This window comes from Arthrobacter sp. MMS24-S77, assembly GCF_054888235.1.
Map to the genome: position 1 here is coordinate 3208090 of NZ_JBTZRN010000001.1, position 915273 is coordinate 4123362.

Annotated in this window: 846 protein-coding genes, 8 tRNA genes, 18 pseudogenes and 2 riboswitches (2 of these 874 cut by a window edge); of the genes and pseudogenes, 341 read left to right on the top strand and 531 right to left on the bottom strand. The window is 63.4% G+C overall.

Annotated features, from left to right (window positions below):
- The 4 genes from ACX5I4_RS14635 to ACX5I4_RS14650 all read right to left on the bottom strand — a co-directional run.
- Window positions 1–545, bottom strand: the 5' portion of a protein-coding gene (locus ACX5I4_RS14635; protein ID WP_461837285.1) for a PIG-L deacetylase family protein. Its footprint begins 235 nt before the window's first position; 545 of the gene's 780 nt are visible here — the first part of the coding sequence; the start codon lies at window positions 543–545; its stop codon lies off the left edge, out of view.
- 5 nt (window positions 546–550) lie between these two features.
- Window positions 551–1504: an electron transfer flavoprotein subunit alpha/FixB family protein gene (locus ACX5I4_RS14640; RefSeq protein WP_461837286.1), complete on the bottom strand. Its 954-nt coding sequence runs from the start codon at window positions 1502–1504 to the stop codon at window positions 551–553.
- Window positions 1505–1519: 15 nt separating this feature from the next.
- Window positions 1520–2320: an electron transfer flavoprotein subunit beta/FixA family protein gene (locus tag ACX5I4_RS14645; RefSeq protein ID WP_461837287.1), complete on the bottom strand. Its 801-nt coding sequence runs from the start codon at window positions 2318–2320 to the stop codon at window positions 1520–1522.
- A 280-nt stretch (window positions 2321–2600) separates the two neighbouring features.
- A complete protein-coding gene (locus ACX5I4_RS14650; RefSeq protein WP_461837288.1) occupies window positions 2601–4241 on the bottom strand; it encodes a trypsin-like peptidase domain-containing protein in 1641 nt (546 codons plus the stop codon).
- 331 nt (window positions 4242–4572) lie between these two features.
- On the opposite strand from ACX5I4_RS14650, the gene ACX5I4_RS14655 reads away from it, so the two are divergent.
- Together ACX5I4_RS14655 and ACX5I4_RS14660 are read left to right on the top strand one after the other, a co-directional pair.
- On the top strand, window positions 4573–6621 hold the full coding sequence (locus tag ACX5I4_RS14655; RefSeq protein ID WP_461837289.1) for a TPM domain-containing protein: 2049 nt from the start codon (window positions 4573–4575) through the stop codon (window positions 6619–6621).
- A 99-nt stretch (window positions 6622–6720) separates the two neighbouring features.
- Window positions 6721–7509, top strand: coding sequence for a PspA/IM30 family protein (locus ACX5I4_RS14660; RefSeq protein ID WP_461837290.1), 789 nt, complete (start codon window positions 6721–6723; stop codon window positions 7507–7509).
- A 61-nt stretch (window positions 7510–7570) separates the two neighbouring features.
- Here the strand turns inward: ACX5I4_RS14660 and ACX5I4_RS14665 are convergent, their stop codons facing one another.
- From ACX5I4_RS14665 to ACX5I4_RS14710, 10 genes are all read right to left on the bottom strand, one after another.
- Window positions 7571–8707: an acyl-CoA dehydrogenase family protein gene (locus ACX5I4_RS14665; RefSeq protein ID WP_461837291.1), complete on the bottom strand. Its 1137-nt coding sequence runs from the start codon at window positions 8705–8707 to the stop codon at window positions 7571–7573.
- A 41-nt stretch (window positions 8708–8748) separates the two neighbouring features.
- Window positions 8749–9681, bottom strand: coding sequence for a cytochrome b/b6 domain-containing protein (locus tag ACX5I4_RS14670; protein ID WP_461837292.1), 933 nt, complete (start codon window positions 9679–9681; stop codon window positions 8749–8751).
- 90 nt (window positions 9682–9771) lie between these two features.
- Window positions 9772–10743, bottom strand: coding sequence for an electron transfer flavoprotein subunit alpha/FixB family protein (locus ACX5I4_RS14675; RefSeq protein WP_461837293.1), 972 nt, complete (start codon window positions 10741–10743; stop codon window positions 9772–9774).
- A gap of 13 nt (window positions 10744–10756) precedes the next feature.
- Window positions 10757–11524, bottom strand: a complete 768-nt coding sequence (locus tag ACX5I4_RS14680; RefSeq protein ID WP_461837294.1) for an electron transfer flavoprotein subunit beta/FixA family protein — start codon at window positions 11522–11524, stop codon at window positions 10757–10759.
- Between the two features lie 187 nt (window positions 11525–11711).
- Window positions 11712–12083: a VOC family protein gene (locus ACX5I4_RS14685; RefSeq protein WP_461837295.1), complete on the bottom strand. Its 372-nt coding sequence runs from the start codon at window positions 12081–12083 to the stop codon at window positions 11712–11714.
- Between the two features lie 150 nt (window positions 12084–12233).
- Window positions 12234–12527, bottom strand: a complete 294-nt coding sequence (locus ACX5I4_RS14690; protein ID WP_461837296.1) for a hypothetical protein — start codon at window positions 12525–12527, stop codon at window positions 12234–12236.
- Between the two features lie 249 nt (window positions 12528–12776).
- A tRNA-Met gene (locus ACX5I4_RS14695) sits at window positions 12777–12853 on the bottom strand.
- 155 nt (window positions 12854–13008) lie between these two features.
- Window positions 13009–13082, bottom strand: a tRNA-Met gene (locus tag ACX5I4_RS14700).
- Between the two features lie 242 nt (window positions 13083–13324).
- Window positions 13325–16327, bottom strand: coding sequence for a UPF0182 family membrane protein (locus tag ACX5I4_RS14705; RefSeq protein ID WP_461837297.1), 3003 nt, complete (start codon window positions 16325–16327; stop codon window positions 13325–13327).
- A 133-nt stretch (window positions 16328–16460) separates the two neighbouring features.
- Window positions 16461–17489: a YlbL family protein gene (locus ACX5I4_RS14710; protein ID WP_461838742.1), complete on the bottom strand. Its 1029-nt coding sequence runs from the start codon at window positions 17487–17489 to the stop codon at window positions 16461–16463.
- Window positions 17490–17889: 400 nt separating this feature from the next.
- On the opposite strand from ACX5I4_RS14710, the gene ACX5I4_RS14715 reads away from it, so the two are divergent.
- Window positions 17890–19323 carry a zinc-dependent metalloprotease gene (locus ACX5I4_RS14715; RefSeq protein ID WP_461837298.1) on the top strand — a complete coding sequence of 478 codons (1434 nt, stop codon included), beginning with the start codon at window positions 17890–17892 and terminating at the stop codon, window positions 19321–19323.
- 45 nt (window positions 19324–19368) lie between these two features.
- Here ACX5I4_RS14715 and ACX5I4_RS14720 read toward each other — a convergent pair whose 3' ends face one another.
- The 3 genes from ACX5I4_RS14720 to nudC are packed head-to-tail and all read right to left on the bottom strand — an operon-like array spanning window position 19369 to window position 23113.
- Window positions 19369–19998 (bottom strand): M48 metallopeptidase family protein, encoded by a 630-nt coding sequence (locus ACX5I4_RS14720; RefSeq protein WP_461837299.1) that lies wholly within the window; start codon window positions 19996–19998, stop codon window positions 19369–19371.
- Window positions 19998–22130 (bottom strand): ATP-dependent DNA helicase UvrD2, encoded by a 2133-nt coding sequence (locus ACX5I4_RS14725; protein ID WP_461837300.1) that lies wholly within the window; start codon window positions 22128–22130, stop codon window positions 19998–20000. Before ACX5I4_RS14725 ends, ACX5I4_RS14720 begins: the two co-directional genes overlap by 1 nt.
- Complete coding sequence (nudC, locus tag ACX5I4_RS14730) at window positions 22127–23113, bottom strand: NAD(+) diphosphatase (RefSeq protein ID WP_461837301.1); 987 nt, start codon at window positions 23111–23113, stop codon at window positions 22127–22129. Before nudC ends, ACX5I4_RS14725 begins: the two co-directional genes overlap by 4 nt.
- Before the next feature lie 144 nt (window positions 23114–23257).
- On the opposite strand from nudC, the gene ACX5I4_RS14735 reads away from it, so the two are divergent.
- Complete coding sequence (locus ACX5I4_RS14735) at window positions 23258–24523, top strand: macrolide 2'-phosphotransferase (protein WP_461837302.1); 1266 nt, start codon at window positions 23258–23260, stop codon at window positions 24521–24523.
- Window positions 24524–24603: 80 nt separating this feature from the next.
- Here ACX5I4_RS14735 and ACX5I4_RS14740 read toward each other — a convergent pair whose 3' ends face one another.
- The 3 genes from ACX5I4_RS14740 to ACX5I4_RS14750 all read right to left on the bottom strand — a co-directional run bounded on the left by ACX5I4_RS14740 (window position 24604) and on the right by ACX5I4_RS14750 (window position 31936).
- Window positions 24604–28152: an ATP-dependent helicase gene (locus ACX5I4_RS14740; RefSeq protein ID WP_461837303.1), complete on the bottom strand. Its 3549-nt coding sequence runs from the start codon at window positions 28150–28152 to the stop codon at window positions 24604–24606.
- A complete protein-coding gene (locus ACX5I4_RS14745) occupies window positions 28149–31415 on the bottom strand; it encodes an ATP-dependent helicase (RefSeq protein WP_461838743.1) in 3267 nt (1088 codons plus the stop codon). Before ACX5I4_RS14745 ends, ACX5I4_RS14740 begins: the two co-directional genes overlap by 4 nt.
- 104 nt (window positions 31416–31519) lie before the next feature.
- Window positions 31520–31936: an MGMT family protein gene (locus ACX5I4_RS14750; RefSeq protein WP_461837304.1), complete on the bottom strand. Its 417-nt coding sequence runs from the start codon at window positions 31934–31936 to the stop codon at window positions 31520–31522.
- A gap of 88 nt (window positions 31937–32024) precedes the next feature.
- Here ACX5I4_RS14750 and ACX5I4_RS14755 point away from each other — a divergent pair, with 88 nt between their 5' ends.
- The 4 genes from ACX5I4_RS14755 to ACX5I4_RS14770 all read left to right on the top strand — a co-directional run bounded on the left by ACX5I4_RS14755 (window position 32025) and on the right by ACX5I4_RS14770 (window position 35557).
- Window positions 32025–32735, top strand: a complete 711-nt coding sequence (locus tag ACX5I4_RS14755) for an exonuclease domain-containing protein (protein WP_461837305.1) — start codon at window positions 32025–32027, stop codon at window positions 32733–32735.
- A 357-nt stretch (window positions 32736–33092) separates the two neighbouring features.
- Entirely contained in the window at window positions 33093–34046 is a 954-nt protein-coding gene (locus ACX5I4_RS14760; RefSeq protein ID WP_461837306.1) for an ABC transporter substrate-binding protein, read from the top strand.
- A 12-nt stretch (window positions 34047–34058) separates the two neighbouring features.
- Entirely contained in the window at window positions 34059–34823 is a 765-nt protein-coding gene (locus tag ACX5I4_RS14765; RefSeq protein ID WP_461837307.1) for an amino acid ABC transporter permease, read from the top strand.
- The gene (locus tag ACX5I4_RS14770; RefSeq protein ID WP_461837308.1) at window positions 34820–35557 is read left to right on the top strand and encodes an amino acid ABC transporter ATP-binding protein; all 738 of its coding nucleotides are present in this window, start codon (window positions 34820–34822) and stop codon (window positions 35555–35557) included. The genes ACX5I4_RS14765 and ACX5I4_RS14770 overlap by 4 nt, the downstream gene beginning before the upstream one ends.
- A gap of 116 nt (window positions 35558–35673) precedes the next feature.
- Here ACX5I4_RS14770 and ACX5I4_RS14775 read toward each other — a convergent pair whose 3' ends face one another.
- From ACX5I4_RS14775 to ACX5I4_RS14785, 3 genes are all read right to left on the bottom strand, one after another.
- Window positions 35674–36699: a CU044_5270 family protein gene (locus ACX5I4_RS14775; protein WP_461837309.1), complete on the bottom strand. Its 1026-nt coding sequence runs from the start codon at window positions 36697–36699 to the stop codon at window positions 35674–35676.
- Window positions 36662–37258, bottom strand: a complete 597-nt coding sequence (locus tag ACX5I4_RS14780) for an RNA polymerase sigma factor (RefSeq protein ID WP_461837310.1) — start codon at window positions 37256–37258, stop codon at window positions 36662–36664. Before ACX5I4_RS14780 ends, ACX5I4_RS14775 begins: the two co-directional genes overlap by 38 nt.
- Window positions 37259–37428: 170 nt before the next feature.
- On the bottom strand, window positions 37429–38025 hold the full coding sequence (locus ACX5I4_RS14785; protein ID WP_461837311.1) for a TetR/AcrR family transcriptional regulator: 597 nt from the start codon (window positions 38023–38025) through the stop codon (window positions 37429–37431).
- Between the two features lie 161 nt (window positions 38026–38186).
- On the opposite strand from ACX5I4_RS14785, the gene ACX5I4_RS14790 reads away from it, so the two are divergent.
- On the top strand, window positions 38187–38960 hold the full coding sequence (locus ACX5I4_RS14790) for an SDR family oxidoreductase (RefSeq protein ID WP_461837312.1): 774 nt from the start codon (window positions 38187–38189) through the stop codon (window positions 38958–38960).
- Between the two features lie 221 nt (window positions 38961–39181).
- Here ACX5I4_RS14790 and ACX5I4_RS14795 read toward each other — a convergent pair whose 3' ends face one another.
- From ACX5I4_RS14795 to hemE, 10 genes and pseudogenes are all read right to left on the bottom strand, one after another.
- Window positions 39182–40465, bottom strand: coding sequence for a glycoside hydrolase family 3 N-terminal domain-containing protein (locus ACX5I4_RS14795; protein ID WP_461838744.1), 1284 nt, complete (start codon window positions 40463–40465; stop codon window positions 39182–39184).
- Between the two features lie 93 nt (window positions 40466–40558).
- A complete protein-coding gene (gene hemL / locus ACX5I4_RS14800; protein WP_461837313.1) occupies window positions 40559–41878 on the bottom strand; it encodes a glutamate-1-semialdehyde 2,1-aminomutase in 1320 nt (439 codons plus the stop codon).
- A gap of 53 nt (window positions 41879–41931) precedes the next feature.
- Window positions 41932–43009: pseudogene (locus tag ACX5I4_RS14805) on the bottom strand (LLM class flavin-dependent oxidoreductase).
- On the bottom strand, window positions 43009–43989 hold the full coding sequence (hemB, locus tag ACX5I4_RS14810) for a porphobilinogen synthase (protein ID WP_461837314.1): 981 nt from the start codon (window positions 43987–43989) through the stop codon (window positions 43009–43011). The pseudogene ACX5I4_RS14805 and the gene hemB overlap by 1 nt, the downstream one beginning before the upstream one ends.
- Window positions 43986–44879, bottom strand: coding sequence for a uroporphyrinogen-III synthase (locus ACX5I4_RS14815; RefSeq protein ID WP_461837315.1), 894 nt, complete (start codon window positions 44877–44879; stop codon window positions 43986–43988). Before ACX5I4_RS14815 ends, hemB begins: the two co-directional genes overlap by 4 nt.
- A gap of 19 nt (window positions 44880–44898) precedes the next feature.
- Window positions 44899–45894, bottom strand: coding sequence for a hydroxymethylbilane synthase (gene hemC / locus ACX5I4_RS14820; protein ID WP_461837316.1), 996 nt, complete (start codon window positions 45892–45894; stop codon window positions 44899–44901).
- Window positions 45891–47066, bottom strand: coding sequence for a ferrochelatase (locus ACX5I4_RS14825; RefSeq protein WP_461838745.1), 1176 nt, complete (start codon window positions 47064–47066; stop codon window positions 45891–45893). Before ACX5I4_RS14825 ends, hemC begins: the two co-directional genes overlap by 4 nt.
- Before the next feature lie 65 nt (window positions 47067–47131).
- The gene (gene hemQ / locus ACX5I4_RS14830; RefSeq protein ID WP_461837317.1) at window positions 47132–47833 is read right to left on the bottom strand and encodes a hydrogen peroxide-dependent heme synthase; all 702 of its coding nucleotides are present in this window, start codon (window positions 47831–47833) and stop codon (window positions 47132–47134) included.
- A gap of 72 nt (window positions 47834–47905) precedes the next feature.
- Window positions 47906–49390 (bottom strand): protoporphyrinogen oxidase, encoded by a 1485-nt coding sequence (hemG, locus tag ACX5I4_RS14835; protein ID WP_461837318.1) that lies wholly within the window; start codon window positions 49388–49390, stop codon window positions 47906–47908.
- A 5-nt stretch (window positions 49391–49395) separates the two neighbouring features.
- Window positions 49396–50538 (bottom strand): uroporphyrinogen decarboxylase, encoded by a 1143-nt coding sequence (gene hemE, locus ACX5I4_RS14840; protein ID WP_461837319.1) that lies wholly within the window; start codon window positions 50536–50538, stop codon window positions 49396–49398.
- A gap of 148 nt (window positions 50539–50686) precedes the next feature.
- On the opposite strand from hemE, the gene ACX5I4_RS14845 reads away from it, so the two are divergent.
- Entirely contained in the window at window positions 50687–52015 is a 1329-nt protein-coding gene (locus ACX5I4_RS14845) for a glutamyl-tRNA reductase (protein WP_461837320.1), read from the top strand.
- A 13-nt stretch (window positions 52016–52028) separates the two neighbouring features.
- Here ACX5I4_RS14845 and ACX5I4_RS14850 read toward each other — a convergent pair whose 3' ends face one another.
- Both ACX5I4_RS14850 and moeB read right to left on the bottom strand, forming a co-directional pair.
- Entirely contained in the window at window positions 52029–53021 is a 993-nt protein-coding gene (locus ACX5I4_RS14850; protein WP_461837321.1) for an SDR family NAD(P)-dependent oxidoreductase, read from the bottom strand.
- A 31-nt stretch (window positions 53022–53052) separates the two neighbouring features.
- Window positions 53053–54252 carry a molybdopterin-synthase adenylyltransferase MoeB gene (gene moeB / locus ACX5I4_RS14855; protein ID WP_461837322.1) on the bottom strand — a complete coding sequence of 400 codons (1200 nt, stop codon included), beginning with the start codon at window positions 54250–54252 and terminating at the stop codon, window positions 53053–53055.
- Between the two features lie 85 nt (window positions 54253–54337).
- Between moeB and ACX5I4_RS14860 the strand changes: the two genes are divergently transcribed.
- The 7 genes and pseudogenes from ACX5I4_RS14860 (at window position 54338) to ACX5I4_RS14890 (ending at window position 60163) form a co-directional block, all read left to right on the top strand.
- Entirely contained in the window at window positions 54338–54994 is a 657-nt protein-coding gene (locus ACX5I4_RS14860) for a TetR/AcrR family transcriptional regulator (protein ID WP_461837323.1), read from the top strand.
- Between the two features lie 50 nt (window positions 54995–55044).
- Window positions 55045–55269, top strand: a complete 225-nt coding sequence (locus tag ACX5I4_RS14865; RefSeq protein ID WP_184736849.1) for a DUF3107 domain-containing protein — start codon at window positions 55045–55047, stop codon at window positions 55267–55269.
- Window positions 55270–55305: 36 nt separating this feature from the next.
- On the top strand, window positions 55306–55608 hold the full coding sequence (locus ACX5I4_RS14870) for a hypothetical protein (protein WP_461837324.1): 303 nt from the start codon (window positions 55306–55308) through the stop codon (window positions 55606–55608).
- Window positions 55609–55744: 136 nt separating this feature from the next.
- Window positions 55745–57327 (top strand): annotated as a pseudogene (locus ACX5I4_RS14875) (phytoene desaturase family protein).
- 114 nt (window positions 57328–57441) lie between these two features.
- On the top strand, window positions 57442–58383 hold the full coding sequence (locus ACX5I4_RS14880) for an ABC transporter substrate-binding protein (protein ID WP_461837325.1): 942 nt from the start codon (window positions 57442–57444) through the stop codon (window positions 58381–58383).
- A 65-nt stretch (window positions 58384–58448) separates the two neighbouring features.
- Window positions 58449–59390, top strand: a complete 942-nt coding sequence (locus ACX5I4_RS14885; RefSeq protein WP_461838746.1) for an amino acid ABC transporter permease — start codon at window positions 58449–58451, stop codon at window positions 59388–59390.
- Entirely contained in the window at window positions 59387–60163 is a 777-nt protein-coding gene (locus ACX5I4_RS14890; RefSeq protein WP_461837326.1) for an amino acid ABC transporter ATP-binding protein, read from the top strand. The genes ACX5I4_RS14885 and ACX5I4_RS14890 overlap by 4 nt, the downstream gene beginning before the upstream one ends.
- 148 nt (window positions 60164–60311) lie before the next feature.
- On the opposite strand, the gene ACX5I4_RS14895 is transcribed toward ACX5I4_RS14890, so the two are convergent.
- The 4 genes from ACX5I4_RS14895 to thiO all read right to left on the bottom strand — a co-directional run bounded on the left by ACX5I4_RS14895 (window position 60312) and on the right by thiO (window position 63443).
- Complete coding sequence (locus ACX5I4_RS14895; protein ID WP_461837327.1) at window positions 60312–60977, bottom strand: 4a-hydroxytetrahydrobiopterin dehydratase; 666 nt, start codon at window positions 60975–60977, stop codon at window positions 60312–60314.
- A gap of 62 nt (window positions 60978–61039) precedes the next feature.
- Window positions 61040–61846, bottom strand: coding sequence for a thiazole synthase (locus ACX5I4_RS14900; protein ID WP_461837328.1), 807 nt, complete (start codon window positions 61844–61846; stop codon window positions 61040–61042).
- 3 nt (window positions 61847–61849) lie between these two features.
- The gene (gene thiS / locus ACX5I4_RS14905; RefSeq protein ID WP_461837329.1) at window positions 61850–62086 is read right to left on the bottom strand and encodes a sulfur carrier protein ThiS; all 237 of its coding nucleotides are present in this window, start codon (window positions 62084–62086) and stop codon (window positions 61850–61852) included.
- A gap of 64 nt (window positions 62087–62150) precedes the next feature.
- Window positions 62151–63443: a glycine oxidase ThiO gene (gene thiO / locus ACX5I4_RS14910; protein WP_461837330.1), complete on the bottom strand. Its 1293-nt coding sequence runs from the start codon at window positions 63441–63443 to the stop codon at window positions 62151–62153.
- Window positions 63435–63554, bottom strand: a riboswitch (TPP riboswitch). (Overlaps the previous gene by 9 nt.)
- A gap of 26 nt (window positions 63555–63580) precedes the next feature.
- Here thiO and thiE point away from each other — a divergent pair.
- Window positions 63581–64270, top strand: a complete 690-nt coding sequence (gene thiE / locus ACX5I4_RS14915; protein ID WP_461837331.1) for a thiamine phosphate synthase — start codon at window positions 63581–63583, stop codon at window positions 64268–64270.
- A gap of 110 nt (window positions 64271–64380) precedes the next feature.
- On the opposite strand, the gene ACX5I4_RS14920 is transcribed toward thiE, so the two are convergent.
- The gene (locus tag ACX5I4_RS14920) at window positions 64381–64899 is read right to left on the bottom strand and encodes a DUF805 domain-containing protein (protein WP_461837332.1); all 519 of its coding nucleotides are present in this window, start codon (window positions 64897–64899) and stop codon (window positions 64381–64383) included.
- 230 nt (window positions 64900–65129) lie between these two features.
- Here ACX5I4_RS14920 and ACX5I4_RS14925 point away from each other — a divergent pair, with 230 nt between their 5' ends.
- The 3 genes from ACX5I4_RS14925 (at window position 65130) to ACX5I4_RS14935 (ending at window position 69485) form a co-directional block, all read left to right on the top strand.
- Window positions 65130–66629, top strand: a complete 1500-nt coding sequence (locus tag ACX5I4_RS14925) for an RNB domain-containing ribonuclease (protein WP_461837333.1) — start codon at window positions 65130–65132, stop codon at window positions 66627–66629.
- A 289-nt stretch (window positions 66630–66918) separates the two neighbouring features.
- Entirely contained in the window at window positions 66919–68613 is a 1695-nt protein-coding gene (locus ACX5I4_RS14930; RefSeq protein WP_461837334.1) for a DEAD/DEAH box helicase, read from the top strand.
- Window positions 68614–68621: 8 nt separating this feature from the next.
- Window positions 68622–69485 carry a DNA-methyltransferase gene (locus ACX5I4_RS14935; protein WP_461837335.1) on the top strand — a complete coding sequence of 288 codons (864 nt, stop codon included), beginning with the start codon at window positions 68622–68624 and terminating at the stop codon, window positions 69483–69485.
- Between the two features lie 72 nt (window positions 69486–69557).
- Here the strand turns inward: ACX5I4_RS14935 and ACX5I4_RS14940 are convergent, their stop codons facing one another.
- Entirely contained in the window at window positions 69558–70403 is an 846-nt protein-coding gene (locus tag ACX5I4_RS14940; protein ID WP_461837336.1) for a PHP domain-containing protein, read from the bottom strand.
- Window positions 70404–70483: 80 nt separating this feature from the next.
- Between ACX5I4_RS14940 and ACX5I4_RS14945 the strand changes: the two genes are divergently transcribed.
- The gene (locus ACX5I4_RS14945) at window positions 70484–72067 is read left to right on the top strand and encodes an aminopeptidase P family protein (RefSeq protein WP_461837337.1); all 1584 of its coding nucleotides are present in this window, start codon (window positions 70484–70486) and stop codon (window positions 72065–72067) included.
- A 70-nt stretch (window positions 72068–72137) separates the two neighbouring features.
- On the opposite strand, the gene ACX5I4_RS14950 is transcribed toward ACX5I4_RS14945, so the two are convergent.
- The gene (locus ACX5I4_RS14950; protein ID WP_461837338.1) at window positions 72138–72995 is read right to left on the bottom strand and encodes a YflT domain-containing protein; all 858 of its coding nucleotides are present in this window, start codon (window positions 72993–72995) and stop codon (window positions 72138–72140) included.
- Between the two features lie 76 nt (window positions 72996–73071).
- On the opposite strand from ACX5I4_RS14950, the gene ACX5I4_RS14955 reads away from it, so the two are divergent.
- From ACX5I4_RS14955 to ACX5I4_RS14965, 3 genes are read left to right on the top strand one after another with little or no spacing between them, the layout of a single operon-like run.
- Window positions 73072–74355, top strand: coding sequence for a magnesium transporter MgtE N-terminal domain-containing protein (locus ACX5I4_RS14955; protein ID WP_461837339.1), 1284 nt, complete (start codon window positions 73072–73074; stop codon window positions 74353–74355).
- A 49-nt stretch (window positions 74356–74404) separates the two neighbouring features.
- Complete coding sequence (locus ACX5I4_RS14960) at window positions 74405–75049, top strand: DUF1003 domain-containing protein (RefSeq protein WP_461838747.1); 645 nt, start codon at window positions 74405–74407, stop codon at window positions 75047–75049.
- Window positions 75050–75060: 11 nt separating this feature from the next.
- Complete coding sequence (locus ACX5I4_RS14965) at window positions 75061–76188, top strand: Mrp/NBP35 family ATP-binding protein (RefSeq protein WP_461837340.1); 1128 nt, start codon at window positions 75061–75063, stop codon at window positions 76186–76188.
- 2 nt (window positions 76189–76190) lie between these two features.
- Here ACX5I4_RS14965 and ACX5I4_RS14970 read toward each other — a convergent pair whose 3' ends face one another.
- Genes ACX5I4_RS14970 through sigE form a run of 3 tightly spaced genes read right to left on the bottom strand, consistent with a single transcriptional unit; the run spans window position 76191 to window position 78159 of the window.
- Window positions 76191–76568, bottom strand: a complete 378-nt coding sequence (locus tag ACX5I4_RS14970; protein ID WP_461837341.1) for a twin-arginine translocase TatA/TatE family subunit — start codon at window positions 76566–76568, stop codon at window positions 76191–76193.
- A gap of 31 nt (window positions 76569–76599) precedes the next feature.
- On the bottom strand, window positions 76600–77508 hold the full coding sequence (locus ACX5I4_RS14975) for a hypothetical protein (RefSeq protein ID WP_461837342.1): 909 nt from the start codon (window positions 77506–77508) through the stop codon (window positions 76600–76602).
- A 6-nt stretch (window positions 77509–77514) separates the two neighbouring features.
- Complete coding sequence (gene sigE, locus ACX5I4_RS14980; protein WP_461837343.1) at window positions 77515–78159, bottom strand: RNA polymerase sigma factor SigE; 645 nt, start codon at window positions 78157–78159, stop codon at window positions 77515–77517.
- Window positions 78160–78429: 270 nt separating this feature from the next.
- Here sigE and ACX5I4_RS14985 point away from each other — a divergent pair, with 270 nt between their 5' ends.
- Entirely contained in the window at window positions 78430–79062 is a 633-nt protein-coding gene (locus tag ACX5I4_RS14985) for an O-methyltransferase (RefSeq protein WP_461837344.1), read from the top strand.
- 90 nt (window positions 79063–79152) lie between these two features.
- Here the strand turns inward: ACX5I4_RS14985 and ACX5I4_RS14990 are convergent, their stop codons facing one another.
- The 4 genes from ACX5I4_RS14990 to ACX5I4_RS15005 all read right to left on the bottom strand — a co-directional run bounded on the left by ACX5I4_RS14990 (window position 79153) and on the right by ACX5I4_RS15005 (window position 82055).
- Window positions 79153–79320 (bottom strand): DUF3117 domain-containing protein, encoded by a 168-nt coding sequence (locus tag ACX5I4_RS14990; protein WP_009357720.1) that lies wholly within the window; start codon window positions 79318–79320, stop codon window positions 79153–79155.
- Between the two features lie 230 nt (window positions 79321–79550).
- Window positions 79551–80834: a hypothetical protein gene (locus ACX5I4_RS14995; RefSeq protein WP_461837345.1), complete on the bottom strand. Its 1284-nt coding sequence runs from the start codon at window positions 80832–80834 to the stop codon at window positions 79551–79553.
- Window positions 80831–81166: a DivIVA domain-containing protein gene (locus ACX5I4_RS15000; RefSeq protein WP_461837346.1), complete on the bottom strand. Its 336-nt coding sequence runs from the start codon at window positions 81164–81166 to the stop codon at window positions 80831–80833. Before ACX5I4_RS15000 ends, ACX5I4_RS14995 begins: the two co-directional genes overlap by 4 nt.
- Window positions 81167–81203: 37 nt before the next feature.
- A complete protein-coding gene (locus ACX5I4_RS15005) occupies window positions 81204–82055 on the bottom strand; it encodes an LOG family protein (RefSeq protein ID WP_461837347.1) in 852 nt (283 codons plus the stop codon).
- Window positions 82056–82239: 184 nt separating this feature from the next.
- On the opposite strand from ACX5I4_RS15005, the gene ACX5I4_RS15010 reads away from it, so the two are divergent.
- From ACX5I4_RS15010 to ACX5I4_RS15025, 4 genes are all read left to right on the top strand, one after another.
- A complete protein-coding gene (locus ACX5I4_RS15010; protein WP_265977029.1) occupies window positions 82240–82995 on the top strand; it encodes an amino acid ABC transporter ATP-binding protein in 756 nt (251 codons plus the stop codon).
- A gap of 50 nt (window positions 82996–83045) precedes the next feature.
- A complete protein-coding gene (locus ACX5I4_RS15015) occupies window positions 83046–83948 on the top strand; it encodes a glutamate ABC transporter substrate-binding protein (protein WP_461837348.1) in 903 nt (300 codons plus the stop codon).
- Between the two features lie 62 nt (window positions 83949–84010).
- Entirely contained in the window at window positions 84011–84658 is a 648-nt protein-coding gene (locus ACX5I4_RS15020; protein ID WP_461837349.1) for an amino acid ABC transporter permease, read from the top strand.
- On the top strand, window positions 84655–85509 hold the full coding sequence (locus ACX5I4_RS15025) for an amino acid ABC transporter permease (RefSeq protein ID WP_461837350.1): 855 nt from the start codon (window positions 84655–84657) through the stop codon (window positions 85507–85509). Before ACX5I4_RS15020 ends, ACX5I4_RS15025 begins: the two co-directional genes overlap by 4 nt.
- A gap of 88 nt (window positions 85510–85597) precedes the next feature.
- Here the strand turns inward: ACX5I4_RS15025 and dapE are convergent, their stop codons facing one another.
- Window positions 85598–86722 carry a succinyl-diaminopimelate desuccinylase gene (dapE, locus tag ACX5I4_RS15030; protein ID WP_461837351.1) on the bottom strand — a complete coding sequence of 375 codons (1125 nt, stop codon included), beginning with the start codon at window positions 86720–86722 and terminating at the stop codon, window positions 85598–85600.
- An 86-nt stretch (window positions 86723–86808) separates the two neighbouring features.
- On the opposite strand from dapE, the gene dapD reads away from it, so the two are divergent.
- Together dapD and ACX5I4_RS15040 are read left to right on the top strand one after the other, a co-directional pair.
- Window positions 86809–87834, top strand: a complete 1026-nt coding sequence (dapD, locus tag ACX5I4_RS15035; RefSeq protein WP_461837352.1) for a 2,3,4,5-tetrahydropyridine-2,6-dicarboxylate N-succinyltransferase — start codon at window positions 86809–86811, stop codon at window positions 87832–87834.
- Window positions 87835–87845: 11 nt separating this feature from the next.
- Window positions 87846–88685 (top strand): hypothetical protein, encoded by an 840-nt coding sequence (locus ACX5I4_RS15040; RefSeq protein WP_461837353.1) that lies wholly within the window; start codon window positions 87846–87848, stop codon window positions 88683–88685.
- Between the two features lie 32 nt (window positions 88686–88717).
- On the opposite strand, the gene ACX5I4_RS15045 is transcribed toward ACX5I4_RS15040, so the two are convergent.
- Together ACX5I4_RS15045 and ACX5I4_RS15050 are read right to left on the bottom strand one after the other, a co-directional pair.
- Window positions 88718–89329 (bottom strand): hypothetical protein, encoded by a 612-nt coding sequence (locus ACX5I4_RS15045; RefSeq protein WP_461837354.1) that lies wholly within the window; start codon window positions 89327–89329, stop codon window positions 88718–88720.
- A gap of 41 nt (window positions 89330–89370) precedes the next feature.
- Window positions 89371–90018: a TetR/AcrR family transcriptional regulator gene (locus ACX5I4_RS15050; protein ID WP_461837355.1), complete on the bottom strand. Its 648-nt coding sequence runs from the start codon at window positions 90016–90018 to the stop codon at window positions 89371–89373.
- A 114-nt stretch (window positions 90019–90132) separates the two neighbouring features.
- Between ACX5I4_RS15050 and galE the strand changes: the two genes are divergently transcribed.
- Window positions 90133–91146, top strand: a complete 1014-nt coding sequence (galE, locus tag ACX5I4_RS15055; protein WP_461837356.1) for a UDP-glucose 4-epimerase GalE — start codon at window positions 90133–90135, stop codon at window positions 91144–91146.
- Window positions 91147–91272: 126 nt separating this feature from the next.
- On the opposite strand, the gene ACX5I4_RS15060 is transcribed toward galE, so the two are convergent.
- The 3 genes from ACX5I4_RS15060 to fdxA all read right to left on the bottom strand — a co-directional run bounded on the left by ACX5I4_RS15060 (window position 91273) and on the right by fdxA (window position 94277).
- On the bottom strand, window positions 91273–92556 hold the full coding sequence (locus ACX5I4_RS15060; RefSeq protein WP_461837357.1) for a citrate synthase: 1284 nt from the start codon (window positions 92554–92556) through the stop codon (window positions 91273–91275).
- Between the two features lie 230 nt (window positions 92557–92786).
- On the bottom strand, window positions 92787–93935 hold the full coding sequence (gene dapC / locus ACX5I4_RS15065) for a succinyldiaminopimelate transaminase (RefSeq protein WP_461838748.1): 1149 nt from the start codon (window positions 93933–93935) through the stop codon (window positions 92787–92789).
- A gap of 15 nt (window positions 93936–93950) precedes the next feature.
- Window positions 93951–94277 carry a ferredoxin gene (gene fdxA / locus ACX5I4_RS15070; protein WP_018776555.1) on the bottom strand — a complete coding sequence of 109 codons (327 nt, stop codon included), beginning with the start codon at window positions 94275–94277 and terminating at the stop codon, window positions 93951–93953.
- 135 nt (window positions 94278–94412) lie between these two features.
- Here fdxA and ACX5I4_RS15075 point away from each other — a divergent pair, with 135 nt between their 5' ends.
- Complete coding sequence (locus ACX5I4_RS15075; RefSeq protein ID WP_461837358.1) at window positions 94413–94655, top strand: putative acetyltransferase; 243 nt, start codon at window positions 94413–94415, stop codon at window positions 94653–94655.
- 110 nt (window positions 94656–94765) lie between these two features.
- Here ACX5I4_RS15075 and ACX5I4_RS15080 read toward each other — a convergent pair whose 3' ends face one another.
- Together ACX5I4_RS15080 and ACX5I4_RS15085 are read right to left on the bottom strand one after the other, a co-directional pair.
- Window positions 94766–95356 carry a type IV toxin-antitoxin system AbiEi family antitoxin domain-containing protein gene (locus tag ACX5I4_RS15080; protein WP_461837359.1) on the bottom strand — a complete coding sequence of 197 codons (591 nt, stop codon included), beginning with the start codon at window positions 95354–95356 and terminating at the stop codon, window positions 94766–94768.
- A gap of 199 nt (window positions 95357–95555) precedes the next feature.
- Window positions 95556–96911, bottom strand: a complete 1356-nt coding sequence (locus ACX5I4_RS15085) for an MFS transporter (RefSeq protein WP_461837360.1) — start codon at window positions 96909–96911, stop codon at window positions 95556–95558.
- 24 nt (window positions 96912–96935) lie between these two features.
- Here ACX5I4_RS15085 and ACX5I4_RS15090 point away from each other — a divergent pair, with 24 nt between their 5' ends.
- Window positions 96936–97442, top strand: coding sequence for an ArsR family transcriptional regulator (locus ACX5I4_RS15090; protein ID WP_461837361.1), 507 nt, complete (start codon window positions 96936–96938; stop codon window positions 97440–97442).
- Window positions 97443–97865: 423 nt separating this feature from the next.
- Here the strand turns inward: ACX5I4_RS15090 and typA are convergent, their stop codons facing one another.
- From typA to ACX5I4_RS15120, 6 genes are all read right to left on the bottom strand, one after another.
- Window positions 97866–99794: a translational GTPase TypA gene (gene typA, locus ACX5I4_RS15095; protein ID WP_461837362.1), complete on the bottom strand. Its 1929-nt coding sequence runs from the start codon at window positions 99792–99794 to the stop codon at window positions 97866–97868.
- Window positions 99795–100088: 294 nt separating this feature from the next.
- Window positions 100089–101801, bottom strand: a complete 1713-nt coding sequence (locus ACX5I4_RS15100; protein WP_461837363.1) for a dipeptide ABC transporter ATP-binding protein — start codon at window positions 101799–101801, stop codon at window positions 100089–100091.
- An 11-nt stretch (window positions 101802–101812) separates the two neighbouring features.
- Window positions 101813–102763, bottom strand: a complete 951-nt coding sequence (locus tag ACX5I4_RS15105; RefSeq protein WP_461837364.1) for an ABC transporter permease — start codon at window positions 102761–102763, stop codon at window positions 101813–101815.
- A gap of 7 nt (window positions 102764–102770) precedes the next feature.
- Window positions 102771–103700, bottom strand: a complete 930-nt coding sequence (locus ACX5I4_RS15110) for an ABC transporter permease (protein WP_268021050.1) — start codon at window positions 103698–103700, stop codon at window positions 102771–102773.
- A gap of 135 nt (window positions 103701–103835) precedes the next feature.
- Window positions 103836–105518, bottom strand: a complete 1683-nt coding sequence (locus ACX5I4_RS15115; RefSeq protein WP_461837365.1) for a peptide ABC transporter substrate-binding protein — start codon at window positions 105516–105518, stop codon at window positions 103836–103838.
- A gap of 427 nt (window positions 105519–105945) precedes the next feature.
- Window positions 105946–107793 carry an ABC transporter ATP-binding protein gene (locus tag ACX5I4_RS15120; protein ID WP_461837366.1) on the bottom strand — a complete coding sequence of 616 codons (1848 nt, stop codon included), beginning with the start codon at window positions 107791–107793 and terminating at the stop codon, window positions 105946–105948.
- 79 nt (window positions 107794–107872) lie between these two features.
- Here ACX5I4_RS15120 and ACX5I4_RS15125 point away from each other — a divergent pair, with 79 nt between their 5' ends.
- A complete protein-coding gene (locus tag ACX5I4_RS15125) occupies window positions 107873–108502 on the top strand; it encodes a PH domain-containing protein (RefSeq protein WP_461837367.1) in 630 nt (209 codons plus the stop codon).
- 21 nt (window positions 108503–108523) lie between these two features.
- Here ACX5I4_RS15125 and ACX5I4_RS15130 read toward each other — a convergent pair whose 3' ends face one another.
- From ACX5I4_RS15130 to ACX5I4_RS15145, 4 genes are all read right to left on the bottom strand, one after another.
- A complete protein-coding gene (locus ACX5I4_RS15130) occupies window positions 108524–109621 on the bottom strand; it encodes an ABC transporter permease (RefSeq protein ID WP_461837368.1) in 1098 nt (365 codons plus the stop codon).
- Window positions 109618–111159, bottom strand: coding sequence for an ABC transporter permease (locus ACX5I4_RS15135; protein ID WP_461837369.1), 1542 nt, complete (start codon window positions 111157–111159; stop codon window positions 109618–109620). The genes ACX5I4_RS15130 and ACX5I4_RS15135 overlap by 4 nt, the downstream gene beginning before the upstream one ends.
- A gap of 180 nt (window positions 111160–111339) precedes the next feature.
- On the bottom strand, window positions 111340–113115 hold the full coding sequence (locus ACX5I4_RS15140; protein ID WP_461837370.1) for an ABC transporter family substrate-binding protein: 1776 nt from the start codon (window positions 113113–113115) through the stop codon (window positions 111340–111342).
- A gap of 305 nt (window positions 113116–113420) precedes the next feature.
- Window positions 113421–115187, bottom strand: coding sequence for a GNAT family N-acetyltransferase (locus tag ACX5I4_RS15145; RefSeq protein ID WP_461837371.1), 1767 nt, complete (start codon window positions 115185–115187; stop codon window positions 113421–113423).
- Between the two features lie 84 nt (window positions 115188–115271).
- Between ACX5I4_RS15145 and ACX5I4_RS15150 the strand changes: the two genes are divergently transcribed.
- Complete coding sequence (locus ACX5I4_RS15150) at window positions 115272–116051, top strand: alpha/beta fold hydrolase (RefSeq protein ID WP_461837372.1); 780 nt, start codon at window positions 115272–115274, stop codon at window positions 116049–116051.
- A 13-nt stretch (window positions 116052–116064) separates the two neighbouring features.
- Here ACX5I4_RS15150 and ACX5I4_RS15155 read toward each other — a convergent pair whose 3' ends face one another.
- The 3 genes from ACX5I4_RS15155 to ACX5I4_RS15165 form a co-directional block, all read right to left on the bottom strand.
- Window positions 116065–116577, bottom strand: coding sequence for a hypothetical protein (locus ACX5I4_RS15155; protein WP_461837373.1), 513 nt, complete (start codon window positions 116575–116577; stop codon window positions 116065–116067).
- A 111-nt stretch (window positions 116578–116688) separates the two neighbouring features.
- On the bottom strand, window positions 116689–116991 hold the full coding sequence (locus ACX5I4_RS15160; RefSeq protein ID WP_234748386.1) for a HigA family addiction module antitoxin: 303 nt from the start codon (window positions 116989–116991) through the stop codon (window positions 116689–116691).
- Window positions 116978–117259 carry a type II toxin-antitoxin system RelE/ParE family toxin gene (locus ACX5I4_RS15165; RefSeq protein ID WP_234748389.1) on the bottom strand — a complete coding sequence of 94 codons (282 nt, stop codon included), beginning with the start codon at window positions 117257–117259 and terminating at the stop codon, window positions 116978–116980. Before ACX5I4_RS15165 ends, ACX5I4_RS15160 begins: the two co-directional genes overlap by 14 nt.
- Before the next feature lie 343 nt (window positions 117260–117602).
- Between ACX5I4_RS15165 and ACX5I4_RS15170 the strand changes: the two genes are divergently transcribed.
- From ACX5I4_RS15170 to ACX5I4_RS15180, 3 genes are read left to right on the top strand one after another with little or no spacing between them, the layout of a single operon-like run.
- Window positions 117603–118295: a histidine phosphatase family protein gene (locus tag ACX5I4_RS15170; RefSeq protein WP_461837374.1), complete on the top strand. Its 693-nt coding sequence runs from the start codon at window positions 117603–117605 to the stop codon at window positions 118293–118295.
- Between the two features lie 24 nt (window positions 118296–118319).
- Window positions 118320–118874: a DUF3090 domain-containing protein gene (locus tag ACX5I4_RS15175; protein WP_461837375.1), complete on the top strand. Its 555-nt coding sequence runs from the start codon at window positions 118320–118322 to the stop codon at window positions 118872–118874.
- Window positions 118874–119641 (top strand): SCO1664 family protein, encoded by a 768-nt coding sequence (locus ACX5I4_RS15180; RefSeq protein WP_461837376.1) that lies wholly within the window; start codon window positions 118874–118876, stop codon window positions 119639–119641. Before ACX5I4_RS15175 ends, ACX5I4_RS15180 begins: the two co-directional genes overlap by 1 nt.
- On the opposite strand, the gene ychF is transcribed toward ACX5I4_RS15180, so the two are convergent.
- Entirely contained in the window at window positions 119638–120723 is a 1086-nt protein-coding gene (gene ychF, locus ACX5I4_RS15185) for a redox-regulated ATPase YchF (RefSeq protein WP_461837377.1), read from the bottom strand. The two genes, ACX5I4_RS15180 and ychF, sit on opposite strands and share 4 nt — an antisense overlap.
- A 122-nt stretch (window positions 120724–120845) precedes the next feature.
- On the opposite strand from ychF, the pseudogene ACX5I4_RS15190 reads away from it, so the two are divergent.
- A pseudogene (locus ACX5I4_RS15190) lies at window positions 120846–122083 on the top strand (DNA recombination protein RmuC).
- Between the two features lie 38 nt (window positions 122084–122121).
- Here the strand turns inward: ACX5I4_RS15190 and ACX5I4_RS15195 are convergent.
- Both ACX5I4_RS15195 and ACX5I4_RS15200 read right to left on the bottom strand, forming a co-directional pair.
- Complete coding sequence (locus tag ACX5I4_RS15195; protein WP_461837378.1) at window positions 122122–123207, bottom strand: 4-hydroxy-3-methylbut-2-enyl diphosphate reductase; 1086 nt, start codon at window positions 123205–123207, stop codon at window positions 122122–122124.
- A complete protein-coding gene (locus ACX5I4_RS15200; protein WP_461837379.1) occupies window positions 123204–124082 on the bottom strand; it encodes a hypothetical protein in 879 nt (292 codons plus the stop codon). The genes ACX5I4_RS15195 and ACX5I4_RS15200 overlap by 4 nt, the downstream gene beginning before the upstream one ends.
- A 266-nt stretch (window positions 124083–124348) precedes the next feature.
- Between ACX5I4_RS15200 and xseA the strand changes: the two genes are divergently transcribed.
- Window positions 124349–125662, top strand: a complete 1314-nt coding sequence (gene xseA / locus ACX5I4_RS15205; RefSeq protein ID WP_461838749.1) for an exodeoxyribonuclease VII large subunit — start codon at window positions 124349–124351, stop codon at window positions 125660–125662.
- Between the two features lie 3 nt (window positions 125663–125665).
- Window positions 125666–125926: an exodeoxyribonuclease VII small subunit gene (locus tag ACX5I4_RS15210; protein ID WP_461837380.1), complete on the top strand. Its 261-nt coding sequence runs from the start codon at window positions 125666–125668 to the stop codon at window positions 125924–125926.
- Window positions 125927–125975: 49 nt separating this feature from the next.
- Here the strand turns inward: ACX5I4_RS15210 and ACX5I4_RS15215 are convergent, their stop codons facing one another.
- The 8 genes from ACX5I4_RS15215 to ACX5I4_RS15250 all read right to left on the bottom strand — a co-directional run bounded on the left by ACX5I4_RS15215 (window position 125976) and on the right by ACX5I4_RS15250 (window position 134101).
- Window positions 125976–126830: a polyphosphate kinase 2 family protein gene (locus tag ACX5I4_RS15215; RefSeq protein WP_461837381.1), complete on the bottom strand. Its 855-nt coding sequence runs from the start codon at window positions 126828–126830 to the stop codon at window positions 125976–125978.
- A gap of 51 nt (window positions 126831–126881) precedes the next feature.
- Window positions 126882–128102: a pyridoxal phosphate-dependent aminotransferase gene (locus tag ACX5I4_RS15220; RefSeq protein WP_059387460.1), complete on the bottom strand. Its 1221-nt coding sequence runs from the start codon at window positions 128100–128102 to the stop codon at window positions 126882–126884.
- Between the two features lie 115 nt (window positions 128103–128217).
- Window positions 128218–129162, bottom strand: coding sequence for an ABC transporter substrate-binding protein (locus ACX5I4_RS15225; protein WP_461837382.1), 945 nt, complete (start codon window positions 129160–129162; stop codon window positions 128218–128220).
- Window positions 129159–129905, bottom strand: coding sequence for an ABC transporter permease (locus ACX5I4_RS15230; RefSeq protein WP_461837383.1), 747 nt, complete (start codon window positions 129903–129905; stop codon window positions 129159–129161). The genes ACX5I4_RS15225 and ACX5I4_RS15230 overlap by 4 nt, the downstream gene beginning before the upstream one ends.
- Window positions 129902–130612, bottom strand: coding sequence for an ABC transporter permease (locus ACX5I4_RS15235; RefSeq protein ID WP_461837384.1), 711 nt, complete (start codon window positions 130610–130612; stop codon window positions 129902–129904). Before ACX5I4_RS15235 ends, ACX5I4_RS15230 begins: the two co-directional genes overlap by 4 nt.
- Entirely contained in the window at window positions 130612–131697 is a 1086-nt protein-coding gene (locus ACX5I4_RS15240; RefSeq protein WP_461837385.1) for an ABC transporter ATP-binding protein, read from the bottom strand. Before ACX5I4_RS15240 ends, ACX5I4_RS15235 begins: the two co-directional genes overlap by 1 nt.
- 136 nt (window positions 131698–131833) lie before the next feature.
- Window positions 131834–132292, bottom strand: a complete 459-nt coding sequence (locus tag ACX5I4_RS15245; RefSeq protein WP_461837386.1) for an NUDIX hydrolase — start codon at window positions 132290–132292, stop codon at window positions 131834–131836.
- A 9-nt stretch (window positions 132293–132301) separates the two neighbouring features.
- Complete coding sequence (locus ACX5I4_RS15250) at window positions 132302–134101, bottom strand: glycoside hydrolase family 35 protein (RefSeq protein WP_461837387.1); 1800 nt, start codon at window positions 134099–134101, stop codon at window positions 132302–132304.
- Window positions 134102–134151: 50 nt separating this feature from the next.
- Between ACX5I4_RS15250 and ACX5I4_RS15255 the strand changes: the two genes are divergently transcribed.
- Complete coding sequence (locus ACX5I4_RS15255) at window positions 134152–135198, top strand: pirin family protein (protein ID WP_461837388.1); 1047 nt, start codon at window positions 134152–134154, stop codon at window positions 135196–135198.
- Window positions 135199–135200: 2 nt separating this feature from the next.
- On the opposite strand, the gene ACX5I4_RS15260 is transcribed toward ACX5I4_RS15255, so the two are convergent.
- Window positions 135201–136130: an N-acetylglucosamine kinase gene (locus tag ACX5I4_RS15260; protein WP_461837389.1), complete on the bottom strand. Its 930-nt coding sequence runs from the start codon at window positions 136128–136130 to the stop codon at window positions 135201–135203.
- A 34-nt stretch (window positions 136131–136164) separates the two neighbouring features.
- Window positions 136165–137139, bottom strand: coding sequence for a LysR substrate-binding domain-containing protein (locus tag ACX5I4_RS15265; protein WP_461837390.1), 975 nt, complete (start codon window positions 137137–137139; stop codon window positions 136165–136167).
- 121 nt (window positions 137140–137260) lie between these two features.
- On the opposite strand from ACX5I4_RS15265, the gene ACX5I4_RS15270 reads away from it, so the two are divergent.
- Window positions 137261–138538, top strand: coding sequence for an MFS transporter (locus tag ACX5I4_RS15270; RefSeq protein WP_461837391.1), 1278 nt, complete (start codon window positions 137261–137263; stop codon window positions 138536–138538).
- Window positions 138539–138544: 6 nt separating this feature from the next.
- On the opposite strand, the gene ACX5I4_RS15275 is transcribed toward ACX5I4_RS15270, so the two are convergent.
- Window positions 138545–139708 (bottom strand): trans-sulfuration enzyme family protein, encoded by a 1164-nt coding sequence (locus tag ACX5I4_RS15275; RefSeq protein ID WP_461837392.1) that lies wholly within the window; start codon window positions 139706–139708, stop codon window positions 138545–138547.
- A gap of 131 nt (window positions 139709–139839) precedes the next feature.
- Here ACX5I4_RS15275 and ACX5I4_RS15280 point away from each other — a divergent pair, with 131 nt between their 5' ends.
- A complete protein-coding gene (locus ACX5I4_RS15280) occupies window positions 139840–140343 on the top strand; it encodes an Lrp/AsnC family transcriptional regulator (protein ID WP_078108298.1) in 504 nt (167 codons plus the stop codon).
- Between the two features lie 64 nt (window positions 140344–140407).
- Here ACX5I4_RS15280 and ACX5I4_RS15285 read toward each other — a convergent pair whose 3' ends face one another.
- The 3 genes from ACX5I4_RS15285 to ACX5I4_RS15295 form a co-directional block, all read right to left on the bottom strand.
- On the bottom strand, window positions 140408–140635 hold the full coding sequence (locus tag ACX5I4_RS15285; RefSeq protein ID WP_461837393.1) for a 2-nitropropane dioxygenase: 228 nt from the start codon (window positions 140633–140635) through the stop codon (window positions 140408–140410).
- Entirely contained in the window at window positions 140632–141297 is a 666-nt protein-coding gene (locus ACX5I4_RS15290; protein WP_461837394.1) for an ArsR family transcriptional regulator, read from the bottom strand. The genes ACX5I4_RS15285 and ACX5I4_RS15290 overlap by 4 nt, the downstream gene beginning before the upstream one ends.
- A gap of 89 nt (window positions 141298–141386) precedes the next feature.
- Complete coding sequence (locus tag ACX5I4_RS15295; protein ID WP_461837395.1) at window positions 141387–142625, bottom strand: MFS transporter; 1239 nt, start codon at window positions 142623–142625, stop codon at window positions 141387–141389.
- A 168-nt stretch (window positions 142626–142793) separates the two neighbouring features.
- Between ACX5I4_RS15295 and ACX5I4_RS15300 the strand changes: the two genes are divergently transcribed.
- From ACX5I4_RS15300 to ACX5I4_RS15320, 5 genes are all read left to right on the top strand, one after another.
- A complete protein-coding gene (locus ACX5I4_RS15300; RefSeq protein ID WP_461837396.1) occupies window positions 142794–143369 on the top strand; it encodes an Lrp/AsnC family transcriptional regulator in 576 nt (191 codons plus the stop codon).
- Window positions 143370–143378: 9 nt separating this feature from the next.
- Entirely contained in the window at window positions 143379–143804 is a 426-nt protein-coding gene (locus ACX5I4_RS15305; RefSeq protein WP_461837397.1) for a DUF1761 domain-containing protein, read from the top strand.
- 18 nt (window positions 143805–143822) lie between these two features.
- The gene (gene corA / locus ACX5I4_RS15310) at window positions 143823–144818 is read left to right on the top strand and encodes a magnesium/cobalt transporter CorA (protein ID WP_461837398.1); all 996 of its coding nucleotides are present in this window, start codon (window positions 143823–143825) and stop codon (window positions 144816–144818) included.
- Entirely contained in the window at window positions 144818–145336 is a 519-nt protein-coding gene (zapE, locus tag ACX5I4_RS15315; RefSeq protein WP_461837399.1) for an AFG1/ZapE family ATPase, read from the top strand. The genes corA and zapE overlap by 1 nt, the downstream gene beginning before the upstream one ends.
- A gap of 950 nt (window positions 145337–146286) precedes the next feature.
- Window positions 146287–146958 carry a hypothetical protein gene (locus tag ACX5I4_RS15320; protein WP_461837400.1) on the top strand — a complete coding sequence of 224 codons (672 nt, stop codon included), beginning with the start codon at window positions 146287–146289 and terminating at the stop codon, window positions 146956–146958.
- A gap of 107 nt (window positions 146959–147065) precedes the next feature.
- Here the strand turns inward: ACX5I4_RS15320 and ACX5I4_RS15325 are convergent, their stop codons facing one another.
- Entirely contained in the window at window positions 147066–147644 is a 579-nt protein-coding gene (locus ACX5I4_RS15325) for a hypothetical protein (protein ID WP_461837401.1), read from the bottom strand.
- Between the two features lie 464 nt (window positions 147645–148108).
- Here ACX5I4_RS15325 and ACX5I4_RS15330 point away from each other — a divergent pair, with 464 nt between their 5' ends.
- Entirely contained in the window at window positions 148109–148996 is an 888-nt protein-coding gene (locus tag ACX5I4_RS15330; protein ID WP_461837402.1) for a DUF695 domain-containing protein, read from the top strand.
- Window positions 148997–149106: 110 nt separating this feature from the next.
- Window positions 149107–152634, top strand: coding sequence for an ATP-binding protein (locus ACX5I4_RS15335; RefSeq protein WP_461837403.1), 3528 nt, complete (start codon window positions 149107–149109; stop codon window positions 152632–152634).
- Window positions 152635–152951: 317 nt separating this feature from the next.
- Here the strand turns inward: ACX5I4_RS15335 and ACX5I4_RS15340 are convergent, their stop codons facing one another.
- The gene (locus ACX5I4_RS15340; protein ID WP_461837404.1) at window positions 152952–153482 is read right to left on the bottom strand and encodes a ferritin; all 531 of its coding nucleotides are present in this window, start codon (window positions 153480–153482) and stop codon (window positions 152952–152954) included.
- A gap of 67 nt (window positions 153483–153549) precedes the next feature.
- Here ACX5I4_RS15340 and ACX5I4_RS15345 point away from each other — a divergent pair, with 67 nt between their 5' ends.
- Window positions 153550–154782, top strand: a complete 1233-nt coding sequence (locus ACX5I4_RS15345) for a low temperature requirement protein A (protein WP_461837405.1) — start codon at window positions 153550–153552, stop codon at window positions 154780–154782.
- A 48-nt stretch (window positions 154783–154830) separates the two neighbouring features.
- On the opposite strand, the gene ACX5I4_RS15350 is transcribed toward ACX5I4_RS15345, so the two are convergent.
- Entirely contained in the window at window positions 154831–155709 is an 879-nt protein-coding gene (locus tag ACX5I4_RS15350) for an EamA family transporter (protein WP_461837406.1), read from the bottom strand.
- Window positions 155710–155794: 85 nt separating this feature from the next.
- Between ACX5I4_RS15350 and ACX5I4_RS15355 the strand changes: the two are divergent.
- Both ACX5I4_RS15355 and ACX5I4_RS15360 read left to right on the top strand, forming a co-directional pair.
- Window positions 155795–155926 (top strand): annotated as a pseudogene (locus ACX5I4_RS15355) (helix-turn-helix domain-containing protein); the annotation flags it as partial.
- Between the two features lie 197 nt (window positions 155927–156123).
- On the top strand, window positions 156124–156645 hold the full coding sequence (locus tag ACX5I4_RS15360) for a LysR substrate-binding domain-containing protein (RefSeq protein WP_461837407.1): 522 nt from the start codon (window positions 156124–156126) through the stop codon (window positions 156643–156645).
- Window positions 156646–156654: 9 nt separating this feature from the next.
- Here ACX5I4_RS15360 and crcB read toward each other — a convergent pair whose 3' ends face one another.
- From crcB to ACX5I4_RS15375, 3 genes are read right to left on the bottom strand one after another with little or no spacing between them, the layout of a single operon-like run.
- A complete protein-coding gene (gene crcB / locus ACX5I4_RS15365) occupies window positions 156655–157023 on the bottom strand; it encodes a fluoride efflux transporter CrcB (RefSeq protein WP_461837408.1) in 369 nt (122 codons plus the stop codon).
- Entirely contained in the window at window positions 157020–157520 is a 501-nt protein-coding gene (locus ACX5I4_RS15370; RefSeq protein WP_461837409.1) for a fluoride efflux transporter FluC, read from the bottom strand. Before ACX5I4_RS15370 ends, crcB begins: the two co-directional genes overlap by 4 nt.
- Window positions 157517–158053, bottom strand: a complete 537-nt coding sequence (locus ACX5I4_RS15375; RefSeq protein ID WP_461837410.1) for a universal stress protein — start codon at window positions 158051–158053, stop codon at window positions 157517–157519. Before ACX5I4_RS15375 ends, ACX5I4_RS15370 begins: the two co-directional genes overlap by 4 nt.
- Before the next feature lie 95 nt (window positions 158054–158148).
- Here ACX5I4_RS15375 and ACX5I4_RS15380 point away from each other — a divergent pair, with 95 nt between their 5' ends.
- Complete coding sequence (locus tag ACX5I4_RS15380) at window positions 158149–158883, top strand: SOS response-associated peptidase (RefSeq protein WP_461837411.1); 735 nt, start codon at window positions 158149–158151, stop codon at window positions 158881–158883.
- 17 nt (window positions 158884–158900) lie between these two features.
- On the opposite strand, the gene ACX5I4_RS15385 is transcribed toward ACX5I4_RS15380, so the two are convergent.
- The 12 genes from ACX5I4_RS15385 to ACX5I4_RS15440 all read right to left on the bottom strand — a co-directional run bounded on the left by ACX5I4_RS15385 (window position 158901) and on the right by ACX5I4_RS15440 (window position 174315).
- Window positions 158901–159170 carry a hypothetical protein gene (locus tag ACX5I4_RS15385; protein WP_139359719.1) on the bottom strand — a complete coding sequence of 90 codons (270 nt, stop codon included), beginning with the start codon at window positions 159168–159170 and terminating at the stop codon, window positions 158901–158903.
- 122 nt (window positions 159171–159292) lie between these two features.
- Window positions 159293–161638, bottom strand: a complete 2346-nt coding sequence (locus ACX5I4_RS15390; RefSeq protein ID WP_461837412.1) for a gluconokinase, GntK/IdnK-type — start codon at window positions 161636–161638, stop codon at window positions 159293–159295.
- Entirely contained in the window at window positions 161628–162857 is a 1230-nt protein-coding gene (gene manD, locus ACX5I4_RS15395; protein WP_059387443.1) for a D-mannonate dehydratase ManD, read from the bottom strand. The genes ACX5I4_RS15390 and manD overlap by 11 nt, the downstream gene beginning before the upstream one ends.
- A 350-nt stretch (window positions 162858–163207) precedes the next feature.
- A complete protein-coding gene (locus ACX5I4_RS15400) occupies window positions 163208–164530 on the bottom strand; it encodes a mannitol dehydrogenase family protein (RefSeq protein WP_461838750.1) in 1323 nt (440 codons plus the stop codon).
- Between the two features lie 86 nt (window positions 164531–164616).
- Entirely contained in the window at window positions 164617–166023 is a 1407-nt protein-coding gene (uxaC, locus tag ACX5I4_RS15405) for a glucuronate isomerase (protein ID WP_461837413.1), read from the bottom strand.
- Window positions 166024–166112: 89 nt separating this feature from the next.
- On the bottom strand, window positions 166113–167159 hold the full coding sequence (locus ACX5I4_RS15410; protein ID WP_461837414.1) for a LacI family DNA-binding transcriptional regulator: 1047 nt from the start codon (window positions 167157–167159) through the stop codon (window positions 166113–166115).
- 68 nt (window positions 167160–167227) lie between these two features.
- Window positions 167228–168235 carry a Gfo/Idh/MocA family protein gene (locus ACX5I4_RS15415; protein WP_461837415.1) on the bottom strand — a complete coding sequence of 336 codons (1008 nt, stop codon included), beginning with the start codon at window positions 168233–168235 and terminating at the stop codon, window positions 167228–167230.
- A 322-nt stretch (window positions 168236–168557) separates the two neighbouring features.
- A complete protein-coding gene (locus tag ACX5I4_RS15420; RefSeq protein WP_461837416.1) occupies window positions 168558–169031 on the bottom strand; it encodes a DUF805 domain-containing protein in 474 nt (157 codons plus the stop codon).
- 103 nt (window positions 169032–169134) lie between these two features.
- Window positions 169135–170445, bottom strand: coding sequence for a purine-cytosine permease family protein (locus tag ACX5I4_RS15425; protein WP_461837417.1), 1311 nt, complete (start codon window positions 170443–170445; stop codon window positions 169135–169137).
- A 29-nt stretch (window positions 170446–170474) separates the two neighbouring features.
- On the bottom strand, window positions 170475–171896 hold the full coding sequence (locus tag ACX5I4_RS15430; protein WP_461837418.1) for a YlbE family protein: 1422 nt from the start codon (window positions 171894–171896) through the stop codon (window positions 170475–170477).
- Window positions 171893–173437, bottom strand: coding sequence for an acyl-CoA synthetase FdrA (gene fdrA / locus ACX5I4_RS15435; RefSeq protein WP_461837419.1), 1545 nt, complete (start codon window positions 173435–173437; stop codon window positions 171893–171895). Before fdrA ends, ACX5I4_RS15430 begins: the two co-directional genes overlap by 4 nt.
- Window positions 173434–174315 (bottom strand): oxamate carbamoyltransferase subunit AllH family protein, encoded by an 882-nt coding sequence (locus ACX5I4_RS15440; RefSeq protein ID WP_461837420.1) that lies wholly within the window; start codon window positions 174313–174315, stop codon window positions 173434–173436. Before ACX5I4_RS15440 ends, fdrA begins: the two co-directional genes overlap by 4 nt.
- Window positions 174316–174480: 165 nt before the next feature.
- Here ACX5I4_RS15440 and ACX5I4_RS15445 point away from each other — a divergent pair, with 165 nt between their 5' ends.
- Window positions 174481–175410: a carbamate kinase gene (locus ACX5I4_RS15445; RefSeq protein WP_461837421.1), complete on the top strand. Its 930-nt coding sequence runs from the start codon at window positions 174481–174483 to the stop codon at window positions 175408–175410.
- Window positions 175411–175606: 196 nt separating this feature from the next.
- Here ACX5I4_RS15445 and ACX5I4_RS15450 read toward each other — a convergent pair whose 3' ends face one another.
- From ACX5I4_RS15450 to ACX5I4_RS15480, 7 genes are read right to left on the bottom strand one after another with little or no spacing between them, the layout of a single operon-like run.
- A complete protein-coding gene (locus tag ACX5I4_RS15450) occupies window positions 175607–176392 on the bottom strand; it encodes an ABC transporter permease (protein ID WP_461837422.1) in 786 nt (261 codons plus the stop codon).
- Complete coding sequence (locus ACX5I4_RS15455; protein ID WP_461837423.1) at window positions 176389–177303, bottom strand: ABC transporter ATP-binding protein; 915 nt, start codon at window positions 177301–177303, stop codon at window positions 176389–176391. The genes ACX5I4_RS15450 and ACX5I4_RS15455 overlap by 4 nt, the downstream gene beginning before the upstream one ends.
- Window positions 177300–177965, bottom strand: a complete 666-nt coding sequence (locus ACX5I4_RS15460) for an ABC transporter ATP-binding protein (protein ID WP_461837424.1) — start codon at window positions 177963–177965, stop codon at window positions 177300–177302. Before ACX5I4_RS15460 ends, ACX5I4_RS15455 begins: the two co-directional genes overlap by 4 nt.
- Window positions 177932–179815, bottom strand: coding sequence for a hypothetical protein (locus ACX5I4_RS15465; protein WP_461837425.1), 1884 nt, complete (start codon window positions 179813–179815; stop codon window positions 177932–177934). Before ACX5I4_RS15465 ends, ACX5I4_RS15460 begins: the two co-directional genes overlap by 34 nt.
- A 25-nt stretch (window positions 179816–179840) precedes the next feature.
- Window positions 179841–180410, bottom strand: a complete 570-nt coding sequence (locus ACX5I4_RS15470; protein WP_461837426.1) for a hypothetical protein — start codon at window positions 180408–180410, stop codon at window positions 179841–179843.
- The gene (locus ACX5I4_RS15475) at window positions 180407–180973 is read right to left on the bottom strand and encodes a stage II sporulation protein M (RefSeq protein ID WP_461837427.1); all 567 of its coding nucleotides are present in this window, start codon (window positions 180971–180973) and stop codon (window positions 180407–180409) included. Before ACX5I4_RS15475 ends, ACX5I4_RS15470 begins: the two co-directional genes overlap by 4 nt.
- Window positions 180974–180999: 26 nt before the next feature.
- The gene (locus tag ACX5I4_RS15480; protein ID WP_461837428.1) at window positions 181000–181275 is read right to left on the bottom strand and encodes a hypothetical protein; all 276 of its coding nucleotides are present in this window, start codon (window positions 181273–181275) and stop codon (window positions 181000–181002) included.
- 689 nt (window positions 181276–181964) lie between these two features.
- On the opposite strand from ACX5I4_RS15480, the gene ACX5I4_RS15485 reads away from it, so the two are divergent.
- Window positions 181965–183074: an ATP-binding protein gene (locus ACX5I4_RS15485; RefSeq protein WP_461837429.1), complete on the top strand. Its 1110-nt coding sequence runs from the start codon at window positions 181965–181967 to the stop codon at window positions 183072–183074.
- A 545-nt stretch (window positions 183075–183619) separates the two neighbouring features.
- On the opposite strand, the gene ACX5I4_RS15490 is transcribed toward ACX5I4_RS15485, so the two are convergent.
- From ACX5I4_RS15490 to ACX5I4_RS15500, 3 genes are all read right to left on the bottom strand, one after another.
- Window positions 183620–183692, bottom strand: a tRNA-Ala gene (locus ACX5I4_RS15490).
- A gap of 31 nt (window positions 183693–183723) precedes the next feature.
- On the bottom strand, window positions 183724–184524 hold the full coding sequence (locus tag ACX5I4_RS15495; RefSeq protein ID WP_461837430.1) for an SDR family oxidoreductase: 801 nt from the start codon (window positions 184522–184524) through the stop codon (window positions 183724–183726).
- 6 nt (window positions 184525–184530) lie between these two features.
- Entirely contained in the window at window positions 184531–185256 is a 726-nt protein-coding gene (locus tag ACX5I4_RS15500; protein ID WP_461837431.1) for a hypothetical protein, read from the bottom strand.
- Window positions 185257–185307: 51 nt separating this feature from the next.
- Here ACX5I4_RS15500 and ACX5I4_RS15505 point away from each other — a divergent pair, with 51 nt between their 5' ends.
- Window positions 185308–185436 (top strand): hypothetical protein, encoded by a 129-nt coding sequence (locus ACX5I4_RS15505; protein WP_461837432.1) that lies wholly within the window; start codon window positions 185308–185310, stop codon window positions 185434–185436.
- A gap of 128 nt (window positions 185437–185564) precedes the next feature.
- Here ACX5I4_RS15505 and ACX5I4_RS15510 read toward each other — a convergent pair whose 3' ends face one another.
- Window positions 185565–186137 carry a GNAT family N-acetyltransferase gene (locus ACX5I4_RS15510; protein WP_461837433.1) on the bottom strand — a complete coding sequence of 191 codons (573 nt, stop codon included), beginning with the start codon at window positions 186135–186137 and terminating at the stop codon, window positions 185565–185567.
- A gap of 54 nt (window positions 186138–186191) precedes the next feature.
- Entirely contained in the window at window positions 186192–187097 is a 906-nt protein-coding gene (gene galU / locus ACX5I4_RS15515) for a UTP--glucose-1-phosphate uridylyltransferase GalU (RefSeq protein ID WP_461837434.1), read from the bottom strand.
- A 119-nt stretch (window positions 187098–187216) separates the two neighbouring features.
- On the opposite strand from galU, the gene ACX5I4_RS15520 reads away from it, so the two are divergent.
- From ACX5I4_RS15520 to ACX5I4_RS15530, 3 genes are all read left to right on the top strand, one after another.
- Complete coding sequence (locus ACX5I4_RS15520; RefSeq protein ID WP_461837435.1) at window positions 187217–187822, top strand: 5-formyltetrahydrofolate cyclo-ligase; 606 nt, start codon at window positions 187217–187219, stop codon at window positions 187820–187822.
- A 168-nt stretch (window positions 187823–187990) separates the two neighbouring features.
- Entirely contained in the window at window positions 187991–188254 is a 264-nt protein-coding gene (locus tag ACX5I4_RS15525) for an FmdB family zinc ribbon protein (RefSeq protein ID WP_461837436.1), read from the top strand.
- A gap of 272 nt (window positions 188255–188526) precedes the next feature.
- Complete coding sequence (locus tag ACX5I4_RS15530; RefSeq protein ID WP_461837437.1) at window positions 188527–189138, top strand: RcpC/CpaB family pilus assembly protein; 612 nt, start codon at window positions 188527–188529, stop codon at window positions 189136–189138.
- 38 nt (window positions 189139–189176) lie between these two features.
- Here ACX5I4_RS15530 and ACX5I4_RS15535 read toward each other — a convergent pair whose 3' ends face one another.
- The 13 genes from ACX5I4_RS15535 to ACX5I4_RS15595 all read right to left on the bottom strand — a co-directional run bounded on the left by ACX5I4_RS15535 (window position 189177) and on the right by ACX5I4_RS15595 (window position 207148).
- On the bottom strand, window positions 189177–189416 hold the full coding sequence (locus ACX5I4_RS15535; RefSeq protein WP_461838796.1) for a hypothetical protein: 240 nt from the start codon (window positions 189414–189416) through the stop codon (window positions 189177–189179).
- Between the two features lie 9 nt (window positions 189417–189425).
- Window positions 189426–193289, bottom strand: coding sequence for an AAA family ATPase (locus tag ACX5I4_RS15540; protein WP_461837438.1), 3864 nt, complete (start codon window positions 193287–193289; stop codon window positions 189426–189428).
- Window positions 193290–193466: 177 nt separating this feature from the next.
- Window positions 193467–195071 (bottom strand): glutamine-hydrolyzing GMP synthase, encoded by a 1605-nt coding sequence (gene guaA / locus ACX5I4_RS15545; protein ID WP_461837439.1) that lies wholly within the window; start codon window positions 195069–195071, stop codon window positions 193467–193469.
- Between the two features lie 110 nt (window positions 195072–195181).
- Window positions 195182–195700, bottom strand: a complete 519-nt coding sequence (locus tag ACX5I4_RS15550; protein ID WP_461837440.1) for a DUF3817 domain-containing protein — start codon at window positions 195698–195700, stop codon at window positions 195182–195184.
- Window positions 195697–196530 carry an SURF1 family protein gene (locus ACX5I4_RS15555; protein WP_461837441.1) on the bottom strand — a complete coding sequence of 278 codons (834 nt, stop codon included), beginning with the start codon at window positions 196528–196530 and terminating at the stop codon, window positions 195697–195699. Before ACX5I4_RS15555 ends, ACX5I4_RS15550 begins: the two co-directional genes overlap by 4 nt.
- Window positions 196531–196709: 179 nt before the next feature.
- Window positions 196710–197198, bottom strand: coding sequence for a PTS sugar transporter subunit IIA (locus ACX5I4_RS15560; protein ID WP_461837442.1), 489 nt, complete (start codon window positions 197196–197198; stop codon window positions 196710–196712).
- A gap of 38 nt (window positions 197199–197236) precedes the next feature.
- On the bottom strand, window positions 197237–198997 hold the full coding sequence (locus ACX5I4_RS15565; protein ID WP_461837443.1) for a glycerol-3-phosphate dehydrogenase/oxidase: 1761 nt from the start codon (window positions 198995–198997) through the stop codon (window positions 197237–197239).
- A 104-nt stretch (window positions 198998–199101) separates the two neighbouring features.
- On the bottom strand, window positions 199102–200238 hold the full coding sequence (locus tag ACX5I4_RS15570; protein WP_265976874.1) for a GuaB3 family IMP dehydrogenase-related protein: 1137 nt from the start codon (window positions 200236–200238) through the stop codon (window positions 199102–199104).
- 133 nt (window positions 200239–200371) lie between these two features.
- Window positions 200372–201883 carry an IMP dehydrogenase gene (gene guaB / locus ACX5I4_RS15575; protein WP_184740509.1) on the bottom strand — a complete coding sequence of 504 codons (1512 nt, stop codon included), beginning with the start codon at window positions 201881–201883 and terminating at the stop codon, window positions 200372–200374.
- A gap of 223 nt (window positions 201884–202106) precedes the next feature.
- Window positions 202107–204200: an acyltransferase family protein gene (locus ACX5I4_RS15580; protein ID WP_461837444.1), complete on the bottom strand. Its 2094-nt coding sequence runs from the start codon at window positions 204198–204200 to the stop codon at window positions 202107–202109.
- Between the two features lie 320 nt (window positions 204201–204520).
- The gene (groL, locus tag ACX5I4_RS15585; RefSeq protein WP_461837445.1) at window positions 204521–206131 is read right to left on the bottom strand and encodes a chaperonin GroEL; all 1611 of its coding nucleotides are present in this window, start codon (window positions 206129–206131) and stop codon (window positions 204521–204523) included.
- An 86-nt stretch (window positions 206132–206217) separates the two neighbouring features.
- Window positions 206218–206514 (bottom strand): co-chaperone GroES, encoded by a 297-nt coding sequence (gene groES / locus ACX5I4_RS15590; protein WP_028265041.1) that lies wholly within the window; start codon window positions 206512–206514, stop codon window positions 206218–206220.
- Window positions 206515–206737: 223 nt separating this feature from the next.
- A complete protein-coding gene (locus tag ACX5I4_RS15595) occupies window positions 206738–207148 on the bottom strand; it encodes a hypothetical protein (protein WP_461837446.1) in 411 nt (136 codons plus the stop codon).
- 95 nt (window positions 207149–207243) lie between these two features.
- Between ACX5I4_RS15595 and ACX5I4_RS15600 the strand changes: the two genes are divergently transcribed.
- A complete protein-coding gene (locus ACX5I4_RS15600; protein WP_461837447.1) occupies window positions 207244–208482 on the top strand; it encodes a THUMP-like domain-containing protein in 1239 nt (412 codons plus the stop codon).
- Between the two features lie 20 nt (window positions 208483–208502).
- Here ACX5I4_RS15600 and ACX5I4_RS15605 read toward each other — a convergent pair whose 3' ends face one another.
- The 3 genes from ACX5I4_RS15605 to ACX5I4_RS15615 form a co-directional block, all read right to left on the bottom strand.
- Window positions 208503–209321, bottom strand: coding sequence for a shikimate 5-dehydrogenase (locus ACX5I4_RS15605; RefSeq protein WP_461837448.1), 819 nt, complete (start codon window positions 209319–209321; stop codon window positions 208503–208505).
- Between the two features lie 51 nt (window positions 209322–209372).
- Window positions 209373–209495, bottom strand: a complete 123-nt coding sequence (gene ykgO / locus ACX5I4_RS15610) for a type B 50S ribosomal protein L36 (RefSeq protein WP_184740519.1) — start codon at window positions 209493–209495, stop codon at window positions 209373–209375.
- 66 nt (window positions 209496–209561) lie between these two features.
- Window positions 209562–210722, bottom strand: a complete 1161-nt coding sequence (locus ACX5I4_RS15615; RefSeq protein WP_461837449.1) for a GTP-binding protein — start codon at window positions 210720–210722, stop codon at window positions 209562–209564.
- 168 nt (window positions 210723–210890) lie between these two features.
- On the opposite strand from ACX5I4_RS15615, the gene ACX5I4_RS15620 reads away from it, so the two are divergent.
- Entirely contained in the window at window positions 210891–212042 is a 1152-nt protein-coding gene (locus ACX5I4_RS15620) for a glutamate--cysteine ligase (RefSeq protein ID WP_461837450.1), read from the top strand.
- Window positions 212043–212048: 6 nt separating this feature from the next.
- Here the strand turns inward: ACX5I4_RS15620 and tsaD are convergent, their stop codons facing one another.
- From tsaD to ACX5I4_RS15655, 7 genes and pseudogenes are all read right to left on the bottom strand, one after another.
- The gene (tsaD, locus tag ACX5I4_RS15625) at window positions 212049–213203 is read right to left on the bottom strand and encodes a tRNA (adenosine(37)-N6)-threonylcarbamoyltransferase complex transferase subunit TsaD (RefSeq protein WP_461837451.1); all 1155 of its coding nucleotides are present in this window, start codon (window positions 213201–213203) and stop codon (window positions 212049–212051) included.
- Window positions 213200–213639, bottom strand: a pseudogene (gene rimI, locus ACX5I4_RS15630) (ribosomal protein S18-alanine N-acetyltransferase). Before rimI ends, tsaD begins: the two are co-directional and overlap by 4 nt.
- A gap of 44 nt (window positions 213640–213683) precedes the next feature.
- Window positions 213684–214355, bottom strand: coding sequence for a tRNA (adenosine(37)-N6)-threonylcarbamoyltransferase complex dimerization subunit type 1 TsaB (tsaB, locus tag ACX5I4_RS15635; protein ID WP_461837452.1), 672 nt, complete (start codon window positions 214353–214355; stop codon window positions 213684–213686).
- On the bottom strand, window positions 214355–214930 hold the full coding sequence (gene tsaE, locus ACX5I4_RS15640) for a tRNA (adenosine(37)-N6)-threonylcarbamoyltransferase complex ATPase subunit type 1 TsaE (protein ID WP_461837453.1): 576 nt from the start codon (window positions 214928–214930) through the stop codon (window positions 214355–214357). The genes tsaB and tsaE overlap by 1 nt, the downstream gene beginning before the upstream one ends.
- Window positions 214931–214956: 26 nt before the next feature.
- On the bottom strand, window positions 214957–216162 hold the full coding sequence (gene alr / locus ACX5I4_RS15645; RefSeq protein ID WP_461837454.1) for an alanine racemase: 1206 nt from the start codon (window positions 216160–216162) through the stop codon (window positions 214957–214959).
- Between the two features lie 65 nt (window positions 216163–216227).
- Entirely contained in the window at window positions 216228–217334 is a 1107-nt protein-coding gene (locus ACX5I4_RS15650) for a carbohydrate kinase family protein (protein ID WP_461837455.1), read from the bottom strand.
- A gap of 79 nt (window positions 217335–217413) precedes the next feature.
- Window positions 217414–217944, bottom strand: a complete 531-nt coding sequence (locus ACX5I4_RS15655) for a GNAT family N-acetyltransferase (RefSeq protein WP_461837456.1) — start codon at window positions 217942–217944, stop codon at window positions 217414–217416.
- A 188-nt stretch (window positions 217945–218132) separates the two neighbouring features.
- On the opposite strand from ACX5I4_RS15655, the gene mshA reads away from it, so the two are divergent.
- The 3 genes from mshA (at window position 218133) to ACX5I4_RS15670 (ending at window position 222336) form a co-directional block, all read left to right on the top strand.
- The gene (gene mshA, locus ACX5I4_RS15660) at window positions 218133–219377 is read left to right on the top strand and encodes a D-inositol-3-phosphate glycosyltransferase (protein ID WP_461837457.1); all 1245 of its coding nucleotides are present in this window, start codon (window positions 218133–218135) and stop codon (window positions 219375–219377) included.
- Window positions 219378–219545: 168 nt separating this feature from the next.
- Window positions 219546–221240, top strand: a complete 1695-nt coding sequence (locus ACX5I4_RS15665; protein ID WP_461837458.1) for a formate--tetrahydrofolate ligase — start codon at window positions 219546–219548, stop codon at window positions 221238–221240.
- Between the two features lie 136 nt (window positions 221241–221376).
- Window positions 221377–222336 carry a DUF559 domain-containing protein gene (locus tag ACX5I4_RS15670; protein ID WP_461837459.1) on the top strand — a complete coding sequence of 320 codons (960 nt, stop codon included), beginning with the start codon at window positions 221377–221379 and terminating at the stop codon, window positions 222334–222336.
- A 310-nt stretch (window positions 222337–222646) separates the two neighbouring features.
- On the opposite strand, the gene ACX5I4_RS15675 is transcribed toward ACX5I4_RS15670, so the two are convergent.
- The 8 genes from ACX5I4_RS15675 to glmS all read right to left on the bottom strand — a co-directional run bounded on the left by ACX5I4_RS15675 (window position 222647) and on the right by glmS (window position 235395).
- Window positions 222647–223732 carry an inositol-3-phosphate synthase gene (locus ACX5I4_RS15675; protein ID WP_461837460.1) on the bottom strand — a complete coding sequence of 362 codons (1086 nt, stop codon included), beginning with the start codon at window positions 223730–223732 and terminating at the stop codon, window positions 222647–222649.
- Between the two features lie 164 nt (window positions 223733–223896).
- Window positions 223897–224934, bottom strand: a complete 1038-nt coding sequence (gene mgrA, locus ACX5I4_RS15680; protein WP_461837461.1) for an L-glyceraldehyde 3-phosphate reductase — start codon at window positions 224932–224934, stop codon at window positions 223897–223899.
- Between the two features lie 60 nt (window positions 224935–224994).
- A complete protein-coding gene (gene treZ / locus ACX5I4_RS15685; RefSeq protein ID WP_461837462.1) occupies window positions 224995–226752 on the bottom strand; it encodes a malto-oligosyltrehalose trehalohydrolase in 1758 nt (585 codons plus the stop codon).
- Between the two features lie 54 nt (window positions 226753–226806).
- Window positions 226807–229146 (bottom strand): malto-oligosyltrehalose synthase, encoded by a 2340-nt coding sequence (gene treY / locus ACX5I4_RS15690; RefSeq protein ID WP_461837463.1) that lies wholly within the window; start codon window positions 229144–229146, stop codon window positions 226807–226809.
- Window positions 229143–231518 (bottom strand): glycogen debranching protein GlgX, encoded by a 2376-nt coding sequence (gene glgX, locus ACX5I4_RS15695; RefSeq protein ID WP_461837464.1) that lies wholly within the window; start codon window positions 231516–231518, stop codon window positions 229143–229145. The genes treY and glgX overlap by 4 nt, the downstream gene beginning before the upstream one ends.
- Window positions 231519–231592: 74 nt before the next feature.
- Complete coding sequence (locus ACX5I4_RS15700; protein WP_461837465.1) at window positions 231593–233137, bottom strand: NAD(P)H-hydrate epimerase; 1545 nt, start codon at window positions 233135–233137, stop codon at window positions 231593–231595.
- Between the two features lie 13 nt (window positions 233138–233150).
- Window positions 233151–233498, bottom strand: coding sequence for a holo-ACP synthase (locus ACX5I4_RS15705; RefSeq protein WP_461837466.1), 348 nt, complete (start codon window positions 233496–233498; stop codon window positions 233151–233153).
- Between the two features lie 4 nt (window positions 233499–233502).
- A complete protein-coding gene (glmS, locus tag ACX5I4_RS15710) occupies window positions 233503–235395 on the bottom strand; it encodes a glutamine--fructose-6-phosphate transaminase (isomerizing) (RefSeq protein WP_461837467.1) in 1893 nt (630 codons plus the stop codon).
- 132 nt (window positions 235396–235527) lie between these two features.
- On the opposite strand from glmS, the gene coaA reads away from it, so the two are divergent.
- Together coaA and ACX5I4_RS15720 are read left to right on the top strand one after the other, a co-directional pair.
- Window positions 235528–236538 carry a type I pantothenate kinase gene (gene coaA / locus ACX5I4_RS15715; RefSeq protein ID WP_461837468.1) on the top strand — a complete coding sequence of 337 codons (1011 nt, stop codon included), beginning with the start codon at window positions 235528–235530 and terminating at the stop codon, window positions 236536–236538.
- Between the two features lie 5 nt (window positions 236539–236543).
- Window positions 236544–237407 carry a M15 family metallopeptidase gene (locus ACX5I4_RS15720; protein ID WP_461837469.1) on the top strand — a complete coding sequence of 288 codons (864 nt, stop codon included), beginning with the start codon at window positions 236544–236546 and terminating at the stop codon, window positions 237405–237407.
- A gap of 112 nt (window positions 237408–237519) precedes the next feature.
- On the opposite strand, the gene glmM is transcribed toward ACX5I4_RS15720, so the two are convergent.
- Window positions 237520–238884, bottom strand: coding sequence for a phosphoglucosamine mutase (gene glmM, locus ACX5I4_RS15725; protein ID WP_461837470.1), 1365 nt, complete (start codon window positions 238882–238884; stop codon window positions 237520–237522).
- A gap of 160 nt (window positions 238885–239044) precedes the next feature.
- On the opposite strand from glmM, the gene ACX5I4_RS15730 reads away from it, so the two are divergent.
- Together ACX5I4_RS15730 and ACX5I4_RS15735 are read left to right on the top strand one after the other, a co-directional pair.
- Entirely contained in the window at window positions 239045–240283 is a 1239-nt protein-coding gene (locus tag ACX5I4_RS15730) for a bifunctional glycosyltransferase family 2/GtrA family protein (protein WP_461837471.1), read from the top strand.
- A gap of 63 nt (window positions 240284–240346) precedes the next feature.
- Window positions 240347–242263 (top strand): glycosyltransferase family 39 protein, encoded by a 1917-nt coding sequence (locus tag ACX5I4_RS15735; RefSeq protein ID WP_461837472.1) that lies wholly within the window; start codon window positions 240347–240349, stop codon window positions 242261–242263.
- 140 nt (window positions 242264–242403) lie between these two features.
- Here the strand turns inward: ACX5I4_RS15735 and rpsI are convergent, their stop codons facing one another.
- Both rpsI and rplM read right to left on the bottom strand, forming a co-directional pair.
- Entirely contained in the window at window positions 242404–242910 is a 507-nt protein-coding gene (rpsI, locus tag ACX5I4_RS15740) for a 30S ribosomal protein S9 (RefSeq protein ID WP_461837473.1), read from the bottom strand.
- A gap of 37 nt (window positions 242911–242947) precedes the next feature.
- Window positions 242948–243391: a 50S ribosomal protein L13 gene (gene rplM / locus ACX5I4_RS15745; protein WP_306863775.1), complete on the bottom strand. Its 444-nt coding sequence runs from the start codon at window positions 243389–243391 to the stop codon at window positions 242948–242950.
- A 295-nt stretch (window positions 243392–243686) separates the two neighbouring features.
- Between rplM and ACX5I4_RS15750 the strand changes: the two genes are divergently transcribed.
- The 11 genes from ACX5I4_RS15750 (at window position 243687) to ACX5I4_RS15800 (ending at window position 252034) form a co-directional block, all read left to right on the top strand.
- Window positions 243687–244340 (top strand): prepilin peptidase, encoded by a 654-nt coding sequence (locus tag ACX5I4_RS15750; protein WP_461837474.1) that lies wholly within the window; start codon window positions 243687–243689, stop codon window positions 244338–244340.
- 270 nt (window positions 244341–244610) lie between these two features.
- Window positions 244611–244811 (top strand): Flp family type IVb pilin, encoded by a 201-nt coding sequence (locus ACX5I4_RS15755; RefSeq protein WP_461837475.1) that lies wholly within the window; start codon window positions 244611–244613, stop codon window positions 244809–244811.
- A gap of 31 nt (window positions 244812–244842) precedes the next feature.
- A complete protein-coding gene (locus ACX5I4_RS15760) occupies window positions 244843–245040 on the top strand; it encodes a Flp family type IVb pilin (protein ID WP_461837476.1) in 198 nt (65 codons plus the stop codon).
- A gap of 91 nt (window positions 245041–245131) precedes the next feature.
- A complete protein-coding gene (locus ACX5I4_RS15765) occupies window positions 245132–245527 on the top strand; it encodes a TadE/TadG family type IV pilus assembly protein (RefSeq protein ID WP_461837477.1) in 396 nt (131 codons plus the stop codon).
- Window positions 245515–246489, top strand: coding sequence for a pilus assembly protein TadG-related protein (locus tag ACX5I4_RS15770; RefSeq protein ID WP_461837478.1), 975 nt, complete (start codon window positions 245515–245517; stop codon window positions 246487–246489). Before ACX5I4_RS15765 ends, ACX5I4_RS15770 begins: the two co-directional genes overlap by 13 nt.
- Before the next feature lie 38 nt (window positions 246490–246527).
- On the top strand, window positions 246528–247295 hold the full coding sequence (gene cpaB / locus ACX5I4_RS15775) for a Flp pilus assembly protein CpaB (RefSeq protein ID WP_461837479.1): 768 nt from the start codon (window positions 246528–246530) through the stop codon (window positions 247293–247295).
- A complete protein-coding gene (locus ACX5I4_RS15780) occupies window positions 247292–248497 on the top strand; it encodes an AAA family ATPase (RefSeq protein ID WP_461837480.1) in 1206 nt (401 codons plus the stop codon). The genes cpaB (ACX5I4_RS15775) and ACX5I4_RS15780 overlap by 4 nt, the downstream gene beginning before the upstream one ends.
- Window positions 248498–248577: 80 nt before the next feature.
- Window positions 248578–249975, top strand: a complete 1398-nt coding sequence (locus ACX5I4_RS15785; RefSeq protein ID WP_461837481.1) for a CpaF family protein — start codon at window positions 248578–248580, stop codon at window positions 249973–249975.
- Window positions 249972–250925, top strand: a complete 954-nt coding sequence (locus tag ACX5I4_RS15790; RefSeq protein ID WP_461837482.1) for a type II secretion system F family protein — start codon at window positions 249972–249974, stop codon at window positions 250923–250925. The genes ACX5I4_RS15785 and ACX5I4_RS15790 overlap by 4 nt, the downstream gene beginning before the upstream one ends.
- A gap of 12 nt (window positions 250926–250937) precedes the next feature.
- Window positions 250938–251813, top strand: coding sequence for a type II secretion system F family protein (locus ACX5I4_RS15795; protein WP_461837483.1), 876 nt, complete (start codon window positions 250938–250940; stop codon window positions 251811–251813).
- A gap of 29 nt (window positions 251814–251842) precedes the next feature.
- Window positions 251843–252034, top strand: a complete 192-nt coding sequence (locus tag ACX5I4_RS15800) for a Flp family type IVb pilin (protein WP_461837484.1) — start codon at window positions 251843–251845, stop codon at window positions 252032–252034.
- 170 nt (window positions 252035–252204) lie between these two features.
- Here the strand turns inward: ACX5I4_RS15800 and ACX5I4_RS15805 are convergent, their stop codons facing one another.
- The 17 genes from ACX5I4_RS15805 to ACX5I4_RS15885 all read right to left on the bottom strand — a co-directional run bounded on the left by ACX5I4_RS15805 (window position 252205) and on the right by ACX5I4_RS15885 (window position 265218).
- Entirely contained in the window at window positions 252205–253095 is an 891-nt protein-coding gene (locus ACX5I4_RS15805; protein WP_461837485.1) for a tRNA pseudouridine synthase A, read from the bottom strand.
- Window positions 253096–253127: 32 nt separating this feature from the next.
- Complete coding sequence (gene rplQ / locus ACX5I4_RS15810) at window positions 253128–253655, bottom strand: 50S ribosomal protein L17 (protein WP_461837486.1); 528 nt, start codon at window positions 253653–253655, stop codon at window positions 253128–253130.
- Between the two features lie 66 nt (window positions 253656–253721).
- Entirely contained in the window at window positions 253722–254732 is a 1011-nt protein-coding gene (locus tag ACX5I4_RS15815; RefSeq protein WP_011692778.1) for a DNA-directed RNA polymerase subunit alpha, read from the bottom strand.
- 154 nt (window positions 254733–254886) lie between these two features.
- Window positions 254887–255288 (bottom strand): 30S ribosomal protein S11, encoded by a 402-nt coding sequence (gene rpsK / locus ACX5I4_RS15820; protein WP_028265083.1) that lies wholly within the window; start codon window positions 255286–255288, stop codon window positions 254887–254889.
- A 45-nt stretch (window positions 255289–255333) separates the two neighbouring features.
- The gene (gene rpsM, locus ACX5I4_RS15825) at window positions 255334–255711 is read right to left on the bottom strand and encodes a 30S ribosomal protein S13 (RefSeq protein WP_011775569.1); all 378 of its coding nucleotides are present in this window, start codon (window positions 255709–255711) and stop codon (window positions 255334–255336) included.
- A gap of 191 nt (window positions 255712–255902) precedes the next feature.
- Entirely contained in the window at window positions 255903–256016 is a 114-nt protein-coding gene (rpmJ, locus tag ACX5I4_RS15830) for a 50S ribosomal protein L36 (protein WP_011775570.1), read from the bottom strand.
- 81 nt (window positions 256017–256097) lie between these two features.
- The gene (gene infA, locus ACX5I4_RS15835) at window positions 256098–256319 is read right to left on the bottom strand and encodes a translation initiation factor IF-1 (protein WP_009358723.1); all 222 of its coding nucleotides are present in this window, start codon (window positions 256317–256319) and stop codon (window positions 256098–256100) included.
- Window positions 256320–256575: 256 nt separating this feature from the next.
- Window positions 256576–257520 (bottom strand): P1 family peptidase, encoded by a 945-nt coding sequence (locus ACX5I4_RS15840; protein WP_461837487.1) that lies wholly within the window; start codon window positions 257518–257520, stop codon window positions 256576–256578.
- Window positions 257517–258575: a sugar phosphate isomerase/epimerase family protein gene (locus tag ACX5I4_RS15845; protein ID WP_461837488.1), complete on the bottom strand. Its 1059-nt coding sequence runs from the start codon at window positions 258573–258575 to the stop codon at window positions 257517–257519. The genes ACX5I4_RS15840 and ACX5I4_RS15845 overlap by 4 nt, the downstream gene beginning before the upstream one ends.
- Before the next feature lie 107 nt (window positions 258576–258682).
- On the bottom strand, window positions 258683–259225 hold the full coding sequence (locus ACX5I4_RS15850) for an ABC transporter substrate-binding protein (RefSeq protein ID WP_461838751.1): 543 nt from the start codon (window positions 259223–259225) through the stop codon (window positions 258683–258685).
- Window positions 259126–259536 carry an ABC transporter substrate-binding protein gene (locus ACX5I4_RS15855; RefSeq protein WP_461837489.1) on the bottom strand — a complete coding sequence of 137 codons (411 nt, stop codon included), beginning with the start codon at window positions 259534–259536 and terminating at the stop codon, window positions 259126–259128. Before ACX5I4_RS15855 ends, ACX5I4_RS15850 begins: the two co-directional genes overlap by 100 nt.
- A complete protein-coding gene (locus ACX5I4_RS15860; protein WP_461837490.1) occupies window positions 259464–260300 on the bottom strand; it encodes an ABC transporter substrate-binding protein in 837 nt (278 codons plus the stop codon). The genes ACX5I4_RS15855 and ACX5I4_RS15860 overlap by 73 nt, the downstream gene beginning before the upstream one ends.
- A 1-nt stretch (window position 260301) precedes the next feature.
- Window positions 260302–261147 carry an ATP-binding cassette domain-containing protein gene (locus ACX5I4_RS15865; RefSeq protein ID WP_461837491.1) on the bottom strand — a complete coding sequence of 282 codons (846 nt, stop codon included), beginning with the start codon at window positions 261145–261147 and terminating at the stop codon, window positions 260302–260304.
- Window positions 261144–262199: an ABC transporter ATP-binding protein gene (locus ACX5I4_RS15870; RefSeq protein ID WP_461837492.1), complete on the bottom strand. Its 1056-nt coding sequence runs from the start codon at window positions 262197–262199 to the stop codon at window positions 261144–261146. Before ACX5I4_RS15870 ends, ACX5I4_RS15865 begins: the two co-directional genes overlap by 4 nt.
- The gene (locus tag ACX5I4_RS15875) at window positions 262199–263215 is read right to left on the bottom strand and encodes an ABC transporter permease (protein ID WP_461837493.1); all 1017 of its coding nucleotides are present in this window, start codon (window positions 263213–263215) and stop codon (window positions 262199–262201) included. The genes ACX5I4_RS15870 and ACX5I4_RS15875 overlap by 1 nt, the downstream gene beginning before the upstream one ends.
- A gap of 9 nt (window positions 263216–263224) precedes the next feature.
- On the bottom strand, window positions 263225–264112 hold the full coding sequence (locus ACX5I4_RS15880; RefSeq protein WP_461837494.1) for an ABC transporter permease: 888 nt from the start codon (window positions 264110–264112) through the stop codon (window positions 263225–263227).
- On the bottom strand, window positions 264109–265218 hold the full coding sequence (locus tag ACX5I4_RS15885; RefSeq protein WP_461837495.1) for a sugar phosphate isomerase/epimerase family protein: 1110 nt from the start codon (window positions 265216–265218) through the stop codon (window positions 264109–264111). The genes ACX5I4_RS15880 and ACX5I4_RS15885 overlap by 4 nt, the downstream gene beginning before the upstream one ends.
- 196 nt (window positions 265219–265414) lie before the next feature.
- Between ACX5I4_RS15885 and ACX5I4_RS15890 the strand changes: the two genes are divergently transcribed.
- From ACX5I4_RS15890 to ACX5I4_RS15910, 5 genes are all read left to right on the top strand, one after another.
- Window positions 265415–266113: a FadR/GntR family transcriptional regulator gene (locus ACX5I4_RS15890; RefSeq protein ID WP_461837496.1), complete on the top strand. Its 699-nt coding sequence runs from the start codon at window positions 265415–265417 to the stop codon at window positions 266111–266113.
- Window positions 266114–266150: 37 nt separating this feature from the next.
- Window positions 266151–267611 (top strand): chlorohydrolase family protein, encoded by a 1461-nt coding sequence (locus ACX5I4_RS15895; protein ID WP_461837497.1) that lies wholly within the window; start codon window positions 266151–266153, stop codon window positions 267609–267611.
- A gap of 256 nt (window positions 267612–267867) precedes the next feature.
- Window positions 267868–268818: a carbohydrate ABC transporter permease gene (locus ACX5I4_RS15900; protein ID WP_461837498.1), complete on the top strand. Its 951-nt coding sequence runs from the start codon at window positions 267868–267870 to the stop codon at window positions 268816–268818.
- Window positions 268815–269681 carry a carbohydrate ABC transporter permease gene (locus ACX5I4_RS15905; RefSeq protein WP_461837499.1) on the top strand — a complete coding sequence of 289 codons (867 nt, stop codon included), beginning with the start codon at window positions 268815–268817 and terminating at the stop codon, window positions 269679–269681. The genes ACX5I4_RS15900 and ACX5I4_RS15905 overlap by 4 nt, the downstream gene beginning before the upstream one ends.
- 108 nt (window positions 269682–269789) lie before the next feature.
- Window positions 269790–271136 carry an ABC transporter substrate-binding protein gene (locus tag ACX5I4_RS15910; RefSeq protein WP_461837500.1) on the top strand — a complete coding sequence of 449 codons (1347 nt, stop codon included), beginning with the start codon at window positions 269790–269792 and terminating at the stop codon, window positions 271134–271136.
- 85 nt (window positions 271137–271221) lie between these two features.
- On the opposite strand, the gene map is transcribed toward ACX5I4_RS15910, so the two are convergent.
- The 23 genes from map to rpsJ form a co-directional block, all read right to left on the bottom strand.
- A complete protein-coding gene (map, locus tag ACX5I4_RS15915) occupies window positions 271222–272049 on the bottom strand; it encodes a type I methionyl aminopeptidase (protein ID WP_461838752.1) in 828 nt (275 codons plus the stop codon).
- Between the two features lie 201 nt (window positions 272050–272250).
- Window positions 272251–272820, bottom strand: a complete 570-nt coding sequence (locus tag ACX5I4_RS15920; protein WP_461838753.1) for an adenylate kinase — start codon at window positions 272818–272820, stop codon at window positions 272251–272253.
- A gap of 5 nt (window positions 272821–272825) precedes the next feature.
- Window positions 272826–274136: a preprotein translocase subunit SecY gene (gene secY, locus ACX5I4_RS15925; RefSeq protein WP_461837501.1), complete on the bottom strand. Its 1311-nt coding sequence runs from the start codon at window positions 274134–274136 to the stop codon at window positions 272826–272828.
- A gap of 185 nt (window positions 274137–274321) precedes the next feature.
- Entirely contained in the window at window positions 274322–274804 is a 483-nt protein-coding gene (rplO, locus tag ACX5I4_RS15930) for a 50S ribosomal protein L15 (protein ID WP_184740612.1), read from the bottom strand.
- A complete protein-coding gene (gene rpmD, locus ACX5I4_RS15935) occupies window positions 274804–275010 on the bottom strand; it encodes a 50S ribosomal protein L30 (protein ID WP_059387371.1) in 207 nt (68 codons plus the stop codon). The genes rplO and rpmD overlap by 1 nt, the downstream gene beginning before the upstream one ends.
- A 2-nt stretch (window positions 275011–275012) precedes the next feature.
- Window positions 275013–275684: a 30S ribosomal protein S5 gene (rpsE, locus tag ACX5I4_RS15940; protein ID WP_461837502.1), complete on the bottom strand. Its 672-nt coding sequence runs from the start codon at window positions 275682–275684 to the stop codon at window positions 275013–275015.
- A gap of 29 nt (window positions 275685–275713) precedes the next feature.
- A complete protein-coding gene (gene rplR, locus ACX5I4_RS15945; RefSeq protein ID WP_265979331.1) occupies window positions 275714–276097 on the bottom strand; it encodes a 50S ribosomal protein L18 in 384 nt (127 codons plus the stop codon).
- Between the two features lie 3 nt (window positions 276098–276100).
- Window positions 276101–276637, bottom strand: a complete 537-nt coding sequence (gene rplF / locus ACX5I4_RS15950; RefSeq protein WP_059387368.1) for a 50S ribosomal protein L6 — start codon at window positions 276635–276637, stop codon at window positions 276101–276103.
- Window positions 276638–276655: 18 nt separating this feature from the next.
- Entirely contained in the window at window positions 276656–277054 is a 399-nt protein-coding gene (gene rpsH, locus ACX5I4_RS15955; RefSeq protein WP_028265096.1) for a 30S ribosomal protein S8, read from the bottom strand.
- Between the two features lie 77 nt (window positions 277055–277131).
- Window positions 277132–277710, bottom strand: coding sequence for a 50S ribosomal protein L5 (rplE, locus tag ACX5I4_RS15960; protein ID WP_461837503.1), 579 nt, complete (start codon window positions 277708–277710; stop codon window positions 277132–277134).
- Window positions 277707–278072 carry a 50S ribosomal protein L24 gene (gene rplX / locus ACX5I4_RS15965; protein WP_461837504.1) on the bottom strand — a complete coding sequence of 122 codons (366 nt, stop codon included), beginning with the start codon at window positions 278070–278072 and terminating at the stop codon, window positions 277707–277709. The genes rplE and rplX overlap by 4 nt, the downstream gene beginning before the upstream one ends.
- Window positions 278073–278075: 3 nt before the next feature.
- A complete protein-coding gene (rplN, locus tag ACX5I4_RS15970; protein ID WP_003803789.1) occupies window positions 278076–278444 on the bottom strand; it encodes a 50S ribosomal protein L14 in 369 nt (122 codons plus the stop codon).
- A gap of 350 nt (window positions 278445–278794) precedes the next feature.
- Window positions 278795–279094: a 30S ribosomal protein S17 gene (rpsQ, locus tag ACX5I4_RS15975; protein WP_059387365.1), complete on the bottom strand. Its 300-nt coding sequence runs from the start codon at window positions 279092–279094 to the stop codon at window positions 278795–278797.
- Window positions 279091–279414, bottom strand: coding sequence for a 50S ribosomal protein L29 (gene rpmC, locus ACX5I4_RS15980; RefSeq protein ID WP_059387364.1), 324 nt, complete (start codon window positions 279412–279414; stop codon window positions 279091–279093). Before rpmC ends, rpsQ begins: the two co-directional genes overlap by 4 nt.
- Before the next feature lie 2 nt (window positions 279415–279416).
- A complete protein-coding gene (gene rplP / locus ACX5I4_RS15985) occupies window positions 279417–279833 on the bottom strand; it encodes a 50S ribosomal protein L16 (protein ID WP_028265101.1) in 417 nt (138 codons plus the stop codon).
- Window positions 279834–280670: a 30S ribosomal protein S3 gene (rpsC, locus tag ACX5I4_RS15990; protein ID WP_028265102.1), complete on the bottom strand. Its 837-nt coding sequence runs from the start codon at window positions 280668–280670 to the stop codon at window positions 279834–279836.
- Entirely contained in the window at window positions 280671–281036 is a 366-nt protein-coding gene (gene rplV, locus ACX5I4_RS15995) for a 50S ribosomal protein L22 (protein ID WP_028265103.1), read from the bottom strand.
- 38 nt (window positions 281037–281074) lie between these two features.
- Entirely contained in the window at window positions 281075–281356 is a 282-nt protein-coding gene (gene rpsS, locus ACX5I4_RS16000) for a 30S ribosomal protein S19 (protein ID WP_018773666.1), read from the bottom strand.
- Window positions 281357–281368: 12 nt separating this feature from the next.
- Entirely contained in the window at window positions 281369–282208 is an 840-nt protein-coding gene (gene rplB, locus ACX5I4_RS16005) for a 50S ribosomal protein L2 (RefSeq protein WP_028265104.1), read from the bottom strand.
- Window positions 282209–282237: 29 nt separating this feature from the next.
- Window positions 282238–282543, bottom strand: coding sequence for a 50S ribosomal protein L23 (gene rplW / locus ACX5I4_RS16010; RefSeq protein ID WP_059387362.1), 306 nt, complete (start codon window positions 282541–282543; stop codon window positions 282238–282240).
- Window positions 282540–283157 (bottom strand): 50S ribosomal protein L4, encoded by a 618-nt coding sequence (rplD, locus tag ACX5I4_RS16015; RefSeq protein ID WP_461837505.1) that lies wholly within the window; start codon window positions 283155–283157, stop codon window positions 282540–282542. Before rplD ends, rplW begins: the two co-directional genes overlap by 4 nt.
- 4 nt (window positions 283158–283161) lie before the next feature.
- The gene (rplC, locus tag ACX5I4_RS16020) at window positions 283162–283812 is read right to left on the bottom strand and encodes a 50S ribosomal protein L3 (protein WP_028265107.1); all 651 of its coding nucleotides are present in this window, start codon (window positions 283810–283812) and stop codon (window positions 283162–283164) included.
- A gap of 18 nt (window positions 283813–283830) precedes the next feature.
- Window positions 283831–284139 (bottom strand): 30S ribosomal protein S10, encoded by a 309-nt coding sequence (gene rpsJ / locus ACX5I4_RS16025; RefSeq protein WP_003803825.1) that lies wholly within the window; start codon window positions 284137–284139, stop codon window positions 283831–283833.
- Window positions 284140–284528: 389 nt separating this feature from the next.
- Here rpsJ and ACX5I4_RS16030 point away from each other — a divergent pair, with 389 nt between their 5' ends.
- The gene (locus tag ACX5I4_RS16030; protein ID WP_461837506.1) at window positions 284529–285956 is read left to right on the top strand and encodes a GH1 family beta-glucosidase; all 1428 of its coding nucleotides are present in this window, start codon (window positions 284529–284531) and stop codon (window positions 285954–285956) included.
- A gap of 35 nt (window positions 285957–285991) precedes the next feature.
- Here the strand turns inward: ACX5I4_RS16030 and ACX5I4_RS16035 are convergent, their stop codons facing one another.
- The 9 genes from ACX5I4_RS16035 to rpoB form a co-directional block, all read right to left on the bottom strand.
- Window positions 285992–286117 (bottom strand): hypothetical protein, encoded by a 126-nt coding sequence (locus ACX5I4_RS16035; RefSeq protein ID WP_461837507.1) that lies wholly within the window; start codon window positions 286115–286117, stop codon window positions 285992–285994.
- 29 nt (window positions 286118–286146) lie between these two features.
- The gene (locus tag ACX5I4_RS16040) at window positions 286147–286602 is read right to left on the bottom strand and encodes a hypothetical protein (RefSeq protein ID WP_461837508.1); all 456 of its coding nucleotides are present in this window, start codon (window positions 286600–286602) and stop codon (window positions 286147–286149) included.
- On the bottom strand, window positions 286596–290270 hold the full coding sequence (locus ACX5I4_RS16045; protein WP_461837509.1) for a hypothetical protein: 3675 nt from the start codon (window positions 290268–290270) through the stop codon (window positions 286596–286598). The genes ACX5I4_RS16040 and ACX5I4_RS16045 overlap by 7 nt, the downstream gene beginning before the upstream one ends.
- Before the next feature lie 180 nt (window positions 290271–290450).
- Window positions 290451–291641: an elongation factor Tu gene (tuf, locus tag ACX5I4_RS16050; RefSeq protein WP_028265109.1), complete on the bottom strand. Its 1191-nt coding sequence runs from the start codon at window positions 291639–291641 to the stop codon at window positions 290451–290453.
- A 237-nt stretch (window positions 291642–291878) separates the two neighbouring features.
- Window positions 291879–293993: an elongation factor G gene (gene fusA / locus ACX5I4_RS16055; RefSeq protein ID WP_461837510.1), complete on the bottom strand. Its 2115-nt coding sequence runs from the start codon at window positions 293991–293993 to the stop codon at window positions 291879–291881.
- 68 nt (window positions 293994–294061) lie between these two features.
- Entirely contained in the window at window positions 294062–294532 is a 471-nt protein-coding gene (gene rpsG, locus ACX5I4_RS16060; protein WP_059387355.1) for a 30S ribosomal protein S7, read from the bottom strand.
- A 1-nt stretch (window position 294533) separates the two neighbouring features.
- Entirely contained in the window at window positions 294534–294908 is a 375-nt protein-coding gene (rpsL, locus tag ACX5I4_RS16065; protein ID WP_009358312.1) for a 30S ribosomal protein S12, read from the bottom strand.
- 451 nt (window positions 294909–295359) lie between these two features.
- On the bottom strand, window positions 295360–299259 hold the full coding sequence (locus tag ACX5I4_RS16070) for a DNA-directed RNA polymerase subunit beta' (protein ID WP_364535086.1): 3900 nt from the start codon (window positions 299257–299259) through the stop codon (window positions 295360–295362).
- Between the two features lie 105 nt (window positions 299260–299364).
- A complete protein-coding gene (gene rpoB, locus ACX5I4_RS16075; RefSeq protein ID WP_461837511.1) occupies window positions 299365–302871 on the bottom strand; it encodes a DNA-directed RNA polymerase subunit beta in 3507 nt (1168 codons plus the stop codon).
- A gap of 397 nt (window positions 302872–303268) precedes the next feature.
- Here rpoB and ACX5I4_RS16080 point away from each other — a divergent pair, with 397 nt between their 5' ends.
- Complete coding sequence (locus tag ACX5I4_RS16080) at window positions 303269–304477, top strand: acetyl-CoA C-acetyltransferase (protein WP_461837512.1); 1209 nt, start codon at window positions 303269–303271, stop codon at window positions 304475–304477.
- Between the two features lie 42 nt (window positions 304478–304519).
- Entirely contained in the window at window positions 304520–304987 is a 468-nt protein-coding gene (locus ACX5I4_RS16085) for an aminoacyl-tRNA deacylase (RefSeq protein ID WP_461837513.1), read from the top strand.
- A 94-nt stretch (window positions 304988–305081) separates the two neighbouring features.
- Here the strand turns inward: ACX5I4_RS16085 and rplL are convergent, their stop codons facing one another.
- The 9 genes from rplL to ACX5I4_RS16130 all read right to left on the bottom strand — a co-directional run bounded on the left by rplL (window position 305082) and on the right by ACX5I4_RS16130 (window position 311647).
- Window positions 305082–305459 carry a 50S ribosomal protein L7/L12 gene (gene rplL, locus ACX5I4_RS16090; protein WP_184740626.1) on the bottom strand — a complete coding sequence of 126 codons (378 nt, stop codon included), beginning with the start codon at window positions 305457–305459 and terminating at the stop codon, window positions 305082–305084.
- 75 nt (window positions 305460–305534) lie between these two features.
- Entirely contained in the window at window positions 305535–306140 is a 606-nt protein-coding gene (gene rplJ / locus ACX5I4_RS16095; RefSeq protein ID WP_461837514.1) for a 50S ribosomal protein L10, read from the bottom strand.
- A gap of 302 nt (window positions 306141–306442) precedes the next feature.
- Window positions 306443–307594 carry a GNAT family N-acetyltransferase gene (locus ACX5I4_RS16100; RefSeq protein ID WP_461837515.1) on the bottom strand — a complete coding sequence of 384 codons (1152 nt, stop codon included), beginning with the start codon at window positions 307592–307594 and terminating at the stop codon, window positions 306443–306445.
- Entirely contained in the window at window positions 307573–308664 is a 1092-nt protein-coding gene (locus ACX5I4_RS16105; RefSeq protein ID WP_461837516.1) for a GNAT family N-acetyltransferase, read from the bottom strand. Before ACX5I4_RS16105 ends, ACX5I4_RS16100 begins: the two co-directional genes overlap by 22 nt.
- A gap of 205 nt (window positions 308665–308869) precedes the next feature.
- On the bottom strand, window positions 308870–309577 hold the full coding sequence (gene rplA / locus ACX5I4_RS16110; protein WP_461837517.1) for a 50S ribosomal protein L1: 708 nt from the start codon (window positions 309575–309577) through the stop codon (window positions 308870–308872).
- A gap of 132 nt (window positions 309578–309709) precedes the next feature.
- Window positions 309710–310141 carry a 50S ribosomal protein L11 gene (gene rplK / locus ACX5I4_RS16115; RefSeq protein ID WP_018773647.1) on the bottom strand — a complete coding sequence of 144 codons (432 nt, stop codon included), beginning with the start codon at window positions 310139–310141 and terminating at the stop codon, window positions 309710–309712.
- 129 nt (window positions 310142–310270) lie between these two features.
- Window positions 310271–311095: a transcription termination/antitermination protein NusG gene (gene nusG, locus ACX5I4_RS16120; protein ID WP_461837518.1), complete on the bottom strand. Its 825-nt coding sequence runs from the start codon at window positions 311093–311095 to the stop codon at window positions 310271–310273.
- Between the two features lie 115 nt (window positions 311096–311210).
- Complete coding sequence (gene secE, locus ACX5I4_RS16125; RefSeq protein ID WP_461837519.1) at window positions 311211–311492, bottom strand: preprotein translocase subunit SecE; 282 nt, start codon at window positions 311490–311492, stop codon at window positions 311211–311213.
- An 82-nt stretch (window positions 311493–311574) separates the two neighbouring features.
- Window positions 311575–311647, bottom strand: a tRNA-Trp gene (locus tag ACX5I4_RS16130).
- A gap of 325 nt (window positions 311648–311972) precedes the next feature.
- On the opposite strand from ACX5I4_RS16130, the gene ACX5I4_RS16135 reads away from it, so the two are divergent.
- Window positions 311973–313202, top strand: a complete 1230-nt coding sequence (locus tag ACX5I4_RS16135) for a pyridoxal phosphate-dependent aminotransferase (RefSeq protein WP_461837520.1) — start codon at window positions 311973–311975, stop codon at window positions 313200–313202.
- Between the two features lie 115 nt (window positions 313203–313317).
- Here ACX5I4_RS16135 and ACX5I4_RS16140 read toward each other — a convergent pair whose 3' ends face one another.
- Window positions 313318–313989 carry a LuxR C-terminal-related transcriptional regulator gene (locus tag ACX5I4_RS16140; protein ID WP_461837521.1) on the bottom strand — a complete coding sequence of 224 codons (672 nt, stop codon included), beginning with the start codon at window positions 313987–313989 and terminating at the stop codon, window positions 313318–313320.
- Window positions 313986–315344: an ATP-binding protein gene (locus ACX5I4_RS16145; protein ID WP_461837522.1), complete on the bottom strand. Its 1359-nt coding sequence runs from the start codon at window positions 315342–315344 to the stop codon at window positions 313986–313988. The genes ACX5I4_RS16140 and ACX5I4_RS16145 overlap by 4 nt, the downstream gene beginning before the upstream one ends.
- A 124-nt stretch (window positions 315345–315468) precedes the next feature.
- Here ACX5I4_RS16145 and ACX5I4_RS16150 point away from each other — a divergent pair, with 124 nt between their 5' ends.
- Genes ACX5I4_RS16150 through ACX5I4_RS16160 form a run of 3 tightly spaced genes read left to right on the top strand, consistent with a single transcriptional unit; the run spans window position 315469 to window position 317537 of the window.
- Entirely contained in the window at window positions 315469–316941 is a 1473-nt protein-coding gene (locus ACX5I4_RS16150; protein ID WP_461837523.1) for a PspC domain-containing protein, read from the top strand.
- 1 nt (window position 316942) lies between these two features.
- The gene (locus ACX5I4_RS16155; RefSeq protein WP_461837524.1) at window positions 316943–317248 is read left to right on the top strand and encodes a hypothetical protein; all 306 of its coding nucleotides are present in this window, start codon (window positions 316943–316945) and stop codon (window positions 317246–317248) included.
- Window positions 317249–317279: 31 nt separating this feature from the next.
- On the top strand, window positions 317280–317537 hold the full coding sequence (locus tag ACX5I4_RS16160) for a PspC domain-containing protein (protein WP_461837525.1): 258 nt from the start codon (window positions 317280–317282) through the stop codon (window positions 317535–317537).
- Here the strand turns inward: ACX5I4_RS16160 and ACX5I4_RS16165 are convergent.
- A complete protein-coding gene (locus ACX5I4_RS16165; RefSeq protein ID WP_461837526.1) occupies window positions 317509–317691 on the bottom strand; it encodes a hypothetical protein in 183 nt (60 codons plus the stop codon). The genes ACX5I4_RS16160 and ACX5I4_RS16165 overlap by 29 nt on opposite strands.
- 93 nt (window positions 317692–317784) lie before the next feature.
- Here ACX5I4_RS16165 and ACX5I4_RS16170 point away from each other — a divergent pair, with 93 nt between their 5' ends.
- A complete protein-coding gene (locus ACX5I4_RS16170) occupies window positions 317785–318810 on the top strand; it encodes an ATP-dependent 6-phosphofructokinase (RefSeq protein ID WP_234749032.1) in 1026 nt (341 codons plus the stop codon).
- Between the two features lie 81 nt (window positions 318811–318891).
- On the top strand, window positions 318892–319623 hold the full coding sequence (locus ACX5I4_RS16175; RefSeq protein ID WP_461837527.1) for a GNAT family N-acetyltransferase: 732 nt from the start codon (window positions 318892–318894) through the stop codon (window positions 319621–319623).
- 79 nt (window positions 319624–319702) lie between these two features.
- Here the strand turns inward: ACX5I4_RS16175 and ACX5I4_RS16180 are convergent, their stop codons facing one another.
- The 7 genes from ACX5I4_RS16180 to ACX5I4_RS16210 form a co-directional block, all read right to left on the bottom strand.
- Window positions 319703–321244 (bottom strand): DHA2 family efflux MFS transporter permease subunit, encoded by a 1542-nt coding sequence (locus ACX5I4_RS16180; protein ID WP_461837528.1) that lies wholly within the window; start codon window positions 321242–321244, stop codon window positions 319703–319705.
- A gap of 54 nt (window positions 321245–321298) precedes the next feature.
- Window positions 321299–321859, bottom strand: coding sequence for a PadR family transcriptional regulator (locus tag ACX5I4_RS16185; RefSeq protein WP_461837529.1), 561 nt, complete (start codon window positions 321857–321859; stop codon window positions 321299–321301).
- A 128-nt stretch (window positions 321860–321987) separates the two neighbouring features.
- Window positions 321988–322401 carry an ankyrin repeat domain-containing protein gene (locus ACX5I4_RS16190; protein WP_461837530.1) on the bottom strand — a complete coding sequence of 138 codons (414 nt, stop codon included), beginning with the start codon at window positions 322399–322401 and terminating at the stop codon, window positions 321988–321990.
- Window positions 322398–323483: a CAF17-like 4Fe-4S cluster assembly/insertion protein YgfZ gene (ygfZ, locus tag ACX5I4_RS16195; RefSeq protein ID WP_461837531.1), complete on the bottom strand. Its 1086-nt coding sequence runs from the start codon at window positions 323481–323483 to the stop codon at window positions 322398–322400. The genes ACX5I4_RS16190 and ygfZ overlap by 4 nt, the downstream gene beginning before the upstream one ends.
- Window positions 323484–323505: 22 nt before the next feature.
- Window positions 323506–324228 (bottom strand): flavodoxin family protein, encoded by a 723-nt coding sequence (locus ACX5I4_RS16200; RefSeq protein WP_461837532.1) that lies wholly within the window; start codon window positions 324226–324228, stop codon window positions 323506–323508.
- Between the two features lie 89 nt (window positions 324229–324317).
- Window positions 324318–324917 (bottom strand): nitrobindin family protein, encoded by a 600-nt coding sequence (locus ACX5I4_RS16205; RefSeq protein ID WP_461837533.1) that lies wholly within the window; start codon window positions 324915–324917, stop codon window positions 324318–324320.
- Between the two features lie 184 nt (window positions 324918–325101).
- A complete protein-coding gene (locus ACX5I4_RS16210) occupies window positions 325102–325836 on the bottom strand; it encodes a permease (protein ID WP_461837534.1) in 735 nt (244 codons plus the stop codon).
- 337 nt (window positions 325837–326173) lie between these two features.
- Between ACX5I4_RS16210 and ACX5I4_RS16215 the strand changes: the two genes are divergently transcribed.
- The 8 genes from ACX5I4_RS16215 to asd all read left to right on the top strand — a co-directional run bounded on the left by ACX5I4_RS16215 (window position 326174) and on the right by asd (window position 334328).
- Window positions 326174–326872, top strand: coding sequence for a winged helix-turn-helix transcriptional regulator (locus ACX5I4_RS16215; RefSeq protein WP_461837535.1), 699 nt, complete (start codon window positions 326174–326176; stop codon window positions 326870–326872).
- Between the two features lie 248 nt (window positions 326873–327120).
- Complete coding sequence (gene mshD, locus ACX5I4_RS16220) at window positions 327121–328092, top strand: mycothiol synthase (protein ID WP_461837536.1); 972 nt, start codon at window positions 327121–327123, stop codon at window positions 328090–328092.
- 104 nt (window positions 328093–328196) lie between these two features.
- Complete coding sequence (locus ACX5I4_RS16225; RefSeq protein ID WP_461837537.1) at window positions 328197–330446, top strand: RNA degradosome polyphosphate kinase; 2250 nt, start codon at window positions 328197–328199, stop codon at window positions 330444–330446.
- A gap of 11 nt (window positions 330447–330457) precedes the next feature.
- Window positions 330458–331426: an NUDIX hydrolase gene (locus tag ACX5I4_RS16230; protein WP_461837538.1), complete on the top strand. Its 969-nt coding sequence runs from the start codon at window positions 330458–330460 to the stop codon at window positions 331424–331426.
- A gap of 18 nt (window positions 331427–331444) precedes the next feature.
- A complete protein-coding gene (locus tag ACX5I4_RS16235; protein WP_461837539.1) occupies window positions 331445–332248 on the top strand; it encodes a thymidylate synthase in 804 nt (267 codons plus the stop codon).
- Complete coding sequence (locus tag ACX5I4_RS16240; protein WP_461837540.1) at window positions 332245–332829, top strand: dihydrofolate reductase; 585 nt, start codon at window positions 332245–332247, stop codon at window positions 332827–332829. Before ACX5I4_RS16235 ends, ACX5I4_RS16240 begins: the two co-directional genes overlap by 4 nt.
- 2 nt (window positions 332830–332831) lie before the next feature.
- The gene (locus ACX5I4_RS16245) at window positions 332832–333053 is read left to right on the top strand and encodes an NF038396 family protein (protein WP_184738265.1); all 222 of its coding nucleotides are present in this window, start codon (window positions 332832–332834) and stop codon (window positions 333051–333053) included.
- 132 nt (window positions 333054–333185) lie between these two features.
- Window positions 333186–334328 (top strand): aspartate-semialdehyde dehydrogenase, encoded by a 1143-nt coding sequence (asd, locus tag ACX5I4_RS16250; RefSeq protein WP_461837541.1) that lies wholly within the window; start codon window positions 333186–333188, stop codon window positions 334326–334328.
- Between the two features lie 84 nt (window positions 334329–334412).
- On the opposite strand, the gene ACX5I4_RS16255 is transcribed toward asd, so the two are convergent.
- Complete coding sequence (locus tag ACX5I4_RS16255; RefSeq protein ID WP_461837542.1) at window positions 334413–335531, bottom strand: winged helix DNA-binding domain-containing protein; 1119 nt, start codon at window positions 335529–335531, stop codon at window positions 334413–334415.
- Window positions 335532–335640: 109 nt separating this feature from the next.
- Between ACX5I4_RS16255 and ACX5I4_RS16260 the strand changes: the two genes are divergently transcribed.
- Window positions 335641–336111, top strand: coding sequence for a hypothetical protein (locus tag ACX5I4_RS16260; protein WP_461837543.1), 471 nt, complete (start codon window positions 335641–335643; stop codon window positions 336109–336111).
- Window positions 336112–336130: 19 nt separating this feature from the next.
- On the opposite strand, the gene ACX5I4_RS16265 is transcribed toward ACX5I4_RS16260, so the two are convergent.
- The 7 genes from ACX5I4_RS16265 to ACX5I4_RS16295 all read right to left on the bottom strand — a co-directional run bounded on the left by ACX5I4_RS16265 (window position 336131) and on the right by ACX5I4_RS16295 (window position 342499).
- Window positions 336131–337198: a UDP-N-acetylmuramate dehydrogenase gene (locus ACX5I4_RS16265; protein WP_461837544.1), complete on the bottom strand. Its 1068-nt coding sequence runs from the start codon at window positions 337196–337198 to the stop codon at window positions 336131–336133.
- A gap of 37 nt (window positions 337199–337235) precedes the next feature.
- Window positions 337236–338558, bottom strand: coding sequence for an MFS transporter (locus ACX5I4_RS16270; RefSeq protein ID WP_461837545.1), 1323 nt, complete (start codon window positions 338556–338558; stop codon window positions 337236–337238).
- The gene (locus tag ACX5I4_RS16275; RefSeq protein ID WP_461837546.1) at window positions 338555–338992 is read right to left on the bottom strand and encodes a MaoC family dehydratase; all 438 of its coding nucleotides are present in this window, start codon (window positions 338990–338992) and stop codon (window positions 338555–338557) included. Before ACX5I4_RS16275 ends, ACX5I4_RS16270 begins: the two co-directional genes overlap by 4 nt.
- A 2-nt stretch (window positions 338993–338994) precedes the next feature.
- Complete coding sequence (locus ACX5I4_RS16280) at window positions 338995–339444, bottom strand: FAS1-like dehydratase domain-containing protein (protein ID WP_461837547.1); 450 nt, start codon at window positions 339442–339444, stop codon at window positions 338995–338997.
- A gap of 64 nt (window positions 339445–339508) precedes the next feature.
- Entirely contained in the window at window positions 339509–341008 is a 1500-nt protein-coding gene (locus ACX5I4_RS16285) for an FAD-dependent monooxygenase (RefSeq protein WP_461837548.1), read from the bottom strand.
- A gap of 17 nt (window positions 341009–341025) precedes the next feature.
- On the bottom strand, window positions 341026–341253 hold the full coding sequence (locus tag ACX5I4_RS16290) for a DUF3188 domain-containing protein (protein WP_461837549.1): 228 nt from the start codon (window positions 341251–341253) through the stop codon (window positions 341026–341028).
- 382 nt (window positions 341254–341635) lie between these two features.
- Entirely contained in the window at window positions 341636–342499 is an 864-nt protein-coding gene (locus ACX5I4_RS16295) for an HpcH/HpaI aldolase/citrate lyase family protein (protein WP_395798260.1), read from the bottom strand.
- Between the two features lie 338 nt (window positions 342500–342837).
- Between ACX5I4_RS16295 and ACX5I4_RS16300 the strand changes: the two genes are divergently transcribed.
- The 4 genes and pseudogenes from ACX5I4_RS16300 to ACX5I4_RS16315 all read left to right on the top strand — a co-directional run bounded on the left by ACX5I4_RS16300 (window position 342838) and on the right by ACX5I4_RS16315 (window position 346720).
- Window positions 342838–343866 carry an ABC transporter substrate-binding protein gene (locus tag ACX5I4_RS16300; RefSeq protein ID WP_461837550.1) on the top strand — a complete coding sequence of 343 codons (1029 nt, stop codon included), beginning with the start codon at window positions 342838–342840 and terminating at the stop codon, window positions 343864–343866.
- 2 nt (window positions 343867–343868) lie between these two features.
- Window positions 343869–344366, top strand: a pseudogene (locus ACX5I4_RS16305) (ABC transporter ATP-binding protein); the annotation flags it as partial.
- Window positions 344367–344790: 424 nt separating this feature from the next.
- Window positions 344791–345699, top strand: coding sequence for an ABC transporter permease (locus ACX5I4_RS16310; RefSeq protein WP_461837551.1), 909 nt, complete (start codon window positions 344791–344793; stop codon window positions 345697–345699).
- Window positions 345700–345742: 43 nt separating this feature from the next.
- Window positions 345743–346720, top strand: a complete 978-nt coding sequence (locus tag ACX5I4_RS16315; protein WP_461837552.1) for a TauD/TfdA dioxygenase family protein — start codon at window positions 345743–345745, stop codon at window positions 346718–346720.
- A gap of 166 nt (window positions 346721–346886) precedes the next feature.
- Here ACX5I4_RS16315 and ACX5I4_RS16320 read toward each other — a convergent pair whose 3' ends face one another.
- Both ACX5I4_RS16320 and ACX5I4_RS16325 read right to left on the bottom strand, forming a co-directional pair.
- Window positions 346887–347852: an aldo/keto reductase gene (locus ACX5I4_RS16320; RefSeq protein ID WP_461837553.1), complete on the bottom strand. Its 966-nt coding sequence runs from the start codon at window positions 347850–347852 to the stop codon at window positions 346887–346889.
- Window positions 347853–347947: 95 nt separating this feature from the next.
- Window positions 347948–349651, bottom strand: a complete 1704-nt coding sequence (locus tag ACX5I4_RS16325; RefSeq protein ID WP_461837554.1) for a glycoside hydrolase family 13 protein — start codon at window positions 349649–349651, stop codon at window positions 347948–347950.
- Window positions 349652–349758: 107 nt separating this feature from the next.
- On the opposite strand from ACX5I4_RS16325, the gene ACX5I4_RS16330 reads away from it, so the two are divergent.
- Window positions 349759–350958 (top strand): ROK family transcriptional regulator, encoded by a 1200-nt coding sequence (locus ACX5I4_RS16330; RefSeq protein ID WP_461837555.1) that lies wholly within the window; start codon window positions 349759–349761, stop codon window positions 350956–350958.
- Window positions 350959–351002: 44 nt separating this feature from the next.
- Here ACX5I4_RS16330 and ACX5I4_RS16335 read toward each other — a convergent pair whose 3' ends face one another.
- Complete coding sequence (locus ACX5I4_RS16335; RefSeq protein WP_461837556.1) at window positions 351003–352574, bottom strand: Na+/H+ antiporter; 1572 nt, start codon at window positions 352572–352574, stop codon at window positions 351003–351005.
- Between the two features lie 122 nt (window positions 352575–352696).
- The gene (locus tag ACX5I4_RS16340; RefSeq protein ID WP_461837557.1) at window positions 352697–353353 is read right to left on the bottom strand and encodes an NAD(P)-binding oxidoreductase; all 657 of its coding nucleotides are present in this window, start codon (window positions 353351–353353) and stop codon (window positions 352697–352699) included.
- A gap of 507 nt (window positions 353354–353860) precedes the next feature.
- Between ACX5I4_RS16340 and ACX5I4_RS16345 the strand changes: the two genes are divergently transcribed.
- Window positions 353861–354796 carry a LysM peptidoglycan-binding domain-containing protein gene (locus ACX5I4_RS16345; protein ID WP_461837558.1) on the top strand — a complete coding sequence of 312 codons (936 nt, stop codon included), beginning with the start codon at window positions 353861–353863 and terminating at the stop codon, window positions 354794–354796.
- Window positions 354797–355166: 370 nt separating this feature from the next.
- Here the strand turns inward: ACX5I4_RS16345 and ACX5I4_RS16350 are convergent, their stop codons facing one another.
- Together ACX5I4_RS16350 and ACX5I4_RS16355 are read right to left on the bottom strand one after the other, a co-directional pair.
- Window positions 355167–355553, bottom strand: coding sequence for a hypothetical protein (locus ACX5I4_RS16350; protein ID WP_461838754.1), 387 nt, complete (start codon window positions 355551–355553; stop codon window positions 355167–355169).
- A 206-nt stretch (window positions 355554–355759) separates the two neighbouring features.
- Window positions 355760–356977 (bottom strand): sensor histidine kinase, encoded by a 1218-nt coding sequence (locus tag ACX5I4_RS16355; RefSeq protein ID WP_461837559.1) that lies wholly within the window; start codon window positions 356975–356977, stop codon window positions 355760–355762.
- On the opposite strand from ACX5I4_RS16355, the gene ACX5I4_RS16360 reads away from it, so the two are divergent.
- A complete protein-coding gene (locus ACX5I4_RS16360) occupies window positions 356964–357428 on the top strand; it encodes a hypothetical protein (protein WP_461837560.1) in 465 nt (154 codons plus the stop codon). The genes ACX5I4_RS16355 and ACX5I4_RS16360 overlap by 14 nt on opposite strands.
- A 303-nt stretch (window positions 357429–357731) precedes the next feature.
- On the top strand, window positions 357732–358550 hold the full coding sequence (locus ACX5I4_RS16365) for a response regulator transcription factor (RefSeq protein ID WP_461837561.1): 819 nt from the start codon (window positions 357732–357734) through the stop codon (window positions 358548–358550).
- A 10-nt stretch (window positions 358551–358560) separates the two neighbouring features.
- On the opposite strand, the gene ACX5I4_RS16370 is transcribed toward ACX5I4_RS16365, so the two are convergent.
- The 10 genes from ACX5I4_RS16370 to ACX5I4_RS16415 all read right to left on the bottom strand — a co-directional run bounded on the left by ACX5I4_RS16370 (window position 358561) and on the right by ACX5I4_RS16415 (window position 366542).
- The gene (locus ACX5I4_RS16370; protein WP_461837562.1) at window positions 358561–359016 is read right to left on the bottom strand and encodes an Hpt domain-containing protein; all 456 of its coding nucleotides are present in this window, start codon (window positions 359014–359016) and stop codon (window positions 358561–358563) included.
- A 125-nt stretch (window positions 359017–359141) separates the two neighbouring features.
- Window positions 359142–360026, bottom strand: a complete 885-nt coding sequence (locus ACX5I4_RS16375; protein ID WP_461837563.1) for a type II secretion system F family protein — start codon at window positions 360024–360026, stop codon at window positions 359142–359144.
- Between the two features lie 8 nt (window positions 360027–360034).
- Complete coding sequence (locus ACX5I4_RS16380) at window positions 360035–360967, bottom strand: type II secretion system F family protein (RefSeq protein WP_461837564.1); 933 nt, start codon at window positions 360965–360967, stop codon at window positions 360035–360037.
- A 7-nt stretch (window positions 360968–360974) separates the two neighbouring features.
- On the bottom strand, window positions 360975–362516 hold the full coding sequence (locus tag ACX5I4_RS16385; protein WP_461837565.1) for a CpaF family protein: 1542 nt from the start codon (window positions 362514–362516) through the stop codon (window positions 360975–360977).
- The gene (locus tag ACX5I4_RS16390) at window positions 362517–363710 is read right to left on the bottom strand and encodes an AAA family ATPase (RefSeq protein ID WP_461837566.1); all 1194 of its coding nucleotides are present in this window, start codon (window positions 363708–363710) and stop codon (window positions 362517–362519) included.
- A complete protein-coding gene (cpaB, locus tag ACX5I4_RS16395; RefSeq protein WP_461837567.1) occupies window positions 363707–364480 on the bottom strand; it encodes a Flp pilus assembly protein CpaB in 774 nt (257 codons plus the stop codon). The genes ACX5I4_RS16390 and cpaB (ACX5I4_RS16395) overlap by 4 nt, the downstream gene beginning before the upstream one ends.
- Window positions 364481–364514: 34 nt before the next feature.
- Entirely contained in the window at window positions 364515–365543 is a 1029-nt protein-coding gene (locus ACX5I4_RS16400) for a pilus assembly protein TadG-related protein (protein WP_461837568.1), read from the bottom strand.
- On the bottom strand, window positions 365531–365905 hold the full coding sequence (locus tag ACX5I4_RS16405; RefSeq protein WP_461837569.1) for a TadE/TadG family type IV pilus assembly protein: 375 nt from the start codon (window positions 365903–365905) through the stop codon (window positions 365531–365533). The genes ACX5I4_RS16400 and ACX5I4_RS16405 overlap by 13 nt, the downstream gene beginning before the upstream one ends.
- 129 nt (window positions 365906–366034) lie before the next feature.
- A complete protein-coding gene (locus ACX5I4_RS16410; RefSeq protein WP_461837570.1) occupies window positions 366035–366265 on the bottom strand; it encodes a Flp family type IVb pilin in 231 nt (76 codons plus the stop codon).
- A gap of 46 nt (window positions 366266–366311) precedes the next feature.
- A complete protein-coding gene (locus ACX5I4_RS16415) occupies window positions 366312–366542 on the bottom strand; it encodes a Flp family type IVb pilin (RefSeq protein WP_461837571.1) in 231 nt (76 codons plus the stop codon).
- 173 nt (window positions 366543–366715) lie between these two features.
- Between ACX5I4_RS16415 and ACX5I4_RS16420 the strand changes: the two genes are divergently transcribed.
- The gene (locus ACX5I4_RS16420) at window positions 366716–366886 is read left to right on the top strand and encodes a hypothetical protein (RefSeq protein WP_461837572.1); all 171 of its coding nucleotides are present in this window, start codon (window positions 366716–366718) and stop codon (window positions 366884–366886) included.
- Between the two features lie 62 nt (window positions 366887–366948).
- Here the strand turns inward: ACX5I4_RS16420 and ACX5I4_RS16425 are convergent, their stop codons facing one another.
- Complete coding sequence (locus ACX5I4_RS16425; RefSeq protein WP_461837573.1) at window positions 366949–368073, bottom strand: Fic family protein; 1125 nt, start codon at window positions 368071–368073, stop codon at window positions 366949–366951.
- A gap of 335 nt (window positions 368074–368408) precedes the next feature.
- Here ACX5I4_RS16425 and ACX5I4_RS16430 point away from each other — a divergent pair, with 335 nt between their 5' ends.
- Together ACX5I4_RS16430 and ACX5I4_RS16435 are read left to right on the top strand one after the other, a co-directional pair.
- Window positions 368409–368633: an IS1/IS1595 family N-terminal zinc-binding domain-containing protein gene (locus tag ACX5I4_RS16430; RefSeq protein WP_461838755.1), complete on the top strand. Its 225-nt coding sequence runs from the start codon at window positions 368409–368411 to the stop codon at window positions 368631–368633.
- A 15-nt stretch (window positions 368634–368648) separates the two neighbouring features.
- Window positions 368649–369542: an IS1249 family transposase gene (locus tag ACX5I4_RS16435; protein WP_461838756.1), complete on the top strand. Its 894-nt coding sequence runs from the start codon at window positions 368649–368651 to the stop codon at window positions 369540–369542.
- 110 nt (window positions 369543–369652) lie between these two features.
- Here ACX5I4_RS16435 and ACX5I4_RS16440 read toward each other — a convergent pair.
- From ACX5I4_RS16440 to ACX5I4_RS16470, 7 genes are all read right to left on the bottom strand, one after another.
- A tRNA-Met gene (locus tag ACX5I4_RS16440) sits at window positions 369653–369729 on the bottom strand.
- A gap of 62 nt (window positions 369730–369791) precedes the next feature.
- A tRNA-Thr gene (locus ACX5I4_RS16445) sits at window positions 369792–369863 on the bottom strand.
- A gap of 119 nt (window positions 369864–369982) precedes the next feature.
- Window positions 369983–370507 carry a LysM peptidoglycan-binding domain-containing protein gene (locus ACX5I4_RS16450; protein WP_461837574.1) on the bottom strand — a complete coding sequence of 175 codons (525 nt, stop codon included), beginning with the start codon at window positions 370505–370507 and terminating at the stop codon, window positions 369983–369985.
- Between the two features lie 257 nt (window positions 370508–370764).
- Window positions 370765–372996: a DEAD/DEAH box helicase gene (locus ACX5I4_RS16455; RefSeq protein WP_461837575.1), complete on the bottom strand. Its 2232-nt coding sequence runs from the start codon at window positions 372994–372996 to the stop codon at window positions 370765–370767.
- A 427-nt stretch (window positions 372997–373423) separates the two neighbouring features.
- On the bottom strand, window positions 373424–374086 hold the full coding sequence (locus ACX5I4_RS16460; RefSeq protein WP_461837576.1) for an MOSC domain-containing protein: 663 nt from the start codon (window positions 374084–374086) through the stop codon (window positions 373424–373426).
- A 21-nt stretch (window positions 374087–374107) separates the two neighbouring features.
- Window positions 374108–374782, bottom strand: coding sequence for a response regulator (locus ACX5I4_RS16465; RefSeq protein WP_461837577.1), 675 nt, complete (start codon window positions 374780–374782; stop codon window positions 374108–374110).
- Window positions 374779–376278, bottom strand: a complete 1500-nt coding sequence (locus tag ACX5I4_RS16470) for a sensor histidine kinase (RefSeq protein WP_461837578.1) — start codon at window positions 376276–376278, stop codon at window positions 374779–374781. Before ACX5I4_RS16470 ends, ACX5I4_RS16465 begins: the two co-directional genes overlap by 4 nt.
- Before the next feature lie 91 nt (window positions 376279–376369).
- Between ACX5I4_RS16470 and ACX5I4_RS16475 the strand changes: the two genes are divergently transcribed.
- Window positions 376370–377554 (top strand): acyl-CoA dehydrogenase family protein, encoded by a 1185-nt coding sequence (locus ACX5I4_RS16475; RefSeq protein ID WP_461837579.1) that lies wholly within the window; start codon window positions 376370–376372, stop codon window positions 377552–377554.
- 14 nt (window positions 377555–377568) lie between these two features.
- On the opposite strand, the gene ACX5I4_RS16480 is transcribed toward ACX5I4_RS16475, so the two are convergent.
- Entirely contained in the window at window positions 377569–378930 is a 1362-nt protein-coding gene (locus tag ACX5I4_RS16480; RefSeq protein ID WP_461837580.1) for an MFS transporter, read from the bottom strand.
- Window positions 378927–379460, bottom strand: a complete 534-nt coding sequence (locus tag ACX5I4_RS16485) for a winged helix-turn-helix transcriptional regulator (RefSeq protein WP_461837581.1) — start codon at window positions 379458–379460, stop codon at window positions 378927–378929. The genes ACX5I4_RS16480 and ACX5I4_RS16485 overlap by 4 nt, the downstream gene beginning before the upstream one ends.
- 164 nt (window positions 379461–379624) lie before the next feature.
- Here ACX5I4_RS16485 and ACX5I4_RS16490 point away from each other — a divergent pair, with 164 nt between their 5' ends.
- The gene (locus tag ACX5I4_RS16490; RefSeq protein ID WP_461837582.1) at window positions 379625–381757 is read left to right on the top strand and encodes a phosphocholine-specific phospholipase C; all 2133 of its coding nucleotides are present in this window, start codon (window positions 379625–379627) and stop codon (window positions 381755–381757) included.
- 121 nt (window positions 381758–381878) lie between these two features.
- Here ACX5I4_RS16490 and ACX5I4_RS16495 read toward each other — a convergent pair whose 3' ends face one another.
- Both ACX5I4_RS16495 and ACX5I4_RS16500 read right to left on the bottom strand, forming a co-directional pair.
- Window positions 381879–383042, bottom strand: a complete 1164-nt coding sequence (locus tag ACX5I4_RS16495; protein WP_461837583.1) for a cystathionine gamma-synthase — start codon at window positions 383040–383042, stop codon at window positions 381879–381881.
- 14 nt (window positions 383043–383056) lie between these two features.
- Window positions 383057–384442, bottom strand: a complete 1386-nt coding sequence (locus ACX5I4_RS16500; protein WP_461837584.1) for a cystathionine beta-synthase — start codon at window positions 384440–384442, stop codon at window positions 383057–383059.
- A gap of 124 nt (window positions 384443–384566) precedes the next feature.
- Between ACX5I4_RS16500 and ACX5I4_RS16505 the strand changes: the two genes are divergently transcribed.
- Window positions 384567–384998: a VOC family protein gene (locus ACX5I4_RS16505; RefSeq protein WP_461837585.1), complete on the top strand. Its 432-nt coding sequence runs from the start codon at window positions 384567–384569 to the stop codon at window positions 384996–384998.
- Between the two features lie 20 nt (window positions 384999–385018).
- Here ACX5I4_RS16505 and ACX5I4_RS16510 read toward each other — a convergent pair whose 3' ends face one another.
- The gene (locus ACX5I4_RS16510) at window positions 385019–385426 is read right to left on the bottom strand and encodes a VOC family protein (protein ID WP_461837586.1); all 408 of its coding nucleotides are present in this window, start codon (window positions 385424–385426) and stop codon (window positions 385019–385021) included.
- Window positions 385427–385564: 138 nt separating this feature from the next.
- Here ACX5I4_RS16510 and ACX5I4_RS16515 point away from each other — a divergent pair, with 138 nt between their 5' ends.
- Entirely contained in the window at window positions 385565–386557 is a 993-nt protein-coding gene (locus ACX5I4_RS16515) for a DNA-3-methyladenine glycosylase family protein (RefSeq protein WP_461837587.1), read from the top strand.
- Window positions 386558–386567: 10 nt separating this feature from the next.
- Here ACX5I4_RS16515 and ACX5I4_RS16520 read toward each other — a convergent pair whose 3' ends face one another.
- Together ACX5I4_RS16520 and ACX5I4_RS16525 are read right to left on the bottom strand one after the other, a co-directional pair.
- Window positions 386568–387530, bottom strand: a complete 963-nt coding sequence (locus tag ACX5I4_RS16520; RefSeq protein WP_461837588.1) for a hypothetical protein — start codon at window positions 387528–387530, stop codon at window positions 386568–386570.
- 132 nt (window positions 387531–387662) lie between these two features.
- The gene (locus tag ACX5I4_RS16525) at window positions 387663–389336 is read right to left on the bottom strand and encodes an AMP-binding protein (protein ID WP_461837589.1); all 1674 of its coding nucleotides are present in this window, start codon (window positions 389334–389336) and stop codon (window positions 387663–387665) included.
- A 102-nt stretch (window positions 389337–389438) separates the two neighbouring features.
- Here ACX5I4_RS16525 and ACX5I4_RS16530 point away from each other — a divergent pair, with 102 nt between their 5' ends.
- Window positions 389439–389717, top strand: coding sequence for a putative quinol monooxygenase (locus ACX5I4_RS16530; RefSeq protein ID WP_284753335.1), 279 nt, complete (start codon window positions 389439–389441; stop codon window positions 389715–389717).
- Here ACX5I4_RS16530 and ACX5I4_RS16535 read toward each other — a convergent pair whose 3' ends face one another.
- Window positions 389718–390128, bottom strand: coding sequence for a thioredoxin family protein (locus tag ACX5I4_RS16535; RefSeq protein WP_461837590.1), 411 nt, complete (start codon window positions 390126–390128; stop codon window positions 389718–389720). It lies immediately after the preceding gene.
- Between the two features lie 164 nt (window positions 390129–390292).
- Here ACX5I4_RS16535 and ACX5I4_RS16540 point away from each other — a divergent pair, with 164 nt between their 5' ends.
- Genes ACX5I4_RS16540 through ACX5I4_RS16550 form a run of 3 tightly spaced genes read left to right on the top strand, consistent with a single transcriptional unit; the run spans window position 390293 to window position 392722 of the window.
- Window positions 390293–390958 carry a TetR family transcriptional regulator gene (locus tag ACX5I4_RS16540; protein ID WP_461837591.1) on the top strand — a complete coding sequence of 222 codons (666 nt, stop codon included), beginning with the start codon at window positions 390293–390295 and terminating at the stop codon, window positions 390956–390958.
- On the top strand, window positions 390955–391929 hold the full coding sequence (locus tag ACX5I4_RS16545; RefSeq protein ID WP_461837592.1) for an ABC transporter ATP-binding protein: 975 nt from the start codon (window positions 390955–390957) through the stop codon (window positions 391927–391929). The genes ACX5I4_RS16540 and ACX5I4_RS16545 overlap by 4 nt, the downstream gene beginning before the upstream one ends.
- On the top strand, window positions 391922–392722 hold the full coding sequence (locus ACX5I4_RS16550) for an ABC transporter permease subunit (RefSeq protein ID WP_461837593.1): 801 nt from the start codon (window positions 391922–391924) through the stop codon (window positions 392720–392722). The genes ACX5I4_RS16545 and ACX5I4_RS16550 overlap by 8 nt, the downstream gene beginning before the upstream one ends.
- A gap of 99 nt (window positions 392723–392821) precedes the next feature.
- Here the strand turns inward: ACX5I4_RS16550 and ACX5I4_RS16555 are convergent, their stop codons facing one another.
- Complete coding sequence (locus ACX5I4_RS16555; RefSeq protein ID WP_461837594.1) at window positions 392822–393367, bottom strand: acyl-CoA thioesterase; 546 nt, start codon at window positions 393365–393367, stop codon at window positions 392822–392824.
- A gap of 139 nt (window positions 393368–393506) precedes the next feature.
- On the opposite strand from ACX5I4_RS16555, the gene ACX5I4_RS16560 reads away from it, so the two are divergent.
- Window positions 393507–393731: a hypothetical protein gene (locus tag ACX5I4_RS16560; protein ID WP_461837595.1), complete on the top strand. Its 225-nt coding sequence runs from the start codon at window positions 393507–393509 to the stop codon at window positions 393729–393731.
- Between the two features lie 164 nt (window positions 393732–393895).
- On the opposite strand, the gene ACX5I4_RS16565 is transcribed toward ACX5I4_RS16560, so the two are convergent.
- Window positions 393896–393977: transfer RNA gene (locus tag ACX5I4_RS16565), tRNA-Tyr, on the bottom strand.
- Window positions 393978–394106: 129 nt separating this feature from the next.
- Window positions 394107–394373 (bottom strand): hypothetical protein, encoded by a 267-nt coding sequence (locus ACX5I4_RS16570; RefSeq protein ID WP_461837596.1) that lies wholly within the window; start codon window positions 394371–394373, stop codon window positions 394107–394109.
- A gap of 185 nt (window positions 394374–394558) precedes the next feature.
- Between ACX5I4_RS16570 and ACX5I4_RS16575 the strand changes: the two genes are divergently transcribed.
- The 4 genes and pseudogenes from ACX5I4_RS16575 to efeB all read left to right on the top strand — a co-directional run.
- Entirely contained in the window at window positions 394559–395050 is a 492-nt protein-coding gene (locus tag ACX5I4_RS16575; RefSeq protein ID WP_184738390.1) for a YajQ family cyclic di-GMP-binding protein, read from the top strand.
- Window positions 395051–395287: 237 nt separating this feature from the next.
- A pseudogene (efeU, locus tag ACX5I4_RS16580) lies at window positions 395288–396159 on the top strand (iron uptake transporter permease EfeU).
- A 38-nt stretch (window positions 396160–396197) separates the two neighbouring features.
- Window positions 396198–397409, top strand: coding sequence for an iron uptake system protein EfeO (gene efeO, locus ACX5I4_RS16585; protein WP_461837597.1), 1212 nt, complete (start codon window positions 396198–396200; stop codon window positions 397407–397409).
- Window positions 397410–397516: 107 nt separating this feature from the next.
- Window positions 397517–398656, top strand: a pseudogene (efeB, locus tag ACX5I4_RS16590) (iron uptake transporter deferrochelatase/peroxidase subunit); the annotation flags it as partial.
- Window positions 398657–398845: 189 nt separating this feature from the next.
- Here efeB and htpX read toward each other — a convergent pair.
- A complete protein-coding gene (htpX, locus tag ACX5I4_RS16595) occupies window positions 398846–399715 on the bottom strand; it encodes a zinc metalloprotease HtpX (RefSeq protein WP_461837598.1) in 870 nt (289 codons plus the stop codon).
- Between the two features lie 187 nt (window positions 399716–399902).
- Entirely contained in the window at window positions 399903–401174 is a 1272-nt protein-coding gene (locus tag ACX5I4_RS16600) for an MFS transporter (RefSeq protein WP_461837599.1), read from the bottom strand.
- Between the two features lie 172 nt (window positions 401175–401346).
- Between ACX5I4_RS16600 and ACX5I4_RS16605 the strand changes: the two genes are divergently transcribed.
- The 3 genes from ACX5I4_RS16605 (at window position 401347) to ACX5I4_RS16615 (ending at window position 404123) form a co-directional block, all read left to right on the top strand.
- Window positions 401347–401838 carry a Fur family transcriptional regulator gene (locus ACX5I4_RS16605; RefSeq protein ID WP_184738401.1) on the top strand — a complete coding sequence of 164 codons (492 nt, stop codon included), beginning with the start codon at window positions 401347–401349 and terminating at the stop codon, window positions 401836–401838.
- Window positions 401835–403319, top strand: coding sequence for a catalase (locus tag ACX5I4_RS16610; RefSeq protein WP_461837600.1), 1485 nt, complete (start codon window positions 401835–401837; stop codon window positions 403317–403319). Before ACX5I4_RS16605 ends, ACX5I4_RS16610 begins: the two co-directional genes overlap by 4 nt.
- A 168-nt stretch (window positions 403320–403487) precedes the next feature.
- Window positions 403488–404123: a DUF2461 domain-containing protein gene (locus tag ACX5I4_RS16615; protein ID WP_461837601.1), complete on the top strand. Its 636-nt coding sequence runs from the start codon at window positions 403488–403490 to the stop codon at window positions 404121–404123.
- A gap of 136 nt (window positions 404124–404259) precedes the next feature.
- On the opposite strand, the gene ACX5I4_RS16620 is transcribed toward ACX5I4_RS16615, so the two are convergent.
- The 9 genes from ACX5I4_RS16620 to ACX5I4_RS16660 form a co-directional block, all read right to left on the bottom strand.
- Window positions 404260–405804 (bottom strand): amino acid permease, encoded by a 1545-nt coding sequence (locus ACX5I4_RS16620; protein ID WP_461837602.1) that lies wholly within the window; start codon window positions 405802–405804, stop codon window positions 404260–404262.
- Window positions 405805–405916: 112 nt separating this feature from the next.
- A complete protein-coding gene (locus tag ACX5I4_RS16625) occupies window positions 405917–406333 on the bottom strand; it encodes a DUF779 domain-containing protein (protein WP_461837603.1) in 417 nt (138 codons plus the stop codon).
- Window positions 406333–407355, bottom strand: coding sequence for an alcohol dehydrogenase AdhP (gene adhP / locus ACX5I4_RS16630; protein ID WP_461837604.1), 1023 nt, complete (start codon window positions 407353–407355; stop codon window positions 406333–406335). Before adhP ends, ACX5I4_RS16625 begins: the two co-directional genes overlap by 1 nt.
- A 127-nt stretch (window positions 407356–407482) precedes the next feature.
- The gene (gene exaC, locus ACX5I4_RS16635) at window positions 407483–409006 is read right to left on the bottom strand and encodes an acetaldehyde dehydrogenase ExaC (protein ID WP_461837605.1); all 1524 of its coding nucleotides are present in this window, start codon (window positions 409004–409006) and stop codon (window positions 407483–407485) included.
- 125 nt (window positions 409007–409131) lie between these two features.
- A complete protein-coding gene (locus ACX5I4_RS16640; RefSeq protein ID WP_461837606.1) occupies window positions 409132–409740 on the bottom strand; it encodes a hypothetical protein in 609 nt (202 codons plus the stop codon).
- 83 nt (window positions 409741–409823) lie between these two features.
- Window positions 409824–411188 carry a GAF domain-containing protein gene (locus ACX5I4_RS16645; RefSeq protein WP_461837607.1) on the bottom strand — a complete coding sequence of 455 codons (1365 nt, stop codon included), beginning with the start codon at window positions 411186–411188 and terminating at the stop codon, window positions 409824–409826.
- A 102-nt stretch (window positions 411189–411290) separates the two neighbouring features.
- On the bottom strand, window positions 411291–411563 hold the full coding sequence (locus ACX5I4_RS16650) for a hypothetical protein (RefSeq protein WP_461837608.1): 273 nt from the start codon (window positions 411561–411563) through the stop codon (window positions 411291–411293).
- Window positions 411564–411595: 32 nt separating this feature from the next.
- Window positions 411596–413035 (bottom strand): amidase, encoded by a 1440-nt coding sequence (locus ACX5I4_RS16655; RefSeq protein WP_461837609.1) that lies wholly within the window; start codon window positions 413033–413035, stop codon window positions 411596–411598.
- 31 nt (window positions 413036–413066) lie between these two features.
- Window positions 413067–414500 (bottom strand): FAD-dependent oxidoreductase, encoded by a 1434-nt coding sequence (locus ACX5I4_RS16660; protein ID WP_461837610.1) that lies wholly within the window; start codon window positions 414498–414500, stop codon window positions 413067–413069.
- Window positions 414501–414757: 257 nt separating this feature from the next.
- Between ACX5I4_RS16660 and rarD the strand changes: the two genes are divergently transcribed.
- Window positions 414758–415720, top strand: coding sequence for an EamA family transporter RarD (gene rarD, locus ACX5I4_RS16665; protein WP_461838757.1), 963 nt, complete (start codon window positions 414758–414760; stop codon window positions 415718–415720).
- 8 nt (window positions 415721–415728) lie between these two features.
- Here the strand turns inward: rarD and ACX5I4_RS16670 are convergent, their stop codons facing one another.
- From ACX5I4_RS16670 to ACX5I4_RS16680, 3 genes are all read right to left on the bottom strand, one after another.
- A complete protein-coding gene (locus ACX5I4_RS16670) occupies window positions 415729–416595 on the bottom strand; it encodes a universal stress protein (protein ID WP_461837611.1) in 867 nt (288 codons plus the stop codon).
- A 212-nt stretch (window positions 416596–416807) separates the two neighbouring features.
- Complete coding sequence (gene gabT, locus ACX5I4_RS16675) at window positions 416808–418163, bottom strand: 4-aminobutyrate--2-oxoglutarate transaminase (RefSeq protein ID WP_461837612.1); 1356 nt, start codon at window positions 418161–418163, stop codon at window positions 416808–416810.
- A gap of 101 nt (window positions 418164–418264) precedes the next feature.
- On the bottom strand, window positions 418265–419695 hold the full coding sequence (locus ACX5I4_RS16680; protein ID WP_461837613.1) for a gamma-aminobutyraldehyde dehydrogenase: 1431 nt from the start codon (window positions 419693–419695) through the stop codon (window positions 418265–418267).
- A gap of 144 nt (window positions 419696–419839) precedes the next feature.
- On the opposite strand from ACX5I4_RS16680, the gene ACX5I4_RS16685 reads away from it, so the two are divergent.
- Window positions 419840–421282 (top strand): PucR family transcriptional regulator, encoded by a 1443-nt coding sequence (locus ACX5I4_RS16685; protein WP_461837614.1) that lies wholly within the window; start codon window positions 419840–419842, stop codon window positions 421280–421282.
- A 92-nt stretch (window positions 421283–421374) separates the two neighbouring features.
- Here ACX5I4_RS16685 and ACX5I4_RS16690 read toward each other — a convergent pair whose 3' ends face one another.
- Together ACX5I4_RS16690 and ACX5I4_RS16695 are read right to left on the bottom strand one after the other, a co-directional pair.
- Window positions 421375–423432 (bottom strand): hypothetical protein, encoded by a 2058-nt coding sequence (locus ACX5I4_RS16690; protein WP_461837615.1) that lies wholly within the window; start codon window positions 423430–423432, stop codon window positions 421375–421377.
- 32 nt (window positions 423433–423464) lie between these two features.
- Complete coding sequence (locus ACX5I4_RS16695; protein WP_461837616.1) at window positions 423465–423785, bottom strand: hypothetical protein; 321 nt, start codon at window positions 423783–423785, stop codon at window positions 423465–423467.
- Window positions 423786–424098: 313 nt separating this feature from the next.
- On the opposite strand from ACX5I4_RS16695, the gene ACX5I4_RS16700 reads away from it, so the two are divergent.
- On the top strand, window positions 424099–425334 hold the full coding sequence (locus tag ACX5I4_RS16700) for an MFS transporter (protein WP_461838758.1): 1236 nt from the start codon (window positions 424099–424101) through the stop codon (window positions 425332–425334).
- Window positions 425331–426011, top strand: a complete 681-nt coding sequence (locus tag ACX5I4_RS16705; RefSeq protein WP_461837617.1) for a FadR/GntR family transcriptional regulator — start codon at window positions 425331–425333, stop codon at window positions 426009–426011. Before ACX5I4_RS16700 ends, ACX5I4_RS16705 begins: the two co-directional genes overlap by 4 nt.
- 170 nt (window positions 426012–426181) lie before the next feature.
- On the opposite strand, the gene ACX5I4_RS16710 is transcribed toward ACX5I4_RS16705, so the two are convergent.
- From ACX5I4_RS16710 to ACX5I4_RS16740, 7 genes are all read right to left on the bottom strand, one after another.
- Window positions 426182–427561: a rhodanese-like domain-containing protein gene (locus ACX5I4_RS16710; protein WP_461837618.1), complete on the bottom strand. Its 1380-nt coding sequence runs from the start codon at window positions 427559–427561 to the stop codon at window positions 426182–426184.
- Window positions 427562–427657: 96 nt separating this feature from the next.
- Window positions 427658–429124 (bottom strand): FAD-dependent oxidoreductase, encoded by a 1467-nt coding sequence (locus tag ACX5I4_RS16715; RefSeq protein WP_461837619.1) that lies wholly within the window; start codon window positions 429122–429124, stop codon window positions 427658–427660.
- Window positions 429125–429222: 98 nt separating this feature from the next.
- Window positions 429223–430479, bottom strand: a complete 1257-nt coding sequence (gene cobA / locus ACX5I4_RS16720) for a uroporphyrinogen-III C-methyltransferase (RefSeq protein WP_461837620.1) — start codon at window positions 430477–430479, stop codon at window positions 429223–429225.
- A 79-nt stretch (window positions 430480–430558) separates the two neighbouring features.
- Window positions 430559–431599, bottom strand: a complete 1041-nt coding sequence (locus tag ACX5I4_RS16725) for an LLM class flavin-dependent oxidoreductase (protein WP_461837621.1) — start codon at window positions 431597–431599, stop codon at window positions 430559–430561.
- 81 nt (window positions 431600–431680) lie between these two features.
- Window positions 431681–432529 carry a transglutaminase family protein gene (locus tag ACX5I4_RS16730; protein ID WP_461837622.1) on the bottom strand — a complete coding sequence of 283 codons (849 nt, stop codon included), beginning with the start codon at window positions 432527–432529 and terminating at the stop codon, window positions 431681–431683.
- Window positions 432526–433452: an alpha-E domain-containing protein gene (locus ACX5I4_RS16735; RefSeq protein WP_461837623.1), complete on the bottom strand. Its 927-nt coding sequence runs from the start codon at window positions 433450–433452 to the stop codon at window positions 432526–432528. Before ACX5I4_RS16735 ends, ACX5I4_RS16730 begins: the two co-directional genes overlap by 4 nt.
- A 68-nt stretch (window positions 433453–433520) precedes the next feature.
- A complete protein-coding gene (locus ACX5I4_RS16740; protein WP_461837624.1) occupies window positions 433521–435068 on the bottom strand; it encodes a circularly permuted type 2 ATP-grasp protein in 1548 nt (515 codons plus the stop codon).
- Window positions 435069–435481: 413 nt separating this feature from the next.
- Between ACX5I4_RS16740 and ACX5I4_RS16745 the strand changes: the two genes are divergently transcribed.
- Window positions 435482–437044 carry an amino acid permease gene (locus ACX5I4_RS16745; protein ID WP_461837625.1) on the top strand — a complete coding sequence of 521 codons (1563 nt, stop codon included), beginning with the start codon at window positions 435482–435484 and terminating at the stop codon, window positions 437042–437044.
- Between the two features lie 84 nt (window positions 437045–437128).
- Here ACX5I4_RS16745 and ACX5I4_RS16750 read toward each other — a convergent pair whose 3' ends face one another.
- From ACX5I4_RS16750 to ACX5I4_RS16785, 8 genes are all read right to left on the bottom strand, one after another.
- Complete coding sequence (locus ACX5I4_RS16750) at window positions 437129–438088, bottom strand: ABC transporter permease (protein ID WP_461837626.1); 960 nt, start codon at window positions 438086–438088, stop codon at window positions 437129–437131.
- Window positions 438078–438815 carry an ABC transporter ATP-binding protein gene (locus ACX5I4_RS16755; protein ID WP_461837627.1) on the bottom strand — a complete coding sequence of 246 codons (738 nt, stop codon included), beginning with the start codon at window positions 438813–438815 and terminating at the stop codon, window positions 438078–438080. The genes ACX5I4_RS16750 and ACX5I4_RS16755 overlap by 11 nt, the downstream gene beginning before the upstream one ends.
- A gap of 116 nt (window positions 438816–438931) precedes the next feature.
- Complete coding sequence (locus ACX5I4_RS16760) at window positions 438932–440104, bottom strand: ABC transporter substrate-binding protein (RefSeq protein WP_461837628.1); 1173 nt, start codon at window positions 440102–440104, stop codon at window positions 438932–438934.
- Between the two features lie 278 nt (window positions 440105–440382).
- Window positions 440383–441783, bottom strand: coding sequence for a sulfate adenylyltransferase subunit 1 (locus ACX5I4_RS16765; RefSeq protein ID WP_461837629.1), 1401 nt, complete (start codon window positions 441781–441783; stop codon window positions 440383–440385).
- Window positions 441783–442907 carry a sulfate adenylyltransferase subunit CysD gene (gene cysD, locus ACX5I4_RS16770; RefSeq protein ID WP_461837630.1) on the bottom strand — a complete coding sequence of 375 codons (1125 nt, stop codon included), beginning with the start codon at window positions 442905–442907 and terminating at the stop codon, window positions 441783–441785. Before cysD ends, ACX5I4_RS16765 begins: the two co-directional genes overlap by 1 nt.
- Window positions 442904–443620: a phosphoadenylyl-sulfate reductase gene (locus ACX5I4_RS16775; protein WP_461837631.1), complete on the bottom strand. Its 717-nt coding sequence runs from the start codon at window positions 443618–443620 to the stop codon at window positions 442904–442906. Before ACX5I4_RS16775 ends, cysD begins: the two co-directional genes overlap by 4 nt.
- On the bottom strand, window positions 443617–445362 hold the full coding sequence (locus ACX5I4_RS16780; protein WP_461837632.1) for a nitrite/sulfite reductase: 1746 nt from the start codon (window positions 445360–445362) through the stop codon (window positions 443617–443619). The genes ACX5I4_RS16775 and ACX5I4_RS16780 overlap by 4 nt, the downstream gene beginning before the upstream one ends.
- A 133-nt stretch (window positions 445363–445495) precedes the next feature.
- Complete coding sequence (locus tag ACX5I4_RS16785; RefSeq protein ID WP_461837633.1) at window positions 445496–446209, bottom strand: sirohydrochlorin chelatase; 714 nt, start codon at window positions 446207–446209, stop codon at window positions 445496–445498.
- Between the two features lie 63 nt (window positions 446210–446272).
- Here ACX5I4_RS16785 and ACX5I4_RS16790 point away from each other — a divergent pair, with 63 nt between their 5' ends.
- Together ACX5I4_RS16790 and ACX5I4_RS16795 are read left to right on the top strand one after the other, a co-directional pair.
- Window positions 446273–446944 carry a trimeric intracellular cation channel family protein gene (locus tag ACX5I4_RS16790; protein WP_461837634.1) on the top strand — a complete coding sequence of 224 codons (672 nt, stop codon included), beginning with the start codon at window positions 446273–446275 and terminating at the stop codon, window positions 446942–446944.
- Window positions 446945–446957: 13 nt separating this feature from the next.
- Window positions 446958–447380, top strand: coding sequence for a hypothetical protein (locus ACX5I4_RS16795; protein ID WP_461837635.1), 423 nt, complete (start codon window positions 446958–446960; stop codon window positions 447378–447380).
- A 401-nt stretch (window positions 447381–447781) separates the two neighbouring features.
- Here the strand turns inward: ACX5I4_RS16795 and ACX5I4_RS16800 are convergent, their stop codons facing one another.
- The 4 genes from ACX5I4_RS16800 to ACX5I4_RS16815 form a co-directional block, all read right to left on the bottom strand.
- Window positions 447782–448969, bottom strand: a complete 1188-nt coding sequence (locus ACX5I4_RS16800) for an IS30 family transposase (protein WP_461837636.1) — start codon at window positions 448967–448969, stop codon at window positions 447782–447784.
- A gap of 98 nt (window positions 448970–449067) precedes the next feature.
- Window positions 449068–450171 carry a polyprenyl synthetase family protein gene (locus ACX5I4_RS16805; RefSeq protein ID WP_461837637.1) on the bottom strand — a complete coding sequence of 368 codons (1104 nt, stop codon included), beginning with the start codon at window positions 450169–450171 and terminating at the stop codon, window positions 449068–449070.
- 9 nt (window positions 450172–450180) lie between these two features.
- Entirely contained in the window at window positions 450181–451578 is a 1398-nt protein-coding gene (locus ACX5I4_RS16810) for a geranylgeranyl reductase family protein (RefSeq protein ID WP_461837638.1), read from the bottom strand.
- Between the two features lie 22 nt (window positions 451579–451600).
- Complete coding sequence (locus ACX5I4_RS16815; RefSeq protein WP_461837639.1) at window positions 451601–452377, bottom strand: demethylmenaquinone methyltransferase; 777 nt, start codon at window positions 452375–452377, stop codon at window positions 451601–451603.
- Window positions 452378–452538: 161 nt separating this feature from the next.
- On the opposite strand from ACX5I4_RS16815, the gene ACX5I4_RS16820 reads away from it, so the two are divergent.
- The 4 genes from ACX5I4_RS16820 to ACX5I4_RS16835 all read left to right on the top strand — a co-directional run bounded on the left by ACX5I4_RS16820 (window position 452539) and on the right by ACX5I4_RS16835 (window position 456893).
- A complete protein-coding gene (locus ACX5I4_RS16820; RefSeq protein ID WP_461837640.1) occupies window positions 452539–453954 on the top strand; it encodes an isochorismate synthase in 1416 nt (471 codons plus the stop codon).
- A 202-nt stretch (window positions 453955–454156) separates the two neighbouring features.
- Complete coding sequence (locus tag ACX5I4_RS16825) at window positions 454157–455110, top strand: ABC transporter substrate-binding protein (RefSeq protein WP_461837641.1); 954 nt, start codon at window positions 454157–454159, stop codon at window positions 455108–455110.
- 35 nt (window positions 455111–455145) lie between these two features.
- Window positions 455146–456120 carry an amino acid ABC transporter permease gene (locus tag ACX5I4_RS16830; RefSeq protein WP_461837642.1) on the top strand — a complete coding sequence of 325 codons (975 nt, stop codon included), beginning with the start codon at window positions 455146–455148 and terminating at the stop codon, window positions 456118–456120.
- Entirely contained in the window at window positions 456117–456893 is a 777-nt protein-coding gene (locus ACX5I4_RS16835) for an amino acid ABC transporter ATP-binding protein (protein ID WP_461837326.1), read from the top strand. The genes ACX5I4_RS16830 and ACX5I4_RS16835 overlap by 4 nt, the downstream gene beginning before the upstream one ends.
- A 138-nt stretch (window positions 456894–457031) precedes the next feature.
- On the opposite strand, the gene menD is transcribed toward ACX5I4_RS16835, so the two are convergent.
- From menD to ACX5I4_RS16850, 3 genes are all read right to left on the bottom strand, one after another.
- Window positions 457032–458741, bottom strand: a complete 1710-nt coding sequence (gene menD, locus ACX5I4_RS16840) for a 2-succinyl-5-enolpyruvyl-6-hydroxy-3-cyclohexene-1-carboxylic-acid synthase (protein ID WP_461837643.1) — start codon at window positions 458739–458741, stop codon at window positions 457032–457034.
- A gap of 207 nt (window positions 458742–458948) precedes the next feature.
- Window positions 458949–461039 (bottom strand): PhoX family protein, encoded by a 2091-nt coding sequence (locus ACX5I4_RS16845; RefSeq protein WP_461837644.1) that lies wholly within the window; start codon window positions 461037–461039, stop codon window positions 458949–458951.
- A 72-nt stretch (window positions 461040–461111) separates the two neighbouring features.
- Complete coding sequence (locus ACX5I4_RS16850; RefSeq protein WP_461837645.1) at window positions 461112–462131, bottom strand: o-succinylbenzoate synthase; 1020 nt, start codon at window positions 462129–462131, stop codon at window positions 461112–461114.
- A 261-nt stretch (window positions 462132–462392) separates the two neighbouring features.
- On the opposite strand from ACX5I4_RS16850, the gene ACX5I4_RS16855 reads away from it, so the two are divergent.
- Window positions 462393–463445, top strand: coding sequence for a LacI family DNA-binding transcriptional regulator (locus tag ACX5I4_RS16855; RefSeq protein WP_461837646.1), 1053 nt, complete (start codon window positions 462393–462395; stop codon window positions 463443–463445).
- A gap of 114 nt (window positions 463446–463559) precedes the next feature.
- Here ACX5I4_RS16855 and ACX5I4_RS16860 read toward each other — a convergent pair whose 3' ends face one another.
- The 4 genes from ACX5I4_RS16860 to ACX5I4_RS16875 all read right to left on the bottom strand — a co-directional run bounded on the left by ACX5I4_RS16860 (window position 463560) and on the right by ACX5I4_RS16875 (window position 468292).
- On the bottom strand, window positions 463560–465008 hold the full coding sequence (locus ACX5I4_RS16860; RefSeq protein ID WP_461837647.1) for a glycoside hydrolase family 32 protein: 1449 nt from the start codon (window positions 465006–465008) through the stop codon (window positions 463560–463562).
- 25 nt (window positions 465009–465033) lie between these two features.
- Window positions 465034–465837 (bottom strand): carbohydrate ABC transporter permease, encoded by an 804-nt coding sequence (locus ACX5I4_RS16865; RefSeq protein WP_461838759.1) that lies wholly within the window; start codon window positions 465835–465837, stop codon window positions 465034–465036.
- Window positions 465838–465929: 92 nt separating this feature from the next.
- Entirely contained in the window at window positions 465930–466877 is a 948-nt protein-coding gene (locus tag ACX5I4_RS16870; RefSeq protein ID WP_461837648.1) for a carbohydrate ABC transporter permease, read from the bottom strand.
- The gene (locus tag ACX5I4_RS16875) at window positions 466874–468292 is read right to left on the bottom strand and encodes an ABC transporter substrate-binding protein (RefSeq protein WP_461837649.1); all 1419 of its coding nucleotides are present in this window, start codon (window positions 468290–468292) and stop codon (window positions 466874–466876) included. The genes ACX5I4_RS16870 and ACX5I4_RS16875 overlap by 4 nt, the downstream gene beginning before the upstream one ends.
- Window positions 468293–468775: 483 nt before the next feature.
- Here ACX5I4_RS16875 and ACX5I4_RS16880 point away from each other — a divergent pair, with 483 nt between their 5' ends.
- The 3 genes from ACX5I4_RS16880 to ACX5I4_RS16890 are packed head-to-tail and all read left to right on the top strand — an operon-like array spanning window position 468776 to window position 472923.
- Complete coding sequence (locus tag ACX5I4_RS16880) at window positions 468776–470947, top strand: amylo-alpha-1,6-glucosidase (protein WP_461837650.1); 2172 nt, start codon at window positions 468776–468778, stop codon at window positions 470945–470947.
- Window positions 470948–471970, top strand: coding sequence for a glycosyltransferase (locus tag ACX5I4_RS16885; RefSeq protein WP_461837651.1), 1023 nt, complete (start codon window positions 470948–470950; stop codon window positions 471968–471970).
- 32 nt (window positions 471971–472002) lie between these two features.
- On the top strand, window positions 472003–472923 hold the full coding sequence (locus ACX5I4_RS16890; protein ID WP_461837652.1) for a phosphatase PAP2 family protein: 921 nt from the start codon (window positions 472003–472005) through the stop codon (window positions 472921–472923).
- Window positions 472924–472973: 50 nt separating this feature from the next.
- Here ACX5I4_RS16890 and ACX5I4_RS16895 read toward each other — a convergent pair whose 3' ends face one another.
- Genes ACX5I4_RS16895 through ACX5I4_RS16905 form a run of 3 tightly spaced genes read right to left on the bottom strand, consistent with a single transcriptional unit; the run spans window position 472974 to window position 476080 of the window.
- Window positions 472974–474209, bottom strand: a complete 1236-nt coding sequence (locus tag ACX5I4_RS16895) for a hypothetical protein (RefSeq protein ID WP_461837653.1) — start codon at window positions 474207–474209, stop codon at window positions 472974–472976.
- 31 nt (window positions 474210–474240) lie between these two features.
- Window positions 474241–475038, bottom strand: a complete 798-nt coding sequence (locus tag ACX5I4_RS16900) for a TIGR03943 family putative permease subunit (protein ID WP_461837654.1) — start codon at window positions 475036–475038, stop codon at window positions 474241–474243.
- Window positions 475028–476080: a permease gene (locus ACX5I4_RS16905; RefSeq protein ID WP_461838760.1), complete on the bottom strand. Its 1053-nt coding sequence runs from the start codon at window positions 476078–476080 to the stop codon at window positions 475028–475030. Before ACX5I4_RS16905 ends, ACX5I4_RS16900 begins: the two co-directional genes overlap by 11 nt.
- Before the next feature lie 304 nt (window positions 476081–476384).
- Between ACX5I4_RS16905 and ACX5I4_RS16910 the strand changes: the two genes are divergently transcribed.
- The 3 genes from ACX5I4_RS16910 to ACX5I4_RS16920 all read left to right on the top strand — a co-directional run bounded on the left by ACX5I4_RS16910 (window position 476385) and on the right by ACX5I4_RS16920 (window position 479230).
- On the top strand, window positions 476385–477158 hold the full coding sequence (locus ACX5I4_RS16910; protein ID WP_461837655.1) for a polysaccharide deacetylase family protein: 774 nt from the start codon (window positions 476385–476387) through the stop codon (window positions 477156–477158).
- Window positions 477061–478374, top strand: a complete 1314-nt coding sequence (locus ACX5I4_RS16915) for an S-layer homology domain-containing protein (RefSeq protein ID WP_461837656.1) — start codon at window positions 477061–477063, stop codon at window positions 478372–478374. Before ACX5I4_RS16910 ends, ACX5I4_RS16915 begins: the two co-directional genes overlap by 98 nt.
- 61 nt (window positions 478375–478435) lie before the next feature.
- On the top strand, window positions 478436–479230 hold the full coding sequence (locus tag ACX5I4_RS16920; RefSeq protein WP_461837657.1) for an alpha/beta fold hydrolase: 795 nt from the start codon (window positions 478436–478438) through the stop codon (window positions 479228–479230).
- Here ACX5I4_RS16920 and ACX5I4_RS16925 read toward each other — a convergent pair.
- From ACX5I4_RS16925 to ACX5I4_RS16960, 8 genes are all read right to left on the bottom strand, one after another.
- A complete protein-coding gene (locus tag ACX5I4_RS16925) occupies window positions 479143–480483 on the bottom strand; it encodes an acyltransferase family protein (RefSeq protein WP_461837658.1) in 1341 nt (446 codons plus the stop codon). The genes ACX5I4_RS16920 and ACX5I4_RS16925 overlap by 88 nt on opposite strands.
- Before the next feature lie 162 nt (window positions 480484–480645).
- Window positions 480646–481866 carry an MFS transporter gene (locus tag ACX5I4_RS16930; RefSeq protein ID WP_461837659.1) on the bottom strand — a complete coding sequence of 407 codons (1221 nt, stop codon included), beginning with the start codon at window positions 481864–481866 and terminating at the stop codon, window positions 480646–480648.
- Window positions 481867–481971: 105 nt separating this feature from the next.
- Window positions 481972–482925 (bottom strand): hypothetical protein, encoded by a 954-nt coding sequence (locus ACX5I4_RS16935; protein WP_461837660.1) that lies wholly within the window; start codon window positions 482923–482925, stop codon window positions 481972–481974.
- 178 nt (window positions 482926–483103) lie between these two features.
- Window positions 483104–484012 (bottom strand): glycoside hydrolase family 25 domain-containing protein, encoded by a 909-nt coding sequence (locus ACX5I4_RS16940; protein WP_461837661.1) that lies wholly within the window; start codon window positions 484010–484012, stop codon window positions 483104–483106.
- A gap of 373 nt (window positions 484013–484385) precedes the next feature.
- On the bottom strand, window positions 484386–485675 hold the full coding sequence (locus tag ACX5I4_RS16945) for a MinD/ParA family ATP-binding protein (protein ID WP_461837662.1): 1290 nt from the start codon (window positions 485673–485675) through the stop codon (window positions 484386–484388).
- Between the two features lie 140 nt (window positions 485676–485815).
- Window positions 485816–486412, bottom strand: coding sequence for an AAA family ATPase (locus ACX5I4_RS16950; protein WP_461837663.1), 597 nt, complete (start codon window positions 486410–486412; stop codon window positions 485816–485818).
- A 105-nt stretch (window positions 486413–486517) separates the two neighbouring features.
- Complete coding sequence (locus ACX5I4_RS16955) at window positions 486518–487813, bottom strand: MFS transporter (protein ID WP_461837664.1); 1296 nt, start codon at window positions 487811–487813, stop codon at window positions 486518–486520.
- A gap of 145 nt (window positions 487814–487958) precedes the next feature.
- Complete coding sequence (locus ACX5I4_RS16960; RefSeq protein WP_461837665.1) at window positions 487959–488606, bottom strand: bifunctional 4-hydroxy-2-oxoglutarate aldolase/2-dehydro-3-deoxy-phosphogluconate aldolase; 648 nt, start codon at window positions 488604–488606, stop codon at window positions 487959–487961.
- An 88-nt stretch (window positions 488607–488694) separates the two neighbouring features.
- On the opposite strand from ACX5I4_RS16960, the gene ACX5I4_RS16965 reads away from it, so the two are divergent.
- Window positions 488695–489504, top strand: coding sequence for a DeoR/GlpR family DNA-binding transcription regulator (locus ACX5I4_RS16965; RefSeq protein ID WP_461837666.1), 810 nt, complete (start codon window positions 488695–488697; stop codon window positions 489502–489504).
- 79 nt (window positions 489505–489583) lie between these two features.
- Here the strand turns inward: ACX5I4_RS16965 and ACX5I4_RS16970 are convergent, their stop codons facing one another.
- Window positions 489584–490399, bottom strand: a complete 816-nt coding sequence (locus ACX5I4_RS16970; RefSeq protein ID WP_461837667.1) for an MBL fold metallo-hydrolase — start codon at window positions 490397–490399, stop codon at window positions 489584–489586.
- Between the two features lie 219 nt (window positions 490400–490618).
- Between ACX5I4_RS16970 and ACX5I4_RS16975 the strand changes: the two genes are divergently transcribed.
- The gene (locus tag ACX5I4_RS16975; RefSeq protein ID WP_461837668.1) at window positions 490619–491728 is read left to right on the top strand and encodes an EAL domain-containing protein; all 1110 of its coding nucleotides are present in this window, start codon (window positions 490619–490621) and stop codon (window positions 491726–491728) included.
- Window positions 491729–491763: 35 nt separating this feature from the next.
- Here ACX5I4_RS16975 and ACX5I4_RS16980 read toward each other — a convergent pair whose 3' ends face one another.
- Entirely contained in the window at window positions 491764–492408 is a 645-nt protein-coding gene (locus tag ACX5I4_RS16980) for a TetR/AcrR family transcriptional regulator (protein ID WP_461837669.1), read from the bottom strand.
- A gap of 214 nt (window positions 492409–492622) precedes the next feature.
- Here ACX5I4_RS16980 and ACX5I4_RS16985 point away from each other — a divergent pair, with 214 nt between their 5' ends.
- Both ACX5I4_RS16985 and ACX5I4_RS16990 read left to right on the top strand, forming a co-directional pair.
- A complete protein-coding gene (locus tag ACX5I4_RS16985) occupies window positions 492623–494143 on the top strand; it encodes an FAD-dependent oxidoreductase (RefSeq protein ID WP_461837670.1) in 1521 nt (506 codons plus the stop codon).
- 694 nt (window positions 494144–494837) lie between these two features.
- The gene (locus ACX5I4_RS16990) at window positions 494838–496973 is read left to right on the top strand and encodes an S-layer homology domain-containing protein (protein WP_461837671.1); all 2136 of its coding nucleotides are present in this window, start codon (window positions 494838–494840) and stop codon (window positions 496971–496973) included.
- 404 nt (window positions 496974–497377) lie between these two features.
- On the opposite strand, the gene ACX5I4_RS16995 is transcribed toward ACX5I4_RS16990, so the two are convergent.
- The 5 genes from ACX5I4_RS16995 to ACX5I4_RS17015 form a co-directional block, all read right to left on the bottom strand.
- Window positions 497378–498172 carry a hypothetical protein gene (locus ACX5I4_RS16995; RefSeq protein ID WP_461837672.1) on the bottom strand — a complete coding sequence of 265 codons (795 nt, stop codon included), beginning with the start codon at window positions 498170–498172 and terminating at the stop codon, window positions 497378–497380.
- Between the two features lie 2 nt (window positions 498173–498174).
- Window positions 498175–498555, bottom strand: a complete 381-nt coding sequence (locus tag ACX5I4_RS17000) for a hypothetical protein (RefSeq protein ID WP_461837673.1) — start codon at window positions 498553–498555, stop codon at window positions 498175–498177.
- Window positions 498556–498685: 130 nt separating this feature from the next.
- Window positions 498686–500164: a dihydrolipoamide acetyltransferase family protein gene (locus ACX5I4_RS17005; protein WP_461837674.1), complete on the bottom strand. Its 1479-nt coding sequence runs from the start codon at window positions 500162–500164 to the stop codon at window positions 498686–498688.
- A gap of 2 nt (window positions 500165–500166) precedes the next feature.
- On the bottom strand, window positions 500167–501294 hold the full coding sequence (locus ACX5I4_RS17010; protein ID WP_461837675.1) for an alpha-ketoacid dehydrogenase subunit beta: 1128 nt from the start codon (window positions 501292–501294) through the stop codon (window positions 500167–500169).
- Complete coding sequence (locus ACX5I4_RS17015; RefSeq protein WP_461837676.1) at window positions 501291–502523, bottom strand: thiamine pyrophosphate-dependent dehydrogenase E1 component subunit alpha; 1233 nt, start codon at window positions 502521–502523, stop codon at window positions 501291–501293. The genes ACX5I4_RS17010 and ACX5I4_RS17015 overlap by 4 nt, the downstream gene beginning before the upstream one ends.
- Window positions 502524–502694: 171 nt before the next feature.
- Between ACX5I4_RS17015 and ACX5I4_RS17020 the strand changes: the two genes are divergently transcribed.
- Window positions 502695–503159 (top strand): Lrp/AsnC family transcriptional regulator, encoded by a 465-nt coding sequence (locus ACX5I4_RS17020; protein WP_234748882.1) that lies wholly within the window; start codon window positions 502695–502697, stop codon window positions 503157–503159.
- Window positions 503160–503901: 742 nt separating this feature from the next.
- Window positions 503902–505302 carry a glycosyl hydrolase family 28-related protein gene (locus ACX5I4_RS17025; RefSeq protein WP_461837677.1) on the top strand — a complete coding sequence of 467 codons (1401 nt, stop codon included), beginning with the start codon at window positions 503902–503904 and terminating at the stop codon, window positions 505300–505302.
- A 1641-nt stretch (window positions 505303–506943) separates the two neighbouring features.
- Here the strand turns inward: ACX5I4_RS17025 and ACX5I4_RS17030 are convergent.
- From ACX5I4_RS17030 to paaA, 19 genes and pseudogenes are all read right to left on the bottom strand, one after another.
- Window positions 506944–508326: an O-antigen polymerase gene (locus tag ACX5I4_RS17030; protein ID WP_461837678.1), complete on the bottom strand. Its 1383-nt coding sequence runs from the start codon at window positions 508324–508326 to the stop codon at window positions 506944–506946.
- Window positions 508314–509087 carry a glycosyltransferase family 4 protein gene (locus ACX5I4_RS17035; protein ID WP_461838761.1) on the bottom strand — a complete coding sequence of 258 codons (774 nt, stop codon included), beginning with the start codon at window positions 509085–509087 and terminating at the stop codon, window positions 508314–508316. Before ACX5I4_RS17035 ends, ACX5I4_RS17030 begins: the two co-directional genes overlap by 13 nt.
- A gap of 295 nt (window positions 509088–509382) precedes the next feature.
- The gene (locus ACX5I4_RS17040; RefSeq protein WP_461837679.1) at window positions 509383–509994 is read right to left on the bottom strand and encodes an acyltransferase; all 612 of its coding nucleotides are present in this window, start codon (window positions 509992–509994) and stop codon (window positions 509383–509385) included.
- Window positions 509987–512323, bottom strand: a complete 2337-nt coding sequence (locus tag ACX5I4_RS17045; RefSeq protein WP_461837680.1) for a glycosyltransferase — start codon at window positions 512321–512323, stop codon at window positions 509987–509989. The genes ACX5I4_RS17040 and ACX5I4_RS17045 overlap by 8 nt, the downstream gene beginning before the upstream one ends.
- Window positions 512323–512973, bottom strand: a complete 651-nt coding sequence (locus ACX5I4_RS17050; RefSeq protein WP_461837681.1) for a sugar transferase — start codon at window positions 512971–512973, stop codon at window positions 512323–512325. The genes ACX5I4_RS17045 and ACX5I4_RS17050 overlap by 1 nt, the downstream gene beginning before the upstream one ends.
- A pseudogene (locus ACX5I4_RS17055) lies at window positions 512970–514120 on the bottom strand (DegT/DnrJ/EryC1/StrS family aminotransferase). The gene ACX5I4_RS17050 and the pseudogene ACX5I4_RS17055 overlap by 4 nt, the downstream one beginning before the upstream one ends.
- Window positions 514117–515967, bottom strand: coding sequence for a polysaccharide biosynthesis protein (locus ACX5I4_RS17060; RefSeq protein ID WP_461837682.1), 1851 nt, complete (start codon window positions 515965–515967; stop codon window positions 514117–514119). Before ACX5I4_RS17060 ends, ACX5I4_RS17055 begins: the two are co-directional and overlap by 4 nt.
- 63 nt (window positions 515968–516030) lie before the next feature.
- Window positions 516031–516672, bottom strand: a complete 642-nt coding sequence (locus ACX5I4_RS17065; protein ID WP_461837683.1) for an arsenate reductase/protein-tyrosine-phosphatase family protein — start codon at window positions 516670–516672, stop codon at window positions 516031–516033.
- Window positions 516659–518071, bottom strand: a complete 1413-nt coding sequence (locus ACX5I4_RS17070) for a tyrosine-protein kinase domain-containing protein (protein ID WP_461837684.1) — start codon at window positions 518069–518071, stop codon at window positions 516659–516661. Before ACX5I4_RS17070 ends, ACX5I4_RS17065 begins: the two co-directional genes overlap by 14 nt.
- A 284-nt stretch (window positions 518072–518355) precedes the next feature.
- On the bottom strand, window positions 518356–519411 hold the full coding sequence (locus ACX5I4_RS17075; RefSeq protein ID WP_461837685.1) for an LCP family protein: 1056 nt from the start codon (window positions 519409–519411) through the stop codon (window positions 518356–518358).
- Between the two features lie 88 nt (window positions 519412–519499).
- Entirely contained in the window at window positions 519500–520147 is a 648-nt protein-coding gene (locus ACX5I4_RS17080) for an acetyltransferase (RefSeq protein WP_461837686.1), read from the bottom strand.
- A 361-nt stretch (window positions 520148–520508) separates the two neighbouring features.
- Window positions 520509–520985 (bottom strand): carboxymuconolactone decarboxylase family protein, encoded by a 477-nt coding sequence (locus tag ACX5I4_RS17085; RefSeq protein ID WP_461837687.1) that lies wholly within the window; start codon window positions 520983–520985, stop codon window positions 520509–520511.
- 150 nt (window positions 520986–521135) lie between these two features.
- A pseudogene (locus tag ACX5I4_RS17090) lies at window positions 521136–521534 on the bottom strand (response regulator transcription factor); the annotation flags it as partial.
- Between the two features lie 600 nt (window positions 521535–522134).
- Complete coding sequence (locus ACX5I4_RS17095) at window positions 522135–522914, bottom strand: enoyl-CoA hydratase/isomerase family protein (protein ID WP_461837688.1); 780 nt, start codon at window positions 522912–522914, stop codon at window positions 522135–522137.
- 11 nt (window positions 522915–522925) lie between these two features.
- Window positions 522926–524161 (bottom strand): 1,2-phenylacetyl-CoA epoxidase subunit PaaE, encoded by a 1236-nt coding sequence (paaE, locus tag ACX5I4_RS17100; RefSeq protein ID WP_461837689.1) that lies wholly within the window; start codon window positions 524159–524161, stop codon window positions 522926–522928.
- Window positions 524162–524171: 10 nt separating this feature from the next.
- Complete coding sequence (gene paaD, locus ACX5I4_RS17105) at window positions 524172–524723, bottom strand: 1,2-phenylacetyl-CoA epoxidase subunit PaaD (protein WP_461837690.1); 552 nt, start codon at window positions 524721–524723, stop codon at window positions 524172–524174.
- Between the two features lie 11 nt (window positions 524724–524734).
- Window positions 524735–525673: a 1,2-phenylacetyl-CoA epoxidase subunit PaaC gene (gene paaC, locus ACX5I4_RS17110; protein WP_461837691.1), complete on the bottom strand. Its 939-nt coding sequence runs from the start codon at window positions 525671–525673 to the stop codon at window positions 524735–524737.
- Window positions 525670–525987: a 1,2-phenylacetyl-CoA epoxidase subunit PaaB gene (gene paaB, locus ACX5I4_RS17115; RefSeq protein ID WP_461837692.1), complete on the bottom strand. Its 318-nt coding sequence runs from the start codon at window positions 525985–525987 to the stop codon at window positions 525670–525672. Before paaB ends, paaC begins: the two co-directional genes overlap by 4 nt.
- Window positions 525984–526978, bottom strand: a pseudogene (paaA, locus tag ACX5I4_RS17120) (1,2-phenylacetyl-CoA epoxidase subunit PaaA). The gene paaB and the pseudogene paaA overlap by 4 nt, the downstream one beginning before the upstream one ends.
- A 428-nt stretch (window positions 526979–527406) precedes the next feature.
- On the opposite strand from paaA, the gene ACX5I4_RS17125 reads away from it, so the two are divergent.
- Together ACX5I4_RS17125 and ACX5I4_RS17130 are read left to right on the top strand one after the other, a co-directional pair.
- Complete coding sequence (locus ACX5I4_RS17125; RefSeq protein WP_461837693.1) at window positions 527407–527862, top strand: YkvA family protein; 456 nt, start codon at window positions 527407–527409, stop codon at window positions 527860–527862.
- Window positions 527852–528457 (top strand): cation transporter, encoded by a 606-nt coding sequence (locus ACX5I4_RS17130; RefSeq protein ID WP_461837694.1) that lies wholly within the window; start codon window positions 527852–527854, stop codon window positions 528455–528457. The genes ACX5I4_RS17125 and ACX5I4_RS17130 overlap by 11 nt, the downstream gene beginning before the upstream one ends.
- A 31-nt stretch (window positions 528458–528488) precedes the next feature.
- Here ACX5I4_RS17130 and ACX5I4_RS17135 read toward each other — a convergent pair whose 3' ends face one another.
- Window positions 528489–529316, bottom strand: coding sequence for a VOC family protein (locus ACX5I4_RS17135; protein ID WP_461837695.1), 828 nt, complete (start codon window positions 529314–529316; stop codon window positions 528489–528491).
- A 155-nt stretch (window positions 529317–529471) separates the two neighbouring features.
- Between ACX5I4_RS17135 and ACX5I4_RS17140 the strand changes: the two genes are divergently transcribed.
- A complete protein-coding gene (locus ACX5I4_RS17140; protein WP_461837696.1) occupies window positions 529472–529771 on the top strand; it encodes a hypothetical protein in 300 nt (99 codons plus the stop codon).
- A 212-nt stretch (window positions 529772–529983) separates the two neighbouring features.
- Here the strand turns inward: ACX5I4_RS17140 and ACX5I4_RS17145 are convergent, their stop codons facing one another.
- The 3 genes from ACX5I4_RS17145 to ACX5I4_RS17155 form a co-directional block, all read right to left on the bottom strand.
- Window positions 529984–530460 carry a PAS and ANTAR domain-containing protein gene (locus ACX5I4_RS17145; protein WP_461838762.1) on the bottom strand — a complete coding sequence of 159 codons (477 nt, stop codon included), beginning with the start codon at window positions 530458–530460 and terminating at the stop codon, window positions 529984–529986.
- A gap of 9 nt (window positions 530461–530469) precedes the next feature.
- Window positions 530470–530778, bottom strand: a complete 309-nt coding sequence (locus tag ACX5I4_RS17150) for a DUF4190 domain-containing protein (protein WP_461837697.1) — start codon at window positions 530776–530778, stop codon at window positions 530470–530472.
- A gap of 393 nt (window positions 530779–531171) precedes the next feature.
- On the bottom strand, window positions 531172–532134 hold the full coding sequence (locus ACX5I4_RS17155; protein WP_461837698.1) for a plastocyanin/azurin family copper-binding protein: 963 nt from the start codon (window positions 532132–532134) through the stop codon (window positions 531172–531174).
- A gap of 420 nt (window positions 532135–532554) precedes the next feature.
- Here ACX5I4_RS17155 and ACX5I4_RS17160 point away from each other — a divergent pair, with 420 nt between their 5' ends.
- The 6 genes from ACX5I4_RS17160 (at window position 532555) to ACX5I4_RS17185 (ending at window position 539940) form a co-directional block, all read left to right on the top strand.
- Window positions 532555–533610: an LCP family protein gene (locus ACX5I4_RS17160; protein WP_461837699.1), complete on the top strand. Its 1056-nt coding sequence runs from the start codon at window positions 532555–532557 to the stop codon at window positions 533608–533610.
- A gap of 203 nt (window positions 533611–533813) precedes the next feature.
- Window positions 533814–534434 carry a TasA family protein gene (locus tag ACX5I4_RS17165; RefSeq protein WP_461837700.1) on the top strand — a complete coding sequence of 207 codons (621 nt, stop codon included), beginning with the start codon at window positions 533814–533816 and terminating at the stop codon, window positions 534432–534434.
- A gap of 85 nt (window positions 534435–534519) precedes the next feature.
- Window positions 534520–535527 carry a signal peptidase I gene (locus ACX5I4_RS17170; RefSeq protein WP_461837701.1) on the top strand — a complete coding sequence of 336 codons (1008 nt, stop codon included), beginning with the start codon at window positions 534520–534522 and terminating at the stop codon, window positions 535525–535527.
- Between the two features lie 2 nt (window positions 535528–535529).
- Window positions 535530–535964 (top strand): hypothetical protein, encoded by a 435-nt coding sequence (locus tag ACX5I4_RS17175; protein WP_461837702.1) that lies wholly within the window; start codon window positions 535530–535532, stop codon window positions 535962–535964.
- Window positions 535965–536020: 56 nt separating this feature from the next.
- Window positions 536021–538237, top strand: coding sequence for a S9 family peptidase (locus ACX5I4_RS17180; RefSeq protein ID WP_461837703.1), 2217 nt, complete (start codon window positions 536021–536023; stop codon window positions 538235–538237).
- A gap of 71 nt (window positions 538238–538308) precedes the next feature.
- Window positions 538309–539940 (top strand): ATP-binding protein, encoded by a 1632-nt coding sequence (locus ACX5I4_RS17185; protein ID WP_461837704.1) that lies wholly within the window; start codon window positions 538309–538311, stop codon window positions 539938–539940.
- Between the two features lie 174 nt (window positions 539941–540114).
- Here ACX5I4_RS17185 and ACX5I4_RS17190 read toward each other — a convergent pair whose 3' ends face one another.
- From ACX5I4_RS17190 to ACX5I4_RS17200, 3 genes are all read right to left on the bottom strand, one after another.
- Complete coding sequence (locus tag ACX5I4_RS17190; protein WP_461837705.1) at window positions 540115–540291, bottom strand: hypothetical protein; 177 nt, start codon at window positions 540289–540291, stop codon at window positions 540115–540117.
- An 83-nt stretch (window positions 540292–540374) separates the two neighbouring features.
- Window positions 540375–541232 carry a response regulator transcription factor gene (locus tag ACX5I4_RS17195; protein WP_461837706.1) on the bottom strand — a complete coding sequence of 286 codons (858 nt, stop codon included), beginning with the start codon at window positions 541230–541232 and terminating at the stop codon, window positions 540375–540377.
- A 67-nt stretch (window positions 541233–541299) separates the two neighbouring features.
- Window positions 541300–541854 carry a GNAT family N-acetyltransferase gene (locus ACX5I4_RS17200; protein WP_461837707.1) on the bottom strand — a complete coding sequence of 185 codons (555 nt, stop codon included), beginning with the start codon at window positions 541852–541854 and terminating at the stop codon, window positions 541300–541302.
- A gap of 116 nt (window positions 541855–541970) precedes the next feature.
- Between ACX5I4_RS17200 and ACX5I4_RS17205 the strand changes: the two genes are divergently transcribed.
- Genes ACX5I4_RS17205 through ACX5I4_RS17215 form a run of 3 tightly spaced genes read left to right on the top strand, consistent with a single transcriptional unit; the run spans window position 541971 to window position 544472 of the window.
- Window positions 541971–542468: a hotdog fold thioesterase gene (locus ACX5I4_RS17205; RefSeq protein ID WP_461837708.1), complete on the top strand. Its 498-nt coding sequence runs from the start codon at window positions 541971–541973 to the stop codon at window positions 542466–542468.
- Window positions 542469–542475: 7 nt separating this feature from the next.
- The gene (gene paaK, locus ACX5I4_RS17210) at window positions 542476–543816 is read left to right on the top strand and encodes a phenylacetate--CoA ligase PaaK (RefSeq protein WP_461837709.1); all 1341 of its coding nucleotides are present in this window, start codon (window positions 542476–542478) and stop codon (window positions 543814–543816) included.
- A gap of 53 nt (window positions 543817–543869) precedes the next feature.
- Window positions 543870–544472: a TetR/AcrR family transcriptional regulator gene (locus ACX5I4_RS17215; RefSeq protein WP_461837710.1), complete on the top strand. Its 603-nt coding sequence runs from the start codon at window positions 543870–543872 to the stop codon at window positions 544470–544472.
- 213 nt (window positions 544473–544685) lie between these two features.
- Here ACX5I4_RS17215 and ACX5I4_RS17220 read toward each other — a convergent pair whose 3' ends face one another.
- The gene (locus tag ACX5I4_RS17220; protein ID WP_461837711.1) at window positions 544686–545093 is read right to left on the bottom strand and encodes a VOC family protein; all 408 of its coding nucleotides are present in this window, start codon (window positions 545091–545093) and stop codon (window positions 544686–544688) included.
- A 210-nt stretch (window positions 545094–545303) separates the two neighbouring features.
- Here ACX5I4_RS17220 and ACX5I4_RS17225 point away from each other — a divergent pair, with 210 nt between their 5' ends.
- Window positions 545304–545624 (top strand): GYD domain-containing protein, encoded by a 321-nt coding sequence (locus ACX5I4_RS17225; protein WP_284753769.1) that lies wholly within the window; start codon window positions 545304–545306, stop codon window positions 545622–545624.
- 228 nt (window positions 545625–545852) lie between these two features.
- On the opposite strand, the gene paaZ is transcribed toward ACX5I4_RS17225, so the two are convergent.
- Both paaZ and ACX5I4_RS17235 read right to left on the bottom strand, forming a co-directional pair.
- Window positions 545853–547955, bottom strand: coding sequence for a phenylacetic acid degradation bifunctional protein PaaZ (gene paaZ, locus ACX5I4_RS17230; protein ID WP_461837712.1), 2103 nt, complete (start codon window positions 547953–547955; stop codon window positions 545853–545855).
- A gap of 241 nt (window positions 547956–548196) precedes the next feature.
- Window positions 548197–548922, bottom strand: coding sequence for a tyrosine-protein phosphatase (locus ACX5I4_RS17235; RefSeq protein ID WP_461837713.1), 726 nt, complete (start codon window positions 548920–548922; stop codon window positions 548197–548199).
- A 232-nt stretch (window positions 548923–549154) separates the two neighbouring features.
- Here ACX5I4_RS17235 and ACX5I4_RS17240 point away from each other — a divergent pair, with 232 nt between their 5' ends.
- The 6 genes from ACX5I4_RS17240 to ACX5I4_RS17265 all read left to right on the top strand — a co-directional run bounded on the left by ACX5I4_RS17240 (window position 549155) and on the right by ACX5I4_RS17265 (window position 555440).
- On the top strand, window positions 549155–550177 hold the full coding sequence (locus tag ACX5I4_RS17240) for a LacI family DNA-binding transcriptional regulator (protein ID WP_461837714.1): 1023 nt from the start codon (window positions 549155–549157) through the stop codon (window positions 550175–550177).
- Between the two features lie 165 nt (window positions 550178–550342).
- Window positions 550343–551575: a sugar ABC transporter substrate-binding protein gene (locus ACX5I4_RS17245; RefSeq protein WP_461837715.1), complete on the top strand. Its 1233-nt coding sequence runs from the start codon at window positions 550343–550345 to the stop codon at window positions 551573–551575.
- A gap of 10 nt (window positions 551576–551585) precedes the next feature.
- Window positions 551586–552596 (top strand): carbohydrate ABC transporter permease, encoded by a 1011-nt coding sequence (locus ACX5I4_RS17250; protein ID WP_461837716.1) that lies wholly within the window; start codon window positions 551586–551588, stop codon window positions 552594–552596.
- Window positions 552597–552603: 7 nt separating this feature from the next.
- Window positions 552604–553503 (top strand): carbohydrate ABC transporter permease, encoded by a 900-nt coding sequence (locus tag ACX5I4_RS17255; protein WP_461837717.1) that lies wholly within the window; start codon window positions 552604–552606, stop codon window positions 553501–553503.
- Window positions 553504–553533: 30 nt separating this feature from the next.
- The gene (locus ACX5I4_RS17260; protein ID WP_461837718.1) at window positions 553534–554301 is read left to right on the top strand and encodes a ThuA domain-containing protein; all 768 of its coding nucleotides are present in this window, start codon (window positions 553534–553536) and stop codon (window positions 554299–554301) included.
- A complete protein-coding gene (locus tag ACX5I4_RS17265) occupies window positions 554298–555440 on the top strand; it encodes a Gfo/Idh/MocA family protein (RefSeq protein WP_461837719.1) in 1143 nt (380 codons plus the stop codon). The genes ACX5I4_RS17260 and ACX5I4_RS17265 overlap by 4 nt, the downstream gene beginning before the upstream one ends.
- 16 nt (window positions 555441–555456) lie before the next feature.
- Here ACX5I4_RS17265 and ACX5I4_RS17270 read toward each other — a convergent pair whose 3' ends face one another.
- Both ACX5I4_RS17270 and ACX5I4_RS17275 read right to left on the bottom strand, forming a co-directional pair.
- Window positions 555457–556056 (bottom strand): GNAT family N-acetyltransferase, encoded by a 600-nt coding sequence (locus ACX5I4_RS17270; protein WP_461837720.1) that lies wholly within the window; start codon window positions 556054–556056, stop codon window positions 555457–555459.
- 44 nt (window positions 556057–556100) lie between these two features.
- The gene (locus ACX5I4_RS17275; RefSeq protein WP_461835174.1) at window positions 556101–557339 is read right to left on the bottom strand and encodes an IS110 family RNA-guided transposase; all 1239 of its coding nucleotides are present in this window, start codon (window positions 557337–557339) and stop codon (window positions 556101–556103) included.
- Between the two features lie 409 nt (window positions 557340–557748).
- On the opposite strand from ACX5I4_RS17275, the gene ACX5I4_RS17280 reads away from it, so the two are divergent.
- On the top strand, window positions 557749–558693 hold the full coding sequence (locus tag ACX5I4_RS17280; RefSeq protein ID WP_461837721.1) for an endonuclease domain-containing protein: 945 nt from the start codon (window positions 557749–557751) through the stop codon (window positions 558691–558693).
- 146 nt (window positions 558694–558839) lie between these two features.
- Here the strand turns inward: ACX5I4_RS17280 and ACX5I4_RS17285 are convergent, their stop codons facing one another.
- From ACX5I4_RS17285 to ACX5I4_RS17305, 5 genes are all read right to left on the bottom strand, one after another.
- On the bottom strand, window positions 558840–559703 hold the full coding sequence (locus ACX5I4_RS17285; RefSeq protein WP_461837722.1) for a 3-hydroxyacyl-CoA dehydrogenase family protein: 864 nt from the start codon (window positions 559701–559703) through the stop codon (window positions 558840–558842).
- Window positions 559700–560491: an enoyl-CoA hydratase/isomerase family protein gene (locus ACX5I4_RS17290; RefSeq protein WP_461837723.1), complete on the bottom strand. Its 792-nt coding sequence runs from the start codon at window positions 560489–560491 to the stop codon at window positions 559700–559702. Before ACX5I4_RS17290 ends, ACX5I4_RS17285 begins: the two co-directional genes overlap by 4 nt.
- On the bottom strand, window positions 560491–561720 hold the full coding sequence (locus ACX5I4_RS17295; RefSeq protein WP_461837724.1) for a thiolase family protein: 1230 nt from the start codon (window positions 561718–561720) through the stop codon (window positions 560491–560493). Before ACX5I4_RS17295 ends, ACX5I4_RS17290 begins: the two co-directional genes overlap by 1 nt.
- A gap of 133 nt (window positions 561721–561853) precedes the next feature.
- Window positions 561854–562513, bottom strand: coding sequence for a pentapeptide repeat-containing protein (locus ACX5I4_RS17300; protein WP_461837725.1), 660 nt, complete (start codon window positions 562511–562513; stop codon window positions 561854–561856).
- Window positions 562513–562971, bottom strand: a complete 459-nt coding sequence (locus tag ACX5I4_RS17305; protein WP_461837726.1) for an SRPBCC family protein — start codon at window positions 562969–562971, stop codon at window positions 562513–562515. Before ACX5I4_RS17305 ends, ACX5I4_RS17300 begins: the two co-directional genes overlap by 1 nt.
- A gap of 73 nt (window positions 562972–563044) precedes the next feature.
- Here ACX5I4_RS17305 and ACX5I4_RS17310 point away from each other — a divergent pair, with 73 nt between their 5' ends.
- On the top strand, window positions 563045–563770 hold the full coding sequence (locus tag ACX5I4_RS17310; protein WP_461837727.1) for a dienelactone hydrolase family protein: 726 nt from the start codon (window positions 563045–563047) through the stop codon (window positions 563768–563770).
- A gap of 64 nt (window positions 563771–563834) precedes the next feature.
- On the opposite strand, the gene ACX5I4_RS17315 is transcribed toward ACX5I4_RS17310, so the two are convergent.
- Window positions 563835–565313: an amino acid permease gene (locus ACX5I4_RS17315; protein ID WP_461837728.1), complete on the bottom strand. Its 1479-nt coding sequence runs from the start codon at window positions 565311–565313 to the stop codon at window positions 563835–563837.
- 202 nt (window positions 565314–565515) lie between these two features.
- Between ACX5I4_RS17315 and ACX5I4_RS17320 the strand changes: the two genes are divergently transcribed.
- From ACX5I4_RS17320 to ACX5I4_RS17340, 5 genes are all read left to right on the top strand, one after another.
- A complete protein-coding gene (locus tag ACX5I4_RS17320; RefSeq protein ID WP_461837729.1) occupies window positions 565516–566244 on the top strand; it encodes a lysostaphin resistance A-like protein in 729 nt (242 codons plus the stop codon).
- A gap of 136 nt (window positions 566245–566380) precedes the next feature.
- On the top strand, window positions 566381–566818 hold the full coding sequence (locus ACX5I4_RS17325) for a VOC family protein (protein WP_461837730.1): 438 nt from the start codon (window positions 566381–566383) through the stop codon (window positions 566816–566818).
- Window positions 566819–566839: 21 nt separating this feature from the next.
- Complete coding sequence (locus ACX5I4_RS17330; RefSeq protein WP_461837731.1) at window positions 566840–567793, top strand: 1,4-dihydroxy-2-naphthoyl-CoA synthase; 954 nt, start codon at window positions 566840–566842, stop codon at window positions 567791–567793.
- Window positions 567794–567800: 7 nt separating this feature from the next.
- Window positions 567801–568934 (top strand): AMP-binding protein, encoded by a 1134-nt coding sequence (locus tag ACX5I4_RS17335; RefSeq protein WP_461837732.1) that lies wholly within the window; start codon window positions 567801–567803, stop codon window positions 568932–568934.
- Window positions 568935–568994: 60 nt separating this feature from the next.
- Window positions 568995–569876 (top strand): 1,4-dihydroxy-2-naphthoate polyprenyltransferase, encoded by an 882-nt coding sequence (locus ACX5I4_RS17340; protein ID WP_461837733.1) that lies wholly within the window; start codon window positions 568995–568997, stop codon window positions 569874–569876.
- 191 nt (window positions 569877–570067) lie between these two features.
- On the opposite strand, the gene ACX5I4_RS17345 is transcribed toward ACX5I4_RS17340, so the two are convergent.
- Complete coding sequence (locus tag ACX5I4_RS17345) at window positions 570068–570376, bottom strand: DUF4229 domain-containing protein (RefSeq protein WP_461837734.1); 309 nt, start codon at window positions 570374–570376, stop codon at window positions 570068–570070.
- An 81-nt stretch (window positions 570377–570457) separates the two neighbouring features.
- On the opposite strand from ACX5I4_RS17345, the gene ACX5I4_RS17350 reads away from it, so the two are divergent.
- Window positions 570458–570835, top strand: a complete 378-nt coding sequence (locus tag ACX5I4_RS17350) for a PLD nuclease N-terminal domain-containing protein (protein WP_461837735.1) — start codon at window positions 570458–570460, stop codon at window positions 570833–570835.
- 48 nt (window positions 570836–570883) lie between these two features.
- Here the strand turns inward: ACX5I4_RS17350 and ccsB are convergent, their stop codons facing one another.
- Genes ccsB through ACX5I4_RS17375 form a run of 5 tightly spaced genes read right to left on the bottom strand, consistent with a single transcriptional unit; the run spans window position 570884 to window position 575736 of the window.
- Window positions 570884–571948, bottom strand: coding sequence for a c-type cytochrome biogenesis protein CcsB (ccsB, locus tag ACX5I4_RS17355; RefSeq protein ID WP_461837736.1), 1065 nt, complete (start codon window positions 571946–571948; stop codon window positions 570884–570886).
- Window positions 571948–573660 (bottom strand): cytochrome c biogenesis protein ResB, encoded by a 1713-nt coding sequence (gene resB / locus ACX5I4_RS17360; protein ID WP_461837737.1) that lies wholly within the window; start codon window positions 573658–573660, stop codon window positions 571948–571950. Before resB ends, ccsB begins: the two co-directional genes overlap by 1 nt.
- The gene (locus ACX5I4_RS17365) at window positions 573660–574415 is read right to left on the bottom strand and encodes a cytochrome c biogenesis CcdA family protein (RefSeq protein WP_461837738.1); all 756 of its coding nucleotides are present in this window, start codon (window positions 574413–574415) and stop codon (window positions 573660–573662) included. Before ACX5I4_RS17365 ends, resB begins: the two co-directional genes overlap by 1 nt.
- A 14-nt stretch (window positions 574416–574429) precedes the next feature.
- On the bottom strand, window positions 574430–575068 hold the full coding sequence (locus ACX5I4_RS17370) for a TlpA family protein disulfide reductase (protein ID WP_461837739.1): 639 nt from the start codon (window positions 575066–575068) through the stop codon (window positions 574430–574432).
- Window positions 575069–575070: 2 nt separating this feature from the next.
- On the bottom strand, window positions 575071–575736 hold the full coding sequence (locus tag ACX5I4_RS17375) for a histidine phosphatase family protein (protein WP_461837740.1): 666 nt from the start codon (window positions 575734–575736) through the stop codon (window positions 575071–575073).
- A gap of 203 nt (window positions 575737–575939) precedes the next feature.
- On the opposite strand from ACX5I4_RS17375, the gene ACX5I4_RS17380 reads away from it, so the two are divergent.
- The 3 genes from ACX5I4_RS17380 to ACX5I4_RS17390 all read left to right on the top strand — a co-directional run bounded on the left by ACX5I4_RS17380 (window position 575940) and on the right by ACX5I4_RS17390 (window position 578517).
- A complete protein-coding gene (locus ACX5I4_RS17380; protein ID WP_461837741.1) occupies window positions 575940–576488 on the top strand; it encodes a YceI family protein in 549 nt (182 codons plus the stop codon).
- Window positions 576489–576672: 184 nt separating this feature from the next.
- Window positions 576673–577416 (top strand): hypothetical protein, encoded by a 744-nt coding sequence (locus tag ACX5I4_RS17385; RefSeq protein ID WP_461837742.1) that lies wholly within the window; start codon window positions 576673–576675, stop codon window positions 577414–577416.
- A 267-nt stretch (window positions 577417–577683) separates the two neighbouring features.
- A complete protein-coding gene (locus ACX5I4_RS17390) occupies window positions 577684–578517 on the top strand; it encodes a hypothetical protein (RefSeq protein ID WP_461837743.1) in 834 nt (277 codons plus the stop codon).
- A gap of 42 nt (window positions 578518–578559) precedes the next feature.
- Here ACX5I4_RS17390 and ACX5I4_RS17395 read toward each other — a convergent pair whose 3' ends face one another.
- Together ACX5I4_RS17395 and ACX5I4_RS17400 are read right to left on the bottom strand one after the other, a co-directional pair.
- Entirely contained in the window at window positions 578560–579282 is a 723-nt protein-coding gene (locus tag ACX5I4_RS17395; RefSeq protein ID WP_461837744.1) for a redox-sensing transcriptional repressor Rex, read from the bottom strand.
- A 51-nt stretch (window positions 579283–579333) separates the two neighbouring features.
- The gene (locus ACX5I4_RS17400; protein ID WP_461837745.1) at window positions 579334–579588 is read right to left on the bottom strand and encodes a glutaredoxin family protein; all 255 of its coding nucleotides are present in this window, start codon (window positions 579586–579588) and stop codon (window positions 579334–579336) included.
- Window positions 579589–579731: 143 nt separating this feature from the next.
- On the opposite strand from ACX5I4_RS17400, the gene ACX5I4_RS17405 reads away from it, so the two are divergent.
- Window positions 579732–580550: an HAD family hydrolase gene (locus ACX5I4_RS17405; RefSeq protein ID WP_461837746.1), complete on the top strand. Its 819-nt coding sequence runs from the start codon at window positions 579732–579734 to the stop codon at window positions 580548–580550.
- Between the two features lie 165 nt (window positions 580551–580715).
- Here ACX5I4_RS17405 and ACX5I4_RS17410 read toward each other — a convergent pair whose 3' ends face one another.
- The 3 genes from ACX5I4_RS17410 to ACX5I4_RS17420 all read right to left on the bottom strand — a co-directional run bounded on the left by ACX5I4_RS17410 (window position 580716) and on the right by ACX5I4_RS17420 (window position 582501).
- Window positions 580716–580814, bottom strand: a complete 99-nt coding sequence (locus ACX5I4_RS17410) for a 30S ribosomal protein bS22 (RefSeq protein WP_003792170.1) — start codon at window positions 580812–580814, stop codon at window positions 580716–580718.
- A 173-nt stretch (window positions 580815–580987) separates the two neighbouring features.
- Complete coding sequence (locus ACX5I4_RS17415; protein ID WP_184738709.1) at window positions 580988–581200, bottom strand: helix-turn-helix domain-containing protein; 213 nt, start codon at window positions 581198–581200, stop codon at window positions 580988–580990.
- 158 nt (window positions 581201–581358) lie between these two features.
- Window positions 581359–582501, bottom strand: a complete 1143-nt coding sequence (locus ACX5I4_RS17420; protein ID WP_461837747.1) for a 3-deoxy-7-phosphoheptulonate synthase — start codon at window positions 582499–582501, stop codon at window positions 581359–581361.
- Window positions 582502–582817: 316 nt separating this feature from the next.
- Here ACX5I4_RS17420 and ACX5I4_RS17425 point away from each other — a divergent pair, with 316 nt between their 5' ends.
- Window positions 582818–583831 (top strand): LacI family DNA-binding transcriptional regulator, encoded by a 1014-nt coding sequence (locus ACX5I4_RS17425; protein WP_461837748.1) that lies wholly within the window; start codon window positions 582818–582820, stop codon window positions 583829–583831.
- Here the strand turns inward: ACX5I4_RS17425 and ACX5I4_RS17430 are convergent.
- Window positions 583821–584525: a FadR/GntR family transcriptional regulator gene (locus tag ACX5I4_RS17430; RefSeq protein WP_461837749.1), complete on the bottom strand. Its 705-nt coding sequence runs from the start codon at window positions 584523–584525 to the stop codon at window positions 583821–583823. The two genes, ACX5I4_RS17425 and ACX5I4_RS17430, sit on opposite strands and share 11 nt — an antisense overlap.
- Before the next feature lie 79 nt (window positions 584526–584604).
- Between ACX5I4_RS17430 and ACX5I4_RS17435 the strand changes: the two genes are divergently transcribed.
- Window positions 584605–585909, top strand: a complete 1305-nt coding sequence (locus ACX5I4_RS17435; RefSeq protein WP_461837750.1) for an alpha-hydroxy acid oxidase — start codon at window positions 584605–584607, stop codon at window positions 585907–585909.
- 78 nt (window positions 585910–585987) lie between these two features.
- On the opposite strand, the gene gdhA is transcribed toward ACX5I4_RS17435, so the two are convergent.
- The gene (gene gdhA / locus ACX5I4_RS17440) at window positions 585988–587325 is read right to left on the bottom strand and encodes an NADP-specific glutamate dehydrogenase (RefSeq protein WP_461837751.1); all 1338 of its coding nucleotides are present in this window, start codon (window positions 587323–587325) and stop codon (window positions 585988–585990) included.
- Window positions 587326–587528: 203 nt separating this feature from the next.
- A complete protein-coding gene (locus ACX5I4_RS17445) occupies window positions 587529–588104 on the bottom strand; it encodes an ArsR/SmtB family transcription factor (RefSeq protein WP_461837752.1) in 576 nt (191 codons plus the stop codon).
- 168 nt (window positions 588105–588272) lie between these two features.
- On the opposite strand from ACX5I4_RS17445, the gene ACX5I4_RS17450 reads away from it, so the two are divergent.
- Window positions 588273–588746: a hypothetical protein gene (locus tag ACX5I4_RS17450; RefSeq protein WP_461837753.1), complete on the top strand. Its 474-nt coding sequence runs from the start codon at window positions 588273–588275 to the stop codon at window positions 588744–588746.
- Window positions 588747–588773: 27 nt separating this feature from the next.
- Here the strand turns inward: ACX5I4_RS17450 and ACX5I4_RS17455 are convergent, their stop codons facing one another.
- A complete protein-coding gene (locus tag ACX5I4_RS17455) occupies window positions 588774–589985 on the bottom strand; it encodes an acetoin utilization protein AcuC (protein WP_461837754.1) in 1212 nt (403 codons plus the stop codon).
- Window positions 589986–590097: 112 nt separating this feature from the next.
- Between ACX5I4_RS17455 and ACX5I4_RS17460 the strand changes: the two genes are divergently transcribed.
- Together ACX5I4_RS17460 and ACX5I4_RS17465 are read left to right on the top strand one after the other, a co-directional pair.
- Window positions 590098–591531, top strand: a complete 1434-nt coding sequence (locus tag ACX5I4_RS17460) for a TrkH family potassium uptake protein (protein WP_461837755.1) — start codon at window positions 590098–590100, stop codon at window positions 591529–591531.
- 40 nt (window positions 591532–591571) lie between these two features.
- Window positions 591572–592210 (top strand): potassium channel family protein, encoded by a 639-nt coding sequence (locus ACX5I4_RS17465; protein ID WP_461838763.1) that lies wholly within the window; start codon window positions 591572–591574, stop codon window positions 592208–592210.
- Window positions 592211–592225: 15 nt separating this feature from the next.
- Here the strand turns inward: ACX5I4_RS17465 and proC are convergent, their stop codons facing one another.
- The 7 genes from proC to ACX5I4_RS17500 form a co-directional block, all read right to left on the bottom strand.
- Window positions 592226–593056, bottom strand: a complete 831-nt coding sequence (proC, locus tag ACX5I4_RS17470) for a pyrroline-5-carboxylate reductase (RefSeq protein WP_461837756.1) — start codon at window positions 593054–593056, stop codon at window positions 592226–592228.
- 252 nt (window positions 593057–593308) lie between these two features.
- Window positions 593309–594145: a sugar phosphate isomerase/epimerase family protein gene (locus tag ACX5I4_RS17475; RefSeq protein WP_461837757.1), complete on the bottom strand. Its 837-nt coding sequence runs from the start codon at window positions 594143–594145 to the stop codon at window positions 593309–593311.
- A gap of 1 nt (window position 594146) precedes the next feature.
- Complete coding sequence (locus ACX5I4_RS17480) at window positions 594147–595211, bottom strand: Ppx/GppA phosphatase family protein (protein WP_461837758.1); 1065 nt, start codon at window positions 595209–595211, stop codon at window positions 594147–594149.
- A 71-nt stretch (window positions 595212–595282) separates the two neighbouring features.
- Entirely contained in the window at window positions 595283–595756 is a 474-nt protein-coding gene (locus ACX5I4_RS17485; protein ID WP_461837759.1) for an SseB family protein, read from the bottom strand.
- Window positions 595757–595937: 181 nt separating this feature from the next.
- Window positions 595938–598664 (bottom strand): type I DNA topoisomerase, encoded by a 2727-nt coding sequence (gene topA / locus ACX5I4_RS17490; protein WP_461837760.1) that lies wholly within the window; start codon window positions 598662–598664, stop codon window positions 595938–595940.
- 119 nt (window positions 598665–598783) lie between these two features.
- Window positions 598784–599425, bottom strand: coding sequence for an ArsR/SmtB family transcription factor (locus ACX5I4_RS17495; RefSeq protein WP_461837761.1), 642 nt, complete (start codon window positions 599423–599425; stop codon window positions 598784–598786).
- A 9-nt stretch (window positions 599426–599434) separates the two neighbouring features.
- Window positions 599435–601126 (bottom strand): DUF7059 domain-containing protein, encoded by a 1692-nt coding sequence (locus ACX5I4_RS17500; protein WP_461837762.1) that lies wholly within the window; start codon window positions 601124–601126, stop codon window positions 599435–599437.
- Between the two features lie 74 nt (window positions 601127–601200).
- On the opposite strand from ACX5I4_RS17500, the gene ACX5I4_RS17505 reads away from it, so the two are divergent.
- Together ACX5I4_RS17505 and ACX5I4_RS17510 are read left to right on the top strand one after the other, a co-directional pair.
- On the top strand, window positions 601201–601638 hold the full coding sequence (locus ACX5I4_RS17505; RefSeq protein ID WP_461837763.1) for a hypothetical protein: 438 nt from the start codon (window positions 601201–601203) through the stop codon (window positions 601636–601638).
- A 45-nt stretch (window positions 601639–601683) separates the two neighbouring features.
- Complete coding sequence (locus ACX5I4_RS17510; RefSeq protein ID WP_461837764.1) at window positions 601684–602220, top strand: hypothetical protein; 537 nt, start codon at window positions 601684–601686, stop codon at window positions 602218–602220.
- A 26-nt stretch (window positions 602221–602246) separates the two neighbouring features.
- On the opposite strand, the gene trhO is transcribed toward ACX5I4_RS17510, so the two are convergent.
- Window positions 602247–603140 carry an oxygen-dependent tRNA uridine(34) hydroxylase TrhO gene (gene trhO, locus ACX5I4_RS17515; protein WP_461837765.1) on the bottom strand — a complete coding sequence of 298 codons (894 nt, stop codon included), beginning with the start codon at window positions 603138–603140 and terminating at the stop codon, window positions 602247–602249.
- A 125-nt stretch (window positions 603141–603265) separates the two neighbouring features.
- Between trhO and ACX5I4_RS17520 the strand changes: the two genes are divergently transcribed.
- Window positions 603266–603961: a GNAT family N-acetyltransferase gene (locus ACX5I4_RS17520; protein WP_461837766.1), complete on the top strand. Its 696-nt coding sequence runs from the start codon at window positions 603266–603268 to the stop codon at window positions 603959–603961.
- 93 nt (window positions 603962–604054) lie between these two features.
- Window positions 604055–606379 (top strand): DEAD/DEAH box helicase, encoded by a 2325-nt coding sequence (locus tag ACX5I4_RS17525; protein ID WP_461838764.1) that lies wholly within the window; start codon window positions 604055–604057, stop codon window positions 606377–606379.
- Here the strand turns inward: ACX5I4_RS17525 and ACX5I4_RS17530 are convergent.
- The 7 genes from ACX5I4_RS17530 to ssd form a co-directional block, all read right to left on the bottom strand.
- Window positions 606376–606753, bottom strand: coding sequence for an Rv3654c family TadE-like protein (locus ACX5I4_RS17530; RefSeq protein WP_461837767.1), 378 nt, complete (start codon window positions 606751–606753; stop codon window positions 606376–606378). The two genes, ACX5I4_RS17525 and ACX5I4_RS17530, sit on opposite strands and share 4 nt — an antisense overlap.
- Window positions 606754–606803: 50 nt before the next feature.
- Window positions 606804–607439: a TadE family type IV pilus minor pilin gene (locus ACX5I4_RS17535; RefSeq protein ID WP_461837768.1), complete on the bottom strand. Its 636-nt coding sequence runs from the start codon at window positions 607437–607439 to the stop codon at window positions 606804–606806.
- Window positions 607436–607777, bottom strand: coding sequence for a DUF4244 domain-containing protein (locus ACX5I4_RS17540; RefSeq protein ID WP_461837769.1), 342 nt, complete (start codon window positions 607775–607777; stop codon window positions 607436–607438). Before ACX5I4_RS17540 ends, ACX5I4_RS17535 begins: the two co-directional genes overlap by 4 nt.
- A 179-nt stretch (window positions 607778–607956) precedes the next feature.
- The gene (locus tag ACX5I4_RS17545; RefSeq protein WP_461837770.1) at window positions 607957–608619 is read right to left on the bottom strand and encodes a type II secretion system F family protein; all 663 of its coding nucleotides are present in this window, start codon (window positions 608617–608619) and stop codon (window positions 607957–607959) included.
- Entirely contained in the window at window positions 608619–609410 is a 792-nt protein-coding gene (locus ACX5I4_RS17550) for a type II secretion system F family protein (RefSeq protein ID WP_461837771.1), read from the bottom strand. The genes ACX5I4_RS17545 and ACX5I4_RS17550 overlap by 1 nt, the downstream gene beginning before the upstream one ends.
- On the bottom strand, window positions 609407–610705 hold the full coding sequence (locus ACX5I4_RS17555; protein ID WP_461837772.1) for a TadA family conjugal transfer-associated ATPase: 1299 nt from the start codon (window positions 610703–610705) through the stop codon (window positions 609407–609409). Before ACX5I4_RS17555 ends, ACX5I4_RS17550 begins: the two co-directional genes overlap by 4 nt.
- The gene (gene ssd, locus ACX5I4_RS17560) at window positions 610702–611955 is read right to left on the bottom strand and encodes a septum site-determining protein Ssd (RefSeq protein WP_461837773.1); all 1254 of its coding nucleotides are present in this window, start codon (window positions 611953–611955) and stop codon (window positions 610702–610704) included. The genes ACX5I4_RS17555 and ssd overlap by 4 nt, the downstream gene beginning before the upstream one ends.
- Window positions 611956–612205: 250 nt before the next feature.
- Here ssd and ACX5I4_RS17565 point away from each other — a divergent pair, with 250 nt between their 5' ends.
- The 3 genes from ACX5I4_RS17565 to ACX5I4_RS17575 all read left to right on the top strand — a co-directional run bounded on the left by ACX5I4_RS17565 (window position 612206) and on the right by ACX5I4_RS17575 (window position 615249).
- A complete protein-coding gene (locus ACX5I4_RS17565; protein ID WP_461838765.1) occupies window positions 612206–613900 on the top strand; it encodes a bifunctional 3'-5' exonuclease/DNA polymerase in 1695 nt (564 codons plus the stop codon).
- A gap of 43 nt (window positions 613901–613943) precedes the next feature.
- Window positions 613944–614807: a CHAD domain-containing protein gene (locus tag ACX5I4_RS17570; protein ID WP_461837774.1), complete on the top strand. Its 864-nt coding sequence runs from the start codon at window positions 613944–613946 to the stop codon at window positions 614805–614807.
- Between the two features lie 241 nt (window positions 614808–615048).
- Window positions 615049–615249, top strand: a complete 201-nt coding sequence (locus tag ACX5I4_RS17575; protein WP_461837775.1) for a YegP family protein — start codon at window positions 615049–615051, stop codon at window positions 615247–615249.
- Between the two features lie 106 nt (window positions 615250–615355).
- On the opposite strand, the gene ACX5I4_RS17580 is transcribed toward ACX5I4_RS17575, so the two are convergent.
- Genes ACX5I4_RS17580 through ACX5I4_RS17590 form a run of 3 tightly spaced genes read right to left on the bottom strand, consistent with a single transcriptional unit; the run spans window position 615356 to window position 618080 of the window.
- Window positions 615356–616036 (bottom strand): NUDIX hydrolase, encoded by a 681-nt coding sequence (locus ACX5I4_RS17580; protein WP_461837776.1) that lies wholly within the window; start codon window positions 616034–616036, stop codon window positions 615356–615358.
- Window positions 616033–616833, bottom strand: coding sequence for an endonuclease III (nth, locus tag ACX5I4_RS17585; RefSeq protein WP_461837777.1), 801 nt, complete (start codon window positions 616831–616833; stop codon window positions 616033–616035). Before nth ends, ACX5I4_RS17580 begins: the two co-directional genes overlap by 4 nt.
- Before the next feature lie 2 nt (window positions 616834–616835).
- Entirely contained in the window at window positions 616836–618080 is a 1245-nt protein-coding gene (locus ACX5I4_RS17590; RefSeq protein ID WP_461837778.1) for a hypothetical protein, read from the bottom strand.
- 426 nt (window positions 618081–618506) lie between these two features.
- Here ACX5I4_RS17590 and acs point away from each other — a divergent pair, with 426 nt between their 5' ends.
- From acs to ACX5I4_RS17620, 6 genes are all read left to right on the top strand, one after another.
- The gene (gene acs, locus ACX5I4_RS17595; protein WP_461838766.1) at window positions 618507–620543 is read left to right on the top strand and encodes an acetate--CoA ligase; all 2037 of its coding nucleotides are present in this window, start codon (window positions 618507–618509) and stop codon (window positions 620541–620543) included.
- 196 nt (window positions 620544–620739) lie between these two features.
- A complete protein-coding gene (locus ACX5I4_RS17600) occupies window positions 620740–622056 on the top strand; it encodes an ABC transporter substrate-binding protein (RefSeq protein WP_461837779.1) in 1317 nt (438 codons plus the stop codon).
- A gap of 75 nt (window positions 622057–622131) precedes the next feature.
- Window positions 622132–623136: a carbohydrate ABC transporter permease gene (locus ACX5I4_RS17605; RefSeq protein WP_461837780.1), complete on the top strand. Its 1005-nt coding sequence runs from the start codon at window positions 622132–622134 to the stop codon at window positions 623134–623136.
- Window positions 623133–624044, top strand: coding sequence for a carbohydrate ABC transporter permease (locus ACX5I4_RS17610; RefSeq protein WP_461837781.1), 912 nt, complete (start codon window positions 623133–623135; stop codon window positions 624042–624044). Before ACX5I4_RS17605 ends, ACX5I4_RS17610 begins: the two co-directional genes overlap by 4 nt.
- Before the next feature lie 6 nt (window positions 624045–624050).
- Window positions 624051–626123, top strand: a complete 2073-nt coding sequence (locus ACX5I4_RS17615; RefSeq protein ID WP_461837782.1) for a beta-galactosidase — start codon at window positions 624051–624053, stop codon at window positions 626121–626123.
- A 29-nt stretch (window positions 626124–626152) separates the two neighbouring features.
- A complete protein-coding gene (locus ACX5I4_RS17620) occupies window positions 626153–626932 on the top strand; it encodes a DeoR/GlpR family DNA-binding transcription regulator (RefSeq protein ID WP_461837783.1) in 780 nt (259 codons plus the stop codon).
- Window positions 626933–626942: 10 nt separating this feature from the next.
- Here ACX5I4_RS17620 and ACX5I4_RS17625 read toward each other — a convergent pair whose 3' ends face one another.
- Complete coding sequence (locus ACX5I4_RS17625; RefSeq protein ID WP_461837784.1) at window positions 626943–627962, bottom strand: LacI family DNA-binding transcriptional regulator; 1020 nt, start codon at window positions 627960–627962, stop codon at window positions 626943–626945.
- A gap of 14 nt (window positions 627963–627976) precedes the next feature.
- Window positions 627977–629179 (bottom strand): Gfo/Idh/MocA family protein, encoded by a 1203-nt coding sequence (locus tag ACX5I4_RS17630; RefSeq protein WP_461837785.1) that lies wholly within the window; start codon window positions 629177–629179, stop codon window positions 627977–627979.
- Between the two features lie 227 nt (window positions 629180–629406).
- Between ACX5I4_RS17630 and ACX5I4_RS17635 the strand changes: the two genes are divergently transcribed.
- The 6 genes from ACX5I4_RS17635 (at window position 629407) to ACX5I4_RS17660 (ending at window position 636593) form a co-directional block, all read left to right on the top strand.
- Window positions 629407–630348, top strand: coding sequence for a carbohydrate ABC transporter permease (locus ACX5I4_RS17635; protein WP_461837786.1), 942 nt, complete (start codon window positions 629407–629409; stop codon window positions 630346–630348).
- 12 nt (window positions 630349–630360) lie between these two features.
- Window positions 630361–631314: a carbohydrate ABC transporter permease gene (locus ACX5I4_RS17640; protein ID WP_461837787.1), complete on the top strand. Its 954-nt coding sequence runs from the start codon at window positions 630361–630363 to the stop codon at window positions 631312–631314.
- Between the two features lie 53 nt (window positions 631315–631367).
- Complete coding sequence (locus tag ACX5I4_RS17645; protein ID WP_461837788.1) at window positions 631368–632720, top strand: ABC transporter substrate-binding protein; 1353 nt, start codon at window positions 631368–631370, stop codon at window positions 632718–632720.
- A gap of 109 nt (window positions 632721–632829) precedes the next feature.
- A complete protein-coding gene (locus ACX5I4_RS17650; protein ID WP_461837789.1) occupies window positions 632830–635019 on the top strand; it encodes an alpha-galactosidase in 2190 nt (729 codons plus the stop codon).
- 82 nt (window positions 635020–635101) lie between these two features.
- Complete coding sequence (gene aroQ / locus ACX5I4_RS17655; RefSeq protein ID WP_461837790.1) at window positions 635102–635566, top strand: type II 3-dehydroquinate dehydratase; 465 nt, start codon at window positions 635102–635104, stop codon at window positions 635564–635566.
- Window positions 635567–635591: 25 nt separating this feature from the next.
- Entirely contained in the window at window positions 635592–636593 is a 1002-nt protein-coding gene (locus ACX5I4_RS17660; protein ID WP_461837791.1) for a DUF2332 domain-containing protein, read from the top strand.
- 110 nt (window positions 636594–636703) lie between these two features.
- Here the strand turns inward: ACX5I4_RS17660 and ACX5I4_RS17665 are convergent, their stop codons facing one another.
- Window positions 636704–637888, bottom strand: coding sequence for a MarP family serine protease (locus tag ACX5I4_RS17665; RefSeq protein WP_461837792.1), 1185 nt, complete (start codon window positions 637886–637888; stop codon window positions 636704–636706).
- A 247-nt stretch (window positions 637889–638135) separates the two neighbouring features.
- Between ACX5I4_RS17665 and ACX5I4_RS17670 the strand changes: the two genes are divergently transcribed.
- Window positions 638136–638813 carry a Crp/Fnr family transcriptional regulator gene (locus ACX5I4_RS17670; protein ID WP_011775987.1) on the top strand — a complete coding sequence of 226 codons (678 nt, stop codon included), beginning with the start codon at window positions 638136–638138 and terminating at the stop codon, window positions 638811–638813.
- Between the two features lie 86 nt (window positions 638814–638899).
- On the opposite strand, the gene ACX5I4_RS17675 is transcribed toward ACX5I4_RS17670, so the two are convergent.
- From ACX5I4_RS17675 to ACX5I4_RS17685, 3 genes are read right to left on the bottom strand one after another with little or no spacing between them, the layout of a single operon-like run.
- Window positions 638900–639811, bottom strand: coding sequence for an NUDIX hydrolase (locus ACX5I4_RS17675; RefSeq protein ID WP_461837793.1), 912 nt, complete (start codon window positions 639809–639811; stop codon window positions 638900–638902).
- Between the two features lie 17 nt (window positions 639812–639828).
- Window positions 639829–640365, bottom strand: coding sequence for a RidA family protein (locus ACX5I4_RS17680; RefSeq protein ID WP_461837794.1), 537 nt, complete (start codon window positions 640363–640365; stop codon window positions 639829–639831).
- Window positions 640366–640367: 2 nt separating this feature from the next.
- The gene (locus ACX5I4_RS17685; protein ID WP_009359196.1) at window positions 640368–640523 is read right to left on the bottom strand and encodes a DUF4177 domain-containing protein; all 156 of its coding nucleotides are present in this window, start codon (window positions 640521–640523) and stop codon (window positions 640368–640370) included.
- Window positions 640524–640560: 37 nt separating this feature from the next.
- Between ACX5I4_RS17685 and ACX5I4_RS17690 the strand changes: the two are divergent.
- Both ACX5I4_RS17690 and ACX5I4_RS17695 read left to right on the top strand, forming a co-directional pair.
- Window positions 640561–642872: pseudogene (locus ACX5I4_RS17690) on the top strand (transglycosylase domain-containing protein).
- Window positions 642865–643821 (top strand): metallophosphoesterase, encoded by a 957-nt coding sequence (locus ACX5I4_RS17695; protein WP_461837795.1) that lies wholly within the window; start codon window positions 642865–642867, stop codon window positions 643819–643821. The pseudogene ACX5I4_RS17690 and the gene ACX5I4_RS17695 overlap by 8 nt, the downstream one beginning before the upstream one ends.
- A gap of 55 nt (window positions 643822–643876) precedes the next feature.
- Here the strand turns inward: ACX5I4_RS17695 and ACX5I4_RS17700 are convergent, their stop codons facing one another.
- Together ACX5I4_RS17700 and ACX5I4_RS17705 are read right to left on the bottom strand one after the other, a co-directional pair.
- Window positions 643877–644323 (bottom strand): DUF2690 domain-containing protein, encoded by a 447-nt coding sequence (locus ACX5I4_RS17700; RefSeq protein ID WP_461837796.1) that lies wholly within the window; start codon window positions 644321–644323, stop codon window positions 643877–643879.
- 668 nt (window positions 644324–644991) lie between these two features.
- A complete protein-coding gene (locus ACX5I4_RS17705; protein ID WP_461837797.1) occupies window positions 644992–648906 on the bottom strand; it encodes a golvesin C-terminal-like domain-containing protein in 3915 nt (1304 codons plus the stop codon).
- 323 nt (window positions 648907–649229) lie between these two features.
- Between ACX5I4_RS17705 and ACX5I4_RS17710 the strand changes: the two are divergent.
- The 4 genes and pseudogenes from ACX5I4_RS17710 to ACX5I4_RS17725 form a co-directional block, all read left to right on the top strand.
- Window positions 649230–649526 (top strand): annotated as a pseudogene (locus ACX5I4_RS17710) (metallophosphoesterase); the annotation flags it as partial.
- A gap of 316 nt (window positions 649527–649842) precedes the next feature.
- Window positions 649843–651672 (top strand): ABC transporter ATP-binding protein, encoded by a 1830-nt coding sequence (locus ACX5I4_RS17715; RefSeq protein ID WP_461837798.1) that lies wholly within the window; start codon window positions 649843–649845, stop codon window positions 651670–651672.
- Complete coding sequence (locus ACX5I4_RS17720; protein ID WP_461837799.1) at window positions 651669–653486, top strand: ABC transporter ATP-binding protein; 1818 nt, start codon at window positions 651669–651671, stop codon at window positions 653484–653486. Before ACX5I4_RS17715 ends, ACX5I4_RS17720 begins: the two co-directional genes overlap by 4 nt.
- 72 nt (window positions 653487–653558) lie before the next feature.
- Window positions 653559–653635: transfer RNA gene (locus ACX5I4_RS17725), tRNA-Pro, on the top strand.
- Window positions 653636–653931: 296 nt separating this feature from the next.
- Here the strand turns inward: ACX5I4_RS17725 and ACX5I4_RS17730 are convergent.
- The gene (locus ACX5I4_RS17730; protein ID WP_461837800.1) at window positions 653932–654192 is read right to left on the bottom strand and encodes a hypothetical protein; all 261 of its coding nucleotides are present in this window, start codon (window positions 654190–654192) and stop codon (window positions 653932–653934) included.
- Between the two features lie 138 nt (window positions 654193–654330).
- On the opposite strand from ACX5I4_RS17730, the gene ACX5I4_RS17735 reads away from it, so the two are divergent.
- Window positions 654331–655617: a helix-turn-helix domain-containing protein gene (locus ACX5I4_RS17735; RefSeq protein WP_461837801.1), complete on the top strand. Its 1287-nt coding sequence runs from the start codon at window positions 654331–654333 to the stop codon at window positions 655615–655617.
- A gap of 118 nt (window positions 655618–655735) precedes the next feature.
- Here the strand turns inward: ACX5I4_RS17735 and ACX5I4_RS17740 are convergent, their stop codons facing one another.
- Both ACX5I4_RS17740 and purD read right to left on the bottom strand, forming a co-directional pair.
- A complete protein-coding gene (locus ACX5I4_RS17740) occupies window positions 655736–656671 on the bottom strand; it encodes a phosphoribosylaminoimidazolesuccinocarboxamide synthase (protein WP_461837802.1) in 936 nt (311 codons plus the stop codon).
- Between the two features lie 3 nt (window positions 656672–656674).
- Window positions 656675–657985, bottom strand: a complete 1311-nt coding sequence (purD, locus tag ACX5I4_RS17745; RefSeq protein WP_461838767.1) for a phosphoribosylamine--glycine ligase — start codon at window positions 657983–657985, stop codon at window positions 656675–656677.
- 221 nt (window positions 657986–658206) lie between these two features.
- Between purD and ACX5I4_RS17750 the strand changes: the two genes are divergently transcribed.
- The 4 genes from ACX5I4_RS17750 to ACX5I4_RS17765 all read left to right on the top strand — a co-directional run bounded on the left by ACX5I4_RS17750 (window position 658207) and on the right by ACX5I4_RS17765 (window position 660947).
- Window positions 658207–659223: an asparaginase gene (locus ACX5I4_RS17750; protein WP_461837803.1), complete on the top strand. Its 1017-nt coding sequence runs from the start codon at window positions 658207–658209 to the stop codon at window positions 659221–659223.
- Between the two features lie 15 nt (window positions 659224–659238).
- Window positions 659239–659625 carry a sterol carrier family protein gene (locus ACX5I4_RS17755; RefSeq protein ID WP_461837804.1) on the top strand — a complete coding sequence of 129 codons (387 nt, stop codon included), beginning with the start codon at window positions 659239–659241 and terminating at the stop codon, window positions 659623–659625.
- A 64-nt stretch (window positions 659626–659689) separates the two neighbouring features.
- Window positions 659690–660292: a DUF1214 domain-containing protein gene (locus tag ACX5I4_RS17760; RefSeq protein WP_461837805.1), complete on the top strand. Its 603-nt coding sequence runs from the start codon at window positions 659690–659692 to the stop codon at window positions 660290–660292.
- A gap of 1 nt (window position 660293) precedes the next feature.
- Window positions 660294–660947, top strand: coding sequence for a DUF1254 domain-containing protein (locus tag ACX5I4_RS17765; RefSeq protein ID WP_461837806.1), 654 nt, complete (start codon window positions 660294–660296; stop codon window positions 660945–660947).
- A 134-nt stretch (window positions 660948–661081) separates the two neighbouring features.
- On the opposite strand, the gene ACX5I4_RS17770 is transcribed toward ACX5I4_RS17765, so the two are convergent.
- From ACX5I4_RS17770 to ACX5I4_RS17780, 3 genes are all read right to left on the bottom strand, one after another.
- On the bottom strand, window positions 661082–662572 hold the full coding sequence (locus tag ACX5I4_RS17770) for a cation:dicarboxylate symporter family transporter (RefSeq protein WP_461837807.1): 1491 nt from the start codon (window positions 662570–662572) through the stop codon (window positions 661082–661084).
- 186 nt (window positions 662573–662758) lie between these two features.
- On the bottom strand, window positions 662759–665557 hold the full coding sequence (locus tag ACX5I4_RS17775; protein ID WP_461837808.1) for an aminotransferase class I/II-fold pyridoxal phosphate-dependent enzyme: 2799 nt from the start codon (window positions 665555–665557) through the stop codon (window positions 662759–662761).
- 14 nt (window positions 665558–665571) lie between these two features.
- Window positions 665572–667170 carry an amino acid permease gene (locus tag ACX5I4_RS17780; RefSeq protein ID WP_461837809.1) on the bottom strand — a complete coding sequence of 533 codons (1599 nt, stop codon included), beginning with the start codon at window positions 667168–667170 and terminating at the stop codon, window positions 665572–665574.
- A 272-nt stretch (window positions 667171–667442) separates the two neighbouring features.
- Between ACX5I4_RS17780 and ACX5I4_RS17785 the strand changes: the two genes are divergently transcribed.
- On the top strand, window positions 667443–669059 hold the full coding sequence (locus ACX5I4_RS17785; RefSeq protein WP_461837810.1) for a PucR family transcriptional regulator: 1617 nt from the start codon (window positions 667443–667445) through the stop codon (window positions 669057–669059).
- A 4-nt stretch (window positions 669060–669063) separates the two neighbouring features.
- Window positions 669064–669975, top strand: a complete 912-nt coding sequence (locus tag ACX5I4_RS17790) for a glutaminase (protein ID WP_461837811.1) — start codon at window positions 669064–669066, stop codon at window positions 669973–669975.
- A 27-nt stretch (window positions 669976–670002) separates the two neighbouring features.
- Here the strand turns inward: ACX5I4_RS17790 and ACX5I4_RS17795 are convergent, their stop codons facing one another.
- From ACX5I4_RS17795 to ACX5I4_RS17805, 3 genes are all read right to left on the bottom strand, one after another.
- Window positions 670003–670767 carry an SDR family oxidoreductase gene (locus ACX5I4_RS17795; RefSeq protein WP_461837812.1) on the bottom strand — a complete coding sequence of 255 codons (765 nt, stop codon included), beginning with the start codon at window positions 670765–670767 and terminating at the stop codon, window positions 670003–670005.
- A gap of 21 nt (window positions 670768–670788) precedes the next feature.
- Window positions 670789–671547 carry an aspartate/glutamate racemase family protein gene (locus tag ACX5I4_RS17800; protein WP_184738834.1) on the bottom strand — a complete coding sequence of 253 codons (759 nt, stop codon included), beginning with the start codon at window positions 671545–671547 and terminating at the stop codon, window positions 670789–670791.
- Window positions 671548–671660: 113 nt separating this feature from the next.
- Window positions 671661–673229 (bottom strand): NCS1 family nucleobase:cation symporter-1, encoded by a 1569-nt coding sequence (locus ACX5I4_RS17805; RefSeq protein ID WP_461837813.1) that lies wholly within the window; start codon window positions 673227–673229, stop codon window positions 671661–671663.
- Between the two features lie 343 nt (window positions 673230–673572).
- Here ACX5I4_RS17805 and aceE point away from each other — a divergent pair, with 343 nt between their 5' ends.
- Window positions 673573–676314 (top strand): pyruvate dehydrogenase (acetyl-transferring), homodimeric type, encoded by a 2742-nt coding sequence (gene aceE / locus ACX5I4_RS17810; protein ID WP_461837814.1) that lies wholly within the window; start codon window positions 673573–673575, stop codon window positions 676312–676314.
- Between the two features lie 54 nt (window positions 676315–676368).
- Here the strand turns inward: aceE and ACX5I4_RS17815 are convergent, their stop codons facing one another.
- The 3 genes from ACX5I4_RS17815 to ACX5I4_RS17825 form a co-directional block, all read right to left on the bottom strand.
- On the bottom strand, window positions 676369–676563 hold the full coding sequence (locus ACX5I4_RS17815) for a YegP family protein (protein ID WP_461837815.1): 195 nt from the start codon (window positions 676561–676563) through the stop codon (window positions 676369–676371).
- A 226-nt stretch (window positions 676564–676789) separates the two neighbouring features.
- Window positions 676790–677233 carry a VOC family protein gene (locus tag ACX5I4_RS17820; RefSeq protein ID WP_461837816.1) on the bottom strand — a complete coding sequence of 148 codons (444 nt, stop codon included), beginning with the start codon at window positions 677231–677233 and terminating at the stop codon, window positions 676790–676792.
- Window positions 677234–677390: 157 nt separating this feature from the next.
- Window positions 677391–677519, bottom strand: a complete 129-nt coding sequence (locus ACX5I4_RS17825) for a hypothetical protein (RefSeq protein WP_461837817.1) — start codon at window positions 677517–677519, stop codon at window positions 677391–677393.
- Window positions 677520–677906: 387 nt separating this feature from the next.
- Between ACX5I4_RS17825 and ACX5I4_RS17830 the strand changes: the two genes are divergently transcribed.
- On the top strand, window positions 677907–678434 hold the full coding sequence (locus ACX5I4_RS17830; protein WP_461837818.1) for a hypothetical protein: 528 nt from the start codon (window positions 677907–677909) through the stop codon (window positions 678432–678434).
- A 79-nt stretch (window positions 678435–678513) separates the two neighbouring features.
- Here ACX5I4_RS17830 and ACX5I4_RS17835 read toward each other — a convergent pair whose 3' ends face one another.
- Complete coding sequence (locus ACX5I4_RS17835) at window positions 678514–680067, bottom strand: sigma-70 family RNA polymerase sigma factor (RefSeq protein WP_461837819.1); 1554 nt, start codon at window positions 680065–680067, stop codon at window positions 678514–678516.
- Between the two features lie 499 nt (window positions 680068–680566).
- Here ACX5I4_RS17835 and ACX5I4_RS17840 point away from each other — a divergent pair, with 499 nt between their 5' ends.
- A complete protein-coding gene (locus ACX5I4_RS17840) occupies window positions 680567–680842 on the top strand; it encodes a helix-turn-helix domain-containing protein (protein ID WP_461837820.1) in 276 nt (91 codons plus the stop codon).
- 540 nt (window positions 680843–681382) lie between these two features.
- Here ACX5I4_RS17840 and ACX5I4_RS17845 read toward each other — a convergent pair.
- Window positions 681383–681814: a hypothetical protein gene (locus tag ACX5I4_RS17845; protein ID WP_461837821.1), complete on the bottom strand. Its 432-nt coding sequence runs from the start codon at window positions 681812–681814 to the stop codon at window positions 681383–681385.
- A 388-nt stretch (window positions 681815–682202) separates the two neighbouring features.
- Between ACX5I4_RS17845 and ACX5I4_RS17850 the strand changes: the two genes are divergently transcribed.
- From ACX5I4_RS17850 to ACX5I4_RS17865, 4 genes are all read left to right on the top strand, one after another.
- Window positions 682203–683459 (top strand): MFS transporter, encoded by a 1257-nt coding sequence (locus ACX5I4_RS17850; RefSeq protein ID WP_461837822.1) that lies wholly within the window; start codon window positions 682203–682205, stop codon window positions 683457–683459.
- 54 nt (window positions 683460–683513) lie between these two features.
- Entirely contained in the window at window positions 683514–686066 is a 2553-nt protein-coding gene (locus ACX5I4_RS17855) for a glycoside hydrolase family 3 C-terminal domain-containing protein (protein ID WP_461837823.1), read from the top strand.
- 9 nt (window positions 686067–686075) lie between these two features.
- Window positions 686076–686711 (top strand): TetR/AcrR family transcriptional regulator, encoded by a 636-nt coding sequence (locus tag ACX5I4_RS17860; protein WP_461837824.1) that lies wholly within the window; start codon window positions 686076–686078, stop codon window positions 686709–686711.
- 229 nt (window positions 686712–686940) lie between these two features.
- Complete coding sequence (locus ACX5I4_RS17865; protein WP_461837825.1) at window positions 686941–687345, top strand: hypothetical protein; 405 nt, start codon at window positions 686941–686943, stop codon at window positions 687343–687345.
- Window positions 687346–687452: 107 nt separating this feature from the next.
- Here the strand turns inward: ACX5I4_RS17865 and ACX5I4_RS17870 are convergent, their stop codons facing one another.
- Window positions 687453–687926, bottom strand: coding sequence for a hypothetical protein (locus ACX5I4_RS17870; protein WP_461837826.1), 474 nt, complete (start codon window positions 687924–687926; stop codon window positions 687453–687455).
- 179 nt (window positions 687927–688105) lie between these two features.
- On the opposite strand from ACX5I4_RS17870, the gene ACX5I4_RS17875 reads away from it, so the two are divergent.
- The 3 genes from ACX5I4_RS17875 to nboR all read left to right on the top strand — a co-directional run bounded on the left by ACX5I4_RS17875 (window position 688106) and on the right by nboR (window position 690990).
- Entirely contained in the window at window positions 688106–688279 is a 174-nt protein-coding gene (locus ACX5I4_RS17875; protein WP_461837827.1) for a hypothetical protein, read from the top strand.
- Window positions 688280–689802: 1523 nt separating this feature from the next.
- Window positions 689803–690237, top strand: a complete 435-nt coding sequence (locus ACX5I4_RS17880) for an SRPBCC family protein (RefSeq protein ID WP_461837828.1) — start codon at window positions 689803–689805, stop codon at window positions 690235–690237.
- Window positions 690238–690348: 111 nt separating this feature from the next.
- Entirely contained in the window at window positions 690349–690990 is a 642-nt protein-coding gene (gene nboR, locus ACX5I4_RS17885; protein ID WP_461837829.1) for a nicotine blue oxidoreductase, read from the top strand.
- A 1-nt stretch (window position 690991) separates the two neighbouring features.
- On the opposite strand, the pseudogene ACX5I4_RS17890 reads toward nboR, so the two are convergent.
- The 5 genes and pseudogenes from ACX5I4_RS17890 to ACX5I4_RS17910 all read right to left on the bottom strand — a co-directional run bounded on the left by ACX5I4_RS17890 (window position 690992) and on the right by ACX5I4_RS17910 (window position 698410).
- A pseudogene (locus tag ACX5I4_RS17890) lies at window positions 690992–693867 on the bottom strand (molybdopterin-dependent oxidoreductase).
- Window positions 693868–693869: 2 nt separating this feature from the next.
- Entirely contained in the window at window positions 693870–694829 is a 960-nt protein-coding gene (locus tag ACX5I4_RS17895) for an FAD binding domain-containing protein (protein ID WP_461837830.1), read from the bottom strand.
- Complete coding sequence (locus tag ACX5I4_RS17900; RefSeq protein ID WP_461837831.1) at window positions 694820–696037, bottom strand: XdhC family protein; 1218 nt, start codon at window positions 696035–696037, stop codon at window positions 694820–694822. The genes ACX5I4_RS17895 and ACX5I4_RS17900 overlap by 10 nt, the downstream gene beginning before the upstream one ends.
- Before the next feature lie 291 nt (window positions 696038–696328).
- Window positions 696329–697909 (bottom strand): NCS2 family permease, encoded by a 1581-nt coding sequence (locus tag ACX5I4_RS17905; RefSeq protein WP_461837832.1) that lies wholly within the window; start codon window positions 697907–697909, stop codon window positions 696329–696331.
- Between the two features lie 6 nt (window positions 697910–697915).
- Window positions 697916–698410, bottom strand: coding sequence for a nucleoside deaminase (locus tag ACX5I4_RS17910; RefSeq protein WP_461837833.1), 495 nt, complete (start codon window positions 698408–698410; stop codon window positions 697916–697918).
- Window positions 698411–698787: 377 nt separating this feature from the next.
- Between ACX5I4_RS17910 and ACX5I4_RS17915 the strand changes: the two genes are divergently transcribed.
- Window positions 698788–700182 carry an 8-oxoguanine deaminase gene (locus ACX5I4_RS17915; protein WP_461837834.1) on the top strand — a complete coding sequence of 465 codons (1395 nt, stop codon included), beginning with the start codon at window positions 698788–698790 and terminating at the stop codon, window positions 700180–700182.
- Between the two features lie 40 nt (window positions 700183–700222).
- The gene (locus ACX5I4_RS17920; protein ID WP_461837835.1) at window positions 700223–700993 is read left to right on the top strand and encodes a DUF2510 domain-containing protein; all 771 of its coding nucleotides are present in this window, start codon (window positions 700223–700225) and stop codon (window positions 700991–700993) included.
- A gap of 115 nt (window positions 700994–701108) precedes the next feature.
- Here ACX5I4_RS17920 and ACX5I4_RS17925 read toward each other — a convergent pair whose 3' ends face one another.
- A complete protein-coding gene (locus ACX5I4_RS17925; RefSeq protein WP_172465634.1) occupies window positions 701109–701285 on the bottom strand; it encodes a hypothetical protein in 177 nt (58 codons plus the stop codon).
- Between the two features lie 425 nt (window positions 701286–701710).
- On the opposite strand from ACX5I4_RS17925, the gene pucL reads away from it, so the two are divergent.
- The 4 genes from pucL (at window position 701711) to ACX5I4_RS17945 (ending at window position 707020) form a co-directional block, all read left to right on the top strand.
- On the top strand, window positions 701711–702625 hold the full coding sequence (gene pucL / locus ACX5I4_RS17930) for a factor-independent urate hydroxylase (protein ID WP_461837836.1): 915 nt from the start codon (window positions 701711–701713) through the stop codon (window positions 702623–702625).
- 218 nt (window positions 702626–702843) lie between these two features.
- The gene (locus tag ACX5I4_RS17935; RefSeq protein ID WP_461837837.1) at window positions 702844–704334 is read left to right on the top strand and encodes a nucleobase:cation symporter-2 family protein; all 1491 of its coding nucleotides are present in this window, start codon (window positions 702844–702846) and stop codon (window positions 704332–704334) included.
- Window positions 704335–704446: 112 nt separating this feature from the next.
- Window positions 704447–705271: a MurR/RpiR family transcriptional regulator gene (locus ACX5I4_RS17940; protein ID WP_461837838.1), complete on the top strand. Its 825-nt coding sequence runs from the start codon at window positions 704447–704449 to the stop codon at window positions 705269–705271.
- A gap of 156 nt (window positions 705272–705427) precedes the next feature.
- On the top strand, window positions 705428–707020 hold the full coding sequence (locus tag ACX5I4_RS17945) for an NCS1 family nucleobase:cation symporter-1 (RefSeq protein WP_461837839.1): 1593 nt from the start codon (window positions 705428–705430) through the stop codon (window positions 707018–707020).
- 180 nt (window positions 707021–707200) lie between these two features.
- Here ACX5I4_RS17945 and ACX5I4_RS17950 read toward each other — a convergent pair whose 3' ends face one another.
- Window positions 707201–707956, bottom strand: coding sequence for an IclR family transcriptional regulator (locus tag ACX5I4_RS17950; protein ID WP_059389461.1), 756 nt, complete (start codon window positions 707954–707956; stop codon window positions 707201–707203).
- A 210-nt stretch (window positions 707957–708166) separates the two neighbouring features.
- Between ACX5I4_RS17950 and ACX5I4_RS17955 the strand changes: the two genes are divergently transcribed.
- The 7 genes from ACX5I4_RS17955 to ACX5I4_RS17985 all read left to right on the top strand — a co-directional run bounded on the left by ACX5I4_RS17955 (window position 708167) and on the right by ACX5I4_RS17985 (window position 717742).
- Complete coding sequence (locus ACX5I4_RS17955; RefSeq protein WP_461837840.1) at window positions 708167–709576, top strand: malic enzyme-like NAD(P)-binding protein; 1410 nt, start codon at window positions 708167–708169, stop codon at window positions 709574–709576.
- Between the two features lie 23 nt (window positions 709577–709599).
- Window positions 709600–711195 (top strand): malate synthase A, encoded by a 1596-nt coding sequence (aceB, locus tag ACX5I4_RS17960; RefSeq protein WP_461837841.1) that lies wholly within the window; start codon window positions 709600–709602, stop codon window positions 711193–711195.
- A 2-nt stretch (window positions 711196–711197) separates the two neighbouring features.
- Complete coding sequence (locus tag ACX5I4_RS17965) at window positions 711198–712466, top strand: DUF6986 family protein (protein ID WP_461837842.1); 1269 nt, start codon at window positions 711198–711200, stop codon at window positions 712464–712466.
- A gap of 11 nt (window positions 712467–712477) precedes the next feature.
- On the top strand, window positions 712478–713290 hold the full coding sequence (locus ACX5I4_RS17970; RefSeq protein WP_461837843.1) for a bifunctional allantoicase/(S)-ureidoglycine aminohydrolase: 813 nt from the start codon (window positions 712478–712480) through the stop codon (window positions 713288–713290).
- A 97-nt stretch (window positions 713291–713387) separates the two neighbouring features.
- Entirely contained in the window at window positions 713388–714575 is a 1188-nt protein-coding gene (locus tag ACX5I4_RS17975; RefSeq protein WP_461837844.1) for an IS30 family transposase, read from the top strand.
- Window positions 714576–714758: 183 nt separating this feature from the next.
- Complete coding sequence (locus ACX5I4_RS17980) at window positions 714759–716012, top strand: serine hydrolase domain-containing protein (protein WP_461837845.1); 1254 nt, start codon at window positions 714759–714761, stop codon at window positions 716010–716012.
- A gap of 41 nt (window positions 716013–716053) precedes the next feature.
- A complete protein-coding gene (locus ACX5I4_RS17985) occupies window positions 716054–717742 on the top strand; it encodes an AAA family ATPase (protein WP_461837846.1) in 1689 nt (562 codons plus the stop codon).
- Window positions 717743–717839: 97 nt separating this feature from the next.
- Here ACX5I4_RS17985 and ACX5I4_RS17990 read toward each other — a convergent pair whose 3' ends face one another.
- Together ACX5I4_RS17990 and ACX5I4_RS17995 are read right to left on the bottom strand one after the other, a co-directional pair.
- Complete coding sequence (locus tag ACX5I4_RS17990; protein ID WP_461837847.1) at window positions 717840–718712, bottom strand: NAD-dependent epimerase/dehydratase family protein; 873 nt, start codon at window positions 718710–718712, stop codon at window positions 717840–717842.
- 44 nt (window positions 718713–718756) lie between these two features.
- Window positions 718757–719389: an SGNH/GDSL hydrolase family protein gene (locus ACX5I4_RS17995; protein WP_461837848.1), complete on the bottom strand. Its 633-nt coding sequence runs from the start codon at window positions 719387–719389 to the stop codon at window positions 718757–718759.
- A 460-nt stretch (window positions 719390–719849) separates the two neighbouring features.
- On the opposite strand from ACX5I4_RS17995, the gene ACX5I4_RS18000 reads away from it, so the two are divergent.
- Window positions 719850–722447, top strand: a complete 2598-nt coding sequence (locus ACX5I4_RS18000; RefSeq protein ID WP_461837849.1) for a bifunctional lysylphosphatidylglycerol flippase/synthetase MprF — start codon at window positions 719850–719852, stop codon at window positions 722445–722447.
- Here ACX5I4_RS18000 and ACX5I4_RS18005 read toward each other — a convergent pair.
- From ACX5I4_RS18005 to ACX5I4_RS18020, 4 genes and pseudogenes are all read right to left on the bottom strand, one after another.
- Window positions 722427–724282: pseudogene (locus ACX5I4_RS18005) on the bottom strand (glycoside hydrolase family 15 protein). The gene ACX5I4_RS18000 and the pseudogene ACX5I4_RS18005 overlap by 21 nt on opposite strands.
- 41 nt (window positions 724283–724323) lie before the next feature.
- The gene (locus ACX5I4_RS18010; protein WP_461838768.1) at window positions 724324–724899 is read right to left on the bottom strand and encodes an adenylate kinase; all 576 of its coding nucleotides are present in this window, start codon (window positions 724897–724899) and stop codon (window positions 724324–724326) included.
- A 105-nt stretch (window positions 724900–725004) separates the two neighbouring features.
- Window positions 725005–725937 (bottom strand): threonine/serine dehydratase, encoded by a 933-nt coding sequence (locus tag ACX5I4_RS18015; RefSeq protein ID WP_461837850.1) that lies wholly within the window; start codon window positions 725935–725937, stop codon window positions 725005–725007.
- A 78-nt stretch (window positions 725938–726015) separates the two neighbouring features.
- The gene (locus ACX5I4_RS18020) at window positions 726016–726300 is read right to left on the bottom strand and encodes a hypothetical protein (RefSeq protein ID WP_461837851.1); all 285 of its coding nucleotides are present in this window, start codon (window positions 726298–726300) and stop codon (window positions 726016–726018) included.
- Between the two features lie 193 nt (window positions 726301–726493).
- On the opposite strand from ACX5I4_RS18020, the gene ACX5I4_RS18025 reads away from it, so the two are divergent.
- The gene (locus ACX5I4_RS18025) at window positions 726494–728668 is read left to right on the top strand and encodes a transglycosylase domain-containing protein (protein WP_461837852.1); all 2175 of its coding nucleotides are present in this window, start codon (window positions 726494–726496) and stop codon (window positions 728666–728668) included.
- A gap of 200 nt (window positions 728669–728868) precedes the next feature.
- Window positions 728869–729210: a hypothetical protein gene (locus ACX5I4_RS18030; protein WP_461837853.1), complete on the top strand. Its 342-nt coding sequence runs from the start codon at window positions 728869–728871 to the stop codon at window positions 729208–729210.
- 92 nt (window positions 729211–729302) lie between these two features.
- On the opposite strand, the gene ACX5I4_RS18035 is transcribed toward ACX5I4_RS18030, so the two are convergent.
- Entirely contained in the window at window positions 729303–729602 is a 300-nt protein-coding gene (locus tag ACX5I4_RS18035; RefSeq protein WP_461837854.1) for a ribbon-helix-helix domain-containing protein, read from the bottom strand.
- A 306-nt stretch (window positions 729603–729908) separates the two neighbouring features.
- Window positions 729909–730577 (bottom strand): alpha/beta fold hydrolase, encoded by a 669-nt coding sequence (locus tag ACX5I4_RS18040; RefSeq protein ID WP_461837855.1) that lies wholly within the window; start codon window positions 730575–730577, stop codon window positions 729909–729911.
- A gap of 139 nt (window positions 730578–730716) precedes the next feature.
- Between ACX5I4_RS18040 and ACX5I4_RS18045 the strand changes: the two genes are divergently transcribed.
- A complete protein-coding gene (locus ACX5I4_RS18045; protein ID WP_461837856.1) occupies window positions 730717–732264 on the top strand; it encodes a CYTH and CHAD domain-containing protein in 1548 nt (515 codons plus the stop codon).
- Window positions 732265–732302: 38 nt separating this feature from the next.
- On the opposite strand, the gene ACX5I4_RS18050 is transcribed toward ACX5I4_RS18045, so the two are convergent.
- From ACX5I4_RS18050 to ACX5I4_RS18085, 8 genes are all read right to left on the bottom strand, one after another.
- Window positions 732303–732605, bottom strand: a complete 303-nt coding sequence (locus ACX5I4_RS18050) for a DUF4193 domain-containing protein (protein ID WP_461837857.1) — start codon at window positions 732603–732605, stop codon at window positions 732303–732305.
- A gap of 85 nt (window positions 732606–732690) precedes the next feature.
- A complete protein-coding gene (locus tag ACX5I4_RS18055; protein ID WP_461837858.1) occupies window positions 732691–733437 on the bottom strand; it encodes a copper homeostasis protein CutC in 747 nt (248 codons plus the stop codon).
- Between the two features lie 27 nt (window positions 733438–733464).
- Window positions 733465–734634, bottom strand: coding sequence for an ROK family protein (locus tag ACX5I4_RS18060; protein ID WP_461837859.1), 1170 nt, complete (start codon window positions 734632–734634; stop codon window positions 733465–733467).
- A 32-nt stretch (window positions 734635–734666) separates the two neighbouring features.
- Window positions 734667–735668, bottom strand: a complete 1002-nt coding sequence (locus ACX5I4_RS18065; RefSeq protein ID WP_461838769.1) for an ROK family protein — start codon at window positions 735666–735668, stop codon at window positions 734667–734669.
- A 13-nt stretch (window positions 735669–735681) separates the two neighbouring features.
- Window positions 735682–736521 (bottom strand): carbohydrate ABC transporter permease, encoded by an 840-nt coding sequence (locus ACX5I4_RS18070; protein ID WP_461837860.1) that lies wholly within the window; start codon window positions 736519–736521, stop codon window positions 735682–735684.
- A complete protein-coding gene (locus ACX5I4_RS18075) occupies window positions 736522–737484 on the bottom strand; it encodes a carbohydrate ABC transporter permease (protein ID WP_461837861.1) in 963 nt (320 codons plus the stop codon).
- A 29-nt stretch (window positions 737485–737513) separates the two neighbouring features.
- Window positions 737514–738812, bottom strand: a complete 1299-nt coding sequence (locus ACX5I4_RS18080) for an extracellular solute-binding protein (RefSeq protein WP_461837862.1) — start codon at window positions 738810–738812, stop codon at window positions 737514–737516.
- 153 nt (window positions 738813–738965) lie between these two features.
- Window positions 738966–740483, bottom strand: a complete 1518-nt coding sequence (locus tag ACX5I4_RS18085; protein WP_461837863.1) for a M81 family metallopeptidase — start codon at window positions 740481–740483, stop codon at window positions 738966–738968.
- Window positions 740484–740646: 163 nt separating this feature from the next.
- Between ACX5I4_RS18085 and ACX5I4_RS18090 the strand changes: the two genes are divergently transcribed.
- Window positions 740647–741501 (top strand): sugar phosphate isomerase/epimerase family protein, encoded by an 855-nt coding sequence (locus ACX5I4_RS18090; protein WP_461837864.1) that lies wholly within the window; start codon window positions 740647–740649, stop codon window positions 741499–741501.
- Complete coding sequence (locus ACX5I4_RS18095; protein ID WP_461837865.1) at window positions 741502–742563, top strand: Gfo/Idh/MocA family protein; 1062 nt, start codon at window positions 741502–741504, stop codon at window positions 742561–742563. It begins immediately after the preceding gene.
- A 4-nt stretch (window positions 742564–742567) separates the two neighbouring features.
- Here ACX5I4_RS18095 and ACX5I4_RS18100 read toward each other — a convergent pair whose 3' ends face one another.
- The gene (locus ACX5I4_RS18100) at window positions 742568–743065 is read right to left on the bottom strand and encodes a MarR family winged helix-turn-helix transcriptional regulator (RefSeq protein WP_461837866.1); all 498 of its coding nucleotides are present in this window, start codon (window positions 743063–743065) and stop codon (window positions 742568–742570) included.
- A 79-nt stretch (window positions 743066–743144) separates the two neighbouring features.
- Here ACX5I4_RS18100 and ACX5I4_RS18105 point away from each other — a divergent pair, with 79 nt between their 5' ends.
- The 3 genes from ACX5I4_RS18105 (at window position 743145) to ACX5I4_RS18115 (ending at window position 745425) form a co-directional block, all read left to right on the top strand.
- Window positions 743145–743888, top strand: coding sequence for a hypothetical protein (locus tag ACX5I4_RS18105; RefSeq protein ID WP_461837867.1), 744 nt, complete (start codon window positions 743145–743147; stop codon window positions 743886–743888).
- Entirely contained in the window at window positions 743885–744697 is an 813-nt protein-coding gene (locus ACX5I4_RS18110; protein ID WP_461837868.1) for an SDR family NAD(P)-dependent oxidoreductase, read from the top strand. Before ACX5I4_RS18105 ends, ACX5I4_RS18110 begins: the two co-directional genes overlap by 4 nt.
- 86 nt (window positions 744698–744783) lie before the next feature.
- Window positions 744784–745425, top strand: a complete 642-nt coding sequence (locus ACX5I4_RS18115; protein ID WP_461837869.1) for a dihydrofolate reductase family protein — start codon at window positions 744784–744786, stop codon at window positions 745423–745425.
- On the opposite strand, the gene ACX5I4_RS18120 is transcribed toward ACX5I4_RS18115, so the two are convergent.
- Entirely contained in the window at window positions 745409–746029 is a 621-nt protein-coding gene (locus ACX5I4_RS18120; RefSeq protein WP_461837870.1) for a DnaJ family domain-containing protein, read from the bottom strand. The genes ACX5I4_RS18115 and ACX5I4_RS18120 overlap by 17 nt on opposite strands.
- A gap of 157 nt (window positions 746030–746186) precedes the next feature.
- Here ACX5I4_RS18120 and ACX5I4_RS18125 point away from each other — a divergent pair, with 157 nt between their 5' ends.
- Complete coding sequence (locus ACX5I4_RS18125) at window positions 746187–746438, top strand: DUF2630 family protein (RefSeq protein WP_461837871.1); 252 nt, start codon at window positions 746187–746189, stop codon at window positions 746436–746438.
- Between the two features lie 86 nt (window positions 746439–746524).
- Here the strand turns inward: ACX5I4_RS18125 and ACX5I4_RS18130 are convergent, their stop codons facing one another.
- On the bottom strand, window positions 746525–747304 hold the full coding sequence (locus ACX5I4_RS18130) for an SDR family NAD(P)-dependent oxidoreductase (protein WP_461837872.1): 780 nt from the start codon (window positions 747302–747304) through the stop codon (window positions 746525–746527).
- Between the two features lie 66 nt (window positions 747305–747370).
- On the opposite strand from ACX5I4_RS18130, the gene ACX5I4_RS18135 reads away from it, so the two are divergent.
- Both ACX5I4_RS18135 and ACX5I4_RS18140 read left to right on the top strand, forming a co-directional pair.
- Window positions 747371–748018 (top strand): TetR family transcriptional regulator, encoded by a 648-nt coding sequence (locus ACX5I4_RS18135; protein ID WP_461837873.1) that lies wholly within the window; start codon window positions 747371–747373, stop codon window positions 748016–748018.
- 19 nt (window positions 748019–748037) lie between these two features.
- Window positions 748038–748511 (top strand): NUDIX domain-containing protein, encoded by a 474-nt coding sequence (locus tag ACX5I4_RS18140; RefSeq protein WP_461837874.1) that lies wholly within the window; start codon window positions 748038–748040, stop codon window positions 748509–748511.
- Window position 748512: 1 nt separating this feature from the next.
- On the opposite strand, the gene ACX5I4_RS18145 is transcribed toward ACX5I4_RS18140, so the two are convergent.
- The 3 genes from ACX5I4_RS18145 to ACX5I4_RS18155 all read right to left on the bottom strand — a co-directional run bounded on the left by ACX5I4_RS18145 (window position 748513) and on the right by ACX5I4_RS18155 (window position 750548).
- Complete coding sequence (locus ACX5I4_RS18145) at window positions 748513–749475, bottom strand: nucleotidyl transferase AbiEii/AbiGii toxin family protein (protein ID WP_461837875.1); 963 nt, start codon at window positions 749473–749475, stop codon at window positions 748513–748515.
- Window positions 749472–750023 carry a type IV toxin-antitoxin system AbiEi family antitoxin domain-containing protein gene (locus ACX5I4_RS18150; protein ID WP_461837876.1) on the bottom strand — a complete coding sequence of 184 codons (552 nt, stop codon included), beginning with the start codon at window positions 750021–750023 and terminating at the stop codon, window positions 749472–749474. Before ACX5I4_RS18150 ends, ACX5I4_RS18145 begins: the two co-directional genes overlap by 4 nt.
- A gap of 93 nt (window positions 750024–750116) precedes the next feature.
- The gene (locus tag ACX5I4_RS18155) at window positions 750117–750548 is read right to left on the bottom strand and encodes a YybH family protein (RefSeq protein WP_461837877.1); all 432 of its coding nucleotides are present in this window, start codon (window positions 750546–750548) and stop codon (window positions 750117–750119) included.
- A 213-nt stretch (window positions 750549–750761) separates the two neighbouring features.
- Here ACX5I4_RS18155 and ACX5I4_RS18160 point away from each other — a divergent pair, with 213 nt between their 5' ends.
- Window positions 750762–751121: a VOC family protein gene (locus ACX5I4_RS18160; RefSeq protein WP_461837878.1), complete on the top strand. Its 360-nt coding sequence runs from the start codon at window positions 750762–750764 to the stop codon at window positions 751119–751121.
- A 104-nt stretch (window positions 751122–751225) separates the two neighbouring features.
- Window positions 751226–753616, top strand: coding sequence for an ATP-binding cassette domain-containing protein (locus tag ACX5I4_RS18165; protein WP_461837879.1), 2391 nt, complete (start codon window positions 751226–751228; stop codon window positions 753614–753616).
- 60 nt (window positions 753617–753676) lie between these two features.
- Here ACX5I4_RS18165 and ACX5I4_RS18170 read toward each other — a convergent pair whose 3' ends face one another.
- The 6 genes from ACX5I4_RS18170 to ACX5I4_RS18195 all read right to left on the bottom strand — a co-directional run bounded on the left by ACX5I4_RS18170 (window position 753677) and on the right by ACX5I4_RS18195 (window position 758260).
- Window positions 753677–754003, bottom strand: coding sequence for a type II toxin-antitoxin system PemK/MazF family toxin (locus tag ACX5I4_RS18170; RefSeq protein ID WP_461837880.1), 327 nt, complete (start codon window positions 754001–754003; stop codon window positions 753677–753679).
- Complete coding sequence (locus tag ACX5I4_RS18175) at window positions 754000–754275, bottom strand: antitoxin MazE family protein (RefSeq protein WP_461837881.1); 276 nt, start codon at window positions 754273–754275, stop codon at window positions 754000–754002. Before ACX5I4_RS18175 ends, ACX5I4_RS18170 begins: the two co-directional genes overlap by 4 nt.
- Window positions 754208–754867 (bottom strand): GntR family transcriptional regulator, encoded by a 660-nt coding sequence (locus tag ACX5I4_RS18180; protein ID WP_461837882.1) that lies wholly within the window; start codon window positions 754865–754867, stop codon window positions 754208–754210. The genes ACX5I4_RS18175 and ACX5I4_RS18180 overlap by 68 nt, the downstream gene beginning before the upstream one ends.
- A gap of 122 nt (window positions 754868–754989) precedes the next feature.
- A complete protein-coding gene (locus ACX5I4_RS18185) occupies window positions 754990–756012 on the bottom strand; it encodes a transketolase family protein (RefSeq protein ID WP_461837883.1) in 1023 nt (340 codons plus the stop codon).
- The gene (locus ACX5I4_RS18190; RefSeq protein WP_461837884.1) at window positions 756009–756923 is read right to left on the bottom strand and encodes a transketolase; all 915 of its coding nucleotides are present in this window, start codon (window positions 756921–756923) and stop codon (window positions 756009–756011) included. The genes ACX5I4_RS18185 and ACX5I4_RS18190 overlap by 4 nt, the downstream gene beginning before the upstream one ends.
- Window positions 756923–758260 carry an MFS transporter gene (locus ACX5I4_RS18195; RefSeq protein WP_461837885.1) on the bottom strand — a complete coding sequence of 446 codons (1338 nt, stop codon included), beginning with the start codon at window positions 758258–758260 and terminating at the stop codon, window positions 756923–756925. The genes ACX5I4_RS18190 and ACX5I4_RS18195 overlap by 1 nt, the downstream gene beginning before the upstream one ends.
- 193 nt (window positions 758261–758453) lie before the next feature.
- Here ACX5I4_RS18195 and ACX5I4_RS18200 point away from each other — a divergent pair, with 193 nt between their 5' ends.
- The 6 genes and pseudogenes from ACX5I4_RS18200 to ACX5I4_RS18225 all read left to right on the top strand — a co-directional run bounded on the left by ACX5I4_RS18200 (window position 758454) and on the right by ACX5I4_RS18225 (window position 764178).
- Window positions 758454–759278: a sugar phosphate isomerase/epimerase family protein gene (locus ACX5I4_RS18200; RefSeq protein ID WP_461837886.1), complete on the top strand. Its 825-nt coding sequence runs from the start codon at window positions 758454–758456 to the stop codon at window positions 759276–759278.
- Window positions 759279–759306: 28 nt separating this feature from the next.
- A complete protein-coding gene (locus ACX5I4_RS18205) occupies window positions 759307–760083 on the top strand; it encodes an SDR family NAD(P)-dependent oxidoreductase (RefSeq protein ID WP_461837887.1) in 777 nt (258 codons plus the stop codon).
- A gap of 33 nt (window positions 760084–760116) precedes the next feature.
- Entirely contained in the window at window positions 760117–761850 is a 1734-nt protein-coding gene (locus ACX5I4_RS18210) for a dihydroxyacetone kinase family protein (protein ID WP_461837888.1), read from the top strand.
- Window positions 761847–762326, top strand: a complete 480-nt coding sequence (locus tag ACX5I4_RS18215) for an RpiB/LacA/LacB family sugar-phosphate isomerase (RefSeq protein ID WP_461837889.1) — start codon at window positions 761847–761849, stop codon at window positions 762324–762326. The genes ACX5I4_RS18210 and ACX5I4_RS18215 overlap by 4 nt, the downstream gene beginning before the upstream one ends.
- 306 nt (window positions 762327–762632) lie before the next feature.
- A pseudogene (locus ACX5I4_RS18220) lies at window positions 762633–763349 on the top strand (DUF222 domain-containing protein); the annotation flags it as partial.
- A gap of 214 nt (window positions 763350–763563) precedes the next feature.
- A complete protein-coding gene (locus ACX5I4_RS18225) occupies window positions 763564–764178 on the top strand; it encodes an HNH endonuclease signature motif containing protein (protein ID WP_461837890.1) in 615 nt (204 codons plus the stop codon).
- A gap of 89 nt (window positions 764179–764267) precedes the next feature.
- Here the strand turns inward: ACX5I4_RS18225 and ACX5I4_RS18230 are convergent, their stop codons facing one another.
- Window positions 764268–765278, bottom strand: coding sequence for a patatin-like phospholipase family protein (locus tag ACX5I4_RS18230; RefSeq protein WP_461837891.1), 1011 nt, complete (start codon window positions 765276–765278; stop codon window positions 764268–764270).
- 488 nt (window positions 765279–765766) lie between these two features.
- On the opposite strand from ACX5I4_RS18230, the gene ACX5I4_RS18235 reads away from it, so the two are divergent.
- A complete protein-coding gene (locus ACX5I4_RS18235) occupies window positions 765767–765979 on the top strand; it encodes a hypothetical protein (RefSeq protein WP_184741564.1) in 213 nt (70 codons plus the stop codon).
- A 91-nt stretch (window positions 765980–766070) separates the two neighbouring features.
- Here the strand turns inward: ACX5I4_RS18235 and ACX5I4_RS18240 are convergent, their stop codons facing one another.
- The 8 genes from ACX5I4_RS18240 to ACX5I4_RS18275 form a co-directional block, all read right to left on the bottom strand.
- The gene (locus ACX5I4_RS18240) at window positions 766071–766568 is read right to left on the bottom strand and encodes an SRPBCC family protein (RefSeq protein WP_461837892.1); all 498 of its coding nucleotides are present in this window, start codon (window positions 766566–766568) and stop codon (window positions 766071–766073) included.
- A gap of 13 nt (window positions 766569–766581) precedes the next feature.
- Window positions 766582–766914, bottom strand: coding sequence for an ArsR/SmtB family transcription factor (locus tag ACX5I4_RS18245; protein WP_461837893.1), 333 nt, complete (start codon window positions 766912–766914; stop codon window positions 766582–766584).
- A 56-nt stretch (window positions 766915–766970) separates the two neighbouring features.
- Complete coding sequence (locus tag ACX5I4_RS18250) at window positions 766971–767738, bottom strand: formylglycine-generating enzyme family protein (RefSeq protein ID WP_461837894.1); 768 nt, start codon at window positions 767736–767738, stop codon at window positions 766971–766973.
- 57 nt (window positions 767739–767795) lie between these two features.
- Window positions 767796–769784, bottom strand: a complete 1989-nt coding sequence (locus ACX5I4_RS18255) for an ABC transporter ATP-binding protein (RefSeq protein ID WP_461837895.1) — start codon at window positions 769782–769784, stop codon at window positions 767796–767798.
- Window positions 769781–771514 carry an ABC transporter ATP-binding protein gene (locus ACX5I4_RS18260; RefSeq protein WP_461837896.1) on the bottom strand — a complete coding sequence of 578 codons (1734 nt, stop codon included), beginning with the start codon at window positions 771512–771514 and terminating at the stop codon, window positions 769781–769783. Before ACX5I4_RS18260 ends, ACX5I4_RS18255 begins: the two co-directional genes overlap by 4 nt.
- A 101-nt stretch (window positions 771515–771615) precedes the next feature.
- Entirely contained in the window at window positions 771616–772551 is a 936-nt protein-coding gene (locus ACX5I4_RS18265) for a helix-turn-helix transcriptional regulator (RefSeq protein ID WP_461837897.1), read from the bottom strand.
- 99 nt (window positions 772552–772650) lie between these two features.
- The gene (locus ACX5I4_RS18270) at window positions 772651–773355 is read right to left on the bottom strand and encodes an AAA family ATPase (RefSeq protein WP_461837898.1); all 705 of its coding nucleotides are present in this window, start codon (window positions 773353–773355) and stop codon (window positions 772651–772653) included.
- A gap of 10 nt (window positions 773356–773365) precedes the next feature.
- Entirely contained in the window at window positions 773366–774043 is a 678-nt protein-coding gene (locus ACX5I4_RS18275; RefSeq protein WP_461837899.1) for an FMN-dependent NADH-azoreductase, read from the bottom strand.
- Window positions 774044–774210: 167 nt separating this feature from the next.
- Here ACX5I4_RS18275 and ACX5I4_RS18280 point away from each other — a divergent pair, with 167 nt between their 5' ends.
- The 3 genes from ACX5I4_RS18280 to ACX5I4_RS18290 all read left to right on the top strand — a co-directional run bounded on the left by ACX5I4_RS18280 (window position 774211) and on the right by ACX5I4_RS18290 (window position 776007).
- Window positions 774211–774873: an HAD family hydrolase gene (locus ACX5I4_RS18280; protein WP_461837900.1), complete on the top strand. Its 663-nt coding sequence runs from the start codon at window positions 774211–774213 to the stop codon at window positions 774871–774873.
- 86 nt (window positions 774874–774959) lie between these two features.
- Window positions 774960–775367 (top strand): winged helix-turn-helix transcriptional regulator, encoded by a 408-nt coding sequence (locus ACX5I4_RS18285; protein WP_236812976.1) that lies wholly within the window; start codon window positions 774960–774962, stop codon window positions 775365–775367.
- Window positions 775312–776007 carry a thioesterase II family protein gene (locus ACX5I4_RS18290; RefSeq protein ID WP_461837901.1) on the top strand — a complete coding sequence of 232 codons (696 nt, stop codon included), beginning with the start codon at window positions 775312–775314 and terminating at the stop codon, window positions 776005–776007. The genes ACX5I4_RS18285 and ACX5I4_RS18290 overlap by 56 nt, the downstream gene beginning before the upstream one ends.
- A 43-nt stretch (window positions 776008–776050) precedes the next feature.
- On the opposite strand, the gene ACX5I4_RS18295 is transcribed toward ACX5I4_RS18290, so the two are convergent.
- From ACX5I4_RS18295 to ACX5I4_RS18315, 5 genes are all read right to left on the bottom strand, one after another.
- A complete protein-coding gene (locus ACX5I4_RS18295; protein ID WP_461837902.1) occupies window positions 776051–776185 on the bottom strand; it encodes a hypothetical protein in 135 nt (44 codons plus the stop codon).
- Between the two features lie 109 nt (window positions 776186–776294).
- The gene (locus ACX5I4_RS18300; RefSeq protein WP_461837903.1) at window positions 776295–776660 is read right to left on the bottom strand and encodes a flavodoxin family protein; all 366 of its coding nucleotides are present in this window, start codon (window positions 776658–776660) and stop codon (window positions 776295–776297) included.
- A 68-nt stretch (window positions 776661–776728) separates the two neighbouring features.
- Window positions 776729–776974, bottom strand: a complete 246-nt coding sequence (locus tag ACX5I4_RS18305; protein WP_461837904.1) for an acyl carrier protein — start codon at window positions 776972–776974, stop codon at window positions 776729–776731.
- Window positions 776975–777063: 89 nt separating this feature from the next.
- Window positions 777064–778038: a beta-ketoacyl-ACP synthase III gene (locus ACX5I4_RS18310; protein WP_461837905.1), complete on the bottom strand. Its 975-nt coding sequence runs from the start codon at window positions 778036–778038 to the stop codon at window positions 777064–777066.
- The gene (locus tag ACX5I4_RS18315; protein WP_461837906.1) at window positions 778035–779075 is read right to left on the bottom strand and encodes an AvrD family protein; all 1041 of its coding nucleotides are present in this window, start codon (window positions 779073–779075) and stop codon (window positions 778035–778037) included. The genes ACX5I4_RS18310 and ACX5I4_RS18315 overlap by 4 nt, the downstream gene beginning before the upstream one ends.
- 217 nt (window positions 779076–779292) lie before the next feature.
- On the opposite strand from ACX5I4_RS18315, the gene ACX5I4_RS18320 reads away from it, so the two are divergent.
- The 15 genes and pseudogenes from ACX5I4_RS18320 (at window position 779293) to ACX5I4_RS18390 (ending at window position 796190) form a co-directional block, all read left to right on the top strand.
- Window positions 779293–780129, top strand: coding sequence for an alpha/beta fold hydrolase (locus tag ACX5I4_RS18320; protein WP_461837907.1), 837 nt, complete (start codon window positions 779293–779295; stop codon window positions 780127–780129).
- 222 nt (window positions 780130–780351) lie between these two features.
- Entirely contained in the window at window positions 780352–780825 is a 474-nt protein-coding gene (locus ACX5I4_RS18325) for a sensor histidine kinase (RefSeq protein WP_461837908.1), read from the top strand.
- Between the two features lie 100 nt (window positions 780826–780925).
- Complete coding sequence (locus tag ACX5I4_RS18330) at window positions 780926–781816, top strand: MurR/RpiR family transcriptional regulator (protein ID WP_461837909.1); 891 nt, start codon at window positions 780926–780928, stop codon at window positions 781814–781816.
- 161 nt (window positions 781817–781977) lie between these two features.
- Window positions 781978–783129 (top strand): ABC transporter ATP-binding protein, encoded by a 1152-nt coding sequence (locus ACX5I4_RS18335; RefSeq protein WP_461837910.1) that lies wholly within the window; start codon window positions 781978–781980, stop codon window positions 783127–783129.
- 100 nt (window positions 783130–783229) lie between these two features.
- On the top strand, window positions 783230–784582 hold the full coding sequence (locus tag ACX5I4_RS18340; RefSeq protein WP_461837911.1) for an ABC transporter substrate-binding protein: 1353 nt from the start codon (window positions 783230–783232) through the stop codon (window positions 784580–784582).
- Between the two features lie 45 nt (window positions 784583–784627).
- Entirely contained in the window at window positions 784628–785428 is an 801-nt protein-coding gene (locus ACX5I4_RS18345; protein WP_461837912.1) for a tyrosine-protein phosphatase, read from the top strand.
- Window positions 785429–785472: 44 nt separating this feature from the next.
- A complete protein-coding gene (locus ACX5I4_RS18350) occupies window positions 785473–786435 on the top strand; it encodes a phosphodiesterase (RefSeq protein ID WP_461837913.1) in 963 nt (320 codons plus the stop codon).
- 22 nt (window positions 786436–786457) lie between these two features.
- On the top strand, window positions 786458–787414 hold the full coding sequence (locus ACX5I4_RS18355; protein WP_461837914.1) for a carbohydrate ABC transporter permease: 957 nt from the start codon (window positions 786458–786460) through the stop codon (window positions 787412–787414).
- A gap of 11 nt (window positions 787415–787425) precedes the next feature.
- Entirely contained in the window at window positions 787426–788382 is a 957-nt protein-coding gene (locus ACX5I4_RS18360; protein WP_461837915.1) for a carbohydrate ABC transporter permease, read from the top strand.
- 261 nt (window positions 788383–788643) lie between these two features.
- On the top strand, window positions 788644–789987 hold the full coding sequence (locus tag ACX5I4_RS18365) for a purine-cytosine permease family protein (RefSeq protein ID WP_461837916.1): 1344 nt from the start codon (window positions 788644–788646) through the stop codon (window positions 789985–789987).
- Window positions 789988–790050: 63 nt separating this feature from the next.
- A pseudogene (locus ACX5I4_RS18370) lies at window positions 790051–791609 on the top strand (hydantoinase/oxoprolinase N-terminal domain-containing protein).
- On the top strand, window positions 791602–792669 hold the full coding sequence (locus ACX5I4_RS18375; RefSeq protein WP_441433257.1) for a DUF917 domain-containing protein: 1068 nt from the start codon (window positions 791602–791604) through the stop codon (window positions 792667–792669). Before ACX5I4_RS18370 ends, ACX5I4_RS18375 begins: the two are co-directional and overlap by 8 nt.
- A gap of 71 nt (window positions 792670–792740) precedes the next feature.
- The gene (locus tag ACX5I4_RS18380) at window positions 792741–793790 is read left to right on the top strand and encodes a DUF917 domain-containing protein (protein WP_284753642.1); all 1050 of its coding nucleotides are present in this window, start codon (window positions 792741–792743) and stop codon (window positions 793788–793790) included.
- The gene (locus ACX5I4_RS18385; protein WP_461837917.1) at window positions 793787–795346 is read left to right on the top strand and encodes a helix-turn-helix domain-containing protein; all 1560 of its coding nucleotides are present in this window, start codon (window positions 793787–793789) and stop codon (window positions 795344–795346) included. The genes ACX5I4_RS18380 and ACX5I4_RS18385 overlap by 4 nt, the downstream gene beginning before the upstream one ends.
- Window positions 795347–795470: 124 nt before the next feature.
- Complete coding sequence (locus ACX5I4_RS18390) at window positions 795471–796190, top strand: aspartate/glutamate racemase family protein (RefSeq protein ID WP_284753640.1); 720 nt, start codon at window positions 795471–795473, stop codon at window positions 796188–796190.
- A 10-nt stretch (window positions 796191–796200) separates the two neighbouring features.
- Here ACX5I4_RS18390 and ACX5I4_RS18395 read toward each other — a convergent pair whose 3' ends face one another.
- On the bottom strand, window positions 796201–796947 hold the full coding sequence (locus tag ACX5I4_RS18395; protein ID WP_461837918.1) for an HpcH/HpaI aldolase family protein: 747 nt from the start codon (window positions 796945–796947) through the stop codon (window positions 796201–796203).
- Between the two features lie 455 nt (window positions 796948–797402).
- Between ACX5I4_RS18395 and ACX5I4_RS18400 the strand changes: the two genes are divergently transcribed.
- Genes ACX5I4_RS18400 through ACX5I4_RS18425 form a run of 6 tightly spaced genes read left to right on the top strand, consistent with a single transcriptional unit; the run spans window position 797403 to window position 803309 of the window.
- Window positions 797403–798464, top strand: coding sequence for an extracellular solute-binding protein (locus tag ACX5I4_RS18400; RefSeq protein ID WP_461837919.1), 1062 nt, complete (start codon window positions 797403–797405; stop codon window positions 798462–798464).
- Window positions 798465–798467: 3 nt separating this feature from the next.
- Complete coding sequence (locus ACX5I4_RS18405; RefSeq protein ID WP_461837920.1) at window positions 798468–799208, top strand: ABC transporter ATP-binding protein; 741 nt, start codon at window positions 798468–798470, stop codon at window positions 799206–799208.
- The gene (locus tag ACX5I4_RS18410) at window positions 799208–799528 is read left to right on the top strand and encodes a TOBE domain-containing protein (protein ID WP_461837921.1); all 321 of its coding nucleotides are present in this window, start codon (window positions 799208–799210) and stop codon (window positions 799526–799528) included. The genes ACX5I4_RS18405 and ACX5I4_RS18410 overlap by 1 nt, the downstream gene beginning before the upstream one ends.
- Window positions 799525–801351 carry an ABC transporter permease gene (locus tag ACX5I4_RS18415; RefSeq protein WP_461837922.1) on the top strand — a complete coding sequence of 609 codons (1827 nt, stop codon included), beginning with the start codon at window positions 799525–799527 and terminating at the stop codon, window positions 801349–801351. Before ACX5I4_RS18410 ends, ACX5I4_RS18415 begins: the two co-directional genes overlap by 4 nt.
- Before the next feature lie 4 nt (window positions 801352–801355).
- Entirely contained in the window at window positions 801356–802240 is an 885-nt protein-coding gene (locus ACX5I4_RS18420; protein ID WP_461837923.1) for a glycerophosphodiester phosphodiesterase family protein, read from the top strand.
- Between the two features lie 10 nt (window positions 802241–802250).
- Window positions 802251–803309 carry a LacI family DNA-binding transcriptional regulator gene (locus ACX5I4_RS18425; protein WP_461837924.1) on the top strand — a complete coding sequence of 353 codons (1059 nt, stop codon included), beginning with the start codon at window positions 802251–802253 and terminating at the stop codon, window positions 803307–803309.
- Window positions 803310–803328: 19 nt separating this feature from the next.
- Here ACX5I4_RS18425 and ACX5I4_RS18430 read toward each other — a convergent pair whose 3' ends face one another.
- On the bottom strand, window positions 803329–804687 hold the full coding sequence (locus ACX5I4_RS18430; RefSeq protein WP_461837925.1) for a formimidoylglutamate deiminase: 1359 nt from the start codon (window positions 804685–804687) through the stop codon (window positions 803329–803331).
- On the bottom strand, window positions 804684–805883 hold the full coding sequence (locus tag ACX5I4_RS18435; protein WP_461837926.1) for an allantoate amidohydrolase: 1200 nt from the start codon (window positions 805881–805883) through the stop codon (window positions 804684–804686). The genes ACX5I4_RS18430 and ACX5I4_RS18435 overlap by 4 nt, the downstream gene beginning before the upstream one ends.
- Window positions 805884–806129: 246 nt before the next feature.
- Here ACX5I4_RS18435 and ACX5I4_RS18440 point away from each other — a divergent pair, with 246 nt between their 5' ends.
- From ACX5I4_RS18440 to ACX5I4_RS18470, 7 genes are all read left to right on the top strand, one after another.
- On the top strand, window positions 806130–806816 hold the full coding sequence (locus tag ACX5I4_RS18440; protein ID WP_461837927.1) for an IclR family transcriptional regulator: 687 nt from the start codon (window positions 806130–806132) through the stop codon (window positions 806814–806816).
- Window positions 806813–807919, top strand: a complete 1107-nt coding sequence (locus ACX5I4_RS18445; RefSeq protein ID WP_461837928.1) for an ABC transporter ATP-binding protein — start codon at window positions 806813–806815, stop codon at window positions 807917–807919. Before ACX5I4_RS18440 ends, ACX5I4_RS18445 begins: the two co-directional genes overlap by 4 nt.
- The gene (locus ACX5I4_RS18450; RefSeq protein WP_184741542.1) at window positions 807916–808566 is read left to right on the top strand and encodes an ABC transporter permease; all 651 of its coding nucleotides are present in this window, start codon (window positions 807916–807918) and stop codon (window positions 808564–808566) included. Before ACX5I4_RS18445 ends, ACX5I4_RS18450 begins: the two co-directional genes overlap by 4 nt.
- Complete coding sequence (locus ACX5I4_RS18455; RefSeq protein WP_461837929.1) at window positions 808563–809291, top strand: ABC transporter permease; 729 nt, start codon at window positions 808563–808565, stop codon at window positions 809289–809291. Before ACX5I4_RS18450 ends, ACX5I4_RS18455 begins: the two co-directional genes overlap by 4 nt.
- Window positions 809292–809405: 114 nt before the next feature.
- Window positions 809406–810323 carry an ABC transporter substrate-binding protein gene (locus ACX5I4_RS18460; protein WP_461837930.1) on the top strand — a complete coding sequence of 306 codons (918 nt, stop codon included), beginning with the start codon at window positions 809406–809408 and terminating at the stop codon, window positions 810321–810323.
- Between the two features lie 48 nt (window positions 810324–810371).
- Entirely contained in the window at window positions 810372–812087 is a 1716-nt protein-coding gene (locus ACX5I4_RS18465) for a urocanate hydratase (RefSeq protein ID WP_461837931.1), read from the top strand.
- 127 nt (window positions 812088–812214) lie between these two features.
- Window positions 812215–813678, top strand: coding sequence for an aromatic amino acid lyase (locus ACX5I4_RS18470; RefSeq protein WP_461837932.1), 1464 nt, complete (start codon window positions 812215–812217; stop codon window positions 813676–813678).
- 1244 nt (window positions 813679–814922) lie between these two features.
- Here ACX5I4_RS18470 and ACX5I4_RS18475 read toward each other — a convergent pair.
- The 3 genes from ACX5I4_RS18475 to ACX5I4_RS18485 all read right to left on the bottom strand — a co-directional run bounded on the left by ACX5I4_RS18475 (window position 814923) and on the right by ACX5I4_RS18485 (window position 817103).
- Window positions 814923–815858: a serine hydrolase gene (locus ACX5I4_RS18475; protein ID WP_461837933.1), complete on the bottom strand. Its 936-nt coding sequence runs from the start codon at window positions 815856–815858 to the stop codon at window positions 814923–814925.
- Window positions 815859–816031: 173 nt separating this feature from the next.
- A complete protein-coding gene (locus tag ACX5I4_RS18480; RefSeq protein WP_461837934.1) occupies window positions 816032–816337 on the bottom strand; it encodes a putative quinol monooxygenase in 306 nt (101 codons plus the stop codon).
- Window positions 816338–816365: 28 nt separating this feature from the next.
- The gene (locus ACX5I4_RS18485; protein WP_461837935.1) at window positions 816366–817103 is read right to left on the bottom strand and encodes a glutamine amidotransferase; all 738 of its coding nucleotides are present in this window, start codon (window positions 817101–817103) and stop codon (window positions 816366–816368) included.
- Between the two features lie 383 nt (window positions 817104–817486).
- On the opposite strand from ACX5I4_RS18485, the gene ACX5I4_RS18490 reads away from it, so the two are divergent.
- The 3 genes from ACX5I4_RS18490 to ACX5I4_RS18500 all read left to right on the top strand — a co-directional run bounded on the left by ACX5I4_RS18490 (window position 817487) and on the right by ACX5I4_RS18500 (window position 820432).
- On the top strand, window positions 817487–818863 hold the full coding sequence (locus ACX5I4_RS18490) for an ammonium transporter (RefSeq protein ID WP_461837936.1): 1377 nt from the start codon (window positions 817487–817489) through the stop codon (window positions 818861–818863).
- Window positions 818864–818910: 47 nt separating this feature from the next.
- Window positions 818911–819234, top strand: a complete 324-nt coding sequence (locus ACX5I4_RS18495) for a DUF6221 family protein (protein ID WP_461837937.1) — start codon at window positions 818911–818913, stop codon at window positions 819232–819234.
- Between the two features lie 181 nt (window positions 819235–819415).
- On the top strand, window positions 819416–820432 hold the full coding sequence (locus ACX5I4_RS18500; protein ID WP_461837938.1) for a HipA domain-containing protein: 1017 nt from the start codon (window positions 819416–819418) through the stop codon (window positions 820430–820432).
- A gap of 22 nt (window positions 820433–820454) precedes the next feature.
- Here ACX5I4_RS18500 and ACX5I4_RS18505 read toward each other — a convergent pair whose 3' ends face one another.
- On the bottom strand, window positions 820455–821351 hold the full coding sequence (locus ACX5I4_RS18505) for a LysR family transcriptional regulator (RefSeq protein WP_461837939.1): 897 nt from the start codon (window positions 821349–821351) through the stop codon (window positions 820455–820457).
- A gap of 113 nt (window positions 821352–821464) precedes the next feature.
- Between ACX5I4_RS18505 and ACX5I4_RS18510 the strand changes: the two genes are divergently transcribed.
- The 3 genes from ACX5I4_RS18510 (at window position 821465) to mctP (ending at window position 824510) form a co-directional block, all read left to right on the top strand.
- The gene (locus tag ACX5I4_RS18510; RefSeq protein WP_461837940.1) at window positions 821465–822286 is read left to right on the top strand and encodes an alpha/beta fold hydrolase; all 822 of its coding nucleotides are present in this window, start codon (window positions 821465–821467) and stop codon (window positions 822284–822286) included.
- A gap of 248 nt (window positions 822287–822534) precedes the next feature.
- A complete protein-coding gene (locus tag ACX5I4_RS18515; RefSeq protein WP_461837941.1) occupies window positions 822535–822816 on the top strand; it encodes a DUF3311 domain-containing protein in 282 nt (93 codons plus the stop codon).
- Window positions 822813–824510, top strand: a complete 1698-nt coding sequence (gene mctP / locus ACX5I4_RS18520; protein WP_461837942.1) for a monocarboxylate uptake permease MctP — start codon at window positions 822813–822815, stop codon at window positions 824508–824510. The genes ACX5I4_RS18515 and mctP overlap by 4 nt, the downstream gene beginning before the upstream one ends.
- Before the next feature lie 10 nt (window positions 824511–824520).
- Here mctP and mmuM read toward each other — a convergent pair whose 3' ends face one another.
- From mmuM to mpaB, 16 genes are all read right to left on the bottom strand, one after another.
- Window positions 824521–825474, bottom strand: coding sequence for a homocysteine S-methyltransferase (gene mmuM, locus ACX5I4_RS18525; RefSeq protein WP_461837943.1), 954 nt, complete (start codon window positions 825472–825474; stop codon window positions 824521–824523).
- A gap of 9 nt (window positions 825475–825483) precedes the next feature.
- Window positions 825484–826455: an aldo/keto reductase gene (locus tag ACX5I4_RS18530; protein ID WP_461837944.1), complete on the bottom strand. Its 972-nt coding sequence runs from the start codon at window positions 826453–826455 to the stop codon at window positions 825484–825486.
- 126 nt (window positions 826456–826581) lie between these two features.
- Window positions 826582–826734, bottom strand: a complete 153-nt coding sequence (locus ACX5I4_RS18535) for a hypothetical protein (protein WP_461837945.1) — start codon at window positions 826732–826734, stop codon at window positions 826582–826584.
- A 93-nt stretch (window positions 826735–826827) separates the two neighbouring features.
- Window positions 826828–827025 carry a hypothetical protein gene (locus tag ACX5I4_RS18540; RefSeq protein WP_461837946.1) on the bottom strand — a complete coding sequence of 66 codons (198 nt, stop codon included), beginning with the start codon at window positions 827023–827025 and terminating at the stop codon, window positions 826828–826830.
- Between the two features lie 27 nt (window positions 827026–827052).
- The gene (locus tag ACX5I4_RS18545) at window positions 827053–827769 is read right to left on the bottom strand and encodes a hypothetical protein (RefSeq protein WP_461837947.1); all 717 of its coding nucleotides are present in this window, start codon (window positions 827767–827769) and stop codon (window positions 827053–827055) included.
- A complete protein-coding gene (locus ACX5I4_RS18550) occupies window positions 827769–828518 on the bottom strand; it encodes a hypothetical protein (protein WP_461837948.1) in 750 nt (249 codons plus the stop codon). Before ACX5I4_RS18550 ends, ACX5I4_RS18545 begins: the two co-directional genes overlap by 1 nt.
- Window positions 828515–829225 (bottom strand): ABC transporter ATP-binding protein, encoded by a 711-nt coding sequence (locus ACX5I4_RS18555; protein WP_461837949.1) that lies wholly within the window; start codon window positions 829223–829225, stop codon window positions 828515–828517. The genes ACX5I4_RS18550 and ACX5I4_RS18555 overlap by 4 nt, the downstream gene beginning before the upstream one ends.
- Entirely contained in the window at window positions 829222–830922 is a 1701-nt protein-coding gene (gene mpaP / locus ACX5I4_RS18560) for a daptide biosynthesis intramembrane metalloprotease (RefSeq protein ID WP_461837950.1), read from the bottom strand. Before mpaP ends, ACX5I4_RS18555 begins: the two co-directional genes overlap by 4 nt.
- Window positions 830919–832163, bottom strand: coding sequence for a YcaO-like family protein (locus tag ACX5I4_RS18565; RefSeq protein ID WP_461837951.1), 1245 nt, complete (start codon window positions 832161–832163; stop codon window positions 830919–830921). The genes mpaP and ACX5I4_RS18565 overlap by 4 nt, the downstream gene beginning before the upstream one ends.
- Window positions 832160–832984, bottom strand: coding sequence for a daptide-type RiPP biosynthesis methyltransferase (gene mpaM / locus ACX5I4_RS18570; protein ID WP_461837952.1), 825 nt, complete (start codon window positions 832982–832984; stop codon window positions 832160–832162). The genes ACX5I4_RS18565 and mpaM overlap by 4 nt, the downstream gene beginning before the upstream one ends.
- An 85-nt stretch (window positions 832985–833069) precedes the next feature.
- Complete coding sequence (locus ACX5I4_RS18575; protein WP_265978759.1) at window positions 833070–833207, bottom strand: daptide-type RiPP; 138 nt, start codon at window positions 833205–833207, stop codon at window positions 833070–833072.
- 52 nt (window positions 833208–833259) lie between these two features.
- Complete coding sequence (locus ACX5I4_RS18580; protein ID WP_265978757.1) at window positions 833260–833385, bottom strand: daptide-type RiPP; 126 nt, start codon at window positions 833383–833385, stop codon at window positions 833260–833262.
- Window positions 833386–833436: 51 nt separating this feature from the next.
- Complete coding sequence (locus ACX5I4_RS18585; RefSeq protein WP_461837953.1) at window positions 833437–833580, bottom strand: daptide-type RiPP; 144 nt, start codon at window positions 833578–833580, stop codon at window positions 833437–833439.
- Window positions 833577–834749, bottom strand: a complete 1173-nt coding sequence (gene mpaC, locus ACX5I4_RS18590) for a daptide-type RiPP biosynthesis dehydogenase (RefSeq protein WP_461837954.1) — start codon at window positions 834747–834749, stop codon at window positions 833577–833579. The genes ACX5I4_RS18585 and mpaC overlap by 4 nt, the downstream gene beginning before the upstream one ends.
- Window positions 834750–834796: 47 nt before the next feature.
- Entirely contained in the window at window positions 834797–836086 is a 1290-nt protein-coding gene (mpaD, locus tag ACX5I4_RS18595; RefSeq protein WP_461837955.1) for a daptide-type RiPP biosynthesis aminotransferase, read from the bottom strand.
- A 54-nt stretch (window positions 836087–836140) separates the two neighbouring features.
- Entirely contained in the window at window positions 836141–837127 is a 987-nt protein-coding gene (mpaB, locus tag ACX5I4_RS18600) for a daptide biosynthesis RiPP recognition protein (RefSeq protein ID WP_461837956.1), read from the bottom strand.
- 498 nt (window positions 837128–837625) lie between these two features.
- Here mpaB and ACX5I4_RS18605 point away from each other — a divergent pair, with 498 nt between their 5' ends.
- The 7 genes from ACX5I4_RS18605 to bcp all read left to right on the top strand — a co-directional run bounded on the left by ACX5I4_RS18605 (window position 837626) and on the right by bcp (window position 845208).
- A complete protein-coding gene (locus tag ACX5I4_RS18605) occupies window positions 837626–838429 on the top strand; it encodes a hydroxypyruvate isomerase family protein (protein ID WP_461837957.1) in 804 nt (267 codons plus the stop codon).
- A 120-nt stretch (window positions 838430–838549) separates the two neighbouring features.
- Window positions 838550–839428, top strand: a complete 879-nt coding sequence (locus ACX5I4_RS18610; RefSeq protein WP_461837958.1) for a 2-hydroxy-3-oxopropionate reductase — start codon at window positions 838550–838552, stop codon at window positions 839426–839428.
- Window positions 839429–839573: 145 nt separating this feature from the next.
- Entirely contained in the window at window positions 839574–841352 is a 1779-nt protein-coding gene (gcl, locus tag ACX5I4_RS18615) for a glyoxylate carboligase (protein WP_461837959.1), read from the top strand.
- A 22-nt stretch (window positions 841353–841374) separates the two neighbouring features.
- On the top strand, window positions 841375–842610 hold the full coding sequence (locus ACX5I4_RS18620) for a glycerate kinase (protein WP_461837960.1): 1236 nt from the start codon (window positions 841375–841377) through the stop codon (window positions 842608–842610).
- Window positions 842603–843964 (top strand): allantoinase AllB, encoded by a 1362-nt coding sequence (gene allB, locus ACX5I4_RS18625; protein WP_461837961.1) that lies wholly within the window; start codon window positions 842603–842605, stop codon window positions 843962–843964. The genes ACX5I4_RS18620 and allB overlap by 8 nt, the downstream gene beginning before the upstream one ends.
- Window positions 843965–843974: 10 nt before the next feature.
- Window positions 843975–844673: a winged helix-turn-helix domain-containing protein gene (locus ACX5I4_RS18630; protein ID WP_461837962.1), complete on the top strand. Its 699-nt coding sequence runs from the start codon at window positions 843975–843977 to the stop codon at window positions 844671–844673.
- 67 nt (window positions 844674–844740) lie between these two features.
- Window positions 844741–845208 (top strand): thioredoxin-dependent thiol peroxidase, encoded by a 468-nt coding sequence (bcp, locus tag ACX5I4_RS18635; RefSeq protein ID WP_461837963.1) that lies wholly within the window; start codon window positions 844741–844743, stop codon window positions 845206–845208.
- 220 nt (window positions 845209–845428) lie between these two features.
- Here bcp and ACX5I4_RS18640 read toward each other — a convergent pair whose 3' ends face one another.
- From ACX5I4_RS18640 to ACX5I4_RS18660, 5 genes are all read right to left on the bottom strand, one after another.
- Complete coding sequence (locus ACX5I4_RS18640; protein ID WP_461837964.1) at window positions 845429–847048, bottom strand: zinc-binding metallopeptidase family protein; 1620 nt, start codon at window positions 847046–847048, stop codon at window positions 845429–845431.
- Between the two features lie 200 nt (window positions 847049–847248).
- Window positions 847249–848847, bottom strand: coding sequence for a thiamine pyrophosphate-binding protein (locus ACX5I4_RS18645; RefSeq protein ID WP_461837965.1), 1599 nt, complete (start codon window positions 848845–848847; stop codon window positions 847249–847251).
- 23 nt (window positions 848848–848870) lie between these two features.
- Window positions 848871–849629, bottom strand: coding sequence for an amino acid ABC transporter ATP-binding protein (locus tag ACX5I4_RS18650; protein ID WP_461837966.1), 759 nt, complete (start codon window positions 849627–849629; stop codon window positions 848871–848873).
- Between the two features lie 5 nt (window positions 849630–849634).
- On the bottom strand, window positions 849635–850531 hold the full coding sequence (locus ACX5I4_RS18655; RefSeq protein WP_461837967.1) for an amino acid ABC transporter permease: 897 nt from the start codon (window positions 850529–850531) through the stop codon (window positions 849635–849637).
- On the bottom strand, window positions 850528–851487 hold the full coding sequence (locus ACX5I4_RS18660) for an ABC transporter substrate-binding protein (RefSeq protein WP_461837968.1): 960 nt from the start codon (window positions 851485–851487) through the stop codon (window positions 850528–850530). The genes ACX5I4_RS18655 and ACX5I4_RS18660 overlap by 4 nt, the downstream gene beginning before the upstream one ends.
- 172 nt (window positions 851488–851659) lie before the next feature.
- Here ACX5I4_RS18660 and ACX5I4_RS18665 point away from each other — a divergent pair, with 172 nt between their 5' ends.
- The 4 genes from ACX5I4_RS18665 to ACX5I4_RS18680 all read left to right on the top strand — a co-directional run bounded on the left by ACX5I4_RS18665 (window position 851660) and on the right by ACX5I4_RS18680 (window position 855018).
- Window positions 851660–852340: a TetR/AcrR family transcriptional regulator gene (locus ACX5I4_RS18665; protein ID WP_461837969.1), complete on the top strand. Its 681-nt coding sequence runs from the start codon at window positions 851660–851662 to the stop codon at window positions 852338–852340.
- Between the two features lie 58 nt (window positions 852341–852398).
- Window positions 852399–853025 carry a M20/M25/M40 family metallo-hydrolase gene (locus tag ACX5I4_RS18670; protein ID WP_461837970.1) on the top strand — a complete coding sequence of 209 codons (627 nt, stop codon included), beginning with the start codon at window positions 852399–852401 and terminating at the stop codon, window positions 853023–853025.
- Between the two features lie 32 nt (window positions 853026–853057).
- On the top strand, window positions 853058–853717 hold the full coding sequence (locus ACX5I4_RS18675; protein ID WP_461837971.1) for a M20/M25/M40 family metallo-hydrolase: 660 nt from the start codon (window positions 853058–853060) through the stop codon (window positions 853715–853717).
- An 89-nt stretch (window positions 853718–853806) separates the two neighbouring features.
- Window positions 853807–855018, top strand: coding sequence for an aminotransferase-like domain-containing protein (locus ACX5I4_RS18680; protein WP_461837972.1), 1212 nt, complete (start codon window positions 853807–853809; stop codon window positions 855016–855018).
- A gap of 164 nt (window positions 855019–855182) precedes the next feature.
- On the opposite strand, the gene ACX5I4_RS18685 is transcribed toward ACX5I4_RS18680, so the two are convergent.
- The 5 genes from ACX5I4_RS18685 to ACX5I4_RS18705 form a co-directional block, all read right to left on the bottom strand.
- Entirely contained in the window at window positions 855183–856856 is a 1674-nt protein-coding gene (locus tag ACX5I4_RS18685; RefSeq protein ID WP_461837973.1) for an amidohydrolase, read from the bottom strand.
- A 40-nt stretch (window positions 856857–856896) separates the two neighbouring features.
- The gene (locus tag ACX5I4_RS18690; RefSeq protein ID WP_461837974.1) at window positions 856897–857940 is read right to left on the bottom strand and encodes a C-terminal binding protein; all 1044 of its coding nucleotides are present in this window, start codon (window positions 857938–857940) and stop codon (window positions 856897–856899) included.
- The gene (locus tag ACX5I4_RS18695; RefSeq protein ID WP_461837975.1) at window positions 857930–858736 is read right to left on the bottom strand and encodes an amino acid ABC transporter ATP-binding protein; all 807 of its coding nucleotides are present in this window, start codon (window positions 858734–858736) and stop codon (window positions 857930–857932) included. Before ACX5I4_RS18695 ends, ACX5I4_RS18690 begins: the two co-directional genes overlap by 11 nt.
- Window positions 858733–859467, bottom strand: a complete 735-nt coding sequence (locus ACX5I4_RS18700; protein ID WP_461837976.1) for an amino acid ABC transporter permease — start codon at window positions 859465–859467, stop codon at window positions 858733–858735. The genes ACX5I4_RS18695 and ACX5I4_RS18700 overlap by 4 nt, the downstream gene beginning before the upstream one ends.
- A 69-nt stretch (window positions 859468–859536) precedes the next feature.
- Window positions 859537–860397, bottom strand: coding sequence for a transporter substrate-binding domain-containing protein (locus tag ACX5I4_RS18705; protein WP_461837977.1), 861 nt, complete (start codon window positions 860395–860397; stop codon window positions 859537–859539).
- A 282-nt stretch (window positions 860398–860679) separates the two neighbouring features.
- Between ACX5I4_RS18705 and ACX5I4_RS18710 the strand changes: the two genes are divergently transcribed.
- Entirely contained in the window at window positions 860680–861606 is a 927-nt protein-coding gene (locus tag ACX5I4_RS18710) for an Lrp/AsnC family transcriptional regulator (protein ID WP_461838770.1), read from the top strand.
- A gap of 153 nt (window positions 861607–861759) precedes the next feature.
- On the opposite strand, the gene ACX5I4_RS18715 is transcribed toward ACX5I4_RS18710, so the two are convergent.
- Window positions 861760–862854 (bottom strand): pyridoxal-phosphate-dependent aminotransferase family protein, encoded by a 1095-nt coding sequence (locus ACX5I4_RS18715; RefSeq protein WP_461837978.1) that lies wholly within the window; start codon window positions 862852–862854, stop codon window positions 861760–861762.
- A gap of 359 nt (window positions 862855–863213) precedes the next feature.
- On the opposite strand from ACX5I4_RS18715, the gene uraD reads away from it, so the two are divergent.
- Window positions 863214–863741 carry a 2-oxo-4-hydroxy-4-carboxy-5-ureidoimidazoline decarboxylase gene (gene uraD, locus ACX5I4_RS18720; RefSeq protein ID WP_461837979.1) on the top strand — a complete coding sequence of 176 codons (528 nt, stop codon included), beginning with the start codon at window positions 863214–863216 and terminating at the stop codon, window positions 863739–863741.
- Window positions 863738–864079: a hydroxyisourate hydrolase gene (gene uraH / locus ACX5I4_RS18725; RefSeq protein WP_184739442.1), complete on the top strand. Its 342-nt coding sequence runs from the start codon at window positions 863738–863740 to the stop codon at window positions 864077–864079. The genes uraD and uraH overlap by 4 nt, the downstream gene beginning before the upstream one ends.
- A gap of 69 nt (window positions 864080–864148) precedes the next feature.
- Here the strand turns inward: uraH and ACX5I4_RS18730 are convergent, their stop codons facing one another.
- From ACX5I4_RS18730 to ACX5I4_RS18755, 6 genes are read right to left on the bottom strand one after another with little or no spacing between them, the layout of a single operon-like run.
- Entirely contained in the window at window positions 864149–864931 is a 783-nt protein-coding gene (locus ACX5I4_RS18730) for a 3-oxoacyl-ACP reductase (protein ID WP_461837980.1), read from the bottom strand.
- 43 nt (window positions 864932–864974) lie between these two features.
- Window positions 864975–866339, bottom strand: coding sequence for an aldehyde dehydrogenase family protein (locus ACX5I4_RS18735; protein ID WP_461837981.1), 1365 nt, complete (start codon window positions 866337–866339; stop codon window positions 864975–864977).
- On the bottom strand, window positions 866336–867142 hold the full coding sequence (locus tag ACX5I4_RS18740; protein WP_461837982.1) for a gamma-glutamyl-gamma-aminobutyrate hydrolase family protein: 807 nt from the start codon (window positions 867140–867142) through the stop codon (window positions 866336–866338). Before ACX5I4_RS18740 ends, ACX5I4_RS18735 begins: the two co-directional genes overlap by 4 nt.
- A gap of 4 nt (window positions 867143–867146) precedes the next feature.
- Window positions 867147–868559 carry a glutamine synthetase family protein gene (locus ACX5I4_RS18745; protein WP_461837983.1) on the bottom strand — a complete coding sequence of 471 codons (1413 nt, stop codon included), beginning with the start codon at window positions 868557–868559 and terminating at the stop codon, window positions 867147–867149.
- A complete protein-coding gene (locus ACX5I4_RS18750) occupies window positions 868556–869290 on the bottom strand; it encodes a FadR/GntR family transcriptional regulator (RefSeq protein WP_461837984.1) in 735 nt (244 codons plus the stop codon). Before ACX5I4_RS18750 ends, ACX5I4_RS18745 begins: the two co-directional genes overlap by 4 nt.
- 58 nt (window positions 869291–869348) lie before the next feature.
- Window positions 869349–870893, bottom strand: a complete 1545-nt coding sequence (locus ACX5I4_RS18755; protein WP_461837985.1) for an amino acid permease — start codon at window positions 870891–870893, stop codon at window positions 869349–869351.
- Between the two features lie 135 nt (window positions 870894–871028).
- Between ACX5I4_RS18755 and ACX5I4_RS18760 the strand changes: the two genes are divergently transcribed.
- The 3 genes from ACX5I4_RS18760 to purM all read left to right on the top strand — a co-directional run bounded on the left by ACX5I4_RS18760 (window position 871029) and on the right by purM (window position 874239).
- A complete protein-coding gene (locus ACX5I4_RS18760; protein ID WP_461837986.1) occupies window positions 871029–871400 on the top strand; it encodes a hypothetical protein in 372 nt (123 codons plus the stop codon).
- A gap of 62 nt (window positions 871401–871462) precedes the next feature.
- On the top strand, window positions 871463–873082 hold the full coding sequence (gene purF / locus ACX5I4_RS18765) for an amidophosphoribosyltransferase (protein WP_461837987.1): 1620 nt from the start codon (window positions 871463–871465) through the stop codon (window positions 873080–873082).
- Window positions 873079–874239, top strand: a complete 1161-nt coding sequence (gene purM, locus ACX5I4_RS18770; protein WP_461837988.1) for a phosphoribosylformylglycinamidine cyclo-ligase — start codon at window positions 873079–873081, stop codon at window positions 874237–874239. Before purF ends, purM begins: the two co-directional genes overlap by 4 nt.
- Before the next feature lie 72 nt (window positions 874240–874311).
- On the opposite strand, the gene ACX5I4_RS18775 is transcribed toward purM, so the two are convergent.
- The 7 genes from ACX5I4_RS18775 to ACX5I4_RS18805 form a co-directional block, all read right to left on the bottom strand.
- On the bottom strand, window positions 874312–875097 hold the full coding sequence (locus tag ACX5I4_RS18775; protein ID WP_461837989.1) for a VOC family protein: 786 nt from the start codon (window positions 875095–875097) through the stop codon (window positions 874312–874314).
- Window positions 875098–875194: 97 nt separating this feature from the next.
- Window positions 875195–876175 (bottom strand): TIGR03086 family metal-binding protein, encoded by a 981-nt coding sequence (locus tag ACX5I4_RS18780; RefSeq protein WP_461837990.1) that lies wholly within the window; start codon window positions 876173–876175, stop codon window positions 875195–875197.
- Window positions 876172–876501: an ArsR/SmtB family transcription factor gene (locus ACX5I4_RS18785; protein WP_461837991.1), complete on the bottom strand. Its 330-nt coding sequence runs from the start codon at window positions 876499–876501 to the stop codon at window positions 876172–876174. The genes ACX5I4_RS18780 and ACX5I4_RS18785 overlap by 4 nt, the downstream gene beginning before the upstream one ends.
- Before the next feature lie 64 nt (window positions 876502–876565).
- On the bottom strand, window positions 876566–877369 hold the full coding sequence (locus tag ACX5I4_RS18790; protein WP_461837992.1) for an amino acid ABC transporter ATP-binding protein: 804 nt from the start codon (window positions 877367–877369) through the stop codon (window positions 876566–876568).
- Window positions 877366–878334 carry an amino acid ABC transporter permease gene (locus tag ACX5I4_RS18795; RefSeq protein ID WP_461837993.1) on the bottom strand — a complete coding sequence of 323 codons (969 nt, stop codon included), beginning with the start codon at window positions 878332–878334 and terminating at the stop codon, window positions 877366–877368. Before ACX5I4_RS18795 ends, ACX5I4_RS18790 begins: the two co-directional genes overlap by 4 nt.
- Window positions 878331–879275: an ABC transporter substrate-binding protein gene (locus ACX5I4_RS18800; protein ID WP_461837994.1), complete on the bottom strand. Its 945-nt coding sequence runs from the start codon at window positions 879273–879275 to the stop codon at window positions 878331–878333. The genes ACX5I4_RS18795 and ACX5I4_RS18800 overlap by 4 nt, the downstream gene beginning before the upstream one ends.
- The gene (locus ACX5I4_RS18805; protein WP_461837995.1) at window positions 879262–880308 is read right to left on the bottom strand and encodes a succinylglutamate desuccinylase; all 1047 of its coding nucleotides are present in this window, start codon (window positions 880306–880308) and stop codon (window positions 879262–879264) included. The genes ACX5I4_RS18800 and ACX5I4_RS18805 overlap by 14 nt, the downstream gene beginning before the upstream one ends.
- A 112-nt stretch (window positions 880309–880420) precedes the next feature.
- On the opposite strand from ACX5I4_RS18805, the gene ACX5I4_RS18810 reads away from it, so the two are divergent.
- Window positions 880421–881047, top strand: a complete 627-nt coding sequence (locus ACX5I4_RS18810) for a GntR family transcriptional regulator (RefSeq protein ID WP_461837996.1) — start codon at window positions 880421–880423, stop codon at window positions 881045–881047.
- Between the two features lie 180 nt (window positions 881048–881227).
- Here ACX5I4_RS18810 and ACX5I4_RS18815 read toward each other — a convergent pair whose 3' ends face one another.
- The gene (locus ACX5I4_RS18815) at window positions 881228–881461 is read right to left on the bottom strand and encodes a DUF3073 domain-containing protein (protein WP_028265518.1); all 234 of its coding nucleotides are present in this window, start codon (window positions 881459–881461) and stop codon (window positions 881228–881230) included.
- 220 nt (window positions 881462–881681) lie between these two features.
- Here ACX5I4_RS18815 and ACX5I4_RS18820 point away from each other — a divergent pair, with 220 nt between their 5' ends.
- Window positions 881682–882302, top strand: a complete 621-nt coding sequence (locus tag ACX5I4_RS18820; RefSeq protein WP_461837997.1) for a septum formation family protein — start codon at window positions 881682–881684, stop codon at window positions 882300–882302.
- A gap of 18 nt (window positions 882303–882320) precedes the next feature.
- Here ACX5I4_RS18820 and clpB read toward each other — a convergent pair whose 3' ends face one another.
- Window positions 882321–884990, bottom strand: a complete 2670-nt coding sequence (gene clpB, locus ACX5I4_RS18825) for an ATP-dependent chaperone ClpB (protein WP_461837998.1) — start codon at window positions 884988–884990, stop codon at window positions 882321–882323.
- Between the two features lie 224 nt (window positions 884991–885214).
- On the opposite strand from clpB, the gene ACX5I4_RS18830 reads away from it, so the two are divergent.
- The 4 genes from ACX5I4_RS18830 (at window position 885215) to ACX5I4_RS18845 (ending at window position 887779) form a co-directional block, all read left to right on the top strand.
- The gene (locus ACX5I4_RS18830; RefSeq protein WP_461837999.1) at window positions 885215–885553 is read left to right on the top strand and encodes a YciI family protein; all 339 of its coding nucleotides are present in this window, start codon (window positions 885215–885217) and stop codon (window positions 885551–885553) included.
- A gap of 94 nt (window positions 885554–885647) precedes the next feature.
- Window positions 885648–886115, top strand: a complete 468-nt coding sequence (locus ACX5I4_RS18835; protein ID WP_461838000.1) for an SRPBCC family protein — start codon at window positions 885648–885650, stop codon at window positions 886113–886115.
- An 18-nt stretch (window positions 886116–886133) separates the two neighbouring features.
- Complete coding sequence (locus tag ACX5I4_RS18840) at window positions 886134–887003, top strand: DUF4031 domain-containing protein (protein WP_461838001.1); 870 nt, start codon at window positions 886134–886136, stop codon at window positions 887001–887003.
- Complete coding sequence (locus tag ACX5I4_RS18845; protein WP_461838002.1) at window positions 887000–887779, top strand: 2-phosphosulfolactate phosphatase; 780 nt, start codon at window positions 887000–887002, stop codon at window positions 887777–887779. The genes ACX5I4_RS18840 and ACX5I4_RS18845 overlap by 4 nt, the downstream gene beginning before the upstream one ends.
- Before the next feature lie 7 nt (window positions 887780–887786).
- Here ACX5I4_RS18845 and poxB read toward each other — a convergent pair whose 3' ends face one another.
- The 7 genes from poxB to ACX5I4_RS18880 all read right to left on the bottom strand — a co-directional run bounded on the left by poxB (window position 887787) and on the right by ACX5I4_RS18880 (window position 893478).
- On the bottom strand, window positions 887787–889523 hold the full coding sequence (gene poxB / locus ACX5I4_RS18850; RefSeq protein ID WP_461838003.1) for a ubiquinone-dependent pyruvate dehydrogenase: 1737 nt from the start codon (window positions 889521–889523) through the stop codon (window positions 887787–887789).
- 88 nt (window positions 889524–889611) lie between these two features.
- The gene (locus ACX5I4_RS18855; protein WP_461838004.1) at window positions 889612–890013 is read right to left on the bottom strand and encodes a YccF domain-containing protein; all 402 of its coding nucleotides are present in this window, start codon (window positions 890011–890013) and stop codon (window positions 889612–889614) included.
- Between the two features lie 64 nt (window positions 890014–890077).
- The gene (locus ACX5I4_RS18860; RefSeq protein WP_461838005.1) at window positions 890078–891154 is read right to left on the bottom strand and encodes an ATP-dependent DNA ligase; all 1077 of its coding nucleotides are present in this window, start codon (window positions 891152–891154) and stop codon (window positions 890078–890080) included.
- Between the two features lie 64 nt (window positions 891155–891218).
- Window positions 891219–891434: a hypothetical protein gene (locus tag ACX5I4_RS18865; RefSeq protein ID WP_441438017.1), complete on the bottom strand. Its 216-nt coding sequence runs from the start codon at window positions 891432–891434 to the stop codon at window positions 891219–891221.
- Between the two features lie 396 nt (window positions 891435–891830).
- Window positions 891831–892307, bottom strand: a complete 477-nt coding sequence (locus ACX5I4_RS18870; protein ID WP_461838006.1) for an SRPBCC family protein — start codon at window positions 892305–892307, stop codon at window positions 891831–891833.
- A complete protein-coding gene (locus ACX5I4_RS18875) occupies window positions 892304–892654 on the bottom strand; it encodes an ArsR/SmtB family transcription factor (RefSeq protein ID WP_461838007.1) in 351 nt (116 codons plus the stop codon). The genes ACX5I4_RS18870 and ACX5I4_RS18875 overlap by 4 nt, the downstream gene beginning before the upstream one ends.
- A gap of 227 nt (window positions 892655–892881) precedes the next feature.
- Complete coding sequence (locus tag ACX5I4_RS18880; RefSeq protein ID WP_461838008.1) at window positions 892882–893478, bottom strand: phosphoribosylanthranilate isomerase; 597 nt, start codon at window positions 893476–893478, stop codon at window positions 892882–892884.
- A 133-nt stretch (window positions 893479–893611) separates the two neighbouring features.
- On the opposite strand from ACX5I4_RS18880, the gene ACX5I4_RS18885 reads away from it, so the two are divergent.
- The 5 genes from ACX5I4_RS18885 (at window position 893612) to ACX5I4_RS18905 (ending at window position 896862) form a co-directional block, all read left to right on the top strand.
- Window positions 893612–894244, top strand: a complete 633-nt coding sequence (locus ACX5I4_RS18885) for a HutD/Ves family protein (protein ID WP_461838009.1) — start codon at window positions 893612–893614, stop codon at window positions 894242–894244.
- Between the two features lie 78 nt (window positions 894245–894322).
- A riboswitch (guanidine-III (ykkC-III) riboswitch) is annotated at window positions 894323–894388 on the top strand.
- A 9-nt stretch (window positions 894389–894397) separates the two neighbouring features.
- Window positions 894398–894712, top strand: coding sequence for a DMT family transporter (locus ACX5I4_RS18890; RefSeq protein WP_284752918.1), 315 nt, complete (start codon window positions 894398–894400; stop codon window positions 894710–894712).
- A gap of 2 nt (window positions 894713–894714) precedes the next feature.
- The gene (locus ACX5I4_RS18895) at window positions 894715–895080 is read left to right on the top strand and encodes a DMT family transporter (protein WP_461838010.1); all 366 of its coding nucleotides are present in this window, start codon (window positions 894715–894717) and stop codon (window positions 895078–895080) included.
- A gap of 75 nt (window positions 895081–895155) precedes the next feature.
- Complete coding sequence (locus ACX5I4_RS18900) at window positions 895156–896175, top strand: aldo/keto reductase (RefSeq protein WP_461838011.1); 1020 nt, start codon at window positions 895156–895158, stop codon at window positions 896173–896175.
- A gap of 36 nt (window positions 896176–896211) precedes the next feature.
- Entirely contained in the window at window positions 896212–896862 is a 651-nt protein-coding gene (locus ACX5I4_RS18905; RefSeq protein ID WP_461838012.1) for an MBL fold metallo-hydrolase, read from the top strand.
- 2 nt (window positions 896863–896864) lie between these two features.
- On the opposite strand, the gene ACX5I4_RS18910 is transcribed toward ACX5I4_RS18905, so the two are convergent.
- On the bottom strand, window positions 896865–898598 hold the full coding sequence (locus ACX5I4_RS18910) for a DEAD/DEAH box helicase (protein WP_461838013.1): 1734 nt from the start codon (window positions 898596–898598) through the stop codon (window positions 896865–896867).
- Window positions 898599–898930: 332 nt separating this feature from the next.
- Here ACX5I4_RS18910 and ACX5I4_RS18915 point away from each other — a divergent pair, with 332 nt between their 5' ends.
- The gene (locus ACX5I4_RS18915) at window positions 898931–899605 is read left to right on the top strand and encodes an SAM-dependent methyltransferase (protein ID WP_461838014.1); all 675 of its coding nucleotides are present in this window, start codon (window positions 898931–898933) and stop codon (window positions 899603–899605) included.
- Here ACX5I4_RS18915 and ACX5I4_RS18920 read toward each other — a convergent pair.
- A complete protein-coding gene (locus ACX5I4_RS18920; RefSeq protein ID WP_461838015.1) occupies window positions 899602–901098 on the bottom strand; it encodes an MFS transporter in 1497 nt (498 codons plus the stop codon). The genes ACX5I4_RS18915 and ACX5I4_RS18920 overlap by 4 nt on opposite strands.
- Window positions 901099–901264: 166 nt before the next feature.
- Here ACX5I4_RS18920 and ACX5I4_RS18925 point away from each other — a divergent pair, with 166 nt between their 5' ends.
- Genes ACX5I4_RS18925 through mgrA (ACX5I4_RS18935) form a run of 3 tightly spaced genes read left to right on the top strand, consistent with a single transcriptional unit; the run spans window position 901265 to window position 903609 of the window.
- On the top strand, window positions 901265–901534 hold the full coding sequence (locus ACX5I4_RS18925; protein WP_461838016.1) for a hypothetical protein: 270 nt from the start codon (window positions 901265–901267) through the stop codon (window positions 901532–901534).
- 59 nt (window positions 901535–901593) lie between these two features.
- Window positions 901594–902514: a helix-turn-helix transcriptional regulator gene (locus ACX5I4_RS18930; RefSeq protein WP_461838017.1), complete on the top strand. Its 921-nt coding sequence runs from the start codon at window positions 901594–901596 to the stop codon at window positions 902512–902514.
- 48 nt (window positions 902515–902562) lie between these two features.
- Window positions 902563–903609, top strand: a complete 1047-nt coding sequence (gene mgrA / locus ACX5I4_RS18935; RefSeq protein WP_461838018.1) for an L-glyceraldehyde 3-phosphate reductase — start codon at window positions 902563–902565, stop codon at window positions 903607–903609.
- 18 nt (window positions 903610–903627) lie between these two features.
- On the opposite strand, the gene ACX5I4_RS18940 is transcribed toward mgrA (ACX5I4_RS18935), so the two are convergent.
- The gene (locus ACX5I4_RS18940; RefSeq protein ID WP_461838019.1) at window positions 903628–904683 is read right to left on the bottom strand and encodes an Lrp/AsnC family transcriptional regulator; all 1056 of its coding nucleotides are present in this window, start codon (window positions 904681–904683) and stop codon (window positions 903628–903630) included.
- Window positions 904684–904826: 143 nt separating this feature from the next.
- Here ACX5I4_RS18940 and ACX5I4_RS18945 point away from each other — a divergent pair, with 143 nt between their 5' ends.
- Together ACX5I4_RS18945 and ACX5I4_RS18950 are read left to right on the top strand one after the other, a co-directional pair.
- Window positions 904827–906047, top strand: a complete 1221-nt coding sequence (locus ACX5I4_RS18945) for a M20 metallopeptidase family protein (RefSeq protein WP_461838020.1) — start codon at window positions 904827–904829, stop codon at window positions 906045–906047.
- A 28-nt stretch (window positions 906048–906075) separates the two neighbouring features.
- Window positions 906076–907368 carry an MFS transporter gene (locus ACX5I4_RS18950; protein WP_461838021.1) on the top strand — a complete coding sequence of 431 codons (1293 nt, stop codon included), beginning with the start codon at window positions 906076–906078 and terminating at the stop codon, window positions 907366–907368.
- Window positions 907369–907483: 115 nt separating this feature from the next.
- On the opposite strand, the gene ACX5I4_RS18955 is transcribed toward ACX5I4_RS18950, so the two are convergent.
- From ACX5I4_RS18955 to ACX5I4_RS18990, 8 genes and pseudogenes are all read right to left on the bottom strand, one after another.
- Window positions 907484–908032 (bottom strand): carboxyl transferase domain-containing protein, encoded by a 549-nt coding sequence (locus ACX5I4_RS18955; RefSeq protein WP_461838022.1) that lies wholly within the window; start codon window positions 908030–908032, stop codon window positions 907484–907486.
- A gap of 371 nt (window positions 908033–908403) precedes the next feature.
- Window positions 908404–909027, bottom strand: a pseudogene (locus ACX5I4_RS18960) (carboxyl transferase domain-containing protein); the annotation flags it as partial.
- Entirely contained in the window at window positions 908967–910226 is a 1260-nt protein-coding gene (locus ACX5I4_RS18965; RefSeq protein WP_461838023.1) for a CaiB/BaiF CoA transferase family protein, read from the bottom strand. The gene ACX5I4_RS18965 and the pseudogene ACX5I4_RS18960, both read right to left, overlap by 61 nt.
- A complete protein-coding gene (locus ACX5I4_RS18970; protein ID WP_461838024.1) occupies window positions 910223–911737 on the bottom strand; it encodes a sodium:solute symporter family protein in 1515 nt (504 codons plus the stop codon). Before ACX5I4_RS18970 ends, ACX5I4_RS18965 begins: the two co-directional genes overlap by 4 nt.
- A complete protein-coding gene (locus ACX5I4_RS18975) occupies window positions 911737–912039 on the bottom strand; it encodes a hypothetical protein (protein WP_461838025.1) in 303 nt (100 codons plus the stop codon). Before ACX5I4_RS18975 ends, ACX5I4_RS18970 begins: the two co-directional genes overlap by 1 nt.
- Window positions 912036–913466, bottom strand: a complete 1431-nt coding sequence (locus tag ACX5I4_RS18980; protein ID WP_461838026.1) for an amidase — start codon at window positions 913464–913466, stop codon at window positions 912036–912038. The genes ACX5I4_RS18975 and ACX5I4_RS18980 overlap by 4 nt, the downstream gene beginning before the upstream one ends.
- Window positions 913467–913749: 283 nt before the next feature.
- The gene (locus ACX5I4_RS18985; protein WP_461838027.1) at window positions 913750–914721 is read right to left on the bottom strand and encodes an Lrp/AsnC family transcriptional regulator; all 972 of its coding nucleotides are present in this window, start codon (window positions 914719–914721) and stop codon (window positions 913750–913752) included.
- 54 nt (window positions 914722–914775) lie between these two features.
- A protein-coding gene (locus ACX5I4_RS18990) for an MFS transporter (protein WP_461838028.1) crosses the window boundary here: on the bottom strand, window positions 914776–915273 show its final stretch. The gene runs 789 nt beyond the window's last position; the window shows 498 of its 1287 coding nt (coding positions 790–1287); its start codon lies beyond the right edge, outside the window — the gene reads right to left on this strand; it ends in the stop codon at window positions 914776–914778.

Here is a 915273-nt window from a genome sequence, read left to right on the forward strand (position 1 = left end):
AAGAGCCATAGCCACGGCAGTTTGTAGGCCTCAAGCCCGGCTTCCGCGAGTTCCGGGTAAGCGAAGGGGTTTTCAACCGCGGGGTACACGGCCCGGGTCACGATCTCCCCCACAGCGAGGTGGTCCGGGTGGCTCTTCTGAAGCCGATCCCAGTTGCGTTCCGGGTGCATGGCCAGGACGACGTCGGGACGGATTTCGCGGATCAGCTTCACCACTTGCCTGATGACTTCATGCGTCGGTTCCAGGTAGCCATCACGTTCGTGGAGATAGTGCAGGTCCGTCACGCCGACGATGGCCGCGGCTTGTTTCTGCTCCTCCGCGCGCATGGCGATAATCTCTTCGCGGTGGGCCGGGTCGAAGCCCCCGGCATCGCCGTCGGTCATGATGCAGTAGCTGACCTCGACGCCCGCGGCGGTCCAGGCCGCGATGGTGCCGGCCGCGCCGAAGTCGATGTCGTCCGGGTGGGCAGTAAAACAAAGCACCCGCTCAACGCGCTCCGTAGAGGCGTTGAACGGGCTCTTTGCTGACGTGGCGTCAGGAGACAAGGGGATCAGCCTTTCCGCTTCTTGATCTCTTCGGTGGCCTGCGGGACAACCTTGAAGAGGTCACCGATGATGCCAAAGTCGGCAATCTCGAAGATCGGCGACTCGGCGTCCTTGTTGATCGCGACGATCACCTTGGAGGTCTGCATGCCGGCCTTCTGTTGGATGGCACCGGAGATGCCTGCCGAAATGTAGAGCTGCGGGGAAACAGTCTTGCCAGTTTGACCTACTTGGTAGTCGTGTCCGATCCAGCCTGCATCGGTGGCCGCGCGGGAAGCCCCGACTGCACCCCCCAGCGCGTCGGCCAGTTCCTCCAATGGACCGAAATCGCCATCGACGCCGCGGCCGCCTGCAACAACAATCCGGGCTTCGGTGAGCTCGGGCCGGCCGCTGGCGGGCTTTTCTGCGCGCCCCGTGATCCGTGCGGCGTTCGCCGTGGCATCCGCCGGGACGTCAATGGTGACAGCTTCAGGCGTGCTTGCCGCGGCCGGGGCCTCGATGTCAACACTGTTCGGCTTGACCGTGAGCACGGCGACGGCCGTGCGAGCCTTGGCCGTGGTGGTGTATGAGCCGGCCAGGACCGACTTGTGGGCTGTGCCATCGGCGTCGACACCCACAACATCCGTGATGACACCGGCGTTGAGCTTCACGCCAAGGCGGGCGGCGATTTCCTTGCCATCCGCCGTGTTCTCCAGCAGGACCGTCTCGGCCCCGGAAGCGGCAACTGCTGCGGCAAGGTATGCCGCTTTCGGCGCGACGAGGTAATCGTCAAGGTCCGTAGTGGACGGCCGGTAGAGAACTGAGGCTCCGTGCGCCCCCAGGGCGGCGGCGACGTCGTCGTGCAATTCGCCATTGAAGGCGACGGCCGCTTCCCCGAGGGAATTGGCGATCGTCAGGAGTTCGAGGCTGCTCTTCTTGAGCGCCGACCCCGGGTTGTCAATGAATACAAGTGCTTTTGCCATGTGTCTGGAATCCTCTTAGAGCAGCTTCTGGGCGGCCAGGAACTCAACCAGCTTGATGCCGGCGTCGCCTTCGTCAGTGATGATGGTGCCCGCCGTGCGAGGCGGACGCGCCTCTGCGGTCTCGACGGCGGTCAGCGAACCCGCGGCGCCTACCTGGGAGGCATCGACGCCGATGTCGGCCAGGGTGAGCGCTGCGATCTTCTTCTTCTTGGCAGCAAGGATGCCCTTGAAATTGGGGTACCGGGGTTCGTTGATCTGGTCCGTCACGGATACCAAAGCCGGCAAGGTTGCCTCGACGGTGTCCGCGTGGGCGTCGCCGTCACGGCGGGCGACGACGCGTTCGCCGTTCACCTCCAGGGCGGAAGCAAAGGTGACCTGCGGGAGTCCGAGCCGCTCGGCGAGCTGGGCGGGAACCAAGGACGTTTCGCCGTCGGTCGAGGCCATGCCCGTCAGGACAAGGTCCACGGGTGCGTCTGAGCCGAGATACCGGATTGCCGCAGCGAGGGCCAGCGAGGTGGCGGCCGCATCGGAACCGGCCAAAGCATCATCGCTCAAATGCGCACCCGAGGAGGCTCCGATCTGCAGGGATTTCTTGACGGCGTTCACGGCGCCGGCGGGACCCATGCTCAGGGCGATGACCTCGTTGCCTGCCTTCGCACCTCCGCGGGCCTCGCTGAGCTGCAGGGCGGCTTCAAGCGCATACTCGTCCAGTTCGGAGAGGATGCTCTCGTCGCGGTCCGTCGTGTTGCCTGGGCCGGTGAGGTGTCGGTCGAACTGCGCGTCCGGGACGTGCTTGACCAGAACAACAATCTTCAATGTGTCTCCCACTGTGTTCGAGGCAGCCTTCCATACTCGGGGATGGCCAGCAGCTGGCGGCATGGCCAAGAGTGCCCAGCGTAAGGGCTCGTCCTAGCTAAGCATATTGCGGGACAAGTCGGGCAACGCCGTGTACCCGCGTTAACTCCTGTTTCATCAATCTCCCCCGAGGCATCGCGATAGAGCGCCGACGACGGCGGGCGGCACCGATGTGGTGCCGCCCGCCGCGGTCTGCCGGGTTATTGCCCGGTTTATTTCTGCCGTTGCAGCGTTGCTTCCGTTAAGGGGCAGCGTCCAGGGTCACATCGAGTTCCTGCGACTGACTGCCGCGCTGGATGGTCACCTTGACCGTTGCACCTGCCGGCTGCTCACGAACGGCCGCGGTGAGCTGTTCGGGATCGGTGATATCCATGCCGGCGAACTTGGTCACGACGTCGCCTACCTTGACGCCGGCCTTCGCAGCGGCGGAGCCCTGGGTCACGCTTGCCACTTCGGCGCCCACCGAGAACCCGGAGGTGCTTCCTGTGGCCGACTTGGGCTGCACGCTGACGCCGAACTGGCCATGCGTGGCCTTTCCGGACTTGATGATTTCGTCAGCAACGCGCTTCGCGTTGTTGATGGGGATGCTGAAGCCCACGCCTATGTTGCCGCTGGACGAAGACGAGGAACTGTTGCTACCGGCCGAGGCGATCGCCACGTTGACGCCGATGATCTCACCCTTGGTGTTGACCAGGGCCCCACCGGAGTTGCCCGGGTTGATGGCTGCATCGGTCTGGATCACGTTGAGCGAAACGGTGCCCTGGCTCGCACTGCGCTGGCTCTGGCCACCGCCTGGAGGGGCAAACTGGAATCCGCCTTGGCCGCCGCCTTGCGAGTTGTCCGAGCCGCCATTGGGAACAGCCGACGACGCCACGCTGATGGTGCGGTTGAGCGTGGATACGATGCCGTCGGTGACGGTGCCCGGCAAGCCAAGAGGTGCGCCGATGGCAACAGCGTTGTCCCCGACGTTGATCTTGCTCGAGTCACCGAGCGTAGCCGGCACCAGGCCCGACGCATTGTCCACCTTGATGACAGCGAGGTCCGACAGCGGGTCGGTACCTACGACCGTCGCCTTCATGACGCGTCCATCGCTCAACCGCACCTCAATCGCGGCGTTCGCGCTAGCGCCATCGAGGGTCACCACGTGGGTGTTGGTCAGGATGTGCCCCTGATCATCGAGGATGATGCCTGAACCCGTGCCGCCTTGGCTTCCGCTGGAGGCCATGATGGTCACGACGCTGGGCGAAGCCTTGGCTGCTGCTGCAGTGATCGCGTTGACGTCGTCCTTGTTGTTGACGATCACCGTTCCCGTCTGGCTGCTGCTGGCCGCGACCGGAGTCCGGCTGCCGAACAATTGATCGCTGGCGGCCACTACGCCGCCGCCCACGAGTCCTGCCGCCAGGATGCTGGCCACCAACGTCCCGACGCCGAAGACGGGCTTGCGCTTAGGGCCAGCCGCCGGACCGCCCGGGTGGGCCGCTGCCGGGAACTGCTGCGTGGGATAGTGCTGCGCGGGGTTCGGTCCACCGTAGAACGGCTGGTGCTGCGGATAGGGGTGCCCATGGCCTGCAGGGTAGTCCGGGCGCTGGGGTTCCGCGTGCTGCGGAACTGCGCTGTGCTGGGGGGTTTCGGCCGGGCCTTGGGCCCACGGGGCCGGGGCTACCGAAGTCTGCGCTGTGTGTTCCGGCTTCGCTGTGTATTCGGGCTGCGCTGTGTGTTCCGGCTTCGCTGTGAAATCCTGACCCGGCTGATATGCCGGCAGCGGCGCCGTAGGCTGAGAGTTTGCTTGCTTGTCCCCCTCCGCCTTGCCGTTGCTCTCAGGACCATGGTTCTCGGGGCCATTGTTCTCAGGCACGGCGCCCTGTGCTGGGTTCTCCGTCATGGGACTTCCTTTCTTCCTCGTCCCCTTAACTATCGTCGCTCTTGCTGAATCAAGTGTCGACGTTCGCTGGGAGCTTGCTGAACGCCGGCCTCGGGACGGACGTGTGCCCCGAATAGCCCCGGCTAGCCCCCTCAACGTTGGAGAACACCAGATCTCTCCCCGTTTCGCTGGCGGCATATTTGCCGCTGTGGACGCTCCAAAAGGTGCACCATAGAATCAAGTGGAATTGCCACAGCGACCTGCGGCTTGACAACCATGCGTGGGGGCGCTGATGCATTCTGTTTCGATTGTTCCGGCCTGGACCAATCGCAGACGTGCTGAAGGGTTGCACATGCGGTCAATGTTGAAACGTGTACTCGCCGTCATAGGCCTGGCTGGAATGCTGGCCCTTCCGGCCGCAGCAGCCTGGGCCGCTGACCCGGTGACTATCCCGTCCGGCCAGAACATCACTGACGACGCCGGCGTCTTTCGCGACAAGGGTGCCGTTCAAAACGCCATCAAGTCCCTTTACTCCGAACACCAGTTCAATCTGTATGTCGTGACCGAGAAGACCTTCACCAATCCGAGCACGCCCACCGACTGGGGCAACACGGTGGCAAAGAACAAAGCATTCACTTCCACGGATGTCCTGCTGGCCATCGCCACGGACGAGGGCAAAGTGAACATCACCCGCGGGCCTGGCAGCAAGATCACCGATTCCCAGCGTGACGACATCCTCAAGAACGCTGTCTTGGCGAATCTCGTCCAAGGCAAGAAGAACTACGACCAAGCCGCGATTGATGCCGCCAAGGCCATCGGCGACACCCAGAATTCCGGAGCGGGCACAGCCGTACTCGTCGGCGCTGCCGTCGTTGCGGCCGGCGGTGTTGGCACATACCTGTACTTCCGCAACCGACGTAAGAAGAGCCAGGCATCCAGCGCCAGCTACGGTCCGCAGGGGGAACAGCTCGACCCCTTGGCTTCCTTGAGCATCGCGGAGTTGAGGCGCAAGTCCGGCACCCTGCTCATCGAAGCGGATGACACCATCAAGTCCAGCGAGCAGGAACTCGGGTTCGCCCAGGCGCAATACGGCGATGCCGCCGTCGGGAACTTCACCAAGGCGTTGCTGGAAGCAAAGAATCATATGACCGAATCCTTCAAGCTCCAGCAGCAGCTCGATGACCACATCCCGGACACCGAAGAGCAGCAGCGCAGCTGGCTCGGCGAAATCATCCGACGCTCGGAGGCCGCCCTTGAGTCCTTGCGCGAGCAGAAGGCCGATTTCGATTCCCTGCGTGAGCTTGAGAAGAACGCGCCCCAGGCTTTGGCAACCGTTGCTGCCGGCGCCAACGAGGCTGAGTCGAAGATCAGCAGTGCCGAACAATCCCTCAACGGCCTGCGCGAAAAGTACGCAGACAGTGCACTCGGCCACGTGAGCGACAACATCACGCAGGCCAAGGACCGGCTTGCTTTCGTTCAGAACGCAACAAACACTGCCCAGGAAAAGCTGGCGGCGGGTGAAAGCAGCCTCGCCGCTGTGGCCGTCCGTGCCGCGGAAGAGGGCCTGCACCAGACCAATGTACTGATTGACGCGATCTCCAAGGTCGCCGGCAGCCTCGATGAAGCCCGGAACTCGCTGGAGGGCGCGGTGGTGGAGACCAGCCAGGACCTGGCACAGGCCAAGGCAATGATCCAGTCCGGCCAGCACCCGGAACTAGCCGGTCCAGTGGCCGGAGTCGAAGCCGCGCTGGCTCAGGTCAAGGCCGAAATCCAAGGCGGGAAGATCGACCCCATTGCCACCTTGGACCGGGTGGAAAAGGCTCACCAGGCCTTGGACCAGTCCCTCTCGGGAATCCGCGATCAGCAGGAACAGGCGCGGCGCGCGCAGGCCTCGCTGCAGCAGACCATCATGGCGGCCCAGTCCCAGATCAGCGCAACCTCGGACTACATCGCGGCGCGGCGCGGCGGCGTAGGAACCGAAGCCCGCACCCGCTTGGCTGAAGCCCAACGGAATCTCGACTACGCACTGTCCATTTCCCGCAATGACCCGGTCACCGCACTGACGTACGCCCAGCAGGCCCAGTCGCTCGCGGCACAAGCCGCGCAACTGGCACAGTCCGACGTCGATCAATTCGGCGGCTTCGCCAACCAGGGCTACGGCCGTGGAGGCATGTTCGGCGGTGGGGGCAACGGTGGCGGCCTCGGCGGAGCGATCCTCGGCGGCATCCTCATCAACTCCATACTCCACGGCGGCGGAGGCGGCTGGGGCGGCGGAAACAACGACGGCGGAGGTGGCGGCGGATTCTTCGGCGGCGACTCCGGCGGCGGAGGAGGCTTCTTCGGCGGCGACGGCGGCGGTGGCGGCTGGGGTGGCGACTCCGGCGGAGACGGGAGCTTCTAGCTCCCAAAGACTAGGTGGGGGCCGGTCCCCGCGTAGAGCGGTACAAGAACTGATCACTGGATTCAGTGGGCACCACTGAGCAGGACGAAAGGCAACACCATGGTTAAGCAGTCCATTTTCGGGCGGATCGCGCAGCTCGCCAAGGCGAACATCAATGCCTTGCTCGACCAGGCTGAGGACCCGCAGAAAATGCTGGACCAGATGGTCCGCGACTACTCGAACAACATCGCCGAGGCCGAGTCGGCCGTGGCACAGACCATCGGCAACCTCCGCATGCTCCAGGCCGACTACAACGAGGACGTCAAGAACGCCCAGGACTGGGGCAACAAAGCCCTTGCGGCCTCCCGCAAAGCGGACGAGTACCGGGCTAGCGGAAATGCGGCCGACGCCGTGAAGTTCGACAATCTTGCCAAGGTGGCCATCCAGCGCCAGATGTCGGCCGAGAACGAGGCCAAGTCCGCCGAGCCCAACATCGCCTCCCAGTCGGAGGTCGTGGACAAGCTCAAGAGCGGGCTTGACCAGATGAAGGGCAAGCTCAACGAGCTCACCAGCAAGCGCAATGAACTGGTCGCCCGCTCCAAGACAGTTGCCGCGCAGACGCAGGTTCACGATGCCCTCAAGAGCATTGACATCATGGACCCCACCAGCGAAGTTGGCCGTTTCGAAGAGAAGATCCGCCGCGAAGAGGCCAAGGTCCTCGGCCAGCAGGAGCTTGCAGCCTCCAGCCTGGACGCGCAGTTCAACCAGCTTGAGGACCTCGGCGAGCAGACCGAAATCGAGGCACGCCTGGCGGCGTTGAAGTCCGGCGGCTCGAAAGCTGCGATCGGCGCAGGCGCTACCACTCCGGCGGATGACACTGTGGACGAAGCCGACTTCGACAAGCTCTAATCCCGCCAAACGAATGGCCGGACCTCCAGGGAGGTCCGGCCATTCGTGCTTCCTGCGTTCTTCAGGCTCCCACCGCAAGCCGCCCGACGATCAGCCGCATGATTTCGTTGCTGCCTTCCAGGATCTGGTGGACACGCAGGTCCCTGGCGATCTTCTCCAGCCCATACTCGGACAAGTATCCGTAGCCGCCATGCAGCTGGATGGCCTTGTTTGCCACGTTGAAACCGGCATCCGTGGCGACGCGTTTGGCCATTGCGCACAGTCTCACGGTGTCCGGGGCGCCACGGTCCAGGGCGTCAGCGGCACGGAGTATCAGCGTCCTGGCCGTTTCGAGTTCAGTATCCATGTCGGCGATATCAAACAACAGGGATTGCTGGTTGATGAGTGGTCCGCCAAAAGCCGAGCGTGACTTGAGGTATGCGATGGACTTGTCCAGTGCAGCCTGGCCGCCGCCCACGGAACAGGCACCCATGTTCACCCGGCCGCCGTTGAGGCCCTTCATGGCGATGCCGAATCCACTGCCTTCCTCGCCGAGCCGGTTGGCTATGGGGACCCGTACGTCCTCGAAGATGACCTGACGGGTGGGCTGGGCATTCCATCCCATTTTCTTTTCGTTCGGGCCGAAGGACAGGCCCGGTGCGTCCGCGGGCACCACGATTGCTGTGATTCCCTGGCTTCCCGTGTCCGCCGTCCGGGCCATGACCACATAGACGCTGGAAACTCCGGCGCCCGAAATGAACTGTTTGGTGCCGTTCAGAACGTAACTGTCGCCGTCGAGCACTGCTTTGGTGCTCAGCGCCGCGGCGTCGGAGCCTGCTCCCGGCTCCGTGAGGCAATAGCTGCCCAGCGCTTCCATGGACGCAAGCTGCGGCACCCACTGGGCCCGCTGCGCATCGTTGCCGAAGGCGTCGATCATCCAGACCACCATGTTGTGGATGGAGATGTACGCCGCGATGGTGGGGTCTGCCTTGGACAGTTCCTCAAAGATCAGGGCAGCATCCGTCCGGGTGAGCCCTGAACCGCCGAATTCTTCCCGGACATAGATGCCTCCCATGCCGAGAGTGCCCGCTTCCCGAAGGACGTCCACCGGGAAGTGTTTGGTCTCGTCCCATTCTGCGGCGTGCGGAGCAATGGCGGTTGCGGCGAAGTCGCGCACCATCTCCACCACCGCTTGCTGGTCTTCTGTGAGCTCAAACATTGGCACTCCTTTTCCCGGGTTGTCCGGCTATTGGTAGCGGTTTATTTGCTGACTTTCCCCATCAGCGAAGCGATAGGACGAAGGAACAGCGGCCTGGCGAGGAACCATGCGCCAACAATCACCAGGAGGGACACAGCGAAAATGCCGAAGCCAACCCAGTTGATGTCGTCGCTGCTCCCATACATGTGGTTCAGGTTGCGCAGCGCCCCGGTGGCGAGGACCAAGGTGACATGCACGATGGTGAAGAGCACGAAGTACACCATCACCGGGAAATGCACTGCCCGGGCCAGCTCGATGGGATAGATCTTGTTCACCGTGCCGGCTTTCTTCGGCCATGCCGAGGAGGTGCGCAGGCCGGTGATGATGGCCAACGGGGCGGCGATGAAGACCGTCACGAAGTAGGTCAACAACTGCAGGGCGTTGTAGTTGACCCAGCCGTCCTCGGTAGGCCAGTTCAAGGATGCGTACTGGAGCGCCGCGGAAATGGCGTTCGGGAACACATCCCAGCTGGTGGGGATGATCCGCATCCATTGCCCGGTAGCGAAAATCACGATGATGAAGACAATGCCGTTCAGCACCCACAGCGCATCCAGCGTCAAATGGAACCAGAGGTCCAGGCTGATCTTGGTAGGCGCATTCTTGGTGCGGATCAGGCCTGAGTTGTTGCGGGTCCATTGGGCCGGAGGCCGCTTGGCCGTGCGGACCTGCCAGCCGGAGCGGACGATGAGCACCATGAAGAAGACATTCAGGAAGTGCTGCCACCCGAGCCATGCAGGGAACCCGACGGGGGCACTCTCCGGAAGGCTGGATGCGCCCGGGTAGTCATGCAAGAACGACTGCACACCCGACAGGCCGGTCAACCATTTGGCCAACAAGACAATGAGCAAAAGCACAACCAGCACGCCGGGAACCACCCAGACGGGTTGGGACCATTTGCTTTTGGCTGCTGTCGACTTTTTCGCGGGGGTGGACATCTTCTCAGACACCTCTCGGAAGAACTTTGCAATCACGGACGCATCAAGCTAACAGGCTTTGGGCTGAAGCGGCCAAAGCCTGTTACGCCGTCAGTTGGATCGGGCTTTGACGGCCTCGATGAGTTGTGGAACCACCGTGAAGATATCGCCTACGATTCCGAAGTCGGCCACGTCAAAAATTGGCGCGTCCTGGTCCTTGTTGATGGCGACGATGGTCTTGGCGGTCTGCATGCCGGCACGGTGCTGGATCGCTCCGGAAATACCCAAAGCGACGTAGAGCTGCGGGGAAACACTGACGCCGGTCTGGCCGACTTGGGCCGTCTGCGCGATGTAGCCGGCGTCGACGGCGGCACGTGACGCGCCGATCGCCGCACCCAGAGCGTCGGCGAGCTGTTCAACCAACACAAAGTTCTCGGAAGAGCCCAGGCCCCGTCCGCCGGAGACCACCGTGGCTGCACTGCGAAGCTCGGGGCGGGCGGAGGCAATGGGATCGTCGTTGAACTGGTCAATGACCGCAGCACCCGCGGTTGTGGCTTCGAGGGACACGATACTGACGTCTGCCGTAGCTGCCGGGGCGTGGCCTTCGATCGCACCCTGTCGAACAGTGAGGATGGGCAGCCCGCCATCCACGGTGGATTCAACGGTGTAAGCCCCGCCGAAGACTGAATGCCGGGCAACAACGGTTCCGCTGTCGCTACGCACCTGCACGACGTCGGCGAGCACACTGCCGCCCGTCCGCACGGCAAGCCGGGCGGCGGCTTCGCGCCCATCAGCCGTGTTCGCGGTGAGTACGGCGGCCGGTTCATAAGCCTCTACGGCCCCCCTCAGCGCATCCACCGCGGGGGCCACCAAAACGGTTCCGGCCGCTGGTGTCACAGCCGAGTAGATCCTTGCCGCGCCCAGCTCACCCAGGCGCGCGACGTCGTCGTCCGCCAGAGGCTCCGATGAGACCACGACGGCTACCGGCGAGCCCAGCGTGGCAGCGGCAGCCAACAGCCCGCGGGCGGACGCTGCAATCTCGCCGCGATGGGAAATTTCGATGAGTGCCAAGACGTTCGACATTTCTTTTCCTTCCTCAGACCAGGCGATTCGCAACGAGGAACTCAGCCAGTTCGCTGGCTGCGGACCCGTCATCAATGAGCTTCCGGCCGGCCGCCCTGGGTGGCCGTTCGACGGTGGAGACCACCACGGTGCGGCTCCCGCCTGCCGGGACGTCGAGCTCGGAGACGGACAAGGTGGTGACAGGTTTGCGCTTGGCGGTCAGGATGCCCTTGAAGTTGGGAAACCGCGCCTCCGGGAAGCGTTCAGTCACGGTGAGGATGGCGGGCAGCCCGGCGTGGACGTTGAGGGTTCCGCCCTCGCCCTGGCGAACGCCGCTTACCGCGCCGTCGGCGATTTCGGCGGAGATCAAGGATCCCAAGAGAGGCAGCTGGAGGTGTTCCGCCACCATGGCGGGCACGACGCCGGCGCGGCCATCCGTGGATTCGTTGCCGGCGAGCACCACGTCAAAACCCGTCGACTGCAGGGCCGCCGCCAGTGTCGCGGCGGTGCGGCCCGTGTCGGCCCCCTTCAGGGAATCATCCAGGATGTGAACCGCTGAATCCGCACCCATGGAAAGGGCCTTGCGCAAGGCCTGGGCGGCCTCGTCAGGTCCCATGGTCATTGCCACGACGTCGGTGCCCTTATTGGCGTCCTTGATGCGCAGCGCTGATTCAAGGGCGCGTTCGTTGATTTCATCGATCACATTGTCGGAGGCCTCACGGTCAAGCCGACCCGTGGCGAGGTCGAGCTTCCGCTCTTCCGCCGTATCCGGCACTTGTTTGACGAGCACGACGATCTTCATTCAACAGCTCCCTCGATGCAAATGGCTGACGCTTGGAATCGAGAATACTAGGAACTCCTAGTATTTACCATGGAGCGATGGAAGGAATGCTTGGAACTCCTATTGAATTTTCGGTTAGCCGCGATTCTCCGCGCCGGGCATGGCGATGCGGCCCAGCGCTAGATATCAGAGCTTCGCAGGGATCGATCTAGCCCTGGCGAATGCCGAGGGTGTTCCCGTCGGGATCGCGGAACCACGCGCCGCGTGCGGGGCCGAGCTGGGCGATGTGCCCTGTCGTGGCGAGGGGACCCTCTGTGTAGTCGAGGAACTCGACGCCCTTGCCGGCCAGGTCCTGGACCACGGCCTCGATGTCATCCACTTCGAAGTGGGCAAGGGTGTGCTCGGAAGCAGCAGGCGGACGCTTGAAGACTGAGATCTCGCTGACGGATCCGCACCGGTACCGGACGCCTACTGGCGTTTCCCAGAGGAAGGTCAGCCCTAAGATGCCGCCGTAGAACTCCTTCGCTCGATCCAGATCCGTGACCGGAACCGTCGCCACGACCATCGTTGCATTGATCATCAGTGACCTCCCTCGGGCCGGCCCACTCTGCCAACGTGACGGGCCATTCGGCCCAAGTTTCGTCCTCCGCGCACGTGACTGTCAACGCCTGGAGCGTTCGGAGTGATGTGCGGTCATGTGACCGGGAAGAAGATGGAGCCCCGAGCTGTCCTAGTTCGTGCAGTGTCCCGAGGTCCGGGTGATGCTGCTTCGCACGGCCATCATGACGCTGACAAGCACCGACAACGCTATGACCACGACGATTCCAGCGAAGTTGGGCTGGAATTCCAAGGCCAGCGCCGCGTTTTCGGTTCCGGGGTTCGCCGTGAACAGACCTGGCAGGGTCGTCCGGGAGCCCGTCGAAATGGCGACCACGCTCGTAGCCACGCACAGAATGAACGCCAGAGCCAATCCACCGGCCACACCGTTCAGGGCTGCGCCAACTATTTTCGACGTCTTGTTCATTGAGGTCCCTTCTGTGCCCCTACCCAAGAAACTAGCCGGTGTTTTCGTCTCTAGGTGGCGTAAAGGGCCAATCCCCGTGCAGCTTTGCCCGAAATAGGTGCAGTTTTCAGCAATCTAGGTGTGGTTCTCCACCCGTCTAGGTGTAAGCCGGGGAGGCGGTCTGGGCGGCCGCGGCCAACGGGGCAGATCAGCCTTAGCCAACCGGACAAACAAAAGAGCCCGCCCTGCTGGGCGGACTCTTTGTGTATTTGGTTGCGGGGACAGGATTTGAACCTGTGACCTCTGGGTTATGAGCCCAGCGAGCTACCGAACTGCTCCACCCCGCGTCGCAGAATCAACTCTACCGCACATTCATGGGCGCCCCTGACCACTCGGGTGTGGGCTGCGGCACGTCGGGCGATACCCCGCTTCCGTCCCACGAAGGCATGAAAAACAAAAAGATCCGGCACAGTGTTTCCACTGTGCCGGATCTTTTCTCCAGTTGCGGGGACAGGATTTGAACCTGTGACCTCTGGGTTATGAGCCCAGCGAGCTACCGAACTGCTCCACCCCGCGTCGCAAGAACTACTTTACCTGCCGGTGAATGTCAGGCCAAATCCAAACGACGTGACCTCCGTCTCCCTCACCCGAGGAAGGTCCGCCCTTGACCCAAAACGGCCTGAGCACCGCGATCAGACCACCGGAACCACCGGCCTGGTCAGCGGGAACAAAGGAAAGACCAGGCCAGCCCTCGTTGGGCTGGCCTGGTCTTGTAACGCTCCCCCAGCTAGGCCGATATCAGCCAGCTGGAGGATTGCCTACTTGCTCGGAGACGGCGAGGGCGACGATGTGGACGTCGGCGACGGCGTCGCGCTGGCCGACGGCACCGGCGCCGGCGTGACACCGAGCCGCGACTCGGCGTCGAGCGCCTTCTTTATTGCGGCAGACAGAATGTTCTGCTGAGCGCCGTAGCCGGCGAAGTCGCCCTTGGCCAGAGCGGCTTGGCCGTCCTGGATTGCCTTGTTGGCTTCATCCAACGCAGCCTTCAGTTGGGCCTGGGCGTCCGCCGTGGCGGGTGGAGTGCTAGTCCCTGGCGACGTGGGAGTCTGGCCGTTATTGGCCGAGTCCCCCGCAGAGGCTCCGGAGTCGCCCCCGAACAGGATCTTCAACGCGGCGTCGAGCGTCGGAGCAAAGCCGACCTTGTCACCGAAGGCCACCAGCACCCTCTGAAGCGTCGGATATGAGGTCTCACCTGTTGACTTCAGATACACCGGCTGGACATAGAGCAGGCCTCCGCCCACAGGCAATGTCAAAAGGTTGCCGTTGAGCACATCCGAGGCGCCCTGTCTCAGGAGGTTGAGCTCCCGCGACACTTCAGGATCGGAGTTGAACTTGTTCTGGGCCTGGCCCGGCCCCGGGACCTGGGTGTCCGTGGGCAACTGCAGCAGGCGCAACTGCCCGTACGTGTCCGCCTTCACCCCCTTCTGGCTACCGGCGTCGGAATCCGCTGCCAAGAAGCCGTACAGGATGTTCCGGGCGTTCCCGTTGACTACCTGCGGGATGAACGACGACGTCAGCTGGAAGGCCGGCTTGGTCTGGTCGGGCATCTGCAGGGACATGTAGAACGGAGGCTGCCGGACGGGATCCGTGACCGTCGGATCGTTAGGAACGCTCCACGCATCGTTGTTCTGGTAGAAGCTGTCCGCGTTGGTCACGTGGTAGCGCCCAAGCAGCTCGCGCTGGACTTTGAACAGGTCTTCCGGGTAGCGAACGTGGCTCATCAGCTGTCCCGACATTTCCGAGTACGGCTTGATGGTGCTAGGGAAGATCTTCTCCCAGGCCTTCAGGATGGGGTCCTGGTCATCCCAGGCGTACAGGGTCACCGATCCGTCGTAGGCGTCGACAGTGGCCTTGACCGAGTTCCTGATGTAGTTGACGGTGCTGTTCGGCAAGGCCGCGGTGCGTCCGGAGGTGGTCTGCGAGTCGGCCGTGGCGTTCTGCAACTGCTGCTGCTGGGAGTAAGGGAAGTACTGGCTGGTGGTGTAACCGTCCACGATCCACTTCACACGGCCATCGACCACTGCGGGATAGGCGCTGCCGTCCACGGTCAAGTAGGGAGCAACCTTTTCCACGCGTTCACGCGGGGTGCGGTCATAGAGGATCTGGGACTTCTCGTTGACGCCGTCAGAGAGCAGCAGATCCGAGGACTGGAACTTGATGGAGTACAGAAGGCGGTTGAACCAGTTGCCGACGCTCGGGCCACCGTTACCGGTGAACGTGTATTGCGTTTCGGTCGACGTGTCCTTGCCGGCCGGACGGTCCTGCTCACGGTGCGCGGCGCCGTCCGGAGCGCCGACCACCGAGTAGTCCGGCGAATCTTCGCCGAAGTAGATGCGGGGCTGGTAGCTCGCATCGCTGCCGAGGGTACCCATCGACGGAATGCCGGACAGCAGGAAGTCCGGCTTGCCGTCAACCGTGAACGTGTTTCCCTTGGCGGCCACTACGCCGTAACCGTGCGTGTAGACGATGTGCCGGTTGACCCAGGTTTGCTGGCTGGCGTTCAACCCGTCCTGGTTCAATTCGCGGACAGCAATCACGGTGTCCTGGGTCTTGCCGTTCACCGTGTACCTGTCAACGTTCAGGGCCTTGGGGAACTGGTAATACGGACGGTACTGCTCCAACTGGGAAAACGCGGAGGAAACAAGGTTCGGGTCCAGCAAACGGATATTGGCAGCCGTCTGCGCATCCTTGGCGAGCGCCCCGGTCTTGGCGTCCGTCGTGGCGTTGTAAGGAGAAACCTTGATCTGGTCCAAACCGTAGGCGGCCCGGGTCATCGCGATATTGCGGTCGATGTACTTGTTTTCCAGCGTCTGCTCCGATGGGCGGACTTGGAACTGCTGGATGACCCACGGGTACACGCCACCAGCCAGGATCGACGTGATAATCAGCATCGCAGTTCCGATGACAGGAAGGCGCCAGCGACCGATCACAGCAGCCACGATGAAGAGGACGGCCACCAGGCCGGCGGCAACCGCCAGGATGGTCTTGGTGGGGATCACGGCGTTGACATCGGTGTAAAGGGCGCCCGCCCAGTGTCCGCCGTTGTTTTGGACGGTGCTGTAGACGTCAAGCCAGAAATTGGCCCCCAGAAGGAGCAGGAAAACGGCGCCGGTCACAGCCAGGTGGATCTGTGCCGCGCGGCTCGTGAAGATGCCGCGTTCCATGAGCCTGATGCTGCCGTAGAGATAGTGCGTCAGGATTCCGGCGATTCCGGCAACCACCACAACGCTCATCAGGAAACCCGTGACGAATCCAAGGAACGGCAAAGTCATGAGGTAGAAGCTGATGTCCAGGCCGAACTGCGGGTCAGCCTGACCGAATGGTACCTGGTTGAAGAACAAGAGGACTTTCTGCCATTGGCTCGCAGCGGCGCTTCCGGCAAACAGTCCGAAGAGGACGGGGATGCCGATCATGACCACGCGGCGCACCGGCTCAAGCTGAGCCTGATACCGGTTCATGTTGTCCCTGGCCTCGGAGTCCGGGGCATAGACGGGCCGCGCGTGGTAGGCGACGCGGATCGCGTAGAAGACTGCGACGAACATCAGGACGAAGCCAGCCAGGAAGACGAGGATCCGGGCAAGATTCTCCCGGAAATACACTTCGAAGAAGCCCAACTGCTGGTACCAGAGGACGTCAGTCCACACATTGGCGAAGAAGATGAATCCCACCACGACGAGCGCCACGACGATCAGGGTAGGGGTCAAGGCACCCCGTCTCAGCGGCGGTCTTCCGGGCGGGTTGGTGCTGGCTGGACGGGACAAACTCGGTACCTCATAGCTGGTCGTCAGTTAATTGTCATCAGTGCGTGTGTTCGTCGGCCCCGGTGCCTGGTGCTGATGGCGGAGGCCGTCATATGTGCCACGAGTGGCGGTGGAGCTAAGTTCCATCGTCAGTCTAGTTGTTGGAGCACGTCGGAAGACGGGACATGTCCTGTCCAGAGGCGAGTCGTTCCACGGCCGACTTTGCATCCGCCAGGGTCTCCACTTTGACCACTTGCAGGCCGTCCGGAATATGGCCTACGACTTCGTCGCAATTGGCTGCCGGGGCGAGGAAAAGGGTGGCGCCTCCGTTGCGGGCTCCCCGCATTTTCTGGGCGATTCCGCCAATTGGCCCCACGGTGCCATCGGGCGAAATCGTGCCGGTGCCGGCCACATGCTTGCCACCCGTGAGGTCGCCGGGAGTAATACTGTCGATGATGCCAAGGGCAAACATCATGCCGGCACTCGGTCCGCCCACTTGGTCCAAGGAGATCTTGACGTCGAACGGGAAGGTGAACTTGTACTGCAGCATCACTCCGAGGATGTAGCGGCCGCTTGAGCTCTTGCCCGGCGTGATGTTCACGGTCACCGGTGTGCCCTTGCGATCGACGACGACGGCGGCAGGCGCGCCCGCGCCGTCGGCAAGTGCGGTTTGGATGACGTTGAGCGACGTGACCGCCTTGCCGTTGATCGAGGTGAAAACGTCTCCGGTTTGGAGTTTGCCTTCGGAAGCCGAGCCGTCCGACAACCCTGCGACTTCAAGTTTCTGTTGGTACGGAATGTTCTCTTCCTGGAGCGCCGAGGCAACCGCGTTCTCTTGGGAAGTGGTCATGGCGAGCGCGCTTTCCTGCTCGGATTGCTGCTTCGTGGTGCCTTTGGGATAGAGCAGTTCTTCGGGGTACACGGCTTTGGAACCATCCAACCAGGCCTGGAACGCCTCGAAAATGCTCACGGGTCCGTTGGGGCCGCCGCTGATATAGACGGTGGTCAGGTCGAGATTTCCTTTGGCAGGGAAAGTCTGGTGGCCGGTGATGCTGATGACCGGCTTGTTGTGCTCCGTGCCCAGGGTGTTGAACGTCGGCCCAGGAGATTCCACCACGTAAGGAACAGGGAGGGCAGCGGCGGCGACTCCCAACACAAGGGTCAGGGCACCGGAGACCAGCATCGCAAAGTACCGTCCGTCGCGCCGCCGTGCCGGTTCCGGCGCGGTGGGCTGATCCTGCGCCGGCTCCCGCGCTTCTGTTTCATGCGTCAGGGAAGGGTCGTGCGACGTCGGGAGGTCCTGCGGGTGGGAGGGTCCGAGAGGCTGTCCGGGTTCCCCGGACGCTCCGGGGCTCGGCAAACTAGTCAATGAAAGACCTCTCCGCGCAGGAACTCGTGCCCGACGCTACCGTTTCGGCCCCTCAGGGTGGAGGCCAGTAAACATACCAACGATCCACCCTACGATGCTGTGCCCGCCGGACGTGCTTTGCCTAGAGCGAACGACGCGTCCTTGAGGCAGACAGCCCCCGGGCATCGCGGTACCTTGAAAGTGATCACCAGTCACATCGACGATCGGCGGCACCATGACCTCCAACCCCAACACCCCCTCCAATGGAGACGATTCACCTCAGGATCCCCTGGCAGAAATGCTGAAGAACCTGATGGGCGGGCAAGGCATGGGCAACATCGACCCCGCCGAATTGGCCAAGGCCGCCGGGCTGCCGAACGATCCCAACATGCTGCAGCAAATGTTTGCCCAAGTGCAAGCAATGATGAGCTCCACTTCGGAGGGCCCCGTCAATTGGCAGCTCGCCCACGAGAACGCCCGCCGTGTTGCCGCCGCCGGCACCGATCCGTCGGTGAATGCCCTCCAGACCCGCGAAGTCGACGAGGCCCTGCGGCTAGCCGAACTCTGGTTGGATCCGGTCACCGACCTCCAAGCAACGGGCCTGATCGGCCGTGCATGGTCCCGCGCCGAATGGGTGGAAGCCACCCTGGCCACATGGAAACGGCTCACGGAGCCGGTGGCCAACAGCATCGCCAACGCGCTCTCGGACGCGCTGACCCAGCAAATGCCGGAAGAAATGAAGGCCATGATGGGCGGCACCTCCTCCATGTTGCAGAACATGGGCGGCGCCATCTTCGGTATGCAACTTGGCCAGGCCATCGGCGCCCTGTCCGCCGAGGTGGTCAGTTCCACAGACATCGGTGTTCCACTCGCCGATCTCGAAATGGCCCTGCTACCGGCCAATGTGGCCAAATTCGGCGAAGGCCTAAGTATCCCGGAGAATGACGTCCGGCTGTTCCTCGCCGTCCGCGAAGCCGCGCATGCCCGCCTGTTCGTGCAGGTTCCTTGGCTGAGGGGCCACCTCCTCGGCGCCATCGAGGCCTATGCCCGCGGTATCCACATTGACATGTCACGCGTCGAGGACCTCGCCCGCGATCTCGACCCGGGCAACCCTGAGGGCATCCAAGAAGCCCTGTCCCAAGGCGTGTTCACGCCCGAGCGCACGCCCGAACAAGCGGCGGCCCTGGAGAAACTCGAGACGGCCCTGGCACTTGTTGAGGGCTGGGTGGACGAACTCACCGCCGCTGCGACCGAGAATGTGCTGCCCTCCGCCGTCGCACTCCGGGAAACAGTGCGTCGCCGCCGTGCCACAGGAGGACCCGCGGAACACGCGTTCTCCTCACTGGTGGGACTCGAACTGCGCCCGCGGCGCCTGCGCGAGGCCGCCACGCTGTGGGCTGCACTGAAGGACGAACGTGGTATCGCCGGCCGCGATGCCATCTGGCATCACCCCGATTTGCTCCCGACGGCCCACGATCTGGACGATCCCACAGGCTTCACCGAACGGCGCCGCCTGGCCGAGGCCAGCGATACCGAGGTGGACGTCGCCCTGCAGAAGCTCCTTGAGGGTGGCTACGACACCCCTGACGAGAGCAGCCCGGAGGCGCCGAAGCCTGGAGAGGGCGACACCCCTGACGACAACACCGAACCCGGTGAGCCCAAGGCCTAAGCGGCCTGACGCGCGGCCCCACAAGGAGCCGCGCATGTCACGTGCCTAGTCGGCGTCGGCGTCCCAGCCCTGGGCTGGTGCGCCGGCGTCTTCTTCATCCGGTCCAAGGCCCCGCGACGTCGCAAAGGCGACGCCCTCCAGGAAAGCCTTGGCCCGCTGCGTCTCGGGATATGCCTCCAGCAAGCGCCAAAACGCGGCGTTATGCCCGGCCACCAGCAGATGCGCGAGTTCGTGGAGCAACACGTAGTCGATCACCCACTGCGGCATGGCGCGGAGCTTGTCTGATAGCCGGATGGTCCCGTCCGCAGGAGTTGCCGAACCCCACCGTGACTTCTGGTTGCTGACCCAGCGGACCGACGTCGGAACGGCGCGTCCGCCTAGGTACTTTGATGACAGTTCCGCGGCATGAACGGCAAGGGCGGCATCGCTGGCGGGTCGTCTCCTGCCGGCACCTTGGGTCCGCCTCTCCCCCTGGCGTTTGAGCTTGTCCAGCATCCGCCGGACCCATTCGCTCTCTTGCGCCTTAGTGAAGTGGGCAGGGATCGCAACAATTGCGTTCCCATCCTCCCAGAAGGCCGCCACAGTACGACGACGGCGGGCCGAGCGACGAACGACGACGGGCGCGCCGTCGTCGGTAGTCAGCGGCAAAGCGGGCTGGCCCGCGAGCCGGGGCACTAGGCAGACCCGTTCTCGACCAGGACCGCCAGCACGGCTTCGCCATACTTTTCCAGCTTCGAAGGTCCCACACCAGCGAGTTTCGCCAATTCCTCGAGCGAAGCAGGCCGAGCCTCGGCGATGGCGGTCAACGTCGCGTCGGTGAAGACCACATAGGCGGGAACCTCGTTGCTCAATGCCTCGTCCTTGCGCCATTGCCGCAAAGCCTCGAAAGTCTGTTCCTCATACGTCGGCGGGCACTGGCTGCAGCGACCCACTTTGCGTTCAGCGCCGGTAGCGAGCATGGTTCCGCAGACCCTGCACGACGCCGGTGCTGCCGCTTTGCGCCGAGGGGTGGCGCGGCTGCGGGCGCTGGCTCCGAGTACGGAATCGGGGCGCAGTCCGTCAAGGAAGCGCGAAGGCTTGCGGTTGGCCCGGCCACCAGGCGTGCGGGCCGTGGACCAGGAAAGCGTCAGGTGCTCCCGCGCGCGGGTGATCCCGACGTAGAGCAGGCGGCGTTCCTCATCCACGCTCTCGGGAGTGTCTGCGAAGGAAATCGGCATGAGACCCTCGCTCAAGCCCACCAGGAACACCGCATCCCATTCCAGGCCCTTCGCGGCGTGTAGTGAAGCGAGGGTAACGCCTTGGACCGTTGGGGCGTGCTGGGCCACCGAACGTTCCTGGAGTTCGTTGACGAATTCCATCAGCGTGAATTCCGGCCCACGGCTGATGGCGAGTTCGTCCGCGAGTGCCACCAGGGCTGCCAGCGACTCCCAGCGTTCGCGCAGGGCACCGCCGCTGTGGGGGGCGGCATCCGTGTAGCCGAGGGAGGCCACGATGTCCCGGACCAGTTGGCCAAGGGGTTCTTTAGCGGAGTCCTCGGCCACTGCACGCGTGGCGGCGCGCAACTGGAGGATGGCATCCCGAACTTCCTTGCGCGCGAAGAAGCGCTCACCGCCACGCAATTGGTAACCGATGCCCGCCGAAGCAAGGGCTTGTTCGTAGGCTTCCGACTGTCCGTTGGTGCGGAAGAGCACTGCGATCTCGCTCGCCTTGGTGCCGGCGTCGATCAGTTCCCGGATCCGGCCTGCGACCACCGCCGCCTCGGCCTCGTCGTCGGGGCATTCCATGAACCGCGGCTCCGGTCCGGCCGGGCGCTGGGCCACCAGCTGCAGGGGTTTGGCCCAGGCGGCGTCGGCAACCGTTCCGCCACTGCGGCGGGACCCGAGGAGGTCGTTGGCCAACTTCACCACTTGAGGCGTGGAACGGTAGTCACGAACCAGTTTGACGACCGTCGCGGAAGGGTAGTGGCCCTTGAATCCAAGGAGATGCTTCGGAGAAGCGCCTGTGAAGGAGTAGATGGTCTGGCTGGCGTCGCCCACCACGCAGAGTTCGTCGCGACCGCCAAGCCACAGCTCCAGGAGCCGCTGTTGCAGCGGGGAAACGTCCTGGTACTCGTCCACCACAAAGTGCCGGTACTGTTCGCGGACCGTTGCTGCCACTTTCGGGTCTTCCTGAAGGATGCCGACGGTGATCAGCAGGACGTCCTCGAAGTCGATCACGTTGCGGTCCGTCTTCACGTCCTCGTAGGACTGGAAGACCCGCGCGACGGCGGTGAGGTCGAAGCCGCCCGGGGTTCCGCGACCGTGAGCGTTTTCAAGGTAGTTGGCCGGCGTCAGCATGGAAACCTTGGCCCACTCGATTTCGGCCGCAAGGTCACGGATCGAGGCTCGATCAGTACTGAGCCGGAGACGACGGGCGGCTTCGGCGATCATGTTCGCCTTGTGGTCCAGCAAGTTCGGCAGGACACCACCGATCGCTTGGGGCCAGAAGAACTGCAATTGCCTAAGCGCTGCGGCGTGAAAAGTGCGCGCCTGGACGTTTCCGACGCCGAGATCCCGCAGCCGGCTGCGCATTTCGGCGGCGGCCCGGGAAGTGAACGTGACGGCCAAGAGTCGCTGCGGGCTGTAGACACCGGAATGGACACCGTAAGCGATGCGGTGCGTGATGGCCCGGGTCTTCCCCGTTCCGGCTCCCGCGAGGACGCACATGGGCCCGTTGAGGTTGCTGGCAACTTCCCGCTGCTCGGCATCAAGACCACCGAGTATCCGGTCTTCGAGTGAAACGGTGTCGCTGAGAATACCGTCGGTCACGGCTGGAGGTCCTCGATGACGCCGCCATACCAGTGCTCGATCAGGGAACGCGCAATCGAAAGCCGCGTGGAGATCGTAATCTCACCGCTGAGCACGGCTGCCTGGAGTTCCGCACGGCTGAACCAGCGTGCCCGGGTCACCTCAACGCCGTCGGGCCGGGCTTCGACGTCGTCCGTTGTTGCCGTGAACCCGAGCATGAGCGAGGCCGGAAACGGCCACGACTGGGAACCAAGGTACTGGCAGGCGGTGACGCGCACACCTACCTCTTCCCCGATTTCTCGCACCACGGCCTGTTCAAGCGACTCTCCCGGCTCAACGAAACCAGCCAAGGTGGAGTAGTTCTTCGCGTCTACCGGCCCGCCTCCTCCCAGAAGCAGCCTGCCGTCGGAGCCGACGACCGTGACGATGATGGCCGGATCCGTCCGGGGGTAGTGTTCCGAATTGTCCCGCGGGCACCGACGCACCCATCCCCCGGCCTCGATGACCGTAGGGGTTCCGCATTGCGGGCAATGGGTGTGGGTGGCATGCCAATTGGAAATGGCGCTGGCCTCAACGAACAAAGCGGTTTCCGTGGCATCGAGTCTGGCAGCGATCTCCCGGAACCCCGTCCAGGTGCCATCGGCCGGAAGCCCTGCAGTTCCGGGGGCGGCCGGCTCGCCGGCTACGAAGAGGACGATTGGTGTTTGTTCCGGGACAGACGAAGGGGCAAGTGTCCGGCCAAGATAAATGGCGGTGAGCGGCCCGCTTGCCGCTTGAAGGGTTTCAAAGAGCGGTGCAGCATCGCCCAGCCACAGTTTGTCACGCACCGCGAGAGCCTGGCGCTGCGACAGCACCATGGCCTTGGCGCCGCCTGAGGAGATCACTTCCTCAAGCATGCCTGGCGTCATGCGTTCGGCCGACCCCCGGTCAACCAAAGCAGGGCGCACCGGAAGAACGGTATCGATAAGGTGGTTTGCCGGCGCCGGGAACTCGGTGAAACTCATGTACCTACCGTACTGACTCGCACCGACAATTGACATTTGGATCCATCTTCGAGGCACGCTCCCTGAACGCTGTTTTCACGCGGATCTCAAGACTCGCCGCACTGCATCGCTCCCATAGGCGCTAGTCAATCTACCGTGGAACACGTGAGAAGAACACCGTTCGAATTGGCCGCTGTAGCAACTGCGGCGGTGCCCGGGCTGACGCCGACGGCTGCCGCCACCGCCCCGGATGACGCTGCCGATTTCGATTCGGCGCTGCTGCTGGACTCGGAGGGCAAACGTTGGCGCGTCCGTTCGCCACGGCATCCCGAAGCCAGCGCCCGGCTGGAGACCGAATTCATGATTCTGCGTGCCTTCGCGCCGGCCATCCGGGCCGAGCTGCCCTTTCTGATGCCCACTGTGGCCGGAACGGTGCGCCAAGGCGCGCTGAGCACCTTTGTTTACGCCCACTTGGCCGGGGCCACGCGCGGCATCGAAGAGTTGTCGACCTGCAGTGATGCCTTGGCCAAGGAGATCGGTGCGGCGCTGGCCGCCGTCCACGACCTCCCCCAGTCGCTCGTCAACAACGCCGATCTACCTAGCTACACGGCCAACGAATTCCGCCAGCGCAAGCTGAACGAGCTGGACCAGGCCGCCACCACGGGCAAGATTCCGCCCTCCCTGCTCCGTCGCTGGGAGCACGCATTGGAGGACGTGGCGCTGTGGCGCTTCAATCCGTGCGTGGTCCACGGCGATCTCCATGAAGACAATCTGCTGATCGACGGCGACAGCGTCACCGCCCTGACGGGATGGACCGATCTGCGCATCGGCGATCCCGCCGATGACTTCGCCTGGCTCGTGGCGTCAAACGAACAGAAGTTCGTAGAGTCCGTCCTCCGGCACTACACGGAAGCCCGACGGGACACGCCGGACGGACACCTGCTGCGGCGATCGGCACTTCTCGCCGAATTCGCCCTGGCCCAGTATCTCGTCAAGGCCATGGCAGCGGGTCACAGTGAAATGACGGCCGAAGCCGAGGGCATGCTCACATCCCTCGCCGACGACATAGAGGAACAAAACGCATTGGCCGCCGAGGAGGCCGAAGCCGCAGCTGCGGAGCTTGCCGCTTCCGACGACGGCCCGGCGAAGCCCGCGGTGAGTGTGACAACCATCCCGGAAGCCATTCAGACGAACACTCCGGGAACAGACGCCACCACGCCGCCCGTCACCGTTGAGTCCTTGGTTGAAGCCCCTGTGGATAAGGCCGTTCTGGATAAGGCCGCTGTGGACGAGGCCGCTTCAGAGTTTGTGGCCGTTTCAGGCAGCGGGACCGACGCGACGCCGGAGGCGCCGTCCGAATCAGACGACACCTCGACGACGGCCCTTCCGGTAGTGGAGCCCGCTCCCCTGCAGGACGCCAAGGATCGTTAGTTGGTTTTCGCTGGCGCAACGCGTTCTTAGGTACCCAGGGCGGTCTGGCTAGCCAGGGCCGTCTTGGCCACCTAGTGGGTTTAGCTGCGCAGCGCGGAAGCGATGATGTTCTCCAGCTCATCAGCCGTGCCCAGGTCGTGGGGCCTCACCACAGCGTCATCGGCTACGTAGTAAAACGCCGCGCTGACTTGCTCCAGCGGTACGCCCTTGAGGCGCGCCCACGCCAGCCGGTACACAGCAAGCTGCACGGCGCGGGTCTTAAGCTGTCTGCCGGCCGGCCGCTTGCCCGTCTTCCAGTCCACCAGCTCCCACGTGCCGTCCGCGCCACGGAAAACTGCGTCGATCCGTCCACGCACCACGACGTCCCCGATCCGTGTTTCCACGGGAACTTCGACGAAGGCCGGGGACCGGTGTGCCCATTCTGAATTGCTGAACGTCGCCACCATGTCATCAAGTCCATAGGCTTCGTCGATGTGGGAGTCAGAGCCGGGCGCTTCGTCGAGATCCAGCATGCCGGTGGTTCCGTAGTATTCCTCCACCCAAGAATGGAAGGCGGTGCCTTTGCGTGCCGAGATCCCGGGTTGCCGGGGCACCGGGCGCCGGAGCTGGGCCAGGACCGCGCTGGGATCGTCCCCTAGGTCGACGAACATGGATGCCGAAATGTGCCCCGGCAAATGAACGTCCTGAACCGGCTTCCGCCGCAGCTGCCGTTCCAACAACAGCTCTGCCTCGGCCGCCCAGCCCGCTGCCGCGCCTCGGAGCTGTTGAAGGAATGGGCGGGTCGGAGTACCCGGCAGCGAGGCATCGATGACCAACCGCGAATCCGGCTGGAGCCCCTCAATGGCTTCCCTGACCCGGGTTGCCGCAGCTTCCATGGCAGCCCGCCGGCCCGGTACCAACCGGAGCCGTTCTCCGGTGCGGGGGTCGCTGGGACCTTCGAGCGGATCATAGGGGAAGAGCGCCACCTCCGTGCCGACTGTCAGGGGGCTCTCAGTAGGCAATGCGTCTTCACTTAGCGATTGCGGGTGAATGACAGCGGCGGGTGCTCCGCCGGCATCGCATCCTGCCTCACCAGCAAGGCAGGCCAGCTCAGCAAGGAAAGGGGACGTCTCGGCAATACCTGCCCGGGAACCATTCCACGCGGCGCTCGATGCCCACAGGACGAACTTTGCGCGGGTATAGGCAACGTAGGCGAGCCGCCGCTCTTCAGCCTCCCCGTGATGCTGGACTTCCGATTTGAAGTCCTTTTCGGCGTCCAGCCAGCCCTTTTGGTCCGGCTGGTCCAGGTCCCAATGGGGAAGATCCGCCCGGTCGCCGCGGAGGGGCCATGGCAGAGCCGCGGTACCGCTGCTCCACCGGGAGTCCCGGTTGCTCGGGAAGGCTCCGGCATTGAGACCGGGGACAAAGACAACGTCCCATTCCAAGCCTTTGGAGGCGTGAACAGTCAGCAATTGCACGGCTTCGTGGTTCACCTCCGCATCGGCCATGTCCAGTCCGCCTTCTTCCGTGGCAGCGGCTTCAAGCCAGCCGAGGAAAGCCAGAAGGTCCACGCGCTGTGAAGTCTGTAGGAAGCCCGCCGCAGCGTCATGGAACGCGTCCAGGTTCCGGCGAGCCTGGTGGATACTCGTGCCCGGCTTAGCAGCGACCTCGATGTCCAGCAACATGGCACGTTCCACCTCGCCAATCAGCGTGGTCAGATCGTCTCCGATGAACCCCCGCAGGTTCCGCAGTTCCGCAGAGAGGCGACCGAGACGTTCCATTGCCGGTGCGCTGAGGGAGCGTCCATGGCCGGACGTCCACCCTGGGCGTGGCAGGAAGTCCAGCGCTTCCACAAGGCTGGCCGCATCAGTAATGTCGCTCTCCACGACCGTTTCCATCGGGCTTTCGTCCGCAATTGACCCATCGTCTACGGCGCCGCTATCTCCCGCACCGCCGTTGGATCGCCGTCGGGCCAGAAACCGGGACCAGTCGCGGAATGCCATCAGATCGGCAGTACCGATGCGCCACCGGGCTCCTGCCAGCAAACGCATCAGGGCATCGGAACGGCCGGGATCGGCGAGGACCCGGAGCGCAGCCACGAGATCCACTACTTCAGGGGTGTCGAGGAGCCCGCCGAGTCCGACTATTTCGTACGGGATCCCTTGGACCTCGAATTCACGCCGCAAGCACTCCATCTGTGCCCGACGGCGGCAAAGCACTGCCATGGTGGGGGAAACCGGCGTACCGTCGGCCGCGGTTTCAAAGACTGTGCGCCGGTAGCGGCGGACGTCCCGGGCAATCGCTGCGGCTTCTTCTTCATCGGTGGCAAATCGTCCGAGAACAACGTTGCCGTCCACGGCTGCCGGGCTCGGCCGCAGCGGAGGTACTGCCACAGCACTGTCTTCGGTCCTCGAGCCGGGGGCTCCCTCACTCGCGGCCGCCTTGTTAAGAGGCGCAGAAGTGACATTGGCGGCAGCCAGGATGTTGCGCCCGTTCCGCCAGGCAGTGGTCAGGTACGAGGTGGGTGCCGTTGAAAGGGATGCCGTTCCAAAGCCGTCTTCCACCCGGACGGGAAACTCCTGGACAAAGTGGAACAGTTGTCCGGCCGAAGCACCCCTGAACCCATAGATGGACTGGTTGGGATCACCCACCGCCGTCACGGCGTGCCCTCCCCCGAACAGTCGGGAGAACAGGACAAGTTGCGCGTGCGAGGTGTCCTGGAATTCGTCAAGCAGCACCACCTTGTAGCGGGCCCGCTCGGTGGCGGCCGCCAGGGGTATGTCCTGCGCAATCTTCGCAGCGAGCGCAACGAGGTCGCCGAAGTCGAGGACGCCGCGATTCCTCTTGGCCTCTTGGTAACGCCCCACCATGTCCGCGACGCTGGCCCTGGTCCGCAACATGGCGCCGAGATCGCCGGCAGCTTGGGTTGGGTTCTTTTTCGCCCCGGTCTGATAGGGCAATTGCGCGAATTCGGACACCCGCTCCATCAGCCAGCGCTGGACTTCGGCGGGTTCGCGCAAGTGTTCGGCGCACTCGCCGGCCAACTGCATCACGGCATTGACCAACGTGGACTTGGCAGCTGTGAAGTGCTCGTAATCGCCGTCGTACGCTTCAACCACTTCACTGGCAAGCTGCCAGGCCTGGGCGCCTCCCAGCAGCACCACATCGCGTTCGATGCCCAGGCGGAGGCCGTAATCGGTCACAATCCCGCTGGCGTAGGAGTGGTAGGTGGATACCTTGGGTTCAAGCTCATCTGAGCCTGCAACACCCTCAGGGAAACCGTACTGCCCGTTATCCGAGGACGCTATGCGTTGCAGCGTGGCCAATTTGGCGCGGATACGGCTTGCCAGCTCCCCCGCCGCCTTGCGGGTGAAGGTGACGCCCAGGACCTCTTCGGGACGGACCCATCCGTTGGCCACGAGCCACACCACGCGGTCCGCCATGGTTGCGGTTTTCCCGGATCCCGCGCCGGCGATGACCAGGCGCGGGGTCAACGGCGACGCAATAATGGCAGATTGCTCTTCCGTAGGACGATTCCGTTCGCCCAGGATGTCCGCCAATTCGCCAGGCGAAAATCGAGGCTCGGGCAGCACCCGGGCATCTTCGGCAGTCGCTTCAGTCTCAATAGCGGCGAGTGTTTGGACGGTCATTCGGTGACCTGCTTTCCCCTGGAGCACAACGGGCAAATATCGGGCAGACGGCAACCATGGCCCCCGTGGCTGCCTTTTGAGGGATCGTGACGTGCCTCGAAGCTTGCCCCGGCCATGAGCACCCCGGCCTCGCTGACAAGGACCTGCGCCCAGTTATCGCCCGGGTCCAGGGGCTCCTGCGCCTGGATGGCCGGCGTCTTCGTCTTGGTCCCAAGCTGCGCCAGAACGGCGCCACCTGGAACAAGCCCCGGAACGGGCAGACCGTCGAATGCCCCCTGCAGCACCGCCGCTTGATATGCGCCCAACTGCGGGTGCTTCGAAAGTTCGGACTTGCCAGGCTGGCGCTTGCCCGTCTTGAGGTCGACAATCACCAGCCTGCCCTCAGCGTCTATTTCCAAGCGGTCCACTTGTCCCCTAAGCACGGCATTCCTGAGAGCGTCGGAATCCTCAGAAGAGTGACCCAGCCGCACCTCCGGCAGTGGAACCTCGAAGTCCACTTCGACCCCCGCCAAGCTTCGGCCTTCGCTCCGCATGACAAGGACGTATTGGGCGAGCTTCCGGACCATCTGCTCTGCACGTTGGAAGTCCAGCCTGCCCTCCCAGTTGTCCTTCATGCCCAGCGTCGGCCAGCGGCGCACAAGCTCCGCGGCATACTCGGCACCAGAAGCATCGGGCAACTCCTGGGCAATCGCATGGACCAAGGTGCCAAGGCTACGGGCGAAGTCGGTGGCGGCTTCACCACCCGCTGCCTGGACGAACCAATCCAATGGCGATTTGTGTACCGTTTCCACCTTCGACGGAGAAATGAACACTGTGCCCCCCTGCGGGACCACCGGTTCCTCGCTGCTGAGTGATGCCAATCCCCACCAGGAATCCGGATGTGCGCCGGGCACCGCAGGCTCTGCCGTGGCAAGGTGCGCCAGCACGCGCGCAGCTTCCGCGGCATCTTCGGCCACACCCGGGCGGGCAAGCGCGGCGTCGTCCGGCTGAACGCGCTGCCTCAGCTCGGCCACTAGGGCACGCAGGGTCATGGGGCGGTCCACCGGTGTGTAATCACGCCGGTATTGCCCCGGCTCGAGGGGCGCCACGTAGTCGAGAAAGGCCGACTGCTGCTCGTCTTCGGAAGAGACCGCCGTGCAGATGAGGACTTCCCGGGCCCGCGAAACGGCCGTGGAGAAGCTACGCAGTTCGTCGTAGCGGATATCCCGCAGCCTGCTGAGTGGACCCCGCTGCAAGGCGTGTTCAACACCATGCTCCACGGCGTCGGCAAAGAGCGTGCTGCCGAGAAGCTCGCCGCGGAGCCTCGTGTTGGGCCAGACGCCTTCCTGCAGGCCAGCGACAATGACCACGGACCATTCCCGCCCGGCTGCGCTAGCCGGCGTCATGATCTCCACCGCTTCCTCCAACTGGGCCCTGGCGGCCAGGGTGTCCATGGGGAGTTCCTGGCTGAGCAGATACTCCAGGAACTGCTCGGGACCGGAGCCCGGGAGCTGGTCAACATATCGCTCGGCAGTGTGGAACAGGGCCATCATGGCGTCAAGGTCCCTGTCCGCGCGGGCGCCGGCTGCGCCGCCGTCGAGCGCCATTTCCGTCCAGCGCGAAGCCAGCCCGGTAGCTTGCCACAACGCCCACAACACCGTCTCCGCATTGGCTCCAGGTTCGGCTGCCGCCAGGCGTCCTGCCGCGATCATGCGGGCCAAGCGCCGTGCCGAGCTACCCTCGATACCCAAAGAACCCAGTGCCCCGGGCTCCAGCAAGGCCTCAACCAGTAACGCATCGCTAGACCGGCCACCGCCTCCCAGCAACTCCTCCCGGCGCAGGGATTGCCGCAGGCGGCGCAACTCGATGGCTGTAGCGCCGCCGATCCTCGATGTGAGAAGCGAGACGGCAGACTCAGGCGTCAGCTTGGCGGCGTCCAGCACCACGCCGTACATCTCAAGCAGGGGACGAACTGCCACTTCATCCCGGACAGCGGAATCCGCAACAGGGACACGGACAGGAATTCCTTGGCCGCTCAAATAGCGTTGCAGTTGCGCCAGTTGACCACCGTTGCGCACAATCACCGCGATGTCACCGAACTCGTGGTTCTCGCGCAGCTGTGCCTCGAGGATGCGTTGTGCCACGTAGCGCAATTCGTGGACTGTGGAGGGAAGGACATGTGCTTCCACCCGGCCCGAGGCCGGCGTACCCCCGGAACGCGCCTCCTCCGCCGATTCAGGCAGTGGATCCAGCCGGCGGGCCAACTGGCCTCCCGCACGCTGCGAGATACGCGCAGCCACGCCCGTCCAGGCATGCGCCACGTCAGGGAGATGGCGGTGAGTGTGCCATAGCGGAAGCTCCCGCACGGCACCTGCAAGGCCACCGAGAAGGCGGGGCAGTTCGGCGACAAGATCGGGACGGGCACCCCGGAATCCCTGGACCACGGTGTCCGGGGAGGACGCCACCAAGACGTCCTTTCCTTCTGCGATGTCCGCGAGTAGCTCAAATACCGCGGGATTTGCCTCCTGGATATCGTCCACCAAGATTAGTTGCAGCCGATCGCGCTCTGCCGCCAGGAATCCTGGGGAATCCTGGAAGATTTGGCGCGCTGCGGTAATGATTCCTGCAGGATCAAAGGCCTCCGGCATGCGCAGATCCAGGACATCGCGGTATTCCGCATACAAGTCTGCGGCGGCAATCCAGTCCGGCCGGCCGCATTCGTAGGCAAGCGCCGTGAGGTCTTCCGCAGTGCGCCCGGATTCGATGATCCGGTCAAATAGCTGGCGGATCTCCTGCCGGAAGCCCCGCGTCGGCAAAGCCGCAGACAAATCCTGCGGCCACGGAAGTTCAAAGCCCGGCTTGGCGTGCCCCTCCAGCAATTCCTTGATGATCAGGTCCTGTTCAGGCCCCGAAAGCAACTTAGGCGGCCGCTGCAGCGGCAGGACGCCCTCGGCTTTGGCTCGCCGGATCAGATCGAAAGCATACGACGCCCAGGTTCGTGCCGGCGTCGTGCTCAAACTGCGGTCCAGCCGCCCCGTAAAGGTGTCCCGCAATGCCGAAGCGGCGTGCCGGCCGGGCGCCAGGATCAGGATCCGTTCAGGATCCACGTCGTCACGCTGAACGCGCCGGACAGCGGCCTCCACGAGCACGGTCGACTTCCCGGTGCCCGGTGCCCCCGGCACGAGGACCGGCCCGGATCCGTGCGGGAGCCCGACGACGGCGGCCTGGTCGACGGACAACTCCGGGGCTGCGTAGCGGACCTCGCGCGGCGGAAGCAGGCGCAACCTTGCAGGTGCCTGCCGCGACTGGGCCTGCCGCGGCGCTTGCCGCGCTGTTGAATGCTGTGCCGCTGCTTGCTGTGTTGGCGCTTGCGGGGTCGGTGTTGGACTCACACAGTCATTTCATCATCGGGCACCGACAATTTATGGAGCTGACGCTCGAGTTGCTCAGAGATCACATCAATACTGTCGAAATCCTGATCCGTCGGAGCCCATCGGGCCAAGCCCAGGTTCACCCGCCAGCGGCCCTCGCCAGTCCGCAGATATTCTGCGTAGGCGCCGTGCAGGGGCGTTCCCTCGTCCAAGTAGTGGCGCAGCGCCTCCGCCTCGAGGCCCGGCGGAGCCTCGCCACTGGCGCGAAGAACGCGCCACCAGGCCACGGCGCTCCCGTGGTGGCTCATGACGGATCCGATCTGCCGGGGACCACCGGAGCCCAGCAGCTCGGCAACATCCCCATAGGACACAGCAACCCCGGGCGGCATGAGATCCACGACGGCCAGCACCGCCGTCACAAACTCCATCCGCATGCCCCCAGCCTATCGGCACAGGCCACCGGATCGGCGCAGGGGGAGTGTCGGTCCGGTTCTTGTCGTAGGGCGCCGGTAGCGTTGAAGCATGAGCTCTTGGAACACCCTCCCCCGCGCCGCGTTCGATCTTGAGACCACGGGACGGAACTCCCGTTCGGCGAGGATCGTCACCGCTTCCGTCACCGTCGTGGACGACAATGGCGGCGTCATCAAGGAGCTTGAATGGTTGGCGAACCCTGGTGTGGAGATCCCCTTGGAAGCCAGTGAAATCCACGGCATCACCACGGAGAAGGCGAGGGCCGAGGGTCGCCCGGCCGCAGAGGTCACGCGTGAGGTTGCGGCCGCACTCCAGGAACTGTTCGACGGCGGCGTGCCGGTCATTGCGTTCAATGCCAGCTACGACTTCACCGTCCTGGCCGCCGAATCCGCCCGCTACGGTGTGCCGCAACTAACCCGTTTCCCCGTGCTTGACCCCTACGTCATGAACAAGCAGGTTGACCGCTACCGCAAGGGCAAGCGGACCCTGACGGCGTTGTGCGAGGAATACGGCGTGAACCTCGACAACGCCCACACCTCCGCCGCGGACGCCCTGGCCACCCTGCGGGTCCTCGATGCCATGGCCGGCAAATTCCCCAAGCTTCAGATGCCTGCTTCCAAGCTGCACCACCTCCAGGTTGATTGGGCGGCTGCACAGGCCGCCGATTTCCAGAGCTACCTGCGCAAGACCAAACCAACAGCCGTCATCGAAGGCAATTGGCCGGTTCTTCCCCCGGAAGATGCCAGCCGCGGAGACTTCTGAAGGCTCCTGACTTTCAAAGCGCCCGTCCACGGGCTGGACGCTTCTCAGGCGTCCGCATGATGGGACGCACGTCACATTGCCCGTCAGTGCCTGAATGCCAGCTGAACGTCAGTCACGGATTCCTTGTTCACGTCGAACTGCGCGGCACTTCAGTGGCAATGGCGAGTCAATTGTGAATTTAATTCGGAGTTTCCAAAAATCTCACGTCTTATCGCCGTCAATTTATCGTCTAATACGCTGATGACATAATTAAGTTTGGCGGGTCGAGTTCTGATATTGCGGCCCAAACCTGCTTTGGCTGCGTTCCCCGCCCGTCTCGATACGAACGCGTGTTCCCCGATGAAAGTGATTTGCTTGATGAAAATCAAAGCCCTGAAGTGGTTCTCTGCCGTCCCCGTGGCTGCAGTTCTCGCCGTGTCCCTGGCCGCCTGCGGTGGCGGAGCGGGCAGCACCGGCAGCGCCTCACCAACCGACGCCCTCCAAGGCAGCGACCAGAAGACGCTGGACAAGTACACCACCAAGGACGTCACTCCGGTGGACAAGATCGACAAATCCAAGCTGGGCCTGATCACCGACGGCACCATCAAGGTCGGTACGCTCTCGGACGCCCCGCCGAACATCTTCATCGATCCCTCGGGCAAGTTCACCGGCTATGACAACGAACTCCTGCGCGCTGTTGGCGCCAAGCTGGGCCTCAAGGTCGAGTTCGCCTCCACTGACTTCTCCGCGCTGCTCTCCCAGGTCAAGAACAAGCAGTTCGACGTCGGATCCTCCTCGATCTCTACCACGGACAAGCGCCGCGAGACGGTCGGCTTCACCAATGGCTACGACTTCGGTTACATGGCTGTGGTGACCAAGACGGACTCCAAGGTCAAGGGCTTCGCGGACCTCAAGTCCGACGTTCGCATCGGCGTCGTTCAGGGCACCGTCCAGGACGACTATGTCACCAACACGCTCAAGCTTGAGCCCGTCCGCTTCCCGGACTACAACACGGTTTACGCCAACGTGAAGAGCGGCCAGGTTGACGCCTGGGTCGCCCCGTCGCAGCAGGCAACCGGCCAGGTCAAGGACGGCGACAACACCAAGATCGCCGAAAAGGTCGTCAACACCCAGAACTTCACTGCCTGGGCCGTGAACAAGGACAACCAGCCCCTGATCGACGCCCTCAACTCCGGCCTTGACGCCGTGATCGCAGACGGTACCTGGACCAAGCTGACGGCCGAGTGGTACAAGGACCGCCCGACCACCGCGGAGCAGACCCCGCAGGGTTGGAAGCCGGGCAGCAAGGCCGCCCAGATCCCGGCCAAGTAACCCAGGCGTTCCGTGGATATCTTCAAACTGCTCTCTGAGACCTTCCTCGACTGGAAGGCGATAGGCGAAGTCCTTCCCAAGATGTTCGCTGTCGGGCTGCCGAACACCCTCGTCTTGGCCGTTACGTCCGGCGTGATCGGAACGGTGCTTGGCATGCTGCTCGCTCTCATGGGGATATCCCGGAACGCGGCGGCCCGCTGGATCGCCCGCGTGTACACCGATATCCTTCGTGGGCTGCCGCCTGTCCTCACCATCTTGGTGATTGGCCTCGGCTTCGGACCGATCATCAAGCAACTGACAGGTTCCACGAGCCCGTATCCGTTGGCCATCGCGGCGCTGTCCCTCATGTCGGCGGCGTACATCGGCGAGATTTTCCGCTCGGGCATACAGAGCGTCGACAAGGGGCAGCTCGAGGCAACGCGCGCCTTGGGGTTCGGCTACGGCCCTGCCATGCGGCTCGTGGTGGTTCCCCAGGGTGTCCGGCGCGTTCTGCCTGCGCTGGTGAACCAGTTCATTGCCCTGATCAAGGAATCGTCCCTCCTCTTCACCCTGGGACTCGTGGCCACAGAGCGCGAGATCTTCCAGATCGGCAAGGACGCAGCGTCCAACAGCGGAAACCTGTCGCCATACGTGGCGGCGGCAATCTTCTACCTGGCCCTGACCATTCCGTTGACGCACTTCGTGAACTGGATTGACCGCCGCCTGCGCTCGGGCCGGCCGGAGAAGAAAGAACCGGACGAGGTAGCCGCCGTCGTCGGAAAGGGAGCCCACGCATGAGCGAATTCGTTTCAGGAACGCTGACGGCAAAGAATATCCACTTGTCCTTCGGGTCCAACCATGTCCTGCGCGGGATCGACCTGCACGTCGAAAAGGGCACCACGGCTTCCGTGATCGGCCCATCCGGCTCGGGAAAATCCACCCTTCTGCGGGTCATGAACCGGCTGATCGAGCCCGAGCAGGGCGACATCTTGCTCGATGGCCGTTCGGTGCTCAAGGACAATCCGGATGAACTGCGACGGCGGATCGGCATGGTCTTCCAGCAGTTCAACCTGTTCCCCCACAAGACCGTGGCGGAAAATATCACGCTGGCCCTACGGAAGCTCCGTGGCATGTCCAAAGAGCAGGCACGGGAAGATGCCCTGGCCCAACTGGACCTCGTAGGACTCAAGCACAAAGCCGACGCCCGGCCAGCCAACCTCTCCGGCGGGCAACAGCAGCGAGTGGCCATTGCCCGCGCGCTGGCCATGAAGCCCGAGGTGATGTTCTTCGATGAGGCAACATCGGCGCTGGACCCTGAACTGGTCAAGGGCGTTCTCGCGCTCATGGCCGACCTGGCCAAGGGCGGCATGACCATGGTGGTGGTAACCCACGAAATGGGCTTCTCAAGGAACGTGTCGGACACTGTGACGTTCATGGATGCAGGCGTCGTAGTAGAGACCGGATCGCCGGAACAGCTCTTCACGGAGCCGCGAACCGAGCGTTTGAAGGGCTTCCTTTCGGACGTACTCTAGGCTCCGGCAACAAGAAGTCCCCGGTTTCCGGACGAAACACCCATAGCGGTGAGCCGTCCGGAAGCCGGGGATTTTTCGTGTCCGGGCTAACTACTTACCGGGCGTGGTCCGGCACCTTAAGGCGCCGTGTCGGACACTGAGGTTTCGATGGTCGTCAACGTGGTGGCTGTTCCGGCCGGTATGGGCCCTTGAGCTTGGGTTAGGACCTCGCGTTCCCCGATGAGGAGACCAGTTTTGGGATCGATAATGATGTCCTGGCGAGTATGTGAAGCTTCTTCCACGCGCCCGATCGCGATGCCTTTGCGTCCACCCAGGGTGGCTTGGCCATCAGTGACTGTAACGCCTGGAATCAGTGCCGCGGCTTTATACAGGGCGGCCCGGAGATCTGCGGGAACCATGCCCGTGCGGAGCAGATCAGCAATAAAGACCAATGCCTCGCCATCAATGGATTGGCCTTGCCCCACGGTCTTTTTGAAGATGTTGTTCAGGAGCATGCGCGGATCGCGGGGGAACGACGCCAGATAGTCAGTTGAGGGAAATCCGGACTGATCAGGCGATGACCCATGGAAGCCCCCGTTTACTCCCCGCAGAACATATGCCTTTGGTTCGTCCAGTTGGATACTTTTGGCGTGCTCTTTGGATGCTTCGTCAAAGAACGTTGTCGGGATCCGGCCCGAACGTTCCCAGACCCACTCGCCGTTGCGGTCGGCGGGGATGTACATCGTCATGTGTTCGGTATCGAGCCATTGAAACTGCTTGCCGTTTTCATCGGTTGAATAGGCGCCCCACACATTGCTGCTCTGAATTTTCAGGTATTGACCCGGGTTTACTACCGGGTCGGCCGTTTCGATCGTCGTTTGGGCGGCATCGTTGAGCACTTGTGCGGCTTGGGCTGTTGCAGCCCCGCGCCAGCCCGTGGGTCCGAGCACGTCGCCGGCCACAAGGGCGGCCACGATTGCTGCCGTCGCCAAGGAGACGATTCCCACCCTCTTGGCGGTCCGCCGGCGGCGTGTGGGTCGGGCCCGTGGCAGGGATGGGTCGATGCGGCTGAGGAGCTTCCTGCGGCCATCCTCTACTGCGGCGTCGGTGGCGACAGCGGTCTTGTCACGCATTGCCTGCAGGAGCGTTAACTCGTTCATCATCAGTCTCCTTGTCATCGAATTGGTGAAGGGCAGCAGCATCGCGGAGAATGCGCCGGGCCCTGTTGAGTCGTGACCTAACGGTGCCCACCGGCACGCCCGTGGCCAGGGCAATCCCGTCATATGTGAGGTCTGCCCAGGCGTAAAGCAAAAGACACTCCCTGTCGGCGGGAGAAAGCTTCCGCATGGCCGCGGCAATCTGAGCTGTGGCAGCCGCAGCGTCCAGACGTTCGGCTACCCGGTCGGTTCCGTCGCCGTAGCCCTCCCGGCCGGCTGCCTTCGCGAATGCCTTGAGCCGTCTTGCCTCCGTGCGGTGGTGGCGGCGAAGTAGGTTGGTTGCGATGCCAAAGAGCCAGGGCCTGGCGTCTTCCCACCGGTGATCGAAGGATTCCCGGCTTTCAAAGGCAACCAAGAAGGTCTGCGACATGACGTCATCGGCAACAGACTCACCCGCCCTGGTTGCGGCGTACCGGTGCACTGCGCGGCAGTACTTGTCGTACAGCGCAGCGAAGGCCTCGGGGTCATCGCGGGATCTATGGAGTAATTCACTGTCGGTCGTCACAAGCTGTATTGCCCCCTGGGGAAAAAAGAGTTCACGGCAGTCTAGTTGGGGGCCTTACAAGGACTCGCTTCCGGTGTTCGGGCGTCAGATACCCTGCTGCTGGCCTTGAGTCTCGGAGCCGTGAACGTTGCGTTGTTCCGGGGGAAGCAGTTCACGGAAGCTGAACCGTGCTATGCGCCGATGGCGGTGATGGCATAGTTGGCGATGCGGGTGAGGTCTTCCTTTGTGGCGCCGTCGCGGGCTTGCTGGCTCATGCCTTGCAGTGTTGCCCCGACAAAGGCGGCCATGGCTTTGGTGTCGGTGTTTTGCGGGATGAGCCCGGCGTTCAGGTCGCGGGTGAGGGCTTCGGCCATGGCGGTGATGTTGTCGTTGCGCATTTTGGCGAGGCGGTCTGCTACGTGGCGGTTGGCGGCGGTGACGGTCACGGCGGCGCTGATGACCAGGCAGCCGCCCGGGTACGAGGTCGAGGCGTAGTGGTCGGCAGCTTCGAGCAGCAGGCGGCGCATGAGCGCCAAACCGGTGGCTTCTTCCGCGAAGGCGACCGACATGAAATTGCCGTGGGTGGCGTTGTAATGGTCGACGACGGAGAAGAGCAGATCTTCCTTGGACCCGAAGGCCTTGTACAGGCTGGGCGGGTTGATGCCCATGGCGTGGGTCAGTTCCGCAAGGGACGCGCCTTCGTAGCCGTGATCCCAGAAGACCAGCGTGGCCGCTTCCAAGGCGTCCTCGACGTTGAATTTGCGCCCTTGACCTGCTTTGCCTGACATCGCTGTCCTTCCATTTGCCTGTTGTTCCCAGACGCCCCCTTTCGTCCGTTCAATACTTGCAGCCTCCCCCGGCCACCGCCCTGGGCATGTGGCGAGCTTCACAGCTCCAGGGGCGACACAATTCTTGTAGTGATCACTACACGCATGTGAGTATCTCACTCATGAGCGAAACAAACAAAGACCAGATTGCTGTTGTATCGGGTGCCAGCCGTGGAATCGGTGCCGCGATTGCTTCCCGCCTCGGCGCCGACGGATTCACGGTCGGGATCCACTACGGGCGCGACGCCGAAGCCGCGGACGCCACGGTCGCTGCCATCGCGGACGCCGGGGGCAAGGCTTTCGCTTTCCGCGCCGATCTCGCCGCCGGCACCGCGGCGGAGGACTTCTGGACTTCCTTCGACAAGGCCGCGGCACAGGCAGGAATAATCGGCCAGTCCTTGAAGGTCCTGGTCAACAACGCCGGGGTCACCCTCCGCGGAGCGATCGAAGACTTCAGCCGCGAGGATTTCCTCGCCCAGCAGGCCGTGAACGTCAACGCCCCGTACTTCATCGTCAAGGAAGCCCTCCCGCGCCTCGCCGACGGAGGGCGGATCGTCAACATCTCCTCGGGCGTGACCCGCATCGCCTTCCCGGAAATCATCGGCTACGCCCTGACCAAGGGCGCCATCGACGCCTTCACCCTGACCCTGGCCAAACACCTTGGTCCCCGCGGGATCACCGTCAACGCCGTGGCCCCGGGCGTCGTGGACACCGACATCAACGCGTCCTGGCTGCGCGGCAACCAGGACGCCATCGACGGCGTCTCCGCGAGTACGGCACTGGGCCGCGTCGGCCAGCCCGAGGACATCGCGAGCATCGTCGCGTTCCTCGCCTCCGACGACGGCCGCTGGGTCACCGGACAGACCGTCGACGCCACGGGCGGAACCAACCTCTAAGACAACCACCCGCACCATCTAACGGGCGCCCGCCTCACAACGGCGCCAATTGCACGAAAAACATGGTCCGGGGTGAGGAGTTCAAGCTTCTCCGCTACGGCGTTGCCGTGGTCAAGATGCTCCTGCAGGTCGCTCCCATGGACCCGTCCGGCAGTCTTTTTTCGCGTCCGGCCGCGGGCTGCGGGCAGCCCGCGGGCCGCATGCGGCCGGAGCAGCCGGAGCTACTGCCCGCCCTTGACCTGGAGAACAGTCAGGGCCGCGGCATCCACTGCGTTGCGGAATTCAGTATCGGTCTTCGCCCGTTGCAGGACCTGGGCGTACATCACCCGAGCAGCTGCCGTATCCGCGCACAAAACCATGGTGCCGCCAGCGCCGATGAAATTCGTTGCCCTATCCCCCATGCTCCACGGCGACAGCTGCACGGCGTTGCACAGGTCATCGGACACGATGATTCCGGTGAACCCTGCGTCTGCACGCAACATGGTGCGCATGATGACGGGTGAGAACGGCGCTACGTGGTCGGGATCAATCTTGTCGTAATACGCGTTCGAAATCATTACCCATCGGAGGCCGCTATCAATGGCCGCCTTGAATGGCGCCAGGTAGGGATCCGTCCTGGTTGTTTCGGCATCGCGGACGTTGGCGCTAACGTCGGTATTCAGGCTGACGCGTCCCATGCCCGGGAAGTGCTTGACCACCGGTGCCACCCCGGCGTCCCGAAGCCCGGCCGCCATCGCGTTCCCGTGCTCGGACACCGCGGCCGGGGTGAAGCCGTACTCGCGCTGGAACGCACCAATTGGCTTATTCGAGGGAGCAAACTCAGGGCTGGGAACCGTATCCAGTACCGGCGCCAAATCAACATCCACTCCGGCCTGCAGCAGCTCGGACCCCCAGTTCCGGGCGTCAGCGCGTAGTTGTTCCGGGTTCGATTTGCCTTGGTCCAAGGCCGCGGGAATAGGAAGGAAACCGGGTCCCCTGAGGACTTGGACGGAGCCGCCTTCCTGGTCCGTCGCGACGAACAGCGGCAACCCACGGGTTGAAGCCGGCGAAACGGCGGTCTTCAGTCCTGCCACGATCGATGCCGTCACCGCTACGCCTGCTTGGCTGCGTCCGGCCAGGTAGATGTTGCCAACGTGGTTGTTCAGGAGATCGGCCACTGTGCCGGCATCGCTTCCGTCAGCCTTGGCTGCCACCATGAACAACTGTCCTACCCGTTGTTCCAGGGTCAAGTCCGCGAGCCGCTGTTTCGGCGTCGGGTGAGGAGGGGGCGGCGGCTCAGTAGGCCTGGGAGCCGCCGCAGAAGCAGACGGCGATCCCTCGGCCGGAGGGTTGGAAAACACGGGCATCGGGGCGGCCTGTGGAACACCCGGCTTCGTGGGTGAGTCCCCGCCCGCCAACAAACCGCGGTCTGGGCTGTCAGAACGCGCGATCCCGGCAAATGCCCCTGCCATCAGGGCTATGAGGAGAAGCACTGAAACTCTGGACGGCTTGAGCAGATGAATCATCGCCTTGTCGATTCGATCGTTGCCCACAGCTTGCTACCGGCCAATCACTACACGCAAGGAACAGGCTGCAAAACATCGGGAAAGCGCCGTGTGTCAGGCAGTCGCCTCCGCGGCTGCCTTGGCTGCGGCGGGCAGCGCGTCGAAGATGCGGTTCATGGCGGTGTCGTCGTGGGCTGCCGACAAGAACCACGCCTCGAAGACCGACGGCGGCAGGTAGACACCGGAGTCCAGCATGGAGTGGAAGAACGGCGCGTAGCGGAAGACCTCCTGGCCTTGCGCGTCGGCGTAGTCGTGGACGCCGTTGGCCGACGTGCCGAAGGCCACGGAAAAAAGGTTCCCTGCGCGCTGGATGGAGTGGTCCACGCCGGCGGTGTCCAGCTCTGATGAAAGTGCTGCGGAGAGTTCCAGCGAGCGAGCATCCACGAAGCTGTAGACCTCGGGCGTGGCAAGAGTCAGGGTGGCAACACCGGCGGCCATCGCCACAGGGTTCCCGGACAAGGTACCCGCCTGGTACACCGGGCCAAGGGGGGCAAGGTAATCCATGACGTCGGCACGACCTCCGAGGGCCGCCGTCGGCATGCCGCCGCCGATCACCTTGCCGAAGGTCAGCAGGTCCGGCGCCCAGCCTTCCTGGCGGCCGGTGAGGCCCCAGTAGCCCGCGTAGCCGGTGCGGAAGCCGGTGAGGACCTCGTCCAGGATCAAGAGTGCGCCGTGTTCGCGCGTGATGCGGGACAGCCCTGCGTTGAAGCCTTCGTTCGGCGTGACGACGCCCATGTTGGCAGGAGCAGCCTCGGTGATGACGGCAGCGATGTTGTTTCCGTGGGCAGCGAAGGCGGCTTCCACGGCGGCGAGGTCGTTGTATGGCAGGACGAGCGTTTCAGCCGCGGCCGCTTCAGTGACACCTGCGGAACCGGGCAGCGCCATGGTCGCGAGGCCCGAGCCCGCGGCGGCGAGGAGTCCATCGAGGTGTCCGTGGTAGCAGCCGGCGAACTTCACGATCAGGTTGCGGCCGGTGAATCCGCGGGCCAGGCGCACCGCGGTCATGGTGGCTTCCGTACCCGTGGACACCATGCGGATGCGTTCGACGGCGGAGACGCGCTCCTTGACGATCGAGGCGAGGTTTGCCTCATCCGGGGTCGAAGCACCGAAGGACAGACCACGGTCCACGGCGGCGTGGACGGCTTCGAGCACGGCCGGGTGGGCGTGGCCCAGCAGTGCCGGGCCCCAAGAGCAGACGAGGTCCACGTACTCTCGACCATCCGCATCGGTGAGGTACGGACCCTTCGCCGAAACCATGAACTTCGGGGTGCCGCCCACGGAGCCGAAGGCGCGGACCGGGGAGTTGACGCCTCCGGGCATCAGGGATCGGGCGCGGTCGAACAGCTGGTCGGAGACAGGGGTGTTTGAAGTCATGGTGTCCATTCTTTCAGGGATTCGGGACGGTTCAGGCACCGGAAAAAGATGGTTCAGGCGTCGGCGAGCAGCTCGGCGACGCGCGGGGCTACCACAGTGCCGAAGAGTTCGATGCAGCGCATCATGGATTCGTGGGGCAGGGTTCCGTTGCTGTATTTGAGGTCGAAACGGTCCACACCGAGGTTCTGCTTCAACAGCACGATTTTCCGGGCGACGGTTTCCGGGGAACCGACGTAGAGGGCGCCCTCGGGACCGCACATGGCGTTCGAACTCGCCCCTGCTGGCCGGGCCCCAGCCGCGTTCGGCGCCGATCCGGTTGCGCTGTGCCAGCCAGTGCGGGAACAGTTCCTCGCGGGCCTGCTCGTCGCTCGGGGCGACATGGCCGGGCGAGTGCGTGGCAATCTGCTGCATGGGGTGCCCGTATTTACCCATCGCCTCGCGGTAGAGCTCCACGAGCGGGGCAAAGCGGCGCGGTTCCCCGCCGATGATGGCGAAAATGATCGGGTAGCCATATTGGGCGCAGCGCAGCACCGACTCAGGAGTTCCGCCCACACCAATCCACGTTGGCAGCAAGTGATGTTCCAGCGGCGGAAAAACGCTCATTCCGTTGACGCTTGGACGGGTGCGGCCTTCCCAATGCACCGGCTTCTGCGCCCGGACCTTGTCGAAGAGCTCGAGTTTTTCCTCGAACAAGACTTCGTAGTCCGCCAGGTCCAGGCCAAACAGGGGGAACGATTCCACGAAGGAGCCACGGCCCAGCATCACTTCCGCACGGCCGTTGGAGAGCGCGTCAACGGTGGAGAACCGTTGGAAGACCCGGATGGGGTCATCGGAGCTGAGCACAGTCACTGCCGAGCCCAGCCTGATCCGTGATGTCCTCGCTGCGGCGGCCGCAAGGAACACTTCGGGCGCTGAGACGGCGAAGTCGCGGCGGTGATGCTCCCCCACACCAAAGGCATGAAGTCCGACGGCGTCCGCCAGTTCCGCTTCCGCCAGCAGCTCCCGCAAAACCTGGGCATGCGGTTTCGGGTTGCCATCGGCGTTCACCCCGGCGTCACCGAAAGTGTTCAGTCCGAGGAGGATCTCCGTAGCTCCGACAGGGGCCGTGGGAATGGAAGCGGAATCGGTCATCAGGACTCCTTAAGCCAGCCGGCAAGCTCCGAGGCCCAGTAAGTCAGCACCATGTCGGCGCCGGCCCGCTTGATGCCGAGCACGGATTCTGTGATGGCGCCGCGGCGGTCAATCCAGCCGTTCGCGGCAGCCGCTTCGATCATGGCGTATTCACCGGAGATTTGGTAGGCCGCCACGGGAACCGGGCTCATGGCAGCGACGTCGGCAAGGATGTCGAGGTAGCTCATGGCCGGCTTGACCATCACCATGTCCGCGCCCTCTTCGAGGTCGAGTTCCACCTCGATGATGGCTTCCCGGCGGTTGGCGGCATCCATCTGGTAGGTGCGGCGGTCGCCCTTGAGCTGCGAATCCACGGCCTCGCGGAATGGACCGTAGAAGGCGGAAGCGTACTTCGCCGCGTACGCGAGGACCGCGGTGTTCTGGTGTCCGGCCGCTTCCAGGGCGTGGCGGATCACGGCGATCTGGCCATCCATCATCCCGGACGGTCCTAGGACATGGGCGCCGGCGTCGGCCTGCGCCACGGCCATCTGTGCGTAGATCTCCAGGGTGGCGTCGTTGTCCACGTAGCCATTGGCATCGAGGACCCCGCAGTGGCCGTGGTCCGTGAACTCGTCCAGGCATACGTCGCCCATGACCACGAGGTCATCGCCCACTTCGGAGCGGACGTCGCGGATAGCCTTGTTCAGTACGCCGTCGGGATCCAGGGAGGCCGTGCCCCGGGCATCGCGGACCGCGGGAACACCGAAAAGCATGATGCCGCTGACACCCAGTTCTACGGCTTCTGCAGCAGCGCGCTTCAGCGAGTCCGTGGTGTGCTGCACAACCCCGGGCATGGAAGTGATCGGAGCCGGCTCGCTGAGTCCTTCGCGGATAAAGGCCGGCAGGATGAGGTCCGCGGGAGCCAGCCGGTGTTCAGCCGTCATCCGGCGCATGGCGGGGGTGGAGCGGAGCCGGCGGGGCCGGTGGTTTGGAAAGCTCAACTTTCGTTCCCTTCGGTAGCGAATACGGTGCGTAGGGCGGCCACGATGCCGGCGGGTGTGGGTTCCTTGGCCGTTGCAGCGACCGGGAGGCCAAGAGCGGCGGCCTCTGCCGCCGTCGAGCGCCCGATCGCGATGAAGCGGCAGTCCTTCAGCGGTCCAAGTGAGGCGTGGATGCGACGGGCCGCACTGGGCGAGGCTGCGACGACGGCGTGGAGCCGACCGCTGGAGAGCTCGGCTTTGGCTGCTGCCGGAGTGAGCTCCGGCGCCCCGGATCCGCTCCCACCCTGCCAGCCATTCGCCGCTACCAAGGCAGCCGTGAGTCGGCATGTGGGGGCGGCAGGGTAGTCCACGGTGTGGTAGGCCGTGACGGCCTGGACCATGCCTCCCTTGGCTTCGATCCCCGAGGCCAACACGGCATCGGCGATGTCCGCTTGAGGCAACAGCACACTGGCAGGTCCTGTGGGCCAAACAGAGACGAGTCCTGCCGCAGACTGGACATCCTCCGGCGCGAGGTCCACGGGAATGCCCTCCGCTTCGAGGACCCTGCGGCTCGACGGGCCAATCGTCGCGACCCTGACCGAGTCCGGAATCAGTTCCTTCAGCTCCAGGCGACGCTCGGATGCTTTTTCCTTCAGGGCGCGCACCGTGGTGATACTGCTGACCACCAGCCAGCCGTACGCACCTGCGCGGAGCGCGTCCAACGCAACCTCGAGCGAATGCTGGTCCCGGGCGCGTTCGAAGTCGATCAACGGCAGCAGGAGCGGTTCCGCACCGGCCTCCCGCAGGGCAGCCACAAGCGGGGCTGCCCGGTCCGGGCTGCGCGTCACAAGGACCCGGGCGCCTTCAAGGGCCCGGGTCTCGCCTGACTTCACCGCGCTGTGCCGTCCCATGGTCTCCTGTTGGCTCCGGTTATCGGGAAGCGGCAAGATCTGTGATGTCCGCTGCACCCGCGGCAAGCAGGAGCTCTGCGACTTCGATGCCCAGCAACGTGGCGCCCACCTCGGTGAGCCCGTCGGTCGCTTTCTTCTCGCGTACCGTCTTGCTTCCATCGACGGCGCAGACAACAGCCTCCAGGTAGAGCATGCTGCCCTTGCGGTAGGCGTAGGCGCCCACGGGAGCAGCACAACCGGCTTCGAGGCGTGCCAGCACGGCGCGCTCCGCGGTGACGGCCAGGCGGGTGTCCTCGTCGTTCAAAGCGGCAAGGGCCTGGGCGAGGGCACTTTGGGCCCCCTGGGCACCTCCGGCGGAGCCGGCCTGTCCGGGAGCATCCGCCGTGCGGCACTCGATCGCAAGCGAGCCCTGCCCGGGGGCAGGAAGCATGACGTCGGTTTCGAAGAACTCAGTCACGACGTCGAGCCTGCCAATTCGCTCCAGTCCCGCCGCGGCGAGGACGACGGCGTCGAGGTCGCCGGGTGAATCTTCCGCGTTGCCGGCGAGCCCCGGAACACGGCCCAGCCGGGTGTCCACGTTGCCACGGATGTCGATGACGTCGAGATCCGGGCGGGCGGCGCGCAACTGGGCAGCGCGGCGCGGCGATCCGGTACCGACCTTGGCGCCTTCCGGAAGGTCCGCCAACTTCAAGCCATCGCGGGCGCACAAGACGTCCCGGACGTCGACGCGTTTGGGTGTTGCGGCAATGGTTAGTCCGAGTGCCGCACCCGTGGGGAGATCCTTCAGGGAGTGCACTGCGACGTCGCACGCGTTCTCCAGCAGCGCGTCGCGAAGGGCGGCGACGAACACGCCGGTGCCGCCCATCTGGGACAGCGAGCCCGTCCGGACATCGCCTTCGGTCTTGATTCGCACCAATTCCACGGGGAAACCCCCGACGGTGGCCAGCTGGTCCGCCGCCTGCTGGCTCTGGGTGAGCGCGAGTTTGCTCGCGCGGGTACCGATCCGAACGGTCATTTCGCGCTTTCTCCTACGGGGTAGGCATCATGGCCGGTGCCGACTGTGGTGTCCGCACCCGCAATCGTGGGCTTCTCTCCACGGAAGTTGGCGCAACAACCCGGACGGCAGATGTCGTACCACGGCCCCAGCCCGGTCATGGCGGGGCGATCCGCGATGTTGTTGGCTACCGTCCGCTCGCAAATGAGGTCCACCAAGCCGGAAACGAACTTGCGGTGGGTTCCCGGGGTGGGAACCCGGGTGGCGGCGAGCCCGAGGTTCTTGCACGTTTCCAAAGCCTCGGTGTCCAGGTCCCACGCCACTTCCATGTGGTCGGACACGAAGCCGAGGGGAACGATCACGACGCCCTTGATCCCCTGCCCGGCCAGTTCCTCGATGGCATCGTTGATGTCCGGCTCAAGCCACGGAACATTCGGGGCGCCCGAACGGGACTGGTACACCAAGGACCACGGTGCGGTGAGCCCGGATTCGGCTTCGACCCGCCGAACAATCTCGGCGCCTGCGGCCAAGTGCTGGGCCACGTAGGCCGAGTCCTGCTCGAACTCGCGGGGTTCGGCGTCCGAACGCCCGGCCGCTTCGGCGTCACGGGTGGGGATGGAGTGCGTCGCAAACAGGATGTGGACCGGAGCGTCCTGGAGACCGGCCGCGGCCAGCTTCTCCTGTACCTCCACAAGTCCTGCAGCCGTTCCTTCCACGAAGGGCTCGACGAAGCCGGGGTGGTCGAAATACTGGCGTACCTTGTCCACCTCGAGTTTGCCATCGAGGCCGGTCTCTGTCAGCGCGATTCCGATGTCCTCGCGGTACTGGCGGCAGCTGGAGTAGCAGGAGTAGGCGCTCGTGGTGACCATCAGCAACTTGCGGTGGCCGGCGTCGTAGGCTTCCTGGAGCGTCTGCGGAATGTAGGGGTCCCAGTTGCGGTTGCCCCACAGCACGGGCAGGCTGATGCCGCGGGCGGCAAGCTCTGCCTCGAGGGCGGTCTTCAGGTCCCTGTTTTGCTGGTTGATGGGACTGATGCCACCAAAGGCGCGGTAGTGGTGGGATACCTCTTCGAGCCGCTCATCCGGGATGCCCCGGCCACGGGTCACATTGCGCAGGAAGGGAATGACGTCGTCCTGGCCTTCCGGCCCGCCGAAAGAGGCGAGGAGCACGGCGTCGTACTCTTTCGGAGCCATGCGCCCGGCATCGGTGACCTCGTTGACCTCGGTAAGGCTTGCAGGCCCTGTGGAGTGGCGGCCGCTCACGCGAGGACCTCGGCGATCTCCGCGGCAGTGATCCGGCGGCCGGTGTAGAACGGGATTTCCTCGCGGACGTGGTTGCGGGCATCGGTGGCCCGCAAGTGGCGCATGAGGTCGACCAGGTCAACCAGTTCGGGTGCTTCCAGGCCGAGGATCCACTCCCAGTCGCCGAGCGCGAAGGAGGACACGGTGTTGGAGATGACTTGGGGGAACTCGCGGCCCAGCATGCCGTGATCGCGCAGCATCTTTCCGCGCTCTTCGGCCGGCAGGATGTACCACTCGTAGGAGCGCACGAAGGGGTAGACGCACAGCCAGGTGCTGGGCTCGACGCCGCGGGCGTAGGCCGGAACGTGGTTCTTGGCGAATTCGGCTTCGCGGTGGACGCCCATGGCGGACCAGACGATCTCGGTGCCGGCGAACAGCGCGCTGCGGCGGATGTCACGGACGGCCTGTTGCAGGGCCTCGGGCTTGGCTCCGTGGAGCCACACCATGATGTCGGCGTCGGAACGCATGGCGGAGACGTCGTAGCTTCCGCGGAGGACCACGCCGTCCTCGGCGAGTTTGGCAGCCAGCTGCTCGAAATCCTGGACGGCATCGGCGCTGCGCAGGACATCGCCCGACCGCTTGAAGACGGTCCACAGCGTAAAGAACTGCTCTTCGGATTCGGCAGTTTTAGTGACAGATTCGGCAGAAGTGTGGCTCATGGTACAAGTCTGCCCCGTGGATGCCGCTAAGTCGAAATGCAGCACTTCTACAAGACGTAGAAGTGCTGCATTTCACAATATTGCGTCGATTTGTGCAGAGGTGTCGGCAACTACGGCAGCCAGGCCGTTTCCCGCGAGCCAGCCCCCCACAACCGACACGCCCTCGGCTTCGGAACAGATGCGGCGGACCTCGGCAACCCTCTGTTTGTGACCGACGGCGGCGAACGGCAAGGCACCCGCCCAGCGGACAACGTCCCAATCGAGCACGTCTTCGCGGACGATCGGCACCGTCAGCAAGGTCGAGGCATCGCGGAGCGCAGCCTCAAACAGGGCATCGTCATCCAGCGCGGCCGCCGATTCAGGGGCGCCCGCTCCCCCGCCGCGCCCGTAGGACAGCCGCAGGACGTGTGTGCCGGGGCCGGCTTCTTCTGCAAGCCAGTCCCATTTCGCCGTGGCGTGGGTGAGCGCCTTCGCTTCGATCCCAGCGGTTTGCGGAGCAACGAGGATGCCCGTGCCGCGGGGACGGCGGTCCAGTTCAGGCACGTCCACCACCAGGGTCACAAGGCTCACCAAGGGGCCAGCGGCGGGACGCAACCCGGACAGCCCCGGAAGCGCCTCCTCCAGCAGCCCGACGGCGGCCGGACCGTCGAGCGCCACGACGAGCCGTCCGGCGTCGTACGTTGTGCCCGCTGCAGTGGCCTGCCAACCGCTTTCGGTACGGGCGACGGAATCCACCCGGGCACCGGAAATCAGGGTGACGCCCACCGCACGCAGCTCTGCCACGAGGGCAGAGACCAGGGTGTTCATCCCGCCTTTCAAGCCGCCGACGGCGGATCCGGCCTTCGCCGGCCCGCTTCCGTTTTCGCGCGAAGCGGCCTTGCCCGAGGCGGGCTTGCGCTGGCTGGCCACCGCCGCGGCCAACGAACCATGCTCGCGCAATGCTGCTCGTAGGCCGGGGGCCACCATGTCGACGTCGAGCAGGCCGGGATCCGCGGAGTGCACTCCGCCCACCACAGGTGCCACAAGCCGTTCGAGCACCCGTTTGCCCATCCGTGCCCGCACCAAGGCAGAGACGCTCGTGACCTCTGCGGAGGTACCCACAGAGGCAGGCAGGTAGCGGTCAAGGGACGCACGCAAGGAGCCTGCAAGACCCAAGGAACGGCGGACTTCCGGGTCCCAGGGATTCGCGGGAATTCCGAGCACCCCGGTCTTGGGAAGCTCTTGCGGGCCATCGGGCAACTGCACCCACGCACCCCCGGGATGTGGCGAGACGATGTTGTCCCCGAGCCCAAGCTCGCGGGCCAAGTCTGCGACGGCGGTGGATCGGGTAGCGAAGGATTCGGCGCCGCTGTCCAACTCAAGGCCGGCAACAGTGTGGCTTCCGACGCAACCGCCCCACGTGCCAACCGCTTCGAGCACGGTGACAGTGATGCCCGCTTTGGCCAGTCCACGGGCCGCGAGCAGGCCGGAAATACCGCCGCCCACGACGACGGCCGTCAGCCCAGCTGGTGATTCTGCGGGAAGTGCGTGTTCGGGCTTTGGGTGTGCCCCGCGCATGCCGGCTACCCTGCCGGGATCGAGTGGATGAGTTCCACGACCCGGGTCAGGACGGTGGGGTCTGTCTCGGGAGGCACGCCGTGGCCAAGGTTCAGGACGTGGCCCGGGGCCGCGGAGCCAGCGGCGATGACCTCACGGATATGCGCTTCCAGGACGTCCCACGGCGCGGAAAGAAGCGCCGGGTCGATGTTGCCCTGCAGGGGGACGGCGCCGCCCAGGCGTCGGTTTGCCTCGTCCAACGGGAGTCGGTAGTCCACGCCCACCACATCCACTCCGACGTCGCGCATGGCGACAAGCAACTCGGAGGTTCCTGTGCCGAAGTGGACCAGCGGCGCGCCGAGGTGGCGAACATGGTCAAGGGCACGGGTCGAGGCAGGAGCAACGTACTTGGTGTAGTCGGCCAGGCCAAGGGACCCTGCCCAGGAGTCGAACAGCTGCCCGGCAGACGCACCGGCTTCCAGTTGGGCGCGCAGGAACATTCCGGAAGCATCCGCGGCCCAGTTGGCCAGGGCAGTCCAGGTCTCCGGATCGGCGTGCATCATGGCGCGCGGGCCGAGGTGGTCGCGGGAGGGCTTGCCTTCCACCATGTACGCGGCGAGAGTGAACGGTGCACCTGCGAAGCCGATGAGGGGCGTACTCCCGAGCTCCGCCACGGTCAGGCGCACGGCCTCGCGGATCGGCTCAAGGGCTTCCCACGTGAGCTCCGGCAGCGCGGCGACGTCAGCTGCGGTGCGGACGGGCTTGTCCAGTACGGGCCCGACGCCGGGCACGATGTCCACGCCGACTCCCGCCAGCTTGAGGGGAATGACGATGTCGGAGAAGAAGATGGCTGCGTCAACGTCGTGGCGGCGGACGGGCTGCAAGGTGATCTCCGAGGCGAGTTCGGGACGCAGGCAGGAGTCCAGCATCGCAACGCCTTCACGGACCTTGAGGTACTCCGGCAACGATCGGCCGGCCTGGCGCATGAACCACACCGGGCGACGGGAAGGCTTGCCGCCACGGTAAGCCTGGATCAGCGGAGAGTCTGCGGTGCGGCCATCCATGAGCGGGTGGTTTGCATCAAGGCTTGAGGCGACGGTGCCGGAAGCGCCGTTGGCCGATACAGAGTTGGCCGGCACGGATTGAGGCAGTGCAGAACTGGAAGTCATGCCTTCGATTGTGCCGAAGATCGGGCCCAAAAGATAACGACAGCCTGTCCCACGCGATGCGACGTGGCGGGCGTCACTGCAGGCAGTGCGGAGAACCACTGACGCGCGTTGTTCTACATGGCGCCGAAAAAGCTATGATTGCTTTGCTGTGGTTCTTTTCTCACTGGTGGCTACACACGCCGACATCGACCTCGAAACCGTCGCTCAGCTGAGCAACGGTTCATCTGAGGTTGCCTCGTCCGCTTTGGCCGATTCCCAACTTGTCTCCGGCGCCGTGGTCCTGGCCACCTGCAACCGCTACGAAATCTATGGCGAAACGCCGCACGTCGAGAACCTCGAAGCCGCGCGCTCGGCGCTCGTCACGCAGATCAGTGGTTTGAGCGGACTCAACGAGCAACTCGTCTCGCGTGCCTTCAGCACCCGCACCGGCCCGGAAGTCAGCAGGCACCTCTTTGCCGTGAGCGCCGGACTGGACTCCGCCGTCGTCGGCGAACGCGAAATAGCGGGCCAGGTGCGCCGCGCCCTGATCACCGCCCAGCACGAAGGAACCGCAAGTTCCGGTCTTGTCCGGTTGTTTCAGGCCGCTTCCAAGACCGCCAAGGACGTCGGCGCCCAGACGGCGCTCGGTTCGCGGGGCCTGTCCATCGTTTCAGTTGCCCTGGACCTCGCCACGGACCTCTCGGAAGACTCAGACTGGAGCACCAAGAAGGTTGTCGTCTTCGGAACCGGAGCTTACGCCGGAGCCACCATGTCGCTGCTTCGCGAGCGTGGCTGCACCGATGTGTCGGTCTATTCGTCGTCCGGCCGGGCCGAGACTTTTGTGGCGACCCGCGGAGGAACCGCGCTCGACGCCGAAACCCTTCCTGCCGCCGTCGCCGCCGCCGATGTGATGATCGGCTGCAGCGGATCGGACACCCGTGTGGAGGCTGGGGAGCTTGCCAAGGTCCGCGCGCTGTCCACCCAAACGCTCATAGCGATCGACCTCGCGCTCACCCACGACTTCGACCCCGCGGTCGGTGAGCTCGACGGCGTCGAACTCCTGACGCTCGAATCGGTGCGGCTCGCAGCGCCCCAGGAACAGGCGGAGTCCTTGGCACAAGCGAGCACGATTGTGTCCGGCGCGGCAGCGGCTTTCGAACAAGAGCGGGAAGCCCGCTCTGTTGACTCGGCCATTGTGGCGCTCCGCCGCCACACCATGAGCGTGCTCGACGCCGAAATGGAGAAAGTCCGGGCACGGCATGGCTGCACGGCTGCCGCCGAAGAAGTCGAGTTCGCCCTCCGCCGCATGGTCAAGCAGTTGCTCCACATCCCTACGGTCCGTGCGCGTGAACTCGCCGCCAACGGCCAGCAGGACGAGTACGTGGCCGCGCTCGAAGCCCTGTATGGCATCCAGGTGGAGCAGCCTGTTGCTGGGGCTCCGGCAGCTGAATGCCCTGTGGACCACCAGCAGGCACCCCAGCAGGCCGAAAGCGCGTAGCACGCGCGAGGTCCTACCCGAACGCGTTGACGCCTGTCATTTCCGCGGAGACGGCCCACAACCGTTGCGCCGCTTCAGGATCCACGGCGTGCCCGTCAACGCCTTGGTACCGGGCCAGGGGCGAAGCCGGGTCCGTAGGGTTGGCGATGTCGCAGTCTTCGCAATACACCCCGCCCATGCCCTCCAAGGCCGGTGACGTGGCCGCCCACGTGGACGTGGCGGCTCCCTGCTCCGGGGTCTTGAAACCCTCCCTAACGTTTCCTTCGGCGTCCATCCATCCGGCCGCAACCATCTCTTCCCGTGGCAGGTGGCGCTGCAACTCGGTCATGATGCCGCCGGGATGGACCGCGAAGGCCCGCACCCCGGAGGACAAGCCCAAGCGGTCCAGCTCCACGGCGAACAGCGCGTTGGCCGTCTTTGCCTGGCCGTAGGCCTTCCATTTGTCGTAGCCGGTCTCGAAATTAATGTCCTCGAAACGGATCGGCGAGAGTTTGTGCCCTGTGGAGGACAAGGACACGACGCGGGCCGTGCCGGCAGCCGCCAGGGCGGGCCACAACGTGTTGAGAAGCGTGAAGTGGCCCAGGTGGTTGGTGGCGAACTGGGATTCCCACCCGGGACCCACGCGCTGCTCCGGGCTGGCCATGATGGCCGCGTTGTTGATCAGGATGTCCAGCGTTGGGTTCGATTCCAGGAAACGTGCCGCGAAATCCTTCACCCCTTGCTGGTCGGCCAGGTCCAAGGCCTCCACGGTCACGTGCTCCGGCACCAGACCGGCCGAGGCGAGGACTTCTTTCGCGTGCTCGGGCCGCCTTGCTGGAACTGTGACCCGCGCCCCGGCAGCAGACAATGCCCGTACCGTTTCCAGGCCGAGCCCGGAATAGCCACCCGTGACAATGGCCGTTTTACCGCGGAGGTCCACTCCCGCGAGCACATCGGATGCCGTGGAGCCGTGGCCGAATCCCGATCCGATGGGCTGCTGCGGTGTGGTCATGGATTCCTCGCTCATGTCAGGCCTTTCGTTTGCGGGCGTTAGCGGTTCAGTAGACCGGCTTGCCGGGCTCGACGTCGCGCACCCAAGCCAGGATCCCGCCGTCGAGGTGGCTGACGCGCGTGTAACCGGCACGCTGTGCCGCCGCGAGCACCGTAGCCGAACGGGTGCCGGCCTTGCAATGGAACACGATCTCTTTGTCCTGAGGAAGCTCCGTCCAGGCCTCCCCCGCCAGGATGCGTCCTTGCGGGATGAGCACCGAACCGTCGATGCTCACAATCTCGTGTTCACCGATCTCGCGGACGTCCACCAGTTCGAAGTCGCTTTCCCCCGCCGCGCGCGCCGCGAGCATCCCGTAAAGTTCGGTGGCCGTGACGGTCCGAATCAAGTCACCTGGGGGCGCCGGGGTGATGCCGCAGAAAGCCTCGTAGTCGGTCAATTCGGTGATCGGTTCGGCTTCCGGGTCCTTCGAAACCTTGATTTCGCGCCAACTGCCGCCGAGCGCGTCAAAGAGCGCCACGCGCCCCAGCATGGAGCGCCCGACGCCGGTGATGAGCTTGACTGCCTCCGTCACCATGAGTGAGCCGACGGCGGCGCACAACATGCCGAACACCCCGCCTTCGCCGCAGGACGGGACAGAGCCTGCCGGAGGTGCCTCCGGATAGAGATCGCGGTAGCTGGGGCCGTGCTTCTCCCAGAACACGCTGACCTGGCCGTCGAAGCGGAAGATGGACCCCCACACATAGGGTTTGCCGAGAATCGCGGCGGCATCGTTAACCAGGTACCGGGTGGCGAAGTTGTCCGCGCCATCAAGGATGAGGTCGTAGGCGGCGAAGAGCTCCAACGCGTTGGAAGAGTCCAGGCGCACATTGTGCAGTTGGACGTTCACCAGCGGATTGAGTTCCTTGATGGCATCCCGCGCCGATTCAATCTTCGGCCGGCCTACGTCGCCCACCCCGTGGATGATCTGGCGCTGCAAGTTGCTGAGGTCCACGACGTCGTCGTCCACAATGCCGAGAGTCCCCACCCCGGCGGCGGCCAGGTACAGCAGGGCGGGTGAGCCCAATCCCCCGGCGCCGATCACGAGGACTTTAGCGTTCTTGAGGCGCCGCTGACCCGCCGCTCCGATTTCGGGAATAATGAGGTGGCGCGAGTAGCGTTCCACCTCTTCGGTGGTCAGGTCCGCGGCCGGTTCCACGAGCGGCGGCAGCGAGGACGGCAACGTTTGGGCAGCAAAAGTAGTGGCCATACTTCAAAGTATCCCTGCCGCTGCCGCCCGGTCATATTACTGCGCAGTATTGTGGTCATAACTGCAAAGGAAAGGCGGCAGACAAGTGGCTGAGAGCGCACGTATCAAACAGGAGGCACAGGTCAGGCAAGATCGGACCGGCTCGCCACGCTCGGCGAGGCTGCCACGCGATGAACGCCGGGCCCAGCTCCTGAACGCCGCCCTGGAAGTGTTTGTTGCCAACGGCTTCCACGGCGCAGCCATGGACGAAATCGCCGAGACAGCCCACGTCAGCAAGCCGGTGCTGTACCAACACTTTCCGTCGAAGCGGGAGCTGTACATGGCGCTCCTGGACAGCCATTTGGCCATGCTCACGGACCAGATGCTCACGGCACTGAATTCGACCTCGGACAACAAGGAACGCGTCCAGGCCGTCATGCGCGCCTACTATCGCTTCATCGCGAGCGACGACCAGGCGCATCGGCTCGTTTTCGAATCCGACCTCATCAATGACCCGGACGTCAGTTCCCGCCTGGAGACTTTCAACCGCACGTTCGCCGACGCCGTTGCGAAAGTCATTGCCGAGGACACCAAGCTGCCCCCGCTGGAGGCCCAGTTGCTGGGCCGGGGTCTGGCCGGAATGGCGCAGGTCAGTGCGCGCTACTGGCTCGAAACCGCTGGCGATTTGGACCTCGATGTGGCGAGCGATCTGATCTACCGTTTAGCTTGGCGCGGAATCAGTCGCTTCCCCAAAGAGTCCTAGGCTACAAATAGAGGACTGAGTAAATTCTTGATTGGCTGGGAGGCCCTGCTGTGGAAGTAAAGATCGGCATTCAGAACGTTGGCCGTGAGATCGTGCTGGAGTCCGCTCTGGATGCCGAGGCTGTTGCCAAGATCGTGGGCGAGGCCATTGCCAAGGGAACAGACTTGCGTCTCACCGACGAAAAGGGCCGCCAGGTCATCGTCCCCGGCAACGTCCTTGGCTACGTCGAGATCGGGGCCGAGGAAGTACGCAGGGTCGGTTTCGGCGCCCTCTAAGCAACACCCAAGAACACCAGCGAGCCAGGAGTCCGCATGCTCTCACTTGTCATCGTGGCGCTAGCCACCGTCGCTTCAGGCTTCATTGTCTGGGGAAATGACAGACACCGTGGCACATACGGAATCGCCCTCCCCGCCGGTGTATCGGTAGCCGTCGCCATGCTGAGTTGGATGATCTTCATCCAACTCGGTTTTGGCTACCTGCCCGGGGTGACGTGGATCCCGTGGGTCTTGCCCATCATCCTGGGCACTGTGGCGGCCGCGGTCGTCGCGTTCTTCCTGGGCCGCCATCGCCACCGGCACGACACCGCCCAGCTGACGGCAGCCCTGCGTCTCTAGTGGACCCGGGTAACAAAGCAGTAATACTCATTCAAATGTGATGCTAGCCACATCTTTTCTGAGCCTAAGGACGTAAATCTCTTACGAGTCGCCCCTTACGCATTGCAAATTCGAGCCGGCGGCCTACCGTTTCGCCATGATCAAAACTCCTTACGACGTGGTAATTGTTGGCGGAGGCCACAACGGTCTCACTGCAGCGGCCTATCTGGCGCGCGCAGGCAAAAACGTGCTGCTGCTTGAGCGTGAAGACCATCTTGGAGGCGCGGCAGTATCGGCCGCTGCCTTCGAGGGAGTGGATGCCCGCCTGTCGCGGTACTCGTATCTCGTAAGCCTGCTCCCGAAACAGATCATCGACGAGCTGGGGCTGGATATCGAGCTTGCCCGCCGGCGCTACTCCTCCTACACACCGATCCCGGGTGATACCACCGGGGTCTACTCATCGACAATGGCGATGAAGCTGCCACCCGCAGGTCCTTTGTCCGTGTTGGCAGCGGAACCGACACGGATTTCGACTCCATGAGGGGCTTCAATGCGGACACTCAACGTCTGGCCCGAGCGCTTTTCCCGACGGTCACCGAGCCGCTGCCGACCCGCTCAGAGGCCCGAAAAATCGTCGGCGACGGCGCACTGTGGGAAGAGCTCATCGAAAAGCCCCTCGGCCAAGCAATTGTCCGGCGGTTTGAAAACGACGTTGTGCGAGGCGTCGTAGCGACCGACGCACTTATCGGGACGTTCACCTCGCTTGACGATCCATCTTTGGAGGCCAACCGGTGTTTCCTCTACCACGTGATCGGAAATGAAACGGGTGACTGGGACATCCCGATCGGTGGCATGGGAGTAGTTTCCCTCGAACTGGAGCGGGCAGCCAGAGAAGCCGGTGCACACCTTGTCACAGGGGCCGAGGTTACCTCAATCTCCCCGGATGGCGACGTTCACTATCGCTTACAGGATGCGGAACATGCGGTAGAAGGCCAGCGCATCCTGGCCAACGTGGCTCCCTGGGTGCTTCGCGGGCTGCTCGGAGAAGACAGCACCGAGGAAATCGCCCGGCCCGAAGGCGCACAAGTCAAAGTCAACCTGCTGCTCGCCCGGCTCCCCAAGCTCCATGACGAGTCAGTGCCTCCCGCAGCAGCTTTCGGGGGAACGTTCCACATCAACGAAGGCTACGGAAGGCTTGAGAGAGCCTTCCACGAAGCCGTTGAAGGGTCCATTCCAGACCCGCTGCCTTGCGAGATCTACTGCCATTCTTTGACGGACCCGAGCATCCTCTCCCCTGAACTCATCGCAGCCGGTGCCCAGACCCTGACCGTGTTCGGACTGCACACGCCGGACCGCTGGATCAACGAAGAAAACAACGATGCCAGGCGAGACCAGCTCCAGGCCGCCGTGCTCCGCTCCTTGAATTCGGTGCTGGCTGAGCCGATCCAAGACCTCATTCTCAAAGACGCCATGGGCCGGCCGTGTATCGAAACCAAGACCACATTGGACCTTGAGCGTGCCCTCAACATGCCAGGCGGCAACATCTTCCACGGGCCCCTGCAGTGGCCGTTCCTGGAGGACGACGCGCCCCGAAACACTGCGGCCGAACGGTGGGGGGTCAATACCGGCAACCCGCGCATTCTTCTCTGTGGCGCCGGTGCCAGGCGTGGCGGCGGAGTGAGTGGCCTCGGCGGCCACAACGCTGCGATGGCAGTCCTCGAGGACCTCGCCCATCAATAGGGAAATCTGCGGGTCACCACGCAATAAGTTCCCCAGAGTCCGTCAATGCACTTTCTCCCATTTCACCATCGGTCAACCTTCCGATCAGCCATTCAAATCCAAGGAGCCTCGACTATGCCGCTCTCTCACCGACAACCGCTCACATTTGCCGCCCTGGGACTCGTAGCCCTGCTGGCTCTCACTGCCTGCACCAACGCCTCAGAGGCCGGCCCGTCGAGTGCCGCCTCGCCTTCTGGCAGCGCGCATGCGAGCTTTGACCCCGCCACCATCACCAAGGATGACACCCTGGCGGCATTGGTGCCCGCGGCCATCAAGTCCAAGGGCACGCTGACCGTTGGGTCGGACACGACGTACGCGCCTGCGGAGTTCCTCGGAACCGACGGCCAGACAGCCTTGGGGTATGACGTCGACATTGCCAAGGCGATCGGCGCAAAGCTGGGTCTGAAGGTCCAGGTGCAGACAGCCGAGTTCTCAAGCATCCTGCCGTCACTAGGCCCAAAATTTGACCTGGGCATATCCTCGTTTACCGTTGATCAGGAGCGCCTGAAAGCCGTGAACATGGTTACCTATTTCAATGCCGGAGTCCTGTGGGCCGTGCAGAAGGGCAACCCGAAGAACATCAGCCTGGATGACTTGTGCGGCAAGACCGTTGGCGTGCAGACCGGCACTATTGAAGAGAATCCGGACGTCTCCGGACGCTCAAAGGCATGCACCGATGCCGGGAAGCCTGCCATCAACGTTGTCACGTTGAAGAACCAGGCCGACGTCACCACCCGGCTCGTCAACGGCGGGGTGGACGTCATGAGCGCCGATTCCCCGATCATCGGTTATGCCCTTTCTCAGACCGGGGACCAACTGCAGCCCCTCGGAAAGGTCTACGACGCTGCGCCGCAAGGCATCACGGTGGCGAAGAACGACGCTGCGCTGGCCGAGCTCATCACCAAGGTGATGAACAATCTCATCGCCGATGGAAGCTACGCCAGCATCCTCAAATCGTGGAACAACACGGACGGCGCTATCACCAAGTCCGAACTCAACCCGGCTGTGTCCAGTTGAGTCAGCTCGACGAAAAAGTCCGCGCTCCCGAGGGCACGCCCGGCAGGAAATCCAACGCCGCGCCCCTGCTGAACGATGCGGTGCCGGTCAGGCATCCGGGGCGCTGGATCAGCGCCATCGTCATCGTTGGCGTGCTGGCGCTGATGGTGCAGAGCGTGATCACGAACCACAACTTCCGTTGGGACGTGGTGGGCACCTACATCCTGGACGTGAAGGTCGTCCAGGGCGTCGGCTGGACGCTGCTGCTGACCGTGGCGTCGATGGTCATCGCGATCGTCCTGGCCATCCTGCTGGCCGTGATGCGCCAGTCCGACAACCCGGTCCTGCGCTACACCTCCTGGGTGTGGGTCTGGTTCTTCCGCGGCACCCCGGTCTACACCCAGTTGGTCTTCTGGGGCCTGATCGCCGTCCTCTACCCCAAAATCAGTGCAGGGGTGCCCTTCGGCCCGGAACTGTTCAGCGTGGACACGAGCACCGTCATCACGGCCCTGGTCGCGGCCATCCTGGGCCTGGGCCTGAACGAATCGGCCTACCTGGCCGAGATCTTCCGGGCCGGGCTGAAGTCCGTGGACAAGGGCCAGACCGAAGCCGCCGAAGCCCTGGGCATGGGCAAGGGCAAGATCATGTGGCGCATCATCCTGCCCCAGGCCATGCGCATCATCGTCCCTCCCACCGGCAACGAGACCATCGGCATGCTCAAGACCACCTCCCTGGTCCTGGCCGTCCCGTTCACCCTGGACCTGACGTTCGCGACCAACGCCCTGGCCAACCGGATCTACCTGCCGGTGCCGCTGCTGATCGTGGCAGCCATCTGGTACCTGGTCATCACCAGCCTGCTCATGGTCGGCCAGCACTACATCGAGGCCTACTACGGCAAGGGCGTGGACACCAACCTCGCCCCGGCCGTCATCAACCCCGCAGCCGCCAAGGCTGCCGCGGCAGTGGCACCGAGCGCCGAAGCAGAACCGTCCCTGAAGATGGACTTCCCCGAGGAGGAGGCAAAATGACGACCACCACCCAGACACCGCTGGTAAGGATCGAAGGCCTCCACAAATACTTCGGCCCGCACCACGTGCTGCGCGGCATCGACCTGACCGTCAACCAGGGCGAGGTCTCCGTCGTCATCGGCCCCTCCGGCTCCGGCAAGTCCACCATGCTCCGCTGCATCAACCTGCTCGAAACCATCAGCGCCGGACGCATCTCCGTGGGCGAGCAGCTGATCGGCTACCGCGAAGTCAACGGCCGCCTCCACGACCTGAAGGTCAGGGAAATCGCCGCGCAGCGCCGGGAAATCGGCATGGTCTTCCAACGCTTCAACCTCTTCCCGCACAAGACCGCCCTGTACAACGTCATGGAAGCACCCGTGCAGGTCAAGGGCAAGAACAAGGGCGACGTCAAGAAGCAGGCCCTGGAACTGCTGGACCGGGTCGGCCTGGCCGACCGCGCCAACCACTACCCCGCCCAGCTCTCCGGCGGCCAGCAGCAGCGCGTCGCGATCGCCCGGGCCCTGGCCATGGAACCGGAGCTGATGCTCTTCGACGAGCCCACCTCCGCCCTGGACCCCGAACTCGTCGGCGACGTGCTCAACGTCATGAAGGACCTCGCCAAGTCCGGCATGACCATGATCGTGGTCACCCACGAAATCGGCTTCGCCCGCGAAGTCGGCGACACCCTGACCTTCATGGACGGAGGCGTCGTGGTCGAAACCGGCGACCCCCGCGAGATCATCGCCAACCCCCAGCACGCCCGCACCAAGGAGTTCCTCAGCCGCGTCCTGTAGGTCCCCAGCGCTGCTGCGGTTGATTCCCCGCGACGCGCAAATGCCCTGTCGAGGCCGGAAATCCGGCCTCGCCAGGGCATTTCCGCGTCGCCGGCTCGTTCGCTTGTCACGGACACATTTGGGCGTCCTCCAGAGGCCGGGGGCGGAGCTACAGATCCGGCTCGTGACCCGCTTCGGTGCAGAGGCACAGCCTGTTTCCCTGTGAATCCGTGACCACCACCCATTTGGGTGCGTGGTCATGGTCCATTAACGCCCCGGTAGCGGCGGTCTTCTCCAGGGCGGGCCCCGATTCGGCCTGGCTCCGGTGCACGTCCAGGTGGAGCCGGTTCGGGTTGGGCGTTTGGGTTTCCTGGAACCACACGTTAGGCCCACGGCCATAGGGATCCTCGAGGTCTCCAAAGCGGCCCTTGCGGTAGCCAAGCGCTACTCGCCAGACCTCCGAGATCATTTCCGGATCAGGGGTGTCGATTCCAACTTCAACAGTGCGGTAGAGTCCCGGCTCGGCCACGGCACCGGCCTCCCTGGCTTGCTGGCTGACGTTCGTGGCCGCCCTGATGTCGCGCTGCGTTACCTCGCTCCCGGCGTCGTGGGAGGAGTACCGGACGAACACCCGGTTGTACCGCCAGTCCAGGTCCGGGTGGTGGTTCTGCTGCTCGGCGATGCGCCCGACGGCGGCAATCAGCTCGAGTGCCGCGGCCGACGTCGGGCATTTGTAGACGGAGACGAGACCGCCCAGGCGGTACCGCCAGTCCGGCAGCTCCGCCATGGCGTCGTCGATCGCGGGCCTGGTGAGAATGTCATCCTTGCCGGCCATGGGGACTCCTTCACTGCGGTGGAATCTTTTCGCGGTATGCCCCTGTGGCCGGCAGAAGCCCGCTAGAGGAACTCGGCCCGGCCTTCCATGGCCGAGGACGCCAGAGCGTGTTCCCGGCGCGGGATGCGGCCCGCCTGCTTCGCCAGCCTACCGGCGATGACAGCGTGTTTGAAGGCCTCGCCCATTTGTACGGGGTTCTGGGCCCGGGTCACGGCGGTGGCCAGCAATACGGCGTCGCACCCGAGCTCCATGGCCAAGGCGGCGTCGGACGCAGTCCCGATGCCGGCGTCGAGCACTACCGGCACCGAAGCGCGCGACACAATCAGCTCGATGTTGTGGGGATTCAGGATGCCCAAACCGGTGCCGATAGGCGCGCCCAAAGGCATCACCGCGGTAGCCCCGAGGTTTTCGAGCCGAAGCGCCAGCACGGGGTCGTCGTTGGTGTAGGCGAAGACCTTGAAGCCGCGGTCGACGAGTTTTTCGGTGGCATCCACGAGTTCCACGGCGTCCGGCAGGAGCGTGTGTTCGTCGGCGATGACCTCGAGCTTCACCCAATCCGTTTCCAGTGCCTCACGGGCAAGCTCGGCTGTCATGACAGCGTCCTTGGCGGTAAAACAGCCGGCGGTGTTGGGCAGGACGCGGATGCCGTGGTCCACGAGCAACTGGAACAGGGAGCCTGTTTCCGTCGGTGAGTACCTCCGCATGGCAACGGTGGTGAGTTCGGTACCGGAGGCCAGCAGCGCCGCCCCCAGTCCGTCCAGGCTCGGCGCCCCGCCGGTTCCCATGATGAGGCGCGAGCTGAACTCAACACCGTCGATCACCAAGTCGTCGGTTTGGGTGCTTGCTGTTTGAATGCTTGCTGCGGTCATGGTTCAGCCTCCCTGTACTGCGGTAACGATTTCGAGTTCGTCGCCTTCTGCGAGCGCGGTGGCAGCCCACTGGCTGCGCGGCACCACTTCGGAATTGCGGGCGACGGCGACCCCGATCTTGCGTCCATCGGCCGCCTGGCCGCTGGCGTCGATAGCGCGTCCGGTGATGTGGCTGACGAGCGTAGTCACGGAGGCGTCGTCGCTCAGCGTGTGGTCGGCGCCGTTCAATGTGATGTTCATGCGTGGTCCTTCGGAAGGGGATGTGAGTGGCAGCCTACGAGCCGTTTGTCGCGACGCCTGCTTTTCAGAGTGGGCGTGCAGTTGTAAGTGGTTTGGAGAAGCGGTCCGGGCGGAACTTGTTCCAGCGCGGATCGGCGGCATTGTTCATGAGTCCGACGCAGATTTTCGCGGCTGCCGGAGTCAGGAGCACTCCGTGCCGGAAAAAGCCGCTGGCCACGATGAGGCCAGGCACATCGACGCCGTCGCTTCCTTCGGGGCCGGAACCGGATGCGATCCTTTCAGGACCTTTCACCCGGCCCAGCAGGGGCGCGTTGTCCGGAGTGCCGGGACGGGCACGGGCAGTGGCTTCCAGCAGCTCCAATTCCGCTACTGCCGGGACCAGTACCTGGGCGTCGCGGAGCAATTGGTATACCCCACCGGCTGACACCGGATTGGCCGATCCACCCGAAGCCGACAAGGCGTCCTCGCGTTGCGTCGCGCCGATCACCACGGTCCCGTCCTCCCTGGGGACGATGTACACCGGTACTCCCCGGACCATCCCCCGGACCGTTGCGGTGACCAGGGGCCGAAGGTGTTCCGGAACGCGCAACCGCAGAATGTCGCCGTACACGGGGCGAAGCGGAAGGGACAAGCCATCCGGCAGCCCCTTCAAATGGGCGGCGTGCAGCCCGTTGGCAACCACTGTCTCCGTGGCGAGCACCCTCATGCCCGATTCGAGTTCAGCCCCGACGACGCGCCCGTCCTCCCATAGAAGGCTCGCCGCCCTATTGCGGACCGCAACACCGTCCTCGGCTCCCGAAACCCAACTGGAGTCACCGGGCTTGTGGTCTCCCAGTGCACCAACAATCGCGGCCGCAAGTTTTCGTGGATCCACTTGGTGGTCGCCGGGGATGTGGAAGGCACAGGAAATCTGCGGGCTCAACAGCGGCTCACGTTCCCGTGCTTCGCGAAGCGGGACGGATTCCACCACCAAACCGTTGGCCAGCTGGACGTCCCGGAGGTCGGCGAGCGCCCGGCGGTCCGCAGCGTCCGCGCCGACGGCGAGGGTCGGCGTCGTGCGGTAACCCGAGGAGCGTCCGGAACTTGAGCCGGTCACATTGTGTTCGAAGTCCGGCCACAGCGCCGACGATTCGAGCATGAGTTCCAGGAGGTCCTGCTCCTGGTAGTGCAGTTCGCTGACGGGGGCCAGCATGCCCGCGGCCGCGAAGGTGGCGCCGCTGGCCGGTGCGGGGTCGATGAGGACCACCGAGCGGCCGGATCTGCGGGCTTCCCACGCGATGCCGAGGCCGATGACACCGCCTCCGATGACGGCAACATCTGCGCGCAGGGGTTCGAGCTGGGTGTCTACTTCGTCCATGGAGTCCTTCCCTACGCCGGTACTAGCCGGATCAGGTCAAGCGGTCGGCGCTGAAGCCCTCTCAGCCGCGCGGCGATTGTGACTGCCGCCGCGGCTCCCGCGGTACCAGCCCAGTTTAGAGGAACTACTCTGTTTCCATGACCCAGCACGATGTCCACACCACCGCCCGCCTGTACCTATGCACCGACGCCCGCAAGCAGCAGGGCGATTTTGAGCAGTTTGTCGATGCCGCGTTCGAGGGCGGCGTGGACATCATCCAGCTGCGGGACAAGACCATTGAAGCGGCCGAGGAACTGGAACTCCTGGAGATTCTGCATTCCGTGGCGCACCGTCGCGGCCGACTCTGGGCCGTCAACGACCGCGCAGATGTCGCATCCCTCTCCGGCGCTCCGGTGTTCCATATCGGCCAGAAGGACATCCCGCTGCGCTCGGCCCGGAAGCTGCTCCACGACCCCACCATCATCGGCCTCTCGACGCATACGCCCGAACAGATTGACGCAGCCATCGCTGCTTCGCCTGGCCGCAGCGGCCTGGACTACTTCTGTGTCGGACCGGTGTGGGCAACGCCCACCAAGCCGGGGCGTTCCGCCGTCGGGCTCGATCTGGTGAAGTACGCTGCCGACGCCGTGAAGAAGGCGGACGAAGAGACGGTGGGCGGCGTTGTGCTCCCTTGGTTTGCGATCGGAGGCGTCGACCTCAGCAACGTTGAGGAAGTGGTGCGAGCCGGCGCCAGCCGCATCGTGGTGGTGCGGGCCATCACTGAGGCAGAGGATCCGACGGCCGCTGCCCAGGCGCTCCTCGCCGCCCTCGATGCCGCGGCGGCTTAGCGAGACTCAGTAAGAACTACGACGGCGGCCGCTGCCGGGTGCTGCGGCACCTGGGCAACGGCCGCCTTCGCTGTGGCAGCTTTCGATCTCCGGCTTCAGGCCAACGGGGCTTACGCGCCGTAGATCGCGCCTTCCGGCTTCGACTCGGTGGCGTAGAAGACGATGAGGATGATCGGACCTGCAAACGGAATGAGACCGAGCAGGATGAACCAGCCGCTCCGCCCGGTGTCGTGGAGGCGGCGAACCGAGAGCGCCAGGCTGGGCACGAGGTTCGCAAGGCTCCAGATGAACCACAAAATGCCGAAGATCAAGGCACCGGCGGGAAAACTCGCGGCGGCAGCCTGCTGGGCTTCCAGTGTGGTGGCCGTACTGACGGAGGCAGCGTAGCTACCCACCCCGATGTAGTACGGAATCGCCAGGATGGCATTCACAATGGCGAGGTACAGCACCACCCACCAGTATTCGCTGCGGTTGGAGCGGCCGGTGAAGCTGGCGTAACGGCGGTAGAACTGCTTGACAGCGTCGACCAAACCGACCTGTGGGCGGGGACTGAATACCTGCGGCGCGGCGTAATAGGACGGCGGCGTGGGGCCTGCGTAAGGCTGGCCCGCCGGGTTCTCGTAACTCATGGAGGAACTCCCTCTGAAGTGGACGTGATGTTGGCGAGGGAGCGTTCTTTTCCCCCACCGGCAACATTAGGCCCACCAGCAACAGAGGGGAATAATCTTTGCTCCCGTTGACGAAAAAACGTTGCGTCGGTTTCCCCGCCTGCCCTCGATCGTCAGGAGCCCGTTGGCGGCTCTCGACGCTGCGGCCCCTTAGCAAGACTCCGCGGGATTTTGGCGTTACCCTGATTTTCGTGTCACATCAGCGGATAGCCCCGAGTCTCAGTGAAACGTCGAACACGCTTGCAGAGGCGCTGGCGGCGCTTCGAACTGAGCTCGAGCTGCCCGCCGGCTATCCCATCGAAGCGCTGCGCGACGCCGAAACTGCGGTTTCCGGCCATACATTGCCGGCGCAGGACCTCACGGACATTCCGTTCATCACGATCGACCCGGCATCTTCCACGGATCTCGATCAAGCCCTTTTCATCGAGCGATCCGGCGATGGTTACAGGGTTCTCTACGCGATCTCCGACGTACCCTCCTTTGTCACTCCGGGCGGAGCGCTCGACGCCGAGACCCGCCACCGCGGGCAAACGTACTATGCCCCTGACGGGCGCATACCGCTGCACCCCGAAATCATCAGCGAACGTGCCGGAAGCCTGTTGGCCGATCAGACATGCGGCGCGTTCGTGTGGGACTTCGGACTCGACGCCGAGGCCGAGTTGCGTACGATCTCGGTTCGTCGGGCCGGGGTGCGCAGCCGCGCCAAGCTCAACTACAAGGGCGTCCAAGCGGAAATTGATTCCGGAACAGCTGATCCGGTCCTGCAACTCCTCAAGGAGGTCGGGCTCAAGAGGGTGGAACTGGAACGCCGCCGGGGCGGAGCCAGCCTGAACATGCCGGAACAGGAAATCGTCCAGCTGCCCGACGGCGAGGGGTACAGGATCGTTGCTGCTCCCCCGCTGCCGGTGGAGGACTGGAATGCCCAGATTTCCCTCATGACCGGGATGGCCGCCGCCCAGCTGATGCTCGACGGAAAGGTGGGCATCCTGCGCACCATGCCCGCCCCCGATGAACGTTCGTTGCTCCATTTCAAACGGCAGGCGGGGGCCCTCGGCAAGCCTTGGCGCGACGGGATCAGCTACGGCGAGTACCTGCGGACCCTCGATGCCAGGGACCCCCGGCAGCTGGCCATCCTCCATTCTGCGGGGATGCTCTTCCGCGGTGCCGGCTACACGCCTTTCGACGGCGAGGTACCAGACAGCGTGATGCAGTCCGCGATCGGAGCCCCTTATGCCCACGCGACCGCTCCGTTGCGGCGGCTGATCGATCGCTTCGTCTTGGTCATCTGCGAAGCCCTGAGTACCGGGACAGCAATTCCCGCATGGGCCCGGGACGCCCTGCCGAGCCTGCCTGCCATCATGGCATCATCCGATCAGCTTGCCGGCAAGCTTGAGCGCCTGGCCTTGGACACCGTGGAGGCGGCGCTCCTGGTGAACCATATCGGACAGGAATTCGACGCCGTCGTCATCTCCGGATCGAAACCCGCCAAGAACAATGGCAACGGGAATGGGAACGGCAACAACGGCAACGGCAACGGAGCCCCGCACGGCCCTTACGGCATCGTCCAGATCGCCGAGCCCGCGGTCACCGCTCGCTGCGACGGTGAAATGGAGTCCGGCACGAAAGTCCGGGTAAAGCTGCTCGACGCGGACATCGCGACCCGCCAAATCACCTTGGAACTGCTCACGTAGGGCTGATCGTCCGCTGACCCGGAGCCGCGATCCGGGGTTTATGGCCCCCAGACGCTAGACTGTGTGAGTAGTAATGGATGCCCGGTCGTTGATTCAGTTCATTTTTGACATCAACAAGTCCGCCCCTACGCGATCTTGAGATACACCGGCTGGTCCCCAGTGCCAGTATTTAGATAGCCCGCGATCGGCTTCCACTGGATTTGCTTGCGCGACCATCCGTGCTCCGGAACGGCCATGCCACCACCGTTGAGCACGCAGCGCGGCCCAAATGAATAAGGAAAACTCCACTGTGAGTGAATTGCACACCCATGAAGTTCTGACAGACGGAACCGAAACGATCGAACCCGAGGAGACCATTTCCTCGGACGAAACACCCCACGAGATCGCAGAAAAGTCCTTCGCCGACTACAACGTCCGCGCCGACATCGTTGAATCCCTCGCCGACGCCGGAATCACCCACCCCTTCCCCATCCAGGCGATGACCCTCCCGGTAGCCCTCGGCGGACACGACATCATCGGCCAGGCCAAGACCGGTACCGGAAAGACCCTGGGTTTCGGCATCCCGGCGCTGCAGCGCGTCGTCGGGCCGGACGACGCCGGCCATGACAAGCTCGCCGTCCCGGGCGCTCCGCAGGCCTTGGTGATCGTCCCTACCCGCGAACTCGCCGTTCAGGTAGCCAACGATCTTCAGACAGCGTCCCGGAAGCGCAACGCGCGCATCGCCACGATCTACGGCGGCCGTGCCTATGAGCCACAGATCGAAGCCCTGCAGAAGGGCGTCGAGGTGGTTGTCGGTACGCCTGGCCGCCTGATCGACCTCTACAAGCAGAAACACCTGAACCTCAAGAACGTGCGCATGGTGATTCTCGACGAAGCGGACGAGATGCTGGACCTCGGCTTCCTTCCGGACGTCGAGACCCTGATTGCCGGCACTCCTGCCGTCCGCCAGACCTTGCTCTTCTCGGCCACCATGCCTGGCCCGGTCATTGCCATGGCCCGCCGCTACATGACGCAGCCCACGCATATCCGTGCCGCGGACCCGAACGACGAAGGCCTGACCAAGCGCGACATCCGCCAATTGATCTACCGCGCCCACAGCATGGACAAGACCGAGGTTGTGGCCCGCATCCTGCAGTCCCGCGGCCGCGGCCGGACCATCATCTTCACCAAGACCAAGCGCACCGCTGCCAAGGTTGCCGAGGAACTGGTGGACCGCGGCTTCGCTGCCGCGGCCATCCACGGCGATCTCGGCCAGGGCGCCCGCGAGCAGGCCCTGCGTGCCTTCCGCAACAACAAGGTTGATGTCCTGGTGGCCACGGATGTCGCCGCCCGCGGCATTGATGTTGACGACGTCACTCACGTCATCAACTACCAGTGCGTAGAGGACGAGAAGATCTACCTGCACCGTGTTGGACGCACCGGCCGAGCCGGCAACAAGGGCACGGCCGTCACGTTCGTCGATTGGGACGACGTCCCCCGCTGGGCCCTCATCAACAAGGCGCTGGGCTTGAATTCCCCCGAGCCCGTTGAGACATACTCCTCTTCCCCGCACCTGTTCTCCGACTTGGACATTCCGGAAGGCACCAAGGGCCGTCTGCCCCGCAACCAGCGCACCCTTGCGGGCGTCGACGCCGAGGTCCTCGAAGACCTGGGCGAGACCGGCAAGAAGAACTCCCGTTCCGGTGGCGATTCGGGGCGTGGACGCTCCAGCCGCGAAGGTAGCCGCGAAGGCGGACGCCGCGGCGCCAAGTCCGGCGATGCTCCCTCTCGGGAGGGCAGTGGCGAGGGTGGCCGCAACCGCACCCGCCGTCGTCGTACTTCAGAGGGCGAAACAGCGCCTGCTGAAGCTGCAGCACAGTCCACCGAGTCCCAGTCCGGCGAGGGCACTGACAAGCCTGCCCGTGCTCGCCGTTCCCGCACCCGCCGCCGCAACGGCGAAGTGGTGTCCGCTTCCGGTGCTTCCGCCGAGAGCACCGAGGCTTAACGGCCTCAATGACTGACACTGTTTGGGCGCCGGACGGCAGCAATTTGGTGGTACACGCGGACAACGCGGATTTCCTCCCGACGCTGCCGGACGGCGCCTTCACACTGATCTACGTGGACCCGCCCTTCAACACGGGGCGTGTCCAGAGCCGCCAGGAAACGCGCATGGTCCGCAACGCCGAAGGCGACGGCGACCGCGTCGGCTTCAAGGGCCGCTCCTATGACACCATCAAGGGCGCCCTGCACAGTTATGACGACGCCTTCAGCGACTACTGGTCCTTCCTGGAACCGCGGCTCGTCGAAGCCTGGCGCCTGCTCGCCGACGACGGCACCTTGTACCTGCATCTGGACTACCGCGAGGTGCACTACGCCAAGGTCATGCTGGACTCGATCTTCGGCCGGGAGTGTTTCTTGAACGAGATCATCTGGGCCTACGACTACGGCGCCCGCGCCAAGAACCGCTGGCCCACGAAGCACGACAACATCCTCGTGTACGTCAAGAACCCCGCCAAGTACCACTTCGACAACGCCGAGGTGGACCGCGAGCCGTACATGGCGCCGGGCCTCGTGACGCCAGCCAAGCGGGAACTGGGGAAGCTGCCCACGGACGTGTGGTGGCACACCATTGTTTCGCCCACCGGCAAGGAAAAGACCGGCTACCCGACGCAAAAGCCGGAAGGCCTGGTCCGGCGGATCGTCACGGCATCCAGCCGGCCAGGAGACTGGTGCCTGGACTTTTTCGCCGGGTCCGGCACGCTCGGATCCGTCGCGGCGAAACTCGAGCGCAGGTTCGTGTGCGTGGACCAGAACGCCCCCGCCATCGACGTGATGCGGAAGCGCTTGGACGGCAAGGCCACTTTCTACCCCAACTGACTCGCATTTGTTGTCGTTTAGACGCCTCATAACGACAACAACTGCTAGTCAGTTGGGCTTGTGGCACCTCGGTCAGCGGACCACGGAACTCCCCGTGCCGAGTTCCTCGATGCGGGCCAAGACCTCCGGGGACGTCAGGTTCTCCCCGAGCACATTGGGCTTGCCGGTTCCGTGGTAATCGGAAGAACCTGTCATGAACAGCCCATGCTCGGCAGCCAGGCGCCGCAGGAACACGCGGCCTTCCTCGGGGTTGTCGCGGTGCTCCACTTCCAGCCCTTGGAGCCCGGCGTCGATCATTTCCTGGTAAGTCCGTTCCCCCACCACCCGGCCGCGGGCCGAGGCCACCGGATGGGCGAAGACGGGCACTCCGCCCGCCGCACGGACGAGCTCGACGGCGAGCGCCGGGTCCGGTGCGTAGTGCTGCACGAAATAGCGCGAGTGGGACGTCAGGATCGCAGTGAAGGCCTCCGAGCGGCTCGCCACCGCACCGGCTGCCACAAGGGCGTCGGCGATGTGGGGACGGCCCACGGTCGCGCCAGGAGCCACATGGTGGATGACGTCGTCCCAGCTTAAGGGATAGTCCTCGGACAGGAGCGTGACCATGCGCTTCGCGCGGGTGAGCCTCGCGTCCTTCGCCTTGGTGATTTCTTCAAGCAAGCCGGGATGTTCCGGATCATGGAGATAGCTCAGCAGATGGACGCTGATCCCCTCCCGGGTACGGCAGGAAATCTCCATTCCCGGCACGAAGGCCACACCGAGTTCCAGGGCGGCAACGGAAGCCTGGTCCCAGCCATCGGTGGAGTCATGGTCGGTCAGGGCCACCACATTCAGACCCGCAGCAGACGCGGAAGCAATCACTCCCGCGGGAGCCTCGGTCCCGTCGGAAACATTGGAGTGCGCGTGCAGGTCGATCTTCACTTTCCAAGCCTATTTGATCCGGGGCGGCTTGGACCGTTGTGGCGTTGGCCTAGTGTCGGCCTTGATGGGACGATGGGACGGTGAACGATGCAGATAACACCCAAAACGGTGAAACCACAGCCTCCCAGCCCCTGGAGGAGCGCGTCAACAACCGCTCCCAGCGGCCCACATCCGATGCCTTCAAGGCGTTCATGGCCAGCAATTGGGCGCCCGCCCCGCAGGTGACCCCCGCGCGCGACGCTGTTGCAGACCACGCCGCCACGCGTCGTCGGGCCATTTCCGACAAGTTCGCCGGTGTGCGCCTCGTCGTACCGGCGGGCCCCCTCAAAGTCCGTTCGAACGATTGCGACTACCGCTTCCGCCCCCACTCCGGCTTTGCGCACCTCACCGGATTGGGCCTCGACCACGAGCCCGATGCCGTGCTGGTCCTGGAACCTGTCGAGGAAGGAACCGGCGACGACGGCGGCAACCACCTCGCGACCCTCTACTTCCGTCCGCTGGCCGGCCGGGACACGGAGCAGTTCTACGCTGACTCCCGCTCCGGTGAGTTCTGGATCGGCGCCCGTCCCACGCTCGCCGAATTCGAAGCGCGGCTCGGACTCAAGACCGCCCACATCGACGAACTCGAGATGGCCATCACCAAGAACGTCGGCGCCGCCGAAATCGGCGGTATCTCCATCCGCCTGGTCCGCAAAGTTGACGAGAACATCGACGCCCTCGTAGACACCGCCCGGTACAACACGGCCAAGGATCCGGAGAACCTGGATCTCAGTGAACTCGATGCCCTGGACGAACTCCTCAGCGAGGCCCTTTCCGAGTTGCGTTTGCTCAAGGACCCCTGGGAAGTCGAGCAGATGAAGGTCGCCGTCGCCGCTACGGTCGAGGGTTTCGCCGACGTCGTCCGCGCCCTCCCCCGCGCCATGACCCACCACCGGGGCGAACGCGTCGTCGAAGGCGCATTCTTCGCCCGTGCACGCGAGGAAGGCAACGAACTTGGCTACGACACCATCGCGGCCGCCGGAAACAACGCCACGGTGCTGCATTGGACCCGGAACACGGGCAAGGTCAACGCCGGGGAGCTCCTGTTGCTGGACGCCGGCGTGGAGGCTGATTCGCTCTACACCGCGGACGTCACCCGCACCATTCCGGCCAACGGAAAGTTCTCGGACGTCCAGCGCAAGGTCTATGAGGCCGTGCTTGACGCCGCCGACGCCGGATTTGCAGCAGCCCAGCCGGGCGTGAAGTTCCGCGACATCCACACCGCCGCCACCACGGTCCTTGCCGAGCGCCTTGCCGAGTGGGGACTGCTGCCGGTTTCGGTGGAGGAAGCCATCAGTCCGGAAGGCCAGCAGCACCGCCGCTGGATGCCCCACGGTACCAGCCACCACCTCGGCTTGGACGTCCACGACTGCGCCCAGGCCAAGCGCGATCTGTACCTGGACGGCGTCCTCACCGAGGGCATGGTGTTCACCATCGAACCCGGGCTCTACTTCAAGAACGAGGACCTCGCCATTCCCGAGGAATACCGTGGAATCGGCGTCCGGATCGAAGACGACATCCTGATGACCGCCGACGGTCCCGTCAACCTCAGTGCCGCCCTCCCCCGCAAGGCGGACGACGTCGAGACATGGATGGCGGGCATCTACCAAGACGCCGAGGCGTAGTTAGTCAAGCGAACGCAAAGAGGAGGGCTACCGGATCCGGTAGCCCTCCTCTTTGCGTTGCGGGGCCTAACTATTGCTTGGCCGCATCCTCGCCGTCAGCGTCCTGGTGTTGGCCGTTTCCGGCGTCGTTCACTCGCACGCCGTACTGTGGCCGGCCGTCCGGAAGGTCCGGGTAGCGCACGCCTGCGGTGGGCCGTGCAGCCTGGACTGGAACATCCGCGGCTGGCTGGGCGGGCTGGGCTGGCTGGGCGGGCTGGGCTGGCTGGGATGGCTCGCCGGTTGTTCCCTGTCCGGCCTCGGGTCCACGCTGGCCGTAGGGATCCTGCCAGGACGCCGGCCGTTCGGGGGCCGGGCCCTGTGGGCCTGGCTGGACCGGCGGGTTCCGGTAGTCCTGCGGCGTGTATGCCTGAGGCGGCCTGCCAAACGCCGCCTCGGAGGGATTCATCGGCAATTGGTGAAGAAGTCGGCGGGCTTCCTGCGAAGCTTCCAGCGCGACAATGACGTCATAGTTTGTCGCCACTACCTGGCTAGTGGACGTGAAATCCCGCTTGCCGCGCTGGGCGGCATAGGTGACGATCCCAAAGAGCATGAAGAATGCGGCGCCCATGAGAACCGACGTCACAATCGAGAACGGGCCCCCGGCCGGGGTGAAGAACGACAACATGACGCCCACGAACAGGCCGAACCACATGCCGCTCAAGGCGCCTGACAGTGCGACCCGCGGGTAGCTGAGCCGTCCGGTCACCCGCTCCACCATTTTGAGGTCGTTTCCCACAATGGAGACATGCTGGACCGGGAACTGCTGGTCGGCCAGATAATCAACCGCCTTCTGGGCATCAAGATAGGAGGTGTAGGAGCCAACAGTGTCTCCCTTGGGGACGCTACGGGATTCCTCCGTGGCCTTTGGGGCACCGAAAATGTTCGCCATAGCCCCATTCTGTCCCATTCACATGTGAAGCGGCTGAAATTCAGCTAAAAGAGAGCAGACTCGGTAGCCTGTAAGTGTGAGCACAAATCCTTCACGCGTCTTTGTTGCGCGCCTGCTCGGCCTCGATGTCTTCGACCCCTTGGGGGATCGTTTGGGCCGGCTGCGCGACGTCGTGGTGCTCTCGCGCGGCTTGCGCGGGGCCCCGCACGCAGTGGGCATCGTCGTTGAAGTTCCGGGCAAGAAACGCGTCTTCGTTCCCATGACCCGGCTGACGTCCATGGACCAAGGCCAGATCATTTGCACCGGCCTGGTCAATCTGCGCCGCTTCCAGCAACGCGGTGCAGAGCAACTCGTGGTCGGCGAGCTCTTTGACCGCAAGGTGACGCTCAAGGACGGCAGCGGCGACGCCATCATCGAAGACATCGCCATGGACCAGCAGCGCAACGGCGACTGGTTGGTCTCCAAACTCTTCATTCGCCGTGGGACATCTACCTCCAGGCTTCGGGGGCTGCGCCGCGGCCACACGCTGCTGGTGGACTGGGCAGACACGCTGCAGGGCTCCGAGAACGATCCCCAGGGTGCCAGCCACTTCGTTGCCACCCACGAGGACCTCAAACCGGCCGATTTTGCCGACGCGCTCCAGGAAATGTCGGACAAGCGCCGGATCGAAGTGGCCAGCGAGCTCCAGGACGAACGCCTCGCCGATGTTCTTCAAGAGTTGCCGGAAGAAGACCAGGTGACCCTACTGTCCGCCTTGGACAACGAACGCGCGGCCGATGTGCTGGAAGAAATGGACCCGGACGACGCCGCAGACCTGCTGGCGGACCTGCCCTCCGCGAAGGCCGAGGAATTGCTGCTCCTGATGGAGCCGGACGAGGCCGACGACGTCCGCCGGCTCCTCCAGTACGACGAGGACACCGCTGGCGGCCTGATGACCCCCGTGCCCGTCATCCTGCCCCCGGAAGCTACCGTCGCTGAAGCGCTTGCCCACGTGCGGAGCGAGGAACTCTCCCCTGCGCTGGCCTCGGCGATCTTTATCTGCCGACCGCCGCTGGAGACCCCCACGGGACGATTCCTGGGTGTCGTGCATATCCAGCAATTGCTCCGCAGCGCCCCGCCGGAACAGCTGGGCAGCATCGTGGACAAGAACCTGGAGCCGGTTTCCGATCATGCCAGCGTCAGCGAGGTCAGCCACACCATGGCCTCCTACAACCTCAACTCCCTCCCGGTCGTCAACAGCGCCGGTCGCTTGGTGGGGGCGGTGACTGTTGATGACCTCCTGGACCATTTGCTCCCGGACGACTGGCGAACCCACGAAGACGGAGCCCCGATCAGGAAACTAGGAGGCCGAATTGGCTGAGAAGCCCACCACCGGCGGTCTGGACACCCCGCTCGAGCTGCGTTCCCGCATGCTGCCGAATTTCGGGAACGATCCCGATGCCTTCGGCCGATTTGCCGAGCGTTTTGCACGCTACATGGGCACGGCGAATTTCCTGTTCTACATGACGATCTTCGTGATCGTCTGGATCCTGTTCAACGTTGTCGGCCTGTTTGGTTTCCAGTGGGATCCGTACCCGTTCATCCTCCTCAATCTTTTCTTCTCCACGCAGGCTTCCTACGCTGCACCGCTGATCCTGTTGGCCCAGAACCGCCAGGACGACAGGGACCGCGTAACGATCGAACAGGATCGGGCCCGCGACGAGCGCAATCTGGCTGACACGGAGTACCTGACCCGTGAAGTCGCGGCTCTTCGCATTGTCCTGCGCGAAGTCGCCACCAGGGACTACGTGCGCGCCGAGCTCCGCTCGCTTCTGTCCGATTTGCTCGAAGCCCAGGAAGAGATGCGTTCCGACGACTCCGCAGGCTCGGACAAGGGCGAGAAGGTCAAGGACAAAATCAAGGAGAAGCGCGACAAACAGCGCAATCCCAGAACGCAGCAGATCCCCAAGATCCACCCGGCGCATTCGAGCGCTACCCCAGTTGACCCCGGACTCTCGGCCGTCGGCACTGCGCCGGCGCCGCACCCAGGTCCCACCACCCAGCCTGAAAGCTGAACATCCACTCCATGAGCACACCATCCGTCGAGGCCCTCAACGCTGCCTTGGCAACCGTCATCGATCCCGAACTCCGCCGACCCATCACTGAGTTGGGGATGCTGGATTCGGTGGAAGCCGGCGCGGACGGAACCGTCCGGGTTGCAGTGCTGCTGACTATAGCCGGCTGTCCCCTGCGTGAGACCATCACGGCCGATGCCACGGCTGCCCTCACGCGGGTTCCGGGAGTTACCGGCGTCGACGTCGAGCTCAAGGTCATGACGCAGGAACAACGCGATGCGCTCAAGGAGCGGCTGCGCGGCGCCGGCGGCCAACGTGGAATCCCCTTCAACGAACCAGGCTCGCTGACGAAGGTCTTTGCGGTGGCCAGCGGCAAAGGGGGCGTAGGAAAGTCCTCGGTGACGGTCAACCTTGCGTGCGCCCTTGCGGACCAGGGGCTGCGCGTAGGAATCGTCGACGCCGATGTCCACGGTTTCTCCGTCCCGGCACTCATGGGAATCACGCAACAGCCCACCCGGGTGGACGACATGATCCTCCCGCCCGTGGCCTACGGCGTGAAGGTCATTTCCATCGGAATGTTTGTTTCGGGGAACAAGGCGGTGGCCTGGCGTGGCCCCATGTTGCACCGGGCGTTGGAGCAATTCCTCACGGATGTCTATTTCGGCGACCTGGATGCCCTGTTCCTGGATCTGCCGCCCGGCACCGGAGACATCGCCATCTCGGTGGCGCAGTTGCTTCCCAACGCTGAAATCCTCGTGGTGACCACCCCGCAGGCAGCCGCAGCGGATGTTGCGGAGAGGGCCGGCACCATCGCAACGCAGACCGGGCAAAAGCTTGCCGGTGTCGTCGAGAACATGTCCTTCCTGGAGATGCCCGACGGCGGCAGGATGGAATTGTTCGGCAGCGGCGGCGGGCTGGTGCTGGCTGAGCGGCTGAGCGCTGCCGTCGGCACCGACGTGCCGCTGCTGGGGCAGATCCCCTTGGACATCCGTTTGCGCGAAGGCGGCGACGCGGGCCGTCCGGTGGTGTTGACGGCTCCGGAGACGCCCGCAGCACAAGCGCTTCAAAGCATCGCGGGCAAGCTCAATGCCAAGCCGCGCGGCCTGGCCGGAATGTCGCTCGGGATCCAGCCAAAATAGCTTTAGGTGGCCTCGGAGTCGAAGGGCGCCTTTTGACCGACGGGAAGCCGTTCAATGACCCGTTCAGGGGCCTTGGGCGCTGCGTCCACCGCAGCGGCAGGTGCACCGGCGCTGACAGGCTTCGTGTCGTCGTCGAGCAGTGCTTCCTTGATGATCCGGCGCGGATCGTACTGACGGGGGTCATACTTCTTCCAGTCGACTTCATCGATGTCGATGCCGACTTCTTCCTTGATCTGCTCACGGGCACCGGACGCCATGCGCCGCAGTTCCTTGACCAGGTTCGCCAACTTCCGGGTGTATTCAGGCAAACGGCTGGGACCGATCACGATTACGCCGATGATCAGCAGGATCAAAAACTCCGGGCCATTGATTCCAAACACGTATCGAAGATTACCTTGTCCGTCAGCCCGCTCAGAAACCCGCGAGGGCTGCAAGGGCACCGAGTCCGCGCTGCAGCCGTTCATTCCATGTGCCTGCGGTGTCCGCGACGGGAATCGCAACCAGTGAATCGCCCGCTTTCACAAGCTCGGGAACGGCTACCGCAGCCTGATCGGCAGGCATATCGGAGGAATAGCGCAGCACGGCCACGGGAGAGGAGTAGACGGCTTGCCAGGGGGCTCCCGGGGTGATGGACAGCTGCGTCCCGGACGTGCCGCTGCCCTCCAGGTGCTCCTCCACGAGGGTCGCGTGATGGTCGCCGTTGCTGAGGTGCAACTCCACCGCAGGGTGCCCGTCCTGCATCATGGCCCGGGCTGAAACCACGTGGTATCCCATGCTTGCCAGCTCGGGGCACGCCCAGCCGTCTTTCCGCAGTTCCGACAACTGCTGCCCGCTCAGGCTGACGGTTCCAGCCACAGTGACGGGCAAGCTCAACTGTGAACCCGTCACGGGGAGTTGCTGTCCAGCGTTTCCGGGCATGGTCGAACTGACAAGGGTCCGGACTTCCTGCTCTCCGCGGTTCGACGCCTGCGGCGGAACGTCGCCGCCGAGCGCGTAGGCTGCGACGGCGAGGATTCCGGCGCTGACGGCGAGTCCGCTCGCGGTCAGGCCAACAACCCGGACGCCGTGCCACACGCTTCGCTGGGGTGCGTGACCGTCAGGGGACTCGGATTGTGCCAAGCGTTGGGTGTGTTCGATCAGTCGGTTCGTGAAATCCTGGCTGGCCTCGGGGACGGCGGCACGGCGGAGCCGTTCCAGGTACTGGCGTTCCCTAAGTACCGCAGCTTGGCACTCAGAGCAATCCCGCAGATGGCCGGGGGCACGGCTGTGCCGGAGGTTTCCCCGGTTCAGGCCACCGCGCCGTCCGTTCAGCAGACCCATCGGCGACTAAAGGAGACCGGCGATGCGCGGCATTTTGAGCCGCGGCTTGCGGGCTTGGACCGGACGAGGATCCCGGTGGGCCAGCTTTTCGCGCAGCATGGTCCGGCCGCGGTGGATCCGGGACCTGACGGTCCCCAGCTTCACGCCGAGGGCTTCGGCAACTTCGTCGTAAGAGAGGCCTTCAAGATCGCAAAGTACGACGGCGGCACGAAAGTCCGGCGGGAGTTCTTCCAGGGCGCGCTGGACGTCGAGGTCCAGGTTGTTCAGCTCGAAGCTCTGCTCAGGTCCGGGTTCATGCCCGGGCAGCCTTGATTCGGCGTCTTCGGCCAGGGCATCGAAGCGGATGCGGCTCTTCCGGCGGGCCTGATCGAGGAAGAGATTGGTGGTAATGCGGTGCAACCAGCCGTCGAGTGTGCCTGGCTTGAAGTTTTCGAGGGAACGGAAGACCCGGACGAAGACTTCCTGGGTGAGGTCCTCGGCGTCGAACTTGTTGCCTGTCAGCCGATAGGCAAGGCGGAAGACCTTGGCGGAGTGGTTCTCCACCACTTCTTCCCAACTGGGCCTGACCCATTCTTCAGCGGGCGGAGCCGTGTCGGTGGAACCCAGGACTGCTGCCGTTGTCTGGACTGGCGCAGCACTTGATGCCCGCATCGTCCGCTCCCCTCAAACTGTTTGCCATCCTGCCGGTCACTCAGGAGTTCGGTGCCGGCCGTCACTTGGATGGCCGGATATACATTATCCCAGTGTTGTCTGAAAGTTTGCTGATCGCAGGCACCCTTTTCCCGCAGAGCGAACATCGTCCGGAGAGCCGTCCGGAGGGCACCGGGAAGACACAGAATTACGGGCCGCAGGCGTCCGGGCTGGACGGCCCATAGACAGTAGTCTGGAAGCAATACCCCTCTGCCTGGAAAGCGAACCCCCATGAGTGCCGACAAGTCAACCAGCTGGTCCTATGCAGAAGATCTGCCTGCCGAGGACGACGTGTTGCTTCGCGCCCGTGAACGCTCCTTCGAGCTAGGCGTCACCCCGGTCAGCCCCGGGGTTGGCGCCGTCCTGACGGTCCTGGCTGCAGCGTCGAAGGCCCAGACCGTTGTGGAGGTCGGTTCCGGAGCGGGCGTCTCCGGGGTATGCCTTCTGCGCGGCCTCAGCACACAGGCTGTCCTGACCACCATCGACGTCGACGTCGAACACCTCAAGGCCGCCCGTGAAGCCTTCTTGGAATCCGGTAGCCCGGCGAACCGCACCCGGACCATCTCCGGCCGTGCAGCCGACGTCTTGCCGCGCCTCACCGATTCCGCTTACGACCTCGTGTTCATTGACGCCGACAAACCCAACTTTCCCGGCTACGTCGAGCAAGCCATCAGGTTGCTGAAATCGGGGGGAACGCTGGTCATCAATGACGCCCTGGACAAGGACAAGGTTTCCAACCCGGCCGCCAGGGACAGCACTACCGTGGTGCTGCGCCAGATCGGCAAGGCCATCCGCGACGACGAGCGACTCTCCTCGGCGATGCTCCCCACAGGCGACGGCTTGCTGGTAGCGGTCAAGAAGTAGCCCGGCTGGGCGATTCGCGAACCCGTTCGCTTTCGGCCTTAAACATGAAAGCAGGGCGCCGGCTCTTCTGCCGGGCCCTGCCCATTGAATCTATTCGGTAACGCCTACGAGGCATTCCTTGAGGTTCGCCGCTTCTGCTGCGTTGAGCTCGACCACAAGCCGTCCTCCGCCTTCGAGCGGCACACGCATGATCAGGCTGCGGCCCTCTTTGGTTACTTCCATAGGGCCGTCGCCAGTACGTGGTTTCATAGCCGCCATTAGGAAAATCCCCTCCAGTTGTCCCAAATCCCGCCAACCCGGCCGGGCTGGCTCGCGTGGAATGTACGGCGTCGACAGTCATGGCTGTTCAGTCGTCGTCGCCGAGCACCCGAGGGTGCTTTTTGTCCTTGCTTGTGTCCATTATCTCGTAATTACCCGCCCGTAGCTAATTGATGGACTTTTCCCGGCGGGCCGTGATCACGCTTGTACAGGCCAGAGGACGCACGGCGTCACGGTGGATAGTCGCCACCGCCCGGCAGCGGTGCCCACGCCCACAGCCAGACAATCCAGACGATCTGGAGCAGCACAAACATGACCACCACAGTGCCGCGGTAAGCCTTGGAGCGAGACAACCACGCCGCACTGAGCGCCAGGGGGAACAGCGGCAGGAGCATCCGGAAGGTACTCGTCTGAGGGTGCAGGAAGACCAGAAGATAACCCATGTAGCACGTGCACCACAGCCGCAGTTCAGTACCCAAAGCCCGGACGGGCTTGCTGAACATGAGCAGGGCAAAAAGTCCCGCGAACACAAACGGCGCCAGAATACCGAGGACTGGCCCGAAGAGCATTTGACCGGTGTCGAACCAGGGCTTGAACGGAACAAGGTCGTCCCCGCGCCACACGGTTTCGGTCTTGGTGTAGGCCAGTGGATCCCCCGTGGCCGCCCAGGCGATGGCAGGCCAGGCCAGAGCCCCTGCCGCGCTGACCACCACAAGTGCGGCCAGCGATGAGAGTTCCCGGACAGTAGGAGCCGAACGCGCAGCAACTACTAACCCGGCCGCGGGAACTGAGGCCTCGGTGGCTGGCCCTGGGCGGCGCCCAAACCGTTTCCAGAGGTGGTGGAGCAGGAGCAGACCCGCCATGGCCGCGAAGGGCACACCGGTGGGCCGCGACAGGCACATGAACAGAACCACGGGCATCGCTGCGAGGTATTTGCGGCGCACCACAAGCAGGAGGGAACCCGCCAGCAGCAGGATATTGAGGGATTCCGCGTACGGGACCTGCAGGATCGGCGAGACGGGGAACGTTGAGAAGAAGACCACCGCCCAGAGCGCTGTACGGCGCCCGGTGTAGTCCTGGAATAGTTTGTAGACGACCATGGCCGCGCCAAGCCCGGCTGCCATGGCAAGGGCCGTCAGGGCCGGCAGGGTCGCCAATCCGGTGAGGGCGCCGAGGGCCCGGCCGAGGTAGGGAAACAGGGCGTAGAACGCCCACGAGTTTTCCGCGACATTCCCGCTCGCATTCAGTGGCAGAACGGATGGATATCCGTTGTTCGCCGCTTCGGCGTACCAGCGCCCATCCCAGATAGTGATGAAGTTCCAGTAATCGGGCGCGGGCGGGAACCACGGATTGACGCCTTGCTGCAATGCGGCAGCCATGAAAATACAGGCGCTCACAAGTCTCGCGGCAATGTAGATGAGGGTGATCTGGACCCACCACGGCCAACTCGCAACGTGGGCCGCGACGCGGCCCAGTCTTCGCAGCGGGGACCGCGTCTCGAGCGACTGGGTCACGCCTTCGGTTCTTCCGGGTTCCCGGCTGCTTCAAGGGCCCGTTTCAGCCGTTCGATTTCCCTCTCCTGGGCGGTCAATTGATCCCTCAGCTCATCGAGCACCTCATCCACCTGGTCCATCCGGTAGCCTCGCAGGCCGAGCGCAAAACGCACGCGGTCGACGTCGGACGCCTTGGCTCCGGCCGGAAGCAGTACCGGCGGCAGGTTGGGCACGGGTTCATCCAAACCGGCGCCGGGGTTGCGGCTGGACCGGGCCATTCCATTGCCGAGGAACAACACCGCGCCAACCAGGGCGATCGCGAGAAAGACCAGAAAGAAGCTCACAACAACCATCGTGCCAGACTCCCCTGGGAGCTGACCGCCGGCAACGTTACTCCGGGCGCTGATCGCCGTTGGTCGAGGGTGGCCGCGGGACACCGTGCAGGACACGGTGGACGGCGTCCGCGGGATCGTCCACGAGTTGGATGAGGTCGAGGTCCTTTGCGGACACCATGCCTTCGGCCACCAGAGTCCCCTTGATCCATTCGATCATGGGGCTCCAGAAATCGACTCCCAGCAGGACGATGGGGAACGATGTCACTTTGCGGGTCTGCACCAAGACCATGGCTTCAAACAGCTCGTCCAGGGTTCCCAGGCCGCCTGGCAAGACGATGAACCCTTGTGCGTACTTGACGAACATGGTCTTGCGGGCGAAGAAGTACCTGAAGTTGATACCAAGGTCCACCCAACGGTTCAGGCCTTGCTCAAAGGGCAGTTCGATGCCCAGTCCAACGGAAACCCCGTTGCCTTCCACAGCGCCCCTGTTGGCGGCTTCCATGGATCCCGGGCCTCCGCCGGTGATGACGGCGACGCCGGCTTCGGCGAGGTGGCGGCCAACCTGCACGCCCATGTCGTAATAGCCGCTGCCCGGCTTGGTGCGGGCGGAGCCGAAGACGCTGACGGCCGGGCCAAGCTCCGCGAGTGCACCGAAGCCTTCAACGAATTCGCTCTGGATGCGCAGTACCCGCCACGGGTCCGTATGGATGAAGTGGTCGGCTCCCCGCGTGTCCAGGAGCCGTTGGTCCGACATCGGCATAGAGGCCTGTTTGCGCCGAAGCTCCAAAGGGCCTTTGTGCTTGGCTGGCGCTTCTGCGGCAACGGCGGCGGCTGACACTGCCGATCCGTTGCTCGTCGCTTTGCCATTGGCGTCTGGACTCGGAACCTGGGGCTGGCTGGTACTCATTGACATAGGCTAGCGCGGATGCGGGCCGCTGCTGTCCCGGTGTGGCCCAGTTGTTTAGGTGTTGCTCAAGGGCTTGCACCATTTGCTGGCCGCCACCTGCGAGTCAGGTATCTGTTGAATCACGATCTGCGGAAGTTAATGTGAGCTGGCTCATCTCGCGGCATTTCTTCGCTAGATTCGTCCTATGACTATTCAAGCCTCCAGCGATGCCCTCGTCTCTCTGAATGGCGTCAACAAGCACTATGGTCAACTGCACGTCCTGAAGGACATCAACCTTCAGGTCAAAAAAGGTGAGGTTGTCGTTGTGATCGGGCCATCGGGCTCAGGCAAGTCGACGCTGTGCCGAGCCATCAACCGGCTGGAGACCATCGACACCGGCGAGATCTCGATCGACGGCAAGAAGCTTCCGGAGGAAGGCAAGGAACTCGCGGTCCTTCGTGCCGACGTCGGGATGGTCTTCCAGTCCTTCAACCTGTTCGCCCACAAGACAATTCTCGAAAACGTCACGCTGGGGCCGATCAAGGTCAAGAAACTGGACAAGGCAACCGCAGACAAGGACGCCATGGCGTTGTTGGAGCGGGTTGGCGTCGGGCAACAAGCACCCAAGATGCCCGCACAGCTCTCCGGAGGCCAACAGCAGCGCGTGGCAATTGCCCGGGCGCTGGCCATGAAGCCGAAGGTCATGCTGTTCGACGAGCCAACATCAGCATTGGACCCCGAAATGATCAACGAGGTCCTTGACGTCATGGTCCAGCTCGCGAAAGAAGGCATGACCATGATCGTGGTCACCCACGAGATGGGCTTTGCCCGCAAGGCCGCGGACCGCGTGGTCTTCATGGCAGACGGCCAGATCGTGGAGGATGCCAAACCCGAGGAGTTCTTCACCAATCCCCAAAGCAACCGTGCCAAGGATTTCCTCTCCAAACTCCTGACCCACTAGCACGCACCGCACCCGGGCCGCAGGGGCGGCCGCCCAATGAAAGGAATCTCATGAAGGCATTTATCACCCGGAGGAAATCTCTCCTGGTCGCTGCAAGCGCGGCGCTCGCTCTGTCGCTCAGCGCATGTGGCGGAGGTGGCGGAGGCGGCACCACGGCACCGAGCAGCGAGTCCGCGCCTTTCACCGTGGCTCAGAATGTGTCCATTTCGGGCAGCCCCACCTTCGACACGATCAAGGCGAACGGAAAGGTCAGGATCGGCGTCAAGCAGGACCAGCCCGGCCTGGGATTCAAGGATGCCGCAACCGGCGAGTACAGCGGTTTTGACATTCAGATTGCCCAATGGATTGCGGCGTCCCTTGGTTTCTCCAAGGACAAGATCGAATACAAGCCAATCCCTTCGGCCAACCGCGAGTCCGCGATTACCAACGGCGACATCGACTACTACGTCGGGACATACTCCATCACCGACAAGCGCAAGCAGCTGATCGACTTCGCAGGACCCTACTTCGTGACCGGCCAGGGCCTGCTCGTCAAGAAGAGCAACACCTCAATCAACAGCGAGAAGGACTTGTCCGGAAAGAACGTCTGTTCGGCGACGGGCTCAACCCCGATCCAGAACATCAAGGCAAACTTCCCGGGGACCAAGACCACCGAGTTCGACACCTACTCACAGTGTGTCGAGGCCCTCAAGAGTGGCCAGGTTGACGCCGTCACTACCGACCAGGCAATCCTGATCGGCTACGCCTCCCAGGACACCGACAACCTCAAGGTGGTCGGCCAGCCCTTCACCGTTGAGAAGTACGGCGTGGGCCTGAAGAAGGGCGACAAAGCTCTCCGCACGTTCGTGAACAAGATGTTCACCGATGGCGGCTCCGTGTGGCAGAAGATCTACGACTCCACCCTGGGACAGTCCGGCACCAAGGTCACCCAGCCCGCAGTGGACAACTACTAAACCCATGTTGAGGGGGCGGCGATCGGCCGCCCCCTCAAATATCGGCTGAAAGCGACCATTCTGTGAATACGCTGCTGAATAACTCGGACCTGTTCATTACAGGGTTCCGGAACACCCTCATACTTTTCTTCATCTCCGGGTTCTTTGCCCTGCTTCTGGGCACCGTGGTGGCAACACTGCGTGTTTCCCCCATCCCGGCCATGCGGGCTGCCGCCACCTTGTATATCAACGTAGTGCGCAACACCCCGTTGACGCTGGTCTTGTTTTTCTTCGCCCTTGGCTACCCGAAGCTCGGCCTCGTGGAAATTGATTTCATGACCGCGGCCACCATCGGCCTGAGCCTGTACACCGCTACCTACGTAGCGGAAGCCGTACGCTCCGGCATCAACACCGTGCCCGTGGGCCAGGCCGAAGCCGCCCGCGCCATTGGGCTACCGTTCACGCAAACCCTGACGCTGGTGATCCTCCCCCAGGCTTTCCGCGCCGTGATCCCGCCCATGTTCAGCGTGTTCATCGCATTGCTCAAGAACACCACCGTCGCGGCAGGTTTCTCGGTCTTCGAGGCAGGAGCCATTCGGTCAAACCTGTCCGAGCGCGGCGAACCTGCCATGGCCGGGCTCCTCTGGGTCGCACTGGTCTTTGTTCTACTCGTTTTCATCCTTTCCTTTGTGCAGCGAAAGCTTGAAAAGAAATGGAAGGTGGCCCGATGAGCTCAGTCCTCTTTGACGCCCCGGGGCCAAAGGCCCGCGCACGCTACCGGATTCTCGGTGTCGTGACTGCTTTGGTCATCATCGCGATCGTCGGATTCGTTGTTCTCCGCTTCGCGCAAAGCGGGCAGTTCGACGCGAAGAAGTGGCAATTGTTCACCTTCCCGCTGGTGCAGCAGACCATCATCCAGTCGGTAGGCGCCACGCTCTCGGCTTTTGCCACAGCTGCCGTCCTCAGCCTTGTACTGGGTGTTTTCCTGGCCTTCGGCAGGCTCTCCGATCGCAAGTGGATCAGTTTGCCCTGCTACGGGTTCACGGAACTCTTCCGTGCCATTCCGCTGCTGATCCTCATGATGATCTTCTACTACGGATTGCCTCCACTAGGCGTCCAGGGGATCACGCCCTTCACGGCGGTTGTTGCCGGCCTGGTGCTCTACAACGGATCAGTACTGGCAGAAGTATTCCGCGCCGGTATCGAATCGCTCCCCCGTGGACAGAGCGAGGCCGGCTACGCAATCGGCTTGCCCAAGAGCGCGGTCATGACGAACATCCTGCTGCCCCAGGCGGTTCGCTCGATGCTCCCGGTGATCATTTCCCAGCTCGTGGTCATTCTCAAGGACACCGCGTTGGGCTTCATCGTGACCTACAACGAGATCCTCTTCCAAGCCAAGTACTTCGGAAGCCAGGCCCAATACGGTTCGCCCATCATTCCGTCCGCGATCATCGCTGGCGTGCTGTACGTCGGCATGTGCCTGATCCTGGCGGGAATCGCCAAATGGCTTGAAGGCCGGATGCGCCGCAACCTCAAAGTGGTGAAGGTCGCAAAGTCGGAAATTGTGGCAGTCGAGGGCTGACAGCAGAGCCATGCCGCAATAATCGGTAGCCACAACGTGGAGGGTCCGCAAGCATCGGCTTGCGGACCCTCCACGTTTCTTGTGGGAGTCAGTCGGCCAGCCACGACCGCAGTGCGCGGAGGCACTCACGGATCGCATCGGCGTCGACGTGTTCATTGTCCTTATGGGCCAGCAAAGGATCGCCCGGGCCGAAGTTGACGGCGGGGACGCCGAGTTCACTGAAGCGCGCGACGTCGGTCCAACCGTATTTGGGCTTGGGTTCCGCGCCCACGGCGGCAACGAAGGACGCGGCGGCCGGGTGGTTGAGGCCAGGCCGCGCCCCGGCGGCTGCATCGGTGCGGACGACGTCGAAGCCCTCCAACAGTTCGCGGACATGGGCTTCTGCCTGGTCCGGGGTCTTGTCCGGCGCGAAGCGGTAGTTGATCTCCACCACGCAGCGGTCCGGGATGACATTGCCCGCGGTACCGCCCTTGATCTTCACGGCGTTGAGGCTTTCCCGGTAGTCCAGACCGTCCACGTTGACGGTGCGTGGTTCATACGCTGCCAAGCGGCTCAGGATGGGTGCGGCAGCGTGGATGGCATTGCTGCCCATCCACGCCCGGGCCGAGTGGGCCGCCTCCCCCACGGTGGTGGCTTCGAAGCGGCTGGTGCCGTTGCAGCCACCTTCCACCGTGCCGTCGGTGGGTTCGAGCAGGATCGCGAAGTCACCCTCCAGAAGATGGCCGTGGTTCCGGACCAATCGGCCCAGGCCGCTCTTGGCCGCTTCCACTTCCTCATGGTCATAGAAGACGAAGGTGACGTCCTTGCCCGGCTCGGCACCGCCGTCAAACATGGTTGCGGCGAGCGCAAGCTGCACTGCGACTCCGCCCTTCATGTCCGTGGCTCCACGTCCATACAGGATTCCGGTACCCGGGACCCCGGACTCCCATGTGGAGGGCACAGTGCCAAGTGAGCCTTCCACGGTGGGCAACGGCACGGTATCGAGGTGGCCGGCCAAGATCACCCGCTCCGGGCGTCCCAGTTCAGTCCGGGCAATGATGGCGTCGCCGTCGCGCACGAGCTGCAGGCCGGGGATCGTACGAAGCGCGGACTCGACGGCGTCTGCCAGCGGGGCTTCGTTGCCGGACACGCTGTTGATGTCCATGAGCGCGGCGGTCAGCAATGCCACGTCCTGCCGGATGTCAAGAAGAATTGGAGTGGTTTCAACGGTCACCTGTCCACTGTATCCCGAGCGAATTGCGACCCCCTCGGTCCACACACGGTTTCAAGGGAACCAGCGGCTCTCGATAGACTTGCGCCATGACTGAAACCGCTGCCTCTGCCGCGCTCGATAGCGCTTCCGCAAACCATCGTTCCGCCTACGGCTTTGGCCTGGCCACCATCGCCAGCTCCGACGCCGGAGAAGCGACAGTGCTGGACGTGTGGTTTCCGGCACCGGCCCTGGGCGTAGCGGCTGAATCCCTGCGTTCCGTGGAGCACGCAGACGAATCGCTGACCGCGCTTGCAGCCGACAGCCACGACGCCGACCGCGGGACCGAACAGAAGGTAGTCTTCGCCCAGATCAACCTCGACGAGGCCCCCGCGGACACCGTTGACGCCTACCTGCGCCTGCACTTGCTTTCGCACCGTTTGGTCAAGCCCAACAGCATCAATTTGGATGGCATCTTCGGCAAGCTCCCCAACGTTGTATGGACAAACTTCGGCCCCGCCGCCGTGAACGGCTTTGAACTGACCCGCGCCCGCCTGCGCAAGCGCGGCGCAGTCACGGTCTACGGAGTGGACAAGTTCCCCCGCATGGTGGACTACGTCATTCCCACCGGTGTCAGGATCGCCGACGCCGACCGCGTCCGCTTGGGTGCCTACCTCTCCGAAGGTACCACGGTCATGCACGAAGGCTTCGTGAACTTCAACGCCGGCACGCTCGGCACCTCCATGGTGGAAGGACGCATCTCTGCAGGCGTTGTTGCCGGCGACGGCACCGATGTCGGCGGCGGCGCATCCATCATGGGCACCCTCTCCGGTGGCGGCAAGGAAAAGATTGCCCTGGGTGAGCGCGTTCTCCTGGGCGCCAACTCCGGTGTGGGCATCAGCATCGGCGATGACTCCGTGGTTGAAGCCGGCCTCTATGTCACGGCCGGAACCCGCGTGCGCATCCCGGGCCCGAAGGACGCCAACGGCGAGGACACCAGCAGCATTATCAAGGCTGTGGAACTCTCCGGTGTGCCGAACCTGTTGTTCCGCCGCAACTCCACCACCGGTGAGGTCGAGGTGCTCCCCCGCAAGGGCCAGACGGTGGAACTCAACGAAGCCCTCCACGCAAACTAGCTGATACCTGGATGCGCCGTGTCCGACGCACCATCATCTTGTTGTTGGCCCTCGCCCTGGTGGCTGGCGCCTTCTACGCCGTGGTGACTGTACTGCAGCGCTCCGAAACCTTGGTTACGGAGCGCTGCATCGCCGTCGTCGGCTCAGATTCATACGAGTTGGCGACCGACCAGGCGGCGAATGCCGCCCTCATCGCCGCCATTTCCGTGCAGCGAGGGCTGCCCCCGCGCGCGGCCACGATCGCACTGGCCACGGCCATGCAGGAGTCCAAGCTGCGGAACATCGGCCATGGCGACGAGGTCGGCCCTGACTCGAGGGGCCTCTTCCAGCAACGTCCGTCCCAGGGCTGGGGAACCGAGGCCCAGGTCATGGACCCTGTGTATGCGACAAACGCTTTCTATGACCACTTGGTGAAGATCTCCGGCTACGAGACCATGGCGATCACCGAGGCAGCTCAGGCGGTCCAGCATTCCGCATTCCCCCAGGCCTATGCGCAGCACGAAGCAATGGGACGAGCCTACGCTTCTGCGCTCACCGGACATTCCGAACGGGCGCTGGACTGCACGCTCCGTCCCGCGGACTCCGCCGGTGATCCCAACTCTGTTGTGGATGCCATGACGACGGCGTTCGGCCCCCTACCGGCCGTGGCCCAGGGCCGCACGGTCCAGCTGAACGTCACCGGTCCGCAGGCGTGGGCCGTGGCTCAGTGGGCAGTGGCCAATGCCAAAGCACTCTCTGTGACGCAGGTGGATGTGGCGGGAGCCACCTGGAACAGGCAGGACCGCAAGGGCTGGCAGGATTCTGCCAGGTCGGGACCTGTGACCATCACGGTTTCTGCTCCGAAAACGTAGTCTTGGGTGGTGCCTGGCGTCGTCGCCCCGCGTCAGACCAGGAGTTCCACCACAGGCTGGACGTAGCTTCGGAAGACGTCCGGCTGGGACAACAGCTGGTGGCTCATGATCATCTTGTCCGGTTCCAAGTACCAGGCCCTTGGCTCGCTGAGAGGTAGCTCGATAATCGTCAGCTCGAAGTCCCTGGAGCTCCGGCCTACTTCCAACAGGCGGTCCTCCACCATGTCCCCCAGGAGCAGCATGGCACCGCTGGCTATGCGTTCCGCTTCGAGCTTTTCGTACTCTTCGACGCGTTCACGCGCCCAGCTCAGGGCCGCGCCGAAGTGGGCCTGCAGCACCCGGCGAAGTGCCGGCGAGTTGCCGAATGCATTGAAGCCAGGTGGTGAGAGCTCCGGGGCTGCGTCCGGATACTCCCTCAGCAACTGCTCCCACCAGGCTTCCCACTCAGTCTTGAGGGCCTGCACACCTCCTACTTCGGCCGTGAGGTGCGTGTGATCCGCGTGTCTGACTTTGGGTGTGGCGTGGGACAGCGTCGGCGTACCGGCTCCGTCCAATCCAGCAACGTCTCTCAGATACAAGGCAATGAGCATCGGTCCGGAGGTGTCCATTGTGATCCGCCACCCCTGACCGCCTGTGTCATGCATCCGATTGCCTCCCTTGGCAGGTGCCCACTCAGGGTTCCAGTCTATTCCCGTTGAGCCGCGACGTTAACGGTTGGACGGGAGGCAACCAAGGTGTCCAGATGCGCGGTCAGGACGTCTCGGCAGACCTCGAAAGTCATCCACTCAGGCTGCAACAGGGCGTGCATGCACAGTCCGTTGAGAGTGGCCAAGAGCCGCTCGGCCTCCGTCACGAGACGTTCCTGGCCGGTCCCGCCGTCGGGCATCAAGCGCATCACCAAACGCCCGACGACGGCGGCCACAGCACGGTGGCTGCGTGCGGCCTCTTCCTCGAGCACGGGCCTGATCCGGGCCGCGTGGCGGAACGCCATCCACACGCAAGCATCCACGGCGAGTTCCTCGTCAAGGGGCAGGAATTGACCCAGCAGGGTTAACACGGCATCGTCGTGTTCCGCTGAGGCTTGGTCCAAGGATTCGACCACCGCGAACGCTTCCTCGAGCCGTGTGGCGATCCGGTCGATGACTACGGCGAAGGAATGGACCAGCAGTTCGTCGCTGCTGGCGAAGTAGTGACGGACTGAACCGACGGCAAGTCCGGCCTCATCAGCGACCTCCCGCAAGGAGGCACGCTCCAGGCCATCAGAGGCGATGATCCGGAAGACAGCTTCGACTACTTCCTGGCGCCGGGCTTCGGCATCAACAATCTTGGGCACAGATCTTTTTAGCACAAATGTGCTTGAACCTTGCCGTCCGGCGCACGGGAATGCAGGACTGTGGCCTACGCAACACTCAGCGGGCACCGACCAATTTCGGCTAGCGTTGCTTGCATGAGAATTCTTGTCACGGGTGGCACCGGCTACATCGGATCACACACCGTCCTTTCCCTGTTGGAAACCGGACACGAAGTGGTCGTGGTGGACAACCTTGTGAACTCAAGCGAAGAATCCCTGCGCCGCGTTGGTGAACTTGCAGGCAAGACGGCAGCGTTCCATCAAGTGGACCTCGTTGACGAGGCCGCGCTTGAGTCGGTGTTCGATCAACACAGCATCGACGCGGTGATCCATTTCGCCGGCCTCAAAGCTGTTGGCGAATCCGTCCAGGAGCCCCTGAACTACTACTACAACAACATCGTTGGCACGCTGAACCTGCTCCGCGCCATGGACAAGCACGGAGTCCGTTCCATCGTCTTCAGCTCCTCGGCAACCGTGTACGGCGAGCACAACCCCATCCCCTACGTTGAAAAGATGGAGATCGGGGCCAACAACCCCTACGGCCGCACCAAGGAACAGATCGAGGACGTCCTCACGGACCTCGGCGCCGCGGACGAGCGCTGGCACATCGCCTTGCTGCGCTACTTCAACCCGGTGGGCGCACACCCTTCAGGCAGGATCGGCGAGGACCCACAGGGCATCCCGAACAACCTGGTCCCCTACATCGCCCAGGTTGCCGTCGGCCGCCGCGAAAAGCTCATGGTCTTCGGCGGAGACTACGACACCCCGGACGGCACTTGCCTGCGGGACTACATCCACGTCGTCGACCTTGCCGATGGCCACGTCGCCGCCCTGGACTACGTTGCGGCCCGTCCGGGCGTGCACCGCTGGAACCTTGGCTCCGGGAAGGGCACCTCCGTACTGGAGATGCTCCACGCCTTCGAACAGGCCGTGGGCCACACGCTCCCGTACGAGATCACGGGACGCCGCGCTGGAGACTTGCCTGCGTTCTGGGCCGACGCTTCCTCGGCTTTGGCGGACCTCGGCTGGTCCACCACGAAGACCGTGGACCAAATGTGCGAAGACCACTGGCGCTGGCAAAAGAACAACCCCCTCGGCTACAGCTCTTAAAGCAACGCGGGGTCACTTACGGCCCATGTTGTCCCTCGGGACGGGCCGTAAGTGACCCCGCGTTGGCAGGGCCCACACCGGCGAGGGACCCGGGCCGAGCTTGCGAGGCCTGGGAGCCGGTGGGGACTAGACCGCCGGGTAGTCGCGTTCCGGTTCCCCTGTGTAGAGCTGCCGCGGACGGCCGATCTTCGTCTGGGGATCGTTGATCATTTCGCGCCACTGGGCGATCCAGCCGGGGAGACGGCCGATCGCGAACAGCACGGTGAACATCTTCTCCGGGAAGCCCATGGCCTTGTAGATGAGTCCCGTGTAGAAGTCCACGTTCGGGTAGAGCTTGCGCTGGATGAAGTAATCGTCGGCAAGGGCCTTCTCTTCGAGGCGCATGGCGATATCCAGGAGTTCGTCGTTGCCGCCGAGCTTGCCCAGAATCTCGTGTGCCGTCGCCTTGATGATCTTCGCGCGGGGATCGTAGTTCTTGTAGACCCGGTGCCCGAAGCCCATGAGCCGGACGCCGTCTTCCTTGTTCTTGACCTTCTCCATGTAGTCCTCGGGCTTGACACCGTCGGCTTGGATCTGGCGCAGCATCTTCAGCACGGCTTCATTGGCGCCACCGTGGGCGGGACCGAAGAGGGCGTTGATGCCTGCGGAAACTGAAGCGAACAGGTTCGCGTTCGAGGAGCCCACCAGGCGGACGGTGGACGTCGAGCAGTTTTGCTCGTGGTCTGCGTGCAGGATGAGCAGGAGGTCCAGCGCCTTGACGACGACGGGATCCAGCTCGTACTGCTCTGCCGGCAGGCCAAAGCTCAAGCGCAGGAAGTTCTCCACGAGGTTCATGGAGTTGTCCGGGTACAGCATGGGCTGGCCGATGGACTTCTTGTGGGCGTAGGCCGCGATAACCGGGAGCTTCGCCATGAGACGGATGGTGGAAACTTCCACGTGCTCCGGGTTGAACGGGTCCAGGGAGTCCTGGTAGAACGTGGACAAGGCGGAGACGGCCGAGGACAAGACGGGCATCGGGTGTGCGTCCCGCGGGAAGCCGCCGAAGAAGCCCTTGAGCTCTTCGTGGAGCAGCGTGTGGTGGCGGATGCGCTGGTCAAAGGCATCCAGTTCAGTGGGCGTGGGCAGGTTGCCGTAGATCAGCAGGTAGGAAACTTCCAGGAAGCTGGAGTGCTGGGCAAGCTGCTCGATCGGGTAGCCGCGGTAGCGCAGGATACCGGCGTCGCCATCGATGTATGTGATTGCCGACGTAGTAGCGGCGGTATTCATGAAGCCGGGGTCATAGGCGACGGCGCCCGTCTGCTTCAGCAGCTTGGAAACGTCGTATCCTTCGTTCCCTTCTACAACCTTGATCCGCGGGAGCTCGAGCTCTCCGCCGGCATGGCGCAGGGTAGCGCTGGTGGTCTCAGTCATGGAGTCCCCTTCATGAGGCTCTTGGCCTCGGTCGAAAGCTTGATCCAACCAACATCTGGTGACTCCAGCCAGGAGTCTGCAGGTGCAGACACCATCGGCCGAACTGCCTTCGTGGAGAAAGCCACCATTGATAGTCAGTTAAAAGCTACCGCCAGTAAGCGGGACAAACTAATCCACAAGCTACGGTTACTGGCGGAATGACGCGCCCTGTGCGGCAAGTCACATCATTGTTACCGTGCGGTGTTCAAGCGTTCCACGGCCGCGTCGATGCGTTCGTCCGTGCCCGTGAGCGCCACCCGGATGAAGCCGTTCCCGGCGTCACCATAGAACACGCCGGGTCCGACGACGATGCCCAGCTCCGCGAAACGCTGCACGGTGTCCCACGTCGCCTCCCCTGCGGTAGACCACAGGTACAGGCCCGCTTTGGACTCGTGGATCTCCAACCCGAAGTTCTGCAGTGCTGGCAGGAGGCGCTCGCGTCGGCCGCGGTAGAGATCTTTTTGGGCCAGCACGTGGCGGGCATCGCCGAGCGCGATGCGCATGGCTTCCTGAACCGGGAAAGGCACGATCATGCCTGCGTGCTTGCGGCTGTTGACCAGATTGGCCACGATCGACGAGTCGCCGGCGACGAATGCCGCGCGGTAGCCGGCGAGGTTCGACTGCTTGCTGAGGGAGTAGACGCACAACAGGCCGTCCGTCGACCCTCCCGTGACACGCGGGTCAAGGATGCTCGGCACTGCCTCGCCACCACGCTGGGCATCCCATTCGCCCCAGCCGAGCTCGGCATAGCATTCATCCGACGCCACGACCGCGCCAATCTCGCGCGCCTGGGCCACGATCTGCCGGAGGGACTCGACGTCACGGACGCTGCCCGTGGGATTGCCTGGGGAATTGATCCAGATGAGCCGGACCCTGGAGCGGGTGGCTGAGTCCAATTCGTCCAGGCTGTCCGCGGCGATAGCAGTGGCCCCGGCGAGCATGGCGCCGATGTCGTAGGTCGGGTAAGCCACCGTGGGGCGGACGACGACGTCCCCTGCGCTGAGTCCCAGCAGGAACGGCAGCCACGCCACCAGTTCCTTGGAGCCGACCGTGGGCAGAACATCCCGGGGGTCGATCCCAGGGACTCCACGTCGGGTGGCGAACCACGTGGACACAGCCTCGCGAAGAGCTTCCGTGCCATGGACAGTCGGGTACCCATGAGCATCCGCGGCCCCGGCGAGAGCCTCGCGAACGAGCTCCGGCGCGGGATCCACGGGGGTGCCGATGGAGAGATTGACTGCCCCGCCCGGGTGTTCTGAAGCCTTGGCCACGTACGGCGCCATCGCTTCCCAAGGGTAGTCGGGCAGGTTGAGGCCGAAAGCGGGGGCCGCAGAAATCAAAGGAAGCAACCGTTCTTAGTGGTCTTGGTTCTGAGGAGGCAGCGCGGCGATGAAGGGGTGGTCCTTGCCGGTGTTGCCAATCTTGGCAGCTCCACCCGGAGACCCGAGATCATCGAAGAACTCGACGTTGGCCTTGTAGTAGTCCGCCCATTCCTCCGGAGTGTCGTCCTCGTAGTAGATCGCTTCCACCGGGCACACGGGTTCGCAAGCGCCACAGTCCACGCACTCATCCGGGTGGATATACAAGGAACGTTCGCCTTCGTAGATGCAGTCAACAGGGCATTCTTCAATACACGCCTTGTCCTTGACGTCCACACACGGCTGCGCGATTACGTAGGTCACGTCCCTTGCCTCTCCACAGTTGTCCCGGACATCTCCGGGTAGTACCACCGGCCCTGTGGCCGGTACATCGAATTCTGACCCTATTATCCACCAGCCTGAACTCACCAACCTAGCCGGGCGTCTTACTATGAACTGGTGAATTCGCCCCGGCCCCAGGACTTCCTGCTCAACACCGCCTCCGGAACACGGGTAGTTGTCCGATACAGGGTGGATGGCGGCTTCACTGATGCCCTGGGCTACTTGCTCTCCGTCACCGATGCTGCGTGCACCATCCGCACCCGCCAGTCCGACGTCGAGATCCCCCTGGCGCTTGTGGTGGCAGCAAAAGAGGTTCCCCCTCCGCCGCCGCGCCGCAACCCCCGCACCGCCCCGCGGTAGGCGCACTCCCCCTCCTCCCCCACCCACCGGACATGCCCTCGCCTCCCCCACCCTCCGGACATGCCCCCTCCCTGCTCGAACCACTGGACATAATGGCAATATGCCCATTCCTAGCTTTCTGCAACGAGCATGTCCCTTGGCGACGCGGGCCGTAGCGAGGGACATGTCCATCTTTGGTCGCTAGCGGGGCGCATGTCCCTTCGGTCGCGGATGAAGGTTAGCGCGCTTCGCCCGCTCACGCCGCCTGCACCGTCGGTTTCAATCCCCAGCCTTCCGTCCACCATCAGGTCCAGATGCCCCATACCGGGAATGTTTACCTGCGATTCAACGTGAAAGCCTGCTTCCCGCAGGAGGTACCTGGCGACGCATTCGATAATCGACTGTGACTGCGGAACTATTCGTGACACCAGTCTTCGCTCCCGTGCGTCATTCCGCCCATTGAGCCTCATCCTGAGAGTCGTGAGTTGAAGCCTGCCAAGAACCACCGCAGCGGAAACACACGCAGGTTCGGACGGAAGGGACCGGATCCCGAGCAACGTGGGATTGGCGCCCGGCATCGCATAGACCCCGCGTGACACGCGGAGAATGCGTCCGCTCGCCAACGCGGATTTCAGCTGGAAATGCGAAACCCCAGCCGCAGCCAAATGCTTAGCCCGGGCCACACCGTCGTACGCTGACATGACTTCATTGATGTTCACCATGCGCCCAATCGTCTCGGGGAAGCCTGAGGCACGGAAGCGCCAACATTGGCTATGTGGAGAACTTCCAGTCCAACCTTGGAATCAAACGTTGGACATGTGCCATCTTCTCCGCTGAGCATGCGCCGTGCTTGTGCCAAGGAATGCGCATGATGCCACTATGTCCATCGCTGGGAGCCAAGGCTGGGCATGTCCCGAGGGGTCAGGGGCCCTGAACCTCGACCGGCAGCCTGCGCATTCCCCGCAGTGTCGAGAACAACACTGGTGCAACACAGAGCATGCTCCCGGCCACGCCGGTCCAGAGCGTCGGGGCCAGTCCAAGCCTTTCAGCAAGCAGGCCTGAAGCAATGGCCGCGATTGGCATGACGCCCCACACGACGAACCGGATGGACGCATTCATGCGCCCCAGGAGGCGAGGCGGGCAGATGCGCTGCCGCATGCTGAGCTGCATGATGTTGTACACCAGGACTCCGAAGGCGAAGCCGAACTCGGAGACGATGAGCATCATCAGGGAGATCCATCGTTCGGGAGCCAGTACCGACAACGGCACCAGGACGAGGAAAAGAGAGCTGATGATCGACGCCGCCGGAATGACCGTCCCCTCTCCGATCCACGCCGCGAGCCTCGGCGCGGTGACTGCCCCGATCAGCCCGCCCATGGCTCCCACCGCCATAATGAGGCCCATGCCTTGCGGACCCAGTCCCAGCTCCCTCAGCACGAGTACGGGCATCAACGTAAAGGCGATCGTGGTGAAAAAGTTCACCCCGCCCGTGCAGGCCGCGATCCTGCTGATCAATGGATGCTTGACCATAAAGACAAGGCCTTCCTTGATCTCCCTTGCCAGCGGTTGGCGGTCCTTGGCCGGCACAGGCCGTTCGGCATCCCGTGTCCTGAACAAGAAAACGGCGGACAGCAGATAGCCGGCGGCCTCCCCAACGAACAGGACCGGGGCAGACACGAGAGCCAGCAGCGCACCACCCGCAGCAGGTCCGCCAATGCGCGCAATCTGGGAGGTGGCTTCCAACTTGGAATTGGCCTGCGGCACTTTCGCGGCATCCACGAGCACAGGTACGTAGCTCTGATAAGAGACATCGAAGAAGACGGTTGCAGCCCCGACGACGGCCGCTACGGCGTACAAGTGCCAGATATGCAGGATGCCTGCCCACCAAAGGAGAGGCACCGTTGCCATCGCCGCGGTCCGGACCAGGTCCGCCACAATCATGGTGCGGCGCTTCAACCAACGGTCCACCCACGCTCCGGCCGGCAAGCCGATCAGCAGGAAGGCCGCCAGGCTGGCAGCGTTGAGCGCGCCGACTTCGAACTCGCTGGCCCCCAGCAAAGACACAGCGAGGACCGGGAAAGCGAGTTGCCCCAGTTGCGCACCTAGCTGGCTGACGGCCTGGCCAGACCAGAACGTGGTGAAATTCCGATCCCGCCAGAGCGAGGCCGCTTGTTGGGCAGCGTCAGTTTGTTGGGCTGTGTCAGCTTGCTGAGCGTTGTCAGTGGTCCCGGCATTCACCCGCCCAGCATCCTGCAGTGATTGAAATATGTCAATCACTGCAGGATGGCTACACTGGCCACCATGACGGAACAAGAGCGGGCCGACAACGATCTGGTGGCCAAGGGACGCGCCCTGAGTTCGCCGCTTCGCCTGCGGATTCTCCGGCTCTGTCTCCACCATGCGCGCACCAACAAAGAGATTGCCGGGCTGCTGGACATCAATCCGGCTTCGAGCCTCCACCATGTCCGGACCCTGGTCCGCACCGGGTTTCTTGTGCCGCTGGAAGGCCGGAGGGGAAAGCGGGGCGCCAAGGAAGTGCCGTACATCGCCACCCGAACGTCGTGGAGCACCCCTGTCGACGATATTTCCCCCGTCCTGATCGAAACTTTCGTCCAGGAAACCCGCGGGCTCGCCCCGGAGGATATCGATGTCTGGCGGCTTGGCGTGAAGTTCAATGCCGCGCGCCAACAGGAAATGATGGGCAAGCTGAGGGCAGTCGTCGAGGAGTATATGCGTCTTCCGGCGGACGACGACGGCGAGGCCACCTCACTCTTGATCGCCCACCACCGGGATCCAAGCGCGGACTAGTCAGCCGCGCGGCGGACGCCTATAGCGCCGGCACCACAAGAGCATCACGAAAGTCACGCCCGCACTGCCATAGACCCACACATTTCCCGGCACGTCTGCGACGATCAGCTGCTTACCCGTTCCGGCAGCCGACAACAGGCCAACCGCCACATAACAGGCAATCCCGGCCACCGCTGTCGGGAGCAAAGACCGCGACCACGCGCCCAGCCAGAGCTGCAACGAACCGAGCAGGAGCAGTGCCGCGGCAGCACCCCAGTAAACGTCGACGCCGGCAACAAGGAGCGTCTGCCGGTGCAGTGCGGTGCCCGCCAGGGCAGCAAAAGAGCCACCGGAACAGCTACGGCAATGCCGCGTGCTGCTCCGGTGGCTCCCTTATTCACTACGTCAATCCGTTCGATGCGTCAGTCCGCAAACTACTTGGGATCAGACCTTGGCGCGGGCCCGCGTGGCCTTGGCGCGCTCGTTGGCATCCAGGATCACCTTGCGGATGCGAATGGATTCCGGGGTGACCTCGACGCACTCGTCTTCGCGGGCGAACTCGAGGGACTCTTCGAGGGTCAGGTCGCGCGGCGGCGTCAGGTTCTCGAAGGTGTCGGAGGAAGCGGCACGCATGTTGGTGAGCTTCTTTTCCTTCGTGATGTTGACGTCCATGTCGTCGGCGCGGGAGTTCTCGCCCACGATCATGCCTTCGTAGACCTCGGACGTGGGCTTCACGAAGAAGGATCCACGTTCCTGCAGGTTAATCATGGCGAACGGGGTGACGACGCCGGCGCGGTCAGCAACCATCGAACCATTGGTGCGGTATTCGATGGGGCCGGCCCACGGCTCGTAGCCCTCCGAGATGGAGGAAGCGATGCCGGCACCACGGGTGTCAGTGAGGAACTTGGTGCGGAAGCCGATGAGGCCACGTGCCGGAACGATGAATTCCATGCGGCACCAGCCCGTGCCGTGGTTGGCCATGTTGGTCATGCGGCCCTTGCGGGCGGCCATGAGCTGCGTGACTGCACCGAGGTATTCTTCGGGCACGTCGATGGTCATGTGTTCCATCGGCTCGTGGATCTTGCCGTCGATGGTCCGGGTGACAACCTGCGGCTTGCCGACCGTCAGTTCGAAGCCTTCGCGTCGCATCTGCTCCACGAGGATGGCCAGCGCGAGTTCGCCACGGCCCTGGACTTCCCAAGCGTCCGGACGCTCGGTGGGCAGAACCTTGATGGAGACGTTACCGATCAGTTCCTTGTCCAGGCGGTCCTTCACCTGGCGGGCCGTGACCTTGGCACCCTTGACCTTGCCGGCCAGCGGAGAGGTGTTGATACCGATGGTCATGGAGATCGCGGGGTCATCCACCGTGATGAGCGGCAGCGGCTGCGGGTTCTCGGCGTCGGTCAGGGTCTCACCGATGGTGATCTCCTCGATACCGGCAACGGCCACAATCTCACCCGGGCCGGCGGACTCTGCCGGAACGCGATCCAGGGCCTTGGTGGCCAGGAGCTCAGTGATCTTGACGTTCTTCAGTTCGCCGTTGGCACGGGCCCAGGCCACGGTCTGGCCCTTGCGGAGGGTGCCGTTGTAGATGCGCAGCAGTGCGAGGCGGCCAAGGAACGGGGAGGCGTCCAGGTTGGTGACGTGCGCCTGCAGGACACCGTTCGGGTTGTAGGTCGGAGCCGGGATGTGCTCGATGATCGTCTTGAACAGGGGTTCGAGATCTTCGTTCTCCGGTGCCGATCCGTCAGCAGGCTGTTCCAGGGAGGCGCGGCCAACCTTGGCTGCGGCGTAAACCACGGGAACTTCCAGGATCTTGTCCAGGTCGAGGTCCGGAACTTCGTCCGCGAGGTCCGAGGCCAGGCCCAGGAGCAGGTCCATGGATTCGTGGACAACTTCTTCGATGCGGGCGTCAGGGCGGTCGGTCTTGTTGACCAGCAGGATGACGGGAAGGTGCGCGGCGAGGGCCTTGCGGAGCACAAAGCGGGTCTGCGGCAGCGGACCCTCGGAAGCGTCAACCAGGAGGACAACGCCGTCAACCATGGACAGGCCGCGCTCCACCTCGCCACCGAAGTCGGCGTGGCCGGGGGTGTCGATCACGTTGATGGTGATGGTCTCGCCATGGGAGGACGGGCCGTTGTAGGCAACCGTGGTGTTCTTGGCAAGGATCGTGATGCCCTTTTCGCGCTCCAGGTCACCGGAGTCCATGACGCGGTCTTCCAGGTGGTTGTGCTCGGCGAAGGAGTTGGTCTGCTTGAGCATGGCGTCGACCAGGGTGGTCTTGCCGTGGTCAACGTGGGCCACAATCGCGACGTTGCGCAGATCACTGCGCGATGCAGTGGCCGCGGCGGTGTTGGTGGTGGTTTCAGACATGCGTAATGGCTCGATTCAGTGGTGAAGTCAGCTGTTGTATCGCGACATTTCCAACCGGAACGCACGACGGATTAGACCCTTTGACACAGGGCACCTTCATAGAGTCTAAACGCTGTGGTATTTATTGGCCTAAAAATCACCCCCATCGCCACCGAATTGTGCCCTTCATCACAGCCGGCAGGGAGTTCCGGACATCCTCGGGAACAGCCGAAGAGCCGGCGCCCTTCCCTCAGGGAAGTGGCACCGGCTCTCTTGATTGCCCTACGGGCGGTGAATGACGGCTGCTACGCGGGGTCAGGCCACCGCGGGCGGCAGCATCAGGCTCGCTCCGGGGATCGCGTTGAGGAGTGCCTCGGTGTACTCCTGCTGCGGCGAATCGAAGACGTTGTCGGTGCTGCCCGTTTCCACGAGCTTGCCCTTCTGCATCACGCAGACATGGTCCGCGATCTGCCGTACGACGGCAAGGTCGTGCGTGATGAACAGGTACGTCAGGCCAAGGTTGGACTGCAGCTCGGCCAACAAGTTCAGCACCTGGGCCTGCACCAGTACGTCCAAGGCGGAGACCGCTTCGTCGCAGATGATCACTTCGGGATCGAGCGCCAGGGCCCGGGCGATCGCGACGCGCTGCCGCTGCCCGCCGGAGAGCTCGTTCGGGTACCGCTGCATCGTGGACTGCGGCAGCGCCACCTGGTCAAGGAGCTCCCGGACCTTCTTCTCGCGGCTGGCTTTGTCACCGATCTTGTGGGTCCGGAGCGGTTCCTCGATGGTCCTGAAGATGTTGTACATCGGGTCGAGGGAACCGTACGGGTCCTGGAAGATCGGCTGGACGCGGCGCCGGAACTTGAAGATCTCGCGGCTGTTCAGCGTGGAGGTGTCCACCCCGTCGAACACGATCCGTCCCGACGTCGGAGGAAGGAGGTTGAGGACCATCTGGGCGACCGTGGACTTGCCGGAGCCCGACTCCCCCACGATCGCCGTCGTCGTGCCGCGCTTGACGTTGAACGAGACGTTGTCCACCGCGGTGAAGTCGGTGGACCTGCCCACTCCTGAGCGCAGCTTGAAGACCTTGCTGAGGCTCTCGACTTTCAGGACGTCCTCTGGGAGTGCCTTTTCCACCACAGCTTCAGTGGGTGCCAGGAGTTCTTCCGTTTGGATGCCTTCAGCCTTGGCTGCCTGGATCCTGCGGGAAGCCAAGGACGGGGCCGATGCCACCAGCCGCTGGGTGTAGGGGTGCTGCGGGTTGCGGAGCAGTTCCAGCGAAGGGCCGGCTTCCACCACGTTGCCGCGGTACATGACCACAACTTTGTCCGCGCGTTCAGCCGCGAGGCCAAGATCGTGGGTGATGAGCAGGACTGCCGTGCCGAGCTCCGCCGTCATGGTCTCGAGGTGGTCGAGGATCTGCCTCTGGACCGTCACGTCGAGGGCCGACGTCGGTTCGTCTGCAATAAGCAGCCGCGGTTGGCAGGACAGGCCAATGGCAATCAGGGCCCGCTGGCGCATGCCGCCGGAGAATTCGTGCGGGTACTGCTTGGCACGCCGCGCCGAATCCGGCAAGCCTGCTTCTGCGAGGACACGAGCCACATCAGCCGGAGCATGGGGCCTGCCGTTGGCGCGCAGCGTCTCGCGGACCTGGTAGCCGATCTTCCACACCGGGTTGAGGTTGGACATCGGATCCTGCGGGACCATGCCGATCGTGTTGCCGCGCAGCTCGATCATGCGCCGTTCCGGCGCGTGCGAGATGTCCTCGCCGTCGAGCAGGATCTGCCCGCCGGAAACCCGGCCGTTCTCCGGCAGGAGACCGATCGCGGCAAGCGCCGTCGTCGACTTTCCCGAACCGGACTCCCCCACGATGGCGACCGTCTCGCCGGGCATGATGGTCAGATGCGCGTTCTTGACGGCCTGGAATTCGCCGCTCGCCGTCTGGAAGGAGATGGCGAGGTCCCTGATTTCAAGGAGCGGGCGCTCTTCGGTTCCGGCCTCGTTGATGGTGACGTTGGACGTTGTCATGATTGCCTCCTTCATCGCTTGCGGCTCTTGGGGTCAAGGGCGTCACGCAGTGCGTCGCCAAGCATGATGAAGCTCAGGACCGTGATGGACAGTGCGGTTGCGGGGAACATCAGCACTTCGGGGTTGGTGCGCAGAGTGTCCTTCGCCGCGGAAATGTCGTTACCCCACGACATGATGCTGCCGGGCAGGCCAATGCCAAGGAAGGAGAGCGTTGCTTCAGTGACGATGAAGACACCCAGCTCCATGGTGGCCAGGACGATGATCGGCGCAAGCGCGTTCGGAACGACGTGCCGGACCAGGGTGCCGATCTTCGAGACACCCAGCGAGCGGGCCGCCGTGACGAAATCAGCGTTGCGGACCTCGATCACGGCGCCACGGGTGATACGGGCCATTTGCGGCCAGCCGAGCATCACGATGACCATGACCACCGTGAAGACGCTCTTGTTCTCGCGGAAGAACGGGAGCTGGGTGACTACCAGCGCGCCGAGGACCAAAGGCAGGGCGAAGAAAATGTCGCCAATGCGGGCAATGACGGTGTCAATCCAGCCGCCGAAGAAACCGGCCAGCGCGCCGAGCGTGACGCCGATGACCAGGACGAAGAGGACCGAGACGACGCCGACCGTCAAGGATGCCTGCGTGCCGTGGATGACGCGGGAGTAGATGTCGCAGCCCTGGAAGGTGAATCCGAGAGGATGGCCGGCCGAGGGGCCCGCCAGGGAGTCTGCAAGCTGGCAGTTGTCGTTCGGGGCTGTCTGCGTAAACAGGCCAGGGAAGAAAGCGACAATCAGGAGCAGGAAGATCATGAGCGCGGAGATGATGAAGAGCGGACGACGGCGGAGCTTCCGCCAGGCGTCTGCCCACAGGCTCAGGGGTGCCGCGTCGACCTTGAGGGTATCGGTCGCCAGCAGCGGGGTCTCGTCGATGGGGGCAACGTAGTGCTCGATCTGACGGTTACTTTTCATAGCGGATCTACTTTTCATAGCGAATCCTGGGGTCAAGCCAGGCGTAGAGGAGGTCGACCAACAGGTTGGCGGCAACGAAGACCAGCACCAGGACGCTCACGATCGCAACGACGGTGGGGCCCTCGCTGCGGATCACTGCTTGGTAGAGCTTTTGTCCGACGCCGGGCACGTTGAAGATGCCTTCGGTGACGATCGCGCCGCCCATCAAGCCACCCAGGTTCGCACCCAGGTAGGTGACCACGGGGATCATGGAGTTTCGCAGGATGTGGGCCAGGACCACGCGAGGGCGGGAAAGGCCTTTAGCGGTTGCCGTGCGGACGTAGTCAGCGTTCATGTTTTCGATGACCGAGGCGCGGGTCAGGCGCAGCACGTAGGCAAAGGACACGAGGCCAAGCACCGTGGCCGGGAGGATCAGCGTGCCCCAATCCGCGTTGGATCCGACGGTCGGCTTGGCCCAGCCGAGCTGCACGCCGACGACGAGCTGAAGCACGAAGCCCAGCACGAAGGTGGGGACAGCGATGACGACGAGGGAGGCAACCAGCACGGTGGAGTCAAAGAGCTTTCCCTTGCGCAGGCCGGCAATCAGGCCGAAAGCCACACCGAATACAGCCTGGATGGCAAGGGCCTCGACGGCGAGCATGGCGGTCACGGGAAAGATGCGGCCAAGGGTGGCGGCGATGGGCTGACCGGTGAAGTCAACGCCGAGGTTGAAAGTGAACAGGTTCTTAAGGAACAGCCCATACTGGACCCAGAACGGCTGGTCAAGATTGTATTGCTGGCGCAGGGCGGCAATGACGGACTCGCTGGGAGGCCGGTCGCCGAACAAGGCGCGGATGGGGTCGCCCGGGAGGGCAAAGACCATGAAATACACAAGCAGGGTGGTTCCCAGGAAGACCGGGATGACCTGCAGCAAACGCCGGAGGATGTACTGGATCACAGCAAGGTTTCCTGAGCGCTCTTGAAACTAAGGGGATTCATGTGGGACAGCTTTCGTGCTGGATCAAGCGCACAGGGGGCCCGGTTTTGTGACCGGACCCCCATGCACTAGCGAGCTTGGAACGAGTCCAGAGGACTACTTTGCGGTGATGTTGTAGTAGAGCAGGACGCCGTTCCAGCCGGAGTCAACGTTGGTAACGTTCTGGCTCCATACGGCCTGGCGTGCCTGGTACCACAGAGGGAGGTTCGGAAGGTCCTTGAACAGGACTTCCTGTGCCTGGGTAAACTTCTTGTTCGCATCGTCCGTGGACTTGGAAGCGAGGCCTTCGGTCAGCAGCTTGTCGAATTCCGGGTTGCTGTATCCCTCGTAGTTGGCGCTAGCGCCGGTCTTCAGCAGCGGGCCGAGGAAGTTGAACAGCGAGGGGTAGTCTGCCTGCCAGCCTGCGCGGGTGAAGCCCGGAAGGGTCTTGGCCTTGCGGAGGTTCAGGATTTCGGCAAACTTGGCGAACGGCTGGCCTTCGGCTTTGATGCCGAGGTTGTTCTTCAGGTTGTTGGCAACGGCGTCGATCCATTCCTTGTTGCCACCGTCGGTGTTGTACGCGAGCTGGAGGGTTTTGCCGGCCGGCCACGGGCTCATGGCTTCCGCCTTGGCCCAAAGATCCTTCGCCTTCGCGGCGTCGAACTTCAGGACATCGGAGCCCGCTACGTTGGCGTTGTAGCCGTCAACGGAGGGAGACGTGAAGTCCTTGGCCGGAATACGGGTGCCGTTGAAGACAACCTTGGTGATCTCGTCGCGGTTGATGGCCATGGAGATGGCCTGGCGGCGGAGCTTGCCGGCGTCTCCCTGGAACTCAGGCAGGTAGTTCGGGATGTTGAGCGTCGCGTTGCCTGCGTAAGCCTTGTTGAGGTTGTGGTCCGGGAAGTCCGTGGTGTAGGTCTTCAGGGCGTTCGTCGGCAGGACGTCCGTGACGTCAAGGTTGTTGGCCTGGATGTCCGTGTATGCCGGCGCCGGATCGGTGTAGAACTTGAAGGTCACGCCACCGTTCTTGGCCACGCGGGGACCCTGGTAGTCGGCGTTCTTGACAAGGGCGATCTGGCTGTCGTGCTGCCAAGCACCCTTGGCGGCCATCTTGTACGGGCCGTTGCCGATGGGGTTTTCGCCGAAGGCCTTCGGGTCCTTGAGGGCATCGGACGGAAGCGGCATGAAGGCGGAGTAGCCGAGGCGCAACGGCCAGTCGGCTTCCGGCTGGGCCAGCTTCACCGTGATGGTCGAGTCGTCCTTCAGGACCAAGCCGGACATGGTCTGCGCGGTCGGCGCAGGAACGTCTTTGGACTTGCCGTCCGCGCCCGTTTCCTTCTTGGTTGCACTGACAGCGTCGTAGCCATCGATCGACTCGAAGAAGCTGCTGCTGGCCTGCGCGTTGGTGCTCAGTGCGGCGAAGTTCCAGGCGTTAACGAAGCTCTTGGCGGTGACTTCCTCGCCGTTGGTGAACTTGGTGCCCTTCTTCACCTTGATGGTGTAGTTCTGGCCGTCAGTCGTGTCAATGGATTCCGCGAGGGCGTTCACGGACTTTCCGCTGGCGTCGTAGCTGCGCAGGCCTTCGAACAGGAGTTCAACGACGCGGCCGCCGTACACCTCGTTGGTGTTGGACGGCAGCAGGGGGTGCTGGGGTTCATTGCTGTATGCGGTGATGATCTTGTTCGGATCGCCGGCAGCAGCCTGGCCGCTGCTTCCGGAGCCGGCGCTGCCGCATCCGGTAAGGGCAAGTGCGGCAACTGCCAGCAAGCCTAGAGCTTTGGAAGTGCGCGAAAAACGCATTCCGCCTCCTATGGATTCAGGGGGATGGGTCGGGGCAACTCATGGCTGCCCCGGGGCCAGGCACAGAATTATCCTGTGACGCGGCCTACATGGATGTGTAATCCTAACCACACGTTGTCCGAAATGTGGAATCCCATTGGCACAAACGGCACAAGTATGCTCTTGACAGTTTTAGTAATGAAGCAGTCATTTCAAGTAAATGAAGCAGTCACTTCACGTAATGGGTTACTCCTTGGTACACTCGACATGCCTGACCCCTGCTTTTCGCCGAAAACCCGGGGGTTTTCGAGCACGCCAAAGCGTCTTTCGCGGAACCGCACAAGGACGCTCGAAGCACAAAAAGAGCCCCCGTGGACTGTTGACCACGGGGACTCTTGCGCGATGAGCGGCAGTCCGTCTGTGCCGCGAGCCGTGGCTCGCGCAGTTGCTACTCGATGCCGGCGGCCATGAGTTGGGCTCGCAGTTCCCGTCGCTCCCGTTGCTTCTCCGGGTCCGGAAGCGGCACAGCAGCAAGCAGCCTTTGCGTGTAAGGTTCCTGCGGATTACGAAGAATCTGTTCCCGGGTGCCCTGCTCCACGATCCGGCCACGCTGCATCACGCAAATCCGGTCAGCCAGGACGTCAACCACGGCGAGGTCGTGCGTCACGAACAGGCACGCGAATCCCAGCTCCTTCTGTAGGTTCTGGAAGAGTTCCAAAACCTTCGCTTGCACCGAAACGTCCAGTGCCGACGTCGGCTCATCCGCCACCATGAGCTTTGGCTGCAGGGACAGCGCACGCGCAATACCGACACGCTGCTTCTGCCCGCCCGACAACTCATGCGGGTAACGGTTGCGGTAACCGCGGGGCAGTTCCACCTGGTCCAAAAGGTTCTCGATCCGCTTCTGCAGCTCTACTCCCTTGGCGACCCCGGCAAGGAACATCGGTTCGCCGATGCTCTCACCGATAGGCAGGCGCGGATTCAGCGACGACGACGGATCCTGAAAAACCATGCCGATGTCCCGGCGCACCTCGTGGAGCTGTTTTCCATTCCGTTTCGCGGCGGAGATGTCCTGACCCACCACGCGCATGCTGCCTGCGGCCACAGGCAGGAGTCCGACGGCGGCGCGTCCAATGGTCGTCTTGCCGGATCCCGACTCACCGACCAGGCCCACAACTTGGCCAGGGTAGATGACCAGGTTTGCTCCCTCGACAGCGCGGAACGCCGGAACACGGCCCTGTTTGGGGTATTCGATCGCGACGTCGATCAGCTCAAGCACCGGGTTGCCCTTGGGTCTGGCGGCTTCTTCCGCCGCTGCCTTCAGAGCAGCCTGGTTTTCGCGTTCCCGGCGGAGCAGCTCGTCATGCTCAACGGATTCGAGCTCCGTGTTCGTGGCCGCGGCCAGGGCCGCAGTGACATCGACGTCGGGACTGTCCGCGCCCTGTCCCAAGTGGGGAACAGCTGCCAGCAGCGCCCGCGTGTATTCGTGCTGCGGGTTGCTGAAGATCTGCTGCGCCGTGCCGGTTTCTACTATGACGCCCTTGCGCATTACCGCGATCCGGTCAGCGAGGTCGGCCACCACACCCATGTCGTGCGTGATGAGCACAATGGCGCTATCCAGCTTGTTGCGCAGATGGCGCATCAGGTCCAGGATTTCAGCTTGGACCGTCACATCCAGGGCCGTGGTGGGTTCATCCGCGATCAGGAGTTTCGGGTCGCAGGACAACGACTGGGCGATCATGGCCCGCTGGCGCTGGCCGCCGGAAAGCTGATGGGGGTACGACTTGAACGCCTTTTCCGGGTCAGGAAGCTCCACGAGGTCCAGCATGCGCAGTGCGCGCTCCTTGGCCTCATCCGGGGAGACCACGTTGTGGAGCCGGATCGTCTCAACAATCTGGGCACCCACCGTGTAGACGGGGTTGAGCGCCGTCATCGGTTCCTGGAAGATGACGGCAACGTCCTTGCCGCGGACCTCCCTGATGGTGCCGGATTTGGCGCCAAGCAACTCCTTGCCGGAGAGCTTCACGCTCCCGGTGACCCGGCTGTTGCTGGGCAGCAATCCCAGCAAGGCCATGGAACTGGCACTCTTGCCGGAGCCGGATTCACCGACGATGGCGAGGACTTCGCCTGCCCTGACCTCATAGTTCAGTCCAATGGCGGCCGGGACCCATTTCTTCTCTACACCGAAGTCGACGCTGAGATCGCGCACTTCCAGGACCACGCTCCCAGGCGCACTCTTGTCCGAGGCAGTCTCAAGCGGGGTTGCCTCAGGTTCGGGGCTGGCGTTGTCAGTCATGTTGGGTATTCCCTTCCACCCGGGCCACCCTCCAAGGGGTGATTAGTGAAGTAGCCCGGAATCCTGAATTATTAGGGGCATGAGCCGAGAGCCCCATGCTGGAAATATCGAAATCTTCAAGGCCCGCACCAGCAGGTTGTTCGCTTGGGCTTGCTGGGCAATAGCGGCCTTCGGGGTGATCGTGACGCTTGTGGCGGCCGGTCCGGGAGCCCTTCCGGGTACCGCTCCCCTGCTCCTTGTTGCCTTCATCGGCTGGTTGCTGTTCTGGCGCCCGGCGGTGGTGGTCCTGGACTCCGGCGTGCGGCTGGAGAACCCTTACAGGACCGTTGAAGTCCCATGGGATGCCCTGGTTCAGGTGGACACCCGCTACGCCCTCACGCTCTTGACGCCACGCAAGAAATACTCCGCGTGGGCTGCGCCTGCGCCTGGGATTTGGGGCGGGCGCAATGCCCGCCCCGAGCACCTGAAGGGGCTCCCGGACACCACCTACGGCCCCGGCAGCTCGGTTCGTCCCGGAGATCTCAAGAACACCGATTCGGGTGCAGCGGCCGTCTTGGTCCGCACCCGCTGGCAGGCGCTCGTGGAGTCCGGCCAGGTTGAACCCGGCCGGGCGGAGGACGCCATAGTTGCGGTAACGGTTGGATGGTTCCGCGTGGCGGCCACGGTGGCACTGGCCGCGGCCAGTTACTGGGCGGTCTACCGGTATTAGGGTTCCCCGGGCGGGTCCCACTCAGCTGCCCTTCGGAGTATCGGCGACCGGCGCCGTCGTCGTGCTGGAGTGCTTTGCGGTCTCGACCGCGGACTTGGCCCGGAACTTCTTCTGCCGCGGGTCGAAAGCGTCCCGCAAGCCATCGCCGATGAAGTTGATGCTGAGGCAGATGAGGATGATAAACAAGCCCGGGAACCAGAACAGCCATGGGCGAGTGGCAAAAGCTTCCTGGTTCTGCGCAACCAGCAGGCCTAGCGATGTGTCCGGAGCCTTCACTCCGAGGCCCAAGTAGCTGAGGGCGGTCTCCAAGAGGATGGCGGCGGACATGGTCAGTGTCACGTTGACGATCAGCACACCGACAGCGTTCGGGAGGATGTGTTTGAAGATGATCCTGGCGTTCGAGGCCCCGGAGATCCGCGCGGCGTCGACGAACTCCCGCTCGCGGAGGGTCAGGAACTCACCTCGGACAAGTCGGGCCAGGCCCACCCAGCTGACAAAACCGAGGAAGATACCAAGAATGACGACGCCGTTGTTGGCGGCAAATCCGGTCAACCAACTGCCCTCGTCCCTGCGGTTGGCTATCTGGCCGACCACGGCCGCGAGGAGCAGCAGGGGAATGATGATGATGACGTCGGTCAGGCGCATGAGAATGGCTTCGACCCAGCCTCGGAAATAGCCGGCAAGCCCCCCGACGATGGCGCCGATCGCACCTGCGATGCCACCGATCAGGAGCATCACCGTGATTGACTGCTGCGCTCCTCGCATCGTCATGGCAAACAGATCGCGCCCGATCCGGTCTTGGCCGAACGGATGCTCACCCCACGCAATGGGCCACAGCGATGAGGTTGGAGCACCATCATTGACGAGCGGCGAGACGTCCACGTGATTGTATTTCCACCACCCGGGAATTCCGAACGCGCCCACCGAGGTGAAGGCAAGCAGGAAGATCACCGCGAAAACTGCGAGTCCTATGAGGGCGCCTGTGTGGCCGAAAAATCTCTTGCGGACAATCTGGCCCTGGCTCAGGCCGCTGGTGACTTCGCTGCCTGTTTGGGTGGCCGCAGCTTCGGCAAGCGCCTGTTGCGCGAGGAGTTCTTCCTCTTGGGTTGGCTGGCTCATGCTTTGATCCTTACGCGTGGGTCGAGCGCGGAGTACGCGAGGTCCGCTATCAGGTTGAAGACCATGGCGGTGATGGCCACACAAAGGAACACGCCCATCACCGGGTTCGGGTCCGTGTGCAGCAGTCCGTCAATGAACAAGAAACCCATGCCCCGCACGGAGAAGACCGTTTCGGTGATGACGGCACCACCGATCAATGCACCGATGTCAAAGGCGACGATCGTTGCAATCGGAATCAGGGCGTTCCGAAAGGCGTGGCCCATGATCACGGAACGCTCGCTCAGGCCCTTGGCGCGTGCTGTCCGGATGTAGTCCATGTTCATGATTTCGAGCATCGACGAGCGTGTGAACCGCGTGTAGCTGGCCAACGAGACAAGGATCAGTGCAATGGTCGGCAAGACGAGGTGGGTCAAGGTGTCTGTTGACATGATCCAGAAATCGCCTTGGATGTTCGGTGTTCCCGCCCCGATAGTGGCGATCGGGCGTCCGCGCACCCGGCTGTTGCTGAAATAAGACGGCCAGGCCTGCATGAACCGGTCTACCACCACAAGGGCTCCGACCAAGAAGGCCGTGATTCCGGCAGCGCGCATGGATTGGCCGCGGTCGTAACCGCCCATGAAGTAGCCCACCGCGACGCCAACCAGAATGGTGGCGATTGCAAGGAGGAAGATCATGAGCCCGGTCGCGTCATTAAGCAGGGGCTGCACAGCGAAATAGGCGATCACACCGATGCCCACCACAATCAGGCTCGATTGCAGTGCTTTGCGGTTCTTGAGTCCGGAAACCAAGATGGTGATTCCGACGGCGATTCCCGCCCCCATGATCGCGATGATGACCGGCCCCAGGCCCGGATTGCGGAACCATTGAGTCAGCGAGAAGTAGAAGAGAATAAGCGAAACGGCGGCAAAGACAGAGCCACCGACGATCAGCCGGCGTTTCACCGCACCGCCCACGACGACGGCCCCAATGAGGCCCAAGACCGCTCCAATTCCAAGAGCCACGGTCGGCGGAATTTCCGGATTTCGCAGGAAGTCATTAAATCCAATGGCGCCGAACTCCTTGAGAAGGACGGCTACCCAGAAGATCGGCAATGAGAAGAAGAGGAAGGCCATGAACGTCACGCCATAGTCCAACGCGCTGTACTGGCGGAGTGCGGTGACGATACCGAGCGAAATGCCGATGAGAATCGCGAGAATTGTCGCGCCGGTAACCAGCGTCAGGGTTTGAACCAGTGCGAAGCCGAGGGCCTCCGTGATTGGCTGCCCGGCGATGTTCTTGCCGAGGTTGCAGGCGTTGCCGAAGGGAACGAGACACTGGGCGGCGCCGCCCAGCCACTTGAAATAGCGAAGCGGCGCTGGTGTGTCGAGATCGAGCAGATTGATTCGCGCATCCATCAATGCTTGCCGGTTCGGTGCACTGCTGGTGCGGAGCTCTTCCAAGGGGTCTCCGGACAACGCTGTCAGGAGATACACCAGGAACGATGCTCCAAGAAGAATGAATGCGGCGGTTATGAGCCGCCGGACGATATAGGTCACCATGGTGAAGAACCTCGAAATCCAGGCCCGGGGTCGCCGGCGCCTATCGCAGAATCGTGCCCCTTCCCTGCATGAGGTCGATGGGAAGCAGACAATATGCCGGTTCACCAACCCGAAGGCGCCGGGACCATGATACGTCGGTCCCGGCGCCTCGGCTGGCGATATTGCTCGCTGAGTTGGGCCTTACTTCTGAGCCCACTCCCAGAAGTTCCACCAAACACCAGTCTGGTTCGGCATGAGCTTCACACCGGTGATGCGGTCGCTGTAAGCGTCCACGTTGACGGACTGGAAGAGCGGCACACCGTATGCGGAGTCCCAGATCTTCTTGTCGATCTGCTTCTCGAGGTCATCCTGCTTGCTGCGGTCGGTGGTGACCACGAGCTCTTCCATCAACTTGTCAGCGTCAGCGTTGCTGAACTGGTTGAAGTTGTTGCCGCCGCCGGTCTTGAAGATCTGCGGAACGCCGGAGACACCAACGCCCGGGTTGATCCATCCGAAGATGGTGGCATCGTAGCCGCCCTTGCCCAGTGCCTTGCCCCAGTCGGACTTGCCCAGGCCGCCGTCGACGATCTTGAAGCCGGCCTTGGTAGCCGATTCGCGGATCAGCGAGAAGGCGTCAACACGGTTGGGGTTGTCCTTGTTGTACATGATGCGGATTTCCGGAGTGGCACCGTTGAGGAGCTTCTTGGCGCCGTCAATGTCGACGTCCTGGTAGGCCGAGGAACCGTTGTTCTTGGCCGAATCCGCGTAGGCAGCCTGCTGCGGGACGAAGATCTGCGAGTCGAGCGGCTTGGCGTTCGGGTCAAGCTTGCCAATGATCTTGTTGACGATGTCCTTGCGGGGCACAGTCTTCATGAAGGCCTGGCGCACGTTCTGGTCGGCCAGCGGTCCCGAGTAGTTCAGGTCCAAGTGGTCGAAGGCCAGCTGGTTGCCCTGGTCAACGGTGACTCCCTGGCTGGAGAGTGCCTTCAGCTGGTCGAGAGTGTCAGCGGATGCCTGCGGAGCAATGATGTCCGCCTCGCCGTTCTTGAGTGCCTGGACCTGAGCCGGTGCCGAACCAATGTAGCGGACGGTGATTTCGTCAAGGCTCGGCGTCGGTCCCCAGTTGTAGTCCTTGTTGCGGACCATGGTGAGGGACTGGTCCTGGTTCATGCTCTTGACGATGTAGGGACCGTTTGACAGGAACAGGGTCGGGTCCGCGGGAAGCGTCTTCGTGTCGAAGCCGGTGTTCCACATGTCCGACATTGCCTTCAGCTTCGCGTCCGCGGGCTGGGGTGCCTTGGCATCTCCGCGCGGCTTGCTCTTGAAGAAGTCAATCAAGGCCTGGGTGTCCTTCAGTCCGGCCTTCTGGGCCAGGACGTGGGCAGGAATGTCAATGCCAGGGCCACCCAGCACGATCTCCCAGTCGGAGAAGGGCTTGGAGTACTTGAGCGTCAGGGTCTTGTTGTTATTGCTGATCTCCGGGAAATCCGTCAGGCTGAGGCCCGAGTTGTCACCAGCGTAGGAGAAGTACGACGTGCCGGTCTTGGCCTTGGCGTCGGCATCGTCGTAGTAGCCGGAGAACGCTGCCCATTGCAGAAGGAGGTCTGCGGCCGAAACGGGCGTGCCGTCGGACCACTTCACACCGTCGTTGATGGTGTACTTCACAGTCAGCGGATTGTCCGAGACCTTCTCCATCTTGCCGAATTTGTCGTTATGGACGACATTCAGCTTGTTGTCGATGTAGTAGAAGCCCGAGTGCGTGGCGTAGCTGACCTTGGAGTTGATGTCAGTGTTGCCGTCGGCGGTGTTGGGGTTGAACGTGTTGAAAGCGTTGACTTCCACCACGGTGGCCGTGCCACCTTGCTTGACCGCTCCGGTGGACGGGGTGTTGCCGCCGGTATTGCCGGCGCAGGCGCTCAGTGCGATTGCGGCGATTGCCGCGATACCCACTGCTTTGGAAGTACGTCCGAAACGCATTCCGCCTCCTATTTTTTTGAGTGGAAAAAGCCGGCGCTGTTGACTCCGGCAGACTGCCACAACCCCCTCAGCAGGCTTGTGGCTGGTCTCACATGAGCAGTAGCCTAGCGCCCGGAGCGGGTGTTTGGGTCCAAAGTTTCCCGCCAGTAAAGTTTGTTATCGAGATGCAATCATTGAAGGACGTCCAAGTGGTTCCGTGATCCGGCCGACACGATAGAAGCCCCGGTTCAAGGCGAACCGGGGCTTCTATCAGTTAATTCTCCATCACTGAAAATGGCTGGGCACTACACCTTGAAGCGGAACTACTACAGGCGCCGTTTCAACCCGACGTGGGCAGTCCGATATCCGAGTCGAGTGTAGAAGGCTCGAGCCCGTTCCCGTGCTTCGTCGGTGGTCACCTGTGCCAGTTGTGCCCCGCGCGCACGCCCAAAATTGTGTGCCCACTCAAGCATCGCCGTGCCCAAGCCATGTGAACGTTCCGCGGCCGCAACTCGCAGTCCCTCGATCTGTAGTCGGGAAGAACCACCCCGGGAAAGACCTGGAATGACGGTCAATTGCATCGTGGCAACGATGCGATCGGCATCATTGCGGACAACCCCCAGGTAGTTGGAACTGTCGCGAACAACCAAGTTGTAGGCCGTCTCGTATCGTTCGAGCTCGACGCACTCGCGATCGGGACCGAACTGATCATCGGACAGCAGCGCGGCGATGGCCTCGACATCATCGCTACTCGCCCGTTCCAGCCTGAAGGTCCGCCCCGCCACCCGCAGCAGTCCTCGAACCGAGGATCGCGCATCTGCTTGCAAACGAGCGACCAGCAGATCAAGCCATCCGCCGACGTTGGCTCGAGCCTCAACGGTGTCAGGATAACGGCATCTCAAGTGCAGACCGGACTCGTCCAGGATGAACCAAAGCATGACGCTGTCGGTGTCGATTGTCGCGCTCACATAATGGGCGTCGAGTGCGACCGAGTCGATTCGCACCGGCAGTTTGCGCAGGTCCAGCCAGGAGATCGCGAACATACCAGGAGCTACGGGCATGCCGCCCCATGGAGCCAGCACGTCCGCGAGCGGCCACGAGCCAAGCTGGACAGCCTCTTTTACCGCGGCCGCCGCAGCGCGCGGCTCGGCGACCGCCGACTCAAGTACCGAATTAGTAATGAACCAGCCGACTGAGTCATGCCAGTTCTCGTCGAAGCGGCTGTGCACGGGAAAAACGGCTCGCAGCGGGGTGCCCGCCAACTCGAGGGTCACCGCTGTCATAGCAACAACAGCAAGTGCGAGCGTCGAGACACCGTCGCTGCGGGCCTGCGCAGCAAATGCGGCACCGTCGTCGAGATCGAACACGTCGCGAACTTCTACGCGCTCGCGCTGCGGATCGGGCGCACCCAGGGACAATGGGAATTGCGGCATTACGCCGCCGCTGTCCCCGATGATGTCCGCCCATCGGTGACACACGTGGTCCGGCGCCGCATTCCGATCTAGCAGTGCCTGCGTGTGCTCAACAAATGCCGGCGCCGGCCCGGGAAACGACTCACGGCCCGCCCTCCCAGCATCGAGCGCCGACAGCAGGTCGCGCGCGATCACCAGCATCGACCACATATCGACGTGGGCGTGGTCGGCCGCAATCACGACGGTGAGTCCGGCAGCCGTCTCCAATACGCACAGCCGGTGTGAGGGCTGTTGGTATGGCGAACATGCGGCATCGAGAATGTCCCGCACCGCGTCATTGACGGCCTGGCCAGGAGATACCTGATGCTCCACCCAGGTTCCCGGACCAATATCAATTTCGCGCAGCTCCGGATCACCATCCGCACCGGGCACGAATGCCGTTCGTAATGTGCCATGACGGGCGACGACAGCCAGCCAGGCATCGGCAATTGACTCACGACGGGTCGGCGTAGGCAGCCGAAAAGACAATGCCATCCAGGAGCCGGGGCGGTCGCCTGCCCCCACATGGAGCCGCTGGTCAAAGGACACCGGAAGACGCCGATCGGACGCTGAGACACTGACGTCGTAGCCCCAAAGTCGTCCGAACGGTAGGCGCAGGTGCGTGACGTTGGTCAGCCGCATGGCAGTATCCTATCGCCCCAGATAACCTGAATGCTCAACGCGGCCGCTCAAGGTGACGCGGCCAGTCACGAAGCGAGGAGCCTGATGCCCACTTTCGAGGTTCCCGGAGCCGAGCTTGCGGTTGCTTTGAGTGACGAAGGCGGGCACCCCGTTGTCCAGCTGCATGGCCTTACCTCAAGCCGCGGGCGCGATCGGGTGCTCAACCTCGACCTCGGTCGAGGGCTCAGTGGAACTCGACTGCTGCGGTACGACGCACGCGGCCATGGCCGGTCGACGGGGCGGAAGGTCCCCGAGGAATATCAATGGCAAAGCCTGGCCGACGACCTCCTGCGACTGCTCGATCACTGGTTCCCCGGCGAACGTGTCCACGGAGTCGGTCCCTCCATGGGTACCGGCACACTCTTGCACGCCGCTTCCCGCGAGCCAGGCCGCTTTACTGGGCTCACGCTTATGGTGCCGCCCACGGCGTGGGAAACCCGAGCCGCACAGGCTGCAAACTACCGGGCTGCCGCGGCGCTTATCGAATCTGTTGGTGTCGAGGCGTTCCTCGCCACCACCCGCGGAACGACACCGCCGCCAGCCACGATTGGTGCGCCGGAGACGGTGCCGGATGTTGCCGACGCTCTCCTGCCGTCGTTGTTTCGAGGCGCGGCACTCAGCGATCTGCCTGCTCCTGAGGCCGTCGCGCGAATCGATGTACCGACGACAATCTTGGCGTGGGTCGATGACCCGGGCCACCCGCTGTCAACCGCGGAATCCCTTGCGGCATTGCTCCCGCAAGCAACGCTCACGGTCGCCCGCACCCCAGGAGATGTCGAAACCTGGCCTAGTATCCTGAGCCAAGATGTCGCCCGTCGGGGTTAAGACAGGATGATCGTTACCCGATCAGGTAGACCATGCCGCGCCCCTCGTCGGCGAGATTGGTGGCGAAGACCCGAGCCCGTCGAAGATAGCCAACGGCATACTCGACGTCGAGGTCCCGATCGACACATGGCGAATCCGGCAACTGCAGCCTCACCTCCGCATCAGAGATATCGTCCAAGTCCTGAGCAATCGCCAAAACCTCGGACGGAGTCAAGGCCCTTACCCACGGATCCCAACCTTCGCCATGCATGGTCACGTTGCCTTCAAACATGCGAAAAGCGGGTCGCGCCGCCATGGCCGCCCCCAATGGTGCCGTGAGAACCTGCAGATGCCGCCATGCCTTGTCCAGATAGAGCATGTCGCGCTCAGATATCAATTGTTCGAAGGTGGTACCACTGATCCCGACACCAGGGTCAAGGCCCCAAGCATCAGCAAGCGGATCGACCGACACGAAGGTCATCGGGTCGGAAAGCACCTGTTCAGTGAGGTCACCGTCGAATGCATATGCGTAATATCTGATTCCCATTCACCAAGTATTGCCAAAGCGCAAGCTGCGCAGGACCGCTGAGTTGCGTTATGTGGATAACTCGCGAGATGAACTGTACCGGCATGTCGATGACCAGCCGCACCGATTTGTTCACGCGACCTTGAGAGGCGTGATGGCAGCGATCTGCCCAGCCGCACGATCTTCGGCAACGTCGAGATCGTAATGCGTCTGCAGGTTGAGCCAGAACTGAGCCGACGTTCCAAAATACTTGCCGAGACGTAGTGCCGTGTCGGCTGTGATCGCACGCTTGCCGTGCACTATCTCATTGATTCGGCGCGGCGGCACATGGATCGCCACGGCGAGCTTGTTCTGCGTGATGCCGAAACCCTCAATGAAATCCTCCATGAGAACTTCACCTGGGTGAATCGGCGCAAGATAGTCAATGGTAGTCAACGATCTCCACCTCCTCTGGTCCAGCGTCTGTCCACCTGAAGCAGATCCGCCACTGGTCGTTGATCCTGATGCTGTATTGACCGGCCCGGTCACCTTTCAATGCTTCGAGCCGGTTCCCCGGTGGAACGCGGAGATCCTCGATCGACTCCGCGGACCCCACCTGGCGAAGCTTGCGGAGGGCGGACCGAAGGATCCGTGAATCCATCGAAGCCACATGCTCACGACGCCACAGTCGTTCGGTGTCTTTGCTCCCGAACGACCTGATCATGACATCAGGATATAACGCACAGCGTTAATAACGCTAGACGTTAAATCGGAGCCCCACCACGTTCCGTCACAGGGAAGCGTCTCGGCACGACGTTGGGCTGCGCGCACGATCCGGAGGAGGAAAGCCGTTCGCTGTGGACCGTCCGAGCCCCCCGATTCCCCGCCGGCTGAATGCTGGGGCTCGGCCATCGACGAAGGACGGGGCACCTGACCAGGATGTAAACGCCGTGCTCGCCGTGGGCAGCAGGCGTCCGGCCGGCGAAGTCGCCCTGGTCTACCCCGTGCCGGATAGGACGGCGTAAATATCGGCTCCACCGCAGCGAGCGGGTGGTTAGGCTGGGTGAATGGCGACAGTTATTCTCGTGCGGCACGGCCGCACTACAGCCAATGCCACGGGGCTGCTGGCCGGGCGGGCGGTCGGCGTCAGCCTGGACCAAGTCGGGCGCGACCAGGCGGCTCTGACTGGAGACCGGCTCGCGGCGGTGCCCTTGGTCGCGGTGGTGTCGAGCCCGCTTGAGCGTTGTCAGCAGACCGCCCGTCTCATCCTCGATCGCCAGACTGGCACGCCTTACGCGCCGGTCGATCCCGATCTCACCGAGTGCGATTACGGCCAGTGGCAGGGCCGCACGCTCAGTGATCTCGCGACCGAGGATCTGTGGCCGGTTGTGCAGTCCCAACCGTCCGCCGTCGTCTTCCCCGGAGGTGAATCCATGGCCGCGATGCAGGCTCGCTCGGTGGCGGCGATTCGACGCCACGATGCAGCCTTCGAAGCCGAGCACGGGCCCGAAGCCGTGTGGGTTGCGGTGAGTCACGGTGACATCATCAAGTCAATCCTCGCCGACGCGCTCGGCATGCACCTCGACCTGTTCCAGCGTATTACCGTGGGACCCGGCTCCGTATCAATCGTGCGCTACGGCGGTAGTCGGCCGAGCGTCTACGCGACCAATACTGACGCGGGTGACCTGTCGTGGCTGTCAAACGGCATCCACTCTGGCGATGCGCCGGTGGGCGGCGGTGCAGGGCGGAAGGCGCCATGAACCTCATGTGCCTAGAATACTGACATGCCTACACGTGTTCACGAGTTTGCCTGGCCTGATCGGGTCGTCGTAGGCACCATTGGCCTTCCGGGGGCGCGCACGTTCTACCTGCAGGTGCGCGCAGGGACGCAGATCGTAAGTATTGCCTTGGAGAAGCAGCAGTCGGCTCTGCTCGCGGAGAAGATCGACGAAATTCTCGACCAGCTCATCACCGTGGAGGGCAACCCCTTCAGCGTTCCCACGAGTACTCCCATTGAACTTGTCGACAATGACCAGCTCGAGGCCGTTCAGGAGCAGTTTCGCACCGGCGTCATGAGCTTAGGCTGGGACCCAACCACGGCCCAGGTCGTACTAGAGGCCTACCCCATCGCCGACGTCGATGCTGATGACAACGACCCATCGCTTGATGAGGACGGCGCTAACGAGACCGAAATGCTGCTGGTGCGCATGCCGGTCGGCACCGCCCGCGCATTCGCCAAACGCACCCGTGAGATCGTGGGCGCCGGACGTCCGACGTGCCCGCTCTGCGGTTACCCGATAGACGCCGACGGGCACATCTGTCCCCTTCCCGAGGTCTGATGCCAGCGCCGGACCTAGTGACCTCCGAGCTGACGCTCACCGGTCGCATCACGACGGCTTCAAACGCTACGTTTCTGGGCAGCATCGGCGACGTGGTGGTCGTCTATAAGCCCATAGCAGGCGAAACTCCGCTGTGGGACTTTCCCCACGGCACCCTGGCCCACCGGGAGGTGGCCGCCTACCTGGTCTCGCAGGCCTTCGGCTGGGACATCGTGCCGCACACCTGGCTGCGCGATGGTCCAATGGGCGAAGGAATGGTGCAGCTCTGGCAGGATCAAGACCCCGCCCAAAACGCCGTGAACCTTGTCGCGACGGACCACGTGCCGGAGACGGGCTGGAAACCCGTTCTCGAGGGACGAGACGAGAACGGACGGATGGTCACCCTTGTTCACGAAGACTCACCAGCGCTCAGACGCATGGCGGTGTTCGACGCGGTCGTCAACAACGCCGACCGCAAAGGCGACCACATTCTTGCCATGACGGACGGACACCGGCACGGCGTGGACCATGGGCTCACCTTTCACCGTGACCACAAGCTGCGCACGGTGCTGTGGGGGTGGTTGGGAGACCCGCTGACCGCCGAGGAACTCGACGGCATCGATCGTGTTAGCGAAGGACTGCACGGTGGGCTGGGCCGAAACCTGGCGGACTTGCTCAGCGCCGAAGAAATCGCATCGCTCGCCGCTCGCTGCGCCCGGTTGCGCTTGGCAGGGCGGTTTCCGGCTCCGAGCGGTGAGATGTCGGCTGTGCCCTGGCCGCTGTTCTAGACGTTGAACCTAAACTCCACCACATCGCCGTCGGCCATGACGTATTCCTTGCCTTCAATACGGACCTTGCCACGGGACTTGGCCTCGGCCATGGATCCGGCGGCGATGAGGTCATCGAAGGAGACAACTTCGGCCTTGATGAATCCGCGCTGGAAATCCGTGTGGATGACCCCTGCTGCCTGGGGCGCGGTGTCGCCTCGGTGGATGGTCCAGGCACGGGCTTCCTTGGGACCGGCGGTGAGGTAGGTCTGCAGTCCGAGCGTGTGGAAACCTACGCGTGCCAGCTGGTCGAGGCCGGACTCGTCCTGGCCATTCATCTCGAGCATCTCGCGGGCTTCTTCCTCGTCGAGTTCGACGAGATCCGATTCCAGCTTGGCGTCAAGGAAAATGCTGTCCGCCGGTGCCACCATCGCGCGGAGTTCTTCCTGCTTTTCCGGACTGCCCAGGATTCCTTCGTCGGCGTTGAAGACGTAGATGAAGGGCTTGGCCGTGAGGAGGCTGAGCTCTTTGAGGTGCTCCATCTCGAGCTTGTCGCTCTTGACCGAGGAGAAGATCGTGTCGCCACGTTCCAGCACGGCCTGGGCAGCCAGGATAGCTGCGAGTTCCGCGGCTTCCCGCTTTTTGATCTTGACTTCTTTTTCGATCCGGGGAATGGCCTTTTCGATCGTCTGGAGATCGGCCAGGATCAGTTCGGTGTTGATCGTCTCAATGTCCGAGCGCGGATCAACTTTGCCGTCTACGTGGACAACGTCGGGGTCATCGAAGACGCGGATGACTTGGGCGATGGCTTCTGCTTCGCGGATGTTCGCCAGGAACTTGTTGCCCAGGCCTTCGCCTTCGGAGGCGCCCTTGACGATTCCTGCGATGTCAACGAACGAGACGACGGCTGGCAGGAGGCGCTGCGATCCGAAGACCTCCGCCAACTTCTGCAGGCGCGGGTCCGGGAGGTTGACGACGCCGACGTTTGGCTCGATGGTGGCGAACGGGTAGTTCGCGGCCAGCACCTGGTTGCGGGTCAGTGCGTTGAAAAGGGTTGATTTGCCGACGTTGGGCAGTCCGACGATGCCAATAGTAAGAGCCACGAGCATTGATTCTACCCGTTGAGTGCCCTTCTCCGCTTTGCGGGGCGAACCCTGGACCCCACGCCCGGGTGCCGTGACCCGGCTTCGCTATATTGTCCGACCCCTATGCCAAGGTTGGGGACATGGATGGTTTTGCAGTAATACTCGCTTTGTTCATGCTTCTTCTCGGAGCGGCCGCCGGGGTTGTGGCTGGCTTCCTTCTGTTTAGGCGCCGCGCTGCCGCCCTTGAAGAAGATTTCGACGCTGTCTCGGAGCGGCTTGCCGCGGTGAACGCCCAGTTTGCGGCCGCCGACGCCGAACGGCGCCTTCTGTTGTCGCAGAACCGCGAACTGAACGAGTCCAGGAACCAGGACGGCAGTGTGTTGCGTGCGCTTGCCCCCGTTGCCGAGAAACTGACCGCCGTCCAGCAACAGGTCTCTCTCCTGGAAAGGGACCGTTTGGAGCAGTACGGCCAGCTTGCCCAGCAGCTCCAGGAAGCCCGATTGTCCGATGAGCAGCTGCTGCGCTCCACCCACGCCCTGGCCTCGGCCCTTCGGTCCAACAGTGCGAGGGGCCAGTGGGGTGAAGTCCAGCTGCGCCGGGTGGTGGAAGCCGCGGGCATGCTGCGCCACGTCGATTTTCACGAGCAGGTGCATTCCGCTTCCGTGGACAACGCCGTCCGGCCTGACCTGGTTGTGCAGTTGCCCGGGGGAAGCAGTTGGTGGTCGACGCCAAGGTTCCGCTGGCGTCCTACCTCGCTGCCCAAGAACAGGGCAACGCGGGACACTCGGCAGGCAAGAGGACGCAGACGGACGGCAATGGCATGCAGTGGGGAGGAAATAGCACGGACGCCTTGCTCCTGGCTCATGCGAAGGCCCTCAAGTCCCACGTGGATGCCCTGGGGTCCAAAAAGTACTGGGACATCCCCGGCAACTCGCCTGAGCTCGTGATCTGTTTCCTGCCGGCAGAGTCGATCCTCGCCGCCGCCCTCGAAGCGGACCCGGCGCTTTTGGACCATGCCCTCTCCCGGAACGTGGTCCTGGCATCCCCCGGGACCTTGCTGGCCGTACTCAAATCCGTTGCGTTCACCTGGCGCCAGGACGTTTTGACGGACAACGCCCGGGAACTCTTCGAGCTCGCCCGCCAGCTGTACGAACGCATGGGCACTCTTGGTGACAACGTAGGCAAGCTGGGCTCGTCGCTGAAGACCTCCGTGGATCGCTACAACGCACTCGTCGGAACACTGGAGGCTCGCGTACTGCCTACGGCACGGAAACTCAATGCCATGGACGCCGACGGCTTGGTGTCACCGCCGGCAGTGGAAGCAGTGCCACGGACATTGGCCGCGCCCGAACTGATCGAAGGAGAATCCGCGGCCTAGGACCCGCCTGAGACTGTCCGGGGACCGCCGGGTACCGCCTACGACGTCGGGCGGTTTCCGCGTCCGCCCAAGGCGCGAGTAACGTCTCCGGCCTCTTTGAGGGTGGCGCGCAGTTCTTTCGGCAGGGAGAACAGCAAGTCTTCCTCCGCTGTCACCACTTCTTCAACAGCGCCGTAGCCATAGTCGGCAAGCAAGCGGAGAACGTCCTGGACCAGGACTTCGGGAACGGAAGCGCCGGAGGTCACTCCAACCGTTGCGACGCCCTCGAACCAGCTTTCGTCAACCTCGTTCGCGAAATCGACCCGGTAGGAGGCCTTGGCACCATACTCAAGCGCCACTTCGACAAGCCGCACCGAGTTGGAGGAATTCGCGGATCCCACCACGATCACCAGGTCTGCCTGCGGAGCAATCTTCTTGATGGCCACTTGGCGGTTGGTAGTGGCGTAGCAAATGTCGTCACTGGGCGGATCCTGCAGCGTGGGGAACCGTTCCTTGAGCATCCGGACCGTCTCCATGGTCTCGTCCACGCTCAGGGTGGTCTGTGAAAGCCAGATGGTCTTCTCCGGATTGCGCACGGTCACCTTGTCCACTTCGTGCGGTCCGTTGATGATCTGGATGTGGTCCGGAGCTTCGCCGGCCGTACCTTCCACTTCCTCGTGACCATCATGGCCGATGAGGAGAATGTCGTAGTCTTCCTTGGCGAAGCGGACGGCTTCGCGGTGCACCTTCGTGACAAGGGGGCACGTGGCATCGATGGTGCGCAGCCCGCGGTCTTCGGCCGACTGAACTACGGCCGGGGACACCCCATGGGCCGAGAAAATCACTAGTGCGCCTTCGGGTACCTCATCCGTCTCGTCGACGAAGATGGCGCCCTTCTCCTCCAAGGACGTGACGACGTGCACGTTGTGCACGATCTGCTTGCGCACGTATACAGGCGGGCCATAATGTTCCAGCGCCTTCTCCACTGCGATGACTGCGCGGTCAACTCCTGCGCAGTATCCGCGAGGAGCCGCGAGCAGGACTCGTTTGGGGCCGGATACCGGGGCGGCGGCCAGCACCTCTTCCGGCGTCCGACGCCTACGCGGGACAGTGGGCATCGGAATGGAAACTGCTGAGCTGGTCATCCCTCCATGCTACCGGCAGCGTTCGCCCGCACGCTCGGCCTGGCTTTGCGTGAGAAGATCACACCGAGCAGGCCGAGAAGCGCAAGTACTCCCGCGGCAATCCAAGCGATCGTGATCCAGCCGGTGAAATTGTCGACCGACGCCGCCACCAACTGCCGCGCGAAAAGGCCGCCTGTGGCGGTTCCGCCCAAGCCCGCATCGCCTGCGCCCTTCAGCACGGTCGTAGCCACTTGCCACAGTGCTGCAAGTGCGGCCAAGCCCAGTCCGCCGAACAAGACGACCGCTCCCCTGCGCCTCGCGGCCAGCAGCGCCAAAGCCAACAACAGGATGGCGCCCAGGGTTGGGATCCACCACATCGGCGCATAGGCGGCGATTGTGTCTACCTGCTGGCGCTGGGCCGGACCTCCGATGCTGATCTGGATGGAATCCGGGGGCGTTATGGGAAGGCCGGTTGTCGCATGCAGGCGGTCCGCAGCGAGCTTGGCAAGGGGTCCGACGTCGAGCACCAGGGACGTCAGCGCACCCGGGTTCGAAGAGCCGGCACCGCCGGAAAAATTCAGCTGGTGACTCCGGCGCACGGTTTCATTCCAGGCTTGGGGGTATTCCGGCCACGTGGACATCGACGAGGCTGCGTCCTTAAGGAGCGAGGCACCAAGTTGTTCCACCGACGCCGGTAGATTGACTCTGGATTCAAGGCTTCCGACGGCGGTGGCCGCCAGGCGGGCCTGGAACGCCTGGTCCTTCCCGAGCGAAGCAGTGAGCCCAACGAACCCCTCTTCCCGGACGATGTTGGCGTCCGTCCACGCCATCGGGACGGCGATTCCTGTGAGCAGAAGGGCAAAGATCACTGCGGTTGCAGAGACGAACGTGCGCAATGGATTCCTCAAGTTCGGAGTGCAGCAGTTCCAATCGGTGCGACGACCAGTAAATGTCGGCCATGCGTGCTACAAGGTATGGATAGAGTTGGAAGCCTGCCGCCAACTTTTCGGTAGCAAACTTTTCAGTGGCGCTGACAGCAGCAGTGCTGCCGGCAGCCCTTAGCAAAGTACCAGCGAGGACGGAACCATGCACCAGCCACCAGCAGGAGGCTACCCGCGTGTCCTATGATGCCGTACCCGGCGGCACGCCGCAGCCGTTGCCAATTGCCGAGTCTCCCGACGCAGAGTCAACCCTGCCCGCCACGGCGTCGGAGACCACCCCGGACAATCCTTGGCCGCTACAACTGCTGTCGCGCAAGCTCAAGACGCACATAGAGCGCGCCCCGGCGGCGTGGATCGAAGGCCAAGTCATCGAACTCAACCGTCGTGGTGGCAGCGCTTTCGTGACTTTGCGGGACACTGACGCTGAAATCTCCTTGCCCGCATCGCTGTGGTCCAACGTCCTGGACCGCCAGAAGGTGCCCTTGGAGCGCGGCTCACGCGTCGTCGCCTTAGTGAAACCAGAATTCTGGCTTAAGACCGGCCGGCTCAACATGTCGATCAAGGACATCCGCCCTGTTGGCCTCGGTGATCTCCTTGCGAGGATCGAGCGCCTGCGCCAGGCCCTTGGCGCCGAAGGGTTGTTTTCAGAGTCGCGGAAGAAACGGCTGCCTCTGCTCCCCCACCGGATCGGGCTGATTACCGGCCGCGATTCGGATGCCAAGAAAGACGTACTGCGCAACGCGGCGCTTCGCTGGCCAGCCGTGGAATTCGCCATCCGCGAGGTCGCTGTCCAAGGAGTCACCGCGGTCACTCAGATCTTGGCTGCCCTCAGGGAACTCGACGCCGATCCCCACGTGGATGTGATCGTGATCGCCCGAGGCGGCGGAGCGTTGGAGGATTTGCTTCCCTTCAGCAACGAGGAACTGGTCCGGGCAGTATCTGCCGCGGCTACTCCCGTGGTGAGCGCAATTGGCCATGAGGCCGACCACCCGATCCTGGACGACGTCGCGGATTTGCGGGCGTCCACGCCTACTGACGCCGCAAAGAGGATTGTGCCGGACGTCGCCGAGGAAATGGCGACGGTCCGGCAGGCCCGCGAGCAACTGCACCGTAGCGTGGGCCGCCTCGTGGACCGCGAAACGGATCGACTCCACGCGTTGAGATCACGCCCCGTGCTTGCTTCCCCTGAGGGAATGGTCACAGCCAGGGCAGAGGACGTTGAGCGACTCCGGAAACACGCGCACACGGCTGTGAGCTCCGCCGTCGTCCGCGCACTTGACCAGGTGCACCACCTCCGAGCTCAGATAAGGGCATTGTCCCCGCAAAAAACGCTGGACCGCGGCTACGCGGTGGTCCAAGTGGCGGGAGCGGACGGCGTCGCCCACGATGTTGTCCGGAGCCCGGACCAAGCCCCGGACGGCACCGAGCTGACCCTGCGGTTGGCGGAAGGCCGCCTTTCTGCCGTGTCTTCCGGAGCAGCCATGTCTTCCAGCGCTTCCCGACACCCAAGCAAGCAACAGCAGAATGAGGACTAGAAGATGACAGCAGAGAACTCCTCCCCCGAGGCCAAAGCCGCGGCTGAGAACCTGGATGCCCTCAGTTACGAGGAAGCCCGCGAGCAGCTCATGGGCGTGGTTGGCCGCCTTGAAGCCGGCGGAGCGAGCCTTGAGGAATCACTCGCGCTGTGGGAACGCGGCGAGGCGCTGGCCAAGCGTTGTGAAGAGTGGCTGGAAGGTGCCCGCAGGAGGCTGGCCGCCGCCCGAAACAACGGCGAAGATGACTCGACGTCCGCGCGCTGAGCATCACGCGCTGACGCAAACTGGCTAAGACGCACGTGCCACCGGCCCGTTAGGATTGGACAGCCAGCGCCCGTTCTGCCGACACATCAAAGTCGGCTTTCGGCCAGCTCAGATCCAGCTTCCCGAGGGCCTCCAGGAGAAGCTCTTGGACCGCGATCCTCGCGAACCATTTCTTGTTCGCGGGAACCACATACCATGGCGCTACCTCGGTTGACGTTCTTTCGAAGACGAGCTGATAGGCCTCCATGTAGGAGTCCCAATAGGCGCGTTCTTTGAGATCGCCCGTGCTGTACTTCCAATGCTTGGAAGGGTCATCCAGTCGTGCCAGCAGGCGCGCTTTCTGTTCATCGCGGCTGATGTTCAGCATGACCTTGACGATCACCGTGCCTTGCTCGACAAGCCGTGCCTCGAACTCGTTGATTGCGGCGTAGCGCCGTTCCAGTTCGGCCTCGTTCGCCCAACCGTGCACGCGGTGTATCAGCACGTCCTCGTAGTGGGAGCGGTCAAAAACCCCGACGAATCCGGCGGCAGGCAAGGCCTTCTCGATCCGCCAGAGGAAATCGTGGGCTTTTTCTTCGTCAGTGGGCGCCTTGAACGGGGCAACCTTGACTCCCTGCGGATCCATCGACCCCACGACGTGCTCAACAATCCCGCCCTTGCCGGCAGTATCCATGGCTTGGAGGATCAACAGCACCCGCTTGGAGCTGCCAAACTTCCCCTCGGCAAAGAGCATCTCCTGCAGGACGTCCAAACGACCGTCCTGGGCTGCCAGCAAAGAAACTCCATCGGACTTCTTCCCTTTGTACCCGGGCGTCGATTCCGGGTCTACTGCATCCAGCAAGAATCCCGGGCCGGCCCTTAAGACCGTGGATACCTGCTTCGCGAACTCCTTGGTCCCGGCCATTCGACTTCCCCTTTGATCTGCCCCGCGTTGGTGGCGGCGTTGCACAACAGGCTAGTTGCCTTGGTACCGCCCGAGGAAGTCCGCCATGCGGCCGATCGCTTCCTCAATGTCCTTGACGTTTGGCAGGGTCACCATCCGGAAGTGATCAGGACGCACCCAGTTGAAAGCCCGGCCGTGCGAGACAAGGATTTTTTGTTCCTTGAGCAGGTCGAGGACGAATTTCTCGTCGTCGCGGATGTGATAGACCTCGGGATCAAGCTTCGGAAACAGGTAGAGGGCTCCTCTGGCCTGCTGCGTGCTGACTCCAGGGATCGCGTTGAGCAGATCGTAGGCTTTGTTCCGTTGTTCGAGGAGCCTGCCGCCTGGCAGGATGAGATCGTTGATGCTCTGGTGGCCACCCAGGGCGGTCTGGATGGCATGCTGTGCCGGCACGTTGGCGCACAAACGCATGTTGGCCAGCAGGTTGATGCCCTCGAGGTAGTCTGCGGCATCCTTCTTGGGACCGGAGATGGCCATCCAACCCGCACGGTAGCCACACACCCGGTACGCCTTGGACAGTCCGCTGAACGTCAGGCAGAGGACGTCGTCGCCGGTGAGCCCGGCAAGATTCACGTGGACCGCATCTTCGTAGAGGATCTTCTCGTAGATCTCGTCGGCGAACACCACCAGGCCATGCTTTTCAGCGAGGGCAACGATCTTCTTGAGGGTCTCCTCCGGATACACGGCACCCGTGGGGTTATTGGGGTTGATGACCACGATGCCCTTGGTTTGAGGCGTGATCTTGGATTCCATGTCCTCAAGGTCCGGCTGCCAGCCCGATTCTTCGTCGCACAGATAGTGGACAGGACGGCCGCCCGCCAGTGCCACTGAGGCGGTCCAGAGCGGGTAGTCGGGAGTGGGGATGAGTATCTCGTCTCCCACCTCCAGCAAAGCCATGAGCGACATGGTGATGAGCTCGCTGACGCCATTGCCAAGATAAATGTCGTCAACGTGGATGTTTTGGATACCGCGGGTCTGGTAGTACTGCGAGACAGCTGTGCGTGCCGAGAAAATACCGCGGGAATCGCTGTATCCCTGGGCGTGGGGCAGGTGGCGGATCATGTCCACCAAAATCGCGTCCGGCGCTTCAAATCCGAACGGTGCCGGGTTTCCGATGTTCAGTTTGAGGATGCGGTGACCCTCTGCCTCCATCTGCTGGGCGGCCTGAAGAATCGGTCCACGGATGTCGTAAAGGACATTATGAAGCTTGGTGGACTGCTTGAATTCTGCCATCCATCAAATATGCCATACCGGGGATGTACTTCAGTTGAGACATCACTCACATTCGCGACGACGGCGGCGAGGCCCCCCAGGGTTCCTCGCCGCCGTCGGGCATTTCTTGTGAAGGCTACTTCACGATCCCCTTGTCCTTGAGCCATGCGGCTGCGGCGTCCTTGGGGTTCTGCTTCTGGTTGCCGCTGACTGCGCGGTTGAGGTTGATGAGGTCATCCGTGGTGAGGATCTTGGACACGGCATTGAGGGCGTCCTTCGCCTTGTCCGTCATCTTGGCCTTGTTGTACAGCGGGAGGACCTGCTGGGCCTTGAAGTTGTTCTTGGGATCGTCCAAAACCACCAGCGCGTTGTCCTGGATGGACGGCGTGGTGGTGTAGATGTCCGCAACCTGAACGTCGTTGGACAGCAGAGCCTGCAACGTCAGGTTGCCGCCGCCGTCGCTGAACGGCTTCAGGCCCTTGAGCACGCAGTTGTAGTTGGCTTTGAGACCCGGGAAACCGTAGGCACGGGTCTCAAAAGTTGCCGGGGCCGCCATCGTGAGGTCCTTGCAGACCTTGGCGAGGTCATCGATGGACTTGAGCTGGTACTTCTCTGCGGTGGCTTTGGTAACCACCATGGCGTCCTTGTCCTCGGCCTTGGCAGCGTCGAGCACTCCCAATCCCTGCGGAAGCTTTCCGGGCAGCGCCTTGTAGACGTCATCGGCCGAGACCTGGGTAGCGTTCGCGTCCAGATAGGACAGCAAGTTGCCGGAATAGTCGGGGGCGAGATCGATCGAACCGTCTTGGACGGCCTTGAAGTAGATTTCGCGCGATCCGATATTGGGTTTGGTGGTGGCGGTGACGCCCGCGGCGTTCAGTGCTCCGGCGTAGATTTCGGCAATGACCTGGCTCTCCGGGAAATCTGCCGACCCCACTGTCAGTGAACCCCCGCCCCCGGAGGGTGCGTTGGTGGATGGCGTGGACAGCGGGCTGCCGCCACATGCACTCAGGGCGAGCGCAATGCCGACTCCGGCCGCTAGGCCGCCGAGCCCGCGGCGGGTCAGGGTGACGGGGTGCTTCATGCGGTACCTCCTTGAACGGCGGCCCCTGCTGGTGCAGCGGCTGCGAGATCTCCGGCGGCCTTGTGGCCGCCGTTGGAATCGATGGAAAGTCCGGGCGGGAGCAGAATCCTCTGCGCCAGCGCCAGAATGAGGTCGACGGCGATTGCCAACGCCGCGATGAGCAATGACCCGCCCAGCATGCGGGGGAAGTCCTGGAGGACCAATCCGTCAAAAAGATAACGCCCCAAGCCGCCCAGCGGAAGGTAGGCCACCACGGAGACCGTCGCGATGACCTGCAGGACTGCAGTGCGGATGCCACCAAACATGACTTGCAGGCCGTTGGGCAGTTCCACACGGAACAGGATCTGGAGTTCGGTCATGCCCATGGCCCGGGCTCCGTCCACCACGGTCGGATCCACGCTGGAAATCCCGGCGTACGTCCCCGCCAAAAGGGGTGGCACCGTCAGGATGACCAACGCCCAAACGGGCGGCATGAGTCCGCTTCCGGCCAACAGCGCAAACAGGACGAGCAGGCCGAGGGTGGGGAGGGCCCGCAAGGCACCGGCGAAGGCCACGGCGACGACGCGTCCATGTCCGGTGTGGCCGATGAAGAGGCCCACGGGTACGGCGATGGCCGCGGCAATCACCAGGACCAGCGCGGAATACTGCAGGTGTTCCAGGAGCCTGGTGGCGATTCCGCTGCTTCCTGACCAGTGAACCGGATCCGTGAGCCAAGCGAGTGTGTCCACGAAGATGTTGCTCATCGGGCCGCCTCCGCGTGGATTCCGGCATCCGCGATGAACTGCGCCGCTTTGGAATCTTGCTTGGCGGTTGCGGCACTCGCCCGCGTCCACGGCGTCAGCAGCTTCTCCAGCAGGACCAAGAACGTGTCCATGACGAGGGCCAGCAGGAGAATGGCAATGATGCCGACTACTACCTCAGTGACGAACGTGCGCTGCAGGCCGTCGGTGAACAACATTCCCAGGTTCCCGACGCCCAGGAGCGCGGCCACGCTGACCAGGGAGATATTGCTGACGGACACCACGCGCAGGCCCGCAAAGAGCACCGGCAAGGAAAGGGGTAGGTCGATCTGCAGGAAACGCGCGGTCGGCTTGAAGCCCATGGAGACTGCCGCCATCCGGAGGTCATCGTCCACGGAATCGAAGGCGTCCATGGCCGCCCGGACCAGCAGGGCAACGGCATAGATAGTGAGGGCAACCACCACGTTGAGAGGATCCAGGATCCGGGTTCCCAGGATCGGCGGCAGAATGATGAAAAGCGCCAAGGAAGGAATGGTGTACAGCAGGGAACTTCCGGTGGTGACCACAGTCCTGAGCGTTCGGTTCCTCCGAGCCAGCTGGCCCAGCGGCACGGCAATGAGCAGGCCGAGCACCATGGGAATCAAAGCCAGGACAAGGTGCTCGCCGGCCCGCTCGAAGACCATCCCGTTGTTCGCCAGGAACCATTCCATCAGGGGGCGTCCTCCCGGTTGTGCCGGGTTTGTTCGATCAGTGCCAGGACTTCCTCGGCCTTGAGGACACCGGCGAGCCGGCCGTCGTCGTCGATTACCACGCCCAAGCCCGATGGTGAGGACAAAGCGGCATCCAGGGCTCGGCGGAGCGTGTCCCCGCGCCGGAACAAGGAACCTCCGGGAATCAGCCCGGCACCGTCACGTGGCGAGGCCCATCCCATGGGCCGGGAGTCGCCGTCGAGCACCAATGCCCATTCGCCGCTGCCCGCGGCAAGTTGCGGCGCTTCGACGGTCTTGACCGGATGCACCGGCACGGCGTCGGCGGCGTTGAAGGCCAAGTGCCGGAATCCCCTGTCGCGGCCAACAAACGAGGCCACGAAATCGTTGGCGGGAGCCCGGAGGATCTCTTCAGGCGCCGCATATTGCGCTAGTTTGCCCCCGACGGCGAAGACCGCCACCTTGTCGCCCAGGACGGTGGCCTCGTCAATGTCGTGGGTGACGAACACGATGGTCTTGGCCAGTTCTCGCTGAAGCCGGAGGAGTTCCTGTTGGAGTTCGTCACGAACCACGGGGTCCACCGCACTGAAGGGCTCATCCATGAGCAATACCGGCGGATCCGCCGCGAGCGCGCGTGCCACCCCGACGCGCTGCTGCTGGCCACCGGACAATTGGGACGGGTACCGCTTGCCGAGCGCCGAAGCCAGTCCGACGACCTCGAGCAATTCTTCCGCGCGTTTGCGGGCCGCCGCTTTGGGAACACCATTGAGCCTTGGGACGGTGGCGATGTTGTCCAGCACCGAACGGTGGGGCATGAGCCCGGAAGACTGCATGACGTAGCCCATGGAGCGGCGCAGCTGGGCGGCCGGTTCGTTCGAAACATCCTTGCCGGCCACGGTGATGGTGCCTGAGGTGGGCTCCACCATGCGGTTGATCATCCGGAGGGAGGTGGTCTTTCCGCAGCCCGAAGGCCCAACCAAGACGGTGATGGCACCTTTGTCGATGGACATGCTCAATCCATCAACAGCGGGTTGCCCGCCCTGATACTGCTTGGTGACGCTCTGGAACTCAATCATGGCTTCAGCCATTCCCGGGCTTACCTAACTGTTGGGCTGCAATATCAACGATCGAAATGAATCAGCAGTGACCTGATGTTTCTACAGCCTAGCCAGCACCACCGACGATGTCAGCGCAGGCGCGAAGACCGTAATGAATCGGCAATGCTCAGGACGCCGGGAGTTTTCCGTTGATGGGCCGTTCACTGTGCAAACGGAGGCCGATATCCACGAGGGAAACGCGGTTTAGTCCGGGTACCTTGCCCAGCGGCACCCAGGCGGCATGGGTGGTGCTGCCGTCTATCTCGTGGGTCAGTTCGCCACCGGTGATGTTTGCCTCGTAGACCAATCGGATCGCCTGGAAATCACGGTCCGATCCGTCCAGCCGCTCCTCGCCCGGCCAATGTCCGACGTCGATGCCGAGCATCGCTCCGATCTCGGCGTCGTAGCCGGTCTCCTCCTGGATCTCACGGCGGCAACCGTCCACGGGATGCTCCCCCAAGTCCAGACCTCCGCCGGGAAGGGTCCAGCCTTCTTTGCCGTCTTGTTTCCAGTAGGCAAGAAGGATTGCTCCGTCGCGGATGACCACGCCGTAAGCGGCCGGGCGGGTGTCGAACTGGATGCTCATGAAGCCAGCCTAAGCGGGCAACAACGCTGCCGCGATCTCCGAGTTGTCCATTGAACCAAGATCGGCGCTTTCACGGAGTTCCACCACTGTGCCGGGCTTTTCAAGTTCAAGCACCTTGATGGTGTTGCGGCCGGCACGGATGAGCGGCGCAGGAACGTAGAGCGTCTGCTGGGGTCCAATGCCCCAGTACCGGCCAAGGAGGAAGCCGTTGATCCAGGCAAAGCCTCTGCCGGAGTCCGGCAGAGCGAGATACGTGTCCGCTGCTTCCCCCGCCACGAACTCTGCCCCGGCGAGCTGCTCAATATGCTCGGAGCCCCATTCGGCGAGCCGCACCGGCGTCTGCGTCCAATGGAAGGTGTACCGCTGGTTGACCAGGACGCCGCCGAGGATTCCTTTGCCGTGCCCGGTCAGGGGTCCGTAGTTGATCCGCCCGAGGTTCTCTACGAGGATCTCCAACTTGACCGGCGCCCCGGTCCCGGTGACCTTCAAGCCTTCCGCCGCAGTGACGTCGTCGAGGATTCCGGCGAAGACGCCATCCACCCAGATGTAGGCGCGGTCGTTCAAGCCCCTGAGTCGAAGAGCCGATTCGGTCGGGGTTCCCGGCTTTCCGGGAAGCACGGCGTCGGCCGTGTACAGCACCATGCCGGCGTCGAGGCCCAATTGTTCAAAGCTCAGCGGACGGACACTGGGCACGGGTGTGCCAGCGGCCCTGGCAATTGCCAGAAGCCCCGGGCCGGTCGCCAAAGGCAGGCTCTGCGCGGGGATAACCGCCGGTTCGGCGAGCAGCTCTTGTGGAAGCTCAGGGAAGTCCTCGATCCCTTGGGCCCGCAGGAACTCGCTCCGGAGCGCATGGAATTTGGGGGTGAGGGTTCCGTTCTCGGCGATGGGAGCGTCTGAATCGTAGCTCGTAACGGTGGGCTGGATGCGGGTGCCATCGTGGTTGCAGCCGGAACCAAGCCCAAAATTGGTGCCTCCATGGGCCATGTAAATGCAGACGGAGCCGTCCAGGTCAAGCATTTTCCGGACCTCCGCGGCGGCTTCGGCGGCATCACGCATGTGATGGTGTTCGCCCCAATGGTCGAACCAGCCACCCCAGAACTCGACGTTGAAGAACGGCTCGCCTGGGCGTCGGCGTTCCCATGTGGCCACCGCTTCGTCACCGCGGCTGCCGAGGGTCGCCGTCGCCCATGTCCCATCGATGGCGCCGCCGTCGAGGTAGTAGTCCGTGCCGCCGTCGGCGGTGAACAGCATTTCGGTGATTCCGCGCTCTTCAAGTGCGCGGCGATTCCAACGAAGGTAGTCGTGGTCGTCGCCATAGCTGCCGTATTCGTTCTCGATCTGCACGGCCACTACCGGCCCTCCGACGGAGGCCTGGCGGCTGGCGATGATGGGAAGCACATGGTCAAACCATTGCTCAATGGGGTCCGTGAACAGAGGATCGAGGCAACGCAATCCGATTCCCGGGGTGCCCGTGAGCCACGCCGGGAAGCCGCCGTTGTCCCACTCGGCACAAATGTAGGGCCCCGGGCGGACAATGACATCAAGCCCTTCTTCAGCCGCGAGGTCAATGAACCGGCCGAGGTCCCGCCACCCACTGAAATCCGGGGCAATATCGGGACTAGGCTGGTGGAAGTTCCAGGCCACATAGGTGTCAACCGTGTTGGCGCCCATGGCTTTGAGCTTGCGCAGCCGGTCCTGCCAGTGGTCCGGGTGCACGCGGAAGTAATGGATGGCTCCGGCAAGGATGCGGTAGCGTTCCCCGGAACGGTAGAGGACGGCGTCGTGGTAGCTCAAAACGGCATTGTTCACGCGAAACAGAATAGTACATTTAGCAACATTTCAGCACATGGAGTTGTATCGTGACCAACTTGGAAACGGCCCCGGCCCAGGAAGTCTGCCCTGCGGGTCATCCCGGCCAAGGACCTTGTGTGCAGCTTTGGCCGTCCCGCGACGTTCCCTTGGGCGGCGTCCGCAACATGACGGTCTCCCGCACCCTCCCCCAGCGTGGACTCCCGACCGTGGGCGCGTGGTGCTTCCTGGATAGCTTCGGTCCGGATCGGGTGGCGATGAGCGTCCTCCCCCACCCGCACACGGGTTTGCAAACCGTCACGTGGCCGCTCCTGGGCGAGGTGCGGCATCGCGACAGTGTGGGAAGCGACGTCGTGGTCCGCCCGGGGCAGTTGAACATCATGACGGCCGGCCGCGGCATTTCGCATTCCGAGTTCGCTGTCCTGCCGGCAGGGCTTCAACCAGATGGAACGCCCGACGGCGGCGCTCCCCTGCCGCTGTCCCGCGGCCTGCAGTTGTGGGTCGCCTTACCGGACTCCGTAAGGCACCGGGCTCCGTCGTTTCAGCAGATCATCGATCTGCCGGTGGTCTCGACGGACAGTTTCAGGGCCACCGTGCTCGTCGGTGAATTCGCCGGACAGCGCTCCCCTGCCACCATGTACAGTCCGATTGTCGGCGTCGAAATCACCGCCTCAGGCACCATCGAACTGCCACTGAACCCGGCCTTCGAACACGCGGTCCTGGTTCTGGACGGTTCCGCGGTGATCGACGGCCAAACAGTCGACGCCGGGCCCTTGGCATTCCTTGGTATGGACCGGGATTCGCTCCGCCTCGAGGCAGCTCCCGGAACCCGCTTCATGCTCCTGGGTGGCGAACCCTTCGAAGAAGACATCCTGATGTGGTGGAACTTCGTGGGCCGGACGCACGAAGAAGTAGAGCAAGCGCGCGAGGACTGGGAAGCCCAGGCGCTCCTGGGCGACGACGACGCCCGCGCGGCGCGATTCGGCTTGATCAATGGCCATGGGCCCGACGCCGGAGCGGAGGCCGGGCGGATCCCCGCGCCACCCATGCCGGGCGTCCAGCTCAAGCCGAGGACCCGGAACCGGGGTGTGGAGTAGGACTAGGCCTGTTCGGCGAGGATCTGCAGCACACCGAACACCGGTTCCTGGTCCAAAACCCGGACATCGGTGATTCCGTGCACTGCCAGCCCTGCCCGGAACGCGGATTGCAAGGGCTCCACATTCATGCCGAGCCCGCCGCCCAGGATCACCGGTCCGTGGAGGCCCAGTTGCCGAACGGCCTGCGCCGCAAGTTCCGCGAGATCCCGTCCTGCCTGGTCCAGCAGCTGGCGGCTGATCTCAAGCCCTTCGCGGGCGGTCTCCACCACAGCAGACGCACGCTGGGCCCAGTACCGCCTATCCGTGTCTTCCGAATGGAAGAGGGCGATGAGTTTGTTGGGGTCGTCCACCCCGCAGGATTCCAGAAGCGCGATCGTGAGGCCATCGGGTTCCAGCCCTTTGTTCATCCGCCGAAGGCTGTGCCGCACCGCCTCCCGGCCCAGCCAATAACCGCTGCCCTCATCGCCCAGGAGAAAGCCCCAGCCGCCGGCGCGGGCTTCTTCGCCGTCGGCATTCTTTCCCCAGGCCGCGGACCCAGTCCCCGCAATGACAGCCACTCCCGTGCTGGCCCCGCCTGCCGCCAGCAGCAGGCGGGAGTCGTGGACCACCGTGACCTCTGCGCCCGGAACATGCGGCTCGATCAAGTCGGCGAGGGCGCGGGCATCGGCGTCGGTGTCGATTCCGCCGGCACCGGCAAGGACGCGGTCCACGTGGCCGCCTCCGATCATGGCGAAGAGCTCCGCGAGATTTTCGGCCGCCACCTCTCGGCTGACGTTCTGGACGTTGGAGCTGCCCGTGCTTTCGTCGCGGACCGGTTTACCGTCCTCGAACCGCACGCCGCGGGTCTTCGTGCCACCAATGTCCAGGCCGATGACCGTTGCCGGGTCCGATGCGTCGTCGGGCCAGGGGGTCGCGTTCTTTGCAGTTTCCACGTCCAAAAGCGTAGCGCGGGCGCGCTGGGTGATCCTACTGGCTTCCGGAGCGCGCCTTCACAAGTCCCGCGAGCAGCCCGGGGCCTTCTGAAAGCACCAGCTCACGGAAAAGACGTACGGGGTCGGGTTCCTGACGTCGTTCCCGCCACGCAATCCCTATCTCCCGGAACGCGAGCTCCGAGTCGAGCGATACTTCCACCCATCCCAAGTCAGTGGAATCCAGGACTCCTTGAGGACCCGGGCCCAATCCTCCGGGTGGCAGAATGCTGTAGCCCAATCCGGCGGACACGAGTCCGCGGATGGTGTGCGAGTCCTGGCTCTCGAAAGCAACCCTCGGCCGAAAGCCCGCATCCCGGAAGATCGCATCGGTCAGCGAGCGCAGGCCGAACCCCGGCCCCATGGAAACGAACGGCTCGTGCTTGAGTTCGGCAAGCCGCACGCTGGGCCGCCCGGCCACCGGATGTCGGTGATGGACAACCAGCCGCAGGGGCTCCCGGTAGAGCGCTGCCGAGCCGAGGTTCCTGCCGGGGGCTGCCACTGGCGCCGTCAAGGCGAAATCGGCGTCTCCCGCGACGAGCGACTCGAGGCAAGCGGCGCGCGCTCCTTGGCTGAGCTCGAATGCCGTGGAGGGGTGCTTGCTCCGGAAGGCGCTCATGAGCAGCGGCAATGTTGCTTCGCCGAAAGTGTGCTGGAAGGTCACTGCTATTCGGCCGCGGACGACGTCGGATTCGTGGCGGACCACGTCCAGCCCGGCCTGGAATTCCGCGAGCGCCGCTTCGATATAGGGAAGCAGCGTCTTTGCCGCCGGAGTCAGCCGGACGCCGCGGCCTTCGCGGATGAGCAGTTCGGTCCCGACGACGGCGCTGGCCCGGGCCAGCGCCCGGCTCACCGTCGATTGGGGTACTCCGAGCAGCTCGGCTGTCTCGGTGATGTGTTCCGTCCGGCCCAGCTCGGCAAGCAGGGGCAGCATGGGGAGCAGCTGGACCAATTGCTTGTGTTCAATGTCCATATCTTGTCCGCCTCCAGGCCATCCGCTTCAGATGCCGCTTCCGATATCATCCAATTCTGCTATCAATCGTAAGAGAATCATGCATTGGAATCATCACTTCGGGCCGCCGTACTGTGAACAGGTGAGCACAAGCGCAGCGTCCAAGAGCACCACCGAATCCCCTTGGGAAGGCCACCTGAAGGGCTCCACTGCATACCGGAGGATCCTCGCCGGGCTGGCCTTGGCCGGCGTCGCCACGTTCGCGCAGCTCTACTCCACCCAGGCAGTATTGCCACTCATGTCGAACGAGCTCCACATCACGGCAGCCGAGGCAGCACTCACCATTTCCCTGGCCACCGTAGGGCTCGCCGCGACGGTACTGCCGTGGTCATTCGTGGCCGACAGGATCGGCCGGGTGCGTGCCATGGCTATCGGAATCGCGGCGGCCACTGTCCTGGGCCTGCTCGTCCCCTTGTCCCCCACCTTTCCCCTTGTCCTAGGCTTGAGGGCGCTGGAGGGCATGGCGTTGGGCGGTATTCCTGCCATCGCCATCGCGTACCTTAACGAAGAGGTCAATAAGGTGCACGCCGCACTGGCCGCAGGCAGTTACGTAGCCGGCACCACCCTCGGCGGGCTTGCCGGGCGCTTGCTCGCGGGGCCCATCGGCGAGTTGTGGGGATGGCGGGCCGCTGCCCTTGCGGTCTCCATCCTCGCCACGGTCTCGGCCACCCTGTTCCTACTCCTGATCCCGAAGCCCCGTCGCTTCACGCCTAGTTCGGCCGGAGGCTTCCACGGGGCATTGACGACCCTGGCGGGCCATTCCTCCAATCCACGGCTGCTCGCCCTCTATGTTCAGGCGTTCCTGCTGATGGGTGGCTTCGTGGCCGTCTACAACTACCTGGGGTTCCGCCTGCACGCGGAGCCGTTCGGACTGCCTGCCACCGTGGTCAGCCTGATTTTCCTTGCCTATTTGTCCGGTACAGTGAGCTCCCGTTGGGGAGCGGGATTGTCCCTGCGCTTTGGCCGCCGCACGGTCCTGCTCGCCGGCATCGCGACCATGACGGCCGGCCTCGGACTCACTTTGTGGGACAACGTTGCAGCGATCCTGGCGGGCTTGGTGGTCTTCACTGGCGGTTTCTTCGCAGCGCACAGCATCGGAGCGGGCTGGACCGGAACCATCGCAACGAGCGGCCGCGCGCAGGCTGCCTCGTTGTACAACCTCTCCTACTACCTGGGTTCCAGCATTATTGGATGGGCAGGAGGACTCGCCTTCCAGGCTTTCGGGTGGAGCGCACTCGCCTGGACGGTCATCGCCCTGGGGTGCACGACGGCGGTGATCACCGCCGTCGTGCACCGCTCCCCGGCGCGGGAGGGCGCCGTCGTCGGCTCCTCCGTGAAACCGGCCGGGCAGGGAAGATAGCGGACGCTACCGGGTCGACTCGATGGCCTGGACCAGGTCATCGACGATATCGGAGGGATCTTCCAAGCCGATCGAAAGCCTGAGCATGCGCGCTTGGGGCTTGGCTTCCGGGGCCACAGGTCGGTGGGTCAACCCGGCGGGGTGCTGGATGAGCGTGTCGATACCGCCCAGCGACACCGCGTGCGCGATGAGCCGCGCCGCTCCGGGGATACGCTCCGCGTGCTCGGCAGATTCAAGGTCGAAAGACATCAACGAGCCCGGACCGCTCATCTGCGTACCCACCAAATGAAGGGGATCGCATTCGGGAAGCCCAGGGTAGTACACCTTGGCGACGAGTTCGTGGCTCGCAAGCGCCGCTGCGACCTTATGTGCGTGGTCCTGCTGGGCACGGACCCGGATGGGAAGGGTCGCCAGGCCCCGGTGCAGCATGTAGGCAGGCCACGGAGTCAGGATGCCTCCGGTCACCGCACGGACCCGGCGCAGCCGCGTGGCCCATTCCGCACTTGTCGCCACCACGCCGCCCATGGCATCGCCGTGGCCGCCCAGGAACTTCGTGGCACTGTGGAGCACCATCGCGACGCCATGTTTGAGCGGCTGCTGGAGAATCGGAGTGGCGAAGGTGTTGTCCACGAGCACCGGAACATCGCCGGCCTCGGAGACCAGACGGGTCAGGTCCACGAGGTCCAGGCTCGGGTTCGCTGGCGTCTCCACCACCACCAGGCCGGTGTCAGGGCGAAGGGCGTCCCGCACGCCGTCGGCCTTGACGAAGGTGACTTGGTTGCCAAGAAGCCCGCTGGCCAGAACGTGGTCCGTGCCGCCGTATAGGGGCCGCACCGCAACCACATGCGTCTTGCCTTCCGATTGGGCGGCGAGCAGCACCGCGCTGAAGGCGGCCATGCCTGAGGCAAAACCGACCGATTGCGCTGCACCTTCGAGCGCCGCTACGCCGTCTTCGAACCTGGCTACCGTAGGATTCCAGAGACGCTGGTACACCGTGCTTTGACCGTCGAGGTGCACGCCGCCTGTGGCCATCTGCTCGTAGGCGAGGCCGCCGTCGTGGACAGAAGGCAAAGGCGCAGTGGTCGAAAGGTCGATGGGAACGGCGTGTACGCCCTGTTCCGTGAGTCCTGTCCGGCCCGCGTGGACTGCGAGTGTATCGATGGCTGTCACTGCTCTCCTTGAATTATTCACCGTTGAATTCGGTCAGTATCTTGCAATAATTCGGAGATTGACAGTGCAAATGAATGGATTGCGCGGAAACTGGCACCTATGATGAATAGACAGCACTTTCAGGAGGATCCGTGAGCACCACCCCGAAGAACGTTCGGCCCGTCGGCATTAGCGAGCCCTTGGATGCGATCGACGAACGCATCCTCGCGGCTTTGGTTGACGATGCCCGGATCTCCAATAAGCAGTTGGCCGAGCTGGTCGGAATTGCTCCGTCGACGGCGCTCATGCGCACGCGATCGCTTTCTGAGCGCGGCATTATCGAGGGTTTCGAAGCGGTTCTCAGCCTGCCCGCAATCGGGCGTTCGGTCCAGGCCTTGATCGCTGTGCGCCTGCGCGCCCACGACCGCGACCAGATTGACCGCTTCACGGCCCGCGTGCCTGCGCTCCCGGCAGTGATCTCCACGTTCCACACCTCGGGCTCCGTGGACTACCTGCTGCATATCGCAGTTGCCAACACGGACGACCTCCGCGACTGGGTCCTGGACAACCTTGCCACGGACCCCGTGGTGGGCCACACCGAGACCACCTTGGTCTTTGCCCATATCCAGGGCAACCACGGACCGCTGCCGGAATAGAAGTTGCCCTAGCCAGCCCGATTGTGCCGCTGCCCGATTCTGCTGCTGGCTCGATTCTGCCGGGTCAGTGCCGTGGTTCGAGGCCGGAGTGCGCAGTTGCCACTGCATCCTGGCGCAAATCACCAAGTTCCTGCCGGCGCCTGAAGGCAGCTCTCTCCAGAGCCACGTCGACCGGCGGGATGTAACGCCTGCGCTCGGCCCATGAAACCAGGCTGGCCCCGATTCCGGCCGCTGCCGATTCCAGGATGGAGGGCTGGCGGTAGGTGCCGCATGATGCGGTGGCAGTGCTCATGGCTCTTTCCCTTCGGTGGTTGCTGCGTGCGACTTCGCGTCGCGGGATTTCTTGTCTCCGGCCCAAGCGGGGACGCCCAGGATCGGGAATGCGTTGAAGTGGATCTGCACGGGACGGGCATCTTCCGGCTCAGGCTCGCTCCGGATTTCCTCCAGCAGCTTGTAGGCCAAGGTCTCCATGGCACGGGCGTAGCGTCCGAGCTGCTCAGCTGACACCCGGGCGTTTGCGGTGTTGACGATGGCGGCTTCCAGCCATTCCTCGTCCAGGGAATCCATGCCGTGGGCCATGAAATCGGCAAGCACAGCCTGCCTGCTGCGTTCGAATTCGCGGGTGACCAGCCGGGACGCCTCTTGGGTTGCCGGTGAATTGGCCATCTCTGGCGAGGTGATCTGGATGGCCCCCTTGGGCCGTTCCCACCACCGCTCCCTCGCAGTCCCTTTGCCCTTGACCTCACGAACGAAGTCGAATTTGGCAAGCTGCCGCAGGTGGTAGCTCGTAGCGCCGCTGGACTCATTCAGGAGTTCGGCCAGGCTGCAGGCCGTCTGTGCCCCGTAGCGGGAGAGCATCTCAAGGATTTGCACGCGCAAGGGGTGCGCGAGCGCCTTGAGGGACGCTGTATCGACCTTGCGGACGGGAAACTCCGGTTCCTGCACCTTGTCCATGCCGGAAACCCTACTCTTGCAAAGAAACCTTTGCAAGCATTTCTTTGCAAATCAATCTTTGCGAACCAGCTTGCGTGGTGAGGCCTTCGTCAGCCCTTCCGGAGCACCCTGCGGAAGGACACGGCTGCGAGCGCCATCGCCGCCAATCCGCACACCACGGTGAAATAGTTGGCCGCGACACCCAGTCCCAGTACCGAAGCCGCCAGGCCCAGTCCGATGACGGGCACAGCGCTGCCGAGGTAGGTGATGACGTAGACGGTGCTGATGATCTGGGCGTGCCGGGATGCCTCCACTTTTCCGGCAACGTCATTGAAGACCTGCCTGAACGCGATGCCCTGCCCAACACCAGCGGACAGGCTCGCTGCCACCAGCAGCACCGGACTGGACAGGGACGCGGCCGCACCGACCAGCACAATGGAAACTCCCAACGCAGCCAGCCCCGAGGGCACTGCGAACCTGCTGCGGACCGTCAGCAATTGGCTGAGCGCGGACGCACCCAACGTCAGCCCGGCAAGCAGCCCGGTCATGGGGCGCGAATCAGCGTGTACGACGACGGCGAAATAACCGGGCGCGAGCGAAAGGCAGAATCCGAACACGGCAAAGCTCAGGAATCCCACGCTGGATGCGAGCCAGAACGCCCCTCTTGCTTCCCTCGACACCGAGGGCCGGCGAGGGGCGAGGACCGTGTAGGGCCGCGGACCTTCGGCAGGCCGAATCGCAGGCCGCGCCTTGAGAAGCCACAGCGGCACCAGCAAAAGGAGCAGGACTGCCGCGTGGATGATGAAGGGTGTGGAGGTTGCACCCGGGAGCAGCGAAAGCAATCCGCCGATGGCAGGACCGGCAGCCACCCCGCCGGACGACGAAAGCAAAGTGAAGCGCGAGGCCCACTCGGGCCGGGACGGAAGCAATTCACGCAAAGCCGCCGAGCTTGCTCCGGTGGCAAGACCGACGGCGACGCCCTGGAGCATCCGGCCGGCAGAGAGCATCAGGAGGTTGTCCGCGTTGGCGAAAATCAGGCCGCCAGCCAGGCCGACGAGGACAGCCAGCACCAGCGCCGCGCGCCTGCCGATATGGTCCGACCAGTGGCCAGCGAGCATCAGCACAGCCACCAGTGCCAGGACGTAGCTTGCAAAGGCAATTGTCACGCCCAGTGAAGTGATTCCGAGTTCCGCCTGAAGCAGCGGATACAGCGGACTCGCCAAGTTGGCACCGACTAGCAATGTGAAAATGACGACGCCGGCCAAGACCAGCCGTGCCGTAGTAGAAGCATCCCAGCCCCAGCGCACGGCGGTGGCCGGACGCATGCGCAGTTCGCTAAAGACAGTCATTTCCGTGCCTTCGCCTCAGCGGCCATCACGGAACCTGGCCTTGTGGGCCGGGACGGTCATGGCCCAAACATTGATGGCAACAGGATTTCGCAAACTTGCCACATACGGCAGGAAGGCGTGGAACAATTGATCAAAACAGTCAAAAGTGATCTCCGCTGATGACCACGAATGATCTGGAGCGACGACGTGAGCAACCTCGACCCGACGGACCTGAAGATCCTCCTGGAGTTGATCCGTGATCCCCGGGTTCAGATCGGCGAACTCAGCGAGGCACTGGGGATTGCGCGCAACACCGCCCAATCGAGGATGCGCCGCCTGGTTCGCTCGGGCGTACTGAACGACGGCGGCCGCGAGGTTGACCTCGAAAAGGTGGGGTACGACGTCGTCGGCTTCGTCACCCTGGAGGTGACCCACCGGGAACTCGACGGCGTGATCGGAGCCTTGCGCCGCATCCCCCAGGTACTTGAGGTGCATGAAATCTCCGGGAGGGGCGATCTCTTGTGCAGGGTGGTGGCCACCGACACGCACAACCTGCAAACCGCGCTTCGCTCCATTCTCCGAATCAAGGGCGTCATCCGTACGGAAACAGTCCTCGCCCTGCACACCCATATCCCTTACCGGACCGAGCCGCTCATCGGCCGGCTCGTGGACGCCGCCGAGACGGCCAGCACCGCAAAGGCCAGCACAGCGAAACGGGGCAAAGGGCAGCTCGGGGCCGAACCGCCCCTCAGCGAACCCGACTAGGATTCCAGAATGGATTGGCTCTCTTCTGTTTCGCAGCTCAACTGGCTGGCCATACTCGTGGCCTTCGTTTCCAGCATGGTCATTGGATTTGTCTGGTACATGCCCGCGCTCCTTGGTCGAAAATGGATGCAGGCCATCGGCAAGACCGAGGAAGACCTCAAGAAGATCGACGGCGGCGCCGCGATCTGGATCCCCATGATGGTAGCCGCAGCCCTGACGAGCATCTTGCTGGCCATTCTGATCGTCAAGTTGGGGGTGCACGGAAGCGTGGCCGGCGGATTCTTCGCGCTGGTGGTTGCCGTGGTTTTCCGCGCCGGTGGCCACGTCATCCATAACGGTTTCGCAGGCAGGCCATCCGCCGTGACGCTCATCGATTCCGGCCATGACATCGTGGCTATGGCTGTGGCCGGGTCAATCATCGGGGCATGGCAGTAACGGGAGGAGAATAGCCACGTGACCATCATTGACAACGCCGTCTACGTCAACGGTATCCGAACTGCCACTCCGGGAAGCCTTGAGCAAAGCGTCGAAACGCTGGCCGCCCATGGCGGCATGGTGTGGATTGGACTGTACCGGCCGGACGAGACGGAAATGGCAGCAGTGGCTGCCGAGTTCGGTCTTCACTTGCTCGCCGTCGAAGACGCCGTCAACGCGCACCAGCGCCCCAAGCTGGAACGCTACGACAACAACCTCTTCACGGTCCTGCGGCCCGCTCGGTACCTGGACGATACCGAGACCGTGGAGTTCGGTGAGCTTCACATCTTCACCGGGAAGAACTTCGTGGTCACCGTCCGTCACGCGGAAACGCCCGGGGTGGCCCAGGTTCGGCGCCATCTGGAACAACAACCGGAGCTGCTTCGCCATGGGCCCGAAGCCGTCCTGTATGCCTTGTTGGACCAAGTAGTGGACGATTACGGTCCGGTGATTTCCGGACTGGAAAACGACATTGACGAGATCGAGGACCAGCTCTTCGGCGGCGATCCCTCCGTTTCCCGGCGCATCTATGAGCTTGCCCGTGAGGTCATTCAGTTCCAGCGCGCAATCAACCCGCTCCCGGACATGATGGCATCCCTGGAGCGCGGTTTCGTCAAATACGGTGTGGACATAGAGCTGCAGCGCAAACTCCGCGATGTGGAGGACCACGTCGAACAAGTCATTTCCCGTGCCAGCGGGTTCCGGGACCTGCTTCAAAACGCCCTGACCCTCGATGGCACCCTGACCGCGAACCGGCAAAACGAGGCGAGCGCAGCGCAAAACGAACAAACCAAGAAGATCTCCTCGTGGGCAGCGATCTTCTTTGCACCGGCCTTCGTTACCGGGCTCTACGGCATGAACTTCGACGTCATGCCCGAGCTCCATTGGCCGTTCGGCTACCCCATGGCGATCGGACTCATGATTGCCGCGGGCCTCCTCATGTACGTCATCTTCAAGCGGAAAAACTGGATCTAGTGGTTCCCGGTCTGGAGGCCTTCAGCAGGGGCAAGATCATCACACCCGGAACGACCGCGCAACTGGGGGCTTTCGGTTTGTTCCCGCCGTCGAAGTCACAAGAGCGAATCCTCACCCCCACGACGCAACGGCTCACCGCCAAAGCGGCCGACGATATGCTCTGGATCAGTTTCTCCGAGTTGTGCGGCGGGCTGACGTCGACGGCGGACTACCTGGCCCTGGCAGTGGACTACAAGACCTGGGTGGTCGACGGCGTGCCCTCGCCAACGGTGGAGTCGGCCGCGGGTTCCGCCCCGGCTTGGCAACGGTTCAGCAACGTGGTGGATGTCCTGTACGACCAGGACATCACGCTGTTCCTGGTAGGCCACGGTCCCCTGGACTGGGATCTCGCCCAGGATCCGGCGCACCAGACAAGCGCCCAGTCGGTTGACTTGGCCAGAATCGCAAGCCGGCTCTCGCTCCTGGGCCGGGTGGAATCCTCTGCCCCCTTTGAAGATGTGGAGGCCGGGGGCAGCTGAAGCCTGGTTGCCCCCGGGAAGGCTCGCCCCTTTGTCCGGTCTCAACAAAGTCATTAATCCCGACGTGTGGGCTGACAGGTTGAAGGAGACGGAAAACGGCCGTGGCTACCCCATCGAAGAGATCAGTTCCGTATGGATCCGCATCTGGCTTGAGGCGCAAGGCCGCTCGGGAAGTGTTCCGTTAGGGGGATCCCGCAACGGACACTTTGGGGGCGGGTCTAGCACGCCAGGGCCGCCATGGCGTGCGCCCTGCGGACGCGGACTGATCGCCGTCACGGAGTTCATATGCACTTCACGGCGCTGAATGCTGGGGAGCGAAGCCAGGACGATCAACCGTAAACGGACAGCACGCGACCAGTTCAGCGCCCATCGGGCAACCTTGATCTGAGTTCTTCTGCATAGGAAACGATGGCCTGACGCTGGTCGCGGGTGAATCTTCTGACCTGCAGGTCGAGGACTGCACGGCTGCCCAGCTCTCCCACGCCCAACAGCCGACCCAACCGACGGATTGCTTCGTCCGCGGGAATGTCTCAGCTATCGAAGCTCTCTGCCAAGGCGGTGCCAATAGCAGCGCCCAAGACCACACAGGTCGCACACCCGCCGACTTACTGTCCGAGAACAAGGGTGTGTTCACATCTGAGGAACTCGCTGCCGTGAATCTTCTGCTTGGGTCCACCTAGTCTGCTCCTGTAAGCCGGTCGATCACAAAGCTTCAGAATCCCGCCGACAGGGCCGCCTAATTGCTGCTCACGACCATGTATGTGAATCGTAGCGATAGGTAGTGTTGTTCGTTTACCGATCCCGCATCGACCATGGGCAGTGCAGGGCTGAGAACGCTTTCGAGCGGCGGCGCGCCGAGATCGATGGAACTCAGACGTGAGATATACACTTCAGTGGGCTCATCGCGGTCCTCGAAAACGATCAAATGAAGGTGCTAACAGGGGGCAGGCATGGGCGGGGACTCAACAGACACCGAGTGGGACGTGTTCGGCCCGACCCAGGCATGGAACGCCGCACGAGGCTATGCGGCATTGGGAGCCCGGACCCGTGCGCAGAGGGCCAGCACCCTGGTTTCCGCCACCGTCTCCCTGACACTGGCCTCCCTCGCCGGCATGGTTGTCGGCCGCGGCTCCGTCACGGCAGCAGCAGGCACGGAGCGCGAGTTCCGCGGGTTGGCCGAGTTCAGGGCTCTGCTCGCGGTAGCCATCGGCATCGCACTCGGAACCCTCGTGTCCACGACCGTTCCCGCCTCGTCCAGCTTCGGGGTGATGGTGGCCCTTGAGGTGATGATCATCGGCTCGATGGCGGTAATCTTCCCGTCACTCAGGTTCCACCGCTCGCGGGGCCTCAGGCTGAACGCCCGGAGGTGGAAAAGGAGCCATGGAGTCAGACATCTGTGGATCGTCAACGCGCTGGTCCACGGCCCGGAGGCCACCGTCGACGATCTCGAAACCGCGATACGGACCCTCGTACCGGACTTCAGCCCCGGCTGGGCGGCCATAGTGTTCACGACCACAGACGAACAGGTACAGGCCTTGCAGCGCCTCGGGTTCGGCCGTGACAGCGAGAACTCCGGGCTGATGTACCGCGCGGTCGCAGAATACCTGCAGCCCGGCCGGTGAGCACCCACTGCCAGGCCTCGTGACCGTTGACGGATCCTCATGGAATCCGCCGTTACTCTGCCGGCTAATGGTCGCCTGACGGGCACGGTCAAGAATGCCAGGCGCTCTCAACCTCCACTTCCAGCCAATGGGTGGGGCGGCTCAGCCGGAGGACTTGGCTGTTCGGCATCCCAGGGAGCATCCGCGGCGACCGCAGAGGATTGCTCAAAGAATGCCTTCACCCGTTCAACATACTGGCGACAGTAGAGCTCGTAGTGCTGCTCATACTTAGGTAAATTTCCGGCTTCTTCGGCCGGCAAACTGAAATACTGCCCAAGTTCGAGGATCGTCGTCCGGCCGTCGCCGGCACGTAAGACGGTTCGCCCGCGCGCTGTCGGATCTTCGTCACCCAGGATCCTGGTGATAGCCAATTCCTGCGGGATTTCCTCCATAACTTCCAGTGCCGACACATGCTCAACACCAGCGCGCGCCGAGATGAATACTTGGATCTCGCCGAGTCCCTCCACGTCAGGGGCCCGAAAACCGCACACCACCTCCGGTGACAGGAGCGGACCTTTCTCCGCAGGTTTGATGAGTTCCCAGATCTCCCCTGGGGTCGCGCTGACCGCGGTGGACGCAGACACGAAATACACGGGGGCTTCGGCTAGCAGCGACGCTACTTGTGATCTCTTGAACCAAGGATTCATGGCGAGAGTCTATATCGTCGCCGCGGACCGGCGAACGGCCATCCAGAATTCCTTCCGGAATGAAGGTCTGCCCCTATCCGTGTCCGGTAAAGGATCCCTTAGTGGCAGGCTTGCGATACGTCCGGCGAGGGATTTTCAGTGGCCAAGACTACGGCTGGCGGACTCGAAGCCGTCCGTCCGGGTGGGTGGTACCTAGTCGTTCCGGTTCCCCGTCCTGGCCCGCACGGGCGTTCAATCGACGGCCGCCTCGGCAGGTCGAGGATCGTGACGAGCGCGTCGGGTAGATTCGTGGGAGGAGCACGCAGGACACCGAAATAGGGGGAGAAATGGGATTCTTCAAGCGAAAGGTCGCTCCGGCCCCGGTGCATCCAATTGCAAGGTTCTGGCAGTGGTGGGCATCGGAAGGCGCGGTTCGGTTCGATTCCGCCGTGGATACTGGTCAGTGGGGCGATCTTCCAGACGTGATGAGTACCCAACTCGCAGCCATTCACCCAAGTTTGGCCTGGGACACGGGGCCTGGGCGCACGGCCCGCAGTCTTCTCGCTGTCAGTTCGGAGGGCGATGCCTCTTTGCGGCGGATCGCGGAACAATGGCTCCGGGCGGCCCCTCCCGCGGACAAGTCGTGGGAGTTCGCCGCCGCCCGACAGCCAGTCTCAGGTGTCGTCGACAACGAACTCGAGATCGATGGCTACCGCCTCCACCTAGGCGATGTTCACTTCCGGATCGCGGAGGATTCCGAAAGGGAACGCCTCGACATCGCGGTTCATCACCCGCTCTTTGCTGAAATGCCCGACAAGAGCCCCCTCCGGGTATCCTTCCTGCTGCTCGACTGGGTCCTGGGCGAGGACGGGGTCGAACAATGGATCGGCGCCGTCGACACAACCGATTTCGGCAACACGGCCATGGCCACCGCCTCAGACCTCGTGGCCGCCGTCAACGAAATGGCCGCTCAGTCCCAGCCTGACAAATGGGTCCTTATGGAGGGAATGACTAGCGGTGGCGAGAGGATCGTTGTAAGCGCCCGCCGACCGCTGCGCTGGATCGACTACCCGATCTTCGACCTCCATACGGAGGTGCGGCTCGCCTACGAGGACAAGCGTGACGACGGCCTGCCCACGGCAGACTCGCTTGATGTGCTCCGCGGAATCGAGGATGACATCTCGGGGGCGCTCGGCGTCCGAGGGATATTGGTTGCCCACGAGACGGCAGCTGGCGAGAGACTGCTGCACTACTACTCAGATTCTGAAGACCAGAACGGGCGCGACGCGATCCAGACCGCCGCAAGTGTGGTCGGCGGGGTCACCCGACACGATACAGACCCCGGGTGGAAGCAGGTACGTCGGTTCGCTTGAGAGGCATCAATGGTTCTGCCACGAATCGGCCGGCCATGCTCCAGCAGAGTCCCGATGAGGGATCCCTCAGCGGGCGTCCACGGTCTGGGCGTTACTGGCAGTCTTAGTCTATGAATCTGAACGAACGCATCACGGGGAAGCTCGACGCAGGTATTGACGCTGACGTGTTTGAGCGGTGTGCTGTGGCCCTAATGGCGAACCACTACGAGAACGTGGTGGGTATTGAAGGCGGCAGTGATGGAGGTCGCGACGGCGACATCATCGCTCCCATTGCTGACGATCCCGACTCTCGCGGGAGGATTTTGGTGACGACGGGCGACTCCCTCAGTAATCTCAAGAGCAGCCATAGAACCTGGAAAAAGTTCTGGGATGCGGGCGATACGTTCCGGGTAGACCAGCTTGTGATGATTACGTCTCGGGCCCTTTCGGACACAAAGCGCCGCAACATCGAGACCTACTGCAAAACCAATGACCTCCCGGTGCCGCGCATATATGCAAGACAGTGGCTAGTTGATTCCCTGCGCCGCGACCCGGATCTCCGCGTTGAGCTGACCGGAGTCCACGGGCGTCTTGAAGCGCTGACAACGAAGGCACCCGAGCCTTCGTCATCGTTCACCGACCTGTTCGGACGGGACGAGGAGCTCGAGCACCTGCGCTCCGCGGTGATGATGACGACCGATGTCTCATTAGTGGGCGTTCCCGGAGTTGGTAAGAGCCGCCTACTCGCGGAGCTCGAAGGTGGCGTGCACTTCATCGACCGCCTTGCCCGAGACCACCTTGCCGACGACCTGTTCGCCATAGAACCAACGACAGTCGTGCTAGACGATGCCCACCTTAATCAGGAGCTCCTTGAGCAGCTGGTCAGCATTCGTAGCAAGGAACGGTTCAGCTTCACGATAGTCGCCGCGACATGGCCCGGAACCGAGGCTCCGGTAGAGGCTCTGCTCAACAAGCCGACGCGGGTCGAGGTGGACCGCTTAGCGCGAGCCGCACTCGATCAAATGATCCAGGCGCTCGGAGTCCACGGCGTCCGTGCGCGTTCACTGGTGCTCGAGCAGTCCGACGGCCGACCGGGCTGGGCGGCCATTCTTTCTCGTTTGGTCGTCAACGGTGCAGGCGACGACCTCGCAACCGGTCAATCGCTTCTTGACCAAGTCGCCGGCCTCGCCGCCGCTATTGCAGGCAACGCCGTACTCAATGACGCGCTGGCCTGCATCGCCGCACTCGGCGCAGCCTCTCTCGAGGACATTGAGATTGTCGCAAGCCATGCTGGTGTCCCGTACGCCGAATTGATCGCCTGGCTCGACGTCACCGCTCAGGGAGGTCTCGTGGAGCGGACAAACGACAGGTGGTCTGTGCTCGCACCGCTCCGCTCACTGATCGTCGCGTCGACCTTCTTCGGGGCAAGAAGGCAAAGGAGTTTGGCCTCGTTCACCGCGAACTTCCCCCACGACGAACGGCTGGACCGCACAGTCCTCAATCTCGCTAACGATGTTCCAGATGCAGGCGTTCGGGCGCTGGCGGATTCGTGGTTCGATGACATATCGACAAAGAAGATCGACGAGATCACACTTGCCTTGGTCGAGGTCTACAGTGGCATCGATGAGACTTCGGCTGACCGCGCCGCCATCCTCGCCCGTACTGTGCTTGATTCGCCTCGTGAGCCTCTGACCCTCTACGGCGGTCTCACCTACGACCCCTATGGCACTGCTGCAGAGAAAATACTCCGCACAGCTTTCCGCCGGTCCTGCTCTCGCGAAGCCACTCGCGGACTGCTCCACCTCGCAATCAGCGACGAGCGGCCTCGACACCAGCACCCCGACCACCCAATGCGGGTTATCCAGGACATGGCGCACTACCTCGACCCTGATCTAGGGCCCGTTGATACCTTGCGCGACCTCATCTTGAAATACACGTTGGAGTGGTTCGATGAAGATCCGAACGCGGCCCGGTGGCAGGTGCTCGCAGAGGTCACGCATTACGTCTTCGACCCCCGGATTGAGGGCAACTGGAGTGATCCAAGCAGCCACCTCAGCCTCACCATGTCGCAGGGTGTGATGACGGCGGAGGCAATGGGATCACTGCTCGCACTCTGGGACATGATCGATTCCAGAGTCCGGGGGGAAGTAGCTTCGAGCATCACCCATCGGGCAGTGGCACAACTCTGCGAAATCTTTGATTCGTGGTCTGCAATTGCCGTAGGCATCACCAACCATGGGGGCGAGGCCTCGACGGCGCACCGTGTTGTCGGCGCGAAGGGAGCCGAGCTGGTGCTCAGCACCCTGACGGTGCTGGCAGAACGCTTCACGGGGGTGCCGATTCGGGTCAACAAACGGCTCGCCCTCGTATCGATGTGGAACGGCGGCCCTACAACGCTGGCGGAGCTCCCGGTCGATGACGATCGCCTGGCACGTTTCGTGGGAATGCGAGAACCCGACGACGACATCGACGTTTGGATGGCCGACCGTCGGGAGCAGTGGACGTCCCTGGCCCGTGACCTGGACAAGCTAACTGCTGCGGAAGGCGTCACTGAGTACAGAAGGCTTGTGGCCGAAGCATCGGTTCTCGGTGGCAACCATGAGGCCGCTTCATTCGCGGGCACGCTCGCCGAGCATGTGACCAACTCTCGCGTATGGCTGGAAGCCGCCATTAGGGCAATCGCCCGTCCCCTCGTTGCGCCGTTGATGACCAAGGCTCGCGCAGATGGTGCTGATGTCGATGATTTGGTTATGTCGGCAATCGCGGTCCCTGAGCTGCGACCCGAGGTTCTGCGCGCAATCACGCACGAAGAAGGCGAACTGGATGATCTTGCGCACACTGTCATCGACGGTCTAACCGACGATGACGTACCACTCATCGGCGACCTGTGGATCCATGAGTCGGTGACCCCAATCCTGCGTGAGTTACTCATACACACGCGCACGTCAGTACGAGCCCTCGCTGCCGTCACCTTCGGAAAGGGAGCACAGGGTCATGGACCGGAGTTGCCCGAGGAACTCAGGTCCGCCTGGCGGACAGCACTGGTCGAGGCCGCACCGGACCAGCTGCCACAGCACTCAAGATGGCGCCTCGGCGAGATACTCAAGGACGCTGTCACCACCGATCCCGAGCTCTGCGCCGACTGGTTGATCGCAAACGCGGGAACGTCTGGGTTCTCCACGCGTGCGCACCGACTGGTGAAGTCATTCCCTGATGTGTTGAGGAACCTCCCGCAGGATCAAAAGCGGCGGATCGTCACGACCCTCGATGCCGAGACGCTGCTCCACAGTGGTTACGCAGGAGATGTGCTTGGTTCCGACGGGGAGCTTGCCAGCGATTTGCTCTCTGAGGGCGTTGTAGATGGAGAGGTTCTTCTCAGATCGATGTCAGGCTATCGCGATCACACCGTCGCGGCTCTCGCACCAGCTCTCGTGGCTGCACAGGTTCCTCCACGACGCATCGTTTCTAATGCCCTTCGAGGGGGCAAATGGACCGGGGACGAGTCGGATGCGATTCTCAGTGATCTCGAGTTCTTCGCAAACCTGCGCAAGCGACAGCCCGAGCTTGACGAAGTCTGTGCCCTCGCAGCCGAAGAATTAGGCAGACAACTCGAGGCTGCACGGGCGAGGGAGAAACAAGACCGACGTCGCGGCTGGTAGGAGACCTGCGGGCAGTCTGTTCCGCCCTGCGAGAGCCGCGCCATGTCGCCCGTTAGCCGGTCCTCCAACGGCGCAAGAGCAACCCAAAAATTCCGGATCAGGCTCGGCACACTTCCACGGCCGGCCAATTCCCGTAAGACCCGCCCGCAAAATGCCCGGTTGAAGGTGCCTCAAACGCGACAGGGAGCAAGCTCGGTCGCCTCAGTCAAATAGACGCCGGTCAACCGGCGCCGACAACCCCGGCAAGACGCGCGTCCCGGATCCGTACTCTGACCGGTCCGGCGAGAAAACGGACAACTGTCTTGAGACCGGACACCCTAAATCGCCCCTCCGGCGGTGGGCGGCGCGCCGGTGTCGTTCCCGCCGTCGCCGACTTGCTCCCGGGCAACATAGTTCTCGATGTCGAAAAGGTTGTCGGCGCGCTCGGCGATGTTCAAAAGAGTAGTCATCGAGGCCACTTCCTCCACCTGTTCCTTCAGGAACCACAGCATGAATTGTTCGCCGAGGGGATCATTCTGTTCCCTCGCGGCACGGAAGAGTTCCTCGATACTGCGGGTAACTTCCTTTTCCTGGGCCAACGCCAAGGCAATCGGCTCGCGCACATCGGCAAACTCGTTGCGGACGGCCGGAACGCCTGGAATCGCGACCGGCTGGTTGCGGTCCAACATGTACTGGACCATCATCATGGCGTGATTGCGCTCTTCAAGTGACTGGCGGTAGAAGTGCGCCGCCAGTTGCGGTAGATCCTGGCCATCGAAGTACACGGCTACAGCGATGTACTGCTGGGAGGCGGCAAACTCGTTTCCAATTTGGGCGGAAAGGAGCTCGTTGAATGACTTCTTTGCCATGCGCCCGATCCTACTCTTGGACCGGCCGGTCCTCCCCGGCAGCTCTTTGTCGGAGTAACTTTCATGTATGAGCCTTACCCATCGGCTCGGACGTATGTCAGGGCGCGATCCGGCGGAGCAACACCGGACCTCGACCCCGCTCGAGCTGCTCTTCGACCTCGTCTTTGTGGTGGCCTTCAGCGCGGTCTCGACGCAGACGGCGCTGCTCCTCGATAAAGGGCACTGGTCGGCCGCGGTCACCGGGTTCGTCCTTGGGGTCTTTGCGATCAGCTGGGCGTGGGTGAACTACTCGTGGCTGGCATCCGCATACGACAACGACGACGTGTTCTTCCGCATCGCGACGTTGATCGAGATGATCGGGGTGCTCGTGATCGCCCTCGGGATGCCACCCTTCTTCCGCTCGATCGACGAAGGCCGCCATGTCGACAACGCAATCATGGTGAGCGGGTACGTGATCATGCGCGTCGCCGCGGTCGCGCTCTGGCTGCGCGCCGCGCGGCACGATCCTGAGCATCGGCGAGCCTGCCTGACGTACGCGGCTGCCGTCTCGGTGGCGCAGGTCGGATGGGTGCTGCTCATCTTTGCCTCGCTCCCGATCGGGGCGACGTCGTGGATCATCGCGGCACTCGTCGGCGTCGAGTTGGTGGGCCCGCTCCTCGCCGAGCGCAAGGACGGTGGAACCCCGTGGCATCCGCACCACATCGCCGAACGGTACTCGCTGCTCGTGATCATCACACTCGGCGAGGTGATCCTCGGCGCCGTGCTCGCGATCTCGGCGGTCGTCGACCGGTCGGGTTGGTCGGTCGAGGTCGTGCTCGTCGCCTCCGGCGGTACCGCCCTCGCCTTCGCGATGTGGTGGCTGTACTTCACCGTCCCATCCGGGCGGGTGCTGGGACATCATCGCCGTCGCGCGTTCGGATGGAGCTACCTGCACATCGTCGTGTTCGCCGCGGTCGTCGGCACCGGCGCCGGCCTCCACGCGGCGGCGATCTTCATCTCCGGTGGGAGCCACATCGATGCCATCGCCACGGTGCTCACGGTGGCCCTTCCCGTGTTCGTCTTCGAATTGACCCTCGTGACGATCTACTCGCTCCTGCTGCGCACTGCCGATCCGTACCATATCTGGATATTCAGCGCGGCCGCGCTTGTCCTTGTATTCGCGGTGGTCGCGGTGGGCCTCGGTGCGAGCGTGGGCGCCACGGTCCTGCTCGTCGCTGCCTCGCCCGGGTTCATCGTCGTCGCTTATGAGACGGTTGGCTACCGACGCGAGGAGCAGGCTCTCAAGCAGGCTGGGGCCTGACCCTGCCCAACGCGCTCGGCGGGGTAGATTTCCAAACGGGAGCGGGCCTTACTTCTCCCCACCCCGGAACAGCAGCGCACCGGCGTTGGCCGCGACGATCAGCGCAATCCCGGCCCACTGCCCAACATTGAGTTCCTGATGCAGGGCAAGCGCTCCAATGATCGCTGCAAATACCGGATTGATGCTCATGAGCACACCGAACAGCTGGGCCGGGACCCGGCGCAACGCGATCAGGTCCGCCACGTAGGGCAGCACGGAGGCCAGGATGCCGGCACCGACAGCGCAGATAAGTGCAAAGGCGTCCAGCGGCTTGCCCACAAAGATCACGACGGCGACCGGTAAGTACAGGGTTGCCGACACCCCGGTTGCGGCTGCTGTCCCTTGGATGCCCTGGATGCGTTGTCCGACGGTTCGGTTCAGCAGGATGTAGAAAGCCCAGCTGCAGGCGGCGACGAGTCCGAGACCGATGCCGGCATAGTCCATGGACGGGTCCGGCTGGGTAATCGCGACTACGCCGGCACCCGCGGCCACAGCGCACACGACGCTGATCTTCCGGCGCGAACTGAGCAGGGCGACAGCCAAGGGTCCCAGGAATTCCAGTGTCACCGCCAGTCCCAGCCCGATCCGCTGGATGGATGCGTACAAGCAGAGGTTCATGGTTCCGAACACCACGGCAAGAAGGAGCACAGGCCACCATTGCCGCCAACTGAGTTCGCGCAGCCGCGGACGAACGATGGGCAGGAGCACCGCCCCGGCCACCAGTTGGCGGACCGCGACAACCCCCAAGGGTCCCATCACGGGGAACGCGAGGGAGCCGGTCGCGGCACCCAACTGGTTTGACAGCGAACTGGCCACAAGCGTTGCCACGCCGCCCGCCTTTCGCGACGGCGACCCTCCGGACCCGATGGCTGCGATTCTTTCACTCATGAGGGAATTCTGCGCCTGCAGCACGCGCGCCCTAAATGCGTGGACCACCCTATTTATACGGTAAATGCATGAATATGATGGGGGCATGGGCGTGGAGATAAGGCAGTTGCGCTGCCTGGTGGCAGTGATCGAGGAGGGCAGCTTCACAGACGCTGCCATCGAGCTCCGGATGTCCCAGGCGGCTGTGTCCCGCAACATCGCCGCACTGGAGGACACGCTCGGCGTGCGGCTCGTTGAACGCACCACTCGAAGTGTGGCCCCGACCCCCGGCGGCGAGCGGGTGCTGTCCAAGGCGCGGCGCCTGCTCTCGCTCCTTGCGGAGATGGAGCAGGAGGCCCGGGCGGGAACGGGGAAAATACTGATCGGCTACGCGTGGTCCGCCTTGGGAGAGCACACCACGGAGTTCCAGCGACGGTGGGCCGCCACCTTCGCCGACACGGAACTTCAGCTCATCCACTCCAACAGCCCGACGGGGGACTCACTGACGGGACCACCGACTTCGCCATCCTTCGGCGCCTGCCGGAAGCGGCCGCCGTCGAGCACGTCTGCATTGGTACGGAGAAGCGCTACTGTGTCATGTCCTCGGACGATCCCCTGGCGCCCAGGCGGTCGGTGTCTCTCGCGCAGATTGCCCAACGGCCGGTGGCGATGGATCTCCGTACGGGCAGCACCACCCTCGAGCTCTGGCCCGAGAATGGCCGCCCGCAGGAGGTGATCGCCATTCACGACGTCGACGACTGGCTGACGCTGATCGGCAGCGGTGCGGCGCGCGGCATCACGGCCGAGTCGACGGTGCACCAGTATCGACGGCGGGGCCTCGTCTACCGTCCCGTGCGCGACGCCCCGCCGGTTTCCGTCTATGCGGCCTGGTCCAAGAAGGACCCGCCACGGGAACGCGAACGCATTGTTGAGTTGCTGGCGGGGCTGTATGGCTGACACGCCGCTTTAGAGCAAAAGAACCAGCCCGACGCCGGCCGCTGCGGCTCCGACGCATGCGACCATAGTGCCCACTCCGTTGAGGAGGGCAAGGCCCGTCCGGCCGCTCTGGATAAGCCTGACAGTCTCCAGGCTTGCCGTGCTGAACGTCGTGTATCCGCCAAGGAATCCGGTGCCGAGAATCAACTGAAGGGACTCAGGAGCCTGATGGGCCATGACCAGTCCCGCGAGGATTCCCATGAGCAGGGAGCCGGAGAGGTTGATGAAGATGGTGCCCAGCGGCAGGGCGGTCCGGGCCCGGGAACGGACCAGCCCATCCACCACGAACCGGGCGGCCGCCCCTGCGCCGCCCGCGAGTGCGATCAGAAGGACAGTCATGGTTGGGCCTTCTGTAGCTGTTGGGCGGACTTGTGCCGGAACGCTCCAAGCCAGATACCGAGGGTTGTGGCCGCGGCACCGCCGAACAGGCTGGCTGCCAGGTACCACAGAGCGTCCATTCCCCGACCGGCGCCGAAGAGATGCACGGAATCCAGCGCCAGGGTGCTGTAGGTGGTGTATGCCCCTAGGAAACCGCTCCCAATCCCCAGCCGGGCAACACGGCGGAGGCCGGCGTCGGGCCCGCTCCGGGCGAGGGCTTCGAGGAGCCAGCCCAGTGCGAGCGCCCCGGATAGGTTGATAAGCAGAGTGGGCAGTGGCCACGCGTCCGGCGCGGGAACGGCCATGCCAAACCCGTAGCGGCTTAAAGCGCCGAGGATTCCTCCGGCCGCCACGAGCAGGACGAACCGCCCGTGCAAATGGAGCGGACGGTGCGTGTGCCGGTCCGGTGGTGCCGTCTGGGGTTTGGCTCCGGGCGCGGCGGTGCTGCTTTCCTTCATTGATCCCTGCTTGAGTCGTGACGGCCCAAGGGAACCATGAGCACGGGGCAGTTTTGGCGATGAGCCAGATGCAACGCTACCGATCCCGTGACCAGTCCTTCAAACTTCGGGCCGAGGCCATGTTCCTTGGTTCCCACGACGATCATGGAGGCGTTGATGCTCGCGGCATAACGGCCTAGCGACCGGGCAGGCTCGCCGGCGAGCGTCACGAAGGTCCACTGCACGCCCGTTCCGTTGAGTTGGTCCGCGATACGGGACTGGAGCGACTCCGAAATGGCCGCGGCGTCGTCGTCGATTCCGTCGGGATCAATCGGCTGGGCCGCCAGATGCCCGTCCCGGTCCCCCGCCGCCGGAAAACTCGTGACATCAGCAAAGGCCAGGACCAGCTCCAATCCAGCACTGAGCGCTACTTCCGCGGCCTTCTCAATGACTCTTGCAGGCTGATTCGGGAGCACCCCTGCGAGTACAGGCCCGGCCAATTTCGACAGCCGGCGTGGGGCGAGCGGTGCGTCGTCGCCACGGGGATTGCTCATGGGGCCCTCCAAGTGTCCAAGTAGGTTCTTCTATCCTGCTCCAGTATGGTCACCGGCGACTGGCGTTGTCCCAATCGCTAGGCGAGAATGTCGATATGTGCGGTCGGTTCAGTGTCGGTTTCGAAGCAGACTACCTCTCGAGAAAGCTCGGTGCTGTACTGCGCGGTGATACCGACTACCCCTCGCCAACGCTCCAGATCAATCCGACTGACCCTGTGGTCTTCCTGCGAGGTCGGGCAGGAGAAGGCTCGGTCGGACGGGAGCTTGCGGCCGGGCGGTGGGGCTTGGTTCCATCATTCTCCAAGACCTTCGATTCGAAAGTACCCACGTGGAACGCACGCTCGGAAACCGCCGGTGGGATCCCCGTGTTCAAAGCTTCGCTCCCGAAGTGGCGGGCAGTCGTCCCGGCTTCTGCCTACTACGAATGGAAGAAATCAGGGCCCGGACGGAAGGATCCCAAGCAGCGCTACATCGTCGAACCGCAGGATGAGCTGATTACCTTCGCCGGTTTGTTTGCGCCGTGGCGCGACGAAAGCATCGCGGACAAGTCCGCACCCGGCGCGTGGCGTTTGTCCTGCTCGATACTGACCATGGATTCCCCTCCGGAGGGCATTCACGAGAGGCTGCACAATTTGCATGACCGAATCCCGGTGCCGATCTCTCCGGACATGATCGACGATTGGATCGACCCCAAGGAAACCAGGGGCCAGGCCCTGCTGGATGCGGTGCTTGGGGATGCGTATGGTCTGGCGTCGTCGTGGACGATGAGACCCGTGGAACTCGTGGACGACAACACCACGTTGGTGGACGTCGCGAACCCGGCGGCGTGATTCAACGCTCGTAGCGGTCAACGTTCGTAGCGCAACTCGGCCCGCACGTCCGTATCTTTCAGCCACGTCAACCTCGTCGCCGACCCGAAAGGGTTCGGCCACCACTGCACCAACACTTTGCCCTCCGACGTCCGGGTAACCATGGCCGGAACGTATTGAAGGTATTTCGGCCATACGAGCTTGGCGATGACTGGCACCCTCGAAACGGTTGACAGCGGCTCCGTTTGACGCGGAGGCGGGGCGCCGACTGAGTTCAGCGGCGCGGGATATTCGGGCTGGTCAGGCATGCCCGAATACTACTGCGAGGCATCGACAATATGGAGGTCGGGAGCTTCCCGGCTCTTCCCGGGACTGCCACTCCCCCGACGCTGCTGGGGAATGGCAGTCCCACGCCCGGCCTGTCGCGCGGCTATAGCCTGGTATCGAACGAATCGCAGAACACATTCTCGTTGAACGTTCCTTGGAACTCGGACTTGCCCTGGATTTTTTGGATGGTTGCCCGGATGGCCTCGCGGGTCCCTGCGTGGGCGTGGATGGCAGTTTTGACCATCGGCACATCGATCAGGTGGTTCGGCTGGTTCAGAGAGACGAACACCGTGGGAACCTCTGTGACGTACCAGGGGATTTCCGCCGCCATGGGACTTGACCACTTGATACGGATGGCAGCTTCCTGGCCGAATCCTTTGACATTGGCGAAGACGAAGGCAGCGTCATACTTGTCCGCGTAGTCGCCGGTGGCCTCGTCGGAGATGACACTCATGAAGTTCACTCCGGACTCCCCCGCGGCCTCCCGCTGCTCGGCCGTCTTGAAGACGTGGACTTCAAAGCCTGCACTTTCCAGCTCCTCCTTGACCGTGTCCAGGTAGGCCAGCGGATCCGCTCGGGTGAAATCGGAACCGCCGGAGATGCCGTACAGGCGGATGCGCCGATGCGTTTCCGGCGTGATGGGCAAGTTGCGGGCCGTGTCCTTGACCAAGGTGACGGTCTTGTCAGCGGTCTCGGCCGCGACGGCGAGATGGGCGTCGCTGCCGATCACCCGGAGCGCCTCGGGCGGCGGCGTCAATTCTTCCGGGAGCTTCTTGTGCAGCCCCAGGCTGGCCTTCAACCCCAGGATCCGGCGCAGCGCATCGTGGAGGCGCTGCTCGGTGATGATTCCGGTTTTGTACCCGTCCATCATGTACTGGAAGTCTTCCGCGGGGTTACGGAAGAACAGGAACATGTCGCAGCCGGCCGCGATGGTTGCCGGAACCAGGTCCTTGCGCTTCATCGCTTGGGTCAGGCCGACCATCTGCGAAGCATCGGTGAGGATCAGGCCGTTGAAGCCGAGTTCACCACGGAGCAGGTCCTGGAGTAGCTCCGGGGCCAGGGTGGCGGGCAGGATGTCCTTGTCCGCCGTCCTTGGACGGAAGTGCCGCGTGAGCTCGGGCGCTCCGATGTGTCCAACCATGATCGATTGGACCCCGTGGGCGATCATCTCCCGGTACACATGCCCGTAGCTGGAGTTCCAGTCCGCGTACCCGAGCGTGTTGTAGGACGTGACGACGTGCTGGTCCCGTTCGTCCACGCCATCGCCGGGGAAATGCTTGATGGCACAGGCGGTGGGCGATTCACTGATGCCGTCGAAGTACTCCTTGGCGCGCTCCACCACGATTTCCGGGGTGTTACCGAAAGCCCTGGTGGAGATGACCGTGTTCCGCCAGTTGTAGTGAATATCCACGATTGGTGCGAAGGCCCAGTTGCAGCCCAAAGCGGCTATCTCTACTCCTGCCACCTGTCCCATTTTCCGGGCGATGGACTTATCCGGGTGCGAGCCGGCCTGCAGGTGCGTCGACACAAAAGTTCCGTCGTCGCAGCTTCCGGCGCCCCCCATTTCCGGATTGGAGGCAATCAGGAGCGGAATGCGTGTCTTGGACTGGGCGTAGCGGACATGTTCCTGCACCGCTGCGGAAGGGCCTGGCCTGTACCGCATGCCGCCGACGTGATAGTTCTCCAGCACGCGGTCGAGGTACTCCGGGGAGTAATCATTGTTGTGGTTGATGAAGAGCTGCCCGATCTTCTCCTCGAGGCTCATTGCGCCGATCATGGATTCCACCCACGCAACGGCGTCGTCATCGAGGTTGAACGGCGCCGCTTGAAGGTCGACGTCGAACTGCCGCGGCTGGGTGCCCGCGGCATCGGCCCTGTTAGTCGCAGGAGCCGCGGAACGGCCGACGGCGGCAATCCCGGCGAGTGCCTCAGCCACCACTTCGCTGACAGGGGCGGCGATGTCCACGACGATCCCGGCCTCGTCGGCGTCGAGCGGTTCCAAGGTGGCGAGCTGCGAATCAAGGAGGGCAGGCGGCATGAAGTGGCCGGAACGGCCTTCTGTCCGTTCCCTCAGCACCTCCTTGCTGCCGTGCAGGTGCAGGAAGACGGTGTCCGGGGCTTTCTCACGGATGGCGTCCCGGTAGCTGCGCCGGAGGGCCGAGCAGGCGAGAACCAGTCTGCCGTTTCCGGCGTTAGCAAGTTCAGTGCCGACCGTCGCCAGCCATGGCCAGCGGTCCTCATCAGTCAGCGGGGTTCCGGCAGCCATCTTGGCCACGTTTTCCACAGGGTGGAGCGAATCGCCGTCGAGGAACGGAACTCCCAGCTCCCGGGCCACGAGGTCGCCGATGGTGGTCTTGCCGCAGCCGGAGACGCCCATCATCACAATGCGCCGCGGCTTTTCCGCGGCTGGGCTGGGGTCGCCGGCCATGGCCTCGTTCCTACCAGTCATGAACGGTGCCGTCCACGAGGCGGTTGTAGGGCAGGTAGGCCTGCTGGTACGGGAAGGAGTTGGCGGCTTCTTCGTTGAATTCGACGCCCAGGCCGGGCTTGTCACCTGGGTGCAGGTAGCCGTCTGTGAAGGTCATGGATTGTTCGAAGACCGTGTTGGTCTTGTCCGAGTGCTGCATGTACTCCTGGATGCCGTAGTTGTGGATGGCCAGGCCAACGTGCAGCTGCGCGGCGAAACCGACAGGGGAAATGTCGGTCGGGCCGTGGAAGCCGGACTTGATCTGGTACTGGGCAGCAAAGTCCATGACCTTCTTCAGGGGCGAGATTCCGCCAAAGTGCGTGGACGCGGCACGGACGTAGTCGATCAGCTGTTCCTTGATGAGCGTCTGGAAGTCATAGACCGTGTTGAAGATTTCGCCGATGGCGAGCGGTGTGGTGGTGTGCTGGCGGACCAGGCGCAGCCCCTCCTGGTTTTCGGCCGGAGTGCAATCCTCGAGCCAGAACAGGTCGTACGGTTCCAGGGCCTTGCCGAGCTTTGCTGCCTGGATGGGGGTCATGCGGTGGTGGCCGTCGTGCAGCAGCGGGATTTCCGGGCCGAATTCGTTGCGCACTGCTTCGAACACGGTAGGCAGGTGGCGCAGGTAGGCGCGGGTGTCCCAGTCCTCTTCCTGCGGGAACGCACCGCGGCCGGCGGGCTCGTAGTCGTAGCGCTCACCCGAGGCCTGCGCCTGGGCGGCCACGCCGTAGACGGCCTTGATGCCCGGGATCGCGGTCTGGATACGGATCGACTTGTAACCCAGTTCCAGGTGCTCCCGGACCGAGTCGAACAAGGACGGGATGTCCGCGCCCGAGGCGTGGCCGTACGCGCGCAGCCCGTTGCGGGAGGCGCCGCCCAGGAGCTGGTAGACCGGCAGTCCGGCCACCTTGCCCTTGATGTCCCACAAGGCCATGTCGACGGCGGCGATGGCGGCCATGGTGACCGGGCCGCGGCGCCAGTACGAGGAGCGGTAAAGGAACTGCCAGGTGTCCTCGATGCGGTGCGGGTCCTTGCCGATCAGAAGCTGCGCAACGTGTTCCTTCAGGTATGCGGCCACGGCGAGTTCACGGCCGTTCAGGGTCGCGTCGCCGATGCCGGTCACGCCGTCCTCGGTGGTGATCCGCAGGGTCACGAAGTTCCGGGTGGGGCTGGTCACGAAGACTTCAGCGGCAATGATTTTCACAGCTGGTCCTTTCAGGGTTGCTGATCGAGGGCTGGCCTGGCCCGGATGCGACGTGCATCACAGGGCGGGTAAAGACGATCTTAGGATGGATGACAATTGTTGGCAACCGGTTGCAGTACTTTTTCGTCAAAACCTCTTCCGGCATGGCGGCCCGCCATCTCTGAGCGTCGGCGAAAAGCCGGTCAGACGTGAGCGAGCGTTAGGGGAAAGTGCCGTATATGTGAGCGAGCGTTGGTCCGCCCGAACGCCCGCTCACATATAGCGGGCGTCTGCCGAACGCTCGCTCACATATCCGGGTCACGACGACGGCGCCCTCACCTTCGCGTGGAAGGTGACGGACGCCTGGCGGATTAACCGGGGTTGCCGACGCCCGCGAAAGTATCGGCCAAGCCCTCGACGAGGCCGACGATCGCCGTGTCGGCGGCCAATTCCGGATCCACGAGGCCGAGCAAGGCCTCGAGCCGGGCACGGCCCGGGAGAAGGTTCGCGGCGGCAATGTCGGCCGCGAGCGGGTCCTGGAGACCGGTGGCCGTGGCAGTGTAGGCAGTCCAAGCCGCGATCATCTTCGCGGCCGCTTGGCCGCTGCGTCCGGCGGCCCGCTCGGCGCGGAGCACAGGAAGTGCCCGCATGCGCAGCTTGGTGCTGCCGTCCATGGCTATTTGGGCCAGATGGTGGGCGATCCGGGAGTTCCCGAAACGTTCCAGGAGGGCGGCCCGATACTCGGGGATGCGCAACTCGTCGCCGTGGAGGTTGGCAGCGGCTTCGTTCCAGAAGTCCTCCACTGCCCGGTGGCAGGAATCGTCAGCGAGGGCTTCGGCCACGGTCTTGTGGCCACGCAGCTGGCCGGCATAGGCGAGGAGCGAGTGGGCACCGTTGAGGAGCCACAGCTTGCGGTTCTCGTACGGCTCGATCTCGTCCACGAAAATGGCACCGGCGTCTTCCCAGCGCGGGCGCCCGGCAGGGAAGTCCCCGCTGAGGACCCAGCTGCGGAAGGGCTCGGCGACCACCGGCGATTCGTCGCGGTAGCCGCAGGCGGCAGCGACGGCGTCGATATCGGCGTCGGTGGTTCGCGGCGTAATGCGGTCAACGGAAGTGCTGACAAAACTGAGACTCGTGTTGATCCAGGCGGCGAGTCCGGGGTCGAACGCCAAGGCCATCCCCATTACGGCGTTTCTGGCCACGGTCCCATTGTTGGAAAGGTTGTCGCAGCAAACCACGGCGAGGGGGCCGGCGTCGGCATCGCGGCGGGCGGCGAGGCCCAGCACCAGGCGGCCCAACGGCGTCGACGGCTTGCCGGAAGCAGAACCGTCAGCAAGCACGGCGAGGTCCGCCGCGACGTCTGGCGCCTGGCTGTCCAGCTTGCCGTCGGCTCCAAGCCGGTAGGCGGCCTCGGTGATGGTGAGCGTGACCACTGAAGTCAGCGGCGCGGAGACAAGCTCGACAAAACGCTCGACGTCGGCGCCGTCAACTGCCTCGACGATACTGCCGATGACCTCGAACGAGTCGCCCGCATCCGACCGTTCCACCACGGTGTACAGGCCGTCCTGGGCGGCCAGGACCGCTGCTGCGTCCGGACGGCGACCTGTGAACGAGGCAATGCCCCACTCGGCTGCATCGCCGGCGTGCTGGGTGTACCACGCCTGGTGCGAGCGGTGGAATGCGCCCAATCCCATGTGCACGATGCGCACCGGGGCTTTGTCGGTGGGCCTGATGGCACGGCTCAAGCGGGGAAGATCCACGGGCTGCTCGGGTTCGGTGGTCACAGCTTGAATACCCTTCGGGGTGAGGAGTCGACGACGTCGACGATGAGTTCGTGGGCGCGGTCTTCGCTGACCCGGTGCTCGGCAACGAGGCGGGCGAGGAACGAGGCTTCGATCCGGCGGGAGGCGTCGTGCCGGGCCGGGATGGAGCAGAATGCGCGGGTGTCGTCGATGAAGCCCGAGGATCGCGAGAAGCCGGTGGTTTCGGTGACGGCGGAGCGGAAACGCAGCATGGCATCAGGTGCATCGAGGAACCACCAAGGTGCTCCGAGGTACACGGCCGGGTAGAACCCTGCCAGCGGCGCCAATTCGCGGGAGAACACGGTCTCGTCCAGGGTGAACAGGACCAGGTGGAAGTCCTTGGCCGTGCCGAAGTCCTGAAGCAGGGGCCGGATCGCCTCGGTGTAGTTGGTGGCGAACGGGATGTCGTGGCCGGTGTCCGCGCCGTAGGCGTCGAAGGTGGGCTGGTGGTGGTTGCGGAAGGAACCCGGATGGATGGTCATGACCAGGCCGTCTTCCACGGACATCCGGGCCATTTGGTACATCATGTGGGCTTCGAAGGTGTTGCGGTCCTCGGCGGTCGCCTTACCGGCGCGCGCGAGTTCGAAGATCCGCTCGGCGGATGCACGGTCCAGCTTGAGCGTTGCCGGCGTGAGGACGCCGTGGTCCGCGGAGACCGCGCCGTGGTCCACGAAATAGCGACGACGGTTTTCCAGGGCCTTGATGTAGCCGGTGTAGCCGGTGGCGCCGTCGCCGGCGGTTTGGATCAGCCGGTCGACGTTGGCGCTCCACATCGGGTGCGCGATGTTCAGGTAGGCATCCGGGCGGAAGGTTGGCAGCACGCGGCCGTTGAAGGAAGGGTCCTCGGCGATCGAATGGTGGCTCGCCAGGCTGTCCAGGGGATCGTCCGTGGTGGCCAAGACCTCAATGTTGAAGTCCTTGAAAAGCTGACGGGGACGGAAGTCCGGCTCCACGAGCTTGGCCGCAATGGCGTCGTAGCTGGCGTCGGCGGAGATCTCGCTTAGCTCCGCGCCGAGCTTGAACACGCTCTCGAACTGCGTGCGCAGCCAGTAGCCGGAGGCCGTGCCCTCGAAGAGGGGCCAGGCCTGGACGAAGGTTCGCCAGATCTCCCGCGATTCGGATGCGCTGGCGCTTCCCGCGAGCAGCTTGTCCATGGAGACCCCGCTTGCGTGGATCAGGCGCGTGACGTAGTGGTCCGGGCTGACCAGGAGCGCGGCCGGATCAGGGAACGGGGTGTTGTGCTCGATGACGGCGGCGTCGACGTGGCCGTGCGGGGAGATGATGGGCAGGTCCTGGACGCGCTCCAGCAGGGAGCGCGCAATGCTGCGCGTCCCCGGATCCGCGGGCAGGAGGCGGTCAGGGTTGGCTGCGATCGACTGTGACATAGGTCAATTTTCGATCCGCGAAGGGATTCTGTCAACCGGTTGCCAACTATTGCCATCCCGTTGCAATCGGTCCGGAGGATCGCTTGGACCTAGGCGATCAGCCTTCCGCTGGAACCGCGGACAACGAGCTCCGTATCCACCCGGACCACCTCCCCAGGCCCCTCATGGCCGAGCAGCATGTCCAGCAGCAGGGCGGCGGCTCGGGACCCGCACTCCCCCAACGGCGACCTGATGGTGGTGAGAGCCGGCGTCGTGAAGTCCGCCCCGAAGATGTCGTCGAAGCCCACAATGCTGATCTGGTCGGGAACGCGCCTACCGGCGGCCTGCAATTCCTGCATGAGGCCTATGGCGAGGAGATCGTTATAGGTGATGACCGCCGTCGCACCGCTCTCCAGGACGTCGCGCGCCACTTGGCGGCCGCCGTCGACGGTTGGCTTGGACGATTCCAAACGGACCGCCTCCAACTTGTACCAATCGCAGGCAGCCTTGACCCCCTCCCAGCGCCGGCCGGACATCCAGGACTGCGGCGGGCCGGCAACGTAGGCGAGCTTCTCGTGACCATTCGCGGCAAGGCTCCGCACAGCCTGGCTGATGCCCTTGTTGACGTCGGGGACCACGCAGGGCACTCCATCCACTTCGCGGTTGATGACGGCTACCGGCTTGTCCGAGGCCAAAGCACGGATCTGTTCATCGTCCATGCGGGGGCTCGCCAGAATGAGGCCATCCACGGTGCTCAACATCCGACGGGCCGCCGTGAGCTCTGTTTCCGGCGACTCCGCGGATTCAGCCAACACCAGGGTGTAATCCCGGGCAGATCCCGTGGTCTCCGCGCCGCGGATGATGTCGAAAAATGTCGGGTTGGTGATATCCGCGACGATCAGCCCGATTGTTTGGGTCCGGCCGGTGGGAAGCGCCCGGGCGAAGGGGTTCACCCGGTAATTCAGCTGCTCGGCGGCATCTTCGATGATCTTCTGGGTCTTGGCACTGACCCTCCCCGGTTTGCTGAGCGCGCGCGAGACCGTGGAGGGGTTGACTCCCGCGAGCTTCGCGATGTCGTAGATGGTCGGTGAAGATTTCTCCCCGCGTCCACGCCTGGTGGGGACGGTTGCTGCTCCGGAGTTCGTCGCTTGAGTCACCGCTCCATCGTAATCCGGCATGGCAACAAGAAGCGGGACGGTTGCCAATCAATCTGCCGGCCCGCTAGTTAGCCAACCTGGTCGGAAATCTCCGGATAGCTCTGGGCATAGATGTCTTTGACGATCCTGAGTGACTTTTCGGCTTCAGCAGGGCTGATCCAGAACGGTTCAGGATCCTCGAGCTTGGCGTAGAAGTCCTTGATGAGGAGCTCGTGGGATACGCCCCAATACGCGCGCCCACCTGATTCCAAGGCGCGTTCGGGAATGGTTTCCACGGCGCCGTCAGCGTGGGTGACAGTGAGGTCGCCGCGAAGGCTGAGCGTCGCCCTTTCGGTCACGATGTCCAGCGTCACGGGCGCGTTGGCGGCGTTCGCCAGAGTGGCGTAGAAAACGCTGGTTGCGCCATTGGCGTGCGCGGCGATGAATTCCGCTGTGTCCTCCACCTCGATCACCCCGCCCAGGGAGCGGGTGGAGGCATGGCCTTCCACCTTGGTCACGTCACCGACCAGCCACTGGAGCAGGTCCACGGTGTGGATGGCTTGGTTCATCATCAGGCCGCCGCCTCCTTCAGCCCAGGTGCCGCGCCACGGCCGGTCCCGGTAGTACTCGGCTGTCCGGTGCCACATCACAGTGGCCGAGGCACCGAGGACCTGACCCAGCCCGCCGTCGTCGAGCATGCTCCGCATCGCTTGCGACGTCGCGTTATAGCGGTTCTGGAAACACACGGCGATCTTCGCCGTGCTCCGTTCGGCAGCCTCCACCAGGCGGTGCCCCTCTTCGAGAGTGTGGGCGAGCGGCTTCTCGACAATCACCCCGACTCCGCGCTCGAGGCAGTCGACAGCCAGGGAGGCATGCAGGTGGTGCGGAGTGCAGATATGCACGACGTCGGGCCTCACCGCTTCGAGCATCTCCAGATGGTTCGTGTACCCCACTACGCCATAGGCGGCTTGGGCCGCCTTCAGGCGCGTGGCATCCGTATCGCAGAGTGCCACGAGGTCGACGTCGGGCATCTTGGCGATCGCCCCGAAGTGCACGCTCGATACATCACCGCAACCGATGACCGCTGTTGTAGGCATTCTTGCTCCCTCGAAAGATGTGTTTCTTTGAACGTACCGGCCCTCAAGATCCGTTCGCCCGCATGGCGGCATTTGGCGCCATGTTGTGGTTCACAGGCATGCGTTCTCCCCGAGTCTAGCCAGATTGGCAATGCTTGACAACCGATTGCCAACCATTGGCAACGGAGCTCGTTGCGAACTCCTCAGGTTGCTGGATTATCGCCTCCACCGCAGTTCGAGCGTTGCCGAAACTATCCATGATCGAAAATAGGTAAATTGCGAACCGACGCCAAAGGCCACCGGCATGACGCCGATGGCCTTTAGTGTTGCCGCTACCGTGAGGCTAGGCCGGGACGTCGAACCGCTGGCCTTCCGGCTTGGGCGGAAGGAACATGAAGACGAGCAGGGCCAGTGCACCGAGGAACGGAACGAGGCCAATCAGGATCATCCAGCCGCTGAAGTTCGCATCGTGGAGGCGGCGGACGACGAGGGCCAGGGACGGGACAATGACGGCCAGGCCCCAGATGACCAAGAGGATGACGCCGACAATCGCGCCGGGACCGGGAACCATGGTTCCGGCGTCACTCACTGTAGCGCCGGCGGAGCCTGCCACGGACGTGATGATGTTGAGCACGATGCTCACGACGACGGAGATGAGGGTCCACCACCAGTATTCGCTGCGGCTGGCGCGGCCGGTGAAGGTGGCGTACTTCTTGAAGAACCGGCGTGCGGCCTCCCCGATGGGCGCACCGTAGTACGGGGCCCAAAGCGGGACGGCGCTGCCGGCCGGGACAGTCTGTTGCTGCTGGTACGACAATGGATCTCCTCTATAGACGAGTGATGACGACTTATCGTAGGGCCCCAAACCACCTGCGAAGTTGTCCTGCAGGTGAAATTCCAGCGGCGTGTCGGAATACTGCCTACTTGGCCGTCACCCGGGCGGCCAGCGACTCGATCGCGAGGTAGGCGACAACACCGACGATGAGGCCGACCACCGCATCAGAAAGCATCGGCGCGTTGAAGTGGACCACGACGGCGGCAGCGGCCCCGATGGCCCAGGCGATGAACGCCGTCGGGCGGACCTTCGCCTCGCTCCGGTCGGGCAGGCGCTTGCGCAGGATGATCTGGTCCGCGATGAGCACGGCACCGAGAGGCGGAACCAGTACGCCCAGGAAGGCGAGCCAATTCACGAAGTAGTTCCATGCGCCCAGGAGCGCCACCACGACGCCGATTACACCGAGCACCAGGGTGAGGAGGCGCATCTTGGACCGGGTCAGATGGGACCAGCCCAGGGCCCCGTTGTAGAGGCAGTGCGTACACACCGAACCGAGGTTGATGACCACGAACACCACCACCAGGGCGTTGAGCAGCGGGTTGTTCACGCCGGTGAGGATCGGGGTGAAGTTGCCGCCGGCGGTCTCCGCGGCCGCTATGGCGCCTGCGGCGACCAGCAGGCCACCACTGAGCTGGGCCACGAGGCTCGCGAACGGGAACGCGGTGACGGTGGCGAGCACGGCTTCGCGGCCGTTCTTCGACCAGCGGGTGAAGTCCGCCGTCATGGTTCCGGAGTCGGCGAAGGTTGCCATAATCGAGGTGACAGCCACACCGAAGGTCATGGCACCGCCGCCCACGCCCTGATAGTTCACGATCTGGCCTAGGTCGTGGCTCTGCGCGGCGATCGCGATGGCGATGATCACCACCACGATGAACAACGGAGCCGCGATGGCGCCCAGCCAGGACAGCGCCTTGATGCCAAGATAGGTCACCGCGATGAAGGCGACGCCGGCAATCGCGACCACCAGCGCCTCGTTCCAGCCGAACGCCTTGTTCAAGCTGGCCCCGGTGGCGCCGGTGTTGAAGGCGAACCAGCCCACCACCACGGTGGCCAGAAAGCCTGAAGCAATGGCATAGCCGGCGGTGCCGAAGGTTTCCGTGGCTTGCAAAGAGAAGCTCTTGCCCGTCTTGCCGGCCCGGTAGCTCAGCAGGCTGACGTAGGCGAACATGAAGAGATTAGCAACGACAATCGCGGCGAGTCCCTGCCAGAAGCCGAGCAAGGCAACCACGAGGCCACCGGGCACGGCATTAGTGAGGATCATCGGGAATCCGAACCAGACGGCCGAAACCGTCAGGAGAGATTTCCGGTGGGACTCGGGAACCGGGGAGTGCTCGAATTCGGATTCGAGCCGGGCCCCGGCAGCGGTGACTTCAACTGTGTCCGGCGGTGTTGTCATATCAGCGACTGCTTTCTCTTGGGGCCGGTTCAGGCGAGCTTGTCCGCGAGGGCGATGATGGCCTTCTCGAACGCCTCAACCGGTGGGTGGGTGATGCCGGCGCCGATCATGCCGATGCCGGCGTCCTTGTGCGCGATGGCCGTGTTGATGACGGGGAGGATGCCGGTGTCCAGCACCTTGCGGACGTCGATCGCCGTCGGCAGGCCTCGGAAGCCCAGCGAGGGGATGGTGATATTTCGGTTCTCGGTGGTGGTGATTTCGGCCATTGCGTGCGTGTAGGCGACCGCGTCCTCCACCGTGCCGCCCACGAGCGCGACAATTGCCGGGGCCGCGGCCATGGCGAAGCCGCCGAAACCGTAGGTCTCGGTGATCGCGCTGTCGCCGATGTCCAGCCCGGAGTCCTCCGGCTTGTAGCCGGCGAACATGGGACCGATGACCTTCTGGGCCGGTCCCGTGAGCCAGTGGCTCCCTGGCAAGCCGCTCACCCGGACACCGAATTCGACGCCGTTGCGCGCCATGGTGGTGACGATGGTGGAGCCTTCGATGCCGTGGGCCGCATCGAGGGCCGCTTTCGCCGTCGCCATCCAGGTGGGGCCGGAGAAGTAGTCGGAACTGGCGATGAAGTCGAAGACTTCCTTCTTCTGCTCCGTGCTGAAGCCGGTGTGCAGGAGGGCGGGTGCCAGTGCCTGGAACAACAGCACGGTGCCGGCAACGTTGCGGTTGTGCGCTTCGTCGCCCATGTGGAGGGCCTGGGCGAGCATCAGGCGCAGGTCGATGTCCCCGCCGATTTCCATGGCTTCCTTGAGCATGGGGCCCAGGACATCCCGCATCCAGACAAGGCGGTCAATGACGCTCTGGTCGTTGGCGCCCATGCGCAGGATCTTGGCCATCTGCTCGGACAAGTTGGTGTATGCGTAGTTCCCGTGGGTCTCGTTGTGGACCACGTGCATGTACATGGATGCGGAGGTGACCCCGGCCATGGAGCCGACGCAGTCGTGCTCGTGGCAGGGCGAGAAAGTGATCTTCCCGGACGCGGCCACTTCTTCAGCCTCAACGAGGTCGGCGGCGAGTCCTTCGAAGACCAGCGCACCGGTCACGGCACCCTTCATCGGGCCCGACATCCGCTCCCAGGTGATGGGCGGGCCGGCGTGCAGGATGGTGGTGGCCGTCATGCCAGGAACGACGTCGATCGCGCGGCCGAAGCCCACCAACATTGGCTTGGCCTTCATGATGCGGTCCGCGGCCTCGGCGTTCGCGGCGGCGATCTTCTCCGCGATCTCCGGCCGCTCAAGCTTGTCCAGCGCGGCGATCACCTCCGGCTTGCCACCACCGGGAGGAGCCCAATCCAAGGTGCGGACCTTGGCGCCCTGCGCGGCAATGTCCTCTTCGAACATCGCCAGGCCGACGTTGACAACGTTCAACTCACTATCGAAAAGCTTCGACATGCTCATGCCTTGATACCCTCCCGGACAATTGCGCGGGCGAATTCGCCCGTCTCGGTGCTGCTGCTGGTGATGGTGACCCCGGCCGCTTCAAGGGCCGCAGTCTGGGCCGCGAGGCCCGGCGTATCCAGGTCCGTCCCGAGGACGTACGCGACGATCTCAAGGTGGCGGCCGGCGTCGGCGGCGATCCTCTTGGCTTCGGCGATCGCCGGGAGGGTGACGCCCACCGGGTCCTCGTGGGCGCCGAAGCCCAACACGAAGTCCATGATGATGACGGCCACGGAAGGATCCTTCGCCTCTTCGACCAGGCGGGCCAGGCGCAGGGACGGATCGATCATCGGGTGCGGGCGGCCGTTGGTGAATTCGTCGTCACCGAAGTCGAGGAAAGTGTGCCCGGTGCTCGGGCTGCCCGCGCCGAGCACGAATTCCGGGTTCTTCCGGATGTTGCTCCAGACTTCCTCGCCGTCGTTGAGTAGCGCGTACATCGACTCGTCGCACAGTGTGCCGCCGCAGAAGAGTCCGCGGATGTTCGTCTGCTCCCGCGAGAGGTGGGCGCGCACGGATTCGACGCGCGCGGCGTCGACGGCGGGGGCAGTGGCGGAAGGCGAGCCGGTGAGGCGCACCGCGGCCAGGGCGGCGTCGAGGCTGCTCGCGGCGAAGTGGCCGCCGGCAGCGGTGACAGCTTCTTCGGAACCGCCGATGAAGTAGGCCACCACGGGCTTGCCTGCGTCGGCGATCTCCGCGAGCACCTTCCTCTCGACCTCGGGCGCCGGCGGCTTTGACACCAGGACTATCGCTTCGGTCTTCGGGTCCGCGGCGAGGGCGCGGATTCCGTCGATCATCATGACGCCGCCTACTTCGGCACTCAGGTCGCGCCCGCCGGTGCCGATCAGCTGGGAGACGCCGCCGCCTAGCCCGTGGATCCGGACACTGACCTCTTGCGACCCGGTGCCGGACGCGGCGACGATGCCGATCGGGCCGGGGCGGACGGCGTTGCCGAAGCAGAGGGCTACGTTGTTGATGATGGCAGTTCCGCAGTCGGGACCCATCATGAGCAGACCCTTCTCGTGGGCAAGGGCCTTCAGGGCGATTTCCTCTTCGACAGGGACGTTGTCGCTGAACATCATCACGCTCAGCCCGTTTTCAAGGGCCTTGCGTGCCTCGCGCCCCGCATAGGCGCCGTTGACCGCGATGATCGCAAGGTTCGCCCCGGCGTCGGCCTGTGCCGCCGCCGCGATGGTCCGGTACGAAATCTCCGCGGCGCCGCCGGACGGTGCCCGGCGCGTGAGCAGTTCCTCGATCTGCGGAATGATGGCGTCCGGGTTCCCGCCGTCGGACGGGACGACGACGATCATCAGGTCGCCGTTGCCCGCTTCGGCGAGTTCGGGGGTGAGCAGGCCGAGGTTCTTCAGGACTCCCCTGTTCATCTCGGTCCCCATCGCGACGAACGCCTGTTCGACGCCGTCGATCGCGTTCGCTTTCGTCGATATCGACATCAGCGACACCGAATCGAAGTAGCTGTTCGTCTTGATCACCGCTGTGACACTCACATGGATCCTCTCAGTTCTGTTTCGAGGCGGAGTCCGGCCAGTAGGCCGGACAGGATGTCTGTCCCCGAGGTGTGGCCGATGCGCAGGGCGCGGTTCACCGGGGCTCGAAGGTGCCGGGCAAATTCGGCCGGACTTCCCGCGCGCTGGCGGAAGAGCTGGCTGAGCAGCTCGAGGACACTTTCGCGGGCGCGCCCGTGAAGCGATTCCCGCAGCGTCGTCCAGCTGAGCAGGGTGGTGCGGTCTGAGTGTTGCCCGACGACGGCGGAGAGCACTTCGCGCGCCCCGCCGAGCCGGCTTCCGGGCTGCGCCGCGAGCAATGCCAGGCCGCTGAGGAAATCGTCGCCGGCCGGGGTGAGCCCGGGGCCGAGACCGAGCAACTGCAGCGCGGTCTCGCCGATGCGGCCGGGCTGGTCGGCACGGATTGCTGCCACGAGGGCCTCGCATCCGTTGCGCAGGCCTGCGGCGATTCCTTCCTCGAATGCATTGGCAGGCTCGGACTCCTCAAGGATTCCGCCACGGACGCCGTGTTCGTCGAGCAGTCCGGCGAGGACGTGGCTGCGTACCTGGAACTCTTCTGCCGCGAGATGTTCCAGCGGGATCTTCTTGGCGAACCATTCCCGGGCTCCAGGCAAAGCCACTGTGGGTGCGTCCGGGTTCTCGAAACAGATCTGCCGTGCGCTGAAGCCCACTGGATCGCCGGCCTGGACACGCGCACTGCTCCAGTCGCCCAGTTCGACGCGGATGGTCCAAGGCGCGTCATCCAATTGTTGGGCGGCGAGGGCGACCAGCTGGCCGGAGGGGGCCAGCACGTTGATGACCCTGTCAAAGACCGAATGTACCTTTCCCGTGCCCGGGTTTTCACGGAGGGCAGGGAGCAACACCGAATCCAAAGAGACAGATGGTATACGGTTTAGTCGCACCGATGCTTTCATGACCCTCCCTCGTCCGCGTTTCCGGGCTAGACGCGACCCATTCAGCCGCTGGTTCTGATGATGGTATACCATCATGGCTATCTTGAAGCCAGTTCCAGAGGAGGATCCAAAATGCGATTAGTGGTTGCATTGGGCGGAAACGCCCTGGCCCGCCGCGGTGAGCCGATGACGGCAGACCGCCTGCGTGCGAACGTGAAAGCAAGCTGCCAGGCCCTCGCCGGCCTGGCAAAGGAGCACGAGCTGGTGATCACGCACGGCAACGGTCCCCAGGTCGGCCTGCTGGCCCTGCAGAACCTGGCCTACCAGGACGTCGCGGCATACCCCTTGGACATCCTGGGCGCCGAAACCCAGGGCATGATCGGTTACGTGATCCAACAGGAACTCTCCAATGCCCTGGCCGGGGAGCGGGAGGTTGCCGCCGTCGTGACCACCACCGTGGTGGACGAACACGATCCCGCCTTTGATCGGCCCACCAAGCTCATCGGTCCCCAGTACTCCGCGCAGGATGCCGCGGAAGCGGCGTCCGAGTACCGCTGGACCATTGCCAAGGACGGCAACGCTTTCCGCCGCGTCGTTCCTTCTCCGGACCCCGTCAGCATCCTCCAGGCGCCGTTGGTCCGGTTGCTCCTGGAGAACGGCCGCTTGGTGGTATGCGTTGGCGGTGGCGGCGTTCCCGTGAAGATCGATGCCAAGGGCCGCCAGACCGGCATGCAGGCCGTCGTCGACAAGGACCTTGCCAGCGCTGCCCTTGCCGCGGAGCTCGGGGCCGACACCCTCATCATGCTCACCGACGGCGACTATGTCAGCGAAAACTGGGGCACCCCCGAGCAGCGCGACATCCTGACTGCCTCGCCGGAAGCCATCTCCGAGCTGGCTTTCGCCGAGGGATCCATGAAGCCGAAGGTCGACGCCGCGATCCGGGTTGCCAAGGCAGGTGGCCGCGTCCTGATTGGTCCGCTGGACCGCCTGGACGATCTGCTGGCGCGCAAGGTCGGGACGGAAATCCGCCCGGATGTTCCGGAGGGCATCGTTTTCGCCTAGGCACTCCGCAGGCTCTCGGCTGGCTCCCCGTTGGCCGAGGCCGGTGCCGCCAGCGGCTTTTGGAGTGCACGTCAGAGTGGAGGTTCTCCGGCTCGGCAAGCAGAGCGACTTCGACTTCCACGGCTCGCTGGCTGACCTCTGGATCCGCAAAAAGTATGGAGCCACGTGCCGGGCAGATGTCTGTCCCTTAGCTTGGCTAGTGCGCGGTTTTGAGGACCCGTCTTATGGCGAACACATGCGCGGCACAGATATAGGTGAGGAATACTGCTGCGCCGGCCAGGGCTGGTAGTCGCGGTGCGGTTTCGGCGAGGACGACAGCGAAGCCTGGGTCTTCGAAACTGATGAGAGCGGCTCCGGCAGTGAAGGGAAGGAACGCCGCTCCGGAGGTCCCCCAAAGCTCGATCCTGCCCAGCAGTTGGCCGAGCAGCGGTTCGAGCATCGTGGACCCGGCGATCAGGAAGATGATGGCACCGGTCCGGGTGAGCAGGATCCCGGCGGCCGTCCCTGCCAGCGCCCAGAGATTGGCCAAAGCGAGGAAACCAGCCAGCACCCGTGGGTCGCTTTGGAACAGGTGTCCGGTGTTCAGGACCAGATTGGACACCACTACCGCCGCCGGCACTGTGACCACCGCCCAGGCGGTGGTGACCGCCAGGGTCGTGCAGACCTTGGCGGTGAACAGGGATGTCCGGTCCGGGGTGGCCAGGAGCGCGTGGGTGAGGGTGCCGTGGCGTTTTTCCTGGCCGAAGGCGAAGGCCCCGAGAAGGCCGGCCGCAAGAAGAAGGAACGGGGTCCGGGTCGCGGCGACGGTGGCAGCTTCGGTGGCCGCCGCGTCTGTCATGTCGGGGGCGGCCGCGGCCATCATCATGGTCATCGCCCAACTGATGACCAACGCACCGAGGACCACGACGGCGGTCAGCAGGAGGAGGCCCTTGGTGGTGGTCAGCCGGACCCATTCGTATCGCATGGCCGGGGTGATGTTCATGCTGCCTGCTCCGGGAGTACGGGGGAAGGGTTTGCGCCGACGATGGACGCGTAGCTGTCTTCCAGTGTGGGAGTGGTGGTGCCGAGGGAGTAGATCGCGTGGCCGTGCCGGTGGGCAAGGGCGCCGACCTCGGAGGCCGCAAGCCCGGCAATGGTCAAGGTGTCGCCGGCTTCAGTGACCGTCACGCCGGGCACTTGCTTGAGGATAAGGGCGAATTCCTGGGCACGGTCGAGGGTGGCGATGACGGCCGGTTTGAGGTTGAGGGTCCGGACTTCGTCCATGCGGCAGTCAGCCCGCAGTTTCCCGGTGTGCAGGATCAGGACCCGGTCGGCGACCTTTTCCAGTTCGTCCAGGATGTGCGTGGACAAGAGGATGGTCCGTCCTTCCTGCGCCAGGGCCCGGAGGGTGGCCCTGAACCAGATGACCCCGTCCATGTCCAGGCCGTTGGTGGGTTCGTCAAGGATCAGCAGCTCGGGGTCGCACATCAACGCGGCGGCCAGCCCCAGCCGTTGTTTCATACCCATCGAATACGAGGCGGGGGTGGCTTTCGCGGCGTCTGCGAGGCCAACAGTGGCCAGGGCGTGCTGGGCCCGCCTGGCCGTGATACCAAGGGGCGCGCCGATCATGCGCAGGTGGTTCAGCGCGGTGCGGCCTGGATGGAACCCGTCTGTCCCCAGGAGAGCCCCGACGCAGCGTTGCGGTGAGTCCAGTGCGTTGTAGGGGGTTCCATTGAACGTTGCCGTGCCCGTGCCGGGCATGAGGTCGAGCATGCGTTTCATCAGTGTGGTTTTGCCGTGTCCGTTGGGGCCGACGAGACCGACGATTTCGCCCGGGTTCAGTGTGAAGGAAATGTCCTGAAAGACCTGCCTGGCGCCGTAGCTTGCACCGATGCTAGAAACGATGGTCTTCATCTGCGCGCTCCTGCGTTGCGCGGGCCGGCGGTGAGGTCCTCGAGCGTGATCGTTTCCGCTTCGGGCAGGAGGTCGTGCAGCGAGTGGGTGATGACTACGACGAGCTTTGTTCTGGCCCAGTTCCGGATTTCGGCGGCCATGGCGTCGGCTCCTTCGGCGTCCACCCCGTTGAGGGGTTCATCGAGGAGAAGGGTGTCGAAGTGGCCGACGGTGTTCATTAGGTACCAGAGCTTGCGGGTGTTGCCGGTGGAGAGGTTCCCGGCGTTCTCGTCCAACCATTCGGCCACGCCCAGCTGCGCCGCACGCTCCAGTTCCGCGCCGGGGTCGCAGTTGCGGGCGATGCATGCGAAGGCGAGGTGGTCTTTGGCGGTCATGGGAGCGAACAGGGCCGGGTCAGAGCGGCAGATCCTGCGCCGGGCCTGGCTGTGCGGGTCCGCGGCTCCCAGGCCGGTGACGGCCACGGTCCCGGACCAGGGTTTGAGGTAGCCGCTGACAAGTTCCACCAGGGTTGATTTCCCGGATCCGTTACGGCCCTTAAGGTGGATGAGGGCGGGGCCGGTGAGGGTGAAAGACAAGTTTTCGAACACGGGCCGTTCCTCGGTGTAGCCGGCGAAGACGCGTTCCAGGGTTATCGTCGGGACAGGATGCTGCGTTTCAGGCACCGGTGGGCACCTCCTGTAAGTAGGGCCGCGTATGCTGCCGCGGCAATGGACGGATAGAGCCCGCCGACTAGGCTCAGGCCAAGGGCGGGAACGGAGAGGACCACCGCGATGAACGCCGCGGCTAGCGAGGTTTCCATCGACCCGTCGGCCTGCGTGGCCCGGATCCGGCTGACGGTGGCACCGACGATCCCGGCCGCCGCGATCGACCACGGAATGCAGACCAGCCCAACGGGCACGTCACCGGTCAGGATCCAGACGATCATGGCCAGGGTGGGGGCGGCGAGGGCAGTCAGGGGCAGGGACTGGGTCAAGACAACCGCCCAGGCCAGTTTCCCGGCGGGGACCCCGGATTCGAAGGCGTAGCGCAGCTGCGGGAGCAGCCCGGCGGGGTTGTTGGCCTTGGAGATCAGCTCCGAACCGATCAGGCTGACCGTGAACACGATCAGCGCCGCCACCGCACCGATGCCGGGTACTTGATCGAAGTAGTCGGGGCCGATCCCGCCCATCCGTAACCCCAGCACCACCGATGCCAGCAGCAGCAGGCCCAGCCCGATCCCCGTGAGCACGGCGAAGGACTTGTCCTTGACGATGTTCAGGGCCAGGAACCGGCGAATGATCCGCGCCGGATCCGCCGCAACCGAAACGGCAGAGGCGCCGGTTCCGGGTATTTTCGCGGTGACCGGGAACGGGTCCCTTTTGATGGACAGCAGGCTCCGCGCCGCAAACCCTGCACACACAAGGCTGGCCGCCACGGCAGCGAGAATGGCCCACGGCCCTGCGTCCAAACCGGACGGCATGGCCAGGGCGGCCACTTTCCCGGAATCTGGCAGCTCCGTTAGGACACGCCCCAGGAAGATACCGGGCACCCCGGCGGCAACGCTGGCCAGCCCGGCCAGGGCCAGCCGTCGGCGGACGGTCACCCGGGGCGGGTCGACTGCCGCGAGCCGGGCGGACAGGGCCAGCCAGGAACCGGTCACCAGAAACGGCGTCACCCACAGGACCCCGTACCAGGGCGCCGTTTCCCTGCCTTGTTCGTGGGTGACGATCAGGGCGGCGGAGCAGATCGCCGCGGACGGGCCGAACAGCAGCGCGGCACGCGGGCCGGCCTCGGCGATGAACACGTGATGCATCCTGACGTCCACGGTCCGGTACAGTGCCCGGTTGGGGCTGAATCGGACAGCGAAGCGGCGGGAGCTGAACGCTTCCCTCGCCCAGGCTCCGAGTGCGAGGTACAGGCAGGCGGCCAGTGCCAGGACCACCACCGCCGTCGTACCGGCTCCCCCGCTGGTTCCGATGGCGGTTGCTGGAGTGAGTCCGTCGCGGATCAACCGCAGCGCCAGCAGTGAGCCGGCCAGCACGGCCAAGACCAGGACGGCCCACGCGGCGATCCCAAGCGTGGCCAGCATGGTGAGTGAGAGCCGCCAGCCCAGGACCGAGAGCATCCTGACGCCGGCGAATTTCAGTGCTGCTGTTTGACTTCCCATCCGTGCGGTGTCAGAGACGGTTGACGGACTTGCTCTGGGCAGAGTCCGCGTCGGTGACGATGGCCAGCGTCGCGGTGCCGAGGCAACAGATGACCCAGATCCACAACGGAATGTTCTGCGGGAACCCGAAACCGGACGCCCCGGAAAACACTCCCCGGCGATGCCCGCGACGATGAAAAGACCGGTGTCCCGCTTCGGGCTTAGCGGCGTCACCAGTGCTATCAGCAGCGCCGCTGCGCCGACGGCGGCCGAGACCCAGACGAAGCCCGGGTTCGGTGGCAGGCCAAGGAGCGAGAAGACCGCGGACAGCAGCACACAGGCAAGGGCCAGTCCGGCGACGATCCTGCGGACGAAGGGTGAGTACATGACGTGAGCCGACCTTTTTCTGTTTCTAGAGGGCAAGTGATACGGCCGCGATGGCCTCGGATGCGGCGAAGAGCACCAGAGGCTGCCGCCCGGAGGTGCTCCCTTGGCTGCGGTACAGCCACGGGACTCCCAAACCCACCAGTGCCACGAAGACGAAGGCGAGCCAGTGGTCCTTGGGTGAAGGGATCGACAGCAGCAGGCTGATGAGCTGGACGCTGAGCAGGGACACCACGGCGACCGCACCCAAGACGCCGACTCGGTACCTGTCCGGTCCCCGGCTCACGCCCGGGAAGAAGGTGCTTTCGGCGATCGAGGCGAGGGAGAAGTACACGCAGGCGAGCACGGCTGAGATGACCACGCCCAGGTAGAAGCCGATATTCACCGACAGTTCGGTCAGGGCAGGATCTGTCAGCTCTTTCGCAGCAGTTGTCTCGGCGACTTTGGCCGCTACAGTGCTGTGCAGCTGCTGGCTCCTGAGCAGCAGCAACACCAACAAAGCCGCGACGCCGCTGGTCCAGATCAGGGGTGCGGTGCTGCGGCGGAGCCGTGCCGCAGGGCGGGCGGGAGGCTCCAGCCTCTTTTCGAGGGTGCTCACGCTGGGATTCCTTTACTCGTGATGACGGCTGTTTCGACGGCTGCGGCGACCACCAGCACGGCGGCCGCCAGGGTGAAGACCTTCAAAGCGGCCGGGATGGTGCGGGTGTATTGCTGGAAGGAACTCTGGTTGCCGTTATCGGACAGTGCGGCCCGGGCCGCTGCTGCAGCCGGCATAAGCCCCGCGCCGGCGGCGATCAGCAATGCCGCGAATTCAGCCGGCGCGTACACCCAGATCGTCCCGAGAACCTCACCCAGACCCAGCTGGGAGGAGGCGGTGCGCATCGTGGCGCCGATGTAGACCGCCGTCAGCGGCCAGGCGATCAGCGTTGAGATCCCGCCGGTGACAACACCAGAGAAGGCAAGACACAATGCCGGCCCGTTCGCCAGCAGGATCCGGCCGAACACCGACCACCACGGGGAGGCTACCCCGGTCCCTGTCGGTTGCAGGGCACCGGCGGGCAGGTTCGTTTGGAACCCCGTGACAAACCCGCCCAGCATGAGCGCCAGGGACAGTGCCATGGCGATAAGAAGCAGCGGCCTGTCACCGTTCCTGACGCTCATGCTCAATTCCGGACAGCTACCGCCGCCTAAGCGACGGCTGCCTTCTTGCCCAGGGCGGAAACAGCCCAGCGGGCCGTGGCGATGACCGCAGTCGCGATGCCACCGGAGAGCAGGCCCATGACGATGGCCAGGGCAAAGCCGCCGACCTCAATAGCGGTCACGATCTGCGAGGCGAAGGCCGTGGAAAGACCGAACATTCCGGCAATGTACATCACGCTGATGCTGGCCAAAGCCAGACCACCAACCCCAATACCCCCGGCGATGGCGATCGACCGGCGTGACAAACGTGCTGTAGCTTCCATGATTTCTCCTTAGACATGTTCCTATCGGGTCCGGCCAGATCCGCCCCACCAAGGAGCATAAGGACTCCCATCGGTTTAAACAAGGCGGTCGTCCGGTTTTTTATGCAGAAATCGACGGCGGTTCCACACGCGGCATGGACGCCTCCGGAGTGTTGATGAAACGGGCAGGAACTTGATATCTCCATGGAAATGACAAAATAAGACATGCGCCCGGTATGCTTTGTGCGTCGAGCCATGTTGGGGGAGATACGACAGACACGCTCAAGCTTGCGCGCCCATCATTAGGGGCCGTTTTGACGCGTTTCTGCCCAACCCAGCTCGTAGCTCTTTGGGTCGACGGCACAAGTAAGACCCCCGCCCCCACGTTTCCGCAGGTCGGAGGGCCTTCACTGTGGAGCTAAGGAGATTCGAACTCCTGACCTTTTCTCACGGGAGGGCACTTTTCGTTGCTTATCAGCGGCTTGTGTTGGCTGGATAATCCGCGGAATCTAGGGGATTTTCGTGGGATGCAAAGTCCGTGACATGTCAGCATTTTCATCGTTTCCGTGGGGTAAACGTGTGGCGGACATGGACCAGGTCGCCTCAGCGGCTCGGATCCGACGAACACGAGTACCATGGTCAAAAGTTCACCAAATTCACCCGGATTCCAAAATTCACCAAATTCACCCAGATTCACCTGAGGACGTGGCGTGCTCGACACAGACAACCCGTTCCGACCTACGGCCGGAGCCACCCCACCGGAAGTCATCGGCCGCTCCGGACTCCTGGATGAATTCGAATATGGCCTTAGGCTCGGCTCCGGAGCCCCTGGACTCCTGTCCATCTTCACCGGTGCCCGCGGCATCGGCAAGACGGTCATGCTGGGGGCGGCCCATGACCTGGCCCAGGAGCACGGATGGGCAGTGGTGGCGGAGACCGCGACCGGAACCTTCATGGGCCGAATCGGCGAAAAAATGCGCCGGCTCACCCAGGAGCTTGGCGACCAACCCGAATCCCGCCGTCGTATCACAGGGATTTCCCTTGCCGGGTTCAGTGTCACGTCCCAACTTTCGCCCGAACGCCAGGTGGACTGGTGGGAACTGGGGGAAACACTCCTGAAGCTTCTCGACGAACGCGGGACCGGGCTCCTCATCACCGTCGACGAGATCCATGCCGCCGACCGAGCCGAACTGGCCCAGCTGGCGGCCAACGTCCAGCACTTCATCCAAGACCGGCTGCCCATCGCACTGATCTTCGCCGGCCTTCCCTCTGCCGTATCGGACCTCCTGAACGAGGGCGTGGCAACATTCCTTCGCAGAGCCGACAAGATCGATCTCCATGCCGCCGCGGTACGCGACGTCGAGACATCCTTCACGGAAACCTTCGCCGCTGCCGGGATCACCATCGACCCGGACCTGGTGCACAAGGCAGCGACAACCACCGGAGGCTACCCCTTCCTCATCCAACTGGTCGGCTACTTCCTCTGGCGCGAGGCCGAGAACAACAACGGCGACCTCTCCTCCGCCGCCGTCGACCGGGCAATTGCCGCCGCCATCCGACGCAACGAACGCGTCGTCATCGAAGCCGCCCTCGCCGCGGCATCCGCCAAAGACCAGGAGATCCTGCACGCCATGGCCATCGACGACGGACCCTCCACGGCCGGGGACATCGTCCAGCGAACCGGTTCACGGCCCACTCTCGTGGCCAAATACCGGACCAGACTCCTCGCCGCAGGCCTCATCGAATCAATCGGCCACGGAAAAACCGACTTCGCCATCCCCGGACTGCGGGAATACCTCCGCAAAAATCGGCCACACTGACCCCTGCCAGTCGACGACGGACTCCCCATCTAAACCCCCGGAAAGCCTTCCAGCAGACAGGGCTCAGAGCCTCTCGGATTTGCCGAGGCGCTCTCCCGCAAACAGCATGACCGAAAGCGTTGAGCAGGTTCTCGATGTGGTGCCCGGGGCCCGGAAGGGCGTGGTCCTCCCGTTCGGAGATGCCATCCGTACACGGCTCCTGGAGGTCGTCGACCACATCGAAGGCCGGAAACCTGCGCCATATAAGGACCTACCCACCAGGGTCGTGATCCAGGTCTTACCCGTGTCAACAGACACGGGTACGCAGGGCCTTATCGATTCGGGCGTGAGGATGAGGAATCCTTGGGATCACCCGCAGCCGAACTACTCACGCCCACCGCGGCGTATTTGGGTCGCCGCGGTAGACACAGATTATTGGTCGTCGCTCTTAGCAGCTTTTGGGGTCGCTCTATACATGCTTCGAAACTGTCCTGAAAGGTCGAGTCCCCTTGACGCTTTGCTATGTGCGGTCCGTCGACGTTGTTGTCTGATGTCAGCCTTCACTGTGGAGCTAAGGAGATTCGAACTCCTGACCTCTTCGATGCGAACGAAGCGCTCTACCAACTGAGCTATAGCCCCTGGTCAACTGCGTGATGCCAGTGCCCCTAGGCTACAAACTATCTTGGCGCTTTGCCAACCAAGACTCGAACGTGTCTGTCCCGGTCCGTTCGCCCGGCACCAAATTCAGCCCGCTCCGAAGGAATTTGCCCATCGCCCCGGGCAACGGAACCTCAACGATCCTTCCGGCGTGACCCGTAGCCGATCGCCAGGTCTCAGCGAGTTCACGCATGGTCCGGATGTCCGGGCCGCCGATTGTTCGTGTCCGATGTTGGACAACCGAAGGCTCCTCCAAGGCTTCGGCAAGCAACACAGAAGCTACGTCGGACGGGGAAATCGTTTGAAAGCGCGCGCCCTTGAAGACCGGAATGAGGCGCACTTTCGCCCCGGCCTGGAAAACCGCCGCCACGAGGCTGTGAAATTGGGTGGCCCGCACTACGACAGTCCCAAGCGACGACAGCGCATACACGCGCTCCTTATCGGCCTTGGAGACGTAAAAGGCGGCATTGCTCTTGTCGCAGTTGATGATCGAGAGGAGGACCGCCTTGCGGACGCCCGCACCGGTGGCCGCGGCGAGCAGGCGTGCGCCGCCGTCGGCGAAATTCTTGCGCGCTTTGCCGAACTGCCCTTCCAGGCAGTCGATCACGACGTCGGCCCCTTGCAGGGCTTCTGCCAGGCCAGCGCCCGTCGTGACGTTCGCCCGAAAGTAGCGGGCGCCGTCGTGATGAGCCGTTGCCGTGCCCGACGGCGGGCGGCGACTCAGCGCCGTCACGTCGAGTCCGGCGTCGAGCGCCAAACGGACGACTTCACGGCCCACCTGCCCAGTGCCGCCTGCTACGCAGACGGAAGTCATAGGCGGTTACGCCCGGCGGCGCTGCAGGACGTCGTCAAGGTTGCTGAGGGCGCTCTGAGGCTTGACGTGCTGCGCCTGGATCGAGGTGCCAGCGGACGGTGCGCTGGTCTGCTTCAACGTGGGCTTGCCGATGGGTTTGGGAGCCTCAGGCAAATCGAGCGGTTCCGGAGCCGGCCGCGGGGCCTTTGCAGCGTCAACGTACGTTGGCTTGGGCACGTCCACCGGCTGCCACTCAGATTCCTTGGACCCGTCTGCAAACCGGACTGTGTTGTCGCCGGCAGCGACGGCAACGTTGAGCGCGGCCTGACGAAGTTCGACGGCGGTCAGGCGGTTCGTTTCGCGGGAGTGGGCTTCCGCATCGAAGATTTTGGTCGCCGGGCGGTCCACTGCCTTCGTGGTCGCGCCGGGATTCTCAACGGCGGGACTCATTGCGTTGCGGAAGGCCGCGTTCATCTTCGTCCTGCGGTCCCTGATGGCCAGGCGGCGGAGCACGAAGACAGTTCCAACAACACCAACTATGGAGACCAGCGGCAGCCAGCCGGAAACAAGGCCGAGAATACGCAGGACACCGGAAACGGCCGCAGTGAGCAGCAGGAGAAGGCCAGCTAGGGCAAGCGCACAGCGCCCATATCTGACTTTGAAGACCGCGGCATCCGTTGCAGCATCACGCCGTTCGCCGGAGCCGGCGGATTCCTTGGGCAATGCGGTTGCGGTGCTCTGCATGGTTTCCATTGCTTTCTCCTGCCGAGGGGCGATTGACAGAACCACCCCGGGTTGCAGTTCGTGAGCGTCATCTTCACTGTCATCCACTGGCACGTCACCGGCTACCTGGACGTGCAGGCGGCGGTTCCGCAATATGTATGGCGCAACCCAAACGATCCACAGCGCCACAGCAATCACCAATATCACTGAGCTGCTGAGAGGGAAGTCCACAATCAAAACCGTAGAAGCAAATACGCAGGGGTCACCGCATTGCCCGCGGTGTGTCGTCGGAGAGTCGGCAAATCAATGGATTTATGACAGTCATTCACCCAAACGGACTAATTGGCTTTGTGTCCAAGCCAAGCAGCCAGCAAGCCTCCCGGGATCTCTTCCGAGGTCAGCGCAAAGCTTCTATGGTCAGCCCACTCTCCGTTGATGTGAAGGAAACGCTCGCGGCGTCCCTCGTCACGGAATCCAAGCTTCTCAACAACGCGCAGGCTCGGCCCGTTTTCGGGCCTGATGTTGATCTCCATCCGGTGTAAGCCGAGGGTCGCGAAGCAGTAGTCGGTTGCCAAGGCAACCGCGGTGGGAGCAATCCCGCGTCCTGCCCGCGCCTGATCTACCCAGTAGCCAAGGGTGGCGGTCATCGCCGATCCCCAAACAATGGAAGAGACCGTCAGCTGCCCTACGATCCTGGGCTCCTGGAACCCGGGAATGCGCTCAGTGATCACAAACGGAAGGGCGCTAGCCTGCCGCGCCTGAAGCTTGAGGGAAGCGACCATCTGCCGATAATTTGGCAGGCGGCCACCTGGTGCCGGGTTGGAAGCCTCCCAGGGAGCCAGCCAATCACTATTGCGCGAGCGGACTTCGGTCCATTCTTTCTTGTCCCGGTAGCGAATGGGACGCAACATGAGGTCGCCACATTCAAGCGTCACCGGCCAAATGGCCGATCCCCACACGAGGAGCTACTTGCTGAGACCGGCGGCAAAGCCGGGCAGCCACTCACGCAGGCCAGGCCCGAGGTCTTCGCTGTCGCACGCAAGCTGGACGCACGCCTTGAGGTAGCTGAGCTTATCTCCGGTATCGTACCGACGGCCGCGGAAGACAACTCCGTAGACACCGCTGCCTTCGCCCTCCCCGGCAGCCAGAACCTGAAGGGCATCCGTCAGTTGGATCTCTCCTCCACGGCCAGGCTCGGTCCGCTCGAGAACGTCGAATACCGAGGGGTGAAGCACATAGCGGCCAATCACGGCCAAGTTGGACGAAGCTTCATCGACAGAAGGCTTTTCCACAAGTTGCTTGATGCGGACATAGCCATCTTCACCGATGTCCTCGATGTCCGCGCAGCCATAGGCGCTGATCTGGGACGGCTCGACCTCAATGAGGGCTACCACGGATCCACCGGTCTTGTGCTGGACCTCGATCATGTCGCTCAGGAGAGTGTCCCGCGCATCAATGAGGTCATCACCGAGGAGGACTGCGAAAGGTTCGTACCCAACGTGCTGCTTGGCACGCAACACCGCATGCCCCAGACCTTTGGGGTCGCCCTGGCGAACGTAATGAATGTCACCGAGGTTGCTAGTGGCCTGCACGGAATCCAGCTTGGTGGTGTCTCCCTTGGCCTCCAGGGTCGCTTCCAAGGCCGGCACACGGTCGAAGTGGTCCTCCAAGGCACGCTTGTTACGGCCCGTGATCATGAGGACGTCATTGAGGCCCACGCTCACGGCTTCTTCGACAACATATTGGATGGCCGGCTTGTCGACTACCGGGAGCATCTCCTTGGGCATGGCTTTTGTCGCAGGTAGAAACCTTGTGCCGAGCCCGGCAACAGGGATAACGGCCTTGCGGACAGCGCAGTTATTGGAAGTCACCGGACTAATCTAACGGAAGGAACTGGACAATAGGCAAAAAGGGACGCTGTTGGATGGAAGGGAGCTCGCCGTTCCTTACGGATCCCAGGCGCCGGACAGACGCAAGAACTGGAGCAAAAGTGACTTTGAAAGACGAGATCCGTCGGGAGAACCGCAACCGCAGGCTCGCCCTGACAGGGCAACAGCGTGCTGACGCCGGAACCGGGATTGCCCACCGCGGCCTCTCATGGGCGGATGCTGTTGCCCACGGGAAACCGGCGACTTTTGCCGCCTATGTGGGGGTGGCTGCCGAACCGCCAACAATGCCCTTGCTTGAGGCACTGCATGCGGCCGGGCACAGGATTCTTCTTCCGGTCTGTGAACCGGAACGGCGCCTAAGCTGGGTGTTTTGGACGCCGGAGACGGCCTTTGTTCGCTCAAGGTATGCCCCCATTGATGAGCCGGTAGGCGAACGATTCGACAGCGACGTCGTCAGGGACGCGACCGGAATCTTCCTTCCGGCTACTGCCGTCGACGAGGGAGGCAACCGCATTGGCCAGGGCGGCGGATACTACGACCGGCTCCTCGACAAACTAGACGAAGACGGGCAGCGCCCCCCGACTGTCGCCGTCGTATATGACGACGAGGTCCTGCCTGCAGGAACCATCCCCGCGGAACCGTTCGATAAGCCTGTGGCTGAGGCACTCACTCCCCGCCGCATCGTCAGACTTTCGCGGGGCGACTGATCAGGGCTTGCGTTTGTTCCCTCCACCACATTCTCTGGCGGCATTCTCTGGCGGCGACCCCGACGTCGGATGATAGAATTGGCACTCAGGCCCTGGGACTGCTAATGGATGGAACAATCCGCCATGGCGGCACGGGACCTGTAGTTCGTCCCGGAGGAGGATCCACCAGTGCCCACATATGCCTATGCCTGCAAAGACTGCGGCCACGCCTTTGACATTGTTCAGGCCTTCACAGACAGCTCCCTGTCTGACTGCCCCGAATGCCAAGGATCCTTGCGCAAGAAATTCAACAGCGTGGGCGTCGTCTTCAAGGGTTCTGGCTTCTACCGTACGGACTCCCGGGACTCCAAGGGAAGCACCGTTTCGGCTGCTCCTGCCGCGCCGGCCGCATCCCCGGCCCCAGCGTCAGTTCCGGCAACTGCGGCCAGCTGATTCCGCTTTTCCACATAGCTCATTAAGGCCCTGTCACCGGACTAGTAGCCCGGTTAGCGTGGCAGCATGCCACCCACCCCGTTTGTAACCCAAGGGCCCCATTCAACGGGCTCTTCTTCGATTCCAGGCAATAGCCGCCTCGCGCCCGTCGCCAGAGCCCGCCCTCGCAGTGCTCCGGCGCTGCCCCTAAGCTCTGCCCGCCGCCCTGGCGCTCCCCGGGACATTCCAGCCACCACAGGTTCGGCAACTGGCTGAACCGCAACCGCCGCCTCGTGGTGGCACTCCTGCTGTGTGTGGCCTCCGGGATCACGGTGCACCAGCTAACTCCTGCTTCTGAACAACGGGTGATGGTTCTCGCCGCGGCCAGGGATCTTCCGGCCGGGTCCACCTTGGCAGATTCCGACCTCAAGCCTCTCGAAGTTCTTCCGGGCGGAGCTCCCGCCGGAGCACTCACCGCTGGCATTGGATACCGGGGAAAGCAGCTTGCCTCGCCTCTTCAGAAAGGGCAGGTCCCCACCGACGCCCAATTCCTGGGTCCAGGCCTGCTGACCGGCGCCGCGCCCGCAGCGGCAGCCGTTCCACTGCGCATGGCCGATCCCGCTTCAATCCAACTTGTTTCGCCGGGCCAGTTGGTCAACGTCGTGCTCACGGCGGCTGATGGACTTGAGGGGCCCGGCAAGAAATCCGAACTCCTGGCTGCATCCGTCCCGGTTTTGTGGACGTCCGCACAAGGAGTCAAGGCCAACCAGTGGCTAGGTACGAACGAGTCCGACGGCCTCGTGGTTGTCGCCGCAAATCCGCAACAGGCCGAAATCCTGGCAGGAGCTTCCACTCGGGGAAAATTGTTCTTCGTCTTAGTCAATCCTGCGGGCAACCGGCAATGAGATACCCCGCTCGGATACTCAAGGATTATCGTGGAATGTCAGCCCCAGTGTGGAGGCCTTTGCTCCTTCAGCCAGGCGTCATGATCGTAACCGGGCTCGTCACCCCAGCGGCGTGGATCATCCTCCGAGGCTTTCTTGGGCAGAATGCCTTCTCCTGCCGGCTTCGGCTCAGGTGCGGGCTTCAATTCTGTTTTCTCCTGCTTGTCCAGCTCCGTGCCAGCCCCCACCGCATGAGCGTCCGCGGGGTGTTTGGCCTTTATGCTTTTTCTCTCGGGCATTGCGCTTCCTTAGTGGATAGCTGGCCCCGGGCCGGGCCCTTGCGTACCGCCAAGTTTGGCCGGAGCCGGTTCCGCCTGGCTGCCCGGTTCCGCCTGGCTGCCCGGTTCCAATTGTTCAACATCCATGTCCAGGAATCCATGCTCGACGGCGCCATAGGAGGGCCCAACCGGCTTTTCGAGTCCAAGATAGGAACCGATGCGATCCGCACAGGACGAAGGGTCCGTGAAAACTTCGATGGTCCACAAAGACATGTAACGCCAGCCGAGGCGCTCCAGGAGTTGAGGCCGGAGCCTGCTGCGCTCCCGGACGCTCATGCGGCGGTATCGTTCCGTGCCATCCGACTCAATGGCCACGGGCGTCGGCATCTCGGTGTCATCACGGCCGATGGTGTGCACGGGATCGGCCGCCGCGGCGATGTCCAGTGCTCCGTCATAGTGGTGCCACACCCGGGCTCCACGAGCACGGAGCCGCTCGCCCAGATCCGCCACCAACGGATCTTCACCGAGCGCCTGCTCGCTGGCCGCGGCCCTGGTTGCCGGTGTCCCCAAATCCGAATTGCCCGAGAGTTCGCGGTCAAGGAGTTCATGGAAATCGACCGCCCCATGAGCCAGTCTGTCCAGATCCAGGTCCTCCGGACGGAAGCAACTCAGGACGTGCAAGGATCTGCGCGAGCGGGTCATCGCCAAAGCAAACTTATTGCGGCCGCCTTCGATCGAGAGGGGACCGAAACTGTGCAGCGCCCGGCCATGCGGCGTGCGCCCGAAGCCCAGGGAGAAGATGATGTGGTCGCGGACCAATCCTTGGGCACGCTCCAAATCCACCACCCGGAAGGACTCCGCACCCGCGTTGAAGAAACCGGACAACAGAGGATAGTTGGGCAGCTGGAGCCTGATGGCTTCGCCGATCCTTGCAGCATGGCGCAGGCTTGCCGTCACAACGGCGAGCGAGGTACGGGGCCGAAGACTGGCGTGTTCGAAAACCAGATCCACCACACGGTTCACTTCGGCCGCAACCGATTCCACACCTTCGTGATCCGCACCGGGCAGGCCAGTGCCGTCCGGAATGTACTCAACCACGACCGAACGGTCCAGCCCGGTTACGGATTGGCCATCCGGCAGTCGACGCAGGCCGCCATCGTAGTAATTCTTGCTCAGTTGCAGCACCAGATCTTCATCAACGGCGCGATACACCCAGTTCAGCTGCCAGGTCGGCAAGACGCGGGCCAACGCACTGAAGGCGCTGTCAACCGTGTCCTGGCTCGCGACGCCTGCCATGGGAGGCTCCACGGCCACACTGAATGTGCGGGCGTTGGCGATCTTCGCATCACCGAAGGCAATGACTTGTTCGGCCCGGGCGATTGCCGGCAGCACCGCCTGCAAAGACGTGCTCTCGGCATCGAGAATCACCACTGCGTCGAACTTCTGCTCGGCAGGCAAAAGCCCGGTCAGCAGGTATGGGCTGATCGACCACACGGGCACCAGCCGGGAAACCAAAGCCGGCGCCTGGGCGCTGAGCGCCGAGAGGGTAACGCGGCCGTCCTTGATCAGATTCCGCAGGAGCTCTGCCTGGCGGGGATGTTCCGCAATACCGGCCCGCCACATTTCGGCGAGCTTCCACCGCAGCCGGGCTGCGCCGCTGGCAATGTGCGCGTGATCGGCCAGGCGGTACTCGGCCTCGAGACGACGGAGGGAATCGCCGTCGGACATGGCAAGGTAGTCGTCACCGCTGATCATGGCTTCCAGGGCAGACTGCCACCAGGCAAGCTCAAGTTCGGCGCCAACGGATTCGGCAGGGACTTCGCGCTGCGCCAAATCCGAAAGAAGCTCGCCGAGTCCGTGCTCGCGCATGTTCTCGACCAAAAGCGTACGCTCCGGCAGAGTCTCCAGAGTTCCCGTATCCGCGACAAGACGCTCAAGACGCTCCATGAGGGCTTCATAGCGGGTCGCGTGCAGGTCGCCGCCGTCGGCCGTGTGTTTGAGGCAATCGCCCAGACGGCGGAGATCGCGGTCCAGTTCGCGGTATGTGGCGCCCAAGTCCGCGAGTCCCGATGGCACAGCGGGATGGCGCTGGGTGGTGGCATACTCGGCCCAAAGCGCCCGCTGTTCCTGAACAAGCGCCAGGGAACTGTGCAGATCCGCGATGTGGACACCGGGCCGGACGTATTCTTTGGCCACGCGACGCAAGCGGGAGCGCTGCATCGACGGCATCTCGAGGCCCCGCTCACGACGCCAGGCGGAGGTGGCAGTAGCCGAAATCAGATCGTGGACCGGCCGGTCAAAGATATCCGGAGTGAATTTGTCCAGGCTTTCCCGTACCGCCATCAACAGCTCAAGTTGGGAGCCCCATTCGGCGAAGTTCGCTCCAAGCCGGATTTCGGAGTGCTCCGCAACTTGGTTCATCCGCTCCTGCAGCTTGGGAAGGCGCTCGGCGGCGGTGCTGGCCAGTTGTTGGGCTTCCTCCGTCTCCTTGCGCGTGACCAAGCGCGCACCGTACCAAGGGCTCGACGTCGACGCCCTGCTGAAGCTGCCAAGTTCGGCAGCGCGGCGCAGCCTTCCAGCCAGCTCGGCGCGGTCTTTGATGTTGTCCAATACGCTGCGCTTCAACCGCACTGTCGTCGCGGGGGCTGGCTGGATCGAGGTCAGCTCCGCGAGCGACTGCATTGCCTGATAGGGCGAGCATCCCCATCGCTGGCGAACGTTGTGCAAAGACGCGACATGGTCCATGAGGGCATGGCGGTGCTCGGTCAGGGTCTTGTGAAGATTCGCAAGTTGGGGTTCCAGCGACTTCTCGTTGCGGATGATCGCGCTGACCAACTGGCCCTTGAGCTGCTGGGCCGTGGCACCGTTGCCCGGCCTGAACAGCATCGACTCAAGGCCAAGGGCTTCGAAGTTACTGGCGAGGCCGTTGAGGCTCGCTCGCCGGTCGCCCACCACAAGCACCGATTTGCCCTCGTTGACAAGTGCACCGATGGCATTGATGGCCGTTTGCGTCTGACCGCTTCCCGGCGGGGTGGTGACCACCAGCGAATCGCCTGCCCGGACGGCATCCACGACGTACTGCTGGTCAGCATCGGCATCCAGGAGCAGCGACTCCTCGGCAGGGTCGCGCTCGTCAAGGTTCGGGAACCGCCCGGACTTAATGGGCTCAGGTTCGACGTCCCCGCCATTGGCGGCTTCCAACAAGGATGCAACGACTCTGCTGCTCTCGTTGATCCAGGGGTCGTCCAAGTTCCCGGACAAATCCGCCAAGGTTGTTATGAGGAGATTGGGGGTCACCTCGGCACCAGGGATCGGCTGCACCAGAGTGGCAAGGCGGTCAAGGACCGGCTGGGGATCAAGTCGCGCGGTGTTGTAGGCCATGCGGCTCACGGCATTGACGTCGAAGACAATTCCATGGACGGTCTTCAAATGCCGGACCAAGGCTGGGTTGATCCCCGCTTGTTCCGTGAGTTGCAGCTCGTAGTCATCCTCGCCGGGCCGAGCCGTGAGCGAAATGGCTGCCAACATGACGGGGGCAGAGACACGCTGGGGCTTTCCTCCGACAGCCGATGTCCACACGACTGTTCCGCAGGACAAGTAGCCGGCGTCGATCCCCCGGTCGTTTCCCAGCTCGAAGATCTTCGAACGAAGGTTCCTGGCCGCACGGGCGGCAACAAGATATTGCTGGCGATCCCGGATCAAAGTAGAAAGACGGGTTCGACGTCCTGCGAGGAGCTGCGCGAGGCCTGAAGGGTGGCCGTTGCTAAGGTCGATCGACCCTTCCGGCGTCTTGACGAAGCGCAGCATGGTGTCCGCGCCAGTCACAGGTTTGAGCCCCGACAGCCATTTCCGGAGCTCTGCAGAACTCTCTTCGTGGCTTTGACCTACTGACACCGCTGCCTTCTTTTCTGTTCTAGCTCGAGACGACTTGGACCAAATCGGCATACTTTCGAGGGTAGCGGGAATCGACCTGCAGTCCGCACCGCAACACTGCTGGAAGGCAAATTACCCCTGATTTCAGGGGAAATGCAAAGTGACCGGCCTCTGGAAAGAGGCCGGTCACTCAGAATGCTATTCCCACTCGATGGTTCCCGGCGGCTTGCTTGTGACGTCCAGTACCACGCGGTTGACTCCGTCTACCTCGTTGGTGATCCTGTTGGAGATCCTGGCGAGGAGGTCATAAGGGAGCCTCGACCAGTCGGCAGTCATGGCGTCCTCGGAAGAAACGGGACGCAGCACGATCGGGTGTCCATAGGTACGTCCGTCGCCTTGTACCCCGACGCTGCGGACATCGGCCAGCAGGACCACCGGCATCTGCCAGACATCGTTGTCGAGTCCGGCCGCAGTGAGCTCGGCGCGCGCGATGGCGTCTGCCTTGCGCAGCAGGTCCAGGCGTTCCTTGTTCACTTCTCCGACAATACGGATACCGAGGCCCGGACCAGGGAACGGTTGGCGTCCGACAATTTCCTGCGGCAGGCCAAGCTGCGCGCCCACGGCGCGCACCTCGTCTTTGAACAGCGCGCGGAGCGGCTCAACGAGTTCGAACTGCAGGTCCTCAGGCAAGCCGCCCACGTTGTGGTGGCTCTTGATGTTCGCAGCACCTTCGCCTCCGCCGGATTCGACGACGTCCGGGTAAAGCGTGCCTTGGACGAGGAACTTGATGCTCTCGCCTTCGGACGCAGCCTGGGCGATGATGGCCCGCTCTGCTTCTTCGAACGCGCGAATGAACTCGCGGCCAATGATCTTGCGCTTGGTCTCGGGATCGCTGACCCCGGCCAGGGCGGACAGGAAACGCTCCTGCTCGTTCGCCACGTAAAGCTTGACGCCGGTTGCGGCAACGAAGTCGCGTTCGACCTGTTCGGCTTCGCCTTCACGCAGCAAACCGTGGTCCACGAACACGCACGTGAGCTGGTCTCCCACGGCGCGCTGCACAAGGGCTGCGGCAACGGCCGAGTCGACGCCACCGGAGAGACCGCAGATGACCTTGGAATCGCCGACCTGCTGGCGGATCCGATCCACTTGCTCTTCGAGGATGTTGCCCGTAGTCCAGTTCGGTTTCAAGCCCGCTCCGTTGAACAGGAAGTTCTCGAGAACCTGCTGGCCGTGGGCCGAGTGCTTGACCTCCGGGTGCCACTGAACGCCGTAGAGGTGCTTTTCCTCGTTCGCGAAAGCGGCTACAGGTGCGCCGGCGGTTGTCGCCAGGACCTCGAAGCCTGCCGGGGCTTCGTGTACGGAATCTCCGTGGCTCATCCAGGTGTTCTGGGAGTCCGGGATGCCCGCAAGGATGGAGCGTGCCTCGCCAACCGTGGTGGCCTCGGTGGCGCCGTACTCGCGCAACCCGGTCTGTGCGACCTTGCCGCCGAGCGCGTTGGCCATGGCCTGGAAGCCGTAGCAAATGCCGAAGACCGGCACGCCGGCCTCGAAAAGGTCTGCGCCAACTCTCGGAGCACCTTCGGCATAAACGCTTGAAGGACCGCCGGAAAGGATGATCGCTGCCGGGTTCTTGGCCAGAAGCTGCTCGGTGGTGAACGTGTGCGGAACAATTTCCGAGTACACATTCGCTTCACGGACGCGGCGGGCAATCAGCTGCGCGTACTGGGCACCGTAGTCAACAACCAGCACCGGCTTCTGGGAAGTCTGAGCTTCAGAACTGAAGGGTGCGGTGGGAGTAGTCACCGTAACAGCCTACTTTGCCGGGATGCCCCGGTGCACCTTGAAGCCGGTCGTGAAGCGGCCAAACCGGCCCCGACGTTAGCGATCTCACAATGCGCGCCGCGACCGGCCGATCAGTACCGCTTGGAGGCCTGCGGATTGGCGGCCAGTTCCGCTTCCACCTCCGAGTGGAATTTCTTCTCCACAATGAAGGACATCAGCGGGACAACCCCGCCCAGGGCAAGCAGGATGAGCTTCGTGAACGGCCAGCGCATAAGGGACCACAAACGGAAATCTGAGATGAGGTAAACCACGTACATCCAGCCGTGGACGATCAGTACCGTAACGGAGACGTTGACGCCGCCGAGGACTGCCTTCGACTCCGCGTCAGCGAACCCGAAACCGAAAGGCTGCCCGGTGGCTGCATTGGTACCGCCGGCAAAGAGGTACACGCCGAACACATAGCGCGCCACGAGCTCGGCGCACAGGAGCAGGAGCATGGTGCCGGTGAGGTAGGCCATGACCTTGTAGAACTTCAATGCCGAGCGGATCTGGGCCGTTGTTCCACCGAAGCGGCGTTTCTTGGCCGCGGCCGGCTTCGCGCCGGAGTCTCCGGACTGTTCGGGTTGGATGGCCGGTTTGGGCTCAATCATGGCTTTACCTGTTCTGGCTTGGTAATTGCTGGCAAATCGTCGGATGGGGATTCGTCGTCGGGCTCTTCCTCTTCGAGGGTGCGCCGGTAGTCGTCGGCCACCATGCGCCACCAGATGTAGAGAGCGAAGCCCGCAAAGACTACCCATTCCACAGAGTAAAAGAGGTTGAGCCAGTTGATCTGTTGGCTGGGAGGCTGGGCCGGGATATTGAGGGGTTTCAGCTGCTCCGGGAGCGCTAGGGTCTTGCCTGCCGATATTTCCGACGTTGCGGCGACGAAGCCCGGATAGCTTGAAATTTCCCACGTGTTGATGAGTTCCGCAACCGAAACCGCGGACGCGCGGCCCGCTCCGGCGTCGACGTTTGGCACTGGGGCCTCGGACGGCAGGAGCCGTCCGGTCAGTTCAATTGTGCCCGACGGCGGCGGGCCGGCTTGGGCGGGATCGGCGACCCAGCCGCGCGCCACGGGGATCCAGGTCTTCGGCGAAGCGCCAACGCCGTGAAGAACGGGAGCACCGTCGACAGCAAATGCGGTTACTACCCAGTATCCTTTTTGCCCTGCGAGCAGGCGGCCTTCCACAAGGACTTGCTTGGCGGGGTCGTAGCTGCCTTTCGCACTGACCATCTGATCCGACACGGAACCCGGAAAGAACGTTCCGGGCTGCAGGACTCCGGTGAGGGGCCTGACTTGCTCCGCGGAGGGATCGACTGGCACATCACTCTGGGTGGATCTGCCGAACTGCCACTGGCTGAGCAGCACGAACACCCCGGAGAGCAGGAGCGCGAAGACAAGTCCTGCGATCCAGCGGGGCTTCAGAGCGGTTTTCAACACCCCTTAACCGTACTTCGTCAAGCTGTAGAACAGCTAAACGAGAGGACCTCCCCCTAGAGTGGGCAGAGGGTCCCTGCGTGGCGCGGAACGCGACACGCAAGGGCCTGCCCCTTCCTAGAGTGGGGCAGCAGGGTCCGTGCGTGGCGCGGAACGCGACACGCAAGGGCCTGCCCCAATCTCTAGTGGTCGAAAAACACCAAGCTGGAGTTGATCAGCTCGGCGATGACTTCCGGATCGTGGGCGCGCCGGAGGGATTCGCGGAACGATTCCTTGGAGAGTGACCGCGCCAAAGTGGCCAGGACTTCCAAGTGGTCCGAGAATGAACTGGCCGGTGTGGCGATGAGCAGGACCAGGGTGGCCGGACCGTCGCTGGCACCGAAGTCCAGGGAATGTCCGAATTTGGTAACTCCGACGGCGATCGACACCCGGGAAACAAACTCGCTGCGGGCGTGCGGCAAACCGATGCCGCCTGGAAGCCCCGTGGCCAGCTGGTGTTCCCGAGAGTTGACGTGTTTGAGGAAGCCCTCAAGGTCTGTGACCCGACCGGCGGCATACAGCCGTTCCGCGAGCTGGCCTGCGGCGTCTGTCTTGTCGACCGCTTCCATTTCGAGGATGACGGTCTCCGGCGTCGTCAGTTCAGCATCATACGGGTCCAGTGGTTCCGCCAAGTCGTTTCCCTCCAGTGTGCCCAGCCAACCCAGGGCGCTCAGCGCAGGGGAACGATGTCATCGACGCCCATACGCGCAGCATCGGCCGATTCATCGTCGGGCTGCTGTTGGCTGAGCCGCTCAGCTTCCACCCGGGCCAGGTAGTGCTTGATTTCGCTTTCCCGCTGCGCGTCGCTCCAGCCGAGAATTTCTCCCATCAGCTTAGCGACAACAGGGACCGCGGAAACACCTCTGTCCCACGACTCGATCGAGATGCGGGTGCGGCGGGTCAGGACATCGTGGACGTGGCGGGCGCCTTCGTGGGTCGTGGCGTAGACGACTTCTGCCGCCAGATAGTCGTCGGCACCGGGCAGCGGCTCAGCCATGGCAGGGTTGTCCTTGATGACAGCCAGGACTTCCGGTGCCATCGAACCGTAGCGGTTGAGCAAATGTTCCACCCTGGCGACGTGGATTCCAGCTTCATCCGCAGTTCTCCCCCTGCGGTTCCATGCCGCCTTGAATCCCTCGGCGCCTAGCAGCGGTATGGTGTCCGTGCAGCTCGAAGGAACACGCTCGTCCATCGCCCGGGTTGCTTCGTCGACCGCATCCTTGGCCATGACCCGGTACGTGGTGAACTTGCCGCCGGCAACTACCACAAGGCCCGGAACAGGGTGGGCCACGACGTGTTCGCGTGAAAGTTTGGCCGTGGAATCGCTCTCCCCTGCCAACAATGGACGCAGGCCGGCGTACACGCCCTCGACGTCCTCTCGCGTCAGGGGCCTTTTCAGGACGCGGTTGACGTGCTCAAGGACATAGTCAATGTCCTTGGTGGACGCGGCAGGGTGCGCCTTATCCAGCTTCCAGTCGGTGTCCGTTGTGCCGATGATCCAATGCCTGCCCCAGGGAATGACGAACAGCACGGACTTCTCGGTCCTCAGGATCAATCCGACGGTGGACTGGAAACGGTCGCGCGGAACCACGAGGTGGATGCCTTTGGAAGCACGGACCTTGAGTTGGCCGCGATCCGTCACCATGGCCTGGGTCTCGTCAGTCCAGACCCCCGTGGCATTGACCACTTGCTTGGCCCGGACTTCGATGATGCTGCCGTCTTCCTGGTTTTCCACCTTCGCGCCCACCACGCGTTCACCTTCGCGCACGAAGGACACAACGCGCATCCTGTTCACGGCATGTGCTCCGTAGTGTGCCGCTGTGCGGACGACGTTGACTACCAGCCTGGCGTCGTCAACCTGCGCATCGTAGTACCGGATGGAGCCGACGAACGCGTCGCTCTTGAGGCTCGGGGCAGCCCTCAGCGTTCCGCGCCGGAAAAGGTGTTTGTGCATCGGGACGCCGCGGCTGTGGCCTGAAGTGAGGCCGAGCGTGTCGTAGAGGAAGATGCCCGCGCCTACGTAGGGCCGTTCCCAAAAACGCCGGGTCAACGGGTACAGGAACGGGACGGGCCGGACAAGGTGTGGCGCGATTTGCTGGATCAGCAGCCCACGTTCCTGGAGAGCCTCCTGGACCAGCGCAAAGTCGAGCATTTCCAGGTAGCGCAGCCCGCCGTGAATCAGCTTCGAAGACCTCGACGATGTGCCTGAAGCCCAGTCCCGGGCCTCGACAATGCCCACGGACAACCCGCGGGTCACAGCGTCCAAGGCTGCCCCGGCCCCGACGACGCCTCCGCCGACGATCAAGATGTCGAGTTCCTGGCCGGGCTCCGTGGTGCCCTTAAGTACCTCGATGGACCTGGCCCGCGCCTCTGGACTCAATGCACCGGCTGATGCATCATTCCTCTGCGAACCATCTGCAACACTGCTCATTGGACGCCTCCCATCGCACAAAGCCCGTAGTTCCCCACACTACTTCTTGTGCGCGGGCTTGGGCAGGGTTTTCACCCTACGGCCAAGGCGGCCCGGACAGTAGCCTACTGACCTGAGTACGGCGAGACGACGACGTCGACCCGCTGGAATTCCTTCAGGTCCGAATAGCCTGTTGTCGCCATCGAACGGCGTAGCGCGCCGATCAGGTTGGAGGTGCCGTTGGTGTGGTGGCCCGGCCCGAAGAGCACTTCCTCAAGCGGTCCAACCGTTCCGACGTTGACCCTGTCACCGCGGGGCAGTTCGAGGTGGTGGGCTTCCTGGCCCCAGTGCCAGCCCTTGCCAGGCGCTTCCTCGGCACGGGCCAAGGCGCTGCCGAGCATGACGGCGTCGGCGCCCATCGCGATGGCTTTGACGATGTCACCCGAAGAACCCATGCCGCCGTCGGCGATCACATGCACATACCGTCCACCGGACTCGTCCATGTAGTCGCGGCGGGCAGCTGCGACGTCGGAAATGGCGGAAGCCATGGGTGAATGGATGCCAAGTGCGCGGCGCGTGGTAGTGGTTGCGCCTCCGCCGAAGCCCACCAGAACGCCGGCCGCGCCGGTACGCATAAGGTGCAGGGCGGGAGTGTAACCAGCGGCTCCGCCGACGATCACCGGGACGTCAAGTTCGTAGATGAACTGCTTGAGGTTCAACGGTTCGTGGTTCTTGGAGACGTGCTCAGCCGAGACAGTTGTACCCCGGATGACGAAAATGTCGACGCCGGCAGCAACGACGGTCTTGTAGTGCTCCTGGGTGCGCTGAGGCGTGAGCGAGCCGGCCACGGTCACCCCGGAAGCACGGATTTCCGCGAGCCTGCTGGTGATCAGTTCGGGCTGTATAGGGGCCTTGTAAAGCTCCTGCATACGGCGAGTGACAGCAGGGCTGGCCGTTTCATCCTCAAGGGCAGAGATCTCGTCCAAGACGGATTGTGGGTCCTCGTAGCGGGTCCACAGGCCTTCAAGGTCCAGCACGCCGAGGCCGCCAAGCCGGCCAAGGGCAATGGCCGTTTCAGGCGACATGGCGGAGTCCATGGGCGCGGCGATCACCGGCATCTCAAACTTGTAGGCATCAATCTGCCATGAGACGGAGACGTCCTTGGGGTCACGCGTCCGGCGGTTGGGGACGATCGCGATGTCATCCAGGGAGTAGGCACGACGCCCACGCTTGCCACGGCCAATCTCAATCTCATAAGTCACTGCTCTAGGTTATCCCAGTGCGGCGCCATGTACCGGCAGCGAGGCGCCGTGATGACGGGCAGCGGTACCGCGGAAATGGGCAAGCCCGCCACCTTCGCAGTGATGGTGGCGGGCTTGCTTGAAAACTGACTGCCTAGCGTGAACCGTAGTTCGGAGCCTCGACGGTCATCTGGATGTCGTGCGGGTGGGACTCCTTCAGACCGGCTGCGGTGATGCGCACAAACTTGCCGCGGGCTTTGAGTTCGGCGATGGTGGGCGCACCCGTGTAGAACATGGTCTGGCGCAGGCCGCCGACCAACTGGTACGCCACCGAGGAGAGTGGACCGCGGTACGCGACGCGGCCTTCGATGCCTTCGGGGATGAGCTTGTCATCGCCGGAAACGTCCGCCTGGAAGTACCGGTCCTTCGAGTAGGACGTGTTCTTGCCACGGGACTGCATGGCGCCCAGGGAACCCATTCCGCGGTAGCTCTTGAACTGCTTGCCATTGACGAAGATCAGCTCGCCCGGCGATTCGTCACAGCCGGCCAACAAAGAACCGAGCATGACGGTGTCGGCTCCGGCCACGAGTGCCTTGCCGATATCGCCCGAGTACTGCAGGCCGCCGTCGGCGATCAGCGGGACACCGGCAGGGATGGCTGCCTTGGAGGACTCGTAGATGGCCGTGATCTGGGGGACGCCAACACCGGCAACAACGCGCGTGGTGCAGATGGAGCCGGGACCAACGCCCACCTTGATGCCATCGGCGCCGGCGTCGATCAGCGCCTGGGCGCCTTCACGCGTGGCGGCCTGGCCGCCGATGATGTCCACGTGCGCAGCAACGGGATCGGACTTCAGGCGTGTGATCATGTCCAGGACACCCTGCGAGTGGCCGTTGGCGGTGTCCACGAACAGAGCGTCGACGCCAGCGTCGATCAGCGTCATGGCCCGTTCCCAACCATCGCCGAAGAACCCGATGGCGGCGCCGACACGGAGCCGGCCTTCCTCGTCCTTCGTGGCGAGCGGGTACTGCTCGGCCTTGGTGAAGTCCTTGGTGGTGATGAGGCCCTTGAGGCGTCCCTGCTCGTCAACGAGGGGCAACTTCTCGATCTTGTTGGTGGCCAACTTGTGCGAGGCCTCTTCGCGGCTGATGCCAACGTGGCCCGTGATAAGGGGCATCTTGGTCATGACGTCGCTGACCAGGCGCAGCGGGAAATCGGACTCCGGCACAAAGCGGGTGTCCCGGTTGGTGACTATACCCAGCAGCCGGCCATCGGGGTCGATAACGGGCAGGCCGGAAACCCTGTAACGCGAACACAGTTCGTCCAGTTCCTGAAGGGTTGCTTCCGGGTGGATGGTCAGGGGGTTGGTGATCATCCCCGACTCGGAGCGCTTGACGCGGTCCACGTGGTCGGCCTGGTCTTCAATGGACAGGTTGCGGTGGATCACGCCAAGGCCGCCCTGGCGGGCCATGGCGATGGCCATCCGCGACTCCGTGACCGTGTCCATGGCGGCCGACAGCAGGGGGGTCTGGACCGAAATTCGCTTGGAGATCCGTGAGGAGGTGTCAGCTTCGGACGGGATGACGTTGGTGTGGCCCGGCAGCAGCAGGACATCATCATAGGTCAGGCCAACAAAGCCGAAGGGGTCGTGTTCGGGCTGGGTCATGAGTGCGCCTCTTACCTTGGTTCTTGGGGGTTGCTCTGGTAGGGGTTGCAGCTGATGACCAGCCCGTCATTACGGGACTGGCCTGTGCAGAAAGGTTCTGAATAAATAGTAGAACCTCGCCGCCGATCCCCATATTCCGCACGGGCAATGTGAGCAACGGCACCCGGCCATCCCGGCGTCGGGCTGTCCGGCCGGCAACATCGTGTGCCCGCGCTCCGGATGCCTAACTCCACCCCGTGGCGGCCAGCCACCTTTCCTTCAGCATGGGGGCCATGCTCGCAACGTAGGTCTTGGAGAGGTGGTTGTTGTCAAGATAGACGAAGGTGTTACCCACAACTCCGGGGCATTCGCTGCCGTTGCAAATCAGATCGGTCATGTCCAGGACGGACAGGCCTGTGTACTTCCCTTCGAGGGCGGCAAGCGGGTTTTCAGGGGCGAGTTGCTGCGCTTCGCCGGGATTGCAGTCGGGATTGTGCGGTCCCTTGACCACGACGCAATCTGCCATGTTGAAATCGAATCTCGGGTTGTCACGGACGGCGATCACGTCAATGCCCTTCCCGGTGAGCATCTTGACTGTGTCCTCGAAGCCAACGGTCAACTTTTCATCGGGCGAGGATGGAGCTGCCGCCGTTCCCACCAGGAAGACAGCATCCGGGGGGTTCGCGTCGATCTGTTGGCGGACCGCATCATTGAAGCTCTTGCATTGCTCGTCCAGGCCGGTGCTATCAACACTGAACGGACATCCGCCGAGCAGTAGGTGGTAAAGGCGCCATTGCTCTTGTTCAGCTACGGGGGCCAACGCCCCGAGCCATTGCTGCGCATGCGAGTCACCCAGCACCAGGACGGTGTGATCCGAGCCAGCGGCCTGATTGTTTTGACCACAACCCGGCAGGAGGAGCTTGGAAGCAGGCTTCAGATCTCCGGCACATTGGCTGGGTAGATTTGCCCAGTCCTGTGCCAACTTTTCCGCGGTGGGGAGGAGAACCGCGTTCGCGCCCACTTCGTTGACGTAACCGGGCACGAGGGCAGCCGCTCCTGGGTTGTCCTTTTGCGCTTGCTCCATGGCGACTTTGGCGGTCACGTACTGCTGCACATTGAAAGCGAGCAGCGGAGCTATGGCAAGAGAGAGGCAGGCGACGATCGCGACGGCGGCACGTCGGCGGTTTACTTCCGGCCACTTCCAATCCCTGACTGGCTTCTCGACGAACTTGGTGGTCAGGAACGCCAAAGCCAGGGAGGCTCCAATGATCACCGTGCCTGACAGCCACCCGGCATGGTCTTTTCCAGTCCAAATGAGGGAGATGACCAGCAGCGGCCAATGCCACAGATACAGCGCGTAGGAGTTGTCGCCCAGGCGCACAAGAGGCTTGGAGCTGAGGATCCGGTCCACCCCGAAACGGCTGCCTGTCTGGCCAGCGGCAATAACGCAGGCCGCTGCGAGAGTGGGCCAGAGGGCCACGAAGCCGGGGAACGCCGTCTGGACCTGGAGCACGATCCCGCAGCTCAGCATGGCCACGATGCCAACCCAGCCCATCACCACGCGGACGGGCTTCGATAGCGTCAACACCGGCAAAATGAGGGCAACCAAACTTCCGATGGCGAATTCCCACAGCCTGGCGAAAGTGTCGAAGTAGGCAGTGGTTTGGTCGGTCGCCGTCGCAATGACTGAATACGTGAGCGACACCACGAAGATCAGGCCAAATACATAGGTCAAAGCGACCCGGTAACGAAGACCGTACTTTCTACAAGCCAGCGCAACGAGCGCGAAGATGACCGGCCAAAGGATGAACACCTGGCCTTGGATCGAGAGTGACCAGAAATGTTGCAGCGGACTCGCTTGGCTGTGATCTGCGGCGTAGTAGTTGACGGCTTCGCGCTGAAGGAGCCAGTTCTGGACGTAGAAGAGTGATGCCCAGACCTGGTCAACCAGAGCTGCCCATTGAGTCTTGGGGAGCACCACGAAAATGGCGGCCAATGTACCTAGCAGGACGACGACAGCGCCCGGAAGCAGCCGACGGAACAAATGAAGCCAGTGCCTCAGGAGATCCATGGGGCGGCCCTGCTCGTGACGGCTTGTGAACTGCAATGTCATCAAGAATGCAGAGACCAAAAGGAAAACATCGACGCCGCCGGAAACGCGGCCGAACCACACGTGGTAGGACACCACCATGAGCACGGCAAGGGAGCGCAGGCCCTGAATTTCGGGACGAAACTTTGACTTTCGGCTGGTGATACTGGAACGACTCTGCTCCTTGATAGAAGCCGCCGTTTGCGCAGTTAACACCAGAATGCCCCTCAATGACCTAGAACGAACCATAAATCTTACTGATTCGTAATGTTCAATGCCAATCGAAACTCATCCGAAAGGCACCCATCCGTCAATTAGGCCATGCCCAGCTGGGCGTTCACGGGGTGATTGCCGAGCGCCAACTGTGGGCAGGCACGTGGAGAGGTTGCCCGGTAGCGCAAAAGCAGGAGGCCCGGCCCCCGAAAGGGGACCGGGCCTTCTTTCACGCAGGTGGGCCCACACCGCCCGGGTTCCCTGGCCGAAGCGAAGCGAGGCTAGGGAGGCGGTGTGGGCCCACGCCGCCCGGGTTCCCTGGCCGAAGCGAAGCGAGGCTAGGGAGGCGGTGGGGATTAGTGGCTGTGGCCTGCGTGCTCGTCTTCTTCGGCCGGCTTCTCGACAACCAGGGTCTCTGTGGTGAGAACCAGGGCTGCGATGGACGCGGCGTTCTGGAGTGCGGAGCGGGTGACCTTGACGGGGTCGATCACGCCAGCGGCGATCAGGTCCTCGTACACGCCGGACTTCGCGTTGAAGCCGTGGTTGTCTTCCAGCTCGGCAACCTTGGCGACGACGACGTAGCCGTCGAAGCCGGCGTTCTGGGCAATCCAGCGAAGCGGCAGGGTCAGGGCGCGGCGGACGATGCCGACGGCGGCAGCCGCGTCACCTTCCAAGGCCTTGACGGCAGAGTCCTCGTCCAATGCTTTGAGAGCGTGGATGAGGGCAGAGCCACCGCCGGACACGATGCCTTCTTCAAGGGCGGCACGCGTGGAGGACACTGCGTCCTCGATACGGTGCTTCTTTTCCTTGAGCTCAACCTCGGTGGCTGCACCGACCTTGATGACGCCGATGCCACCGGCCAGCTTGGCAAGCCGTTCCTGCAGCTTTTCCCTGTCCCAGTCGGAGTCGGTGCGGGTCAGCTCGGCACGGATCTGGGCGACGCGTGCTGCGACGTCCTCCGGTGTGCCGGCGCCGTCAACAATGGTGGTGTTGTCCTTGGTGACGGTGATCCGGCGGGCACTGCCGAGGACCTCGAGGCCAACCTGGTCCAGGGACAGGCCGAGCTCCGGGGAGACAACCTGCGCGCCGGTCAGCGTGGCGATGTCCTGCAGCATGGCCTTGCGGCGGTCACCGAAGCCCGGAGCCTTGACGGCAACGACGTTCAGGGTGCCACGGATGCGGTTCACGATCAGCGTGGACAGTGCCTCGCCGTCGATGTCCTCGGCAATGATGAAGAGCGGCTTGGCTGCCTGCAGGGCCTTCTCAAGGAGCGGCAGGAATTCCTGCAGCGAGGAGATCTTGCCCTGGTTGATCAGGATGAGCGCGTCTTCCAGGACAGCTTCCTGGCGTTCCGCGTCGGTGACGAAGTACGGGGACAGGTAGCCCTTGTCGAACTGCATGCCCTCGGTGAGGACCAGTTCGGTCTGCGTGGTGGAGGACTCTTCGATGGTGATGACACCATCCTTGCCGACCTTGCCGAAAGCCTCGGCCAGCAGTTCGCCAACCTCGTCGCTCTGGGCGGAGATCGCTGCAACGCTGGCAACCTGGGTGCCTTCTACCTCGCGGGCGTTCTCCAGGAGGCGGGCGGCAACGGCCTGGACCGAGACTTCGATGCCGCGCTTGATTTCACCCGGGGCTGCGCCTGCGGCAACGTTGCGCAGGCCTTCCTTGACGAGGGCCTGTGCCAACACGGTAGCCGTGGTGGTGCCGTCGCCTGCGACGTCGTTGGTCTTGGTGGCGACTTCCTTGGCCAGCTGGGCGCCAAGGTTCTCGTACGGGTCGTCCAGCTCGACCTCGCGGGCGATCGTCACGCCGTCGTTGGTGATGGTGGGAGCTCCCCACTTCTTGTCCAGAACGACGTTGCGGCCGCGCGGGCCAAGGGTCACCTTGACGGTGTTGGCGAGCTTGTCAATGCCTGCTTCGAGCGAGCGGCGGGCAGCGTCGTTGAACGCTAGCTGCTTTGCCATGGTTGTGTCCTTTCAAGACGGAAAACCCGCACCGCCGATTCAGTCAGAAGAAGTCCGACTCGATCTGCGATGCGGGATCCAGGAAATTACTTAACGACGATCGCCAGAACGTCGCGGGCGGACAGAACGAGGTATTCGTTGCCGCCGGTCTTGACTTCAGTTCCGCCGTACTTGGAGTAGATGACGACGTCGCCAACGGTTACATCGACGGGCACGCGGTTGCCGTTGTCATCGAAGCGGCCGGGGCCAACTGCAACAACTTCGCCTTCCTGCGGCTTTTCCTGTGCAGTGTCCGGGATAACCAGGCCGGAAGCCGTGGTCTGCTCTGCTTCGAGCGGGCGGACAACAATGCGATCCTCGAGAGGCTTAATGGAGACCGACACTCGGATCTCTCCTTTACGTGAGGTAGTACATGGACTATCAAACCAGGGGTGCCGTGGCGTGCTTACCGTCGTCGCGGTGCCGGTAAGTGCCTGGCGGCATGATTAGCACCCGCCTAGGGAGAGTGCTAATCAAGACTCTATGTAAGCATTAGCACTCGGTCAAGGCGAGTGCCAGAATTCCGTCACGGGTGAACGGCGGCAGGCCGCTTGCAGCTCAAGTAGCTCATTGCCCGGCGAGGTCGTCGAAGTCAACGTCCTCGCCGTCGTCGTACTCTTCTTCCGGCGCGGTTCCGCGGTTCAGGTAGAGCACTACGCCGCTGGCGAGCGCGACGACGCCGGACACCACCAGTCCGATGATCGCGCCGATACGGGCACCCATGTAGGTGTCACGGATGTCGCGGGCCTCGTCCGTGGCGTCCTGGACGCTCTTTCCGGTCATGGAGTAGGTGGCCGCGTTGAAGGAGTCGAGGAAGAAGATAATGATCAAGAGCGCGATGCAGACTATGGCGATCGCAGCACCCACGATGAGCGCAGGACGGGCATACGTGGAGAGATTTCCGGTGAAGGGACGTTTATCGGGAGCAGAGGGAGAACCATTGGCGTCGTCAGGCTGGCGTACTGGGTTGTCTTCCATGGCATCAACCCTATCGGCCCGGATGGTCATGGAGCCCTCTCCGCCCCGTATGACGGGCGGCCGGTAGGTGACGGGCGGCCAGTAGGCTAGTTCCCATGGCTGACACACCCCAGGACCAGATTGCCCCCCTACTGACAACCGAGGGTTGGGAACTGCTGGCGTCCTTGGGACCATACCGCGATGGCGAAGCGTTCGCCCTGAATGCGCGGCTGCGCAAAGACGGCCACTCCCCCGCCCTCGTGGCCGCCGTGCTCACCCAGTCCAGGCTCCGTACGCGGGCCGAGGCCAAGTTCGGCGAATTCGCCCGGCAGATGCTCTTCACGCAGGCCGGCTTGGAACAGGCCACCCGGCTCAATGTGGCAGCCAGGCACGCCGAACGCTTCGCCAAGGCGGGCACGCAGCACGTGGCGGACCTGGGCTGCGGGCTCGGGGCCGACTCCATGGCCATGGCCTCCATGGACATCAAGGTCACCGCCGTGGAGCTCGATGAGACCACCGCCGCCTGCGCCACCATCAACCTCATGCCTTTCCCGCACGCATCCGTGGTGCACTCCGATGCGACGTCGGTGCCCCTTGACGGCGTCGACGGCGTCTGGCTTGATCCGGCGCGCCGCACGACGTCGTCGTCGGGGACCAAACGGATCTGGGATCCGGAGGCGTTCTCGCCGCCGTTGTCCTTCGTTGAATCGCTGGCGGCTACCGGCAAGTCTGTAGGCGTCAAGATGGGCCCCGGGATGCCGCACGAATCGGTTCCGGCCGGCTGTGAGGCGCAGTGGGTTTCGGTCGGAGGAGACGTCACCGAGGTGACCCTGTGGTTCAACGACGTCGCTCGACCCGGCGTCCGCCGCGCTGCCCTGGTCATCGGGCCGCAGGGCGCGGCCGAGATCACCAGCGGCGAGGATTTCGACGGCGGCCCGGTACCCGACGTCGGGCCCGTGGCGGGATACCTATACGAACCCGACGGTGCGGTGATCCGCGCGGGCTTGGTTGCCGACGTCGCGCTCCGGCTCGGCGGCCACCTGGTGGACAAACACATTGCCTACATCTGCGCTCCGGAACTGGTGGAGACCCCGTTCGCCCGCGCCTACAAAGTCCTGGAAGTCATGCCGCTGAACGTCAAAGCCCTCAAAGCCTGGGTGAAGGCCAACGGCGTCGGCGTCCTGGACATCAAGAAGCGCGGCACCTCCGTCACCCCGGAGGAGCTGCGGAAGCAGCTGCTACCGGCAGGAAAAGGCTCGGCAAAAGCGCTCGGCAACAAAACAGCCACCCTGGTCCTCACCAGGATCGGCGAGGAAAAGGTGGCTGTTGTGGTGGAGCCGGTAGCGACGGCCTGAGCTGGCCTCTCACGCGCGCCCTATTGGGCGCGCGTGAACTCCTCCGCCGCGGCCACCTGCTCCGGCGTTGGAGTGACGCCCGTGTACAGCACGAACTGTTCAAGGGCTTGGATAGTGGCTACTTCAGCGCCGCTGATCACGGTCTTGCCTGCCGCGCGACCGGCCTTGATGAGCGGCGTCTCCGCAGGGAGGGCGACGACGTCGAAGATTACCTCTGCGGCCGCCACCGCCGCTTCGGGGAAGGACAGTGAGCCGGAGTCGGGTCCGCCGGCCATGCCGATCGGTGTGACATTGACAAGCACATCCGCCGTCGAGTCCCCTACTTCGGCTTGCCAGCCGAAGCCATAGAGCCCCGCGAGGGATTGCCCGAGCTTTTCATTCCGGGCAACCACGGTGATGCGGGAGAATCCGGCGTCCCGGAAGGCAGCCGCGGTGGCCTTGGCCATGCCGCCGGAACCGCGAAGCAACACGGACGACGCCGGGTCGATCGCGTTGCGCTCGATCAACTGGGCGATCGCGGTGTAGTCCGTGTTGTAGGCCGTCAGTACGCCGGCGTCGTTCACGATCGTGTTGACCGAGTCGATAGCGGCGGCCGAAGCGTCCATGCGGTCGACAAGAGCGATGACGTCTTCCTTGTAGGGCATCGAGACGGCGCAGCCGCGGATCCCCAGGCCGCGCACGCCGGCGATCGCGTTCGGGAGGTCGGTGGGAGCGAAGGCCTTGTAGATCCAGTTCAGGCCGAGCGCCTCGTAGAGGAAGTTGTGGAAACGCGTTCCGTTGTTGCTCGGCCGGGCAGAGAGAGAAATACAGAGCGTCATGTCTTTATTGAGGATCGGCATAACGGGACTTCCTTCGCGTAGCGGGGTACTCTGCCCAGCCTAGACGGGGAGCTAGCCTTGGCGCGCCTTGAAGCGCGGATTCAGCTTGTTGATGACAAAGGTGCGGCCGCGCCGGCGGACAACTTGCGCCCCGGGGATCTTCTTGAGGGCACGCAACGAGTTCCTGACTTTCATGGGGTTCTCCTTCTGGGGTTTTGACTTGTTTGATTGCGGTTTTGTTCCACCTAGGCTGAAGCCCGGCTAAAGGGTGGATTCGAGCTCCAGCGGATCCTCAAGCGCAGCGAAATCGAGGCTCATCTCGGCTTCGCTCAGCGCGCATCCGTCCAGTAGGGCCCGGATTTCCGTGGCATCGACGTCGTCTCCTCGGCCGGTCACGGCCAGCACGGTGCCGCGATCGCCGAAGCGGGGGTGCCAGTCGAGAACGGCGTCGACGTCGTTGAGACCGTCTTCGTCCTGCCGGCCCTTGCCGTCGCGAACCGAGTCGATGCCAGCATCCGCGAGCCACTCTCCCGTACTCTCGAGCCAGACCCGCGGTCCGATTCCCTGCACGGCGATCCGGATCTTGGCCGCCGAGGCAACCCACAGGCGGCCCCGCATCCAGTGGCATCCCTCTGCCAACTTGGGCAGGGCTTCCCTGTAGCGCCCGGGATGAAGCGGACGCTCCACTTTGTGGAGCACGGTCCGGAAGCTCCCCGACTCTTCCTCGAGGGGAACCCTCACGGAACCGCGACGAACCCTCGCGAGCGCCTCCGCGCCGTCGTAGCAGCCGGGCCGGAAGTCGTCGTCGCGGGCGGAAATCGCAGCATGGGGCGCGAGTTGCCCAAGAAGTTCCAGTCCTTGGGACCAAGCCTCGCTCGAATCCGGGCGCAATCCGGTGAGCTCGGCTCCAAGACCGGCCTGCACCATGACAGTATCCGCGTGGCCCAACTCTCCGATGAGAAATTCTCCGCTGGTGCGGTGGTCCTCCGGCATGGCCGTGAAGCCGGATTCATACAGGGTGTGCTTGTCCCAAATATGGTCTTCCAGCGCTGAGGGATCGATCGCCAGCACTGCGTTGTCGATAACGGCAGGCCGCTCGAGGCCCCGCTTGAGTTCGGCAACCGCCATGTCCACGGAGACACCCGGTGGCAGGCCCAGGACGATGTGGTCATGACCGGACGCGGCGAGGCGTTCCGCCGTAGGGACAACATCGAGGCGGACTGTGCAGCTGAGGCAGCCGTGCTCCAAGACCGTTTGCGCCCGCTCTACAAGTTCGCCGTTGCGGAAGACCCTCCGCAGGACAATGGAGCCATCCAGGAGGTCGTGGAGGACCACCGCTGAGTCACGATGTGTGCGCCCTAGCTTGGCTGTGGCTGCTTCGCGGCATTGGCTATCGAGTGAGCTGACAACAGAAAGGTGCATGCCTCCTATATTAGATGCAAATCATTCTCATTAGCAAAAGAACCCGGTTTCCTTAGGTTTCCGCCCATGCGGTACGGTACCGCCCCTGCATTAGACTTGAGCCAACCGCTGACGGCCCCACGGCGGGCGTTGCTCAGGCGTTTTTCGCATATCACCGAGGGGACCTACGTGCAGATTGATTTCGCTCCATCCAGGCAGTCGACACTTGGGGTGGAATGGGAGCTCGCGCTCGTCAATGCGCGCACCGGCGAATTGGTATCGGTCGCGAATGAGGTCCTGCGCGGCGTGGCATCCCGGCATCCGGACCTGAACGAAGACGACGAGCATCCGCACATCAAGCGGGAATTGCTCCTCAACACGGTGGAACTTGTCACGGGCGTGTGCAACACCGTCAAGGAAGCCAAGGAAGACCTGGCCCGGTCCCTGCAGGCCGTCAGGGAAGTCACCGACCCCATGGGTGTGGAGCTTTTTTGCGCCGGCAGCCATCCTTTCAGCCCGCCGCAGCTTCAGCCGGTCTCGGACAAAGAACGCTATGCCAAGCTGATCGACCGCACCCAATGGTGGGGACGGCAAATGGTCATCTATGGCGTCCACGTCCACATCGGCCTGGACCGGAGGGATAAGGCGCTCCCCATCCTCGACGGGCTGGTCAACTACTTCCCCCACTTCCAGGCCTTGTCCGCCTCAAGCCCATTCTGGGGCGGCGAAGACACCGGCTACGCGTCACAACGCGCCCTCATGTTCCAGCAGCTGCCCACGGCAGGATTGCCTTTCCAGTTCCCCAGCTGGGCTGAGTATGAGTCCTATGTCCAGGACATGTTCACCACGGGAGTAATCGACACCCTGTCCGAAATTCGCTGGGATATCCGTCCCGTGCCGAATTTGGGCACCATCGAGATGCGCATTTGCGATGGCCTGGCCACCCTTGAGGAGGTCGGCGCCGTTGCAGCCCTGACCCAATGCCTGGTGGACGAGTTCTCCACCATCCTGGACAACGGCGGCAGCATTCCCACTATGCCGCCATGGCATATCCAGGAAAACAAGTGGCGCGCAGCCCGCTACGGCATGGAGGCGATCATCATCCTCGATGCCGAAGGCAATGAGCAGCTCGTCACCGATCACCTGAAGGAAACACTGCTCCGCCTGGCGCCGGTCGCGGAAAAGCTCGGCTGCTCGAAGGAACTGGCCGACGTCGAAAAGATCATTGCCCGCGGAGCTGGCTATCAGCGCCAACGCCGCGTCGCTGCCCAGCACGACGGCGATCTTCATGCCGTCGTCCAGGACCTCGTACAGCAAATGCGGTCCGTGCCGAGCGCCTAGCTGCGCCTACACCGAAACCGTAGTCACCGGCAGGGAAGAATCGGGAGCGAACGCGACGCCGCTGGGAGCGATTCCCGCCATGATGAGCTGTGAGCCCAGGGCGGCAACCATGGCGCCGTTGTCGGTGCACAGCGACAACGGCGGTACGTGCAAAGCGATCCCGGCGGAGCTGCAGCGCTGCCCGGTCAGTTCACGGAGCCTGGAGTTGGCTGCAACGCCACCGCCCAGCAGGAGATCCGTGATGCCGTTCTCCTTGCAGGCCAACACTGCCTTGGACGTGATGACGTCCACCACTGCTTCCTGGAATGCGGCGGCGATATCGGCCACGGGGACGTCCTCGCCTCGCGCTTCGAACTGTTCCACGCAGCGCGCGACGGCGGTCTTGAGCCCGCTGAAGGACCAATCGTAACGATGTGGTCCGGGCTCCTCCGCGGTTCCCATGTACTTGGGTTGGGTCAAGCCGCGGGGGAAGCGGATGGCCTTGGCGTTGCCTTGCTTGGCGAGTTTGTCGATGGCCGGCCCGCCGGGGTAGCCAAGGCCCAGGAGCCTCGCCACTTTGTCGTAAGCCTCGCCCGCGGCGTCGTCGATCGTGGAACCCAGCATCTCGACGTCGTCGGTGATGCTGCGGATGCGCAGGATTTCCGTGTGCCCGCCGGAAACCAGCAGCGCACCGAGGTTCTCCGGCAACCGTCCACCAGCGCCGAGTCCAGTGGCGCCGAATCCAGTGGCGCCGCCCGCAGCGCCGCCCCCCTTTCCGTCAAGGAGCCCGACGCCGACGTGTGCCACCAAGTGGTTGATGGCGTAGAGCGGCTTGCCCGTGGCAACCGAGAGGGCCTTGGCCGCGCAGACACCCACCATGAGCGCGCCGGCCAACCCAGGCCCGGAGGTCACGGCGATGGCGTCGATGTCGTCCAGCGTCACTCCAGCCTCGTTCAGGGCCTCCTGCAACGTGGGGACAAAGGCGTCCAAGTGCGCACGGGAAGCGATCTCCGGAATGACGCCACCAAAACGGACATGCTCATCCATCGAGGAGGACACCGTGTTGGTCAACAGGGTGGTGCCCCGGACAATCCCGACACCGGTTTCGTCGCAGGAGGACTCGATCCCCAGCACAAGCGGCTGGACGGTGCGGGGGTGGTTCACTTGGCTGGGCTGGTTCACGCCGGGATTCCTTCAGTCAATGTCAGCCTCATGATGAGGGCGTCCGTACCGTCGCGGTAGTAGCGTCGCCGTACATGGATCTGCTCGAAGCCGAACCGCACGTATAAGGCCTGGGCGCGCGGATTGTCGGCACGGACCTCGAGAAGGACTTCCGTTGCGCCGCGCCCTCGGGCCTCTTCAATGAGTTCGGTGAGGATGGCGGAGCCAATCCCCGACCTTCGAATTCGGGCACGACGGCGATCGTCTGGACGTCCGCGATTGGCTCGATGCACATGAGGCCGGCGTAAGCCACAATCTGTCCGTCGGCTTCGGCCACTACGTAGCGGCGGGTATCCACCTGGGCAAGTTCATCGAAGAACATCTGCATCGGCCAGGCGTCCACCGGGAATAGCCGGCGTTCCAGGACCTCGACGGCAGTGACGTCGTCGGCGGTCATGTCACGCAAGGTCACGCCATCGAGTTTGAACTGGTGTGAGGTATTCACAGGGCACGCTTCCTGGGACCGGGCACTTGGGCATCCGATTCCCGCAGGTACAAGGGCGTGGAGTCCGGCAGCTTTTCGCCAGCCGTGAGCAGGGCCATGGCGAACTGGCCCAGTGAGGCGGCGTCGGGTTGCGTGGCACTGAATTCCTCGTTCGCGTTGACGACGTCCGCGTAGATGCCGCCACCAGCCCCGAAGACGGGAAGATCGGGAAGCTCCGAGGCGAAGCCCACATGCGGGCCGTCCACGAGGTGGGGAAGCTGGCCCTCGTTGAGCGTGTAGCGCGCCCAGTAGACCTCCTTGCGACGGGCATCCGTCGCCACCAGGAACTCGGCCTTCGCCTCGATGGATTCTGCTACTTCCAAAGCGATCGCGTCCAGGCTCATGAGGCCGAAGAGCGGTTTGTTCCAGGCGAATGCCAAGGTGCGGGCAGTCGCGATCCCCGAACGGAGCCCCGTGAACGGTCCAGGGCCGACGCCGGTGACGATGAGGTCGATGTCTGCTCCGCTAACACCAGCGTCGCTCAGGAGTTTCTCAATGCCAGGCGCCAGGACCTCGGCGTGGCTGCGGGTGTCTTCGGTAGCGAAGGATTCCACCACGCCCTCCAGGGCATCGTCCGAGATGAGTGCAGCACTCGCCACGGCCGAAGTATCAATGGCCAGGATCAACATCAGGCGTTCTCTTCCAGTATTTCGGGGACGGTGCTCCACCGTGGGCCGAAGCCGCGGAAAACTATGGTGCGTGGTTCGTCGTCGTCCTCGGGGTCGAAGTCCAGCACCTCATCCCGGCCCGCTTCCGGGTTGGCGATCGGCGATTCCGAGCCACCGACGGTCCGGTGCATCTCGATGTCCAGGCGGCTGTCCGAAAGGTGTTCCACGCGCTCGCGCCCCCACTCGACCACCGTTACCGAGCTGTCCATGGTGTTTTCGAGGTCGATATCGTCGATCTCCGCAGCAGAGGCGAGCCTGTAGGCATCAACGTGGACCAGATCGGGGCCGCCGGGTCGCGGACCGTCGGGCAGGTTGGGGTGGATGCGCACCAGGACGAACGTGGGTGAGATGACCCCGGCGCGGACGCCTAGGCCTTCGCCGAGTCCCTGGGTGAAGGTGGTCTTGCCTGCGCCGAGTTCGCCCGTCAGGACCAGCAGGTCGCCGCGTTCAAGCACCCCACCGAGTGCCGAGCCCAAAGCGTGTGTCTGCTCCGCCGTCGCGACCTTGACAGCACGCTCCCACACTGCCCCGCTCACCGGCGTGTTATTAGACGGCGCCCCGCTCACCGGGCATCCGCTCCCGGAGTCTCATTAATGTAGATCCGCGGGACGCGAGGGCTGATGCGGGTGACGATCTCGTAATTGTTGGTGCCCGCCGCGGCGGCCCAGTCGTCCGCCGTCGGGCCGCCGTCGGCTCCATCGCCAAACATGACGGCTTCAGCACCCAGCAAACCCGCTTCCCCGGTCCCCACATCCCCGAGGTCAATGACCATCTGGTCCATGGCAATCCGCCCCACAACGGGGTAATTGACTCCGTTGACGCGCACCGGCCCGCCGGTGGCGATTCGCGGCACGCCGTCCGCGTATCCGAGCGGGATGAGGCCCAGGGTGCTCTCGCTGGAGGTCCGGTAGTTGAGTCCGTAGGACACACCTTGGCCCTCGGGCACTCGTTTGCAGTTGGAGACAAGGGTGCGGACCGTCATAGCGGGGCGGAGTCCGAGTTCCGCGGAGCTTTGTCCTTCGAAAGGGGACAGTCCGTAGAGTCCGAGGCCGACGCGGACGAGGTCGAAGTGTGCATCCGGGCGGGAAAGCGTGGCCGGCGTGTTGGCCACGTGCCGTACCTCGGTGTCCACCCCGGCGTCCTCGGCGACGGCGATCGCTTCCCGGAAGGCCGCCAATTGCTCATCGGTCTCCGGGCGGTGGGGTTCATCGGCCACGGCCAAATGAGAGAAGATGCCCACCACGCGCAGGAGGCCTTCGTCCTGGTATTCCATGGCCTGGCCTACTAGTTTGTCCCATTGGGCGATCGTCGCGCCATTGCGCCCCAAGCCAGTGTCCACTTTCAGGTGGATGCGGGCCGGACGCTCCTGTTCGCGTGCCGCAGCGACCACGGCGTCCAGTTCCCAGCCGGAAATCCCGACGTCGACGCCGGCCGCAACAGCCGCCTGGAAGTTGCTTTCGGTGGTGTGCAACCACGCCAGCAGGGGTGCGTCGATTCCGGCAGCGCGTAGCGCCAGTGCCTCCGAAATATGGGCGACGCCGAGCCAGCGGGCACCGGCGTCAAGGGCTGCCCGTGCCACCTGGATGGCTCCGTGTCCGTAGGCATCGGCCTTGACCACGGCCATGACATTGGCAGGCGAGGCGATAGCCACGAATTGGCGCACATTGTGCCGGACGGCGTCCAAGTCAATGACGGCTGAGCGTTCGAGGACCGTTGCCGAACCCGATTTCGTCGCGGGCTCGAAACTGGCAGCTGCTTCGTAAGTCACCTCACGATTCTAGTGCCGCCGCGGCCCAGGGGTTGACTGGGGGCTTGGCTCGGGTTTAGCGCAGCTCAGGCGTCGGAGTTGTGGGCGATAGTCGCCGACGCACGCCGTTGGGCTCCGGGCGGGACGTCTCGGACGATGTCTTCGAGGAACGCGAACCGTTTGAGCCATTGGCTTGACTGCCGCTCCCGCCGGGAGTTGGCCCGCTGCCACCAATCGGCGATGTCACCCCAGCCGGGAGCAGCCAGCGAGCCTCCCACCTCCTGCACTGCCAACGAGGCGCAAAGGTTGGCGAAGCGGAGCCTGTCCCCCAACGGCCACCCGGCCAGGCAGCCCACAACAAACGCCGCGCCGAAGCAGTCGCCCGCACCCGTAGGGTCGTATGCGGTCACAGGAAGGGACGGTACCCATTCCTCCTCTCCTGTTTCGGAATCCACGGCCATGGCCCCTTGGGCTCCGAGCGTCACGACGGCTACCGGAACGCGGTCGGCGAGCGCATAGAGAGCAGACCACGGATTGTCCTTGCCGGTAAAGGCCATCGCTTCCCGCTGGTTGGGCATGAAGGCGTGGAAATTACCGAGCTGGTCAAGCCGCCTCGACGACCATTGCCCAGTCGGGTCCCATCCGGCGTCGCCGAAGAGTTTGACGCCGGCCTTCCTCGCCGCGAGCATCCAAGGCTCTGGTTCCTCGCCGAGATCCGCGACGGCGGCGAGCGCCTTGGGAGGCTCGCCAATCAGTTCGGATGCACTCATGGGCGCAGGGTGTCCGTGCGTGACCATGGAACGATCGTGATCGACGCACAAGGAAACGGTGACCGGGGAATGCCAGCCCTCGAACCTCCTTGAGAGGGAAAGATCCACGTGCTCCTGGCTCTCAAGGATCCGCCAGTTGAAGTCCCCGTACCCGTCGTCTCCGAAGGCCGCCGCCAAGCTGGTCCTCAGCCCAAGCCGTGCGGCCGCGATGGCTTGGTTGGCCACGCCGCCGGGGCACGTGCCCATACCTTGGCTCCATACCTCTGTCCCGGGTTCCGGAGTGTGGTCCAGTCCGGTGAAGATGATGTCTTGGAAGACCGTGCCCGTGAGGAGGAGGTCGCAGCCGGAATCGTCCCCTGCGCCGTTCGCATCTCCGCGGATGGCGGCGAGGGGATCGAATCCAGCCCTGGGCGTTGCGTCCATGCACGGCAGACTACGCCGCGGCCACGTATGTGCATAGCCTTCCGCGGGGACGCCCGCCCTTGGTCACGGCTTCGGTGGCCTAGAGCTCCTGGTACATGACGTGCAGGCCCACGTAGCCAAGGGTCGGGTGCTGGAATGCCTCGGGAATTGTCGCCAGGATGCGGAAGCCCATGGACTGCCAGAGGCCCACCGCGCGGACGTTGCTTTCGACGACGGCGTTGAACTGCATAGCCTTGAACCCGGCCTCCCGGGCGGCCGCCAGGGAATAGGCACAGAGTGCCCGCGCGATGCCCTGGCCTCCGTGATTGGCGTGGACCATGTAGCCGGCGTTGGCCACGTGGCTTCCGCCGCCGCCCTGGTTGGCGTGCAGTTCACCGGTACCCAGCACCTCGCCGTCGCGCACCGCCACGAAAGTTTGGCCGGGCGCTTCCTTCAACCATTTGCTCCGCGCCGCTTCTTCGGACGTGTCCCGATCCCAGGTGAAGGTCTCCCCCGCACGGATCACGGGTTCAAGAACAGCCCAGATCCCCGGCCAGTCGCTTGGCTGCGCCGGCCGGATCTCGTAATTTGCGGCTGGTGACGTTGTTGCTTCAGTGTTTGATTGGCTCACGCCCGTTACGGTAGCAGCCAATCTTGCGTTGGTGCCCGGCTACTGTTGGCCGGGCTGCAATATTGGCCGTGGCTGCAACGCCGCGGATGTCAGGAGTAGTGTTTTCGCTGAAGCGCAGGAACACTGCGCCTCGCGGAACTTGGTGAAAATTGATTGTTGAATTGTTCGTTGGATACAGGAGGTAGGCCGTGTCGATGATCCGTCGCGTGGCGTTCCTTTCCCTCCACACCTCCCCCATGGAACAGCCCGGTTCGGGCGACGCCGGCGGCATGAATGTCTACGTCCGGGCCCTGGCCATGGCGCTGGCCGATCTCGGCGTGGAAGTGGAGATCTTCACGCGTGCAACGTCCGCCGGGCAGCCCGCCGTCGAACACCCCGGTCCCGGGGTCTGCGTCCACAACGTCTTGGCGGGGCCGCCAAGGAAGCTGCCCAAAGAGGAACTTCCCGAGCTCCTGCACACCATGGTTGCCGAAATCGAGAGGATCCGGCAGCGGCAGCCGCACGGCCGTTACGACGCCATCCATTCGCACTACTGGGTGTCCGGTGTGGCCGGTCTGGAACTTTCCGCGCTGTGGAATGTGCCCCTGATCCACACGATGCACACGATGGCCAAGGTCAAGAATCTGGTGCTGGAATCCGGAGAGCGCCCCGAACCGCGGCTGCGGGAAGACGGAGAGCAGAGGATCGTCGATGGAGCCGCCCGCCTCGTGGCCAACACTCCTGCCGAAGCCCAGGAGCTTGTCTCGCACTACAACGCCGACTTCGACCACATCGACGTCGCACCCCCGGGTGTTGACCTCACCGTGTTCACGCCTGCGTTCCGGGCCCGGTCCCGTGCCGAGCTCGGCGTGCGGCCCGGCAGTTTCCACCTCTTGTTCGCCGGACGCATCCAGCGGCTCAAGGGTCCGCAGATCTTCATCGAAGCCGCCGGGGTCCTCCGCAGACGGCGGCCGGATATCGACCTCGAGCTGACCATCTTGGGTGCCCTGAGCGGTGCCAAGGACTTCAACTTGCAGTCTTTCATTGCGGCCGCGGGGCTCGACGACGTCGTGACCCACCGCGCGCCGGTCAAGGCCCCGAAGCTGTCGGCTTGGTTCCGTTCAGCCGACGTCGTGGTGATGCCCTCCTTCAGCGAATCGTTTGGGCTTGTTGCACTTGAGGCCCAGGCATGCGGCACCCCTGTGGTGGCCACCAACGTGGGCGGGCTGTCCCGGGCCATTGCGGATGGGCGGACAGGTATTTTGGTAAACGGCCACGATCCCTCTCATTGGGCCGACGCCATCGAAGCCCTGTACGACGATTCCCGCACCCGGGAAGACATGGGCCGTGCCGCGGCCGTGCATGCGGAAGCCTTCGGCTGGCAGAAGACGGCGGCCATCGCGCTTGAGAGCTACCAAGCGGCCATCGGCGCCGTCCTGGTCCGCCCAAGCTAACGCTCGCTCACCTATAAGCCCCCTTCGGCCGACGCTCGCTCACCTATAAGGACAACCCCCACGACGCTCGCTCACCTATAAGCCCCATCCCGACGACGCTCGCTCACCTATGCGGGCACGACTGATAGATTGTCGCGCACAGTGTTCCGCACAGAGCTGAGGACAAAGATGTCTGAAAACAAGATCTTGAGCGATCTCGAAATTGCCCAGAATGCAGCGATACGTCCCATCGAGGAGATCGCCGAGGGTGCCGGGATCACTGTCGATGCCCTGGATCTGTACGGTCGGTTCAAAGCGAAAATCGATCCCGCCAAGCTCCGTCTCCCTGAAGCTAAGCGTGCCGGCAAGATAGTCCTCGTTTCGGCCATGTCCCCGACTCCGGCAGGCGAGGGAAAGTCCACGACGACGGTCGGCCTCGCCGATTCCTTGGCACGCGCCGGTCACCGAGTGATGATTGCGCTGCGCGAACCGTCCCTTGGACCGATTCTGGGCATGAAGGGTGGAGCGACCGGTGGCGGCTACTCCCAGGTTCTTCCCATGGACGAGATCAACCTGCACTTCACCGGCGACTTCCACGCGATCACCTCTGCCAACAACGCCCTCATGGCCCTCGTGGACAACCACATCTTCCAAGGCAACGAGCTCAATATTGACCCCCGCCGCATGACATTCAAGCGGGTCCTCGATATGAATGACCGGTCCCTCCGGGAGGTCATCATCGGCCTCGGCGGCCCTGCTCAAGGTGTGCCACGGCAGGACGGTTTCGAGATCACCGTGGCATCCGAGATCATGGCCGTCTTTTGCCTCGCGACGGATCTCGACGATCTCCGAGAACGCCTGGGCCGTATCACTTTCGGATACAGCTATGACCGACAGCCAGTCACCGTTGCCGATCTCGGGGTCCAGGGCGTGCTGACCATGCTGCTCAAAGACGCCATCAAACCAAACCTCGTCCAGACCATCGCAGGAACTCCGGCTTTGGTACACGGCGGTCCTTTCGCCAACATCGCGCACGGCTGCAACTCGCTCATCGCCACCCGAACGGCCCAACAACTCGCGGACATCGTGGTCACGGAAGCTGGATTCGGCGCCGATCTTGGAGCAGAAAAGTACATGGACATCAAGTCTCGCATCGCAGACGTGGCGCCCTCCGCCGTCGTCGTCGTGGCGACTATCAGGGCGCTCAAGATGCAAGGCGGCGTCCCGAAGGAGCTGCTCAAGGAGCCGAATGTCGAGGCGCTCGCCGCCGGCGTCGAGAACCTGAAACGGCACGTGCACAATGTCGAGAAGTTCGGCGTCACACCAGTTGTCGCGATCAACAAGTTCGCCACGGACACGACTGAGGAGCTCGAATGGCTGCTGGCATGGTGTGCCCAGGAGGGAGTGCAGGCCGCGATTGCCGATGTCTGGGGGCGAGGTGGAGGGGGCGACGGCGGTGACGAACTCGCGGCGAAGGTTGCCGCAGTGGTGGCGGCAGCAACGCCGTCGGACTTCCGGCATTTGTACCCTCTGAGCCTGTCTGTGGAGGACAAGATCCGCACGATCGTACAGGAAATCTATGGTGCCGATGGCGTGGAGTTCTCGGTCCCCGCGCTCAGGCGGCTCGCGGACATCCGGAAAAATGGTTGGAGCGGAATGCCGGTTTGCATGGCCAAGACGCAGTATTCATTCACCGACGACGCCACGCAGTTGGGCGCCCCCAAGGGTTTCACGGTGCACGTCCGCGAGCTGATCCCCAAGACCGGGGCGGGCTTTATTGTCGCGCTGACCGGGGCGGTCATGACGATGCCGGGTTTACCTAAGGAACCGGCCGCGATGCGCATGGACGTCGATGAGCACGGCAACCCGGTGGGTCTCTTCTGACGCCCGCTCACATATGTGGCACTTTCGCGGAACGCTCGCTCACCTATGGCCCCCGAGGACGACAAGACCTACGACCGAATCCCGGGCCTGTGGATAACTTCTGCGGGCACCCGCCCCTTTGCGGCACAATGCGGGTATGCGAAACGAGCTTGCCCTTCCCGCCGAACTGCTTTCAGGTCCGTTCACGCTCACCCAGGCCCAAGCCCAAGGTGTCCCGCGCGGCCGTCTGCTTCGCGCCGACGTCGAACGCGTCAGCCGCAGCCTCTACCGTCCGATCGGCTGGGACTTCGATCTTGAGTCCGCCGCCCGTGCCTTGTCGGCTGCCACCCCGGGGGCCTGGATCTCCCATGTGACGGCAGCGCGCCTTCGCTCTTCCTGCCTTCCGCCGTGGCTTGCCGATTCTACGGACCTGCACCTCAGCAAGCCCCGATCGTTGCCTGGAACCCGCCGCAAAGGCGTGATCGGGCATAGGGTGATCGCGGCCGAGAACGAGGTCGAATCGGTTGATGGAATACGGATCAGCACGCGCCCACGCACTTGGCTGGACATGGCCCGGCTGCTGCCTTTGAACGACCTCGTCTGTATGGGCGACGAGCTGATTCGCGTGCCCCGCCAGGCCCTGGAAGGACGGAACACGCCGTTCGCGACCCCTGAAGAACTGCGTGTTCTGGTGGAGCGGCATCCAAATTTGCAAGGCGTCGTGCGTGCCCGGCAAGCGCTCGAACTGATGCGCGTGGGCGCGGACTCGGCGCCGGAGTCCCTGCTTCGTTTGGCCATGCTGGACGCTGGAATCCCCGAACCCGAACTCCAGCTCAGCTTGCGAAGTGACGATCCGTTCTCGCCGTCGGCGGATTTGGGCTTCCGCCAACGGCGGGTCGCCATCCAGTACGACGGCGGCCATCACCTCGCGGAGGCGCAGACACTCAGTGACCGACGCCGGAACAAAGCCTTCGAAGCAGCCGGATGGACCGTCCTCGTGTTCCGCAAGGACGATTTGGCAAATGGTTTCGAGCAAGCAACCAAGGAGATCAAGAGGGCATTGCGATCAGCGTGGGTGGATCCCGCGGTCGCATCCGGCTTTGCAAGCGCCGTCTAGCGAACGGGCGTTGAACCACGGACGCTCGCTCACCTGAAGGTGAGCGAGCGTCCGACCAAAACCCCACATACGTGAGCGAGCGTCCGGCCAAAACCCGACAAACGTGAGCGAGCGTCCGGCCAAACCCCGACAAACGTGAGCGAGCGTCCGGCCAAACCCCGACAAACGTGAGCGAGCGTCCGACCAAAACCCGACAAACGTGAGCCAGCGTCCGACCAAAACCCGACAAACGTGAGCGAGCGTCCGGCCAAAACCCGACACAAGTGAGCGAGCGTCCGGGAGGGAGGGAGGGAGGGAGACGGACGAGCGTTTAGCGCTCGACGTCGCCGCGGATGAAGGCTTCGACCTTTTCGCGGGCGAGATCGTCGTTGAACTGCTCCGGCGGGGACTTCATGAAGTAGCTGGAAGCAGAGAGGAGCGGGCCGCCGATGCCACGGTCCAGGCCGATCTTGGCCGCGCGGATGGCGTCGATGATCACGCCGGCGGAGTTCGGGGAGTCCCAGACCTCGAGCTTGTACTCAAGCGACACCGGGGCATCGCCGAAGTTGCGGCCTTCGAGGCGGACGAACGCCCACTTGCGGTCGTCGAGCCAGGCGACGTAGTCGGACGGGCCGATGTGGACGTCGTCGGCGTGGAGCTTGGCCTCGACGTTGGAGGTCACGGCCTGGGTCTTGGAGATCTTCTTGGACTCCAGGCGGTCGCGCTCCAGCATGTTCTTGAAATCCATATTGCCGCCGACGTTCAGCTGGTACGTGCGGTCCAGGGTGACGCCGCGGTCTTCGAAGAGCTTGGCCATGACGCGGTGCGTGATGGTGGCGCCGATCTGGCTCTTGATGTCGTCGCCAACGATCGGCACACCAGCAGCCGTGAACTTGTCAGCCCATTCCTTGGTGCCTGCGATGAATACGGGCAACGCATTGACGAAGGCGACGCCAGCATCGATGGCGCACTGGGCATAGAAGTGCGCGGCTTCCTCGGAACCAACCGGCAGGTAGCAGACCATGACATCGGCCTTGGCTTCGCGCAGTGCGGCGACGATGTCCACTGCCTCTTCCGGGGCCTCGACGATGGTCTCGCGGTAGTACTTGCCCAGGCCATCCAGGGTGTGGCCACGCTGCACCGTTACACCCGTCAAAGGGACATCGGCAATCTTGATGGTGTTGTTCTCGCTCGCGCCGATGGCGTCAGCGAGGTCCAGGCCAACCTTCTTGCTGTCGACATCGAAAGCAGCGACGAACTGGACATCGTTGACGTGGTACTTGCCGAACTCGACGTGCATCAGACCGGGAATCGTGGCCTGGGGGTCGGCATCGCGATAGTAGTGGACACCTTGGACCAGCGAAGCGGCGCAGTTACCTACACCGACAATGGCGACACGAATCGGATGTGAAGACACGGAACTCCTTTGAGAACTAACCTCAGGTGCCTGGCGCGTCTGTACCTGAATGTACAACGGCGTCTAAAGGCACAGCGCCATTCGGCGCTCTTTGCATTGTAGCCAACCTGAGCGGGGCCGGCTTTGTTCCCGGCCGGCCCCGCTCTTCTGTTAAGTTTCCGAAACTACCTCTGTGCCCACAGATTGATGTCGGATTCGACGGCGAACTCGTCAATCGCAGTCAGCTCCTCGGACGTGAAGTCGAGGTTGTTGATCGCAGACAAGGTGTCCTCCAGTTGCGCGACACTTGACGCGCCCACCAAGGCCGAGGTTACAGGTGAACCCTTGGGCTGCTCGCGGAGGATCCAGGCGATAGCCATCTGCGCGAGGGTCTGGCCGCGCCCTTCGGCGATGGCGTTCAAACCACGCACCCGGTTCAGCTTTTCCTCGGTCAGCGCTGATTCGGACAAGAACCGTTCCTTGGCCGCGCGTGAGTCCGCCGGGATGCCGTTCAGGTACCGGTTGGTGAGCATCCCCTGTGCGAGCGGGGAGAACGCGATGGATCCGGCGCCTACCTGGTCAAGTGCCTCGTACAGGTTGGGACTGCCGTTCTCGGTCCAACGATTGAGCATGGAATAGCTGGGCTGGTGGATGAGCAGGGGCGTGCCCATCTCCTTGAGGATCCGGGCTGCCTCGAGGGTCTGCTCCGGAGTGTAGGAAGAGATGCCGGCATACAGCGCTTTGCCGGAACGGACGGCGTAGTCCAGTGCACCCATGGTTTCTTCCAACGGGGTTTCGGGATCGGGACGGTGGCTGTAGAAGATGTCCACGTAGTCCAGGCCCATGCGCTGCAGCGACTGGTCCAGGCTGGAGAGCAGGTACTTGCGGGAACCCCATTCCCCGTAGGGACCGGGCCACATGTAGTAGCCGGCCTTGGTGGAAATGACGAGTTCATCGCGGTAGGGCTTGAAATCGTCCTGGAGGTGGCGGCCGAAGTTGGTTTCGGCGGAACCGTCCGGCGGGCCGTAGTTGTTGGCAAGGTCGAAGTGGTTCACCCCGAGATCGAAGGCACGGCGCAGGATGGCGCGCTGTTCCTCGAAACGCTTGTCATCGCCGAAGTTATGCCAAAGTCCCAAGGAGATGGCAGGAAGTTTGAGACCGCTTCGTCCGACGCGGCGGTAGGGCATGGTTTCATAGCGGTTTTCCGCAGCCGAATAAGTCATACCCACCATCCTGCCACCCGTTTCCGGGCCGCAAGCGCGGCGTCCGTCATGTGGTCAAAGTCACTTCAAGCGTACGACGGCGGCGCTCTCCCCCGGGATTGTCAGCTTTCCGTTCCCGACGGCGGCCGAAGGGTCCGTGGCGAGCAAGAGGTCACCGTCCATGGTGCGAGTCAAGAGCTGCGTCCCAAAGTTGCAGACAACCCTCACGGCGCCCCGGCTGAGAACCAGCCAGTTGTCCCCTTCGCTGAAGTCAACATGGGTATCGGTGAATCCACCGGCGGCAAGCTCCGGCGTCGAGCGCCTGAGGTTCGCCAAGACCCGGTAAAGTTCCAACAGCCGGGCGTGATCGCCGTCGTTGATTTCCTCCCATTTGAGCTTGGAACGGCTGAACGTCCCTGGGTCCTGCGGGTTGGGTACCAATGCAGGGTCCCAGCCCATCCGTTCGAATTCCTTGAGCCTGCCCTCTGCCGTGGCCTTTGCCAGCCATTCCTCGGGATGCGATGTGAAGAATTGCCAAGGCGTGGACGCGCCGAATTCTTCCCCCATAAACAGCATCGGCGTGAACGGAGATGTCATGGTCAGTACGGCGGCAAGCGCCAGCCTGCCGTAGGACAGGTTCGCACTCAGTCGGTCGCCGGCGGCGCGGTTGCCGATTTGGTCGTGGTTCTGGCTGCACACCACCAGCGCGGCAGGATGGACCAGGCCCGGGCGGATGGGCCTGCCATGATGCCTTCCGCGGAAGCTTGAGTAGCTTCCGTCGTGGAAGAAACCGTGCTCAAGGACTTTGGCCAAGGCGGCCAGGGAGTCGAAATCGGCATAGTAGCCAGCGGTCTCACCGGTGAGGTTCACGTGAACAGCGTGGTGGAAGTCGTCGCTCCACTGGCCTTCCAGCCCGTAGCCGTTGGCGTCCCGGCGGTAGATCAGGCGCGGGTTGTTCAGATCCGATTCGGCGATCAGGGTCTTGGGGATACCGGTTTCAGCTTCGATCCCGTCCGCAAGGCTGGCGAGGTCTTCCAGGATATGCACGGCACGATCGTCACGGAGAGCGTGCACAGCGTCGAGGCGCAGTCCGTCAACGTGGAAATCGTTCAACCACATTTCGGCATTATCAAGAATGTATTGACGGACTTCATCTGAGCCCGGGCCGTCCAAATTTACTGAATCGCCCCAGGTGTTGCCCTCCCCGGACTTCAGGTACGGGCCAAACTTCGGCAGGTAGTTGCCGCTGGGCCCCAGATGGTTGTAGACCACGTCCTGAATCACGCCGAGTCCCGCAGCATGCGCCGCGTCAACAAATCGCTGGTAGGCCTCTGGTCCCCCGTAGGCTTCATGGACGGCGAACCACAGCACGCCGTCGTACCCCCAGTTGTGCGTACCGTTGAAGGCGTTGACGGGCAGAAGCTCTACAAAGTCGACTCCCAATTCAACGAGGTAATCGAGTTTTTCCACTGCCGCGTCCAGCGTGCCCTCCGGTGTGAAGGTCCCAAGGTGGAGCTCATAGATGACGGCGCCGCCTAGCCCGCGGCCAGGCCATTCGGCGTCGTTCCAGGAATAAGAAGACGCGTCGAAGGTGCGGGACAGGCCGTGGACGCCCTCCGGTTGCCGCTTCGACCTCGGGTCGGGAAAGGGCCCCTCGCCGTCCACGAGGTAGCCGTAATCCGTCCCCACCCCCTGCGGTACGTCCGCCGTCCACCAGCCGGTGGCGTCGCCGTCGTGCGGCCGCATTTCGTGATGCTCGCCTGCCGCGAGCAGTGTGAGGGACCCCGCAAACGGGGCCCATACGTCGAATCGTTTCCTCGCGCTGGTCGTCTCCGCCATGGCTCCCCTCAATCATCTCGTCCGGGCGTTTGCCCGCCGTCGTTGGTGCTCTGGCTAGGTCAGCGGTACGAGCAGGGCCACCGGGTATCTCTGCAGAAGCCTTGCGATCGGCACTTCGCCCGCCGGGTAACTGTTGCCCGTGAGCTCGTCCTGGACTGCGCTCCCGAGGCGGATGAAGGTGTTTTGCCACCCGCCGTTTCGTTCAAGCTTCCGCGGGAGCCGAGTGGCCAACGTCATGGCACCGGCACCCGCGCCGACGGCTCGGTTTCCAGCGTCGATGCCTCCGCGGTCAAAGGCGAGCAGGTGCTCGGCCGCGGGGCCCTCAGCGAGGACAGGGCTGTATCCGCCGAAGAGCTCCGGCCTGTCGCGACGCAGGCGCAGTGCCCGCGAGGTCAGCAACAACTTGGCCAACTCGTCCCGCGCTTCGGTCTGGGCACCGGCGTCGAGGGCAGCGAGCGCGGCCCTCCGCCGTTCGAAGTCCACCGGGCGCCGGTTGTCCGGATCGGTGAGTGAACGATCCCAAAACTCGGTTCCCTGGTATACGTCCGGCACGCCCGGCATGGTCAGCTGAACAATTTTTGCTGACAGCGAGTTGGACACTCCGTAGGGGTCCAAAAGCGCGACAAATCTCTCCAGGGCAGCCGTTACGTCCGGCACATCGAAAACGGTATCGACGGCGGAGGCCAGCTTCGCTTCGAACCCTTCGTCCGGATCTGTCCAACTGGTTGAATTGCCGGCCTCGCGTGCCGCCTTGACGACGTAACCTTGGAGGCGTTCACGGCTTGCCGGCCAAGCACCCGCAATAGCCTGCCACACAAGAGCTGCGAGCGGCCCGTCAGGAACCGGAGCCAGTTCCTGCATCCGGTCCAGGAATGCTTCCCATTCGGGGACGGCCTCCGAGATAGCGGAGATCCTCGCCCGTGTGTCTTCGCTGCGCTTGGTGTCGTGCGTGGTCAGGGTGGTCATGGACATCCGCAAATGTGCCTGGCGGTGCACCATGCGCTTGTGGAATCCATTCGGGGACAGGGCGAATTCTGTCGGATCCGCTCCCACTTCCGTCAGCGTGCCAAGACGCGTGTAGCGGAAGAACGCGGTGTCTTCCACGCCCTTGGCCATGACCATGCCTGAGGTCTGTTGGAAGCGGCGGCCCAATTCACTGCCGGCATCGAGCAGTAGTGGAAGCACCCGCCCCAGCACCTGTTCCAGTTCCGGTTTGGTCCGGGCGGCCTGCTCAACGGCCTCCACGAGGATGTCTTTGCCGTACGGGAGATAACTTCGGTAGACCGGAAAGGAAGCAATAGTCTCGGCGAGCGCGTCGGCCACTTCGTGACGGAGAAGTTCCGGTGACTCCGGGACGAGCCGCGCCAGCCGCAGGATTTCCGAGCGCAGGATGCCGTCCGTGATACGCCTCTTGGTGCCGTGGATCATGGCTTGGTAATCGGACGGTGTTTCGGTGCCCCGCAGCCTGGCGTCCAAGGCATCTAGCTGCACTTCGGCGTCGGGATCAACGAAAAGGCGATCGACGTCGGCGAGCGCGTCGTAGCCAGTGGTCCCTTCGCAGTCGAAGTTCTCCGGAAGCTCCTCCCCTGGCTCCAGGATCTTCTCGACAAGCACGTACGAACCGCCGGTGGTTTCCTTCAGGCGCGCCAAGTAGCCCGAAGGGTCCGCGAGTCCATCCGGATGATCGATCCTCAGCCCGTCCGTGAGCCCGTCCCGGAACCAGCGGGCAACCTCTGCGTGGGCTTCCTCGAAGACCCAGGGGATTTCGACGCGGATGCCGGCCAAGGTGTTGACCGCGAAGAATCGGCGGTAATTCAGTTCGGCGTCAGCCCGGCGCCAATCGACCAGTTCGTAGTGTTGCCGTGCATGGACGTCGCGGGCGTTGTCTCCCGCGACATAGCTGCCCTCGGCCAGCGGGAAGCGGTGGTCGAAATAGCGCAATTCGCCGTCGACTACTTCGAGCTTGTCGAGGTCGTCGTCGCTGCCGAGCACCGGGATCCGCAGCTTGCCTCCCCCGAAGTCCCAATCGACGTCGAACGCTTCGGCGTAGCGGGAGGACCTGCCGTCCCTGAGGAGGGACCACCACCAGGCGTTTTGTGGAGGCGACGCAACGCCCATGTGGTTGGGGACGATGTCCACCAGGACACCGAGACCGGCCTCCCGCGCGGCCTTGGAAAGTGCGGCGAGCCCTTCGGCACCGCCGCGCGACGCGTCGACCGTGGAGGGGTCCGTGACGTCGTAACCGTGGTCCGAGCCCTCCTCCGCGGTCAAAATCGGCGACAGGTACACCCAGTCAACCCCGAGGTCGCGCAGATAACCCGTGAGGGCCGCCGCGTCGTGGAGCGTGAATGAGGGCCGGATCTGGAGCCGGTAGGTGGAGACGGGCGTCCTCATGATCCCCCGTTCTTGGGGGCGCGTGGCTTTCGGGGCTTCTTCGGCGCAGCGGCAGCTTTGGGTTCAGCGGCTGGCTTCGCCTCCGGCTCAGCGTTGGCCCCCATGTCAGGCTTCGGGTCCGGCACTGACCGGAGCGGTGCCCTGTTCGGCGCCGACGCGGCCGGTGTCAGTGTGGCTGGCGCAGTCAGGGATGCCGTTTCCGGGGTGGTTGTCTGCGACAATGCGGCGAGCGACGCTGCCACGGAGTGGTCCGGATCGGTGTCCGGCGTGCTGTGGGCTCGCAGGACGACGAGTGATTTGGCCCCCACTGTAAGGACCGATTCCGCGGGCATGGGTTCGGTGTCAGCTCCGCCGCCGGCGGTGTCGATGATGATGTCCCAGGCAGGGGCGTATTCGTCAGAGGGCACTTTGAAGCCCACTTCGTCGTCGTGGGCGTTGAAGTAGAGCAGGAAGTTGACGTCCGTGATGCGCCGCCCCTGGTTGTCCCGGCCGCGGATGCCATCTCCGTTGAGGAACACGCCCACCGAGCGGCCAAAGCCGCTGTCCCAGTCCGACGGCGTCATGGTGGTTCCGTCGACGTCGAGCCACACGATGTCCGGGAGCCGCTCGCCTTCGCCTCGAAGGACAGGCCGCCCGTCGAAGAAGCGGCTGCGCCTGAACGTGGGGTGCTTGGCGCGCAGTGCGCTGACAGCCGCCGTGAACTCCACGAGGGGCTGGTCCACGCCATCCCAGTTGATCCAGGTCAGCTCCGAGTCCTGACAGTAGCCGTTGTTGTTGCCCCGCTGTGTCCTGCCAAGCTCGTCACCGTGCAACAGCATGGGGACACCTTGGGAAAGGAGCATGGACGCGATGAAGTTTCGCTGCTGGCGGGCACGGAGGCCGAGGACGACAGGGTCCTCCGTGGGGCCTTCGACACCGCAATTCCAGGAACGGTTATGGGATTCGCCGTCGTTGTTGCCTTCGCCGTTGGCCTCGTTGTGCTTCTCGTTGTAGGAGACCAGGTCGGCCAGGGTGAAGCCGTCGTGGGCCGTGACGAAGTTGATGGAAGCCACCGGGCGGCGGCCGGAGTGCTCATACAGGTCCGCCGATCCGGTCAAGCGTGATGCAAACTCGCCCAGGGTGGAGGGCTCGCCTCGCCAAAAATCACGGACAGTGTCACGGTATTTACCGTTCCATTCCGTCCACTGCGGCGGGAAGTTGCCTACTTGGTAACCGCCCGGGCCCACGTCCCACGGTTCGGCGATCAGCTTGACCTGCGAGACGACGGGATCCTGCTGGATGAGTTCGAAGAATGTCGACAGCTTGTCCACGTCGTAGAACTCGCGTGCCAACGTTGAGGCCAGGTCGAAGCGGAAACCGTCAACGTGCATTTCGGTAACCCAGTAGCGCAAGGAATCCATGAGCAGCTGGAGGGAATGCGGGCTGCGTACGTTCAACGAGTTACCGGTGCCCGTGTAATCCATGTAGTGCTTAAGGTCTCCCTCCACCAGGCGGTAGTAAGCGGAGTTGTCGATCCCCTTGAAGGACAGGGTGGGGCCGAGGTGGTTGCCCTCGGCGGTGTGGTTGTACACGACGTCGAGAATGACCTCGATGCCGGCCGTATGCAGCGCCCTGACCATCGCCTTGAAGTCCTGGACCTGCTGGCCCCGATCGCCCTTGGAGCTGTAGCTGTTGTGGGGCGCGAAGAACCCGATGGTGTTGTAGCCCCAGTAGTTGTTCAGCCCTTTGTCCTGCAGGATGCCGTCGTTGGTGAACTGGTGGACGGGCATGAGCTCGATGGCGGTGACGCCGAGTTTTTGCAGGTGGGAAATCACAGCGGGGTGTGCGACGCCGGCATAAGTACCGCGTTGTTCCTCCGGAACCTCCGGGTGGAGCTGCGTCAGTCCCTTGACGTGCGCTTCGTAAATCACCGAGCGGTGGTACGGGATGCGAAGCTGCTGGTCACCCGCCCAGTCGAAGAAGGGATTGATGACGACGCCCATCATCATGTGGGCCGCGGAGTCCTTGTCGTTTCGGGAGTCCGGATCTCCCATGTTGTATGAGAAAAGCGCCGGGTCCCAGTCGATCTGCCGGTGGATGGCCTTGGCGTAAGGGTCCAGGAGGAGCTTGTTGGGGTTGAAGCGCTGGCCGGCGGCAGGGTCATACGGGCCGTGCACCCGGTATCCGTACTTTTGCCCTGGCTGAACGTGCGGAAGGTAGCAATGCCATACATAACCGTCCACCTCGTTGACGGTGTAGCTGACTTCGTCCCCGTCGTCGTCGAAGAGACACAATTCCACCTTTTCCGCCTTCTCGCTGAACAGCGCGAAGTTGGTTCCCGTGCCATCGAAGGTGGCCCCCAACGGGTATGCGGCTCCTGGCCAAATGTCCATGTGTTCTCCTTCACGTGCCGGATAACTTGTTGCCAGCCTAGCTATGTCGGGTGACATTCAACGAACATCCGGAATTATCCGGCGCGACATCCCTGCAGGATCCGGAAGACATCAGGGACAGCACGAGCGATATCAGACGCTGTCAGGGGTCCTCCGGCGGAGGCGGCACTGCCTGCCATTCCGTGGATGCTCGCACCCGCGGCCGCTACCGCAGCCCATCTCTCATCCGTGGCGATTCCCAAGGCCGCCAAGGGGCCGTCGTCATCCAACCCAGATTCCGCAAAAGAGGCGGCCAGGGCTCCGAGGATCCCGCCAAGGACGTCGCCGCTTCCCGCCGTCGACATCCATGGGCATCCCTCGGCTTGGCTGAACACCGCTCCGGACGGGGACGCGATCAGCGTTGTGGCACCTTTAAGGAGGACAACTGCCCCCGTGTGTTCGGCGGCCAGCCGGACGAAGTGCAGTGTCCGGGACTCCACATCCTCACGCGTGAAGCGTACTTCGCCGCGGCCAAGCAGGTCGGCCAGCTCCCCCGCGTGCGGGGTCAGGATCCAGTTGGGCGGGCACCGTTCCGGCAGGAGCCCCAGCGCTCCGGCGTCGACGACGGCGGGCTGGCCGGCGCCGGACGCCGCGGCCAGTACGTCACGGGCTCGCTGGAGTTGTTCGGCTCCGTCCAGGCCGGGACCGAGCAGCCATGCTTGGACTCGTCCGGGTTCGGCTGGCTCCCAAATTGCCTCGGGAGTACGGGCCAGTACCTGCCGCGCCGCAACTTCCGGTCCGAGGTACCGCACCATTCCCGCGCCGGACGCCGCCGCGGCCGCGACAGAGAGGGCTGCAGCCCCCGTGTAGCGCTCGGAACCGGCGACGACGCCCAGGACTCCCCTGGTGTACTTTTGAGCCCGGCGCGCGGGGTCCGGCAGGACAGCAGCCACGTCACGGACAGACAAGCGGCGAAGGGGAGGTTCCTGAAGATGACCCTCAATGCCGATGGGTACAAGGAGGACCCGGCCGGCACAGCCCTCTCCAGGATCGGCCATGAGTCCAGCTTTGACTCCTCCGAATACCACCGTCAACCGCGCCGTCAGCACAGGCCAGTGGATCTCGCCCGTGTCCGCGTCCAGGCCACTGGGAGTATCGCAAGCCACCACCAAATTCGGCTTCAACTCTTGCAGGGCAGCAATCAATTCCGCGGCCGGACCGCTGAGGCCTCCCCGGGCGCCCGTGCCCAGGATGGCGTCTATGACCACATCGTCGCCGGCACTTAGCACGGCTAGTTCTTCGGCGTTTTCCTCATTCAGGACGTGGACGCGTCCACCGGACGCCCTGAAGGCGGCCATGGCGTCCGGATGGGCAGAACCGGCGGTGAGCACCGCCGTCGTGCGCATGCCCCGGCGAGCGAGCATTGCTGCGGCGAAGAGCCCGTCCCCGCCGTTGTTCCCCTTGCCCGCCAGTACCGTGGCGCTGGAGCCGTAGACGCGACGGCCCTCCGAACGGAATTCACGGACAACGGCGTTTGCCAGGCCATGGGCCGCGCGCTGCATGAGAACAGCGCCTTCACCGGTATCAAGGAGCGGTTGTTCCGCTGCCCTGATCTGTGTTCCGGTGAAGGCGCTGATCATGGTGCTTGGGTTGTTAGGCTTCGGCGATGACCATGGCGGTGGCAATGCCGCCGTCGTGGCTCATGGATACGTGCCAGCGTTTCACGCCTTTGGAATCGGCGACTGCCAGCACGGTGCCTTTGACCTGGATCGTGGGGCCGTTCTGGTCAAGGCCGATCCAGCAGTCTTGCCAGTTCATGCCTGCCGGAGCTCCCAAAACCTTGGCCACAGCTTCCTTGGCCGCGAAGCGCGCAGCCAACGAGCGGGTGTTGAGCTCGCGTTCCGCGGGAACGAACAAACGGTCCCGGAGCCCGGGAGTTCGTTCGAGCTGGCGCCCAAAGCGCTCAATGTCTACGACGTCTACGCCTATGCCAACAATCATGCGGCTATTCTACGGTCACGCTCTTGGCAAGGTTACGCGGCTGGTCCACGTCGTATCCCTTGGCCTTGGCCAGCTCTGCCGCGAAAATCTGCAGCGGAACAGTCGTGAGCAGCGGCATCAGGAGTGTAGGCGTCTGCGGGACGTAGAAGACGTGCTCGGCATAGGCCCGCACTGCTTCGTCGCCTTCCTCGGCGATCACCAGGGTGCGCGCACCCCGGGCTCGGATTTCCTGGATGTTGCTGACAACCTTCGCGTGGAGGGAGTCGCGGCCGCGCGGTGACGGAACCACCACGAAGACGGGCTGCCCTTCGTCGATCAAGGCAATCGGACCGTGCTTGAGCTCACCTGCGGCAAAACCCTCAGCGTGGATGTAGGCGATTTCCTTGAGCTTCAGCGCGCCCTCGAGTGCCACCGGGAAGCCCACGTGGCGGCCCAGGAACAGTACCGACTTCTCGTCTTTCATGCTGCGGGCGAGCTCGCGGAGGGGGCCTGCATTGTCGAGGATCTTCTGGATGTGGGCGGGAATCTTGCCAAGGTCCGCCAAGACGTCCTTGATCTGGCCTGAGAAGATGTTTCCGCGCAACTGGGCCAGGTAGAGGCCCAGCAGGTAGGCGGCCGTGATCTGGGCGAGGAAAGCCTTGGTCGAGGCGACGGCGATCTCCGGCCCGGCGTGCGTGTAAAGCACCGCATCCGATTCGCGCGGGATCGTGGAGCCGTTGGTGTTGCAGATGGATATCGTCTTGGCGCCCTGCTCGCGGGCGTAGCGGACGGCCATCAGCGTGTCCATGGTTTCACCGGACTGGCTGATGGAGACCACCAGGGTGTTCGCGTCAACGATCGGGTCGCGGTAACGGAACTCATGCGCGAGTTCTACCTCGGTGGGAATGCGGCACCAGTTCTCGATGGCGTACTTGGCAACCATCCCGGCGTAGGCGGCCGTGCCACAAGCCAGGACGATGATCTTGTTGACCTGCTTGAGCAACTCGGGATCGATCCGGAGTTCGTTCAACGTCAGCTGGCCGTTGATGTCCGAGCGGCCGAGGAGGGTCTGGGTGACGGCGTCGGGCTGGTCGTGGATTTCCTTCTCCATGAAGGAGCTGAAGCCGCCCTTTTCCGCAGAGGCCGGATCCCAGTCCACGTGGTATTCCTTGCCCTGGGCGGGGGCGCCGAAAAAGTCAGTGATCTCGACGGAGTCCGCCGTGATGGTGACGATCTGGTCCTGGCCAAGCTCGACGGCGCGGCGCGTGTGGTCGATGAAGCCGGAAACGTCCGAACCAAGGAAGTTCTCGCCATCGCCGAGTCCCACGACAAGGGGAGAATTGCGACGGGCCGCCACGACGACGTCGGGCCGCTCAGCGTGCACGGCGAGGAGCGTAAACGCCCCTTCAAGCCGCTGGCAGGCAAGCTGCATCGCTTTGGTGAGCTTTCCGTTGGACGAGTCACCGTTGAGCTGGTTGCGGAAGATATCGCCCAGAAGTGCTGCCGCAACCTCCGTGTCCGTCTCGGACTCGAAAGTGACACCCTTGGCGAGAAGTTCCTGCTTGAGCTCGGCGAAGTTTTCGATGATTCCGTTGTGGATCATGGCCAACCGTCCGCCGTCGGCCAGATGCGGATGGGCGTTCTGATCGGTGGGTCCGCCGTGGGTGGCCCAGCGGGTGTGGCCGATTCCGGTCAGGGAGTCCGGGAGCGGATTGGTGTCGAGCTCATTCAGCAGATTGCTGAGTTTTCCGGACTTCTTCCGGGAGGCGATAGTTCCATCGGCGACCACGGCGACGCCGGCTGAGTCATAGCCCCGGTATTCAAGACGACGAAGTCCTTCGAGCACGACGTCGAGAGCCGAGTGCCCGGCATCTGCCCGGCGGGATGAATTGCCAACATAACCTACGATTCCACACATGCCTACAAGAGTAGCGGGTGCCCCGCGAAATGGACGTAGGATATCCGGCGGCGCAAGCAGGCCAACCGCCGGAAGCTGCCGGATCCCGCGCCTTTCCGGAGAGCATGCTCACACAAATTCTTCCCCCCGTTCATGCCGCATTTCCGGATCAGCCAAGTGCGGGGCAGAATCTCTAAGGTGACTTTGCAACGCAACGAAGCGAACGGCGACAGCTCCTCTCCGTTCGTTGAGCTGGACAGGCAGACGTGGTCCCGGCTGGCTGCACAGATGGAGCAGCCGCTTAACGAAGAGGACATCGTCCGGCTTCGCGGGCTCGGCGATCCCCTGGACATGAAGGAAATCCGCGAGGTCTACCTCCCGCTCTCCCGTTTGTTGCATCTCTACGTCCAAGCATCTCAGCAGCTCCATGCAGCCACCACGACGTTCCTTGGTGAGCAAACCCAGCGCACCCCTTTTGTGATCGGCGTCGCGGGTTCTGTTGCGGTCGGCAAGTCCACCATTGCCCGGGTGCTGCGCGAGATGCTCCGCCGTTGGCCGGGCACACCGAACGTCGAACTCATCACGACCGACGGATTCCTGTACCCACTGGCCGAATTGAAGCGTCGGCATTTGCTTGAGCGCAAGGGCTTTCCAGAGTCCTACGACCGCCGGGCGCTCCTTCGTTTCGTGAGTGCGATCAAAGGCGGCGCCGAAGAGGTCCGCGCTCCCTGGTATTCGCACGTCACCTATGACATCGTCCCGGACAAAGAAGTGGTGGTCCGGCGGCCTGACGTCCTCATTGTCGAGGGCCTCAACGTGTTGGCGCCTGCCCGTCCCCGCCAGGACGGCCGGCAGGGTTTGGCGCTCAGCGACTTCTTTGATTTCTCCATTTACGTTGACGCCAAGACGTCGTACATCGAAGACTGGTATGTGGACCGTTTCCGGAAGCTTCGGAGCACGGCCTTCGCCCAGCCCGAATCCTACTTCCACCGTTATGCGACGCTCTCCGATGCCGAGGCGGAAGCCACGGCCCGCGGCATCTGGAAACGCATCAACGAGCCCAACCTTGAGGAAAACGTGCTCCCTACCCGCGGCCGGGCACAGCTTGTCCTCACCAAGGACGCCGATCATTCCATCCGCCGCATGCTGCTGCGAAAGGTCTAGCACGGATGTGCCACAACTGCCGCCCCAACAGAAGGTCCTTCACAGCCCTTCTAGCGGCAGGCGTAGGAATGACGGCCTTGGCTGCCTGCACTCCGGGTAGCCAGGTCGCTTCACCCGCTCCGGCCCCGTCCCCACCAGGAACCCAAACGGCAACTCCGACGCCGGCAGTGGCGACCACGACGGCGGTCCCGCCCCCTGCGGTGAGTGGGGTGCCGCCGTCGAGCGCTCCGCCGTCGAGCGCTCCGCCGGCGGGGGTTCTGTCCCAAAAGTTTTCCCTGACTGACCCGACGAGCCAGTGGGTCATCGTCAACAAGCACCGGCCACTGACCCCCTTGCAGTTCGTCCCCCTTGATCTCGTCCAGCCCCGCGTCCAGCTCGCGGTCAGTGGAGAGGCCTCGTTGCTCAACAGCACAACTGCAGCAGCGGCAGAAAAGCTCTTCGCCGGAGCCGCTGCGGCAGGGGTGACCATGACTTTGGCCTCCGGCTACCGCTCGTTCCAAACCCAAACCGCCACGTACAACAGTTATGTGAACTCGCGCGGCCAGGCTTCAGCGGACACCGCCTCCGCGCGTCCCGGATTCTCGGAACACCAGACCGGTTGGGCATTCGATATCGGCGACGGCGGCGGGGCGTGCAGCTTCCAGCCGTGCTTCGCCGAGCAGCCAGCCGCCGTTTGGGCCAAGGCCAACGCATTCAAATATGGATTTGTTGTCAGGTACCCGTGGATGCTCCATGAAATCACCGGCTATTACTACGAGTCCTGGCATTTGCGCTTCGTCGGGGTTGAGGCCGCAACGGATATGGCCAATCGCGGTATCGCCACCCTCGAGGAATATTTTGGCCTCGAAGCGGCACCGGGCTACCTGTAGCGGTTGCCGGGATGCGCGACAACCTGGTCCGAAGGTAAGCATTTGAAACAAATGTGGCCCGTCTCCTTATGAGACGGGCCACAGTTGTTTTGGAGCTTTTGCCGCAGTGAGCCTAAAGGGCCAGTTCGCGCGGAATCGTGAGGCGGTGTTCGACGACGCCGGCGAGTTCAGTGCATATGCGGGTGGCGGTTTCCATGTCCGCGGCCTCGACCATGACACGGACCAAAGCTTCGGTGCCCGATGGCCGCAGGAGCACCCGGCCGGTATCGCCGAGTTCGAGTTCCGCGGCAGCCACCGCAGCGGCTACACCCTCGTCCGTGGCGGCCCTGGACTTGTCCACGCCCTTCACATTGATCATGAGCTGCGGCAGCTTGGTCATGGCGCGGGCGAGATCCTGGAGGGTTCGGCCGGTCCTGGCCACTTGGGCGGCAATCTGCAGGCCTGTCAGGACGCCGTCGCCAGTGGTCGCGTAGTCGGAGAAGATCACGTGCCCCGACTGCTCTCCACCAAGGCTAAAGCCGCCCGCGCGCATTTCCTCCAGGACGTAGCGGTCCCCTACCGCCGTCTCGCGGATGGTGATTCCAGCACCACGCAACGCGATCTTGAGCCCGAGGTTGCTCATCACTGTGGCCACCAGGACGCCGTCCTTCAGCTTTCCGGACTCCTTCAGTGCGAGGGCAAGGATCGCCATGATCTGGTCACCGTCAACCTCGTTGCCTTCGTGGTCCACGGCCAGGCAGCGGTCGGCGTCGCCGTCGTGGGCTATGCCGAAGTCTGCGCGGTGCTTGATCACTGCTTCCTTGAGCTGGCCAAGGTGCGTGGAACCGACGCCGTCGTTGATGTTCAGTCCGTCGGGTTCCGCGCCAATCACCACAACCTCGGCGCCAGCGCTGGAGAAAACCTGCGGGGAACAGCCGCTGGCCGCACCGTGCGCGCAGTCCAAGACGACTTTGAGGCCTTCGAGGCGGTGCGGGAGGGTGCCGAGCAAGTGGACGATGTAACGGTCCTCGGCGTCCGAGAAGCGTTGGATGCGTCCGACCTCGCCCCCCACAGGACGGGAAGGCTCCTTACCGAGCTGGGCTTCGATTGCGTCCTCCACCTCGTCAGGGAGCTTCTGGCCGCCTCGGGCAAAGAACTTGATGCCGTTGTCCGGCGCCGGGTTGTGCGACGCCGAGATCATGACGCCGAAATCGGCATCGAGGTCCGCGATCAGGTAAGCGGCCGCGGGTGTGGGAAGCACACCGGCGTCGTACACATCGATCCCGGAGCTCGAAAGCCCGGCCTCAACGGCCGCCGCGATGAACTCCCCGCTTGCCCGCGGATCCCGGGCGACGACGGCGCGAGGCCGCGCTCCGTTGGCCGAGCGCTCATGTCCCAAGACCACAGCGGCGGCTTGGGCCAACTGAAGAGCAAGCTCCGCGGTGAGCAATCCATTGGCGAGACCACGCACGCCATCTGTTCCAAATAATCTAGCCATCGCGTTCCAGTCTAGACGACGGCGTAGAGGCCCGGGGGAAGCGGCGCCGTGGACCCTGCTTTTACCCCTTTATTCGCAGGACCGCAAGAGTGTAGATACTTGACTTGCGCTTTCCGCTCCACTCTAGTAATGACCCTTAACAAGTATCTACGATTACCGCATGACACCTAGCTCTGGGGGCTTGGCGCTCGAAATAATTGTCCCCGTTTTCAACGAGTCCGCCATACTCGAAAGAAGCATCAACCGTCTTGCCGACTATCTGTCGCGAGAATTGTTGTATAGCTGGAAAATCACGATTGCCGATAATGCCAGCACGGACGCAACAGGTTCTATTGGGCGAAAGCTCGCGAGCGAACTTCCCAATGTCGGCTACCGACGTTTGGAGACCAAGGGGCGCGGTTTCGCGCTCCGCGACGCCTGGACGTCGTCCGAAGCCAAAGTTCTCGCATACGTAGACGTGGACCTCTCGACCGACTTGGCTGCATTGCCCCCGCTCATAGCTCCCCTGCTTTCCGGACACTCCGACGTCAGTATCGGCACGAGGCTTGGGCGTAATTCACGGGTGGTCCGAGGCCCAAAACGGGAATTCATCTCGCGAGGCTACAACATACTCCTCAAACGAACCATGCAAGTTCAGTTCTCCGATGCCCAATGTGGTTTCAAAGCCGTCAGGGCCGAGGTCGCACATCGGCTGCTTCCTTATATAGAGGACAACCGTTGGTTCTTCGATACCGAGCTGTTGATTCTGGCAGAGCGGGCAGGGCTTCGAATCCACGAGATTCCGGTCGACTGGATCGACGATCCGGACAGCAGGGTCGATATCCGTCAAACCGCCATGGACGACCTCCGAGGCCTCGTGCGCGTCGCCACCTCCATGGTGAAGGGAAGGATCCCCCTGCAAGCGATATACGCCGAACTCGGGCGGGGACCCATCGCCACGCCGGCACGGCCAAGCTTCTTCGGTCAAGTGGTGCGCTTCGGTATAGTCGGCGCCTTTTCCACACTCGCGTTTGCTCTGCTCTATCTGCTCTTTCAAGGCCCCTTCGGCGCACAACAAGGAAATTTCCTGGCGCTCTTGCTCACGGCCATTGCCAACACAGCCGCCAACCGTCGCTTTACCTTCCGGATCCACGGACCGGCGAGGCTCTTCACACAGCAATTTCAAGGGCTGGTGGTGTTCATGGTCGCCTGGGGCATCACCGCGTCTTCCTTGCTGTTGCTACATGCAATACACCCGGACGCAGCACCCAGAACCGAACTGATCGTCCTGACTTGTGCAAACGTATTCGCCACTCTGCTTCGCTTCGTCTTGCTCCGTATCTGGGTCTTCCGTGTTCAGCGGTCGGATGAGCGCCGCCGCGGCATCGCTCTCAAGCCGGCAAGCGAGTCACTACTTTGATTCTGTTGTCCCCCGCGGGACGGGCATCCGACGGGAAGAATTTCAAGGAGGAGTCCGTTGACGGTGTCCGAATCCATCGCCTCCGCCACTAGGCGCCGGGCGGCTATCTTCAAGGCTTGGAGGCCGCCCACCATCGCGCCGTGGGAGAAGATAACTTTAGCTTTGCTGTTGCTCTCGACGGCATTTCTCTACTTCTGGAAGCTGGATCAAAACGGCTGGGCCAACGCCTTTTACTCGGCCGCAGTGCAGTCCGGTGAACACAACTTCACAGCATTCTTTTTCGGTTCCTCGGACTGGGGAAACTCCATCACGGTGGACAAGCCTCCACTCAGCCTTTGGGTCATGGGACTATCCGTCCGCCTATTCGGTCTCAATTCATGGGGCATTTTAGTTCCCCAAGTCATCATCACTCTGACGAGCATGTTGCTGATCTTCGTCCTGATGCGCAGGTACTTCCCTGCCGCCGTCGCCCTGATCGCGGCAGCAGTGTTCGCATACACTCCAATCACAGTCCTGCTAGCACGCTACAACAACCCGGATCCCCTTATGGTCCTGTTGATGATCGCAGCGCTCTACGCCGGAGTCCGGGCCGCTGAGACCGGCAGACTCACACCGATACTCCTCGCGGGCGGACTGCTGGCTCTCGGATTCTTGACGAAACAGTTGCAAGCATTTCTGGTCCTCCCGGCGATCGCGATCGTCTTTTTGCTCTTCGCCCGGCTGTCTTGGCGAAAGAGGTTCCTCGGGCTTGCACTGGCCGGATGCATCATGGCGGTTGGTTCCCTGGCATGGCCGCTCGCAGTGGATCTCATTCCCGCCCAATCCCGCCCTTTTGTTGGAGGCTCAACGAGCAACAGCATGATTGAGCTGACGCTCGGATACAACGGGATCGACCGCGTCGTGCAGCATGAAGATGACCCTTCAGTGGCGCTGATTCCGCAGGAATTCAAGGGCGCAACCTCGGACGCGGGGCTATTCAGGCTGCTCAATATCAATTACGGCCAGGAAATCGGCTGGCTACTGCTGGCGGCTCTGCTGAGCTGCGTGACAATATTCTGGGCCATCGCCAGACGCCGGCTCGAGCGGAATGAAGCGATACTTGCCTCCGCAGCAGCCCTCTGGTTGCTGACTACCTACCTGGTGCTGAGTTTCATGAGCCACGGCTTCCATTCCTACTACACTTCCTCGCTGGCGCCGCCACTGGCTCTCTGCGTCGGCATTGGCGCCCGATTGCTATTGTCAGGCGCCAAAACGATCCCTGGGCGTGTGTGGATCACGGTTGCTTTGGTAGCGAGTTTCATTTTCGCCAACGCGATATGGCGGCTTAGCGACGTCTTTCCGGAATGGCTCGGAAACATCACACTTTTTGTGGGTCTGTTGGCCGCCGCGGCGAGTGCAGTCCGGGCGCCATGGCCGTGGCTGGAACGGGGCTCCGCCGGCGTGGCCATCGGAGCATTGTTGGTCGGGCCGGCGCTCTGTTCCCTGGTGACGGTTGGTTCACCCCAATCCGGTTCCAACCCGCTATCTGGCGGCGTAACCAGAAACCCTTACTCGCTGAGCAGGTTCGTGGCCGGCGCGAAAGATCAGAATCCGGCATGGGTCTATGGCCTGTTGATTGGCAATAATCCCAGCCCGTTGCTCCGGGGGCGGCTCCAAGCAGCACCAGAGACGTGTACATGGGCTGCAGCCACCTATCCGGGTCAGACGGCGTCTGTCTTTCAGCTTGAAGTCAAGCGGGCGATCATGCCCCTTGGAGGGTTCGCCATGCACGATCCCAGCCCCACATTGACTCAGTTCCAGAGCTGGGTAGCCGCGGGACAAATCTGTTACCTAGTAGAGCAGCCCGAGCAACTGAAGGTTCCAGGAAATAGTCCCGAAGTCCTAGCGATCCAGAAATGGGTCGCGGACAACTTCCAGGCAGAAGTTACTGACGGCACCACGGTGTTCGACTTAGGAAGACCACTGGAAAGTAGCCATTGAACGCGGCAAGGCCCGTCCCGCCAAATGGCGGAACGGGCCTTGAAAGCGTTTGATTAGCGCTTGTGGAGCCGAGCGCTAAAACGCGCCGAGGGCCCCAAGAAGCGGTCGCGCCAGCGACCCCTTCTTGGGTAGGCGCATCTTTAGCGCTTGGAGTACTGCTGAGCCTTGCGTGCCTTCTTGAGACCGGCCTTCTTACGCTCGATGACGCGAGCGTCACGGGTCAGGAAGCCGGCCTTCTTCAGGGTGGCGCGGTTGTTGTCGACATCGATCTCGTTCAGCGAGCGGGCAATACCGAGACGCAGTGCACCGGCCTGGCCGGAGGGGCCACCGCCGTGGATGCGGGCGATGACGTCGTAGGCGCCTTCAAGGTCAAGGATCTTGAAGGGCTCGTTGACATCCTGTTGGTGCAGCTTGTTCGGGAAGTAGTTCGACAGCTCGCGGCCGTTGATGGTCCACTTGCCGGAGCCCGGCACAACGCGAACGCGTGCAACGGCTTCCTTGCGACGACCAACTGCTGCACCGGCAACGGTCAGTGCGGGGCGCTCCTTCTTGGGCGCGGCTTCGGCAGCCGAGCTTTCAGAGGTGTAGCTGGTGAGGGTTTCCTCGGCCTCGACGGCTTCGGCGGTCAGTTCTTCGTTCTGAGCCACGATTCTCCTTGTATTAAAAGTTGTTTGGTGGCCAGGACTACTGGGCGACCTGGGTGATTTCGAAAGTCTTCGGCTGCTGTGCAGCGTGGGGGTGCTCAGCGCCACGGTAAACCTTGAGCTTGCCCAACTGCTGTGCAGCGAGGGAGTTCTTGGGGAGCATGCCCTTGATGGCCTTCTCCACGGCGCGGACCGGGTTGGATTCCAGCAGCTCCGCATAGTTGACGGAGGTCAGGCCGCCCGGGTAACCGGAGTGGCGGTATGCGCGCTTCTGCTCCAGCTTGGCGCCGGTCAGCGCAACCTTTTCAGCGTTGATGATGATGACGAAGTCGCCCATGTCCATGTGGGACGCATAGGTCGGCTTGTGCTTTCCGCGCAGCAGTGTTGCGGTCTGGCTGGCAAGACGACCAAGGACAACATCGGTGGCGTCAATGACGTGCCACTGGCGGTTGATATCGCCGGGCTTCGGGGTGTACGTACGCACGGTTTTGCCTCGTTCTTGTTCTGGCGTTCATGTTTTAGGCGGCACGCCTGGAGCGTGTGCCTACTAGGTATGCGTTACCGGAGCAGAGGTGAGGGCTCTATGTACCAGTTATCCCGAAGTCCCGATATGCCTGTCGAGTTAACGATCCTGCAACTGGATCCCCAAGCGGGCATGTGTCATCGAGAAAGGACACGCACAACGACTATCAACAATAGCGGCAAGGAGCCGCAGGGTCAAAATAGGCTAGCAAGGAGCGTGAACAGCCGAGACCCTCCCTAAGCCCCTAGGAGACGCCGTGACAGCAACTGCTGCCCAATCCTTGTTTGTGGCCGCTTTCGGGCTCCTAGGGCTGCTCTTGAGCCCTCTGGCAGAGCTTCTGATAGCGCGGTTCCTGCCCCGACTCGGCGAACTCCCCTCGCGCGCTCCAAGGATTACGACGGCGGTGGCCACCGCATTCCTGCTTGCCCTCCTCACGCTCCGTTTCGGTTTGTCGCCCATGCTCCCCGCCTATCTCTTCTTGGCGGTGCTGGCTGTACAGCTGTCACGCGTGGACGTGATGCACCATTTGCTTCCAAACCCGCTGGTGCTGTTGCTGCTTGCTGCCGGCCTTGTGCTGTTAACTATGTCCGCCGCACTGGCCCCTGACTGGCTTGGACTCCTTCGCGCGGCTGCCGGCGGTGTCATTTTGTTCCTCGGATACTTAGTTCTTGGATTAATTTCTCCGGGAGGCCTTGGAATGGGCGATGTGAAGCTCGCAGCACCACTCGGAATGTACTTGGGCTACTTGGGTTGGACTCAGGTGTTCTACGGGGGGCTGCTGGGATTCGTGGTGGGCGGGGTGATGACGGTACTGATGTTGCGCCTGAAACGCGGAATCAAGCCGTCTGAAGTGGCTCATGGACCGGCCATGCTCGCCGCCGCAATTGGAGTGGTCCTGCTCGTTCCGTGAGGCTCGGCCATCTTCCCAGGTTCCGCTCAGTTCACTTGAGCCCCATCTGCGACGGCACCTAAGTAGTACTTAGGCAGGAAAACCGAGTACCCGCGGATCCTCCTTCGAGTATTCAACCCCACCCGTACTGAAAAAGACGAGTACCACTACGCATTGTTTGTTAACCCTCCCAGGGGCAATTCTTGTCCTATCGAAATCCGAACCGCAAAACGGGATATGTAAGCGGTTGGAAATCGTAGACAAATTCACTTATCTGGGAAGGGTTTTCCAATGTCATCTCTCATGGTTTCTGTCATTGCTTTCGTCGCCGGCGTCAAAGATCGCCTCACTTCCGAAAAGGGCGCAACAGCAACTGAATATTCACTGCTGGTTGGCCTCATTGCCCTCGTCATCGTCGTTGGCGTGGGGGCATTCGGCACCAACCTCAACGCCTTCTTCAACGGCCTGGCCGCCAAGGTGGGGGCCTGGTAGCAACAGCTGCCGGTCTCGCACAGGTCTCGAAATGTTCAATTTCAAAGAACACCTTCGTAGCGTCAAATTAGCCATCGCCAAACTCTCCGCTGAAAAAGGAGCCACGGCGACAGAGTATTCGTTGTTGGTAGGCCTAATCGCCCTGGTCATCGTTGTAGGCGTGGGCGCATTTGGCACCAACTTGAATGCTTTCTTCAACAGCCTCGCCACCACGGTCGGAACCTGGTAACCAGGCAAAAGCGTTGTGCCGCGCCCATTGGCGCGGCACAACGCACCGTTTTCTGCTGCAAACATCCGCAGCAACTACCCAGGGGGATCCTTTGAAACGCAGGATCAAGTCTTCCAGGTACCATGAGCGCGGCGCAGTTGCCGTCGAATTCGCGCTCGTCGCGCCCATCCTCGTGTCCCTGATCATCGCTGTTGTCGAGTTTTCGAACGCTTACAACATCCAGGTTTCAGTGACTCAAGCCTCCCGTGAAGCTGCACGGACCATGGCAATTACCAACGACTCAAGCAAGGCCACGGCTGCTGGCAAGGCCGGAGCGCCCTCGCTGGATACGTCCAAGCTGAGTTTCAGCTACTCGGGAGCCTGTGCGGCAGGCAGTCCCCCTCCAACTATCACCGTGACCACCACCTACAGTGGCCAGTCTCTCACCGGATTCTTCGGTTCCAGTCTCACGATCACTGGCAAGGGAGCAATGCAATGCAACGGCTGATCCGGCGTCAAGACCCTCACAACAGAGAACGCGGGGCTGCGGGCATCATGGTCGCCCTCATGATGCTCACGCTGGTTGGAGTCGGCGCCGTGGCAGTCGACGTCGGCCAGATCTACGCGGAACGGGCCCAGCTTCAAAACGGGGCGGATGCAGGAGCCATCGCTGTCGCAAGCAGCTGTGCCAAGGGTTCCTGCAATATTTCGTTGGCCAGCCCGCTTGCAAACTCCAACGCCAACGATGGCGCCAGCACTGTGCAATCAGTGGATCTAAGCGTGGCGGGCAAGGTAACAGTCACAACATCTACCAAGGATGGCACCACCGGAGCCGGCTACCTGAGCAAGATGTTCGCCAATGCCCTCAACACTGGGCCAGTGACTGTCGGCGCCCAAGCCACAGCGACGTGGGGCGGCCCTGGATCGGGGCCAGCGACGCTGCCTCTGGCCTTCGCGCCGTGCCAGTTCGACATCAATGGCGCCACACAGACGATTCTGACCCACGGGTCTACCACCTGCGTGAGTGACAGCCCGTCCGGCCAGGTCATCCCGGGCGGTTTTGAGTGGCTGACGCCCGTGCCCGGCCAGTGCGCCGCGCAGGTCTATCCAGATGATCCGTCGACAAGCGGAGTGGTGGATCCTTACGCGCAGACCAACACGGGACTGAGCATGCCAAAAGAGTGCAAGCCCCTCATCAGTAGTTACCTGAACACCGTGGTTGCCTTCCCCGTTTTCACTGAAGCTTCGGGAAGCGGCGCTGGCGGCAAATATTACATCAAGGGCTACGCCGCTTTCTATCTGACCGGATACAAGTTCCCTGGCATCTCCGGGGGCGATCAAACAGGTCTTGGAGGCAGCAACAACGGGGTCCGCGGGCACTTTGTTAGCTGGATTGCTGACCCCTCCGTGTATCAGGGAGGGGGATACACGCAGGGCGGAGCGAATCTTCCGCCGCAACTGATTAAGTAACCAGCGCTCTGGACGAGCGCAATCTGGAAGGAAGAACAGTGAAAACACGCCTACTGGGAGGCATCGCTGCGCTTGTCGTAGCCATCATTGGAACAGTGATGCTCGTGTTCTACGTCCAGGGCGCTGACAAGCGCGCTCTGGCAAATACTGAGACCGAAGACGTCTACGTCGTTCAAAAAGAAATTCCCGCAGGAACTCCCACCGCCAAATTCGGGGATTCTGTCATCAAGAAGTCAGTCCCCAAGGCCGCAATTGCCGCGGACAGCGTCAGCAACCTGGGAGATCTGGGCTCCAAGGTTTCTTCGATCGACTTCAAGCCTGGCGAGCAATTGCTCGCAACCCGGATGGTCGATCCAAACAGCTTGGCCGGTCCAGGTCGGGTGGAAGTGCCCACCGGGCTCCAAGAAGTCACAGTCAGGCTTCCGATCGAGCGCGTCGTAGGTGGGCACGTCGCTGCAGGGGACACAGTCGGCATGATGTTGTCCTTCAAAGCGGACGACAAAACCGGTGCACCTGACCAAACGAGCTTCACGTTCCACAAAGTCCTCGTCACCGCGGTGCAAGACGCCAGCGGTGCGATCTCGGATAATTCCGGTTCCGCACCCCAAGCAAGCGGTGGGTCGCTGAACGCCAACAAGACGGCAGGTGCAAACGGTGGCTACCTCGTGACCGTTGCCCGCTCCGCCGTCGACGTTCAGAAAATCGTCTACGCTGCCGAATTCGGCACCGTCTACCTTAGCAAAGAGCCTTCGGATGCCGTTGCAGGCGCAACCGGCACGATCGACCGGGGAAGTGTATTCAAATGAGCCGCTTCGTTCTCATCACCCCGGATCTTGACTTCGAACGACGAGTTCGATCCGCGACGGCCGGGATGAGCGGAAGCCTCCAATGGTTCCAGGCAGACTACTTGCCGGCAGGACCTCGGGAGATCCTTGACCAGCTCCTCGGAGAGCCGCCCGAAGTACTGATTTTGGGACCGGGCCTGGAAATCGATGACTCCCTCAAGCACGCTTCCTTGTTGGATCTCCAATTCCCGGAGATCAGCGTAGTGCTCGCCGCGGAACAGAGCGAATCGCTGGTCCTCGCAGCAATGCGCTCGGGCGTACGGGACATCCTCTCCCCCGCGGCGGACTCAGACTCCATCCGAGTGATGGTGGAGCGGGCAAGCCTCGCTGCTGCCGGCCGGCGAAGGGGGCTGGCCCCCAATGCCATCGAGGCTCCATCCCAGGGTTCCGGCGGGCGAATCATCGCCGTCATGTCGCCCAAGGGCGGGGTCGGCAAAACGACGGTAGCTACTAATCTGGCGGTCGGTCTCGGGACCATGGCACCAATGGGCGTGGTGATCGTCGATCTGGACCTACAGTTCGGCGATGTGGCGAGTGGACTGCTTTTGCACCCTGAGCACACCATCACGGACGCCGTGTTGGGTCCGGCCAGCCAGGATTCGATGGTGCTCAAGACGTACTTGAGCGTCCATCCGGCCAGCATTTACGCACTTTGTGCCCCTCGCAATCCCGTGGAAATGGACCGCATCACGGCCCAGCACGTCTCGAGATTGTTGGAGCAACTGCGCCAGGAGTTCCAGTACATCGTGATCGACACAGCTCCGGGACTCGGTGAGCATGTTCTCGCCGCCTTGGAAAATGCAACTGACGCCGTCTGGGTGTGCGGTATGGATATTCCAAGCATCCGAGGTTTGCGGACTGGCCTGAACATTCTTGACGAATTGCAGTTGCTCCCGCAATACCGGCACGTGGTTCTGAACATGGCCGACCCGAAAAGCGGTCTGGTCCTCAAGGACGTGGAAGCAACCATCGGAGTGCCGGTCGATGTGGCCATTCCCCGTTCCCGGACTCTTCCGTACTCCACCAATAAAGGCGTCCCCTTGCTTCAGGACGGGGCGCGGGATGCCGCCACCAAGGGCCTTCGTCTTCTGGTGAACCGGTTCCGGCCGAATTGGGACGAGCGATCACACAAGCAGTTGCACAGAAGGGCGGTTGTCCAGTGAACCTCTCACGCAGACTCGAAAGTCACCGGTACGGCGCCGGCTCAGGCGCGGCACCGGAAGAGGCGCCAGTTCCAGCCGGAATGACGCCGCCAGCAGCAACCACACTCGGACGTATCCAGGAAGCCAAGGCCGCGGAGTCCTCAAACGCCACGGCCCATGCCGAGGATAGTGCGACGTCGACGATTCTTGCCAGTGAAGCACTCAGCGACCTCAAGGAGCGGGCGAGCAAGGCCTTGTTTGAACGACTCGGATCCAGGCTCTCCGATTCCTCCTTGGATGAGGCGGAACTGCACCAGTACGTACGCGATGAGCTAAGGGTTGTTGTCGACGAGGAACAGGTGCCCCTGACGTCCGCAGAACGGCAGCGTCTCACGGCAGAAATCATCGACGACGTCCTGGGCCATGGCGCCATTCAACGGTTCCTGGATGATCCGGAAATTACGGAAGTCATGGTGAATCGATACGACAGCATTTACGTCGAACGGTACGGCCGGCTCTACAAGACAGAGGCCAAGTTCTCCTCGGACGAGGCCCTGCGTCGCATCATTGAACGCATTGTGTCCAGGGTTGGGCGGAGAATCGACGAGTCGTCCCCACTCGTCGACGCACGGCTTCCCGACGGATCGCGCGTGAATGCCATCATTCCTCCGCTCGCCGTCAACGGGCCGTCACTGACCATCCGAAAATTCGGCCGCGAAGCCCTGACAGTCAACAAACTCATCGAGTTTGGCAGCCTGTCACCGGAAATGGCGGAGCTGCTGAGGGCCTGCGTGCTGGCTCGGATGAATATCATCGTGTCCGGCGGTACCGGCACCGGCAAGACCACCCTGTTGAACGTCCTGTCTTCCTTCATTCCCGCGGATGACCGGATCGTCACCATTGAGGACGCAGTCGAGCTGCAACTCCAACAGGAGCACGTCGTGCGGCTTGAGAGCAGGCCATCCAACATTGAGGGACGCGGTGAAGTCACCATTCGCGATCTTGTACGGAACTCGCTCCGCATGCGTCCGGACCGCATTGTGGTGGGCGAGGTCCGCGGAGGCGAGTCCTTGGACATGCTTCAGGCAATGAACACCGGCCACGACGGTTCCATCTCCACGGTGCACGCCAACTCCCCCCGGGACGCCGTCGCCCGCCTCGAGACCCTCGTTCTCATGGCTGGCATGGACCTTCCTCTCAGGGCCATCCGGGAACAGGTGGCGTCCGCCGTGAACCTGATCGTGCACATCAGCCGCCTCCGGGATGGGACACGCAGGGTCACACACATCACTGAGGTCCAGGGCATGGAGGGCGATGTCGTCACTCTCCAGGACGCTTTCCTGTTCGATTACTCGGCTGGCGTCGATCCCAACGGCCGGTTCCTTGGCAAGCCGATTCCCACAGGCGTTCGTCCCCGTTTCACGGACCGATTTGCCGAACTGGGGATTCCGATCTCCCCGGCAGTCTTCGGGGCCACCATGATGGGAGGCTTGCGATGAACGGTTTCGGAGCCCAAACCATCTTGCTCGCGGCCGGGCTGGGCTTGGTGTATCTCGCTTTGCTCCTGCTCGTGTTGGTGGTGCTCAAGTCACGGAGGACACTTGATGCCGAAAGGCGCCGTCCCGATGCACCGATCCACTCATCTACCCTGACCCGGCTCACGGACGGCGCCAGGGATGCCATTCAAACACGCATCCATCCGCGCTCGGGAGGCTATCTTTCGCAAGCGAAGCTGGATGCCGCAGGGTTGAAGAAGCAACCAGCCGACTATGTTTTGATCGCTGGAATCGTTGTGGTCTTTGCCGGCGCCGTCGGCCTCGTACTCGGCGGCCTCGTCTTCGCCATCCTGATGTGCCTGGTTGCCGTGGCTTCTCTCACTGCGCTTCTTGCCTTGCTCACATCCCGGCGCTCAGCCAAGTTCGACGAGCAAGTACCCGACGCCCTCCAGATGATGAGTGGTGGGATGCGGGCCGGCCACAGTCTCCTCAGGGCAGTGGACGCCACTGCCCAAGAGAGCGAGGCACCTATGGCAGAGGAGATGAGCAGGATCGTCAACGAAACACGGATCGGGCGCGATCTTGGAGAGTCCTTGACTGACGTGGCCATGCGGACGAGCAGCGAAGACTTCGGCTGGATTGCCCAGGCGATCGAAATCCACAGGGAGGTCGGCGGTGACTTGGGCGAGGTCTTGGACCACGTTGGTGAAACGATTCGTGACCGCAACCAAATCCGGCGGCAGGTCAGGGCGCTAAGCGCCGAAGGACGTATGTCCGCGCTGGTACTGCTTGCCCTGCCGGTGGTCATGTTCATCGCGCTGCTGTTCATCAACCCGAGCTATGCCCACACCTTCACATCCACCGTGCCTGGCTACCTCATGCTTGCCGCCGCCGCGGTCATGCTCACAGTCGGCGCGTGGTGGCTGAGCCGGCTCATCAAGCCGAAGTACTAGGAGGGATCCACCATGCAACTCTTCGCTTATGCCGCCATGTTGGCCATCGTGGCCCCTGTGTCCTGGATGGTCTGGCTCGCTTTCACCGGGGACAGGGTAGGAATACGCAACATACGGACGAACCTCGGTGCAGGAACGGCTGCCGCGCCACAATCCAGCAACCATAACGATCGTTTGACATCCATTTCACGGCAACTCGCGCCGGACGGCTACGTGGCGTGGCTAGACAGGCAATTGGCTGGAGCGGGCCGGCCCAAAGATTGGCCCTTGGGCCGGATCTTGATGATCAAACCACTGCTGGCGCTGGGTGGCGGCTCCTTCGGGGTGCTTTTGTTCCTCAGCGATCCATCGGCAGGAAAGTTCCTTCTTGGTATTGCCGTCATGGCTTTGGCCTATTTTGTCCCGGATCTCCTCATTCGTTCCAATGCACAGAAACGCCGCGAGGCAATTCGTCTGGAACTCCCGAACTCACTCGACCAGATGCTGATTTCCGTCCAAGCGGGCCTCGGTTTTGAAGCTGCCATGGCCCGTGCCGCGGAAAACGGCAAAGGACCGCTGGCAGATGAGTTCATCCGGACGCTTCAGGACATCCAGGTAGGGCGGAGCCGCAAGGACGCATATCTGGACATGTCCCAGCGCGTTGACGTTCCGGACGTTCGCAGCTTCATCAGGGCTGTTGTCCAGGCGGATGCCTACGGCATTGCCATTGCCAAAGTCCTCAAAGCGCAGGCTCAGGAGATGCGGACCAAGCGCCGTCAGCGGGCGGAAGAATATGCCATGAAGATTCCCGTGAAAATCCTCTTCCCGCTGATCTTCTGCATCTTTCCAACCCTGTTCATCATCTTGCTGGGACCAGCCGTCATGAACATCATCGCGGCGTTCTCCTAGCCCCACTCCATAAGCGAACGGTGATCGACATGAAAAGGATGTTCAGGAAGCTAACGAGCACCTTGGCCGGCGAGCACGGAGCAACGGCCACGGAATACTCAATTCTGGTGGGCTTCGTCGCGATGGTCATTGTGGCCGGAGTCGGACTGTTCGGGACTGCCCTGAACGGCTACTTCGGTACGTTGGTCAACGGGGTAAAGGCTGCTCTGGGACTGCCCTAGCGGACAGTTGCCTACCGGCGCATCTGGGGCGCCTTCAAGCCGGCCACCTGCGATACCCAGAACCGCGGGTGGTCTACGCAGGCCCCCTCCCCGGTACCCAGAGCCGGGAGGGGGCCGTCCAACGTCCAGCCCCTGTCCGGGAAAGCACACTGAGACCGCCAGCCCCAAAACTACTCCCGCCGGGCCCGCGTCAGCTCAGCCCGTGCAAACAGTTCGTTGTCGGAGGGGTAGGCCACTTCCTCAAGCACCAAGGGGTGCGGCGCGGCCAGCACCGATTTGGCGTCCCTGACCCCCGCGAGCAGGCGCTCGTGCAGCCACTCCGGCTGTTCCAGGCCCTCCCCAACGCGCAACGCCGATCCGACCAACGCACGCACCATGTTGTGGCAAAAAGCATCTGCTTGGACGTTGGCAACAAGCACACCGTCGCTACCACGCACGAACTCAAGCCGCTGCAATTCGCGGATGGTGGTGGCTCCCTCGCGGGGCTTGCAGTATGCCCGGAAGTCCTGGAGCCCCAACAGCGCTGCGGCGCCCTCATTCATGGCGCCTTCATCCAACGCGGACTTGTGCCACAAAGTCAGCCTGCGAAGGACGGGGTCCCAGCGCTCCGAGCCATCGGCAATCCGGTAACTGTACCGGCGCCACAACGCTGAAAAGCGAGCGTCAAAGCCGCCAGGCGCCAGCCCGACGTCGTGCACTTCAATGGCACCGGTCTCATCCTGCAGGACACGACTCAAGGCTCCACGAAGCCTCCGAAGCAGCGCAGCGGCGGGGTCAATCTCGTGGCCCCTCGGAAGTCCGCTCCACTCGGCCTCGGAGAGATCTATGTGCGCCACTTGTCCCCGTGCGTGCACACCAGCGTCGGTGCGGCCGGCCACGGTGACCCGCACGGGACGCCGCACGATCAACGCCAGCCCTTCTTCAAGCGAACCCTGCACAGTCCGCAGACCAGGCTGCATGGCCCATCCGTTGAAAGGCCCGCCATCGTAAGAAAGATCCAACCGGACACGCAAAAACCCGCCGCCCCCCAAAACGGGGGCAGCGGGTTTTTGTTCGTTCATAGACTTAAGTCTACTGTGAAGAATTCAGTGAATTACTTCTTTTCCTCGGCGGCCGGAGCCTCTTCGGTTTCAGCAGCTTCAGCTTCAACGGCTTCGGTCTCAGCCTCGGCGGTTTCGGTCTCAACGACCTCTTCCTCGGCAACCGGGGCAGCCTTCTCAGCGGCCTTGGTTGCCTCGGCAACTACAGCCTGCTTCGGGGAAACCGGCTCAAGAACCAGTTCGATGACAGCCATGGGAGCGTTGTCGCCCTTGCGGTTGCCGATCTTGGTGATGCGGGTGTAGCCACCATCGCGGTTGGCAACGGCGCCAGCGATGTCGGTGAACAGCTCGTGGACGATGCCCTTGTCGCTGATCAGGCCGAGCACGCGACGGCGGGAGGACAGGTCGCCGCGCTTGGCGAAGGTCACGAGGCGCTCTGCGTACGGTTTCAGGCGCTTGGCCTTGGTAACCGTAGTGGTGATGCGCTTGTGCTCGAACAGCGATGCTGCCAGGTTCGCGAGCATCAGGCGCTCGTGAGCCGGACCGCCTCCGAGGCGCGGACCCTTAGTGGGGGTAGGCATAGTAATTTCTCCTGTAATGAAGGCCGTCCGGGTCCGAACGTGGACACGGTGGCCAAGATCTGCTTGTTAGAGCTCGTCGTCGCTGAACGCGGCGTCGTCCTCTTCGATGGCTGCGGCGCGGGCTGCCAGGTCGAAACCGGGAGGCGAGTCCTTGAGGGACAGGCCCAGTTCAACCAGCTTTGCCTTGACCTCATCGATGGACTTCGCACCGAAGTTGCGGATGTCCATCAGGTCAGCCTCGGAGCGGGCAACGAGTTCACCCACAGTGTGGATGCCCTCACGCTTGAGGCAGTTGTAGGAACGGACGGTCAGGTCCAGATCCTCGATCGGCAGTGCCATGTCAGCTGCCAAGGCAGCATCCGTCGGCGACGGGCCAATCTCGATACCTTCAGCTGCGGTGTTCAGCTCACGTGCAAGACCGAACAGCTCCACCAGGGTGGTGCCTGCCGAAGCAACGGCGTCACGCGGGGCGATAGCCTGCTTGGTCTCGACGTCGACAATCAGCTTGTCGAAGTCAGTGCGCTGCTCAACACGGGTAGCTTCCACGCGGAAGGTAACCTTCAAGACCGGCGAGTAGATCGAGTCGACCGGAATACGGCCGATCTCGGAGTCGCCGGACTTGTTCTGAGCTGCCGAAACGTAGCCGCGGCCGCGTTCGATGGTCAGTTCGAGTTCGAACTTGCCCTTCGAGTTCAGCGTGGCAATGTGCAGATCCGGGTTGTGGAATTCGACGCCGGCCGGCGGAGCGATGTCCGCGGCGGTGACGACTCCGGGGCCCTGCTTACGCAGGTATGCAACAACCGGCTCATCGTGCTCGGAGGACACGGAGAGGTTCTTGATGTTCAGGATGATCTCAGTGACATCTTCCTTGACACCCGGAACCGTCGTGAACTCGTGCAGCACGCCATCGATCCGGATGCTGGTTACAGCGGCACCGGGGATGGAGGAGAGCAGGGTACGGCGGAGGGAGTTTCCGAGGGTGTAGCCGAAGCCCGGTTCCAGCGGTTCAATGATGAAACGCGAGCGGTTCTCGGAGACTACTTCTTCAGACAGAGTGGGGCGCTGTGCAATAAGCACTTAGGTTTCCTTTCGGCGAGCATCCGCTATATGACGCAACACAGGTGGTGGAAATCGGCTTGGTTCCGGCTTTGCCGGCCGGGCGCTGCGGAACAGTCAGACTGTTCCGCAGCGGACCCGGCCGGCAAAAGCCAAGAAGCCAAGCAGAAACCGGTTAGACGCGGCGGCGCTTCGGCGGGCGGCAACCGTTGTGGGCGCTGGGGGTGACGTCCTGGATGGAGCCAACCTCGAGGCCAGCGGCCTGCAGCGAACGGATTGCGGTCTCGCGTCCGGATCCCGGTCCCTTGACGAACACGTCGACCTTGCGCAGACCGTGCTCCTGGGCGCGCTTTGCAGCAGCCTCGGCAGCCATCTGGGCGGCGAACGGGGTGGACTTGCGGGAGCCCTTGAATCCAACCTCACCGGCGGAAGCCCAGGAGATGACAGCACCGTTCGGGTCCGTGATGGACACGATGGTGTTGTTAAAGGTGCTCTTGATGTGCGCCTGGCCAAGCGCGATATTCTTCTTGTCCTTCTTACGCGGCTTGCGAACCGCGCCACGAGTCTTCGGGGGCATTATTTCTCCTACAGAAAGTTATCGGGGGAAAGTCGGCTGCTATTTCTAGCGGCCGGCCTTCTTCTTGCCGGCGACGGTACGCTTCGGGCCCTTGCGGGTACGAGCGTTGGTCTTCGTACGCTGACCGCGTACGGGCAGGCCCTTGCGGTGACGCAGGCCTTCGTAGCTGCCGATTTCAACTTTGCGGCGGATATCTGCTGCTACTTCGCGGCGAAGGTCACCCTCAACCTTGTAGTTGCCTTCAATGTAGTCACGCAGCTGGACCAGCTCGGCGTCAGTCAGGTCCTTGACGCGAACGTCAGCGCTGATGCCGGTGGCAGCCAGGGTTTCGTGTGCACGGGTCTTGCCCACGCCGTAGATGTAAGTAAGCGCAATTTCCAACCGCTTTTCGCGGGGAATGTCTACGCCAGCGAGACGAGCCATAGTGGCAGTACTCCTTGAATAAACCGGAGGTCGTAGGCAGTACACCCGCACTTTCAGTGCGGCCCCAGCCTCCGACCGGGGGTTAGCTGTCCGGGCTCCATACGTCCCAATTCAGCTTGTGCTGCCTTTATTTACTTGCGTGGGTTAGCAACCCAGGTTGCCCTCGCGGGCGCTAGTTCCCTTGCGGGGAATTAGCCCTGGCGCTGCTTGTGGCGCGGGTTCTCGCAGATCACCATGACCCGGCCATTACGGCGGATCACTTTGCACTTGTCGCAGATCTGCTTGACGCTCGGCTTGACCTTCATGGCGTTCCTTTGCGTGTTGCAGTTGGTCAGCTGGAGCGGCTTTACTTGGGTCTTCGTTTTCCCAGGGCTGCCGCCCAGCAATTACTTGTAGCGGTAGACGATGCGACCACGTGTGAGGTCGTAAGGGCTTAGCTCCACCACTACGCGGTCCTCAGGGAGAATCCTGATGTAGTGCTGTCGCATCTTCCCCGAGATGTGTGCAAGAACGATGTGCTTGTTGGTGAGCTCAACGCGAAACATCGCATTGGGCAGCGCCTCAGTCACAACGCCCTCGATCTCAATGACCCCGTCCTTCTTGGCCATATCCTCCGCTAACTGTTGTTTGCCGCAGTCCCCCGGTTAGGCACCGAAAAATCTGCGGACGTTTTTTGTTTGTTTGGCCGCCCGGCTCCTGCCACTCCACATAGCAGGACTCGCGACCTGTTAAATGGGCGTGGCTGTGCAGACAACCAACAGACAACTCTACGCCAATGCGGCGCGAATGTTAAATCCGCCCATGCTAGCGCAGACACCGGCACGGTGTCACGCTTCCCCGGGCCGCGGAACCCCCTAGAACACGCTAAACCGCACCGTAGGACGGGAAGGTGCCTGCCGCCGTCGTCGTGGTTTCCGCGGAGGCGACGCCGTCAAGAACAGCCAGGCGCACGACGTCTGCCGCCGCGCTTTGCAGGGTAATGAGCGAAACCTGCCTTGCCTGCTCCGAACTGCGGTCAAGCCCGACGGCGCCCGTCGCCAGCGCGAACACGGTGTCGCCGTCGGCGAGGGTGTGGGAAGGACTTAGGGCCCGGGCAAGGCCGGCATGTGCGGCACTGGCAGTGCGCTTGCATTCGGCAGGGTCGAGGACCACGTTGGTCGCGACGACAACAAGCGTGGTGTTCAGCGCCGGGGGCGCCGCCGGATCCGAGCTGCCGGGATCCGCCTGCTGGGGCGAAAATGGCATCCCCAGTGCGTTCACCACTGCGAGCGCGCCCACCACCACTCCGTTGTCCAGGGTGATGGAGGACGTGCCCACTCCGCCTTTGAACGCGCCGCGGCCAATCACGGCGCCCGCACCGGCGCCGACGTTTCCGCGTCCGACGTCGGCGTGCTCGCTTGAGGCGGCAGCCGCGGCGGCCGCCTCATAACCCATGGCTTCGTCGGGTCGGGCGGCGATGTCGCCGCCACGGCCCAGGTCGAAGATCGCCGCGGCGGGAACGATCGGGACCACTCCCCCGGGCACGGCGAAACCGCGTCCTTGCTCTTCGCACCATCGTTGGGCACCGTGGGCCGTGATCAGCCCGAAGGCACTGCCGCCCGTGAGCACCACCGCATCGACCGTGGGCACCAGGGTGGTGGGATCAAGCGCATCCGTCTCGTGGGTGCCTGGACCGCCGCCGCGCACATCGACCGATCCCACTGTCCCCTGCGGCGGAAGGACCACAGTCACTCCGCTCAGCCAACCGTCGCCGATCCTCTGGACATGTCCCACCCGGATTCCTGGCACATCAGTGATCTTGGAAGTCATGTGCCTATTCTGCTCCTCCCCGCTGCGCCGATCCGGGACAGCGCGTCCCTCAGTGCTTTCGCCGAGACGTCAATGAAGTGCGCACCGTCGTACGGCATGGCCCGCAGCTCGCTCAGTGACAGGACCTCTCCTCGTTCCGCCCTTTCCGCGTACTGCGCCGCCATGCTCCGAATACTGGCCACCTCTTCGGGGTCCAAGTCGGGGTGCATGGCAATCCATTCAGGATCGTCGAGGCCGATCGGCAAGTGCAGGGTGGGGCCCGCGTTTTCGATTGAGAGCGGCAGATCCGGGTTTTCGGCGTGCAGGATGCCGAGCACCGCATCCCAATCGATCGAGCCCTGGCCGATCGGCGCGAAGACCCGCCCGAACACGCCGTCTTGTTCGCCCAGGACAAAGTCGCGCAGGTGCGTGGCCCGGGTATACGGCGCCACGCGACGCGCAGCCGCCACCGGGTCCTCCCCGCGCACCACCACATTCGCCGTGTCAAAGGTGACCCCGAGGACGTCCGGCCCCACAGCTTCCACCAAGCGGACTATTTCGTAGCTCGTGATCTCCTCGTGGGTCTCAATGTTCAAGTGCACGCCGTGGTCCCGGGCCACCGGGGCCAGGAGCCGCAGGAACTTCTCGATCGCCACGAGTTGGTCGGCCCACGGTGCATCGGTCCGGAAGCGGTCGAAAACATAGTAGCCCGGCATGCCTCGCTGGTAGTTGGCACATGCCACCCACAGGTCCGTCACGCCGGCGGCCTCGTGTGCTGCCTCGATCATCTTGATCATGCCGCGCGTGTAGTCGCCGTCGCCGAGGACCCGGACGTGGGGCGCTTCGGCTGTCGCGTACGGGTTGACCTTGGCTAGCCCCATCTGGAGGTAAAGGTTGAGCGAGTCCGCACAGTCCCGGACCTCTGCCAGCAACCCGCGGTCCAGTGTTGGAGAGACGTCCACGACACTACGGAAGTACACGCCTTCCATTCCCATGCCATGTGCCCGTTCGAGGATACGGATCGCTGAGTCGTCCGCTTCGTGGGGGATCTTGCTTCCATCGACACCAATTCGCATTTTCGCGTCCTTAGCTAGTTCTCGGTATTTGTGTCGCCACCGCGGGTATCTTCCCTGCGGGCAGCTGGGTCGTGGCGGGGCCGTGGCCGCCATTTCAAGGCCTGCCCCTAGCGCCCCCAGTTGTAGAAGGTGGTTGACGAGGCGTAGTCGAAGTTCTTGACCGAGTGCGCGAGCACGGCCGTGAATTGCGCACGGTAAAGGATGATGGTGGGCGAACTAGCCCGCCAGGCGTCCACGAGCGCATTGATGTATGGCATCTGGGCTTGCAGGTTTGGAGCGTCGTCGAGTTTCTTCATGAGCTCCGGCGTGCCCGGAATGCAGATGTGCTGGTTGTTGAAGCTGCTGCCACACGTCATCTTCTTGCGGAGCTCGTAGGCAGCCACGGCGCCGGCACTCTCGAAGAGCAGCGCCGACTGATACTTGCCGGTATTGAACTTCGTGGCAAAGGCCGTGGGCGTCTGCGAATCGATGTTGACCGTGACGCCTATTTCCTCCCAAGAAGCCTTCAGAATCGTCGCGAGCGTCGAGACCCCGGGCGACGTCGGGTTGATCATGAGGTCGATCTGGGGATTCTCCAGGCCAGACTCCTTGACCAGCTCCCGTGCCCGGTCCTTGTCGAGGGGGCGGGGGCGGAACGTTGGGGGTCGAATCCCGGCGTCCCTGGAACGAAGGGGCCGTAATAGCTGTCAGCGTAGCCATAGGCGACGCTGGCCTTGATCTGGTCATACGGCACGGCGTAGGTCAGCGCTTCGCGCAATTTCGGATTGGACGTCACGCCGGAAGAGTTGTCGAAGGACACGGTGACCGGGGCAAAAGCCGGGGCCGAGGTGACGGCACAGCAGTCGTTTTGGCTCAGTTCGTGGACCACGTAGGGCGGCAACCCCAACGTCACATCCGCCTCGCCTCGACGTGCCTGCAGCATGAGGGTCGGGATCGAGGTGATGAAGTTGACGCGGACCACCGGTTCCTTGGCGGCCGTGCCGTAGTAGTTCGGGTTCCGCTAAGCACCGCATAGTTGTTGGCCACGTATTCATCCAGGACATAGGGGCCGCTGCTGCTGGCGGTGTGAGCGGCCAACCATTGGTTCGGCACGCCCTTCTTGTCCTCGCCATGTTCCTTGATGACCTTCGGGTCATAGATCGACCCGCGGCTCTGCGCCAGGGTCACCAGGATCGCGGGGTAGGCGCGTGATAGTTGGAGCCGGACAGTCTGTGGATCTACCACCACGACGCCGGTGATCAGGGGCGGATCCGTCAGGCCTATCTGCAGGCCCAAGGAACCACATCCGCCAATGGTGAGATTCCGCATGATCGAATACCGGACGGCCTCGGCATCCAAGGGGTTGCCGTTGGCGAACTTGGCCCCGGGGTGCAGGGAGAACGTGTAGGCCTTCCCGTCGGGAGAAACCGTCCAGTTTGTGGCCAAATCGCCCTTGACCCGGGCGGAATCCGTGTTGGCCACGAGCGTTCCGTCGGATTGCTTGTCTTCGTCGAGCTTGACCAGCCGGGCATAGAAGTTGCTGGCGAAGCTGTTCTCATTGCCGGCGCAGACGAAAGCCGGGTCGATATTGGTCAGCGTCGTGGCCCAGTTCACGGTGAAGGGCCGGCTTGTCGCGGCAGACGAGCCCGTGGGGCTCGCACAGCCTGTCAGGGCGAGCAGGCCGGCGGCGGCGAGGAACGCCGTCGTCCTCTTCATCAGGGTACGTGGGGTGGGCAGGGTCCTCATCTCACTTTCCTTCCGTGGCTACGGCAGTCCCGGCCGCCGCAAGCGCCTTGGCCCGGCGGCGAGCGCCCGGAACCGCATCAAGCAGCGCCCGCGTATAGGGATGGGTGGTGTTTTCGAAAACCTCCGCCGATGTTCCGGCCTCCACGATCTGTCCAGAGTTCATGACGGCGATGTGGTGGCTCATGAGCCGGGCCACAGCAAGGTCATGCACGATGAACAGGTAGGTCAGCCCAAGCTCATCCTGGAGGTCGCTCAGGAGATTGAGCACCTGGGCCTGGATGGACACGTCCAGCGCGCTCACCGGTTCGTCCAAAACCACGAGGTCCGGGTTCAGGACCAGCGCCCGGGCAATCGCGATCCGCTGGCGTTGACCGCCGGAGAACGCGAAGGGGTAGCGCTGGGCTTGTTTGACGGTGATCCCGACGCGGTCGAGCACTTCCTCGACCCGCCGCGAGCGCTCGCCCGCGTCCGAGACGCCATGGATGATCAATGGCTCTTCCACCAAGTCGGCAACCGTGAAGCGAGGGTCCAGTGAGCCGTTGGGGTCCTGGAAAACCATTTGGATACGCTTGCGCATCCGCCGCATTTGCGGCTTTGAGAGGGAGGTAAGGTCCACGCCGTCGAACTCGATCACGCCGCTGTCCACGCCTGTCAGGCCCATGACGCACGCCGCCGTGGTGGACTTGCCGCTACCCGATTCCCCGACGAGTCCCAGTGTTTGTCCGCGGCGCAGCTCGAAGGAGACGTCCCGGAGGATCTGCGTTCGGTTCCGGGAACCGACGCCCCTGCCGTAGGACTTATTGAGGTTCTCCACCCGCAAGAGCGGGGCTGTGGCTAGGTTGCTCATGCTGCATCTCCTGGGGTATCGCTCGCGAAATGGCAGCGGACGACGGCGCCGCTCGCCAAAGTGCGCGCTTCGGGCCGTTCCGTCGCGCACCGTAGTTCGTCCCGGCCGAGTGGGCATCGGGCCACAAAGGGGCATCCGGGTTCGTCCACGGAGAGGTCCGGAGGCGAGCCCGGGATGGCGGGCAACGCCCCGCGCTTGGTGGTAGCGGGGTCGATGACGCAATCCAGAAGCGCCTTGGAGTACGGGTGTGCCGGCGAGCCGAAGAGGGACCGGGTACTGGTGGATTCTACGAATCGGCCCGCGTACATGACGTTGACGCTGTCGCAGAGTTCTTCCACGATGCCCAGGTTGTGGGTAATCATGATCAGCGCATTGCCGCGTTCGTCGCAGATTTTGGCCAGAAGGTCGAGCACTTGTGCCTGCGTAGTGACGTCCAGGGCCGTCGTGGGTTCATCCGCGATGACCACGGAGGGGTCGTTGGCTATGGCCATGGCGATGAGCACGCGTTGCCTCATGCCTCCGGAGTATTGATGGGGATAGTCGGCAATCCTCCGCTGCGGATCGTTGACGCCCACCTCGGCAAGGAGTTCGCAGGCCATCCGCCGGGCCACCTTGACGGACACGTCCTGGTGCACCCGGATGGTTTCCACAAACTGGCTTCCGATGGTCTTCAGGGGGTCCAGGGCAGCCATCGGGTCTTGGAACACCAGGCCGATGTCCTTGCCCCGGATCGTGGAGATCCCGGCGTCGTCCAGCCCCACGAGTTCAGTCCCGTTGAGCTTGACACTGCCGCTGACGACGCGGCCCGGCGGCGGGACCAGCCCCACCAGGGACATGGCCATGGCGGATTTCCCGGAGCCCGACTCTCCCACGATCGCCAGGCGCTGGCGTTTGCGCAGTTCGAAGGAGACGTCCCGCACCGCGTGGACCGTTCCCGAGGCGGTATCGAAATCGGTGACGAGGCCGTTCACGCTGAGCACGAGCGACCGGTCCTGGTTCCCGTTCCCGGCCAGGCTTGGGGAAGGAAAGGGAAGTGCGTTGGTGTGCGACATCAGCGGGCTCCTACTCGGGTGCGGGGATCTGCCGCGGTCATGATGAGGTCCGCAGCGAGGCTGACCACCACGTAGAGGATGGCGGCCAGCAGGAGAACTGCCTGGACCACGGCGAAGTCCTTCTGGATGATGGCGTCGGCGGTCATGGAACCTATCCCCGGCCACCCGAACACCTTTTCTACCAGCAGGCTTCCGGCCAGGAGATCGGCGAACAAGAGCGATGCGGCTGGCAACAGTGACAGGAGGCCATGAGGAGCCACGTGGCGCGTGTAGACCGGAAACCGGCGCAATCCGTGGCTCTGGGCAACGGTGACGAAGGTTTCGCGCAGCGTCCCTCGAAGTTGGTTCCGGTACAGCCTGCTGAGGAAGGCGAACGGGCCCAGGGCGACGATCGTCGCTGGCAGGAGCAGGTGCCAGGCAGCGTTGGCGAAGGTTCCCCACTGGCCGGCCAGTACGGCATCCACGGTGAACATGCCGGTGATGTTCGGCGGACGGAGGGTCCCGGGTGACAGGCGACCTTCGGGGCCCGGGAATATCCCGAGTTGCATCGAGAGAACCAGCAAGGCAAGCAGGGCGATCCAGAAGGGTGGCGATCCCATGGCCAAGGAAGAGGCGATGCGGAGGAAGCGGTCCGGCCACCGGCGCCGTGAGTAGACGGCGACGCTCGCGGCGAGGACTGCTGCCGCGATGGCAATGAGTACCGACAGCAGCCCCAGTTCGATCGTGGCCGGTAGTCGCTGGGCAAGGAGGTTGCCCACGCTGTTCCCGGTGCTGTAGGAGAAACCAAAGTCACCGCGGAGGAGCGAGCCCATGTAATTCCCGTATTGTACGAGCAGGTTGTCATCCAAGCCCATCGATTTCCGCAGCGCCGCGACGGTGTCGTCCGTGGCCGCATCCCCGGCGATGGCCCGGGCCGGGTCGCCGGGAACTTTGCGGAGGAGGATAAAGGCGAAGATCGAAGCCCCGAAGACCGTGGCCAGTGCCACGCCGAGTCGCTTGGAAATGGTGCTAATCATCGGGGAGCCTCACTTTGCCTGGACGAATTCGCCGCGGGGGTCCAGGACTTCCCTGGCCCTGTCGGCGATCATGGTGGTCAGACTGACGGCAAGGAGCAGGCCCAGACCGGGGAAACCCGCGATCCACCATTGACCAGTCAGGAAGAATTGCTGGCCGTCCGTGATCATTTCTCCCCATTCCGCGGTGGGCGGTTGTGCCCCGAGGCCCAGGTAGCCCAAGGCTGCGAGGGAGAGCACGGCCGCACCGAAGACGGCGGCCATCTGGAGGATCATGATCGGGACCAGGTGCGGGAAGACGTGGCGGAACAGGACGCGGGCCGGGTGTGCTCCGAGTGCCGTGGTGGAGCGGATGAAGTCCTGGCCGTACAAGCGCATCACCTCTCCGCGGAGGGTCCGCATGTACCAGGGGAACGAGTGTAGCGAGAGCCCGATCACCACGGCCGTCACGCCCGGCTTGAGCGCCATTGCGATGGCCATCGCCAGGAGGATGGCCGGGAAGCAGAGGATGGAGTTGGTCAACCACGTGAAGAGAGTGTCCACCCAGCCGCGCATGGATCCCGCCAGGAGGGCCGCGATACACCCAAGCACGGCCCCGATCAAGGCAATGGTCAGGCCGGCCAGGATCGATGTCTGGCCACCCGCCAGAACACGGGCCAGAACATCACGGCCCGTGTCGTCGGTGCCCATGGGGTGGCCCCAGCTGGGAGCCTGGAGTACGGCTCCCAGGTTGATGGAATCGGGCTGGACCCGCCAGGCCAAAGGGCCCAACAAGGTGGCCACGATAAGGGCGGCCAAGAGAGACAGGGTCATGGTCAACGCCGTGTCCCGTCTGAGGAAGTTCCTGAAAGGTCTGCTTCTGGCAGGGACAACGATCTGTGAGGCGGCAATGGCTGTCATGAGAGTCCTTCCTCTCCGGAAAGGATCGCGGCCGGTTCTTTCACGACGGCACCGATCGATGTGAGGAGCTTCCGCAACGTAGCGGCGCTATGGAGCAGTTGACGACGGCGTTCGGCCGGGCCGGGTTCGTCGTCCCAGTCGGCGAGCGCCGGGATATGCCCACGCGCCACGCTGTCGTGCGTCGCAACACCGAGCCGGGCCAACTGGCCCAGCCCCGCGGCGTCGAGGTGGGGTTCGTGGGTGAACCACGAACGGTCGAAAACCGGCGCATCGAACTTTCCCCGGTGCTGTTCCAGCGTGAAATCACGTACCCCGGCGCTGAGAAGATGGCCGAGGATCGCTTCCCAGTCGAAGACTCCCTCGCCGATTGCCCGAAGGCGGCGGCGGTAACCGTGGGGTAGGGGAAACAAAACCGCATCTTCCAAGTGCGTCATTCGGACCTGCGGTCCAAGCCTCCGGGCTGCGTCGACGGGGTCTTCTGCGCGGACCACCAAGTTGGCCACGTCGAATCCAATTCCGAAGACTGCGGGATCCAGTGCCTGGACAAGCGCCAGCACTTCCGGTGAAGCCAGGTCTTCGTGGGTCTTGAGGTTGATGTGCGCCCTGGCGTCCCGCGCCGCGGGAGCGAGCGCCTCGAGGTTCGCCCGGATGAGCCGAAGTTGAGCGGGGTGGTCGAGGAACCGGCCCTGCTCTGCGGCACCTTGCCGTTCGGATCGGGTGTGGACGAAAAACTCAGTAATGCCAAGGTCCACGCCCCGGGCAAGGGTCCGCTCCATCCCGGCCCTCACGGTGGCAGGATCCCCGAACGGCCCGGCACAACCGAGGCCAAGCTGGATCTCGACTCCGGCATGCCGGGCTTCCTCGGCCACCTCATCCAGTTCGCCAGGCTTGTCCGGTTCGCCGATCGTTTCGCGGGAAAGTTCCGCGGTGATGCTGTTGAGCACAACGAGTGTGAAGCCGTCGTTTATGGCGGCCCGCACCGATTCCAGTAATGGCTGGCTTTCGTGGCCTGGGTACCGGGTGAATTGCACCCCCAAGCGCGTCTCCGGCAGTTCGCCGGTGCCGGCGGGCCGCGAATCCGGTGACAGGTGTGTGATCTGGGTCATGTTTGCCAAGATACACTCGTAAGACGTCTTACGAAAGAGTAGATTTTCCAGCCGTCGTGTGAGACGCTTCGATGACGGAAGTGGACCGGCCACCGGACATGGACCGGAGCGGGTGGCGCGACATTGCAACAACGCGGCCCCGCCTCGGAGATGCCCGGGTCCGCGAACTTGGAGCACGTCTTGGAAGGAGGGCACCATGACCGTGAATGGCCGACGCAGCGTCGTCGACGACGCGATCGACGACATCCGCCTGCGGATTCGCCAGGGTGAATGGGGCTTGGGAGACCGCATACCGCCCGAGCCGGAGCTCGGAAAAGCGCTGGGTCTTAGCCGCGCGCCCCTGCGGGAAGCCCTCCGGGCCTTGGTCCACGCGGGCCTACTCGTGACAAGGCAAGGTGACGGGACCTTCGTCGCCGCCGTAGACGAACAAGAAATTGCCTTGCGCAAGGGCTTCCAGGGCGCGGACCGATTCGAGGCCATCGAAGTCCGGCGCAGCCTTGACGTACCGGCGGCCGCCCTCGCCGCCCAGCGCCGGGACCAAGAAGACCTCGACAGGCTGCAAGACGCACTGGAACGACGCCGTGCCGCCGCGGAAGCCCACGACGACGACGGCTTCCGGCAGGCCGACATCGACTTCCACCGCGGCGTCGTCGACGCCGCGCACAACCAACTCCTGGCAGGCATCTATGGTTCCCTCGCCGCGGAGATCGACGGTTCATGGACGTCACCGGCCGGCCTGGAACGGGCAGCCAGCACCGAGCACGACAACCACGACGAGCTCTTCGAGGCCATCCGCGACCGATCTGCCCAGGACGCGATGATGGTGGCTGGATCGATCCTGGACAACCAGGCTTCGGACTTGGAAGGCACGCCCTCGCGTTCCGCTGGCGCGTAGGACCTCCGCATCACCACGAGCACCTTCAAGGAGACCAGTGATTACGCGTATCAAGGCCGCCTTCGTCATTGGATACGCCGAGCGCGATCACTGCATCCTGCCTCAGGCGGAGCTGGTCCACGAGGATGAAACCATCGTCTTCGTTGGCAGGGACTACCCCGGAGTGGTGGACAAAGATATCGACGCCGGGCAGGCTGTCGTCTCCCCCGGATTCATCGACCTGAACGCCTTGGCGGACATCGACCACGCCCTTTTCGATTCCTGGCCCGACCCCAGCCGGCGCTTGGGGCTTGTCTGGTCCGAGTCCTACCTGAGGGACCATCGGGCTCTCTTCACACGCGAGCAGGCACGGTTCCGGCGCGAGTTCGCCCTGTCGCAATTGGTGCGCAACGGCATCACCACGCTCATGCCCATTGCATCCGAGAGCTACCACGAATGGTGCGAGGACTACGAGGACCTTGCCGACACCGCCGCCGCCGTAGAGGCCCTTGGCGTCCGGGCCTACCTCGGGCCGAGCTACCGTACGGCGGTCCCCTATACCGACGGCAAGCGGGTGATGCTCCACGAGGATGAACCGCGTGGCCTCGAAGGTCTGGATCAAGCCATCCGCTTCGCCCAGGACTACGAAGGGCGGGCCCAAGGGCTGATCCGGACGGCCTTGCTGCCTGCGCGGATCGAAACGCAGACCGAAAAGACCCTCCAGCTCACCCGGCAGGCGGCCGACGAGCTCAAGCTCCCCGTGCGTCTGCACGCCGCCCAGGGGCTCTTCGAAGTCGAGACCATGATCGCCCGCACCGGCAGGCGCCCGCTACCCTACCTGGCCGATCTCGGTTTCCTCGCTGAGCGCACGTACATCCCCCACGCCTGGACCATCCCCGGTCATTCGCATATGCCTGCCGCCTTCGGCGCCGGGGACGATCTGGCCCGGCTCGCCGATTCCGGAACAACCGTCCTCCTCTGCCCCATCCCCATGGCGCATTACGGGGGGATGCTCGACAACTACAACTCCTACCGCGAGCGCGGGGTGCGGATCGTACTGGGGACAGACTCCGCCCCGCCGAACATGATCCGCGCCATGGACCTCGCGATGGGCATGACCAAGACTCTCACCGGGGACCGTTCGAGCGCCCAGGCCGCGGACTTGTTTCGCTCGGCCACCCTCGACCCCGCCGAGTCCCTGGGCCGTTCCGAACTGGGCCGTCTGGCGCCAGGGGCGCAGGCCGACTACTTTGTCCTGGACTTGACCGGCAGCCACATCGGCCCCTACGCCGACCCCATCCGTACCATGATCATGAACACGGACGGACGGGACATCAAGCAGGTGGTGGTGGCCGGCCGCACCATTGTGGACAAGGGAGAAATCGTCACCGTCGATGCGAGCAGCTACCGGGAACGCGCGCAGGATTTCCTGGATCACTACATTGCTTCGCTGACCGTCTCGGACTACGCCCGGCGTCCTATCCACGAGCTCCTTCCGCCCAGCTTCCCCTTGCGCTGAATCGGCGAAGGTAGTCCAGGCGTCCGGGCTGCGCCGCATCCGACACAAACGGTAGTGGTGCCTCAAAAACGAACTCTGCCCAACCCGCCACGAAACATCTCGTAAACGAGCGCGGAAGGCTTGTACAACAATCCGGGAGTCGGCTCTTTTTTTGACTTGACAGGGCCTCCCGTGTGGTGAGGTAAAACTAGCCGCCCCTCGACTCGACAATCCGAATCTGGCGCGCCCCGTCATCTGCAAACCGTTAGAGACCCTCATGACTCCACAACTCACGCAAAGGCGGCCCGTTCAAGAAGCCGCCCAGTCTGTGCCGCTGCGCCGACCGCGCTGGACCGGCCGGACACGCCGGGACTTCTTTGTGTTCCTGGCGCTGGCCCTGCCGAATCTCATCTTGATCGCCGTCTTTACGTATTGGCCGCTGATCAACAACATCTACTACTCCACCCTCGATTGGACCCTCGGTTCCGCGTCGGCCACCGTTGTGGGCTTGGACAACTACGTCACGTTCTTCACGAGCGAGGACGCAGGCAAGGTCCTTGGCACAACGGCTGTCTTCACACTCATCACCGTTGGTGGATCCATGTTCTTGGGATTGCTGGTTTCTCTTGCCCTGAACTCCAAGGTCCACGGCACGACCTTCGCCCGTTCGGCCGTCTTCGCCCCCTACGTTCTCTCCGGCGTGGGCGTCGGTTTGGTGTGGCTCTTCATCTTCGATCCCGGATACGGTGTCCTCGCCTGGATCCTGCGCGGCCTTGGACAACAGAGCCCCCAGTGGATCAACGATCCCCAGCTCTCCCTGGTGATGGTCATCATCGTTTACGTCTGGAAGAACCTCGGATACTGCGCTGTGGTCTACCTGGCAGGATTGCAGTCCCTACCGAAAGACGTCATGGAAGCTGCTGCCCTCGACGGCGCAAACGGTTTCCGTCGCTTCCTGAACGTCTCCCTGCCGCTCCTGTCTCCCACAACCTTTTTCCTACTGATCACCACCATGATCAGTTCTTTGCAGGCATTCGATTTGATCCGGATCATGACCCCCTTGGGCAACGGCACCAGTACGTTGATCTACGAGGCCTACCTCCAGGCGTTCGGCGCCTACAACCGCGCAGGCTACTCGGCCTCGATCTCCGTGGTCCTGTTCGCCATCCTGTTGGTCATCACGGTGGTCCAGTTGCGGTTCGTTGAGCGGAAGGTCCACTACTCATGAGCATCACAGCTATCCAGGAACGCCCTTTCTCCCGCGCCAACCTTGTCAAGACAGTGGCCGGCGGTTACGTCCCCCTCATCTTGGCCACCCTCGTTGTTGTGGTGCCCTTGCTGTGGATGGTACTCAGCTCCTTCAAGCAGCCGGGCGAGATCGTGACCACCGATCTGAAGATCCTCCCGCAAGGCCTGAACCTGGACACCTACCGAACCGCCATGACCACCGTGCCCTTCGCTCAGTTCTTCCTCAACAGCCTGATCGTCACCGTGGTTGGCGCTACCGTCAAAGTGGTCCTTGCCGTCCTGACCGCCTACGCTCTGGTCTTTGTCCGATTCCCGTTCAAGAATGTGATTTTCGTCCTCATTCTTGTGGCGCTGATGGTCCCGGCCCAGGTTTCCATCCTGCCGAACTACATCTTGATCGCCGGGATGGGCGGCAAGAACACCCTCTGGGGCATCATCCTCCCTGGACTGGGTACTGCCTTCGGCACCTTCCTCCTCCGCCAGCATTTCCTGACTCTTCCCGGATCCATCCTGGAAGCCGCCGAGATCGACGGCGCAGGCCACTGGCGTCGCCTGTGGCAAATCATCGTTCCGGTTTCCGTGCCGTCAATCGCAACAGTCGCCTTGGTGACCGTGGTCAGCGAATGGAACGACTACATCTGGCCCCTGATCATCACGGACCGGCCGGAAACCATGACCCTTCCGGTCGGCCTGACCCTCCTGCAGAACTCTGAAAGCAATGGTGCGGGCTGGGGCATCCTCATGGCCGGAGCAGTCTTGGTGATCATTCCCATTCTTCTGGTGTTCGCCGCCTTGCAGCGCTACATCGTCGCTGGCCTCACCCAGGGCAGCGTCACCGGCTAGCCGCCTGCACCACCCTATGCACGACCAACCCGCGGCCTGGCTCAAGCATGGCCTGGACGCATTGTCCTAACAAATCTCACCACCTTTGAATCCTTGAGAGGACCAACCATGGCAATAAATCTTGATCGAAGGAACTTCCTGGGGCTCGCCGGCCTGGGAGTCGGCGCCGCCGCACTGGCAGCATGCGGCGGCCCATCCACGGCAAGCTCCGGAACCTCCAACGCATCGACCGAGTTGGACTTCACCGGGGTCAAGCCCGCAGCCAAGATCGATTTCTGGACCAACCACCCTGGCCAGTCCCAAGATGTCGAGAAGTCGATCATTGATAAGTTCCAAGCCAAGTTCCCTGACATCAAGGTGAACCTCGTAACGGCAGGTGCCAACTACGAAGAAATCGCCCAGAAGTTCCAAACCTCGCAGGCGGCGAAGACTGGCTTGCCGGCCCTGGTGGTTCTCTCCGACGTGTGGTGGTTCCGCTACTTCTCCAACGGCAACATCATCCCGCTCGATGGCCTCGTGAAGCAGCTCGGGATCAAGGTGGATGATTTCCAGAAGTCACTGGTCAGCGACTACCAGTACGGCGGTAAGCAGTGGGCGCTCCCCTACGGCCGATCCACCCCGTTGTTCTACTACAACAAGGACCACTTCAAGGCGGCGGGCCTACCGGACCGCGCACCGGCCACCTGGGAAGAATTCGCCGGCTGGGCCCCGAAGCTCAAGGCCGTCTCAGGCGCCCAGTACGCCTACATGTACCCCGCCCTGGCTGGATACGCAGGATGGACCCTCCAGAACAACCTCTGGGGCTGGGGCGGAGGGTGGTCCAAGGACTGGGATATCACGTGCGATTCCACCGAATCCGTCACCGCCCTGCAATGGGTTCAAGACTCGATCTACAAGGACAAGTGGGCCGGCGTTTCATCCAAGGACGCAGGTGACGACTTTGCCGCCGGCATCGCATCCGCCACGATCTCCTCCACCGGCTCTTTGCTAGGTGTCCTCAAGTCTGCCAAGTTCAACGTGGGCGTCGGCTTCCTTCCGGGCGGCCCCAAGGTGGCCAGCGGTGTCTGCCCCACCGGTGGAGCCGGCCTCGGCATCCCGAGCGGAATCAGCAAGGAGGAACAGCTCGCCGCGGCGACCTTCCTGAAGTTCATGACCGAACCGGAAAACACCGCTGCGTTCTCCGCTGCCACCGGCTACATGCCCACGAGGGTTTCCGCGGACATGACGGCAGTCCTCGCGAAAACGCCGCAGATCAAAACGGCCATGGACCAGTTGGCGGCAACCAAGGTGCAGGACAACGCCCGCGTCTTCCTGCCCGGCGCTGACCAGGAAATGGCAAAGGCCGCGGCGAAGATCATGACCCAACAAGGCGATGTGAAGACCACCATGACGGACCTCAAAAAGACCCTTGAGGGCATCTACACCAAGGACGTGAAGCCCAAGCTCAAGAGCTGAGGCAACAACTCCTCCGACACACAAAATCCCTGGCGACACCGGAATTTCCGAATCCCGGTGTCGCCAGGGATTTTCCGTAGCGGGGTCAGGGAATCGGGACAGGCACGACGCCGAGCGGCACCAGTTGCTCTGCGCCGCCGTCGGGGGCGGAAAGCACCCAGATGCCCTTTTCGTGGACGGCGACGGAGTGCTCCCATTGGCACGAGCGCTTGCCGTCGGTGGTCACCACGGTCCAGTCGTCGTCGAGGGTCGCGGTTTCGATGCCGCCACGGACCAGCATGGGTTCGATGGCGAGGCACAATCCCGGCCGGATCTTGGGGCCCCGATGGGTGGTGCGATAGTTCAACACGTCAGGGGCCATGTGCATCTCGGAACCGATACCGTGTCCTACGTAGTCTTCCAGGATGCCCAGCGGCTTTCCCGGCACGGATGAGACGTAGTCGTCCACGGCGTTGCCGATGTCGCCGACGAACTTGCCCTTGGCCAAAGCGGCGATTCCACGCCACATCGCAGCCTGGGTGACGTCCGAGAGCCGCTGGTCTTCAGGGTCGGCAGTGCCGACTATCACCGTCCTTGCGGAGTCGGAGTGCCAACCATCAACAATCGCCCCGCCATCAATCGAAATAATGTCCCCGTCCTGCAGGACGCGGTCACCGGGGATGCCGTGGACTACTTCCTCGTTGACGGAGGTGCAGATGGTGGCAGGGAAGCCGTGGTATCCGAGGAAGTTCGACTTCGCTCCGGCGTCGATCAGAACCGCCGCGAAGACGGCGTCGATCTCCCGCGTGGTGACACCCGGTTTCGCAGCCCCAACGGCCGCGTCGAGGGCGCTGCTGAGGACCAATCCGGCGTCGTGCATCTTGCGCATTTGCTCGTTGGTCTTGTATTCGATGCGGGGCTGGCCGAACGCCATGGTCTCCTCTTGTGGTGTGCTGCGGGATCTGATCGGTCCCAAGTCTTTCCCTATTTTCCCGCATCAGCGACCCAGTTCGAAACCGGCCCTGGGATCGTTCCAGGAAGCATCCCTGGTTTCGGTACGCGTACAGGGGAACAGAAAAGGGTGTGTCCCGCGCTCATGGCGCCGGACACACCCTTTTCATCACAACGGGCGGGACTAAACCGCCTTGGCCGCCTCGATGGCCAGCAACACGCGGTCAGTGACCTCGTCGATGCCGCCAATGCCATCAACCTTTGTCAGGATGCCACGTTCGGCGTACTTGGCTACTACGGCTTCCGTTTGCTCGTGGTAAAGGTCCAGGCGGTGGCGGATGACAGCTTCGTTGTCGTCCGAGCGCCCGGTCTCCTTGGCGCGTCCCAGCAAGCGCGAAACAAGTTCCTCGTCGTCGGCCGTCAGCTGAAGCACGACGTCGAGCTTCTCTTCGGTGTCGGCGAGGATCTGGTCCAGGTATTCCACCTGGGCGGTGGTGCGCGGGTAACCGTCAAGCAGGAAGCCGTTTTCGACGTCGCCTTCGCTCAGGCGGTCACGGACCATCTTGTTGGTCACGCTGTCCGGAACGAAATCGCCGGCGTCCATGTACTTCTTGGCTTCGATACCCAGGGGGGTTTCGCCCTTGACGTTTGCACGGAAGATGTCGCCCGTGGAAATGGCGACTACGCCCAAGCGTGCGGAAATCCGCTCAGCCTGGGTTCCCTTGCCCGAACCCGGAGGTCCAATGATCAGCATTCTCGTCATCGCAAAAGCCCTTCGTAGTGACGTTGTTGTAGCTGCGCATCAATCTGCTTGACGGTTTCAAGGCCCACACCCACCATGATCAGAATTGACGTGCCACCGAACGGGAAGTTCTGGTTGGCGTTGATCAGGACGAGCGCAACCAGCGGAATCAACGCCACGAAGCCCAGGTAGAGGGCACCGGGGAGGGTGATTCTGGAAAGCACGTACTGCAGGTAGTCCGCGGTCGGTTTACCCGCCCGGATGCCCGGAATGAACCCGCCGTACTTCTTCATGTTGTCCGAGACCTCTTCAGGGTTGAAGGTGATCGCGACGTAGAAGTACGTGAAGAACACAATCATGACGAAGTACAACGCCATGTAGATGGGGTGGTCGCCACGGGTGAGGTTGTTGTTGATCCACTCAACCCATGGGGCCAATGCCTCTCCCGCCTTGGGCCGGTTGAACTGAGCAATCAGTCCGGGCAGGTAGAGCATTGAGGAAGCAAAGATGACGGGCACGACGCCGGCCATGTTCACCTTGATGGGGATGTAGGTACTGGTGCCACCCACAGTCCGCCGGCCGATCATGCGCTTGGCGTACTGGACCGGAATGCGCCGCTGGGACTGCTCCACAAACACTACGAGTGCGACGGTCACCAGGCCGATGGCCAACACGGTGAAGAAGGTGCCCGGGCCCTTGGAACGCCAGATGGCACCCAGGGAGGTCGGGAAGCCGGCCGCGATGGAGGTGAAGATGAGCAGGGACATACCGTTGCCCACGCCCTTCTCGGTGACCAGTTCGCCCATCCACATGATGAGGCCCGTACCTGCCGTCAGCGTGATGACCACAAGAATCGTGGCGATAATGCTGGTGTCCGGGATGATCGGCAACTGGCAGTTGGGCAGCAACTGCCCGGAGCGGGCCAGGGAGACCAAGGTAGTGGCGTTCAACAGACCCAGCGCAATGGTCAGATAGCGCGTGTATTGCGTCAGCTTCGACTGGCCCGAGGCACCTTCTTCGTACAGCTGCTGGAACCGCGGAATGACCACGCGGAGCAACTGCACGATGATGCTGGCCGTGATGTACGGCATGATCCCCAGGGCAAAGATCGAAACCTGCAGCAGTGCACCACCGCTGAACAGGTTGACGAGCTGGTAGAGGCCGCCCTGGTCCTGATTGCTTGACAAACATTGCTGAACATTTTGGTAGCTCACACCAGGCGAGGGGATAAAAGCGCCCAAGCGGAAGATTGTGATGATTCCCAGCGTGAACAACAACTTGCGTCGCAGATCAGGCGTCCGAAATGCCCGGCCGAATGCGCTTAGCAAGCGTCCTCCTGAGTTAAAAGTCCAAGGGTGTCGAAGGGGTCATTGAAACCCAACACCCGAGTCTAACGGCTTGATACGCCATGCGAACAATCGAGGGGGTCGCGCCACACGAAAAACTCCCGGCGCGGGGGGCCGAAGCCCCCACACCGGGAGTCGATTCACAACTGACGATCGACCCTGAGCCCTTAGAGGGCTGTGGTGGTTCCGCCTGCTGCTGCAATCTTTTCAGCTGCGCTGGAAGAGAAAGCGTGGGCGGTGACGTCAACCTTGACGGTGATGTCGCCGGTGCCCAGCACCTTCACGGGCTGGTTCTTGCGAACGGCACCCTTCTCAACCAGGGACTCAACCGTGACAACGCCACCTTCCGGGAACAGCTCGTTGAGCTTGTCCAGGTTAACAACCTGGAACTCAACCCGGAACGGGTTCTTGAAGCCGCGAAGCTTCGGCAGGCGCATGTGCAGCGGCAACTGGCCGCCGGCAAAGCCAGCCTTGACCTGGTAGCGGGCCTTCGTACCCTTGGTACCGCGACCGGCGGTCTTACCCTTGGAGCCTTCACCACGACCAACACGGGTCTTGGCAGTCTTGGCACCAGGGGCGGGACGCAGGTGGTGGACCTTCAGAGTGTTCTGCTTGTCAGCAGCCTCTGCGGCGGTTTTGTTCTCAGCCATTACTTCGCCTCCTCTACATTCACGAGGTGCGGAACCGTGTTGAGCATTCCAACGGTCACGGCATCAGCGGTACGGACAACAGTGTGTCCGATGCGCTTGAGGCCGAGGGACCGCAGGGTTTCACGCTGGTTCTGCTTGGCGCCGATGACGCCCTTGATCTGGGTGATCTCCAACTGTGCGTCGGAGGGAGTCAGGTTCTTAGCCATGACTAGACACCTGCCTTCTGGTTCTGGAGTGCGCGCACCAGAGCAGGAGGAGCAACCTCGTCCAGCGGCAGGCCACGGCGGGCTGCCACGGAAGCGGGCTCTTCCAGTCGCTTCAGGGCGTCAACAGTCGCGTGAACGATGTTGATGGCGTTCGAGGAACCGAGCGACTTGGAAAGAACGTCGTGGATACCGACGCATTCCAGTACCGCGCGGACCGGACCACCGGCGATAACACCGGTACCCGGGGAAGCCGGACGCAGCATGACAACGCCTGCTGCGGCCTCACCCTGCACGCGGTGCGGGATGCTGTTGCCAACGCGGGGAACGCGGAAGAAGGACTTCTTAGCCTCTTCAACGCCCTTTGCGATAGCTGCCGGAACTTCCTTGGCCTTGCCGTAGCCAACGCCAACCAAGCCGTTACCGTCACCGACGACGACCAGGGCGGTGAAGCTGAAGCGACGACCACCCTTGACGACCTTGGCAACACGGTTGATGGTTACAACGCGCTCTACGAACTGGCTCTTCTCGGCCTCGCGACCGCCGTCGCGGCCACCACGGCCACCACGGTCGCCGCGGCCCTGGCCACGGTCACCACGCTCGCCACGACGGCCGCCACGGCGGTCGTCGGTGGCAGCAGCGGTCTCAGTTGCCTCAGCAGCTGCAGCTTCAGTCACCTGAATGTCCTTTTCGTTATTCTCAACGGTCACAGTGCCAGCCCACCTTCGCGTGCACCGTCAGCGACGGCGGCGATGCGGCCGTGGTACTTGTTACCACCGCGGTCGAAGACAACAGCTTCGATGCCTGCAGCCTTGGCACGCTCTGCAACGAGCTCGCCGACGCGCTTGGCCTTGGCAGTCTTGTCGCCATCGAGTGCACGAAGGTCAGCTTCCAGCGTGGAAGCGGAAGCCACGGTTACACCCTTGCTGTCATCGACAACCTGGACGAAGATGTGGCGTGCGGAGCGGTTGACGACCAGACGAGGACGAACAGCCGTGCCGGTGATGCGCTTGCGGATACGAAGCTGGCGACGACTGCGTGCAGCAGACTTGCTCTTGTTCGTACGCTTCTTGTTAATTGCGATGGCCATGGTTTACTTACCAGCCTTTCCGACCTTGCGGCGGATAACTTCGCCGGCGTAACGGACACCCTTGCCCTTGTAGGGGTCGGGCTTGCGCAGCTTGCGAATGTTGGCAGCAACCTCGCCGACCTGCTGCTTGGAGATACCAGCGACGGAGAGCTTGGTCGGCCCCTCCACCGTGAAGGTGATGCCTTCCGGAGCGGAGACATTGACCGGGTGGCTGAAGCCGAGAGCGAACTCAAGGTCAGAACCCTTGGCCTGTACGCGGTAACCGGTGCCTACGATTTCAAGCTTCTTCTCGTAGCCCTTGGTGACGCCCTCGATCATGTTGGCGATCAGGGTGCGGGTCAGGCCGTGCAGGGAACGCGAAGCGCGCTCGTCGTTCGGGCGGGTGACAGTCAAGGTGCTCTCGTCCAGGGTGACCTCGATCGGGCTGGCTACAGTGTGGCTCAGCTCGCCCTTGGTGCCCTTGACGTTGATGACAGAGCCATCAACCTTAACTTCAACGCCGGCAGGAACGGTGATGGGGAGACGTCCAATACGTGACATTATTCTCTTCCTTTCCCGTTACCAGACGTACGCGAGGACTTCGCCGCCCACGCCCTTCTTGCCGGCCTGCTTGTCAGTCAGGAGGCCGGAAGAGGTGGACAGGATTGCGATACCCAGGCCACCCAGCACGTGAGGCAGGTTGGTGGACTTCGCGTAAACGCGGAGACCAGGCTTGGAAATGCGGCGGACACCAGCGATCGAACGCTCGCGGTTCGGACCGAACTTGAGGTCGATGGTCAGCTTCTTGCCGACTTCGGCTTCCTCTTCCTTCCAGGCAGCGATGTAGCCTTCTGCCTTCAGGATGTCGGCAACGCGTGCCTTGAGCTTGCTGTACGGCATGCTCACGGTGTCGTGGTATGCCGAGTTGGCGTTGCGCAGACGCGTAAGCATGTCTGCGACAGGATCTGTCATAGTCATTTGGGCTCTTGCCCTTCCTCGTAATGGTTTCCGCGTTGGCTGTTCAAACAGCCGCGGCCGGACCTACTACGTAGTTATTAGTCTTCGGATTTGAACGGGAAGCCAAGTGCCTTGAGCAGCGCGCGGCCTTCGTCATCGGTCTTTGCAGTGGTGACAACCGTGATGTCCATACCGCGAACGCGGTCGATGGAGTCCTGGTCGATTTCGTGGAACATAACCTGCTCGGTCAGACCGAAGGTGTAGTTGCCGTTGCCGTCGAACTGCTTGCCGTTGAGGCCGCGGAAGTCGCGGATACGGGGCAGGGCGAGGGACACGAGGCGGTCCACGAATTCCCACATACGGTCTCCACGCAGAGTTGCGTGAGCACCGATGGGCATGCCTTCGCGCAGCTTGAACTGAGCAATGGACTTGCGGGCCTTGGTTACCTGCGGCTTCTGGCCGGTGATCAGGGTGAGGTCGCGGACAGCGCCGTCGATCAGCTTGGAGTCCTTGGCGGCATCTCCAACACCCATGTTCACAACAACCTTCACCAGGCGGGGAACCTGGTTCACGTTCTCGTACTTGAATTCATCAACCAAGGTCTGCTTGATGGAATCGGCGTACTTCGTCTTCAGACGCGGAACGATCTTCACTGGAGTCTCGAGAGTCTCAGTCATTGGATGTCCTTCCCGGATGCCTTGGACACGCGGATACGGACGGTCTTGGAGACGCCGTCCTTCTCAACGGTCTCGAGACGGAAACCAACGCGGGTCGGCTTCTTGGTCGAGGGGTCAACAAGAGCAACGTTGGAGACGTGGATCGGGGCCTCAACGACCTCGATGCCACCGGTCTTGGTGCCGCGCTGCGACTGACCGACCTTGGTGTGCTTGGTGACGCGGTTGACGCCTTCCACCAGGACGCGGTTGGTCTCGGTGAACACGCGCAGAACCTTGCCCTGCTTCCCACGGTCGCCGCCACGTTCCTGCTTGGCGCCGGTGATGACCTGAACCAGGTCACCCTTCTTGATCTTTGCACCCATGGGTTACAGCACCTCCGGAGCCAGCGAAACGATCTTCATGAACTTCTTGTCACGGAGTTCACGACCAACCGGGCCGAAGATACGGGTACCGCGGGGGTCACCGTCGTTCTTCAGAATCACAGCTGCGTTCTCGTCAAACTTGATGTAGGAACCATCCGCACGGCGGCGTTCCTTCTTGGTACGAACGATGACAGCCTTGACGACGTCACCCTTCTTTACGTTGCCGCCCGGAATAGCGTCCTTGACGGTTGCGACGATGACGTCGCCAATGCCTGCGTAGCGACGGCCGGATCCGCCGAGAACGCGAATGGTAAGGATTTCCTTAGCACCCGTGTTGTCGGCGACCTTCAGTCGCGACTCCTGCTGAATCAATTTTTACTCCTTGCGTCGCGCCGGTTCTCAGACCGAAATGGAGCATACGGAATGAGCCTTGCGGAACGGTTGATCGGGGTGTCTCTTGACCTGCCTGGATTTTGCCAGTGCAAGCCTAAACTCCCGTGCCGCCAGCATCAGCTTCCCTTGCGGAAATAACTGCGCGGGGCAGTATGCCGCGGCACGATTGTTTACGAGGTGGTTGTTGACGCACAACTGGCGCCATACAAACTCAACATCCTAGCACGTTTCATGCTAGGGACCGAAACGCGGGAAGGCCCGCATTCCTTCCGGAATACGGGCCTTCCTGCCAATCCATATCGCTGCCGGGCACAAAGCCCGGCGCGGGATTACTTAGCCTTTTCGAGGATCTCGACCAGGCGCCACCGCTTGGTAGCGGAGAGCGGGCGGGTCTCAGAGATCAGAACGAGGTCGCCGATGCCGGCGGTGTTCTGCTCGTCGTGAGCCTTGATCTTCGAGGTGCGGCGAATGACCTTGCCGTACAGAGCGTGCTTCACGCGGTCTTCAACCTGAACAACGATGGTCTTTTCCATCTTGTCAGAGACAACGTAGCCGCGACGCGTCTTACGGTAACCGCGCTGTTCAGCGCTGGCTGCTGCTTCCGTCACAGTTTCCTTCTGTTCGCTCACTTGGCGTCCTCTCCAGCCTCGGCTTCGGCCTTTTCAGCCTTGGCTTCTGCCTTCTTGGACTTCTTTTCTTCCTTGGCTTCCACAACCGGTGCGGCAACCTCGGCACGAATGCCCAGCTCGCGCTCACGGAGAACGGTGTAGATACGTGCGATGTCCTTCTTTACCGCGCGCAGACGACCGTGGTTCTCCAGCTGTCCGGTGGCGGACTGGAAACGCAGGTTGAACAGCTCTTCCTTGGACTTGCGGAGTTCTTCAACGAGACGCTCGTTGTCGAAACCGTCCAGCTGTGCGGGTGCGAGATCCTTCGACCCTACTGCCATTTCTATTCACCACCTTCGCGACGCACAATGCGTGCCTTCAACGGCAGCTTGTGGATTGCCAGGCGCAGTGCCTCGCGAGCTACCTCTTCATTGACACCGGCGAGCTCGAAGAGAACGCGGCCCGGCTTGACGTTTGCGACCCACCATTCCGGAGAACCCTTACCGGAACCCATGCGGGTTTCGGCTGGCTTCTTCGTCAGCGGACGGTCCGGATAAATGTTGATCCAGACCTTGCCGCCACGCTTGATGTGGCGGGTCATCGCGATACGGGCGGACTCGATCTGACGGTTCGTGACGTAGGCCGGGCTCAGGGCCTGGATGCCGTACTCACCGAAAGTGACCTTGGTGCCGCCCGTTGCAGCGCCGGAACGACCCGGGTGGTGCTGCTTACGGTGCTTGACTCGACGTGGGATAAGCATTTAAGCCTGTCCTCCTTCTGCCGCGGGAGCAGCAGCTTCAGCTGCCGGAGCCTCTGCAGCAACAGGTGCTGCGTCGGCTGCCGGACGGTCGGTACGACGACGGCGGTCACCACGGTCTGCGCCACCCGGGCGGCCCGGGCGGTCGCTGGGACCGCGGCCCCGGGACGGAGCAGCAGCTGCCTGCTGAGCCAGTTCCTTGGCGGTGACGTCGCCCTTGTAGATCCAGACCTTCACGCCGATACGGCCGAAGGTGGTCTTGGCCTCGTAGAAGCCGTAGTCGATGTTCGCACGCAGGGTGTGCAGGGGCACACGGCCTTCGCGGTAGAACTCCGAGCGGGACATTTCTGCGCCACCCAGTCGACCCGAGCAAGCGATACGGATACCCTTGGCACCCGCGCGCTGTGCGGACTGCATTGCCTTCTTCATCGCACGGCGGAAAGCCACACGGGAAGTCAGCTGCTCAGCAACGCCCTGGGCAACAAGCTGGGCTTCCATCTCGGGGTTCTTGACCTCGAGGATGTTCAGCTGGACCTGCTTGCCGGTGAGCTTTTCGAGCTCGCCGCGAATGCGGTCCGCTTCTGCGCCGCGGCGGCCGATGACGATGCCCGGGCGAGCCGTGTGGATGTCCACGCGGACACGATCACGGGTGCGCTCGATTTCGACCTTGGCAATACCAGCGCGCTCCATGCCCGTGGACATGAGCTGGCGGATACGGATGTCTTCGCGAACGAAGTCCTTGTACCGCTGGCCAGCCTTCGTGCTGTCAGCAAACCAGTGCGATACGTGATCGGTGGTGATGCCGAGTCGGAACCCGTGCGGGTTTACTTTCTGTCCCACTTAGCGAGCCTCCTCTTTCTCCGGGGTAGCGACTACCACGGTGATGTGGCTCGTGCGCTTCTTGATCTGAAATGCGCGACCCTGAGCTCGCGGCTGGAACCGCTTCATGGTCGGGCCTTCATCAACAAACGCTTCGCTGATGTAGAGGTCTCCTTCGTCAAAGGCAACGCCATCGCGGTCCGCGAGGACCCGTGCGTTTGCCATTGCCGACTGAACTACCTTGAATACCGGCTCCGAAGCTGCCTGTTCGGCGAACTTCAGAATTGCCAGAGCCTCGTTCGCTTGCTTACCACGAACAAGGTTGACGACGCGCCGGGCCTTCATAGGCGTTACGCGGATGTGACGCGCAATTGCCTTGGCTTCCATTGCTTTCCTTCTCTCGTCTTTGACGTAAGTGCAGGCGCCTAGCGGCGCTTGCCCTTACGGTCGTCCTTGACATGGCCGCGGAATGTCCGCGTGGGAGCGAATTCGCCGAGCTTGTGCCCGACCATCGACTCGGTGACAAACACCGGAATGTGCTTGCGTCCGTCGTGCACGGCGATCGTGTGGCCGAGCATGTCGGGGACGATCATCGAACGGCGGGACCAGGTCTTGATGACGTTCTTGGTGCCCTTTTCGTTTTCCCTGGCTACCTTTACAAAGAGGTGCTGGTCAACGAAAGGACCTTTTTTCAGGCTGCGTGGCATGTGTCCAGGCTCCTATCGCTTGTTCTTGCCAGTACGACGGCGACGCACAATAAGCTTGTCGCTCTCTTTGTTGGGGCGGCGGGTGCGGCCTTCACGCTTACCGTTCGGGTTGACGGGGTGACGTCCACCGGACGTCTTACCCTCGCCACCACCGTGCGGGTGGTCAACCGGGTTCATCGCGACACCACGGACTGTCGGGCGAACGCCCTTCCAGCGCATACGGCCGGCCTTACCCCAGTTGATGTTCGACTGCTCGGCGTTGCCGACCTCGCCGACGGTTGCGCGGCAGCGCACGTCAACGTTGCGGATTTCACCGGAGGGCAGACGCAGCTGGGCGAAACGGCCTTCCTTGGCGACGAGCTGAACCGAAGCACCTGCGGAACGGGCCATCTTGGCGCCGCCACCCGGACGCAGTTCAACTGCGTGGATGGTGGTACCGACCGGGATGTTGCGCAGCGGCAGGTTGTTGCCCGGCTTGATGTCAGCGTCGGGGCCAGCCTCGACGAAGTCACCCTGGGACAGCTTGTTCGGGGCGATGATGTAACGCTTGGTGCCATCAACGTAGTGCAGGAGGGCGATGCGAGCCGTGCGGTTCGGATCGTACTCGATTTCGGCAACGCGGGCGTTGACGCCGTCCTTGTCGTGACGACGGAAGTCGATCAGACGGTACTGGCGCTTGTGGCCACCACCCTTGTGACGGGTAGTGATCTTACCGGTGTTGTTACGGCCGCCAGTCTTGTGCAGCGGACGCAGCAACGACTTTTCCGGAGTCGATCGCGTGATTTCGGAGAAGTCGGCTACGCTCGAGCCGCGACGGCCCGGGGTAGTCGGCTTGTATTTACGGATTCCCATAATTCATTTCCTCGTTAAAGTGGTCTCCGCTACGCGAGCGGACCGCCGAAGATGTCGATAGTGCCTTCTTTGAGGGTGACAATCGCACGCTTGGTGCTCTTGCGCTGACCCCATCCGAATTTGGTGCGCTTGCGCTTACCGGCACGGTTGATGGTGTTGATCGATTCGACCTTGACGGAGAAAATCTTCTCCACGGCCAGCTTGATCTCGGTCTTGTTCGAGCGGGGGTCCACCAGGAAGGTGTACTTGCCCTCGTCGATCAGGCCGTAGCTCTTTTCCGAAACGACGGGTGCAATGACGACGTCGCGCGGGTCTTTGATGGTGGCTGCACTCACTTGGCATCCTCCTCGTTCTTTGCCTTGTCAGCGATGAAAGCCTCGAAAGCAGCCTTGGTGAAGACCACGTCGTCGGCGACCAGCACGTCGTAGGTGTTCAGCTGGTCTGCGTACAGAACGTGAACATCTGCGAGGTTGCGCACGGACAGTGCCGCAACATCGTTGGCGCGCTCGATGACAACGAGCAGGTTCTTGCGCTCGGAGACTGCCTTCAGCGCGGCCAGTGCTTCCTTGGAGGACGGCTTGGTGCCGGAGACCAGGTCAGCAATGACGTGGATGCGACCGTTACGGGCGCGGTCAGACAGGGCGCCACGCAGTGCGGCAGCCTTCATCTTCTTGGGGGTGCGCTGGCTGTAGTCACGCGGCGTCGGGCCGTGGACAATGCCACCACCGGTCATGTGAGGAGCCCGGATGGAACCCTGACGGGCGCGGCCGGTGCCCTTCTGCTTGAACGGCTTGCGGCCAGCACCGGAAACTTCGGCGCGGGTCTTGGTCTTGTGGGTACCCTGGCGAGCAGCAGCGAGCTGTGCGACGACGACCTGGTGCAGCAGCGGCACGTTGGTCTGGACGTCGAAGATCTCTGCAGGCAGGTCTACCTTGACAGTGCTAGTCATTGAACTAGGCTCCCTTCACGGCGGTGCGTACGAGGACGACCTGGCCGCGGGCACCGGGGACGGCACCCTTGATAAGGAGCAGCGACTTCTCAACGTCAACAGCGTGAACCGTGAGGTTCAGCGTGGTGTGACGTTCTGCGCCCATGCGGCCGGCCATTTTCAGACCCTTGAAGACGCGGCTCGGGGTGGATGCGCCACCGATGGAACCGGGCTTGCGGTGGTTCTTGTGCGCACCGTGGGAGGCTCCAACACCGTGGAAGCCGTGACGCTTCATAACACCGGCGAAGCCTTTACCCTTGCTGGTGCCGACGACGTCGATCTTCTGACCGGCTTCGAAGAGCTCAACAGAAAGCTCCTGGCCCAGTTCGTAAGACGCGGCGTCTGCAGTGCGCAGTTCGACGACGTGGCGGCGAGGAGTTACGCCAGCCTTTTCAAAGTGACCAGCCAGCGGCTTGGTGACCTTGCGGGGATCGATCTGGCCGTAGCCGATCTGAACGGCGACATAGCCATCGGTCTCTGCGTTGCGCAGCTGGGTGATGACGTTGGAGTCAGCCTGGACGACAGTTACCGGGATGAGCTTGTTGTTCTCGTCCCAGACCTGGGTCATGCCGAGCTTCGTGCCCAGCAGGCCCTTTACGTTACGGGTTGCGGTCATAGTTTTCTCAGCACCTCCCTACAGCTTGATTTCGATGTTCACGTCGGCCGGCAGGTCGAGACGCATAAGCGAGTCGACAGCCTTGGGCGTGGGGTCGATGATGTCGATCAGACGCTTGTGAGTACGCATTTCAAAGTGCTCACGGCTGTCCTTGTACTTGTGGGGAGAGCGGATAACGCAGTACACGTTCTTCTCCGTCGGCAGCGGCACGGGGCCTACTACCGTTGCGCCTGCGCGCGTGACCGTCTCAACGATCTTCCGCGCTGAAACATCAATGACCTCGTGGTCATATGACTTCAGCCGGATGCGGATTTTTTGTCCCGCCATGTCGCCTGACTCTCTTTCAGTCTGTGCTGCCCTCGAATAAAGGCTGCCCTGTTCACTTACGTGTTGTATGTGGCTGCCGAAGCATTTGAAGTAGTACTACCACCCGCCGCACAAGCTGAATCCGGAGGGATCCGGGTTCCTCAACTTGCCGGTGTAACCGACCCCCGCGGTCGGGCGTGTCGCGATTTCCACGCAAACTCGTCCGCATTCCTTTGGGGATCTGGGTTATGTTTGGGCTCCAGCTTGGACCCTGACATCCGGCATTATCCGGATCGGGACGCGAAGAAGCGCTTGAACAACTCACCTAGTATGCCGGAATTCCCCGGCATAAGCCAATTGGGCTCCCGGAGACCATTGCCATAGTCTCCGGCCGTCAGGATGATAGGGGGATGACCGTCCAAGATACTGCCACGGTGGAGGATCTTGCGAGCCGCCTCCGGCCGGGCTTCACCTTGGGCGTCGCCGCGGCGGCCTTCCAGATCGAGGGCTCGCTCACGGCGGACGGACGGGGACCATCCAGTTGGGATGCGTTCGCCGAGAAGCCTGGGGCGATCGTCGACGGCCACTCCCCCGCCGTCGCCTGCGACCACTATAACCGGACGGACGAGGACATTGCCCTCATGCAGGACCTGGGTGTGGATTCCTACCGGTTCTCCCTCTCCTGGCCGCGGATCCAACCGAGCGGCAAGGGACCCATCAACCAGCAGGGCTTGGACTTCTATGACCGCCTGATCGACAAGCTCCTTAAGGCCGGGATCTCCCCTATGGTGACCCTCTACCATTGGGATACTCCCCTGCCGTTGGAGCACGACGGCGGCTGGTTGAATCGTGCGACGGCGGAACGGTTCGCCGAATATTCCGCTGCGGCCGCGGGCCGCTTCGGCGACCGCGTGGCGCAGTGGGTCACCTTGAATGAGCCCGTTTCGGTCGCTTTGCAAGGCTATGCCCTTGGCGTCCATGCTCCCGGCAGGCGGCTGCTCTTCGATGCCTTGCCCGCTGCCCACCATCAGTTGTTGGGGCATGGATTGGCTGTCCAGGCCTTACGTGCCGCCGGCGTTGCGGGAACTGTTGGCGTTGCCAACGTGCACTCGCCAGTCCAGCCTGCGAGTAAGCGACTCACGGACCGTCTCATGGCGAAGGCCTTCGACCTCATCTTCAACCGGGTATATGCCGATCCCATCCTCTTGGGGAGATATCCGAAGCCGCCGCTGCAAGTGAAACCTTGGTTCCGGGCCCTGGGCAAAGTCCGGGAGGAGGACCTCAAGACCATCCACCAGCCGCTGGATTTCTACGGCGTGAACTATTACTACCCCATCAAGGTCGCCGCTGGCCGCGGCGCTGGAAGTTCGGCCGGCAGCAACTCCGACATGATGGCCAAGCTGCCGTTCCATCTGGCGGCCTTTCCCGAGTACGAAACCACGGGATTTGGTTGGCCAGTGGCTCCCGAACACCTAGGAATCCTGCTGCGGGAGCTGAAAGACCGCTACGGGGCGGCCCTACCTCCCCTGTTCATCACAGAAAGCGGTGCGAGTTTCCCGGAGCCGGACCACTCGCCGGGTCCTGTTCACGACTCCGACCGCATCAGTTACCTTGCTTCGCACCTTGGCCAGGCATTGAGGGCAACCGCCCCCGGCGGGATCGCCCACGACGTGGAACTTCTTGGTTACTACGTGTGGACGTTGCTGGACAACTTCGAATGGGCCGCCGGATACTCCCAGCGGTTCGGGCTGGTGCACGTGGACTTCGATACCCTCGAAAGAACCCCCAAGGACTCGTTCTATTGGTACCGGTCCTTAAGCAGGGCTCGCCAAGGTTGATCGACTGTCGATTTTCGTAGACCGATCGTGCTAAATCAGTCTTTCTTGTTCGCCCGGTTGATGCGCTTGGCACGGTCGATCTCGCGGCGGAAGTACTTCCTTCCCCAGAAGATCCCAACCACCACTACGACAACCACGATCAGAAAAATGAGCCATCCCATTCCGCATTCCTCCTTTGGGTGCAACGCTATCAGGGCGCGGCCCTGTTGAGGCGCCAGACGGCCAAGGCAATCAACGCCAAGGCGAGCACCGCCAGCATTGCGAAGGCGTAGGAACGGAGGGCCCACATGACGCTGAGGGCAACACCCACGGCACCCCACCATACGAATTTGCGCTCGGCCAGGAGCAGGCCGGTAAGCAGCAGTACCGTGTGTCCCACGAGAACCCAAAGTTGCTGCGGCACAGTGCCCGAAAAAACAGTGCCCGAAAAAGCGGTGCCCGGGACTATCGAAAGCAGGCCGCCGAGGGACAACAAGCCTGCAGCGAGTCCAACCCTGATGCGTCCATCCAGGCCGCTTCCTGTGTAGTAGCGCAACCCTGCCAAAACGGCGCCGAGGACCACGAACCACTGCAGCACCCAAAAGATCTCAGGCCTGGCTCCTTGGGCGAAGAGGACCGCCCGCTCGACGGCCGCAAGCATCAGCACCGAACCAAACTCGGCGACAGTGAACCGGATGGCCCGGGGAACCTCAAAGCAAGCAACGGCCACGGCAGCGCCAAGCAGGCCGGTGCCAGCCAACGCGGTGTCATCGTGCAGCAAACCGGCACCGGCAGCCAGCGCAAATCCCCCTCCAGCCGCGATCGCCAGCGACAACCTGCGCACCGGCTGCGCTCCGATGCCCAGGATCCTGGACCAGCGCGCCGCGTAGAGTGCAGCGGCCGCCCCCGCGCAGCCCACGAGCCACGGCAGGAATGCCTCCCATGGGGCCCCAGTCTGCCCGGGATCTGAGACTCACCGAAGACCGAATCGGCGAATACCGTGGCACCGACGACGCTCGCGGCCGAAGCAAGCGGATAGAAGCCGGGCATTCCCTCAACGTGCGAGGCCACGAAACAAATCACCGCCAGTGCAAGTCCCGCCATTCCCATCATGCTGTCCGATTCGTCGACGGACAGCAGTCCGCCGGCCCCGGCAAATGATAGGGCTGCCGCCAGCCAGAACCAATGTTCGGGAACTCCAGTTCCCGGTTGGATCAGCAATCTTCCCGCGGTCACCAGGAGCGCCAGGGTGAGCAGCACGAGGGGCGCCGCTACCGGGCCCAGGAGAGGTTCCGCGAGCCATGTACCAGCAAGGAAAGACACGTGGGTTCCTGCCGTCACCACCAAAGCAATTGTCGCCGGAATGGCAAGATATGCAGCACCTCGCGCAGCGAAGATCCGATTCGCGACGACGGCGGAGACCAGCAGCAGGGCCAGCTCAACCAGCGGAACCCAGCGACCGCCGTCGTGAGCTTGCGGCTGAAGCAGGTAGCTTGCCGGCAACGCCGCTTGGGCGGCAAGCGTCACCCACACGGCTGCCTGTTGGAAAGGAATCTGCTGCAAGCGGTTCCGCATGAGCCAGCGGATCATGTGCTGTACCACCAAGACGCCCGCGAAGGTTAGCGAAACCACCGTGGCTGAGGTGGTGACGTCGTGGGCAAAAACAGCTGCCAGGACCGCCGTGAGAATCCGGGCGGCCATGAAGTAGATGCCCTTGGCGCTCGGCCCTTGAGCCGCGGCCACCATGACCGCGGCAAACCCAGCGAAGATGGCGAGCAACGCCTCAACCTCATGGAGGTGCCCACCGCGAAGCACCAGCAGCAACCCCAGCGCCGCCGGTGCGAAGACCGCTGACGCGGTCTCCGACCGCAGCATGAACCCAGCAACCACAGCCGACGCCGCCATGAGAAGTGCGACCGCACCCGCTTGCCAGCTATCAGTTACGGAGCTGTCGAAGTACGTTCCGGAGATGCTCACGACGGCGGCGGCGCCAGCCATGAACGGCAACACCACGGCAGCGTCGAGCGTCGCGAGACCTCGATCAGGGCCACGGACCGCCTCTGCAAGGGGCGGAATCAGCTGGAGGGCCAATGCAACGAAGACAACTGTGGCAAGCTGAACAATCTCCCCCGCCAACACCAGCCCGCCTTCATCCTGCAGCAATTGCAGATAGCCCGTACCTGCGAACACGGTCGTGAGGGCGCGGGCGGCCCACCAATAACTGCGTCGATGCAGCGTGTGCGGAAGACGCCGCGCCTGGACGGCGAAGTACAGCACGGAGGCGAGCAACACCGTATTTCCCAAGGCCAGGGATACTCCACCGAAAGACAGGACCCCCACCCAAGCAATGGACGCTGGCGCAAGGAACTCGGCCACGATTCCGCGCTGCGGAGGGTTTCGTACGCCTTTCGGGAACAACATCGAGCTGACCAGCATGGCGCCAAGTACATGAATCAAAATTGCCGCTACTGCCATGGGCTGGCCGGGAGTCCGCTCGACCAGGAAAAGCAAAGGCATCACCGCCATGCCGGCACCGGCAAAGGCCACCAGGCAGGCGGTCGGCGCGAAAGTTCTGACCCCCGAGCGGATCAGCCCGGCTTCCAGCAGCAGCTGGATCGTCACCGCGGCAAGGAACGCCAGAATGACGGCGGCAGTGCGGCCAGGGTGGTCCCCCAACACGCCCGCTACCATGGCGGGAACGGCGAAAGTCAGTGCAATTCGCCCTGCCAGGACAAAGACCAAGCGCTTGGTTTCCAGTGGCCTTGTTGCCCTCAACAGCCAATACGCACCCGCCGTAGCCAACAATGCCGCCGTCGGAGCGCCGCCAAGTTCATCGGCAAACGGGGCAGCCACTACAAGCCCGGCCACGGGGAGCCACTCCGCGAGGCCTCCCAGCTTCCATGCCAGGATCAAACCGCACAGGAGAGTGGCAAACAGCGGGATCCCGACGGGTGTCCCTGAGTGGCGGAGCAGGATAAGCAACGCCGTCATGAAGGTAGCTACCAATTGAAGGCCGAAACACATTATGGCATCCATCCAGCAGCGTTGGACGGCCTGGGGTTCACTCGGCTCCGGGAACCAACGAGTCAGGCGCCTGACGCCGAATGCCGACCATAGCGACTGCATGGCCAGCAGAACGACGGCGGCCAGCAGCACCTCGGGCAGCCCAGCCCCGGCGTCGGACAACGCCGCCGGAAATGCCACAGTGAATGCAAGCCGCGCGCCATAGAACTGTTGAAGGCGGAACCGGCCCTGCGGAAGTGCGGCCATCACGGCAAAATACAGGCCACACATCACCATGATCAGGGGGTACTCCCCCTTGCCCAGATGTTGCGGAACGAAGGTCACGGCGAGGGCCACGAACGGCACGGCATACGGGTGCAATACCATCAGCGGCTGGACATAGATTCGCGGGAGCCAACCCGGGATGCGCATGGCCACGAGGGTCAGGAGTACGGCAATTCCGATCAGCGACGCGAAATACCAGACCAGCGCTCCACCGAGTATGGACACCCCGGACCATGCCGTGGAGACAACGAAACTCAAGGACAGGAAAGCAAGAACCTTGTTGTCCAAGCGGACGGCGGCGGCGACATAGGCCGCCGTGCCAACCAAGGACGTGACCAGCCAGGCGGCTGGACCGTTGTTCAAGGCGAAGTTGTACATTGCCAAACCCGTCACAGGGATCAGGGCAAGCCCTGTTCCGGCGAAGGCGATCGCAGCGGGCCGTAGCCTGGGAGCCCTGGCGTGGAGGATGAAACCGGCCGTGTAAAAGGCCCCTGTGATCGCCCAGACGCCTGCAAAGCGGAGAACGGACGGGAGGCTGGTGCCGATGAACAGAGCTGAAGCGGCAACCAGCAGGAGGCTTGCCACGTACAGCGTGATGTTGATGTTCTGCCGGTCCCGCTTCTGTTTACGCGCCGCTTGCTCGGCGCGCAGCACCTCAGGCGAGAGCGACTGGACTGGTTGCGGTTGGGGCGGGACTGGAACAGGCGGGACCGGAACAGGCGGGACCGGAACAGGCGGGGCAGGAATAGGCCCGATGGGAGCGGTCTGGACCGGAACAGGCCGGAAAGGTTGCGTGCCGCCGGGACCCTGCGGGCGGAAGGCCTGCCCCTCCGCAAGATCCGTTCCGCGGCGGGCCTCGGCGTCGCGCCACCCTGCCACGTGACCAGCCAAATACCCTGAGCGATACAGCCGGTCGGAATCCTCCACCACCTGTTGGCGGGCGCGTACGAAAAGCGCGCGTCCTTTCGATTTCCCTGCGGAATAGGACACCAGGGCGATCAGGAAGCCGACGGCCAGTGCAAGTATGGTGCCAAAGAAGCCGAACATGCTGCTCTCCTGTCCAGGGTGGGCGAAGCCGCGCTAAGCAACCCGATTCGCCCGCACGATTTATCCATTCGATAGATAAACCATAGCAAAGAAGAACCCCGCCACCGAAGTGACGGGGTTCTTCTTTGGTTTGCTACCGGCCGCCAGGCGGCCGGTCCTTCACCGATCTACAAGTAGAAACTACTTGAGGATCTTGGTGACACGTCCCGAACCAACGGTGCGGCCACCTTCACGGATTGCGAAGCCGAGGCCCTCTTCCATAGCGATCGGCTGGATGAGCTCAACGGTCATCTCAGTGTTGTCGCCAGGCATAACCATTTCCGTGCCTTCCGGCAGGGTGATAACGCCGGTTACGTCCGTGGTACGGAAGTAGAACTGCGGGCGGTAGTTCGAGTAGAACGGGTTGTGGCGTCCGCCTTCGTCCTTGGACAGGATGTAGACGTTAGCCTCGAAGTCGGTGTGCGGGGTGATGGAACCCGGCTTGACGACAACCTGGCCACGCTCGACGTCGTCGCGCTTCAGACCGCGGAGCAGGAGGCCACAGTTCTCGCCGGCCCATGCTTCGTCGAGCTGCTTGTGGAACATCTCGATACCGGTAACGGTGGTCTTCTGGACCGGACGGATACCAACGATTTCAACTTCAGAGTTGATCGCGAGGGTACCGCGCTCGGCGCGACCCGTAACAACGGTGCCACGGCCGGTGATCGTGAAGACGTCTTCGATCGGCATCAGGAACGGCTTGTCACGGTCACGTACGGGGTCCGGAACCGAGTTGTCGACAGCTTCCATGAGGTCTTCGACGGACTTGACCCAAACCGGGTCGCCTTCGAGTGCCTTGAGGCCGGAAACACGCACAACCGGAGCGTCGTCGCCATCGAAGCCCTGAGCGCTGAGCAGCTCGCGAACTTCCATTTCAACGAGGTCGAGAAGCTCTTCGTCGTCGACCATGTCCGACTTGTTCAGCGCGACCAGCAGGTAGGGAACACCAACCTGGCGGGCGAGCAGAACGTGCTCGCGGGTCTGAGCCATCGGGCCGTCAGTGGCGGCAACCACGAGGATCGCACCGTCCATCTGGGCAGCACCGGTGATCATGTTCTTGATGTAGTCAGCGTGACCCGGAGCGTCTACGTGTGCGTAGTGGCGCTTCTCGGTCTGGTACTCAACGTGGGAGATGTTGATGGTAATACCACGCTGGCGCTCTTCCGGAGCAGAGTCAATCGACGCGAAGTCGCGCTGCTCGTTGAGAGTGGGGTACTTGTCGTACAGCACCTTGGAAATGGCGGCAGTCAGCGTCGTCTTACCGTGGTCAACGTGACCAATGGTGCCGATGTTGACGTGCGGCTTAGTCCGCTCGAACTTTGCCTTTGCCACAGGTTCCTCCTAGAACGATTTCAAGTGAGTTGCTCCTCGGCCGCGCTTTTCGCGGCAGAAACTCCAGCAAGTCTACTTGGGGGCTTTGGGTTTGGTGAAATTGCAGATTCAGGAACCAATGCTAGTACCTGGAGTCTGTTCGTGCAGGGGCCGGACCGGAGCCTGGGCCGCAACCCGGCCACCTGCACTGGATGCTTTCCCGGAACCGGGTCAGCATCCTGGTTTATCCGTCGGTGATTACTCGCCGCGGGTCTTCTGGATGATCTCGTCGGCAACTGCCTTCGGGACCTCGGCGTAGCTGTTGAACGTCATGGAGTACACAGCACGGCCCTGGGTCTTCGAACGCAGGTCACCGATGTAGCCGAACATGCCGGACAGCGGAACGTGCGCACGGATCACCTTGACGCCAGCGGCATCTTCCATGGACTGCATCTGGCCACGGCGGGAGTTCAGGTCACCAATAACTTCACCCATGTATTCCTCAGGGGTGCGGACCTCAACATCCATCAGCGGTTCGAGCAGAACAGGGTTCGCCTTGCGTGCGGCTTCCTTGAAAGCCATACGGCCAGCGATCTTGAACGCCATTTCCGAGGAGTCAACATCGTGGTACGCGCCGTCAATCAGCGTGGCCTTGATGCCGACAACCGGGTAGCCGGCAAGAACGCCGTCGTTGAGTGCATCCTGGATGCCCGCGTCAACGGACGGGATGTACTCGCGGGGCACGCGGCCACCGGTGACCTTGTTCTCGAACGCGTAGAGCTCGCCGTCGGCGGTGTCCATCGGCTCGATAGCGATCTGGATCTTAGCGAACTGACCCGAACCACCGGTCTGCTTCTTGTGCGTGTAGTCGTGACGCTCTACAGCGCGCTTGATGGTTTCGCGGTAAGCAACCTGCGGCTTGCCGACGTTTGCCTCGACCTTGAATTCGCGGCGCATGCGGTCCACCAGGATGTCCAGGTGGAGCTCGCCCATGCCGGCTATGATGGTCTGGCCGGTGTCCTCGTTGAGGGAGACCTGGAAGGTCGGGTCCTCAGCGGAGAGCTTCTGGATGGCCGTGGAGAGCTTCTCCTGGTCACCCTTGGTGTTCGGCTCGATGGCAACCGAGATCACGGGCTCCGGGAAGCTCATGGACTCGAGGACGATCTGGTTGTTCGCATCGCACAGGGTGTTGCCCGTAGTGGTGTCCTTCAGACCGATGGCTGCGTAGATGTGGCCAGCGGTAGCGCCCTCAACAGGCATTTCCTTGTTGGCGTGCATCTGGAACAGCTTGCCGATGCGCTCCTTCTTGCCCTTGGTGGAGTTGACCACCTGGGCGCCTGCTTCCACGTGACCGGAGTACACGCGGATGAAGGTGAGCTGACCGAAGAACGGGTGCGCCGCAATCTTGAACGCCAGGGCCGAGAACGGCTCCTCGGCAGAAGGCTTGCGGGTGAGTTCCTTCTCTTCGTCGCGGGGGTCGTGACCGACCATGGGCGGGACGTCGAGCGGGTTCGGCAGGAAGTCGACAACAGCATCCAGCATCGGCTGTACGCCACGGTTCTTGAAGGCAGAACCACAGAGAACCGGGTAGAGCTCAGAGTTGATGGTCATCTTGCGGATGCCGGCCTTGAGCTCCTCGACAGTGAGTTCTTCACCATCGAGGTACTTCTCCATGAGTTCCTCGGAAGCCTCGGCAACAGTCTCAACGAGCTGTGCGCGGTATTCCTCAGCCTTGGCCTGGAGATCGGCGGGGATCTCCTGGACCTCGTACTTGGCACCCATGGTGACGTCACCCTTGGCATCGCCCGGCCACACCAGTGCGCGCATCTCAAGGAGATCCACGACGCCAATGAAGTCGTTCTCTGCACCGATCGGCAGCTGGAGAACCAGCGGCTTGGCGCCGAGGCGGCTGATGATGGTGTCTACGGTGAAGTAGAAGTCAGCACCGAGCTTGTCCATCTTGTTGACGAAGCAGATACGCGGCACGTTGTACTTGTCGGCCTGGCGCCACACAGTCTCGGACTGCGGCTCAACGCCTTCCTTGCCATCGAAGACAGCAACGGCGCCGTCGAGGACGCGCAGGGAGCGCTCAACCTCAACCGTGAAGTCCACGTGGCCCGGGGTGTCGATGATGTTGATCTGGTTCTTGTCCCAGAAGCAGGTCACGGCGGCAGACGTGATGGTGATGCCGCGTTCCTTTTCCTGTTCCATCCAGTCGGTCGTCGAAGCGCCGTCGTGCGTTTCGCCGATCTTGTGGTTCACACCTGTGTAAAACAGGATGCGCTCGGTGGTGGTGGTCTTGCCGGCATCGATGTGGGCCATGATGCCGATGTTGCGGACCTTGCTAAGGTCGGTAAGCACGTCCTGTGCCACGGTGTCTCCCTTTCGGATGGACTACACGTTCGCCGCCAGCTCAGGGAGCCGGCGGCGTACGGGAAGTTTTACCAGCGGTAGTGTGCGAAGGCCTTGTTCGACTCGGCCATCTTGTGGGTGTCTTCGCGACGCTTCACAGCGGCACCGAGACCGTTGGACGCATCCAGGATTTCGTTCTGGAGGCGCTCGGTCATCGTCTTCTCGCGGCGGGCCTTGGAGTAGCCAACCAGCCAACGCAAAGCGAGGGCGGTGGAGCGGCCCGGCTTGACCTCAACGGGGACCTGGTAGGTTGCGCCACCGACACGGCGGGAGCGAACCTCAAGGGAAGGCTTGACGTTGTCCATGGCCTTCTTGAGGGCGGCGACGGGGTCGCCACCGGACTTGGCGCGTGCACCTTCGAGGGCGCCGTAAACGATGCGCTCTGCGGTGGACTTCTTGCCGTCGATCAGAACCTTGTTGATCAGCTGGGTGACCAACGGGGAACCGTAAACGGGATCGGAAACTAGCGGCCGCTTCGGGGCCGGACCCTTGCGAGGCATATTACTTCTTCTCCATCTTTGCGCCGTAGCGGCTGCGGGCCTGCTTGCGGTTCTTGACACCCTGGGTATCGAGGGCACCACGGACGATCTTGTAACGGACACCCGGGAGGTCCTTCACACGACCACCACGGACGAGCACGATGGAGTGCTCCTGGAGGTTGTGGCCAACACCGGGGATGTAGGCGGTAACTTCAACGCCACCGTTGAGGCGCACACGTGCAACCTTACGCAGAGCCGAGTTCGGCTTCTTCGGGGTGGTCGTGTAAACGCGGGTGCAAACACCGCGGCGCATCGGGCTGCCCTTAAGCGCGGGAGCCTTGGTCTTGGAGACCTTAGGCGTGCGGCCCTTGCGGACCAGCTGGTTAATCGTAGGCACTTTCGTGTTCTCCGTTGGTTGATCTCTGCCCCGCGCCCAGGCGTTAGCCTGTGTTTGCGTGAGAGCTTTGGCGTTGTCCATGCGGCCCGGGTCCGAAGATCCAGTGGGCGTGCAAAAGTGCGGCATTCGTTGCGCACGTAGCCCGCAACCCGGAAACAGGCTCCACCCAACATCATGAGAACAAAACCGAAATGATGCTGCGGCGGCCTTCATCCACTGCCACACAGAACAATTACGAAAATTCTAGCATGGCTTGATCTGAGGCCTTAATCGGGTGTAAGCGGTGGAGCACGACGCCGCGTGCCGGCCGCCGTCGTCGGGCTCCTGCTTGAGGTGCCCCGGTGACGTGAGGCGCGCGCCGCCGTCGGGCTCCATCGCGGGGCACAAGGCCCCGTCAAACGGGAAGGACCCCGCACTCGCTGAGTACGGGGTCCTTCCTTCGCGCGACTTCTTAGCGGAAGTCGTTGCCGAGATCGTAGTCATCCAGCGGGATGGCGTGGAACTCGGGAGCTCCGTCCCCGCCCAGGGCGTCATACGAGAAGTCGGTGAAGGCGCTGGGGCCCGTGAACAGGCTTGCCTTTGCTTCTTCAGTCGGCTCCACGGTGACCTCGGTGTAACGGGGCAGGCCCGTGCCGGCCGGGATCAGCTTACCGATGATGACGTTCTCCTTGAGGCCAAGCAGCGGGTCGCTCTTGCCTTCCATGGCCGCCTGCGTCAGAACGCGGGTGGTCTCCTGGAAGGAAGCGGCCGACAGCCAGGACTCGGTTGCCAGGGATGCCTTGGTGATACCCATGAGTTCCGGACGGCCGGAAGCCGGGGTACGGCCTTCGGACACCACGCGACGGTTCTCGTCTTCGAAGCGGCTGCGCTCAGCGAGCTCGCCCGGAAGCAGCTCGGAGTCGCCGGATTCGATGACGGTCACGCGGCGCAGCATCTGACGGACGATGACTTCCACGTGCTTGTCGTGGATGCCAATGCCCTGGCTGCGGTAAACGCCCTGGACCTCGTCCACCAGGAACTTCTGGGCGGCACGCGGACCCATGATGCGCAGAACCTGCTTCGGGTCCACAGGACCGTTGATCAGCTTCTGGCCGACGCTGACGTGCTCGCCGTCCTCGATGAGGAGGCGGGAACGGCGCAGCACCGGGTACGCGATCTCCTCGGAACCATCGTCCGGGGTGATGATGAGGCGCATCTGGCGCTCGGACTCTTCGATGGCGATGCGGCCGGCTGCTTCAGCAATCGGTGCAACACCCTTCGGAGTACGGGCTTCGAAGAGTTCCTGGATACGCGGCAGACCCTGGGTGATGTCGTCGCCACCGCTGGCGGAAACAGCACCACCGGTGTGGAACGTACGCATGGTCAGCTGGGTACCGGGTTCACCGATCGACTGTGCGGCGATGATGCCGACGGCCTCTCCGATGTCCACGGTCTTGCCGGTGGCCAGTGAACGGCCGTAGCAGAGCGCACAGGTACCGACCTTGGACTCACACGTGAGCACGGAGCGGACCTTGACCTCGGTGATGCCGGCCGCGAGCAGCTCGGCAATGACGACGTCGCCGCAGTCGGTGCCGGCAGCGGCAAGCACTGCGCCCTTGGAGTCGACGACGTCGACGGCGAGGGTACGTGCGTAGGCGCTGTTCTCGACGTTCTCGTCAAGGACCAGCTCACCATTGGAGTCCGGCACTGCGATTGCGGTCATGAGACCGCGCTCGGTGCCACAGTCCTCTTCACGGACGATGACGTCCTGCGAAACGTCCACCAGACGACGGGTCAAGTAACCCGAGTTGGCGGTACGCAGCGCGGTGTCGGCAAGACCCTTACGGGCACCGTGCGTGGCGATGAAGTATTCCAGCACCGACAGGCCCTCGCGGTACGAGGACTTGATCGGACGCGGGATGATCTCACCCTTCGGGTTGGCCACAAGACCACGGATACCCGCGATCTGGCGGACCTGCATCCAGTTACCACGTGCACCGGAGGACACCATGCGGTTGATGGTGTTCATCGGGGACAGGCTGTCACGCATCGCCTGGGCGATCTCGTTGGTGGCCTTGTTCCAGATCTCGATCAGTTCCTGGCGGCGCTCGTCGTCGTCGATCAGGCCCTTGTCGTACTGGCCCTGGATCTTGGCAGCCATGGTCTCGTAACCGGCCAGGATGGCCGGCTTGGAGGTGGGCACCTCGATGTCGGAGATTGCCACGGTGACGCCTGAGCGGGTGGCCCAGTAGAAACCGGCGTCCTTCAGGTTGTCCAGCGTTGCAGCGGTGACAACCTTCGGGTAGCGCTCTGCGAGGTCGTTGACGATCCGGGAAAGCTCGCCCTTGTCGGCAACAGCCTCAACCCACGGGTAGTCCTCCGGCAGGGTCTCGTTGAAGAGAACCTGGCCGAGGGAGGTCTGGACGAGCGCGGTCTGACCCGGCTCCCAGCCTTCCGGAGCTTCCCAGCCGGCGTAAGGCACAAAGCCCTCAAGACGGATCTTGACCTGGGAGTTCAGGTGCAGCTCGCGGGCGTCGTAGGCCATGATGGCTTCCGCAACCGAGGAGAAGATACGGCCTTCGCCTGCCGAACCAACACGCTTGGTGGTCAGGTGGTACAGACCGATGATCATGTCCTGCGAGGGCAGGGTCACCGGGCGGCCATCAGACGGCTTCAAGATGTTGTTCGAGGAGAGCATCAGGATGCGGGCTTCAGCCTGGGCTTCTGGGCTCAGCGGCAGGTGGACTGCCATCTGGTCGCCGTCGAAGTCAGCGTTGAAGGCACCACAAACCAGCGGGTGAAGCTGGATGGCCTTGCCTTCAACAAGCTGCGGCTCGAATGCCTGGATGCCGAGGCGGTGCAGGGTAGGTGCACGGTTGAGCAGCACCGGGTGTTCGGTGATGATCTCTTCCAGCACGTCCCAGACCTGCGGACGGTAACGCTCGACCATGCGCTTGGCCGACTTGATGTTCTGCGCGTGGTTGAGGTCAACCAGTCGCTTCATCACGAACGGCTTGAAGAGCTCCAGGGCCATCTGCTTGGGCAGACCACACTGGTGCAGCTTCAGCTGCGGGCCGACGACGATGACCGAACGGCCGGAGTAGTCGACGCGCTTGCCGAGCAGGTTCTGGCGGAAACGGCCCTGCTTGCCCTTGAGCATGTCGCTCAGGGACTTCAGCGGACGGTTGCCTGGACCCGTGACGGGGCGGCCGCGACGGCCGTTGTCGAAGAGGCTGTCAACAGCTTCCTGAAGCATGCGCTTCTCGTTGTTGACGATGATCTCCGGAGCACCGAGGTCAAGCAGTCGCTTGAGTCGGTTGTTGCGGTTGATCACGCGGCGGTAGAGGTCGTTGAGGTCGGAGGTCGCGAAGCGGCCACCGTCCAACTGGACCATCGGGCGCAGTTCCGGCGGGATCACCGGGACGGCGTCCAGCACCATGCCAAGCGGGCTGTTGTTGGTGGTCAGGAATGCGTTAACAACCTTCAGGCGCTTGAGCGCGCGGGTCTTGCGCTGGCCCTTGCCGTTCTGGATGGTGTCGCGCAGGGACTCCGACTCTGCCTGCATGTCGAAGTTCTCAAGACGCTTCTTGATGGCTTCGGCACCCATGGAGCCTTCGAAGTACATGCCGTAACGGTCGCGCAATTCGCGGTACAGGCCTTCGTCACCTTCGAGGTCGGCGACCTTGAGGTTCTTGAAGCGGTCCCAGACCTGCTCGAGGCGCTCGATCTCAGCATCCGCGCGCTTGCGGACGTTGGCCATCTGACGGTCCGCGGAGTCGCGGGCCTTCTTCTTGTCCGCAGCCTTGGCGCCTTCACCTTCGAGGCGGGCAAGCTCGTCCTCAAGGTCGCGGGCAATCGTGGCGATGTCGCTGTCGCGGTTGTCGACGAGCTGCTTCTTCTCGAGGTCGTGCTCCACCTGAAGGTTCGGCAGTTCCGCGTGACGGCTCTCGGTGTCGACGCTGGTGATCATGTAGGCAGCGAAGTAGATGACCTTTTCAAGGTCCTTCGGTGCCAGGTCAAGGAGGTAGCCCAAGCGGGAGGGAACACCCTTGAAGTACCAGATGTGCGTGACGGGAGCGGCCAGCTCAATGTGGCCCATGCGCTCGCGGCGCACCTTGGCGCGTGTGACTTCAACGCCACAACGCTCACAGATGATGCCCTTGAAGCGCACGCGCTTGTACTTGCCGCAGTAGCATTCCCAGTCGCGGGACGGGCCGAAGATCTTCTCGCAGAAGAGGCCGTCCTTCTCGGGCTTGAGCGTGCGGTAGTTGATGGTTTCCGGCTTCTTGACCTCACCGTACGACCAGCCGCGGATGTCTTCCGCGGTGGCGAGGCCGATCTGCATGAGGCCGAAGGAGGATTCGCTGGACATATGGTCCCTGTTCTCTCTTGTTCTCTAAATTCTGAAGTCTTGATTTACGGAAAGAGGCAGCTGCCCTTTGGCTGGCGGTTCGCACCGCCAGCCAAAAGCGGCTGTTTAGACCTCTTCTACGGAGCTGGGCTCTGCGCGAGACAGATCAATGCCCAGTTCTTCCGCAGCCGTAAAGACTGCGTCATCAGAGTCACGCATTTCGATCGTCGTACCGTCCGTGGAAAGAACTTCCACGTTCAGGCACAGCGACTGCATTTCCTTGATCAAGACCTTGAAGGATTCCGGAACGCCAGGCTCGGGGATGTTCTCGCCCTTGACGATGGCTTCGTAAACCTTCACGCGGCCGTGGATGTCATCCGACTTGATCGTGAGCAGTTCCTGGAGGGTGTAGGCAGCGCCGTATGCTTCGAGCGCCCAGACTTCCATTTCACCGAAGCGCTGGCCACCGAACTGTGCCTTACCACCCAGCGGCTGCTGCGTGATCATGGAGTACGGGCCGGTGGAGCGTGCGTGGATCTTGTCGTCCACCAGGTGGTGGAGCTTCAGGATGTACATGTAGCCCACGGAGATCGGGTCCGGGAACGGCTCGCCAGAGCGGCCGTCGAACAAACGCGTCTTGCCGGAAGAGTCGATCAGGCGGTCGCCGTCGCGGGTCACGTTGGTGGAATCCAGCAGACCTGTGATTTCCTCTTCACGTGCACCATCGAACACCGGGGTGGCAACGGTCGTCTGGCCGGATTCACGAGGCAGGTTCGGAAGGTTCTTGACCCACTCCGGCTCGCCTTCGATCTTCCAACCGGTCTTCGCAACCCACCCGAGGTGCGTCTCCAGCACCTGGCCGACGTTCATACGACCCGGAACACCCAGCGGGTTCAGGACGATGTCCACCGGCGTACCGTCGGCAAGGAACGGCATGTCCTCGATCGGCAAGATCTTGGAGATGACGCCCTTGTTACCGTGGCGGCCGGCGAGCTTGTCGCCGTCGGTGATCTTGCGCTTGGCAGCAACGTAGACGCGGACGAGCTGGTTAACGCCCGGGGGCAGCTCGTCGTCGTTGTCGCGGTCGAAGACGCGAACGCCGATAACCGTACCGGACTCACCGTGCGGAACCTTCAGGGAGGTGTCACGCACTTCGCGTGACTTCTCGCCGAAGATCGCACGGAGCAGTCGCTCTTCCGGAGTCAGTTCGGTTTCGCCCTTCGGGGTGACCTTTCCGACCAGGATGTCGCCGGCTTCAACCTCGGCACCGATGTGGATGATGCCGCGCTCGTCCAGTCCTGCAAGGACTTCCTCGGACACGTTGGGGATATCACGGGTGATTTCCTCGGCACCAAGCTTGGTGTCGCGGGCATCGATCTCGTGCTCCTCGATGTGGATGGAGGAAAGAACGTCCTCAGCGACGATGCGCTGCGACAGGATGATGGCGTCCTCGAAGTTATGGCCTTCCCAGGACATGAATGCCACGAGGAGGTTCTTACCGAGGGCGAGTTCACCCTGGTCCGTTGCCGGGCCGTCAGCGATGATGCCGCCGACTTCGAGGCGCTGGCCTTCGTTGACCAGGACACGGTGGTTGTAGCAGTTGCCCTGGTTGGAACGGGCGAACTTGTTGATGCGGTAGCTGGTTTCCGTGCCGTCGTCGTTGAGCATGGTGACGAGGTCGGCGGAAACTTCGTTGACAACACCGGCCTTCTTCGCGATGACAACGTCACCGGCGTCGACGGCGGCGGCGCGCTCCATACCGGTACCCACGAATGGGGCCTCGGAACGGACCAGCGGCACGGCCTGGCGCTGCATGTTGGCACCCATGAGCGCGCGGTTTGCATCGTCATGCTCAAGGAACGGAATCAGGGCGGTAGCCACAGACACCATCTGCCGCGGGGAAACGTCCATGAACTGAACGTCGGCAGCCGGAACCAGAACGGGCTCGCCTCCACCACCACGGGCACGGACAAGCACGGTTTCTTCCGCGAACCTCTTGTCAGCGTCCAGCGGAGCGTTGGCCTGTGCAATCAGGACCTCGGCCTCGTCGTCGGCGGTGAGGTACTGGACCTCATCGGAAACGACACCCTCGGAAACCAAACGGTACGGAGTCTCGATGAAACCGAACGGGTTGATCCGGCCGTAGGAAGCCAACGAACCGATCAGACCAATGTTCGGGCCTTCAGGAGTTTCGATGGGGCACATACGTCCGTAGTGCGACGGGTGAACGTCTCGAACTTCCATGCCTGCGCGGTCACGGGACAGACCACCCGGGCCAAGGGCCGACAGGCGGCGCTTGTGGGTCAAACCCGACAACGGGTTGTTCTGGTCCATGAACTGGGACAGCTGGGACGTTCCGAAGAACTCCTTGATTGCTGCCACAACAGGGCGGATGTTGATCAGGGTCTGCGGCGTGATCGCTTCGACGTCCTGCGTGGTCATGCGTTCGCGGACGACGCGCTCCATGCGGGACAGGCCGGTGCGGACCTGGTTTTCGATCAGTTCTCCGACGGCGCGGATGCGGCGGTTGCCGAAGTGGTCGATGTCATCGATCTCGACGCGGAGCTCGTGGTCTTCGCCATCGCGCTTGCCCATGAGGGTCTTCTCGCCGGCGTGAAGCGCGACGAGGAACTTGATCATGGCGACAATGTCTTCAACGTGCAGGACCGAAGCTTCCTTGTCGCCAAGGGAGCGGTCGATGCCGAGCTTGCGGTTGATCTTGTAACGGCCAACCTTGGCCAGATCGTAGCGCTTGGCGTTGAAGTACAGGTTGTCCAGCAGGGACTGGGCAGCCTCGACGGTGGGCGGCTCGCCCGGACGCAGCTTGCGGTAGATGTCCAGGAGCGCGTCTTCGCGGGTTTCGGTGGCGTCCTTCTCCAGCGTTGCGCGCATGGAGTCGTACTGGCCGAACTCTTCCAGGATCTGGCCTTCGGTCCAACCAAGGGCCTTCAGCAGGACGGTGACCGACTGCTTACGCTTGCGGTCGAGGCGAACGCCGACCTGGTCGCGCTTGTCGATTTCGAGTTCGAACCATGCACCGCGGGACGGGATGATCTTTGCTGTGAAGATGTCCTTGTCACTGGTCTTGTCAGCGGTGCGCTCAAAGTACGCGCCCGGTGAACGGACCAGCTGGGAGACGACGACACGCTCGGTGCCGTTGACAACGAACGTTCCCTTCTCGGTCATGAGAGGGAAATCGCCCATGAACACGGTCTGCTGCTTGATTTCACCCGTGTTGTTGTTCATGAACTCGGCCTTGACATACAGCGGTGCCGAGTAGGTGGCGTCACGGTCTTTGCATTCGGCCATGGTGTACTTCGGATCAGCGAACTCCGGCTCGGAGAAGCTCAGGGACATAGTGCCCTGGAAGTCCTCGATGGGGGAGATCTCTTCGAAGATGTCGGCAAGTCCAGAGGTGGTGGCGACGCTCAGGTCGCCTTCCTCGACAGCCTTCGCTACCCGCGCCTGCCAGCGTTCGTTTCCGACCAGCCAGTCAAAGCTGTCCGTCTGCAGTGCGAGCAGATTCGGAACGTCCAGCGGTTCGTGAATCTTTGCGAATGAGAGCCGGCGAGTTGCACCATCGGTGCTTGCCGTATTAGCGGTTTCGTTATTAGAGGTGCTCGAGGCGACCAAGAGGGATCCTTCCACAGACCTTCAGGCGTTTTCAGATCTCCCCCGCTTGCACCCTGCAGATTGAATCCGCAGTGTACCTTTCCGGTTCCGCTATATGACCCGGGACCCCGGCTGACCAAGAGCATGCTCGTTCTAAACGGCACATCAAAAGGCGCAGCTGAGGGGTAAAGCCCACCGCTATATGAAGGCTGAAGGTTAACAGGGAAGACGCAAATATCCACGATACGGCAAATCAACCCACCTGTCTACCCCACATTTCGCTTGAATGCAAGCACAGTTGCTGCAGGCACCTATGCGGCCGTGCCGACGGAATGTTGTTCCGGGCTCCATTGTTGAATGGAGAGGTGATGGGCGCCACGGTAGCCTAGGCTGACCACCCTTGATCGGAAGAGAGAAAATGAGCACCCCTTCAGACAAAAGGGACAACAACGACGTTGTCATCCTTTCCGCCACCCGTACCCCACAGGGCCGGTTGAACGGTCAACTGGCTGGACTCACCGCCGTCGAGCTCGGTGCGCACGCCATTTCAGGCGCCATCGCGGCGAGCGGACTCACGGCCGACAAAGTGGACGCGGTGATCATGGGACAGGTCCTGCAAGCGGGAGCCGGCCAGAATCCGGCCCGGCAAAGCGCCATAGCTGCCGGCATCGGATGGAACATCCCGGCCGTCACCATCAACAAGGTCTGCCTCTCCGGGCTGACAGCCGTGATCGATGCCGCGCGAATGATCCGCAGCGGCGATGCCACCGTTGTGGTTGCCGGCGGCCAGGAATCGATGAGCCGCGCTCCCCACTTGCTGCCCGGCTCGCGGCAGGGATGGAGCTACGGGGCGATCCAGGCCCTCGACGTTGCTGCCCACGACGGCCTCACCGATGCCTTTGACGGCCAGTCGATGGGCCTGTCCACCGAGATCAAGAACCTCTCCCTGGGCATCGATCGCCGCTCCCAGGATGAAGTGGCCGCCGCTTCCCACCAGCGTGCCGCCGCGGCTGCCGAACAAGGAGTGTTCGACGGCGAGATCGCACCCATCAGCATCAAACAGCGCAAGGGCGAGCCGGTGGTACTGAGCAACGACGAAGGGATCCGCCCGCAGACAACGATCGAGACGCTGGCTCCCCTGAAGAGCGCCTTTGCGACCGACGGAACCATCACTGCGGGCAACTCCTCTCCCCTGTCCGACGGCGCCTCCGCGCTGGTGCTCGCGAGCCGCCGGTTCGCCGAGGAGAACGGCCTCGAGTATCTCGCTGTTCTCGGCAAGCCCGGGCAGGTGGCCGGACCTGACAACAGCCTTCATTCGCAGCCATCACACGCCATCCGGCATGCTCTGGACCGCGCCGGATGGACTACGGCCGATCTGGACTTCATCGAGATCAACGAAGCGTTCGGCTCGGTTGCGGTGCAGTCCCTGAAGGATCTGGACTATCCCTTGGAAAAGTGCAACATCCATGGCGGAGCCATCGCACTCGGACACCCGATCGGGGCCTCAGGGGCCCGGCTTGCCCTTCATGCGGCCCACGAGCTGAAGCGCCGCGGCAAGGGCAAGGCGGCGGTCGCTTTGTGTGGCGGTGGCGGCCAAGGCGAAGCACTGCTCCTGTACCGCGACTAGGAATTCGGCAGCGGGAGCAAACACTGGAGAAACGAGGCATGAATGCGGGGGACTGAGCGATTCCTGGCCGACGCGGCCACCCGAGGCCTGGAGGTCCAGCTCGTGGAACGGGCGGCGGCCGGAAGTCTTGAGGAGGCGGCCCGCATCATGGGGATCACGCCGTCGGACATTGTGAAGTCCCTTGTGATCAAACACCGGGACGGCACGTTCCTGTTCGCGTTGGTTCCTGGTGACCGGCAGATCTCCTGGCCCAAGCTGCGCGCACTCCTCGGCGTCAACAAGTTGTCCATGCCCTCTGCCGATATCGCCTTCGAGGCCACCGGCTATGAGCGCGGCACCATCACTCCATTGGGAAGCTCGAAACCCTGGCCGGTCTATGCTGACGCCAGCATCGCGGGACGGCGGGTTTCCATGGGTGCCGGTGAACATGGATTCAGCGCCTTCGTGAAAGCCGACGAACTGGCTGCCGCATTGCAGGCCGTGGTGGCCGACATCAGCGACCCTCTCTGACCCTTCCAAAAGCAACGCTCAAAATGCAGGAAGCCCCGCCCGGACGAATCCGGACGGGGCTCCTTGGATAAAGTGAATTATCCGAAAAGGCGAGTTACTTGACAGTAACCGTGGCACCGGCAGCTTCGAGCTGCTCCTTGGCCTTCTCTGCGGCTTCCTTGTTGGCGCCTTCGAGAACAGCCTTCGGTGCGCTGTCAACCAGGTCCTTGGCTTCCTTGAGGCCGAGGGAGGTGATGGCGCGTACTTCCTTGATCACTGCGATCTTCTTGTCGCCGGCAGCTTCGAGGATGACATCAAATTCGGTCTTCTCTTCGGCTTCTTCGCCAGCGCCGCCCGCAGCCGGGCCTGCAACTGCAACAGCAGCAGCAGTAACTTCGAAGGTCTCTTCGAAGAGCTTGACGAACTCGGAGAGCTCGATGATGGTCAGTTCCTTGAAAGCTTCAATGAGCTCTTCGTTGCTGAGCTTCGCCATGTTTGGCGTCCTTCCTTTAGGTGGTGCTGCCACGGACAGCGTCCGTTACTGCACCGCAGTTTGATTGGGGAGAACTTAGTTCTCTTCGGTTGCTGCTTCAGCGGCTTCAGCCGGAGCGGCAGCCTCTTCTGCAGCAGCCTCGGCGGGAGCCTCTTCGGCAGCCGGTGCTTCTTCAGCGGCCGGTGCTACAGCGCCGCCCTCTTCTTCAAGCTTGAGGCGCAGAGCGTCAATGATGCGTGCAGCAGCGGCAGCAGGTGCCTTGAGGATGCCTGCAACCTTGGCGAGCTGCAGCTCACGGGACTCGAGGGCTGCCAGAGCGGCAACCTCTGCTGCGTTCAGTGCCTTGCCTTCGAAGTAGCCGGTCTTGATGACCAGCTGCTTGTTGACCTTGGCAAAGTCCGTCAGGCTCTTGGCGGCGGCAACCGCGTCACCCTTGATGAACGCAATCGCAGTGGGGCCGGCGAGCTGACCGTCGAATGCTTCGACCCCAGCTTCCTTGGCTGCAATGGCGGTCAGGGTGTTCTTGACGACCGCGAACTTGGTGTCCAGGCCGAGAGAAACACGCAGCTGCTTGAGCTGTGCAACAGAGAGCCCGCGGTATTCGGTCAGGACAGCGGCGTTCGATTCCTTGAAATCGTTCGTGATCTCAGCTACTGCGGAGATCTTTTTGGGCGTTGCCATAACCCTCCTTCCGGGGAATAAAGCCGGTCTTCCGGGTCCCCGCTCAAAAGAGCTGTAACTAAAAAACGCCCCGCGCAGATGCACGGGGCTTGGCTCGACACGGTCAAAATGATCATGGAGACTTGCTTCGTTCACCTGCGCCGGCCGCCCTTTGTCAGGGTCCTTCGTCTGGGAAACCACTTGGTTCTTCCGCGCGTCGCTACAGTATTGAGCTGCGCACAGAGGAGTGGATTCCCATCAACCGACGGTCTTTGGTAGTTCAAGCTTACGGGACGGGCAAGTGCATCACCAAATCACGCACCTCACTCAGAGGAAGTGACCTTCGGACCCATGTCCGGCAGCTCCTTTTGCCACAGCCCCGTGACTCCTGCCGTGGTGAACCCCAACTGCTTGTTCACAGTCAGCAGGTACCGGTTTTCCGGCGCGTTCCAGGTGTAGATCACGCGGGCGTCCGGGAACTGCTCGCTGAGGCGCTGCATGTTCGCGACCTTGATGAGGAGCCCGAGCTTGTTTCCACGGTGCTCTTGAAGGACGATCGTGTCGTCCTGGAAGACGACATCCTGGCGTTGCGCCAGTACCCCGATAGTGGTGAGTCCCACGATGCGCCCGCTGGCGACGTGTTCGACGGCGGTGACCACCGTTCGGCGGCCCTGCGCGACGGCGGCGTCTTCCGCCTGGCGCAGGAGGCCGGCGTCGAACACTAACCGCTGCTGCTCAGCCTCCGCACTCTCGCCGCCCTCCGACACGACTTCGCCGGCAGCGTTCTCAAGCGTGGCCACGGCCTCGAGCCATTGCTCCGGGCAACGGTCCGTCCAGTGGTGGACGCGGTACCGGCCGGCATTCGCATCTTCTGCTTCGGCCTCGAGCTCGGCAACGAGTTTTGAATCCAGCGGGAGGGCGCAGGAACTGAACTGTTCGATGTGCTGGAGGGTGTAGCCGGTACGCCGGGCGAAGTCGACCTCGCGGCTGGCCAAGGGGACGAACCCCAGGCCACTGCCCGGCACCAGCTGTTCGTCGGCACCCCCGTGCAGGGACGCGGCAGGATGGTTGGTATCCACCATGATCATCGTCCTGCCCTCGCTCTTGGCAAAATGTTCGGCGGCCTCCAGAAGCTGCCGCCCTACGCCCCTGCGTTGGAACTCCGGGAGGATATCGAGGGTGAATTCTGCCAAGTCCATGTTGTCAGCGAGCGGGAGTGCGATATCGACTGTGCCGACGATACGGCCGTCAACGCGGGCGACAAGAATGACCTGGCGTTCGTAAGGATCTGCGAGTTCGAGCAGTTTCTCCAACGGCGTGTAGGCGAGGTCGTCGCTCCCCCAGATCTGCATCCGGACTTTGCGGCTGACTTCCACGGCGGCGAGGAAATCCTTCGCGTCATCGGCGTCAAGGGAATCCGGGATCCAGAGTTGGCCGATCTCCACCGTGCTGGTCATTTGATCCTCTTTTGCCATTCGCCGTCGTATCCCACCGGTCGGAAGCCGAGCTGTACGTTGATGGCCAGCATATGTTCGTTTTCCTCGGCGTTAAAAGTCATGACGCGCCGGACAGCCGGATATTCCGCTTGCAGCCTCCTCAGGTTCGCCAGTTTCACCAGCATCCCCAGCCCGTGGCCCCGGTGCGGGCTTGCCACCAAGGTGTCGTCCTGATCAGCCACCCACGGCTTCGCGGGATCAAGGTACATCACGGTGTACGCGGCGAGGGCCCCCGTTGGGCGATGTTGCGCAGCTGCCACAAGGGCGGACTGGCCCTCGGCAGTGGTGGTGTCCTCATGTTGCCTGACGCGGTCAGCGTCCCAAAGCTCTGCCTCAATCTCAAGGCCTCCCGCGGGAGTATCCGTGCTCATACGGCCCATCAGGACCGCCATCTGCTCCACGTATTCGCTGGGGCAACGGTTCGTCCAGCCAAGGACCCTGTATGCGGCGTCCGCTTTGGAATGCTCCGCGCGTTCAAGGTTCGTCCACTCCGCGTTGTGGTCCATCTCCAGCCTGCTGAACCTGCTTGTCTGTTCCAGTCGGTATCCATTCTTGAGGCAGAAGGTGACTCCCGGACCGTCTTCGGGCACTCCGCCGGCTCCCGCGGCCGGGTCAAGTGGACCGGACCCTTCGGACCTGGCGGGGTGTTCAGTGTGCGCCTGCAGGACATGCCTTCCGAGAGCCTTGGCGACATCCTCAACGGTGCGGAGCAATGCGGTTCCGATTCCATGCCCGCGGTATCTCTGCAGCACATCTACATGAAGCCATGCGGTGCCGACGTTGTCTTTGAGCGGAACCTGGCAGGAAGCGTAGCCAACGATGCCTCCGTCAACCCGTGCAAGAAAGTTTCTGGATACCTCATAAGGGGTGTCGCGCCATCCAGCGAGCCGGGCCGGCGCCGAGGATGCCCTGTCCAAGTTTCCCCAGGTTTCCAGCACCATGGCGTCCATCGCAGCCGAAAGCTCCCGGAACTCCTGACCGTCCGGCCCTTCCAGGGACTCCGGCAGATGGAGCTCATGGATGCGGGAGTCCGGAAGCTGGCCTGTCATGTCCCCAGCCTAATCAGAGGCTGCCAGCCGCGATAGGTACCTGTCGGCCCGCCCAGGAGCCCCGCCCAGGTGCAGGACCCCGGTTAGCCGCAGGCCGCCGTCGTACGCTTCACCAGGCCGCGAAGGCAGCTCCGGTGCCGGATACGACGAAAGGACCGCCCGGCGCTGGCCGGACGGTCCTTTCTGAGTCGATGCTCCGTGTGGCTTACGCCTCGGTGAGAACCTTGGTGACGTTCGGGTCAACCGTGATGCCCGGGCCGAACGTGGTGGCGACGGTGGCCTTCTGGATGTAGCGGCCCTTGGAAGCGGACGGCTTCAGGCGAAGAACCTCTTCAAGTGCTGCCGCGTAGTTCTCGGCCAGCTTCAGCTCGTCGAAGGAAACCTTGCCGATGATGAAGTGCAGGTTGGAGTGCTTGTCGACGCGGAAGTCGATCTTTCCACCCTTGATGTCGTTGACAGCCTTGGTGACGTCTGCGGTCACGGTACCGGTCTTCGGGTTCGGCATCAGGTTACGCGGGCCGAGGACCTTACCGAGGCGGCCAACCTTGCCCATGAGGTCAGGGGTTGCCACTGCGGCGTCGAAGTCGGTCCAGCCGCCTGCGATCTTTTCGATCAGGTCATCGGAACCAACGAAGTCGGCGCCAGCAGCGATTGCTGCTTCGGCCTTGTCGCCCGTTGCGAAAACGAGGACGCGGGCAGTCTTACCGGTGCCGTGCGGCAGGTTGACGGTGCCACGGACCATCTGGTCGGCCTTGCGCGGGTCGACGCCCAGGCGGAAAGCGACCTCAACGGTGGCGTCGAACTTGGACGGGTTGGTGTCCTTGGCGAGCTTGATGGCCTCGAACGGGGCGTAGAGCTTGTCTGCCTCGATCTTGGCTACGGCTGCCTCATATGCTTTGCTGCGCTTTGCCATGCTGCTTTTTCTCCTTGTGCAGTTGTGGTCTACGGACCGCGCTGGGCCCTGCCACAGTTGGAAATCCGGCGTGGATTTCCAACATTTTCAATATTTCAATGGTGCCGGTTTCCCGGCGGTTGAAGGCTGGAATTAGCCTTCGACAGTGATGCCCATGGAGCGAGCGGTGCCCGCAATGATCTTGGCAGCACCCTCAAGGCTGGTGGCGTTGAGGTCTTCCATCTTGGTGGTGGCGATCTCGTTAACCTGTGCCTGGGTCAGCTTGGCAACCTTGACGGTGTGCGGCGTGGCCGAACCCTTGGCAACGCCTGCAGCCTTCTTGATGAGCTCTGCAGCCGGCGGGGTCTTGGTGATGAAGGTGAAGGAGCGGTCTTCGTAGACCGTGATTTCAACCGGGATAACGTTTCCGCGCTGGGCTTCCGTTGCAGCGTTGTACGCCTTGCAGAATTCCATGATGTTGACACCGTGCTGGCCAAGCGCAGGACCGATCGGCGGGGCCGGGTTGGCGGCACCTGCCTGGATCTGCAGCTTGATGAGGCCGGTGACCTTCTTCTTGGGAGCCAATGTAGGTCCTTCTCTCAATAACTTCCTAGGACACAGGAGCGTGCCTCAGGTTTGTGGCCGCCATGGCAAGGCGGCCGGCCGCTCCGTGGCTGCTAAGCGGGCAACCGCGGGGCGAAATTCTGGGATCAACTAGATCTTGGTGACCTGGTTGAATGCGAGCGTAACCGGGGTTTCGCGTTCAAAGATCGACACGAGGACCACGAGCGTCTGGGATTCCACCTTGATCTCGGAGATCGTGGCAGGAAGGGTCTCGAACGGACCTTCCTTGACGATGACGGACTCTCCGACCTCGAAGTCGATGTCGACCGGCGTCTGGTGCTGCTTGTTGACCGGCTTGCCCTTCTCGGCCTGCTGCTCTTCGAAGACCGGAGCCAGCATGGAGAAGACCTCGTCGAGGCGCAGCGGGACCGGGTTGTGGGCGTTACCCACGAAGCCCGTGACACCCGGAGTGTGACGGACGGCGCCCCAAGACGCGTCGGTCAGGTCCATACGGACGAGGACGTAACCCGGAATGCGCACGCGGTTGATGATCTTGCGCTGGGCGTTCTTGATCTCGACGACTTCCTCCATGGGCACCTGGATTTCGAAGATGTAATCTTCCATGTCCAAGGTCTGGATGCGGGTCTCAAGGTTGGCCTTGACGCGGTTTTCGTAGCCGGCGTAGGAGTGGATGACGTACCAGTCACCCTCCTGGCGGCGAAGCTTGGCCTTGAATTCGTCGGCGGGGTCGGCGGGCGCTACAGCTGCAGCAGCGGCCAAGGCGTCGGCGTCGGACTCGTCCTCATCGGCGGCGCCGCCGTCGGACTCATCCTGGTCGGCGTCATCGACGTCGGCAGTTTCGGGCGCAGCAGAATCGACCTCGGACCCTTCCGGGGCGTCAGCCGCGGCGTGCGCCGTGCTTTCAGCGGGCCCATCCAGCTCAGTCTCAGTTACCTCGAGCTCCTGCTCAGACACTTGGTCTCCTGCTTCCTCATTGCCTAACATGCCTATTTAAATGGCTCAATTCCGCAAACCCTGTGAATTCCCTTGATGCTTCAGGGGAATTCACGCGGTTTACGGAGCGATCCGCTTAGCGGTTCGTGACGCCAGTACCGCCGAAGACCCATTTGATTCCAGTACCGAAGGCCAGATCCAGCAGGGTGACGATGATCATCATGATGGTCACGAACACCAGCACCACGAGCGTGTAGTTGATCAGTTCCGTGCGGGTGGGCGCAACGACCTTCTTGAGCTCGCCAATTACCTGGCGAACAAAAAGCGCAATTCGAGCGAAGAAACCGGAATCGGCTTTCTTGGCGGGGCGGCCCTTCGAGCTGCTCGCAGCTGTTTCGGTCACCTGATCCTCACTCATCTATGCAAACGTCGTTGACCCGACTCTGATCAGAGCCATGGTTGCTGCGCGTATTCCGGGGAGAACCCCGGAACAGCTTGCGCAGGGCAGACAGGACTCGAACCTGCAACCTGCGGTTTTGGAGACCGCTGCGCTACCAATTGCGCCACTACCCTATGGAACGAATCCATGTTTTGGCCGCACTCCGTTAAAGCCGAGGAAACCCCTGGAACAGGAGATCCCGGACCCAAGCCTGGGGCGCGAACCATTGTGATGTTTTTCAACACCGGTGAACCAGTCTACGCAACAACGTCGCGATAGTCGAACCGGGTCATTTCCGGAGTGTTCAGGCTGTCCCGCTCGTGTGATCAGCGCTCGCTTGATCAGCCTTCACTGTCACTTTCCCGGTGTTAGCCCGATAGCTCCGCAGAACAGCATAAAGTAGATTCCGTCGAATCCCACCATCCAGCTCATGAGCTGCCAGCGAAGAACGGTGCTTTAATGTCTGCCGGAATACCTGCCGCCCGCATTTCACAGCGAATTTCCGCCATCGCCGAATCCGCCACCCTTGCCGTTGACGCCAAGGCCAAGGCGCTCAAGGCAGCGGGTCGCCCCGTGATCGGCTTCGGCGCCGGGGAGCCCGACTTCCCGACACCCGACTACATTGTCAAGGCCGCCGTCGAAGCCGCTGCCCAACCGAAGTACCACCGCTACTCCCCCGCAGCCGGTCTGCCGGAACTGAAGCAGGCCATTGCCGAGAAGACGTTCCGCGATTCCGGCTACAAAGTCGATGCTTCCCAGGTGATGGTCACCAATGGCGGCAAGCAGGCTGTCTACAACACCTTCGCCACGCTTGTTGACCCGGGCGACGAGGTCATCATCCCCACGCCTTTCTGGACCACCTACCCGGAGGCAATCCGCTTGGCCGGAGGCGTGCCTGTTGAGGTCTTCGCCGGCCCGGAGCAGGGTTACCTGGTCACCGTGGAGCAGCTTGAGGCCGCGGTCACGGACAAGACGAAGATCCTGCTTTTCGTCTCCCCGTCCAACCCGACCGGTGCCGTCTATAGTGCCGAACAGGTGGCCGAGATCGGAAAATGGGCAGCGGACAAGGGCCTCTGGGTCGTCACGGACGAAATCTATGAGCACCTCACCTACGACGGCGTGCCTTTCACCTCGATTGCCACCGCCGCCCCCGAGCTCGGCGACAAGGTGGTCATCCTCAACGGTGTTGCCAAAACCTATGCGATGACCGGCTGGCGTGTCGGTTGGATGATCGGCCCGGCCGACGTCATCAAGGCCGCCACCAACCTCCAGTCGCACGCGACGTTGAACGTCTCCAACATCATGCAGATCGCGGCCCTTGCAGCAGTCTCCGGTCCGCTGACCGCCGTCGACGAGATGAAGGTCGCCTTCGACCGCCGCCGCAAGGCGATCGTCGCCGGACTGAACGCGATCGAAGGCGTGGAGTGCCCGACGCCGGCCGGCGCCTTCTACGTGTACGCCGACGTCCGCGGATTGCTGGGCAAGGAATTCCCGACGTCGAACGGTCCCGTCCGTCCGTCGACGTCTGCCGAGCTTGCCTCGCTGATCCTCGACGAAGTTGAGGTCGCGGTCGTTCCGGGCGAGGCCTTCGGCCCCTCGGGTTACGTGCGCTTGTCCTACGCCTTGGGGGACGAGGACCTCGCCGAGGGCGTTCGACGCCTGCAGGAGTTCCTCGGCCAGGCTAAGTAACCTTTCGCCTGCACAAACGCTCGCTCACCTCGGGATAGAGGTGAGCGGGCGTTTGGGTTTAAGCCACCATAGGTGAGCGAGCGTTTGTCGTTAAGGCACCAAAGGTGAGCGGGCGTCAGAGGAGGCGGCGCTCGGCGGCCCACTTGGTCAGTTCGTGGCGGCTGGAGAGCTGGAGCTTGCGGAGCACCGCGGAGACATGGGTTTCCACGGTCTTGATCGAAATGAACAGTTCCTTGGCCACTTCCTTGTAGCTGTAGCCGCGGGCGATAAGCCGCATGACTTCCAGTTCCCTGGCGGAGAGGCGGTCCAGTTCGTCGTCGGCGATCTCGGCCGGGGAGGTTCCAAACGCATCCAGCACAAAACCCGCCAATCTGGGCGAAAACACGGCGTCGCCGTCGGCCACGCGCATCACGGCGTCGGAGATCTCCGGGCCGGAGATGGTCTTGGTAACGTACCCACGTGCCCCGGCTCGGATGACGGCCACCACGTCCTCCGCGGCGTCGGACACGCTCAAGGCCAGGAAACTGGTACTCCCCCGCAAAGGAGCGGACGCGCTAATGACCTCCCGCCCGCCGCCGCCAAGGCCACCGGGCAAGTGAACGTCAAGCAACACCACTTCCGGATGAACCTCGGCAATGACGGCGATGGCTTGCTCCACGGTTCCGGCTTCGCCCACCACCTCGATCCTGGAATCGAGATCGGCTTTGAGCCCGGAACGGAAAATGGCGTGATCGTCCACGATCACCACCCGGACCGTCCGCTGTACTTGCTCTGACAGGGCGCTCATGATTTGGCCTCTCCGTTTCGGTTCTCTGCTTTGTCGGCGTTCTCAACGGGCAGCTTCAGGCGGACCTCGGTGCCCTCGGAGCTGCTGCTGATGACTGCCGTGCCTCCGTGACGTTTCATCCGGCCAATGATTGACTCTTTGACGCCAAGCCGGTCCTCCGGGACAGCATCCAGGTCGAACCCGGGTCCCCGGTCCCTGACGAAAACCTCGCTGCCGGCATCCGAGCTTTCAAGGTAGACGGACACGGCGCCGCCGCCATGCCGGGCCGCGTTATGCATGGCCTCGCGGGCCGCCAGGACGAGGGCTTCGTGCCTGTCCGTCATGGCCGCGTCCCCCACGCTGACGACGTCCACGGCGTGTCCGTGGGCGTCCTCCACCTCGGCCGCGGCCGCGGCAATCCGCTCCGCCAGGAGCCCGGCGTCCTTGGCTGCGTCCCGGTACAGCCAGGTGCGCAGTTCCCGCTCCTGGGCGCGGGCGAGCCGGACCACGTCCTGCTCGGAGCCGGCCCGGCGCTGGATCAAGGCAAGCGTCTGCAGCACGGAGTCGTGCAGATGGGCTGCAATCTCGGCGCGTTCAGTCTCGCGCACGCGTCCTGCGCGCTCGGTTTCAAGGTCCCTCCAGAACTTCAAGCCCCACGGCAGCAGCACCAGGGCGACGCCGCCCAGCACTGCAATGGAAGCCAGCAGCGCGAGCCAGGTCTGCTCCCACGAGCCGGAACCGGACACCATGACCAACACCCCGGCAACCACCAGGGCCAGGCCTGCAGCGAGGCGGACCCAGCCGCCTGCTTGGTCGGCCTTGGTTTTGTCCACCAGTCCGGCCCGGCGTGTCTCGTCCAACTGCATCCACGCGATCGCCGCTCCGCCGAGTATGGCCGCCGCCGGGATCAGCGTGCCGAGAGGGACCTCGACGCCGAACTGCCGGGCGATGAGGATCGTGGCCACCAGGAGGAGGCCGGCGCCGAGGAGGATCTCTTTCCCGTACTGGATGCGCCGCATCTTGAACCAGGAAGCGAAGACCGGAGCCGGGGCGGACAGCGGCAGCGGCTGCGCTCCGCCGTCGGGCGCTGTTACGTCAGGAGGCATGCTCACCGAAGGAGGCATGCTCACAGCGGGAGCAATGGGCGACGCCGGGCGGCGGCTATTGCGGCGGGCGCTCTCATCGGCAGTAGGCACCATGACCCACAGCCAGGCATAGAAGGCGAGGCCCGCTCCGCCGGCGAACGAGGCAAGGACCATACCGAGCCGGATGTATTTCACAGGCCAGCCAAGGTGGTCCGCCAGGCCGCTGCACACGCCGGCAATCATCCGGTCGCTACTCCGGACCAGCGGCGGGCGTTGCATGGCGGTTGTCATGAATCCATCCAAACATGGATCAAGGCCTTCGGCGCCGGAAGCAGGCATCTCAGGGGCCCACTCAGGGAACGTTCAGGGTATCCCCCAATAGAGGGAGACGGCCGCCGGACGGCAAGATCGAAGTATGAACGCGAACAGCATGAATCCAGAGGACCCCCGGCAAGCTGCGGAGCCCGGACAACCTGCAGAATCCAGCCAGCCGGCCGCGACGGGCGTGCCTGAAGAACCGGCCCAGCCGAACGCCGGCAACACCGGCGGCGCGGCACCGAACTACGCCGTGCCCGCTCCCCCGCAGAACTTCTTCAACTGGATCCGAAGCCAAGGCATCAGCCGTGGCCGGGACCGGTGGATGGGCGGCGTGGCCAGCGGCATCGCGCACCGCTTCGGCATCGATCCTTTGATCGTCCGCGGCATCTTCATCATCCTCACCCTCTTCGCCGGCATCGGCATCCTGCTTTACGGCATCGCCTGGGCGTTCCTACCCGAACCCGATGGCGGTATCCACGCACAGGAGGCCGGGGCGGGCCGCTGGTCCGCAGGCATGACCGGGGCCCTCATCACAACCATCATCGGCTTGCCAAGCCTCGGCCGCGGTTTCTGGGGTTGGGGCTGGAATGGGGTTCCTGGCCTTCTGTGGACGCTGTTCTGGGTAGGCGGCATCATCTACCTGGTCTATTTCCTGGTCCAGCGCAGCAAAGCCCGCAACGGAAGGCAGACAATGGGCACACAAAACTACGCAGCCGCTCCAGGTTCCTTTGGCGGCGCGGACACACACGCCTCCGCAGGCTACCCGGCCGGCCCTTACAGCGAAGGTCCTTACGGGGCTAGCGGGGCCGGTAGCTACGGGGCCGGCAATTACGGAACCGGCAATTACGGAACCGGGGGGCCGGCAACCCCCTCGGGCCCCGTCAATCCCGCAGGGCCGTACCCACCGGCCGGCGTACCCAACCGCCCCGAGCGGCCGAGGCGGCAGGGACCGGGCGCGGCCATCGTAGCGGTCTCAGCGGGGGCTGCCCTGCTGACCGGCGGAACCCTCAAGCTGCTCGACGCCGGCAACGTCATCCACCTGGGTGATGCCGCCAACGCGGTGGTCTGGGCCACGGGCGCCGGAGTCCTCGGCCTCGGCATCCTTGTTGCGGGGCTTCGCGGCCGCACGTCGGGACTGCTCGGCTTCCTGGCCATAGCGACGCTGGCGATCGGGGGCATCTTCAATATCGCGCCCAATGCCGACCACTTCCGGCTCCAGAATGCTCAATGGAATCCCGTGAGCATCGACGATGCCCGCAAAGGCTTCGACATCACCGGGGCCAACGGGACCGTTGACCTGACCAAGCTGAACCTGAGCGCACCGCTGAGCTCCGACGTCGTGGTTCCGATGGACGTCACCGCAAGCAACATCAAACTCCTCATCCCCGCGACCGTGCCGGTGGAGGTCCAAGCGGACATGACCTTCGCGAACCTCAAGCAGGACGGCAGCGCCGTCACCCAAAGCAATGGTGGTACCCGGGACAGCTTCAACACTGACAAGCCCGGCGCCAAGCTGATCGTCAAGCTCAACGGCACCTTCAGCAACGTTACCGTCCAGGAAGGAAACTGACATGAGCACGCACGAACCCACGCGGGCATTTGAAACGGGCCCCGTTTCCACACCCGAGCCCAGGGCGCAGGCCGCCCGGGCCAGGGTGGGCACGGTGGTCTGGGGGCTGATCGTCGTAGCACTGGCCAGCCTGATCATCATTTCCAAGCTCGGCCTGGTGGCCCTCAACGGCAATTACGTCCTGATCGGGCTCATGATCGGGGCCGGCGCGGCACTCGTGATAGGCGGCCTGCTGTCGGCCCGCTCCCGAAAGGCCAACGGGTCCGGCGCCGCCGGTCCTGACCGGCACGAGGAGACCGGCACGTGACAAAGCAGCCACAACAGGGAAGGCTCTAGCCATGAACAAGTTCTTCAGCATCGTACGGGGCATCGGCCTGAAGCGTGGTCCGCAGCGTTGGATCGGTGGGGTTTGCGGCGGCATTGCCGCCAAACTGAATGTGGACGTGGCCTACGTCCGCGTTGGCTACCTGCTTTTCTGCCTGCTACCAGGGCCTGCCGTGGTGATCTATGTGGTGGCGTGGCTTTTGCTTCCCAACCAGAGCGGTGAAATTGCCCTGGAATCCTTCCTCAACCAGCGTTCGCAAGGCAAGAAATAAAGAAGCCCGGTCCAGCGGATTCACTGGGTTCTGCGGGTTCACGCCAGCGCTCCACCATCACGGTGTGGCGCTGGTTTTTAACCCGGTCCTGAAGCTCGGCTCTTAGGCGATATTTCTCCGCTGTTTCAAAAGTCTCATCCACGGCGCCGGTCATGGTTTGTGTCCTACCCCACATTGCCGCCTACAATCGTTGTGAGCTCAGCGTGGCGCTCTGCACGTATACCTCCTAACCAGGATTTGAGCCCTCATGAAAATTGGAATCCTTACCAGCGGTGGCGACTGCCCCGGACTCAACGCGGTTATCCGTGGTGCCGTCCTCAAGGGAATTGCCATTCACGGCCAGGAATTCGTCGGTTTCCGGGACGGTTGGCGAGGCGTCGTGGAGGGCGACGTCATCGACATTCCCCGCACCATGGTCCGCGGTATCGCCAAGCAGGGCGGAACCATCCTCGGTACGTCCCGCACCAATCCGTTCGAGAACGGCGGTGGGCCGGACGTCATCAAGGCCCACATGGACCGCCTCGGCATCGACGCCATCATTGCGATCGGCGGCGAAGGCACCCTGGCAGCCGCGAAGCGCCTCACCGATGCCGGGTTGAAGATCGTTGGTGTTCCCAAGACGGTGGACAACGACCTTGATGCCACCGACTACACTTTCGGTTTCGATACCGCAGTCCAGATCGCCACCGAGGCCATCGACCGGTTGCGCACCACGGGAGAATCGCACCACCGGTGCATGATCGCCGAGGTCATGGGCCGCCACGTGGGCTGGATCGCCCTGCACGCGGGCATGGCTGCCGGCGCGCACGCCATCCTGATCCCCGAGCAGAAGGTCAGCATCGAGCAGATCACCGAGTGGGTCCAGGAGGCCCACGATCGTGGCCGCGCGCCCTTGATCGTTGTTGCCGAAGGCTTCGTCCCCGACCACATGGAGGCCCCGCACTCCGAACGCGGCCTGGATACCTTCGGCCGGCCCCGGCTGGGGGGCATCGCGGACCAGCTGGCTCCGGAAATCGAAGCCCGCACCGGGATCGAAACCCGCGCCACAATCCTGGGCCACATCCAGCGCGGCGGCGTCCCGTCCGCGTTTGACCGCGTTCTGGCCACGCGTTTGGGCATGGCTGCCATCGATTCCGTGGTCGAAGGACGCTGGGGAACCATGGTGGCCCTGAAAGGCACCGACATCGAGCACGTGGGCTTCGAAGCTGCCCTGGGCAAGCTCAAGACCGTTCCGCAGAACCGTTACGACGAAGCCGCGGTGTTGTTCGGCTAGACCGGGCCCGCAAAGAGCAAGCAGGTACCTGAGGTGCCTGCTTGCTCTTTCCTTTTCCTGGAACTGCCTAAACTCGATGTCATGGAACTTGATGCGGGATCAGCCGAGATTGTGCTGCTGGCTTGGGCCCGGCATTTAGGGTTCGACGACGAAGCTTTTAGTTTCGCTTCCGGCTCGCCGGCCGCCCGCTCCGGGGAGCGACTCGTCAAGGAAGATGACGATGCTGAATCAATCACGTTTGTGAGGCTGTTTGGCCGCTCCGCCCTGGTGGCTCCGACATGGGCGGTGGCTGCCGCCGTCGAACTCTCAGACGATGAGCTCAGCGAGCATTCCGCGCTGTTGCGACTCAGCCGCGAGCACGGGGGCCACGGCCTCGGAACATCCGCGCTGCTCTTCGCCGACGATCTTCCCCTTTTCCAACCTGGCGGCGAAGTCACTGTGTCCCACGGCCATCCCGAGGCGATTGAATTGGAAGGTAGATGCCCTCCGGACGACGTCAATGAAGTCCACCTCTCAAGGATGGAGCATCACTTCACGGTGATGGACGGCAACGATCCCGGCCGCAAACCCGTGGCTTGCGGAGCCTACGCCGAATGGCAGGGGATCCTCGCAGATATGGGCGTCCTGGTGCCGCCGGAATTGCGCCGGCAAGGGCTCGGAACCTTGGCCGCCTCGATCGCGGCCCACGAGGCGCTCGCTTCCGGCCTGACGCTGCAATGGCGAACGGCGCTGGACAACCGGGGGTCGCTGGCCTTGGCGCGAAGGCTGGGATTCGTCGACGGCGGTATCCAGACTTCCGTGCTCCTTCGCTAACGCTCTCTCTTGGCCGCGAGTTGGCACAAAATGCCCCCAAAATCGAATTTTGAGGGCATCTTCTGCCAGTTCGCGCGGGCTAACGCCTCCCTTGGCTGCCGTCTTGCGAAACAGTTTCAGGCTTGGCCTCGCTAGCAGCTGCCGGGGAACCCCAGCCTTGAACGGCCTTGGGCTTGCCGAACAACAACGCTGCTGCGGCGCCCAGCAGAATCGCAAAGGCGGGCAGCAGGACCGACTGGCTCATCGCCGTCGAGAAGCCGTCATGCAGGAATTCAGGCAACTTCCCGGCGAATCCACCTTCGCCGGCCGGGGCGGCACCTGGAGGGGCCGCCGGCAGCTCGGCCGCGAGCCGGGACTGGATCAGGGCAGCAATCGCGGCCGATCCCAGCACGGCGCCGATCTGCCGCGTCGTGTTGAAGACACCGGAACCGGCGCCGGCCGAGCGCGGCGGGAGGTTGCGGGTAGTGGCGTTGGAGACCGGGCCCCAAATGAAGCCGTTGGCCACACCCTGGAGGGCGCTGGGCAGCAGGAACATCCAGATGGGGGTGTCCGGCTTCAGGAGCGTCCCGGTCCAGTACAGTGCGCCGGACAGGCAGAGGAGGCCGAAGGCGGCGAACCACCGCGGGTTGATCCGGTCGATCAGTTTGCCAACGAAAGGCGCCAGCGCACCGGAGATCACGGCCATGGGGATCATGAGCAACGCGGACTGCGTGGGAGTCAATCCACGGACCACCTGGTAGTAGAAGATGGTGGGCAGCGGGAACGCAGTGATGGTGAAGCCGACCGCCATGATGGTGGTGTTGCCTAGCGAGAAGTTGCGGTCCTTGAACAGCCCCAGGGGCAGCAAGGGCTCGCCGCCCCGGCGCTCAAGAAGCCACTGCCACAAGACAAACACGGCCAAGACAACAATGCCCGTAATGATCAGGCCCCACACGGTAATGGCCCCGGTAACAGTGCCCCACTTATAGCTCTGGCCCTCTTGGATGCCGAACACCAGCAGGAACATTCCGGCGGCGGACAGCAGCACACCCACCACGTCGAATTTGTGGCTGTGCGTGGTCAGCTTCGGGACCAAGCGGGTCACGAGGACGAACGCGACAATACCGATGGGAACGTTGACGAAGAAGATCCACTGCCAGCCGAGGCCGTCAACCAGCACGCCGCCAAGGATCGGCCCTACGAGGATGGCCATACCGGCGGTGGCTCCCCAGAGGCCCATGGCCGCGCCACGGCGGTCCGGCGGGAAGATACGGGTGATGACGGCCATGGTTTGAGGCGTCATCATGGCTGCGCCGATGCCCTGAACCACCCGGGCCGCGATCAGCGTGCCTATGTCGCCTGAAAGCCCGCACCAGAGCGACGCGAGCGTGAAGACCACGAGGCCGATCAGGTACAGGTTCTTGGGCCCGAAACGGTCGCCGAGCCTGCCGGTGATCAGCAACGGCACCGCGTAGGCGAGGAGATAGGCGCTCGTCACCCAGATGACGGCGTTGATATCGGTGTGCAGGCCCTCCATGATCCGCGGGTTTGCCACGGACACAATGGTGGTGTCGATCAGGATCATGAAGAACCCGACCACGAGGGACCACAGTGCGGGCCACGGTTTAGTTACGTTTTCCACGGGATTCCTTTGACTGTGCTGAATTTCTTGCAAGATGGTGCGTTGGATGGGCGGTTACCATGGCAACTGCCCGCTGCGGAGATCATTTTGGAAGCCGCGGATCCAGTCGATTTCCGTACGCAGCATGGACTGTTGGTACTTGATATCAATCCAGAACTTCGGCTCGACGCCCTTGGCGGCGACTGCTTCTTCGCCACGGAGCAGGAAGTCGAGTTGGTTTTGCAGGTTCGCTACCCGGTGGTCCAGGAGTTCGAGCACGACGCCGGACGGCAGGTTGTGTGCCTCGGCTATCGCATGAGGGAAGCTAGGGTATTCGTTCACGGGTTCCGCCAGCATGTTCTGGAGGCGCTCGGTCAAGGCCTCCCGGCCAGCTCCGGTGATCCGGTAGGTTGTGCGCTCAGGCCGGTTGCCGGCACGGTCAATACCTGTGGCCTCGACCAGGCCACCCTCTTCCAGGCGCCCCACTGCGTGGTAGAGCGTGCCCGGCCGCACTTTGACCAAGCGATCCTCGTGGCGCGCCATCAGGAGCTGGTACATCTCGTAAGGGTGCATGGGCGCCTCGACAAGGAGGGCAAGTGCAGCGACGCCGAGTGGAGTCAGTGCGACTCGTGCCATGTTTTCATCCTCCGTGCGAACTATTCCACATGGAATATTAGACCGCAAGACAGCCGCCACTGGACGACCGCGAAGCGCCGGCAGGGCCCGGAGGCGCTGACCTGGCCTGCTATCCGAGCATCCCTGGCCTATCCGAGCAGTGCGAGAATCTCCGTGCGGGCAAACATCCGGGCGGCATCGCGCGCCGTGGGCGATCCGGCGTCGGGATCTGCTCCAGCGTCAATGAGCACCCGGGCCACATCCGTGTAGCCCTTGAAAACCGCACCTGCCAGCGGCGTCTGGCCGCGGTCGTTCGCGGCGTTCGCCTCGGCACCGTGGTAGAGCAGCAGCTGAACGGTTTCCGCGTGGCCATGGTAAGCCGCCAGCATCAGGAGTGAATCACCTGCGGCGTTGCGCATTCCGGCAGGCGCACCGGCATTAAGGTAGCTGCGCAGGAGCTCCGAGTTGCCCTCCCTGGCGGCATCGAACAAGGTATGCGCCAAGGCAATGGCCTCATCGTCGGCACCCGTCGCTTGGGCTTCAGCACCGGTTGTTTCGCTCATCGGTGGGGTCCCTTCAGGAATCCGGTCTGGCGCCCCACCACTTGTCCGGCGTCGGGCGCAACGATAACTTCCTGGGCGGCCGGATAAGGTTCCTCACCATCCAGGACGGTCAGCACTTCCTGCGGATCCACGGACCGCTTGATGAGCGCCAGTCCTACCGCTCCCATTTCGAAATGCTGAGCCACAGACGTCAGCGTACCCACCTTGCGTTCCCCGGCAAATACGACGCTGCCTGCCGCAGGGAGGGTGTGCTGCGAGCCGTCCAGTTGCAGGAACACGAGTCGCCGGGGCGGGTGCCCCAGATTGTGGACGCGGGCTACGGTTTCCTGGCCCTTGTAGCAGCCCTTGTTTAAATGGACCGATGTCCGCAGGAGATCGAGCTCGTGCGGGATGGTCTTCTCGTCCGTCTCCGCGCCAAGCCGGGGACGCCATGCGGCAATGCGAAGGGCCTCCGCAGCCAACGAGCCGGCGAGGGCCATGCCTTCGACGGCCGCTTCAAGCTCGCTCGCGGGAATGAGGTACTCGAACCACGGCCGCTCAAGGCCTGGGTGGGAACCCTCTTCCACCACGCTGTAGGAATAGCCGCCGACACCGATATGCGGCCACGGGTCTTCCCAAACGAGCCGTCCGGACCAGGCGTCGACGGCCTTGGTTGAACCGACGACAGCCCAATCGGCCGATACGTCAGCCACTTCGACCCGCAACATGAATCGCATCTTGTTGAGCCACTCCGCCAGCGGGGCAGCCTCGGCGGCTTCGACCAACAGCCAGGTGGTTTCGCCGTCGTCCACCACTCGGGCATCAAACTCGATGCGGCCCTGGATGGTGAGGAGCAGAAGTTCGCTCGCGACGCCCGGCTGGAGGTTGGTCAGTTGCTGCGAGGACAGCGTGTTGAGCCAACTGAGACGGTCCGGTCCAGTGACCGTGACCACGCCCCGATAGGAAAGATCGACGACGGCGGTGCCGGCGGCCAGCGCGCGCTGCTCCCGCAGGGGCTCGCCGTAGTGGGCCGCGACGCCGGAGTCCTCGCCGCCACCTTCTACAGCTCCGGGGCGCGACAATAGGGGGCTCTTGTAAGTCATATGTAGTAGAAGTCCTTGGGGCTCAGCGGTATTCCGGGTTTTCAAAATCGAAGCGCGTGCCGGCTTTCCATTCCTCCGGAAGGTTGCCATAGGCTGGAATGCCGCCCACATCCTTGAGCATCCGGGCGTAGTGGAGCAGGTTCCAGGTCATGAACGTAGTGTTCCGGTTGGTGAAGTCGCTCTCCGGGCCACCGGATCCTTCGTCGAGATAGCTGGGTCCGGGGCCGACAGGACCAATCCAGCCGGCATCGGCCTGGGGCGGAATGGTGAAGCCGACGTGCTGGAGGCTGTACAGGACGTTCATGGCGCAGTGCTTGATGCCGTCTTCGTTGCCGGTGATGAGGCAGCCGCCAACCTTCGGATAGTACGCCCATTGGCCCTTGCTGTTGAGCTGGCCGGAATGGGCGTAGAGACGCTCGATGAGCTTCTTGGTCTGGGACGAGTTGTCGCCCAGCCAGATGGGGCCGGCCACCACCACGATGTCGGCCTCCAGCACAGCCGGATAAAGTTCCGGCCATTCATCCGTGGCCCAGCCATGTTCGCGCATGTCCGGATACACACCAGCGGCAATGTCGTGGTCCACGGTGCGGATGACCCGCGTGCTGACGCCCTGCTTCTCCATGATGCGCCGGCTGATGGCTATCAGGCCATCGGTGTTGCTCACTTGCGGGGACGGCTTGAGCGTCCCGTTGAAGAACACGGCCTTGAGATCGTCATAGCTGGCAGGTTTTGCTGCTTCGTTCACTTGCTGCTCCCCTTCTGGTTCGAACTGCGAAACGGGACGTTCAGTGAGGCCTCTTCAATGAGACCTTGAAGCCAGTGAACCGGCCCTGCCTAGGTGAGCTTGTTCAGAAAGGCCGAAGCATGGGCCTCGAGCGACTTCCCTGGAGTGGACACATCCCAGCGCCACAGCAGATTGCCGTCTACGAGGCCGAAAATGCGTGTGGCCGCAGTGTATTCCTTGGAGTGGCCGCCGCGCATCACCATGTCGGTGCTCATCTGGATCTGCGGCCCCTTGATCTGGCCGTAGTAGAGCTCGCTGATGCCGCCGGGGTGCGCAATCGACACCGAGATGTCGAACCCGCCGTCAGCGTTCCGGTGGGCTTCGACGTCGTCGGCAGTCTTCAATGCCGGGACAATATCCGCCGGGATGAGGCCAGGACCGCCGTCGGCATCGATCATTTTCCGCTCCAGCGCCCAGAAGCCGGTCTCCACCGTCAGGGGCCGCAGCTTGGTGCCGTCCTCGTCGCTGAGCCAGCTTTCGGCGCGGTACTCCAGGTACGGAAGACCGTGGTGCGTAAAGGAGACGTGCTGGATGAAATGATCCGAGTCTTCGTCGCCGCTTCCAAGCCGTCCCCGGCCTTCCCACTCACCAATGAGCCAGGAAAGGGGTACCAGTTCGGGTGTCAGGTCTGAAGGAATTTCGATGGGCACAGCAGATACCTCAGTGGACCAGAAGGTACAGGTTGATCAAAAGCGTTGGGAGCTCTACTTCTGGCCCTTGAAGAGACGGTAAACGACAAAACCGGCAAACCACGCCATCGAGATGCTGGCGAGGCCGAGGAGGACAAGGAAGAAGATTTCAAATGCAAGTACGGACATGATGCCATCCTAACTGTTAGTAGATGAGTAGTTTGTCGATGAAGTAGCACAAGGCACCGACCGCCCAGACGGGCGCGACACCCATTCCCAGGACGGCCGGGAAGTTCAGGCGGCCGAGCCGCAGCGTGACCATCCGGCGGAAACTGACCAAGACCGAGCCGATGACGACGCCCACGACGATCGCGGGCACGATCGAAATATCCGAGAACACCAGGCCGGCCAACGGGGCCACCAATCCGGCCGCCACGATGCCCAGAGGCGCCACGACCCGGTCCGGCCAGCGCAAGAGTCCGGCGAGGAGGGCAACTGCGGCACTGAGGCCGGCGACCAGCACCATTTCCTTGATGCCGTTGAACCGGGAACCCGCGATCCAGCCTGCTCCAAGGCAGCTCAGCAACACACCGGCACAGCTGCCGAGCGTGGATTCGAGCCGCTGGGCTTGACCGGTTCCGCGGATCAGCTGCACGACGAACACCGCGATCACGCCGGCAGCGATGAAGGCGGGAGTCGCGTCGAGAAAGCCGGGGGCGGGAACGAAACCGGCGGCCAAGGCTGAAGCCGCACCGCTGAGCCCGATCACCGCGGCGAGTGTCTTTTTGGCGGGAACCGCTAGAAAATGGGGCCATCCGATGCCGACGGCGGCCGCCGCCACGATTCCGACGCCCACCAGTCCTTCCGGGGGGCCGTATGAGCTGGCCACGACAACCGCGAGGGTCACGAGGCCGACCACCCCGATGCTCCAAGACTTCACTGCGCCCCTGACTTCACTGTGCCTCTGACTTCACTGCGCCTCTGACCTCACTGTGTCCTCGACCTCGCTGCCGGTCCCCGCGGGGCTCCGTTTCGTTACAAGCTGCGACTAACCTCTTGCCAATCCTGCCTTATGCGGCCGAAATATGTCGCAAACAGGGGTTGAAGGTGTCACGAATCCCTGACCTTGCAGGGGCCTTTGGGTATACTCGGTTGTCAACAGCGCTTCTTGTTGCAACGCTTCCGTTACAACGGAACCTCGCCCCTTGAGCAGCTACCGGCCGGTGGAAACCCGGTTCAGACGCCCGATGATGCGCGGACCGCCCATTGGAGGAACTATGTCGCACATCCTGCTCCTGACGAACAGCACCGGGTCGTCGGTAGACATCCTGCCTGCCTTGGAACTCTTGAACCACCGGGTCCACATCCTTCCGGCGGAACCGACGGCACTGCTCGAAACCGATCCCACCGACGTCGTTTTCCTTGATGCCCGCAAGGACCTGGTGGGGGCCCGTTCCCTGACCCAGTTGCTCAAGGCCACGGGCCTGAGCGCCCCCCTCATCCTGATCCTCACTGAAGGCGGCATGGCTGCTGTCTCCTCCGCATGGTCCGTGGATGACATCGTCCTCGATTCCGCGGGGCCAGCCGAAGTCGAGGCCCGGATCCGCCTGGCCGTGGCCCGCGCAGTCCCCGGCGAAGAGGAAACCAACACCGAAATCCGCGCGGCCGGCGTCGTTATTGACGAGGCAAGCTATACCGCCCGGGTGAACGGACAGCCGCTCAACCTGACCTTCAAGGAGTTTGAACTCCTGAAGTACCTGGCCCAGCACCCGGGCAGGGTCTTCACGCGTCAGCAGCTCCTCACCGAGGTGTGGGGCTACGACTACTACGGCGGCACGCGCACCGTGGACGTCCACGTCCGGCGCCTGCGTGCCAAGCTGGGCGTGGACCACGAGAACCTGATCAGCACAGTCCGCAACGTTGGCTACCGGCTGACGTTGGTCCGTTTGCAAGAGGATGAGCTCACGGAGGCCTGATTTCTGAGGCATAGGAAAGGCCCGGACTCACTGAGTCCGGGCCTTTCCTATGCCGACTGATCCCGGCTTGCGCCGGTTGTTGGCTTGAGTGGAGGACATACGGGTCGAACGTATCGCGGCCACCCCACTGGTGGATCCCCCTCGTTTCCCGCTTCGCAAAGCCGGACGAGTTATAGACCTTACACGTCCTAGGGAGTGCCTGCAAAATCCATCCCGCCAAACCGTCCGCAGACGTATAGCCTTGCAGCATGAGCCCTGCGCACCCGGAGAACTGGCCCGTCCTCGTCGTCAAAGGCGCCTCGGATCGCGAGCTGTTGAGAGACATCAAGACTCTCGCGGCAGCCGCGGAGGAGTCGGACGGCAATCCCCCCTTGTCTGAGCAGACCCTGGTGATGCTGCGCGGGGCCGATGCCGGCGACCACTCGCTGCTCACGCTGGCCCTGTACGCCCCCGACGAGGAGTCCGATCCCGCAAGCGGCCAGGATCTGGCCGGAATCGCCGTCGTCGTTGAAGCGGACGACGGAACCGGGGTCCTTGAAATGGCCGTCCACCCCAGCTACCGCAGCCAAGGAGTCGCCGGCAGGCTGCTGGACTCGCTCCGCAACGGCCGCGGGCTCGCGGGGCTGAACGCCTGGTCCCACGGGAACCACGAGGCCGCCGCGGACCTGGCGGCCCGCTACGGCTACGGTCCGGTGCGTGAACTGTGGAAGATGCGGCTTATGTCCTCCACAGCGGAACTGCCCGACGCCGGCCTGCCCGAGGGAGTGTCGCTGCGGGCCTTTGTGCCGGGACAGGATGAGTCCGCCTGGCTGGCTGCCAACAGGGCAGCTTTTGCGCATCATCCCGAGCAGGGCTCCCTGACCCGGGCCGATCTGGACGCCCGCATGGCTGAGGACTGGTTCGACCCCGCAGGCTTCCTGCTGGCCGTGAACACAGCCGGGGAATTGCTCGGCTTTCACTGGACCAAGGTGCACCCCCGGCAAGGTCCCCATCCGGCGATCGGAGAGGTCTACGTGGTGGGTGTGACCCCCGCGGCCCAAGGCCTGGGGCTTGGCAAGGCGCTCACTGTCGCCGGGATCAGGTACCTCCAGAGCCACGAACTGCACTCCGTGATGTTGTACGTGGATGCCGACAACACCGCCGCGGTTGCCCTCTACCAGAAGCTGGGTTTCGTACGGTGGGACGTCGACGTCATGTATGGGCCGTTAACGCAAAAGTAACCCGCAGCCAAGGCGCGTCTGAAAGGTTAGGACATCTAGGATTCCGGCACGTGGAATCCTTGTAGGGTTGAAGCAAACCCCCGCGCTGAACGAAGGAGAGCCCGATGAATCCGGACCCGGTCGGAACCACCAAAACCGAGGTCAAGGGCGCAACCTTGCCTCCGCGCTTCGGTTCTTCCGAAGTCCCGGCTGCGCGGGCCACCCAGGACCGCATCGACATTCCTGAATTTGCGCCCTCCCTGGAACCGGAAGGCGACATCACGCCTGACCGTTTCCTGGACCGCGAACTGAGCTGGCTTGCCTTCAACTCTCGCGTTCTTGAGCTCGCCGAGGACCCGGATCTCTTCCTGCTGGAGCGGGTCAATTTCCTTTCGATCTTTGCCTCAAACCTGGATGAATTCTTCATGGTCCGCGTTGCCGGCCTGAAGCGCCGCATCGCCACCGGGCTCGCGGTGCCCTCCCCCGCCGGGTTGAGCCCCATCGAAGTCCTGGAGCAGATCGGCGAAGCCGCCCACAAACTACAAGAACGCCACGCCCGGGTGTTTGCCGAGCAGATCCGCCCCGCTTTGGCCTACGAGCACATACACCTCATGCGCTGGGACGAGCTCGACGACGAAGCGCAGCACCGCTTGAGCGTCATGTTCGGCGAGAAGGTCTTCCCGATCCTCACCCCCCTCGCCGTCGATCCCGCCCACCCGTTCCCCTACATTTCGGGCCTTTCCCTGAACCTGGCTGTGATTGTCCGAAACCCAGTCAGCGACAAGGAACTGTTCGCCCGCGTCAAGGTTCCGGACCAGCTGCCACGCCTTGTCTCGATCGACGGCCCCCGAGCCGGCGCCGTCCCGGGCCGTGTGGCACGCTTCATCGCCCTCGAAGAGGTTATTGCGGTTCATCTGGACAAGCTGTTCCCCGGCATGGAAGTCATGGAGCACCACAGCTTCCGCGTCACCCGCAACGAGGACGTTGAGGTTGAAGAGGACGACGCCGAGAACCTCCTGCAGGCGCTCGAGAAGGAACTGCTGCGCCGGCGCTTCGGCCCGCCCGTCCGGCTCGAGGTCACCACGGACATCAACCCGAACATCCGTGCACTCCTGGTGCGGGAACTCGGCGTCGAGGAATCCGAGGTCTACTCGGTTCCCGCGCCCCTGGACCTTCGTGGGCTGTCGGTCATCGGCGGAATCGACCGTGCCGACCTCCACTACCCGAAACACGTGCCCCACACCTCGCGTTACTTGAACGAATCCGAGACGTCCAAGGCCGCCAACGTCTTCGCGGCCATGCGCCGCCGCGACATCCTGCTGCACCACCCGTACGACTCGTTCTCGACGTCGGTCCAGGCCTTCCTGGAGCAGGCTGCCGCCGACCCCAAGGTCCAGGCCATCAAGCAGACCCTGTACCGCACCTCCGGCGACTCCCCCATTGTTGACGCCCTGATCGATGCCGCCGAGGCCGGCAAGCAGGTCCTGGCACTCGTGGAAATCAAGGCCCGCTTCGACGAGCAGGCCAACATCTCCTGGGCCCGCAAGTTGGAGCAGGCCGGCGTGCACGTGGTGTACGGCATCGTGGGACTCAAGACGCACTGCAAGTTGTCCCTCGTGGTCCGCCAGGAAGTGGACGGGCTGCGCCGCTACTGCCACATCGGAACGGGCAACTACCACCCGCGCACGGCCCGCTACTACGAGGACCTGGGCCTGCTGACCTCGAACGAGCAGGTGGGCGAGGACCTGTCCAAGCTCTTCAACCAGCTCTCCGGATACGCTCCCAAATCCACATTCAAGCGGCTTCTCGTGGCGCCGCGCTCGGTGCGGTCCGGGCTGATCGACAGGATCGAGACCGAGATCCGCAACGCCCGCGCTGGAATCGCCGCCAAGGTCCAGATCAAGGTCAACTCGATGGTGGACGAGGCCACCATCGACGCCCTCTACAGGGCGTCGCAGGCCGGGGTAAAGGTTGACGTCATTGTCCGTGGCATTTGCTCGCTGCGTCCCGGAGTACCTGGACTGAGCGAGAACATCACGGTTCGCTCCGTCCTGGGCCGCTTCCTGGAGCACTCGCGCGTGTTTGCCTTCGCGAATGCCAACGACCCCGTTGTCTACATCGGCTCTGCGGACATGATGCACCGTAACCTCGACCGCCGGGTCGAAGCCTTGGTGCAGCTCTCCAGCCGCGAAGACACAGCCGAGGTCATGGAATTGCTGCGCCGTTACCTGGACCCGGGCACTGCGAGTTGGCACCTCGACAATGAAGGCCACTGGACCAGGTTCCACCAGGCCGAGGACGGCACGCCGCTGTTGGACATTCAGTCCTGGTTGCTTGCCTCCCGGTCCCGCCAACGTGCAGTTGCCCGGCGGTAGGCAGAGAAAAGTTGAAGAGCGATACACCCATTGCGGACCAGACGGACCATCCCGGGGAGCCCATCGCCGTCACGGCGGCGGGTGCGATTCCCTGGCGTGTCACCAAAGGGGCCCTTGAGGTCCTGTTGATCCATCGGCCCAAGTATGACGATTGGTCCTGGCCCAAAGGAAAACTCGACGCCGGGGAAACCATCCCGGAGTGCGCCGTCCGCGAGATCAAGGAAGAAATCGGCCTCGACGCTGCCCTCGGCATCCCCCTGCCTCCCACGCACTATCATGTCTCGGCCGGGCTAAAGGTAGTTCACTACTGGGCCACACAGGTCAACGGCTCCGCCATCAAGCCGGATGGCGAGGAAGTGGACGCCTACATGTGGGCGGCGCCGGACAAGGCTGCCCGGTTCTTGAGCAACCCTACCGATGTGAGCCCGCTCCAGGCGCTGGCGAAGGCCCACCTGAACGGCGAGCTGGAGACGTGGCCGCTGATTCTGGTGCGGCACGCCAAGGCAAAGCCACGGTCTTCCTGGACCAAGGCCGAAGGCAGCAGGCCCCTCGCGGCCACAGGCCTGCGGCAGGCGCTGGCGGTAGAGCGGCTTCTGGGCGTGTGGAAGCCCCTCCGGATCGTGAGCAGTCCGTGGGCAAGGTGCGTATCCACCATCGCGCCGTACGCCAAGGCGGCTGGAGCCAAGGTGAAACTTGTCGAAGCCCTGACCGAGCACAATCATCAGCGGAGCCCGAAGAAGACGTCAGCCGTCGTCGAGGGCTTGTTCGACAAGCAGCGCGCGGTTGCCTTGTGTACCCACAGGCCGGCACTCCCCACCATCCTGAGGAAGCTGGGCGAGCGCATGGGCCCGGAGCTTCACGAGTTCCTGCCTGCCCAGGACCCCTACTTGGCTCCTGGCGAGATGATCGTGTGCCACGTAGCCCGGGGAAACGGCCAGCGCGTAGTGGCCGTGGAACAGATCAAGCCCTTCGACGACTGACTCCAGTAAGCTGGGTGCGTGAACATCCCAACCCCATATGAAGACCTCCTGCGCGATGTCATGGCCAACGGCACGCACAAGCCGGACCGCACGGGCACCGGCACGCGGAGCGTTTTCGGCCGCCAGCTGCGCTTCGATCTGAGCGAGGGTTTCCCGCTCATGACCACCAAGCGTGTGCACTTCAAATCGCTCGCGCTGGAGCTTTTGTGGTTCCTCCGCGGCGAATCCAATGTGAAGTGGCTCCAGGAACAAGGCGTCACCATTTGGGATGAATGGGCAGACGCCGACGGCGAGCTCGGCCCGGTCTACGGCGTGCAGTGGCGCAGCTGGCCGGCCCCCGACGGCGGACACATCGACCAGATCGCCGAGCTCATGAAGGGCCTGGCGGCCAACCCTGATTCCCGCCGCCACATCGTCTCGGCATGGAACGTGTCCGAGATCAAGGACATGGCCTTGCCGCCGTGCCACGCGTTCTTCCAGTTCTACGTTGCCGACGGCAGATTGTCCTGCCAGTTGTACCAGCGCTCGGCCGACATGTTCCTGGGCGTCCCTTTCAACATCGCTTCCTATGCCCTGCTGACCTGCATGGTGGCCCAGCAACTGGGTCTGGAGCCTGGCGACTTCGTCTGGACCGGCGGGGATGTCCACGTCTATGACAACCATGTGGAGCAAGTCACGGAGCAACTCTCCCGGGAGCCCTACGAATATCCGAAATTGCGCTTCAACCGGAAACCGGACTCGATCTTCGACTACGCCTTCGAGGACTTCGAGGTAGTCGGGTATCGCCACCACCCCTCCATCAAAGCGCCTGTGGCAGTATGAGCACCCAGGAAACGCCCGCGGAGTCGCCTTCCTCCGAGGAGGCCGCGGAAGCGATGACCGGAATCGGCCTGGTGTGGGCGCAAACAGCCAGCGGCGTGATCGGCAAGGGCGGGACCATGCCGTGGCACGTCCCCGAAGATCTGAAGCACTTCAGCAGGCTGACTACAGGACATCCGGTCATCATGGGCCGCAAAACCTGGGAGTCGTTCCCTGCGAAGTACCGTCCCTTGCCCGGCCGTACCAATATCGTGGTGACCCGGCAACAGAGCTGGTCGGACTCGCCCGACGCAAGCGGCGCCGTCGTCGTCTCCTCCCTTGACGCGGCCCTCCTGGAGTCCCAGTTCGCACCGGGCGGACAGAACGTCTGGATCATCGGCGGCGGGGAAATCTACAGGCAGTCCATGGACATCGCGAATATCGCCGTCGTCACCGTCATCGATTCCGACATCGACGGCGACACTTTCGCGCCGGAGTTCGGCGAGGCCTGGAATCTTGAGGCGACGCAGCCCGCAGAAGGCTGGCTGACCTCCCAGAACGGCACCAACTACCGGATCGCCACATGGCGCCGGACGGAAGACTGAGAATGCTGAAAAAACCTGAGACCCTGTTCGTGCTCGGCTACATGTTGCTGCCACTGTTCGCGCTGCTGTCCGCGATCATCGGCCTCACCATGATCCTGGGTGGCAACAAGATCCTGGGGATCATCGTCCTGGTGGTGGTGACCCAGGTCTTCGCGTTCGGCGCCTTCTACGCCCTGCGCGCCCGCAAAGCAGCCTTGCTTCAGGAGCCCGACGCCGGCAAGTAGGGCCCAGCGCCTTGCCCAACTGACTCGCAGTAGGTGTCGTTTTGAGGCGTCAAAACGACAACAACTGCCAGCTAGTTGGGTCCGTGACGTAACCGACAGCGGCCGGGAGCCACGAAAGTCTAGACTAGTCCAATGACTACAGCAGCTAATCCGTCCGTTGGACTGGTCGGTTGGCGTGGCATGGTCGGCTCCGTCCTGATGCACCGCATGCAGGAAGAGGGCGACTTCGCCAACATCAACCCGGTATTTTTCTCCACCTCGAACGCTGGAGGTGCCGCGCCGTCGTTCGCCGACGGCGCAGGCAAGCTCGAGAACGCGTTCGATATTGAGACGCTAGCCAAGCTGCCGATTATTGTCACTGCCCAGGGTGGCGACTACACCAAGCAGGTCCACGGTGAGCTCCGCAGCCGCGGATGGGATGGGCTGTGGATCGACGCCGCGTCCACGCTGCGCATGAACGACGACTCCATCATTGTCCTGGACCCCATCAACCGCGATGTCATCGACGCAGGCCTGTCCGGCGGGGTGAAGGACTACATCGGCGGCAACTGTACGGTCTCCTGCATGCTGATGGGCCTCGGCGGCCTGTTCAAGAACAACCTGGTCGAGTGGGGTACCTCCATGACCTACCAGGCGGCTTCCGGGGGCGGTGCCCGCCATATGCGCGAACTGCTCAACCAGTTCGGCACCCTCAACAACGAAGTCAGAAGCGAACTGGACGATCCAGCCTCGGCGATCCTGGAGATCGACCGCAAGGTGTTGGCAACCCAGCGCTCCGGCGTCGACGCCACCCAGTTTGGCGTGCCGCTGGCCGGCTCCCTGATCCCGTGGATCGACGCCGACCTCGGCAACGGCCAGTCCAAGGAAGAGTGGAAGGCCGGGGTGGAAACCAACAAGATCCTCGGCACGGGCAACGGAAAGCCGGGCAAGGACCATGTGGTCATGGACGGCCTCTGCGTCCGTATCGGCGCCATGCGCTCCCACTCCCAGGCACTGACGCTCAAGCTGCGCGAGGACTTGTCCGTCGCCGAAATCGAGAAGCTGCTGGACGCTGACAACGAGTGGGCCAAGGTTGTGCCCAACACGAAGGAAGCCTCCATGGCGGACCTGACCCCCGTGGCTGCCTCCGGCACCTTGGAGATCCCTGTGGGCCGTATCCGCAAGCTCGAGATGGGCCCTGAATACATCAGCGCCTTCACCGTGGGCGACCAGCTTCTCTGGGGCGCTGCCGAGCCGCTGCGCCGCATGCTAAAGATCGCCACCGGCACCCTCTAGGCGTCCTGCTTTCGTCAACTGACTCGCAGTTGATGTCGTTTTGAGCGCTCATAACGACATCAACTGCGAGCTAGTTGGGTGCGCTCAACTCTCCATGAACCGCAGGTACTTCGCGGCCTGGAGCTCGAAAGAGCGCTTGGCTGCCGGAGCCAAGCCCTCCGGGGCGAACGGTTCGGGCTCGACGCCGGCACTTCGGCCTGTGCCGCTGCGAGACCAGGTGCCCACTACTTCGCCGCCGGACACGATCATCCGTTTGAAAACACCGTTGCCGCCCGGGACGACCTTCTGGAAATGCTCCGGGGGCAGGACAAGGCTGCGGTCCGTATACCCCAGCAGGAATTCATCGAATCCCGGCAAGGCGAGGACCGTACGAGAGCCGGGGACGCCGTCGTCGAGCAGTGCGGCTGTTTCGGGCGACACCCAATAGGGGTTTCCCTGAAAGACGAGCTCAACAAGCTGACCACGGATGGCCTCGTGGGCTGCCCGGACCTCGGCTTTGGGGATCTGCGACCACCACGCGAAGTCGAGGAGCGTGGCAGGTCCGTGGCTCTGCAGGTACCTGAGCAGGAATTCGGCAATCCCTTCTTCACGGCTGAACGCCCCGGATTCCTGAATCCACTCATCGAACGCCACGAACAGTTGCTGCCCGAGTGCTTTGCCTGCGGTGCCCGCCGGAGGTCCTTGGACAAGCCAGGCGTTCTGGCACAGAATCCAGAGCAAATGGATGCCGCGCTGGGCCGCGGTCGCTTGTCCTGCGGATTCGAAGATTTTGAAAAGTTCCTCGCGGGTTGCGCCCGGGCTGCCGGCCACGCGTTCAAGGGCAAGGTCCCGGCAGGCGGCGATGTCGGCCTCTTCGATGCCGAGCTCGCGGTGCCGTGTGGCAACCGAACGCATGGATCGCTCGGTGGTGATGGCAAGGATCCAGCGCAAGTCCCGTGGTGGAACCAGGTGCAGCGTGCCTCGCATGGGCCAGGACCGGACCACCGTGCCGTTCTCCAGCGCTTCCAACACATTAGAGAGACCGGAGCCGGGGACCCGCTGCCCCACCGCCCAGAACGCCGACGCGAGGTCTTGAGCCTGCATGGCGCCCATCCGGGACACGCATTCTTCCACGCTGCTGAATCCCCCAAGCAATCCTTGGCTCGCCAAGCGCAACCTGCCCATGATTTTGGGAGTGACGCGGATCTTCGCCGAAGCTGTCATGGCCTCATCATAGGACGCACGGCGGACAGCTTCGGTCCTCAACAGCACGCTGGAGGAACTCCCATGCCGCTCACAGGGGCCTTCCAGCAGGCCCTCATACGCTAAAGGCATGCTGTTCGGTGATTTGGGTCCGCTGCTGCGGCCGCTCAGCCGGCGGTTAGCGGCCGCTGGTTGGTGCGCTGCCGCCGTCGGGCTTGTCTGCGGACTAGCCATCGCCGTTGGTGCGGGAGTGCGGTTGTCGCCGTCCATGCAGACCGTCCAGGAGGTAGGACTGGCTGCCACAGGCGCCGCTGCCCTCTTCCTCGGCCTTGCCGCCGCGTGCCAGCCGTCGTCCGGCCGGCACGCGGACGATCCCGAATCGGGGTTCCAGACAGGCGCCGCAGATCACGTGCGCAGCTTCCTGTTCGCCGCCGTCGTCATGCTGCTCGGGGTAGTAGGCTTCGCTGCCGCGGGCTGGATTTCGCCCGGCGGCCCGTCACCGCAGAGCATAGCGTTCAGTCAGATCTTCCTGCTAGGGGCCGCCAGCTGTGGGCTGACGTTCCTGCTGCTCAACAAGGTGCTTCCGACCGGAAAGCGCTGAAGCGCATCCTTGGCGGGCCCTAAAGGGCCAAACCGATCAGCAGCGGCTCCGGATGCAGTTCAATGCCAAAGCGTTCGACGACGCCGCGGCGCACCTCGCGCGCGATCGCCACCATGTCCTCCGCGCTCGCGTCTCCCCTGTTGGTGATGGCCAGGGTGTGTTTGGTGGAAAGCGACGCACGGCCTCCGGACACGCTAGCGGGATCGAGCCCGAAGCCCTTTCCGAATCCTGCCTGGTCAATCAGCCAGGCTGCAGACAGCTTCACGAGGCCATCGCTTCCGGCCGGGTACTGCGGCGCTCCTTCGGGCAGGGATGCAGCCGCGGCGGCCGGAACAATCGGATTGGTGAAGAAGGAACCCGTGGAATACGTGTCCCGGTCCGAAGCGTCCAAGACCATGCCCTTGGAGGCACGCAGGCGCAGGACTTCACGCCGGACATCGTTGGAATATGCGCGTTTCCCCGCTTCGACCCCCAGGGATCGCGCAAGCTCGGCGTACCGAACGGGGGCGCTCATGCGTCCCAGCGGCAGCTGGAATTCAACGGTCAGCACGACGTAACGGGGTGAGCCTTCCGTGGTGGTCCGTTTGAGGATGGAGTCCCTGTAGCCGAATTTGAGCTCGGAGTTGGTGAAGGTTTGCACGGCGTTGCGTTCACGGTCCCAGGTGCGGACAGCCGCGATGGTCTGGGAGACGTCGGCACCGTAGGCGCCCACGTTCTGCACGGGCGTTGCACCCGTGGCTCCCGGGATGCCGGAGAGGGCTTCCAGTCCGGACCACGCATGCAGCACGGAATGGTCCACCAGGGCATCCCAGTTGTGCCCAGCCTGGACCACCACCGAGACTCCACCGCAGCTATCTTCGGAATTGACAGTGAATCCCTGCGACGCGATCTTGAGCACGGTGCCCGGGTATCCGGCGTCGGAGACCAGCAGGTTGGACCCACCACCGATGATGAGCAGATTCTCGCCCGCAGCATCCGCCGAACGGACGGCGTCGATGATTTCCTCTTCGGTGCGAGCTTCCACAAAGGTGCCGGCAGGGCCACCGACGGCGGCCGTGGTCAATTCGGAGAGCATCGTCTGGGTCACCAAACAAGCCTAGCGGGGATTGCCTGCCCAAGCCGACTCAGGGATGAGCCGACTCAGGGACGCGCTTCCGCGACACGGGGGCCAGGAAGAAACTCGCGACGAGCAGCACTAGGACCGCGAGCAAGGAATGCAGGATGCCGAATCGCTCCGCCAGCAGCCCCAACAGCGGCGGTCCGCAAAGGAAAGCCCCATAGCCGATCGTGGAGACAACGGAAACCCGGGCCGCGGCGTGCACTGGATCGTCCGCGGCGGCTGACATGCCCACCGGGAAGCCCAAGGAAGCACCGAGGCCCCAGATGGCCAGGGCCACGAAGGCCAGCCACGGCACCGGGGCAAAGACGAAGAGTGCCAGCCCTACCACGGCCGTAGCTGAACACCAACGCATCACCGGAACGCGGCCGAAGCGGTCCAGGACCACCGTCCCGGCAAAGCGTCCCACCGTCATGAACGTCACGAAGATGCCATAACCCACAGCTCCGGCAGCATCGGATTGACCGTGGCCATCGGCCAACGCCAAGGCCACCCAGTCCCCCGCTGCGCCTTCTGCCAGGGCAAGCCCCAGGACGAGCAGGCCAAGCAGGAGCGTCCGGCGTTCACGCCATGCCCGGGCCACCATGCGTTTGCTGTCCAGCGGTTCAGCCGGCTTCTGCTGGCCGGGCTGGATGATGGGCAACGGTCCGGTTGAAGGATCCTCGAAGGTGTCAGGCTTTTCGGGCTTGAACGCCGTCGCCGGACCTCCTGCTGTGGAATAGCGTGTGGAGTCCGCACGGAACCAAGTGGCCGCCGTCACCACCGAGACGGCAACCACCAGGCCAGCCGCAGCCAGATGCCAAAAGACCGGCAGGCCCGCTGCAGCTGCCCAGGCGCCGAGTCCCGCGCCCGCGACCGTGCCAAGGCTGAACGATCCGTGGAGACGGGGCATAATGTGCCGTTCGAGGGCTCGTTCCAGCGACGCTCCCTCGACATTGGATGCTGTGTTCCAGCTGGCCGTGCCGAGGCCGATCACCATGAGCCCGGCCGCCACCGCCACCGGGTTTGCCAGCACAGACGTGCCAAAACCCGCAACGGCCAGGCCGAGGCCCACCATGGCGCCGCCGATCCGGGTGGTTAGCCGTGATCCGAGCCGGATCACGATCACTCCGGATGCTGATACGGAAACGAACGATGCCACCGTCATGCACATCAACAGGAGGCCGACAGTGCCAGGCGTCAGGTTCAGTCCATCGCGGATGGCGGGCAACCTGGACACCCAGGATGAGAAGGCTAGGCCGCTGGCGCCGTAGGCAACCACCACGGCATTGCGCCACCGCGACAATTCCGCCGCGGTGGCGCGTGGTGCCGACTTTTGCAGCCGGCTCAAGCGAGCTTCACAACGGCCTGGGACTTCATCAGGACCTTCTGGCCGCCGAACGTGACGGTCAGGTCGATGCGCGCGGTTCGGGCACCGACGTCGAGCGCTCCCACCACTCCGGAAACCTCAATCACAGCGCCGGGCTCGCTGGTACCAGTGGTATCGGCGACCAGCACTGGTTTGGTGAAGCGCGTCTGGTAATCGACGACGGCGGCAGGGTCGCCGGCCCAGTCGCTCACCAATTGCACGGCGGAACCCATGGTGAACATGCCGTGGGCGATGACTCCGGGAAGTTCGACGCCGGTGGCGAAGGATTCGTTCCAGTGGATCGGGTTGAAGTCGCCGGACGCGCCCGCGTACTTGACGAGATCCTGGCGGGTGACCTCGATGCTGCGGGTGCCGATTTCCTGGCCGACGGTGAGTTCTTCAAGTTTCAAGCTCATGGCTACTGTCCCTCTCCCCGGACCAGAATGGACGAGGTGGTGGTGGCGACCCGTTCGCCGGCCACCGTGGTGATTTCCGAACGCGTGGTGATCATGGCACCGCCGCCCATGGCGCGGACGCCGTCGACGTGCAGCTCGGCCCGCAACTGATCCCCGGCAACGATCGCGCGGTGGTGCGTGAATCGCTGGTCAGCGTGTACCACGCGGCTGAAGTCAATTCCCGAATCGGGGTCCTCAATCAGCTGGGCATCGGCCCGCTGGGCAACGATGATGGCGAACGTGGGCGGGGCGACGAGATCGCTGTGCCCGAGGGCCTTGGCGGCTTCGACGTCGAAGTGGGCGGGGTGGGTGGCTTTCACGGCCCGGGCGAACTCCCGGATCTTTTCGCGGCCGACGTCGTACACCTCTGCGGCAGGGTAGCTGCGGCCCTGCAAGTCCGGGTTAATAGTCATGATCCAACCCTATCGGCCCGGGACGTGTCTCCTCACTCACAGAATGAAGTTCGAAGCCGGCGTGCTACTCCGCGATTGGCGGTCCGAACCACGTGGTCAACGCGTCGGCGAGGCCCAACTGGGTACCGTCTCCCACCCAGGCCACGTATCCGTCGGGCCGAATCAGCACGGCGGTGGGGGCGGTGACCGCCCCGAGTGCCGGAAGCTCCCACGCACCACCGTATGTGGCGTCGATCAACTGAACCCGATCTGCCCACGGGGTGATGTCGAAGCCTCCTGGCTCTCCAAGGTTGAGGAGGAGCGGCCGGGCATTGTGCAGCAGGCTGAAGACGCGCAGCGGGCCACTCGGGGTGACGAGATCGAGATCGGGCATGCGGCGTCCGAGCAGCGGGTGCCCCTCGCCCACGTCGTAATGTACATCGAGGCCGGATTGCATCGCGGCGAAGTGCTTGCGCGGTTCCTCCATGCCGAGGAGCTCGGCGATGACCTCGCCCACGGCCTTCGTGCGTTCGTCCGGGCGGCGAAGCGCGACACTTGCCATCGTGTTGCGCAGCACGCGGGCAGCCACCGGGTGGCGCTCGGCGTAGTAGGTGTCGAGGAGGCTTTCCGGCGATGTCCGCTTGACCACCTGGGCGAGCTTCCATCCCAGATTCACGGCATCCTGCACACCGGTGTTGAGGCCCTGTCCGCCGTCCGGGGCATGCACGTGCGCGGCGTCGCCGGCGAGCAGGACCCGTCCGCTGCGGTAAGCTGCGGCCTGCCGGGTCATATCGGTGAATCTGGAGATCCAGATGGGACTGTGGATCCCGTAATCGGTTCCGCACACGGCGATGAGCGCTTCGCTCAGGTCTTGGAGGGTGGGTTCGGTCGCGGGTCCGACGTGTTGTTCGGTCACCATGATCCCCACGGGCCCGCCATCCGCGTAGACCACCTTGCCGTCGAGAATCTTGTAGTCCAGCTTGCCGAAAGAGTGGATGCCGAAGGCATTGGTGTGGACACCCAACGGTGGCTCCTCGGCCACCTCGACCTGGGCGATCAGGGCGCTGGTGGTCGGATCCCACCCGGGGAACTCGATGCCGGCTGCTTTACGGACCAGGCTGCGGCCGCCGTCGCACCCGACGAGGTATTCTGCCCGCAACGGTTGGCCGTCCGAGAGTTCGAGGTCGACGCCGGTCTCGTCCTGCGCGAAACCCGTCACCTCGCGTTCGTGATAGATCGGCACCGCCAGCTCGGCGACCCAACCGGCCAGGATGCGCTCGATGTGGTTCTGCCACAGCCCAAGCCCGTAGTTATGCCGGGTTGGAAAGTCGCTGATGTCAAGACGTACGCCGGCGAAGCCCGCCACCTGAGCCACCTGCCCCTCCGACAGGAACCGATCGGCGATTCCGCGCTGATCGAGGACTTCGATGGTGCGTGAGTGCAAACCCCCTGCACGTGAGCCGGCGAGATCCTGGTTTGCACGCCGCTCGACAATGCCGACGTCAACGCCCGCCAACGCCAACTCGCCGGCCAACATCAACCCTGCCGGACCTGCGCCGACGATCACTACGGCATGCTCGGTCATCGCTACACTCCGGTCAGCTACTTCTTCTTCAAACCCTTGCGGATCTGCTGCCCGCGGACCACCATGCCCACGACATGCAGGACCAGGCCGAGCCCGATCACGAGCAAGGACGTTACCGCAAGGCCTTGGTTATGTGAGGTGTTGCCGACAATCGTCAGGATGATTCCGACGGCGATCAGCCCCATCGCGCTGAAAACCAGCGTCTTGTAGGTGGCGGAGGCAGTGGCCCAGAATTCGTTCAGCACCACCCAAGTTTAGGGCACTCCCCAGGGCAACGAGTCCCTCAGGGTCGGAAACCAAGCAATCGTGAGCGAGCGTCGGGTCAGAGCCCGACATAAGTGAGCGAGCGTCGGGTCAGAGCCCGACATAAGTGAGCGAGCGTCGGGGCGGGAACGCGGGTGGCAACCGAACACCCGCCGATTCCCATCGACTCCAGCTCAGATATAGCGGCCAAACCGCGGACCCTCGCTCACCTATAGCGGCCAAACCGCGGACCCTCGCTCAGATATCAATGGTTGTGAGCGGACCCTCGCTCAGATCTGCAGGAGGGTTTCGGGAATTGCCGTCATAAGTGAGCGAGCGTCCCGAAAAAGCCAGGCATAAGTGAGCGAGCGTCGGTGGGTGCCCTTACAGGGAGGGCTGGACCCCGAAGGCCACGGCGAGTTTCATGATCTTTTCGGCGCGGCCCAGTCGCGGGAGGTCGGAACCGTCGCGGATGACCCTGCCGTTGGCTTCGAAGTCGTTCATGAAGTCGGTGGCCCAGGCGACGTCGGACGGTGTGGGGCTGATGACCTCGTTGATGACTGTGGTCTGGTCAATGGCAAGGCAGAGCTTACCGGTCATTCCCATGGTCACCGTGATGCCGGTCTGCTCGCGCAGGATGGGGTGGTTGGTGCCGACGGTCGGGCCGTCGATGGGGCCCGGCAGGTTGCCCACGCGGCTGGCGACAACCAGCTTAGCCCGGGGGTAGGCCATCGCCTCAGGCGTGGCCGCCATGCCGGTGTCCCGGCGGAAGTCGCCCGAACCGAAGGCGAGGCGGAAGGCACCCTGGGCACGGGCTATGTGGTTGGCTTCCTCGATGCCGAGGGCCGACTCCACGAGGGCGACAACCGGCGTCTTGCCATCCATCCGGTGGAAGGACTCGGTGACTTGGTCAGCGGATTCGGTCTTGGCCAGCATGACCCCCAACAGGCCTGGCGTGCCACGGAGTCCGGCCAGGTCATCGGCCCAGAACGGGCTCGTGGCGTCGTTGATGCGGACCCACGCCTGGCCGCCGGCAGTCAGCCAATTGATGACGTTGGCGCGGGCAGTGTCCTTCTGGGACGGGTCCACGGCGTCTTCGATGTCGAGGATGATGGCGTCTGCGCGCGACGAGGCCGACTGGTCGAAAAGCTCCGTCTTCATGGCGTTCACGAGGAGCCAGGAGCGTGCAATCTCGGCGGGAATGTTGCGGGTGGACCGAATGGACTCGGCGGCGGTGCTAGACGTCATGTATCTACCGTATCCGGCCAGCCGCCAGGAACGCTAAGAATCGGCCGCCGGTGTGAGCATCAATACGAACAAAACGATTGTGACAGGCGGTCCCCGGATTCCGGATGCAAGGGCGTCATGCGGCGAAACCCGGCGACACGGAGCGAATTGTGTCCTTGCATTGCCCGGAGTTGCGCTGGGATTTCGCCGGATTTCCCCCGGTTTCCCGGCATTTCCGGGGGTTACTGCCGGGCTTCCCCTGACTAGTGGACATGCGCTTACATCGTTCCCACGGCAGTTCGGTCTACCCCGGAACAGAGCCGGTCCAACGAATTCCACACCCCCAGAAAGTAGCTCCCATGAAACTGCACCAGCCCCTGCTAGGCGTCGCGGCCGCCGTCGTACTTGCGCTGACGGTGACCGGCTGCGGCGGCAATGCCCAAGCGGGAGACCAAGCGGCCGGCAAAGCGGAGGTCAAGGAACTCCGTTACCAGGGTTCGGCAAACAACGTCGGCCTCCCCGAACTGGCGGCGGACCTTGGCTATCTGGGCGACATCAAGCTCAACTGGGTAGGCAACACCACCAGCGGCCCGCAGGACATCCAGTCGGCGGCCACCAACCAGACCGACTTCGGCGGCGCATTCTCCGGGGCCGTGGTGAAGCTGATTGAGGCCGGGGCTCCGGTGACCGCCGTGGTGAACTACTACGGCGAGGACGCCAAGACCTTCAACGGTTACTACGTCAAAGCGGACAGCCCCATCAAAACCGCCAGGGACCTCATCGGCAAGAAGATCGCAGTCAACACCCTGGGCGCCCACCACGAAGCCGTCATCAACAGCTACCTCAGCAAGAACGGCCTCAGCCAGGACGAAATCAAGCAAGTGCAGCTGGTAGTGCTCGCTCCCAACGACACGGAAGAAGCCCTACGCCGCGGCCAGGTGGACGTCGGAACCTTGGGCGGGGTCCTGCAGGACCATGCCGTCGCCGCCGGTGGACTGCGCTCGCTCTTCAGCGACTATGACCTCTTCGGCACCTTCGCGGGCGGACAGATCGTGCTACGCAACGACTTCATCGAAAAGAACCCCGACACGGCGCGGACCTTCGCCACAGGCGTGGCCAAGGCCATCAAGTGGGAGACCGAGACGCCGCGCGACCAGGTGATCGCGCGCTTCAAGAAGATCATCGACGCCCGCGGACGCAATGAGAGCACCGCGAACCTTCAGTACTGGAAGAGCCCCGGCGTCCCCGACAACGGCGTGATCAAGGACGAGGACTTCACCCGCTGGTCCGCATGGCTGAAGAGCTCGGGCATCGTCAAGAACGATCTCACACCGTCGAAGTACTACACCAACAAGTTCAACGATCTCGCGGCAGCGAAGAAGGGATAGCCATGACCGCCAAAATCAGCCTCCGCAATGTCACCAAGCAATTCACCGTCCGCCCCGGCAAGGGCGCCAAGGCCTCCACGGCTGGCACGTCCGGCGCGAAAGAGCCCACCACGCTGACCGCCCTTGACTCCTTGAGCCTCGACGTGCGCGACGGCGAGTTCCTCACCTTGGTGGGGCCCAGCGGTTCCGGCAAGACCACCTTGCTGGACCTCCTGGCTGGCCTGTCCACGCCCACCTCCGGCGAGGTATTGGTGGACGGCCGGCCAGTGACGGGACCCGGAAAGGACCGTGCCGTGGTTTTCCAGCAGTACGCGCTCTTCCCCTGGCGCACGGCGTCGGCCAACGTGTCGATCGGGCTCGAAGGCAGGGGCACCGACGGGCGCAAACTCAACCGCCGCGAACGCGCCGCCAAGGCAAGCGAATACCTCAAGCTGGTTGGCTTGGCCGGCTTCGAGGACCGTTTCCCGCATGAGCTTTCGGGCGGCATGAAACAGCGAGTGGCCATTGCCCGGAGCCTCGCCTACGAGCCCGATGTGCTCCTCATGGACGAACCCTTCGCCGCATTGGACGCCCAGACGCGTGAACAACTCCAGGACGAACTCCTGCGGATCTGGCGGGCGACGGGCAAGACGATCGTGTTCATCACGCACGGCATCGACGAGGCCGTGTACCTGGGGCAGCGCGTCGCCGTCTTGAGCGCGCGCCCGGGTCGCCTCAAGGAAATCGTGGACGTCGACATTCCGGACCGCGACGGCGAGGACGACATCCGTTCGCACCCCGCCTTCGTCGAACAACGGCACAAGGTCTGGACTTTGCTGCACGACGAAGTCCGCCTGGCCCAGGACGCCGGGCACCGCAAGATCCTGCCGGACGGCACGGCCCCGGATGAAGTCCCGGGGCAACTCTCGAAAGGAGCGCAGCCTGATGACCACAACACTCGCGCAACAGCCCGCAGCGAGCGCCGCGCCCAAGCCAGCTCCCGCCGTCGGGCCCTCCATTCCCGCGGAGGCGAAGCGTCGGAGCACGACGGCGACACTCGCCTTCGTGCGGACAGCAGCTGCCCGCGCCGGTTCCGGCGTGTGGAAGGCTGCGGGCATCCTTGCGTTCCTGGCCATCTGGGAACTCGGGCCGACCTATCTTGCAAGCCCGTCAACACGCGTCTTCCTGCCGCCCTTGCACGAGGTGCTGGCGGCGTGGGCCAAATTGTTCGAATCCGGCACCATCCAGGGGCATTTGGCCGCGAGCCTCACACGTTCAATATCCGGTTTCGGCGCGGCCCTCGTGGCTGGCGTGTCCCTCGGTTTGCTGATCGCCTGGTACGGACGGCTCAATTCGGTACTGAACCCGCTCCTGGAACTGTTCCGCAACACTGCCGCGCTTGCCCTGCTGCCTGTCTTCACGCTGCTGCTCGGCATCGGCGAAGAGTCCAAGATCAGCATCGTGGCCTACGCGGCGTTCTTTCCCGTCCTGCTAAACACGATCGCGGGCGTGAAGACTGTGGATCCGCTGCTCATCCGGGCCGCGAAGTCGCTCGGTCTCTCGAGCCTTTCGCTGTTCCGCAAGGTGATCCTGCCTTCCGCGGTACCCACCATTTTCACGGGAATCCGCATGGCCGGCACGGCGTCCATCCTGGTGTTGATCGCCGCGGAAATGGTGGGGGCGAAGGCCGGGCTCGGTTACCTGATCGTGAATGCCCAGAGCAGTTTCCTCATCCCGGACATGTACGCCGGCATCCTCACGGTGTCCCTCCTGGGCCTGGCCGTGAATTTCCTCCTCGTAGCCCTGGAACGGCACTTCTCCCGCTGGCGGACCGCCGTCGGGTCCGGGTCTTGACCGTCAACCCATCCATCTAGTCACCACAGAAAAGGAACAAAAAATGTCCGTCATTACCGAAACCAAGCTCGAATTCGCCAAACTCGGCTCCCGCATCGGCGCCGAAATCCGCGGCTTCGACCTCAGCGGCGATCTCTCCCCGGAAACCGTGGGGCAGATCCGGGCCGCCCTCAACGAGCACAAGGCCCTCGTTTTCCGGGAGGCCAACATCCCCAGCGACGAGGCCCAGGTGAAATTCGCCAGCCATTTCGGCCCGCTCACCACGGCGCATCCGACCGTGGCCTCGGTGGAGGGCGAAGAGAATGTACTGCCCGTGGACAGCGAAAACGGTTCCGCCAACAATTGGCATACCGATGTCACGTTCGTGGTCAACCCGCCGCAAGCCTCCACCCTGCGCAGCATCGATCTCCCCTCGTACGGAGGCGAGACCCTGATCGCGTCCTCGGCTGGAGCGTACGCGGACCTGCCGGACGAGCTCCGGAACTTCGCCGACACGCTCTGGGCGATCCACACCAACGACTACGACTACTCGGTGCCGAAGAACCTGGAACATGAGAATGCCGATGAGCGCCGCAAGGAATTCACCCGCATCAAGTTCGAAACCGCCCACCCCGTGGTGCGTGTCCACCCCCTGACCGGCGAGCGCGGATTGTTCATTGGGGGCTTCGCGCAGCGCCTTCGGATCGTGGGGCTGTCCAACACGGAGTCGAAGGACATCATCCGGTTGCTCCAGGCCTACGTCACCCGTCCGGAGAACGTGGTGCGCGTGAACTGGGAACCGAACCAGCTGGTGCTCTTCGACAACCGCATCACCCAGCACTACGCCCCGGACAACTACGACGGCCAGCCGCGCAAGCTCAACCGCGTGACCATTGCCGGCGACATCCCGGTGGGAGTGGACGGCAAACAGAGCCAATCGATCCAGGGTGACTCGTCAGCGTATTCCCCGACGGTTCCCTCGCCTCGCAAGCTCGGCCAGGGAACCCTACCGTCGGGGGCCCACGTCGTCGCGCCGCTGTAGTAGCACGCATGTGTTGTTGTAACTGCCGCAACCCCAACTAGTCCCCACCGCCACCCTCGCCTCGCAAGCTCGGCCAGGGAACCCTGGCGGTGGGGGCCCACGCATTTAATGTCGTTTTCAGGGCTCATAACGACATCTAATGCGAGCTAGTTGGGCTTAACGCGCTTTAGGGGAGCTTATTGCCCCGCGCAGCCACCCACAGGCCGTACCACTCGGTCCGGGTCATGGCCGCGGCAACGGCGGCAGCATCCACGCAGGCCGCGATCCGCGCGGGGTTGGAACTGCCCAACACCGGGGAAATACGCGCCGGATGCTTCATGAGCCACCCGAGCAGCACGGCCTCGAGGGTGACGCCCTTTGCTTCGGCGAGCTGGGCGACCAGAGCGGAAGTCGCGGTGTCGGCGGCAGTGGGGGCATCCGGCGTCGAGCCCGTGTACCGGCCCTGGGCGAGGGATCCATAGGCCTGCAGCTCAATCCCCTGGCTGACGCAGTGCTCCAAGGTGCCGTGCGGGAAACTGTAGCCGAGGGCGTCGTCGTGGTTGACCAGGACAGTGCTCTCGAGCCAGGCCCGCCGGTGCAGGCTCATCTCCAGCTGGTTGGCCACGATGGGCACCTCCAGCCGGTCTTGAAGGAAGGCGATCTGCGCCCCGGACATGTTGGACACGCCCAGTAGCCGCACCTTGCCTTCCGCCATGAGCTGCCCGACGGCGGACGCCACCTCTGCGGGTTCCATCAGCGGGTCGGGCCGGTGGAGCAGCAGCACGTCGACGTAGTCGGTCCTCAGCCGTTCCAGGCTTCCATTGACCCGTTCCAGGATGGCGTCCTTGCTCAGGTCGTAATGCCCTTCGACTCCGGGCTGGCCAAGCCGAATTCCGCACTTGGTCTGGAGCTGGATTCTTTCACGCAGCCCCGACGTCCGGGCCAGAACTTCCCCGAACACGGCCTCCGACTTGCCGCTGCGATAGATGTCGGCGTGGTCGAACAGGGTAACGCCGATACCCATGGCGGCTTCGATCGCGGCCGCGGCCTGCTCGACTTCGGCAGCACCGTATTCGCTGCCTTCCCATGGACCTCCGAGGCCCATGCAGCCGTAGATGAGCCGGCCGGACGCGATTTCACTCGTTGCAGTCATTTTCAAACTCTTTCACATGCAACTGACCCGCAGTTGTTGTCGTTTACAGCCTTCAAAACGACATTAACTGCGGGCCAGTTGGGTTGGGTCAGGGGTTAGACGAGCCAGGCCGTCGTATTTGCCGGGAGGTGGCCGCCGTCGAGCAGTGCGCTGCTCACGACGACGGTGCCTTCCGGAAGTGCCACGGGCTCGGTGCCGAAGTTCGTCACCGACTGCCAACCGTTGGGCCGCGCGAAGTGCAGCACCGACTCGTTGCCGGAGGGGATCCACTCGAGGTCCTCGGCCGCCCGCAGTTCCGAACGCAGTTCCAGGGCCTTGCGGTACAGCTCCAGCGTGGAGCCCGGAACGTTGTCCTGCTCCGCCACCGCGTAGCCCGCGAACCATTCAGGCTGCGGCAAGTGGGCATGTCCATCGCCGAAGCCGAACGACGAACCTTCGCTGGTCCATGGCAGCGGGACACGGCAACCGTCACGGCCAACGTCCACGCCCGGGTTACGGAAGAACGCCGGGTCCTGGCGCTCGCTGTCGACGATGTCGCCGACTTCCTGGAGGCCAAGTTCTTCGCCCTGGTACAGGTACGCGGAGCCCGGCAGGGCGAACATCAGCAGCGACGCGGCGCGGGCACGGCGCAAGCCGAGCTCGGCGTCGACGTCGGCGGCCGAACCGCCGTCGAGCAGCCATGCCTTGCCGTCCTGGCCCAAGCCGTCACGGCCGCCGCCCTTCGGCAAGCCGTAACGAGTGGCGTGCCGAACGACGTCGTGGTTGGAGAAGACCCACGTGGACGAAGCACCGGATGCCGCGGCCTCGGCGAGGTTCTTGGTGATGATCGTGCGGAACTGCTCGGCGTCGAAATCGGCCTGGAGGAGGTCGAAGTTGAAGGCCTGGCCCAGTCCTTCGGGGCTGGCGTAGCGGGCGCGGCGATCTGCGTGGACCCACGCTTCGGCGACGGCCGTCCGTGGCGGGTTGTACTCGTTGAAGACCTTGCGCCACTCGGCGTAGATCTCGTGCACCTCGTCGCGGTCCCAGAACGGGTGCGCGCCCAAAGCGTTTTCGCCCTCCTTGGGCAGCTCGGTCTTGGAGGGCAGAACCTCCGGCAGGTCCTTCGTGAGGGCATGGGCAACATCGATGCGGAAGCCGTCCACGCCACGGTCGGACCAGAAGCGCAGGGTCTTCAGGAAGTCTTCGCGGACCTCGGGGTTGTCCCAGTTGAAGTCCGGCTGCTCCTTGGTGAAGATGTGCATGTACCACTGCCCCGGGGTGCCGTCCGGCTCGGTGATGCGCTCCCAGGCCGGGCCACCGAAGATCGAGTCCCAGTCCGCCGGGGGCAGCTCGCCATTCTCGCCGAGGCCGTCGCGGAAGATGTAACGTTCACGGGCTGCGGAGCCCTTCGGGGAAGCCAGCGCTTCCTTGAACCATTCGTGCCGGTCCGAGGAGTGGTTCGGAACGATGTCCGCGATCAACTTGATGCCCGCGGCGTGCAGGGCGGCCGCCATCTCATCGAAGTCGGCCAGGGTGCCCAGCTTGGGGTCCACGTTGCGGTAGTCATCGACGTCGTAGCCACCGTCAGCCAGAGCCGAGGGGTAGAACGGGCTCAACCAGACGGCGTCGATCCCCAGTGCCGACAGGTACGGAACCTTGGCGGTAATGCCCTTGATATCGCCCAGGCCGTCGCCGTTCGCATCGGAAAAGCTGCGCGGGTAGATCTGGTAGACAGCCGCTTGGCGCCACCAGTTGGGATCGGCCATGCGCTCGGAGCGCTGGGAGTCGACGAGAGTTGCCAGGGTGGCGGTGGAGGACAAAGCGATTCCTGTTCTGTGTCGATGCGACTGTTCTAAAGCGTTTATTTAGAGTCTAAATTTAGTGCTTCAAGTATTATGTGACGCATACCTACAGGAGGTCAACAGGGATGCCCGAAATCGCGACTGCCACTCCGCAGATGCTGCGCCGGGTCAACGCGGCCAGCGTGCTCGCAGTCATCCGTTCCTCCAACGCAGTGACCGTCTCGGAGCTGATGGAAGCCACAGGACTGACCCGCGCCACCACCATTTCCGTGTGCGAAGACCTCATTGCCCGGGGCTGGATCCGCGAACTGGAAAACCAGCGCGACTTCGGCACGTACCAGAAGGGCCGCCCCGCCCGGCGCTTCGAACTCGACGAAAGCGCCGGCTGCGTCTTGGGAATCGACGTCGGCGTCCTCAAGACCACCGTGGTGGTGGCCGATCTGCGCGGCAACACCACGGGACGGGCCAGCAAGCCATTTGCCGGCAGGGAAATCGAAGCGCAGGAGCGGATCCGCGTGATCAGCCAAACCGCACTGCTGGCCCTCGAGGCTGCCGGAGTGGCACCGGACAAGGTCCTTGCGGTAACGGTCGGGCTTGCCGCCCCCGTGGGCCGCGACGGAAACATCCTCGTCAGCCAGCCGTTTTGGAGCCTGTTCGACGTCGGTCTGAAGAAGGCCCTGCACGATCTGCACGGATGGGCGGTAATGCTGGAGAATGATGCCAACTTGGCGGCATTGGGCGAGTGTTGGCGCGGCGCGGGCAGCGGCGTCCAGGACCTAGCCGTACTTCTGGCCGGTGAGCGTTTCGGGGCGGGCCTGGTGGAATCCGGCCGTTTGCTTCATGGCAGCCGCGGCGGGGCTGGCGAAATGGCCTACCTGGACATGGTGGACGGGGTCGGATCGCCCGACGGCCTCGCCGCGCTGGCCAGGCTGTGGGCGGCCGAAGCCCTGGCGGGAAAGGCGAAAACCACATTGCGGACCGCGGCTACCCGGGAGGTCTCTGCGCAACAGGTCTTCGCCGCCGCGGCCGAGGGCGACAAGGTGGCGCTGGGCATCCTGGACCGGCTATCGGACCGGCTGGCCCGGGTGGTCTCCACGGTGGCCATCATGCTCAACCCCGAGCTCGTGGTGGTTGGCGGCGCCGTGGCAGATTCGGCGTCGGTCCTTCTTGAGCCGACCGCCCGGAAGCTTGCCACATACACGGCCACTCCCCCGAGGCTCGCGGCCTCTCCATTGGGCGATGCGATCGTGGGCATCGGTGCGGTGCGCCACGCCTTGGACCACGTGGAAAAGAACTCCTTGGACCTGGAGTTGCGGCGCGCCTAGACGCTAGTCGGCTAGTCCGGCCGTTTTCCCGTCGGCACCGGAGGCTAGTCCGGCATCGCCATGGTGCGGAGGTCCAGCTGGCGCAGTACGCGGTCGGCCACCTCGGGATCCATTCCGGGTTCGCTCCGCGCGGCGACCACTTCCTGGCGTGCGGCGTCCAGGGCGATGGTCTGGACCGCGATGGCCAGTTCCCTGCCGCGTTGGCGCTTTTCGGCGTCGGACTCATTCTTCAGTGTCCCGTCCAGCAGCTCGGCGTGCAGGCGGGTCATCTTCTCCTTGACGAGGGCCACTTTGTCCGCCGGCAACTCCTTCATCAGATCGTGCTCCCTGAGCGCGGAGATGGCGGCAGTCTGGGCGCGCTTGGCCAAGAGGCGCGCGGCATCCTTTTCGTGCGAACCGTCCTCGGAAGCCTTGAGCACTCGCATGAGCCACGGAAGCGTGAGTCCAGGCAGGACCAAGGTGGCCAGCAGCACCGCGCACGCGATAACCAGGATCTCGTGGCGTGCCGGGAAATCGCTGCCGTCAGCGATGGTGAGCGGCAGCGCCAGCGCGAGGGCGAGCGTGGCGAGGCCTCGCATGCCGCACCACGTAAGGATCAGGACTTCCTTGGGTGACGTCGGTTGCAGCAGGTTCTTCCGTTTGCGGGCCGAGATTGCCAAAAGCCCGAGCCAAGCGAAGCGGACAACAAATACCAGCACGCACACCACCACCGCCGTGCCGATCATGCCGAAAATGGCCGTACCTTCGGCCTGGATGACATGCCGGATCTCCAGCCCCACCAGCCCGAAGGCCAAGCCTGTGGCCAAGAGTTCCACCACGTCCCAGAAGGCCGTTCGCGTGACGCGCTCGGCAGCGTCCTGGGACCGCGCGTGCCGCTGCGTCTCGAGCGCGGTGACGACGACGGCGATCACACCCGAGGCGTGCAGCTCTTCAGCCAGAATATAGGCGGCAAAGGGAATCACCAGTGTCACGGCGCTACGGGCCACCATGGAGGTGACGAGCTTGGTGATCAGCCTCGTCAACCAGCCCATGGCGATGCCGACAATGACGGCCAGGGCCGCGCCGATGATGAATTGGAGGACGACACCGGCTCCCATTTTTGTGCCGGAAACGGTCGCCGCCACTGCGGCCTGGAAGATCACGATAGCGGCGGCGTCATTGAACAAGCCCTCGCTCTGCAGCACGGTAATGAGCCGGCGCGGCATGTGGACGCGGCCGGCGACGGACTCAACAGCCACCGGGTCCGGAGGAGCCACCATGGCCCCCAACGCGATCGCCGCGGGAATGCCGATACCCGGAATCATGAGCCACGCGGCTCCGGCAACCACCGCCGTCGACACCACCACGAGCGCCACGGCCATAAGCAACAACGTCCGCCAGCGGACCCGGAATACGGCCCAGGAGCTCTTCTGGGCAGTCGCGAACAGCAAGGGCGGAAGGAAGATCGGCAAGATCAGTTCAGGTGAAAGCTCAAAGTCCGGGAAGCCCGGAATGAAGGTCATCGCCGCTGCCAGCAGAAGCATCAGCACGGGGTACGGGAGCCGCAAGCGATCCCCCAACCCCACGGCGAAGACCGTTGCAAGCAGCAATCCAACAATGAGAGCCAACTGGTCCATGTTCCCGTTTCCCCAGACATCGTAGAGGCAGCGCCCCGGCGCGCGCCGCGGACTAGCCCTACCAACATATCCCGGCAGGGTGCAGTCCCGGCCCGGGGCGGTCCCGGCCCGGCAGGACGCAGTTAGGACGCCGTGAGGGCGTCCACCACAGGCACGGAGCCATCCCTGAACTCAATGGTGCGGCGAACCGTTTCGGGCAGTTCCAGGACCGCGGCAGCCACCAAGGCAACATTGGCCCGGGAGGTCGATGTCCCGGTAACCGGGTCCGTGGGATCCACGTCGATGAGCGCCGACCCTGGAATGTTCGTCAGCCCTCCGGGACCGAGAATCGTCCAGTCGAGATCGGTTGCACGGAGGTATTCGTCCGCTGCGGCCTTGGCTTCCGCATAGGCGTAGAAGCTGTTGTCCTCGGGAACGCCGTGGTTGGGTCCGGCACCGAAGTAGGACACCATGACATACCGCCCCACGCCCGCCTGGGTCGCGGCATCCATGGAGCGGATGGCGGCATCCCTGTCCACGGCATAGGTGCGTTGCGGATTGCCTCCGCCAGCACCGGCGGACCACACCACAGCGTCGTGGCCGCCAAGCGCCGCGGCGATCTCCGCCGTCGTCGAATTCTCGACGTCGAGGATTACCGCGGCAGCACCGGTCACCGTGACTTCCGGCGCGTGTTCCGGATTGCGGATGAACGATGTGACCGCATGACCTTCGTTGTTCAAGATGCGGGACAGTTGCAAGGCCACCTTGCCATGGCCGCCAATAATTGCGATTCGACTCATGGACCTATTCTGTCGCAGTGGTCAAGCCCTGCCCCGCGATGGTGGATAAACTCCGCGGAGGCTACCGGATCCTCATTTGCGACTGCATTTGATTTCCGGGCGAATTCCCTAGGAATAACTACGCCTACGCCGGATCCGGTCACCCTCCGTTCCGCAGCAGCTCAGACCACCAAGCAAGTGGGAAAGCGGCCACCCCACACTCGCACTCACTAGGTGGGAGACCCCGATACGAGTGTTCGGCGGGGTACGGGAAATAAAAGCGAGTGGCACCCACTCGTGTGGAGTGAAATTCCCATTTCTACACTCAAATCACCTGCAGCAGGAAATGGAATACCTCTTTCATAAATCTCATTGATGGATTTATCCGAATGGGCGGATTGAGGATTCCTCCGTGCTGCGCATTTAAGCAAAAGGGTCTCAACAAGCGCCATCCCCTGCGCCTGCGTATCACTTCCCGGGCCGGCCAACCGGCTGGCCCCCAGAAACGATCAATTACGGGGATTTGAGATGTATCAACAGGACTACAGGCACAGCGGGATCGGAGGCAACGCCTTCGCCCTGGTATCCGCCGGAGCAAGAACAATCGCCAGGTACAAGGCATCAATAGCCACGTGGGCAATCGTGGCAGTGGTCGTACTGGCGGCCATCGTGACGCAAAACTACGCGCAGGTACTGACACCAGCAGGCACGAGCGCCACCGTTGCCCCGGGCATCGGCTCAGGAGCCGTGATTGCCGCCCCTTCACCGGCCGCAGCCAATCCGACGCCGACAGGAAGGCCCACTCCGGCCACCACGCCGGCTCCGGTACAGGCAAAGGTGCCGGCCGCCGTCGCAGCGCCGGCTCCGGTTCCCGCGCCTGCCGCGGTGGCAGCACCACCGGCTCCTGCGCCTGACACAAACTCGTACACAGTCGCCAGCGGGGACACCGTAGGCTCGATAGCCGCCAGGTTCGGGGTCGACGTCAACGCGATGCTCGCGGCCAACGGACTCGGCGCGTATTCGATCATCGTGCCGGGCGAGGTCTTGAAGCTGACTGGACCGCCGGTTGCCGTTGTGGCCCCCGCTGCGCCTGCCCCTGCAGGCGCACCCGCTCCAGCCCCTGCCCCTGCGCCGGCAGTGCGGACCATCTACGTTGCAGGTTCAGGCGGGCAGGCCGCCGTGGACAGCTGCATTGGCCCCATCCATTTCACCCCGACGGACGCTTACTCGCTGTTCATCACCGAACATGATTTCTGTGGAGGGTGGGCACGCTTCTCGGGCATCGGCGTCGGCGAGACGGTGAGCATCCCCGGTTACGGAACGTACACAGTGACGGCACGCGGCCAAGTGCCCCAGGGCGGGACAACCAACAACGTCGCCGCCGTGTTCGGCGGATTTCCGCGGGCGATACTGCAGACCTGCATCCCGGGCACCAACCAGATGCTGGTGATCGCACTCAACTAGCGACGCGCCTGGGTTGGACTGTTAGCGTGGCCATCCTGACCTTTGGGCCGTCGGGACCCACAACGGTAAGCGGAGCACGGGACGCTTCTCCCTCGGGGAGAAGCGTCCTTGCTCATGCCAGGGCCCTCGCCGGCGTCGGATTCTGCTGGATCATTCTCCTGGCCGAAGGGGGTTGTCCCGCGAATTCAAGGCCCACGAAGATTGCCGCACCGAATGATCGAGCAGAATCCGACGCGGAAACCCAGACAGAAGCAGACCAGAGGTTCAAAGCCTCTGGTCTGCTTCTGTAGAGATGGTCGGCGTTCTTACGCGCGAGGTCATTCGTGCGAGTTACGAGTTCATTCGTACAAGTTCATTCGTACGAGGGGGCTCAGCCCATCGCCGGGGCCAAGACCGGTCGCGGCGCCAGTTGTTTCCGCGCCCAGCGGGCCAGCTTCTTGCCCTTGCCTTTCCACCAGTTGTCCTCGTCCTTGTCGTTGTGCCAGCGGAAAATGATCATCACCATCACGAAGACGCCCATGACCAAGTCCGTCCAGGACCAGAAAATAGCATCAACCAGGACGCTGACCCCCATGACAAGGATTGACGGCACTGCCAAGGTCCTGAAAACGGAACTGGCCACATAACGGCGGTGCGACCGGGGCACGGACATGGCGCGGACCATGTCAAAACACAGGCACACCACCACCATTGCCTGGCCGAGGGACAAGAGGAGCAGCCCGGGCAAGGACCCCGCGAACAGGGCCGCGGACTCCATTCCCGCGCTCAACGGACAACCTCATTCAGCGTGAGACGCGGAATGGGCACAACAAAATTGCAGGAAACACACATACGGATAACCCCCAGAGACCAGGAACTGCGCTTGAGACCAACCTGTGTCCCATTCAATCGGCTAGCCCTGGGGTCAGTCACGAGTAGTGGGTACTCTATTCTGCTTACTCGGATTACTCGCAGGGCCACGCGTTACTCGGTGCCAGACCTCCCCGAGCCACGCGTGATGTAGGGGGAAATTCCCGGTGAAGACTGCTCAACGGGCAGCGCCAAGGCGAAGGTACTCCCTCTTCCGGGCTTGCTGTCGCAGGTGATGCTACCTCCATGGCGTTCCACGATGGACTTGGTGATGGACAGGCCAAGTCCCACGCCTGGAATCCCTGCCTGACGGGCGGCATTTGTTCGGAAGAACCGGGTGAAGATCCTGGTTGTTTCGTCCGGGGTCATGCCCATGCCCGTATCCTTCACCTCAACCTGGACCCAGCCGTCGTTCCGGGCCGCCCTGACGCTTACTGTCCCGCCATCCGGTGAATATTTGATGGCATTGGACACCAAATTATCCAAGGCCTGTCCCAGCCTCAACGGATCAGCGTCTGCCCAGAGGGGCGCCGGCACGTCGGCAACGAGGCCAACGCTGGCGGCATCGGCCTGCGCCCTGGCAGAAACCAGGCTATTTTCTATCAGCCCCGCCAGATCCGTGCGCCGCAGATGCACGCTTTCCACGGCGACGGCCGACAAAAGGAGGTCCTCAACCAAGGCACGGAGACGCTCGGCATTGCGCGCCGCGACTTCCAAGCCGCGCCGAGTTTCTGGCTGGAGCTTTTGGTCGCCGCCGAGCACGAGGTCGAGGTTGCCCAAGATCGATGTGAGCGGCGAGCCGAATTCGTGCGATACGTTGGCTACTAGTTCGTCCTTGGCCGCCAGGGCGCCGACAACGTCGGTCACGTCCCTGAAGACGATGACCGCCCCGCCGAACTCGTCGTCAGTGTCATTTTTCATGCCACGTGCGGCGGTAGAGATGGCCCGCTGTTCGGTGCCGGCGCCGAACCAGACGAGGTAATCGGCAAATGTTTCCCCTTGAATCGCCCTTCGAATGGGGGCCTTTTCAGGTGGAAGCGGGGTCCGCCGGTCCTGGCCGAAAACCAATCGGTCCTGTTCTCCGAGCTCCGGCGGGCCTTCAGAGGGCATTGCCATCTGAAGGAAAGCCCTCTGCTGGTTATTGATGAGAAGGGTTTCACCCTTCGAATCGACGGCGACAATTCCGACGTCGATCGTGTCGAGGATTGTCTTGAGCAGCGTCTCCCGTTCCCGGCTCGCGGCAAGCAATTGCCGCAGGGCCTGATCCCGGTGTTTCACCCGCCGCTGCTGGAGACGGGCACTGGACCCTGCCAGGCGAATGGAGACTGCCATCGCGAACATCATGAGGGGCAAAAGCACCACTGAGGAAATGTCTGACCCAGTGGGATGGGGCAAGTGGGAAATAACTGGCGGAAGCGCAATGAAGAAAGGGCCAACAAAGCTGAGGATCAAGCTTGTCTTGGAAAGGACGCCCGAGGCAGATAACCAGATCACGGGAAAGATGGCCAACGTGATGAGGCCTGGTACCGCGGTGAAGGCGCCGTTTCGCGTGAAGAAAAGGGCAACCAGATCCAAAATGGGGATTGCCACGCTTGCGCTCGGCGCCAAGCGCTCCCACGGGACCAGCAGGCAGCTGAGGAAAAGGATCCCATGGAGGAGGACGCCGGTCACGAACAACCAGTTCTGGATTAAGCCTGGCCAAAGAGTAGGGGCGGCGATCACCAGGCCCGCGACGATGAGCGTCAGCGGCAATTCACAGATCGCCAACCGGGCCCTGGGCTGAAGTTTTCTGAAGAAACGCGCGGCCGTGCGAAAAAAAGGCTGCTCACTCAAGTCGAGACCCTTCGTTGGAGATTCGCGAACCAATTACTGCTCCGAACGATTCCTGTAACAACCGCACGGAGTCAACTATCCCCCCAAGATCACCAAATACAACAGCCCCGCACGATCGACATGAAAGTTCGGAGCAGCGCATAATCCACATATTAGATGCCAGATGCCCTCAATGCTTGTATCGTTGGTATTTGGGTGAAACTTCCCGCATTGCGCTGGGCTGTGCGGCGGTGTTCACCGACTCGAGGGTGTCATGAGCGAACCTGGGGTAGCCGTAGTCATTGAGGATGACGAAGATGTGCGAAATTTGGTTGACGCCATCCTCAAAGAAGCCGGATTTGTGGTGCACTCTGCCGCCACCGGACGTGAAGGCGTGGAAGTCGTACGCCATCAACACGCGGTGGTGGTAACACTGGATGTTGGACTTCCCGATATGGATGGCCACGAGGTCCTGCGGCGAATTCGGCAATTCAGCGACGCATACGTCGTGATGCTGACGGCCAGGCGCGACGAGCCGGACACGTTGACGGCATTCCTGACGGGGGCGGACGACTATCTCAAGAAACCGTTCTTGCCCCGTGAATTGAGGGCCAGGGTCACCGCCATGATGCGCAGGCCACGCACGGAGGACAGGTTTATTTTGCCCGGCGAGGATCGCATCGGTCTTCCCACCGGCGGTGCCTTGATCGAAGGCGATTCGGCCCGCTCAGAAAGGTCTGACCAAGACAGCTCTGACCACGCGGTGATCAGGCACAATGGCTTGGCCTTGAACCACAAATCACGCACGGTTGCGCTTGACGGTTCCGCCTTGACGTTGACGAGGAGCGAATTCGATCTGCTCTTCGATTTGCTTCGTGCCAAAGGGGAGGTGCGGACGCGTTCCGACCTTGTTCGGGCAGCACGTGGCGACTACTACGACGACAATGCGTATATCAGCGAAGCCGACGAGCGGGCTGTTGAGACCCACATCGGCAATCTTCGCCGAAAGCTTCGTGAAGATCCACAATCGCCGCGCTTCCTGGAGACTGTCCGAGGCGTCGGCTACCGGCTCGCCCCGAAAAGAACGGATTAGATTGTCGACGTCAATCGTTCCGGAGCACGTAACTGTCCTTTAACTCGTGGACCGTAGCACGCCCGCATTCAGCAATGGCATTGAGCAGCGGCTGGGTGTCACGCAAATCGCCATTTCGTATGTGTTCTTCCAAGCGTGCTGCAAGCAGCGCAAGGCGAACACCGCCCACCATCGTAGAAGAAGTCCGCAGGCTGAGAATGGCGTCCAAGGACGCGGCCGCGTCACAGCGTTCGACGGCGGCTGCGAGGATTTCGTACCGCCTCTCCCAGAGTTTTGCGAAGTCGCCGGCAAAGGTTCGCGCAATCAGGGGATTGTCCATTTGATCTTCCAGGAGCTGGAATTCTGCGAGGTCCAGTATCGGATGCTCGGCGAGCCGGTCCGTGGGCAGCCGGTTGGAATCGCCGGCCGAACCCGCATGGCTGGGGTCGGATTCCTCGTTGACCTCGCTAGAACCTGAACTGGACATAGCTTAATGCTACTTTCTGAATTCCGGAAAAATCCGAACTTATGCTTATCTTAAGGAAATCTTAGGCCTTTCTTGATTTGACGCTTTTTGGCCGGGGTCTTAATATCGCAAACGAATTATTGTGATCAGCCGCCACTGAAGGCCGCTATGGTGTTGATGACAGCCGGACCCAGAATGGCGATGAACAGCACAGGGAAGATGAAGAGCAGAAGAGGGAAGAGAATCATCACCGGAAGCTTCATCGCCTTCTCTTCGGCACGCTGGCGGCGCTTCACCCTCATAACTTTCGCTTGGACCCTCAAGACCCGGCTAATGGCAATTCCGTAGGTATCCGCCTGGATCACGGCCTGCACAAAGCTTCGGAGTTCAGGAACGTTAGTACGTTCTGCCAGTGCCAGATAGGACTCGCGGCGGCTCCGACCAACCTGCATGTCCTGGAGGGTCCGCACCAATTCCTCAGCCAACGGTCCCTTCCCGTTTTCCCCGGCTCGGGCCATTGCTCCTTCAAACCCGAGGCCGGCTTCGACCGATATCAGCATTTGATCCATGGTATTTGCGAGTTCCAATTGCATGGCTTTTTGACGCTCCTGTCCTTTGCTGTACAGCATCAGGTCAGGGATGAAGTAGCCAAGCAATACGACAAATATCCCCACGAGCTTGATGATCCCGCTCGAGCTGTTGGTGCTGATGAACAAACCAAAAAGTGCGCCGCACAATCCGAGTGCGGGTTTGGCTGCGAGAACGCGTCCCAAAGGGAGCGACGGCGGGCGGCCGGCCAAAGCGAGCAGCCGATCCAGCTTCTGGACGTAGCTTCCGGGAGTGAGGCGGTAGCCGATGAGCTCAAGTACACCGCCCTGCTTCGACTGACCGGCCTCAACAAGGCTTTCACCTCGCGTCAAGAGCTCCCGGACCGCGCGTTGGGCTTTTCGGTCCACCGACAGGATTGACCAGGAGAGGTAGGCAATAGGCAGGGGCACTAGCAGCAACGGCAGGAGAAGAAGGGGATTCATGCGTCACCTCAGAACTTCAAGTCGATGATTTTGCGCATCCAGAGCCCGCCTATGGTCATGAGGATGGCTGACGCCGCGATCATTCCCCAACCGAGCGGATGGGTGAACATCACGTCCATGTAGCCAGGGTTGACCACCATGAGCATGATCACGATGCCGAAGGGAAGCGCCATCAGGATGTATCCCGAAAACTTTCCCTCCGCTGCCAGGGATTTGATGTGTCCCTTGATCTCACTGCGTTCGCGTATGGTCTCGTTGACTTGGTCCAGGACCTCGGCAAGGTTTCCGCCGACCTCTCGGTTGATTTGGATGGCTTGCGCAATCCAGACAAAGTCCTCGCTCCGCATTCGCTCCGCTGCATCCTCAAGCGAGGCCTGCAGATCGCGGCCAAGACTTGTCTCTGTGATGATCCGGCGCATTTCCTCGGCCGTAGGGCTGGCCGATTCTGCGGCCGCGGCGTCGATGGCACGAAGTATGCTGTGGCCGGCCCGCAATCCTCCGGACAGTAGTTGAAGGGTGTCACCGAGCTGAGCGTCGAACTTGGCGCGCCTCTTACCGGCTAGGAACCTGGTGACGAGCCGTGCCACCAGGGGTGCCGGGATGAAGAATAGAACGGCCACCAAGGGTCCGCCGATGACGAGCCCAATCAAGGCACCGACGAACGCACCGGCAATCACGAGTATGAAGAAATCCGCTTGGCTCACGCGCAGCCCGGCGTTTTCAAGTTCTTCACGATTGAAGAGGCGGACGTTGCGCCGCGCCAGGAAGCCATGAACGACGCCGGCAGCCGAACCTGCGAAGCGCGTCAGTTGGGAACCCGAGCCGAATTGGTAGGGACGTCTCCGATCCAGTGGCACCTCGGGAGTTTTCGGCAGGATCACGGCCACCCCGAAGAGCAGGATGGCTGAGAGCATCAAGGCCATTCCGATCATGAGACCCATGGTTCCCTCACGTCCTTGCTGTCGAGACCAGCGGTGCGGCGAAGACCTCCGGAGAGACACGGATGCCCAGATCGTCGAAGCGGTCAATGAACCGCGGACGGATCCCCGTTGGCACGGGCCTGCCCAGGAACACCCCGTGGACATCAACGCCTGCCGAGTAGTCGAAGACAAAGGCGTCCTGGAGAGTGACAATGTCGCCTTCCATGCCTTGAACCTCAGTCACGTGCGTGATTCGGCGCGTTCCGTCCCGCAAACGAGAGATTTGGATGATGAGATTCACCGCGGATGCGATCTGCTCCCGGATTGCCCGCAACGGCAGGTCCATGCCTGCCATGAGCACCAAGGTTTCAAGGCGCGCCACTGCGTCACGGGGAGAATTTGAGTGCACTGTTGAGAGCGAGCCGTCGTGACCGGTGTTCATGGCCTGCAGCATGTCGAGAGACTCCCCGCCGCGGACCTCGCCGACGACGATCCTGTCCGGCCGCATACGAAGGGAGTTCCGAAGCAACTCCCTGATGGTCACTTCGCCCTTGCCCTCCGTGTTCGGCGGCCTGCTTTCAAGCCTGACCACATGTTGCTGCTGGATCTGCAGTTCGACCGCGTCCTCAATGGTGACGATGCGGTTGTCTTCCGGGATGAAGGACGAAAGAACATTCAACAGGGTTGTCTTACCGGTTCCAGTACCGCCGGAAACAATGATGTTCAGTTTCGCTTTGACGCAAGCATTCAGGAGCTCGGCCATCTCGGGCGTGAGCGTGCCGAAATCGATCAGGTTCCTGACGGTCAACGGCACTTTGCTGAATTTTCGGATTGTCAGCGACGAGCCGCCCACCGCAAGCGGCGGGATCACGGCGTTGACCCGCGATCCGTCTTCAAGCCGTGCGTCAACGAGCGGAGATGATTCGTCGATCCGGCGTCCCACCTTCGAAACGATGCGTTCAATGACCCTCCTGAGATGGTCCTCCGAACTGAATCCGGAATCCGTGAGCGCGAGCTTGCCTTTTCGTTCAACGTAGATCTGGTCCATCCTGTTGACCATGATTTCCGTCACCTCTGGATCGTCCAGCAAGCGTTGGAGCGGCCCATAGCCAAGAACGTCGTCCGCCACGTCCGCCACGAGCCGGCTGCGCTCGTCCACGGACAGCGGGACCTGCTCAGCGTCGATGATGCGTATGAGCTCCTCCCGGGCAGTTGTCCGCAACTCCTGCTCACTCACGCTCGAGTCGTTGAACCTGGCGCCCAGCCGCTCGAACAATGCGGTTGCGGCGCGCCGCTTGAGGGCGGCGAAGGCGTCAACCGGTTGTTGGCCCCTGGGCTTGGGCGAGTCCGGGTGATCGGCCAATTTGACTGAGGTGAGGGGTTTCGCGGGGCTGCTGGGCTTTCCGGCGGGATTCGTCCTGGGCTGTTGAGTGGACTCAGCAAATGTCGGTTTTAGCGGAGAGGATGCGTCCCGGCCTGGACCACCTTGCACGGGACCATTCGGGCCACCCGTGCCGAGGGATGCTTCGACTTTGTCCTCCACAGCATGCAAACGTTGGGATAGCTTCATCTAGACCACCACCCTTCTGTGCAGTTTGCGCTGCGCTGTGGCACGCCATGTTGGATTGAAGCGTTCAACGAGCTGCTTGAGTCCTTTGACGGCAGGATCCTTCACGGCTTCCTGAAGCACAGGAATACCGCGGTTGGTGGAGAACGCAACGGCCTTCGAACGGGGGATGCTCACATCCACGGGGGCGCCGACGGTTGATTCGACGTCTTGGACTGACAGACCGGACTTGGAATCCGCCATGTTGAGCACCACATGGCGGGTTTCCGGCAACAGGTCCAGCCTCCGGAGGATGTCCAGCCCGGAGCGAAGGCCTCGAACGCTTGGAACGTCCATGCCGGTCACCCACACGGCGTCCGTGCATTGTTCGAGGGCAGCGAGCCCGATCTCAGGCAACCCCGGAGCCGTATCAACCACCACGTACTGGAACTGCTCGGCGAGTTGTTCGAGCAGCCTACCGACTTGTTCCGGCGAGATCTCGTCTGCTTCGACGGGGTCCTTCGGTGCGCACAAGGCGTAAATGCTCGCCGGATGGACAGTGAGAAAGGCTTTGAGCACCAGGGAATCCTGGCTGGCCGACGGGGTAACGGCGTCGGTGACCGTGTGTTCCGGATTGAGGTAGAGCCCCGAGGCAACGTCGCCGAATTGCAAGTCCAAGTCCACGATCACAACGCTCATCGGCGCTATCTTGCCCAACCCCACGGCGATGTTCGTGGCGATTGTCGTCTTGCCCACACCACCCTTGGGGGAAAAGACGCCGATCACCAAGCCCTTCGGAGAGCCCTGTTGCTTTGGTTCCATGGTTCGCTGACGGCTGGCGAAAGACTGGCACGCACGCTCGAGCATGACCCGTATCTGGGCCAGGTCCGCAGCAGGGCTCATGATGTCGCGAATACCGGACCGCATGGCTTGGAGGACGAATGCGGGATCCAGTTCGCTGACAAGGATCACGCTCAGCTCCGGCAATTGCACATCGAAAACCGTTGCGAGGCGCAGGGCGTCCTCCACGGGCACGTCGGGTCCCAAAATCAGCACTTCGAGTTGTTCTTGATTGAGTGCGCCGAACAACTCGGCCGGATCCGCCGGCAAAACACTGGTGAAAAATGTCTGCACGCTTCCGGGCAGCCCGCCCGCAACAGCCTGGCGCAAGCGTTGGTCAAAATCAGTATTGGGAGTTATCAGGACAAAGCGGCTCACTTGTACACCTCGCTCCTCTGGATGATCTTGGGTCCGTTGTCCTTGGCGTCGAGCGGCTCTTTGCTCAGCCAGATCTTGGCGTACTCCGAGGCGAAAACTATCTTGGACGCGTCCACATCGCTTACGGCCACGGTCAGCAGGAGGGAACCACTGGGAAGGGCACTGGCATTGGGATCCGTTGCCGCACCGGAACTGGGATTCGGCGTCGGCTGGGCGCTCGCCGCTGGTTGGGGGGCGCGCTGGACTGCGGTCACAAGAATTTTGTGGATGGTCAATTCGGTGGTTTCCTTGTCCGGCTTCGCCTCGATTCCACCGGTTGACATGGAGATGAATATTCCGACGTGGTCACCAGGAACCAGCCGTCCGCCTACCACGCGCTGAGGCTCCAACTGAAAGGAGACCTCCTGGAGGCCCGCCGGCACTTTGACGTCGCCGGGAGTCTTCAGGGCATCTGGGGCCACCAGACGCTCGGCCACCAACGTCTCGCCAGGGACGAGGTCCACGGCTGCGACCTTGCCTGTTGACTCCCCCAGTGTGTGTAGCGCTGACTTTGGGACGGCCGATTCCGGCAGTTGTTGCGTGACCAGGGAATCCTTCATGGATTCCACAGGCGTACCGGCGGGAATCGCCGTTTTGACGAGCAAAACGTCAACCGGGGCGAGGTTTTGAACCGCCCGCTGATCCGCGCCTTGAGCGTAAGAGAATACGAGAATCACCCCGACGACGGCCAGCAGTGCAGCTGCCGATCCTGCCAATAGGCGTGACTTCACTTACTACTCCTTGCTCAAAGAACGGGGCAACAAACTAATTGGTGAGGCGCACAATGGTGGCCCCATAGGCGTCGACAGGCCCCAGCGAGTAGCCATCTGCCAGCGAGACGTACTTGACGAAACTCCCAATGATTCCGCGGCAATTTCCAGTGCAGGAAAGCGCCGCAAGGACATCGGGAGTCGAGTTACGGAAGGTATCCGGGAGCGAGCTGTTGCCGCTGAACTTCCACCCCGTCACTTTGAATGCGGCGAAGGACACGAGATGGTAGACAGCCCCGCTTCCCGTACCTGTCACAGCGTCGAAGACAGGAAGCAGGACGATGACATCGCGGCCAGCGGTAAGGGTATCGGCCCACTTTTGAAGCGTGGCTGAACAGTTGTTTGGAATGCTGTTCCCTGGAGCGCTCCCGCTTTCGCTAACCGCAAGGTTAACTGTGCCTCCGCATGCTCCGGCATCCTGGGTGATCCAACCGTAGCCTCCTGCGACAAACGCGCCCGAGGGGCCGTACAAGCAGCCGGGGTTTACGTTGGAACCGTGATCCTGAAGGAGCTGGAGGGCTCCGCCAAGGAACCCCTTCACCTGGCAGACAGAATAGGCGATGGGAAAAGGGGTCCGTCCAGCGATGGGGCTGCCCCACTGCACACTCGAGGTGGTCACAACATCGCTTGTGCCAAAGCCCAGGACCCGGGCGAAGAAGAGCGAGACGGCGTTTGGCGCGCCTCCCGCCTGCTGCGCTCCGGCAGTCACCGTCACTTTCCTATTAGGAAGGTCCAGGCTGACCGACTTGATGTTGCCCAGGCCGTCGTTGGCGTTCTTGTTTGCCATGTCGATAGCTACCGGGGACGTGATTGCGCAATTCAGGTCACTCGTATTCGCGGCGCATTTCTGGGCTAGCGCAAGGGCCGCGGCATCGGATCCGTTTTGGACCTGTGCCCTTTCCGCGTACAGCATCCCTGCGTCGACGGCCAGGGCAGCAAAACCGAGCAAGACGACCAGAGCGAGGGCGATCAGGACCGCAACCGCACCGCGCTCGCCGTCGTCACGCACCATCAGCCGCTGCATACCATGACTCCTACTCCTTGCATCGGGAACGGACCGGCTATTCCCGTGAGGGTGCTGAGGGTGTATTTGATGGTTACGGACATCTGGGTGCCAGAAGTGCAACTGGCGGGGCTAAAGGTGAAGTTCGCATCCGCCAGCTGTGGGTTCAAAGAGACCGCGGCGTTCTTCGCCGCTGTCTTGGCGGCCGTTTGGTCATTCGAGATTGCCATGACCCGGACTCCTTCGCGGGCTGCGTTTGAGAGCGACACCTGGGCGTTGTAGGCCCGTCCGAATTCCATGATGCCCAGGAGCAGCAGCACCAAGACGGGTGCCAGCAACGCGAATTCGACTGCCACGGCACCGCGCTCTGAAGCCCTGGCCATGTGCATCTGCCTTTCGTCTTGCGAAGCAACGTGCGATTGAAACGGAATCATGGCGAGAGAACTCTTAGTTGAGAGGATCAGGTGGGTGAAGCGTCGGCTCCACCCACCTGCATGGCTCCTCGGTTGCGGTTACTTCGAGCAGCTGCCGGCAACCCCGGCGGAGGTGGTGGCAGTCCAGACGCCGCCCTTGACGTTGCAGGCTGTGCTGTTGAAGGTCTCCGCGAGATTACCGCCGAGCAGCGTGACGGCGACGATGATGACAACAGCGATGAGGGCGACCATGATGCCGTATTCGACAGCCGTGGCGCCGGTCTCGTCCTGTTGTGCGCGAGATGCGGACTTTAGCAATTTGGAAAGCACTGATACTCCTAGCGTTTTTTGGGTGAACAGCCCGGAACAGGTGGGCTTACTTGGAGCAGGAGCCTGCAACGCCGGCGGAGGTGGTTGCCGTCCAGACGCCGCCCTTGACGCTGCAAGCGGTGCTGTTGAAGGTCTCCTTCAGGGTTCCACCCAACAGCGTGACGGCGACGATGATGACAACAGCGATGAGAGCGACCATGATGCCGTATTCGACGGCGGTGGCGCCGGTTTCGTCGCGACGGATGCGAGACGCAGTGTTTGAGACCAGAGAAAACATGTGAAACTCCTGAGCGAGTTGGGGAGATTTGGGCTGGTCCAGCACCAGCTCTCTAGCAACTTAGCAACGCCCAATACCCCATGGCGCAGACCTTGGGACATCCTGTGCTAAGACTCGCGAAGCTGCGCATTTCTTGTGCTAAAGCTAGGGAAAAGCCCACAATCCCAGCTTGGATGCCTGCGGGGCTCGCAGAGCGTCGCGGCTTCTTTGTCCCGACGGCGGCCGACAGGCGTGTACCGCACCTCCCGGCGTTTGCGATCGCAATGCTCATGGGCGCCAAGGGCAGCCTAGGTAACGTGTACGACGTTGTGGGCACGCCCCTGTCTATGACCCAGGATGCCTAGACTGGCCGAAAGAAGTACAAGGAGAAGTCGCTGACGTTCTTGACAGGATCTGACGTGAGATGTCAGAACAATCTCTCTTCTGCCGGTTCAGTTTCTAGCATTTCGTCCTCACTCAGGAGACGCATAAAGCGAGTGTTGATGAATAGACGTTCACGTCCCACCTTGACGTCGACAAGGACGCCATGGTCTTTCAACGCGTTCAACCAGTTGGTCGCGGTTGGCCGAGACACGCCGCAGACTTCCATGACGTTCGAGATCCGGCAGTAGGGCTGCTCAAACAAGACGTCCAAGAGCCCCACGTGGCCACCCCCATTTATAGCCAGCCCCATCTCCGACTTCATGACACCGTGAAGCGTCCTGATCGAATCGATCTTCTTCAAAGTAGAGATAGATGTCTGCCGAACACCCTCGAGCATGTATTCGATCCATTCTGTCCATGCTCCCTCGGCGGTGACTGCCAACAGTCGCTTGTAGTAGTCGTTCTTGTTCCCAATGATGTATTTGGAAAGGTAGAGTACTGGCTGACTGAGCAGGCCGGCTGCCACGAGCATGAGAACGTTAAGAACGCGCCCTGTTCGTCCGTTTCCGTCCTCGAATGGGTGTATCGCCTCGAACTGGTAGTGCGCAATCGCCATCCGGACAAGCGGGTCGTAGCCAGCACTGGAGTTTACAAACAGCTCCCAGTCCCCCAGTTTCGCGTCAATCACCGCGTAGCCCTTAGGCGGAGTGTAGATAGCGGTTTGAGTCTCAGGATTCCCGATGAAAGTGCCGTTCGAACGCCGCAGATCCATGTTGTGCATCTTGATGATGGAGCAGACTTCGCGAGCCGTGTTTGTAGTAACAATGCCCCTGCGGGTGACGCTCTCAAAGCCCTCGAATAGCGCAGTGCGGTATCGAAGGGCCTCTCGCGTTGCAGGATTGGCTGAAGATTCGTCTTGGGCGTGCATGAATAGCTCGTCCGTGGTGGTGACGATATTCTCCACTTCTGAGCTGGCTTGGGCCTCGAGGAGTGGTATCGCATTGATAAGCACCGTTGGGTTGGTCATGGACAGGGTCGCTTGGTTCAGCGCTGCCAGCGCCGCCCTCGCCTCGATGGCCAGTTTGAGCACGCCAACTGTCTCCACTTCAACCTTGGGAGGCAGTTGGGGAAGTTCGTTGTGCGGCCTCTTGGGATCCCAGTTCGACATAGAAAGAAATTAGCAATGTAGGCCACAACATGTAAAGAAAACGCCATTTTCTTTAAACGTCTTAGGTACATGCAAAGAACTATGCATGGCTTATCCACAGGGTCGAGCGTGGTATGCGGGCCGCAGGATGTGCCCAGACGGAGCATCCGCTCAGGTCCAAGTCGACAACGGAGGGCCCTGGGGGTTCGTGGGATCAGGTTCTTAAACACAAGCGGGTTATAGGACAAAACGTGTGTATGGGATTGCCTTGGTCCCCAGTGTTGGCGGGCGAATTCCGGGGTAGCTAAGCTTTTGAAGCTTAGGGTGGCTGGGGTGCTTGCATATCTCTGGAGTGTCTGGTCTGTGGTCAGGCGCTGGTACGGAACGGAAAAACGGCCGCGGGAAAGCAGCGCTACAGGTGCCTGGAATGTGGGGCAAGCCGCTCGGGTGAACGCCCTGATGTGAGCCGCCGCGCGGAGCTGGAGGCGTTCCTTGGCTGGTTGATGGGCACCTCGAGCCAAGCGGGGAGTGCTTCGTTCGGCACGGCCCGATCGTTTCGTCGGCGCACGGCATGGTGCTGAAACGTCGCCCCACGGATCCCGGTCACCGGGGAGATCCACGACCAGATCCAGGTCGACGGGATCTACGTGGGTTCGTGGTGCTGTCTCATCGCTGTTGCCGGTGACTATGTGCTGGGTTGGCAGTGGTGCGACACCGAGAAAAAGGCCGCGTGGGCGGCGCTGCTTGAACGCTTCCCCGCCCCGCGGGTCGTGATCACCGACGGCGGGTCCGGGATCGCTGCGGCCCTGTCCGAGTGCTGGTCCGAAACCGCTGTGCAGCGCTGCCTGGCCCATGTCCAGCGCAACGTGCGCACTTATCTGACCGGCCGGCCCCGGACCGATGCCGGCAAGGCATTGTTACGGCTGGGACGGGCCCTGACGAGAATTACGGCCCCGGTGGAAGCGGCCGCGTGGCTGGCGGGACTCAATGACTGGCATCAACAGCACGGACATCTGGTCAAGGCCCGCACCTACCGCACCACGACCGCGATGGTCCCGGGCTGGGTGCGGGCGAACCAGTCCTGGTGGTACACGCACGACAGGCTCCGCAAAGCCTACCGGCTCCTTGAACGACTCGGTCAAGCAGGCACGCTCTTCACGTACCTGGAAGGCGAATATGCCGGGCTGGGCATCGCCTCGACGACCAACCGGATCGAAGGCGGAACGAACGCCCAACTCCGGCTCCTGCTGCGGGCGCACCGGGGCATGAGCGAGGAGCATCAGAAGCGTGCGATCGAGTGGTACCTCTACCTGCACAGCGACCAACCCCTGCCGCCGGCCAGGCTCATCGAAGCCCGCCACTACAGTCCAGCCAAGATCAAAGCCACAACCCCAGGAGAAGAGCAGCACCCCGGCCCCGAGCTCTACAGCACCGGACTCAGCGCCGACGAAGGCCTCTGGCACCGCGCAGGCTGGGCAGGACGCTCATGACGCGCCCGGGATTTACACACGTTTTGTCCTATAACCCGAATCAAGAGGTCATGAGATCAGGTTCTTAAACACAAGCAGCCCAGAAGCTGAACGCTTCTGGGCTGCCGTCTTGGTAGCGGTGGGGAGGCTCGATCTCCCGACCTCACGATTATGAGTCGTGCGCTCTAACCAACTGAGCTACACCGCCACGAATGAGAAAAACCTGTGTCAAGCCGGTCAAAAACCGCCTTGACACAGGCCCTCATTCCGAGCCCCCCACCGGAATCGATCCGGTGACCTCGTTCTTACCAAGAACGCGCTCTACCACTGAGCTAGGGGGGCAACGAGTAAATACTCTACCGGACGATTTCTCAGGCTACAAATCGGCTGCGAGACAGGGAAAAGTGGCGTCGACACAATTTGCATCCGTGCCCGAACATTGATCGCGAAAGGCGTGGAGGCTAGGGCAGGCGAAGCACTTGGCCCGGGTAGATGTGGTCCGGATTGGGCACGGTATCCGCGTTCACGGCGATCAGGGCATCCAAGTCAACACCGAACTGCATGGCGATCCCGCTGAGGGTGTCGTCGGTCTCCACCACCACTTCGGTCACCCTCCCGGCACTCGCTTCGGCAGCAGTCCGCGGTGCCTGCTCCGCTGCGGTCTGCTCTGCCGCCACAGATGCAGTAGCCGAGGCTGAAGCTTCGGCATCGGCCCTCTTGGCGGCAGCAGCGGCGTCGGACACTGCAGTCCCTAACCCGGCGGCGGGAGCCTCACCCGAACGATCCTCGGCGTCGATCGACTCGGTCGTAACTGCGGACCCCACAACGGCTCCTGCGTCCGATGCAGCGCCCGGGCCGGAGTTTTGGGCCGTCTCCCTCGTTGAGGCCTCAGCAGCCGTCTGCGGGGTATCCGAGGGCCGCCTACCTGCCTTCTGTTCGTCTTTGTCGAAGCCGAGGTTTTTCTTCAACCCATCGAGGAATCCCATGAACAGCCTTTCCACACCCGCCGATAGCCCACGGAGCCGTAGCCAAACGGTCCGTAGCAAGACCGATCCTACGTATCCGTCCAGGGCGTTCCAAGGGCTAGCTGTCCCCGTGGGCAAAATTCACGTGGTTCGACAACCCGGCGGCCAGCCCATCGGGGCCACCCGACCGGCCCACCCTTGTTAAACAGCCGGCTGTTAAACAGCCAGAGGCCGGCTCGAAAGCCGGCCTCTGACCGAAATCCAGGAACTAGTCCTGTTTACCACTTGCCCTTGCGGTTGAAGTCGCGGTGGCCGGCGTCGCCGCCAGTGCGCGGCTTGCGTGCGCCGTTGCCGTGTCCGCCGAAGCGGGAATCGCTGCTCTGCCCGCGGTCGCGGTCGCCGTAGCTGCCCGTCCCCGCACCGGCGCTGCTGCGCTCGCTGTAGGAACGGCCGCCACGGTCCGCAGATGAACGCTCTCCACCGGCGTAGCCAGCACGGTCGCCTTCAGTCTTACGGAACTCCTTTTTGAAGCCACCGTTGCCCTTGAAGTTGCCACCACGGTCTCCGCCGGAGTAGCCGCCACGGTCACCGCCGCGGCTGCCACCGGAGTAACCGCCACGCTCGCCGCCACGGTCAGAAGCCGGCTTGCGGCCGTTGTCCAACTCAAGATGAATCAGCTCGCCGCCGATCCGGGTGCGGGACAGCGCACGCAGCTGCTCGGGGCTCAAGTCGGCCGGAAGTTCCACTAGGGAGTGGTCCGAGCGGATGTCGATGCCGCCGATCTGTGCCGAGGAGATGCCGCCTTCGTTAGCGATGGCGCCAACGATGGAACCCGGCATGACGCGCTGACGGCGTCCGACGGCGATCCGGTAGGTAGCGTTACCCTCGGTCAGGGCGCGGGTGGGGCCACGGGAACCGAAGCCGTCCTTCGAGCGCTCGCGCTTCTGGAATTCCGGCGCGGCCGGAAGTTCCTTGACCAGGAGCGGCTGGCCGCCCTGTGCCATGACGGCCAATGCGGCAGCGATCTCCGAAGCCGGAACGTTGTGCTCCTCTTCGTAGGAGGAGATCAAGTCGCGGAACGCCGCAACGTCCTCGGATTCGAGGGTCTCGGTGATCTTGTCGGCGAATTTGCCCAAGCGCAAGGTGTTGACCGTCTCGGCGGTGGGCAGGTGCATCTGCTCCACCGGCTGGCGGGTGGCCTTCTCGATGGAACGCAGCAGGTACTTCTCCCGCGGCGTCATGAACAGGATGGCGTCGCCGCTGCGGCCTGCACGGCCGGTACGGCCGATGCGGTGCACGTAGGACTCAGTGTCGTGCGGGATGTCGTAGTTGACCACGTGGCTGATGCGCTCAACGTCAAGACCGCGGGCCGCGACGTCGGTGGCCACCAGGATGTCGATGCGGCCTTCCTTCAACGCGTCGACAGTCCGCTCACGCTGCTGCTGCGGGATGTCGCCATTGATGGCGGCGGCCTGGAAGCCGCGGGACTTCAGCTTGTCGGCAAGGTCCTCGGTGGCCATCTTGGTGCGCACGAAGGCGATAACGCCGTCGAACTCTTCAACCTCAAGGATGCGGGTCAGCGCGTCGAGCTTGTGCGGGCCCATGACCTGCAGGTACCGCTGGCGGGTGTTAGCGCCAGTAGTGGTCTTGGACTTGACCGAGATTTCGGCCGGGTTGTTCAAGTACTGCTTGGACATGCGGCGGATCTGGCCCGGCATGGTGGCAGAGAACAGGGCAACCTGGCGGTCTTCCGGAGTCTGCTGGAAGATCTGCTCAACGTCCTCGGCGAAGCCCATGCGGAGCATCTCGTCGGCTTCGTCCAGTACCAGGTACTGCAGTTCGGACAGGTCCAGGGAACCCTTGGAGATGTGGTCGATGACACGGCCGGGAGTACCGACGACAACCTGTGCACCGCGGCGCAGGCCGGCAAGCTGCGGGCCATAGGCCGAGCCACCGTAGACGGGGAGAACCGTGAAGTCATCAATGTGCTTGGCGTACGAGGTGAAGGCCTCGGCAACCTGGAGCGCAAGCTCGCGGGTCGGAGCGAGGACCAGTGCCTGCGTCTTGCGGGAGGGGCCGTTGAGGTCGTGGAGTTCGGCCAGGCGGGACAGTGCCGGTACTGCGAATGCTGCAGTCTTACCGGTGCCGGTCTGGGCGAGGCCAACGACGTCGCGGCCTTCGAGAAGGAGCGGAATGGTGGCTGCCTGGATCGGAGACGGCTTCTCGTAGCCGACGTCCTGCAGGGCGGCCAGAACGCGGGGGTCGATTCCGAGGTCGACGAAGCGGATGCCCTCTTCCTCTTCCTCAGCGGGTGATTCGGCCTGAGCCGCAGCCGGCGCGGCAGCCTCGGCGGGTGCCTCGGCCGCAGCCGGAGCCTCGACGGGCGCTGCGGGCTCGATGAACTCAGCGGCGGGAGCTTCGGCGATTTCAGGGGTTTCGAGGGTCTCGACGGCGGTCTCTGCTGCTTCGGCAGACTCGGCGACGAACGGGTCGTTCAGGTTTTCGGGCATAGGGGAAAGTTTCCTCATCCATAGGGGGCCAGTCGGCGCGGCCCGGTTGGGCTTGGCCGCAGTACACGTTGCGGGCAAAAGAACCAGGAGGCTCTGTTGCTCGCAAGAAGTCCGGCGCTGTCGCAATCCCATGGCAGGACTTCCCGCTGCATCTCTTGGCTGCTATCTCAGCAGTCTGTACAGCGTTTTCTTCGCCCGGCTCTCCCTATGAAACTGCCCACACACATTTTGCGGGCCCCAACACTGACCAGTCCTGCCTCAAGAATTGGGCAGGAAAAAGGGATTTCCGGAGTGGGGGATGTTTCAAGTGTAGGGCACAGATCGGTCCCGTGGCGACTTAGCCGCCGACGACGGCGGTGAGCTTGCGCACATCGGCGCCGCGGGTGCCTCTCAAGTCCGTCTCCCTGGACGGCCATCCGAGTGGGAATCAGGCATCGACCCCGTTGCGGCGCATGAGCTTTTCGAACTCGTCGTGGTAATCGGACTGCAGCAGGACTTCGCCGTCCGCCTCGGCGTCGAGCAGCAACCGCATATCCTCAAGGTTCGGGTTGCTGAACCACTGCCCCACCGTGATGCCATGCTTCGGCACAAACAGTTTGTGGATGTAGTCCCCGGCCGAAATGCTCCCGGTCCTCACCACGCGCAGGTAGGTGCCAACCCGTCCGGCCTCAGTGAAGCGCTTGACCCATTGCGGTTCGTTCATGCGGCGCTGGAAGGTGGCGCAAGGCACGCGTGGTGACGTGACTTCAACTTCGACGTCCAGGCCGATCTTCCAGCGTTCGCCGATCACGGCGCCGGTTGTCTCGATCCCGGCGACGCGCAGGTTTTCCCCGAAGATACCGGCGGGCATGTCCCGCTGGAGTTCCTTCGCCCAGTAATCGGCATCGGCTTGGGAGTACGCATAGAGCGCTTGGTCCTCGCCACCATGGTGAATCCGGCTGGCTTGGATGTCTCCATGGATCCCCAGCTTGTGGACCTTCACCGGACCGTCAACTGGGCGCTTGTCAATGGCCGTCACCCCGACTGACCCCTCAAGGTCAGGCAGGAGCTCGTGTACCCGGCAAACAGCAAGCAACGATGCGGTATCCATGGATACAGTCTACGTACGCAGCTACGGATCGAAGCGATAGCCCATGCCGGCCTCTGTGTGCAGATGGCGGGGCTGGGCGGGATCGCGTTCTAGTTTGCGCCGGAGCTGGGCAATGTAAACGCGCAGGTACTGGGTCTCCTTGGCATAGGCCTGTCCCCAGACCTGGGTAAGGATCTGCTGTTGACTCACCAGGCGGCCGGCGTTCCGCACCAGCAATTCCAGGATGTTCCACTCGGTGGGCGTCAGCCGCACTTCGACGCCGTCCTTGGTGATCTTCTTTCCGGCCAGGTCAACCAGGAAGTCCGCAGTCTGGAGCGTCGGCACCTCATGCCGGGGAGTTGCCCTTCGGGAGGCGGCACGGAGCCTGGCCAGGAGTTCATCCAGGCCGAAAGGCTTGGTGACGTAGTCGTCGGCACCGGCGTCGAGGGCTTCCACTTTGTCCTCCGAACCATGCCTGGCGGACAACACAATGATGGGCATGGTGCTCCAGCCCCGAATGCCCCTGATGACGTCCACGCCATCCATATCCGGTAGGCCAAGATCCAGCACCACAATGTCCACAGGCTGCTGAGCCGCGGCTTTGAGCGCGTCCGTTCCGTTGCCGACGCTGATGGCACGGTAGCCGTGGGCATGGAGATTGATCTGCATGGCCCGGGCGATCTGGACCTCATCTTCCACAATCAGCACCAGGTTCATGGCCGCCCTCCTGTCCACAGCGGGAGTGTGACCACCATGGTCAGCCCGCCACCCGGCGTCGCCTCAGCCATGAGCGTACCGCCCATGGCTTCGGTGAATCCCTTGGCGACGGCGAGCCCCAGTCCGATTCCGCTGCGTCCGTCCCGGCTGGAGGCGGAATCATCGAGGCGTTGGAAAGGCTGGAACAGCTCCAGCACGGCCGCCGGCGCGATGCCCCGGCCATGATCCATCACCCTCAGTTCGCTGGCCGGCCGCCCATCCACCGCAATGCCTGCGCCCGTTCGCGCCACCAGCACAACATCGGATTCCGGCGCGTATTTCACGGCATTCTCCACAAGGTTCGCCACGACGCGTTCCAGCATTCCGGCGTCGGCCTCTACATACGGAAGGTTTGCCGCAAGCTCATTGCGGATGCGCTCCCCAGGCACGCCGCGCAAGGCCTCCGGCAGGATCTGGTGCCAGCCCAGGCCGCGGAGCAGCGGGTTCACGGCATCGGCCGTGATGCGGGACATGTCCAGCAGGTTGTCCACCAGGTGATCGAGGCGGTCGGCATAGTCCTCGATAGTGGCCAGCAGTTCACGTTCGTCCTCGGGAGCAAAGGTCACGTCATCCTGGCGCAGGCTGCTGACGGCAAGCTTGATGCCCGCCAACGGAGTGCGGAGATCATGGGAGACCGCGCGCAGGATGGAGGTACGCATTTTGTTGCCTTCCGCCAGGCGCACGTTGTCCTGCCTGCTCTTGACCAGTTGCTGGCGCTCCCGCACGGCCACCACGAAAGCACCGAAGGCGCCGAGCATGCGGCGGTGCTGTTCGGAAAGCGGACCGCCCCGGAGCAGGAGCGTGTAATTGGGATCGACGACGGCGGCATGGTCCGCGGCCGCATGGGTCACCGGCGGTTGGGCTCCGGAACTTGCAAGAACCCGCCAGCCCTGTCCAGTGGAGCCCTGTCCGCTGGAGTCCGGTGGGCCGACCGTGGACAGCAGCGTGACCGCGTCCATGCCGAGGTTGACTCGGATCTTGTCCAGGAAAGACTCAAGGCTGCCGTCCGAGCGCAGGATCCGAAGGGCCAATTCGCTCAGGGCCCTGGCCTCCGCTCCTGAGTGCGCTGCCTCCTGGGCGCGGCGGGTTGCCAGGCCCACGGCGAGCGCCACACCGCACGCCACGGCCAAGAAGATAACCAAGGTGAAGAGCGTGGAGGGATCGGCGATGGACAGCGAGCCCACAGGTTCGGCAGAAAAATAGTTCAAGAGGAAGCTGCCGAGAACCGCCGCCACCACCGCTGGCCACAATCCCCCGATGGCGGCAACCGCGGCAGCGACCGCCAATTGGAGGAGCATGATCATGGCGAAGTTCCGGTAGTGCATCAGGGATACCAGGACTTCGATGGCAACAGGAAGGAGCAGGGCCAGGACAAGGCCGGCCAGTATGCGGCGTCGCCCGATCCCCTCGACTGCCGGTAGCGGCAGACCTGTTCCGTTCACCTCCGCCGCGGCCATGCCTCAATTCTGGCACGGCGCAGCGGTAAGCCGGGCGAGAGCGGACACTGCAGGCCGCGCCGGTGAGCATGTCCGGCCTTAGGATGCTGGCATGAGCCATTCAACGACGAATACCTCCGATGTCCTGGCCCTCGATTCCCTCTTGAGCGTGGAGGAACTGGAGGTTCGCGAGAAGGTGCGTGACTTTACGGACCAGCGCATCCGGCCAAACATCGCCCGGTGGTACGAGGACGCCGTCTTCCCACGGGAGTTGCCGGCCGAACTCGGTGAACTCGGCGTCCTTGGCATGCACCTGGAGGGCTATGGCTGTCCCGGCCGCACCGCCGTCGAATACGGCCTTGCCGCGATGGAACTCGAGGCCGGTGATTCCGGCATTCGCACCTTCGTGTCGGTCCAAGGTTCGCTCGCCATGACCGCGATCCATAAATGGGGCAGCGAAGACCAGAAGGAACAATGGCTCCCCCGCATGGCTGCGGGCGAACTGATTGGCTGCTTCGCGTTGACGGAGCCGACGGCGGGTTCGGACCCGTCGTCGATGGCCAGCTTTGCGCGCCGCGACGGCACAGGCAACGACGCCGGCTGGGTCCTGGACGGTTCGAAGCGTTGGATCGGGATGGCATCCATTGCGGACGTCATGGTGGTGTGGGCCAACACCGACGACGGGATCCGGGGTTTCCTGGTTCCGGCAGGCACTCCCGGGGTCACCGTGACTCCCATCGAAGCGAAGCTTTCCATGCGCGCCTCGATCCAATGCGATGTAGTGTTCGACGCCGTCCGGCTGGGTCCGGAGGCCCTCCTCCCGGGAGCCGCGGGACTCCGGGGCCCGTTCACTTGCCTCAGCGAGGCCCGCTACGGCATCGCCTGGGGCGCCATGGGCGCGGCCCGCGACTCCTACGAGGCAGCGCTCGAATATGCCGGAAGCCGCATGCAATTCGGCAAACCGTTGGCCGGCTACCAGCTGACGCAGGAAAAACTCGTCAACATGCTCCTGGAGATCCAGAAGGGCACCCTGCTGGCTCTACATCTCGGACGCCTCAAGGATGCCGGCAAGCTACGCCCGGAACAAATCTCCATGGGCAAACTCAACAACGTTCGTGAAGCCATCAAGATCGCCCGCGAAGCACGCACCATCCTGGGTGGAAACGGCATTACCCTGGACTATCCGCCGCTCCGCCATGCCAACAATCTGGAATCGGTGCGCACTTACGAAGGAACAGACGAAGTGCACACCCTCATCCTGGGCCACCACATCACCGGCATCCCGGCGTTCCGCTAGGAATCACCCGCGGCCTAGGCTCCAACCGGGATGGGTTCCTTCTTCCCTGCGTCCTTGCGGATGGTGGCGCTGATGACGGCAGCCACGGTGCACATCGCGGCGGCGCCAATCCATGCGTAGGTGTAGTGGCCCGTGGCGTCGCGGATGTAGCCCGCCAGTAGCGCGGCAACCGCTGCCCCGAGCTGGTGCGCGGCGAAGACCCAGCCGAACACCACCGAGCCGTCGGCCCCGAACACCTTGCGGCAGATGGCCGCCGTCGGGGGCACCGTGGCCACCCAGTCCAGGCCGTAAACCACCACGAACAAGATCATGCTGGGTTCCACCGTGGAGCCCAACAGCACAGGCAACACCAAGAGGCCGATGCCGCGGAACTGGTAATACACCGCCAGGAGCACCTTGGGGTTGAAACGGTCCGTCAACCAGCCGGAAGCGATGGTGCCCACGATGTCGAAGATCCCGACGACGGCCAGCAAGCCCGCCGCGGTGGTTTCGGGCATTCCGTGATCGTGCGCCGAGGGAATGAAGTGGGTGCCGATCAGTCCGTTGGTCGTTGCACCACAGATGGCGAAACCGGCAACGAGGGCCCAGAAAGTGCGCACCTTGCTGGCCCGCTTGAGCACCTGCAGTGCCCGCACGGCGGCGTTGGGCGCCTTGGCGGCGACCGTTGCTGTACCTCCAGCTTCGGTGACGTCCGCAACTTCGGCGACTTCCGCCGTCGTCGGCTGCTCCTTGTCGGCGCCATAGGGTTGGACCCCGACGTCGGCCGGTGAGTTCTTGAGCCAGCGCAGCACGAGCGGCACCACGGCGAGCGCGCCGGCAGCGATGAGCAGCGAGGCGCCGCGCCAGCCCGGGTTCTGGGCGAGCACCGCGATGAATGGCAGGAAGACCAACTGCCCTGCCGCGCTGCCCGCTGTCAAGATGCCGATCACCAGCCCGCGGCTCTTGGAGAACCACGTGTTGGCGATAGTAGCGGCGAAGACCAAGGCCATGGATCCCGTGCCGAGGCCGATCAGCACGCCCCAGGTCAGCAGGATCTGCCAGGACTGGTTCACGAACACGGTCAGCGCCGAGCCGAGGCCAATCAGGCAGAGTGCGATCGAGGTGACGGTGCGGATGCCGAAGCGTTCCATCAGCGCAGCGGCAAACGGGGCCGTGAGCCCGAACAGCACCAGGTTGATGCTGACGGCGAGGGACAGGACCGTGGTGGACCAGCCGAACTCCTGCTGCAGCGGGACCATGAGCACGCCGGGTGCCGCCCGGAATCCAGCTGCGCCCACGAGTGCCAGGAACGCGACGGCAGCCACGATCCACGCGGGGTGAAGTCGCTTCCGCGGGGGCTTGCCGGTGGCTATTTTGGTGGGGTTGGGTGCGGTCATGCGGAGGGCTCCGATTCGTTCGGGAGGGCGACTGCGGCAAGTGTTGGGGCCGTGGCCAGGGCGAGCGGCTGTTCCGATCGCGTGAGGCTGTGCCAGCTGGTGTTGGCCGCCGTGAGCCGGGACCCGCAATGGGAGCAAGTGTCGGCCGACGCCGTCGGCAGTCCACAGCCGTTGTGGATCACCCGCATGTGGGCGTTGTCCGCGGGGGCATCGAGATGTTTCTCGGACCAGATGATGATGGCATTCAGGACAGGCAAGGCATCCTCGCCCTTGGTGGTGAGGACGTACTCTTGGCGCACGCGAGCGCCGTCTGCGTAGGGCCGTTGGGCAAGGAGGCCGGCCTCAAGCAGCCAACCCAGCCGCTTGCTCAGGACGTTGTCGGCCACCCCAAGCCGCGCCTTGATGGCGTCGAAGCGCCCGTTGCCGAAGAAGACCTCCCGCAGCACCAGGCTTCCCCAAGGGTCGCCGAGGATGTCAAGGCCGCGGGCCAGGCTGCACGTCCACTCGGACCAATCGGATCGTAAGGGCATGGCTAGAGAATAGATGGCTTTTCTAAAGAAAGCCAGACTATGGACCATTCGTGGCCATCAAAAGACCGGACGGTGGCCGGATGGTGTCCACGAAGTTTACCGAGGGTTTATCCGCGGAGCCTAGATTCGCAGGGTCAACCCCCTTATGAAAGGCACCCTCTTCGATGTCAACGGACACCCCGCAAACGAAGAACAATCCCAACCCCGGACTCTCCCGACGAGGCTTCCTCGGCACCGCCGCCGCAGCCACAGCCCTCGCAGCCACGGGTTCGCTCTTGCCGCCTTCGGTCCAGGCCGCAATGGCCAAACCGGTGGCTCCTGGAAGCCTCCAGTCCATCAAGCACGTCATTGTGCTCATGCAGGAGAACCGCTCCTTCGACCACTACTTCGGTTCGCTGCGCGGAGTACGCGGCTATGCGGACAAGTCCATCACCCGGTTGCCCAACGGCCGTTCCATGTTCGAACAGCCCCGCGCCACCGGCGAAAGCGTCCTGCCGTTCTCCCTTCGCAAAGCTGCGGAACTCGCTGGCCGGCCGGATTCGGATATCCAGTACCTGAACGCCTTGGACCATTCTTTCTCGGGCACTACAGCAGCGTGGAACCACGGCTGGTGCGACAAGTGGGTCCCGGCCAAGAGTGCCTCCACCATGACGTTCTACGAGCGCTCGGACATCCCCTTGCAGTACGAGCTCGCCGACACCTTCACGATCTGCGATGCCTACCACTGCTCCGTGAACGGCTCCACCAACCCCAACCGCAACTACCTCTGGAGCGGCACCACGGGGACCGAGCCCGGCAGCACCAAACGGGCAGTCACCAACGCCGCCTACAGCTACGACCATGGCGGCTACAGCTGGACCACCTACCCTGAACGGCTTGAACAGGCCGGCGTGTCCTGGCAGATCTACCAGGATTGGGACAACTTCACAGACAACGCCGTGGAATACTTCCAGACGTTCAAGGCGATCGGACACAAGATGCTCGCAGCCGTGGACGGAAACCTGCGCACCACGGAGGAGTTCTACGACAAACTCGCGGGAAAGACGCCAGCCGAGCAGGACCGCCTCCTCGCCCAGCTGGAACAAGCCCGCGGGCTTCTGAGCGACTCTGAGAAGGCCCTCTTCGACAAGGGCATGCGCCGCGGCCGCCCGAACACCCTCTTGCAGCGCCTCAGCACGGACATCAGCGCCGGCTCCCTGCCCCAGGTCAGCTGGCTAGTGCCCTCCGCCGCCGATTCCGAGCACCCCAGTTCCTCCACGCCCGTGGGAAGCGCCAACTTCGTCTACCGCTTGCTGGACACTGTTGCCAGCAACCCGGATGTCTGGGCAAGCACGGCCATCTTCCTGAACTTCGACGAGAACGACGGCTACTTCGACCACGTTCCCCCGCCCGTGCAGCCCCGCCCGGCGTCGGGCGAATCCACCGACTGGACCACCGCGCTCCCCGTCGGCCTCGGCCCCCGCGTACCCATGACCGTCGTCTCGCCGTGGACGATCGGTGGTTACGTCAGCTCAGAGACCTTCGACCACACCTCCGTGATCCGCTTCCTCGAGCGCTGGACCGGAGTCCAGGAACCGAACATCTCCGCGTGGCGCCGAGAAGTATGCGGCGACTTGACCGGTGTCTTCAACTTTGAGGCCGCAGGCACTCCGCCCGTCCTGGACCACCCAGGTCCGGTACCCGCCAAGATCTCACGCTGGCGCCCAAACCCGCCGGCCGTCCAAGTGGCGCCCATCCAGGAATCCGGAAGCCGCCCCGCCCGTCCGCTCCCCTACCGCCCCCGGACGTCCGCTGCGGTAACGACCAGCAACATCGCGCTGGCCCTGGATAACAACGGCACTCAGTCCGCCCATTTCACCATCTACGGCTACGCGGGCGAGGTCACCGAACCCCGCCACGTCGACGTGAAGGCTCCTGTAGACGTGCAGTTGCCGCTTGCCGGAGGCTCTTTCGACCTGATCGTGACGGGCCCCAACCGCTACCAGTACGAACTGAAGGGCACGACGGCGGGTGCCGCGGCCGGCGTCGACGTCACCATCACTGGCCCCCGCGGCAAGAAGGAGGTGGAAATCGAACTGCGCAACAACGGAGACAAGACCGTCCAGCTCAAGATCGCCGCGTTGCAGTACAGCGCGGATCAAGACCAGCAGGTCCTGAAGCCAGGCCAGAAGAAGAAGATCGGCTGGCAGACACTCCAGGGCTGGTACGACGTCGAATTCACCTCGCCGGACGATCCCTCCTTCCGCCGTCGCCTCACAGGGCGCGAAGAAGACGGCCAGGTGGGCGTCTCCGGCTAGGGACTTTGCTGAGGCCTTCCCTTCCTGACCCTGTTTGAACGCAGATCGGCCGGGACACGCCGCTGTGATGGCGTGTCCCGGCCGATCCGTAAATCAAAGAAGGTCAGAAATGGAGGGGCCTTCAGTCCGTGATGTTGCCGATCGCCTGCTCAAGGTCCGCAATGAGGTCTTCGACGTCCTCGATACCGCAGGAAAGCCGGATCAGATTGACCGGAACGGCCAGCTCCGTGCCCTTGACCGAGGCATGCGTCATCTCCGAGGGGTAGTTCATGAGCGATTCGATGCCGCCCAGGGACTCGGCCAGCGTGAACACTTGGGTGGACTCTGCCACCTTGCGGGCGGCAGCTTCACCACCCTTGAACTGCACCGAAATCATGCCGCCGAACTTCTTCATCTGCTTCGCAGCGAGCTCGTGGCCCGGGTGGGAAGGCAGGCCCGGGTACAGCACGGCTTCAACTTCCGGACGCTCAAGCAACCACTCGGCCACGGCCTGGGCGTTCTCGCTGTGGCGGTCCATGCGCACGCCGAGCGTCTTGAGGCCACGGGTGGTCAGGAACGCGTCCATGGGTCCTGACACAGCGCCGACGGCGAACTGCACAAAGCCGATCTTCTCGGCCAGTTCGGCGTCCTTGACCACGATCGCACCGCCCACCACGTCCGAGTGGCCGCCGATGTACTTGGTGGTCGAGTGGACCACGACGTCGGCACCCAGGGCGAGCGGCGTCTGCAGGTAGGGCGACGCAAAGGTGTTGTCGACCACCAGGAGCGCACCGGCGTCGTGCGCTACTTTGGCGAGCGCCTCGATATCGGTGATCTTCATCATCGGGTTGGACGGGGTTTCCACCCAGACGATGCGGGTCTTGTTCGCCGCGACGGCCTCGGCAACAGCGTCAAGGTTGGACATGTCCACCGGTGTGTTGCCGATGCCCCACTCGCCGAGCACACGGTTGATGAGCCTGTAGGTTCCGCCGTAGGCGTCGTTGCCAAGGACGATGTGGTCGCCGGGCCGGGCAATTGCACGGATCAGGGAGTCTTCTGCGGCAAGGCCCGAGCTGAAGCTGTATGCGTGGGATCCGCCCTCGAGCGCGGCCAGTTGCTCCTGCAGCGCATCGCGGGTGGGGTTGGTGCCGCGGCCATACTCGTAGCCGTCGCGCAAACCGCCTATGCCGTCCTGGGCATATGTCGAACTGAAATGCAGCGGCGGAACCACGGCGCCGGTACGCGGTTCGAAGGCCTGGCCGGCGTGGACGGCACGCGTGTTGAATCCTGCTTCGTTTGCAGACATGTGAACTCCTAGTGTCAGTTGCTCAGGTAGGCGAGAAGGTCGTGGCGGGTGAGGATGCCCACGGGCGCTCCGACAAACGTCACCATCACGGTGTCGACGTCGGACAGCAGCTCCCGTGCGGCGGAAATGGTTTCCAGGGAGCCGATCACGGGCAGTCGCTCCCCCATGTGCTCGGAGATCTTGTCGGTCAATTTCGCCTCGCCGCGGAACAGCTTGGTGGTCAAAGTGCGCTCATCGACCGCGCCGAGGACCTCGCCCATAACCACTGGCGGTTCCTGTGAGAGGACCGGGATGTGCGAGACCCCGAACTCGTTCATGATGTTGATGACATCGCGCACGGTCTCGTTGGGGTGGATGTGGACGAGGTCCGGCATCTCGCCGGTCTTGGATTTCAAAACCTCGCCAACCGAGGCTTCCTCACCGCCCGAGAGGAAGCCGTAGGACCGCATCCACTTGTCATTGAAAATCTTCGCGAGGTAGCCGCGGCCGGAGTCCGGCAGGATCACGACGACGACGGCTTCCTCGCCAAGGTTCTTGGCCACCTGCAACGCGGCAACCACAGCCATGCCGGAGGACCCGCCCACGAGGAGGCCTTCCTCGCGGGCCAGGCGCCGGGTCATCTCGAACGAGTCGGCGTCGCTCACGGCAATGACATCGTCCGGCACGGTCTTGTCGTAGTTGGCCGGCCACATGTCCTCGCCGACGCCTTCCACGAAATAGGGCCGCCCGGTGCCGCCCGAGTAGACCGAGCCTGCCGGGTCCGCGCCGATGACCTTGACCCGGCCGCCGTCGGACTCCGGCCGGTTGGCGGACACATCCTTGAGGTACCGGCCCGTGCCGGTGATGGTGCCGCCCGTGCCCGCGCCGATCACAACATGGGTGATCTTTCCGTCGGTGTCACGCCAGATTTCGGGCCCGGTGGTTTCGTAGTGGCTGCCGGGGGCTGCGGGGTTGGAGAACTGGTCCGGTTTGTAGGCGCCGGGGATCTCGGAGACGAGCCGGTCGGAGACGCTGTAGTAGCTTTGCGGACTGTCCGGGGCCACGGAGGTGGGAGTGACCACGACTTCTGCGCCATAGGCCTGGAGCACGGCACGCTTGTCCTCGCCCACTTTGTCCGGGACTACGAAGATGCACTTGTATCCCTTTTGCTGGGCCACCAAGGCAAGTCCCACGCCGGTGTTGCCGGAGGTCGGCTCCACGATGGTTCCGCCCGGCTTGAGCTTCCCGTCCCGCTCCGCCTCCTCGATCATCTTCACGGCGATGCGGTCCTTGATGGAGCCGCCAGGGTTCACGTACTCGAGCTTCACGAGGACGGTGGCTTTGATGTCCCCGGTCACGTGGTTGAGCTTGATGAGCGGTGTATTGCCAATGAGGTCCAGAACGGACTGGGCGTACTTCATAGGTACCAAGTTACCGCTTGGTCGGGACTGCTCCGGTGCTAGCCGTGCCGGGTCCATGTCTAGCCAAGGGAAGGCCTCTCAGGGCAAGCTAGCCGTGACACCCTCCAAGGAAAGGACATGCACCGTGGATTGGACCCTCGAAGTGGTTGTGCTCCCCGTGAGTGACATTGACCGCGCCATCGAGTTCTACCGTGACAAGGTGGGCTTCGACCTTGACCACAACACCACCAACGAGCACATGCACGTGGCGCAGCTGACTCCCCCGGGTTCAGGATGCTCGATCGTCATCGGCGACCTCCCGGCGCAGAATGAGATGGCGCCGGGTTCCATGCGGGGGCTGCAGCTTGTGGTCGCGGATGCGCGTGCTGCGCGGGAAGAATTGCTCAGCCGCGGCGTCGAGGCCAGCGAAATCACCGTGTTTGACGAGCGCGACGGCGGCACGTTCTTCGGGTTCGCCGACCCCGACGGCAACACCTGGGCCGTCCAGGAACTCAAGGTCCGCGCCGAGAAGCCCCTGATTCCGGTGGAGGCACGCGGGCGCTTCGGGGCGGAATAGGCGGCCCCGGAGCAATCGGCTCACTCAGCCGGTGCAGGGCCTGCCGCCGAAGAGTCGGTCTGCCAAAGGCCCAGGATGTTACCTTCAGTGTCCTTGAAATACGCGTAGTAGCCCATACCCGGAACAGCATCCTTGCCTTTGACCACTGAACCGCCCGCACTCTCGATTTGGCCAAGCGAAGCCTCGATGTCTTCCACGTCAACGGTGATGATGGGCGTCTTCAGCTCTTCCGAGCGCGGGAAGAGTGCACCATTGATGGCCCCGGGCGCGCTCGGCATTCCGGTCTGCGGGTCTGAAGGCGTGGTGATTGCGATCGTGTAGTCCATCTCCTGCATGGGATTGAGCATCCAGCCGAAGGCACCCTGGTAGAAAGTGTTGGCCCGCTCCTTGTCGTCCGCGGGGATTTCAAAATGCACAACACCAGCCATTGCGTTCTCCTGAGATTGTCGTGGAAGGCGCAGACGCCCCGCGCCACACGTGGAGTCTAGTCGTGTGGGTTTCGCGGCGTAAGGGGCTCGGCCGCCGCTCTTTCGAGTGTTGTCAGGTGGGCATGCGACCATGAATGAATGACCATCGTCGATGCCCCACCCGCCGCAGCGGCCGCGGCCGACGCGTCTGTGCGGTGGCATCCCGGCGGTCCCTTCGACCTTCTCCAGACCGTGGGAATCCTCAGGCGGGGCAACGGGGATCCGTCCTTCGCGGCGCGGCACGACGGCGTGTGGATGGCGTTCACGACGCCGGACGGCCCGGCCACCCTGCGCCTCACTGCAGCCGGAAATGGCGCAGACGCGCATGTCGATGCCCAGGCCTGGGGATCCGGCTCACGTTCCGCGATCAACTCCGTGCCAGCGTTGCTGGGAAGCGGGGACGACTGGTCCGGCTTTGACGACGCCGCGTTCCACGCCACCCTTCCGCGAATGGTCAGGGAAGCCCGACGCCGGAACCTCGCCGTCCGTTTACCTACCACCGGCCGCGTGGTGGACTCCCTCGTGCCCACGATTCTTGAGCAAAAGGTCACCACTATCGAAGCCCGCCGGGGCTACCGCTACCTGATGTACCGATACGGAACCGCAGCTCCCAGCGCCGGCCGGCTTTCGACGTCGGCCCTGCCGTCGGGCCTGCTCGTCCCGCCGACCGCCGCCCAATGGCTCGCAATTCCTTCATGGGAATGGCACAAGGCCGGCGTGGGTCCCCAGCGCTCGGCAACCGTCATGCGGGCGCTGCGATCCGCCGTCGCGCTTGAACGGCTCGCCTCACTCAGCGCGGTGGAAGCCGGAACAAAGCTGCAAACCATTCCGGGCATTGGAGTCTGGACCGCTGCCGAGGTTGTCCAGCGGACCCATGGGTGCCCGGACTCGATCGCGGTGGGCGACTACCACTTGGCCTCGTTCGTTGGCTATGCGTTGACCGGCAGGAAGACCGACGACGCGGGCATGATCGCCCTGCTGGAGCCTTGGCGCGGGCATCGGCAGCGGGTAGTCCGGATGCTGGGGCTCAGCGGTTTCCGCAAGCCGACGTTCGGGCCGCGGATGACCATCCAGGACCACCGAGGGCACTAGCAACGCGGGGTCACTTACGGCCCATGTTGCTGCGCGGGATGGGCCGTAAGTGACCCCGCGTTGGGAGTTTCGCCCGCTTGATCCGGACAATGAGGCCGGTGAACCCTTCGGCCAAGTCATCGGCGTTGGCCTTGAAGTAGGACCATCCGGCGCTGGTGAAAGCCTCGTCCCTCCGGTTGTCCCTTGTCTGCTGGTCCCGCGTGAGATGTGGGGCACCGTCATATTGCACGGCGATCCGGAACCGCCGGTACCCCAGGTCCGCGCACGGCGACCACAGATCGTCCGGATCGAGGCGGAGCTGCAATTCCGGTTCAGGCAATCGTGCATCCACCATGGCCAGCCGCAGGAATGTTTCGGGAAACGAGTCTGCTCCGACCCGCATGTCTTCGAGGGCAAGCCGGGCCTTCTCCACGCCTTTCATGTTCGGATGCTGCCGGATCAGAAGGCGCAGCCCTTCCTTGTTCGCGTAGGGCTCCGTCCTTCCTTCAAAGCCCGGGCGGGGCATGCGGATCAACTGGTCGCCCATGGCAATCACGTACGGCAGCGGCAGCTGATGCGCCAGGTCAAGCCACGTCCGGGAGGGGCAGGATACCGGAATTCCGTCTATTTCCGTGACTTCGCCAGGAAGGACCCGCACTCGGTGCCCTGTCACTCCGGTCCGGCGGACCCGGGGAAGCTCATGGGGCTTGCTGAGGTGGACCGTTTCGCCGCCGCCCAGCCACGGAGGAAGGCCGAGCCGGCTCAATACCGCGGCGCTCTCATGGGAAACCCAGGCGCCCGGTGTTGCCGCGGCGAGGACGCGTGCCCGTTCGGCAAATGCAAACTCACGACCCGCAGGCAAATAAATCAGGCGACCGCCGTCGGACACATCCCTGGCCCGGAGCCGCTTCGGAGCGACGCCAAGTACACGTGATTCGTAGACCGTGAAAGGACGGCTACTGAGTTCCTTCGGCAGCGGAATGATGCGAACCATGGGATCCAGTTTGTCCGCAATCTGGCCCCGGCAAGGAGTTATCCACAGGCAGACTTTCAACCACGCCAACGCGGGGTCACTTACGGCCCATGTTGCTGCGCTGCATGGGCCGTAAGTGACCCCGCGTTGGAATTAGAGCCCCAGGCGGGCGATCGCTTCTTCGCGCATGTCGATCTTGCGCACCTTGCCGGACACTGTCATGGGGAAGCTCTCCCTGATGTCCACGTAGCGCGGGATCTTGTAGTGGGCCAGTTTGCCGCGGCAGAACTCCTGCACTCCGTCCAAGTCCAAAGCTGCTCCCGGGTTGAGGATGATGCAGGCCATGAGTTCCTCGCCGTACTTGGCATCAGGCACCCCGATCACCTGGACGTCCTGGATGGCGGGATGCCGGTACAGGAACTCCTCGATTTCACGGGGATAGACGTTCTCTCCGCCGCGGATGACCATGTCCTTCATGCGGCCTTCGATCACAATGAAACCGTCCGGGTCCATCCGTGCGAGGTCGCCGGTGTGCATCCAGCCGTCGTCGTCGATTGCTTCGGAAGTCTTCTCGGGCTGGTCCCAATACCCGGCCATCACGGAGTAGCCCCGAGTGCACAGTTCGCCGATCCCTCCGCGTTCCAAGGTTTCGCCAGTGCCAGGATCCACGATCTTGGACTCAAGCCGAGGCATGGTGCGCCCCACCGTGGTGGTCCTCTGCTCCAGGGTGTCGGCCGCGAGGGTCATGGTGGACACGGGCGAAGTCTCCGTCATGCCGTAGCAAATGGCCACGTCCCGCATGTTCATCTCGGCGATGACGCGCTCCATGACCTCGATGGGGCACAGTGAGCCGGCCATGACGCCGGTGCGCAGCGTGGAGAGGTCGTAGGAGGCGAAATCCGGCAAAGCCAACTCGGCAATGAACATGGTGGGCACACCATACAGCGAGGTCCCGCCAAAATCCTGCACGGCTTCCAGTGCGGCGGCCGGGGTGAATCCGCGGCCGGGAATGATGGTGGCCGCACCGAAGCTCAGGGCGTTCAGGTTCCCGATGACCATGCCGAAACAGTGGTAGAACGGCACCGGAAGGACCACCCGGTCGCGTTCCGTGTATCCCAACAGCCTGCCGATCTGGTTGCCGTTGTTGAGGATGTTGTGGTGCGTCAGGGTGGCGCCCTTGGGAAAGCCTGTGGTCCCTGAGGTGTATTGCAGATTGATGGGATCGTGCGGATCCAGTTCCGCCATGCGAGCCTTGAGCGTTGAGGGCACGACGTCGTCCGCCCGCTTGAGCAGTTCGGCGTACGTCAGCTCGGCGTCGGTGTGCGGTTCGCCTGCGTTGAGCATGTCCAGTCCCAGATCGGGAAGGAAGACCAGCTCCCGAAGCTCGGGGCAACTGGCCAAGGCCTCCCGGGCCATGCCCACATAGTCGCTGTTCTTGTCCGATGGAGCGGCCACGAGTATCCGCATGCCATTCTGGCGGACCACGAATTCGAGTTCGTGGCTGCGGTACGCCGGGTTGACGTTGACCAGGATCGCCCCCACCTTCGCCGTGGCGTATTGCAGGATGGTCCACTCGGCGCAGTTCGGGCTCCAGATGCCTACCCTGTCACCCTTGGCGACGCCCGTGGCGAGGAGCGCACGCGCGAGCCGGTCGACGTCGTCGTTCAGTTTTTCGTAGCTCCAGCGCCTGGCCTCATCGCCGGGCACCACGGCGGCTTCGATGAGCGCGTCGCGCAGCGGGAACTGCGCCGCGACGCGTTCAAAGTTGGCGCCAATTGTCTCTTCAAGCAGCGGGACGTCAGTGTCCCCGGCTGTGTAGGAAAGCATGAACGCACGCTACCAACTACGCCGGTCCAAGAGAAGACTTTTGCTTGGAAGTCCTACAAAATATTTCGAGGGCTCGCCGGGCCAGCCGGTAATGTGAATCCCATGAGTGCACCCATTGACCTGCAGGCCACCTTCATTCCCAACGACGGCGAATTCTTCCGCGTCAAGCTCGCGTTGGAGATCGCGATCGACGAAGTAGTGAACGAACCCGGCTGCATCCGCTACGAGCTCACCGAAGCCAACGAGGACAAGCTGGTCCTGACCGAGCAGTGGGCATCCGAGGAACACCTCGACATCCATTCCAAGGGCATCGCGGTCCAGGACCTCAACGAATCCCTCAGCGCGCTGCTGGCAGAACCGGTCAAGCTCGAGCGTCTTTAACTAACATCGGCAGCTCCTTCGGAGCTGCCGATGTTGTCTCGAGGAGTTTTCGGCGCGCTGCTTCGCGATGTGCGCGTGGACCTCATCCATGTCCAAGCCCTTGACTGCCTCGATGACCTGCTCCAGCTGGGGTCCGTTCAGTGCTCCCGGCTGGGAGAACACGAGGACCTTTTCGCGGAAGGCCATGAGCGTGGGAATAGAAGAAATACCGGCTTCGGCTGCGAGCTGCTGCTCGGCCTCGGTGTCCACCTTGGCGAAGAAGACATCGTCATGTTTCTCGGAAGCGGCCTGATATGTGGGGGCAAACTGCCTGCAAGGGCCGCACCACGCAGCCCAGAAATCCACCAGGACAATGTCATTGCCCTCGATGGTCGATGCGAACTGCTCCCCGGTGATGTCAACTGTAGCCATGCTTCCACGGTACGCGACCGCGCGGTCGAAGTCGCGTCTGTTCGCTACCCGGCAAACCGGGAATAAAGCACGACGACGGCGGCTGAGGGCCGGTCGGACCGAGCCCCTAAGAGAAAATCGCCGAACCCTTGCGAGCCATTGAACGCATGTTTAGTATGTTAAACATGCGTTCAACCGCTGACGATCTCAGCACCCGCGCCCGCATCCGGGATGCGGCCATTGCCTTGTTCGGCAGGCAAGGCTTCTCCGCCGCGACCATCCGGGCCGTCGCCGCCGAGGCAGGAGTCAGCCCTGGCCTCGTGATCCACCATTTCGGCAGCAAAGCCGGTCTCCGAGAAGCCTGCGACAACCACGTGTTGGCCGAAACCGCGGGCCAGGGCATCCGGAAATCCGACCCAGAAGCAGTGGGCACTCAGATCCAGGACTTCCTGACCCACCCCGAGCAATACGCCCACGAGATCGCCTATGTCCGGCAGTCCCTCAGCGACGAGTCCGACGCCGGTGACGCCTTCTTTGACGCTGTGGTGGCCCAAACCCGGGCCATCATCGAGGCCGGAATCGCGGGCGGCACTATCCGGGCCTTCGACGACGTGGCAACCACCGCCGTCGTAGTCGCGACGAATAGCCTTTCGATGCTGGTGCTCGGCAGGCACGCGGCCCGGGCGGTCGGCACGAGCGAACTGGGTCCGGACATGCTCCGCGCACTGACACTTCCCACCGTTGACCTCTACACCCACGGCTTCTATACCGACGCCCGCTTCCTTGATGCCGCGCGCGCAGCACTGCAGGCACCGGCACCGGAACCCACTGGAACGGAGACCGCATCATGAAACAGGCAATCGTCGTCGAAGGCCTGCGCAAGAAGTTCGGCCGTCGGGAAGTCCTGCACGGTATCGACTTCAGCGTGGAACAGGGCAGCGTGTTCGGCGTCATCGGTCCGAATGGTGCGGGCAAGACCACCACGATGCGCTGCCTGCTTGACATCATCCGCCCCAGCGGTGGACATGTTCAGGTGCTCGGCGAGGATCCGCGCCGCGCCGGACCCGAGCTGCGGCGCAGGATCGGCTACCTCCCCGGCGAGCTATTCCTGGAGCAACGCATCACTGGACGCAGGCTCCTGGACCACTACGCGGCGATCAGCGGCCCGGTAAAACCCGGACGCATAGACCAACTCGCTGAGCGCTTGGACCTGGACCTCGACCGCCACACCCGCAAGCTTTCCAAAGGCAATAAGCAGAAGCTTGGACTGGTCCAGGCATTCATGCACAACCCCGAGCTCCTTGTTTTGGACGAACCTACCAGCGGCCTGGATCCCTTGGTCCAACAGGAGTTCCTGGCCATGGTGCGGGAAGCCCGCGACAACGGACAAACCATCTTCCTGAGTTCGCATGTCCTCAGCGAAGTCCAGCAGGCCGCGGACGAGGTGGCGATTCTGCGGGACGGCAAGATCATCACAGTGGCCACCGTCGATGCCCTCCGCGAGACCGCCCTCCGGCACCTGCGGCTCACGGCCACCGGCATCACAGCGGACGACGCCGGTGCGCTGCTGGGCAGGGTACCCGGCGTCGGGGCGCTTGAGGTGCTCGAAATGGGCGACGGCGTCGAGGTGTCCGCAGTTCTCGAAGGGGACATCCAGCCGCTGGTACAAGCGCTGTCCACGCTTCGGCTGACGCACTTGGTGTTGGAAGAGCCGGACCTGGAGGAATCGGTGCTGAAGCTGTACGGGATGACAGGCAACGGCAAGCGCAACGGCACTGGCCGCAAGCCTCTGGAGGCAATGAAAGGAGCCGGCAATGAATAGGAAACTGCCTCTCTTCAAGCGCGCATTCCTGGACCCTTGGCGTTCAACCCTCGGCTGGGCGGCAGGGTTGGCGGCTGCGATCGCGCTCTACCTTCCACTCTTTCCGTCAATCAGCGGCAGCTCGCAGATGCAGGGCATGATCAATGCCTTGCCGCCTGAAATGACCAAGGCCTTGAACTACGACCAGATCGCCACCGGCACCGGGTACACCCAAGCCACGGTGTTCGGTCTCATTGGCTTCCTCCTCATGACGATCGCCACCGTGTCCTGGGGCGCTGCTGCGGTAGCCGGCGACGAGGAGTCCGGACAGTTGGAACTCACGCTCGCCCACGGGGTGACCAGGATCCAGGTCGCATTGGAGCGGGCGCTGGCCATGGCCTTGCGCGTGGTCCTGCTCGCCGTGTTGGTCCAGGTGCTGATCCTTTCGCTCAATGAATCGGCCCAGCTGAAGATCAACCCGCAAAACCTGTTCGGTGCCACGGTCATGTTTGCAGGCCTCGCACTCCTCAGCGGCACGGGGGCACTATTTGCCGGCGCATTGACGGGGCGGAAAGCGTATGGACTCGGAGCCGGGGCAGCCATCGGCGTGCTGGGTTACGTGTTCAACGCCGTGGGCAGGCAGAGCCCGGACCTCAACTGGCTGCTCAATCTCTCCCCGTATCACTGGGCCTACGGCAACTCACCGGTGACCAATGGGGCGGATTGGGCCGCAGCCGGCTGGCTATGGGGAATTTCGGCAGGACTGGTGTTGCTGAGCGCGGTTGCGCTGCAAAGGCGCGACGTCGGGGCGTAGCGCGGCATGCCGGTGCCCGGCCCTAGGTGCCCACGGGGCTGGCGCCCCGAGGTGCTAGTGCCAAAGGTGCTAGTGCCAAAGGTGCTAGTGCCAAAGGTGCTAGTGCCAAAGGTGCGGTGCGGCCTTGCGGGCACCGGGGAGCGCGTTGTTCTCACGCCACTCGTGGATCCAATCCGGAAGCTCGAGATCTGCTGGAGGCGCGCCGAATTCGGCCAGGATTTCCTCCTGGCTCACCGGCCGGCCGTTGGCGACAAGCCGGGTGGCAATGTGCGCACGGGCGTAGATCTCGCCTTCCACCACCATTCGTTGTTCAAAGTAGATCGCTTTGGAATCGAGCCCGATGATTTTGGACTCGATGGTGTACTGCTGCCAGAGCTGCAACGACTTCCGGAACGCGATGGTCTCCCCAGCCGCCACGGGGCTCCAGCGGCGTCTGCGCATCTTTTGCCAGATCCCCGCGCGCACCATGAGGTCGAACCGCCCAAGGTCCATCAGCGAGAAATACATGCCGTTGTTGACATGCATCGCAATGTCGATGTCCGTGGGCAGCACTCGCATGGGCAAGGAAGACGTGCCCCAAACGTTGAGCCGGCTCCGCCTGGACGAGGTGAACAAGAGCAAGAGGGTTCGGAGAAGCAAATGCATAACCGCCATGTTACTCCGCAGTAACATCCTGGGACAGCTTCGTTTTGTGTGTCGTTACATGGCATGTCGTTTACCGCCGGTTCACGTGCCGCGGGAAGAATGTCTGAAAACAAATTGCAGGAAGCACCAAGGAGATCCCGTGAGCACCACCCAAACCATCAGGGCACACGCAGATGTGTGGCCGGAACTTCCGCTGCACCAGGAGCTGGTCCTGCAGGACACCCGCGGCAACAGGATCGTCGGCACCCTGGACGGCATGACCAGTGACCGCAGTACCCTATGGATCCAGTTGTCCGGTGGGCTGGGTCGCCAACTGGTGCACCACTTGGATGGATACTGGCTGGAGCCGGGCAGCGCCAACTAACTGGGCAGCCGTCGTCGACACCCGAAATCCCCGACGACACCGGAATTCGGATGTCGAGAATCCAGCCGCGCCTCGCAGGAAATTTTCCGCGTCGGAACTGCCGGCCTAAGGAACGCGACACACAAAAAATCCCCGGAACCATGTGGTTCCGGGGATTAATTTTGTGGCAGATGAGGGATTCGAACCCCCGTAGGCGTTGCCAGCTGATTTACAGTCAGCCCCCTTTGGCCGCTCGGGTAATCTGCCGAACTTCAAAAGAAGTCACTCCCGATCATCGTTTCGTTTCCGATCCGGTAAGCGCGAGCAAGACAACCTTACAGAACTTCTGCCGAAGAATCGAATCGAGGCCTCGGAGCCCCAGAATCACCGGAAATCTCAGGCATCTCCGAGGATCCGGCCTACCAACTTGGCCTCGAAACTGGCAGCCTGCTCCATCGTGATCTGGTTGAGCTGCACCGCCCGCAGCAGGTCCGCGTGGACACCATCCATCCGGGATGCCGCGTCCGGGACCGGGCTCAGGACCACGGAGGCCGCGAGCGCCGCGGCCGCAACCGCGCTTGCGGCGGTGGCAGCGGCGACTCCGATTGAACCGGCGGCGGCAGCAGCTGACTTGGTGACGTATCGGACGGCTCGGTGGCTCATAGTGCTCCCTTTCAGGATGGTCTGTTCCAACTGGTACAACTCTGTCCGGGCAGTCTCGGTTCCGGCCATGTGTGTGCTGTGAGCGAACTGTGAACCTTCGGCACACACCGGGCGCTTCCGTACTAGGCTGGATGGCAGACAAAACCGCCCGTTTCCGGGCCACCCCAACGATCACAAGGAGAGTCATGGCAGGCGAATCCACATTCGACGTCGTCAGCAAGGTAGACAAGCAGGAAGTTGCCAACGCGCTCCACCAGTCCCAGAAGGAAATCGCGCAGCGCTACGACTTCAAGGGGGTCGGCGCCGAGATCGACTTCAGCGGCGAAAAGATCCTCCTGAAGGCGAACTCCGAGGACCGCGTCCTGGCTGTTCTGGACGTGTTCCAGTCCAAGCTCATCAAGCGCGGTATTTCCCTGAAGTCGCTCGACCAGGGCGAACCGTTCCCCTCCGGCAAGGAATTCCGCCTGGAATGCTCCATCAAGGAGGGCATTGCCCAGGACATCGCGAAGAAGATCAACAAGATCATCCGCGACGAGGCTCCGAAGTCCGTCAAGTCCCAGATCCAGGGCGACGAGCTCCGCGTCACATCGAAGTCCCGCGATGACCTGCAGGAAACCATGAATATCCTGAAGAAATTCGAAGAGGCCGATCTCCAGTTCGTGAACTTCCGCAGCTAGGACTTCGCTGCGGCCCAGGCCGCCATCCGGAAGTACGACGACGGCGCGTTGCCCCCTGCGCGGGCAACGCGCCGTCGTCGTTAATGGGGCTGTCGTCAATGGGACCAGGCGCGTCACGCCGGGCAACTTTTTGGGGTCGAGATAATTACGACACGTTTCTTTTGCGCAATCGCGACAAGCAGGTACTGTACTTCTTTAGGCAAGCCTAAGTGTGGCTCCCCTAACGAAAGATTCCAGATGACCGCCAACTTCCTGATCGGCCTGCGCGAAGGCCTTGAAGCCACGCTCGTTGTTGTCCTGCTCATGGCCTACCTGGTCAAGACCGGACGCCGCTCCCTGCTCCCCGGCTTTGGGCCGGCGTCGGCATCGCAGTGGCAGTGTCCATCGCTTTCGGCGCGCTGCTCACTTTCGGCCCGCAAGGACTGACCTTCGCGGCGCAAGAGGCGATCGGGGGCGGACTGTCCATTGTCGCCGTCGCACTCGTCACCTGGATGGTCTTCTGGATGGCGCGCACTGCCCGCAGCCTCGGCGGCGAGCTCAAGTCACAAGTGGACAAAATAGCCGACGGCGCGGCGTGGGGTCTCGTCCTCGTGGCTGCCCTCGCGGTGGGCCGCGAAGGACTCGAGACCGCACTGTTCCTCTGGGCCGCGGCCCAAGCCGCCGGCGAGTCGTCGCAGCCGCTGATCGGCGCGTTGCTCGGCCTGGCCGTCGCCGCGGGACTCGGGTACCTCCTGCACCGCGGCGTCCTCAAGGTCAACCTCTCGCGCTTTTTCACCTGGACCGGCGTCGGGCTGATCGTCATCGCGGGCGGTGTGCTCGCATACGGAATCCACGACCTCCAGGAGGCAGGAATCCTGCCAGGGCTCCACAGCCTCGCGTTCGACGTCTCCGCCGCCATCCCGCCGTCGTCTTGGTACGGCACCCTGCTGAAGGGAACCCTCAATTTGTCCCCAGCCACTACGTGGCTCGAGGCCGGAGCCTGGTTGCTGTACGTGATCCCGGTGCTCTACTTCTACATCCGGGCCAACAGTTCCACGCCCGCAAAGTCTTCCGGAAGCGGCGCAGTTGTAGGAAACGCCGCCGCTTCCCAGACCGCCAAAGCCGCCTAAGCCTTTCCCGCACCCCCCAAAAACAGAAGGAAAACCCCATGCCTGGCTCCCTCCTGCCCAAAATGACACTGCCCAAAATCGCTTCCCGCCACCGGAAATCCCTCGCCCTCGTCGCTGCAGCCGCCGCCGTTCCGCTGGCACTCACCGGGTGCACGGATAACGCAAAGACTCCCGGCTCTGGCGCCTCCGCCGGACCGATCCAGGTCACCAGCACCAAGACCGAATGCAAGGTTTCCACCGGCAGCGTCGCCAGCGGCAACCTGAGCTTCGCGGTCAAGAACGAAGGTACGGAAATCACCGAGTTCTACCTCCTCGCCGAGGACGGCCTGCGGATCGTCGGCGAAGTGGAGAACATCGGTCCCGGCCTGACCCGCAATTTGGTGGTTACTGCCCCGGCAGGCAAGTACACCACGGCGTGCAAGCCCGGCATGCAGGGCGACGGCATCCGTTCCTCCTTTGAAGTAATCGACTCGGGAAACAAGACCGCCGTCGACGCCGATTTCCAAAAGCTCGCGGACACAGGCGTCCAGCAGTACACGGCCTACGTCAAGGACCAGACGGAACAGCTCGTGGCTGGAACCAAGGCCTTCGCCGACGCCTACGCCGCAGGCGACGCTACAAAGGCACGCGCGCTCTATGCCGCAACCCGCATGCACTGGGAGCGGATCGAACCCGTCGCGGAGTCCTTCGGCGACCTCGATCCCAAGCTCGACGCCCGCGAAGCCGACCTTGAGCCTGGCCAGGAATGGACCGGCTGGCACCGCGCAGAAAAGGACCTGTTCCCGCCGGCGGGTTACACGGCTCTGACTGCAGCAGAGCGCGCCAAGATCGCCACGCAACTCGTAGCCGATACCGAAGAGCTCGGCAAGCGAACCCGCACCGTGGAGCTCTCTGCTGACAAGCTCGGCAACGGCGCCAAGGAACTCTTGGACGAAGTTGCACGGGGCAAGGTCACCGGCGAAGAAGAAATCTGGTCCCACACGGACCTCTGGGACTTCCAGGCCAACGTCGACGGCGCCCGGATCGCCTTTGAAAACCTCAAACCTGCGCTCGCCCAAAAGGATCCCGCCCTGGCCGCGAGCCTCGACGAGAAGTTCGCAGCCCTGCAGGCCGAGCTCAAGAAGCACGCCAAGGGTGACGGCTTCGCGTACTACAACGAGCTCAGCCCCGCTGAGGTCCAGCAACTCGCCGCGCTCGTCGACGCCCTGGGGGAGCCGTTGTCGAAGCTCACCTCGGCGGTGGTCCTGTGAGCGGCTGCCCTTTCGGCGGCACGTCGCCTGAGGCGCCCGACGGCGGCACCCAGGCTGGCGCCGTCGGGCCGGCAACCAGCCTTGGCACCCCAGCGCCCGGCGGCGGGATGGCCGCCGTCGGGTCCGCCAAGCGCGGCCTCTCGCGTCGAGGACTGCTTTCCCTCGCCGGCGTGGGCGGTGCCGGTGCCGTGGCCGGCCTCGCCGCCGGCTACCTGAGCCATGACGCCGTGGCAGCTGAGGCGGCCCCGGCCAGCACTGCGAACGACGTGGTTCCTTTCTACGGCGAACGCCAGGCAGGCATCGTCACACCGGCCCAGGACCGCCTTCACATGGCTGCCTTCGACGTGACCGTTGAGGACCGTGCCGCAGTGATCAAGCTACTGAAGGACTGGACTGCCGCGGCCGAAGCAATGACTGCCGGCCGCACAACGGGCCGAACTGGCGCCGTCGACGGCCCTTACGATGCTCCGCCGGAGGACACCGGCGAGGCCCTTGACCTCGCGGCCGGCAAGCTGACCCTGACCTTCGGCTTTGGCGCAGGCTTCTTCGACAAGGACGGCAAGGCCCGCTTCGGCTTGGACGGTCGCCGACCCGACGCCCTGATCGACTTGCCGCACTTCCCCGGCGACGCCCTGGAAGCTGCGCGTACCGGGGGCGACATTGTGGTCCAGGCTTGCGCCGACGATCCCCAGGTTGCCGTGCATGCGATCCGCAACCTGGCGCGCATCGGCTTTGGCAAGGTGCGCGTCCGCTGGTCCCAACTGGGGTTTGGCCGGACCTCGTCCACGTCACGGGCCCAGACGACCCCGCGCAACCTTTTCGGGTTCAAGGACGGCACGGCCAACCTGAAGGCGGAGGACGCCGCGCTGCTCGACCAGCACGTGTGGGCCACGGCCGGAAGCCGTTCCGGCGAAGCCTGGATGGCTGGAGGCAGCTACCTGGTTTCCCGGCGGATCAGGATGCACATCGAGATCTGGGACCGGACCTCCCTGCGCGAACAGGAAGGACTGATCGGCCGCACCAAGGGTGCAGGAGCACCCCTGTCCGGAGGAGAGGAGTTCACGGCACCGGACTTCGGGATCAAGGGACGCGACGGCGAGCCGCTGATCGCCGTCGACTCCCACGTCCGCCTGGCGCACGCGAGCCAGAACGACGGTGTGAAGATGCTCCGCCGCGGATACAACTACACCGACGGTTCGGACGGACTCGGCCACCTCGACGCAGGCCTGTTCTTCATCGCCTTCGTCAAGGACCCGCGGACGCACTACGTACCCATGCAGATGGCCATGGCGAAGAGCGACAAGCTGGCGCTGGCTCAGGCCTGTTTGCGGTGCCCCCAGGCGTTAAGGCGGGCGGCTTCATTGGTGAGGGCCTGTTCGCATGAAGCCGCCCGTCGTCGAACGCGGTGCCAGTTCGGTGACTCTTGGGACCGCCGGCTAGGAAAGGGGCCGTCCAGCCATCCGCTCGAGCCGCTCGATGCGCTCGCGCATGGGCGGGTGGGTGGCGAACAGCTTGGTCATGGCGCCGCCGCGGAACGGGTTGGCGATCATGAGGTGGGAGGTATTCACAAGGCGCTGATCCCGAGGCAACGGTACCTGCTTCACGCCCGCTTCGATCCTGCGCAGGGCTGAGGCGAGCGCCAGCGGATCGCCGGTGAGCTCCGCGCCGTCGTGGTCGGCGTCGTACTCCCTGGTGCGGGAAATGGCGAGCTGGATCAACGAGGCGGCAAACGGAGCCAGCAACGCCATGGCGATCATCGCAATCGGATTGGCGTTCCGCCGGTCCCCGCCGCCGAAGAACAGCAGCATCTGGCCCACCGAGGTAATGACGCCGGCGACGGCGGCCGCGATGGACGAGGTGAGGATGTCGCGGTTGTAGACGTGCATGAGCTCATGACCGAGGACGCCGCGGAGCTCGCGTGCGTCGAGCAAGTTCAAGATGCCCGCGGTACAGCAGACGGCGGCGTTCTTCGGATTGCGTCCCGTGGCGAAGGCATTGGGGGTCATGGTCGGAGAAATGTAGATCCGCGGTATGGGCTGGTTTGCCCGCACTGAGAGCTCCCGGACGATCTGGTACAACTGGGGAGCCTGCGCTTCCGAGACCGGGTAGGCGGCCATGGAGCGGATGGCGATCTTGTCGCTGTTCCAATATCCGTAAGCCGTTGTCGCGACGCCAACCAGGGCCATGATCCAGATGGGCGCCGCGCTACGGGTGCCCGCGCCGATCACGGCGCCGAGTCCCAGCAGCACCGCCCAGAGCACACCGAACAGCGCTGCGGTTTTCAGGCCATTGTGATGATTGTGCACTTCACTACTTTCTTGCAGTTGTCTCGCTGTTGTCTATGTCCCGATTAACGCCGACGGCGGTCCGGACGTTCCGGCGTGGGGCTGCGGAATGCGCACAGCCCACCCAACTGACTGGCAGTTGTTGTCGTTCTGAGCCGTTTTAGCGACAACAACTGTCAGCTACTTGGGCATAGGGCTGGGCACCGTGTTAGGGCACCGGGTGAACGGAGTCGTACCGGAGGAACCCGCGCTGCCAACGGGCCACGAGCCAGGCCAGTACCGCGCACAGCACGCCGCCCAGGAGTAGCACCCAGCCCTCGCTGAGAACTTTGGTGACGCCACCAGCGAGCATGTCCCCCACTCGCGGACCTCCGGCAACCACCACGATGAACACGCCCTGCAACCGTCCCCGCATGTGGTCCGGAGTGGCCGATTGCAGGATGGTTGTGCGAAAGACTGCGCTGACGGAGTCCGAGATTCCGGCAAGGGCACAACAGATGGCGGCAGGGATGATCCAAGGCGTCACGCCGCCACGACCGGCATCGCCCGCAAGGACCACCACCAGGCCGAAGGCCGCGATGGAGAAGCCCCAACCAGCGACGGCCCACACTACCGCGCTGCCCTGGCGCCGCACCCTTCCCAGGGGGCCGGAGAACAGTCCGGCGAGGAAAGCGCCAACGGCAACGGAGGCGAGCAGCACGCCCACGGTGGTGTCACCGCCGCCGATCAGGGTGGCGCCGATGGCAGGCATCAGGGCGCGCGGCTGGGCGCAGATCATGGCGATGAGGTCGATGATGAAGGTCATGCGGAGATTGGGCCGGGTGCCCAGGAATCGGAAGCCCTCGACGACGGAGCGCAGGCCGGGTGCCGACGCATTCTCGGCCGCGGGAAGGGGTGGAAGCTTGAACAGGCTCCAGAGCGCGAAAGCAAAGCTGACGGCGTCGATCGTGTAGGTCCAGCCATAACCGCTCGATGCAACCAGTACGCCGGCAAGCAAGGGGCCCGCCGTCATGGATATGCCCATGTTGAGCATGCTCAGCGCGTTGGCCGCGGGCAGCAGCTCCTTGCGGACCAGCAACGGAATAATGGCGCTGCGTGCGGGCCCGTTGATGCCTTGCGCGCCACTTTGGATCGCAACGAGCGCAAAGAGGATCCAGACATTGTTGAGCTGGAACCAGGCTTGGAACGCGAGGGCAACACTGCAGGCCCATAAAACGAGGGAAGAAACGATCGCGACTTTCCGTCGGTCGTAGGCATCGGAAATGGCACCACCGAACAAACCCGCAATCACCAGCGGAACCAGGGCAAAGATGCTGAGCAGGCCGACGTAGAGGCTCTGCTGGGTGATGCTGTAGACCTCGAGGCTCACGGCAACAAGCGTTAACTGTGATCCGACCATCGACACGGAAGACCCGAGCCACAGGCGGCGGAATGCGGGGCTTTCGCGAAGCGGGGTCATGTCAGCGAGGAGTTTTGCCACCGTCCAACCCTACCCATCAACGCACCGTCCCTCCGGACCGCCGCGTGGGCCGGGGTTCGCTGCTGCCGTGCGGTCCGCCGTCGCGCCCGCGTGCCGGCCGCCGTCGGCGGGTTCATCTGAAGTTAGCCTCACCTTATTGTGAAGTACTCATAATAAGTGCTTCAATGGGCGTATGGCAGATCACACGGCAGACCAGGAAGCGTGGGCTTCCGCCCTGCATTCCCACGGACGCCGCGTGACCAAGCAGCGTCTTGCGGTCCTCGCGGCCGTTCAGCACAATCCGCATTCCCCGGCCGAAGGCATCCTGGCTGCCGCGCGCAAGGATCTTCCAGAACTGACAGCGCAGTCTGTTTATGTGGTGCTGAGCGACCTCACGGACCTGCAGATGCTGCGACGCTTCGAACCGCCCCACTCTCCCGCGCTGTACGAGACGCGCGTGGGCGACAACCACCACCACGCCGTGTGCATCAGTTGCGGCCGGGTGGAGGATGTCGACTGCGCCGTAGGCCATGCCCCTTGCCTCACCCCGCACTGGGATGAGCACTCCAAACCCATGACCATCCAGATCGCAGACGTCCTGTACCAAGGCATCTGCCAGGACTGCCAGGCCAAACAACAGCTTCCTACTCAAACGCAAGTAACCCACGAAATAGGAGAACGATGACCGCGAACATTTCGACAACACAGTCGGGCGCACCCGTCACCTCGGATGCGCATTCCAAGTCCGTTGGCGCCGATGGTGCCATCATCCTGACCGACCACTATCTGGTGGAAAAGCTCGCACAGTTCAACCGCGAGCGCGTCCCGGAGCGTGTTGTCCACGCCAAGGGTGGCGGCGCTTTCGGTACCTTCAAGACTTCCTCGGACGTTTCCAAGTACACCAAGGCAGCCTTGTTCCAGCCCGGCGTCGAGACGGACATGCTCATCCGCTTCTCCTCCGTTGCAGGCGAGAACGGCTCCCCGGACACCTGGCGCGACCCCCGCGGCTTCGCCGTCAAGTTCTACACTTCCGAGGGTAACTACGACCTCGTAGGCAACAACACTCCGGTATTCTTCATCCGCGACGGCATCAAGTTCCCGGACTTCATCCACTCCCAGAAGCGCCTCCCGGGCACCCACCTGCGCGACGCCGACATGCAGTGGGATTTCTGGACCCTCTCCCCCGAGTCCGCACACCAGGTCACTTGGCTCATGGGCGACCGTGGACTGCCCGCTTCCTGGCGTGAAATGCAGGGCTACGGCTCGCACACTTACCAGTGGATCAACGCCGAGGGCGAGCGATTCTGGGTCAAGTACCACTTCAAGTCCAACCAGGGCGTCAAGACCATCACGGGTGACCAGGCTGAAGAACTGGCCGGCTCGGACGCAGACTTCTACATCCGCGACCTCCAGGAAAACATTGCCGCCGGCAACTTCCCGTCCTGGGAACTGCATGTCCAGGTCATGCCCTACGAGGACGCCAAGACCTACCGCTTCAACCCGTTCGACCTCACCAAGGTCTGGCCGCACGCGGACTACCCGCTGATCCACGTGGGCACCATGGAGCTCAACAAGAACCCGGAGAACTACTTCGCCCAGATCGAGCAGGCCACCTTTGCGCCGTCGAACTTCGTTCCCGGTATCGCAGCTTCCCCGGACAAGATGCTGCAGGCCCGCATCTTCTCCTACGCCGACGCACACCGTTACCGTGTCGGCACCAACCACGCCCAGATCCCGGTAAACCAGCCGAAGAACCAGGTCAACAACTACAGCCAGGACGGCGCAGGACGCTACCTGTTCAACGCTCCTTCGGTTCCGGTCTACGCACCGAACTCCGTAGGTGGCCCGGCTGCCGTTGAACCGCAGAACCCGGCAGGCGGCTGGGAGAACGACGGCGAGCTGACGCTCTCCGCACACTCCCTGCACGCCGAGGACGGCGACTTCGTCCAGGCCGGCGCTCTCTACCGCGAGGTGTACGACGACGGCGCCAAGGCCCGTCTGCTGGACACCATCACGGGCGCTGTGGGCGGCGTCAAGAGCGCCGACATCAAGGAACGTGCCATCCAGTACTGGACCAACGTCGACGCCGAACTCGGCGCCAAGCTGCGCGCCAACCTCGGCGCTGGCGAAGGCGAGTCGGCTGCTGAAGCGGCCAACAAGCTCTAACAACGTCCATAAATAGGCAACCCCGCTGCGGATTCTCCGTGGCGGGGTTGCCTCTTTAAGACGTGGCGGCCGCCTCGCCAAGACGTAGTGGGGTGCCTTGCCAAGAATTATCCACATACGGGATTCCGGCTATGGCCACCGCTCCGGAAGCATCCATAGGATCCTTTCATGAGCACATTTACCGGGATCCCCGCCGCCGCCATCGCCTTCTATGCCGAGCTTGAAGAGAACAACAACCGCGAATGGTGGCTGGCGCACAAGGACATCTACGACTCCGCCGTCAAGGAGCCGTTAACGCTATTGCTGGAGGAGCTCGAGCCAAGGTTCGGACCGGGCAAGGTTTTCCGCCCCAACAGGGATATCCGCTTCTCCCCGGACAAGTCCCCTTACAAGACGGCGCAGGGAGCGTTTGCCGCCCACAAGGAGGGTGTGGGCTTCTACCTTCAGCTCAATGCGGACGGGTTGTTCGTGGGCGGCGGTTGCCACTCCCGCACCCCGGAGCAGATCGCCCGGTTCCGCGCCGCCACGGATGCACCGGCCAGCGGAGAGGAACTCCAGAAAATCGTCGATGCCATCGCCGCGGCAGGTTTCGCGGTGGAGGGCGAGAAACTTAAGACCGTGCCGCGCGGTTTCGACAAAGACCATCCCCGCGCCGAACTCCTGAAGCACAAGTCCCTGTCTGCCGGTGTGAGCTTGGGAGAACCGGAATGGATGTCGCAGCCCTCAGCCAAGGATGAGATCGCCCAACGTTGGGAGGTACTGCGGCCGCTCGTGGAGTGGGTCAACGAGCACGCGGCGCCGTAATCGTAGGGTCGAAAGCGTCGGAAAAGCCCGCTCGCGCCTAGGAACTGCGTTCCCTAGGAGCTGCGTTCCCGGGGAACGTGCGTCCTGAGCCCGAGGGGGCCGTGAGTCCGGCCGGGCAGTGAGCCCAGTCCCGGGATCAGACCTTGCTGAGGCTATCCTCGTCGTCGCTTGAGTCGCTGCTCTTGCCGGAGACCGCCGCCTTGGCCGCAGCGAACTTCTCGTTCAAGCGGGAGTGGCGCTGCCCATAGGCAAAGTAGATGACAAGTCCGATCGCCAACCAGAAGGCGAAGAAGATCCAGGTCTCCACAGCAAGGTTCGTCATCAGGTAGAGGCACAGCACAGCCGAGACCACCGGAAGCACCTTACCGAAAGGAACCCGGAAAGCCGGCTTCAGGTCCGGGCGCTTCTTGCGCAGGACCAGAATGCCCAGGCTCACCATGACGAACGCCGAAAGGGTGCCGATGTTGATCATTTCCTCCAGGAGATCCACATTGGTCAGACCGGCTACGATCGCCACGGCCGCGCCACAAATGATCTGGAGGCGCACCGGCGTCGAACGCTTGTCGCTCGTCTTGGACAGCGAGCGCGGGAGCAAACCGTCGCGGCTCATGGCCAAGACCACGCGGGCCAGGCCCATGAGGAGCACCATGATGACGGTGGTCAAACCGATCAGGGAACCGAAGGCAATGACCTTGGCCGCGTCGGTATTTCCAACGGCCTCGAAGGCCGTGGTCAGGGTGGGGCTCTTGGCGTCGGCCAGTTGTGTGTAGGACACCATGCCGGTCAGGGCCAGGGAGACCAGGATGTACAGCAGCGTCACGAGCGCCAGTCCGCCGAAGATGCCCCGCGGCAGGGTCTTCTGCGGGTTCTTGACCTCTTCCGCGGAGGTGGCGACCACGTCGAAGCCAATGAATGCAAAGAACACCAGGGCTGCACCGGCAAAAATGCCCAGAGTTCCGTATTGGGCCGGAACCGCGCCGGTGAGGAAGCCGAAGAAGGACTGCTTCATGACGTCGGCGCCGTCGTTGCCGCCGGTGGGCTGCGATGCGGGAACAAAGGGCGTGTAGTTGGAGAACTTGACGTAGGTGAAGCCCACCACAATCACGAACAGCACCACGGCGATCTTGATCAGCGTGAAGATGTTGCCCACGCGGGCAGAGAGCTTGGTGCCGAGCACCAGGAGCACCGTAAAGATCGCGACAATCAGGAACGCGCCCCAGTAGAGGTCCACGCCAGCGATGTTCAGCGCCGGCGGCATGTCGACGCCCATAAGGCCGAACACCTTGCTCAGGTAGATGCCCCAGTACTTGGCGATGACAGCGGCAGCCGTGAAGAGCTCAAGGATGAGGTTCCAACCAATGATCCAGGCGAGGACTTCACCCATGGTGGCGTAGGTGAAGACGTAGGCGGACCCGGCCACGGGAATGGCGGTGGCGAATTCGGCGTAGCACATGATGGCCAGGGCGCACGTGACGGCTGCGACAGCGAAGGAAATCGTCACGGCGGGGCCGGCAAAGTTGGCGGCGGCTTTGGCGCCGACGGAGAAGATCCCGGCGCCGACAGCGACGGCGACACCCATGATCATCAGGTCCCAGGTACTGAGGGAACGCTTGAGCTTGCGTCCGGGTTCATCGGCGTCCGCAATGGACTGCTCGATTGACTTGGTCCGGAAGAGGTTCATAGAAGAGTCCACAATCTTGATGGGGAGGTAGAAACAGACTCATCAAGAGTAGTGTCCATCCAATGGACGCTCACATTTGTCCCAAATCGTGAGACGCCTGGGCTGCTCCTCGTCAGAGCTTGGGGACGTTCCAATTCATCAAGGTGGAGCGGATGAGGAAGCGTTTGCCCTCTGGCGATTCCACGGAGAAGCCACTCCCCCGGCCGGCCACCACGTCCACGGTCAGGTGGGTGTGCGACCAGTAGTTGAACTGTTCCCTGGACATCCAGAACTCCAAAGGCTGCGGCCGTTCGAGGTCGCCGAGGTCGAAAAGGCCGAGCAAAACGTCCGAGTCGCCGGTAATGAATTCGCCGGCCGGGTAGCACATGGGCGAGGAACCGTCGCAGCAACCACCGGACTGGTGGAACATGAGCGGCCCGTGCTGCCCCCACAACTTCTTGAGCAGTTCGATGGAAGCGGCGGTGAGCGCCACCCGGGAAAAGTCTTCCCCGGGCAGCGTCACTGCGGCGTCAAGCCTGGTGTGGGGCATTAGAACCTCAGCACCACACGGCCGTCGATCTTGGCATGCTTCATCTCGTCAAAGACCGCGTTGACCTCGGAGAGTTCACGCGTGGACACGGTCGGGTGGATCTTGCCCTGCGCGTAGAAGTCCAGCGCTTCCTCCAGGTCCTGGCGCGTCCCCACGATCGAGCCACGGACCGTCAGGCCCTTGAGCACAATCTCGAAGATCGGTGCCGGGAAATCTCCCGGAGGTAGTCCGTTGAAGACGATGGTCCCGCCACGCCTGGCCATGCCGATCGCCTGCCCGAACGCCGAGGGGTGCACTGCCGTGACCAAGACGCCGTGGCAGCCTCCGGTTTCGCGCTGGATGACTTCCGCGGGATCTTCGTGCAGAGCGTTGACCGTAAGCTCGGCACCGTGTTTCTTGGCGAGGGCGAGCTTGTCGTCGGCGATGTCCACTGCGGCAACCCGCAGGCCCATGGCCACTGCGTATTGGACCGCGATGTGGCCCAGGCCGCCGATGCCGGAAATGGTGACCCATTGGCCCGGCTTGGCCTCGGTCATCTTCAATCCCTTGTAGACGGTGACGCCGGCGCACAGCACCGGGGCAACCTCCACGGGGTCCGAACCTGCCGGGATCCTCGCGGCGAACCGGCTGTCCACCAGCATGTACTCCCCGAAGGAGCCGTCCACGCTGTAGCCGGCGTTCTTCTGTGCTTCGCACAGCGTTTCCCAGCCGGTCCGGCAGAACTGGCAGTCGCCACAGGCAGACCAGAGCCAGGCGTTGCCCACCAGGTCTCCGACGGCCAGGTCGGTGACGCCCTCACCGATGGCCACCACTTCGCCCACGCCTTCGTGGCCTGGTACGAACGGCGGGGAGGGCTTGACTGGCCAGTCCCCCTCCGCGGCGTGCAGGTCGGTGTGGCACACGCCGGTGGTCATGACCTTGACCAGTGCTTCCCCTCGGCCAGGAATGGGAATCGGGAGGGACTGGATCTGAAGGTCTTTCCCGAATTCGGTTACTACGGCTGCTTGCATTGTCGTCGTCATTGGCGAAATCCTTGCGTCGTTAGAGCTAGGTGGTGCGGTGTGGGTGCTGCTGCTTTCCTGAGGGGTGGCCAGGTGGATCGGTGGGGAGGGATCTGTGCTGATCCCTCCCCACCGGGCTAAGTGCGGCTTAGAAGAAGCCGAGCTTGTTTTCGTTGTAGCTGACCAGGAGGTTCTTGGTCTGCTGGTAGTGGTCCAGCATCATCGCGTGGTTCTCACGGCCGATGCCGGAGGACTTGTAGCCGCCGAACGCGGCGCCGGCGGGGTAGGCGTGGTAGTTGTTGACCCAGACGCGGCCGGCCTGGATTTCCCGGCCTGCCCGGTACGCGACGTTCCCGTTGCGGGACCAGACGCCGGCGCCGAGTCCGTACAGGGTGTCGTTGGCGATGCCGATGGCGTCGTCGTAGTCGCTGAACTTCGTCACGGAAACCACCGGGCCGAAGATCTCCTCCTGGAAAATCCGCATCCGGTTGTGGCCCTCGAAGATGGTCGGCTGGACGTAGTAGCCGCCAGCGAGGTCACCGTCGAGCTGGGCACGGGCGCCGCCGGTGAGGACCTTGGCGCCTTCCTGCTTTCCGATGTCGATGTAGGAGAGGATCTTCTCCAGCTGGTCGTTGGAGGCCTGGGCGCCGATCTGGGTGTCGGTGTCCAGCGGGTTGCCCTGGATGATCTTGTTGGTGCGGGCCACGGCGTCGGCCATGAAGGAGTCGTAGATGCCTTCCTGGACCAGGGCGCGCGACGGGCAGGTGCAGACTTCGCCTTGGTTGAAGGCAAAGAGGGTGAAGCCTTCCTGGGCCTTGTCGTAGAACGCGTCGTTCTGCACGGCGACGTCGTCGAAGAATATGTTCGGGCTCTTGCCACCCAGCTCCAGGGTCACCGGGATCAGGTTCTGGCTCGCGTACTGGCTGATCAGCCGGCCCGTAGTGGTCTCGCCGGTGAAGGCAATCTTGCGGATCCGGGGGCTGGACGCCAGAGGCTTGCCAGCCTCGACGCCAAAGCCGTTGACGACGTTGACCACGCCGGCGGGCAGCAGATCGCTGATCAGCTCCATCAGGACCAGGATGGAGGACGGGGTCTGCTCGGCGGGCTTGAGGACGACGGCGTTGCCCGCGGCCAAGGCCGGGGCGAGCTTCCACACGGCCATCAGAATCGGGAAGTTCCACGGGATGATCTGGCCCACCACGCCGAGCGGCTCGCGGAAGTGGTACGCGGTGGTGTCCTCGTCCAACTGGGACAAATGGCCTTCCTGCGCACGGACCGCGGAAGCGAAGTAGCGGAAGTGGTCCGCTGCCAAGGGAATGTCCGCGTTGAGGGTTTCGCGAATGGGCTTGCCGTTGTCCCAGGTCTCGGCGACTGCCAGCAGCTCGGTATTCTCGTCAATCCGGTCGGCGATCTTGTTCAGGATCGCGGCGCGTTCCGTGGCCGAGGTCCTGCCCCAGGACGGCGCCACCTTGTGAGCGGCGTCTAGGGCCAGTTCGATGTCCTCGGCCGTGCCCCGTGCAACCTCGCAGAAGGCCTTCCCGGTCACTGGAGTGATGTTCTCGAAGTACTGCCCCTTGACCGGGGCAACCCACTCGCCGCCGATCCAGTTCTCGTAACGGTCCTTGAACGTGACCTTCGAACCCTCGGCACCCGGCTGTGCATAAACAGTCATTGCTAGCTCCTTTGCTCCGCATGATGGTGGCTTTGCTGTGCCTTCAGCGTAGGAGCGGGAAGGTTGCAGGCAGGTTGCAACGGTGTGGTTCAGATCACTTGGAGGCTGGTTCGACGGCTTGAAGCCTAGAGGCCCGCAGGGAACGCAAATGAGCTCGGAAGCGGCGACGGCGCCGCTCCGAAGGAGAGTACTACCTCGTCATGAGCCTTGAGGACGACGTCTGACACTGGAACATCCTGCTTTGCGCCGTTCACGTAGGCAGTCCAGCCGCCGGTTCCGCCGTGCGGCGCTCCGGTGGCGTCCTTGCCGTCCAGGACTCCCCATTCGGTGAGGACCTGGCCGAGCGTGTACTTCAGTCCGGCGGTAGGCGCTTCGATGTGGAGGACGCCGGATGTGTCGTGGGTGTGCAGAGCCGAGATTCCGTTCGGCCGCCCGTCGGCCCCGAAACTGAAGCCGATCTCAGCCGGGACGGTGACGGGTTTGCCGTCCACCAGTACGTCAAGATGGGCGTGGTAGTGCTCGGCGGTGCCTTCGGCCGTCAGAATGTCCAGGCCGGCAGCCTTGATTCTCTGCGCGCCCGCGGCGGGATCGAGCTCCCAGGCCGGTACAGCCGTAGTGGCCAAAGCGGAGGCCGTTGCCGATGATGGCGCGGTTTGGGCAGGTGCCGCGCAGGCTGTGACTCCGGCAAGGAGTCCGGACACGGTCAGTGCGACGGCGAGGCGCTTGTTCGACACAGAGGGAGCTTCTTTCGTTTGACTGCCTCTTACGATACGGGCCGAAACTCGGTATTTCCCGAGTGCCACACGATTGGCCAGCGTCAGGCCGACATCTCCGTTTCCAAGCGCTCAAGCTCGGCGACGACGGCGGCCCGTTTGGGCGAGCGCGGCGGCAGGAGCTTGAGGGCGGCAAGCCGGACATCGACGTCGTTCTTCGCCTCAGGCAGGCCCGCATACTTGAGCAGCGCCTCGGCACTGCCGTCGTTGAGGACGGCCTCACGCAAGAGTGCGGAGACCTTCTGGCGAAGCTCCACAATGCCGGGGGCTTCCGAGTGCGGCAGGACGGCGCCCTTGTAGATTTCCAAGGCGATGCGGTGGGCGCCCCGTTGCAGGCAGGAGAGCACCTGGGCAGCATCCTGGCCGAGGTCGATCGGGAGCCGGTACGGGCGTGATTCGGGGACCGCCGCGGGATCGAGTTCGTGCAGCACCTTGCGCAGGCGCACCATTTCTGCCCGGAGGGTGACGGTGAAACCATCTCCCGGATACAAGGCCAGTGCCAGTTCTTCGGCGCTCAGCCCCTCGGGATGGGCGCCCAGCAGAGCCAGGATCTCGCTGTGCCTGGCGGAAAGGGCAACGCTTCGCCCGCCCATGCTCAACAGCGCCTGGTCGCGGCCCAGCAGCTGGAGGCTGTTCCGGTACAGGCCTCTGCCCTGCCGCGAGCCGGCAGCGGTAGGTGGGTGCCGGCGTCGGGCAGGCGCAGAGTGCTTGGTGGCAGCGAGCTGGAGCCTTTCCACGCGCAACTGGGCCTGCGCTGCCGCCACTGTCGCTTCAACCAGGGAAAGCGTGTGGGGTGCGACGGCGGCTTCCGTGCCGGTGATGTCGACGACGCCGAGGAGCGCTCCGGAGTCAGGGTCGTGGAAGGGCACCGCGGTGCAGCTCCACGGATGGACGGAGCGTTTGTAGTGCTCGGCGCCGGATATCTGGATGCCGCGTCCCAAGGCGAGCGCTGTGCCAGGAGCGCTCGTACCGACCGCCGCTTCGGACCAGTCCGCCCCTGCCACGAACATCATGCCTTCGGCACGCCGCCGCATCGCGGGATTTCCGTCCACCCACAGCAGCCGGCCGAGCTCGTCCCCCACAGCAACCAGGAGCCCGCTGTCGTAGCTGGGCTGGATGAGGAGCTTCTGGATGACAGGCATGATGATGGCCAGCGGGTGTTGGCGGCGGTACTCCTCAAGCTCGTCGATGTCCATGGCCACGGGAGCTTCGGGCTGGTCCGGGTTCGCCTTAAGCTGCGCGGATCGCTGCCAGGATTCCTTGATCAGGCTGCGCAAACCGGGAAGCTCCGTGGCGTCGGGAGGCCCAAAGCGCCAGGTGTCCAGTTGCTCATGTCCAGCGCGGGCATGACGCTGCAACAGCTCGGCGACATCATTGACCGAAGCTGCCGGATGGATCGGATTCCTCATCGAACTCCCAAAACCGGACGCAGCACAGTACGGGCCAGTCTAGTTGGGTCTCGAGGCTTTGCCTATGATGCCGCCAAATCCGACGCGCTGGTTCGACACCGCTCACTCCGGGTGGAATTCGTACGACTCGACTTCGCCCAACGCTTCGATCCGAGGTACGGGCAGGCCGACTTCCGCAACGAGTTCCGCGAAACTATGGCCACGGCTAAAACGATCAAACGTTTCGCGATCCGGGCAGGTGTCATAGACCGAAATACCTGCGTCGGTGGATAGGCACACATGGACCTTCAACGCGCCGGTTGGCAGGAGGCCCACCATCCGCTTGTGACCTTCCAGCAGTTGAGCGGGATCCCCGTCGAAATGGTAGACGCCCATGAACATTGGTTTTCTCCTGTCTTGCTTCAGCTTCAGAGCGATGCCGACAAAGCTGCCGCGAGGGCTTCGGGTTTCCGGTCCGCCCAGGGTGCGGCTTTCTCGAGCTGGCCCGCCAAGCGAAAGAGCGTGGCCTCATCCCCGAAGCGGCCAAGGAAGGACATGCCCACCGGCAGGCCGGCCGTGTCGACTCCGAGTGGCACCGACATGGCCGGGTTGCCCGAGATGTTGGCATACTCGCCGTCGAACATGAGGAAGCGGCCGGCTTCGCGCTCCCCGCGCAACGGTTCTTCTTCGGTTCCACGCAGGGTTCCGAGAGGCAGGGGTGGCCAGCCGACGGTGGGGGTCATCCAGACATCGAATTCCTCGAAGAACCCAGCCAGGCGGCGGCTGAAGCGCTGCAATTCCTCCATGCCGAGGAGGTATTGCCCGCCTGTCACGGCCCGCGAGCGCTCGAAATTGGCCGCGGTGAACGGCTCGATCTCACCGGCTTCCGGCGGCCTGCCCATCCGATGCGTCCAGTACGCTTCTATCCACGCGATCGCGCCTCCATAGACGGCCCTGACCGCGCGGTGCCCGGCCCGGCCTAGGGTCTCGGGGTGCGCTTCCGTGACACTGTGGCCCAGTCCAGCTAGCAATTCCAAGGTTTCCTCGAACGCCCTCATGTAGTCCGGATGCACTTGTTGCCCCGAGTTGGGGGTCGCGGTTGCTGCGATGCGCAGCTTTCCAGGAACAGTGCCGGCTTCAAGCAGGAAGGGCCGGGCCTGGGGCGGCGCCCAATAGGGATCACCGAGTGACTGACCGGCCGTCGCGTCGAGGAGAGCCGCCGAATCGCGCACGCTCCGGGTCAGGGCATGTTCCACCGCAAAGCCCCCGGCCACGTCGCCATACTCGGGCCCCATGGGAACCCGTCCGCGGGTCGGCTTGAACCCGAAAACTCCACACCATGCAGCGGGGTAGCGAAGGGATCCGCCAAGATCGTTCCCGTGCGCCATAGGGACCATTCCGGAGGCGACGGCGGCGGCGGACCCGCCGCTGGAGCCGCTCGTGGACAGCCCCAAATCCCAAGGATTGCGCGTGGCCCCGTGGAGCGCCGGCTCGCAATGTGGGCTGAGCCCGAATTCCGGCGTGTTGGTCTTCCCGAGGATGGCTAGTCCGGCCCGGCGGTACCGGCGTACCAGCTCCTGGTCATGGCTTGAGATGTTGTCCTTCAACCAGCGGGAGCCTTCGGTGAAAGGCGCTCCGGCGATCTCCAGCGACAGGTCCTTCACCAGGAAGGGAACCCCGGGAAACGGCGCGTCAGGAGCCGGATCTTCCGCCCCGGGTTCCAAGTGCGCGACGATGCAATGCAGAACCGGATCGATCTCCCGGATGCGCTCGCGGCCGGCGTCGAGCAGTTCGCTCGGCGAAATCGCGCCGCTCCGCACCAGTTCTGCTTGCCCGACGGCGTCAGTCCAGCGGAGCTCCTCGTCCATGGCTCATTTTAGGACCAGGCGCCGCGAGCCGCTAGGCGCGGGAGATCCCGATCATGTCCTCGCGCGCGACCACCTTGATGCGTTCGCGTACGACGCCGATGCCCGGGTTTTCCGCGGTCCATGCGGCGCCCAGGGCTACTTCGTGCGCATCGAGCTTGTTCCAGCCTTCCCAGGTGGTGTACTCGATCCCCCGCTCTTCCAGGAGGTTGATGATGGCCTGCGGGTCCGGGTTTTCGGCCGGGGGCAGCGTGAGGCGGTCCTCCAACAGGCACCCGATGGTCTCCAAGGCGTCGCCCTTGGTGTGCCCGATCAGCCCGACTGGTCCGCGCTTGATCCAGCCCGTGGCGTAGATGCCGGGTACCGGCTTGCCGTTGGCGTCCAGCACCCGTCCGCCGTCGTTCGGAATGACACCCCGGCGGGCATCGTACTCAAGCTCGTCCAGCGGCGAACCGTGGTAGCCGATGGCGCGGTAAACGGCCTGGATGGGATAGTCCACGAACTCGCCGGTGCCTTTGACATTGCCTGTGCCGTCCAGCTGCATGCGCTCGAACTTGATGCTGGAGACCTTTCCGGAGCCGTCTTCCGACACGATTTCCACCGGGCTGTGCAGGAAGTGCAGGTGCAGCCGGCGCGAGGAGGGCTGTTCGGCTTCGGCATGTTCCTCGACGAGCCAGTTGGTCAGCGTGTTGACCATGGTCTTGATCTGGTTGTTGCTGCGGATGGCTTCGTCGGAGGCTTCATCGAATTCGAAGTCCTCCGGGTACAGCACAATGTCCACGTCGTTGGAGTGCGAGAGCTCGCGCAGTTCCAGCGGAGTGAACTTGATTTGTGCAGGTCCGCGGCGGCCGAAGACATGCACGTCGGTGACCGGGGAAGCCTTGAGGGCGGCATAGACGTTGTCCGGGATTTCGGTCACCAGGAGGTCATCCGCGTGCTTGGAGAGCATGCGCGCCACGTCCAGTGCCACGTTGCCGTTGCCGATGACCGCCACTTCCTTGGCGTCCAGTGGCCAATCGCGGGGGACATCCGGGTGTCCGTCATACCAAGACACGAAGTCGGCTCCACCAAACGAGCCCTCCAGTTCCACGCCAGGGATGTTCAGCTCGGCATCCTTGACTGCTCCCGTGGAGAAGATCACCGCGTCATAGAAAGCCCGGAAGTCATGCAGCGTGAGGTCGCGGCCGTACGTGACATTGCCAAGGAATCGGATATCGCCGCGATCAAGGACCTTGTGAAGCGCGTTGACGATGCCCTTGATGCGGGGGTGGTCCGGCGCCACGCCATAGCGGATCAGGCCGTACGGCGCAGGGTATGCCTCGAAAAGGTCGATGCTGACCTCGACGTCGCCATCCTTGACCTCGTTGGATTTGGTCAGGATGTCCGCGGCGTACACGCCGGCCGGTCCTGCGCCGACAATGGCGACACGCAGCGGACGTTTTGAGGTGGTTTCGGCCGAGTTGGACACCGTGAACCCTTCTGAGACGGGAATCCGCCCCGCGTAGTGGGGCGCGCAGTTTCCAATTCTAGTTCTCAGTTGCCTGTTGAATGTCAGCGGGCGGCAGGAGTGACACGGTGAGGCGAGGAAACTCACACAAACTTTCCGGCCGTACGGTCAGGAATACCATCGCAACATGTGGTGTTCTTGACATTGTGTCTACGCCCGAGCAAACCGCGCCCGCCCTGTCCGCCACCGCTGCGCCGGCCCTTTCCGCAAACGCTCCGATCGCTGCAGCTTCTGCATCCGCCGCCGAGGCAAAGAGTGCAAAGAGCGAGACGACGGCGGGCGTCGTGTTCGGCATCGGGGCTTACGGATTGTGGGGCTTGCTCCCCCTCTACTTCCTGGTGTTGCAGCCCGCCGGAGCCGTGGAAATCGTCGCGAACCGCGTGGTGTGGTCCCTCATTTTCTGCGCCCTGCTCATCACCATCACCCGGACATGGCGCCTCCTGGGGACAGCTTTCAGGGACCGGGCCGTCCTAGGACCACTTGCGTTGGCTGCCGGGCTTATCGCCGTCAACTGGCTGACCTACACTTTCGGGGTCACCACGGGACACGCTGTCGAGGCCTCACTCGGCTACTTCATCAACCCGCTCGTGTCGGTGCTCCTGGGCGTGTTCGTCCTGAAGGAAACACTCCGCCCGCTCCAGTGGGCCGCCGTCGGAATCGGCTTCATCGCCGTCGGCGTGCTAACGGTTTCCTATGGCAAGCTGCCGTGGATCGCTTTGGTCCTGGCATTCAGCTTCGGACTCTACGGTTTCGTGAAGAAGCGCGTGGGACCGAAGGTCAACGCCATCACGAGCCTCACGGTGGAGACCGTGGTCCTCGCCCCGATCGCCGGCGCCACCATGATTGTCCTCGGGCTCACCGGGGCCGGGACCCTGGGAAGCAACGGACCGGGCCACTTCTGGTTGCTGGCGGCCTCAGGCATCATCACTGCCGTGCCACTCCTGTTCTTCGGCGCCTCCGCACGCCGCCTGCCCATGACCACCATCGGCCTGCTGCAGTACTTCGCACCGATCCTCCAGTTCATCGTGGCCCTGGCCATCTTCCACGAAACCATGACGCCCGATCGCTGGGTGGGCTTCGGCGTCGTGTGGCTGGCCCTGTTGATCCTGACAGTCGACATGATGCGTACCGCACGCAAGAACTCGGTCATCAGGAAGAGGGCACGGCTCAGCGCAGCCTGAGAACGCTGTTACGGCATGGAGTCCGCGCGCTCGTAATCGCGCGGCACCACCACCATGGGCACCGGCAGCGCCCGGAGGATCTTGTTGGCAGTGCTGCCCATGAACAATTTGCTTCTTTCCGCCAAGCGCGATGAGCCGATGATGACCACTTCGCCGTCGATCCACTCCAAGCTGTCGATCGCTTCTTCGATGCTTCGGCCGTGCGCCACTTCCACCGTCACATCGTGCCCTTGCGGCAATCGGGAAGCAGCATCGCTGAGGACGGTGTTGGCGTGGCGATGGGCCGCATTGGTAGCCTCGCCTCCAACGTCGGTGCCGGCGTCGAGCGTTACCAGCGACACAAGCCGCAACGGCACGCCGCGGCGGTTGGCCGCGCCGATGGCGCTGGCAATCGCAGCGTCAGCCCCCGAGCGCTGCCCCGTGGCCAACGTGAACCGGGTGACGGGCTCGGTGCGGTTGAATCCGCGCGGCGCCAACGCCACGGGCACCGGCGACGCATGAAGCAGTCCGTTGGCCACGCTGCCGACCGTGAACCTCTTGAAGAACCCGTTGCTCGACGCACCCACCACAATCAATCCTGCGTCCGTCCCCGCGGCCTGGATCAGGCCTGAAGCGAACGATTCAGCAGGCACCGCGCGGAAGGTGGCCTCGACGTCGTCGGGCACTAGCGCGAGGCTCTGGGCTTGCGCTGTCAGTACGGCCTGTTCAGCGGGAGTTGCGCCGGTGCTTTCGGGGTACAGCCCCGAGTATGGCGTGTGCGCGTCCACGACGTAGACAACGTCCAGCGTTGCGTCCTGCGCTCGGGCCAGGGATGAGGCCAAGGCAACAGCGTCCGCGCCGCGCTCGTTCGGCGTGTAGCCAACTACATATCGCATGTGAAGACCCCTTTGTCGACGGCGAGGTCCAGGGCCCGTCCGGGGAATCCGGGCAACTTTGGCCGGTCTGGATTCGCTAGCTAGGCATGACTCTACCTGCGGAAGCTGCTTCCTATACCCGGACATGCCCGTTCTTAAATGCCAAGGATGGACATAGTCGCACTATGTCCATCCTTGGCACGCAGAGGTGGGCATGTCCACCTGGGTTGTGGCTAGGCGTTGGCCTTGATGGCCGCTGCCAGGACCTCGAGCCCGTCGAGAAGCAGTTCGTCGCTGATGACCAGCGGCGGCAGCAGACGGATGACGTTGCCGTAGGTACCGCAGGTCAGGATGATGACGCCTTCCTGGAGACACGCGGCTGCGACGGCCTTGGTCAGTTCGGCGTTCGGTTCCTTGGAGCCGGCCTGGACCAGTTCGATCGCCAACATGGCACCGCGGCCGCGGACGTCGCCGATGACGGAAACTTCAGCCGCGAGCTCACGCAAGCGGCCGAGCGCGATTTCCTCGATGTGGCGGGCGCGGGCGTTGAGGTCGTGCTGCTCCATGGTGCCGATGGCAGCAAGCGCTGCGGCACAAGCAACCGGGTTGCCGCCGTAGGTGCCGCCGAGGCCGCCCGGGTGGACGGCGTCGAGCAGGTCTGCACGGCCGGTGATGGCGGACAGCGGGAGGCCACCGGCAATGCCCTTGGCCATGGTGATGATGTCCGGGACAACACCCTCGTGGTTGACGGCGAACCATTCACCCGTGCGGCAGAAACCTGACTGGACCTCGTCGGCAATGAAGACGATGCCCTTTTCCTTAGCCCAAGCGGACAGTGCCGGCAGGAAGCCAACGGCTGGGACAATGAAGCCACCTTCGCCCTGGATCGGTTCGATGATGATCGCGGCAACCTGGTCGCCACCGATCTGCTTCTCGATCATCGTGATGGCGCGCTTGGCGGCCTCGGCACCGGTGATTTCCGGGTTTTCCTCACGGAACGGGTAGCTCATCGGCATACGGTAGACCTCGGGCGCGAACGGGCCGAAGTTGGTCTTGTACGGCATGGCCTTGGCGGTGAGCGCCATGGTCAGGTTGGTGCGTCCGTGGTAGGCGTGGTCGAAAGCGACGACAGCGTCACGGCCGGTTGCCAGGCGTGCCACCTTGACGGCGTTCTCCACCGCTTCGGCGCCGGAGTTGAAGAGCACGGTGCGCTTCTCGTGGTCGCCCGGGGTGAGGCGGTTCAGCTGCTCGGCGACGGCGACATAGCCCTCGTAAGGAGTGACCATGAAGCAGGTGTGGGTGAAGTGCGCTGCGGCGTCCTGGACGGCGGCGACGACGGCGGGGTCCGAGGCACCCACGCTGGTCACGGCAATGCCGGAGCCGAGGTCGATGAAGGAGTTGCCGTCGACGTCGCGGATGATGCCGCCGTCGGCGTCCTCAACGTAAACCGGCACGCCCGAAGAGACGCCGGCAGCGACGACAGCCGCGCGGCGCTCGTTCAAGGCCTGGGACTTGGGGCCTGGGAAGGCGCCGTTGATGCTGCGCTTCTGGTCCAGGCGGTAGGTGATTTCATGTGCTGTTGCGGTCATGATGGTTCTTTCTTTCTAACGTTTGCCGTGTGCCGGCTAAGGGGCCACGCCGGCAGGGTTCCCTGGCCGAAGCGGAGCGAGGTTAGGGTGCCGGTGGGGATCTACGCGTCCAGCGCACTCATGACGTGCTTGATGCGCGTGTAGTCCTCGACGCCGTACATGGACAGGTCCTTGCCGTAACCGGACTGCTTGAAGCCGCCGTGCGGCATCTCAGCGGTCAGCAGGATGTGGGTGTTGATCCAGACCGCGCCGAAGTCCAGGTCGCGGCTCATCCGCATCGCGGTCCCGTGGTCCGTGGTCCAGACGCTGGAGGCCAGGGCGTATTCGACGTCGTTGGCCAGTTCAAGCGCCTCGGCCTCAGTGGTGAACTTCTGGACGGTGATGACAGGTCCGAAGGTTTCCTTCTGGACGACGTCGTCGGTCTGCTTGGCGCCGGTGATGATGGTGGGCTCGAAGAAGAAGCCCTTGTCACCCGCACGGTGGCCACCGGTTTCGATCTTGCAGTTGGCTGGCAGGTGCTCCACCACCGAGTTCACGGCGTTGAAGTGGTTCACGTTGTTGAGCGGGCCGAAGTAGTTTTCGTCGTCGTTCTGCGAACCGGTGTGCAGTGTCTTGGTGTGCTCCACCATCGCGGCGACCATGTCGTCATGGATGGAATCTTCGATCAGCACGCGGGTGATGGCCGTGCAGTCCTGGCCGGCGTTGAAGAAGGCGAATTCGGCGATGGCCGCTGCGCTCTTCTTGATATCGGCGTCCTTGAAGACGATGGCCGGGGCCTTGCCGCCGAGCTCCAGGTGGGCACGCTTGAGGCCCTTGGCCGCCCCACTGGCCACGGCAATACCAGCACGGACGGAACCGGTGATGGAGACCAGGCCCGGGACCTTGTGCTCGACCATCATGGAGCCGGTGGCTGCGTTGCCGAGGACCACGTTGAGAACGCCAGCCGGGAAGATCTCTCCAGCCAGACGGGCGAGGACCAAGGTGGATTCCGGAGTGGTGTCGGAAGGCTTGAGGACAACGGTGTTGCCTGCGGCGAGGGCGGGGCCGATCTTCCAGATGCCCATGAGGAACGGGTAGTTCCACGGTGCAACCTGGGCCACGACGCCGATCGGTTCGCGGCGGACGTACGAGGTGTGGCCCTCGAAGTACTCGCCCGCGGACTTGCCTTCCATGATGCGCGCGGCGCCGGCGAAGAAACGGAGCTGGTCTGCTCCAGCGGCAACTTCCTCGGACGCGATGAGGGCGCGGACCTGGCCGGTGTTTCGGTGTTGTGCCTCAACGAGCTCGTCGCTGTTGGCCTCGATGGCGTCGGCGAGCTTGAGCAGCATGAGCTGGCGCTGGCCCGGCGTGACATGCTTCCAAGACTTGAAGGCTTCCTTCGCCGCGTTCATGGCAGCATCGACGTCGGCCTGGGTAGAGACAGGCGCATGAGCGACAATCTCCCCGTTGGTGGGGTTCACGATATCGAGCAGTTCGGTGCCTGCCGGCGCGACGAACTCGCCGTTGATGAAGTTCTGCAAGGTTTGGACCACGGTGTACAACCTCTTTCGGTGTCTAGGCATTGGTTGCAGCTGCTCCGAGCCTATGTCAGCACCCGGCGTTGCGGAATAGTCAGGTGCACACCCTGAGCACCCCGACTTAGTGCGAATGACCAGTGCCGGGATATCCTTTTTTGCATGGCAATGTCACTCGCCGCGCTCGTCGCCGTCCCCTCTCTCCGGCTCCGCAAAGCCGGCCTCGCGGAAACCACCTGGAACGAAGATATCCGCTGGGTGGCCGTGACCGAGCAAGAGGATCCCCAGCGCTTCCTCAATGGCGGCGAGCTGATCCTTACCACTGGTCTCAGGCTCAATGGGGCCGCGGAACAGCGCCGCTTTGTGCGCCAGGTCCAGCGCGCGGGAGCCGTCGGCATTGGCTTCGGCACCGGACTGACCCACGAGGCCGTGCCTCCTGCCCTCATTGCGGAGGCGAACCGCTGGGGCCTGCCGCTGGTGGAAGTCCCTTACGAGACCCCCTTCATCGCCATTGGCAAGCTTGTGGCCGATTCCCAATCCGCGGACCACTATTCCAAGCTGGAGCGCCTCATCGCAGGCCACCAGATCCTGGCCCGGGCCCTGCTGACCGGCGGCGGGCTCGGCGAATTGCTCAAGCAGTTGGGCAGCATGCTCCGGTCCGACATCGCGCTCACCCAGTTCAGCGCCCAGCTTTACAACAGCCTGGCCGGCAACCCCGCGCCGACCGCCGAGGACTGGGCATCCTTCCCTATTCCCACAGGCCGCCGCGACGCGTGCACCCTATGGATCAAGCAGCCCTTCGGCGACACCGGGATTGTCAGTTATGCGCAGAACCTGATCAGCGTTGAACTCAACAACATGGTCAAGCAGCGCCAGAGCCAGCGGGCCTTGGCGGGCCAAGTGCTGGACGATGTCATCCACGGAACCCTGGACACGGTGGAGGGCGCCCGCCGCCTGGCCGGCGTCGGAATCAACAGCACGCGCAAGAACGTGGTGCTGCTGGTGGTCTCCGCAGCCCATCACAAACAACTCGGCAGCACATCGCTTCCACAGTCGCTCGACGGAGGGGTGACCGCCGTCGTCGGGAAGGATCTGGTGACGGTGGTGCCCGACGACGGCAGTTCAGCGAGCGCGCTCGCCAAGGATCTCAGTGATCACCTTCTGGAAGCGGGGATCCACGCGGTGATCGGGATCGGCGGCGCCTACACCAAGCCAAACGGCGTGCGCTGGAGCTACTTTGAAGCGCGCGACGCCGTGGCGCACGGGCTGCCGGTCAACGAACCTGAGCGGCTCAGCCTGACGTCGCTCCTGCTCGCGAGCGAAGACGTGCCGCTGGCCGACATGGCCAGCGAGGCCCTTACTCCCCTGCGCAAGTTCGACGCCGCACACGGCTCCGAGCTCGTTTCGACCCTGGAAAGCTACCTCAACCACAACGGTTCCGTGGCCGCCGTCGCCGAATCCCTGACCCTGCACCGGAACACGGTGCGGTACCGGCTGGCGCAAATCACGGACCTCACCGGCTACGACCCCGCCCAAACGCCGGACCGGGTGCAGCTGTGGCTTGCCTTGGCCGTGCAGCGGCTGGGAGCGCGCAACCCGCGCTGAGGCTCTTCGCCGCTGGCCCAACTGGCTCGCAGTTGTTGTCGTTATGAGCCCTCAAAACGACAACAACTGCGAGTTAGTTGGGCTCGATGGGTCTAGCGGAAGATGTCGGCGGCCACACCCATGATGATCCTGTCGCCCGGCGTCGACTTTTGCAGGAAGTCCACAACAGCCCAGTCGTCCAGAGAAATGCATCCAGCGGTAGGCACCTTGTTTTCGTGCAGGAAAATGGCGAATCCGGCATCCTGGATGATCGGAGAATCCGGAGGACGGTTGTAGTTGATGACGGCCCCTTGCCGATAATCATGCTGCGGGCGCGTCGCGAAGAACCACATGTTCTCGTCATAACCTACCCACGAGCTGGACTCGAAGTACGTGTTGTAGGTACCGGTCCACGGATTCCCGCCCCAGCGCGACCGCGGGTTCAACGTGCGGTAGGGCAAGGCTGTTCCCGGGTTACCCAGGCCGAATGCCTCTGTGACCGAGAAGGAGCCGGTCGGCGAGTAGTTGTAGCGGGTAGGACCTGAAGGAACCCCCGGCGGCTTGAAACCGCTGGCCCCTACAAACCCGTTCGCCGTCCATTCCGTCACGTACGTCCCTGCCACCCGCTTGCAGTACGCCACGCCAGCGCTGGACTGGCCATAGGCGGCGGTGTACACCAAGGTCACGTGGTTGGCATTGCCCGAGGAGTACTTCACCCGGCCATCGTTAAGCCTGGTGCACTCACTGTGCCCGTAGTCGCGGGACCCGGTTGGCGTCCAGGTCAGGAACCCGCCTTGGAAGGCTTGAACACATTCATTATTGAGGCATGCCTCTGGGGCGGTCGGATAGCCAAGATAGCTCTGGTGCCATCCCATTTGCTGGTACTTGGCCTTCATGCCCCCTCGGACGGGCTGCGCTCCGGTTGCCGGCGACCAGAAGATCAGGCCGGTTTGAAATGGCTGGTAGCACCCACCGCCAGACAGCCCGCAGACCTCGCTCTCAAGGGGGTAGCCGAGGTACCCTCCGGCCAGGCCGCCCAGGCTGTCGTATCGCGAGCGGATGCCTCCGATAACACCCTGCGCGCCGGTTTCGGGAGACCAGTAGATGACGCCCGCTTGGTATTGCTGGAGGCAACCCGACCCTGGCTGGCCGCAGATCTCGTCCGTGATGGGGTAGCCAAATCGTCCGTTTTCGAACCCCGATCCAGCCCAGGCAGAGCGAATGGCACCGCTGCTCGTGTGCGCACCGCTGGCCGGTGACCATACGATGCCTCCCCGCTGATACATCTGGTAACAGCCTGCAGCCTTCAGGCCGCATATCTCGCGGGTAGTCGGATACCCCAGCCAACCGGACTCCGCCCCGGACCTGGCATACGCTGCGCCGATGGCCCCGGGCGTCCACACGCCCACCGCTCCCGACGCCGGGCTCCATACAATTCTGAGATTCCCGAATGTTTGTTCGCACCCCGAGTTCACCAGTCCGCATGCCTCCGGCGCGGTGGGATAGCCCGTCTGGGCGTAGCCACCGTAGACCCGGTACAAGGCTTGACCGATGGCACCTTTAGTCCAGACGGTCTGAAGACCCCCAACGGGACTCCAGGTGATATCCAAACCACTGGAGAACCGCTGAAAGCAGCCGGCGCTGGCACATTTTTCATCGCCCACCGGGTAGCCGAAGGCAGATAGCTGCCCGCTTGTGTGCCACTCGGGACCGGTCTTTCCTGCGGTAAGCAGCACCGCATTGGCGCCCGTGGACGGCGCCGCGTAGATGCGTCCACCCTCGAACAACTGGACGCAAAGGAGATCCGGGCCGCACGATTCACTCGACGTCGCGGCCCCCAAGGGCCCGGACGCCCCGCCCAATAGCTGCCATTTGGCACCGATCACGCCGGCAGGAACGATTCCGCCCTGGGCTTGGACGGGTATCGGTGCGGGGTCAGGTGTCTGAGTGGGGGCGGGGGCTACTACCTGGGTCGGAACCGGCGTTGGCACCGGGATAGGTGCTGTCGGCGCTTGCGCGGGCGGTGACGGTTCCTGTGTCGCGGAAGGTGTGGGGGTCGCGGAAGGTGTGGGAGTCGGCGTCGGCGACTCCACTGGCGAAAGAGTCACGGCGGCTGCCACGGTGGGCGCGAGTCCCGCCGCCACAATGGCGGCCAGAGCACAGGTCGTCACGATGCGGATGGTGCGGTTTGCCCTGTTTGCCATCATTTGGAGACCACCGCCCCACACGTGGAGCCGGCGGGCGCCGATTGGGCGATGTCCGCTGCACGAACCTCCGCGCTGGCACCGGCAGCGAGTTCCTTTTCGATCATCGCGTGCCCGGCAACGCTGCTTGTGGTGCCCACGGCGATGGCGATGGTGTACTTCACGGCCGCGGTTCCCGTGTTGGTCAGTGTCCCGGAGAAAGACCAGGTTCCGCCGGCGTCGGCCGCGCATTGCACGTTCTTCAGGGCATCAGTGGCAAGAAGGTCCGGCGGAGGCGGCGTCTGCGATGGCGTCGGTGCACTCTCCGTCCTGGGCGGCACAGGTCCCGAAGGAGTTGCGGCAGGCGCTGAAAGAGTCGGCGCGGCACTCGGAGGTGGTGCTGGCGATGGCGAGCTGCAGGCCCCCAAAGTCAGTAGTCCTGCTGCACCAAGCACAAAAGTCAAAGGCCAGTTCTGCATTCTTCCCCCAAAAAATGTTCACAACCTGCCCAGAATCATGTTCCTGGCCAGCGACAGTTGTGAGACTACCAGCGGCCGAACACCTGCGGGGAGATTTCCACCACAAAACTTCCCAGTGCAAACGTCAAACGTCTAACCTTTAGGTATGGCCTCAACTCACCCGACATCCCGCGCAATGCAAGCAACACCCGTGCCGGGCACCGGCGGAACCGCGGTGCCGAAATCCCGGGTGGTCGCCGTCGTCGGGATCATTGCGGTCATCCTGATCGGGCTGAACCTGCGCGCCGGCATCACCAGCGCGGCGGCGCTGTTCCACGAACTGCAGGCCTTCCTCGGCTACGGCGCGCTGGTGGCGTCAATCCTCCCGTCCATCCCCTTGCTGTGCTTCGCTGTCGCCGGGCTGGGAACCTCCTGGCTGTCACGCCGGATCGGAGTCGAAAAGTCGATCTTCGTGGCGCTGGCGATGCTGGCAGCCGGCCTCCTGGTCCGCAGCATCCCCGCGACCGGCGCCCTCCTTGCCGGGACGGTGCTGGCGATGTCCGGCTTGGCGGTATGCAACGTGGCCATGCCGTCGTACATCCGCGAGCACTACGCGGCCAAGACGTCCATGATGACCGGCCTCTACACGTTCACCATGTCCGGCGGCGCGACCTTCGCCGCAGCGGTCAGCGTACCCCTGGCTCAGCAACTCGGCTCGCCGTCGATGGGTCTGGCCGCATGGGGAATCCTCGGCGTCGCCGCGTTGCTTGGCTTCCTGCCGATGGTCCTCCACACACACCGTTCGTCACGCAAGGCCAGCCAGGAACACGTCTCCATGTGGCCGCTCCTTCGCACACGCCTGGGATTCCTGATCACCGCCATCTTCACGCTGCAGGCCTTCCTTGCTTATGCCGTGATGAGCTGGTTTGCCTACATCCTGACCAGCCAAGGACTCAGCGCTTCCGAGAGCGGCCTGCAGTTCGGGCTCATGCAGTTGGTCTCCGTGGCCGCCGGCATGATCCTGCTGGCCATCGGCTCTCGGCCAGGCATGATGCGGCCCGCCTTGTATTTGGGCAGCGGGACAACGCTGGTGGCAATCCCCGCCATGCTGTTGCTGCCGACGTCGTTCGCGGCGGTTCCCGCCGTGCTGTTCGGCTTCGGCTTGGGCATCTTCCCCCTGGTCCTGGTGATCATCAGCCGCAGCGGGCGTACGACGGCGGAAACCACCGCCATGTCCACCGTCGCCCAGTCGGTGGGCTACTTGATCGCGGCCTTGGGACCGTTCGGCATGGGCCTGCTCCACAGCGCTACTGGTGCCTGGACGCTCCCCCTTGCACTCCTGGCCGCGGTGGCCCTTGCCCTCATGGTGACTTCCCACTTGTTGACCAGCAAGCGCACGCCGATCAAGGCCGGACCGAGGCCGGTCGTATGAGCCTGATTCCTTCGCACCGTCCCGTCCTGGCCGATGAGGTCACCAGCCAGCTGCGCAGCATGATCCAGTCCGGAGAATGGCCGCTGCAGGAGAAGATTCCGGCCGAGCCGGAGCTCATGGCCTCACTCGGAGTCTCCAGGGGTACGCTCCGCGAAGCCATCAAGGCCTTGGCCCACAGCGGCATGCTTGAAGTCCGCCGCGGTGACGGCACGTATGTCCGGGCTACCAGCGAGATTTCCGGCGCGGCCCAGCGGATGTACAAGGAGCACACGCAGGAGCACGTGGTGGAGGTCCGGGTCGGCCTCGACACCCAGGCGGCCCGGCTGGCCACGAAGCACGCCACGGCCGAGGACATCGCCGCCATGCGGGCCCTTCTCCAAGTGCGCCACGATGCGTGGCTCGCGGCCGACTACCCCTCTTGGGCCCGCGCGGACTGGGATTTCCACGAACGGGTGGCGCTGGCTTCGGGCAATCCGTTGCTCCACCAGCTGTATGTGTCCTTCGGTGGGGTCTTCCACGACGATCTCCTGCGCCAACAGCGCAAGGCAGGCTTCAATGGCATTCCCCACGAAGGCCACGACGAGCTCGCCGACGCCATCGAGGCACGCGACGAGGCCGCCGCCGTCGCGAGCGTGTACCGCAACCTGGACTTCGCCGCGGAGTGGATCAACAGCTAACGCTCGCTCGCTTTTGTCGGGCCTTTCCCCGACGCTCGCTCACCTCTGGCGGGCCTTTCCCCAACGCTCGCTCACCTCAAGTGAGCGAGCGTCCGCCGGAAACACCACAAAGGTGAGCGAGCGTCGGCAGCAGCCCGAAAGTGAGCGAGCGTCGGCAGCAGCCCGAGCATCTAGGCCGGGGTGGCGCGTGTCAGTTCTACGCCGGAGTCCGCCGCATCGCGGAAATGCGCGTCAATAAGCACCACGTCGCGGCCGGCTCGGTGCAGCAGGCTTGCGGCGACGCTGGCACGGTAGCCGGAAGTGCAATGAACCCAGATCCTTTCATTCGGCAATTCGTCCAGCCGGAGCAAGAGCTCATGCAGCGGAACGTTCGCCGCGCCTTGGACGTGCGAGGCGGCAAATTCCTCGGTACGGCGCACGTCCAGCACTGTTTCATCCGGGGCTCGGTCCCGCACCAGCCCCGCCCAGCCGGTGACCGGATACTGCACCAAGGGCGTGCCTGGCGCCAGAGCCCCGGGATCCTCGCCGACGGCGGCATCCGGGGAGTCGATTCCGATCCTCGCGAGGTCGCGGATGGCCTTTTCGACGTCGTCGTGGGCGCCTAGCAGGGTGAGCGGCTGGTTCCATGGCAGCACCCAACCGAGGTAGCTCGTGAAGCTCCGCCCCGTCCCGTATTCAAAAGCCACACTGCCGCGCAAATGGCTCGCGGCGAATGCCACACGGTGACGCAGGTCCACCACCCATTCCCCGTCTTCAAGCCGGCGCTCCAGCTCCGCGGGTTCCACCGATTCCGGCACGTCGAGCATCGCGGTGCCCGGGCCTAGGACGTTAAGCGGGCTCATGTGCGCGTAGTAGCTCGGGTACGCCGTGATATTGGCCAGAAGTTGCCTGACGAAGTGGTCTTCGTCAGGATCCGTGAGCGCGTGGTTGGCGGCGACTTGCTCGCCGATCGTCGAGATGGGGATCTTGCTTGCAGGGCCGATGGAACAAAAGGAACCGAAGCCATGGGTGGGATACAGGATCGCGTCCGGTGCTGCCTCGGCCACGAGCCGCCGAACTGAGGTGTACTGGTCATGAGCCAGGCCGGCGGTGTCCTCCGCGGCAATCAAATCCGTCCGGCCCACCGAACCGTAAAGCAGGCTGCCACCGGAAAACACGGCTTGCCGGACGCCGGTGCCGGGGTCGGGGTCTGAAACCACATAAGCCAGGTGCGTGTGCGTATGGCCCGGAGTGGCCACGGCCTTGACGGTCAGCCGGCCGACTTTGAAGGCTTGTCCCGGTAGAACAGGATCACGTTCGAACGCCACGTTGTCCGCGGCATTCACCAAGTAGCGGGCGTTGTGGTCCCGTGCCAGCACCAGCCCGCCAGTGACGTAGTCGTTGTGGATGTGGGTTTCAGCGACGTGCGTGATCGCCACTCCCGCGCTGTGAGCGGCTGTTTCGACGCGGTCGGTATCGCGCTGGGGATCGATCACGAGCGCCACCCTGCCGTCATGCACGAGGTAGCTGCGGTCCCCGAGTTGGGTCGTTTCGACGACGACGACGTCCATGCGGAGAGTTTAGCCCCGAAAACGCGCAACGCGGGGTCACTTAGCGCCCATTCCAATGCTCCGGATGGGCGCTAAGTGACCCCGCGTTGCTAGGTCCTAGACTTGGGCTGCTACGCCGTCACGGGAAATGTCCACCATGTCCGCACGCGGCACAACCTTGATGCGTTCGCGCTGGACCTCGACGCCGTGCGAGGTGCCGGCCTCGGAAGCGGCCGCGCCAAGGGCAAGCTCGTGGGCATCCAGGGCCAACCAGCCTTCCCAGCTGGTGAACTTCACGCCGCGGGCATCCAGGAGTTCGACGACGGCGTCCGCCTCAGGAACGGGGGCGAACGGCAGGTTTTGGCGGTCTTCCAGGAGATACGTGACCGTCTCCAGTGCGTCGCCCTTGGTGTGCCCGATCAAGCCGATGGGGCCGCGCTTGATCCAACCCGTTGCGTACAAGCCCGGAACGTGTTCGCCGGAAGCGTCCAGGACGCGGCCGCCGTCGTTCGCGACGACCCCGCGTCGGTGGTCGAACTCAACGTCCGGCAGGGCGGAGCCGAAGTAGCCGATCGCGCGGTACACGGCCTGGACCGGATAGTCGATGAACTCGCCGGTACCCCGCGCGTTGCCCGTGCCGTCCAGCTCGGTGCGCTCGAACTTGATCGCTGCAACCTTGCCCGGAGCCTCTGCGGAATCCACGATCTCCACCGGGCTGTGCAGGAAGTGCAGGTGCAGCCGGCGGGAGGCCTTGAGCTCGGAGAGGTCCTCGGGCTGCTCGGCGATCCAGTTGGTGAGGGTGCCAACCATGGTCTTGGTCTGGTTGTTCGTCTGGATCTGGCGGTCCGACTCGTCGTCGAACTCGAAGTCTTCGGCGTAGAGGATGATGTCCACGTCCTTGGAGTGCGAAAGTTCGCGCAGTTCCAGCGGGGTGAACTTCACCTGTGCCGGCCCGCGGCGGCCGAAGACGTGAACGTCCGTGACCGGAGAAGCCTTGAGGCCGGCGTAGACATTGTCCGGAATCTCGGTGACCAGGAGGTCGTCGGCGTGCTTGGACAGGACACGGGCTACGTCCAGCGCCACGTTGCCGTTGCCGAGCACAGCCACGGAGGTGGCTTCGAGCGGCCATTCGCGGGAAACGTCAGGATGGCCGTCGTACCAGGAGACGAAGTCGGCGCCGCCGAAGGAGCCTTCAAGCTCGATGCCCGGGATGTTCAGGTCCGCGTCCTTGATGGCGCCGGTGGCGAAGATGACGGCGTCGTAGTGCGTGCGCAGGTCTTCGATGGAGATGTCCGTGCCGTAGTCCACGTTGCCGAAGAAACGGATGTCGCCGCGGTCCAGGACCTTGTGCAGGGCGTTCACGATGCCCTTGATGCGGGGGTGGTCCGGGGCAACGCCGTAGCGGATCAGGCCGTAGGGGGCCGGGTAGCGGTCGAAGAGGTCGATGCTGACAGTCAGCTCGCCGCTCTTGACGGCCTCGCTCTTGGTGAGGATGTCCGCAGCGTAGACGCCGGCGGGGCCGGAGCCGACGACGGCGACGCGCAGCGGACGTGCGGCGGTTCCTACGGTGGTGCTAGATGACACGGCTGTGTTCCTTTTCAGTGTGCTTCCCAACTAGCTCGCATTTGTTGTCGTTTTGAGGGCTCATAACGACAACAACTGCGAGCTAGTTGGGTGAGGGGCTAGGGGGTAACGACGCGGGGCTTATTGGGGCTCAGTGTGCTGTAGTCAGCGGTCTTGAAATGCTCGGGGGCGAACGGGCTGACACGCACCACATCGCCGATCACAATGACTGCGGGGTTTGCGACGCCGGTGGCCTCGGCCTGCTCGGCAATGGTTGCCAAAGTGCCGATCGTGACGCGCTGATCGGGCATGTAGCCGTTCTCTACGATACCTACCGGCGTGTCCAAGGGCATTCCGGAGTCCGCGAGGGCAGCGGCGGATTCGCGGAGTTTAGCGACACCCATGAGCAGGATCACGGTGTGGTCGGGCCGGGCCGGGACTTCGGACAGTTCCTCGTGGCCGGTCACCACGCTGAAACCCTTTGCGAGTCCGCGGTGCGTCACGGGAATGCCTGCTGCCGCCGGCACGGAGATCGCCGAAGTAACACCGGGAACCACTTCAACCTCGACGCCGTTCTGCCGGCAGAATTCGGCTTCCTCGCCTCCGCGGCCCAGGACGTAGGGGTCGCCGCCCTTAAGCCGAACCACACGGTTGCCGGCCAGTGCTTCCTCCACCAGGATCCGGTTGATTTCCAGTTGCGGTACGGGGTGGTGGCCAGGGGTCTTGCCGACCTCGATCACGCGGACGTCCGGAGCGAGTTCCTGCAGCAAGTCGCGCGGTCCGAGGCGGTCTGCCACCACGACGTCGGCCTGGCCCAGAAGGCGGCGTCCACGGACCGTGATGAGCCCGGAATCGCCAGGACCGCCACCCACGAGCGCGACGCTTCCGGTGGAGGCACGACGGCGGCGCAGCGGGAGGTCTCCCGTCTCAAGTGCGGTGGCAACTGCGTCGCGCAAGGCCATGGCACGGCGGGGGTCTCCCCCGGCGTTGATGGCGATCTTGACGTCGTCCACAACCGCGACGGCGGGAGTCCAGGCTGCCGAGGATTCGTGGTCCGAGGCGTTGACGCACCAGATGCGCTGCGCCTCGGCGTCGGCGGCTACCTGGGCGTCAACGGCGGTGACGCCGGTGGCCGTCTGGACGAACCACACGCCGTCGACGTCGGAGGAAAGGTAAGCGCGCGGCTCCCAGGTGAGCAGGCCGGAGGCGGCGAGTTCGCGGAGCGCGTCAGAGGCAACGGGGGCCACCACGGTCACCCGGGCGCCGGCGTCGAGCAGTCCCTTGGCGCGTCGCGCTGCCACGGGTCCGCCGCCCACCACCAGCACCGGGCGGCCGAGCAGCCGCAGGGCTGTGGGGTAGATGTCCTGTATTGCCATGAAAAAACTGTAGGGCTGGGCCGTAACATGCTTCAAAGGTCCGGAAACACCAGTTCACGCTAGGTAACGCTGCGTCACATTACGCCTGCGGAGTGGGCGCCTCCCAGCCGATCGCTGGAGCCACGTATTTGGCGATGTTGCCCAGCAGCTTGGCGTTGTATTCCACCCCGAGTTGGTTGGGCACTGTGACGAGCACCGTGTCCGCAGCCTGGACCGCGGCGTCCTTCGCGAGATCCTCCGCCAAAGCATCGGGCTCGCCGACGTAGCTCTTGCCGAAACGCGACAAGGCACCGTCGAGCATGCCCACTTGGTCCCGGTTCTCCACCTGCGCGCGGAGCCCGAAATAGTGTTCATCCTCGGCGTCAACCACGGGAATGATGCTGCGGCTGACTGAAACGCGCGGCTCAAAACCATGTCCGGCTGCTGCCCATGCCTCCCGGAACATGCTGATCTGTTCGGCCTGGAGCTGGTCGAAGGGAACCCCGGTGTCCTCGGTGAGCAGCGTGGAACTCATGAGGTTCATGCCCTGTTCCGCCGCCCAGACGGCGGTCTTCCGAGTGCCGGCGCCCCACCAGATGCGCCGCGGAAGCCCGGGCGACGTCGGCTGGATCGGCAGGAGACCGCGGCCCCCGCCCATGAACGAGGGATCGGCTTCGGCCACTCCATGGCCCGCGATGGCATGTCGGAACACCGCAGTGTGGCGTCGGGCCATCGCGGCGTCGTCCTCGCCCTCGGCAGGCGCGTAGCCGAAGTACCGCGCGCCATGCATGGCCGGCTCGGGTGAACCACGGCTGATGCCCAACTGGAGCCTGCCTTGGCTGATGAGGTCCGTGGCTGCCGCCTCCTCGGCCATGTACAGGGGGTTTTCGTAGCGCATGTCGATCACGCCGGTGCCCATCTCGATCCGGTTGGTCCGGGCTGCGATGGCCGCCAACAAGGGAAACGGCGACGCCTGCTGGCGCGCAAAGTGGTGAACCCGGAAGAAGGCTCCGTTGATGCCGAGCTCTTCCGCCGCCACTGCCAAGTCAATCCCCTGCAGCAACGCGTCGCCGGCCGAAGGAGTCCGTGAGCCTTGGACCGGACCCCAGTGGCCAAAGGAGAGAAAACCGATTCGTTTCATGCCCGCGTCAACCACCGGGTGGGCCCGGGAATTCCTTGGGGCACCTGCCCGACGGCGGGAGCCGCCGTCGGGCGCCGCCGCTCAGGTGAGCTTGGTGATCTGGACCTCCACGCTCAAGACCGAACCCCCGCCGCCGGAGAGGATTCCGCGCACGGGCGCGACGTCCCGGTAGTCCCGGCCCCGCGCCACCGTGACGTGGAGGTTGCCCGCCGGCTTGTGGTTGGTGGGGTCCCAGCTGCGCCATTCGCCGTCCCACCACTCGAGCCACGCGTGGGATTGTCCCGCAACGGTCTCCCCCACAGCCGCATCGGGGACCGGGTGGATGTAGCCCGATACGTACCGGGCCGGAATTCCCAGGCTGCGCAGGGCGGCGATCCCCAAGTGGGCCAGGTCCTGGCAAACACCTTTGCGCTGTTCCCAAACCTGCTCGGCATTGGTCGTGACGCTGGTGACCCCCTTGACGTACTCCATGTTGGCCCGCATCCATTCCATGACGGCGGGGGCCGCTTCCGCTGGTTCGAGTCCCGCCGTCACAGCAGCCACCGACTTGCGGATCTCCTTGCCGATGCCCGTGAGTTGCGAAGGCGCAATCCACTCGCTGAAGGCGTCGGTGGTGGCGCTTGACCTGATCTCGTCCCAGCCAAGTCCCGACGACGACGGCGGGCCGGCGCTGCGGTCCACCTCGACGGTGGATACCGCAGTCACTTTCATCTCGCCATGCCGGTGCTGCATGTCGAACGTGCTCACGCGGGAGCCCCAGTAGTCCCGGTAGCTTCCGACGGCGGCCTGCGACGGCGACACTTTCAGCCTGGATTCCAACACCACCTGCTGGGCATCGCTGAGCGGCGTCAACCTCGCCTCGTTGTAGGACCGGGTGACGCTCTTCTTGTATTTGTATGCCGTGGTGTGCACGATGCTGAGCCGGGTCATGAGACTTCCCCTATCCATTCGAGTTCGGAGGCCTGGTTGAAGTATTTGCGGGAGACGGCCTCGGAGGCTTGGCTGACCGCCCTTTGGACGCGTTCCATGTGCTCCGGCAGTTCCTCAAGGAGGTTGTCCGTGCGGTGGAATTCCAGGAAGGTGCGGGCCTGCCCCACCACCCGCCGGGCGTCGTCGATGAAGCCCACCCGTTGCGCGGAGGGATCCAGCTTGGAAAGGCACTCTTCTGCGTCCCGCAGCGCGTACACGATGGAGCGGGGGAAAAGCCTGTCCAGGAGAAGGAATTCGGCAGCGTCCTGGTCTCCCGAGGATCCTCCCCGGTTCCGCAGGAATGATTCGTAGGCCCCGGCGCAGTGGAGCATGTTCACCCATGAGAGGCTGCCGGAGAGCAAGTCCCTTGTGGAGAGCATGCGCGCCGTCATATCGGCGCGTTCCAGGGAACGCCCCAACACCATGAAGAGCCAACTGTCATCGTGGCTGACGGTCGAGTCGGCGGAGCCGGAGACCATAGCTGTGCGTTCAAGCACCCAATGGCAGAAGCGGTATGTTCCCACCAGGTCCTTGCGTTGCTTCTTGAGCCCGTTGTGGGTGGTGTTCAATCCTTCCCAGAGGCTTGACGAGACCGTTTCCCGGGCGCGCCTGGCGTTCTCCCGGGCCGCGGAGAGCGAGCCCGCGATCGACGTGGGGCTCGCCTTGTCATAGGCCAGGCACTTGAGGAGGCGCTCCAGCGTCACGGCCTCCATCCCGGGGTCGGAGCCCATCAGTGCCAGGAGGTTCCTTGAGACCCGGTCCTGCTCGCCTTCGCCCAAGCCATTGAGGCGTTCGAGGTGGACGTCCAGGATTCTGGCCGTTCCGTCGGCGCGTTCCACATAGCGGCCGATCCAGAAAAGGGATTCAGCGATTCGGCTGAGCATGTTTCTGCCTCCTGTGGCTACGGATTGTTGTGGTGGTACCTTCGCGGTTCATTGGTCAGCCCCGTCGTTCACTGATCAGCACCGTCCCGCCAGTTGCTTTCGACGGGCCAGACCGAGACCTGTTCACGGACCGTGACCGAGGACCGGGGCAGCTCGACGGCGGGCAGCTGCGGGGAGTCCGAGAGCACCCAGGTGTCCTTGGACCCGCCGCCCTGGGAGGAGTTCACGATCAGCGAGCCTTCCTTCAACGCCACCCGGGTCAGGCCCCCGGGCAGCACCCACACGTCCTCGCCGTCGTTGACCGCGAACGGACGCAGGTCCACGTGCCGGGGCCCGAACTTCTCCCCCGACAGGGTCGGCACCGTGGACAGCTGCAGCACCGGCTGCGCGATCCAGCCCCGCGGATCCGCCAGCACCCGCTTCCGCAAAGCCTCCAGCTCCTCGGCCGAGGCATCCGGACCGATCACCAGGCCCTTGCCCCCGGACCCGTCCACCGGCTTGACCACCAGCTCCCCGAGCCGGTCCAGGACCTGCTCCCGGGCCTCCTTCTCCTCCAGCCGGAACGTCTCCACGTTCGCGATCACCGGCTCCTCATGCAGGTAGTACCTGATCAAATCCGGCACGTAGGAATAGACCAGCTTGTCATCGGCCACCCCGTTGCCCACCGCGTTCGCGATCGTCACCCCGCCCGCCCGGGCCGCGTTCACCAGCCCCGGACACCCCAGCATCGAATCCGAACGGAACTGCAACGGATCCAGGAACTCATCATCGATCCGCTTGTAAATCACATCCACCCGCTGCTCCCCCGCGGTGGTGCGCATGTACACCCGGTTCCCCCGGCAGATCAGGTCCCTGCCCTCCACCAGCTCCACACCCATCAACCCGGCCAGCAGGGTGTGTTCGAAGTAGGCGCTGTTGAACACCCCCGGCGTCAACACCACCACCGTCGGGTCATCCACCCCCGAGGGCGCCGTCTTCCGCAACGCCGACAACAAGCGGCGCGGATACTCCTCGACCGGACGGACGTGCTGCTGGCCGAACGCCTCCGGCAAACCCTTCGCCATCGCCCGCCGGTTCTCCAACACGTAGGACACCCCCGACGGGACCCGCACGTTGTCCTCCAGCACCCGGAACGTGCCCGCCGCATCACGGACCACGTCGATCCCGGACACGTGCACCCGCACCCCGCCCGCCGGCTCAAAACCATGCACCGCACGGTGGAAATGCGCACTCGTGGTCACCAACGCCCGCGGCACCACACCGTCGGCAACCACCGCCATCCGCCCGTACACATCATCCAGGAACGCCTCCAACGCCCGCACCCGCTGCGCCACCCCGCGCTCCAGCACATCCCACTCGTCCGCCGGAATCACCCTCGGCACGATATCCAACGGGAAGGGTCGCTCCTCCCCCGCATAATCGAAGGTCACCCCCCGGTCCAGGAACGTCCGCGCCATCGACTCAGCACGCGCACTCACATCGGCAAGGGTCAGCCGGCCCAGCGACTCGGAAATGTGGCCATAAGAGCCTCGGGCCAACATGCCCGGTGCGAACATCTCGTCGTACGCGCCGGCGCGCTCGACGGCAGGTCCGTAATCTTCAAACAGGTCTGACATTCCCCTCACCCTCTCGATAGGTGTTACCGAGTTAAGCGGTTGTTTATTGCGGATACATTTCGTGACGTGAAACATCATTCATGGGCCGGAAAGCAACTTAACCAGGGCTGAAAAGGGCAGTGAATCGGGGGGTTTGGCGCGATTCAAAGTATTTCCCGCGGGTATAGTCCGCTAATAATCCCCGCGAATTCGGCGATTTCCGCACCTCATAAAGCCTGTCGGACAGCCAGACACCCGGCTGTCGGACAGGCTTTACGGCGTGCCGGGCCAGCGCAGCATTTGGCCGTTTGTAACTTAACCGCCGTGAAATAACAGGGAAACCCACCCCCCATAACGTGGGTTGGGCGCCGGGCACCAAACAACATGTCAAACAAACACGGACCCGGCATCAGCCATCAATCGGGGGGACCATAATGTCCAACGGAATACCTCGGCCGGACCACGATCCGGCCGAAGACTTTGAAAACGAACGGGAACGCACGGGTGACCTTGCACTTGCCACCCAGGATTTCTCCAACGAAGACGCGGGGTACCACAAAACCCTCAAGCCGCGGCAAATCCAGATGATCGCAATCGGGGGCGCGATCGGCACAGGACTGTTCATGGGAGCCGGCGGCCGCCTCCATGGATCCGGGCCCGCGCTGATCGTGGTCTACGCAGTCTGTGGCTTTTTCGCCTTCCTCATTCTCCGTGCGCTCGGCGAGCTCGTCCTTCACCGGCCGTCGTCGGGATCCTTCATTTCATATGCCCGCGAGTTCTACGGCGAAAAGATGGCCTTCGCCGCGGGCTGGTTGTATTTCCTCAACTGGGCCATGACCTCGGTGGTGGATGTCACCGCCGTCGCGCTTTACGTGAAGTTCTGGGCGCCCTACTGGGCGCCGCTGCAGTCGGTGCCGCAATGGGCAATCGCCCTTGTGGCGCTCGTCGTAGTCCTGTCGCTGAATCTCGTGTCCGTCAAGCTTTTCGGCGAAATGGAATTCTGGTTCGCGCTGATCAAGGTTTCAGCGCTGGTCCTGTTCCTCATCATCGGCGTGTGCTTCCTCGTATTCGGAGGCCACACGGACATCGGCCCCACGGGCTTCAGCGTCATGGCGGACAACGGCGGGATGTTCCCCATGGGCGCCGTTGCCCCACTGCTGGCCGTAAGCGGCGTGGTGTTCGCGTATGCCGCGATAGAACTCGTGGGTACGGCCGCGGGCGAGACGGAGAAGCCCAAGGAGGTCATGCCCAAGGCGGTAAACACGGTGGTCTTCCGGATCGGTATTTTCTACGTTGGCTCCGTGCTTCTGCTTTCGCTCCTGCTTCCTTTCACCGCCTACAAGGCCGGAGAATCGCCCTTCGTCACGTTCTTCTCACACATCGGTTCGCCGGATGCCGGAGCAACATCCGCTTCCATCATGAACTTCGTGGTCCTCACCGCCGCACTCTCAAGCCTCAACGCGGGCCTCTACTCGACGGGACGCATCTTGCGTTCAATGGCCGTCAACGGCTCCGCGCCGGGCTTCACGGCCAAGATGAGCGGCCATGGCGTTCCGTATGGCGGGATCCTTCTTACCGCGGTCATTACGCTGCTCGGCGTCGGGCTTAACGCGGCGTTCCCATCCGAGGCTTTCGAGATTGTGCTGGAAGTGTCCGCCCTGGGCATCATCGGCGGTTGGGCCACCATTGTGCTCTGCCAGATGAAACTGCAGAAATGGGCGAAGGAAGGCAAGCTCGAGCGGCCCGCGTTCAGGCTCTTCGGCGCACCGTTCACCTCGTACTTGACGCTCGCATTCCTGCTTTTCGTCTTGGTATCCATGGGTTTCTCGGACACCGGGCGCTGGGTACTCGCATCCCTGGTGGTGCTTGTTCCTGCTTTGGTGGGCGGGTGGTTCGCGGCGCGCAAGGGCATCTACCGCGCAGCGCTGGAGCGCTCCGGCTACACCGGCCCGTTCCCGGTGGTGGCTGAACGTCCCGCCATCGACGCAGCCCGCTAGCAGCCTCCCGGCATTAGTCTGACGAAAGAAGCAGGGCCCGACGGCGGGAGTCGCCGTCGGGCCCTTGCGTTACGTTTGGGGCGCTTAGCGCGTGCTCCCCGCCAGCAGGCCGCGGCGCAGCAGGAGGCTGCGCTCAATCGGCGCGAACACTACAAGCTCGATCAGGATGCCCACAAACAGGATCGCGAGGATCGCGGACATGACCGTGGCCATGTCAGACAAGGTCCGGCCTTGGTCCAGGAGCGAACCGAGCCCGAAGCCGATAGTGCCGCCCACCGCGATGATTTCGGCGGCCATGAGCGAACGCCAGGAGAAGGCCCAGCCCTGCTTGAGTCCGCCGAGATAGCCGGGAAGGGCCGCCGGCAGGACAATCTGCAAGGCCATCTGGATCCGGGAGGCTCCGAGGACCGTGCCCACGCTGCGGTATTGCGGCGGGATCTGGTCGACGCCGGAAATCAGCCCGTTGATGATGGACGGGATGGCACCCATCAGGACGACGAAGTACACAGTGCCGTCCGAGAGTCCGAACCAGATGATGGCGGCGGGAACCCACGCCACGGACGGAAGCACCTGGAGCCCCGAAATGAGCGGTCCGAACGCACGACGCAGCGGCTGCACCTGCGCGAGGATCAGGCCCACCGGGGTGGCCACGGCAACGCTGATGAGGAACCCGATCACCCCGCGCTGAAGGGAGGTCCAGACGGCTTCCTGGGCTTTGCCTTCGGCCCAAAGAGCACCGAACTGGCCCAGGACATCAAGCGGTCCGGGAACCTGGTCGCGACGCTTGAAGCCCAGCGAGACGTAGAACTGCCACGCCAGAATGAGCACCAGGAGCGCCGCGATCGGGAGGATGATCCGGGTCCAGTCGATGCGGGCATTCCGGTGTGCGTCCGACTGCAGCTTGTCCAGGCCGGCCTCAAGGTCCCGGAGTTCGTCCGGGTTTCCCTTCAGGGACGGCGAGGTGATGTGGCGGGACTCCGTGGGCGGCTCGGCGATGGCTTCAGTCTCTGCCCCGGCGGGTCGGGTTTCCTGTTCAATTGGCATGGCGGCGGATCTCCTCGCGCAAGCGGCGGGTAATGGTTCCAGTCAGTTCCCCGGCACGGCCGGCGTCGGTCCGGTGTTCCTCGGTGACGTTCCATTCGGCCACAACCCGTCCCGGACGGGAGGAAAGCAGGAGCACCCGCTGGCCGAGTCGGACGGCCTCGCGGACGTTGTGGGTCACGAACACGATGGTGCGTCCGGTTTCCTTCCAGATCCGCTCCAGCTCGTCGTGGAGAAGGTCGCGGGTGATGGCATCGAGCGCGGCGAAAGGTTCATCCATGAGCAGCAGCTGCCGGTCCTGGGCCAAAGCGCGGGCCAATGCGACGCGCTGCCGCATGCCGCCGGAGAGCTCGTGCGGGCGCTTGTCCCCCGCACCGCCCAAGTGGACGAGATCCAACAGTTCGCCTGCACGGGCAGCACGCGACGCCTTGCTGGTGCGGCCGGACTTGTCGGCCAGCTTGAGCGCGAGTTCGATGTTGCCGCGGGCGGTGAGCCACGGGAACAGCGCGGAATCCTGGAACATGAAGGCGGCGCCGTCGCTGGGCACTTCAAGAGCGCCCGACGTCGGCTGGTCCAGGCCCGCGAGGATGTTCAGCAGGGTGGATTTGCCGCAGCCGGACGCACCCAGCAGGGCGACGAACTCGCCCTGCTGGATGGTGGCGTTGACGTCGTCCAGCACCGGGGCGCCGTCGCCGAAGCGTTTACCCAGGTGTTCCAGTACGACTGGCATGGTCCCGTCCTTCGTTTGTTGCTTCGTTGTTGAATGTGCACCCAACTGACTCGCAGTTGTTGTCGTTATGAGGCCTCAAAACGACAACTATTGCGAGCTAGTTGGGTCTTGGCAGTTCAGTCCTGGCCCAGTCCTGCGGCCGATGTTTTCTGTCCGGTGACGCTGTTGAGGGCGCGGAGGTCGAAGATGCCGTTGATGTCGGCCGGTTTGGTGATGCCGGCGTCCACCCCGTCCTGGAGCAGTTTCTTGTAGGTCCCGGCGAGCGGGTCCACGGTGAAGGTGATGTTCTTCAGGGACCGGTCGATCACGTCGGCCGGGAGCGTGCTGCCCGCGGCCGCCTTCAGTGCGGCGTTGATCGCGGTGGCCTTGTCGGCGGCCGAGGCGGTGTTGAGCCAGTTGACCGAGGCTTCGTGGCCCTGGAGCAGGGCGGTGACGGTCTCGGGGTGCTCGGCGGCGAATTTCTTGCTCACGATCAGGATGGTGGTGGGGAACTGGCCCGGCTTTCCTGTCGTGGACCCGTCCCAGAGGTCCTTTTCGTCCACCAGGACCTTCCCGCCGGCCTGGAGCACCAGGCGGGAGGCCCAGGGCTCGGGCAGCCACGCGCCGTCGAGCTTTCCGTCCTGGAAGAGCTTGAGGGTCTGGGCGTTCTCGGTGGGGTTGATCGCGACGTCGCCGCCGCCGTTCGGGTTGGTCTTCAGGCCCTGCTTGCCCAGCCAGGCGCGCAGCGCCACGTCCTGGGTGCCGCCCAGCTGCGGGGTGGCGAGGGTCTTGCCCTTGAGGTCCGCGGCAGTGCTGATGCCGGGTTTGACGACCAGCTGGGCGCCGCCGGAGGCCGCGCCGGCGATGATGCTGATGGATGCGCCCTTGCTCTGGACGAAGGAGTTGATGGCCGGGTTGGGGCCGATGTAGGTGGCGTCGATCGCGCCGGCGTTCAGGGCCTCGATCGCGGCGGGCCCGGCGTTGAAGACCTGGGTGGTGAGCTTGGTGCTGCCCAGCTTGCCGGCGATGATGCCCTTGCCCACCCCGACCAGGGCCGGGGCGTGGGTGACGTTGCCGAAGTAGCCCAGCCGCAGCTCCGCGGCCGGCGTCGTGGACGCCGCGGGCTTGGTTTCGTTGTTCTTCGCGACAACCGATGCGACGGCCGCGCCGGCGCCGATCAGCAGGACGAGTCCGACGGCGATGCCGATCTCGAGCGTGCGGCGGCGCTTGGGCTTGGCGCTTTCGCCCGCGACGATGCGCGTGGTTCCCGGGTTCGAGCCGGGCGGCGTGGGTTCTGGGGTGTTTGACATGTTGGGAATCCTTGGGATGTGTTGCGGAACGGGCAGGGCGTGTATCAGGCCCCGCGACATCGCCCCGAAAGGGCAGCCAAGGACCAATCCGATGAGGTCATGGATTCACCATAGGGACTGTCATATTTGCCGTTCAATGATCCGGAAACCCGGGGTCACGCACGTTCATGCGGCGTCACAATTCGGCTGGTTCCAATGCAAAAAACCGCAGCCTGTTTTCCCTCCCGGGCCTTGAAGTCGGGATGGGAAACAAGCTGCGGTTCCGCTGACCAACAAGGTCAGATGACGTAACGTTCGTCCTCGTGGTCGCCCGGGTGGTCCTTCACCAAACCGGCGGCCAAGGTGTTGCCGTCCACGGGATCGATCACCAGGAACGCGCCCGTGCGGCGGTGGTGCAGGTAGTTCTCCAACGGCAACGGCGCGGCGAGTCGGAGCTGGGCGTTGCCGATGTCGTTCAGCTCAAGGCTGGAAGCGGCCTCCACGTTGAAGGTGGCCAGGTCCAGCTTGCCCGTCACATTGCGCACCAAAGCCTGGACAGTCCGGGTCCCGTGCTTGACGAGCACCTTGGCGCCTTCACGCAATGGCTTGGGCGAGAGCCAGCACAGCGCTGCGTACAGGTCGGCAGAGCTCTCGCGCACGGTCCCTGCCGCAGCAATGGTGTCCCCGCGGGCAATGTCGATTTCATCGGCCAAGCGGATCGTCACGGACTGCGGAGCCGTAGCCTCGGCCAGTTCGCTGCCCGCGAAGTCGATCCCCGTTACCGTGGTGATCCGGGGCTCGTGGCCCGGGCTCAGGACGGTGACCTTGTCGCCAAGCTTCACCGTTCCTTCCGTGATCTGGCCGGCGTAGGCACGGTAGTCGCGGTACGCCTCGACGTCGAGCCCTGCGGCGACGGCGTCGGGAGCCAGCGCGCCCTGCGGGCGGATGACCAGCTGGACCGGGAAGCGGAAGCTTTCCAGGTGGCTTTCAAGCTCATCGGCTGCCGGAAGGGTCTCCAGGACCTCGAGCAGTGCCGGGCCGCTGTACCAAGGGGTGCGGTCCGAGCGGTCCACCACGTTGTCGCCGTCGAGCGCGGACACCGGGATGACCACGACGTCGGCAATGCCATCGCTGCCCAAGCCAAGCTCACGCGCAACCTTCTGCACGTCGGTCTCGATTTCGCGGAAGACGGACTCGCTGAAGTCCACGAGGTCGATCTTGTTCACGGCGACGATCACGTGCGCCACGCGCAGCAGCTGCAGCACGGACAGGTGCCGGCGGGTCTGCTCGAGGACTCCCTTGCGGGCGTCAATGAGTACGACGACGGCGTCCGCAGTGGACGCGCCCGTCACCGTGTTCTTGGTGTACTGCACGTGGCCGGGGCAGTCCGCGAGGATGAAGCTGCGGCGGTCGGTGGCGAAGTAGCGGTAGGCGACGTCGATGGTGATGCCCTGTTCCCGCTCGGCACGAAGGCCGTCGGTCAGGAGGGCAAGATCGATGCCCCCGTCGGCTCCGCCGAAGCCACGGTCCGCTGAGGTGCGGGCCACGGCGTCGAGCTGGTCGGCGAGGATCGCCTTGGAATCGTGCAGAAGGCGGCCCACCAGGGTGGACTTGCCGTCGTCGACGGACCCGGCGGTAGCGAAGCGGAACAGCGTAGATTCGCGCAGGCCAGTCTCCAGGAGTGAAGTCTCAGTGCTCATTAGAAGTAGCCGTCCTTCTTGCGGTCTTCCATGGCTGCCTCGGAGATGCGGTCATCTGCGCGGGTGGCGCCACGTTCGGTGAGTGTGGATGCGGCAACCTCGACGACGACGTCGGCAACCGTGCGGGCGTCGGAAAGGACGGCGCCGGTGCAGGACATGTCGCCCACAGTGCGGTAGCGGACGAGCTTCGTCACGACTTCCTCATGCGGAAGCGGCATGGAAACCTCGCCGACTGCGCGCCACATGCCGTCGCGTTCGTAGACCTCGCGCTCGTGGGCGTAGTACAAACCGGGCAGCTCAATGCCTTCGCGCTCGATGTAGCGCCACACGTCCAGCTCGGTCCAGTTGCTGATGGGGAACGCGCGGACATGCTGGCCCACGGTGTGGCGGCCGTTGTACAGGTTCCACAGCTCGGGGCGCTGATTGCGGGGATCCCACTGGCCGAATTCGTCACGCAGGCTGAGGATGCGTTCCTTGGCACGGGCCTTATCCTCGTCGCGACGGCCGCCGCCGAAGACGGCGTCGAACTTGTTGCGCTGGATGGCATCCAGCAACGGCACTGTCTGGAGCGGGTTGCGGGTACCGTCGGCGCGCTCGGCAAGTTCGCCACGGTCGATGAACTCCTGCACAGAACCGACCACGAGTTTGAGGCCCAGGCGCTCCACCGTGCGGTCCCGGAAATCGATGACTTCAGGGAAGTTATGGCCGGTGTCCACGTGCAGCACGGGGAACGGCACCTTGCCCGGCCAGAACGCCTTGGTGGCCAAGTGCAGCATCACCACGGAATCCTTGCCGCCGGAGAACAGCAACGCAGGCTTCTCGAACTCGGCAACAACTTCACGGATGATGTGAATGGCCTCGGACTCGAGGGTGTCGAGGCTGGACAGGCGTGCGCGGGGTTCGACGCCGACTGCCGCCCCCGCCCCTTCGCCGCGCGGCTGATCTTCGATCAGCCCAGCGCGCGGCTCCGACAGCGGCTGTGGCCTCCCCGACACTCGCAAGCTCGCGTCGGGACCCTCGGCCAGAGCCTCGGATGCCACTCCCTGGGCGGCAGTCGGCGTCTCAGCAGCGTCGGTTTCCAGCACAGACAACTCCAGGTCCTCGTTGGTGATTTGGGTACTCATACGTGTAGTCCGCATTCTGTCTTGTCGGTTCCTGCCCAGCGGCCGGAGCGGGGGTCAGCTCCGGGGGCCACCTTGCGGGTGCAGGGCTGGCATCCGATGGACGGGTAGCCCTGGCTCAGGAGGGGGTTGACGGGAAGGATGTTGTCTTCGGAGTACTGGACCAGCTGGTCAAAGCTCCAGTCGGCCATCGGATTGACCTTGACCAGACCGTTGGTTTCGTCCCACGTGATCAGCGGGGTGTTGGTCCGGGTGGGGGCCTCGTCGCGGCGGACACCGGTGAACCACACTTCGTAGCCGGCGAGGGTCCGGCGCAGCGGCTGGACCTTGCGGAGCGCGCAGCACTGGGCGGCGTCCCGGGCAAACAGGTCCTTGCCGAGAAGGCGGTCCTGCTGTTCCACAGTGTTCTCCGGGAGCACGTCCACGATATTTACGCGCAGGTTCGCGGCGACCTCATCCCTCGTCGCGTGGGTTTCTGGGAAGTGGTAGCCGGTCTCCAGGAAGAGAACGTCGACGCCGGGAAACTGGTCCGCGACGAGGGCCGGCAGCACGGCGTCGGCCATGGAGCAGGCAACGGCAACGGCGGGCAGTTCGAAGTTGCGGGCCACCCAGGCGATGACGTCGCGGGCGGGCGCGTTCCAGCCGAGCTCTGCGGCACCGGCTTCGGCCAGAGCCTTGAGTTCGTCGTGGGAACGGAGCTGGGTGCTGGTGGTCACTGGAGATCTCCTTCATCTGCGGAGTGTGCCCATTCGGCGAAGGTCTGGCCTTCGGCGCGGTCGGCCACGAATTTCCGGACTACCCGCTCCACGTAGTCGGGCAGGTCCTCGACGTAGACCTTGAGGCCGCGCACGGTGCGTCCGAGGCCTGCTTCTTCGCGGTTGGACGAAGCCAGCCCGCCGCCCAAGTGAACCTGGAAACCCGGGGTGGGGTCGCCGTCGGGCGTTGGCAGCATCATGCCCTTGAGCCCGATGTCCGCGGTCTGGATGCGGGCGCAGGAGTTGGGGCAGCCGTTGATGTGCAGGGACAGGGCCTGCGGCAGCTGGCCGCTGTCCGCGAGGTCGGCCAGGCGACGTTCGAGCTCGGCGACGGCGGTTGCTGCCGTGACCTTGGTTTCCACGATGGCGAGTTTGCAGAACTCGATGCCGGTGCAGGCGATGGTGCCGCGGCGGAACACGGACGGGCGGGCTGAAAGGCCCAGGGTGTCCAGTTCAGCGACGAGCGGTTCCACCTGCTCCTTGGCGACATCCAGCACGACGACCTTCTGGTGCGGAGTGGTCCGGAGGCGGAAGGAGCCGTGGGCTTCGAGGGTGTCCGCGAGCTTCACGAGCTGGCTGCCGGAGAGACGTCCGGCCAAGGGCGTGGCGCCGATGAAGAACTTGCCGTCCTTCTGCTCGTGGATGCCGACGTGGTCGCCCGGCGTTGAGGGCTTGGGCGCCGCGGGGCCGTCGGAAAGCTTGAAGCCGAGGTATTCGTCTTCAAGGATCTGGCGGAACTTCTCGGGGCCCCAATCGGCCAGGAGGAACTTCAGGCGTGCCTTGGTGCGCATGCGGCGGTAACCGTAGTCGCGGAAGATGCTGGTGACACCGAGCCATACTTCGGCGGCTTCCTCGGGCTTCACGAACGCACCGAGCCGCTTGGCGAGCATCGGGTTGGTGGAAAGCGCGCCGCCCACCCAGAGGTCATAGCCGACGCCGAGTTCCGGGTGGACCATGCCGACCAGGCCGAAGTCGTTGATCTCGTGGACCACGTCCTGCGAGGGGTGGCCTGTGATGGCGGTCTTGTATTTGCGCGGCAGGTTGGCGAGCTCGGGATCGCCGATGAAGCGCTCCGCGAGTTCGTGGATCAGCGGCGTGGGATCGATGATCTCGTCCTTGGCGATGCCGGCAACCGGGGAGCCCAGGATGACACGCGGGACGTCGCCGCAGGCCTCGGTGGTGGACAGGCCGACCGATTCGAGGCGGCGCCAGATCTCCGGCACGTCCTCAACGCGGATCCAGTGCAGCTGAATGTTCTGGCGGTCGGTCAGGTCGGCGCTTCCGCGGGCGAAGTCCACGGAGATCTGGCCGATGACGCGCAATTGCTCGGTGGTGAGCGCGCCGCCGTCGATCCTGACGCGGAGCATGAAGTACTTGTCCTCGAGCTCGTGCGGCTCTAGCGTGGCGGTCTTGCCGCCGTCGATCCCGGGCTTGCGCTGGGTGTAGAGGCCCCACCAGCGGAAACGGCCGTGCAGGTCCGTGCCATCGATCGAGTCGAAGCCGTGCTTGGAGTAGACAGACTCGATACGCTCACGGACGTTCAGCCCGCTGTCTTCCTGCTTCCAGGTTTCGTTGGCGTTGAGCGGCGCGGTGCCATCAACTTTCCACTGGCCATGGGGTTTAGCGGCAGGACGGGCGGTGCGGGCCGGGCGCTTGGGTGCAGCCTCGTCCGCAGACGCTCCGGCTAGAGCTGTATCAGTCATGCATCGACTGTAGGGCTGGCCAGAGAGGCGTAACAAAGGTCCGGGAAACGGAAAGTCACCTAGGGAAACATTTCGTCACGAACCGCCGCCGGGCCTTGTGGGACCAGCCCGGCTATGCATCCAAAAGAACAGTTCAGGAGCTAGCCGCGATCACTGCGTCGTAGCGTTCCAGCGCGATCTCCGCGAGCACGGGAGAGGGCAGCAGCGGCGCCGACACGACGTCGGCCCCGGCCTTGGACAGTTGGTCATGGAAGTAGCCAGTGGCCAGCAGATACGAGGACACCACCACCCGGCCGCCGTCTCCGGTGACTTCCGCGCCGGTGAGTTCGGCGCGTAGGGCCGCGACGCCGTCGGGCACGTTCGGTTCGGCACTCGCGCCGTAGGCGACGCGCACCCTATTGGGCAGCAATTCGGCGAGCTGGCGCGCCTGCTCTTCCGAATCGACTGAACCGTCCGGCAAGGACGAGCCCGCGGCGGCGAGCAGGACGCCGTCGTCGTCGCCCAGACCGGCGTCGCGCAACCGCGCGGCGAGCAACTCCGCGAGGCGCGGATCCGGCCCCAGCGGGGGTGCCGCGGACACCTCCGGACGGGACTTGATCGCCTTGGGGATGTCCACCTTGACGTGGTAACCGGTGCTGAGCAGCAAGGGAACGACGACGGCGGGCGTGCCTTCCGGGAGGCCCGCCACCACGCCGGACAACTCGGGTTCCTGGACGTCGACGTAGGCCTCAACAACGGTCAGGCCGGGCCGGAGGGCCTCGATTTCGGCCATGACCTGGCGGATGGCGGCCTGCCCTTCGACGTTCCGGGTTCCGTGGGCGCACGCGATCAAGACAGGGCTGTTCATGGGTGCAAGCGTAACGTTGGGCAAGCATGATCGCCCGTCTGTGAACGAAGAATGGAGCTGCATTTGTTCACGTTTGACCTCGCGCTGGTATGGCTGGATCTGGCCGGCGTGTTCTTTTTCGCCGTGTCCGGATCCTTGCTCGCGGCCAAGAAGCAGTTCGACATCATCGGCTCTCTTCTCTTGGCTTCGCTAGTGTCCCTAGGCGGCGGTGTCATCCGCGACATCATCATCAACGCGGGCCCGCCTGCGGCGTTCACCAACCCGGTCTACCTGCTGCCGCCTTTTTTGGCCGCGGTTCTGGTGTACTTCCTGTTTTCAAGCATCCAGCGCTTTACCTCGCTGTTGACGCTGTTCGACGCCGGCGGATTGGCATTGTTCTGCATCACCGGAACCCTGAAGGCCCTGACCGCCGGGCTGAATCCCGTGGCTGCGATCCTCCTGGGCGTCACCACCGCGGTGGGTGGCGGACTGCTCCGCGACATCACTGCAAACGAGATCCCCGCGCTCTTCGATGCCCGGGATCTCTACGCCCTGCCGGCCTTCAGCGGAGCGGCACTGACGGCCTTGCTCTGGAACATGGATGCCTTCAACGGGCTGACGGCGGCCTTGGTTGCCGCCTTGGTTTTCGCCTTCCGCGTGGTGGCTTGGCGTCGCGGCTGGCGGGTGCCTTTGGCGGTCCGCGGATGGCATCGCGCGGGGGTCGCGGCGGGCGCCGAATCACGTGGCCGGGATTAGCTAGGATGGGAGCATGACTGACATGCTCCTCGAGAAGTTCCGCGCGCTTGTACCGAAGTATCTCGAGGACGAATGGCAGGAAGAAGACGGCCTCACCGCCTCTGAGCTGGACGAAGCCCTGGCAGCCCACTCATTCACCATTCCCATGGTGCTGCGCGAGTTCTACCTCGCCCTCGGTGGCTGCGAGGACCTCATGGAGGCCTACCACTACTTCTGGGACCCCGAGGAACTGGAAGTTGACGACGAAGGCTTCCTCATGTTCCTCGAGGACGAGGAAGAGCAGTTCACCTGGGGCTTCCGCGTGGGCGACCTCGGCGTCCCGGATCCCATCGTGTGGCGCCGCAACAACGCCCGCGGCCAATGGAAATCCGAAGAAGGCACGTTCTCCGAGTTCGTGTTCGACATGTTCGACTGGGCTTTCAGCGACGAAGACTAGGGTTTTGGGGTTGTTTTAGCGGCGGCCGCGCCTTCCTGACCCTGTTTGAATTCAAAGGGCCGCGACACGCCTTGTTCGAAGTGTGTCGCGGCCCTTTTGGTGCCAAAGAGGGTCAGGACGGAACACGAAGGCCAACGCAAACTCCGGAAAATCTATTGACCGAGAAAGTTGCACCCATGACAAACCTGTCATATGCTGTAACCGGATTCACTAAATGCCTCCGGTGAGTCTGATGCGAACGGAGATTATGGTCCCGGTTCGTTGCAGCGCGTGACTCGTAGCGTTGCAAGGAACCGGGGCCATTGCATTTAAGCCCGTCCCCGTTCGTCCCGGCCCAACTAGCTCGCAGTTGTTGTCGTTATGACGGGGGCAAAGTCAACTGGTCAGAGCAACGCTGGGGTTTAGGCTGCCTGCAGCAGCTGGTTGAGCCGGTTGGCTGGGGTTTGCAGGTTGAGGGTGGGCCGTGGCCGGCGGTTGAGTTTCGCGGCGACCCGGCGGAGGTCCTCCGGGGTGTGAGCGGAGAGGTCCGAGCCTTTCTCGAACCAGAATCTCAGGAGCCGGTTGGTGTTTTCGTTGGTCCCGCGCTGCCAGGGCGAGTGCGGGTCGCAGAAATAGAGCGTGGTCTCGAGCGCGGTTTGGATCCGCGCGTAGTCGGCGAGTTCCGTGCCGCGGTCCCAGGTGATCGACCGTCGCAGGTGGTCCGGGAGCTTGCCCATCTCCCGGATCATCGCGGTAGCGACGGTCTCGGCGCTGTGGTTCCCGGGGAGGTGGAGCAGGATCGTGAACCGGGTCGAGCGTTCCACGAGGGTGCCGATCGCGGTCCCGTTGGAGCCGATGATGAGGTCACCTTCCCAATGCCCTGGGACGGCCCGGTCCTGGGCCTCGGCCGGGCGTTCACTGATCTTGAACGCCTCCTTGTAGGGGCTGTTCTTGGTCCTGTCCGCGGCGTGGGGAACGCGCTGCTTCCGTTTCAGGCTGAGCTTTTCGGCCAGATCTGCCCGCAGGATCCCGCGGGATTGGACGTACAGCGCCTGGTAGATCGTCTCGTGGCTCACCTGCATAGTCTGATCATCGGTGAAGTAAAACACCAGCATCGATGAAATCAGTTTCGGGCTCCACCCGTCGTCCATCCAGACCGCTATCAGCCGGCACAGATCCTCGTTCTCGGCAAGCTTCAGCGGCTTGGGCCGGCGCCGGTTCTGATGCGCCTTAGCGTGGGCGGTTGACGCATGATAAACCCCGTCCTCCCCGGTGTGCCGCTTCACCTCCCGCCAGACCACCGACTTGTCCCGGCCAATCGCCTCCCCAATATCCGCGTAGCTCAGCCCGCACCGGCGGCCCATCTGGATCATCCCCCGATCGTCCAAAGTCAATGCCCGGCCACCCGGACCGTCCGCCGTCGGCGCCGGATCAGCAAGACCCCCGACGCGGCCCATGTTCACAGTCATCATGAGGCCAGACTGGGACCACCAGGTTCCCCCGGTCCGATGTGTGGTCCCGACGCGCCGGGAAGCCGCGAGAATCGACATCCCACCACACACCAAGTCCACAAACTCGTTGCGGGCACTCTGAGGAAATGACCTGACCATAAAACGCTCCATCAATCAGAGCGTTGCTACGACCATATGACTTTGCCGGGTCAAAACGACAACAACTGCGAGTTAGTTGGGTGACTGCGACGGCGGAATTAGCTGGCGCGCTCCACCACTGCGTGGGCGAAGTTTGTCAGCGATTCCTTGACCACGCCTTCGGGCAGCGGCTTCAAGGCCTCGATGGCTTCCGCGGACCACTGACGCGCAATGACCCAGGATTCGGCGGTGACGGGATGCTCGCGCAGCCCGGCGACAGCCAACGCCAGTGCCTCATCCGAGGACAGGTCGCCGTCCACAAGCTTCAGGAGTTCGACGGCGGAGTGGTCGCCGTTGTCGGCAGCCTTGCGGAGCAGGAGGACGGGCAGCGTGGGCACACCTTCCCGGAGGTCCGTTCCCGGGGATTTGCCGGACTTGACCTTGACGCCGGTTACGTCGATGACGTCGTCGGCCAACTGGAAGGCCACGCCCACCTTCTCGCCGTATTCCACCAGCACATCTTCGAAGGCTTCGTCGGCGCCGGCGAAAATGGCACCGAGCTGGCCTGAGGCGGCCACCAAGGAACCGGTCTTGTCGGCGATGACGGAGAGGTAGTGCTCCACGGCGTCTTCGCCTTCACGCGGACCCACGGTTTCGTGCAGCTGGCCCAGGCACAGGCGTTCGAAGGTACGGGCCTGAATTCCCAAGGCACGCGAACCGAGCTCAGACACCAGGATGGAAGCCCGCGCGAAGATGAGGTCGCCGGTGAGGATTGCCACCGAGTTGCCCCAGACTTCGTGGGCCGTCGGGGCGCCGCGGCGGAAGGGAGCGGAGTCCATCACGTCGTCGTGATAAAGGGTTGCGAGGTGGGTCAGTTCAACCACGACGGCGGCCTGGACCACCTCCGGGCGGGAGGCGTCACCGAGGTGGGCGCACAGGAGAGTCAACAGCGGGCGGATCCGCTTGCCACCGGCTTCCACCAGGTGACGCGACGTTGCGTCAGCCAGGGGGTCCGAGTTGGCAATTGCTTCGCGGAGCTTCTTCTCCACGCGGGCAAGGTTGGTGGTGATGGCAGGACCCAGCTCCACGTCCTTGGCGATCGCCGCAAAACCGGCAGGAAGCTGCAGCCCGGTGGCGATCGCGGTGGTGGAGGGAGCGGGTTCGACAGTGTCCGGCAGGCCGTGCCCGGCGTGCGTCCAACTGTGTTCGGCAGAGTGAGTCACGGGTTAACCCTAACTTTTCGCGGTGGAAAGCGTTGATTCGGTGCCGGTGCGGGTGGAAACGGCGGTGGACGTGGTGTTGGACGTGGCCGGGACAAGCATTTCGAGGACGCGGATGACGCGATCCTCGAAACCCTTGGCGGACGCATCCGTGAGGTTGGCGAGCATCCTCACCACAAAGCGCATCAGCACGGGGATGGGCATGCCCGTCCGCAGTGCGAGTTTCATGACAGCGGGCTTGCCGATGAGGGCCGCAAAGACGCGTCCCAGGGTGAAGTGTGAACCCCACTGGTCCCGCACGTAGTCCGCGTAACGCGAAAGGTGCGCATCGGCGTCGTCCGCGGTCCATCCGGCTGAACGGGAACGCGAGGACGCGTCGATGATGAACTCGGCCGCGAAGCGGGCGGACTCCATGGCGTAGGAAATGCCCTCCCCGTTAAACGGGGAAACCATGCCGCCGGCATCGCCCAGGAGCATGAGCCCCGGCGAGTAATGCGGGGTCCGGTTGAAGCCCATGGGCAGGGCGGCGCCGCGGATCTCCCCTACCTGGTTTTCGGGAGTAAAGCCCCATTCGGGCGGCATGCCGGCGGTCCATTCGCGGAGGACCTGCCTGTAGTCGAGCTTGCCGAATTCCTTGGAGGAGTTCAGGATCCCGAGGCCAACGTTGGATGTTCCATCCCCGACGCCGAACACCCAACCGTAGCCGGGCAGCGGCTTGCCGGACTTGCCAAGAGAGCCAGCGCGGGTACCGCGCCGAGCTTGCGAGGCGTGGGAACCCGGCGAATGGAGCTCAAGCCAGCCTTCCATCCAGTCGTCGTCGTGGCGGGGCGAGGTGAAGTAAGTGCGGACTGCGACGCCCAGCGGGCGGTCGTCGCGCTTATGCATGCCGAGCGACACGGCTGTGCGGGTCGAGTTGCCGTCGGCGGCGAGTACGACGTCGGCGTGGAAGTCGCGCGTTTCGCCCGTCTTGCGTCCGGACTCGTCGAGGATTGCGGCGCGGGCGCCGATCACCCGCCCGGCGTCGTCGCGCAGGGCCTCGCTCACGCTGTGGCGTTCAAGGACGACGGCGCCTGCCGCCTGGGCGTGCCGGGCCAACTCCTCGTCGAATCCAAGGCGGGTGCGGATGAGCCCGTACGTGGGAAAGTCGGCAACTTCGGGCCATGGCAATTCAATGGTCCGGCCGCCGGCGATCAGCCTCAGGCCCTTGTTGCGTCGCCAGCCTCCGTCCTCGGCGTGCGGGAGGCCGAGCTTCTGGATCTCGCGGACCGCGCGGGGAGTGAGGCCGTCGCCGCACACCTTCTCGCGTGGGAAGCTGGTCTTTTCCAGCACCGTCACGGAAATGCCCGCCTGGGCAAGGTAGTACGCGGCGGTGGACCCGGCTGGTCCTGCGCCGACTATCAGTACGTTCACAGCGTCCTTGTTAATGAGCCGGCTAGCGGGACTGATCGCCGGTTTGGCGGCGCGGCTTGATCTGGCGGCGCAGCTTGGCCACAGGGACGCTGGCGGTGTGCGGAGCGGCGGGCTTCTGGGCCCGGTGTATTGCCACGATTCCACCGCTCAGGTTGCGGTAGTTGACATCGGTCCAACCGGCTTCCTGCATCCAGGCGGCCAGGTGGTCCTGGTCCGGCCAAGCGCGGATGGACTCGGCAAGGTACACGTAGGCGTCCGGGTTGGACGAGACTTTGGTGGCGATGGCGGGCAGTGCGCGCATTAGGTATTCGGTGTACATGGTGCGCCAAAGGGGGACCACGGGAGCCGAGAATTCTGCGATGACCAGGCGTCCGCCGGGCTTGGTGACGCGGAACATCTCTTCGAGGGCCTTGTGCGGTTCGTTGACGTTGCGCAGGCCGAACGAAATGGTGCAGGCGTCAAAGGAGTTGTCCGCGAACGGCAGATTGGTGGCGTCCCCGGCAACGAAGTTGATGTCCGGACGGCGGCGCTTGCCAACCTTCAGCATCCCCAGGGAGAAGTCGCAGGCCACGACGTCTACGCCGGCGTCGGCGTACGGTTCGCTGGAGGTGCCGGTGCCGGCAGCCAAGTCCAGGACCTTTTGGCCCACCCGAACATCCATCGCTTCCACGACGACGCGGCGCCAACGCCGGGTCTGCCCCATGGACAGGACATCGTTGACGACGTCGTATTTGGGGGCGACATCGTCAAACATCGTCGCAACTTCGTCCGGACGCTTTTCCAAGGATGCTCGGTTCACCCTGCAATTGTCTCAGACAAATTTGGGAAGAACTTTCGGGGCACTCCGGTCCGGCCCGGGTTGCCGCCTTGGGCGTCGGGCTTGGGGCCGGCCAGGTTCCAGGCCCGAGTTCCTGCCGGCCAGCACAGCTCCCTTGCCCGCGGGAGTAATGTTGTTCCATCATGACGAGCACGCTCCGCACCTTGACAGTCCCCCTCGATGTTGATTCATCCTCCGGGGGGCTGCCGTCGTTTCTGGTCCGGGACGACGTCCTGTGCTGGTCCCGCCGCGAGAACGGACTGGTGGGCTTTGGCGAACTCGCACGCTTCACTGCCACCGGGCCCGATCGTTTTCTCGAGGCCGATATCTGGTGGCGCCATCTCGTCATCGAGGCAGACATCACGGATCCCCTCGAGATCCCCGGCACCGGCCCTGTAGCCTTTGGCTCCTTTGCTTTCTCCAAGACGTCCGCCTTTGAATCGCGCCTGATCCTTCCGGAGATTGTGGTCGGGATCCGGGATGGGCGGTCTTGGCTCACCCAGTTGACGCTCGACGACGTCGAACTCACCGAGGCGGGCGCACTCGCCGCACTCGCGGGATGGCTGAGTCCTGCGGACGGTGAGTCGGCCACGGCGGGAGGCTCCGGCGTCGGGCACGGCGTCGGGCACGGCGGCGGGCGCCCAACTGACTCGCATTTGTTGTCGTTTAGAGGGCTCATAACGACAACAACTGCCAGTCAGTTGGGGGATGGAAGGGTCACTCTGGAGAGCGGTTCGTTGAGCGAAGCTGACTGGAAGCAGGCCGTTGCGGACGGCGTCGCGGAAATCCGCACGGGAAAGCTTGAGAAGCTTGTCCTCGCCCGCGACGTTGTGGCAACGCTTCCCGACGGCGTTAACGCCGCCCAGGTGCTCCGCCAACTGGCGGGGAGCTACCGCGAATGCTGGACATACGGCGTCGACGGCTTGGTAGGCGCGACGCCGGAGATGCTCATCCAAGTGGAGGGCCGCACCGCGCAGGCACGAGTCCTGGCCGGGACGCTGGACCGACGGGACGCCGAGGGGATGGACGGCTCCCCGATGGAGTACGCCGAACGGGTGCTTGCCGGTTCCGAGAAGCAACGCCATGAGCACGAGATCGCCATCCAATCCCTAACGACGCAACTCGCTCCGTTCTCCGAGGCCATGAACGCGCACAGTGAGCCGTTCATCCTGGAACTGCCCAATGTGTGGCACTTGGCCTCCGATGTGAAGGCCGAGCTGGCCGATATCGAGGGACATGTCCCTACGTGCCTGGCCCTGATCAACGCGCTTCACCCCACGGCCGCCGTATGTGGGACGCCTACTTTGGTGGCCGGTGCGCTCATCCGGGAGCTTGAGCACATGGACCGGGGCCCCTACGCCGGGCCAGTCGGATGGCTCGACGCCGCGGGCAACGGCGAGTGGGGCATCGCGCTGCGTGGTGCGATCATCGAGAGCCCAACGACTGTGCGCCTCTATGCGGGCTGCGGGATCGTTGAGGGCTCCGTTCCCGAGGCTGAGCTGGCCGAGACCTGGGCCAAATTCCGGCCAATGCTCGAGTCACTGGGCATCAACCGCTAAGAGTCCAAACCTCCAGGATTCCGTTCGAAACCCATCCCCGTGGATGTCTGGGATGCGAGACAATAGCCACGGCGAGGGTCTTGATTTTTCGCTTGGTAGGTTATCCAATAGTAAAACTTAGTTTTCTGTGACGCACATCTCATGTTCGGCGCTACACTATGAACCGATTAGTTTCGCATCCACTGCAACAAAAGGTAAGAAAATGCAGAAATCCCGTTCGTTTCCGGTCAGTTCGACGCTCAAGGCTGCAACCATCATCGCAATCGGCGCCTTGGCACTGACTGCCTGCACCAACGCCTCAGAGGCCGGCCCGTCGAATGCCGCCTCGCCTTCCGGCAGTGCCAATGCAAGCTTTGACCCCACCACCATCGCCAAGGATGACACCCTGGCTGCCTTGGTCCCCGCGGCCATCAAGTCCAAGGGCACGCTGACCGTCGGCTCGGACACCACCTATGCACCTGCGGAATTCCTCGGAACCGACGGCCAGACCCCGGTCGGTTACGACGTCGACATCGCCAAGGCAATCGGCGCCACCCTCGGCCTGAAGGTCCAGGTGCAGACCGCCGAATTCACGGGCATCCTCCCCGCCCTCGGCCCCAAGTACGATCTGGGCATCTCCTCCTTCACCATCAACCCCGAGCGTCTCGGCGCCGTCAACATGGTCAGCTACTTCAACGCCGGCACCGCTTGGGCCGTGCAGAAGGGCAACCCGAAGAAGTTCTCCCTGGATGACGTCTGCGGCAAGTCCATCGGCGTGCAGACCGGTACCGTCCAGGAAGACCCGGACCTCTCCGGCCGCAACAAGAAGTGCGCAGCTGACGGCAAGCAGCCGATCAACATCGTGACGCTCAAGAACCAGACGGACGTCACCACCCGGCTCGTCAACGGCAGCATCGATGCCATGGCCGCCGACTCCCCCATCATCGGTTACGCCCTGACCCAGACCAACGGCCAGCTCGAAAGGCTCGGCGACGTTTACGACGCCGCTCCCCAGGGCATCGCCGTTGCCAAGTCGGACACCGCCCTCGCCGACGTCATCCAGAAGACGCTGACCAAGCTCATGTCTGACGGTTCCTACAAGAAGATCCTCACTGGCTGGGGCAACGCCGAAGGCGCCATCACCAAGTCCGAGGTCAACCCGGCGGTCAAGTCTTGAGTATTCCCGCCACCGATAACAAATCAGGTGCACAGATGGATCATCATCAACCAGGCCACGCCGCGCCCGTGCTGAACGATGCGGTGCCGGTCAGGCATCCGGGACGCTGGATCAGCGCCATCGTCATCGTTGGCGTGCTGGCGCTGATGGTGCAGAGCGTGATCACGAACCACAACTTCCGTTGGGACGTGGTGGGCACCTACATCCTGGACGTGAAGGTCGTCCAGGGCGTCGGCTGGACGCTGCTGCTGACCGTGGCGTCGATGGTCATCGCGATCGTCCTGGCCATCCTGCTGGCCGTGATGCGCCAGTCCGACAACCCGGTCCTGCGCTACACCTCCTGGGTGTGGGTCTGGTTCTTCCGCGGCACCCCGGTCTACACCCAGTTGGTCTTCTGGGGCCTGATCGCCGTCCTCTACCCCAAAATCAGTGCAGGGGTGCCCTTCGGCCCGGAACTGTTCAGCGTGGACACGAGCACCGTCATCACGGCCCTGGTCGCGGCCATCCTGGGCCTGGGCCTGAACGAATCGGCGTACCTGGCCGAGATCTTCCGGGCCGGGCTGAAGTCCGTGGACAAGGGCCAGACCGAAGCCGCCGAAGCCCTGGGCATGGGCAAAGGCAAGATCATGTGGCGCATCATCCTGCCCCAGGCCATGCGCATCATCGTCCCTCCCACCGGCAACGAGACCATCGGCATGCTCAAGACCACCTCCCTGGTCCTGGCCGTCCCGTTCACCCTGGACCTGACCTTCGCGACCAACGCCCTGGCCAACCGGATCTACCTGCCGGTGCCGCTGCTGATCGTGGCAGCCATCTGGTACCTGGTCATCACCAGCCTGCTCATGGTCGGCCAACACTACATCGAGGCCTACTACGGCAAGGGCGTGGACACCAACCTCGCCCCGGCCGTCATCAACCCCGCAGCCGCCAAGGCCGCCGCGGCCGTGGCACCGAGCGCCGAAGCAGAACCGTCCCTGAAGATGGACTTCCCCGAGGAGGAGGCAAAATGACGACCACCACCCAGACACCACTGGTAAGGATCGAAGGCCTCCACAAATACTTCGGCCCCCACCACGTGCTGCGCGGCATCGACCTGACCGTCAACCAGGGCGAAGTCTCCGTCGTCATCGGCCCCTCCGGCTCCGGCAAGTCCACCATGCTCCGCTGCATCAACCTGCTCGAAACCATCAGCGCCGGACGCATCTCCGTGGGCGAGCAGCTCATCGGCTACCGCGAAGTCAACGGCCGCCTCCACGACCTGAAGGTCAGGGAAATCGCCGCGCAGCGCCGGGAAATCGGCATGGTCTTCCAACGCTTCAACCTCTTCCCGCACAAGACCGCCCTGTACAACGTCATGGAAGCACCCGTGCAGGTCAAGGGCAAGAACAAGGGCGACGTCAAGAAGCAGGCCCTGGAACTGCTGGACCGGGTTGGCCTGGCCGACCGCGCCAACCACTACCCGGCCCAGCTCTCCGGCGGCCAGCAGCAGCGCGTCGCGATCGCCCGGGCCCTGGCCATGGAACCGGAGCTGATGCTCTTCGACGAGCCCACCTCCGCCCTGGACCCCGAACTCGTCGGCGATGTGCTCAACGTGATGAAGGACCTCGCCAAGTCCGGCATGACCATGATCGTGGTCACCCACGAAATCGGCTTTGCCCGCGAAGTCGGCGACACCTTGACCTTCATGGACGGAGGCGTCGTGGTCGAAACCGGCGACCCCCGCGAGATCATCGCCAACCCCCAGCACGCCCGCACCAAGGAGTTCCTCAGCCGCGTCCTGTAGGTCCCCAGCGCTGCGGTTGATTCCCCGCGACGCGCAAATGCCCTGTCGAGGCCGGAAATCCGGCCTCGCCAGGGCATTTCCGCGTCGTCAGCCAGTTCGCGTGTCACCAGTCAGGTCCCGCGTCGCCAGCGCCAGCCCCTACGCCCCGAGCAGCACCTGGGACACGGCCGCGGCCACGGCAGACTTGATGCGTGCGTGCAACGGGCGCAACTCGGATCGGTCCGTGCGTACCTCGACAATGCTGCGCCCCTTCAGAGGCGAGGCAAGCACGTCGGCGAGCTCCGCCGTCGTACGCACTGAAGTGTGCCCGACGCCGTATGCCGCGGCGAGCACGGAAATGTCCACGCTGTGCGGGGTCCCGAAGAGGCGCTCGACGGCGGTGCCGTAGCCGCCGTCGTCCTCCACCTTGCCGTGTTCGAGGAGGCCGAAGATGCCCCCGCCGGCGTCGTTGAGGACCACGATGCGCAGGTCCGGCCCAGGCTCGCCGGCTCCGAGGAGGAGGCCTCCGGCGTCGTGCAAGAAGGTGACGTCGCCCACGAGGAGGGTGGTTTCGCGGCCCGCGCCGAGGGCGATTCCCGTCGCGGTGGAGATGGTTCCGTCGATGCCGGCGAGGCCGCGGTTCGCGAAAATGGTGGCCAGCGGTTCGGGGCTGGGCTGTCCGGCGAGGTCGACGTCGCGGATCCCGTTGGAGGAGCCCAGGACCAGCTGCCCGCGGGCGTGTTTCCAGACTGTGGCTCCCACAGCCGGCCCGTTAGCTGCAGGCTCCGCATCGAGAACGCCGTCGAGCGCGTGTTGGGCTGCGGCACCGGCCAGGAGCCAAGCGTCGAGCCACTCATCCGAGCCCCGGCCTGCGAACCCAGCCAACTCAGCCAGGGAATCAAAGCGTTCCTCGCGTCGCCGTCCGTGCTCGTACCAAGCCACGGGAACGGGCTCGTAGATGGCGGCCGGTAGCTCGTTTCGGGCCAGCAGGGCGGCGACGGGCCGCGAAAGGGTCGGCCGTCCGAAGACCACCACCCGCTCGATCGGCAGCGCAGAACCGGGCCCGAAGTTGTCCAGCATCAGGCGATACGGCCCCACCGCGTTCGGGCCGAATCGCGCGTTCGAGGAGGGCTCGGCCAGCAAGGGGAAGCCGTGGGCGCGGGCGAAGGCCTCAGCGACCGGACCGGCGTCGTGCCCTGCCAGGACCACCGTCCGCCGTTCGGTAAGTTCCGCGGAAGCGGGCGGCATGCTCAGTGGCTGCGGGCCGGAGTCGTAGTGGAAAACGCCGCGGCCTTGACTGGCGGGCAGTGCCTCGCCTTGTTCCGGAACCAGCGGCTCGCGGAAAGCGAGGTTGAGCTGCACCGGGCCCGGAGGGGTGTCCTCGAGGGCGCCGGTTGCCGCGTAAAGGGCAGTCTCGACCGCGCGCTGCGGGTTGCTGCCCGCGGGAATGTCGACGGCGAAGCGCACGTGTTCACCGAAGAGGTCCAGCTGGATGGTGGTTTGGTTGGCGCCAGTGCCCAAGAGTTCGGCGGGACGATCGGCCGAAAGGACGACGAGGGGAACCGCAGCGTGGTTGGCCTCCATCACCGCGGGGAGGAGATTCCCGACGGCGGTGCCTGAGGTGGTGAGGACGGCAGCCGGGGCGCCCGTGGACAGGGCCAGGCCAAGGGCCGTGAAACCGGCCGAACGCTCGTCGATCCGGACCAGGAGCCGGACGTTCCCGGCTGCTTCGGCCTCCGCCAGCGCGTAGGCCATGGGTGCCGAGCGCGAACCGGGAGAGACCACCACGTGCCGCACACCGCCGTCGAGCAGCGCCTTAACAGCGATCCGGGCAGCGGCGAGAGAGCTCAGGGAGCCTTGCGAAGTCACCGCACCAGTCTATTAGCGCCGCCTCCCCCGACGCTCGCTCACCTATGCGCCCCAAAACCGAAACGCTCGCTCACCTATGCAGACATAGGTGAGCGGGCGTTTCCCGAAAGGCCCACATAGGTGAGCGAGCGTTTCCCGAAAGGCCCACATAGGTGAGCGGGCGTTTCCCGAAAGGCCCGCATAGGTGAGCGGGCGTTTCCCGAAAGGTTAGCCGTCCTTGCGGAACACCTGGACGATCGACGGACGCGGGGCGCGGACCTGGCCGGCGGCCGGGGTGGCGCCGGCGCCGACGTAGTCCGGGAAGAAGGAGTGCTGGGCGTCGAACGTTCCTTCCTCGCCCGGGTGCTGCACGGCGACGAAGACGGTCCGCTCGTCGTCGTGCACGATCGGACCGCACGTCTCGGCGTCGCGCGGTACGGCGAGGAACTGTTCCACCTTGCCGCGCTCGTCGCCGTCGAGGGTGACCTTGAAAAGGCCGTCCGCGTAACCGATGGAGGACGGCGCGCCGTCCGTGGCGATCCACATGTGGCCCGCGGAGTCGAAGGCCACGTTGTCCGGGCAGGAAATGGGCGAGACCTTGTCGGCCGGGAAGCCGGAGAAGTATGTGGAGGAGTTCTTGGCGGGATCTCCACACACCATGAGGAGGGTCCAGTTGAAGCGGGTGGACGTCTGGTCTCCGGTCTCGGTGATTTCGACGATGTGGCCGTCACGGTTCAGTGTGCGCGGGTTGACCTCGGTGGCGCCTTCCTTGCCGGGCTTGCCGCGGTCCGAGTTGTTGGTGCAGACCACGTAGACCTTGCCGGTTTCCAGGTTCGGCTGAACGTCTTCGCACCGGTCCATCTTGGTGGGGCCGACTTTGTCCGCGGCGAGGCGCGTGTAGACCAGTACCTCAGGGACGGACATGCCCGGAACTGCGGAGACGCCATCGACCACCAAGGGAAGCCACTCGCCGGAACCGTCGAACGCGCCGTCGGACGGCAGCGCACCGTTCCCGGTGATCTCCGACGCCGGTGAGTCGCCCGTGAACTTGGCAACGTAAAGATCGCCTTCGGAGAGAAGGTTCATGTTGTTCCGGCGGGCCGCGGCCGAGTCGCCGGCCATGTACTTGCCCTTGGAGACGAACTTGTAGAGGTAGTCGAAGCGCTCGTCGTCGCCCATGTACGCCACCACGTGGCCTGAGTCGGCAACAATCACATTGGCGCCCTCGTGCTTGAATCGGCCCATGGCGGAGTGCTTCTTGGGCGTGGAGGAGGGGTCGAACGGGTCGACTTCCACAATCCAGCCGAAGCGGTTGGTTTCGTTGGCGTAGCCGGTGTTGTTGGTGTTGAAACGGGGCTCATCCAGTTCCCACTTGCGCGCGGTGGCCTTGTTGGTGAGGCCGTAGCGCTTGTCGCCCACCGAGGTGCCGGGAGCAACGAAGTAGCCGTTGAAGTTTTCCTCGCCGGAGAGGATGGTGCCCCAAGGTGTGGTGCCGCCGGAGCAGTTGCCCAAGGTGCCCTTGATCTTCCGGCCGGAGGGATCGTCGATGGTCTTGACCAGGTCGGTGCCCGCCGCGGGGCCGGTGAGCTCATAGGTGGTGTCGGTCAGGAAACGGCGGTTGAGCGGTGCGCCCTTGACGTAGTTCCACGGCTTGTTCTTGTTCTTGCGCTCGAGTTCGACAACCGTGAGTCCGTGTGCGGCCCGGCCGATCGCGCGCGCCTCCGTAGCCTCAGTGGAGGCCGGGAACATGATGTTCTCGTTGGTGTACTCGTGGTTCGTGAACAGCACGGCCCGGCGGTCCTTGGAATCCGGGATGGGCAGGATGTCCGTGTAGTCGTTGTTGTAGCCGAACTGACGGGCCTGCGCAGCTGCGGTCTGGCCGTTGAGATCGAAGGCCGGAGAGTCGGCGAAGAGCGGATCGCCCCAGCGGATGATCGGCTGCCACGCGAAGCCTTCCGGCACGGTGAACTCGTCGACGGCGGAGTCGACCGGCTTGATCGGGGTGAACTTGAGCTTGGCCTTGTCGAAGCCCGCCTTGGCCGCCTCGGACAGGCCAACACCGCCGGCTTCGGGAAGGTTACCAGACAGGCTTCCGCCCAGTACGACGGCGAGCGCACCGACCGCGCCGAAGCCCAGGGCGGCGCGGCGGGACACGGCTGCGGAAGCGATGTCGCGGAAGTAGGCGTTGGAGCTCGTGTTGCACACCTCGCCCGAGCAGGCGTTGTCGCACTTCAGGGCGCACGTAACGGGACTGCGCTTGCCCTTCGTATGGCCGAGCATGGGGAGCAATCCGAACTTGCGCGCGGTTGATTCAGACATGGGAAATACCTCCGGGGATTGAGTGATTTCCCCACACTTACAGTGCAAGCGGAATCCGAGAGGACGCTCCGGTTAAGTTCCGGTGAACTCCCCATCGATAGTCGATACAGCCAGGAGTGCGTGCACCCGGCGGAGCCGGTCCAGCCACCAGTCGCGACGTTCAGCGGGAGCCGCATACCGCTCAAGCAGCCCTTCGTCGGCGACGGCTTCGCGGACGCGGATGGCGCCGTCGTCGGGCACTAACGGATCCCGCGTGATGTCCGAGGCGAACAGCCGCACGGTCCCCAGCCCGCACGCGTACGGCAGTTCCGGCAGCGCGGCGGCGAGCGCCAGCCCCGCGCGGATCCCCACCGAGGTGTCGAGCGCCGAGCTCACGACGGCGGGAAGCCCGGCTTGCGCCACGATGTCCAGCGCGCGCCGCACTCCCCCAAGCGGCGCCACCTTGACCACGATCAGGTCCGCTGCGCCCGCGCGGGCCACCTTGAGGGGGTCGTCTTCCTTCCGCACGGATTCATCGGCGGCGATAAGCACGGGCGTTCCCTGTTCCGCGAGCCGGCGGCGGACTTCGGCGAGGCCCTCGATCTCCGGCACCGGCTGCTCGGCGTATTCGAGCCCGACGGCGGAAAGTCGCCCGAGTGCCTCGACCGCCTCCGGCACGTCCCAGCCCGCGTTCGCGTCCACGCGGATAGCGGCGTCGGGCAGGGCGTCCCGGACTGCGGTGACGCGCGCGACGTCGTCGGCGAGTTCCTGCCCGCGCTCGGCGACCTTGACCTTGACGGCGTCCACGCGGCCGAAGCGCTCCAGGACCTCGGGCACCCGGGCGGCGGGCACGGCGGGGACGGTGGCGTTGACGGGAATGGTGTCCCTCAGTTGCGGCGGAAAACCTTGCCATGCGGCTTCGACGGCGGCCGCGAGCCAGCGGGAGGCCTCGGCGTCGCCGTACTCGGGGAACGGACAAAACTCGCCCCACCCGGCCGGACCGCGGAACAGGAGGGTCTCTCGCTCCATGATGCCGCGGAACTTGACCCGCATCGGCAGGCTGACCACTTTCGCGGTGGCGCGGAGCTCGTCGAGGGTGGGGAATGCGGGCATGGTTTCACTCTAGCGTGGGGCAGTCCCAGGCAGGGGGCCCGGGGAGGGGGTCCGGGGAGGGGCCTCGGCCGACGCTCGCTCACCTTTGAGGCGTTTTCTGCCCACGCTCGCTCACTTGATGTGAGCGTGCGTCCGGCCGGAAGGCCATATATGTGAGCGAGCGTCGGGCTGGGGAACGCGGGGAACGGGACCGGAACCACTCCTCACACGCGTTAGGTAGAATGCAGCAAGAAGCCCTAAGAACCCTGGAGGAGAGCCCGCATGCAGCGCAAGGCCACAGCACTCGACGTCGCCAAACGGGCGGGTGTCTCGCGGAGTGCGGTGTCGCTGGTGCTCAACGGGCGCGGGGACGGCAATGTGGCCAAGGAGAGCCAGGACCGCATCCGGCAGGCCGCGGCCGAGCTAAAGTACTCCCCCAATGCCATTGCCCTGAGCCTGCGGAACCAACGTACGCGCGTGATTGGCATCGTGTCTGACGAGGTGGTGGTGAGCCCGTTCGACGGCAACATCATCGGTGGCGCTGACGATGTCGCCCGCGCCCACGGCTTTGTCACGGTCGTCATGGACACCGAGCGCGACGCGTCCCGTGACGAGAGCGCCGTCGAAACCTTGCTCGACAGACAAGTGGATGGGCTGATGTACGTCACGGTGGGCTTGAAGCCGCTCGATGTGCCGCACGGCATGCTTCGCGTTCCCTCCGTGCTGGCCAACTGCTACGACAACAGCCCCACCCCGCAGCTGCACCACGTGATCCCGGATGAGGTTTCCGGCGGCAGGGAAGCCACCGAGCACCTCCTGCAGTTGGGCCATCGCGACATCGCCTTCCTGGCCGGCGCCGCAAGCTCCCCGGCTGTGCCGTTGCGCATCGAGGGGCATCGGGAAGCCATGGCCAAGGCAGCCATCCCCGTCCGCGCCGACCGTGTATTTACCGCCGGATGGGACATCAACGACGGATTCCACGGCGCCACGAGCCTGCTCTCCTCCACTGAGCGGCCCACCGCGATTGTGTGCGCGAACGATCGCCTCGCCGTCGGGGTTGCCTTGGCCGCTGCGCGGTTGGGCCTCTCCGTGCCCCGCGACCTCTCGATCATGGGTTACGACGACGAGTTCCGCATCGCCGCCACCATGGTCCCCGCGCTGACCACCATGGCGCTTCCATTGCGGGAAATGGGCGCGGCCGCCATGAGCATGTTGCTGGAACAGATTGAGGATTCGGATCGGAGGCCCGCGGCGGGAGGCAGGGCCGGCCTGGAGACCATGGTTCCCTGCCGTTTGGTGGTCCGCGAGTCCACTGGGCCTGTACCCGCCCTCTAGATCCGACCGCTTTTGGCCGGACCGCCGCCCGGGAATCCGCGGAAATACGGTGATCCCGGACTGCAGCACCGGCCAAAAGCGTCAAAAGTTGAGTGCCCGACGGCGGCCTGCCGCCTATTCGGGCAGCTTCAGTTCCCAGACGTCCGCGGCCGCGCCTTCGGGAAGCTCAAGGGTCCACGTTTCGCCTGCCGCAGGGTAGGCACGGAGTGTCGTGGCCACGGAGCCCTTCCGGTACACCTCCACGAGGGAAGCATCGACGAAGATGCGGAGTTCCTCGCCCTCACCCAACGGACCGGCGAACACCACTTGCCGCTCCGCGCCCGAGGCAAGGACCAGCCGAACCTCGCCGGCGCTGGCATCGGGGCCGCCAGTCACAACGGCTTCGGCAAACGGCGGCAATGAAACGGTCCCGGCTGCACCGCCTGCAGCCAAGGAACCGCGGTAGGCCTCAACTTCCGGCGCAGGAGCGACCGCCAACGCACCGTCCTCAACCGAGAGGAAGCGCGGGTGGGTTAATACGCCCGCCCAGCCCGCGGCGTCGATCTCTTCCTGCGAACGGCCACGGCGCCCATCACGGCCGGGCCCCTCGTTGGCCCACCCCCACAGCAGGGCGCGCGGCTCCGGCGAAGACTCCGGCTCAGCGACGTCGAGCTGAACGATCTGCGGGGCATAGAAATCCCGGCCAAGGTCGGACCGGCCGCCGGAACGAGGGACGAACACCGGCAGCCCCGTAGTCGGGTCCTCGGTCAACGAGCCAATGAGGTGGCCCACCCCGTTGGCGTGCTCGTGGTGGTCACCGGAGAGCCACAGGGAGAACATCATGACCCAGGTTTCGGCCCCGTCGGAAGGAGCGCCGTCGGAGGGCACTTCGTCGGAAGGCACGCCGTCGGAAGGCACCCGGACCAGTTGCGGGCACTCCCAGATTTCGGCCGGCGTGTGCGTCGCGGCCACGGGGTTTTCGGAGGTCAGCCAGATCCCTTGGTACTTCCAGTCGGACATGTCCTCCACCGTGTAAAGCAAGAGTGCAGCATGTCCATTGGCCAGCCCGGCGCCCTGCATGGCGTAGCGCTTGCCGTTGAAGCGGAAGATGAAGGGGTCGCGCACGGCCGTGACCAAGCCATCGGACGGCATGGTGGCCGCCACGTGGCCCGTTTGCTCCCACGACACCAAGTCCGCGGAGCCGCGGGAAACCACCACTTGCGAGTGACCCCCATCCGCCCTGACGCCTGAGTACGCGGCGGTGGGGACGCCGTCGTCGTCGGTCACTACGCCGGTCCAGCAGCCGAATTCGTCCGGCCCGCCGTCTTGCGGGCGCAGCGCGACGGGGTGTTCATCCCAGTGCACCAGGTCCGGGGAGCTCACGTGGCCCCACTGGATCCGGTGGTGCCGTGCGGAGTCCGGGTTGAACTGGAAGAACACGTGGTACCGGCCGTTGATGTAGCTGATGCCGTTGGGGTCGTTGATCCAGCCTTGCGCCGGCCGGGGGTGGAAGCGCGGGAAAGCCGGGTCCGGGTGGGTGGCAGCCGCCGCAAGTGCAGGGGCGGAAGATACGAGGTCCGTCATCGGAGTCCTTTCGGGGAAGTAGAGGTTATTTGCCGGTGCCGGCGGTGAGTCCGTCACGCAAGGCGCGCTGGCCGAACATGAACACCACCAGGGCGGGAATCATGGAGAGGATCACGCCTGCCAGCACCACAGAGATGCTGCCGGTGCCCAGGTTGCCCTGCAGCGACACCAGGCCCAGCGGGAGCGTGAAGTTCTGCTCGGAGATGGTCAGGATGAGCGGGCGGAAGAACTCGTTCCAGTGGTAGTTGAAAGCTAGGATGCCGACGATCGCCATGCCCGGCATCGCCAGCGGCGCATATACGGAACGGAACGTGCGCCACGGCGAGGCGCCGTCAATCGAGGCGGCCTCGCCCAAATCGGCCGGGAGCCCCAGGAAGTACTGGCGCATCAGGAAGGTGCCGAACGCCGTCGGGATCGCGGGGAGGATCAGCGCGAGGAGCGTGTCGGACAAACCGATGCCGCGGATCAGCATGAAGACCGGAACAATCGTCACCTGCGCGGGCACCATCATGGTGGCAAGCACAATCGAGAACAGCGCCCCGCGGCCGCGGAACTTGAGGTTCGCGAACGCATATCCGGCCAGTGCCGCAGTGAACATCTGCCCGACGGCGATCAGTCCCGTCACGAGGGCACTGTTGAGGACCAGCAACATGATGTTGAGCTGTTTGAAGACCTGGTCGTAGGACGAGAAATCGGGGTTGAGCGGAAGGAACGACGGCGGCAGCTGGAACGATTCCGCCGGTGGCCGCAGCGAGGTGGACAGGGTCCACAGGACCGGGCCGAGGATGAAGACGGACGCGATCAGGAGCAGCACGATTCGTCCCGCCATGCTCCAGTTCCGCTTCTTGCGGGGCTGTGCCCCATGGGGAGCCAAGCGATCGACGGCGGCACGCTGGGTTGAGGTTGTAGTCATGGCGGGCCTTACTGGTAGAAGACGAATCGTTTGCTGAGCCGGAACTGGGCGGCGGTGATGGCCATGATGATCAGCGTGAGGATCACGCCGATCGCCGAGGCCTGGCCGAACTCGAGGCGCTGGAACGCGGACTCGAAGATCACCATCACCGCGGTGCGCGTGGAGTCGCCGGGGCCGCCTCGGGTGAGGACGTAGGGCTGGTCGAACACCTGCAGCGCGTTGATGATCGCCATGACGGATGCCACCAAGGTGGTGGGGCTCAACAGCGGCAGCGTCACGTGGAGGTGTTTACGCCAGCCGGTAGCGCCGTCGATCGATGCGGCCTCGTATGTTTCCGTGGGGATGGACGCCAGGCCGCCGATGAACAGCAGGAACGAGAACCCGAAGTTCTGCCACACGTACACGAGGATCACGACGGCGGCGGAACCGGCCGGCGTCGTCAGCCACGGGACGGCGGGGATGCCGACGAAGGACAGGAGCCAGTTGACCACGCCGAATTGTTCGTTGAACAGGTAGCGCATGAAGATGGACACCGACGCCGCGGACAGGATCAGCGGGAAGAAGAAGGCGCTGCGGAAGAAGACGCGGAGCCAGGCCGGGAGCTTCTCCTGCACCATGATCGCCAGTGCCAACGCGAGGCCGAGCTGCAACGCCACGGCGACCACCACGAACATGATCGTGTTCAGGAACGAGACCCGGACCGTGGGGTCCTGGACCACTTCGGCGAAGTTGTCGAACCCGACGAAGCTTGGCGCGGAAATGATGTCCCAGCGGAAGAACGCCAGCAAGACGGACGCCACGATCGGCACGAGTGTGAAGAGTCCCATGCCCAAGATCGTGGGTGCCAGGAACGCCCAGGGCAGCCAGCGCTGACGCTGCTTTCCGGATGCCTTGTGGCTTTGTGGTCCGGCGCCGTTTCGGCGTTTGGTGGACATGCCCGTAGTTGCCGTGCTCATGCCTGCCTCCTCAAGGCGATCTCAAGGTCGCGTTGCATGGAGTCGAGGGCCTGCTTGAGCTGGCGCTCGTCACCGCTGACGGCCAGGGATACGTTCTTCATCAATGCGGTCTCGACGGCGGCCTGCTGGGGCGGTGCCGGAATGGGACCTGTGGTGGGGAATTTGTCCAGGGTGTCGTAGAAGACTTTCCAGTGCTTGGGGCCGCGTCCCGCGTACAGCTGCTCATTGACCATGGAGCGGCGGGCGGGGGTGGTGTTCGGCGTCGGGAAGACCAAGCGCATGGCTTCCAGGCTGGATGAGAACTTGAGCCACTCCCAGGCAGCGTCCTTGTCCTTGGCGGTCTTCATGATGGCGTAGCCGGCAGTACCGAACTGGTGACGCTGCGTGCGCCAGCGCGGGAAGAACTGGACGTCGAAGTCGTCCTCTTTCATTCCGGCTTCGTGGAGTCCTTCCACCCAGTAGCCGCCGGCCGGGGTCATGCCGATCCTGTTGGAGGCGAACAGGCCGACGAGTGAGTTTCCGCCGCCTTCTTCGGGCCGGACACCTAGGCCATCCTTGACCAGGCCGCGGAGGTAGTCGAACGACTCGAATACCCGGGGGTCATCGGCATTGGGTTCAAGCCACTGGTAGCCGCCCGAACGCAGTCCTCGCGATGGATCCTGGGCGTAGAAGCTATCCCAGAGCCATTCGCCGCCACCGGACTTGGTTTCCTTGAGGAAGCTGGTGTCATTGGCGTAGAGCCACGGCACCACACCGCCGAAGAGCCGGTTGGTCCAGTAGTACGGAGTGAAGTCCTGTGGCCTGGCTTTCCGCATGGCAGCAAGGGTGTTTCGGAAGTCAGCCTGGGTCCAGTTGTCCGCCGGACGCTCTAGTCCGGCTTGCTGCAGGGCCGAGGTGTTGTAGTACATGTTGGCGGCGTTCCAGTCGATGGGAAGCTGGAACAGGCTGCCCTTGTACATGAACGCTTCCACAAGGCTGGGGTGGACGTCGGCGAAGTATTCCTTCATGTCCGCGGCATCACGGCGAAGGTACTCGTCCAAGGGGTGCGCCAGTTTCTCGGCGAAGAGCTGGGCGCCCTCGGTGGCCACGTAGACCACATCCGGTGGCGTTCCTGCTGCCACCATAGTGAGGATCTTGGTGAAGAAGTCCTTCCAGTCCGCGGCCTGGATGGCTTGGACCTTCACCTTGATTTCCGGGTGCACCTTCGCGAACGCATCAATGACCCGCTGGCGGGCGGCTGCGTCCGCTGCGGTTCCCAAGATGGCGATGCTGAGGCTGTTGTCCCCACGGCCCGGGATGTCCATGCCGGTCAACCGCGGCCACGACGCCACTGTTGCTCCGACAATTCCCGCACCCAAGGCACCAAGGGCTGTCCTGCGTGAGATCTCACGCAGCTTCCCATTGCTTCCTGCCATGTCTTTTCCTTCCTAACACGTGTTAGGTAGCGTAAATCCTTCACCTAACACGTGTCAAGCGTCACATCCTTGTTACGCGGATCTCACGCTCGCCGACGCTCCTGCACATATGTGCCCCAATCGGCAACGCTCGCTCAGATATGCGCCCCAAATTCCGAACCCTCGCTCAGATATGTGCCCCAATCGGCAAACGCTCGCTCAGATCTTTGAGCGAGCGTCCGCCCAAAAGCCCCCAAATCCGAGCGAGCGTCCGCCCAAGACCCGCCAAATCCGAGCGAGCGTCCGCCCAAGAGCCCCCAAATCCGAGCGAGCGTCCGCCCAAGAGCCCCCAAATCCGAGCGAGCGTCCGCCCAAGAGCCCCCAAATCCGAGCGAGCGTCCGCCAGAAACCCGCCAGATCTGCGGGAGGGTTCACTTCCGAAGACGTGGAGAATACGCTGAAGCAAGCTGCCCCGTTTTCCCTTCCCTACCTTGGAGCTCATCGATGACAGGTTGGAATGCCGAAAACCTTGCAGGTTCGGCGGGCGCCGGCGCCGTGACGTTGTTGGCGGGAACATCATTTTGTGTGTCCGCAGCCAACGGCGATATGGACCAGCTACGCCCCCACGGGATGTTTTTCCGGGACACGCGGTTCGTGTCCAACTGGGTCCTTGCGGTGAACGGCCACGCCATCGAGGCCTTGGGCTCCCCGGTCCCGGAGCCCTATCGTGCCGATTTCATCGGCCGGGCGGCACGCACCGACGGTTTGGCAGACAGCCACCTGTTGATCGAACGCCGGCGCAGCCTGTTCGGCGGAGTGCGCGAGGAAATCACGGTCAGGAACTTTTCCAACAAAGCCACTCGATGCACTGTTTCGCTGACGGTAAGTGCCGATTTTGCCGACATCTTCGAAGTCAAAGAAGGCCGAGCACGGCACGAGAGTGTGCATTTGGCGCGGGGAAGCAGTGGCGCACTGGTCCTTGAGTCCCAGCGGCAGGGGCGGCATGTCCTGGTCACCGTCGACGCCCCGGATGCCTTGGTTGACGGTGATGTCCTCAGCTATGACATCGCGATCGGGCCTCAAGGCCATTGGTCCACCAGTGTGACTGCCACACCGAGTATCGACGGGGTTGGACCGGATGCCGATGCCTCTGTTTGGGGCAGCCAGCGTCCCTACGATGTCCCGGAAGAGAGATTGCAGGAGTGGCACGGGAAGGTCCCCCAAACCGAAGTGGCCAACCACGCCTTCGAAAAAGCGTTGGACCAAAGCAGGGCAGATCTCGGCTCGTTGCGGATCTTCGACCCCGACCATCCTGGACGCACGGTGGTGGCGGCAGGATCGCCGTGGTTCATGGCCCTCTTCGGCCGGGACTCGCTCCTGACGTCCTTCATGACCCTCCCCCTCGACCCCTCGCTGGCCTTGGGAACCCTGCAAACCCTCGCCGATCACCAGGGCCGCACTGTCAACCCGCTCAGCGAAGAGGAACCCGGTAGGATCCTGCATGAGGTCCGCTTGGGCGCCAGCACCGGCCTGGCCCTTGGGGGCGGGAGTGCCTACTACGGGTCGGTGGATGCCACTCCGTTGTTCGTCACACTTGCCGGGGAGCTCACCCGCTGGGGATTCCGGTCCGAGGTCACGGAATCCCTCCTGCCCGCGGTGGACCGTGCCTTGGATTGGATCCGCGACTACGGAGACGCCGACGGGGACGGCTTTGTGGAGTACTCGAGGGCCACTGACCAAGGGCTGTTCAACCAAGGCTGGAAGGATTCCGGGGACGGCATCAACTTCGCCGACGGCACTTTGGCCATGCCGCCAACCGCGCTGTGCGAAGTCCAGGGCTATGTCTACACGGCGTATCTCAGCAGGGCCCTTATGGCCCAAGAGGACGGAGATGCGAAGCTAGCCGCGGTGTGGGGTGCGCGGGCGGCCGAGCTCAAGCGCAAGTTCAACGAGCAGTTCTGGCTCCCTGAACGCGGCTATTTCGCCATCGCCCTGGACCGCGACAAGCGGCCGGTGGATGCGTGCGCGTCCAATATGGGCCACTGCCTCTGGAGCGGAATCGTCGACGACGACAAGGCTCCGTTGGTCGCGGAGCGGCTGATGTCGGACACCATGTTCACCGGGTGGGGCGTCCGGACCCTGGCTTCGGACATGGCGGCCTACAATCCAGCGAGCTACCACAACGGCTCGGTGTGGCCGCACGACAATGCCCTCATCGCCGGCGGATTGATGCGCTACGGCTTCGTGGAGGAATCCCGGCGGATCGTCATGGGCCTCTTGGATGCGGCAGAGGCATTTGGCGGGCGGCTGCCGGAATTGTTCTGCGGTTTGGACAGGAAAACCTATGGGATGCCCGTTCCATATCCTTCGTCATGTTCACCGCAGGCGTGGGCGGCCGCCACACCGGTTCATCTGCTCCGCGTGCTCCTCCGCTTCGATCCTTGCCTCACACACGGAGGCCTCTGGCTGGCACCGGTGGTCCCCGACGGCTTCGGGGACATCAAGATGCGGAACATTCCCCTCGCAGGATCCCGGATTTCCGTGGAGGTGGTCAACGGAGAAACACGGGTCGCAGACCTGCCCGAGAATATCGCGCTGCACCTTGAGGCCCGCAAACCGCTTTCCGATCTGCTGGATGTCCACCATGCCACCGCTGGACCTCGGCGGGGGCAGTAGTTGCGCATCGGATTGGTTGCCCCGCCCTGGATCCCCGTTCCACCGCCCGCTTACGGCGGCACGGAGTCGATCATCGATATCCTGGCGCGCGGCCTGTCCGCAGCGGGACACGACGTGCTTCTGGCGGCGGCGTCCGGAAGCACATGTCCAGTGGACAAAGTCCCTGGGCCTCCGCTCGCGGACGGGTCCAGGATTGGGAACGGCACGGACGAACTTCGCCACAGCGTATATGCCTTCGCGGCCATGGAGGACGTGGACCTCATCCACGACAACACGCTGGCCGGGCCGCTCTATAGGCACCGGCCAAGAGGAATTCCCCTCGTCGCGACGGCTCATCTCCCCTTTTCAGCCGAGAACCACGACATCTACCAGGCGATGGCAACCGACACGGCGATCATTGCCATCTCGCAGCATCAAGCAGACACTGCGCCCGGAATCAAGATACGGAGGGTCATTCACCACGGCATCGACACGCACTCCGTCCCGCTCGGTACCGGCGACGGCGGCTACGCCAGCTTCCTCGGCCGGATGCATCCCGGCAAGGGCCTGCCGGAAGCAATAGAGGCCGCCAGGCTGGCCCGGATCCCGCTTCGAATTGCGGCAAAGATGTACAGCGCGGAGGAGCACGAGTATTACTCCGCGGTCATCGCACCATTGCTAGGGTCCGACGTCGAATACCTCGGCGAGCTGAACGCAACGGACAAGTTCGTCCTCCTGGGCGGCTCCATGGCCTTGCTGAATCCGATTCAATGGGATGAACCCTTCGGGATGGCCATGATCGAGTCCCTCGCTACCGGCACGCCAGTAGTGGCAACATTCCGAGGATCGGCACCGGAAATCGTTTCCGAAGGCGTCACGGGCTATCTCGGTTCCAATCCCCCGGAGCTCGCGTCCGCCCTCATTGCCGCCGCCGCGCTGGACCGGGGCGAATGCCGCCGAGCCGCGGAAACCTACTTCGGCGCCGAAAGGATGGTTGCCGAACACCTGCAGCTCTATGAGGAGCTTCTCGCCGAGCAAAAGTGATCCTCCCAGCCAGATATGGCACCCTGAAGGGGATGAGTTTTCCTAGCACAGGCCGGCTGCCGGCCACACAGCGGACCGCAACCAAGCGCTGGGCAGGCGCCGGAACGGGTTTCCTTTTTGTGCTGGCAACCTTGGCGTGCGTGGCCGGATTCGCCGCCACCTACTATTTCTTCGTCCGCACCACAACGGGACAGTACATCGACGAATCCGCCCTGGTGGAAGCCGTGACCCTGAATGGTCCGGCCGAGCGGGCAACCACCAAGTTCCTCGATTGGTTGCCGGTCATTTCGGTGGCGATCGCCGCCGTCGTCGTCCTTTTCGTGACCATAGCGCGCCGGCGCTGGAAGGCTGCGGGTATCGCCCTGGCCGCTTGTGTGGCGGCAAACCTCGCCACTCAGGTCTTGAAGGATTGGTTCCCGGACAGGCCGTTCCGCGGGGTCCAGACCATCGAGCTGAATTCGCTCCCGTCCGGCCACACCACTCTGGCGGCCTCCGCCGCGGCTGCCGTGTTCCTGGTGGTATCGCCGCGCTGGCGCCCGGTGGCGGGTTTCCTGGGCGGCACATTCGCGGTGGCGGCCGGGGTGTCCACGCTGATCAACCAGTGGCACCGGCCCGCCGACGTCGTAGCGGCGTTCCTCCTCGTGGGAGCGGTCATGCTCCCGGCCGGCTGGCTGGTGCTGCGCACCGGAAACAGCTGGAACGTCCAGGACGATCGCGGCGACCATTGGGCGTCCTCGCGTTTGTGGCTGTTGTTGTCCGCGCTGGCGGGCGTCGCCGCGGCGGCTGTTGCAGTGTACTCGCTGATCAAGATCGCCCCTGGTTTCGGCCAGGAAAGCAGCACCACCAACTACTTCTGGGCCGGGGCCTCCCTGATCGTCATCACCGGTTTTCTGGCAACGGTCGCTGCCACCTGGCTTTTCGGACTTAGTGCCCGACGCCGGCAGTCGCCCTGAGTGCCCGACGGCGGCAGTCGCCTTAGTCCCGGCAGTCGCCGCATGAGCGGTCAGCGGCACCAGCTGGGCAAAAACCCGGGAATGCTCTTCAGGACGCTGCCGGTCTTCAGATCCACGAGGTCTGTCCGCATGGGGGAAGGTTCGGGGAGAACGGGGTATTGGTCGCCGGTGTATTGCGGTGGTGTTGTTTCGACGGCGAGGTAGTCACGGGCCGGAGAGATGCAGATGTCCTGGATGCCTGACCACCCGGCGGCAGGCTGGTAGAACTGGCGCGGGCCGTTCTTGTCGGTGAGGATGATGCTGGAAGTCTCTTTCCCGGCGTCGTACTTTCTCACGACCTGCGCGTATTGGCCGGAACCGTCGAGGACCAAGGGCTGGCCCGCGGAGGCAGTGACCCCATTGGACGGATCGGACGCGAAGGTGCCAGCGAGGTTCAGAGGCGTGGGTGTGCCGGTGGCGAGGCTGATGGTTGAGTATCGGAGCGGGTCGATGCCCTTTCTCAACCCGGGGTCGGCAACGGCAAGTTCGTTGGTGCCGGGGACGAATCCAAGGATCCCTGCATGCGTGCCCAAAGGCGACACCCTGCCGGTTCCCAATGCGTCAAGGAGAAACATGGATCCGTCATCAGTCCGCACCACCAACGTGGCCGCGCCAGGGACAAAACGCCAGTCCGCAGCCGACACCTGACCATTGATCCCCTGGACGGTCCGCGGACCCGCGGACGGATTGTCGACGTCGTACACGAAAAGTGTCTTCCAGTACTGGCCCGCGGCCGAGGAACCGGTGAACGTGAAGCCAATGAGATTTTTGGATCCTGCCGCATGAAGGTTCGCCACTGTTCCAAGGCTTGGCAAGGGGACCAGCGTTGGCGGGCCGCCGGCGAGGGAGACGATCTCCAATGAGCTGGTGTTGTCATCGTTGATCGTGACGACGGCGAGCGCCGAGGGAAGGGCGGCATACTCCTGAATGCGGGGAGCACTGACAATGGCGGTCGACTCGCCGCTGCCGGAGAGACTAGTGCCGCGGATAGTGTCCGGTTTCTTGACCCCTGCGTTGTCCTTGCCCGTGTCCCGTTGCAGGGTGTACAGCGCGAAGTCTGCGGAGGCGGAGGAACGGGCCAACACGGAGGTGGAGTTCGGGTGCGGCAGCTTCGCCAGGTTCGCCGCGGTGAGAGCACCGGCAAGCAGGGCGAGGATCGTGATGGTGCCGTAGAGGCGCCTGGCGAAGCGTCGCCCTGCAAGGAGCGCAGCTGCGGCTGCAGCGGCCGCGGCCCGCTTGGCAGACACAGGGCCGGGTTTGGCAGACGCAGGGCTGCGCTTAGTAGACATAGGGCTGCGCCGGCTGGGTGGTGGGGGTGATGGAATCCGGTATCAGCACGATTGCCTCGCGACTGGCCGGGTTGGGGTTGGCTCGAAAACCGCTGGAGATCGTGACCCAGCTGTCGGTCTTGTACTCGTTCTGCCAACCGGGGTGATAGACCGGAATGCCAATCGGCTGGGCATCGACGGCACAACAGGTGACTACAAAGCGGGCCACGAAGAAGACATTGGGATCAGTCTTGTCCGGGGTGATGAACCCGGTCACGGTGGCGGTCTTGTCGGCAAAGAAGTCCTGCCCGGCTCCTGAGCGAAGCAGCGATGCCCAGTCCCTCACCGTGAACGCGGAGTAATCGCCCTTGCTTGGCAGGGCGGGCGCTTTCAGCGTGAGCGCAGACGCCGAGCCGTTGAGGTCCCGTTGGGCGACTGTCGCCGTGGTAAGGGTCGACGGCGGCAGGATCAGCAAGGCGACCACGGCGGCGATCACGGTCAGCACGCTTCCGACCGGCCACAGCCAGCCCCACCGGGATCCGCGCTCCCCGGCGTGGTCGTGCCCGTGCTCGTGGGCGGGGTCGTCCGGGGTGGCAGTGTCGTGCTCGTCCGGGGTGCCGGGATCGAGGGCGAAGGCCGCGAGCGCAAGAACAGCGGCGATCACGGCCATGATGATCGTGAACACGAAATATCGTGGATGGATGTACAAAGCGAGCTGGCCGGTCAGCCCCAGCCAGATCGTGGCAGTGAGGCCGATCAGGCTAAGAACCACGCCCTGCCAGTGGCCCACGAGCCGCCTAATGACCATAGTTGACCGCCAATCCGAGGACAGCCGCGCACAGTGCTACCAGCAGGCTGAGCTGCACAAGGGTCTTCGCGGTGAACGTAGTGCGCATCAGGGCAAGCATTTTGACGTCGATCATCGGCCCGAAGACGAGGAACGCGACGATCCCTCCCGGCATGAAGGTTGCGCCGAAAGACAGGATGAAGAAAGCATCCACGTTTGAGCAGATCGCGACGACGAACGCCAGCAGCATCAACGCCAGGACAGACCAGACAGGGTTGCCGCCTAAAGTGACCAGCACTTCACGGGAAACGGCAACCTGGATCAGCCCGGCCATGCCAGCGCCAATGAACAAGGCCGGCATCATGGCGCGCGTCTCCTGCGAGAACATCCGCACACTGCGCTTCACTCTCCCGGCAGAGCCGCTGTGGTAGTCCGCCAGTGTGCAGGTCTCCTGGAAACGGGTGGTCAGGAGGTCCTGGGGGCGCGGATGCCGGCTGTAGATCCAACCGACCAGGTTCGCGATGACGAAACCGCCAAGAACGCGGGAGACCAGGATGCCGCTGTCCCAACCAAATGCCTGCGCGGTGGTGACGATGGTGACGGGGTTCAGGATGGGGGCAGCGAACAGGAAAGTCATCGACTCGGCAACTGTGAGGCCGTTGACCACCAATCCCCGGGCGAGCGGAACATTCCCGCACTCGCAGACCGGCAGCAGCATGCCCAGGAGGGAGAGCACCAGCCGCCGCAATACCGGGTTTCGTGGCAGCCGACGGAGCAGCATGCCCTCCGGCAGCCAGATTTGGACTGCGATCGAAAGGACAATCCCGAGGAAAACGAAGGGCAGGGATTCGACCACCACGCTGATCGAGAGCGTGGCAAAGTCGCGGGCGGCGTCGGGAAGTCCAAAGGCCGCCGTCGAGGACGGTGCCAGCACCCGGACGACGAAGAAAAGGACGACGACTGCGAGGCCGACGGCGAGCCCTGCGGCAGACTTCGATGTGAAAGCGCGGGCCGGGCTTCTGTGCTCGTGTGCCGACTGTTCGCTTTTGTCGACTGCGGGCAGCGTCACGGGCACTCCTTCCTCCCTGACCCGGCCGGGCGCACGGGACCGGGACGGCTGGGCAAACTAACTAGCTACACCAGAAGGTGTACCTAACGGAGCGCCGGAAGGAACGAGTGGTGGCTACTGGTTTCTACAGCTCCTGCTGGTCGTACCCTCTCAAGTACGTGAGTGCGAACGAACCAAAGGCACCGAGTGCCGCCGCTTGAAACCACACTGGACTCCCCTTTAAGCGGCGCCTTCTTGGAACACCAACGAGGGACCACCCGGCCGCTAGCGCGCTACCCGAGCTGGGGAGGAATCGATAATGAGGACCACGGATGAGCAACGCGGGACGACGGTACCGCCATGCGAAGGCCGCACACGGCCCCGCGTCAACGGAATAGCTCCCGGTACGCGCTCTCGCCAACGCTGGACCGCTTTCGGCAGCACGGCCATGGTGATTGCCGGCCTGCTGGCAGCGGTGGCATTCGCAGCTCCGGCGCACGCCGCGCCGAACACGGTGGTGTCGCTGACCTTCGATGACGGCAACGCGGACCAGTTGACGGCCGAGTCCACCATGAAGAGCCTGGGCCTGAACGGCACGTTTTTCATCACGACCGGATGGATCGACCAGCCCACCTACCTGACCACTGCTAACCTGCATCAGCTCGCCGCCGACGGCAACGAGATCGGCGGCCACACCGTGACCCACCCGGATCTTGTGTCCCTGGTCCCCGCTGAGTCGACGCGGCAGATCTGCGACGGGCGGGTGGCGCTGATGAACATGGGCTTCAAAGTCACTAGTTTCGCCTATCCCTTCGCTTCCGAAGACGCGAACACGCAGGCCTTGGTAAAGCAGTGCGGTTACAACAGTGCCCGCGGCCTGGGCGACGCTGCCAGCAAGGACCCGGCCTCGGCAACGCTTCCGGCGGCAGACACCATCCCGCCGGCCAACCCCTACGTCACGGCTGCACCGGACGAGGTAGACAGCACCTGGACCCTTGCCAATCTGGAGAACCAGGTCACCCACGCCCAAGCAGCGGGTGGCGGGTGGCGGGTGGGTCCAGCTGACCTTCCACCACATCGCCGTCGGCACTGACCCGACGCTGACGATCAGCCCCACCCTGTTCAGCCAGTTCGCGACCTGGCTGGCACAACAAAAGACGGCGGGTACCGTCGCGGTGCAGACCGTGGACCAGGTCATCGGGGGCGTCCAGCAGCCCGCAGTCCCGGGCCCTGCTGTACCTCCACCGCCGCCGCTGGGGACGAACATGATCCAAAACCCGGGACTTGAAACCCGGGTCAACACGATTCCGCAATGCTGGGCCGCTGGCGGGTACGGCACCAACACCCCGGCTTTCGCCATTGTCTCGCCCGGCCACACCGGCACGAGCGCCGAACAGCTGACCCTGAGCGGATGGGTGTCCGGCGACGCGAAGCTCCTGCCCGCACTGGATCTGGGCGGGTGCTCGCCGACCGGCACACCCGGACACACTTATCAGCTGAAGGCCTGGTTCAAATCCACCGCGGAGACCCAGTTCGAACTCTACTACCGCGTCGGTAACGGGTTCTGGAAGTACTGGACGGCAAGCCCCCTGTTCCTCGCCGCAGCGAACTGGACCCAGGTCACATGGACCACCCCTGCCCTGCCCGCCGGGGCGTCAGGGATCAGCTGGGGCTTGAACATCCAAGCCAACGGGACCATCACCACCGACGACTACGAAATGTATGATTCCGGGGCTTCGTTCGCTGATGTCCCCGCAACATACCCGTTCTACAACGAGATCACCTGGCTCGCCGCCAACGGAATCACTACCGGGTTCCCGCAGCTCAACGGCACCACCCTGTTCGAGCCGCTGCAGTCGGTGAGCCGGGAGGCGATGGCCGCATTTATCTACCGGTACAAGGGCAGCCCGGCGTTCACGGCCCCGGCTGTGTCTCCGTTCACGGACGTTGCCCCCACGGACCAGTTCTACAAGGAGATCACCTGGCTGGCCTCTACCGGCATCACCACCGGGTACGCGGGGCCGAACAACACGAAATCCTTCCATCCGCTGGATCCCGTGAACCGGGATGCCATGGCCGCATTCATCTACCGCATGAGCGGCAGTCCAGCGGTGACTCCGACCGTGACGTTCCTCGACGTTCCCACCAGCTACCCGTTCTATAAGGAGATCAGCTGGCTCGCCTCCACGGGCATCACCACCGGCTGGGCCGTACCGGGAGGCGCGGTATTCCAACCGCTTCAACCCGTGCACCGCGACGCGATTGCCGCGTTCCTGTTCCGGCTCAATGCAAAATTCCCCCGGGCCTGACGGGCCTGACGGGCGGGACGCTGGACAGACCCGGGCCACAGGCGAGGCGTACCCTGAGGCTATGGACGCGGAAGTCCTGAATCTCAGGCTCAGCACGGGAATCGCGGTGCCGTGCCTGGCCCAAGGCGACGTCGATGCAACGCCGCTGGTGCTGTTGCATGCATGGGGTGAATCCCGTCGAAGCTTTGACCGTCTTGTACCCCGGCTGACCGACTTCAGGGTTTACGCTCCCGACCTCCGCGGGCAGGGCGATGCGGACAAACCAGAGGATGGCTATTCGCTGGTAGAACAGGCCGGGGACGCCGCGGCCATCCTGGATGCCCTCAAGGTGGACACGGCATTCGTCCTTGGCTCCTCTAGTGGCGGCTACGTGGCCCAGCAGTTGGCCGTCCGGTGCCCGGATCGTGTCGCGGCGCTCGTGCTGGTGGGTTCCCCCCTGAGCCTTCGGGCCCGGCCCGCTTTCGCCAAGGAGGTCGACCGCCTTGAGGACCCCGTCGACGAGGACTGGGTGCGGAATTCCCTGTCCTGGTTCCCGCTGCTGCATGCGGTTCCCACCTGGTTCATCGAGGACCGGGTGCGCGACGGGATCAGGATGCCGGCGCACGCGTGGAAGCGCATCCTCGATGGTTTGTGCACCGCCACGCCGCCCACCGAGGCCGGAACAATTCTTGCGCCCACCCTGATCCTGTGGGGCGCACATGACTCCGTGCTGCCTCGGAAGCACCAGGAAGCCTTGGCGGCCCGGATACCGGACTCCCTCTTGAAGATCTATCCAGGCGTGGGCCACCTGGTCTTGTGGGAGTGCCCGGACCTGGTGGCAGAGGATACGACGGCGTTCCTTGGCTCTCTGGGCTGAGGCCCGGCGCGGTGGGGTACCACTGCTCGCAGCCGGAGCCGGGCCGGCTCCTCGACGTACTTGAACAGTAGATGGGTGGCGAGGGCAATGCCGGCCAGGCACCCCGCCGCGAGCACGTTCGTCGCCACCGGACCCGCACCATGCGGCCAGTCCCTGTTCAGCCAGTAGTAGAGATAGATAAAGAACATGTGGACCAGGTACAGGCTGTAGGAGCTGCGCCCGCCATACTGCAGCCAGCGCGCGGACAGCGCCGAGCGGAGCCAGCCACGGGTCAGCGCCAGGAGGGCGATCAGCAGCGGGAAGGCCAGCACGGCCAGCCGGCCCGGGCCGGGTTTTCCGGCCACTCCCAGGAAGACGACGACGGCGGTTCCGGCCAGTACCGCACCGGGCCCTGCTAGCGCGGAGTTGAAGTTCATTCGGTCCGCATTCCGGGCAGCGATACAGGCCAAGGCACCGGAGATGAAGCAGCACGCGATCCGGAGCAGCCACTCGTACGGCTGATGCTCACCGGTGGCGATTGGCAGGTCCTGACCCCACATGGCTGTCGGCAGCAGCACAAACCCTGAAGCCGCAAGCGCGGCCAGCGGATGCAGCCGGCGCAGCCGGAACAGGACCAGCGCCAGCAGCGGGAACGCCAGATAGGCCAGCCACTCGGCGCTGACCGTCCAGCCCGGGCCGAACCAGCTGGCGCCGTCGGTACCCGGTTGGAACCAGAGATGGACCATTAGCAGCTGCTTGGCGAGCCCCCACGGCGACAGATCCGGAGCCTGGGCCTGCAGCGACCAGGTTCCCACGGATTGTTCTTCGGTCCCGTACGCGAACCACAGGCCCAGCACGCCAACCACTAGTGCGAACGCCGGCCACATCCGGGCGAACCTGGCCCAGACAAAGTCCCCGGCCGTACGCCAGCGGAACCGCGGGCCCAGCCGGTCCAGGTACGTGTAGGTGATGATGAAGCCGCTGAGCACAAAAAACACGTCCACGCCCAGGTCGCCATTGGCAATGACCGGGCCGAACAGCTCATAGATGGGGGCCAGGAAAGTCTGCCGCATGGCCTGAAGATGGAAGAGCACCACCCACAGAGCCGCAACGAAACGCAGCGCGGTCAGCGTCCCGAGATCAGGCCTGGATCCCTGTGAATCGCCCTTCGGCCGGGGAGCGCCTGCGCCATCTGCTCTGCCGTTCGCGGGGGCCGAATTCCCCGTGGGATTCGGGGTAGTGGCGGGACGCGGACGCGTGATGACTGAAACCATCCAATTCACCATACCGGAGGCGCCTGACCGGAGTCTGGGAGTGGCATACCCAACTGACTCGCAGTTAACGTCGTTTTCAGGGCTTAAAACGACACCTACTGCTAGCCAGTTGGGCCCACGCCGCCAGGGGACTCGCGAAGGCGCGTCCCGCCGTCGTCGGGCTTAGTAGTTGCGGCGGTGCTTGAGCTTGGGGAGCGCGACGGCGAACACCGCCGCAGCGGCCACGCCTAGAACGCCGGTGGCCCAAACCCCCGCGGCAAGGGATACCGCGGCGGTGAGGGCCGAGAGCAGGACGGGTCCACCGGTGGAACCGGCGTCGGAGATGAACCGCCACAGGCCAAGGAATTGGCCGCGGCCCTTGTCCGGGGAAAAATCGGCGCCAAGCGTCATGATGAGTCCTGAGCTGATGCCGTTGCCGAAGCCGATCAGGAGCGAAGCCAACAGCAACCCCACAAACTCGGCCGATAGGGGCATCAGGAACAACGCGGCGCCCATGATGAGGGTGGACGGCACAGCGACCCACATGCGCCCCTTGCGGTCCATGAGTTTGCCGGCCGGATAGAACACGAGCATGTCGATCGCGCCGGACAGGCCGTAGATGAGTGACGCGTGTGTTGCGTCCAGTCCTAGGTGATCCGCCCACAGAGGGATCACCACTTGGCGGGAGGCCCGGAGTGCGCTGAGCAGGAGGATTCCGGTGCCGATCGTCAGGAACACGCCCGCGTGGGAGGCCGCAACGCCGCGGAGGGTGGGCTCGGGTCCTTTGGGGCCGCCGTCGGCGTCGTCCGGCATCACGAGATCGGGGATGGTGAGGGACAGCACCGCCGCGGCCGCCATGCCCACGACGCCAACCCAATACGCACCGCTGATGCCGGCGAACTGCATCACGGCCGCTCCGACGAACGGGCCGATGAACACGCCGATCCTGGTGACGCCGCCCAGCGTGGACAGGGCGCGCGCCCGGAAAATGACCGGGACGGCCTCTGTGAGGTACTTCTGGCGGGCCAGGTTGAAGACGCTCGTGGACATCCCGACCACGGTCATGGCCGCGGCGAGCAGCCAGATGCCGTTATGCGCCAGGAGGGGCGCGAATCCTGCGGCCAACAAGGCCAGGGCACCGGCAGCACCCGCGCCCACGATGGCCCACCGTTCACCGAACTTGATGGTGATGAGCGATGCCGGCAGGTTGAAAAGCCACGAGCCCAGCCCGATCAAGGTGACCACCAGCGCGGAAACGGCCACGGAAGCGCCAAGGTCGCGGGCGGACAATGCCACTACCGGAAGCACCGCGCCCTCGCCGATACAGAACAGCAGCGCGGGCCCGAAGGCGGGCAAGGCAATGCTGCGGAGGTTGAAAGGCTGGACGGTTCTGGTGCTGGTCATCCCCTTCATCCTAGGACGCCCTTTCTTTACGACGCGCCAAATGCCTGTCGCACAGGGATTTCCGGGTGCGCCAGGCATTCTTCGCAGCGCCAAGAATTTTGCGCGTCATAAGGCCCCTCGCGGACGACGCCGGGGCACACCTGCCGCTGCCAGCTTCCGTTCGAACACGCCGGGAGCCATGAGTCCTGCCCACACCCATCGGACGACGCCGCACCCCGTGGCACGGATCCGGTCCTCACGCAGCTTCTCCTCGACGACGGCTTGAGCGGGGGTGCGTCCCTTGAGGAATTCCGGTTTCAGGTACTTATCGATGCCGTCGAACTCCCCGGCCAGCCGCACGCCCTTCCAATAGAAGTCCGAATAGCCCACCAGGCCCGCTTCGTCGCGGAATTCACGTTGAAGGACTGGAGCCTCGAATCCGGCAGCGTGCATCAAAGCGCGGCTGTAGGATTCCCCGGCAGATCCGGACAAGGGATCTGCGAAATCGACCGCCGTTTGGATCCTCCGGATGGCCGCCGCCGTGTAAATTCCATCCGCTCGTGCCAGCAGAGTCTCTTTCGTGATGGCGGGCAGTCCCCGTTTCCGGTCGGCTTTGAGCACGTGGTCCAAAGGAGCGATGGATTCGACGAACGGGGTGAACGCGGCCAGATCCAGTACTGTGCATACCCTGTCCGTCACCAGTAGTCCCTCGCGGCGATGCACCACAAGGCTAGCGGGGTCCGCGTAGTAGCGGGATATCCCGGCACGCGAGCGGCCGCCGTCGTTCTGTAGGGTCACGGCCTGCACTGGATGATGGAGGCCTATGGTGGGGATCCCCCATACCGAGGCTGCCGAGTGCCTGGCGAAGATGGTCCGTGCGCTGGAGGTTTCGGCCGCAGCGCTGACCCGGACACGGTATTGTTCCCACGGTTTGAGCGCAGCCCATGCAGCGCCGTTGACGTACACTCCCTGACGGACGCGATGCAGGGCTCCCGCCTTGGCACTCCGGGCGAGTTCCTTGAGAGTCGTTCCGTAAAGGAGGTGATCTCGGCTGAGGATCAGACGGGGCAACTGGGTCATGCGTAAGAAACTGCCACGTGGACTGCGGCCCGCGGCAGCACCGAATTCCTCCATGTGGACAACTCCAGGGAAATAATCCCGACGCGCTCCGTGCCCTCCGACACCATGCTTTCCTGACGCCCCCGGAATTCCGTCTGCGTCAGGAATTTAGCGCCGCGCAAGGAAAGGAGTGCAGCGCCTACTTCAGGAAACTCGCGCTGAAGGAGTTCAGGTCCACGTTGATGCCGTTCAGGGTGTGCTCGAACTTCTGCTGGACCCCCACGCGCATGGTGCCGGCCGTGTTCCAGCCGCCGTACTGCACCGGGGCTGGAGCCAGGTAGTTCGCGGTCCAGCTGGCGTAGTCGATGTTGCTCGCGTCGGCATCCCACAGAGGTACGTCCGAGAACGCGGTGCTGTTGTTCATCAACCCGGGCCACATGCCACTGCCGCTGTAGATGACGGGCCGAACACCCAGGCTCCGCACGCCGTCCACCATGGCCCGCGTCACCGGCGAACTCCCGGGCTCGACATCCAGGGCGAAGAACTGCAACTGCGACATGTACGGTCCAGCGGCTTTGATGCCGCCTTCCCAGCACGAAGCGTCACGCGTGTAGACCGCGATCTTGAGGCCGGCGTCGAGCGCCATCTTCAATTGCGCTTGGGTCTGTGTCCACGCAGTGCACGTGCCCCAGACCGTTGAGTGCATCACGTAGAGACGGAAGCCCTCGGCGTAGGCCTGCCGGAACCAGGCGGGATCGGTGATGGCCGCGGTGGTGTCGAGCACCTTCACCGAGCCGCCCTCGGCAGTTTGGGGTACGGCGGCAGCTTGGGGTACGGCGGCAGCTTGGGGCACGACGACGGCGGGCGCCGCAGCGGCGGCAGGCTGCGGAACGGCGGGAGGTACTGGAGCCGCTGCCGCAGCGGGAGTGGCGACCGGGGCGACCTCAGCGGCGGGCGCGGCGTTCGCGATAGGTGCGGGGCCGGCGTCGGGCGCTGTGTTGGTGGAAGGCCGCGTGTTGGCGGAAGGACCGGAATTGCCGGCCGAGGCACTGGTCAGCCCGAGGAGAAGCAAAGCAGCGAACGCGAAAGCAAGGTTTCTTGGAATCAAAATGAGGCTCCTGGGTGCCGGCCGCGAGTTCAGAAACGGGCGCAGCAAAGTGTCGCAAAGGTGAAGGACGAGGGTGCACCATGCCCGGGCCCAGTTCCCGGTCATGGCGAGGACGCCCCGCACAGCGGAAGACGTCCGCCACCAACTTTAGGAAAGTCTGGGCGGAAGCGACAATTTGCTATCCACGTAGCAGTCGGGTAAGAAACCGACCAAGCCGGGAGCAATCCAGGTAGTAAATAGAGTGTTGTGAGCGCAAAAAAGACGAATTGCTAAGTAGTCCCACCCAACTGACTCGCAGTTGTTGTCGTTATCAAGCCTCAAAACGACATCTAATGCGAGCTAGTTGGGCGGAGGGCTCCGAAGAGAGGAGGCGCTACACGTACCCGTCCACGATCGCGGCCGCGATCTCCTTGTAGGCTCGGCGGGTCTCGGGGCGCAGAACATCCAGAGTGACCAGGTCGCCGTCGGCCACTCCCCTATCGTGCGGAACGGCAATCAGCTGGCGGCAGATCCCCGAGAGGTGTTCCTCGATGGCGTCCTTGTCCACGCGGGATGAGACTTCGTCCTTGTCCGTGATCACCACGATCGCGTTGCGGGCCAGCTCCTCGTAGCCGTGGCTGGCAAGCCACTGGAGGGTGCTACGGGCACGCTTGGCACCGCTCACGGCATAGCCGGCGGCGATGATCAGGTTGTCTGCCGATTGCAGGATGCCGCTCATTGCGTTGTGGGTGACGCCGGTGCCGCAGTCAGTCAGGGCAACGGAGTAGTAGGCGGAGATCAACTGGCGGATGCGCAGGTACTCCTCGGCGGTTAAAGAGTCCGAAACTTCCGGGTCCTGCTCGCCGGCAATCAGGTGCAGTCGGCCGGCATGGTGCATGTACCGGGCCAGCGCCGTGAGCGAATCGACGTTGTCGACGTTCTTAAGCAGGTCCGTGATGGTGCGCGGAGTGGCCTTCTGGTAGATCCCTTCACCCAGGGCCCGCTCCACGAGGTCACCGGAATCGGGGTTGGCGTCGATGGCGCAGGGCGGATCGCCGCGGAATTCCGCGAGGGTGAGGCCAACGCCTACCGTGGTGGAAGTCTTGCCGATTCCGCCTTTGAGGCTCAGGACGGCGGTGTTGTAGCTGCCTTGGAGCTGCCGGGAAATGCGCAGCGCCAGCTCGTCTTCCTCGCGCTGCTTGGCGCTCGGCCCGAGGTTCCAGGCGCCGCCGGTGAGCTTGTAGAGCATGCCGCGGAAGCCGCCGATGGGACGCGGCTTTTGCTCCTTCACGAAGGAACCGGGCGAGGAGATGAAGTCGGAAATCGGAGCGTTTGCGGCTGCGGCGCGTCCGGCCCGTCCTGCGGTTGAGGAAGAAGCGCCCGACGCCGGTGCTGCCGCCGTCGGGCCCTCAAAGCCGGCTTCTTCCCGGCTGGAGTCTTCACGGACCGGTTCCGCCTCGATGGACGCGTCGGCGGCTGCTGCCGCTTCGGCCCAGGATCTGCTTTGAAGCGGTCCCGCGGGTGCTGCGGGTGCGTCGGAATCGTTCGGCGTAATGATCGGCATAGTTCCTGTCCAGGCGTCGTCGTCACCCTCTGCGCGGCGGCGATCGCGGCGTCGGCGAAGTTCCGGCTGCCCTTCGCTTGATGCAGCGGCGCTCGCTTCGTTATCCACAGAATCCGGCATGGTCTTGTCCCCTAGGACTCGCGGCGTTGTGCGCCGCGGCTCTCGTTTGGATTGCTTCAACCAGCAATTCTAGGTGGAGACCGTCACAAACCCGTCATGGCTGGCGTGCGGCGCGGCCCTGGAAGGCTCTGCAGCGGCAGTCAGGCAGGCGCGTCGGACGGCGGAACAGCGCCGACGGCGACAGCCCGGTCGAGGAGTTCGACGTCGATCGCCTCGCCGCTGTTGTCGAACTCGACGTGGCGGGCCGCTTTCCATTCGCAGGCGTTGGCCTGGGATGCCGCCCAGAATTGCTCCCAGTTGTTGAGCTTCCACTCGTCGCGCTCGTAGCCGCGGGCAACAAGGCGTTCCCTGACGGCTTGGCCATCGGTTCGAACATGCACCACGATCAGCTCGGCGTCGGGCCAGCGGTGCTCCCGCCGGGCATTGATGAGGTAGTCCGGATCGGCGAAGAACTTGCCAAAAGGTGCGTCCAGGACCACGGAGCGGCCAATGTTGAGGTTGTCGCGGGTGAGGTCCAAAATGGACGCGTATTCCAGCGGCAGGATGGCCTGCTGGTAGAACTCGTTGTTGTCCCGCTCGTTCGGGTCGGAGCCGTTGAGCGTCAGGAGCAGCTCCGTGAATCGCTTGGTGGCCGTGTCCTTGTCGATGTAGGCGGCACCGTAGTGTTCGGCGAGGAGCTTGCTGACGCTCGACTTGCCGGAGCCCGCCGGCCCGATCACGAAAAATACCTTCGGCATGGTTGTCTTCAACTGTCTGTTCTGCATTGAACTCTGGATCAATTCTTCCAACAAAGCGGCTGTGGCGGGTGGGCATTGTTGCCGTCCCCGCCACAGCTGCTCAAGCTACGCCGTCACTGCGGCCCGACGGTCCTTGACAAAGAAGCCGTAGGAGAGGGCACCCACTACCAGCAGGACTCCGCCGATCAGGAAGACCAGGGTGTAATTGCCGCCGGTCTGGGTGAGGATGAAGCCCGTGACCACCGGGGCCAGCGCTGCGCCGAGGAAGCCACCGAAGTTCTGGATGGCACCCAAGGATGCAACCTGGGTGGGTTCTGCGATGTCCGCGGCCAGCGTCCAAAGGACACCGATCGGCACCTGGGCGGCGAAGTAACCGACAGAGAGCAGGACGATGGCCAGGGCGCTGTTGTCAACGTAGGCAACGGGCAGGACGGCTGCAGCGGCAAGCAGTGCGCCTCCGACGATCGGGAGCTTGCGGGCGGTGACGGTGGGGATGCCGCGGCGGATGGCCTTGCCGGAGATCACACCGCCGGTCAGCACACCGATGATGCCGCAGAGGAACGGAAGGGCTGCGAGCCATCCACTCTGGCTGAGGCTGAAGCCACGGGCGGTCTGCAGGTAGCTCGGGAGCCAGGTGAGGTAGACCCAGACTGTGTAGAAGATGCCGAACGCGCCCAGGACCATGAACCAGGTGTTCTTCTGCTTGAGGAGTTCGCCCCAACCGGCCTGCTTTTCCTTGGGCTTGGACTGCTCCTCGAACTCGGCACCCTTGATGAGGAACTGTTCCTTGAGCGTGGGGTCGCGGTAGACGCGGAGCCAAACGAGGGCGATGATCACGCCGAGTGCGCCGATGACGATGAACATGCCGCGCCAGGTCATGGTCAGCAGCAGGAAGGTCAGCAGCGGCGGGGCGATGGCGTTGGCAATCTGCGAGCCTGTGTTGACGATCGAGACCGGCAGGGCGCGCTCGGTCTTGTTGAACCAGCGGTCGGCCACTTTCAGCCCGGAGGTGAAGAACGGGGACTCGGAGATGCCCAGCGCCACGCGGGCGGCGTACAGGAAGCCGAAGGAGTTGGCGAGGGCGGACAGCATCGAGATGATGGACCAGAGTCCGGCTGCCCAGGCGAACATGCGCTTGGGACCGTATTTGTCCACGAGGTAGCCGGCCGGCAGGTTTGCGATCGCGTACGGCCACGAGAATGCCGAGAGCAGCAGCCCCATCTGGAACGCGTTGAGGCCGAATTCCTTGGCAATGGTGGTGTTAGCGATGCTGAGGTTGTTCCGGTCCAGGTAGTTCACGATCCCGCCGATGACCAGCAGAGCTACCAGGTACCACCTGATTCTCACGCGCTTCAGGGGCTTGGTATCCGTGGCGTCTATATCTGCTGATGCTTGGCTCATGCAGCTCACTCCTTTGTGTTCTGACCGACAGTCCTTGTCGGGTTGTGCTTTCGCCGGCTCCTGCCGGTTTTGTTTGCCGGCCCGTGCCGGACTCCGCTGTGCCGGGTTTCGGCTGTGCCGAGTGTCGGCTTCCGCCGGGTTTCGGCTAGCGCCGGGCTTCGCCGATCGCTGCCAGGAAGGTCTGGGCAGCGCGGGCAACGAGTCCGTAGTCGCCGTCGTTCTGGGCCGCCTTTGTCACAAAACTTCCCACGCCGACGGCGGTCACGCCGGCGTCGAACCAGGCGCCGACATTCGCGGGGCTAACTCCGCCGGAAGGCATGATGGGTGCCTGCGGCAGGGGCGCCAGGATGGTCTTGACGTATGAAGGGCCGCCCAGTTCGGCGGGGAACAGCTTGATGATGTCCGCCCCGGCTTCGAGGGTGTTGACGACCTCCGTGGGGGTGAAAGCGCCGCTGGCGGTGACAGCTTGGTAGCGGTTCCCGACGGCGATCATCTTGGGGTTGAATTGCGGGCTGACCAGCAACCGCGCGCCAGCCGAGATGGCCGCGAAGGCGGCCTCGGCGTCGAGCACGGTCCCGGCACCGATCACGATGCCCTGGTCCCCGTATTTGTCGGCAAGCCGTTCGATGACTCCCAGGGCACCTGGAACGGTCAACGGGACCTCCACTGCACGGATGCCGCCTTCGATGGCAGCTTCAGATACGCGGTAGGCCTCGTCGGCACTGTCCAGGCGGGCAATCAGCAAGGCGCCGGTGCGGACGATGGTCTCGAGTACTTCAAATTTGTTTAACATCATTAAGAGATTACCCCAAATATTCACAAATCGGAACAGTCTGTGAAAACTTGTTAAGATGGGGTTGTCTACCAACGAAGGAGCAGCCTTGAGTGCGTCATCACCTCCCCTGATCCCGGAGCAGCGCCACCAGGAGATCCTCCGCTTGCTTCGCCGCGAGGGGGTGCTGAGCATCCGCAGCCTCACGGAATCCATGAACGTCTCCCACATGACCATCAGGCGCGACATCACGGCCCTCGAGGATGCCGGGCACGTGTTGTTGGTCCAGGGCGGGGTGCGCCTGGCCGAGAGGACCAGCCAGGAACCGCCGCGGGAGAGGGAATCGCGTGCGCAGCTGGAGTTGCCGCGAAAGCAGGCCATCGCCGAGCTCGCGTCCCAGTTCGTGGAGGACGATATGGTCCTGTTCCTCGACGCCGGCACCACGTGCCAGTCAGTGGTCCCCTACCTCGGCGCGAGGAAGAACATCACGGTGGTCACCAACGATTTCTACGTGGTCACGTCGTTGTTCGCGTACCCGAACGTTGAGACCATCCACACCGGCGGCGTGGTGGATGCTTCCAGCGCCTCAAGCTCAGGGCGCATGGCAGCCGACGCCATCAAGCACATCAACATCGATCTGTTCTTCATGAGCACGGGCGCATGGAGCCTGTCCCGCGGCGTCACCACGCCGTCAATGGACAAGGTGGAAATGAAGCTGGCCGCGCTCGAATCCGCGTCGCGCTGCTTCCTGCTCGCTGACAGCACCAAGTTCGGCACCTTCGCCAAGTTCCGTGTGACGCCGATCGAGCAGCTCGACGCCGTTGTCACCGACGACGAGTTGGAGCACGACACCCAGGAAAACATCCAAGAACTGGGCGTCACGGTACATGTCGCGGCGACAAACGGCTCGGGACGCTGAGCGCGAGTTGGCAGCAGATGCCCTCAAAAGTGATTTTTGGGGCATCTGCTGCCAACTCGCGCGCTCCAGCTCCCGCCAGCTAGTGGTGCGCCTGCGTCTCCTGGAGCCGCTTGATGAACCAGCGCGATTGTTCGGGTCCGTAGGGAAGCACCGGGATCGCTTTGGTGGCGTCCGACGGCGTGTCCCGGATCGACTGCCTCGCTTGCCGTACCGCTGTGGACATGGTGTCGGCCATGGTCTTCACGAACTGGTCGCTGCAGGGCCTGCCGTGGCCCGGGATCAGGAATTCGTAGCGGTGGCGCAGGGCCGAGATGTGCCGCAGAACGTCTGCCCAGTCCTCCGGGTACGAGTCCTCGAACGAGGGGTGCGCGCCTTGTTCCACAAGGTCACCGGCGAAGAGGGTGCTGGGCGTGCCTACCAGGAGGTCGCCGTCGGTGTGGCCGCGGCCCAGGTAGAACAGGGTTGCGGTGAGGCCGCCGAGGTCAACCAGGACGGGCTGGTCCTTGACGATCGCGTTGGGAATGACGATTTCGACGGCGTCACCCTTGCCCGCGGCCATCTCCGGTTCCGTGGCGGAGACGAAGCGGCGCTGGTGGTCGCCGTCGTCGTCGATTGTGGCTGCACAGTTGACGTGCCCCCAAAACTCCGTGACGCCGTCGTCGGCAAAAACGGCGTTACCGAAGTAGTGGTCATAGTGGGCGTGGGTGTTCACCACAACGAGCGGCAACTGGGTCTTTTCGCGAACAGCGGCGAGGATTTGCCGGCCTTGACGGGGGCCGCAGCCGGTGTCGATCACCATGGCTCGTTCCGTGCCCACAACGAGGCCCGTGTTGAGAAGGCAACCCTCGGTCTCCAGCACGTAGTTGTCCGGGCCGACTTCGAGCCATGCTGACATTGTTTCTCCGTCTTCAGATGCGTTCCGGCAGTGTTCAGGCCTTGATTCTACCCACGGAGAGCTGGGAGGATCGTGAACCTGGCGCGCGTCCACAGCGGGGAACAAAGTAACGCGGCGCCCAATTCACCTCAATCCAAGCCGACCGGTTTGTTCGGCTGTAGTATTCCCCTTATTTGCAGGTCCCGGGCTCAGCCGGAGCTAAAGGCAAAGGAATATTTAATGTCGACGCAGAAGCCATCTTTTCTTGCTTTGACCGCCGCCGGAATGCGGGCAAGTCCGGAGGTCGCGGAGCCGAGCCCCGGCGACGATCTGGGTGGGCTCCGCAGCCAGGTCCTGGAAATCATCGACGAAGTCTTGGCGGACTCTTCGCAGGCAACGGATGCGGTGCGTGAACAACTTCGCCGGCATGTTGCTGCCCATCCGGGGCGTCCGGAAGAGGCGCTGCTGGAACACCTGTCTTCGCTCAGGACGCAACAGCCGGACTCGGGCGTTCCGGACACCGCTGCCCCGGCGTCACCGGAGGGCGACGAGGACTCGGATTCCTCGCAGCAGCCTGGCAACCCACGGCTTGAGGCGGTACTCCGGGACCACATGCTGATGACCGCCTTCCAGCCCGTTTTCGACCTCACCACGGCAACCGTCGTCGGGGCGGAGGCCCTGACCCGCTTCGTCAGCGATGGTGGAGACCCCGCCGATTACTGGTTCGCAGAAGCCGAGGACACCGGTCTCCGCACGGATCTTGAATTCGCGGCGTTGGAGTCGGCGCTCACGGCTGCGCTGGATCTGCCGTCCCAGCTTTTCGTGGCGTTGAAGCTTTCCGATGCTGTCTGCCTTGATCCGCGCCTTCCTGCACTTTTCGATCAGACTCCGCTGGCGCTCGACCGGGTGATCCTGGAAATATCAGGGCATTTTCCCCCGGACCAGGCCGCTTCGCTCGACGCCGCGGTGGGGCCGCTGCGCAGCGCCGGCGTGCGCTTGTCCATCGAAAATACGGGGTCCTACTTCGCTGCGGTCCGCCATATCCTTCGGCTCAAGCCGGAGATGATCAAGCTGGACCCGCGGCTGACTGCAGGCCTCGACCAGGATCCCCTCCGCCAGGAAATCGTTGAAGCGGAGGTAGGGTTCGCGCGGGAGATCGGGGCGGTCTTGACCGCTCAACACATCGAGACCAGGGCCGAACTCGCCACTATTGCCGGGTTGGGAATAACCGTCGGAGAGGGCTATCACCTTGGGCGGCCCTCGGTTCAGCCCAGCGAATGGGCTACGTGGGGCGGGCGCGCCGGACATCTCATCTTCCCCGGTGGTTCCGGCAGGGCCATGCGGACCTGACGCTTCAAGACGACGCGCGCCTCAAGAGGGCCGCTTCACGAAGTTATGGGCCGGCCTGGGGGTCGATGCTGTTCTATCAGCCATGCGGCCATCTGCTGGGCGCGTTTGGACGCCAGGACGTCTCCTTCTGTGGCCGAGATGATGGAGCCTTTCATCAGGATGTGCCAGGAGCGTGCGAACTCCTCGGTATGCTCCAGCCCGGCTTCCTCTGCCAACGCCTTGATGTGTCCCCTGATTCTGGCGAGGTAGCCGATGCTGGCTTTCCCCAGCGGATGTTCACGGCCCATTTCAAGCAGGACGTTGATGAACGAGCACGCCTCGAAATCCTCCCGCTGGAACCAGTCGCCGAACACGTCGAAGATGGCGAGCAACTGCTCCTCGGCGGTTTCTCCCCGGCTCTTGGCATCGGAGATGATCAAGTCCACGGTCCAGATCTGGTCACGAAGCGCGAGGAAGGCAAGGACCAGATCGTCCTTGGACGGAAAGTGGCGGTAGAAGGTGGCCTTCGCTACCCCGGAACGCTCGATGAGCTGATCGACCCCCACAGCGCGGATCCCGCGCCGGGAAAACAGCTCGTAGGCGGCGTCCAAGATGCGATCCACCGCGTCATCACGGGTGGTCGTTTGTCCGGCTGGCAACCAAGCCGGATCAGTGGCATCCGAGGCATCTGGCGAAGTCATGGCGATAGCCATTCTACTCGCGCACCCACAAGACAGACCTGTCTGCCGGGACCCTTTTTGGCGGACCATCGCGTCGATTTGGCACGAGGAATGCACGACGTCGGCGGCCACCTCTTGCTTCTACCGTAGCCTTCTGCTTCTCTGGCACTACCGGGCCGCCACCGCGCTAACTCCGGTGTGGACCGTGCCCCGGTTGAAGGGAAGTGGGACCGTCATGACTTCTCTGTGGCTAGACACGCGCGCTGCGGACAAGGACTCCGCAGGCGCTACCAGCCCCGATGAATTCACGCCCGGGAACAGTTACGACGCCGTGGTGGTGGGCGCCGGTATCACGGGCCTGGCCACGGCGCTCATGCTGGCACGGGCGGGAAGCAACGTGCTGGTCCTTGAGGCCCGGCATGTCGGCGCAGTCAACACCGGAAACACCACCGCCAAGCTGAGCCTGTTGCAGGGCACAACCCTGTCTGCGCTACGTAACCAGTACCCCGTGGACGTGGTCCGTGCCTACGTCGACGCGAACAGGGCGGGCCAGAAGTGGCTGCTCGCCTATCTTGAGGAGCGGAGTGTGCCTTTCCAGTATCGGGATGCCTACACCTTCGCCACCACTCCGGCCGGCGCGGATCGGCTCCGCGCGGAAGCCTTCGTGGCCCGGGCTGCCGGACTCAACGTCAAGTCCACCCGAGAGACGGGGCTGCCGTTCGACGTCGACGACGCCTTGCGACTTGCGCACCAGGCGCAGTTCAACCCGATGGAAGTGTTGGACGCGCTCGCTGCCGATGTCCAGGCTGCTGGTGGAAGCATCGTGGAGGGCGTGCGCGTCATGGACGTCCGGAACGGTGATCCCCTGACGGTGGTCACCAGGAAGGGCGAGGTCACCGCCCGCGACGTGGTGCTCGCCACCGGGACACCCATGCTGAACCGTGGGCTCTACTTCGCCAAACTGCGCCCGAATCGCTCTTATGCCGCCGCGTTGCGGCTGCCGGACGGCATGAGCCCTCCGCCGGGGATGTATCTTTCAGCGGAGCCGCCCACCCGGTCTGTGCGGGACTATCCAGTGCCCGACGGCGGGAGCTTGCTTTTGGTGGGCGGGTTCGGTCACGCGGGTGGCCGGGCGCCGTCGACGCAGGTTCACGTGGACGAGCTGCTCGGCTGGGCCCAACGGTATTTCCCCGACGCCGAGGTCACGCACACCTGGTCGGCCCAGGATTACCAAGCCACCAACCTCATGCCGTTCTTTGGCAGGTTCCCGCGGGGCCACGGCAAGATCCTGTTCGGCACTGGCTACAACAAGTGGGGCATGACCAATGGTGTTGCCGCTGCACTGGACGTCGTTTCGGACATCACGGGGAGCGGTCAGGCCCCGTGGGCACGGGCCATCCACCGCCGGGTGACGGGTCCACGCGGCGCCGCGTCAACGATTTCGTTCAACGTAGAGACACAGCAGCAGAATTTCCGGGACAAGGCGGCCCTGAAGGGGAAGCCGGCCATCACCGAAGAAACCAACCCCGCCGAGGGCACGGGCGTCACCGGGCTTTTCCACGGGAAACCGGCAGCTGTCTGCACCGTGGATGGCGTGGTGTGCAGGGTGTCCGCCGAATGCGCGCACCTGGGCGGGATCCTGCACTGGAACGACGCTGAGAAGTCCTGGGACTGCCCCCTGCACGGCTCAAGGTACACGGCAGCAGGGAAGCTACTGGAAGGGCCGGCTACGCACAATCTGATGAAGCTGCAGTAGGGGGTGGGGGCGGGTGAGGAGGCGGGTGGGCAACTTGGTCTGGATCATCGTCATGCTTGTCCCGTCGCTGGGCTTCTTCATTACTTGACCTGCACAAACATCAGCTCCGCTCGTGGGTGGAAAACTCGCGGCCTGCCGCCTAGAGGCCTCAACCCGTCTCGTTTGGTGGTCCGTGGCTATCGATCAGGCAGGCGGCACAAGGGCCGACAGCGGTTCATTCGATGAGTCCCCCTCTTTGATCGCACCTATGCTTTCAAGTCACCAAAGAGGCAGCCGGGACGGCCCCGTACGTAGTCTTGTTGATAGGTCATTTCTCATGCGATTGAAGAAGAACTCGCGGGCTCGCTCTTGCTGCGAGCGGTGACCACCAAGATTCCGGCGAAACCGACTACCGCGGGCAAGCGCGGCGATGGCGGACGCCAATATGATGTCACGTACTCCGATTGCAATAGAAAAGCCTGGACGATCATCGAGGACTTCCGCCGGTAGTATGACGCTAGTTAACTATCAATCATCATCACTCCCGGGGGGACCCTAATTGCCTGCTATGAATGCAGATCGATCTGTTCGAACTCAATCAAGTAGCAAAGGGCCCAATTTTCGGTTCTGGAAGTCCTTGATCGCCGGATGGATTTCTTTGTTTCTGGCAATTTCACTAGGTCTCGCGGGAAGCGCGCCGGCAGTCGCAGCGGATGTGAGTGCGCCTGAGCTGGTGTCCGTCTCCCTCGCGTCACCGAAGGAAGTTGGTCCGGGAGAGAAGATCAAGTTCAACTGGATCATTAGAGACCAAGGACCGATAACTCAGGTTCAATTCTGGGTCTATGGTCCGGGCGGGAAATACAAGCCGGCGACGATGACTGATGTGTATTCGTCCGGGCAAGGCGTGTTCACAGGCACATCGGAGACTGACGCAATCGACTCACTTTCGTGGCCCTCCGGCGACTATTACGTCACGCTAATCATGCCGATGGACAAGGCGGGCAATTACGCCCGGATTGAGGGCAACAGCCAGATTCTCGATCCCCTGACATCGACGGTGTTCGGCACTGAAGCGGATGTGGGTGCGCCTGAGCTGGTGTCCGTCTCCCTCGCGTCACCGAAGGAAGTTGGTCCGGGAGAGAAGATCAAGTTCAACTGGATCATTAGAGACCAAGGACCGATAACTCAGGTTCAATTCTGGGTCTATGGTCCGGGCGGGAAATACAAGCCGGCGACGATGACTGATGTGTATTCGTCCGGGCAAGGCGTGTTCACAGGCACATCGGAGACTGACGCAATCGACTCACTTTCGTGGCCCTCCGGTGATTATTACGTCACGCTAATCATGCCGATGGACAAGGCAGGCAATTACGCCCGGATTGAGGGCAACAGCCAGATTCTCGATCCCCTGATATCGACGGTGTTCGGCACTGAAGCGGATGTGAGTGCGCCTGAGCTGGTGTCCGTCTCCCTCGCGTCACCGAAGGAAGTTGGTCCGGGAGAGAAGATCAAGTTCAACTGGATCATTAGAGACCAAGGACCGATAACTCAGGTTCAATTCTGGGTCTATGGTCCGGGCGGGAAATACAAGCCGGCGACGATGACTGATGTGTATTCGTCCGGGCAAGGCGTGTTCACAGGCACATCGGAGACTGACGCAATCGACTCACTTTCGTGGCCCTCCGGTGATTATTACGTCACGCTAATCATGCCGGTGGACAAGGCAGGCAATTACGCCCGGATTGAGGGCAACAGCCAGATTCTCGATCCCCTGACATCGATGGTGATTCCTACAATTCGTCCGGCGGCGGTCACCTTCACCGACAAGGACGGCACGACGGAGGACATCTACACGATCCCGGCCACGACCGGGGTGGACTACCTCCTCGGGGGCACCATCGTCCCGGCCGGGACGTATCCGGGCACCGGGACGGTCACGGTCACCGCCCGGGCCCAAACCGACTACGTCCTCGCCGACGGAGCCACGGCCCAGTGGACGAACTCGTTCAAGTCCACCCCGTTCCCGGTTTCCCCGGCGGCGGTCACGTTCACCGACAAGGACGGCACGACGGAGGACATCTACACGATCCCGGCCACGACCGGGGTGGACTACCTCCTCGGGGGCACCATCGTCCCGGCCGGGACGTATCCGGGCACCGGGACGGTCACGGTCACCGCCCGGGCCCAAACCGACTACGTCCTCGCCGACGGAGCCACGGCCCAGTGGTCGGTCACTTTTAGCACGACTGTCTCGGGCGTTGCTCCGCCGACGGTGTCGCCGTTCACCGATGTGTCCATCAGTCAGCCGTTCTACAAGGAAATAGCCTGGCTGGCAGAAAAGGGCATCTCCACCGGGTGGGCGGAAATTGGCGGGGCACGGTCCTACCGGCCGCTGCAGTCCATCAACCGCGACGCGATGGCCGCCTTCATGTACCGGATGGCAGGATCCCCGGCATACACGCCGCCGGCGATGTCGCAGTTCACCGATGTGTCCATCAGTCAGCCGTTCTACAAGGAAATAGCCTGGCTGGCAGAAAAGGGCATCTCCACCGGGTGGGCGGAAATTGGCGGGGCACGGTCCTACCGGCCGCTGCAGTCCATCAACCGCGACGCGATGGCCGCCTTCATGTACCGGATGGCAGGATCCCCGGCATACACGCCGCCGGCGATGTCGCCGTTCACCGATGTGTCCATCAGTCAGCCGTTCTACAAGGAAATAGCCTGGCTGGCAGAAAAGGGCATCTCCACCGGGTGGGCGGAAATTGGCGGGGCACGGTCCTACCGGCCGCTGCAGTCCATCAACCGCGACGCGATGGCCGCCTTCATGTACCGGATGGGCTCCCTCCAGTAGTCTCAGTGCGGGGCCCGTCCCTTGGCCAGCGTTAATCGTAATGCGGAGCAATGGCACTGCTCACAATTGGCCTTCTGGTCAGTCCGGAACCTCAAAATCGAGACAGCGCCGCCCAAACAAAAGAAGCGGCTATTCCTCAGGTCATTTGTCGCGATCACACTACGTGGCTCCGCCTGCGACGAACCTCAACGCTCCTATGTGCTGTTCGTGCTCGGGCCGACTGATAATCACGTCGGTGGACAGGGAATTCTAGCGACCCCAGATCAAATTGAAGAGGCGCTTTCCATGGGTCCGCCTACCGCCCCCTGAGGTACCATCCATGCCGGACGGTGGGGCGTCGCTGCTGGTGGGCGAACTCGGGTGCGGGGAAGCTCGCTGAAGGATCGACGACAATTGATGAGCCTTCAGTAGGCAGCAGGCTCGTGCAGCGGAGCCCCCATAGTCAATCGGTATCTCTCAAGCACTACTTGTAGGTCCGGGTTATCCGGGAGTATTTCCTCGCGTTCGAGAACCATCACTGAATCGTCCGGAAATCCGTCGTCGATCCTGCGCATCCAGTAGGCCCAGCTTTTGCCATATCCATACTTGCTTGCGTAGACCAAACCCAGCGGCTGACTCCCGTCTTGCAGGGTTACCCCCTTGATCCACTCGGCAATGAGAGTTGTGACTTTTCTCCGGTCACTGCGAAGCACGGCCGTCGTCAATGACGCAACTTTCAACTTTGCTAGTTCGCTCCCAAGTGCTGATTCCACTGCGGCGATCGTGTCAGGATGCTCTATATCCACCCACCATCCGTCTTGGGGTAGGCAAACTTTGGCGATTCTTCGAGCACGGCACCAAACCTCTGGCACGAAACCTGAATGCTCATATTGCAGTTCGTCAGCTTCTTGATCGATCGCCTCAATGAACTCGGCCAAGGTCATTCCAAGTGACCGAGCATCCTTCTCTAGCGGATGGACTTGGCCAAGCTTGGCCTTGAATCTGGCCAGGAGTTCCGCGAAGGCGCATTCACGCTTCTCGGCAAGATAGACCGTACTACCCAGGGTGTCGAAGCGTGACCACGCAGATCTCTTCTTGTACGACTCGTGAGGCAGCGGCCTAAGGGGATGATGACCAGTTTTGGTGATCCGGAACGCATAGCCGTCCGCCGCAGCGATCAGATGCAGCCCTGTGGCGGAATCCTTCCCCTCATTTGTCATCCTCAAATATCCTGGCGATCTTCCACCATCGCGTCAGCGGCATTCCTGACAGCCTTGCCGCGCCCTTCCCGGATTGCACTCAGAGGAGTGTCCTCATCCAGAAGGGGATTTCCGCCGATGAACCAAGATCTAGCGACAGACGTGCCCTCAGCCTGGACTAGCTGAAGCCATATCTCGTAGCCAAGACGCAGCTTATTCTGCTTGTCGGCGCGTGGCTGCGGGCCATCATCCTTTGCCCATTTTATGGCAAGGCTCTTATTAGCGGCGCCGGACAGGGCAGCAACAAGTGTGGGTCCAAGGCCGGAATTCAGATTTCGGACAAGTTCGTGGATGTCCATCCGCGCCACTTTCCGGTGCAGCCCAGCGATACTCATCGTCTCCATGCAGTCACTGTATCTCTAAATGGCACCCTTTTGAACCCTTTTTTACACCTAAATGATTCCTCACAACTGCTGGTCTGGTCATGTTTCGCACACAATCCGCCCAACTCTCATCCGGCTGCCCCGCCGTCCCCTACAAATCCACCAACGCCGTCCCCGGGCTCTCGATCGCATCCGCAACATACCGGAGGAACCCAGCTGCTGTCTCGCCGTCGCACACCCGGTGATCGAAAGCCAGGGTCAGCTCGGTGACCTTGCGGACGGCAAGCTGTCCGTCCACCACCCAGGGCTTGTCGATGATGCGGCCCACGCCGAGCATTGCGACCTCGGGGTAGTTGATGATCGCGGCGGAACCGTCCACGCCGAACACCCCGTAGTTGTTCAACGTGAAGGTGCCGCTAGCCAACTCGGTAGGCGTTGCCTTGCCGTCACGCGCTACAGCGGTGAGTCGGCGGATCTCCGCGTCGAGTTCGCGGGCGCTCAACAGGTGGGCATTGCGGACTGAGGGAACCACCAGTCCGCGGTCCGTCTGCGCAGCGAAGCCAAGGTTGATGCCATCGAAAGCGATGATCTCCTGCGTCTCCCCGCCCGCCGCGTCTTCAGCGGTGACGATCCGGGTGTTCAGCTCAGGGAACTTTTTCAGCCCAGCTGTGACAAAACGGGCGATGAAGGCGAGCAGTCCAGGAGCGCCGTGCGGCTCGCGCTTCTTGAGCTCAGCACGCATCTCCAGCAGCGCAGTGGCGTCTACATCCACCCAAACAGTCGCCTCAGGGATCTCGGACCGGCTGCGAGTCATGTTCGCAGCAACAGCCTTTCGCACCCCACGGACCGGAGTGCGCGAGGCAATGGACAACCCGGTACGTGCATCCTTGACCCCGGCGGAAGACTCCGCGACGGCCGGAGTCTTCAGAGCCGGTACCTCCGCAGGCGCGGCCTCACGCGGGACCGAACCGATGAGCGCCTCGACGTCCCGGCGCAGAACGAGCCCGCTCTCGCCCGAGCCAGGCACCGCGTCCAAGGAGACCCCGTGGTCTCGAGCCATCTTCCGCACCAGCGGGGAAATCACAGCAGAAAGCTTTCCGGGAATCCGCGTACGGGACAACGAAAGGTCGGCGAAGTCAGGCGCCGGCGCTACGGCTACAGCAGAAGCCGGAGCCTTCCGCGGCCGCGTGCGCCGCGTCTCGCCACCACCAGACGTGCCATAGCCAATGAGCACGTTCCCGGATCCGGCTTTCTCTTCGGTCCGGTAAGCCTCGGCAGCCACGGACGCTGCGGGAGCCTCGGCAGCTGCGGACGCAACGGGTACGTCGGAAACAACCTCCGCAGGACCGGCATCATCCGCGGGGCCAGACTCGACCACGGCACCAACAGGAGCCACCGAGATCAGCGGCTTCCCGACGTCGAGCGTTTGGCCGGCTTCACCGTGCAGCACGGCGACGATGCCTGCGTACGGCGAGGGCACCTCCACCATGGACTTGGCGGTCTCCACCTCGGCGATCGGCTGGTCGACGCGGATCTCGTCGCCAACGGCCACCAGCCAGTTGACGAGTTCGGCCTCGGTGAGGCCCTCCCCCAGGTCCGGAAGCAGGAACACCTGCATTTCTGCGCTCATGGTCAGTTCTCCCATTGAAGGTCGTCAACGGCGTCGAGGATGCGGTCGACGCTTGGCAAGTAGTAGTGCTCCAGCTTCGGAGCGGGGTACGGGACGTCGAAACCGGTCACGCGGCGGATAGGCGCTGCCAGGAAGTGGAAGCAGCGCTCCTGGACGCGGGCCACAATTTCGGAGGACACGGAGGCAAAGCCGTGGGCTTCAGCGATCACAACGGCCCTGCCGGTCTTCCGCACAGAAGCGCAGACGGTCTCGTCGTCGAAAGGCACGATCGAGCGGACATCGATCACTTCGAGTGAACGGCCCTCTTCGGCGGCCGCGGCCGCGGCGGCGAGTGCCGTCGGGACAGAGGGGCCGTAGGCGATGAGCGTCGCGTCAGTGCCGGGGCGCGCGACGGCGGCCCGACCCTCGCTGCTGGATCCCGCCGAAGCGTTCGCGGCGTGTTCGGCCCGCAGGGCGCCCAGGTCCACTTGGTCTTTGGACCAGTAGAGCTTTTTGGGCTCCATGAACATGACGGGATCGTCGGAGTCGATGGCTTCGCGGAGCATGCGGTAGCCGTCAGCCACGGTGGCCGGGGTGTAGACCTTCAAGCCGGCGGTGTGGGCGTAGTAGGACTCGGACGAGTCGCAGTGGTGCTCCACGCCGCCAATCCCGCCGGCATAAGGGATGCGGATGACCATGGGCAGCTTGACGGCGCCCTTGGTGCGGTTGTGCATCTTGGCCACGTGGCTGACGATCTGTTCGAAGGCCGGGTAGGCGAAGGCGTCGAACTGCATTTCGATCACGGGGCGCATTCCGTTCATGGCCATGCCCACGGCCATGCCCACGATGCCGGATTCTGCAAGCGGGGTGTCGAAGCACCGTTGTTCTCCGAAGGTGGCCATGAGGCCGTCGGTGATCCGGAATACGCCGCCTAGGCGGCCAACGTCTTCGCCGAACACCAGAACGGAAGAGTCGGCCTCCATGGCGTCCGCCATCGCGGTGTTAAGCGCCTTGGCCATGGTGATGGTCTGGGGACCGGAAGCTTCTGCGACTGCCGCTGCGCTGGCCGCCGCGCTGGCGGTGGCGGAGCTGACGTCGCCTGTGGCTGCGCGCTCGGTGGCCTCAGAGGATGTGGTGACGGCGGGGCTCATTTGCCTGCCTCCTTCTGGCTGGATGCTTCACGGGCGAGTTCATCGGCGAGCAGAGCGGATTGCTCCTTCAGCTGCGAAGTGGGCTTGGAGAAGACGTAGCGGAAGAGGTTCTGCGGATCTACCGGGACGTCCTCTCCCAGGCCTTCGCGAAGCTGCGCTGCAACCGCTTCGGCCTTTGTAGCTATCCGTGTGGAACCGTCGTCGTCGAGTAGTCCACGGCCGGTGAGGTAGGTCGTCATGCGGCTGATGGGGTCCTTGGCCGTCCATTCGGCGACTTCGCTGTCCTCCCGGTAGCGGGTGGCGTCGTCAGCGTTCGTGTGGGCCTGCATGCGGTAGGTGTGGGCCTCGATCAGAAGCGGTCCGGAACCTTCGCGGGCCAGCTTCACTGCGCGGTCCAGCACGGCGAGTAGCGCGACCAGGTCGTTGCCGTCAACGCGCTCACCGGCCATGCCGTAACCCACAGCCTTGTGCGCCAATGAGGGCGCCACGGACTGGTGGCTCAGGGGCACCGAGATGGCGTACTTGTTGTTCTGTACGAAGAAGATCACCGGCAGGTGGAAGACGGCTGCGAAGTTAAGTGCCTCGTGGAAGTCACCTTCGCTGGTGGCGCCATCGCCGCACATCGCCAACACCACAGTGTCTTCGCCGCGCAGTTTGGCAGCGTGGGCAACCCCGACGGCGTGCAGCAGCTGGGTGGTCAGCGGCGTGCACTGGATGCCTACTTTGTGTTTGGTGGGGTCGTAGCCGCCGTGCCAGTCACCGCGGAAGATCGTCATGGTCTCAACAGGGTCTACTCCCCGGGACATGACGGCGACGGCGTCACGGTAGGTGGGGAACAGCCAGTCACCTTCACTCAGACACAGAGCGGCGGCCACCTGGCAAGCCTCCTGGCCGTGGCTGGACGGATACACGGCCATGCGGCCCTGCCGGACGAGGGCGGAATTCTGGTCGTTGACTCGGCGCCCGACGACGAGCTGTTCGTACGCCGCCATGAGTTCGGTATCGCCGGGGATGGGATATTCGTGGCCGGGTTCGGTGCCCTGCTCAGCTTCGGGCTTGAGCGTGCCTGAGGGGTCCACCATCTGGATCTGATGGCGGGCAGGCAGCATGTAGTCTTCCACGCTGATTCCGAACTTGCGCCGTACTTCGGAAGCTTGGTCGTTTGCTTCCAGGTCGTCCGGCCGAGCGTCAGCCAGACCCTGGGCCTCGTGGTCTGCGGAGATCGTCATTGGTCCGTCCTTCTGTATCCACTATTTGTCACCAGTATGTTCCTTGGAGAAGTTTCGTATCCAGCTCTGGGCAAAATCGTGGAAAAGCTTGCCCGAAACGTCTAGTCTGAAAGACAAATTGCAAATGTGAGCTGGGTAACGGGCCCAGACTGTGGACGAATTGGAGATGCGATGGCCGAGGTCGAAGCGGATCAGGCGGAAGTACCCCTGGACCAAGTGGACAGGGACATCATTGCCGAGCTGACGCGCGACGGAAGGATGTCCGTCACCCAGGTGGCGGAGAACGTCCACATCAGCAGGGCCCACGCGTACTCAAGAATCTCCCGGCTGACGGGCGAAGGTGTGCTCACTAAATTCACCGCGCTGGTGGACCCTATTAAGGCCGGCTTGAAGTCATCGGCTTACGTCACGCTCAAGGTGCAGCAACACTCCTGGCGCGAACTACGCGAAGAGCTTCGGCTCATTCCCGAGGTGCAACACATTGCCTTGGTGGGCGGCGACTTCGACGTCATCCTGCTGGTGCGCGCCACCGACAATATTCATCTGCGCAGGGTCATCTTCGACCAGCTGCAGTCAATGCCGGGGGTGCAGGACACTCAGACGTTCCTGGTGTTTGAGGATTTGGATACGCGGTAGGGGCTCAAGTTAACAGAGTGGCAGGTGACTCGCAGGACCTGGCTCTGAACTTCAAGGTCGAGAGTCCTGCTCAAAACGGGACGGGCACCCCTCAAAGTTTGATGAGGTGCACGAGGACGGACTCGATGACGAGATCTCCGCTGTCTGGCGAGCATGGTCAAAGTGGACTGGCTCCTTGACCGGCACACGGCTGAGCAGATCAAGCAGACAAGCAAAATCGGCACTGCCGCCTCCAAACAATAGATTCCAGTCAACTTCGACGTGCCTGGCTCCTGGCAGCTCGCGAAAGGCCTCTCGGGACCAAGCCGCGCCCTTACCGGTGCCCGTTCCTCCTGGCAGCGAACCGACTGACATAATCGTCCCCTGGGCCTGTCCAACAAAGTCGCAGAAGAGATGCGTGGTCAGCGAGCCCCCGCTGAACCAGGCCCGGCTATTGCGTTCCCGAGGCGCCGACCTCCGCCCCGAGGTCCAGAGTCCTTACCGAACGCGTACCACACGCAGACCGGCGAGTGGTGACGCAAGAGAAAACGCGTAGTTCTTACTGTCGTGGATGCTGTTACGGCCGACTAGCGTTTGCAATTGATGAACTATCCAGCCGGAGGACGAGTCACCAATTGGTCGGCCTGCCCCTAATGATGCAATAAGAATTGCAGGTCGAAATAGTTTTTCAGTATTGCTGGACGCCAATCCGAAATATTCGTTACTCATGCAGGTCCAGCAAAATCTAGATCAAAGTCGGACCGTGAACGAGGTGGCAGTTGTGTCTATCGGCAGCGAGAAGCCAGACGCGTCCAAAGCGTTGGAACAAACCGCAGTCAGACGACGCTACATTTTGAGACTCGGCACCCTAGCCACGGCAACTTCCGGCGTTGCTGCGCTTTCCGTTTTCGGAAGCGGCGCCAAGCAGGGCACCGACGCCCCCATGACTTCCGGACTATTTCCGGTGGAGCCACTTGTGGCGGCAGCCGATATAACTTCCAACTTTGTCAGCAAGGGTTCTCTACTCCTCAACGTAAGAGATTATGGCGCCAAGGGCGATGGCGTGACTGACGATTTTGACGCCATTTCAGCGGCGCTCGCTGCAGCAACAGGAAAAGCGCTTTACTTCCCATCCGGCTTATATCTTGTCCAATCCCCTAGGCGTCTGGTCCTAACAGGAAACTCCACAAGCATCGTAGGTGACTTTTCCGGATTAGCGTCGGCTATCCGTTTCACTAACCCAACAGGCGGCCTAGATATCGGAGATGGCAATACAAACGTTTACGAGAATCGGCTTATTAATATCGCGATCCACGGTGCAAATTCAGCAACGACACTGGTCCGACTTAGGAATGTCTACGAAGCCTACTTTAATAACACGCGCATCGAAGCCACAGCTTCCACAAGTGGTGCGACACTTGTGGAATTAGATTCCTGCGGCCAACTTGATGCAGATCGTCTAACGTTATCAGGCGCGCCAATTGGCGTAAAAATTTCGGGTAGCGTAGCGCCAATCATCAACATGAGGCTCGCAAACTTCTATCTACTCACCGAGTGCATAGTTATATCGGCGCCCTTCTTGGGCCGCCTCGCTCTGAACAATTCCTGGGTGGAGACATGCACGAATGTCATTACTTTGAATAGACCGGCAGGTTCTATAAGTGTCGGCGAAATTATCGTAAGAGATGTCAGAGCATTCACATCAGGCGTCGAATTTCGGTTAATGAAGGCTGCCGCTTTCGCTGGGGTCAATTCGCAGAGAGTCTCTTTCGAGGGCTGCTACGTCGACGCTCAAAACGCAACGACGCCCTTAGTTGATTTCACAGCCGTAGACAACTCATCCGCGACATTTCGAGTATCCGTGAACCGGTGCATCATTTTGCTGGGCGGAATTGCCCCGCTTATCAAACCCCACCCCCGCCAGGCCTGGTTTCTGTTCCTCACGGATGTTGACCGCATTACCGGTCTCCCCGTTTCGAGATGGTCTGCCCCGGCCGCATCCGTGGGCGGCACTTGGCCCGTTCCTCCACGGCTGTCTGGCAACGGCACACCCGAGGGGACGGTAGCGGCTCCCATCGGAAGTACATTCGTCCGGATCGACGGCACACCCGGTGGAACGTTTTACGTTAAGGAATCAGGGGGAACGGGACGACTGGGTGGGTGAGCAAGTAGGGCGGCGTCTCGCGTCGGATCGGTGCTCCGCGAATACCGATGCAGGGGCGACCTAGTCCATCAAATCGATCTGATCAAATTCGACTTGTTATCCAGTGAACTCCTCATCCCCGCGAAGGAACTCGAAACCTGAGTTGGTGAGGTTGTCGACGTCGGCGAGCCTGGATGGCTAGCGGTCGAATTATCCAAAGCGTATTAAGAATTCGCGTAGATATTGCTCGCCCGAGTTTGCTCAGTCAGGCTATTGGCTAATGAGGCGTATGGCCAAGTCGCGCGTATTCCTGCGTCGAGCTCATAACCACCCTTGCACAAATAACCGTTTTTCGGAGAACGCAAATATCAATACCGCGGCTTGGCAATCGGACGTTGCTTTGAGGAGTGTCGTGGCTGAAACACGGCATCGATCCGCGGAGCGGCTCCGTAGTAACGATGGCGGAGAACACTCGTGGACCATAGGCCTGTACCAGCCATAACTATGACTCTCGCGATACAGCAACCGACCACCCCAAATACTGCAGAGCCCAATGTGTAAGCAACTATTGACAACACACCTGTTATTCCAGAGATCTTGCTTGCCTCTTCAAGCCATCCTGCTCCGACCATGCCGCGAGTGGAGACAACTAGAACCGCATATCCCAGCTCAGAAAGAGCCAAGATCGTCAAAAGTAGAGGAGCTTGCCGAAATGCCTCTCCGAAAAAGGGAACGATGGTTAGCCAAGCCACACTGACCCCGGCAGCCGCGACGACCGCGCTAACCCCCAATGCAGCACGCTGGAGACGTAGTGATGCCTTCCACCCCAGACCGGAGGCCGCGTGGTGAGTCGCTATTTGCGCTAGGGCCGTTGGAGCCAGCCTGATTCCCTCGGCGATTGTTGCTGCCAGAGCGTACACAGCAAGAACAGACGGTGCGACGAAAAAACCAAGAACCAAGCGATCAGACCTAGTCAAGAGCGCCATGCCGAGCGGAAACCCCATGGATGCGGCCCCCCTCCGCATCAGTCTACGGCGACCATTCGGGGATATGGAGCCCACAAAAGCCATGGTTCCAACGTGCCGCAGGCGGGCTAGGGCAGCCACGCAAACTGCAAAAGTTCCAACGCCCTGCCCAGCCATCATCATCGGTGCGGTTGCGTCGAATGCGCCGACGACTAGTACCGCAACAAGGCCAGCTGCCGCGGCAATGGCTGCCCAGGCCGAACCTGTCCGAAACCGCGCAGCCGCGAAAAACGCTTCGGTGATTTGGAGGAGAAGGATCTGGGACGCAGTCGCTATCCCTGTGCTGAGAAGCATCACGACTTCGGAAATTCTGGGTTCCACTGTAGCGCCAAAAAAGACAGAGGCGCCGGCCGAGACGACAAATCCAATGACGACTGTCCAAAGAGTCAAGCTCCCATACGCGACGGCCAATGTGCGTCTGGCTCTTCGGGGGGCCGTCGACCATTCGCCGCGCAAAACGTTGCCGATTCCGCCGGAACAAACGACGCTGACAATCGCGGCGATTGTCAGTCCAAGCACCATGATGCCGCGTTCATTAGCCGGAAGCAGTTTTGTGGCCAACAACGCCGCTGCTGCATTTGCGGCGATTTGGACCGCCGCCCCCGACATGAGCGGTCCAATGGACTTAAGCAGTCTGTTAAGCAACGGGAACTGGTTCCGTCATTACAGCCTTTTTTGCAGATATCGATGCCAGGAAGATGAATACTAGGCCGATGAGCATTTGAACAGGGACTGGCGCAAAGGAGTTTCGCACTTGGATCATCAGTGGAAGCAGGATGACAACCGTTAGTGCGCCGCCAAGGGGCCTGCTGGGCATTCCGTCAAGCAGAGAGATGATAAACCCCATCAGCGTCATCATGACGACAAGAAACACAGGTCCGCCGTTCCTCATCGCCTCAGCAACTGGAGATCCCCCTATTGGCCCGACGAGTTGGAGTACCTCGACGTTGAAGAGTCGCGAATCGCTCGTCGCCGGGATTGTGCCCCCGAGGAATAGCGATTCAAACTGTCGAAGCAGGGGTGCAACGAGAGTTTGTCCATGCTGGTATCCAATACCTCTGCCCAGCCACTCCTGTACCACTACGACCGGATAGAGCGTGTAACCCATTTCCGCCATACCATCGATTGGCGAAGCACTCGTCCACGCCCCGTTCAAGAGCCCAGCGAGCCCAGCCTGTCGGGTTTGGCGCAGGACGCTGATCGCCATGAGTCCAAAGGCGGTGACTGCCACAAAGACCCAAGACCTTATCGGGCGTTGCCTACCTTCGCAAACAATCATTACCAATACGGGGAAGAGGACTGCTCCCCTAAGGCCGATAGGCAGCGCAATAACCGCGAACCCAACGATGGCCCACCATCCGATTCGTCGATAGCGACCACCCGCACAAACCATAAAGCCAGCACCAAGCCCTAGCAGAGCAACACCGTACCCCAATGATCCACTATCGCCCACGGATTCCAACACTTTGCCATAACCGGATCCGATCAGTGAAAGGCCCCCATTAGTAGCAAAAACAAATGTCACCAGGCCTGCGCCGATCACAAGTGCCACGGCGCCTGCGAAGCCAATGTTGGGCTCTCTATTGCGCGTTGGGAATCTCACTGGCCGCGAAGAATGTCCGATTTCCCACAGACCTGCGCCCAAGACCAACGCAGTAAAAGCAAGGCATACGGCCGAAACAGCAGGAAGCATATTCGAACTGTAAACCCAGGTATTATCCCCCTGTCCAAGGAGCACGGATGGCCCGAGGAGCCAAAGTGAGATCACCAATCCGGCATGAAACAGACCAAAAACAATGAGATAGATGGTGAGGGCGCCAGTAATCCCTCGGCGCTTCCGCCATGTGGCCAGCAATGCCCCTGCCCATGCAACAACCAGGGCAACTGCCATATCGGCAATCGTGCCACGCTCGACTTGGGAGATGTAGGCCAATGAAGCGATCGTACAGACAAAGCCCAGCACCCATCGAACTGGGCTCAGATTTGCCCTGGAGACCGCAATTTCGTTCAGAACGACCAAAGCTCCTTCCACCGCCTTACGCTCTCGTCGAGCGAATACGGCGATGTCAGAAAAGCCTCCCTCAACAGCCTTCTGTGTGATTCACCCGCATCGACGGCGTCAACAACGGCTGACGCCCAAACACTTGGAGGGGCGCCCAGTCGAACAGTGGAGACCCCCGCGCAAGACGCCTGAATTTCGCGCAACCCTGGTAGATCGCTGGTCACCACCGGCACTCCGCTCGCCAACGCTTCAAGAACGACAGTCGGGAGACCCTCGCGCAGCGATGTCAATATAAGGACAGCAGACTCACGGAGTAGCTCATGAACGTCATTTCGGTCACCAAGGATGTGAACCGTCGACGGTATTTCTGAGGCCAAGTCGTCGGTGTCATTAGAACCTACAATCGACATGGTTCCGGGAAACCCTCGTGCATCCAACTCTTTCCAAATCGGTATTAACAGCGCTCGATTCTTCTCTGGGGATGCTCGTCCTACATAAAGCACTTTGGTGGCAAAACTTGTAGCCTGATCGTGGGGATAAAATTTGGACGTGTCGACCCCATTTGGGACGACAAGTAGTTTACGACCGAGCAATCGGTACAGAAATGAACTCGGGCCGACAGCGAAAGACAAGGTCGACTGTGTGACACCAACAATATGAGTCGCCGATATGGCCAGCATCAAACGGCTAATCGACCTGTAGATACTCCTGGCCAGCCCATCACCGTGATCATCACCGTCGCTGTGCATCCGCGCCAAACGAATCTTCACTCCATGCATCTGAGCAACGGCCAACAACCAGCCGCTAGCCAAGGACACATGCGAAACGGCTGCTGTCGGACCATAGTCGGCCAGAGACCTAGCTAGCCGGGAAAAAAGGTTCGATAAGGTCGCAGACCCAGCGCCACGACAACTGCGCCAGCGTTTTCAAAATCCTGGCTCAAGGCTCCGACGCGGCCTGATAGACAAAAGAAGACCTGCCGGAAGTCCGAGGAAGGGATCTTTCGGCACAAGTCCAACGCCACCATTTCAGCGCCGCCCCTGTCCAAACTACCGATGAAATGAACCACCGTTTTCACAGCAATCCCCCCTGAACCTTGCCTACCCCAGAGATCTTCCGCGCTGGAACCCCGCCAAACGTCTCACCTGTTGGGATGGACTTGGTTACGACCGCGCCTGCTGCCACCGTTGCCCCTGTGCCTATTTGGACACCTGCTAATACCACGGAGTTTGCCCCGATCCAAACATCCGGACCGATCGCTATCGGCGACGCGGTGAATTTCATCTGGCGGAGTTCCACCGAATGATCATGATTACCGTCACGAATGGATACTCGCTCGGCGACTTTCGATCCGGACCCAATTTTGATGCTCTGCCTCGCCACAATACTGGAGTAGGGGCCAACAAAGTCAGCGTCGATCATTAGCGAAGAACCGATCCCGGCCGTAATCGTGACACCATGAGAAATATGACACCCATCAATTACCAGGGAAGCACCAAGCCCAACGGAAATATCACATCGCGGACCAACAAAGGACCGACGAATGACCAAACCAGGGTATTTAGCGCGCAAGAGCGCAATACGTTGGAGAGACGCAGCCTTCTTAACGACAAAACTGATCGCACGTAGGATACGAGGAAGAGACACGCTGTCCATTCCCAAGGAGCTTGTGGCCTTATCAGTCATTGTCAACGATCCGTAAGAATTTTAGAAAATCACCGTTAAGAAGGTCATGACGATAGAAAGAAGCCGTCGCAAAATTTCGTGAAGCTATTTCGTGGAGCTCGTTATCTGGAAGTTTCATCATCTCGCCAATTTTTTTAACTAAACTCTCGACATCGCCCTTCCCGACGATCCATCTTGGGTCGACTAATTCCGGAACTCCTCCGACGTCGCTCCCGATAACGGGACGTGATCGGGCCATTGCTTCAAGAACAACACGGGGCAGCCCTTCGGTTCGAGAAGGGTGCAAAAGGATATCCAAACAATCCATGAATTCATTGAGGTCCTGACGGCTATGAATCGCGTCAACGAACGTCACATGTTCTTGGACATCCAATTCCGTCGCCAGAAGGCGGAGAGATGCCTGTTCTACGCCTTTGCCCACGAGAGTTAGATCGGCATCAAGACCATCTTTCCGAAGCTCAGACAGAGCTCGTATCGCTAAGTCATGTCCCTTGTAGTCTCGTTCCTGGCTCCCTACGGCGCCTAGCCGCCATTTGAACTCAGACGATCGCGAATAGTGTGCGGAAAAGTCACGTTCGACAAGCCTGACGTCACTAATGGCAATGCGCACCGCGCTCTCTTGGAGCGGATAACGCTCCTGGAGATAATTCTGCGTAACGAAACGACCGGCCTCCGCCTGTCCAACGCACCATCGCATTAGTAGGCCAACGGGGCCGGCAAGTCGTCGTAGCACAGCCGTATTGCTGGCCAGTAGCACCTCACGCGGATCTCCAACGACCTCGACGAAAACTCGTCGCCCCATAAATCGAGCAAAGACGACGGCCATGAAGCCAATCGCGCCCGGTAGCCGAGCGATTACTCTGCGCGAACTAGAAATGGCACGGAAGACAGCAATTGCGGTCTTCGGTAAGGACCTGACGAATCCCCTGAATCCCACATAGTAAGGTAAGGGATAGATTGGAATTCCCTCAAGTGATCTTTCTGCCGAGTTGCGGGCAGTGTTGACGCGGCCCGCGAGTCGGAATTGTCGGATATTTTGCACGTACGGATCCCAAAGATTTGCTGAGCTAGCTTCGTCTATGGCTGCAATGTATCCATTTAGATCTCGGCCGAATCTGGATTCGCAGAAGTATGTCGCCCAACGGTCCTCTTTGGCGCCCCGGCCCGGATCCACTTCGGCAACCAAATCTCCTACCACGTCAGCAACACGTGATGCTAGGGTCGTGCAGTCAAATCTCTGGACCATGAACTCCCTGGTGCCCCCGGAACGAAGCGGCAACGACCCATCGGTGAAGGCAGCGTTAGCCTGGCACAGTGCATCGAAGAGTTCTTGTTCGTCGCCCCTAGCGAAGATCCACCCTGTCTCATCAGTCACGGTCTCGGGCAGGCCACCCGCATCGCTCACTATACTCGGGATCCCGCAGGCTCCCGCTTCCAGCGCGGCACCGTGATTTTCCGAGATTGAAGGACTGACGCTTACGTCGGCCGACCAGTACATTGATTGCACGTCCTGCACTGTGTCAACCCAAATGATGTCATTGCCGGCGACGTCAATGGTCTGCAGGAGCCGCTTGCGATGAATCTCACCTTCTTCATCAAATCCTGCACCAACCAGTAAGAGGGTCGAATCGGGCGAGACGTCGTGAAACCTGGACCACGCAGCCAGCAGTGTTTCGTGTCCTTTTATTCCCAGACCAGGATGCACAAGGCTTTTGGGGGCATACACGTATGCAACCATGATGACAACAAAATGATGAGGAGGGATGCCTAGTTTCCCACGACATTCAGAGCGCTCAACTGCAGAACCCACGATGAACTTCTTCGTATCAACGCCGTAAGGAATTGTTCTGAGCTCAGCCTCGGACACACCCAGCTCCCGGTAGAGATCACTAGTGTGAGTGCTTCCCCCGATGACTACAGTGTCAGCTTTTACCAAGAATCTCTCAAGAAACCGAATAAGAGAGGACTCAAGGTAAAGCGGACCGGCGACCATGTGAACCTTTGGAACCTTGAGCCACAGAGTTGCTATGCGAACGGCCAGGGCAGACGCGTAGAGGTGGTACAGCACGGCAGCCGGCGCTATCTCTCTAATTTTCCTGCGCAACCTCGCCAGACCCCAGAGAGTTCGCAACGAGGGCCTGAACGAAAAATTGAACTCGGAGTCGACCAGATCCACTTGCATAGTCTCTAGCGCGGACCGGAGTCTTCCTCGACCCCCCGGCAAGATAACCGTGACTCCAAAACCGCGTTCGAGCAGGGCCGTAATATGGGGGATTATCCACATTCCACCCTGACTCGTCTTCAAGACTATGAGGATTCGCGGCGACATTAATGGCCCTCTGATTGATGATGGACCGGCGGCACGGGTTTTGCACTACCAGAAACCGTAAAGGGAGCAACTGAGTCGCCGTTCCTATCAGTGATGCCCTCCCTGCGCAGTACCGTCACCACCGTTCTAGCGAGGACCGTCACGTCTACCCAAAAACTCCTCGAATCCACGTAGCGGACGTCCAGTTCAAATTTTTGACTCCAAGATAGATGGTTCCGTCCGCGTACTTGGGCCAGGCCAGTGATGCCTGGCCTGACTTCGTGACGCCTCATCTGCACGTCGTCGTAGAGTGGCAGGTAAGAGACTAGCAGCGGTCTTGGTCCTACGAAGCTCATCTCACCCTTGAGGACATTAAAGAGCGTTGGAAGTTCATCCAAGCTCGTGGCCCTGAGAAACTTTCCGAAGGAATCAAGTCTATCGTCGTCTGTTTCCCTTTCGCGGTTTGTATCCGGTGTCCGCATGCTTCTGAACTTCAACACGGTGAAGATCTCACCATGGAGACCTGGCCGTTCTTGCCTGAACAATACTGGCCTGCCCAAGCAGCGCAACACCATCAAGGCGACCACTACCTGCAGCGGGAGTGTCCCAACGCACAGGAAAAAGGCGCCGACAAGATCTAGCAGCCGTTTGACTGAGTCATAGCCCTTCATGACGCTCGAGCCCGGGACTTGCTAGTTTCGAGGAACCGCGACACCACCTCGCCGATCTTTTCCAGTTGCGAACTAGACAGCACAGATCCGCTAGGAAGCGTCAGACCTGACAGATACAATCTCTCCGAAACTCCACTCAGCTCTGATTCACAAGACGAATAGACCGGCTGTAGGTGCATAGGCTTCCATAAGGGCCTACTTTCGACATTTTCGTCTGCCAAAGCAGATCGAAGTTGTTCGGCTGTCCACCCTGCACATTCTGAGTCAACGACAATGGACGTCAACCAGCAATTGTCCTCCTGATCATCTTGACCACCCAAGATAGAGACGCCCGGAACTTCGCGAAACAGACTCCGGTAGAACTCACGAACGTCGCGGCGTTTCGCCATCATCCCATCCAGGCGAGCGAGCTGAGCGCGCCCCAACGCCGCCAGGAGATTACTGAGACGATAGTTGTAGCCGATATCCACGTGTTCGTAGTGCGCAACCGGGAGACGAGCCTGAGTAGCGAGGTATCGAACTTTTTCTGCAAGTTCATCATTTGACGTCATTAGCGCCCCCCGCCCGAGGTGGTCATGATCTTGTTACCGTTGAAGGAAAATACTGCTGCATCCCCCCACGCGCCCGTGGGAACACCTGAATGAGAAGCTCCCAAAGACTCAGCCGCATCGGCAATAACGGGCATTTCATAATCTTCCGCGATGCGCGCAATGGACGAGTAGTCCGCTGCACGCCCAAAGAGATCGACGGGAACAATCGCGGTCGGTTTGCGTCCCTCGGCTGTCAGCCGTTGCGCTGCCAACGACAGCAGCGCTGGGTCCATGTTCCCTGTTTCATCACTGTCAATGAAGAACGGCGTCGCGCCGGTGTAGACAATTGCGTTGGCGGTGGCTGCAAAAGTCATTGAGGACGTTAGGACAATGTCACCTGGACCGATACCGTGACCAATCAAAGCCAGATGGAGTGCAGCAGTACCGGAGCTGAGTACTACAGCATGTTTCGTTCCAATTCTCCCCGAAAGTTCTTCCTCAAACGAATCCACGTCCGGGCCCAGAGGGGCAATCCACCCGGAGCGGAATGCCGCAAGCAAGTAATCCTCTTCAAGAGTGCCAACGTCAGGAGAAGAAAGGTATATCCGAGCATTCACTGACTTACCTCGATTGCGTTCTCAATTTGAACAACTGTTGACTCGTCGGACTCGGCTCGAACCATCCTGCGCAACCATTCCTCTATGTCCAGCTTTTCCGGAACCAACGGAGGCACCTGAGTGTGAGTAATTTGGGGATGCAACGGTCGCGAATCGGTTTCCTCATGCGCAATAAGATCCTCATGCAACTTCTCGCCGGTTCGTAGACCTGTGAATACGATCTCGATATCCCTGCCCGAGCGATCGATCATCCGCTCCGCGACATCGAGAATCCTTACCGGATCTCCCATGTCTAGGATTAGCACTTCTCCTCCACTGCCAATGTATCCGGCCTGGATGACCAGCTGGCAAGCTTCAGGAATCGTCATGAAATACCGCGTAACGTCAGGGTGTGTCACCGTCAACGGGCCACCGCCTTCGATCTGCGCCATGAAAGTTGGAAGCATAGAGCCTCGGCTCCCTAACACGTTGCCGAAACGCACTGACAAATACGTATGATTCGAAGTATCTGCAGCCCATGCCGTTAGTCTCTCGGCAACTCGTTTGGAATGCCCCAGAACGCTCGTAGGATCGGCAGCCTTATCGGTGGAAATGTTGATAAAAGTCTCGACTCCAGCGTCCAACGCGGCATTCAAGACATTGAGAGTGCCCAAGACGTTCGTCTGCCATGCCTCACTGGGATACTGCTCCAACATCGGAAGATGCTTCAAGGCCGCCGCATGGAATACAACGTCGGGCCGTCGGGCCGTAAATATGGCCTGAAGTGCATCTTGATCGCGGATGTCGGCCAGAACGACGTCATCGGTATCCAAGAGACCGCTCCCCATGATGCTCATCTGAACGCCATGCAGACCCGACTCGTCGCGATCCAACATGATCACTTCCTCGGGAGCGAAGCGAATCAGCTGTCGACATAGTTCTGAACCGATAGAACCTCCAGCCCCCGTCACGAGGACCCTCCGCCCGGAAATGTAGCCACCCACGTCTTCAATCTTGGTGTCCACGGGGTGGCGACCGATTAGATCCTCAATAGCTACCGCTCTTAGGTCCGTTAGCTGCACCTTCTTTTCCAAAATCTCCGTGAGCACCGGCAACACCAGAAGTCTGAGTCCGGCCGCATCCGCTCGATCCGAAACGCCGCGTATGAATTCTGCATCTGCCTTTCCGATGCATAGAACGACGACTTGAGCACCGGTGGAATTGGCTATCGAAATCAGGTCAGCACCAGTGCCTCGGACCGGAATATTGTACAAATGGAGATTCTGCTTGCGCGGGTCATCGTCGATAACGCCAACAGGACGATAGGGGGATTGTGGATCTCGGATCATCCGTTTCACAAGACCTTCTCCGAGGAAACCGGCACCGTACACCAATGCGTTCTCTGCCTGATCATCGGGGCGGACTCCACGCTCGTAAATAGTGCGGCGGTAATACCGAGTGCCACCCATCATGACGAAGGCGAACGGTAATGCAATGAAAGAGGTACTTCGCGGGATCCCTGTCTTGTACTGCATCAGCAGACTAACCACAACCAAGACGAAAGTGACGATGACGACGACGGCCATGAGGGACTTTGCTTCGTGAAATGTTCCGTACGTATAGCGACCTCGATACAAATGGCCTATAAACCCAAAGACGCCTTGCAGTAGAATCGCCAAACTGGAAAATGCCAGGACCCATGGCCAGCGCACGACAGTCGGATCGAAATCGAGTCTAAGTAGCACCGCGAGAGAAATTGCACAAATCCAGCTGGCAGCATCAAGCAAATATGTCCAACCATGGCTTGCCGTCCACGTCAAGGCTCGTGGTCCAACTCTCCGCAGGCCGGTAAGACTTCGACTGCTCATATCCCCCCCTAATAAAAAAATACCTAGTTCACCTACAAAGCAGAAATCTCTCGGGTTAATTCCTTACCACAAGCTGTCAATCTGCTTGCAGCTTTGTTCAAAATTAACTAAAATCTCTACCGCCGGGGCAATCTGCCGCAACATCAAGCTATGTGTCTCGTCACTTTGGCGATAGGGATCGACAACGTCATCGTCATTCTCGGATCCAGCCAATGTCCGAAATCGCACAGCAGCAGCGCGGGGTATGAGAGACTCCCACCTCGTGCGGGCTTCAAGTCCCGGCTCCGAACCGAGCCCAGCCTTCGCCGCCCTAGCACCGGTATCCGCGTCGTACCGGACGAATTCCACCATTCGGCCAAACTCTCTCAGCGTGAAGGTTCGGCGTAGCACAGACGGTGCTAGCTCCAGAATTCTTGACCGATGACCGCGAGAGAGCGCCAGCACCAAGTCAGCCTGCTCTAGCAGCTCGGGAGTCAATTGCCGAGCTGCGAAATTCGACGAGCTGCCTCCCATTACTCTCGTTAACCCTTCGATCTGGGGCGTCATCGGTCGCCCTACCAACGCCTGGGTTCCGGCGCTAGACACGCTAAATGCACCCTCGTTCGCTCGATCCAAACCGGCTTGAAGTATGCGTTCCGTCAATGGTGAGCGGCAAATATTTCCGGTACACACGACGAGGAGGTTGAACCTACTAGCGCTGCCCATGTGACCGGGCACGTTTCGAACGCAAGGACTTGCTCTTCGCCCGCCTCATAGGGGGAGTCGTTCCTGGGGAATCAGGTCGGTATTCTGAATAGCCATAGCCGCCAGCCACAATCGGCATGCGATTCAGTACTAGCCCTAGAACACGAGCGTTGACGGCCGCGACGCTCGCAAGCGCCGCGTTTAGTTCGGCTTTGCGCGTCCTGCCGTCTGCACTCACCACTAGCAACACGCCGCTGGATATGGACCCGAGAACCGCAGGGTCTGTCACAGGCAAGAGTGGCGGAGCGTCAATGATGACGACTTCGTATTCTGTTTCAAAGCGCGCCATCAGCTTTTCCATGCGCGATGAACCAAGCAATTCACTCGGATTGGGCGCGAACTTGCCCGATGTCAGAACATCCATTTGCCCGCCAGGCCCCCAGGGCTGAATGGCATCTGCTAGTTCCACCGTATTCGTGAGCACGCTAGTTAGGCCCACAGTGCCATCGATCCCAAGGTACGTGGCAATCTTGGGGCGGCGAAGATCAGCGTCGACTAGAAGTACCTTTGTCCCACTCTCGGCGAGCATTATGGCCAAATTTACAGATGTTGAGCTCTTCCCTTCACCTGGGATGGAAGATGTAACTACCACGCTCTGGGACCCGCCCGAAAGGTTCGTGAAATGCAGATGCGTTCTAAGTTGCCTAAAACTTTCGGCCCGAGGGCTGTACGGGTCATCTTGCGTTACTAGTGGATGGTTCTGGGCTTCCGGATAATGGCCAAGAGTCCCGAGAATGCCGGAATCTGTGATCTTCCGAATGTCGTCCTGGGTCCGCAAACGGGTGTCAAGTGCATTCCGGGTTAGAGCGAATCCCACGCCAAGGATCAGGCCGGCCATGAGACCGGCGACGGAGTTCACGGGCAGCTTGGGCGACGCAGGAGCCGAAGGTACAGAAGCTGATTCAAAAACGCTCAGCTTCACTAGCGACACATCTTCGACTTCATTGACGGCTCTGATCAATTCGGTTGCAACTGCGTTAGCTATTTTTGCCGCAAGAGCTGGATCCCCGCTAGTAGCCTTAACATCAATGAGTACAGTCTGCGGTGGAGATGAGGCAAAGACCTTGCCACTCAGTTGTCCGTCACTTAATCCCAGGGACTGACTCGCTGCGTGAAGAACTCTTGGACTCGTCGCGAGAGAAATGTAAGAGATAACTCTCTTCTCGGCGAAACTATTTCCCTGAGTAACATCAACAGCGCTCCCCGCGGCCTTTACTGATGCAAAAAGCTGCGTTTGTGCCTCATACTGAGGAGCCATAAGCATGGCAGACGACAGTCCCGCCCCGCCGCCGAGCAAAGTCAGGATGAGTATTGAAACCCAACGGCTGCGAAAGACACGAACATAGTCTTGTAGCTGCATTTGGTCCCCATTGTTTCTCAGTATATTAGCGTGTTTCTCAGTATATTACTGCACACGATTACGAGCTCTACGCGCAACTTCCAATCGGAAGTCGTGGGCTAGGCCTTGAGAAGTATACATGACGATACGTCCATTTGAACTAAACTTCAAAACCCGCTCGATCCCCGACTATCTCGCCACCGTGGTCGCTGGACACCTGGCTCCACGCGTAGGTATTCAGGCAAAGGCCGGGTCGGCGGAATGTGCCTAGTAGGACTAGGAACGTCGACTCCCGATTTCACATCTCACCCGGCGTTCGCCAACAACTCACGGCGTTGGAGGTACGATCCCAAAGAGTCTCCGGCCATCGCCTGGCCTATTCCGGCAACGGCGGTCGGGTCGTTTATGACTATCGACTGCTGTCCATCAGGTGACCACCCGGTCCCCAAATTTGGCAGCGTAAACGTGCGCACGTCGCTTCCATGAAGTCCACGTAACTCCAGTGCCAAGCCCACAACTGCCGGCCCGTTCAACGACGGATCCATGCTGATGCTCGGTGAGACAGTATTCACCAGCGTCGAGACTTTCGCTGGATTCGAGAGCGTGTCGGCTGAGAGTATTTTGCTCATCAAACTCTTGGCGAATATTTGTTGATCACGAACGCGCTGGTAGTCTCCATCGACGAACGAGTGACGTTCACGCACAAATCCAAGGGCCCTGTCGCCGTTCAGTACCTGCCTGCCCGGTTCGAAATGCATGTCGCCGTAGTTAAAGGCGTAGGGGACATCGACCTCAACCCCGCCGATCGCGTCGGTAGCGGCTTTGAAGCCCTCCAACTGGACCGCAACAACATGATCAATGCGAGTTGAAAACATTCTTTCAAGGGTTTCAACCACTAGACTAACGCCGCCCTGTGCCAGGGCAGCATTGATCTTAGCTTCCCCGTGACCCGGTATGTCCACCCAGGTGTCCCGCATAATGGACATCACGTAGATATTCTTGCGGTCCGCCGGGACATGGACCCACATTATTGTGTCTGATCTCTCATCGCCGGATCCGGACGCATTGACTGGACCCGAACTGTTGTCGCTCCCCAGGAGAAGGATGTTTTCGGCCTTGGCTCCTGCAGACGTGTCGATGGGAGGACGGTTAGTCTCAGCAGGAAAAGCGCTTGCCAGTGTCTGGGTTTTTGAGCTAAATGACATGGCCAGGTTGACGACATAGATTCCGCAAACCAGAGCGACTACAAAGAACACGCTCAGGAACCCCAAAAACACATTCCGGGCCTTGCGGCGCCGCTTCCTTGCGGCTTCGTTGCCGTTCAAGGCGTCGCGGGTGCCGTCCTCAGGAAATTCGATCATGGTTACTCGGACTCCTCCAGAAACATTGGCGTTACGGCTTTTGGCGTGATGATTACAGCTTTGACCCCGTCGGCTACCTGGAGGATTGTCATCGCGCGGGAACGCCCTTGACCGTTGCCATCGGTGCGACATGGCGCGTCACGACGGCTCCAGCCCCGACCGTGGAACCAGACTCCACTCTTAGGCCCTGAAGTAGCACCGAGCCAGCACCCATCAAGCACAAATCTTCAACGACCGTTTCTCCAGATACTATGGCTCCCGGGTTCACTGAAACAAAGTCTCCCACCTGCGCATCGTGTCCGACTATGGAGCCCGGGTTCAAATGAACGTGGTCACCTAGTTTCACATTCGTTGAAACCTGGACCCCTGAGCAGATAACCGTCCCTGCGCCGATCTTACTTCTGGATCCAATCACTGCTGCCGGATGTGTAAGCGTCGCAGCCTCAAATCGACCGTCTGCCTGCATAGTCAACGACAGTCTCCGCCGAACTTTCGGGTCTCCCACAGCGACTACATAGTGTGCTTGCCTATGCAGTTTTAGCCAGTCCTGAAGACTCCCGAGGTGCTTGTACCCGCGTTCGGTAAGCCGCCGCAAGCCGACGTCAGTCAAGCTGTCATCGATGACCCCAAGAAGCTCAAAAACGGGATCAGGCCCAGTTCTATTAATCGCCTCAACTACGTCGATGGATTCTCGGCCAAAGCCTCCACCGCCAATAATCACTAACGGTACTGGCATAGGTCAGCGTCCCCCTCCAAGAATCGTCACGTCTTGCGACGCTCTACGGTGGACAGCTTATCGCGCAGCCAGAGCTCGGGAGGCATCGACATGAGTCATGTGTTTCGTTCGAGCCACACGCCCAGAGCACTGAATCCGCCCGGCCCAGAGCAGAGGCGCGCCGCCAAGCACTCAATGTCCTGCCCCTTGACTAAGTTCTCTTTAGCAGCTGAGGTCCGCAGCGAGGGATCTGCGCCAAGATGTGCGGCCCCTTCCGGCCCCTGTCCTCTGACATAATCCGTACTTGGGGCGGCACAGCCCATGACTTTGCTGGCACAATCCACAGGAGTCTCCGCTACGCTCGCCTCACCACGCAGGGGTCCTAGCTCCGAGCCTCGCGCACCGGGTGCTCGCTCAGGATAGACAAGCGATTGAAGGCGTTGATGCCGATGCAGGCCATGCACAGCACACTGATCTGTTCCTCGGTGTAAACCTTGCGTGCGCGGGAAAACAACTCGGCCGTGGGACGAGCCGTGCTCATTCGCGTGATCTGTTCGGCCAGTTCAAGCGCCACCTTTTCGGCCTCGCTGAAGAGAGCTACTTCGCCGTACACGGACAACAGGGCAAGCCGCTGCTCGGTCTCGCCATACTTGATGGCGCGGCGGTGGTGCAGGTCCAAGCAGAACGCGCAGCCGTTGATCTGAGAGGCCCGGTAATTCACCAACTCCAGGGTGCGACGCGGGATCCCCGTCCGGTCTGCCTCGGCGGTGACCTGCTCCGCGTAGCCGGAAAGGGCCTGATAAAGTCCGGGCAGTTGCTTGTCCAGATAGCCCGCAAGCCGCGGGGTACTTTCACTCATCCGCCGAGCCTATCGGAGGAGATCCCGGAGGTGCGCCTAGACCTCGGGGGCAAACTGACCTTTGGTCGGAACACCGCCTGGCAGAACTTATGGCCAACTAGACTCCGGCCCTCGGAAGTTCGATGGTGGCCATTCCGGGGGCTGGAGTTCGGCCGATGCCGGCTCGGCAAGTAATGGCGACCGTGGTCGGCGCATCATCGCCGCAATTCTGGCACGAAGCTCCCGGGGCCGGAAGGGCTTGGTGATGAAGCCGTCGGCTCCGGAGTGAAGGGCAGCCAGCAGGTCGGTCTCATCACTTCTGTCAGTGACGATAACGACGTAGGCGTTGCTAAACATGCGGATGCGGCGCAGGACCTCAAATCCGTCAATGTCCGGTAATCCGACATCCAATGTCACGATGTGCGGCTTCAGGCCCCGGACAGTCTCAATGCCTTCGCGGCCGCCGGCTACGGCGTGGACTTCGAAACCCGACTGAAGCAGCACGCCCTCAAGCAGGTTGCGCATGTCTGCATCTTCTTCTACAACCACAGCAACATGTAAATCGCCCATGGCCCCCTCCATGCGTGCCTGAAATCCGTCACGGACCAACTCGCCGACACGACAGTCAGAACCGTAGTCCCCACGCCACAAGCAAGAAGCATGCATTGCATAAGCTGCCCTGAATGAGCCGGACTTGAGATCTAGGGGTGGGGCAAGGTTCGCCCGTATCGTACTGTGAGCTGTAACCCCGGGCCTTAAAGCCACGGGGCAGCACCTCCTCCCTTGCGTTCCTCCCTGGTGTGGGATAGTCGGGCTCGCCGATCAGATCGGCACAGTAGTGATCCCCAAGCGCGTGCTCCCGGAGCTCACGACCGTCGAAGGCGCGCGAAATGCTCGGCTAAGTTGCGCTGGTCGGTCTTTGTAGCAATCGTCGCTCTGGCGGACTCCGAGCATTTCCGTTCAGGAGGGATCAGCGAGCGTCTTCGCATAAATCCCCGAAGTGTCGCACTCAACTACTTGAGACTTGGTACATCGAGCTGGTTGGCGACGTGACTCTGGAACGTCGCCGAATTGGCCGACCGTTCTGTTCCGAGGGCCACACCATCACGTACTGGAACCTCGCAGGACACCCAATGCGTGCGGTCCAGTCACGGCATGGTGAGACGCCCCCTACCCCCTAAAAACCGGTGCCCGCTTCTCCTGGAACGCCCGGAAACCTTCGGCGTAATCCTCGGTCTTGCACAAGCGCGCCTGTTCCCCGTTCTCCTCAGCCATGGAGGCCCACAGGCCAAGGCGCTTGTCGCGGATGTGGGCCACCAGTTCCTTGCTGGCGGTGAACGCACCCGTTGCTCCGGCCGCCACCCGCTCCACGATGCTCCGTGTCGCAATCAGCAAGTCGTCGTCCGGCATGACCCGGCTGAACATTCCCTGCGCAACCGCCTCGGCGCCGCTGATCAGATCCGCGGTATAGATCAGGTCCAAGGTCCGGTGCATGCCCAGGCGTTCCGTGAAGTACCAGTGCCCGCCCGAGTCCAGGGTGGCGCCCAGCTTGGCGAACGGCGAACCGAACTTGGCGTTCTCCGCCACGTACACCACGTCCGTGGCCAGCAACAGGCCAAGCCCGACGCCCAGGCACGCACCATGCGCAGCGGCGAAGGTCGGGGCAGGGAAAGCTGCCATCTTCTTTAACAAAGGCTCAACGAGCCCGCTCAGGTACGCCTTGGCGTCGTCGCTCTCCGGGGTCACGCCCGCAATGTCCCGGCCCGCGCAAAAGGCGCGGCCCTCTCCGCGGAGGAGCAACGCCCGCACCATGCCGCGCGAGGCGGCGGCAGCGGCGTCGTCGTACGCTCTATCCAGTTCCGCGAGCGCTGCCTCGTCAAGCGAATTCAGCTTTTCCGGGGCGTTGAGAACAATTTCGGCGATGCCGTTGGCGATGGAGAGCTCGATCATTCGTTTCTTCCTTAGACGTCGAAATCGACCGTGACGGATTCACTGGTGGGGTGAGCCTGGCACGTGAGCACGTAGCCCTTGTCCAACTCATCCTGCTCCAAGGCGTAGTTCTCGTCCATGCTGACCGTCCCGGTGACCAGTTTGGCGCGGCAGGTGCCGCACACGCCACCGGCGCACGCGAACGGTACGTCCGGGCGGACGCGCAAAGCCGCATTCAGAATCGATTCCCGTGCGTGGGTGGGGCTGGCGACATCGCCGGTCAACCCATCCAGCTTGAAGGTGATCTTGAACGTGTCCTGCGACTCGTCCTCCACAACGGGCCTGCCCGCGTTGCCCTCGGGGCGGTCCGGGCGGCCGGTGGTGAAGAGCTCAAAGCGGACGTGCTCGGGCTCAACGCCGCGGGCAGCGAGGGTATCGCGGCACAGCTGGACCAGCTCGAACGGCCCGCACAGGAACCATTCGTCCACGTCCTCCGCATGGATGGCCGTGCTGAGCAGTTGCTGCAGCTTCTCGGCGTCGATGCGTCCCGTCATGAGCGGGGCAATGCGCTGCTCGCGCGACAACACATGGTGCAACGCCAGGCGCGACGGGTACTTGTCCTTCAAGTCCGCCAATTCCTCGAGGAACATGACGTCCATGGCGGCCTTGTTCGCGTAGATCAGGTCGAAACGCGTTTCCGGGTTCGCGGCCAGCAGGGTGCGCGCGATCGCGATCACCGGGGTGATGCCCGAGCCGGCGGCAATGGCCACGAAGGAACCAGCGTCGCCGAACTCGCCTGCCATGTTCTGCGGATTGTTCATGGAGTTCATGACATTTTGCTGGACAGTCTTGCCGTCCTTGCCGTGCTTGGAAATGAACGCGCCCATGGGGCTCATGACGTCCAGGGTGTCGCCGGCCTTGAGTTCCGCATTCGCCCACGTGGAAAAGATGCCGCCCAGGTCCTTCTTGATGGCCACGCGGATCTCGCTGCTGCCGTCCGCGAAGCTCCGTGGCTCGGCACAGATGGAGTAGCTGCGGCGGACCTCGTGCGGCTCACCGCTCTCATCAGGGAGCGTGGTCCGCAGAGCCACGTACTGGCCGGGAAGGTAGTCGTACTGGCCGGCGAGCTCAACAGGAACACCGAAGGTGACCTCAATGGCGTCGTCAGTCAGGCGGCGGACCTCCGAAACGCTGAGGGAATGAAAAGACGCACGACGGCGGCCGGTGGCCTGCGCTTGTTCGGCTGCGGTTTGGCGGACAACGGGCATGTCGGATTCCTTACAGGACTTTGAAGTAGTCGAACGGTTCCTTGCAGTCCTGGCAGACGAAGAGCGCCTTGCAGGACGTGGAACCAAAGCGGGTGAGTTCCTTGGTGTTGAGCGAAGAACACTGGGGGCATTTCACGGCGAGCTTGAGCCGCACAGGGCCCGAGTGGCCGCCGGCCGCTGCTTTTCCACTTGGAGGTGCGATTCCGTACTCTTGCAGCTTTGCCTTGCCTTGCTCTGTCATCCAGTCCGTGGTCCACGCCGGGGCAAGGACCAGCTCGACGTAGACGCTCGGGTATCCGGCTTCCTTGAACGCGGTCTTGAGGTCGTCGCGGATGGCGTCCATCGCGGGGCAGCCCGAGTACGTCGGCGTAATGGTGACCTGGACCGCGGGGACCAGCCCGCCGTCTGCGCTCTGTTCCTCCGTCACCCGGACGTTACGGAGGATCCCCAGATCCTCAATGGTGAGGACGGGAATCTCCGGATCGCAGACCGTGGCCGCAATCCCCCAGGCCTTCTGCTCGGCGGTTTGCTTGGCCTTGAGGTTTGTGTCCTGAACGAACATGTCCACCACAGTCACCAGCTTGCACCGGGATGTTCGCGGGCCAGCACCTGCATCTCGGCCAAGATGTAGCCCATGTGTTCGGAATGCTTGCCCTGGCGGCCGCCACCCAAAGCCTGCGGGATGGCTCCGAGCTTGAGTTCCTCATCCAGGCCGGCTTCGCTCAGGATCTCGCCCGTGAGCTGGTCGAAGTCCGGGCGGAGGCTGGACGGTTGCACGCCTGCTTTTGTTGCCGCGACGCGGGCCGTGAGCTCGTCGTCCTCGAAGAGTTCGTCCACGTACGGCCAGACGAGCTTGAAGGCCTGGACAATACGACGGCGGGACTCTTCCGTTCCGCCGGCGAGCCGCAGCACCCACTGGGCACTGTGGTCGCGGTGATAGTCGACCTCTTTGAGGGCCTTCGCCGCGATGGCCGCGATGGTGGCGTCCGTGGACTCAGTGAGCCGCTTGTAGAGCTCGAACTGGTAGTAGCTCACGATGAACTGCCGGGCGATGGTGACGGCGAAGTCTCCATTCGGCTGCTCGAAAATGTGAGCGGACCGGAACTCGTGCTCGCGGCGGAAGTAGGCGAGATCGTCCTCGGACTTGTCCCAGGCCGCACCCGCGTAGGTGAGGAAGGACCGTGCGTGGCCCAACTGGTCGAGCGCAATGTTGCCCAGGGCGACATCTTCCTCAAGCTCGGGTGCGCGGGAGATCCAGTGGCCCAGGCGCTGGGCGAGGATCAAACCGTCGTCGCCGATGCGCAAAGCGTATTCCGCGACGTCCTCGCTCGGTTTGACTTGTCCCTTGCGGATTTCGAGGGCGATGTCCTCGGGACGCAGGGCGTTCCCCGGGGTGATGCGCGTGGCGCTGGCGGAACCGTCTCCGGAGGCACCGGCACCCCTGACGCCGACGGAGATGTCGCCGTGGCCCTCGATGGCGAAGTCTGTGTTGTTTGTTTCGGGCGTGCTCATAGGTGCTTCACGCCTTCGCTCTTGGTGTAGTACGTCGCGTGGCGGTAATCCTTGCCCTGCGGAGACTCGAAGAAGGAACCCTTGGAATCCGGGTCGCTCGAGGAAATGGCCTCGGCGGGAACCACCCAGATGGACACGCCCTCGTTGCGGCGCGTGTACAGGTCGCGGGCGTTGCGCAGCGCCATCGCCGCGTCAGGAGCGTGCAAGGAGCCTGCGTGGACGTGGGACAGGCCGCGGCTGGAGCGGACGAAGACCTCCCAGAGGGCCCAGGGAGTTTCGTGGGATTCGTTGGCTGGGGTGGCGGGGGTGGTCATGCTGCGTGTTCCTTTTCTGCTTGCTTGCGCGCGTATTCGGCGGCGGCTTCGCGGACCCAAGCGCCGTCGTCGTGCGCTTCGCGGCGGCGCTCAAGCCGCTGCGCGTTGCAGGGACCCTTGCCGGCGAGAACGTCTTTGAACTCGTTCCAGTCCAGGGGGCCGTGCTCCCATTTCTTGGTTTCCTCGTTGAAACGGATCTCCTTGTCCGGGAGCGTGAGGCCCAGGACCTTGACTTGCTCCACCATCATTCCGACGAAGCGGCTGCGGAGTTCGTCGTTGCTGAACCGCTTGATGTTCCAGGCCATGGACTGCTTGGAGTTGGGTGAATCGTCGTCCGGCGGACCGAACATCATCAGCGCCGGCGCATACCAGCGGTTGACGGCGTCCTGGGCCATCTGCTTCTGGGCAGGGGTGCCGTTGGACAGTTCAAGGAGGATCTCGAAACCCTGGCGCTGGTGGAACGACTCTTCCTTGCAGATGCGCACCATTGCGCGTCCGTAGGGGCCGTACGAAGCACGGCACAGGGGCACCTGGTTGCAGATGGCGGCACCGTCAACAAGCCAACCGATCGCACCCATGTCTGCCCAGGAAATCGCGGGGTAGTTGAAGATGGACGAGTACCTGGCCTTGCCGGCGATCAAGTCGCTGGTCATCTTGTCCCTGCTTTGGCCAAGGGTTTCCGCTGCCGAGTAGAGGTACAGGCCGTGGCCTGCCTCGTCCTGCACCTTCGCCATCAGGATGGCCTTGCGCTTGAGGCTCGGAGCCCTGGTGATCCAGTTGGCTTCCGGCTGCATGCCGATGATCTCCGAGTGCGCGTGCTGGGAGATCTGGCGGAGCAGGGTCTTGCGGTAGGCCTCCGGCATCCAGTCGCGGGGTTCGATGCGCGAGTCCTCAGAGATGATGCGGTCAAAGTACGCCTGACCGGCCGCCTCCCGCTCTTGCTCTTCCGGGACAGCTCAGCGGGCACAGACTGCAGATTCTGCGATGCCATGGTTGCTCCTAAATATTTACCGACCGTTCGTTCAGAATATGCGGAAGGCGCGAGATGCGTCAAGCGTTCGGGTTGCCGGGTGCAGGCCCGACAGGACGCCCGCTCACATATATGGCCAAATGCCAGGACCCTCGCTCAGATCATCTGAGCGAGGGTCGAGCCGGGAGGGCTTGTTTGTGAGCGGGCGTCTGAGGGGGAACGGCACAAAGGCGCGACGACAACGCGACGGGATTGCCGCCGTCGGGCACTAACGGTCAGCGCCGCAACGCTCGCTCAGGTATGAGGGCAAAACGACGAACGCTCGCTCACGTCAAGTGATCGAGCGTCCGGGAAGGCACCCCCAAAAGTGAGTGAGCGTCTTGGGGGAACTTGAGTACGTCGCCACGGAAGGGCGATCGCCCCCAGCCCGATCATGGAATAGTTGAGCCGTGGAATGGTGGGAAGTTGCCGTCGGAATACTGGCCGGGCTGTTTGCCGTCTACGTTGTGCTTTTGCTGGGTTTGTGGGCCTACGCCAGAACCCATCCCGAGACGGTGGGCATGCGGGACGCGCTGCGACTGCTGCCCGATGTCCTGCGCGTACTCAAGCGCCTGGCGGCCGACCCAACGGTGTCCCGCGGCGCGCGCATCAAACTGTTCCTGTTGCTCGGGTATCTGGTTTTGCCGATCGATCTTGTGCCGGACTTCTTGCCGCTCATCGGCTACGCCGATGACGTGATCATCATGGCCTTGGTTCTTCGCTCCGTGATCCGTTCCGCGGGTCCGGATTCTCTCCGCCGTCATTGGCCAGGCACCCCTGCGGGACTAGCGGTCATCGAACGTCTCGTCGGCATGCCGACACCAACCTCCGGGAACTCCAGGGAAGGGGACACCGATGCTTCCTGAAACCGAAAGCTCTCCGGCTATGGTTCGACTGCGACGCCGGGGGTTCGTCCTCGAGGGGATCACACTGGGCTGGAACGTCGTCGGAGTGGCCGTTCTTGCCGTCGCCTCTATCACGGCAGGATCGGTAGCGCTGGGCGGGTTCGGTTTGGATAGCCTGATCGAAATCGGGGCCAGCACGGTAGTGATCTGGGAACTGTCAGGGATCGGCGAAGCGCGCCAGCGGTTCGCATTGCGACTCATTGCCGGCGCTTTCGTGGCCCTGGCGGCCTACCTGGTCATTCAGTCTGGACTCGCGCTGGCCGCTGGCCACCACGCACAGCCAAGCCCCGCCGGGATCATCTGGACCGCCGTCACGGCAGTGGTTATGTTCGCTCTCGCGGCCGGCAAGGCGGCCACGGGTAAGGCCTTGGGCAATCCGGTGCTCATCGCCGAGGGCAGGGTGACGTTCATCGACGGGTTGCTGGCCACGGCGGTCCTGGCCGGGATTTTGCTCGACGCCCTTGCCGGGTGGTGGTGGGCCGATCCGTTGGCCGGCCTGGTCATTGTCTACTATGCGATCCGTGAGGCCGTGGCGATCATGCGCCACCCCCACTGACCAATGCTCGGCGAGAGTGTTGTGCTTCGAATCAGCCCGACGGCGGTGTGAACTGGCTGGCGGTGAACTCCGCACCCTGGGGGTCGCGGATCATCGCGATGCGCGTCCACAGGGTGTCGTCTTGCCTAAGGATCTGGGCACCGAGTCGCTCGGCGTCAGCGACTGTCTGGTCCCGGTCAGCCACGGTGAACGAGACGTGCCAGCGCGGCGGTTCGTCGGGGGCGGTGGCGGCGATCCAGGCGATCGCATCCTCGAAGCCAGACGGGGTGGCCACTCCCGATTGCCGTGCCCTAATGTCCGGATCGACTGTCGCTTCAAGATGGTCACCGTAACCGGGCCTGCGGATCAGCATCGCGAAGCCGAGGTCGTCGACCTGCCAGCCAAACGCGTCCTGGTAGAACGCAATGGCCGCGCTGGGGTCAGCCGTGTGGATATCGCTGAAATTCCAAGCCCCCGGCTGATTGACCACTTGTGCCCCCAGCCGTCGCTTGGCCTGCCAAATGCGGAACTCGGCGCCCTGCGGATCTGTCAGCGCCGCACTCCGACCACCCTCGCCCGCATCGGCAGGCGCCGAAAGCACCGTGGCGCCGACAGACACCAGTCGCTGCGCCGCGGCATCCGCGTCATCAACAGAAACGTAGGTATTCCACGCCGCGGCCCCCTCCTGGGCGCTGGCCATCCCGCCAACGTCTTCGCCGTCGAGTTTGGCTATCAAATAACGGCCCGGCGCCCCCGGCGGCATGACGTCCTCGAACGACCAGCCGAAGAGACCGGCGTAGAACTCAGCGGCCGCGTCGACGTCAGGCTGCTCGGTGTCGATCCAACATGGGACACCGTGTGGGTAGGTTCGATGTGTCATGTCTCGCTCCCGTCCATGCCGAAAGCCTAGCGAACCAGGATCCAGCCGGGCACCCCCGCCACCAATTGTTAGCGGTGGCATCGTCGCTACGATGAGGCCATGCAGCAAGCGCTAACACAATGGATAGTGCTCTCACTGATCGGTACATTCCTGGTTTGTCCGATGGTGATATTCGTCATGAAGCATCCAGGATGGAAAAGCGAGCCGCTGGATGCCCAGCGGAAGGTCCTGATTGTGTTGTTTTTCATGGGATTGTTTTGCATGCTCGTTGCCTGATCACTAAAGTCCGGCAGGGCACCCACGCAACTGGTGTAATCAATGGCTTCCAGCATCTACTGCGCACCACGGCATCCACCGCGACAGCAGCCTTGACCCGTTCCGCCATGGGTCTTCCGCTGGAGCTAAAACGCCAATCCGACGGCGAAAAGGCCGCGCTAACGCCGGTCACGTGGTAGTCCCACCCCGAAAGCAGGACGAGAGCTGTCCAGTTTGGGAACTATTGCTGCGATTCACAACTGATGGTTGGAGGTGAGCGAGTGTTCGCGGGAAACACCCCAAAGGTGAGCGAGCGTTCGCGGGAAACACCCCAAAGGTGAGCGCGCGTCGGCGGGAAACACCCCAAAGGTGAGCGAGCGTCTTGGGGTCCGGAGCGCAACGCGCCTTCGCCTTACACCTCTCCTTGGTCGCAGGCTTGGAGCACCCGGATGAATTCGTCCACCGCTTCCCGTCCCTGATCACTATCCGCCAAGCGAACAAGTTGGGAGGCGAGGACTGCGACTTTGACGTTCGTCCGGCTACTACCGCTAATGAGCAATTTGAAGGCGGCATCGGAGCTAATGAGCAAGCGTCCCATCAGGATGCCGCGTGCCTGATGGATGACGCCACGCGTGGCATTGGCACCGGCGACGGCGTCGCGTGCTGCCTGTTCTGTTTCCCGGCGGAGGGTTGACGTCAGATCGATCGTGGCGCCCTCCAAGGTTGCGACCATCCCCGAGTCGCCCAGATGCCCGTGCCCCGCCGTCAGCACGCGTCGGGTATGCCCTTGCGCGTCAATTATCCGGTGGTAGATGCAGAAATGTCCGCCGTCACGGAATACTTCATCTAGGATCTCGATAGTCCGCAGCCTGTCGTCGGGGTGCTTCAGCTGAACACCTCAGGGATGAAGCAGGAACCGGACGAGGAGATAGAACGCAAAATCCACGATGCCTATGACCATGCCTGCGATGGCGAGGCCGCGCCCACGCAAACCGTGCTCCCTGGCACGCCGGAAGCCGATGCCCGAAATGGCTGTCCCGAGCGGCCCGGCCATCGCGAAGACGAAAAGGCCCACGCAGCTGATGATGAAACCCGTGATGGCCGCCTTGCTGAACGGCGGGCGCACCTGAGTTGGCCCTTGCGGATTACGCATCTGCGGGGTCTCGGACGGCCAGCGCTTCTCGGAGGGCTGGGGAACACGTGCCATGTCGTCTGTTCTCTCTCTCGGAACGATGTTGGGGTGAGCCTACGACACGCAGTACAGGATGTCTGCAGGCCAGGAGTACAGCGGCAGCCACCGTTGACCAAAATGGAGTACAGCGGCAGCCACCCTTGACCAAAATGGAGTACAGCGGCAGCCACCCTTGACCAAAATGGAGTACAGCGGCAGCCGCCGTTGACCGAAAGGTGAGCGAGCGTCCGGCCAAAACACCCCAAAGGTGAGCGAGCGTCTTGGGTGCGGACCGCCGTCGGGCACTCACCCGCATAGGCGTCGGGCGCGCACCCGCAGAAGTTGCCGACCGCCGTCGGGCACGCACGCAAAGGGTGGGGGCCCGCGGCTCCCACCCTGGCTCAACACTTCAGCTAAACAAGCGAGTGACTACTCCTTCACTACCACCTTGCCCTTCATTCCCATGAAGTCGTGCAGAGCGCAGATGTAGTCATACACTCCTGCCTTGTTGAATTTCACAGTGAACGTGGTGCCCGGCGTCATGAAGCCGGAATGGAGCTGCCCGCCTGTGAAGTTCGTTGGATCACCGACCGGAGGGAAGACGTTGGCCGGTTCGGCGCCGAAGGTCACCGTATGCGGAGCGCCCATGCCGTTGTTCACGAAGCTCACGCTCTCGCCAACATGGATCACAACTTTCTCCTCTATGAACCGCATGACCATGGATACGCCGTTGTCGGCACCGGCAAAGACAGTGTGGTCATCGGCCTGGTCACGTGCTGCGTTCCACTGCTCATAGCCGTCGCGGAGGATGGCCCGTTCAGCCTTCTTCACCCGGCTGTTGTACTGCCCCTGCGTGTATGGGTAGTCCGTGCCCTTGTCCCGCACGTGAACTGTGCCCACCATGACGGCGCCGTGCACCAGGCAGTAGTACGTGAAGTCCCCGGTATCCGGGAATGTCAACGTGTAGGACTCCACGGTGGGGAAGCCGGTGTCCGAGACGTTCGACATCACGCCGGAGTTGTAATAGGAGTGCCCGTCATAGTCGCTTCCGCCCTGTGCCAACAAGTACAGCGGGTTGGAAGGATCAAAGGGCTGCGTGGACTCGAGGGTTTGCCCCTCGGCCAGGAACGTGACCGTGTGGATTTCGGCCGCGTTGGCCTTCCACGTGACCTTGTCACCGGCGTTGATGTAAATGTTCTTCGGCAGGAAGGACATTCCCTGAATGGCCTGGTCCGACGATTCGGAACCGACCTGGACGGTCCACGTCCGTGCAGATTTGCCGCCGTCCGCGACGGCTGTGCCACTGAGTGCCACCGGCAACACCAGGGCAAGCAGCAATACCAAGAGCGCCCTCAGGCGCGGCAAAATGAAGGGTTTTGGATGAGCAGTCATAAGACTCATTCCTTAGAAAATCTGTGCTGACCGGCTGTTTCCAGCCTGGAAATTTTGAGGCGCCGGAGACCATGGCGTCGTTTGACGGTGACTCGGTTTCCTTGAACTTCCCTATGAACTTCAGCTCGCAGCTACCGCCCCTCCCCCACATACGGTGCGGCGCTGCGACAATGGGGCCAAACGGATTCCTCCTTTTTGCTCGGAGGGATAACGTCCAGTTCCGTGGGCAAAAGAGCCCCCATTGCGGAACGGATAGGACACGGCAAAGCCGGCCCTATGAAGGCGAGCGATTTAAGTCCCATCGTGCTCCCATAACGTTATTTTGTCGAGACACCGCAGCTGCGCGTAGGCACCCTTTTGTGGCCAAATTGAGGCTTTGCAGTGCGCGTTTTTAACTCACCTGAGTGATACGTTCCGGTCATGGACAGACGACGGCGACTGTGGCTCGCGGCGGGACTGGCGGTCCTGCTGGCGCTCGTGGTCGTCGTGGCCGCGATCGTCGCCGGGAACGGCAGGACTTCGTCCGGACCGTCGCCCTCAGCCACTCCCTCGAGCAGCTCCGCGCGCGCAACCGCCACCCCCACCCCTTCAGCGACCAAGTCCCCCGCACCAGCTCCTGCGGTACCGCCTCCGCCGACCATCCCTGAACTGCCCGCAACGCCCATGAACATCCTGGTGATTGGCAGCGACAGCCGTGCGAATGCCAGGGAACAAAACAATCAGACAATCACAACCGGCCAGTCATCAGACCAACGCTCGGATTGCCTGATGCTGATCCACGTACCGGCGGACCGGCACACGATCTACGGCATTTCGATCATGCGCGATAACTGGGTGGACATCCCGGGCTATGGTGCCTCCAAAATCAACGCCAGCCTTGAGGTGGGAGGCATCCCTCTGGTGGTCCGGACCGTCGAATCATTGTTGGGCACGCACATAGACCACACCGTCATGCTGGACTTCCAAGGCTTCAAGACCCTCACGGATGGCCTCGGCGGGATCGACGTCAATGTCACGCTGCCGTTCACCGCCAGCTTTGAGACGCATCACGTCTTCCCCGCCGGAGTCAACCATTTGGACGGGCAAGCGGCCCTGGAGTTCGTCCGCGAGCGCTACTCATTCGTGGACGGAGACTACCAGCGCGTCCGCAACCAGCAAACGTTCCTCCGGGCGCTCCTGTCCAAGCTCAGGGGCGGAATCCAAACTCCCACGGGTGTCCTCGGCCTGGTCAACTTCGCGGCCAATTACCTCACCGTGGATCAGGGATTTGACCCTGCCTCCGTCGCTATCCTGGCCTACGGGCTCCGCACGGTGGATCCCGGCGCCGCCGTCTTCTTCACCCTGCCCACGGCAGGGACCGGCACCTCCCCGGACGGGCAATCGATCGTACTTCCCGATTACGCGGGAATCGGAGAAGTGGCCGCCGCGCTGCGGGACGGCACGCTGCCGGAGTACGCCGCCGCGCACGGTTACTGAGCTACTCGCTTCCACTACTCGGAAAGTACAAACACTCGCTTCCCACCACTCGAAAACTACTTGATCGAATATTTAACCAATCTTGAACAAAAGCTTGAGGGATCCTTGCAGCTTCCTAAAAGTCCTGCCGGAAAGTAGAGGTCATCGGGCAGCAACGTCCGTGAAATCCCGGTCCAACGGGCTTCAAGGAAACGGAAATCATCATGGGTCTCAACCTGAAAACCACAACCGGTAAAGTCATTGCTTCCCTGGCTCTGGTCGGCACAGCTGCCGGCGTGGCAGGACTGGGAACCTACGGCGCCTTCACCTCCAGCACCTCCGCCAGCGCCGCCGTCGCCTCCGGCACCGTGAACATCGCACTCGGCGCATCCGGCACCGCGAACCGACTCAGCGTCGCCGCTTCGGGTATGGTCCCCGGTGACACCGTCCAGCGCGCAGTCACCCTGAGCAACGCCGCCGGAAACCAGGCACTGTCAGCGATCACCCTCACCACCTCGGCCCTGCCGACCTCCAAGCTGGACACCGACACCGCCATGGGCCTTCAGCTGGTGGTGGACAACTGCTCCGTCCCCTGGACCGAAGCCGGCACCTCCCCCGCTTACACGTACACCTGCTCCGGCACCACCACCTCGGTGCTGGCTACGCACCCCGTCATCGGATCAAACCTCTCCCTGAGCAACCTCACCTCGGTTGCCGCCGGCCAGACCGATAACCTGCGGGTCACGCTGACCCTGCCGGCAACGGCGGACAACACCCTCCAGGGTCAGAGCAGCACCATCGCCTTCAACTTCACTGGCACCCAGCGGACCGCAACCAACAAGTAGCCCGCACCCCTAGCCAGCCCTCCGCCGTCGAGCCCCCCATGCAAAACGACGGCGGAGGGCCTTCCACAGGAACGGAGACCCAGCCATGACCGCATCCCTGGTCCGCCGCACGCGGCGGGTCTCCCGGACAACTACGACGACGGCGACACCCACCACGACGGCGACGCCGGGCACCGAAGGCACGGGAAAGACTCGCGGCATGGGGACGAAGATTGCCCAGTCTTTCGTGCGGCTCATCGCCACCACAGTGATGGTTGCGGCCGTCGCGGCGTTCCTGTTCCTCGCCGTCGGGCCCCGCGTCCTTGGCTACCAAACCAGCACGATGCTGACCGGCTCCATGTCCCCGCTGATCAATCCGGGCGACGTGGTGGTCACGGTTCCCGTCCCGGTCCAAGACCTGAAGGTCGGGGACATCATCACCTACCACATTCCGGTGGACGACCAGCGGGTCGAGACACACCGGATCATTGACCTCGCCGTCAATAGCCAAGGCACCGCGACCGTTCGCACCAAAGGCGACGCCAACAACGGCGCCGACCCCTGGACTGCAACCTTGGCAGCAGGCCACGTTGACCGTCAGGTGTTCACCGTTCCGTACATCGGCAACGCGATCCGTGCCTTCCGGGATCCCCTGGTCTTGAACATCCTGATGTACGGCGCTCCGGCCGCCCTGGTGGTCATGCTCCTGGCCTCCATTTGGCGGAAAAAGCCGGAAGGCGGCGACACCGCGGAAGCCAGCGCCGCGGAACGCCGCCTTCCGGCCTTGGACCGTCGCCCTCTCAAGCGCCTCGCAAGGGAGATGAACAGCAAGGAGGCCGCCAGGAAGTTCGCGGCCACGTACACCAGGCTGCTTCCCCAGCGAGTGGACAAGATCAGCCAGGCCCTGAGCACGGGCGACAGCGAGCTGGCCATGGACGCGGTCCTCAGCCTGAAAACCAGCTCCTCGATGGTCGGGGCGCTCCGGATGGAACAGCACTGCGTCCGCCTGGAACACGCCCTGGTCATGACCGATCACAGCGCTGCGGTTGAAGCCAGCGAAAAAGTACGGCAGCACCAGCCGCAGCTGGAAAAAGCACTGATAGAAAGCCGCTGACCTTGCGTAGAAGCCGCAGCACCGCCGACGCCACGCAGACGCCTGCGTTCGGGCGCGTCGCCGCGGTTCTCGCTGCGGCCGCGGTATTGGTCTTCGCTCCCGGCATCGCACAAGCTGCATTCACGGGGACGGCCACCGGCTCAACGAGCGTCGGGACCATGTCGCTGCCCGCACCGACCGGCGCCAGTGTGACGGCCACCTGCGTAGCACGCAGCCTCAGCATCATTGTGGTGAGCTACGGCACGGTCCCGCGGGCCACCGGCTACGATTTCACGGTGTCGAATCCGGGCGGTGGCAACATGAAGACAACCGCCGGAACATTCACCAAACCGAATGCAACACAGGGCACGTGGACGTACCAAATCCACGGGCTGTACACGGTATCTCCAGGCAATGTGTGGACGGGTCAGCCCTTCCAAGGAACAGTGGTGTGCTGAGAGAACGGCCGCTCTGAGCGAAATCAGTGGTCGCGTGTCAGTGGCCCTCTATAGAGTTGCCCCATGAGCCAGCCTGCCACGCCTCCAGTTCCCCCGTCGCCAAGAAGGTGCCCTCCACCCGCGAGCACCACGGCGATGTTTTCGTGGACAACTACGAATGGCTACGGGACAAGGAGTCCTCCGAGGTCGTCGAGCACCTGAAGGCTGAAAACGCCTACCAGGAGGCCGTCACCGCACACCAGGAACCCCTGCGCGAAGCCATCTTCCAGGAAATCAAGGGCCGCACCCAGGAGACGGACCTCTCGGTCCCCAGCCGCAAGGACAACTGGTGGTACTACACCCGCTCCGTTGAGGGCAAGGAGTACGGCATCCACTGCCGTTTCCGGGCAGCGCACTCTGGCGATGCGGTAGCCGACTGGACCCCGCCGGCGGTGGAACCCGGCGTCGAGCTCCAAGGCGAAGAAGTCCTGCTGGACGGCAACGCCGAAGCGGAAGGCAAGCCGTTCTTCTCCATTGGCGGCACTGCCGTGACGGTGGACGGCAATCTCTATGCCTACGCCGTGGACAACTCCGGCGAGGAACGATTCACCCTTCGCATCAAGGACCTGAGGACGGGCGAACTGCTGCCCGACGTCATCGAGAACATCTTCTACGGCGTCGCCTTCTCCCCCGACGGCACCCGGATCTTCTACACCGTGGTGGACGACGCCTGGCGCCCCTATCAAGTGAAGGCGCACGTCCTGGGAACGCCCGTCAGCGAGGACGAGGTCATCTACCAAGAGGACGACGTCGCCATGTGGCTCGGATTCGAGCTCTCCTCTGACCGCCGCTACCTCGTGCTGAGCATCGGCTGCTCGGAATTCAGCGAAACGCGCCTGCTGCGCTTTGACGACTACGAGGCCGGCCTATCCACCGTGATTTCCCGCGACGAACGCATCCTTTACGAGGCCGAGCCGTTCCTTCTGGATGGTGCTGATGGTCAAAAAGCGGAGACCATCCTCCTGACCCACAACAAGGACGCCATCAACTCGATGGTTTCCATCGCGGACCCGGCCGAGTTCACCAAGCCGCTGGCCGAGCAGCACTGGCGCACCGTCGTCGAGCATTCCGACGCTGTTCGCGTCAACGGTGCCGGCGTCACCTCGACGCATCTGGTGGTTGCGGTTCGGCAGGACACCATCGAACGCGTGCAGGTGCTCCCCCTTGCTGGACTGGGAACCGCGACGCAAGGCGCCGCCGTGGAACCCGCCTTCGACGAAGAGCTGTACACGGCCGGGGTGGCGGGTTCGGACTACGAAGCCCCGGTGATCCGCATCGGCTACACGTCCTTCTTCACGCCGTCGAGGGTATACGACTTCGTGCTGCCCACCGCCGCGCTTCCGCAAGGCGAGCTGCTGCTGCGAAAGGAAAGCCCGGTGCTGGGCGGGTACACCGCGTCAGACTACGTGGCCACGCGGGAATGGGCGACGGCGGCAGACGGCACGCGCGTGCCGCTATCCGTGCTCCGGCACGCCTCCGTTTCGCAGGATTCAACCGGTGCGGGCCTGGTCTACGGCTATGGCTCGTACGAGGTCAGCATGGATCCGGGCTTCGGGGTGGCTCGTTTGTCCCTCCTGGACCGCGGAATCGTCATGGTGATCGCCCACATCCGCGGCGGTGGCGAACTCGGCAGGCACTGGTACGACGACGGCAAGAAGCTCAATAAGAAGAACACCTTCACGGACTTCATTGCAGCAACTGACTGGCTGGCATCCTCCGGTTGGGTGGCACCGGACCGGATCGCGGCCATGGGTGGCTCTGCAGGCGGACTGCTGATGGGCGCCGTGGCCAACCTGGCGCCGGAGAAGTACGCCGCGATCGTGGCCGCCGTGCCGTTCGTGGATGCCCTGAACACCATCCTGGATCCGGAACTTCCGCTCTCCGCGCTCGAGTGGGAGGAATGGGGCAACCCCATCACCGATCCCGAGGTGTACCAGTACATGAAGTCCTACACCCCGTACGAGAACATCCGTGCCGTCTCCTATCCGAAAATTGCCGCAGTGACGTCCTTCAACGACACCCGCGTGTTCTACGTGGAGCCCGCCAAATGGGTCCAGGTACTGCGTTCCGAGACCACCGGCTCGGCGCCGATCGTGATGAAGATCGAGATGGAGGGTGGACACGGCGGCGCTTCCGGGCGCTACGTGCAGTGGCGCGAGCGCGCTTGGGACTATGCCTTCGTGGCGGATTCACTGGGGGCAGTTGACCTGCTGCCGGGGGCTGGGCTCAAGTAAGGTTCTCCCTAGTGAGCTAACCTTCCCGGTGGGGGGCCGAACCGGACAGTAGGAGTGCAGTGGAGAGTCCCGTGACGAACGATGCATCGGCGCCAAACCGTGCCTTGGTGGCCGACCCTGACCCTGTGCGTCTCGAAGCGACGGTTGCGGCCCTCACCTCTGCGGGGTTCACGGTTCGTTCAGCGTCCGACGCCGGCTCTCTTGCGGCCGCGCTGGAAAGCGGGCCGAGCGACGTGGTGGTCTTGGACAACGAGCTCCGCGAGTTCCTTCCCAGGAACGGCGCCCCTGTTCTGCTCATGCTGGATCCTGAGGACAAGCTGGATGTTGCTGCCCTGGAAGCATGGAGAATTGCGGATTTTGTCTACAAGGGCCAAGCTCCGGACATTCGGGCATACAGGGCCCTGGTCCTCATCGCCCGGGCCGCCGAACGGATGCGTCGCCGCGCCGAAGCCGAGTCCCTTCGGGAGAGCCTGCGGAAGGTGTCCGCCGCGATCCGCTCAACCATTGATCCGGGACGGATTGCCCGGCACCTGGTGGATGGAATCGGCGAGGCCCTTGGCGCGGAACACGTCTGGTTCACCACATTCCCGGACGCACGCGTGCCGCAAGTCAGTGCCGAATGGAACGCCCCCGGACTGGAACCAGGAATCCTGCCTCCCGAACTAGCCGACGAAATCGGCACGTTCGAACTCGCGGAGCGCCTGTGGGCCGAAGCGGACGTGCAGCCGCTGCCGAAGGGAACCCGGCCGGGGCACCCCGGTGGTGCGGGCCGGGACGGTGGTGCGGGTTCGCCGTCGGCCTCTGTTGTGGTGCCTGTAGGCGAGGGAGATCTCGTCCTGGGGGTCATCTGGATCGCGCGGCCGGACACGGCGCAGGAATGGACCCGAGCTGAAATCGGCCTGATTCAGCACGTTTCGGGGAACTTGGCGTACGGGCTGATGCAGAGCCATTTGATTGGCGCGCAGCAACAGGTCATGTACAAGCTCCAGGAACTCGACCAGGCCAAGACCGACTTCCTCACCACGGTGAACCACGAGCTTCGAACCCCGCTGACGTCCATCACGGCCTACCTGGACATGATCCGCAGCGGCGCCGGCGGACCGATTCCTGCCGGTGTGACGCGGATGGTCGACGTCATTTCACGAAATGCCGAGCGCCTCCGCCGCCTGATCGAGGACATGCTCACCGTCTCGCACCAGGACACTTCAGGCGATCTCCGATTGAGCCGCGTCAACCTGGGCACCCTGCTCAGGCTCGTCGTCTCAACGTTGCAGCCCCTCGCGGACTCCCGTTCACTATCCCTCACCGTGGAGCATGCCCCGGGGACAGTAACCGTCCAGGCCGACGAGGCAAAGCTCGAGCAGGTTTTCGCCAACATCATCAGCAACGCCATCAAGTTCACCCCCGACGGCGGCCACGTCGCCGTGAGCAGTGGGATCGCCTCCGATCCGGGGACCGTTCCCAGCGTGGTGGTACGTGTGGAAGACACCGGCGTCGGGATCCCCGAAACAGAAATCGACCAGGTATTTACGCGGTTCTTCCGCGCCTCCAACGCCTCCACTGCGGCCATTCCCGGCAGCGGGCTCGGCCTGGCGATAGCCCACGACATTGTGGAGCGTCATTCGGGCCAGCTCGATATCGAGTCCGGCCTCGGTGTAGGAACCACGGTCTCGGTCCGGCTTCCGCTGGATACCGGGAGCTAAAAAGAACACCGCCCCCGGGCCGTGGCCCCGAGGCGGTGCTGGAACTGTCTCGTCCGTCCGCCCAAGTAGCTGACAGTAGATGCCGTTATGAGGCGTCTAAACGACATCTAGTGCGTGGGCCCACGCCGCCAGGGTTCCCTGGCCGAGCGTGCGAGGCGAGGGTGGCGGTGGGGATCAGTTGGGCCACCAACCGACCTGCGTGTAGTTCACCGGGTCAGTTACCACAGGGACGCTGATAACCGTGGTGATTGTGGTGTCGTGCGTGGTCTTCGGCGCTGCATTGGCAGGAGTAACAAATCCGCCAACAGCCAGCAGGCCCGTCATGAGAAGTGTTGCGGCGAATTTTTTCATGCACTGCTCCTTTGAGCCGTTGGAAATCCGAAGGGGACCTTTCCAGCGTAAGGAGCCTTGTTAAAGGTTTCCTTAAGATCGGGTCAGTTTTCCGTAGTCTTTGCGGCCAGACGGTATCCAACGCCACGCACAGTCTCCACCCAACGCGGCGACTGTGCGGAATCACCCAGCTTTCGCCGCAGATTGGCGATGTGAACCTGGATGGCGCGCTCTTCGGACTCGCTGACATAGGCCCCGGTTTCGTACTCCTTGGCATGTAGCCAGCGGGCCAGCCCTGAGGTACTTCGGACTACGCGGCCCGCCTCCATGAGTGCCTGGAGCAGGTCGAACTCGGTCCGGGTCAATTGAACTTCTTCGGCATCGACCCGTGTTGTCCGGGTGGCCACGTCCAAGTAGAGGCCGTTGTGTTCCAGCCCAGTTCGGTCCGACTCCGGTTGACTGGTTGATTCATGCGACTCGCGGTGCGCCGCTGCTGTTGACGAGTTCGACGCCGGAGCCGGCGGGCCGCCGTCGGCTGGCGTCAGCTCCGCCGTCGTGATTCCTGCGGAAGTGCCGCCCGATAGCTTGCTGCCGCGCGGCCGTCGAAGGAGCGTCTCAACCCGAGCCAGGAGCTCCCGGGCGCGGAAGGGCTTGGTGACGAAGTCATCAGCGCCGGCTGCCAGCCCTTGCAGCGTGTCCACCTCGCGTGCGCGGGCGGTAAGCATGATGATGTAGGCGTCACTGAACTCCCGGACGCGGCGGGTGACCTCGATCCCGTCAATGTCGGGCAAACCGAGGTCCAAGGTAATCACGTCCGGGTTGTGAAGGCGGACCGCATCTACGCCATCAACACCGTTTCCGGCAGCGTAAACCTCCAGGCCCGAGGCTTCGAGGACGGCGTGGACAACTTCCCGGATGTCGTCGTCATCCTCGATTACTACAGCTACTCCAGCTGCGCTCACTTCACGCCCCCGATTTCCCACGTTCAGCCCACGGTAACACCAGCTAAGTCTGGTATCTCCACCTATGCTACTTGCGGGCGCGCCACTCCGAATCGAGCATGGCGTAGATGACTTCGGTGGACCATTGGCCCTTGTAGTGCCAGTTGTCCACAAGGGCTGCTTCGCGACGCATGCCGAGCCGCTCGCACAAACCTGACGAGGAAGTGTTCAGGGCGTCGAGCTTGGCGTCGATCCTGTGGAACATGAGGGTCTCGAAGCCCAGGCGGAGCACAGCCTCGGCTGCCTCCACCGCGTAGCCCTGGCCTCGGCTTTCCGGAGCCAGGATCCAACCGATTTCGGCCTGCCCCGTGCCCGGCAGCCATTTGAGCACCACTTCGCCGAGCAGCCCCGGCGAGTCCGCGCGTTCTATCGCGAGGCACACCCAGTCGCCTTCTTGCTCGAAGGTGAAATTGGCGTAGCGGCCCAACGCCTCCATGGACTGAGTGAGGGTCAATTCCTGCCTGAGAAGGAATCGCGCAGTCTCCGGCAAGGACTGGTACGCGTGGAATCGCTCCAGATCGGTGGCCTCGAAACGGCGTAGCACAAGCCTCGGCGTCCGGATGGGAAGTTCGATGAGCGGCATGCCTCGAGGCTACTACGTCGGGAGAAACGTCCCGCCGAGCGGTCGCCTCTTGACAGTTCAAGAAATCTGGGATTACCTAATGAACATTCGGTAAATAAAGCTGGAGGCAATGACGCATGGTTGAGACCACCCTTTCTGGCGCAGCGCAGCACCAGATCCTCAAGAACGACCCCGCCTCGGAGTGGATGGGCCTCAAGGTGCTCAAGATCGACGACGGCCACGCCACCGTCCGGATGACGCTCCGCCAGGAAATGCTCAACGGCTTCGGAATGGCCCACGGCGGAATGATCTTCGCCTTCGCCGATTCAGCGTTTGCCCTCGCCTGCAACCCGGCCGTCCTATCGCCGTCGGACGCTGACAACATCACGGTCGCCGCCGGCGTCGACATCAACTTCCTCAAGCCGGCCTATCAAGGCCAAGTGATCACCGCCGTCGCGAACCGCCGCGCACACAGCGGCCGCAGCGGCCTGTACGACATCCAGATCTTCGCGATCGACGCAGCGGAACTGGCCGCCTCCGCGTTGCCCAAGGACGCGTCCCCCGAGGATCCGGGCAGCTACGGCGAGCTCATCGCCGAGTTCCGTGGCCGCAGCCGCACCATTTCCAAGAAGTAGGAACACCATGACTCAGAACACCGTCGCCGCTCCTGACGCACCCGTGCTGGACCGCGAAGAAACCATCTCCCGCGACGAGCTCGAGGCCCTGCAGCTCAGCCGCCTCCAGCACACCGTGGCGTACGCCTACGATCGCGTCCCGCTGTACAAGCGCAAGTTCGACGACGCCGGCGTCCACCCCACGGACCTCCGCGAACTGTCAGATCTCGGCAAGTTCCCATACACCACCAAGGAAGACCTCCGCCAGGAATACCCCTTCGGCATGTTCGCCGTCCCGCAGAACGAAGTAGCCCGCGTCCACGCGAGCTCCGGCACCACAGGCCGGCCGACCGTCGTCGGGTACACCAAAAACGACCTCGCCACCTGGGCCACGCTCGTGGCACGCTCGCTCCGCGCCTCCGGAGTCCGTCCGGGGATGAAGGTCCACAACGCCTACGGCTACGGCCTGTTCACCGGCGGCCTGGGCGCCCATGCTGGGGCCGAAGCGTTGGGCTGCACCGTCATTCCGATGTCCGGCGGCCAGACCGAACGCCAGATCCAGCTGATCCAGGACTTCAAGCCGGACGCGATCCTGGCAACGCCCACCTACTTGCTGACCATCGCCGACGCCATGGCACACATGGGCGTCGACCCGGCGTCGACTTCGCTCAAGTACGCGGTGCTCGGCGCCGAACCGTGGACCGAGGAAATGCGCCACGAGCTCGAAACCACCATGAACATCAAGGCCTGCGACATCTACGGGCTCTCCGAGGTCATGGGCCCGGGCGTCGCCGGCGAGGCCGTGGAGACCCAGGACGGGTGCCACATCTGGGAGGACCACTTCCGCCCGGAGATCATCGATCCATCCGACCCCTCCCGCGGAGAAGGCTCGGTGCTGGCCGACGGCGAGTCCGGCGAACTCGTTTTTACCTCGCTCACCAAGGAAGCCCTGCCGATCATCCGGTACCGCACCAAGGACCTCACACGCCTGTTGCCGGGCACCGCCCGCCCCGCGCACCGCCGCATGGGCCGCATCACCGGCCGCAGCGACGACATGATCATCCTGCGCGGCGTGAACCTCTTCCCCTCGCAGATCGAGGAAATCGCCCTTCGCATCCCCGAGCTCAGCCCCCACTTCCAACTCGAACTCACCCGCCCCGAAGGCAAGCGCATGGATTCGATGACAGTTAAGATTGAGCGCCGCGAGAACGTTTCCGTCGAGGCGGGCACGACGGCGGCACACGCCTTGCGCGAACAGATCAAGATCCACGTGGGTTCTTCGTGCGTGGTGGACGTCGTGGATCCTGGTTCTCTTGAGCGCTCCAACGGCAAGCTGCGCCGCGTCTACGACATGCGACCCAAGAGGTAACCTGGCCGGGCGCGTGCACGAATCAACCGACCGTTCATGAGAAAATGGCCAGCATGCCTAGTGAAACGGTAACCAAGCGGGGACGCCCCGGATACGACCAGCAATCAGTGCTGCTCATCGCCGTCGACGTCTTCAACCGCCACGGTTACGACGCCACGTCCATGGGCATTCTGGCCGAAAACCTCGGGATCTCAAAGTCGGCGATTTACCACCATGTGCCGTCCAAGGGCGACCTCCTGAAGCTCGCCCTGGAGCACGCCTTGGGTGGGCTCGAGGCCATCCTGGAACAGCCCGAGGCTGTTACCGGGGCAGCCGACGCACGCCTGGAATTCGTGCTGCGGCAGACCATCGCCGTGCTGGTGGAGCGGCTGCCGTTCGTCACGCTGCTCCTGCGGCTCCGCGGCAACACGGAGATCGAGCGCAATGCCCTGGAACGGCGTCGTGCTTTCGACCACAAGGTGGCTGCGCTGATCTCGGCCGCCCGCGAAGAAGGCACGCTGCGCCAGGACATCGATCCCCGCACCGTGACCCGGCTGCTGTTCGGCACCATCAACTCGATCGTGGAGTGGTACAAACCGGGCGGATCGCTCTCTCCGCAGCGCCTCGCCGACGACGTCATCACCATGGCCTTCGACGGCCTGCACGCCTCGGCGTAGGCTCGTTCCTCCCCCTTCCCGACGCCCGCTCACATATACGGCACTTTCGATCGACGCCCGCTCACATATACAGCACTTTCGACCGACGCCCGCTCACATATATGGCACTTTCGATCGACGCCCGCTCACATATACGGCCAATTGACAGAACGCTCTCTCACTAAAGAAGTGAGAGAGCGTTCTGCGCAGTGTTCGTGAGTGTTTTTCAGTAGGTCACAGCTGGTATTCGGCCTGGATACCCAGGCCTTCATGGACGCAGAGGATGTTGCTTTCCGTGTCCATGAACCAGGCGCAACGATCGGCGTCGGTAGTACAAATGTGGTGTTCGGTCTTGAGATCGGGGAGGTCATAGTCCCGGAATTCGACGCCGCTCGCCTCCATTTCGTCGACTGTCCGCTCGATGTCACTGACTTCAAAGGAAAGGGCAGTGTGCGACGAGTGCATGCCGTCCTTGATGGGCATCAACTGCAGCATGGGGCCGCCTTCGATGCCAAACAAATCATTCCCATCCCACGTCATGCCGCGATGAGGAAGGCCGAGTTTCTCTGCGTAAAAGCTGCGGGCTCGGGCTATGTCATCGACGGGCAAGACGGTTGTGGCTGTCCTGAGTGCTAGGTTCATTTCGCCACCTCCTACGCAAAAAATCTTACGCCGGACGGCATCGGAAAGACCTTCTGGCCGAGCGTCCGCCTAGACCGTTGTCAGGGCGACAGCCTCGGCCTACTATGTGCACAGCCCCCTCGCAGGGGAACAACTCCGGGACCTTCCCTCAACGGGTGATGGGAGCACCTTAGGAGGCCCGAGTCCTGGACATCACGGGACGGGAAGACAATGACCAAATATCTATTCGAAGCAAACTACGTAGGCGACGGAATCAAGGGGCTGTTGCGCGAGGGCGGCACCAAGCGCCGCGATGCTGTGGTCGATGCACTCAAATCCGTAGACGGATCGCTCGAGAGTTTCTACTACGCTTTCGGGGAGACCGACGTCGTCGGGGTCTTCGAAATTCCGGACGCGGCTAGCGCCGCCGCCCTCTCACTCATGATCAATGCGACAGGCGCTGTGCGCCTGCATTTGAAGCCGCTCATGACGGTGGAGGATCTCGACGAAGCTGCCAAGAAGACCCCGACATACCGCGCCCCCGGGCAATAGAACCAACCAGCTGGCCAAGGGGATTCCCTCCAGCACAGACACGGAACGCTCCCCATTGATGGGGAGCGTTCCGTGTATGCAGTACATAGGTGAGCGAGCGTCCGCAGGAAACCCGACATAAGTGAGCGAGCGTCCGCAGGAAACCCGACATAAGTGAGCGAGCGTCCGCAGGAAACCCGACATAAGTGAGCGAGCGTCCGGCCAAACACCCACATAAGTGAGCGAGCGTTACTTCTCCACCAGGGTCAGGACGTCGTAGGTGGCTACGATTTCGTCGTTCTGGTTGGTCAGAACGGCGTCCCAAGCCACTTCGCCGTATTCGTCGGTCTCGCGCGGGGTGATCTTCTTGGCGGTCAGGGTGACTCGGATCGAATCCCCGGCGGCCACGGGAGTGATGAAGCGCAGGTTCTCCAAGCCGTAGTTGGCCAGGACGGGGCCCGGAGCGGGTTCAACGAACAGTCCCGCGGCCCAGCTGAGCAGCAGATACCCGTGCGCCACGATTCCCGGAAAGAACGGGTTGGCTTCGGCCGCTTCCTGGTTGGTGTGGGCGTAGAAGGTGTCGCCGGTGGAGTTGGCGAAGGCGGTGATGTCGTCCAGGGTGACCTGCCGCAGTTCGGACCGCACGGCGTCGCCGATCCGCAGAGTCGCAAGCGACTTCCGGAACGGGTGCGTTCCTTCCGTGTCCACCGTGAAGTTGCGCTCCGCGCCAGTGTGCCAGACGCCGGTCACGGCAGTGAGCATGTTCGGCGAACCCTGGATGGCGGTGCGCTGCATGTGGTGCATGACAGAGCGGATGCCACCGAGTTCCTCGCCACCACCGGCGCGGCCCGGTCCGCCGTGGACCAGGTGCGGCACGGGCGAACCATGCCCGGTTGACGACCGGGCGTCCTCGCGGTTGAGCATCAGGACGCGGCCGTGGTGCGCCGCGATTCCGGTCACCAATTCGCGGGCAACGGCAGGGTCATTCGTGCATACGGAGGCCACCAGGGAGCCGCCACCGCGGGCGGCGAGGCGGACGGCGTCGTCGAGGTCCGAGTACCCGATCACGGACGAAACCGGACCGAAGGCCTCAAGCGAGTGGACAGCTTCCGAGTCCACGTCAGCCCAGCTCAGGACGACCGGCGACATGAACGCGCCGCCCTCCACGACACCAACGGTGCCGTCTAGCGAGGTGACCGACGGCGAATCGAGCGTCCCGTACGCGAGCTCACCACCGGCGTCGAGCATTGACTGCACTGCGGCGCGAACGTCGGCGAGCTGCTCGAGGGACGCAAGTGCGCCCATCGTGACGCCCTCTGCGCGGGGGTCGCCGACGACGACGCGCTCATCCACGCGCGCGCCGATGGCGGAGACGACGTCGGACACCAGGGCCTGGGGCACGATGGTGCGGCGGATCGAGGTGCACTTCTGCCCGGCTTTGACCGTCATTTCGGTGACGACCGACTTGATGAAGGCGTCGAATTCGGGGGTGCCGGGCACGGCGTCGGGCCCGAGGATTGCCGCGTTGAGCGAGTCGGTTTCGGAGGTGAAGCGGACGCCGCCCTGCACCACGTTGATGTGGGACTTCAGCGAGTTGGCGGTGGAGGCGGAGCCGGTGAAGGCGAGAAGGTCCCGGTAGTCGAGGTGGTCCAGGAGGTTCCGGGCGGATCCCGAGATGAGCTGGAGCGAGCCTTCCGGCAGGATGCCCGACTCGACGATTGCCTTGACCACGACGGCGGCCACGTAACCGGTGGGGGTGGCCGGCTTGACGATTGTGGGGACGCCGGCGATGAACGCGGGCGCGAACTTCTCGAGCATGCCCCACACGGGGAAATTGAAGGCGTTGATCTGCGCCGCGACGCCCGGGATGCGGGTGTAGATGTGCTCGCCGGCGAATGAACCGTCCCTGGACAGGACTTCCATGGGGCCGTCCACCACAACCTGCGAGTTCGGCAGTTCGCGGCGGCCCTTGGAACCGAAGGTGAAGAGCACGCCGATGCCGCCGTCGATGTCCACCATCGAGTCGATCTTGGTGGCGCCGGTCTTGAAGGACGAAGTGTAGAACTCCTCGCGGCGGCCGTTCAGGTACTGGGCCAGTTCCTTGAGCTTGAGGGCGCGCTGATGGAAGGTGAGCTTGCCGAGTTCGCGCTGGCCCACCGTGCGGCCATAGTTCACGACGCTTGCAAGGTCCAGTCCGTCGGAGTTGACTGTTGCGAGGATCTCGCCGGTACTGGCGTCGCGGACGGGCACGCCCGCGGAGGCGTCGGCGCTGGGTGTCCACCACTCGCCCAGGACGAAACTGGGCACGGTTTCAACAGCTGTGGCTTCCGGAGCGACTGCGGTACTGGTCATCGTCGACGGGTCCTTCCAAGGCACGGGCACGAAATGGACTGAACGGCCGCAAATTACTGACCGGCCGTTCGGTAATATCCCCAGAATACATGAGAGCCTCGGTCTGCACACTAGATGCCCGCCGGGACTGCGTCCTTCCTGACCCTGTTTGCTGTGATTTGGTGCCGGGATTACGCGGCTTGCCGTGTCGCAAGCGCTTTCCGAAATCAAAGAAGGTCACGACGGCGCGTGGCCACCTCCGTTAGTCCGCCCGGCTCCCGAGCTTGGTACGGACGGCGGCGATTTCGGTCTCGGAGACACTGTTCGCCGCCAGGAAAGCAGCGGTGTCCAGGGAGTGAGCGAACTCCAGCAGACTTTCACCGCGGGACGCCAGCATCGCTTCAAGCGCGTCTTTTTCCAGATAGGCGTCGTGGGCATGAGGAGCGCGATGGTAGCGGTGGCGCTCATTGATTCCGCGCATACCCTGCTGGTAACCGCGGACGATTTCCTCGTCGCTGATCCCGGCGAGGTTCTGCAGCATCACAGCGATGACTCCACTACGGTCCCGCCCGGCCGCGCAATGCACCACCACCCCGCCCCGAGCTGCGGCGATGGCTTTGAAGACCGCGGCGATGTTGTCCGAGAAGAGCCGCAGATAGTCGGCGTAGTGCGCCGGATCTTTCAGGTAAGGGCCGAAGATTGCAGTGAAATCTTCGTTTGCCGGGTCCTCGGTGGGGCAATGGACGATGTCGAAGCGCGCGGTCGCCTCCTCGGAAACCACAGGATCGACTTCCCTGGGCTGCTGCTCGCGCGAGGTCCGCAAGTCGATCACAGTGCGGATGCCGGCGTCGTACATTTGCCGCCAGCCAGCTTCGGTGAGCCATTCCCGCCGGCCCATCCGGTAGACGCTTCCGGCGATGCGCCAAGCGTTCACCGCACCGTCCCAATGGACGTCCGACTCCGTGGAAGTGGTTGTGATCCCATCCATACGGGACAGCTAACCACACTTGCGGTCGGCATATGTGAGCGAGGGTCGACAAGAATACCGCCATACGTGAGCGGGGATCGACAAGAAGGCCGGCATACGTGAGCGGGGGTTGGGCCTTGCGCCCCATTCGTGACTTATGTCATACTTTTTCTCGATACGCATCGACGATACGTATCGACAATGCAGAACCAGGCATCGGACCAAACACTGCACCCGGCAAGGAGGCCTGGAAGTGCCAACCAGCAAGGATGTCGCCCTGGCGGCGGGGGTAGCCCAAAGCACCGTTTCCTATGTGCTCAGCGGTAAGCGGCCCATTTCCGAGAAGACCCGGAAAAAGGTCGAAGCCGCCATTGACCAGCTGACGTACCAGCCCAACGCTGGCGCCCGTGCCCTAGCTAGCCGCAAAACCCGGGTCATCGGCCTGGTCATCCCATTCATTCCGGAACTCCACATGGCATCGATCATGGAGTTCGTGTCGGTCATCGCCAGCACGGCCCGGCAATACGACCACGACATCCTTTTGGTCACCGAGGACGAAGGCGCCGCAGGGCTACAGCGCGTCGTTGGCCAACAGATCTGCGACGGGCTGATCCTCATGCAGGTGGAAGGTGAAGACGAACGCCTCCCGGTAGCCCGCAAGCTCAAAGTCCCGGTGGTGCTGATCGGTATCCCCCGCGATCCATCCGGGCTGGTCTGCATCGACGCGGACTTCGAAATGGCCGGCGAGCAATGCGTGCGGGATCTCGCGGCCGCCGGCCATTCCGTGGTCACGGTGATCGACTGGCAACAGGAGGTGGTGGACCGGCATGTGAACTACGTTGACCGTTTCATGCGCGGCACTGATGTTGCAGCCACCGAGTTGGGCGTCAAAGTCTTGCACCTCCCCGGCGGAACAGACCGGGAAATCCTTGCGGACTCGGTGGACAAGGGATTGGCCCAGACCACCGGCGTACCCGCCTTCATTGCGCCCGACGGCACGGTCCAGGACGTCCTCCGCCGCATCCTGAACAACCGCGGCCTGACACCTGGCGTTGACGTTTCCGTGATCGGCAGCGCATCCCCCACCCTTGCCGAGCTCCAGCCCATTCCGCTTTCCACCATCGATCTGCGCCCGGGAGAAGTATCCCGCCGCGCCGTGAAAATCATGTGCCAACTCCTCGAAGCCGACTCCCAGGGACCACACGAATCCCTGGAGTTGGTACCCACAGTCATCACGCACCGTTCCAGCACGCTCCGTCCACCCCTCGGCGCCTAAACAGACCCCTTCTCACCACAGACCCCGTCTCACCACAGGCCCCTTCCCCGGCACCTGCTCCACCTTTCGTTTCAGCCGCTTTCGTTTCTGCATCGTCGATACGCATCGATAATTCGATTCCCACCACAACGCACCATTCCCTTCCCACCAACAAAGGAACAGACAATGAAGTCAGCTATCAGGACACGCCGCCCGCTCGCCCTGGCAGTAGCAGCACTGGTCGGCCTCCCGCTCGCCATATCTGGCTGCGGCACCACCTCCACCTCTTCCACGGAAGCCGTGAAGGAAATCTCCGTCATGGACTACTACAACAACGAGCCGGACAAGTCGTTCATCGGCGACGCGCTAACCGCCTGCGGCACCAAGGCCGGCGTCACGATCAAGCGCGAAACCGTGCCGGGCAAATCGTTGATTTCCAAAGTGCTCCAGCAGTCCTCGTCCAAGACGCTTCCGGATGTGCTGATGCTCGACAATCCGGACCTGCAGCAGATCGCCGCCACGGGAGCCTTGGCACCCTTGAACGACTTCAACATCAGCACCTCCGATTTCGCGCCCGGAGTGCTGAGCGCCGGCACCTACAAGGACAAGGTGTACGGCTTGGCTCCTACCGTGAACACGATCGCTCTCTTCTACAACAAGGACATCCTGGCCAAAGCCGGCGTTACACCGCCCACCACCTGGGATGAGCTGAAGGCTGCCGCCACCAAGCTCACCTCGGGTGAGCAGTATGGCCTCGCGTTCAACGCCAATCCCACCTATGAGGGCACGTGGCAGTTCCTTCCGGTCATGTGGTCCAACGGCGGCAACGAGAAGAACATCGACACCCCGGAGACAGCCCAGGCCCTGCAGCTCTGGACCGACTTGGTCAAGGACGGATCCGTGTCCTCCTCCGCCTTGAACTGGACCCAGGCAGACGTCAAGGACCAGTTCATGGCCGGCAAGGCAGCCATGATGGTCAACGGCCCCTGGCAGATTCCGGCGCTCGACAAGAAGACGACGCTGCAGTACGGCGTCGTAAAGATCCCGGTCCGCGACGCCAGCCAGACGGCCGTCGCCCCGCTTGGCGGCGAGGTGTGGACGGTTCCGCAGACTGGGAGCAAGGCCCGCCAGGCCAAGGCCGCGGAAGTAGTGGCTTGCATGAACAGCGACGAGAACCAGCTCGCCATGGCCAAGGTCCGCAACACCATCCCGTCCAAGACCACGCTGGCCGCGAAGTTCGCCACCGACAACCCCAAGCTCGCCACCTTCACCGATCTCATCAAGACCGCGCGCGCCCGCACCGGCCAGCTAGGTGAGGGCTGGCCGGCACAAGCCACCAAGATCTACACCGCCATCCAGACTGCGCTGACAGGCAAGGCCTCCCCTGCCGACGCCCTGAAGCAAGCCCAAGGCCAGTAAGCAGTTGGACATGTCCCTCACAACTGACTTAGCGCAGGCCAAGTCCCGCGCCAACATACGCGCCAAAGCGCGGGCAAAATCCGGGTCGGAAGCCACCCCGGCCGGGAAGACGGGCCCAAAGCCGCACAGGCGCAGCCGCAAACACCGCGAGCGGATCTACCAATGGCTGTTCCTGGTTCCCGCCGTGATCTACATGGCGCTGTTCTTCGGCTACCCCGTGGTCAAGAACGTCGTGATGAGCTTCCAGGACTACACCACAACCACGTTCTTCACGGGCGAGGCCCCCTGGGTGGGGTTGGCGAACTACGCGAAGGTGCTGTCGTCGTCGTTGTTTTCGACGTCGTTAGTGAACACCGCGCTGTTCACCCTGGGCTCGATCGCTGGCCAGTTCGTGATCGGGCTGGCGCTGGCGATCTTCTTCCAGCGCAAGTTCCCGCTCAACGGAATCCTCCGTTCCCTGCTCCTGCTCCCCTGGCTGCTGCCGCTCATCGTCTCCAGCGCTGTGTGGCGATGGATCCTGGACAAGGACAGCGGAGCTTTGAACCGGTTCCTGGGCCAGTTGCACATCGTGGACACCGGTGTTCCTTGGCTCACCAGCACCTCGCTGGCGCTGATCGCGGTCGTCGGAGTGAACATCTGGATCGGCATCCCGTTCAACCTGACCATCCTCTACGGCGGCCTCCAGGAAATCCCCGACGAGCTCTACGAGGCAGGTTCCCTTGACGGAGCTACCGGATGGAAGGCGTTCCGGCACATCACATGGCCCATGCTGCGTCCGGTGGTGAGCGTGGTCCTGGTGCTCGGCGTCGTCTACACCCTCAAGGTGTTGGACATCATCCTGGGTCTGACCAACGGGGGCCCCGCGAACTCGACACAAACCATCGCCACCCAGTCCTACGATCTGTCCTTCCACGAGTTCAAATTCGGTGAGGGCGCCGCACTGGGCAATGTCCTCGTAGTCATTTCCCTGGTCTTTGCGGTCCTCTACCTGCGGGCCAGCCGGCGGTCCGTCGATGAGTGAGGAAACCATGACGACGACGAAAATCACCATCCGCCGTTCGGCGCCGGCTCCCAGCGGAACCGGACGTGCCCTCAAGGGTCCCAGACTCAAAGGCCTTGCCCCCGAGCGCAAAAAGTGGGGCTATACCGTCCTGGCCATCCTCTTCCTGGCCATCATGCTGTTCCCCGTGTACTGGATGATCAACGCCTCGCTTCAACCCAACGGCACCACGCTCGAAACCTCCTGGCTGCCGCTGAAGCCTGACTTCACGGGCTACGCCACGGCCGTCAGCGAACAGGGCGGAAACCTGGTCACCAGCCTGGTGATCTCGCTCGGGAGCGTGGTCCTCAGCTTGGCCATCGCGGCACCGGCGGCCTACGCTTTGGCCTATTTCAAGGTCAAGGGCGCCGGCGTGGTCCTCTTCGCGATCCTGATCAGCCAGATGATCCCGGGGATCGTCGTGGCCAACGCGCTGTACACGGCCTACAACGATCTCGGCCTGCTCAATTCCATCCCGGGCCTGATCCTGGCAGATTCCGCCCACGGTATCCCGTTCGCGATCCTCATCATCAGGGCGTTCATGAACGGCATGCCGGCGTCCGTGATCGAGGCGGCGCGGGTGGATGGCGCCGGGCACCTGAGGGCCTTTTGGTCCATCGTGGTGCCCCTGAGCAGGAACTCGCTCATTACCGCAGGGCTCTTCACCTTCCTGTTCACGTGGAGCGACTTCCTGTTCGCCCTCACGCTGACCACCACCGAGGCCGTGCGGCCCGTGACCCTGGGAATTTTCCAGTACATCGGCGCCTACGTGAACGACTGGAGCTCCGTCATGGCCACAGCCGTGCTCGCCTCGATCCCGGCCATCATCCTGCTGGTCGCCGCGCAGAAATACATCGCCGCGGGCACAACCGGCGGCGCGGTCAAGTAGACCGCCCTTCAACACCTACAAGGAGAAACCATGTCTGAACCAATCCGCGTCACCGTCTGGAGCGAGAACCGGCACGAAAAGCGCGACGAGCTGGTGGCCCGCCTCTACCCCGAGGGCATGCACGGGGCTGTGAAGGCCGGTATCGAGGAGAACCTCGGCGCCAAGGTCAGCGTCCGCACCGCAACCCTGGACGAGCCCGAGCACGGCCTCACCGAGGAGGTCCTCGCCAACACGGACGTCCTCACCTGGTGGGGGCACATGTCCCATGGCGATGTCGACGACGAAATCGTCGAGCGCGTGCACCGCCACGTCCTGTCCGGCATGGGCCTGATCGTGCTGCACTCCGGGCACTGGTCCAAGATCTTCACCAAGCTCATGGGCACCTCGTGCACGCTTCGCTGGCGCAGTGAGCAGGACCGCGAACTGGTCTGGACCGTGGACCCCACCCACCCGATCGCCAAGGGCGTGCCGCACCCCATCGTGATCGAACAGCAGGAAATGTACGGCGAATTCTTCGACATCCCCACCCCCGACGAACTCGTTTTCATCAGCTCCTTCAGCGGCGGCGAAGTGTTCCGCTCCGGCTGCACGTTCCGCCGCGGCCACGGCAAGATCTTCTTCTTCAGCCCCGGCGACCAGGACTACCCCGTGTACCACCACAAGGACGTGCGCCGGGTCATCTCCAACGCCGTCGAATGGGCCGTCACCGAGCGGCCCGAACGCGTGTACCCGGAGCTACTTCGCTACAAGACCAACGACTTCTTCAACGGCAAGAGCTATCAGGGAGCCAACGCATGAGTACCCCTTTCGCCACCATTCCCGACGACGGTACTCCCCTTCGCGCCGTCGTCGTCGGCGCCGGGGGCATGGGCCGCGCGTGGCTTCGGACTGTGCAGGAGTCGCCCCTCGTGGAGCTCGCGGGCATCGTTGACCTGGACCTCGACGCTGCCCGCGCCGCCGCGGCGGCCATTGGGCGCCCGGACCTCCCGGTAGGTGCCGGAACCGCCACGTTGGCGTCCGACGTCGGAGCCCATGCGGTCATCAACGTCACCGTTCCAGCTGCCCACCACCCGGTGACCACCGAAGCGCTGGCTGCCGGGCTCCCCGTGCTAGGCGAAAAGCCGGTAGCTTCCTCCGTAGCGCAGGGGCTGTCTTTGGCGGCCGCGTCGGAGCTGACCGGCCAACTGTTCATGGTGAGCCAGTCCCGCCGCTACAACCGACACTTGTTCGAGGCCAAGCGGCTAGCCTCTTCGCTCGGCACGGTGGGCATCGTGACCGCCGAGTTCTTCAAGGCCCCGCATTTCGGCGGCTTCCGCGACGCGATGGACCACCCGTTGCTCCTGGACATGGCCATCCATCAATTCGACATGGCCCGGTTCCTGCTCGACGCGGATCCCGTCTCGGTGTTCTGCGAGGAATACAACCCGTCCTGGAGCTGGTACCGCGGAGATGCAGGAGCCACTGCCGTCTTCGAGATGGCTGGCGGGGAGCGCTTCGTGTTCACCGGTAGCTGGTGCAGCCCGGGCCAGGAGACCTCGTGGAACGCGTCGTGGCGGATCAGCGGCGAACACGGAACGGTTGTGTGGGACGGCGACAACGATCCTGTGTCCTCGTTGGGCGCTGATTCGGGCTCAGGCGTCGAGGATCCCGGACAGGAAATCGCCGGTTCGCTGCGTGACTTCGTGGTGGCCCTGCGTACCGGGAGCACTCCCATGGGCCAGGTCCACCAGAACATCATGAGCCTGGCCATGGTGGAAGCAGCCATACTCAGCGCCTCCAGCGGCACCCGGATCTCCGTGGATGGGCTTCTTGAGGAATCCTACGAGCAGGCCGTTTTGACGGAACGCGATCCCGGTGTGCTGGAGGTCCTCAAGTCCTGGACCTCAGTCCGCAGCGCGTTGGCTCCTCCTGCCCGTTGTCGTCTTGGGGGCTCATGAAGACAACAACTGCCAGTTACATGGGGAGCCGCTTCGCGAGCCTGAACTCGAGGCCGGTGCGGACGGCGGGCCACTCGTGTTCGAGGATGGAGAACACTACGGTGTCGCGGAGCACCCCGTCCAAAGTTCGCGAGTGGTTGCGGAGCACACCGTCCTGCTTGGCGCCCAACCGGGCAATGGCCTCGCGGGACTGGTGGTTGAGCCAGTGGGTGCGAAATTCGACCGCCGGGCAGCCGAGGGTTTCGAAAGCGTGGCGAAGGAGCAGCAGCTTGGAGTCCGGGTTGCTCCCGCTGCCCTGTGCCGAGGCGGCGTTCCAGGTGGAGCCGATCTCGACGCGCGGAGTGGCGGCGTCGATGTTCATGTAGGTGGTCATGCCGATCAGCTTGCCGTTGGCCTTCAACCGGGTGGCGAACGGCAGCATCGATCCCTGCTCCTGCAGCGCGAGCCGGCGGGCGATCTCCGCGGCCATGCCCTCCGGCGTCGGGACCGAGGTGTACCAGAGTTTCCACAACTCCCCGTCCTTGGCGGCATCCACCAAGCCGTCGTGATGCTCGGGGCTCAGCGGTTCCAAGGTTACGAAGCGGCCATCCAGGGTCACGGGTGCAATGAGAGTCACCCAGCCAGCCTAACCGACCCAACTAATACGAAAGTAGGGGTGGGTCAGGCTGCAGTGACCGGTGTGAGCGTGACGTCGTAGCCGAGGCTGGTGAGTTGCTTGATGGCGTTGTTCTTGGCGCGGGTCGGGTTGATGCGGGTGAAGTGGTCGGCTCCGGGCTCGTTGTAGCACTCTCCGTTGGCGAGCATGTGCCAGGCTGCGGTGAGGATGGAATGTTCGACGGCGACGAGGGCTTTGTTGCGTCCGCTTCGGGCTGTGATGCGGTGGTATCTCGCGGCGAGGTAGGTGTTCTTGGACCGTGCGGCCGACATGGCCGCGGTGCCCAGGGCTGCCTTGAGGTATTTGTTCCCGGGCAGGATGTGCGCGGATTTGATCCGTCCGGCGGACTCGTTGGATCCGGGACTGACGCCGGCCCAGGACGCGAGCCGGGCGGGGGTTTCGAACACGGCCATGTCCGCACCGGTTTCGGCGATGATCACTTCGGCAACTTTGAGGGAGACTCCGGGGATGGTGGCCAGGGCTTCCCTGGCGTCGCGAAAGGGTTCCATCGCCTCCTCGATCCGTGCCGTGAGGGTCTCGATGACCCGGGTGTGGGTGTCGATCTGGTCCAGGTGCAGGCGGGCCATGAACGCGTGGTGGGGTTTGAACCGCCCGGTGAGCGCGTCAACGAGGGCCGGGATCTTCGAGCGCAGCACTCCCCGGGCCATGCCGGCCAGGACATCGGGGTTGCGTTCCCCGTTGATGAGGGCCTCGAGCATGTCCCGGGAGGACACCCCGGTCAGGTCCGAGACCACGGAGGAGAGCTTGATCCCGGAACTCTCCAGGAACTTCTCCAGCCGCTGGATCTCCCGGGCCCGGTCGCGGGTGGCGATCGCCCGGGCCCGGGTCAGGTCCCTGAGTTCACGGATCGGTTCCGGCGGCACGAACGAGGCCCGCAACAACCCGAAAGCGGCCAACTGCGCCAGCCAGGCCGCGTCGGAGACGTCCGTCTTGCGCCCGGGGATGTTCCGGGCGGCCTTGGCGTTGACGAGCATCACCGGCAGCGTTTCCTCCATCAGGTAGTAGAAGGGCTTCCAGTAGTCACTGGTCGCTTCCATCACCACCGTGGTCACATGTTCGCGTTCCAGGAACTCCCGCAGTTCCAGGATCTTCTGTGTAGTCGAGCCCCAGGTCGTGACCGTCGACGCATAGGTCCCGGCCCGCGGGCCCGGCACCCGCACGCAGAGTTTCGCGTCGCGTTTGGAGATATCCAACCCCGCGGCCCGCTCGTGAACAATGTCCATTCCTTCTTCCCTCCAACACGGCTAAGCGGCCATCTACTGTGTCCGTCTCGGGGAGGACAGGGAATATGTTCAGGAATCTAATACCCGTGCTTCACAGCAACAATCCACGGTTCCCGTGGAAGCCCTCCCACACCACGCTGACTCACGGACTCAAGGCACCAACTTGGGTCGGCGTTCACCAAGACGAACACCTCCATGATCACCGAGCCGCCCGGAGAGGGCCAGAGTCCAGGTGCGCCAGACGCATACTTTCCCGGTCCACGGCGCGCTAGCGGCGCTCATCCGCTGACTCGCAGTTGTTGTCGTTTTGGCGGCTGTAAACGACAACAAATGCGAGCTAGTTGGGGTTCGAGGGCGATTGCCTGTGGATAACTCAAAATGGCGTTCCAGGATTTGCAACCATGGGGCAATGAGGACTCCGCAACCCCTGCCGGCGCCGCTGGCGTTTGCCCCGTTTACCTTTCAAGAAGCGGTCGACGCCGGCGTGAGCCTCCGGCGGTTGCGGCACCAATCGCTGCCCTCGCCAAGCCGGGGCATCCGGATTCCGGACCACGCATTGGTCCCAGGGCAGGCGGCGGACGCCGGTTTCGTCCGGCCTTTCACCGCGGTGACCGAGTTCTCGGCTGCGTCGCACGCCACGGCCTTCGCTCTGTGGTCGTTCCCTGGGTTCCTCCCCGGTAGCGATGATCCGCGCATCCACATTTCGCGTCCGGACACCATGGCGATTCCGCGACGAACAGGAGTGATTGGGCATGTGGGGCAGTTCTTCGACGACGAAATCACCAGTCTTGACGGTCTCTTGATCACCACGCGCACCCGGACCTGGCTTGATGTGTCCCGGAAGATGAGTGTGGATGAACTGACGGTCGCGGCTGACCATTTGGTGCGGATCCCCCGGCCGGAGTTCGAAGGCCGGACAGAGCCGTACGCAACATTGGAACAACTGGCCGACATGCTGGACCGACACAAAGGAACTCCCGGGATCCGGAAGGCACATTTGGCTCTCGAGCAGGCACGGATCGGCTCAGACTCGGCCCCCGAAACGCGGCTCCGGCTGGCCCTTGAAAACGGCGGACTGCCGGAACCCCAACTGAACATAGCCACTGAGCTAGGTGCCGGCGTCGTACGTCAACCGGATCTGGCCTACCCGGAACACCGTGTGGCGGTCGAATACGACGGCGAGCCGCATTCCGAGCCGGCCCAGATAGTCCGGGACATCGCCCGCGAAGAGGATTTCGCCCGTGCCGGCTGGCACTTGGTGAGGATCTCCAAACGGCACATGGAGAACGACGCACGGTCCGCCGTCGCGAAACTCCGTGCCGTGCTCCTGGACCGAGGCTGGACGCCCAAGTAGCAGTTCGCCCCCCAAGTAATCCCCACCGCCACCCTCGCCTCGCAAGCTCGGCCAGGGAACCCTCGCGGCGTGGGCCCACGCAGTTGTTGTCGTTATCGAGCCTCAAAACGACAACAACTGCGAGCTAGTTGGGTGGCCCGAAAAAGCTAGTCAGTCCAGTCGAAGAATCCCTTGCCAGTTTTCCGTCCCAGCTCACCGCGGGCAACCTTGTCGCGCAGAATCTGCGGTGGTGCGAAGCGCTCCCCCAGCGTCGACTGCAAGTACTCGGCGATGCCCAGGCGCACGTCCAGGCCAACGATATCCGTGGTCTTGAGCGGTCCGGTCGGGTGCTTGTAGCCCAGGACCATGGCGGCGTCGATGTCCTCCGCCGAGGCCACACCTTCTTCCACCATGCGCATCGCCTCGAGCGCGATCGCGACGCCCAGCCGCGAGGACGCAAAGCCCGGAGCATCATTGACGACGACGGCGGTCTTGCCGAGTGCCTCGGTCCAGCTTTTCGCCGCGGCGGCGAGCTCCGGCGAAGTCTCCTTGGCCAGAACCACCTCGATGAGCGTGGACGCCGGGACAGGATTGAAAAAGTGCAAGCCGACGAAATTGGTGGGCCGCCGGAGCTGCGAAGCAAGGCCGGTGACGGACAGGGACGAGGTGTTGGAGGCCAGGAAGGCGTCCGCGGAGAGGTGTTCCTCCACAGCCTTGAGGGCTGCGACCTTGAGCTCGTAGTCCTCGGGCACGGCCTCCACAACAAGCCCGCAATGAACGAAAGAGTCGTAGTCGGTGGAGGTGCTGAACCGGGACAACGCTTGGTCCGCGGTCTCGGTCAGGGTGCCCCGGGCAGCGGACTTGGCCACGGTCTCAGCCACGCGACCTTGCGCACCGGCGGCGGCTTCGTGATCCCGCTCTACGACGATCACCGTGGCGCCCTTGGTCAAGAAAGCGTGGGCGATACCTGCGCCCATGCGGCCACCGCCGAGGACACCGACGACATGCGGGATTGCGGGGACTGCTGTCATTTCCGGGTCCTGTCTGGGTTGTCGGTGTTCTGCTTGCTGCTTTTCTTGTCGAGGAACGCCTGCATCCGGTCGAACTTGGCTTGCGATTCGAAGAGCATGCCCTGGGCCAGGGTGTCGATCACGGGGTGCGCCTCGGCTGGAGCGTGGAACACCGACTTGGTGATCCGCACGGCCAGGGGATCCTGCCGGCCGATCCTGTCAGCAAGGTTGTGGGCAGCTTCCATGAGCACCGGGGCTTCGTGGATCTGGGTGATGAGGTTGATCCGCAGGGCTTCCTCGGCGCGGAGGACTGCCCCGGCCAGAAGGATCTCCTTGGCGATCGGCTCCCCCACGAGTTCCTTGAGGCGCCAGGTGGCCCCGGCAGCGGCCATGATGCCCAGCCCGGTTTCCGGGTTGCCGATCCGGAGGCTGGGCGTACCGATGCGGAAGTCCGCGGCGTAGGCGAGCTCGGCCCCTCCGCCCAAGCAGTATCCGTCCAAGGCCGCGATGACGGGCATGGGCAGCTTGGCGATCCGGACGAAGATGGTGGAGTTGATGCCGCGCAAGGCGTCGTCGCGGCGGCGTTCCCTCAACTCGCCGATATCCGCACCTGACGCAAAGACGCCTTCGACGCCGGCAATAATCAGGATTTTCGGCTCGCGCTCAAGGTAATCGCAGACCTTATCGAGTTCGTCCACCATTTGCTGGTCGATCGCGTTGCGGACCTCGGGCCGGTTCAGGAGAACCGTGACGCGGTCCTCGCGTTCCTCGATGAGCAACGTTCCGAATTCCTCCGGGTTCAACGCCATTACATGCCTTCCAGGAGGATGGCGGCGCCCTGCCCGACGCCGATGCACATCGTTGCGAGGCCGATCTTCCGCACGTGGTTTGCGCCCACGAGCTCGCGCTCCATGCGGCCCAGCAAGGTGATCGCGATACGGGAGCCGCTGGAACCCAGCGGATGCCCCAGGGAGATCGCGCCGCCGTCGTTGTTCACGATGTCCGGGTCCAGGCCCAAACGCCGCATGCTCGCGAGCGATTGCGTCGCAAAAGCTTCATTGAGTTCGACGGCGCCAAGGTCACCGACGGTGAGTCCGGAACGGCCCAGGATCTTCTGGGTAGCCGGAACCGGGCCAATGCCCATGATTTCGGGTTCGCAGCCGGCCGAACCGCCGTCGATGATGCGAGCCCGCGGAGTGAGGCCGAACTTTTCGATGGCCGCCTCCGAAGCCACGATGATGGCGGAGGCGCCGTCGTTAAGCGAGGAGGAGTTGCCCGCCGTGACAACAGAGCCGCCGGCAACCACGGGGCGGAGGCCGGCGAGGACCTCCATGGTGGTTCCCTCGCGTGGGCCTTCGTCGGTGTCCACGACCGTTTCGCCCTTGCGGGTCTTCACGGTGACCGGCACGATTTCGTCCTTGAAGCGGCCGCCGGCAATGGCAGCAAGCGCCCGTTCGTGCGAGCGAACGGCGAAAGCGTCGGCGTCTTCGCGGGAGATGCCGTCCACCCGGGCAACTTCCTCAGCCGTTTCCGGCATTGAGTAGGTCATCTTGCCGCCGCGGGAGAGCTCGCCCTTGGTGAAGAGCGGGTTGGCGAAGCGCCAGCCAATGGAGGTGTCGAAGATCTGGCCCGGCTTGGCGAAGGCCGTGGAGGGCTTCTCCTGCACCCACGGGGCCCGGCTCATCGACTCGACGCCGCCCGCCACCACGATGTCCGCAGCACCGGCCTTGATCATGTGGCTGGCCATGATGATGGCGCTCATGCCGGAGGCGCATAGGCGGTTGACCGTGATGCCGGGGATGTGGAGGGGCAGTCCCGCCAAGAGTGTGGCCATGCGGGCGACGTTGCGGTTTTCCTCGCCGGCGCCGTTGGCATTGCCCAGGATGACTTCGTCGATGGCGTCGGGGTCGACGCCGGCCCGGGCCACGGCTTCGCGGATCACGAGGGCTGCCAGGTCATCAGGCCGGGCCGCGGAGAGCGCGCCGCCATACCGGCCTACAGGGGTGCGGGCACCGCCAACAAGAAAAGCCTCGACCATGAGAACATCCTTCGCGAAGGGAGCGGGGCCGGTGAATAATTTACCGACCGTTCGTTCTATAAAGATTACACGGCGCCGCCACGTGGTCAACTGCCGCCTGGTCAACTGCCACCCGGTGACGCCGTTGCTTCACTCAGATCACCCGGATCCCCAGATGCGCTGCCAAAAGCGGAGCCATCAGGCTGAGCTGGTAGTCGTCGATGACAACGCCAGACAGCCCGCCGAGTCCATTGATCATCCGGAAATCCGAGCCACGCAGGTCCACATCCTTGAGCTTCGCCCCCGTGACATCCAGCGTTCCGATGGTGCAGTCCTTGAGCACCATGCGCGTCGCCGTACAGGCCCCGAGGTCGAGTTCGTTGATGATGCAGCCCGTGATCACCACGTCCGTAAGTTTGGATCCACGCAGATTCAGGAAGTCCAGCTTGCCGCCGTCGATCTTTACCGAATGCCAGGCGCCCTCGTACATCTCCGCGGAGCCCCAGCGCGGATTGCTGATCTCCACTTCACGCCACGAGGTGCGCGCAGCGGTGAACACTGGCGCGTAAGGCTCGTTCAGGACGCAGTCCCGGAAGGTCGCGCCACGCAGTTGTGCCTCGTTGAAGGAGACTCCGTTGAATTCGCACTCGATGAAGTCCGCCCCGCTCAACTCCGCTCCGTCAGCCACGGACCGGGTGAGGCGGACGCCGTCGTAGCGTTCGCCGCGCTGGAAGTCCGGAGCGGGATCATCGCGGAGCTCGTCAAGCCTGATCGGGGAAACCCGGGGTGCTGTCACCTTGCCGGCCGCCGCCATTAGAGCGACTCGGCTTTCGCCGCGATCTCGGCGAGATCCTTCGCGAGCGCCTTGCGCGTGACACTCATCCCGAACTTTCCGAACGCGGCCATCATGAGTTTGCTGAGGAAAGTCGGCTTGAGGACCTCGGCGCCGAAGAACAACGTCAGCTCGGTCCCGCCGTCGCGCCCTTCCAGGGTGAAGCGGGTGGTGTAATCCGCGCCGGCCTGCCGCGCCGTGACGGTAGTGCTGCCCGGCGGATCGCTCTGGGAGACCTGCATTTCCGCTGTTTCCTCCCGGCCCATCATGACGCGTGTTTCCTTCCAGCGCGTGCCCTCACCATAGGGTCCCTCGCTGAGCATCTGGATGGCTTTCACGCCCGAAAGGGTCCTGGCCGAGCCCGGGATGTCAGAGATGACGGCCCAGACTTTCTCCCGTGAGGCATTGACGTGCTGGCTGAGAGTGGTGCTGTGGTCCATGCATCGAGCCTAACTGCGACCGCAGACAAAAACAGCCGACGGGGACACTTGCGCGGTCTGGCAGGATTGCACCATGGTGCACGTCGATTTGAGCACGGAGAGCGCGGCGGCCGGAGGCTCGCTCACCCTCCAGGGATACCTGGCCGAGCCCGACGGCGAGGGGCCGTTCCCCGGCGTCGTCCTGATCCATGAAGCCTTCGGGCTCGACGACATGATGCGCAGCCACGCGGACCGGCTCGCAGCGGCGGGATACCTGACTCTCGCCGTCGACCTCTATAGCGACGGCGGTGCGAGGCGCTGCCTCGTGGCGACCATGCGCTCCCTGATGTCCGGCACAGGCCGGGCATTCACGGATCTGTCCACAGCGCGGTCCTGGCTCCGAAACGATGCCCGGTGCACGGGAAAGGTGGGGGTCATCGGGTTCTGCATGGGAGGCGCATTCGCCCTGCTCGCTGCCCATGACGATTTCGACGCCGCATCCGTGAATTACGGCCAATTGCCGCGGGATCTGGAGCAGGCTTTGGAAGGTGCTTGCCCGGTGGTGGCCAATTATGGAGGCCAGGACCGCACTTTGCGGGGAGCGTCCGCCAAGTTGGAAACCGCGCTCACGAACCTCGGGATCGAGCACGACGTCAAGGAATTCCCGACGGCGGGCCATGCCTTTTTGAACGACGCTCCGGTTGGGCCTCGGGCACTGAGGCCGTTGATGCGGGTGATGGGCATCAAACCGGATCCGGCCGCGGCCCCTGAAGCCTGGCAGCGCATCGAGGACCACTTCGCGAAGTACTTGAAGGGGTAAGCCCCGAGTGAAGCCGACGGCGGGTGCCCCCCTCGGAGCGGGAGGCGCCTGCCGCCGGGTGGGCCTAGCTAAAAAGCTCGCTCTTGGGCTCGTTGTTCTTGACCTTCTGCCAGCCGAGCCACAGCACCAAGGCGAAGAATGGAATTGTCGCCAGCGTCCAGAGGCCCAGGAGGAACACCTCGCCCGTGGCCTTGTCCGTCATGGTGTCCATGCCGATGAGCACGGTGATGGCCAACAGGGCGATCAGGCCAACCCAGCTGGTCCACGGCGAACCCGGCATCGGCAGGCTGGAGACGTTGCCCTTCTTCTTGCGCAGCGCGATCTGGCTCGCGAAGATCGAGCCCCACGTGAAGATGACACCGATCGATGCCGTATTTAGCGCGAGGTCGAAGGCGTGCGAACCACCTAGCCAGATGTTGAGCAGGATGCCCACAAGGTACACGGCGCCGATTGCCAGGATGGCGGCGTACGGCACGTGGCGGGTGGACATCTTGGTGAGCCACTTGGGGGCATGTCCATTGTTGGCCATGGTGCGGAAGATACGGCCGATCGAGTACAGGCCCGAGTTGCACGAGGACAGGGCGGCGGTGATGACGATCATGTTCATGACGTCGCCCATCCACGGCAAGCCCATCTGGCCGAAGACCGTGACGAACGGGGAGGTGCCCGCGTGGTACTGGTCCGAGGGCAGGAGCATCGCCAGCAGCGTGACGGAACCAACGTAGAACACCACAATGCGGACCACGACGGCGCGGATCGCCTTGGGCACTTCGCGTTCCGGGTTCTGCATCTCGCCAGCGGTAATGCCGACCAGCTCAATGGCGTTGTAGGCGAAGATCACGGCGTTCAGGACCAGGATCATCACCAGGCCGCCCTTGGGGGACATGCCGCCGTCAGCGGCGAACAGGTTGCCCACGGAAGCGTGGCCGGTGCCGACCTGCGCGTTGGTGATCACCATGAAGGTGCCAACGGCAAGGAAGATCAAGATCGCGGTGACCTTGAGGCAGGAAGCCCAGAATTCGAACTCACCGAAGGCCTTGACGCTGAACAGGTTCACGGCCACCAGCAGCACCAGCGCGGCGATGGCGGACAGTTCAACCGGGACGTTCGGGAAGAAGAACTGGAAATACAGGCCGATGGCAATGAGCTCGGCAATGCCCGTCATGGCCCAGTTGATGAAGTACATCCAGCCGGAAAGGAAAGCTCCCTTCTTGCCGAACATTTCACCGGCGTAGCTGACGAAGGAGCCGGAGGTCTGGCGGTACATGATCAATTCGCCAAGGGCCCGCATGAGCAGGTAGGCGATGACGCCGGCGATGGCGTAGGAGAAAATCAAGGCCGGCCCGGTGGAGGCCAGGCGTCCGCCGGCGCCCATGAACAGGCCGACGCCGATCGCGCCACCCATCGCGATCATGGTGACGTGCCGGCGGCTCAGGGTCTTCTTGTAGCCCTCGGCGCTGAGGTTTTCGGAAGTCGTAGTGGTGCTGGGCGCTGCCGGAGTTCCCGGCTCGCGCAGAAGGTCGGTTGTGGTGTTTTGAGGCACAGCTGTTCCTTGTGGGTTGAGGATATGCCGGGGCCTGACTCCAGGCGTCTGGGTACTAGCAATTCGAGCTTTCGGCCTGTTGGCGAGTCGAATCAGTAGCGAAAACGCGGAAGCGTCGAAGGTAAATCCGGCAAAACCATCTTACCCGGTGATTCCGGCGGAGCGTGACGCGGGCAACAAAGTGGGGCGCTACTCTGGACACATGGGCACCATTCCGCCGGCCGGGAGGCTGTACCGTTTCACGGGCTTGGACGCTGCGGCCGCCGGACTCTATGCGTCATTGGCGACGGTTCTGAGCCTCGCCGCAGCCCCGGTGACAGCCTTCGTACAGCAGTTATTTCCGGACCCGGCTATAGCTGTCTATGCGATCAATCTTGCTTTCTACGCTTCGGTCGGCCTCTTCGCGGCTGCGGCTGCATCGCGCGTCATAGCCCGCGACCTCTTGATTCTGGCCACGCGCCCATGGTTCACGCTGGCCATGATTCCCCTATCCATCGTCGCAATGTTGGTGCTCACCGCCGTTCTGGTGACAGCTACCGGTTCCGTCAAGGAATCGCAGAACCAGCTGGGCCTCCAGTCCCTGGTCCTGCAGCTGCCGGCTTGGTTTGTGGTGCCCTTGCTGGTGGTGTTGGGTCCGTTCGTGGAGGAATACCTGTTCCGGCATCTACTGATCGGCAAGCTGTCCCGCCACCTGAACATTTGGGTCTGTTGCGTCCTGTCCTGGCTCTGCTTCGCCGCCATCCATGTGGTGGGACGTGAAGGGTTGGTGCTTCCCGCCCTGGCGCCCTATCTCGGAATGGGCGCCGTCTTGGTGGCCGTCTACGTCTGGACGGGCAAGAACGTGATGTTCTCCTATTTCGTCCACGCCGCCAAGAATCTGTTGGCGCTCCTGCTCATCTACGCGATCCCGCCGCAGCTTCTGGGCGGCTAGCCCACCCAACTAGCTCGCATTAGATGTCGTTTTGACGGCTCAAAACGACAACAACTGCGAGTCAGTTGGGGAACCCGGACCGAAACTGTCCGCTAGGCACTTCCCCGGCCACGCGCCGTCGTCGTAGGTTCAGTCCATGGCACTGAACTTTCAGGTTGTAGTCGACTGCAAGAATCCGCACGTCCTCGCCGATTGGTGGGCCGAGACGCTCGACTGGATTGTGGAGCCCCAGGACGAAGCGTTCATCCGGTCCATGGTGGATCAAGGCTTCGCCACCGAGTCCGAAACCACCACCCATAACGGCAAGCTCGTGTGGAAGGACGGCGCGGCCATTGGCCCGGCGGAAGACCAGGACAAGGACACCCGCAGGCGCTTCCTCTTCCAGACCGCTCCGGAGGACAAGACCGTCAAGAACCGCGTCCACTGGGATGTGAGACTCGACGGACAGGATAAGGACGAGGTCCGCGCCGCATTGGAAGCGCGGGGCGCGAAATACCTCTGGACGGCCAAGCAAGGACCTCATGAATGGCACACCATGGCCGACCCCGAAGGCAACGAGTTCTGTATCAGCTGAGCGGATTACTAGACTCGGAGGGTGAGCAACGACTTCCCCGCCAAGGTATCCGACGTCTTTGACCCGTCGCGCTGGCGCACCGTGTCCGGTTTCGACGATTTCCAGGACATGACATACCACCGGCAAGTCGAGCGGGATTTGGCCGGAGAAGTGGCGAGGGACCTTCCCACGGTCCGGATCGCCTTCAACCGACCAGAGGTCCGCAACGCCTTCCGTCCTGGCACCGTGGACGAGCTCTACCGAGCCATGGACCACGCCCGGATGACCCCGGATGTCGCCACGGTGCTCCTCACCGGCAATGGCCCCTCCCCTAAGGACGGTGGCCATTCCTTCTGTTCCGGCGGGGACCAGCGGATCCGTGGCCGGGACGGCTACCGCTATGCCGACGGCGAGACGCAGGAGAGCATCGACCCCGCCCGGGCCGGCCGCCTGCACATCCTGGAAGTCCAGCGGCTCATGCGGACCATGCCCAAGGTGGTCATCGCCGTCGTCAACGGCTGGGCCGCAGGTGGCGGGCACTCGCTGCACGTCGTCTCTGACCTCACTATCGCTTCCCGCGAGCACGGCAAGTTCAAGCAGACGGATGCCACCGTGGGAAGTTTCGACGCCGGTTACGGTTCGGCGCTGCTCGCCCGCCAGATCGGCCAGAAGGCCGCCCGTGAAATCTTCTTCCTGGCCCGCGAGTATTCCGCGGAGGACATGGTGCGGATGGGCGCCGTGAACGAAGCCGTGGACCATGAACGCCTTGAGGAGGTCGCACTGGAGTACGCCGCGGACATCGCGCGCCAGTCCCCGCAGGCCATCCGCATGCTCAAGTTCGCCTTCAACCTGGCCGACGACGGCCTCGCCGGTCAGCAGGTCTTCGCAGGCGAGGCCACACGCCTGGCCTATATGACGGACGAGGCCGTGGAGGGCAAGGAAGCCTTCCTCGAGAAGCGCGATCCGGACTGGTCCAACTTCCCTTACTACTTCTAGGACTCCCGTGAACATCGATCCCGTCCTCAAGGCCCTGGCCGCCGCCCTCCACGACGAGGGCCCCGCCGTCGAAATCACCGTCTCGGAGGACGGCACCCCGCATGCCTCCCCCGTTGAAACGCCCGGCTTCGAGGACGCCGCAGTGGTGGTCCGTACCTCCGGTTCCACCGGCACGCCCAAGGCCACGGTGCTCACGGTCGATGAGCTTGCAGCTTCCTCCATGGCCACAGCCATCGCGCTCCAGGGCGAGGGACAATGGCTCCTGGCCCTGCCGCTGCAGTACGTTGCCGGGGTCCAGGTGTTGGTCCGCTCGCTTTTCGCGGGCACTCGTCCGTGGGCCATGGACCTTTCCAACGGATTCACACCCGAGGCTTTCATCGAGGCCGCCGAAGAACTCACGGACACCATCCGCTTCACGTCCTTGGTGCCCACCCAGCTGCAGCGGCTCCTCGATTCGCCCTCGCCGCGGACCCTCGCGGTGCTTCGCCGCTTCAATGCCATCCTCTTGGGCGGGGCACCTGCCTCCGCCCCGCTGCTGGACGCCGCCAGGGAGGCCGGGCTGAAGGTTGTGACCACCTATGGCTCGGCTGAGACGTGCGGCGGTTGCGTGTACGACGGAAGCCCGCTGGAGGGCGTCAGGGTCATGCTCGACGACGACGGCCGGGTCCTCCTGGGCGGCGACACCGTGGCTTCCGGTTACCTGGACGCGCCCGGGGCGAGCGCAGAGGCGTTCTTTGAGGAGGGCGGCACCCGCTGGTACCGCACCAACGATCTCGGCGAGCTCGCCGCCGACGGCACGCTCACCGTGCTGGGACGCGCCGACGACGTCATCATTACCGGCGGCGTCAAAACCTCCGCCGCGTTCATCCAGGCGGAGCTTGAAAAGTTCGACGGCGTCCAGGCGGCTTTCGTGGCCGGCGTGCCTTCCCGTGAGTGGGGCCAAGCAGTGGCGGCCTATGTGGCGGTCGAGGACAGCTCCCCGGAAAGTGTTGAGCACTACAAGGCGCGCTGCCAGGAAAAGCTGGGGGCACTCGCTCCGAAAACGGTGCTCACGACGGATGGGCTCATCTTGCTCCCCAACGGAAAACCGGACCGGCTGGCGATGACCGAGCTGCTCACCGAGGTGCATCAGGGAGAATAGACAAGTCCTCCCCGACCGTCATCTGCCTTCCCCAACGCGAAACAACACGAGGTACTGAACGTGGCAACAGCTGCACAATGGATTCAAGGCGCCCGCCTGCGCACCCTGCCGGCCGCGATCGCGCCCGTGCTGATCGGTACCGCGGCCGCCTACGAGCTTCAGTCTTTCCGAGTCTTGAACGCCATCCTCGCCGCCCTGGTGGCGCTGCTGCTGCAGATCGGGGTCAACTATGCCAACGACTACTCAGACGGCATCCGCGGCACCGATGAGGACCGCGTAGGCCCGCTCCGGCTGGTCGGGTCCGGCGTTGCACGCCCGGACCACGTCAAGTGGGCTGCCTTCGGCGCTTTCGGCCTGGCCATGGTGTTCGGCTTGGTCTTGGTGATCATCACGCAGAGCTGGTGGCTGATCTTGGTGGGCCTCGGCTGCATTCTTGCTGCCTGGGGCTACACCGGCGGCAAGAACCCGTACGGCTACATGGGCCTGGGCGACGTCTTCGTGTTTGTTTTCTTCGGGCTGGTGGCAACGCTGGGCACCACCTACACCCAGGCCGGTCAAGTGAGCCTGCCGGCAGTTGTCGGAGCGATTGGCACGGGATTGATCGCCTGCGCCCTGCTGATGGCGAACAACGTGCGCGACATCCCGACGGACATGGCAGCAGGCAAGCGGACACTGGCGGTGCGGCTTGGCGATCGTCACGCCCGCGAGAGTTATGTCCTGATGTTGGCCGTCGCCATCCTGCTGGTGATCGTGCTGGCCCCCACCAAGCCGTGGATGCTGATCGTGCTGCTGCTGATCCCCGCTTGCCTCATGCCGGCATGGCTGATGGTCAACGGCAGGAAGCGCAAGAGCCTCATCCCGGTGCTCAAGCAGACCGGATTGATCAACCTTGGCTACAGTGTGCTGTTCTCGCTGGGATTGGTGTTGAGCCACGGTTTCTAAGCGACGCTCGCTCAGATATAGCCCGGCTTCCCCAACCCTCGCTCACATCATGTGAGCGAGCGTTAGCACGAAACACCCCAAAAGTGAGCGAGCGTCCTTCCCCCGAACGCTCGCTCAGATATGGCCCGGCTTCCCCCAACCATCGCTCACATCTGAGCCGGTTTTTCGCAACCCTCCTGCACCGTTGAGCCTTAGGCTTCCTTGGGGCGCCGATCGTTCTCGACCGTCACCGTGGGGTTTTCATCCACCAAACGGTCCTCGACCTCGGCGTCTTCGACCTCCAGTGCGGAGCGGATGGGCTTGGCCCGCCCGGAGAAACGCTCGCGCATGGCGGCCGTGGCGGCGTCGCGCTGCTTTTGGAAGAACAGGTAGCTGATGGCGAACGCAATCAGACCGGCGAAAATCACCGCCATCAAGGCGCCTGTCTGCAGGAAGACAAACAGGACGAAGAGCGGGACGAAGATCGCAAGGCGGATCAGGGAGTATTTGAGGAAAGCCACGCATCAAGTTTAGCCTCACAGCCTGATTGCACCCTGATTGCACAGCTATCACCGGACCCGGCGGCGACTAGACTTGACGTTATGCTCCGCGTTGTTGCAGTTGTCGCCGTCCTACTCGTGTTCGTCTATGGGCTGGTGGACGTCATCCGCACGGACCGCCGCGCCACCCGGGGAATCTCCAAAACCGCCTGGATTATCGTGATGATCCTGCTTCCGGTCCTCGGCGCCGCACTCTGGTTCATTATCGGCCGCCCCTACAACAGCCGCCCCACTCCGCAGCCCGCGAGCCACCCCACCGCGCCCGACGACGACCCCGACTTTCTGCGGAACCTGGAGATCCGCCGTCGCAACCAAGCCGAGGCCGAACGGCTCAAGAAGCTCAAGGCCGAGCTCGAAGCCAAGGAACGCAAACTCAAGGGTGGATCCAACGCCGAAGACAGCGGCGACGTCAACAGCTGACCTCGCCGACTGAACCTGCGGCACGAGAGGGCGTCGGGGGCCCAAGCCCTATTGCGCGAGCCCCGAGTACGAGTGCAGCCCGTTGAAGAACTGGTTCACGATGGTGAAGTTGAAGATTACGCAGAGGTAGCCCACGATCGACAGCCACGCTGCTCGGGTCCCGGTCCAGCCGCGGGTGGCGCGGGCGTGCAGGTAGCCGGCGTACACCACCCAGATGACAAACGTCCAGACTTCCTTGGTGTCCCAGCCCCAGAAACGGCCCCAAGCCTTCTCGGCCCAGATGGCGCCGAACATGAGGGTGAAGGTCCAACCCACAAATGCCACGGTGTTGATGCGGTAGGACAGGTTTTCCAGGCTGAGGGCGTTGGGAACCAGGCGCATAAAGCCCAACTTGTCGGCTCCGCCGGACGCCAGGGTCTTCTGCCGGTGCGATTGCACGAGCTGTAGCGCGGACATGGCGAACGTCAACGTGAAGAGGGACGCGGACATCACGGCGATGGAGACGTGGATGACCAGCCAGTAGCTCTGCAGCGCCGGAACCAAGTGCCCAACAGGGGTCCAGTAGGCGACAGACGCAGCCACCAGCATGATCACGGCCAGGCCGAGGACGAACGTGCCCAGGAAGCGCAGGTCGCGGCGGATCAGCGAGAGCAGGAAGACCAAGACCACCAGGAACGCGCCAGTGGTCAGGAACTCGTACATGTTGCCCCACGGCACGCGGCCTGCCCCGATCGCACGGGTGATCACCCCGGCGCCGTGGATAGCCACGCCGATAATGGCGACCGCTACGGCAACACGAGCGGGAATGCGGCGCTCGGCGGCATACTTCATGTCGCCGCCGGCGGTCTGGTTGACGGAGGTGACCGCCGACGTCGGGCGCTCAATCCGGCCAGCCGGCCCCCCGACGTCGTTCCCACCGGCACGTCCGGCAGCCACCGGAACCTTCACCTCGGCAGCCGCAGTGGAGGCTGCCTTCAGGTCCACCGCCCGCAGTGTCTTGCTGCTCTTGGCGAGGTCCCACGCGAAAGCGATGAACGCCACCGTGTAGGTGCCGGCTGCTAGCAGCATGAAAAGCTCGCTGTATTGGCCCATGGTTTCGTTGATGGGGAACATTACTGGTCCTTCGAGGTTGAGGAAGAAACGGTGTCGGTGGACTGTTCTGTGGGGAGCAGCCATTCGCGGTGCAGCAGTTCACGGATCGCGGCAGCTTCGCCGGCCAGCCTGTGGTCCTCGCCGCGGGCAAGGAGACCGTACTCCACCATTGTCCGCCCATCGTCGTGGGTTCCGGTCCGGACCCAGATTCGACGACGGTTGAGGTAGAGGGAGAGAATCAGCCCGGCGACGGCGAGCAACGCGAAGATCAGCGCGGTGGCTTGGCCCGGGTTGTGGTGGATGTCCACGCCAACGTACTTCTTGACGCCGTCGAACGTGATGCTGCCCTTGCCGTCCGGAAGAGTGTAAGTGCCACCGGGAGCGAGCGTGATGCCCTTCGTGGGCAGGTCACGGCCATTGAGCTGCTTCAGCTTGGCCACGTCGAGTTCGAAGACGTTCTGCGGAGTGCCCTTGTTCAAGCCGAGATCGCCGTAGTACGAGTTGAGGCTCAGCTGCGGGTTGATGAGCTCGGGGTCGCCGCTGAAGGAGACCCCTTTCTCCGTCACCATTGCGGTCGGCAGGAAGAAGCCCGCGAAGCCGAGCTGGTCCGGCTTCGCATCGGGGACCTTGATGACCACCGAAGAGTAGTAGTTGTCGCCTTGCAGCTTGGCCACTACGGGGCCTTGCAGCGCCACGTTGCCGGCACCGTCCCGCACAGTGACCACGGGGGCGTAGCCGTTACCCGTGAGGTAGATGCTGGTGTCGCCGAGCATCACGGGATCGTTGACCTTGAGTGTCTGCTTTTTGGCAGGCGAGTCGGGCGTGTCCTTGGTGGTGACGGCCGCCGTGAAGTCGATGGGCTGGCCGAAATGCGCAGGCGATTCACGATCGAACTTGACGTCGAACTTGTCCAGCTGGATGGAGTACGGCTGCAGCCAACTGCTCTGGAAGTTGGTACCAGGGCTGAATTGGTCATAACCCACCAAGGTGTTCACGAAGGTATCGCCTTCCACCAGGATGCGCTGGCCGCTGTAGCCAAACAGCCCGCCGACGGCAACGGAAACCAGCACCCCGATCAGCGAGGCGTGGAATACCAGGTTGCCCACTTCCTTGAGGAAGCCGCGCTCGGCACCCAAGGAAGGCATAGCGCCGTCGACGTCGCGCACCTCCACGCGGTAGCCCCGCTTCCGCAGCACCCCAGCGGCGTCAGAAATGGCCTTCGACGCCGGGATCCCGGCGTCGGCGGGCAGCACGAGCGTGCCGTACTCCGGAAGGCGGGAGAGACGCTTGGGCGTCCGCGGCGGCTGGGAGCGCATCGCCTTGTAATGGGCGATGGCCCTCGGCGTGACGCAGCCGATGAGGGAGATGAACAGCAGAATGTAGATGGCCGAGAACCAAGCCGAGGAGTACACGTCGTAGAGCTGCACGGAGTCAAGGATCTTGCCGTAGTCCGGGTGGTCCTTGATGTACTGCGTCACGATCGAAGGGTTCGCCGGGCGCTGCGGGAACAGCGAACCCGGGACCGCTGCGACAGCCAGCAACAGAAGCAGGAACAGCGCGGTGCGCATGCTGGTCAGCTGGGTCCAGGCCCAACGCAGCATGCCGACGATCCCCAGGACCGGCAGTGCCGCCTCGGCCTTGGCCTTGTCAACCGCTTTGTCAGCTGCCTTGTCAACCGCCGGCTTGCTGGCGGACTTGTTGGACTTCTTTTTACCTTGCACGGGCTCGCTCATCAGATCGGCAACTTCACATCGGTTTGGAACCAGTACTGCAGCCCGGTAACCCAGGCGCCCCAGACTCCTGTGGCCATCAGGATTCCGAGGAGGATCAGAATGCCCCCGCCAATCCGCTGGATGGCCAGGCGGTGCTTGCGGAAGAAGGACATCACACCGATTCCCCGGCGGACTGCGAGGGCGATCAGCAGGAACGGGATGCCCAGGCCAAGACTATAGACAAACGCCAGGAGCGCCCCCTTCGCCGCGGACGATCCCCCGGAGAGGCTCAGCAGCTGGACCGCGGAATAGGTGGGGCCGATGCACGGCGCCCAGCCCAGACCGAAGGTGACGCCCAACAACGGTGCGCCCCACAGCCCGGCGGGAGGCTTGGCGTGGATTTTGGCGTCGCGCTGCAACCAGCTGAAACCACCCAGGAAGACGACGCCCATGATGATCACCAGCACGCCCAGCAATTGCGTGATCCAGGCGTTCTGCGGACCGGTGATGAGGGTCCCCAACTGGCCGAAGGCACCACCAAGCAGGACAAAAATCAGGGAGAAGCCGAGGACGAACAAGCCGATTCCCGCAAGCATGCGCCCGCGTTTCTGCTTCTGGAGGTCGACGCCGGTCAGCCCGGTCACGTAGCCAAGGTAGCCAGGGACCAAGGGCAGGACGCAGGGCGACAGGAAGGACACAAGTCCGGCCAGCAAAGCCACGGGGATGGCCAGCAGCAAGGAACCGCTCAGGATGGTCTCGGCGAAGGGGCTGTTCACGCTGTCCGGGCCACCTACTCGGCAACCGCGGAGGTAATGAGTGCCTTAAGGGTGCTCTTCTCGATCTCACCCAGGACTCGGGAGGCAACCTTGCCTTCCTTGTCCAGGACCAGCGTGGTGGGCACAGCTCCGGGAGGCACGATGCCGGAGACAGACAGCAGCACGGCACCGTCTTTGTCATTGAAGCTGGGGTACGTGAGGTTGAAGGTCTTGTCGAACGCATCGGCCGTGGCCTTCTCGTCCCGAAGGTTCACGCCGTAGAACTGGACGCCTTTGCTCTTGAACTCCTGGTGCAGCTCTTCAAGGATCGGAGCCTCCACCCGGCACGGAGCGCATGCGGCGAACCAGAAGTTGAGGACGGTCACCTTGCCGAGCAAGTCCTGGGGGGTCACGGCAGTTCCGTCGAACAGAGTGCCCTTGATCCCGACGGCGGCCTTGCGGTCCGCTTTGGCGAATTCCGTCACGGAGCCGTCTCCGGCAACGTAGTTCTTGTTGTCGCCGGCCTTCGCCTGCTTGGCCAGGGCGTCTTCTTGTGCACAGGCCGACAGGCCCATGGTCAGCGCGGTGAGCGCCAGTCCCCCGGCGGCGAGAATGCTGCGGCGGGAAGTCAGGGCTGCGCTGGTGGTCTTAATGCTGGGGGTGTTGCGGTTCATTGTCATGCTCCGGGAGTGCTCGCGGCACCGGGCAGCAGCACGGCGGCGGGTTCGCTGTACTCCACCCGCGCAACCTTGCCGTCGTCGTCGAACACGAGGGACGTCAGCGACGTCAGCGTGCACTCGCGTTTGCGGGGATCGTGCCACAACCGCCGGCCTTCCGCGCTGAGGCGCGTGGCGTAGATGGGAAGCTGGTGGCTGACCAGGATGGCCTCCGCGCCGTCGCCGCCGAGGTCGATAGCCTTCAGGCGGGCGTCCTCGACGGCGGCACGCATGCGGGTGACTTGGTCTTGGTAGGACTCTCCCCAGGACGGACGCAGCGGATTACGGTACTCAAGCCAGTGCTTCGGCTTGATGAACTCGGAGACGCTGGCCTTGAGTCCTTCGAAATGGTTCTCAGCCTCGATGATCCGCGGTTCCGTGTGGATCTCAAGGTCCAACGCCCGGGACGTGGGAAGGGCGGTTTCCTGCGCGCGGGTCAACGGCGAGGCGACAAGGTGGACGATGTTCGCCCCCTGCGCGGCGCGGGCAGCAAAGTGGTCCGCGAGCATCTGGGCCATCTCGCGGCCGCGTTCGGAGAGGTGGAATTCGGGCAACCTGCCGTACAGAATACGGTCGGGATTGTAGACCTCGCCATGGCGGAGCAGATGGACAGTTGCTTGGGGCATGTTTACCAGTTTCTCAAAGAAGGCGGGCGATCTGAAATCTTCTACGTTACGTAGAACTGAAAGTTTCTCCAGAATGTTCCCCACGGATGGAATAAAAGATGCATTTGCATGTTTATACTTGACACAAGGTTCGGTTGACACTTCAACTAAGTGTGATCGAACGTCCGATGAAGCTACGAACACACCTTCCCAAGGAGAACGCCATGACACTTCCCGCCAACGTCACCACCGGCATTTGGACCCTCGACAACTCCCACAGCGAGATCGGCTTCACTGTCCGGCACGCAGGCATCAGCAAGGTCCGCGGCCAGTTCACCGAGGCCGAGGCCACCTTGGATCTCGGCAGCAGCCTGACTGACTCCAAGGTCAACGCCAGCATCCAGACCGCCAGCTTCGACTCGGGCGACGCCAACCGCGACGGCCACGTCAAGGGCGAGGACTTCTTCGACGTGGAGAAGTTCCCGGAAATCACTTTTGTCTCCCGCCATGTCAAGGCCAATGGCGACAGCTTCGACCTCGTGGGCGATCTGAGCATCAAGGGCGTCACCAAAGAGGTGACCATCGAAACCGAGTTCAACGGCGTGGCCGTTGACCCCTTCGGAAACACCCGTGCAGGCGTTTCCGGTGAGACCACCATCAGCCGCAAAGACTTCGGCCTGACCTGGAACGCGGTGCTCGAGGCAGGCGGCGTGCTGGTCAGCGACAAGGTTGTCATCAACCTCGAACTGGCATTCATCGCTCCTGCCGCCTAATCCACCCGGCTCCCGGCCTGAAGGGCGCTTTCGGGGCTGCACGCTATCCATCGTGCAGCCCCGGAGGCGCCATTTCGTTGCTCGCGGTGTCACCCGCCTATTGTTCGGCCAAAACCCGATACTTAGCGGCGAATTGGCCAAGAATTTCCTATGAATCCTTAAACCTCAGGTCTAAAGTGATGCCATGAGTAACCCAAACGAAGCTCCTCAGCCTCAGCAGCCCGGTGCCCAGCCACCGCAGCCCGGAGCTCAGCCTCAGCAGCCCGGCACCGTCCCTCCTGCGGGTTACCAGCCTCCGCAGGGATACCCAGCACCTCCTTCCTACCAAGCACCCCCGTCCTACCAGCAGCCGGCCCCCGGCGGCCCCCAGCAGGGCCAACCCGGCAGCCCCCAGCAGGGCCAACCCGGCAGCCCCCAGCAGGGCCAACCCGCGCACGGCGAAGGTTTCCACTTCGAGATGCCTACCGACGGCCCCAAGAACTTCAACGATGTCCTGCCCAAGGGCGGTTTCTCCGGCATGTTCAATGTCACCGGAATGCCCATCGAGCTGAAGGTCTCCTACTGGATCTGGCTTATCGGCGGGCTCCTGGGCCTCCTCGGTGGCCTGCTCGGCCTCTTTGGCTCCATGGTGCTTTTCGCGATCGCGCCGGGACTCGCCGTCGTCGTTCTCCTTTTGGTACTGGTGGCGCTGGTTGTCGCGGCCGCCCAAATCGTGTTTGCGATGAAGATGAAGGAAGGCAAGGAGTGGGCCCGCCTCGCCCTGACCGTCATCGCGGGTATTTCCCTGATTCTCTCGATCGTGGGAGGAGCGATGGCCAATGGCCAGAGCAACAACTGGTTCAGCTTTGTCATCAGCCTTGTGGCAACCGTCCTGATGTGGCTGCCCAATTCCCAGGCATGGTTCAAGTCCGCGAAGAGCGCCGTCTAGCCACACCGTTCCAAGCCGGTTTTCTCGAGCCGAAGGCCGCGGCAGGTTCCCAGGGGACCCCGCGGCCTTCCCTTTGCCCCGGCACCAGTCACACGCGCCCCGGCACCAGTCACACGCGGGAGGTCCGCGGAACCCGTCCGGGCAGAATTCTTGCCCCGAATCATCCCGAGCACTGTTCTGCCGGGGTACGGTGGAATTAAGCCGAGCTGGGGGCAGGGCACGTTGCACCCGGCAGCCATATCTGCAGTCGACACGCAAAGGAATGCCATGAGCACCCCTCCGTACCCGCCATCCACTCCGGGCGAAAACACCACACCTGACCAGCCGCAGTACGGCCAGCAGGCTCCGCAGCCAGGCCAGCAGCCGGGCCAGCAGCCACAGTACGGCCAGCCCTCCGCACCCCAGTACGGACAGCAAGCTCCGCAGTACGGCCAGCAGGCTCCCCAGCCAGGCCAGCAGCCGGGTCAGCAGCCACAGTACGGCCAGCCCTCCGCACCCCAGTACGGACAGCAAGCTCCGCAATACGGCCAGCAGGCTCCGCAGCCAGGCCAGCAGCCGCAGTACGGCCAGCCCTCCGTCCCGCAGTACGGCCAAAGCGGACCTGTCACGTGGCCGAGCCAGCAGCCCGCTGCGACGTCCGGCGTTCCGCAACTGGTCAACATCTCATTCTGGCTCATCGTTGCCGCCGGTGTCCTGACCTTGATCGGCATTCCCTTCTCCATCGCCTCGCTGAATTCTCCGGCGGGCAAGAGCATGATCGATCAGGCCCTGTCGGCACAGGGAGCAAACGCTTCGGGCCTGGACACCAGCAGTGTCATCAGCGTTGTGGTCACCATCATGGTTATTTTCTCGGTGATCTTCGCCGGACTCTACGCACTGGTTGCGTTCAACGTGCGCAAGGGCAAGAACTGGGCCCGCATCCTGGGTACCGTCTTTGCGGCAATTTCCCTGTTGGGCCTGACCCAGATCGGCTTGGGCACCATCACCATCCTCTTGGGCATCGCCGCGATGGTGCTGTTGTATTTGCCGGCCTCGGCACCGTTTTTCCGGAAAACCTTGCCCTTCGCGAACCCTTACAACCAGGCACCTTACGGTCGCTAGTCGCCGTCCCAACGAACGCTAACGGGCGCAGACCCGGCTGGCCTAAAGGGCCTGGCCTGGGGTCTGTGCCCGTTGCGCGTGATACGCAAGGATTTGCAGCTCGGTGGCCATGTCCACCTTGCGCAGATTCACGTGGGGCGGAACCTGCAGAAGTACGGGCGCGAAGCTGAGGATGCTGCGGATCCCCGCGTTGATGACCCGGTCACAGACGTCCTGAGCTACGGCGGCCGGGAGAGCCAAGACAACCATGTTGGTGCCGGTCCGCTGAAGGACCATTTCAAGATTGGCTGCGTCGCTGACCCGCAGCCAGCCGACTTCGTTGCCGATCACCATGGGATCGGCATCGAGGATGGCCACGACGTCGAAACCGCGCGACTCGAATCCGCCGTACCGTGCCAAGGCCTTGCCAAGGTTGCCGGCGCCCACAATCGCGACTTTCCAGTCGTGGGTGAGGCCCAGTGCCGCAGCAATGTGCCGGCTCAGATACTGGACCTCGTATCCCACGCCACGCGTTCCGTAGGAGCCAACGTAGGAGAGGTCCTTGCGCAGGGTGGAGGAACTGACGCCCGATGCTTCGGCCAATGCTTCGGAAGACACCCGTTCCACGCCTTCGCCAAGCAGGGAGTTCAGGGCGCGCAAGTAAAGAGTCATCCGGGCCACGGCCGCGGGTGGTATCTGCTTTGCGGCAGAGTCCTTGTCCCCAGGTACAGCGTCCCCGGGCAGAGCTTCAGCGGACGGTTCCAGCGCAGTCACGTTCTTCTCCATTGCGTCGCTTTGTTTTCCCACTCTATTGCCAACAAAGCATTGGACGCATGTTCAGGCAGCCAAGGCCTTCTTCAGGACCCGCTCCAGCCTCGCCTCGTCGATTTTCCAGAAATCCCGCTGGATTCCGTCCACGAATACCACCGGGATCTCCTCGGCATAGCGTTCGCGGAGTGTCGGGTCTGTATCGATCGACTGCTCAGTCCACGCGAGCCCCAGGCTTGAGGTCACGCGTTCGACGGCGTCACGCGCCGCGGCGCACAGGTGGCAGTCAGCTTTGGTGAGGAGTACGACGTCGGGATTCGGCATGGTTCAACGGTATCGCGTTGGCGCCGACACATCCCGACAACAGCCCTCAACGCAACGTCACGCAGCCCAAGAATCCGTCGACGCGGAACCACCGGGCACCCTCGCGAACGGCACGGGGCCGGGCGATTGACTAGACTCATGGCATGCCCGTCGAGAAGAACGCTGTTGTGGCCACCACGCCGGCCGCAACGCAACAACACGGCGAAGCTGCATTCTTCGACGTCGACAACACCCTCATGAAGGGTGCCAGCCTCTTCCATGTCGCCCGGAAGATGTACGAACGCAAGGCATTCACTCTCTCCCAGGCTGCGGGCTTCGCCTGGAAACAGTTCAAGTTTGTCCTGCGGGGCGAAAACATGGAGGACGTCCACTCGGTCCGGGATTCCGCGCTGACCCTCGCCGCAGGCATCAAGGTCTCCGATATCCGGGAGCTTGGCGAAGAAGTCTACGACGAGATGATCGAGTCCCGCATTTGGCCCGGCACCAAGGCCTTGGCGGAACAGCATCTGCGCGTTGGCCGGAAGGTCTGGCTGGTTACCGCCACACCCATCGAAGTCGCCACCGTCATTTCCACCCGGCTTGGGCTGACCGGCGCGTTGGGCACGGTGGGCGAGGTTGAAGATGGCGCCTACACCGGCCGCCTAGTAGGCGAAATCCTCCATGGACCGGCCAAGGCCGTGGCCGTGCAGCGCGTGGCTGACGAAGAAGGCCTGGATTTGAACCGCTGCTGGGCTTACAGCGATTCACACAACGACATCCCGCTGCTCACATTGGTGGGGCACCCTGTGTGCATCAATCCCGATGCTGGACTGCGGCGCCATGCGCGGGAGAACAATTGGCCCGTCTATGACTTCCGTTCCGGCCGCCGAGCAGCCACGCTCGGCCTCAAGGCCGCGACCGTCGGAGGCGCCGTCTACGGCCTCTGGCGGGGATTCTCCAAGTTCCGCAGCCCCAGGGCCTAGCCCAAAGCGCTTTGCGACACAGGAAATCCCTGGCGCGGCGGGTTTTCGGGTGTCGCGATGGATTTTGCGCATCGTCAGGCAATTTGCGCGTCATCCCCATCGCGCCCCAGAAGCAAAAATGCCCGCAGCCTCGAAAGGCGACGGGCATTCACGCTGGAAGTATCTCTACTTCTTGTTGCGGCGCTGGTGGCGGGTCTTGCGAAGCAGCTTGCGGTGCTTCTTCTTGGCCATACGCTTGCGGCGCTTCTTAATAACTGAACCCACGTAAGTTCCTTACCAAACTAGATTGAGATTCTGTCTGCTGGGTGAGGTCCTTGAACTGAGCAACAGACTTTTACAACTGACAGATTCTTACAATGACGTAAAACGTTCCTTAACAGGGTACCGCCTATCGGGGGCACCCAATGACCGCCGGCCCCAACGGAACCAAGCAAGACTCAAGCGGTCTCCGAGTGTCCGTCGACGACTGCTCCCTTGAGGTACTGGCTCACTGCTTCCTCGGGGACACGGAATGATCGCCCAAAACGGACGGCTGGCATTTCTCCCGAGTGAACCAGGCGGTACACGGTCATTTTAGAAACCCGGAGGACTTCGGCGACTTCGGCCACTGTCATGAAACGCGCGTTCGAGAAGTTAGCCTCTGCGGACATTTCTCCATATTCCTTTGCTCTCAGCGGTTAGCGGCGAACCCCAGCATTCATTACCTGGTGTGCCGATGCTGAGCCATCAAACAACCATGTGCTAGATACTCTAGAGGCTGCTGGTACCAAAGTGAAAGTCTTTCGGCCAACTGAACGCACGGTCTTCGTTAGTCGGCAGTGGCCACACGACGCTTGCGTGCCGAGGCCGCCAACTGGTTCAGGACGGACACTGTGACGTCCCATTCCATGCAGGCGTCAGTAACGCTCTGGCCGTACACCAAGTCCTGTTCCCCGGCGAGCTGCCGCTCCACGTCCAGGTTCTGCGCCCCGCCCACCAGGAAGCTTTCCAGCATGACTCCGGCGATCGGCGAAGCCACGTTGTCCTCGAGCTGCGCGCCGATCTCCAGGGCGACCTCGGCTTGGCGGTGGTGGCTCTTGCCGCTGTTGGCGTGGCTCGCGTCCACGATCAGCCGGGGATTCAGCCCCTTGGCCGAGAGCTTCTCCGAGGCGGCGGCGACGTCGTCGGCGGAGTAGTTCGGTCCCTTGCGGCCACCGCGCAGGATCACGTGGGTGTCCGGGTTGCCCGAGGTCGCCACGAGGGCGGCGCGGCCATCGCCGTCGATCCCCAGGAACGCCTGCGGTGCGCCGGACGCGCCGCAAGCGTCAATCGCAACTTGGAGGTCGCCGTCGGTCCCGTTCTTGAAGCCGATCGGCATGGACAGCCCGGAAGCCAGCTGGCGGTGGATCTGGCTCTCCGTGGTGCGTGCTCCAATGGCGCCCCACGCCACGAGGTCGGCCATGTACTGCGGGCTGATGGGTTCCAGGAATTCCGTGGCCGTCGGCAGGCCGAGAGCCGTGACTTGCTGCAGGAATCCACGCGCCGCACGAAGCCCGGCCGCGATGTCGTGGCTGCCGTCCAGGTGGGGATCGTTGATGAGGCCCTTCCAGCCCACTGTGGTGCGGGGCTTCTCGAAGTAGGCCCGCATGACGATCAAGAGGTCTTCCTTGTGCTTCTCGGCCTGGCTGACGAGACGGCGGGCGTATTCCAGCCCGGCCTTCGGGTCGTGGATGGAGCAAGGGCCAACGATCACGAGGAGACGATCGTCCACTCCGTCCATGATGGCGCGGACTCCATCGCGCCCGCGCTCGACGACGGCGGATGCCTTGGCGTCCAGCGGCAGTTCCGCGATGATTTCCTGCGGCGTGGGGAGCGGTTCGAAGCGGCTGACACGCAGGTTCGACGTCGATTGCGCGGCGGTAGTCTCGACGTCCGCGTTATGTGTGGTGGGCTCTGCGGCGATGCTGGTCATGAAGTGGGTCCTGTTCCGGAGAGGAGCGGACCCTACTCAGAGCCCGCCTGGAAATGGCGAAGGGCAGAGAATGATCTCTGCCCTGTTGGCTCTGAAGGAAAGTTGGATGCGTGTCAGTTAGACGCGGGCCCCTCCAGAGCCAACGAAAAATACGCATACCAACGGTTAGTCATAGCCAAACCATAGCGGCAGTCTCCGTATGGCGGCAAATCGAAATGCGACGACATCAAGGGAAACCGCTTCCCCGCGCACTATAAACTTCACTTCAGAACAACGTCGCTGCTCCCGAGGCGGCAGCAGCTCCAGGAAGGAACCCATGCCAGGCAGAAGAAACACCCGGCGGGTGGGCATCGCAGATGTGGCATCCATGGCCGGCGTTTCGCATGCCACCGTTTCCCGTGTCATGAACGGTAATACCACCGTGGACGCGGACATTGCCGCGCGCGTTCGTGCGGCCGCCTCCGAGCTGAAATACAAGCCGAACCCGGTAGGCCGAAGCCTGGCCCTGGGAAAAACGGACACGATCGGAATCGTGGTTCCAGACCTCTCCAACCCCACATTCCAGGCCATTCTTCGCGGGCTCAGTATTGCCGCCGCCCGCGACGGCTACCGCGTCTTGATCGCGGACTCCTCCGAGGTCTCCAGTGAAGAAGCGATTCTCGCCGGAGAAGCCCGACGGCGTTGCGACGGCGTCGTTCTCTGCGCCCCCCGCATGAGCGACGCCGAACTCGAGGAACTCGCCCCCACGCTCTATCCGCTCGTGCTTATCAACCGGACTACCGAGTCGGTACCGACGCCCAGCCTCGTGGTGGACTACGGCCAAGGCATCCAGGAACTTGCCGCGCATCTCGTTGGGCTGGGCCACCGAAAACTGGCCTATCTGACGGGGCCGGACCGCAGCGCGTCCAACGTGCAGAGGCTCCGCGGGCTCGAGAAGTTCACAGCCGAGTACCCAAACGTCGAATTGCAGTTCATTCCGGGCGGCAACACGTTCGACGCCGGATTTGAGTCAAGCGATGCCGTCGCCTCATGCGGCGCAACCGGCATTCTCGTCTTCAATGACGTCGCCGCGATGGGCCTCCTGAGCGGCCTGAGCCAGCGCGGGATCCGCGTGCCGGAAGACTTGTCGCTCACGGGCTTCGACGACATGCCGTTCGCCCGGTACACCATGCCTCCGCTGACCACCGCGGCCGTGCCGATCACCGATCTCGGCGATCTTGCGTGGCGCCGCATGCGAGAGCAGATTCAGACGAACGACGCAGCTTCACCCACGAACTACTTCCCGCCGCAGATTGAGCTCAGGGGCAGCACCGGACCCGTCAAGGCCTAGTTTCCGCGGGTGGCTGGCCCAGACCGGCCTCGCGGTAATACCCCTCGATGTGCGCGGTGACGAGCGTCGCTGCCCGGCCGCCGTCGCCGTCGTTCACTGCTTCCAAGATGGCGCGGTGCTCGGACCGCAGGCGATGGGCGGTGCTATCCCAATCGGGGAGGTTCGCCGTGAGCGCCGCGGCGTACCCCTCAATCGCTTCTCGCAGCGAGCCCATAATGGTGCTCACCACGGCATTTCCGGCGGCTTCCGCCAGCGCCAGGTGGAAGGCGACGTCGAGCGCGAGGAAGTCGTCGACGGCGGAGCTTGCGTCCATTTCGTCCAGCAGCCTGGCCGCTTCCTTGAGCTCAGGGGCGTCGGCTTTGGCGCGGGAGACCGCCCATGATTCGAGCAGGACCCGGGTTTGCACGATGTCCGCGACGGGCAAATGTTGCGTGGCCACATGGAGGCGGAGCGCCGAGCCGAGGGCCGTGGCTGGTTCGGCAATGACTACTGTCCCGGCGTCCTTGCCGGATCCCACGCCTGCCCGCACCACGCCCATGGCTTCCAGGATCCGGATGGCTTCGCGAACCGATGTCCTTGAGACCTCCAGCTGTTCGGCCAGCGCCCGCTCAGCGGGAAGCCGCCCACCAAGCACCAAATGCCCTTCGGACAACTGCTTTTCGATCCAACTCAGGACGAGCTCGTGCGTTCGCATGGATAAATAGTAGTTGATGTGGTCGGACCACATGGCATAGAGTGTGGTCTAACCACACAAGCCCACGGGAGACAGCACCATGACGCAGACCGTCCAGCCGAGCAACGCCCCTTCCCTTGAGGTGCCAACGAACGTCCCCACCGCCGTCGGACGCCCCGCAGCACTCAAGCGCCGAGTTCCCAAATACGCGGACCTAGCGCCGCTGATGAAGTTCAAGAAACCCGAGTTCAGCAACGCGGCGAAGCTGCGCCGCGCGTCCACCATTTGGGAACTGCGGGACATGGCCAAGCGTCGCACTCCCCAGGCGCCGTTCGACTACACGGACGGCGCAGCAGAGGCGGAGATCACGCTTCGCCGGGCCCGCCAGGCGTTCCAGGACATCGAGTTCCGGCCGGGGATCCTGCGCGATGTCTCCAGCATCGACCTCAGCACCGGGATCCTGGGCAAGGAATCCCGGCTTCCGTTCGGCATCGCGCCCACGGGGTTCACCCGAATGATGCAGTCGGAGGGTGAGTACGCGGGCTCGCAGGCGGCCGAAGCAGCCGGTATTCCATACACCCTGTCCACGATGGGCACGGCTTCCATTGAGGACGTTGCCGCAGCGGCCCCGAACGGCCGCAACTGGTTCCAGCTGTACCTCTGGACGGATCGGGACCGATCACTCGAACTGATCGAGCGCGCCGCCAAAGCCGGAAACGACACCCTCATGGTCACGGTGGATACCGCCGTCGCGGGCGCCCGGTTGCGCGATGTCCGCAACGGCATGACCATACCGCCCGCGCTCACCGTGAAGACTGTGCTGGATGCCTCGTACCGGCCCGCATGGTGGTTCAACTTCCTTACGCACGAGCCGCTGACTTTCGCTTCGCTCTCGCGTTACACAGGTACCGTGGCCGATCTCATCAACTCCATGTTCGATCCCACCTTGACCTTCGATGACCTCGACTGGCTGCGCGAAACGTGGAAGGGCAAGCTGGTGGTCAAGGGCATCCAGACGGTGGAAGATGCCCGCAAGGTGGTTGACCACGGCGCGGACGGCGTCGTGATCTCCAACCATGGCGGGCGCCAACTGGACCGGGCACCGATTCCGCTCCACCTCGTTCCGGAGGTGTCCGCGGCACTGAAGGCGGACAACAGCGACGCGGCCATCATCCTGGACACGGGCATCATGAGCGGTGCCGACATTGTGGCAGCCCTGGCCCTCGGCGCCGACTTTACGCTGATCGGCCGCGCCTACCTTTATGGGCTCATGGCCGGCGGCCGGGCAGGCGTGGACCGCACCATCCAGATCCTGGAAAAGGACATGGCCCGCACGATGGCCTTGCTCGGAGTCACCAGGATTTCGGAACTCAACCCGGACCACGTGCGGTTGCTGCCCAAGTAGCTAGCAGTAGGTGTCGTTTTGAGCCCTCAAAACGACACCTACTGCGAGTCAGTTGGGCTGGTCAGGCAGGATCGGGCGCTAGATCAGGCCCTGCGCCAACATGGCATCGGCAACCTTCACGAAACCGCCGATGTTGGCTCCCAGGACGTAGTTCCCGGGCGCCCCATATTCCTCCGCAGTTTCGGCACAACGATCGTGGATGCCCACCATGATTTCGGTAAGCCGCGCTTCCGTGTGTTCGAAGGACCAGGAATCACGGCTGGCATTCTGTTGCATCTCCAACGCCGACGTTGCCACTCCGCCGGCATTGGCGGCCTTGCCCGGGGCAAACAGGATGCCCGCGTCCTGGAATACCGCAACGGCTTCACGGGTGGAGGGCATGTTGGCGCCTTCGGCGATCGCCAGCAGGCCGTTGCTGACCAGCTTGGCTGCAGCATCGCCGTCGAGCTCGTTTTGCGTCGCGCACGGCAGTGCAACCGTGCCGTTGACGTCCCAAACGGAGCCGCCCGCGACGTAGACGGCGCCCTGGCGGCGTTCCGCGTACTCCGTGAGGCGGCCCCGCTCCACCTCCTTGATCTGACGGAGCAGCACGACGTCGATGCCGGCCTCGTCCACCACGTAACCCGCGGAGTCGGAGCAGGCCACCACAGTCGCTCCAAGGGCCTGGGCTTTGGCGATAGCATAAATGGCCACATTGCCTGATCCGGAGACCACGACGCGTTGGCCATCGAAGGACTGGCCCCGGGTCTTGAGCATCTCCTGGGCAAAGATGACCGTGCCGAACCCGGTGGCTTCCGGCCGGACCAAGGAGCCGCCCCACGACATTCCCTTGCCCGTCAGCACGCCCGACTCGTAGCGGTTGGTGATGCGCTTGTATTGGCCGAACAGGTAGCCGATCTCGCGGCCTCCCACGCCGATGTCGCCGGCAGGAACGTCCGTATATTCGCCGATGTGGCGGTACAGCTCGGTCATGAAAGATTGGCAAAAGCGCATAATTTCGGCGTCGGAGCGGCCGCGGGGATCGAAGTCCGAGCCACCCTTTCCGCCACCAATCGGCATGCCTGTCAGGGCATTCTTGAAGATCTGCTCAAAGCCCAGGAACTTGACGATGCCCAAGTAGACCGAGGGGTGGAAGCGCAGGCCGCCCTTGTAGGGGCCCAGGGCCGAGTTGAACTCGACGCGGAAGCCACGGTTGACGTGCACGCGGCCGGCATCGTCGGTCCACGGGACGCGGAAGATGATCTGGCGCTCCGGTTCGCACAGGCGTTCAAGGACTGCACCCTCGAGGAATTCCGGATGCCTGTCATGTACCGGGCCGAGGCTTTCAAAAACCTCAGTGACGGCCTGGTGAAATTCCAGCTCGCCCGGGTTGCGCGCCAGGACGGTGTCCCTGACTGCTTCCAGCCTCGAATCCATGTGACTCCCTATAATTTCTGCGCCGAAAGGCGGACCTGAGTGCAATCACGCCCATGCTCGCACCAGACGCGCGGCAGTCTCCATTCGAACCGATTACGACCCGGGCGGCCCTCAGGGCAGAGGCCCGCCGAGGGCGCAGAGTTTCAAGGAATCATCGAGTAGAAGCCACCCAACACGTGATGGGGATCACTCCATAGGTCCGGCTACTTCTTCCGCCCGAATTTCGGCAGATTGGGTAGGTTCGGCAGGTTCGCCAGGAGGTCCGCTGCCTTGGTTGCGGCACGGCCAACCGTGCGGCCGATCTGCTGCGGCATTGTGTCGTCCATCCCGGCTGCGGCGGCAATGGCGCCGGAATCCGGCGTGGTCTCAGGCGAGCGTACGACGTCGGTGGTCGCCGACGTCGGGACGAGCGGCTCGCCGTCGGGCTGCTTCCCCGCGGTGCCCTGTTCACCCTGGCCAGACGAACGCGCACGGGGGTTGCGGGCAGGCGTGGCGGTTTCGGCCGCGGGCCGGGCGGGACCGACGTCGAACGTCTCCAGCCAGCTGGCAACCCCGGCGAGCGGCTTGGGGTTCAACGCGTAGTAGCGTTTCTGCCCCTGTGCGCGCATGCTGACGAGATCCGCCTCGCGGAGTACCTTCAAATGCTTTGAAATGGTGGGCTGGCTCGCGGCGAGCTCCTCCACCAGTTCCCCCACAGCTTTGTCCCCAGAGCGGAGGGAAACCAGAATGTCACGCCGGGTTGCCTCAGCAATGACGGCAAATACGTCGTCAGTCACCATGCCTCCCACCCTAGCGACATATACGCCAAAAGGCATCAACTATTTCGCATGTGCGCGCGGCGTTGACCGCGCCCGGGGCCGGTGCTACAACGGACTCACGGTCCGCCACGGCCCGCCGGAGGCGGGGAGCCCGGTCAGGGCCGTATGAGCGGGTTGGGGTGCGATGCCATGACTGAATATTTCCGCCGGCAACTGTTCAACGTTATCGCCGCCGTGTTCTTGCTTCTCTTCGTGGCCGTTTGGCTGGCCGTGCTCATCCGCGTGCTGATCTGGATTCCCGTAGGAGACGCCGCCGCACCAAGCCTCAACGGCGCCTTGGTCACCGCGGCGGGCGTCCTGGCCACATCCTTGAGCTCCCTGACGGCTTCGGCCCTGGGATTCACCATCTCCGAGGTCCGGCGGGACCGCGTCGTCGAAACCGCCGAAGCGGCCTCCTACCCGAGCGAGGTGGCGGCGAGGCTGTCCGGCCGGATCATCGCCGCGATCATGGTGTACATGGTGATCGGGTTGCTGGTGCTGGTCCTTTGGCTGTTCAAGGGCACCGCGTCCACGGATCTCATCGGCGCCTTCGCACTGTCCCTGTTGGGCTGGCTGGTGGGAGCGGCCGGCGTCGTTTTCCAGGCGGAGAAGCCCAGCCACTAGCCGTGCGGTTTGATGCTCCCGGAAACGCTAGTCGAACCAGGGGTCCAGTCCGTAGAGCGGGAAGATCTCCTTGCGGGTGGCAATGATGGTACGGTCCACGGCGTCTGCGGGGTCATACCCCACCTCCCACGAACGCCACCACGTGTCGACGCCGTCACCCATAAGTTCCGGAACCGTTTCCCCGTACTTCTCCCTGACATAGCTCCGGAAAACCTCCGGGACCGGAGCCGTCAGCTGCACGGGATGCTGGGCCACGATCCCTATCAAATGACTCCACGTCCGCGGCACCACTCCCGTGATGTCATAGCCCCCTCCCCCGGTGGCAATCCAGCGGTTCTCGCAGAACCTGGCGGCAAGGCCCGCGACGGCGGTAGCCGCCTCGCGCTGGCCGTCCACGCTGAGGTTGAGGTGCGTGAGGGGATCGAGTTTGTGGGAGTCACAGCCGTGTTGGCTCACGATGACTTCCGGCTCAAAGGCCCGCACAAGTTGCGGCACCACGGCATGGAACGCACGCAGCCACCCGGCATCGCCCGTCCACGCAGGCAAGGCCACGTTGACGGCGGAGCCTAGCGCATTGGGGCCGCCGATCTCGTTGGCGAATCCCGTTCCCGGAAACAACGAGAGGCCGCTTTCGTGCAGGGAGATCGTCAGGACCCTGGGATCATTCCAAAAGATGCTCTGGGTGCCGTCACCATGGTGGGCGTCGACGTCGATGTACGCGACCTTCCGAACACCGCCGTCGAGCAGCCTCTGCACGGCGAGTGCGGCGTCGTTATAGATACAAAAGCCGCTGGCCCGCTCCCGGGACGCATGGTGCAGGCCGCCGCCGAAGTTGACGGCCCGGACTGCGGCTTCGGACAGGATGGCCTCGGCTGCGAGCAACGATCCGCCGGCGAGCCGTGCGCTTGCTTCATGCATTCCCGCAAACGCGGGGTCATCTTCGGTACCGAGCCCGCGTTCCGGGTCCGGCGTCGTCGGGTCCGCACTGGCGCGCCGCACGGCGGCGACGTATTCGGCACTGTGAACGGCGAGGAGTTCGACGTCGGAAGCCACCTCGGGTGCCTGGACCGAGACATGCTTCAAATCGAAAAGTCCGAGCGCCGCGGCGAGCCTGGCAGTCAGTTCAAGCCGCTCCGGGGCCATCGGGTGAGAAGGGCCGAAATTGTATGCGGTCATGGCGGGATCCCACGCGACCGTCGTTGGCAGCGCGGACGGACGGAGGCCTGCCCAGGAAGTCATCAATGACAGGCTACCCGAGCGGCGGGAGTGCAACCGCCCCGTTCCTGCGGACGATTAGTGGTTTACTACTCAAGAAAGCAGAATCAATCGACCAGAAGCGAACAGCATTGCCATGACTCAGAGCCAGTCGAGGTCCCGGGGCCAGACCGGCTGGCAAACCGTCCAGCCAGAGCGGGGAGGCCTGTGGATCTTCACGGGTATCCGCGACTTCATCGACAACATCGCCAACACTTCGCCGGCGCGATTGGCGCTGACGGCCTTCGGCGTCGCGATCATCCTGTTCACAGGTTTGCTCTCCCTTCCCGCGGCGTCGGCCGACGGTGCGGTGACGCCACTTCACCAGGCCTTGTTCACGGCCGTATCCGCCGTCTGCGTGACTGGTTTGACGGTTGTGTCAACGGCGGCGCACTGGACCTTCTTCGGCCAACTCGTCATTCTTGTGGGCATCTTCGTGGGTGGCTTGGGTACGCTGACGCTCGCTTCCCTGCTGGCTTTGATGGTCAGCAAGCGATTGGGCGTCCGGGGCAAGCTCATTGCCCAGGAGGCGATGAACAACGCAGGCCGCTTGGGCGAAGTGGGTACCCTGTTGCGGATCGTCATCACCACCTCCGTGGTGATTGAAGCGATCCTGGCTGTGGCCCTGATCCCCCGCTTCATCACATTGGGAGAGGATTTCTGGCAGGCGGTCTGGCACGGCGTCTTCTATTCGATTTCCTCGTTCAACAATGCTGGATTCACACCCCATTCCGACGGAATCGTTCCCTACGAGACGGATCTCTGGATCCTGGTCCCGCTCATGCTGGGCGTCTTCCTGGGCAGCCTGGGTTTCCCCGTGGTCATGGTGCTGCAGCAAAACGGGCTCAACTGGAAAAAGTGGAACCTGCACACCAAACTGACCATCCAGGTCTCCTTTATCCTGCTTGTTGCCGGCGCTGCCCTCTGGGCCCTGATGGAATGGGACAACACCCGAACCATCGCCAACATGAGCCTGGGAGACAAGATCACGCACTCGATCTTTGCCTCGGTCATGACCCGCTCCGGCGGCTTCAACCTGGTGGACCAGGGCCACATGGAATCGACCACCAGGCTGCTGTCCGACGCGTTGATGTTCGCCGGAGGCGGTTCGGCGTCGACGGCGGGCGGCATCAAGGTGACCACCGTCGCCGTCATGTTCCTCGCCATCGCGGCCGAGGCCCGGGGCGACACCGACGTCAAGGTGTACGGTCGGACCATCCCCCAGGGCACCATGCGGGTTGCCATCTCCGTGATCGTCGCGGGTGCAACCTTGGTTTCGGTCTCGGCCTTCCTGCTCCTGCAGATCAGCGGAGCCTCCCTGGACCGGGTACTCTTCGAGACCATTTCAGCCTTTGCCACCGTGGGACTCAGCACGAACCTCAGTGCCGAACTCCCGCCGTCGGGCGTGTATGTCCTTGCCGCCCTCATGTTCGCCGGCCGCGTCGGCACCGTTACCCTCGCCGCAGCCCTGGCTCTTCGTCAACGCAGCCAGCTGTACCACTACCCCGAAGAAAGGCCGATCATTGGCTAATTCATCTGGCGCCCCCAACCGGCCGGCGCACAACGCGCCCGTGCTGGTGATCGGCTTGGGCCGCTTCGGTTCCGCCACAGCGGAACAACTTGTGAAGCAGGGCCGCGAAGTCCTGGCCATCGAGCGGGATCGCAGCCTCGTGCAGAAATGGGCTTCGGTATTGACCCACGTGGTGGAAGCGGACGCCACCAACATCGACGCGCTACGCCAACTCGGTGCGCAGGAATTCAGTTCTGCCGTGGTGGGGGTGGGAACGTCGATCGAATCCTCGGTGCTCATCACCGTGAACTTGGTGGACCTGGGCATCGAGCACCTCTGGGTCAAGGCCATCACGCCCTCGCACGGCAAGATCCTCACGCGAATCGGCGCCAACCACGTCATCTATCCCGAGGCCGACGCCGGGGTCCGCGCGGCCCACCTCGTCTCGGGGCGCATGCTGGACTTCATCGAGTTCGATGACGACTTTGCGATCGTGAAAATGTACCCGCCGAAGGAAACCGTGGGCTTCACGCTGGATGAGTCCAAGGTCCGTTCCAAGTACGGCGTGACGATTGTCGGCGTGAAATCCCCGGGCGAGGACTTCACCTACGCCCGGCCGGATACGAAGGTTTCCGGCCGGGACATGCTGATTGTGTCCGGGCACGTGGACCTGCTGGAGCGCTTCGCGGCCCGGCCGTAGCTTCGCGTTCGTAGCTTAGGCGAGTTGCCGCGTGATTTCCGCGGCGCGGGCCGCGGCTGCGCGGGCTCCGTCGGCGATGATCGCGGGTATGCCGCCTTCGTTGAAGGCTGCGATGGCGCGCTCCGTGGTGCCGTTAGGGCTGGTCACGGCGATGCGTAGGGCGGTCGGATCCGCGCCCGGCTCGGCAAGCATGAAACCGGCACCTGCCACGGTCTCCCGGGAAATCATGAGGGAAAGCTCGGGATCCAAGCCAAGTTCGACGCCGGCAGCGGCCATGGCCTCGGCGAGGTAGAACGCGTAGGCGGGGCCGGAGCCGCTGATGGCGGACAGCGCATCCACCTGTTCCTCGGGGATTTCCACCACAGTTCCTGCGGCGCCAAGGATGTCCTTGGCCTGCTGGAGCTGCTCGGGAGTGCAGTTGGTTCCGGGCGAAACGGAAACCACACCCCGGCCAAGCTTGGCGGGGGTGTTGGGCATGGTGCGGATGACTGGCTGTCCCGCCGGCAAGGCTGCTTCCAGCTGCGCGATGGACACCGCGGCGGCAACACTGATCACAATGGTGTTCTTGGCCAGCGCGGGCGAGATCTCGCGGGCAAGATCGGCAATGCCCACGGGCTTGACACCCAGGATGACAACCGACGCGCCTTTGGTGGCCAGCTTGTTGTTGTCTGGTTCCTCTGCTCCGGCGATGGTCATGACGTGGTGGCGCTCAGCAAGTTCGGCGGCGCGTTCTGCGCGGCGTACGGTGGCGACGACGTCCGACGGATCCGTTCCGGCGGCCAGCAAGCCACCCAGAATGGCCTCGTTCATGGACCCACAGCCAAGGAATGCGATTCGGTTGCTCATGGCTCCATGATGCCAGTTCAGCTGTGCCGCTGCAGAACCAGATGCGGGACTCGGCAGGGTGCCCACGATTCCCAGCTAGTTCACAAGGTTATTGCAGGCTGCACCCAATATTGCTCCGTAACTTAGTAGTTACCTCATTGAGGGTGCGAGTGATGAGGCGGGCATGGGGATGTCCGCCACAAGCACCGGTTGGTCGAACGGGTTTCCCCCCATTTTCCCGTTTCGACCGCCGGTGCTTTCTCGTTTAAGGAACTAGATCTCGAAGGCTCCCACCAGTGGAGCTCCCAAATGCTGGCGCGCGAAGCGCAGGGTTTCCGCGAGCCACTCCTCGCGCTCCCCGGCTGCTTTTGCCTTGCGCGTGGAGATCTCGGCAACCACTGTGCCTTCGAATCCATTGGATGCCAGATGCTGCAGCACCTCGGCGCACTGTTGGGTCCCGTAACCGGGGATCAAGTGTTCGTCCTTGCCTGAGCCCGAACCGTCGGTGAGATGGACGTGGCGTAGCTTGCTCCCGAGCGCCCGCACGGCCTCAAGGCTGTTGGCCCCCGCGGTAGCGGCATGCGAGAAGTCCCACGTGACGTCGTCGTAATCTTGGCCCATCGGGTCCCAGTGCGGAAGGTAAGCAAGCGCCTCACGGCCGCGCACACGCCACGGGTACATGTTCTCCACGGCGATGTGCACTTGGTACATCGCCGCGATCTCGCGCACACCGGCAGCGAAGTTCTCGGCATAGTTCGACTGCCAGCGGAACGGCGGGTGGACCACCACCGTGTTGCAGCCGACCTCCCGCGCCATCTGGCAGGACATCTCGATCTTGTTCCACGCCGGACCCCAGACCTGTTGGGTCAGCAGCAAGGTAGGCGCGTGGATGGAGACGATCTGCTGGTCGTAACGGTGGCTGAGCTGGACCAAGGCATCCGGATTCTGGCTGGTGGCGTTGTTGGTCACCATCACCTCGACGCCGTCGTACCCCAGGTCCTGGGCCACCGCAAAGGCGTCATGGACGCTGAGCGGATAGACAGAAGCGCTGGAAAGCGCCACCGGGATCCTCGGCGTGTCTTCTTCGGAGTGCTCGACGTCGGTGCTCATGTCAGTTGGCCTGCCTGCCAGCGGTTGGGATGGGGATGGACGCTGCCGCGGGCGCGGCTGTTCCGGTGTTGGCGCCCATGCGGGGCACCGGTACCGCGCCGCCGAGCCCGACATGCGGGGCCGGGGCCAGCGGACCGTCGAAGATCAGCTGGTCGAGTCGGCGCAGGATCAATCCTTCGCGCAATGCCCACGGGCAGATCTCCATACTGGGAAACTCGAACATTTCCAAGGCCGCCTCGGCCACGAGGGCTCCGGCAAGGATCTGCCCGGCGCGCGCATCCGAGACACCGGGGAGATAGAGCCGGTCCTCGACAGTCATGGCCGAAATGCGCTGCGCCCAGAGCCCTAGGTCGGTGGCATGGAGTTCGCGTTTGACATACGGACCGGCACCGCTGGGGGCCGCGCCTGCGATACGCGCCAGCGAACGGAACGTCTTGGATGTTCCAGCCACTAGGTTGGCCCGGCCGAGTTGCTTAAACTCGCGTACCACGGGTTTGAGTGTGTGGCGGATGTACTTGCGCAAGTCCTTGACGCTCTTGGCAGAGGGCGGGTCATTGTGGAGCCAGTCCCTGGTCAGGCGGCTGGCACCCAGGGGGACCGACACCGCGAGTTCGGGCAGCTCGTCCTGGCCGAACGCCATTTCGAAGGAGCCGCCGCCGATGTCCAAGTCCAGGATGGGACCGGCGCCCCAGCCGTACCAGCGTCGAACCGCGAAAAAGGTCATGGAGGCCTCTTCGCTACCGGTCAGTTCCTGCAGCGTCACGGTAGTCTCGTGCTTCACCCTGGCCAGGACCTCGGCGCCGTTGGTGGCTTCGCGGATAGCCGAGGTACAAAAGGCCAGTAGATCCTCGGCCTTGTGGCGGGCTGCGAATTCCCACGCTTCAAGGACGAACTCGATCAACTCGTGTTGTCCGGCGTCGTTGATGTTGCCGTCGGCGTCCAGGAACTGGACCAGCGAAAGGGGTCGCTTATGGGAGGCAAACGCAACCGGGCGTGCGCCCGGGTGCGCGTCCACCAAAAGCAAATGGACGGTGTTGGAACCGATGTCTAGGACGCCAAGACGCATTCTGCCATTATTCCCCGATTCGAAGCGTGTGAAGCAAGTGCGACTACCGATTCGTGCCGGCGGTTCGGCAATTATTCTTTCGGCTCGTCGGTGTCTATGGCGGCGCCGGTGTCTGCGGCTCCGTCTGCCGTTGGATCCGCGCGGGTGAAGTCGCGGCGGACGTTGGCGATGCCCTCCGGGCCCATCTCGAAGCCGTGCTCGCTGCCAGGGTTGATCACCAAGCCGAGCTCGTCACCGATGCTGTCCAGGATCGCAGCGCCGTGGGTACCCAGGACGTTAGGCGCAGCCTCCAGGAAGTGCGATTCCACCCGGCTGGGGTGGCTGAATACCGCCAGGACCGGCTGGCCCTCGGAGTTGGAAAGGACGAGTGGTTCCACCGCGGCGTCGCGCCTATCCAAGGAGTCGGCGCTGAGGATGTAGACCTCGTTGTTCAAGAAGGACAGGATCACGTCCACGGGGTTCGCGTCGGCATGTCCGGCCTTTGCGAGCTTGGACTCGAGGTCGTTCAAGGGCAGGGATTCCGGGGCAGCAGGCTCGTCTGTCATGGTTCCACTCGATCACGGTTGACGTGCAGGACGCAATTCCCGGCCTTCTACCGGCCGCCGTCCCCCTGCGCTGAGGACACGGATAATTCCCGGGACACACGTATTCCCTGAGGACGCCCGAATTCCGGTGTCCTCAGGGAATATGCGTATCCTTAGCGCGCTTGCGGGGCTTCGGCAACCGTTACTTTTTCGCCGCAGCCTTCTTCGCGGGCGCTTTGCGGGCCGTGGTGGTCCGCTTGACCGGGCCCTTGGCGCGCTTCTCGGCGAGCAGCTCGATGGCCTGCTCCCGGGTCAGCTCTTCCAAGGACGTGGCGCGGGGAACCGTGATGTTGGTGACGCCGTCGGTGATGTACGGGCCGAAACGGCCTTCCTTCACCACGATGTTCTTCTCCGAGACCGGGTCCGGGCCGAACTCTGCCAGGGGTGGGACGGCAGCCCGGGCGCCACGCTGCTTCGGCTGGGAGTAGATCTCCAGTGCCTGTTCCAGCGTGATGGTGAAGATCTCTTCCTCGGATCCGATGGACCGCGAGTCTGTGCCCTTCTTCAAGTACGGCCCAAAGCGGCCGTTCTGCACCGTGATGGGGTTGCCTTCTGTGTCCGCGCCGAGGACGCGGGGCAGACTCATGAGCTGCATTGCTTCGTCGAGCGTGATCGAGTCAACGGACATGGACTTGAACAGCGAACCTGTGCGCGGCTTGGCCTTGACGGGCTTCTTCGGCGGCTTGGGTTTGCCGTTCTTGTAGTACTCCACCGGCTGGTTTGCCAGCTGCTCCTCGGTCATCTCCGGGATGATCTCGGTGACGTAGGCGCCGTAGCGGCCGTTCTTGGCAACCACGGTGTGGCCGGTGTGCGGATCCGCGCCCAGGACACGTTCCTCCGGGGCAGCCGTTTCCATAAGCTCCACGGCCTTGGCCGCAGTGAGCTCGTCCGGCGCGAGGTCCTCGGGGACGTTGGCCCGCGCCGACTCCACGACTTCGCCGGTCTTGGGGTCGATAGTGGGGATCGAGCTTTCCAGGTACGGGCCGAACTTGCCGACGCGCAGCGTGATGCCTTCGGCAATCGGCACCGAGTTGATCTCGCGTGCATCGATTTCACCGAGGTTGTTGACGATACTCAGCAGGCCGGGATCGGCGTCTTCACCGTAGTAGAAGTGCTTGAGCCAAGCGGCACCGACAGCCTGGCCGTTGGCGATCTTATCCAGGTCGCCTTCCATGTCTGCCGTGAATTCGTAGTCCACGTAGTCGGTGAAGTGCTGCTCCAGCAGGCGGATGACCGAGAAGGCGATCCAGCTCGGAACCAGCGCAGAGCCCTGCTTCCGGACGTAGCCGCGGTCCTGGATGGTGGAGATGGTGGAGGCGTAGGTGGACGGGCGGCCGATGCCACGCTTTTCCAGCTCCGCCGTCAGAGAGGCTTCGGTGTACCGCGGCGGCGGCGAGGTCTCGTGGCCCACGGCGACGATCTCCGAAGCCGTGAGGGAATCGTCCTTGGCCACGTTGGGCAGGCGGCGGGCTTCATCCGAGTCGTCGTCGCCGCGGCTTTCGTCCTTGCCTTCTTCGTAGGCCGCGAGGAAGCCCGGGAAGGTGATGACCGTGCCGGAGGCCGAGAATTCTGCGTCGCGCCCATCGGCAGCCACCGCGCCGAGGCGGATGGTGGCCGTGGAGCCCTTGGCGTCGCCCATCTGGGAGGCGATGGTGCGTTTCCAGATGAGTTCGTAAAGGCGGAAGGCGTCGCCGGTCAAATGGCTGGCCACCTGCGCCGGGGTGCGGAAGGAGTCACCCGCCGGGCGGATGGCTTCGTGGGCTTCCTGGGCGTTGGCGGCCTTGTTGGCGTAGACCCGGGGAGACTGCGGCACGTACTCGGGACCGTAAAGCTCAGCAGCCTGGCGGCGAGCAGCCGTGAGGGCTTCATCGCTCAACGCGGACGAGTCTGTACGCATATAGGTGATGTAGCCGTTTTCATACAGGCGCTGGGCGATCTGCATGGTGCTCTTGGACGAGAAGCGCAGCTTGCGGCCGGCCTCCTGCTGAAGGGTCGACGTCGTGAACGGCGCCGCGGGACGGCGGGTGTACGGCTTGGTGTCCACAGAGCGGACGCGGAAGTCCGCGTTCTCCAGTCCAGCCGCCAACGACGTCGCGAGTTCCTCGTTGAGGTGCACCGCGTTCGCGGAGGTGAGGACGCCGTCGTCGTTGAAGTCACGGCCGCTGGCCACCTTGGCGCCGTCCACCGCAGCAAGCTTCGCCTTGAAAGACGCGGAGCCGGTACCGAACTGGCCCGTCAGGTCCCAGTACGAAGCGGACTTGAAGGCCATGCGTTCGCGTTCGCGGTCGACCACCATGCGGGTCACGACCGACTGCACACGGCCGGCGGACAGGCCACGGGCCACCTTGCGCCACAGTACCGGGGAGATTTCGTAACCGTACAGGCGGTCCAGGATACGGCGCGTTTCCTGGGCGTCGACGAGGGCGCTGTCGACATCGCGCAGGTTGTCCATGGCGCGGTGGATGGCTTCCTTGGTGATTTCGCCGAAGGTCATGCGGTAGACGGGAACCTTGGGTTTCAGGACCTCCAGGAGGTGCCACGCGATGGCCTCGCCTTCGCGGTCCCCATCGGTTGCGAGGTAGAGCGCGTCAGCGTCTTTCAGCTGGGCCTTGAGTTCGGCGACTTTTTTCTTCTTGTCCGGCGACACCACGTAGTACGGCTTGAAGTCATTTTCGATGTCGACGGCGAACTTGCCAACCGAGGTCTTCTTCAGTTCTGCAGGGAGGTCCGACGGCTGCGGGAGGTCGCGGATGTGGCCGATCGAGGCCTCGACAATGAAGCCTTCGCCCAAGTACTTGGCGATGGTCTTGCTCTTGGCCGGAGACTCCACGATCACGAGTTTCTTGCCGGTTTTTGCCTTGCTGGGCACGGTTCTCCTACAGAAAAATGAATTGCTTGGGCTCGTGCCCATATTGGCCTAGTTCACCATATTTTGCAGAATCGTGCGTTTCCATGTGCACAAGTGCTGTGGAGGAACGGTGCGTTTGGTCAGCTTGCGGGCGGCGTCCGGTCGTCCGGAATCATTGACCACATCGTAGCGATCCGCACGGCGTCTTCAGGAATCCGCGTGGGATCTTCGAGCTCATATGACTTGATAAGCTCCTGGAATTTGGCCTTGAGATCCGTCCGCTGTTCCGGAGTCAAGTACAACAGATCGCTGGACAAGACCATAGCCGCCGCCTCGTTCGCGGACTCGCCGCGCTGGCGCCGCTCGCCGCGGGCCCGGGTGAACGCGGTAGCCCGACGGCGGAAGGCGTCCAGTTCGAGTTCGACGACGGCGATCTCCGGGCTCGGAGCGTTGCCGCCCGATTTGATGGTGAAGTCCGAGCCGGCGGCCTTCCACCGGCGTTCGCGTGCATCGCCTTCGTTGTCCGCAGCGGTCACGATCCCCCATTTCTGGAGAGCCCGCAGGTGGTAGCTCATGGCGCTGGGCGTGAGGCCGGTCTGCACGGCGAGCTCGGTGGCCGTGCGGCTCAGCTGGGTTGCATACAGCTCCGAGATAACCTCAAGCCGGGCCGCGTGGGCGAGAGCGCGGATGGCTTTGGGGTCGGTGATCTCCACCGTTTTCTCGGGCCGTTTCCGGCGTTTCGGGGATGCCGGCCCGTTGGATACCCCGTTGTCTTCATTCACCGGAACAGTTTATCCGGCAGCATCGACTTGATTGTCCGAAGGCGCGGGCAGCAGGAAACCATCGCGGACCAGGTTCCCGATGTCGGCGAGCAATCCGGCGCGGAAAGCATCGTCGTCGAAGTCGTCCCCTCCACCCAGCAGCGCCGACAAGGCGCCGATCAGCTGGCGGACGGACAGATCGCCGTCGCACGCAGAAACGAAGCCGGCCAGCTCGGTACTCAGCAGGTTCGTCCGACGCAGCCCCGCGCCCTGGCGCAGCAAGATGACGCCGGGGTGTTCGGCGCCGGGCCGCTGGTGGCGTTCCTCCGTCACGTCCTCAGCCACCACCAGGTGGGCGTCGGCGAGCTCATGGGCATCCAGCCAGTCGGCGCGTTCGACGGCGGCGGCAAGGTGCGGACCGATCGGCTGCTCGATGGGGTACGTGATTTCCTCGAAGCGGGTTCTTGCCGGATCCGCAGATCTGGCTTCCGCCGGCCGCCGCAGCCAGATCATCCCGAAACCGATGGCCTCCACGTTCCGGGAGGCGAAATCATCCAGGTAGGCGGCGTAGGCATCGCGGTAGAGCTCGCGGTCGCGGCCCTCGGAGGCGTCCCGCAACCAGGTCTCCGCGTAAAGCTCGGGGCTCACCTGTTCCCGCTGGATGAACCACCCTTCCGTGCCGGAACCCGCCACCCACGAGGATGGACGTTCGCTCCACCCGGTGCCCGCGGGGATCTCCCAGTTGCCGAGCATCTGGGCGGTGCCGCCGGGCGCGAGGACGTCCGGCAAGGTGCGGACGAGGTTGGCGACGATGTCGTCGCCGGGCAGCCCGCCGTCGCGGTACGTGAATTGATCCGAAGCGTGCTCGCCGGCACTTCGTGGAGTAATGACGAAAGGCGGGTTGGACACCACCAGATCGAACGTCTCACCCGCCACGGGCTCCAAAAGGGACCCCAACCGCAAGCTCACGCGCCGCTCGAGATGAGCCGGATCAACGTGCAAGGCGCCGGCGTTGAGCATCAGGTTGAAACGGGTGAACGCGAGGGCCCGCTCGGAGATGTCCGTGGCCGTGACGTGCTCGCTGTGGTGCAGGAGGTGGAAGGTCTGGATTCCGCAGCCCGTGCCGAGGTCGAGGGCGCGTTTCGAATGCCGTCGGATGGTGGTCTGAACGAGCGTGGTGGAAGCCTGACCGATACCCAGCACATGGTCATGCCGAAGCACGCCGGGTTGCTGATGGGCCGCGAGATCGCTGGAGACCCACAGCTCCGCGCCGCCGCTTCCGTCTTCATTGGAGTCCCAACCGTACGGCCGCAAATCCACCTTGGCCGCGACAGCACCGGCGTCGTTTTTCACCACCAAGCCAAGCTCCACCAGGCCCGAAGTGCGGATCCGTGGCAACGCCGCGTCGATGTCGTCTTCAGTTTGGGGGACGGCAAGGAGCCACAAGCGGACGACGACGGCGAGCGCAGCTTTTGCGCGGCCCGTCCCCGGGTCTCCGGTGCGGGCGGTCGGTTCGGTGACAATGAGGGCAGGGATGAGCTGATCCCGGGCGAGGGCAGCGTGGGCAGACTCCCCGAGGAGTTCTGCTACTCCGTCCACGGTGTAGCCGATGGTTCGCAAGTCTCCGGCGAGCGCCGTGAGCTGCTCGGGGAGGTCGCTGCGGGGAGCGTCGGGGGTGTTCGGGATGGTCCCAAAGGTGGTGGGCGTTGCGGGATCAGTCACCGTGCAAGTCTATTGGGGCCGGGGGTGGGCATCCGCCGTCCCGGAGTGGGCTCCGGAGCGGGTAGCGTTAAATCATGGCATTTCACCCCTCCATCCGACGACGCGCAGCACTCCTTGCTCTCGGCGCCGGCACCCTGGCAATGACCGCGTGCGTTCCCGCAGGGTCCATCACCGACGCCAACATCCCCTCATGGAAGGCAACGACCATTCCCTCCGCTGCCGGGATCGCCATGGAGGACTCAGGGAAAATCCTGAACCGCGACCCCTTGGTCAAGAGCGTAGCCAACGTGGCTGCAGGGACGTACACGTTGACGGTAGCCTGCGACGGCGGTGGCAAGGCATTCTTTGCTGTTTCCGCGTCCGGCAAGCCGCTCACTGAAGCCGGAGCTGCGTGCAATGGCAGCCGCGAGACATCCCGCATCAAGGTTCCCTCCTCTGGTCCATTGACCATCAGCACAAGCAGCGTGGATGCGCCCTTGATCTACGCGTACCAACTGGTTCCGGGTTCCTGACTGCCACCTCGTTCCTACGGCGACGGGCCGGCGTAGAGTCGGACTATGGGGTGGGTACACGCCCTGAAGGTACCGGCGACACGGGTGTCGATGCCCGCCGTCGTGCTTTGCGGTGTGCTCGCGTGCGGCACGCTGGCGTCGTGCGAATACACCTACGACGACGGTCGTGCGCCGGTGAGCGGTCCGCCGTCGGCGGTCATCACGGATCCCGTATTGCCCCGCGATCCGGCATTGAGCCAGACCGTCACGGGCGATGCGCTCAAAGGCTGGGCGCGGGACGTACTTCCGGACGCGAACGGGCAGTCCTTCTATAGCAGCTATGGACTGTTGTCACGTGGCGAATCCCGCGATGAAGAAACAACGCAACTTCCCGGCGGTTCGTATGCCGTGACACTCGCGTGCCGCGGTGCCCGCACCACCGAATTCACCGTGCGGAACGGGAGCGAGGTCCTCATCGAGCTGATGCTGCAGTGCGGCATTACGCGGGTCAACGTACTGCAACTGGAGAAGGACGCCATCCTCGGTATTACGGTGACGGCAAGTGCCCCGGCGAACTTCGCCTACCGGGTGAGCCGGATCTAGGTGACTTGGAACTAGGTGACTTGGAACTAGGCCGGGCAGCCTTCGGGGCAGCGAAGCGTTTCCGGGCTTGAGGCACATTCGGTGCAATACAGGGTGAGGTTGCGGCAGCTCAGGTTGGAGCAATTCTCAAACTTGTTGCTGGGCGCTTGGCAGCGGACGCACTGGCCTATGGTCTTGGCGTCCGCGCTGAATTCCATGTGCATCCGCTTGTCGAAAACGTACAGGGAGCCTTCCCACAGGCCCTGGTCCTTGTAGGTTTCGCCGTAGCGGACAATCCCGCCGTCGAGTTGGTAGACCTCTTTGAAACCGCGGTTCACCATGAGGCTGGAAAGGACTTCGCAACGGATCCCACCCGTGCAGTAGGTGACCACGGGTTGGTCCTTGAGTTCGTCGTATTTCCCGGAATCGAGTTCCTTGATGAAGTCGTGGGTGGTGGCGACGTCGGGAACGATTGCGTCCTTGAACTTGCCGATCTGGGCTTCGAAGGCGTTGCGCCCGTCGAAGAACTTCACTTCCTGCCCTGCGGCTTTCTTTTCCTCCAGCAGTGCGTGGAGCTCTTCCGGCTGGAGGTGGGTGCCGCCGCCGACGACCCCATTCTGGTCCACTTTCAGTTCTCCGGGGGCCCCGAAGGACACGATCTCATCGCGTACCTTGACGCTGAGCCGGGGAAAGTCTGCGGCGCCGCCTTCGGACCATTTGAAGTCGATGCCGTGGAAGCCCTTGTACTCCTTGGTGGTCTTAACGTACTGCTTGACGTTGTTCAGCTCACCGCCGACTGTGGCGTTAATGCCGTCCCGGGAAATAAGGATGCGGCCGGTGAGGCCGAGCTTCTCGCACAGGGCACGCTGCCACAGCCGCACCGCGTCCGGGTCAGCGATCGGGGTAAAGCCATAGAAGAGCACGATTCTGTTTAAAGCCACGTATTTAAGGGTACTTGGTGGCCCCAAACTCCCGTGTCGAGCCGCCATCGGCCAACCCAAAGTGTTAACTGAGCTGTTACTGGCCGCCCCTGTTGATTCCCAGACTGCTGACATAGTCTCTCTACATGAGTCACGACGCCTTGGTTGAAGACATCGCTGATCTGCTGGAGGTCTGGGTTGCCGGCTGGTCCGGTTCCCGGGGTTACGAGACGCGCAAGGAAGGCCGGTTCCCGGCGGCCCTACGTGCGGACAAGACCGGCGACTGGGAGTACTTTGCGCACGACCCCTCGGATGCCGAGTTTGCCGCACTGGCTGCCACGACCGCCCAGGCGGACACCCGCATCCTGACGATCCTCACGAACGACGTCGCCCGTTATGACCAGTTGGCCCGGGAACACGGGCTGAACATCACCTCCGATTCCCAGACCATGATGATCGTGGACATGGAGACGCAGGATGCGGAAGATCCATGGCTCTCGGATGACGATCTCAACCTCACGACCTCCGAAAGCAAGGGCGTGCACTACGCCGTGGTCCACGCCGGAGAAAAGGTGGCAGCCAGCGGCCAGGTATTCGTGGTGAAGCGGACGGCAGTGTTCGACAAGATCGTCACCGAACCCAACTACCAACGCCGGGGACTGGGCAGCTTCATCATGAAGGCCCTCGCTGCGCAGGCCTTTGAGCACGACGTCGAAAGCGGGCTCCTCCTTGCTTCCCTGGACGGACAGCACCTCTATTCGCACCTCGGCTGGAAGAACGTGAGCCAAGTACTCATGATGTCTACCAAGCGAGTCGACGAGACTGACCTGTCTGTGGCGTAGCAGCCCGGCGTCCGCCGGAGCGGGTCCGCAGGCGCCAACGATGGTCGGTTTCGGGCGCGATGACAGAATGTTTAAGTGAACGCAACTGAATCGATGATCTCCCTGCTGGGCAGGAGCCCGGACCCGGAGCAGTTGCGACATGTCCGAACCATTCCTGCACGCCAAGCAATCCATGAGGCATGGCCGGGCTGGGCCCATCCCGATGTCATCGCGGCCTACGGAACCTTGGGCATCCACGAACCATACCGGCACCAGATCGAAGCAGCCGAACTCGCCCACTCGGGCCAACACGTCGTCATTGCCACGGGCACCGCCTCCGGGAAGTCCCTTGCCTATCAGTTGCCTGCCCTCGACGCGATCCATCGTTCCGAGTTGCGGGTGCTGTCCGAACCGGGCAAGATCCACGACGACGGTGCAGTCACCCTGTACCTCTCCCCCACCAAAGCCCTTGCCGCCGACCAGCTGGCAGCGATCCGTTCGCTCAGGCTCCCCACGGTCCGTGCCGAAACGTACGACGGCGATACCGACCAGTCACAGCGCCGCTGGATCCGCGACCACGCCAACTTCATCCTCGCCAACCCCGACATGCTGCACTTCGGGATCCTGCCCAACCACACGTGGTGGGCGCGCTTCTTCCGGCGGCTGCGGTACGTCATCGTGGATGAGGCCCACAGTTACCGTGGAGTGTTCGGCTCGCACGTCGCCAACCTCATGAGAAGGCTCCGGCGGATCTGTGCATACTACGGGGCCGGCACCTCCTTTCCTGAACCTGTGTTCATTGCTGCGTCCGCTACGGCTTCGGATCCTGGCACGTCCTTCGCCCGGCTCATCGGCACTCCAGTCCGCGAAGTTTATGAGGACTGTTCGCCGCACGGCTCCACGACCGTCGCATTTTGGGAGCCCGCCCTGACCGACCTGAGGGGCGAAAACGGAGCGAAAGCCCGCAGGACTGCCGTGGCCGAGACGGCGGACATGCTGGCCAATCTGGTGTCCTCCCGCGTCCGGACCATCGCCTTCATCAAATCCAGGCGTGGCGCAGAGACAATTTCATCCATCGCCAAGCGCCTCCTCGACGAGGTAGACCCGAGCCTGCCCCAGCGGGTTGCTGCGTACCGCTCTGGCTATCTCCCCGAGGAGAGACGCGCTTTGGAGAAGGCCCTGCGCTCGGGCGAGCTGCTTGGGGTTTCCAGCACGTCAGCGTTGGAGTTGGGAATCGACATTTCCGGGCTGGACGCGGTGCTGGTAGCCGGGTGGCCCGGGACAAGGGCCTCCCTGTTCCAACAAATCGGACGAGCAGGCCGCGCGGGCCAAGACGCCATCGCCGCATTCGTGGCCAGCGACGATCCACTGGACACCTACCTCGTCAACCATCCGGAGGCAATCTTTGATGTGTCGGTCGAAGCCACCGTCTTCGACCCCGGGAACCCCTACGTACTCGGCCCTCATTTGTGCGCGGCGGCCGCCGAGCTCCCAATCGGGGTGGCTGAACTTGGCCTGTTTGGACCAACGTCCGAGCCCCTGCTGAACCAGTTGGTGGAGCAGGGGTACCTGAGGAAACGGCCCGCGGGCTGGTTCTGGACCCACCCGGAGAGCGCCGCGGCCATGGTGAACCTGCGCGCAGACGGCGGCGGCCCCGTGAGCATCGTGGATTCCGAGACTGGCTCTCTGTTGGGCACCATGGATTCGCCGCAGACGCACTACCAGGCCCACACCGGTGCCATCTATGTACACCAGGGGGAAAGCTACCTAGTTGAGGAGCTGAACGAAGAAGACCATTGCGTGATGGTTCGGCGAGCCAACCCGGACTACTACACAACAGCCCGGGACGTGACTCAGATCGAAGTCCTGCAGACTCTCCGGACCATGGAATGGGGTGACATCGCGGTTCATTTCGGGGAAGTGAAAGTAACAACACAGGTAGTCTCCTTCCAACGTAAGGCATTGATTTCCAATGAGGTTTTGGGGGAAGAGCCGCTGGAACTCGGGGCCAGGGATCTCTTCACCAAGGCTGTTTGGTTTGTGGTCCACAACCGCTCGCTGACAAATGCGGGCCTTATCGAGGCGCAGTTCCCGGGTGCGCTCCATGCTGCTGAGCATGCCGCCATCGGGCTTCTCCCGTTGGTGGCTTCAAGTGACCGCTGGGACATCGGCGGTGTCTCAACAGCGCTTCACGCCGATACCGGGGTTCCCACGATCTTTGTCTACGACGGCCATCCAGGCGGTGCCGGATTTGCCGAGCGTGGCTTCGAAAAAGCCAAAGTCTGGTTGACCGCCACAAGGGACGCAATCAAGGCATGTGAGTGTGAGAACGGCTGCCCTTCCTGTGTCCAGTCCCCCAAATGTGGCAACAAGAACAACCCTCTGGACAAGGACGCCGCGGTCACCCTGATCGACGTGCTCCTGCGGGACGCTGTTTAGGGCGGCGGACCAGCCCTTGAGCGGCCGGTTGCGGTCCCGAATACCGCGCCGCGAACCAACTCCGTGCGGACCTCAACGATCTCACCCCCGTTGACTGTGCAGGCCGACAACGACGCTCCATGCCTCGCCGCGGTTTCGCTGGCGACCAGGCAAGGATCTCCTGCCGTCAGGCCACGGGCCGCGTCCGCTCCTGCGAGCGCCGCAAGGTCGGCGGCAGTAGCGGCACGTTGGGCCATCGCTGCGGCCTGGGCCAGCGTAAGTGCTGCTGCCATGCAGATCATGACGACAAGCCCCAAGGCAATAGCCAAGACGGTGCCGGAGCCGCGTTCATCGTCGTTACGGATCGCATTGGCGCGGGCGATACCAGCCCCCACGCCACGCTCCGCCTGACAACGGCTGCCATTGGCGCGGGCGATACAAGCCCTCACGCCGCTACCTCGTCCACAAGACGTTGGAGTCCCAACCTCGCCACCGCCGGCACGGCACCGTGGAATTCAACAACGCTGTCCCCAACATCGAACCAGGGCAAAGTGGCCGCTGACCCCCGCGGTGTCTCTCCCCTGGCCAACGCCGCGGCTGAAAGCCTCCATGGGATGAGGGATCCGAGCGGGCCGGCTACCGGGGCGGAGACCGTGACCTTGATCCATTCGCCGTCTTCCGAAACAACAGCCGAGGCGGCATCCCCTGCCAATCTCCGGACGATCCCGTCCACGGCCGAATTTCCATCACCGCGGGCCAAGGCCCGGGCACCTGCCCTCGCTGCTTCTTCCAAACGCAGCTGGGTAATTCCGGCCGCGGATCCGGCGAGAAGTAAGGCCAAAAGAAGCAAGACAGCTGGCAGTACCACGGCGAACTCCGCAGTGACGGCACCTCGATCCCTGTCAGGGAGAGCCTGACTCCGATGGCCCTTCCCCGAGCCATGAAGTTTCTCCTCCGAAGAAGACCGTCTGGCAGAAGAATGCCGCCGGGCGTGGCTGCTGTGCCTCCCGCGCCTCACAGCCGGTACCCACGGGCGTACCGAATTCTCAGCACGACTTTTGGAACCCTGCCTTCTCGTCATGGCAGGGCAAGTGCACTGCGAATGAGGTTGAGGAGGAAACCGCGTACTTCCTCGCTGCGAAGAATGACCACCAAGAGTCCGGCGAACCCCACCGCGGCAAGGGTGGCGATGGCGTACTCGGCTGTGGCCATCCCGAGCTCGGACCCCGTGAGCCGTTTCCTGGACGGCCTGATTGCGGGAAGCCCGTCGTCGGACCGCGTGGGGCTTTCGCTGGAGGAATGTGGGTGCATGGGCGGCCGGACAGACTGGTTTCGCTGTGAGCCCGGGAACAGCTCAAGGACCTCGGCCTCCGCACGGGACGGGGTGACGTGGACCAAAGTATTCGCGGTTGCATTCATTTTCAATTCCTTTCGCTGGGACCGGCATGCTGCCGGCCGTACTATGACTCTCCCGCTGGCGTCCGGTCTTCAAAAGGACCCAAGTCTTCTAAGTGGAAAACTCGCTTCTGGCGCTCCATGTGGAGGAAAACTCGAGCGGGCGCCTCACGCACCGCGGCCGGTTCGGGCTGAGCGCCCGACTATCCCGTTGACGGAAGCATGGCCAACAGCACCGGGACGACTCCGAGACAGATAAAGGCGGGCAAGGAACACAAACCCAGTGGGATCACGAGCTTCACCCCGAGGGCCGCTGCGCGCTTTTCCGCTGCCCTGAACTGTTCACGCCTCAAGCGGGCTGCCTGGGCATAAAGAATGGCCGAGGATGGCGCTCCTGTCAGGGCGGCGAAGGCGAGGGCGTCCTTGAGCTTGCGTGCTTCATCGCACTGCTGGCCCGAACTCCGCCACGCCGTCTCCCAGTCCGTCCCGATGTCCAGGGCGGAAACCACAGATCCAAGGGAGCGGCTGAGCTCGGGGCTCGCGCATCCAGCGATCAATTCGAGGGACCGTCCAAGTCCGGCCCCTGAATCGAGCATGGCGGCTACCAGCTCCAGAATCATTGGCACGTTACGCAGCCCTTCGTGCCCTCGGGAATTCCACCCACGGGACTTCCGCCCCTGGAAATTCCGAGCCACACCAGAGGGCGGGCCCCCATGAAGGTCCTTCGGCGGGTCAATTCCGCCAGGCGAACCGCGAAGCATCCTCAGAGCCATATGCCGCCGGGTTCTTCCCGGATTCGCCAGCACGAGGACTACTGCAGAAATCAATACGACGGACACCGCGATGGCAGGGAAAACCGAGTTCATCAGTCGATGCCCGCCGCCGCGAGCACCAAGCGCGATGACCAGATTCTGCCCGCCACCGTCAAGACGATCCCGGCTGCGAGTGCCGCCAATCCGACGCCATTGGCCACCAGTATCCCCAAAGGATCCACGCCCAGCACCATGCCGAGTCCAAGCCCGAATACCGGCAACCATGTCAAGAGACGCACGGTCGCTTTCGGACCGGCCAGTGCAGTCTGCCGAGCATCGCCGGCGTCGTCTTCCGCTTCAAGCTGGGAGGCAAACCGCGTCAACACGTCCGCCAGCGGAGAACCACTTGCCTCAGCAACGTCCAGGCATGCGGCAAGTTCTCCCCAGACTCGCCGTTCCACGGGAAGCCCGGCTGTCTGATCCTTCGCCGCCGACGCTCTAATGGCGTCGGCGACGGACGCCCCGATCATCGAGGCCGACCGTGCTGCCGCCAGAACGCGAAGGGATTCGGACGACAGCCTGGGCAATCCCGAAGCTTTCCCGCGCGCTCTCGGTATCCTGGCGTCGAGCGAAGCATCGCCCTCGTCCCCATAGCCATGCACCATCCACAGTTCCTCCCAGAGCCTCGACGGCGACCGGCCGCCTCGGAGGAGCGCAGCCACCTGCTGCACGAGCACCGTGAGCGGCAACGCGTCCTCGCGGGCGCGTCTCCGGGGCCTGCGCGCTGCGGCCGGAGACGAGGGGGCAGGTGCCAGAGCGCGCACCACCCGTTTGCCACGTCGCCGGGACGGTTGGAATGTCACCCACACAGTGACTGCCAGGACCAACATGAGGAATCCGGTCACTCGACAGCTCCAAGATCATCCGAACGGGCAATCCGTCCCTGCGGCCCCGGCAATTCGGACGAAGGCTGCCGCCCCAGCGCGTCAGGTGAACCAGGCAGAACCCCCTGGTCGAGCTCAAGGCGGGCTGCAAGCTCCATCCAAGCGGGGCCGGCGACAGCCCCGTCTGCGTGCAATTCCACGGCAGGCACCACGGTTTGGCCTGTGGCGCCGTCCGCCAATAGTCCGATACACGAAACTCTCCTGCCGGCCGGGGTCCGTTCGACGTGGACCACGGCATCCAATGCCGTTGAAAGTTGGAGCCGGACGGCTTCCCTACTCAGGCCTGCAAGCGCGCCCAAGGCAACGAGCCGGGCGGGAACGGCGGCGGCGGTGTTTGCGTGGATCGTGCCGCCGCCACCGGTATGGCCGGTATTGAGCGCCGTCAGCAGTTCACGGACTTCGGCTCCTCGGCATTCGCCGACGATGAGCCGGTCCGGCCGCATCCGCAGCGCCTGCCGCACGAGCTCACCGAGGTCCAGGACGCCGCCGCCTTCAAGATTTCCGTGCCTGGACTCAAGGGACACGATGTGCGGGTGCACCGGGTTCAGCTCTGAGGCGTCTTCAATCAGTACAAGGCGCTCATGGGGATTGCTCAGCCCGAGCATCGTGGACAGCAATGTGGTCTTCCCGGAACCAGTCGCACCGCTGATCAAAAAGCTCAACCTGCGGTCAATCATGGCTTGCAACACCTGCTGTACACGTGGCCCGAACATTCCGCCCTCGCAAAGCTCGTCCATGGTGAACACTTCCTCGCGCCGGATCCGCACCGACAACAAGGTTCCGGCGGTGGAAATCGGCGGAAGCACCGCGTGCACCCGATAGCCGCCGTCGAGTCGGACATCGACACACGGTGAGCCGTCGTCCAAGCGACGTCCGCCGGCTGCCACAAGCCGGGAGGCTAAGGCACGGATTTGAGGTTCGCCGTCGAAGTGCAGCTGGGCTCTTTCCAGGCCTTTGCCGCGGTCGAACCAGACGGAGTCCGGGCCATTCACGAAGATGTCCGTCACGGAAGCATCCTGTGCAAGCTGTTGGAGAGGTCCCAGCCCACTCAGTTCGGCGCTGATTGATTCGACCGCGGCGAGCGCACCTGCAGTTCCGAGTAGCCGGCCCGTGGCATGGACGGCAGCGGCCACCCGCGACGGGGTGACAGGTCCGGCGTCGGACATAACGGTCTCCCGGACGGTTTCAAGGAGCGCGGCGTCCAAGCGCTGGGCCTGACGGCGGCGCCCGCCGGTTGGGAATCCGGGGGCACTCATGCTGCTCCGTCGAGTAGTTGAAGGACAGACCTCGCAAAGCGGCGCACAGCCTTGCGCTTGCCGAACTCCAGCAGACGTCCGAGCTCAGCAGCCGCAGTGGTTCCACGAAGCTCGGGCAGAACGCCGTGGAGGGGTAGGCCGAGCGATTCGGCAATGAGGGGTCCGTCCACTGCAGAAGCGGTGTTCCGGCGGATCACGAGCGCTGTGTCCACGGGCGGCAGCTCCTGGAGAAGCCGGGCCGCGGCGACTGCTGCCCGGAGCTGCGACGGGGCTACCAGGAGGATCCTGTCGCAGTCCCAGCCGAAGCTGCCAAGCGATTCTGTTCCGCGGCCAATGTCGACAATGACCAGTTCAAAGCTCCGTCTCGCCGCATCCAGAACAGCGGCGACCGCACCGGCTCCGACGTCCAGGGGGTGGTCGCGGCTGCCGGGCCAGGATAGGAAGGAGAATCCACCCGCTACAGGCAGTGAGTCGCTCAGCTGCCCGGGGCCGATGCTTCCACTGGCGCCGGCAAGATCCGGCCATCGCAGTCCCGGCGCGTCTTCAGCAGCAAGGCAAAGCTCGAGACCGCCTCCGCGGGAGTCACCATCAACCAACAGGGTCCGCACTCCGTGGACGGCCGCTTCCTGGGCCAGCCAGACTGCGGCCGTGGACGCGCCTGCACCGCCGCATCCTCCTGTCATTCCGAGCACCAGTCCTCCGGGTTCAGGGGCATGGGAGCGGCTCAGGTGCTCCGCCAACCATGCCGCAGCGTCCGGCAACACAGCGACGCGTTCGGCCCCCAAGGCCGCCCCTAACTTCCACAAAGAGTCCCCCTCACCGTGGAGTCCCAGCAAGACGGACGGTGCACGACGTCGGGGCGGAAGTTCGCGGATATCGCTGCCCAGCAGCACCATCGCCGCGGAGTCCCACACCGACATGGCCTCCGACGAGTCGACCGCGGTGCGAAGACTGGCGCCGACGGCCGCGGCGATCCTCTCCGTCTCAGCCTGCAGCCGGGTATTGCCCGTCACCAACAGGACTTCGCCGGAATCGACTGGAAGCCATGACTCGCCCGGCACCGCCCCGAGCCCGGAGGGAGCGCCGGCCGCCTTTCCGGCACCAGCAGCCGCCCGCACACTGGCGTCGGGCCTGCTGCCCCTCCCTGGGTCCGTGCCAGAAAGGCCGCCGCCGGCGCTGTTCCAGTCGCCGCCGTTACCGCCGACTCTGCCGCCACCGTCGTCGCTCTGTTGGAGATGTTGCCCGCTCATGGAGCCACTGTCCCCCGGTTCCCCGGGAGCATTGAAGAGCCGTATTGGCGTATGTGGACAAACAACCACAAATGACCCTGTGGAGAACAGGTCCGCTTCGCGCACCGAAGCGCTGCGCACCAACGCTTCGCGCACCGAAGCGCTACGCACCAACGCTTCGGACGCCGACGCACTGCGTACAGAGGCATCGCGGACAGCCGTTGTCCGCAAAGTGCAAGGTTCCACTGAACCGCAGGGCAGAATTGTAATCATGTACCTGCTGCTCGCCGCCCATCCAGACGGCGCAGCTATTCAGGATGCCGATGCCGCCGGAGTAGCCCTGGCCGAGCCGCGCGTCGTGCGAAAAGCCGATCTTCCCGGCGTCGTGCGCGAACTGGAAAAGAAGCGGCCGCGCTGGGTCTGGACCCGGACGCAGGATTGGTACCCGGCGATGCTTCAGGCCGGCGTAGAACTGGAACGGTGCCATGACCTCACACTCTGCCGCGGCATCCTGGTCCACTCGGAATTCACGGCACACACTGACTATGCCCAGAGCGCCGAAAAGCTCACGCAGGACGATGAAATGCCGGTTCCTTCGCGCGTCCTCCAGCCTCCCCCACCTCCCGCAGAGCAAGACGCGCTCTTTGACGATCTTGTCCCGCGCAGCACGCAGCCCGGCCTCAAGGACATCCGGGCCGAGTTCGCGGCCCAGCAGCACGCGCTCAGTCAGGCTTCTGCGGAAGAAGGCCGCCAGCACCGCCTGAAACTACTGCTGGCCGCGGAATCCGCCGGCGCCATGATTGCCGCGGAAATGCAGTTCACCGGCGTGCCGTGGCAGGAGACGTTGCACGAAGAAATCCTCGAGGGCCACCTCGGTCCCCGCCCTCTCGTCGGCCACCGGCCGGCCCGGCTCGAGGCGCTCTGCAACCAGCTTCGCGGGATCCTCCACACTCCCAAGCTGAACCCGGACTCACCCCAGGACCTCATGCGTGCCCTCCATCGGAACGGCATTGAGGTGAAGACAACCCGCCAATGGGAACTCAAGGAATCAAAGCACCCGGCCATCGAGCCCCTTCTGGAATACAAGAAGCTCTCCCGCTTGTTCACGGCCAATGGCTGGTCATGGCTGGACGCTTGGGTGAACGAAGGCCGGTTCCGTCCCGAGTACGTGGTGGGTGGCGTGGTTTCCGGCCGCTGGGCTTCCAGGGGAGGCGGGGCTTTGCAGATCCCCCGCCAGATCCGGGGCGCGGTGCACGCCGACCCGGGTCACAAGTTGATCGTCGCCGATGCCTCGCAGCTTGAGCCGCGGGTCCTGGTGGCACTCGCCCAGGACTCCAAAATGGCCGAAGCCGCCCGGGACAAGGATCTGTACGCCGGCATCGCCGCGCAAGGCTTCGGTGGCGACCGGGCGAAGGCCAAGATCGCGCTGCTGGGTGCAATTTACGGCGCCACTACGGGCGAATCAGGTCGGCTTATGCCCCAGCTGACCCGCACCTATCCGCGAGCAGTCGGCTTCGTCGAGCAGGCAGCCCGCGACGGCGAAGCCGGCCGTACCGTGACCTCCAGGTTGGGCCGCAGCAGCCCGCCGCCGTCGGAGCGCTGGATCCGCAGCCAGCAGTCTACGACGGCGGAAGAACAGCGGCGAGCGGACAACATCGCCCGGTCACGGGGACGTTTCACGCGGAACTTTGTGGTGCAGGGTTCCGCGGCGGACTGGGCGTCATGCTGGCTGGCCGAACTTCGACGGCGGTTGCGCACCGCGCGAGTCAATGGCGTGCCTGCTGGGGAACTCGTGTTTTTCCTTCACGACGAAGTCATGGTTCACGCGCCAGTCGAGTCGGTGGATGCCTGCATCAATGCCATCGAAGAGGCCGCGGCAGCCGCGAAGGAGCTCCTGTTCGGGCGGGTTCCGGTGGAATTTCCGGTGAGTATCGCCGTCGTCGATTCGTACGACAAGGCTAAGTAGGCACCCTATTGCCCCCGGCTCAACAGCGGAGGACGATTGCCCCGTGGGAAGCAAAGGCCGGACGCTATTGGCCGCATACATCGCCTTCCAGCTGACAGAGCTGGAGGGCCAATTGCCCTTGATCGGGGCGGCCGACCCGGAAGCCGTGCACAACGCCAGGCTCGCGCTTCGCCGGATCCGTTCCGTGCTCAGTTGCTATCGCGGGCTGGTCCCGAAGCTCCCCCGGCCGGCGCGCGAGGAAGTCAGGTGGCTGGCAACGTCGCTCGGCGAGTCCCGGGATGCCTACGTCCTGGCCCAGAGGATACGCCTCTCCCTTGACACGAAGGATTCCTGGAACGCTCCCGAGTCCTTGCGCCTGGCAGTTGAGGAACTGGAATCATCCAGCGCCAGGCTGGCGACCGCCCTCGGCGGTCGCAAACGCAGCAGGCGGACGGTGCGGGGTGCCAGGGCGGCGCTACTGGAAGCCCCCGACGCCACGGATTACAAGCCCCCGACGGCGGACCTTGCGGAACGCCTCCAAGTACAGTGGGAGCGGCTGCAGCACAGCCTCGCGGAGGAGGCGGGCACCGACGACCCGGACGTGCGCAATGCCGCACTCCACCAAGCCCGCAAAGACGTCAAGTGCCTCCGGTACTCGGTGGAGGCGGTTGCGGACGCCTTCAGCCACCATGCTGCCGGAGTGATCCAACCAGCGATCGGCCTGCAGCGGCTATTGGGCGAGCAGCACGACGCCGTCGTGGCTGGCGATTGGATCAGGGAACTGGCCAACACCCCCGGCGTAGACGCGGAAGACGCCCAAAGGTTGGGGGCGATGGAAGTCCGGCGGCGACTCAACGCGGAGGAAGAATTCCGGATGGCCATTGCGGAATACCCCGTGCCGGCCCCGAGGCGAGCGCTGATTTTCTAAGGAGCGCGGCTTTTGAGGGCCGCGCCTTCTCAGGACCGGGACCATAGCCTCCGGCAGCGCCGAAAGCGAGTCATATGGCGGAAACGAACTTGGCATGACCCTGGCGAGTAATGTACCCCAAAGTAACTTCAACCCTCCCCTTCCTTCTGGATAGGCTCGTTCAAGGCGTCCGAAGTGAGGGACGCCACAGTGCAAGGACGCACTAACCGTGCGACGCAGCATACAAGGGGGAACAGCAACGATGGCTGGACGATTCGAGATTCTCAAAGACGGCGAAGATGCCTACCGCTTCCGGCTGATGGCAGCCGATGGAACGCTGGTGGCAGAGTCTCCGCAGTTCAAACACCTGAAAGCCGTGGTGGCAGGCATCACGGCCGTGCGGGAAAATGCCGCCACGGGCATCGTCGTGGATCACTCCAAAACAGCCCGACGCGCAGCGTAGCGGGGTCCGGCAGCGGGCGCCGCTAGGCGGACCGGCGGGCACATCGAGACGCACCAGCAGCGGCGGACCAGCCGGCACCGGACCTGAAAGCTGCACGCCCGCGGGGCTAAATCTCGATTTCGAGCACGCGCTCCGCGTCCCACGGAACCGTCCACCCCAAGGCGTCGAAAAGGCCGCTGAGCACCATTCCGGTAAAACCCCAGACCACTAGTTCGTTGACTTTGAAGACGGGACTCGAGAAGGTCCGGCCGAGTCGGGTGAGCGTCCCGGTGTAACGGTTGTCGGGGTCCAGGAGGTCCCGCACGGGAACTCGGAACACTTGCGCCGATTCGGCATAGTCCACAACGCGAACGGGCGACGGCGATGCCCACCATGCCAACACGGGAGTGACGACGAAGTTGCTGCGGATCAGCCCGAGTTCCGGCATGACGCCCAGCACCTGCACGCCCCCGCTGTCCAGGCCCGTCTCCTCTACCGCTTCCCTGAGGGCTGCCGCTACGGCCGATTCATCCTCGGGATCGATGCTGCCGCCCGGGAACGCCACTTGTCCCGGATGATCGTCCAGTGTGTGGGCGCGCTCCAGGAGCAATACATCCAAGTCGGCCGGAGCCACCGGTTTCCCGGATTCAGCGGGGACATCGTCCAAGACGCCGAACAGCATGAGCACAGCGGCTTTTCGCGCTTTGTCTGGATCCACCGTTGCGGCGGCGATCCGCGGATCGGGGCCTGGATGCAGACCGGAATCAATCTTGGTGATGAGACTGACTAAGTCTTCAAGCGCGGTCATCGCCGTCTCCTTTGCGATTCCATCCGAATCTCCGCAGCACGGTGGGTCTCGGCGAGCAGCTTTGCCAAAAGCTCTTCGTTGCCCGGCGCCAGTTCGTATTTGAGCAACTTGGCGGCTTTGATCGGATCGGTCTCGCCTTCACCGTAGCTGGGACACCAGTTGGCCACCGGACACGCTCCGCACGCCGGCCTGCGCGCATGGCAGACCCTCCGGCCATGGAAAACCACCCGGTGGGACAGCATGGTCCAGTCCTTGGGCTCGAACAGTTCGGCGACGTCAAACTCGATCTTCACCGGGTCCTCGGATGTCGTCCACCCAAACCTGCGGGCCAGCCTGCCGAAATGCGTGTCCACCGTGATTCCCGGAACGCCGAAAGCGTTGCCGAGCACGACGTTCGCCGTCTTACGCCCGACGCCGGGGAGCGTCACCAAATCTTCCAGCCTGCCGGGAACCTCGCCGTCGAACTCGTCCACCAGGCGCGTGCTGAGGGCCAGGACGTTCTTCGCTTTGGCGCGAAAGAAACCGGTCGGCTGCAGGATCGCCTCCAGCTCGGCGGGCTCGGCCTCGGCCATGCTCCGGGCATCCGGATAGCGTGCAAACAGGATCTTGGTGACCTGGTTGACCAGCACGTCGGTGGTCTGGGCGGACAGCACCGTGGCCACCACAAGTTCGAACGGGTTTCGGAAATCAAGCTCCGCGTGGGCGTAGGGATAGAGCTCGGCAAGTGCCTTGTTGATTTTGCGCGCACGCCGCTTCAAAGCCAGCGGGGTTTCGACGACGGTGTCCACGGCGGGCATGGCTAGCCGCGTTCGATGTGGCTGAGATCGCGCAGGACGCCCACTTTGCCGTCGGTATCCTGCACCAGGAATTCCTCGCCGCGGTCCTCGAGGGCCAGGACCCACGCGCCCGGTTCGATGGTGAAGACGGGAACACCTGTGTGCTCGTCGACGACGGTACGGGGTTGCGCCACGGCGAACCAGAAGGCCTCGTACCCGGAGCCGTGTTCTTCGTCGTCCGTTCGCGCCGCCGGATCAACGGTGGCGCCGATGATCTGATGCGCCCTGGTCTGCTCGAGATGGGGTTGCTGGTTCCCCGCACCTGCCCTGTTAACTGTCCCGATGTGCTGGGTGGCCGTTCCGGTGTCCGTGGCGGGCTCGGCGGGTACGACGGCGGCGTCCCCGGCGACGGGGGTCGCGGCGGGTGCGGCGGCAGCGGACTCTGTTGCTGCCGGATTGGACGGTGCCTCGCCTGACGGTGCCGCGCCTGACGGTGCCGCGTCTGAAGGTGCCGCGTCTGAAGGAGCTGCGTCGGAGGGTGCTGCGTCGGAGGGACCGAACGACGTCGGAGCGGCGGCTGCCGGAGCCCACGGCGCCGAAGCTTCGGGCGCGGAAGCTCCGGGCGCCGACGTGACGGGCACCGGGGTGGCGGGCGCGGAAGCTTCGGGCTTGGGCACCACCGGCTTCGGCGCGACGGGCTTGCGGGTGGGGATGGCTGCTTCCCGGGCCACAACGTGCGCGGGCTGCTCGGCCCGGCCCTTGAAGTCCTCGCGGAGCACCGGCAGGTGCGGAGCCAGGACCGTCGCAGCGAGAAGGCCCAGAGAGCCGATCAGGCCCACGAGCGCGTAAACAGTAAACGCGCCTGCTGTGGAGAGGAAGAACATGGTCACGGCGAACGACGCCACAACCGAAGCGAACTGGTCAATCGAGAGCGAACCGATTCTCACAACGTTCCCCGGCTGCAGGCGCCGTGCAACGAACAAAGCCGTCACCACGAGGGGAAGGATGATGCCCAAGGCCAGGAAAAAGAGGTTGTCCAGGTTCCACAGGTTGTACCGGCCGCCGAACATCGGCAAGAGCGAGCCGACAAACATCAGCAAGGTGGACCCGAAGACTGCCACGTCCCGGGTGGTGAAAGGACCCAGTACCGCTTGGTACTTCGGGGAGGTCTTGCTACCGGGCTCTGGCGCCCCGGCTCCAGTTGCTGCTTCGGGGGCCGATCCGGGCGCGAGCGCACCGTATTTCGGGCCTTGGCTCGTCTGGTTCATGTGCAAATCTCCTTTGTACGGCGGTGCCCGGTACGCTGCCGCCCAAGGCTTCACCCAGTGTTTTCGGGCCAGGCAGGGGCGCCAGGTCTTCGCGTCTCGAGACCTCTTCAGCCTATGCCACCCTTCTGACAGTCCACTAGCTGGCACGTGCGCGGAGACCGGGAGGCGGCTCCGTAATGTCCGGCTCTTTTGGAGCTACCCTCAGAGCGGTCGGAGCCGTTCAGCGCGAATCAGACGCCGCTCACGGTCCAGATTGTGACCGCAGACACTTGTTGTCAGCTCAAAACGCTAAGGTGGGTTCCGGAAAAGCTCTTTGCGGAACCCCGTGAGGCGCCGCAGCCCAACGCCGTGCAAGCTTGGCGTGAGTGGGTCGGGCGGCCCGCCACAGGACCCGCGCAGCAGAGATCGATGAATGATGAGGTTCACATGTCCCAGGACGCCAATGGATCGACGACCACCGCTGCACCCGCACCTGACGGGACAGGCAACGGCGATGCCCTCGAAAACCTTCTCCACGAGAACCGGAAATTCGCGCCCACCGCGGAATTTGCCGCCAACGCAGTAGTCGGCGCCGAAGCCTACGCGGAAGCAAATGCGGACCTCCCCGCGTTCTGGGCCAGGCAAGCCCGCGAGCTCCTGGACTGGGACACGGACTTCGGCCAGGCCCTGGACTGGTCCGACCCGCCGTTCGCCAAGTGGTTCGTCGGCGGCAAGGTCAACGCGGCCTACAACGCCTTGGACCGGCACGTCGAGAACGGGCTCGGGGACCGTGTGGCGATCCATTTCGAGGGCGAACCCGGCGATACGCGCTCCTACACCTACGCGCAGCTGACCGAGGAGGTCAAGAAGGCAGCGAACGCCTTCGAGTCCCTCGGCGTGGCGAAGGGCGACCGCGTGGCCGTGTACCTGCCCATGATCCCCGAGGCCGTGATCACGATGCTGGCCTGCGCCCGGATCGGCGCCGTGCACTCCGTGGTATTCGGCGGCTTCTCGGCCGACGCCCTGCGCTCCCGGATCGATGACGCCGAGGCAAAGCTTGTGGTCACCGCGGACGGCACCTACCGGCGCGGCAAGCCCAGCCCGCTCAAGCCCGCCGTGGACCAGGCCCTGTCCAAAGAGGGACATTCGGTCCGGAACGTCGTGGTGGTCAAGCGCAACGGCGAACCCGTGGACTGGGTCCAGGGCCGGGACCAGTGGTGGGACGACACCGTCGGCGCCGCCTCAGCCGAGCACACCGCCGTCGGGCATGACGCCGAACACCCGCTGTTCATCCTGTACACCTCCGGGACCACGGGCAAGCCCAAGGGCATCCTGCACACCACCGGCGGCTACCTCACCCAGACCGCCTACACCCACAAGGCGGTCTTCGACCTGCACCCGGAGACGGATGTGTTCTGGTGCACCGCCGACGTCGGATGGGTCACCGGCCACTCCTACGTCACCTACGCACCCCTGGTCAACGGCGCCACCCAGGTCATGTACGAAGGCACCCCGGATTCCCCGCACCAGGGCCGCTGGTGGGAAATCGTGGAGAAGTACAAGGTCTCCATCCTCTACACGGCACCCACGGCGATCCGGACGTTCATGAAGTGGGGCCGGGAGATCCCGGCCCGGTACGATCTGTCCTCGATCCGGGTCCTCGGTTCGGTGGGTGAGCCCATCAACCCCGAGGCCTGGATGTGGTACCGGGACGTCATCGGCTCCAACGCCGGCAAGAACGGCGAGAAGAAGGAAAATCCGGCCCCCATCGTGGACACGTGGTGGCAGACCGAGACCGGCGCCCAGATGATCGCGCCCCTGCCCGGGGTCACCGCGACCAAGCCGGGCTCGGCGCAGGTCCCGCTGCCGGGCATCGCGATCGACGTCGTGGACGAGGCCGGCGAGTCCGTCCCGGACGGGCACGGCGGCTACCTCGTGGTCCGCGAACCCTGGCCCGCGATGCTCCGCGGCATCTGGGGAGACCCCGAACGGTTCAAGGACACCTATTGGTCCCGCTTCGAAGGCATGTACTTCGCCGGCGACGGCGCCAAAAAGGACGAAGACGGCGATATCTGGCTGCTGGGCCGGGTGGATGACGTCATGAACGTCTCCGGGCACCGGCTCTCGACCACCGAAATCGAATCCGCCCTCGTCTCCCACCCCGCCGTCGCCGAGGCCGCCGTCGTCGGGGCCGCCGACGAGACCACCGGCCAATCCGTGGTCGCGTTCGTGATCCTGCGCGGGGACGCCGTCAACGACGGCGACTCCACCGTCCTGGAACTGCGCAACCACGTCGGCAAGGAAATCGGCCCCATCGCCAAACCCAAGCACATCCTCGTGGTCCCCGAACTGCCCAAAACCCGCTCCGGGAAAATCATGCGCCGCCTCCTCAAGGACGTCGCCGAAGGCCGCGAAGTAGGCGACGCCACCACCCTCTCCGACCCCACCATCATGGCCCAGATCGCGGAGTCGCTGAAGAAGTAGGCACTCGGCAAGCCACACAAGGCGCCAAGCCACTACGCAAGGGCGGCGGTCCTCTCCCTGAGGAACGCCGCCTTTGTCATGAAACCCGCCGTCGCAAGAATGTTATATTTAGTTCTTTCATGTTCTCTTTTGAGCGGTTATAGTCGAGTTCTACGTGAGATAACTCACAAGCACCACGCTTTTCAAGGGAGAGAACATGGCAGCGAATCTTGACCCGTTCCAGTCGGCCCACAACGCTGGGCCTGGACGCCGCACCATCCTGAAAACGCTCGGTATCGGTGCCGCCGGCCTCGCGGGCATCCCGCTGCTGGCTGCTTGCACCGGCGGCTCCGGCCCCGCTCCGGGAGCCTCATCGAACAGCCTCACCTTCGGCTCAGGTTCTTCGGACGATGTGCCCAAGAACGCATACAAAGCCGTCACCGATGCCTTCACCAAGAAGACCGGCATCACCGTGGCCACCAACGTTGTTCCGCACAACGACTTCCAGAACAAGATCAACTCCTACCTCCAGGGCAGTCCGGACGATGCTTTCACCTGGTTCGCCGGCTACCGCATGCAGTACTACGCGGGCAAGGGACTCTTGGCTCCTGTGGATGACGTCTGGGAAAAGATCGGCAGCAACTTCTCCGACGCCATGAAGAAGGCCTCCACCGGGCCGGACGGCAAGATGTACCTGGTCCCCAACTACAACTACCCTTGGGGCTTCTTCTACCGGAAGAGTTTCTGGGCCGAAAAGGGCTACACCGCACCAAAGACATTCGACGAACTGAAGACCCTGGCCGCCAAGATGAAGTCCGACGGCATCATCCCCATCGGCTTCGCGGACAAAGACGGCTGGCCCGCCATGGGCACGTTCGACTACATCAACATGCGCCTCAACGGCTACCAATTCCACCTGGACCTGACAGCCCACAAGGAAAGCTGGGACCAGAAGAAGGTCAGCGACGTCTTCGACACCTGGAAGGCCCTCTTGCCGTTCCAAGACCCTAACGCCCTCGGCCAGACGTGGCAGGATGCGGCCAAGGCCCTCGAAGCCAAGAAGACTGGCATGTACCTGTTGGGCTCGTTCGTCACCCAGCAGTTCACCGATCCCACGGTGCTGGCGGACATCGACTTCTTCCCGTTCCCGGAAATCGCCGTGGAAGGCACCGACGCGGTCGAGGCCCCCATCGACGGCCTGCTCCTTTCCAAGAAGGGTGGCGACAACAAGGCAGCCCACGATTTCCTCGCCTTCATGGGATCTGCCGAGGGCCAGAACGCCTACGCAGCCGTGGACACCTCCAACATCGCCACCGTCAAGGGCGCCGACACATCAAAGTTCACCGCGCTGAACAAGAAGTGCGCGGACACCATCGCCAACGCCAAGTACATCAGCCAGTTCCTGGACCGCGATGCCCTCCCCGCCATGGCCAACAACGTGATGATCCCCGCGCTGCAGTCCTTCATCAAGGACGGCACGGTGGACGTCAAGAACCTGGAAGCGCAGGCCAAGACCCTTTACGCCGCCCAGTAGTTGCCGTGACAGGAACGACGACGGCGGTTCCGCCCGCCGTCGTCGGGCCACCTTTTGCAAACTGAAGGAATCCCCATGAGTACTACCGCCGAAAAACCGGCAGCACCGGACAGCGAGCCCGGCGCTGCCGGGCGAACCACGGCCGGCAAGGGTCACCCCGGCCCCGGCAGGCGACCGGGTAAGGCAGGCAAAGTCCGCCGCCTCACCCGGCGTGACAAGTTGGTCCTCGCGATCATGGTGGGTCTGCCTACCCTGATCCAACTGCTGCTGGTCTGGCTGCCCACGCTCTTCTCCATCGTGCTGAGCTTCACCCGCTGGAACGGCCTGGACCTGAAGGACATCAAGGCAGCCGGAACGGATAACTACCGCTTCGTGGTCCAGGACTATCCCCCGTTCTGGCCAGCGATGCAGCACAACATTCTGTGGCTCGCGTTCCTCGCCCTCATCGCGACACCCCTCGGCCTGCTGCTGGCCGTGCTTCTGGACCAGAAGATCCGCGGCAGCAAGATCTACCAAAGCATCTTTTTCACGCCCGTCATGCTGTCCCTGGCCCTCATCGGCGTGATCTGGCAACTGTTCTATAACCGCGACAGCGGCTTGCTTAACTACCTGCTCGGGACGGCCGGCACTCCGCGGGCCGTGGACTGGTTCGGCGACTCCAACGTCAATATCTGGGCGGCAATGGTTGCCGCTACGTGGCGCCACGCCGGCTACGTCATGCTCCTGTACCTGGCCGGGCTCAAGGGTGTGGACCCGTCCCTGCGGGAGGCTGCGTCGATTGACGGCGCCAACGCCGTGCAGACGTTCTTCCGCGTCGTCTTCCCGGCCATGCGGCCCGTGAACATCGTGATCGTGGTGATCACCATCATCGAGTCGCTGCGTGCCTTCGACATCGTGTACATCATCAACCGGGGAACCAACGGCCTTGAACTGATCAGCGCCCTCGTGATCCAGAACCTCGTCGGTGAAGGCCAGGTCATCGGCGTCGGCTCGGCCCTAGCGGTCATCCTCCTGGTCATTTCGCTGATCCCCATCGTCTTCTACCTCATCCGCACCTTCGGCAAGGAGAGCAAGGCATGAGCACTCTCGCCAACCCCATCCCGAGCACAGCAGGAGCCGCGGCCGTATCCCGGAACTCCGGCAAGCGCCACTACGGGACCCATATCTTCCTGACCGTCATGGCCGTGATGTGGCTGATACCTCTGGGCTGGTCCCTGTACACCGCACTGCGGCCCAAAGCCGACACGGACAAGTTCGGCTACTTCAGTTTTGGCGGCAGCTTCAACTTCGACAACTTCATCCAGGCTTGGACCCAAGGCGGGTTCTCGAAGTATCTCTTGAACTCCGTGCTCATCACCGCCCCCGCGGTGCTATTGACGCTGTTCTTTGCCTCGATGATGGCTTTCGCCGTCTCCAGGGTGAACTGGAAATTCAACATCACGCTGCTGATCATGTTCACGGCGGGCAACCTCCTGCCACCGCAAGTCCTCGCAGCGCCGTTGTTCGAAATGTTCAAGCACCTCTCGCTCCCGTACTCCTTCAGCGATTCCGGCAACCTGCTCAATACCTACATTTCCGTGATCGCCGTGGACACGGCCTTCCAAATCGGCTTCTGCACCTTCGTGCTTTCCAACTACATGAAGGCCCTCTCGTCCGACCTCACGGAGGCCGCGCTGGTGGACGGGGCAGGAATCTGGCGGCAGTACTGGAACATCATCCTGCCGCTTTGCCGGCCCGCCCTCGCGGCGCTGGGCACGCTGGAAGTCATCTTCATCTATAACGATTTCTTCTGGCCGTTGCTCTTCATCCAAAGCGGCGACCGTTTGCCCATCACCACCGCCATCAACAACCTCCAGGGCCAGTTCCTCAGCAATTACAACCTGATTGCCGCGGGCGCCATGATCACCCTGATACCCACCCTGATCATCTACCTCGCGCTGCAGCGCCAATTCGTAGCCGGCCTCACGCTCGGTTCCAGCAAAGGATAAAAACGCATGGCCATGGATTACATCGTTGACAAGCTGGGCGGCCGGATCGCCTTCGGCGGGGACTACAACCCCGAGCAATGGCCCGAAGAGCTCTGGAAACACGACGTCGCCCTCATGAAGGAAGCCGGGGTGAACCTGGTGAGCGTCGGGATCTTCAGCTGGGCCTTGCTTGAGCCCGAGGAAGGCCGTTACGAGTTCGGCTGGCTGGACAGGGTCCTTGAGTTGCTCCACGCCAACGGCATCAGCGTGGACCTCGCCAATGCGAGTGCCTCTCCCCCGCCGTGGTTCAGCCGCAAGTACCCCGATTCGCTCCCGGTGGATGCCGACGGCGTCCGGCAAAGTTACGGTTCGCGCCAGGCCTTCGCGGCGTGCTCGCCGGACTATCGCCGGGCGGCAGCAGCCCTGACGACGGCGATCGTGCAGCGCTACGCGGGGCACCCCGCCGTCGTGATGTGGCATGTCCACAACGAATACGGCTGCCACAACCAACCGGACTTCGGTCCCCATGCGGAGCGTGGCTTCCAGGAGTGGCTCCGGGACAGGTACGGCAGCCTGGACGCGCTCAACGAGGCGTGGGGCACGGCGTTCTGGTCACAGCACTACTACGACTGGGCCGAGATCCTGCCGCCGCGCCGCTCGGGAACCTGGGTGAACCCCACCCAGCAACTGGATTTCGCGCGGTTCTCCTCCGATGCGCTCCTCGAGTGCTTCACTGCCGAGGCGGACATTATCAGGGCCTATTCGAAGCATCCGGTGACCACGAATTTCATGGGCTTCAACATGGGCCTGAACGCCCCCGTGGATTATTGGCGCTGGTCCGGGCACATGGACGTCGTCTCCAACGACCACTATCTGATTGCCGCCGACGAACGGAACTTCCAGGATCTGGCCATGACGGCGGACCTCACCCGCGGCTGGGCGCAGGGCAAACCGTGGCTCTTGATGGAACATTCCACCTCGGCAGTCAACTGGCAACCCCGAAACGTGGCTAAAGTGCCCGGTGAAATGCTGCGCAACTCCCTGCAACACGTGGCCCGCGGAACCGATGGCGTGTTGTTCTTCCAATGGCGCGCCTCGCGGGCCGGGGCCGAAAAGTACCATTCCGGATTGGTCCCGCACGCTGGCCGCGACAGCAAGGTATGGCGCGAAGTGGTGGAACTGGGCCGCGCGCTCGAGAGTATTTCGGAAGTGGCCGGTTCCACGGTCCAGGCCGAGGCCTGCATCATCCACGATACCGACGCCCGCTGGGGCACCGAACTGGACTCGCACCCCAGCGAGGACGCCCGGAACGTCCCCGAAACGCGGCGTTGGCACGATGCCCTCTTCCGGGCCGGCGTCACCACGGACATCCGGAGAAGCACGGACGACCTCTCCGGCTACAAACTGGTGATCGCGCCTATGCTGTACCTCGTCACAGATGAGGGCGCGGCAAGGCTCCACGAGTACGTCGAAGCCGGTGGAACCCTCGTAATCACCTATTTCTCCGGAATCGTTGACGAGAACGACCACATCCGGATGGACCCGGTCAACGGCGGCGGATATCCCGGGGCGTTCTCCGAACTGCTGGGCGTGAGCATGGAGGAATTCTTCCCGCTGCGTTCCGGAGACACTGTGGGCTTGAGCCAGTTCGGCTCCGGGACGCTGTGGAGCGAGCTGGGGAAGGCGACCGGCGCTGAGGTTCTCGCCACGTTCGACGGCGGCGCAGGCCCAGGTGGCATAGGCAGCCGGGGCGGGTCCGGCGTCGGTGGCTCTCCGGCAGTGACCCGCAGAGCGGGAGCGAGCGGACGCGGCGCCGCCTATTACGTCGCCACCAGCCTGGGCCCCACGGGGCTGGCCGAACTGGTCCAGCTCCTCTGCTCAGACGCCGGGGTGGAGCCGGTCCTGGGCGTTCAGCCGCCGGAGGACGTGGAAATCGTCCGCAGGAGCAACGGAACCACGGACTGGACCTTCGTCATCAACCACAGCGCCCGCGACGTGGACGTGCCGCTCGACGGCGTCGAGCTCCTGAGCGGAACCGCAACCGGAGGTACGCTAAACCTTACTGCCGGAGGCGTCGCCGTCGTCGCCACTCCCGCCTAACCACCTGCCGTCCTTCCAGAAAGGCTCCGATGCTTCAGGCAGCGCGCCACACCGCCATCGTCGACGCCGTCCAGCGCGAACGGGTTGTCCGTGTCTCGGATCTCGCTCAACAACTGGGCGTCTCCGCCATGACCGTTCGGCGCGACATCGAGTCGCTTGAGGAATCAGGGCTCGTCGAGCGCATCCATGGCGGTGCCAAGATACCCGGCGATGCACGGACCCACGAGCCAGGCTTCGAACTGAAGTCCACCCAGCTGATCGATGAAAAGCACGCGATCGCGGTCGAGGCCGCCACCCTCGTCCACGAAGGCATGGCCGTAGGCCTGAGCGCCGGAACCACCACCTACGAGCTCGCCAAGGAACTCCTGGGCGGCCCAAAGATCACGGTGGTGACGAACTCCATCAGGATCGCGGATCTGTTCCACAATGCCTTGGGTTCGCGCGAGCGTTTCCCGGTCATCGTCACGGGTGGCGAGCGGACGCCGTCGGACGCCTTGGTGGGCCCCATTGCCACGGCTGCCCTGAAGCAGCTGCACCTCGATACGCTGTTCATGGGCGTCCACGGCATGGACGCAGATGCCGGATTCACTACCCCGAACCTGCAGGAAGCTGAAACAAACCGGGCGTTCATCAGTGCGGCGCGCAACGTGGTGGTCTTGGCGGACCACAGCAAGTGGGGAACCGTGGGCATCGCCTCGATTGCACAACTGGAAGAGGCCGACGTACTCGTGACGGATTCGCATCTCGGCGAGGATGCCCGGCGCATCCTCGCCGAGGGCGTCGGGAAGCTCAGGATCGCGACGCCCTGAGCGGAACCGGCTACGGGCACCCGCACGATTGCCGGATGCGAAGCTGGGTCGGGAAGAGTCTGTGCTGCGGAGGTTCGTTGCGGTTCTCACCCACCAGGGCGGACACTGCTGCCTCTGCCATCTCCCACACGGGCTGCTCCACGGTGGTCAGCGCCGGCCAGCTGTACTCGGCCTCAACCGAGCCGTCAAATGACGCGACGGCGATATCCTCCGGAACGGATAGACCTGCCTCACGGATTGCCCGCAAAACCCCGACTGCCTGCATATCGGAGCTGGCGAAGATCGCCGTCGGACGGTTGTCCGAGGCGAGTAGTCGCTGACCGGCCGCATAGCCGCCGGGGCGGTCGAAACCGTCGCGGGCAAGTGGCCCAGAAGGCAGTCCCGCGGCTTCCAGAGCCCGCAACCACCCCTCTTCCCGTCCGTCCGTCACGTTGTCCGCCGTAATGCCCATGGCAAGGCCGATGTTCCTGTGACCGTGGCTGATCAGATGTTCCACGGCCAAGCGGGCGCCGGCTTCAAGATCCACGCCCACGCTGTTGAAGCCTGGGGCGATCGCGGCGTGGTTGAGAAGGACCGAGGGGATTTCGGCCGCAACAAGCTCCACCAGGTCGGGTTCAAACATGACGCTGGCCAGGACTACGCCATCAACTTGCCGGGCGGCGAGGTTGCGGATGTGGCGGCGCTCGGAGTCCAGTTTGTTGTCTGAGTTCGTCAGCAACAGGGCATATCCGCGCTCGGCAGCAGCCACTTCCACCGCGTGTCCCAGCAGTGCCCAAAACGGGTTGCTGGAGTCCGGAATCACCAGGCCCAGGGTTTGGTTGGACCCCATTTTGAGCGCACGCGCGGTGGCGTTCGGCCGGTACCCCAAGATCCGAATGGCGTCCTGCACCTTGGCTTCAGTAGCCGGCGCCACCTTCTTGGGGCCACCGTTCACCACATAGCTCACGACGGCGGTGCTCACCCCGGCGTACCGGGCCACGTCTTTGCGCGTCACAGGTCCGCGCGGGGTGTGCACTGCCGAAGATGTCATGGTGATCATGCTAGCTACAAAGCTTCGGGGGCATCTCCGAAGTCGCGGATGGGGAGCCGCTCGCCACCACGGAGGGCCGATTCGTGTGCCACGACGCCCGGAAGCGTGAAGCGGGCTGCCACCCAGGCGTTGACCGGCGGGAGGCTTCCTTTGTTCACGGCTGTGACGAAATCGTCCACCAGGAACTGGTGGCTGCCTTCGTGCCCGGTGGGGGCGCCTTCGAATTCCGCAGGCAGGCGGCCGGCGTCGTGCACCGGAGCGAGGCCGGAGATGAAGGCACCGCGAAGCTCCGGGGCGACGTCGGCCAGAGAGGGGTCGTCGGCCGACATGCTCGGCTTGGTCTCCACTTGCTCAGAGACGTCCAGCACGCCTTCCTTGTCCTGCCACAGCGTGGTGGTGGCCAGCTGCTCAAAGCTGGCCTCCGTGCCGAAGAAACGGAACCGGGACTCGCGGATGTGCGAGGGATAGCCCACGCGGCGCATCTCGTTGGTCCGCATCGCACCGCCGTCGTTCATTTCGAAGAGCGCCGTGGCGTTGGAGAAGTCGTTGTCGAACATGCTGACTTCCTTGTCGAAGACGCCGTCGCCACGATCGTCCTTGACGCCAATGCAGCTGACGCTCACGGCATGTCCAGGCACGGCACCCAGGACACCGCCGATGGCGTGCGTGGGGTACAGCATGGGCGGGTAGCTGGCGGTTGCCTTCCAGTTTTCGCCGCCGCTGTACTGGTAGGCCTCGTAGAAGCCCAAGTCCATGTCGTGGACGTAGTCACCTTCCGTGTAGAAGATGCGGCCGAACTTGCCAGCGGCGTGCTGCTTGCGCGCGTAGACCGTGGCGGGGTTGTAGTAGCTGGTCTCCCCCATGGCGTAGACAAGCTTGGTCTCACGCACGGCGGCGATGATCCCGGCGATCTGGTCCTCCGAGATTGCCATGGGAACAGCGGAGTAGACATGCTTCCCGGCACGGAGCGCCTTGATCACCAATGGACCGTGTGTCCAGCGCTGCGTGAAGATGGCGACCGCGTCGACGTCGGAGGCCAGCAACTCATCGAAGCTGTCCATTGTTCCGTCGAGGCCCAATTGCTCAACGGCCCTGGCTGCCCGCTCGGGGAGCTCATCCACCGCGTAGACCGCGGAAACCCCGGGGTGGAGTTTGAAGAGGTGGGCAAATTGGCCGCCAAACTGGCCAAGTCCTACTACTCCCATTGAAAACGTCATTGTTAGCCCTTCGATGTGTGTGGGTGGATTCAGGGTGCTCTCGCCGGAACGGATATCTCCGACGGGTGGCTCAGGCCAGTGAATCACTACGATCTACTCGAGTCAACAAAACGCAATAAATCCAAAATAATCGAACAAAATCTAACAAAACCTCTTGACCCTCCCTGATCTACTCGTGTAGATTTCATCCAGTTGTAACCCACATCACAGTCAGGAAAGGGTCGAAGATGACCACCCTTGCCAAACAAGCGGAGCCCGCCGCACCACCCCAATCGGGCAAACCGTCCAGGTTCAGCATTCGCCGGATCGGGGACCTGAAGATCGCACTTCTGTTTATCTTCCCGGCGTTGATCGGCTTTGTAGTTTTCTTCCTGATCCCCACCATCCGGGGCATCTACCTCAGCTTCACCGAGTACAGCATCCTGGGTGATCCCACCTGGATCGGCATCAAGAACTACACGGCGATCTTCAGCGACGATCTGTTCTGGAACGCCATGGCCGTCACGGTCCAGTACGTCGCGCTGAACATCGGATTCCAGACCGTCATCGCCATCGGACTCGCGCTGCTCATGCACCGCGTGGCCAAATCGACGTTTATCCGCGGCGCGCTCTTGCTCCCGTTCTTGGTGGCCAACGTGATCGTGGCTCTGCTTTGGTTCTGGATGCTCGACTACCAGCTGGGTATCGTCAACGAGATCATCAATTGGTTGGGCCTTCCCCGCATCGCATTCTTCGGGAGCGAACAGTGGGCCATTCCCACCATCGCCTTCGTCAATGTCTGGCGGCACATGGGCTACACCGCGCTGCTGATCTTCGCCGGCCTGCAGTCCATCCCCAACCACGTCTACGAGGTGTCCAACCTTGACGGAGCCTCCCCCACCCGGACGTTCTGGAGCATCACCATGCCGCTCCTTCGCCCCGTGCTGGTGCTGGTCCTGGTGGTCACCGTCATCGGTTCGTTCCAGGTCTTCGACACGGTCGCCGTGACCACCGGCGGTGGACCGGTCAACGCCTCCCGCGTCATCCAGATGTACATCTACCAGAAGGCCTTCGGCGAGTCCGACTTTGGCTACGCGTCGGCGCTGTCCGTGATTCTCTTCATCATTCTCGCCCTGGTGGCCTTCATCCAGATGAAGTTCCTCAAAGGCAACGAGACGGACCTGGACTAAGGAAACCCCGCCATGAGTACCTCCACCAATTCCCGCCGCACCCGCGAGTCCGCTACCGCCGTCGTCGGCTCCTTGCAGTCGCGTCGCACGAAACCCGTCAACTGGCGCCGTACCGGCGCTTGGGTCCTCGTGGTGATCGCCGTCGTCGTCACGATCGCCCCCTTCCTCTGGATGCTGCGGACGGCACTGTCCAGCAATCATTCGCTGGCCTCCAATGCCGGCAATCTCCTTCCTGCAGATTTCAGCTGGGGCGCCTTCCAACGCGTCCTGGGGCTCCAAAGCCCCGAGCAGGCAATTGCCGAGGGCGGTTCCGGCGCCGCCATCAACTTCTGGCTGTACCTGCGCAACTCGATTGTTTTCGCCACGATGACCACGGCAGGCCAAGTGTTCTTCAGTGCGATGGCCGCCTACGCTTTTTCCCGACTGCGCTGGCCGGGAAGGAACAAGGTCTTCGCGATCTTCCTGGCCACCATGATGGTCCCGCCGATCTTCACGGCCCTGCCCAACTTCCTGATGATCAAGAACCTCGGCCTGCTCAATACCTTCGCCGGCCTGGCACTGCCCTACATGTTCATGACACCTTTCGCCATCTTCTTCCTGCGCCAGTTCTTCCTGAGCATGTCCCGTGAAGTGGAAGAGGCAGCCATGCTCGACGGCGCCAAGCACCTCCGGATCTTCTTCCAGATAGTGATCCCCAACGCCGCAGCTCCGCTCGCCACCCTGGCGCTGCTGACCTTCATCGGTCAGTGGAACGAGTATTTCTGGCCGCTCCTGGTGGGCCAGGACGAGAACGTCCGCGTCCTCACTGTGGGCCTGGGTGTCTTCAAGTCCCAATCCCCGCAAGGCGCACCGGACTGGAGCGGGCTCATGGCCGCCACGCTCGTGGCAGCGCTGCCGGTCCTGCTCCTCTTCATCGCCTTCGGCAAGAAGGTAGTCAACTCCATCGGCTTCTCCGGCATCAAGTAGTTCTCCCTCCCCAACCAACACCCCGCTCTATCGCAACCCCCGAAAGGTCCACCATGAAGAAATCCACTGGCACCGTCGCAGCTGCCGTCGCCGTCGCTGCGGCCGTCGCGCTATCGCTCTCGGCTTGTGGCGGCTCAGCACCCGCCTCCAGCACGGCCAAGGGCGAAATCAACTACTGGCTGTGGGATTCCAACCAGTTGCCCGCCTACCAGCAGTGCGCGGACGACTTCACGAAGGCCAACCCGGATATCAAGATCAAGATCACCCAGCGCGGCTGGGACGACTACTGGACCACGCTGACCAACGGATTTGTGTCCGGCACTGCTCCGGACGTCTTCACGGACCACCTGTCCAAGTACCCGGAGTTCGCCTCCAAGAAGCAACTTCTGGCCCTCGACGACGCCGTGGCCAAGGATGGCGTCAAGCTGGACAGCTACAACAAGGGCTTGGCCGATCTCTGGGTGGGCCAGGACGGCAAGCGCTACGGCCTTCCCAAGGACTGGGACACCATCAGCCTCTTCTACAACAAGGCCATGACCGATTCCGCCGGCATCTCGGCCGAGCAGATGGCCAAGCTGGACTGGAATCCCAAGGACGGTGGCAGCTACGAAAAGACCATCGCCCACCTGACCGTGGACAAGAACGGCAAGCGTGGAGACGAAGCCGGCTTCGACAAGAACAACGTTGCCGTCTACGGCCTGGGCCTGGAGTCCTCCGGTTCCGGACAGGGCCAGACCCAGTGGAGCTTCCTCGCAGCCACCACCGGCTGGACCGCCACGGACAAGAACCCGTGGGCCAGCAAGTTCAACTACGACGACCCCAAGTTCCAGGAGACCATCGCCTGGTGGGCCGGACTCGCGGACAAGGGCTACATGCCCAAACTTGAAACGACAGTAGGGGCCAGTGTGTCGGACAACTTCGGCGCCGGCAAGGCCGCAATCAATACCAGCGGCTCGTGGATGATCGGCCAATACACCAGCTACAAGGGCATCAAAACTGCCATCGCCCCCACCCCGGTGGGCCCCAGCGGCAAGCGCGCGTCCATGTTCAACGGCCTTGCGGACTCCATCTGGGCCGGCACCAAGAACCCCGCAGCAGCCACCAAGTGGGTTGAATACCTCGGTTCCTCGGCCTGCCAGGACGTCGTTGCCAACAAGGCAGTGGTCTTCCCCGCTATCTCCACCTCCTCGGACTTGGCCGCGAAGGCTTTCGCGGCGAAGGGTGTAGACGTCTCCGCCTTCACCACCCAAGTCAAGGACAACACCACATTCCTCTTCCCCATCGCGGACAAGGCTGCCAAAGTTGACGGCATCATGAAGCCCGCCATGGACGCAGTGCTCAGCGGCAAGAAGCCTGCCAGCTCCCTGTCCGACGCCAACAACCAGGTCAACAACCTCTTCAAGTAACACCAGCCAGGAACCAGTCCGGGCGCCGCCGCTTCACTCCCTTGACGGCGGCGCCCGGACTCCCACTCCCCCATAACGCAACTCAACAACTCCCGAAAGTGAACCGCTCATGGACCCGCTCCACCTCCGTTCCACCGGCACAAGCCTGGTGGTCAGCTTCAACAGCGGAGAGGCCGAGGTCATCCATTGGGGCGCCGACCTCGGCAGCATGCTCCCGGACCTCGCCATCCTGGGCGAACCCATCCCGCACTCCGCCGTCGACGCCACCGTGCCGGCAGCGCTTCTCCCGCAAGGCTCCTCTGCCTGGCAGGGCCGTCCGGGCCTGCGCGGCCACAGAATCGCCGACGGCGTCCCCGGCCTGGACTTTTCGGTCCGGCTCCGCGTGGTGGACGTCCACGCTGAAGGCAGCTCCGCCGTCGCGTCTGCAGCGATCGTCCAAAAGGATCCCGACGCCGGAATCACCGTGACGTCCGCCCTGACGCTTCACCCCGGCGGACTCCTTGAGCTTCGCCACACGGCCGTCAACGACGGCACATCCCCCTTCCAGCTCGACGAGCTCGCCACCGTCCTCCCGGTGGGGCCGGACGCAGTCGAGCTCCTCGACCTCACCGGACGCTGGTGCCGCGAGCGACACCCCCAGCGCCGCGCCGTCCAGCAAGGCACGTGGGTACGCACGGGACGCCACGGCCGGACGGGGCACGATTCCTCGCTGCTCTTCGCGGCGGGAACCGCCGGATTCGGCAATCGCCACGGGAAGGTCTGGGCCACCCACTTGGCGTGGAGCGGCAACCACGAACAGTTCGCCGACACCGTGGCAGACGGCCGCACCATGATCGGCGGCTCGGAGCTCCTGGGACCGGCAGAAGTGGTCCTCCAGCCGGGCGAAAGCTACACCACCCCCACCCTGTTTGCCGCCTACTCTGATCGCGGCCTGGATGGCATCAGCGAAGCCTTCTACAGCTGGTTCCGGTCCCGTCCTCATCACGTCCTCCCCGCGGCTTCCACTGGACTCCCCGCCGGCAAGCCCCGCCCCGTGGTCCTGAACACCTGGGAAGCGGTGTACTTCGACCACAAGCTGGACACCTTGATCGAGCTCGCGGAATCCGCTGCCGAGCTCGGCGTTGAGCGCTTCGTGCTCGACGACGGCTGGTTCCGCGGCCGCCGCGACGATCACTCCGGCTTGGGCGACTGGTACGTCGACGAAACGCTCTGGCCGGATGGACTGACGCCGCTGATCGAAGCCGTCAATTCCCACGGCATGGAGTTCGGGCTCTGGGTGGAACCGGAAATGATCAACCTGGATTCCGATGTTGCCCGGGCACATCCGGATTGGGTGGTGGGTCCTGCCGCACTGTCCCACAAGGACGGCGGCCGTCTGCCCCTGGAATGGCGCCACCAGCACATTATCGACCTCGTGAACCCCGCTGCCTGGCAGTATGTCTTCGACCGGATCGACGCCCTGCTGCGGGAAAACAACATCAGCTACCTCAAGTGGGACCAGAACCGGGACCTGTTGGAGCACGGCCACGCAGGCCGCGCCTCCGTCCACGAGCAGACCCTGGCCGCCTACCGGCTGTTCGACGAGCTCCGCAAGGCCCACCCCGGCGTCGAAATCGAAAGCTGTTCCTCTGGCGGCGCCCGGGTGGACCTCGGCATCCTCGAGCGAACCGACCGGATCTGGGGATCGGACTGCAACGACGCCCTCGAGAGGCAGACCATCCAGCGGTGGACCGGCGTCGTGGTTCCCCCGGAACTCGTGGGCGGGCACATCGGCCCCACCACCTCGCACACCACGGCCCGCACGCATGATCTCTCCTTCCGCGCGATCACCGCGCTGTTTGGGCATTTCGGCATGGAATGGGATGTCCGTCAGGTACAGGGCGCCGAGCGAGAAGAGCTCAAGCGATTCATTGGCCTCTACAAAGAGCACCGGGGGCTCATCCACAGTGGGCGGATGGTCCGTGCGGACCTGCCCGACGAGTCGCTGATGCTGCACGGCGTAGTGGCCGGCGACGCTGCGTCCGCCCTGTTCGCCGTCGTCAGTACCCGCACGTCCTTCGCCGAACAACCCGGCCGGATAGCGATTCCGGGCCTCGACCCCGATCGTTCTTACACGGTGGAAGCCATTTTCCCGGCCCCCAGCGACGCCGACTACGCCCGCACCTTCACCCAGGTGCAGCCACCGGCGTGGCTGCCCTCGGGTGCCAAGGCGAGCGGCCGGTTCCTGGCAGAGGTAGGGCTTCCCATGCCGGTCCTGAACCCGGAGCATGCTCTTTTGCTCCGCATCACCGCGGTATAGGCAACTGCCCGGTGTTTCTTATGCCGCCCGCGGCAGCGTAAGAAACACCGGGCGGGCTCGGCGCACCTATAGATTGGGAGTCATGACTGAAGCTCCCACCGCCACCGAAGCCGGTCGCGGCACCATCCTCGTCCTCAATGGCCCCAACCTGAACCTCCTGGGAACGCGCGAGCCGGAAAAGTACGGCACGTCCACTTTGGCCGACGTCGAACAGCTTGCCATGGCAGCCGCGGAAGCCAACGGCTTCACCGTGGACTGTGTCCAGTCCAACCACGAGGGTGACCTCATTGACGCCATCCACGGCGCGCGCGGAACCGCCGTCGGGATCGTCATCAACGCAGGCGCGTACACGCACACTTCCGTGGCACTCCGCGACGCCCTTGCCGCGGTGCAGCTTCCCGCCGTCGAGGTCCACATCACCAATGTGCACCAGCGCGAGGAATTCCGGCACCACTCCTACCTCTCCCCCGTCTGCTCAGCGGTGATCGTCGGCGCAGGAGTCCAGGGCTACAAGCTGGCCATCGACTACCTCGCCACCGCGGTCTAGACGTGTCGAACTGAGCGTGGTCACCGTGAGCGGTACGGCTGACTGGTACCGGCACTTCGGCACGTTCGACGCGCCCGGCTCATCGGACTGCTACGCCCGCTGGGCCCTTGCCGCGGCCGATGATCCAGAGCTTCTTGCCCGGATCGAGCAATGGCCGCACAGCAAGCGGCAACCCATTCTCCTCTTCGCCGCCGCCCGCTACCTCGGTGCCCGGGTCAGCCCCTATCCGGAGTTCCGGAGCTTCCTGGATACCCACTGGGATGATGTTTCCCGGACCGTGCTTTCACGCGCCACGCAGACCAACGAAGCGGGGCGCTGCGCCACACTCCTGCCGTCGCTGGCGCTGATCGCTGCGGCGGAAAGGAAACCGCTCGCGCTCCTGGAAGTGGGGGCCTCTGCCGGACTCACGCTGTATCCGGACAAATACCGCTACGAGTACGACGACGGCACCCGGCAAAAGCGCATAGGCCGCGCCGACGCGGATGCTCCGGTACTCCGCTGTGCCGATTCGGGGCCGGTCCCCATCCCCGAACGGTTGCCGCACGTCAGCTGGCGGGCAGGCATCGACCTGAACCCTTTGGACGTGACGAATCCCGACGACGTCGCGTGGCTCGACGCCCTGATCTGGCCCGAGCAGGACTTTCGCCGGGAGCGGCTCCACCAGGCGATTGCGATCGCCCGCCAGGATCCGCCTTTGCTGGTGGCCGGCGACCTCAACGACAAGTTGCTTGACGTGGCAAGTCAAGCACCCGCGGATTCCACCCTGGTGGTCTTCCACAGCGCGGTGCTCGGGTATCTCGATGCCCGGGAGCGGGGGCGGTTCCGGGCCACCATTTCCGAGCTTGCGGCGGCCCGAGGCTGCCATTGGCTCTCGAACGAAGGCCACAAGGTCATCGACCAGCAAGACGGTTCGAGTGTGGTCCCCGAGATGCCCGAAGAGCGGCTGCTCGGCCGTTTCCTCCTCATGCACAACGGTGTACCGACAGCCATCACCGGCCCGCACGGCCAGAGCCTGGAGTGGCTCTAGGCGCGCACGATCCTTGGGGACGTGCTCATTCTTCGTGGCCTGCGCTGGACATAAACGCAATATGTCCGCTGCTCAGATCCAGCGCTGAGCATGTCCCTTGGTGAGTGGGGCTATTTCTTGGTGCACTGGCCCGGCGACACGGCCGAGCTCAGGGACGGTGCCTGCTGGGCCACTGGCGAGAGCTCGTCCATGGTGAGCGCGTAGCCCACGGCCACGTCCGAAGTGGTCTTGGCGAACACCACGCCGGCCACCTGGCCCTCTGTCGTCAGGAGGGGACCGCCGGAGTTGCCTGGCTGCACGTCACCGGCAAGCTTGTAGACCTGCTCGGGTGAAGGGTTGTTGCCGTAAATGTCCGGGACCAGCAGGGTGGAGATGCCCTCTACCGCGGCCGGTTTGGACTGGAAGGGACCGCCGTGGGGATAGCCGGCGAAGGCCGCGGGCGAGCCGGCCGGCAGATCGGCGCTCAACTGCAGCGGCGCCGTCGGAAGACCGTCGACGGCGAGCACGGCGAGGTCGCGTTGGCTGTCGAAGTAGACCACTCGGCCTGGCAACGCGCCGCCGTCGGGGATTTCCACCACAGGCTGGGACACGCCAGCGACGACGTGCGCGTTGGTCACCACGCGGCCAGGAGAGACGACAAATCCGGAGCCCGTCTGGTTCTGGCCACACTGATAGGCCGTGCCGGCAATCTTCAGCACCGAGTGGGCCGCATTGTTGAGCGCGGGGGTGTCTGTGCTGGTGTTCGGGATGGGCAACGGGGTAACGGGCCCGATCCCTTCGATGATGTGGGGAATGCCGTTGCCCATGACGGTGGAACGCAGCTGGGCGACGCCGGCTTTGACGGGTGTGGGCGTCATGGTGTCGATGAAGCGGATCACTTTGGAATCGGCGAGTTGCTGCGAAACGAACGGCACACCCAAGGAGCCGATACTGAACGCCAACATGGACATCACCAGGGCCGCGACCACCAGGCTAACGAAACCACCAAGCAGGCGGTCCAGGGCGTTCAACGGCTGGATCCGCACCGCCCTGCGGACCTTCTGGCCGATCCATGTGCCCAGCCCGTGCCCCAGGACGATGAGCACTACAGCCGAGCCGATAATGGCCGTCAGCCTCCAGCCGCTGTCCTTCACCCAGTCGCCGACGAGCGGAACGGCGATGAAGGCTGCCACTGCTCCCGCCGCGAAGCCGGCGATACCGCCGAGGGTCACCAAGAAGCCGTTGCGCAGTCCGTAGATCAGGTAGGAAAGAAGCGTCAGAATCAACGCCAGGTCCAATATGGTCAAGCCGAACACCAAAGCTCCTCACAGCCGAGTAAGCCCCAATTGTAGATGCACAGCCTGACAGCTTCCCCTCACGAGCCGGCCGCCAACCGCATCGCAAAGCGGTCCCTTAGCGGAGCATTCCGGGCCAGTCGGGGCGCGAATTTGGGCCTCTTCCGCGTGATTTAGGGCGTTTCGGCTGCCAAGTACGTCACAGACGCGACAAAATTCTGAAACAATGGCTGAAGCGCCACAGCCGAACTTTTACTCAGGAGATTTCATGGACATCGAGGTATTGCGCCGCGCGCCCCTCTTCGCGACCCTTGACGACGACGCTTTCCGTCTGCTGACGGACGAACTCACCGAGGTGGACCTTTCACGTGGAGCGTCCGTTTTCCGCGAGGGCGATCAGGGTGACCAGCTCTACTTCATCGTGTCCGGCAAGGTGAAGCTCGGCCGGACCTCCCCGGACGGCCGTGAATCCCTGTTGGCCATCCTTGGCCCGGGCGAGCTCTTCGGCGAAATGGCTTTGTTCGACCCCAGCCCGCGGACCGCGACGGCCACTGCCGTTTCCGAGACGCGTCTGGCCGGTCTGAAGAACGAAAGCCTCAACGCCCTGCTCCGCACGCGTCCTGAGGTATCCGCACAGCTTCTGCAGGCACTTGCCCGCCGCCTACGCCGCACCAACGACTCCCTGTCCGACCTCGTGTTCTCGGACGTACCGGGCCGCGTCGCCAAGGCCCTGCTGGACCTTGCCGACCGCTTCGGCCGGCCCGCCACCGACGGCGTTCTGGTGGCCCACGAACTCACGCAGGAAGAACTGGCCCAGCTGGTCGGCGCTTCCCGCGAAACCGTCAACAAGGCCCTCGCCGAGTTTGTCCAGCGCGGCTGGCTCCGCCTGGAAGCCCGCGCAGTTGTCATCCTGGACATGCAGCGCCTCCGCCAGCGCTCCCGCTAGTTTCCTGCGATACGAAAAATGCCTGGTGATACCGGAATTCCGGAGTCGCCAGGCATTTTTCGTATCGCCAGCGGATTTGCGCGTCGTCAGCGCTCCCGCTGCGGCTCCCCTGAAACCGTCCTGGCCGCTTCGACTTCGAGCATGAGTGTGCCATCCTCTTCGACAAGCCGCGGCTGGTACATATGCGGCTTGCGTTTGTAGCTGAGGTACGCAATGCAGCCTTGGGCAGCGGCCATCTTTTCCAGGATGATCTCCGATCCCGGCACCAGCAATTGGCCCAGCGTCAGGCCCGTTGTGTTTTCCTGGCCGATTTCGTCTCCAAGAGCCGTGGTCTGGCGCTCGTCGATGAGTTTTGAAACGCATACCCAGCGGCCCCAAACGCCCTTGCTCGTAAGCAGTGAGGGATGCTGGTTCACGGGAAGCGTGGCCGCGAAGTAGCGGGTGTTGAAGCGCCTGTGCGTAAAGTCAGGGCTGAGCCAGTTGACGAGTGGCTTGAGCAGGTCCGTCCGGAGCGACAAGCCACGCTTGGCCAGCACATCCGTGAACGACTTGTCCTGGGCAGCCACTGCTTCGCGGGCTTTCATCCACTCGGGCGTGGACGTTGCCTCCACAGTGGAGGACAGGTCCGGACCGGCCAGCAAAACACCGGTCTCTTCGAACAGTTCGCGGATGGCGCCCACAACATGGCGGCGGGCAAGTCCGACGTCGGTGGTCCCGAGCGCCTCAGCCCAATGCTGGGGCGAGGGGCCGAGCCAGCCGAGGGCGTCGTCGTCGGTGGGTTCCAGCGAGCCGCCGGGAAACGCGACGACACCCAACGGCGAGGAGCCTGGACGGTAACCCATCCACGTCTCCAGGCCGGTGGGCGAATCGCGGAGCAGAACAACAGATGATGCGTAACGCGCGGCGCGGGGGGTCTGTTCGCCGAGCTGAAGCCAGTTCTGTGCCGCCCCTTCGAGTTCGGGGGGCAACGCAAACAGGCGTCGGGCTAGTTGTGGCAATTGAGTGAACCGGTTCCTTAGCTGAATTCAGCGATCAACTCGACCTCGACGGGAGAGTCAAGCGGAAGGACTGCAACACCGACGGCGGAACGCGCGTGCTGCCCTTTGTCGCCGAAGACACGCCCGAGGAGCTCGGATGCACCATTAATTACACCAGGCTGGCCGGTGAAGGAGGCATCAGAGGCCACGAAGCCGACTACCTTCACGATGCGCGTGATGCGGTCGAGGTCTCCGATGACACTCTTGACGGCGGCCAAGGCATTGACTGCGCAGACGGCTGCGTACTTTTGAGCGTCTTCCGGAGATACTGTCGGCTCGTCCGAAAGGCCCTCTTCACCGCTGGCGACCTTGCCCGTAGCTTCAAGTTTGCCGTTAATAAAGGGCAGCTGTCCGGAGGTGTAAACGTGGTTGCCGGAGACGACGGCCGGGACATAGGCCGCGACCGGGGCGGCAACTGCCGGCAGGGTCAAACCGAGTTCGGCAAGGCGCTGCTCGACGGCGGATGCCGGAGCTGTGGAATCCGCGCCAATGGTGGCTTCTGCGGGGGTTGTCATAGTTACTGCTTCTCCCTCTTCAAGTATGCAACAAGTCCGTTTCCATCGGGTCCGGGAACAACCTGGACGAGCTCCCAGCCGTCCTCTCCCCACTGGTCCAGGATCTGCTTTGTGGCGTGAATGATGAGCGGAATCGTCGCGTACTCCCATTTGGTCATGAAAGAAAGACTAGCCCTTGCCGGTAAAGTGGAGAACATGGTGACTCGTAGGAACCCTCTATTCGACACTGCCACCACTCTCGGAAAGATCCTCGGATTCCTTGGTGTGAGCGCTATTTGTGGTGTCCTGGTGGCGGGCCTGCTGGTCCCCGCCGCCGCCGTTTCAGGCAGTGCGGCCAGTGGCTCCATTCAGTTCTTTGACACGCTGCCGGCGGAGCTCCAGGTGAATCCGCCCAGCCAGGCGACCACCATCCTTGCTGCCGATGGCAGCCAGATCGCCTCCATCTATTCGGAGAACCGCACGCGGGTCCCTCTGGACCAGATGAGTCAGAACATCAAGGACGCGATCGTTGCGGTCGAGGACAGCCGTTTCTACGAGCACGGCGGCATCGACGCCACTGGCATCATGCGCGCCATCGTCAGCACGGCGCGCGGCCAGAAGCAGGGTGCTTCCACCATCACCCAGCAGTACGTCAACAACGTCATCAACGAGTCCCTCGTGTCCCAGGACAAGGCAGCCGACGTCAAGCTCAACGGCGTCAACAAGGGCGTGGGCGACAAACTCCGTGAAATGAAACTCGCCATCGCGCTCGAGAAGAAGTTCTCCAAGCAGCAGATCCTTGAGGGTTACCTCAACATTGTCTTCTTCAACAAGGATGCGTACGGCATCGAGGCCGCTTCGAGGCTCTTCTTCAGCACCAGCGCCAAGGACCTCACTCTGCCGCAGGCCGCGTTGCTCGCAGGAGTCGTCAACAGCCCGTCCTACTATGACCCGATCACCAACCCGGACCACGCTAAGCAGCGCCGCGACCTGGTATTGGGCCTCATGTTGGATCAGGGAAAGATCAAGAAGGCGGACTACGACACAGCCATCGCGACGCCGGTGACCACCAAGGTCACGCAGCCTCGGCAGGGCTGCCCCTACTCCCCCACCGCTGCATATTTCTGCGACTATGTGCTGCACTTGCTCCTCAACAACCCGGCGTACGGCGCCACGCCCGACGAGCGCGCCAACCGCGTCTCGCGAGGTGGTCTCACCATCCAAACCACGCTGGATCCCAAGGCCCAGGCCGTTGCCCAGGCACAGGTTGACGGCACCACCGGCGCCAACCCGGATAAGTGGGGGGCCAGCATCGTCTCGGTCCAGCCAGGAAGCGGGAAGATAGTTTCCATGGCCCAGAACACCGTGTGGTTTCCCGCCGCGGGGAAGTTCGACCAGACACAGAACTTCAATGTGGATGTAGTTGACTCCAAAGGCAACGACCTCAACGGTTTGGGCGGCTTCCAGCCTGGTTCCACCATGAAGCCCTTCACGTTTGCTGAATGGCTCAATGAGGGCAAGTCGATGAATACCACCATCAACGCAGCCGTCCGGCGCTATGCGCCGGGTTTCCCCTGGCGGAACACCTGCCCTACTCCCACCGATGGCTCGTATGACAGCAGCCGCGGAACTGTGGATCTCCAGAACTCGGACGAAGTCCACTACCGCTCCATGTCGGTCCTGTATGGGCTCATGAACTCCATCAATACGGCAACATTTGCTTCTGCTTCCCAGCTGGATCTCTGTGGCATCCAGAAGATCGTGGACGCTGTCGGAATCCACGGCGGAAACCCAACCCGTGACCAGAATGGCAAGGCCGTCTTGGACAAAGACGGGAAGATCGCGGATCCCAATCCGAAGGTTCCCATGACTACACTGGCAAACCTGATTGGTTCCACACAGACCGCGCCGCTGACCATGGCGAGTGCGATGGCGACATTCTCCAACAACGGCAAGTACTGTGAGCCCATCGCCATTACGTCCGTGACGGACCAGTCGGGCGCAAAACTGCCCGCCCAGTCCCCCAACTGTCGCGACGCTGTCACCCCCGAGGTGGCGCATGGTGTTGCTTATGCCATGCAAGAGGTTCTTAACCAGGGTTCTGGTTCGCTGATCCAGCCGCGGATTTCTACCAAGACCAGTTTCCCCATTGCTGCCAAGACTGGAACCAACGACACCAACGGCTCAACCTGGGTGGTCGGTTACACCTCGGGACTTGCAACGGCCAGCTGGTTTGGCGATCCCTTGGGCGGCCAAACCCGCTACGGCCGCAATCTCACCATCAACGGCAAGTTCTACCCGAACGTTGACGGTTACATGATCGCCGGGCCACAGTTCTCCAACTACATGTCCCAAGTGGCCCCTGCTTATGGAACCAACCCGTTCCCGGCCCCGCCGTCGAACCTTCTGGACGCTCCCGTGTCCCGCGCCCCGCTCCGAGCAACACTTCACCGAGCACCCAGCCGAGCACCCCGCCCAGCAGCAACGGAAATGGGAACGGCAACGGTGGCGGGAACAAGAATGGCTAGCGGCTCCAAGCCCGCCATTGAATCGCTGGCAGGCCGCGTCCGAAGCATCGGACGCGGCTTTGCCGTAGCTGCTGGCGCAGGCGCTACTGCTGGCGTCGCGGGTCTTGCTTATGGTCTCTGGGAGAAGAACCAGTTCGTGCTCCGCGAAGAGACGCTTCCCATCCTCCCCGAAGGATCGGCTCCCCTCCGGGTCCTGCATTTGAGCGACATCCATTTCGTTCCGAGCCAGCGAAAGAAGGCGGCGTGGTTGCGTTCGCTCGCGGCACTCGAACCAGACCTCGTGGTGAACACCGGCGACAACCTCAGCCACCCCCATGCGGTCGTTCCGCTGTTGGATGCATTGCGGCCGCTGTTGAAGTTCCCGGGTGTCTTCGTCCCCGGCTCTAACGACTACTACGCTCCTCGGTTCAAGAATCCCGCCGCATACTTCCGGGGCCCCTCGCGGCTCAGGAATGATTCCGTCGAGCTTGATTGGCCGAGGCTTCGTTCGGGCTTCGGGATGTCCGGCTGGATCGATCTGACCAACAGGAACCAGTCCCTGCCCATTAACGGGATCCGTTTCGACTTCTCCGGTGTGGACGATCCTCATCTGAATCGGGAGCGCTACGCGGGCTGGCCTCGCGGCACTGCCGGACAGGATTCCCGTCCGCACCTCCGCGTTGCCGTTATCCATGCCCCTTACCAACGCGTCCTGGACCATTTCACGGACGACTCCGCAGACCTCATCCTCGCCGGACACACCCACGGCGGCCAGGTCTGCATTCCCGGCTACGGCGCGTTGGTGGCCAATTGCGACCTCCCCACCTGGCGAGCCAAGGGCCTGCATGACTGGGAAAACAACGGACGCACGACGCCAGTCAACGTCTCCGGCGGTATCGGCACCTCACGGTTCGCACCGGTCCGGATCGCATGCAAGCCGGAAGCGGTGCTGCTGACGCTGACGCAGTAGGGGCCCTGGCTACGCCGAAGCCCCTACTGCGCTGCATAAGAAAGCAACGCCCCTTTCAGCAGAAAGTGCGCAAATCATTCATCTCAACAACACCTGTGGCTATATCCGCAATGTCTGAGCCCACGGTCACGCAAGTGCTTCCCGGCGCATAGACCATGTATGAATAGTCGGAGCCAACATTGTTGACTAGGGCGTGCATTCCACCACCAGGGACCGTCCCCTTGAAAATGGAAGCCTCGTACTTGTTCCCCGCAACATTGCCATAGATATTAATCCAATTAGTCTGGCAGCCTGGGGAATACATAAGTTGCATCTGGCCTTGAGTCTGATTGTATTTTTGATTCACCATAGGCCACGAGGCCACGACATATGACCCCGATGTGCATCCAGTCTGTATCGGATCCCTACCGCTATGCCATTCCGAAGCACTGGCCGCAGGCGCTGCCCAAAACCCCAGTGCAAGAATCGCTGCAACCGTCCCAAGAATTCTCCGCTTACGCATATTCCCCCATTTATATTATTTGGTTCAGTGACAGGAAAAATCACTAAGTAGAGGATATCAGACTAATGCTGTGTGGCAATATTCAATTGACCTAGAATCTTCTGGCTAAGGATTGATTCGAATGCCGCTTAAACTCGAACGGAATCCGTCGACCGCGCCATTCAGGACCGCCCGATCAGTCGACTTTCAGCCGCCAGAATTCCTTATCCAAGCGCATAGCCCTTCCCCCAATGAAAGGTATCAAGGAATGACGACTCGTTCATCAGTGACCTCAGATTGAGGCCCGGATGTTGGGCAATCTATCGACCTCATAGATTGAGAACGGCCGTCAGAGCTATATCTGACGCAAGCGCTGACCGTTCTTTGCTTCCCCCAAAACCCGCCGCTGGTGGTCACGTGCTCCAGCAAGAAGACATCGACCTCTGGCCGTCCAGCATCTGACCAAGTCAGCAAATACAGGCCTCGCATGCGTTCTTGTAGCCGCGATTGAATGAGACCACGGTCTTCTTGATCGGTGGTCGTCATGACTCCTGTGAAAGTTTCGTGTCCTTTAGCAGCGTCCTCCTTGATGACCGCCCGCGCCTTTTCTTCGACGGACACGCTCGCGCAAGACGTAAGGCCCAATGCGATCCCCGCCAGCAGTACGGTTAATGCTGCGTATATTTGTTTCATCTGAGAGCCTGGGTCAGCACGTCGGCGTAGAGACTCGTCCCTTTCTGATTCGGATGGAAAGATTGTGCTGACGTGCCGACAGGGTAACCAAACAAGTTGAACATCGGCGACTCACCCGGCGTGAGATCGAGGGATAGTTGGTTGATGGCACGTTCCGATCCATTGACACACGCCGACTTGCCGGCAAAAGCTGCCACGGGATTTGCGAAGGTGACGTTAATTCCCTCTGACCTCGCACTCTGAACAATCATCTGCTGTTTGGAGGTGAGGTTCTCAGACACCTTCTTTAAGTCCTTCAACTCCTCCGGACTGGTCTCCAGGATGCACCACGGCTCTTGCCCAACTTGTTCGAGAACAAGGGGATAGCCCATGAGCACGATTTGCGCGTTGAATGCCTTCTTCTTTATCTCCCGAAGCACCTGCAATGTGTTAAAGACCAGCGGCCCATTCGTATAGCTGATGGCCTTGTCGAGCCTGGATTGAGACTCTCCATTTGGTTTGTCTTGCATGCAGTGCGGTGAGAATAGGATGCACGCCGTCAGGATCTCGCCAAATCCGACATCGTTTCCGCCGATGGACAACGTCACCAGAGTCGTTGACGGATCCAGGTATCCGGAATCCAGCTGGCTGACTTCCCTCCACTGGCCCTTGCCAAATTCACCCGAGACATTCGTTGGAGGTGTTGGCGCCGAGTAGACAGGTAGTAGATTTCGGGTTACTGCGCCCGAGCATGAAACCATATGGAAATCTAGGCTCGGATCGTTATTATCAGCCCTCTGCCCGATCGTCGAACTGCTTCCGGGAAGCGATGCTTTTCGTGACCATGCATCCTGAGAGCGATGGCAAGCGTTCTGAAAGCGGTTCTCCGTGAGTCCGTCAGGGACTTTACCGTTATTGTCGGACTCGGGGTAGTAGGTGCCGGTTCCTTCACCTGATGAATAGGAATCTCCTAAGGCCACGACGACGTCCTTTGGCTTGGCGGCAAGTGGTTCGAAAGCGATTGCGTCCCAAGCCACATCGTCGATGCCATCACCCTCGCTTGACTGGTTGGAAAGAGAGACACTCGGAGTTCCCGATACTTGGAAGACGCCAAGAGAGACCCACTTATTTGTACCTACCCGTTGAGGAACATACCGTGTTTGGGTTTGTCCGTTCCCTAGGTTGATGGTGTATGCAGCCCTTTGGGTCCAAGCGGCAAGTTCAGGCAAATGGACAAAGATGCGAGTCCATTGTTGAAGAGAACGGTCCAACGTCCACGTCCCGGTCGCATGCAGGCTTCCACCGAGGGCACTAACGCTGTCCCGGGTGTGTGCGAAGAAGAAGTGGCCGTTGAAGCCCGCGCCGAGCTGATGCAGATCGGTCTTCGCCACCGGTTGACCATGAATATCCTGACCGAAGGTGAACGCGAATCCGCCGTAGTTGGTTTGCTTCGCGCAGCCTTCTCTTACCGGCAGTATCGTATTCGGGACGTCGTCGACGACGAGGGCGCCGGCAGGAAGTCCCGTCCTAGAGCAGTTTGGTGTGTAGCTGGTGCCGTCAGCTTGGTAGTCCCAACCCTCGGGAAACCGGATGAACCCGCTACCACAGCTATAGGCACAGTTTTGCTTCCAAACTGCGGTGGCGTGGAAGTAGCATTGCAAGTCGAACTCTTGCTGAGCATTGCGGTGCTGGCACGGACCAGCCGGTTCACCCGCCAGGCCTGGCGCCGTAGGCTGAGTGCGGGTGCCGGGATAACAGCCGATGTCCGCCGTACAGAACATGTCGATCGGCGGCTTAACGCCGGCCCGGTTTATTGCACCGGTGTTGTTTGTGCCATCGCTGCCTGCGTCACCGTTCCACCATGCAGGCCTAAATCCAGCAACCGGATCGGTGTCGTTCGGATTCTCGTAGAGCGCCGGTGGCGCTGCCGCGAAACCCATGACCTTTTCCGGATAGGGCCAATCCTGAGGATGCGAAGCATCAGCTGCGCGACCGTTGTCGAGAAAGGCGAGGCGATCTTGCGGGTAACGCGGGTTGGCCGGGTTGTTGAACCAGCCGACACCCCACGGTTGGCTCTTGTCTGAGTGGAACCCGGAATTATAGGCCCATACGGCTAGGAACCAGTTTTCGATCTTCTCAGGATCACCATCATTTACGGCAAGTCCGTTTGATCTCGTCTCATTCCATTTTTGCTGGAGAACCCTGAGTCCAGCGGCGATATTGACTGCATAGTCCAAAGCGACTGCCCGCTGAGTTTGATAAGGGTAGGCGGGTGCAAGTCCGCCCTCTCGCCCTGCGAGCCTCATCCCGTCTGTGACTTGGGTAAGCCCGTAACCGCAGTCTGAATCAGCAAAGTCCCATCCCCAGGAATCGTCTTCGGCGGCCGCAAGGGTGGTGCCATAGTAGTTGCCGATCAGCGGGTTGCCCGTCGCTCCGGGCATCGCGAACCGGCTTGCCTGCCACATGTTCGATTCTTGAGCAATGATTCCCAGGAGGATTTGCGGCGGCACATCCCCTCCACCGTCGAGTGGAACTTGCGGAAATAGCCCTGCTACGTCGTACGCGGGCATGTTCAGATTCTTCCAGTTGGCGGGTCTGGAGAGTGCCAATGAATGCTGCACCAGTTGGTCCACCGTCCATTCGATTTGACGCGGTTTAGGCTGGAGGACCTGGTTCCGGAGGTCGTTCCGCGGAACGGCGCAAACCCTGTCGGCCTCAGCAATATCCGCTGACGAAACCGGAGCCGCGGCTTGTTGAAGAGTACGGCCTTGAACTTCCGGAGCAAAGTACACCGACTCGGGAACAGTGTCTGCACTGAATTCAAGGCTGGCACCTGTCACCAACGACTTTGCGGTAATTTCGGTCCTGCCCGGCGATCCGTCCAGTCTTGTCGAGGACACAGACGTAGTTGGACTGACGACAATTTCTCCGTGTGAGGAGGGCTGTGCGCCGGCAGGCGCGGACGAGACCTTCGCCCCTTTGGAAGTCCTCACCGCATCAAGGGTTGTTTCTGCGCCGGTGATGTAGAGCTGGCCGCCGCCGTCGCGGACAGGACGCATGCCTGCGACTGGACCATGGGCGACTTTGTCAGGTTTCGTCATGGCGGATGAGACGCGAGTGAGTTTGGCTGTTGCCGTTTCACCGGTTCGTTCGACGTATGCCAGTTCGTCGCCGACGAGAGTTAGTCCATAGCCGACACCTTCGGTTGTGACCAGAGTTGCAGGTTCCGAATTCGTCCCAATCCTCTGAAGCGATCCGGCCACGGCCGCGACAATTCCGTTCTCAAGTGGGATGGGGGACGAATAGTGTCCCTGAACCACTTGGTCAGCCAGAGCGACTCCTGTTTTCGCGCTCACGGTCACCATACGGGTTTTGGAATTGTCTTTGGCCTGGCGGGAAAGCACGAAACGGTCTTCAAAACCGCAGCCAGGGTTGTAATACGCGAGGTTGAAACCTTGTCCGAGACGTTTGACAGTACCTGTGGTGAGATCGACGGTTGCCGCAAAACCTCCTAGGTTTGCAGCTTGTTCAGAGTTTGCGAAATCCCGCGGAGCGTAGACCACGGCTAGGTGCTGCCCGTCAGCCGTGGCGCAGGCGTTTCCGATCCATTTATCCGTGCTGAAAAGGGGTTCACTCAGGGTTGCGATTGGCCGCCAGGTGTAACCGTCCTTTGCTGATGCCCGAAGTATGTGAAAGCCATTCTCGTCTGCGACGGTTGTCCAAGCTTGGTCTGAGCTTTTGCTCCAGTTCTTTCCAAGGCGGGAGTCGCGATCCTTGGCTTCAACCTGACCCGGCTTTTTGGCTCTCTTCCCGAGGGTGTCGCTATGTTCGGGATTCGGATCAGTCTTCCGCAAGTTGACGGCTTTCTCTGAAGCCAATGCGGAAGGAGCCTGAATGATCGGGGCTACTAGCGCGAGCATCAGGATGCTCACCAGGGGGCTCATAGCTCCACGCAGCCGTGCCGCCTTATTCTTCACGACTGTCCAAAACTTACAGCGGAGTGGGCAAAAACAACCCCATGGCCAGCCGAACCGAAGCTTCTGAGCCGAGCAGTGTGGAACAAACTCTCCGGCTCCTGCGGCATCGGCGTCATTACACAGATGAATAGTCTCAAAGCTCCCCCAAAGAACTCGTCAAGCGCATTGTTCGTGGTCGACGTGACAACGCTGCATACTTTATCCAATGGATGGATAAATTGTCTACCTGAAAACGACTCTGGCCAATCCATCCGGTCTTTCACGACCAGATAATGCGCGTCGCCCTGATCCATGCCCCCTGCCAGCGGGTCCTGGACCACTTCACAAACGACTCGGCAGACCTCGTCCTCGCCGGACACGCCCACGGCGGCCAGATCTGCATCCCCGGCTATGGCGCATTGGTTGCCAATTGCGATCTCCCCACCTGGCGCGCAAAGGGATTGCATGACTGGAAAAACAACGGACGCACGACGCCGGTCAACGTCTCAGGGGGCATCGGCACCTCACGCTTCGCCCCGGTCCGGATCGCGTGCAAGCCGGAAGCGGTGCTGCTGACGCTGACGGCCCGCCAATAGCCAGCGCCACCACGGAGCATGTCCATCTAGCCGCGCCAAGATGGACATGTCCACCGCACCCCGATGAGCATGCGCATCGCTCCGCGCCAAGGATGGACATAACAGTGATATGTCCACTCCTGGCGGCCTAGGTTGAGCATGTCCCTCGGTGCAGACCCACGCCCACGCCCACTCCCCCAATACCTCCCATCACGCACCGCAATGCTGCTGTGAATCCCGTCACGCAATGGCATAGGGTAGTTGCTACAGGAAACTACATCCGAGTGTCGCGCCGGGTTGGCGCGGAACACCGGGACAAAGCTGTCGAGAAGCGGGCATGGCCAAACAGACTTCATTCTTCACCTCCGTCAAACGTCTCTATCCGCACGTCAAACCGATCCTCCCCCGGCTTTTCATGGGACTGCTCAGCGCGCTGATGGCCAGCGTCGTGGCGCTTGCTATCCCCCAGGTACTGCGGGTTTTGATCAACGGTTCCCTTCACCCTGGCGGCTCCAGCAGCGCCGTCTGGATCGCCGCCGTCGTAGTTCTTGCCCTCGGCATAGCAGAGGCCGGGCTGGTGGCGCTGCGGCGCCAGTTCGTCATCAATCCGGCAACCACGGTGGAAACCAGGATGCGGGTGTCCCTCTACGGTCACCTGCAGGACCTCACCGTTTCCTTCCACGATCGCTGGGGTTCCGGGCAGTTGCTGTCGCGCGCCATGACCGATTTGAACTTCCTGCGGCGTTGGATGGCGTTCGGGGCCATCATGCTGGTGGTGACCACGCTGACGGTGGTGATCGGCGTCGTCGTCATGTTCTCCATGAGCTGGCAGTTGGCCTTGATCTTCCTGGCGGCCGCCGTGCCCATCATGGTCTTTTCGTTCCGCTTCCGTCGCCGATTCAGCCTGGTGACCCGGCTCAGCCAGGACCAGGCCGGCGACCTCGCCACCACCGTGGAGGAATCCGTCCACGGGATCCGCGTGCTCAAGGCGTTTGGCCGGAGCCGCGAAGCACTGGAGAACTTCAATGAGCAAGCCGAGGAGCTCAGGCAGACCGAGATCACCAAGGCCAAGCACCAGGCGACGTTCACCCTGATTGTCACTCTATTGCCGGAACTGGCACTCGGAATCGGGCTCGTTGCGGGGATCCTGTTGGTGTCCGCAGGCGAACTCAGCATCGGCTCCCTCGTTGCGTTCTTCGCCACGGCGGCCGTTGTGGCGTCGCCCGTGGAATTCTCCGGGATGCTCCTGGCCATGGCCCTGACCGCCAAGACGGCCTTGGACCGGCATTTCGAGGTCATGGACACGCCCAACACCATCACGGACCCGGCGAATCCCTTGTCCCCGGCTGAACTGCGTGGGGCCTTGAGCTTCAACGGAGCCGCTTTCGGGTTCGACGACGGCGCCCGGCTCCTGCACGACATCACCCTGGACATCAAACCCGGCGAAACCATGGCACTGGTCGGCATCACCGGCAGCGGAAAGAGTGCTTTGCTTCAGCTGGTCCCCCGCCTCTACGACGTCACCGAAGGGTCCGTGAGCATCGACGGCGTGGATGTGCGCGAGTTCAACGTCGAGCAGCTTCGGACCGTTGTGGCGGTCGCTTTTGAGGACACCACGCTGTTCTCCAGCTCGGTCCGGGACAACGTGCTGCTCGGCGCGCCCGACGCTTCCGAGGAAGCCCTCGACGAAGCGCTCGACGTCGCGCAGGCCCACTTCGCGTATTCGCTGCCCGACGGCGTCGAGACCCTCATCGGAGAAGAAGGACTGAGCCTTTCCGGCGGCCAGCGGCAACGCATCGCCCTTGCCCGGGCCATCGCCGCGAAGCCGAAGGTCCTGGTGTTGGATGATCCGCTGTCCGCCCTGGACGTGAACACCGAGGAACTCGTCGAAGCCAGGCTGCGCGAAGTCCTCCGGGACACCACCACGCTCATCGTCGCCCACCGGCCATCGACCGTGGCCCTGGCCGATCGCGTGGCACTGCTCGAAAACGGAAGCATCACCGCCGTCGGGACCCATACGGAACTCCTGGCCGACAACGCCCACTACCGCTACGTGATCGCGAGCCTCGACGCGGGTCCGAAGGACCTCGACCGCGAACTGGACGAACTGGAACACGAGTTGGATTCCGAACAGCACATGGACCAAGCCGGGGAGGGCCGCCGATGAGCACCTTCGGAACCGCCAATGAAGACAACGCCCACCTGAGCCGGAGCGACAGCAAAGCATTACGACGGCGGTCGGTCGCGTTGTTGGGCTCGCTCATCCGCCCGGTGCGGTTGAGGTTCTGGCTGACGCTGGGCATGGTGGTGCTCTCGCAGGCCACCCGCGTGGCGGGGCCCGCGATCATCGCCTTCGGAATCGACCATGCGCTGCCCTCACTGCTCGCCGGGAACAATGTGCCATTGCTCCTGGCTGGAGTCCTGTATCTCACGGCGGCCATCGCAACAGCGGTGCTGACGGCCCTCTATGTCACGTCCACGGCGAAGCTGAGCCAGGCCATGCTCCTTGACTTGCGGCTGCGGGTGTTCCGGCACACGCAACGGCTGAGCTTGGAGTTCCACGAGAAGTACACTTCGGGCCGTATTATCGCCCGGCAGACCTCGGACCTTGAGGCACTGCGCGAACTGCTCGATTCGGGCGTTAGTTCGTTGGCTTCCGGTCTGTTGTTCATGCTGTTCACGGCATTCACCGTTTTCGCCCTGGACTGGCGCAGCGGGCTCATCATGCTCGCCACCGGCGTGCCCATGTTCTTCCTGGCCCGCTGGTACCAGAAGCATTCCCAGATCGCTTTCCGCGAATCCAGGGTGGTCTCCGCCCGGCTGATCGTGCATTTCGTGGAGACCATGACCGGCATCCGCGCCATCAAGGCATTCCGCAAGGAGCCAGAGAACGCCGAGCGCTACGCCGAGCTGTCCGAGGACTACCGCAAGGTCACGGTCCGCTCCATCAACCTCAACGGCATCTTCCAACCGGGCCTGGTCCTGATCGGCAATGTGTGCGTTGCGGTGGTCCTGCTGTTCGGCGGCTTCCGCGTGCTCTCCGGTGAGCTGGCGGTGGGCGTGCTCCTGGCATTGATCCTTTCCACGAAGCGCTTCTTCCAGCCCGTGGACCAGATGGCGATGTTCTACAACTCCTTCCAGAGCGCCCAGGCCGCGTTGGAGAAGGTGTCCGGCCTGCTCCAGGAGGTCCCCACCGTCCGGCCTCCCAAGAACCCCGTGCCCTTGCCCCGGGCGCGTGGCGAGATCGACTTCCGCGGCGTGGAGTTCGGCTACGGCAACGGCACTGTGGTGGTCCCCGAGTTGGACCTGCACATCCCCGCCGGGCAGACCGTTGCGCTCGTCGGGCAAACCGGAGCCGGCAAGTCGACTTTCGCCAAGCTGATCGCGCGCTTCTATGACGTCACCGAAGGTTCATTGACGCTCGACGGCGTTGACCTGCGGGAGCTCTCGACGGCGGACCTGCGCCGTGCCGTCGTGATGGTCACCCAGGAGGCATTCCTCTTCAGCGGCTCCGTGGCAGACAACATCGCACTGGGGCGGCCGGAGGCTTCCCGCGCCGAAATCGAAGCCGCCGCGAAGGCCGTTGGTGCGCACGACTTTATCTCCGCGTTGCCCGACGGCTACGATACCGACGTCAACAAGCGCGGCGGTCGCGTGTCTGCAGGGCAAAGGCAGCTGATCGGCTTCGCCCGGGCATTCATTGCCGCCCCTGCGGTACTCATCCTGGACGAGGCGACGTCTTCGTTGGACATTCCCTCCGAACGCCTGGTCCAGGCCGGCCTGTCCCGGCTCCTGTCGGGATCGGATTCCGAACGGACCGCAATCATCATCGCCCACCGGCTCTCTACCGTGGAGACCGCAGACCGTGTACTGGTGGTGCACGAGGGGCGCATCGTGGAAGACGGCGCCCCAGCCGAACTCATCAGCGGCGGAGGGCGTTTCGCTCGCTTACACGGCGCGTGGAAGGACTCGCTGGTCTGACTCCGGCACCGTGTTCGATTTCGCATCCGGGCGGGCATCGGCTATTCTTGAACAGTTGCTTTCGCAGCGGATCGGGATGTAGCGCAGCTTGGTAGCGCGCTTCGTTCGGGACGAAGAGGTCGCAGGTTCAAATCCTGTCATCCCGACCAATTGATAGAAGGTCTTCCACTCGGAAGGCCTTCTATCTTTATTTAACAAGGTGTTAGACCGGGCCCGGAAAACGCCAAAACATTCCGATGACCGGTTTTCCTGGGGCCTGCCCGAGGTTTAGAGACAAGTGTTGTTAACAACCCGAAGCAATGGCTCGGAAGATACCATGACGGCCCGCAGATCCCGGCGCAAAAGAAATCCCCGGGGTGTCGGTTTTATACACCCCGGGGATTCTTCACTTCATTTGAATTATCCGACAGCTGCCCGGTTCCCGGGAGCCGTCCTTGAGTTTCGCCTACATGGGGTCAGGCCAGTTACCGATCATCGGCCTCACCACCATGGGATCAGGCCAGTTGCCGATAGCCTGCGAGACCCTCATCGGGTCAGGCCAGTTGCCGATTGCCTGGGCGACCCTCATTGGGTCAGGCCAATTACCAATGCTGAGCACCGTGCTCACGGTGTCTGCCACAGGGGCTGCGGAAACCACGGCTGGCGCCGCGGCGGAGCATGCAAGCGCGCCGGCCAAGGCGACTGCTGCAGCAATCTTCTTCAACATAATTTTTCCTCAATGCGAGTCGGATTCGTTACGGAAATTACGCGGTCCCTGTTGACATTCATTGTAAAATGTTTTCCACAGCGACTGTCAAGGTGTACGCGTAAAGACAGCGCAAAGACAAGCCTCTAGGAGGAACCTGTGGGGAACGGATTCGGAGAAAAGCTCCGTGCCGAACGGCTCGAACGTGGGCTGACCCAGGCTGAATTGGGCAGGGACCTTTACTCACCCAGCTACATTTCACTTCTTGAAACTGGCCGCCGGGAACCCACAGCCGAGGTCATCGAAGAACTCGCGCGGCGCCTCGAGCTTGCACCAAAAGCCCTGGAGGCCTGGAGCCAGCCCGTATCCGTCAGTGACGCCGAATACGTGCTCGCGGGGCTGTACGCCAGGCAAGCCTGGGATCTGAGGGACTATCCCCTTGCCGCGAGCCACGCGTTAACCGCAGCCCAGATCGCCCTCGAAGCCAAGAACACCAGTGCCTGGTGGAACATGACGTACATGCAGGCCGAATGCCTCATGAAACAGGGGCAACTCAAGGAATGCCAGCAGATCATCCAGCATCTCCTGGAACACCCCATGGCCACGGAATCCGCGGGCCTGGGAGTCCGTGCCCGGCAGATGCTTGCCGCGGTCTGCCACGGCCAAGGCCAGCTGGCCACCGCCGTCGAACACGCGATGGAAGCCGTGAGGCTGTCCGCGCAGTTGCCCAAAGGCTCAACCTTGATCATCGGTGCGCATCGGGCGCTGATCGGGGCACTGGCCGAGAGCGGCAGGTTGGACGAAGCCTGGACGTATTGCCAAGCCATGAACAGCCAAATGGACGACCATTCGATGTCACAGCTCGCGGGCGAAGTGGCATGGGTAGTGGGAAACGTGGCCTTCATGCGCCACGACTACATCGAGGGCATCAAGCACCACGAGCGTGCCGCCAAGCTGCTCTCCCCCGCCAATGACATTGAGCTGTGGGCCCGCTTCAACAAGGCCTCTGCGGCTGTCCGGCTCTCCTCGGGAATCGTGGAGCCTGAGACGCTTTCTGCGATCGAACGGGCTGAACTCGCGCTGTCGATTGTGGGTGGAAATAAGACGGACCAGTTGGAGGTTGCCTTTATCCGCGCCCGCTGGCTCTACCTGACGGGGGACATCCCGGCTGCCATCACCAAGTTGCGTGAAATCCACGCGGACCGTGACGTCCTGGCGCGCCACACCGCAGGTGAAGTCGCTTTCCTCCTCGGCAAAGCGCTCAAAGCGGCTGGCGAAAACGAGGATGCCTTGGTCCATCTTGAAGAAGCGCAACGTGATTTCACCGCCGCGGGAGCGGCAGACCGCGTCCAACAGGCGTTGGACTCAGTGCTGGAAATCAGGCTGGCGGAACGTCGGGCGGCGGCAGGCCACGGCGGCGGCGCCCAGTCTTCTCGCGCAAGCTAAGCGCCGCCCGTACAACCGGGAGAGCCCCGTACAACGGCGAGAGCCCCGGACCAGGCGGTCCGGGGCTCTTCTCATGCCGACGCTTGCTGGCTCGCAGCACCGGGCTGGACGCTGCGCGTCAGGCGAAGGTGCGTCCGGTCAGCTTTTCGTAGGCTTCCACGTAGCGGGCGCGTGTCTTATCGACGACGTCGGCCGGCAACGCGGGCGGCGGAGTGTCACTTGAGCGGTCCCAACCCGATTCCGCGGAGGTCAACCAGTCGCGCACAAACTGTTTGTCGAACGAAGGCTGGGCCTTGCCCGGCTCGTACGTGGAAGCGTCCCAGAACCGCGAGGAATCCGGCGTCAAGACCTCATCGCCCAGGGTGATGACACCCGTGGTGACATCGATGCCGAACTCCACCTTGGTGTCGGCCAGGATGATGCCACGCCTGCGGGCGATCTCTTCAGCGCGGGTGTAGATCTTCAACGTGAGTTCGCTCAGGCGGGCGGCGATGTCGTCACCCACCATCGCGACGACGTCGTCGTAGGTGATGTTCTCGTCGTGCTCGCCGACCTCGGCCTTGGCAGAAGGCGTGAAGATGGCGCGCCCAAGCCGCGAGCCGTCAACCAGGCCCTCCGGCAATGGAATGTCGCAAACGGTTCCTGATTGGCGGTACTCGGCCAGGCCGGAACCCGTGAGGTACCCGCGGGCGATGCACTCCACGGGGAACATCTCCAGCCGCTTGCAGATCATCGCGCGGCCCTCGACTTCCGCTGGCACTCCCTCGGCGGCCGTGGACGCCAAAACGTGGTGCTCTACGCCAAGCTGCTCAAACCACCACAGGCTCAGCTGCGTCAGGACCCTGCCCTTGTCCGGAATCTCGCTGCTCAAGACGTGGTCGAAGGCGCTGATGCGGTCGCTAGCCACCACCAAGACGCGGTCCTGGCCGGTTTCGGCCCCGCTGACGTCATCCACCGGGACGTAGAGATCGCGCACTTTGCCCGAGTAGACGTGCTTCCAGCCCGGGAGGTCGAGAGTTTCGGTCTGCAGGCCGTTTGCGTTGTTTTCAGGCATGGTTCAGGCCTTCACGTTAGGGATGGAGCCAGTGGCCTGGGAGACCACGTGGATCTCGCCGCGAGCTGCCTTGCCGGCGATATCTGTACGGAACTGCCCGCCGTCGAGCTGGACCAGCTCCACGCCGTCGTAAGCCCGCTCGCGGGCCTCCACGAGGTCCGTCCCCAGCGCCACAACGGCCAGCACCCGGCCACCGGCGGAAACAACCCTGCCTTCGTCGTCCAGCGTGGTGCCCGCGTGGATGACATGGACGCCTTCAAGCGCGTCCACCTTGTTCAGGCCGCGGATGCGGTCCCCCGTGCGGGGCGTGTCCGGGTAGTTTTCGGCGGCAACAACGACGGCGACGGCCGATTCCTTGGACCAGCGCAGCTCTTCGGCCTGGTCCAGTTCGCCCTTGGCGGCTGCCAACATAAGGGCGCCAAGCGGGGTCTTGAGCCGGGCCAGGACTGCCTGCGTTTCGGGATCGCCGAAGCGGACGTTGAACTCGATGACGCGCGTGCCGCGGGACGTCAGGGCAAGGCCACAGTAGAGGACCCCGACGAACGGTGTGCCGCGGCTGGCCATCTCGTCCACGGTGGGCTGTGCCACGCGGTCGATGACTTCCTGGACCAGGCCAACAGGTGCCCAGTCGAGCGGCGTGTAGGCGCCCATGCCGCCGGTGTTGGGGCCCTCGTCATTGTCGAAAATTCGCTTGAAGTCCTGTGCCGGGGACAGCGGCACAGTGGTGCGGCCGTCGCAGAGCACGAACAAGGAGACCTCGGGTCCGTCCAGGAACTCCTCGATCACCACGGTTCCACCGGCGTCGAAACAGGTCTGCGCGTGGGCGAGGGCTTCCTCTCGATCGTTGGTGACCACTACGCCCTTGCCGGCAGCCAGTCCGTCGTCCTTGACCACGTGCGGAGCGCCGAAGGTGTCCAGGGCGTCAGCGGCCTCCGCAGCATTTGTTGCCACGCGGGCCATGGCGGTGGGCACTCCGGCCTCGGCCATGACCTCCTTGGCGAACGCTTTGGAAGCTTCTAGCTGGGCGGCGGCCTTGCTGGGCCCAAAGACCGGAATGCCGGCTTCGCGGACAGCGTCGGAAACACCTGCCGCGAGCGGGGCTTCAGGGCCGACGACTACCAGGTCTACTGCCAGTTTCGTCGCAAGCGCTGCGACGGCGGCGGGATTGTTGCCGTCGATCGCGTACGTGGGGACCAGCTTGGCGATTCCGGCGTTTCCCGGAGCCGCGTGGACCTCGGAAACGTTGGGATCTTTGAGCAATGAGCGGACAATGGCGTGTTCGCGGCCCCCGGGGCCAATGACGAGTACCTTCACAGTCTTCAAGGGTACTTTGTGCGGGGGCAGGACTCCTAAGCTGTGTCCTCCGCCGGACATGTCCCTCGTTCGTTACGAGCAATGGACATAACACTGACATGCCCATTCCCCGGGGCCAGCAGGGGGCATGTCCCGTGCCGGACGGAGCCTCGGGATGGCAGGCCGTTATGGTGACCGTGGAGTAGCCCGGGAAGACGGTTGCTGCACCCTAGACTTGCATCATGCCCTTGAGTTCGCATGAAACCTTCAGCGTTGATTCCGCCGTCGAGCTGGCAGTGATTGAACGCAGCGGGTTCATCGAATCGCGCCACATCGGTTCCGCCGTGGTCCTTTCCGGTGACGGCTCCGTGGTGACCCGGCTCGGCGACATCACCACCCCCATCTACGCCCGCTCCGCGCTCAAGCCTTTCCAGGCGCTCGCGTCGATGCAGTCGGGCGTGCCCTTGCGGGGCGCCCAAGTTGCGTTGGCCTGCGGCAGCCATGTGGGCTCCCTGGACCACATGGATGTGGTGGAAGGAATGCTCAAAGCCGCCGGTGTCAGGGAAGAACAGCTGCAATGCCCCTCGGTGTGGCCGCAGGACGAAGTTGCCCGCAATTGGTTGATCCGTTCCGAGCACGGCAAGTCCAAGTTGGCTTCCAATTGTTCAGGGAAGCACGCGGCGTTCCTCTGGGCGTGCACCGAGAATGGCTGGGACACTCGCAGTTACCTGGAACCCAACCATCCCTTGCAACAGCGCGTGCGGACCGTCATTGAGGAATACAGCGGCGAGAAGATCGCGCACCTCGGCATTGATGGCTGCGGAGCACCGGTCGCCGCGCTTTCCCTGACCGGGTTGGCGCGGGCCTATTCGCGCCTGGCGCGGGCCCCGCGGGACCAGAGCTCCAATGCCCGCGCGGCAACCATTGCCACGTCCATGTTGGACTACCCCTGGGCAGTGCAGGGCCGCGGCGAGGCGAACACCATCGTCATGGACGAACTCGAAGTGCTTGCCAAGGGCGGGGCGGAAGGTGTCCTGGTCCTGGCAACACCCACCGGTGCCTCTGTTGCGGTGAAGATCCTGGATGGGAATCCCCGTGCGGCTACCCTGGTTGGCTTGACACTTCTCGCTGTTGCTGGCGCCGTGGATATTCCCGGCGTCTCCAGCGTGCTCGAAAAGGTGGTGGAACCGGTCCTCGGCGGTGGCCACTCCGTCGGCAGGATCCGCCTCGGCCACGCCGTTTCGGCGCTGCTGGACTGATTGGAGCTCCGAAAGATGGCAACCGCACGACGCCGGATCGACCTCGAGCAAGGCCGCGCGGCACTGGCCGCATGGCAAGCCGCCGTCGGGCAAGAAACAGCACCGGGGACACCGCCGTCGCGCACTGTGTTGGCGACCGCGGTGCGCTACTCGCTGGAGGAGCTCACCGCCCGCGCCCCCGGCAACTCGGTTGAGGTCCGGGTGCCGCCGTTCGGCGTCACCCAGTGCGTGGAAGGTCCCCGGCACACGCGGGGCACTCCCCCGAATGTCATCGAGTGCGACGCCGGCACCTGGCTGGCGATGGTGACCGGCCGCTTGGCGTGGTCCGACGCCGTCGACGCCGGCCGGGTAGCCGCTTCGGGTCTGCGCGCGGATTTGTCGGAGCTGCTGCCGCTTTTCTGAGCCGGCTAGCGTTGCGGCCGCGCCAGCTGCGCTCAGCTAAATAGCGCAGTGGTAGTTTGCGGTTATGGCAAATGCCCTCGCGTGGTTCTCACAGTCCGGTGTGGTGCAAGGATTGATTCTCGGTGCCGTGCTGGCGTTCTTGACGGCGATCCTCATCATGAATGCCGTGGCCCGGACAATCACAACAACTGTCAACGGCTGGAGTGCCATCCGCAGATGCGGCCAACCCGGCAACGGAATCCTCGTGCGGGCCGCCTGCGCCAAAGCCCTGCCCGTCGTCAATGTGTTTGAAGAGGCCGCGTACTGGACCGCCATGGTGGATGGCTCAGGGCAAACGCTGAGCGGCGGGCACGGATACGTCCTGCATTTTCCCGCCGGGCAGCTCCCGCCCAATGACGCCTTCTGGTCGCTCACTCCGACCGATACGGTCGGGTACATGGTGGACAATCCCACTAATCGCCACAGCGTCGGTGACCGTTCCCCTCTCGCGCAGAACGCCGACGGTTCTGTCGATATCCATCTCCAGCATGAGGCTCCGGGCGGGCACGAGCAGAACTGGCTGCCAATTCCCTCCGGGAAGTTCAAGCTGATGTTCCGGGTGTATCTGCCTGGCGCGGCGATTCTCGACGGCACGTACCAATTGCCGCGCATTGTCAGGTCGCATTGAGATGAACCGCCTCATCTTGAAGTACGGACGTCCCCTTACGGCCGTCATTCTGGCGGTCTTCGCCTGGGTCATCTACCGGCGGATCGCCAGCGGGGACGGGATCATTCCACTCGTCATCGCGGCAGTCATCGTATGGGGGCTCGGCGCTCCCGCTTTCATCTACCTCTGGCCGCGACTTACGGTCAACGGGTACAAGAGGGCGATTCTCAAGCATGGGTTCGGTGACGGCCCGATCCCCGTCAACACGCTGTACGCCGTGCCCGGCACTTCGTCCCCGTCGACGTCGCGCGGGAGCCTTATGGCAACCGGAGCCGACGATCTGCTCTACGTCGGCGGCTGGCTCGACCTGAGCGAGGGGCCGCAAGTCCTCCACGTACCGGACATGGCCGGCCGTTACTTCAGCGTGCAGTTCACCGACCCATCGAAGAGCACCAATTTTGCCTACGTCGGCAAACGTACGACGGGAGCCAATGCAGGCGACTTCGTTCTCAGCGGACCCGGCTGGAAGGGAACCGTACCGAACGGCATGGCGCAGATTTCTTCGCCTACCGATTCCGCGCTCGTCATTGGCCGTGTCTTTGTCGAGAGCGACAGCGATCTTCCGATCGCTTACGCTCTTGCGAAGCAAATACAGCTCGCGCCGCTGAATCAGTAGCGGTCGACACCGCGGGGATCGGCGCCGGCACCGGTTGCTCCGACGAGACCTGGCTCAGGCCTGGTCCCCTGCACGCAGTTGAGCGCCCGGCGACAGTGCCGCGGGGCGCTCAACTGGGATGGAGCTTGTGCCTTTTAGTCGGGACTGACCGAGGGACTGCGGTGTTGGCCCGGCTTGATCATTTCGAACTGCGGGATCTCATCCGCGCTCGGCCCGCCACGGAACTTCGGAGAGGGCTCCCGCCCCTCGCTGATGCGTTCGATTTCCTGTTCCTCAAAGACGTCTTCGGCTCCGAGCATGATGGCGGAGTCCTCGTTGGTGATTTCACCGCTGAAGGCCCGGAGCATGACGGAACGGTCGAACTGGCCCTCCCATTTAGCGACGACGAACGTTGCCACGCAGTTGCCGAGGAGGTTGACGACGACGCGCATGGAGTCCATGAGGCGGTCGGCACCGAGGAGCAGGGCGACGCCGGCAACGGGGAAGATGCCCAGTGCGGCGGCCGTGGCCGAGAGAGCCAGGAATGACGATCCCGGCACACCTGCCATGCCCTTGGACGTCAGGAGCAGGACACCGAGGGCCGCCAACTGCTGGCCGAGGTCGAGGTGGTGGCCGAAGGCCTGGGCCAGGAACAACAGCGAGATCGAAAGGTAGATCGCCGCGCCGTCGAGGTTGAAGGAGTAGCCCGTGGGGACAACCAGGCCGGTGGTGGCGCGGGAGCAGCCCGCATTGGTCAGCTTGGTCATGATGCGCGGCATGACCGCCTCGGTGGAGGCCGTACCCAGCGCGAGGAGGAATTCCTCACGGGTGTACTTCAGGAACTGCCAGAGGGGCACCCTGGCAAAGCTCCAGGCGACGAGGAACAGCAGGCCGATAAAGACGATGGCCGCGCCGTAACAGGAGGCGATGAGGAGCGCATAGGTCCCGAGGGTGTCGAGTCCGTACTGGCCGATGATGAAAGCCATGGCGCCGAAGGCACCGATGGGCGCCACTTTCATGATCCAGGACATGATCTTGAAGATCAGTTCCAGGACGGTTTCCATGAGGCTGATGACCGGGAGGCAACGCTCGCGTCCGATGACCACGATTGCCGCGCCGAAGAAGACCGAGAAGAAGAGGACCTGGAGAAGGCTGTTGCTGGCGAAAGCGCCGATCACAGAGGTGGGAATGATGTCCAGGAGGAAGGAGGCCGCGTCTTTGGGCGGGGCGGTCCCGGTCTTTGCGTTCAGCGCATCCTGGGAGAGAGTGCTGGGATCGATGTGCAGTCCAGCACCCGGCTGGACAAGGTTTCCAACAATCAGGCCGAAAACCAGTGCGAAAAGCGTGGCGCCGGTGAAGTACAAGAGGGCCTTGACCCCGACCCTTCCGACCGCCTTGACGTCGCCCACTGCCGAGATTCCCGTGACGATCACGAGGAAGATCAGCGGAGCGATGATCATTTTGATGAGTTGAATGAAACCATCGCCCAGTGGCCGGAGGGTGGACCCGATGTTCGGCCAGAAATGGCCGATGAGTACACCTGCGACGACGGCGATCAGAATTTGGAAGAAGAGCGACTTGTACAGTGGCTTCTTCTTCCGCGGGGCCGAACTCGCCTTCAGCGCCGCAGAGTCTGGGATCTTCATTGATCTGAACCAATCAGTTTGGGAACAGCCCCTGATTTTCGGGGGTTGTTTTCAAATGTAATCCCGATCACTTCATTCCACAAGGGGGAATCTAATTTTCATATTGTGGAAAACCAGCCTTCTTCGTGACCCATCTTGAATGGATTCCTCGTCCTGTGCGGGTTGCCCACCGGCATGCCGACACCGTCACCGAGTGAACACCCTGTAGCCGCGCTCTGAGTCGAAGCCGTGAACTTCCCGGGTATCGAGTGCGGCCATGAACTCCAGCGTTTGGCTGGTGATGACCTGGCCGGGGACAAGGATGGGGAAGCCCGGAGGGTAGGGCGTGACGAATCCGGCCGAAACAACTTCCTCGCCTTCCGCGATCCTGGCCTTGAGGTCGTCGGCCGGCAGGTAAGTGGTTGATCCATCCTTGTAGCTCTCGAAATAGGCGGCCCGGAGGTCGCCATCGGGACCAAGCGAATCCCGCCGAAAGCGCCTCGCGAACCTGCTGAAATCGGGCAACGGCGGAGTGGCTCCCGTGAGGCCCGCGACGAGACCGGCGTCTGGCGTTTTCCGCGCCGGCCGTTCCTCCTCGAAAGACTCGGCCAGCTTGACCAGGACTTCGATCAGGTAGGCGACGGCGCTACGGGACGTGCCGATGTTGGTCATGAAGAGCACGGTGTTACGGGAGGTCTTGTTGACTTGGAAGCCGTGCTTATCGGCGAGATACCGGTGCCGGAATGTGTCGCCGTCGACCCCTGTCCGGCTGATGTCCAGCGTGAGGCGGCTGGGGTCGACGACGAACTCGTCGTGCAGCCAGGCGTCCGCCAAAGCTGCCAGCCCATCCCGGAGCGGCATGGCACTGCCGGTTTCCCGATATGGCGCCGTAATGAGGTCCCTCGACGTGAGGACTCGGAAGTATTTCTTCAGCAGGGGGTGGCGGGCCACTGCCTGGGCAACGATGGTTGCCAGATCCGCCTGTTTCTGAACCAGGCCGAACCCCTCAAGCTCGACCTGGCGGCGGCCGATGTCGAGGGAAGCGAGGATCTGGTAATTGGGCGATGTGGAGGTGTGGGTCATATATGCTTCGCGGAATGACTCTTGGTTATGCTCGCTGAAGTCTTGGTCGAAGACATGGATCATGGATCCCTGACGTAGCGAGGTGAGCGTCTTGTGGGTGGACTGCGTGGCGTAGACGCGCAACCGCGCTTTCGCTGGGTCCGGGATAAGCCGGGTCTTCAGCCAGAGTTCATCGTCGGCGGGCGCACCTGTCACCGCGTCGTGGAGCGATGCCGCATGTTCGGCGTGCCTGGCGGCATAGGCGGGATCACTGAATGAGGCCTCAAGCTTCCTCGCCGCGGCCATGGCCGTTCTGCGCCGGAAGACGGGATGGGACCGGGCGAAGGCGAACCAGGCTTCGTCCCAAAGGAACACGAGGTCCGGTTTGATCGCCAGGCATTCTTCCATGACGCGTTCAACGTCATAGACGATGCCGTCGAAGGTGCAGTTGGTCAGCGTGATCATCTTTACTTCATCCAGGCGGCCGGCACGCCGGTAATCCAGCAAGCGGGCTTTGATGCTCGCCAGTGGTACTGCACCGTAGAAGGCGTACTTGTCCAGCGGATACGCATCCAGATAGGAAACCTGGGCTCCGGCGAGGACGAAAGCATAGTGGTGGGATTTGTGGCAGTTGCGGTCGACGAGGACCACATCCCCTGGAGCAAGGATGGACTGATGAACGATCTTGTTGGCGGTGGAGGTTCCATTGGTAACGAAGAAGGTTTTCTGGGAACCGAATGCACGCGCAGCCAGGTCTTGGGCCTCCTTGATCGATCCGTGCGGATCCAACAGCGAATCGAGTCCTCCCGACGTCGCGGACGTCTCGGCCAAGAGAAGGTTCATTCCGTAGAAATCGGCCATGTCACGGATCCAGGGCGAATTGCCCACCGAGCCGCCGCGAGAGATCGGTAAGGCGTGGAAGACGCTGGCCGGCCGCCGGCTGTATTCCTGTAGCGCAGTGAAAAACGGGGTCCTGTACCGCTCGGCGACACCCGACAACAGCGATAGGTGCAGGTCGAGATTGTCTTGCCTGCGGAAAATCCTCCGGAACCGCTTCGTCAGAGAACCCGCGAGGCTCTCCATGGCGACACCGGCTACCAGGTACACATCCAGTTCGGGGCGTAACTCGGAGATCTGCTCGGCCAGGCTAAGGAACCTGCCCAGCGGTGGCATTCCGGCAAGTTCACGGCTCACTAGGCCGGCAAGGTATTTCCTCAGGTCGCGGCCAAGCGGCTGGCTGCTGGCGATGGTGAATCCCGGGCGGAGAATGCATGCCTGGATGGCAGGGTTCAGGATCAAGGCAACCAGCGCATCCTCGTAGCTGGGAACCACGTTGAGTTCATAGGTGAAGGCATCGGACGGCCTCCGCTGGGCCAGCATTTCCGCTCTCAGCACTTCGGCTTCTTGGTCAGTGATGTCGTCGACAAACAGGACCTCGAACCGGGGCCGCTCGCTCGCCGGCCGTTGCTCCCGGGAGCCTTCGTCCTGAACGCCCAGGATGGAGCGACCGGCCCCGGGCTGCCCTGGTTCCGGGCCGACTCGGCCCGGACTGACTGGTCCCGGACTGACGGAAGGCATCAAGTGGGACATTCCGCGGATCATCTCCAGCCCGGCGTCGTAATCACCGGAATCCACGCAGTCGAGTAGCGGCGCCAACTCGGCGATCCCCGGCGCCGCCCAATACAGTTCCACGGCCTGAAGCAGGCGCAGCGCCTGGATGGCTTGGTCCTGCAGGCCGGAACGCGACGGCGTTCCCGGGCCGCCCTTTGCCAACTGCTTGAACGCGTACCCGAGAAACTCCCACGCATCAGCGCGCGAACGCCACGCGCTGCTAGGCGTGCCGATGTCCCGCTTTGGAAGTTGGTTCTTCACCTGGCTTCGCTTGGTCAGGGTGGCGCTGTTGTTTCGGGGCGTAATGCCGGGCAAGGTGGTACCGCTTTCCATCAAGTCGTTGTACATCAGGAGCGTTGGCCGCCCTGTGAGAAGGATCCTGCGACGACGGGCAGGTCGCCAGTGTGGCCGCGCCGGGCCGCGGCTGTCTCCAGGATGCGTTCGCGGCAAGCGAACCAGCCGGCAACGAGCAGGGGTATCAGGAGCAGCAGGGACGCGAGCACCCAGCGCCCAGTCTCCGAGAAGCCCATCGTGACGAGAACGAAGGCAAGGAAGGCGAGCGTGAGGTATGAGGTGAAGGGGGCGCCGAAGAGCCGGAATGACGGACGAACGGCCTTGCCGAGCCTGACCCAGGTCTGAAGCTTGATGTGGCACAAGATGATGGTCGCCCAGCCTCCGATGATCCCGATCGCAGACACCTCGAGAACGATCTCGAACACTTGGGACGGCACCAGGGCATTCAGGCCGACGCCAAGCAGAGCGATCACCGCTGTCAGCAGGATGCCGCCATACGGCACCCCCGATTTGCTCATCCTGGCGGTGAACTGTGGCGCGGAGCCATTGACCGCCATGGACCGCAAGATCCGGCCCGTGGAATAGAGGCCGGCATTGAGGCTCGACAAGGCCGCTGTCAGGACAACGAAGTTCATCACTGATGCCGAAACAGCCGCGGTATGGGGATCTCCGAGATGGGAGAAGAAGGTGACGAAGGGCGATTCGCCGGATTTGTACGCCGTGAACGGCAAGAGCAACGAGAGGAGCAGCACGGAACCGACATAGAAGAGTGCGATCCGGAAGACTACCGTGTTGACGGCCTTGGGCATCACCTTTTCCGGGTTGGCGGTTTCGCCTGCAGCCGTACCAACAAGTTCAATCGCGGCATACGCGAACACGACGCCGCTGATCGCGAGCAGGGGCGCCACGGCACCGGTCGGGAAGGCTCCGCCGTGGTCCAGGATCACGCCCAGCCCGGGAACGCCGATGTCCGTCTTCCCGCCAAAGACGATGAAGCAGACCCCGACGACGAGGAAGGCTACCAGCGCCGTCACCTTGATCAGGGCGAACCAGAATTCCATCTCGCCGAAGATCTTCACGGAGACGAGGTTGAGGGCGAGGACAATGACGAGGGCGCAAAGTGCGATAAGCCACTGTGGGATTGTTTGCAGCGGCTCCCAGAATTGTCCCCAGAATTTGACGTAAAGCGCCACGGCCGTGACATCGACAATCGACGTCATGGCCCAGTTAAGGAAGTATAACCAGCCGGCCGCGTAGGCCAGCTTCTCGCCGTAGAACTCCCTGGCATAGGACACGAACGAACCCGAGGATGGCCTGTGGAGAACCAGTTCGCCAAGGGCGCGCAGGATCAGGAACGCAAAGAACCCGCAAAGGGCGTAGACGAAGATCAAGGCCGGACCGGAACCATTCAATCGGCCACCCGCGCCCATGAAGAGGCCTGTTCCGATCGCGCCCCCGATCGCTATCATTTGGATCTGCCGGGGTTTGAGGGTCTTGTGGTAACCGGCGTCCTCGCTTGAAAAATCCTGCGCAGCCGTTGAACGGTCGCCAAGAAGCTCCCGGTTGTTTTCCAGCGAATCAGCGGGATCAAGCCCGGCAATCTGAGCCCCGGCGATCGGGCCCGGCGCAGGCCGGTTCAGTGTGCGTTTCATTCCAGGGGTCTCCTTTGACTCCGGTACCGCGGGCGCGGCTGCATACTCCAGAACTTGTCTCCTGCTGACGTGTGGAATCACAGCTGCACTGCTGGATCATCAGCGGAGGGGACGGAAAACAACTCTAGGTTCCGGCGGGAGGGAAGGAACTGTCTGGCCAGCTAAATTCGCCCGATCCCCGTTGTGCGCGGATAACAACTCCGTTCCGCCAGAGTGCGGGTAGTGTTCATGGCTGTGAGCGCGGCTAAGCCGCTTAGAGGAAGTGAATACGGGTGGCACCCCAGGAATCTGCCGAGCATGTCATAGGCGCCATGCTCAGCGACATACTTGAAGACATTGGCGTCGACAACGGGCAACTGCTGGTTCCTCCCGGAACGGACAACGGCACGGTTCGTGAAACGGTGATCGTGGACGCCGAGGACGAGACGCCGGTCCAACGCGGGAGCTTGGTCCTGCTGATCGGAGTCCGGGGTCGCGCAGCCCTGCCTGGCATCCGGAAGCTGATTCCGGACTACCCCGCCGCCATCGCGGTGAAAGGGAACGAGGAGGAACTGGACGCCGTCCGGGAAGTGCTGCTTCCCACCGGAATCGGCCTGATCGCCGTGGCTCCTGCAATGAACTGGGGCACGCTGGAAAGCATCGCCAAGAACCGCATCCAGGAGCCTGCACTTTCCACCGACGCGTCCACGATCATTCACCGGGATCTTTTTGCGATCGCCCAAACCACCGCGACCCTGGCCAACGGCCACGTGGTCATTGAGGATCCGGCAAACCGCGTCCTGGCGTACTCGCCGGCCTCCAACGACGTCGATGAACTCCGCAGGCTCTCCATCCTGGCCCGGCGTGGACCGGAGCGTTACCAAAAACTGTTGAAGGAATCAGGGGTCTACAAGCACCTGCAAGCGGCCGAAGCTCCCATCCACATGGACGCCAACCCGGCGGAAGGTCTCCGGGAACGGGTGGCGATCGGTATCCACGCGGGAAACAGGATCCTGGGGTACATATGGCTTCAGGAAGGGAAGGAACCCCTCGCTCACAACACGGACAAGCTCATGGTTGGAGCGGCACGGCACGCGGCCATAGAACTGGTCCGGCACCGTAACGAGCAATCCCAGGCACTACGGCGCGACAGGATCTCCAGCCTGCTCAGCGGCACTCCCCAGATCCACTCCCAGGCACAGTCCGCGGGCATCGATCCATCCAAGCCGGCAGCCCTCGTCCTGATTTCCGCCCAAGGCGACGACGAGACGGCAGCGGGCTTGCAACTGCGGCGTGGCGAGCTGGCCAATGTGGCATCGATCCACGCAGCCGCCTACCGTCCCGGCGCCGTGGTGGGAGCCATCGGCTTGGAAATAGCCATGATTCTTCCTGACCTTGACCCCATAAAATCCCCGCCGGCCATCAACCGCCTCATCAACGTCATTGTCCGGGACGCAAGGGTCCACCTGCACTGCCAGGTGCAGGCCGCCGTCGGGCCCGTCGTCGAACGCCTGGACGCATTGCATGGCACACTGGAGCACGTCCGCAGCGTACTGAAGGTCCTGGAAAGCACGCCCTCGATCCACGTGGCCTCCTACGCAGACGTGGAAACGACCGTTCTGACGAAGGAATTGCTGGAGCTTCTGGCTTCGAGGGCCGACCTTCGGCATGGAGGCATCTCCCTGCTGTGCAGCAAGTACCCGGAGTTCGCCACTACGCTGCTGACCTACCTTGAATTCTTCGGTGATGTGAACCGGTGCGCGGAAGAATTGGCCGTCCACCGGAATACGGTCCATTACCGGCTGCGGCGAGCCTGCGAAGTAGCCGGCATCGACCTCCACTCCGCAGAGCAAAGGCTGCTCGCGCATCTTCAGCTCAGGCTGTGGACTCACTCCGAAGGACGGCGCTAAGACCATGAACCTCCAGAATCTCCTTGACGACATTGTCGGCACGGTTCGGCCCCTGCTCGGCCAAGGAGCGCCCGCAGACTACATCCCAAGCCTGGCCGCGGTGGATACCATGCAATTCGGCATTTCCGTGGCAACCTCCAGCGGTGACGTATTCTCCTCCGGAGACGCTGACGTGCCCTTCTCCATCCAAAGCATTTCGAAGGTCTACGCCCTCGCTCTGGTGCTGGCCCGGGATGGCGACCGGATCTGGAAGCGCGTGTTCCGGGAGCCCTCCGGCAATCCGTTCAATTCCCTCGTGCAGCTGGAACACGAGGACGGAATTCCGCGGAATCCGTTCATCAATGCCGGCGCCCTGGTTGTCACCGACAGGCTGCTCAGCATCGTGGGCAACTCGCCATCTCCCGTCCGGGAATTGCTCCGGCAAGAAAGCGGAAACAACTCTATCGACGCCGACCCCGAGGTGGCCGCTTCAGAGGCTGCGAATAGTCACCGCAACGCCTCGCTGGCACACTTCCTGGCCAGCTACGGAAACCTCGAAAATCCCGTGGACTCGGTCCTCGAGGCATACATCAACCAGTGCGCGCTTGAAATGAGCTGCACTGATTTGGCCCTCGCGAGCAGGTTCCTGGCCAACAACGGGCTGCGGGGGAACGGCACCGCTCTTCTGTCCCCGTCCCAGACAAAGAGAATCAACGCCGTGATGCTCACGTGCGGCACATACGACGCCGCCGGCGAATTCGCCTACCGCGTAGGACTCCCTGGAAAGAGCGGGGTAGGTGGCGGCATTGTGGCCGTGGTACCCAACAAATGCACCATCTGTGTCTGGAGCCCCGGCCTGGGACGATCCGGGAATTCACTGGCAGGCGTTGCCGCCCTGGATGAGTTCACCACCCGCACGGGCTGGTCAATTTTCTAGCGGCGCCGGGCTTCCAGCAGCGGCAGGCTAGCCGCGGCCCACGAACGGCATCCCCGCGGCGGTCACCACCACGGAACCCACGTTGGCCGACGCCGGCATGTTGGCCATCATGAGCACCGCTCGCGCGGCATCCTCCACGGGGAACATCGGCTCCACGCGGCGACTACCATCGGCCTGGAGCGCCCCCGAGCCCACGCCGATGGTGTCCATGATCTCCGTACGAGTGTTGCCGATATCGATCTGCCCGCACGTGATTCCGAACGGTCGCCCGTCCAGCTCGATGCTCTTGGTCAGGCCGCTCATGGCGTGTTTGCTCACCGTGTAGGCCACGGACAATGGCCGCGGCGAATGGGCGGAGATGGAGCCGTTGTTGATGATGCGCCCTCCTTGTGGTTCCTGCGACTTCATCGTCCGCACAGCCTCGGCCGCGCACAGCATGGAGCCCGTGACATTCACGGCCAGGGTGGCATCCCAATCGGCCACGCTGATCTCGTCCACCCCTCCGGAAGGACCAAAGATACCGGCATTGTTGAACAGGACGTCGACCCTCCCCCAGCGCTGGCTGGCCTCCGCGAAAAGGCGCGCGACGTCGTCGGGCACTGTTACATCGCACGGCACCACGAGCGCCTCGCGGTGGCCGTCGGCAGTCTCGAGAAGCTGCGCTTCCCGCCGTCCGGCGAGGGCAACGCGGTAGCCTTCGGCCAACAGAAGCCGGGCAACCGCCCGCCCGATCCCGGAGCCGGCTCCGGTGACGACGGCGACCCGGGGCCGGGTGGGGATGGTTTCGCTCACGCGGTTCTCCTGTTTGTTGAGCTAGTGCGCGGCGGGAGCATCCGCCGTCGTCGTGTCCGTTGTAGTCAGGGGCCAGCCTATGACGGTCTTGGGGCGCGGCGTGGCGTAGGTCCGGACCTTGGACGTGGACAGTCCCAGGCGGACGAGCGACTCGGCGATGGTCACCGCGGCGGCCACTCCGTCCACCACCGGAACGCCGCAGCGTTGGCGGATCTGTTCGTCGAGCCCTGCCATGCCGCCGCAGCCGAGGACGATGACTTCCGCTTTGTCGTCACGCACGGCTCGTTCAGCTTGTTCCACGATGGCTTCGACTGCGCGGTCCGGGTATTCCTCGAGTTCCAGGACGGCCATGCCGCTCGCACGGACGGAGGCGCAGCGGTCATCCAGCCCCGCGAGCTTGAGGCGGTCTTCGATGAGCGGGACCGCGCGGTCCAGGGTGGTGACCACGGAGTATTTGTGGCCGAGGAACATCGCGGTGCTGGCCGCGGCCTCGGTGATATCCACCACCGGGACGTCCAGGAGCTCCTGGAGTCCCTCACGGCCGTGCTCGCCGTATCCTGCCTGGATGACGGCGTCGAACGGTTCGGGGTAGTTGACCACGCGGTCCATCACGGCGATGGCAGCGAGGTAGCTTTCAAAGTTCCCTTCGCAGGAATCGGCGCCGAACCGCGGGGTGATGCCGATGATCTCGGTGCCTGGAGCAGCGACGCTTCGCGCTTGGGCTGCGATGGAGTCGGTCATGGATTGGGTGGTGTTGACGTTTGCGACGAGGATGCGCATGGGTTCCTCCTAGATTGGGTTGCCTGCCCGGTTAGCCCGGTAAAGCCCAACTGACTCGCAGTTATTGTCGTTTTGACGGGCGAAAACGACAACAACTGCGAGCCAGTTGAGTATTAGTGGTTGCTGACGACGGCGATCGGCTCGCCGGAGATATCGCTGTGCTGCTGCTTCTTGTCTGCAAGCAAGTAGTAGCACAATGCTCCAATGCCGGCGCCGAAGAACCACGCGAACGGTGCTGCGGCCTCCAGTGCGGGAACGAACGCGATAAGGATGGCGACGACGGCGGCCGGAACCATGGCGGCGATCGCCCGGGGGTTGACGCCACGCTTGTAGAAGTAGGTGCCGGAAGGGTGGTCCGTGTACAGGTCGAGGACGTTGACCTTGCCGCGGCGCAGGAGCCAGTAGTCGGCCATCACGACGCCGAACAGCGGTCCAAGCAGGGCGCCGAGTCCGCCCAGGAAGTACACAATCACCAAGGGGTTGTTGTAGAGGTTCCACGGCAGGATGATCAGGCCGATGGTACCGCTGACCCACGCTGCCTTGCGGAAGTTCAGGTGCTTGGGGAAGAGGTTGGTGAGGGCGTAGACGGGTGCTACGAAATTCGCCATGAGGTTCACCGCTATGGTCAGGATCAGCAAAGCGAGGCAGGCCAGGACCAGGAAGAGCGTGTTGGGGATGCTCTGCACGATGTCCGAGGGGCTTTCAATGATCTTGCCGTTGATCTTGTACTGGCCGCCGGCCATGATGACCACGATCGCGCCGAACAGGAGCATGTTGATGGGGATGCCCCAGAAGTTGCCACGGACAATCGACTTCTTGGACACCGAGGATCGCGTGAAGTCGCAGAAGTTCAGGACGAAGGTGCCGTAGATGGAGACCCAGAGTGCGCCGCCGGCAAAGATCGTGCGCCACATCTCGCCACCTTCGAGCCCCTTGATCCCGGACCACTGGATGGCGCCCCCGGCCTCAACGAACACCCAGATGGCAATGACCAGCATGGTGACAAGAATGATGGGGCCAGCGAAGGCCTCGTACTTGCGGATCATCTCCATGCCGAAGCTGACAATGACCAGCTGGACAATCCAGAGCGATACGAAGGCGATCCAACCAAGGGCGGACAGACCCAGGATGGAGTTGGCATCCATGTCCTTCAGCCCGGGGAACATGGCGACAAGCATGACGCGGAGCACCACAGAGGCGAGGTAGGTCTGAATTCCGAACCAGGCGATAGCCACGGCCCCTCGGACCAGGCTGGCCAGCTGGGCGCCTCGAATGCCGAAGCTGATCCGGCTCATCACGGGGAAGGGAACGCCCGTCTTCTGGCCCATGAATCCGGAGAAGGTCAGGAGGGTGAACAGCAAGACCGCGCCGATGCCGAGGGCCACGAGGATTTGCCACCCGCCCAGGCCAAGCGAGAAGAGGCCGATGGCGAACGCGTAGTTGCCAAGGCTGTGAACGTCGTTGGCCCAGAGGGTGAAGATGCTGTAGCTCGTCCAGCGCCTGCCCTCTTTCTTGGTGGGGGCGAGGTCGAGGTTGTAGAGGCTGGGGCTGATGGTGCGACCTGCTGCGACGGACGCTACATCGCAGAGAGTTTCATTTCCTACTGACGGATGTGCCGAACTGCCAGGCAGTATCGTCTGCTCCGAAGCCGTTGTGACGCCGACTGGGGGAGTCGATTGCATCGTGGATCTCCACTTCTTTGTGGTGCTGCAACTAGGCTTCCGAGACGCTGTGAGAGGACGTAAAGAGTTTTCGCATCGTGGAATCTAGTTATTGAATAGTGAAATAACTGTATGAGCTAGGTCACCTTTGGTCAAGGGTTACCCTCCCGACGGCGGTCACAATCGGCCATCTGGCACCGCGAGGCCTTGCGAGAGCTGGCCCCTGCGGCGTTAGATTGACGCTTGGCCAACGCATGGCTAATCTCGAATTACAGAATTTTATTCTCACAATACGAAATTTCTACGCCGTTTCAGCGCGCACTACAGTGCAAGCGCCCAGACATTCAATGAAGAGAGGTTGGACGTGGCTGCAGGAGAAGAGACCTCACACATCCTTAGCGGGTTGACTTCCCAGCTGCCTGATCGTGATCCGGAAGAGACTGCCGAGTGGGTTGAGTCTTTGGATGCGTTGATCAGGGAGCAGGGCACGGAGCGGGCGCAGTTCATCATGCGCAGCCTGCTTCAGCGGGCGGGGTCCCAGTCGGTGGGTGTGCCGATGGTGACGACCACCGATTACGTGAACACGATCCCGGCGGACCAGGAAGCGGAGTTCCCGGGCAACGAGGAGTTCGAGCGCCGGTACCGGGCGTACATGCGCTGGAACGCGGCCGTGATGGTGCACCGGGCGCAGCGGTCCGACATCGGGGTGGGCGGGCACATCTCGACCTATGCCGGGGCCGCGACCCTGTACGAGGTCGGCTTCAACCACTTCTTCCGCGGCAAGGACCACCCTTCCGGCGGGGACCAGGTGTTCTTCCAGGGCCACGCGTCCCCGGGCATGTACGCCAGGGCGTTCATGGAAGGCCGGCTCACGGAGGAGGACCTGGACGGGTTCCGGCAGGAAAAGTCCAAGGAAGGCCACGCCCTCTCCTCCTACCCGCACCCGCGCCTGATGCCCGCGTTCTGGGAATTCCCCACCGTGTCCATGGGCATCGGCCCGATGAACGCGATCTACCAGGCCCAGTCCAACCGCTACCTGCACGACCGGGGCCTGAAGGACACCTCCGGCCAGCAGGTCTGGGCGTTTTTGGGCGACGGGGAAATGGACGAGCCCGAGTCCCGCGGCCTGCTCCAGCTCGCCGCGAACGAGAACCTGGACAACCTGAACTTCGTGATCAACTGCAACCTCCAGCGCCTGGACGGGCCGGTGCGGGGCAACGGGAAGATCATGCAGGAACTGGAAGCGTTCTTCCGCGGCGCGGGCTGGAACGTCATCAAGGTCGTCTGGGGCCGGGAATGGGATGATCTCCTGGCCAGGGACACCGACGGGTCCCTGGTGAAGATCATGAACGAAACCGTCGACGGCGACTACCAGACCTACAAGGCCGAGTCCGGCGGGTTCGTCCGCGAACACTTCTTCGGGAAGACCCCGGCCACCAAGGACCTGGTCGCGGACCTGGACGACAACCAGATCTGGAACCTCAAACGCGGCGGCCACGACTACCGCAAGGTCTACGCCGCGTACAAGGCCGCGACCGAGTTCAAGGGCAAACCCACCGTGATCCTGGCCAAGACCGTCAAGGGCTACGGACTCGGACCCCACTTCGAGGGCCGCAACGCGACCCACCAAATGAAGAAACTCACCATGGAAGACCTCAAGGCCTTCCGGGACCACCTGCGCATCCCCATCACCGACGAACAACTCGACACGGACCTGTACCGGCCCCCGTACTACCACCCCGGCATGGACGCCCCGGAAATCCGGTACATGATGGACCGCCGCGCCGCCCTGGGCGGTTCCGTCCCGGAACGCCGCAGCACCCACACCCCCGTGGTGCTGCCGGAAGAGAAGTCCTACGAGGTCGCCAAGCGCGGCTCCGGCAAGCAGCAGGCCGCCACCACCATGGCCTTCGTCAGGCTCCTGAAAGACCTCATGCGGGACAAGAACTTCGGCGCCCGCTTCGTCCCGGTGGTGCCGGACGAGTCCCGGACCTTCGGCATGGACGCGTTCTTCCCCACCGCGAAGATCTACAACCCCAAGGGCCAGAACTACCTCTCCGTGGACCGGGACCTCGTCCTGGCCTACAAGGAATCCCCCCTGGGCCAGCTCATCCACCCCGGCATCAACGAAGCCGGCGCCGTCGCCGCGTTCACCGCCGCCGGCACCGCCTACGCCACCCACGGCGAACCCCTCGTGCCGATCTACGTGTTCTACTCCATGTTCGGCTTCCAACGCACCGGCGACGCCTTCTGGGCCGCCGCGGACCAGATGACCCGCGGCTTCATCATCGGCGCCACCGCAGGACGGACCACCCTCACCGGCGAAGGACTCCAACACGCCGACGGCCACTCCCCCATCCTGGCCTCCACCAACCCCGCCGTCCTCACCTACGACCCCGCCTACGGCTACGAAATCGGCCACATCATCCGCGACGGACTCCAGCGCATGTACGGACCGGACTCCGAAGACCGGAACCTCATGTACTACCTCACCGTGTACAACGAACCCATCACCCAGCCCGCGGAACCGGAAAACCTCGACACCGAAGGCCTCCTGAAAGGCATCTACCTGCTGGCCCCGGCGAAAACCGACGGACCCCGCGCACAGATCCTCGCCTCCGGCGTCTCCGTCCCCTGGGCCCTGGAAGCCCAGCGCGTCCTCGCCCAGGACTGGGGCGTCTCCGCCGACGTCTGGTCCGTGACCTCCTGGAACGAACTCCGACGCGACGGCCTCGCCGCCGAGGAACACGCCTTCCTCAACCCCGGTAGCCCGGCTCGGGTTCCGTTCGTGGCGCAGCAGCTGGCCGATGCGCAGGGTCCGGTGGTGGCTGTCTCGGATTATATGAAGGCCGTCCCGGACCAGATCCGCCAATTCATCCCCAACGAATTCGCCTCCCTCGGCGCCGACGGCTTCGGCTTCTCCGACACCCGCCAAGCCGCCCGACGCTTCTTCAAGAACGACACCCACTCAATCGTCACCAAAACCCTCCAGCTCCTCGCGGCGAGGGGCGAGGTAGACCCCAGTGCGCCGTCGTACGCGATTGATCGGTACAAGCTCCTCGACGTGACTGCCGGCACCACCGGCGGTTCAGGAGGCGACTCCTAAGATGCTGTAAAACCAATCGGCGGCAGTGCTCCTGTGAGCACTGCCGCCGATTTGCTATTGCGCTCCGTGTGAGCGGTGATCCACCACGAATCCCGTGGCGGCATTTTCCCTGACTGCGTTGATACCGGCCACGAGGGCCGCTATATCTCGGAACCTGGGCGACACTGCCACGACGGTTCCATCATCGGCCTTCAACCGGAAGTGGAACGATTGCTCCCCTGCTGCCAAGATTTCGAAAATGCCAGACATAAACCCTCTTTCCACCGCGAATGCATCGTTGCATCCCTTTCGATGACCACTGACTCTCGTGAAGTCCCTAAGAGGATATCCGCCATGGGAGCCTCCCAGAAGGCCTACCCATGGGTAATATTCAACCTTTTTCGGTAGACCTATACCGGAATCCGAGGTCAACCGGAAGATATGGAGAGACCCAAGGCCTACGCGCGGCTACCCCGGTTCCGGAAGCTCCGCGCCATCACCGGCCACCATCATGTTCGTCCGCTGTCGCTAGAGAGGTCGTGATGCTGACTATCCACGTAATTCCGAATTGATCAATACAGATGCCGGAACAAACACCGTCCGAATCCTCGGCAAGCGACATACTAACAATCCCATTGACGACCAGTTGGCTCCAGTAGCCGCACATTTCGTCCTCATTATCGCCGCAGAGCGACATTGAATGGTTGGTGCCGTCGCGGAAGGCCGTGTTGTCAGGCGCGTCGGATGCCATCAGAACCAACCCGCAGCCGGCGACAAGCACCGCATGCGATACCTTTGATGCCTCCTCACGACCTCCGCCTGGCTGAAACCCGGAAGAAGATTCCACTGTCAGTACCCCATCAAAAACCGAGTGATAGAAGACCCTCGCCTCCCTGGCGGCTTCCTTGAAGCTCAAGTAGGGGTTGAGGCGAACACTCAACGAAACTCCCTTCGCTCGACAATGAGAACAAGGGCCGGCTCTGCAACAAGGACATGCCGGACAGACGACCCCGAGCACTGCCGCGGGCAACCGGAAGTGCCTTGGCCAAGGCCGCCGAGCACCAAGCCAGCGGCGGGGCTCAGAATTCCCCCACCGCTTAGCCGAGCAGGCGCACGGGCTCAAAGACCTCGGCGTAGGAGGGCTTGACCTGGGAGCCGCGGAAGGCCTGGTGGTCCTGGTGGTAATCGTGGCCGGAGTGGGTGATGACAACGTCCGGCCGGTTCACCGGGAAGGCAGTTCCAGCGAACCGACACCAACGAACAGCCTTCCCAGACTCCTGTGTGGAACAGGTTGCTGTCGAGCCCCGCATCATGATGATTCTCACATCCCGCAATGACGGAATCGGGTTCCCGACACGAATGGTCCCCGGCTGGCACTCATTAGTATGAAAATCCAAAAATCAGCTCCGCTGCCAACCAACAGCGGTACCTGGAAGCTACTACTTCGGTGGCGGGAGCAAAGTCTCAAAGACGGTTGGCGTGTTCCCGGAGACTGGTTCGTACCTGAGGTTTCACCTCTGGCAAGTTCCCTGCTCGTGGGCCTGCCGTGCGCCGAATACGCCAGGAGATTGGGAATCAGTCGGTCGCACCGAGGGGTCGGGCTGGCGGAGAGCATGACGGATTTGCGGTCGCTGTTCACCATCTCGGGCCATCCGGTCGATGGTGATGCCCTTCAGGAACTCGCCGTCGGATGGGTTGAAGCAAGCGAGGAGGCTCAACCACTTTCCTGCACCGATGTCACGACTGGTTTGGCGACATCGGCTCACTTCGAGCGTATGCTCCATGACCTCTGCCTTGCGGGAGCGGAAGAATCGTCCCGATATGTGTTGGGGACAATCCGGGTGTCGCTGTTGATCAGGGGCATCAAAGCGGAGTGGACCGTGTTGGCTGATCTAGGCCAGGCCTGCCTCGAAGAGTTCAACGACCACAGTTTCCCTGCCGCCTACAGTCACGGTGCCGTGCGATTCCTCATGCCCCGATCGCCAAAGAACTTCGCTGACGCGCTCCGCTGCAGGCGCCGGCTGGAATCCCTTGGAAACGGATTCCTGGGGCCATGCCGGCTTAACTACCGAAACGTTCCGACGACGGCGACAGAAGCGGCGCGGCTCCTCTCGGAACTAAAGAACGTCTCAACGCCATAGATCCGGCCACGACTCGATGTCACGTGCGATCAGGTGCTTGCGCGGAGGGCCGCCCGGAATCTTGGCATGCGGACTGATTTCAGAATCCATACGTGTATGAGTTTGTTTCGATGGCTGGACCGTTGAGGTTGTATTGAAGCGTGTGACCGTGTCCCTTGTTTGTGGTGTTGATGGTGAAGTGGAACTCTGTCGTTCCGCTCTTGAGGACGCCCGTAGTGCATGTGAGCGCACCGGAATCTCCCGGGTTCACGTGGCAGGTCCATCCTGAAGGGGCCTCTAGGGATGCAAGATCTATCGAGGCGTGTTTCGATAATGAGAAGGTGGCGGTTGCAGAGCGGAGATCCACGCCTCCTGTGATCGAAAAAGCAACGATCATGCTCCGGGTTCTGGGATCGCCGTTGACATCCGAAACGGAAACGCTCCCCTGGACGCCTGCGGTCTGGATCGACTCAGAGACAACGCCGGGTCCAGGCAAAGGCGGCAGAGCTGGGGACGGCAACGGGGACGGGCCACCAGGTTGTGGGACTGTGTCCGGCGGCGTTTCGTAAGACCGGGGAGGCGCTGGGGGCGGGACAGGGCTGGGGGGCTGTTGGGCCGCCGACGTTCCCGGGGTCCGGGGCCATGATGGAGTAGGGGCAGGGTGTAGAGGCCCTGCCGGGACGTCGTTCCGCGGCGACTCGACACCAAGCGAATCCAGCTGGTCCTGAGCAGTCAGGCCAGCTGAGTCACTAACCCCGCCAAACATGATCGTTGCCACAAGGGCACCAGCGGCGGTCATCACCACGGGGTTGACCAGGGTCGTCCCGGTTGAGGTTCCCTGCAGGACGCCGGCCGCCCCGAGTTCCTTGGACCTGTCGTCCCAGGCCGTCAATGGAATACCTGTGACCAACGGCAACAGCACGGCCCGCATGGTTCCACGAACGTCCTCAAGTTCAAGCAGGACAGCTGTGCACGCCGTGCAGCCATCCAAATGACTGCGGACACCCGACGCGTTCTTCTTGGAAAGCCCGCCACGAAGATAGGCCCCCAGCTGGGACCTGAACTCCGCGCAGCCCGCGCGCTCCGGGTCATTGATATGGGACTGCAGGTACTGGCGGCGCAATCCCTCCCGGGCCCGTACACCGAGCGCGGAAACGGCGTTGGGAGAAAGGCCCATGATCGGGGCGACCGCTGCGGGCTTCATCCCTTCCACGTCCAGATACCAAAGCACCGACTGCCACCGTTCAGGCAGCGCGCGATACGCGCGCGCGACGGTCCGCGATTCAAACGCGCGAATGACCGGGTCCTCCTCCACCACATCGTGGTCGAAGTTCGCTTCGATGTCTGCCGGGGTGGTTCGGCGTGCCTTTCTGTTGGTGTGGTGGGCGAGCCTGGTGACGGCGGAGAGCAAATACGCGCGGAAAAACTCCCTAGGACCTCCCCCGGATTTGAGGCTTTGAAGCACGGCCTGGAATGCTTCCGCGACGACGTCGTCCGCGTCACTTGGGTTATCGACGTTCTTCCGTGCCACAGAGGAGGCGATGGACACGTGCCTCGTGTAGAGCCCTTCATATGCTTCCGCGTTCCCAGCGCGAACCATCGCGATGAGCTCACGGTCACTGGCGACCGCGGCTGCCCGAAACCTACCTGCCATGACTTCCCCTAGAGCTTCAGAATTCTTGGCCATATGTGTTGTGTGGCCTACGGACGCCATAAATGACGCCTAACCGGGAACTTCCCCGCAAATTGAACTCATGGGCCGTCGCCGATTGGTTTGAGGAGCCCTCATCGAGATGCGCCGGCAAGGACGCGGAGGGAGGCTGCGCGGGGGCCACTACGGTCAAGGAAGCGGTGTCACTCACCCTCCGGGTCAAGGTCCCATACGACGCATGCAACACGGCGCCGTAAGCATCAACCGGATACCGGCCTTCGATTTCTTCATCAAACGAGTGAACCAAGGCAACATCCCCCGTGTCCTTGCCTCAAACAAAACGTGGTCTGACAGCCCAGACTCGGCGGCCGTCAGTCGTGGAACCGCGACACGTTTCACCAAGAAGCAGCACTTGTATGTCGGGAGGTTCCACGACATACAGGGCATCCTGTGCCGGAGCAGATCCCGTTTCGTACACACGTTGAAGCATTGAGAGGCAGGCATGTCCACGATCCCCTACGCCACGACGGACCCGGCACTCCCGCCCGGGGCTCCTACCGCATCCGCCACGGCCCGCTCCTTGATACTCGACTATTTGTTCAAGAATGGCGCTAGCAGAGTGGCCGATATCTGCCATGCCGTGGGGTTGTCCAGAAGCACGGTCCATGGACATCTTCTCGGGCTGGAATCTGCAGGGACCGTCCGCTCAAACATTCCACCCGGAGCTAGAGCCCGCTTTACACCCTATTTCTCCCTTAGCCCGGGCCATGCCCGCTGATCGGTAGATACGCTCGGCTATACAAAGTCCGCGGACCATTGGCAGGCGCAAGGGGCCCGCGCGAGGCTCCTTGATTGTGAACATCGTCGGGGAAAATGAGCAAAGTGGTGGCGCTGCGCCGTCATGCTCTATCGGCCGGTGTGATCTTTCGTGCCAGCATGACCACGCTGGCACCGTGCGCCTTCGGCGGTTCAAAGCGAAGAAGCGTGCGGCCAAGTCCAGGCCCGGCCGCACGCTTTGCCGTGATCATAGTCACCGGCTCGTATGTCCAGGCAGACGCGGCACCAACAGGATCCGGCGCGCGCTCCGTGACAGGGCGGGCATGTGAAGTGATGGCTGTCCGCCCGGACACCACATCGATGAAGTCTGTCGGATTTCACCACTCCCATGCCTGCCACCTATTAAGTAGGGGAAGGACCAGGATCGTGTCGCGAACCACAATGCAAAATCCATGCCCCGGCCTCCCGGGAACCAGCTCGAACGGCCCGTTCACCTTGCTGAACCTTGGTGGCCGTCCGAGAGGTGTCCGAAAGTTCTGTCCTAGCGGCCTTCAGCGTGCTTGCCCGGCCATGAATACAGGCCGGGCAGACGGTTGAAGCCCACCAATTCGTCCCGGCCCGCCCTCTCCCAGGAATGTTCATGGCTACCGGAAGCGTGGGCGATCGCGGCCAGCATGAGCGCGACGCTCTCCCTGTTTACTGCGGTCACGATGTCACCCAAATTCACGGGAACGCCCTCTGCCAGGGAAGCGGCGAACATCAGGAACCCCCATTCATCGTTGGAGACACGGCCGGCATGTTCGGGGATCGAGGCGAAATCAATCCACGATGCGCGGCTGAATTCGTCCGTGCCGATCCAGGGATTGCCGGCCGCGGCGAACCGGCCTCCAAACCCGCGGAGCAGCAATTCGGTGGCAGCCTCGCAAGGGAAGGAGCCTTTGGCCCAGGCCCGCAGCCCCTCGGCATGCGTCACATCGAGGTGATCCTTATCGTTACGTTGATGATTGGTCGCGCCGGCCATGGGGATCCATCGGTTCGTTTCCTATCGTTCGATCTCGATATCGGCCACGCCCTGACTTGCAGGACCAAGGCTCATCTAAATAGTGGAACCTCGAGCCGAAACGTGCCACCAACCTGGTCCCGCCACGGGCTTTCATTGAGGGCAGCCTGTGGGGAGCGGATCCGGGGGTGGATCGCCGGGAGACCGGCTGAAGCAACTAGTACCTAGCAGTCAAGGAAAAGAGAGGCATTGAACAGTCGACTCTTGACAACGGCGCGAAGCACGGCAAGAATCGTTCAACTCCACAGACCGATCACTCGGTCTGTGGAACGCCCGCCATACGAAGACGTTTGGAACCCTCATGGAAACCCCTCCCCCTTCCGCCACCCCACTCGCCCCAGACACAACAGCCTTCTCTGGACCGGACTCCCCCACCACGGCCCCCACCCGGGTAATCGTCACCATGGCGCTCGCCCAGTTTGGACTTTTCCTCGCCCTGCTCGCCCCGGTGATGGTCAGTCTGGCGCTCAAGGCCCAAAGCGTCTTCCCTGCCGAGCAGGCTGCCCCCGCCACCGGCACCATCCTGTCCATCGCGGCCCTCGTGGCGATGATCGGAAATCCGGTCTTCGGGCGGCTCAGTGATCTGACGATGTCGCGCTTCGGGCGCAGGCGGCCATGGATGGCCGGCGGGGCCGCGGTCTTCGTGCTCGCGATGGTACTTATGGCCCTCGCCGGCGACTTCACCACGCTGCTCCTGGGATGGTGCCTCGCCCAGCTCGCGGGCAATGCCGTCCTCGCGCCCCTGCTGGCCACCATCGCCGATCAAGTCCCTGAACGGCAGCTCGCCGGGGTTTCAGCGAATGTTGGAATAATGCAGAATCTCGGCATCCTGGCGGCAGCCTATGTGGCGAACTTCTTCGTCAATGATCTCCTGATGCTTTTCCTTATCCCTTCACTGTTCGCCGCGGCACTCATCCTGTTGTTCTGCTTCATATTGCCGGACCGGGCCCTCACTGAACGTCCCGAGACCAACGGGTGGATGGCGCTGCTCATGACGTTCTGGGTCAACCCGGTCAAACATCCGGATTTCGCGTGGGCCTGGATCTCCCGATTTCTCCTTACCCTTGGCATGTTCCTGTTCATCACGTTCCAGTTCTTCTTCCTTCAGGACCATCTGCGCCTTGGAACCGGAGACGCCGTCGCCGCCCTCGCCCTGGGTTTGCTCATTTACACGGCAGCCCTCACGGTCACCGCGAAGATCGGCGGCTGGCTCTCGGATCGCCTGGGGCGCAGGAAGGCTTTCGTTTTCGTCTCCACCGCGGTCTTCGCCATCGGTTTGGGCCTGCTGGTCTTCGCCGCGGGAACCGAGATGTTCTACGTTGCGCAGCTCGTCATGGGCGCCGGCGCAGGGGTCTACTATGCAGTGGACATGGCCCTTGTCATCGATGTCCTTCCCAATCCGGAAGACTCAGCCAAGGATCTCGGAGTCTTCAACATCGCCAACGCTCTTCCCCAATCTTTGGCAGGCGGGCTCGGCGCCGTGATTCTTGGAACAAGCGGGGGAACTACGCGGTCATGTTCGTCATCGCCGCAGCGATTGGATTGGCCGGAGCCCTAGCGATTCTCCCGGTCCGAACTGTTCGCTAGCTTGAAACCTGACGAAGGAAAACAAATGAATCCAGCAACGAGCTCCGGCCTCGAGGCCGCGATCGACGCGGCGATCGCTTCCCTTCCCCTGGACCGGAAGGTAGCCCTCCTGACAGGCGGAGACATGTTTTCGCTGCGCGCAGAGCCTTCGATTGGCCTCCGGCGCATCATCTTCAGCGATGGACCCACTGGCGTGCGGGGCGAGAAATTCACCGGCGGGGACAAGGTGGCAATGTTCCCGAACGCCACGCTCGCTTCAGGTTCGTGGGACGAGGCTGCAGCGGAACGACTGGGGGTCTCCCTCGGCGAGGAGGCGAACCGGCTCGGTGTTGACGTCGTCCTCGGGCCCACTATCAACCTCCACCGAACGCCGCTTGGCGGGCGCCTTTTCGAGGCCTACTCCGAAGACCCGCTGCTGAGCGGACGCCTCGCGGCCGCCTATGTCCGCGGCCTCCAGTCAAAAGGGATCGGGGCAAGCGTCAAGCACTTCATCGCAAACGAAACGGAAACCGATCGCACGACCGTCGACTCCGTCGTCGGCGAGCAGGCGCTCCGCGAGTTCTATCTCCTGCCCTATGAGATCTGCGTACAGGACGCACGGCCCTGGACCATCATGGCCGCGTACAACAAAGTCAACGGCGTGCCCTCCACTGAACACGACGAACTGGTCAATGGCGTCCTCAAAGCGGAATGGGGATTCGACGGGCAGGTCATGTCCGATTGGGGTGCGGCAACAAGCACAGGTGCCACTGCACTCGGCGGGCTGGATTTGGTGATGCCAGGACCGGACGGCCCGTGGGGCGAAGCCCTCGTAAACGCGGTTGCCGCGGGCGAGGTCCCCGAGGCAGTTGTCAACGATCACCTCCGCCGCTTGCTTCGCCTTGCCTACCGGGTGGGTGCCTGGCATCCCGAAGGCGTTCTGCGCACCATGGCGCGACCCGTCGGCTCGAGTTTGCCCGCCCCTGATGCTCCGGAGCGTCAGGAAGAGCTTCGCTCAGCAGCTGCGGCCGGAATCACGGTCATGACTAACTCTTCGGGAGTGCTCCCTGTCGACCTAGACAGAATCTCACCGTCACACCCGCTTCTAGTCATCGGCAAACACGCGGGTGAGACCATGCTTCAAGGAGGCGGCTCCGCCCAGGTCCGGCCAGCACGCGCCATGACCATCGAAGATGGTCTGAAGGAGGCGCTTGGAACAGAAAGTCTGCGCGTCATCGACGGAGTCGAGGTCCGCCGTAGTCCCCGACCCGCCAGCGCCGCGGTCCTGCGTGACCCTGAAACCGGTAAGGCCGGCCTCCGGGTCACCAGCTATGACAGGGAGGATCGTGAGCAGGCCTCCACGCTTGAGGAAGATCCGCGAATCGCTGTCGGTTTCGGGCAGGGCCCTCACGAAGGTGCGGCCCGCCTCGAGCTCAGTGCACAGATCCATCTTCCCGGCGCAGAGACCCTTGAACTCGGCGGCGTCGGCACCGGACACTGGGAACTCCACTACGACAACCTCACCGAGACGGCTCAAACCCGACTCAGCGGCGACGACCCCGGCGAAGCGATTCTCGCCCCGCCAAGCTGGCTCACCAGGATCGAACGCCCCTCGGGCCACCTGCTGCGGCTCAGCGTCCGACCCGGAGAGGACGACGCCGGACTCTACGGCCTCTTCGCCGTTGTCGCGCAGACCGCTTCGCGCCCACCCGCGAAGGTCATCGCCGAGCTCACCGAAAAAGCATCAGGCGCCGGAACCGTCGTCGTAGTCGTCGGGCTCACTGACGAGCAGGAAACCGAGGCGAAAGACAAGCAAACCCTCTCCTTGCCCGGCGCACAGGACGCGATGGTGTGCGCCGTCGCCTCTGCGGCCGAACGGACCATTGTGGTGGTCAACGCCGCAACCCCGGTACTCATGCCATGGCTGGATGACGTGGACGCCGTGATCTGGGCCGGGCTCCCCGGACAGGAGGGAGGCGGAGCCGTAGCGGACGTTCTTTTGGGCCGCCGCGAAGCGACCGGACGCCTGGTCACGACCTTCCCGGCCGCCGACGGCGAAGGCCCGGCCTGGGATCCGCGCCCCACCGCCGGGAAACTGAAATACGACGAAGGCGTGGCCATGGGCTACCGCGGTTGGTACGCTGCGATCACCGCAGAACAGCCAGGACCGGCGGCCCGGCCCGCTTTCTGGTTCGGCCACGGCCTCGGCTGGAGCAGCTGGGAATACCTGAGCCTGGCCCCGGCAGCCCCGCCCGAGCCCGGAGGCGAGCAAGTGGCGGTCACGCTCCGCAACAGCGGGACCAGACCGTCCCGGGAGGTAATTCAGCTCTACCTCGAGGGCGCGGCACCAGGCCACAAACCCGAAGGTCTCACCGAACGCACCGCGCCGGTACGGCTTATCGGCTGGGCTGTGGCGGAGGACGTTCAGCCCGGTGAAGTGCGCACAGTGACCGTAGCCGTGGACCCGCGGGCAAGCCGGGTTTGGGACACGGCAAGCCACGGGTGGCAAGACCTCTGTGGCGGCGACTACCTGGTCGCCAGGGGTCTGGGTGATATTCGGCTCAGGGCCACACGCCCCGTGCCGGCCACCTCCAACTAGAATGTGCTCGTGTCCTTTCCCCGCAGTTACCGCCGGACCCGTACCGAGCGCGCCAGCAACGCCGGTGATGAGTCCCGCGTCCGATTGCTCGAAGTCGCGCTGGACCTCTTCGCGGCCTCTGGCTTCCGGGGCACCTCAATCGCCCAAGTCGCAGAGCGGGCCGGGTTGAGCCAATCAGGGCTCCTCCACCATTTCCCCACCAAAGCAGCGCTGCTGACGGCAGCACTCGAATACCGGGACGAGGTGGACGGCGGCCTCCTTGAGACAGCCCAAGGTCCGGCCCTTGGCTGGGCAGCATTCGAGGCCCTCGTGGATCTCGCAGAACGCAACCGTTCACGTCCAGAAGTTGTGCGCCTGTTCGTATCAATCTGTGCAGAGGCAATCGATCCAGAGCATCCCGCCCACGATTGGATCCTGGGCCACTACGAGGGAATACGCTCGTGGCTTCGCGCGGCTTTGGAACATGGAATTGCCGCCGGGCAGATCCACCCAGACGTTCCCGTCGACGAACTCATCAGCCAGACCATCGCCATGCAGGACGGGCTCCAGATCCAATGGCTCGTCAACGGTGCCCAGACGGACCCAGTTGCAGGGCTCGCGGAATTCATTGGCGGAATCAAGGAGCGGTGGTCTACCAGGGGTTGAGCCGCTGAGTAAACCGTAAACCCGGCCGTTATTGCACGTGGCTGCGGTCGAGCGGTCGACCGACGAGTCCAGGTGACCTGCTTATTGCGATCAGCGCTGACCGCGTGGGAGGGCCGAACTTCGGGACAATGACGTCATGTTCCCTTGGTTTCGGACACAAGGTCCGTGGCGGTGTTCCCGTTTTGAACACCCGGCGGCGGAGGCCGCACCATTTCGAGGGAGGATTCCAATGTTGTCGTTGAATGAGATGAATGCCCGGATCCGGAGTGGACACCTTCTTGTTCGCCCGGCACAGGAGTGGGACGATCTTTCAGCGGCGCTGACGCTCGCCCGCAAGAGCAAGGACACGGATCTTGTGGAGCGTATGCAGGACGCATTCCTACACTCCTGGCAAACCGTTGCAACCAAAGTCCTGGCCGACACCTTCGACGCTGCCGGCATCGCCGTGACATCCGCAACCCATCCCTGGGGCATCGCAACGTTCTCCGCATCAGGGAACAGTTGTGAACCTCTGCTGTGCAAGGAAGACTCCGGCGAGGTGCCCTCGGCAACCAATGTCCAACCGCAGTTGCTTGACTTCGAATCGGTAATGACCGGCTACGTTCGGTGTTTGAACAAGCTGCAGGCGGCTTGATCTCCAACCCGCACTAACTGGACGCGGACCCCGGCAGCACCCACGCCGGGGAAACCGCAATTCGACACGCCCTAACCCGCCGGACATCTCCAGAGTGCGTTGCGCCGTTAGTGGGCCCTGCGGCGTCGGGAAATGAGCAGCGCACCCCCGGCTCCCGCGAGCAGCGTGGCTGCGCCGGCAATCCAACCGATCCCGCCGGACCCGGTATAGGCCAGCCGGTTCTCAGTTGTGCCGGATACCGGGGTTGCGGAAGCGCCCACGATCACGGCTGTTCGGGTCACGGTCGGCAAGGTTACCGACGGTGAACTGGTCGGGGTCGGAACGACGCTGGGTGTGGGAGGTGCGGTCTGCGTCGGTGTCGGCGTGGGTCTCGGAGTGACGGTCTGCGTGGGTGTCGGGAATACGCACTCGGCGGTGTTCGTCACCGTGACGGTGTACTCCAACGGGCCTTGAATGTGAAGCTCGGACGGTCCGAACCACTGAAGATCGTGCAGACGTCCATTGTGAAGGGTGCGGGTCCCATCCGTGAAGGAACTGTTCACCGTGCAGCTGGGCAGATTGATCTGCTCTTCGATACTCACAGGCCTGCCGTGGTGAACGTAGTAGCCCTCCCCACGCAGCAGGATCGGCTACCTGGGGCACCGAGTTGGGGGCGTTGTCGTGGCTGAACGTCAGTTTGAGGGCTGCGTTGAAGGTGACACCTTCGAGGACGTCACCATTTTTGATGGTCTGGCCATTGACTACCCACACCTTGTTGACCGTGAGCAAGGCACAGTTGGGCATGGTGTTGGGCTTCGCGGGATCACATGTTGAAAATCCCGGAGTGGCGGGATCCGTCGGTGCAGTGGACGTTGAAACGGAGCTGGACGAAGCGGCGCTTCGCTGTGCCGCCGTCGCGGGGGCCGCAGTGGATTGTGCCGCCGTAGTGGATTGAGCCGCCGTCGCGGGGGCCGCCGGAGCCGGAACCGTTGGCTTTCCAGCGGTCTCCGAAGCCGCCGGAGATCCGGAAATCACTGGAGCGAGCGGTGCTTTGGCAGCATTGACGCTGTTCTGTGTCCCAGTGGCCGCGCCCGGCTTGGCCGCACCATCGGCCAACGCTGCCCCTGCTGCAGTCAACAACAGTAACGGGATGCCGGCAAACACCGCTGCCCTCGTTGCCGGTTTGGAAATCTTGATCATGACTGTCTCCTCCAAAGATGCGTGTACGTTTCACGCCAGCCAGTCGCCTTATTCGGACGGCTTTTAATTCATCGATTCGATGTTTAAAAAAACAACTTCAAGGCCCCCATGAAAACGCGAGACGGGGAGCCTGGGGTTGTGAAAGCTCCTCCCAGGGTCCAGGAGGCATGAAGAGTGAGGAGCGGGCTACTCCGGTAAGAGTGCCGACGACCGCTCTCGTCGTGTGCGAGCCTTCACAGTTAAAGAGGAAAAACTGGCGGATTCTCGCCGCGGGTTCGCAAAGAATCTTTCTGGGGCGCCTTCTGCTGTGACTCCCCGCTGGCCGGGACGTGCTGGCGACATGAGAACATCAACGACATTCTGGACACCCCGGGAATCAATTCCGTTTGTCGGACCATTCGGCCTGGCCTTGGATCTGGGAACCGACGTCGACGGGTTGCTCGCAGCGGAGGAGTCTCCTCTGAAACTGATCAAGGCCGCCTGCCACAGCCGCCAGCCTGGCGGACGACGTCCTGGCTCTCGGTAGGTGTCCCGGCTCAAAGTGTGTCCCAGGCAGTGCGGCCGTCTGGGTAACCGCCAACTGCCTGGGACACGGCCTGACACACATTCCGGAGTGACCTCTCGCGTCGTCCCCACAAATCCGTCGAGAAGACCATCTCCCACGCGTCAAGCACCCTTTAAGTGTCGCGGGGGCGCAGATCGTGCCGCGACGCCGACGGTTTAATTCCCACACAGGACGTTGAACCTGCGCACGCCCGGACTGCGCCTTGACCGAGGGACCTTCGCGGTACCCGGGATATTGACTGCCAAGGAGAGCGGGAGGGTCGTAAGCATTCCAGGTAAGGACCTAGTACCTTGTTTCCGGTGTCACGTCCCGATCCTCCAGTTTCTGAAGGACCGAGGAGTCAGCTATCGGCTCCTACGGGCGTCCGGAATTTGCCTCACCAGGTTGGCGACATGTTTCGGGCCCTCAAGACACATACATAGTGCCTGGCATGCGAGAGGAGTGTGAAACTCGCCTCTGGCCTGTTGGGGGCTCCCCACGGAGCCGTCCTCCGTGGAGCGTGTGTCCAGGCCGTGCCGCGGCGGTGGGGAACCCCATGCTAACCCGACCACACGGGGCACGTGCAGGGATCCGCGGAACCCTGCAGGGCGTGCGGCTGGATCTGAGACCCCGGCCGCACGCCTCTTCACAGCATCATGCCCAACACAATGCTCTAGGGGCCGCTCCTTCTCTTTGCTCCAGAGAGAAGTGGCCCTCAAGACGAAAGGTCCTCCATGGCTCACGCCGAGAACACTGTCATCATCAAACGTCCGATCAGTGACGTCTACGCCTTCATCGCCGACCCCCTCAACGAACTCAAATGGAGGAAAGGAATCCAAAGCATTGCCCTAAAAAGCGGAATCGCAGGAACAGTCGGAGCCATCTACAGCCAGACCCTCACTGGTCCAGGCGGCAGACCAATCAAGGGTGACTTTGAAATCACCCGCGCGGAACCTGGCTCCCTCGTCGCATTCCAGGTCATTGCCGGGCCTGCCCGCCCCACTGGCGCCTTTCATTTGGCCGAGGTTCTCAGCGGCACGAGAGTTCGGTTCGAACTCGACCTGCAGCCCAAAGGCCTGATGAAGCTCATCGACCGCCTGATCACCCGGACAATGTGGGCCGAAGTCGCACAACTTAACAGCCTCAAGACCGCCGTGGGATCGCACTAGAAGTTGAACTTCGACGTGGTCCTCCGGAAACCGCAGCTGTGCCGGCAGCAGCAGCAGGGCCTGCCCGGCCCGTGTGGAGATCGCGGGGAGCTCCATGTATAGGGTGAATCCATGAAGGACACCCCCACGCCCACCACTGGCGTACTGTTGGCCGGCGGCGCAGGGACGCGCCTGGGACTCGGCCCCAAGGCACTGCTCCCCTTCCGCGGGCGCACCTTGGTGGAAGTACTCGCCAAGGTGTTGCTCGACGGCGGATGCCAGGAGGTAGTGGTGGTAGTCGGTGCCGGAGCCGAGGAAGTCCGCCGCACCACGGATCTGGACGGATACCTGGTGGTGGACAATCCGGAGTGGGCGTCCGGCATGGCCAGTTCGTTCCGGACAGGTGTTGCAGCGGCTGCCCATGGCCACAACATCCTGATGGCTTTGGTGGACCAGCCCAGCCTGACTCCGCGCGTCGTCGCCAGGCTGCTGGCCGCACACCAACCCGGCCGCGTGACGGCCGCTGGGTTCGCCGAAGTGGGGTACCCCGAAGACGCCGTCAACGGCAACGCACCCGTAAAACTCCGGCGCGGCCATCCCTTGATCATCGACGCCGCCCTCCGCGCCGAGGCGGCGGAGTCCGCCGTGGGCGACGCCGGAGCTCGCCGTTTCCTCAAAGCCCACCCAGGACTGGTGGACGTTGTGGACTGCAGCGACCTTGCCGATGGAACAGACGTGGATACCAAGGCACAGCTGCACCTCCTCAGCGACTAACTCAAATGCGGGGGCCCACGCCGCCAGGGTTCCCTGGCCGAGCTTGCGAGGCGAGGGCGGCGGTGGGGACTAGTTGGGTGGGGGCGGCGGCGTCCTTGAGCGCCAGGTAGATCTTGTCCCGAGCGATGGGGAGCTCCGCGAACCTCACTCCCGTAGCGTTCCGGATGGCGTTGGCCAGTGCGGGCGCAACGGGATTGAACGGGCTCTCGCTCATGGACTTCGCGCCGAGCGGCCCCATCTGATCGTTCGTTTTCGCGAAGTAGACCTCGCTGCGGGGCACGTCCGCGAACGACGGGATGTGGTACTGGCGCAGGATGTCCGTGGTGACCCGGCCGGCGTCGTTCACGCGGACTTCCTCATACAGCGCAACGCCGAGTGCCTGGGCGATTCCGCCTTCCACCTGGCCGCGGCATTGCCGTGGATTGACCACCACGCCGGCATCGGCCGCCTGGACGCTCTGCAGGATCCTCAGCTCCCCCGTGCCGGTGTTCACGGCTACCCGGAATCCGTGGACGTTGAAGGCGACCGAACGCGGAGTTCCGCCCCAACGCCCTTCGGCGGCGAGTTCCACGCCCTGCTGCCGCGCGGCGTCGTGCACCTCCGCGAGCGCCAAGACCCGCTCACCGCAGCGCGCAGCACCGTCCTCGAGCACGCAGTCCGTCTCCGAAACACCCGCGATTCCGGCAGCCACGGCCCGGATCCGCATTGCGAGCTCCTGCGCCGCGAGCAAGGTCGCCTGCCCGGCCACCACAGTGCCCGCGGAGCCGAACGCGCCGGTATCGTGCTCCACGAGGTCCGTATCGGACTGGCGCACTGCCACTTTCGACGCCGTCGTGAACAGGGCGGTCGCAGCCAGTTGGGCGTGCACCGTGGTGGTGCCATTGCCGAATTCGGCGGTCCCGACGGCGGCATCGAACGTACCGTCCGGCAGGAGCCTGAGGCGCGTGTGGGCGAAGTGGCCGCGAGGCGGAACGGTGTCGATCATGGACAGAGCTGAGCCGGTGCCCGTGGCCCACTCCGGGCCGAAGTTGTCGAGGCCGGCATCCCGGTAGCGTTTTTCGCCGCGCTCGAGGGCATCCCGGACCAGCGCCACGCACTGGTCCAGGCCGTAGCTCCCGTAAAACACGTCCTCCTCCGGTTCCGGGTTCGTGGAGAGCATGTTGTCACCCGGCCGGACCATGTTCTTGAGCCGGAACTCCAGGGGATCCATGCCGATTCCGACAGCGAGTTCGTCCACGGCGGATTCGATCGCGAAGATCATCTGGCTCAAACCGTAGCCGCGGAAGGCGCCGGCCGGGACAGTGTTGGTGTACACGGCCTGGGCATCCACCTTCTTGTTGGCGCATTTGTAGACGGCCAGGGACTCACCACAACCGTGGAACATCACTCCGGGCGCGTGGTTTCCGTATGCACCAGTGTTGGTGACGACGTCCACCTGCATCGCCGTCAGGTGGCCATCACGGCTTGCTCCGGCCTTGACCTTGATGGTGAAAGGGTGGCGTGTGGTGGTGGCGGTGAATTGCTCGGTGCGGGTGAACTCCACCTGCACGGGCCGGCGCAGCTTGAGGGCCGCCATGGCCACGAGGTCCTCGGTGAGCACTTCCTGCTTTCCGCCGAAGCCACCTCCCACCCGGCCCGCCACCACGCGGATGCGGTCTTCGGCGAGATCGAACACGCGGGCAAGGGTGCGCCGGACCAGGAACGGGACCTGGCTGGAGGAACGCACCATGAGCCGGTCCTCCCCCGGCTTCTCCGACGGTTCCACCCACGCGATGGAGCAGTGCGTTTCCATCGCGACGTGCTGAACGCGCTGGGTTTGGTACGTGTTCTCATGAATGAAGTCGGCCGCTGCGAATCCGGCTTCGACGTTCCCCAGCTCAGAATGGACCTCTGCCACGACGTTGTTCTGCGGGCGGGAAATCCGGGCCGTTTCCCCGTCCTTCTCCCCGTGGATCGCGGGCGCACCGGGAAGCAACGCACGCTGAGGTGAGAAGACCGCGTCGAGAAGTTCGTACTCCACTTTGATGGCCCGGGCCCCGGCTTCCGCTGCGCCGACCGATTCTGCGACGACGGCGGCAATCCGCTGGCCGATGAAGCGCACCACGTTGTCGAGGACCCTGGTGTCGTCGGGATCATCGGTGTAGAGCTCGTGCTGGGCGGTCGAGAACAACTGGGCCGGCGCGTCCTCGTGCGTGAACACGGCAACGACTCCCGGTACCTGGAGGGCCGCCGTCGTATCGATCGAGACAATACGGGCATGCGCGTGCGGCGAGCGCAGCAACTTGAGGTGCAACAGCCCGGGGAGTTGTTCCGGGGGACGTCGAGCGTGTAGCGGGCGGTGCCGGTGACGACGGCGCGCCCCGCAGGCGCGGGAACATTGTCGCCGAGCTGACCGGAACCCTTAGTTGCCGCGCCGGGCGCGTCTGCCGCGCCGCCGTCGGGCGCGTGAGTGTGACTACCGCACACCGCGTCCGCAATCGAGCGGTAGCCAGTGCAGCGGCACAGATTTCCCTTGAGGCTCCGCGGGAGGTTGGCTTTTTGTTCCTCATCGAAGGTAGCGGCGGTCATCATCATGCCCGCTGTGCAGAAGCCACATTGGAAGCCCTGGTTTTCCAGGAACTGCTCCTGCACGGGATGCAGCTCTTCCCCGTTCGACAGCCCCTCGATAGTGGTGACCGAATGCCCCTCGGCGCGGACGGCCGGGTAGATGCAACTGTGCACGGGCGTGCCGTCCACGTGGACGGTGCAGGCGCCACAGTCGCCGCCGTCGCACCCCTTCTTGACGCCGAAGTTGCCCTGTTCACGCAGGAACGTCCGCAGGCACTGGCCCGGCCGGGGCGTGGCCTCGGTGGCGGTTCCGTTGATCTCGATTGCCATGCTCAGGCCTCCTTCTGCTGTGCGGTGTGAATGGATTCGGGCTGGGTGGACGGTTGCGGGGACGTCGCATGCGGCGGCCAGAAATCACCCGAGACCGTGAACGGCTCTCCAGCTCCAGCCGGGTCGAGTAGTTCCAACCGGATCTCTTCGGCGAGCCGGAACGTCATGTCGCGACGCCATTCCGGGAGCCCATGGATGTCGTCGTGGTACAGCTCCGCGGGAATTGAACGCTCGACGGCGGAGGCCAGCTGGCTTGCGTCGGGCGCCTCCGCCGCGGCGAACCGCAACTGCACCGGTCGCTTGGTGGCGGCGGTGACGGTGAGGACCAGGCTGCCATCGGCGTCGAGCCTTCCGATCAGCAGCACCCCCGAACGCCCAAGGTTGCTCAGCGAGAGACGGCGGAAGGCCACCTTCGCCGCCAAGGCCGACGCCGGCAGTTGGATGCTGCGGAGGAGCTCGCCGGGTGCCAGGCAGTTTTTCCCGTCCCCGGCAACGAACTCGGCCACCGGAACGGTGCGACTGCTGCCGTGCCGGCCGAGGATGGTGGCCGTGGCATCCAGGCCTGCGCAGAGCGAAATCATGGGCCCGGCGGGGAGCGAGGTGCACACATTCCCGCCAACAGTGGACATGTTCCACACCTTGAAGGAAGCCACGAAAGAGTCGCAGCACGGGCGGAAAAGATCAAGGCCGGGCCAGTTCCATCCCGCCACCGCATCCGAAACCGGGAGCGCGTAGAGCTCGGCAACGGTGCAGGTGGCGGCAAGTTCGATCCCGGCGTCGCTCACGGTCACGGACTGCCAGCCTGCTTCGCCGAGGTCGAGCAACCGCTTGAGCGGTTCTTCGCTGCCGACCGGACTGCCGTAGGAGAACAGGACCGTGCCGCCGGCAAGCCAGGCGTCGCCGTCGCGCCACTGGCCTGGATCCGTGGTGGCAACCACGGACTCGATGGTGTTCATGTCCATTGGTTCTCCTGGGTTTCGTGCGTGCTTCGTGTGTCTGTGCGGTGGATCGGTCCTGCGCCGTCCTTGAGCGAACCCCAGGCGGAGGCGGGCTGCGGCGCGCGCGAGGCGAGGATCTCGGCGGTGATGGAAACCGCAACTTCGGCGGGGGTGACGGCGCCGAGGTCCAGTCCGATGGGCGAATGAAGCCGTTCGAGCGCCTCAGCCGGGGTGCCACAAGCCAGCAGCCGGTCGATCCGCTGGCGGTGGCTGCGCCTCGACCCCATCGCGCCCACATAGGCAAGATCCAAAGCGAGGGCGGTTTCCAGGAGCGGAATATCGAACTTGGGATCGTGGGTCAGCACGCACACGACTGTGCGGGAATCGATCCGGCCGGCGGCTGCTTCGGCGGCAAGGTAGCGGTGCGGCCAGTCCGTGACAATTTGATCGGCGGCGAGGAAACGGCCCTGGCTCGAAAACGCCGGCCGGGCATCGCACAAAGTGACGTCGTAGCCCAGCAGTTTCCCGGCAGGGAGCAATGCGGCACCGAAGTCGTTGGCGCCAAAGATCAGCATGCGGGCCGCGGGCAAGCGGCTTTCCACAAAGAGGGTAATGGGTTCGGGTTCCGGTACGGCCCCGCAGCCTTCGGCCGGCGCCAGCCGGACCAGCCCCGCGCGACCCCCGCGCAAGAGGGGTTCGAGCTGGGCTGCGGCCGCGCGGATCACGCCGGCATCCCCACCCAGGAGCGCCGAGAGTTCCCGCGAACCCGCCGCAGAAAAAGCCGCCGGATCTGGAACGAGAACGGCGCCTCCCGCAGCGTCGAGCCGGCGGATGAGTGCCATGGAGGACGGCCAGCCGCTCGCGGCGTTCAATCCTCCGCTTACCGCGTTCAACGCGGCCAGGTCCAGCCCTGCAACCCCCGTCGGCTGGATGTGGACTTCCAGCTCGCCACCGCAGGTGAGCCCGACGGCGAACGCGTCCTCGGCGCTGTAACCGAACGACTCAAGGCGGCTGCCGCCGTCGCGCATTGCCTCAAGTGCGGCCTCCACCACGGCACCTTCCACGCACCCTCCCGAGAGGCTGCCGAGGACATCGCCGTGTTCGGAGACCACCATGGACGTGCCGAGGGGCCGGGGCACGGAGCCTCCGGCGGCCACAATGGTGGCAACTGCGCATCGTTCGCCAGAGACCGCGGGCCGCCAGGTGCCCAGCGAAGGCATCAAATCCAGCATGGCAGCACTTCCTTTACCGAGGTCCCGGACCGGAGACCCTCCCGGGGCAGTGTGCGATCTTGCCTCATATTCTCATTCCTTGCGTGTGTTCGGGGAAGCTTCGGGTAGAACAAGCAGCCCTTTGCGTGGAGAGGACCGGGGCGGGCCTCTCATTTCCCACCCCGGTCCTTAGCGGAGCGGCCGCACCCCACCGCCGCCCGCCGTCGTCGTCCGCACTATGCGGTTGGTGACGATCGGCGGACGCCTATTCATTGCGGTGACTTGCGGCCGGACCGCCGTCTCAATGGCCGGCTACGCTCCCATCAGCGCGCTGATCGGCCCGCGGGCAAAGTAGATCAGGAAGCCCACGGTCACCACCCACATGAGCGGATGGACTTTGTTGCCCTTCCCCGATGCCGCGTGGATCACGGCCCAGGAGATGAACCCGACGCCGATGCCGTTGGCGATGGAGTAGGTCAGCGGCATGGTGACGATGGTCAGGAAGGCGGGCAGGGCCACGGAGAACTTGGAGAACTTGATTTCGCGGATCTGCGCCATCATCATGGCTCCCACTACCACCAAGGCTGCGGCTGCGACCTCGAGCGGAACCACGCTGGTGAGCGGGGTCAGGAACATCGACCCCAGGAACAGCAACCCGGTGACCACCGACGCCAGGCCGGTGCGGGCGCCTTCGCCAATCCCGGCAGCGGAGTCGATATACACGGTGTTTGACGAACCGGACGTCGCGCCGCCGGCCACCGCGCCCAGGCCTTCGACGATGAAGGCCGACTTGAGCTTGGGGAACGTCCCGTCCTTGTATGCCACGCCGGCGCTCTTGGCGAGGCCGGTCATGGTGCCCATGGCGTCGAAGAAGTTGGTGAAAACGAGGGTAAACACCAGCATCGTGGCCGCCAAGCCGCCGATCCGCGAGAACGAGCCGAAGAGGTCGAAGTGGCCCACCAGGCTGAAGTCCGGGGCGGAAACCAGCTGGCCGGACAGTACCGGGGTGTTGAGGTGCCAGCCACCGGGATTGGCGGCGCTGCCAGGCCCGATGTGCATGACGGCCTCGACGACGGCGGCGAGGACCGTGGTGGCGACGATTCCGATCAGGAGGCCGCCCTGGATCTTGCGGGCCACGAGGATTCCCATGACCAGCAGACCGACGATGAAAACAAGCGTGGGGATGGAAGTGATGGAACCATCGTTGCCGAGCTGTACCGGCGGTCCACCTTTTGTGGCGCGGACGAAGCCGGAGTCGACGAATCCGATGAAGGCGATGAACAGGCCGATGCCAACGGTGATGGCGGCCTTGAGTTCCTTGGGGACGGCCTTGAAAATCGCGGTCCGGGCACCCGTGGCGCCGAACAGGACAATCAGGATGCCGTTGATGACCACCAGGCCCATGGCTTCTGGCCAGGTGACTTCATGGATGACGGCGACTGCCAGGAACGAGTTGATTCCCAGGCCCGCGGCGAGCCCGAACGGCAGGTTCGCGATAAGGCCGAAGAGGACCGTCATGACACCGGCGGTCAGGCCGGTGACTGCCCCCACCTGCGCTGCCGACAACCATCCGCCGGCCACGTCCGTGGGTGCGTTCTGGGCCGAGAATCCGCCCAGGATGAGGGGGTTGAGGATAACGATGTATGCCATCGTGAAGAACGTGACGATGCCGCCGCGGAATTCGCGGGCCAGCGTGGAGCCACGCTTGGTGATCTGGAAGAAACGATCCAGGAAGGAGTTCGACGCCGGGGGCCTGGGGCTGCTGCCCCGCTGCGCCAGTCCGGTTGCCGTGTGCTTTTCGCCTGCCGCTGTCTGCCCTGCGCCCAAGGACGCAGCCTGCTTTTCAGTTGCCGTTCGCATTTCTGCGGGGTCCAGGATTGTCATTTCAGCCACCGGGCCCTAGTAGTCAATCCTGGAGTCAAGCGTGTTCCAGGTGTTGAACGGTTCGAGGATCGCCGGCGCCTGGGGGTCGCCCAGTTCCAGTTTGCGGACCGGCATGAGCTTGTCCCGGTCTTCGTTCTCGAAGTATTCGTAGAAGACGGCGTCGTCGAAGCCAACGGAGGCGGCGTCGTGCCGGTCTGCTGCGAAAACCACGTTGTCGATCCGTGCCCAGAGCGCCGAGGCCAGGCACATGGGGCATGGCTCGCAGCTCGTGTAGAGGGTGGCTCCGCTGAGGTCGAAAGTACCGAGCTCGCGGCAGGCATTGCGGATGGCGGTGACCTCGGCGTGGGCCGTGGGGTCGTTGGTAGCGGTGACCCGGTTGACGCCTTCGAAGGCGCGGCCATCCGCGGTGACAATGACGGCGCCGAACGGCCCGCCGCTGTTGAGGACATTGGCTGTTGCCAGCTCAATGGAGGTGGCCAAGAAACGTTCGGCCGTGACGGTGGTACTCATGTGCGACTTCCTTTGTGCTGAGGAAGCCTGTAACCAAGGAGGCATCTGAACATGACAGACCAGTGCTGCGATTACCAGGCTTCAGCGCGTGCTTTTGAAGGTTTCGCCTGGTAGATAGCTTCCCGGAGTCCGGGTGCCCGCCTTTGGCAAATTGAGATTAGCACCGGAGATGTGAGCCGCGCCATAGTTTCTGGAAAAAAAGTTTCGACATGTGAAATTCGAGCTCATGCCGGGCTGCCGGCGTCGGTCACATTGACTCTCTTTGGCCCGGAGTCCTACGCTGGGTGCCACCGGCAGGGCAGACCCGCCGCAACCTGGATCAGCAGACAGGACCCACTGAGCTGGAACGCAACTACGCCGACCAGACAAGGATTCCAGTGTCTCCGAAAACCGAATTCCAGCCAGCAACATCCCAGGCGCCATCACCTTCCCGCCTGTGGATCAAGAATCCCCTTGCAGTGTTCACCGCCAATGGGCTTGACGCCGGCGGGGGGATCGTTGTCAGCGATGGGAAAATCTCCGAGCTCGTCCCTACAGGAAAGCAACCTTCCGTGCCCTGCGATCGGGTCTTCGACGCCGGTAGCCACGTACTGCTGCCCGGTCTCATCAACACGCACCACCACTTCTACCAAACCCTCACGCGTGCCTGGGCTCCGGTGGCCAACGCTCCCCTGTTCCCGTGGTTGCAGAACCTCTACCCTGTGTGGGCTCGCCTCACCCCGGACAGCCTCGAACTTGCCGTGAAAGTAGCGCTTGCGGAACTCCTGCTCTCCGGCTGCACCACGGCAGCCGACCACCACTACCTCTTCCCCGCGGGACTTGAGGACGCGATCGACGTCGAGGTCGGCGTCGTACGCGAACTCGGTATGCGCGCCATGCTCACCCGTGGCTCCATGACGCTCGGAGAGGACGACGGCGGCCTGCCGCCGCGGTCCACCGTGCAGCGCCCGGAGGTGATCCTCGCGGACAGCGAACGGCTGATCGGGAAGTACCACGAACGGGGAGACGGCGCGGTCATCCAGATTGCCTTGGCTCCCTGTTCGCCGTTCTCGGTGACGCGGGAGATCATGGCCGAAAGCGCCGCCATGGCCGAACGGCTGGATGTCCGGCTCCACACCCACCTCGCCGAAACCATCGACGAGGAAGATTTCTGCCGCGAGATGTTCGGGCTGCGCACCGTGGACTATCTGGACAGCGTCGGCTGGCTCGGCAAGCGCACCTGGCTTGGCCACGGCATCCATTTCGACGACGACGAGATCGCCCGGCTGGGCGCCGCGGGCACCGCCGTCGCGCATTGCCCGACGTCGAACATGCGGCTCGCGTCCGGCACCGCACGGGTGCTGGAACTCGAGGCGGCCGGGGTTCCGGTGGGGCTGGGAGTGGACGGCTCGGCGTCGAACGATGCTTCCAACATGATCCTCGAGGCACGGCAAGCGTTGTATCTGCAGCGGCTGCGCTATGGTGCGGACGTCCCCGTGGAGCGCGCCCTCGGGTGGGCGACGCGGGGATCCGCGGCAGTGCTGGGCCGCACCGACATCGGCCAGATTGCTCCCGGGATGCAGGCAGACCTTGCCCTGTTCAAGCCCGACGGGCTGCGCTTCTCCGGCAGCCATGATCCCGTCGCGGCATTATTGCTCTGCGCAGCGGACCGCGCGGACCGCGTCATGGTGGGCGGCAAGTGGCGCGTTGTGGACGGACAGATCCCGGACCTGGACATCCCGGAACTTATTGCCAAACACTCAGCCGCCGCACAGAAAATCATCAGGGGCTAGGAGTAGCCTCTCGATTAGGTCGTAGATCAGGAGGCAAATCATGACCGTCCCCCAGCACAACACGCCGACTCCTCCAGGTTGGTACCCGGACCCCTCGGGCTCCGGGCAACTACGGTGGTGGGACGGTAACGCTTGGACTGGAACCGCCTGGAACCCGCCGGCACAGGCCGGCGCGGCGTGGCCTGCGGCCGGGCAGCCGGGCCAGGCGGGAACTGGTCAGCCTGCGGCACAGGCGGGAGCCCCGTGGCCGGCAGTGGCACAGCCCGGGGCACCGCAGGCGGCAGCCTCGTGGCCCGCAGCCGCGGGGCCTGGGCAGTACGCGGGACCGGTCCAGCCCGCTCCCCGCCCGGAAATCAGCCGGCAGACCCCGGTCTACAATCCGTTCATCTGGCTCGTCACGCTGCTGCCGGTGATCACGCTGATTATCCTGATGATCTGGAATCCGGTCTTTCACGTGCGAATTGTCGGCGCGAGGCGCGTACCCACCCTCGATCCCAGCGCGTTCAGCGTTCCATATTTCCTGCTCATTGTTTCGGCCTGGCTCATCTACGGGGTCAGCGTTCTCTTGTCCTACCTCGACTGGCAAAAGCTGCAGAAGGACGGGGTGGTCCGCCCCTTCCACTGGGCATGGGCCTTCCTCGGCGCGGGAGTCTACGTTGTGGGCCGTTCAGTGATCGTCCACAAGGTGGCGCCACAGCGCGGACTCGCACCGGTGTGGGCACTGATTGCACTGACTGCCGTGAGCTTCATCCTGGTGGCCATCAAAGCGGGCATGATCGTTTCCAGCCTTGCCGGGGCCTTCCCTATGTAGATTCCCCAGACGGGCAACGTTCCCAGGCACACAAAGTGGCGGGCGGCACCTCCCCAGGTGCCGCCCGCCTTTTGGCTCTGTTGCGCAGAGTCCTTCATCCCCAGGGGCAGGAGCCCTAGGAACGCTGCCGGCCGAAGACCGGAAGGGCGCGCAGCCAACGGGAGAATGTCCCGGGCGTGCGGTCACAGTCGGCCGGAATGTAGAAGTCAGGATCCGTAGCGCCGAACGGCAGGTACAGTTCCTGGCCGGGCGCCGGGAACTCCACGACGTTGTTCTTATCCTGCGAGTCCATCTGTCCTCCTATTTCATGCGCTCAAGTTCTCCGTGGTTTGCGCCGGGGCCCTTCGTCAGACCCTCGCCAATTTCCACATCTTGGAAAACATTTTTTGTTATATGGAAATGGTAGAGGGGATCCCCGAATGACGTCAAGGGCTGCCACGGGGCTGCCCACCCCACCGCGGGGCGCCGCCGGTCACAATCGGAAAGTAGATAACGATTCTCCGGAAGTGATGTACACCACTGGCAAATGTGGGCTACGCTTTCTTCAATTCGTGGCGCAGGTCACGTAACCTGGGAGCAGCAGGCAGGGTCGTAATGAGCTGGCATCAATGGATGCCGGCTCTTTTTTGTTGGGTCGGCTCCACCAGAAACGCGTTTGAAACACGCGCTTAATTTCATTGGTGGACCTTAGTGGTTCCACCTCGTAGAAGTTGGGATATGACCATGAGCAACAACATCGTCCTCGGCGACAACCAGTACGGCAAGGCAGAAGTCCGCGTCGTCAAAGTCACCCGCGACACCGACCGCCACCAGATCGAAGACCTGAACGTCACCTCACAATTGCGTGGCGATTTCCAGGCTGCGCACCTCCAGGGCGACAACGCACACGTCGTCGCCACGGACACCCAGAAGAACACCATCTATGCCTTCGCCCGTGACGGCATCGGCTCCCCCGAAGCTTTCCTCCTCCGCCTGAGCGAGCACTTCACCTCAGGATTTGAGTGGGTCACGGGCGGCCGCTGGGAAGCCGAGGCCTACACCTGGGACCGCATCCAGGCACACGGATCCGAACACGACCACAGCTTTGTCCGCAAGGGGCAGGAAGTCCGCACCGCCGTCGTGGTCCGCGAAAGCAACACCACGCACGTCATTTCCGGCCTCAAAGACCTGACCGTCCTCAAGACCACCCAGTCCGGCTTCGTCGGCTACCCGCGCGACCGGTACACCACGCTGCCCGAGACCACGGACCGCATCCTCGCCACCGACGTCTCGGCCCGCTGGCGCTACAGCACTGGGCTCGACGTTGCCGGGACTGACTTCAACAAGAGCTACGAAGACATCAAGGCCCTGCTCCTTGAGGGCTTCACGGAGAACTACTCCCACGCCCTGCAGCAGACCCTGTTCGACATGGGCAAGAAAGTCCTCGAGGCCCACAGCGAAGTTGATGAGATCAAGTTCTCCATGCCCAACAAGCACCACTTCCTGGTGGACCTTAGCCCGTTCGGCCTCGACAACCCCAACGAGGTCTTCTTCGCCGCGGACCGCCCGTATGGCCTGATCGAAGCCACGGTCCAGCGCGACGACACCAAGCCGGCCCCGGCTGCTTGGAACGGCATCGCCGGCTTCTGCTAAGCCGCCCGGTTCCCGCCCAACTGATCCCCACCGCCTCCCTCGCCTCGCAAGCTCGGCCAGGGAACCCTAGCGGCGTGGGCCCACGCATTTGATGTCGTTTTGGAGCGTCAAAACGACATCAAATGCGAGTCAGTTGGGCAACCATACCCAAAACCACATTGTTAGCCAGACAAAGTTAGCCAGACAAAGACGTCTGCCATGAACCAAGAAAGTCTGCCATGAACATCAAGAAGAAGACCCGCCCCGCCCAGTCCGGGCCAGCCCGGCCCGAGGACCAGCGCCTCTCGATCGGGAGCACGTTCGCCTACGGCTTCCAGCACGTATTGACCATGTACGGCGGCATCATCGCCCCGCCGCTCATCATCGGAGCCGCCGCAGGCATGTCCTCGCAAGACATTGGCCTCCTGATCGCGGCCTGCCTGTTTGTCGGCGGCCTCGCCACTATTCTTCAGACCATCGGCATCCCGTTCTTCGGATCGCAACTGCCACTGGTCCAGGGGGTGTCCTTCGCCGGAGTCTCAACCATGGTGGCGATCGTCCACGGCGGCGGAGGGATCCAAGCGGTGTTTGGTTCGGTCATCGTGGCTTCCTTGATCGGCCTGGTGATCACTCCCCTCTTCTCCAAGATCATCAAATTCTTCCCGCCTGTAGTCACGGGCACCGTCATCACCACCATCGGGCTAACCCTCATGCCCGTCGCAGCCAACTGGGCGATGGGCGGCAACAGCGCCGCACCCACCTACGGCAGCATGGCGAACATCGGCCTCGCCGCCGCCACCATGGGCATCGTCCTGCTCCTCAGCAAGATCGGCAACGCGGCCATCTCGCGCCTGTCCATCCTCCTCGCCATGGCTATCGGGACTGTCATCGCCCTCGCCACGGGAATGGCTGATTTCTCCAAGGTCGGCCAAGGTCCGATCGTTGCCTTCCCCACACCTTTCGCCTTCGGTGCTCCCACCTTCGAAATCGCCTCCATCGTTTCGATGCTGATCGTCATCTTGGTCACCCTGACCGAGACCTCGGCGGACATCATCGCGGTCGGCGAGATCGTGGGCACCAAGGTCGATTCCAAGCGCATCGGCAACGGCCTGCGTGCGGACATGCTCTCAAGCGCCGTCTCACCTCTCTTCAACTCCTTCACCCAGAGCGCCTTCGCCCAGAACGTCGGTCTCGTTGCCATCACCGGCATCAAGAGCCGCTTCGTGGTCAGCGCCGGCGGACTCATCCTGGTGGTTCTCGGCGTGCTGCCCGTCCTCGGCCGAGTGGTCGCAGCGGTTCCGACGCCCGTCCTGGGCGGCGCCGGCGTCGTACTCTTTGGAACCGTGGCCGCCAGCGGCATCCGGACACTCTCCAAGGTGGAGTACCGCAACAACATGAACCTGATCGTCGTGGCGGCTTCCATCGGCTTCGGCATGATCCCGATCGCCGCCCCGAAGTTCTACGACCAGTTCCCGTCCTGGTTCTCCACCATCTTCCACTCGGGCATCAGCTCGGCCGCCATCATGGCCATACTGCTGAACGTGCTCTTCAACCACTTCAAGGCCGGCAACTCGGACAACCAGTCGGTATTCGTGGCAGGCACGGGACGCGTGGTCACCGAAGCGGATATTGCTTGCCTTGCGAACGGCGACCGGTTCGAGAACGGCAAATTGATCGACGCCGAGGGCAAGGAAGTGCCGCTCACCTCGTCCACCGCAGCCGAGCACTGACGGCTTTTTTCCGCCTTTCTGCACCGAACTGGCAGGTGGTGCCCCTATTTCTCAAGAGGGGCACCACCTGCCATTTCGCACTAGATCCGGATCCGCGTGAGACGGTTGTTTCATGAGGATCGATGAGCGAATCGAACAACACTACTCGGAGCTTGGGCCGCAGGAGCAAAAGGCCGCGGATACCCTGTTGGACCGACTGGGCGACCTTGCCGTGTACAACGCGGCGGAGCTCGCCCAGCTGAGCGGCGTTTCCAAGGCCACGATGAGCAGGCTCTTCCGCCGCCTGGGATTCGCCGATTTCAACGAAGTCAAGGAACACACCCGGAGCCTGAGGTCCAGCGGAGTGCCGCTCGCCAGGCAGGAAGGCGACGGCGGGCTCCCCCTGCATTTGGCACAGGAACAGCAGAACCTGGACCGCCTTTTCGACACGCTCGACGACGGTCGCCTCCTCAGGGTGGCACAACAACTGGCTGAGGCCCGGAATGTCCTGCTGATCGGTTTCCGCAACAGTTTCCCCGTAGCCCTCCACTTACGGCAGCAGCTTCTACAGTGCCGTTCGTCGGTAAGCCTGGCCCCTCAGCCGGGCCAAAGCGTGGGTGAGGAACTGGCTGGACTGGACGGGAACGACGTCGTGGTCCTGCTTGGCTTCCGGCGCAGGCCCGACCGTTTCCACCACGTCCTGAAGGCCGCCACGGCCACCGGCGCGAGCACCATCCTGATTGGTGACCCCAGCGCCCGTTGGCTTGCGGCGGATGCCTCCCTCTGGATCGAATGCCCAGTGGAGGGCAGCGCCGCCTTTGACAGCTATGCGTCGGCCATGAGCCTCATGAGCGTCCTCGCGAATGGCGTGTTGGCGGCGAAGGGCCGTTCAGGAAGGGATCGCGTCCGGGAAATCACCGGGGTGTTCGACGCACTGGAAGAGATCGAGCGACGGTAGTCCGACGGCGGCTGTGCTCGGCTCGCTCGCCGGGCACCCGGCGCCAAGCGTAAAGAAGAGTTAGCGGCCCGGAAACGGTACTGAAACATCTGTTCCATTGAATTGAATCAGTGAAACGACTGCCCCTGTCGTGGAAAACCCTGATTCGAGGAACCGATGGCCGAAGCACAACTCGCCCCAGAGCAAACCGGCGCAGAGCAGACCAGCGCAAGGCAAACCGGCACCTTACTTGGCCACCCGATTGACGAAGCCGCGGCACTCCGCGATCCGCGGCTCAGCAACGAAGACCTGGCACCCCTGAAAGACCAGCGCTGGAGCAGCTACAACCTGTTCGCGTTCTGGATGTCTGACGTCCACAGCATCGGCGGCTACGTGACGGCGGGCAGCCTGTTTGCCCTCGGATTGGCGAGCTGGCAGGTGTTGGTGGCCCTGTTGGTGGGCATCGTGATTGTGCAGGTCTTCTGCAACCTGGTGGCGAAGCCCAGCCAAAAAACAGGCGTCCCGTACCCTGTGATCAACCGGGCGGTCTTCGGCGTCAAGGGCGCCAACATCCCGGCCATCATCCGCGGTCTGATCGCCGTGGCCTGGTACGGAGTGCAGACTTTCCTGGCCTCCGAAGCCCTGGTGATCGTGTTCCTGAAGTTCTTCCCTGCCATGAAACCGCTGTACGACGTCCACCAGTACGGCTTCCTAGGCCTCTCCGCCCTGGGTTGGATTTGCTACGGAATCCTTTGGGTAGCCCAGGCCGCGTTGTTCTGGAACGGCATGGAAAGCATCCGCAAGTTCATCGACTTCGCCGGTCCGGCCGTATACGTGGTCATGTTGGTTCTTGCCATCTACTTGGTATCCAAGGCCGGCATCAGCAACATCAGCCTCAACCTGTCCGCCGGCGAACCGCTCGACTTCGCGGCCTCCATCCCGGTCATGATCTCTGCGATCGCCTTGGTGGTGTCCTATTTCTCCGGCCCTATGCTCAACTTCGGCGACTTCGCGCGTTACGGAAAGAGCTTCAAGGCCGTCAAGAAGGGCAATCTCCTGGGCCTGCCCGTCAACTTCCTGTTCTTCTCGCTGCTCACGGTCATCACGGCGTCGGCCACTATCCCGGTCTTCGGTCACCTCATCACCGACCCGGTCAAGACCGTTCAGGAAATCGATTCGGTGTTCGCGGTACTACTTGGCGGACTGACCTTCGTCATTGCCACTGTGGGCATCAACATCGTGGCCAACTTCATCTCGCCCGCCTTCGATTTCTCCAACGTGAGCCCCCAGAAAGTCAGCTGGCGCATGGGCGGCATGATCGCCGCCGTCGGATCCGTCATCCTGACCCCCTGGAACTGGTACTCGAACAACGACGCCATCCACTACACGCTCGGTGTGCTGGGTGCGCTGATCGGCCCGCTCTTCGGCATCCTGATTGCCGGCTACTACCTCGTGGGAAAGCAGAAGGTGTGGGTTGAGGACATGTACACGATGAAGCCCAGCGGCAAGTACTGGTTCCGCAACGGCTACAACCCCAACGCGGTCAAGGCAGTTGCCATCAGCGGCGTGGTGTCGATCGCCTCGGTCCTGGTCCCCAAAGCACTCCTGGACTCTGGTGCCACCACGGTCAACGCCACGTGGATCGGCAACTACAGCTGGTTCCTCGGTTGCGCCTTGGGCCTGCTGACCTTCTGGTACTTCGAGCGGCGCTCCCCGATGATCAACTTGGAGCCTAACGGCGTCGAAGCGAACGACGGCGCCCTCGCCTGAGCGACTGCCGTCACCAAACTGCCCCTCACGAAACAGGAGCCGCCGGACGCTCGCTCACTTATAGGGCCAAATTCCAGGACGCTCGCTCACCCCGTGAGCGAGCATCCGCCGGAAACCCGACAAACGTGAGCGAGCGTCCCCCGGAAACCCCACAAACGTGAGCGAGCGCGTCGAGACAGGCTAGTTCTGGTTCAGCTCGGCCGAGATCGCGAGGGCGGCTTCGCGCAGCAGCGGCACGGCGCGGTCGGCAAAGTGCTGGTCCACGCGGGACACCGGCCCGGAGACAGAGATCGCGGTCGGAGTGGGAGCATTCGGGACGGCCATCGCGAAGCAACGGACACCGATCTCCTGCTCTTCCTCATCGATCGAGTAACCACGTTCGCGGATCCGGTTCAAATCGGCGAGGAGGGAGTCGATGTCCCCGATGCTCTTTGCCGTGGGAGTCGGCATGCCCGTGCGGGCTACGATGCCGCGGACCACTTCGTCATCCAACTGGGCCAGGATGGCCTTGCCCACGCCAGTGTCGTGCGTATGGGCGCGGCGGCCCACCTCCGTGAACATGCGCATGGAGTGCAGGGACGGAACCTGGGCAACGTAGATGACCATGTCGGAATCCAGCACGGCCATGTTGGACGTTTCGCCGAGCCGGTCCACGAGGGACTTCAGCTGGGGACGGGCCAAGGCGCCGAGCTGCTTGTTGGCACCTTCGCCAAGCCGGATGAGCCGGGGACCCAGGGCGTAGCGACGATTGGGCAGTTGCCGGATATAACCGAGGGACACCAAGGTGCGTAGCAGACGGTGGATGGTGGGAAGCGGCAGGTCTGTCGACGATGACAGCTCGCTCAACGTGACGTCTCCGCCGGCGTCGGTGATGAGTTCCAGCAGTTCGAAGACGCGCTCGACGGACTGCACGCCTCCCGAGGGCTTTTCAGCCATTCCGTTGTCTCCTATGGCTCGGAATCCGACAACTCTTATCCGCATCGTGAAAAGAATTGCTTAGAACACTCAAGATACAGCACGCGACGCCGGAATGCTTGCGCACCAACCGGGGCTTGTGTTTCCACTTTGTAGATAATAATATCCATAATACGAAAACATTCGGTTTGAGCGGAGGCCCGCTACGGGCCTGTACGAGGAGGAAATTCAATGGCGAACCCGAGCCCCGGAAATTCGATCACCCTGCGCGTCGCCGCGCCGTCGAGCTTCACTGCCACGAGCGAGCTGGCCGCAGCCGTCGCCGCTGCCGGTGCGGCCGTCACCGCGCTGGATGTGACCGAGTCCCACCACGACACCCTGGTTGTTGACGTCACCTGCAACACCACGGACGAAGACCACGCCAACCGCGTCAAGGACGCCCTCAACGCGCTCGACGGCGTCACGGTCCAGCACGTCTCGGACCGCACCTTCCTCATGCACCTGGGTGGCAAGCTCGAGGTCGTCCCGAAGGTGGCCCTGCGCAACCGCGACGACCTTTCGCGGGCCTACACTCCCGGCGTCGCACGCGTCTGCCTCGCCATCGCCGAGGACCCGGCCGCGGCCCGCAACCTGACGGTCAAGCGCAACACGATCGCCGTCCTCACCGACGGTTCGGCCGTCCTTGGCCTGGGTAACATCGGACCGGCCGCAGCGCTGCCTGTCATGGAAGGCAAGGCCGCGCTGTTCAAGCAGTTCGCCAACGTCGACGCCTGGCCGGTCTGCCTGGACACCCAGGACACCGAAGAAATCATCATGATCGCCAAGGCCATGGCTCCGGTCTACGGCGGCATCAACCTTGAAGACATCGCAGCCCCGCGCTGCTTCGAAATCGAGAAGCGGCTCCGCGACGAGCTGGACATCCCCGTCTTCCACGACGACCAGCACGGAACGGCAATCGTCACCCTCGCGGCCCTCGTCAACGCGTTGCGCGTGGTGGACAAGAAGCTCTCCGAGGTCAAGATCGTTGTCTCCGGCGTCGGCGCTGCCGGCTCTGCGATCATCCAGCTCCTCAAGGCCCAGGGCGCGCAGCACATCGTCGCCGCCGGACGTTCCGGCGCCATCCACTCGGGCGAAAAGTACGACGACGAGCACCGTTCCTGGATTGCCGCGAACACCAACGAGGCCGGCTTCTCCGGCACGCTGCACGAAGCCCTCAAGGGTGCCGACGTGTTCATCGGCGTCAGCGCTCCCCACGTGATCGGCGAAGAGCAGGTCGCCTCGATGGCCGAGAACGCGATCGTCTTCGCCATGGCCAACCCCACTCCGGAAATCGACCCGGTGATTGCGTCCAAGCACGCCGCCGTCGTTGCCACCGGCCGGAGCGACTTCCCCAACCAGATCAACAACGTGCTGGCCTTCCCGGGCTTCTTCCGCGGACTGCTTGACGCAGGCGCATCGGACATCATTCCGGAGATGCTGGTGGCTGCCGCCGAGGCTATCGCCAACCGGGTTGCAGATGATGAACTGAATGCGAGTTACATTATCCCCAGCGTCTTCGATCCCCACGTTGCCGCCGACGTCGCCGCTGCGGTAGCACAGGCCGCTGTAAATGCAGCATCCACTGCATCCGCAGTCCGCTAGCGCTCACTAGGAAAGGACCACCCATGGCTCTCACAGTCACAGACCCCCGGCCGATCGAACGCGCCGAGGAGATCCTGACTCCCAAGGCGTTGGCCTTCGTGGAGGAATTGCACCGCCGCTTCGCCGGAACCCGCACCGAGCTCCTGGCGGCCCGCGTCGCCAAGCGTGAAGAAGTGGCCCGCACCGGCCGTCTCGACTTTCTCCCGGAAACGCAGGACATCCGCGACGGCGACTGGAAGGTCGCCGAAGCCCCTGCGGCCCTGCAGGACCGCCGGGTTGAGATGACCGGCCCGGCGTCCCCGGCCAAGATGGCTATCAACGCCTTGAACTCCGGCGCCAAGGTATGGCTCGCCGACCTCGAGGACGCCAGCACCCCCACGTGGGCAAACGTCATCGACGCCATCCTCAACCTCCGCGACGCCGCCCAGGGCACCCTGAGCTACACCTCCCCGGAGGGCAAGGAATACCGGCTCCGTACGGACGCGCCGCTCGCCGTCGTCGTCGCCCGCCCCCGCGGCTGGCACATGGACGAACGGCACTTGCTGCTCGACGGCGAACCCACCGTGGGCGCACTGGTGGACTTCGGCCTGCACTTCTTCCACGTGGCCAAGCAGCTCCTGCTCAACGGCCACGGCCCGTACTACTACCTGCCCAAGATGGAAAGCCACCTCGAGGCCCGCCTGTGGAACGACATCTTCGTCTTCGCCCAGGACTACCTCGGCATCCCGCAAGGCAGCGTCCGCGCCACCATGCTGATCGAAACCATTCCGGCTGCGTTCGAAATGGACGAGTTCCTCTACGAACTGCGTGACCACGCCTCAGGCCTGAATGCGGGCCGTTGGGACTACCTGTTCAGCATCGTGAAGTACTTCCGCGACGCCGGCGAGTCCTTCATCCTGCCGGACCGCGCGTCCGTGGTCATGACGGCCCCGTTCATGCGCGCCTACACGGAACTGCTGGTCAAGACCTGCCACAAGCGCGGCGCCTTCGCCATGGGCGGCATGGCTGCCGTCATCCCGAACCGCCGCGAGCCCGAAGTCACGGCGCAGGCCTTCGAGAAGGTCCGTGCGGACAAGACCCGCGAAGCCAACGACGGTTTCGATGGTTCCTGGGTGGCCCACCCGGACCTCGTCTCCACGTGCCGCGAAGTGTTCGACTCGGTGCTGGGAGACAAGCCCAACCAGTTGGACAAGCAGCGCCCCGAGGTCTCCGTGACCGCCGAGCAACTGCTGGACATCTCCTCCGCCGGCGGCCAGGTGACCGAGGCAGGCCTCCGCCTGAACCTCTACGTCGCCGTCGCCTACACCGCGGTGTGGCTCTCCGGCAGCGGTGCCGTCGCCATCCATAACCTCATGGAGGACGCCGCTACCGCGGAAATCTCCCGTTCCCAGGTGTGGCAGCAGATCCGCAACAAGTCCGTCCTGGCCGACACCGGCAACACGGTCACCCGCGAACTGGTCACCCGGATCCTGGGCGAAGAGACCGATCGCCTGCGCAGCGAGGTTGACGCCGAGTCCTTCGAGAAGTTCTACGAGCCCGCCAGCCGTCTGATCGCGGACATCTGTCTGTCCGAGGACTACACGGACTTCCTCACCACTCCCGCCTACGAGCTGGTGTAGGAATGGCCGCATCCTCCTTCTCGGCGGCAGATCTCGCCGCCATCGACTCCCAGCTCGCCGCCACAGACCAGCTGCTGGAACGCAACTACCCCGGTGACGACGGCACCCGCCAGCCCGTGCACACGGTGTACGTCCCGGCGGACCGTTTCACGCCGTCGCTCTCGGCTGAATGGGGCGCCCAGGCAATCACGACGGCGGAGGCCCACGGCGGCCTCGAAAGGCTCGGTACGCTGCTGGGCCAGGAGCCCGAACTGGCTGCCGCCGTCGCCACCCGCGTGGCCGCCAAGTTGCGCAACGAACCGATCGAGGACTTGCGCCTTGACTTCGAGGACGGCTATGGCGATCGCGGCGACGAAGCAGAAGACGTCGCAGCGGTAGCGGCGGCCCAGGCTGTCAGCGAAGCCGTCGCCGCAGGCTCGGCTCCGCCGTTCATCGGCATCCGTTTCAAATGTTTCGAGGCCCCCACCCGGGCACGTGGCCTGAAGACCCTGGACCTGTTCGTCTCGACTCTTGCCTCCGCGGGAGAGCTGCCCGACGGCCTCATCCTGACGTTGCCGAAGGTCACCACGGCGGCCCAGGTGCAGGCTATGGACTTCGCGGTCTCCCGCCTGGAAGAGATCCACTCCCTTCCGGCGGGCCGGCTCCGCTTCGAAGTCCAGGTGGAGACACCCCAGCTGATTCTCGGCCCGGACGGAACCTCCCCCGTGGCCCAGCTTCCGCACGCAGTTCCGGGCCGCATCAGTGCCCTTCACTACGGCACCTACGACTATTCGGCTTCGCTGCAGATCTCCGCGGAGTACCAGTCCATGGAGCACCCGGTGGCGGATTTCGCCAAGGAAGTCATGCAATTGGCCGTTGCGGGCACCGGAATCCGGCTCTCCGACGGTTCCACCAACATCATCCCAGTGGGCGACAACGTGGAGAACGCGTGGAAGCTGCACGGCCGTTTGGTCCGGCGCTCGCTTGAACGCGGCTACTACCAGGGCTGGGATCTGCACGCCGCCCAACTGCCCAGCCGTTTCGCGGCAACGTATGCCTTCTACCGTGAGGGCCTGCCTGCCGCCGCGGCCCGCCTCCGCAACTACGTGGAACGCACCGAAGGCGGCGTCATGGACGAACCCGCCACCGCCCGCGCGCTGGCCGCCTTCGTCCTCCGCGGCGTCCAATGCGGAGCGGTAGGTGCCGAAGAAGTGTTGGCGCTTGCCGGCGTCGAACTCCCCCGGCTGACTGCACTGGCGCACCCCCGGCTGGCACACACAACCTCCAAGTAAGGATCCAAAAGATGGGCAAGTACTACTATCCCCAAGGCGGCCTGCCGCCGCAGACCCACCTCACCACGGAACGCGCAATCGTCACGGAGGCCTACACGGTCATCCCCAAGGGCGTGCTGACCGATATCGTGACCAGCAACCTGCCGGGCTTCTCCAACACGCGTTCCTGGATCATCGCCCGCCCGATCTCCGGATTCGCCACCACGTTCTCCCAGCTGATTGTTGAGATCGGCCCGGGTGGCGGCGCTCCCAAGGCAGAGTTCGAGGCCGGCGTCGAAGGCGTCGTCTTCGTCACCAAGGGCAAGGTCAACCTGGCCCTTGACGGAGAACTGCACCAACTCGAGGAGGGCGGCTACGCCTACCTGGCTGCCGGTTCCAACTGGGGCTTGGAGAACGTCTCGGATGACATCGTCTCCTTCCACTGGATCCGCAAGGCCTACGAGCGCCTTGAGGGTTACGAAGCCAAGTCCTTCGTCACGAGCGACGCGGAAGTTGAAGCGGGCGAAATGCCGGACGTCAACGGCGTCTGGGCCACCACGCGCTTCGCGGACCCCAATGACCTGGCCCACGACATGCACGTGAACATCGTGACGTTCCAGCCCGGCGGGGTCATCCCGTTCCCGGAAACCCACGTCATGGAACACGGCCTGTACGTCCTGGAGGGCAAGGGCATGTACCTGCTCAACAATGACTGGGTGGAAGTGGAGGCTGGCGACTTCATGTGGCTGCGGGCCTTCTGCCCGCAAGCGTGCTACGCCGGCGGACCTGGCCCCTTCCGGTACCTGCTGTACAAGGACGTCAACCGTCAGATCAAGCTGACCTAGGCTCCACCCGGCTACCCCAACTGACTCGCAGTTAATGTCGTTATGAGCGCGGCAAAGTCATATGGTCGTAGCAACGCTCTGATTGATGGAGCGTTTTATGGTCAGGTCATTTCCTCAGAGTGCCCGCAACGAGTTTGTGGACTTGGTGTGTGGTGGGATGTCGATTCTCGCGGCTTCCCGGCGCGTCGGGACCACACATCGGACCGGGGGAACCTGGTGGTCCCAGTCTGGCCTCATGATGACTGTGAACATGGGCCGCGTCGGGGGTCTTGCTGATCCGGCGCCGACGGCGGACGGTCCGGGTGGCCGGGCATTGACTTTGGACGATCGGGGGATGATCCAGATGGGCCGCCGGTGCGGGCTGAGCTACGCGGATATTGGGGAGGCGATTGGCCGGGACAAGTCGGTGGTCTGGCGGGAGGTGAAGCGGCACACCGGGGAGGACGGGGTTTATCATGCGTCGACCGCCCACGCTAAGGCGCATCAGAACCGGCGCCGGCCCAAGCCGCTGAAGCTTGTCGAGAACGAGGATCTGTGCCGGCTGATAGCGGTCTGGATGGACGACGGGTGGAGCCCGAAACTGATTTCATCGATGTTGGTGTTTTACTTCACCGATGATCAGACTATGCAGGTGAGCCACGAGACGATCTACCAGGCGCTGTACGTCCAATCCCGCGGGCTCCTGCGGGCAGATCTGGCCGAAAAGCTCAGCCTGAAACGGAAGCAGCGCGTTCCCCACGCCGCGGACAGGACCAAGAACAGCCCCTACAAGGAGGCGTTCAAGATCAGTGAACGCCCGGCGGAGGCCCAGGACCGGGCCGTCCCAGGGCATTGGGAAGGTGACCTCATCATCGGCTCCAACGGGACCGCGATCGGCACCCTTGTGGAACGCTCGACCCGGTTCACGATCCTGCTCCACCTCCCCGGGAACCACAGCGCCGAGACCGTCGCTACCGCGATGATCCGGGAGATGGGCAACCTCCCGGACCACCTGCGACGGTCGATCACCTGGGACCGCGGGACGGAACTCGCCGACTACGCGAGGATCCAAACCGCGCTCGACACCACGCTCTACTTCTGCGACCCGCACTCGCCGTGGCAGCGCGGGACCAACGAAAACACCAACCGGCTCCTGAGATTCTGGTTCGAGAAAGGCTCGGACCTCTCCGCTCACACCCCGGAGGATCTCCGCCGGGTCGCCGCGAAACTCAACCGCCGGCCACGGCCCACCCTCAACCTGCAAACCCCAGCCAACCGGCTCAACCAGCTGCTGCAGGCAGCCTAAACCCCAGCGTTGCTCTGACCAGTTGACTTTGCCCGCTCAAAACGACAACAACTGCGAGTTAGTTGGGTTCGGGCCGCACCCACGTTTTCGGCGTTGACCCCCTCACCTCCGAAGAGGACGATCGAAACTACGGGGACAAGGGCGCCCAGCCGTTGCCCTGCAGCGTAGCTTCAGGAGGCAGTCATGAAGGCTGCGCGGGCGAACGGGACACCCAAGCCTTCCAGGGGTTCCCGCGGTTCCCGGGTTTCCGGGGCACGGGCCACCTCCCCGAGTCCAGGATTCCTGGTGGCCTCAATCCTGGCATTGACCCTGGCTACGGGAGCCTGCACGTACCCTCCCACGTCCGATTCCGGGCCTGTCGCGGCGACTACGGGAGCGGCGGCGATAGATGTGCCCGGGCTGGAGTTCTTCGCACAAGCCATGATCGGCCAAGGGGCCACAGCAGTAGTTGCCGAGGTCAACATCCGGGGCAACAAGTGGGCCAAGGGCTACGGAATACGGACCCTGGACGCGCTTCATCCCGCCGAAGCCACGGACCGGATACCGGCCGGAGGAATCACCAAGTCCATGGTCTCGGTCTCCCTCCTCAAACTGGTAGAGGAAGGAACAGTCAGCCTCGATGACCCCGTTTCGAAGCACCTTCCGGAATTCAACACCCTCGTCCACACGAGCGATGCCGTCACAGTTCGCTCCCTCCTGAACCACACCTCAGGTTTGGCCGACCCGACGGGGCCCATGTTGAAATCCCGGTCGCTGAAGCAGGCCATCAACACCCGCTTCAGCCCGGAAGACATCCTGCGGCTGGCAGGCACGGTTCCTTGGGAGGAGCGGCTCGCCCCGCAATTCACCTATTCGGAAGCGAACTACGCTGCCCTGGCCTTGATCATCCAGAGGTACCGCAACCATTCGATCAGCGACGTCCTTGCCGCTGACATCTTCGAACCCCTGGGCCTAAGCCGCACGAGCCTTGCCGGGCCTGACCGTTCGGAACCTGCCCTGATCCACAGCTATTCCCTGGTGGACGGCGAGCGCCTCGACGTGACGGAACCGGAGCTGCAGATTGGGTCCGCCGGCGCCGGAGTCATCTCGAGCGTGGGGGACGTCAACTCGTTCTACGCGGCACTTCTGCGGGGGCGCCTCTTGGGGCCGGCCGCGTTGATGGAGATGGAGACAATCAATGGGGCGAACTATGGCCTTGGCCTGCAGCGTTGGAATGACGAATGCACCAACGGCTTCTACTACGGCCACGGCGGATCAACATTGGGCTTCGGCGGCATGAGCATCAGCAGCGCGGACGGCACCCGCCAGCTGAGCCTGGGGGTCGCCTACCCGCCCGATACCGGGGCAGAGAATGACGCAGTGGTCGCCGCCCTGACCCAGCCGGTATCCGGGAGGCTCCGGGATCTGGCCATCACCACGCTGAACGGACTCTGCTGAGGACCCTGACCAAGCAAAGTCCCTCCTGCTAGGGTCTGACCATGGATGAAAAATTGGGGAAATTCATCGAAGACTTCGGAACACTGACGCGTTTGGCACAGTCCGGCATGGACCATGTCGACGGCGGCGAACAGCTTCTGCAGGCGTTGACCGGGCACCTCGCCGTGCCGGCCCATGAACTTTCCGTGGTGGCGGAGGAGATCCCACCCCACCGCTTGGTGGATGTGGACATCGTCATGGAGGGGCTGGCCGGCCGCGATCCGGACTACCGGCTGGTGGGCATTGGCGGCGGCGATCAGCGCCACCACATGTCCTTCAGCGACATGCTGCAGCAATCGGGCAGCTACCCGCGCTTTCCGCTCGCACAACCGGACTATTCCAACTTGGCCACCGGTCCGGACCAACAGCGACAGGCCGTGGCGCTGGGTCTCTGGCTCTTCAGCTATGCCGGTTCGCCCGTTGCGGTGCTCCAGCGCGGAGCCAAGATGGACCGCGGCCGGCAATTTGCTTCACTCGAAGTCCTGGCCACCCACCCTGCCGTCGCTTCCGAGCTCCTGGCCCAGGTGCGGAGGGAAATGGAGCACCAAAGCGTTTTCAAGGGCCAGATCATCGCCCTCACCGTCAGCGACTATGGGCCGAGCATCAGTGGCGTGACTTTTATCAGGCGCCCGGAGCTCACCAATGGTGATGTAGTCCTTCCCGACGGTCTCCTCGACAAGGTGGAGGGCCACACCCTTGGCATTGCACGGCAAGCGGACATCTTGGCGGCGCACGGACAGCACCTCAAGCGTGGCCTCCTGCTCTACGGGCCCCCGGGTACGGGCAAAACGCACACCGTCCGGTACCTGCTGAGCCAAAGCGAGGGTACGACGGCGGTGCTCCTCTCCGGCGGGTCGCTCGCCAGGATCTCGGAGGCTGCCAAGATCGCCCGGGCGCTGGCGCCGTCCATCGTGGTGCTGGAGGACTGCGATCTGATCGCCGAGGACCGCAGCTTCGGACATGGGCCCAAGCCGCTGCTTTTCGAGGTGCTCGACGCCATGGACGGGCTGGACAACGACGCGGACGTCGCGTTCGTGCTGACGACCAACCGGGTGGACCTGTTGGAGCGGGCCCTCGCCCAGCGGCCCGGACGTGTGGATCTGGCGGTGGAAATACCGCTTCCTTCCACGCACGAACGGGTGGCACTGCTGAGGCTGTATTCGAACGGACTCCCGTTCTCCCCCTCGTCGATCGAAACCGCAGCTGCGCGCACTGCCGGCACCACGGCGTCGTTCGCCAAGGAGCTGATCCGACGCGCAGTGGTCGCGGCAGCGCTGGCGGAAGAGGCACCCGGCGACGCGCACTTGGGCTTCGCGGTGGAACAGCTCATGGCCGACGGCGAGGCCTTGACGCGGAGCCTGCTCGGAAGCGACCCGGGCCGAGGCGCCCCCGTCCCGGGCGGATTCCCGGCCCGCACGCTGGACCGTTCCCCGAGCCTGGCTGACGACACGAAGAACTCAGGCCAAGGGTTTCTCCGGTTCGGGTTCCTGATCAACAGGCGTCCACGTGAGTTTTACAGTGGCTCCGCCGTTGTTCTCGTCGATCCTCATGCGCAGTTCCTCGCCATAGAGGAACTCATGTTCAAAATGCCGTCCATCAATGCGAGCCGCATCCAGGAGCTTTGTCATCGCCGTTGCCATCGCCCGGCCCCAGTCATGCGGATTCTTGCTGGACGCTTCTTCAAGGGCTGAATAGCTGACCATGAATCAATTGTTCTCCGGTGCACGGAGTTCTGCCAGACCCCTGCCTGCTGCAGATACTGGAGCCCGGCTTCGGGCCGCGGCGGGCTCAGTCTTCCGTGGGTGTGGTCCGGTTCGAGTGGTAGTCCCGCCAACTGTGTTCCGGGGAGAACCCCAGGAGGCGCCTGGCCTTGTCGATGGACAGCATGGTTTCGTGTTCTCCCAAGTCCTTGGTCACGTTGACCTTCGGGAAGACTTCGGCGGCCAGGCTGGCGCTTGAGCGGCTCATGACCGTGTCCGCGTTGGCTATGATGAACGCTTCGAAACCCGGCTTGCCGTTTTGGAGGGCCCGCGACACTGCCTGTGCGCCGTCCCGCCCGTCGATATATGCCCAGAGGTTCCACTTACGAAACTTGGCGTCGGCGTCAAAGGACGGGAAGGCTTCGTAGTCCTCGGGGTCCATGACGTTGGAGAACCTCAAGGCCACAATGCTCAGCTGGGGATCCCAGCGCGTGAGTTCGATGGCCATTTGTTCTTCGAGGTGCTTCACCAGGGAATAGGTGCTTTCCGGCCGTGCTGGATATTGCTCGTCTACCGGGATGTAAGGAGGATCGACGTCGAACGGAAGCCCCAGCACTGTCTCGCTGGAGGCGTAGACGATCTTCTTGATCCCGGCCCGCCTGGCAGCCTGGAAGACGTTGTAGGTGGAGAGCAAATTGTTTTCGAACGTTGTGGCGTCCGGAAACAGTCCCGGTGCCGGGATTGCTCCGAGGTGGACGATCGCGTCGAATCCTTCGTGGCGGTCGTCCAGGCCAAGGATCACGTCCACAACCTGCCCGTAATCGCGGAGGTCCACAGTGACCGTGCCGCGTTCCCTCCCTCCGGCCCGGTCCAGGTTCATGACCTGGTGGCCGTCGGCAGTCAGCCTGCGGACCACGCTCTTGCCCAGTTTTCCGCTTCCTCCGGTTACTGCAATTCTCATGGAACACTCCTTTGGATGGGGTCCTGTTGGGGCCAGCTGTCGTGTCAGCTGCCAGGGTCCGGCTGGAGGCGAAGTCCTGCCGCAGCCATGTCCGCGGCCAGTACCCCGCCGAGCCTGGCATGCCCTGCAGCGTTCAGGTGCACGCCGTCCACGAGGTCCGCTTCGACGTGGTACTTGCTGATCCAGTCGCCAACGCTGAAGAACGGCGCTCCGGCCTTGGCCGCGATGTTGCCCAGCAGGGCATCAACCTGGGTGCGGCGGCCGCCACCGGCGTCGGCACCCTTGGCGAGGGTGCCGATCATCGCGATCCTCGCCTGCGGGTACCTCTTTTTGAGAGCTGCGAGGAGCCTGTTGGCGTTGGCGGTGATCTGCTGATCGCTGGCGTTCCGAGCGGCGTCGTTGCCTCCGCCTTGGACCACGATCAGGGGCGGAGTCCCATAGGGCAGTGCCCAGTCTCCGCGCTGGAGGGCATCGATGTAGTTACCCGTGGTGTTCGTGGCGGCTACGAAACCTGTTCCGCCACGGCCGACGGTGTACACCTTGTATCCGATCGAGCCCAAGGCTGTCCGTGGCCACGAACCTTCGGGCTGGGACTGGGAATCGCCAATAAGGACAGCGGTGTGCCGAACGTCCGCGAGGATGATTTCGTCCCGGTTGTTGCTCGGGTTCTTGTACATGGAACCCACGGGAAGCTTTGACGGATCTTGCCTGGAATCGGGTTTCTTGGGACTTTGCGCCGCTGCTGCTGGACTCCCGGAGGGCGCGACGGCCGCCGCTGTCTGCCTACCGTTGTCTGACGGCGTGGGCCCGGTAGGCGCCTGCCCGCAGCCCGCCAAAAGCACACCAGCAGCCATCACGGATGCAGCGAAGCGGGGTATGCGAGATTTGTGCATCGTCCTTGTCCCGAGCTTTTCTGTTGGTTTGAATTCTGTTGGCCTCAACGTGGAAAACGACCGTCCATTGATCCTTGTCGGCTATTTTGTTGGAAACGGAAACAGCCCCACACCCTGCCTACGTCGGAGTCTATTGGATCGGGACGGGGAAGGTCACGGCGAAGTGGACCTATCCACGGAGGATGGCCGGTGTGGAAGAATTTCATTTCGCCCCCCATCCTTCTGGCGCGTTGAAAGGAACCCCGTGCACGAGCCGGGAACCCAGCCCTTCTCCGACGCCCGATTGCGGCGATCGTGGACTGGAAGACTGCGCTCAGCGGGGCTCACCCTGGGTTTTGTCGTAGTTTTCTGGGGATTAGGCGCGCTGACGTCGAGCCTTGCCACTGGACCGGATGCGCAATTGCGGCTTCAGGTCGCAGCGACGCCGCATTCTGTTCCAGATCACTGGTGGGCCGTCGTGGCTTCCGCCTTTTGGGCGAGGGACCTGATGGAGTACGTGTTTGGAACCATGCTGGTGCTGCTGCTCGGGGTGCCCTTGGAGCGGCGAATGGGATGGCGGGCGTACGCAATCGCTGCCGTCTCCAGCCAGATTCTGGGCATTGGCGTTTCCCTTGGATTCCTGGCCCTGGCGCAGGGCTTGCTGGGAAGCTGGACGGCGGAGATGGGCAGCCACCTTTTCCTGGGTCCGAGTGCTTTCATCATCGGCACGGCCATGGCGGGGACAGCGTCCATGGCAACCCTGTGGAGGCGCCGCATCCGGCTGGCCGTCTTCGCTTTGTTGCTGCTCCTGGCCCTATACAGCGGAGGGTTCGCGGATCTCGTGAGGCTCGGCGCCGCAGGGGTAGGAACGGCTCTCGGCCCACTGTTGCTGGGACGTCGGCCGCGATTCGGGCGCCCGGTCAGTACCCGGCACGAGGGCCGCGTACTGCTTTCGCTGCTCATCGCTGCCTCGGCGGTCGGACCGGTGGTGGCAGGCCTCGTCCCACATGCGGTGGGGCCGTTGTCCATCCTGCGTTTCCTGTTCACCAACATCCAGCCGGTAGACCCCCAAGCGCTCCAGGCCCTTTGCACGGATCCCGCGCTGGCGAAGGACTGTGCCGTCGCCCAGCTTCAGTTGCGCGCCGGCGCGGGCGGGATCTTCATGGCCATCCTCCCATCGTTCCTCCTCCTGCTACTCGCGGATGGCCTTCGTCGCGGACGGCGATTCGCATGGATGGGGACCCTCCTGATCCAGGTGGGCCTGTCTGTCCTTGCCGGGATTGCCATCGCCGGAGTCCTGCAGCCAACTACCTCGGACACCGGGGCAAGCGAGGGGATCGCCGCGATCGAAGGGGCAGGATCCTCGCAGCCGCTCACCCTGGCTCTGCCACTACTGCTGCCTCTTGCACTGACCATCGTCCTGTTTGCGACCCGACGGCTGTTCCACGTCACGGCTCCGGCTGGAACCTACAAGCGCCTTGCTGTCCAAGTCCTTGTCATAGCGGCCGTGCTCGGTGTCGTCTACGTCGGTGCAGGGCTCCTCCTCGCCCAGGATTTCTCGCCTGTTCCAGGTTTGCCGGATTTGCTGACGGACGTTCCAGACCGCTTCCTTCCGCTGGGCTTCGTGCTGGACGTACCCCCAGCCTTCTTCCCCGAGGGCACAGCCGCCGTTATCGTCTACGAGGGCGTCGGAGTCGTCTTTTGGGCCGTTGCGGGTGTCCTGATATTCAGGACTTTCCTTCACCAGACCCACACCCGGCACGACCCCAGTACCGAGCGCGCGCGGAAGATCATCAAGACGTGGGAAGGCAGCTCTCTGTCCTGGATGGCAACCTGGCCGGGAAACACGTATTGGTTTTCCGCCTCAGGACAATCCTTTGTCGCGTACCGGGTCAGCACGGGAGTCGCGCTCACGCTTGGTGGCCCGGTGGGGCCCAAATCCGAGATGGCCGCCGCCTTCGCGGAATTTGCCCGCCATTGCAGGCGCAATGGATGGACGCCGTGTTTCTACTCGGTGCCCCAGGAACTGCGCGACCATGCTGACTCTTCCGGTTGGAGCTCCGCCCAGGTAGCCCAGGAAACGGTCTTGCCATTGCATTCGATTTCCTTCAAGGGAAAGAAATTCCAGGACATCCGCACAGCCCTGAACAGCGCTGCGAAGGAGGGCATCCGCTACGAGTGGACGGGCTACGCCTCTGCTCCTTTCTCGGTCCAGGTCCAGATCGAGGAAATCTCAGAAGAATGGGTAGCGGACAGGAACATGCCCGAAATGGGCTTCACCCTGGGCAGCCTGGACGAGCTCGACGACCCGGACGTGCGCTGCTTGCTCGCAATTGACCAGCGCCACACCGTTCACGCTGTCACGTCGTGGTTGCCTGTGTACCGCAACGGACACATCGTTGGCTGGACCCTGGATTTCATGCGGCGCCGCAGCAATGGCTTCCGTGCCAGCATCGAGTTCCTCATCGCTTCCGCGGCGCTCAGCCTCAAGGATGAAGGATGCGAATTCCTCAGCCTCTCCGGAGCACCCTTGGCGCGGATTGCCGAGGATCCTTCCGAGATGCCACGACCGAGGCCACGATCCCGGCCTCCCGGCAGCCTTGACCGATTGCTCGATTGGTTGGGCGCCACGTTGGAACCGGTATACGGATTCAGGTCCCTCTTGGCCTTCAAGGCAAAGTTCCAGCCGAGGTACGAACCCCTCTACATGCTCTACCCCGACGCCGCTTCCTTGCCTGCAGTAGGGACCGCCGTTGCACGCGCCTATCTGCCGATGATCAATCTCGGAGCAGGACTTGCCCTAGCCGGCCGGATCTTCCGCCGGCCCAAGCGCCCCGGAAGGTCAGCTCGACGCCGACCCTGAGGCCGCCGTCGACGTCCCCGAAGCCGCCGACGGCGCTTCTGAATACACTGCAGACGATCCCGACGGCGGTGCCCCGCCTATCGGGGCATTGCTGCGGTGCGCCTTGCCGTGGTGCAGCTGCACCGCACTGAGTACCAAGCCGAAATGGCTGAAAGCCTGCGGCACATTGCCCAGTTGGCGGCCGGCACGTGCGTCCCATTCTTCGCTCAGTAGCCCCACATCATTGCGCAAAGCGAGGAGCCGCTCGAAAAGCGCTGTTGCCTCCGCACGGCGCCCGGCCCCCAGAAGCGCGTCCACCATCCAGAAGGAGCACGCAAGGAAGACGCCCTCCCCACCCGGCAATCCGTCGTCGCTCTCTTGCGGACGGTAGCGCAACACGAAGCCGTCTTCCGTCAGCTCACGCAGGATGGCGTCAATCGTTCCGATCACGCGCGGATCGTCGTGTGGCAGGAAGCCCACTTTGGGGATCAGGAGAAGGCTGGCATCCAGCTCCTTGCTCCCGTAGGACTGGACGAAAGTGTTGCGGTCGGCGTCGAATCCGTGAGTCATGACTTCGTCATGAATGGTGTCCCGCAAAGCCTCCCAGCGATCCAACGGGCCCGGCATCCCGGATTCGCGGATTCCCCGGGCCATGCGGTCAGCCGCGACCCAGGCCATCACTTTGGAGTGCACAAAGTGGCGCCGCGGGCCGCGTACTTCCCAGAGTCCGTTGTCCGGCTGGTCCCAGATGCTCTCAAGGTGGCGCAACAGTGCGGTCTGGATAGCCCAGGACTCATCGCCAATGGTCATCAGCGATGCCCGGGTCAGGGACAGGCAGTCCAGGACTTCTCCCCAGACGTCCAGCTGGAGCTGCTCCGCTGCCGCATTCCCAATGCGCACCGGCCTCGAACCCTGGTATCCCGAAAGCCACGTCAGCTCCGTCTCCGGCAATCGCCGGCGACCGTGCAAGCTGTACATGATCTGGAGGTCGGCCGGGTCGCCTGCCACTGCGCGGAGCAGCCAATCCCGCCACGCGCTGGCCTCCTCGGTATAGCCCGCGGCCAGGAAGGCTTGAAGGGTCAACGTGGCGTCACGCAGCCAGCAATAGCGGTAGTCCCAGTTCCGCGGTCCGCCGATCTGTTCGGGGAGCGAGGTGGTGGCGGCCGCAACAATGCCCCCAGTAGGCGCATAGGTGAGGGCCTTCAGCGTGATCAAGGAACGCTGAACGGCTTTCCGGTAAGGCCCCCGGACGGTGCAGCGCTTGGACCAATCCGTCCAGAATGCTGCCGTGTCGTCCAGCGCGATGTCCGCTTCGACCGTGCGCGGCCGCCGTTCGTGGCTCGGCGCCCAGGTCATGACGAAGGGGACGTGGTCACCAGCGTTCACCGTGAACTCGCTGACCGTGGTGAAGTCCTTGCCTACCAACGGCGCCGGGGTCTTGAGGTAGACAGAGTCCGGACCGGCAACCGCGCGGAGGCCGTGCCTGTCGCGGCGCACCCAGGGCACCACGTGTCCGTAGTCGAACCTCAGGATCAGCTCGCCGCGCATCTTGACCGAGCCGCGAATACCTTCAACTATCCGGACGATGTCCGCAACGGCATCGCGCGGGGGCATGAAGTCGATGACCCGCACATGCCCTTCTTCGGTTACCCAGTCCGTCTCCAGGATGAGGGTTCCGTCCCGGTACTGGCGGCGCGTGCAAATGCCCCCGATTCTGGCGCCAAGAGCCAGCGCCCGGCTTGAGGGGAATCCAACAGCGCGGCGAAGCAGGCGGGCGAATCGAAACGCGGAAGGCACAGCCAGTTGATCGAACCTGCCGTGCTGACCAAGGCTGCTGTATGCAGGTCCCCGATCATCGCGTAGTCTTCGATCCTTTGGCCGGTATTCGCTTGAGCGTTCACAGACCCTTCCCCAGCGCTGACTCGATGGCGGCAATGGCCTTGGCCGTGATCTCTTCCCGTTGGCCGGAACCATCCACGGCGAGCACGATTCCGCGCTCGGAGTACCGCGCAACCACGGCCTGCGTCTCGTCCCGGTAAAGCTCCAGACGACGGCGGATCACCGGCGCCGTGTCATCGCTGCGGCCCTGCTCCTGCGCCCGGCGAAGCATTCGCTCCACCAGTTCGTCGTCGTCAACTGTCAGCTCGACCACCGCATCAAGCTGCTGCTGGTTGCCGGCCAGAATGTCATCAAGGGCCGCTATTTGCGCCGTGGTGCGGGGGTAGCCGTCCAGGAGGAACCCTGACTGGACATCGGCATTGCCAAGCCGCTGCTGGACCATGGCATTGGTGACGTGATCCGGAACGAACTCGCCGCTGTCCATGTACTTGCTGGCTTCCGCGCCGAGTTCGGTTTTGCCCCCCACATGGGCACGGAAAATATCTCCGGTGGAAATGGCAGGAATACCGAAATGCCGCGCGATGTACTCAGCCTGGGTACCCTTGCCCGAGCCAGGAGGGCCCATGATGATCAATCGCAAATGTCACCTGTCCTTTCGTGAAGCGGTTTGCGTGCCCCGGCATTTGGGCTAGAGCTTAGCAACTCCGGAGCGCTCGCGGCAGGGCCGGGGCAGGCTGCTTCAGACCGTGCCGGGGTCGGTGTTGGCACCGCACAGGATCACAGCCACGCGTTCCCCTTCTGCGGGGGCATAGGCTCCCGAGCTCAGTGCCGCGAAAGCGGCGGCCGCGCCGTGTTCCACGACGATCCTGTACTGCTCCCAGAGGAGCGAGCGCGCGGCGGCGATGTCGTCGTCGGACACCAGGACCGTCCGGACTCCCGTGCGGACGGCTACCTCGAAGCCGATCCGGCCGATCTGCCGGGCCCCGAGTGAATCAGCGGCGATCCCGGAAACGGCGACGTCAACCGGCGTCCCTGCGGCCAGGGCCGAATGGAGGGTAGGCGCGTTGTCCGGCTCGACGCCAACAACGCGGGCGTGTCCTTCGACGGCGGCAGCGATTCCCGCCATGAGCCCGCCGCCTCCAACGGCCACCACAACGGTGTCTACCTCGCCGAGCTGTTCCAGGAGCTCCGAACCGACGGTTCCTGCCCCAGCAGCGATTTCGGCTTGGTCGTAGGCATGGCAATAGACGGCACCCGTTTCATTGGCGTAGGCCAATGCGGCTTCAAACGCTTCGGCGTACTCGGTTCCGCGCTGGACCACGGCGGCACCGCTGGCCTTGAGTTTCTTGACCTTGACGGCAGGTGCTGTCTCGGGGACAAAAACTGTTGCGGGCACACCAAGCTGGGCTGCGGCATAGGCATTCGCCAGCCCGGCATTGCCCCCTGAAGCGACGACGATTCCCACCTCGTCCTTCAACTCGCCACGCTCCCGGGTGGCCAGGATGCGGTTGAAGGCGCCCCTCGCCTTGAACGTGCCCGTGTGCTGCATGAACTCGCATTTGAACCACAGTTGCCCGGGTACGGTTCCCGCGTCCGCCTCGAAAACGGGTGTGCGGCGGATCCTCCCGGCAATCCGGGCAGCCGCTTCATCGACGTCGACGCGTGTGATCATGGGAAGTCCTCGTTCCATTCGGGCAGATCCTGGGCAGCTTTCAGGCAGTGCCTGACCTCAGGCTATCCCGTACCGATCCTAGAGGGACTCGACGTCGGCCGTTCCGGGCTGCTGCCGGCGCACCTGGCGGTTCCGCCACCAGCGGCGGGCAAGATCCACTGCGGCCCAGATTCCGGCGATGGGAGAAAGGACCACCACACCGTAGATGAAGATCATCCACGTCAGGATGGCCAAGGGCGGCTGCCCTCCGCTCAACCAGGACAATCCGCCAAGAACGCCGATTGTCCAGAACAAAAGCACTCCCACGAGCACCGCTCCCGCTGGAAAATACTCGCTCCTCACAACAGCCGTCAAAGTCTCCACCGGCCGCCCACCTGCCTTCCATCACGCACCCGAATATCATCAGTATGCATCCGGCAAAACACCGATTCCCGCCAGCACGCGGGCGAAGTGACGAACATAACCGTGTTGCCCGTGTCGGCACGGATTTCGGGGCCTAGTTGACGTGTGGATTGGCGGCGTAATCTTGAATCACGCACGGTTGATAGCTGGAAACATGGCGTCGAAGAACGGTCCGAAACGTAGTTTGGCCGCGGTCCTCTGGAGGGTCATCGGATTCTTTGTTGTGAGCGCCGTTTGCGGTGTTCTCGCCGCCGGTCTGGTGGTTCCCGGCGTGGCGTCCGGCGGTATGGCCGTCAGCGGTTCGATCCAGTACTTCGACAACCTTCCGGGTGATTTGGTAGTCAACGCGCCGTCGCAGTCCACCAAAGTGCTCAGTGCGGACGGAAAGACAATCGCTACCTTCTATGCGGAGAACCGCGTGAGGGTCACGCTGGACCAAATGTCGCCCTACATCAAGGACGCGATAGTCGCCGTCGAGGACAGCCGCTTCTACGAACACGGCGGAATAGACCCCCAAGGGATTCTCCGGGCATTAGCGTCCAACCTCACCAAGGGCACCAGGGAGGGCGCATCCACCTTGACCCAGCAATACGTGACGAACGTCCTCAACGAGTCCCGCTTGGCGGCAGGCAAGACCCAGGAGGTTGTGCTCAGCGGACAGAAAACCCTCGGTGACAAACTGCGCGAGATGAAGCTCGCCGTTGAACTGGAGAAGAAATTCACGAAGGACCAGATCCTTGAGGGCTACCTGAATATCGTGTTCTTCAACCGGGACGCCTACGGCATCGAAGCCGCAGCACGGCACTTCTTCAGCGTCTCCGCCAAGGACCTCAGCCTTCCACAGGCGGCCCTGCTCGCCGGCCTGGTCAACAGTCCCAGCTACTTCGACCCCTCCGCCCATCCGGACAACGCCATCCAACGCCGCAACCTCGTGCTGACCGACATGCTCGCGCAACACAAGATCCAGCAGGCAGCGTATGCGGCCGCCGTCGCCACTCCCCTCAAGCTCGCCATCACACCGGCGAAACAAGGCTGCGCCGCCGCAAACATGGCTGTGTACTTCTGCGACTACATCTCGCACCTGATCCTCAACAACCCGGCGTACGGCGCCAGCCCCGCGGACCGGGAACAGCTTCTGTACCGCGGCGGCTTGACCATCACCACCACGCTGGACAGCCGATTGCAGGCAGCGGCGCAGGATCAGGTCAATGCCACGGCTGGGGCCAACCCGGACAAATGGGGCTCGTCCCTGGTGTCCATCCAGCCCGGCACGGGCAAGATCCTGGCGATGGCGCAGAACACGGTGTTCCTCCCCGCACCCGGAAAATTCGATACCCAACTCAACTTCAATGTTGACTCCGTGGACGCCAACGGCAATGACCTGAACGGCGCAGGAGGGTTCCAGCCAGGTTCCACCATGAAGCCGTTCACTTTCACGGAGTGGCTCAATGAAGGCAAATCCATGACGACGATCGTGGACGCCTCACGTAGGGTCTACCCACTCGGATTCCCTTGGAGATCCAGTTGCGGAAAGGTGCTGGGGGGCTACAGCACGGCACAGAAAATCGCCGGCCTCGGTACGGCGGACGACCTCCGCAACAACGATGAGGGATACTACCGGCCAATGCCCGTCAACTACGGGCTCTACAACTCCATCAACACCGCCACTTTTGCTGAGGCATCGCAACTGGACTTTTGCGGTATCCAGAGAGTGGTGGATGCCGTGGGTCTGCACAACGGCGTGGACAACGCCCCGGTGAACATGCACCAATTGGGCAACCTCCTGGGCGGCACCGAAGTGGCTCCCCTTGTGCTGGCCGACGCCTTTGCCACATTCGCAAACGACGGCAAGTACTGTGCTCCGATCGCCCTGGTGAGTGTGGTGGACCCGGCCGGTGCAAGGCTGCCGGCCCAGGCCAGTTCCTGCCGGAACGCCATCAAGCCCGAGGTGGCCCGTGGCGTCAACGCAGTCCTCCAGGACGTCCTCAAACGTGGCTCCGGCATCTACATTGAACCCAAAGTCCAGGCCTTGTTCCCTACGGCAGCAAAAACGGGAACGAACAATAGCAACGGCTCCACCTGGGTGGTCGGGTACACGACGGGGCTCGCCACAGCGTCATTCTTTGGCGACACCATGGCGGGACAGAGCCGAGCGGGCCAAAACGTCACCATCAACGGCAAGTTCTACACCGCCGTCGACGGCTACATGCTGGCTGGCCCCCAGTGGGCCAACTACATGACGCAAGTAGCTGGGCTGTACCCGGCGGCCGCCTTCCCGGCGCCGCCCGCGTCGATGGAGGGGACGCCGACGCCGAGTCCTTCCCGGTGATCCTCAGAACTCCTGCCCCGTGGCGCGGATCATGACTTCGGACACGTCGACGCCGGGTGGCTGGGCGAGTGCCCAGAGCACGGTTCCTGCCACGGACGTCGGCGCAAAACAAACACTGGAGGGGTCCGGCCGTCAAGACCTGCATTGGGCGCCGCGCGAGGTCTGCTTACAATCAAACGTCAGCAACTACTGAGGGAACCATGAAGAAAATCACCACAACCCTGCTCGCGGCCGGGCTCCTCCTCTCCGCTTCAGCCTGCTCCGCACCGCAGCAGCTGAGCACCGCGGACACGTGCAGCCGGGTCAAGACCGTCATCTCGAACCCCACGAACAGCACCGACAAGACCGGAATGATCCGCTTCGCGAACCAGATCCGCCCCATCGCGGCCGTTTCCTCGGATGAACTGAAGCCCACCCTGAAGGCAATCGTGGATTATCTGGACGAGTCCGTGAAGGACAACCCGGATTCCGCGAAGCTCAACACCCTGAAGGCCGATTACCAAAACGCGGGCGCCAATTACAGCAAGTACTGCGGCAGCTAAGGGCTTTCAGCCGCAGAAACTCACGTCCTTGCTCTCCGCGACGTGAGCGTTGCGGCCCGGTGCTGCCTCGTATTGCTGCAGTGCGGCGCACGCTACAGCGCGGTGTGTTTACCGAACGGGTGATGGCCGGTGGCCGGCTGTCCGTGTGTGCCCAGCCATTCTGACAGGGCCTCGCGCAAGATCTCGCTGGGCGTGAGGCTGAGCGTTTGGGAAGCCGACTCCAGGGCCCGGTCCAGTTCGTCGGGGATCTGGAAATCCAGGGGCGAGGGACGGCTGCCTTCCCGTGCATCGGAAGGCATGCCATCGCCACGCAACAGCTTGCCGACGGCCGGCTTCATGTCGTTTTCGGTCCACGCCGAAAGGCGGTCGAAATGAGTCACATCTCGTGTCATGATTTTCCCTCCCAACAATCAAGCATCCTCCGTTGTCGGGTTGCCGTCACCATCTACGAGTAATTACTCGCTAACTATTGCTGCAACCGCCCTATGGGAGGGCATCCTCGGGATAACTGGGGCAGCGGAGGTCCACCGGGCCCGCCCAAGACCTTTTGGGAGTCGCGGAACGGGCCCGGCGCTCACACTTATGGGTGAGACCGTGACGGACATCGCTCAGCGCAAGGCTGGTGCCGTCAGAGTGATCTTAGGGCCTGAGCCGATTCCGGTCTAGGGACCGGAATGCGATGGATGGAGGCGGAAAGTTCATCGGCGCAGGAGATAGTCGGCAACCCCGCCCGGATTCGACAATCCCAAGAGATGCCCACCGCCAAGGACATCCGGCTCCAGGCCGAGCCGATCGCGCGCCACCTTGCGCTGGAACTCAAGCGGGAAGAACCGGTCCCCGTCACCGCTGAGCACCCTGATGGGAATGGCAGGCCAATCGACGAATTCGCAGCTCGACGCAAAGACTGCATTTGCCTCCGGCCGTTGATACGGTTCCCCCTCGGCCGCGATCTCCGGAGGAACGTCATGGAGGAAGTATTCATTCACATCAAACTCTGCGGTGTATCCGGCAGCCGCGGCAGCGCTCTTGCGCGCGTCCTCCCAACCCGTGTTCTCCCACCACGTGCCGGGAGTCTCACCCGGCCTTGGAATCATCGCGTTCACGAAAACGAGCTCAGCGACGCTGGCCCGGGCGCACACCATCGGCGCCGTGAATCCGCCAAGCGACTGCGCAACGAGCACCACGTCAGTCCGTCCACCGATGGCCCTCTCTACCAAACGCGCGTATTCGGGCAAGCCGGCGTTTTCGTCGTCGCCGGGCAAGTCCACGGCAACAGCATCGTGTCCAGCCTCCTGCAAGAGCGGGACAACGCGGCTCCAATACCAGGCTGAACCACCTGCCCCCGGCACCAGCACGAACGCGCTCACGGGGCATCCTCCGTGAAGCCATCAATCAACGGAACCGGCGTCGAAGTCATGCCCACATTCTCTCCCGGATCGCCCTGTCCGCAAGGGCCCACGGTGGGCGCCAACGCAAGTCTTTTCCGGCAAGGGGGCCGGTGGGAGGATGCCTATAGGTGCCACCAGCAACGAGAAGGGCGGAAGCGACATGTCGACCCAGGAATTCGTGGAAACAGAACGCAAGTACGACGCTGACCTTGAGACGCCCCTCCCCGCGTTCGAGGACATCTCCGGCGTCGAACAGGTTGCCGACCCTGCCGATCATCAACTTGAGGCCGTCTACTTCGACACGGAAAGACTCATCCTCGCAAAGCACCGCATCACCCTGCGGCGCCGCACCGGCGGTCCGGACTCCGGCTGGCATCTGAAGCTCCCGGCTGACAGGGACAGCCGTGTGGAGATCCATGCGCCGCTGGGACAGCCTGAGACCGTTCCCGAGGACCTGGCGGAGAAACTGTTGGTCTTCACCCGCGGCGAAGAGCTCAGGCCGGTGGCCCGGATCCATACCCGCCGCACCTTGCATCGACTCCACGGAATCGATGACGTGACGTTGGCGGACTTCGTGGATGACCACGTGACGGCCGAGACCTTGCATCCGGCGCAACTGGAGAGGCAATGGCGGGAGTGGGAAATCGAACTGGTCCACGGGGACGAAGCCCTTTTGGAGAGCGCGGAGCATGTCCTGTCACAGGCCGGTGCCACCCGTTCCGGGCATCCTTCCAAGCTGGCCCGTGCGTTCGGGACTGCCTGGCCGTCCGCCGTGCCTGCACCGCCGAAGGCCCGCCCTAAGGGTTCCGCGGGAGACGCAGTGGTTGCCTATGTAGCCGCACAGATCGCCGAAATCACCGCGCAGGATCCCGGGGTCCGGCAAGGCGCCGACGACGCCGTTCACCGCATGCGCTCGGCCACCCGTCGGCTTCGCTCTGTTTTGTCCGCCTACGGCAGGCTGTTCGACGCCGACGCTGCGGCCCACCTCAAGACGGAGCTGAAATGGCTGAGCACGGTCCTGGGCACGTCCCGGGATGCCGAAGTGCTGCGGGACCGGATCGGGGAGCTGCTGAATGACCAACCCGATGTCCTCTTGTCCAGTCCGGCTGCCACCAAGATCACGGACGAGCTCGAAGCCGCCTTCAACTCGGGATATCGTGAAACACTCCGCGCCCTGGGAACGGAGCGCTATTTCCGGATCCTGGGGGAGCTGGAGAAGTTCCGCGACGAGCCTCCGACAAGACCGCGTGCTGGAAAGAAGGCCCGTCGAGTCACGGCCAAGCTGGCCGGCAAAGCGATCAAGCGGTTGCGCCGGTCCCAGAAAGCAGCGGCCCGGCAGGCCGGCGTCGAACACGACACCGCGTTGCATCAGGTCCGCAAGGATGCCAAACGGCTGCGCCACGCAGCCGAAGCGCTACGGGACGTCCACCGGAAACCCGCGGTGAAGCTGGCCCGGGACGCCCAGGAGATCCAGAAAGTCCTCGGGGAGCATCAGGACAGCGTTGTGGCCCGCTCGGTGCTGCTTCGCCTCGCAGGTGACGCCAATGGACCGATAGAGGAAAATTCGGCCCTTGGCCGCCTGCTCGCTGCCGAAGAGCAGCGAGCAACAGACTCAGAGGCCCGCTATGAAAAGATCGCCAAGAAGAATCGCTTGAATCCCCTGTGACGAGCGCGAGCGGGCGGCAGGCTTAGAGAGGAAGAGGCTTAGCCTTCGCACTCTACGCAGTAGGCGTGGCCGTTCTTCTCAAGGGCAATCTGGGAGCGGTGACGGACAAGGAAACACGAGTAGCACGTGAACTCGTCTTCCTTCTGCGGGACCACGGCAATGACCAGTTCTTCGGCCACGAATTCGCCGCCGGGTACCTCGTTGCCTTCAAAAGCATCGACCTCGTCCAGCTCCCGTACTACGCTGCGAGCGTCCGGGGCATTGGCAGACTGCAGGGCCTGAAGTGACGTGCTTTGGGATTCCGCGACGTCGGAGCGGAGTTCGTCGTAATCGGTTGCCACTAGGGGTTTTTCTCTTCTCTTGTGTATTGACTGGCGAATGTGCAACATACACCATGTCGCTGCTATTCCCCACAATGGGACGAAATCAGCGCGTACGCATCACTGCCTCCGCGGACCGCACGGTCCTGACTAGCCGCTCCACAATGGCCGGATGCGTGACTGAGCGTATCCCATCCCCGCCGCCTGGTCCGGACGGGGCGGAATCCACCGTGAGCTTGCGCCCGGAGAAGTGGATGGCCTGGATTCCCGTGGCCACAAGCCCCGGCACGGCCTCCTCCGTGACCCCGCCGCCAGCCATCACGGCAACCCCTGGGGGAAGTGCCGCGACCATGAGCTTAAGCACATCGATTCCGTCGCCGGCGGCCTGGGCGGCTCCGGAGGTGAGAATGCGACCCGCACCCAAGCGGGCGGCGTCGGCCGCTGCTTCAAGCGGATCCCTTGCCGCATCGACCGCCCGGTGATAGGTCACGAAGTTTCCGTCCGCCGCGTCCACCAGCGCCTCGCTGCCCGCGACGTCGACGTCGCCTGAAGCGGTCAGCAGTCCGATGACCATCCCGTCCGCTCCGGCGGCAAGCAGATGCCGGACATCCCGCCGCATGACGTCGATTTCACCCGGCGAATAGACAAAGCCGCCCGGCCGCGGGCGGATCAGCACGTGGACGAAATCCCTTCGACCGGCGCGGCGCGCGAGCTCCGCGGTCGCCTCCACCAGGCCGGGGCTCGGTGTCAACCCGCCGGTCTCGAGCGCTGAACAGAGCTCCACACGGTCCGCTCCGGCGTCGAGGGCACAGCGAACGCCGTCCAGATCCTGGACGCACACTTCAATCTTCATGGTTCCCCTCTTGCATGGGCGCAACGTTCAGGACGCGAGGACCGTGCGCAAGCACAGCTGGCCAGCCCCGAGCAGGCCCGCTTGAGATCCCGCGAGCGATGCCTCGATCGCGATGTCCTTCGTGGCGAGCGGGTGGCAGCTTTCGTAAAGCTGCGAGCGCACAGCGGCAACATAGGGTTCCAATTGCGAAAGTCCGCCACCGAGCACCACCACATCCGGGTTCACGAAATTCACGACGATACTGAGGGTCTGCCCCAGGATCCGGCCAGCCGTGCGGACCCGCGTCGTCGTGTGCGGGTCGCCGTTGTTGACCTGCCGAACGACGTCGTTGACGTCCACCGCATCGATTCCGACGCCGGCCAGGTCGCGAATGATGGCGGCCCCGCTGGCGACCGTCTCCAGGCAGCCGCGGTTGCCGCAGGAACATGGCGCATCACCCGCCGCCGGAATCTGCACGTGGGCAATGTCCCCGGCGGCACCGGTGGCGCCGCGGTAGACCTGCCCGTCGATGATGAGCCCACAGCCGATCGCCGCGCCCGCTTTGAGGAACAGCGTGTTCTGCCGGACTTTGGAATCCGGCGTTTCGCGTTGGCGCAGCGTGTGCTCGCCCAAAGCCATCATGTTGGCGTCATTGTCGATGACGGCCAGCGTCCCGAATTCTTCGGCAAGCCACTCCCGCACCTTGAATTCGTGCCAGCCGCGCATCCTCGAGGGCGAATCCAGCGCACCCGAGGCAAAGTTGACGGGTCCGGGCAAGGACATCCCTACGCCGCGCAGCGGAGGATCGATGGCCGGATCAGTCAGGGCACGCATCATCGCCGCGGCCTGCGGCAGGACTACTTCGGGGCCGTCGTTGATGTCGATGGTCCTGAGTTCGGACGCCAGCAGGTTGCCTGAAAGGTTGAGCCGGCCCACCCACGTGTGGTGCGCGCCCAGATCGGCTGCCAAGATGAAGCCGGCGTCCGGGACCAGTTCCAGGAGTGTGGGCCTCCGCCCGCCGGTCGCCGAACCGGATCCGCTTTCGCTGATGAGCCCTGCCTCCATCAGCTCGTTCACTTTGATGGTGATAGTGGATGGGGCAAGGTTCAGGGTGCGGGCAAGATCTGCTCGCGACGTCGCCCGGCCACTGGCGATCATGGACAGGATGCTGGAAGAGTATTCCGTCAGGGCGATGTCGCGGGGCCCGGTTCTTTTCACCGTCTTGGCGTAGGAAGGCTTGTAACCCAAAGTCAGTCCCTCCAGGGGCTCGGTGTCTGCCGCCCGCCGTTGGGCTGCTCATTGCAGAGTAGCCGACGGGCCTGGACGGCGCCGCCGATCAGTCCGGCCAAGGGGCCGAACCGCGCACGGAGGAGCAGGGGCCGGCGGTGGAAGCTCAGGATGGACTCCAGGCGGGCCGCCACCGGCAATAGGAGCGCGTCGCCGGCGTTGGACAGGCCGCCCCCGAAGATGACGGCCTCCGGTGCCAACAGTGCAACACTTTGCGCGATAGCCAACGCGAGCCCGTCAAAGGCCTGGTTGAGGACCCCGACGGCGGCCGGGTCGCCCGCCGTCGCGGCCGCCATGACTTCCTTCGCACCAACAACAGGGACGCCGGAGACGGCTGAATAATTTCGTGCGATGGCCGAGGCCGAGGCCATCGTCTGAAGACACCCGGACGCGCCGCACGTGCACGGCATGGCCACGGTGCTCGCAAGGGGTTCCATGCGGGCGTGGCCGATTTCTCCGGCGTACCCGTCGCCGTCGTACACCTCGCCATCCAGGATGACCGCGCTGGCTATCCCGGTGCCGATGACCACCACCAAGGCGTTCCGCAGTCCCTTCGCGGCCCCCAGCCGGTGCTCTGCCAAACCGGCCATCTGCACATCGTTGCCGAGCACCACCGGAAGTCCGGTCTTCGCCTGCAGCGCCGACGAGAGGGCGAAGTTGCTCCACCCTAGGTTCACCGCGGAGACCACCACGCCGGCATCTGCATCCACAATGCCCGGCGCGTTCACCGCGATGGCTCGCGGCCGTAGCTCCAGGGGCTCGGATAGGTAAGTGGCGACGAGGCTGCAGAGCTGGTCCAGGAACTCCTCCTGTGAACCTATGGCCGTCGGCGTGGTTCCGCGATGGGTGAACCGGCCGTCTTCATCTACGTCGCCAAACTTGAGGTCGGTTCCGCCGACGTCGAAAACCAGGACCGGCGCACCCCTTCCCAGAAGAGGCGACGTCGGTGGACCGGCGGTTTGCACGCTCAACTGCATGTCAGCCTTTCACCGCACCAGCAACGAGGCCCTGGGCCATCTTCTTCTGGACGATGACGAAGAGAATGATCACTGGAAGCGCCATGAGGGTGGATCCGGCCATGATCCCGCCCCAGTCCGTTGCCTGGTTCTGGCCACTGAAGCCTTGGATCCACAAGGGAAGGGTCTTGCTGTTGTCGCTGCTCAGGAGCACTAGTGCCAGCGTGTATTCGTTCCAGGCGGCCAGGAAGGCGAAGATTCCGGAAGCCACCAGCCCGGAGCCCAGCAACGGGAAGGTCACGCGGAAAAAGGCACCCATCCGCGAGCAACCGTCGATCATGGCTGACTCCTCGAGTTCCACCGGGACCCCGTCGACGAAGCCCTTGAGCATCCAGATGGTGAAGGGAACAGAGGCCCCGACGTACAGCAGGCTCAGCCCGAGCATGGAGTTGAGCAGGTGCCAGCTGTCGATCATCTTGTACTGCGAGATGAACATCGCTTCAGCGGGGATCATCTGGATGACGAGCACCGAGATGATGACGATCTTGCGGCCTTTGAAGCGAAAACGGCTCAGGGCGATGCTCGCGAAGAAGGCGAAGAGCAGGGCGGCCACCACCACAATCAGGGCAACACCGAAGCTCATCCGCAGGGCGGACCAGAAGCGGCTATCGTGGAGCACTGTCTCGTAGTGCGCCCAAGTGAAGTCGAGCGGCAGGAACGACGGCGTCCGGGACTGCAGGGCATTGTCCGTGACGAGCGAATTGTTGACCAACCAGTAAACCGGGAAAATCCACAACAAACCGAAGACCAGGCCGGTGATGTTGGCCGCCGAGCGGCGGACGGGGCTGGGTTTGAGGGCCATTCAGACTTCTCCCTGCTTCAGGAATTGGGTGACGTAGCGCCAGGTCAGGAGCAAGGTGATCAGCAGCATGATCAGGGCAGTCGCCGAAGCCACGCCGTAATCTCCGCCGGACAAGCCCACCTGGTAGACGTAAGTGCCAAGGACGTTGGTCTGTTCGGTGATCCCGCCGTTCTTCTGCAGGATAAAGATCTGGGTAAATACCCGCAGGTCCCAGATGATTTCGAGAATGGTGACCAGCAGGAGTACCGGGGCGATGGTGGGAACGGTGATTTCGCGGAACTGCTTCCAACCGTTTGCACCGTCGAGAGTGGAGGCCTCCAGCATGGACTCATCGATCTGGGTGACCGACGCGTAGACCATGAAGACCACCAACGGCACGCTCATCCAGATGACCAGGATGGCCGCTACCGCGAAGAACGTCACGGGGTTGGAGAACCAGTTGTAGCCGGCCATCCCCTGCAGTCCCAGTCCGGCCAGGGTCCAGTCGACCACTCCGGACCTGGAATCGAAGATCCACTGGAACACCTGGAGCGAGGACAACACGGGCATCGCCCACGCGAGCAGCATGGCGGCCTGGACAAAGACGGAAACCGGACGGGAGAGCTTGGTAAGCAGAAGCGCGCCCCCGATTCCGATAGCCATTGTCAGTGCGGCACACACGACGCAAAAAGCAAGGGACCTGCCCAGCGTGAGCCAGAATGCCGAATCGCCGAGCACGCGGGTGAAATTGTCCAGTCCGACGAATTCTGCGGGCTTGCCGAACTGTTGCTCAAGGGAAAAGTGCTGGAACGCCATGGTGATTTGGCGCAACAACGGATAGCCCATGTCCACCAGGACAATGAGCACCGCGGGAAGCAGAAGGACATACGGCAGGGGGTTTCGCCTGCGCTTTTTGGGTGCCGGTGGTTCGGGCCGATGAGGCAGAATCCCGCCCGGCCTTGCACGGGTACTGGTTACCGTCATGGTTTGGTCCTTCCTGCTTCCCGTCGGGCCTACTTGCTGTTGAGGATCTCGGTCATTTTGGCGTCGGCGGTCTTGGCCAGCCCAAGCGGATCCTTCAGTGCGCCCATGGCCACGAAGAAGTCGTCAACCACCTTGGCGCTCTCCACCAATGCCCAGTTCTTGGCCGCCGGGGTGCCCACGGAGTTCCTGACCGCCTCGATGGTGACCTTGGACAGCTCGTCCTGCCCGAGGGCTGCCGCATAGTTCAGGTTTCCGGGAACCCAGCCTCCCTCGGTGGCGAAGAATTCCTGGAACGGCTTGCTGAAGATGAGTTTCAGGGCTTCCTTGGCGAGCCCCCGTGCCTTGCTGTTGTTCGAAATGGCCACGTTGGAGCCGCCGGCAAAAGGGTTGCCTACGCCATCACTCTTGGGTGCAGGAAAGTTGAAGTACCCCACCTTTCCGGCGTCCAGGAGTTCCTTCTTGATCTTCTTCAGGTGGAAGTTGAAGCCGAAGAACATTCCTGCCTCGCCGGTGTTGAAGGCCGTATACGGCTGGGAACTGATGGTCGAGTCGGTAATCGTTCCAGTGGTGGAGCCCGTCTTCCACAGCTGCTGCAGCTGGGCGATGGCCTTCTGGCTTTCCGGCGAGGACAAGGTGCCTTCCCATTTCCCGTCCTTCTGCACGGCCAGGCGCCCGCCGTTGCTGAAGACCCAGGCGAACGCGGATTGTGATGAAATCCCAGGCAGGAACATTCCGGAAAAGTGGGTGTTCTTCTCAGGATTGCCGGCCTGGATCTTCGCCGCGACGGCGGTCAGCTCATCGATGGTCTTGGGTATGGCCAGGCCGAGCTGCTGGAACATGTCCTTGCGATAGAACACAATCCGGCTTCCCGCGTAGAAGGGTGCGGCGTACATCTTGTTCTCGAAACTGCCGAGCTCCACGAGCGATTTGGTCAGGTTTGCGCCGCCAAGCTCTTCCTTCATGCCGCTCAGATCGGCGAGGGCTCCCACTGCACAGAACGTGGGCGCCTGGGTGTTGCCAAGTTCGATGATGTCCGGTGTCGATTCGGGGCTGGCAAGGGCGGTCTGGAGCTTCGGGACAATGCCATCCCACTCCTGCTGTTCGATAGTGAGGGTGGATCCTTGGAACTTCTTTTCGAACTCCTGCTTCAGCCAGTCCTGGGCCTTGTCCGAGACGGAGTCCTTCATGAACCAGACCCGCAGCTTTGCCGGAGTGGAGAGGCTGTCTGAAGAAGCGGATCCCGAGGCCTCGCCACATGCTGACAGCAAAGCTGCGGCGCCCAGGGCTCCGCCCAGACCGAGCAAACCACGTCGACTAAGTTCTTTCATTGCTTCCTCCACTTTGAACTCACGGGGTCGAATGACCATGCAGCAACCGAATCATGGAGGAGGAATGCTTCGGAAGACGTTCAAACTTAGTTCGGAATCGAAGTTAGTTGGCGATCAGTTTGGGCGCCTCGGGCGCCGCCCTTGCGTCATGAGTCAGTGTTCGACGCCGGCAGGCTCGTTGGACGCCGGCACTAACCGCGCGCCCAGATTCGGCGCCGGCTCGCCGTCGTCGAACGGGAACATCGGCCGCGCGATCCTTTGGTGACCCAGCCGGTGCAGGTCCTGGTCCACGCCGCCCGGGGTGAGCGCCAGCATCCAGTCGGCAGCCATGTCGAAGAGCTCTGGCTCAAGGTAGCCGATCTTGACCACCACAACGTCGGCTGAGCGGGCGTCCAAGCCATTCCGGAAGAAGTCCGATTCCACGTGGTAAGGCTTCCGGCGCCGCGTCACAATGACGCGCAATCCGCCGACGCGGATGACTGCCTCGTCCAGGGCCACGGGGTCACCCTGGACGAGGTGCTCCACGGTGCCGTCCAGCCTTGCCGGACCGGACTGGGTGGCGTCCACGCGTGCTCCCACATCCACGGAGACGGAGCCTCCGACGCCGGCAGCAATGCAGGCGTCCAACGCTTCGGCATCCGGAATCGAGGCATAGATGGCCTGCAGCGTCCCGTCCGCGATGGAAGGGAATTCAAGGAGCCTTTGGAGAGTCCACGTGACGTCCCCGGCTCCCCCGGCAGTGGGGTTGTCCCCGGAATCGCTGATGAAAAACGGGCGTTTCGTGCTTGCCTCCGCTGCCGCGAGGCAGTCAGCGAGCGGCGCCGAGGGCGCCACGAAACGGAACTCGTCCCGCCTGTTCCACATCTCGACGGCGAGCCCGCTCGCATGGCGTGCGACGGCGTCGGCGTCGTCACCGGTGACCATCACCACGGCCCGGTTGCGCGGCTCGTCCGCCCAGGCATAACCGATCCACAACGCGGCGTCGAGCACGCCGGGCCGCTCGGCGATCATGGCGACCTTCTGGTACAGCGACTTGGCGGGTTCCAATCGAGTACTGGTTTTTTCGCCGGGCAGCAGGATGGGGACAGGAACCCAGGCCTTGATGGGGCGCCGTGTGGCTTCCGGCAGTGCCAGGCGCTCCAGCAGGTTCACGGCGGCGCGTTCCTTGGTTTCCAACCAATCCTCGTGCGGGGCCATGCGGTAGCAGCTGGGGATGTCCAGCTGGTGCGCCAACGTCCAGGAAACGTTGCCGTGCAGGTCCATGCCGCTGGACACCAGCACGTCCGGACCGAGGAGACCGCGCAAGGCAAGGAGCAAATCGCCCTCGGGATCGTCGATACCGTCGACGCTCATGGCACCGTGGATATCGAAGTACAGCCCGTCCACCGGGCCCGCGTCCAAGGCATCCGCCGCAGCGGAAAGAATCGTCCGCTTCATCTCGGCATAATCCGCGGCAGGCACGGCGCCGCCTGGAATGGACCGGAAATGGACCAGCGGCACCCACTCCGCGGCCTCCCGCACGGAGTGCCCCGGGGCGAAAAACGGGTACTGCTCTAGGATCTCCCGGCCGTCCCGCCGGACGAAGTCCTCCAGGCGGGTCTGTGCGGGCGAATAGGTACTGGCTTCGAGTGCGATTCCGGCGATAAGGATCCGGGGCTTCAATTCCGTCATGCAAGCCACCATATTGAGGTTCGCTACAGTGCCGCGATGGTCCAGGCACCGGCTGCGAAAGTTCAATGCCGAATGAAGTTGGGGCCACCCTTTTCGCGCGGAATCCTGCATAACGTGGGCTCGCAAGCGACGGCAAGCAGAATCCATGGAAGAGGATCGAACAATGCAGATAGGGCTAAGCACGTACAGTTTGGCAGGAGCCTTGGCCAACGGACGGCTGGGCCTCCTGGACCTTCCGGACTGGGCGGCATCCCACCATGCGGGCCATCTCGAGGTTGCAGAAGCGGGACTCGGCGTGGACCTTGCCTCAGACCGGGCCGCGGCCGAAGGACTGCGGGAACGTGCAGCGGAATCGGGCGTTGCCTTGGTCAACTACGTGGTTGGCGCCGACTTCCTGGGCAATGACGCGGCTGCAGAAATCGCACGGGTAAAGACACACCTGGACACGGCCCACCGCCTGGGCATCAGCCGCTTCCGGCACGACATTGTCCCCTGGGCATGGCGCCCGGCCTCCTACACCGAATACCGCGATGCCCTGGAGAAGGTCATTCCGGCGTCCAGGGAGCTGGCGGACTACGCGGCGGACCTGGGCATCACCACGAGCGTTGAAAACCATGGCATGGCCTTCAACGTCAGTGAGCGGCTCTTGCAGTTGATCCACGCCGTGGACCGCGAAAATTTCAAGATCACCTTGGACATCGGCAACTTCCTGTGCGTCGATGAGCAGCCGGAATCGGCCGTCGCCAAACTGCTCCCCTACGCGTCCGTGATCCATCTCAAGGATTTCTACCGCCGGAAGCGAAGCCCTGGAGAGGGTTGGCTGCGAACCCTGGCAGGCGACTACATCCAAGGCTCGGTGTTTGGATTCGGTGACATGGACTTGCCGCGGATCCTGCGCCTGATCAAGGACTTTGGCTTCACCGGGCCGTGTTCCGTGGAATACGAGGGCCGCGAAGACTGCCTCACGGCGGCCCCGGAATCCCTGCGCAATGCCGCCGCCCTGTGGGAGGGCTGCTGAATGGGGGCTCTGAACGTAGGCGTCATCGGCCTAGGGACGATCTCTGAGCTGCATCTCGAGGCTTACCGGGATTCGCCGTCGGCGCACCTCGTGGCTGTTTGCGACATCGATTCCTCGCGCGCCGGGAGCCGCGCCGCCGAATACGGCGCGGTCAAGGTTTTTACCGAGTACACGGAGCTCTTGGCGGATCCGGAAATCGACGCCGTCAGCATCTGTACCCGCAACGACACCCATGCCGAGATCGTGATTGCGGCGCTTGAGGCCGGCAAGCATGTGCTGATTGAGAAACCCATGACGGCCTCGCTGGATCAAGCTCTGGCGGTAGTTGCCGCCGCCCAGCGGAGTACTGCGTCGCTGCAGGTGGCCTATGTGCGCCGCTTCTCGCCCAACGCCGAAGTGCTCAAGCGCTTCATCGACGCCGGTGACCTGGGCCAGATCTACTATGCCAAAGCCACGTGCCTGCGCAGGGTAGGCAATCCCGGTGGCTGGTTCGCGGACAAAGCGCTGTCGGGAGGAGGGCCGCTGATCGATCTGGGCGTCCATTTCATCGACATTTGCTGGTGGCTCATGGGGTGCCCATCCGTGGCCTCGGTTTCCGGGACGGTTTTCCACAAGATCGGCGCCCGGAACAATATCTCCAACTTCAGCAGGTACCTGTCCGCCGATTTCGACCCGGCACGGCAGCCGGTGGACCCAGTAGAGGACCTTGCCACGGCGCTGATCAAGTTCAGCAACGGCGCCGTGATGCACTTCGACACGAGTTACTCGATGCACGGCGAGGATGAAACCAGGGTCCAGGTCTTTGGAGACAAAGGCGGGGCCCAGCTGGAGCCGGCCTTGGAAATCTTCACCGAGCAGCACGACACGCTGCTGGACATTTCGCCCGTGCTCGATTCGCCGACTTTCAGCATGGTGGCCTACCGAAACGAGGTGGAACAGTTCCTCGCTACTGCCCGGGGCGAGGCACCTGAGGTTGCTCCCGCAGCCCACGGCCTTGAACTCATCAAGATCATCTCCGCGATCTACGAGTCAGGACGGACTGGGCGCGAAGTGGTGCTGTAGCCGCTCAGGCCTTGCGCCCGGCGTCGCGGGGGAGGTTCCGTCCGGCGTCGCGGTGCAGGTCCCTGTCCAGCCCGTGGCCGTTGGCGAGCTGCGAAAGCAGCTCGCCAAGTTGCATGATTTGCTCGTCTGTCAGGGGAGCCAGGAGCTCCGCTTCATGCTGTTCGGCAATCCCGCGGAGTTCGCGCAAAACGCGGTTTCCCGCATCCGTGAGGCGGAGTTCATAGTTCCGCCGGTCCGTGCTGCTGCGCGTCCTCTCCACGAGCCCGCGTTTCTCCAAGGAGTCAATCAGTGAAACCACGCGGCTAGGGACGGCACCCAGCCTGTCCGCGAGGGAGCGCTGGCTCAACCCCGGCGAGCGCCCGAGCAAACGGATGACGCCGGCGTCGCTCGGTGTCAGGCCGATCTCCCGCGTGCGGTCAGCAAAACGGGACGACGCCACGGCGCCAAGTTGCGACAAGAGAAAAGCGGTCCGTTTCGGCCGGCCAGGCGCGGATGAATCCATGGATTCAGAATACATGCTTGACAGAACAATTCCATAGGTGAACTATTTCAGTAGTGACGTAATTACGAAAGGTTCAGCCATGAGTAATCATTCGATCCCTGAGGAAAGCCGTCCAGCCCGGTCGGGCGGTCCACATCCGGGCGTTCTTGCCCTCGTCAGCCTTGGCATTTTCCTCGCCAGCCTCATCACGTCCGCAATCCTCACGAGCGGCCAAACGTTCGTCTCGCCGTTCGCCTCTGAGGGGCAGGTGGCCGCATTCTTCCACCAGAGCGTTACTGCGACGCGCCTCGGCGGCATGCTCCAGTTCGGCTCCGCGGTGCCATTGGGGATCTATGCGGCCACGGTCTATGCCCGGCAGCTTCGGCTCGGCGTGCGCGTTCCGGGGCCGGCCATTGGCTTCTTCGGCGGCGCCAGCGCAGCTATCTTCCTCATGCTCTCCGGTTCTGTGACCTGGCTGCTGAGCCGGCCGGAAATCACCACCGATGCCACACTCACCCATGCACTCGCCTTTCTCGGGTTCATCACCGGAGGGGTGGGCTTCGTCGTCGGGATCGGCCTCCTCGTGGCGGGTATCGCAGTCCCTGCGCTGATCTTGCGCTTCATGCCCCGCTGGCTGGCCTGGGCCGGCCTCGTCATCGCTGCCCTGTCTGAGTTGAGCTTCCTTTCGATGGCGATCGAACCCCTGCAGTTCCTGCTGCCTATCGGGCGGTTCGGTGGCCTCCTGTGGCTGGTAGCTGCCGGTTTCCTGCTGCCGCGCACCCGGGCGGCCGCGAACCAAGAGCCCAGCGCACGCGCGCCTCACGCAAGCCGGGCAAAGCCATGACAACAACAAATCCCACCCGGCCGCTGTCCGGCAAGATCGCGCTCGTCACCGGAGCGAGCCGCGGAATCGGCGCGGAGATCGCGACTGCCCTGGCTACAGCCGGCGCGGACGTTGTCCTTGCCTCACGGGACAGCGCGGGCTTGTCCGAGCAAGTCGCCGCTATTGCCTCTGCCGGCGGGCATGCCGTGGCCATGCCCGTTGATGTGGGCAATGAAGATTCAGTGAAGGCCCTGCTGGCCCAGATCCGGGACCGCTTCGGCCGGCTCGACGCAGCGGTCAATAATGCCGCGGGCGGCGGGCGGATCCCGGCACCCTTGGCCGAATGGGCCAGCGGGGAGTTCGACAGCGCGGTCTCGGTCAACCTGCGCGGAGTGTTCCTCTGCCTGAAGTACGAAATCGAGCTCATGCTGGAAAGCGGAGACGGTGGGGCGATCGTGAACATGTCCTCCACCGCCGGCGAACAAGGCGTCGCTGGCATGAGCGGCTACGTGGCAAGCAAATTCGGCGTCGGCGGCCTGACCCGGGTGGCTGCGCTCGACTACGCCTCGCAAGGCATCCGGGTCAACGCGATCGCTCCTGGCCCCATCCTCACGGAGCGGCTTGCCTCGGCGGGCCAGGCCGCCCAGGACCGCGTCGCAGCAGCTGTGCCGCTGGGACGGATCGGCTCCACGGCCGACGTCGCCGCAGCGGCCCTCTGGCTCTGCTCCGAACAGTCTTCGTTCGTCACCGGAACCGTTCTCGCCGTCGACGGCGGCCGGCTGGCGGGAACGCCGGCGTTCAACGCAGGCCAAAAGAGAAACCCATCGTGAGTGAACCGCATTTTCGAATGGAGGATGATCTCACCACCAGTATGGTGATTGCATAACGCAACCACTGATCTGAGGGGACCTTCACCATGGCTGTTCGAGTTGACCTGAATATCTCGCTGGATGGTTTCGCCACGACCACCGACGCAACTCCGGAGAATCCGTTCGGGTCGGACTGGGGCCGCCTGGTTGAGGCATATACCTCCACCCGCACTTTCCGTGAGCGGGTCTTGCACGACGCCAGCGGAGAAGGAACGTCCGGCGTCGATGACAGATACGCAGCGGCCTACTTCGAGGGGGTCGGAGCGGAAATCATGGGTGCCGGCATGTTCGGGTTCCATAACTTCCCCGATGACCCCGATTGGAAGGGCTGGTGGGGCGACGAGCCGCCCTTCCGCGTTCCTGTGTTCGTCCTCACTCACACGGCCCGCCCTGCCATCACGATGGCAGGCGGGACGACCTTCAACTTCGTAAATACCAGCCCGGAAGAAGTACTTGAACGGGCGCACAGTGCGGCGGGTGACAAGGACGTGCGTATCGGAGGGGGCGCCACTGTTGTGCGCGACTTCCTCAGGGCCGGACTTGTCGATCAGCTTCACGTCGCGATCACACCGATCCTGCTCGGTGGTGGAATACGGCTCTGGGACGATCTCCGGGGGCTGGAAAGCGACTACGCCGTCACGTCAGAGACGGCCGAAAGCGGAATCATCCACATCACCTTTCGCCGCTAACCCCGTTCCAGATCCGACGCCACCACGGCCGCTTGCTCGCGGGTTTCCGGTTCACGGATTCCTGGGCCGCGGCCGCCTCAGCGGCCGCGGCCCGGCGCTCGCGCCACCGTTCCAGCTCGACGCCGACGTCGCGGGTTTTCGTGATCACCGGCGGCCCGCCCTGGAGCTGGCGCCGCGCGTCAATGACCCGGGCGTTGAAGTCCTCCACAAGCTCGCGCACCTGCTTTTCTGAGTACAGGGCGTCAAGCTTCGCATCCAATTCGGCATCCTCGGCGCGGAGCAGGATGGCCTTCGGGCCAAGGCCGCTCAGATGTTCGCGCTGGATAAGGCCTTTGACCCACCAATCGGGATCGTATCTCTCCCCCAGCCCAGGGATTGGCTTGCCTGCGTACTTCAGGTTGTCGAACTTCCCTTGCGCCATGGCGTCGCGGATCAGGTATTCCACCCGCGCGGCGTCGTCCAATTTCTTGCGCTTCAGCCGCTCTTCTTCCTCTGCGGCCTCAAGTTCGGCTTCTTCCTCGGCCGTCATCCCAGTTGCGCGGACGTTCCGCAGCTCCATGGCTCGCTCCAGCCGGCGCTTGAACGCGCTGTTTTCGCCGTTCACGGTTAATCACCGCCTTTGCTTGCGGAAATCCTGGATCTGGGTCCAAGTATTCCGCAAACTGGATCCTCGGGGGATGGCCGAAACAAGGCTGCTCTGGCCACTCCCAGCGCACCTTATTACGCTGACTGGTAACGGCTAGGTCAGGAAGAGGGTCATCATGGACGAAAAGGGCATTCTCCACCACATCCAATCGCTCGTGGAGGAGGAACGGGAGCTCCGAGAGAAGGCAGAAGCGGCTCCGCCAGGTCCAGCGCACGCCCCTGACCGCGCAAGACTGGAGCGCATCGAACAAGACCTGGATCAGGCCTGGGACCTGTTGCGGCAACGGCGGGCCAAGAGGCAGTACGGTGAAAACCCGAACGAGGCCAAACCACGGCCCACCAAGCAAGTGGAGGGCTACACCAGCTAAACCGCAAGGCAACGCGAGACGACGACGGCGGGAAGCTCCCGCCGCCGCGCTCGCCGAAAATCGGGCGATACGTTCTGAGCTGCGCCCTACAGCGCCGACCAGCCGCCGTCGGAGGCGAGGATCGCGCCGTTGACGTTGGTTCCGTCGTCGCTGAGCAGGAACGTGATGGACGCGGCCAACTGCGCGGCCGTCGCTGGGGTGGGCACGGTGGCTTGCATCAGCGGACCGAGGCGTTCGGCGGCCAACTGGGATCCCCATGTGGCCTCGATGTTGGTGATGGTGGGTCCGGGGGCTACAGCGTTGAAGCGAAGCCCTTTCGGCCCATACATCACGGCCGAGTTCTTGGTGAGGCCGACCACCGCGTGCTTCGACGCGGTGTAGGTGGCGCCAGCGGCGGAGCCGCGTAGCCCGGCCTCGGAGGCGACGTTGACCACGGAGCCGGCGCCGGCGTCGAGCATCAGAGGCACCACAGCGCGGGTCAGGCGCATAAGGGCGGTGACATTGATGCGGAAAACGCGCTCCCACATGGCGTCGTCCACCTCGTGGATCGGGGCGAAGTTGTCCATGATGCCGGCGATGTTAGCGAGGGCGTCGACGCGACCGCCAGCGGCAACTACGACGGCGGCAACGGTCTCCTCGGTGGAGATGTCGCCGGCCACGGGAACCAGATCCAGGCCCTTGTTCTCCTCGACCAAAGCGTCCAGCCTCTCCTTGCTGATGTCGGCGGCGATAACCCGGCCACCTTCCTTCGCGACCCGCAGCGCCGTGGCCTGGCCGATGCCCGAGCCCGCGCCCGTCACGATGACGGTCTTGCCGGAAAACCGGCCGTTGATGGTGGCTTCCTGCCATGCAGCTTCGTTGCCCATAGTGTCCTCCCGAACGTTTTAGTGGCGTGCAACCCACCTTATGACACTCTGTGTCATTATGTAAGGGTGGATACTGGTGAGATGCTCTCGGACGATGCGAACCCCGCCGTCGCGCGCTCCACCGGGCGCCCGGTGACGATCGATCCGGACGCCGTTGCCGCCGTCGCGCTCCGGCTTTTTGCCGAGCATGGCTACGAACAGACGTCGATGGAGGACATCGCGCGCGAGGCGGGAATCGGGCGAAAGAGCCTGTACCGCTACTTTCCTGGCAAAGCCGACCTCGTCTGGGGCGGCATGGAACCGGTGGTGGAAGCCTCAGGACAGGCGCTGGAGGAGGCTCGCGTAGCGGATCCGTCCGACGGCGACGCGGACGACGGCGGCATCCTCGCGGGACTGCGGGCGGCTGCCATCGCCGGGGTTTCAGCGATCCCGGATCTTTCCGTCACGCGCGGGCGCCTTCGCCTGATCGCCGAACACCCAGAGCTCGCGAGCCGGAGTCATGACGCCCTGGCTCCCCAGCGGGAGCGGGCACGGCTTTACCTTGTTGGACTGGGGGTGCGCGAAAGCGCAGCGCGGTACCTCTGCGCCGCATATCTGGGCGCGACATTCGAGGCGTGGATGCAGTGGGCTGCGGGGACGGACGCGGATCCCGTGCCGTACCTCGTAGAGGCCGTGGGAGTGCTGCGGGTTCCGCCGGCCGGCGTGCGCGGATAACCTATGCCTGGGAGGGCAAATGACAGTTCGAAGCGCAGGAATTCTGCTGTACCGCCGGACCTCCGAGGCGGAATTGGAAGTGTGGATAGCCCATATGGGCGGACCGTTCTGGGCCCACAAGGATGCGCGCGCCTGGTCCATTCCGAAGGGGGAATACCTCGAAATCGAGGATCCACTCGCAGCGGCCAAGCGTGAGTTCGCGGAGGAAATGGGCACTCCCCCACCCGCCGTCGACTACTCACTGCTAGGCACTTTCCGGCAGCCGTCGGGCAAGCTCATCACGGTCTTCGCGGCGGAGTCGGACTTTGAACCCGGGGGGATCGTGAGCAACACCTTCGAGCTGGAATGGCCGCGAGGATCCGGCGTGGTCCGGAGCTACCCGGAGATCGACGACGCCGTCTGGGCCATGGAGAGCGTTGCCCGCATCAAATTGGTAGGCGGGCAGGTGCCGGTCCTCGACGCGCTGATCCGGCAGCTTGGGAGTGGCGGCTGAATCAGGCGACCGGCAATCCGGGCTCACTTGCTCCGTCGCCCAGACCAGACTCGGCGATGGCCGTCACCCATTCGGTCACTTCTGCGAGCGCCTGAGCCAAACTGATCTGAAGACCGACTTCTGATGCTGGACGGGGGAATTCAGCTTCCCAGAGTTCATTTGTCTCTATGCAAGGAGGCCAAGACCGCTCAGCCGCCCCAAGCTCTGCAGCTTCATCTGCCCGAGCGAAGAAGATGTCCTCGGCGGCGCGCCGAAGTTCCGAAAGCTCGGCAGGCACTGGCTCCGAGTAGAAGTGACGGCGGAGGAGCACCAAGTCCACAATGTCACGTACGCGCAGGTTGGGGCGATCCTCGCTGTGCGGATCCGAGCAAGCGTGAATCTTTTGAGCAACCTGGTAGGCGAGAGCGATTCCAGCGATTTCTTCGACTGACTGCAGACCGAAGAAGTTGAACCGCGGGGCCGGGATCATGTCTACATGTTTGTCGATGTCCCCTTCGGGAAAGGCCACCTCTACCTGGATATTTCGGAATGTCCGGCCCTTCATTGAAACGATCACGTTGAATCGCCTTGGAGCCACGATTCGCGGGGCGTTCTCAATCTTCTCGATCTCAGTACGCCGTAGGTCCAGGCCGTCCCATGGCTCGGCCAGAGCCTCATCGAGCTTGACCAGAAAATCATCGAGCGAACCGCGGAAGAGGGTGTCTATGTCTTTTGTAGCTCGACTCTCGAGGCCCAATCTGTGCTCAAGGTACACCCCACCCTTAAGCAGGAATAAAGGTGCCCCGTCCGGACCCGATGCGCGCTGGAGAGCGGCTATCACGATAGTAGAGGTAACGATCCATTCAAGGCGCGCATGGGTTTCGCCCGTCAAGTCGGCAGCATGACGTATCCACTGACTGAGCACCTTGGCCGAAGCTGGCTTACGGTCTTTGTCGGGGAGCCCTTGTAGGTGGAATGAATTCATCGACGATCCTTCAACTCATTGGAAAGGCGGGTTCGGTCAGCCTCGCGAATGAAGCCGCGAGATTCAGCGGTCTTAATAGCTTGGTCAATGAGTTGAGCTGGAACCCCTCCGCGCATCCCCTGCGTGATCGCAACTAGGGGTGTGACCGCACGTATACCTTCCCACCAGCCCAATTGGGTCTCTGTGAGATCCTCATGATGAATCACATACTTAGACCCCCCTGCTCGTCGTATCCTCCTCCCCTTTGGCACCACGACGTGGATCTTGTTCGGGTTGATGTCGCAGAGCTCGTAAACAGCAAGCGCCGTGTCCTGCGCAAGCGCCGCACCCTCGACGCTTGGCCACAACACTGCCAAGGCATATTCGTCACGCTCCGTCGGGGGGAGGCGATCAAAGCGGTAGGTGCCGTGCGCAACTCGAGTCAGTTGACCTCGGTGGGAGAGTTTTGCCAATTCCACAAGGGGAATCCCGAGAGCGTGCGCATCGCGGGTAGTCACGTAACCGTATTGCTCAACCGCGGTCTCCCAGAGAGTCTGCTGAATGGTCACGGTTCCTTCTTCGTATCTACGGGGATGATGTCAAAACTATACCACTTTCGGTATAGTTTTGACACGAAATGGTTGCATTTCCAGGCCTAGTGACTAGCTCTGGACGATCGACTCGATGGGCCGCGGGGAAAGTATGGGATCCGCATGGCGGTGGAGAACCTTCCACTCACCGTCTTCCCATCGGAAAATCGTCGTCACCCGAAGGGGTATCGGGGACACTTCATCTGACCCGCCAACCTTGGCCCGTGCCCATTCGATTTCGACAATGTAGGCAAGCTCGGTCCCGGCATACCCGGAGATTCGCTCGAACCTGATGGGCTCGCCCTCCCTCAGCCCGGAAGACGCCCGATCCATGGTCGCCTCGACCGCACTCTGGCCCCGCGCAGGCGGGCCGAGTGGATTGGCGAGCGTCACGTCGTCGCGCTTTGAGAACAGCTTCTTTTGCTGCTCCGGGTCTCCCTTGACGAACGCGTCGAGTGCTCGATGGTATTTCTCCACCATCAGATCGAGTTCGGATTCCGGCATTGGTTCCTCCAGCCTCGCTGCTGCCGGCGTCAAGCGCCGGGCCCCGTATCCGGACATAGTGGCACCGTTCACTAGGGATGTCTACGCATATCAAATCGGTGACCAGACCGGTCAGGAATGGAGAAGCGCCACTCACGGGCCACGCCTAGAATGGCGGTCATGGACAACACAAGTCCACGCCAGCTTCGTCCCCTAATGACTTCAGGAGTGATCATGAGCGACTCTTCCACCGAGGGAATCAAGACCGTGCTGCATCCCGTTTCCGACCTCGCCGCGGCGAAAGCCGTGTACACCGCCTTGCTTGGCGTGCAGCCGCAGGCCGATGGACCGTATTACGTCGGCTTCGATGCCGCTGGCCAGCACATCGGGCTCGTTCCGGGAGGCGGCCCGCAGGCCATGACCTCGCCGGTCGCCTACTGGCACGTTTCGGACATCGAGGCGAAGCTCGCGGAGGTGACTGCCGCCGGCGCCAGCCTGAAGGAAGCAGCCCACGACGTCGGGGGCGGCCGCCTCGTAGCCACCGTCACCGACCCGGACGGCAACGTCCTCGGGCTGCTTCAGGATCCTCAATAGCCAACCGCGCACACGGGCTTCCGCCCGTGTGCGCGGCCCACAAGACCTTACGAAATAAGCCAACGGAGGCTGCGAAGGCCGCCCGCGAACCAGATGGAGACATGATGAGCACGGCCACGAGCACGGACACGCAGTCGCCTGAACTGCACACTGCCGACACCCACGATCTCATCCGGGTGCAGGGCGCGCGGGAGAACAACCTCAAGGACATCAGCATCGAGCTGCCGAAGCGCCGCCTGACGGTGTTCACGGGCGTCTCCGGCTCGGGCAAGAGCTCCCTCGTGTTCGCCACGATCGCCGCAGAGTCGCAGCGCATGATCAACGAGACGTACAGCACCTTCGTCCAAGGGTTCATGCCGACCATGGCACGGCCGGATGTGGACCTGCTCGAAGGACTCACGACAGCGATCATCGTCGACCAGGAGCGGATGGGAGCCAACGCCCGTTCCACGGTGGGTACCGCCACCGATGCGAACGCGATGCTGCGCCTGCTTTTCAGCCGGCTTGGCCAACCGCACATCGGATCACCCCAGGCCTTCTCGTTCAACGTCGCCTCGATCTCGGGCGCCGGAGCGGTCACCATCGAGCGCGGCGGCAGCACCACGAAGGAGCGTCGCAGCTTCAGTATCACGGGCGGCATGTGCCCGCGCTGCGAAGGCCGCGGCTCGGTCACCGACTTCGACTTGACCGCCCTGTACGACAGCAGCAAATCGCTCGCGGAGGGCGCCCTCACCATCCCCGGCTACAGCATGGACGGCTGGTTCGGCCGCATCTTCAGCGGCTCCGGCTTCTTCGACGTGGACAAGCCGATCAGCAAGTACACCAAGAGGGAACTCCACGACCTCCTCCACAAGGAGCCGACCAAGATCAAGGTCGAGGGAATCAACCTGACCTACGAAGGCCTGATTCCGAAGATCCAGAAGTCCATGCTCTCGAAGGACCCTGAGGGAATGCAGCCGCACATCCGCGCCTTCGTGGAGCGGGCGATCACCTTCACCATCTGTCCCGAATGCGATGGCACCCGGCTCACCGAGGCGGCCCGCTCGTCAAAGATCAAGGGAATCAGCATTGCCGACGCGTGCTCGATGCAGATCAGCGACCTCGCCGAATGGGTGCGGGGCCTCGATGAACCTTCGGTGGCACCCTTGCTCAAAGGTCTGCGGCACCTCCTCGACTCGTTCGCGGAGATCGGACTTGGTTATCTCTCGCTCAATCGGCCGGCAGGCACTCTGTCCGGAGGTGAGGCGCAGCGCACCAAGATGATCCGGCACCTGGGCTCCTCGCTCACCGACGTCACCTACGTCTTCGACGAGCCCACCATCGGCCTTCACCCGCATGACATCCAACGCATGAACAAGCTGCTGCTGCAACTGCGCGACAAGGGCAACACCGTGCTCGTCGTCGAGCACAAGCCGGAGGCGATCGCGATCGCCGACCACGTGGTCGACCTCGGCCCTGGCGCGGGCACCGCCGGCGGCGAAGTGGTCTTCGAGGGCACGCTCGAAGGGTTGCGGTCCAGCGGCACCCTGACCGGCCGTCACCTTGAGGATCGCGCAGCCCTCAAGAAGACCTCGCGGAAACCCGTAGGCGCCCTGGAGATCCGCGGCGCGACCGAGAACAACCTTCGCGACGTCGACGTCGACATCCCGCTTGGAGTCCTGGTGGTGGTCACCGGCGTCGCTGGTTCCGGCAAGAGCTCGCTGATCCACGGCTCGCTGTCCAAGCGGGACGGCGTCGTGTCGATCGACCAGGGGGCGATCAAGGGCTCGCGGCGGAGCAACCCGGCAACCTACACCGGTCTGCTCGAGCCGATCCGCAAGGCGTTCGCAAAGGCCAACGGCGTGAAGCCGGCGCTGTTCAGCGCCAATTCCGAGGGTGCATGCCCCACGTGCAACGGCGCGGGCGTCATCTACACGGACCTCGGTTTCATGGACACCGTCTCCACCCCGTGCGAGGAGTGCGAAGGCAAAAGGTTCCAGGCCTCGGTTCTTGAGTACCGCCTTGGTGGCCGCAACATCGCGGAGGTGCTTGAGATGCCGGTGAAAGAGGCAGAAGAGTTCTTCTCGGCGGGCGAGGCCCGAATCCCCGCGGCCCACGCGATCCTCCAGCGGCTGTCCGACGTCGGACTCGGTTACCTCAGCCTCGGCCAGCCGCTCACCACCCTTTCCGGCGGCGAGCGGCAGCGGATCAAACTGGCCACCCACATGGGCGAGAAAGGCGGCGTCTACATCCTCGACGAGCCGACCAGCGGCCTGCACCTCGCCGACGTCGAACAACTGCTCGGCCTGCTCGACCGACTGGTCGACTCCGGCAAGTCGGTCATCGTCATCGAGCACCACCAAGCGGTCATGGCCCATGCCGACTGGATCATCGACCTCGGGCCGGGCGCCGGGCACGACGGCGGAAAGATCGTTTTCGAGGGCACTCCCGCCGATCTCGTCGCGGCCCGTTCAACCCTCACGGGCGAGCACTTGGCGGCCTACGTGGGCGGGTGACCTTGAAGGACGGCTGGCTAGCTCTTGGTAGTGGCTGGTACGGCGCCACCCGACGATGTGCTAACCGGCAAGTCCAAGGAACACCAGCAAGGCCCTTTCAATCTCAACGAGCTGAGCGGCCGTCAAGCGGCCGACCCGGCTTTGCACGTTGGAACGGCGCACCGTGGTCAACTTGTCGATCATCACGTGGCTTTCCTGCCGCAAGCCGGACAGCTCCGAGGCTGAGACACTGACTCGCAGGAGGGGTGCGTCGATGAGGGTTGTTGTCAGAGGAAGAACCGTAACGGAATCGGTGACGTCGAATCGGTCATCCTGGATCACAAGCGCTGGCCGCGGCTTGGAACCGTAGACGCCGCCGGCCACGGTCCAGAGCTCGCCACAGTTCACTCGTCCCAAGGCGCTGACACAGCCTCGATGAACTCTTGGTCAGCTGAGGGTCGGTCAGCAGTCGCGGCGGCACAGGCTTGCCGGTGCGCTTCGGCGTCGAACCCATCGGCCCGAACGTCCGGTACCCACACCTGGATTGGGCGGAAGCCGTGTTCACGCATGCGCCTGCGATGCTCGCTGACCCGATCCCTAACCGCCATGACCTTAAGCCACCAGCTCCGCGGCAGCGCTGTCCATGTGCTCGAGGATGGTCTTGCGTGCCAGGGATGCATCCCCGGTCTCGATGGCGGCCACGATGTCGTGGTGACGCTCGACGCTCATGTTCTTGACGCCCTTTTCCAACCCGGCGAACATGATGGACATCCGGATGGATCCCTCCAGCGATTCCCAGGAATGGAGCAGGGTCTCGTTGCCGGTGAGGCGGCACATGGTGCGGTGGAATTCGAGATCGGACTCGATCCGTTCCTCGAGGCTTCCCTTGGTTGCGGCGGCCATGGCGTCAATGGCGGCGCGCAGCGACGTGATGACCTGTTGACGGTCCGGCAATTCGCAGAGCGTGCGAGCGGCAAGGGACTCCAGGGCTGCGCGTACCGAGTAGATGTCGCGGATTTCCTTGGCATCCAGGTGTCGGACGGAGAGCCGGCCCCGCGGACCGGCGGACAGCAAGCCCTCTTGCTCAAGTTGCCTCAGGGCCTCCCGGAGCGTTCCGCGGCTGATCTGGAGCATGTCCGACAGTTCGGTTTCCACCAAGTGCCGTCCGGGCTCCAATTCGCCGCTGGTGATGGCGGTGCGCAGCGCGGAGAGCGCCTGCTCGCGGAGGCTCTTCTTTTCCAGCCCCAGAAGGGGTGCCGTTGCGCCAGCCATTAGTCCATCCTTCAGTGTCAGTGGTCGACTGTTTACAGTCGGTGTGTTAACTGTTGATCTTACGGCAGAAGCGCGGAACCGGCCTATGCCTGCTCCGCGCTCCCCCAGCGTGAACCGCCAGCTCAGCCCAGTTCCGCCAGGACCTTCGCCACGATCCGCTGTACAGACAATCCGTAACGCTCGTGCAGGGTGGGCAGCGCACCGGCGTCGAGGAACTCGTCCGGCAGGGCAACGGGTACCACGCGCTTGCCCAGCCCGGCCGTGACCACGGCCGAGGCCACGGTTTCGAACAAGCCGCCCACCACGCTGTGGTTCTCCAGCGTGACGGCCAGGCGGTCGGTGTTCAGTTCCGCCAGGACGGTGGCGGCATCGAACGGTTTGATAGTCGGCGCATGCACGACGGCGACATCCACCTTGTGCGCGGCCAGCGCCTCCGCTGCCTGCAGGGCGCGCATGGTCATCAGCCCGCTGGAGACGAACACGACGTCGTTGCCACCCCGAAGCACCTTCGCCTTGCCGAGTTCGAAGGTGTAGTCGTACTCATCGAGCACGGTGGGAACGTTGCCTCGGAGGAGGCGCAGATAGGTGGGGCCGTCGCTGGCGGCCAGCTGCGGCACAGCTTGTTCGATGTCCACAGAGTCGCACGGATCGACGATGGTCAGATTGGGCATGCCGCGGAAAATCGCCATGTCCTCCGTGGCCTGGTGGCTGGGGCCGTAGCCAGTGGTGAGGCCAGGGAGTCCGCCCACGATGTTCACGTTGAGGTTCGGCTCGGCGATGTCGAGGCACAGGAAGTCGTAGGCCCGGCGCGCGGCAAACACCGAGTAGGTGGAGGCGAAGGGCACCAAGCCGGTCTCGGCCAACCCCGCCGCCGCGCCGAAGAGCAACTGCTCAGCCATGCCCATCTGGAAAAACCGCTCCGGGAACGCCTGCGCAAAGATGTGCATGTCCGTGTATTTGCCCAGGTCCGCAGTGAGTCCGACGATTCGAGGGTCAGCCTCGGCAGCTTTCATCAACGCGTGGCCGAAAGGCGCGGAAGAAGTCTTCTGGCCGGGATCCGCGAACGAGGCGATCATCGCCGAGGTTTTCAACTTGGGGGCGGTGCCCTTCAAAGCTGCGCCCTTTGAAGCGGTGACGGTGCTCATCGGCCGGCCTTCCCGTTGGATCCTGCGGTCAGTTGCTTGCGGCAGAGCTGCCATTCGTGTTCTTCGATGCGCATGAAGTGCGCCTTTTCGCGTTCCTCGAGCAGCGGCACGCCGCGCCCCACCTTGGTGTCACACAAGATCACCGAAGGACGTCCGACGGCGGCGGCCTGGGCGGCTGCGTTGTCGAACGCCGCCAGCAACGCACCGACGTCGTTCCCGTCCACCCGCTGCGTGTACCAGCCGAAAGCTTCCCACTTTTCCGTCACGGGTTCGGTCCGGAGGACCGTATCCGTTTTGCCATCCGCCTGCAGGGCGTTGATGTCCACCATGGCGGTCAGGTTCCCCAATTGGTGGTGGTGTGCGCCCATGGCGGCTTCCCACGTGGATCCTTCGTCCAGCTCGCCGTCGGAGAGGAAGTTGTACACCCTGGCCGCGGAGCCCTCCCCCGCATGAGCGCGGTGCCGGAGGCCAAGGGCGATTCCCACCGCGATGGAGAGCCCGTGACCGAGCGACCCTCCGGAGATTTCCATGCCGGGCGTGTACGTCGACATCCCGGACATGGGCAGGCGGGAATCGTCCGAACCGTAGCTTTCGAGTTCCTCAACCGGAATGATCCCGGCCTCTGCCAGTGCTGCGTAGTGGCCGATTGCGTAGTGGCCCGTGGAGAGGAGGAAGCGGTCCCGGCCCTCCCACTCGGGATCATCCGCGCGGTAGCGGAGCTGGTCCGAATAGACCGCGGCGAGCATGTCCGCGGCTCCGAGTGCCTGGCCGACATAACCCTGGCCTTGGACTTCGCCCATGTTGAGCGCGTGATGCCGGATCCGGTTGGCGGCGGCGCCAACCCGTTCGATGCGTTCCACGGCGGTTTCTCCGTTTCGTCCTGCCGTATTTTGTTCCTGCGCCACCGTCATTAGACATTCACCGACTGGGGAGTGCTTTTGGTGGCCTCATCGGCCAACTGGCGCTCCCGCTTGCCCCAGGTTTCACGGGTGGCGAGGGCTGCCCAGAGACCGATGGCGGCGTAAAGGCCGAAGAGCAATGCCGGACCCATCCATCCCATCGTGACGAAAAGCAGCGTGGTGATGAAGGGCGTGAAGCCGGACACCATGGCCGAGATCTGGTAGGCCAGCGAGGCACCGGAGGCGCGGGTCTTCGCCTGGAACAGCTCGGGGAACCAGGCGCCTTGGGCGCCGGCAAGGGAGTTCTGGCAGACGCCGTAGGAGACGGCGATCGTGGCAATGATGAAGATGAACAAGCCGGTGTTGACCAGCAGGAACATCGGGATGGCAAACAGCACGGCGAAGGCGCAGGACCAGATGTAGACGGGACGCCGCCCGATCTTGTCCGTGAGCCGCGCCCAGGCCTGGGTTGCGAAGATGCCGATGGCGGAAGCGATGCAGAGGGCCACCAGGGTCTGGGTCTTATCTGCCAAGTGCTGGCTGTTCAGGTAGGAAATCATGTACGTGATGGAGACGGCGTAGCCTGCGGTCTCGGCGATACGGAGGCCGATGCCCTTGACGATGTTGCGCCAATCGGTCTTCAGGACCTCCACGATGGGCGACTTCACGATTGCCCCGCTGTCCTTGACCTCGTCGAAGACGGGAGATTCGGGGACCTTGGAGCGGATGATCAGGCCCACGACAACCAAGACAATGCTGGCGAGGAACGGGATGCGCCAGGCGAGTTCGCCGCCGAGCTGGACGCTGACAAGGAAAACCAGGTTGGCCAGCAGCAGGCCCACGGGGAATCCGGCCTGGACGATGCCCGTGTACTTACCCTTCTTCTTCCACGGCGCGTGCTCGTAGCTCATCAGGATGGCACCGCCCCATTCGGCTCCGAAGGCAAGGCCCTGGACGATGCGGACGAACACCAGCAGTGCCGGAGCCAGGAGGCCCACTTGGCTGTAGGTGGGAAGAAGGCCGATCAGGAACGTGGCCACGCCCATCAGGATGAGGGAAGCGACGAGGACGGGCTTGCGTCCCAGCTTGTCGCCGAGGTGGCCGCCGATGATGCCGCCGATGGGACGGGCAGCGAAGCCGACGCCGAGGGTCGCGAAGGCGGCGAGGGTACCGGTCACGGGATCGCCCGTGGGGAAGAAGGCCGTTCCGAAGTACAGGGCAGCCGCGGTGCCGAAGCCGATGAAGTCATAGGTCTCGATGACTGCACCCACGCCGGAACCGATGGCGACGCGCCTGGCGTCCTTGGTGCCGTGGACCGGACCGCGCATGGTCAGAGCTTCTTTGCTCATTGGTGAATCCCTTTCGAAGAGCGACTGAGGCTAGGTGCTTCAGCACTGTCGACTGTTAACACATGATATGCCAGTGTGACCTGCATCATCTACGTCTGTCAACAGTCAACTTCAAGGGTTGACTGTTGACAGTCAACTTAGCTACTGTGGTTCCCATCACTACTGCCTTCGGGCGCGACTGGAGGAAACGAAGATGTTCAACTCCCGACTCGGTTGCTCGTCCATCAGCTTCCGGCACCAGGATTTACCCACCGCCCTGCGCACCATCAATGGCCTGGGCTTTGAGGAAATCGACCTCGGCGCACTGCCGGGCGTCTGCGATCACGTCCCCTATGACCTTGATTCAGACGCCGTCGCGGCTGTAACTACGGAGGTCGTCGCCTCGGGGTTGCGGGTCCGTTCCGTCAACGGCGACATCGGGGACCTCAACGCAGTGCTCGACGCCGGCCAGCGCGCCGCCCGGCAAAGTCACCTTGACGCACTGCTCACCCTGACCGCCAAAACCGGCGCGAAGGCCTTGGTCCTCCCGTGCGGAGCGCTGTCCCACGATCCGGTCCGCGGCCTCGACGAGGACCTGGACACCATCGCAGCCCAACTCATCGGCGCCGGACAGCGCGCGGCGGAGTTCGGCGTCGAGCTCTGGACTGAATCCCTTCACTTCCTCCGGTTCTGCTGGAACCTGGAGCGCGCCGAACAGCTGGCCGCGCGGCTGGCGGGCTCCGGCGTCGGGATTGTCATGGACTTCAGCCACATCGTCGCCGCGGGCGAAGACCCGCTCAAGTACCTCGAACGCCATCGCGGCCGGATCGCCCACGTCCATCTACGGGACGCGGTTCCGGGCAACATCAGCCTCAGCATCGGAAACGGCCAGGCGGACTTTGCCGGCGGACTCAGCTCGCTGGCAGCCACCGGCTACAGCGGCCACTTCTCGCTCGAGCTCGAAACCCGCGACGTCACCCACGACGAACGCCCGGCAGCGGCAGCCAAAGCCGCCAGCTTCATCACAGACCTCATCTGACTTTCACAACAACAAACCAAGGAGCATCATGACCACCACCATCCAGCGCACCGCCGTCCTCACCGGGGCAACCTCGGACCGGGGCATCGGCATCACCACCGCACGCCGTTATGCCAGTAACGGCTGGGCCGTGGTGATACTGGACCTCGACGGCGAGAAGTCCGCCAAGGTCGCAGCGGAAATCGGCAACCAGTTCAACGTCCCCGCGTTCGGCTACGAGATCGACGTCGCCAACGAAGCTTCCGTCACCGCGGCGTATAACGCAGTCGCCGCCGAGATCAGCGCAGGCAACCTCCCCGCCGTCGGCGCCCTCGCCAACATCGCGGGCATCACCTCGCCTGTGCCGTTCCTCGAAACCACGTTGGAACTCTGGCACAAGGTCATGGACGTGAATGCCACCGGCACCTACTTGGTCACCAAGGCCTTCCTCCCTGACATGATCGCCAACGGCTGGGGCCGGATCGTCAACATGTCCTCCGTTTCAGCCCAACGTGGCGGCGGCGTCTTCGGCAAGGTCCCCTACTCCGCCGCGAAGGCCGCCATCCTCGGCTTCACCAAGGCGTTGGCACGCGAAATCGGCGCAACCGGCGTCACCGTGAACGCCATTACTCCGGGCGCCGTGGACACCAACATCCGCGTCGGCAGCACGGACGAGCAGGAAGCCGCCATCAACGCAGGCATCCCCCTGGGCCGCAACGCCACCACCGAGGAAATCGCCGCCGTCATCACGTTCCTGTCTTCCGAGGAATCCGCCTACCTCACAGGCACCACCATCGACATCAACGGTGGAAGCCACATCCACTAGCAGCCCCCGCATCCGTAGCCGAAAGAGCCCACGATGACCAAAATCTTCAACGATCCCGCCGATTTTGCCGAGGAAGCCCTCGCCGGTTTCTGCGACCTCCACTCCGGCCTGGTGCGCCAGGTTCCCGGCGGCGCAGTGCGCCGCCACCGTCCCCAGCAGCCCAAGGTGGCCGTCCTGGCCGGCGGCGGATCCGGGCACTACCCGGCATTCGCCGGGCTCATCGGCGCAGGCCTGGCCGACGGCGCCGTCGTGGGCAACATCTTCACCTCGCCTTCCGCGCAACAAGCGTATTCCGTGGCCAAGGCCGCGGATTCCGGCGCCGGAGTGGTGTTCACCTACGGCAACTACGCCGGTGACGTCCTCAACTTCGGCATGGCCAGCGAGCGCTTGGCCGCAGAAGGCATCGCCGTGGAAAACGTGCTGGTGACGGACGATATTGCCAGCGCGCCGCCGTCGGAATCTGCCAAACGCCGCGGCATCGCGGGCGACTTCACGGTCTTCAAGATCATGGGCGCCGCGGCCGAAACGGGAGCCGGGCTGGCCGACGTCGTACGCTTGGGCCGGAAAGCCAACAGCCTGACCCGCACTATCGGCAGCGCCTTCCACGGCTGCACTTTCCCCGGCGCCGAAGCGCCGCTGTTCACGCTCAAGGGCAAGCAGATGGGACTTGGCCTGGGCATCCACGGCGAGCCGGGATTGTTCGACACCGATCTTCCGCCGGCCGAGGAACTCGGCCAGGAACTCGTGGCACGGCTGCTCGCGGAGACGCCGGCCGGAGCGGGAAACCGCCTCGCCGTGATCCTCAACGGACTCGGATCCACCAAGCACGAAGAACTGTTCGTGCTCTGGCTGACCGTGGCTCCGTTGCTGCGCGCAGCCGGGTACACCTTGGTCATGCCGGAGGTTGGCGAACTGGTCACGAGCCTGGACATGTCCGGCGTCTCCCTCACCATCACGTGGCTGGACGAGGAACTTGAGCCGCTCTGGACGGCCCCGGCCGAAACGCCGGCCTACCGTCGCGGCAACGCCGCCCTGCTGACCGGCGGTCACCTTGCAGAGGAAACGTTCGACGGCGGCGCTGCCGCCATGGAGTTTGCGGCCACCCTGGACTCGCGCAACTATGCTGCGAGCTGCGCGGACGCTCTTGAGGCAGCCCGGAAAGCCCTGCACGACGCTGAACAACACCTTGGCGACATGGACGCGGTAGCGGGCGACGGCGACCACGGCCGCGGGATGGTCCGCGGAATCGACGCTGCCACTGCAGCGGCGTGTGCGGCTTTGGCCAGCGGGGCAGGCGCCGGCGATATGTTGGGAGCCGCAGGCGACGCCTGGGCGGACAAAGCCGGCGGAACGTCCGGCGTCCTGTGGGGCGCAGGCCTCCGGGCCTTCGGCGAATCCCTTGGCAATGACCAGGCGCCGGAACCGGCTGAACTTGCCGCCGCCGTGACAGCGTTCGCTGCGCGGATCACTGGCCTGGGCAAAGCCGAGATGGGCGACAAGACCATGGTGGATGCCCTGCTCCCCTTCGCCGAAACCTTCAGCAGTCGCGTCTCCGAGGGTGCCCTTCCGGATGTTGCCTGGGCTGAAGCCGCTGCGGCGGCCACCTCGGCTGCGCAAGCCACGGCTTCTCTCCGTCCACTCAAAGGACGGGCCCGGCCGCTCGCCGAGAAGAGCCTGGGCACTGCCGACCCCGGAGCTACCTCTCTGGCGATGATCTTCACAGTCATGGGCCCGCACCTTGTGACTGCTGGGAAGGTCGCGGCATGAGCACGAAAGGTTTCCGACTCATCCTCGGCGCCGATGAAGCAGGCGTGGACTACAAAGACCGGATCATGACCGACCTGCGGGACGATCCGCGGATCAGCGAAATCATCGACATCGGCGTCAACCGCAACGACTCCCTGGAAGACTTCACCAGGCCCTACCCGTACGTCGGGATCAAGGCGGGCGAACTCATCCGGGACGGCCTTGCCGACCGCGCCATCCTGTTCTGTGGCACCGGAATCGGCGTGGCCATCGCGGCGAACAAGGTAGACGGGATCCGCGCCACCACAGCCCACGATTCCTTCTCCGTGGAGCGTTCGATCCTGTCCAACGACTGCCAGGTCCTCACCATGGGCCAGCGTGTGGTCGGGGTGGAACTGGCCAGCAGGCTGGCCCGGGAGTGGCTCGGCTATGCCTTCGACCCGGCATCGGCGTCAGCCGACAAAGTCAAGGTGCTCACCGATTTCGAGGGCAGCTGAGGCCTGGCGGCCGCGGGCGAAGGCTTCCGGGCGAACGGCGTTCTGGCAAGTACCCCGACCAACCTCGCTATGCCCATTACTGTCGTACCCTCCTGACAGAGTCTTCACATGGAGGTCCTCGAGAAATACGAAGCGGATACCGCAGCGGGCGCGAATGCGCCCGGCTTCGGTGCTGCTGCCGGCTTTCGGGGCCGGATTCTGCGCAGTGTTCCAGCCTCCGGCACCGGCTTCCCGGCTCTAAGGCCAGCGTTCGACGGCGGTGCTGCCGCAGATTTGCGGCGATGCTTGGGCCTGCTGGACTCAGCCATGTCCACCGCGCCGGACGAACTCACCGTAACGGCATTCCCCGTGGCGGCCGATTTCGCGGAGATTGCAGAGGAACTTTCCCGCCGGGTCGAGTACCTTCAGCTTCTCGCCGCCGCAGCAGTGGAGAAGACTCGGACCGATGCGATCATCGCCGCCGGATCCACCAGGCGCGCGGGCGGCTGGACCACAGGTTGGGGAACCAATAATGCCGGCGCGGCCACCACTGCGACTACGGCAGAAACGGCGGATGAGGCAGATGCGGCGACGTCAACAACGGCTGCGTCCTTCCCGGCAGCAACGGCCACTCGGTCGCCGGCCGACGACGGATGTCGGAATTCCGCCGAATACCTCAGGACTCGGCTTCGGATCAGCGTGAGCGAAGCCCGCCGTCGGCTTGCCCTTGCCGCCACCGTACTCCCCCGCACTAGCCTGCCCGGCCACGCCATGCCCGCCAACCACGAAGAAGTCGCCGCTGCCCTTGCCACCGCCACTATCTCTTCCCGCGCCGGAACCATCATCACCACCGCGCTGGAACGCGTCCGGCATATTCCTGATTCAGATGCCTTAGCCCGGATGGAGCACAGCCTCACCCGCACCGCCATCGAAAACGATCAGGATTTTCTCACCCGTATCGCTCGCCGATGGGTCGAAGCGATCGACCAAGATGGCTCCGAGCCCAGCGAAGAAGAACTCCGTCACCGCCAAGGCGCATTTCTCCGCCGTCCTCGCCGCGGCCTCCACCACGTCGAAATTTTCGCCACCGCTGAGCAGTACGAACACCTCCTCACCGTTATGAACGTCGCAACCAACCCCCGCAACGCCAACAACACGGACAACCGCAGCGCGCGTGACGGTAACAATGCGGGCCAGAGCAAGACCGAAGGCGGCGCGACCGATACCGAACCAGCCCCCCGAGGACGAGCAGTGCGACTTGGACCGTCGTACACGCGCCCAACTGCTCCTCGACGGCCTCGTCGGCGCCTGCAAGACAGCTCTCGCCACCGGTGTCCTGCCCGCCACGGCCGGACTTCGGCCTCAGGTCATGGTCACGATCGACTATCACGACCTCCTCCACCGGCTCGAAACTGGCGCCGCCCAAGGCGCCCGCTACGCTGTGCCAAGGACCGGCAGCGGAACATTCAGCCACGCCGGCCCAGTCACTCCCGCTACCATCCGCAAAATCGCCTGCGACGCGGACATCATCCCGGTCCTTCTGGGCAGCAACGGCCGCATCCTGGACGTGGGTCGCACTACCCGCATCTTCCCGTCCCACATTCGTAAAGCCCTTACCGCCCGGGACCGAGGCTGCGCCTTCCCCAACTGCACCATTCCGGCAACCTGGTGCGAAGCCCACCACATCACCTATTGGTCACATGGCGGATCCACAAGCACCGACAATGGCGTGCTGCTCTGTACCCACCACCATCACCTCGTCCACAAAGAACAATGGAAAATCCAAGTCACCAGGGGCATCCCCTGGTTCATCCCGCCGCCATATATCGATCCCAAGCAAAAACCCCGGCAAAACCACCACCACAGAACATGAAGCCAAGATTCGCGCACCGACTGTCTGAGCCAAGACTTAATGCCAAACGGCATCGGGGGCTGCTTGATACAGCGCAATCTTCGTGGGCGTCAGCGCCAGAATTCGGTGAGCTGCCCGGCAAGGGCTCGGCCTTGTTCGTAACCGGCTCGGGCCGCGGGCGGGCGAAGCGAAAGATCCATCGCATTGGCGCCGAACATGTGCTCGGAGCTGCTGTCCGGGAAGATGGTTTCGACCCTGCTGCCGCGTGCGCGTAGTTCGTCGACCTGCGTTGCAAGATGCATGCCCCATTCCACTGGAGTCCGCGATCTGCCGCCGAATGGTGACAGTACCAACACCCGTGCGTACCCGGCTGCCAGATCGGCATTCTCGGCGTTGGACCGGTAGCCGCCGTCGATGTATCGGCCTCCGCCGATACGGTAGGCGAAGCCACTGGCACAGCTAGCTGCCACGGCATCCACGAGGTCAACCCCGCTGTGGCGGTCGAACACGACCGGTTCGCCGGTATTGGCATTGACCGCCGTGATCAGCACCGTTTGTTCCGGCCAATGCTGGCTGGGCAGCCGAGTGGCGACGGTATCGCGCCACCGCGTTTGCGCAGAACCGGCTCCTACAGTGCCGTCCGACGCCGCGTCCATTTCGAGCGCTGCCGCGCCCATCCTGCGGCGCATATCGGCCGCATCCTCAGCGGCGGCGATGATTCGGCCTGTTCTCTCCATATGGTTCGCCACCGTCCCAACGCGAACGCGTCCACTGTCGGATCCCACCGGAGCGGTCCGTGGCTGGGGTGCGGCGGAAAGGATGGCGGAAAGCAGTTCAGTCGGACTCGCGCTAGTGATCTGGGCCGCGGCCGTCGATCCGGCCGACGTGCCGATGATCAGATCGGCCTCGGTCGCATCCAATCCGGCATCGAAGAGGCCGGCGATGACGCCGATCAGCCACGCGTTGCCCGTCGATCCGCCACCACCGAGGACCAACGCGCGCTCACCCGTTGGGCGGGGCCAGATGCTGGCGTCGACTTGCGGCTGATCCTGGTCGGACTGCGGCCGGTCGGAGGCCGTCGTCGAGGTGGAGTGCAGAATTGAAGAAGGTGTTGTGTTCATGGGAGTCGCCTTTCGCGAATTGCCTGCCGGGCGCTCCCAGTGGCGACTACGTCAGTCGCGCGATCGTGGACTGCAAGGGAGCACCCACTGTGGATACTGCGTTCATGGGTCTCACCTCCTGCCGATAGATCACGATCGCCGAAACGCTAGCACGCCGGTGACACAGTGCGCAACAGGCCGGCACCCAGGATCCCGTCTTCGGCGCACCGCAACTTGCGTCGAACTAGCCGCACCCAGCTGTGATGAGACTCACTAGCAACAAATGGCATCTCGGCTTGAGCCGTCCACGCCTCGCTGTGCACTATGGAAAGGCAGGCTAGGACACCAGGTCCCGGCCAAGTTTTACCCATCCTGGTGGACGCAATGAGGCCAAACCGGTGAGCTTGTCGAGCCGCCTTGGGTCTCAGGCGTTCATGGATAGGTCGTACCGCAGCTTCGCACTGGCGCGATAGCCGAATATCCGGATTCATGAATGGAAGCACTGAACAATGACGTTTGAAACTGCCGACTCCGTAACCCTCAAGATTTGGGACCGTTCAACCACGCACCACACACTGGACGCCCTCGTGCACGACTTCTCGGTGCGACACAACACCTCCAAGGCAAGCATCGCGGTTACCTGTAGCGGGCCCAACACCTTCACTGTCAGCCTGAACGGCAGCGCGGCCAAGGCCACCGCTTTCGACGCACACTCCCTGTAGCAGCGCCCTTTCGGCGCAAAGCAACGACGACGGCGGGAGTCACCTCCCGCCGTCGTTCGCTGTTCCGGTGTTCCCCGTCCGGAGGAATGGGTCAGGCGCGGGAGTGCTCGGAAAGGAGAGCGTCGATCTGGCCGGCGGCCTCCTGCATTCCCTCTTCCATTCCCATGTCGATCATCTTCTTCATCTGTTCTTCTGATTCGAAGGTGGACAGGATGGTCATGCGGGTGCGGTCGTCGATCTCCTCGAGGGTCACGGTCGCGTGGCCGGCACCGATGTCCTCGACGGGAGCGCCGTTTTCGTCGGCAAAACCGTCGTCGAACTCCAGCCTGTTCGGAGCTTGGACGGCCGTGATGCGCCACCAGCCGCCGGCTTTCTCGCCGTCGGGACCGGTCATGTAATAGCTGACCTTCCCGCCAGGCTCGAACTCGAACTGCTCGAAAGTCGCTGGCCAGGTGGGCGGACCCCACCAACGCTCGAGCTGGCGCGGGTCTTCCCAGATTTGCCAGACCTGTTCAGCGCTGGCGTCGAATTCGGCGACGAGGGTTAAGCTCAACGCTTCGGGATTCTTGGTGGAACTGATAACCGTCATTGCGGAACCCTTCCTATTTTTCGGCGAGGATGTCTGCGATCCGTTCGACGCGCTGCCGCCAGATCGCCTCGTACTCATCGAGCAGCTGGCGGGCTTTCTGCAAGCCATCATGGTTGCCCCGCACAATCTGCTCCCTTCCACGCTTCTCCTTCGCTACAAGGGACGCGCGCTCCAACACCGCCACGTGCTTCTGGACGGCGGCAAAACTCATGGCGTAGAGGGCCGCCAAGCCGGACACTGAATACTCGCCCACAGTCACCCGGCGGACGATATCCCGGCGCGTGGCATCGGCAAGTGCCTGGAACAGGCGGTCAAGTTCGGTTTCACTGAGCTGATCTACAACCATTTGGTTGTAGGATATGCCGGTGGCGGAGAGGTGTCAACGGGCATGGATACTTCGCATTAGTCGAACTTCAGCGGAGTCCAGCCGAACGGAATCGGGCCGCGTACTTTGGCCCGGCTGCGGTCGCCTTCGTCCGACCAACCCTGCGCGGACTTTGCCATTGGAACACCACAAGCGCCGCGTGCCACCCGGAAACCCACGTCTTCCAGGACGGCATCGGGAGCACTACTACGCCGCACTGATGCACGCACATTCCAGGCTTCGTCAGCCCAGCCACCGCCGCGAAACGTCCTGTAGTCGGCGTATCTCGCCGGATCGGCGTAGTCCCAGCACCACTCCCAGACGTTGCCGAGCATGTCGAAGGCGCCGAATTCGTTGGGCGACCTCAGTGCCACATTGCTTGGTTCGGACCGCCCGTCCATCGCAGTCCATGCAATCTCGTTGAGCGGGCCATAGTGCGGACCTTCCGAACCGGCGCGGCAGGCGTATTCCCATTCCGCCTCGGTGGGCAGCCGGTAGCCGTTGGACGCGACGTCCCATTCGACGTTTCGTCCCGTGCGGGCATATGCCGGACTGAGTCTTTCCGCTTCGGACGCGGCATTGCACCAATCGACAGCATCGAACCACGTGACACCATGTGCCGGCGCGTGCGGAGAGCGGTCCGGCACGGGGTCACCCTTGAACCCAGCGAATTCGGCCCACGTTACCGCTGTCCTTCCAATCTCGAAGGCCTGAAGGTCCACCGAGTTGGTGCGACCACTGCGGGCATCGCGGAGTTCAATCCGCCCACCAGGCAGGCTAAGGAGCTGTGGCGGGTTGATGTCCATGGGATCCAAGCCTAAATGTGGCGCGCCCTCTTCCCTGCAACGCGCAACCGAGACCCCTCAGACTTCCGCCACCGGCGCCGCGAATTGGGCCTCGTACAGCCGCGAGTACGCGCCACCGGCAGCCAGCAGTTCCGCATGTGTTCCTTGCTCCACGATCTGACCGGCTTCCATCACCAGGATGAGGTCGGCGTCGCGGATCGTGGAGAGACGGTGCGCGATCACAAAGCTCGTCCGGTCAGAACGCAGGGCACTCATGGCCTTCTGCACCAGGACCTCGGTCCGGGTATCCACAGAGCTCGTGGCCTCGTCCAGAATCAAGACTGAAGGACGCGCCAAGAACGCCCGGGCTATGGTGAGTAGCTGCTTCTCACCGGCAGAAACGTTGCTGCCCTCGTCGTCGAGCACTGTGTCGTACCCTTCCGGGAGCGAGTGCACGAAGCGGTCCACATACGTCGCTTGGGCGGCCTCCAGAATCTCGGCTTCGGTAGCGTCTGGCCGCCCGTACGCGATGTTGTCCCGGATGGTGCCGCCGAACAGCCACGTGTCCTGCAGCACCATGCCCATCCGCGAGCGCAGCTCGTAGCGGGACATCGAGGCGACGTCCACGCCGTCGAGCGTTATCCGCCCCGCGTCCAGCTCGTAGAAGCGCATCATCAGGTTCACGAGGGTGGTCTTGCCCGCCCCGGTGGGTCCGACGATCGCCACGGATTGCCCGGGCTCGGCCACCAGGCTCAAGTCCTGGATGAGGGGCTTATCTGCCGAGTAGGAGAAGGAGATGTTCTCGAACGCCAAGCGCCCACGCGTCACCTCCGGAACGGCCGAGGGCGCGGGATCGGGGCTCTGCTCTTCGGTGTCGAGCAGCGCGAAGACGCGTTCGGCGGATGCCACGCCGGACTGGAGCAGGTTGGCCATTGAACCAAGCTGCGCGAGCGGCTGGGTGAACTGCCGCGAGTACTGGATGAAGGCCTGGACATCGCCCAGCTGCATGGCACCCGAGGCCACCTGCAAGCCACCCACCACGGCGATCCCTACATAGACCAGGTTGCCGATGAATGTCAGTGCCGGCATGATCAGGCCACTGATGAACTGGGCTCCGAAGCTCGCTGAGAACAGCTCCGCGTTCTTCTCGCGGAAGCGCTGCTCCACCTCCCGCTGCCGGCCGAACACCTTCACGAGCGCATGGCCGGTGTAGGTCTCTTCGATCTGGCCGTTCAGCTCGCCGGTGTTCTTCCACTGAGCCACGAACAGCTTCTGCGAGCGCTTGGCGATCAGCATGGTGGTCACGAGCGTCAACGGGACCGTGACCAGGGTGATGAACGCCAGAATCGGCGAAAGCAGGAACATCATGAAGATGACACCGACCACGGTGAGCAGGGATGTTACCGCCTGGCTGATGGACTGCTGGAGGCTTTGCGAGATGTTGTCGACGTCGTTGGTCACGCGGCTGAGGAGTTCGCCGCGCTGCACGGAGTCGAAGTAGCGTAACGGAAGGCGGTTGATTTTCGCTTCGATCTGCTCGCGCAGCCGGTACACCGTGCGCTGCACGACGCCGTTGAGCACGTATGCCTGAATCCAGCCGAACGCTGAGGCCAGGACGTAGAGGACCAGCACCCACATCAGGATTGAGGACAGCGCACCGAAGTCGATTCCGACGCCGGGAGTCAGGTCCATGCCCTTCAACATGTCCGCCTTGGAGCCTGGGCCCGAGGCGCGCAGTCCCTCGATGAGCTGTTCCTTGCTCACCCCGGCGGGAAGTTGCTTGGACACGACGCCGGCGAAGATCAAGTTGGTGCCCTCGCCGAGCAGCCGGGGGCCGATCACGGACAGGGTCACGCTCGCGACGGCCAGGAAGAGAACCAGGGTTAGCCACATGCGCTCTGGACGAAGAGTGCCGAGGAGCCGCTTGGCCGAGGGCAGGAAGTTCATGGCCTTTTCGGCCGGGACGTTCATGCCCGCGAAGGGTCCGCCGCGGCCGGGCCCCATCGGAGGGCGGGGCGGGCGGTTGGCGGTGCCTGCTGTGCCGGGGTTGGGAGCCGCGCTGCTCATGCCGCCTCCTCCGCTGCAAGTTGCGAGGAAACTATCTCCCTGTACGTTTCGGATGTCTCCAGCAACTCTTCGTGGGTTCCGCGCCCCACCAGCCGGCCGTCGTCGAGCACTAGAATCTGCTCAGCGTCCGCGATGCTGGACACCCGCTGGGCAATGATGACCATGGTGGCGCCGGACGTATGGCGTTTGAGGGCTTGCCGCAGCCTGGCATCGGTGGCGGTGTCCAGGGAGGAGAAGGAGTCGTCGAAGATGTAGAGCTCGGGCTGTTTCACGAGCGCCCGGGCGATGGCCAGGCGTTGGCGCTGCCCACCGGAAACGTTGGTGCCGCCTTGCGAGATCGGAGCATCCAACCCGCCTTCCATTTCCTCGACGAAGTCCTGCGCCTGGGCAATGGAGAGGGCCCGCCAGAGTTCTTCCTCCGTGGCGTCGGGCTTGCCGTAGAGCAGGTTGCTGCGCACCGTGCCGGAGAACAGGTAGGGCTTTTGCGGAACGAGCCCGATGTGCCCCCACAAGAGGTCCGGGTGCAGCTCGCGGACGTCGACGCCGTCGATTCTCACCGAGCCGCTGCTCGCGTCGAAGAGCCTGGGCAACAGGTTGACGAGGGTGGTCTTGCCGGCGCCGGTGCTGCCGATGATCGCCGTCGTCTGGCCCGCACGGGCCTGGAAGCTGATCCCGTTGAGGACCGGCTGCTCGGCACCCGGGTAGGCGAATCCGACGTCGAGCAACTCCAGCTCGCCGCGCCCGGCGGTCTCCGTGACCGGGTTCTTAGGGGGCCGCACGCTCGATTCCGTCTCAAGCACCTGTCCGATGCGGTCCGCCGAAACAGCCGCACGCGGGATCATCACGGCCATGAATGTGGCCATCATGACGGACATCAGGATCTGCATGAGGTAGCTCAGGAAAGCGATCAGCGTGCCTACCTGCATGGACCCGTCGTCGATCCGGAAGGAGCCGAACCAGATCACGGCCACGCTGGAGACATTGAGCACCAGCATCACTACCGGGAACATGAGGGCCATGAGCCGCCCGGCGCGCAACGCCATCTCGGTGACGTCCTGGTTGGCTGAGGCGAAGCGCTCCGTCTCCATGTCCTCGCGCACGAACGCGCGCACCACCCGGATGCCGGCGAGTTGTTCGCGGAGCACCCTGTTCACGGTGTCGATCCGGACCTGCATCTTGCGGAACAGGGGAACCATCCGGGTCACGATGAGGCCCACGGCAACGAGTAACACGGGGACGCTCACGGCGATCAGCCAAGACAACTGGGCATCCTGCCGGACGGCCATGATCACGCCGCCGATGCTGAGTATGGGCGCCGCCACCATGAGCGTGCAGGTCATCAGGACGAGTTGCTGGACCTGCTGCACGTCGTTAGTGGAGCGTGTGATGAGGGACGGCGCACCGAACCGGGTGACCTCCTGCTCGGAGAACTCCCCCACCCTGGTGAAAATGGCGCCGCGCAGATCCCGCCCCAAGCCCATGGCCGCTTTCGCGCCGAAGTACACGGCCGTCACAGAACACGCGATCTGCAGGAGGGTGATGAGCAGCATGAGGCTGCCGGTACCCAGGATGTACCCTGTATCCCCCTTGGCCACGCCTTCGTCAATAATGTCCGCATTCAGTGTGGGCAAGTACAGCGACGCTATTGACTGCGCCAACTGGAAAACGACGACGGCGATCAGTAGCCGCCGATGTGGCCGCAGGTACTGAACGAGAAGTTTCCAGAGCATCCGGTCTCCAACTCACGTAGTGATTCGAAGGCCAGTCTACGACTGGTTGCTGGGGGCAACTAGAGCTTTTCCCCAGGGCGAAGCGTCTGCGTCCGGCCAGCCTAGATCACGGCTTTTCTCTTCAAGCCCAGGAGGGCAGCCTGGGTCCCGGTTCCTCCCTTGGGCAGATAGGTGAACAATCGGAGGGCAGGAAACCTCGGGACACCCAGGACCATGGGATCGAAGCTGAGCCTGCCCAGCGACTGGTGGTCGTAGACCACGTCCACATGGTATGAATCGCCCACTACCTGGCGCCGCCACAACGCGTGGAACGCGTCGGAAACCTCGCACAAACTACGCGCCATGATGTCGAACCTGGGATCATCCGGGAACTTGGCAGACTGCGCGCGGAACTGCGCCACCATGGATCGGGCCATCATCTCTTGGTGCACGTGTGGCCGGGCCAGCTCCGGATCGGTAAAGAACCGTTGAAGGCAGCTTTCGCCTACCCGGGTATCGAAGGTGTCGGCGGCGGCAGAATTCATGGCGACGACGGTCCACAACGGGTCTGCGATGTAACTGGGGTTCGCCATCGCGTCCACCAGCTGCTGAAGAAGGGCGAGCTGGCCGCGGTCGACGTCGAAACGTTGTCCCCCGGGCTGCGCGTCGGACCGGCCGTCCTCCTGGCCGCGGGTTTGACCGGGCGGGTTACTGGCCGCCCATGCGGTGGAGCGGCGCCCGGAAGCAAGCCGCCGGACATATGTCCTGTCCTCAGGGCTGAGCTGAAGGGCGTTCGAGATCGCATCGAGGATTTCCTCCGACGCACCTATTGCCCGTCCCTGCTCCAGCCAGGTGTACCAGGAGACTCCAACGTTCGCGAGGACAGCGACTTCTTCGCGCCTGAGACCGGGAGTCCGGCGTCGTGAGCTGACGGGTAACCCAACGTCCTCGGGACGGGTCTGCTCGCGACGGGTCCGGAAAAACTCACCGAGGCGCGCGTGGTTCGAGCGCACTTGATGGGACAACGCTTGGCTGGAAGGTGGCTGATCGATACGCATGGTTCTCCACTAATGACGAGCGTCCGGCCAACCACGCACAGTGGTCGGCCGGACGAACCGGTGAGCGGAATCCGAATCTTGGATCCGGAAGATTCCTGGCTACTGCAAGACACGCTCCCGTTCGGAGCGGACGTCGAGACTCGCGTATTCCTCGGAGGCCCGGCGCGTAGCCTCAGAAGCACTCATGCGCGGCTCTAGGCTGAACAAGGAAGCGATCTGCTCAAGGCGTTCCTCCACCGAGCCGGACACCACGTGGAACGGGATGCCCAAATCCTCCATGGTCTGCTGCAGGATCGAATCCGACATGTTCCGGAACTGGTCGTTGACGGGACGGTGCCCGTCAGCAGAGAGCGGAAGCTCGTTCTTCAGGTGAACGAAGACGTCGAAGGAGTTCTTGACGTGTCTCTTGAAGCTGTTGCCCAGGCTCGCCATCACCTCTTCGAAGAACACCAGTTCCGGCGTCTTCTCCACGGTTTCCCCCGCCTTCAGGTGTGCCGAAGCACTGGGGTTCAAGCCGAGTGAAACGCGCACGGACCCGTAGATCCATTCCTGGAGGGAGGACCCGTCCGAAATGAAGCCGTCCGAGAGCTTGTCCTCGTACACGGCCCGCTCTACGTGGCGCGTCACGATCATCTGGATGAGCTCCGCCGCCGTGCATTCCTCGAGGATCTTGCCGGGTGCTGCCTCCGGCAGGATTTCGCGCATGGTCCTGGCCCGGGTCCGGGGCAGGCCCGTGTAGTGGGAGAGAGCCATGGACGTGAACGTCTTGCCCGAGGAGTAAGTACCCGAAATGCCGATGCGCACTGTTACCGCCCTAGTCGTTGACGAGCTGGAGGGTTCCCGCGGCGCTGAGCTTGCCGGCGAACTCGATAGCGGCGTCGCTGAGGTCAGCCTCGGCAACCTTGCGGGTGCCGTCCACGTCCCCGTTGAGAACCGTGGGGGCGAAGCGGATGTGCGTGGCATCGTCGATGCCGACGAAGTTCAACCAGTCAGCAAAAAACGTGCTGCTGAAGTCGGTTCCGAAGGCCGCAGGAACCCCTGGAGCGTAGACCCCGCTGGTGTGGATAGCGAGGGCCTGCTTACCCTCCATCAGGCCGCGGTAGCCCTGCTCGGGATCGAACCCGAAGCTCCAGCCGGGCTGCGTGATGATGTCGATCCACTGCTTCAAGACGTAGGGAACTCCGGAGTTCCACATGGGGATGTTGAAGACGTAGGCGTCAGCAGCAGCGAACTGGTCGAACACGGCGCGGGCGGATTCCCAAGCCGCAATCTGTTCCGGCGTCTGATCCTGGCCGGTGAAAACGGCCATCTTGGCGGCAGCGGCGATCCGTCCGAAAACGGGGAGCGCGCCATCGTCGAACAGGTTCAGGGTCTCCAGCTCAAAGCTCTCCGGACCGGCGGCCTGAACGGAGTCGATGAAATGCCGCGCCAGCCGCAGGGAGTCGCTGTTGGCGTAGCGGGGAGAGGCATTGATGTGGAGGATGGTAGGCATTGGCTTCCTTTCGAGGCTTTGCTGTGGGGACGCGTTGTGCCCCGTTGTCGATCTTCACCCGGCACTGCTGTGGTGCGTAAGAACGCACTTTCTTGTGCCTAGGGCACCTCAAAGTGCCCTCCCCTTGAAGCCTTCCACTTGCCGAAAAGATCCCTAGGATTCTTCCTGTGGAAGAATCCGGACGCCCGTCCCGCGGACAAAGCCAGGCTGCCTACACCGACATCGATGGCACCGTCACCGCCTACAACACCATCTTCGAGTTCCTTAGATTCGATGCCGCTGAGCACTCCTGCGAAGCTGAGGCCGAAGAATTCCTGGCCAGCCTGCGGTCCGCGGCCAGGAACGGGGTGCCCCGGTCCGTAACCAACGCCCGTTACTTCGGTTGGTGGCGCGGACGGAGCATCGCTGAGGTCGATGAACTCGGCGAGCGTTGGGCAGACGCCCAAGAAGAGTCTCCGGAGGAGTGGCCTTTTCTGGAACCCGTGACGTCTCTCCTGGACGCTCACGCGAGATCCGGTCGACGGATCGTTGCGGTGACGGCGTCGTTCGAACCGGCGCTGGTGCGCGTGCGCCGACGCTGGCCAAACCTCGAAATGCTGTGCACGCACAGCCGGACTGACAAGGGCAGGTATACCGGCGACATCGAGGAAGCACTGGTGGGCGTCGCCAAAGAGCGGGCCGTCGCGTCCCACGCAGCCGAACATTCAGTGGACCTGTCAGCCAGCTTCGCCTACGGCGACCACCACTCGGATCTTCAGTTCATGGCGCTGGCGGGCGAATCACTTCTGATACTCCCGACGATGAAAAATGTGCCAGCCTCAGCGGGTTAAGGTTTGCGACGCAGTTTTCCCGGCGGTAACAACCCCCAAGTATGCTGTGCCTCACCAGTCAATTTGATGAGGAAAGTATTGGGGATATGACTCTCACGGCTGAACAGAAACGTCAAAAGGCCCAAAAGCACTACAACGCTTCCTTGGACCTTTGCCCTGCGCGGCAACTCCTTGAGGCCATCAGCAGCAAATGGGTCACGTTGGTGATGCTCGCGTTGGAAGATGGGCAGCAGCGCCACAGCGACCTGCGCAAGCGGATTCCCGGAGCCAGCCAGAAGATGCTGACTTCCACGTTGCGCTCACTCGAACGTGACGGACTGGTTTTGCGGCATGTCACGGTGTCCGTTCCCGTGCGCACCGACTACGAACTCACTCCGCGCGGACGTTCGCTTCTCAGGATCATCTTTGAAATGAAGGAATGGGCCGAGGAGCACATGGATGACGTGGCCGCGTCCCGCATGGAACACGATCGCCACCGGCTCGCCTTCAACTAGCACCGAGGACACCAGCGTGCACTTGTTTTGCCTGCATCACGCGGGCGGAACCACGGCAAGCTTCGCGGCTTGGCGCTTCCCGGGCGTCGAGGTCACCAAGCTTGGCTACCGCGGGAGGGACTTCGCGACGTTCGCGGCCGCTGCAGATGCCCTGGCCGGGCGCATCGAAGCATCGCCGTCGCCGGAGTTCGCCCTTTATGGACACAGCATGGGCGCGATCCTCGCCTTCGAAGCCGCCCTCCGCCTACAGCACACAGGACGCGTGGCGCACGTTTTCCTGGCGGCCGCACGTCCGCCGTCGGGAATGCACGACGACGGCGAAGCTGCCGCGGTTGCCGCTTCCGGCGGGCTGTCCGGGCGGGCCCGCGAAGTACTGCGCGAGGACCTGGCGTTGCTGGCGAAGTACCCGGGCAGGCCGCCGGCCGGCCAACTGGAAGTGCCCGCCACCCTTCTTTACAGCACCGACGATCCTGTGGTGCCTGCGTCGGACTCCCTGCGCTGGGCATCCTGGTGCTCGACGGTGCCGCGGGTGCATGACGTTCCTGGCGGCGGCCACCTGTTCCACCGTTCCAACCCGAAAGTGCTGAAGATCGTGGAAACCATGCTTTCCCCGGTTCCGCAGGATGATCCTGCGGGGTGATCCTGCAGGACCGGGAAGAGCGCTGGGTTGCAAGTTTGAGCTGCTAGGCGCCAGTGCTGACGAGTTCGCGGTCCTTCGCGATCCTGCCAGCAGCGAAGATCGAGGCGATGTCCGCCACTCTCCTGCCTAGGTGTTCGGCCGTTGCCATGTCCGCGGGATGAACGCCTTCGATGCCCACGTCCGAGAACGTCTGGGCTGCGGCACCATTGAAGTATCCGAAGCGGTTGAGGTCGTTTTCGGTGCCTTTGGTGCTCTTCCACCCGGGAGGAGGCCGAGGTTGATCCAGTTCATGCCGTGCTGCGCGGCAAAAGTGGAGAAGTAGTCCAGGGTGGAGTTCTTGTCCCCGCCTTGCACGCGGCGTTGGTGAAGCCTGCTCCAAGCTTGTTGTGCCATTTCTGCACGGCCCAACGGCCCGCGGTTTTTTCGGCGAAGGCATGGAACGCCGAAGGCGCGGTCCCCATGTAGGTCGGAGCCCCGAAGATGATGGCGTCGGCCTCGTCGATGAAACTCCAGGACTCCTCAGTCAGTTCATCCACACGCAACAGCGCCACGGTAGCGCCGGCCGAGACGGCACCGGCAACCACCGCGTCCGCCAGGACTTTGGTGTGGCCGGAGCCTGAGTAGTAAACAACTGCAATTGCCGGATTGGCCATGGTTATCCTCTGCTGATCGGGCTGGGTCTTGTGTCTTGAAGTACGTCGGTTCTTGTCAATTTTGGTGGCTAGACGGCAAGCTGGAGGGCCAGCTTTTCGGTGACTACGCGTGACACCGCCCGGGCAGTGCCTGCTTCCGCGAGCTCGAATTCGTCTACCCGAACGCCGAACTTGTTGCTGAGGATCACGGCGGCTTCAACGAGTGAGAGCGAATCGATGTCCAGGTCCGCGAACGGGTCATCCGGTCCCATGTGGCTCAGCTCGTCCATGGTGGAACGGATCGCATCGACGACGTCCAGAGCATTGATTTCCATTGGTTTCCCCCTTGTATAGGTGGCCCGGGATGGCCGGTGCCACGGTGGTCCTGCACGGCACCCGGCCCGCAGGAATCGGCGGTGCGTCCCTAATGCGGGTCGACAACCGAGATCGATGGCCATGTCATGGCAATGGCGCCCCAGGTGGTTCCTCCGCCAAATGCCGTCAGTACCACCTTGTCGCCGGGGGTCCTGTGGCCTTTGGTTCCGGCGTCGGTCATGGCCAACGGAATGGAGGCTGCCGATGTGTTGCCCACCCTGTCCAGGTGGACCTCGGCCCTTGATCCGGGGATGCCGGTGACAGAGGCGACTGTGTTCAGGATCCGGAGGTTCGCTTGGTGCGCGATCAGGGAATCCACCTCGGCCGCAGCCCATCCAACGCTCCGCAGTACGGTTTCCACGGACTCCGACATCGCTGACACGGCCTGCGTGAACACCTCCTTGCCTTGCATCTCAAAGAAGGCCCCCGCATTGCGTGGCACCTGGATGAGCGTTTCTCCGTTGCCATCCGAGTGGAGCGTGGAGGCAAGGATGGCACCAGGATCGTCGGCTGTACCGGCAGAGAGGTAAGCCGCGCCTGCCCCGTCGCCAAAGATCACGGACGTGGTCCGGTCCGTGGGATCGAGCAAGCGTGTGAAGGTGTCTGCACCGATGACGAGGGCCGAGTCCACAGATCCCGAGGTGATGGCCCAACTGGCGGTAGCCAGGGCGTAGACGAACCCGGAGCAAACGGCAGAGATGTCGAAAGCCGCGATGCCTTGAAGCCCCAAGTTCGCCGCGACCTTCGGTGCCGTCGCAGGGCAGACTTTGTCCGGCGTCGACGTCGCTACGATCAGCAGCCCCACCGATGTGACGCCTGCACTCGCCAACGCGCGCTGGGCGGCTGTTGTCGCGAGGACGCTGGTGCTCTCGGTTTCATCCGAATGGCGGCGCTCGGCGATGCCCGTCCGGCGCCTGATCCATTCGTCCGAGGTGTCCATGAGGGTGGATAAGTGCTCGTTGGTGACCACGCGTGCGGGCAATGCTCCGCCCAGACCCCGGACAACCGCAACACGCGCGCTCATTGATCAGCCCCGGCAGCCGTGACTGGAACAGCAGCGGGCAGTTGGTGAGCCACGCTGCACACTACGTCACCGCCGTCGAAGGTTCCCACAACATCGGCGCAGCGCCACGACTCGCCGTCCATCACGATCAACCGGCTCTTGCGCAGCCGCACGGTGAGGCCGGTTCCTTGCCCACGCGCGGCGCTCGGGCGCGGACCGCTGAAGGTGATCCGAGTCTTGCGCATCCACAGCGTGTTGCTGTCCGCGCGCTTCATGGCGTCAAGCCGGTAGAGCAGCACCTGCCCGAGTTGCAAGGTGGCCACGAAATATTCGACGGCGGATAGCGACTGCGGGTACGCGGCTTCCAGTCCGCGGCGGTGGACCAGGGGCTGGTCAAGGGAGGGCTGCTGGCTGAAGGAGACCGCAGCGTGGGCGGTTCCGGCCTCCGGTTCGAGGACCACGTCCAGCAATGATACTTGCCGTCCTGCCCAGAGATCGCCGTAGAGGCGTGTGCCGGCGTCGCCGACCAAGGCTTCCTCCGATGGCGACTGGACCGAGGCAAGTCCGAGTCCAGCCGGGGCATGGGCCACTTCCAACGTGGCTGTCATGGATGCGACGGAACACCGAAGAACCGAAGCGGTCCCGTCGTCGCCCAAGTCGCGCAGCGTTGCCCGGCATTCGAGGTCGCCCAGCGCTCCCTCTACGGGTTGGCCACCGCCGGAGATGGACACCGATCTCACGAAGGCTTTGGGCAACAGTTCGGGAGAATAGCGGCTGGCCAGCAGGGCTTCAGCCATTCTGCAGGCAAGGACGACGACGTCCGTGGTGCCCAGATGCGGAGCCTGCTCCGATTCCCCTTTGACCGACCAGACTCCCTGCACGCCCAACCCGGCGCGTGCCGAAAGCGTGGATTCGGACACAGTGTGGGCGACGCGGAGCTCATGCAGCCTCGGGTTGGTGGACTTGTAGCCCTGGCTGAAGAAGCGGCGGCGTCCATCGCCCAGGAGGTCGTCGATGGAAGCGTAACTCTTAGTGTCGGAGCGTAGGGCAAGTGGCATGGGTGTTCCTTGGATCGTCATCGGCGGTCCTCCAAGGATCGGCCGCGGCGTCGCCCGTAGCCAGTGTCCCCGGATGGTGGTGGTGGGAGCACCACCCTCCGCCCGCATAACGCGAGGCACGGAAGAGGTGAGGGTGCCGCAAAGGCGAGTGCCGCCGTCGTACCCGGACAGTAGGCTGGAAACGCTCGGCAAGATTCGCTACGAAAGGACCGTAGTCATGGCTTACATCACCGTCGGAAATGAAAACAGCACCGAGATCGAGATTTACTACGAGGACCACGGGACCGGCCAGGCAGTGGTCCTGATCCACGGCTACCCCTTGGACGGCTCGTCCTGGGAAAAGCAGACCGCCGCACTGCTCAACGCCGGCTACCGCGTCATCACCTACGACCGCCGCGGCTTCGGCAAGTCCAGCAAGCCAACCGTCGGCTACGATTACGACACCTTCGCCGCGGACCTCAACACTCTCCTGAACACCATCGATGTGAACGACGCCGTCCTGGTGGGTTTCTCGATGGGCACCGGTGAAGTGGCCCGCTACATCAGCACCTACGGCTCCGCCCGGGTGGCGAAGGCCGTGTTCCTCGCATCCTTGGAACCGTTCCTGCTGCAGACCGAGGACAACCCCGGCGGAGTTCCCCAGTCCGTGTTCGACGGCCTCACGGGAGCCGTCACCGCCGATCGCTACGCCTTCTTCACCGAGTTCTTCCAGAACTTCTACAACAGCGATACCTTCCTCGGAACGCCGCGCCTGAGCCAGGAGTCAGTCAAGGCCAGCTGGAACCTGGCAGCCCAATCAGGTGCCCACGCCTCAGTGGCAGCCCAGCCCACCTGGCTCACCGACTTCCGCTCCGACATCCCCAAGATCGACGTTCCTGCCTTGATCGTCCACGGCACCGAGGACCACATCCTCCCCAGCGACATCACTGGTCGCAGGTTCGCCGAAGCGCTCCCCAGCGCCGAGTATGTGGAGATCGACGGCGCCCCGCACGGCTTGCTGTGGACGCACGGCGCCGAGATCAACCAGGCCTTGCTGGGCTTCCTCGCGAAGTAGCGCGACCCAGCGGACGACAAGGACGACGACGGCGGGCGGCACCCGCCGTCGTCGTCCATTTCTTTCGCCTGGGCAACCTTGAAGATTCCTGACAAAAAATTAGGACGAAACTGAGCAAATATCGCGGGAACCTTAAGCCCCGGGGTCCACTCTTAATTCAAGCAGAGGCGGATCCACCCGCCGGCGAAAGCACCAAAGCTGCAAGGGGAAGCAGGACCGGCCATGAAGACAGCAACAGCTCTGGACGAGGTTACCGCCATCAACGGCGTTATCACCGATCAGCAACCCGTTGACTTCCACACCTTGGGGCTCGCTGGCTGCATCGACCGCTTGGCTGCACCGCTCCGCCGCCAGGGGACCGAGGTCCATTGGGAAACGCCGCACCATGGGATTGAAATCTCGTCCGGCTCAGCGTCCCTGCTCTACCACGCGGCCAAGGAAGTCCTCAGCAACGCATTCAAATACGCGCACGCCCACGACATCACCGTCCGGCTTGCCGCCGTCTACCACGGGATCCGGCTGACCGTCACGGACAACGGCGCCGGATTCGACGGCCAGGCCACGTCCGCAGCCGGGCACCACGGCTTCGGGCTCCGCCTGATGTCCATCGCCGTCAATGAGGTGGGCGGCGAGGTCTCCGTCGTCTCCAGGCCGGGCAACGGTACCTGCGTTACCGTCACCCTGCCGCTCGACTGACGTTAGGTCCAGCGCCCGACGACGGCGGGAGGCACCCCCCGTTGTCACCGGTTTCGGCGCTGCTGGTTCACTATTCAAGTGAATCTGGTATGAAAGGCCAATGACCCCGTACAAGTCCGAGCCGCCCTTGGGCGGTTCCCGCGCTCACATCAAGTCGATTTTCCCGTCGCTGGCCCGCAGCGAACAGCGCGTGGCCCAGTTGTGCCTCGATTCCCCGGAAACCGTGGCCAGGATGTCCGTGGCGGACCTTGTCACGCAGACCGGGACGTCACCGGCCACGATCGTGCGGGCGTGCAAGAGCATGGGCTTTGACGGATTCCAACACTTGCGCCAGGTCCTGCTGCGCGATCTTGGCGCCGCGGCGAGGGACAGCATCCAGCAGGAGGACTCCGGGGCAACGGGCGAACCCGGATCCTCCGAACACCTGGTCTCGGGGATCTTTTCGCGGGCGTCCCAGGATATCCGCGGGGCTTTAGGATCTTTGGACTTCGAGGCCTTCGACGCCGCAGTGAAAGCAATCCGCCAGGGTGGGCGCCTGCTGGTGGTGGCTAATGGCGCGTCCCTCGCCCCCGCACAATCGCTCGCCCTGCGGTTCCTGTCCGCTGGCGTGCAATGCGAAGCGCCATCCGACATTGTTTCGCAGCACATCTCCGCCAAACTCCTCTCCGCAGGCGACGTCTGCATCGCCGTGAGCGACAGCGGAATGAACTCCTTCACCATTGGTTCTGCCCGGATCGCGGCTGAACGCAAGGCAACGGTGATCGGGGTGACCAGCTACGCGAAATCCGAGCTCGCGGCTCTCTCGACCCACACGCTCGTGGCCGGGGCGGAATTCCATTCGTGGAACGACCAGCTGCCGATTGGCAACATCGTCCAGATGCTGGTGCTGTCCGCTCTGCATGCTGCGGTGACCGCGGACTCCCCCGACGTCGAGCGCGCCCGGTCCGCCGTGTTCGAAGAAGTCCTGCACATGGTGGAGAACCCGGAATAGCGTTCGGAGCGAAACGCGCGGGCGGTTTCAACTGTTTCCTGTCCGCGCACGGCGAGTTCACCAACTCCGCACCGACCGTTAATAATCGAGCCCCACCCTTCAAGGGTAAGACGTTTCCTAAATAATTCGATTTAGGAAACATCGTTTCCCCGGAGGTGCTCGTGGGCCGACTTGTGCTCAACCAGTTGTCGCGTTCATTCAAGAACGTGTCGGCGGTAAAGAACGTATCGCTCACCGTTGAAGACGGTGATTTCCTCGTCCTGCTCGGCCCCAGCGGCTGCGGCAAGACCACCCTGCTCCGCATGATCGCGGGCCTGCTGGAACCAACGTCGGGCTCGCTCGAACTGGACGGAGCGGACATCACCACCGCCCCGTCCAAGAAGCGCGACCTGGCCATGGTGTTCCAGAGCTACGCCCTGTACCCGCACCTGAGCGTTGCCAAGAACCTGGCATTCCCGCTCCACGTGCGCCGCACCGACAAGCAAGAAGTCAAGAAGCGCGTGGAAGCCGTGGCCGAGATGGTGGAAATCGGTCACTTGCTGGACCGCAAGCCAAAGGAACTGTCCGGTGGCCAGCGTCAACGCGTTGCCGTAGCCCGGGCGCTGGTCCGGGAACCCAAGGCCTTCCTCATGGATGAACCGCTGTCCAACCTGGACGCCAAGCTCCGCACTGCAACCCGGCAGGAACTGGCCGGACTGCACAAACGCCTCGGCGCCACATTCATCTACGTCACGCATGACCAGGTGGAAGCCATGACCATGGCCACCAAGATCGCGCTCCTCAACGGAGGCCAGCTCGAGCAGCTCGGCACGCCGGAAGAGCTTTACGACAAGCCGGCATCCGTGTTCGCCGCGGGCTTCCTGGGTTCCCCCGCCACCAACCTGATCGATGCCGAGCTTTCCACCAGCAATGGCTCCATCACTGTCATGGCGCCCTCTGTGGAAGCCGTGCTGTGGGACGGAGAAACACCCCAGCGGGACGTGGTGCTGGGCATCCGCCCTGAGCACTTGAGCATCCACGCACCCGGTTCTTCCGCAGCCGCGCCGAGCTCCGGAGCAGCCCTTCGGGGCATCGTTGACCTGGCCGAAAACCTCGGCAGCGAACAAGTCATCTACTGCCGGGTAGGCGAGAACCGCGTAGCCGTTCGCGCGCCGCGGGGCCTGCACTGGGAGCCGGGCAACGCCGTCGTTCTCAGCGCCGACGCCAGGAACCTCCACCTCTTTGACCGGACAAGCGGCCGCCGCCTCGAATGGCAGGCAGACGCGAAATACGCGTCCGCTGCCAGCTCGGCGCAGCCCACCGCATCGGTCTAGCCTCCCCTCTTCCGGACCCCAACCCGGAATCAGCAACCCACCCAACCCAGCAAACTGCCCAACCCAGCAAACTGCCCAACCCAGCAAACAAGGAAGTATTGTGCGCCCTCTCCGTTCAATTGCACTGGCCATCGCTGCCGGCACAGCCGCATTGGCACTCGCCGGTTGCTCCGGCACGTCCCAGGCCAGCACCGTGACCAACCAGATCCCGGAGCTGAAGTCCGATCAGCAAGTAAACATCACCTTCGAAAGCTACAACCTGGCCCAGGCCGGCGTTTGGACCGATACCGTCAAAGGCCTCCTAGCCGACTTCGAGAAGGCCCACCCGAACATCCACGTCACCGCGCAGGCACCACAGGGCGGCGGCGCCGTCGGCTCCAACACCGTCAGCAGCGTCCAGACCCAGCTCCTCGCGGGCCACGCGCCGGACGTCGCACAGTTGACGTTCGATTCGCTGGACTTCGCCGCCACCCAGCTCGGTGCCCAGCCGATCAGCGACCTCGTCGGCAAAGACGCCGTTGACCAGGCGCTCGGGGGCGCCCACCCTTTCCACCCCAACGCGAAACACCTGGCGGACTGGAACGGCAAGACCTACGGCATCCCGTATGTCTTCTCGACCCCGGTCCTCTTCTACAATTCCACCAAGCTCGCCGACGCCGGAGTGACCAACCCGGATCTCTCCACGTGGGACAAGGTTGAGGCGGCCGCGAAGGCCGTTTCCGCGAAGACCGGAAAGCCGTCGCTGGACATCTCGTGCACCAGCATCGGCGGCAACTGGTGCATGCAGGGCCTCTTCAAGTCCAACGGCGCCCAGGTCCTCTCCGATGACCGCAAGACCGTCGGCTTCGGCTCGGACGCCGCGATCGACACCGTCACCAAGCTCGCACAGCTGACGAAGGACGGCGTGCTGCGCAATGCTGACAGCAGCGCCCAGTCCGAAGGTCTCGCGAAGGGTGATTCGACGTTCCTCCTCACTACCTCGGCACTCCAGGGCTCGCTCATGCAGGCCTCGTCGAAGGGCGGCTGGCAGCTCAAGAACGCCGCCATGCCGCAGTTCGGCACCAAGCAGGCCGTCCCCACGAACTCGGGCTCGGCGCTCTTCATCCTCTCCCAGGACCCTGCAAAGCAGCGCGCAGGGTGGGAACTGATCAAGTTCATGACCAGCGACCACGCCTACGAGCAGATCTCCACCAAGATCGGCTACCTGCCACTGCGTACCTCGCTGACGGCTGCCGGTGGTTCCCTCTACGACTGGGCCCAGAAGAACCCGCTCCTGGCCCCGAACCTCGCCCAGCTCGACCGCCTCCAGCCGTGGGTTTCCTACCCTGGCAACAGTTACGTACAGGTGGACGACATCCTCGGCAAGGCCGTCGAGAACGTCGTCTACTACGGCAAGGACGCAAAGACGACCATGGCCGACGCCCAGAAGCGTGCCCAGGACCTGATTCCCTAGGCACTTCCCGCCCGCTTCCATGACCCATCCGGAAGGACACCAGCTGTGACTACCACTACCGAGGACGCAGTCTTCGGAACCCGCAATCGCCCCTACCCCGTGGAGGGCACCTACAACTTCCGGAGCACGGCAGGCTATGCCGCCACCGCGCGGACCGATGCGGCCGCACCGCGGACCATCCGCGAAGGAAAGCTGTACCGCTCGGACGCACTGCACGGACTGACCGACGCCGGACGCCGGCAATTCTCCGAGCTCGGCATCCGCTTGGTCATCGACCTGCGGGACCGCACCGAGCTGGCGAAGTCCCCCAGCAACCTTGACGGACTCGCCGTCTGCACGAGGCACAACCCGATTTTCGAAGAGGGTAACGTCCCGGGTACCGCGGAGATCACCACCCTCGTGGACATCTACCGGCTCATGATCCGCAGCCACGCCCAGCGCCTTGCCGACGCTGTTCGCCTCATTGCGGATTCCGGAACGGAACCGGTCCTCGTGCACTGCACGGCAGGCAAGGACCGCACCGGCGTCGTCGTTGCCCTGGCCCTCCTGGCGGCAGGGGTGGACCGCGAGCAGGTGATCCTCGACTACACAGCCAGCGAGGAGAACCTGAGCGGCGAATGGAGCGAGGCCATGATGGCCGCCGCCTCCAGCCACCCGGGCCTTGCGGGCATCGGCGAGGACCTCCAGGAAATCATCTCCGCGAGCCCCGCCACCGTCCTGGAAACCACGCTTGACCTGGTCGACGAGACGTACGGCAGCGCCACCGGCCTGCTGCAGGCCCACGGTTTCAGCGACGCCGACGTCGACCGGCTCACGGACGTCCTGACCTTCAGCTCCACCCGCTAAGAACCACCACTACTTACTGCAGAAAAATACAAGGAGACAAGACCATGAGCGCCGAACTTCAGCACCCCGCCCCCGAGCACTTCATCCTCCACATCAGCGACACCCACTTTGTGGCCGACAATGAGCTCCTGCACGGCAGCGTGGACAGCGACGAGAACCTCCGCCAGCTGTTCCGCGATTTCGTCAAGGCCCAGGTCAAGCCCGAAGCCCTGGTGTTCACCGGCGACCTCGCTGACACCGGTCGCCCCGACGCTTACGTCCGCCTGCGCAACATCGTCGAGCCCGTCGCCGAGGAGCTCGGCGCCAAGATCGTCTGGGTCATGGGCAACCACGACGCCCGTACCGCCTTCCGTTCGGGCCTCCTTGATTCCGACGCGGGTGAGGAATCCGTGGACATGGTCCACGACGTCAACGGCCTGCGCATCATCGCCCTGGACTCGACCGTTCCGGGCAAGCACCACGGTGAAATCTCCGACGAGCAGCTCGCTTGGCTGTCCGATGTCCTGGCCACCCCTGCCCCGCACGGCACGCTCATCGCCCTGCACCACCCGCCGGTCCCCAGCCCGCTGGAGATGATGGCCATGTTCGAACTGCGTGAGCAGAGCCGCTTCGAGAAGGTCATCGAAGGCACCGACGTCCGCGGCATCCTGGCTGGCCACCTGCACTACTCCACCTTCAGCACCTTCGCGGGGGCTCCCGTGACGGTCGCCTCGGCCACGTGCTACACGCAGGACCTGAACGTTGCCCCGAAGTCGATGCGCGGCCAGAACGGCGCACAGGCCTTCAACCTGATCCACCTCTACCAGGACAAGATGCTCAGCTCGGTTGTCCCGATCGGCGAATTCTCCACGGTATACAGCGTTACCGCCGAGCAGATGGCAGCCTTCCAGAAGATGACCCTCGAAGAAGCCACCGCCGCCATGACCGCCCCTGGCAAGGCGTCCGACGTCGAGCCCTCCACCGACGGCGCCGAAACGGCCGGCGAGCTCGCCGGCAGCACCCGCTAGGCACCGAAAGGAAGCCGACAGAATGTTCATCGAGACCGCCGGGCCGGCAGGGCGCATCGCCACTGCCGGCCCGGCCGGGCGCTCGGTTACCCGGCGCCGCAAGCGCCGCGCCCTGAGCCCCTACCTCTACATCCTGCCCGCCGTCGTCCTGCTGCTCGTCTGGACGTACTGGCCATTGGGACAGACCGTCAACCTGTCCTTCAACGACTGGAACCTGATCCCCACCAAGCCAAAGCAGTACGTTGACGTGCAGAAGTATGCGAAGGTCCTGAGCCTGCCCGAGCTCCACCAGGCCCTCATCAACACGGGCCTATACATCCTGGCGTTCCTGGGTATTTCCGTGGCGCTGCCGCTCGCGTTCGCACTGCTATCGCGCAAGGTCCAGGGCAAGGCCCGCACCGCTTACCAGGCCCTGATTTTCGTGCCGTTCCTCATCACTCCGGTTGCCAGCAGCGCGATTTGGCGATGGCTGTTCGCTCCCGAAGGCGGGACGATTCCCGCCATCGCCGCCGCCTTGGGCGCCCCGATGGGCAATGTGTTCCGTGATCCCGACGGTTCCATGATGGCAGTGATTGTCATCGTGGGCTGGCAGATGCTCGGCTTCGGCGTGCTGGTGGTTTCGGCCGGGCTGGCAGGCATCAGCCCCGACTATGCCGCCGCCGCATCGATCGACGGCGCTAGCGGACGGCAGATCACGTGGCGGATCATCATTCCGCTACTTTCGCCGAGCTTGGTGTTCCTCTCGCTCATGACCATCCTGCTGTCCGCGCAATGGACATATCCCATCATCGACCTCGTGACGCAGGGCGGTCCGGGCAATTCGTCCACCAACATCTACTACCTGCTGTACCAGTTCGGCTTCAGGAACTTCGACGCCGGCCTCTCCTCCGCGGCGGGCACGCTCTTCTTCCTCGGATTCGGGCTGATCGCCCTGGTCTTCGTGGAACTCTCGGAGCGACTCAGCTTCTACGACAACTAGAAAGAACCACCATGGCCTTCATCACCATCGCCCCGCCGGCCCAGCCTGGTTCCTTGGACGCTCCACTTTCAGGGCCGACGAAAGTCTCAGAGCCGACGACGGCGCCTGCCGCCGAGCGCGGTCGCCTGCGGTTTGCGTCCCTGCGGTCTGCGTCGTTGCCGCTTGGGTCTTTGCGGTCAGTACCCAGCCACGTTCTCCTGATCGCCTTGGCGATCGTCTCGATCTTCCCCATCTACTGGATGTTCGTCACGGCCTTCCGTCCGTCGTCGGACGCCTTGTCCACCAACCCGTTGCCGGGACCCCTGAGCATGGAGAACTTCCAGTACGTCCTGAAGACCATCCCCATCGCGGGCATGCTGGCGAATACCTTCGGCATGGCACTGACGTTGGCGGTGTCCCAATTGCTCGTGGCCATCCTGGCTTCCTACGGTTTTGCGCGTTGGGACTTTATCGGAAAGAAGGCCCTGTACCTGCTGTTTGTGGGGTCCTGGCTGGTGCCCTTCCAGGTCACCATGATTCCCAACTACCTGCTGGTTTCGCAGATGGGCCTTCTCAACACCATCACCGGCGTCGTCATCCCGCAGCTGTGCTCGGCCTTCGCGGTGATGATGCTGCGCCAGCACCTTGAGGCCTTCCCGAAAGACCTCCTGGATGCGAGCCAGATGGATGGTCGGTCATCCTGGAGGACGCTGTGGGAAGTGGTTGTCCCGAACCTCCGGCCAGCGCTGGCAGCCCTGGGCATCATGCTGTTCATCAGCGCCTGGAACGAATACTTGTGGCCTTCGCTGATCATGCAGAAGTCCGATGCCCTGATCCAGGTAGGCATCCGAGGGTTCCTCGGCGCCGAAGGCAACAACTGGGGCGCCATCATGGCAGCGTCCTCGCTCGCCTGTCTGCCGATCTTCCTGATCTACATCTTCTTGCAGCGATACGTGGTGGATGCATTTGTCCGCTCGGGGTTGAAGTAGCCCTGGCCCCGACGCTCGCTCACATATAGCGCCGTTTCCACCGACGCTCGCTCACATAAAGGGACAAATCCGGAAACGCTCGCTCACTAGATGTGAGCGACGGTTTCGAAAAACAACCCCAAAGGTGAGCGAGCGTCTTGGGTGCCAGGAAATGCATGATGCCCTGTTACCGTTCGTAAACAGGGCATCACGCCCCGTGATGCGTCCCACATTCCGGCATATCTTGAAGACCTCCCCAACCCACAATCCTTGGAGGTCCCGATGGCAACAGCAGTCGGCCACGATGACTATGCACTTGAACGGGTACCCGCATCCGCACGCTTTCACTGGTTCTCCGTAGCGACCCAGCGCTTCGGCCAGCTCAGTTCCCTGGCGAGCTTCCTGCTGGGCGCCACCCTCGGCTTCGGCATGGACTTCTGGAGCGCCGTCCTCGCCATCACTCTCGGCTCGGTCATCCTCGAAATCGTCACCATCTTCACTGGTATCGCTGGACAGCGCGAAGGCCTGTCGACGTCGGTACTGGCCCGATGGACCGGCTTCGGCGGAGCCGGTTCATCGCTGATCGGCATCGCCATCAGCCTGAGTGCCATCGGCTGGTTCGGCATCCAGAACGCCGTCTCCGCGCAAGGGTTGGCCAACCTCGTCGGAGTCCTGCCCGCGTGGGCATGGGCCTTGATATTCGGCGTGCTGGTCACCCTGATCGTCATGTTCGGCATGGCTTCCATGGCCTGGACCGCGTACGTCGCAGTACCGGCCTTCCTCCTGCTCGCGGGCTGGTCCATCATTGCCGAATTGTCCAAGCACAGCCTGGGCGACCTCCTCACGGCATCACCCGGAGGACCCACACTCACACTGATCCAAGGCACCACGATCGTGGCGGGCGGTTTCATCGTTGGCGCGGTCATTACGCCGGACATGTCCCGCTTCAACCGCTCCGCCAAGGACGTCGTCAAGCAGACCGTCCTCGGCATCACCCTCGGCGAGTACGTCATCGGCCTCATCGGTGTCCTCCTGGCGTTGGCGCTCAAGACCAACGACGTCGTAGCGATCGTCACATCGACATCGGGCTTCATCGGCACACTGATCGTCATCACCGCGACGCTCAAGATCAACGACTGGAACCTCTACGCAGCGTCCTTGGGCATCGTCAACTTTGCCGACCGCACCATGAAACGCAAACTGCACCGCGGTGCCGTCACCCTCACCGTCGGCCTCATCGGTACGGTTTTGGGCGCTGCCGGAATCCTGGGACACTTCACGGACTTCCTTATCCTTCTCGGCGTGGTCTTCCCACCCATCGCGGGCATCATGGTGGCCGAGTATTTCGTGGTCCGGAAATGGCGCCCTGAACTGGAATCCAGCCGCAAGCTCGGCCGTTTGCCTGAGCATGCTCCCGCCTGGGTACCCGCCACGATCGTGATCTGGGTACTCGCCTCCGTCATCGGATACTTCGTGGCTTGGGGACTGCCGTCCATCAATTCCCTCTTCATCGCCTTCATCCTCTACGCCGTCGCAGGGCGACTTGGCCTGATCCGGGGCATCGGCAGCACCAAGACCTACCCGGACCACGAACCCGCCTCCGTCCCGGAACCTGCCGCCTCCTAGGGCCACACCCTGACGCCGAACCCGGCTGCCCCTGAACCCGAAATCAAAGGAGAATCAACCATGATGCGCATCGGCATAGACGTCGGCGGCACCAATACCGACGCCGTCCTCATGAATGGCAGCAGCGTCCTGGCTGCCACCAAGACCCACACCACCGAAGATGTCACCAGCGGAATCGTCAGCGCCCTGCGGCAACTCCGAGAAGCGGCCAGTTTCGATCCCGGCGACGTAGCCGCCGTCATGATCGGCACGACGCACTTCATCAACGCGCTCGTGGAGGGCAAGAACCTGACCCCGACGGCGGCCATCCGCTTCGGACTTCCGGCCACCCGGGCTCTGCCGCCCCTGGTGGACTGGCCGCGCCGCTTGGTGGATGTCCTCGGCGGACACAGCTACCTCTGCCACGGCGGCCACGAGTACGACGGTCGCCAGATCAGCCCCTTCGACGAGCGCGAGTTCCGGGAAGTCCTGGACAAGGTCGCGGATGCAGGGGCCCGCTCCATCGCCCTGTCCTCGGTGTTTTCCCCATCAATGCCGAGTTCGAGCTGCGGGCAGCACAGATCGTGGACAGCGAATACCCGGAGCTGTCCGTCAGCCTCTCCCACGAGATCGGACGGATGGGCCTGCTCGGCCGCGAGAATGCCACCATCATCAACGCGGCACTCCGCGACCTCGCCGATCACGTCACCTCGGGCCTGAGCCGCACCGTTGCCGAAGCGGGCATCAGCGCTCCCGTATACCTTAGCCAGAACGATGGCACCCTGATGGACATCGACTACGCCCGCAGGTACCCCGTGGCCACGTTCGCGTCCGGCCCCACCAACTCGATGCGCGGCGCCGCGTTCCTTTCCGGAGAGCAGGACTGCGCGGTGGTCGACGTCGGCGGCACCACCACCGACGTCGGCATCCTCCAGTCTGGCTTCCCGCGCGAGGCTTCCACCGACGTCGCGGTCGCCGGGGTACAGACGAACTTCCGCATGCCTGATGTGCTGTCCATTGGAATTGGCGGTGGCAGTTTGGTCCGCTCGCTCGACGGAAGGGTCGAGGTAGGCCCAGGCAGCGTCGGCTACGCGTTGACCGAACGTGCCTTGCTGTTCGGCGGAGATACCCTGACGGCCACCGACGTTGCCGCAGCCGCTGGCCTGATCCAACTCGGTGACAACGACCGCGTCGCAGGGCTTGACCCCGCAATGGTGCGGGCCGCCCTGGAAAGCATCGCTACGCGGACGGCTGAAACCGTTGACCGCATGCGGACCTCGGCCGAACCTGTGCCCGTGGTGGTGGTCGGCGGCGGCGGCTTCCTGGTTCCGGACAACCTGGCCGGCGCCTCGGCAGTGCTGCGGCCCGAGCATGGTTCCGTTGCCAATGCGATCGGCGCCGCCATCGCGCAAGTGGGCGGCGAAGTGGACCGGGTCTTCTCTGTGGATCCCGGCAGCCGCGATTCAGTGCTCGACGCCGCGCGGCAGGAAGCCACCGACCGTGCCATCGCGGCCGGCGCACGCCCCGATTCGGTCTCGATCGTGGACATCGAAGAAGTTCCCTTGGCGTACTTGCCCGGCAACGCTACGCGCATCCGGGTCAAGGCAGTCGGCAACCTGGCTCTTGGAGGCAACAATGCGTGAAATTGACGAAACCCAAATGTCGGACATCGCCCGCGGAGCCGCTGTGCTGGGCACAGGCGGCGGCGGCGATCCCTACGTGGGCAGGCTCCTGGCCGAGCAGGCGCTTCGCCAGCACGGTCCGGTGATACTGCTCGACGTCGACGAGTTGCCGGACGACGCCGTCGTAGTCCCCGTCGCGCTCATGGGCGCACCGACCGTGATGCTGGAGAAGATGCCGGCCGGCGACGAAGCCACGAACGCGCTGCGCGCCGTCGAGCAACTGATCGGCAAGCGCGTCACGCACACCGTCTCCATCGAGGCAGGCGGCCTAAACTCCGTGACTCCCTTTGTTGCCGCGGCGGAACTGGGTTTGCCGCTAGTTGATGCTGACGCCATGGGGCGCGCCTTCCCGGAACTTCAAATGGTCCTGCCGACACTCAGCGGAGTCCACGCAAGCCCCATGACCATGGCGGACGAACGCGGAAATGCGATTACACTGCAGACCGTCGATAATGCCTGGGCCGAACGCTTGGCCCGCGCCGTAACTATCGAGATGGGCTGCACCGCCGCGGTCAGCCTGTATGTCTTGACCGGTAAGCAAATCAAGGAGCTCATGGTTCCCGGAACCATCACCTTGTGCGAACGGCTGGGAACCGGCATCCGAGAAGCCCGCGAGCAGCACCGGGATCCCGTCGCGGTGGCCACGGAGCTGCTGCGCGGCAAGAAGCTGTTCACCGGCAAGATCGTGGACATCCAGCGCAGGACGGAGGCCGGTTTCGCACGAGGCGAGGCACACTTGGATGGCGTTGGCGAGGACCTGGGCTCGCGCTTCGAACTCGCCTTCCAGAACGAACACCTCGTGGCGCGGCGCGACGGCGAAGTGGTGGCCAGCGTCCCGGATCTCATCTGTGTCCTAGACACGGATTCCGGCGAGCCAGTCACCACGGAGATGCTCCGCTACGGTGTCCGTGTCACGGTCCTCGCTGCCCCGTGCGACCCCCGCTGGCGCACCGATGCTGCGCTCGAACTGGTGGGACCTGGCTACTTCGGCTACCACCACGAGTACATGCCAATCGGCTGAATCGCCCGTGCCACAATGATCACCATGAGGATCTATCCCGTGCCAGCTCTGCCGTGAGGCAACGAGTACCGGTGGAACGCTATCTGGGCGTGGACGACGTATCCGCGCTGGCCGCGGGAGCAGGTCTGCTGGGGTCCGGCGGTGGCGGGGATGCCGCCGTCGGATCCCGGCTTTTGCGCCATGTGCTCCAAGGCGGAGGGCGCGCCCGTCTGGTAGCGGCCGGTGATTTGCCGCCGGACACGGTGGTGGTCCATGTCGGGCTCGCCGGGGCACCGGACGTCGTCGCGGAGCGGCCACCGGGCGGGGAAGACTTTGCCAACGCTGTTACCGCGCTGGCAGGTGCCCTGCGGCAACGCGTTGGGGCCATTGGCGTGATCGAAATCGGCGGGTTGAACGCACTCATCCCTTTGGTTGCCGCGCAAGTGCTCGGGCTTCCCGTGGTGGACGGCGACCTCATGGGCCGGGCTTTCCCCCGGATCAGCCAGACAACCCTCGCCGCCGCAGGCCACCCGGCCACGCCCATGGCAGTGGTTGGGCCCGCGGGAGACTCCGTCATTATCGAATCCGCTTCCATCGATGCGGCGGACAGGATCATGCGCGCCAACGTCGCCGCCCTTGGTGGTGCCGCAGCAGTGGCTCTCTACCCGTGCCGGGCCGACACTTTGGCGGCACTTGGCCTGCCCGGTTCGGTGAGCAAATGCCTCGCGCTCGGCCGGGCCCTCGCCGCTTCGGCGGGGCGCAGTGTTTCCGACCTCGCCAAGCGGCTGGGTGGCGAGCTGCTGTGCGAGGGCAGGGTGGACGAGATCCGGCCCCGCCGCGGCGAAGTCCCCGGCAGCCTCACGGTCACGGACCGCTCAGCCGGGCACATCCTGAGGCTGGACATGCTCGACGAATACCTGAACGTGGCCATCGACGGCGTCTCCCGCGCGTCCGCGCCCGACGTCCTGGCTGTGCTGGACCCCGTGACCTTTGTTCCCGTACCGCCGGACAGGCTCCGTTCGGGACAATCCATCGCCCTGCTGCGCCTTTCGTCGATTCCGGGTTGGCCGGACGGCGCTGAAGAGCTGATCGGACTCACCGCTTTCGGGATCGACGCCGGCCAGCCGGAGGCCACCCGATGACCGCCGGGTACGCACCGGTCAGCGTGCGGGATCTCCTCACCGAAACGGTGCTCGCCGGTGCCGCCGTCGTCGCCGGCAGGCAAGGACTCGATCGTCCCGTCCGGGACTTGAGCTGGTACAGCGGGGAGCTCCCGACGACGGCGAACGGTCACCTCATGGTGTGCGCCGCGGCAGCGGTGACGCCGTCCTACCGCTTGGAGGCCCTCGTCCGGCGGGCCGAATCGGCTGGCGTCGCCGCCCTGCTGATCGCCTCCGAGGAACAACCACCCCTGCTCTCCACCCTCCGCCTTGCCGACCGTCTTGGCATTCCAGTGCTGTCCGTTGTGGGGGCCGACCTCGTGGAACTGCTCCACCGGCTCACCATCCGGGTCCGTGCACCGGAAGTGCAGAGGGCCAGGCTCATCGAGGACGTCGTCCGCCGCCTCAGCACTAAGACAACGGCAGAGGACATTCTGGCCGCGTTGGGCTTGGCGTTGTCCCAATCGGTCTGGTTGCTCTCATCGGACGGGAGTGCGATCCACGGCGAACCCATCAGCCTGCCTTCCACGCTCAGGCTGGACCTGGCCGTCCCGCAGCACAGCGATCCCTCCGCCGACGGACAGATCCTGATCCATCCCGTGACCGAGCCAGGCCCCACGCAGGCCGCCGCATGGCTCGCGTCCCACACTGCCGGCAGCGACGAACACCAGCGCATTGCCACCGCCAGTGCCCTGGCGGTGGCCGAACCTTATGTCCGAGCATGGCTCATTAGCCAGCGGGTAGCAGCCGAAAGGGATTCCGTGTTCCACGGCCGCCTTCTCGCGGACCTGATCGCTGGGCAAGGCGTGGTCAGCCAAGACGTCGTGGAACGCGCGCTGTCCGCAGGTTGGCGGCTCCAGGACTGGCACGTGGGAATTCATTTGGTCCGGACCGCGAGGGTGCCGGATCCTTTGCGGGATGATCCGGTCACGTCGATGAGGAAGCTTCGGAACGCCCTTGAGGCCCAAAAGCTCATGGGACCCGTGGTGGACCGCGGTGATGGGTGGACAGTTTGGATCAGCAGCGCCACCGAACCGCCGTCGTCGGATGGCCGCCGGGTCCTGCGTTCGGTGCGCCTCATGCTGGCCCAGCTGCCCGCACACTGGGAGGTGGTGGCCGGAGTGGGGCGCGTTCATCACGGACCCGGAGGGCTGGTCAGCAGCCTCCTGGAGGCCCGCGACGCCGCAACATTGGCGAGGACCCACGAATACCGTCCTGCGGCCGAACACATCGATGAGCTGGGCGTCGCGAGGCTCTTGGCCGCGTGGCAGGAGTCCGAGATCCTGCGGGCCTTCGCCGAGACCGCGTTGGCCCCGCTCAAAGGCGTGGACGGCGGCCAACTCCTACGCACCTTGCAGGCCTACCTCGAGGCCGGGGGCTCGGTGTCCACCACGAGCATCGTTCTGGGCCTACACCGCAACACCGTCACGGCACGCCTGCACCGTCTCCGCGAGCGCCTGGGCGTGGACCTGGATGATCCCAACCAGCGGCTTGCACTTCAATTGGCCTGCCGCAGCATCGAGTCCGAGCACGGTTAAGGGTTCCGACAGTTCAGGGCAACCCGCACAGTCATCCCGTATTCGCAGTGCTCGCTGCCCGTTCCGGGTTGTGAACGGGGGACCTAGTGTTGCCAGCACATGTACCCCTACAGGAGGATCTGTCATGCATCTTCGAGTCATAGTCCCCGTCATCGGCGACACCTTTGCCGAGTCGGTCGGGGCTGAGATCGCCGCTTGGGTTTCACCCGGGACGACTTTCGACGTGGTCGCCCTCGCCCGCGGAACAGCAAGCATCGAGTCCGAGTACGACGAAGCCCTCGCCGCACCGGGCATCCTCGACCGGATCGACGAGGCAAGCAGCGACGGCGTCGATGCCGTGTTTGTTACCTGCTTCGGCGATCCGGGGGTGCACGCGGCGCGGGAAATTGCGGACTACCCGGTGGTTGGCGGCTTCGAACCGGCAGTCCTCCACGCATTGAGCTTGGGCGAAAGGGTCGGCATCGTCACCGTGCTTCCCAACGTCTTGCCGATGCTGCGCAGCCTCACCCGGCGGTACGGCTTGAGCGAGCGGATCGGCTGCATCCGCGTTGTGGACTTGCCGGTGCTTGGTCTGGAGGACCACGAACTGCTCCTGGACCGCCTCCATGCGCAGGCCTCCGAGGCCGTGGACAAGGGCGAGGCCGATGTTATTGTGCTCGGTTGCACCGGGATGCTTGGGGTGGCTGCTGCACTCCAGCGCCGGCTCGAAGAGAACGGCACGTACGTACCGGTGGTGGATCCCACCGGTGCCGCTGTCACCTGGCTCGAAAGCAGCGTCCGGCTGGGCGTCCGGCCAAGCCGAACCACGTACATGCGTCCGCCCGTGAAGGCCCGCAGCGTTTAAGTCGGTGAGCCTATTCCCGTGCGGCCGAAAGTGCCGCACGGGTGGCCACCAGTTTGGCTTCGGCCCCGGACCTCAGGAAGGCGAGATCCGAGTCGACAGCCAGCAGATCGGCGTCGCGCAACGCACCGCTCAATTCGGCTGAGCCACTGAACGCGCCCGTCAGCTTCCCATGATTCCGCGCCACCGCCAGAACATGGCCGATCGCGTCAAGGGTCTTCGGATCCGTGACCCCATCGGCGCCGAGGGACAGGGCCAAATCGTAGGGACCCACGAAGATCCCGTCGATGCCGTCTGCCTGGGCGATTGCCCCGGCATTGGCCAGCCCCGCGGCGCTCTCGATCATGGCCAGGCACAGCACTTTCCCTTCGGGCTGCAGCAGCGAAGGCGCCGCGATGGCAGATCGTGAGGCCCCGGAACTGCGGACACCCTCTGGCGGAAAGGTGCAGGCGGCCGCGATCGCCGCGGCTTGGGCCGCGGACTCGACCATGGGGACTACAACGCCGGCGGCTCCGGCGTCGAGGGCACGGCCGATCTCCGCCGCGCTGTGCCCGGACGTCCGCACCAAAGCAGGCGTTCGGTTGAGTTCGCACGCGCGGAGCAAACCGGGAAGTCCGTCCAGGGTGGCGGTGCCGTGTTGCAAGTCGATGCCGATCCAGTCGAATCCACTGCCGGACAAGGCTTCCACGCCGTGCGCATCCAGAAAAGTGAGCCAAGCGCCAAGGCGGTTGTTCGTGTGCGGTGTATTGGCAGGGATCATCGTTTTTCTCCTGATCAGGGGTAACCGAGCCAAATCTACGCCAGGAACGCGACGGGCCCCTTGGGCAGCCCGCCCCCTCCGGGCCCGGTAACTAGGCATTCCGCCCTTGGACGCCCCAACGCCAGCCGCCGTGCGTACCGGCTCACGGGAGCGCTCGCGAAACAATGGAGTCCCGGCGACGACAGCAGGTCGCAGCGCATCTTGCGGACCATGGGGTGAACGTGTGGCATGGCCACGCCTATGCGTGGGAACTCACCCGGGTTTTGGGCATCAGGCGCGATCGGCTGTGCCAAGCGCGATTGGGATCCAATGAACGCGCTTTCAACTTTTCCCGGTAGCCATCTGTTTGCGTGAGATTTACCCATTTAAATCCGCATGTTCCACGGTGAAAGCCAGAATGAAAGCGCGTTCATTTAGTCGCGTTCGCATCCGACCCGCTCACCCCTGGAGACACTTTGAAACGTCGAATCGTCCTGCTTGGTGCCGTACTGGCCGCCGGATCCCTGCTTTCCACCGCTTGCACGCCGCCTGGCCAAGCATCAGCCTCCGCCAACGAATCCCTCATCATCTACAGCAACTCGGTGTCCGACGGGCGCGGCGATTGGCTGAAGAAGGAGGCCGCGACGGCCGGCTTCAAGATCGACTTCGTTGATCTTGGTGGTGGTGACGTGATGAACCGCCTGACAGCGGAGAAAAACAACGCGGTGGCCGATGTAACGTTCGGCCTGAACAACGTGTACTTCGAGAAGCTCAAGGCCCAGAACGTACTCGATCCCTACACCCCGTCCTGGGCAGGGGACGTCGATGCCTCCTTGGGTGACCAGTCAGGCAAGCAATTCTGGCCGATTGTGCGCGAGCCGATCATGCTCGTCTACAACAAAGCCGCCTACGCCACTCCTGCTGCCGCCCCACAGGATTGGACCGATCTCTGGACCAAGGACCAGTTCAAAGGCAAGTACGAGGTGCCCACCGCACTGGGAGGCGCCACCACCCAGATGGTGCTCGCCGGCATCCTGGCCCGCTACGCCGACACCAACGGTGAGCTCGGGATCAGCGCCGAAGGGTGGGCACAAGTAAAGGCCTACTTCGCCAACGGGAGCCGTGCCGTCACGGGCGAGGACCTGTACTCGCGCATGAAGAAATCCCAGGTGGACGCCGGCCAGATGTGGCTGTCCGGCAAGGCGAGCCGCGAAAAGCAATACGGGATCGCAACAGAAGCCGTGAAGCCCGCCGTCGGGGTCCCCTTCGCTGTTCAGCAGGTCGGCCTCATCAAAGGCACCAAGAAGGCCGAAACCGCTAAGAAGTTCATCGACTGGTTCGGTTCCGCAGACGTCCAGGCCAAGTGGTCCAAGCAGTTCTTCACCGCCCCCGCTAACAGCAAGGCCGCCACCACCGCAGATGCGCAGGCTATTCAACAGACTGCCGCCTTCAAGAACCAGGCGATCGACTGGACTTTGGTCGGGAAATTCATCGACAAGTGGGTCGAGAAGATCCAGCTTGAGTACTTGAAGGGCTAGCCGATGATCACGTTTGAGAATGTCGAGATCCGTTTCGGAGATTTTGTCGCGCTGCCCGAGTACCAGCTCACGGTGGAAGAAGGCGAGTTTTTCACCCTCCTGGGCCCCTCGGGCTGTGGCAAGTCTACGGCCCTCCGGGCGCTGGCCGGCTTCATCGCGCCCAGCCGCGGGGACATCCGCATCGGCGGCAAGCGTGTCACGCACCTGCCCAGCCACCGCCGCGAAATCGGGATGGTCTTCCAGAGTTACGCCCTGTTTCCCACCCTGTCCGTGTGGGAAAACATCGCCTTCGGCCTCAAGGTTGCAAAGGTTTCCAAGGCCGAGACCGCTGAGCGCGTCCGCGAAATCGCCCGCGAAGTTAATCTCAGCGACGAACAGCTGGGCAAGAGCGTCACTGAGCTTTCCGGCGGCCAGCAACAGCGCGTTGCGATCGCCCGGGCTCTGGTGCTGCGGCCCAAAATCCTGTTGTTGGATGAACCCCTGTCCAACCTCGACGCGAAGCTCCGCCACCAGCTCCGGGCCCAGCTCAAGGATCTACAGCAGCAGTTCGGCATCACCACCGTCTACGTCACCCACGACCAGGACGAGGCGCTGACCATGAGCGATCGCATTGCCGTGATGAACAACGGCCGGATCGAGCAGGTAGGAACGCCCCGGGAAGTGTACACGCGGTCCGCCACCGAGTTTGTGTGCAACTTTGTGGGCGATGCAAACAAGCTCTCCCCGCCACCGTCAAAGCAGTAATGCGCGACGGCGGGACCCCCCTTGATCCCGCGAGGCCGGCTTACGTGCGGATCGAAAAGGTCAGGATCGAGGCCGCGGGTACCGTCGCATCGGAAGCCGGCCCCGCCCTCCCAGGCCGGGTGAGCTCACGGCATTACCATGGCGTCTACAGCAGCTACCGCGTCGAAACGGATCGCGGAATGTTCCGCGGGATCCTGCAGGAGGATGGGAGGGGAGGCTTCCAGCCCGGGGATTCGGTCCAGCTTCTGATCAATCCGGACGATGTCCTTCAGTACGGCGGCTCCCAGTACGGTGTCTCCCACTACGAGGTTGCCTCGTGAACGGCTCGTTGCGCCAACTGTTTCGGTCTCCGCTGTTCCTGGTGGTCGGGGCAGTACTGTTGTGGTTTTCCGTCACGTTCCTGATCTACCCGAACGTCAGGTTGCTTGGAACGGTCTTCATGCCGGAGGGGCAGTTTTCCTTCGTTGCCATCCGGCGGCTGATGTCCTCCCAACATGCCATGGAATCACTGCGCAACAGCTTCCTACTTGCAGCGGTGCTCTCGGTGACCGTCAACGCCGTCGGGATTTTCATTGTGCTGGCCACACGGTACTTCGACATCAAAGGTGCCCGGGTATTGTGGCTGGGCTACGCCAGCACGCTGATTTACGGCGGAATCGTGCTGGTGGCCGGCTACAAGTTCATCTACGGAGACAGTGGCTTCATCACGCGTCTATTGCTGAATGTGTTCCCGGGCATGAATGCGGCTTGGTTCACCGGCATGTTCGCGGTGGTGTTCGTCATGACGTTCGCCTGCACCGGAAACCATCTGCTGTTCCTCGGCAACGCGCTGGCGAAGGTGGACTTCCAGACCATCGAAGCCGCCCGGATGATGGGCGCTTCAAGCTGGAAAGTGCTGCGCGGCATCGTTCTGCCCACCCTGATGCCGATGATCTATTCCATCACCATCCTGACCTTCCTCGGCGGGCTCGGGGCGTTGGCCGCCCCGCAGGTACTCGGCGGCGAGGACTTCCAGACCGTCACGCCGATGATTTTGACGTTCGCCAACGCTCCCTCGTCCCGGGATCTCGCCGCGACGCTCGCCATCATCCTGGGACTGTCCACGATCGTGCTGCTGGCCGTCATGAACCGCTTGGAAAAGGGCGGGACCTACTTCAGCGTGTCCAAGGTTCCCGCTTCCATGCAGAAGCAAAAGATCGAAAACCCGGTAGCAAATGTTGTTGTGCACGCCGTGGCATACGCACTTTTCGCCGTCTACGCGCTCCCACCGGTCCTGATCGTCGTCTTTTCCTTCACCGACGCAGCCTCAATCCAGAGCGCCACCCTGAGCCCCGGCAGCTTCACCCTGGACAACTACCTCCGGGTATTCACCGACTACTCGGCACTGTGGCCGTTCCTCGTGAGCATCGGCTACAGCGCCGTCGCGACGATTGTCGCCGTCTTCGGCCTGCTGTTCGTCGCCCGCCTCGTGCAGAAATTCCGCAACCCGGTGACGGCTGCCATCGAATACATCCTGCATATCCCTTGGATTCTGCCCTCCACCATGGTGGCGCTCGGATTGATCATCACCTTCGACCACTCCGAATGGCTGGTGGGCAACATAGTCCTGACGGGGACGCTGGCGATCCTCGCCATTGCCTACGTGATCGGCAAGATCCCGTTCACCCTGCGGATGCTCAAGGCAGCCTTCGCCGCGGTACCCGACCAGTTGGAAGAGGCCGCTGCGATTCTTGGCGCCGGCTCCTTCACCACCTTCCGTCGGATACTTTTGCCGATCGTCGCACCCACGGCGGCGGCTGTAGCCGCCCTGAACTTCAACCACCTGCTCGACGACTACGACACCGCTGTCTTCCTGGCTCACCCCCTGTACCAGCCTTTGGGGATCGTCATCAAGAACGCCACCAACAACGACACCTTGACGGACACCACAGCCCTGACCTTTGTGTACACCGTCATCCTCATGGTCATCACCGGCGTCACCATGTGGCTCGTCTACGGACGGGGAGCCGGACCCGGCGGTTCGCGACGTCGTCGTAATTCCTCAACAAAAGTAGTCCCTGCTCCGCCGTCGACTACACCAGAAACCGCCCGCGAATACCATGAGCTGGCCACCGCTGGCGCCGCAAACAAGCAAGAGAGATAAAAAGATGTTCGGACAGCCACGATTCGTGGAGCAAAATGCCCAACTCAATACCGCTTTTGAGCACGCCAGGCCCCTGGTGGCCGTCCACCGCGGCACCGGCCTCGGCACCATCGCGGAAAACACCCAGGGAGCCGTAGAGGCAGCCCTTCGCCAAGGTGCCGAAATGGTGGAGATCGACATCGTTGAATCGACCGATGGCGAGTTCTTCCTCTTCCACGACGGCTACGAGCCGATGCACTTCGGGATCGAGGAGAACATCAGGACACTGGATGCCGCATCGATCCGGGCCTTGGAGTACCGCTGGTGCTCGACGGCGAGCAACGAGCCCTACAGGGTGGCAACGCTCGATGAGGTACTGCGTCAAAACCCTCGTGCCCTCTTCAACGTGGACCGCTCCTGGTGGTACTGGGAAAGGCTTCTGCCATACCTGGACAGCTACGACGTCTTGGGCAGGGCCGTGCTGAAATCCCCCGTGGACCGGGAACCGCTGGAGCTGCTGGCAGCGCACCCGGTGAAATATCCCTTCGCGCCCATGGTCCGGTCCCATGAGGACGTTCTCCGTGTGCTGGAGTACACGGAGATCAACACGGTTGGCATGGAACTGCTAGCAGAAGGTCCGGACCACGATTTTGCCTCTCCCGACTATGTGGAGTGGCTCCATTCGCGGGGACTTTTCGTCCTCTTGAACGCCATCAACCTGAGCAACAGGGTGCCCCTGTTCTGCGGCTGGGACGACGAGATGTCCGTGCTTGGCGACCCCGATTCAGGGTGGGGGCGGCTGGTAGGACTTGGGGCCGACATCATCCAGACCGACTGGCCGGGATTGCTGGTCCCCTACCGAAATGCCGTGCTTCAGGGGGCGCCCGCGGGCATGTTGGCCAGCCAGTAGAGTGGTGGCTGTGACTGAGCTGGGGCCCCCGAAGGGACGTAACGGAGGATCACCGCTGGGTGTGCGGATGGACGACGTCGCCCAGCTCGCCCAGGTATCCCGGGCCACGGTGTCCCGGGTGTTGATGGGGCATGTCTCTGTTTCTCCCAAGACCCAGGAAAAGGTCAACCGGGCCTTGCGGGAATTGGGCTACGTGCCCAACATGATTGCCAGCGGGCTGGCGGCACGGAGTTCGGACCTGGTGGGCCTGCTTCTGCGGGATCCCAGGAATCCCGCATACGGCCTGCTCCACAGCGAGATTCAGAACGAGGCCAGCCGCTCAGGGCTTCAGCTCATCACAGTGGTTCCCACGGTAACGCGGGGTGCCGAGGAAGAGCTTGCAGGGTTGCGAAGGCTCCTGGGCTTGCGGGTCGGCGGCCTCATGGTTTCCACCGGCGTCATCAAGGCTCACGATCTGGAACCTTTCCTCGACTCGGTGCCGGTGGTGTCCGTCGGCAGGGTGGAGGAACATCCGGGCATTTACGGAGTCTCCTACGACGAGGACACGAACGGTGCCATCCTGGCCGACCGAGTGGCTAGCTCGGGCCATCGCGCCGTGGCGGTCGTGGTTCCCGCGTTCTCCCTCTCCACAGCCGAAAACCGGCGGGGTCTCGCCATGGCGGCACACCTGCGCGGGCGCGGCATCGATGTCCACCAGCTCGATACCGATCTCTTTGCCGACTCAATGGACCGTTGTGAGGACATCGTCCGGCTGGCAACCGAAGGACGGATCACCGCAGCTATGTTCCCTTCGGATACCCGTGCCATTTCCTTCATGCCGCTCGCAAGAGCGGCAGGGTTGCGGATCCCCGAGGATCTGTCCATCACAGGGTGCGACGGCATCCTGATGGGCGCCGATCAGATCGGGATCGCCACGCTCAGGATTCCGGTCCATGACGTGGCGGTACGGGGCACTGCGGTCATGGCGGAGCTGCTCAAGAATCGCAGCTCCGCCGCCATACGGCACGAGCGGTTCCCGGGAGTCTTCGTCCCGGGCCGCACCCTGGCCTCACCGGCGCACGTCAGCTGATTCTTCCCGGCACTGTCTTTCAGGAGAACTCCTTCAGCGCCTCCGTGAGGAGCCTGCCCGGAGAACCCAGCCGAACATGGACTCCGTGGGAAGCCACCAGATCCCCGGCAATGACGACGGCGGTGACGTCGCTCGCCGTCGCGCTGAACGCGAACTGCTGCGGCATGGAACCGGCGGTTCGCACCGAGTCCGGGGCCACGGCCATGAGGTCGCAGACTGCGCCTACTTCCAATGCCGACGCTATGGGAGTGCCCATGGATGCCGCCGCGCCGACCGTAGCGGCACGGAGCAGTTCCTGCGGCGAAAACCTGCCCCGCTGACCGGAACCGAGGCGTTCCCCGTGCTCCAAGGTGCGCATTTCAACCCAGGGATCGATCACGGCATGCTGGTCCGTGCCGAGCGCGATGATCGCCCCGGCGTCGGACAATGCGCGGGCCGGCCCGATCCCATCGGCGAGATCGGCCTCGGTGCTGGGACACATCACCACGGTGGCTCCAGCGTCCCCAAGGAGCCGGATGTCTTCCGGCGTCAGGTGAGTGGCATGGACGGCGGAGAGCCGCGCGGACAACAGGCCATGCCGGGCAAGGAGTCCAGCCGGGGTGACGCCATAGGCCTGCAGGCAGGCCTCATTCTCAGCCGGTTGTTCGCTCAAGTGGATGTGGAGTGGAAGGTCGGCAGGCAACTGGCGGGCGACCGTCTTGAGAGCCTCCTCGGGCACACCGCGAACAGAATGCAGGGCGGCCCCCACGCTGACCATCTCCGGCGGAAAGGTCTCCGCGATTTCGGCCCGCAGCGAGGCGAGCCGGTCCAGCCAAGCCTGGGCGTCGGCGTCGCCGAACCGCGCCTGTTCCGGACTGAGCGGTGTTCCGATGCCTCCCGCGAGGTAAAGGGTGTCCAGCAAAGTGAGGCGGATCCCGGCGGCCACGGCTGCCCTTGCCAACGCAAGTTCCATCGCGTGCGGCTCCGGGTACGGCGTCCCTTCGGGCTGGTGGTGGACGTAGTGGAACTCCGCCACGCTGCTGAACCCCGACACCACCATTTCGGTGAACACTGCCGTGGCGAGCTTTTCGTATTTCTCCGGCGTCAGTTCCGCGGCGCTCCGGTACATCTGCTCCCGCCACACCCAGAAGTCGCCACGCCCATCATGGGTGCGTCCGCGCAGGATCCGGTGGAACGCATGCGAGTGGGCGTTGGCCGCAGCCGGGAAGACGGCGCCATTCAATATCCGGTCAGCGGCTTCGGGCTGGACCCCGGTAGAGATGCTGGAGATGCGGCCGTTGTCCACCTCCAACCGGACGCCCGCGGCCACGGCCGAACCGCCCGCGACGGAACCGCCGTCGACGTTTACCAGCGCCGCCTCGCACCAAATCCCGCTCACAGGAGTCCCTCCAAAACGTCGGCGAGCGCAACGGCGCCGGCCGAGGCGTCCTCGTCAGCCACGTATTCTTCCGGGGAATGCGAGATCCCGCTGGGATTGCGGACGAAGAGCATCGCCGAGGGGACATGTCCAGCCAGCACACCGGCGTCGTGCCCTGCGCCGGTTGCGAGAACCGGCGCCCCGGGCAGGAGCTCGGCGAGGCGTCGGCTCAGGCCGGGATCGAAGTGCACGGTGTCGCTGTAGGACTCCTCCGTGAGGGTGACCGTGCATCCTTCGCTCGCCGCGATTTCCCGGGCTGCACCGTAGATCGATTCGATCAGTTGCGCCGTGACGGCGTCGTCGGGGTGGCGGGCGTCGAGCCACAGGTCCACGCGGGAGGCGATCACATTGGTGCCGCCGGGAACGGGCGTCAAGCGCCCGACGGTGGCCCTCGCGTCTGGCTGCTTGGCCGCCGTGTCACGGACGGCAACGACGATCTGAGCGGCCGCGACCATCGGATCGGCACGGTCGGCCATGAGGGTAGTCCCGGCGTGGTTGCCCTGGCCGCTGACGCTCAGCTTCCAGCGGCCGTGGCCCAGGATGGAGCTTCCGACGGCGATGGCCGGCCCGCTCTGGCCCAGCCCCTTGCCTTGTTCCACATGGAGTTCGACGAAGTCACCGATTCGCGCAAGCGCCTCCGGGTCGCGCCCGACGTACCGGGGATCCAGTCCATGGCCCCGCGCGACGTCGGCGAAAGTGTTGCCGTCGACGTCGCGCAGGTTCAGCGCCTTGTCGACGTCGATGGCGCCGGTCAGGATCCGCGACCCCAAGCAGGCCACGCCAAAGCGGGATCCTTCCTCTTCCGGGAAGACCGTGATGGCTAGGGAGCGCCGCGGATTTTGCCCGCGGGACTTGAGGATGTCGACGGCGGCCAGCGCGGAAGCCACACCGAGCGGCCCGTCAAAGGCACCTCCTCCGGGGACAGAGTCGAGGTGGCTGCCGGTGACAAGCGCACCGTCCTGGGGTTTTCCCCACCAAGCCCAGATGATGCCGTTGCGGTCGGTCTCGACGTCGAGGCCGCGTTGCTGGGCTTGTTCAATGAACCACTGCCTGAGGTCGAGTTCGGGCGTCGAGTAGACGGCCCTGGAGTATCCTCCGCGCACCGCATCGCGGCCCACGTCCTTGATTGAGTCAAGGAGCTGATTGACGGTTTCCACGTGTTCCTCCGATTAATGAAGACTGCCACCAAGTAAAAACCAGATGCCACCACATGACAAGACCCTGAGCGTAAGACCGTCACAATTAACAGGCATGAAACACCACCGAAACGGCTTGTTCCCATAAGGCGTCTCAAATCCCGGAATCTCGGGTAATTTTCCAAAATCTCTTGCCATTCGATGAAAGTTGATTTTTACTTAGTGGCAAGACATGGTGATCCAGACCACTTGAAAGCAGGTTAGGCAGTGGCAGCAGATTCCTCCACCCGGACGGTCGAAAGGGCCCTGGCCCTCCTGAGCGCAGTCTGCACCGATGGCTCCATCAGCCTGAGCGACGCCGCACGCGTTGTTGACTTGTCGGCCAGCACCGCGCTCCGCCTCCTCCGCACCTTGGAGGGCAGCGGTTTCGTGAAGCGGGACCCCGGCGGCAACTTCCGTCCCGGCGCCAGTGTCATCCAGTTGGGAGCACTCGCGCTTGGGCAGGAATCCCTCGTGTCTCTCTGCACACCGCACATGAAGAGGCTCGTGGCTGAAACGGGCGAGTCCTGCTATTTGAGCATTCCTGGTCCTGGGGAAACCGGAATCTACATCGCCATCGTCGAAGGGACGCGCTCTGTCCGGCACACCAGCTGGGTCGGCAGGAGCATCCCGCTGGAAGGATCTGCCGCTGGGAAGGTCCTGACTGGCGGGCAGAACGGCCGCGGCTTCGCCATCGTGCGAAGCGGCGTAGAAGACGACATCACGGCCGTCGCCGCACCCATTGTGATCGGCGGCCGCACCGTGGCAGCCCTCAGCATCGTTGTACCGAGCTACCGCTTGGACGAGGCGAAGGCCCAGACATTTGGCGAGGAACTGGCGAGGGTGGCGAACAACATCCTCGTGGAACCCTCCGGAAACCATGAAGTGCCCCAGGAAAGCATGGAAAAGAAATGATCAAGTTTGAAAATGTCACCAAGGCGTACCCGGACGGGACGGTGGCCGTCGACGGCCTGAATCTCGAGGCGCCCACCGGCAAGTTGACCATCCTGGTTGGCCCGTCCGGCTGTGGCAAGACCACTTCGCTGAGGATGATCAACCGCCTCATCGAGCCCACCAGCGGCACCATCTACCTCGATGACGAGCCGACGTCGGGCATGGACGCAGCGTTGCTGCGCCGCCGGATCGGCTACGTCATCCAGCACGCAGGCCTCTTCCCGCACCGCACCATCGTCGACAACGTGGCAACAATGCCCGTACTTCTCGGCGAGAGCAGGCAGAAGGCCCGCATGAAAGCCCTCGAACTCATGGAGCGCGTCGGGCTCCCCGCGAGCTTCGCCAAGCGCTACCCGTGGCAGTTGTCGGGCGGACAGCAGCAGCGCGTGGGCGTGGCCCGCGCGTTGGCATCGGATCCGGCCTTCATGCTCATGGACGAACCCTTCAGTGCCGTTGACCCCGTGGTCCGCGCCCAGCTCCAGGAGGAGTTCCTCCGGCTGCAGCGCGAGATCGGCAAGACCATCATCATGGTCACCCACGATATCGACGAAGCGCTCAAGCTCGGCGACCAGGTTGCGGTGATGCGCGTCGGCGGAAAGCTCGCCCAGATGGCGACACCGTCAGAGCTGCTGACCTCCCCGGCTGACGAATTCGTGGCCGACTTCGTGGGACGAGACCGTGGTTACCGTTCCCTCGGTTTCACCAACGCGGCCGGCACGGTAGCCGTCGCCGAAGAGGCAGTGGTCACCCTTGGCGCCTCCGCCGCCGAGGCACAGAGCAAGGCCACAGGAGCCTGGGTGCTGGTGGTCGACGGCGGCCGCAAACCGCTCGGCTGGGCACAAGCCGATCTCATCAAGGGCGAACTCACGAGGGAGCACCTTAACCTCAGCGGTACTTCCGCCTCATCGTCCGGGACCATGCGCCAGTTGCTCGACGCCGCACTTTCCTCCCCCAGCCGGCGCGGCGTCGTCGTCAATGAACACGGCGAGCTCATCGGCACGGTGACGGCCACCGACGTCGTCAAGGCGATCGAGGCCGAACCACACCTGGAGACGGCGCGATGAACTTTGAATGGCTGGGCCGCCAATCCGACAACATCGTTTTCCTTCTCGGCTGGCACGTGCTGCTCGCCGTCACTCCCCTCATCCTCGGCCTGCTGATCGCACTCCCCCTTGGCTGGTGGGCACACCGCAGCCGCCGGATCTATCCCCTGCTGGTGGGCATCGCGGGCCTGCTCTACACGGTCCCCTCCCTCGCACTGTTCGTCTTGTTGCCCCTGGTCCTCGGCACCAAAATCCTGGACCCGCTCAACATCGTGGCAGCCCTGACCATCTACACCGTGGCCCTGCTGGTACGCGTGGTGGCTGATGCCTTGGATTCCGTACCGGAGGACACGGTCCAAGCCGCCAAGGCCATGGGCTACCGGGGATACCAGAGCCTGGTAAAAGTGGAGCTTCCTGTGGGTGTCCCCGTCATCAGCGCCGGGCTCCGCGTCGCGGCAGTCTCCAACGTGAGCCTCGTTTCCGTCGCAGCGTTGCTGGGCATCCCGCAGCTCGGCTCGCTCTTCACCCAAGGCTTCCAGTTGCGGTTCTTCACCCCGATCATCGCCGGCATCATCCTCTGCGTGGTCCTGGCCATGATCCTCGACGGACTGATCATCCTCCTCAACCGGTGGCTGACACCGTGGACCCCCAAGGTGGTGGCATCATGATCAACTACTTGTTCAATCCCGCACACTGGAGCGGCGCCGACGGCATCCCCACCCTGATCGGCGAACACCTGCTCTACTCGCTGATCGCCCTGGCTGTCGCGGCCATCATCGCGGTTCCGCTCGGCATCTACATCGGAGTCACCGGCAAGGGCGTCTTCATGATCGCCGGTTTGGCCAACGCCCTCCGCGCCCTCCCCAGCGTGGGTTTGCTGATTCTGTTGGTCCTGCTGATCTCGCCTGCTTTCCCATCGAAAATGGGCTACATCCTCCCGAGCCTCATCGTCCTGGTGCTCCTCGCGGTCCCGCCCATCCTGACCAACACCTACGCCGGCGTCCGCGCTGTGGACGCTGCCGCCGTCGACGCCGCCAAGGGCATGGGCTTCCGCACCATGAAGATCCTCACGGACATCCAACTCCCTTGCTCGCTCCCGCTTATGCTGTCCGGCGTCCGCAGCGCACTGCTGCAGATCATCTCGACCGCGACCATCGCTGCGTACATTTCGCTCGGCGGCCTCGGACGGCTGCTGATCGACGGCAAAGCGCAGAACGACTACAGCCAGATGGTTGCCGGCGCTGTGCTGGTCGCGCTGCTGGCCTTGTTCTTCGACCAATTGCTCGCCTTCATCACACGAAGGGTCGTCTCACCCGGACTGACCCGCCGCACCGTCAAGGCGGCCGCTACGGCCGTTGCGCCCGACTCCGTGAAAACCCCCGTCACGGTCTAAGCACCCCCGTTTCATTCGCTGCCGGGCGGCCCGCCCGCCAGCTGCAACACCGCTCAATCCACCCCCACTTGGCCACCGCATGCCCTGCAACGGCCCTCCCCAGAGAGAATTGACATGAAAAAGTACCTGACCGGCTTCGCCCTGGCGGCAGCCACCGCCATCGCCTTGAGCGCTTGTGGCGGAGGGGATCCCATGAGCTCCTCCAACAACAACTCCCAGGCCGCAGGCTCCACGGACAGCATCACCGTCGGTTCCGCCGATTTCCCGGAAAGCCAGCTCATCGCGAAGATCTACGCCGAGGCCCTCAAGGCCAAGGGCGTCAAGGTCACGGAAAAGCCCAGCATCGGTAGCCGCGAAGTCACCATTCCGGCACTGAAGGACGGCTCAATCGACCTCATGCCGGAATACGGCGGAGCCCTCCTGCAGTACCTTGACTCAGCCACCAAAGCGGTCACCCCGGATGAAGTCACCAAGGAACTGAGCACCAAGATCCCGTCCGGGCTGACCCAGCTGACGGCATCCAAGGCGCAGGACAAAGACGTGCTGGCGGTCAAGAAGGAAACCGCCGACAAGTACAACCTCAAGTCCATCAGCGACCTGCAGCCTGTGGCCAAGGACCTCGTCCTGGGCGGCCCGCCGGAGTGGAAGACCCGCATTAACGGTGTCGCAGGCCTGAAGTCCGTCTACAACCTCGACTTCAAGGACTTCTCAGCGCTCGACGCCGGTGGTCCGCTGACGCTGAACGCCCTCCTTTCCGGTCAGGTACAGGTTGCCGATCTCTTCAGCACCGATCCGGCACTCGCCGCCAACAACCTGGTTGCCCTGGATGACAACAAGAACCTGTTCCTGTCCGAGAACATCGTTCCGCTTATCAACCAGAAGAAGTCCACGGACACCGTCAAGAGCGTGCTGGACAAGGTCTCCGCGGCACTGACCACCGAAGACCTGATCCAGATGAACGGCAGGACCGCCAAGTTCGAGGACATGGGTCAAATCGCCCAGGACTGGCTCAAGTCGAAGAATCTGGCCTAGTTCGAGCAAGAAGCAACTAGTCCAGCAAGACCTAAGGAGTACTAAAGAATGAGTGCCGATTTCACTACCGGAGCCCGTCCGGTCAAAGCTGCCCGCGGTACCGAGCTGACCGCGAAGAGCTGGCAGACCGAGGCGCCGCTGCGCATGTTGATGAACAACCTGGATCCGGAGGTCGCCGAGCGTCCGGATGACCTGGTCGTGTACGGCGGCACGGGCCGGGCCGCCCGGTCCTGGGCCGCGTTCGATGCGATCACCCGGACCCTGGAGACCATGGAGAAGGACGAGACCCTCCTGGTCCAGTCCGGCAAGCCGGTGGGCGTGTTCCGCACCAACGAATGGGCGCCGCGGGTGCTGCTGGCGAACTCGAACCTCGTGGGCGACTGGGCGACCTGGCCCGAATTCCGCCGCCTTGAGGCCGAGGGCCTGATGATGTACGGGCAGATGACCGCCGGTTCCTGGATCTACATCGGCACCCAGGGCATCCTGCAGGGCACCTACGAGACCTTCGCCGCGGTCGGGAACAAGCTCCAGGCCGAAGGCCGCATGGCTCCCAGCACGGGCACCGAGGGACCGCTGGCCGGGACCCTGACCCTCACCGGTGGGTGCGGTGGCATGGGCGGGGCCCAGCCGCTGGCCGTGACCCTGAACGACGGGGCCTGCCTGATCGTGGACGTGGACGAGTCCCGGCTGCGCCGCCGCGTCGGCAAGCGCTACCTGGACGAGGTCGAGACCGACCTGGACACCGCGATCGCCAAGGTCGTCAAGGCCAAGGAAGAGCGCCGCGGCTGGTCCGTGGGCTACGTCGGCAACGCCGCCGAGGTCTTCCCCGAACTGCTCCGCCGCCACCGGGCCGGGGAACTGTCCATCGATGTCGTGACCGACCAGACCTCCGCGCACGATCCTCTGTCCTACCTGCCCGAGGGCATCACCGTGGCCGAGTGGCACACCGAGGCCGAGGCGGACCCGGAAGGGTTCACGAAGAAGGCCCAGGCCTCCATGGCCCGGCACGTGCAGGCCATGGTCGAGTTCCAGGACGCCGGGGCCGAGGTCTTCGACTACGGCAACTCCATCCGCGACGAGGCACGCAAGGGCGGCTACGGGCGGGCGTTCGAGTTCCCCGGCTTCGTCCCGGCCTACATCCGGCCCCTGTTCTGCGAGGGCCTGGGCCCGTTCCGCTGGGTCGCGCTCTCGGGCGACCCGGAGGACATCGCCGTGACCGACAAGGCCATCAAGGAACTCTTCCCGGAGAACAAGCACCTGCACAAGTGGATCGACGCCGCGCAGGAGCGGGTCGAGTTCGAAGGCCTCCCGGCCCGCATCTGCTGGCTCGGCTACGGCGAACGCGCCAAGGCCGGCCTGCTCTTCAACCGGCTCGTGGCCGAAGGCAAGGTCAAGGCCCCCATCGTGATCGGCCGCGACCACCTGGACTCCGGCTCCGTGGCCTCCCCCTACCGGGAAACCGAAGCCATGAAGGACGGCTCCGACGCGATCGCGGACTGGCCGCTGCTGAACGCCCTGACCGCCGCCTCCTCGGGCGCCACCTGGGTCTCCATCCACCACGGCGGCGGCGTGGGCATCGGCCGCTCCATCCACACCGGCCAGGTCTCCGTGGCCGACGGCACCGAGCTCGCCGCCCAGAAACTCGAACGCCTCCTCACCAACGACCCCGGCATGGGCGTCATCCGCCACGCCGACGCCGGCTACGAACGCGCCATCGAAGTCGCAGCAGAGCGCGGCGTCCGCATCCCCATGAACGAGAAGTAGGAACACCGCTAACCGAGACCCGACCAACCCAACTAGCTCGCACTAGATGTCGTTATGAGCCCTGAAAACGACATTAACTGCGAGCTAGTTGGGGAGGTCAACCGCCCATCTTTGAAAGAATCGCTCCATGATCGAAATCGACGGCCTCCGGCTGCATCTGGCCGACATCGCAGCTGTGGCTGCGGGCGGCGCGAAAGTGACGTTGGCGCCGTCGGCCGTTAAGCGCATGGCCGCGTCGCAGCGCTCCGCTCGCGCGACGGCGCTGTCTCGGCCCGTCTACGGGAGATCCACCGGCGTCGGGGCAAACCGCTCCGTCGCGCTGGACGCCGGGGACAAGGACGTCAACGTTCACGGCTTGAACCTCTTGCGCAGCCACGCCGTCGATGCCGGACGAGTCCTTGACCGGGAAACCGTCAGGGCAATGCTTGTCATCAGGCTCTCCCAGCTTGCTGCGGGATCGTCCGGGATCAACCCGGCTGTGGCCGATGCCGTCTTGGAGATGCTCAATGCCGATGCCTTGCCGGAGGTTCGGGAATTCGGCGGAATCGGCACCGCGGACCTGCCCGCGTTGGCGGGAACGGCACTCACCCTCCTCGGCGAGCGCCGCACCATGGACGGCGAGATGGTCCCGATTCCACTGGAAACGTGGGCCACCGAGGACGCGCTTCCATTCATCAGCTCAAGCGCGCTCACGATCGCCCAGGCGGTCCTCAACCACCAGAAGCTCGCCATCGTCCTGGAGAACCTGACATCCGCCGGCGCTCTCTCGTTCGCGGCAATGTCGGGCAATCCCGAGGCGTTGAGCCCCGAAGTCGCCCGGGCAGCAGATTCGCCAGCAGTCACAGAGATCGCCGGCGTGCTCCGCGAACTCGTGGAAGGCAGCGGCGATCCGGCGAGGATCCAGGACCCGTACTGCCTGCGCACCCTGCCCCAGGTTCTTGGCTCCGTGGCCGAGGAACTGGACGCGCTCGGCATCCTTTTGGAGCGTCTGGTGGTGGCCGGCCATGAAAACCCGCTGGTGTTCGGTTCCGAGGAGGATGGCACCAATGGAGTGGCCCACCACGGCCTGTTCCAGATGACCAACCTCGCCCGCCGCGCCGATGCCCTACAGCTCGCCATTGGTGCGGCGTGCGCAACGAACCTTCGCAGGATCAGCCTGCTGTGCGATCCCACTTACACTGGCCTGCACCGGTTCCTGGCGGGCGACGACGCGGGCCAGTCCGGCGTCATGATGCTGGAATACGTGGCCGCCGCAGCGGTGGGCCGTATTCGAGCCAACGCTCAGCCGGTGAGCCTACAAACGGTGGTCCTGTCCTTGGGCGCTGAAGAAGATGCCAGTTTCGCGAGTGTGGCAACTTCACGCCTGGATTCCACGGTGCGGGCGCTTTCAACGGTGGTGGGCATCGAACTCCTTTGCGCGTCACGGGCACTCAGGCTTCAGGGCCGGACACCGGAAGAATTTACGAGCCTTCGGTTCCGAATGGCCTTCGACGCCGGCCTGTCGTTGCCCGCAGACGTCCAGGACCGGGATCTCCGCCCCGATGTGGACGCGGCGATCCGCCTGACGATGCTTCCCGAATTCGGGCACTAAGCATGCTTAGCTATGGACTGCCACCCCAGACGGGCGTACCTTAATATCCAAACACCGCACTGGGGAGGTGGAGTGTTTGGCCAGGTATCCGGGGCGCCATGGCATTTCTTTATTGCGCCCTGTTCTTCTCGCTATTTTTGGCGCATTGGCTTGGACGGTCTGGCTTGCCGATTCTTCGCAAGCCAGTGACCTCCTGCCGGCGATTCCGGCTGTTCCCTCAGCGCCCGCAGTGCCAACAGTGTCAACTATTCCGTTGGCTGCCGTTTCGCTGCCTCCCGCTGCCCTGCCCCTTCCTGTAGGGCAACTGGCCCCGGACGTCTCCTCGGTCATCCCAAGTCCTGGGGAAGTGGCCACTCTTCCGGAGACTCTCGCCAATCAGTTGCCGGACGACCAGTTGCCGGACAACGTTCTGACCCCGGTGATTGGTGGAATCATCGACGCCGTCCCACCCGTAATTGACAATACGATCAGGGAACTCCCGGCATTGCCTGGGTTGCCTTCGGTGCCGGCATTGCCGCCAGTGCCCGGAATCCTGCCTCCTCCGGCTCCGGTGTTGGGCCTTCCGGTTGGGGTCCCGCCGGTTGGGGTCCCCAAGGGGCCCGGGGCTGGCACAGCTGCTCCGCCTGACCGCACCGCGCCTCTCGGTGCCAGCCCGCTCTTACCAGATTTTCGGTCCGGACCAGTAGCGAACACACGCATCCCCGGATTCATTCCGGACGGGCTGGGCTCTGTGCCCGCCGCAGTGTTGGCAACGACGGAAATCTCACGAGTTCCCGGAGCTCCGCAGCCCGGAAGACCACTACCTCCCGCCGCGCCTCCGGCCCAGGCCGGGGCAGCGCCCGGACCACAGGGCGGCTCCGCCCATGGCGCGGCAGATCTTCCTGATCAACGCGCACTGGCACCGCCATCTGGCAACGGCCGCGTTCCTGAGGGTCGTCAAAACCCCGCTGCAGAACCCGCGTTCGATCCGGGGTCTTCCCCGACTGACCAGGCCACCCCTGCCCCCATGGCAGGCACGACCACCCGCGCCACACCGCGCAGGGACAATTCTCAGTCAGGAGAAGACCATGCAGGACCACACGAGATTCATCGGAAATTGGCCCGACCCCATGCGGAAAGGAGGCAAATAACCAGCATTGTGACAGGCGCTCAGCGCCCATAAGGAAACAACGACGCCGGCCGCGCAGTCAGACTGACTGCACGGCCGGCGTCGTGGTGCTGGAGCTGTTGAAGCCAAAGGTTCCCTAGAACAGGCCAGTAACCACAGCCTGGGTGAGCTTGTGGAAGACGTCCGTGCGGGCCGGTATATCGCTCTCATCCTGGCCTTTGGTGTAGACCACGAACACGTAGGAGCTGGTCCCATTGGTAAGGATGCTGGCGTCGTGGAGTTCGTCGTCGAGCAGTCCGTACTTGTGGAAGACCGTGATGCCGGCCGGTACCGCGGCCGGGATGAGGGTTTCGTAGTTCGTGTTCTGCATGTAGGAGAGGAGCTGCGCGGTGTCTTGCTGGTTCAGGAGCTTTCCGGCGTAGAGGTCGGCCAGGACGCTGGCCATCTCGCTTGGAGTCAAGGTGTTGTTCAAGGGGTCATAGCTCACACCGATAGACGCTGCATACGATTGCAGTTCTGAGTAGCCCACGGCGTCCATGATCAAAGACCACGAGTCGTTGTCGCTCTCCTGGATCATCTCCTTGATCTGGAATCCGGACGTGTAGTCCCCCAGAGGATCGTCAAGCGACACTTCGCCTGCCTCGACAAGGTGGTAGTAGGCGGCTGCGGCGAGGACCTTGGCCGTACTTGCTGCCTCGAATGCCGCCTGAACCCCGTACTGGTGGCTTGAGCCGTTCGACAAATCGATCAGCGTGACGCCGACCTGATACTGGCTGTTGGCGTTGATGATGCTGTTGATTTCCGCGTCCAAGGCAGGGGTCACGCCTGCGACGGGAACGGCGGGCACAACCGGTGCCACCACCGCGGGAGCAGCGGCCGCTGCCGAGGCAGTGGGGCTCTCCGCCACCGGAGCGGTCGACGACGGCGTGACTGCCGCCGTCGTCGGGGTCGCCGACGGTATGGCACTGGCGATCGCCGACACGGCACGGGAGGCGGATGACCGCGCATGTGCAGCTGAGTAGATAGTTGCAGTCAGGGCCAGCGCCAAAACAACTGCGCAGGCTGTCAGCAAAGCCGATCGATATCGGAGGGAACTCCATAAGTTCCGCCGATTTCGCTTCCGTCCGGTCCCAAAACCGGAACGATGGGGCTCTTGCTCTTCCATAATGAACCAACCGTAGCTACGGCAGCTATGCAAGAGCTATGAAAATCCTGTCCTTCAGCCACGTGTCGGCTGGGTGAATTTCAGGCGTCACGGAGCGGTGAGCCCAGCACAGTGAACCGGGTACCAGCCATCTCCCCGGAAAGCAGCGGCATTGCCTCACCGATGGCAGCCCTCACGCTGTCCAGCTGAAGCGATCCTTGGTGTGCTTCTGCCGACTCCCACAGCTCGCAGACAAAGACCGTGTCCGGCGCTTCATCGTTGACGCCCACCTCGTAGAGCAAGCAACCCGCACCCCGCAGCTCCGGCTTCGGTCTGAGCAGGATGGAGACGACGGCGTCGCGTTGGCCAGGTTTCGTGCCGAGACTTCCCACGTTTGCAAAGGTCATGGGCCCATTGTGCTTTATCCCTCCGACGTTATTGAGGACCCGCGTACCGCTGGACAAAGTTCTTGAGGATCTTCATCGGTTCGGTCGCTGTGAACTTGCGGGCATCCGTCATCAGCTGTTCCGCGGCATCTGGCGGGAAGTATCCTGCGTAGCGGTAGGTGTCGATCCGGGTGACGAGTCCCTCGGCGTCGAGCTCCGGGTGGAACTGTGTGGCGTAAAGGTTCCTCTTGATTCGGAACATCTGCACCGGGCAAGCGGCCGAGCTGGCCAGCAAAACGGCATGTCCGGGCAGAACGGTGCACCCCTCCTTGTGACCGGTGAAGGCAACAAAGCGCTCGGACATGCCTTCGAGGAGCGGATCCAGGAGCCCCTCCGCTGTGAGCTTGATGGTTACACCGCCCAGGCCTTCACCGTAGGTACGGTCAATCACCGCTCCCTGGTGGAGGCCCAGCGTTCCCACCCCGTAGCAAGCTCCCAGAAATGGAAAGTCGGCAGCGACAATCCTGTCCAGTAACTGCGAAAGCTCCTTCTCAACCCGTTTCTGGACCGGACTCTTGTGCTCAGGCGGATCGCTCGAGGTGAAGGGGCTGCCGCCCACAATCACTCCGGAATAGTCGGAGAGTTCAAGTTCCGGCAGTGGCGCCGCTTCCACACGGATGCGTATGAGCTGCTCGGGAGCCAGCCCTCCAAAACGAAGATACGCCTGGTACTCTTCCTCGGCGGCGGCGTCTTCGGCACGAGATGCGAGCAGGAGAAACGGCTTCACAGGGTAAGTGTGCGCCCGGCGGCTGTGACGCGCCAGCGTTCAGTTCAAACATCCCTTTTGGGGGAGGTTAGCTGCTGTTCATGTGGAAGAAATGTCCAGATTTCGGTCCCGATCGCATGATTCACCTCCAGCCGGTCCCGGATCCGCGGAAACACAACGATCCTGTGCGCCCGTTCGAGGCGTCCCCGCGCCCGCACGGAAGGGACGTTAACATTCCTGAAACATGCCTGTCATGCGTTCTTCACGCCAGCCCGACTTATGTAACGTCCCCGCAATTTTTCCTGGCATTGCCTGAAACACGAACCCTGAAATATTGAGCGGGGGAACAACGGGCCTAGCAACGGCGGCCCTCCTACGGCACTCCGGTAAGAAGGGAAGCGCACGTGAATATCACTGCGGAAAACGTTTGGGTGATGGTGTCAGCGGCACTTGCACTGCTCATGACCCCGGCACTCGGTCTCTTCTACGGTGGCATGACCCGGGCCAAGGCCTCCCTCAACATGATCATGATGAGCTTCATCTCCGCGGGCATCGTAGGTGCCGTGTGGATCCTGTGGGGCTACTCGATGATCAGCGGCAAGAGCGTCCTGGGGCTTTTCGGCAACCCGTTCAGCAGCTTTGGTTCGGCAGACCTGGTTGGCTCCACCGATCTCATCAAGTTGGGCTTCAGCGCTACCTTCGCCATCGTCACCGTGGCCCTCATCAGTGGAGCCATTGCCGACCGCGCCAAGTTCACTTCCTGGGTCATCTTCGTCCCCATCTGGATCACGCTGGTGTACTGCCCCTTGGCCTTCATGGTCTGGGGCGGCGGCCTCCTGAGCCCCGGCGGAGCCATTAGTTCCGTCTTCGGCCAGGTGATTGACTTCGCCGGGGGCACCGTGGTGGAAATCAGCTCCGGCGCGGCCGCATTTGTCCTGGCGCTGATCCTTGGCAAGCGTCACGGATTCGGAAAAGACCCGAACCACCGACCCCACAATCTCCCTTTCATCATGCTTGGCGCAGGCCTCCTGTGGTTTGGTTGGTTCGGTTTCAACGCCGGCGCTGCCACGACAGCGGAACAGGCCGGCTTGATCTGGGTCAACACTCTCGTCGCCCCCGCCGGGGCCATGCTCAGCTGGTTGGTGACCGAGAAGATCCGGCACGGCCACCCCACCTCCTTGGGTGCAGCATCCGGCGTCGTTGCCGGCCTCGTGGCGATCACTCCGGCGTGTGCCAACGTCGCTCCGGCTGCCGCGCTCGGGCTGGGCCTGGTGGCTGGTGCCGCCTGTGCCGTGTTCGTGGACCTGAAGCACAAGTTCGGCTTCGATGACTCGCTCGACGTCGTGGGCGTCCACCTTGGTGGCGGACTTGTCGGCACCCTCGCGCTCGGTCTCATTGCGCTGCCGGTCAACGGCAAAGGTGGAGGATTGCTCTACGGTGGTGGACTCCAGCAGCTCGTGGCGCAGATTGTCGCCATTCTGGTTACCCTTGCAGTGTCTGGAATCATGACGGCGATCATTGCCCTGGTCATCCACAAGACCGTTGGATTCCGGGTCAGCCACGAGGCCGAGCTTGCCGGCGTGGACTTGTCCGAGCACGCCGAGACCGCCTACGAGTTCGGCGGGATGTCCCGAAGCCACTTCAACGCCCTCCCCCACGTCAACATCCCGGTTGCCGTTGCGACCGTCCCGGTTTCAGCCCGAGCCGCTGCGGCCGCTTCGGCCCCCGCGGCCACTGCCGACGTCGAACTCCAGCGCGAAAAGCAAGCCGACCCCGCATAACGGAAGCAGGCATTTCCGCGGCCGCGAGGGGCGCGTACGCTCGTTTTGTGGATATCGTCGATTTCCTGTCCGAGCGCCTGAACGAGGATGAGGCTGCGGCGCGGAAACTCCTCGGCGACCGTTCCGTCTCCGAAGCGGGCAAATGGTACGAACGCCGCCTCCTCCTGGAATGCGAATCAAAGCGCAGGCTGCTCAGCATCGTGGAATCTGCGCGGCAGACGGCCTTGGCCACCATGGTCCGCCACGCGATGGGGGATGCTCCGCAGTGGATTCCGGAGTCGATCGAATGGACCACAAAATCGTTGAATGCCCTTGCGCTGCCCTATTCGGACCATCCGGATTTCGAGCCCGAGTGGCTGGTGGGGACGTAGCTTGAGGGCGTGAGCCCTTAAGCTACGGATCGGCATGATCTTGCCGAAATTTGCTCCTAACGGCTTGCTGCCTCCCAAGAAAGTCGCTTTCGGCAGCATCCTGCCGATTTTGGCCTAGTGAGCGAGAATTTGGGTACTGAACAAGCAAATCGGCAACATCATGCCGAATCCGAGGAGTCGCGTGGAAGACCTTACGGCCATTGCGGCGAGCATACGGAAAGCCCGCAAAGAGGCCCGAATCACTCAAGCGGACCTCGCCGACCTTGCAGGGACTTCCGAGAGGACCGTTCGGGCGATTGAAACGGCAACAGGAAATCCTTCGCTGGCTGCCGTCGTGGCGGTGGCGAACGCCGTCGGCCTGCACATGGCGGCGCCCCTGGCGGACACGTCCAAGCCCGGGGAACTGGACTTCACTGCCCTGGCCAACGCGGTGGACCGCCATGCAATCCCTGGCGTCCAGGACAAGGCAAGTGCCTCCATGTTGACCACGCCGCTGCCACTCAAGGGGCAGCGGTATCTGCTCAAATTTGACCCGCCCAATCATGCCCATTTGCTGGAGAACGAAGCTGCACACCTCTCCGCGGCCAAGGATCTCAAGATCCCGGTAGCCAAAAACCGGATCATCACGGACATGCACGGGTTACCGGGGTTGTTGGTGGAACGCTTCGACCGCGTCCGGGACAAGGACCGCATTTGGGTGCGCTTGCCCATGGAGGACGGAGCCCAAGTCATGGGCCTGCCACCTGCTTCCAAGTATTCCGTGACATCAGAGGACGTGGCCTCTGCACTGGCCGGGATGTGCAAAGCCCCACTCGTGGCAAGCCGCAATCTGTACCTGCAGTTTGTTTTTGCATGGCTGACAGGGAACGGCGACCTCCACGCGAAGAATCTCTCGATCCTCGGAGGCCAGCACGGCGAATTTGTCATGGCCCCGATCTACGACATTCCGTGCACGCTGCTGTATGGAGACGACTCGCTCGCGTTGCCGGTGTCCGGAAAGACCAAGAACCTCAAAGCAAGGCACTGGGCCGATTTCGCGGCGTCCATTGGCTTGCCGCAGCGCGCAGCTGCCACGGCCAACGCACTGGCCCTGTCGGCTTCTGGGAAGGTGAGATTGGAGAACCTGCCCTTCACGGGGTCACCGCTCCGAGGCGCCCTGCGGGAGTTGCGATTCCGGCGCGGAGAGCTGGAAGGCTGAGCGGCGCCTAAGCAAGCATTAGCTACGCTGGCTTAGCTACGTGCAGCCGGGCCTGGGCTACCAGCCGAGTGGTCAGGGGCGAGGCGTCGTTCCGGAGCCAGACCAGCACAGTGGGCACGGGATATGACACTCCGGCAAACGGGCGCCACACGACGCCGGGCGGATCACCGGGCACCACCTGATGCGGCGTTTTGAAGGACACACCAAGCCCGGCAGCCACCAGGCTCATGCTGGTCGCAATGCTGGGCGACCAGCGGTGTGGGCCAGGGATCATGCCGCCAGCCAGCATCAAACCCAGTACATGCTCGCGGACGTCGGGGTCGCCGTCGCGCTGCAACCAGATCAATGCCTGCCCGTTGAGGTCCGTAGGACTGATCGCCGTCAAGCTTGCGAGCGGGCTACCCGACGGGACAGCAACACCCATTGGTTCCGTTTCCAGGGTCAGGACCCCCAAGCGTTCATCACGGGGAGGCACCGCGTGAATGAAAACCGCATCAAATTCCCCATCAAGGAGCTTCGAGACCCCTTCCCTCGCCGCCGCGACCTTGATGTCTACTTCCGGCCCTGCCTCGTCCGAACCAAGCCCGCTGAGCAGGGCTGCCAGCAGTGGGTACGCCACACCTACGGCCACGCCCAGTTTGAGCGTGCCGCGTTGAGGAACGCGGAGTTCTTCCATCGCTGTCAACGCGGCGTCGTGAGCTTGAATGATGTGCACGGCTTCCTCCTGAAGGCGACGGCCGGCATCTGTGAGCGAAACGTGGTTGTGTGTTCGGTCCAGGAGCCTGAGCCCGAGCGATTTTTCCAAAGCTTTGAGCTCCTGGCTCAGTGCGGGCTGGGCAATGTGGAGCCTGACGGCGGCTTTGCCGAAGTGCAGTTCCTCGGCCAGCACAAGGAATCGCCGGAGTTGGCGGATCTCCATGTCCCATCATAAAAATTTGTGATCGTCCGAGTCCATAGCCGTCTTGGACGCTGGAGGTCATCCGGGCATCCAATAAAAGGGAAGGATAACCGCGGATCGGAAGGGTGAGGACAATGAGCACAATTGAAGGGGCAGCCTTGGTAGAGACCAACGGCACCACGATTCACGTTGAGGTAGCAGGCCACGGGTCGCCAGTCCTCTTGGTCCCCGGCGCTGCCGGCGACGCCCGGCAGTACTCCGATCTGGCCCAGCTATTGGCCGAAAACCACAGGGTCATCTCCTATGACCGGAGGAACAACGCTCGCAGCCCCCGGCAACAGGACTGGGAGAAGACCTCGGTTGAGCAGCACGCTGGCGACGTTGTTGCCCTACTGGAAACGCTCGGGACCGGGCCATGCGTTGTGTTTGGAAACAGCACCGGGGCACTGATAACGCTGGCCGCCGTCCTGAAGGCTCCCAAGCACTTTTCCGGGGCAGTTCTGCACGAACCAGCCCTCATGGGCGTTCTGGCCAATCCCGATGACGCCATGGCCACAGTGCAACCTGTTATTGCATCCGGGATGGAGGCCGGAGGGCTTGCCGGCGGGGCCGAGGCCTTCATCAGGTTCGCGGCAGGGGATGCCGCCGCCCTCCTGCCGGCGGACTTCTTCGAAGCACTCCGGAACAACGCCAGGGTCCTCCTTGAAGGCGAGTTCGGTGCCTTTGCGTCCTGGCGGCCCGAACCGGCAGCCTTGGCAGAACTGGCGGTGCCACTGGCCGTGCTCAGTGCCGAGCAGACAGCGCCATTCTTCGTAGAAGCCGCCGAATGGATAGCTTCGCATGCGGGCACCAGCCGCCGGACTGTGCCTGGCGGACACATGGGCTTCCTGGACCACACGGCGGAGCTGGCCAAGGCAATCGATGGGATGTTTTCTGCATCCCCTCAAAACGGCTAGGAGACTTAGCCCCGTGGCTGTCCGCTGGCTGGCCCCACAGTATTTTTGGCACTCGCGATCGCCCTGGCGGGCAGCGTTGCGCGCGAGGTAGCGGGCAGGCGTCGGGAAAAGCGTGGGCCGCTTCCCCTGTCGGAGAATTAGACCAGAATCTATCCTGTTGGTGGACCGTTATATTCCGGTCCTTAGGCCACCGGCACGTCCCGGGAAGCCCATCCCGCTCCGGGGGCCGTCTCGATGAGGAGGCGTCCATGTCAACTCCCGATGTGCCAACCCGGGGGCCGGCCAGGCCCGGTCCGTATGTTGTTGCCGGAATCCTGCTGGCCATCTCCATTCTGGTCCCGTTGTTCGTCCCCCTGTATTCGATCGACAAGCCACGGTTTGCCGGTATGCCGTTCTTCTACTGGTACCAAATGCTCTGGGTTCCGATCACCGCAGGCATGATCGGCATCGCCTACCGGATAGTAGCCAAGGAGGACCGCCGACGACGCGAGGTCGCTCGCGGCATACGCCCCGAGGAGCAGGAACAATGAGCGGGCTCGCCGTCCCGCTGGCGACCACAGCGGATCGTCCCGTCAACGGCGTCGCGCTCACCGTCGTCGTCGTCCTCTTTATCCTGGTGGCGGTGTTGGGCTTCTTCGCGGCCCGGTGGCGTTCAGGCAAAGAGACCGGCTTGCACAGCCTCGATGAGTGGGGCCTGGGCGGGCGCGGGTTTGGAACCTGGGTGACGTGGTTCCTTCTCGGCGGCGACCTCTACACGGCATACACGTTTGTGGCTGTGCCGGCGGCTATGTGGGCGACGGGCGCCGTGAGCGGTTTCTTCGCAGTGCCGTACACGATCGTGCTCTACCCGATCGTGTTCCTGTTGATGAGCCGGTTGTGGTCCGTCTCGCACAGGCATGGGTTCGTCACGCCGGCTGACTTCGTTGGCGGCCGATACGGCAGCAGGGCACTGACGGTTGCGGTGGCCCTGACTGGCATTGTCGCCACCATGCCCTACATCGCGCTGCAATTGGTCGGCATCAAGGCTGTGCTCACCGTGTTGGGGCTCGGGAGCGCGGAAAATGTGCTGCTGACTGACCTGCCGCTGATCATCGCTTTCGTGGTCCTGGCCGCCTATACCTACACCTCGGGCCTACGTGCCCCGGCGCTGATCGCCGTCGTCAAAGATCTCCTGATCTATCTGGCGGTCATCGTCGCAGTGATCTACCTGCCGATCAAGTTCGGGGGCTGGGACAACATCTTTGGCGCTGCCCAGACGAAACTGGACGCCATCAGTCCGGCCACAGGCAAGCCTGCCGGCGTCTTCATCCCGGGCGCGGGCAGCTACTCGGCGTATTGGACCCTGGCTCTTGGCTCTGCGCTGGCCTTGTTTATGTACCCACACTCGGTGACCGGGGTCCTGGCGACCAAGAGCAGGAACACCATCCGCAAGAACGCCGCGGTGCTCCCGCTGTACTCGCTGATGCTCGGATTCCTTGCCCTCCTCGGCTACGCGGCCATCTCAGCGGGAACCAAGCCGATTGACCTGAACGGTGCCGTCAATCCGCAACTGGTGGTTCCGCAGTTGTTCCTTGACAGCTTCCCGGCATGGTTTGCAGGGATCGCCTTGGCGGCCATCGCCATCGGCGCTTTGGTCCCGGCTGCCATCATGTCGATCGCTGCTGCCAACCTGTTTACGCGCAATATCTACCGGGACCTGATCCGGCCAGACGCCGACCCCCGGCAGGAAGCCAAGGTCTCCAAGATCGCCTCGCTGGTGGTGAAGTTCGGCGCGCTGGTCTTCGTCATCGCGATGGACCAGTCGGCCGCCATCAACATGCAGCTCCTCGGTGGCATCTGGATCCTGCAGACCTTCCCGGCGATCGTTGCCGGGCTCTACACCCGCTGGTTCCACCGCTGGGCTCTCTTCGCAGGCTGGGCCGCCGGAATCATCTACGGCACCATCGCGGCATACAACGTGGTCAACCCGGTGACAAAGGCCAACTTCGGCGGCTCCATCGCGGCGATTCCGGGCACCAACGTGCAGGTCTATATCGCCGTCGTGGCGTTCGCGATCAACCTCATTGTCGCTGCGGTCCTGTCACTGATCTTCCGCGCGATGAAACTCGCCGATGGAAAGGACATCACCCGAAGCTCGGACTACGGAGCTGACGAGGACGACCCCAAGGTCGCCGAACTCCAGCGCGAGTACCCCTTGGGTGAAACGGGAGGGCCCGCGTTCTGACCGGATCTGCCTATTGGCGCTTCATCGACAGCCTTGCTACTGCAGCGATGTCCCGCGGTGTTGTCCGGCAGCACCCGCCGACGAGCCGGGCGCCAAGGTCGTGCCAGGCGCGAGCCCCTTCGGCGAGGCTTGACGGGCCTTCGTCGCTTGCCCCGGGGCCGGGTCCCCACGTTTTGGTGACGGCGTCGTAGCTTTCGCCCGAGTTGGGGTACGCGAGCAGCGGCTTGTCCGTCGCGCCGCGCAGGGCCTCTAGCGCGGGGGAGACCAAGTTCAACGGCACGCAATTCACGCCGATCGCCGCCACGCGCGGTTGCGCTCCACAAAGCGCCGCTACCTCAGTAAGAGGCGTGCCGTCGCTGATGTGTCCGCCGTCCCGAAGCGTGAAGGAAAACCAGGATTCGACGTCGAACTCTTCGACGAGGGCCAAAAGGGCCTCCGCCTCCGCGAAGGAGGGAAGCGTCTCACAGGCCAGGAGGTCCACCGCGGCCTCCACGAGCGCCCCGATGCGCGGCCGGTGGAACTCCTTGAACTCGCGCCGGGTGAGGATGTAGTCGCCCCGATACTCGGAACCGTCCGCGAGATAGGCGCCATAGGGCCCAACAGATCCAGCAACCAGCAAGGGCCCCGCATCCGGGTTTTCCGCCAAGTACTCGCCCCGGGCCTCGTCGGCCAAGCGAACGCTTAACGCCACCAGTTCCAAGGCTTCAGCCTCGGCAATGCCTCGCCGGGCAAATCCCTGGGGCGTGGCCTGGTAGCTCGAGGTGATGGCGATTGCGGCGCCGGCGTCGAAATAGTCGCGATGTACCTGCTTGATCAGCTGAGGCTGTTCCAAAAGGACCTTGGCCGACCATAGCGGATCGTCCAAATCGCAGCCGCGTGCTTCAAGCTCGGTGGCAAGTGCACCATCTACCGTCAGGTCCTCTCCGGAGTCGAGCAAGCGGGACAAAGTGGTGTTTCGAGGCATGGCCTAATCCTAGAAAGCCGTCGGCATCCGCAGCGTGTAAGGATCCTCAAGTTCCCGGATTTCGTCTTCGGTGAGTTCGATCTCAAGCGCGGCGACGGCGTCGGGCAGGTGGTGGGGCTTGGTCGCCCCGACGATCGGCGCGGTGACCACGGGGTTCTTGAGCGCCCAAGCCAGCGCGACTTGCGCCATCGGGAGTCCTCTCTCCCCAGCGACCCGCTGCACGGCGTCGACGATTGGCGCGTCCGCTTCGGCGGCATACCGGCCCTGGAGAGGGTCCGACGTCGCCCGTTCGGTCTGCTGCTCGGCCCACGGTCGGGTGAGGCGCCCCTTCGCGAGCGGAGCCCAGGGAATGCTGCCGACACCCTGATCGGCGAGGAGCGGGAACATCTCGCGCTCCTCCTCGCGCTGCATCAGGCTGTACTGGTCCTGCATCGAGACGAAGGGGGTCCAACCGTGCAGTTCGGCGGTATGTTGCATTTTGGCGAATTGCCACGCCCACATGGAGGAGGCGCCGATGTAGCGTGCTTTGCCGGCTTTGACGACATCGTGGAGCGCTTCCATCGTCTCCTCAATCGGCGTTTCGGGGTCGAAGCGGTGGATCTGGTAGAGATCGACGTAGTCGGTGCCGAGCCGTGCCAGTGAGGCGTCGATCTGCTCCATAATCGCCTTGCGCGAGAGTCCGGATCCGCCGGGGCCTTCATGCATTTTGAAATGGACCTTGGTTGCCAGGACCACGTCCTCGCGGCGGGTGTACTTGTTGATCGCGCGGCCGACGATTTCCTCGGAGGAGCCGAAACCGTAGACATTCGCGGTATCCCAGAACGTGACGCCGAGTTCGACGGCCTGGCGGAAAATCGGTTCGGCTGCATCGTCGTCGAGCGCCCATTCGTTGAAGCCGCGCGAGGTGTCGCCGAAGCTCATGCAGCCGAGTGCGATACGGCTCACGCGAAGGCCTGAGTTGCCGAGTCGGGTGTAGTCCATCGAAGCCGTCCTTCTCTGTTTGTGGGTGGTCTTTCAAGCTACGCGCCGTCACGGCAAAGTGGGAGGCACTGCTAGTACACGGATGGGCGGCGCGCAGTTCCCTGTTGCGGGCGTGGTTGAGCGCGCCTAGGCTGGCTGGCGTAGTTCCGGTTGGCGTCCGTAGTAGAGGTCCCCGAAGTAATGTGCCGCCATAACGGGCAGATCCCCGTTCACGCCTTCGACGAACATAAAGAGGAACGGCGGGTGCCCATCGGCTCCCTTGAAGAAATTTATGAACACGCTGACGCGCTTCGCGCCAGCGTGAAGGGCTATCTCTAGTACGTGTTGGTTGGGGTGGGGGCGCACTGAGCTGACGCTAGGGCAGCACAGGCGTCACTCGCCGCTTCTGTGGTTCCTTGATGCCCTGACATCGCGCAGGAATTTCCAAAGCGAAGCCAATGATGCCACCACGAGGACCACTCCTGAAACGATGGCCCACCATGAGTCCCCGCGCATGGAGGAAAAGATGTAGATGGAGTAGAAACCAAGAATAAGAGTGAGTAGAAGCCAAACGGCCGGGTTACGCTTCACGGTGAATTCCTTAATGAGGGTAAATGGTCAAGCTAGGTCGCGCTTTGAAAACACCAAATAGGCTCCGCCAAGCGAGCAGGAAAGCCAGATAACCGCTCCTGCAAAGGAATCCAGCCTCACGCTTCCCGACGCCCATTGGTTCACCCAATCGGTGACCAAGTTCGGGAAGAGAAGATCGGCGAATTTTCCCAGCCGGCTGGCGAGAACTGTCGGCAGAACAAGGCTCACGGGAACAACAAAGAGGCTCAGCAAGTGGTTGCGGATGAGGGAACCGATCGCGAAACCCCAGAGCGAACCGATTCCGGCCGTCGCGGCGAAGGCCAGCACGGCGGGGACGCTGACGTGCCACAGGTTAGCCACGAGTTCCCCTGATAGACCGAAAAGCACACCTATGATTGCGCCCGTCACGAAGGCGACAACTGTGATGGAGACCGCTCGTCCGGTGAATGCCGCACCACGCTGGAACAACAGGATGCGTCGATGAAACGATCTCGTGCTGAAATCCGAGGTGAATGAGAAAGAGCCCACTACAGCCGTTGCCGTCAGCATCAGCGACAAGCCGGCTTCCAAGAGAGTTCGATCTACGCCGGTCATCGAATGATCACCGTCCTCTGCGGCCCCGATCGCCGCGGCCACCACAAGTGCACCGATCAGCCCAGCCACGAGCAACGCACAGACGGCTGATCCTTTCCACAGCCAGGGGCGCCGCATGTCGGATAAGAAGGCAGGTGCATAGTTGACCACTAGACTCCCCTTCTCTGCAGCACCCATATCGCAGCTGCTCCTGCTGCAATCAGCCATCCCAGAGAGACCAGGCATGCGTGGAGCGGTTCGAACAGGCCCTCAATCGGCAGGTTTACGATCCCCGCCAGGGCTCCTGACGGCAGCCACCGGGCGATTTCGGGAAAGTTCGCCATGAGGGGCAGTTCCAAAGCGAGCGGAATCAACATGGTGACCATGGTGGTTGCGTAGTAGTGCCTGATGATCCAGCCGAGTGAACAACCCCACAAGCACCCAAAAACTGAGGCGACGACGACGCCGAGCAAGGCTTGCCAGGACGCACCGTCCACAAGTTCAGTGCGTACTTCCGGGGACACGGCGAGCACGATGCTGCCGCTCCAGAGAGCTAGGCCTGACGCTGCTGTGAAAAGACCGACGACCAGCGAGGCTACGTACTTGGTTCCCACAAGCTGACTCATCCCGGAGATAGCAACGCTTCGTCGAAGAGTCCCAAAGTAGGATTCCCGGGTTACGAGGTAGCTTCCTGCAAAAGTGGCAACGGTTGCGATCGTCGTGGCGAGTGCCCAAAACGTCTCGACGTTTTGGCCCGATGAAAGTTTGTCTGCACTATCGGGCCAGCCGAGGAAATTGGCCACGAACCAAGGCACCAGCCCACTGAACGCCAGGATGCCTAGGACTGAGTAACCGCTGAAGTATCTCAGCAGCTCGGACCGGAGCCCACCGGCGAAAGCCGCATGGACTTCGCCGTTCATCGGGCCCCCTCCAGAATCTTGAAATATGCGGCTTCCAGGCTCCCGCCACCGAGGGCCGTGGCGTTCTCGAGGGACCCACGGAACAACATCCGCTGCTTCAGGATGACCACGTCGTCGGCTATCTGTTCCAGTTCCGTGAGCTGGTGGCTCGAGATCAGCACGCTCCCTCCGGAACTGGCGAAGTCCCGGAGGAACGATCGCAGCCATTGAATGCCATCCGGGTCGAGTCCGTTGGCCGGTTCGTCGAGAACGAGGAGCTTGGGGCCACCGATGATTGCCGATGCGATGCCAAGACGCTGTCTCATCCCGAGAGAGTAGTCCCGGACCTTCTTGTTCGCTTGAGCCGTCAAATCGACCAGTTCCAGGACGCGATCGACGCTCTCGGGCGGGGTTCCGGCAGCAAGCTGACAAATCTGGAGGTGCCGCCGGCCGGTGAGCCCAGGCTCCACGTTCATTCCGTCCAGGTTGACCCCTACTTTGGTGACAGGTCTGCGCAGGGTCCGGTAGTCAATTCCAAAGACCGTGGCACGCCCGGACGTCGCCTCCAACAGGCCAGTCAAGCCCGCGAGGGCCGTACTCTTTCCAGCACCGTTGGGTCCTATCAGTCCCACTATTCGTCCGGCGGGTACATCAAACGTCAGGTCTTCGACGGCATTGCTTGTGCCTCGTTTCTTACTGAACCGGTCAAAGCTGGCATGGATTTTCATCGCGGCCCTCCCGTCGAGTCTTTGGTGGCTTGTCCGAAGTTCCCTGGCCATAGCGGAGAATTCGAGGCGGCATCCCAGAGCCACTCCCCCAGCCGCATCTCCTTCTGGCTAGTCACCTCGGCCCGTCCCGAGACCGGGAGCGAGACGGAACCTTCAAGGCGTCCCGGGTATGCACGCACAGGGACATTCGTGTTTGGAAACGTCACCGGCACGATGGTTTCCACCGGTGCAATCGAGTTCGACGGCGGTTCCGTGCCGACGGTCGCTTGTGCCAGTTCTTCATGAACCACCATTCCTTGGGACTTCAAAGTCACCCTGTCTCCCGGGGCGATCGCTTGAGCGGGCGATTCGATGGGGGTCACGATCTTTAGTTCTCCGTTGATGTAGGTGTAACCGGCCACCACGACAGACCTCATCGGAATCAAGACGAGAAGTCCCGCCGCGACAGCGGCTCCGAGGAGCAAGAAACCAATCCGCCGCCACATCGGGCTGCCCCTCTTTGAGGCCGAATCAAAGAATTGGATGATTCCCTTGAGGGCCAACACAAGCAAGAGACCGAGGACAACGAGGACAACTATGTGTCCCGCATAGCCGAGTTGCAGGAGGATGGGCGCAAGTCTTTGGAAACCAATGACCATGAAGGCGATGCCTGACACGAAGCTTGCAAGGCCGAACCATGCGAGGAGACGCTGTCTGCCCGTGTTGATACGTGAACCAAGAACCCGAGAGCTGACCGCGTCCGACAATGCGGAGATGGATTTTCGCCGTAAGTGCGGAATGTCCACAGCTGACATCAACGCCACGTAGCCATCCAGCTTGATGAACGGAAAGAGGTTCAAGACGGCTATTGCATAGCAAATGATTCCGTAGAGAATGGCGGCGTCTTTCAGGGACGTCGCCGGAACTATGCCCTGGACCACCAGCGCAATGCTCCCGAGGCAGAGGTGAACTAGAGGTCCGGCCAGCGCGACCAGCACCCTTTGTTTGGGCGAACTGAGTCGCCAGCCGTCCGTCACATCGCAAAAGAACGCCGGGGCCAGATAAAACAGCATGATTCCGATGCGCCTGGGCGTTCCACCGAAATAGACAAGCGCCATTCCATGGCCGAGCTCGTGCAGCAGAGTGGAGGCGAACATCGCGGTGGCGACGTAAAGATAAGCCTCCAAGGAAAGTGGCGTTGCCAGTACTCGCCAAACGTTTGGCCCCGCCATGAAAGCGCCGATGATGCCGCCCACGAGGAGAGCAGCCGCCGCAGCGATGAATCCGGGACGGGCCATGGCCGCAAACGCCGGGCGAAAGAAGTTGAGGAGCGGAGCGGGATTGAACAACGTCACCTGCACGGTGAGGGGTGCACGGAACTGGACTCGCCGCGTTTCTGCTTGGCTTGCAGTCACATCGAAGACGCCAGTGTGAACCAACTGGCGAGCGACCCCCACGACGTCCTCGGCAGTCCACGGATTGCCAAGGTGCTGAGCTACTTGCGCAGGTTCCTTCTTGCCGTCCAAAACTTTGAGCACATTGGCCACGTCCGCAGAGACCCTGGCTTTGGGCACACCGTTCAGAGCCACGATCCATGGCCCACCAACGTGCAGGGGCTCATCAATGGACGCAGATGCGGCCAGCTGTGCGGGCCATTGAATCGTAGTTCGAGCGTCAGAAGATCCTGTCACTGTGTCGTCGTTCCTGTAGTGGCTCATATCAACGGATGCGGCGTTGAAGCGAAGGCGTTCCGACGTGGCCGGCCGTCGAGCCTGTTCGGCACCAACGAGAATCTCTTGGTTTCGTCCATGGTCAGTGGAAACGCACCCGGACAGATTGCCTTGCCCGCTTCCCAGCCGAGCTCCCGTATCGCCGTTGGAAGCCTGTGGGTGAGGCTGACCCAGTGCGACGTGATTCCTCTCCGAGCAAGATGCTGCACCAAATCGTCCACGTTGGGTTGGGGGTGAGCACGAGGCAGTGGCGATTTCGAGAACGATTCCACCCATCCGCGAAGTTCATCAATTGCTGGGCGCGTCATCCAGAAGTCCGCTCTCGATGCGTCGTTTGTCACCTCCGGCTGGCTTGTAACCGGTGACAGAGGTCTGGACAGAAGGAGTTCACGGATCTGAAGCGCTTCCTGGAGTGCGCCCCTCAATGCCGAAATGGGGTCTGCGGAAGCCTTGATTCCGACCGCACCGAACTGTCCATGCTTCGCGTCACCGACGATCACGCTGACTGCCGTTTCCAATGGCCCGTCGTCAGGGATAAAAGCAAGGTTGGCGTTGATACCGGCATCGAGGGCGGTTCTGAGGAGACGCGTGAGGCTGCGCGTACCCGGATCACCAGGCAGTCCTGCCTGCAAGTCCTCAAGCATGATCTTCTTGAGCTGTGTCCTCTTGTGCCAGGCCCACAAGAAGGCATCACGCTCCATGACTTCCGCCACGCCGGAAGTCATGGCGAAGTGTTCAGAGGGTCCGGCGGCGGCTCCGTTGGGGGACGGGTCGAAGAACTGGGCAACAAGACCTTCTTCTCGGAATTTGCCCGGGGTGTAGTCCACGACCCCTGCGGGAACGTGTGATTCAGCCCCGGAAACCAGGTTCGTCGCCCGGTACCAGGGGAACTCGAGGCCAAGGGCCGAGGGGTGCCCTAGTCCTGCTCTCACGAAGTCGATCCTCTTTTCGCGGCAAGGTTTGGTCGCGACGAGGGGTTCCGAATCTGCCGGCACTGGAACGAGCGCGAAGCGCTCTACGGCCTCACCGGATCCCCTGGTCAGCGACGATCGCCTGTTGACGTCGAATGCTCCGACGGCGGAAGAAAACGTGTGCTGTTCCCCGTCCCGCGGGGCATTGGCCAAATAGGCCACCGTGCGCCATAGACCCACCTCATTCGGGACATAGACCCGCGCATCAGAAACCAAGCCGAGGGAGGGATCCAAGGTCCGTGCCGGGTCGATCATCATTTGCCGCACACCCACATCTCAACCTTGTTCAGCGAAGGGACTGGCGATGCGATCCGGACAGCACGTCTTTCGAGAACAGACAAGCCCTCAGCGGAGAGCTCGGCTTCAATGACCTCGTTCCGGACGTAGGCTACGTCGCTGACATAGGCGGCCGTTCGGTATGACTTTCCCTCGTCAAAATCGATCTTGATCATGGTCACGTGCCTCGTTCCCCTGTCCGGGTCCCGGCGTTCAATATTGAAGAGGATGGAGTTGGCGTCGAGCACCGAGTATCCACTGGTCGTTCCGTCGTGGTCCTCCGGCGATTGGTCAGATACGCCGGCGTCCAGGACTGTGAGTACAAAGCAACCACCAGGGGCCAGGCAATCGTGGACCCGCTGGAAGAGCGCCCGTCGCTGGTCAGGAGTCAGAAGGGTCACTGAGCTGGCACCCAGTACGATGCAGCCATAGGTGCCGCCAACAGGCAGTTGGGACATGTCCGCCTCGACGATGTCCAGTGCGACTCCCCGAGGATTAAAGGATCGGGTCTCAGCCCTTTCCCTGAGCATTTCCAGCATTTCGGCCGAAGAGTCAACGGCTGTCAGCGGACGCCCCAAAGCCAGGAGCGCCCGGGTAATCCTTCCGGACCCCGCGGCCAATTCGAGGATGGGTCCCGCTGTTTTCCGCACAGCGCGCAGAATCTCGGGAAGCTCGGACAGGTCGTCGGAAGTGAGCCTGTCGTAAAGGCGAGACCCTTCAATGCCGTACAGATCCTCGGGAGGACCCTCATGGCCAATGGCGCGCAGGATGTCGTCAGCAGTCTTCTCAGTTGCGGTTCTCATCAACTCGTACTCTCGGGAGTCAGACGTGGGGAGGGGAGTGCACGCGGGTGGGGAACGCTGGGGCTTCCCCACCCGCGCGTACTGGCTAGGTCGCAGCGATGCCGACGACGATGCCGGCGATAATGATGACGTCGCCAACGCGGATGTACCACGGTGTGTCGTCAGGTGTATCGAGGTTCTCCAGTTCTTCAATGGTCAGCTGAAGGTTTGATGTTGCGATCATTGCCCCTCCTCTCGATCGTCTTGTTGTCTTGGATAGTCGGCCGTCCTTCCGCCTAGGTGATGCTGACGGCAATGATGCCGATAGCCACCCCTTGGGACACTCCAATGAACCAATTGTTGAAGTCCGGTGTATCCATGGACTCAATTTCCTGGATTGAGATATTGAGCTGTTCCTGCATCGCTTTCACCTCCCCCTGTGTCGATTGACTGGTCTTCTGTCCGGCTTCCCATCACGTGATGGCGACGGCGATTCCGACCAAAGCAAGCCCTACGGTGATTCCGTGAATACGTTCGCTCCAGTCGTCCGGAACTTCGATGCTTTCCAGCTCCTGGATTTCGAGGTCCAGAAGCCTTGGCACTACGGTGCTGTTCATGTGCTCACCCCCTCTCCCTCGCCTCTCGTTGCTCGCCCAATAGGGCCTGGCAAGACTGGCTGTTTCCAAACTGAGTTCAGGAGAATGTGCTGGATTTGCGCAGGGTCAATGCCGCGCAGCATGGGCAGCGCCCCACCCCAGTGGCTGACCGCCAGGTTGGCTGTTTTCACGGCAGTTTGTTCGCCCAGGTCATCGCGCCCTTGGACTCCCCATCGCTGCAGCAACTCCCTGATACCGGACGCGGCAGAGCGGCCGAGCGAAGGGTCAACATCTGCCACCGCGGACCATAGTTCGGACAAACGACGAGGGCTGCCCCAGGCCGTGCCGCCGCTTTCGATTTCGTCCCATATCGGCCCGATGACGGTGGCAGTTGCGGTCATCTTTCTTTCGCCCGTCAGGTATGCCAATTCGTTCGCGACATACCAGTGCTTCGCCCCGTAAGGGTTGCGGGCGATGAGCGACCATCCTGTGTGGGTTTCGATGCTAAGCCGGGCCGCAGCAAGCCGCAGCTCAGCGGAATCTTCGTGCCGCAAGCGATGACCCAGCCGTACGATGCGCGCCAGAAGCGAGAGGGCGTCGTCGTCGAAAATGCTCCGGCTGCTGCCAATCATCGTTCCGGCCACCCGGAGAAACGCCTCGAGCAGCCCTTCGAACACGAGGTGCCGGGGAAGCGTCGCGAAATGCGCGACGTCGAGCACCGCCAGGTCACCTGACAGGTGAGGCGAGGCAATCAGGTGGCGTCCGACGTCGGTGTCCAGGCACGCCACAGCGCTGACTTCCGCGCCGGTCCCCACAGTGGACGGCATCAGGACGGTTCTAGGGCGCGCTTTTGGTTCGGTCCCGAAAGGTAGGACGATGAGGCCCGAGCGCTTGGCATGGCGCGCCGCGAATTCAGCGAAGCACGGATCGGAGGAGAACAGGGCCGAAAGTTTCACCGCGTCGAGGACAGAGCCGCCGCCGAGTGCCACGACGGTCTCGAGACCGTGTGCCCTCATGAAGTCGGCAACAACCGTCAAGGTCGCGAATGACACGGGTCCCGCGCCGAGCTCCAAGACGGGCGCTTCCTTGAGATCGCCATCCAAGAGTCGATCCCGGTGCCCGGTAAGTGCGCTGTCCACCACGAGTCCGGTCCGTCCACGAATCAGGGTGCCGAGGTAATTGGCAGGCATGTGCTCATCGACAACGACGCAGCGAGTCTTCCAGGTCCGGTCCGCGATCACGCGAAGGCCCCGTCCCTGCGGGCTGCGCTGAGCCCCGCTGCGATGGCCGCGTGGAGTTCCTCGAAGTTTTCCTTCGTGAAGACCAAGGCCGGCAGGAGTTGGATCCGGCCTGGGCCGGGCTGCACGATTGCCCCAGCTTGGTGAATACGCCTGACAACGGCAAGAACGGCGCCAGGTGCCAACGGCAATCCGTCCGCTGTTTCGAGCTTGATGGCCCGCATGCAGCCCCGACCGGTTGCGGTGCCGACGCCGGGAATGCCCTGGAGTCGGGCGATTAGTTCATCTAGTCCGGCCGAGACCGCCGCTGTGAGGCTGCCATGATCCAGCCTTTTCATTTCGTCGATGGTCGAAAGAATGGCCGCGCAGGTGGCCGGAGTCCCTGCTTGGGTCTCGCCGTGGACAAAGACAGCTTCCGTGGAGTCGAACTTCTGGGTTATCCGCTGTCCGATCAAAAGTGCGGCGCACGCGCTGGTGCCGTTCGTCAAGGCCTTCGACGTCACTATGACGTCCGGAGCCGACGGCCACTCATCCGAAACGAACCAGGAATTCACCCGTCCGAATCCGGTGGCCACTTCGTCCGCGACAACCAGAAAGCCGTGCTCTTCCCGGAGTTTCAACAATGAATCCAGGAAGCTTTCCGGCACAACGTCCGCACCGGATCCGAGAACCGGTTCGACGATGACCGCGGCGACCCTGTGCCCTTCCCTGAGCATCAATTGCGCCAGTTCCGTGCCCCCGTCATCGAATCTGATGTGTCGGATATTTCGTCGGTCGACGCCATAGACTGCCTGACCGAGGTGGTCACCGCTGAGGGCCTGGCTCCCGTAGGTGAGCCCGTGATAGCTGCCGGTCAGGCCCACGATGATTTTTCGCTCCGGTTGTCCGTCCAGGACGAAGTATTGCCGCGCGAGCTTCATGCCGGCGTCGTTGGCAGCTCCACCCGAGGTGGAGAAGACCACCCGCTGGAAGCGATGGGCAGGGAGCGACAGAAGTGCGCTGGCTGCCTCGATTGCTCGGCGATGCGCCGTCCTGAACAAGGGAAGGTAGGACGCAGCTTCAAGTTCCGTGGCGATTGCCTCGGTGATACGGGGGTTGCCGTAGCCAAGGTTGGCGTTCCATAGTCCGCTCTTTGCGCAAAGGCGGCGTTGCCCGTCTTCAAAATCTACGTGGACGCCGTGGGCTCGGACAGCGGTATGGCTCTCGACAGGGAAGTCGTGCTGCGCGATCAGGGGAATCCAGAGCGGGAGGTCGGTGCTGGGTGTGGCACGGTCGAGTGCTGCAGTCATCGGTTGTTGGTCCTTTGAGTTGGACGGGTGGCCGGCAAATGAAGGTATGGAATTTCAGCCGGCACCGAAAACGTCCACGCCTGCCTGTTCGAACTGCTTGAGAATCACCCGTGCGGATTCCTCGGCGACCGCTGCAGAAATGCCCAGCGGGGCTGCTACGGCGGACGCAGCGGCCTGGATGTCCCGCAGATTCGAGAGTGCCTCGATGATCGCTGCGGCATCAGATCCGACTTTGAAAGTGCGTCCCGACGCAGTGTCCAGGAGCGTATGCTCTCCTGCCCTGTGGATGATGAAGGGTGCGCGTGGTGATGGGAGATCATCAGTGGGCGATGCGCCGTAGAGACTGGCACCGAAACCGACAAGCGTAGCGTTGGCGCGATTGCCCTGAGGAATGAACTTCCAGGCATCCAATGCAGCCAAATAGCGGGGAATCCATGGCCTGGCGCCAAGGGACTCGCGAATCACCTCAACATCACAGACGGAAGCGAGCGAAGACTCCGGTTGGAGCGCGAGGCATCTTTTGTGAATGTCGGCCAAGGAGTCGCCGGCCCCGCCGATCTGGGTTCCGTAGGGTCCGCTAAGTACCCTTCCGTCTTTTGTAATGTGGAGCCTTGCCAACGAGGAACCGATAGCCGGGCTACCGTCCAAAAGGCCCCGCTCTGCAAGAACCGCGTTCACTTCGGTGAGCTGTCGCACGAAGTAGCCCGATCGTCGGGACTCTTCTGCGTCATCGAAAAAGGCCTGCCAATCTTCAGCCGTGGTAATCCTGACTACCGTGACGCCGATGAGATTAACGAAAGGAATGGCCACATAGTCCTGGATCTCGAGACTGAGGGTTCCACCAACCAAGAGTTCTTCACCCGCGACATCGAAGAACCCGGAGACCGGGATGACCGCGTCATCTCCCCCGCCGCCGTCAAGCACCAGGACGATCGAATGCTCGCCGGCAAGTTCCTTTGCAAATGATTCATGTCCGGGATTCTCAACGAAGATGGCATGATCCGGTATCCGCCCGGGAATGCCCGTAATCCACTGATCCACAGCTGCTGCAATGGTCTGTTGCTGACTCAGCTTCAATTCCCAACCCCCCAATAAGTTGTGCGCCGCATGCCTTCGGGCGGCCCGCCGACATTCGGTCAAACGGGGTCCGTCCCCGTTGAGGAGGCTATGACGCCAAAACGGGCCTAGGTGGCGAGATGGAGGAAACTAGGTGCCCGAAGACCGGAATTAGGGGTGGGATCGCTCAATCTAGGTGTGGCTGGGGGCGGACCTAGGGGTAAATCCGCGGTTTCCACCTAGATGGGTTTCATCCGGCTGACCCTGACGGCCGGGACCACAGGGCACCGCTTGGTATCCCAAACTCCTTCCCTGCACCCGCCCCCTTGACTCCCACCCCCTCCTTCCCTAAACTTTTCATAAAGCAGAATCTAAATTCCACAAAGCGGAAATAACCTCGGCGCATCGACACCGGCGAACCAGCCAAGAGAACAAGCCAAGCGGAAGATAGATCCCAAGCCCTCCCCCGGAAGGACACCTACGATGACGTACACAGTGAACTGCTCCATCCTCCTGACGGAGCTGCCCCTGCTCGAGCGCCCTGCGGCCGCGAAGGCTGCCGGCTTTGACGCCGTCGAATTCTGGTGGCCCTTTGAAACATCCGTTCCCACGGACGCAGAAACTACGAAGTTCGAGAACGCCATCAAGGACGCTGGCGTTCAGCTCACCGGCTTGAACTTCAACGCCGGCCGCATGCCCGGCGGCGACCGCGGGCTGGTTTCCTGGCCCGCCCGCTCCTCTGAATTCCTGGACAACATCGACGTTGTCGCAGGCATCGGCGAGCGCCTGGGCTGCAAGGCATTCAACGCCCTCTACGGCAACCGCGTGGACGGCGAATCGGCCGAGAAGCAGGACGCAATCGGCGCCGAGAACCTGGCCAGCGCCGCGGAAGGCGTCGCGCGCATCGGCGGCACCGTCCTCCTCGAACCGGTCAGCGGTGCTCCCAAGTACCCGCTCCTCAAGGCCGCCGACGCACTCAAGGTGATCGCCCGCGTCAAGGAAGAATCGGGCGCCACGAACGTCAAGCTCCTCGCCGACTTCTACCACTTGGCAGTCAACGGGGACGACGTCGCAGCCGTCATCGAGAACCACGCCAAGGACTTCGGCCACATCCAGATCGCCGACAACCCCGGCCGCGGCGCTCCCGGAACCGGCGAGCTTCCCCTCGGTGAATGGATCGCCCGCAGCCGCGAACTCGGCTACGGCGGCTACATCGGCCTCGAATACAAGGAACCGCAGGAAACGGCCTTCAGCTGGGCCATCCGCCAGCGCGCCACCTCCCACTAACGAACCCCACCCGCCCAACTGAGTAGCAGTTGATGTCGTTTAGGGCCCTCAAAACGACATCAACTGCGAGCTAGTTGGGTTCAGCACACCTGAGCTAAAAAGACTTCAGTAAGGAAAATCATGAGCAATGTTGCAGTTATCGGACTCGGAATCATGGGCCTCCCCATGGCCATCAACCTGGTCAAGGCCGGCCACACCGTCACGGGTTTCAACCGCAGCCAGGACAAGATCGACAAGCTCGTCTCCGAAGGCGGCAAGGGTGCCACGAGCATCGCCGACGCCGTCAAGGACGCCGACGTCGTCATCACCATGGTGCCGGACTCCCCCGACGTCGAAGGCGTGGTCAGCGGCCCGGACGGTGTCTTCGCCAACGCGAAGAAGGACACCCTCTGGATCGACGCGAGCAGCATCCGCCCGGACGTCGCAGCCCGCCTCTCTGCAGACGCCGTCGCAGCCGGCATCCGCCCGCTCGACGCCCCGGTCTCCGGTGGCGAACAGGGCGCCATCGACGCCGTCCTGTCCATCATGGTCGGCGGCGACGCAGCCGACTTCGAAGCAGCACAGGATGTCCTCAACGCCGTCGGCAAGACCATCGTCCACGTCGGCCCCTCCGGCTCCGGCCAGACCGTCAAGGCAGCCAACCAGCTGATCGTGGCCGTCAACATCGAGGTCCTCGGCGAGGCCATCGCCTTCCTTGAGGCCTACGGCGTGGACACGGACGCAGCCCTCAAGGTCCTCGGCGGCGGCCTGGCCGGCTCCAAGGTCCTCGACCAGAAGGGCCAGAAGATGCTCGACCGCAACTTCGACCCCGGCTTCCGCCTTGCCCTCCACCACAAGGACCTCGGCATCGTCACCTCCGCAGCCCGCGAAGCCAACGTCGCAATCCCGCTCGGCGCCGTCGTCGCACAGCTCGTCGCCGCCACAGTCAACCAGGGCGACGGCGGACTCGACCACTCCGGCCTCTTCAAGCAGGTCCTCCAGCTCAGCGGTCGCAAGTAAAGCCAAGCGCTAAGTAGGCCACCCGCCCCAAAGGGCGGAAACAAGCGAAAACCAGCAGCCGGCGTCGGGCACTTCCGACGCCGGCTCCCCCAGACTCACCCAAAAACCGCCCGTAGCGGGCACCAAAGCTTTCAAGGAGCACACCATGACGAAGATGCGCACTGTAGACGCAGCCGTCGCCATCTTGGCAAAGGAAGGCGCCATCGAGGCGTTCGGCCTGCCAGGCGCGGCAATCAACCCCTTCTATTCCGCGATGCGGGCCCACGGCGGCATCCGCCACACCCTGGCCCGCCACGTTGAAGGCGCCAGCCACATGGCTGACGGCTACTCCCGTGCAGCGGACGGAAACATCGGTATCTGCATCGGCACCTCGGGCCCCGCGGGAACGGACATGATCACCGGCCTGTACGCAGCCTGGGCAGATTCCATCCCCATGCTCTGCATCACCGGCCAGGCCCCCGTTGCCAAGCTGCACAAGGAAGACTTCCAGGCCGTGGACATCGAGTCCATCGCCAAGCCGGTCACCAAGATGGCCATGACCATCCTGGAACCGGGCCAGGTTCCGGGCGCCTTCCAGAAGGCGTTCCAACTGATGCGCTCCGGCCGTCCCGGCCCGGTCCTGCTGGACCTGCCGTTCGACGTGCAGATGGCCGAGATCGAGTTCGACATCGACGCCTACGAGCCCATCGCCGTCGAGAAGCCGAAGGCCAGCCGCAAGCAGCTGGAAAAGGCACTGGACATGCTCACCGCAGCCGATCGCCCGCTGATCGTTGCCGGTGGCGGCATCATCAACGCCGGCGCCTCCGCGCAGCTGGTTGAGCTGGCCGAACTGCTGAACGTTCCGGTCATCCCCACCCTGATGGGCTGGGGCACCATCCCGGACGACCACCCCCTGATGGCCGGCATGGTTGGCCTGCAGACATCGCACCGCTACGGCAACGAGACCATGCTGGCCTCGGACTTCGTGATCGGCATCGGCAACCGCTGGGCCAACCGCCACACCGGCGGCCTGGACACCTACACGGCCGGCCGCAAGTTCGTGCACATCGACATCGAGCCCACGCAGATCGGCCGTGTGTTCTCGCCGGACTTCGGCATCGCGTCCGACGCCGGTGCGGCGCTGGACGGGCTGATCGAGCTGGCCCGCGAGCGCCAGGCAGCCAAGTCCCTGCCGGACTACTCCGCTTGGGTAGACGAGTGCATCGCCCGCAAGGGTTCCCTGCAGCGCAAGACCCACTTCGAGAACGTGCCGATCAAGCCGCAGCGCGTGTACGAAGAGATGAACAAGGCCTTCGGCAAGGACACCACGTATGTGTCCACCATCGGCCTCTCGCAGATCGCCGGCGCACAGTTGCTGCACGTCTTTGGCCCGCGCAAGTGGATCAACGCCGGCCAGGCCGGTCCCCTGGGCTGGACCGCCCCGGCCGCCCTCGGCGTCGTCCGCGGCAAGCCGGACGAGACCGTTGTTGCCCTGTCCGGTGACTACGACTTCCAGTTCATGATCGAAGAGCTGGCCGTTGGCGCACAGTTCAACCTGCCGTACATCCACGTGGTGGTGAACAACTCGTACCTGGGCCTGATCCGCCAGTCGCAGCGCGGCTTCAACATGGAACAGAACGTGTCCCTGGCATTCGAGAACATCAACTCCCCGGAAACCAACGGCTACGGCGTGGACCACGTCAAGGTTGCCGAGGGCCTGGGCTGCAAGGCGATCCGCGTGGAGAACCCCTCCGATCTGCCTGCCGCGTTCGACAAGGCCAAGGCGCTCATGGACGAGTTCAAGGTTCCCGTGGTGGTTGAAGTGATCCTGGAAAAGGTCACCAACATCTCCATGGGTGTTGAAATCAACGGCGTGAACGAGTTCGAAGAGCTGGCCGAGCGCGGCGAAGACGCCCCCACGGCGATCATCGCCCTGCTGGACTAGTAAGTACTGAAGGAGGTACGGAATGCGTGTGGTCATAGCCCCGGACAAGTTCAAGGGATCGCTATCAGCCCCCGAGGTCGCCAGCCGCTTGAGCACGGGATTGCGGGCCGGCTTTGCGGCTGGCCGCGCAGCGACGAGTTTGCCAGCCGAGGGCTTTGAAACCACGCTCATTCCAGTGGCCGACGGCGGCGAAGGGACTCTCGACGCCGCCGTCGGTTCCGGCTTCACCCGCCGGAGCGCCACGGTCACCGGCCCCATGGGCCAGCCAATCACGGCAGAGTTCGCCGTCCGCGGCGAGGAAGCCGTCATTGAAATGGCCGCGGCCTCCGGACTCGCGGTACTGCCAGGCTTCGGCGGCAGCGCACCAAACTCCGAGACGGCCAGAAACTCCACAAGCCAGGGCACGGGCGAACTCATCCGCGCCGCCCTGGACCTGGGCTGCCGGCACATCATCCTCGGCGTCGGCGGCAGTGCCAATACCGACGGTGGCGCCGGCGTCCTGCAGGGCCTCGGCGCGGTCCTCCTCGACGCCGACGGCAACGAACTCCCCGGCGGCGGAGCCGCGTTGGCCCGCCTGGACCGGATCGACTTCTCGAACCTCGACGTCCGCTTGGAGGTCACCGAGTTCGTCCTGGCGTCCGACGTCGACAATCCCCTTTTGGGCCGCACCGGCGCCGCCGCGATCTTCGGACCGCAGAAGGGCGCGACGCCGGACGACGTCGCCTCGCTCGATGCGGCCCTTGCCCACTTCGTCCAGGTCCTGGCCAGCGAGATCGGCCCCCAAGCCCGGGACGCCGCGCAGGCACCGGGCGCGGGCGCGGCAGGCGGCGTCGGCTACATCGCCATCGCGGCGCTGGGCGCGGCACGCAGGCCGGGCATCGACGTCGTCCTCGAATTCACTGAACTCGAGCAGCGGCTGGCAGGCGCTGATCTGGTGATTACCGGCGAAGGCAGCCTCGACGAACAGAGCCTCCTAGGCAAGACGCCCATGGGCGTGGCGCGGGCGGCGGCGCGTTCCGGGATCCCTGTCATTGCCGTCTGCGGCCGCAGTACGCTGAGCCCGGAACAACTTTCGGAGTCCGGTTTCGAGTCGGTCTACGCATTGACCGAACTCGAATCCAATGTAGAGAAATGTATAGCTGAAGCAGGGCCGCTGCTTGAAGAATTGGGTAAGCACATCGGCGTGCGCCTCTCCGAAAAAGCGGTATCCACCCAAGACGCAGCGCGAACCGAGACCAAGGAGCAACTCCATGTCTGAAGAAACCACCACGGCACACGGCCCCTTTGACCTGGTCATTCGCGGCCAGCGCATCCTCACCACCGCCGGCATCACCGCCCGCGAAGTCGGTGTCCGCAACGGCATGATCGTCGCGATCGAACCGCTCGGAAACGGCTTGCAGGGTGCCGAAATCATCGAGCTCGCCGAAGACGAAACCCTCATTCCCGGCCTGGTGGACACCCACGTGCACGTCAACGAGCCCGGCCGCACCGAATGGGAAGGCTTCGCCTCCGCCACCCGTGCTGCCGCAGCCGGCGGCGTCACCACCATCATCGACATGCCGCTGAACTCCATCCCGCCCACCACCAACGTGGAAAGCCTCAAGCTCAAGCGCGAAGTGGCCGAAGACCAGGCGTTCGTGGACGTCGGATTCTGGGGCGGCGCCATTCCGGGCAACAAGAAGGACCTCCGCCCGCTGCACGACGAGGGCGTCTTCGGCTTCAAGTGCTTCCTGCTCCACTCCGGCGTGGACGAGTTCCCGCACCTGGACGCGGACGAGATGGAAGAGGACATGGCCGAGCTCAAGTCCTTCGACTCCCTGATGATCGTCCACGCCGAGGACTCCCACGCGATCGACCACGCACCCCACCCCGGTGGCGCACACTACTCCACCTTCCTTGCCTCCCGCCCCCGCGGCGCCGAGAACAAAGCCATCGCCGAGGTGATCGAACGCGCCCGCTGGACCGGCGCCCGTGCCCACATCCTGCACCTCTCCTCCTCGGACGCGCTGCCCATGATCGCTTCGGCAAAGCGCGACGGCGTGCACCTCACCGTGGAGACCTGCCCGCACTACCTGACGCTCATGGCCGAGGAAATCCCCGACGGCGCCACCGCGTACAAGTGCTGCCCGCCGATCCGAGAGGCCTCCAACCGCGAGCTGCTCTGGCAGGGCCTGCAGGACGGCACCATCGACTGCATCGTCTCGGACCACTCCCCCTCGACGCTTGACCTGAAGGACCTGGAAAACGGCGACTTCGCCGTGGCCTGGGGCGGCGTCTCCTCGCTGCAGCTGGGGCTCTCGCTGATCTGGACCGAAGCACGGCACCGCGGAATCTCCCTGGAGCAGGTGGTGTCCTGGATGTCCGAGAAGCCCGCAGCCTTGGCCCGCCTGCACAACAAGGGCCAGCTCGCTCTCGGCTACGACGCCGATTTCTCCATCTTCGCGCCGGACGACGCATTCGTCGTCGACGTCAAGAAGCTCAAGCACAAGAACCCGATCACGCCGTACGACGGCAAGGCGCTCTCCGGCGTCGTACGCAAAACGTACCTGCGCGGCAACGAAATCGACGGCCGGACGCCCAGCGGCAAGCTGATTCGCCGCGGCGGCGTGTAAGGCCACAGCCATGGCCGTCAACGTCCATGCCCCGTACGGGCAACTGCCCGCACGGCTCAACGCCTCGCGGCACCAGCCCGCCCCCCGGCTTTCCGCGATTCGGCCCTCCGCGATTCGGCCCGGCCTGCACCCGCGCGGCCTGGCAGTGTGGGTACAGCCCGGCGAAGGCCGCGAGATCGATCCCGAGGTTTGGGCCCGGGCCGCTGAGGCGGTCCTGGCCCGAGCCCGCAGACTTGCTCCGGGGGCGGAAGTCCTCCTTTGGCCCGCCACCGGAGCTGCAACGTCCGGTGATTCAGGCGCGTCCGACGGCGGCATTCCGCCGGAAACGTCCGACGCCGGAAACTCCCCCGCCGCTGCCAACCCGCCGGTCTCCTTGGCCGGCCGGCGCAGCACCGTGGCAGTGGACTTGGCCGCTGACACCGTTCTCTTGGACGGAGTCCCGGTCAGCTTCACGGCGATGGAACGCAGCCTCCTCCGCTACCTCGTGGAAAACCTGTCCCGCCCCATCCCACGTGAAGAATTGCAACGTTTTTTGGAGTCACTTGACTGTCCCGGCGCGGCATTTCGGTCGATCGACGTGTATGTTGGACGCGTCCGGCGCAAGCTGGGCTCAGCCCGCCATGTCATCGCCACAGTGCGTGGAGGCGGCTACCAGTTCGTGCCCGGACCAGGCTCCACAGTCCGCGGACCCGCGGAATACTGCATCTAGGCAGCCCGTTACACCAATAGATTGATCGCCGGCCACGGCGGTTGCCCGACAAGTCAAGGATCGCAACATGACCCAGAAACTCCTCGCCGGAACCCAGGCCCCCGATTTCGCGCTGCTTAACACCGAAGGCCAGAAGGTCTCCCTGTCCGATTACCGCGGACGCAACGTCATTGTGTACTTCTACCCGGAAGCCGCCACCCCCGGCTGCACCACCGAGGCCTGCGACTTCCGCGACAGCCTGTCCAGCCTGCAGTCCTCCGGCTACGAAGTCCTGGGCATCTCCCCTGACGCCCCGGAAAAGATCGCAAGCTTCGCCGGCGACTACTCCTTGACCTTCCCGCTCCTCTCCGACGAAGACCACGCAGTGGCGCTGGCTTACGGTGCCTGGGGCGAGAAGCTCGTGAACGGCGAAGTGGTTGACGGCCTGGTCCGCTCCACCGTAGTGCTCGACGGCGAAGGCAAGGTCAAGCTGACCCAGTACCAGGTCAAGGCCCAGGGCCACGTGGCGGCGCTGAAGGCCGAGCTGGGTCTGTAATCGCCCCGCCTTCCCCGTGACGCTCGCTCACGTATGGTGCCGTTTGGCGTGACGCTCGCTCACATATAACGGCTCCCGGGCCGACGCTCGCTCACATATGAGGCCAAATAGAGAATCCTCCTGCAGACGACGATCTGCAGGAGGATTCTCTACTTCCGGCCACAGTGAGCGAGCGTTTGGGATTTGACCCCGATAGGTGAGCGCGCGTCCGGGTTACGGCTTAGGTGCCGCCGGCGGTGTTCCACGCCTCTTCGGACACGGGGATCCACCACTCCCGGGCTTTGCCTTCCCCAATGTATTCGGGCCATCGGAAATCAGTCGGCGCGCAGAAATCGGCAGGAAGCAGCGGTGCCACAGCACCGCGGCGGCGCTTCTCGGCGTCGAACTCTGCCTTCGCCTCCGCCAGCACGTCCGGGGAAGTCAGCAGGTCCAGCACCATGCCGGCAATCATCTTGCCTGTCGCCGTAATGGTGGGGTCGATCGTCTCAGGGATTCCACCCATGGCCGTCATGGCCCAGCCCGGGTACGCGGTGCCCTTCTCGTCCGCCGCCAGCGTGGGCCGTGCCGTGTAGAAGCGGATGGTGGGTGCGTACCAGGTCATTTCAACGTAGTCATCGCTGGTCCAGTTCTGCTGGGTTGCCGGGATGTGCCGGCGCAGCTCTGCTTCGGCGTCCTGCGGGGTGATGAGCTCCGCCGTCGCCGGATGGAACGGATTTTCCATGGGTTCCACTCCGCACGAGGCCTGGATTTCGCGTCCGATCTCCCGGGCCCGCTCGTCCAAAACCGGTGCGCCCACGGCCGCGATGTTCTCCCACGCCACTTGGGCAACCGTATGGTTGGCGATGCCCGGCCGGTTGCGAGCCACCCAGCGGGAACTAACGTTGCAATGCGACGCAGCCGCGGCGAGTTCCGCGTTGCGATCGAGCACGGCGAGCACTGAGTCGGCTTCGGCGAGGCTGGGACAGCGCCAGGAGTACTGGATCTGGGCCAGTCCCGCAGGTTGGTTATCCGCCGTCGCCTGCCCAGCGGTGAGGATCGCTTCCGACAACGACCAGCCACCCGCCTGCGGCAGCATCGAATCCTGCGTCGTCTTGGTCAGCGAGAACATCGTGAACAGGGCGGCATCCGCTCCCGGTGCCCGGGCGGCGGAGTGCGACGACGGGATGGGACTATCGCCGTACGTGTTGTTCCAGCCCTCCGGACTGTCGCACGTGAAGGTGTAGATCTTGCTGTAGTACGAGCCGCAGTGGGTATCCCAACGCGCGGTGTTGCACAGCGGCATCATGTAGAACGGGTGGTACGAGATGATGGCGTCCAGGTTGTCATAGTAGCCGCGCAGGCCGTGGACCACCTTGGATCCCTGGACCTTTTCAGCCGGCTCGCCGGTGTAGACCAAGGTGCCCGGGATGTTGTGCTGCTCCATAGCGTCTTTCGCCGCGAGGAAGCCAGCGAGCGTCGAAACACCGAGGGCCGAATGCGGATCGGTGTGCCCCGGAGCGAAGCGCGACATACCGGCACGGGGCTCCCGCTTGGTGGATGCTGCCTGGCAATTGCCCGGGATGGCATCGTATTCGGCGTAGCCAAGGATCCTCGCCCCAGGGCCGGCGGGACTTGTCCACTCGGCGGCGAATGCGGTGGGCATGCCCCCACTACCCTCCTCCACCGTGAAACCATGTTCGCGAAGCGTTCTCACATACCAGGCGCACGACTCGTACTCGCGCCATGCCGGCTCGGCCAGTTCCCAAATATTCGTGTGCCAGGCGGAAAGCTGCCCCTTCTGCTGCTCAACCCATCCCCATGCCGTGGCCTTCAACTCGGCGTTTTTGATGGTCCCGTTCATCGTGCTCCTTCTAAAGTCGTACAGATCCAAAAGCTGTTCCGCCGCCACCGGACCTCGCCCGGATGACCCTCGCTCACGTATAGGGGCTTTCCACCGGACGCTCCATCACTTGCTTGAAGAAAGTGAGCGAGCGTCGGCCGAAAGGCCGCCATAAGTGAGCGAGCGTCGGTGGGGGTGCGGCGGGGGTGGGTGTGGGGCAGTTACTGGATGCTCACGTGGATGAGGCTCGGTCCCTTGACGGCAAGAGCCTCGGTGACAACCCCGGCGAGCTCGTCGAGCGACTCAACGTTGAACGCGGTCAGCCCGAAACCTTCGGCCAGGCGAACCCAGTCGGGTTGCGTCAGGTTCACGCCAACCGGAGCCAGGTCCCGGTCCTCCATGTTTTGCCTGATTTCGCCGTAGCCCCCGTTGTTGATGCAGATGATCGGCAGGTCCACGCCCTGCTCCACGGCAGTAATGAATTCCTGGACAGCGAACATGAGCGCCCCGTCGCCGATCAGTCCCACCACCGGACGATCCGGATCCGCCACTTTGGCCCCGATCGCGGCCGGCAGTCCATAACCCAGCGTGGCGTACGCAGGCGTGTACAGGAGCTGGTGCGGCTGCTGCATGGGGAAGAAGGACGTGGTCCCGAAGTATGTAATCTGCGAGGAATCCCCCGCAATAACGGTGTCGGCCGGGAGCGTGGCTGCGAGGATCTGGTTGATTCGTGCCAGCACGGGCGCCATGGAACGGGCTTCCTCCTGCAGCTCGGCGCGCAAAGGGTCCAGTTGCGGAGCGGGGCCTGGCCCATACCCGGCGAGCGCAGCGAGTAGTTGGGGTACGACGGCGGACGCGTTGCCCAGGAGTTCGACGTCCGGCGCGAGATTGCACTGTAGTTGGGACGGGTCGATGTCGATCCGGATGCAGCTGCCCTGCGGCACGATCTTGCCGCCCCACAGCTCCGACTCGCCCACCTTCGAGCCGACCACCAGCAGCGCGTCCGAGGAATTGCATAGATCCTGCGCCGCCGCCAGCCGGATTTCCGAGCCAAGGGACAAAGGATGGCCTTCCGGAATAGCACCCTTGCCATTGATGGTGGTCACCACGGGGGCTTGCAAGAGTTCTGCAAGTTCGAGCAACGCGCCGCCGGTTCCGAGCGAACCGCCCCCGGCCAGGATCACCGGGCTGGAAGCGCGCCGGAGGATGTCCGCGGCGGTGGCGACGGCGTCGTCGGCTGCTGTTTTCGGCGCACCCAAAGGGCGGGCCTCGAGCGCGGCGGGGTCGACGTCGGACGCCCCCTCCAGGACGTCCAACGGGATCTCGATGTGGACGGGACGCGGCCGCCCGTGCGCGAAGAAGGCAAAGGCTTCGTGGATCAGCTCCACGGCTTCGCTGCCGCTGGACACACGCGTGCTGCGCCCGATCAGGGCGCGGACGGCGCCGGTGGGGTCCTTGGTTTCGTGCAGCAGCCCGATGTCCGAAAACTCGCTGCCGCGCGGCGCGCCCGGGGACAGAATGATCATGGGCCGGGACTCGCAATACGAGGTGGCCGCAGCGGACATCGCGTTCAGCAGTCCGGGTCCGGAGGTAGTGATCACGACGCCGGGAAGCCCCTTGAGCTGGCTCCATCCGTCGGAGCCGTACCCGGCTCCTTGCTCGTGGCGGGTGGTGACGGGGCGGATGCCGAGCGGCTCAAGGTGCCGGTAGAACTCGAGGTTGTGGGTGCCGGGGATCCCGAAGATCGCGTCGATCCCGTAGTTCCGCAGCGTGGTCATGACGGCGAGGCCGACGTTGTTGGTGGGGATGGAACTGGTCAAGGTTGGAGTCCTTAAATCGTGGCCTAGAGAACTTTGGAGAGGAACGCCTTTGTTCGTTCGTGCTGGGGGCGGGAGATGATCTCGTTGGGATCGCCGGCTTCGACAATGACACCGCCGTCCATGAACGCCACGACGTCCGCCACTTCGCGGGCGAAGCCCATCTCGTGGGTCACCACGATCATGGTCATGCCGTCGCGGGCCAGGGCTTTCATGACGTCCAGGACTTCGCCCACGAGTTCGGGGTCGAGCGCGGAGGTGGGCTCGTCGAAGAGCATGAGGTCGGGCTTCATGGACAGCGCCCGGGCGATCGCGACGCGCTGCTGCTGGCCGCCGGAGAGCTGGGCCGGATAGTGGCCCGTGCGGTCGGCGAGGCCCACTTTGGCCAGGAGTTCATGGGCTTCGGCCTCGGCTTGGGCCTTGGGTACCTTGAGGAGTTTGACGGGACCCATCATCACGTTTTCGAGGGCTGTCATGTGACCGAAGAGGTTGAAGGACTGGAACACCATGCCAATCCGGGAGCGGCGCTTGTTGATGTCCTTCTGGTGTGCCTCGATCAACCTGTCGCCGTGGACCTCGTAGCCGATCATGCGGCCACCCACCAGGATGGTGCCGGAGCTGGTGGTTTCGAGGTGGTTGACGCAGCGGAGCAGCGTGGATTTGCCCGATCCGGAGGGGCCGATCAGGCACGCTACCTGTCCGGATTCGACCGTGAAGTTGATGCCTTTGAGGACCTCCATGCCGGAGAAATCCTTGTGCACGTTGAGGAACTGGACTTCAGACATTGCCGTTAAGCCTTTCGTGCCTGGATGGTGTTGCCGCGGGAGTACCGCTTCTCAATGCGCGCCTGGACGAGCGAGAGGATGGTGGTGAGCAGGATGTACCAGAGGCTCGCCACGATCAGCAGCGGGATCTGCTGGAGGTTGCGCGCGTAGATCTGCTGGGTGTTGTAGAGCAAGTCTCCGACGCCGATCACGATCACCAGGGAAGTGGTCTTCAGCATGGAGATCGTCTCGTTGCCTACTGGTGGAAGGATGATCTTCATGGCTTGCGGGATGACCACGTGGCGCAGGGTTTCCATTTGGCTGAAGCCCATGGCGTGGGAGGCCTCGGACTGTCCCGCGGGAACACCCATCAGGCCGGCGCGCACGATTTCTGCCATGTAGGCGCCTTCGTTCAAGCCCAGGCCAAGGATGCCAGCCACGAACAGCGGCAGGACGTCGTTCGTGTTCCATTCCACCAACATGGGACCGCCGGGGATGCCGATGCCGATGGTGGGAAACAGTACGGCGGCGAAGCCCCAGAAGAGCATCTGCACCAACAGCGGAGTGCCTCGGAAGAACCAGATATAGGCACCGGCCACACCACGGAGGAGCGCGTTGTCGGACATCCGCATGACCGCGATCACCAGACCGATCACGAGTCCGAGGACCATGGCAATGACCGTGAGCTCAATCGTGGTCAGGAGGCCGTTGAGGATGCGGATATCGAACAAGTATTTGGCCACGGTGGGCCAGCCGAAGCCGGGGTTGGTGACGATGACGTAGGCGCCCATGAGCGCGAACAGGCCCACCACCACCATGGCGAGCAGCTGCCCGGGCCGCTTGCGCTTGAGGACAGGCCGCGACGCCAGGTCCGCGAAATCATGCCGCGCCTCGGCGGCGACGGGCCAATCAGACACGGTCATGACCCCACCGTCGGGTTGATCTCAGACTTGGTGACAATGCCGGACTTGAGGTTCCAGGCCTCCATGATCTTGGCGTACGTTCCATCGTCCATGAGGGACTGGACCGCAGCCTGGAATGCCTTGGACAGGCCGCCGTCGTCCTTGGGGCTCACTACGCCGGACAAGGACGGTTCCACGAGGATGGAGTCCACGGAGGTGAAGGCGTCCGGCTGCAGCTGGGCGTAATAGCCGGTCAGGGCGTTGTCCGCCACGAGTGCCTGGGCACGGCCCGAGGCTACAGCCTGGTTGACGTTGTCCTGCTGGGGCAGCAGCAAGGAAACAGGCTTGTCCTTGCCGGCGTCCGCGCATTTCTTGTCGAAGGAGGGGAGCACGCTCAGTGCCTGGGTTGTCCCTGTCTGGGCAGCCACGGTCTTGCCGCAGAGGTCCAGCTCCGAGTTGATACCCAGTGGGTTGCCCTTTTTGACCATGACGGACGTTCCGCCACGCATGTAGCTGACCATGTTGACCTTGTCCTTGCGCTCCTCCGTGATGGAGAAAGCCGCCCAGGACGCGTCGTAGCGCCGGGCCTCGATGCCGGCGAGGATGCCGTTGAAATCGGCCTTTTCGATATTGATGGTGACGCCCATCTTCTTCGCGACGGCCAGCGCCATGTCCGGCTCCAGTCCGATGATCTTGCCCTGGTCATCGGTGAAGTCGATGGGGGCGTAGGTGGGGTCCGTGACGAGGGTCAGCGAGCCCTTGCTCTTGATGGCAGCCGGAAGCAGCGCCTGAACCTTGGAATCGGGCTTCACTGCCTGCGCGAGTTCCTGGCCGTTCTGGCTGCTTGCGCCGCTGGCCGATGCATTACCGGATGCGGTAGCGGCCGCACCTTCGGTGTTGGAGCAAGCCGTCGTCAACGCCAGGAAACTGATGGCTGCCACTGCCACGAGCGAGCTTTTCACGCCTTTGCGCATCATTTGTGGATCTCCGGTTCGGGTCGGGTTGAAATAACAATATGTTCAACTTATTGTGAGATGAGTAACAACGCGTGTCAAGGGAGCATGGCAACATCATGGAGAGATGACGAAGGGGCGCCCACAAGGCGCCCCACCTGGACCAGCGCGACTAGTCAAACGAAGGAGCAACGGCATGAGCGAGACAAACCCGGGCCGCCGCACACGAAGCGTCACAGCGGAAGCCATGGCCGAACGCCGGCAGAGCATCCTGCACCATGCCTCGCAGGTGATCGCCCGCCAAGGCGTGGAGGGTTGCTCCTTCGCCGAACTCTCAGAGGCCTCGGGCTTCAGCATCGGGATGATCCAGCACTACTTCCGGCACCGGGAAAGGTTGATCGGCGCGGCAGTGGAGTACCGCATCGACGAATCCCTCGCCGAATGGCAGCGCATCTACGACCAGGGCAGCAACGCAGTGGAACGCCTGCACGATCTCCTGACCTTCTCCATCCAGAGCGACACCCCCTTCGAGGAAGCCTGGGGTTTCTGGTTGCAGATCTATGCTGCAGCCCACAAAAACTCCGAGATCCGGGACAGCGTCGCAGCAGTCTGGACCTCATGGCGCGGCCTGTTCGTCCGGGCGCTCGAGGAGGCCGTGGACGAGAAACTGATCCGGCCGGCCATCGATATTGACCAAGTGGCCACCCTGCTTCTGGCCACGATTGACGGACTCGCGATCCAGTCCCTGAACGGGGTCCACAACTTCACACCCGCCGAGATGATCGAAACGCTGCACCGCTTTGCGGCCCGGGAGTTCGGCATCGACGCCGAAGAATTCATCATCAAGAAGCGCTCCAAACTCGTGGACGCGCACTAAGACGCGCGCCAACTCGCGCTGGAACGAAGCGCGGGCTGCGCGCTGGAAAGGACCACCTGTGGGGGAACATCACGACGCCATGGCCGCCGAGGCCGTGGAGTTTTGCAGCACCTTGATCCGCATCGACTCCACCAACACCGGCGATCCCGCCACCACCGGCGACGGCGAATTGCGCTGTGCCGAATACATTCAGTCGTTGCTCGCGGAGTTTGGCCTCGAAGGCCAACTGCTCGAAAAGGCTCCCGGCCGCGGCAACCTCGTGGTCAGGATGAAAGGCAGCGAACCCGAGGCTCCGGCCCTCTTGGTGCATGGCCATACCGACGTCGTCCCCGCCAACATTGCGGACTGGACCGTGGACCCGTTCTCCGGCGAGGTCAAGGACGGTTTCGTATGGGGTCGCGGTGCGGTGGACATGAAGGACATGGTTGCGATGACGGTGGCGGCCGTCCGTCAATTGCGGCGCGAGAACTTTGTCCCCAAGCGGGACATCGTGTTCGCTTTCGTGGCCGATGAGGAAATAGCCGGCGAGTTCGGGGCCCAGTTTCTGGTGGGCGAGCACTCGGAACTGTTCCACGGCGTCACCGAAGCGATCGGGGAAATCGGCGGCTTCTCCCTTCAGCTTCGCGACGACCTGAGGCTCTACCTGCTGGGAGTCGCGGAAAAGGGGTCGCTTGGGCAACGCTGACCGCGCACGGAACCACAGGCCATGGTTCCATCGTGCCCAACGAAAGCAACGCCGTCGCGCGCCTTTCCTCTGCCCTCGGCCGCATCTCGGAACACAAGTGGCCGGTGGTCCAGAGCGCCTCGCTCTCGGCCTTGGTGGAGCAGTTGGGCGAGGCGCTCGGCCAGCCCTTGGATAGCGAAAGGCTCGACGACGAACTCGCCTCGCTCGGTTTGCTCGCCGCGATGCTCCTCCCGGGCTTGCGTACCAGCGCCGTCCCGACCCAGTTCCACGCCGGCTACAAGACCAACGTGGTTCCCGGGACTGCCACCGCTACCGTGGATTGCCGCATCGCCCCGGGCACCGATGACGAGTTCAAAGCGCAATTTATGGAACTGCTCGGGCCCGGCATCGAGGTGAGCTGGGAGGAGGGCCGCTCGCTGGAATCACCCGCCCGCGGCGCTTTGCTGGACGCGATGCAAGCGGCGATCACCGCCGTCGACCCCTCCGGGAAAGCCCTCCCGTTCGTCATGTCCGGGGCCACGGACGCCAAAGCCTTCTCGCGGCTGGGCATCAATTGCTACGGCTTCTCGCCTTTGCGGCTTCCCGAGGGCTTTGACTTCGCCGGCATGTTCCACGGCATCGACGAACGCGTCCCCGTCACGGCCATCCACGCAGGCACCCGCATCCTCCACCGATTCCTCAGCACACAATAGCCAGCCACACAGTAAGAAACACCAGTCCGGGGCGCATCGAAGCGCCCACGCCACCCACAAGCGCCTATTCCAACCACCAAAGGACCACCATGACCCTCACCACAGAGCTATCCCACGTCGGCCGCATGGCCAAGCGTGCGGCCGGCTTCCAGCCCTCCCCCGTCCGCGCCGTCTTCGATGTTTCCATGCAGCCGGGCATGATCTCCCTTGCCGGCGGCAACCCCTACCTGCCCGTACTGCCGATGGATCGCATCGCCGCCATGGCCAGCGACGTCGTCGCTCGCCGCGGACTGGAGGCCCTGCAGTACGGCTCGGGTGCGGGAACCGAGGAACTGCAGGCCCTGATCTGCCAGGTCATGGAGCTCGAGGGCATCAAGACGTCTCCGGAAAACGTGCAAATCACCGCGGGATCGCAGATGGCGCTGGAACTCGTGACCAAGCTCTTCTGCGATCCGGGAGACGTGGTGATCGCCGAAGGACCAACGTACGTGGGGGCGCTCGGCGTGTTCGAAGGCTTCCAGGCCGAGGTGGCGCACGTGCCGATGGACAGCGACGGCGTCGATCCCGACCGCCTCCAGGACGTCATTTCCAGGCTCAAAGCGGCCGGCAAGACCATCAAGTTTTTCTACACGATCCCCAACTTCAACAACCCTTCCGGCATTAGCCTTTCCCTGGAGCGGCGCCAGCGTGTAGCGGACATTTGCCGGGCCGAAGGCGTGCTGATCGTCGAGGACAATCCCTATGGCCTGTTGAGCTTCGATGGCACGCTCAAGCCGGCCATGCACACGCTCGACCCGGATAACGTGTTCTACCTCGGCTCGTTCTCCAAAATCTTCGCCCCCGGTCTGCGCGTCGGTTGGGTGGTGGCACCCCGGGACGTGCGTGGCCGCCTCCAGATCGCCTCCGAAGCCACCACCATCTGCCCCTCGGTCTTGAGCCAGCTCGTGGTGGAGCAATACATCAGCAGCTTCGATTGGCGGGACCAGATTGCCGCGTACAGTGCCGTCTACGCCTCCCGCTGCAAGGCAACCCTGGACGCGTTGGCTGCCTACATGCCCGACGGCACCCAGTGGACCAGCCCGACCGGTGGATTCTTCACCTGGGTAACCCTGCCCGACGGCATCGACACGGAGCATGTTCTCGCCGCGGCCATCGAGGCAGGAGTCGTGTTTGTGCCGGGCAGCGCCTTCTACGCCGACGGCGGTGGCAGCAACCAGCTCCGCATCGCCTTCTCATATGCCCCGGAAGAGCAACTCACCGAAGGCGTCAAGCGCCTCGCCGAGGCCATCCGCCGGGTCTAAGCCCCAACTGACTCGCAGTAAGTGTCGTTTTCAGCCCTGAAAACGACATTAAGTGCGAGTTAGTTGGGCCCGTCAAGCAACACGAAACCCCGACGTCGGCACTCACCGTGAGTGTCGACGTCGGGGTTTAACTGTGCGGCGCCTGCCGCGGAGCGTCGAAAGCCTCAGCCCGCGTACACCCGTACGCCATTGACCCAGGTCTCCACAACCTCGATGCCGCTGATATCTCCTTCGGGGGCCTCAAGCGGGTCCGCCGCGAGGATCACGAAGTCGGCCAGCTTGTCCGGCTCGAGGGAACCAAGGTCCTTCTCGCGACCCATGGCCCGCGCACCGTTGATGGTGTGGGCGCGGAGGGCCTCGACGACGTCGATCTTAAGATCATCCGAGCCCAACTGGACGCCGGAGCGGGTCTTGCGGGTCACGGAGGTCTGGATGGCTTCCAGCGGCCGGGGATCGGCGACGGGAGCATCCGAGCTCATAGTCACAGGAACTGCTGCGGCCACGAATTCGCCGAGAGGGTTGAATCGCTCGCCCGGGGAGCCGATGGCATCCGTGACGCCTGGACCCCAATTGTAGTAATGCTGGGGCTGGTTGACCGGCATGATCCCCAGCTCAGCCATTTTGTCGATCTGCTCCAGTGTGGGCAGTCCGCAGTGCTCGATCCTATGCCGGTGGTCCGCCCGTGGGCTCTCAGCCAGAGCCTCGGTAACCGCGTCGAGCACCAACTGAATGGCGGTGGGAGATTGCGCATGGGTCGCCGTCTGCAGCCCGGCGTTGTGCGCCTTGGCCACGAGGGCACGGTACTCGGCCGGCTCATGGTAGAGCGAGCCGGTGCGGCAGGGGTCGTCGCGGTAGCCCTCCGGGAAGTACGCAGTCCAGCCGCCCAGGGTCCCATCCGCATAGAGCTTGATCCCGGCGAAGGAAAGGAGGGAATCGCCGAACTTGTCCACGAGGCCCAGTTCCAGCACCTCGTCCAGCAGGCTCGAGAGGAAGTACGCGTTGATGCGGGTCACCAATTCGCCCCGCTCCACGAGGTCCAGGTAGGCGCCAAATTCACGCTTGGTCACCTGGGCATCGCCGATAGTGGTCACGCCGTGGCTGAGGAACTCCCGCTGGGCGTGCAGCAGCTGGGCGCGATGGTGTTCCTTGCTGTCCCCGAGGTGGAAGTTGGGACCGTGGTGCCCCAGTTTGACGCCTTCGTCTCCGGTGAGGATGTCGCACGCGGCGTCGGAAAGTTCACCGGTGAGTTCGCCGTCGGGATCCCGGAAGAAGGTTCCGCCCGGCGGGTTGGGCGTGTTGCGGTCTACGCCGGCTTTCGCGAGAACATAGGAGTTCACCACTCCGCCGTGGCCGCTCGCGTTCATGACGTACACCTCGCGCGTCGTGGAGACGGTGTCGAACTCTTGCCGCGTGGGGTGGCGCTGTTCGGCCAGGTTGCGGTGCTCGTAGCCGTAGCCTCGGATCGGAGTGTCCCCCGGGTTGTCAGCCGCAGCCTTCGCCAGCAGTTCCAGCATGGTGGGGATGTCCGGGGCCGCCTCCGGTCCGCAATCCACCCAGGACAGCAGCTGTCCGTACATGAGGGGATGCGCGTGCGGGTCGATGAAGCCGGGAACCAACGTGCGGCCCCGAAGGTCGACGACGTCGGGCACTGCCGTCGTGAGCTTGAGCGCCGCGTCGCGGCACTCCTGTGGCGTCCCGACGGCGGCAACACGGTTGCCGATGACCAGCATCGCCTCCGCGACGGAGTTGAGGGAGTCGACGGTCCGGATGCGGCCGCCGAAGAACAGCGTTGCTGCCGGGGCTACGGGGGAAGTTTCATGTGATGCCAGGAATGACATGGGAATGACCTTTGCGTGTTGAAGTTTGCGGTACGCCGGATCAGCGGGTGGGTGCCAGCTCGAACAACGGGGTGTCCGGGGCTCCGCTGCGGGCTTGGGAGATGACGTTCTGCGCCTGGATCCTGACGTATTCGGCCAGCGTGTACTCGGAGAGGAAGCCGACGTGGGGCGTCACGAGGATCCGCGGGTGGCCCATGAGCGGGTGGTCGGCAGGTGCCGGTTCGACGTCGAGCACGTCCAACGCCGCTCCACGGATGTGGCCGGAATCGACAGCGGCACGCAGCGCTCGGTCGTCGATCAGCTGCCCGCGGCTGACGTTCACGAGGTAGCTGCCTTGCCGCATCACGGCCAGGCTTCCGGCGTTGATGATGTGCCGGGTTTCCTCCGAGAGGGGCATGTGCAAGGACACGACGGCGGACTCCGCTAGGACTTCTTCCAGCCCAGTACGGCGGATGCCCGCCTTCGCCAGCATCTCCCGGGTAGACGGAGTGTCCGGGAGATAGGGGTCGCAGCCGATAACCTCGCCGAAGACGCCGGAGGCCAGTTCTCCGAGACGGCTGCCGATCCGCCCGAGTCCGATGAGCCCAAGCCGCTCCTGGCTGAGCCGGAACACCCTGCCGTCCGGGCGGCCGTTCCAGTCCCCCTCGGCCACGCGTTCCTGGAAGAACGGAATTTCGCGCGCGACGGCGAGGGCAAGCGCCAATGCGTGCGAGGCGACCTCCTCGGTGGCGACGCCAGGGAGATTGCTGACCCAGATACCGCGCTCCTTGGCAGCATCGAGGTCAACGTTGTCGAAGCCCATCGAGACCAGGGCAATGATTTTCAAGCCCGGGATGGCATCCATGACCTCGGCAGTCACGCGGGCGTAGCCCACCAGGAGGGCTTCCGCGTCCTTCGCCTGCTCCGCGATGACCGAGGGGTCCTGGGTCCCGAGGTACCGGACGTCGTAACCGCTGTCTTCGAGCAGGGCGGCGCCGGCGGAGTAATCGAGGTCCTCCATGTCGGTATAGACGGCGAGGGGGCGGTTGCGCGTTCGCTCCGGCGTCGCGGTCTCCGGCGTGGCGGACTGCGCGTTAGTGGACATGGCTCAAGAACTTCCTGGTGCGTTGGTGCTGGGGGTTGTCGAAGAACTCGTCCGGTGTGGCTTGTTCCACGATCACGCCACTGTCGAACAGGGTCACTTCATCGGCCACGCGGCGCGCGAAACGGACCTCGTGGGTGACCACGATCATGGTCATGCCGTCGTTGGCCAGCCTTTCCATGACGTCCAGGACTTCGCCCACCAACTCGGGGTCCAAGGCGGAGGTTGGCTCGTCGAAGAGGAGGACGTCGGGGTTCATCACCAAGGCGCGGGCGATGGCTACGCGTTGCTGCTGACCACCGGAGAGCTCCGAGGGAAAATGTCCCGCACGGTGCGAAAGCCCCACTCGCTGAAGCATCGCCATGGCCTGTTCTTCGGCTTCCTTGTGGTGGATGCCCTTGACGGAAGTCAGCCCGAGCATCACGTTGCGGCAAGCCGTCAGATGCGGGAACAGGTTGAATTTCTGGAAGACCATGCCAATGTTGCGGCGTTCCTTGGCGAGCTCGCGTTCGGGCAGGGCCACGGCGCCGCTTGCTTTCTCGCGGACACCGATGCGCCGCCCGCGGAGGAAGATCCCGCCGTCGTCGGCTGGTTCAAGGAGCGCCATCAGGCGCAACATGGTGGATTTGCCGGAACCGGAAGGACCCAGCACCGCCTTGACTTGTCCTTGGTGAATGTCGAATTCGACTCCGCGCAGGACGTGCTGGTCCTGGTAGCTCTTGTGGAGATTCCGCACGCTAAGTACGGGATCGTTGGTGGACCAAATTTCCTGTTTGAGTTCGGGGCCGCTGTGGGTCATGACTGCACTCCTTGGCCGACTGGTTCCAGGATGGAAGGCTTCTTGGATTTGGACCGTGAGGTCCACACGAACTTCTTCTCCACGTAGCTCTGGAGAAGCGTCAGAAGGCTCACGATGATGAGGTAGTAGACGATTGCCGCGGCGTAGTACTCGGCATAGCGGAACGTGATGTTCACACCTACCTGCGCCGTGGTCAGCAGTTCCTGCAGGGAAATCACCGAGGCCAGCGAGGAAAACTTCACCAGGCCGATGAACTCGTTGCCCGTGGGAGGCAGCGCCGTGCGGATGGCCTGCGGCAGGACAACCTTGAGCATGACCTTGACCGGCGACATCCCGAGTGCGCGGCCTGCCAGCGCCTGGCCCTCGTCGATGCTGAGCAGCGCCGAACGGATGATCTCTGCCATGAAGGCGGCTTCCACGATGCCCAGGCCGATGAACGCGGCAATGAACGGGGAGAACCAATCCTGGCGCAGGACGGGGAAGAGCTGCGGCAAGGCGTTCCAGATGATGAGTAGCACCAGCAGCGCCGGGATAGCCCGGAAGAACCAGGTGTACAGGCCTGCCACACCCTGGGCGATCCGGCTTCGGGACGTGCGGCCCAGGGCAACGGCAAAGCCGATGGCCGTGGTCAGAACGAGTGAAAGCACCGCGACGGCGACGGACAGGAAAGCCCCGGACGCGTAGCTCGGATTCACGAGTTGTTGGACGAAGATGTTGACATCGAACTCCATCACCAACTCCTTTCGCGTTAGGGGGCGGGGGCCACAGTGTTGGCGCGGCCCCCGCGGGGAGGACGGCGGTTAGGGGACGTCGACGATCGTGGCGTCTAGTTTGTTGTCCTTGGCGATCTTGGCCAGTGTGCCGTCCTGGTGGAGTTCCTTCAGTGCCTGCGCGATCGCAGGAGACAAAGGATCGTTCTTGCGGGTGAACACACCGAACGTGGTGTCCGCGGGGAAGACTCCCGGAGCCACTGCGAGTTTGCCTTCGTTCTGGGCGGCCATGTAAGCGGCTGCCACATTGGTTTCGATCAGAGCCTCGGACTTGCCATTGAGGACTGCCAGAACAGTTTCAGCGGTCTTGGGGTATTCGGTGAGCTTGGGCTCGTCCTTGCCGGCTTTCTTGCACTCATCTTTGAGTGCGGTGATGCGCGCGGCGTTGGCGGAAGCACTCTGCGCAGCGACGGAATGGCCGCACAGATCCAGTGCGGTCTTGTAATTCCCGGCGCTGCCTGGGGCGGCCAGGATCGCAGGACCAGCGTTCATGACGGCTGAGGCGTCGGCGACGTCCAGGCGGGCCTTGCTCATGTAGAGGCCACCGAAAATGGCATCGCAGCGACGGGTCTGGAGCCCCGGCATGAGGCCATCGAATGTGGTCACTTCGAACTTTGCATCCACGCCCCAGTGCTTGGCGAGCGCGCGGGCGGCATCGGCGTCGAACCCCACTATGTCACCGCTGGAGCCGTTGGCGTAGTACTCCAGCGGGGCGTATTCGGGGTCGATACACAGGGTGAGCTTGCCGCTCGTGGCGAGTCCCTTGGGCGCGGTGGCCGAGGATTGCCCCGTTGAGCTGGGGAGGCTGCGGCGGAGCAGCCGCTCAACAACAGGGCCAGCGCAGCGGCCGCCAAGGCGGGCTTCGTGAACTTGAGCATGTGCGATCTCCAATGAACTGTTGGGGTCGCGCCGAAACGCGAGTCGGAGGACGCCGATGTGGCGCTGATCACGATGCTAGCGAAAATGCCAGTCAAATCAAGCGAATCCGTCGTTTAATACTGATGTGACAAAGTTTTTGTACGATCACTAGGATCAATTGATCCAAAACACTTGTCCATTGCTTGGTTCGTGAAAGTATTGAGTACGACGGCGGCGCTTGGCTCGCTGAGGCGCCGCACCCCTGTTGTGCACCCGTTGCCGCGACCCAGAGACAAGGCGGTTATTGTGAAGACCATGCATGATCTGGACGACAGGCTGATCCGCCTGCTGCAGGCCGATGGCCGCGCCTCGTTCAGCGAGCTGTCCAAGCAACTGGGCGTGACGCGCTCCGCCGTGACAGCCAAGGTCAATGAGCTCACGTCCTCCGGAGAACTACGGATTGTCGCAGCAGTCCACCCGCGCCTACTGGGCCTGACCGCCGTCGCGCATGTTTCCATCCAGCTCAACGGCTCCGCACGCGCGGCCCTGGACAAGTTGAGCCGGCTGGACGGCGCAGTCTTCGCTTCCCTCACCACGGGCAGGTACGGCATCATCGCCGAGCTCCGCCTGCCCACAGTGGAAAGGCTCTACGAAGACGTGGAGGCTATCCGACTTTGCGAGGGCGTGGCTGCCGTCGATGTCCTGATGTACAAGGAAGTTGTCCGCAGCCTCTTCCTCGGCAAAGAGCCGCCGGATCCCGGGCTGGAATTGGACCAGACGGACCTTCTCATCATGAGTGAGTTGCAGGTGGACGGCCGTCTCGGTTTCGAAGCCCTCGGTGAACGGATCGGACTCTCGGCCAGCGCCGCCAGGATTCGGGTCCTTCGCCTGCTCGAAGCCCGCGTCATGCAGATCGGTCCCATCCGGAGCCGCTCCGGTTCCTCCAGGTCCATGGCCTTTGGCTTCGGAATCTCGACAGCAGCCGGAACGGAGGAAGCAATCGACTTTTTCGCGTCGACGCCCGGCGTGGAGTTCATCGCCAGCTGCCTTGGCCGGCACGACCTCGTGGCCACCGTGGGCGTCAGCTCCCTGGATGAAATGTACGAAGTCCTGGACAAGGCGCGGGCCATGGAATCCGTGGCAAGCGTGGAGTGCTGGCTGCACCTGAAGATCGTGCAGGAGCGATACGTCAAGCCCCTCGACAAAATGCTCGCGATGAAGGCCCAAGCCAACGGGCACTAGCCTTCCCCAACGCTCGCTCACAAACAAGACCGTTTGGTGTGACCCTCGCTCACATAGGTGGCCAAAATCCGGCCACAAGTGAGCGAGCATTCCGGAACTGGCCTTCATATGTGAGCGGGCGTCATGGCTTGAGCGCCGATATGTGAGCGGGCGTCAGGCTTTCGCGATCGCTTCTTCCAACGCGCCAAGGACCAACTTCACCGATGCCCTGTTTGCATTCGGACCCATCATGCCGATCCGCCAGACAGTGGACGTGAACGCACCCGCCCCGGATCCGATCTCCATACTGAAGTTCTCCAAAAGGTAAGCGCGAACGGCGGCCGAGTTCACGCCGTCGGGCACTTTGACCGTGGTGAGGCTCGGCAATCGCGAGCCCTCTGCGGCAAACAGCTGGAGTCCCATCGCTTCAAGTCCGTCCCGCAACTCGGCACCGGCCGCACGATGCCGCGCCTGAACTGCCGCGAGCCCCTCGGTCAGGATGCGGTCCAGCCCAGCCTCGAGTCCCGCGATCATGGTCACTGGCGCAGTGTGGTGGTAAGTCCTGCTGCCTCTCGCAGCTCCGACGTACCCGCCAAGAAGACCGATATCCAGGTACCAGGAACGCGGCTCTTTGACGCGGCGCTCAAATGCGCGCTCGGACACCGTGAACGGGGACAAGCCAGGGGGCACTCCGAGGCATTTCTGAGTGCCGGCGTAGCCGACGTCGATCCTCCACTCGTCCGCCAACAGTTCCAGTCCGCCGATGGACGTCACCGCGTCCACGATAAGGAGGGCATCGCCTTTGCCGGCACCGAGGGGCGCGACGTCGGACAGGACACCTGTGGAGGTCTCGGCATGGACGGCGGCTATCACCTTCGGATGCGGGTGCGCGGCGAGGACCCGCTCCGCATCCACGGGCTGGCCCCATTCGTGGTCGACGCGCACCACCGTAGCGCCACAGCGCCGCGCCACTTCACACATGCGCTCCCCGAAAAGGCCGTTGACGGCAATCACTGCGACGTCGCCGTCGGACACTGTATTGACAAAGGCCGCTTCCATCCCGCCAGAACCGGTAGCGCTCAGCGGCAACGTACGCGCGTTCCGGGTCCCCCACACCGTCCGAAGCCCCGCGCATGTCCGGTCAAGGCGCTCGATGAACACGGGATCCAGGTGCCCGATCACCGGATACGCCAGCGCGGCGGTCACTTCCGGATAGCAATTGCTGGGACCCGGTCCGAAGAGATACCGGGAAGTCAGGACCTCTGGCATGGCGGAACTCCTTTGGCTCGTTGCTGACATTGTCCACCAGACAGCAGAGGTGAGCGAGCGTTTCGGTAGAAGCCACCAAAGGTGAGCGAGCGTTTCGGTAGAAGCCACCAAACGTGAGCGAGCGTTTCGGTAGAAGCCACCAAAGGTGAGCGAGCGTCGGCGGGCGGGAGGGGCGTGCCTGCGATATTCTCTTGACACCACGGCAGTCATTGGATTCACTATTACGTATGCTGAAATAACAGTTCCATGATGTGGAAGGCCTGGGGTGCGGAGGCGCTCAGGCTCATCCGGCAGGAATCGCCGGAGTTCCGCATAGCCAACACCATGGATGCCAGCACTCGTACGAGGAATGAACAAGCATGCAGCTTGAAGTATTCAACAGCGTGGACCGTGCGGACGCCATCGACGTCCTCCGCCCATGCCTCGACATCCAGCGTTGGGTGGAGCACATCGCCGATGCGCGCCCGTTCCGCAGCCTGGACTCCCTGCTCGACTTCGCCCGGGAAACTGCCGAGCCGTTCACATCGGACGAAGTGGCGGCCGCGATGGCCCACCACCCTCGGATCGGCGAACGGCCCAAGGCCCAGACCACCGAAGCCGCGATGTCCCGCTCCGAACAGGCGGGCGTCGACCCCGGTGATGACGGCGTCGTCACCGCCCTGGCCGAAGGCAACGGTGAGTACGAGGCCAAGTTCGGACGGGTCTTCCTCATCCGCGCAGCAGGACGGACAGCCAACGAAATCCTGGCCTCCCTCCACGAGCGCCTGAGCCATACCGCAGAAGAAGAGGACGTCATCGTGGCGGGACAGTTGCGCGAAATCGCGCTGCTTCGGCTTGCCGGCGTGATCAGCGAAGCCAACGTCAGCAGCGAAGGAGCGAACACATGAGCGTTTCCCAGATCACCACTCACATCCTGGACACCGGCTCCGGCCGCCCGGCGGCGGGCGTCGCCGTCGTTCTCTCAGTGCGAGACGGCGACAACTGGCGGCACGTTGCTAGCGGCACCACTGATGCGGATGGCCGGATCAAGGACCTGGGTCCTGAAAAGGTCGACGGCGGCAGCTACCGCTTGAACTTCGCGACCGGTCCGTATTACAAAGCACAGGGCGTGGACACCTTTTTCCCGGAAGTGGACTTGAGCTTCACGGTGTCCGACGCCGGCGAGCACTACCACGTGCCGCTCCTGCTCAGCCCCTTCGCGTTCTCCACGTACCGGGGAAGCTAATTCTTCCGGAGTTCCCCACCGGCCGGCGAGGGAGCCGGTGGGGACCATCGACGGACCTGGAAGCTTCCGCTAGTCGATCGGGGTGACGTAAGCTCCGGAGATGCCGCCGTCAACCATGAAGGTCGAAGCGGTAATGAACGAGGCGTCGTCGCTCGCCAGGAAGGCGACCGCGGCGGCCAGTTCCTCGGGCTCGGCGAAACGTCCCAAGGGAACGTGGACCAAGCGGCGCGCGGCCCGCTCCGGATCGGAGGCGAAGAGTTCCTTCAGCAACGGCGTGTTGACCGGTCCGGGGCACAGTGCGTTGATCCGCACGCCCTTGCGCGCGAACTCGACGCCTAGCTCACGGGTCATGGCCAACACGCCGCCCTTGGAAGCGCTGTAGGAAATCTGCGATGTGGCCGCACCCATCACAGCCACAAAAGACGCAGTGTTGATGATCGAGCCCTTGCCCTGTTCCAACATGTACGGCAGCGCGTATTTGCAGCAGTAATAGACGCTGGTCAGGTTGACCTCCTGGACCCGGCGCCACGCGTCGATTCCCGTGTCAAGGATGGATGCATCGTCCGGCGGCGAAATGCCCGCGTTGTTGAACGCGATATCCACGCTGCCATAGTGGCTCTTCGCTGTGGCAAAGAGGTCAATGACTTCCTGCTCGTCCGTGACATTGACCTTTACGAAGATGCCATCGACGGCAGCGGCTGCCGCTTCTCCAGCTGCCGGATCGATATCGGCGATGACCACACTGGCACCCTCCGAGGCGAAACGCTTTGCCGTGGCCAAGCCGATACCGCTCCCGCCGCCGGTGATGACGGCAGTGCGATCCTTGAGTCGGTTTGAAATGAATTCGGTCATGGTGATCTCTCCTTGAATGATGGGGCTTCCAAAGTTGGTGGGGTCAGTGCGCGATGAAAACGTTCTTTACTTCGCTGAAGGAATCGAGGGCGTCGGGACCCAGCTCGCGGCCCAGGCCTGACTGCTTGAAGCCGCCGAACGGCGTCGAATACCGGACCGAAGAGTGGGAGTTCACCGAGAGGTTGCCGGCATCCACCCCGCGGGCCACGCGCAAGGCCCGGCCAATGTCTTGGGTCCAGATCGACCCGGAAAGGCCGTATTCGGTGTCATTGGCAATCCTTAGGGCGTCCGCCTCGTCGTTGAAGGGAACGACGACGACGACGGGTCCGAAGATCTCCTCACGCACCGCCGGATCGTCTAACGAATCGGGCGCCAGAACGGTGGGTGGGAACCAGAAACCGGGCCCTTCGGGCACCTCGCCTTGGAAGGCGATGGGTGCTCCCGAAGGCACGAAGCCCGCGACGGTTTCCCTTTGCCGGGCGGAAATCAAAGGCCCCATGACGGTACTTTCATCAGCCGGGTCGCCAACTTTGACAGCCCGAACAGCAGGCTCCAAGAGTTCAAGGAAGGCATCGTAGGCGGACTTTTCCACCAGGATCCGGGACCTTGCACAGCAGTCCTGGCCGGCGTTGTCGAACGCACCTCCGGGAGCTGCGGCGGCTGCGGCGGGAAGGTCGGCGTCGGCGAACACGATGTTGGCGCTTTTGCCACCCAACTCGAGCGTCACCCGCTTCACTTGATCAGCACAGCCGGCCATGATCTGCTTGCCAACCCCGGTAGACCCGGTAAAGACGACCTTTCGCACGGCGGGGTGGGTCACGAAGCGCGCCCCCACCACGGAGCCCTTCCCTGGGATGATGGTCAGCACGCCGTCGGGCAGTCCGGCCTCGCGCGCCAGCTCACCCAGCCGCATCGCCGTCAGCGGCGTAAGTTCCGCAGGCTTCAGTACCACTGTGTTTCCAGCCGCGAGCGCCGGAGCGAAGCCCCACGCCGCGATCGGCATCGGAAAGTTCCACGGCACAATAATGCCGACAACGCCCAATGGCTCGTGGAACGTCAGATCGAGGCCCCCGGCAACGGGGATCTGCCGCCCGAAATGCCGTTCCGGGGCCGCTGAGTAGTAGCTGATGACGTCGCGCGCATTGCCCGCTTCCCAGCGGGCGTTGCCAATCGTATGTCCCGCGTTGCGGACTTCGAGTTGCGCGAGGTTTTCCAGATCGGCGTCGACGGCGGCCGCGAACCGGCGCAAGAGCAGTGCCCGGTCCGACGGCGACACTTTCCGCCAGGACTCAAAGGCGGCTGCCGCGCGGGCAATCAGGGCGTCGGTCTCCGCGAGGGATGTAAGCTCAACGGTTTGAAGGAATTCTTCGGTGGCCGGATTGATGATGTCAAAAGTTGTGGCACTCACGCCCGACTCTTTTCTGTTGGTTTGAACTGCGTCGATGAGTCGAGGCGGTCAGCGTGGGGTTCGCCGTCCCGGTAGCTCCTGGCTGCTTCGATGAATCCTTCAAAGAGGCGCAGATCGGAGGGGTTTTGTTCCGGGTGAAATTGAACGCCAAGCGCCCAGCTTCCCTGGGTGGATTCGACAGCCTCGATGGTGCCGTCTGTTGCGTACGCCGTGACGCAAAGCCCGTCGGCCACCCGGTCCAGAATTTGGTGGTGATAGACAGGCGCCGATGCCCGTTCGCCGAGTAGCTCGGCGATGATGCTCCCCGGCCGAGTACCGAACTCAATCTCGCCATGGACCCCTGGCGCGGGCTGGTAATTCGATTCGGGCAGCACGTCCGGCACATGCTGGATCAGGTTTCCGCCCAGGGCCACGTTCAGGATTTGCGCACCGCGGCAGATCGCGAAAAGCGGAATGCCCTTCTCCAAAGCGGCCAGCGTCAGCGCGATGTCGTGCTCGTCCCGCTCGGGCTGGCTGCGAGTGCTGGGGTGAGGCTCGGCGTCGTAGTTTCCGGGGTCGACGTCGGCCCCTCCCACCACAATGAGGCCATCCACCAGGTCAAGTACGGAAGTATCGGTGCCGATAGGCGGTAGCAGGAGAGGTGTGCCGCCAGCCGCTACGACGGCTTCCAAATATGCACCTGGCAGAACTGCCGCTGTTGCGTCCCAAACCCCCCATTTCGCGTTTTGAAGGTAGGTGGTGAGGGCGATACGAGGCGGCCGGTTTGATTCCGCGACCGGGGTGGGCGTCTGGTTCTGTGTCATTGCCCTACAGCCTTTCGAAACCGCGGCGGAGCTCCCAGTCCGTGATGGCGGACTCAAAAGCTGCCAGTTCGACGTCGGCGTAGTTCACGTAGTGCCGCACCACTTCCTCACCAAAGACTTCCTTGGCGATCACCGAGTTGGCGAACAGTTCCCGGGCCTCCCGCAAAGTCGTCGGCACGGTGGGAGCGCCCGAAGTGTAAGCACTGCCAATGGTTGCCGGTTCGAGTTCGAGCTCATTTTCGATTCCGTAGAGCCCGCCGGCAAGCATGGCCGAGAGTGCCAAGTACGGGTTGACATCGCCACCCGGCAGCCGGTTTTCCAGCCGCGCGCTTTGACCATGCCCCACCAGGCGCACCGAGCAGGTGCGGTTATCGAGGCCCCAGGCTACCGCCGTCGGAGCGAACGATCCTTTGACGAACCGCTTGTAGGAGTTGATGTTAGGGGCGTAGAAAAGTGTGAATTCCCGCATCGTGGCAAGCACTCCAGCGATGAAGTGATCGTAGGTTTTGGTTCGGGCGCCGGTGGCCTTGTCCCAGAAGACCAGCTCGTCGTCGAGTCCACGAAGGGACAGGTGGATGTGGCAGGAATTGCCCTCGCGCTCGTTGGGCTTGGCCATGAAGGTAATGGATTGGCCCATGTCATGGGCGATGTCCTTGGCCGCGGTCTTGTAGACGGAATGGTTGTCCGCCGTTGTCACGACTTCATCGAACTTGAACGCGATCTCGTGCTGGCCCAAGTTGCATTCGCCTTTGGCGGATTCCACGGTCATGCCAGCCGCGTACATCTCGTTCCGGATCCGGCGAAGTAGTGGTTCCACCCGGCCGGATCCCAAGAGCGAGTAGTCCACGTTGTATTGATTGGCAGGAGTGAGGTGCTTGTAATCCAGGTCCCATGCCTGCTCGTAGGTGTCGTTGTAGACCACAAACTCGAGCTCGGTTCCGGCAAGCGCCTTCCATCCACGTTCGGCTGCTTTGGCTGCCTGTCGCTTGAGCATGGCGCGCGGTGAAACGGAGACCGGAGTGCCGTCGGTCATGGACAAATCGCACTGGATCAGCGCGCTCCCCTCGCGGTAGGGAAGGATGCGGATGGTGTCCAAATCCATGTCGAAGACCATGTCGCCATAGCCTTTGTCCCACGAGGAAATGTCATAGCCGTCTACGGTGTTCATTTCGGTGTCAACGGCGAGGAGGTAGTTGCAGCCTTCGGTGCCATGCTCCAGGACGGAATCCAGGAAGAATTGCGCGTGAAGGAGCTTGCCCTGCAGCCTGCCCTGCATGTCGGTGAAGCCGAGAATCACGGTGTCTATGAGGCCTTCGCCAATCTGCGCTTTGAGTTGCTCAACGGTGAGCATACGGTCATTGCGCGGGTGAACAGTGGTCCCCACAGTGTTCGAATTGTTGTTCATGGTGCTGCTCATTTCAGTAGTCCCTTGAGTAGTGCGGCAGTGGACTCGCAATGCAATTCCATGACGCTTCGGGCCGCTGCAGGCTCGCCGTCGAGGATGGCCTGCACTATCAATCGATGTTCTTGGTTTGAATGTTCGATGTTCCGTTGCAGAAAGGGGATTTCCGCCAGGAATTCGTGGATCTTTGTCTGGATGGTGGTGCTGGCCTTGTTGAGTTCGGACGACCCCGCAACGGCTGAAAAAGCCAGGTGAAGGCGGGCATCTGCCTGCCTGTATTCCACCGGTGAACCCGCGTTTTCGACTTCGGCCAACGAGTCAGTCAGAAGCCGGCGCTGATCCTCGCTGAGCCGCATCGAGGCCGCCCGCTGGCAGGCCCCCGGTTCAATCACCGAGCGGAAGATGAGGATGTCGTTCATCTCCTCCTGCCGGTCCTTGTTGCCAAGACGCTCCGGCGGGCGCGCGTTGCCCACAGGCTCGACGATGGTTCCACCGCCCCTCCCCCGGACGGTCGTGACGAAACCGGCTGCGCGCAACGCGCTGATCGCTTCCCGCAACGTCGCCCGGGAGACCTGCATGCGCTCGGCCAAATCACGCTCCGGAGGTAGCCGCTCGCCCGTTTTGAAGATGCCCAATTGAATGGCGGAACCCAAGTGCTCCACACACGATTCGAAGGCCATGTGTCCGCGCACGGGAAGCAAGACCGTCTCCAGAAGGGGGGATTCAATCGGTTCGGCGAACAACATGGTGGCCTTCCTTGTTAGGAGGCCACCGGCGGAGAACCGCCGGCGGCCCGCGAGTGTGCTAGTTGAGCAGCTTATCGGCGTCGATCGTCAGGTGATCCTGCTCGGCGCTTGTCATGAACGTCCTGCGCCCCGTGGTGTACCAAAGCACGGTGGCAAGGAGGAAGACCACCGCGACGGCGATTGGTGCGTAGTTGAAAGTGTCGATGGTGATGTCTGCGACCGGCGGAAGAACGAAGAGAATCACGATGATGGCGACCCACACGATCGCTATCCAGTTGATGATGGGACTCCATTTGCCCAGGTGCCACGGGCCAGGGGTGAAATTCTTGTTGAGCCTGCGGAGTAACACCGGGGTGATGTACGCGATGTAGAGGCCAATGACGGCGACGCTCGTCACGGCGAAATAGGCGGTGGTATTGAACAGGGCAGGCGAAGCGAGCACAATGGCGCAGCCAACGCAGAGCCAGATCGAATTTGTGGGGGTGCCGCTCCGGGCGTTGACCTTGGCCCAGATGCGGGACCCGGGCAGGGCATTGTCGCGGGAGAAAGCGTAGGTCATGCGCGAGTTGGCGGTCACTGACGCCATGCCGCAGAAGAACTGTGCGCCCACCACAATGGCGAGAAGGAACTTCGCTACACCGGGGTTGCCCAGCGCATCGAGGAAAATCTGCGCCGGCGGCAAGCCGGTTGACGTTGCAGCCAGGGCGGTGAGGCCGTCCTCGGACCCGTCGGGGATCGCGGCGACGAGCGAGTAGAGCAGTATCCAGCCGCCAATGATGGAGACCACGACGCTCATGACAATTCCCTTGGGGGCAGCGATGGCGGCGTTCTTGGTCTCCTCGGCAACGTGGGCCGAAGCATCGTAGCCGGTGTAGTTGTACTGCGACATGAGCAGGCCCATGAGGAAGACATACGGCCCGAAGGTAAAGCCGGTTTCGTTGTGCCACGCCGTCATTGTCCAGTCAAAGGACTGGTGGCTCGTTGGCATGATCCACAGCGCCGCCACGATAATTGCCACACCAACAATGTGCCACCAAGCAGAGACATTGGACAGGAAACTGACTATCTTCACGCCGAAGCTGTTAAGCAGGGCGTGGATGATCATCAGGACGACGAACAGTGCGAAGGTACCGCCCGCGGTGGGCTCGACGCCGAATGTCAGGGCAGCGAAAGCCATCATCGTTGTGGCGCAGCCGAAGTCGATTGCGGCTGTGACGGCCACCTCGCCGAGGAAATTGAACCAGCCGACGTACCAGGCCCAAGCCCGCTTGTTCCGCTTGGCGAGCCTGCCGGCCCAGAAATAGAGGCCACCGGCCGTGGGGTATCGCGAACAGACCTCGGCCATGGAAAGTGCCACGCACAGGACCAACACGCCAACCAGCGGCCAACCCAGGTTGATGGCGGCGGGGCCACCGGATTTGAGCGCAATGCTGAAAGAGGTGATGCAGCCAGCGAGAATCGAAATGATGGAAAACGAGACTGCGAAGTTGGAGAAGCCGGACATGCCGCGATGTAGCTCTTGCTTGTAGCCAAGCTCGGCGAGGGCCGCAGCATCTGCGTCTTGCACAGCCTGCACCTTCGCTGCCGTAGAACGATCACTCATGATTATTCTCTTTCTAAACGGAGGGGGGAACGGGCCGACACCGCTCGCATAGATAGTGACCCACTTCACATCATTCTGTCAATGGTCTGACTTCAGACCATAAACCGACGTCCTCGAAACGGTAGGCTGGAAGGCATGATTTCTGAGGACTCGAACACCGCCAGCGGCACGCCAAAGAACGGCGCGGCGCAGAATGGCTCCGCCCACGACGGCGGGCCCGAACGCCGCGGGATCACGGTCCGCCGGGCTCCCAAGTTCGTTCCGTTCATGGTGCTGGGCGGAGTTATCGGCATCATCGTTGCCGCGTTCGTGGCCTACGGAATCCCTGGCGACGCGAGTTTCGACACCGGGGCGGTCTTCGGGTTCTTCCTTGTGGCCTTTGCCGCCGGTGGCGTGCTGTTGGGTTCCATCGCTGCGCTCGTCCTGGATAAAGTCAGCGTGCGGCGTTCCCAGCGCGCCGTCGTCGAGTCCGTTCCGGACTCAACCGAGGACGACGCCGGAGCATAGGATCCCGGTCACAAAGACGCGTGAGGGAAAATACCACGCCAACATCATGCGACAATTGACCAGTGGCACGTGGCGACGGAAAACTTTCTCATGATCTTCTCCCCGACGAAAAAGGACCTCAGGACGCTTGTGGCGTCTTCGGGGTCTGGGCGCCGGGCGAAGAAGTAGCAAAACTCACCTATTACGGGCTGTATGCGCTGCAGCACCGCGGACAAGAATCGGCTGGTATTGCTACCAGTGACGGCAAGCGCATCAATGTCTACAAGGACATGGGCCTCGTGTCCCAGGTCTTCGACGAGACAACGTTGAACACCCTCACCGGGCACCTCGCCGTCGGCCACTGCCGCTACTCCACCACCGGAGCGAGCCACTGGGCCAACGCACAGCCCACCCTCGGCGCAACTGCCACCGGAACCGTGGCCCTCGCCCACAACGGCAACCTGACCAACACTGCCGAACTCAGGGAAATGATCCTCGAGCTCAACGGCGGCCAGTTGACCGGCGAAATGAAGCAGGGCAACACCTCGGACACCGCCTTGGTCACCGCCCTCCTCGAAGGCGAAGAAGGCAAGACCCTCGAACAGACCGCCCTTGAGCTCCTGCCCAAGATCCGCGGCGGCTTCTGTTTCGTCTTCATGGACGAGGGCACGCTCTACGCAGCCCGCGACACCTACGGCATCCGCCCCCTGTGCTTGGGGCGCCTCGAGCGCGGTTGGGTTGTCGCCTCCGAGCAGTCCGCCCTGGCCACGGTCGGCGCGAGCTTTATCCGCGAGATCGAGCCCGGCGAGTTCATCGCCATCGACGAGAACGGCGTCCGTTCCCAGCGCTTCGCGGAAGCGACGCCGGCCGGTTGCGTTTTCGAGTACGTCTACCTTGCGCGCCCCGACGCTTCGATTGCCGGACGCTCCGTATACGAGTCCCGCGTGGAGATGGGCCGCCAGCTGGCCCGCGAAAACACCCAGGTAGCGGACATCGTCATCCCTGTCCCGGAATCCGGCACCCCCGCCGCAGTGGGCTACGCCGAGGAATCCGGCATCCCGTTCGCCCATGGCTTCGTCAAGAATTCCTACGTGGGCCGTACGTTTATCCAGCCCTCACAGACCTTGCGCCAGCTTGGCATCCGGCTCAAACTCAACGCCCTCGAATCCGTGATCCGCGGCAAACGCGTGGTGGTAGTGGATGACTCGATCGTCCGCGGCAACACCCAGCGCGCCATCGTCCGGATGCTCCGCGAGGCCGGCGCCGCGGCCGTCCACATCAAGATCTCCTCCCCACCGGTCCAGTGGCCCTGCTTCTACGGTATCGATTTCGCCTCCCGCGCGGAACTGATCGCCAACGGTGCCACCATCGAGGAAATTTCCCACGCCATTGGCGCCGATTCCCTCGCCTACATTTCCGAAGACGGCATGATCGGCGCTACCCAGCAGCCCCGCGAACGCCTCTGTACCGCGTGCTTCACAGGCCAGTACCCCATCGAACTTCCGGGCTCGGACAAACTGGGCAAGAACCTGCTGGAGCGTACCGACCTCGGCGGGCTGCCGACGTCGGGCATTTCTGACGGAGCCGACAACGCAGACTTGGACGACCCGGCCAACAAGCCCGGCGCCACGGGCTGCGATCCCGGACCCGACGCCGAGTTTGAGAACCTGCTGACCGACGCCGATAAGAAAGAGTCTGTATGACCTCCGCATCCTCCGCCGCTGAGAACACCACCGGCATCACCTACGCGTCCGCCGGCGTCGACGTCGAAGCGGGAGACCGCGCCGTCGAACTCATGAAGGACGCCGTCAAGGCGACCCACAACAGCTCGGTGCTCGGCGGCGTCGGCGGTTTCGCCGGCCTGTACGACGTCTCCAAGCTGCTCACCTACAAGAGGCCCCTGCTGGCCACGTCCACTGACGGCGTCGGTACCAAGGTGGCTATCGCCCAGGCCATGGACATCCACGACACCATCGGCTTCGACCTGGTCGGCATGGTAGTGGACGACATCGTGGTGGTGGGTGCCGAGCCGCTCTTCATGACCGACTACATCGCTTGTGGCAAGGTTGTCCCCGAGCGCATCGCGGACATCGTTCGCGGCATTGCCGCCGCCTGTTCCGTTGCCGGCACCGCACTGGTGGGCGGCGAAACCGCCGAGCACCCGGGCCTGCTGGGCGAGCACGAGTACGACGTCGCCGGTGCAGCTACCGGTGTTGTCGAAGCCGACGCTCTGCTCGGCCCGGACCGCGTCCGCGCGGGCGACGTCGTGATCGGCATGGCGTCCTCCGGCCTGCACTCCAACGGCTACTCCTTGGTCCGCCGCGTTATCAACCACGCTGGTTGGGCCCTGGACCGCCAGGTTTCCGAACTCGGCCGCACCTTGGGTGAAGAGCTCCTGGAACCGACCCGCGTCTACGCCGCCGACTGCCTGGACCTCGCCCGCGCCTTCCCGGTTTCCGGCCTCGGCACCGCAGCCGGCGCAGTGCACGGCTTCAGCCACGTCACCGGTGGCGGCTTGGCAGCCAACCTGGCCCGCGTCCTGCCGCAGGGCCTGGTTGCCACGGTTGACCGCGCCACCTGGGAATTGCCGGCCATCTTCAAGCTGGTGTCCGAGCTCGGCAACGTGCCGCTGGCCGATCTCGAGCGCACGCTCAACCTGGGCGTCGGCATGGTGGCCATCGTGTCGCCGGAGATCGCCGACGCCGCTGTTGCCCGCCTCAACGAGCGCGGCCTGCCGTCGTGGGTCATGGGTACTGTGGCCGCGGATTCCGCATCCGTGGACAAGAGCGGCCCGGACTACATCCAGGGTGCCAAGGGCGTCGACGGCGGCGCCGTCCGCCTGGTCAACGCCTACGCCTAAGGGTTCTTAACGCAAACGAGTGCCCACCCACCGGCCGTTCTGGCCGCTGGGTGGGCACTCGTTTGTTAACGCCTAGTTGCTTTCGCCAGCCATCACACTGAAAGCCGCTCCGGCGGGATCGCCGAGAACTGCCATGCGGCCGATACCGGGCACGTCGAAGGCAGGAGCGAAGACCTGTGCTCCGAGTTCCACGGCCTTCGCCACGGATTCGTTGACGTCGGCCACATTGAAGTAGGTCATCCAGAACGGCGGCATGCCCTCCATGGGCTGCTTCATGGCTCCGGCCACGGACTTTCCATCTACGACGAGCTGCGTGTACTCCTGCAAATCGCCGGCCGCGGCCGTCTCACTGGAGCATCCAGTCACGGCCTCATAGAACGCAACGGCCTTGGCGACGTCGTTCGTCTGCAGTTCGCTCCACACCACAGTGCCAGGCTCGTTGACCAACCCGGCGCCGTGGTGGTTTCCGGCTTCCCAGAAACCAACCTGCGCGCCGGTGGGATCGGCGGCGAAGAACATGCGGCCGCTCCCATTGGGGACGCTGTCCGGCGGGAACAAGATGTTGCCGCCGGCCGCCGTCGCGCGTTCAGCTGCCTCGTCAACCGAATCGACGGCGAGGTAGTTGGCCCAGTAGGACGGCACACCGGCGGCGGCCATGTCCGGCATCTGCTGCATCATGCCCGCGACGTAGCGGTCCTGCAGCTTGGCCATGTAGTACGTGCCGCCGTTGCCGGCATCCATCGCGTCCAATTCCCAGCCGAACAGATCACTGTAAAAGGCCTTGGAAGCCTCAATGTCCGACGACGACAGGTCCACCCAACACGGAGTTCCCTGCTTGTAGCTATCAACCTGCGGCATTGCTATCCCTTCGTTGAGTAGCCGGCATACGCCAGCGGATACCACGTTCAAAGTAGTACGGGGGTCCGACACTGACAACAGCCAGTGTCGAACCCGCTTAGGCGTGAACTGCGCGGCCCGTGAATGCGACCAAACGCTCCAGGCTGGACGCCGTCTCGGTGACTTCCCGCGCCGGGGCGAAGCCGCCGCTGGCGCGGACCTGCTCGCTGATGGTGGTCTGGGCGAGGACCTCAACGTAGTCTGTGAGCTCATCCGCAACCGACAAGTCGAGGCCCAGGGCCTTGGAGAAGTCCCAAGCGTGGACCAGGAATTCAAGGTTGAGGATGGAGGCCACAATCGTGGCCGGCAGTTCGGCGAAGCCCATGTCGATGGTGCCCTCGAGCCCGCGGCGGTAGAACGCTTCCAGCGTCGGCTGGGCGAGGTCGGCGATGCGCACTTCAGGCGACTTCCCGGCGTCGTCCGCTGCTTCGGCCCCCAAAGCCTTGGCGATGTTGGCAATTGAGCCTGCAAGGTGGTCAAGCAGCTGCGACACGTTGAAGTCGGCGCACGGAGTCTGGGTCTGCGCGTCGGCTTCGGTGACGTGCGCCAGCACACGCTGCACGATGGCAAGCGTGGCGTCCGCAGAGGTGAGCTCGTTGAGATCGGCCGGGGCAGCTGCCCATTCGTCGGCACCGGCGTCCCCCGTGGATGCCTCAGCAAGGAGACGGTCGAGGTAGTGGTTCCAGCCCTCGGCGTGCGCGGCGACGGCTTCCGGCGTCGGAAGCCCCTCGTGCACGAAGCGCACCGTGGTCCCGCCGTCGGCCGGCTCAAGTGTGATGGCCACGGTTGAGACGTTGTCCGCCGGGGCCCCTGGCTGCTCCCACGCCCAGGTGAAGACAACACGCTTGCCCGGTTCGACTTCGGTGAAGGTTCCGGCTGCGTGGTGTCCCGGAGTAACGGTCCAGCGGTACTCGCCGCCCACCTTCAGGTCGATGCGTGCGGCGACGGTCTGCCAGCGGCGGAGCCGTGCAGGCTGCGTGATGAGTTCGAAGGCCTGGTCGACGTTGAGCGGAAGAAGAACGGTTTTGTCGTAAATCATGGTGAATCCTCTGTGGTGGGAAGGCGGTCGGTGGTGAAGTTACGTGCGTCAGCAACGAGCATGTCCAGCTCTCTTGTCCAGAACTGCTCAAAAAGCATCCGGAGTTCCCTCATGCCAGCGTGGTCCAAACGATAAAAGCGGTTGCGTCCCTCCTTGCGGGCAGCAACGAGGCCTACCTGCTCCAGCAACAGCAGGTGCTGCGAGATGGCGGATCTGCTCACCGTGAATTCGGCGGCCAGTTCCGTCACGGTGCGCTCGCCCGCCGCAAGCATGTGGAGCAGACGCCGCCTGTTCGGCTCCGCGGCAACTTCCAGTGGGTCGAGCATGATTAATACGTTAGCTGTCACTAACGCATTCTGTCAACAACTTCCGAGAGCTCGCTATCAATGCTTACAGGACGGCGGACAAGAACGCCCTGGTCCGCTCATGCCGGGGGTTGCCAATGACCGCTTCCGCAGGACCCTCCTCGATGATCCGGCCGCCATGCATGAATACGACGCGGTCCGCAACGTCGCGGGCGAAGCCCATCTCGTGCGTCACGACGATCATGGTCATTCCCGTCCGGGCCAGATCCTTCATCACCTTGAGAACCTCGCCCACCAGTTCAGGATCCAGCGCCGAGGTCGGCTCGTCGAAGAGCATCAGTTTCGGCTGCATGCACAGCGCCCTGGCGATCGCCACACGCTGCTGCTGCCCGCCCGAGAGGTGCCGCGGATAGGCATCCGCCTTCTCCGACAGACCCACCTTCTCCAACAAATCCAATGCCCGACGGCGGACATCGGCCTTGCGCTGTTTGAGCACCCTGAGCGGGGCTTCCATGAGGTTTTCGAGCACCGTCATGTGCGGGAACAGGTTGAAGTGCTGGAAGACCATCCCGATATCGGTGCGGTCGGCGCAGATTTCGTTGTGGGACTGTTCGTGGAGCTTGTCACCCTCGATCCTGTAGCCCACGGCCCTATCCCCTACCCACAGCAGGCCGCCGTCGATCTTCTCCAAGTGGTTCACACACCGCAGAAAGGTGCTTTTTCCGGAGCCCGACGCTCCGATCAGGCACACCACTTCGCCGCTTTGGACGTGGAGGTCAATGCCCTTGAGGACTTCGTTCTCGCCGAAACTCTTGCGTACGCCGTCCGCACGCACCAGCGGAAGGGTCTCCGGTGCCGCCGCCGGCCTTTCGGTCGTGTCGATGGTCATGACTGCGCGCCCTTTCCTGAGCCTTGTTTTCCTGAACCCTGTTTTCCTGAGCCCTGCACGGAGTGAACCCTGAAGAATTTCCGCAACCGCCCGGCCGCGGTCAGCGGGACGGAACGGGAGGTGCCCCGCGCGAAATGCCGTTCCAGGTAGCCCTGGCCCACGGAAAATACGGTGGTGACGATGATGTACCAGATACTGGCCACCAAGAGCAGTGGAACCACCTGCAGATTCTTCGAGTAGATGATCTGGGAGGAGTACAGGAGTTCGGGGACGGCCAGCACGCTGACCAGCGACGTCATCTTCAGCATGCCTATGAACTCGTTGCCCGTGGGCGGGATGATGACCCGCATGGCCTGGGGCAGGATCACCCTGGTGAGGGTCTGGATGCGGGACATGCCGAGGGCGCCGGCCGCCTCGCCTTGGCCTTGGTCGATGGACTGGATGCCTGCCCTGACGATCTCCGACATGTATGCGGCCTCGTTGAGGCCCAGGCCAAGGATCGCCGCGGCGAGGGGTGTGATGATCTGGTTGGCGTCGAGGCTGACGCCCGGGATACCGAACGTGATTTCCGGGTACAAGGCCGACAGGTTGAACCAGAACAACAGCTGGACCAGGACGGGGGTGCCTCGGAAAATCGTCACGTAGGCGCTGGCCGAGGCCTTGACCACGGGGTTTGCCGAAAGCTGCATGACCGCAAGGACCACTCCCAGCCCAACCCCGGCAGCCATGCAGACCACCGTCAGGAACAGGGTGATCCCGATGCCGTTGACGATGGCGACATCGCGGAAATACAGTGCCACTTTGTCCCAGCCGAAACGGGGATTGCTCACCGCGGAAACAAGCAGCAAGATCACGACAGCTGCTACCGCAGTCCCGGCAACCCATCGCAAGGGGTGCCTTGCTGCCACCACAGTGAACTGTCCGCGGTCGGTACCGGTCTTGGAGACGCTCATGACGCTGCTCATTTCGCACCACTCGCGTCCACGGCATCAGCACTGATGGTCACCGAGTCCGGGATGCCGTACTTCGCGTTGATCGCCTTGTAGGTGTCGCCCGCGATCAGCGCCCTGACGGCCGCGACGATCGGCTTGGTCAGTGCTGAACCTTTGGGCATGGCGATGCCCACCGGGGTCGGTTCAAAGTCTTGGTCGCTGGCAAGTTCAAAAGCGCCGCCGGAAAGCTTGCTTGCGTAGCTCATGCCGATCAGACCTGACAGCACGCTGTCCACGCGCCCGGAGATGAGGGCCAGATTGGCTTCGTTCTGTGAGGGAAACAGCTGGATGTCGATTGGCGCCTTGCCGGCATCGACGCACTGCTTGGAGAACGCCGGAAGGGTCTCGATACCCTGCGTGGTCCCTTTTTCGCCGCCCACCTTGGTGCCGCACAGCTTCATCGCGTCGAGCACCAATTTCTTTGGGTTTCCCGCCTTGACCGCGAGGCCGGAGCCGCTGCTTTGATAGGAGGCGAAATCTGCATTCATTTTGCGCTCGGCTGTAACGTTGAAGCCCGAGATGCCGACGTCATATTTGTTCGAACTCACGCCCGGGAGGATGGTGTCGAAAGTCGCGGGAACCATTTTGACCTCGAGCCCCAGCGTCTCGCCAACAGCTTTGGCAAAGTCTGCGTCCCAGCCAACAACGGTCTTGCTGTCGGCCGCGTAAAACTCGTACGGCGCGAAGGTGGGGTCCGTGCCAACAACCAGAGTGCCTTTGGCCTTGACGGCCGCGGGCAGGAGGTTGGCGGCGGCATGGTTGAACGGCGCCTTGGGAATAGGAGCGTCCTTGCCCGGGATGGAACTAGCCGCGGCTTCCTTGCCGGCGTCCAGTGACGCAGTGGTGCAGCCGCTGAGCCCCACGGCGGCGGCCAGCAGGAGGATGCCTACGGGGATGTACTTAGGACGGTTCATGATTGCCTTTCTGATAGCTTGTTCCGTGGTCAACGGCGATGTTGACTACGGTGGATCCGACATTGACGAGGGTGGGGTGCCGAACGATTGCGACCACCCCATCAATGGGCGCAAAGAAGTCTTTTGAGGGCCTGTCGAGTTCTTCCACTGAGTGAACCCGGGCCACGAGGTCTCCGGCTCTGACCTTCTGGCCAAGCTCGACCACCGGCTCGAGGAGGCCTGCCATCGTGGAATGGACCGGCGATTGAGCGGTGAGTTCGATCCACTGGATCTGGTTCCTGCTGGCCGAGGCCGGGCCGGCGCTGGCGGCGGCCTTGAGCACTCCCCAGTGGCCAAGCAGTGAGCGAAGTCCCTTCCGGGCCCTGCTGAGGATCGGCAGGGATACGGTTCCCCTGCCCCCGAGCTCGGTCGAGATCATCGGAACGCCAGCCCGATCGGCAGCGCCGCTGATGGAACCTGCCTTCAGCATCGGCTTCACCACCACGGAGTACGGGGCATTGAACGCTGTGACGGCGGCCGCCTTCTCGGCCCAAAGCTCCGGCGTCGGTCCCTGGTAGACGAACGCGGACGGAACGTACTCGGAGGCGATGCCCCCTGAGTGGATGTCCATGACGAAGTCCGCCATGGGGATGAGTTCTCCGGCCACGATCGAGGCGATCTGCAGGGCTGGTCCGCCGTCGGCGCGGCCCGGGAGGGCCCGGTTCAAATTGACACGGTCCACGCTGGAAACGCGGCCGCCTTCGCGGACAGCAGCGATATTGAGGGCGGGGAGGATGATCACCCTCCCCGTGACGTCATCCGGGTTGAGGGAGCGGATGAGTTCCTGAAGCAGAATCTGGCCTTCATATTCATCACCATGCGTACCGGCGATCAAGAGGACCGTGGGGCCGTCTCCGCCGCTCAGCACAGCGATCGGCGAGGGGATCACGGCAGCATCGTTCTCGTTGTCCGAGTGCTCAATCTCCAGGTAGCCCAACTGCTTGCCGACAGCCGCGAAATCGATGCCGGGTATGCGTGGAAGGTACAGGCTCATAGGGCAACTTTCGTCAGGGTTGGTAGAATTGGATTCACTGTATACAGTGAATCCTGTGATGTAAAGCACGTAGGATTGAACGAGTTTTGATACCGGTGAGGGGATGAGGCGAATGGCCGCGCAAGCAGCCAAGAGGATGCGGCCGCTGAGCGAGCACGTCTACGACAGGATCAGCGACGAGATCGTCAACGGAGTGGTCGAGCCCGGCGCTCCCTTGGTCCAGGAACAGTTGGCCGAAGAATACGGCGTTTCAAGGACCCCCGTCCGGGACGCCCTGAACCGCTTGGTCCACGAAGGGCTCGCCACATTGGTCCCCGGCGCCGGGTACTTTGCGACCACGCTGACGCGCTCAGCCGTCGAGGAAGTCTACGAGGTCCGCAAGGCCCTTGAAATCATCGCCATCAGGCAGTGTGGGGCCAAATACACCAACCTTCAGCTCGCGAGGCTGGAGCTCCTCATCGCGGAAGGTGCGGCCAGTGCCGATCCGGAAGAGCTGTTTACTGCGACGCGGGCGTTTCACCTGGGCTTGGCGGCACCTGCGCCCAACGGATTCCTGCTAAAAACGCTCGAATCCGTTTGGGACAACCCAGTTCAGCGGCTCATCAGCCGCTCGTATCCCCTGGACGACGCCAAGCTTGAGCGCGTGGCAGACGCCCACCGGAAGATCCTGGCCGCGGCCCGCGCCAACGACCTCGAAGCGCTGATCCCCTTGTTGGATCTGTGCCACGAGAAGGACTGACCGGGACTCACATCCCGGTACGCTCCTGACCCGGATTACGAAAAAGGCCCGTGGGGCACGCCAATCATGGCGGGCCCCACGGGCTCAATCGTTTTGCGTGGCATCCGGGGATGCCAAATGACCTCGTGTACGACGGCGGTACGCAACTCGATGCCGAAAGGCACCTGATGGCTGCGACAGCTATCCGATACGGCGGGTGTCTACCTCGTCGTCATCGTCTTCCAAGTCCTGTGCGTACTTGTCCTCATAAGCTGAGTAGTCCGGCTCCGGCGGATCATCCGCGAATCGACTCGTCGCACGACTTGATGGACCCGTTAGCTCGCGCTGAAGGGCCGAATAGTCAGTGTTCGGGGAGTAGTACTTGATGTCCCGAGCCTGCTTGGTAGCTTTTGCCTTTTGACGGCCGCGCCCCATGGCGTGACCCCCTTTTGTACTTGGACCGGAGGTGGTCACCTTGGCGATCGGTGAGGCCCCGGAATGTTTGGTCAATTTGTCGTATGTCTAGATTACATGCTTTCTGGAGCAACTGCTTGCCACGACGTTCACGAAAGCAGCGTCACAGTCCCACCGGCGGCATCAACATTCATCGGCATGAAAAACTTGGGTAGAGTCGCCCTAATATCGGGCCACACGCATGAGAGGCGCAAAATCAGACATGGGCCAGGACAACACCTTCCCGGGCAACAACGGTACAGGCGACGATGAGTCGCCGGTAGACCCTGAGTCCCCGCTGCGGTCCACCCTGGACGCCATGACGCGGCAACGGGTCATCATTGGCGCCATCGTGCTGGGCGTGTTGGTCCTCATCGGCGTAGGGATCTGGGTCCTCGTTGGAGCCTTGGCCAATCGTCCGGTGGCCGGTGTCACTCCCGAACCCGCCACGTCCACTAGCCGCGGGGCCCTTCCCGCGGACGTGGAGGCCAAGGACTATCAATTGGGCGATTGCTTCGCCGACTTCGACTCCAACGCAAGCAAGGCGAGGGTCGTGGAATGCAATACCGACCATTCCGCCCAGCTGGGCGCCATTTTCCGTTACAAGGCCGAGGACTCTTTTCCGGGCACCACCGCGCTGCGGGACAAGGGCCGCGAAATCTGCCGCACGATGATGCTCAACGAAGCATCCAGCAAGTACGTGCTGCTCCAACAAAACGTCTACCCGAGCTCCACCAGCTGGGACAAAGGCGACCGCCGAGTGGACTGCTTCATCGTGGTGGACTCGGGCAACACCCTCAAGGAATCCGTACTTCAGAAGTAGCCCGGCCACCTGCTCCTGCTAGTCCTTCCGCCTCACCGTCAGGCCGCTACCTGCCGGAGCTCCGCCGTCGGGACCTGACAAAGCTTCGAGCCCTTCGATGGTGAGCTCGTCGACGTCGGCCGCGGTGTCCACCAGCACGGTGTCACCGTCCACGATCTCTCCGGCCAGGATCTCCTTCGCCAGGCGGTCGCCGATCTCGCGTTGAACCAGCCTGCGCAACGGACGCGCGCCGTAGGCGGGATCGTAACCGGACATCGCGAGCCAGGCGCGGGCACCGTCGGTGACCTCGAGGGTAAGCCGACGGCCGTGGAGCCGCTTGGTCAGTTCGTCCACCTGCAACTCGACGATCCTGGCGAGTTCGTCCACGCTGAGGGCATCAAACAGGACAATCTCATCGAGCCGGTTGAGGAACTCCGGCTTGAAGGACGCGTTGACCACGGCCAGAACCGCATTTCGCTTCGACGCGGCGTCCAAGGTTGGATCCACGAGGAACTGGCTGCCGTGGTTTGAGGTCAGCACCAGGATGGTGTTCCGGAAGTCCACCGTGCGGCCTTGGCCGTCGGTGAGGCGGCCGTCGTCGAGCACTTGGAGGAGGATGTCGAACACCTCCGGATGGGCCTTCTCCACCTCGTCGAGCAGGATCACGGAATACGGGCGACGGCGGACGGCTTCCGTGAGCTGACCGCCCTCCTCGTAACCCACGTATCCGGGAGGAGCACCGACCAGGCGGGCCACGGAGTGCTTCTCCCCGTACTCGGACATGTCGATCCGCACCATGGCGCGTTCGTCGTCGAACAGGAAGTCGGCCAGCGCTTTGGCGAGTTCGGTCTTGCCGACGCCGGTGGGACCAAGGAACAGGAACGAACCCGTGGGGCGGTTGGGGTCGCTGATGCCCGCGCGGGCGCGGCGGACGGCGTCGGAAACGGCTGCCACGGCCGTTGATTGGCCGATCAGCCGCTTGCCGATCTCCTCCTCCATGTGCAGCAGCTTCTGGGATTCGCCTTGCAGCATGCGGCCTGCGGGAATGCCGGTCCAGGCGGAAATGACCTCGGCAATATCGTCCGCCGTGACTTCGTCGGCGACCATCAACGCAGGCTTTGCTTCGCCCCGCGCTTCCCGCGCGGATTCCTCCTCGGCTGCCGCACTGAGCTCACGTTCCAACGCGGGCAGCTCGCCGTACAGAATGCGCGATGCCGCTTCAAGGTCGCCCTCGCGTTGGTACTTTTCGGCGGCGGAACGCAATTCATCGATTCTTGCCTTGAGGTCACCAACCCGATTGAGCCCGGCCTTCTCGGATTCCCAGCGGGCATTCAAGGCCGCCAGGGTTTCTTTCTTGTCCGCCTTGTCCGCGCGGAGGGCTGCGAGGCGTTCCACCGAGGCGGCGTCCGTCTCGCGGGCGAGGGCCAGCTCTTCCATGGTGAGCCGGTCCACGGCCCGGCGAAGCTGGTCGATTTCCTCAGGAGCCGAGTCGATTTCCATGCGCAGCCGGGACGCGGCCTCGTCCACGAGGTCGATCGCCTTGTCCGGCAACTGACGTCCCGAGATGTACCGGTTCGAGAGCGTCGCGGCGGCTACCAGGGCGGAGTCCGCGATTGCCACCTTGTGGTGGGCCTCGTAGCGTTCCTTGAGGCCACGGAGGATCCCGATGGTGTCCTCCACGCTGGGCTCACCAACGTAGACCTGCTGGAAGCGGCGTTCCAGCGCCGGATCCTTCTCGACGTTCTCGCGGTACTCGTCCAGCGTGGTGGCACCGATGAGCCGCAGCTCGCCACGGGCCAACATGGGCTTGAGCATATTCCCGGCGTCCATGGCACTTTCACCCGTGGCACCGGCACCCACAACGGTGTGGATTTCGTCGATAAACGTGACGATCTGACCGTTGGAGTTCTTGATCTCCTCCAACACTGCCTTGAGGCGTTCCTCGAATTCGCCGCGGTACTTGGCCCCGGCAACCATCGAAGCGAGGTCCAGTGCGATCAGGGTCTTGCCCCGCAGGCTTTCCGGGACGTCCCCCGCCACCATGCGCTGGGCGAGGCCTTCCACCACGGCCGTCTTACCAACGCCGGGCTCACCGATCAGGACGGGGTTGTTCTTGGTGCGGCGGCTGAGGACCTGGACGACCCGCCGGATTTCGCTGTCCCGCCCGATCACGGGGTCCAGCTTGCCGGAGCGCGCCACGGCAGTGAGGTCGGTGCCGTATTTCTCGAGCGCCTGGAATGTGTTTTCAGGGTCCGCGGAGGTGACCTTCCGATCGCCGCGGACACCCGGCAGGGCGGCGAGGAGCGCTTCATGGGAGGCACCCGCGTCGCGCAATAGTTTCCCTACAGCGTCGCTTCCTGCGGAGAGTCCCAAAAGGAGGTGTTCGGTGGAGACAAACGAATCACCGAGTTTCTCGGCCTCGTGCTGGGCGGCCTGGATGGCTTGCATGGAGGGGCGGGAGAGCTGCGCTTGCTGCACGGAACTGCCCGACGACGACGGCAGGGCCTTGATCGCCGAACTCGCCTGCACGCTCACGGCATCCGGGTCTGCTCCGGTGGCGCGCAAAAGCGCGACGGCGACGCCCTCTCGCTGATCCATGAGCGCCTTGAGCAGGTGGGCCGGCTCCAATTGCGGATTTCCGGCGGTGGAGGCGTTCATGGCCGCCGCGGAAAGAGCCTCCTGGCTCTTGGTGGTGAATTTGACGTCCATGGAAGAGCTCCTTTCGGGAGTAGACTGTATCTCAAAGTTGAGTCTACTATGCTCAACTTTGACAAACCTGCCCTCCCGCTCCATGTTTGCCGACGGCGAAACTACTGTCCATAGCCACCACCGCTTATGTGGAAAAGCCCCTCGCCGTTTCCGACTCCTGCCCCTAGGATCGGTTCTGACTGGGCGGATCACCCACCCGGCAAGCTGAGAAAAAAGGACGCGCAATGAAGAAGTTCGTTGTTCTCTACAATGCACCGCAATCGGCCGAATCGGCCATGGCTGAAAGCACTCCCGAGGCAGCGGCGGAAGGCATGAAGCTGTGGACGGACTGGGCCACGCGGGCTGGTGACGGGATTGTTGATCTCGGTACACCTCTCGGCGCAGGCAAGATCGTTGGGAATTCCGGAGTGTCCGATGCCGAGACCGGTGTAGGCGGCTACAGCGTCCTGCAAGCGGAGGACATGGACGGAGCCCTGAAGCTCCTCGAAGGCCACCCGCATTTCCTCATGGCACCGGAAGCCTCCATCCACGTCTACGAGCAACTCGACATCCCTGGCATGTAACGCCCGCGAAAACGTGGCTCCGGGCCGTGTGCTGCGTTCCGGAACGTGGCACGGACCGGAACCACGCTCGCGACAATCGCCGTACGATATGCACATGGCGACCTCTACAGTCACGCGCAACGCGCTTATCCCAGCTTCTGCCTCTGAGATCTTTCCCCTCGTCAACAACTTCCACGAATGGCCCAAATGGTCCCCGTGGGAGAAGATCGACCCCAATTTGGCCCGCACCTATTCGGGCAAGGAGTCCGGGGTCGGAGCAAAGTATGCCTGGCGCGGCAACGCCCGGGCCGGCAGCGGCAATATGGAAATCGTTGGCTCCGAGGAGCCCGGCAAGATCAACATCCGTTTGGAATTCACCAAGCCGATGAAGGGCGTCAGCCCCACCGAGTTCACGTTTACGCCGGAAGGCGAAGGCACCCGGGTCACGTGGACCATGACCAGCGAAACGAAGGGGATCGGCAAGATCTTCGCGCTGTTCTTCAACCTGGACAAGATGGTGGGCGGCGACTTCGAAAAGGGCCTGACTTCGCTCTCCGCGGCAGCCACCCAGAAGAACTCGTAGTCCGTCCGGGCGCAGGCCATGGCCGTCTACGTTGATCCACCGCTGTGGCCCGCGCACGGGACAGTGTTTTCCCATCTGGTCTCGGACACATCACTCGACGAATTGCACGCTTTTGCCAAGGCCGCGGGAATCCCCGAGCGGGCCTTCGACGGCGACCACTACGACGTCCCGGAGCGCCGCTACCAGGATCTCCTGTCCGCCGGAGCCATCCCCGTGGAGGCCCGTATCCTGGTGCGCAAGCTGATCGCGAGCGGCTTGCGGATCCCGGCCCGCGCGCGGAGCAAGGCCCTCACGGTACCCCTCTTGGAGCGTTGGAATTCGACGCTGCCGGGACATGAGGAGCTAGGCTTCGAACTCCTGGAGCGCTGGGGTGAGGAGCACCGGAAGTATCACAGCCGTACGCATTTGCTGGCGGTCCTCGAGGCCTTGGACCTCCTCACGGACCCGGCACTTCCGGCGCGCTCGGTAACCCTTGCCGCTTGGTTCCACGACGCTGTCTATGAAGGAATCGCCGGACAGGACGAGGAAGAATCGGCCAGGTTGGCCGAGGACCGTCTCGCCATTGCGGGCCTTCCCGAGTCCGTGATCGATGAGGTCGCCCGGCTCGTCAGGCTGACCTCCACGCACAACCCCGCACCGGACGACCATGCCGGCGCCCTCCTGTGCGACGCCGATCTCTCCATCCTCGGCGCGGAACCTGCCGCTTACGCCCGCTACCTGACGGCTGTCCGCGAGGACTACGCCCACGTCAGCGATGCCGATTTTGCCGTCGGCCGGGCCTCGGTGGTCCGCCAATTGCTCGCCTTGGATCCGCTTTTCCACAGCGAGCGCGCGAAAGGTCTTTGGTTGGATGCCGCCAGACGGAACCTGGAGGCCGAACTGTCATGACCGTGGCGGCGATGGTGCACCGGCAGCTTCCGTTCGCGGTGAGGTTTGAGTGGGGGCTCGACGGCGCCCGTGCCATAGCGTCCGGAGCCGACCTTGCCGTAGTGGTTGACGTTCTGTCCTTCACCACGTGCGTGAGCGTCGCCGTCGACCGCGGCGCCATGGTGTTCCCTTACCCGTGGATGGACGCGGGTGCTGAGGACTTCGCAGCCCACCATGGCGCGCAGCTGGCGGGTCCGAGGGGAGGCGGCGGACTGAGCCTCTCGCCGTCGAGCCTTCGCGATGCGCGGACGTTGAACCGCGTCGTCCTGCCTTCGCCCAACGGTTCCGCCCTTGCCCACGACCTCGCCCAGGAAATGCCGCTCATCGCAGCAGTGTCACTGCGCAACGCGGCCGCCACCGCGGATTGGGTGGCGTCGGAACTGTCCCCTGACTCGGTGGTCGCGGTGATCGCGGCCGGTGAGCGATGGCCCAACGGTTTGCTCCGGCCCGCTGTGGAGGATCAGATCGGGGCCGGCGCCTTCATTGCAGGCCTCGCAGCCGCGGGCCGGGGCGGCTTCACCCCGGAAGATGGCAGGGAAGGTTTCTCGCCGGAAGCTGAGGCCGCAATGGCAGTATTCAACGCTGCCGAACCGCGGCTCCGTGACGCCCTGCAAGGGTGTTCAAGCGGCCGCGAGCTGATCGGAGCAGGGTACGCCGACGACGTCGAGATCGCCGCCGAACTTGACGCCGGATTCGCTGTGGCCCTGTTGAGGGATGGTGCGTTCGGGCGGCCTTGAGTGCTGGTCAGAAAATCTGGCGGATGTTGGTCTTGGCGAGGTCGATCAGCTGGTCGCCGCGGCCGGAGAGGACCGTCCGGATCGCGTAGAGCGTGAAGCCCTTGACTTGTTCGGCGCTGATTGCCGGTGGAATGGACAGTTCCTGCCGGGCTGTGCGGACATCGATCAGGGCTGGACCGTCGTGGGCGAAGGCTTCAGCCAGTCCCGCCTGCAACCCCGAGGAGTTGTCCACCCGGATGCCGCGAATTCCCAGGGATTCAGCGAGTTTGCCGAAATCCGGGTTCTCCAAGTCCGTGCCGTAATTGACGAAACCGGCGGCCTTCATTTCGAGCTCCACGAAGTTCAGCGAAGAGTTGTTGAAGACCACCACTTTGACCGGGAGCTTGTTCTGCACCAAGGTGATCAGCTCCCCCAGCAGCATGGTCAGCCCGCCGTCGCCGGCCAGGGCAACCACTTGGCGTCCGGGATAGGCAGCCGCCGCCCCGATACCGTGCGACAGTGCATTGGCCATGGTTCCGTGGTTGAACGAGCCGAGAAGCCGGCGTCGGCCGTTCATGGTCAGGTAACGGGCGGCCCACACCGTGGGGGACCCGACGTCGCACGTGAAAACAGCATCCGGGGCCGCCAGCTCATCCACGAGCCTGCCCACGTATTGCGGATGGATGGGCTGGCCGTCCTTCGCAGGAGAGGCTAGATCATCGAGTTTGGCGCGCGACTTGGCGTAGTGCTTGAGCGAAGCTTGGAGGTGTGTTCGTTTCGTCTTACGCTCGATCAAAGGCAGGAGCGAGGCCGCCGTGTCCTTGACTGTGCCCACAAGGCCAAGATCGATCCGGGCCCGCCTGCCGAGCTGCTCGCCCCTGATGTCCACCTGGATGATCTTGGCGTTCTCCGGGTAGAACTGCTGGTACGGAAAATCGGTGCCCAGCATGAGCAAGGCCTCACAGCTCTCCATCGCGCGGTAGCCGGAACTGAACCCCAAAAGGCCGGTCATGCCGACGTCGAACGGGTTGTCGTATTCGATGTGTTCCTTGCCGCGCATCGCGTGGACGATCGGCGCCCCCAAGGCGTCCGCCAGCGCCATGACCTCGGCGTGAGCACCCGCGGTGCCGGCACCCGCAAGGATAGTGACTTTGGCGGCCGCGTTGAGCATGTCCGCCGCCTCCGCGAGTTCCCGGCTATTGGGCCGGATCTCCGGGCGGGCGGCCCGTATCACCGCGGTCCGCTCGCCCTGCGCCTCCGCGAGGGCGACATCACCGGGAATGACGACGACGGCGACACCCCGTTTCTCGACCGCCGTCCGCATGGCGATTTCCAAAACCCTGGGCATCTGGGAAGGATGCGCGACGTGCTCAACGTAAACGCTGCATTCCCGGAACAGCTCCTGGGGGTGCGTCTCCTGGAAGTACTGGCTGCCGATCTCTTCGCTGGGGATGTGGGCGGCGATGGCCAACACGGGGACCCTGGACTTGTTGGCGTCGTAGAGGCCGTTGATCAGGTGAAGATTGCCGGGGCCGCAGGATCCGGCGCACACCGCCAGTTCACCGGTGAGACCAGCCTCGGCCGCGGCTGCCAGCGCGGCGGCTTCCTCATGCCGGACATGGACCCAACGGATGCTGCCTGCCTCCCTCAGCGCGTCCGTAAATCCGTTCAGCGAATCTCCGGGGATCCCGTAGACGCGCTGGACATTGTTGGCTTTGAGGGTGGCGACGATGTTCTTCGCAACGGTGTTCCTAGCGGCGGACATGGACTGTTCCTTTCGAGGGGAGGCAGTGCAACACGGCCTACGCTACTCCGGAACGGATCGTGGCGCCTGATGTCTGGCCCCTGGAAGGCTAGCGGTAGGTACTGACGAACGGGCGGTTGCTGGGCACGATCTGCTTGCCCAGCGGCATGAGCGACACCGGGATGAGTTTGAGGTTGGCGATGGCCAGCGGGATCCCGACGATGGTGATGGCCATGGCGAAAGCGGTGACCACGTGGCCGATCGCAATCCAGATGCCTGCAACCAGCAACCAGATGACATTGCCCAAGAGCGGGAAGACGCCTCCACCTCCGGGCTTTTCAACCACCATGCGGCCAAACGGCCACAACGTGTACGAGGCAATCCGGAACGACGCGATGCCCCACGGGATGGTGACGATCAACAAGCAGCAGACAATTCCGGCCATGAAATATCCCAAGGCCAGAACGAAGCCGCCGAAGACGAGCCAGATGATGTTGAGGAGGGTTTTCATATCTTCCATTGTCCCTTGCGGGACGCGGCCGTGGCCTAGGGGTTCGCCCTGAAATCCCCCTGATTTATCCTTTCCCGGTGTCCAGGACCGCGGACAAATCGAACTTCACGGGTTCCTCAAGCTGCTCATAGGTGCACGACTCCGGATCCCTGTCCGGCCGCCACCGCACGAACTGCGTGGTGTGCCTGAACCGCTCCCCTTCCATATGGTCGTAAGCCACTTCCACAACGAGTTCTGGCCGCAGGGGCGTGAACGACAGGTCCTTCCCTGCACTCCAGCGGCTGCCTTCGGCGTTGCGGGGTGTCCGGCTGCCTTCCTCCTGCCCGGCCCATGCCCAGGGATGCCCATCGAACCCAGTCACAAGGGGTTGGAGTTCGTCGAACAGTTCCTTGCGTCTGTGCATCGGGAAGGATCCCACCACGCCCACGTTGGAAAGCCGGCCGCCGTCGTCATAAAGCCCCAACAATAGCGAACCAATAAGATCGTCACCGGTCTTATGAACCCGGTAGCCGGCCACAACGCAGTCGGCGGTCCGCTGGTGTTTGATCTTGAACATCACGCGCTTGTCCGGTTGGTAGGCACCATCCAGCGGCTTGGCGAGCAGGCCGTCCAGGCCTGCACCCTCGAACTGGTTGAACCACTGCTCCGCCGTTCCCTTGTCCCGGGTTGCCGCGGTGAGGTGGATGGGAGCGGCGGCGTCTGCAAGTGCTTCTTCAAGCGCTGCCCGCCGTTCGGCGAAGGGCCGTCCCGTGAAGTCCTCATCGCCAAGGGCGAGCAGGTCGAAGGCCACGAATTTCGCCGGCGTCTGCTCGGACAACAGCTTGACCCTGCTGGCCGCCGGATGGATGCGTTGCTGGAGGGCTTCAAAGTCCAAGCGGTCACCGGACCTACCGACCAGGATGATCTCGCCGTCGAGGACGCAGCGTTCCGGCAGGTTTGCCTTCAACGCCTCGATGAGCTCCGGGAAGTACCGGTTCATGGGCTTCTCGTTGCGACTACCGATTTCGACGTCGTCACCATCACGAAAAACGATGGAGCGGAAGCCATCCCATTTAGGCTCGTAGCTCATGGCGCCGTCCGGGATGGCGTCAACCGCCTTGGCAAGCATGGGTGCGACAGGGGGCATGACTGGCAGCTGCATGAAGCCATTCTTGCCGCGGCACCGGGACCGCGCTACCTGTTCGTTCGCTTAAGTGGATAAAGGACTACTTGCAGTTGGCGCTCAGCCAAGTGGTAACGGGAGCCATCGCCTTTTCGAACTTGCCGCTTGAGTAGACCGTCTGGTCTTTCAAGCCGGCAATCGCAGTGTCCTTGAGGTTGGTGAAATCAGCCTTGAGCGCGTCCGGGACTCGATCGGCCGTCGCGGCAAGCTCGGCCTTGTATTGCTCCAATTCGGCGGTCTTTCCCTGCGCCGCAGACATCGGCAGCAACGAAGCTCCGGTCGCCTGTTGCGAAATAGTGGAGCACATCTCGGCCGCCGAGGCGAAGCCCCCAAAGGGCCCCGAGGATGGAGTTGGGCTTGCACTCGCGGATGCGGAGTCGCCCCCAGAAGAGGGCGACGGCGCGCCCGCCGAAGCGGAGCCTGCCTGCGAGGAGCAGCCAGACAATGCCAAAGCGGCAAAAAACGCAACTGTCAGGTATCGGATAGGGCCGTTGAGCGGTTTAACAAAGATTTTCAAAGGTCGCATTCTGCTTGATCGTCTGTCTCCGGAACCGTTCGGTCTCCAGAGTCAATGGCATTCTGTCCCCGCCGTGGAGTGTAGCCCGGATGGGCCCCGACCTTCCAAGTTGACTTCTGGCGCCCTTTGGCCGCGTCCCTAATCCCGCACCAGCAAGGTGTCCAGTTTGGTGAACGAAGTGCCCCACCCCTCGCGGGTCATTTCAACCCATTCGTCGGAATCAAAGGGGCCCTGGGTGAGATGAAGCCGCGTGCGGTCGCCGTCCAGTACCTCGAACTCAAGTCGCATTTCGAGCAAGAGCGTGATCCCGACGTCGGGCTCTGCTTTTTGGGTGGCGACCAGCAAGGCGGGCGGATCGTACGCGGTGATGACGGCGTCAATAGGCGATTCCTTGGCGGCGCCGTCCTCCTCCCAGGTCATGACGAGCCGCCAGACGCCGCCCACCCTGGGTTCCACGACAATCCGGTCCCGCGGCGAATCAACACCAACGGGCCCGAACCATGCGGCTAGCTGGTCGGGGTCCATGAAGGCCTCGAAGACGAGCTCCCGTGGGGCATCGAACTCGCGGGTCATGGTGAGGACGTGCTGTTCCTTGGTGCTCTGTTCCGTGTTCATTGCTTGACTCCTGGATCCTTTGAATCGTGCTGAATCTTGCGTAGGTGGGCGTCGAGGCGGGTAAAGCTGGCATCCCAGAACCGTCTGTACTTGTCCATCCATTCGGTGGCTTCGCGCAACGGTTCCGCTTCCAACTTGGAAGACCTCCATTGTGCATTCCGGCTCCGGCTGATCAGCCCTGCATTTTCCAGGACCTTGAGATGCCGCGAGACGGCGGGAAGGCTGATGTCGAACGGTTCGGCGAGCTCGTTCACGGTGGCTTCACCCTCCGAGAGCCGGGCCAGAATTGCCCTTCGGGTGGGGTCGGCGAGGGCCGAGAAGATGAGACTGAGCCGATCTGTGGACATGTTTGGTGCCTTCGTATTTAACGATTCAGCTAATTAGCCGATGTGTTAAATATGCGACGGCGAACGGCGGCTGTCAAGGGTTTCTTGCGATGCTCGCTCACTTATGAGGGCAAAACCGCGGACCCTCGCTCACATCGTCTGAGCGAGCGTTCGGCGAAAGAGAGTTAAAGGTGAGCGAGCGTCTGGGGAAAGAGAGTTAAAGGTGAGCGAGCGTCTGGGTGGGGGCGTCAGGCTTTGGCGGCCTTGACGAAGGCCCGCACCAGGTCGAGGTCCTTCACGCCGCGGGACGACTCCACGCCGCTCGACACGTCGACGCCCCAGGCTTCAGCTTCATGCGCTGCCGCTCCGGCGTTGCACGGGGTCAACCCTCCGGCCAACAACCAGTGGCGCCCACCCAGGCCGAGCTTCCGGACCGAGGAATAGTTCCACGACTCGCCCGAACCCGGCACTGCGGCATCGATCAGGAGCAGTTCCTCGCCCCATTCCTCGAACTCCTCCGGCGCGGCACCCATGGTGACGGCCCTGATCAGCCGCATCCCGGCGTCGTGCACGGTCTTAACATCTTCCGGCGTGCGGCTTCCGTGCAGCTGGACCCATTCGAGACCGGCTTCGCGGGCGGTTGCGACGGCGTCGGCGGCCGCCTCGTGGCGGAAAACCCCGACGGCGGCAACACCTTCGGGCACATGGACCAGCAAGTCTCGGGCCCGCTCGGGCGATACCTCGCGCGGGCTCTTCGTCAGCACGAAACCCACCGCGTCTGCCCCGGACTCGACGGCGGCCTGCACGGATTCCGGCGTGCTCAAGCCACACACTTTGACGAACATTCCGCGCCTCCAACCGTTTATCTCCCTACGACGTTAGCAAGGGCCTCGGGGATTGTTGAACCGGGCGAAGGTTGCGCCGATGTTACGCGGGGGTTGCCCCGGCCAAAGGCGGGCTCGGGCTAGGCTGGAGCGTATGGAGATCATCCGTTTTGCCGAGCTCAGACCTGAACCGTGGCGCAACGGCGGCGGGGTGACACGCGAACTGGCCAGCCATCCGAAAGCAGCATCGGCGCAGGACGGCGCGTGGGACTGGCGCGTCAGCATCGCCGACGTCGGATCGGCCGGCGATTTCTCGACGTTTCCCGGCATGGAACGCGTCATCACAGTGATCGACGGCGAGTTGCTGTTGCTCACCGTCGACGGCGAAGAGCACCCGCTGGAAAAGTATCGGCCCTTCCGGTTCTCGGGCGAGGCGGACTCTTCCAGCGCGTTGCCCACCGGCGACATCCGGGACCTCAACGTGATCGCCCGGGCCGGCGAATTCAAGGGCTACACCTCGATCATCGAGCTCTCGAAGAAGCGCCCGCACCCGGTGTTCGGGGGTCAGATGGCAGTTCTCTTGGAAGGCAAGGCTTCTGTCACCCCCGGCGCGGAGCCTGCCGACACCGCCGACGGCGAAACCACCTCCGCACCGACTGCTGGCGAGCCTGTCGAACTCGCGCGCTACGACGCAGTTGTGGGTTCCGACACCCGCAGCCCGGAAATTCTGGGCCGTGGATTCCTCGCCGTTATCTCCATCGACCGCGTGGAGCATGCGCACTCCTAGGTCCCAGCACTGGACATGTCCCTTGGTGAGGCTCGCCACCAAAGCTGGCCACCCGGCGTCGGGCTTTGCTAGCCTCGAAGGAAGGCCCGCACAGGGACCTCCGGACGACGGTTCAGTACCCGGCACGCGACAAGACTGGCCAAAGGATCTGTCATGTCGTGGTTAATCCTCATTCTGTCCGGAGCGCTCGAGGCCGTCTGGGCGGCCGCACTCCACCGCTCCAAAGGCTTCCGCAAACCGCTGCCCTCCGCCGTCTTCCTCGTCACCGTGGTCGCGAGCACCGCAGGCCTGGCCTTCGCCATGCAAACCATTCCCACCGGAACCGCGTATGCGGTGTGGGTAGGAGTCGGCGTCGTTCTCACGGCCGCTTACGCGATGATCACCAAAGTTGAGCGCCCGACGGCGGCCCGTCTGCTGCTGCTCGCCGGGATCGGTGTGTGCGTGGTCGGCTTGAAGGTGGTGGCGTAGCGATGGACGCCAGATTCGCATGGGCCATTTTGCTGGCCTCCGCCGTGCTCGAAGCGGTGTGGGCGACGGCCCTCGGTCTGTCCGACGGATTCAGCCAAGCCGTCCCCACCGTGGTCTTCGCCGTCACCGCGACCCTCAGCATGATCGGCCTCGGCATCGCGGTGAAGTGGATTCCGCTGGGCACGGCCTACGCCGTCTGGGTCGGGATCGGCGCGGCACTGACGGTGGGCTGGGCGATGGCCACCGGCGTCGAACCCGCCAGCCCGCTCAAGCTGCTGTTCATTGCCGGAATCGTGGGTTGCGCGGCCGGTCTGAAGGCGCTCCCTTCGGGGACACGCGATGAAGTGGCCGAGCCCGCCGAGCTTTGAGGCGGAGCGCGGAATACTCCCTCGCTCTATGGAGTTGCCAGCAATGAGACGAACACTCGGCGAAGGAGAACTACCATGAGCCCGGAAACCACGAATGTACAGCTCGGCGATGGCCTGACTGTGAGCCCCCTCGGTTTCGGCGGGATGGCACTGACCCCCGTATATGGCGAGGTGGACCCCGCCGAATCGCTCAAGACACTGCACCATGCGGTAGATGCGGGCATTAGCTTCATCGACACGGCGGATGTATACGGCGCCGGCGACAACGAGGAACTGATCGCGAAGCTGCTGAAGGAGCGCCGCGACGAGGTCCAATCGGCCACCAAGTTCGGGATCGTGGGCAACCCGCGCGAGGGCTACACCGATGTCCGGGGAGACGCTGCCTACGTGGCCCAAGCGGCGGAAGCGAGCCTCCGCCGCCTGGGCACCGACGTCATCGACCTCTACTACATGCACCGCCGCGACCTCCGCGTTCCGATTGTGGAAACCGTGGAGGCCATGGCAGAGCTTGTCCGGGCAGGCAAGGTCCGGCACCTTGGCTTGTCAGAAGTGACAGCCGAGGAGCTGAGGGAAGCCAACGCCGTGCACCCGATCGCCGCCGTGCAGAGCGAGTGGTCCATCTGGAGCCGGGACGTTGAACGCAACGTCGTCCCGACTGCGGCTGAGCTTGGTGTGGGTTTCGTGCCGTATTCGCCGCTTGGCAGGGGCTTCCTCACGGGAACCGTCAGCGCCGATCAACTCGGCGACAACGACTTCCGGCACCGCATTCCCCGTTTTGCCGACGGCGCCCTCGATGCCAACCAGGCCGTTGTTGCCGCGGTACGAGCCGTGGCCGCAGAGCTATCCGAGAGTACTGGCCCGGATGCAACTCCCGCCCAGGTGGCGTTGGCTTGGCTTTTCGCCCAAGGCCGCCGCCTCCAGCTCAGCGTGGTTCCCATCCCCGGCACGCGCAAGGCGCACCGGATCGATGAGAACCTGGGTGCCCTGTCCCTCGAGTTGAGTGCCGCCCAACTGGAGGTGCTCGACGGCGCCGCGGACGCCGTCGTCGGCTCACGGTCCGCGGATCCCACCTGGGTTTCGCAGGGCCGCGAGTAGTCGGTAGGCCGCGCGCGGCTTCCGTAGAGTGGACGAATGGACTCACTCATTCATTCACTGCGTGACATCACCATCCGGCGAATCTCGGTCAGCGAGATGAACAACAACGTGTACCTGCTCACCGCGAAGGCAAGTGGCGCCCAGCTCCTGATCGACGCGGCGGACGACCTTCCGGCCATCCAAGAGATGATCGAAGACTCGGCCGCGGACACCACGGCCACCCCGAAACTGGCCCTGATCGCCACGACGCACCAGCACTGGGACCACGTCCGCGCGCTTCCGGGTTTGGTGGATGCCACGGGCGCGAAGACCTCCGCCGGAATGGACGACGCCGATGCGTTGCCGGTGCCCGTGGATGTGCCGCTGCGCCATGGTGATGTGGGCAACTTCGACGGTTTCGACATCGCCGCGGTGCATTTGCGCGGACACACTCCGGGCTCGATCGCCTACGTGTACCAAGACCCGGAAGGGCCAGCGCACATTTTCAGCGGCGACTCGTTGTTCCCGGGAGGCGTTGGCAACACCCAGAACGATGCCGTCCGCTTCACGTCGCTGTTGAACGACGTGACGGAACGGCTATTCGAGGCTTACCCGGATGACACCGTGGTGCATCCTGGCCATGGAGATCCGACGACGCTCGGCGCGGAGCGGCCACATCTTGCGGAATGGCGCCAGCGCGGGTGGTAACCCTAGCGGCCGCGGCGCTCGTTCGACGCAGGAGCTGAGGCACGGCGCGGGCCGCTGCGGGACGGACGACCCGAACCCGAGTTGCCCGAGCCGGAGCCGTACGAGCCACCGGAGTTGCCGTCGGTGTTCGAGGACCAGACAGCCTTGTTGCCGCTGCTGCGCGTAGCAGTTGCGGACTCGGTGCGCGGAGCCGACGCCGAGCGGTTTGCGCCGGCAGCACGCTGACCAGTCGCCGGACGGCCGCTTCGACCACCCTGTGCGCCTTGACCACGAGCACCGGGAACGTCATTGCGGTGAGTGGCCGCAGCGTTGCCGCGTCCACGCGAGCTGCGGGCGACGTCGTCGTTAGCAGCAGCGCGGCGGTCCGCGCGGTTGATGTCGGTACGTACCGGCTCGGCCGAAACCTTACCGCGGCCACCGCGACCACCACGGCCACCCGCAGTGGGTGCAGCCTGTGTGGAGCGACGAGCCCGTTTGCGCTGGGCGTTGGCGCCGGTGGAGGTGCCGCCGCCCGGCTGCTGGGTCTTCGCTGCGAGCAGCGCCGCGCGGGTACGCGGGTCAACCTTGTCGGCAACCTCGCCCACCAGTTCGGCAACCAACGGGGAGTTGGCGGTGACGCGCTCAAACGAGACGTCGACGCCGGCAGCCTTCATGAGCTTCTTGACGTCGGACTGCTGCTCGGGGAGCGTCAGTGTGACCACAGTGCCATCGGAACCTGCGCGGGCCGTACGGCCGGAGCGGTGCAGGTAAGCCTTGTGCTCTGTGGGCGGGTCGACGTGGATGACGAGTTCGACGTCGTCGACGTGCACGCCGCGGGCCGCGACGTCGGTGGCCACCAGGACACGGACCTCACCGCTGGAGAATTCGGCGAGGTTGCGGTCACGGGCATTCTGCGACAAGTTGCCATGGAGGTCGACCGCGGGGATGCCGCAATCGGTGAGGGTCTTGGCGAGCTTGCGGGCGTGGTGCTTGGTCCGCATGAAGAGGACACGACGGCCGGCCCCGGAGGCCAGCTCCACGATCAGCTGCTTCTTGACAGTCTGGTCGTTGACCACCAGGACGTGGTGCTCCATAGTGGTGACGGCAGCCTGGGGATCGTCCACAGAGTGGGTCAGCGGGTTGGACAGGTAACGGTTGACCAGCTTGTCAACACCGTTGTCCAGCGTCGCGGAGAAGAGCAGTCGCTGGCCCTGTGTGGGGGTCATGTCCATGAGCTTCTTGACCACCGGGAGGAAGCCGAGATCGGCCATGTGGTCGGCCTCGTCCAGCACGGTGATCTCGACGGCTTCGAGGGTCAGAATGCGCTGGCGGATGAGGTCCTCGAGGCGGCCGGGGCAGGCGATGACGATGTCGACGCCGGCACGCAGGGCCTTTTCCTGGCGGGCCTGGGAGATGCCACCGTAGATGACCGTGGTGTTCAGGCCCATGGCCTTGGCCAGCGGTTCAATGGTGGCGTTGATCTGGGTGGCCAGCTCGCGGGTCGGTGCGAGGACCAGTCCCATGGGACGGCCGGGCTTGCGGAAGTGCTTGGCTTCGCGCTCGGCGAGACGCGCCACAAGCGGGATAGCGAAAGCGATGGTCTTGCCGGAGCCGGTGCGGCCACGGCCCAGGACGTCGCGGCCTGCGAGCGTATCCGGGAGGGTCTTGACCTGGATGGGGAAGGCTTCTTCGATGCCATCTGCAGCGAGGGACTCGGCGATGGCCTTGGGCGTGCCAAGGGCAGCAAAAGTAGTCATGTGTTTCTAGGGTCTTTCTGGCGGTGTCCAACGGACATCGTCCCCCGACGCCGGTTGGGCCAAGGGTTCGCCGAGGAAAAAGTCAGTGATCGACCGGTAGGCAATAAGCCGTGGCCGGGACCAGAGAAAACGCGTTCATCGACGCAGGATGTGCCTCTCACATGAAAAAAGCCCACTCGCCGGGTTTGGAGTTAAGCCAAATTCGGGGAACTAAGCGGGCATCACTGCACATCAAGTAGGTCCATTCTAGCATCCGCGAGCGGCCCGCCTTTCCACGGGGGTCTTTTTGCGCGCCGTTGCCGAGCGGGGGCCCGTCAGGGCAGGCTTGAGCCATGACGCACCAGCACGACGGCGGAGCCCACCTTCACAGCGAACCAAACCACGACGGCGGAGCAGCGCAGTTTTGGGACGAGGTGTACCGGGAAAGGCCGAAGAGGTGGAGCGGCAATCCCAACCCGCAACTGATCGCGGAGGCCACGGGCCTGACTCCCGGCACCGCACTGGACCTGGGCTGCGGGGAGGGCGCGGACGCCATCTGGCTCGCCGAGCATGGCTGGAGCGTGACCGCAGTGGATGTCTCCGCCGTCGCGCTTGAACGGGCAGCAGCCCATGCCGCCGACGTCGGGCTGCAGGACCGGATCACTTGGCTGCAACGGGACTTTGCAACATGGCGTCCGGACGAGGGCTTCGATCTGGTGTCCGCCCAATTCCTTCATTCACCGCTGCTCCCGTGGCGCGAGTCCCTTGCCTCCGCCGCAGCAGCCGTGGCTCCAGGCGGCGCTTTGCTGGTGGTGGGGCATCACCCGGAAGGCCTGACTCCGTGGAGCGGGCACAAGGACATGAAGGACAAGTTCTTCACTCCCGAGGACTTGGTGGAGGCGCTCACGCGCGGCCCCGGCTCATGGAGGATCAACGTCGCCGATTCCCGGGAACGCGTGGCGACGGGCCCGGACGGTCAACACGCCACCACCATCGATAGCGTGCTCCGGGCCACCCGAACGTCTTAGGCCCTTACGTCGTCAGCTTCCTCGGCGCGGCGCGCTTCCGCAGCTCCGGCGCCCGGACCACCCGGCCGCCGGGCGGCAACCCGCGGCGCAATGATGAGCCCGACGACGGCGATTGTCGACGTCAGTGCGAAGACGCCAGAGAAGGAGGCGGAGTAGGAGGCCGCCGTCGTCGTCAGCGCACTGAAGACGAGTCCTGTCATGGCGAGCGAGAGGGCGCCCCCCAGGGAATCGGCGATGGACATTGCCGAGCTGTTGAAGCCTTGGTCCTCAGTGCGGGAGAGGGCCAGGGTCATGACGCTCAGCCGCGGGTACATCAGGCCCATACCGGCACCCGCGAACAGCCAACCTGAGATAGCCACCCCGGCGGGCCACGCGAACACCGTGGTCACCAGGACAACGGCCACAGAACCGAGTACCAGCGCAGAACCGATCCGGACAGCCCGGGCATTCCCGAGCCTGGAACCCAGCCTCCCCTGGACCGCGGAAGCCCCCGCCCAGGCGAGGGCCGATCCAGTCAGCGCGAGTCCGGCGAAAGCCGGCGTGAAGGAATAGCGGTCTGTCAGCAGGTACGGAACGTAGACCTCGGCGCCGAAAAACGCGGCCGAGGCGATCCCGCGCATCAGGATGACGCTCGGCAATCCGCGCTGCGCACCGAGGGTGCCGCGGGGAACCAACGGCCGCACGGCCAGCATTGCGATGACGAGCGCGACGACGGCGATCACCCAACCCACGTCGGGCACCTGCCCGGACAGGTTCAGGCCGAGGACAGCAAGGGCTGCGAGCGCGGCCCATCCCATGCGGCCGAACGCCCAGGGGACGTCTGTGGCATTGGGCTTTGCTTGGCGCGGCACGGTGTTCGGGGAGCCCTCCCCGTCGGGGCCCGCTGCGGAACGTACGTCCGGTGCAGAACGCATGCCGCGCATGGCGGGCAGGATCATTGCCAACGCCGGAACCACCAGGCCCACGACGCCCAGGAAGACCCAGTGCCAGCTGCTCAACTGGGCAACAACGCCGGCGGCGAAAGGACCGATCATCGAAGGAATGACCCAGGCCGCCGAGAACGCAGCAAAGACCTGGGCGTGCAGCCTGGCAGGGTAGACCCGGGCGATCACCACGTAGAGTGCGACTGTCATGGCCCCGCCGCCTAGACCCTGGACGAGCCGGCCAGCCACGAGCATCGGCATGGAAACCGCGGTACCGGCGATGAGCAGTCCCGCGGCGAACAGGGCCACCGAAGCGTACAGCGGGGCAGCCGGACCGCGTCGGTCCGCCCAGTTTCCTGCCGCTACCATCCCGATGACGCCCGTGGCAAGGGGCCCTGCGAACGCCAAGGCATAGAGTCCGGCGCCATTCAGCTCGCGGCTAACCAGCGGCATGATGGTGGTGACGGCCATTGATTCGAAGGCGGCAAGGAAGACCAGGGCGCATGAACCTACAGTGGCCAAAAGGTAGGGGCGTTGCAGTATGCCGGCTGTCGCGTCGTCGCTAGTCATCATCCCAGCCTAGAACTACAGTCGCGTTTATACAGTCGTGTTTATTTTGTGTTCCGTCGGCGTCTTGGACACCTCAATCGCCCATGCGGCCCGGTGTAGAACACTAGCCAGCGAAGCTTGGAGGCGAACCAGCCGCCTGCGGGTGCGTCCGGGCGGTCGTGGAGCGATGACGGGGGCATTTGGCAATGCGCTGAGTGCTTCATGGTTGATGGAGTTGATGACTGCGCAAGCCATCATGAGTGAAAAATCCATGGTTCTCTTCTATCGTTTGTTGCACCGACATGCGCCCTTTTGCCGGGGCAGCAGCTTACGGGCGACGGTCAATGGGGTTTTCCAGGGCGACTCATCCCGAACCGGTTTCGTCGACTTCCTGCAGACGACGTTATGGGGCGAGGGCAATCATGTCAGCAGCTGTGCCGCTCCCTGGTTTTCCTAGGACTGAGCGACCTACCTTCCCTATGGAAAGCCTGAATACGGCAGCGGAGAATTGAAGGCATGGGTCAGAGTGCAGAGTTTGGAAAATTCCTGAAGGCCATGCGGTCACGGTTGACGCCGGAGCAGGCCGGAATCAGCGCCAGTTCCGGTGCCCGCAGGGTCCCGGGCCTGCGCCGTGAAGAGATCGCCCGGCTGGCTGATGTGAGCACCGACTATTACACGAGGTTGGAGCAGGGCCGCAACATCCACCCCTCCCGATCGGTGCTTGACTCCGTGGCGCGGGCCCTGCACTTGGATCCGGGCGAGCATGCGCACATGATGGACCTTTTGCAGAATTGTGCCCTGTCCCAGCGTCCGCCCGTTTCCGGGCAGCGAGTACGGCCGGCCCTGCACCAGCTCCTCGACGCCGTGGGCAATGTGCCCGCCCTTATCCTTGGTCGACGCACTGATGTTCTGGCCGGAAACCGTCTCGCCATGCTCCTGCTTGCCGATTTCCCGGCAATGCCGGCAACGGAACGGAACCTGACCCGGTGGATCATCCTCGATCCGCTCGCACAATCGCTCTTCCGAGATTGGAAGACCGTAGCATCTGACGCAGTGGGATCCCTTCGCGTGGACATCGGGCGCCACCCCAACGACGCGCAAGCAAGTCAACTCGTTGGCGAACTCGCGGTGTCCAGCGAGCATTTCCGCAAGTGGTGGGCAGGGCACCGGGTGGCAAAAGCATCGGCGGGAATTGTTCGGCTCCACCATCCCGTCGTCGGGGACTTGGAACTGAACGTTGAAGACCTTGCACTACCCGACGATCCGGACCAGACGCTGAGGGTGTATTCCGCCCCGCCGGGTTCGTCCTCGGCGGATTCACTCGCGCTACTTGGAAGCTTTGGCGCCGGAACCGGCACTCCGGAAGCTGCACAAGCAACCGAAGAAAGGGGCGCGGCCGACGCCGGCAAAACCCCTGAATCCCGAACCTCCCCCTGAAGAAACCCCTGACCGTTTTCAGACAACTATCCAAGGAAATCAAGATTCATGAATTACAACCCCACGCAGCACCGCTATGACTCCATGCCATACCGAAGGGTCGGGCGAAGCGGTCTGAAGCTTCCGGCGGTCTCCCTGGGCCTCTGGCATAATTTCGGCGACGACAAGCCGTTTGAGACACAACGGGCAATCCTTCGGCGCGCTTTCGACCTCGGCGTCACGCACTTCGATCTGGCCAATAACTATGGTCCGCCCGGCGGCAGTGCCGAAACGAATTTCGGACGGCACCTCAGGGACGACTTCAAGCCCTACCGCGACGAACTCGTCATCTCCACGAAAGCGGGATACCACATGTGGCCCGGCCCGTACGGAGAATGGGGATCCAGGAAATACCTGCTCTCGAGCCTTGACCAGTCCCTGGAACGCATGGGACTGGACTACGTGGATATCTTCTACAGCCACCGCCCGGACCCGAGCACTCCCCTTGAGGAGACCATGGGAGCGCTCGACACCGCGGTTCGATCAGGCAGGGCGCTGTACGCGGGCATTTCCTCGTATTCCCCGGACAAGACGCTTGAGGCAGCCGCCATCCTCCGGGACCTTGGAACACCGTTGCTGATCCACCAGCCCTCGTACTCAATGCTCAACCGTTGGACCGAACACGGCGACCCCAACTTGTTCCAAGCCCTTGAGCAGGTGGGCGCAGGAGCCATCGCGTTCTCGCCCCTTGCGCAAGGATTGCTGACCTCCAGATACCTGCACGGCGTCCCAGAGGACTCCCGCGCAGCCGCAGGCAAGTCCCTGGTGGACACTCAGCTCTCTGAGGAGAACCTGGCCCGGATCCGGGGCCTCAATGAGATCGCGGCGCAGCGTGGGCAGACCCTCGCGCAGATGGCCATAGCGTGGGTGCTGCGCCCGCAAACCAAGGGAATCCCGGTTACATCGGCTCTGATCGGCGCCAGCAGCGTCAGGCAACTGGAAGACAATTTGGCGGCAACGTCGGGACCGGACTTCACCAACGATGAGTTGGACAGAATTGACCAATTCGCCGTCGAGTCCGACATCAACCTTTGGGCCAAGGCCCTCCAGGCCTAGGCTGTCCGGCTCGGTGAGTCACGCCGTCGTCGTCCATTCGATTGCGGGGAACAGCTCACCGGCGGCGGTCGGCACCACGGCGCCAGTCGCCGTCGAGTCGGGGTTCAGCATCCAACCGACCCGCTTGGCAGTGCTCAGCATGACAACGCTTTCGACGAGTTCGATCCCAGGAATGCGCTGTTGGATGGCGAGTTCCATCTCCATGATCTCGGCCAGCGAACGCAGCCACATGATGATCACAAAGTTGGTGCTCCCGGTGGTGGAGGCCGTGAACCTGACGTTCCTGACGGCGCGTAATTCGGCGGCCGCGGCCTCGTGCTGCCCTGCGGGAACATTCGCGAACCACTGGCACGTCATGGGATAGCCGGAGAATTGCTGGGCAATTTCGCAGCGGAAGGACAGCATCCGGCTCGCCAGCACGCGGCCGAGCTGCCGCTGCACCGTGGCAGGGTGACGCCCCAGGGCGCGTGCGATCTCCGCGGCGGAGGCCCGTCCATCCCGGGCGAGGAACGGTAGCAGTGCCATATGGCTCGCCGGCAGCGGGGTGACCTGTGCGTAGGGGGCGGATGGATTGAGTGCTTCCGGCCCTGCGAGGGCGCGCAGCGCCTGCTGCTCCGCCCGGCTCAGAACGTTGAGCCGCCACGCATAGCCACTAGTGTGAATCCGTGTGCAGAGCGAGGTCCGGTACTTGGTGAGCCCCCGGATTTCCTTGAGCTTGGGCAAAAGCCGGGTGCTGAACTCGTTCAGGTCCTGGGTGATCACGGTCAGCATGAGGTCCCGGTTGCTGGCGGCCTCCTCAACCGTGATGACCTCCGGAATCGCGGCAAGCGCGGCCGTGACCTCGGGCCTGAGGTGCATCTCGCAGTCCACGTCTATCAGTGCCAGGCAAGCATTCTTGGGATCGCCCATGAGGTGCGCAGTGGTCCAGGCTGCTCCGGACTCGCGCAGCCGATCCCATCGGGAGGCCAACGTGGTGGCGTGGACGTCCAGGACCTCGGCGGCGTCGGACCAACTGATCCGCGGCGAGATCTGGAGGGCATTGATCAGCCGGAGGTCCTCTTCACTGAGTTCCATCAGCGATCCTCTCCTAGGCGATGCGTGATTCCTGTTAATTCTGGCATGTTCCTGAATTTTTACAGGGCTTTGGAAGATTGTGAGGCCAATCACTCCACAATGGCTATAGCTACCTACCAAACGTTCAGGAAACAGGAGAACAGATGTCGATCGCCGCAGACGCCAAAGAGATGCAGGGAGAAATCGCCCGGTTCCGTCACGAGCTCCACCAGGAACCGGAAATCGGCCTGGACCTCCCGCGCACCCAAGAAAAGGTGCTCAAGGCGCTCGACGGACTCCCGTACGAAATCACCCTTGGCGAGAGCACGACGTCGGTCACGGCAGTCTTGCGCGGCGGCGCGCCGCACGCGTCAGCGGAGAAGCCAGCGGTGTTGCTCCGCGCCGACATGGACGGACTTCCCGTCCAAGAGCGCACCGGGGTCGAATTCTCCTCGAAGATCGACGGCGCCATGCACGCCTGCGGCCACGATCTCCACACGTCCATGCTCGCCGGAGCCGCAACCCTTCTGGCCGAGCGGCGCCATCAGCTGGCCGGCGACGTCGTCCTGATGTTCCAGCCGGGCGAAGAAGGGTTCGACGGCGCGGGCCACATGATCCGCGAAGGTGTCCTGGATGCCGCCGGCCGCCGCGTTGACGCCGCCTACGGCATGCACGTCTTCTCCTCCCTGGAGCCGTACGGTCAGTTCTGCACCAAGCCGGGAGTGATGATGAGCGCCTCGGACGGACTCTTCGTCACGGTCCTGGGTGCTGGCGGGCACGGATCGGCGCCCCACGCGGCCAAAGATCCCGTCACGGCAGCAGCAGAAATGGTGACGGCGTTGCAGGTCATGATCACCCGGCAGTTCAACATGTTCGATCCCGTAGTCCTGACCGTGGGCGTACTCCAGGCTGGTACCAAGCGCAACGTCATCCCGGAATCCGCGCGATTCGAAGCCACCATCCGCACGTTCTCGGAAGCTTCCCGCGACCGGATGATGACCGCCATCCCGCAGCTCCTCAAGGGCATCGCCTCCGCCCACGGCTTGGAAGTGGACGTCGACTACCGCGGCGAATACCCCATGACCGTCACTGACGAGGATGAGACGCACACCGCAGAGAACGTCATCTCCGGCATGTTCGGAGATTCGCGGCTCTCCCGCTGGGCCACGCCAATCAGTGGCTCGGAGGATTTCTCCCGGGTCCTGGCCGAAGTGCCGGGAACCTTCGTAGGCCTCAGCGCCGTACCGCGGGGAGTGGACCACGCCACCTCACCGTTCAACCACTCCCCCTACGCCACCTTCGACGACGGCGTCCTGTCAGACGGGGCGGCGCTCTACGCAGAGCTCGCGGTCTCCCGCATCGCCACCCTCGCCGCCGGCAACTAACCACCACCCCAGCCACTTGGAGCAAGACATGACCGCCACCGTAGGCGCTTCAGCCACCGTTCAGGTTCACAAGTCCCATCTGCGGACCCTCATTGGCACCGGCATCGGAAACGCCGTCGAATGGTACGACTGGGCTATTTACGCCACATTCTCGCCCTTCATTGCCAGTGCCCTCTTCAGCAGCGCCGACCCCACATCCGCGGTCCTCTCCACCTTGGCGATCTTCGCCGTCGGATTCGTGGCACGTCCTTTCGGTGGCTTCGTCTTTGGCTGGATCGGCGACAGGATCGGCCGCAAGACCTCCATGACGTTCGCCGTCGGCCTGGCGGCTTTCGGCAGCCTGTTGATCGGCATCGCGCCCACGTTCCAAGCTGTCGGGGCCCTGGCCTCGGTCATGCTCCTGGTGGCCCGCCTCATCCAGGGCCTCGCCCACGGTGGTGAGCTGCCGTCGTCGCAAACGTACCTGTCCGAAATGGCACCCAAGGAAAAGCGCGGCTTCTGGGCGACCCTCATTTACACCTCCGGCACCGCCGGCATCCTCGCCGGAACCCTGCTGGGCGCCATTCTGACCGGGGTGCTGAGCAAGGCCGACATGAACGCCTGGGGTTGGCGCGTGCCGTTCCTGGTGGGCGGCGCGCTCGGCATCTACGCCTTGGTCATGCGCGCCAAGATGAAGGAGACGGAGGCGTTCGAAGCCGAAGCGCCGAAAGAAAAGCGCGAGCCCATGTGGCCGCAGATCGTCAAGTACCGCAAGCAGGCCCTGCAGGTGATCGGCCTGACGGTCGGTCTCACCGTTGTCTACTACATTTGGGGCGTCGTGGCGCCAAGCTATGCGGCAACCGCCCTCAAGATGGACCGAGGAGAAGCCCTGTGGGCCGGCGTCATCGGCAACGTCGCGTTCATCGCTTCGCTCCCGTTCTGGGGCAAGCTCTCCGACCGCATCGGCCGCAAGCCCGTGCTGATCATGAGCTCTGCAGGTGCGGCGTTGCTGCACTTCCCCATGACGTGGCTCCTCAAGGATTCCCCGTGGCAGCTGGCCGTCAGCATGTCCGTGATGCTCTTCTTCATCGCCGGCAGCGCCTCGATTGTCCCGGCCGTGTACGCCGAGCTCTTCCCCACCAAGATCCGCACCGTGGGGGTCGGCGTCCCGTACTCCATCTGCGTCGCTGCCTTCGGCGGCACGGCCCCGTACCTGCAGACCTGGCTCGGCAGCATCGGGCAGGCCAACCTGTTCAATGTCTACGCGGTGCTCCTGCTTGCCGTCGGAATCGCGTTCGCCTTCATGATCCCCGAAACCAAGGGCAAGGACCTGACGCACTGACTCTCCCCGTTTGAACCCAACTGACTCGCAGTAAGTGTCGTTTTGAGCCCTCATAACGACACCTACTGCGAGTTAGTTGGGGTGGCGGTGGGGATCAGTTGGGTTGGCGGGACGGTCAGGTGAGCTGCGCGGAGATCTGCCGGGAGGCGGCCTCCGCGAGGCGCTTCAGGAAACCGTCGCCCTCGCCTACCACCTCGTCCACGGCACCATCTTCGAGCAGTGCCCGTGCTCCGATCCGTTGCCGGTCACTCAGCTCGCGTGCCAGGGACGTGTCCCCGTGCACGATGATGCTGGCACCTTCCGGGGGCAGCGGCGCGAGCCAGGCGTGCTCGGCCGCCACCGTGCGGCGAGCCGCAGCGAGGGCGAGCGCACCACCGCCGGTCCCCTCGCCGAGGAGCACGGCAACGCTTGGCACGGTAAGTCCGAGGATTCCCGAAATGCAATCAGCGATCCCGCCCGCAATTGCGGACTCCTCGGCGCGGACGGAAAGCTCGGCCCCAGGAGTATCCACCACCGTCACGAGCGGCAGCCGAAGTTCCTCCGCGAGGCGCATTCCCCGTCGGGCCTGGGCCAAACCCGCCGCGTCAAGGACGTTCCCCGCCCGCTGGGCGGCGCGGTCCTGGCCAACGACGACGACGGGCCGGCCCTCGAGTTCGGCCAGCACGACGGCGGTGCTCGCCGAAGCTGCCCCCGACCCGTGCCGTGCAAGCGCACGAGGCGGCCAAACCCGCCGTCGAGCAGCTCCGCCAGCCCGGGACGCCCGGCGTCGCGGGTCCGGAGGACAGAATCCCAAGCGGGACCGTCACTTTCCGCGCAGTTACTCGTGGGCCGTGGGGTCACGACGCCTTCCCATGCCCCCAGGCCGGCAAGAATACCCAGCACCTCGGCGGCAACGTTCCTGAATCCCGCAGCGTCCAAGACGGCGTCGACGGTTCCTTGGGCGAGGAGATGCTCACTGCGCTGGATCCCTTCGGGAAACTCCTGCCCGGTGAGTCCGGCGTAAACCTTGGGACCCAGGAAGCCAACCAGTCCACCCGGCTCCGCCACCGTGACGTGGCCCAATGATCCCCACGAGGCGAACACGCCGCCCGTGGTCGGGTGCCGCAGGTAGGCCAGATAGGGCAGGCCGAGACCCTTGAAAGCCGTGAGCGCCTCCGTGATCCGCACCATCTGCAGGAAAGCGAGGGTGCCTTCCTGCATGCGCGTGCCCCCTGACGCTGGAGCCGCAACGAGGGGTAGCCGACGGCGGCCCGCCTCTTCGATTGCCGCAATGATCCGCTCCGCGGCGGCCCGGCCGATCGAACCGCCAAGGAAGGCGAACTCGCTCGCCAGGACGGCCACGGGCTGTCCATCCAGCGTCCCCTCACCGGTGAGCACGGACTCGTCGGTACCGCTGCGTTCCCGGGCCCGGGCCAGGTCCGCGAGGTAGGCCGCGTCTGCCTCCGGCGGGGCCGAGACAGGTCGGTCCCAACTGCGGAAACTGCCGGCGTCGAGGAGCTGTTCGAGAAATGCCGCCCCGCCGAGCCGTCGCCGCGGCTGGCCGCTCGCGTTCCCGGCCGCGCTGGATTCCGGCCGCCGCGCGGCCTCCGCGACGGCCGTCATGACGCCCCCGAGCCGAGCAGAGCACCGCCGTCGAGCAACGCGGCCTCGTCGAGCCATGCCCGAACCGCGTCGTCGTGCTCTCCGAGCCTCGGCGGCGCAGAGTGCCGCAACCTGGTGGTCTCGGTGCCGTCCGGCTGGAAGAAGCGCAGGGGCGATCCCGGCACTTCGATGCGTCCCAGCGTGGGATGCTGCAGTTCGACCGCGAGGTGCTGGCTCCGCGCCTGTTCCCAGGCGAAGACTTCGTCGAGGGAACGGACTCGGCCGCCCGGCACCCCGGCCGCCTCAAGCCGCGCGAGCAGCTCTTCGGCGTCGGACCCCGAAAACGCCGCTTCGATCGTTTCGATCAGCTCGACCCGGTGGGCTACCCGGGACTGGTTGTCCCGCCAGCGCTCGTCCTCGGTACTGAGGCCGAACCCGGCCGCGAAACGGCGCCACAGGCCTTCGGATCCCACGGCAATCTGCACCGCGCCGTCCGCACAGCGGAACAGCCCATACGGCGCGATCGAGGGATGGTGGTTGCCTTGTGCCTGCGGCACTTCGCCGCCCACTGTCCAGCGTGTGCCTTGGAAAGCGAGCACACTGACGATCGAGGACAGCAGGGAGGTCCGAACCACTTGGCCGCGCCCCGTCCGCTCACGTTCCAGGAGTGCTGCCAGCACACCGTAGGCGCCATGGATTCCTGCCAGGACATCTCCAATCGGCACGCCGACCCGTTGAGGGTCGCCGGGACCTGACCCCGTGAGGGACATCAGCCCAGCTTCGCCCTGGGCAATCTGGTCGTAGCCGGCACGGTGTCCTTCCGGCCCGTCATGGCCGAATCCGCTGATCGCGAGGACCACCAGCCTGGGATTCAACTCTTCGAGGCTCGCAGGGTCAAAACCCAGCCGGTCCAAGGTCCCCGGACGGAAGTTCTCCACGAGCACATCAGCCCGGCGCAGCAACTCCCGCAGGGCAGCTTTGCCTTCCGTTGCTTTGAGGTCCAACCGGATGGACTCCTTGTTCCGGTTGCACGAAAGGAAGTAGGTCGACTCGCGGCCCTCGGGAGTGTCCACGAAGGGCGGCCCCCAACCTCGGGTGTCGTCCCCGCCGTCGGGATTCTCCACTTTGATGACGCGGGCGCCGAGGTCGCCGAGCATCATGCCGGCGTGCGGACCTGCAAGGGCCCGGGAGAGGTCGACGACGAGCTTGCCCGCGAGCGGTCCCTCGGACTGTTGCTCGTGGCCCTGCTCGTGGCCCGGGGCGCCCTGGTGAATCATGCTTCGACCCCAACGGTGCTGTGTCCTTCAACCGCACTGTGTCCTTTAGCCGCGCTGTGTCCCTCAACCGCAAGGTGCTCCGGAGCTGGCTGCGCGTCGTCGTCCGTTCCTTCAGCGGCTGCGTTCGGATTGCGGCGACGGCGGATAAGCTCGCCGACGGCCAGCACCACGAGGTTCGGGACGAGGGCGATGAGGCCCGAATCGACGCCGCCCGTCGGGATGTTGCCGAAGGTAATGACCGCCACAGTGAGCGTGCCGACGATGATGCCAAGGTTGACCGGAACGGCACCGATGCGCACCTTCCGGCCGATTGCGATGGCGACGGCGGGAGCGAGCTGGGTGAGGCCGCCGTACGTGAGCAGGAGCAGCGCGCCGATGTCCGACTTCGCGAGCCCGAAGGCCAGGGCGAGTCCGACGGCGACGGCGACCACCACGTGGTTGATCCGGAAGCGCAGCTTGGGGTTCTTCACGGACAACAGGTTGTTCGAGACCAGCGAGGAGATGCCCATGGCGATTGCGCCTGCCGGGACCATGGCGGCCGCGGCCCCACCGATCGCGATCACCGCGATAAGCGGCTCAGGCAGGGTGTGCTGGGCAACGCTCAGCAGGACCTGGTTGCCCTTGGTCTTGGGGTCCAGGATCAGGGTTGCCGCAATGCCGGCTGTGATCGGGATGAGCAGCAGGAACTGGTAGACCGCGAGCCACTTGACGTTGTCCCGAAGCACGGCACCGCTCTTCGCGGCAAGGACCGGCGGCCACAGGTGCGGGAAGGTATTGAGGCCGGCCCCGATGCTGGTAACGATCACCGAGGTCACCCAGAAGGTCGCGTCGAAGCCCGGCCGGCTGATGGTGAGGTAGCTCGGGGCAGAGTCCATGACCTTGGCGAAGATATCCGGGATGCCACCGATGCCTGCGACGACGCCGGCCAACACGATGACGAGTGCGGCGAGCATGGCAAAGTCCTTGAAGACCGCTACCTTGGCGAGGCCGCGAATACCTGCCCAGATGACGAAGACCACCACGAGCACGCTCGCCACGGCCATGCTGTAGCCGCGGGCGGATTCACTGCCGGTAGCAAGCTGGACGATCAAGCCGAGGCCCGTGATCTGCAGCTGCAGGTAAGGGATGAGGAAAACGGCACCCACAAGTGCCACGGTTTTGCCCAGGGCCTTGCTCTTGAACCGGTCCTTGAAGAAGTCCGCCATGGTCAGGTATCCGCGGTTCGCACCAAGCTGGCGCTGGCGGGGGACAACGAAGTACTGGACGATGCAGGTGATGGTCAGGTAGGCGACGGCGAAGAGCGCGGCCACGCCGCCTCCGAAGGCGATTCCGGCGAGGCCGAGGAAGCTGAAAGTGGTTAGCGACTCGCCTGCCTGGAGGAACCAACTGGTCCAGCGGGGCAAATCCCGCTTGCCGACAGTCCAGCTGGAGAGTTCGGTCTGGCGTCGGCGGCCCGCGACACCGAGGGCGCCGATCCCGACAATTCCGATGATGATGGCGACTGTAAGCATCAGTGGGCCCCTGTTTCGTTCGTGCTAATGGCTCCGCTGGTTGTGGCAGCGCGTGCCAAGGCGCTTTGCTCGGCTTCGAGACGATCGAGTTCGGCACCGCCTTCACGGAGGTACGTGCGCTCGATAATCTGCAGGGCAATGATCGTGGCGATGATCATGAGCGCCATCCAGACGATCGCCGAGGGGAGCCCCAGCCACAGGGTGGGTGTGGAAACGAAGGGAAGGAAGGGTGTGATGATCATGCCGACGATGGGGACTGAGGCAATGGTCAATCTCTTGGGGGATGCCAGGGTAGTGCTCATAGAACTGCAGCTCCTTGGGGGCGAACGGATGAGCAAGAGGAGATCTTCTCGAAGGCTGAAGCCAGGCGGAGGAGGCGGGCGTCCCTCCCTCGTGCCCCCACCATTTGGATGCCTACGGGAAGTCCGGCGGGGGTGAATCCGGCCGGAACCGACAGGGCGGGGAGGCCCAGCGGGGTGAACAGGTACGGGGCACGCATCCAGTCGAGGTAGTTCTGGAGCTGTTGCCCCTCGATCTCGGTGGGGTATTCGAGATCGACGTCGAACGGGACAACCTGGGACGCGGGCGCGATCACCAGGTCGTAACGCTCAAAGAATTCGGCCGCCTTACGGATCAGGCGGGTCATGCCTTCCTCGGCGCGGACAACATCGCGGCCACTCAGCAGGCTGCCTTCGCGAATGTTGCCGGCCAGGAAGTGGTTGAAGGCATCGGGTTCCGCGGCAAGCTGATCGCCCCACATCGAGTCGAAAGAGGCGGCGCGCAGCACGCGGAACACTTGCTCGGAACCGTCGAGGTCCGGGCAATCCAACTCAACATGAGCACCGAGGGCCGCGAGGGCCTCGGCCTGCGGCTCAATGACGTCGAGAACTTCTCGGCTCACCGGGATCCGTCCGCCGAGCGTCGGCGCGAAGGCAATGCGCAGACCTGCAAAATCCGCTGGTGACGGATCGGTGGCAGGGCTTGCCGGCTCAGGCAGAAGCAATGAGTGGGGGTCGTCGGACGAAGCTCCTGTCATGACCGAAAACAACAGCGCAGCGTCGGCTGCCGTGCGGCCCATGGGTCCTGCCACGCCCAGCGGGAAAAAGACGTTGTTGCCGTCCGTGTTGGGGACCATGCCGGGGGTGGGACGCAGGCCGACCACATTGCAGAACGACGCCGGGTTGCGCAGGGAGCCGCCCATGTCGCTTCCATCGGCGATCGGCTGGAAGCCCGCTGCCAGGGCAGCTGCCGCACCGCCACTGCTGCCACCGGCAGATTTGCCAGGGTCATAGGGGTTGCGCGTTGCGCCGAAGACGCGGTTGAAGGTGTGTGATCCCGCCGCGAACTCGGGGACGTTGGTCTTGCCTACACGGATGGCACCGGCATCGAGGATGCGCTGGACGTGCAGATCGTTTTCCGCCGGAACGTGGTCCCGGAATTGCGGGTGGCCGAAGGTGGTGCGCATCCCCGCGGTATTAGCTGTGTCCTTGAAGCTGATGGGCAGGCCGTGGAGCGGCCCCACCGGTTCACCAGCCTCGATCTTTCGATCGGCTTCCGCTGCGGCCGCCCTGGCGCCCTCCTCGTCGAGGGTCACCACGGCGTTGATCAACGGGTTGAGCTTGTCGATCTGTTCGAGGTGCGCCTCGAGGACCTCCGTGGCCGACACCTCCCGGGAGCGCAGGAGCGCGGCGAGCTCCACTGCTCCGCGGTATATCAAATCGTTTGTCATGATTCATCAAGCCTTCGTTTGGTTTCCTTTTGAGTCACTTCTTTGCCTCAAGTGGAATTAATGAACCACCATAGTGTGATGAATCACATTTGGCTAGAGGTGTCCACAAGGTTTCTTGGCGCGAGCGGGATCCAGTTCAGGGCAGCGGGAACCCAGGAGGGACAGACAACGGAAGAAATCGGGCGGAAGAGATCGCAGAAGGGACTGCGGAAAAGCCGAAGGAACGGCCTATGAAACGGCCTATGGAACGCTCGTGGCTGGCCCCGGAGGGCTCCTGAAATCCTTAGTCGCGGGGAGGCGTGCGCACGCCACCGCGCTTGTAGGACCGAACAACGAGGGAGCTGCGGACTGCTTGGGCGCGTGCGGCCCACGGAGAGACAGTGAGGAAATCGCGCAGTTCATTCAAACTCGCGAGGGTAACGTTGGCCATGAGCTGGAATTCGCCCATTGCCATGACCGCGTAGCGGACCCCGGGCGCTTCAGCGAGCAGACGGCCCACCTCGACGGCGTCGGACGGAGCGGTGCGCACCCAGACCACGGCTTCCACCGGAAGGCCGATGTCCACGGGCTCCACGATCGCCCGGACGCTCAGCGTGCCCTCCTCAAGAAGCGTATTGAGCCGCCGGCGCACAGCCGGGGCGGAAAGCCCCACGGCCTCCCCCAACTCGGCGACCGGAACGCGGCCGTCAGCCACGAGGATCTGCACGAGGTTCGAGTCGACGTCGTCGAGCACTCCGCTCGCGCTCGGACGGGACGGAGGAGGCGGCACCTCCTGGAGCGCGGCAGTTTCCTCCGCGGTGACCGGACCGGGGTGCCATTCGGCCACAGTGCGGAAGTACTCCATGACGGGCGAAGCGCTCACCTGCACCACGCCGTCGAGGGCTGGCAGTTCCTCGAGCACAAGGCTCGAGAGGCGTCCCGGGCGCGCCTGCACTTCGAAAAGGAGACGCGTGGGGCCGGTCAGCGCATAGACGAAAATCGCGTCCGGGTCGCGCGAAAGTTCCTCAGCGATGCCCACCAAGCGCGAAGGCTCGCACTGGACTTCCACAAGGTGGGTGGGGCCGAGCGTCACCAGGCCGGCCACGCGCACGATGCTCGAATCGAGCAGTGCGATGCCACGACGGGTCACGGTACTGAAGGGCTCGCCCAGCACTTCGGCGATCCGGCGCCAGGAGGCGCGACCGTTGACCTGGAGGGCACCGACAATCCGCCGATCGAGTCCGTCCAGCTCGCGCGAAGGTGCCAGCATGACCATGTACCCGATTATGCCGCCTCACCGGACAAAACCTGTCCCGCGCCGCCCCGGCCCTTAGCCGACGTAACGGTTCCGGCCGGCGCGGAAGCCGAAGAAAGCAGCCAACGAACCCACCACAAGGAACAGGATGCCGGCCGCCGCGAAACCGCCCGTCGCTTGGTGCAACTGCCCGACCATCAGCGTTCCGGTAGACCCCAGCCCGTAGCCGACGCCCTGCATCATGCCGGAAAGGTGCGCCGCGGTGTGAGAGTCGCGCGTACGCAGCATGATCATGGTCAGAGCCACTGCCGTGAGGCTGCCCTGGCCCAGGCCCAGCAGCCCGGTCCAGACCCAGATCAGTTCCGTGGGGCCGAAGATGCTCAGGGCGAAGCCACCGCCGGTCATGAGCGCCACCACAGTGTTGATGACGCGCTGATCCTTGAAACGGGCGGCCAGCCCCGGCGCCAGGAATGAACCGAGCATCTGCAGCACAATCGACACGGACACGATCAAGCCGGCCGTCCCGCCGTCGATCCCCCGATCACGCAGAATCGGCGCCAACCAGGCGAACAC

Bases quoted from the DNA above. Each gene is read 5' to 3' on its own strand.
- ACX5I4_RS18320 (WP_461837907.1), top strand. From the start codon at position 779,293: ATGGCTTACATCACCGTCGGAAATGAAAACAGCACCGAGATCGAGATT.
- rplQ (WP_461837486.1), bottom strand. From the start codon at position 253,655: ATGCCTACCCCCACTAAGGGTCCGCGCCTCGGAGGCGGTCCGGCTCAC.
- ACX5I4_RS16355 (WP_461837559.1), bottom strand. From the start codon at position 356,977: ATGGCAGTCTCCATTCGCCTGGCAGGGTCCAGTGCCCGTCTCCAGCAG.
- ACX5I4_RS17590 (WP_461837778.1), bottom strand. From the start codon at position 618,080: ATGAACCAGACGAGCCAAGGCCCGAAATACGGTGCGCTCGCGCCCGGA.
- ACX5I4_RS14890 (WP_461837326.1), top strand. From the start codon at position 59,387: ATGACGACCACCACCCAGACACCGCTGGTAAGGATCGAAGGCCTCCAC.
- ccsB (WP_461837736.1), bottom strand. From the start codon at position 571,948: ATGTTCCCCATCAACGAAACCATGGGCCAATACAGCGAGCTTTTCATG.
- ACX5I4_RS17715 (WP_461837798.1), top strand. From the start codon at position 649,843: ATGGCCAAACAGACTTCATTCTTCACCTCCGTCAAACGTCTCTATCCG.
- ACX5I4_RS17510 (WP_461837764.1), top strand. From the start codon at position 601,684: ATGGGGTGGGTACACGCCCTGAAGGTACCGGCGACACGGGTGTCGATG.
- ACX5I4_RS17265 (WP_461837719.1), top strand. From the start codon at position 554,298: ATGAGTACCCCTTTCGCCACCATTCCCGACGACGGTACTCCCCTTCGC.
- ACX5I4_RS14670 (WP_461837292.1), bottom strand. From the start codon at position 9,681: ATGTCCACCCCCGCGAAAAAGTCGACAGCAGCCAAAAGCAAATGGTCC.
- ACX5I4_RS15340 (WP_461837404.1), bottom strand. From the start codon at position 153,482: ATGGCAAAGAAGTCATTCAACGAGCTCCTTTCCGCCCAAATTGGAAAC.
- ACX5I4_RS17165 (WP_461837700.1), top strand. From the start codon at position 533,814: ATGGGTCTCAACCTGAAAACCACAACCGGTAAAGTCATTGCTTCCCTG.
- coaA (WP_461837468.1), top strand. From the start codon at position 235,528: ATGCCGCATTTCCGGATCAGCCAAGTGCGGGGCAGAATCTCTAAGGTG.
- ACX5I4_RS14935 (WP_461837335.1), top strand. From the start codon at position 68,622: ATGACTGACACTGTTTGGGCGCCGGACGGCAGCAATTTGGTGGTACAC.
- ACX5I4_RS17000 (WP_461837673.1), bottom strand. From the start codon at position 498,555: ATGGAGACGATGAGTATCGCTGGGCTGCACCGGAAAGTGGCGCGGATG.
- ACX5I4_RS16865 (WP_461838759.1), bottom strand. From the start codon at position 465,837: ATGGCGGGACGAATCGTGCTGCTCCTGATCGCGTCCGTCTTCATCCTC.
- ACX5I4_RS17235 (WP_461837713.1), bottom strand. From the start codon at position 548,922: ATGGATGGGATCACAACCACTTCCACGGAGTCGGACGTCCATTGGGAC.
- ACX5I4_RS16960 (WP_461837665.1), bottom strand. From the start codon at position 488,606: ATGTTAAACAAATTTGAAGTACTCGAGACCATCGTCCGCACCGGCGCC.
- ACX5I4_RS15380 (WP_461837411.1), top strand. From the start codon at position 158,149: ATGTGCGGTCGGTTCAGTGTCGGTTTCGAAGCAGACTACCTCTCGAGA.
- ACX5I4_RS18450 (WP_184741542.1), top strand. From the start codon at position 807,916: ATGAACTTTGAATGGCTGGGCCGCCAATCCGACAACATCGTTTTCCTT.
- ACX5I4_RS18265 (WP_461837897.1), bottom strand. From the start codon at position 772,551: ATGCGTATCGATCAGCCACCTTCCAGCCAAGCGTTGTCCCATCAAGTG.
- ACX5I4_RS18285 (WP_236812976.1), top strand. From the start codon at position 774,960: ATGACTCTCACGGCTGAACAGAAACGTCAAAAGGCCCAAAAGCACTAC.
- ACX5I4_RS14985 (WP_461837344.1), top strand. From the start codon at position 78,430: ATGAGTGCCGACAAGTCAACCAGCTGGTCCTATGCAGAAGATCTGCCT.
- ACX5I4_RS16850 (WP_461837645.1), bottom strand. From the start codon at position 462,131: ATGCCCGCATTCCCCACCCTCGACGAGCTCCGCGCCACCGCGAAAGTG.
- ACX5I4_RS17380 (WP_461837741.1), top strand. From the start codon at position 575,940: ATGACACTTCCCGCCAACGTCACCACCGGCATTTGGACCCTCGACAAC.
- ACX5I4_RS18095 (WP_461837865.1), top strand. From the start codon at position 741,502: ATGGGGGCTCTGAACGTAGGCGTCATCGGCCTAGGGACGATCTCTGAG.
- ACX5I4_RS17065 (WP_461837683.1), bottom strand. From the start codon at position 516,672: ATGGGCAGCGCTAGTAGGTTCAACCTCCTCGTCGTGTGTACCGGAAAT.
- ACX5I4_RS14785 (WP_461837311.1), bottom strand. From the start codon at position 38,025: ATGTCAGGCAAAGCAGGTCAAGGGCGCAAATTCAACGTCGAGGACGCC.
- ACX5I4_RS17325 (WP_461837730.1), top strand. From the start codon at position 566,381: ATGGCACTGAACTTTCAGGTTGTAGTCGACTGCAAGAATCCGCACGTC.
- ACX5I4_RS17005 (WP_461837674.1), bottom strand. From the start codon at position 500,164: ATGAGCGCAGAAATGCAGGTGTTCCTGCTTCCGGACCTGGGGGAGGGC.
- ACX5I4_RS18690 (WP_461837974.1), bottom strand. From the start codon at position 857,940: ATGTCCACTAACGCGCAGTCCGCCACGCCGGAGACCGCGACGCCGGAG.
- ACX5I4_RS17435 (WP_461837750.1), top strand. From the start codon at position 584,605: ATGACGCAGACCGTCCAGCCGAGCAACGCCCCTTCCCTTGAGGTGCCA.
- ACX5I4_RS16615 (WP_461837601.1), top strand. From the start codon at position 403,488: ATGAGCACATTTACCGGGATCCCCGCCGCCGCCATCGCCTTCTATGCC.
- ACX5I4_RS18175 (WP_461837881.1), bottom strand. From the start codon at position 754,275: ATGCATCCCTGGCACGCAAGACCATCCTCGAGCACATGGACAGCGCTG.
- rpsH (WP_028265096.1), bottom strand. From the start codon at position 277,054: ATGACTATGACAGATCCTGTCGCAGACATGCTTACGCGTCTGCGCAAC.
- ACX5I4_RS18200 (WP_461837886.1), top strand. From the start codon at position 758,454: ATGTTCAACTCCCGACTCGGTTGCTCGTCCATCAGCTTCCGGCACCAG.
- ACX5I4_RS18090 (WP_461837864.1), top strand. From the start codon at position 740,647: ATGCAGATAGGGCTAAGCACGTACAGTTTGGCAGGAGCCTTGGCCAAC.
- ACX5I4_RS17320 (WP_461837729.1), top strand. From the start codon at position 565,516: ATGGGCACCATTCCGCCGGCCGGGAGGCTGTACCGTTTCACGGGCTTG.
- ACX5I4_RS18255 (WP_461837895.1), bottom strand. From the start codon at position 769,784: ATGAGCAGCGCGGCTCCCAACCCCGGCACAGCAGGCACCGCCAACCGC.
- ACX5I4_RS16525 (WP_461837589.1), bottom strand. From the start codon at position 389,336: ATGCTTTCCTACACAGCCGGGGACACTGACGTCCCGCTGCTTGAAGAG.
- ACX5I4_RS18070 (WP_461837860.1), bottom strand. From the start codon at position 736,521: ATGGCCCTCAAACCCAGCCCCGTCCGCCGCTCGGCGGCCAACATCACC.
- ACX5I4_RS15805 (WP_461837485.1), bottom strand. From the start codon at position 253,095: ATGAACGAACAAAAACCCGCTGCCCCCGTTTTGGGGGGCGGCGGGTTT.
- uraD (WP_461837979.1), top strand. From the start codon at position 863,214: ATGCAGCTTGAAGTATTCAACAGCGTGGACCGTGCGGACGCCATCGAC.
- ACX5I4_RS15670 (WP_461837459.1), top strand. From the start codon at position 221,377: ATGCGAAACGAGCTTGCCCTTCCCGCCGAACTGCTTTCAGGTCCGTTC.
- ACX5I4_RS15910 (WP_461837500.1), top strand. From the start codon at position 269,790: ATGGCAATAAATCTTGATCGAAGGAACTTCCTGGGGCTCGCCGGCCTG.
- ACX5I4_RS17205 (WP_461837708.1), top strand. From the start codon at position 541,971: ATGGTTGAGACCACCCTTTCTGGCGCAGCGCAGCACCAGATCCTCAAG.
- typA (WP_461837362.1), bottom strand. From the start codon at position 99,794: ATGTCTGAAACCACCACCAACACCGCCGCGGCCACTGCATCGCGCAGT.
- ACX5I4_RS16295 (WP_395798260.1), bottom strand. From the start codon at position 342,499: ATGACGTCTAGCACCGCCGCCGAGTCCATTCGGTCCACCCGCAACATT.
- ACX5I4_RS14685 (WP_461837295.1), bottom strand. From the start codon at position 12,083: ATGATCAATGCAACGATGGTCGTGGCGACGGTTCCGGTCACGGATCTG.
- ACX5I4_RS17640 (WP_461837787.1), top strand. From the start codon at position 630,361: ATGAGTACCTCCACCAATTCCCGCCGCACCCGCGAGTCCGCTACCGCC.
- ACX5I4_RS15285 (WP_461837393.1), bottom strand. From the start codon at position 140,635: ATGAGCACTGCCACCGCATCATGCGGCACCTACCGCCAGCCCTCCATC.
- gabT (WP_461837612.1), bottom strand. From the start codon at position 418,163: ATGACCGCAACAGCACATGAAATCACCTACCGCCTGGACCAGAAGCGC.
- ACX5I4_RS15170 (WP_461837374.1), top strand. From the start codon at position 117,603: ATGGCGACAGTTATTCTCGTGCGGCACGGCCGCACTACAGCCAATGCC.
- ACX5I4_RS18965 (WP_461838023.1), bottom strand. From the start codon at position 910,226: ATGATTCACCAGGGCGCCCCGGGCCACGAGCAGGGCCACGAGCAACAG.
- ACX5I4_RS16980 (WP_461837669.1), bottom strand. From the start codon at position 492,408: ATGACTTCGCCAGATGCCTCGGATGCCACTGATCCGGCTTGGTTGCCA.
- hemE (WP_461837319.1), bottom strand. From the start codon at position 50,538: ATGACTTCCAGTTCTGCACTGCCTCAATCCGTGCCGGCCAACTCTGTA.
- ACX5I4_RS18025 (WP_461837852.1), top strand. From the start codon at position 726,494: ATGGCGTCGAAGAACGGTCCGAAACGTAGTTTGGCCGCGGTCCTCTGG.
- ACX5I4_RS15500 (WP_461837431.1), bottom strand. From the start codon at position 185,256: ATGGAAACCATGCAGAGCACCGCAACCGCATTGCCCAAGGAATCCGCC.
- nudC (WP_461837301.1), bottom strand. From the start codon at position 23,113: ATGAGTTTCACCGAGTTCCCGGCGCCGGCAAACCACCTTATCGATACC.
- ACX5I4_RS15600 (WP_461837447.1), top strand. From the start codon at position 207,244: ATGGCTGACACACCCCAGGACCAGATTGCCCCCCTACTGACAACCGAG.
- mmuM (WP_461837943.1), bottom strand. From the start codon at position 825,474: ATGCCTCGAAACACCACTTTGTCCCGCTTGCTCGACTCCGGAGAGGAC.
- treZ (WP_461837462.1), bottom strand. From the start codon at position 226,752: ATGGCGGAGACGACCAGCGCGAGGAAACGATTCGACGTATGGGCCCCG.
- ACX5I4_RS14665 (WP_461837291.1), bottom strand. From the start codon at position 8,707: ATGTTTGAGCTCACAGAAGACCAGCAAGCGGTGGTGGAGATGGTGCGC.
- ACX5I4_RS16405 (WP_461837569.1), bottom strand. From the start codon at position 365,905: ATGGCCAGGGCTTCAGAGCGCGGTGCCGTGGCAGTCGAATTCGCGTTG.
- ACX5I4_RS16620 (WP_461837602.1), bottom strand. From the start codon at position 405,804: ATGAACCTCTTCCGGACCAAGTCAATCGAGCAGTCCATTGCGGACGCC.
- ACX5I4_RS16380 (WP_461837564.1), bottom strand. From the start codon at position 360,967: ATGGGTCTCATGATCGGAATGGCCTTGATGCTCTCAGCCATCCTGCTC.
- ACX5I4_RS15790 (WP_461837482.1), top strand. From the start codon at position 249,972: ATGAACGGTTTCGGAGCCCAAACCATCTTGCTCGCGGCCGGGCTGGGC.
- cysD (WP_461837630.1), bottom strand. From the start codon at position 442,907: ATGAGTACCCAAATCACCAACGAGGACCTGGAGTTGTCTGTGCTGGAA.
- glmM (WP_461837470.1), bottom strand. From the start codon at position 238,884: ATGGCTAGATTATTTGGAACAGATGGCGTGCGTGGTCTCGCCAATGGA.
- ACX5I4_RS17835 (WP_461837819.1), bottom strand. From the start codon at position 680,067: ATGGCAGGTAGGTTTCGGGCAGCCGCGGTCGCCAGTGACCGTGAGCTC.
- ACX5I4_RS16950 (WP_461837663.1), bottom strand. From the start codon at position 486,412: ATGCCGAAGGTATTTTTCGTGATCGGGCCGGCGGGCTCCGGCAAGTCG.
- cobA (WP_461837620.1), bottom strand. From the start codon at position 430,479: ATGGCAATACAGGACATCTACCCCACAGCCCTGCGGCTGCTCGGCCGC.
- ACX5I4_RS17830 (WP_461837818.1), top strand. From the start codon at position 677,907: ATGACGGATTTGCGGTCGCTGTTCACCATCTCGGGCCATCCGGTCGAT.
- paaK (WP_461837709.1), top strand. From the start codon at position 542,476: ATGACTCAGAACACCGTCGCCGCTCCTGACGCACCCGTGCTGGACCGC.
- ACX5I4_RS16825 (WP_461837641.1), top strand. From the start codon at position 454,157: ATGCAGAAATCCCGTTCGTTTCCGGTCAGTTCGACGCTCAAGGCTGCA.
- ACX5I4_RS15795 (WP_461837483.1), top strand. From the start codon at position 250,938: ATGCAACTCTTCGCTTATGCCGCCATGTTGGCCATCGTGGCCCCTGTG.
- ACX5I4_RS14770 (WP_461837308.1), top strand. From the start codon at position 34,820: ATGAGCGAATTCGTTTCAGGAACGCTGACGGCAAAGAATATCCACTTG.
- ACX5I4_RS18445 (WP_461837928.1), top strand. From the start codon at position 806,813: ATGATCAAGTTTGAAAATGTCACCAAGGCGTACCCGGACGGGACGGTG.
- ACX5I4_RS18565 (WP_461837951.1), bottom strand. From the start codon at position 832,163: ATGATGATCGACCCGGCACGGACCTTGGATCCCTCCCTCGGCTTGGTT.
- ACX5I4_RS14760 (WP_461837306.1), top strand. From the start codon at position 33,093: ATGAAAATCAAAGCCCTGAAGTGGTTCTCTGCCGTCCCCGTGGCTGCA.
- ACX5I4_RS17445 (WP_461837752.1), bottom strand. From the start codon at position 588,104: ATGGTGACTGACGACGTATTTGCCGTCATTGCTGAGGCAACCCGGCGT.
- ACX5I4_RS16035 (WP_461837507.1), bottom strand. From the start codon at position 286,117: ATGGGATGGCTCATTTTTCTGATCGTGGTTGTCGTAGTGGTGGTTGGG.
- ACX5I4_RS17420 (WP_461837747.1), bottom strand. From the start codon at position 582,501: ATGACCAGCATCGCCGCAGAGCCCACCACACATAACGCGGACGTCGAG.
- ACX5I4_RS17130 (WP_461837694.1), top strand. From the start codon at position 527,852: ATGCTTCCTGAAACCGAAAGCTCTCCGGCTATGGTTCGACTGCGACGC.
- thiE (WP_461837331.1), top strand. From the start codon at position 63,581: ATGACCCAGCACGATGTCCACACCACCGCCCGCCTGTACCTATGCACC.
- ACX5I4_RS15025 (WP_461837350.1), top strand. From the start codon at position 84,655: ATGAGCTCAGTCCTCTTTGACGCCCCGGGGCCAAAGGCCCGCGCACGC.
- ACX5I4_RS15900 (WP_461837498.1), top strand. From the start codon at position 267,868: ATGACTCCACAACTCACGCAAAGGCGGCCCGTTCAAGAAGCCGCCCAG.
- ACX5I4_RS17650 (WP_461837789.1), top strand. From the start codon at position 632,830: ATGGACCCGCTCCACCTCCGTTCCACCGGCACAAGCCTGGTGGTCAGC.
- ACX5I4_RS17520 (WP_461837766.1), top strand. From the start codon at position 603,266: ATGAGTCACGACGCCTTGGTTGAAGACATCGCTGATCTGCTGGAGGTC.
- ACX5I4_RS18740 (WP_461837982.1), bottom strand. From the start codon at position 867,142: ATGACACAGAACCAGACGCCCACCCCGGTCGCGGAATCAAACCGGCCG.
- ACX5I4_RS18305 (WP_461837904.1), bottom strand. From the start codon at position 776,974: ATGGAAATCAATGCTCTGGACGTCGTCGATGCGATCCGTTCCACCATG.
- bcp (WP_461837963.1), top strand. From the start codon at position 844,741: ATGACCCAGAAACTCCTCGCCGGAACCCAGGCCCCCGATTTCGCGCTG.
- ACX5I4_RS17085 (WP_461837687.1), bottom strand. From the start codon at position 520,985: ATGAGTGAAAGTACCCCGCGGCTTGCGGGCTATCTGGACAAGCAACTG.
- ACX5I4_RS18610 (WP_461837958.1), top strand. From the start codon at position 838,550: ATGAGCAATGTTGCAGTTATCGGACTCGGAATCATGGGCCTCCCCATG.
- ACX5I4_RS17370 (WP_461837739.1), bottom strand. From the start codon at position 575,068: ATGAACCGCAACACCCCCAGCATTAAGACCACCAGCGCAGCCCTGACT.
- mgrA (WP_461837461.1), bottom strand. From the start codon at position 224,934: ATGACTTATTCGGCTGCGGAAAACCGCTATGAAACCATGCCCTACCGC.
- ykgO (WP_184740519.1), bottom strand. From the start codon at position 209,495: ATGAAAGTCAGGAACTCGTTGCGTGCCCTCAAGAAGATCCCCGGGGCG.
- dapD (WP_461837352.1), top strand. From the start codon at position 86,809: ATGACTGAAACCGCTGCCTCTGCCGCGCTCGATAGCGCTTCCGCAAAC.
- ACX5I4_RS15090 (WP_461837361.1), top strand. From the start codon at position 96,936: ATGACGGAACAAGAGCGGGCCGACAACGATCTGGTGGCCAAGGGACGC.
- ACX5I4_RS17610 (WP_461837781.1), top strand. From the start codon at position 623,133: ATGAGCACTCTCGCCAACCCCATCCCGAGCACAGCAGGAGCCGCGGCC.
- ACX5I4_RS18790 (WP_461837992.1), bottom strand. From the start codon at position 877,369: ATGACCATCGACACGACCGAAAGGCCGGCGGCGGCACCGGAGACCCTT.
- ACX5I4_RS16975 (WP_461837668.1), top strand. From the start codon at position 490,619: ATGTCGACGCAGAAGCCATCTTTTCTTGCTTTGACCGCCGCCGGAATG.
- uxaC (WP_461837413.1), bottom strand. From the start codon at position 166,023: ATGTCACAGTCGATCGCAGCCAACCCTGACCGCCTCCTGCCCGCGGAT.
- ACX5I4_RS17950 (WP_059389461.1), bottom strand. From the start codon at position 707,956: ATGGCTGAAAAGCCCTCGGGAGGCGTGCAGTCCGTCGAGCGCGTCTTC.
- mpaD (WP_461837955.1), bottom strand. From the start codon at position 836,086: ATGACTGCAGCACTCGACCGTGCCACACCCAGCACCGACCTCCCGCTC.
- mpaC (WP_461837954.1), bottom strand. From the start codon at position 834,749: ATGCCTGCCAATTACCTCGGCACCCTGATTCGTGGACGGACCGGACTC.
- crcB (WP_461837408.1), bottom strand. From the start codon at position 157,023: ATGACTGTCCTTCTGATCGCACTCGCGGGCGGCGCAGGGGCGGCCGCC.
- ACX5I4_RS15245 (WP_461837386.1), bottom strand. From the start codon at position 132,292: ATGAGCATCCAGTTCGACACCCGCCCGGCCGCTTACGGCGTGGTCATC.
- ACX5I4_RS18950 (WP_461838021.1), top strand. From the start codon at position 906,076: ATGACCGCCACCGTAGGCGCTTCAGCCACCGTTCAGGTTCACAAGTCC.
- ACX5I4_RS17605 (WP_461837780.1), top strand. From the start codon at position 622,132: ATGAGTACTACCGCCGAAAAACCGGCAGCACCGGACAGCGAGCCCGGC.
- ACX5I4_RS14680 (WP_461837294.1), bottom strand. From the start codon at position 11,524: ATGAAGATCGTCGTGCTCGTCAAACAAGTGCCGGATACGGCGGAAGAG.
- ACX5I4_RS16740 (WP_461837624.1), bottom strand. From the start codon at position 435,068: ATGTCAGACCTGTTTGAAGATTACGGACCTGCCGTCGAGCGCGCCGGC.
- rplC (WP_028265107.1), bottom strand. From the start codon at position 283,812: ATGACCGCAACCCGTAACGTAAAGGGCCTGCTGGGCACGAAGCTCGGC.
- ACX5I4_RS16475 (WP_461837579.1), top strand. From the start codon at position 376,370: ATGAGCCATTCAACGACGAATACCTCCGATGTCCTGGCCCTCGATTCC.
- ACX5I4_RS17200 (WP_461837707.1), bottom strand. From the start codon at position 541,854: ATGCCGCTCATCGAACTTCCCATCCGGACGCCGAGGCTTGTGCTACGC.
- nth (WP_461837777.1), bottom strand. From the start codon at position 616,833: ATGCCCGCCGTGGACACCGTCGTCGAAACCCCGCTGGCTTTGAAGCGG.
- ACX5I4_RS15510 (WP_461837433.1), bottom strand. From the start codon at position 186,137: ATGTTGCGTCCCATTCGCTACCGGGACAAGAAAGAATGGACCGAAGTC.
- ACX5I4_RS18085 (WP_461837863.1), bottom strand. From the start codon at position 740,483: ATGACGGAATTGAAGCCCCGGATCCTTATCGCCGGAATCGCACTCGAA.
- ACX5I4_RS16420 (WP_461837572.1), top strand. From the start codon at position 366,716: ATGCCTGCGGGGCTCGCAGAGCGTCGCGGCTTCTTTGTCCCGACGGCG.
- ACX5I4_RS17980 (WP_461837845.1), top strand. From the start codon at position 714,759: ATGAAGGCTGCGCGGGCGAACGGGACACCCAAGCCTTCCAGGGGTTCC.
- ACX5I4_RS18325 (WP_461837908.1), top strand. From the start codon at position 780,352: ATGAAGACAGCAACAGCTCTGGACGAGGTTACCGCCATCAACGGCGTT.
- ACX5I4_RS17630 (WP_461837785.1), bottom strand. From the start codon at position 629,179: ATGACGTTTTCAATGGGAGTAGTAGGACTTGGCCAGTTTGGCGGCCAA.
- aroQ (WP_461837790.1), top strand. From the start codon at position 635,102: ATGACTGAAGCTCCCACCGCCACCGAAGCCGGTCGCGGCACCATCCTC.
- ACX5I4_RS17135 (WP_461837695.1), bottom strand. From the start codon at position 529,316: ATGACACATCGAACCTACCCACACGGTGTCCCATGTTGGATCGACACC.
- ACX5I4_RS16415 (WP_461837571.1), bottom strand. From the start codon at position 366,542: ATGTTTTCTCTGGTCTCAAACACTGCGTCTCGCATCCGTCGCGACGAA.
- ACX5I4_RS18045 (WP_461837856.1), top strand. From the start codon at position 730,717: ATGCCTATAGGTGCCACCAGCAACGAGAAGGGCGGAAGCGACATGTCG.
- rplF (WP_059387368.1), bottom strand. From the start codon at position 276,637: ATGTCACGTATTGGACGTCTCCCCATCACCGTTCCTGCCGGCGTTGAA.
- ACX5I4_RS18550 (WP_461837948.1), bottom strand. From the start codon at position 828,518: ATGAACGGCGAAGTCCATGCGGCTTTCGCCGGTGGGCTCCGGTCCGAG.
- asd (WP_461837541.1), top strand. From the start codon at position 333,186: ATGACTACAGCAGCTAATCCGTCCGTTGGACTGGTCGGTTGGCGTGGC.
- ACX5I4_RS16185 (WP_461837529.1), bottom strand. From the start codon at position 321,859: ATGGCACGAGTCGCACTGACTCCACTCGGCGTCGCTGCACTTGCCCTC.
- ACX5I4_RS18130 (WP_461837872.1), bottom strand. From the start codon at position 747,304: ATGGGCAACGAAGCTGCATGGCAGGAAGCCACCATCAACGGCCGGTTT.
- ACX5I4_RS18245 (WP_461837893.1), bottom strand. From the start codon at position 766,914: ATGGTTGTAGATCAGCTCAGTGAAACCGAACTTGACCGCCTGTTCCAG.
- paaD (WP_461837690.1), bottom strand. From the start codon at position 524,723: ATGTTCGTTCAGGACACAAACCTCAAGGCCAAGCAAACCGCCGAGCAG.
- ACX5I4_RS16745 (WP_461837625.1), top strand. From the start codon at position 435,482: ATGTCCAACGGAATACCTCGGCCGGACCACGATCCGGCCGAAGACTTT.
- ACX5I4_RS18115 (WP_461837869.1), top strand. From the start codon at position 744,784: ATGGCTGTTCGAGTTGACCTGAATATCTCGCTGGATGGTTTCGCCACG.
- ACX5I4_RS18760 (WP_461837986.1), top strand. From the start codon at position 871,029: ATGATTTCTGAGGACTCGAACACCGCCAGCGGCACGCCAAAGAACGGC.
- pucL (WP_461837836.1), top strand. From the start codon at position 701,711: ATGACCATGAGCAACAACATCGTCCTCGGCGACAACCAGTACGGCAAG.
- ACX5I4_RS15870 (WP_461837492.1), bottom strand. From the start codon at position 262,199: ATGTCGCACACCAACGCACTTCCCTTTCCTTCCCCAAGCCTGGCCGGG.
- ACX5I4_RS15565 (WP_461837443.1), bottom strand. From the start codon at position 198,997: ATGAGCAGTGTTGCAGATGGTTCGCAGAGGAATGATGCATCAGCCGGT.
- ACX5I4_RS16705 (WP_461837617.1), top strand. From the start codon at position 425,331: ATGAGCCTGATTCCTTCGCACCGTCCCGTCCTGGCCGATGAGGTCACC.
- ACX5I4_RS18470 (WP_461837932.1), top strand. From the start codon at position 812,215: ATGATCGAAATCGACGGCCTCCGGCTGCATCTGGCCGACATCGCAGCT.
- ACX5I4_RS15550 (WP_461837440.1), bottom strand. From the start codon at position 195,700: ATGATTGAGCCCAAACCGGCCATCCAACCCGAACAGTCCGGAGACTCC.
- ACX5I4_RS16935 (WP_461837660.1), bottom strand. From the start codon at position 482,925: ATGACCCAGTTGCCCCGTCTGATCCTCAGCCGAGATCACCTCCTTTAC.
- ACX5I4_RS16150 (WP_461837523.1), top strand. From the start codon at position 315,469: ATGAACGCGAACAGCATGAATCCAGAGGACCCCCGGCAAGCTGCGGAG.
- ACX5I4_RS15390 (WP_461837412.1), bottom strand. From the start codon at position 161,638: ATGACTGGTAGGAACGAGGCCATGGCCGGCGACCCCAGCCCAGCCGCG.
- ACX5I4_RS18975 (WP_461838025.1), bottom strand. From the start codon at position 912,039: ATGAGCACTACCCTGGCATCCCCCAAGAGATTGACCATTGCCTCAGTC.
- ACX5I4_RS18375 (WP_441433257.1), top strand. From the start codon at position 791,602: ATGCGTGAAATTGACGAAACCCAAATGTCGGACATCGCCCGCGGAGCC.
- rpmJ (WP_011775570.1), bottom strand. From the start codon at position 256,016: ATGAAGGTCAAGCCGAGCGTCAAGCAGATCTGCGACAAGTGCAAAGTG.
- ACX5I4_RS17295 (WP_461837724.1), bottom strand. From the start codon at position 561,720: ATGGTCGAGGCTTTTCTTGTTGGCGGTGCCCGCACCCCTGTAGGCCGG.
- ACX5I4_RS15840 (WP_461837487.1), bottom strand. From the start codon at position 257,520: ATGACTTCCAAGATCACTGATGTGCCAGGAATCCGGGTGGGACATGTC.
- ACX5I4_RS16335 (WP_461837556.1), bottom strand. From the start codon at position 352,574: ATGGACCAGTTGGCTCTCATTGTTGGATTGCTGCTTGCAACGGTCTTC.
- ACX5I4_RS18865 (WP_441438017.1), bottom strand. From the start codon at position 891,434: ATGTCTGCGGCGCAGGGAAAGACCGCCGAATTGGAGCAATACAAGGCC.
- gdhA (WP_461837751.1), bottom strand. From the start codon at position 587,325: ATGGATTCGAGGCTGGAAGCAGTCAGGGACACCGTCCTGGCGCGCAAC.
- ACX5I4_RS15345 (WP_461837405.1), top strand. From the start codon at position 153,550: ATGAGCCTTACCCATCGGCTCGGACGTATGTCAGGGCGCGATCCGGCG.
- hemG (WP_461837318.1), bottom strand. From the start codon at position 49,390: ATGCGCGGGGCACACCCAAAGCCCGAACACGCACTTCCCGCAGAATCA.
- thiS (WP_461837329.1), bottom strand. From the start codon at position 62,086: ATGAACATCACATTGAACGGCGCCGACCACACGCTGAGCGACGACGCC.
- ACX5I4_RS18230 (WP_461837891.1), bottom strand. From the start codon at position 765,278: ATGAACACAACACCTTCTTCAATTCTGCACTCCACCTCGACGACGGCC.
- ACX5I4_RS15730 (WP_461837471.1), top strand. From the start codon at position 239,045: ATGACACCTAGCTCTGGGGGCTTGGCGCTCGAAATAATTGTCCCCGTT.
- ACX5I4_RS14850 (WP_461837321.1), bottom strand. From the start codon at position 53,021: ATGAGCGAGGAATCCATGACCACACCGCAGCAGCCCATCGGATCGGGA.
- ACX5I4_RS18235 (WP_184741564.1), top strand. From the start codon at position 765,767: ATGACGTTTGAAACTGCCGACTCCGTAACCCTCAAGATTTGGGACCGT.
- ACX5I4_RS16945 (WP_461837662.1), bottom strand. From the start codon at position 485,675: ATGCCGGATTCTGTGGATAACGAAGCGAGCGCCGCTGCATCAAGCGAA.
- ACX5I4_RS16995 (WP_461837672.1), bottom strand. From the start codon at position 498,172: ATGACAAATGAGGGGAAGGATTCCGCCACAGGGCTGCATCTGATCGCT.
- ACX5I4_RS17995 (WP_461837848.1), bottom strand. From the start codon at position 719,389: ATGTACAAGAACCCGAGCAACAACCGGGACGAAATCATCCTCGCGGAC.
- ACX5I4_RS16360 (WP_461837560.1), top strand. From the start codon at position 356,964: ATGGAGACTGCCATCGCGAACATCATGAGGGGCAAAAGCACCACTGAG.
- ACX5I4_RS18530 (WP_461837944.1), bottom strand. From the start codon at position 826,455: ATGGACTACACCCGACTCGGCAACTCAGGCCTTCGCGTGAGCCGTATC.
- ACX5I4_RS15885 (WP_461837495.1), bottom strand. From the start codon at position 265,218: ATGACCCAGATCACACACCTGTCACCGGATTCGCGGCCCGCCGGCACC.
- hemC (WP_461837316.1), bottom strand. From the start codon at position 45,894: ATGACCGTTCGGATCGGTACCCGCGCGAGCAAACTCGCGCTCACCCAG.
- ACX5I4_RS15650 (WP_461837455.1), bottom strand. From the start codon at position 217,334: ATGGACGCAACGCCCAGGGCTGGATTCGATCCCCTCGCCGCCATCCGC.
- ACX5I4_RS16450 (WP_461837574.1), bottom strand. From the start codon at position 370,507: ATGGGATTCCTCGATGGGTTGAAGAAAAACCTCGGCTTCGACAAAGAC.
- galE (WP_461837356.1), top strand. From the start codon at position 90,133: ATGAGAATTCTTGTCACGGGTGGCACCGGCTACATCGGATCACACACC.
- ACX5I4_RS17190 (WP_461837705.1), bottom strand. From the start codon at position 540,291: ATGAAAAAATTCGCCGCAACACTTCTCATGACGGGCCTGCTGGCTGTT.
- ACX5I4_RS14825 (WP_461838745.1), bottom strand. From the start codon at position 47,066: ATGGCTCCGAAAGAGTACGACGCCGTGCTCCTCGCCTCTTTCGGCGGG.
- ACX5I4_RS16655 (WP_461837609.1), bottom strand. From the start codon at position 413,035: ATGGACGAGGAGCTCCGCTGGACTGACGCCGTCGGGCAAGCAGAACTG.
- ACX5I4_RS17840 (WP_461837820.1), top strand. From the start codon at position 680,567: ATGTCCACGATCCCCTACGCCACGACGGACCCGGCACTCCCGCCCGGG.
- ACX5I4_RS16650 (WP_461837608.1), bottom strand. From the start codon at position 411,563: ATGGGCGTCTACCATTTCGACGGGGATCCCGCTCAACTGCTGGAAGGT.
- ACX5I4_RS18890 (WP_284752918.1), top strand. From the start codon at position 894,398: ATGTCGTGGTTAATCCTCATTCTGTCCGGAGCGCTCGAGGCCGTCTGG.
- ACX5I4_RS15145 (WP_461837371.1), bottom strand. From the start codon at position 115,187: ATGCGGCTGACCAACGTCACGCACCTGCGCCTACCGTTCGGACGACTT.
- ACX5I4_RS18925 (WP_461838016.1), top strand. From the start codon at position 901,265: ATGACGGGGGCATTTGGCAATGCGCTGAGTGCTTCATGGTTGATGGAG.
- ACX5I4_RS17600 (WP_461837779.1), top strand. From the start codon at position 620,740: ATGGCAGCGAATCTTGACCCGTTCCAGTCGGCCCACAACGCTGGGCCT.
- ACX5I4_RS18210 (WP_461837888.1), top strand. From the start codon at position 760,117: ATGACCAAAATCTTCAACGATCCCGCCGATTTTGCCGAGGAAGCCCTC.
- ACX5I4_RS18405 (WP_461837920.1), top strand. From the start codon at position 798,468: ATGATCACGTTTGAGAATGTCGAGATCCGTTTCGGAGATTTTGTCGCG.
- allB (WP_461837961.1), top strand. From the start codon at position 842,603: ATGTCTGAAGAAACCACCACGGCACACGGCCCCTTTGACCTGGTCATT.
- sigE (WP_461837343.1), bottom strand. From the start codon at position 78,159: ATGCGGGCATCAAGTGCTGCGCCAGTCCAGACAACGGCAGCAGTCCTG.
- paaB (WP_461837692.1), bottom strand. From the start codon at position 525,987: ATGACCACCCCCGCCACCCCAGCCAACGAATCCCACGAAACTCCCTGG.
- ACX5I4_RS18350 (WP_461837913.1), top strand. From the start codon at position 785,473: ATGAGCGCCGAACTTCAGCACCCCGCCCCCGAGCACTTCATCCTCCAC.
- mgrA (WP_461838018.1), top strand. From the start codon at position 902,563: ATGAATTACAACCCCACGCAGCACCGCTATGACTCCATGCCATACCGA.
- ACX5I4_RS18860 (WP_461838005.1), bottom strand. From the start codon at position 891,154: ATGCAGCTGCCAGTCATGCCCCCTGTCGCACCCATGCTTGCCAAGGCG.
- ACX5I4_RS15615 (WP_461837449.1), bottom strand. From the start codon at position 210,722: ATGCACCTTTCTGTTGTCAGCTCACTCGATAGCCAATGCCGCGAAGCA.
- ACX5I4_RS18110 (WP_461837868.1), top strand. From the start codon at position 743,885: ATGACAACAACAAATCCCACCCGGCCGCTGTCCGGCAAGATCGCGCTC.
- ACX5I4_RS17015 (WP_461837676.1), bottom strand. From the start codon at position 502,523: ATGACGATCTCCGCAGACCACGAGGCCCAGGGTCTGGCTGACGCTCGG.
- ACX5I4_RS14675 (WP_461837293.1), bottom strand. From the start codon at position 10,743: ATGTCGAACGTCTTGGCACTCATCGAAATTTCCCATCGCGGCGAGATT.
- ACX5I4_RS16245 (WP_184738265.1), top strand. From the start codon at position 332,832: ATGCTGAAAAAACCTGAGACCCTGTTCGTGCTCGGCTACATGTTGCTG.
- ACX5I4_RS16880 (WP_461837650.1), top strand. From the start codon at position 468,776: ATGACAGGTTGGAATGCCGAAAACCTTGCAGGTTCGGCGGGCGCCGGC.
- rplP (WP_028265101.1), bottom strand. From the start codon at position 279,833: ATGCTTATCCCACGTCGAGTCAAGCACCGTAAGCAGCACCACCCGGGT.
- ACX5I4_RS15535 (WP_461838796.1), bottom strand. From the start codon at position 189,416: ATGCCCGAGAGAAAAAGCATAAAGGCCAAACACCCCGCGGACGCTCAT.
- ACX5I4_RS17075 (WP_461837685.1), bottom strand. From the start codon at position 519,411: ATGATCGAATTTCCTGAGGACGGCACCCGCGACGCCTTGAACGGCAAC.
- ACX5I4_RS18620 (WP_461837960.1), top strand. From the start codon at position 841,375: ATGCGTGTGGTCATAGCCCCGGACAAGTTCAAGGGATCGCTATCAGCC.
- ACX5I4_RS14965 (WP_461837340.1), top strand. From the start codon at position 75,061: ATGAGCACACCATCCGTCGAGGCCCTCAACGCTGCCTTGGCAACCGTC.
- ACX5I4_RS16500 (WP_461837584.1), bottom strand. From the start codon at position 384,442: ATGAAGTACGCCCAGTCCGTTCTGGACCTCATTGGCAATACACCGCTC.
- ACX5I4_RS17685 (WP_009359196.1), bottom strand. From the start codon at position 640,523: ATGACCAAATGGGAGTACGCGACGATTCCGCTCATCATTCACGCCACA.
- ACX5I4_RS16255 (WP_461837542.1), bottom strand. From the start codon at position 335,531: ATGACAGCTTCGGCGAAGATCCGCGTCACTCCCAAAATCATGGGCAGG.
- ACX5I4_RS16535 (WP_461837590.1), bottom strand. From the start codon at position 390,128: ATGGCTACAGTTGACATCACCGGGGAGCAGTTCGCATCGACCATCGAG.
- ACX5I4_RS17540 (WP_461837769.1), bottom strand. From the start codon at position 607,777: ATGAATGCAACCGCGAATACTTTGGTCCACGTCACCCCGTCCCGTGCG.
- ACX5I4_RS15890 (WP_461837496.1), top strand. From the start codon at position 265,415: ATGACCGTGAATGGCCGACGCAGCGTCGTCGACGACGCGATCGACGAC.
- paaC (WP_461837691.1), bottom strand. From the start codon at position 525,673: ATGAGCACGCCCGAAACAAACAACACAGACTTCGCCATCGAGGGCCAC.
- ACX5I4_RS17430 (WP_461837749.1), bottom strand. From the start codon at position 584,525: ATGCGAACGCACGAGCTCGTCCTGAGTTGGATCGAAAAGCAGTTGTCC.
- ACX5I4_RS16835 (WP_461837326.1), top strand. From the start codon at position 456,117: ATGACGACCACCACCCAGACACCACTGGTAAGGATCGAAGGCCTCCAC.
- ACX5I4_RS17255 (WP_461837717.1), top strand. From the start codon at position 552,604: ATGACGACGACGAAAATCACCATCCGCCGTTCGGCGCCGGCTCCCAGC.
- ACX5I4_RS17170 (WP_461837701.1), top strand. From the start codon at position 534,520: ATGACCGCATCCCTGGTCCGCCGCACGCGGCGGGTCTCCCGGACAACT.
- ACX5I4_RS18505 (WP_461837939.1), bottom strand. From the start codon at position 821,351: ATGGAGATCCGCCAACTCCGGCGATTCCTTGTGCTGGCCGAGGAACTG.
- ACX5I4_RS15755 (WP_461837475.1), top strand. From the start codon at position 244,611: ATGTCATCTCTCATGGTTTCTGTCATTGCTTTCGTCGCCGGCGTCAAA.
- ACX5I4_RS17220 (WP_461837711.1), bottom strand. From the start codon at position 545,093: ATGAACCTAGCACTCAGGACAGCCACAACCGTCTTGCCCGTCGATGAC.
- ACX5I4_RS15225 (WP_461837382.1), bottom strand. From the start codon at position 129,162: ATGAAGCACCCCGTCACCCTGACCCGCCGCGGGCTCGGCGGCCTAGCG.
- ACX5I4_RS15150 (WP_461837372.1), top strand. From the start codon at position 115,272: ATGCCCACTTTCGAGGTTCCCGGAGCCGAGCTTGCGGTTGCTTTGAGT.
- ACX5I4_RS15370 (WP_461837409.1), bottom strand. From the start codon at position 157,520: ATGAAGGAAAGCAGCACCGCCGCGCCCGGAGCCAAACCCCAGACGGCA.
- clpB (WP_461837998.1), bottom strand. From the start codon at position 884,990: ATGGACGTCAAATTCACCACCAAGAGCCAGGAGGCTCTTTCCGCGGCG.
- ACX5I4_RS17545 (WP_461837770.1), bottom strand. From the start codon at position 608,619: ATGAACTCGGTTTTCCCTGCCATCGCGGTGTCCGTCGTATTGATTTCT.
- rplE (WP_461837503.1), bottom strand. From the start codon at position 277,710: ATGACTGAGACTCTCGAGACTCCAGTGAAGATCGTTCCGCGTCTGAAG.
- ACX5I4_RS16165 (WP_461837526.1), bottom strand. From the start codon at position 317,691: ATGACCGGCGCCGTGGATGAGACTTTTGAAACAGCGGAGAAATATCGC.
- ACX5I4_RS17080 (WP_461837686.1), bottom strand. From the start codon at position 520,147: ATGCCAGTACCGTTAGTGATTATTGGCGGTGGAGGCTTTGGCCGAGAA.
- ACX5I4_RS16315 (WP_461837552.1), top strand. From the start codon at position 345,743: ATGTCCGTCATTACCGAAACCAAGCTCGAATTCGCCAAACTCGGCTCC.
- ACX5I4_RS16890 (WP_461837652.1), top strand. From the start codon at position 472,003: ATGAGTTTTCCTAGCACAGGCCGGCTGCCGGCCACACAGCGGACCGCA.
- ACX5I4_RS15760 (WP_461837476.1), top strand. From the start codon at position 244,843: ATGTTCAATTTCAAAGAACACCTTCGTAGCGTCAAATTAGCCATCGCC.
- ACX5I4_RS17815 (WP_461837815.1), bottom strand. From the start codon at position 676,563: ATGTCTGGCATTTTCGAAATCTTGGCAGCAGGGGAGCAATCGTTCCAC.
- ACX5I4_RS16955 (WP_461837664.1), bottom strand. From the start codon at position 487,813: ATGAGCCAAGCATCAGCAGATATAGACGCCACGGATACCAAGCCCCTG.
- ACX5I4_RS16105 (WP_461837516.1), bottom strand. From the start codon at position 308,664: ATGACAGGCCAGCTTCCGGACTCCCGCATCCATGAGCTCCATCTGCCG.
- ACX5I4_RS15000 (WP_461837346.1), bottom strand. From the start codon at position 81,166: ATGGTTGTTGTGAGCTTCTTTCTGGTCTTTCTCGCGATCGCCCTGGTT.
- ACX5I4_RS15080 (WP_461837359.1), bottom strand. From the start codon at position 95,356: ATGGTGAACATCAATGAAGTCATGTCAGCGTACGACGGTGTGGCCCGG.
- ACX5I4_RS18100 (WP_461837866.1), bottom strand. From the start codon at position 743,065: ATGGATTCATCCGCGCCTGGCCGGCCGAAACGGACCGCTTTTCTCTTG.
- ACX5I4_RS18970 (WP_461838024.1), bottom strand. From the start codon at position 911,737: ATGCTTACAGTCGCCATCATCATCGGAATTGTCGGGATCGGCGCCCTC.
- ACX5I4_RS18575 (WP_265978759.1), bottom strand. From the start codon at position 833,207: ATGATCGCAACATCAAACCTTCAGCTGACCATTGAAGAACTGGAGAAC.
- ACX5I4_RS16345 (WP_461837558.1), top strand. From the start codon at position 353,861: ATGTATCAACAGGACTACAGGCACAGCGGGATCGGAGGCAACGCCTTC.
- ACX5I4_RS17855 (WP_461837823.1), top strand. From the start codon at position 683,514: ATGAATCCAGCAACGAGCTCCGGCCTCGAGGCCGCGATCGACGCGGCG.
- secE (WP_461837519.1), bottom strand. From the start codon at position 311,492: ATGAGTGAGGATCAGGTGACCGAAACAGCTGCGAGCAGCTCGAAGGGC.
- ACX5I4_RS15220 (WP_059387460.1), bottom strand. From the start codon at position 128,102: ATGGCAGAATTCAAGCAGTCCACCAAGCTTCATAATGTCCTTTACGAC.
- ACX5I4_RS17700 (WP_461837796.1), bottom strand. From the start codon at position 644,323: ATGCGTAAGCGGAGAATTCTTGGGACGGTTGCAGCGATTCTTGCACTG.
- ACX5I4_RS16725 (WP_461837621.1), bottom strand. From the start codon at position 431,599: ATGAAACGAATCGGTTTTCTCTCCTTTGGCCACTGGGGTCCGGTCCAA.
- map (WP_461838752.1), bottom strand. From the start codon at position 272,049: ATGGCGTTCGGCCAGCCCCGCATCGAATACAAGACCAACGAGCAAATG.
- ACX5I4_RS15495 (WP_461837430.1), bottom strand. From the start codon at position 184,524: ATGACTTCCGTCTGCGTAGCAGGCGGCACTGGGCAGGTGGGCCGTGAA.
- ACX5I4_RS15385 (WP_139359719.1), bottom strand. From the start codon at position 159,170: ATGCCTGACCAGCCCGAATATCCCGCGCCGCTGAACTCAGTCGGCGCC.
- ACX5I4_RS17975 (WP_461837844.1), top strand. From the start codon at position 713,388: ATGGTCAGGTCATTTCCTCAGAGTGCCCGCAACGAGTTTGTGGACTTG.
- ACX5I4_RS16900 (WP_461837654.1), bottom strand. From the start codon at position 475,038: ATGGTCATTAGGCGGCTCGTGGGCCACTGGCAGGGCGTGGTTCTTAGC.
- ACX5I4_RS17760 (WP_461837805.1), top strand. From the start codon at position 659,690: ATGGCAAATGCCCTCGCGTGGTTCTCACAGTCCGGTGTGGTGCAAGGA.
- ACX5I4_RS16785 (WP_461837633.1), bottom strand. From the start codon at position 446,209: ATGAACAGCCCTGTCTTGATCGCGTGCGCCCACGGAACCCGGAACGTC.
- ACX5I4_RS17750 (WP_461837803.1), top strand. From the start codon at position 658,207: ATGCCCTTGAGTTCGCATGAAACCTTCAGCGTTGATTCCGCCGTCGAG.
- ACX5I4_RS15720 (WP_461837469.1), top strand. From the start codon at position 236,544: ATGTGCCACAACTGCCGCCCCAACAGAAGGTCCTTCACAGCCCTTCTA.
- ACX5I4_RS15770 (WP_461837478.1), top strand. From the start codon at position 245,515: ATGCAACGGCTGATCCGGCGTCAAGACCCTCACAACAGAGAACGCGGG.
- uraH (WP_184739442.1), top strand. From the start codon at position 863,738: ATGAGCGTTTCCCAGATCACCACTCACATCCTGGACACCGGCTCCGGC.
- ACX5I4_RS18365 (WP_461837916.1), top strand. From the start codon at position 788,644: ATGGCAACAGCAGTCGGCCACGATGACTATGCACTTGAACGGGTACCC.
- ACX5I4_RS15800 (WP_461837484.1), top strand. From the start codon at position 251,843: ATGAAAAGGATGTTCAGGAAGCTAACGAGCACCTTGGCCGGCGAGCAC.
- ACX5I4_RS16300 (WP_461837550.1), top strand. From the start codon at position 342,838: ATGAAACTGCACCAGCCCCTGCTAGGCGTCGCGGCCGCCGTCGTACTT.
- ACX5I4_RS14960 (WP_461838747.1), top strand. From the start codon at position 74,405: ATGCTGCCGAATTTCGGGAACGATCCCGATGCCTTCGGCCGATTTGCC.
- rpsG (WP_059387355.1), bottom strand. From the start codon at position 294,532: ATGCCTCGCAAGGGTCCGGCCCCGAAGCGGCCGCTAGTTTCCGATCCC.
- ACX5I4_RS17280 (WP_461837721.1), top strand. From the start codon at position 557,749: ATGAGGACTCCGCAACCCCTGCCGGCGCCGCTGGCGTTTGCCCCGTTT.
- ACX5I4_RS16875 (WP_461837649.1), bottom strand. From the start codon at position 468,292: ATGGCAGGAAGCAATGGGAAGCTGCGTGAGATCTCACGCAGGACAGCC.
- ACX5I4_RS14815 (WP_461837315.1), bottom strand. From the start codon at position 44,879: ATGGGACGGCACAGCGCGGTGAAGTCAGGCGAGACCCGGGCCCTTGAA.
- ACX5I4_RS16260 (WP_461837543.1), top strand. From the start codon at position 335,641: ATGCTGTTCGGTGATTTGGGTCCGCTGCTGCGGCCGCTCAGCCGGCGG.
- ACX5I4_RS16755 (WP_461837627.1), bottom strand. From the start codon at position 438,815: ATGCCAGTCGTACTGGAACACCTGGGTAAACGCTTCGGCGACGGCGCC.
- ACX5I4_RS17555 (WP_461837772.1), bottom strand. From the start codon at position 610,705: ATGAGTGCCCCCGGATTCCCAACCGGCGGGCGCCGCCGTCAGGCCCAG.
- moeB (WP_461837322.1), bottom strand. From the start codon at position 54,252: ATGGCCACTACTTTTGCTGCCCAAACGTTGCCGTCCTCGCTGCCGCCG.
- ACX5I4_RS18395 (WP_461837918.1), bottom strand. From the start codon at position 796,947: ATGATCCCTGCCAATACACCGCACACGAACAACCGCCTTGGCGCTTGG.
- mpaM (WP_461837952.1), bottom strand. From the start codon at position 832,984: ATGAGAACCGCAACTGAGAAGACTGCTGACGACATCCTGCGCGCCATT.
- ACX5I4_RS18665 (WP_461837969.1), top strand. From the start codon at position 851,660: ATGAGCGAGACAAACCCGGGCCGCCGCACACGAAGCGTCACAGCGGAA.
- ACX5I4_RS14895 (WP_461837327.1), bottom strand. From the start codon at position 60,977: ATGGCCGGCAAGGATGACATTCTCACCAGGCCCGCGATCGACGACGCC.
- rplR (WP_265979331.1), bottom strand. From the start codon at position 276,097: ATGGCCATCGCAATTAACAAGAAGCGTACGAACAAGAGCAAGTCTGCT.
- ACX5I4_RS18855 (WP_461838004.1), bottom strand. From the start codon at position 890,013: ATGAAAACCCTCCTCAACATCATCTGGCTCGTCTTCGGCGGCTTCGTT.
- ACX5I4_RS15040 (WP_461837353.1), top strand. From the start codon at position 87,846: ATGCGCCGTGTCCGACGCACCATCATCTTGTTGTTGGCCCTCGCCCTG.
- ACX5I4_RS18905 (WP_461838012.1), top strand. From the start codon at position 896,212: ATGGACTCACTCATTCATTCACTGCGTGACATCACCATCCGGCGAATC.
- ACX5I4_RS18480 (WP_461837934.1), bottom strand. From the start codon at position 816,337: ATGACCTTTGCAAACGTGGGAAGTCTCGGCACGAAACCTGGCCAACGC.
- ACX5I4_RS16070 (WP_364535086.1), bottom strand. From the start codon at position 299,259: ATGTCCAGCGAATCCTCCTTCGGCCTCATGCAGATCGGCCTCGCCACC.
- ACX5I4_RS18785 (WP_461837991.1), bottom strand. From the start codon at position 876,501: ATGCTCGACCCACTGGAAGTTGCCGCGGAGCCGAACAGGCGGCGTCTG.
- ACX5I4_RS16140 (WP_461837521.1), bottom strand. From the start codon at position 313,989: ATGAGCGCCCTGTCAGAGCAAGTACAGCGGACGGTCCGGGTGGTGATC.
- ACX5I4_RS15230 (WP_461837383.1), bottom strand. From the start codon at position 129,905: ATGAGCAACATCTTCGTGGACACACTCGCTTGGCTCACGGATCCGGTT.
- ACX5I4_RS18580 (WP_265978757.1), bottom strand. From the start codon at position 833,385: ATGCAGGAACAGCTCAATATCTCAATCCAGGAAATTGAGTCCATGGAT.
- ACX5I4_RS15305 (WP_461837397.1), top strand. From the start codon at position 143,379: ATGGATTGGCTCTCTTCTGTTTCGCAGCTCAACTGGCTGGCCATACTC.
- ACX5I4_RS17290 (WP_461837723.1), bottom strand. From the start codon at position 560,491: ATGGCGTTGAACCCGGAGGAATTCGGAACGTTGCTCATCGAGGAACGC.
- ACX5I4_RS15920 (WP_461838753.1), bottom strand. From the start codon at position 272,820: ATGCTGATCATTGGACCTCCGGGTTCGGGCAAGGGAACCCAGGCTGAG.
- ACX5I4_RS17350 (WP_461837735.1), top strand. From the start codon at position 570,458: ATGCTCCGCGTTGTTGCAGTTGTCGCCGTCCTACTCGTGTTCGTCTAT.
- ACX5I4_RS17580 (WP_461837776.1), bottom strand. From the start codon at position 616,036: ATGACCGCGCTTGAAGACTTAGTCAGTCTCATCACCAAGATTGATTCC.
- ACX5I4_RS16365 (WP_461837561.1), top strand. From the start codon at position 357,732: ATGAGCGAACCTGGGGTAGCCGTAGTCATTGAGGATGACGAAGATGTG.
- ACX5I4_RS16605 (WP_184738401.1), top strand. From the start codon at position 401,347: ATGGCAGATCACACGGCAGACCAGGAAGCGTGGGCTTCCGCCCTGCAT.
- ACX5I4_RS15415 (WP_461837415.1), bottom strand. From the start codon at position 168,235: ATGCCTACAACAGCGGTCATCGGTTGCGGTGATGTATCGAGCGTGCAC.
- ACX5I4_RS15445 (WP_461837421.1), top strand. From the start codon at position 174,481: ATGCGATTAGTGGTTGCATTGGGCGGAAACGCCCTGGCCCGCCGCGGT.
- efeO (WP_461837597.1), top strand. From the start codon at position 396,198: ATGCCTGGCTCCCTCCTGCCCAAAATGACACTGCCCAAAATCGCTTCC.
- ACX5I4_RS14880 (WP_461837325.1), top strand. From the start codon at position 57,442: ATGCCGCTCTCTCACCGACAACCGCTCACATTTGCCGCCCTGGGACTC.
- ACX5I4_RS16340 (WP_461837557.1), bottom strand. From the start codon at position 353,353: ATGAGTCGAATCGCAATTATTGGCGGCCATGGCAAGGTGGCCTTGCAA.
- ACX5I4_RS16285 (WP_461837548.1), bottom strand. From the start codon at position 341,008: ATGACCGAGCATGCCGTAGTGATCGTCGGCGCAGGTCCGGCAGGGTTG.
- ACX5I4_RS18875 (WP_461838007.1), bottom strand. From the start codon at position 892,654: ATGTCCACAGATCGGCTCAGTCTCATCTTCTCGGCCCTCGCCGACCCC.
- ACX5I4_RS18195 (WP_461837885.1), bottom strand. From the start codon at position 758,260: ATGAGCAAAGAAGCTCTGACCATGCGCGGTCCGGTCCACGGCACCAAG.
- ACX5I4_RS18815 (WP_028265518.1), bottom strand. From the start codon at position 881,461: ATGGGGCGCGGCCGTCAAAAGGCAAAAGCTACCAAGCAGGCTCGGGAC.
- ACX5I4_RS16085 (WP_461837513.1), top strand. From the start codon at position 304,520: ATGCGGGGGACTGAGCGATTCCTGGCCGACGCGGCCACCCGAGGCCTG.
- ACX5I4_RS16170 (WP_234749032.1), top strand. From the start codon at position 317,785: ATGAAAATTGGAATCCTTACCAGCGGTGGCGACTGCCCCGGACTCAAC.
- ACX5I4_RS15705 (WP_461837466.1), bottom strand. From the start codon at position 233,498: ATGATTGTTGGCATAGGCGTAGACGTCGTAGACATTGAGCGCTTTGGG.
- ACX5I4_RS15605 (WP_461837448.1), bottom strand. From the start codon at position 209,321: ATGCCGATCCTCAATAAAGACATGACGCTCTGTATTTCTCTCTCTGCC.
- ACX5I4_RS16920 (WP_461837657.1), top strand. From the start codon at position 478,436: ATGGACGCGGAAGTCCTGAATCTCAGGCTCAGCACGGGAATCGCGGTG.
- ACX5I4_RS16780 (WP_461837632.1), bottom strand. From the start codon at position 445,362: ATGACTGATACAGCTCTAGCCGGAGCGTCTGCGGACGAGGCTGCACCC.
- ACX5I4_RS15015 (WP_461837348.1), top strand. From the start codon at position 83,046: ATGAAGGCATTTATCACCCGGAGGAAATCTCTCCTGGTCGCTGCAAGC.
- ACX5I4_RS17225 (WP_284753769.1), top strand. From the start codon at position 545,304: ATGACCAAATATCTATTCGAAGCAAACTACGTAGGCGACGGAATCAAG.
- ACX5I4_RS18845 (WP_461838002.1), top strand. From the start codon at position 887,000: ATGACCGTGGCGGCGATGGTGCACCGGCAGCTTCCGTTCGCGGTGAGG.
- ACX5I4_RS15180 (WP_461837376.1), top strand. From the start codon at position 118,874: ATGCCAGCGCCGGACCTAGTGACCTCCGAGCTGACGCTCACCGGTCGC.
- ACX5I4_RS16710 (WP_461837618.1), bottom strand. From the start codon at position 427,561: ATGGACGTCGTCGTCGTCGAAACGACCCAACTCGGGGACCGCAGCTAC.
- ACX5I4_RS16855 (WP_461837646.1), top strand. From the start codon at position 462,393: ATGCAGCGCAAGGCCACAGCACTCGACGTCGCCAAACGGGCGGGTGTC.
- adhP (WP_461837604.1), bottom strand. From the start codon at position 407,355: ATGACGACGACAATGCAAGCAGCCGTAGTAACCGAATTCGGGAAAGAC.
- ACX5I4_RS17770 (WP_461837807.1), bottom strand. From the start codon at position 662,572: ATGAAGATCCCAGACTCTGCGGCGCTGAAGGCGAGTTCGGCCCCGCGG.
- ACX5I4_RS17310 (WP_461837727.1), top strand. From the start codon at position 563,045: ATGGTGCACGTCGATTTGAGCACGGAGAGCGCGGCGGCCGGAGGCTCG.
- ACX5I4_RS18605 (WP_461837957.1), top strand. From the start codon at position 837,626: ATGACGTACACAGTGAACTGCTCCATCCTCCTGACGGAGCTGCCCCTG.
- ACX5I4_RS17940 (WP_461837838.1), top strand. From the start codon at position 704,447: ATGAGGATCGATGAGCGAATCGAACAACACTACTCGGAGCTTGGGCCG.
- mpaP (WP_461837950.1), bottom strand. From the start codon at position 830,922: ATGAGCCACTACAGGAACGACGACACAGTGACAGGATCTTCTGACGCT.
- rplL (WP_184740626.1), bottom strand. From the start codon at position 305,459: ATGGCGAAGCTCAGCAACGAAGAGCTCATTGAAGCTTTCAAGGAACTG.
- ACX5I4_RS18940 (WP_461838019.1), bottom strand. From the start codon at position 904,683: ATGGAACTCAGTGAAGAGGACCTCCGGCTGATCAATGCCCTCCAGATC.
- ACX5I4_RS17460 (WP_461837755.1), top strand. From the start codon at position 590,098: ATGACTCAGAGCCAGTCGAGGTCCCGGGGCCAGACCGGCTGGCAAACC.
- ACX5I4_RS18715 (WP_461837978.1), bottom strand. From the start codon at position 862,854: ATGCCAGAGGTCCTGACTTCCCGGTATCTCTTCGGACCGGGTCCCAGC.
- paaZ (WP_461837712.1), bottom strand. From the start codon at position 547,955: ATGACCAGTACCGCAGTCGCTCCGGAAGCCACAGCTGTTGAAACCGTG.
- rplO (WP_184740612.1), bottom strand. From the start codon at position 274,804: ATGGCTGAGAACAAAACCGCCGCAGAGGCTGCTGACAAGCAGAACACT.
- ACX5I4_RS18840 (WP_461838001.1), top strand. From the start codon at position 886,134: ATGGCCGTCTACGTTGATCCACCGCTGTGGCCCGCGCACGGGACAGTG.
- ACX5I4_RS18650 (WP_461837966.1), bottom strand. From the start codon at position 849,629: ATGTCTGAAGTCCAGTTCCTCAACGTGCACAAGGATTTCTCCGGCATG.
- ACX5I4_RS17045 (WP_461837680.1), bottom strand. From the start codon at position 512,323: ATGTCGCCGCGAATCCTCATAGTCTTGAAGACGAGTCAGGGTGGAATG.
- ACX5I4_RS14950 (WP_461837338.1), bottom strand. From the start codon at position 72,995: ATGGCGAACATTTTCGGTGCCCCAAAGGCCACGGAGGAATCCCGTAGC.
- ACX5I4_RS18105 (WP_461837867.1), top strand. From the start codon at position 743,145: ATGAGTAATCATTCGATCCCTGAGGAAAGCCGTCCAGCCCGGTCGGGC.
- ACX5I4_RS14690 (WP_461837296.1), bottom strand. From the start codon at position 12,527: ATGAACAAGACGTCGAAAATAGTTGGCGCAGCCCTGAACGGTGTGGCC.
- ACX5I4_RS18125 (WP_461837871.1), top strand. From the start codon at position 746,187: ATGGACGAAAAGGGCATTCTCCACCACATCCAATCGCTCGTGGAGGAG.
- ACX5I4_RS16350 (WP_461838754.1), bottom strand. From the start codon at position 355,553: ATGGAGTCCGCGGCCCTGTTCGCGGGGTCCTTGCCCGGGCTGCTCCTC.
- ACX5I4_RS18930 (WP_461838017.1), top strand. From the start codon at position 901,594: ATGGGTCAGAGTGCAGAGTTTGGAAAATTCCTGAAGGCCATGCGGTCA.
- ACX5I4_RS17480 (WP_461837758.1), bottom strand. From the start codon at position 595,211: ATGCGTCTTGGCGTCCTAGACATCGGTTCCAACACCGTCCATTTGCTT.
- ACX5I4_RS15300 (WP_461837396.1), top strand. From the start codon at position 142,794: ATGATCTGGAGCGACGACGTGAGCAACCTCGACCCGACGGACCTGAAG.
- ACX5I4_RS18080 (WP_461837862.1), bottom strand. From the start codon at position 738,812: ATGAAAGAACTTAGTCGACGTGGTTTGCTCGGTCTGGGCGGAGCCCTG.
- ACX5I4_RS18030 (WP_461837853.1), top strand. From the start codon at position 728,869: ATGAAGAAAATCACCACAACCCTGCTCGCGGCCGGGCTCCTCCTCTCC.
- ACX5I4_RS14870 (WP_461837324.1), top strand. From the start codon at position 55,306: ATGCTCTCACTTGTCATCGTGGCGCTAGCCACCGTCGCTTCAGGCTTC.
- ACX5I4_RS16485 (WP_461837581.1), bottom strand. From the start codon at position 379,460: ATGCCCTTACGATCCGATTGGTCCGAGTGGACGTGCAGCCTGGCCCGC.
- glgX (WP_461837464.1), bottom strand. From the start codon at position 231,518: ATGGACATTTGGCCAGGAGCCGCATACCCGTTGGGGGCCACCTTCGAT.
- ACX5I4_RS15165 (WP_234748389.1), bottom strand. From the start codon at position 117,259: ATGATCAGGTCGTTCGGGAGCAAAGACACCGAACGACTGTGGCGTCGT.
- ACX5I4_RS18910 (WP_461838013.1), bottom strand. From the start codon at position 898,598: ATGACTACTTTTGCTGCCCTTGGCACGCCCAAGGCCATCGCCGAGTCC.
- ACX5I4_RS15105 (WP_461837364.1), bottom strand. From the start codon at position 102,763: ATGAAAAGTAACCGTCAGATCGAGCACTACGTTGCCCCCATCGACGAG.
- ACX5I4_RS18655 (WP_461837967.1), bottom strand. From the start codon at position 850,531: ATGACCGTGTCTGATTGGCCCGTCGCCGCCGAGGCGCGGCATGATTTC.
- ACX5I4_RS14975 (WP_461837342.1), bottom strand. From the start codon at position 77,508: ATGGGTCTGCTGAACGGACGGCGCGGTGGCCTGAACCGGGGAAACCTC.
- glmS (WP_461837467.1), bottom strand. From the start codon at position 235,395: ATGTGTGGAATCGTAGGTTATGTTGGCAATTCATCCCGCCGGGCAGAT.
- ACX5I4_RS14715 (WP_461837298.1), top strand. From the start codon at position 17,890: ATGACCTCCAACCCCAACACCCCCTCCAATGGAGACGATTCACCTCAG.
- ACX5I4_RS15120 (WP_461837366.1), bottom strand. From the start codon at position 107,793: ATGACTGACAACGCCAGCCCCGAACCTGAGGCAACCCCGCTTGAGACT.
- ACX5I4_RS15455 (WP_461837423.1), bottom strand. From the start codon at position 177,303: ATGAAGACCATCGTTTCTAGCATCGGTGCAAGCTACGGCGCCAGGCAG.
- ACX5I4_RS16750 (WP_461837626.1), bottom strand. From the start codon at position 438,088: ATGCCAATTGAACAGGAAACCCGACCCGCCGGGGCAGAGACTGAAGCC.
- ACX5I4_RS18775 (WP_461837989.1), bottom strand. From the start codon at position 875,097: ATGCCGCAGGTTGATAGCTACAAGCAGGGAACTCCGTGTTGGGTGGAC.
- ACX5I4_RS15265 (WP_461837390.1), bottom strand. From the start codon at position 137,139: ATGGACATTGAACACAAGCAATTGGTCCAGCTGCTCCCCATGCTGCCC.
- ACX5I4_RS16030 (WP_461837506.1), top strand. From the start codon at position 284,529: ATGACCGTCCAAGATACTGCCACGGTGGAGGATCTTGCGAGCCGCCTC.
- ACX5I4_RS15155 (WP_461837373.1), bottom strand. From the start codon at position 116,577: ATGGGAATCAGATATTACGCATATGCATTCGACGGTGACCTCACTGAA.
- ACX5I4_RS18015 (WP_461837850.1), bottom strand. From the start codon at position 725,937: ATGATCACACGCGTCGACGTCGATGAAGCGGCTGCCCGGATTGCCGGG.
- ACX5I4_RS15450 (WP_461837422.1), bottom strand. From the start codon at position 176,392: ATGAACATCACCCCGGCCATGCGATACGAATGGGTCCGGCTGACCACC.
- ACX5I4_RS15215 (WP_461837381.1), bottom strand. From the start codon at position 126,830: ATGGCCGGGACCAAGGAGTTCGCGAAGCAGGTATCCACGGTCTTAAGG.
- ACX5I4_RS18250 (WP_461837894.1), bottom strand. From the start codon at position 767,738: ATGGACATCAACCCGCCACAGCTCCTTAGCCTGCCTGGTGGGCGGATT.
- ACX5I4_RS16215 (WP_461837535.1), top strand. From the start codon at position 326,174: ATGTCGCACATCCTGCTCCTGACGAACAGCACCGGGTCGTCGGTAGAC.
- ACX5I4_RS15350 (WP_461837406.1), bottom strand. From the start codon at position 155,709: ATGAGTGAAAGAATCGCAGCCATCGGGTCCGGAGGGTCGCCGTCGCGA.
- rpsM (WP_011775569.1), bottom strand. From the start codon at position 255,711: ATGGCTCGTCTCGCTGGCGTAGACATTCCCCGCGAAAAGCGGTTGGAA.
- ACX5I4_RS17245 (WP_461837715.1), top strand. From the start codon at position 550,343: ATGAAGTCAGCTATCAGGACACGCCGCCCGCTCGCCCTGGCAGTAGCA.
- ACX5I4_RS16550 (WP_461837593.1), top strand. From the start codon at position 391,922: ATGAATAGGAAACTGCCTCTCTTCAAGCGCGCATTCCTGGACCCTTGG.
- ACX5I4_RS18660 (WP_461837968.1), bottom strand. From the start codon at position 851,487: ATGATGCGCAAAGGCGTGAAAAGCTCGCTCGTGGCAGTGGCAGCCATC.
- ACX5I4_RS16425 (WP_461837573.1), bottom strand. From the start codon at position 368,073: ATGTCGAACTGGGATCCCAAGAGGCCGCACAACGAACTTCCCCAACTG.
- ACX5I4_RS17505 (WP_461837763.1), top strand. From the start codon at position 601,201: ATGGCATTTCACCCCTCCATCCGACGACGCGCAGCACTCCTTGCTCTC.
- ACX5I4_RS17615 (WP_461837782.1), top strand. From the start codon at position 624,051: ATGGCCATGGATTACATCGTTGACAAGCTGGGCGGCCGGATCGCCTTC.
- ACX5I4_RS17990 (WP_461837847.1), bottom strand. From the start codon at position 718,712: ATGAGAATTGCAGTAACCGGAGGAAGCGGAAAACTGGGCAAGAGCGTG.
- ACX5I4_RS16490 (WP_461837582.1), top strand. From the start codon at position 379,625: ATGTCAACGGACACCCCGCAAACGAAGAACAATCCCAACCCCGGACTC.
- ACX5I4_RS15700 (WP_461837465.1), bottom strand. From the start codon at position 233,137: ATGATCAGCGCCTTCACCGGAACACAGATCAGGGCAGCGGAACAACCG.
- ACX5I4_RS18315 (WP_461837906.1), bottom strand. From the start codon at position 779,075: ATGCCACTTGCCCTACGCTCCGACACTAAGAGTTACGCTTCCATCGAC.
- ACX5I4_RS17740 (WP_461837802.1), bottom strand. From the start codon at position 656,671: ATGCCTGAAAACAACGCAAACGGCCTGCAGACCGAAACTCTCGACCTC.
- mshD (WP_461837536.1), top strand. From the start codon at position 327,121: ATGAGCCCTGCGCACCCGGAGAACTGGCCCGTCCTCGTCGTCAAAGGC.
- ACX5I4_RS15290 (WP_461837394.1), bottom strand. From the start codon at position 141,297: ATGGACAAGGTGCAGGAACCGGAGTTTCCCGTCCGCAAGGTCGATACA.
- ACX5I4_RS17790 (WP_461837811.1), top strand. From the start codon at position 669,064: ATGAACCTCCAGAATCTCCTTGACGACATTGTCGGCACGGTTCGGCCC.
- ACX5I4_RS14655 (WP_461837289.1), top strand. From the start codon at position 4,573: ATGCGGTCAATGTTGAAACGTGTACTCGCCGTCATAGGCCTGGCTGGA.
- ACX5I4_RS17425 (WP_461837748.1), top strand. From the start codon at position 582,818: ATGCCAGGCAGAAGAAACACCCGGCGGGTGGGCATCGCAGATGTGGCA.
- ACX5I4_RS17965 (WP_461837842.1), top strand. From the start codon at position 711,198: ATGGCCGCATCCTCCTTCTCGGCGGCAGATCTCGCCGCCATCGACTCC.
- ACX5I4_RS18730 (WP_461837980.1), bottom strand. From the start codon at position 864,931: ATGACCGAATTCATTTCAAACCGACTCAAGGATCGCACTGCCGTCATC.
- ACX5I4_RS15335 (WP_461837403.1), top strand. From the start codon at position 149,107: ATGAATCTGAACGAACGCATCACGGGGAAGCTCGACGCAGGTATTGAC.
- ACX5I4_RS16320 (WP_461837553.1), bottom strand. From the start codon at position 347,852: ATGACTGCAACGAGTGAAATCGCGTCCGGCCGGCTCATCTACGGCTGC.
- ACX5I4_RS18355 (WP_461837914.1), top strand. From the start codon at position 786,458: ATGTTCATCGAGACCGCCGGGCCGGCAGGGCGCATCGCCACTGCCGGC.
- ACX5I4_RS18155 (WP_461837877.1), bottom strand. From the start codon at position 750,548: ATGCCGGAATCCGAACTCGATCTGATGGTGGAGAAATACCATCGAGCA.
- ACX5I4_RS15295 (WP_461837395.1), bottom strand. From the start codon at position 142,625: ATGACTGTCTTTAGCGAACTGCGCATGCGTCCGGCCACCGCCGTGCGC.
- ACX5I4_RS15115 (WP_461837365.1), bottom strand. From the start codon at position 105,518: ATGCGTTTTTCGCGCACTTCCAAAGCTCTAGGCTTGCTGGCAGTTGCC.
- ACX5I4_RS16530 (WP_284753335.1), top strand. From the start codon at position 389,439: ATGAGTGCACCCATTGACCTGCAGGCCACCTTCATTCCCAACGACGGC.
- ACX5I4_RS17455 (WP_461837754.1), bottom strand. From the start codon at position 589,985: ATGACTTCCTGGGCAGGCCTCCGTCCGTCCGCGCTGCCAACGACGGTC.
- ACX5I4_RS14640 (WP_461837286.1), bottom strand. From the start codon at position 1,504: ATGGCAAAAGCACTTGTATTCATTGACAACCCGGGGTCGGCGCTCAAG.
- rpsS (WP_018773666.1), bottom strand. From the start codon at position 281,356: ATGCCACGCAGCCTGAAAAAAGGTCCTTTCGTTGACCAGCACCTCTTT.
- ACX5I4_RS16545 (WP_461837592.1), top strand. From the start codon at position 390,955: ATGAAACAGGCAATCGTCGTCGAAGGCCTGCGCAAGAAGTTCGGCCGT.
- ACX5I4_RS17935 (WP_461837837.1), top strand. From the start codon at position 702,844: ATGAACATCAAGAAGAAGACCCGCCCCGCCCAGTCCGGGCCAGCCCGG.
- ACX5I4_RS18745 (WP_461837983.1), bottom strand. From the start codon at position 868,559: ATGAGCAGCACCATGAACAACAATTCGAACACTGTGGGGACCACTGTT.
- ACX5I4_RS17880 (WP_461837828.1), top strand. From the start codon at position 689,803: ATGGCTCACGCCGAGAACACTGTCATCATCAAACGTCCGATCAGTGAC.
- ACX5I4_RS15330 (WP_461837402.1), top strand. From the start codon at position 148,109: ATGAGTACCCAACTCGCAGCCATTCACCCAAGTTTGGCCTGGGACACG.
- ACX5I4_RS16575 (WP_184738390.1), top strand. From the start codon at position 394,559: ATGGCAGGCGAATCCACATTCGACGTCGTCAGCAAGGTAGACAAGCAG.
- ACX5I4_RS18870 (WP_461838006.1), bottom strand. From the start codon at position 892,307: ATGAACACGGAACAGAGCACCAAGGAACAGCACGTCCTCACCATGACC.
- ACX5I4_RS18385 (WP_461837917.1), top strand. From the start codon at position 793,787: ATGACCGCCGGGTACGCACCGGTCAGCGTGCGGGATCTCCTCACCGAA.
- ACX5I4_RS15210 (WP_461837380.1), top strand. From the start codon at position 125,666: ATGACAGCAGAGAACTCCTCCCCCGAGGCCAAAGCCGCGGCTGAGAAC.
- ACX5I4_RS17945 (WP_461837839.1), top strand. From the start codon at position 705,428: ATGGCCGAAGCACAACTCGCCCCAGAGCAAACCGGCGCAGAGCAGACC.
- ACX5I4_RS16860 (WP_461837647.1), bottom strand. From the start codon at position 465,008: ATGACGGACCTCGTATCTTCCGCCCCTGCACTTGCGGCGGCTGCCACC.
- ACX5I4_RS16985 (WP_461837670.1), top strand. From the start codon at position 492,623: ATGACTTCTCTGTGGCTAGACACGCGCGCTGCGGACAAGGACTCCGCA.
- tsaB (WP_461837452.1), bottom strand. From the start codon at position 214,355: ATGTTGATCCTGGCCATTGATACTTCGGCCGTGGCGAGTGCTGCACTC.
- ACX5I4_RS16670 (WP_461837611.1), bottom strand. From the start codon at position 416,595: ATGCGATATGTAGTTGGCTACACGCCGAACGAGCGCGGCGCGGACGCT.
- rplJ (WP_461837514.1), bottom strand. From the start codon at position 306,140: ATGGCAACGCCCAAAAAGATCTCCGCAGTAGCTGAGATCACGAACGAT.
- ACX5I4_RS14900 (WP_461837328.1), bottom strand. From the start codon at position 61,846: ATGACCGCAGCAAGCATTCAAACAGCAAGCACCCAAACCGACGACTTG.
- ACX5I4_RS14710 (WP_461838742.1), bottom strand. From the start codon at position 17,489: ATGCTGGTCTCCGGTGCCCTGACCCTTGTGTTGGGAGTCGCCGCCGCT.
- ACX5I4_RS17385 (WP_461837742.1), top strand. From the start codon at position 576,673: ATGAGTAACCCAAACGAAGCTCCTCAGCCTCAGCAGCCCGGTGCCCAG.
- ACX5I4_RS15905 (WP_461837499.1), top strand. From the start codon at position 268,815: ATGAGCATCACAGCTATCCAGGAACGCCCTTTCTCCCGCGCCAACCTT.
- ACX5I4_RS14990 (WP_009357720.1), bottom strand. From the start codon at position 79,320: ATGGCGGCTATGAAACCACGTACTGGCGACGGCCCTATGGAAGTAACC.
- ACX5I4_RS15880 (WP_461837494.1), bottom strand. From the start codon at position 264,112: ATGACAGCCATTGCCGCCTCACAGATCGTTGTCCCTGCCAGAAGCAGA.
- ACX5I4_RS14775 (WP_461837309.1), bottom strand. From the start codon at position 36,699: ATGATGAACGAGTTAACGCTCCTGCAGGCAATGCGTGACAAGACCGCT.
- ACX5I4_RS18915 (WP_461838014.1), top strand. From the start codon at position 898,931: ATGACGCACCAGCACGACGGCGGAGCCCACCTTCACAGCGAACCAAAC.
- ACX5I4_RS16155 (WP_461837524.1), top strand. From the start codon at position 316,943: ATGAGCACGCACGAACCCACGCGGGCATTTGAAACGGGCCCCGTTTCC.
- ACX5I4_RS17395 (WP_461837744.1), bottom strand. From the start codon at position 579,282: ATGGAGAAGAACGTGACTGCGCTGGAACCGTCCGCTGAAGCTCTGCCC.
- ACX5I4_RS17925 (WP_172465634.1), bottom strand. From the start codon at position 701,285: ATGGACTCGCAGGATAAGAACAACGTCGTGGAGTTCCCGGCGCCCGGC.
- ACX5I4_RS17070 (WP_461837684.1), bottom strand. From the start codon at position 518,071: ATGCAGCTACAAGACTATGTTCGTGTCTTTCGCAGCCGTTGGGTTTCA.
- ACX5I4_RS18465 (WP_461837931.1), top strand. From the start codon at position 810,372: ATGAGTGCCGATTTCACTACCGGAGCCCGTCCGGTCAAAGCTGCCCGC.
- ACX5I4_RS16645 (WP_461837607.1), bottom strand. From the start codon at position 411,188: ATGAGGAATCCGATCCATCCGGCAGCTTCGGTCAATGATGTCGCCGAG.
- ACX5I4_RS18290 (WP_461837901.1), top strand. From the start codon at position 775,312: ATGACGTGGCCGCGTCCCGCATGGAACACGATCGCCACCGGCTCGCCT.
- ACX5I4_RS18585 (WP_461837953.1), bottom strand. From the start codon at position 833,580: ATGAACAGCACCGTAGTGCCAAGGCTTCTGGACCTCGAAATCCAGGAG.
- ACX5I4_RS18165 (WP_461837879.1), top strand. From the start codon at position 751,226: ATGAGCACGGCCACGAGCACGGACACGCAGTCGCCTGAACTGCACACT.
- ACX5I4_RS18685 (WP_461837973.1), bottom strand. From the start codon at position 856,856: ATGTCATTCCTGGCATCACATGAAACTTCCCCCGTAGCCCCGGCAGCA.
- ACX5I4_RS18275 (WP_461837899.1), bottom strand. From the start codon at position 774,043: ATGCCTACCATCCTCCACATCAATGCCTCTCCCCGCTACGCCAACAGC.
- poxB (WP_461838003.1), bottom strand. From the start codon at position 889,523: ATGTCCGCCGCTAGGAACACCGTTGCGAAGAACATCGTCGCCACCCTC.
- ACX5I4_RS15580 (WP_461837444.1), bottom strand. From the start codon at position 204,200: ATGGTTCGTTCTAGGTCATTGAGGGGCATTCTGGTGTTAACTGCGCAA.
- ACX5I4_RS17390 (WP_461837743.1), top strand. From the start codon at position 577,684: ATGAGCACCCCTCCGTACCCGCCATCCACTCCGGGCGAAAACACCACA.
- ACX5I4_RS17050 (WP_461837681.1), bottom strand. From the start codon at position 512,973: ATGAAGGGCTATGACTCAGTCAAACGGCTGCTAGATCTTGTCGGCGCC.
- ACX5I4_RS14790 (WP_461837312.1), top strand. From the start codon at position 38,187: ATGAGCGAAACAAACAAAGACCAGATTGCTGTTGTATCGGGTGCCAGC.
- ACX5I4_RS16045 (WP_461837509.1), bottom strand. From the start codon at position 290,270: ATGTTCGGCTTCTTTGGCACCATACTTGCACTGGCCGTCGGCTTCCTG.
- ACX5I4_RS16570 (WP_461837596.1), bottom strand. From the start codon at position 394,373: ATGAGCCACCGAGCCGTCCGATACGTCACCAAGTCAGCTGCTGCCGCC.
- ACX5I4_RS16870 (WP_461837648.1), bottom strand. From the start codon at position 466,877: ATGAGCACGGCAACTACGGGCATGTCCACCAAACGCCGAAACGGCGCC.
- ACX5I4_RS17620 (WP_461837783.1), top strand. From the start codon at position 626,153: ATGCTTCAGGCAGCGCGCCACACCGCCATCGTCGACGCCGTCCAGCGC.
- ssd (WP_461837773.1), bottom strand. From the start codon at position 611,955: ATGAGCGGGCAACATCTCCAACAGAGCGACGACGGTGGCGGCAGAGTC.
- ACX5I4_RS17805 (WP_461837813.1), bottom strand. From the start codon at position 673,229: ATGCAATCGACTCCCCCAGTCGGCGTCACAACGGCTTCGGAGCAGACG.
- ACX5I4_RS15130 (WP_461837368.1), bottom strand. From the start codon at position 109,621: ATGAGCCAGCCAACCCAAGAGGAAGAACTCCTCGCGCAACAGGCGCTT.
- ACX5I4_RS15595 (WP_461837446.1), bottom strand. From the start codon at position 207,148: ATGGAAGACAACCCAGTACGCCAGCCTGACGACGCCAATGGTTCTCCC.
- ACX5I4_RS15845 (WP_461837488.1), bottom strand. From the start codon at position 258,575: ATGCGAATTGGTGTCGATGGAAGCAAGATCCCCCACGAAGCGGACGAC.
- ACX5I4_RS16610 (WP_461837600.1), top strand. From the start codon at position 401,835: ATGACCGCGAACATTTCGACAACACAGTCGGGCGCACCCGTCACCTCG.
- ACX5I4_RS16830 (WP_461837642.1), top strand. From the start codon at position 455,146: ATGGATCATCATCAACCAGGCCACGCCGCGCCCGTGCTGAACGATGCG.
- ACX5I4_RS16455 (WP_461837575.1), bottom strand. From the start codon at position 372,996: ATGCCCGAAAACCTGAACGACCCGTTCGTCGCCGAGTCTGCCGAAGCA.
- ACX5I4_RS17485 (WP_461837759.1), bottom strand. From the start codon at position 595,756: ATGACAGACGAGCCTGCTGCCCCGGAATCCCTGCCCTTGAACGACCTC.
- rpmC (WP_059387364.1), bottom strand. From the start codon at position 279,414: ATGGCAGTAGGGTCGAAGGATCTCGCACCCGCACAGCTGGACGGTTTC.
- guaB (WP_184740509.1), bottom strand. From the start codon at position 201,883: ATGACCCAGCCCGAACACGACCCCTTCGGCTTTGTTGGCCTGACCTAT.
- ACX5I4_RS18075 (WP_461837861.1), bottom strand. From the start codon at position 737,484: ATGACGGTAACCAGTACCCGTGCAAGGCCGGGCGGGATTCTGCCTCAT.
- ACX5I4_RS18800 (WP_461837994.1), bottom strand. From the start codon at position 879,275: ATGAACCGTCCTAAGTACATCCCCGTAGGCATCCTCCTGCTGGCCGCC.
- gcl (WP_461837959.1), top strand. From the start codon at position 839,574: ATGACGAAGATGCGCACTGTAGACGCAGCCGTCGCCATCTTGGCAAAG.
- ACX5I4_RS15175 (WP_461837375.1), top strand. From the start codon at position 118,320: ATGCCTACACGTGTTCACGAGTTTGCCTGGCCTGATCGGGTCGTCGTA.
- ACX5I4_RS17405 (WP_461837746.1), top strand. From the start codon at position 579,732: ATGCCCGTCGAGAAGAACGCTGTTGTGGCCACCACGCCGGCCGCAACG.
- ACX5I4_RS18755 (WP_461837985.1), bottom strand. From the start codon at position 870,893: ATGAGTGATCGTTCTACGGCAGCGAAGGTGCAGGCTGTGCAAGACGCA.
- ACX5I4_RS18190 (WP_461837884.1), bottom strand. From the start codon at position 756,923: ATGACGGTGGCGCAGGAACAAAATACGGCAGGACGAAACGGAGAAACC.
- ACX5I4_RS15010 (WP_265977029.1), top strand. From the start codon at position 82,240: ATGACTATTCAAGCCTCCAGCGATGCCCTCGTCTCTCTGAATGGCGTC.
- paaE (WP_461837689.1), bottom strand. From the start codon at position 524,161: ATGCCCGTTGTCCGCCAAACCGCAGCCGAACAAGCGCAGGCCACCGGC.
- ACX5I4_RS18515 (WP_461837941.1), top strand. From the start codon at position 822,535: ATGTCAACTCCCGATGTGCCAACCCGGGGGCCGGCCAGGCCCGGTCCG.
- ACX5I4_RS16310 (WP_461837551.1), top strand. From the start codon at position 344,791: ATGACCACAACACTCGCGCAACAGCCCGCAGCGAGCGCCGCGCCCAAG.
- ACX5I4_RS17765 (WP_461837806.1), top strand. From the start codon at position 660,294: ATGAACCGCCTCATCTTGAAGTACGGACGTCCCCTTACGGCCGTCATT.
- ACX5I4_RS15780 (WP_461837480.1), top strand. From the start codon at position 247,292: ATGAGCCGCTTCGTTCTCATCACCCCGGATCTTGACTTCGAACGACGA.
- resB (WP_461837737.1), bottom strand. From the start codon at position 573,660: ATGAGCGAGCCCGTGCAAGGTAAAAAGAAGTCCAACAAGTCCGCCAGC.
- ACX5I4_RS15005 (WP_461837347.1), bottom strand. From the start codon at position 82,055: ATGAGTACCAGCCAGCCCCAGGTTCCGAGTCCAGACGCCAATGGCAAA.
- ACX5I4_RS17900 (WP_461837831.1), bottom strand. From the start codon at position 696,037: ATGCTGGATTTGATGCCTTCGCTGGGCACCTGGCGGCCCGCGGTCTCT.
- mctP (WP_461837942.1), top strand. From the start codon at position 822,813: ATGAGCGGGCTCGCCGTCCCGCTGGCGACCACAGCGGATCGTCCCGTC.
- ACX5I4_RS15425 (WP_461837417.1), bottom strand. From the start codon at position 170,445: ATGACAACACCGCCGGACACAGTTGAAGTCACCGCTGCCGGGGCCCGG.
- ACX5I4_RS17250 (WP_461837716.1), top strand. From the start codon at position 551,586: ATGTCCCTCACAACTGACTTAGCGCAGGCCAAGTCCCGCGCCAACATA.
- ACX5I4_RS16700 (WP_461838758.1), top strand. From the start codon at position 424,099: ATGCAAGCAACACCCGTGCCGGGCACCGGCGGAACCGCGGTGCCGAAA.
- ACX5I4_RS17375 (WP_461837740.1), bottom strand. From the start codon at position 575,736: ATGCCCCAAGCAACTGTCCATCTGCTCCGCCATGGCGAGGTCTACAAT.
- ACX5I4_RS17645 (WP_461837788.1), top strand. From the start codon at position 631,368: ATGAAGAAATCCACTGGCACCGTCGCAGCTGCCGTCGCCGTCGCTGCG.
- ACX5I4_RS18055 (WP_461837858.1), bottom strand. From the start codon at position 733,437: ATGAAGATTGAAGTGTGCGTCCAGGATCTGGACGGCGTTCGCTGTGCC.
- ACX5I4_RS17920 (WP_461837835.1), top strand. From the start codon at position 700,223: ATGACCGTCCCCCAGCACAACACGCCGACTCCTCCAGGTTGGTACCCG.
- ACX5I4_RS15320 (WP_461837400.1), top strand. From the start codon at position 146,287: ATGGGCGGGGACTCAACAGACACCGAGTGGGACGTGTTCGGCCCGACC.
- ACX5I4_RS15125 (WP_461837367.1), top strand. From the start codon at position 107,873: ATGAGCCGAGAGCCCCATGCTGGAAATATCGAAATCTTCAAGGCCCGC.
- ACX5I4_RS17970 (WP_461837843.1), top strand. From the start codon at position 712,478: ATGGGCAAGTACTACTATCCCCAAGGCGGCCTGCCGCCGCAGACCCAC.
- ACX5I4_RS18260 (WP_461837896.1), bottom strand. From the start codon at position 771,514: ATGCTCTGGAAACTTCTCGTTCAGTACCTGCGGCCACATCGGCGGCTA.
- ACX5I4_RS15785 (WP_461837481.1), top strand. From the start codon at position 248,578: ATGACGCCGCCAGCAGCAACCACACTCGGACGTATCCAGGAAGCCAAG.
- ACX5I4_RS17800 (WP_184738834.1), bottom strand. From the start codon at position 671,547: ATGCGCATCCTCGTCGCAAACGTCAACACCACCCAATCCATGACCGAC.
- ACX5I4_RS15235 (WP_461837384.1), bottom strand. From the start codon at position 130,612: ATGGAATGGTTCCTGGCGAACAACGGGATGGTCTTCGAGCGGGCCGGC.
- ACX5I4_RS18795 (WP_461837993.1), bottom strand. From the start codon at position 878,334: ATGAGCAGCGTCATGAGCGTCTCCAAGACCGGTACCGACCGCGGACAG.
- ACX5I4_RS14740 (WP_461837303.1), bottom strand. From the start codon at position 28,152: ATGACCGTCCAAACACTCGCCGCTATTGAGACTGAAGCGACTGCCGAA.
- ACX5I4_RS17160 (WP_461837699.1), top strand. From the start codon at position 532,555: ATGGACAGACGACGGCGACTGTGGCTCGCGGCGGGACTGGCGGTCCTG.
- ACX5I4_RS16685 (WP_461837614.1), top strand. From the start codon at position 419,840: ATGGCAATGTCACTCGCCGCGCTCGTCGCCGTCCCCTCTCTCCGGCTC.
- ACX5I4_RS16370 (WP_461837562.1), bottom strand. From the start codon at position 359,016: ATGTCCAGTTCAGGTTCTAGCGAGGTCAACGAGGAATCCGACCCCAGC.
- ACX5I4_RS14755 (WP_461837305.1), top strand. From the start codon at position 32,025: ATGAGCTCTTGGAACACCCTCCCCCGCGCCGCGTTCGATCTTGAGACC.
- rplB (WP_028265104.1), bottom strand. From the start codon at position 282,208: ATGGGAATCCGTAAATACAAGCCGACTACCCCGGGCCGTCGCGGCTCG.
- ACX5I4_RS17910 (WP_461837833.1), bottom strand. From the start codon at position 698,410: ATGAGTACCACCGTCACGGCCGAACGTTTCTTGGCCACCTCCATTGAG.
- rpsK (WP_028265083.1), bottom strand. From the start codon at position 255,288: ATGCCCCCGAAGACTCGTGGCGCGGTTCGCAAGCCGCGTAAGAAGGAC.
- ACX5I4_RS17535 (WP_461837768.1), bottom strand. From the start codon at position 607,439: ATGACGAGAAGGCAGGGTTCCAAAAGTCGTGCTGAGAATTCGGTACGC.
- ACX5I4_RS15480 (WP_461837428.1), bottom strand. From the start codon at position 181,275: ATGGAAGCTACAGCACGTTTGTCACGCCGGTCGATCGCCATCGCCGGG.
- ACX5I4_RS16400 (WP_461837568.1), bottom strand. From the start codon at position 365,543: ATGCAGCGGCTGATGGTGCGTGACGACGGCGAGCGCGGTGCGGTTGCG.
- ACX5I4_RS18455 (WP_461837929.1), top strand. From the start codon at position 808,563: ATGATCAACTACTTGTTCAATCCCGCACACTGGAGCGGCGCCGACGGC.
- ACX5I4_RS18710 (WP_461838770.1), top strand. From the start codon at position 860,680: ATGCATGATCTGGACGACAGGCTGATCCGCCTGCTGCAGGCCGATGGC.
- ACX5I4_RS18420 (WP_461837923.1), top strand. From the start codon at position 801,356: ATGTTCGGACAGCCACGATTCGTGGAGCAAAATGCCCAACTCAATACC.
- ACX5I4_RS15060 (WP_461837357.1), bottom strand. From the start codon at position 92,556: ATGACTGAGACCACCAGCGCTACCCTGCGCCATGCCGGCGGAGAGCTC.
- ACX5I4_RS17755 (WP_461837804.1), top strand. From the start codon at position 659,239: ATGGCAACCGCACGACGCCGGATCGACCTCGAGCAAGGCCGCGCGGCA.
- rplX (WP_461837504.1), bottom strand. From the start codon at position 278,072: ATGGGTGCAAAGATCAAGAAGGGTGACCTGGTTCAGGTCATCACCGGC.
- ACX5I4_RS16795 (WP_461837635.1), top strand. From the start codon at position 446,958: ATGACTGACATGCTCCTCGAGAAGTTCCGCGCGCTTGTACCGAAGTAT.
- ACX5I4_RS16375 (WP_461837563.1), bottom strand. From the start codon at position 360,026: ATGAATCCCCTTCTTCTCCTGCCGTTGCTGCTAGTGCCCCTGCCTATT.
- ACX5I4_RS15240 (WP_461837385.1), bottom strand. From the start codon at position 131,697: ATGGCTGAAGCCATGATTGAGTTCCAGAGCGTCACCAAGCAGTATCAG.
- ACX5I4_RS18180 (WP_461837882.1), bottom strand. From the start codon at position 754,867: ATGGCTGGCGCAACGGCACCCCTTCTGGGGCTGGAAAAGAAGAGCCTC.
- ACX5I4_RS17450 (WP_461837753.1), top strand. From the start codon at position 588,273: ATGACTGAATATTTCCGCCGGCAACTGTTCAACGTTATCGCCGCCGTG.
- nboR (WP_461837829.1), top strand. From the start codon at position 690,349: ATGAAGGACACCCCCACGCCCACCACTGGCGTACTGTTGGCCGGCGGC.
- ACX5I4_RS17040 (WP_461837679.1), bottom strand. From the start codon at position 509,994: ATGACTGATAAGGCCACAAGCTCCTTGGGAATGGACAGCGTGTCTCTT.
- ACX5I4_RS16465 (WP_461837577.1), bottom strand. From the start codon at position 374,782: ATGAACCTGGTGCTGATTGTGGAAGATGAGGTCCAGATCGCCCGGGCC.
- ACX5I4_RS17775 (WP_461837808.1), bottom strand. From the start codon at position 665,557: ATGGAAAGCGGTACCACCTTGCCCGGCATTACGCCCCGAAACAACAGC.
- treY (WP_461837463.1), bottom strand. From the start codon at position 229,146: ATGAGGACGCCCGTCTCCACCTACCGGCTCCAGATCCGGCCCTCATTC.
- ACX5I4_RS18205 (WP_461837887.1), top strand. From the start codon at position 759,307: ATGACCACCACCATCCAGCGCACCGCCGTCCTCACCGGGGCAACCTCG.
- ACX5I4_RS17720 (WP_461837799.1), top strand. From the start codon at position 651,669: ATGAGCACCTTCGGAACCGCCAATGAAGACAACGCCCACCTGAGCCGG.
- ACX5I4_RS18820 (WP_461837997.1), top strand. From the start codon at position 881,682: ATGAGAGGCGCAAAATCAGACATGGGCCAGGACAACACCTTCCCGGGC.
- ACX5I4_RS16735 (WP_461837623.1), bottom strand. From the start codon at position 433,452: ATGCTCAGCCGAATCGCTGAATCCCTTTTCTGGATCGGCCGCTATGTG.
- rpmD (WP_059387371.1), bottom strand. From the start codon at position 275,010: ATGGCTAAGAACCTGACTCCCTCCGACGCACAGTTGGAGATCACCCAG.
- ACX5I4_RS15860 (WP_461837490.1), bottom strand. From the start codon at position 260,300: ATGAGGACCCTGCCCACCCCACGTACCCTGATGAAGAGGACGACGGCG.
- ACX5I4_RS15045 (WP_461837354.1), bottom strand. From the start codon at position 89,329: ATGCATGACACAGGCGGTCAGGGGTGGCGGATCACAATGGACACCTCC.
- ACX5I4_RS17955 (WP_461837840.1), top strand. From the start codon at position 708,167: ATGGCGAACCCGAGCCCCGGAAATTCGATCACCCTGCGCGTCGCCGCG.
- ACX5I4_RS18145 (WP_461837875.1), bottom strand. From the start codon at position 749,475: ATGAATTCATTCCACCTACAAGGGCTCCCCGACAAAGACCGTAAGCCA.
- ACX5I4_RS17780 (WP_461837809.1), bottom strand. From the start codon at position 667,170: ATGAAACGCACACTGAACCGGCCTGCGCCGGGCCCGATCGCCGGGGCT.
- ACX5I4_RS18980 (WP_461838026.1), bottom strand. From the start codon at position 913,466: ATGACAAACGATTTGATATACCGCGGAGCAGTGGAGCTCGCCGCGCTC.
- ACX5I4_RS17670 (WP_011775987.1), top strand. From the start codon at position 638,136: ATGGACATCGAGGTATTGCGCCGCGCGCCCCTCTTCGCGACCCTTGAC.
- ACX5I4_RS16135 (WP_461837520.1), top strand. From the start codon at position 311,973: ATGTCTGCCGGAATACCTGCCGCCCGCATTTCACAGCGAATTTCCGCC.
- ACX5I4_RS18330 (WP_461837909.1), top strand. From the start codon at position 780,926: ATGACCCCGTACAAGTCCGAGCCGCCCTTGGGCGGTTCCCGCGCTCAC.
- ACX5I4_RS18160 (WP_461837878.1), top strand. From the start codon at position 750,762: ATGAGCGACTCTTCCACCGAGGGAATCAAGACCGTGCTGCATCCCGTT.
- ACX5I4_RS17895 (WP_461837830.1), bottom strand. From the start codon at position 694,829: ATGGACATGAACACCATCGAGTCCGTGGTTGCCACCACGGATCCAGGC.
- ACX5I4_RS18630 (WP_461837962.1), top strand. From the start codon at position 843,975: ATGGCCGTCAACGTCCATGCCCCGTACGGGCAACTGCCCGCACGGCTC.
- hemQ (WP_461837317.1), bottom strand. From the start codon at position 47,833: ATGAGCCACACTTCTGCCGAATCTGTCACTAAAACTGCCGAATCCGAA.
- ACX5I4_RS16510 (WP_461837586.1), bottom strand. From the start codon at position 385,426: ATGGCTGGTGTTGTGCATTTTGAAATCCCCGCGGACGACAAGGAGCGG.
- ACX5I4_RS15665 (WP_461837458.1), top strand. From the start codon at position 219,546: ATGTCTGAAAACAAGATCTTGAGCGATCTCGAAATTGCCCAGAATGCA.
- rplD (WP_461837505.1), bottom strand. From the start codon at position 283,157: ATGACTAGCACTGTCAAGGTAGACCTGCCTGCAGAGATCTTCGACGTC.
- ACX5I4_RS17060 (WP_461837682.1), bottom strand. From the start codon at position 515,967: ATGAGCAGTCGAAGTCTTACCGGCCTGCGGAGAGTTGGACCACGAGCC.
- ACX5I4_RS18310 (WP_461837905.1), bottom strand. From the start codon at position 778,038: ATGAGCGCGCGTGTTGCGGTTGTCCGGGGTCTGGGCGGAGCATTGCCC.
- infA (WP_009358723.1), bottom strand. From the start codon at position 256,319: ATGGCCAAGAAGGACGGGGTCATTGAGATCGAGGGCGTTGTGACTGAG.
- ACX5I4_RS18695 (WP_461837975.1), bottom strand. From the start codon at position 858,736: ATGACCCACAGCGGCCCCGAACTCAAACAGGAAATTTGGTCCACCAAC.
- ACX5I4_RS18240 (WP_461837892.1), bottom strand. From the start codon at position 766,568: ATGACGGTTATCAGTTCCACCAAGAATCCCGAAGCGTTGAGCTTAACC.
- ACX5I4_RS17035 (WP_461838761.1), bottom strand. From the start codon at position 509,087: ATGCATGGAGTGAAGATTCGTTTGGCGCGGATGCACAGCGACGGTGAT.
- ACX5I4_RS16730 (WP_461837622.1), bottom strand. From the start codon at position 432,529: ATGACCCGGCTCAGCATCGTGCACACCACGGCATACAAATACAAGAAG.
- ACX5I4_RS18185 (WP_461837883.1), bottom strand. From the start codon at position 756,012: ATGAGCACCGTCACCGCTTCAAAGGGCGCAGCTTTGAAGGGCACCGCC.
- ACX5I4_RS15375 (WP_461837410.1), bottom strand. From the start codon at position 158,053: ATGAGCAATCCCCGTGGCGACGACGCACCGCTCGCCCCACGCCGGCTG.
- ACX5I4_RS17415 (WP_184738709.1), bottom strand. From the start codon at position 581,200: ATGTCCGCAGAGGCTAACTTCTCGAACGCGCGTTTCATGACAGTGGCC.
- ACX5I4_RS14660 (WP_461837290.1), top strand. From the start codon at position 6,721: ATGGTTAAGCAGTCCATTTTCGGGCGGATCGCGCAGCTCGCCAAGGCG.
- ACX5I4_RS17400 (WP_461837745.1), bottom strand. From the start codon at position 579,588: ATGCCGAATCCCGACGTCGTACTCCTCACCAAAGCTGACTGCCACCTG.
- ACX5I4_RS17625 (WP_461837784.1), bottom strand. From the start codon at position 627,962: ATGACATCTTCGGCAGTGCACACCCCGCGCGGACCTGTGACGCGCAAA.
- ACX5I4_RS16470 (WP_461837578.1), bottom strand. From the start codon at position 376,278: ATGGCCGCGGCGGAGGTGAACGGAACAGGTCTGCCGCTACCGGCAGTC.
- ACX5I4_RS15430 (WP_461837418.1), bottom strand. From the start codon at position 171,896: ATGAGCATGTCGAAGCTTTTCGATAGTGAGTTGAACGTTGTCAACGTC.
- ACX5I4_RS18215 (WP_461837889.1), top strand. From the start codon at position 761,847: ATGAGCACGAAAGGTTTCCGACTCATCCTCGGCGCCGATGAAGCAGGC.
- ACX5I4_RS18410 (WP_461837921.1), top strand. From the start codon at position 799,208: ATGCGCGACGGCGGGACCCCCCTTGATCCCGCGAGGCCGGCTTACGTG.
- ACX5I4_RS16145 (WP_461837522.1), bottom strand. From the start codon at position 315,344: ATGACAACCGCCATGCAACGCCCGCCGCTGGTCCGGAGTAGCGACCGG.
- ACX5I4_RS16080 (WP_461837512.1), top strand. From the start codon at position 303,269: ATGAGCACCCCTTCAGACAAAAGGGACAACAACGACGTTGTCATCCTT.
- ACX5I4_RS16495 (WP_461837583.1), bottom strand. From the start codon at position 383,042: ATGTCTGCAAACGAAGCAGGATTCAACACGCGTGCCGTCCACGCCGGC.
- ACX5I4_RS16160 (WP_461837525.1), top strand. From the start codon at position 317,280: ATGAACAAGTTCTTCAGCATCGTACGGGGCATCGGCCTGAAGCGTGGT.
- ACX5I4_RS18140 (WP_461837874.1), top strand. From the start codon at position 748,038: ATGACAGTTCGAAGCGCAGGAATTCTGCTGTACCGCCGGACCTCCGAG.
- ACX5I4_RS17010 (WP_461837675.1), bottom strand. From the start codon at position 501,294: ATGAGCCCCGCCGTCACCACATCCTCTGAGGCCACCGAGCGCGCAGCC.
- ACX5I4_RS16460 (WP_461837576.1), bottom strand. From the start codon at position 374,086: ATGGATACCGCATCGTTGCTTGCTGTTTGCCGGGTACACGAGCTCCTG.
- ACX5I4_RS16330 (WP_461837555.1), top strand. From the start codon at position 349,759: ATGCCCGAAATCGCGACTGCCACTCCGCAGATGCTGCGCCGGGTCAAC.
- ACX5I4_RS16515 (WP_461837587.1), top strand. From the start codon at position 385,565: ATGACCATCGTCGATGCCCCACCCGCCGCAGCGGCCGCGGCCGACGCG.
- ACX5I4_RS16275 (WP_461837546.1), bottom strand. From the start codon at position 338,992: ATGAGCTTGAAACTTGAAGAACTCACCGTCGGCCAGGAAATCGGCACC.
- ACX5I4_RS15100 (WP_461837363.1), bottom strand. From the start codon at position 101,801: ATGACAACGTCCAACGTCACCATCAACGAGGCCGGAACCGAAGAGCGC.
- ACX5I4_RS17150 (WP_461837697.1), bottom strand. From the start codon at position 530,778: ATGGCACGTGTTCCCCAGCCCTCCGAGAAGCGCTGGCCGTCCGAGACC.
- exaC (WP_461837605.1), bottom strand. From the start codon at position 409,006: ATGACTGTTTATGCACAGCCGGGTGCCGAGGGTTCGAAGGTCACGTTC.
- aceB (WP_461837841.1), top strand. From the start codon at position 709,600: ATGGCTCTCACAGTCACAGACCCCCGGCCGATCGAACGCGCCGAGGAG.
- ACX5I4_RS18780 (WP_461837990.1), bottom strand. From the start codon at position 876,175: ATGATTTACGACAAAACCGTTCTTCTTCCGCTCAACGTCGACCAGGCC.
- ACX5I4_RS15195 (WP_461837378.1), bottom strand. From the start codon at position 123,207: ATGACCAGCTCAGCAGTTTCCATTCCGATGCCCACTGTCCCGCGTAGG.
- ACX5I4_RS18900 (WP_461838011.1), top strand. From the start codon at position 895,156: ATGAGCCCGGAAACCACGAATGTACAGCTCGGCGATGGCCTGACTGTG.
- ACX5I4_RS16820 (WP_461837640.1), top strand. From the start codon at position 452,539: ATGACGAGCACGCTCCGCACCTTGACAGTCCCCCTCGATGTTGATTCA.
- rplA (WP_461837517.1), bottom strand. From the start codon at position 309,577: ATGGCAAAGCGCAGCAAAGCATATGAGGCAGCCGTAGCCAAGATCGAG.
- ACX5I4_RS17155 (WP_461837698.1), bottom strand. From the start codon at position 532,134: ATGACTGCTCATCCAAAACCCTTCATTTTGCCGCGCCTGAGGGCGCTC.
- ACX5I4_RS16625 (WP_461837603.1), bottom strand. From the start codon at position 406,333: ATGCCCCACACCAGGCTTGACGCCGCAGTGACGCTGCCCGGGGAAGAC.
- ACX5I4_RS17525 (WP_461838764.1), top strand. From the start codon at position 604,055: ATGATCTCCCTGCTGGGCAGGAGCCCGGACCCGGAGCAGTTGCGACAT.
- ACX5I4_RS17680 (WP_461837794.1), bottom strand. From the start codon at position 640,365: ATGACAACCCCCGCAGAAGCCACCATTGGCGCGGATTCCACAGCTCCG.
- ACX5I4_RS16175 (WP_461837527.1), top strand. From the start codon at position 318,892: ATGGAACTTGATGCGGGATCAGCCGAGATTGTGCTGCTGGCTTGGGCC.
- ACX5I4_RS16845 (WP_461837644.1), bottom strand. From the start codon at position 461,039: ATGTCTGAATCAACCGCGCGCAAGTTCGGATTGCTCCCCATGCTCGGC.
- ACX5I4_RS14920 (WP_461837332.1), bottom strand. From the start codon at position 64,899: ATGAGTTACGAGAACCCGGCGGGCCAGCCTTACGCAGGCCCCACGCCG.
- ACX5I4_RS17575 (WP_461837775.1), top strand. From the start codon at position 615,049: ATGGCTGGACGATTCGAGATTCTCAAAGACGGCGAAGATGCCTACCGC.
- rplV (WP_028265103.1), bottom strand. From the start codon at position 281,036: ATGGAAGCCAAGGCAATTGCGCGTCACATCCGCGTAACGCCTATGAAG.
- ACX5I4_RS18985 (WP_461838027.1), bottom strand. From the start codon at position 914,721: ATGGTCATGCTGGCACCTTCGCGCGAGCTGGACGGACTCGATCGGCGG.
- ACX5I4_RS18835 (WP_461838000.1), top strand. From the start codon at position 885,648: ATGGCGACCTCTACAGTCACGCGCAACGCGCTTATCCCAGCTTCTGCC.
- ACX5I4_RS18885 (WP_461838009.1), top strand. From the start codon at position 893,612: ATGGAGATCATCCGTTTTGCCGAGCTCAGACCTGAACCGTGGCGCAAC.
- ACX5I4_RS17850 (WP_461837822.1), top strand. From the start codon at position 682,203: ATGGAAACCCCTCCCCCTTCCGCCACCCCACTCGCCCCAGACACAACA.
- ACX5I4_RS18360 (WP_461837915.1), top strand. From the start codon at position 787,426: ATGGCCTTCATCACCATCGCCCCGCCGGCCCAGCCTGGTTCCTTGGAC.
- ACX5I4_RS18750 (WP_461837984.1), bottom strand. From the start codon at position 869,290: ATGTTGTTCGCCGAACCGATTGAATCCCCCCTTCTGGAGACGGTCTTG.
- purM (WP_461837988.1), top strand. From the start codon at position 873,079: ATGACCTCCGCATCCTCCGCCGCTGAGAACACCACCGGCATCACCTAC.
- ACX5I4_RS18920 (WP_461838015.1), bottom strand. From the start codon at position 901,098: ATGACTAGCGACGACGCGACAGCCGGCATACTGCAACGCCCCTACCTT.
- ACX5I4_RS18830 (WP_461837999.1), top strand. From the start codon at position 885,215: ATGAAGAAGTTCGTTGTTCTCTACAATGCACCGCAATCGGCCGAATCG.
- ygfZ (WP_461837531.1), bottom strand. From the start codon at position 323,483: ATGACTTACAAGAGCCCCCTATTGTCGCGCCCCGGAGCTGTAGAAGGT.
- ACX5I4_RS16240 (WP_461837540.1), top strand. From the start codon at position 332,245: ATGAGCACCCAGGAAACGCCCGCGGAGTCGCCTTCCTCCGAGGAGGCC.
- ACX5I4_RS18510 (WP_461837940.1), top strand. From the start codon at position 821,465: ATGAGCACAATTGAAGGGGCAGCCTTGGTAGAGACCAACGGCACCACG.
- ACX5I4_RS16925 (WP_461837658.1), bottom strand. From the start codon at position 480,483: ATGGTTTCAGTCATCACGCGTCCGCGTCCCGCCACTACCCCGAATCCC.
- ACX5I4_RS16280 (WP_461837547.1), bottom strand. From the start codon at position 339,444: ATGACTATTAACCCGGACTTGCAGGGCCGCAGCTACCCTGCCGCAGAG.
- ACX5I4_RS15865 (WP_461837491.1), bottom strand. From the start codon at position 261,147: ATGAGCAACCTAGCCACAGCCCCGCTCTTGCGGGTGGAGAACCTCAAT.
- ACX5I4_RS18680 (WP_461837972.1), top strand. From the start codon at position 853,807: ATGACCCTCACCACAGAGCTATCCCACGTCGGCCGCATGGCCAAGCGT.
- acs (WP_461838766.1), top strand. From the start codon at position 618,507: ATGTCCCAGGACGCCAATGGATCGACGACCACCGCTGCACCCGCACCT.
- thiO (WP_461837330.1), bottom strand. From the start codon at position 63,443: ATGGACGAAGTAGACACCCAGCTCGAACCCCTGCGCGCAGATGTTGCC.
- ACX5I4_RS18700 (WP_461837976.1), bottom strand. From the start codon at position 859,467: ATGGAGTTCGATGTCAACATCTTCGTCCAACAACTCGTGAATCCGAGC.
- ACX5I4_RS17565 (WP_461838765.1), top strand. From the start codon at position 612,206: ATGTACCTGCTGCTCGCCGCCCATCCAGACGGCGCAGCTATTCAGGAT.
- ACX5I4_RS16100 (WP_461837515.1), bottom strand. From the start codon at position 307,594: ATGGCAAAAGAGGATCAAATGACCAGCACGGTGGAGATCGGCCAACTC.
- rpsJ (WP_003803825.1), bottom strand. From the start codon at position 284,139: ATGGCGGGACAAAAAATCCGCATCCGGCTGAAGTCATATGACCACGAG.
- ACX5I4_RS18640 (WP_461837964.1), bottom strand. From the start codon at position 847,048: ATGAACGGGACCATCAAAAACGCCGAGTTGAAGGCCACGGCATGGGGA.
- ACX5I4_RS18945 (WP_461838020.1), top strand. From the start codon at position 904,827: ATGTCGATCGCCGCAGACGCCAAAGAGATGCAGGGAGAAATCGCCCGG.
- ACX5I4_RS17695 (WP_461837795.1), top strand. From the start codon at position 642,865: ATGGCTAGCGGCTCCAAGCCCGCCATTGAATCGCTGGCAGGCCGCGTC.
- ACX5I4_RS17865 (WP_461837825.1), top strand. From the start codon at position 686,941: ATGTTGTCGTTGAATGAGATGAATGCCCGGATCCGGAGTGGACACCTT.
- ACX5I4_RS15875 (WP_461837493.1), bottom strand. From the start codon at position 263,215: ATGATTAGCACCATTTCCAAGCGACTCGGCGTGGCACTGGCCACGGTC.
- ACX5I4_RS16555 (WP_461837594.1), bottom strand. From the start codon at position 393,367: ATGCATTTGCTTCTCCGAACCCTCTTGCTCTTGTTCACCTCGTCCAGG.
- ACX5I4_RS17985 (WP_461837846.1), top strand. From the start codon at position 716,054: ATGGATGAAAAATTGGGGAAATTCATCGAAGACTTCGGAACACTGACG.
- ACX5I4_RS16480 (WP_461837580.1), bottom strand. From the start codon at position 378,930: ATGACCGCACCCAACCCCACCAAAATAGCCACCGGCAAGCCCCCGCGG.
- ACX5I4_RS17275 (WP_461835174.1), bottom strand. From the start codon at position 557,339: ATGGACATTGTTCACGAGCGGGCCGCGGGGTTGGATATCTCCAAACGC.
- ACX5I4_RS18555 (WP_461837949.1), bottom strand. From the start codon at position 829,225: ATGAAAATCCATGCCAGCTTTGACCGGTTCAGTAAGAAACGAGGCACA.
- ACX5I4_RS16930 (WP_461837659.1), bottom strand. From the start codon at position 481,866: ATGACCAGCACCAGAACCGTCCAGCCTTTCAACCTCCGCAGCATTGCC.
- ACX5I4_RS18300 (WP_461837903.1), bottom strand. From the start codon at position 776,660: ATGGCCAATCCGGCAATTGCAGTTGTTTACTACTCAGGCTCCGGCCAC.
- ACX5I4_RS16225 (WP_461837537.1), top strand. From the start codon at position 328,197: ATGAATCCGGACCCGGTCGGAACCACCAAAACCGAGGTCAAGGGCGCA.
- ACX5I4_RS15475 (WP_461837427.1), bottom strand. From the start codon at position 180,973: ATGAGCGTCAGGAACGGTGACAGGCCGCTGCTTCTTATCGCCATGGCA.
- hemL (WP_461837313.1), bottom strand. From the start codon at position 41,878: ATGACTTCAAACACCCCTGTCTCCGACCAGCTGTTCGACCGCGCCCGA.
- ACX5I4_RS18810 (WP_461837996.1), top strand. From the start codon at position 880,421: ATGGCCGCGCAAGCAGCCAAGAGGATGCGGCCGCTGAGCGAGCACGTC.
- ACX5I4_RS16540 (WP_461837591.1), top strand. From the start codon at position 390,293: ATGCGTTCAACCGCTGACGATCTCAGCACCCGCGCCCGCATCCGGGAT.
- ACX5I4_RS17730 (WP_461837800.1), bottom strand. From the start codon at position 654,192: ATGTTGAAGAAGATTGCTGCAGCAGTCGCCTTGGCCGGCGCGCTTGCA.
- ACX5I4_RS14650 (WP_461837288.1), bottom strand. From the start codon at position 4,241: ATGACGGAGAACCCAGCACAGGGCGCCGTGCCTGAGAACAATGGCCCC.
- ACX5I4_RS17215 (WP_461837710.1), top strand. From the start codon at position 543,870: ATGCCTAGTGAAACGGTAACCAAGCGGGGACGCCCCGGATACGACCAG.
- ACX5I4_RS17260 (WP_461837718.1), top strand. From the start codon at position 553,534: ATGTCTGAACCAATCCGCGTCACCGTCTGGAGCGAGAACCGGCACGAA.
- ACX5I4_RS14750 (WP_461837304.1), bottom strand. From the start codon at position 31,936: ATGCGGATGGAGTTTGTGACGGCGGTGCTGGCCGTCGTGGATCTCATG.
- ACX5I4_RS16520 (WP_461837588.1), bottom strand. From the start codon at position 387,530: ATGGTTCGCATCATTCCGCTGCCGAAGGAACTCAGTAGCCGTCCTTTC.
- ACX5I4_RS16970 (WP_461837667.1), bottom strand. From the start codon at position 490,399: ATGTCAGCATGGCTCGAAGTCGGCCCGGACAACTACGTGCTGGAGACC.
- ACX5I4_RS15325 (WP_461837401.1), bottom strand. From the start codon at position 147,644: ATGAATCCTTGGTTCAAGAGATCACAAGTAGCGTCGCTGCTAGCCGAA.
- ACX5I4_RS18460 (WP_461837930.1), top strand. From the start codon at position 809,406: ATGAAAAAGTACCTGACCGGCTTCGCCCTGGCGGCAGCCACCGCCATC.
- ACX5I4_RS17475 (WP_461837757.1), bottom strand. From the start codon at position 594,145: ATGAGCACCGACGTCGAGCACTCCGAAGAAGACACGCCGAGGATCCCG.
- ACX5I4_RS16910 (WP_461837655.1), top strand. From the start codon at position 476,385: ATGAGGACCACGGATGAGCAACGCGGGACGACGGTACCGCCATGCGAA.
- groL (WP_461837445.1), bottom strand. From the start codon at position 206,131: ATGGCAAAGCAGCTAGCGTTCAACGACGCTGCCCGCCGCTCGCTCGAA.
- ACX5I4_RS18880 (WP_461838008.1), bottom strand. From the start codon at position 893,478: ATGTTCGTCAAAGTGTGTGGCTTGAGCACGCCGGAATCCGTGCAGGCC.
- ACX5I4_RS17020 (WP_234748882.1), top strand. From the start codon at position 502,695: ATGGCCGAGGTCGAAGCGGATCAGGCGGAAGTACCCCTGGACCAAGTG.
- ACX5I4_RS17300 (WP_461837725.1), bottom strand. From the start codon at position 562,513: ATGGCGGCGGCCGGCAAGGTGACAGCACCCCGGGTTTCCCCGATCAGG.
- ACX5I4_RS16190 (WP_461837530.1), bottom strand. From the start codon at position 322,401: ATGAGCGAAACAACCGGTGCTGAAGCCCAAGCGACGGGTGCCGACGAT.
- ACX5I4_RS14795 (WP_461838744.1), bottom strand. From the start codon at position 40,465: ATGATTCATCTGCTCAAGCCGTCCAGAGTTTCAGTGCTTCTCCTCATA.
- ACX5I4_RS18390 (WP_284753640.1), top strand. From the start codon at position 795,471: ATGCATCTTCGAGTCATAGTCCCCGTCATCGGCGACACCTTTGCCGAG.
- ACX5I4_RS15465 (WP_461837425.1), bottom strand. From the start codon at position 179,815: ATGTACTCACCCTTCGTCCGCAGGATCGTCGCCGGACTGGCCCTTGCC.
- proC (WP_461837756.1), bottom strand. From the start codon at position 593,056: ATGAGCAACCGAATCGCATTCCTTGGCTGTGGGTCCATGAACGAGGCC.
- ACX5I4_RS15135 (WP_461837369.1), bottom strand. From the start codon at position 111,159: ATGGTGACCTATATCGTCCGGCGGCTCATAACCGCCGCATTCATTCTT.
- ACX5I4_RS16800 (WP_461837636.1), bottom strand. From the start codon at position 448,969: ATGGTCAGGTCATTTCCTCAGAGTGCCCGCAACGAGTTTGTGGACTTG.
- ACX5I4_RS18805 (WP_461837995.1), bottom strand. From the start codon at position 880,308: ATGAGCCTGTACCTTCCACGCATACCCGGCATCGATTTCGCGGCTGTC.
- ACX5I4_RS15400 (WP_461838750.1), bottom strand. From the start codon at position 164,530: ATGGGATTGGGCGCATTCCACCGCTCGCACCAGGCGTGGTACACCCAG.
- ACX5I4_RS17305 (WP_461837726.1), bottom strand. From the start codon at position 562,971: ATGGACCACAGCACCACTCTCAGCCAGCACGTCAATGCCTCACGGGAG.
- ACX5I4_RS15140 (WP_461837370.1), bottom strand. From the start codon at position 113,115: ATGCGTTTCGGACGTACTTCCAAAGCAGTGGGTATCGCGGCAATCGCC.
- ACX5I4_RS17095 (WP_461837688.1), bottom strand. From the start codon at position 522,914: ATGATCGAGCTCTCCATCGCCAACGGCATCGCCGAAATTGTTCTCAAC.
- ACX5I4_RS18895 (WP_461838010.1), top strand. From the start codon at position 894,715: ATGGACGCCAGATTCGCATGGGCCATTTTGCTGGCCTCCGCCGTGCTC.
- ACX5I4_RS17285 (WP_461837722.1), bottom strand. From the start codon at position 559,703: ATGACAGCAGTCCCCGCAATCCCGCATGTCGTCGGTGTCCTCGGCGGT.
- ACX5I4_RS16765 (WP_461837629.1), bottom strand. From the start codon at position 441,783: ATGAGCACTGAGACTTCACTCCTGGAGACTGGCCTGCGCGAATCTACG.
- ACX5I4_RS18035 (WP_461837854.1), bottom strand. From the start codon at position 729,602: ATGACACGAGATGTGACTCATTTCGACCGCCTTTCGGCGTGGACCGAA.
- ACX5I4_RS16760 (WP_461837628.1), bottom strand. From the start codon at position 440,104: ATGTCAAACACCCCAGAACCCACGCCGCCCGGCTCGAACCCGGGAACC.
- ACX5I4_RS17635 (WP_461837786.1), top strand. From the start codon at position 629,407: ATGACCACCCTTGCCAAACAAGCGGAGCCCGCCGCACCACCCCAATCG.
- ACX5I4_RS16385 (WP_461837565.1), bottom strand. From the start codon at position 362,516: ATGAAGCTATCCCAACGTTTGCATGCTGTGGAGGACAAAGTCGAAGCA.